Origin of the sequence: Desulforamulus ruminis DSM 2154, assembly GCF_000215085.1 — a bacterium.
GTDB lineage: Bacteria > Bacillota > Desulfotomaculia > Desulfotomaculales > Desulfotomaculaceae > Desulfotomaculum > Desulfotomaculum ruminis.
In genome coordinates this window covers 1,153,431-2,076,176 of sequence record NC_015589.1, presented here as the reverse complement: position 1 = coordinate 2,076,176, position 922,746 = coordinate 1,153,431, and the positions used below count along the sequence as shown (strand labels likewise).

Here is a 922,746-nt window from a genome sequence, read left to right as displayed (position 1 = left end):
CGGACTACATTGCTGCGGAAAGCCAGGTGGATAGACTGGCCGCCAAGCTGCTCAACCTGCCAGTAATCAAGACCGACCTTATTTCCGAGGGTGGCGCCATAGAATCCAACGGTCGGGGTACCATGATGGTGACCGAATCCGTGGCTTTAAGCCGTAATCCGAAAATGAGTAAAGCAGAAATAGAAAAAGAATATAAGCGGGTGCTGGGAGTTAAGAAAGTCATCTGGCTGAAAAAAGGGCTGGCGGAAGATGATCCTATTACCACCGGGCACATTGATGAAATAGCCCGGTTTGCCAATCCCAATGCTATTCTGTTAGCCCAGGTTCTACCTGGAGACAGATATACCAACGCTATAACTCAGGAATCTTACCGACGTATGGAGGAGAACTACGAAATACTACGGAATGCCACCGACCAGGACGGCAAGCCCTTCCATATCATCAGAATTCCTATGCCGCCCACCATTTACGGCAAAGTTGATGAAACCGGCAAAATACCCGTGCTCAGCTATTTAAACTACGCGGTCACCAATGGGGCAGTCCTTATGCAGACTTATTGGCAGTCAGGCCGAAGCGAGATGCTTAAAACCACTGAAAACCAGGTTAAAGATACCCTGCAGAAGGTATTTCCGGGGCGCCGCATCATTGGCATTAACGTCGAAAATGTAAATCGTTGGGGCGGCGGCATCCACTGTATCACCCAGCACATGCCCGAATAAAGCAGGGGAGGAAGAAAGGTAATCCTATTCCATTAAATATTTAAAAGATTAGAGTTGTTTCAAAATAAGGCGAGAATTAATCTGATTTCTAGAAAAATTAAGGCAACTAAGGTTAAGCCTATACTAACACTTTGACTAACTTTTACATGTATAAGCCTTCTGGCTAAAATGTTTAGAGTTATTATTGCTATATATACCAGGATAGTAAATAAAGCTGGATAAAGTATTAAGAATTTTAATTTTTCTTCAACTAGAATATCGCCCGGAGGGAAATCACTAGCACTAAATCTTACAAAACCAATCCACAAGACTAATAATTTTTGGAAAGTAAAAGTAGCGAAGGCTACTAAGCTAACTATAAAGAACATGTAATAGTTTTTATGCTTCATAATGGATACCTTCTTAAAAATATTGACTTTAAAAGTGGTTGTAGATTGTTCTCTTGGTCTTGGATGTTCCCAGTGTCATTTGAGATCACATTCAATATAAAATATAATTTCTCCTTCATATTTATTTATTAATCTTTCTTATATTTCCGGAAGCGAAAGCTTAAAAATAGCTACAAGAGAATCGTCCCCAGATCATTAAATATGGTGATCTGGGCTACATTTTTTGTACAGGCTGGGTTTCGGTTAAAAATATTTATAAAACCTATTGACTTTGAGTTAACTCAAAGTTGTAACATAGATGGTGGATTTCAACGTTTAATGTAGAGGGGGAAGGAAGCATGTCCAGCAAAGTATATTTTGTAAATCTTAGAACGAGAACAGATAAGGGGAATAAGATTAGCAAAATAAGAAACTTATTTGATCAGGCCGGTTTTAATGAGCTTATTCAAAAGGATGACCTTACAGCGATAAAATTGCATTTCGGTGAACGCGGCAGTGATGGCTTTATTAATCCTCTTTTTGTGCGTCAGGTGGTGGACAAAATAAAAGAAAAGGGTGCTAAACCTTTTCTAACCGATACGAATACGCTCTATTCCGGAAGTCGACATAACTCGGTTGACCATTTACTGACCGCATTGGAGCATGGTTTTGATTTTACGGTTACAGGGGCCCCCATTATTATAGCCGACGGATTACGCAGTGATAATATTACTGAAGTACAGATTGATAAAAAACACTTCAAAAAAGTGAAACTGGCTAAAGACATTGTTAGTGCTGACAGTGTAATTGTATTATCTCACTTTAAAGGGCATGAGATGGCCGGCTTTGGTGGAGCAATAAAAAATCTTGCTATGGGCGGAGCACCGGCAGTTGGTAAAAAGGAGCAGCATGCTACCAAGATTATAGTCGATCCAGATAAGTGCATTGGCTGTGGTGAGTGCAGCGAAGTTTGTCCTGAACAGGCGATTACGGTGCGTGAAGATAAGGCGAACATTGCTTTGGATAAATGTATCGGCTGTGGTGAGTGTTTAACGGTTTGTCCTGTAAAGGCCAACGGAATGGACTGGCAGACAGACTTATCAGCCTTTCTTGAACGAATGACTGAATACGGATATGGCTTTGCTAAGGCCCATGAAAAACGTATCGGTTATATAAACTTTTTAATCAATATCACGCCTGATTGTGATTGCGCGTCGTGGAGTGATGCACCGATTGTTCCTGATATCGGTTTTTTGGCATCCACCGATCCTGTAGCTCTTGATCAGGCAAGTTACGATCTAATCAATAAACAGATTGGCTTCTCTGAATCTCATCTTTCCTGCAATCATGAGGTGGGTGCGGATAAGTTTCAAGGTTTGCGCTCCTATATAGACGGTACTATCCAAATGCGGCATGGTGAAGAAATTGGTATGGGCAGTCGTGATTATGAATTAATCGTCCTGTAGTTATTTCAGTGGTAAATATGAAATCATTAAAGGAACTGTTTTAATTATGCGAGAAAAGTACAGGCATATTAGAGTGTTACTCTAATATGCCTGTACTTTTAAGGTGGACAAGCAAAGTTCATTCTTTCCATGACTTCAATAGCGTTATAACTACTACAGTATTCTTGCACAATTTGCCCTAAATATAGGTTTTTAACTGAAAAGTCCGAGACATTTAATTTTTGTCTCAGATGGATGAAGGAACAATCTGTAAAGAATGCGTGTCACTAAGTACCGCATTACCGTTCCCCTCGGCTAATAATATTATAAGCTATACCAAAAGCTAGTAGTATTAACACCGTGGCCCATGTCGTTGTTCGGTCCAGCATGGGCATTAAAAACAGTACAACCATGAAGAGTAAAAAAATAACATCCCAAAATGAAATTTTTACCCCCTCCTTAAAGTTTGATTAGTAAACTTATACTAGGAGAATTAATGTATTTTAAAGATTATAATAATAAAATCTTATAATATTTAATACTATAAAAATATAAAAATTACCTTTTTGGTTTTTATGTTTTTTTGTAAATTTCAATCATTTTGTGATATTTTGGTCACCAAATTCACTGAGGTTCTGCTGCTATTGCAAGGGAATACGGTCTTTCTGCAGTTGTAGACGTAGAAATCGCCACCAAGCTGATCAAAGTAATCCGGGTGAATGGAACGGAAGGGTGCAGAAATCTCATAATAGAGACGTAATGCCTTAATAGTTTAAAGTTTTAGAGCATTTCTTTGTAAGGAGGAATGCTTTTTATCTTTGCCCAAATTAAATAACAACAATAATATAATTAAATTCAATAATAATATATTGTAAAACGATAAAATATGTGCTAATATCAGATTACATTAAATAAGTGAGGTGCTTTTTATGAAACGAGAAACACTGTTTTTAAAGGCAGTTGTTTTTCTTATCGGAATTCCGGTTCTTGCCTTGTGCCTATTTGGATTGCCTTGGTTAGCTAATCATCCGGTAAATCCGGATCATACCCATATGCTATATCCCACTTTAATCGGTATCTATGCAACGGCAATACCTTTTTACTTTGCTCTGTATCAAGCTTTTAAACTTTTAAGCTATATCGACAAGAACAAAGCTTTCTCGGAATTATCTGTAAAGGCTTTAAAGAATATAAAATACTGTGCAATCATAATCAGCAGCTTGTATGTGGTAATGATGCCATTTGTTTATCTTGTAGCAGAGAAAGACGATGCCCCAGGTCTCATCATAATCGGAATGGTCCCTATCTTTGCTTCCATGGTGGTTGCAGTCTTTGCTGCTGTTCTTCAAAAGCTTTTAAAAAATGCCATAGACATAAAATCAGAAAATGATTTAACGGTTTGAGGTGAATAACATGGCGATTATAATCAATATTGACGTGATGCTGGCTAAAAGAAAAATGAGCGTAACAGAACTTTCGGAGAGGGTTGGAATAACCATGGCTAACCTTTCTATATTGAAAAATGGAAAGGCAAAAGCCATTCGATTATCAACTCTAGAGGCAATTTGTAAGGCTTTAGAATGTCAGCCTGGAGATATTTTAGAATATAAAAGTGATGAAGACAGTCAAGGATAATAAATTTTGATTAATAACATTGTGAAGGAAAGTAGGACTTAATATGACAATGGACATTAGCAATCTAATTATTGAAAATCTTGCTAACCCCCATGAACTGGAGAGAATGTATAGAAAAGAACCCGAAGCGTTTAAAAAGTCAATCTCATACGCCTGGGGAAAAAACCCTGACTCGCAGGTTCTTGCCGTTTGGTATGAACGATTGCATTTCAAGGAGACGGCAAATACAGAAAAAACTTCTTTGTTTCAGAAAGATTTCTTATCCATGGGCATTTTAGCAATGCTGGCCGGGATAAGCACCAGGGGAATTTTGCATTTTATCGAACAGCAGGCAATAGCCCCTATTAACCTTGTTTTTGGGATACTTCCCTTTATAGCCGCCTATTTTGTATACAATAATACCCCCCAAAGAAATGTTCTTTACACCCTTGCAGCGTTATTCCTAATCTCCGGAGTTTATCTTAATATACTGCCACCAGAGCATAAAGACAGTATTATCCTGGCTTATCTGCATCTTCCCATTTTCTTATGGGTATTATTAGGGCTTGCATTTACAGGGAATGAATATGGCATTGGCAGCAAGAGATTAGCCTATCTTAAATTTAATGGGGAATTTTGCATACTTTACGCCAGCATGGCAATCAGCGGAATGATGCTAACAGCATTAACCATGCACTTATTTCGATTTGTCGGCATGGATATATCTGAATTCTATTTTGAAAATGTTGTTTTATTTGGTGCTGCCGCCCTGGCGATTGTGGCTACATACCTTGTATCAAGGAACCTTAAACTTGCTAAAAATATTGCACCCTATATCGCTAAAATTTTTAGTCCCCTTGTGCTGGCCACATTGTTGGCCTATCTTATAACGGTTATTTGGGTGGGAAAAAATCCATTCTTAGACCGCAATTTCCTCATATTCTTCAACGGAATCCTCCTTAGTGTATTGGCCGTCACCATATTCTCCATTACCGAAAGCGGCACAGACGAGAAAAAGAACATTTCTGATTATATAAATTTTGCCCTAATTATTCTTGCTCTTATCATTGACAGTGTGGCTTTATCAGCCATGGTGTTCAGGCTTTCTTCTTTTGGGATTACGCCCAACAGACTTGCTGTTTTAGGCGTAAACATACTTATCTGGGCCAATCTAATTTGGATTATGCTCTCCTACATGCGTTTTCTACAAAACAAAACCGGACCTTCTACCATCCAAGACGCCGTTACTAAGTATTTGCCGGTCTACGGATTTTGGGCAGCTTTCGTTACATTTACTTTTCCTTTAATTTTTTAGGTACTTATCTACTTACATGTACAGTGTGAGAAGAAATAAATAATAGGATCGCTAAATAGTGACCACCCGTTATGAGCGGGTGGTCACTATTACAACCAATTGATTCATAGAATAATACTTATATTTAATAATTTTCTGTATTTAACTTAAGTCCCTCAACGATGATGTCATCATCTATTTCAATAAGTAAGCACTTTCTGCCATCCCGAACCACTTGTTTTAACCCTTTTAAATCCTTGGGGCTAATGGCAATATCCACTATACTGCTGTTTATTTTGATAGACTTAGATTCATAGGGGGGAAGTATGCTGGTGGCTTTTAATTCAATACTATCCTTTTCCATTATTTCGCAAAATACCTGCTCTAATTTTGAAATATCTTCAACTCCGCTATTTCTCAATACCCATTCAATATTTTTAACACCGAGAGTAGGTATATCACTTTCTTCTTCCTCTTCGCTAGCTAAAATTTGTTCGTTAATTTTGGAGTAGATGTTATTCATTATTTCGGGCTGAATTTTTTCTCCCACTACCCCTTTAATAATTTGAGAAAATTTATCTTTTTCCTCACTGGCCGTCAATTTTAGTTCACAATGAATGACACCTTCCACGAAAGCAGTATTGGGACAGTTCGGAGCTTGAGAATAATAAATAACTCTATTCACATCTGCACTGTTCTCATTGAAACAAGGGAACATAAAACCATCCAATGGAGCTGACAGATTCACTATAACATCCATAGGGGTGCTTACTTTAAATCCTTTTTTCTCAAAATCATACCTTAAGGCTCGTTTGGGCTGATCGACCTTATTTACACTGCACATCAGGAATCTAAACGCATACGCCACATCATCCATTCCTGCATCATCTTCGCCCTTTCTTTTCTTTGCGGGTTTGCTATATTCAGCCCTGATAAGGTTAATAACCACATCTGTTTCGTAATTATTTTGTTCTAGAATTTTTTCAATAAGCTTGTCTGAATCCGCCTTTAAATCATGGGACTCCAATATACCCAATAACAGGTGCTGTCCTTCGTTATTTCCACTGATAAAATCAAGCTCGTACACCTTAGTATCCAGGGGACCGGTTAAAATCCTTTTAAAATTCTTAAGTAACAATTCTTGGTGTTCTGTATCCAACCTGGCAAACAAGGTTTTTTCTGAACTTATAATATCCTTGCTTTCCTGTTTTACATACACGCTGCAAATTTCGTCAATTTGAAAACGATGGTTATCCATTTTAAACTCTTTTCGAATTGCTGCTAGGTTTTTTTTGTTCATAGTTAACTGATAAGCTCCTTTGTGTTGTGTCTAGTTGAAGCACTTTGCTCCGCAAGATGAAATGCTGTTAATAATTCATAATTAGACAAAAAATGACAATAACCTCTGTATGTACATCAACATTTTATAGAGAGGGGAGAGAGGGAGATAAGCCGGTCGGGGTGGAAAGCCACCTTGACCGGTCTTTCTTGTTTAAGAATACAGCCGAACTTCAATATAGTCACATTACTGTATATTCTTCATGAATTTCCACAAAATAATATGAGAAGTTTCTCATGTGAGATACTTCTCATACAAAACAATTTATGTTATATTGTTTGGCAGGAGGTGGTTGCGTGCCTAAAGACACTTTTTATAATTTGAGTGACGAGAAGAAGAAGAGAATATTTGATGCTGCCGTGCAGGAATTTTCAACCCGGCCTTTCAGCGAAGCATCTCTTAATAAGATTGTGAAGTCTGCAAAAATACCCTGGGGAAGCTTCTATCAGTATTTTAATGATAAAGAGGATCTCTATCTTTATATGTTAGAAAAAATCGGGAAAGAAAAGCATAAAATTGCCCCCTACACCAAAAACTTGGATTCGGATATGGACGTTTTTGAAACCATTATACAAAGAACCAAAGAATCCTTGGAACTGGGCAGAATAAAACCGGAATATACCAAGATAGGCATGCTGATGGAGATAGATAACAATGAATTCATTACGAAGCTCCGTGCAGTATCTGCCGAAAAGTATATGAAAATGATTGAGCGTGATAAAGAACGAGGTCTCATCAAACCGGAAGTTGATTCCGAACTGGTTATAAATATGATTTTCACATTTAGTTTAAATGAGTATTACAGGAACGGATTAGACGAGGAAAGGTATTTAAAGAAACTCATCGATGCGATCAAAATAATCAAAGAAGGAATTGCCGTGCTTAAAGATTGATAGAATATGTTACCTGATGGCTTTGGCCATCAGATAATCGAAAGGGGAATATGTATGAGCTCATACGTGCTTGGCTTTCCGGAGATTGATAAAACAAAGCTCATGGTGGTCGGGGGCAAAGGCGCTAACCTGGGGGAATTATCCGGGATTGCTGGGATACCAGTGCCTGATGGCTTTTGTGTTACCACCGAAGCTTATAAAAGAATCATTGAGCCTAATCATGAGTTTAACGCTTTGCTGGAGCAGCTATCGCCCCTTAAGGTGGAAGACAGGGAAAGAATCGCTGAAATCAGCGGCAAGATTCGCAAGGTTATTGAAGGGATAACCATTCCAAAGGAGATCGATGAAGAGATCACCGGTTATCTTTCGAAGCTTGGTGAAAAAGATGCCTACGCCGTACGTTCCAGTGCCACAGCGGAAGATTTGCCAACGGCATCCTTTGCAGGACAGCAGGACACCTATTTGAACATTATGGGAAAAGACGCCATCCTGAAGCATATCAGCAAGTGTTGGGCGTCGTTGTTTACCGACCGCGCCGTAACCTACCGCATTCAAAACGGCTTCGACCACCGCAAAGTCCATTTATCTGTAGTGGTCCAGCGGATGGTTTTTCCTCAGGCGGCAGGGATTATGTTTACTGCCGATCCCGTTACCTCCAACCGGAAAGTGCTGTCTATCGACGCCAGCTTTGGGCTTGGCGAGGCCCTGGTATCCGGCCTGGTAAATGCCGATATTTATAAGGTGAGGGAAGGACGCATTGTCGATAAGAAAATATCCACCAAGAAACTGGCCATTTACGCCTTAGAAAAAGGCGGCACAGAGGAAAAGGAGATAGAGCCTGAAAGACAAAATACGCAGACATTAACGGATGAGCAGATTTTGCAGCTTGAACGAATGGGCAGAAAGATTGAGACGTATTTTGGCCGCCCCCAGGACATCGAATGGTGCCTTTATGAAGATAAAGTCTATATCGTCCAGAGCCGTCCCATTACCACCTTATACCCTGCGCCGGAGGTGGAGGATGGGAAAAACCATGTTTATTTTTCCTTCGCTCATCGGCAGATGATGACGGAAGCAATGAGACCATTGGGCTACAGCTTCTTTCAGGAATTCTTCAAATTAATTTCCGGTTCGGCCATGATTGAGATCGGAGGAAGGTTATATATCGATGCATCTCGTGAACTCAGCACACCGATCATAAGCAAGACTTTTGTCAAAAGTATTGACACGGTTGATGTTTTGATGCAGAAGGCTGTTTATAATATTCTGCAACGGAAGGATTTTATCAAGGGGTTGTCCAGGGAAAAGTCATCGATGATAGGGGCTTCAGTATTATTGCGGTTTGGAATCGACACTTTAAAAACCTATCTTAAAAACGATCATGCTGTTGTTACAAACCTTATGGCTCGTGATGAGACGGTAATGCATAATCTGGAGCAAAGGATTGCCAAAGTATCGGGAAATGAACTGTTTGATTTTATCTTTCATAGCTTTGAAGAAATCAAGGATACTGTTTTTGCCGGCTACGGTGCGGTTTTTGCAGGAGCCTACGCTACCTCCTGGATCAACAAAAACATGCAGAAATGGCTGGGTGAAAAGAATGCAGCCGATACCCTTGCTCAATCGGTACCCGATAATGTTACCTCCGAAATGGGACTGGAACTTTTGGACGTAGCGGATGTCGTAAGAAAGTATCCGGCAGTGATTGAATATTTTCAACAGGCCAACCAGGAGACTTTTTTTGAGGATTTAGCCAAATTGGAAGGCGGGAAAGATGTCAGTGATTCAATTCGGGCCTATCTTAAGAAATATGGCATGCGTTGTTCGGCGGAAATTGATATAACCAGGACGCGGTGGAATGAGAACCCGACCATACTCATTCCAATGATTCTCAGCAATATCAAGACCTTTGGACCCGGTGCCCACCGTATGAAATTTGAACAAGGCCTGCAGGAAGCTAGACAGAAGGAGCAGGACATTCTGAAACGTCTGGAACAACTGCCCGGTGGCAAGAGTAAGGCCAAAAAGACCAAGAAGATGATCAGCGTTTTGCGCAATTTCGCCGGTTTCAGGGAATATAACAAGTATCTGCTGGTCTACTATCTCTGGATTCTTAAGCAAGCATTGATGAAGGAAGCCGATAACCTGGTGCAACAGGGTGTGATAAGAGATAGGGAGGATATATACTATTTAACCTTTGCGGAATTGAGGGAAACCGTTAGAACAAATCGGGTGGATGCCAACCTCATCGCAAAGAGAAAAGAAGACTATGAGGTTTTTGAGAAGCTGACCCCTCCCCGTGTCATCACCTCTGAAGGTGAGATTATCTCCAGTGCATACGACACCGACAACATACCCAAAGGCGCTTTGGCCGGCGTAGCAGTTTCATCCGGCATCATTGAGGGCCGGGCACGGGTTATTTTAAAAATGGAGGAGGCCAATATCGAAGAAGGGGATATTTTGGTCACAACCTTCACTGACCCCAGTTGGACACCGGTGTTTGTATCCATTAAGGGTCTGGTGACCGAGGTGGGGGGCATGATGACCCATGGCGCCGTTGTGGCAAGGGAGTACGGGCTTCCGGCAGTCGTCAGCGTGGAGAACGCTACCAAGCTGATTAAGGATGGGCAGCGTATCCGGGTCAACGGAACCGAAGGGTATGTAGAAATCCTGTAGCAGGGAAAACGGTATTTGCCTGCTGCAGAAGGGATAAATGAGTTTGAAGCGATAAAAGCGACCCCTGACCGGGTCGCTTTTTCAGACAGAAAAGAAGGTGCTGCCCTTGTGGAAAAAAGATAAGCAAACGGTAAATACAAATCTCATATTGTTATTGCTCGGTAGGGTGATATCCGATATGGGAACGGGTATCCAAATGGTGATTATGCCCCTGTATATCATCGATGCGGGCGGCTCGGCGGCTACCGTGGGGGTGTTCTCCTTCCTGTCTTTGGTGCCGGTTCTTATTGCCTACCCCTTTGCCGGAGTGATCGGAGACCGGTTGAACCGAAAGACGATCATGGTGGCCACCGACTTAGCCAGCGCCGTGGTAATTTTGGGTTTGGCTTTAAGTGCACATTCCAACAAAATGAGCCTGACATTGCTCCTGTCTGTGCAGGTAATGGTATCTCTTCTGAACGGTTTGTTTGATCCGGCCACCAAAGGCATGCTGCCCCAATTGGTGGCTGAGGACGAACTGACCCGGGCCAACTCCACTGTTGCGTCGCTGCGGACATTATCCGGTCTGCTGAGCCCTGTCATTGGGGCTGCGCTGTATGCAAGTCTGGGTATTGCAGTGCTGTTCTTTATTAACGGGATCTCATTTTTGTTATCGGGAAGCTGCTCGATGCTGATCAGATATAAGCATATCAAACGAGAGTCAGCGGTCGGCATGCCAGGATTCATAACGGATTTATCCGAGGGGATCCGATTTATTCTGGCCAATAAAGTAATCCGCAAGTTATGTGTTTTTTTTCTGGTAATATACGCCTTAATCCAACCTATGTTTACAGTAGTATTGCCTTTGTTTTTCAGAATCCGGTTGGAATTCACAGATACACAGTATGGCTATCTGCAAATGGTAATCATATTGGGAGCACTGGTGGGAAGCATTCTGGTAGGCGTGCTGTTCGGCAAAAAGGATGAAGTGAACAAACCCCTCATAATTGGCTGCAGTATGCTTATGGTTACCATGCTAATGTTTTCGGGTTTGACATTCCCGCACAGCTTATCGGTCATAGGGAAGGACACGCTTTTATACTTTGCCTTGCTGGGAGGAGTTCTTTGTCTGCTAAGTACCGCTATTATGTTCATCCATGTTCCGGTGCAAACCTATATCCAAAAAGCAACGCCCAACGAATATATGTCCCGGATGTTTTCAATCGTGGGCATGATTAGCAAGGGAGGCATGCCGTTCGGTGCATTGGTATACGGAATCATCCTTAACAGGATTGAGGTGCATTGGACTGTAATGTCGGCGACCTTATTGATAATGTTGATTTCAATTGTTTTTTTAAAGAACAATAGGGTTGTGAGTACCCAGTAATTTCCGATATTAATCTTTGGGCGCTAGAGCTGGCTTTTAAGTTGTTAGCCTTACTCAATATGAATTATTAACAATACACCTAAGACAAGTACCATTTGCAGATGTCTCTGTCGAAATACTTTATAGGGCAGCATAGCTGATGCAACACAAATCGCAAATAACATCAACCAAAGTAAATAACCCCAACCAGTTTCTTCTAAAATTGCAAAACGTTTACCCTGTCCCATAGCCGGGAGTACTAGGTTTGTAGTGACTATGGTACCATGTATGAATAATGCTGTTAATGCTGACCAGCCAAAGTATTTATGGTTTTTCTTGATATACAACATAATTTGATTGTCTATTTTTTGCTTATTAGACAACTTTGCCAAACTAAGACTTAATAATATGAATCCAAGCCAACCTGTAAATTCAATTAACTCTCCACCCATTTTTGCTCGTTCCTTTCATTATGAATTTTTTCAGTGATTAGCAGCAGTGGAAATTAACCTAAGTTTTTATAAGATTTTAAACCTCAGTTTTAATTTCAGTAATAATTTTTGACACTATGGCTTTTAACCCCACTGATAACCCTTTACCAAAATCTAACTGTTGGGGTTCTACTCCGTAAATGATTAAACCTTCTGGTAACCCGGTAATACCTCTGGCCCATTTAATAATGGTTGGCAGCGACATGTCGTGAGCGTTTTGTTCAAGGTAATCCATAACATCTTCCGTATCCAGTCGGTAAACACACCCCGGAGGACTCTCTGCCCGAAAGGCATCAATGACTATAACCTGTCTGACTGGACTAACCTCCTGAAGGAAATTAAAGATTGAAGTTCCCACCTCAATTATCCGTACCTCGTGAGGCCACTCCAATTTTCCTAATTCCTCTGCAATTAATACACCAATTCCGTCATCACCTAAAAGTGGGTTACCCCAGCCCAAGTATAAGGATTTCATAAGTTATGTTCTTTTGGATGTTCTTCATAATACATATATATAAGAATTCAAATATTTTAGGAGTAGATTTATGCAAAAAGAAGACTTTATTAGGGGTTGTCAGGAATTGGCCGCAGAGCCAGGCCATCAGCTTTAAAGGCTCCTCTCATAAGGGTTCCACTAGTGTTATTGCCAGAAGATTTCACGATACATAATTGATATTGTTATAAATGCAGCCACAAAGCTAGAGAGCAAAATGGTCTTTCAACAGTTGCTCTCAGCGTTGGCACTTAAAGCTTTCCCATACTCTTTTTAAACAAAAGCGTGGCACTAAACTAATATTATTCTTATAATATATTTATAAAAAGAGTATAAAAAGGCTGAAGGGGAAAATGTAGTATGGGTTTAAAAATTCAATTAATAGAATCCGCAGGTTGGCTCGAGAAAAAATTCAGAACGAACTTTCTACTACTTATAAGAAAGAATCATAAGGTCATTCACTTTCACCCTTCTTTTATTCTTCTATCATACTTTTATCTTAATTACTCTTTATGATAAGAATATAACAAAACAAATCTGATGAAAGGAGTGTGTATGAAAACCTTGAAGAAATTGTTAGCAACAGCAACTGTAGTAGGTATGCTTGGAGTGGCAGGTGCTGCTTTTGCAGCGACGGCGTTGAGCCCTGCACAAATTGTATCCGGTTTGACAGGAAAAACAGTGACGGAGGTATATCAGGAAAGTTCTACTGGAAAGACCTATGGCACAATTGCTAATGAAGCAGGAAAGCTGGAAGAATTCAAAGCTCAAATGTTGGAGCAGAAAAAAATAATTCTCGACCAACGTGTAAAGGACGGTAGTCTCACTCAGGAGCAGGCAGACGAAATTTACAATAACATCAAAAATAACCAGGCAACCTGCGATGGAACTGGCAGCGCTGGGATTGGTAGAAAGTCTGGTGGGTGCTTTGGCCAGGGGTGTGGTATGGGCCTTGGAGCAGGTGCCGGAATAAACAGATAGACACCTTCTTAAATTACCCATTACCAGGAAGTGCTTTCCCGGTAGGGGTAGTACCAGCGAAGCTGTCACCACCCGCAAAGTAAATACCATTTAATGGGAAGACCGGACACTAGCTTGTAATGTCCGGTTTTTTTCTTCCTGCAATCTCTTTAATTAATTGGAGAACCAACTGGCAGTCACTCAGAGCCCAGTGTGATTGATAGCCGCCGGTGGCATCTTCAAGTCTAATGCATTTTCTCGCGTTTAAAATTGCTTATACAGGAAATTTTACAGGAGGAATTCAATAATGAAATCGCGAATGCTTTAAATATGAAAAAACACCAATAAAATGCAAAATCAACAAGATTTTGCAGCTCAGTAAAGTTTGATGCGAGAGTCTTAAAGACCACAAGCGAGATAAAGCAGGTGGATTGTAAAATGAACCAATTTAAAAAACTAAATATCATATGGTTAATCCTATTGATCCTGTTAACTGTTACAAGCCCATCCTACGGTTATAATGATGAGACAGAAATTCAAGCGGTTTTGCTTGCAGAAAGTTTAATAGGCAAACCTTTTAAACAAGGGGGAAATACACCGGAGGAAGGATTTAATAGCATTGGGTTTATTCAGTATGTATTTAAAGAGGGAGAGCAGGTAGTCCTCCCCGGATCGCCTTCACAGTTATGGAAACTGGGTGAATCTATAGAACGTAATGAAATCCAACCTGGAGATGTTCTTTTCTTTGCTGGAAGCGACAACCTAATACCGGCAATATATAAAGGCGATAATATCATTATCGTTGTAGCGACTGATGAAGGGGTAGTAAAACGGAATATAGTAGAAGATTCCTATTGGCGGGATCGGTATAAAGGTGCAAGACGCTACACAAATATAGCGAATGAATTAAATCCTGTAGCCGTAAAAGCCCTTGAATTAGCAGGATCTCCTTATGAACTTGGAGGCAATGATTCAAATGGCTTTGATCATTCAGGCTTTGTACAATACGTTTTTAATGAAGTAAACAAACTGGATTTTCCCAGAACATCGAACGAACAATGGCGAGTAGGTATGGAAGTAGATACGGCTGATATTAAATCCGGTGATGTACTATTCTTTCAAGGTAGCAGTGTGCGACTACCGGGAATTTATATAGGCAATGATATTTTTGTTATTGTTACAACCAATGGAGTTGCTGCAGTAGATATTGAAACAAGTGATTATTGGAAATCCAAGTTGCTGGGAGCAAGACGATTTAGTAACAATATTATTGAGGAAGGCGTCGTAAGCAATCCAATTGTAGAAAAGGCTATGGATTTGCTTGGGACACCCTATAACCCAGAAGGGAACTCACCAACCGAAGGCTTTAATACGACTAATTTTGTACGTCATGTTTTTAAAGATACCCTCAACATACAACTATCTGTCTTCTCCGACAGGATCTATGAAATGGGCGAATCCATTTCTAAAGAAGAGCTTCAAGCAGGAGACTTAGTATTTTTTCAGGGAAGCAGTCTTATACCCGGTATTTATAAAGGAAATGGTATGTTTATCGTTCAGACTACAGAAGGAGTTGCGGAAAGAGATATTGAGAGTGAGTATTGGTCAGATATATATGCAGGTGCAAAACGACTAACGGAGGCTGATATATATTATTCTCAGCCTGAAAATTATAAGGAACATGAGAATTTAGTTATTCAAGAAGCAATGAAATATATAGGAACTCCTTATTTGTTAGGTGGCGAAACAATGGATGGTTTTGACTGTTCTTATTTAGTTCAGACCGTCTTTAGAGACGCTAAAAATATTTATTTGCCTCGCATAACTTATAAACAATGTGAAGTAGGCGAAACTATCGATTTTGAAAACAAGCGTCCTGGAGACGTGATTTATTTTAAAGGAAAATGGCAGGAAGGGATATCACATGCTGCAATTTATCTAGGAAATAATTATATAATTCATGCCTCTGGCGACGAAGGTATGACTACAATCAGCTATTTAGGACAAAATTTACTAGATCGCCTTGCAGTAGTAAAGCGCTTTGACTCGCTTAGTTTAAGGCTGGATTCTAAAGTTGTTGAAGAAGCATATAAAACCCTGGGTATCCGTTACTTAGCAGGAGGAAATACCAAAGCAGGCTTTAATCACTCCGGGTTTATACAATACGTGATGAAGGCAGGTTTAGATATTGATCTACCAAGATATTCATCTCAACAATGGGCTTTAGGAAATGAAATAGAAAGAGAAGATTTAGATATTGGAGATGTTCTATTCTTCGAAGGCTCCAGCAATGTATTACTACCAGGATTATACATTGGAAATGGGCAGTTTATCATCGTAACAGAATCTGAAGGGGTAGCAATTCGTGATCTTACTATCTCAGATAGTTATTGGAGTCCACGATATGTTGGAGCAAAACGATATGAAAAAATCAATGAGTAGCAGATACTGGCTTCCCGTCTTCCTCTTTTAATATTTATTTTCTCGAAAATAACTGAATCCCTGTCAGTCTAGAATATTGACTGGACAGGGATTTTTAGTCAGGATTAAGCAATTTATTTGTATTATAATAAATTGTTACTGATTGCAAAATTAAAGAAAAAGAGTTTAAAAACACTACCAGAGGAGGAAAGGGATGAACATAAGAAAACATGTTACAAAAATTAAGATATTTGCTTTATTATTCTTTTTATTGATAGGTTATTCAAGTTATGTAAAATACGAAGGCGCAAAATTAGAAGACGAGAATAAAACACTAAAAAAACAATTAGATATTGCAAATGAAAAAATAAAAGAACAAAAAAATGAGCTTGATGATTTATTGGATTCTCAGAAAGATATTGAATTTCAAATTGAAGTTAATGAAACAGATTCTAATATTACAGTTGTGGCAATTCATGGAGGTAAAATTGAAAAAGGTACTACTGAATTAGCTTATGCCCTAGCTTCCCATAATAATTATAACTATTATTCATTTCTGGGTTTAAAAAGCACAGATAATTTTTCACTACATGTTCCTTCAGATAAATTCGCTGAAACATACGCACTGGAAATGGTTTCTAAATCTAAAAGGACATTATCAATCCACGGGTGTGGCGGTTCAGAAGAATTCACCTATATCGGAGGCCGGGACACTGAATTGGCCAACAGGATAAAAGAATCTCTGACTAAGCATGGTTTTACTGTGAAAGATACTCCGAAGGATCTGGCCGGTATATCGTCAGATAACATAGTGAATAGAAATAGAGACGAAAGGGGAGTACAGCTAGAAATATCAGAGGGCTTAAGGACAAAATTTTTGTCCACTAATAAGCATAGCTTGAACAGCTATGTTCTCGCAATAAGTGAGGCAGTCAACAATATGTAAAATGACATAGTGAAATAAGGCTGACAAGCTACCAAGGTAGCTTGTCAGCCTTATTTTGATAAACAGTATTTTTTCAGGTTATTCTTCTGATACTGTTTTAAGATCTTGAATTAATTCCTTGGGATTCTTTGCGCCTTTTTCTAATACTTTCTGGATTTTCTTATCGAAGTTGCGCTTTTCAGGGTTAAACCGATTTAAAAACCCTTCAGATTTATTATTATTAATCTTCTTCATGAGCTCAACTATTGTTGGCCAGCTTTCGCTTAGCGCGTTATTGATGGTGCCTGAATAATCGTTTAAGGTACCGGAATCAGTTGCAAGTTTATCTCTTAAACCTTTGGAAATAGCGATCTGAACGCCGCCAAGCTGATAACTGTTATTAAACAATTTATTCTTATTCACGATATTGCTGTCCATAACCCCGGCAATGCGATCCTGAATATTTAAAGTTTTTACATTATATCCTTTGGCAGTAAGATGTAATCTGATCAATTCTGCCAGCAACTTATTCTGACCGCCAATATATGGTCTTCACGAACATTAACAATAACGCCTATATTTGCTTTAACAAGCTTTTCCTGAAAAATAATCTGGTAATTGGGATTTACGGCCATACATTCTGTTACAAATGCAGATGCGCCAAGCTTGACTGCTTTTTTAACGACAGCTTTTTGTTCTATAATATTTGGACCTAGACGGCCTCGTTTGATTGGTTCTTCTTCTTCCTTGTTCCAATAAATAATTCTCGCACTGGTTCCCGTCGTTTTTCCGACAACCTTAGCTCCTGCTTCCTTTAAAATACCGGTAATTAATCTTGTTGCAGTTGATTTACCTCTTGTACCGTTTATATTGATTCTAAGATTGATCTGGTTTAAGTTTTTATGATGGTGTATTTGTTCATAAACCCCTAAGATAAAAACAAAAATAATAAGCGCTATAGCAAACTGCACATTTATCCTATCCTTTCTTTAATAGAATTAAGTCTCCATGCTTTACGCCCTTGCCTTTCGGGCAGTTTGCCGAATATGAAATTTAAAGAGAAAGGCTTGTTCACTTTCGTATAATGAAATATGTCTAACCTATGCACCCCCTTGCAGGTTAATTATACTGAAAGAATATGAACCAATGTTTGCTGGAAAATGAACATGCTTTACGAAATTATGAACAATTGTTACAAGTCCTGAATATAAACCGTTTAGCAGCTCCACCAATAACTTCACAACTATTTTTTGTTAATATATCTTTGAGCGCTGCTTGTATCTGTTAATCGTTGGCAATTAAAATCCGCTTATTCAGAGGAACTCATCTCCTTGATAATCAACTTATTGCAAGTTCCGGGATTATCCTACGGGTCTATGGAAGTTTACTTCGCAGATAATTATGCCAGTGTAATATCAGCCAACTTTTGCGAGACATTTAAATATTTTCGAGAGTATTAATAAATGTTACAAGAGTTAATTTCCCGAAGTACCCATTCATACTTAATAATATTTTCGTAATATATTGTAAAGGTTTGTTAAAAACCAGTTACCCGTTTCTCTGGCGGGTTGTTTATTGTTTAGCTTATTCAGCTTCCGGTGGGGCCGGGCAGCTTGGCATAGGTACGGGAAATCAAGAAGACGCCGGGTGAGCAATGTGAGCTTGTTCACCCGGCGTCGAATAATAAATTGAAAGATCGCTGAGGGGGGAAATAATGCCGTATTTGGGCAAGGTTTTGGTAGTTGATGACGACCAAACGGTACTGGAACTTATCAAGTTGTACGCTGAAAGGGAAGGTTTTGAAACCATCGGGATAAACAACGGTGATCTGGTCCTGCCCGCATTCCACCAGGAGAATCCTGATGCGGTAATATTGGATATCATGCTTCCGGATAAGGACGGGCTTACGCTATGTCGCAATTTAAGGGAGATCCGCATGATTCCCATCATTATGCTTACAGCCAAAGGAGAAGAAGCGGACCGTGTTCTGGGACTGGAAATGGGAGCTGATGACTATGTTGCCAAGCCTTTCAGCCCCAGGGAACTGGTAGCCAGAATAAAAGCGGTATTGCGCCGTACCCAACCGGTTGATACCTTAACGAACTGGAAAATGAAATACCCGGGGCTGGAAATTCAGGCCGATATCAGGAGTGTTTTGGTTGACGGTAAAGAAACAGAAGTTACTCCTAGAGAATTTGATTTGCTCTATTACCTGGCTCAGAGTCCCCGGCGGGTTTTCACCAGGCAAGAACTGTTAACGGCTGTCTGGGGATATGATTACTTCGGTGACCAGCGTACGGTGGATGTACATATTCGCAGGCTGAGGACAAAGCTGGCTCCCTTGACCCACGAATACCTGACAACTGTCTGGGGTGTGGGATACCAGTTTACACCTCCTGTTAAGGAGGGAGAGACCACATTGTGAATTCTTATCTCCAACAGGGCAGAGAAAGGCTTCATTTAGTAATCCGTGGTGCAGGCAGGATCTTCCTTGTGCTCAAGCGCTTGATACGGGAGCAATTCAACAAAAATATTTACACCAGGATACTGTTTACCAATATGATCATCTTTGTTTTCGGTCTGATTGCCCTGACGATGTTTTCCGGTTATGTAGTAAAACAAATAGCCTATGATCAGGTCCAACAACAGATGTTACGCGAGGCCAAGCGGGTAAACTTTGCCTTGCTCCAGCAAAAGGACCAGGCATGGGGGGCGCCACCTGCCGGGCAAACAAATGATCAGTCTCAGGGTAGACAGGAAATGTTGAAATTTTTGGCCGATATCTTTGATGCCAGGATTACGGTCTTTGACCGGCAAGGAAATATTATGGATACCTCAGCGCAGCAGGAAGTGGTGCCCGGTAACCAGGTAGATGCAAAATTTGTCAAATTGCTCAACAAGGGTGGGACCGAGATTGCCCGTGCGGTTGATCAGGAAACGGGTCAGCTCATTTTTGCCGCCGTTGTCCCCATGGGTAACAACGACAACAAAGACGTCATTAAAAACGGCATCCTGCTGGAAACGAATCCGGTTAATCTCGATCATGCTTTAAACAAAATGCGCTTGTATCTGGTTATCGGAGGAATGGCCATACTGGTGATTTTTGTGTTTATTTCCGCTTATCTGGCCCAATCAATATCCAGGCCGATTTCCCATTTGACTAACACCGTGGCGGAGCTTAACCGGGGGAATTATGTTTTGAGCGCCGGGGAGCGGCCTCTGGAGGAAGTTAAAGCCCTTGCCGGCCAGCTCAGCCAATTGGCCATGAGACTGCAGGAGATGCATGCCGAAAGCCACAGGATGGAAGAAGAAAGAGCTCAGTTGTTTGCGGAGATATCCCATGAGTTACGTACTCCTCTGACTGCTGTTCAGGGATTTGTTGAGGCTATCCGCGACGGTATGGTGCGGGATGAAGCATTGCTGAACAGGTACTTGGATACGATTCACACTCAAACGATTCATATCACCAGGCTGGTAGATGACATATTGGCGTTAAGCCGCCTGGAAAGCGGCAATGTCACCGTGGAAAAACTGCCGATGGACTTGATCACCCTGACCCAAGGTGTGGTCATATCCATGGAGGCAATGGCCAACAGCAAGAATACCTCGATTCTGTTCGAGAAGAAAATAGAAAACGCAGTCGTGCTTGGTGATGTTGACCGAATGGAACAGATTATTAGGAACTTGCTGAAGAATGCTGTCCGGGCCACCGAGAATGGTACCGTCAGGGTTGGGGTGGAGGTCCGGCAGGGTGAAGTGGTACTGACCATTGAGGACGATGGTATTGGTATAGCCCCCGAAGACCTGCCGCACATTTGGGACAGGTTTTACCAGGTGAAGAACCAGCGCGGCGCTTACCTGCAGGAAAAAGGGAGCGGCCTGGGGTTGGTGATTGTGAAAAAGCTGGTTCAGTTACAAGGCGGCAGCATAGATGTTACGAGTCAATTGGGGAAGGGAACGACTTTTAACATAAAATTTCCCATCTCATAACCTGAAATATTAATCAAGCTGGAGGGAGTATTTGTCCCTTCTGGCGCAGATAATCGGGTGACCGGATGAAATGCGCAAAAAAACCTGTGAGGAATACCCGGTTTATTCATTATTAGTCCCTCAAGTATTATGTACAACTTCGTGGATAGCCCGCCGCTTTGACCGTTTCTTGTTACATAGAAAATTATACCGGCAGGCCTGGTGAAGCGAACCCTTGAGTTGGCTGCCCGAAGGAAAGGCTGTTAGGGTACGTAAAACAAGAAAGCGTCACCATTATTGGCGATGCCAAAGGAGAAGCCCGGTAGCCTTGTCCAAGCGACACAAATATTAGCAGCATAAATTTGATTAATATCTGATTCTAAATGATTAGGAAAAATCTCCTTGAAACCCTAATAATAAGGGATCCTAGGAGATTCTATCTAGTTAACATAATATATCGAATAAGCAAGTACTTATTATTAAGAAAGAGGTATAAGCCCTTTAAATATAGGATTAACTCAATAAATGGAATAAGATTGTTAGTGTTAGGGTTAATGGGGTTATTTTAAGCTGAGGCAATGAGGAGATATGTATCAAGAATGATTCAAAACTTAGGAAAAAAGAATATGAAAATACTCAAACCATATAGTATAACAAACAATGAAATCAAATAGTTAGTTCGTAGACGTTTACCAATAATACCTAACTGGTTGGCAACAACTATAGCAGCGAGGAGTACCCCTTCAACCAGTATCAAGGCAGGACCCTGTGCAAGCATCGTTAGTAAGATCGCAATCCCTCCGAGCACAGTATTCACCCCATAGATAGCCAATACAGCCTGACGATGATTCAAACCTAACTCTAGCAATCGATGGTGTAGGTGTTCACGGTCGGGCTGCATAATGGGCATGTTCCGGTTGAAGCGTCTTATAACAGCAAATACGGTATCCATCAGCGGAACCCCCAAAATCACTACAGGAATGACAACCGATACGACCGTCGCGCTCTTGGTAAGACCCATTATCGCCATATTAGCAAGCAAAAAACCAAGTAACATTGATCCACCGTCGCCCAAGAAAATACTCGCAGGATGAAAATTGAACTTCAGGAAACCAGCCGTGGCTGCCGCTACTATAAGGGGTAAGCTCACCATCACTAAATCTATTGATCCGATAACATGGTATGTGTCTAGGGCAATTAGTGCGGTCATAGTCAGCGCTGCAATGAAAGATGTTCCACTTGCCAAGCCGTCTAAGCCGTCGATCAGATTGACGGCATTAATGACGACCACCAGCCAGACCACGGTAAGTGGTGCAGCAAGAATGCCCAATGATACTATCACACCTGGCACAAAAGGGTTACTAACAAAAGTGATTTTTATCCCGAAAAAAATGACCACAATAGACGCTAGCACTTGCCCTACTAGCTTTGTTCTGGCGGAAAGTCGGTAAATGTCGTCCAATATGCCCAATGCGGTGATTAATGTGGCACCAGCCAAAAGACCCCATAACTGCTTGCTAAGCGGCACGCATACTAGCACTGCAATTATGAAACTAGCGTATATAGCTAGACCGCCCAGGCGCGGCATTACCCCTTGATGTACCTTGCGGTGATCTGGGCTGTCTAGGGCACCGACCCGAAAGGCCAGACGGCGAACGTGTGGCGTTAATACCAGTACTGCAACAAGAGCCACCAAAGGAGCCAAGATAATTTGCAAGGTGATTGAACCTCCTATCTCTAGCCAACAAGCTGGCACAGCGATCAGATATTGAAAATTAAACTTGCTTTCGACGTAAAAGTATAGAAACCTTCTATAATTACAAAAAAACCGCAGAATAACTAATTTTTACACAGACCAATAGAGATAAGCTCCGCTGCAAGGAAATCCTTTAATCAAGATACACTACAACCTAGCCAATAATAGGTGGCCATTCTGGGTGTAAAAATGTCCAAAAAAGTCTGTTTTGATTTTAGTTAACATAATATATATTATCGGAACCAATATGATTAGCAAGGAAGAGTCACTTACTTGTTACCCGATCCATTTTAATGCAATAACGCATGCGATAACGCCAAAAATGCAAACCAGGCGAAGGACGTTTTTAGACTCACCGAAAAACAACATGCCGACAACAGCAGCACCGACCGTGCCGATGCCCGTCCAGACGGCGTATGCGGTCGAAAGAGTGATGTACGCCATCGCCTGTACGAGCAATTGGAAGCTTATGATGAAGCCGGCGATCATGATTACATTGTTTAGGACGTTGTTTTTTTCTGCGACTCGCTTGATGCCGATAACGCCTACAACTTCCAGCAATCCCGCCATAATAAGAGTGATCCAAGCCGCTGTCATTGTACTCCGCCCCCTTTTATCGTGCCTTCTGCCGTCAGTTTCAATCCGATAATGCAAAAGAGAAGAACGAGAATAACGGGTATCTTGATCCACTGGAACGTCTCCGGCGTAATCACCGCTTCGACGACGGTAGTGCCGATCGTACCAATACCGGCAAACACCGCGTAAACGGTTCCGACGGGCAGCACCTTGGTGGCGCGAATGATCAAGTCGAAACTGAACAGGAGCGATCCAATTACGGCGAGCCAGGGAATTTGCTCATATTTAAAACCCGAGGCCCAGACAATCTCAAGCGCCCCGCCCAGCAGGACGAATGTCCAGGCTTTGTTTTGACTTATCGTTTTGTTGCCGTCCGTCAACACGAACACCCCCTTATGAAAGGACTGTAGATATACAGTCCTTTCTCAGTTAAAAACAGACAGCGGAATCAATTGCCTACTCCCTCCCCTGCCATTATATTCATTTATAACTAATACAAAAAAGAATACTTGATTTCTAGAAACTCTTCTTTTCCATTATGGTATTTTACCCACATATTTTGTCCTTATAAATGGATAAAAAAGTTTAAACTACCTAATAGAGACAAGAATATAGCTCCAAGTTAAAACATGATATTTTTTATTTAACTATTTAGGATACTGGTTAATCCCATAAAGTTTTGTGAACAAGCATTATTAATGGAGATGTTTGCAAATGGAAATTACAGACTTCTATTTATAAGAACAAAAAAGTACATACAAAAATATTCGTATGCACCGGAAAATCAACATTAAACAATATAAAATTAGTTTAGACTTTTTTGTCCTTTTATAATTTTACATAAAATCCTATCAACGTTGCAAGTAATTAATTTATATTGCTCCTTCAGTGGATTCAGGACAAAACCTGGGTAGATTCAATAATGCTGCAGCCCCGGCCCCGGTGGTTCCGTATAATACTAAAGGTATTCCCTTATTGTAATAATGCTCTATGGTTTGATTGCATATAATACTGCCGGTGGCAAAAATTACGTCGGCGTTTTTAATGTAGGGCTCGGTATTCCCCGACCCGTCCAGTATATGCACTTGATTTATGGTTTTCCCAATATGGTCTGGGTCCAGATCTAAAACCTTTACTTCAAATTCTTTAACTAACGGCTCCGCAAGGGTTGGTTGATAGCCAAGCATTAAGATTTTAGGATTGCCGAAGGTTTGGCGAAAAAAGTCCGCCACTTTCATACTGCATTTTCCCGGTCCCTCATTGCGGCAGTGCAGGGTTTTGCCTGTATTGCCGGTGTAACTGGCTACAGCGTTAAAGGTTGCTATATAGACCGCCCTGTGGAAATCGTTGTCCAGCGGCAGATTCATCACTTCTTCCAGGGTTCCGGCGTAGTCCCCCAGCGAACTGGTAAAGGCCTGTCCCTTATGCCCCATTATCTCCGCCTGGACTAAGCGTTCCTTTCCTTTAAGCAGTACGTAATCCTTTCTTTGGGGACATCCAATGGCTTCTTCCGGTTTCAACGGCCATGCCTTGACCTGAACTTGAACCTTTTTTAAATGATTGCTTTCAATTATTTGATCAAAAATCTCCTGAAGTTGTTGGAAAAAAGGTTTTTCCTTTTTTTGCATGCTTCTACCTCCCCGGTATTCTTTATTCTAGACCGCAATGAAATGGCAGTGCTCCGGCTTAACAGCCAATAAGACCGGGTCTCCTTCAGACAGCGCCAGTTTGTGCCATTGCGAAAGGGACAAGCTGGTCTCCCATAATCCATATCCCCGGCAGTGTACGTCAACATGGGTTCTGTTAAAGGAAAGATACTGGATTTGCGCCGGCCAGCTAATGCATTCGCCCGGTGTTTCGCCGGGCTGATGCAAGCTAAGGTTGCTGGAACGGATCATCAATACAACCGGATTCTCCGTATTGCAGGCCGAATCAGGAGCAAGATTTTTCGGTAAAGGCCCAATTAAAGGTTTGCCAAGCTCCGGTTTAAACCAAGCAGCATGATTGGCGAAAATTAAATAGCCGGGTATTAGATTCTCCCCTTGCAAAAACTTGGCTACCTCCAGTGAAGACGGTTTAAAGAAAACTTCTAACGGGAGACCGGACTGTTCAAGGCAGCCGTTATTCAGCACCATCATTTGTGTACCCAACTGTAAAGCCTCTGAAAAATCATGGGTTACGTGAAGAATTCCCAGATTTTCTGTAGTATGAATTTCCCGCAGCAGGTTTTGCATGGACCGGCGAGTGCCGGGATCCAGTGCGGAAAGCGGTTCATCCAGCAATAATAAAGAGGGTTGGGTTAGAATGGCCCTGGCCAAAGAAACCCTTTGTTTTTCACCACCACTTAAATTTGCCGGGTAACGTTCCAGAAGGTGGGAAATGCCCATGATCTCTATCAGTTCGTTCATCCGTTTTATTACCCCGGCTTCGGTTGCCAGACCTCTGGCCCTGGCGCCAAAAAGAATATTCTCCCTTACGGTTAGAAAGGGATAAAGCAAGCTATCCTGATAGGCAAAGCCCAAATGTCTTTGCTCCGGCGGAAAATCCGTAACTTTCCTGCCGTGGAGAAAAATTTCGCCTCTGTGCGGCGTTTGCAGGCCGGCAATGCATTCTAATAAAATGGTTTTTCCGGCACCCGTAGGCCCTAATATCATCACATACTCACCGGCGTTCAATGAAAAAGATAAATTGCTTAAGGAAAATTTGCCCACCCTCAGCTCCAGGTTTTTTACTTCCAGTAGCCGTTCTTTCATAAGCGGACTTCTGCTCCTGTAAAAAATTTAAATAGGATCAATAGGAAAAGGGCGGTCATTAACATAATAATGGCTGTAACCAGCGCAAATTGAGTGTCCCCAATAGACATGTTTAAAAATATGGCTACGGATAAGGTTTCCGTCTTTAATCGGGTAACCCCTGCCAGCATGGCTGTGGCACCGAACTCCCCCAAGGCCCTGGCCCAGGTCATGGTGATTCCTCCCAGCAAGCCATGCTTGGCCAGGGGCAGGGTTACCTTTATAAACACTCTGCAGGGTGTATAGCCAAGGGTACGGGCAACCTTTTCCAGACGAATATCAATGGAATCAAAGGCTTGTTTAAAGGTTTTAATGGCGAAAGGAGCGGCGATAAACCACTGGGCCACCACAACCCCCCGGGTGGAAAAAACGATGTCTAAACCCCATCTGGCCAAAGATTCGCCAAACAAAGGACCGAAAAAGATTAATAGAGCTACTCCACTGACCAGAGGCGGCAGTACAATGGGTACGTCCAGCAGGGTGTCCATGATTATTTTCCCCGGAAAATTGCAGCGGGAAAGGATATAGCCGCAGGGGACTGCTGTCAGGGCAGAAAGTAGGGTGGCTAACACCGAGGTCCATAGGGTAAAGGTTACGGCAAAATGAAACTCGGGATTTTTTAATATTTCAAGAAAGGCAGCCCATTCCCCAAAAAGGAACAGGCCAACAATCAGCATCAGCATAAATAAGGTTGTGCTTAGTAAAATAAACCAGAAAATTGCCTGGAAATAATCGTTTCCTATTTTTCTGACAAAGTTCAATGGTAGATCCATTAGTTTTTAACTTTAAAACCATGTTTGGCAAAAACAGCGGGTCCCTCTTGCTGCATAAATTGCAGAAAATCTTTAGCCTGCTCCTTTTGCTCCGAGGAAACAAGCAGAGCACAGGGGATTTCCTCCACGACGTTAACCGCGGGGTCAATTTCAATGAGGTCAAGCTTGTCCTGCTGTTTGGCATAATTACTATATTCGGTAATTCCTGCATTTCCCTGCCCCATGGTCAGGGTGGTCACTACTTTCGGGGCCGTTTCAACATAGGTTAAAACATTTTTTTCAATCTGTTCGGAAATACCTAATTTATCAAAGGTTTGAAAAGCAGCCTTTCCCAGCGCGGTGGCTTCCTTCTCGGGCATAACCAATTTTACCCCTGCTTTGGTCAGGTCTTGTGTTTTGGTAATCTGGGCAGGATTTCCCTTTGGCGCGACAATGACCGGGGTATGAATGGCAATGGGCCCAACCATCTCTTCTATGTAGCCCTTTTGTTTTGCAGTTTCAACGTAAGGCATGCCCCCGGGCATGTAGATATCTCCCTTGTTGCTGGTTTCCAGTTGGTTAAGAAGCGCACCGGAATTATTAAAAGTGAGTTCCACTTTAACTCCCGTCTTCTCTTCATACAACTGAACGATTTCCGATACCGGTTCTTTCAACCCGGCCCCGACATAGGCAAAGAGACTCGGTTTTACTTTATTATCCTGTGAATCTGCCGGGGTCCCGGACCCTGCCGTTTTACTCTCCGGGTTATTTCCACAGCCACTCAGTAAGAAGATGAATACCGTTCCTAATAGGATAAATTTGGCTAAAGAAAATAATCTTTTCATCATTTAACCTCTCCTTCTCTTCGCTTTTTAATCCTCTACCCCTTCAGCTTAATACTTTATGTACACCTCCTATTCATTAAAAAATAAGCCCTAGAATCCAAAAATTAGGTCTAGGGCATCGTTGCGACTAGCTATTTATTTGTAGCACTAGAATAAACATTACGTGTTTTAACATCATTATTAAAACATAACTCAACTAAACGAAACGTCATAAGACGTATTATGTTAGTAATAGTAAATTATGTTATAATACTTGTCAATAGAGTTGGGGGTAAAAATATGGAAGAAATATCTTTAACACCGGAAGAAGTTGCGGCAAGGCTTAAGATTGCTAAAAATACGGTTTATGAGTTAATAAAACGTGGAGAACTGCCGGCATACCGCGTAGGTCGTAAAATACGGCTTGATTTGAAAGACGTAGAGAATTATAAGCGTCAGGGTAAAAAATTAGATTTTCATGAAGAGGAAAAAATAGCCGGTTTGACCAGACTGGTGCAGTCCATTAAGCCCTCGCTAGGCCCTAGAGGGATTGTTATCTGCGGCCAGGATGTGCTGCTGGATATTTTAACCCGTCATTTGGAACGTCATGCCAACGGGATACAGGTTTTAAGGCACAATGTCGGGAGTTTTCCCGGTCTACTGGCCCTTTACCAGGAGAAGGCAGACCTGGCGGCCATTCATTTGTGGGACGGGGATACCAATGTTTATAATATCCCTTATGTTCGTCACATGCTGCCCGGCATTCAATCAATCATTATCCATCTGGCCTGCCGGATGCAGGGATTCTATGTGGCCAAGGGCAACCCCAAAAATATTCTTGCCTGGCAGGACTTAACCCGGCCGGATATTACATTCATTAATCGTGAAAAAGGCAGTGGAACCAGGGTTCTTCTTGATGAAAAACTCCGACTACTAGACATTGCTAGACATTCCATCAGAGGTTATGAGATGGAAGAACTATCCCATCTCGCCATCGCCAGTACCGTGGCCCGGGGAGAGGCAGATGTGGGCATGGGAAATGAAAAAGTATCCATGCAGGTCCGGGAGGTCTCTTTTGTTCCTCTGCAAAAGGAACGTTATGAACTGGTCATCAAGAAGGAAGATCTTTACAAACCCTATATTCAAGCAACCATGGAGATCTTACAATCAGAGGAATTTAAAAAGGAACTGCATGGATTGGGAGATTACGACGTGTCCGAAACGGGTAAAGTGGTCGCTGAGGTATGACGATGGAATGAACAGAAATAAAAATCCGGCGTCCGGTTCAATAGAGAAAAAACCCTGGAAAATATCCGGGGTTTTTTCTTTGTATATAAACTTTTTCTTAGTATACAAAGGGTCAATTTTTTTCATAGAAAACCGAATTATAATTAACAGGCGATCATTGATAAAGAATGTCGAAATAGGACTTTATTCCTATACTCCAAGACTTTATTCCTATTTAATTCTTGGTATACCTAACGTAAACTAGAAGTGAAACGTATTTTCAGGTTTAATCTTATTATAAAGAATGTTAAGAATATTTTAATATTAAAAGATAGGGGGTATTGTTGGTGGGCCAAAGCGAAAACGAAGTTAATAACATGAATTTAGCCTCACCCCCCAATATCGATGAGTCGAAGGGTTCAACCAGAGGGGCAGCTTGGGTGTCGGACGGTCAGATTTATGTCAAAAATCCTCAAGGAAATGAGCCCAAAGCCACCATTACGGGCTGTCCGGAGGCTCAGGTACTGGTTAACGGGAATCCCATTAACGAAACAACAGAAATCTCCCAGGAGGATGTCATTGAAATCGTTCCACTGTCTCATACGGATCCCGGCTCTACCAGAGTCATTATTTCTCCTGACAAAATGTCTGCCTTTTTAGAAGTTAAATTAGAGTGTATCAATACCTATCGGCTGGAAAGCTGCCAACCTTCCTCTAACTTACGGCTAAAAGCTGAAGCCATCAAAGAGATTATTCCTCCCGGAACGGTTCAGTCTTTGACTAATTTGCTAAATCAAAGCAATGTAATTTATGGTGTTGATACAGATGCTATTGCCGATTTGGTGAAGTCACTCAAAGAGGGTTTAATTCCTGTTGCCAAAGGAACCCCGCCGGGCGATTCAATCGATGATTATATTGAGGTTTTCTTTAAAGAAAATAAAGACAGCTCTTTTGAGGAAAATGTATCCGGTATCATAGACTTTAAAGAACAACGCTCTATTCCTTCCGTTTCTGCGGGAGAAACACTGGCTAAAAGAGTTGTGGGTCAAAAAGGAGCTCCAGGAAAAACCGTGACCAATGAGGTGGCTGAATCCAGGGAGCCTAAAACCATTCATCTCCTTTCGGGGTCCGGGGTAGATATTGTTGAGGACGGCTTAAGGGCAGTGGCTGCCATTGAGGGCCTGCCTAAGCTTCAAAAGACCTCCGGCAACTGGTATTTGTCTGTTGAACCGGTTTTAAACATTCCCGGAGATGTGAATGTAAAAACAGGGAATATTCGTTTTAAAGGCGATATAAATATTCAAGGCTCCGTTGAAAACGGCATGAGCGTTAGTGCCAGCGGGAATATTGCGGTTTCGGGTATTTTAACAAAATGCAAAATTACCGCCGGTGGCAATGTAACCGTTGGTGGGAATATTGTGAATGCCGAAATTGTAAGTGGTGGTTTTAATGTTCTTTGCAATACCATAAACCCTCTGCTCAATGAATTATTAAAAACCTTGGATGCCCTTTATACTTCCGCTACATTGATGCTGGAAAAACTTCCACCCAATTCCAAGGTTCTCTTTGGCAATGTATTGGCCTTATTAATAGAAAAACGTTTTACCTCCTTTAATGGTCTACTGGAAAAAATCCAAAAGAAATTTAAAGAAGTGGATATGAAACTCCTGGGGAGTTATGAAGCTACCTTGTTGAGGGTTGTTAGCAGTCTCACGGGGATTAATTTACTGCAGTTTAAAACAGCCAAAGATTTTCAGGATGTTATCAGCGACCTGACTTCGTTCCTTTATTATAGCGATGGACTTACAAAAAACCGCAGTGTGGTTACCATCAATGTTGCTCTTAATTCAATGATCAAAAGCTCCGGAGACATTCTGGTAAAAGGACCGGGCTGTTTTAACACCGTTATTCAAGCAGACGGCAATGTGAAAATAACCGGCGTTGCCCGTGGCGGAACCATTCAGGCCCAGGATGATGTTTTTATTAATGAGGTAGGTTCAGAGTTAGGGGCTAAAACCACGGTCATCGTTCCCAAGGAAAAGAAAATTAAAATTAATAAGGCCTTTGACGGGATTACACTGCAGGTTGGAAAAATGTCAAGGATATTAGAGAAAAATATGGACAATATTGTAGTGAAATTGGATACGGAAGGATATATTCATGTGGGAAACGAGTAAACGTGGTCCTCAAACTTCAGGCAAGCACCTGCTTTTATCAATCCTCAGCCTAAAAGCAAGTGTTTGCCTAAGCTTATATTCCCCCTCTTAATGCCTCCCCTCCCTCCTCTAACCTCTCAGAAGCCGCTTATAATTTGATACCGTACTTTTGCATGCGGTAAAGCAGCGTAGGACGTGAAATGCCTAGGTATTTGGCGGCCCTTGTCTGATTGTAGTTATGCTTTTCCAAAGCCTTTATGATCAGATATTTCTCCAGTTCTTCCAGAGAGAAACCGTTCTCCGGAAGATTCAAGATAGGCGTTGTGTTTTCTTTCAGTGCATCTAATAATTCTCTGGGCAGATGAACCGGCTGAATTTCTGTACTCTGGCAAACAATCATGGCCCTTTCAATGGCATTTTGCAGTTCCCGTATATTGCCGGGCCAGTTGTAGCGCGTTAGAATCTTCATGGCTTCAGGGGAAATCTTTTTGGTACGGGAAGGGTCAAACTTACCCAGAAAGTGGTTAACCAATAGAGGGATGTCTTCCTTGCGGGATCGCAGGGGCGGCAGGCTGATGCGCATGACATTCAGCCGGTAATACAGATCTTCCCGGAAGGTTCCTTTGGTAATGGCAGAGGATAATTCCGAGTTGGTGGCGGCGATAACCCGTACATCCACTTGGATGGTTTCGGTACCACCCAGCCTTTCAAAACATCTTTCCTGTAAAACCCGCAGCAGCTTTACCTGCATGCTGATGGGCATTTCCCCAATTTCATCCAGGAAAAGGGTTCCTTTATCCGCAATCTCAAAACGGCCTTTCTTTTTACCGGAGGCGCCGGTAAAAGCCCCCTTTTCATGACCGAAAAGTTCGCTTTCTAAAAGTTGTTCCGGCAAAGCGGCACAGTTTACGGCCACAAAGGGCTTATCCGCCCGGTTACTGGCTTTGTGTATTTCAACAGCAGCCACTTCCTTACCGGTCCCACTTTCCCCGGTAACCAGAACGGTGGCGTTGGTTTTAGCCACCTGGTGGATTAATAGGGACACTTCTTTCATGGATTCACTCTGCCCGATCATTTTGCCATATTTTTCGCTCAATTCCTGACGCAAAAAATGAACCTGGGTTTCCAGATTGGAAAGATGCAGGGCTTGCTTCACCTGAACTTTTAGCTCGTCCAGTTTAAAGGGCTTGGTAATATAGTCGGTGGCTCCGATCTTCATGGCCTCAATGGCGGTTTCAATGGTTCCGTGAGCCGTAATCATGATGACGGGAATATCCGGATGAATGCCCTTAATTCTTTTTAATACCTCAATGCCGTCAATGTCCGGCATCTTTAAATCCAATATGACCATGGAAGGTTCTGCTTCCTGAGCCAGGTTAATCCCCTGCTGTCCCCAGGTGGCCGTAAGCACTTGATAGCCTTCATGACTTAGTGCTCTTTCCAGGGCCCAGCACATCCTTTCTTCATCGTCAATCACCAGTATCCGTGGTATCAATGTTATCACTCCTATCTTTAGAACCTTGCGCTATAGGTAACTGGACAGTAAAGGTACTCCCTTCCCCTGGAACGCTTTCCACCTCAATTTTTCCGCCATGCAGCATGATGCTTTGCAAGGAGATAGAAAGTCCCAGCCCGGTACCTGTTTTTTTGGTCGTATAATAGGGGTTAAATATTTTGGATTTTTCCTCCTTGGAGATACCTGTACCGGTATCTGTAAAGGCAATGGTCACCGCATCTTTTAATGTTGCTGTCTTGATTACCAATTCTCCTCCAAAGGGCATAGCTTCCGCAGCATTAACAATAAGATTAACAAATATCTGCTTGAGTTTTTCCGTATCCCCTAAAATCAGGGGTAGTGCATTATCAAGCTGCAGGCGAACCCGTACATGCTGTTTTCTTAACATGGCAGCAGAGAATGAAAGTACTCCTTTAATTAATTGATTAACCGAGCATTCTTTGACGGAAACGGTGGTAGGACGACCAAAATCCAGAAGTTCCTGGATTACCATGTTTTGCCGGTCTACCTGTTCATCAATGGCCTTGGTAAATTCATCAATTCCGCTAACCTGGGAATAGTCCTGCTTCATTAACTCAACTAAGGTTTTAATAATGCCGATAGGGTTTCGCAATTCATGGGCCACTCCAGTGGCCAAACGCCCAAGGGCGATGAACTGCTCCGAGTGCCGAAGCTGATCTTCCAGCCGTTCCTTCTCCACTAACCCCCTGGCCATCCGGTTTACTGCCTGGGCTATTTGGCCCAGTTCACCGGACATATCCGGCAATAACCGGTGGATATCCCCTTCCATCTGCTGAAGACCCTGTTTTAAGCGGTTAACGCCGGTGGTAACATTTCGGATGGTCAAAAGGGTGGCGACCATAACCAATGCCAATACCGCCAAGGTGAAGTAACGAAGTAATTTTCGCGCTAAAATGCTCTGAGAGAAGAAAGGATTCAGCCGGTCTCCCGCCCACATGACGGCAACGACTTTTCCTTCCAAAGTAACCGGGGAAATATATTCCAGAACCTGATCATCCCAGGAACCTGAAATGCGAAAGCTGGACTCCCGGCTCATTTCGGCCGCTATCAAGCCGGGTTTAGTATTGGCAAAAATCTCTTTTTCCCGCTTGGCTTCCTCTGCAGGAGAAAGGTTACGATAATTATGCAGAAAACCCAAAACGCTAATCTTCTCTGTCCGGGGTACATAGAGCCCAAAGCGAATACCGGAGTTGGCAGGAACGTGTGGTTCCACCACCTGAGTAAACTCATTATGAAGTACGGTTGAGGAGATATCTCCGGGACTTACCCCTAAAGATTCCAGCCTTTTGGTAAATTCTTCATTGGTGCTTTGGACCAATGCCTTCAAACGCTGCTCTTTCTCCAGGAAGATCACCCTCTCGGTCTGGGAGGCAAAAAAGATATCATATATTAATGCTACCAAAGGAACAATCATAATGGCTGCGATAATAATAACTATCTGATTAGTCAGACTTTTTTGCTTAAAAAATAATAATATTTTTTTATTTTTCAAGAAAAATCCCCTTCTCTTTTGTAAGCTAATTCTTAAATTGAATTATATACTACAGATAAATGTAGGAAAAGATGCATCTTTAAATATTCTTTATTTTTCTTAAAATAACGGGCAATTCTTAATTAAAAGCTATATTACTCTCTTTATCTCATAAAAAAGGAAGTGTCTCATTTGCTACACTTCCTTTTTTATTTTCTTAATTAGGCCTTATAAATCAAGGGATTAGGACATTGGCACGTTTATTGCTATATAAAGAGCAAATTCACAAATAAAGGAGGGAAGAATTTTTTTTAAGCACCTTGTTCGTTAATTTACAAAGGAGAGATTGCTTATGAAAGATACATCGAAACCCGGTCTGGTTAAGACTTTGATTTTTCTGGCCTTAGCCGTTTGCGCGTACCTTACCGTTTTCATGAACATCGAGCAATTAAATCAGTACTTTTTAAGTAAGGCTTTTGTTCCGGCTCTATGCCTATTGGGCACCGTCATCGGCATCGCCTTTCTGTACGGTACAGCCGTGTCTTATTTGCTGGGTTTACTTGGACTGGAAAGCAGTCACTAGAAAGGGGGCTTAACGATGGCTGGTGAAGCGGTTAATTTGGTAGGAGAAGTCATGAAATTTGTCGATATCACTCCGGAGACAGCCTTATCAATCGCCGGACTGGGATTTCTGGGCGGCATGTTAAGCGGTTTTATTGGCAGCGGAGGCGCCTTTATCATGACGCCCGGCATGATGTCTCTGGGAGTTCCGGGCATTGCCGCAGTCAGTTCAAACCTCGCCCATAAGTTTGGCAAGGCCATGGTTGGAGCAAGAAAACATTCTAAGATGGGCAACGTAGATGCCAAGCTGGGTATTTGCATGATTGCATTCCTTTTACTTGGCGTTAATCTGGCCGTATTTTTAAATGAGTATATCCTGGATCATATGGGCAAGGAAGGATCGAACCTTTATATCAGTGTGGTTTTTGTAATTTTACTGTCGGGGCTGGCCGTCTTTATTTTAAGAGATATTTTCAGGACGGATCAGAAAAAGAAGGCGGCTAAATCTTCCTGTCTGTCGGAGAAGATTTCAAAGTTAAATATCCCTCCGATGATTTATTTTAAGGTGGCCAATGTTCGCGTATCCCTCTGGTTTATCGCCCTCATCGGACTGGCTACCGGATGGCTGGCCGGTACGGTAGGCGTGGGCGGTTTCATTGGGGTTCCCGCCATGATCTATATCCTGGGCATCCCCACAACGGTTGCTGCCGGCACAGAACTGTTTCTGGCTATCTTTTCCGGGGCTTCCGGTGCTTTTCAGTATGCTTTAAACGGTTTTGTGGACATTCGCTTGGTTCTGCTGCTTTACCTGGGTTCCCTGCTGGGGCTGAACATCGGAGCCAATGCCACCAAAATGGTTTCAGAACTGCAAATTAAGCTGGTCATGGCTGTTGTAATCGGTATGTCTGCCGTCAGCAGAGCCTTTGCCATTCCAACTTATTTGAACAATCTGCACATGACTAATTTTTCATCCGGGGTCACCCATGCATTGGATACTACGGCTACCATTGCCCTTTATGCCGGGGCGGTTGCCGGTGTGGTCATGATTCTCGGGTATATTGCCCGCTACAAGCGGGGCCAAAGGGTGGATACCCGGTATGCGGAGAGTTCCGGACATTAGATAAACAGATCCGGTAGGGGAACTTTGCCCTACCGGATCTTTAATAAAAATTAAATAGAGGAGGATTCCCATGGATCGAAGCACCAAATGCAGGGATTGCCGTCTAAACGAGGACTGTCCGGTGAAAAGTTCCCTCAACGAAGTGGCGCAGAAAGTAATCGCGAGAACGGAAAGTGCTGTAAAAAAGGAAGCTTCTTTAGATGTGAAATATATTCTTGTTACAGAGGTTAACGTGATTCTTACAGACTGCTCTTTTTACCAGGCCAAGGAAAAGACAGTTCTTCGTCATTTTAAGCTGCCTGAATTACCGGCTGTAGAATCTTTGATCACTGCACAACCGTAAAGGTGATGGTTAAAATGATCTCTATTCGAGAAATTATGATTCCCGTTTCCGAGTATTCCGTTATTCCTGAACAAGCTTTGGTAGGGGAAGCCATTGATCAATTAAAAAAATCCTTTCACAGGGATGAAAGAGGCGGCTTAGTGGGTCACCGTTCCCTGCTGGTCACGAATAAAACGGGTGAACTGGTTGGCATCGTCACCCTTCGCAATATATTAAAGGCAGTTTTAACCAAGCATGATCTGCCGGATCACTACCTGTGGATTTATTCTGTAAACGATTCCGGAGCCAGTATGCCGGTAAAGGGCGTTATGAGGGCCGCCAAAATTGCCTTTGTGGATATAGAGGATGACCTGTATAAAGTGATTGATTTATTCCTGGCCAAGAAAGTAAATTCCTTACCGGTTTTAGAAAAGGGTAAACCCGTAGGGATTATTCGCACCATTGACGTATTTGAGATCATAGGTATGTTGTTGTAACACTATTTTTGAAATATCTTTTTAAGCAGGTCCAATAAGGAGCGGACAACGCACCTTTTTGGCCATGGAGTGAAGATTATATTGGAATCCCGCTAAACGGGAGGTTTTAGCATGGGGATTGGGTATCACCATAAAGGCGGTTTCCGGATGATTTCCCGTTTCAATGATAATTCGCTCCGGCTTGCCTACCAGAACCTTAGCTGTTATTTCAATTCCTTGTTCCGTGGCCTTTTGAGTATAGCAGGTCATTGTCTGTTGGATCTGATCCTTTTGTTCCTTTTCAAGCCATTGAAAAAAGCTGGTCCGCGCTTCCGCGGTACTCATCCACTCGTCGCCCAGTAAATACCTCATCCCTTCATCCAGGATAAAAACAACGCTAACGGGCAGCTCCTGGGACCGGGCAAGCTTCATGGCCATGTCTACCGCCTCTACGGCAGGACCAGACTCATCCGTAATGATTGTAATTCTTTTTCTCACAGGCTGCCCCCTCCTCATTGAACTTTTCCCCCTTTTGATTAACCATCCGAAAAACCGGCTTCGCATCTCAGGCTTATTATTCCCTGGCCGGTTTTCTCCGTTTTTTTAAGTCATATTGAATGATCATCCTTAACAAAGGGGGCACAACAAAAAAAATGAAAAACATGCGGAACAATTGATAGCCGGCCACCATCGAAAGATCGGCGTGAACTTCATGGGCGATAATGCCCATTTGATCCATGCCCCCGGGAGAGAGGCTTAATAAGCTGGTGGATGCCGATACGGGCTGGAATTGGGTTAGCAGCAGGCTGAATCCCCAAGAGCCTAAAATCAGCACCAAACCACTCCCTATGGCCAGGGAGATGGTCCGAAACTTGCGGGTTAATTGATCCGGTTTCAACAATAAACTGATGTAAGTACCGATCAGCAATTGGGCCCCGTTAATCAACGGGGATGGCAGCGCCGGCCCGTTCAGCCCGTATATTTGCAGGATGGCCGTACCAATGGCCGGTCCCAGCAGGAAAGCAGTGGGTAATTTGATTTTATTCCCTAGCCAGGCGCACAGGATACAAACCAGGGCAAAAATAAACAGGTTGGGAAACAAATCGCCCCAGTTAAGCAAGAAACCGGAGACCATGGAGGTATCCGCAGCGGCATGGTGCTGTTGTCCAAAAAAGGGGTTGAAAATGAGCAAAGGAATACAAATGATGATCATCATCAGCCGGATTACCTGAAGAACAGTCACCACCGTGATGTCAATGCCCTCGGTTTCTTCCGCCAGGACAATCATCTGCGTCATGCCTCCGGGGATGCTTCCCATCAGCACCGTCTTATAATCACTTCCCGACAGCCTGGATACAACAAAAGCAATGCCCGTGCACATAAGCAAAAGAAGCAGCGTCATCAGCAAAATGATGGGCAATTGACGGGATATTTCCTGCAGGGCTGCGGATGTCATGGACAGCCCAATGGTATAGCCGACGATAATCATTCCTGCGTTTCTGGCCTGGCCCGGCCACTCATAATACCCTTTAAACACTTTGGAGCCAATTAAAACGGCAATCATGGGTCCCAGCAGCCAGGGAATCGGCAGATGCAGCAACTTGAATGCAATTCCTCCGGTGATGGCGGTTATCAGAGTAATAAAGACTCGAGTGGTTCTTTTTTTAGTATCAAGGTATTTGTCCATCAGGATCGTTCTCTCCGGATATTCTGATTTAATAAAAATGTACCCTGTCTTTATCATTTCTTTGTTTACTTCAATATTCCCTATAAAATTACCAAGAAATTATAAAAACAATGAAACCACCGGTTGGGTGGTTTGTAAAAAAATTTATTCATTCTCATGGGAGTTTTGCTCCCGGTTGGCTTGTTCGTTTTCCAGCTCTCCGCAAAAAGTATAAAGTACAATAAAACTGGCTCCCAGCGGGATTAAAACCAGGGCATTTTCATGACTATACAAGTGCGCGATGCAATAAAACAAGATAAAGAGCAAAAGGCAGGGAATTGCCTTCATAAGATATTGCAGGAATTGGAACAACATGGGATGATGAATGATTCGTTTCATAACCATACCCTCGTTCCACCGTTAAGTATTTGATGTGAATATTCTAGCACACTCAACGCTGAAAGCAAGGGAAAATATGCGTATTTTAAAATTTATCCCCTTTAAGTTGTCACTACATTATTTAATAATTAAAATTGACCCGTCAAAAACCTTCAGCATGGCCTCCTTCACTTTGCTGGAGGTGTTGCCGGGAGCCTTGGGTTTTGTCCCAAGAATCAGCAGATCATAGTTTAACGCTGCCACCTCTTTACGAAGCTCTTGGGCCGGGCTCCCCTCCCTCACCCTCCATGCAAAATTTAGATTCCATCGGTCCCCTTGCTCTATTATCTGTTCTTGTATTTTCTTTTGCTGATTTTCCGCCAGTTCATGAATATAATCAATAAATTGTTCTTTGCTGATGGAACTGGCCAGTTGGTCTACATAACCATAATGGGTTAAGCCCGTTTCTTTAATATGCAGTATGGTGATGGTTCCCTGGGCCGGATGAATTAGTTCCAAGGCTTTCTGCAAAAATTGCGGCCCCTCTTCACCCTGTATAGCGATTAAAATGTTATTATACATAAGGATCTCTCCTAATTCTAAAATAATTTGGCAGGATGGGCTTATTTTCACCCGGTCCTGCCAAATCTATTTTTCACGTTATGCCATTATTTTAGCCAGTACTAATAATATCAGTCCAAGACTAATCACCATATAATCCTGTTTTCTAACCTTACGGTCCGCTGCTCTGCTTTCTTCAACAGCACATTGGTCTTTCTCGGTCATGCCGGACACCTCCCGTTAATATTAAAATGGATTATAAGGGAAGGAAGAATTTAACCACAATAAGGGCAAAGGCTGCTTTGGCCAGGCCAACGATAAAGCCCAGAATAATTCCGTCTTTGCCCGCATCTTTCATATCGGAGAACTTGGTGGTTAAGCCGATGCTGGCAAAACCCAGGGTAAAGGCCCAGATCATGAATTTGTTGGCCATTTCCACTTCTTCCTTACTAAACATGCCCATGGTATTGGCCAGAACGGCCACTAGGAAGGCCACAATAAATACCGGAAACTTGTCCATGATAAATTGGCTCTTGTTAATTTCTCCGGCTGCTTTACTGTCGTTTTTCAGCACCATCATAACAACATAGAGAACCACAAAGGGAAGTAACACTACACGTCCCATGTTATAAATACCCGCCATCAAACCGGCATCCTGGCCGTAGGCCATACCGGCCGCCAGAACTTGGGCGGAGTTTACAATCCCTACGCCAACCCATGCGCCAAACTGATTTTCAGTTAAGCCAAACAAATGACCCAGCATGGGGAAGGTGAATAAAGCCAGTAAACCAAAGATTAAAATGGTGGCAATGGTGTAGCACATTTCCTGGCCCTTTGCTTTTACGGCAGGACCGGTGGCCACACAAGCGGAAACACCGCAAACGGCGAAGCCGGAAGCCAGGCAGCCAGCCAGGGAGTCGCTCATGGTAAAACGCTTGCGTAGCCAGAACATTAAAGCGACCGTGCCGAACAGGGTTACCGTGATAAAGATCATGCTGGTAGTACCCACCTTAGCCAAGGAAGCCAAGGTATACTTGGTACCCATCACAACAATACCGGTTTTCGTTAAAATGGTTGAGTATTTTAAACCGGGTTCCACCACGGAAGGAACCCCCACTGTGTTGCGAATAATCATACCAAAAATAATGGCTAGTAAAACATAATTAAGGTGAGCAATTTCATAAATTTTCTTAAAATTTTCTTTAATCAACCCTTCCGCCCAGGTGGCGGAAATGGCAACCAAAACAACAAGAATCAGGCCGGGAATGGCTTTGGTAATCTGGGCGCTCAGACTTTCACTTTGGGCCTGGCCGATTTGAGTTTGTGCCAAATTGAACACCTCCAGTTATTTTAACAAATTTTAGAGAATCCCCTCCTAAGAAGAACACAAACCTCCTTCCCCATGATTTAAAGGATTAGTACACAGAAACCACCGGTTTCGTGGTATACATCTGTTGGGTGGATAAATTCCTGGCGCTGGCAATTTGAAAAACACCGTCATCCTGAAAGGAACCTGTGAGATAAAGTTGATGCGAGGGTAAAAAATCCGGAATTTGCTGCCAATTGGGCCCTACATATTTTTTATAAAGACATTGAACGGTTTTATTTTCTTTAGAAGTTACGGTCATCTCCCCTTCGATGGAAACCAACCCGCCATCATTGACACGGTTCCAGCAATAATGCGTCACCTGCCCTTCTAAGACCGCGGTTTCCGGAACGATGGAATTTTTTAATAACGAATGAATGCGGTTCACATTAATCATTAATTTGGGCAGCAGCACAATGACCAGGGGTGTCATACAAATGAACAAAATTACAATCCAGCCGTACCATTTTACTAATTTTTCTTTTTTTTCAAGGGCAACAAAACAGGTATTGGCTTCCATCCGGCACACCTCCAGCTTTTTGTGCGTTTGGTCTTGAGTAAAATGATTGTACATTTAGTATCAAGTTGATCTTAATATTTTGATCCAAACTGGTCAACGAGTTAAGAATCATCTGAAACTTACCTATCAGGGAAATGACATAAAAGTGTCATTTCCCTGATTATTTTTGTGTCATTTTAACGACCAATTGGTTGTCATTGCTATTACATCCATTAAAATGGACTAAAAGCTTAATTGCTTATGCAAGATAAAGGAAATTTAAAATTCATGTCGAATGTGTATATGTTATTGTCTTTTATATAATTATGTTGTTATAGGATTTATAAAAAATCTCAATTTTTTTGGAGAAACCTATTAATGAATAAAAATTTATTAAAAGCAATGATTGCAATAATGCTCCTTTTTGTTTTAGCCTCTGTCCTGCTGTTCCATTATTTATTAAAAACTTCCCAGCAGATTCATGATATAGAACTAAACAATACAAAATATTCCCATTTAAATGATTTGTCTTCCTGTATTTCTGAGATGATGGATCATGCACAAGATTATATTTTATATTCAGACCAGCATTACTTGGATGAATTCCAAAAATATAGTTCCCTGGCCCTCCAAAAGGAACTTGAATTGAACGATTCTTTAAATTCCTTTTATAAACAAAACATGACGGAGCTCATTGAATTAAACAAATCCTACATTTCCTTTATGGAAAAAGAAGCCATTCCATTGATTCAGGCAAAATCTTACACCCAGGAAGACTTAAAATATATTCATCTGCGCAACCAGCAATTTACTCAGGAAATAGAAAAAAAATTAAATATGATTACCGTTACCACCAGTCGTAATATGGATGATTCCATTAAAAATACCATCCTGCAAATGAACGAAAGAATCCTATTGGCTTTATTTATTTTGCTGATGCTTTTGCTGTTAATGCCTTGGCTTTTCTATACCCTGTTTAAGCCGATTCTAGTGCAAAGGTTGTATTTGAGCCGGTTATCCGAACAAATTCAAAGCGCTTCCATCTTTATGGATCGCAAGGGGGTTGTCCGCCATATCAACAGGGCGGCCCAGGAATTATTTGATATTTTGCCTGAAAGCGTGCTGCAAAAAAACGTCCAAGAGTTTCCCTCGTTGTTCCCTAAATTACAAGGGATTACTCAACCCCTTTTGCACGCCAGGGTCCGGGAAAAGAGTTTCCTTGGTCAACAGGTGTCCTTTAACCGGGACGGGCGTACTATTGAAATGGTGATTGATTACATTCCGTTGTTTTTATTTAATCGCTTGTCCGGCGTTATGCTGGTGGCCAATTTAGCCCATAGGCAAAAGGAAAAACCCCTTTTATTGGATACCCTGGAAAAGGAAAGAAAGAGGATTTCCATTGAAATTCACGATTGGATTGGCCGGTATATGTCTACCATCATTCATTCTCTGGATTATATTTTGCGCTTAAATAAAAATAGCGGATTAAAACCCGAATTGCTGGACAGCCTGATGAATCTCCGCAGCCACTGTCAAAATGCCGCCATTGAAATGCGGGGGATCATGAACGACATTCACCCCTATCTCATTGATAAAGTGGGCTTAATTTCGGCTCTGGAATCCTATATTGCCACCTTTGAAGAGTTAAATAATATTAAGGTCTATATTTTTTATCAGGACCGGGCCCTCAGGATTAAAAAAAAGGATCAAATTATTATTTACCGTATTATTCAGGAGAGCTTGACCAATATCGCCAAGCACGCCAAGGCCAGTGAAGTAGACATTGTTTTTACAGTGGACAAGGATCAGTTAAAGATTGAGGTTGTCGATAATGGCGGTGCCGGAGAAGAGTTTGCCGTAGGCAACGGCTTGTGGGGCATGAAGGAACGGGCTCATTTAATTGGGGGAAACGTTGTTTTTGCATCCAATGATTCGGGATTTTCCGTTATGTTAACGGTCCCAATACCAGGAGGCCAGGATGATGAAAAAAATCAGGATCATGTTGATTGAAGACCATAATGTTTTTCGGGAAGGCTTAAAAAAGCTTTTGGAGCTTGAGGAAAATATGGCCGTGGTTGCAGAGGCCGGTTCCTGCCGAGAGGCCCTGGACATATTAACCAAGGATATTGATGTCATCCTGCTGGATATCGGACTTCCCGACGGCGATGGGATTGAGTTGGCCGGGAAGATCAAAGAGAAATATCCTCATATTAAGCATGTGGCTCTGACTACTTATGATGATGCCATCTTTATTAAAAAGGCCATGGAATGCGGCATCAAAGGTTTTGTTCCCAAATACGCCTTTTTTGAGGAGATCCGGGCCGCCGTGCTCATGACGCATCGGGGTGGAACCTATCTTTATCCGGGTCTTAGCACCAATACGCTGCTGAATTTAGCCGATCCCGGACTGTCGGAGACCGACCTTCATATTCTGCAGCTCCTGGCCAGTGGAAAAAACCAAAAGGAGATTGCCGGCAGTCTTTTTATCAGCCTCTCTACCTTTCGCCGAAGGCTAAGGGACATTCTGGCCAAACTGAACGTTTCTTCCGTTGAAGAGGCCCTTACCACGGCCGTGAAAAAAGGACTTATTTAATGTGCTAGAAAGAATCCTGGAGGGTTTTATATGAGACAGTCTCCCTCTAAAAACATTTTTGTGATGTTTGTGCTGATTTTTTTTATCAGCATCTTTATCTTGTTTGGCATTATGGAGTTCCGGCACACCAAAAATATTTTAGACGAATACCAGGGCAGCTTGCAGAAAGTCGCCATCAATAAAACCAACCTGTTTCTTGAAGAGTTAAAGGCGGTATCCAGCAACGGGGCCAGGAAAATCGAAGAAGGCAGTGATCGGCAGACCCTGGAGGCCATCTCTTCCTATGACGATCGCATTATCAATGTGTATTTGGCCAACCAGGGCGGTATTCTTGATTCTGCTTCCGGAATTAAAGAAAACGACTTTATTGAGCAGTTGGCCCGGCAGGTTTTACAACAAAAAACCAATCAAATCTGGATATCGGATATTTATTTGGATTCCCTCACTCACTATTATGTGACCAGCCTTGTGGTGCCTCTTAAGGACGCAAGGGGTTCGCTGGATCGGGTCTTGGCCATCAGTTTCCGTATTGACCGGTACCAAAAGGAAATGACCCAGGAGTTTTTAGATGATCATTATGAAATTGCCGTCTTTGACCGGGGAAACTACCCTGTTCTGTGGCCCTTTCCCAAGGAAACCCTGGCTGCCTTCAGCAATCAGCAGGAGGATTTTTATTTTAACAATACCCGCTATAATATAACGGCTGCTCAGATTGACCAGGCTCCCTGGAAGGTGTATTTTTTTACCAAAGAAAATAATTTTGAAACCTACCGGGCTATCACCATTTTGGTGCTGGTATTTGCCCTGTACGCCTGTCTCTACCAGTTGCTGGTTGAGTTTTGGGGGGTAAACAGCTCTAAAACTTACTTTGAAAATATTGATTTTGCTATTTTTAATCAGATTAATGAAGGGGTTATTCTGGCCAACAACTCAGGAAGAATTATTTTTGCCAATGAGGCGGCCCATATTCTTTTCGCCGATAGAAAAAACAATTTAAGAAATGTACAACTAAAAGAAATTCTTGGCAATTACCAAGCAGATAATAAGGAAAAATCTTCGACCATTACTTTAAGATTTAAGGATAAGCTGTTAAAGGCAATCCATTCCCCCATCATCAAAAAGAATCGGATTTTGGGATCTCTAACGGTTATCCGGGTTTTCGCCAATGAAGAAGGCGCCAGTTTTAAGGTACTGGACAAATTGATTGACATGCTTCCCCAAGGGATTCTTTACGTAGATAAAAACCACGAGATCTCCTTTGTTAACCTAATGGCCAAATGTTATCTGGGAAATATCAATAAGGGAACCAGCATCGAGGTAGTGGATCAGGAGTTGGCAGGACTGATCTATAATCAAATTGATTCGGGAGAAATTAAAAGATCGGAACTCCCTGCTTCGGGTCTAGCCTGTGAAATTGCGCCGGTTTATGATGATGACGGAATCTACGCAGGCACCCTGGTGGTACTGTTAACTTCTTCCTTTGACGGTTCTCAGGATGGCATTTCCCGGGCTTAAGCACAATGCTGCCCAAATTTATAAAAAAACTGTACATCCAATTATTATTTGCTTTTTCCCCAGCATATTGCAAAGTTGCAACAATTTCTCCTTTTTATATCTTATAATTTTTCCTCCATCACTAACATCTCTTCGTTAAAATATCTCCAATCATGTTTTCTAAGATTAAGCATTCATTTGTTTCTTTGAAGTTATTAGCTTTATATTTAACACTTATTAATATTGATTCAAGATTTTTAATAAAACGATGATTTGCTTCCGTTGAATTAGGCATTTTGAGGGATCAAATCATACTCATTTATTAATTCCTCTTCCACCTCTTTATTCCCTAAAGTCCGAAGATGGCTCATAACTACCATATGTACTCACTACGAAGACCAGTGATTGGCACATGACCCCACATGGCCAAAGCGTTGAATAAGAGTTTCTTTCTAAGTGGCATGAGCTTCTTTGGCATTCCCTATATCTCCCGGCTGGCACAGTCAATGATGATGGCAATATGATACCATGGTCTTTCCCACACCAAATCATGGCCATATCTGTAGCCCAGCGACGGTTTCTAAACGGACTGGATGAACGCTTCGATTTTACTCGAGGTCCCTCAGAGGCTCTTTCTGACCTGCCAACCCTTCATTTAGAAGATTTCTTCTAAATACTATCAAACGGCGATAGCCGCAGGTAGAAAAGGCTTGAATTAACTGACGGATTTGCTCGGTTAGAGCTTCATCCGCTTTCTTTGGCTTACGGACAGACCTGTAGTAAAAAGTACGGCGGGAGATTTTAGCCATTTGCAGATCTTAGTTGTAAGAATAAGAATGCCCTTTTTCTGGTATACCGCCCGCAAGCTCTTTATTCGTTGGACCCAGATCCCGGTAGGCGGGAGAGCTTTTTTAGAACATCATTTTGCAGCACCAACTCCCCAACTTTCGACCGTAATTCTTTAATCTCTGATTCGTACTGTTGGAGCTATATCCTTGGGTCTTGCCTTCAGTTGATTTTCCATCCCGGCCATGGCATCGGCTACCCCAATGATGGTTAAATCATAGTCCCTTGCTGCCTGGGCGACAGTGGTATTGCCTTTGATAATGTCCAGGACTAAACTAGCTTTGTGCTTGGCTGTCACCGTTTATTTTCGTTTTGATATCCTTTTGTTCGCTCATTTTATCTTACTCCTTTATGTGTGCATCTTTTCCGGGGGTCAATAAAACCATCTGACTTTGAGGGTCGTCTAATTGTATGAATGCAAAAAGGGGTGATGAAGCGTGGAGGAAACAGGTTTACTTATTACATATGAAACGGATAAAGAAAAAGAAGAAACACTTGATTTTATAATGATTCAATATGGAAAAGACATACTTCAATTGGCCTATACATATGTTAAAGACCTATCTCAAGCCGAAGACTTAGCTCAGGAGATTTTTATCAAGTGTTTTAGGCATTTAGATTCTTTCAAACAGCAAGCAAACGTAAAAACATGGCTTTATCGGATTGCTAGTAATCATTGTAAAGATTATTTGAAAAGCTGGCACCATCGTAAAGTTACCGTTAACGACAAAATAACTGAACTACTTTTATTTTCGAACCATCAAGTGGACGAAGAAGTTATTAAAAAAGATGAGGATGAGGAGTTAGTTGAAGCAGTATTTCAGCTTAAAATCAAATATAGAGAAGTCATTTACTTATATTATTATGAAGATTTTTCAATAAAAGAAATTAGCCAAGCACTCAAGGTAAATGAAAATACAGTGAAAACACGTTTAAAACGAGCAAGACAATTACTAAAAGAGATCTTATACCAGGAGGATTAAAAATGGAACATAGGCTAAATGGATTAAAAGAGAATTTAAATAACAATGTATTTAAAAATTTTGTTTTCTCTGAAGATAGGCGCAAAGCAGTTAATGAAACAATCAAAACGAAAAAAGAGAAACTAAATCGGGATGGGATTATTTTACTTCTATTGCATACACTCCACGGGCGGTTTATGACAGGTTTTGAAATCCTCAATGTTCTACAAGAAAAAGGTGATTGCACCTTTAAAGAACAGGAATGTGGTTTATATACGTTCCTACATCGACTTGAGAACAAGGGTATTCTTTGTTCCGAGTGGAAAAAAATTAATAATAAAAATTGTAAATATTATTCACTAACATCTAAAGGAAGATGGATTGTTTCGCTGGCGAATAAAAAAGAAAAAATTGCATTGATATCCAGGGTGAGGTTTGAAGGAGGGCCTGCATAATGAACGAAAAACATCCTCTACTACAATCTTTTATTGACAAAGTTAAAGCACAAATAAAATCAAAAGAAGCTCAAGACTTAGTTGAGTATGAGATCATTAATCATATCGAAAGTCGTAGCCAATCGTATCAAAGAGATGGACTCACTAAAGAAGAAGCAGATAAAAAAACAATCAATCAAATGGGGAATCCTATTACATTCGGAAAAGAGATGAACCAGCTACATCGCCCGAGGATTGACTGGGCACTCATTTTTCTAGTTACTACCATTATAGGTATTAGCTTAGTTCCAATGTATACCTTATCTTTTATATTTGAAGGATTGTTTATGAAGAAGGTAATATTCAGTCTTATAGCAATGATTATTATTATCAGTTTAATGTTTTATGATTATCGAAAGCTAGAAAAGTTAGGTTTTTTTCTTTATATAAGTTCAGTAGTGATGATGCTTTGGATTGGAATGATTGGCTTGGATTTTCAAGGAAAAAAGATGTGGCATATCGGATACATTAAGATTGATTATATGTTTTCGCTACTACTGTTTTATATTTCATGGTCAAGCATTCTACAACATAGGAATAAATACCATATAATTATACTTCACTTATTGTTTTGGCTTCCCATGTTACTCTATTTATGGAACGGATATTATTTATATTCGATTATTTATTTCATTACCATTCTTGTTCTAATAAATATAGAGAAGATAAACAGTGGCCAACGACGGCAATTCACATGGAGCACTTCAGCATTTGGACTTATTTTATCGACAGTATTATTTTTCCTCTCATCACCATACCAACAGGAAAGACTTTTAGCCTTCTTACATCCTGAACAATATAAGAATACATTCGCCTATCATAGTTCTATCTCAAGAGAGATGATAGCAAAAGCAGGTTGGTTAGGTCAAGGAAATATTCATGAACAAGTTAGATTACCAGAAGCACATACAGATCTTATTTTACCTTATATTACTTATTTTTTTGGATGGGGAGGTGGTCTATTATTAACGGGAATTTTGTTATTTTTCACTGTTCGTATGGTTCAGGTTGCGATTAAAACACGTCATCATTATGGGAAATTTATTGTTATTGGTGGTTTTACAATATTCTTAATCTCCCTCCTTATAAACATGTTAATGTCTATTGGTCTTTTACCTTACGTTGGTATACCACTACCATTTATAAGTTATGGTGGGGTACAATTAATCTTTTATTCAACGATTGTTGGCCTAATCTTAAGTGTCTATCGACGGGAAAAAATACATTCTTTAACTTCAATAGAATAATTTGCAATGTACAGTTTCACCTGTCGAAATCCACCACTCATCACGTCGATTCAACTCAAAACAGAACTGACACCAATTTAAAAAAACGGTGTCAGTTCCATATAAATCAGAACTTTCTATTCTTACATATTAGAGTGTAAGGTTTAATTACTCATAGTAAGATATCCGAATCCCTTGATCCCATACTGCTTATATTATCCATCAGTATGAATCTTATTTGTGCTTCTATATAACTTCTGGATCCCGTTACTGGGTGAGAGATCCAGATCCCCTGTATCCCATACTGCTTGTATTACCTATATCAGTTGTGAATCTTACTTGTGCACCTGTATAACTGCCGGATCCCGATACATTTACACTTACTGGATTTGATATGCTTCCACTAAGATATCTTTGCCCCCACATAGAATCTCCAAGAATTCCTTTTTTAACAATGGCATAGGTAATTCCAACAGGCCAACCTAAGTTTACATAATCGTGTGTTTGGGTTACGCTTGCTAATGTTGCGGTTGATCCGCTAATATTGAATGAATTATTTGAATAGAAAACGGCACCACCCCCTCGGTTAGTAAAACTCCAAGATACTAATGTAGTTGCTTGTGGTGAAATTTCTTGCGGCTTAGTTACTATTTTTTGATTCCCTTCTTGAATAACTTCATAGTTTTTTTCTAATGATTTTTCGTTAATAAAAACTTTCCAGGATTTATCATTTTTAAGTACAATGGGTACTCTTTCAATGCTTCCGTTATCAAATGTTAAAATTGTCTCGAAATTTATTTGAGTCGGTGACTCTTGGGACATTTTTTTAATTTTGTAATCAATTAGCTTCTTTTCTTCAAGAAAATGGGTATACTCTTCTTTTTGAGAACCATCGGACGAATAGCGCTCATCTATAACTAAAGTAAGTATTTCATCAACATTCTGATTAACAATTGCATTCAGGTAATTTGTTAAAATACCTTCGGCATCTTTACCAGTATCTGTGCCTGCGAATGCAGGTACAGATGATAACAATAGTAATCCTAACAGACATAAAACAGCCAATAATTTTTTCATTTTTACGCCTCCCGTGTTTTTAGTAAAATAGAATTTTACAGGATGCTCCCAGCCTTTAACCTCGTAGTTATTATCGTTTTATGGAGTGTTAAACAACTTATTAATATATTTAATTAATCACCCCACTTCATTATCAAACTAGATTAGCAGGTATTTTTTTATTTAAATTATAGATTACCTCTAATCTTATATGTTAATTATAAAATATTAAGTCTCGAATTTATTGGAAAATATTGTCGAAAATATGTTAAAATATTGTAAAAATTCAAACCGTTGGCTTAATAAAGGTACCGCAAACATTTTAACGTTAAAATGTTTGCGGTACCTTTATAGGGGCGACCACATGGAAGTATTCATTAATTATTAATTGTCTAACAATTGCCCCTGGTTTAAGCTTCGCTGGTATTATCCCTATTACCAAAATAATAGAACACGGATTTTACGGATTTACACAGATTCTCACGGATTTTAATAAAATTTAAAATCCATGAGAATCCCTATCTCCGTTTAATCTGTGTTCTATTTCCTTTGGGTTATCTGCAGTTTTTTGAAGGGCTATTTTTGCCACAGCTACAAAACTTTTATTGCAATACCAGCAACAGAATAATAATGATCAGTACCAGGGATAATGCGGCATAGTCCTCCATTCGCTCGGTGGTAAAAAGCGAGATGGAACGAGATTCAAAGGGGTTTTTTTGGTCCTGGTCCTCCTTTTTTTTCATACCATCACCTCAATATCAGGGTTGTCCCGGAATGAAAAGATACACAATAATTAAGGCTCCGATCGCTTTGAGCAGGGCCGCGGTGGAACCAACCACCAGGGGCTTACCACCGGCTTTTTTTAATTCTGAAAAGGAGATCTGCATCCCCAGACCGGCTAAACCAATGGCAAAAAACCAACTGTATAATTTGCGTATGGTCGTTAACTCAGGGGATGGCGGCGATGTTTGGCCGAAGAGACCTAGGGAAGTGAACAAGACCATGGCCAGAAAGCCCAACACAAAGACCGGAAACTTTCCCCACAGACCGGTATGAACATTAATATGATCATCGGGCAGTTGTACGGTACGGCTGGTATAGGTGGCCAGGGCCAGGACCACAAAGGGAAGGAATAATACCCTGGTAAGATTATATATTTCACCGGTTTTTAAGCTAACGGAAGCGTGGCTGACTGTTCCCGGGTCAAAAGCCAGACAGACTGCCAGCACCTGTCCGGAGCTGAGTATGCCGGTTCCCGACCAAACGCCAAATTGATGGGGCGTAAAACCTGCCAAAGTGCCTACCAGCGGAAAAATAAAGATGGAGGCCACGCCAAAGGAAAGAATGGTGGCAATGGAATAAACCACATCCGTTGTTTTGGCTCTTACCGCAGGCGCTGTGGCAACAATGGCCGAGACACCGCAAACGGAAGTCCCGGCAGATAAAACGGCTGCCGAGGCGGGGTCCATCCCCAGTTTGCTTCCCAGCCACAGGGTGAATATCAGTGTCAGCACCACAAAGGTCAGTACCAGAAGGATGGCGGTTCCCCCTAAACTGGCCACATCCGCAAAGCTGTATAAAGAGCCGAGAAGAATAACGCCTGATTTTATAAACAGACGGGAGGTTGATATTCCCGCTAACAGCCAACCCGGGAGAATGATCAGGTTGCCGATAAGCATACCGATAAGAATGGACAGCAGGACGTAATTTAGACGGAAGGCGTCAATTAAAACGGTTTTGGTTACCGGATTGGCCCCAAAGAAATCCTCCAGCCCCCGCCAGTGAAAACCGAAATCCTCTCCTCCCTTGGCCAGAACCGCCACGGCAAACATCAGAAGAATTCCGGGGATGGTTTTTACGATTAAAGAGGTGGTTGAATTAAGCCGCATTTTCTTCTCCCATAGTCCAATATTATATAAATGATCATCTATAGGTTAAGCTATATTATATCAGTAAATTGCTTCTTCCGTCGAATATTATGCAGATTAAGGAGAACTATGTGAAATTTTGTAATCTAATAAAAGGGAATTCTTTTAATAAACTGACCCTTGTCTATTAATTACCTGGTTTTATAAAAAATAAAAGGCTTACACCAACCTGGCGTAAACCTTCTCTGCTTAAAAATTACTTAGCTGTGTTTTCGGAAAACTTGTAGCCTACTCCCCTTACGGTTTTAATGTATTGAGGATTGGCCGGGTCCTGCTCGATCTTTTGCCGGACATAACGAACATGAACGTCCACCGTCCGGGTATCCACATTGAAGTCAAAGCCCCAAACCCGGTCCAAAAGCTGCTCCCGGGTAAATACTTTGCCCGGATGAGATATGAGAATCTTTAAGAGCTTAAATTCCTTGGGCGTAAAACTGACCAGTTCTCCGTTTACCTGAACTTGGAATTTCTCTAAATCCACCGTAATGCCGCCGTATTTTATCTCCCGGCTGACGATAACCGGGGGCTTGTCGTGTTTGATCCGGCGCAGGGCCGCCTTTACCCGGGCGGATAATTCTCTGGGACTAAAGGGTTTGGGAATATAATCGTCGGCTCCCATTTCCAAACCCACCACCCGGTCCAGGGTATCCCCCCGGGCGGAGATCATTAATACCGGCAAGGCGGTGGTGGCCCGATCACTGCGCAGGCGGCGGCAGACCTCCAGTCCGTCCGGTTCCGGCAGCATGACGTCCAGAATAATCAAATCCGGCAATTCCAGTCTGGCTAAACGTAATCCTTCCTCGCCGCTGGTTGCTGTGATTACCTGGTGCCCATCCTTTTCCAGGTTAAATTTAATTAACTCCAGGATATTGGTCTCATCATCTACCACAAGTATTTTAGCCAAAATACTCCCCTATTCTTTGTATGATTCTTAATTAAATTGTATATTCCTTTTGTTAAAAGATACTGAACAAGGGGTTAAGTTTTGGTTAAAAAGATAAAATCGTTAGGAGTCCCTAACGATTTTACTATTATGCCTTAAAAAATTTAGATATTATAACTTATAAACTGAGTTTGGCTAAATTTGTCCTTACGGAATGGATTGACTGCTTGAGAGCGGCGTCTTCCGCTTCATTCAAATCCACTTCCAGTATTTTTTCCACTCCGCTGCCGCCGATAATGGCCGGAACCCCGGCGAATACATCTTTTTCACCATATTCACCCTGTAAATAGGCCGATACCGGCAAAATCCGTTTTTTATCTTTTAAAATGCATTCCGCCATTTGCATAACGGAAGCGCTGGGGGCATAATAGGCGCTGCCGGTTTTCAGATAGTTCACAATCTCCGCCCCGCCCTTCCGGGTGCGTTCCACCATGGCTTCCAGACGGTCCGCAGGAATTAATTTCTCCACCGGGATCCCGCCTGCATAAGTATATTTAACCAGGGGCACCATGTCGTCACCATGTCCCCCTAAAACAAAAGTGGTTACATCTTCAAAGGAAATGTTCAGTTCCCTGGCAATAAAGGTACGGAAACGGGCGGAATCCAATACCCCGGACAAGCCAAAGACCCGGTTGGGCGCAAAACCACTGGCTTTATAGGCAATATAAGCACTAACGTCCACCGGGTTGGTTACCACCAGGATAAAGCAGTTGGGAGAGTATTTGACAATTTGTTCGGTAACGCTTTTTACAATGCCGGCATTGGTGCTGAGCAGGTCATCCCGGCTCATGCCCGGTTTACGGGCAATTCCCGCAGTAATAACCACCAGATCGGAGTCAGCGGTATCCGCGAAGTCATTGGTACCGGTTACAATACTGTCAAAGCCTTCCACCGGGGCGGCTTCCATTAAATCCAGGGCCTTGCCCTGGGGAATTCCTTCAGCCACATCGATTAAAACAATATCTCCCAGTTCCTTGGCTGCGGCCCAATGGGCGCAGGTTGCTCCAACATTGCCTGCCCCTACAACGGTAATTTTATTTCTTTTCATGTTCAGGCTCCTCCTATATTTAAAATGATGGCCGTTTGAACGGAAAAACCACTCCTTTACCGTTCCAACCATCTTTTAATCCCATGGATGGTGGTATCTCTGTTTAATCTGGCAATGGTTCGGATTAGCGGCACCTGCTTGGGGCAGACTTTAACACAGTTCTGGGCGTTGCCGCAATCAGTGATGCCTCCCACACCCATAATGGCATCCAGTCTTTCCTCCCGGTTCATCTTACCGGTGGGATGAGCGTTAAACAAACTCACCTGGGCCAGGGCGGCAGGGCCAATGAACTTGGATTTCCGGTTCACATTGGGACACCCTTCCATACAGCAGCCGCAGGTCATACACCGGGAGATGGGGTAAGAAGCTTCCTGGACTTTCTGCGCCATGCGGGGTCCCGCCCCCAGGTCATAGGTTCCGTCGATGGGAATCCAGGCTTTCACCTTTTTAAGGTTTTCAAACATAACACTGCGGTCAACCATTAAGTCCCTGACCAGAGGGAACTTGCTCAAGGGTTCCAGGGTGATGGGCTGCTCCAACTGGTCCACCAGCGCCGAGCAGGCCTGACGCGCTTTACCGTTAATGATCATGGTGCAGGCTCCGCAAACCTCCTCCAGGCAATTACATTCCCACACCACCGGGGTGGTTTCCTCTCCCTTGGCATTCACCGGATGTTTCTGAATTTCCATCAGCAGTGAAATGACATTCATTTTTTCTTTATAGGGAATGCTGAAGTCCTCCCAGCGAACGGGCTGATCTGGACCGGACTGACGTTTAATTTTTATAGATACAGTCTTTAAACTCATTTTTCCGCCGCCTCCTTATCCACGTCATAACGCCGCGGACGCGGTTTGATGAAAGAGGTGTCCACTTCCTCGTAGCTTAGGATCGGGCCATCCCCTGTAAAGCCGGCCTTGGTGGTTTTCAGCCAATTGGCGTCGTCCCGGTGGGGGAAGTCGGGCTTATAGTGAGCCCCCCTGCTTTCATTCCGGGCCAGGGCGCCTAAGGTAATGACCCTGGCCAACTGGAGCATATGCCAGAGATGACGGGTAAAGTACGCTTCCTGATTGGCCCACTTCCCTTTGTCCGTCAATTTGATCCGGCTCCAGCGCTGGATCAATTCCTGCAGTTTGTGGTCGGTTTCCTGAAGTTTCTGGTTATACCGGACCACCGTTACATTCTCGGTCATCCAGTTGCCCAGCTCCTCATGAAGCCGGTATACGTTTTCATGGCCCTCCATACGATAGATTTGATCCATCCAGGATTGCTGCCTTTTTTGTTCCTGTTCAAACAGGGAGCCGGCCATATCCTTGGCCTGCTTACTTAGGGAACGGATGTATTTTACCGCATTGGGGCCTGTAACCATACCGCCGTAAATGGCTGACAGCAGCGAATTGGCGCCCAGCCGGTTGGCTCCGTGATATTGATACTCACATTCGCCGCAGGCGAATAAGCCGGGAATATTGGTCATCTGGTCATAATCCACCCAGAGACCGCCCATGGAGTAGTGAACCGCAGGGAAAATGCGCATGGGTACTTTGTGGGGATCATCCCCTACAAAGCGTTCATAAATTTCCAAGATTCCCGCCAGTTTTTTATCCAATATATTGCGGTCGATATGGGATACGTCCAAATAGACCATGTTTTTACCATCAATGCCCAGCTTTAACTCATAACATACCTTATAGATGGCCCGGGTGGCAATGTCCCTGGGTACCAGATTGCCGTAGGCAGGATACCATTCCTCCAGGAAGTACCAGGGCTTGCCGTCCTTTAAGGTCCAAACCCGTCCACCCTCGCCCCTGGCGGATTCACTCATCAACCGGAGCTTATCATCCCCGGGAATGGCTGTGGGGTGGATCTGAATCATTTCCCCGTTGGCATAGTATACCCCCTGCTGATAAACGGCGCCGGCCGCCGCCCCGGTATTGATGGTGGAGTTGGTGCTTTTGCCAAAGATCATGCCGCAGCCGCCGGTGGCCAGAATCACGGCGTCACCGGGGAATGAACGAATCTCCATGGATTTCATATCCTGAGCCACAATACCCCGGCAAACCTGCTGATCATCCAGGATAGCGGAAAGAAAATCCCAGCCTTCGTATTTTTCAACCATACCCGCCGCTTCCCAGCGCCGCACCTGTTCATCCAAAGCATAGAGCAACTGCTGGCCGGTGGTAGCGCCGGCAAAGGCAGTCCGGTGATGCTTGCTGCCTCCAAAGCGCCGGAAATCCAACAGCCCTTCGGGTGTGCGGTTAAACATCACGCCCATGCGGTCCATCAGGTTAATGATAGCCGGCGCGGTCTCACACATTTCTTTCACTTGACGCTGATTGGCTAAAAAATCTCCCCCGTAAACGGTGTCATCAAAATGAATGAGCGGGGAATCCCCTTCTCCTTTGGTGTTGACAGCGCCATTGATGCCTCCTTGGGCACAGACCGAGTGGGAACGTTTTACAGGAACCAGGGAAAAGAGTTTCACTTTAACGCCCATTTCGGCAGCCTTAATGGCGGACATCAGGCCGGCCAGGCCCCCGCCCACAATGATCAAATGATTTTCCATGGTTTAACTCCTCCCGGTTACTGGATAAAGGCCCAGATTGACGATAAGCCCAGAATCGATGTAATAATAAAGAACAGCATGCATAATTTCCAGAGAAATTGTTGGGACTGTTCGCCGATGACAATGCCCCAAGAGACTGAAAAGTTCCACAGTCCGTTGCTAAAATGAAAGGTTGCGGCCAATAGGCTGATAATGTAAAAAGTCAGCCAGAAAGGTTGGGCAAGCAACTGCTGTACGGTAACATAGCTGATCTCCAGGCCATAAAGAGCATGGGCAACCCGTAACTGCCAGACGTGAACCAGCACAAAAGCAAAGGTGATCAAGGCGGATATTCTCTGAAGATAAAACATCCAGTTTCTCACGTAGGCATAGCGCCCGATATTATTTTTAGCCACATACACAATATAGAGACCATAGATGGCGTGGATGGTGAGGGGCAGCGCAATAATCAAAATCTCAATGAGACCCAGATAGGGTAGATTCATCAGATGCCCAATGGCCTTATCGTAAAGGGCGGGGCTCAAGGCAGCCAAAGAATTGGTAATAAGATGCTCCAGCAGAAAAATACCAATGGGAAATAACCCCAGGGCTGAGTGAAGTTTTCTAACAAAGAAATGATAATCGGACAGGCCGGCCTGATCTGAAATAACGTTTGCTTGCGACATCAAAACCCCCCCATTTTTACTTACAGCAAATTATATCATAACTTTTAAAGCAATCCTTATAGAAACTCGCAGGATATTTTGTATACATTATTCCTGGTGCTGCGGCTCAATGGCCAGGATAATTTCTTCCTGCAAGCCTTGATATTTATTCAGCCAGCTTCTCCGCTCTTCACGCAATTGGCTGACTAACCGGTTGTAAGTTTGTTCATCATAATAGGTTTTCGGTAAAAAAGCTTGGATATCCACGCCCGGAATCTCCACCGGTATTAAATAGCCCCAGTCGGGGTCCTTGGCCCATTGGATAGTATCCCTGGCGATTTCCTTCATAATCTCGGTGGAGATGCCGATGGTAATTTTTTTGCCCTGCCGGCCCGGCTGGGCTCCCACCGCTCCGGTATTTAAAATATAGCATTGCATATCGGGATTGGCCTTTAAAATTTTCAGCAGGCGGTTTCCTTCCTCTGCCTCCGGCCCCATAATAAAGGGGTTGGTGCCAACCTCCCGTTTGGACTGCCCGGCTTTGCTGGGATCTCCCGCAGAGGTTTCAATCGATTCGCCCAGCATAAAATAAGCCGCCGCCTGTTCTGCGCTGAGCTTTGCCACCGGAGGTAAAATATCATTGCGCCGGGTGATAAAAATAATTTTATTGGCTCTTTCCAGGTCGATCTTGTCGTCCGTACCGATAACCTCACGTCTTAAGATAACCCCGCGACCGTTTGAGGTCAATTCCACATTATTAAAATCAATGGTTCCGTCTTCCAGCACTTTCACATTTTCAAAAATGGCATGGGGGGAGATGGCGGCATGATACAGCACCTGCTGGGACTCATCCAAACCCTCTGTTTTAATATAAAAACCGTTTTCCGTTCCGTAGCAATACCCCTGTTCGTTCATCAGCACTACATCATCCTGGCGGATCATCACCTTTTCCGGTTCCTCAAGATGATGGTTATGCATGGTGAGGGTAGTTTTGCCCGTACCGGATAAACCAAACAAGATGAAGCCGACCTCTTTAAACTCCCCGGAGGCCGTCTTCACGCGCAGAACTTTACTTCCTGCGTGAAAGCCCAGCCCTCCCTTTTCTTTTATGGCGTACATGGCTTTTCTGAGAAAGGATTTTTTACATTCACCGAAATAATCGGGCCCTAAAATATAGGTAATCTTTTCCTCTGGATGACAGAAAATGATACGTTCCGGCCATTCCGGAACATAGATACTGACAAAATCCGGTTCGGCATTTTTATCTTTAACCTCAAAGGTCATATTCACCCATTGGAAGGGGATGCTGGCATAATCCTTGGTAATGTAAAGACGGCAGTGATAACGGCAGGAAGGATGCAGGCATAACTGCCGATCCACCCGGATCATGGCTTTATCCTTTAAAAACTGGTGAACTTGATCCGCCAGGGCCAGGGCCTTTTCCGGGGCCATTCCCTGCTGATCAACACCCGGAGTAAAACCCCGGCTATGAACAACAAAAGTCGCCTTGGCGCTGCGGTTGCGCATTTGTGAGATATAACTGGCACTGCCGTATTTGGTTGTTCTCTCCCGGTGGGAAGCCAGTTTTCTTAGCTCTTCTAAGGAAGGATTGTCAATCATGTGGGCTGTATTTACAAACCGCTTTAATTTTTCCATGACCATTCTCCTTTCTATCTGAAAAAAGCTTTTGTATTTCGTATTCTGTATCCAGTATACAATTACACTTTATAATATTACCTGATTTATGAATTGATTTATAAGAAAGCTACTCTCTTGAATATAATTTTCTTCCCTCTTGATAGAGGTCTCCGCCAAAGGCATCGTTGACCACAATGGCCGGGAAATCCTTAACCACCAGTCTGTAAATGGCTTCCGGACCCAGTTCCGGGTAGGCAACGATTTCCGCTTCCCGAATGCACTTGGAGATCAAGGCTGCGGCACCGCCGACGGCTGCAAAATAAACCGCTCCGTGTTTTTTCATGGCTTCAATGACAGCCTGGGAACGAGCCCCTTTGCCAATCATCCCTTTCAATCCCCGTTCAATCAGCCGCGGCGCATAGGCGTCCATGCGGCCGGCTGTGGTTGGGCCGGCAGAACCGATGATCCTCCCCGGGGGGGCCGGTGAAGGGCCGACGTAATAGATGATCTGACCGGTTAGGTCCAAGGGGAGCTCCCGGCCTTGATCCATCAATTCCACCAATTTTTTATGAGCCGCGTCCCGGCCGGTATAGATTACGCCCTGGATAGAAACCTGCTGGCCAATTCTTAAGTTCCGTAGAACCTCCTCCGTGAGGGGGGTGTTGAGTCGAATGCGGGTCAATGTAAAATCCTCTCCTTATATGACCGTGGATTTGTGCCTTGCTGCATGACAATTGATATTTACAGCCACCGGTAGACTGGCAATATGGGCTCCAAAGATTTCAATATGAACCGCCAGGGCGGTGGTTCTGCCTCCCAGGCCCGAGGGCCCGATACCAAGGCGGTTAATCCGATCTAAAAGTTCTTTTTCCAGCTCCGCAATATCCGGCAGGGAATGGGACTGCCCCACAGGCCTCAAAAGGGCTTCCTTGGCCAGCAAAGCGCATTTTTCCATGGTGCCGCCGATGCCCACGCCCACAATCAGCGGTGGGCAAGGATTGGGGCCGGCGTTGCGGATGGTTTCAAGCACAAACTTTTTTACCCCTTCTACCCCTTCCGCCGGTTTAAGCATCCTTAGGGCGCTCATGTTTTCACTACCGCCCCCCTTGGGTGCCACGGTAATTTTTAATTGATCCCCCGGTACAATTTTCGTGTGAATGACGGCGGGAGTATTATCCCCAGTATTGATCCTTTCCAGCGGGTGACCCACAATGGATTTGCGAAGATAACCCTCCCGGTACCCCTGCCGGACTCCTTCCTGAAGAGCTTGTTCAAATTCTCCGCCCACAATGTGGACATCCTGTCCCAGTTCAATAAAGAGTACGGCAAAGCCCGTATCCTGACACATGGGAATGGATTCACTGGAGGCAATGACCGCATTATCAATTAACAAAGTTAAAATTTCCTTCCCTCCCTGGGAGACTTCCTCCTGGCAGGCTTTTTTAAAGGAATTCAGGACATCTTCTTCTAATTGATAATTGGCCTCTTTACATAATCTGGCAATTTCAGCCGTAATGTGATGGCATGCAATTTCCCTAATGGTGAATAACCCCCCTGCAATTCTTGTGAAATTATTGTTCTGGATAATACAATGCAATATACGTGCCGAAGGCGTATATCTCCCAATTCCTTCTAAATTCTTGGGAGATGGGCCGATAAAACCATAAAAACCAGGTCAAGAGCCAAATAGGATATATTATTTATCTATTATGATGGAAATATTACAAAAACAATTTCTAAAATTTAAAAATAAAAACCCGATATTTCCGGGTTCTCAAGGTTTTTTCTTTCTAATTTTTAGAATAATTCTAATTGTTAGAAGTAAGAATATGGTATTTTTTAATTTTATTATACAAGGTAGCCAAGGATATGTTTAAAAGAAAGGCTGCTTGCTTTTTCCCCGCAACGGTATGCCCACATATTTTAAGCGTCCTTTCAATCATTTGTTTTTCCAGGTGATCCAGCGCCATAATCTCTCCCCGGTTGGAATCCTGAACGGGCAGGCAGATTCCCAGATGCGGAACCAGATCCTTATAGGTTAGTTCCTGTGCTTCCAATGACACCATGATTCTTTCCATGACATTCTCCAACTCCCTGATGTTGCCGGGCCAGTTATAGGAACGCAAGGCATTTAGACTTTCTTTAGTTAACCCGGTTACTTTTTTGCCCAGCTTGCGATTTAATTTGGTAATCAGGTAATTGGTCAATTCCACCAGGTCGCTGGTTCTTTCCCGGAGGGGGGGCAAGACAATTTCCACCACATTTAACCGGTAGTACAGATCCTCTCTAAATTTCCCCTCCCTGACCAGATGTTTTAAATTTCTGTTAGTAGCGGCAATAATCCTTACATCAATGGGGTTGGTCCTGGTGTCGCCGACCCTTTCAAATTCCCGCTCCTGCAGCACCCGAAGCAGCTTGGCCTGCAGCAAAAGGTTCATATCGCCAATCTCATCCAGAAAGAGTGTTCCTGAGTGGGCCAGTTCAAATTTACCAATTTTATCCTTCATGGCTCCGGTAAAGGCGCCGCGAACGTAACCAAACAATTCGCTTTCCAACAAAGCATCGGGTATGGCCGCACAATTTATGGCGATAAAGGGCTTTTCCCTCCGGGGGCTGGCGTGATGAATGGCATGGGCAAACAGCTCTTTACCGGTGCCGCTTTCCCCTAACAGCAAAACCGTGCTGCAGCTTTTAGCCGCCATGGTTGCTATTTTAATGCAATCTTTCAGGGCCGGACTGCTGCCAATAACATGGTTAAAAGTGTATTTGCTTTCGGTAACCTGACCAAACTTGGTGGAAAGATCCCGGATAATACTGGTGCTTCGTTTTAACTCATCGGTTAATTTAATAATATCGGTAATATGCTGAAAGATTACCACCGCCCCCAGGGTTTCCTGGTTGACAATGATGGGCACCGCGTTGGAAATAACCTCTGCATTGCTGCCACCGACCTTGGTGCGGTAGCCGCTGACCGGCTTGCCCGTGCGCAAGGCCAGAGCCAAGGCGCCGTCAGGGGAAATATTATAAATATTTTCCTTGGTTCTAACTTCAAAGGGAATGCCGGTAATCCGGCAAAAGGCGGGATTTACATAAATGATATTGCCTTGCGGGTCTGTCACCTCAATGGCTTCCTGAACGGAATCCAATATGGCTGAAATCATGATCAAAGGCAGCAATCCAATCCCTCCCCTTCCTTTTTATATTCGCTTGAAGCAATTAAAACCCTTCCTAAAATTCCAATCCAATTGCGAACAAATGTTTTGCTTAAAGCCCTGATAAATGTTATAATATACCAGAATACATAGGAGTGATTGAAAGGCGTGATAGGAATATGTTAAGCTCCCGTGAAGAAGACGTATTAAAAGTCATCATAGAAAACGTTAAACAAAAAGGATATCCTCCGTCCGTTCGGGAAATTGGAGAAGCCGTCGGGTTGTCCTCCAGTTCTACCGTTCATTCCTATTTAAAACGTTTAGAGCAAAAGGGATACTTGAGAAGAGATCCTACCAAGCCCCGGGCCATTGAGGTTATCGGACTGGATTATGAACGGGAGACACAGTCTTTCAGTAAAACCATAGAAGCGCAGGCGGATAATGAAGAGTTGGTAACGGTGCCGCTGCTGGGCCAGGTGGCTGCCGGGGTGCCGCTGCTGGCAGTGGAAAATTTCGATGATCAACTGACCCTTCCTCGCTCCTTTACGGGCTTTGGTGAATTTTTTATGTTAAAGGTGCGTGGGGATAGTATGATTGAAGCGGGAATTCTGGAAAATGATCTGGTTTTGGTCAGACGGCAGGAAGCGGTAAATAACGGGGATATTGCGGTGGCCTTGCTGGAAGACGAGGCTACGGTGAAGCGCTTTTATAAAGAAGAAAATATCATTCGCTTACAACCGGAAAACAGTTTATTATCGCCCATTTATGCCAAAGAGGTTAAAGTCCTTGGCCGGGTGATCGGTTTAATGAGAAAAATATAAAGGTCCCGTTAAGATATCTCATAAAATGGGCGCACATGACGCCCGTTTTTTGAGATAGGATTAGGACTTCCGCTACCTTTGGCTGTTACAGGCACTCCTCCCTTTAGTTGATCCGGGGAAATACTAGACATAAAAAAGGCCCTCCATTCGCCTAACTGCCATTGGAAGACCTTAAATTAGTTACCTGCCTTTACAATAGGCGGGTAATTAATGTATTTTACCTACCGCCAAATGTGTCTAAGCTAATTTAGACTTTTAGTGCTCACCGCATTCAGCATGATGCCGGTGCTCATGACAAACCGCTCCGGTTGAACGAAGTGTTTCCTGTAGATACTGTTCTGCTGCGGTTCTGGCGTTTCCTGCTGCCCCGGTAATCACTTCAATGCCCTTTTCGTTGAAAATATCTATCGCGCTGCCGCCCATGCCTCCGGATATAATAACCTTTACACCCATATCGTTTAAGAAATTCGGCAGAAAACCGGGTTTGTGTCCGGGATTTGGAACAGATTCGCTTTTTATAATCCGGCCCTTCTCCACCTCAAAAATATAAAAATTTCTGCAATGTCCAAAATGTCCGGTTACCAGTTCTTTTTCGCTTGCCACCGCTATTTTAGTCATCTCTTTCCCTCCATGTTTTCTAATATTTTTTTGCAACAGGACCAAACCCGTTGCTTGTCAAACCATTCGATCAGTTCTTCGGGTCAATAGGAATCTAGCCCGTACTTTACTTTCTGGTTGTGTGAGGCGGCAATTTCCTCATTGCGGCTCTCTTTAGACCACGGATTGGTGTCGTTTTCCAGAGGCGGATTGATAGATAAAGATCTCTAACCAATCCCTTGCCCCTGTATCGACATGTTCATACGCCGTCGACGTCGCTTTCCTTGTAGAGTAGCGCTATTGCCCGATTAAAAACTTCTCTTACAGCGCGCCCCGCCGCGCAGTCAATTTCGACGATGGCCTGCCCATGGTTAACTGCCCTAACCGCTTGCTTGTCAAACGGGATCCTGCCGGTAAAGGGCAATCTCCGTTTCATACAAAATTCCATGATTTTTTCTGAATTTTCTTTATTAGTGTCGTACTTGTTGATACAAACCGCTGTTTTTGTCCCGAAGCCCTCCGCCGTTTTAACAATGCGTTCCATATCGCTAATGCCCGATACGGAAGGCTCCGCCACAATTAAAACCATATCCACTCCGCTCATGGAGGCGATGACGGGGCAGCCGATGCCGGGCGATCCATCGATTATTGCCAGTTCAGCGCCGGGCAAGGCTGCTTTCATCTGCTTTTTTACCTCCGTAACCAACATTCCGGAGGTTCCGCTGCCCATCTTAAGCCGGGCTGTGGAGAACGTCCTGCCGTCACCGGCGTGCAGCATTAATTCGCCCGCAACGGCGGGCACAAGAGAGACAGCATCCGCAGGGCAAACCGCCTGACACACCCCACAGCCCTCACAGGCATATAAATCTATTTTATATGCCGCGCTGCCTGCCAAAATAGCGCCAAACCGGCAGTGCTGTCGGCATCGGCCGCATGAAGTGCAACGGCTTGGATCAATTTCGGCTTTGGACAAGCCGAAATAGTCCGTTTGTTTTGGTTCGGACCCATGTCCCAGGAGCAGATGAAGGTTGGGGGCGTCCACGTCGCAATCGGCATATGCTCTTGCTCCTGAAAGGGTAATGAACGCACCGGCAATAGTTGTTTTTCCGGTGCCGCCCTTACCGCTGAGAATAAGCAGTTGCTTCACGGCGCACCTCCTTGGTCACAGCTTCAAGCAAATAGGAAAATGCAACCCAGTACTTTCCCTCTTCCCAAGCAGCAATCTTCGCATTTGAATTCAATGCGCCAAGCTCTACGTCAAAAGGTATCCTTCCTAAAATTGGAATTCCTTGTTCTTCGCAGAACGTCTCCGATGGATTTTCACCATCTAGGCACTTGTTAAGTATCGCGCCGTAAGGCTTATGAAACAACTTGACCAACTCGTGGACCATACTAAGATTGTGAACGCCAAACAAGGTCGGCTCCGCCACCAATATGCAATAATCCGCGTCTTTGATGCTTTCCATGACAATACAGGCGCTGCCGGGCGGACAATCGATAAATACAGGCAGCTTGTTTTCGGATTTGATCTCAAAAAGCAGCCTTTTGATAATGGGTATACCGGTGGCCTCGCCGGTATTTAATACGCCTGTCCTTACCGCAACCTGGCCCGAGACGCCTTTTTGTATTTTACCAATACTTTTTTCCCGTTCTGTAATTGCTTTTTGCGGGCAGATCAGCATACACCCGCCGCAGGAATGACACACTTCTTCAAAGACGATCACATTATCCCGGACATAAGCCAGCGCGTTGAACTTGCAAAAATCCACACAAGCGCGGCATCCGGAGCAAAGGGTAGGGTCGATTTTGGGGATCGGCACCGTGATTTCCTCTTTTTGAATGTTCTTTGGCTTAAAAAACAGATGCCCGTTGGGTTCCTCCACATCACAGTCAATATACAGCGCCTTCCCGGATGCTGCGGCGAGATTTACCGACACCAGCGTTTTTCCGGTTCCACCTTTGCCGCTCAGGACGGCGATCCTCATGCTACCTGTTTCCATGATGATGAAGCCCTGCATGGATTTCGGAAAGCGGAAGCAACTCACCGTTAATAAAAGCGTTTAGATTGTTCACAGCGGAACCGGAAGCCGTCTTGTACAGTTTAATGCCGGCGGTCCTTATGACCTCGGCTGCATTTTCTCCACAGCGCGGAGTAAGCAATGCGTCTGCTTTGCTGTCCACGATGTTCTGTGCCGCCTTGATCCCCGCGCCGCCCTGACTGGCCGCAGCGCCATTATCAATATAGCGGCTCTCTTTTGTCTCGGTATTGTAAACAAGAAAGTACGGAGAGCGGCCAAAGGATTGACATACGTCGGAGTTCAAATCTTTTTTACTTACGGGTATTGCTATTTTCATGAAATCCCTCCGTTTGCTTAGTATTCAAATAATGGTTGATGGCATTGCGCAAGGCTCTTACGCCTAAGTTTGAACAATGCCTCTTGTTTTCGGGCAAGCCGTCCAAAGCCTCAATAATCTCTTCTTCAGTAATGCCGAGGGCTTCATTCAAGCTTTTTCCCTTTGCCAGTACAGAAGTCATGCTGGATGTTGCAATGGAAGCGCAGCAACCAAATACAAGATAACTGATTTCCTGAATGACGTTGTTTTTTATCTTAAGGTACACCGTCAGCATATCACCGCAGGAGGGATCACCAAAGCTCCCTTCCGCATCTGCATCCGGCATACTGTAAGCGTTTTGGGGGCACATGAAATGTTCCATTACTTTTTGAGAGTACATGTTTAACCACCACTTTCCGTGTTCGCAAAACCTCTGCCACATCTATGCCTGCGGCAGCCATTGCCGCCGCATCTTTTCCCAAGGCCATCACAAAGCCTATACTCGCCCCCTTCTATCCATAACACTTTACCATTCACTAAAGATTCCGCGAGTTTTTTTCTGGCGTCGTTATAAATCCCCTGAACGGTTGTGCGGGCGATATTCATTTGAGTGGCGCATTCTTCCTGTGTCATATCCTCTAAGTCAATAAGACGTATTGTTTCATATTCATCTACCGTCATATTTACCACATATTCCGTATTTGCCGGTGAATCGAGAGGGCCAAAACGGCTGCTTTCAGGCAGGCCGCAAACTTTTCTCCATTTTCTCGGTCTTGGCATATCCTTCCACCTCAAATTACAGCAGTAACAATCGAAGCGTCCTCCGATTACATCTTTCGCCTGCTATAAATTTTCTAACTGCCTGTCAATCATTTCAAGCCGGTTTTGAAGCAATTCCTTTTGCTCTTGAAGCAGTGCTTTTTGCGTTTTGGAGTAAGATTGGGGGCTCGCGTCATTTCCAAAGCCCCTGCCGAAGCCACGCCTGCAAAACCCCAGTCCAAGGCCGACCCCCGCAGCAACTCCTGCGCACAACCCTGTACCTCTTTTGGTCATTACCCCGGCTCCCATTGGGCCGGGTCCATTTCTTCTAGGCATAGGTTCTACCTCCTTATTATTTATGACATATGTCATTTATATCCTTATTATACCCCGTTTACGACATATGTCAATAATTGCTTTTCCTTTTTATAACATGCGACCATGATAATGTCATGCACATCCTAATTATGCTCTATGCAAAAAACACCCGCCGGCTTATTTTCCGACAGGTGTTCTTGGATCGTGTTTTATAAATGCATGCTTTTTACAATGCCTTGTTTATTGTTAATTATGAGTTCAGTTGACAATCATTTTTATAATGAGGGCAGACACTACAGTGATCCGTAATATCTTCTAGAATGAAACAGAAGGTTCCCTGTTCTTTCCAACAGGGCTTATTTACATTTACATTGCCTTCCCTGGAGCTGTTGGCTCCGGGACAGTGCTTGGTGGTCCAACAGGGATACATGCTGATAATTTGCAGTACTCCTGCAATATTCAGTCCTTTGTCATTAATTAAATAATGAATAAATTGGAGCCTCTTTACATCATTATTGCTGTAAAGACGCTGCTTGTTCCGCCGGGAAGGTTCAACTAAGCCATGTTTTTCCCAAATACGAAGGGTTTCCGGATGTACTTTCAATAACTCGGCTATAACCCCTATATTAAACATGGGTTGATCATCATTACAAAACAAGTTTTAATCCCCTCTCATATTAAAAGTTAGTAATTTAACTGTATTATATAGTTTATAAAAGCAGTTTGTAAATAAGCTAAATTAGGAGAAAATCTTAATATTTTATTAGATTGCTTTCAATATTGGGACAAACCTCGAAATTTTGTAGAATTTGCCGAAAAGTGACAAATTTTTTATGGTACCTCCAGCATGAGTTCCAGCAAAGGACCATGCTGCTGGGCGCCGTACACATCCGTTTCTCCCAAAGCCCCGGAAGGAATGGGACGAACAAGAGTGGCCTTCATGGCATTGGCTGGAGCAAATTCCACAATTTCCATAACCTGATCTTCCGAAATGCCGTATAGACCTGCAATGGTTCCTTTATTAATCACCTTGGCCCGGCAGGCAGCCTCGTAATATTCCTTATTTTTAAAAATAATATCCAGAGTTAATTCATAGGGACCGGAGTTTTTACTCCGGATCACGGAGGCAGCCTCCGACAATGTTACCTTTGGCATGACAAGCCCTCCCCGGCCGTAAGAATTTCCCTCGGAAATAAGCTCAAGGGATTCTCCACTTCCATTAAATGGTACAGATTAAAATGATAAACGGCTCCTGCCTTAAAGTCTGACGGTGAATAAGGAAAGGCCAGGTTGCCGGCAGTGGCAATGCGCCCCGGGTAGCCGTAATGCAGCATGGTGGAGCGGGCAAAACTGCAGATGGTATTGGCAATCTCTTGGGTCTCGGCAACAGCCTCGATAATAATGCCCAGTTCATGGGAGTGAATTTCTTTTAAGGGCTCCAGTTTGCCCATTACACCGTTTTTACCGTAAATATTAAAATGCAGGTAATAGTTAAATCCATTTCGCTTAAAATTGTCCTCTACTCTTTCCCGGACCGCCTCAATAATCGAATCAATTTGAGCAATCATAATGGGATCCCGGCAGCCTGCGATGGCTACGGTACGAAAACCCACACGTTTGGCTCCCTCCAATTTAACCGCATAGGTTTCTCCGGGCACAAACCGGCTGCCGGCTACCATGACCGCCCTTTCATTCACCTGGGTAAAGGTGGCGGAATGAAGATCCAGCATACCGCCCGGTCCCGGTAAAAGATAAGGGTTGGTTTTTTCATAGAGGGTATGGGCCGCCACAGAGGTTGGGGTACAGCGACGGGCGGGATTCAGCGGTTCCACAATAAAACAGTCCTCTTTCAAGGTACCCATCAGACAATCACTGCCGCTGCCGGGAGTGGCGGCAATGGCCCCGCACTCCAGTATTTTTCCCATATGGATGGCCAGTCCCCGGGGGTATCCCTCTAAAATGGCCGGAGCGCTGAATACCGCCGGATCATAAGCCCTTCCCGCCAGAATAACCCTGGCCCCTCGGCTTAATACATCCATGACCGGTTCCGGCCCCATTTGGCCTACAATGTGTTCGGCAGAAATAATTTCTTCTTCTGTAAGAGCGGGCGCCGGATACAGGGGTGATATTTTGCCTTTGCGAAATGCTTGTAAAACTTGCTCTTTGGTTAATTCCGCATGAATCACTCCCAGGGGGAACTGCCAGCCCTTTTCCCTGGCCAGCTCCTGGATGATCTCCAGATTCCACATCAGATGGGGCTCCGCCCCGCAGCCGCCGGCCGTACCGATAACAACCGGAATGTTTTTGGTCAACCCGGCTTCAATGATTAACTCCAGATCCCGTTTTACAGCGGCCCGGTCTGTAAAAGATATCCCGGCCCCCAGATAATAGGGCCCCGGATCTGTGGAACCGGCATCCACGGCGATTAAATGAGGTTCCCTTGCTAAACCCGAACGAAAGGAGGCTTCGGGAAAACCGTACCCCAGTATGGCAGTGGGTGATAATACCCTGTATTCTCTCAAAGTCGATCCCTCCAATAAGAAACTTATCTCCGCCAAAATGAAACCCGCCGAGTCAACTACATAAATATGATCTGTAAATTTTAACAATTCTGAAAGAAAGCGTTGGGTTGTCCTATATTCTTATCTTATTATATACCAACGGGCTGTCATTTCATTAAAATAAAATGACGGCACCATCATTTTTTCTATGTACCGTTATTCTAAGTGGATTCAAGCCCGGTTCATTATTTTCTTAAATTCCTCTAAATCCAAGCCATATAAAGCATCTAGAAAATGGCTGGTAAAAGTTCCTGGCCCCTGACTGACGGAAGCGGCCTTTTCAGCCGCAGCCCCATAGTAAGCCAGGGCAGCCAGCACAGCCAAAGATTGATCTTCAGCGGCAGTCAGAAAGGCACCCGCCAAAGAGGTTAGGGCGCAGCCCGTTCCGGTAATCAACTGGAGAAAGGCATGACCGGTGTCATTGGAGAAGGTTCTTTGACCATCCGTAATGTAATCCACCTCACCCGTAGCCGCCACAATGGCACCGGTTTTAGCGGCTAAATCAGTCAGTTGTGGGATATGGATGCGGTTTTCTAAGTTGTCAACCCCTTTGGTTTGCCCGGCTATTCCTGCCAAAAAGTGAATCTCACCGTAATTTCCCCTTATAAGGCTCAACTTAATTTCTCTGGTAATGTCCGCGGCAACTCTGTTGCGGTAAGTTGTGGCTCCGATCCCTACCGGGTCAAACACCACCGGTTTTTGCTCCCGGTTGGCACTTTGGCCCGCCGTAAGAAAGTAGTCAACCTGCCTGGGGTGCAGCGTACCCATATTTAATACCAATACGTCGGCAATTTGGACTAACTCTTGAGCTTCCTGGCTTCCCTCGGACATAAGCGGTGACGCTCCTGCAGCCAGAAGCACATTGGCTGTAAAGTTGGTCACCACATTATTGGTTAGGTTACATACCAGCGGCTTCTTAGCTTTAACTTTTTGCCGAATGGCCCACAGTTCTTCAACCTCAGGTCTCATTAGTTCCTCTCTCCTTAAATAAGATGGCAAAAATTTTTCTTCGTAACCTCTTTATTTGCTTAAAATCAAAACCCGTCCTGCCAAGACATAGACGGGTAAATATACAACCTCAGGTTCAGTGGTTACCCTACGGGAACCCTGTGGCAGGCGACCCAACTTCTGCCAGATGCTAAAACCATTATATTGATAAGCCGACCATACCGTCAAGTTCTTTAACTTCTGCCGGTGAACTTATGCCATGAATGAATGTGGCCCGGGGAAATACCCCGGGCTATCCATTTTTACTGGGTTTTTTCAGTTTTAGGTTGAATCCGGGTTCCGATATCCCGCAGCTCTTCATTAAAGCTTGCAATGGGTTTTCCCTCGGAAATACCCCGGGCAACATTTTTTATTCTGGTCACTGTATCCACATCAGAAGAAACACTGACAGTATAACCCTTCTCCATATCTTTAACCCGGTCCAATACTTTTCTTTCAACTTCTGCAGAACTGTTTTTCTCCAGGTTAGGATCTAAGTCCAGCCCTAAGTAAACATTTTTACCTGAAATAACCGCTGTAGATCCCCGCACACCTTCCACTTTGTTGGCTTCCGCCACCACCCGGTCCGCCACATCCTTGGGATAATTGCGATCCGTAGGGGAGGCCGCATTCGGTGTTTCCTGGGTATTGGGCGTGGCCGGTTTCTTGGCCGCCGTACAACCTCCAAAGACAAGAGATACCGCCAACAGGGCCGAGGCAAACAATAAGTAAATTTTTGCAGGTTTCATTTTGACACCCCCTTTCATCTAAGTATTTTCCCTATTGCAGCCAGTAGATATGTAATGGAAATGCAAATTATCGCATCCGCCCTATGAAAATAAATTTTTATTAAAAGCAGTTCAATTAAAAAAGGCCCTGCAAAAAGGACACAGAATGGTTCCTTTTGTGCAGCACCTTATTTTTAGTCTAAAACACTATTAACCTTTCACCTGTAGAACTTTCCGGGCCGCGGAAAGGACTCCCAGCCGAACGTATTCTTTCGATAATCCTCCCTGAAGATAAACAGCGTAGGGCTTTCTTAAGGGAGCATCGGCGCTTAATTCTATCGATGCGCCCTGTACAAAGGTACCTGCCGCCATAATCACATCATCTTCATAGCCGGGCATATAATCGGGTTCCGGCAGGGCGTGGGCGTCCACCGGGGAAGCGGCCTGCAGTCCCTGGCAGAAAGCAACCAGCCTTTCCGGAGTTTCCAGGGCAATGGATTGGATAATATCCGACCTTGGCTCATCATAGGAAGGGGATACCTTAAAGCCCAGCCGCTCAAACAGCCTGGCGACGAAAACCGCTCCCTTCAGTGCCTCCGCCACCGTATGGGGGGCTAAAAAGATGCCTTGGAATAGTAGGCGCTGGTGTCCAAGGGAAGGCCCTACCTCTCCGCCGATTCCCGGAGCGGTCAAACGGTTGGCCGCCATTTCCACCAGTTCCCTTCGTCCTACAACATACCCGCCGGTTGGCGCCAATCCCCCGCCCGGGTTTTTGATTAAGGAACCGGCGGCCAGATCGGCCCCAATCGCGGGAGGTTCCAGCATGTCCACCAATTCCCCGTAACAGTTATCTACAAAAACCAAAGCTCTTGAGGATTTAGTTTTAATAAAGGTGATCAGTTTTTTTAACTGGTCCAGGGTTAAGGATGGGCGCCAGGCATAACCTCGGGAGCGTTGTACCAAAACCACCCGGGTTTTTTCATTCAGCCCTTGTTCGATGGCCTGCCAGTCCAGTGTTCCTTCGGGAGTCAACTCCACCTGACGGTAGCCTACTCCCAGTTCCCTTAATGAACCGGGCGCGTTCCCCCGCTTGCCAATTAACTCCTCCAGGGTATCATAGGGAGAACCCTGAACAGCCAGCAATTCATCCCCGGGTCTTAACAAGCCGAAGAGGGCAAGGGCAATGGCGTGGGTTCCTGAAACAATCTGCCCCCTGACTAATGCCGCTTCCGCCCCGAAAATATGGGCATAAACCGTCTCCAAGGCTTCTCTGCCCGCATCATTGTAGCCATAGCCGGTGGTTCCCCGCAGGTGGTAGTCCGCCACCCTGGCCCGGTGGAATCCCTCTAAAACCCGGGCATGATTGTCCATGGCCCTGGCCTCAATTTCCCGGTATACCGGCTGTACTTCCGTTTCTACTTCAATTGCCAGTTTGTCCAATTGATTTAAATGCATGTGACCTCCAAGTTATTGATATAAAAATTAAGAATAGCTCCGGAGAAAATTATATTTCCTCCAGAGCTCCCGTCAAGTCTTCTCTGCTGATGGTCATCAGATCCTGTCTGGAAATCTGCCTGTTGCGTACCAGCCTGAGGGCTTGAATGCGCATAGCCCGCTCAATTAAGTTTCTTACCAGCCTGGCATTGCCGCTGTGTTCGTGACTTCGGATTTGATTTTCTAAAATTCTTTTTAATTCCTCCCAACCCAGAGGGGCCAAAACATACTGGCGCTGTTTCAACATCAAGTCGGCAATGCCCATGAGTTCCTGGATGTTGTAATCGGGAAAGGTGATATGTATGGGAAAACGGGAGCGCAGGCCGGGATTGGTTTCTAAAAAATAGTTCATTTCTTCCTGGTAACCTGCCAGGATAATAATTAAATTATCCTTATTATTTTCCATACTGGCCACCATCGAATCAATGGCTTCTTTGCCAAAATCCTTTTCACCGCCCCGGGCCAGGGAATAAGCCTCATCAATAAAGAGAATGCCACCCAGAGCCTTTTTAATCTGATCTCTGGTTTTCGCCGCTGTATGACCAATGTATTCCCCTACCAAATCGGCCCGCTCAACCTCAATTAAATGGCCTTTGGGCAGCACGCCCATTTCTTTAAATAATCTGCCGATGATTCTGGCCACCGTGGTCTTTCCGGTACCAGGATTCCCTTTAAAGATCATGTGTAAAACCATGGGCTCGTAAATTAATTTCTCTTTTTGTCTCAGCTTCTGAATTTCCGCAAAGGCTTGAATTTCCTTAACCAGCCTTTTTACACTGGATAGACCAATGAGTAAATCCAATTCACCTAAAATTTCCTGAGCCAGCTTTTTGCTGATCTCTTCATGGGTGGATGCTTTTTCCGAGCTAAAGGGATTTTTTCCGGGCGATGCGGGCATTTTAACCAAACCGCCTTGCCTGGGAGGCTCACTGCGGTTTGGCGGCGTCTGCCACATCTTTATTTTAACCAAGGTATTCACCTCCGGGCGTCTCTTTCTTCAAGGCTCTGCCGGGAATGGGAACCTCGGCAGGATCCGGGGCTCCCATGCACCTTAAGAATAGTATACGCGCCGGGTGTAAAATAGTGACCTAAAATGAAAAGCCCCTCCACCGGAGAGGCCAACCCTTTACATCGGTTTATTTTCGGAAAAGGAGGTATTTACCGGGCGAAGCGGGCTAATGGTTGATATGGCATGCTTATAAACCATCAGTTGTTTGCCGTCGCTTTCCAAAATAACGGTAAAATTGTCAAAGCCCCTCACCATGCCTTTTAATTGGAAACCGTTAATTAAAAAAATGGTTACGGGTATATTTTCCTTCCTTACCTGATTAAGAAATGCATCTTGTAAATTTATTTGCGGTTTAGTCATGGGGGGTACCTCCAAATAATAATTTTCTCTGGAAAAAAATATGGTAAAAATACTGTTCTACGTTTTAAATCAATTTCCTGCTATTTGATTGGCAATTTCATCCGATATCTTCTTTTTATTGGTAGATTGATTAAGTTCGATCCACTGAATTCTCTTATCGGCCCGGAACCAGGTTATTTGTCGTTTAGCGAAGCGCCGTGTATTCCTCTTTAGTAACTCAATGGCCTGATCCAGGGAAATTTCACCCTTCAGATAGGCGACAATTTCTTTATATCCCAGGCCCTGCATGGCTGTGGCAAAACGTCCGTATTTTTTCAGCAAGGCGGCTACCTCTTCCACCAACCCTTTTTGCACCATCAAATCCACCCGTTGTTCAATTCTCTGATACAGCAGTTGCCTTTCCATGGTCAGACCAAACATCTGCAGATTGTATTTGGGGCTTTGCATCTGCTGGCTGTACTGATATTGAGAGATGGGGTTGCCGGTCTGGATGTAGACTTCCAGAGCACGGATCACCCGTCTGAGATCATTGGGATGGAGACGGTCCGCTGTTTCACGATCCACTTCAGCCAGCTTGTTATGCATGGCCAGGGGTCCCAGGTGTTCCGCTTCCCGCAAAAGTTCCTGGCGCAGCTTCTCATCCCTGGGTGCCTGTGTAAAATCATAGTGATCAATCACCGAACGAACATATAAACCGGTGCCTCCCACCAGCATCGGGAGATTTCCCCTGTCGATAATGGCATCAATTAATGATTCCGCCGCTCTCTGGTACGAGGCTACGCTATATTCCTGGTCAGGGTTCACAATATCAATTAAATGATGGGGAATCCCCTGCCTTTCGGCCAAGGTTGGTTTGGCAGTGCCAATGTCCATTCCCCTGTAAACCAGCATGGAATCCGCAGAGATAATTTCTCCCCTTACCTTTTTTGCCACTTCAATGGATAAATCCGTCTTACCGGTTGCGGTGGGGCCTACCATTACAATTAACGGTTTCAGATCCTGCATCCGGCACCACCTTTTTTTATAATGCCATAAGCCACCGGGGAATATTTTCCTCCAACCACCTCAGGAAAACTTAAGCGTTGGAATTCCTGACTGTTCCTCTTCTCCTTCATAACCACCCTTTTCCCGGCCACCCGCAGGGCCTCCGCCACGATTTCCGGGGATAAGGGATCTCTGTTGGCCAAAGGTCTCAGAGGAGCCATGGAACTGGATTGTTCCCTGGGCTGTCGAAACATGGGGTCAAAATAAACCACATCAAAAGCATTGTCCGGCTGCTCCCGGAGGAATTCCAGATGGTGGCAGCTCAAGACTTTGATCCGGCGCATGGCCGCCAACATCTCCGGCTTTTCACCCTCATAACTTTTTAATCCTCTACGAACGATCTCCGCCACTGCCCAGGAATCTTCCAGGCCAACCACCGTGCCGGCGGGTCCGCAAATATAGCTGGCCACCAGGGCGTCGGAAGCCAGGCCCAGGGTGCAGTCCAATAGGGAATTTCCCTCCTGCAGGCCCATGGCCCCAATCATTTGATCAGCTTTCCCGGACTGCAGTTCTTTTATACGTAATTTTGCCAATCCTGGATGAAAAAACAATTCTTTCCCTTCTATTACCAGGGCCAGCCGGTCTTTCTTCACCAAAAAGACAGCTTCTGCCGCGGCCATTTCCCGGATGGTTTGTAAAGAACGTTTTTCTCTGGCAATAAAAGGGGCCTGTAACTCCCGGCTCAGCTCTAAAGCCAGGTTTGCCAAGGCTGTGTCCGAGCGCAGGCCGGTTGTAATAACCAAAGAGGGCATCATCGCTTGAACCTTTTATTCAACTCCTCCTGTGTAATTTGAATCAGCGTAGGTCGTCCGTGGGGGCAGGTATAAGGACTATGGCAGCGGGACAAACCCTCTAAAAGGGACTGAATTTCCTTATGCCCCAACCGGGTCCCGGCCTTCACTGCGTCCCGGCAGGCCATGGCGGCCGCCAGCCGGTCAATCATCAAGCTGTTGTCTAACTGTTCCGCAGGGCTGTCCTGCAGTCGATCCAGCAGGTCCATAAATAATTCGACGGGTTTTTCCGTTGTACCCGGGGGAACTCCTCTTAAAAGAAAAGTATCTCCTCCAAAGTGTTCTACTACAAAACCCATATCGCTTAAAGCAACCACATTGGCAATCAGTCGTTGCAAATGGTGATAGGGAATATCCAGGGGCACCGGCTCCAGTAGCATTTGGGACTGAACCCCCCGGGTCAATTGTTCTTTATATTTTTCATAAAAAACCCGTTCATGGGCTGCATGCTGATCAATAATATAAAGGCTGCCCTCTCCCTGGGCCAGAACATAGGTGGGAAACACCTGGCCCACCGGCCGCAGTGAAGCAAAGATGGCATCGGCGCCATAAGAGGGAGTTGTTTCCAGCAGCAGCGATCCTTTTTTTATCGGTGGAGGATCAGAAACAGTATTCTTAAAAGGCAATTCGTCCTGCTGATTTGGCTTTGGCCGGGGCTCTTCCCCTCTTAAGGTCCTGCCGGGGAAGGGCAGTTGGGTTTGCGCCGCCTCTTTCCGGCTGTTGGTGGAAACGGTCCCTGCTTTTTTTTCCTGAACAAGAGGTTTATTCTTTAATACGGAAGATGGATTCTCTTTGTAGGGTTCCGGTTCTTTGTAATCGGGTGCTTTCTCCTCCGGAGGCTTGGCCTTGCGGCCCGGCATCATTTCCCACAGCCCGGCAACCGCAGCCGGGACATTCAAATGACCCGAGAATATTTCCAGCAGTTCCTCCGCCAGTTCCTTTTCCCGGGCCAAACGTACTTCCATTTTAGTAGGGTGAACGTTGACATCCACCTGCTCCGGGTCCAAAGCAATGTGCAGAAGCGCCAGGGGAAATCTTCCGGCAGGAATCAGCGTTTGATAGGCCTGCAGCAGTAAGGAAGAAATGAAGATGCTTCGAATATACCTTTGATTGATATAAAAATTTTGATACTGCCGGGAAGCACGGGTTAATACCGGTTTGCTGATAAATCCGCGAATGGTTAAAAGCCTGCCCTGGTGGTTCATTTCGATCATGCTGCGGACATTGTCCGGACCAAAAACACTGGCTGCGGCATCCCTCAAAGAACCGTTGCCCGGGCTGCAAAAAATCACCCGGCCGTTGCTGCGCAGTTCCATCCGGACATCCGGCCTAGCCAGCGCCAGTTTGGCAAACAGATCGCTAATTTGACCCGCTTCGGCGTTAGGGGATTTCAAATGTTTTCTCCTGGCCGGAGTATTATAAAAAAGCTCCTGTACGTCAATGGTTGTTCCAACAGGGCAGCCGGCCGGCGAGACACTCAGCAGTTGTCCTCCCTCCATGCGTACCTCTGTTCCCGCCAGGTCATCCCGGGTTCGGGTTACCAGGGCCACTTTGGCTACCGAAGCGATGCTGGGCAGAGCTTCCCCCCGAAAACCCAGGGTTAAAATCCGGGTTAAGTCGCCGGCGGTTTTAATCTTACTGGTAGCATGCCTCTGAAAACAGAGTTTGGCATCTTCCGGGGACATGCCGCTCCCGTTATCAATGACTTTAATTCCGCTTAGGCCGCCTTGGATCAGTTCAACCGTAATGCGGCTGGCACCGGCATCCAGGCTGTTTTCCACCAGTTCTTTGGCCACCGAAACGGGACGTTCCACCACTTCGCCGGCGGCAATCTGGTTGGCCGTGGCTTCGTCTAATACCTGTATTTTGGACAAACTGTCACCCCTAACCGTCTGAACGAATCTCCCGCCCTTCCTCCCGCTGGTGGGTCATAAAGGTATCGGTGGTCTTATCCTGTAGGTAAACATAATTAAAACGATAATCCCGTTTCAATTGTTCATAGGCCTCCCAGCCGTCCTCCTGGCAGTATTTGCAGCCCTGAAAGGGTATGGTAATGGCCAAAATCCGGTATTTGCGGCCATCCGGATGGGAAGCCTGGGAATCAATCAGCATATAGCCCGGGCAGTGGGGGCAGACACGAACTTTTTCAATTTGTTTCTCTTCAATAAACTGTGTATCGTAATAAATGGGTTTGGTCCGTTGATAAAATTTAGCGCCTCCGGCCAGTTCCAGTTTATTCTTGGAGTGCCGGGCAGCCCAAATCTCCTGTAATTCATCCACAACCCTTTTTACTTCTTCGGTAACCCGGGGAGCCTCCTTTAACTTTTCCGGTTGATAGCCCGGCTCCCGGACAAAAGTATAATCCTTTCCGGCCAAGGCCAGCAAAATAGCCAGATTCACATAGGGCAGCGCCGTCTCAATAGCATAGCCCCCCTCCAAAACCGCTAAATCCGGTTTTAGTTTCTCGGTTAAACGGGCATAACCCTGGGCGGAGATCATCATTTGGCCTAGAGGATCCGTGAAATGATTGTCCTGACCCGCAGAATTGACCAGAAAATCCGGTTGAAAATCGGCCAGAATGGGAGAGATTAAATGATCCATCACATAATGCAAGCCCTGATCCGTTACGCCTGGAGGCAAAGGAATATTAATGGTGGAGCAGTAGGCGCCGGCTCCTCCCAGTTCGTAGGTAAAGCCGGTTCCCGGATAAAGGGTGCGGCCGTCCTGGTGGAAGGAAATAAACAAGACATCCGGATCATGATAAAAAATATCCTGGGTGCCGTCCCCGTGGTGCACATCGGTATCCACAATGGCAATTCTTTTTATGCCATGGGCCCGGCGCAGGTATTCCACCAAGACCGCTTCGTTATTAATGCTGCAAAAACCCCGGTTGCCGTGAACCACCCTCATGGCATGATGCCCCGGCGGACGCACCAGGGCAAAGCCGTTTTTAATCTCTTTGCCCACAATGCGGTCTCCCAGATTCATGGCCGCGCCGGCAGCAATGCGATGGGCTTCCAGCACCTGATCCGCCACCCCCGGAACACAGATATGGACCCTTGAAATATCATGTTCGGAGGCCAATCTTGGAGAATATTCAATGATTTCCGGTAGGTCTAGAATTCCTTCTTCAAACATTTGGTCTCTGGTATAGAGGAGTCGTTCTTCCCGTTCCGGGTGGGTGGCTGAAATGGCCCAGTCAAAGGCCGGAAAGAAAATTAAACCTGTCTTGTGATTCATTTCAGCAGCCTCCCTCCAGAACCAATGTGGCCCAGTATCCCTCTGGGCGTCTGCACTGAGATATCATAAAGTCTACCGGTTGTTTTCCAATCCCGAACAATATTAAAAACATCTTTACCGGTAATCTCAATTTCCTCAACGGTTAAATTCATTTTTTGCGCTCTTTTTACCAACCACTCTTTGGCTAGTTCCACCGCGCCGATTTCATCCAGGGTTCCGGCCAGTTTGCCCTGGTAACCTTCTTCTTCAATACTAAAGATTTTTCTTTCCGTGTCGGCTCGCAGTGTAACCTGTAGCGTAGGCTTGGCCACGGCGGCACCAATGGCGTTGGCCACCGGCGCATAGGGGGGGAGTACCGGTGAGCAGCCCATCCGGGCGGCAATTTGGGGAATAAAACCCAATGCCCCGCCTCCTACGCCAACCACATTCTGGGGTCTGAGCCTTTTCTTTTGCAATACTTCCCAAACCCGGTAGGCCGGTTCCCGCTCCCATTCCTTAAACATTTGTTCAATTTCAGCCACCACCGTATCAACGACTAGATTGACAATGGTGTGGGCCACCTCCATGGGACTCAGGCCCACCGGAGCACCAAGCTGTTCCATGGCCTCCCGGGCCCGGTCCTCATCCCCCAGCTTGGTCATCCCCATGACCCGCAGGGCATCTGTGGGCGTGGGCAAGGGTCCACCCAAACAATAAGCCTGACCCATCCGTTCAGAATAGATAATAAACTGCCGCCCCACTCTTTCCACCACACTGTCCCCGCCAACCGGCACAGCCTTTACGGAAAGAGCCCGAACCTGGGTGAAACGGTCACCAATTTTGGCTCCTTTGGAAGCCAGCAGGGGCTGACCGGAAAGGATTAAGGCCAGATCCGTGGTGGTTCCGCCGATATCCACCACCATGGAAGTCTCTCCCGGCGGAGTAAGCGCCTGAACACCCAGGGTGCTGGCAGCCGGACCGGAGAAAATAGTTTCTACCGGTACCTGTTCGGAGGCAATAAGAGGCAGAGTACCGCCATCGGCTTTTAAAATAAAGACACTGCCCGAGATGCCCCTGCGGTCCATAGCATCCCGTACGGCATTGGCAAAATAATGATATTTCTCCCGGGTGGCACAGGTTAACATGGTGTTGGCAATACGACGGGGGAAGTTTAGTTTGCCTCCCGCCCGGTAACCCATTTCAATCTGCCAGTCCGGGTGGTGCTTGGCAATCAAGTCCGCAACCTCCAGCTCATGGGCATTGTTGCGGGTGGAAAATTTACCTACTACAGCAATTTTTTTAAAGCCTTTGCTTTCCAACCACCTCAGGGCTTCTTTTATTTCCTCTTTATTTAAGGGAATGATTTCGCGACCACGGTAATCAATGGCTCCGGACAGGAAATAGACATCGTCTTGTTGCCGGATATCCGCAAAGGTACGGCCAGGACCCGGCATCAGGATAACTCCCACCGGGTCATACTTTTTTTCAGCGATCAAATTGGTAACAATGGTGGTGCTAAAAACAACCCGTTCAATTTTTTCGCCGGGTATTCCCTTTAACAACCTGTCCAACGCATCTCCCAGGGAGATCCATAAATCGTCCTGGGTTTCCACCTTGGCCGTAGCACGAACAGCACTGCCGTCCAACAAAACGGCATCCGTGCAAGTACCTCCAACATCAATGCCGATAAACATGGCCGGGCCTCCTAATCAAAAGGATTCATCTACCTGAACTGAGAAAATCATGGTTATTTGCAAGAATATCCAAAGTTTCTTATTACTTCAGTTTATCATATCCTTCATTATAATGACATGAAAAAATGGAACAGGCCTTAATTCTGGCTTTTCAACTTTCTTTGCAATTGATATAAAAAGTTTAAACAGTCAATGGGAGTCATACTGGAGATATCCAGCGCCAACACTTCTTTCTTTAAAGCATCGTCATTCTGCCGGACAAACAGGGATAATTGTTCGGCTGCGGCAGCAGCGGACTGCGCTTTCCCCGCCACCACTTCCTGACTGGCCCGCTGATGAATCTCCAGTTGGCCCACCAACTGATTGGCCCTGGAAATTATTTCACCGGGCAGCCCTGCCAGTTGGGCACAATGGACGCCGTAGCTTTTGCTGGCCTGGGCCCGGATCACCTTTCTTAAAAAGGTTACTTCATCCCCCTGTTCCCGCACCGCCGTAGCAAAATTTTTTAAGCCCGGGAGAATTCCTTCCAGTTCGGCCAGCTCGTGATAATGGGTGGAAAACAGGGTTCGGCAGCCAATGACGTCATGAAGATATTCAATGACCGATTGGGCAATGGCCATTCCTTCCAGGTTGGAGGTTCCTCTTCCCAGTTCATCAATAATCACCAGACTTTTATCCGTGGCATGATCAATAATTTGTTTGGTTTCCTGCATTTCCACCATAAAGGTACTCTGACCGGAACGAAGATCGTCCGAAGCTCCCACCCGGGCAAAAATCCTGTCCACCGTGCCAATTTTAGCCCGGGCGGCAGGAACAAAGCTCCCCACCTGAGCCATTAATACAATGTGGGCCACCTGCCTCTGGTAAGTACTTTTCCCTCCCATATTGGGTCCGGTAATGAGGCCCAGTCGATTCAACCCACCATCCAGAAGAGTATCGTTGGGTACAAATCCCCCGGGCCCCAGGGCGATTTCCACCACCGGGTGCCGCCCTTCCAGGATATCAATGACGCCGTCGTCGGTAATTTCAGGACGGACATAGCCCTGGCGGGAAGCCACTTCCGCCAGGGCTACCAGTGTATCCACCGTAGCTAAGAGGATGGCGGTGTTTTGAATTCGGTCTACTTCTGCCGCCACCCGGTTGCGAAGGTCCACAAAAAGGGTGTATTCCAGATCTACCAGCCGGTCTTCCGCTCCCAGAATCATACTCTCGTATTCCTTTAAGTCCGGGGTAATAAAACGTTCGGCATTGGCCAGGGTTTGACGGCGCTGATAATAATCCGGCACCAAGTTTAAGTTGGCCCGGGTTACCTCTAGATAATAACCAAAAACCTTATTAAACCCGACCTTTAGAGATTTAATGGAGGTCTTTTCCCTTTCCCGGGCTTCCAAACTGGCCAGCCAATTTTTTCCATCCCGGGCGGCGGAGCGCAACTGGTCCACTTCCGGATGAAAGCCTGTTTTAATTAAGCCTCCTTCCCGCAGTGAAACCGGCGGATTTTCCGCCAGGGCGACATTCAATAATTCTTTTAAGTCGGTTAAGCAGTCAAAACGGTCGTAGATTTTGCGCAGCAAACTGCATTGACAGTCTTTTAAAGCTTGACGCAGCAGGGGCAGTTTTTCCAGTGAAGCCAGCAGAGCCAGCATGTCCCGGCCGTTGGCGCTGCCATAGGCCGCCTTGGCGGTCAAGCGCTCCAGATCGTAAATATGTTTCAAAGACTGGGTTAATTCATCCCGCAGCAGAGCGGAATGAACCAGTTCCGCCACCGCATCCAGTCGGTCATTGATTCTGTTAATGTCAATAAGGGGCTGCTCCAGCCATCTCCGTAGCATCCTTCCCCCCATGGCGGTTTTGGTGGCATCCAAAACACCCAGCAGGCTGCCTTTTTTTTCGCCGTCCCGGATATCCCGGCTGATTTCGAGGTTTCTACGGGCAACCCCGTCCAGAACCATAAAGGAACCCGGCGTATAACGGGAGATACTGGTAATATGATTTAATTTGCGCCTCTGGGTGCGGATCAGATATTCCAGCAAACCTGCCGCCGCACCGGTAACCGCAGGATTGGCCTGTAAAAAGTCGTCGCTGACTTTAGGGCCAAAATGTTGTTTTAAAGTAGGGATGGCGGCCTCAGGACCAAAGGCCCGGCTTTCCAGGGGAGTAACAACTAAACCGGCGGCCTCCTGAAGCCGGAGGCCGGTGCTTATTTGATCTTCCGGGACAACAATTTCACGGGGTGCAAGTCTTTCCAGTTCGTCCTTCAGGACATCCGGGGCATACTGCCCCTCCAGTTGCGTTACCTGGAACAGCCCCGTGGATAAATCAGTCAGAGCCAGCCCGATTATATTCCCCGGGTAGCGGTAAATAGCCACCAGATAATTATTTTCCTTATCGTTTAACGAGCTGCCGTCCATGACCGTCCCCGGCGTGACAACCCGGATCACTTCCCGTTTCACCAGACCCTTGCTGGCTTTGGGATCTTCCACCTGCTCACAGATGGCCACTTTGTACCCTTTTTCAATGAGTTTATGAATATAATTATCCGCCGCATGAAAGGGAACTCCACACATGGGGACCTTTTCCGGCTGCCCCGCATCCCGCCCGGTCAGTGTAATTTCCAACTCCCGGGAAGCCAGTTTGGCATCTTCAAAAAACATTTCGTAAAAATCGCCCAGCCGAAAAAATAAAATGGCATCCGCATATTGCTCTTTAATTTCTAAATATTGCTCCATCATAGGAGTTAAGGCCATAAGGATCCCTCCTGTCCCCAATTATAACATAGACCAAGAGGCAGAAAAAGGAAAAGGCCTCGGGGATCAATAGATATAAGCCGATAAAAATGAAGTCCAGTTTTCCGGCTCGGCCAAGCCCGGGAAACTGGACATTCATAAAAATGCGTGTCATAGAACTACGACAGTTATTAGCCTCAAGAATGGGGGCCGCAACTGGAACAACTGGAGCAACTTTGCGATTCCTTCGGCTTCCCTTCAATTCCTTCACTGATGGTTTCGTTCACCTGATTCAGGAATTTTTGAAATTGGTCCTGGATTTCAGCAAATTCCCTGATCAAAGTATTTTCCATCATTTGTTCTTCCAGGGCATAAACATCGTTTAACTGGGCTTCGGTTAATTCCTGACCCTGCATGCGGACCATCTGATGGTTCCGCTGTAGATCCTGAAACTTTTCTATTAACATCACCGCATCCACATCAGCCATCATGCTGGCCTCTTTTTCCCGCATCATCTTGTAGTTGTCGGAGCCGGCAATTAATTTCCCTAACTCCAGAGCCTTTTCGATGACGATATCGCTCATTATTTCACCTCCCCCGGTTGTTGATTAGAATTAGCACATGTCCATGGTATTGTGCGGTACCTGTTCTCCTTCCAGCAAGTTCAACCGTCCTTGTTTAATTCGTACAGGCACCAAAGATCCGCTGAGTTCAAGGGGTCCGTCAAACACCACCAGCTTGTTCGTTCGGGTACGTCCGGCCAGCCGGTCCGCATTGCTTTTGGTGACCCCCTCCACCAATACTTCCAGCACCTTGCCCTCTTCCATCCGGTTATTTTCAAAGGAAATTTTATTTTGCAGTTCAATTAATCGCTGAATTCTTTCACTTTTTATGGCCTCGGGAACCTGTTCCATTTTAGCCGCGGGAGTTCCGCTGCGGGTATTATAGATAAAGGTAAAAGCGCTGTCAAACCGCACCTGTTGAACGAGATCCAGGGTTTGCTCAAAATCTTCTTCTGTTTCGCCCGGAAAGCCCACCATAATATCCGCGGTAATGCTGGCTCCCGGCACCGCCCTGCGGATTTCCCGAATGAGCTCCAGGTAATGCTCCCGGGTATAGCCCCGGTTCATTTGTTTAAGGACGCGGTTGCTCCCGGCCTGAACGGGCAGATGATAATGCTCACACACTTTCCGGCAGGAGGCAATGACCTGGATTAGTCTCCGGTCAAAATCCCTGGGATGGGAAGTCATAAACCGGATCCGCTCCAAGCCTTCTATTTGATCCAGGTCCAGCAGTAAATCCGCAAAACGATAAGTATTTTCCAGGTCTTTACCGTAGGAATTTACATTCTGACCCAGCAGGGTCACTTCTTTGTAGCCTTCCTTAACCAGTTCTTTTATTTCCTTAAAGATATCCTCCGGTTTACGGCTGCGTTCACGACCGCGCACATAGGGAACAATGCAATAAGAGCAAAAGTTATTGCAGCCATACATGATGGTAACCCAGGCCTTTAGCTTGTCCTTCCGGCGCACCGGGACATCCTCGGCAATGCCTTTTTCAGAGGTCCAGATTTCCAGGACCGCTTCTTTATTTTCCTGAACCTGCTGCAGCATCCGGGGCAGTTCGTGGACATTATGGGTTCCAAAAATCAAATCCACAAAGGGAAAACTGTGCCGGATTCTCTTCGCCGCATCCTCCTGTTGGGTCATACAGCCGCAGACACCGATGATTAGATTGGGATTGGCGGTTTTTCTCTTTCGCAAACGGCCCAACAGCCCGAACACTTTGCTTTCCGCCGTTTCACGGACACAGCAGGTATTCAGGATAATAATATCCGCATCCTCCTGGGACTCGGTGGGGGAATAACCCAAATCCTCCAGCATGCCTGAAAGAGATTCGGAATCTCTTTCATTCATTTGGCAGCCAAAGGTTAATATGAGATAGTATTTTTCTGCTCTGTCCATGAAAAGTTAGCTCCTGATTATTTCAACATTTTACCATTGCATTATACCTTAATTTTTACCCTAGGACAACTGAGGAGATTCAATAGAGGAGGGGTGAGCTTATGACAGCATTTGAAGCGTTGCTGTTGATGCTGACTTTCGGCATCTTGATGGTTGCAATGTTGTCGCATGATAGAAAGAAGCAAACCTCCTTTGAGCCTCAAAGCAAGGAGGTCTGCTTCCATTAGATATCTGAGCCAGCCCCCCTTGGGAGGGCAGCTATTGTACAATACCTATCACCCCTTGGAAGCATTAAACAACCCGCAATGGCAGCGTCCCTCTTTACGAACAAAACCCTTACGGGTTTCCAAACAGGGGCAGATGTTTTCCGGGATGTTATCAAATTTACAGGGACAGAAAAAATCTCCAAACTGCTTTTTCTTTTCCATTAAACCTTCCAGGACCATTCCTCTGTCTTCATTAAACACAAAGCCTCTTAATTTGGCGAAAGCTTCAATGCGCTGCTCAATTTCCTCTTGGGGCGGCTGTTCTAATTTTCTGGCCGAAATTTCCGGTTCCACTTCGGTTACTTCCAGTTTGGCGCCACAAACCGGGCAGATAACAACTTCTTGAGGTTTCAGGTGGCCCTCCTGGAGGAAGGCCACCTGACATACCGGGCATAAAATCTTATGCTTCATTGCGTAGCACCTCAAGAATTTTTTCAGGATCGTAACCCTGAATCACTTTATCCCCTACCAAGACAACCGGAAATTTTCTCTCGCCGGTCAGTTTGTCCACTTCGCTTAAGGCCTGCTCCTGTTCTTGCCCTCTAAGCAGATCTACTTCAATAGCCTTAAAATCCACTTGGTTTTCCGTAAGAAAATTTCTCACTTTTTTGCACCAGGGGCAGGTACTTAATGCATAAACCACAACCATGACGATCCCTCCATATGCTTGTATATCACAATGCTTGAGTTTATTATAGATATCTATTTCCATTGCTGCAATGTACAAGGGAGTAAAGTTAAGAACAATGTAAGAATTCCCTGTTCCAAACTTGCCTTTGATCCATCGCTGCAAATAAATTTTAAAACCCTCCACCGGATAGAGGGTTTAACTGACAAGTGAATCTATATTATTATAATAATTTTTTTCCGCTTTGCAAAATCAGTTCCATTAAGGCGGGGATATCGAATGTAACATTTGGCAGCACCCAAAAAGCCAGAGCCACAATCATTACTGAAAGAAAAGCAACGATTAATTTCTTCATGCCCAATCCTTCCTTTCATATGTAAATAAGAAATGCAAATAAAAATTACTTATTATTATAAAAACCAAAGATTAAAAATTGCTGAAAATAAGCTTAAAAATCACTTTATCTTTAAAACCATTTTAATCAAATTTTGTAACGGTTACCATCCGTCAGCCGACAGAGCAGGTTGGTTAATTCATTTTGGTTCCCGGAATCATGGGGTCCCCGCTTCGTACATCCACAATAGCGGGCTTGCCGCAGTGCAAAGCGTCTAGGAAAGCAGCACGCAATTCATCGGCATTTTCTACGGTAAACCCTTCACCGCCGCAGGCTTTAGCAAAAGCGGCAAAGTCCGGATTATGCAAATAAACCCCATGGGGAATTAAATTTCCGACCATCATTCTATTTTTCTCTTCAATCAGCCCTCCGTTATTTACAACCACAATCATCACCGGCAGGTTATATTTTACCGCTGTTGTAAAATCCGCCAGCAGCATGCCCATTCCGCCGTCTCCCACCAGAGCCGTCACCTGCCGATTTGGCTCCGCAATCTTTGCGGCCAGGGCAGCGGGCAGTCCAAAGCCCATGGTGCGCCATTTGCCGGAGAGCAAAATTCGCTGCTCTTGGGGTATGAAATTCCGGCCAAACCATATGGTATGATCACCGGTGTCCAGACAAATCACCGCTTCTGCTGCAACAACTTCACCAAGGCTTTGCACAATTTTTGCCGGCGGCACCCTCGGGTCCTTTCCATTGGCTTCTCTTTGCACCTGCAGGTGCCAGTCAAGATGTCCTTTATGAAGGATCTTGGACCAATCTTTACGTTCAGCAGGTTGAATAAAGGAGGTTATTTCCGGCAGCAGGTTTTCAGCCTTTCCTGCCAAACCATAATCCGCCGGAGAGCTGCCGCCTATATTGGCCGGCTCATGATCCAGTTCAATGACGGTAATGTTTTGAGGAATGTAGTCCTCGGGCCACCAATTCACTCCCACCCGGAAACATACATCCGCTTGTTTTAAAATTGCCTCCGCGCTCGAACTGCCGGCATGTCCCAACCCTCCCAAAGCCAGAGGATGATCGCCGGGAAAAACGCCCATGCCGCCAAGGGTATGGATCACTCCGGCCCCCCATTTCTCCGCCAGCTCCCGTAAGGGTTGAACGGCCTTTCTTGCTCCTGCGCCGGCCAGTATAACCGGTTTCTGGGCCTGATCAAAAATTTTTGCCGCTTCCTTAACCACTTGTAAATTGGAACGGGTTTCCGTAAATAAATAGGGCTCCGGAGGACGGATTTCTTCCAGGCAGGGCAGTGGAAAGACATCCAAAGGAACACAAAGGTGCGCGGCCATCCTTTTGCTTAGAGCAGACCGGAAAGCCCGGTCCATTAGCTTTACCGTGGCTTGGGGATCCACCAATAAGGTACTATAGGAAACCAGCGGTTGAACCAGAGTCTGCTGGTCAATATATTGCTTTTTCCGGGTGCCCATATCTTTTCTGGCCACTTGACCGGTGATGGCCACTACCGGTACCCCGTCTTTTTGCGCATCGGCCAGCCCGTTCAGCAAATGAACCAATCCAGGGCCGGAGGTTGCCGTGCAAACCGCCACCTGTCCGGTAAGTTTGGCGTAGGCAGAGGCCATTAAGGCGGCTGTTTCTTCATGTCTTACGGCATAAAAATGAATTTTGGGCTGGTGGGCAAGGGCATCCAGCAGGTGAAAAATACCGTCCCCCACCACGCCAAAAACTTGTTTCACACCCCAATTTACCAATTGGTCCACCATCACCTGAGCCACAGTTTTTGCCACTTTATCCCTCCTATGGAATGGTAGTTTTTCCAAAAAGGAATGAAACATGTAAGCAAATGCTTCTTAATGGGAATCTTTCCGCATTCTTCACAAATGACCCAACCAATCCATATATTGAAATATAAACTGCAAGGAAGAAGGAGGTCATATTAATGACTTGGCTGCTCATTTTATTGGGCTTATTATTATTGATTGTTTTAATTGGCTTGGCATTGTTGATAATCTGTGGATTTTAAAGCCTTACATCCCGCCCCGGCGGGATTTGCTTTGTACTTATAAAATACAAACCGCCGGAATTTTCGGCGGTTTGTATTTACGCTACCTGATTATGATTTTTTACCCTTCTTAGCCCATTCCATTTCTCTTAACTGCACCCTGCGAATTTTACCGCTGACGGTTTTGGGCAGGGAATCTACAAATTCAATCTCTCTAGGGTATTTATAGGGTGCAGTGACAGACTTAACATAATCCTGGAGTTCCTTTACCAGTTGGGGAGACGGCTGGTAACCCTCGGTGAGAACCACAAAAGCTTTGACAATTTCTCCCCTAAGTTCATCGGGACTTGACACCACCGCAGACTCAGCCACTGCCGGATGTTCAATGAGTGTGCTTTCCACTTCAAAAGGCCCGATGCGATAACCGGCAGCTAAAATAACATCATCAGACCGGCCCACAAACCAAAAGTAGCCATCTTCATCCTTTACGGCCCGGTCTCCGGTAATGTACCAGTTCCCCCGAAAGCAATTCTGGGTCCTTTCAGGTTCCTGCCAGTACTCTTTAAATAGCCCTGCAGGACGCTCCGGCCGGATCTTGATGGCGATGTCCCCTTCCTTCCCGGGAGGCAAAATATTACCGGCGTCGTCAATCACTTCAACCTCAAATCCCGGGGCAGGTTTTCCCATGGAACCGGGCCGGACCGGTACACAGGGAAAATTGCCGATAACCAGAACCGTTTCTGTTTGCCCATAGCCATCCCGAATGGTAATGCCCGTGGCTTCTTGCCAGGTGTTGATTACCTCCGGATTCAGGGGCTCTCCCGCCCCGGTACAGCTCCTTAAAGAAGGGAACTTGTACTGCGTTAAATCTTCCAGAACCAGCATCCGGTAATTGGTGGGGGCGCCACAGAGGGTGGTGATGGGGTATTTTTGTAAAATTTCCAGACAACGCTTGGTCTTAAAGCGGGTCTCGTGATGCACAAACAGAGCCGCTCCCATATGCCAGGGCCCAAAAAGACTGCTCCAGGCGGCTTTTCCCCACCCGGTATCCGATAAATTCCAGTGCAGATCTTCAGGAATAAGATCCAGCCAGTATTTTCCGGTTACCTTATGAGCATAGGGATAACTGCTGTGGGTATGTAAAGTCATTTTAGGGTTTCCGGTAGTTCCCGAGGTGAAAAATAAGATGGCCGGTTCATCACTTCGGGTTTTTATGCTTTTAAAATCCTCCGGATACTGCTGGAGTTCGGTTTGGTAATGGAGCCAGCCTTCCCTGGGGTTTTCCACCACCATCTTAACTTTGACCGTGGAAAGTTCTTCTTTTATCTCATCGATTTTTTCAGCGGTACGCTGATCGGTAATAATTGCCGCTGCCGCCGCCGTTTCAATGCGGTAGGCTAAGTCTTTGACGGTAAGCTGTACAGTACCGGGGCTAACAATGGCGCCCACCCGGAGACAAGCTAAAAAGGTTTCCCACCACTCTATATAGCGGGGCATGATCAGAATCACAACATCCCCGGCTTTAATTCCCTTATGAGTTAAAATATTGGCCAATTGTTTGGAACGCTGGGAAAAATCTTTAAAGGTCCTCCTTATTTCATGATCATCCTCATCAACCCAGAGCATGGCCAGCTTGTCCGGCTCCTCGGCCCATTTGTCAATAATATGTTCTGCGAAATTAAAGTATTCCGGCACATTCCATTGAAAATTCTCTTTTTCCTGCTGATAGTCTGTCATGTTCTGAGCCATACGTTTCCCTCCATTTTTTAACCCTTTAAATTCAAAATTAACTGACTAGTTTTAAAATTAATTATATCAGATCATGTCAAGATTTATGGACATATTTATAGGGCCGTTAGGCCCTGTATTTTACATGTTTTTAAAGTTATCTTGATACCACTGTATCGTTTTCTGCAAGCCTTCTTCCAGGGTTGTCCGGGGCTTCCATTTTAACAGCCGGTGGGCTAGTGAAATATCCACCCGGTAATCAAAAGGGTCCTCCGGGGAATAATCCAAGGCACCGATTTTTAGCAGGGACTGTCGTCCCATCAAGCAGCCAACTTTTTCCGCCACCTCACGGATGGAGATGGATCTGCCGCTACCAATGTTTAGGACACGCCCTCTGGTTTCCGGTTTTTCTGCGACCAAACATAAAGTTTCCACCAAGTCATCCACAAACAAAAAATCTCGTTTCTGCTCTCCGGCGGTCATGGCAAAGGGCTGTCCTTGGGCCAGCGACTCCATTAACTGGCCCAGAAAAAGGTGATTCCTCTGCCCGGGACCGTAGACCAGGGTCGGACGGACCACAGAAATAGGATCATTAAAATAACGGTGATTCAGGAGAGCCCATTGGTTGGCCGCAGCCTTGGAAGCGCCGTAGGCGGAAACAGGACAAGGGGGTTGATCTTCCCGGAAGGGCCCCGGCCCGAGGCCATACTCCTCGGTACTGCCCAGCAGCACAATGGCTCGGCAGGAGGATTCCTGCAGGCAACCCAGCAGGTTCATGGTAGCCGTTAAATTACCCTGATAGGCCTGTTGCACAATCTTCCGGGTTTTTCCCCGGGGTCTGACCCCGGCCAGGTGAAAGACCTGGTCCGGGCTAAATTCCTTTATGATTTTCCGGAGACGGACCTCATCCAAAAGGTCACCGCAAAGGAGGCTTACCTTATGGGTTGGCATAAAGGAAAGGGGGTCTTTATTTCTAACCAGGGCGCCGATTTCCACTGTTTCCCCAGTCAGCCTCTTTAGCAGGTGCCGGCCAATAAATCCTCCCGCCCCGGTTACCAAAATCCGCTGCTTCTTTACCCCACAACCTTCATCCTCTCAAAGAAATCACGGTACCAGGCAATGGTCTCCACCAAGCCTTCCGGCAATTCCCATTGGGGATACCATTCCAAACGGCTTCTGGCTTTACTGCTGTCACTGTACTGATGCGGAATTTCACCGTTGAAAAAACTTTTTCCACGAATATCGGGTTTTAAAGACAGCCCTGCAGCCTTGACCACAGCTTCTACGATTTCCAGCACGCTATAAGGCCGGTGGGGACCAAAATTAAAAGCCTGGCCGGCGACCTCCTGCCGGTGAACATTGCGAGCTAAGACCAGATAAGCTTCAACAGCATCCCGTACATAAATATATTCCCGCAGGGGAGTGCCATCACTACGGATCACCGGTGTCCTGTTCTGTAACAGGGATTGAATGGTGCCCGGTATAATACGATTGAAATTTAGATCGCCCCCGCCAAAGACATTGGCCAGTCTGGAGACCGCCACAGGCAATCCATAGGTATGGTAAAAACTCCGGGCAATTAGATCGGTACAGGATTTGGAAACATCATAGGGGTGCCTGCCTTCCAACGGGTGTTCCTCGATATAGGGTAGATCCTCCCGCTGCCCGTAGGCCTTATCGCTGGAGGCTACCACCACTCGCTCCACGGTGGGTGAAAGGCGGCAGGCCTCCAGTAAAGTCCAAGTTCCCCGAATATTGGTTTCAAAGGTAGACATGGGCGAACGGTTGGCAATGGTCACAATGGTTTGGGCCGCCAGATGGAAAACAGTGTCCACTTCATATTCCGCCAGTACACGGTTGATCAGATGAAAATCCGTAATATCCCCAAAGGTAAGGTTTATCTTTTTATGAATACCCTTTAAAAAAAGATAACTCTTTGGCACATGGTCCCGGACAATACCAACGATGCCGGCTCCTTCCTCAACCAGTCGTTCCGTTAACCAGCTCCCGATCATTCCGGTGCATCCGGTTACCAGGACAGATTTACCCTGCCATTCCCCCATCATTTCCAAACCTCCCAAGGGGCCTTTCCCCCACGCCAGAGTTGATTAAGTTGTTCCATATCCCGGTAGGTATCCATGCACTGCCAGAAACCCCCATGTTTAAATATTCTTAGCTGCCCGTCCCGGGCCAAACGCTCCAGGGGTTCTTGCTCCAACACGCAAGTTTCTTCACTGGTCAGATAACTAAAAAATTCCCGTCGGAAAACAAAAAATCCCCCGTTAATCCAACCCTGTTTCACTTGAGTCTTTTCACGAAACTCCTGTACCCTGTCCTCCACAACATCCAACTCACCAAACCTTGACAGGGGGCGAACTCCGGTTACCGTGGCGATGGCACCGTGATTCCGGTGGTAGGCTGCCAGTTTCTGCACATTGACATTGGCCAGACCGTCTCCGTAGGTCACCATAAAATCGGGATCATCGCCAATATAGTTTTCAATTTTCTTTAGCCGGCACCCGGTCATGGACTCCATTCCGGTATCCGCCAGGGTCACCCGCCAATCCAAACAGGGTTTTTTGTGCAGGGATATTTGATGTTCTTTGGAAAATTCAACGGTAAAATCACTGTTCATTAATTCATAATTTAAGAAGTACTGCTTAATCATTTCCCCCTGGTAGCCCAGGCATAAGATGAAATCCTTAAAACCATAAAAAGAATAAAGATTCATGATGTGCCAGAGAATGGGCTTTTCTCCGATTCCCACCAAGGGTTTGGGTCGGAATACCGTTTCTTCTTTAAGCCGGGTCCCCTTCCCGCCACACAATATCGCTACCTTCATGCCTGCTCCTCCTTAACCGATAGGCGGTCATGTTACGCAAAAATTCCCACACCGTACCCATTTTTACGTTTGAGGAACCCCCCTGGCGGGAGTGAAATACAACCGGTATTTCTGCCACCGCTACCCCCAGGGAACTGGACTTAAGCAAAATTTCCGCATCGAGAAACCAGTCTTTGCTGGAAAGATTTAACCGGTTATAGAGGCTTCGGGTCATGATTTTAGGTGTGGCATTAATGTCTCCAACATTTACCTTAAATGTATATACAAAAAGCTTATTAAATATGAGAGATATAATATTTCTCAATAAGCCGTCCTTTCTTTTAAACCGTCTTGCTTTGCACAGCGAGTGATGACCTTTGATCATTTCCTGATAAACCCGTACCACATCTCCCGCTTCAATTTGTCCGTCTCCGCCCATAAACCCCAGATATTCCCCACTGGCCCAGCGCAACCCGTTGATAATCCCCCAGCCGTATCCCTGGTTGCGGCGGATTCGAATCACTTTAATCCGGGGATCTTCTTCAGCCATTTTAAGTAAAATTTCACCGGTGTGATCGGTGGAGCCATTGTCCACCAGCACCAGTTCATAGTTAATCCGGGCACGGTTGAACTCTTCCTGAAGCTCATCAACAACCTTTTTAGCCACCTCCCCTTCGTTATACATGGGAATAATTAAAGATAGTTTTGCCTTTTGAGCAGACATGAATAGGCTCCTTTTACCAGCAATATATTTTCCAATACCGAGTTTCACCAGGATGATACCGCTCTATACCCGGTATAACCCGGAAATAATTGGTAATAATAACCAAACCATAGTAAATAAGACCAACTATATGAAGTCAAGAGAAAAATAAGAGAAGGAAGTAAAAAGTAGTAGCGAAAAAAGGCATGCTTAAGCAAACTGTCGGGATATCCGGCAGCAAAAAGAGAAAGGAACGGTTAGGCCTGAGGGATAAAAATGGAGTTGTTTTTAAGCAGACTGAAGATCACACGAACAAGTTTTTTGCCGACATGGCTCAAAGCGACAAATTGATGCTTACCTTCGGATTTTTTCTTCGCCATATAAGACTTGAAGGTGGGGTCGCGCATGGCAATAAGTCTAGCGGCGTTTATTAAAGCCCAGCGGAGATAAGAGGAACCGCGCTTGACCATCGGAGTGGAATTGGCGGAGAACTTACCGGACTGATAAGTAGAAGGGTCCAGACCGGCAAAAGCAAGGAGCTTAGCCGGAGTGGCAAAGCGAGTAATGTCGCCGACCTCGGCCAGGATGATGGCTCCAAGGGTATAAGAAATGCCCGGTACCGTGAGAATGGGAGAATCGAGCTCCACCATAACCTCCCTGATGCGGGCATCAATGGCAGTGATCTGAGTCTGGAGAAAACGGACGGTTTGAATCGTCTGGACCAGCTCGAAGCTGAGCGCAGGAGAGCAGGAACCGATAGAAACCTTGGCAAGCTCACGAATCTGGATCGCCTTCTCTCTGCCATACCTTCCTTGTGAGGCTTCTGCAAGGAGGCTCGTAAGGCGAGTCAAATGACATTGGGCGATGGCCTGAGCGGAGGGGAACTGGCTGAGGAGGGCAAGACAAGAATTCTGATGGATGGACCAGACGGCCGTATGAAGCCGGAAAGAGGATCGTAAGCTGCCGGTTATAGGACGTTTTCAGTTTAGAGCGTATAGAAAGCAGACGAAACCGGTGCCGGGTTAGTGCTTTCAGCTCGGAGATATGATATGATGCGGGAGAATAGGGCTTGGTGTCATCGGAGAAGAGCATGGCAGCCAGGAATCTTGCATCCGACTTGTCGGTCTTGGTTTTTCTCAGAGTCTGTGCCTTACGGTATAGATTGACATGGAGGGGATTGAAGGTAGTGACTTCAAACCCCTGTCCAATGAGAAAGTTTGTGAGATTCGTGCTGAAATGGCCGGTGGATTCCAGCCCTATTTTTACGTTTAGAGATCCGGAAGCCGATTTTAAGGAAACGATGTTGCTTATCAGCGTCTCAAAACCGTTGCGGTCATTGGTAAAGGTGAAGTTTTCAAAGAGGGCGGAGCCATCGCGATTCAGGATGCAGCAGTCGTGTTTCCGGGACGCTACATCGATACCCACGTAGATCAAAGAATCATCTCCCATTGATTGATTTTGGCGCTGTGTGTCCACGCACTTCATGCTGAATGTATCCTTGTCCGATATGAAGCGTCCAATGCGCTATCCAACCGATAAACAAATGAGCATGAAGCTGTGGTTGTAGCCTCTAAGGTATAACCAGTCGGCCGTACCGCTGTAGGTGATCAAACCAATCCACAGCGCAGACAACATTTTAACCCATAATCGGGAGAAAGGTAATGGAGCCCTTTCCGGACTCCATTATACAAGGTGAAAGCATGAAAAACCGGTTGATGTCAATCTTTTTTTTAAATATCTCTAATAGCGGTTTTTTGCTAACGGGTCTCTGGTTCCTCCTGCTGTTACCCAGCTTGATCGGTTATTGGGGCGGCTATCCATTGAATCCGCTTTCCTCCTCCTATGTACTGATAAATCAACTGGAGTGGCTGCAACGGCTGGGGCAGTCTTTATTCCTCGGATTGATTTTTGGGGGCGTTTTTTTCCTTTACTTTTGTTCTATCGGGGCAAAGGCAAAAGTGAAGGAAAAAAAGAGCATTTTGGGTTGGACTGCTGTTTTTACACTTATTTTAGTCTTGACCTTTCCCTTTGCTTGCCAGGATGTTTTTTATTATATGTCCACCGGCCGCCTGCAAAGCTTTTACCAGGTAAATCCTTACCTCACTTCGGCCCGGCAAATCAGCGGGTGGTCTTCCGATCCCTTTTTAAGCAGCACCGGCTGGGGTTTTTTAACCAGTGTTTATGGCCCCCTCTGGACGGCTATAAGCGGTTGGACGGTATCTCTGGCCGGAAATCATTTCTATCCGGCGCTCTTTTTATTTAAGCTTTTAGCCGGGCTGGTTCACTTATTCAACACCGCTCTGGTAGGCCTGACAGCCCGTAAAATCAACTTAAATCCGGCTCAAGCCATGTTAATCTACGGTTGGAATCCCTTACTTCTATTTGAACTTCCAGGTCACGCTCATAACGATGCTCTTTTGCTGACCTTTTTAATTTTAGCGGTTTATGCCCTTTCCACTGTACGGGGGATTTTTACCCTTCCGGGTTTGATCTTGGCTGCCTTGATAAAATATACTCCCGTCCTGTTGATCCCTCATTTTGCCTTGTGGCTATACCAAAAGGGACGACAGCAGGCCCTCCTTTGGGGAAGCCTTCTGTCCTTAGGAGTAATTTCCCTGACTTTTTACCCTTATTGGGAAGGCCTTAAAACCCTGGAAGGATTAAACCGGCAAATAAATTTCTACTCCATTAAATCCCTGCACGCCTTAATTTCTGCGATCCTTTACCAACTTTTTCCCGGTTATCCCAAGGAGATTCTCTTTTATGGGATTTCCCTGGGATTGTCCTGTCTCTTTCTGGCGCTGCTGCTCCGGGACCTTTGGCAACAAAGGTCCCATCCCGCCAGCCTCGGTCATTTAATGAACTCCGGTATTTGGATTCTGGTTCTTTATCTGCTGCTGGCGAATAAGTGGTTTCAGCCTTGGTATCTTGCCTGGCTGGTTCCTTTGGCAGCCCTAACCCCATGGCCCAACCCCTTGTCTCAAATGGCTCTATTCCTGACATTGACCGCCGAACTTTCACGAATTCCGCAAATGCTGTTTGCTAATGTTAGCTTTTATGTTCAGCTTACTACCTTTTTGATTGCCTGGCTTCCCATGGGGTTTTTTATTCCGGAACTGAAGGAACGGTTATTCCGACCTTCGGACAAATAATTCCCTTTTATGGGTTTTTTAGAATGGAATCAGAAGGAATTCGTCGTCCCTAGTCGAATGAATATTTAAAATGAAATAATTGGAAGGTGACTTCAATGAATGAAGTTGTCAGTATTAAAGGGACCCGGCATGGTCTGTTAATATTTTTTGATCCACAAAAGGACTTTGACGATATACGCTCCAATCTTCATCAAAAAATGAAAGCCGCCAGGGGGTTCTTTCAGGGGGCTGAGTTTGCTTTTTACCAGGAACCGGCAGCCCAAGAGCACAGAAAAGAACTTGAAAATATTTGTCAGCAATATGGCTTGATTTACCAGCCCGATATCCGGGTTAAGATCACAACCCCAAAGGAAAGCAGCCCCCCGGCTGCTTCTCAACAGCCCCCGCTGGAGAGCGCTCATCAGTCTGCCGGGAAGGTTAACAGCGAAAAAGGAGACACGTTATTAGTCAAAAGGGGACTCCGTTCAGGACAGCGAATTCATTATCCCGGTCACGTGCTGGTACTGGGGGATATCCATCCGGGCTCTGAAGTGGTAGCCTATGGCAATGTCATGGTCATGGGCAATTGCCGGGGAGTGGTTCATGCCGGGGCAGCCGGGGATCTCAGTGCCCGGGTTATTGCCCACCGCTTATCGCCCTCTCAGCTAAGAATCGGCTCTTCCATTGCCTGTGCTCCTTCGGAAGCCCAGCAGGAGACTTTCTATCCTGAAGTGGCTTACCTTTCCAAAGAAGGCCAGATTATTGTAGCAGCCTATAACAGCAGCAGGCCTTTGGGTAAAAACTAACCAAAAGAAATGGACCCGGACCCAAATTCAAAGGGGCCGGGTTTTTCATGCAGAACTTTCGTTTTAAAAAAGAAGCTATTTTAATAAGTAATAGGCTGCCAACAACCCGGTAATGGATTTGCCATCCCGGATCTTTCCGTGCAAAATCATCTGGATCGCCTCTTCCAGGGTAAAAGATTCAACTCTGACAAACTCATCTTCGTCGGGACTCTGCTCGCCGCCGGTCAAGTCCCGGGCTAAATAAACATGCATTAACTCGGTGGTAAATCCCGGAGTGGTATAAAATTCCGCTATTTTTTGCATCAAGGCTGCAGAGTAACCGGTCTCCTCCTTTAATTCCCTGCGGGCGCATGCTTCAGGACTTTCCTGACTGTCCATTTTACCCGCCGGGATTTCCAATAAAACTTCTCCTACCGGGTAACGATACTGGCTCACCAGCAGCACCTTTTTATCCTCTGTGATGGCAACAATCGCCACTGCCCCGGAAAACTCCACTACCTCCCGGGTTCCTTCTTTGTTGTTGGGAAGCAGCACCTGGTCCACTCTCAAGTTTAATATTTTTCCCTGATAAATCATTTTACTGGATAGAGTCTTTTCTTTAAATTCCTGTTCCATTCGATACCCCCCCTTGTTAACCAATCGCTTCTTTATTATTTCCTCGATGATTTTCCATATCCTTCCCGCTAAAATTTCTTAAGCTAGAATATTAATCGAAAATGAACTGCTTTAGAAAGAAGTTTCTAGAAATGTTTAAATTATTTCTTGACAGTAGTTAAGGAGCTCCCCTTTATGTCAACTACAACCGTAGCAATTGCCAGGGCCTTGACCATTATTATCTATATTTGTCCAGATTGTACTGTCTCAATGGCAAAATGGATAACCTTATATAAAGATTTGTGATCATTTCTATTTGAAACGGCAAAATTAAGTATAAAATAAGATTTGAACAGAGGTTTTTTGATTAAAACAGGATTAGTTCAGCAAGCTTTAAATAATGAAGTATGGTTTATTGTCATCTTAATTCGAAAATGTTATTGTTTTAATAACATCTTTTATGTTTCAGGAGGTAATTGATGAAAACCGTTGTTATACACAGCATTCATCCCAGAGAAGGTAAGACTAAGATCGCCAAAGAACTGGCTGGCTTTGTTCAATTGCAAGGCCGTCAGGTAATACTGGCGGACCTGGATTTTATTGCCGATCCGCACCGGCGTGCTCTGGGACTGCCAAGCAAACCTAACCTGGAAGATCTTTTGCAAGAGATTACCAAACAGTCAGATACTAAACCTTTTTTTGATATTCAATTTTCTAAAGAACAACTGGAAGAATTCTTTTTGAACCATCAAAGCGGCCTTAAAGTGCTTTCCAGTGAAAACTCAAAAAAGCTTGCCAATGATGAGGATATTGCCCAGAAGTTAAGAACCACCGTAAGAAATCTAAAAAAGATGCCCTATGATTTGCTTATCCTGGATACTGACAGCAGCAACCGGGACTACAATCAGGTTGTTCTCCAAGAGGCGGATCTGGTCTTAATTGTAATGGATAATTTCAGATATAATGTTAAGGATCTGGTTCATTATCTACGGGATCTAAATGACATGGGTTACGACACCGATCATTTTAGAATTGTGCTTAATAAAATACCGAACCCGCTTCAAATTCCGGTGGAAGAATTGGAAAAAGAATCGGGACTAAAGGTGATGGGCATTATTCCTGTCTTATCAGGATCTATTTCACCCTCTTATGATACACAAACGGAGGATATTCATCTGATCGTTTCCCAACCCGAGAAAAATCCGTCCTTTGTTCAAGCCATCGGGAGTGTGGTAGATGAACTAGGTATACTATCCTGAAAGCCTTGCCGAAACTTGTTTATCGTATTTTTACAGCCCCACTTCTATGGATATAACAAAAATTATAAGCGTCCTTATTCCACTTGAATGAGGAAGAGGGACGCTTTTTGATTATAATATTCCTTTTTTAGGTGCTAAGTTTTCAGCACCGTCCTTTTACAATTTAAACTACCAGCCAAATAAATGGCTGACTTTGTTCACCAGCTTTACCAGGGGACGATTTAATCTCGATTCCACTTCCTGTTTTTCCGCTTGAACCCGGCTCAGCTCTTCCTGGGTTAAACGAAGAGTTTTTTGCAGATTTTCTCCGCCTTCCAGGGCCTCCTTTAAATCATTGCTCAAAGTCTGGATGTCCTGCTGTAGACGCCTCTCTTCCAGGCTTGCCATGTGCTGATATTTCTCCAGCTTTTGCTTTAATTCAACGATTTCTGTTTGCAGTTCGGCCACCCTGGTGCTGTAGCGTTCCTTTAATTCCGCCAGACGGGCTTTATTTTCCCGGTCCCGCTCTTTATACTGCTGTAATTTTGTAAACATTCCCTCCAAATTGTTTTGATTTTTTTCTCCGGACTGCTTTAAACGCATTGCTTCATTTTCGGCCTCATTGGCCTTCCGTACCCACAGCCGGCACTGATAAAGAATACTGTTGGCCTTATTTTCCGTTCTTTCCAATTCATGACGGTAGCGTAAGATTTCTTTTTTCCGTAGATTTAGGAGCAAATCCTTTTCGGACAACTGGGTAGCCAGTTGATTATATTGCTCCACCACCGCAGCCCGCTGGGCCAGTGCTGCCGCCGCTTCTCGCTGGGCCGAGCCAATTTCCTGCAGTTGGGCGGATAAATGCTCATTCTTTTGCATCCATTTGTTCCGTTCCTGCTGCCATTGTTTCTTTTGTTTGTTCAGCATTTTTAAATACCGTTTAATCAAATCGTCATACAAACGATGAGATTGAGGATTATAGGTCCAAACATCCTGACTCATATTTTCAAAATAGGGGAATTTGTTTAGAACTTGCAATACCGCCGCTCTGCTGGTGTTCCTCCACTCGCTGACCAGTTCAAAGACCTGCTGGCTGGACATGCCACCCTGATGAAGCTTTAAAGCTTTTATGACCAAATGTTTTAAGGAATACTGTTCTGCTTCAACATTCCATTCCGTTAATCCCCAATTTCCGTTATCCAGTTGGATAAATCGGCCGTCGGGCATTAAAGCCGCTTCTTCAGCCAATTTGCGAATTCTTTTTTTCTTAGCCACCGGGTTGCTTACCACTTGACGCAGGCCGATGGGCTGCTGACGCTTAATCAGCATGGCGTAAAAATAATCATTTTCCGGATAACCCTGCAGTTTTAATCGCCATTTTCCATTTTCATCTGAATAAAAACAGGTATGCTGCTTCAGGCAAAGGGTTACCCTTTCTCCGACCTTTTCCGGATGATAGTCCTGCAGCATCTTTTTCTGAACATATGGGGTTATCTCTTCAACGGATAGTCCATCAAAAAAGAAAAGTGTTTTCTTTAGCACATCGGTTAAAGAATTTAATTTGGCCGTCACCGCAACCCATCACCTTCCTATATTAATATAAAACGGCAATTCTGGAATTATATGCCTTTTACATTTCTAATATTCCCTTTGTTTTATAACTTCCCTGCTAAGAATTGTAAAATATTTCCTACAACTTTTGCCCTCTGTTTACATTGACCGCCGAATTATGACTTGTTCAAAACAACCGGTGTCGTTCCGGCTGGTTATGGGTGCTGATTTGTCAAATTTTTTTTACAATTTTAAGTTGCGTTTCATTGATAGAAAAAAGGTGTAAATGCTTGTAAAAAACGGCACAAGTAACATATAATAAACTGAAAGGTTAATTTTTATACTTAAGCAGTTGATATGTCTGTCTAAACGGTCGGCAGGGAGGTGATTTCTTTGAGCATTGCCTTTAATTCAGAATCCAAAGATCCAAAGGTTAGACCGGAAAACGGTGTGCTCAAAACCCCCTATGGTATGATCCATTTGGAAGGTCCCTGTACCTGTGAATACATTTCCCGTTTAAAAATGGATGGCGGTCTTCGTAATTTCCGCCCTCCGGCCCGGCAGCAGGAAGCGCTCATGTTAATATCCAATCTGCCCGAAGGAAAAGTTTTTATTGCCAGGGTACAGGAAAACATTATTGGGTATGTCACTTTTCACTATCCGGATGAATACAGCCGTTGGAGCAAGCATCCCTACGTTTTGGAATTAGGGGCGGTAGAGGTCAGTCCTGAGTGGCGCCAGTATAAAATTGCCCATTACCTGCTCCTGGAAGCCTTTTCCAACAACTTTGTAGAAAACCACATTATTATTACCATTGAGTTTTGCTGGCACTGGGATATAAAAAATAGTGGGTTAACCCTAATGAATTATCAAAAAATGTTAACCAGGTTATTTTCCACCGTGGGCCTGCACAAAAGATCCACCGACGACCCGGATATCACCGAGCACCCGGCCAATGCCATGATGGTCCGGTTTGGTAAAAATGTACCCAAAGAAGCCCTGCAACGCTTTGAAGAATTAACTTTCTTAAATAAGGGGCAATAAAATATTTCCCAGAAAGCCTAGCGGGGCGAGCCACACAACACCCGCTTAAATTTACATCCTAAGAAACAGAAACTAAAAACAACAAAACACGGATTTAACAGATTTTACGGATTCTCACGGATTAAATTTTTGTTTAATATCCGTGTAAATCCTTATTATCCGTTAAATCCGTGTTCCATTTTTTACTGAAATGCTAAAACACCGGAAAAGCAAAGGCTCCTGCAGCACTGCAGGAGCCAAACTTTTTAAAAACTATAGTTGGGAGCCTCTTTTGTAATATTAACACCATGAGGATGACTTTCCTTAAGACCCGCAGGTGTAATGCGAATGAATTGTCCTTTTACTTTCAGTTCTTCAATATCCCGGCATCCGCAGTACCCCATGCCGGCTTTCAATCCACCGATCAATTGAAAGACGGTATCCGCCAGAGATCCTTTAAAAGGAACCCGGCCTTCAACTCCTTCCGGCACCATTTTCTTGGCCTGTTCTTGAAAATAACGGTCGCCGCTTCCTTCCTTCATGGCTCCCAGGGAACCCATGCCCCTGTAAACCTTATAACTGCGTCCCTGGAATATTTCCTTTTCCCCAGGGCTTTCTTCGGTGCCGGCCAGAACGCTTCCCAGCATAACCACACTGGCTCCGGCGGCAATGGCTTTGGTTACGTCACCGGAAAACTTAATGCCACCGTCCGCAATGACCGGAATCCCGTATTTTTGCGCTTCCTGGGCACAATCATAGATGGCTGTAATTTGGGGAACGCCAACCCCCGCCACCACCCTGGTGGTACAAATAGAACCAGGTCCAATCCCCACCTTAATGGCATTGGCTCCGGCTTCAATTAAATCCTTGGTGGCTTGCGCGGTGGCTACATTGCCGGCGATGATGTTTAGATCCGGATAGGCGTCCCGGATTTTTTTAACGGTTTGCACAACCAGATTGGAATGTCCGTGGGCGGTATCCACCACAATGATATCCACTTTGGACTTAACCAAAGCCGCCACCCTTTCCATGGTGTCCGAAGCAACGCCAACCGCTGCAGCCACCCGTAAGCGGCCCTTGGGATCTTTAGCGGAATTGGGATATTCTTTGGCCTTTTTTATATCTTTAATGGTGATTAAACCCTTTAAATTATTCTGTTCATCAACAATGGGCAGTTTTTCCACTTTATGTCTCATCAAAATCTCTTTGGCGGCTTCCAGGGTTGTCCCCACAGAAGCGGTAATTAAGCCCTCTTTGGTCATGATTTCGCCGCAGCGGCGGTCCATGTCCGACTCAAAACGCAAGTCCCGGTTGGTAAGAATGCCCACCAATTTTCCTTCAACCGTAATCGGTACTCCGGAAATATGGTATCTTTCCATCAATTCATGGGCTTCTTTAACGGGACTTTCCGGGGATAAAAAAATTGGGTCGGTAATAATACCGTGTTCGGAACGTTTTACCCGGTCTACTTCCAGGGCCTGCCGGGTAATGGACATATTTTTATGAATAACTCCAATGCCGCCTTCCCGGGCCATGGCGATGGCCATCCTGGACTCAGTTACTGTATCCATACCGGCGCTCATGAGGGGAATATTCAATTGAATATCTCCGGTGAGATAGGTCGATGTATCTACCAGCCTGGGTAACACTTCGGAAGCTGCCGGAACAAGCAACACGTCATCAAAGGTAAGTCCAACTTTAGCAAATTTTTCTGGGTACATTTTTTCTGCCACTCTCCCTTCATAATTTTTATAAATTGTCAAAAATGTATTCGTCTATTATAACACAGGAAAGTTACGGTTGCTACCAATTCACTGACCGGGCACTTTATTTTACCTCTATTATTATACCGAACTATAATTTAAAACAAGAATTTGCTTTTCAAAAGCCTTTTGTCCGGTATCATAGTTTAAAACATCAATTTTTCTTTCCTTTTATTCTAACCAGCTTAATATTGTTAATGATCTCGTCAATACCTTGTTGATACTCTCTAAGTGTGGTTTCCCATTTAAACATACATTCCAAACCAGCTTCAGTTATGGAAAAAACTCTTTTCCCGATATTTCTCGTATTGGTGGTATCAAGATATGACGTTACAAGTCCCCTCTCTTCCATGTCTTTAAGGGTACGGTAGAGACCCGAGGCATCCGGCTTGCTATCTTTCCAAAGCAGGGCTGTAGAAATCTTCAGCAGAATACTATAACCGTGATCATCGCCATCGGTAAGAGTGGTAAGAATCACCGGCTGTATAAACCTTGTTAAGGTGCCGCCTTCGCAAGGGCATTTTTTGGTAGGGAAAGTCATTTAGATCACCCCGAGTATTATATTTAATCAAAATATAATATATTTAAAAAGAAAAAGTGTCAATACATATACAATTACTGGAAAATCCGTAAAGGCAATGCCATTACAAATGAAAAGATTTACGGGACAACCAATCAGCCATAAATCTTATTTAAAAAACCCGGGCGGTGGAGTTGCCCCCTCAGCCCGGGTTGGTCCTTTTAATCCTGTCCCATGATGGAACCAATGCCTTTGGTCATAAAATGATCCTTAAGGTATTCAATGGTTTTTGGCGTGACGCCAAACTCGGCAGCCATTTCTTCATCCGAATGGTTATTTTTTATGCCTTCAATTAAGGCATCAAAGTTAACGCCCACTTCTTCCGCCTTGGTTTCCAGACTGGGTTCCGTACTCCAGGGAACTCTGGATCTTAAATATTCCTCCATACCATGGCACCTCCCACGTTTTCTCATGGGATTAGTTTTTCTCTATTCCCATCCGGTTATCCAAAAATCAAGGATATCCGGGCGGTGCAATTTCAGCAACCGTTTCCTTCCCGCTCAAATAAAAAAACCACCCCCAGGGTGGTCTGAAGAATTAAGGGTTTATATGACAGGTCTCATTATATAATTCTAAAATGGCCTTATCCCAACCATGATATTCAAGAATGGAAAGGGAGACGTGATCAACCTTTAATTTCCAATATAAATTCATATTAATGCCCAGGGAAGTCCCTACAATGGTGCGAATAACGCCTCCATGAGCCACAATCAAAAGGGTTTCTCCCGGATGCTCAAGGATCAGGGCCTGCATTGCCCTGGAGCAGCGGTCTACCATATCCTGCAGGCTTTCCCCGAAGGGAATCCGGGTCATCAGAGGATTTTCAGACCAACAGGAGTAACTTTCCCCGAATTTTTCCGTAATCTCCTGGTAGGTCAGCCCTTCCCAGCCGCCAAAATTAATTTCTCTTAAATCCGTCATGGTTTGCACCGTCAGTTGATGGGGTTTAGCCGCAATTTCAGCCGTTTCCCGGGCCCGGCAAAGATCACTGCTGTAGATACCATGAATATCTACATTCTTTAAGCGTTTGGCCAGACGTTTGGCCTGTTCACGCCCCTTGTCGGAAAGAGGTATGTCGGAATGCCCCTGAAACTTTCCCCCGGAATTCCAGTCTGTTTCACCATGACGAACCAGATATATTCTGGTACGCAAGGTCCATCCTCCCTTTCTCTCAAAATTGGTAGGCCCTGGACTTGATTTCTAAAGGCAGCCCCGCCGCCACCCAATAGACTTCATCTGCCTGCCGGGCTATGATTTGGTTGGCCTGACCGGCGATATCCCTGAACAAACGCCCCAACGGATTGTCGGGAACCAATCCCAGACCCACTTCATTGCTAACCACAACCAGGTGGGCTCCTGATCCAACCATTACCCGCCCCAAACGTTCCACCCGGCTCAGGATAAAATCTTCCTTTGCCGATTGGGAGTTCTTCCCTTCAGGAAGGTTGTCATGCAGCAGCAAATTGGACAACCACAGGGTCAGACAGTCCAGAAGGATCACATCCACTTCCTTTGACAGGCTCTCCAGCACTTCTACCACCTGCAGGGGTTCTTCGATTGTCTGCCAGCGTTCCGGACGCCTCTGCCGGTGTTTGGCCACCCGCCGGCTCATTTCTTCATCTAGGATCGGCGCGGTGGCTAGATAAGCAAGCCTTTCTCCCAGTCTTTGGGCCAGTTGTTCGGCAAACTGACTTTTGCCGCTGCGAGAACCTCCCAAAACCAGGATGAGTCTGCCCTTGGTTTTTTCCACAGGTCTTCCTCCCTTAAAAGATTGCATTCTAACTTAAAAACAGATATGATCATTTCTGTAAACCTTGTATGCAAATAGCCATGCCGTTTCCGGTGTTGGATGGAGGGACCCTGCGTTGCTAAATCGTATCGGACAATTTGCTCATGCCCTTTTTAGCAAAATAGGACCGTCTGAAAAAAAGTATATTCAGACCCATTTAAATGATCAGGAGCAGCGTCTTTTCTTTAGCCTGGACAGACCCACCCAGACCCATTGTGTCAGGGTTGCCAGAACCTGCCAGGTCATGATGATGGCCAAGGAAATGTCTGTCCGTCAACATGAGCTGATTCGAGCCGCCCTGCTGCATGACATCGGAAAGCCGGCCAACATCATCCGGACCAGGCATAGGGTGTTCATTGTATTGCTAACCCTCCTGGCGCCCGGGCTGTTAAAGAGGATTCTCCGGCAGCCCCAAGGTTGGGGAAAATTGGGGCAGGCCGTTCTGGCCCACGTCCAACACCCGGATCGCGGGGCGGAAATGGCTGCAAAAATAAAGCTTCCCCCGGACATCATTGATCTTATTCGCCATCATCATCAACCCTACCGGCCTGGGGAACCCATGGAATTAACCATTTTACGCCGGGCCGACGAACTAAATTAAAGTTTTGATTCTGGCCACCAATTCGTCAATCAAATGGGGCATGGGCTCACCCCGCAAACCTGCCAAATGCAGGTTGCTGCGGGTTAATGGGAGCAAATATTTTTCCGCTTTACTGTTGGCAATGGCTTCAGCCATGGCCGTTGTCAACTCCCCCAGCATGGCATTGGGTAAAACAATACTTAAACTTCCCACAATCAGATCCACCCGGGATGAATTAAAAATCACCGCATTTTCACCGGTTGCTCCTTCATTGGCTCCGGCCCTCAGCATGGCCGCAGTAGCCAAAGCATTGGTACCCAGGGCGATGACTTCAACCGATTCCGGCAGTTCCTTACGAAGCTTTTCTACTAAATGTTTGCCAATTCCTCCACCCTGCCCATCAATGACAGCAATTCTCATGAATCCAATCCGTCCTTTCCGATCCTACGCAGCCCTTTATTCAAAATCCTTCGATTTTACTTGTCTCAGTTTAAAATTATAGCATAATGAATTCTCTTTGTACTGGCTTGTCTGTAAGAAAAAGGGGGGCATTTCTTAGCCTAAATAAAAACACCGCCTTAGCGGTGGCAAAATCATTCACTCAACATACTTTCCAGCTTGGTCTGAAGTTCAACAATCCGCCGGTTTTGCTTCAACATGTTTTGGGCATAACGGTAATTATCCTTATGCAGCTTCCGGTTTTCCTTTTCCAGCCGTGAAACAAAACCCGATTTATCCTTTTCAATCTTCTCAATTAAATTCATTAATACCCGACGGCTTAACCGGAGCTGTTCAATTTTTTCTTCAAGTTCTAGGATCCGTTTCTGCAGATACTGAAAATCCGCATTTCCGTTCAAAACTTCACCACCCCTTATATCTGCTTACCCTAGTATATGCCGGGTGGTGTACATGTAGACATTGAACTAGTCAAGCCGGAAACCGGAGCCGATTCTCTCCACCGCTTCCATTAAATCTTGTTCCCTTTGTACCAGAGCGATTCTTACATAACCCTCCCCCCGGTCGCCAAAGGCTTTGCCGGGAATCACAAGGACACCGGTCTTTTTTAAAAGTTCCAGGCTAAAATCCTTGGAGGAGGTGTAGCCGCCGGGAAGAGGCGCCCACACAAACATGGATGCCTGGGGTTTAGGCATGGACCACCCCAGTTTGCCCAGCCCTTCCACTAAAATATCCCGTCTTCTTTGATAGATGGCGGCGGTTTCCGCAACACACTCCTGGGGCCCGGATAAGGCGGCAATTCCGGCCTGCTGCACAGCAGCAAATACACCGTAGTCAATATTGGACTTAATCCGGTCCAGGGCTTCCAGCACCTCCGGGTTGCCAATGGCAAAACCAATGCGGCAGCCAGCCATATTGTAGGTTTTAGAAAGGGAATAAAATTCAATGCCCACTTCCTTGGCCCCGGGAACCTCCAGAAAGCTCATAGGCCTAAAACCGTCATAGGCCAACTCCGCATAAGCCACATCGTGACAAAGCACAATATGATGCCGGCGTGCAAATTCCACCGCCCGTACAAAAAACTCCCTGTCGGCGGATGCAGCAACGGGATTGTTGGGATAATTAAGGGTCATCATTCTGGCTCTTTGGGCAATTTGCGGCGGAATGGTTTCAAAATCAGGCAGGAAGCGGTTGCTTGCCAGCAAGGGCATGGGATAAAGCTCCCCTTCGGCCAATAATATGGAGGCCGCGTAGATGGGGTAGCCGGGGTCCGGAACCAGTGCAATATCGCCGGGATTGATAAAAGCCATGGCAATATGCGCTAAACCGTCCTGGGAACCCATCAGGGTCAACACCTCTGTCTCCGGGTCCACTACAACGTTAAACCGCTGCTGATACCAATGGGCCAAAGCCCGGTGCAATTCTATTTTACCCCCTAAGGGATAGCGATAGTTTAAGGGATTATCCACCCCTTGACGAAGGGCTTCAATAATATGGGGGGCAGGGGGTAAATCCGGACTCCCCACTCCCAAATTAATCACTTTTACTCCGGTTTGTTCCACTTCGTCCTTGGCCCGGGCCATTTCCATAAAAATTCCCGGAGTCAATGCTTCCATTCTCCTCGCCAGCTTCATATGCTTCATCTCCTTTTACTTCCCGGCCAATTCCTTTAATTGCAGAACGCTTTCATAGGGTGCGCAGATGGCCCCCAGACGGTTACAGACATCATGCCCTGTTCCATGGTAATCAGAGCCCCCGGTTGCAATTAAACGGTATTTTTGGGCTACTTTGTGGTAATGTTCTTCCAGTAGACGGGGATGACTGACATGCCAAACTTCCAGGCCTTTCAGTCCGCAAGAAACCAATTCCGGAAGCAGGTTTTCCACTTTACTCAATCCCGGGTGTGCCAGCACCGGCACTCCCCTGCATTGAAGAATCAATTGAATGGCATCCTTAGGGGACAAATTTTCCCGGGGAATAAAGGCTTTTTTTCCTGCCCCGATATATAAATTGAAGGCCTCCTGCCGAGTGGTTACATAACCCTTTTCCACCATGGCTTGTGCCAGGTGAGGCCGACCAACGCTGGCTCCGGAGGCAATCTCTAACACTCTGTTTAAAAGAATGTTTATTTTAAATGTCTTTAGTTTTTTTATCATTTGCTGGACTCTTTCCAGACGGTCCCCTTGCAGTTTTTTTAATTGATCATTAAAGTAGGGATGATTGGGATCAATTAAATAACCCAGGATATGAATTTCACGCCCCTCATAATAGGTGTTGACCTCAACTCCCGACAACACTTCCAGCCCATGCCCCTCTGCCGCCTGTTGAGCCAGCTTAACCCCGGATAACGTATCATGATCGGAAATGGCTATGGCCCGAAGTCCCGCTTCTAATGCCTTTTGGACAACTTCTGCAGGGGTGTCGCTGCCATCCGATGCTGTGGTATGGATATGCAAATCAGCCTTCAAAGTCATCACCGCTTTGTTTTTATACTTTATCTTCTCCCAGGTTAACCGACATTATATCGGATGAGACATCGCCCGGTCACGCCTATGGTCCGCCCGGCCGAAATCCGGACCGACCATGTGCTTGTTGCAGAAAATTTAGATATATTCTAACTTCTAGCCGGTTTAAAAAATTCCTGCCCTGTAAACTTTTAGCCACAAACTTCTTTAAACAGGCGCAACCAGTTATCTCCCAGGATTTTATCCAGTTCATCCTGAGAATATTTTCTTTGCAATAATCCTTTTTTTATGTTGGGAACCGCCCGCTGGGCACTATCCAAAGCCTCAGGCAGTTGATCAATGCCGTCAAAATCAGAGCCCAAACCAATACAAGCAATCCCTCCTACTTTATATAAATGATCAATATGATCCAGCAGCCGCTCCAAATTAGGAACTGTATCATGGATAAATTGCGGCACATAGGTCACGCCGATCACGCCTCCGCTTCCGGCAATGGCCCTGATCTGCCGGTCCGTTAAATTTCTGGGGTGGTTACAAATGCTCCAGCAATTGGAATGGGAAGCCATGACCGGTGTTTTAACTTCTTTAATTACATCCCAAAATCCCGGTGAGGATAAATGGGACACATCCACCATCATGCCCAGTCTGGACATCTCTTGCACCACCATTCTGCCAAAGGAGGTAAGTCCCGCGGCGGCAGCTCCCATGCCTACACCGTCTCCCAGCTCATTCCGTCCGTTCCAGGTTAGCGTCAGTCCCCTTACCCCGGACTGATAGTATTCATGAAGAAGCTCAATCTTTCCATGCAGGGCTTCTCCACCTTCAATGGTGAGAACCGCCCCCTTTTTACCCAGGTCTAAAACTTTTCTCAGTTCCGCATAACAGGTAATCTTTTCAATTTCCCCTTGATTAGCGGCCATTTCCTCATGGAAAAGGTCAATGATTTCCCAGGTATATTCTGCAGGCGTTTTAACCGCATCCGGGCTGACAAAAACGGCAAAAAACTGAACATCGATTCCTCCCTTTTTTAAGCGAGGCAGGTCTAAATGCCCCTGAGCGGATTCAACACCTAATTTTCTGTTTTGCACTCCCAATACCGTTAAGGTATCACAATGGGCGTCGATAACCGGCATAAAAGCACCCCCTTGGCAAATATTCCACAGGAAGCAAGAAACCTGTTTGCCATAACGCAAACAGGTTGTACCAATTAACTGATTATATGAAATCCCTAGCGGGGCTCTACAATTAGCTTAATGGCTGTTCTTTCGTCACCATCAATAATTACGTCCGTAAAGGCAGGGATACAAATCAAATCTACGCCACTGGGTGCCACAAAGCCTCTGGCAATAGCAATGGCTTTAACCGCTTGATTTAAAGCTCCTGCACCAATGGCTTGCATTTCCGCACAGCCACGTTCCCGAAGAACACCAGCCAGTGCTCCTGCTACAGAATTTGGGTTGGACTTTGCTGAAACTTTTAACACTTCCATGGTGAAACCTCCTTCGTTAGTTTGGACGATTGCTCTAATCCCTGTAATGATTTTATTCTGCTAAATCCTAAAAATTCCTGCCTTTGTAAGAAATATAAAAATTTTTAGGCCATTTTTGTTAAATTATTCTAAATTAAAAATTCTTTCTATTTCCAGGGCTCTTCCGGTGCTTTCATCCACTTCAACCATTACGGCATTTAACTGGTAGTTGGTATCCGCAACTTCAAATCTTCGGGGCAGTTGGGTAACAAATTTTTCCAACACAATTTCCGTTTCAACGCCGATCACCGAGTCCCTGGGGCCGGTCATGCCAACATCGGTTATATAGGCACTGCCCTTTGGCAAGATTCGCTCGTCTGCCGTCTGGACATGGGTATGGGTCCCACAGATGGCCGAAACCCTTCCATCCAGATACCAACCCATGGCTACCTTTTCCGATGTGGCTTCGGCGTGAAAGTCGACAAAAATAATCTTGGTTTTATTGTCAATTTCCTTTAAAATTTCATCTACCTTACGAAAGGGGCAATCCAGTTCCTGCATGAAAACTCTTCCGGAGATATTAATAATGGCCAGGGTTGGTCCGGCCCCCACATTAAAAAAATTATACCCGGAGCCGGGAGTGCCCGGCGGGTAATTGGCCGGGCGAAGAATTCTTTTTTCTTTTTGAATATATTCAAAAATCTCTTTTTTATTCCAGACATGGTTGCCCATTGTAAAAACATCAATGCCGGCAGCAAAAAGCTCCCTGGCAATCTCTCTGGTAATCCCGTGACCACCGGCTGCATTTTCTCCATTGGCAATAACAAAATCCAGGTTCAGTTCCCCCCGGATATAACTAAGGTTATCCAGTATGGCTCGCCTGCCGGGGCGGCCAACGATATCACCAATCATTAGAATACGCAATTGAGAAGAGTCCTCCCTATTTGTTGAAAACCAAAACGCGGCCTTCATCCCTGAAGGCATACAGTCGCTTATCCTCTGATTTAGACTTTACAATTTCCAGCATATGCTCGATTAATTCTTCTTGCACCAGTAAATCCTCATCCACCAAAGGATCATTTTCCTCAGTGACCAGCTTATTATTAATATAATGCCGAAATAACTCAACCATTAAAGCAATTTCCTCTTGGACTAGTGTATCCACATCTCTCTGTATTTCAATCATGGTCAGATTATCTGTAATTTTGTAATCCAGTTGAACTACCTGGGGGTCTTTTCCTTCCAAGGCATTGTAAACTTCAATACTGGTTACGATTTTACCCTTCAGTAGGTTCATTTCTGAGGAATCCAGCCGGCCCGAATAAATAAAGGTAAACCGCAAAACCTGTTTTTCGGGGTCTAAATTAATCTTGGCAACTTCAGGGTGTCTGATTAAAATTGAAATTAATAAACTGACACTGTTTGTAACATCCTCTTTCCCCTTGTAACGGAAATCCAAAACTTTGTCACCACCTGTTTTATGCAGTCAAATAATAAGTAATTCTGTTATTACGTTAACTTTCCTGCTAAAGTACCCGGTAATAAAAATAAAAGTTTGTTCCAGTAGAGGAAAGTTTTATGAAGGTAGATCATGACCTGACTAATTATTAAGTGCCGGTGCAAGCCATGGCCGTCTTTATCCCCTTATCCTCTAAAATTTTATCTATAGCGTGGTAAAAATAAAACGGCCCTTAGAAAAGGACCGTTTGTATTTTTGGGTGTAAAACTCTATTATTTGGCATACTCTACATAACGGGTCTCCCGGATAATGATCACTTTAATCTGCCCGGGATAATCCAGTTCATTTTCAATTCTTTTGGCAACATCCCGCACCAGGCGAATGGCCGCCAAATCATCAATCTTTTCCGGTTTAACCATAATGCGAATTTCCCGTCCTGCTTGAATGGCAAAGGACTTCTCCACACCCTCGAAAGTGCCGGCAATTTCTTCGAGCTTTTGCAATCTCTTAATGTAGGATTCCAGTGTTTCTCTTCTGGCTCCCGGACGTGCCGCGGAAATGGCATCCGCCGCCTGTACCAGAACCGCTTCAATGGTCCTGGGTTCTTCGTCGCCGTGGTGAGCTGCAATGGCATGAATGACTTCCGGACTTTCCTTATACTTTTGGCACAGACTCACACCGATAGCCACATGGGGTCCTTCCACTTCATGGTCAACCGCTTTGCCGATATCATGAAGCAGACCGGCCCGTTTGGCCAGCTTAACATCAATTCCCAGTTCCGCTGCCATTAAGCCGGATAAGTGGCAAACTTCAATGGAATGCTTTAACACATTTTGGCCATAACTGGTACGGAATTTTAACCGGCCCAGTAATTTAACCAACTCCGGATGAAGCCCGTGCACTCCGGTTTCAAAGGTAGCCTGTTCTCCGGCCTCTCTGATTTGAACCTCCACATCCTTTTGGGCCTTCTCCACCATTTCTTCGATTCTGGCCGGATGGATCCGCCCGTCGGAAATCAATCTTTCCAGAGCCAGCCGAGCCACTTCCCGTCGAATAGGATCAAAGCCGGAAAGGATGACCGCTTCAGGGGTATCATCAATAATTAAATCAATTCCTGTCAAAGTCTCAAAGGCTCTGATATTGCGGCCTTCCCGACCAATAATGCGGCCTTTCATTTCATCGTTGGGCAGGGGGATAACCGCCACCGTCGCCTCTGCTACGTGGTCTGCCGCACAGCGTTGAATGGCGGAGGAAATGATATCCCGGGCTCGTTTTTCCGATTCTTCTTTGGCCCTGTTCTCATAGTCCTTAATCATGACCGCCATATCGTGTTGTAAATCTTTCTCAATATCATTTAGCAGTAATTGGCGTGCTTCTTCCGAGGAAAGTCCCGAAATCCGCTCCAATTCTGCCAACTGCCTGTTTAACATCACTGTTAATTCCGTTTTGGTATTTTCAATTTCCGCCTCTTTACGACTCAGAGAATCCTCTTTTTTCTCCATAGAATCCATTTTCCGGTCCAGGGTTTCTTCCTTCTGGACCAGACGCCGCTCCAGACGTTGCAGTTCACTTCTGCGCTCACGGATATCCCGTTCCATTTCATTGCGCAGTTTCAGAACTTCCTCTTTAGCCATGACAATGGCTTCGCGTTTTTTACCTTCCGCATCCTTCTCTGCTTCTTCAAGAATTCTTTTAGCCTGTTGTTCAGCCGACGCCTTTTTTCCTTCAGCAATCTTCTTTTGAATGATAAACCCGGCGGCCAAGCCAACCAGGACAGTTACAAAAACAATTAGAATAACCTGCGTTAAATCCATATCCTCACCTCCTGTCATAAAAATCAACTTTAATTTTTCTAGACAATAAAAAATACCGAGTATAACTCGGTAGAAAACGAACCGATATCTGGGTTGTCCATATACCAGGGTAAATCACCCGAGGATACAACAACTTAACATAAAGCCCAATAAATCCCTGTAAACCGGGTTTTTCCTTAAGGATATTGGATTTTTTGTATATATAAAAACCTGTTGCCAGATATCAAATTCTATTTTCTCCCAACAGTAATTGTACAGGTTTTTACTGTCACTGTCAAGGTGCAGCCCCCTGGCAACCCGGGGTTAACCCCTTATGAAATCTCCGTATCTCCGGCGGGAAGGCTTAAATCATCTTTCCCCGGCAAACTTGTGTTCCCCAGGCTCAATTTCTCGCGAACCTTGCCTTCGATTTCCTGACACAAATCCGGTCGTTCCTTAAAGAATTCTTTTACATTCTCCCGGCCCTGACCCAATCTTTCATCGCCATAAGAATACCAGGCCCCACTTTTATTAACAATTTTCAGGTCGGTGGCCACATCCAAAATACTGCCTTCCCGGGAAATGCCGGTGCCATACATCATATCGAATTCGGCCAATTTAAAAGGCGGGGCCACTTTGTTTTTCACAACTTTAACTTTCGTGCGGCTGCCGACAATATCCACGCCCTGTTTAATGTTTTCCTGCTTCCTGACTTCCAGGCGCACGGAGGCATAAAACTTTAAAGCACGTCCACCGGTGGTAACCTCCGGGGAACCATAGACAACGCCAACCTTTTCCCGGATTTGATTAATAAAAATAACCGTGGTCTTGGACTTGCTGACAATACCGGTTAATTTCCGCAGAGCCTGGGACATCAGGCGCGCCTGCAGGCCCACATGGGTATCCCCCATCTCGCCCTCTATTTCAGCCCGGGGAACCAAAGCAGCCACCGAATCCACCACTACTACGTCAATGGCGCCGCTGCGGACCAGGGCTTCGCAGATTTCCAGCGCTTGTTCACCGGTATCCGGTTGGGATACCAGCAAATTCTCAATGTCCACTCCCAAACGACGGGCATAAACAGGATCCAGGGCATGCTCCGCATCAATAAAAGCAGCCATGCCTCCCAGTCTTTGCGCTTCAGCAATAACATGCAGAGCAATGGTGGTTTTACCGGAAGACTCAGGTCCATAAATTTCTACCACCCGCCCCCGGGGAAGGCCTCCAACCCCCAAGGCAATGTCCAGGGACAAAGCGCCGGTGGAAATTGCTTCAATGTTTAACTTGGTGGAATCCCCCAGCTTCATAATTGACCCTTTGCCAAACTGTTTCTCTATTTGTGATAAAGCAAGTTCCAAGGCTTTTGTTTTATCGGACATCAAAGGCTCCCCTTCCTCCCTAAACATATGTTCGGTATTTCCATTATAAGGTATCTATATCCATTGGTCAATAGGTTAATAAAAAGGTTTAGACTATATTACCATTCAAGGAATTGCTTCGGTTTTCGGACTCATTCTGCTTTTTCTTGGGGTCCTGTTGAAGCAAACGCCTTCCCCAAAAACCTAATTGAACACGGATTTTACGGATTTTGCCGATTTTCACGGATTTTTTGATCTTCATTTAATCCGCGTAAATCCGTATCATCCGTTCAATCCGTGTTCTAAAAGGTCTTCTCTGTTAACGATTACCGTCTGGCCCGGGCCGGTTCCACAAACAGTCTACGTCCCTTGTAATTCAGCCGGTGCAGGCAGCTCATCACACAGTTGGCCCAATCCTCGGGAACTTCCACAAAGCTGAAATTTTCATAGATATTGATGCTGCCAATTTTACTTCCGGAAATTCCCGATTCATCGGAAAACAACTTAATAATTTCCGCCGGTGAAGTCCTGTCCTTTCGTCCCAGGGTCAGGAAAAGGCGAACCATACCCGGTCTCGCACCGGTATTGCCAAAGTGAACGGTATCTAGATCCACCTCGTTGGCCGACGGCTCCAGATCCAGGGATAATTTAAGGGCTGCGGCGGCAATGTCCATGGGATCATATTCATCCACCAGAGCGTCGATAACCGAACGATAGTAACCCAGCTTCCCTTCTTCCATAATGCGGATCAGACGGTCCTTAATTCCTTCCTTCTGACGTTCCACCACATCGGCAATACTGGGCAGGCGCTCTCTTTTAATGCGTGTTTTGGTTATGTTTTCAATCAGCCGGAGCTGGCGATATTCCCGGGGCGTAATAATGGTTATGGCCACGCCGGATCTGCCGGCCCGGCCGGTGCGACCGATCCGGTGCACATAAAATTCAGGATCCTGGGGAATATCGTAATTGATAACATGAGAAACCCCTTCAATGTCCAAACCCCTTGCGGCAACGTCCGTAGCCACCAGCAGTTCCACCTCGCCGGAACGGAACTGGCGCATAACGGTATTCCGCTGCTGCTGACTGAGGTCCCCATGTAGAGATACGGCGGTATACCCTCTGGCCTGCAGGCCGGATACCAGATCGTCCACTCCCCGTTTGGTCCGGCAGAAAACAATGCCTTGAGCGATATCGGTTATATCCAGCAGCCGGCAAAGGGCTTCCAGCTTATGTTTTTCAGGAGCTTCGTAATAGACCTGCTCAATTTGAGGTACGGTCAGATTGGTTTTACTGACGGTGACCAACTTCGGTTCCGTCAGGTATTGCCGTGCCAACCGGGTAATTTCATCCGGCATGGTGGCCGAAAAAAGCAGAGTTTGACGGACCGGCGGAGTATGGCGCAGGATTTCCTCAATGTCTTCAATAAAGCCCATATCCAGCATTTCATCCGCTTCATCCAGTACCGCCATGGTAATCTGGTCCAGTTTTAAAGTCTGACGCCGGAGGTGGTCCAACAGACGCCCGGGAGTCCCCACCACTACCTGTACTCCCTGACGCAGGGACTTAATTTGACGGTCGATGGACTGTCCACCATAAATGGGCAGTACCCGAATACGGCGGTAGCGGCCGATTTTTGTAATTTCTTCCCCCACTTGGATGGCCAACTCCCGGGTGGGAGTCAAAATAATCACTTGAACGCCTTTTTTTCTAAAATCCAGCCGTTGAATCAGGGGAATACCAAAGGCTGCTGTTTTGCCGGTGCCTGTCTGCGCCTGGCCGATGATGTCGTGGCCCGCCAAAACCAGAGGAACAGCCAACTGTTGAATGGGAGTGGGCTCCTCAAAGCCCATATCAATCAAACCATCCACAACCCGTGGATCTAACTGAAGATCGCCAAAAGCCCGTGTAACCTTTTCTTGACTCATTGATTTCCTTCTTTCCAAAAAATATATATCCTACTTGCCCTGTAAAAAATGCTTGGCCATTTTGAGGGCAGCATTGACCGTACCGTTACGAATGGCCTTTCTCTCACCCGGGAAACGATACTCCCGGAAGCAGGTTCCGGTGGGTGAGGATAAAGCAATATAGACCAATCCGATGGGTTTTCCTTCCGGGGATGTGGGTCCGGCCACACCGGTTACCGCCAGGCCGATGTTGCTGTTTAATTCCCGCCGCACGCCCTCCGCCATGGCGATGGCTGTTTGGCGGCTGACTGCGCCAAACTGAGATAATATTTCACCGGGAACCCCCAGCAGTTTTTCCTTAATCTGATGGTTGTAAGCCACAATACCCCCGGCCAAATACCGCGAGGCGCCCGGTATTTCAGACAACCGCGCCTGTATAAGGCCTCCGGTGCAGGATTCCGCCAGACTGATGGTCAGCCCCGCATCCATTAGCAGTTGCCCTAAAACCTGTTCAATCTTTTCATTATCTTCGGCAAAGATATACTGGAACAGCCGGCGCCGCACCTGTTCGGATAAATCGTGTACCAAAGCCGATGCCTCTTCCAGGGTTTCTCCCTGGCCGGTTATCCTTACCTCCACCATGCCGGGCTGGACCAAAAAGGCAATTTCCGGATTGCTTTGCCCACATAAATCCACAATTAGTTCCTGAACAGAACTTTCATTAATCCCGGTCAGCTTAAAGATTTTGGAAGTACAGAGAACCCCTCTGTGAGGAAGACTGTTCAGATAGGAGACCACCGAGGACTCAAACATAGTCTCCAATTCCCAGGGTGGTCCGGGCAGTATAATAATAGCCTTTTTCCCGGTCTCTACAATGGCCCCCGGAGCAGTTCCCCTGGAATTGGGCAAAATTCTGGCACCCTCGGGGAAATGAGCCTGCTTTATGTTATTAGCGGGCATTTCGGTTCCCCGATCGGCAAAATAAGCCTTAATGGCTTGTAAGGATGCCTCGTCTAATTTCATGTCCAGTTCCAGAACTTCCGCAACCGTTTCTTTGGTTAAATCATCAATGGTGGGGCCCAGCCCCCCTGTAATAAAAATTAAGTCTGCTCGTTCCAAAGCCTGCAGGAGCACTAAACCCATGCGCCCCCAATAATCACCGACCGTTGTATGTTGAATAACTTCAATACCCATCTCGGTCAAACGACGACCCAGGTACTGGGCATGAGAGTTTAACACTTCACCAACCAGTAATTCCGTTCCTGTAAAAATAATTTCCGCCTGCACCATTAATCACCTTTCACATAGTATCTTAAGTATATTTCGCCGGAACCTTTTCATTTCCCTTCAGAGGATGAAACAATTGTAACAGAAGATGAAAGAGACCGTAAGGTCCCTTTCATTGTTTGCAGGAATTTTTTGTTTATGCAACAGATTTTTGTTGTACTAGATCACGAAATTCGTCACCGGATATTTTTTCTTTTTCCAGTAGTATTTCCACGGTAGAAGTTAGAAAACTGTTTCTTTCCTTAAGGTAGCCGTTAATTCGCTGTTCCTGCTGCTGAATGATTTCCGAGATCACCCGGTGTTTTGTCTCCGGAGGAAGGTTTTCCAGGCTGACCACACCCAGCGGGGACATACCTGCTTTAATAATGGTTTCAGCCGTATGCAGGGCCTTCTCATAGTCGTTGGAGGCTCCGGTACTGCGATTGCCCAGAACCACCTCTTCGGCCACAGCCCCGGCCAGCATGATGGCAATTTGATTTTCCAGATATTCCTTGGTGTAAAGGTAGGTGTCATCCTCGGGATTCTGGCGCATGTACCCTAGAGCGCCACCTCGGGAAGTAACGGTAAGGGTTGAAACCGACCCGGCCCGGACCCATTCACTGATGAGGGCGTGTCCCGTTTCATGAATGGCCACCCGTTTTAATTCCTCGGGATTTGGACGGCGATCCAGCTTCTCACCCATAATCACCTTATCAACGGCCTCGTGAAAATGCCGGTAATGGATTTCTTTTAAATCTTCTCGCATGGCCAAAATGGCTGCTTCATTGGCTAAGCTCTCCAGATGCGCCCCGGAAAAGCCAAAGGTCTCTCTGGCCACCAGAGACAGGTTCACATCGTCGGCCAAGGGTTTGTTTTTGGTATGCAGCATCAGGATTTCCAAACGTCCGGTTTTATCCGGCAGTTCTACTTTTACTTGACGGTCAAACCTGCCGGGCCGAAGCAGGGCCGGGTCCATCATATCCACCCGGTTGGTGGCGGCCATCACCAGCAGCCTTACCTCGTCATCCACTTTTAGTCCGTCCATCTCCACCAGCAGTGCATTCAGGGTTTGATCGTATTCCATGTGACTGGAATTTTGTCCCCGTTTGGCAGCCAGCACTTCAATCTCATCCACAAAAATAATGGCACTTTTTTTCTTTTGCTTGCCGGCTGTTTCCCGGGCGGTTTGAAAGATCTTTCTTACCCGCTGGGCCCCAACCCCCGCATACATCTCCACAAAGTCAGATCCACTGGCAGACACAAACACCGAATCGGTGTAATTGGCTGCCGCTCTGGCCATGAGTGTTTTGCCGGTTCCCGGCGGACCGGTCATTAAAATGCCTTTTATAGGCCGAATCCCCAATCGCTGCATGGCAATTTCATTTTTAATAAATTCCAATGCTTCTTTTAATTCTTTAACTGCCGATGCTTGTCCGCCAATATCTTCAAAGGATATGTCCCGCCTTCTGGGAGCGTTTGTTTTGGCCGCGAAGCCCTTCCCCAGCCCCTTTACACTGGCCAGATAAAATAATCCTCCGCCAAAGGCCACCAGAAAGATCAAGGGAGTTACATCATAGCCTGCCGTCAGGGCAAATACCAGCAGTGCGGCTCCTAAACCCAGGCTAATTTCCTTGAGCAACCGGACCACCTCCTTGCAGAGTAGCGATTTGATCCTGTCCACCGTATCTGGGAATGATTTTATTGAGGTAATGGCCGTCCGGTTCGCTTATTTGAATATATAGGTTGTGCTCATCAACATAGACTTTGCCTTCGGCCCCGTATTTTTGTGCGGTTTCCTCCACTTTACGGGCAACCTCCGGGAAATTACCCGCTACCTGAGCCTGATAAATAACAAAATGACTTTCGTAATAAGCCTGTTCCAGGGATGGATCCGGGTTGCTGACAATCTCCAGCACAAAGGGCTTTTTACCCATAACCTGGCTGGTTAGCTGATTAAGTTCCTGGTAGGCTGTCATCAGGTTTCCCTCATTGCCAGATAAGGTTACCTGCACCACTGAGCGGTTTTCCTTCTCTTCAACCTTAAAATCCTTCACCAGATTATTTTCGGCCAATACTTTGTTTAACGGTTTTTGAAAGGTAAATTCCTGATAACCCCATTGCCCGCCAAAGGCCAGGGCCAGTCCGCAAACAAATGCCAAAAAAATAACCGGAAGCTTAAGGCCGTGCCATTGCATAGCCATCATCCTTTCCAGTCAGTACAGACGTCATGATATACAATTATAGCATAATGATATATACGAATCTTTATGAAACCATTGGAAAAAAGAAATCAGGAGGTTTTTCCCTCCTGATTAATAATCTCCTTTTTTTAATAAATGCCAGCCTTTGGCTAAATAATCCACTCCGGACCAAATGGTAAAAAATACCGCCACCGCCATGGCCGCCATGCCAAAATCAAATCCGAAAATGGTCAAAGTAATATTGTGCAAAAACATGGCCACAATGGCAATAATCTGGGATACGGTTTTCCATTTTCCCAGTTTGCTGGCGGAGATAATTACGCCTTCTGCCGCTGCAATGGCTCGGAGTCCCGTAACCGCAAATTCTCTTCCGATAATAATAACAGCAACCCAGGCGGATAAATGACCCAGCTCCACCAGCACGATCAAAGCCGCTGAAACCAGAAGTTTATCCGCCAGCGGGTCCATAAACTTGCCTAAGGTGGTTATTTGTTTATTTTTTCTTGCGATATATCCATCCAGGCCGTCTGTACTGGCCGCCAGTACAAACACTCCAGCAGCAATCATATCGCCGTACTTTATACGCAGGGTGACCACTGCCAGAAAAATAGGTATTAAAAAAATTCTGGCTAGGGTTAAGCGATTGGGTAAATTCATTGGGTCAACTCTCCCATCAAATCATACTCCATAGCCCGATTCATTTTAACCATTACCATATCTCCGGGTTTTAATGGCCTGGGACTAACAAATTCCACGGTTCCGTCAATTTCAGGAGCATCAAGGGAGGAGCGACCGGCATAGATATTTTTTCCTGAATCAACAATTTCCTCTACCAGTATCTCCAATACCTGGCCAATGCGCTGCCGGTTTTGCTCTCGAGCAATCTCCTGTTGCAGAGCCATGGCCCGGTGATAACGATCTTGCTTGACTTCCTCGGGGATTTGACCGGGCATACCGGCCGCAGGGGTTCCTTCCTCCTGGGAATAAGTAAACACACCGGCACGATCAAATTTTATCTCCCGCATAAAATCTAAAAGTTCCTGGAATTGTTCTTCCGTTTCTCCAGGAAAACCCACTATAAAAGAGGTTCTTAAAACCAAACCCGGAATTTTATCTCGCAATTGACCAATTAGCTCCCGAGCCTGCTGCTGAGTTACCGGCCTTCCCATGGTCCGCAAAATGGTATCATTGGCATGCTGCAAAGGTAAGTCAATATATTTGCAAAGGTTTTTCTGCTTGGCCAGAGTCTCAATTAATTCCTCTGTAAACCGGTTGGGATAACAATACATCAGTCGTATCCAACGGAGGCCGGAAATGGGCGCCAAACGCTTCAGCAGCCGGTGCAGGGAGTACTCCCCGTATAAATCCTGACCATAGCGGGTAGTGTCCTGAGCAATCAAAATAATTTCCTTGGCCCCTTCACGGACCAGCCTGATGACTTCCGCTTCAATGGATTCCAGGGAACGGCTGCGAAAGTGTCCCCGGATATCCGGAATGGCGCAATAGGCACAACGATTGTCACAGCCTTCAGCGATCTTAACATAAGCCGTATAAGCCGGGGTACTCAATAATCGGGGACTGTTTTCATCATATAGATATAGGGGCTCGTTGATATGGCAGGTTCTTTTTTTACCGGCTAAAACCTCATTGACAATGGGCACAATCTCCTCAATGCGGCCGGGGCCTACCAAAGCATCAATTTCCGGCATTTCCTCCAGCAATTCTTTAGAATATCGCTGGGACAGACAACCGGCCACGATCAGAGCCCGACACCGGCCGGTAGCTTTATTTTGAGCTAACTGAAGAATTTGCCGGATGGACTCTTCCTTGGCCGATTCAATAAACCCGCAGGTATTTACAATACACACCTCTGCCTTGGCTTCGTTACAAATTATATCAAAATTTGCATTTTTTAAAAGACCCAACATAACTTCTGAATCTACCAAATTTTTGGGACACCCTAAGCTGACAAAAGCAACACTGGTTGACATGAAATTTTTCCCTCGCACAAAAAGAATATTCTCCAAACAGTATATAGCAGTGCTAAAATACTGTCAAAGAATACCTTAGAATGTCCTGAAGTTATCAAATTCAACCGGAATGGGTAAATCCATCTCCTTCACCAGTTTTATGACCGCTTGTAAATCATCCCTGTTTTTTCCGCTAATGCGTACTTGATCCCCCTGAACCGAAGCCTGGACTTTGATCTTGCTGTCTTTTATGGCTTTTACGATTTTTTTGGCCAAATCCTGTTCAATGCCCTGAACCAGGGATGCCGTTTGCCGGACGGTATCCCCTGCGGCCGCTTCTATTTTTCCATAGCGCAGGGATTTAAGGTTAACACCCCTTTTAACCAGTTTGCTTTCCAGTATATCAATTACGTTGCGAAGTTTGAAATCATCATCACTGATCAGCGTAATCTCGGGTTTTCCTTCAAAAATAATTTTACTTTTACTTCCTTTAAAGTCAAAACGGGTTTCGATTTCCCGGTTGGCCTGATTGACCGCATTCAATACTTCCGGCATGTCCACCTTACTAACAATATCGAAGCTGTTATCTTTCGCCATTTGTTTCCCTCCTGACTTAATTCTATAAAATTATATCATAATGGATAATGTTGTCAAAGGATTCACTGTTTTTACTAAAATCAACCGGGAGGTTTTGATGATGATTTTCCACTGCAGCGGTCTGTTTCCGGAAAACAAAAAGGTTATCGCCATTGTGGGCCCCCGCAGGCCGCCCTTGGAAGATCCTTCTTCCATCCAGCACCTGCGGGACTGCCATATGGCCTATACTTTAGCCCGCCAGGCAGCAAAAAAAGGGCTGGTGGTCCTATCAGGCCTGGCCACCGGCATTGACACCGCCGCCCATAACGGCTGTCTGGATGAAGGAGGCATTACCGTAGCCGTAGTGCCCTTTGGGCTTTCAGCCCCGGTTTATCCCCCGGAGAATAAAGATCTGGCTGTAAAGATCATGCAAAGGGGAGGCTGCTTGTTAAGTCCCTTTAAATCCGGACAATCGACTGCCAAATGGACCTTTGTGGTCCGGGACAAAGTTCAGGCCATGCTGTCCAGTAAAGTATTGGTAGTAGGAACCTTTCCTCCCGACGGCATCATCACAGGCGGCACAAGGCACTGTGCCCGGTGGGCGCGGAATCTGGGAAAGCCCCTATATCATTACCTTGAAATGAACGGCTTCTATCTGGTTCGCAAAGATTGTGAAATTTTAACCAAAGACTAATTTTTACAATAGAGAAAAAAGGGTATACTGACTATCAAGAAAAATAATATTGTATTTTTTCATATAATACTTGAAGTATTTTAAAGAATTTTATAATATAACCAAAAGGTTTGGAAAGGGGTAGAATTTATGGTATATGTTAGAAGGCTCTCCTTGGAAGAAATTATCGATCTGGAATGGCTGGCCATGCTGGTCGACCAGGTGTTGGAATATAATGACTATCAGGTTCCCTTTGAAGAAAAGCATCTAAAGATGATTCAAATTGCGGTCAACGGTACCCTGGACATGGAAACCATTGCCAGTTACATTATCGATTATCTTTCTCCCGAAGCAATTAACTTTACCTATGGTTACAAAGATCTTGCCCCTTATGCCCAGGACGATGCCGTTTAAAATCTCCTGTAAACTTAAAATTTGGAATTCTCTGCCTGGCTCCTTTATCGAGAATGTGATATACTTTCTCAAAAGGAATAAGGAAGGTTGCATCACATTGAATGGTAAGATCAATTGGAGGTTCATTTTAAGTGCTGTTGGTTTTTTAATGATTGGCATCAGTATGTTTCTCCCTGAACAAAGGTGGTTAATTATTACCGGAGCCCTTCTTTTTGGTATTGGTATGATCAGAAAACCTAAGAGACGTTAAATACTCGCTAAAGGCGGGTATTTTTTATTATTTTCAGGCACCTCCCTGTTCGTCCTGTAAATAGGTCAAGTTCTGCAGAAGTTTCGTTTCCTTTATGGAGTAAAATCTTTCGCTTAAAGGAAAACTAAAAAAAGAATATGCTTGGAGGTGATTTATGGTTATGAGAGAAAGTACCTGGAGATTTCCCAATCTGGGTTTTTGGGCCATTCATGTAGCTTCCCTGGCAACTTTAGGTTATTTTGCTTATAAAGCAACGGATTGCAGATGTAAAGAAGGGACCTTAGACGATTTGTCTTTTTCGGAAAGAAATTCGCGAAATCAAACATCTGGATTCCAAGATCATGAATTTTAATCATAACCCGGCGATTAGCCGGGTTATATTCTGTTCATATCTTACAACAGATAAAAAGGAATTCTTTTTTTGATAAAGAATTTTTTTATTGAGGTGATACCCATGCCTTTGCTTTGGTTTGCTTTTGGGTTGCTGGGAGCCATCTGGATTCTCTGGCATAGTCAAAAAAATGGTTATGACTTTCGCTCTTCATTGCGTTGGGCCATGGGGACTTTCTTTATGCCGGCTATTGCCATCCCTCTTTATTTTTGGCTGCAAAGTACGGTTGCCGGAAATAGGGGATCAAAAAATTCCAGGCAAGAACCGCGGGATATTACATCGGATATGGTCCAGAGCTGCCGGCATTGTGGAAAATACTATGGAGGATCCCCCGCTCGCTGTCCTCACTGTAAAGAAAACCTGCTGGATTAAGACAAGCCAATCTTTATATCCTGAGCGCACAATAAAAAAGGAGCCTTTAGCCTCCACACCAGTAAGACATATAACAAAAAAGCCCCGATAAACAGGTACAGTCAAAACTGTGCGGTGCGGGTATGATGGTGGAAAAACGACGAAGGACACTGATTTTGAAGTGATCCCAAAAAGTTAGAAAATAATTTTAATTAAGCAGCCGAGAGGGCTTGCTGTCTGTAAAGTGCAGGCGGCAAGCCCTTAAGCTTTGCCTTGCTCCGGTGGTTATTGTAGTAATCCATATAGCGTTTTTCCGTAGCGTTATAGCGCCAAAATTCCGTTTAATTTTGCCCTGACGATGAGTCATGTCCTTGCGGAATGGCTTGTATCGCCTACGTTAAAGGAATTTATCGTCGGTCTTTTTCGGTTCTTCTATCTTTCTGTATTGGCCGCTTGCAGTTCGGCTGCTTTTGTGGTTCGATTTCATTCAGTTCCTTTCCGGAGGTATGGGTGTCCTCATTAAGCAGATTGCAACGCTCAGCCTGCGCAAGCAGGCCGGGCGGCAATCGACGGAAGGTGGCGGGTGGATAGCCACTTCCTATGCTTGTTACTCCACTTATTACGTCCCGAAAAAGAATAAAATGCAAGTATGTCCCCTAATTTATCTATTATATCTTGCCTGCTTCATGAAGCTATGCTGATGCCATCGAAGCTATATGTAAAGAGTGACCATCTTTCATCTATCGAAGAAAGATACTGCTTTATTGAGAACAAAAAAAGGCGAATTAAGTACATAGAAACCCGCAAAATCTATGCCTAATTTATAATTACACCCACATTTATTTTAATGATTAGAGGGAAAATGGGTTTCGCATGAGTAATCACAGCACCATATATTTGATTGGTTTTTTTCTGGCCCTGATATATATTATCATGGGTGCAGATGATTTTATTTGGGACATTGTTACGATGTTTAGGCGTTCGCGCTATCGAAAACAGCGATTGGATTTACATAAATTGGATTCGCTTCCTCCTAAATTATTAGCAATGGTGATTGCCGCTTGGCGTGAGGATAATGTACTTGGCGATGTAATCAACAATATCATTGCCTCAACACATTACCCTAAGTCCATGTATCATATTTTTCTTGGTATTTATCCGAACGATGCGCCTACTTTGGCTGTCGCCAATGAACTTGCGGAGAAGTATGAGAATGTACATGTGATTATCAATGAGAAGAACGGGCCTACATCGAAGGCACAGAATATCAACTATGTTATTAAACAAATTAAGCAGTTTGAACTGGAGCGTCAATGGAGTTTCGCATCTATCACAATCCATGACTCAGAAGACGTCGTTCATCCTTTTGAGTTAAAGGTAACAAATGCCCTTTTGGATAAACATCCGGTGCTGCAATTTCCTGTCTTTCCTCTTATACGAATGCCAAAATTCCGGAACTTTTTCAAGAACATTACGACAGGCACCTATGCGGATGAATTTGCGGAGAATCATTTTATCACATTGGTAAGCCGCTATCATAACGGGGCATTTGTTCCCTCGGCAGGAACAGGGTTTGTTTTGTCAAAGGAAACCATTCGCGCTTTTGGTGATGAAGATATTTTGCCAAAAGACAGCCTAACAGAAGATTTCCGTCTTTCACTGACTCTTTTCGAAAAAGGAATTGATGTGTACTATGTTTTGGAACGTGTTCCCCGAATCAACGATAATAATAAATTGGTAGATGAGTTCATCGCAACCCGATCCATTTTTCCTAATACTTTTAAGCAAGCGGTAAATCAAAAAGCGCGGTGGATTTTGGGCATCACAATGCAATCATTTAAATTGAAGGATGTTTTCACCACCAAAGGTATCCGCTTTGTAGGGCGCTATTCGCTTTATAAAGACTTGAAAGCAAAAGTTGTTAATCTGTTGGTAATCGTCGGATATCCTGTACTTATCTATTTTCTTGTTTCGTTGTTTATTCCACTGGAACCCATATACCCCATGTACTTCCCATCTTGGTATTTAAGTCTGGCGATTACAGTCATGATGATTGAACGGCAACTGTTCCGAAGCGTCGCTATATACAATGTGTATGGTATGAGAAGCGTCTTTTTTGCCTGCTTGTTTCCGCCTCTGTTACCGATCAGGCTGGTTTGGGGAAATATCATTAACATGACCGCCACTGTCAAAGCATATAAGCAGAGAATTTTCGGCAATCAGACGCCGAAAAAGAAGGAAGAAAAGAAAGCGGCAAAAGTAAATACGCTCGCTGCCGGTAACAAAAATAATGGAAAAAAACAGATCAAGTGGGATAAAACGGACCATGATTTTATTGGAGAGCAGGCGCTAAAACGCTTCCATAGAAAATTGGGTGATGTGCTGCTGGAAAAGGGCTATGTGACCACTGAACAGCTCAAGTATGCTTTGGACGTATGCCTGCGTGCACAAAATGATGAAAAGCAGACCATTGGCAATTATCTTTTAGAGCAAAATATTATTACAGAAGAACAGTTGCTCGATGCGCTGTCGCATGTTAAGCATATCCAGTATCTCAATATTTTGACTTTGAAAAACTATCGGCTTTGGCAATTTGCTTCTGTATTCGACGAAAAATTACTTCGTTCACTGCTCGTTGTCCCTCTTTTAAAAACAAAATCAGGGTATGTATTCGCGTTTTGTGACAACAGCCCGATTGATGCGCAAACCATTTTGCGAAACAAATATGATATCACTGTCAAGGCAGTTTTCGTGTCACAAAACTTCATTATGGAAGGTTTGGACAAGATGTTTGCTTCATACGGCTTCCAAAGCAATGAGCAGGGAGACTCTGTGCTGGATGAACTATATACCAGCGGCATTATTAACTACGAACAACTTATCATAGCTCACAATTACATAACAACCCAAAATATATCCGAAAGTCAGATGCTGCAATATATGGGGTTGCTGGGATTGGAAAGGCTCGTTCACGTAAAGGAAATAGCAGCCGGAAAGGAAATGGTAGTACGATAAAGGTATTGGTTATATTCGGCACTCGCCCGGAAGCAATTAAATGGCTGGTTCCTGAACCCGTCTTTGATCTCAGCCATCAAAGCACGGGCAAGAGAGCCTGTTTCGTCGTGCCTATTAAGAATGGTTTTCTGCTGTCGTTCTTGAACATATTGAATCTCATTGCCTAAGTTTTTAAAGACTTAAATCTGGACGTGTTGCTGGTGCCTTTGCTGCATTCGGACAAAAAGAATATATATCAGAACAGCAAGTGTCAGATTAACGGCCTGCATCACAATACCGGCAACTGATCCTGTTCCAAGATAATCTGATAAGAAAATGGAGTTGTCCATTCGACATCTTGCGTTACCAGAGGCACCCATTCCAAACGTATAGACACCCACGCGGTAAGACTCAGTACAACAGGCGAAAACACAAACGGAATAAAGAAATAAGGGTTGAATATAATTAGGTAAACCAAAATCATAATTTCGTTTATATTAATAATGCCGGGCAAAATAGATACCTTCGCCAACCGGTTTTCACTACTGTTTTTTTCCGACCAATAACAGGGCAATCAGCAGCCCCAGCGTTGCTCCGGCACCACCTAAATAAACATAGGTATCAAAGAATCCCTTGGTGAAGATGTTGTTTCTGCAATTGAAGAAGCAACCGGTGTTGCGCTTGACAACGTATCCTTAATAACATTGCCGTCTTGTATGCCAAAAAACCATAGAATATGTGACAAGAATAATGAGTAATGCGGAAAAGTAGTTCTGCCCTGCTATAAATATCTTGTTGATTGCCTGCAAAAGATCACTGACCATTGGTAAGCCCAATAAAATCAAAGAGCATTCTTGCCGCACTGAAAATAAAAATGGTAAGCAGAGAGGGTATAATAGCCCTAAAAGATGCCCGGATTGGGGCCCCTGTTTTTTAGCGCTTTTTATTTATCCCCGGTTCACTTCCGGTTCCTGACCGGAATAGAAGGTGTTTCTAACGACTTTTCCGGTTTGTCCAAGACGCCCCAGATCTTTCCCGTTCACATTCACTTCCACCGCCCCGGCATTCCCCACATGCAGATAAATCTTTTCCTGGGCCTGAAAATCTTTGGTTTCCCCGGGAGAAACGGTGCCTGAAAATACCGTATTTCCATCGGCCACAATTTGCATCCAGCTTTGTCCGTCCATTACCTTTAAGGTTACCCGTACTCCCTCAACCGTTTGCTCCTGGGGAGGCTGGTTGCCGGCACCGGTATTATTTTCCGGTTGAGTTTGCTGTTGTTGCTGGGCTGTCTGTGGCAGATTGGGCTTGTTTTCCTCCGGCCGTCCCGCATCATAAAAGAAATGAACTCCCAGCAGGGCAATGATGGCAAAGCCCGCCACCAAATACCTCAAGTTTTTCCCGCCTCCGGTGTATCCAGGTTCCGGTTCTGCCTGAGGATCCTTGATCAAATCAGGCACAGGCTCGTTTCCTTCTACAGAAAATTCCTGCATAATTGCTTCGGTATCCAAATTTAAAAACTTGGCATAGGTCCGTAAAAATGCCTTGGCATATACCGGGCCGGGCAACACATCAAATCTTTCATTTTCTAGAGCTTCAAGATATTTAGCACGGATCTTGGTTGCTTCCTCAAGATATTCAAGAGAAAAACCCTTCTCCATCCGTGCATTCCTCAAGGTTTCCCCTATTGGCATTCATATCACCCCCGTTTTCCACTGGAACACCATACTCCGGTAGAGACTTTACCCATTGAGCAATCTTGTTCGCTGCTTTTTCCAAATCACTGCAATCAATGGACAGGTCGAATTCATTACTTTGGCCGCCCGGGTATTTATAAAGAGGGTCATAATAATGGGTGAGCAGGTAAGCAAATACGTTGGCAAAATTTTTCTTACTCAGTTCTTGAATTAAATCTTCAGTAACCGTTTTGCCAAGGTGTTTTTTTAATAGCAGGGTAGATTTCTGCAATTCTTCGATGTTGCGGTTGGGACCCTTGGTGTATTCATCAATAATTCTTTGTACCCGTACCTCCAGAGGAGCATATAATAAGACCCGATATCCTCTTTCCATGGAGGCCAAAACGGCTGGCGGCACAATTAGTTTACCCAACCTTCGGCCTTCACACTCAAGCAATATCATTCCCTTGGCTTCCGCTGGACTTAAATTCTCCACAATTTGCGCTTCAAAATCTTTTTGGGAAGGTGAGGACAACAAACCGATTTTTCCATAAACGGAACCTCGGTGTTTGGCAGCACCCTCCAAATCCAAAACAGGATAACCTAACTGTTGAAGCTTTTGCAATATAAGCGTTTTTCCTACTCCGGTTAGGCCGTGCAGAACAATGCTTTTGTGAGGAATCTTCTCTCTGTCCAGGTATTGGTAAACAAACCTGCGAAAGGATTTGTACCCTCCCTGTACCCGGTATATTCTTACACCCAGGGATTCCAAAACCGCTGAGGCATACTTGCTTCGCATACCCCCCCGCCAACAATACAGGACGACGTTTTGATCCTTTGATAAAGAACGAATTTGATTAAATAACCCGGAGAATTTAGGCCCTACAATTTCCAGACCTAAGGACTTTGCCGCTTCTGTTCCTATTTGTTTGTAGGTTGTCCCTACTCTAGCTCTTTCTTCATTGTTAAATAAAGGAATGTTGATTGCCCCTGGTATGGAGCCTTCTGCAAATTCTCCCTCGGAACGAACATCAATAAAACAGACATTTTTTACTTTTAGAGCTTCTCCAATGCTGATATCCCTTGACATAATCTTTACATCCTTGAATCCCATTCATTTTTTCAGATAAGCAATAGCGATCTACAAAAACACGCAATTTATTATTCATTAAATACTTTGTATTATAACCTTTAAATGTTTTGCTAAACACATAAACCATTTCATTAGCAACGTCAGTATAGCATGGGCTGAATAAATTGGTCAATAATGGATAAACTTCATCCGCCGGTTGTCATCCTTATTTGGCTTTAAAAACTTGTTGGTATTGTTCCATGGTCATGAGGATGGCCCGGGGCTTACTTCCCTCATAGCCCCCCACAATTCCCTTTTTCTCCATAATATCAATGAGCCGTGCCGCCCTGGCATAACCAATGTGTAAACGGCGCTGCAGCATGGAAATGGAGGCATGTCCGGTCTCAATCAAAATTCTCACGGCTTCGGGCAGCAACTCGTCTTCCACTTCCTCTTCCACCGGCTCCTGAGGTTCCTCTTTGGCCACAGACTCATCATAGGTTGGTTCGGCCTGATGCTTCAGGAAGCTCACCACATCCTCCACTTCCCGATCCGATAGATAAGCGCCCTGTACTCTCAGAGGTTTAGGAGCTCCCACCGGAAAGAACAGCATGTCGCCCTTACCCAGCAGCTTTTCAGCACCGGCCATATCCAGAATGGTTCTGGAATCCACTTGAGAGGAAACGGCAAAGGATATTCTGGACGGAATATTGGCCTTAATTAAGCCGGTGATCACATCCACCGAAGGCCGCTGGGTGGCAACCACCAGATGAATGCCGGCAGCCCGGGCCATCTGGGCTAAACGGCAGATAGCATCTTCCACGTCCGCCGGGGCTACCATCATTAAATCCGCAAGCTCATCAATAATGACGACCATCAGGGGCAAACGTTTCTGTCCCGAAGCGGTATTTTTTTCGTTAAACAAACTATTATAACGGGTAATATCCCTTACCCCGGCAGCGGCAAACAGTTCATAACGCTTCTCCATCTCCCGAACCGCCCAGCGCAAGGTAGTGGCCGCCTTTTTGGGATTGGTTACAACCGGTGACACTAAGTGGGGAATCCCATTGTAAACAGCCAGTTCCACCATTTTAGGGTCCACCATTAAAAATTTCACTTCATCGGGAGTGGCCTTAAAAAGGATGCTGGAAATCAGGGTATTAATGCAAACACTTTTTCCGGCTCCTGTGGCTCCCGCAATTAAAAGGTGCGGCATTTTGGTTAAGTCCGCCAGAATAGGGGCCCCGGCAATATCTTTCCCCAGAGCTACGGTCAAGCTGGAGCTGGAACCGGTAAATTCTTTGGATTCCAATAAATCCCGAAGATTAACCATGGAAATCTCTTTATTGGGCACCTCAATGCCCACCGCAGCCTTACCGGGTATCGGAGCCTCAATCCGGACATCCGGGGCGGCCATGGCCAAAGCAATATCATCGGCCAGACTTACAATCCGGCTGACCTTCACCCCGGCAGGGGGTTGAATTTCATAACGGGTAATGGCCGGTCCTCTGGATACCTGAGTCACTTTAGCCTTAATGCCGAAGTTTTCCAGCGTTTCTTCCAACTTTGTTATATTGTCGGTAATATCTTTGGCCGTTGAAATATTCTTGGAGCTTCTCAGCGGTCTTGACAGCAGGGACAAGGGCGGTAATTTAAAGGAAGCCACATCATTTAAAGACATTTGCGTGTAGCTGGTTATTTCATCCGGCTCCGGCAAGGGCTCCTCCAGGGACACCTGAAACCCGGAGCAGGTATCCGGGTTTATTTCAGCGGTTTCAACCTTAAACGCCAGTTCCTCTTCCGGGGCTTTATCCATTTCCACATTTAGAAAGGGCACCTTGTCCTGGCCGTTGTTAATAAATACTGTTCCCGGCGGCAGGGTATCCTCATCAGGACACCGGCTGGAGCGGCCCTTCTCTTCCTCCACTTCCGTAAAAAGAAAGTTATTCAGCCTGCTGCCTAAACCCTTGGCCCAGCCTTGGGTTTTGGACAGGGATTGTTTGGTAAGAACGGATACCGAAATGTTGGTTAGCAGCAAGATACCCACCACCACACCGGAGGTCAGCAAAATGTAAGTCCCGGCCTGTCCAAAGGATTGCAGCATTAAAAAGGCCAACAGGGAACCCACTAAACCGCCGCCTTCACTGGCGGTTCTTTCATCCAAGATTCCTTTTAAAACCTCATAAAAGGACCCTTCAACAGGAGTGAATAAGCTTAATACCGTCAAGGTGATGATAAACAACAAAGTAGCTCCATACACCTTAATATTCACTCCGGTCCGGTTTCGCTCAACAATTAATTTTATACCAAAAAGCCCTAGAAAGATCATTAATACAATGCCTCCGAAGGCTCCAAACAGCCCTTTCAGCACTCGCCCGATAAAGCCCCCGATCATGCCCAACTGCGTATCGGCAAAACTAATCAGACCCAGTACCGCCACGGAGACCAGACCAATGCCAAAGATTTCGTATTTTAATTCATCCTTTAATTTCTTAAGTAAGTCCAAGTCTCCCTGCACCTCCAGAAATATATATACTACAGAAATTTCCAAAATCCTTTAATTCAATACGAAACACCGGATTCATGTATAAATGTACCTGTGTTACATCATATTAAGAAATGTACCTGATCATTCCACAGGAAAGGAGGTTTACATATGCCGCATACCACAGGCAAAATCACGGTTCGGGAATTAATTGATTTGCAGAGCCACTTGATGTTAGAAAGCAATCTGGTAGGGCAGTTCAATCATTTTGCCCGGGAATGTACCGATCCTCAGTTGAGTCAAGCTTGCCAAAGTTTGGCCCGCAGCCGCTCGGATTGTTTCCAGCAGTTGGCGAAACACACCAATATGAACATGATGCAATAACAGAAAGGGGGTTTAAACCATGCGCGGTGACCAAGTAACCGATAAAAATTTATGTATGGCTATGCTGAATCACTTAAAATGGGATGCTGTTTGCCTGACCAATAAAATCCTGGAATGCAGCGACCAAAGTCTCCGTCAGGATTATATCAATGTATTGGATCGAACCTTTGCCGAACAAAAAAGTCTGTACGATTTAGCCAATCAGCACGGATGGCATCAACCCATGATGGCCAATCAGAATCTGGTGAGCCAGGTTCAGAGCGACGTGCAAAAGCTGAGCAGTGAACAACAGCAAAGTATGAGCACCATTCATCAGCAGGCACAATATCAAGGCATTCAAAACCAACAGGCCGGTTATCAAAACCAGCAATCCTATTCCCCGGTATTCTACAATCAACAACAGCAGTCCGGTGGGAGTTTCCAGCAAAACTATTAAACACCAGAAAAGAAGCACCTGACGGGTGCTTCTTTTAATCTGATGAAGTTTTATCCTGGGTCTGAATAGAACACGGATTTTACAGATTTCCAGGATTCTCACGGATTTTTTAATCTTTATTATATCCGCGTAAATCCGTATAATCCGTTAAATCCGTGTTCCATTGTTTTCTTCTTTGTTTAGCGCATCATCTTTATTAAAATTTGTTTAGCCTTTACAGCCCACTGGTTATTAATCCCGGAAAAACCTTTTGATTTAAATAATGGGCAGGGTCCGAGCTGTTAATCCTGACAATCTTTTTTAGCCCTGTGTCCATCTTCTCGAATAAAACCGGGATTCCGGCCACCTCTCCGGTTTCATAGCGGTTATAGGCATCATCGGCAAACCCCTCCATCACCTGTTCAACCGGAAGGACGGTCCAAAGGATCATTGCGGCATACACCCTCCCCTGTTTTTCCTTTCCTCGATAAGTTCCTTCAATTTGCACAAGGCATGGCCAATTCCGCCCACTTCATTAATCAGGCCGTATTCCACGGCATCCTTGCCAATCACCACCGTACCGATATCCCTGGCTAATTCTCCGGTTTTAAACATTAAGTCTCTGAATTTTTCTTCTGTAACATCGGAATGCTCCGTTACAAACCGAATGACCCGGTCCTGCATTTTATCCAGATAGTCATAGGTCTGAGGTACGCCGATAACCAAACCGTTCAGCCGGATGGGATGGATGGTCATAGATGCGGTGGGAGCAATAAAACTATAATTTCCGCTGACCGCAATGGGAACTCCGATGCTGTGACCTCCTCCGAGAACCAGGGTCACCGTTGGTTTGGTCATGGTGGCAACCACTTCGGCAATGGCCAGACCTGCTTCAACATCCCCGCCCACGGTATTTAAAATGATGACAACCCCTTCGATGTCGTCCGCCTGTTCAATAGCCACCAATTGAGGGATGACATGCTCGTATTTGGTGGTTTTGTTTTGACCCGGTAAAACAATGTGTCCTTCAATCTGACCCACAATGGTAACGCAATGAATATTGCTTTTTACTTCCGGCACACTGGGCGTTCCTAATTCCCGGATATTTTCCAGTGTTCCCTTGGCCTGCCCGGCCACTCTTTTGGGAGCCGTGCTGGGATTAGGCTGGGTGGAAGGGTCAATGGGGACGGGACCCGGCGGATGTATTGGATTCGGGGTGTTGGGCTGATAGGGAATTCCCGGATTGTCACTTTGGAAACGTTTGGGCACTGGTGTCACTCCTCAAATGAAATGTTCTGCTGATACTATTATGCTTATTATCCGCCAGCATAATGTATCTGGAATGAAAAAGAGTAAAAAGATATAAAACAAAGAACCCCAAACCACTCAATGAGGGCAAGGGTTGCTTGTGTCTTTTCCATCAGGGGTGTCAGTTTCAAAAGTATTCTCTATCTTCAGGCATTGGTTATCGTTAGTAAAATCATTTCCCAAGAATTTTTTTGTATGGCAATCTGAGCTCCTTTTTATAAATAATCAATGTCAAAGATATTAATAATTTCAAGTATGCGCTTTACTGATCGCTTAATAGGTTAACGGCCACTTGAAAATGAATTTCCGTCTATCCAGCCAAGGGTAAGTTTGGTTTGGAGAAATCCCTTTTATATAAGGTTACTTATATCCAAAAATGTATTTACCTTTTCGGCTTCCTCTTTTGAGGCATAGACCATAAAGTCCGACGGACTTTTGATATTTGATATAAGTAATTCCAGAGATTTTGGGTTTTTAGAAAGCTTAAGTGTTTCTACAATCTGGCTTTGTCGTGCAAGATATTGCGAATGGTTTTCTATTTTACTCATCTTCATATCTTCAATGTTATAGATTGCTCCGGTTCTCTCACATCTAATAATATCCCGCCAACAGGGATAAAAGGTAACAAGGCTTAGAAACTCTTTAAAATCAGTAGTTATTATTCCAAACTCGCCTTTACGGTTAACATACCCCACTGGGAAATCATCATCCGCAATATCGCCCATACCACCGATGGTACCAAAGCAATTTTCTTTACTATCAACTGCAAAAATAAAAAATTGCGGAATAGGATAAAAGGGAAAATCATTCGGTTTTTGTGTCGTGCAAAAAATCAAATCACAGTTTTCTTCCAGTAGTCTATAAATACGATCAGCCTGTTCACTGACGGGAACTGAAATTATTCTTTTCCCGGCTAACACAACCTCAATTGTTTCACCACTTTCTGTGTGAACACAATATGCTGTTGCTCCATCCTTCTGTTCAGTATCTATAACCAGCTTTTTAATGACTTCATCTCCTCTCCTATATTTTGCAGGTATCTAAAATGAATGCATAAAACTTATAAAAACAACAACAAGATAATTATTGTATATTTTTTTATTATTCTCTATAAAATTTTTAATTTCCTTTATGATTTATAGAGATCATTCCAATATTATTGCTCTTCTTTAATTACTGGTAAAGGCAAATAAAAAACAAAACAGCCCCTGCCCGCTTAACACGGACTGGGGCTGTTTGTCTCATACTTCCATAATGATCGGTAAGATCATTGGCCTTCTCCTAGTTCTTTCATACAAAAACTTGCCCAGGTCATCCCTGACCTGTGATTTGATGGCAGCCCATTCAGAGACGCCGCGTAAAGTGCATTTTTCCAATGCGCCTTTGACCTTAGCCTTTGCTTCTTCCATCAGGGGTTCCGATTCTCGAACATAAACAAAACCCCTGGAAACAATATCCGGACCGGACAGAACCTGATTGGTTTGTTTATCCATGGTTACAACAACGATGAGAATACCGTCCTGAGACAATTGTTTTCTGTCTCTTAAAACAATATTGCCCACATCGCCGACACCAAGACCGTCTACCAGTACTCTGCCGGCGGTAACCCTGCCGGCTAAACGGCCGTATCTCCGGGTAAACTCCAGCACTTGACCGTTTTCCGCCACAAAGATATTTTCAGCGGGGATTCCCACTTCTCTTGCCAGGTCTGCATGTCTTTTCAGCATCCGATACTCGCCATGCACGGGAATAAAGAATTTCGGCCGCACCAAGTTGAGCATTAATTTTAGCTCTTCCTGGCTGGGATGGCCGGAAACGTGAATTCCGGAAGCCCCTTCGTAAATCACCTTGGCCCCCAGCTTAAAAAGCTGATCAATAATGCGGGCCACCAATTTTTCATTACCGGGTATGGGCGTTGCCGAAATGATCACCGTATCCCCGGGCACAATATCAACCTGACGGTGATCGGACATGGCGATCCGGGTCAGGGCGGACATGGGTTCCCCCTGACTGCCGGTGGTCAATAAAACAACCTTGTTTTTAGGTAATCTTGCTGCCTCATCCAGCTCAATCAGGCTTCCTTCGGGAATATTCAAATAACCCAGTTCGCCGGCGGTGGCCATCACGTTCACCATGCTTCGGCCAACCACAGCCACCCGCCGGTCATATTTATGGGCTACCAGGATAGCCTGTTGTAAACGATGAACATTTGAGGCAAAGGTAGCGATAACAATTCGTTCTTTAGCATGCCGAAAGGTTTCATCAAAGGTGTTCCCTACCACCCGCTCAGACATGGTGTATCCGGGCCGTTCAACATTGGTACTGTCGGACATCATGACCAGCACACCCTTTTCCCCCAACTGGGCAAAACGATGGAAGTCAGTTACTTCTCCATCCACAGGGGTTTGATCAATCTTAAAATCCCCGGTATGAAGCAGGGTTCCCACCGGCGTATGGATGGCCACGGCCATGGCATCCGGAATACTGTGCGATACACGGATAAATTCCGCCTTGAAAGGCCCAATTTGTACAGTATCCCGTGGTTTTACCGTATTCAGTTGAACTTGATCCACCATATGGTGTTCTTTCAATTTGCCATGGACTAAGCCTAAAGCCAGTTTTGAACCATACACGGGAACATTGATTTGCCGCAGCACATAGGGTAAAGCTCCAATGTGATCCTCGTGTCCGTGGGTCAGTAATATTGCACGCACCTGTTGCCTGTTTTCAATAAGATAGGAAATATCCGGAATAACGATGTCAATTCCCAGCATTTCCTCTTCAGGAAACATCAATCCACAATCAATCAGTACAATGTGATCCCCAAATCTCACCGCAGTCATGTTCTTGCCGATCTCGCCTAATCCCCCCAGGGGAATTACGGCTAATTTTGGTTCTTTAGCCAAGCCTGCACCTCCTATTAGTTCAAAAAGTAACGAAGAATATTGGATCGTTCGCCAAATATACAGTGAGAGAGTAGGAGAAGGCAGGATACATCATTGTACAAGATTGTGGAAACCCGTCCGATGACCTCCGCATTAAATTATACTTTAAATAATGCCTTAACGGCAATATGATTACCCATTATTACCAAAAAAATACAACAGGGCACCATCTGTGCCCTGTTGTATCAAAGCAGTTCCAGTGATGTCATAATATTTTTAACCGTCTCCACTTCATTCGGTGTGGCTTCCACCAAAGGCAAGCGAACGCCCCCCACGCCAAAGCCTTTTAAATTTAAAGCCGCCTTTACCGGCACAGGATTGGCTGTGATAAAGAGACCTTTAAACAAGGGAAACAGTTTTCTATGAAGGTTGGCAGCTAAGGTGGTGTTCCCGGTAGTAAAGGCATCAATCATTTCTTTAATTTGTTTGCCGGCTACGTGCCCGGCTACACTGATGACACCCTTGGCCCCCAGGGCCAGCATGGGCAGGGTCATGGAATCGTCCCCGCTGTAAATGCTAAACTCCTCAGGCAGGATTCTGCGCAGTTCAGAAACTTGATCGATGTTTCCGGCAGCCTCCTTAATGGCTACAATGTTCGGCACATCCCCGGCCAGCCTGGCTACCGTATCCGGCAGAACGTTAATCCCTGTACGGCCCGGAATGTTATACAGAATCACCGGTAAGCTGGTACTCTCGGCAATGGCACGGAAGTGGCGGTATAGGCCCTCCTGGGAAGGTTTATTATAGTATGGTGCTACCAGCATGACCCCGTCACAACCTACTTTTTCCGCTTCCTTGGTGAGGGCAATGCTGCTGACGGTATCGTAACTGCCGGTTCCGGCTACCACCGCGGCCCGGCCGCCCACCTCTTCAACAATGGCTGCAAAAAGGGCTGCTTTTTCCTCCTTGCCGAGTGTTGGCGATTCACCGGTGGTTCCGCACACGATCAGACCGTCCGAACCATTCTCCACCAAGTATTTTCCCAACCTTTGAGCCTGTGTTAAGTTAATGGTCAAATCGGCATTAAAGGGGGTCACCATGGCGGTCAGTAACCGTCCAAAATCCACTATGGCCATTTTGTCTTTCACCATCCTTCATTTTATTCAATTCAACCCGCCACTAAGGTACATTTTTCCCATGTCCCAGTTCAAACTTCCGGTGCAGGGCCTGGATGGCTTTATGCATCTGATCCTGTTGTACCAGGACCCAAATAGTGGTATGGGAATCGGATGACTGTAAAATTTCCACTTGCTCCTCAGCAAGGGCTTCAACAATATGGGACATGACACCCGGTACACCGTGAATGCCTGCCCCCACGGTGGAAATCTTAGCGCAATTAGGCCGGATCTGCGGGTGGATGCCCAGGTTCTGCAGTACCGCTGTGGCTTTTTTGGCTACCTCGTCTTTTACTGTAAACATGATTAATTCCGGACTCACATTTATGAAATCAATACTGATGTCCGCCAGGGCCAGCGCCTTGAAAATGCGTAAAGCGGGGTTATCAATATTTACCTCGCTGACCGTCAGTTTAAACTGTGTTACTCCGGCAATATGAGCAACGCCGCTGGCCAAGCGGTCGGTGGTAATGTCTATGGTGCCATAGACCTGATTATGACTTGCCACCAGGGTGCCGGGCGAATTGGTAAAGGTGGACCGGACCCGGATGGGGATGTTTTTTTGCATGGCAATCTCTACCGCTCTGGGGTGTATCACTTTTGCCCCTTCATGGGCCAATTGGCAAATCTCATTGTAGGTGACATTATCCAGGATACGGGCATCTTCAACAATTCTGGGGTCTGCTGTCATTATGCCCTCTACGTCGGTAAAAATGTCAATACATTCTGCATTTAATGCCACCCCCAGGGCAGCCGCAGTGGTATCGCTGCCACCCCGCCCCAGGGTAGTAATCTCTCCTTCTTCACTGATCCCCTGAAATCCTGCCACAATTACAATTTTGCCTTCTTTTGCCTGAGAAATCACATTTTTAGGATCCACCCGGAGAATTCGCGCGTCATTATGATTGTGATCCGTAATAATGCCTGCCTGAGCTCCGGTAAGAAATACCGCCTGCCTGCCCATACGCTGCAGGGTGTTAACCATCACCACTCCGGATATGACCTCGCCGCAGGACATGAGTATATCCAGTTCTCTGGCCGGCAGGTCTCGCCCTGCGGCGAGGGCGAAATTTAACAGCGTATCCGTTGCATAGGGTTCTCCTGCCCGGCCAATGGCTGAAACAACCACCACCGGCGCATAGCCCTCATCCACCGCTTCGGCAATTCTGGTAGCCACCCGGTCCCTTAATTCCTGGGTAAGCAAAGAGGTGCCACCAAATTTTTGAACAAGAAAGCGCATGTTTATCTCTTCTCCATTAAGCAATTATATTGAAGTAAAAGCTCTGCAATCTGCACGGCATTGGTGGCCGCCCCCTTGCGGATCTGATCCCCTACCACCCAAAGGTTCAGACCTTTTTCAATGGTATTATCTTCACGAATCCGTCCCACAAACACCTCATCCCTGCCCGAGGTGAACAGGGGCATGGGATAGTTTTTGTTCTGCACATCATCCTGGACAATCATGCCCGGGGCCTGAGATAATATTTCTTTGACCTTTTCAACCGTAAGTTTTTGCTTTGTTTCTATATTAATGGACTCTGAATGGCTGCGGTAAACCGGAACCCGGACCGTGGTGGCCGTAATCTTAATTTCGCTGTCATGCAGAATTTTTTGCGTTTCTTTCACCATTTTCCATTCTTCTTTGGTATAATCCATCTCCTGAAAAACATCAATATGGGGAATCAAGTTAAAGGCAATGGGATAGGCGAATTTATTGGGAGGGTATTCACTGCCTTCGAGAACCGCTTTGGTCTGGGCCGTAAGCTCTTCAATCCCTTCTTTGCCCGCTCCGGAAACCGCCTGGTAGGTGGATACCACCACCCTTTTGATTCCTGCAGCGTCATAAATGGGTTTAAGGGCAACCACCATAATAATGGTAGAACAATTGGGATTGGCAATGATGCCCTTGTGTCCTTTTACATCCTCGGGGTTCACTTCCGGTACCACCAGGGGTACTTCGGGGTCCATGCGAAAATTGCTGCTGTTGTCAATGATAATACAGCCTCGTGCAAAGGCTGCTTCTCTGAATTCCACACTGGCTTTGCCGCCGGCAACCAGAGCGATATCCATGCCTGTAAAAGAATCGGGGGTGGTTTCTTCAACCCGGTATTTTCGTCCCTGAAAATCTATTTCAGTGCCGGCGGAACGGGAAGTAGCACAAAGTTTCAGGTTCTCTATAGGAAAATTACGTTCAGAAAGGATATTTAAAATTTCTTGGCCCACTGCTCCAGAAGCTCCAACCACTACCACATTTACTTTTTTCAAAGTGACTTTCCCTCCTTTATTTAGGTGAAACCCCCCCGATCGGTGACTTACGTGGTTTGTACCAAAACGGGTTGAATTTGTTTTCCTTGTAATGCATATTCAATGGTATCCAGAATTAAATCCATTTTACTTTTCAAAGAATTCGGCTTACCTGCCGGATTATCCTGACCAAAGGGTACCATATATACATTCTTGGTGTTAATTAATAATCCAAGATTTTTTGCATTCATGCCCAGTCCGTCATTGGTGGATATGGCGATAACCACCGGTTTAAGATTACGCAAATGCGCCTTGGCCGCCATCAAGACCGGTGTATCTGTAATGCCATTGGCCAGTTTAGACATGGTATTGCCTGTGCAGGGGGCAATGACGATAATGTCCACCAATTGTTTGGGACCCACCGGTTCCGCACCGGAAATGGTATTGATGGGTTCCCGGCCGGTAATCTTTTTTAGGGCGTCCTTCCATTTCTGGGCTGTACCAAAACGAGTGTCCAGGGTATCCACGGCGTAGCTGATGATCGGGTATACCTCGGCTCCTTCATCCACCAATTCCTGTATTTTAGGCAATATTTCATCAATGGTACAATGGGAGCCGGTTAAGGCAACGCCAATTTTTATGCCTTTAAATCTCATATTCCGCACCTCCGTCAACCATTCCTCTACTGCTCCTCATTCCGTGCCAGCTCCCGAACCAGGAGCTTAGGAATCACTCTGGCCAGGATTTGTCCTGCTGTTTTTGGTGCTACCTTTCCGGGTAATCCCGGCGCCAGCAAGGCTTTGACTCCCAGACGCTCGGCAGCCTCAAAATCGGTGCCGCCCGGCGGGGAAGCAACATCGATGATGACCGCTTCCTCCGAAGCCTTACTAAGAATACAGTTAGTTAACACCATGGAGGGTACAGTATTGAATATGATCTCGGCCTGGGGAATCTCATCCGCCAGCTCATCAAAGGAAATGGCATTCATTCCCTGTTCATAGACCCTTGCCCGCTGGGAGGCATTCCGGCTGACCACCGTGACCTTTGCCCCCATGCCCTGCAGAAGTCTGGCAATGGTAGCCCCGGTCCGCCCAAAACCCAAAACAAAGGACTGACTGCCATGAATGGTGATGGCCGTATTCTCCATGGCCATTTGGACAGCGCCTTCAGCGGAAGGAATGGAATTCAGAATGGCTACTTCATCAAGGTCTAACAGGGTGATTAAACGCACATTACTGCGTTGGACCATTTCTTTTAATTTGGGACGGGCAAAGCCTGCAAAAATCGGCGTCTGGGGTGGCAGTTTAACCAACAGAACTTCCGACAACACCAGGGGGCTTTCGGAATAAACGGAATAGATAATGCTTTTTTCCAGTATGCCCGGTACCGGCAAGATCACTGCCTGCACTTCTGCCAGAGCATCTTCTAGGGTTGGGTATACCTGTACATGGGGGGGATCATTTTTTACCGGAAGACCCACCACCCGTACATAGGCACCCAAGCGAGACAGGGTGGAAACCAATACGATCTCTCTGGCATCACCACCCAGCACAGCCACTTTTACCCCTTTTAAATCAGGCTGCATCTTGTTGCACCCTCCTCTCAATCATGTATTTGCACACTACATGATATGAGTAAGCGGAGAGGGTGGTGCTTGTACCTAGCCACGCCAAACAGAGGTGCGATGGGGATTTAGTTTTGAAACAAAAGGTTTTCCAGTCCGTACACCAGATGCTCTAAATTTACCACCTTACGAACAGCCATGATGAGCCCGGGCATGAAGGACTCCCGGGAGATGGAATCATGCCGGATGGTCAGGGTTTGGCCAATGTCTCCGAGGATCACCTCTTGATGAGCAACCAACCCCGGCAGCCGTACACTGTGAATCCTCATTCCTTCGTAATTGCCTCCACGCACACCCTGAATTTTTTCAAATTCACTGGGCATGCCCTGGGGCCGATTCCCTCTTACAGAGGTAATGATTTCCGCTGTTTTTAAAGCGGTACCGGAAGGCGCATCCACCTTTTGATCATGATGCAGTTCAATAATCTCCACATTCGGAAAATATTTGGCCGCTTCGGCAGCAAACTTCATCATCAACAGCGCTCCAATGGCAAAATTGGGAGCGATCAGCCCACCTATTTTTTTGCTCTGGGCCAAAGCGGTAAAGTGTTCAATCTCTTGGGTCGACATGCCGGTTGTACCGACCACCGGTCTGACCCCGTGCTTCAGTGCCAGTTCGATATTTCCCTGTACCGCTCCGGGTCTGGTGAAATCAATCAATACATCCGGTTTCTGATATAAAAGAACCTCTTCCAGATTTCCGGATAGGGTTACATCCACATCCGGCCTCCCAATGAGAGGACCAATACAATCTCCAATTCCCTGGTGATCAACTGCTCCAACCAGCAGCAATCCGTCTGCATTGGCCACAGCCTTACAAGATTCAAGGCCCATTTTACCCAATGCTCCTGACACAACAACTTTTATCACCGTTTCATCACCTCTAAAATTATCACAGGTATAATTATGCACTTTATTATGAACCCCAATATTTGCGCTTGTCAAGAAGATTCCCCACGAAGGGGTTAAGAATAGTATAGCCGAAAAGGCCCTTCAGGAAAACCGGTCATAAAAATCCCTGCCCTCCTGTTTACCGAAGCGAACTTCTTTGTCCATGGATCTTCCCTCCCATAAGCCCCCGGTAAAAACAAAAAGAACCCCCTGGGGGGTTCAATAAGAATATCTCTGAAATATGGGATTGCCCTGATCCATCTCTACAATAACAACCTCTTCCCCAATCTTTCGTATGGCGTCCCAGGGAATAACCATCTGCTGCCGGTCCACCCACATGTTAATAAAATTATTCCGGCGAGGTAATATAATGGAACAAACCGCACCGGATTCAACATCAATGGTTAAATCCGATTCCCCAATGACTCCCAAACGGGCTCCGTTATTAATATTTACAATTTCTTTGCCCACCAGCTCCGCCATCCGCATGGTGTCTCCTCCTTATCTGAATCGTAGCCTTTTTAAACGGTTCATGACTTTATTGATGTAAGGACTGATGATGGACAACAAAAAAGACAGGGCAGCCATAGGCTCCAGGCTTACCGTGTGTATATTTACCCTGGACGGAACATCAATTTCCAGAAAGGTTGTCAGCATCACCATGGAAAGGTAAATCCCTCCGGCAGTCCCAACCAGTGCCGCCAGAGACTCGGAAAGGGGTGAAGATTTGTTCTCACCGATGACATCCCATTCCTTGCGAAAACGTTTCTGCTTCAGCCGCTCCTTTACCGAAAAAAAGATCAGCAGGGTTGCCAGTATGGCTATCAGGATGCTGCCTGTCACATTTGTCCACCTCCTGCTAAAGTCTATGGCTGTGCTTGGACAAATATGACTGGGGTTCGTATTTTATAGATAGCAAAAAGCCCATTAAAAAACCTCCCCGGAGGAGGTTTTTTCATTAATCCCTTAATTTTTCAAGCTCCGCCTTTAACTCACCGCAATCCTGCCAGGGTCCGATGGCAGCCATAGAGAACTTTTCAGGTTGAAACAGGCTCGAAGCCATACGATGAATATCCTCAATGGTGATTTTGTTTAACCTTTCTACGATTTCCTCCGGCTTATAGACCTTTTTCAAGTACAGTTCCGATTTGCCCAGACGGCTCATGTGCGTATTAACGCTTTCCAGGGACAATAAAAGATTCCCTTTTAGCTGGTCTTTGGCCCGCTGCAGCTCTTCTCCAGAGATTCCCTTATTCTTTATATCTTTAATTTCTTTAAAAATTAACTCCATGACCTGGCCCACATTTTGTTTGCTTAAACCCGCATATACGCCGAAAATCCCTGTATCATAATAGGAACTATGATAGGAGTAGACAGAGTACACCAGTCCCCTTTGTTCCCTGATTTCTTGGAATAAGCGGGAGGATAAGCCGCCTCCCAGAACGGTGTTGATGACCTGAACAATATAAACATCATCGTCTTCCAGGCGTAAACCCGGAGTACCAATGACCATATGCACTTGTTCTGTTTCTTTGTTGCGGCAGTTTAATTCGCTGGAATGGGTTGGCTTTACCAACTGACGTTTAAATTCATTGCCCGGCATTTTTTCAAATATGGGCTTAAGCTTATCCACCACCTGCTGGTGCTCGATATTGCCGGCTACGGAAATAACCATACGGTTGGCAATATAGTTTTGTGCCATGTAGGAACGTAAATCTTTGTATGTAAAACTGCTGACGGTCTCTGTGGTGCCGATAATGGGTCTGCCTAAAGGATGACCGGACCAGATGGTCTTGGCAAACATATCGTGAACCAGTTCGTCGGGAGCATCTTCATACATCTTGATTTCCTCTAGGATCACGTTCTTCTCCCGTTCTACATCCTGCTCATCAATTTTAGAATTAAAAAGCATATCCGTGAGAATATTCACCGCCAAATCAAAATGCTCATCCAATACCTTGGCATAATAACAGGTATATTCCTTGGTGGTAAAAGCATTTAACTGGCCGCCCACAGCATCCAATTCCTCGGCAATTTGTTTGGCTGTCCGATTCATCGTACCCTTAAACAACATGTGTTCGATATAATGAGAGATTCCGGCAGTGCTATCGCTCTCATCCCGGGAACCCACGTCCACCCAAATCCCCAGAGCCACGGACCGGACATGGGAAACCCTTTGTGTTAAAATTCTTACTCCGTTTGCTAGTTCTTCTTTTTGGTAAAACATCAGAACCCCTCCTGGAAACTCATTAAAGTTACGATATTCTTCACAAGTAGATAAAAACCTTTATTCTATGGTTAATTTTTCAGGATTGGAATCAGTATGCCCCGAATCGTGGACTCTATTTATAAAGCTTTATTTTTTCTTTTCCGGTGCTGTTTTGGCAGTCATCCCATCCATCATTTCTCCAACCATCACGAATTGATAGCCCTGCTTCTTTAATTCCTGGATGATTTGCGGCAAGGCGCTTACCGTGGGGGCCGTAGGGTGCATCAAAACAATGGCGCCATTATGCGCTTTGCCCACCACCCTGCGCACAATCACCTCCGGGGAAGGACGCTGCCAGTCGATGGTATCAATGCTCCATAAAATAAAGGAATAGCCCTGTTCCTCCGCTGCCTTTAAAACAGCCGCTCCTTTTTCGCCATAGGGAGGGGCGTACAGTTTGGGTCTTTTATGAATGGCTTGGTAAATGAGCTCCTCGGCTTTTTGCATATCCCTTAGGTTGGCGCTCTTGGATAACTGGTCCGGATGGGGATGGGCATAACCGTGGGTTCCCACTTCATGGCCCGCGCCATCGATGGATTTTAGCAGTTCAGGAAAGTCCTCTACCCAGGTTCCTCCGGGAAAAAAAGTCATTTTAACATCGTGCTCCTGTAATATTTCCAGCATTCTAGGAATGTATTCTTCACCCCAAAAGATATTGCAAGTTAAAGCAATCTTCTTTTCACGATCACTGCCTTGATAAATGGGCGACAGGGTTCTTTCGGTTCTTTCCCTGGTGGCTAAAAAACCAAGACCGATAAAAATTGCACCGATCAGCAGCCAGAGGATGGTTTTATAGACCATTCCCCTTCTTATATAGAATACCTTCATATTCCTTTCCTCCTTGTTAAATCTTGTCATAGATCTCTATGCAGGAAAGAAAAGGAATAGTATACTTCCGGCATACAGAATGAAAAACTACCATGGCTGAAACATTTTTCTTGGCCCTGTTTTTGTCAATTAAAGATTTCCCATAGCCTGTGCCGATAATCCTTATAAAGAATACGGTGGAAAGATTCAGAACCGCGAAAGTAGGTGTTCTTTATGGAATACAGCTCAATACCGCCCGGTGGCCCTGTGGAACAAAAAAGCAGCGTCCACCAAATTTCTAAAAGCACCCCTAAGGAAGGCCGCAGTCAAAGTAGTGCCGCCAGTCCTCCTGCCCCGCCATCGGAGCAGAGCCAGGAGGATGCGGCGGTTCTTGCGCCGGAAACCGTTGATACAATCCTGACCCAGAAAGATGAAATGGAACAAGAATTGGACCGATTTTACCAAATGGTGTATGAAAGCAATCAAAAAATTAAAGCAGCCGCAGAAAAATTGAAACCTTTACGGGTGGAGCCACGACCGATGCCCTCGGTATTAGGTCTCTCGCTGAATGGCGCCGCCTCCAAACTAAAGGGTTCAGGCATGCGGGTGGGGCAGGTGGTGGCGGAATACAGCGAACGGGTGCCTGAAGGTCAAGTGATTACCCAGGTTCCCGCCCCTGGAGGAGCCTCGTCTAAAAATGCTAAGATTAAACTGGTTATCAGCAAAGGTCCGCCGCCGGAAAAAGAAAGGCACAGCACCTTGAAGAAGCAGGATCAGGTGGCTTATACTCCCATGAAGAGCAAGCATGATCCGGACAAAAACGAAGCAAGCCCGGCGGATATCCTTACCGGAACCGGCGAGATTATTGTGTAAAAATAACAAAACCGCAGGTACGGTTTTTCCGTACCTGCGGTTTTGTTATGGTTTTTATACAGTTAAAAACCTACAAGGCAAAGACGTGCTGCCCGATTTTGGTAACAATGGGCCGGTTCCAGACCCATTTGCTGGTGGCGGTAACCGGGTTCCAGTAATAGATCGCTCCTCCGGTGGGGTCCCAACCCTTTACAGCCGCATCCACTGCTTGATAGGCACTGGAGTTGGGCGTCATGTAAAATTGGCCGTCCTGTACGGCTGTAAAGGCCAAGGGCTGATAAATGACCTCTTGAACAGAGTTTCCAAATTGACCGGAATACAGCCGGTTTAGTACCACCGAGGCCACGGCCACCTGCCCCTGGAAGGACTCTCCCCTAGCCTCGCCGTAGACAATTCTGGCTAAATCATACATGTCCTGCCTGGAAAGTGAAATGGAACCCCGGGATACGGTTTGTGTCTGTGCACGTTGGGCCTGTCCGCCGCTAACCTGGCGTATAAGCGCATTGGCCGTTATTTTTCCGACAATTCCGTCCGCCACTAAACCGTTATTCCCTTGAAAATTTTTCACTGCCTGAAGGGTCTGCCAACCGAATGCTCCGTCGACCTTACCAACTTTATAACCAAGGTACCCTAGGTTTTTTTGCAGTTGTTGTACATCATAACCCTGGGAGCCATACCGGAGGGTCCGGTCACCCAGGTAAGCATCGGCCTTTTGCAAGGGTAAAATCAGTAGCAAGCTGAATACAAAAAAGGACAGAAGCATTGCTACTTTCTTGCCTTTAATGATCGTCATCACCTCTGTTCTTAATAAATGCAGCAGCTTGGCCAAATTAATTTTACCTATTCCTTAGGATATTTGGCAAAGAGTGTATTGCCTGCTAAAAGCAGATATATTCCACTCACCCGCTATAAAAAAAATATAACCGGTAATGGAAAGTTAAATCAAATGTTCACTCCCATTTACCGGTTGATGAGATTTTATTCCTTGGTAGGTTTTGGTCTGCTAAAAGGTCTGCGTTCCTTGCGTTCACCGGCAGGTGCTTCCTCTACCGGCGGCGCCATCCCCATATCCCGCAAAGCTTCTTTGCGGGACAGTTTAAGCCGTCCCTGGTGGTCATATCCGGTGGCTTTAACGGTGATAATTTCACCTTCCTTAACCACATCTTCGGTTTTTTCCACCCGCTGGAAAGCCAATTGGGAAATATGGACCAATCCCTCTTTGCCCTGTAGTCCCATGACGCCGGGGATCACTTCCACAAAGCAACCAAAATCCGTTACCCGGGTAACCTTCCCTTCATAAAGCTTGCCAACCTCAACCTCGGCAGTGATAGACTGGATAATCTGCAGGGCCCGTTTGCCCTTTTCCCGGTCCACGGCGGCAATAAATACTCTGCCGTCATCTTCAATATCAATATCCGCACCGGTTTCCTCAACCAGCTTCTTGATAATCTTTCCGCCGGGTCCAATAACATCGCGGATTTTATCCGGATGGATGGTGGTGCGTAAAATACTGGGCGCATACTGGGAAATCTCCGGACGGGGCTCGGGAATCACCTTCAGCATCTCACCCATAATATGCATACGGCCTCTGTAGGCTTGCGCAAGGGCCTGCTCAAAGACTTCCCGGGTAATCCCCGGAATCTTTATATCCATTTGCAGCGCAGTAATGCCGTTGGCAGTTCCGGCCACTTTAAAGTCCATGTCGCCCAAGTGGTCTTCCAGTCCCTGGATATCGGTCAAGACCGTAAATTGATCCTCTTCCATAATTAAACCCATAGCCACCCCGGCAACCGGGGCTTTTAAAGGTACGCCGGCATCCATCAGGGACAAAGTACTTCCACAAACGCTGCCCATGGAGGTGGAACCATTGGATTCAAGAGCCTCCGAAACCACCCTTAAAGTATAAGGGAAAACTTCTTCCGAAGGAATCATGGGTTCCAGTGCCCTTTCCGCCAGAGCGCCGTGCCCGATTTCACGCCGGCCGGGAGAACGCATGGGTTTGGTCTCGCCGGTGCTGAAGGGCGGGAAGTTGTAGTGGTGCATATAGCGCTTGGTCTCATCCAGGCCGAGCCCATCCAGGATTTGCTCTTCACTGACACAACCCAGGGTAGCTACCGTTAAAATCTGTGTTTGTCCGCGGGTAAACAGTCCTGAACCATGGGTACGGGGAAGAACGCCGGCTTCAACGGAAATGGGACGGACTTCATCCACCGCCCTGCCGTCAATGCGCAGCTTATCATGGGTAATGATTCGCCGTACAACCTTCTTCTCCGCCTTCTCAATGAAAGCAAGCACTTGTTTCTCATTTTCCGGGAACTGTTCCAGGAAAGATTTCTTTAAGCCGGTCATCACTTCGTCCATGTAGGCTTCCCGGTCTTTCTTGGTTAGTTTTTCCCTGGAGCAATGCAGAACAGCCTCACGGATGGTTTCTTCCGCTTTGGGAAGGATCGCTTCTCCCATGTCCGGATCACTTTCCGGTTCCGGAACAACCATTTTTTCATGGGCCAAGCCCATTTCAAGGGCGGCTGTGCGGAATTCTTCAATAAAATTGACAATCTCTTGAACCACGCTATGACCAAACATAATGGCTTCCAGCATTTGATCTTCCGGAACTTCCTTGGCGCCGGCTTCCACCATCATAACCGCATCATCGGTACCGGCTACCACCAGATGCATATCACTGTTCTCTGCCTGCCTTACCATAGGGTTTACTACAAACTGGCCGTCAACCCGGCCAACAATAACGCCGCCAATGGGCTTTTTCAAGGGGATCTTGGATATATGCAGCGCAGCGGAGGCGCCAATCATGGCCGCGATCTCCGGAGCGTTATCCTGATCCACCGATAAAACCGTAGCAACCACCTGAACTTCGTTCCTCATATGTTTGGGAAATAAAGGCCGAATGGGCCGGTCGATCAATCTTCCCGAAAGAATCGCCTTTTCACTGGGACGGCCTTCCCTTTTTATAAATCCTCCAGGGATTTTGCCTACAGCATAGAGCCGCTCTTCATAATCAACGGTCAGCGGGAAAAAATCAATATCCCGGGTATTTTTGGCCACAGTCGCCGTTACAATGACCACCGTATCGCCATATTTAACCAATACGGCTCCACTGGCTTGTTTGGCCAGACGACCGGTCTCCAGGGAAATGGTTCTTCCCCCCAGGTTCATTTCCCTGATTAATTTTTGACTCTCTTCTAGCATTCTGTTTTTCTAACCTCCTGAATCTCCTATTCTCCTTACAAATGTTAGCAATTCGACATTTTTTATAGTATTTCCTTCTTAATTAAAGAAAAATACCACTTTTACCGACTTTAACTTATGTAAAATAATAAAAGCGGGCCTATAAGCCCGCTTTTGCTACTTGCGCAGTCCTAATTTTTCAATTATTTTACGGTACCGGTTAAAATCACGGTCCCGCAGATAATTCAAAAGGGCGCGACGCTGACCGACCATTTTTAAGAGACCACGACGTGAATGGTGGTCTTTCTTAAAAGACTTCAGGTGTTCGGTGAGCTGATTGATACGTTCGGTTAACAGGGCGATTTGCACTTCTGGAGAACCGGTATCATTTTCGTGGGTTTTGAAAGTCTGAATAATTTCATTCTTTTTTTCTACCGTTAATGCCACGGGATTCACCTCCTTAACTAAATAATCGCTGTTACCCAAGACAATCGTCGGAGTGAACGAAATTCCCTAGATAACAGTTCATGGAAAATCACTTCCCAATTATGGTTATCACCAAACGGCCATTTTCAATATCCTTAGCAACAATATCAAACATACGGCCTGATTTGGCAAAAAAACCTCTAAATCTTGTGGCAGTGGGAATACGCCCCGGGATACCTCTGGCCGCGCAGATAATATCCGTCGTTGTTATTTTATCCTGACGAAAATCCCTCAGGCGCTTGTGAGCATGCTCTGTGATAATGATTCGCATACATCACACCATTAACAACTATGGGACTGGTAACGGCAATCCTCATCATCCTCCTGGGCCAGGAAGGCATATAAGGCATCTTGAAAGGCCGTAATCCTTACATTGTCAAGGTTGGATTTTACATACAGGGATTCCAACTCTCGCTTGAGACTTTGGAACTCCTCACTGACGCAAATCAAAGCAATATGATTCAGCCAGCGTTTGACTTCCTCCTCCGGAGTGTCAAATTTCGGATATCCCATGGACAACGTCTCCTTTCAATCTCTCTCGGGACGTTTGCCGCATTCATTGTAGCATAACGTGTACAAGAAGTAAATGTTAGGCAATAATAAATATATTAGGAATACCCGGTGAATATTCGACTTTATTCGTAAGGGAATTAATCAACTCTGGCATTTTGTACATCCATGCGGATCTGCTGAATTAAATCGGTAACGGAATTAAATTTTTTCTCATCCCTTAACCGACGGGTGTAATTGACCCGGATTTTTTTGCCATACAAATCACCGCAAAAGTCCAGCAAGTGCACCTCAATATTGGTTCGTTGACTATTGCTGTGAAAGGTCGGTTTGGTTCCTACATTGGTTACGCCAATATAGATCTCATGATCCACTTCAACTTTGACTCTGTAAACGCCTTTGGCCGGAACCACCATGCCTTCCGGGCATTCCACATTGGCCGTAGGAAATCCCAGGGTATTCCCCCGCCGTTCACCGAGAACCACCGTTCCTTCGGTAAAAGGGTAATATCCCAGTAGTTTTCTGGCGGACACCACATCCCCCTCCGCCAGCTTGCTGCGAATAAGGGAACTGCTTACAATTTGTCCGCCAACTTTAACCGGTGGAATCACATTTAAAAAATAATCGTATTTTTCACCGTACTGCCAAAGGGTCTCCGGAGTTCCACGCCCCTGGTGACCAAAAGTATAATTATAGCCAACCACAATGCCTTTTACAGACAGTTGCCCCCAAAGCACTTTTTCTATAAAATCCGCCGGGCTTCGTTTGGCGAACTCCATGGTAAAAGGAAGCATCAGCAGTAAATCAACCCCCAACTGGGCCATCATGTTTTCCTTGGCTTCACGGCTGAGCAACATAGGTGGTGTCCGTTCCGGCCTTAAAACTTGAAGGGGGTGCGGATAAAAAGTTAACACGGCGGCGGTACCGCCGGAGCGGTGTGCGCTGGTTACCGCTTCACCGATCAGTTTTTGATGACCTAGATGAATTCCATCAAAATTTCCCAGGGCTACAACGATACCTGGATATCTATTTTTAAGCCCTTCAAGACTCTCATAAATACGCAACGCCAATACCCCCTGCGTTTTTTAACAGTGCGTCTTTTATATAGAATGCCCATGATTTCTCCGGGCAATCACTTCTCTTTGGTAATCAATCAGAGGATAATACCGTTTCAGGTTTAAATATTTGCCGCAGGCCTTGTTCCTGTTGGTCCAAAACCGCTTTATAAATACCCAGCAAGCGACCATTATGCTGGACTTGAACCATTTCCTGCTCCTGAATTGCGCGGGAAATCTTCTTCACTCCCGCAGGAAAGAGAGTGGATCCCGAAACAATGGGTTTCAAAGCGGTAGCATGAATTTCAATCACCGGCAAATTGCTTACGGCCTGCTCCATGGGTAAAAGGGCTTCTTCTAGGCGGTTGTTTTCCGCTAATAAATTTAATTGTTCCAAGGTAAAGCTCTTTTCCAAGGTAAAGGCACCCACCCGGGAACGCAATAAAAAGGACATATAAGCGCTGCAGCCCAATGCCTTCCCTATATCCGAGCAAAGGCTTCGCACATATGTCCCCTTAGAGCAGGTGACATCCAATAATATTCTGGGGTGAGGTTTTTGCCAATGCCAACCGGCAATAAAACGCAAATCATGGATGGTAATCATTCTGGAGGGGACTTCCACCTTTTGACCGGCCCGCTCCAATTGATATAATTTTTTACCTTTTATTTTAATGGCTGAAGACATGGGCGGGGTTTGTTGTATTTTCCCTGTAAACAAGGGTAAAACCCCCAGCAGTTGTTCCGGTGAGATTCGCGAAGCATCCTGTTCTTCCAAAATCTCACCAAAGGCGTCCAGGGAAGTGGTGGCCACACCCAGTGTTAATTCTGCCCGGTACGTCTTATCCCCTTCGGTGACAAACCGGGTCAGGCGGGTGGCCTTCCCCAGGCAAACCGGTAAAACACCGGCTGCACCGGGGTCAAGGGTCCCGGTATGCCCGCATTTCTTAATTCCCGTCAGCCTACGGATAAAATAAACAACATCGTGGGAGGTCATGCCCGGTGGTTTTAAAACATTCATGATCCCATCCAAGCTAACACCCCCGCAATAACCGGTGAGCCTCTTTCAAGACCTCATCTTTTACTTTTGCCAAATCAGCCTCGATGGTGCATCCGGAGGCACGGACATGGCCTCCGCCGCCGAAGGTCCCGGCTAAAAGGTTCACATCCACTTTATATTTGGAACGAAAACTGACTTTAACCAGATTGCTGCCCAGTTCTCTGAAGACAATGGCCAGTTCAACCCCTTTGATCTTCCTCGGATAATTGATTAGCCCGTCCACGTGCTGGTCTTCGGCTCCGACCCTTTGAATTTGCTCCTGGGTAATACTCATCCAGGCAATTTGACCGCACTCACTCAATTCCAAGGTTCCCAGGGCCACCTCCATTAACCGGATGGATTCCAAAGGCTGCTCGCCAAAAATTAAATTGGACAGCTTAGAAACCGGCACCCCGTGATCGATGAGCCGGGCAACTTTTTGGTGGGTCCCCGGCGTGGTATTTTCGTAACGGAAAGAACCCGTATCCGTAACAATGGCTGTGTAAAGATTCACGGCAATATCCAACACGAGATCCACCTGCAGCAAATCCAGGAGATCCATGACAATTTCACCGGTCGCCGCCGCCCTGGTGTGAATATAGTTATAATTCCCGAAGGGATGGTCATTGACATGATGATCCAGGATCGCCACCGGCAAATCTCTTTCCAGCAGCGGGAGTACCAGAGGCCCCGGGCGATCCTTGACCGAACAATCCAAAACAATCAGCAAATCATAATCCCGCTCGGGCAAATGACCTACGGTAATCTCTTCAACACCGGGAAGAAACAAATATACCTCAGGAATGGGATCGGAACTGACCATGGTCACTTCCTTGCCTAGCCTTCGGAGCCCTAAGCCCAGGGCCAATACTGAACCAAGGCTGTCACCATCGGGCATAATGTGACCGCACAACAGCGGCCTTTTTGCGCCTTTGATGATCTCCGCCACCTGGGAAAGATTATTCATTAGTGGAGCTTTCCTCCTGCTTATTCACTTCATGAAGCAGCTTCATGATCCGGGTTCCATGATCCAGAGAAGTATCCAGTTTAAAAATTAATTCCGGCGCATGCCGAACCTTAATTCTGCGTCCTACTTCGCTCCGCAGAAACCCGGCAACCTTCTGGAGGGCTTGCAGGGTCTCCTGGCGTTGTTCTTCGGAACCCATAACGCTCACAAATATTTTGGCATAGGATAAGTCGCGGGTTACTTCCACCCCGGTGATGGTTACAAAACCCACCCTGGGATCCTTCACTTCTTGACAAATCAAGTCGGCAACTTCTTTTTTTATGGCTTCAGCAATCCGTTCCGGCCGGTGTGACATAGACACACCTCCTGTGGTAATATTGTGCAGGTTATTTAAGCTCTCTTTTAATGGTTTCTACAATATAAGCTTCGATAATATCCCCCTCCTGGATATCATTAAAGCCGTCAATGGTAATACCGCATTCGTAACCCTGGGCAACCTCTTTGGCGTCATCCTTGAACCGCTTCAAAGAATCCAGTTTCCCTTCATGAACGACAATGCCGTCACGAATGAGTCTGATACCGCTGTCCCGGGTGATTTTGCCTTCAGTTACATAACCCCCGGCAATGGTGCCAATTTTGGAGGCCTTAAAGGTCTTCCGAACTTCCACATGACCCAGGATAACCTCTTTAAATTCAGGGTCCAGCAGACCGCTCATAGCCTTTTTAACGTCATCAATGACTTCATAGATGACCCGGTAAAGGCTGATACTGACTTTTTCCGCCTCGGCCACCTTGCGCACGCTCATATCGGGTCTGACATTAAAACCAATGACCAGAGCATTGGAGGCGGAGGCCAGCATGATATCCCTTTCATTGATGGCGCCTACGCCACTGTGGATAATATTAACCTTCACCTCATCGGTGCTTAATTTCTCCAGGGCCTGGGCCAGGGCTTCAATGGAACCCTGAACATCCGCCTTGACAATCATGGGCAGTTCTTTAATCTGTCCTTCCTGGATATACTTAAATAAATCATCCAGGGATATTTTGTTGGTAACTTTCAGTTCCTCTTCCCGCTTACGAATCTGCCGTTTGGCTGCCACTTCCCGGGCCAGTTTTTCATCCTCAACCGCCACCAGGGTATCTCCGGCTTCCGGCACATCGGACAAGCCCAGTATCTCTACCGGTGTACTAGGCCCGGCCTTCTTAACCCGGCGTCCTTTGTCATCAATCATGGCCCTGACGCGTCCTAAAACATGACCTGCCACAATAGTATCCCCAATTCGCAGGGTACCATTCTGCACCAGCACCGTAGCAACCGGTCCTCTTCCTTTGTCCAGTTCGGCCTCGATAACCGTGCCTCTGGCCATCCGTTCCGGATCGGCTTTTAGCTCGTTTACTTCGGCTACCAGCAGAATCATTTCCAGCAAGTTATCCAATCCGGTACGTTGTTTGGCGGAAACAGGCACGGCAATCACATCGCCGCCCCAGTCTTCCACCACCAGTTCATGCTGGGTTAGTTCCTGTTTTACTTTATCCGGGTTAGCCTCCGGTTTATCCACTTTGTTAATGGCTACAATAATTGGCACCTCAGCCGCTTTGGCGTGATTAATGGCTTCAATGGTTTGCGGCATCACGCCGTCATCCGCAGCAACCACCAGAATGGCAATATCGGTGATTTCAGCGCCCCGGGCCCGCATAGCGGTAAAGGCCGCGTGACCGGGAGTATCCACAAAGGTAATCTTTTTCCCGTTATGTTCCACCTGATAGGCTCCGATATGCTGGGTAATTCCCCCTGCTTCTCCGGCTGTAACATTGGTCTCCCGGATGGCATCCAAAAGGGAAGTCTTCCCGTGGTCCACGTGGCCCATAATGGTGACCACCGGCGGCCTGATAATGAGATTTGCTTCGTTATCCTCCGGTTCAGCCATTAAGATGGCTTCTTTATCTACCGCGACTTTTAATTCTGTTTCAACTCCAAATTCACCGGCAATAATGGTGGCGGTATCGTAGTCAACTTCCTGATTAATGGAAGCCATAATACCCATCTGCATTAATTTCTTAATAACTTCCGCCGCTGTTTTCTTTAATTTTTCAGCCAGTTCCTGAACCGTGATGCTTTCAGCAATTTGTATCGGTCTCTTATCTAAAATAACCGGCGCCGGGGATTTCTCCCTGCCTTTTTTACCTTTGTTATTATACCGGTTTTTATTTAATTTCTTGGCTTCTAAATTGCCGTCGGCCCACTGGCGGTCTTTTTCATAGTTCTTCCTGCGATCCCCTTTGGTTTTGTCGGGCGCCTTGGTGGGTTTGGGCTGTGTAACCTGTTCCGGCGGCTTGGGAATAGCCGGCGGCCCGGCAGGACGCCCTCCGGCCGGACGAGGACCTCCGCCTTGGTAAGGCGGTCTGCCCTGCCCACCATAAGGGGGTCTGTTCTGTCCGCCCTGACCACTGTAAGGGGGTCTCTGGCCTCCCTGCTGACCTGAACGGTCGCCATAGGGCGGTCTGTTCTGCCCGCCCTGACCACTATAAGGGGGTCTTTGGCCTCCCTGCTGACCTGAACGGTCGCCATAAGGGGGTCTGTTCTGCCCGCCCTGACCACTGTAAGGAGGTCTCTGGCCTCCCTGCTGACCCGAACGGTCGCCATACGGTCTGTTCTGCCCGCCCTGACTGGAACGGTCACCATAAGGCGGTCTATTTTGAGGTCCTTGACCGGGCGGACGAGACGGCCTGCCCTGGCCGCTTTGCGGCGGACGATCTCCCTGGGGACGGGGCCCCTGATTCTGGCGATTGCCATAAGGCGGTCTACCCTGGCCGCCCTGGGCGGGACGATCCCCCTGAGCTCTTCCTCCGCCTGGTTGACTCTTCGTCGCAGTACGGTTTCCCTCATTGGCCTGGGCGGTCATACCGGGTTTTTCTAAACGTTCCTCTGGTTGGCTTGAAGTTACAGGACGTTCCGTCTTTATATTTTGAGAAGTTTGCTCCTTGGCTTCACTTTTGGGGGCTACTTCCTGGACAGGCCTGTTGGGCGTTGATTTTGGCCGGTTGTCCTGGACGGAACGCTGCGGGGCCTTTGGTTTATCTTCATAACGCCTGTCTGGAGGTCGGTTGGGAACCCGATCCACCAATCCCGGTCCCTTTGCATTATCCGGCCTAAATAACTGATCTTTTTCTTTTCTGACTTCCATTCCTTGCCCCCTACTCCGCTCTGTTGATTTTCTTTCTTCTGTCACGGGAGATGTTTTTTTATTCTGTTCTCCCTGCTTGGTCTTGGCAAATTCTTTATAAACTCTTTGAATATCCTGATCTTCCAGGGCACTCATGTGAGATTTAACCACTACACCGATTTCACTTAACTTATGAATCAATTCTTTATTTTCTATGTTAAGCTCTCTGGCAAGTTCATGGACCCGTTTTTTTACCATACATCCACCTCCATCATTTTGGCAACCGTGAAAACTGTTACACCTCTCCCCTTTCAAGCGAGTGACTGATTCCTCTGGCAAAATTATCGTCTAATATTGCCACTGCAGCACGGGGAGATTTTCCCAGCGCCAACCCTATCTCTTCTTTGGTAAGAGCCTCCACCGTTAACAGATTGTGAGTCTTACCTAAACGAAGATATTCCTGCTTTATTCTTTCTGAAGTATCTGCAGCCACAATAAGCAATTTTACTTTTTTCTTGGCTATATTGGCCCGTACGGCAAAGTCCCCGGACACGGATTTTCCTGCCCGCTGACACAATCCTAATAATTGAAAAACCGGTCCATGCATTTATTTCATCAATCCCTGCCTGAGAGATTCAATTATATCTGGGGAAATGGCACACTCCAAGGAACGTTCCAATCGCTTGCCCTTAATCGCCTTTTGCAAACAGTCGGCATTAGGACAAAGATAGGCTCCTCGGCCGGATTTCTTCCCGGTGAAATCAATTTCAACCTTCTCTTCAGGGGTTCGAACCACCCGTGTCAATTCCCGCTTGGGCTTCATTTCCTGGCATCCTACACACATTCTAAGCGGAACTTTCTTGACCTTAGGCATTGCGGCTCCCCCTTATTTATCCTCTGAACGGCCTTGACTTTCATCCTCATAATCCTCTAACAGTTCCTGGTCCTCCAGGGAATAGTTGCTTGCAAACTCAATGTCGTCCAGGTTTTGTTCAAAAGTATCATATTCAGGATAAATCTCAGCCATCTGAGACTCACTTTTTATATCAATTTTCCAACCGGTCAGTTTGGCAGCCAGTCTGGCGTTCTGACCTTCTTTACCAATAGCCAGAGATAACTGATAATCCGGCACGATCACCCGGGCAACCTTTTCGTCTTCCCATACCTCCACCGCCACCACCTTGGCGGGACTGAGGGCAGAGGCAACAAACTTGGACGCATCGGGATTCCATTTAACAATATCAATTTTTTCACCGTTTAATTCACCGACAATATTTTGCACCCGCATGCCCTTAGGTCCTACACAGGCGCCTACAGGGTCAACATTTTCATCCTTGGAGTAAACGGCAATTTTGGAGCGGTAGCCGGCTTCCCTGGCAATGGACTTCAGTTCCACCACCCCTTCATGCAGTTCCGGGACTTCCAGCTCAAACAACCGTTTCAGGAGTCCGGGGTGGGTGCGGGAAACCAATATTTGAGGCCCTTTGGTAGTTTTCCGCACTTCTACAATATAGGTTTTCAGCCTCTCCCCATGCCGGTATTCCTCACCGGGCATTTGCTCCGAAGGGGTTAAAATGGCCTCTGTTTTGCCTAATTCAATATAAATATTTTTATTTTCAATCCGTTGCACCACACCGGTGAGGATATCCCCTTCCCGATTGGCAAACTCTTCGAAAATAATATTTCTCTCCGCTTCGCGAATGCGCTGAACCACCACTTGTTTGGCTGTTTGTGCGGCAATGCGGCCAAAATTGCGGGGCGTTACTTCGTTTTCCACCACGTCTCCCAGGTTAAACCGGGGGTCGATTTTTCTTGCTTCTTCCAGGTTGATTTCCAACCGGTCGTCCGTAACCTCTTCAACTACCGTACGTTGGGAGTAAACCTTGTAATCACCGGTATTCCTATCAATATGAACCCGGGCATTTTGCAGGGAACCAAAATTCCGCTTATAGGCCGATAACAAGGCCGCCTCAATGGCTTCCAGTAAAACATCGACGGCAATGCCTTTTTCCTTTTCAAGGTCTTTTAAAGCTTCTAAAAACTCGCTATTCACTTTTTGCTCCTCCCGTACTGAAATCAGAATTCCACTGCTAAACGTGACGCTGCAACTTTATCAAGGGGTATAACCATGGATTTTCCTTTAATGTTTAATTGAACTCCTGCTTCCGAATAATTTTCCAATTTTCCGGTGAAGGATTTGGCTCCATCAACGGGTGTGTAGGTGTTTACCATGATTAAATGTCCTTTAAACCGTTCAAAATCAGCAGGCTTTTTCAGAGGCCGTTCAATTCCAGGGGATGATACCTCCAAAAAATAGGCCTGGGGAATGGGATCCAACTCATCCAGCAGGGTGTCTATCTTTTCCGACACCATCTGGCAGTCATCTAAATCCACACCCCCAAGCTTATCAATATAAATCCGCAGGTACCAATTGCCACCTTCTTTTACATATTCAACATCCACTAGCTCCAGATGTTCTGCTTCAATAATTGGTTCTACTGCTGCTTTGACTCTTTCTGCGACTGTACCTTTAGCCAAAGAAAATCCTCCTTATCTATTTTTTACCTGGAGTAATACGAAAGAGTGGGAAAGACCCACTCCTCTACTGGCAAAAAATTACGCAAAAGAGAACATACTAAAAAACATATTAAGTATACCACGGAAACCATTTCTTGACAAGTACGGCCCTGCTGGCCAATGGATATAACTATGTTATCCCAATGGGATTCATTTATACATTTTTGTTCCCTTCATTTTCTTCTTTCTTCCTATATTGCACAAGTTCCGCCCGGAGGGTTTCAATATAACGGTTCATTTCTTTGATGTCACCATAAAGCTTAAACCGCCGGGAAAGACCAAAAAGCCAGGCAGCCAGCATTCCCGTCGCCGCCGCTCCCAGGATTACCAGCACCAGCGGAAAACTGGGAAGCTGCCAGAACAAAAAGTGGATGGTAATCTCCTCTGAATTTTGAACGGCAAATATGGCAATGGTCAAAAAAGCTACAACCCCCAGCGAAAGAACCCAGCGCATCAACAAACACCTCTACCTAGTTCATTCGTTGTGAATAGGAAAATTCCTTTTCTAAAAAAGACTTCCCCCGGACCTATGTCCTGAAAGAAGTCTTAGCATGGATTATTTATCCTCTGAGATAAAGGTGATTGGAGAAAATCCAGGGGCGGGGCCGGAATTTGCCCTTATAAACCTCCACCCTGTAAACTCCCGGTCCTGGATTAGGAAGCCTGAGTTTTTCCGTGGTGCATTGTGCATAGAGTGAACCGTTTTTAATGACCCGCAGATGCGCTTTGGCGGGCAGAACAATTTCCAGAACCATGGAAGGGTCGTAATCCACTTCTTCCCCCATGCGGCAGCAATGATCCCCAAAGTGGGCACAAAAGGAGAAATGATTTACCCGTCCGGCATAATGATTAACTAAATAACTACATCCTTTTTTGAGAGCCTGCAAAATCAAAACACGGTCCCGCTGAACATTTCCCAGCAGCGGCTTTTGAGTCATTACGTAGGTCCGCAGTGTTTTAAACTGGTGCACATAGCTGCTTAAAATGGTGGGCAGCCACCCCAGGTTTCTGCCTCCGTGGGCGTCCACCCCCGCGATGGCAGGCACCGGCCTTTTTTCTCCCAGCCTGTCCCACTCGAGCAAAGTCTTGGGATTCGGTGGTTTTAAAAAAGCCTTGGGAAATAAAATGTTTTTTATCAGACCGGATACCGATTGAAAGCTGCCCATCCATTGGGCGAAAAAATTCCATATCTCCAGGCCGTAATGCATTTCCATATCCACATTCCAATGATCCCAATGCATTTTGGCAGGAAATAAAGGGTTTTCCTTTTGATCCGGGTGGGCTAAAAAACCGAAGCCCCCCTGGCGGTATACCTTGCGCACATATTCCCTGGGTGAGATTTTATTGCTGGGAACCCTTTGCACATCGTAACATAAGAAATGGTTTCTTTGAGGAGTTATTTCCGACCCCACCAGCACTAAAACCCCGTGCAGATATTTCTCCCCCTCCCGGTACAGACCCGCCAGGGTATCGTGGTCATTAACCAGCACAAAATGAGCCCCTGATTTCAAAGCCGCTCTGGCGATGCCGGAAAAATCACTGGAACCATCGGAATAACAAGTATGAATATGTACTACTCCGGAATAATGATACATGGTTCACCTCATTAGAGAAATTCACACCCATTTCATTCTAAACGAATCTCATTCCCATGTATAAAGGTAATATCTTGAAATCTAAAAAAGAAAACACCCGGCAGGGTGATGGAATCCTCTTACAATTTTTACAGTATTTTAGACAGGGATCCGCCCTTGAGACAGTCCCCGAACGTACTTCCGAAGGCCGCGCTCTCTAAGACTCGACCGCAGCCAACTCTTCTTCTGCGGGAATATCTTCAACAGAAATGGTGGCAATAAAAGATTTGGAAATATACCCGCAAAAATCTACCGTGGACGGATCCGGGTCCACCTTGATGGTGACTCTTTTGCCCGGGTGCAAATTTTGATGATCGGCCAATATTTGTTCCATGATTTGATCAATTTGATCTTTGGATATGGAATGGACCATGGTTATCATTCAACTTCTCCTCTTCTTCCTGGGAAGGATTAATGGGTCAGAGCCAATATAAATAATTTAGTTAAATAAATCAATAGCAAAACAGAAATTTATTAAAAATATAAGATTGTGAAAAATCAAGGACCTAACTTAATTAATTTAGATTAAAATAGAACTCTTAAAATAATTAGGTCTAGAAAATCAAAGTTAAATGCTTTGATTGATTATTGGATGGTATTTATATAACTTTACCAAAAAAAGAGGTGAAGTCTTTTTATAACCGCCTATTGCGTAAATTCCGGACTCTGAAAAATATTTTCTCTCAAAACAGCTCGATATCATGTAGATATTTTACTAATATTCTTTGAAACAAACCTTTGATCCAAACCGTCTATTAGAAAATATAACTTATTTACATTAGATGTATATATATTTATTTTTAAATATTTTTTAAAAAAGAAATGAGCAGGGAAACAAGATCTACAAAATAGGGTTTTCATTAAAATAGGCTGCTTTCAAAAAGGGTATCATGCTGCACCATATACATTGACTAATTTTTATGGTTCCTCTTAATGGCTATACTATACAAAGCTCGCGATTAATTACTTTATTTTAATTAAATTTATGTAACCAAAAACAGACCCGGTCACAGAAAACAAACACTGTATACAGGCGGTGATCTTATGGAAAGAGAAAATTCCCCAATCTCCATGTCAGAAACTGAGTTTCTGCATTTATTATCATTAGCTAAAGAAAACGATTCAGAATCTATCCTTAAACTATTAGAATTTTTCAAGAAAGATATCTTGACATTAAGCAAATACATTAACACAACTCAGGAAGATGCCATACAAAGCATGATTTTGGGGTTGATTGAACTTTTTAAGAAACCAAATTAAATAAAAGAATAATTTTTAAATTCATGGCTCAATAATTTTCCCAGATTTGGACGACCGTGAGGTATTTCCCTCCCGTTTTTCCTTGAACATCAGGTTTTCCATGAGCCGCTTCTTTATGTAGTTTTTTGATCCATCAACAATTCCTATATCAAGTACAATAAAGCACTTCATATGTTAGACTCAGATTATTATGCGCTGTGAAAATGTCTAGTTTTCCGGCGTTTTTGTTCATTTTACAACTTATAACTGATATAGAATTTCCCCTAACATAGCCATTGATGATGTGGAGTACTACGCCTATCGTAAGCTGGAGAAATCGGAGATTTTGCATCCGGCTGCAGCAGCACACATTCTGGTTGAGCACTTTATCCAGTGCGGACAAAACCTAGATACTTGCACATTCGATATGGCAGATTGCCACAAACTACTATTCGCCAAATAAATCCGTTTACCGGATCTTCTCTACAAACTATCACCACTTGTGGTAAGAAAACTTCCTGAAGGTGAGGAAGTACTACAAAAAATAGTCTGTTGATCCTAGACAAGTGGATGTTCATCCCGGGGTCCCCGTCACCAGACATCCCGCCATCTCCTTTTCTCAGTTCAGTCTTAAGGGCTGGTATTCCAAAAATAGTTGAAAGTACTCTATTCGACTCCATCCTTGACCACACTGTTTACATCCTCTCTCTCATCATTGATAGGATGATTCGATGCGGCAACTAGATAGCCTAAGACGAATGCTTTTGAACCTGCAAAGCCCTGGTCAATTAATCTGAACTACCTGGATCGATTGCTGATAGGACTTTTCTCCCCACCCCAAGATACGCCCACCCCATCCTGCAACTAGAGGAACAAGACAAGCAAAACTTGCGGTGTTCCCAGAGAAACAATCGCGCCAAACAGATATCGTAAGATATAGTCCATTTTGGTGGATTCTACGATTTTTGATGCATTTTTTCACAACGCGCATGCAAATGGACTTCCTTATCTTATTTGACGTTATTGTCAATCAAGATTACGACATATTGGTCATAGTGAAGAAAAGTCACCTATCGAACGATCCGTCAGGTTTGTCGATCGTGCGAGAAAGAAATGGTTTAAGTTTCATAACTGGCTATGTTCCAAAAGAGATTACAGTGATAAAAGTAATCCCTGGATCATCAGACAGTAGCATGACCAAGAATGATAATCACAAGCCACTTAAGAGAAAAATAAGATTGAAACGAATATAATACTTTGTTGAGAAATTTGGATATGGGTATCATCAATTCGGGGCAATTGTGTAAAGCTATGGTGTAATCCTTTTCGCGATCTGATCTCTTTTCTGGTATGAGTAACCCAAGATATCATAAGATCGCTTGATGGGTTATTTTTTACAAAATTTTTTTACTGTCCAGCTATTAAGATATAAAGATGAAACCACCCTTTAGGGTTGTAAAATCGATCTATAAATCTCCCTATATTATAGAAGCAAAAAATAGGGAGGAATCAATATGGAAAAAGAATCTAACGCTATTCAATTTTACAGAGAAGAACTAAAACGAATTGCCTGGCGTCTACAATATAAGTCCAAGGTGACATTAAAACGTGAGCTGCCTTTAGAATTAGTGACCTGCTCCCCGAAAACTGGTCCAAAGGAAATGTTAGTCCTGATGTAGTATAACTAAGTCAGGAGGGGACAGTTATGAGAAAACGTTTCACCGAAGAGCAGATCATTGGAATACTTAACTCCCATGAGAATGGGATGCCGGTAGCTGACATTCTTCGGCAACATGGCATTAGCGAACAAACCTTTTATCGCTGGAAATCTAAATACGGCGGAATGGAAGCAAGTGATGCGAAGAAACTTAAGCAGTTGGAAGAGGAAAACCGCAGACTTAAGCTACTCGTAGGTGAACTAACCCTCGACAACCAGGCTCTAAAGTGGGTTATTGAAAAAAACAAGTAAAGCCTGCTCGCAAGCGAAAGCTTGTTAAAGAACTCCAAGATACTTTTGGTATGAGTGAACGCAGAGCGTGCAGGCTTGTTGGTATCGGACGCTCCAGTCATAGATATGTTCCTTCTACTTCAGAAGAGAACGAGGCATTGAAAACGAGAATATCTGAACTTGCCTTTAAGTGGCGTCGCTTTGGATATAGACGAATCCATGCCTTACTTCAGCGTGAAGGACAGAAAGTTAACCACAAGAAAGTATATAGGCTATACCGGCTTGCTGGACTCGCTGTCCGTCGCCGCAAAAGAAAACGTGTTCTCTCTGGAAGGGGCCGCCCCCCCACAGTTACGCCTCAACCGAATGTAAGGTGGTCTATGGATTTTGTTAGTGACTCAACAGCAACTGGGCAGCGATTTAGAGTTTTTGTAGTGATTGATGAAGCAACTCGAGAGTGTCTGGCCAGCGAAGTGGATACTTCAATAACAGGACGGCGTGTGACAAGAGTACTAGATAGAATTGCTATTTACAGAGGTTATCCCAAAGAAATCCTCTCTGATAACGGACCTGAATTTGCAGGACTGACCTTGAATCAATGGGCTTATGAACATAGGGTTATCCAACTGTTTATAGACCCCGGTAAACCAATGCAAAATAGCCATGTAGAAAGCTTTAATGGAAAACTCCGAGATGAATGCCTTAATGAACACTGGTTCAGAGGCGTAAGTGAGGCTCGTCGAATTATTGAAGAGTGGCGTCATGAATACAATACAGTTCGTCCACATAGCGGACTGAGCAACAAAACACCAGTAGAATATGCTACAGATCTGGCTAAAAAAACCTGTGAACAAATTTCGTGACTAACATCCCCTGTGGTACAAAACCTGGGGGCAGGTCATTAGATCACATTCACAGTAAAAATTTTACGGAGTATTCAGATAACAAGATATTCATACAACAGTTGATCAATTCTATTTCTTCTGATATTGGAAAGAAGATTATTAAAGAGATTTATTTTAATGACAAAACAGAAGCACAGGTAGCGAAAGAAATGAATATTAGTCAACAAGCGGTGAACAAATGGAAAACAAAGATTCTCCATTCTTTATATCAGAAACTGAGTTCCAAAACCTATTACCGTTAGCTAAAAATCATCAGAATCTATCCTTAATTTTAAAATTTTTTCACAAAAATATCTCAATATCATTTAATATGCTCGTACCTTTCAAGAATGCTCATACAATCATAATTTTTGCAATTAATTGGACTTTGCAAAAGATCAAATTAAAAATCCCTTACCAAGGAAAGGGATTTTTATAATTTTAGGTTGTATTTTTACTAGCTAGTTCACCTTATAAGTGAAGGGATCAACTGAAAAGAAATTTTAAGAGTCTGGAAACGGCTGTAAAATTTCTTCGTTTCCCAGTAATCTCTTTAAAATTCTAGGAAAGGGGGTGTTTGATTTGGCACTGTACGGCCCTGCATATTTTAATTTCTCAGATTATGTCTGGTCTCCTGCCGAACCGGGCAAGATTGTTTTAGGCTCAGGTGACACCGTGGTAGTACAATTTACAGTAAACGGTTCATGGTCATTTAGTGTACAATTGTATAATATCGACACTGGTCGTTGGACCGTCGCTAAAACTGCGAATTCTAGTAATCCGCAAGTTACTTTTACGGATATGCTCGCTGGAAATTATAGAGCATATATCAAAAATAATCTATCCGGAACATGGGCTGGCTATCTCTATATTCTTTGGTAGTTCTTTGATAAAGGAATGGCCTTCACCTACAGCGGTGTAGGCCATTTCTTAAATCAAAAATAAATAATATTTACTTATCATTATTTTCAACATTAAGTGGAACCGTGACGGCCAGTTGTGGTAAATGTGGGCAGTATTGTGTTTTACCTTCTTCATCATCTTCTATAGTCAAAACGGGTTCAACAATAATGGATTTTACGTCTTTAGATGGCGTATCACATTGGATTACTATATCCCAAACTTCTTTATCTCCAATTTTTTTTGCATGATGCTGTTGCTTGCCAACGTATTTCCCTGGACCTATGACCTGCTGGTTTGGTGTGTAAATCACAAAATTCATTCCTCTAAAACCTAGTTTATATTTTGGTTTGGTATTTTGGGGTAGTTGCTGGCGTACTTGCATCCAAATGGTGGTATCTACCGGTCCTTTGCTAACCTTATTGACGGTAAGTGTGACTCCATCATAAGTGCTGCTTACATTTTGTGGAAACAAAGTTTCAGTAGCCGCATCTATCGATTCACTAGAAACGGGAACAGACAGGGTCCAATTTCCTTTTATTGTACCTACTTGGTCAATAGAAATCGTCAAAGTGCCGTTCTGGGACATCTGATCTGCTGATAAGTCCCAATAACAATCACCACGGTACATATTCGTCGACACCAAAGAATCTCTGCCTATAGCACTTTGAAAAAAAAGCGGTTCATCGTTCAGTTGAATTTTCGTGGTTGTCAGGTTAATCTGTGGAAGATCAATTGGTTTATATTTTTGCGGAACTTCGATAATATAAATTAAAGATAACTTTCTACCATCATAATAGGCTTTGGGCACAGTCACAGTAATTTCTTTATCTGTTGCAGATGTAGTAGCCTTTAAGGCATATTGGTCTAGTTTTGGGTAATTAAACGAGTATAAATCACCGATGAGTGGTATTTTCTGCAATGCTGAAGCTACAATAGGTGAAACGAATCCTAAAGTGCTAATAACTACAATTAGTACTAATGCGGCACTAGTTCCATAGACGAGCAGACGACGTTTCCAATGAGCCACTCTACGTACGTGTCTATAGTCTTGTTTTACTTGTTCCCATGTCGTCTTGGATACATTAATATGCGCAGCATCTTTTACTAATGCTTTATGGAATATATCAGACATATTTAAAATACCTCCTTCTTAAATGTGTCAACTAAAATTGACACCTCGAGACAGTTGTTTGGTTGGTTTAGGTTGTCATATCTCCTTCTATCGCTTGAGAGAGTACCTGTCGTGCTCGATTAAGTCGATATTTGAGCTTTCCTAATTTCCATCCGGCGGCTTTAGCGGCTTCCGCCTCTGTGCATCCAAGAAAGTGTACCAATACAATGGCAATTCTTTCTTTATATGAAAGTTGTTTCATAGCCTCGTCAATAAGCATTCGATGTTCAGACTGTAGAATATCGTTACTTTGATTTGAAAGGTTAATTTTATCAATGTTTAGAAGAAACTTTCGTTTACGCACTCTGTCCAATGCTGTGTTAACTAAAATTCGGTAAAACCAACCTCTAAATGTGCGTATATCTTGTAGTTGTTCCCGATGTATATAAAGTTTAAGGAACGCATCTTGGGCTACTTCCTCAGCATCGTGTTGATGCCTAAGAATCAGCCAACAGGTTCGAACAGCTTGGTCCCAACCAAGTCGGAATAATTCTTCATATGCTTTCTCATCCTTAAGGCATACGCGTTGGATAATTTCCTCTGGTATATCCACTTAATTCACTTCCTTTTATAACTAAGACGTTAGAAATAAAAAAATAGTAGGATTGAAATAAAATTTTTTTACTTGTAACTAGATAAGAAAAATACTGTACAAGTTTGAATAAACAAAGGAACCACTCGGTATCGTAGTGGTTCCTTTGTTTTTAGTTTGGATTTTCCAGTAACCTCGTCACAGGCCGGGATTTTCTTTTATCTATCTTTCGTCCAGAGCTTTAAATTGGTAGCCCTGCTGCCGGCATTCCTCAATGAGTGAAGGCAGCATTTCCGCATTGGCCTTATTAACTGCATGCAGGAGAATCAACGCGCCGTTATGCAGCCGTGACATAACCATGGTCTGGTGCTCCTGGGGTGTTCCGGCATCGGGGATCCAGTCTTTCATGGCCACACTCCAAAATACGTTGGTATAACCCATTTCCCTGGTTATTTTTAATGTTCTGGCACTGTATTCGCCCATGGGCGGCCTTAAATAGCTCATTTCCCGGCCGGTTAACTGTTTATAGGCATCGCTCAGGCTTGTCAGTTCCTTGCGCAAGGTGGCATCGTCCACCGAGGGCAAGCTGGGATGATGATCCGTATGGTTGCCCACAACGTGCCCTTCATTGGCCATCCTTTGCACCAATTCAGGATTCCTCCTGATATAATCCCCGGTAATGAAAAAGGCGGCTTTTACATTGGCTGCTTTAAGGGCATCCAGGATCATTGGGGTATAGCCGTTTTCATAGCCTTCGTCAAAGGTTAGATAAATATTTTTTCCGGAGGTATCCCCATGATAAATACCCTGATACTGATCTAAAAGTTCTTTTCCTTTGGCATTTACTTCGGGCAAAAGGTGTTGGTCATTGGGCTTAAAATACCAACTGTATTTCTCATTGGAAACATCCTGGGCCTTTGTGGTTTCCGCGGGGATGGCAGGCTTTTGCTGATCCTCCGGCGCCTCTGCCGCCGGCTTTTCGGTCTCTTCTTGTTGCTTTTGGGGTAGCTCAGCCTGTTTGTTCTCCGTTGATTGCCGTTGTTCTTGTTTCGGTTCCGCACCTACCGGCGCCGGGGTCCGGTTATCTACGGAGCGGGAATATAAGCAGCCGGATCCCAGGAGCACCAGGAACAAGGTCAACAGCAGGGCCATCTTTTTATGGGTTTTCGTCATCTTAAGTCCTCCCGGTTATTTTTTACGGTGCTATCATTATGACCACAGACCGGTTATTTCAGTCATATCCCAATGCCTTTGGCATATATAACTACGGGACCTTTTTGTGCAACCCGCCCAACCATAGCTGTAGAAAAGTATACTTTCCGGGAGGACAGGTACTTATGATCGTTCATATTCGCCGGACACGTCTTGTTCAAGTAGGCTTCCTTGTCACCTTCATGTTCGTTTCATGGTTGGTTACAGGTTCCTTTGTCCGTCAGGATTTGCTGGAGTGCCCCGAGGGACAGGTAATGGTTTGTTTTAAGTTTCTTACACCCATGAAACCTTCCGCGGTTAACCGACTGGTCATCGAAAGGTTCACCGATGGACAAAGGGTCCCTTTCCATCACCACTGGGTTACCGCCAATACCCTTCATATTTCCTTCCCGGAGCGGGAATATCCCAGAGGACTCCGCTACAGGTATCAATTTAAGATGGCCTCTTCCATGATTTGGCCTTTTTATGTCTGGTCCTCCGGCGAATGGCAATCCCGGGTTAAACTAAGATTCATCGGCATTGAAAACCAGGATGCAGTACCCTCCCGGGGACCCGTGGTGCTGCAATTCAATACCCCGGTTCAGCCTTCGCAACTGCCAAAACACATTATTCTCCCGGAACCGGGAAAACTGGAACCCTTCATAAATAAGCAAACCAAAGAAAGCGACTTTAGCCGGTGGCTCTATTACCCGGATCAAAAAATGAAAAACCGGTTCCGGTATACCCTGGAGATTAAAAAGGGGCTCTCCAGTCTGGCCGGTGATGCCTTGACGCAAAGCCAAAAGGTTCAATTTTTAACCAGTCCCGAATTCAATATCCAGCAAATGCAGCCAAAACCAGGTTCTACCGGCATCTGGCTGACCCGAACGGTCTCTTTTACCGTCAACCAGCCTCTAAAAAGGGCGGACATTGTCATTCCGGGCCTGCGGGGACAAAGCAGGATTAACGGAAACCAGGTATCCTTCATGGCTGAGAGAGTTATGCTGCCCGACACCACTTACTCGATAACCGCAACCTTAACCTCTGTCAGCAATGAAGTGATCACCTATCGGGGTTCCTTCCATACCACCAATCTGGGAAACAACCGTTGGGTTGAATTGAAACTGGGCCCTTCGCCCGCCTTGTGGGTCTATCAAGGCAATAAAATCACCCGCTCCTTAAAGGTTAACCTGCATCCACGGAACAATATCCCTATCGGAACGCTTTACGAACAGGATCGCGGAGTCTCCACTGCCAAGGCCGGCGCCCCCCTGCCCTGGTTCAGGTTAAACGCCGATATCCTGCTGCATGTTTTACCGGAAGGTTTTGCAGACATCCATGCTTTACTGGGCCTGCCGGCCTCTTACAGTTGCCTTTACCTGCGGGAAAAGGATCTGGATTGGCTGATCCGGTACCTGCCCCCCGGCTTCATGCTCATCGCCCATGAATAAAGGTCCTTAAAAGAGCGCCATTTGATCGGAAGCCTGGAGGTGACGAAGGCAGCCGTGCTCCTGAAGCACCTCAATGACCGTCTTGGAAACCCTGGCCCGGTTGCGCAGATCATCAATGGAGGTAAAGGGCGCTTCTTCCCTGGCCGCCACAATACTTTGCGCCGCCGTCCTTCCCACCCCCTGTAAGCCTGCAAAGGGTGAAAGAAGGCCCTCAGGGGTAATAAGGAATTTGCTGGAATCGGATTGTTCCAGGCTTACCGGCAGCAGTTTATAGCCGCGGCAGTTCATTTCCAGCACCACTTCCAGAATAGTCAGGAGGTTTTTTTCTTTCTGGGAGGCGGCGTTTCCCTTTTCTTCAATCTCTTCAATGACTTGCCGTAATTTTCCCGGTCCCTGAACCATCAATTCCGCATCAAAATCATCCGCCCGTACGGAAAAATAAGCGGCATAAAAGGCTTCAGGCTGGTGCACCTTGAACCAGGCGATGCGGAAAGCCATCATCACATAAGCGGTGGCGTGGGCCTTGGGAAACATATATTTAATCTTTTGGCAGGACTCAATATACCATTGGGGAACCTGGTGGCTCCGCATAATTTCGGCATCCTCTGCCGTTACTCCTTTTCCCTTGCGGACTCCCTCCATGATTTTAAAAGCCTGTTTGGGAGGTAATCCCTTATAAATCAAATAAACCATAATATCGTCCCGGGCGGAAATGGCCTCGGACAATCGGCAGGTTCCCGCCCTAATTAAGTCCTGGGCATTGTTCAGCCACACATCGGTACCATGGGAAAAACCGGAGATACGCACCAGTTCCGAAAAAGTGGTGGGTTTGGTATCCACCAGCATCTGCCGCACAAACTTGGTGCCAAACTCGGGAATGGCATAGGTGCCCACCGAAGACCGCAGTTCCTCCGCCGTCACTCCCAGGGCTTCTGTGGAAGAAAACAGGCTCATGGTTTTGGGTTCGTCCAGGGGAATCTCCCGGGCGTTGATCCCCGTAAGATCCTCCAGCATACGAATCACCGTTGGATCGTCATGGCCCAGAATATCCAGCTTTACCAGGCTGTCATGAATGGAATGATAATCAAAGTGAGTGGTAATGGTATCGGACTTTACATCATCCGCAGGCCGCTGCACCGGCGTAAACATATGCACGTCGGCATTGGAGGGCACCACCATCAGCCCGCCGGGATGCTGGCCGGTGGTTCTCTTTACGCCGGCACAACCGGTTACCAGTCTTTTAATTTCGGCATTCCTCTTTTTAATATTTCTTTCGTCCAGATAGTTTTTCACAAAACCAAAGGCGGTTTTTTCCGCAATGGTGCCAATGGTTCCCGCCCGGAACACATGATCCTTGCCGAATAATTCTTCCGTAAACTTGTGGGCTCTGGGCTGGTATTCACCGGAGAAATTCAAATCAATATCCGGGACCTTATCTCCCTCAAAGCCTAGGAATACTTCAAAGGGAATGTCATGTCCGTCCTTCACATAGCCAGTACCGCAGTGGGGGCAGGCTTTGTCCGGCAGGTCGGCCCCCGACCCGGCGGAACCGTCCTGAAGAAATTCGCTATGCCGGCAATCCGGGCAGCGGTAATGAGGCGGCAAGGGATTGACCTCGGTGATGCCGGTAAAAGTGGCCACCAGGGAGGACCCGACGGAGCCCCTGGATCCTACCAGATAACCGTCATCCAGAGACCTTTTCACCAGCTTATGAGCAATCAGATACAACACGGCAAAACCATTGCCAATGATGGATTTAAGCTCTTTATCAACCCTTTGCTGCACCACCAAGGGCAGGGGGTTCCCATACAACTCCTCAGCCCGGGCCAGGGTCATATCGGTAATCTGCTGCTCCGCCCCTTCAATACAAGGGGGATGAAGCTGGTCCGGAATGGGTTTAAAGGTTTGAATGGCCTCCGCAATGCTGCGGGGATTCCAGATAACCACCTCTTCCGCTGTTTTTCGCCCAAGATAAGAAAAGTCCTTCAGCATTTCTTCGGTGGTCTTAAAATAAAGGGGCGCTTGGTTATCGGCATCTTCAAATCCCTTGCCCGCCATCAAGATACTGCGGTAGATGCCGTCCTCCGGATTCATGAAGTGCACATCCCCGGTGGCCACCACCGGTATGTTTAACTGATTCCCCAGGTCAACAATCCTTTGGTTCAATTTTTTCAGGTCCTCCAGACTATTGACCTGACCGGAACGTACCATAAATTCATTGTTGCCCAGGGGTTGTATTTCCAGATAATCATAAAAGGAAGCGATCTCTTTCAGTTCTTCCGGCGAGACCCCGGACAGCAAGGCCTGATATAACTCGCCGGCTTCACAGGCAGACCCGATCAATAGCCCCTCCCGCAGTTTCACCAGTTTTGATTTGGGAATTCGCGGCTGCCGGTGAAAATATTCAAGATGGGATAAGGAAACCAGTTGATAAAGATTTTTTAATCCCTTTTCATCTTTAACCAGCAAAGTAACATGCCTTGAGCGGAGTTTTTCGTGGCTGATTTTATGGCCTAAATCATTCAGGGATTCCAGATCTTCGGCATTCTTTTGCAGGGCTTTATTCATTAAAATTTGCCACAGTTTGCCGGTGGCAGCCGCATCATCCACCGCCCGGTGGTGATTGGCCAGCTCGATTTTAAACTCTTTCACCAAGGTGCCCAGCTTATGATTCTTCAGTTCGGGGCATAAAGCCCGGGCTACCCCCAAGGTATCAATGACCGGATGGCGGACTTCATCATCCAGATATTTAGCAAATCCTACCCGCAGAAACCCCAGATCAAAAGAAGCATTATGGGCCACCAGGATGGCATCGCCAATAAAGCTGCGAAATTCGGCCAGGGCCTGGGCCGGTTCCGGGGCATCTTTGACCATTTCCGGAGTAATCCCCGTAAGCTTGGTTATCTCGTAGGGAATTTCCCGGCCGGGTTTCACCATGGTGCCAAAGCGGCCTGTCTCTATTCCGTTTAGAAATTTAACAGCACCAATTTCAATAATATCATCCTTTTGCGGCGAAAACCCGGTTGTCTCAAAGTCAAACACAACGTATTCCCGGTTATTTAACGGGACATTCTTTTTAAGATTAAAAACCAGCGCAGCGCCGTCATCAATTAGATATCCTTCCAGGCCAAAAATGAGTTTAATACCGGCCTTTTTGGCAGCGGCATAGGCCTCGGGGAAGGCCTGAACCACACCATGATCGGTAACGGCCACGGCCGGGTGTCCCCAGGCCGCCGCCTGCTTCACCGCTTCCGCGGCACTGCAGACACTGTCCATAGAACTCATCCGGGTATGTAAGTGCAGCTCCACTCTCTTCTCCGGCGCCAGGTCCAAACGCACCGGCATGCTTGCTCGATTGATATCGTAAGCCATCAGGGTTAGTTCCTGGGTAAACTTATCGTACTGAACCGGTCCCCGGACCAGGATCCACTGCCCTTCCTTCAACTGCTCGGCGGTATCCGCATCTGTTTCTTCCAGAAATTTTTTTACTTCAATGGAGTCGGTAAAGTCCGTCAGATGAAAGGTCAAAATTTGCCGGCCGGTTTTCAACTGTCTGATTTCCAGGCTAAAGATCTTACCCTTCACCACCGCCTGGCGCTCTTCTTCCTGGATGGTTTTAATGGGCACCGCTTCGCCTTTGATGGGTCTGCCCAGGATAACGGTATCGTCCTGAGCTTTTTCCTTACTGGCAGCCCCGTTCTTTTGTTCCTTGGGAACCACCGCTTGTTCAGAGGCCAGTTTCTCCAGCAGGGCTTGCTCCAACTGATCCTGTCTAGAACACCAGTCCTCCTCCGAGTAGGATTGAGGTTTTAAATCAAAAACAATTTTTGCTTCAACCGCAAAATTTCTTTTAATCAGGTTTTTAAGAAAGAGGTCGCCCTCTCTGCTTTTTAGCAAATCCAGACTAACCTCATCCGGCAGGGTTACCGTCAGGCAGTCCTTTTCCCAAAACCATTCCGTCTGCTCCAGCCAACCCCGAACAACCGGATATTGCCCCGCCAATTGTTCCTGAAGAAATCTTATATCCGGTTCTTGGCAAGGCATTATCCTTGGGCAGTGGAAGTCAATTTCTAAAACAACCGGCCTCGGTGTAAGGGGTTCCAGGGCCGCTTTGAATTGGTTTTCTACTTCACGGGTCAAAGGTTTATTTAAAAAGATTTTTAATTTCCATTGCTTCTTTTGTGTATTGACAACAACCCCGACAACCTGCATTTGCTTTGCAATCTTGGTTAAGTCGGGATTTATTTTGGATGGATCTAAAACTTCTACTAAAGAAACGGTCAAGTTAACCCCCCCAGGTGAAAAGCTGAAGCGATCATGCAAATCCTTTTATTCTTGCCAACCGGTGATTGATTAACTCTTCAATAACGTTCACCACAGACTCCGCCGATCTAGGCCGGCCAATTTTCCGGGCATTTTCTTTCATAACCTGTTGCGCTACGGGATCGGTCAAGTATTTTTTAACCTGATAAACTAAATCCTCAGGGTTCCTGACCAGTTTTGCCGCCCCGGCGGCCTCCAGAAAGGCAACATTCCGCTCTTCCTGTCCGGGAATCGGATCGGTGATAAACATCGGCAGCCCGCTGGCCATGGCTTCCGAGGAAGTGAGCCCTCCGGCTTTTCCCACCATAAAATCGCAGGCGGCCATTAAATCCTGTATCTCGGTAACATAACCCAGCACCTGAACATTTCCGGACAAATGAGGCGTTACTTTTAACAATTTCTGCCTTAGTTCTTCATTTCGCCCGCAGACCACCACAATTTGGCAGGGCAGCCCGGAAGAAGCCAAATCCTTCACCACTTCTTCCAAAGGGCCCATCCCCAAGCCCCCACCCATGACCAAAACCGCCTGATGCTGCGGCTTCAGGCGCCAACGGTTCCTTAAGGAAGCCCTTTCTTTGGGCAGGGCAAAGTTTGGATCAATGGGGATTCCCGTAGCCTTAATTTTTTCTTTGGCAATCCCGTACTCCTGAAATGATTTTACCAGAGATTCCGCTGCCAGCAGGTAGCAATCCACCTCTTCAAACAACCAGAAGGGATGCACCGTAAAGTCCGTTATTGTCCCCAAAATGGGCATTGGGCATTTCCCCTGCTGGCGTAAATGAATTAAAATGCCCAGAGGGAAAGGATGGGTGCAAACAATGGCCTGAGGCTGCATCTGATTCATCAAAGATTCCAGTTTGGGAGCCGCCAAAAGGCTCATGATACGGTTAAACTCCTTTTTGGCAAAACCGGAAAAGGGTTTTTCCTTTTCCGCTTGGCGGTAAAGGTAACCGTAAATCACCGGGGACATTTTAATAATTTCCATGTAGGTCCCCAGCACAACCTTTTCAATTAAAGGACTGGCGTAACGGAAGGTATCCAGAATCTCTATCGTAGCGCCGGGATTGCGTCTGAAAATCTCCTCTTTTATCGCTGCCGCCGCCCTCATGTGGCCTTCCCCGGCGGAGACGGACAGCAGCAAAATCCTTTGTAATTGCATTATTTACACCTACAGGGAAGTTAGTATTTCTTTAACTTTTTCCGCCAACTGATCTACAGGAAGCAAATCCACTTGTCCTGAACGGCGCTGCCGGACCTCTACCACGCCTTCACTGAGGGCCTTGGCACCTACAACAATGCGCAAGGGATAGCCAATTAGATCCGCATCTTTGAATTTAACGCCGGGACGCTCCGCCCGGTCATCCAGGATGGTTTCCACTCCCAGACGGTTTAGTTGATCATATAAGTCCCCGGCCAGCTCCATTTGTCCCTGATCCTTGGCCGATACCGGGATCACCACCGCATGGTAGGGAGCAATACTGGCCGGCCAGATAATCCCGTCCGCATCGTGATTTTGCTCGATGGCCGCAGCCATGGTACGGCTCACCCCGATCCCGTAGCAGCCCATGACAATGGGCTGCTCCTTGCCGTTTTCATCTAAATAGGTTGCCCCCAACGTCTTGCTGTATTTGGTGCCCAGCTTGAAAATCTGGCCCACTTCAATGCCCCGGGCTTCCTCCAGGGTTCCCCCGCAGTTGGCACAGGACTCACCGGCCTGCACCATGCGAATGTCTGCTACCAAGTCGGGTTTAAAGTCGCGGTCCGGATTTACGTTTTTATAGTGGGCATCCCCTTGATTGGCGCCTGCAACGGCATTAACCAGGGCCATCACTTCGTGGTCCGCCACCATGCGAATTTTTTTAAGACCCACCGGACCGGCATATCCCGTTGGCGCCCCGGTGGCCTGCTGAACCTCGGTCTCGCTGGCCAGTTCAACAGTCAGGGCTCCTAAGACATTCAGCAGTTTTATTTCGTTAACATCCCGGTCACCCCGTACCAAGGCCGCCACCAGTTCTTTATCGGTACGGTAAATCATGGTCTTGATCACCTGACTGGTTTCCAGGCCAAAAAACTGTGCCACCTCAGCGGCAGACTTCTGACCCGGCGTAGACACCTGCTCAAGCTCCAGCGGCGGCACGGCGGCATCCAGTCCTGCGGCAGGCAGGGAAGCCTTTTCAATATTGGCGGCATAATCACAGTGGGAGCAATAAAGGATGGCTGCCTCACCGGAATCCGCCAGGACCATAAACTCATGGGTGCTGCTGCCTCCAATGGCGCCGGAATCCGCTTCCACAGGACGGAATTTCAGACCGCAGCGGGTAAATACATTGGTGTAAGCTTCGTGCATCTTTTGATAGCTGACATCCAGCTCTTCTTCATTACGGTCAAAGGAATACAAATCTTTCATAATAAATTCCCGGCCCCGCATCAGTCCAAAACGGGGGCGGCGTTCGTCACGGTATTTATTGGTTATATGATAAAGCAACAAGGGCATTTGCTTATAAGATCTTACTTCACCCCGCACCAAAAGGGTAATGACCTCTTCATGGGTGGGTCCCAAACAAAAATCACGGTCGTGGCGGTCTTTTAAACGAAACAGTTCCGGGCCATAGACATGCCACCTTCCGGATTCCAGCCATATTTCAGCGGGCTGGATAATGGGCATTAAAAGCTCCTGACCGCCCTGACGGTTCATTTCTTCCCGAACGATTCGTTCTATTTTTTGCAAAACCCGCATGGCCAAAGGCAAATAGGTATATACACCCGAGGCAAGTTTCCGAATAAAGCCTGCCCGCAGTAAAAGCTGGTGGCTGACAACTTCGGCTTCTGCAGGAACCTCCCGCAAAGTGGGCATCAGCATTTGTGTTGTTCGCATCAATGGTCTCCTCCTGACAGTGCTAATTCTACAGCTTTTCTATTTCCTTCAGCAATTCTTGCAGCAAATCCTCCTCAGGGACCTGACGGATGATTTCCCCTTTACGAAAGATCAGGCCAACCCCTTTCCCTCCGGCAATGCCAACATCGGCCTCCCGGGCTTCTCCGGGGCCGTTCACCGCACAGCCCATGACAGCCACCTTAAGGGGCTTGTCCACCCGGGCCAGCTTTTCTTCCACCTGTTCCGCAATCTGAATCAGATTAATCTGGGTTCTGCCGCAGGTAGGACAGGAAATCAGTTCTACTCCTCTCCTCCGCAGCCCCAGGGCTTTTAAGATTTCCCAGGCCACATACACTTCATGTTTGGGATGTCCGGTTAAAGAAACCCGCAGGGTATCGCCAATTCCTGCAGCCAGCAAGGCCCCGATACCCACGGCGGACTTGATCATGCCGCCCTTGACGGTACCTGCCTCGGTTACGCCAATATGCATGGGGTATTCCACCTGGGCCGACAGCTTTTGATAAGCCTCCAGCATCAAAGGAATGTTGGAAGCCTTTAAAGAAATTTTTATTTCCCGGTAATTCAGGCCCTCCAGCATTTCAATATGTCTCAGGGCACTTTCCACCATGGCAGCGGCGGTTACCCCGCCGTATTTGCTTAGGAGTTCTTTTTCCAGGGAACCGGCATTGACACCGATGCGAATGGGCACCAGCCTTTCCCGGGCCGCGGCCACCACTTCGGCAACCTTCCTTTGGCCCCCGATATTCCCCGGATTAATTCTTAAGCCATCAACACCGGCTTCTAAAGCAGCCAGGGCCAAGCGGTAATCAAAGTGAATATCTGCGATCAGCGGGATGGCAATACCGGCCTTGATGGCTGCCAGAGCCCCGGCGGCTTCTCTGTCGGGCACCGCGACCCGGATCACTTCACAGCCTGCCTCGGTCAGCTCTTTGATTTGTTCAATGGTTGCCCGGGCGTCCCGGGTATCGGTATTGGTCATGGATTGTACAATCACCGGTGCGCCGCCGCCAATTTGCACCGGGCCGACTTTCACCGGACGGGTATTTTTGAATTTCATGGGAGCCTCCGCCATTATTTATCAAACATGATGGATACCACATCGTTATAGGTAATGACCACCATTAACAAAAGCAGCAGGCCAAAGCCCACCAGGTGAATGAAACTCTCTCTGGAAGGGTCCACCGGCCTTCCGGAAATCTTCTCCCACAGCAGGAATAAAACCCGACTGCCGTCCAGGGCGGGAATGGGGAAAAGATTAAACAGCCCCAGGTTGATACTGAGAAAAGCCGCCAGCTGCATAACCTGAAAAGGGCCAAAGGCCGCCGCCTTGCTAATTTCCGAAACCACCCGGATTGGTCCTCCCAAGTCCACTTCACCGCCGCCGGTAATCATTTGCCCGATGTAGACCAAAATAAAGACGGTAACCTTGCCGGTATAAACTGTTCCTTCCGCCATGGCCGCCAGAGGATTCATTTTTTTAATAAAGGTTTCCTTCTCATCCGCCCGGATACCGATCATATAGCGGCCGCTTTGATCTTTCATGGTGGTTACGGTCAGCTGCAGTTCCTGAGAGTCACGCAGCACGTTCAATTTGACGGGCTCGCCTTGATATTTATTCACTTCACCCACCAGTTCGTTCCAGTCCTGAACCGGCTTGTCGTTGACAGCCACAATCTTATCTCCGGCTTGCATACCGGCCTGTTGAGCGGGATAACCGCTGATAACCTCTCCCACTTTGGTTGAAGCAACCGGGATCCCCTGCATCATAATCACCAAAGCGAATAACACCGCAGCCAGCACAAAATTCATTAAAGGTCCGGCGATAATTACCGCCGCCCTTTGCAGGGCTGTTTTATGATTAAAGGCTTTTTCAACGGGAATATCGTTTTCCTCTTCATTGGGGTCCATCCCCGCCATGCGAACAAAGCCGCCCAGAGGCAGCAGGCGAAGGTTATAAATTGTCTCGCCCCGGCGAATCCCAAAAATCTTGGGACCAAATCCCAGGCTAAATTCATGTACCAGGATACCCACCCGCTTGGCCACTAAAAAATGACCCAGTTCATGGAAAAAAATCAATAGCCCAAAGACAACTACCGAAGCGATAAATGTTTGCATTTCTTCACCTCTATATATTTGTTAAAAATTGTACAGCCCTTTTTCTGGCCCAGCCGTCCACTTCAATAATCTCTTCCAGGCTGGATGGTTTAAAGGTCTGGTGGGCGTTAAGGGTTTTCTCAACCACCCGGGGTATATCTAAAAATTGAATCTCTCCTGCTAAAAAGGCATGAACCGCGATCTCGTTGGCGGCGTTCATCACTGCCGGGGCCGTGCCGCCTTCCTTCCCGGCCGCATAGGCCAGAGCCAGGGCGGGAAAACGACCGGTATCCGGCTGCTCAAAGGTCAGGGCCTTTATTTCCGTTAAACCCAACCGGGGTAAGGAATTGAACCAGCGGTCCGGATAACTGAGAGCGTATTGGATGGGGATGCGCATATCCGGTATCCCCAGGTGGGCCAGAATGGATCCGTCGCCATACTCCACCATGGAGTGAATCAGGCTCTGGGGATGCACCACCACATCAATAGCAGCAAAATCCAAGTCAAAAAGCCACTTGGCTTCAATAACCTCCAGTCCCTTATTCATCAAGGTTGCCGAATCAATGGTAATCTTTTGTCCCATGGACCAATTGGGATGTTTTAAGGCCATCTGGGGCGTAACCCGGGAGAGGGCTTTTTGATCCAGCTGCCGGAAAGGTCCGCCGGAAGCCGTTAGTATGATTCTGCGGACCCAAAGTTTGGATTCCCCGTGCAGGCACTGAAATATGGCGGAATGTTCACTGTCCACCGGCAGCAGTTGAACTTTATTCTTTGCCGCCAGGCCGGTTACATATTCCCCTGCTGCCACCAGCGTTTCCTTGTTGGCCAGAGCAATTTGTTTGCCGGCCTCAATGGCGGCACAGGTAGGGATCAGACCAACGGCTCCGCTTAATGCCGTTAATACCACCGCGGCTTCGCTGCAGGTGGCCACTTCCACCAACCCGTTTAAACCAAAATAAATTTCCGGATGATACTGTCCGGGCAGTTGTTCCCGAAGCCAGCGCGCATCTTCCTCTAATTCCAGAGAAACCACCCGGGGACGATGAGAAAGGCATTGTTTCAAGAAATCATCCCGATTTCGACCGGCAGCCAGGGCTACCACCTTCAACTCCTCTGGAAATTGCTCAACTACCTCCAGGGTCTGCCTGCCAATGGAACCGGTACTGCCAAGGATGGAAAGTTGTTTCATAATGAAAGGCACCTCAATCTTTTTTATTTCACCCTTGAGGTGGGAATTCCTGCTTTTATAAAAGCCTGCACTGCAATTAACAAAATGGGACCTAAAATCATACCCAGAAAACCCAGAAGTTTAAAACCAACAAATAAAGCAACGAGAGTGGCTAGTGGATGCAAGCCAAGGCTATGGGACACCACTTTGGTTTCCAGCAACTGCCGGGTAACCAATACAATTACGTACAAAATCAGCAGTTTAACGGCAAAAATGGCAGGCCCGCTCATAAAAGCCCAAATAATCCAGGGAATAAAAACCGTAGCCGGACCCAGCACCGGAATAATATCAAAGAAACCAATTAAAAGACCCATGGTCAAAGCATATTCAGCACCGATAATGTATAAACCGACGATGCTGGTGAAGGTAGTGATGCTGACTAAAATTCCCTGGGCCTTAATATAAGAAATGAAAGCCCCAAATACCTCTCTGACAATGTGCAAACTTCTCTCGCCATAGGGAGCAGGGCAAAGACTGACCCATTTGCGGGCCAGTAACCGTCTGTCTTTACTGATGAAATAAGTGGCCAGTAAACTGATAATAATAAATGCAACCACACCGGGAACCGCTGTAAAAATACTTAAAATGGATTCCGTGGTCTTACTGAGAAAACCCTGCAAAGACTGGGCAAAGGAACCAAGGGAACTCTCAATATAGGTTGTGGTGCTGGACGGAAGTTCTCCGTAAAAATGTTTTAATTTGGGCAGGGACTCCTGAAGCCAAATTTGAATTTCGCCGACGATCCCGGGTAAAGCCTTGGATATATTAAACAATTCAGTAGCCAGTTTGAGTAATAAAAGAACAATAATAATGCCAAAAAAACCCAGCACCAACAGCATGGCCAAGGCCACCGCGGGCCCCCGGGACATGCGTCCGCGCTCTTGAAAAATAACCACCATGGGTTCAAGTATAAAACTCATGAAGATTGCCACAATAAAAGGAATGGCAAGGGGAATTAGATAACCAAGCCACTTGGCCACATAGTCCCAAAGGCGATCCAGGGTAAAAAACGCCACTAAAAGAAGTAGACCGGCCAATACAACATTTAGGGCGGTCTTTAGCCAGGTAGGCAACAAAATTCACCTCTATACTAAATGATATTCAAATTATAAACAATTTTACAACGTAGTATACCAGCGGTGCGGTAACCAGCAGGCTGTCAAACCTGTCCAGCACACCCCCGTGTCCGGGTATAATCTGTCCCGAGTCTTTCACCTTGGCTTGACGCTTAAAGGCCGACTCCACCAGATCCCCCAGCAAAGAAGCCACCCCAATCAGTGCGCCCAGCAGCAATATAACCACTGTGGACATACCCGGAACAACCAGAGTAAAGATAAAACCCACCAATACCGCTCCCGCTACGCCCCCCAAAGCGCCTTCAATGGTTTTCTTGGGGCTGAGCAGGGGAGCCAGCTTATGTTTGCCAAAGGATCTACCCACAAAATAGGCAAAGGTATCGCTGGCCCAGGTTGCAGCCAGCAGGAATAAGATCCAGCTCCAGCCGCCGGGTAAATCCCTTAGCAAATAAAAGAAAATAAAATTCCCCAGGTACAAAGTGGTTGTTATGTTGCCAAAAGTGTCCAAAGGCGTGGTCCGGGGGTACAAAAAAGCCATCATAAATAAATTACCCATCACAACGAATATCAGCGTATGGGCTAAGCCATCATCTTTATATAAGTATGCACTGGTAAGTAGGATTAGCCCTCCTGCCTGGATGATCCATCGGTTTGAATTGATGCCCAGTCCTTTGAGGATGACCATCATCTCACGAATGGCTATACCGTAAGCAACAGCGGTCAGCAGTAAAAGAAATTCATTTCCATACCATGCAGCTAAAAGAATGACCGGTATACCTACCAACGCACTTAGCACTCGTAAGTGCAGCAATTTTATCCACCAACCTATTTTTTCTTTAGTCCGCCAAAGCGCCGGTCCCGGCGTTGAAAATCAATAATTGCTTCCAGCAAATGGCTTCTTTTAAAATCCGGCCACATTACATCCGATAGCCAAAACTCCGTATAGGCCAACTGCCACAGCAGAAAATTGCTGATTCGAAAATCTCCGGAAGGTCTAACCAGCAGGTCCGGGTCCGGTAATCCTGCCGTATATAAATAATCACGAACAAGTTGTTCATTAATATCCGATATTTGAATTTCACCCTTATCAAGAGATCCGGCAATCTTAACCACGGCATCGGTTATTTCACTGCGTCCCCCGTAGTTAAGGGCTAAATTTAACACCAGGCCCTGGTTATCTTTGGTAATTGCAAAGGCCCTGTGCAAAGCTTCCTGGGCCTGCCGGGGCAATTCTTCCAGGCGGCCGATGGCGTTTATTTTTACCTCATTGCGGTGGAGTTCGTCCACTTCTTTGTTTAAATATTCCACCAGCAGATCCATGAGGATGGAGACCTCGTCTTTGGGACGTTTCCAATTTTCAGTAGAAAAAGCATAACAGGTTAAAACTTTAATTCCCAGTTCCGAACAGAGTTTTACAATATTTCGCAAGGATTCAACTCCGGCCCTGTGTCCAAAGGATCTCGGCAAACCCTTGCGCTGGGCCCAGCGCCCGTTACCATCCATGATAATAGCAATATGCCGGGGGAGCCTGTCTTGATGAATGCGTTGAAGAAGTTCTTTTTCATTGTCCAGCTTATCTTTTTTAACAAACAAGCCGTTTAATTTTTTAAACATCCCTTCCTCCAATATAACAACCCCCTTCCGGATTTGAAGGGGGTTTATTGCGTTACTCTTCAATAATGGCTCCGGTGGGACAAACATCCACGCACGTTCCACAATTTTCACATGCCATGGTAATTTTAAAAATTTCGCCCTCCTCAATGGCATTGTTGGGGCAGGAATCTAAACAGGTACCGCAGGCCAGACATTCATCCGTAATCTTGAAGGCCATTTAGTACACCTCCTTTCCCCTCTCCTCACAAGCCACTGTTAAAACCAAAGGGCTGGATTCATTTCCCTCCGGCTGGAGTTTTACTACCCGCTTAGTCCCCTGGGGATTCCCCTGGGGCGGCCTGGTTAACACCTGGGATACGGTGAAACCGGACTCCTTTAGCAGAGAAACAGCATCTTCAAGTTTAAAACCTAAAACATCGGGAATACCCATATTAAACTTGCATAATCTCCTGTTCCTTGGTTTTCACCATTTCATCAATTTCCTTGATGTATTTATCCGTAAGTTTCTGCATATCATCTTGACCACGCTTTACTTCGTCTTCCGGGACTCCTTCCTTTTGTTTGCTCTTCAGCGTATCATTAATATCCCGGCGGACATTGCGAATGGCCACACGACCTTCTTCCGCCTTTTTCTTTACGGATTTTACTAATTCCACACGACGTTCCTGGGTTAACTGGGGTATGGTTAAACGAATCACTGTGCCGTCACTGGTGGGTGTAATCCCAAGATCAGACTTTAAGATGGCTCTCTCAATTTCAGGCATGGCGCTTTTATCCCAGGGTTGAATCAGCAGGGTCCGCGCCTCCGGTACAGAAATATTGGCCAGTTGGTTTAGCGGAGTGGGAGTTCCGTAATAAGACACCGTCACTTTATCAACCAGAGCAGGTGTTGCACGCCCGGCCCGCAATGAGGCAAACTCCTTACGCACCACTTCTACACTTTTTTTCAGGTTTTCTTCCGCTGCCGAAATAATTTCTTTAACCATTTTATTCCCCCCCAACAAAGGTACCAATACGTTCGCCTAGAATTGCTCTTTTAATGTTTCCTTCTTTATTTAAATCAAATACCAGCAAAGGTATACGATTATCCATACAAAGTGAAGCCGCCGTAGAATCCATCACCTGCAAGCCGCGGTTTAAAACCTCAATATAGGTGAGTTCGTCAAATTTCTTGGCCTCCGGATTTTTCAAAGGATCTGCCTCATAAATCCCATCCACCTGCTTGGCCATCAAAATGATTTCCGCCTCAATTTCAGCAGCCCGCAAAGCCGCTGTGGTATCTGTGGAAAAATAAGGATTACCGGTGCCTGCGGCAAAGATGACAACCCGGCCCTTTTCCATGTGCCGAATGGCCCGGCGGCGAATATAGGTCTCGGCCACCGCCCGCATTTCAAAGGCCGTTTGTACACGGGTATCCACATCAATGTTTTCCAGGGCATCCTGCAGGGCCAGCGCATTGATCACCGTAGCCAGCATGCCCATATAGTCCGCTGTTGCCCGGTCCATCCCCTTGGTGCTGCCGGAAATCCCCCGCCAAATATTTCCTCCGCCAACGACAATGGCCAACTGAACTCTGAGATCCAGAACGTCCTTAATTTGCTTGGCAATGGAATAAACCACCTCGGGATCAATTCCATGCCCTTGTGACCCGGCCAGGGCTTCACCGCTTAATTTCAGGATGACCCGCCTGAATTTGGGAGTTACCATTGAGGATGTCCTCCAGTCTTGGTAGTTCTGTTATTCTACAACAATTTTAAAAATCCTCTTAAAGACCTAATTTCTACCCGGATTCATTAACATTTAATTTGAGCTGCCACTTCCGCTGCGAAATCGTCTTGTCTCTTTTGTAGGCCTTCTCCCATTTCATAGCGGGTAAAGCGACGAACATCGATCTTTTCGCCAATTTTAGCCACCACTTCATTCACAACCTGCTGCACGTTTTTATCGGGATCTTTAATAAAGGGTTGTTCCAACAGGCATACTTCTTTGTAATATTTTTCAATGCGGCCTTCAACCATCTTTTCCACAATTTTTTCCGGCTTGCCTTCATTCAAGGCCTGAGCACGCAAAATTTCGCGTTCCTTTTCAATGGCTTCGCTGGCAACTTCTTCCCGGCGAACATATTCCGGCTTGGCCGCAGCGATTTGCATGGCAATATCCCTGGCTAGGCCGCGAAAATCTTCATTTTTTGCCACAAAATCCGTCTCACAGTTGATCTCCACCAGCACACCGATGCGTCCCCCGCCGTGGATATAGGCTTCTACAATCCCTTCCGCCGCAATTCGGCCGGACTTTTTAGCCGCAGCAGACAGCCCCTTTTCACGCAGGAATTCAATGGCTTTTTCAATGTCTCCATTGGTTTCACCCAAAGCCTTTTTACAGTCCATCATACCGGCACCGGTACGCTCTCTCAACTCTTTAACCATACTTGCAGAAATCTCTGCCATGATAATCAATATCCCCCTTTTCCTCATAATCCTGACAATCTCGTGCTATTATATCCAATTGCCTCCGTTAACAAACATAAAAAAAGGTAGGGGCCTCCCAATCGTGCTAGACGCCCTCTACCTACCATTTCTATTCTGCGAGTTGTTCGCCCTGCTTTCCTTCCAAAACAGCATCGGCCATTTTAGCGGTAAGCAGTTTTACTGCCCGAATAGCGTCATCGTTACCGGGAATCACGTAATCAATCTCGTCAGGATCGCAGTTGGTATCCACAATGGCCACAATGGGAACACCCAGTTTGCGGGCCTCTGCCACCGCGATGCGTTCCTTCCGGGGATCAATCACAAACAGGGCCCCGGGGAGACGGCGCATATTTTTTATTCCACCCAGGAATTTATCCAGTTTCTCTTTTTCATGCAGAAGCTGGGCAACTTCCTTTTTAGGAAGAACATTAAAGGTACCGTCCTCTTCCATGCGCTCCAGTTCATGCAAACGGTCAATGCGGTTACGGATGGTTTGGAAGTTGGTTAACATTCCACCCAACCAGCGCTGGTTCACAAAAAACATACCGCAACGCTCGGCTTCTTCCTTCACAGCTTCCTGGGCCTGCTTCTTGGTTCCGACAAAAAGAATGGTACCACCGTCGGCAGCCAGTTGCTTTACAAAGTCATAACATTCTTCGACCTTTTTAACGGTTTTCTGTAGATCAATAATGTAAATACCGTTACGGTCTGTAAAAATATAAGGAGCCATTTTTGGATTCCAGCGACGGGTTTGGTGCCCAAAGTGAACGCCGGCTTCCAATAATTGCTTCATGGAGATAACTGCCATAGCTAGTTACACCTCCTCTCCGCTTTGTTTTTAGTCCTCCGCTGTCCTCATTCCCGGCAAGACCTTATAGAAGGCAACCTTGCACAAATCCGACAGCGTGTGTAATTAACACCAAGGCATATTTTAGCACATTCCCTCCCGGGGCGCAAGTCCTAACCAAAGAAGGGATTTCTATACAAATTAATAAAATATTTTTCCTATAAAATGCAGGGTCGAAAGTAAAGAAGTCCCCGGCCTTAAGGCCGTGGACTTTCCAATGCGTTGTTAATTATGTTTCAGTCTTTGCAGTTCCTCCAGCAGGCGATCATTTAACACACGGATGTAGGTTCCCTTCATGCCCAAGGATTTAGACTCAATAACACCGGCGCTTTCAAATTTGCGCAGGGCGTTCACGATCACGGAACGGGTAATGCCCACACGATCGGCGATCTTGCTGGCCACTAAAACGCCCTCATCCCCTTCCAACTGCTCAAAAATATGCTGAACAGCATCCAGTTCGGAATAAGAAAGGGTTCCCAGGGCAATCTGGACGGCAGCCTTTTTACGGGCTTCTTCCTCCATGCGCCCGGCCCGGGAGCGGAGAATTTCCATAGCCACCACTGTGGCACCATATTCGGCCAAAACCAGGTCTTCATCAGTAAAATCCTGGTTAAATTTAGCCAAAACCAAGGTGCCCAGACGCGAACCTGCACCCACGATGGGAACCACCGTGGTTACCTTGTTGGTTCCTTTGCATTCTTCTTCATTAAAGAAAACACAAGCATTCACTGTTTGGCAAAAATTAGCATGGGTTTCATTGATATCCAGCAGGCTATCATTATATTCCTCTGGGAAACGTTTTGAACCCTCGACGATGTCCTTCATGATATCGCAGGCAAACTGGGGCATGAACCGGTAACCCAGAGCCCGGCCCCGGCGGTCAATAATATAGCAGTTGGCAACAATATTCTGGGACAATACTTCGGCGATTTCACCAAAATCCACCGGGTAACCTGCCGATTTTTGCAACAGTTTATTAATGGATCTGGTTCTATCAAGTAAATTCGACACTTTGTCACTCTCCTTAATTTTATAAGATATAACGACTGAGGTCTCGATTTGCTACAACATTCTTTAATTTGTCACGAACATAATCACTATCAATTGTGAGTGACTGTTCTTTTAATTCCGGGGCTTCAAAGGAGATGTCCTCCAAGAGTTTTTCCAGTATGGTATGAAGCCTTCTGGCGCCAATGTTTTCATTTTGTTCATTAACAGTATAAGCGATCTCTGCAATTTCCACAAGTGAATTTTTTGAAAATTCAATTATAACCCCTTCGGTCTTTAACAACTCTGTGTATTGTTTTATTAAAGAATTTTGGGGTTCTACCAGAATCTGTTGAAAATCCTCCCGGCTGAGACTTTCCAATTCCACCCGGATGGGAAAGCGCCCCTGCAGTTCCGGAATTAAATCCGAAGGCTTTGTAATATGAAAGGCGCCGGCTGCAATAAAAAGGATATGATCGGTTTTCACCGGACCATACTTGGTCATAATGGTGGAACCTTCCACGATGGGCAGAATATCCCGCTGTACGCCTCCCCGGGAGACATCCGCTCCGCCGGAACTTCCCTCCTGGACGGCAATTTTATCAATTTCGTCTAAAAAGATAATCCCGTGATTTTCAGCCCGTTTTACCGCCTCGGAGGTCAGCTCATCCATATCAATTAATTTTTGCGCTTCCTGATTGATCAGAATCTTGCGGGCCTCACTGACGCTTACTTTTCGTTTTCGTTTTTTCTTGGGAAAGATGCTGCCGAGGACATCCTGCATCTGTAAGCCCATTTCTTCCGCCCCGGTATTGTTAAATACCTCCAGCATGGGCATACTGCTGTCCTCCACCTCAATTTCCAGCACCTCGTCCTCCAGTTTTCCCTGCGCCAGCTTCTCCCGCAGGGTCTCCCGCTCAAATTTAATCCGGCTGTTTTGCTGATCCAGGTTCTGATTATCCGGCTGATTTTCCTGGACACCGCCAAACAGCATTTCCAGCGGATTACGGCTTTGAGTCGACCGGTTTGGAAGAGGTGCCAGCATTTCCACAATACGCTCATTGGCCATCTTCCGGGCCCTTTCTTCCACTTTTTCCATTTTTTCCTGCTTAAGCATGCGAATGGCAGTTTCTACAAGGTCCCGGACCATGGACTCAACGTCCCGTCCCACATAACCTACTTCGGTAAATTTCGTGGCCTCCACTTTGACAAAGGGTGCTTTGACCAATTTGGCCAGACGCCGGGCTATTTCCGTTTTCCCAACACCGGTGGGTCCAATCATTAAAATATTTTTGGGAACCACTTCATCCATTAATTCTTCCGGCAGTTTACTTCTGCGGTAACGATTCCTTAAAGCAACCGCCACCGCTTTCTTGGCCTGCTTTTGACCCACAATATACTTATCCAGCTCTACCACGATCTCCCGGGGCGTAAGGGCTTCCAAACAACTCACTCCTTCCGAATTCGGTTTACGAATTCAAAACGGTTAACCTCTATATTTCTTCAACAACAATGTTGTGATTGGTGTAAACACAGATATCCGCAGCAATGGTTAAGGCTTCTCTGACAACTTCACCGGGCGACATCTGGGTGTGTTTTACCAGAGCTCTGGCCGCGGCCAGAGCGTAAGGACCGCCTGAACCAATGGCCGTTACCCCCTCATCCGGCTCAATCACTTCACCGTTTCCCGATAAAACCAGCAGATGTTCTGAGTCTGCCACAATTAACATGGCTTCCAAGGCCCTTAGATATTTATCGGTACGCCAAATCTTAGCCAGTTCAACCGTCGCTCTCATTAAGTTGCCGTGATATTCTTCCAGTTTTCCTTCAAACTTCTCAAATAAAGTAAAGGCATCCGCCACCGATCCGGCAAATCCTGCAATCACTTTATCCTGATGCAGACGCCTGACCTTTCGGGCTGAATGTTTCATAATGGTGTTTTGGCCAAAGGTCACCTGTCCGTCTCCGGCTAAAGCAACCTGGTTTCCTCTTTTAACAGCAACAATGGTGGTTGCGTGAAACATACAAATCCCTTCCTCTTTTTATATCGCTCAGGCCCTGGGATGAGCCAAGCGGTATATTTTCTTAAGCTTCTGCCTGGTAACATGGGTGTAAATCTGGGTTGTTGACAGGGATACATGCCCCAATAGTTCCTGCACACTTCGTAAATCCGCCCCGTTATCCAGCAGGTGGGTAGCAAAGGAATGGCGGATGACATGGGGACCGATCTCTTTTTTAAAATGAACCTGCCGACAGTATTTTACCAGTATTTTACGAACAGCCCGGTCACTGATTCTGTTTCCTTTATAATTCACAAAAACCGCTGAACAATTCATGGCAGCCAATTTCGGTCGGCTGGTATGCAAATATTTTTCTATGGCTTGAACGGCCCGGTCATGAAGAGGCACCATTCTTTCCTTGGATCCTTTGCCGCTGACCAGGACATAACCCCGGTGGAGGTCCAATTGGGCCAAATCCATTGATACCAGCTCAGAAACCCGGATTCCTGTGGCATAAAGCAGTTCCAGCAGGGCCCTGTCCCGGATTCCCAGGAGCGAGCTGTCCGGTGATTCAATCAATACCCGGGCCTCTTCCTGATAAAGGAATTGGGGCAGTCTTTTCTCCTGCTTGGGATTGGTCATCCGGACCATGGGATTGCCCTTAACCCGGTTTTCCCGAAACAAGAACCGGAAAAAAGAGCGCCAGGCAGCCAACTTTCTGGCAATGGTGGCCCGGCTCAGTCCTTTTTTCTGTAGGTGGGACAAAAACCCCCGCATCAAACGGGTATTGATTTCTTTCGGTTCCAGGGATTCGTCGGAACAGTTCAAAGCCTTGGCGAAGAAATCAATTCCTTCAAACAGGTCTTTTTGATAAGCTTCTACGGTTAAATTGGAAAAATTCTTTTGTACTTTTAAAAAATGAATAAAATCATCCACTAAAACATACATGCAGCGAACACATCCAATGTCGAAATATGACATTAAACAAAATATAGCATACTAAAGATTGAAATTGCAACTACCTTTTGACAATTTCAATTTTCTCTTTATTTACCCAGTCTGCCAGCTTTTGCAAAGCACGCTGGGCATGGGCTTTTCCTCTTTCTCTTTTGCCTTTAATTTTGACCGGCAGTTCCGGAAACAATCCGAAGGTTACATTCATGGGTTGAAAATTTCCCGTGGGTGTGGAAGTAATATAATGAAGCAGGGAACCATGGGCTGTTTCCCTTGGCCATTCCAGCAATTCTTCTCCCTTTAACAGTCTGGCGGCATTGATTCCGGCCACCAGACCGGAGGCCGCAGACTCTACATATCCTTCCACCCCGGTCATCTGTCCGGCAAAAAACAGATTTTCCTGTTGCTTAAACTGCAGCGTTGGTTTTAATAAAACCGGAGAATTAATATAGGTATTCCGGTGCATCACGCCAAAACGCACAAATTCCGCCTCTTCCAGCCCGGGAATCAGGCTGAATACCCTTTTTTGTTCCCCCCATTTAAGGTTTGTCTGAAATCCTACCAGATTATAAAGGGTCCCTTCCGCATTATCCTGGCGCAACTGCACAACCCCATGGGGGCGTTTTCCAGTACGGGGATCCGTCAGTCCAACCGGTTTTAAAGGACCGTAAAGCAGGGTCTCCTTTCCCCGGGAAGCAAGGACCTCTACCGGCATGCAGCCCTCGAAATGAATTTGTTTTTCAAATTCTTTTTGCGGAGCCCTTTCGGCCTGAATCAGGGCATCATAAAAAACATCGTATTCTTCACGGTTCATGGGGCAATTTAGATAGGCCTCCTCCCCTTTGCCGTAGCGGGAGGCCCTGAAAACCTTGGTCATGTCCAAGGATTCCAGCGCCACAATGGGCGCGGCGGCGTCATAAAAATAAAGATGACGATCTCCCGTCAATCGGGCGATTTCTTCAGAGAGCGCCGGGGAAGTAAGGGGGCCGGTGGCAATGATGACCATTCCCCGCTCCGGTATTTTCGTTATTTCCTCACGGTAAATATGGACCAAAGGATGCTGCTCCAAAGCCTCTGTGACAGCAGCGGAAAAACCTAAGCGGTCCACCGCCAGGGCTCCTCCGGCAGGCACTTGGTGGGCGTCTGCCCTGGACATAATTAAAGAGCCCAGTTGCCGCATTTCTTCCTTCAGTAATCCTACGGCGTTTTCAACTGCTGCGGCTCTTAGGGAATTACTGCACACCAACTCGGAAAAAAGAGGGGTATGATGGGCAGGCGTAAAGGTGTGGGGTCTCATTTCATAAAGGTCCACCCTGATCCCCCTCCGGGCCAGTTGCCAGGCAGCTTCCGAACCTGCCAATCCCGCTCCGATCACGGTAACCTTGTCTTCTGTCATCCGTTCCATGCCTCCTGTACGCGAATAGAACTTACCTTATTATGCAGCCATGCCGCCCCTGTCCCTTTAACCGGGCGGCATGGTTTTTTTATATTAACCGGATGGATTTGCTTTTTTGCGGTTTCGCTGGGGCGTCTTTTTCCCGGCCTTGGCAGCAGTCTTGCCGGAAACTGCCCCAGCTTCTTTCTTGGTCTGCTCTGAGGCTTTATATTCTTTGCCGGGACATTTTTCATTGATGCACTCTGTGCGCTTTTCCTTGCCGCGGCTGTTTTTCTCCACCATCATTCCGCCGCACTGGGGACATTTTTCCTGAGTGGGCACATCCCAGGTAACAAAATCACACTCCGGATAGCGGCTGCAGCCATAGAACTTGCGGCCTTTTTTACTGCGGCGCAGTACCATTTCACCGGAACATTTGGGACATCCCACCCCGGTGGGTTCCAGCAGGGGTTTGGTATTGCGACAATCCGGAAAGCCCGGGCAAGCAAGAAATTTGCCATAGCGCCCCAGCTTAATCACCATGTTGCGACCGCATAACTCACATTTTTCATCGGTAACTTCATCGGCTACTTGTACCTTGCCAATCTTTTCATCGGCATTTTCCAAGGTTTCTTGAAAGGGTTGGTAAAAATCCTTTAAAATCCCCACCCATCGCTCGTCGCCTTCCGCCACCTTATCCAGCTTTTCTTCCATTTCCGCGGTAAATTCGATATTGATAATGTCCGGAAAATAATTCTTTAACAAATCAATCACCACGATGCCAAGCTCCGTGGGATAAAATTGTTTATTTTCCCGGACCACATAACCCCGTTTCTGAATGGTGTCAACAATGGGAGCATAAGTACTGGGACGTCCAATGCCCTTTTCCTCCAGAATTTTTACCAGGGTTGCATCGGTATAGCGCGGAGGCGGTTGAGTAAAATGCTGTTTGGGTGTCAGGTTTTTAGCCTCTACCTTATCTCCTTCCGACAGTTCCGGCAAGAGTCTTTCCTCTTCTTTGCTGCCGTCATCGTTCCCCTCAATATACACCTGCATAAAACCGGGGAATTTAATCACCGAGCCCGTAGCCCGGAACACATAATCACCAGCGGCAATATCCAGGCTGGTGGTGTCCATCACCGCCGATGCCATCTGACTGGCCAGAAATCTGGACCAGATCAATTTATATAATTTATACTGGTCATTGGTTAAGTATTGCTTTATATTTTCCGGATCTCTTTCAATGGAAGTTGGACGAATGGCCTCGTGGGCATCTTGAACCTTGCCCTTGGCCACCGTTTGCCTGGGCTGTTTGGGAACATAAGCCGGGCCAAAGCGATCCAAAATAAATTTCTTGGCTTCTTCCGACGCTGTTTCGGAAACCCGGGTGGAATCCGTACGGATATAGGTTACCAAACCCGCCGGTCCTTCTTTGCCTAAATCCAAACCTTCGTAAAGCTGCTGAGCAACCACCATGGTCTTACGGGAGGTAAAGTTTAGTTTTCTGGAAGCTTCCTGCTGCAAGGAACTGGTGGTAAAGGGCGCTGCCGGATTTCTCTGTTTTTCCTTTTTGCTGACCGTGGCTACCTGATAGGAAGCACCCTTTAAATCCCCCAGAATTTTATCCATCATTTCCTGGTTGGGAATTTCTATCTTTTTGTTTTTATATTTGTGTAGCTTCGCTTCAAAGGGAGACTTCCCTGACTTTACAAATTTGCCCATCAGGGTCCAGTATTCTTCCGGTATAAAAGCCTGTATTTCGTCTTCCCGGTCGCAGATCAAGCGCACGGCCACCGACTGCACCCTGCCGGCGGACAGTCCTTTTTTTACTTTCCGCCAGAGCAGAGGACTTAAATTGTAACCCACCAGGCGGTCTAAAATTCTTCGGGCCTGTTGAGCATTCACCCGATCCTGATCGATGGGCCGGGGATTTTTCACTGCCTGCTGAATGGCATTTTTAGTAATTTCGTTAAATTCAATGCGGCAGGGACTTTGCTCATCAATATCCAAAAGTTTGGTTAAATGCCAGGCAATGGCTTCTCCTTCACGATCCGGGTCAGAAGCCAGTAAAATTCGATCGGATTTTTTCACTGCCGAACGCAGTTCTTTGATAATATCTCCCTTTCCCCGGATAGTAATATATTTGGGTGAGAATTCCTGGTCTATATCGACACCAAATTGGCTTTTCGGCAAATCCCGCACATGCCCCATAGAAGCTTTAACTGTAAAATTTCTTCCTAAATATTTACCAATGCTTTTCGCCTTGGCGGGAGATTCAACAATAACTAATGTTTTACTCAATTGGTACACCTCATTTTATGAAACCTTTGTTATGAATAGCATAACCTTTCTTATTACGACTAGACTCGGTTAATAACGTTAGTATTGCCTTCCGATATCTTTTTAAAAATGTATCCCAAAAGACTTTATTTTAGAACATCGGCAAACCGGGTTGCCCGGCCCGGACGTACATTTTACCCTGTACAATCCGGATAAGCCCTTTTACCTCCAGCAAGGTTAGAGCTGCGGCAGCCTCTTGAGGTTTTAAATGGCTTTCTGCAACAATTTCTTCCAGGGATTGCGGCAGATAGGAAAGACAAGTATACACCTTTTTCTCCTCAGGAGCCAAAGGAGGATCTTGCGGTTGGGGATGAATGAAAAGCTCCCCTAATCCCAAAGGCTCTAAAACATCCAGCGGACCGGCAACCAAGCGGGCACCTTCCTTAATTAATGTATTGGTGCCGGAACTTTGCAAACTGGTAATATTCCCGGGTATGGCCAAAACCTCTCTTCCCTGTTCCAAGGCCAGGTCTGCGGTAATCAACGCGCCGCTTTTTTCCGCCGCCTCAACCACCAGCACCGCGGCACTTAAGCCGCTGATAATCCGGTTGCGGCTGGGAAAATGCCACCCCACCGGAGGGCTTCCCGGTGGAAACTCGGTGACCACCGCACCCTGATCAATGATTTGCTTCATTAAACAGCCATTTTCCCTGGGATATACAATATCCGGACCGCAACCCAATACGGCTACCGTATCTCCCTTCACTTTAAGAGCTCCCCGGTGAGCGGCACTGTCAATTCCTCTGGCCATGCCGCTGACAATGACCAAACCGGCCATGGCCAGTTCTCCGGCCATGGCTTCGGAAGCAGCCAGACCATAGGGCGTTGGCCGCCGGGAACCCACCACGGCAACGGCTGCCTTTTCCCGGGGAAGCCGGCCCCGGACAAACAGGGCCGGCGGTGGATCATAAATGGCTTTTAGCAACGGGGGATAACTTTCATCCACCATGGTTACGATGCTGCAGCCAATATTTTCACAATGCTGTATGATATGCTCATAATTTATATTTTCTCTTTGTCTGATCAGCCTTTGGGCTCCTTGGGAGCCCAAAAAGGATATTTGGGATAAATCTTTTTCGGAAGCTTCCCAGGCTTGCCGGGGAGAGCCAAAAAAGTCGATGATTTCCCAAATTCGCCGGCCATAGCCCGGCAGTAATAATTGCCAGCAAATATAGAATTGGCGATTGTTCAAAAAATCACCCCGATGGAAACATTCCTTCCACTTTCGGGATGTCATTTGGTTTTTCCTTCCAACCGATAAAAAAAACCTTAAAATGAGACCATTGGCCTTATAGAATCCAAGGTTTGCCTCTGCAAATTCATGGCAGCAGCAATGTCGCCAAAGATTTTTATACGGTGAAAAATGGAGTCCATGGTAAATTGGGCGGGATGAATTGAAAATTTTTCAATTTCCTCCCATAACAACGGTGTGGAAACCGGTGCGCCCGGCAGCGGCCGCAGACTGTAGGTCCAGGCCATGGTTTTGCCCCGGGTATTTTGTAAATAATCCACATAAACCTTATCCGGTCTCCTTTTGGTCAGTACCCTCTCAATGGTGGCCTTTTCAGGAAAGGCTCCGGTTACCAGCTTGGCGACCCAGCCCATGGCCTTGGTTGCCTCCCGGAAAGTATATCCTGGTTCTAAGGGAATAAAAACATGAATGCCGCTGGCGCCGGAGGTTTTGGGAAAACCTTTTAAACCGAGCTGATCCAGGGTTTTTTTAACCACCAGGGCCACTTCCATAACCCCCTGGAAAGAAACATCCTTGCCAGGGTCCAAATCAATGACAGCCACATCCGGATATTCAATGGCTCCTCTTTTGGACAGCCAGCCATGAATCTCAATGCACCCTTGGTTGATCAGCCAGATCAATGTCGGCAGGTCATTGCAAATAACGTATCGGACATCTTTCCCCGAATGGGAAATTTTTTCCTTGTGGATCCATTCGGGCGCATATTCCGGACATTCTTTTTGATAAAAATATTCCCCTTCGATGCCGTGGGGATATCTTTTCATCACCAGAGGACGATCCTTAATTAGGGGCAACAGGTATGGCGCAATGTCCGTATAATACTTTACCAGATGCGCTTTGGTCAACCCCTCGGGCCACAATTGTTTATCCAGATTGGTAAGCTTAAGCACTCTTCCGTTAATGGAAACCTCGGTGGAACCTTTTGCGGCCATTCCACTGCCTCCCTGTTTTTTTACTATAATCTTCCCCAGCAGGCAATAGAATAGCCCGGTTTATTCAAACCGGGCATGATTTATTGATATTTCTTCATTATTTTCCGCAATCAATCTTTTACCGCTGACTCATTCCGCCGGTTTGCAGCCGCTTTTCCAGATCTTGGTCCAGGATAAAAACTTCAATGTGTTCCCCGGTGCGAATGGAAATATCTCCGTGGCTGCTGTTAACTTTACAAAAGGTAATGCTCTTGATCAGGGATTCAATTTGATTAATATACGTATCCCGCAGTTCCAAGCGCAACTGCTTTACCAGGGATCTGCCCTTGGGGGTTCCACAAACATGTTTCTCTTCCTTGGTCAAAACCCCGGAAGACCGGATGATGACCATATCCCGACAAATCATGACTCTGGTGCATTCGGGCCCCCGGCCAACCAGATTTTTTTGAAACTTTATAAATTCATCGCAAATCTTTTTCTCCATAACGGACTGCATCTTCAAACAGCCCCCTTTACACTTTTTGTGACAAACCAAAGCCGTATCTGTTGACAAATCTCTCTGTCATTGTGGTACTAATGTAATAAAACAAAAAATTAATGTACAGGGTCATTTTAAGTTGATTTAGTGATTTTTTGCACTTATTCTTTCATAATGGTTTTACTGCTCTCGTTTCCACCGTTTTGATATTCTTTTTACTGCAGCCAAAAATAAAAATAATAGAACACGGATTATACGGATTTCACGGATTCACGCGGATCTTTTAATCTTTATTTCAAATCCGCGCAAATCCGTATAATCCGTTAAATTCGTGTTCCATTGATTGTTTGTGTTATCTGCCTGTTCTTGGGCGCTATTAAAAAGAGCTTTGCACACTCTCTTTACGTAAATCTTATATTGCTGTGGGAGCCAGCCTGCGGCCCAGAATAAATAAGCTTTCCTCATTACGGCCCAGGTCTTTTTCCGGACTTTCCTCAATACAGCGGAATCTTTCACACCGGGTAGGGATAACCGAGATATCGGTAACAATCATATAATCAATTTCCCTGGGGGCTAACTCTTTAACATAACTTTCCGCTTTTTCAATGGCTGTTTTTATAATTTCATTAAGATGATGGCGAATATCACACTGTTCTTTATACACGCATTTTCCACACTTCGCTCCTCCGACCATTCCTTTTCCCCCTCTCAAAATTACCAAATAAATAACATCATCATTCACTTAAGCTACCTTTGATTCAGACCAATTCCGGTTGTACTTATACTACCTTAAAGAATATAAATTTAGTAAAACAAAAAAACCAGCATTAGGAAACGGATGAAACATCCGTAAAAAATGCTGGCCTACCCAATGCCAAGCCATCGCTTCGCACCCTGTCCGCCATAACAGAAATAATTCACAAGTCTTTAAAAAGAAGGTACTTTTATTTTTTCTTAAGATAACTTTTAATAAATATTTTGTACAACGCCATAAGAAGCAATTTTTGGGACTTATCTCTATTTTTCTTTCAGTCACATGCTTTATCTGCCAATTATACACTACTCTAAAAAATCTTTTTATCCCTTTGCCTGAGAAAATTTTGGCTGTTCCCCTGGCGAAATTTCATCCCTACAGCTTATATTTTTGAATAATCGTATAAAAAAGCAGCCCCCATGGAGCTGCTTTATAAAATACTTTTTCATTTTTTTAATAAAACCTGTAAAAAAAAATCTGAACTTGACTTAATTAGTACGTTCTATTATATTTAATTTTTATATCTGAACGGCTTTCTCCTGAACATTATAACTGATCTTTCTCACAAAAGAGCTGGCTTCATCCAGGGCTTTACCGGAGGATGCAAAGACCTCGTCGTCCTCCATGAAAATGTTTTCTTCACCAACATGATGAATAATATGCATCTTATCCAGCATTTTATGAAGCTTGGGGGTAACTCCTGAAAGGATGATTCTTCTCCCATCGCCCATGGCCCGGTTGATAAAGGATTCGATCACTTCCAGGGCGGTAATATCGATGATCGCCCCTCCTTTGAAGCGAATAAGATATACTTTGGAATCATTGTACGCCTCACTCAGCTTTTTCTCCAGGTCTGAGGCAGATCCAAAATAAAGATTTCCTTCCAACTGGATAATCGAGATGGATTGGGCTTCCGCTGTATTTTTCTCTCCATTAATTTCCCGCTCCACAAATCTTCCATCACTGGCTTGTATAGGAGCCAGGGTTCGAACACTGGCCACCCCGGAGTCCTTTAAGTATAACAGCAGGGAGAGGGCCACGCCGGCATAGATGGCGTACTCCAGTTCCGGGGCAAAGATGGTGGTAAGCATGGTGACCAATAAAACAACCGCGTCATTTCGGTTGGTCTTCAGCACCTTAACCATGGCCTTCTTATCAATCATGGAATAGGCAACCACCATGATCACGCCGGCCAGGCTGGCATTGGGAATATACTTGGCATAGGGCGCAAAGAAGAATAATACGATCAGGATAATGAATCCAACCAGGACTCCGGTCAGTCTGGTTCTGCCGCCGTTCTGAAAGGTAATGGCGGAGCGGGTAAAGGAACCGGAGCCCGCGATACAGCTAAAAAAGGAGCCGCCCATGTTGGCTATACCCTGACCAATAAACTCCTGATTGGGATTAATTTTTTGCTGGGTCTGGGAAGCAATGGCCTTGGATATGGAAACAGCCTCCACCAGACCGATAATGGCGATCACCAGCGCCCCGGCAGATAAGTCCGATACCGCCGAGAGGCTAAAGTTCGGCATGCTCAGGGGAGGGATGGCCTTGGGTATTTCACCTACAATTTTCACCCCATATTTTTCCAAATCAAGAGCTACCACTAAAATAACCGAAAAAACAACTCCCAACAAGGCCCCGGGAATATTTTTGCTAATCTTTTTGCATAAAATAATCACTGCGATGGTAAAGAGGCCTATACCAAAGGCGGTATAATTCATTTTGTCCAGACTCTGAAAACAAATGACCACTTTATCAATGCTGGAAAGGTGGCCGCCGGGAAGTTTAACGCCCAGCAAATTATTGAGCTGTCCCATGGCAATGATGATACCGGCTCCGGCTGTAAAACCCACAATCACTGCGTGAGATACATAATTCACAAGGGAACCCAGCCTAAATACGCCCATGGCAAATTGAATTGCCCCCACCATAAAGGTCAGTAAAAACAAATTGGCAAAGAAGTTGTCCTGACCCACAAAAGGAACCATGTAAGCGGCAATTAACAAACAGATGGCGTTGGTGGGACCGGTGGCAAGCTGGTTGGAACTGCCAAAGGAGGACGCCAGGATGGTCAGCACAATCCCCGAATACAACCCGTAAGCCGGGTGAACTCCTGCAATCATGGCGTAAGCCATGGTTTGCGGCAGGGCCACCACCGCAACGGTTAAAGCGGCGGTAAGATCAAACTTAAAGTCACTTTTGTTATAATGACGCAAGGTGTCCAAAATAGGTATAAATTTAAGGATATTCATAAATTTAGCCCCCAAACCGAATTTTTGTAACCCACAAGGTGCTGTAATCCTGTTGCTGTTTAGGAATGGATTGTGAAAGTTTGCATTTATATCTTTAAAAAAACAAGGCACTTTTTCTTTCGTTAATAGAATGACTAGCTGCTCATAGTCTCTCAAGAGTCAAGGGATTCTTCCGCCCTCAACTTATTCCCACGCTCCCTCCTCTTCCCCGTTTCAGATTAATAACTAAATAGCATTTTATCTTCCGGAGAATACAGACTTGTTTTGGCAATTTTCCTTTGCCGGTGGGCAAACAAAATGGCCTTGCAGTTTTCAATTAACCGGTGCTGCAACCAGCCGGGTTCCAATATTTCCACATCATGACCCCACTGCACCAGCAACCCGCTTAATTCCGCCGGACGTTTTGTTTTTAAGTTGATAATATAGCTTCCATCAGAATATCTTTGTTTGGAAACCATTTCGGGCATGAACGCCCTGGATACACTGGTTACAACTTTAGGTGATACCTTTAATTTCACATCCTCTACCAGTTCCTCGGCTGAATCCGAAAATACCATGGTCTGCCGACTCACATGGACGGCATCGTTAAGATCATAAAAAATGATGGGCTGTGTTAAAGGAAGAACAATCCCCAACTGGCTTAACCAGACTCGTAAAAGCCATTCTTTAATAAACACCTTGGCTGCCTGGAGTTCATTTTTATATTGATTTAATTCAACCAAAATCGACATTAAACCAAACTCCGGCCCGTTTTTAGCGTTTTCCGGTTCCCTTACGGTATAACCGCCGCGTTCCCCGGGAGGCAGGTTCGACGATCTCAATATTTCAAAACCCATGGCCTGTAATTCATTTAAATAGCGATAAATCTGCCGGGTGCTGACTCCGCATTTTTGTGCCAAATACTCCAGGGACGCCCCCCCTTGTTCGCTGCATCGACGCAGCTCTCTCAACACCACTTTTAAGTTCCGGGAATGATTATGTTTGATCTTCTTAAAATACTTTTTTTCCACAGTCACCACCCCACTGACATGTTTGTTTTATTGCCAAAAATGCTGAGCAACCCTAGCTTCACCGGTAGCAAAGGCCCCCTGGGAATGGATCAGCGCATGATATACCTGCAGACCCTGCTCCCAATTTGCTTCAGTAAACAAATCCATTACATCACGGGGATTATGAATGTTTATTATCCCTTGCTTGACCAAGGGCAGCAAAAAAGTACAGTAGATAACTAGCTCTTTATTCAAATGTGGATAAGTATCCGCCAATTCACTGGCTGTTTGTGCATTGCGCCAATATTCATTCATCTTTTCGGAATCCAGGGAAGCAGTAAAATAATGTTTCAGCATTTCAAAATTCAACAGGTCTCCCACCCCTTAAAAGGTGTTTTCCTCAAGCAATTGACTAACTTCCTTAAATATCTCTGCCGAGCGGATCATACCGACGACATTCCCTTTCTCCAAAACCGGTATTAAATCCAAGCCCGAATGGATTAAAAGATGAGCAGCATCCAAAACACTGTCTTCAGCATTTACAAATTCGCTCCCAATGGGTGCCATAACATCCTTAACCTTTTTGCCCGATTGACTGATACACAAAGAGATAAAAAGTTCATCCCGGTTTTTAGGCATTTCCTTGGATAACCGCAGCAAATGCATAACCTCTTTAAAGCCTAAAGTTCCCACAAGTTTTTTTTTACTGTTAAATACCAAAACAGATCGGTGTGCCTGGGATCCTTCCGCACAACCGGCATAGAATGTATTTTTAAGAACAAACACGGCATCCCGCAGGGTATTTTCTAAAAATACCGTGGCATAGTCCTGTATTGGGAGCATAATGTCCTTAACCTTCTTTTCCATACAACCCGGCATGCAGGACTCACCCTCCTGTATCCGCAGCAATACCTGTTTGATTTTGTACAAAAAGCGGTGTAAAATTTTGTTTGTAAATTTTTTTACAAACATTCCCGCCCTCTACTTTAAAGCTTTAAAAGTGATATGTTATAATTAAGGTAGTTTTGTCATGCATATTGTGAATTTTGTCTTTTCATTTTGTCATTACATTATGCAAGGCTCGTGCCAATAATAAATAGCTATAGAGCAAATATTTTTGTACGTTTTTAAACACCTTTTGCTTTGCTTAAGAGAAGCAATATTTTTTTATTACTCCTTGACCCTCCCTTTTTAACAGAAACAACCTTATCCAAAGGTTTTGTATGTTTTTGTACACTTGTAATTCTTTTTGCTTGTTAACAAGCATTTATCAGAAAGGGGGATCCCCTTTGCTAAAAATCTTACGAAATAGGTCCTTTGCTACCCAAATTACCATTACCATATCCGTCATTATGTTGATTCCCATCCTGGTCATGATCTACGACATTTTTTTCGTGGGCACCAAGGATGAAATGTTATTAAAGACCAAGGAAGAACGCCTGGGAACCATCGTCAAAGCCACGGTAAACGGTCTGCATGATTTTCTGAATGAGCATCCGCAAAAAGACACGCTCCTTACTTCCCCGGCGGGAGTGGCCATGCTCAGCAGCGCCTTTGAAATTACGGCTAAACCTTTGGCGGAGGCAAATCCTGGCGTTCGTCTGGGTCTCTATATTCCAAAAACCCATGATATTTTTGTTCATGGTTTTTTACACCGCTACCGTCCCTTTTCCCAGGAGGAAATTGAAGCCCGTGAAAGACGTATTTTTAACGAAGCTTCCTCCGGTTTAACGGCCGTATCCGCCACCAAAGAACCTTTATCCCGCATTACCGGTTCCTTGGGAGATCAAACCTTTGAATATCTCATCCCGGTTATGAACAATGATAAACTTATTGCTATCGCCTGGGCGGACGAACAAGTACACCCGGTCTTTGCCCAAAGCAGGCAATTCAGTTTAGTGGCCAGATACCTCACTTTGTTCGGGCTCATTTTTGGATTGCTGGCAGCCCTTTATGTGATCCATAATCTGGCTGCCGAGGTGAGTGTAATCAAAAAAGGGTTGCTGGGAATGGAAGAGGACATCTCTCAACGGCTGCCGTCCATGCCGGGAGAAATGGGGGAAGTGGTTCAGGCCATCAACAACATGGCGGATCATTTAAAGGAAAAGAAAAGACTGGAAGAAGAGCTGCTGCGTTCTGAACGTTTGGTGGCCTTAGGTCGTCTGGTAACCGGGATCGCCCATGAACTTCGCAATCCTTTAGGCATTGTCAAGGCCACCGTTCAGGTCATGGAGGGTGAATACAAGGCACTGCCGGGTATTCGGGAATACACCAGCGTGGTTTGCGATCAGATTGACCGGGGAAATAAAGTCATCCAGGAGTTACTGGATTTTGGACGTCCAAGTAAGCCGATCATCCATCCAACAGATCTCAACTCCTTGTTGGATTCGGTCCTTACTTTTATCTCCCCCATGCTCAGACAAAACAAAATTACGCTGGTCAAAGAGTTGTCTAGCGGACTGCCGCTGGCAGCCATTGATGCGGACCGGATCAAACAAGTTTTTGTAAATTTAATGTTAAATGCCATTCAGGCTATGCCCGAGGGAGGAAAATTAACCATAAAAACCTATGCTGAAAACGGTACGGTCCAGGTAGACTTTATGGATACCGGAAAGGGCATTGAGAGTAAGGATTTGCCGCGAATTTTCGATCCCTTTTATACCACCAAGGACGACGGATCCGGCCTGGGCTTGTCCATCAGCCATCAAATAATACACATGCACCAGGGCACCATTCGGGTTGTACAAACCTCTCCCAATGGAACCATCTTTAATGTAAGCCTGCCGAAATGCACCCCAGGGGAAGGAAGTGTTTTGTATGAGCAATAAGATTTTAATTATTGATGATGAGGAGCATATGTGCTGGGCACTGGAAAAAGGCCTGCGTCAGGAAGGTTATCAAGTGCTGACAGCCACCCGGTCCAAGGAGGGGCTAGAAGTCATCCGCAATGAAGTTCCCTCTCTGGTAATCCTGGATTTAAAAATGCCGGAAATGGACGGTCTGGAGGTTTTAACCGCAGCCAAGGACCTCTATCCCAAGCTTCCGGTCATTATGATTACAGCCCACGGCACCATCGACACCGCCATTGAAGCCATGAAGCACGGGGCCACCGATTACATCACCAAGCCTTTCGACCTGGACGAGCTGAAAATGGTGGTGAAGCAGGCCTTAATGGTGAGCCATCTGCAAAGCGAAGTGACTTTTCTGCGTTTAGAACTGAATAAAAAATACGGCCAGATTGTCGGCAACAGCCAAGCCATTCAAGACGTATGCGCCTTGATTGAAAAGGTCGCGGACAGCAGCGCCACGGTCTTGATAACCGGCGAAAGCGGCACCGGCAAAGAAGTTACCGCTTTGTCCATTCACCAGTCCGGTTCCCGGCGGGATAAGCCTTTTGTGCCCATTAATTGCGCCGCCCTGCCTGAATCATTACTGGAAAGTGAGTTGTTTGGCCATGAAAAAGGTGCTTTTACCGGGGCGGTGGCCCGCAAACTGGGTCGCTTTGAGTTAGCCAATGAAGGAACTCTTTTTCTGGACGAGGTGACCGAGATGCCCCTGTCCATGCAAGTGAAACTCTTACGGGTTTTACAGGAGAGGACCTTTGAAAGGGTGGGCGGCACCGGGAGCATTAAAGTGGATGTCCGGGTCATTGCCGCCACCAACCGCGACCCGGTGGATTGCATCAAAAGGGGAACCTTTCGGGAGGATTTATATTATCGTTTAAATGTCCTGCCCATTCACCTTCCCCCCTTAAGGGAAAGGGTTGAAGATATTCCTTTGCTGGTACTGCATTTTTTAAATAAATTTAATCCCAACCGGGAACCGCAAATTACTCCCGGCGCCATGGGTCTGCTGTGTGCTTATGAGTGGCCCGGAAATATCCGCGAATTGCAAAATGTAATTGAACGGGCGGTCATCCTTTCCCAGGGCAATGAAATTAAAGAACATCATCTTTCCAAGGAAATTCAAAAAAGCGATGACCCGAAAAAAGAGGCTTCTTCTAAAGGACTGATCTTGAATTTTCCTGATGAGGGCATTTCTTTTGAAGAAGTTGAAAAGGAACTGCTGTTAAAGGCCTTGGAAAAAAGCAATGGCAATCAAACCAAAGCTTCCAATTTGCTGGGCATCACCCGTTCCGCACTCCTTTATAGAGCCCAAAAATATAAAATTAAACTTTAAATAACAAAGCACATAATTTTAAGGATTATGTGCTTTTATAGGTGGCCGCATTCTTCCGCCTTTTTATCTTTGCGCAGCCCCTTGTAACTTGGGTGCCTCAACCGCCCCTCCGGGCTGATCTCACTAAAGGTAACCTCGCAAACTAATTCCGGACAAACCCAGACGGTTTTCCGAAAATCCTCATCCGGCAGGCTGGAAAAGGGGGGATGTCCTTCCAAAGGTTTTAACAAAGTAATGATTCTTTTCTCCTCTTCCCTACTAAAACCCGTCCCTACCTTCCCCATATATACCCAGCCTCCCTTCTCCGGGACGCCTAAAATCAGTGCTCCCAACAATCTCTGCCCTTCTCCCTTTTCCCAACCACAAATAACCAGATCGGCGGACTGAACCCAACGGATTTTTTTCCAGTAGCCGGATCTTTTACCCGGTAAGTAAGGGCTGTCCAGTCTTTTAGCTACCATTCCTTCCAAACCTGCGGCTTTAACCACCCTAAAGAACTCACAACCGGAACCCAGCACATACTGGGAGACAATTAAATCCGGTCCCTGTTCCGCCATTTCCTCCAGAAATTTTTTCCTCTGGAGAAGGGGAAGGTTCATTAAATTCCTCCCGTTGCTAAAAAGTACATCAAAGACCACAAAAGTAGCGGGATTTTGTTGGCAAAGCCTGCGTATCTTCAAAGGATCACTGAGCTTGCCCCTGGATTGTAGAGCGCTGAAGGAAGGTTTTCCGTCCTTTAATACCACAATTTCACCGTCTAAAATGAGGGGTTTCTGCTTTACCCTGAGATGCAGTCCCTGCAGGTCTGGAAAACTTTTGGTAAGATCCAGTTGATTGCGGGAATAAAGAAGGGTTTGTTGATTTAGATAGGCCAATGCCCTATAGCCGTCCCACTTAATTTCATACAAGTAATCGTCACTGTCAAAGGGAGCGGCCTTCACCGCCAGCATGGGCTTTAAATTGGGTAGTTCTTTTTCCTGCCGCATATAGACCTCCTCTAAATGCCGGCTGCCTTTTTCTTGGTCCTTTGGCCCTTTTTCTTTTGGCCGTCCCGTTCCTGTTTGGCTAGGTCTATGCTGGCTTTGAGAGCGGACATTAAATCAACTACTTTTTCCGATTCCTTGGCCGGCGGCAATTCAACGCCTTCTCCGGCTACCTTGGCCTGAATAACCTGCATCAATTGTTCACGATATTCATCGGTGTATTTCTCCGGGTGAAAGGGAGCCGCCAGATTATTGATCAAATCAATGGCCATTTTTAGCTCGTTGTCGTGAATACTGACCTGGTAGTGCAATTCCGGAATGGCGGTGGTTTTCCTCACTTCGTCCGGGTAAAACATAGTGCTCATGGTAATAACCCCTTCGGCCACCCGCAATGCTGCCAGGGACTCCTTATTACGAATCACTACTTTGGCCAAGGCCACCTTGCCGGTTTCCTCCATGGATTTTTTCAGCAGTTCGTAAACTCTCTGTCCTCCGTCTCCCGGCGCCAGATAGTATCCCTTATCAAAATAAAGGGGATCAATTTCCGTTAAATCCACGAAATCCACAATATTAATACTGCGGGTATTTTCTCCGGGCAGGTTCTCAAAATCTTCTTCCCGGATCACCACATATTGGCCCTTCTCATATTCATAGCCCTTTACTAGTTCCTCCATCTCCACTTCCGCATCGCAGTAGGGACAATAACGCCGGTATTGTACGGGAGTTTTGCATTTTTCATGCAGGTAATTAAATTTAACATTTTTCTTTTCAGTGGCAGCGTACATTTTTACGGGGACATATACCAGACCAAAGCTGACGGCCCCTTTCCAGAGGGATCTCATGGTTTTTCACTCCTGATTTTTTCCTGTAGTATACCCTTTAGGAAAAAATCAATGATACGGAATGGAAAATTGTCTTTTCTGCCACCTTTTGTTCACTGCAAACCCGGTCACTCCCGAATAAAAAAACAGGCCTATGCAAAAAGAACCCAGAAAGGTTCCTATTACGCAGACCCTTATTTGCAAAAAATAAAATAATAGAACACTGATTCACACGGATTTTTAATTCTTTATTTAAAATCCGTGTGAATCAGTATCATCCGTTCAATCCGTGCTCTATTCCTATTCAGTGGTGGTTATCTGCCTGTTCTTATTATATAAACTTCTTACTTGCTTTTTCTCCGTCATAGCTAAACAATACCGATTTGTTATCAATTTTTGTTTCCAGATGCACCGGTCGTTTCCACAACCGGTATACATGGACCAGGGTTTTTTCCAGATAGGGGATATTTAATTCCCGGTCTTCAAATAAATGCCTCAGGTACATTTCTCCCCTTTTGCCAAAGTCCCCGTCTTCCACAACAATGGTGGGAAATCCGACGTTGGTTAAGTTGTGAACCAGGTAATCCCTCACCTTTTCCCACTGTTTTTCAACAATTTTCCACTCGTGCCCAATTTTCCGGTATAAATAGAGATCCAGTTCTTCCACCAGTTCTTTGGTGAGATAATTGCGTAAAAAGGAAATATCGTTATCCATTTCCCTGACTTCGAATATTTTCTCTCTTCCTGCCCCTTCTCCTAATTCTTTATCCCATCGCTTTTCAATGTCTTCAAAGATTTTCAGACCCACATGGTAGGGATTGATGCTGTTGCGGGAGGGTATCACCACCCCGGCATGCATTTTCCCAAATTCAATGGTCTCTGCTTCCGTTAAATCCATTTCCCTCATAATGCGCAGGTGCCAGTAGGTAGCCCAGCCCTCATTCATAATTTTAGTCTGCATCTGGGGCCAAAAGTAAAACATTTCATCCCTCAGGGTTGAAAGGATATCCAACTGCCATTCTTCCATTTCCCGGGCGTTTTCCATAATAAATAATAAGATATCCTTTTCCGGCTGCTCCGGAAATTTCCCTTTTTCCCGGCTGCAGCCCCCCTTGCAGTCACAGCGGCTATGATCCAGTTCCCATAAATCATCATAGGGCGTGCCGGAGGTTCTCTTGCAGCATCCGTCCTTTTCTTTCTTTTCCCGGTTTTTTCCCCGGATCAGATTGTGCGGGTCGATATGCTCCTGGATGGCCATGACATCATCCACAAAGGCTTCCACCTTTTGTTGCCCATGCACCATTTCATAATTTCGGAACCGGTCCGCCGCCACCGCCATGGATTCAACCACATCCTTGGGGTTGGTAAAACTAAAATAAATATTGTTTTTAAAAAAATCACAATGTCCCAGTACGTGGGCAGCCACCATTTTATTTTGAATAATGGAATTGCCATCCAATAGGAAAGCGTAGCAGGGATTGGAATTGATCACCATCTCATAAATTCTGCTTAAATTATAGTCATATTGCGTTTTCATGCGGTGATAGGACTTGCCAAAGGACCAGTGTGTATAACGGGTCGGCATACCATAAGCCCCGAAGGTATAGATAATTTCACTTGGACAAATCTCAAAGCGCATGGGGTAAAAATCCAGTTTAAAATTCCCGGCGATTTCTATCATTTGTGGAATGGCGGTTTCCAGTTGTTTTAACTCCTCCAGAACCTGGTCGGCCATGGTTACCCTCCCCTTTGGTCCTGATTTTTAAAAAATGTCTTTAATGCCGGATAAACTCCTGATTTATCACGGATGCTTACACTGATAAAACGGGGATGATTAATTCGCTTGTATTGCGTATTCAGGGTACTGGTATAGTAATAAGGCCCTTCAATTTCCCCATAGCCGATCAGATTGCATTTCAACAGCAACTGATCAATATAACGAATGCATACTTCATTGTCACTGTTTAAATTATCGCCGTCCGAAAAATGAAAGGCATAGATATTGTAATCATCCGTTGAATATCGGGATTCAATAATCTCCAGGGCCAATTTATAAACGGAGGAGCACCGGGTGCCGCCGCTTTCCCCTTTGGTAAAAAATTCATCTTCCGTAACTTCCTTGGCTTCCGTATGATGGGCCAGAAAAACGATTTCCACATTTTCATACTTTGTCCGCAAAAATTTGACCATCCAGAAGAAAAAGCTTCTGGCAATATATTTTTCAAAGGGACCCATGGACCCGGAGGTATCCATCATGGCCAGCACCACCGCGCTGGATTCAAATTTGGGAATCACTTCCCAGGTCTTATAGCGTAAATCCTCCGGAGTAATCCCGTGTAATCCTGGATTTCCTTTGAGAGCATTTCTTTTCAGTACTTCAAGGATGGTCTTTTTCCGGTCAATGTTGCTCTGAATCCCGTATTTTCTCACATCTCTGAATTCCACCGATTCCGAGGCCAGCTTTTTATTCCTCTTTTCTTCCAGATTGGGCAAATCCAAATCCTCAAAAACAATTTGTGCTACTTCATCAATGGTTACCTCGGCCTCATAATAATCCGCCCCGGGTTCTTCCCCGGCTCCGGGTCCTTTCCCCGGCCCCTGTTGGGGATCCGTTCCGATAATGTCCCCTACTTTGGTTTTGCCGTTCCCCTGCCCCACATGCTTTTGCTTGCGGGTATCATATTGGAAGCGGAACTGTTCCAAAGAACGAATGGGTACTTTTACCGTCCTGCGTCCATCGGATAAAATAATTCCTTCCTCGGTAACAATATCGGCAAGATTTTTTTTGATGGCCTCCCGCACCTTTTCTTTATGCCGGTGTTGGTCCACTTCCCCTTTACGGTGAAGGGACCAGTCCTCCCGGGTAATAATATAGTTTTGTTCCACAGCCATCACTCCTAACGGCTCAACAAGCTTCCTACGTATTTCAACAATTCATTAGCACAAACCGGGCAATAACCGTGTTCAGCAATCAGCCGCGCGCTGACCTCATTAATTCGCTTCAGTTGTTCCCCGTCCGGAGTCTTGCTGGAGGTGGTGATTTTGACCACATCCTTCAGATCGGCAAAGAGTTTCTTTTCAATGGCTTCCCTCAGTCTTTCATGACTGTCATAATTAAATTTCCGATTTTTTCTGGCATAGATGGATAGGCGAATCAGTATTTCTTCCCGGAAAGTCTTTTTGGCATTTTCGGAAATACCGATTTGTTCCTCAATGGACCTCATTAACTTTTCATCGGGATCCATTTCTTCATCGGTAATGGGATCTTTTATTTTTACGCCATTGCAATAGGCCTCTACGTTATCCAGATAATTATTAAACAATACTTTGGCCGACTCCTCAAAGGAGTAGACGAAGGCTTTCTGGACTTCTTTCTTGGCCATTTCGTCGTATTCTTTTCTGGCAATGGAAATGTAATTTAACAGTCTTTCCTTTTCTTCCTGGGTAATGGAAGCATGCTGATCCAAACCGTCTTTAATAGCTCTTAAAACATCCAGAGGGTTAATGCACTGGGTGTTGGTGCGAATGAGGGCCGATGACAGGCGGTTGATCACATAACGGGGATCCACCCCGCTCATGCCTTCGTCAATGGCTTCATTTTGCAGCTCTTTAAGATCTTTTTGTTTAAAACCTTCTACATCTTCCCCATCGTAAAGTTTCATTTTTTTCACAATATCCATGCCCTGTTTTTTGGACTCCTTTAGCCTTGAGAGCACCGAGAAAATACTGGCCACTTTGAGAGCATGGGGAGCGATATGAATCTGACTTAAATCACTTTGCTTAATCAGCTTTTCGTAGATCTTAACTTCATCGCTCACCTTCAGGTTGTAGGGTATTTTCATTACAATAATGCGGGATTGCAGGGCTTCATTCTTTTTATTGCTGATAAATGCCCGGTATTCATTTTCATTGGTATGGGCCATGATCATCTCATCGGCATAGATGAGAGCAAATCTGCCGGCTTTAAAATTTCCCTCCTGGGAAAGGGACAATAGGTTCCAAAGAAATTTTTCATCGCATTTCAGCATTTCCTGGAATTCCATTAAGCCCCGGTTGGAGATATTTAGCTCTCCATCGAAGCGGTAAGCCCTGGGATCTGATTCCGAACCGTATTCCGCAATGGTTGAAAAATCAATGCTGCCGGTTAAGTCCGCAATATCCTGGGACTTCGGATCCGAAGGAGTGAAGGTTCCGATGCCCACGCGATTATCCTCCGAAAGAAAGACCCTTTCCACAGGAATCTTTTCGATGCATCCTCCAAATTCTGTCTCAAGGCGCATACGGCAAGAAGGACAAAGCTCCCCTTCAATATAAACATTGTATTCCTTTTCAAATTCCGGCCGCAGTTCCTTTGGTATCAGGTGCAGGGGTTCCTCATGCATGGGGCAGCCTTTAATCCCGTAAATGGCTCCCTTTTCTGTTCTGGAGTACTGTTCCAGACCTCGCTTGAGCATAGCTACTAAGGTGGATTTGCCCCCACTGACCGGTCCCATTAACAGCAGGATTCTTTTTCTAACATCCAGGCGCCTGGCGGCCGGGTGGAAATATTCTTCTACAAATTTTTCAAGTGTTTTATCAAGCCCGAATATTTCCTTGGAAAAAAATTTATAAACTTTGCCATTTTCCTTCTCTTCAACCCCGGCATCTTTAATCATGTTGTATATTCTTGCGTGGGCAAGCTGGGTAATATAAGGTTTCTCTTTAACTATGGCGAGATAATCCTGAAAAGTTCCTTCCCAGGACAAACTTTTTTCCAATGATCTGTATTCTTCCAGGCGTTTTAAAAAATCCACTTATTTGATCACTCCTTTATGGCAATTAATCAGGCGGGTAATTAACTAATTTATATGCCGCCGGGTACTCAAAAAGACGGTTTGTACTAAAAGTAACAGGGTCTCAGCTTGGAACAATACGGCGTTTTTTACCGTTTTTAGGTAGCCTGCATCATCCTATTCCTTATTCCAATAAAGCGTTACTCGATAAAAGAATATTTGGCGGGACAAGCCTCGGATGAAACAGCCCGTTAACGTAGATAAACCCCGGAAAACAAAAAAACCACCCAAGGGTGGTATTGATCTCACGGGGTTGTTCATCATAAAAATGTTTACAGAATTTTATCAGCACCCATCCTATTAATGGGTTACTTTCTCACATTCCGGTTCATCCAGTTTAGTAATAATTAAGTTTTTGCCTTCCAGCAGCAAATGATCATATTCTAAAGTGGGAACAAGGCGGTAAAAAACCTCTTCACCTTCGATCCAGGTGAGTAAATATTGCATAACGCCACCCCCGTATCCTGTATACAGTATTCCTTCTTGTGACTATTTTATCAAATTGCAAGGTGGCTGACAATGCTTATTTTTAAATTTTTTACCTGGAGTTAACCTTCCGCCCTTTACGGTACCTCATTTTAAAAGCCGCTTAGTAATCACCCCGGCAGCCATTTGCTCCAATTCATCATTCAGGGGTGTAAGCCGATTATCCAGTCCCCTGCGGGCCAAGGCCAGACCAATGAATAAGTCTGTCAATCTGCTGTTTTTAGGCAGCAGGGGTCCGTGCAAATAGGAGCAAAAGACATTTTTATATCTTGCTCCTTCGGTACCGTCCTGCCCGTTATTCCCATAACCGGAAAGTACTTTGCCCAAGGATTCAAGTTCATTGATAAAGGTTTGACCGGAATGATTTTCAAAACCAGCCACCTGAACCCTTTCGCCATGGATCATCATTTCAATAACCGCATTCCCGATCAGCCTTTTAGTTCCAGCCCGGGTATACAGGTTTAACAAGCCCAGACCGGGAATTTCCTGTCCTTCCTGGGTTAAATAGTATTGGCCAAGCATTTGGTAACCGCCACAAATGGCCAGCACCACCAAATCATTTTCAATGGCTGCCTGCAGCCCCTCTTTCCGAGTCATCAGGTCCTGGGCCATCAGGGTTTGTTCCCTATCGGAACCTCCCCCCAGGAACAGGAAGTCCACTTCTGAAAAATCTACCGGTTCCCCAATATTGATTTCCATTACTTCCACCGCAATTCCCCGCCAGCGGCAGCGCTGCACAAAGGCAATCACATTTCCCCTGTCACCGTATAAATTGAGCAGATCAGGATACAGATGACAAATTTTGAGCATGGGAATCCTCCTTTACTGCCAGTTCCAGTAATATCTTTTGGGCCGGCCAGAGAGCGGTATAAGTGGAAAATAAATAACTAAGCCCCCCGGATCCTTCCAGAGTTCTACGAATGGCCTCTTCCATGCTCTCCACAACGGTAATCTTCTCCAGTGCCACGCCGGCGTACTTTAGCCGCAGGGCCATCTCCGCACCCCGGAGGCCCGAGCAGACAAATTGGGCAATGCGGTCTTGATGCAGGGCCAGATGTTCAAAATCCACATCCCAGAGCCAGGAAATATCCCTGCCGTCCGCATCATTATCATTAACAGCCATAAATACGTTTTTGGAACCCTCCATGTCTAACAGGCTGGCGATGCCTTCATTGTATCCCGTGGGATTTTTAACCAAATTCAACAGTACCGGCTTTCCTTTATAAGTGAAGGTCTCCATTCTGCCGATGGCGGGAGTATAGTGCAGCAGTCCCTGGAGGATGGACTGGGGCGGCAAATTCTTCAAATATCCCACTGAAAAAGCTGCCAGCGCATTATATAGGTTATAAAAACCCGGCGTATTGACCGACAGAGTTATTTCGCCTCCGGGATATTTCACCCGGCAGCGGCTGATGTTTTGAGAGGTTTGAACTTCCAGAATTTCAATCCCCGGAACAGGTCGTTGAAAATTACAGCTCTGGCATTGATAAGCGCCCAATTGACTGTATTGATAATAGGTATACCGCAGTTCCTGCCCGCAATGGGGGCAAAACCGCGACTCTCTTGTTTGTTTGGCTCCGGTCTCAGGCCGTTGATTAGCAGCGATACCGAAAAAGACCGCCCCATGCCCAGTGGCGGCCTGAAGCTGGGCTGCCAGAGGATCATCGGCATTCAGCACCAGTTGTACCGACTGTATTTTTTTCAAGGCATCTCTTACCAGGCCGACGGTTTTATCCAGTTCACCATAACGGTCCAATTGATCCCTGAAAAAATTATTCACAACCACCGTCTCCGGACGCACTTCCTGTACCACCAGGGGAAAGGAGGCTTCATCCACCTCCAATAGGGCATAATCACAATCAATGCGGCCAAATCCATTGGCCTGGCGGATAAAGGCGGCCGTTACACCGGTAATTAAATTGGCGCCCTCCTGATTTATGACCACTTTATAGCCTGCGGTCCGGAAGATGCCGGCGATCATATTGTTGGTTGTCGTTTTACCATTGGTCCCGGTTACCATAATTACGCCCTTGCGGGCTTGTCCGGCCAGATCCTTCAGGGTGTTCTTATAGATTTTTCTGGCCACCACACCGGGTAGAGAAGAACCCTTCCAACCCAGTTGACGGCTAACAAAAGCTGCAAGTTTGGCAGCAAAAATGGCCATCATTAAGCGAATTTTCTTCATAGCAACCACCGCATTTCAAAATTATATCTTCAGTGTTCCCTTCCGGGTAGACCGGCAAACTTTACCAACCAAGATTTATGTCCAAGGACTCATTTATTTTCCCGGCTCGGATTTCCTTTTCCTACCTGGAGATTATATCTCCAGAATCACGCATCCGTCAATAAATAGAATATAAGATTAAGCCCGGCTGTAAATTATGGTAAAATGTTTTAGAAAAGAGGTGGTAAAATGTCTGTGCCCGGCATTATTCTGGCAAGCATCTTTTTCATCGCAGGGATGGCCGGAACCATTCTTCCCGTTCTTCCCGGAGCCCCTCTGCTGGTAATCGGCATGTTGATCTATGGCTTCTTTGATCACTTCGTCCATTTAACCTGGCAGTTTTTTCTGGGTCAAACCATTCTGATGCTTTTTGTCTTTGGTGTGGATTATCTGGCGGGTGTATTGGGGGTTGTAAAAACAGGCGGGTCAAAGTATGCTGTCTGGGGTTCTTTGATCGGCACACTGATCGGGTTACTGGCTTTAGGACCCCCGGGGATTATTTTAGGTCCTTTCCTGGGAGCCGTAGGAGGAGAATTAATGGCCCGGAAACCCTTGGACCAGGCGGTGAAGGCCGGCCTTGGCACTTTGCTGGGATTCCTGGGGGGAGCCGTCCTTAAACTGATCCTGCAGTCCCTGATGATCCTGTGGTTTTTCAATGTCATATTATAAATTCCAGCCCCTTAGATACTAAAATAAAAAACAGAACACGGATTTTGCGGATTTCCACGGGTTCTCACGGATTTTTAAATTATTATTTTAAAATCCGCGCCAATCCGTATCATCTGTTCAATCCGTGTTCTATTCCTTTAGCCGGTCGTTCATTCTCTGCCTGTTCTTTTGGCGCGTTATTAAAAAGTTGCTTTGCGGTACGCCCATTTTATAAAAACCCAAGAGGCGGCAGGAGTACGAAAAAAAGCCCACTGTAGTGGACTTTTTAAAAATGTGTGTAGGCAAGAGTTAAACCGCAACATATGCAGTTCATAACCCCCACCGATATTGTATTCATTATACCGGAAACAAAACAAAGGTCAATAGATCATACAAAAAAATAAGCTAATTCTTTTTTTCACAGGCACATGCCCTTTTTCTTTTATTTTCTTAATTGTTTAATTATTTTTCTCTAAATACAAAGCCTCTTAAGATCAAAGCAATCCGGTAATATGTTTAGCAATTTTTTCCTGACGAATCACTTCCCGAATATTGTACTCCCGCTCCAGCCAGAGCGGATAACACATTTGTTCGATGCGGGAAACGGTTCTTTCTCCCAATAACTTGGTTAAATCACCGGATAAATCAAGATTGGTGGTTATCACCGTGGGCAATTGGTTGTTCACCCTGTAATTAATGATATTATAAATTTTATTTTGCGTCCATTCCGTATAATTATGAGCCCCAAGGTCGTCCATAATCAGCAACGGTACTTCGCTAGCCGCCTCAACCAGAATATGCTCGGCAAGATAAGCAGGGTTGGCGTAGCTGGCTTTAATCTTTTCCAACAGGTCCGGTACAATTATAAAAAGGATGGGTTTTTCACAATTTTGCAATATAAAATTGGCAATACAACAAGCCAGAAAGGTTTTTCCGGACCCCACCGGCCCTTGTATTAATAAACCTTCGGTTTCCTCTCCACGGATAAAGGATCTGGCAAATTCCCTAGCATAATGAAAGGTCTTTTGGGCAATTTCCAGATAGGTCCTCTGGGAGTTGGGTTCCTTCAAACTGTTGGAGTAATATTTAAAATTAAAACGATCAAAGGAGTGCCCCAGCATGGCTTTGGGAATCTGGCAGTTTTTAAATTTATTGGCTAAAGATTTCTGTGCCATACAGGAACAGGGAACAGCGAAATCACCCTCCATATAAATTCCCCGGTCTTGGCATTTAGCGCATTCCACCGTTTTTTTATCGGACTCAGCATTAGCCTTTGTTCCGGTACCGGTCATCTGTTTCAATATTCCAAGGGGATCAAAGAATTCCATGGCTAAATCCTCCAAGCAAATGATTACTCATCTTAATTTATCACAAAAAGTTTCAATAGGATAACCTTCTTTATAACAGGCATGAAATTTTTCGCAAAATGTTTCCAAATTTGGCGGTTGGCAGTTATAATTTACATAAGTATACAAAAGGAGCGGAACACATGATACTTGCCCCCTGGGTATGGAGTCTGGTCACCGTATTTTTTTTGATTGGCATAAAAATATATCACCCGCCTAAAAGCATTCTGCCCATTACCCTGATGGGATGGTCCAGTTCTATTTTCATTGTCTCCGGGGTATTATATTTGGACGGGTTGATGACCAAATCCACCGCTTTTTCCTGGGAACCCATGCTGCTGTCCTTGGGCACCTTTGTATTTTGCTTTTCATTATACCGATGGCACATAAAAAATAACCAAACGGGCAAAGAGAAACCAAATAGGAAAAAAAACAGGATGAAAGCCTGTTAATAGTTTGGGGGTGCATTTTTTGAGCGAAATTGATGTGCGTTTTACTTGTCCTGATTGTGAAGAACAATTTATCGTAGACCCTAAAGAGATTCTACAAAAGGATTTTCTTTCCTGTCCTAAATGCGGGTGCAAACTTTCCGAAGAGGAACTGCAGCATCTAAAAATTGCTATTGATTACATGCAAAATCATCAACCCAATTAATAATCCGCATAGTGGTAAAAGGGGCTGCGCAAAAGGCTGTGTTCATTTTGCGCAGCCTTTATTTTAAGAATAATAGAACACGACTTTTACGGATTTTTACTGATTCTCACGGATTTTTTTAATTTTTATTAAATATCCGCGCAAATCCGTATCATCCGTTAAATCCGCGTTCTATTAGTAGCGATTATTTAATTGCTTGTTTGTATATCTACCTGTTCTTTGGCCTGCTGCTAAAAAGTCGTTTTCACCACTCCCTCGTTCCCTAAAGAATATTGAGTTAAAAATTGCAAAGATTTTTTATATTAAGGCCGATAACTAGGCAAAGAATCCATTCACCATTTGTAAATCTCAAGGAGGTTACGCTTATGAAATATCGCTTTTTTTCCATCACAGCGACTTTTGTGCTTACGCTGCTTTTGCAAACCCAAATAGCCTTGGCTTCACAGGAACCTTTGCCACCGGCACCTCCATCCCCGCCTCCCTTCCCGCCCTTTAGCCTTCTCGTTAACGGACAGAAAATCACTACGGATCAGGATCCTTTATTTATCAATGGAGTTCTTTTTATTCCGCTGCGGGCAACTCTAGAAGCTCTAGGTTCCAAGGTGGAATGGGACGCCCAAAGGGAAACGGCCATGGTTGATCACCAGGGTTTGAGACTAGGACTTTACCCGGGCAGAAACGACGTCCTCTTAAATGATCGAGTTATTTCCCTGGGCAGCCCGTGTAAGCTGGAAAAGGAACGATTGCTCGTCCCCGGCCAGGTTTTCTCTGAGATTCTGGATATGGATATCTCCTGGGACCCGGAACACCATTTTGTTTTTGTAAACTAGTTATTATATCGTTTCCTGCTTTTTTTCATAGAGTTAAAAGGAATTTCTCTTTAGGTTAGAAAAAACAGATAAAGATAGATTGTCGATAAAACGATCGATATAAGCATTAATGGAAAGGCTACTTTCATAAAGCTTAAAAAGGTCCATTTATATCCCCTTTTTTCAGCCATACCTACTACCACAACATTTGCGGAGGCGCCTATAATGGTTCCATTGCCGCCCAAGCAAGCTCCTAGGGACAAGGCCCACCACAGAGGATTCAAATCGCTAATGCCGCCCAACCTACCCATATCCTGGATCAGCGGAATCATAGTCGCAACAAAGGGAATATTGTCCACAAAGGCCGAGGCTATGGCTGACATCCAAAGAATCAGCATACCGGTGGGCAATATGGCTCCCCCGGTGATCTGTAAAGCCTTCTTAGCAATCCATTCAATAATGCCGACTTCCTCCAATGCCCCCACCAAAATAAACAGTCCGGCAAAGAAAAATATTACCGGCCATTCTACCGCTGACAGGACATGCTCCGGCTCGTCTCTTGTTAGCAGTAACAGCAAGGCCGCCCCGGTCAGAGCAATAGTTGCAGACTCCAAATGGACATACTGATGGATTAAAAACCCTCCAACCGTTAAAAAGATTACAAACAAAGATTTTTTCAGTAATACCAAATCTTTAATTTCATCCTCGGGATTCAATTCCATAATGTTCCTCTTTAGTTCTTCCCGGGCAATCAGTTGTTTTCCATAAATTATTTTCAATAAAATAATCGTAACAACCATAACAACCACCACAATCGGAGCCAGATTCATAACAAAATCCATAAAGCCTAAACCCGTGGCAGAACCAATCATAATATTAGGCGGATCTCCAATTAAGGTAGCCGTACCTCCGATATTGGACGACATAATTTCTGCAAAGAGAATGGGCATAGGGTTTATTTCCAAAGCCCTGGCAATGGAAAAAGTCACCGGTACAATCAGCAGTACCGTTGTTACATTGTCCAGAAGCGCCGACAAAATAGCTGTGATAATGGACAGGGAAACCATGATGGCCAGAGGCTCTCCCTTGCTTCTTTTGGCAGCTTTAACCGCCAGATACTCAAAAACACCTGAATTTCTGGCAATGCCAACAATAATCATCATTCCCACCAGAAGACCGATGGTATTGAAATCAATGGCCTGAACAGCCTTTTCCTGATGCAGAACCCCCCCTACAATGACCAGCATGGCCCCAAAAAGGGCAACCACTGCCCGGTGAATCTTTTCAGAGATAATAACTGCATAAGTAATTAGAAAAACAACTGTGGCAAAAATTACTTGATTTGTAACTTCCATTTAAGAACATCTCCTTACGTTAGCACTAATATATTATAAACTTTCAAAGTATTAAAGCTCAACTCCCCAGTAACCTCCATATCTACACACTGTCCAACCATGTATTAGTAGTCAGGGTGTGTCTTCAAACCAAATCAAGCTAACTGTCATGGAACGATTAGGCAGAACCCCTTCAAATACGGCAAAGGTTCGTTGTACAATTCAAAAAAAGAAACTTTATCCCGTTGTGCAAACTTATTGCTTTGGTTACAATATAGCACTAATTTATCTTTCTTATTGAGCACTTCTACGGTCAATTTATTTTCTTTAGCATATATTTTAGCTTGCCTAATGCCTTTTGCTGACCCAGCAGTAATGCCGATAGTACCCTGATTAGCTCGTATTTTCTTAATAACTGTACCGGCATATGTTTCTTTTATTTGGAATCGGTTAAGTCCATAGAGATCCCGCATCTCAGGTAAAACTTTAGTCAGCAAAATATTTAAAGCAGAAGGATTAACTATTAATGTAATTTCTTGTTTTGTAATAAGCTGCTGGTCCGCAATGGATTTTAATTGTTGAGATTGTTTAATCATAGACCGGATTACTGGCAACATTTCTTCGCCTATGGGTGTTAACACAACGCCATGACTTGTACGTTTCATAAGCTTTATGTTTAACTCTTTTTCCAAAGCAATAATAGGCGGAACTAACTGTCGATTGCCCAACAAACAGATTGTCGGCTGCTTGTGATATATTTTTACACTCAGCTACTTCCAAAAAATACTCTAATTGTTCTATACGCATCGATTTTCCTCCGAAAGGAATTTCTAGGGAAATATATTCTAATCTAGCTTTCGTTAAACTTTACGTAATTTTCAGTACTGAGTTAATAAAGTAGTAACGTTGCTGATAAAAGAAATAGAATAATTCTTCATAAGAAATAAATCTCGTCAAAAGGGTTTTTCTCTTTTGAGTTGAAGCATATAAATAGCTGAGGCATCTATCACTTATCAGGCAGGTGAAATCCATGGATGTTTTTAGGTATATTGCGGAAGCTAAAATTAAACAAGCCATTCATCAGGGGGAGTTTGACCACCTGCCCGGTGCGGGAAAACCTCTGGAATTAGAGGATTTATCTGCTGTTCTGGAGGAACTCCGGGCAGGCTATATTTTATTGAAAAACGCGGGGGTTCTGCCGGAAGAAATGAGCCTGAAAAATGAAATCATCTCCCTGCGAAAATTAATTGATTGCTGTTACGATGAAGGGGAAAAAAGCTCTCTCCACGTTAAACTGAATGAAAAACTTCTTCGTTTTAATATGCTGATGGAAAACAGGCAGGTTTCTTCATCGGTTCTTCAATGCTATAAAAACAAAGTGCTTGAACGTTTCGGCAGGTAATGCCTGCATTGGGGGCTAAATTAAAAAGAGCATTTACGTCGGAAAGGGTAAACACAAATTCCATCTGCGTGGAATTGGTTTACCCTTTCCTAAAGGACCTCAACGGAAACGTTCCCCCTTTTGAAGTTTTACCCTTGCTCCGAATTCTTCTCTGCAACCAGACCATCTATTCATCCTACGTGCACATAGAATGATTCTCTGGAAGCTTTGAAGTTTTTCGCTTGACCCGGTGAACTGCCACGAACGACTTTTGGTCTCTGCCCCTTCTGAGTTTTGATTTTGCTTCCCTGGCTTCGTTTCCTACTTCCAAGGAAGAGTATCAGGTTGATCCCTTCAATTCATCCGGCTTAAAAGTCGCCTTCCTTTGGACCCCCCTCAAAACGGCTTTATCATCAAAGCAGCCACCAGAGCCTTCGCTATCGGGCTTTTCAGGGTTACCAGTACTTTAACCAAGGTTATTTCCTGGATTACTGTTATCGTATTAAAATATAATAATCATGTCAATATAATCTTTATGCTTTTAATCTATTTGTAATAAAAAGAGAATTCTTTATCAGGATAACGTTTATGACCACAAAAAAGGAAGGCTTATAAAACTTTTGCTAATGCTTATTTATTAAAAAACACGATGTCTCCGAAATTTACTCCTGCAACCCTGCCAACCCCTTCACATTTTATTTTTAACAGATAATAAATGCGGCCCTTGGTAAAGCTTTGATCTTCCAAGGTCTCAAAATTGGCCTGGCCCTTGGAAATGATGAGCTCGGAGTTTTGCAGCAAGGATAAAAATTCTTGGGAAATATGGTTAAAAGATACGCCCAAATAACGGGATCCGGTGGTGATAACCCGGGCCACTTTATCCATGCCAATGTAAAAGGCATCTTCCATGGTAGAATCATTTAAAATTGGTCCCTCTTTAACAACATAGATCACTTTTTTTCCCCGCCGGGTCAGTTCTTCCACCAAAATCCGGTCAAAGACAATTTCTCCAGCATTGTCCCCGATAATTACGACCTCTTTTGCTTTTTGAAGCTTTCCTAAAAAATCCCTATAGTCATCCTTGGCAAAACCCGTTTTTAAGCTGTATTGTAGGCTGCCTTGTATATCAAAGCTTTTGTTAATGCCCAGATCAATAATATTGCCCGCAACCGAAATTTTCAGCGCGCTGTATAACCGGTCCTCAGAGTCCTCTAATAGGTCCTTTAGAGCAGGATATAACTTTAAGGCAAGATCATTGGAACTTTTCTTTGCTTCTTTATAAGGGTCATCATTGGCAATCTTTTTGTATACCTCCAACAAAGCCTCGGTGGAATTTTCCGCGGGTGTGTTCCTTCGATCCATTCCTTTTACAAAATCCATCAGTTCATAAATTACCTGATGCTGCCGGTCTTCATCAACATGAGCAAAAGCCATGCAGGAAGCCGCTTGTTTTAAATAACAGTGAACACAATCAATATAGGCTTTCATAAAAATCCTCCTGATTCAATAAAGTCGGAAAAAGGCATCCACACCTGCCAAAAATAATACTATTTCTTGCTCAAGGTTTATATTCTTTTAAAGGATTACTGGGGATCTTGTCCAATACTAATCCTACAAAACGCATAGGATGTGAGGAGAGGCAAATGAAAAATGTAGCCATACTACTAATTTTACTGATTTTATTGGCCGTCTGGTTTTTTATGTCCGTTGGCGTTTCCCTGCCTACCATCTTTATTTTCTTAGGTTGGCTTCTTTTGGGGTTGGGCCTTCTGGCTTTTATCGGGGGAGACCGCAGGGGAGGAATCATCGCCATTATTCTAGGAATTATTTTGTCAAATATCCATCGATTTTAAGAGGCGTCATAAATATTTTGTTGGTTCCCACAGCCCTAAGGAATAAACAACCCCCGGTTTATGACCGGGGGCTTGGTTCTACCGGAATCATTTTGTAATGCAGCCGCTTGTAAATAATCTTGCTGTTATGGCAAAATAGATTAGAGTATTTTCTACATAAAACATTATTAAATTACAAAATTCTTAGGAGTGGACCATGCGCATATTTTTAGTTGTTTTCGGACTGATTGTTTTTCTTTGCTTTGCTTTTGCCGGAGGTTATTTTATCGCCGACCAAATCATTGGGAACTCCCCTACCAAAAACAGTGAACCTTTGCCTAAGGAACAGTCAACGGAAATAAAGCAGCCGGAACAACCAAAAGAAGCCCCGGAGCAGCGGCAAGAAACGCAAGGGGAACTCCCTCGGGAAGAAAACTCCCCGCAGCCCACAACGAAAGCATTGGATGAGGAACTATTGCTGGATGCCTCGGCCTTTAGCTATACTGTTATACCGTCCAAAAACAATCAACCGGCGGTGACTTACAGTTCGGAAGAACTGCGCTTTAACCCCTGACGAGATACACTGCTTCTATTTTGCCAGGGTCTTGACAATATCCGCCCGGCTTACAATACCAATCATTTTACCGTTTTCCACTACGGGAATGCGTTTTATATTATTGTCAATCATCAAAGTGGCCACTTGCCCCACTTCCTCTTCCCCTGAAACCGTAATCACTTTGCTGGTCATTATTTCAGCAGCTTTTAAAGCGGCCAGTTTTTTAAAATCTTCCTTGTATTGATCAACACCGCCGAAATAAATAAGACCACCTAACAATCCAAAAAACTTGGGAATTCTGGGGTTGCTCTCTTTATGTAAAAGATCCCCCTCGGTTACCATCCCCACCAAACTCCCCGCTTCATCCACAACAGGAACTCCGGAAATATTATGGGTGACTAAAACTTCAGCAACTTCCTGAATGGTCATGTCCTTTGTTACCGTGATTACATCACTTCTCATGATTTCTTTTACTTTCATCCCCATCACCTCTCTACTATAGTTTAATCTCAGGCTTAAATCCTATGCGGATTTTAACGTCCTATTCTCCGATACCACCTGGTAAAAAGTGTAGTTGATACTAAATACACTACGGGATTTACCCACTCCTTGTCAAATCTATTTTTATATTGGCAGTGATCATATCATCAGTAAAACAAACTTTTCTGGTGGAAAACGGCAGCAACGGATTGCCAAGCCATTGATGCCATAATCTAAATCATAAATTTACATAAAAAAGTCCTCTTTTTTGTTATAATCATATTAGCATAAGCTTATCCCTATCATCATCTTTAGGAGGAATAAAATTGCTGCTGATTAATGTTGCTGAACTGGCCACAAGGAACCATCTAAGCTACGAGGATATGCACAAAGCCTTTCAAGCTTTATACAAACTGGAATATAATCCGGTGGCCATTAAATTTTTCTTTGACCAAGACGAGTTTGACGCTTTTATCCCGGAAAAGGTGCCTGCTTCAAAGATGACCTTTTGTCAGGCTGCCCTGGCTTCCCGCATGGACAACTATATTGTAAAGGTTACCGATGACAAGTTGCTCTGCGGTAATGCCAGAACGGTATTTGGCTTCCGTGAAGCTTCCGACGCCGAGGTTGACGAACAAGTTAAATATACCACAGACCGGGATCTGGCCAAGGAATGCATGCAAGCCCGGCCCACCTTACCCGTTGGCCAGTTAAAAGGCGTTATGACGGCGCCTCTATACAAAACCCCGGTGGATCAGATGTGGTATTCTTTGTGGTAAATGTACTCCAGGCTTATCATATCCTTAATGATTATATCGGAGCCTGTAAAGTGCCCACGGTAACTTCTAACCATACCATCAATTCGGTGGTCTGCGGCGGTTCGGTACGTTGTTTTCAGGAAAACAAACCGGAAATGAAAACCATGTGTGCAGGCAGCTTTACCTCGGGTAAAACCGAAAAAGGCGAGGTGAACCTGTTTATTCCTGGCAAGCAGATAAGTCAGTTAGCGGATCAATTAATTAAAAGAACCTTTAAATATGGCGGGAGCTCCTTTTTGGGGGCCGGCGGTCAAGATTTCCCGGGAGTGGATGTTTGCAAAAAATGTCCGATGATTCGTTTTAAAGATTATAAAGCCGAGTAGTTTGGTTTTAGATTTCCGTAGAGGACCTATGAACAGGGGCTGTGGCAAAAACCAGAATGGTTGCATTGCGCAGCTCTTTATTTCTTCAAAAAAAGAATAGAATGCGGATTTTACGGATTTCCACGGATTGTTACGGATTTTTAATTTTAAATCCGTGTAAATCCGTATCATCCGTTGAATCCGTGTTCTATTTTTTATTAGTCCGGTTGTTCACTGGGTTATCTGCCGTTCTTAAGGCACTACGCAAAGTCTTTTGCCTATTTTATCTCCGTAAGATTAAAAGGGGTCTCCTGATATACATAATAGTTAAGCCAGTTGGAGAATAACAAGTGGGCATGCCCTCTCCACTTTACTACCGGTTCATTTTCCGGATTGTCCTCCGGATAATAATTTTGGGGAACAAGGATATCCAGCCCTTTTTTGACATCCCTTTCGTATTCACCTTTTAAGGTCAGCGGATCATACTCGGAATGGCCGGTAATAAAGAACATCCGGCGGTTCTTGGCAGCCACGATATAGACACCGGCTTCATCCGACTCTGATAGGATTTCCAGTTCTTCCACTCTTTCAATGTCCCTTCGCCTTACCTCGGTATAACGGGAATGGGGCACATAAAATTCGTCGTCAAAACCCCTGAGCAGTTTAATATGGCTCCGATTAATCCAATGCTTGAATACACCGAACAATTTAGCCGGCAGGTCATATTTGGGTATGCCATAGTGGTAATAAAGCCCCGCTTGGGCTGCCCAGCAAATATGCAAGGTGGAGGTGACATGATCTTTGGACCATTCCATGATTTCCTGTAATTCTTCCCAGTAATCAACCTGGTTAAATTCCAGTTGCTCCACCGGCGCGCCGGTTATAATCAGACCGTCAAATTTCTGATTTTTTACTTCCTCAAAGGTTTTATAAAATACCGCCAAATGATCCTCCGGCGTATTTTTTGACCAGTGAGAACCGGTATGAAGCAGTTCTACTTCAACCTGCAGCGGGGTGTTGCCCAGAAGCCGCAGGAGTTGGGTTTCGGTGGTTATCTTGGTGGGCATTAAGTTTAAGATCGCCATTTTCAGCGGCCGTATATCCTGACGCACCGCTCTGGTCTCATGCATCACAAAAATATTTTCATTGGTTAAAATTTGGCTTGCAGGCAAGTGATCCGGTATTTTAATGGGCATCCTTCAGCCACCCCTCTATTGTCAAATTCTATTGAGCCTTTAAAGCCTGATCCAGGTCCTCCAGCAAATCACCGATACTTTCAAGCCCCACCGAGATACGGATAAGGTCCGGTGAAACCCCCGCCTGCTTCAGGGCCTCCTCGGACAGTTGGCTGTGGGTTGTGGAAGCTGGATGAATCACCAGAGATTTGGCATCTCCCACATTGGCCAGGTGAGAAAAAATTTGTAAACTGTCTATAAATCTCCGGCCGGCTTCAAGCCCCCCTTTAATGCCAAAGGTTAAAATCGCCCCGGCTCCTTTAGGTAGGTATTTCTGAGCCAGCTCGTAGGATGGATGGCCTTTTATCCCCGGATAGGAAACCCAATTAACCAGGCTGTGCTGTTGTAAAAACTCCGCCACCCTTTGGGCATTGGACACATGCCTTTCCATCCGTAAGGCCAGGGTTTCAATGCCCTGCAACAGCAGGAACGCGTTAAAGGGGCTGACGCATGCCCCAAGATCTCTTAATAGCTGCGTTCTTGCTTTGGCAATATAGGCTGCCGCCCCCATTTCTTTCGTATAGGTTATATCATGATAGCTGGGGTCCGGCTGATTCAATCCGGGAAACTTATCATTTTGGCTCCAGTCAAATTTTCCGGAATCAATGATCACGCCGCCAATGCTGGTGCCATGCCCGCCAATAAATTTGGTGGTGGAATGAACCACAATATCCGCTCCGTAATCAAAGGGCCGGCAGAGGTAAGGCGTGGTAAAGGTGCTGTCAACAATCAGGGGGATTTCCGCCTGATGGGCTATTTTTCCAACCGCCTCCAGATCCAGGACATCGCACCGGGGATTGCCGATGGTTTCCGCAAAGAGGGCTTTGGTTTTTTCCGTAATAGCCTTTCTGAAATTCTCCGGATCCTCGGGGTTTACAAAGACTACCTTGATACCCAGTCTGGCAAAGGTATGGGTGAATAGATTCACCGTCCCACCGTAAAGGTTGGTGGAAGAGACGATTTCATCCCCTGCGGAGGCGATATTCAAAATAGCGGCCACAATGGCGGCATGTCCGGAAGCCATGGCCAGGGCTCCCACTCCCCCTTCCAGGGCGGCCAGACGCTTTTCCAGCACATCGGTGGTAGGATTGTCGATGCGGGTGTAAATATGACCCTCTTCCTTAAGGCTGAAAAGATTGGCGGCATGTTCGGAATCCCGGAATACGTAAGATGACGTTTGATAGATGGGCACTGCCCGGGAAAGTGTTTCACGATCCGGTTGATGCCCGGCATGAAGGGCCAGGGTTTCAAAACCAAGTTTTCTCTCTGTCATGATGTAACCTCCTTAAAAAATTAAACCCCTTCAATGGATGAAGGGGTTGTTCATTCTGTGTTCCACTTCCTCCCATCTGCCAGGAAATACTTCCTGAAGGAATTAGCACCTTGTCGACTAAAGCCGACCGGTTGCCGGGTTTCATAGGGCCTTTCCCTCCACCGCTCTGGATAAGAGATTTTTTATTTTTTCTAATTATATTTTGCAGAGGACAATGTGTCAAGAATACTTCTTACAACTCTTTAAAACAGCTTCCAATTTAATCTTTTTCTGGTGGTAAAGGTGCTCTCAGAACCTTCCCTCAGTTTCTAAACAACCGGTCCAGACCGCGGTATTGGATGGCTTCCGCCAGATGGTTGGTTAAGATGTTCTTTTGGTTGTCCAGGTCCGCGATGGTTCGGGCTATTTTCAGTATGCGGTTATGGGCCCGGGCGCTTAGTCCCAGGCGTTTAAAAGCATCCTGCAGCAGTTTGGCGGCTGAAGCCTCCAAACGGCAGTAACGGCGGACCTCCCGGGAACCCATGGAGGCATTACAGGTGATTCCCGAATCCTTGAATCTTTCCCGCTGCCGCCCTCGGGCTTCTTCCACCCTGGCCTTGATGGCCGCCGAAGGCTCGCCGGGTGAAACATCGGTCAGTTCTGCGTAGGATACCTTCGGTACTTCCAGGTGAATATCAATCCGGTCCAGCAGCGGGCCGGAAATGCGGTTAATATAGCGCTGTACCTGATAGGGCGTGCAGATGCAGTCCTTTTCCGGGTCCAACAAAAATCCGCAGGGACAGGGGTTAGCCGCTCCCACCAGCATGATTGACGCAGGATAATCAATGCTGGCCGCCACCCTGGAAACGCTGATAAAACCATCCTCCAGAGGTTGCCGCAGGGCTTCCAGGGCGTCTTTATGGAATTCCGGCAGTTCGTCCAGAAACAGCACCCCATGATGGGCCAGGCTTATTTCACCGGGTCTGGGAAACCGTCCTCCTCCTACCAGACTGGCGGCAGAGGAAGTATGATGAGGGGAACGGAAAGGCCTGCTGGTGATAATGGGCTGGTGATTGGTTAACTGTCCGGCCAAACTGTAAATTTGAGTGATTTCAATGGCCTCTGCAAAGGTCAGATCCGGAAGAATGGTTGGTATTCTGCGGGCCAGCATGGTTTTACCGGAGCCGGGACTGCCCATCATCAAAATATTGTGTCCTCCGGCAGCGGCCACTTCTAGGGCGCGCTTCGCCGTCAGTTGCCCCTGAACATCTGCAAAATCAACGATTGTCTGAGGCTGCTCTTGCCGGTATGGATAAGCTTCTTTTTTAACTGGCTCCAATTCCGCTTCACCCCTTAAAGCCAAGGCAAGTTCAGCCAGGGAAGAAACGGCAAACACCTCCATATCTTCCACCAGCGCCCCTTCCGGAGCGTTTTCCCGGGGGATCACAACGCCCTTTAAACCAAGTTTCCTGGCAGCTAAAATCAACGGCAACACGCCGTGAATACTCCTTACAGAGCCGTCCAGGGATAGTTCCCCGATAAAGGCCACGCCGGAATACAAGGCTTCATGGATTTGTCCGGTAGCTCCCAGGATACCGACGGCAATGGGCAAATCATAAACAGGGCCCTCTTTTTTAATATCAGCCGGAGCCAGGTTGACGGTAATGCGCTTTACCGGGAATTCCAAAGCGGAATTTTTTATTGCCGTTCGTACCCTGTCCTTAGCCTCTCTCACCGCGCTGTCCGGTAGACCAACTAGGTCCAACGCAGGGAGCCCGTTCGACACATCAACCTCAACTTTGATTTTCTGCCCTTTAAGACCCTGGAGCGCCACACTGTTAATAATCGCCAGCAAGTCCTTCTCCCCCAAATTCTTGACCACATATCCTAATAACCTATTAAGAATATTCCGCCCCGCAGATTTAGAAACCTTTGGAGATATTGTCGAATCCTGACTTTATCGCAAAAATCATCTCTAAATTCAGGATAAAAAGGATTTACTCTTCCGGTCTCGAAATGGGGTATTGTAAACCCGAGAAGATATTAAAAAGGGAGGAACGGAATTGAAGCTGCCGGATTTTAAGCTGGAAAGGTATTTTGCCAAATATGAATTCAATGCCCCTCATCTTTTGTGTTGTTCCGATTGTGAGTCCTTTACCATTAAAGAAATTTTAAGCCTGGAAGGTGAAAGCGCCTTTGAGAGGTTTCAGAATCAATGGCTGGGATATACCGAGGCGCCGGGAAACCCGGAATTGCGGCAAACCATTGCCGATATCTATACCCAGGTTTCCGCAGAAAATGTCCTGGTCACTTCCGGGGCGGAGGAAGCCATCTTTCTGTTTATGAATGCCGCCCTGGAAAAAAAGGATCATATTATTGTCCAGTACCCCTGTTATCAGTCCCTCATAGAAGTGGCCAGTTCTATCGGGTGTGAAGTTACCCGCTGGGAAATGCAGGAGAAAGATAATTGGGAGCTGGACCTGGATTTTTTATCCGGCAGTCTCCGGCCCAACACCCGGGCCATTATTATCAACGCCCCTCACAACCCAACGGGTTATACGCCCTCGGTGGAAAAATGGAATGTTCTCATTGAACTGGCCAGAAGCAGGAACATCGTGTTATTTTCCGATGAAGTCTACCGTTTTCTGGAATACAATGCGGCAGATCGTTTGCCCGCCGCCTGCGACCTTTATGAAAACGCCGTATCCCTGGGTGTTATGTCCAAGACCTACGGTCTGGCCGGGCTGCGCATCGGCTGGATTGCCACCCGCAATGGTGAAATTTACCGTCGTATGGCCTCCTTTAAGGATTATACTTCCATCTGCAACAGCGCACCCAGCGAGTTTCTATCCTTGATCGCTCTAAAACACCGGGACAAGCTGGCCTGCAGAAATTTGGACATTATTCAGGAAAACCTGCTTCTGTTGGATCAATTCTTTACCCGGTATAGTGATAAATTCCTCTGGCAAAAGCCAAAGGCGGGACCCATTGCCTTTCCCAGCATCCGCTGGGAAGCCTCGGTGGAGGATTTCTGCCTGGATCTGGTGCAAAAGAAAGGCGTTCTTCTGCTCCCTTCAAATTATTACGATTTTGGCCAACGAAATTTTAGAATTGGCTTTGGGCGAAAAAATCTGCCCCAATGCCTGGATAAGCTGGACCAGTATATGCAGGAAAATAAGGAATAAAGAAAGGGTATAAATCAATGTTAAATCTGTCTCTATTAGAAGGCACCTTTGCCGTGTGTCGCTTCCCTCCTTCCACAGCCCTTCCCCACTGGGCTGTAGGGGGAAAGTTTTTTTCTATTACCAAAACCATGGACGAACTCTCCCTGGTGTGCCCCCAGGAAAGTACACCCGAGACCCTGAACTGTGAAAGAAACTGGCGTTGTCTCAAGGTGGAAGGACCTCTGGACTTTTCTTTAACCGGCGTCCTTTCCTCGCTGACCCTCCCTCTGGCCCAGGCAGGCATCAGCATCTTTGCCATCTCAACCTATGACACGGACTATTTGCTGGTTAAAGAAGACCGGCTTGAACAGGCAGTTGCAATTCTTTCCCGCCAGGGCTACCGGTTTATAAAACAGAAACAGCCCTCTTCTTAAACCGTACCTGGAAGTATGGAAAAGGGCAGTAGAAAAGACAAAATCCAATAACCTAAAATAAATGTATTTTTTTATATAAAAAACTTATTAAAAATAAAAGGATTTTATAATTTGTTGTTTAATATAGCTAATTGTTAAATATCGGGCAAATCTGTCGAAAGGCAGAGACGCAAAGCTATGGGCCTAAGGCAGAAATGCTATGGTTGCCAGGTTGCTTAAAGAAATTCTGCGTTAAGCGGCCTGATTTTTCAGGCCCTTTTTTAATGTTTAATACCTTTAGAGGAGGGAGGAATGAAATGCATCTTTTTCAAGATTAATAAGCTTTAACCTTGTTTGTGTGGTCATACCTATGACCTAGTATCTTAAAACAATTGAAAGGATACCAAAAAATGAATAAAGTGAATCTAAGAAAATTCTTTCCCAAAATCGGATTTATCTCGCTAACCCTTAAAAAGAAACTGGTATTTACCTTTGGTCTTTTGCTCCTGATCATTACCGTCTCAGGTATTTTAAGCAACATTAATTTAGGAACCGTCAGTGATAAAGCATCGGAGATCACCAATGTCTGGCTGCCCGGAGTTCACCATTCGGAAGAAATTAACTCTCTCATATCCGATACCCGTTCCAAAGAATATGAACACCTTCTTTCTCCCTTAGAAAAAAATAAAAAAGCCAGTGAAGAAGTGATGGCCGCTAATCTGCAAAAAATAAGCGAGCACATGAATTACTTTAACAAAGACACCAACCAAACAGAGCAAAACCTTTACATTGTTCTGGAATCTGAAATTACTAATTATAAGGAATCCCAGGAAAGATTTTTGCAGCTTAGCCGGGAAAACGATGAAACCGCCGCGAGAAATGTTTTAATGAATGAAAGTGCCGCTTTGTATCGTTACGTTCGGAATGCGTCCGACGCATTATTAAAATACAACCAGAGCAATGCCGATAAGGCCAGCAGTGAAAGCGAGCGCATTTACGCGCAAAGTAAAGCTTCCACCACCACCAGCATTATAATTGCCTGTCTCCTTAGTATTGCCTCCGCCTTTTATATGATCCGCAGCATCATTGGCCCTATTAAAGAAATTGAACAAGGCGCCAAAAATATTGCTAAAGGGGATCTGGCAGTAGAGGATATTAAAATTAGCACCAAGGATGAGATTGGTTCTTTATCCGAATCCTTTAATAACATGAAAAACAATTTAAAAGACATTATTCAAAGTTTAACGCAAGCCACAAGCGGTCTCACCACCATGGCTACCGAGCTTTCCAATCAGTCCCAGCAAACTTCCGCCAGCGCCACGGAAACCGCTTCAACCATGAATGAAATTTCCGCCACCGTTGAACACGTTACAGCCAATATTCAGGAGATTTCCCAGGCTTCGGATGATGCAGCCTTACATGCCAATGACGGGCAAGGTGAGATTGTTAAGGTTACGGAACAATTCAAGGTCATTGCCAATTCCACTAACCGGGTGGCAGAGGTTATTAAAAACCTGAATGATAAAAACCAAAAAATTGTGCGTATGGTTGACCTGATTACGGGGATTGCCGATCAAACCAATTTATTGGCCTTAAATGCCGCCATTGAAGCCGCCAGAGCCGGCGATGCAGGCAAGGGCTTTGCCGTTGTGGCCGAAGAGGTGCGCAAACTGGCTGAACAGTCAGCCAATGCGGCGAAAGATATTACTCAAATAATTCAAGAAATTCAAAAGGAAAGTCAACAGGCAATAAAGGCCATTGACCAAGGTACAGACGAGGTTCAGTCCGGAAGAGACGTTGTACAAAATGTGGGGGTTAAATTTAACACCATTATTGATTCGGTTCAAAGTCTTACGACCCGAATTCAGGATGTAGTATCTGCCGCTGAGCAGATGAATGCAGGCATCCAAAATGTAGCCGCTTCCACTGAGGAACAAACCGCCATCATGGAAGAAGTATATGCCTCTTCGGAATCACTGGCCAAAATAGCCAATAAACTGCAAAGTCAAGTTGCAGGATTCAATGTATAATTTAGCGACCTTTAAACCACTTTTTATATTTCCTATTTTTTGATTAAGACCAATTTTTAGGGAAACGGGCTGGCAAGGTTGGCTAGTTTTCAGGACAAAGAAGATGTCAACCATTTCTACCACGGATTTTGTTTGAATGCTCTAAAGCATCTTCATAATGGAGAGCATGCCCTTACCAGGCGTTATGCTCATATCATATATTTCTCAAATATAAATATTCGATTGATTCGTTGTTGGCTTGTATTCAATCCATGTAATTTTGTCCCGATTAATATTTTTTCGCTACAGGGATAAAAGAACAGGATATGCTCCGGATGCATATCCTGTTCTTTTGAAATTAAAGTTTAGCGTACCCAAATAAAAAGACCTATCTTCTACATCTCTCCGCAGTTTATTCTCTGTTATCCGTATGTACTTTATTGGTAACAATAATAAGTTAATTTGGAACAAATGCCTTCTTGCACAAAATTATTTTATTATAATCATTATTATTCGACTTAAGCTGTCAACTGACGGGAGCATAGATAAGAGAGAACTCCCCTATCGCTTCGTTTTCCTGTTTTATCTAAACTCTATAATTTAAATTGTTTATAAGATGTTGCTAGGAGGAAAGAATGTTAGTTGAGGAACCGATCATTAAAAAGGTTTTAAGAGGCGAAAGGAACTGTTATTTTAATCAATTAATAGAAATGTATCAACCCAAGGTTTTTTCTATCGCTTACAGAATGATGGGCAACCTGCATGATGCTCAGGATATTTGCCAGGAAGTCTTTATAAAGGCCTATTTGAATATCACAAAACTCAGACAAACTTCTTCCTTTCAATCCTGGCTGATCCATATCACCAAAAACTGTTGTTATGACGAATTGAGGAGCAGGAGAAGAAAAATAACGGAGATTTCTTTGGAAAGAACCATTGAGAATGGCTATTTTACCAATACCTTGACCGGTAATCTGCCTTCTCCGGAAGAAGTTGCCATTAATAAAGAATTAAAATCTACCATCTGTACCTGTATTAACACATTGTCCAAAAAACACAGCAAGGTAATTGTCCTCCGGGAGCTGCGAGGTCATTCCTACGAAGAAATATCGCAAATTATGGGATGTTCCGTAGGCACTGTTAAATCCAGACTGAGCAATGCCAGGAACATAATCAGGGGAAAATTGCGGCTTTTAGACTGCAAATACTAGATTTCACTACAGCCGGGACCAAGGTCCCGGCTGTAGTGTTCCCATACATCAAGTTGCCGGGAGATGGCAAAATATGTTACGATGATCTATATATTGATTGGAGGTCTTGTTGTGCCCCTTACAAAGCTAACCGGTTCCATCTATGTTTTTCAGGGACCGACAAATTTAGGTCTGATCCTCTCTTCATCCGGTGATGCGGTGGTCATTGATACCGGAATTGATGAATCGGTAGCCAGAAAATTATTAAGAGAAGCTGAGGCAGAAAATTTAAAAATAAAGGCCATTGTGAATACTCATTCCCACGCGGATCACATCGGGGGAAATTCTTTTCTACAGTCGCGTACCGGAGCAGACATCTATACCTCCCCCCTGGAAGCGCCCTTTGTTCAAAATCCCCTGCTAGAGCCCGCTATGCTGGCCGGCGGCGCTTATCCCTGGAAAGAAATCCAAAACAAGTTCCTCATGGCCAAGCCCAGCCGGGTCACCGGCGAAATAACTGCGGGAGCCCGGCAGATAGCGGGCGTGGATGTCGAGGTCTTTGATTTGCCCGGCCATAGTTTGGGACAGATCGGTCTGCTGGCAGACGGGGTCCTTTTTACCGGGGACGCCTATCTCAGCAGCTCTCTGCTGCAAAAACACGGCATTCCCTATAACGTGTATATTTCCGAATATCTGAATACCTTACAAAAACTAGGGGAGATCCATTGCAACTGGTACGTTCCCTCCCACGGTCAGCCGGCCCGGCACATCTATGAAGACCTGGCTCAGAACAGAGCTGCCGTTCAACAGCATCTGGAGTTAATCAACAACTGGCTTAAGGAACCTCTTTCGGCGGAAGATCTCCTGGCCAAATTATGTTCCCATTTGGAAATCGACACCTCAAATCCGGGCCTCTTCTTTTTATACCGGACCACAGTCATGGCTTACTTAACCTATTTATATGAACAGGGGCAAATCAAAACTTCGCTGCAGGAGAACCGGTTGCTGTGGCATCAATAAAAAAAGCCTTATCTTTCATCCCCGTCTTTTCTTTTCAGCCCGTCCATGTTAACATAGGCTAAACGCGAACTGGGGGTGATCTATTATGGAACAGAGAAGTCTTTCAAAAACCCTCCGAACCACCGGATTGTTATTTATTGTGGTTAGCTTTTTTGTTGAACGTAGTATTGAATTTTGTCTACTGGGCATTGCCTTTTTCGTGCTGGGAACCATACAGTTAAAAAGACCTCGTTAACGGGATAAAATCATGTATAAACAAGGAGGATCAGAATGGGCGGCGGACCAAATTTAACTTTCCATAAATGTGATAAACCCCCTTGCTGTTACCTTGAGTTCAATTTCGGTACCCGAGGCAGCGCATGCTTAAGATACGGCTGTACCCCGGCCTGTGTAGCTTGTTCCTTTTCCCGGGTTCGCAACGCGCCGGCCTGTTATGAGAGCCTGCCCGGCTTCCCGGAAGATTGCATTTCTCCCCATTACGTTCCGGAGTGCAAAAATTTTTGTAAATATGCTCAAGCCAATTAACTGATAAAAGTATTTCAAAGAATATAAGAGAGTGGGACAAAGCTCCTTTTTAATAAACCGGTAGATAACAATGGTCTAATAAGCAACAGAACACGGATTTAACGGATTATACGGATTTGCGCGGATTTTAATATACTAAATCCGTGTGAATCCGTGTTCTATTCTTTTATTTGTGCAAGGAAGGGGCTGTGCATTAGAACCTTTATGGATCTGTTTGCATCAGCCCCTTGGATTATTTAAAAAGCATTTTTAATATGCCGGACAGTTTTTATTTCTCCCCGGGCAGCGAGCTGAACGGCCAGAACATCAAACCGGCAGGGTTTATTGCGCCATTCCGGATGAAGCAGTAAATAATATTCGGCCAGCATTCTTAATCTTTTTTGCTTGCCCAAAAGGACGCTCTCCTCCGGCAGCCCATGGCTGGAACCGGAACGGGTGCGAACCTCCACAAAAACCAGGACGCCCTGATCATCCGTGGCCACCATATCTAATTCCCCCATGCGGCAGCGGTAATTTCTTTCGATGATCTTCCACCCCAGTTGACGCAAAAAGCCGGCCGCTACTTCCTCTCCCCTGTTTCCTAAAGCCTTACGGGTATCATCCATCGGTAAACCCTCTCCAGTTTTTTAACTAATTTTCTCTGGAAAACTCCTTTCCCCTGCCGCTTTTTAATTTTTTGGTGCATTCTTGAAAGGATTTATATTTACGGCTCTCAAAAAAATCTCCCGCGGTGTCACCGGGGGAGATTTTCGCTGCTGCTGCAACTCAAAGCCATTGCTTTATTTCATAAAGAAGGATTGGGCTGCAATATTGGCGATCTCAGCCAAGGGTCCCGGATAAATCCCCAGGACAATGGTTGCCACCATGGTAATCAACAGGGTTATCTTCGCTGCGCTTCCCATCTCCAAAGGAGACAGGTCCACAGGGTCGTCCCGGAACATCACCAGCACTACCCGCAGGTAGTAATATACGGATACCATGCTCATGATTAGACCAAGGTAGGCCAGCCACATATAACCTTGGATGATGGTCGTAAAAAGATAAAACTTCCCTACAAAGCCTGCCAGGGGCGGAATTCCCGCCATGGACAGCAGACAAATCAGCATCACCGTTGCCGCCAGAGGCGCCCGTTGAACCAGTCCGGCATAATCGGCAATCTCATCACTTTTTATTTTATTATAGACCAGCGACACCACGGTAAAGGCTCCGATGGTAGCAAAAACATACAGGAAGGCATAAAACAAAACCCCTTTAATTCCTGCTTCGCTGGCGGTAACCAACCCCACCAGTATATAACCGGCCTGGGCAATGCTGGAGTAAGCCAGCATTCTTTTAATATTGGTCTGGGGTATAGCCACCAGATTACCCAGCACCATACTCAAAGCCGCCAACACCGCCACCAGCATGGCCCAGTGAGGATGCAAAGCAGGCAAACCGTCCACAAACAACCGCAGGAGCACCGCAAAGGACGCTGCTTTGGAACCTACGGCCAGAAAAGAGGTCACCGGCGTGGGCGCGCTCTCGTATACATCCGGACTCCACATGTGAAAGGGAACCGCCGAAACTTTGAACCCCAGGCCGGCCACCAGCATCACCAGGCCGATCACCAACAGGGGTGAAAAGTAGCCAAAGTCCAAACTTGCCGCCACCTGACGGATGATAATGGTGCCCGTTGCCCCGTAAATCAGACTCAAGCCGTACAATAATACGGCCGTGGACAATCCGGCCAGCAAAATATATTTCAGGCCGCCTTCCAGAGATTTGCCGTCCCAGGTCCGCAGGGCCACCAAAATAATGAAGGAAATGGTCATCAGTTCCAAACCCATATACAGGGTAATAAAATCTCCCGCCGAAGCCATAACCATCATGCCCAGGGTGGCAAAGATCACCGTGGGGTAGTACTCAAAGTGACTGTCCACCTGCTCGTCGATATAGCGGATGGAACCCAAAATAACCAGGATGGCGGACACCAAAAACAATATTTTAAAAAACTGGGCGTAGGCATCCACTAGATACATGCCCTGCAGGAGTACGCCCCGGGTATCCCAGGAAAGCACCGTAATCCCCAGGACCACCAGCAGTCCTGCCGCGGCAAAACTGCCCAGACCTTTGCGGGAACCGCCGGGAACCAGCAAACCCAGCAGAAAGGTGGCCAAGCCAAGAATAAAGGTTGCCAATTCAGGAGTTAAGAGAGTAAAATCCACTTGCATGATTACCGCCCCCCCATCTGCAGGGTTTCACTGATATGCACCAGAATAGGCTCCACCCCGCTGTTTACCATATCAAAGAGCAGCGAGGGCAAGATCCCGCCAATGACCAGAACCCCTCCCAGGACCACCAAAGGAACCAGCTCCGCACCCTTTAAATCCTTTATGCCGCTGAATTCCGGCCGGGCGGGTCCGAACAACGTATTGGCGCCGGCCCTAAGCACGTAAAGGGCGGTAATAATGATCCCGGCGATGGCCAGCACAGCCAGCCAGCCAAACACCTTAAAGGATTCCACAAAAATGGTAAATTCCGGGACAAAACTAATTAAACCGGGCAGTCCCAGAGAAGCCAGGGCCGCCATCATAAAGCCCACGGAAAGCCGGGGAGCATAGTGTGACAAGCCTCCCATATCCGGAATCCAACGGGTATGCGTCTTTTCGTAGATGAAGCCGATCATGGAGAAGAACAAGGCGGCCATGACGCCGTGGGCAAACATGTTGGCCACGGCGCCGTTTACGCCGATGACCCCCAGGGAGGCCACTCCCAGCAGCACGTAACCCATATGGGAAACCGAAGAATACCCCACAACATACTTCAAGTCCTTTTGGGCCAGGGCTCCAAAGGCCGCATAAGCCACCCCGGCCACTCCGAGCACGGCAATCCAGGGCGCCCAGAACTTGGCGCCCAGAGGCATCACAAAGATGGCCAGGCGGATTAAACCGTAGCCGCCAATCTTCTTTAGCACCCCGGCGTGAATCATGGAAACCGCCGTGGGCGCTCCGGCATAACCATCCGGGGACCAGGAGTGAAAGGGCCACATGGATAACAGGGAGCCAAAGCCCAACAGCATCAAGCCAAACATATAGATCTGGAATTCCTCCGGAAAGGCCACCCGGGCTAAACCCTCAAAGCTCATATCCGGCCTTCCGGTAATGGTCACGGATTGAACAAAGGTGGCGATCACTCCCACCAGCAGGAAGGCGGACCCGATTAAAAGATAAATGGTCAGCTTCATACCGGCATATTCCTTGGTCACCCGTTTAGAGCTTCCCCAGATCACCACCATAATGTAAATGGGGATTACCACTACTTCATAAAACAACAGGAAGATAAACAAATCCTGGGCTAGAAAAGTTCCCATCACTCCGGCGATCAGCACCAGCAGCAGGATCATCAGTTCCTTCCCCCGATGCGTCACATTCCAGGAGGCGAACACCGCCGCAAAACCAATGAGATTGGTCAGCAGCAGCATGGGCAGACTCAAACCGTCCACCGCCATATAATAGGTTACACCCAGGTCTTCAATCCAGGGAATGGGTCTCCCAAAATCAACCCACTGCAATCCCCCCACAGCCTGGTCGTAACCAAAGTAAACATAGAGGCTTAAGGCCAGGGAAACACCGGTGCCCAGGGCCGCCACCCATTTGCACAGTTTATCTTCGTTTTTGGGAATAAACACAATCAACAGGGCCGCCAGCAGCGGAGACAGCAAGGTAATGGTTAATACGGGAATATTCATCGGTTAACACCTCCCGTAATCCCGGCAGAAGTCGGCGGGCCAAAGGCCAGCACCACCGTAATCACCAGAATGGCCAGGAAGAATACCAGGGCATAGGTCTGCAGTCTGCCGGTTTGCAGGTAGCGCAGGCCCTTCCCGGAAATCCTGGCGGTGCCGGCCAGGCCGTTGACCAGGCCATCCACCACATAGATGTCAAAGTAATACAGCAGCTTGGCGCTTCCATCCACAAAGGTACGATTGATCCAGAGGTAAAGTTCGTCGATGTAATATTTGTGATAAAGTAATTGGTACACTGTTTGGTAGCGTTCGGACAGATTCCGGACCATCCGTTTTTCTTCATCCTTATAGTAGAGGAAGTAGGCCAGACCGATGCCCAGCAGCGCCAGGACCACCGACAGGATCATCAGGCCGACGGCCGGTTCCCCGTGGTGAACCGGTCCAAAGTGAATCCACTTGCTCCAGAAGTTGGCCCAGGGCGTACCCATTAAGCCGCCTACCGCAGCCAGAATTGCCAGCACAACCAAGGGCAGGGTCATATTGACCGGAGATTCGTGAGGATGGTTCTCGGGCTTTTCCCGGCCAAAAAAGGCCAGGAAGATCATCCGCCACATATAAAAGGCGGTCAAAAAGGCCGTAAAAGCCGCCATGGCAAACAGGATATAGGCAAAGCCATGGCCATGCCGGGCATATTCCAGGGTCACCGTTAATATTTCATCCTTGGACCAGAATCCCGCAAAGGGCGGAATACCGGCAATGGCCAGCCCGCCGATGACAAAGGTCCAGCCGGTAATGGGCATTTTTTTGATCAGGCCGCCCATTTTCCACACATCGGCCTTATCGTGCAGGGCATGCAGCACCGAACCGGCTCCCAAAAACATCAGGGCTTTGAAGAAGGCGTGGGTCCAGAGGTGAAACATCCCGGCGGAAAGGCTGCCGACCCCCAGGGCCAGCATCATATAGCCCAGTTGAGACACCGTAGAATAGGCCAGGATTCTTTTAATCTCCCGCTGGGTTAAGGCAATGGTGGCGGCAAAGAGCGCCGTGAAGGCTCCGGTGAAGGCCACCACTTCCATGGCTCCGGGAACCTCCATATAGAGAAAGAGGGTTCTGCCCACCAGATAGACACCGGCCACCACCATGGTGGCCGCATGAATTAAAGCGGAAACCGGGGTGGGACCTTCCATGGCATCCGGCAGCCAGACATGCAGAGGAAACTGGCCGGACTTGCCGATGGGTCCGATAAACACCAGAATGGCAATTACCGTAAGCAGCCCCAGGGAAACGCCAAATTGTTCAAACAGGGGTACCCGCTCGGCCAGAGTTACCAGATCCAGGGTACCAAACTTAATTTGCAGGAACAACAAGCCCAGCAGCATCCCGAAGTCCCCGATGCGGGTGGTTATAAAAGCCTTTTTGGCTGCCTCCCGGGCGGATATTTTAAAGGTATAAAATCCGATTAACAAATAGGAGCACAATCCCACCAGTTCCCACATAACAAACATTTGCAGCAGGTTGCTGGAAATCACCAGTCCCAGCATGGATGCGGCAAAGAGGGACAGATAGGAAAAGAACACCGAATATTGCGGGTCCCCCTCCATATAGCCGGTGGAATAAATTTGAATCAAGGACGCCACCAGGGTTACCATAAACAGCATCATGGCCGATGTGGGATCAATCATCACGCCCACGTTCACGGAGAATCCTTCCATGCCGAACCAGCGCAGGGAATAAACCAGGGGTTTTTCAATAAAATCCGGGTTGGTGTAGACTCCCAGGGCAATGGATGCTGCCAAAACAAAGGATGACAACATGGCGGCAATGGAAATAAGAGAGCTGAGTTTGGGCCAGGGCCTTGTCAGGAAAACAATGCAGACAAAAGCCAGGGCCGGCAGCAGGGGCACTAACCAGGCGTGACGCAATGCAAAATCAACCACTTCTATCACCTACCTTCCAACCGTTGTCCTACCATTTCAACCAGTCAAAATCGTCCAGATCCACCGAGCCCCGGCAGCGGTGAATGGCGATGACAATGGCCAGGGCTAAGCCCACTTCCGCAGCGGCAACGGTAATCACAAAGATAGCAAAAATCTGTCCGATAAAAGCATCCGGGGTTAAAAACTTGTTAAACGCCACCAGATTGATGTTGACCGCACTCAGCATCAACTCAAGGGACACCAGCACCCCGATGGCATTCTTCCTGGACAGGGCGCCGTACAAACCAATGGCGAAAAGTGCCCCGCTGAGAACAATAAAATGAGCCGGATTAAGACCTGTTCCCATTCACCTTTACCCCCTTCACCAACACCAGCGCCCCGGTCAGGGCCACGGTCAGTAGAATTGCCGCCACTTCAAAGGGTATTACAAAATCCGCCAGCAGGATGGGCGCCAGAGCCTGCACGGTGTTCTGGGGAACTTCCTTCCCGCTGTATACCCACTGGGCCTTGGCGGCGAACAGGCCGATGAGGATAAACAATCCCCCCACCACGGGCGCCGCTAATTTAAACCGGTAATTCACCGGGTTGGAGTTTTTCATATCCGGCCTTTGCACCAGCATCACGCCAAAGACCAGCATAATGCAGACCGCTCCGGCATACACCAGCACCTGCACCGCCGCCACAAAGTCCGCGTTCAGCATTAAAAAGATCCCGGCAACGCCAATAAAGGTAACAATGAGCCAAAGGACACTGTGCACCAGATTTTTTAAAGTGACCACCAGCAGGGCGGATCCTAAAATCAAACCGCCCAACAGGACAAAGGCAATTTGACTATACAGGTTTTCCATCTTCCCGTTCCTCCTCCCCACCGGCTTTGGCTGCCTCTGCCGCCTTTTCTTCCTTCGCCCGGGCCTCGGCCTCCGCTTTGTCTGCCGCTGCCTGCTGCACTTCCAGGATCTTTTTCTCCACCTGTTCCGGTTTTACAAACTTGATATGAATATCATCCCGGTTGTATTGGGTTAATTCAAAGTCTTTGGTAAATTTAATGGCATCCTTAGGGCAGGTTTCCTCACACAACCCGCAGAACAGGCAGTATTGCTGATCAAAGTTATATTCTTTCACTACTTTTTTCTTTTCCACCGTTACGGTTTCCAGGGATATCACTTTATTGGGGCAGGCGTTTACGCACTGGTTGCAGGCAATGCATTTGTCGTAATCAAACTCCGGCCTCCCGATAAAACGATCCGGAATGGGGCATCTTTGCTCGGGATATTGTACCGTCACTTTGGGTTTAAAAAACCAGCCCAGGGTAATTCGCAAACCTTTGAGCAGACCCTGACCAAACATCTTGCATCACCACCCCATCATATCGTAGAAATATTTTCCGATGCCGGTTAAGAAGATATTGGCCAAGGACAAGGGCACCAGCACCTTCCAGCCAAATTCCATCAGTTGATCCACCCGGATCCGGGGATAAGTCCAGCGGAACCACATTAATAAAAAGATCATAAAATAGACTTTAACCAAGAACCAGATCCAACTGGGGATCACCGTCAGTCCGAAGGGCGCGTGCCAGCCGCCCAGGAACAGGGTGACGGCCATCACCGACACCAGCACCACATTGGCGTATTCGGCCAGGAAAAACATGGCGAAACCCATGCCGCTGTATTCCGTGAAGGGGCCGCTGATAATTTCCGACTCCCCTTCCACCAGGTCAAAGGGGGTCCGGTTGGTCTCTGCCACTGCGGCAATGAGGTAAATAATAAAGGCCAGGGGCTGCAGAAAAATAAACCAGACATGTTCCTGGGCCCGGATAATTCCGCTCATGTTCAGGGTGCCGGTAAGAATAATTACCCCTAGGATGGAAAGAATCAGAGGCATCTCGTAGCTGACCATCTGAGCCACCACCCGCATGCCCCCGATCAGGGAGTACTTGTTATTGGAAGCCCAGCCGGACATCCAGATGATGACGGTGGATAAGGAGGCCATGGCCAGAAAATAATAAACGCCAATGTTTAAATCCAGGGCCACCATGCCCTCTCCAAAGGGCGCCACCGCAAACACTGCCAAAGGAGGCATAAAAATTAAGATCGGTCCCAAAAGGAATAATTTCTTATCCGCATCTTTGGGAATAATAAATTCTTTACTAATCAGCTTACCGATATCCGCCGTGGTCTGCAGCAGCCCCATGGGGCCGACCCGGTTCGGACCGATGCGGCACTGCATATAGGCGCTGACCTTCCGCTCCATATAGACCAGCCACAGCGCGCTGATTAAGATGTACACCAAAATGGCGCCCAATTTCAAGAACAATAAAACAAAATCGGCTGCTGCAACCGATAGGCCAGCGGACTCCAGCAGGGATCTGATTCCGCCGGCGGTATGAATGAAAAGATTTTCCACCTTGCCTCACTCCCAACTATGTTAACAGTCCACTTCCCCCAACACAATGTCGATGCTGCCCAGGATGGCAATGACATCGGCGATTTTCCAACCCCGCAGCATTTCATCCAGATAACCCAGGTTAATAAAAGAAGGACGCCGGAAATGAACCCGGTAGGGTTTGTTGCTGCCGTCGCTCACGATATAGGTCCCAAAAATGCCTTTAGAACTCTCAATTTCTGCGTAGGTCTCCCCCGCCGGGGGTTTAATCAGTTTGGAAACCTTGGCCATCACCGGTCCTTCAGGCAGGTTATCCAAGGCCTGGCGAATGATGTTTGCCGACTGCTGCATTTCCAGAATCCGCACATAGTAGCGGTCAAAACAATCCCCCACCGTGCCCAGGGGAACCTCAAAATCAAACCGGTCGTAAACACTGTAAGGCCTTGCCTTGCGCAGGTCGTAATTGACCCCGGAGGCCCGCAGCAAAGGACCGGACAAACTCATCTGCAGCGCTTTTTCCGGGGGCAGGATGGCCACATTTTTGGTTCTGGCCTGAAAGATTTCGTTGCCGGTAATCAAACCATTGTATTCATGAATGGCTTTGGGCAGGTAATCAATAAACTTGCGGCATCTTTCCACAAACCCGTCCGGCAGGTCCGCCGCCACACCGCCAATGCGGAAATAACTCACGGTCAGGCGGGCTCCGCAGATCATTTCAAATAAATCCATGATTTCTTCCCGGTCCCGGAAGGTATAAATAAAACCGGTCAAACCTCCAATATCCGCCGCATAGGCGCCGGTGGCAACCATGTGGCTGGCGATACGGGACAGTTCACCCACAATCACCCGGATATATTCCGCCCGTTCCGGTACTTCAAGATTCATCCGTTTTTCTACGGCGTGCACATAACCCCAGTTCATCAGCATGCTGGCCAGATAATCCAGACGATCGGTGTAAGGAATTACCTGAGTATAGGTCCGGGCCTCAGCCAGCTTTTCAATACCCCGGTGCAGATAGCCGGGCACCGGCACGGCTTTGACCACGGTTTCGCCGTCCAAAGATAAAACAATGCGAAAAACCCCATGGGTGCTGGGATGCTGAGGTCCCAGATTTAGTAAAAATTCTTCGGTTTTAATGGACATGTTTTATCACCTCTCATCTCAGCCGGAGTTTAATCCCTGCCACCCTCCCACTGGTAGTCCTTGCGCAGGGGGTGTCCTTCCCAGTCATCCGGCAGGAGAATCCTGCGCAGGTCCGGGTGCCCGGTAAAAGTAACGCCCAACAGGTCGTACACTTCCCTTTCCTGCCAGGCGGCGCCACCCCAAAGAGGCACCGTGGAGGGAACCGAAGGCTGATTTCGCTCAACCTTGGTTTTTACTTGAATCATCTCCGGGGAACCGGCCACACTTAAATGATAAATCACTTCAAAATAGTCCGGATAATCCACTGCCGTTAAATTGGTTAAAAAGTTATACCCCGATTCCCGCAAGCTTTTCATTAAGTCCGGCAATTGCTGAACAGGAATGAGAATAACCCCATCATCGGTGGTTTCCACTTCCGGAAACCTAGCTTTTAATTCCTCCGGAACAACCGCCATTACCCCTTCACCACCCCGCCATTGATAATCTTTTCTTTCAGTTTCATGAAGGCATGAATCACCGCATCCGGACGCGGCGGGCAGCCGGGCAGGTAAACATCCACCGGAATCAACTGATCCACCCCCGGAACCACGCTGTAGGAATCCACAAAGGGACCTCCGGAGATGGCGCAACTGCCCATGGCAATGACATACTTTGGTTCCGCCATTTGTTCATATAACCGCACCACAAAGGGGGCCGCCTTCTTAGTTACCGTTCCGCAGACCAGCATGACGTCCGCCTGCCGCGGGGAGGCCCGCATCACCTCATAGCCAAACCGGGATAGGTCAAACCGGGCCATGTTCGCCGCCATTAACCCTTCAATGGCACAGCAAGCCAAACCAAAGCCCATGGGCCATAGGGAGTTGGCCCGGGCCAGGTTAAGCAGCTTTTCCAGGGGACCTACGGAAACCATTCGGGTCACCTCGCCGATCACGGCGGGTTCAGCGCCCAGTCTTCTTAAACGACGGGCGGTTTCCTCCAGCATCTCATCCTTGACCGGAGCGTCCTGCCCGTTCTCAATGCCTTTTATCTCCATTCCAGTGCACCTTCCTTCCAGGCATACCATAGCCCCAGGATTAAAATGAAAATAAACAGGAACATTTTAATCAGGCCCGCCAGTCCTAAATGTTCAAAGCTTACCGCCCAGGGATAAAGGTAAATCACTTCCACATCAAAAATGACAAATAACAAGGCATAAGTAAAATATTGCGTTTTAAAGCGAACCCAGGTGGGTCCTTCGGTAGGCAATCCGCATTCATAGGTTTCCTGCTTGAAATTATTCTTGCTTCTGGGGTGAATCAAAAAACTGGTGATTAGCCCCCCGGCACCAAAAACAATTCCCACCACAATGAATAAAGCAACTCCTACCCAATCTGACATGCCGGCATCTCCTTTCTAATCCTTCGTTAAAACCATAAACCCCTTTAATATCTATTGCCCATGGTCCCGGAGGACCGATTTACAAACAAATTCACTGCCGAAATTATATCTCTTGAGTATTACAAAAGTATGACTTGGAACTTAAGATGCAATTAATTTGCCAGTTTTTTAAAAAACTCTGTTTTAATTAAGAATGTTGGAATATTAGGGCCGGATCCTTTCTTTTAAAAAACAGTCCTTTTTTATTGTGCCCCGGAAATGTTCCAAATCAACACAGATACCGTTCCAAAAACAAACATTTCATAAGCAAACCAAAATTTATATGGATAGATATAATTTCCTGAAATGCCATAAATTTTGTCACCTTACATTTTAGCAACTTAGCCGCCGATTGTAAGTCGTTTTCCTCACATTGACGCTGTGACTTTAATCACATCCATTTCCATTCTTCCATTAACATTGCGGCACTCATGCAACAAAAAAAGACCGGTGGCAATCCGGTCTTGGCAAAACCTTTACTTAAAAAAAATTTGTTGCTGTTCCTTGGCCCTGGCCAGTATCTTGCGGATAAAGCTGCTCCGGTGCAAGGGCGTTGGCCCTAGTTTTACCAAGGCCTCCATATGAGCCCGGGTGCTATATCCCTTGTGGCTGGCAATACCATAGTGGGGGTATTGCTGATCCCATTCCAGGCAGAGGTTGTCTCTGAATACCTTGGCCACAATGGAAGCTGCCGCAATGCCGTGACAAAGGGCATCCCCGTGAATAATTGCCTGTTGGGGAATTTCCAGATCAATGGTCTCCGCGTCAATTAATAAATAATCCGGTTTAACCGGTTGACCGTCCTTGTTTTGTAAGTTTAAAACCGCCTTTTTCATGGCCAGCCGGCTGGCCTGGCGTATATTGATCTGATCAATCTGCCGGTTGTCCACTTCACCAATGCCCAAGGCAACACACTGTTCCCGAATGCTTTGCTGCAATGCTTCTCTTTTGTTGGGAGTTAGTTTTTTTGAATCATCCACCCCTTCGATGAATAAATCCACAGGCAAAATCACTGCCGCGGCAACCACACTTCCCAAAAGCGGTCCCCTGCCAACTTCATCACAAAAGGCAATCCATTGACTACCCTGTGCCCACAACTTTTGTTCATACTCCAAAGAAACCACCGGACACCAACCTCTTTAAACTTTTTTGCAAAAAAATACTCCCCTGGAAACAATTCAATTCCAGGGGAGAAAAATCCTTCTATAAATATAGAACAATGTAGAATGAAGGTTTAATTTAAACTCTCATCGGGGTAAGTCCAGGGTGTACCGGCCCAGTGTACCCTCCCGAAATTCTTTAAGAATTAAATGGGCTGCTTTTAATTCATCCACCGCTCCACCGGAAACCAGCATCCCTCTGCGGGCGCCGATGTCCGAAAGCAGGCCTACCCTATCGGGATTGAGGTCCGTCAGTCTATATCTTTCCTTAATTTTTTCAGGGTTGGTTTCCACCAGCCACTGCAGTAATTTTAAGGCTACTTCATAAACATCAAAAACCTGTTCCTTAACCGCTCCGGTTACCGCTAATTTAAAGCCCACCTGCGGGTCTTCAAATTTAGGCCATAAAATCCCCGGGGTATCCAGCAGTTCCAGTGATCCTTCCAGGCGAATCCACTGCTGTCCCTTGGTCACTCCCGGCAGGTCTCCGGTCTTGGTTGCCCTGCGGCCCACCAGACGGTTAATAAAGGAAGACTTGCCCACATTGGGAATGCCCAGCACCATACAGCGGGCAGCCCGGGCACGGCGGCCTTTGGCAGCTAATTTGGCCATCTGCTCGGCTACCAGCAGATTGGCAGCCTTGGGCACTTCTTTAAGTCCTTCTCCCTTCAAGGTATCCACAGCAATCACTTTTACCTGATCCCGTTCCAGCTTCTTCTGCCAGGCTTTGGTCAGACCCGGATCCGCCAGGTCGCTTTTATTTAATATGATGACGCGGGGTTTATTCCCCAGGATCTGACCGATCATGGGATTCTCGCTGCTAAGGGGTATCCGGGCGTCCAGCAGTTCTACAGCCACATCCACCAGTTTTAAGGCCTCCTGCACCTGTCGTCTGGCTTTGGCCATATGCCCGGGAAACCATTGAATTTGAATATCCACCAGGGTCCCTCCAATATAAGACAAAAGCTTCCGTAAGAGTTTACCCAGAAATGACCCCCACGAAAGCTTCATAGCGAATTTTTATTTGGCCAGTCCAATCTGACCCACGGGCCAATAAATGACTTCGGCCTTTCCGACGATTAAATTCCGGTCCAAAAAGCCCCATACCCTGCTGTCGTCACTGTTATTCCGGTTATCACCCATCATAAAATAGTGATTCAGGGGCACCTTTTCGGGGCCATAATCGGCAAACTTAAGTCCTGCCGGCAGGTAAGGCTCCGGAACCGGCTGGTTATTAATATATAAAACACTATCCTTTATTTCTATGGTATCTCCACCCACGGCAATTAACCTTTTTACAAAATTACGGCTGGGGTCCTCGGGGTATTTAAATACCACAATGTCGCCCGGCTTGGGGTCCCGAAGGTGATAGGTCACCTTGCTCACAATGATCCGGTCGCCCACCATCAGTGTCGGTTCCATGGAGCCCGAAGGAATATAAAAAGGTTCAAGGATAAACAGCCGGATGATAACGGCCAGCAGCACCGCTATGACAACAGACTCCATCATTTCCCGGATGGCTGATTTCTTAGGCTTTTTCTCCACTTGCAGTTCCTGCTGAGAGTCCAGTTGATCCATAGAAATTCCTCCTAAAAAGCCAAAAAGGGGACTGTTGGGCAGTCCCCCTTAGTTTATCGAGTGGTAAGTTCTTTAATACGTGCTTTTTTACCACGCAGGCTGCGCAGGTAGTAAAGTCTGGCTCTCCGCACTTTACCGCGACGGGCCACTTCAATTTTGTCAATTTTAGGAGCATGAAGAGGAAAGGTCCTCTCAACACCCACTCCGTAAGAGACACGGCGAACAGTAAAAGTTTCGCTGAGGCCGCCGCCACGACGGCGAATGACAACCCCTTCAAATACCTGAATACGCTCACGGCTACCTTCAATAACCTTGTAGTGCACTTTAACGGTATCACCAGGTTTGAAAGAAGGAATATTGCTTTTCAACTGTTCCTGTTCCAAAGACTGAACAAGATTCATTCATTACCCTCCTTCCTCGCCTAGACGTTCGTACCTTCTTAAAAGGCAGCGGACCGCCCGTAATCTTAAACAAGAAAAATTATATCATAATCTGCCACCTGGGGCAAGCTTTACTATTTTATTTTAAATCCAGGGATTGCAAAAGCTCAAGCAGTTCCAGCAAAACCTGCCGATCCTCCTTCTGCAAGGCAACCTCCCGGAGCAATTCCGGCCTGCGTTCAAGGGTGCGCAGCAAAGACTGGCGCCTGCGCCATTGACGAATGTTTTCATGATGTCCGGACAGTAATATTTCCGGCACCGCCATACCCCTGTATTCCCTTGGTTTGGTGTAATGGGGGTGTTCCAGCAGCCCATGATAAAAGGAATCTTCTTCGGCACTGGCAGCCTCGCCCAAAACTCCCGGCAGCATGCGGGCCACCGCATCCACCACCACCATGGCCGGAAGTTCTCCGCCGGTAAGCACATAATCACCAATGGATATTTCATCGGTAACCAAACTTTGGCGCACTCGCTCATCAATGCCTTCATAATGGCCGCAAACAAGCACCAAATGTTCTTCCCTGGCCAGTTCCCGGGCAAAAGCCTGGGTAAAGGGCTCGCCCTGGGGACACATCATCACCACGCGCCCCACTTGACCCCCCTGCTTTTCTTTAAGGGCGTCAAAACATTCAAAAAGGGGTTCGGGACCCATGACCATGCCGGCGCCTCCGCCAAAGGGAGTATCATCCACCGTGTGATGTTTGTTGCGGGAAAAATCCCGGATATTGACGGTATTGATCTTCAGCAGTTCCCGATCCACCGCCCGTTTAATAATACTGGCGCTGAAGGGACTCTCAAACATTTGCGGAAAGAGCGTTAAAATATCTATCTTCATCATTTCACCTTAAATTAATCCGTCCGGTAATTTTACTTCCATTTTTCCCCGTTCCAGGTCAATCTCTTTGACCACCGATTTCAGGGCCGGAAGCAACAAATCTTTTCCTTCCGGGGGCTTAATCACATAAACGTCATTGGCTCCGGTTTTCAGAACTTGAACCAATTCTCCCAACTCACGCCCCTCCTCATAGACCTTTAAGCCCACCAAATCAAAAATATAATAGTTGTCCTTGGGCAGGGCTACCAATTCTTTGCGGGTAATTTGCAACAGAGCGCCCTTCATTTTTTCCGCGGCATTTAAATCGGGAATTTCGGCAAATTTAACAATGATAAATTGCTTGTGCGGCCAGACCTTCTCAATGGTATATTCCAAACGCTGATCCCGTAATAGGACTAATATTTTTGTAGTGCTTTGAAAACGTTCGGGATAATCGGTGGTAGGCAGTACCCGGACTTCACCCCGGATGCCCTGGGTATTCACGATTTCCCCCACGGTAATGTATTGCTCAGTCATGGTCAACCTCCGGCTTGGGCGAGCGGATTTCCACCACTCTGCCATCTTTAATGACAACTTCGGCCGACATCAGTTTCCGCCAGTCGTCCCCTACCTGAACATCCACAATACTTTCCACCTTGCCCTGCAGGACCTCGCTGCCATTGGGCAGGCGCCCGATTTCCTTTATATTATCCAGCAGTTCCAAGCGCTTATCCAACCGTTTCTGCTTCTCCTGTTCCAATTGGACCAAAGCGGCCTGCACCCCGCCGGGATTTTTCTTGGCCATTTCTTCCAGTTTACGCGCCTGCAGCTCCAACTGGCGGAGTTCCAGTTCCAGCCGGGCGATGCTCTCTTGCAATTCCTGAGCCAAATTCTTTTTATAACCATCGGTAACCCGTACTTTAACCAGTACGGGCCGGGTGATTTTCAGCAAATCCGGCGACCCCCATTAACAGTACCGGCTAATGGCAGATAAAGGGAGCCCAAGCTCCCTTTATCCCGCAAAACCGGTTAAATAATTTCTACTACGACTTTCTTACGCTGCTTGGTAGCCGCAGCCTTAACCACCGAACGAATGGCCCGAGCGATTCGACCCTGTTTGCCAATGACTTTTCCCATGTCATCAGGCGCCACTCGCAGTTCAATCACCACGGATCTTTCTTTCTCCACCATGGTCACCGCAACCTCTTCCGGTTGGTCTACCAGGGCTTTGGCCAGAATTTCAACAAGTTCTTTCACAGCTTCGGACCTCCCTGTAACCTTAGGCCTCGTTGGTTTTGGTTTTGCCACTAACAATGCCGGCTTTTACGAACAAGGATTTGGCGGTATCAGAAAGCTGAGCGCCATTTTTCAACCACTGTTGAGCTTTGGCTTCGTCAATCTTAACCTCAGCGGGTTTCTTAATGGGGTCATAATAGCCAATTTCCTCAATGAAACGACCGTCACGTGGAGAACGGGAATCAGCCACTACGATACGGTAAAAGGGGTTTTTCTTGGCCCCCATCCGTTTCAGACGAATTTTTACAGACATGTCGGTACTTCACCTCCTTGTATGATATCCCAGCGGAAGTTTTCACCGCTTTCAATAGCGTTTTAATAGAACGCGGATTTTTACGGATTTGACGGATTTACGCGGATCTTATAAATTATATTAAAATCATTTCCAAAACCCGTGTAAATCCTGCAGTTCGTTCAATCCGTGTTCAATTCTTTAAGAGCTTATCTAAATGCCATGATGTTAGGATTTAAATTTTTTAGAAGAAAGGCAATTTCGGCATCTTGCGCCCGCCTTTACCTCCCTTACCGCCACCTTTGGTCAAACCGGAAAGCTGCTTCATCATTTTTTTGGTCTGCTCAAACTGCTTTAACAATTGATTGATGTCCTGCACCCGGTTGCCGCTGCCCCGGGCAATCCGTTTTTTCCGGCTGCCGTCAATCCGTTCCGGATGCTGCCGTTCCCAGGGTGTCATGGAATGAATAATGGCCTCTACTTGGCCCAGTTCCTTTTCATCAATCTGCTGGTCCTTAAGTTGTTTGGTTAATTTGCCCATACCCGGGATCATGCCCAAGACCTGCTCCAGGGGGCCCAGCTTTTTCACCTGCTGCATTTGATCCAAAAAGTCTTCCAGGTTAAAATCCGCCTTGCGGATTTTTTGGTTTAATTTTGCCGCCTGCTCCGCATCAAAATTAGCCTGGGCTTTTTCGATCAACGTCAGCATATCCCCCATGCCCAGGATGCGATCCGCCATCCGGTCCGGATGAAAGGGCTCCAGGGCATCCAGTTTTTCACCCATGCCGGCAAATTTAATGGGACAACCGGTTACCTTGCGCACGGATAAAGCGGCGCCGCCCCGGGCATCGCCGTCCAGCTTGGTCATAATGATTCCGTCCAGACCCAGTTTCTGATTGAAACTGTCGGCTACGTTCACAGCCTCCTGGCCGGTCATGGCATCCACCACCAGCAGGATCTCATGGGGCTTCACCGTGCCTTTAATATTGGCCAGTTCATCCATCAATTCTTCATTAATATGCAGCCGGCCGGCGGTATCAATAATGACCAAGTCCCTGCCGGTGCTGTTGGCGTCTTCCACCGCTGCCTGGGCAATTTTTACCGGGTTTTCCTGACCCAGGGTAAACACCGGCATTTTTAACTGCTCGCCCAGCACCTGAAGCTGCTTAATGGCCGCCGGACGGTAAATATCCGCCGCCACCAGCAAAGGTCTGCGCCCTTGTTTGCTTAACAATTTGGCCAGCTTGCCCGCAGTGGTGGTTTTCCCGGCCCCCTGCAGACCCACCAGCATAATAATGGTGGGAGGCTTAGAGGCAATGTTGATTTTGGACTGAGTGCCCCCTAAAAGCTCCGTTAATTCCTCTTTAACAATTTTTATGACCTGTTGGGCCGGACTTAAACTCTCCAGCACATCCTGACCAATGGCCCGTTCCTTAACCTGAGCCACAAATTCCTTAACTACCTTGAAGTTAACGTCCGCTTCCAGAAGGGCCATCTTAACTTCCCGCATGGCCTGGCTGACGTCCTCTGCCGTTAGGCGCCCTTTTCCTTTTAAGGATTTAAAAATGACCTCCAAGCGATCTCCAAGACCCTGAAACATGAGACGCCTCCTTCCCTCCACAAAATTCAAACGTGGACCCTATTATATGCTCATTCTACATCCTGCCGGTTTAGCAGCATAGACTGCAATAATTCCCTGGCCTGAACCAATCCCTCGGCATTGCTGCCCTCCTGGTATTCATGCAGCAGGACCAGAATGTTTTTCAAAGACTTGGCTTCCCCATTGAATTTGTCCACCAGGCCCAGCTTCCCTTCGTAATGCACCAGGGTTTGCTCCGCTCTTTTCAAAGTGTCGTGCACGGCCTGCCGGGTAACGCCAAATTGTTCGGCGATTTCCCCCAGGGACAAATCGTCGGCATAATACAACTCAATAAAGCGCTGCTGTTTCTCTGTGAGAAGACTGCCGTAAAAATCATAAAGCATGTTGATTTTATGAAATTCCTTCAGAGTTTAGTCCCTCCTCTTTTTCCGAAATGAGGATTTACTATAAAGGATTTTCACTTTACAATATCTTATATTTTACAAAAGGCTTCTTTGCATGTCAAGGTATTTCATCTTACAGTGGATATTTGTCAAAAAAGAAGCATTTGTCCGGCCCGTCCACATATGATCTTATATATAATGCTTTTAAGGAGTGTGAAAAAGATGCCTCACCGTCCACAGCCGAAAGAAGGTTACGAGACCTTTACCCTGGAGCAGGCCCTGGAACTGGATCAACAACAAGTGAAGGATTTTCATCGCCGGTATTTAAACGCCAGCCTGCTGACCATGCTTGGACTGTTGAATTTCGATCAATCCTTTACTTCCGCCAGCGGCGTATCGGTTTTTGACGCCCAGGGCAATGAATATCTGGATTTTTTAGGGGGTTACGGGGCCTTAAATCTTGGCCATAATCATCCGGAGATTGTGGCGGTGCTGGAAAAGGTCCACAGCAGACCCAACCTCCTGCAGACTTCGCTGAACAGCCTGGCCGCCGCCCTGGCCCATAACCTGGCTCAACTGGCTCCGGGTCCCTTGCAGCGAAGCTTTTTTTGCAACAGCGGGGCCGAGGCGGTGGAGGGCGCCCTAAAGCTGGCCCGGATAGCAACCGGCCGCCAAAAATTCATTTACTGTATCAACTCTTTCCACGGCAAAACCTTTGGCGCCCTCTCGGTGACCGGCCGTGACAAATATCAATCCCCTTTTCGGCCTTTAATGCAGGAGTGTGCGGCGGTTCCCTTCGGCGACCTCTCCGCCCTGCAGCAGCAGCTTTCCTCCCGGGAGGCCGCGGCCTTTATCATTGAACCGATTCAGGGCGAAGGCGGCATTATCGAGCCGCCGCCCCGCTATTTAGCCAGGGCGAAAAACCTTTGCGCCCAGTACGGCACCCTTTTGATTGCCGATGAAGTCCAGACCGGCTTCGGACGAACCGGCACCTTCTTTGCCAGTGAAGCCGAAGACTTGGTGCCGGATATCCTGTGTCTGGCCAAATCCCTGGGAGGCGGCCTGATCCCCGCCGGGGCCTATATCACCAGCGATGAACTTTGGCGTAAGGCCTACGGCAACATGGACCGGGCCCTCCTGCACACCTCCACCTTTGGCGGCAACACCCTGGCCTGCGCCGTAGCCCTGAAAACCATTGAGGTTTTATTAAACCAGAACCTGTGCCAACAGGCAAAGGAAAAGGGCGAATATTTTAAGAGCAAGCTGAACCGGCTGAAAGAAAAATATCCTTTGTTAAAAGAAGTTCGGGGCCGGGGATTGATGATTGGGTTGGAATTTCAACAGCCCAATCTCCAGAATCGCCGTTTTGTACTCACCTTAAAGAAGGTGGATCAACTTATTCAGGAATATATGGGCAGCCTGATTGCCGGGGAATTGTTTAATCAGCACCGGATTATTACCGCTTATACCCTGAATAACCCCAATGTGATCCGCATGGAACCCCCTCTCACCGTAACCCGGGAACAACTGGACGCCGTGGTGATTGCCTTGGAAGAAATTCTCGTCAAACACAGCGGCTTTGCCAGCATGGCCGGAGCCGGCGCCCGAACGGTGATTAAGAAAATAATGAAATAGCCTGAAGAAACAAACCCGATGCGGTTTGTTTTCTTTATCTTGCCGCCAAAGTATTCTATAATGAAAAGAACAAAGAAATTTTTTGCAGATTTTTGCCGTTATGGAGGGCCTATGATTAATCCCTTTAACAAACCCCTGGAGCACCTGGAGGAAGAGGACCTGAATAAACTTATTGACGAAGAAATATCCGAAGGTCTTCATGTAGAATACAAAGAAGATTTTCCCACCCATCTGGGAAAAATCGTGGCCAGCTTTGCCAATACCTTTGGCGGCTGGATTATTATTGGCGCCAATGCCCGCAATCCCCGGAACGTTCCTACCTCTTTCCCCGGCATCAGCATGACCCGGGATCCCAAGGACCGTTTCCGGAATATCTGCCGGGATCATATCAGCCCGGTACCTATTTTTTCCTCCAAACTGATTAAAAAATCGTCCGATCCGGACCGGGGTATCCTGGTGGTCCGGGTGGATGAAAGCGCCTACCCGCCTCATATCACCAAGGACGGCCGCATCTACCGGAGAAACATGGAAGGATCCGATCCCTTGGCGGAAACCGACCGTCACATTTTGGACCGACTTTTTGAAAAAAGTGTTCATAATAAAAACGAAGTCAAGGCTTTTGTCAACCGCAAACTGCAAAAGACCGCTGCGGAGGAAGTTTTGTTCCGGGTGGTGTGCTGCCCGGTGCCTTTAAATTTAGATTTAATCAAACCTTTTTTTGTTCCCGAGCGGATTACCCGTCTCAAAAAAATGGCGCAAAACATCTGGAAGCATACTCTCCCCAAAAGCATCCGCTTCCACCCGGAGGGCTTTTCCTTTGAGTTGGAAAATCACCGGCTGGAGATTCTTCGTTCCGGGGTCATCACTTATTCCTGCCCGATTCCCACCTCCCTCAAGCAGTTGAACCGCCAGAGCGAACCCCTGGAACTGGATTTCCTGGATTACCGGGCCTTGCAAATGGCCCTCCTGCGCACCCTTAAACTGACCCGGGAGGTTTACCGCTTTGCCGGGTATATGGGATTGTTCATTCCCAAAGTCAGTTTGGAAAACATATTAAACAAGGGGTTGGATGATCCGAAGTTTTTTGATTTCTACCTCCGGTTTCCCCAGCCCCAGTGTACTTATTCCGATATTATTCTGCCCTACGGTTTTTCCCCGGTGGAAGTGAAAGAAATGGAAAACTCCCGGCAGATTGCCGACCCCTTATTAGGCTATATCTACCGCTGTTTTGGTTTCGAAGCCCTGGACACCCATTCCCTGGCCCGAGGCGAACTAAGCCGTTAGTGCTCATGCTGTATCTATCCGGGGTCCGGTCATCGGCTTTTGGCTATCGGTTGTCGGTTCTCAATCCTTAAACCAATAGCCTATAGCTGACAACTGAAAGCCGGCCTATAAGAAATACCCCAAAGCGTATCACCACACCAGGAAAATTAAGTTTCTCAATATCCTAGTCATTAAAAATACATCAATAATTAGTATATAGTTATCTATAGTTATCTATAGTTATATAATCATCTATATATTCTGACATAAAGACCAAACCGATTTCTATCCTGTCCAACAACAAAACTCATACTTCAAACACCTTTCTATTTAAACAAATGCTGTTTTTGCAATTAAATTATATCACAAAAAGCATTTATTTTTAATCCTATATATTCTATTGTTTTCTTCAAGCCACCCCTCTATTTTTCACCTAAATTTAGACATTGCCCAATTAATTCGTTGGGCTCAGCCCACCTAGGAGTCGACCGCTTATGTTACTGTGCTTTGATTCCGTGGCCGATTGCTGTAAACTTTCAACTTTCAAAGTTAATAATATTCGACATAATTATTTAAAATTATTCTATTGTAATTTTATTAATATCGATATTATAATTATTTTGTAAATTATTCCAGACGAAAGGAGTTATTTTTATTTTAATTTAATCAAAATTTAAATTATAGAAAAACATTTAAGAGGTAATTTAATTAATGCAATTTGATCAGGAGGTAATTTAATAATGAAAAGATTATCAAAATTATTAATTTCATTTCTTGTAGTTTCTATCTTTAGTTTAAGTAGCATTACATTTGCATATTCAGCACTTGTTGATGGTTCCAAATTAGTAACCAAAAATGATACAGAGGACAAGGCACTAATCAAATCCAAAGGTATTAGTGATGAATTGTTAAATCAATTAGGTTCTGATAGTGATGTTGTTGCAAGTACAATACGTTCCAACAATCTTAATGATAAACAAGTTAAGAACATTGTAAACGGACTAACAAACAAAAAATTTGATAAAGGAATTAAAAAAACTCCTGTTAATGGAATGGTAGAATTAAATGGACAAAAAATTGCTGTTCCCGATATTACCGAAAAATATAAAGATAGGGCATTAAAAACCTTCTCTACTGTAGAAGAAAAAGCAATAGAAACACATACTGGGGCGCATTATATTGTAGAATCGCTTGTTGGTTACAATAAGGTAACTGGATTCGCCAAATTACCAACATGTTATATTGCTCCAGGAACCACAGATACCCCATATCAAATTTTTGGTGCATTTACTAGTTCCTCTGGAGCGGATACCGGAATTTATACAAAAGATAATAAGAACTGGTATATTGCTATAAATATGGGGGGAATTAACTGGGATTCAGATAACGCTGACTGGGTTAGTGGTACGACACCGATTAATAGAACCCTTCACCCTACAGTATATTTACTAACTAAAGTTTTAAACAATTCAATTGAAATTCATGTCTTTGATGCAGTTACATTTGATACAATAACTTCAATGAGTTATTATGCACCTAGTAGAGGATTCAATGCCAACGGAACAGGCGTAAGACTTCTTAAAGAACATGCTTTAGCTTATCTAAAAGGAACAGGTGATCTAAGTAGCGGCTCTTATGTTCATAACTCTAAATGGTCTAACGTTAATATTTATAGTAATTATGGTTACGATTTGTGGAAGGCTAAATACACAGATATACGGTATAAAGCTGACACATCTGCCGAAAAACGCACAATTACTATTCTCAATTCAATACAAGATTATGAAGATGAAGTAAATATTGATTTTAATTTATAATATTTAGTTATATTAAAAGATCTCATAAACATGAGGTCTTCTTCCTTAATTAGTATTAATATTATGGTATATATTGATGTAATATATTAAAGGGGTGTCAATATGAAAAAATTTATATTAGGTCTTTTATGTGGTGTAATAATTTCTACTTCTTCAATTGTTTATGCTTCTGATTATGTCCAAACAACATTATTTCCTGCAAAATTCATAATTAACGGACAAAGCAAAGAATTAAAAAGCGAATATACTATTTTAAATTATAGCAACCATGTTTATGTACCTATACGCTTTGTTGCGGAAAACATGGGTGCAATTATTGACTATAATAATAATACAAAAACAATTAATATTAATAATATTTCCGGGGATTTACTTACTATTAAAGACCCAGAAGAAAATCTTGTCCGAGTAGGAAACCTCAATCTAGTAAAGGATGGTAATAATACAAGAGTAACCGGGAATATTGAGATTTTGCTATCAGGCACAAATATTATTGGGGCAAATTTATCATTTTATAACGATAAAGGCGAAAAAATGGGGTTTGTAGTAATAAGCGGTAATATACCACAAGGGTTACAGAGATTTGAAGTAACTGGAACTGGGGATTTTACTAATTATTCTTCTGTTAAATTAAATGTTGGTTATTTAAACGGTGTAAAAAACAGAGTTCCAAACTAAAGCAAAGGAGGGCGTATATTCAACCGTGTCAGGTAGGAGGGGTCAGACTTGATTTGCAGTCTGTTGCCGAAGAGCCTTAATTGTGGATTGGAGTGAAAACTGAGGTTAAAATAACAAATAATAAAAGTCTCATTTCGCTCCAGCCAGGTTCAATAACCGGATCGGTGGGCTTTCCCTTAAACCTTTTAGCCCATTTAACCAGCTTAAGAATATTATGAGCCGCTGATGCTAATAGCGCTTGCGTGTGTACGCTGCTTTGACCACGCAAGCGAGCACGGGTGAAAGAATGACAACCTTATTGGGCTATATTTATCGCTGTTTCGGCTTCCAAGCCCTGGACACCCATTCCCTGGCCCAGGGCGAACTAAGCCGCTAATTTGCTCATGCTGTATCTATCCGGGGTCCGGTCATCGGCTTTTGGCTATCGGTTGTCGGTTCTCAATCCTTAAACCAATAGCCTATAGCTGACAACTGAAAGCCGGCCTATAAGAAATACCCCAAAGCGTATCACCACACCTGCAGCACCACGCACTTCAGGTAATGGGTCTCCGGAGAGGCCAGCAGCATGGGATGGTCCTTGGCCTGCCGGCGCAGTTCCACCAGCCTTAACTGGCGTCCCGCATCCCTTCCGGCTTCCGCAATAACCTCCAGGAACATTTCTTCCTTCATGTGATAGGAACAGGAACAAGTAACCAGATACCCTCCTGGGGGAAGCAGCTTCATTCCCCGCAGATTAATTTCCTTGTAGCCCCGGACAGCGCCGGCAACAGCCTTTTTGGATTTGGTAAAGGCCGGCGGGTCCAGCACCACCACCTCAAACTTCTCTCCGGCCTTTTCCATGGCCCGGAGTTCATCAAAACTGTTGGTTTCCTTGAAGGAACAGTTTTTACCATAGCCGTTCAGCTCCGCATTGGCCCGGGCCACTTCCAGGGCCGGAGCGGCGATATCCAGGCCCAGCACTTCTCTGGCTCCGAACTTGGCCGCATACATGGAAAAAGTACCCGTATGACAAAAGCAGTCCAGCACCCGTCCTCCGTGAACCAGCCCCTGTAATGCCATGCGGTTTTCCCTTTGATCCAGAAAATAGCCTGTTTTCTGGCCTCCTGCCAAGTCCACCACGAAACGGAGTCCGTTTTCTTTAATGACCACCTTCGGATCAAAAGACGCCCCGATAAAGCCGGTTTGCAGGGGCAGTCCCTCCAGTTCCCGGACGGCAACATCGTTTCTTTCATACATCCCTCCGGGCTTCAGAATTTCCTGCAGCAGCTTGAGGATCGTTTCCTTATGTTTCTCTATTCCCAGGGTCAGGGTTTGTACCGCCAGATAGTCCCCGAATTTGTCCACAATCAGGCCGGGAAGAAAGTCCGCCTCGCCGAAGATCACCCGGCAGGCGTTGGATTCCCGGACCACCCGCTGCCGGTAGTCCCAGGCTGCTTGAATTCTCCTGCGAAAAAAATCCTCATTGATTTCTTCTTCCGCATTCCGGGTCATGATGCGTATGCTGATTTGGGAAGCCGGATTGATATATCCGCGGCCAATCAACCTCTCCCGGATATCGTAAACCTCGACGATGTCCCCAGGCTGAAATTCCCCCCGGATCTCCTTAATTTCCGTACGGTAAATCCAGGGATGCCCCCCTAAAATCCGTTTTTGTTTCCCTTCATGCAGGATTGCCTTTGCCATTTAGTTAAACCCCCGGTTCATGGTTTTCAATTTCTCTAGTATTGCCAATAACTTCACAGCATAAAGAAGGTGAGAGTCGGAAGACAGGGTTGCCCTTGTCCCATCTCTCACCTTTTGCGCTTTATTTACCGGCCAGTCTCATGGCCCGCTCCTGGGCCTCGGCCATGACTTTTTCCTCGTCCATGGTCAGCACCGCCCCATCCAGCATCACCAGTTTGCCGTCAATGATGACGGTGCGAACATCCCCGCAGTTTGCGGCGTAAGCGAGGTTGGCCACTAAATTATGCTGGGGGCACATGTGGGGCTGCTTGATGTCCACTAAAATAATATCGCCCCGCATGCCTTCCTTAATCAGCCCTACCCGGTCCCCCAAGCCCATGCAGAGAGCCCCGTCAATGGTGGCCATCTGCAGCGTCCGGTAAGCCGGAAGTACTTCGGGATTCATGGTTCCCACCTTTTGTAAATAAGAGCCCGCCCGCAGTTCCTCCAGCATGTCCAAATTATTATTGCTGGAAGTTCCGTCGGTACCGATCCCCACCGTAGCCCCCAGGTCCAGCAGCTTGGCCATGGGAGCAATGCCGCTGGCCAGTTTCATGTTGCTCTGGGGGTTATAGGCAATGCCCATGGCCTTTTGGGCCAGAATTTCCATATCTTCTTGATCCAGATGAACACAATGGGCCGCCAATACCGGCAGTTTAAACAGCCCCAGGCTGTCTAAATGCTGCACCGGCGTTTTGCCGTACTGCTTAAGCATATCGTCGTATTCGGTCCTGGTTTCCGCCACGTGAATATGGACACCCACTTTAAGTTTGGCCGCCAAATCCATCACCTTGCCCAAATAATCCGGAGGACAGGTATAGGGAGCGTGGGGACCCAGCATGGCGGTAATGCGTCCGTCCGCTTTACCGTTCCAGTTTTTGACCAGCTCCTCGGACTCGGTCAAGGCCGCGGCGCCGGTAGGGGCCACCCCTACCATGCCCCGGGCCAATACCGCCCTGATCCCGGACTTCTCTACCGCCCGGGCCACATGATCCATAAAGAAATACATATCCCCGAAACAAGTAGTTCCTGATTTAATCATTTCCAGGCAGGCCAGCATGGTTCCCCAGTAAACATCCTCGCCGGTCAGCCTGTCTTCAAAGGGCCAGATTTTTTCACTGAGCCAGGGCATCAGGGACATATCGTCGGCATAGCCCCGCAGCAGCGTCATGGCGGCATGAGTATGACAGTTTACAAAGCCCGGCATGGCTACCTCTCCGTCAGCCTCAATAACCTCGTCCATGTCAAAGTAACCGGGTGCCGAGCCAGGCAATCCCACATGGGTGATCCACCCGTCTTCCATAAGTATTTCACCTGTTTCAATGATGGCATCCGGGCCTTCCATGGTTAGGATGGTGGCCCCGCGGATCAGTAGCTTGCTCAACATTCATCTCTCCTACAACGATTACCACCGGCAATCGAATATTTTTACTTTATCTTTCTATCTATTTTATCTTTTTTATTTAGGCTGTCCATAGGATTGCCGGTAGGCCCGGCTTAATTCAGCCACATCCTGCTCCGGAATTACAAAGGGCTGTCCCAGGGCCTGGGCCCAGGCCAATATTCTGGCGTTTTTTTCAACCACCTGACAGACCGTAAAAGCCTCTTCCAGGGTTCTGCCAACCCCTACCAGCCCGTGGTTGGCCATCAACACGGCGTAGCGGTCCCCCAGGGCCGCCGCCACATTGTGCCCCAGTTGCTCGCTTCCGGGCAGGGCGTATTCCGCCACTTCCACCGCGCCGGCCACCAGCATGGCGGCATCCTCCACCACCGGATCAATCCGTTTGCGCAGCACCGCAAAAGCGCTGGCCACTTCACTATGGGTATGAACCACACCCCCTATGTCCGCCCTGGCCCGGTAGATGGCCAGGTGAACCCGGGCTTCGCTGGAAGGCCTCCGGTGCCCCCCAATGACCTGGCCGTCCAGCTCCAGAACCACCATGTCCGAAGGCTGCACAGCGGTGTAATCCATGCCGCTGGGGGTAATCACCACCGCCTTTTCCTCACGGACCAGCAGGGAGAGGTTCCCCCAGGTTCCCGCCACCAGTCCGGACTGGTACATTTGTCTGCCCAGGTCCGCTAACTTTTCTTTGGCCCTTTCTATTTTGCTCAATGCCTTCTCCCCCGCTTAGGTGGTATGATTCCAATCGTTGATGTAAGCTTCCTGCTCAGCCGTAAGGGAATCAATCTGCACACCCAGGGATTTTAACTTCAAATCCGCTACCCGGTCGTCGATCTCTTTCGGTACCACAAAAACCTTCTTCTCCAGCCGCCCCGAATTTTCCAGCACATATCTGGCGCTCAGGGCCTGCAGTGCAAAGGACATATCCATAATCTCCGCCGGGTGACCGTCGCCGGCCGCCAGGTTCACCAGCCGGCCCTCGGCCAGCAGGTAAATTTTACGCCCGTCTTGTAATACAAACTCTTCAATATCTTTGCGCACAATCCGGCGGGAAACCGACAGTTCCGCCAAATCCTTTTTATTGACTTCCACGTCAAAGTGTCCGGCATTGCACAGGATGGCGCCGTCCTTCATGTGCGGGTAGTGCTTTCCGGTAAAAACATCCTTGCAGCCGGTGACCGTAATAAATATATCGCCCATTTTGGCGGCTTCCAGACTGTTCATAGGGTGAAAGCCGTCCATGTAAGCCTCGATGGCCTTAACCGGGTCGACCTCCGTTACAATCACCTTGGCTCCCAAGCCCCGGGCCCGCATGGCAATTCCTTTGCCGCACCAGCCATATCCTGCTACCACCACGGTTTTGCCCGCCGTAATCAGGTTGGTGGTCCTCATGATGCCGGACCAAACCGACTCCCCGGTTCCGTAACGGTTATCAAAAAGATACTTGCAATAAGCATCATTTACAGCAATCATGGGAAATCTTAATTGACCTTGCCGCTCCAGGGAACGGAGGCGCAAAACCCCGGTGGTGGTCTCCTCGCAACCGCCCAGCACCCGGGAGGCCAGCTCGGTCCGTTCGGTATGCAGCAGTTGAACCACATCTCCGCCGTCGTCAATGACAATATCCGGCTGATCATCAATCAGATGCAGCAGGTGGTCTTTATATTCCTCCTCGCTGGCGTTATACCAGGAATAAACATTCAAACCCGCTGCCGCCAGGGCGGCGGCTACATCATCCTGAGTGGAGAGAGGATTGGAGCCGGAAATGGACACCTGGGCCCCGCCGGCTTTTAAAACCTCGGCCAAATAAGCGGTTTTGGCTTCCAAATGAATACAAACCGCCACCCGGACGCCCTTAAAAGGCTGCTCCCGTTCAAATTCCTCCCGAATGGCGTTTAATACCGGCATATGCTGGCGAACCCAGTCAATTTTTAACCGTCCCGCAGGCGCCATTTGAATATCCCTTACAATATAGTCCGGCATGCTAAACCTCCTCCTGTTTCTTATCCCGGAAAATCTTTTTCAGGTTTTCCGTATAGGGTGGTTGTACCACTCCCTTTTCGGTGATAATGGCTGTCACCAGCCCGTTGGGCGTTACATCAAAGGCCGGGTTCCACGCCTTCACCCCGTCGGGGGCCACCACTTGGCCCGCATGGTGGGTTACTTCCCGGGCATCCCGCTCTTCTATGGGTATTTGCTCGCCGGAAGAAAGATTCATATCAATGGTGGATAAGGGCGCTGCCACATAAAAGGGAATTTGGTGGTACTTTGCCAGCACCGCCACCCCATAGGTGCCGATTTTATTGGCCACATCCCCGTTGGCCGTAATGCGGTCCGCCCCCACGATGACACAATCCACCATTTTTTGGGACATTAAATAACCGGCCATATTATCGGTAATCAGTGTAACCGGAATCCCTTCCTGCACCATTTCCCAGGAAGTCAGCCTGGCCCCCTGAAGCAGGGGCCTGGTTTCATCGGCATAAACACTCACTTTCTTGCCTCTCTCATGGGCCGCCCGAATCACGCCCAGGGCGGTACCGTAGCCCGCTGTTGCCAGGGCCCCGGCATTGCAGTGGGTTAAAACCCGCACCTCATCCGGAAATAATTGCTGGCCGTATTCCCCCATCCTGCGGTTGCTTTCCACATCCTCGTTGTAAATGGCATGGGCCTCTTCCAGCAGGATGTCCCGGAGTTCCTGCACACTCTTTTCTCCGGCGGAGCTGAGCCGCAGCATCATACGGTCCAGCGCCCACCGGAGGTTAACGGCTGTGGGCCGGGTGGCGCCCAGTTCACCGGCAATGGACTCCAGCTTCTCCAGAAATACCTTGGGATCTTCCGTTTGGATTTGTCCGGCTCCCACCACCAGGCCATAGGCTGCGGCAGCCCCAATGGCCGGGGCTCCTCTTACCGAAAGCCGCTTAATGGCTTCCGCCACGGTATAATAATCGTTGCACTCAATATATTCAATGGTTCCGGGTAATTTAGTCTGATCCAGCAAACGCAGCCGGTTGCCTTCCCAGATAATGGCGTCCAAAAAAATCACTCCTTGTTTAACTTTTCCAGGGCGCCCTGGCAGAGGCAGCCTCTTTCCGGATCAATGAGGGCGATGGCTTTCATGGCCAGTTTGCGAAGATTCTCCGCGTTCTCGGCCATGACCTCCAAGACCTCCTGGTGCGTTAACTTGGTTGGTGAAATGCCTGCGGCAAAGTTGGTCACCATGGAAATATTAACATAACACATTTCCTTCTCCCGGGCCAGCACCACTTCCGGTACGCTGGTCATGCCCACCAGATCCCCGCCCAGCAGCTTCAACATTTTAATCTCGGCGGGCGTCTCAAAACGGGGCCCTTCGGTGGTTACATAGATTCCCCCGTTGTGGTAATGCAGGCCGAATTCCCCGGCAGCCTGGGCCAGCACCTGGCGCAATTCCGGGCAGTAAGGGTCGGTCACATCCGTATGCACAACCCCCTGCTCGCCCCCCTCAAAGAAAGTATGTTTCCGTACCTTGGTAAAATCTAAAAACTGATCGGCAAAAACAAAGTGTCCCGGAGCCATTTTTTCATTTAAAGAGCCTACGGCCGCAGTGGCAAAGATGCTTTTGACCCCCAGCTCCTTCAGGGCGGCAATATTGGCCCGGTAATTTACCAAGTGCGGCGGCACCGAGTGACCTGCCCCGTGACGGTTTAAAAAGGCTACGGATTTGCCCTGGTAATCACCAATTTTTAAACCTACATCTCCATAAGGAGTACTTACCTTTTCGTCTCGAATACCCGTTAGTATATTGGGGTCGTAAACACCCGTTCCTCCAATGATGGCAATACGAACACTCACAAGGATCCCCCATTTCCACAAAATTCTAAGAGTAGCATGGTTTATAATAACCTGAAATATTCTCCTTATAAAAGCCGTTATCCTCTAAAATTAACCAATTTTATTTCTTTTGCAGTATCTTTAATGACAGTACTTCGGATGCCGAATTGTTTAAAAATTACAACAAAAGACCCGAGGCAAATAAGCCTCAGGTCATTCTATCAGGGGATCTGTTCAGAGCATCCCCCATGTTCCTGTGGAATGCTATCTTCTCATGGCTCTGAGCTTCTCCACCCGTTCCGCAATGGGCGGGTGCGTGCTGAAAAGCCGGGCCATGGAAGCCCCGGAAAGGGGATTCATAATAAACAGGTGCGAGGTGGCGGGGTTTACCTCCATAGGCGGCAGACGGTGAGCCGCTGACTCAAGCTTCAGCAGGGCATTGGACAGCCCTTCCGGCGAACCGGCAATTTGAGCCCCGGTGGCGTCCGCCATATATTCCCGGGAACGGGAGATGGCCATCTGGATAATCATGGCCGCAATGGGAAATATAATGGCCATCACCAGGCCGCCCAGCATGCCGCCGCCTCCCTCTTCATCATCACTGCGGCCCATGCCGAAAATGGCGCCCCACTGCAGGGCGCTGCCCATCATGCTGATGGCGCCGGCCAGGGCGGCGGCAATGGTTCCTACCAGTACGTCACGGTTTTTAATGTGCGCCAGTTCATGGGCCAAAACCCCTTCCAGCTCCTTGGGACTTAAAAGGCGCAAAATTCCTTCGGTTACGGCCACCGCCGAGTGGGCGGGATTCCGTCCGGTGGCAAAGGCATTGGGCTGATCCGAAGGCTGGATATAAAGCTTGGGCATGGGAAGTCCCGCCCGCCGGGACAGGTTCTTGACCATAGCGTACAATTCAGGCGCTTCCGCTTCGGAAACCGGATAAGACCGGGTCATCTTAATGGCCATTTTATCACTGTAAAAATAAGTGAAAAAGTTCATGCCCATAGCAATCAGGAAAAACAGCATGGCGCCGGATGACCCGCCAATGGCATTGCCCATCAGAACCAGCAGGATGGACAGACCGCCCATTAAGAGCCAGACTTTCATGGTATTCATCATTCCACTCCCCCTAAATCATAACTTCCTTAAAACTCATCATCACCAAAATCCATCATATCCCCGAAGCCCAAATCAAAGCCTTCGTCTCCTTCTGCTTCGGCACCGGCCTCTTCATTCTCATCACCGCCAAAGAGTTCTCCCAATACAGCGCCGCCCAGCATGCCGGCGACCATCCCCCCCATAAAACCGCCAAAGGGAGAGCCTGGGGCTGCCCCAGGGTAACCCTGATAGCTAGGAGCCATCCGGGGCCCCTGGAGGGAAACCTGTCTTAACTGACCTTCCAGGAACTCCTTGATGGTATCGGCCAAGGGCTGTTCGTGGTCATTGCTTAGCATTTCAGAGGGCAGGGCCAGCTCTGCATGGTGGGTTACGCTTTTTACGCCGCCGGCCAACAGCAATTCTAAAAACAGCTTTAATTCATCACCCTGGGTATGGAATTTGAGTTTTACTTCCCGTAGTTGTTCAAAAAACTGCTCTGAGGGGTAAAACTCAAACTCCTGACCATATTGCCCCACTTTTCCGGAACTGATTTTTTCCTTAAAGCCCAAGATCTGCAGGGCACTAAAAACCAGGGACATTTCCCGGCCGGGCAGCACCGCGAACCGGTCGGCATCGCCGGCATCCTTGGCCTGGGCGATGTCCATTTTAGTAACCAGCGAATAGGCCACGGAACCTTTGGAAACCGGGTACTGCATTGTAATTGGATGTTGAAAGGGAATTTCCCTGGTTTCACCGGCCTCAATACGAAAATCCCGGGCCACCGGAAGGGTCTCCACCACCCTGGTGAACTCTTTGCCCCGGATATTCACCTTCAGTACCACATCCACCTCCAGGGCATGGATCTCCTGATCCACCGTCCCTCCTTCCACCACCACTTTTCCCGTGACAGCCTCGCCAATACGGTACTGTTCCTTCTCCAGCACCAGGTTGACCTTTGCCGCTCCTACACCAAAGCGGACCATCAACTTCTTCAACATGAAACCAAATGCACTCCTTTTTTGAATGTTCTGCACTAAATAAAAGGCGCTGTTTCGTTAAGGTACAACAGCAGCGACTGGATCACCGCCAGACTTTGCATGAGTGCCTGCCTGGTTACCAGCGCCGCCTGCTTGGCATCCATGCCGCTCATGACCGGCTGCAACTGGGCCAGTTGAATTTCCAGTTGTTTAAACTGTTCTTTCAGGAAGTTCACATCAATACTGGCCGGTTTGTTTTTTCCCGTCTCTCCGGATAAAAAAGATTGGTCTAAAACAGACATTCGTTCTTTGATCTCATCCAGTGTGAAGCGTTGCTTTTTCATCCCTTCAATGAGTTTTAACCGCAGCAGGGAATCCTGATGATAATAGCGGTAATTACTTTCCGACCGTACGGGTTTAAGCAGGCTAAGATTGGTATAGTAATCAATGGTTCGTTTGCTTACACCGGCCAATTCCGCCAGTTCGCCAATTTTGTAAAGTTTCATATCCCCATGAACAACCACCTCGCTTTTAGTATATAGCATCGCCATAAAACTGTACAGTTATACGTTACACTGTTATTGCCCGTTTCTCCTAAAGGGGTCCCCAAAGGTCTGTGGGAAAGACCATTAGTAAAATTTTCTTTTTTGAAGATAATAATTTTATCACAACAGAAAGGTTGGCGTAACATTGATTTTGATAAACCTGCTGCTGATGGTTCTGCTGATTGCAGCCACCGCTTTTTTTGTTGCTGCGGAATTTGCCATTGTCAAGGTGAGAGATTCCCGTATCGAACAATTAATTCAGGAAGGAAACAAACGGGCGGAAGCTGTCAGGAAAGTCATCCACAACCTGGACGGCTACCTCTCGGCCTGTCAGTTGGGCATTACCCTCACTGCTTTAGGTTTGGGCTGGATCGGAGAACCGGCCGTGTCCGACGTCATTGAACCGCTCATTCATTACCTGGGCCTGCCTGCCGCCGTAACCGAAGGTCTGTCCTTTGTGATCGGTTTTTCAGTCATCACCTTCCTGCATGTGGTCATTGGGGAACTGGCGCCCAAAACCCTGGCCATCCAATTGGCCGAGAAGGTAACCCTGGCCATTTCACCCATTTTGATCCGTTTTTACAAAATCATGTACCCGGCCATTTGGCTTTTAAACGGTTCCGCCCGGTTTATCATCAAACTCATGGGCCTGCATGCGGTATCCGAGCACCAGCAGATTCACTCCGAAGAGGAAATCCGCATGATTCTGCTGCAAAGCCATCAGGGAGGAGAAATTAATCAAACCGAGCTGCAATTGGCCAGAAATTCCCTGCACTTTGCCGACCGGGTGGCCCGGGAAATCATGGTACCCCGTACCGATATGGTTTGTTTGTATACCCATTTGAGCTGGGAAGAAAACCTGAAAATTATTACCGAGGAGAAATATGCCCGCTATCCGGTATGCGACGGGGATAAAGACTGCATCATCGGTTTTGTGAATACCAAAGATTTATGTTTTAGCGGCTTAACGGATTTAAATAAGCTGAATTTAGAAGGGTTGCTTAAACAATCCCTGCGTAAAGTCATGATCGCCACCGAACTGACACCCATCGACCAGATTTTAAAGAAAATGCAAAAAAACCGGCTGCAGTTGGCCATTGTGCAGGATGAGTACGGCGGCACCGCCGGTCTTTTGACCATTGAAGACATTTTAGAGGAGATTGTGGGGGAAATTCAGGATGAATACGATGAAGAGCGGCAGCTCATTGAACCCCTGGGCCAAGGCAGATATTCCGTGGACGCCCGCATACCCATTGCGGATTTCAACCTGGAGTTTGATTTAAACCTGGAGGCCAAGGGCGTCTTTACCCTGGGCGGCTGGTTTTTGGAGGAATCTCACCGGCGTCCGGAAAAAGGCCAGACCGCCCAATACAAAAACCTGAAGTTCACCATTTCCGAAATGGAGCAGAACACCATTCGGCGCATTGAACTGACCTATCCACCCAAGGAATAACTCAAGAGGACGGCAGACTCTTTACACATTCTGTCGTCCTCTTGGTTTTACTGTTCCTTATAGGTAGGCTAGTAACGGAGCGGGTAATGCAAATCGTGATGGGCGACCATCAGTTTCAAATCCTTATAGGTAGGCTAGTAACCTTAAACGCGAAAACTACGGAGGCCGGCACAGAAGCCAAGTTTCAAATCCTTATAGGTAGGCTAGTAACTGGTATTGGCCACTTATATCACCGTCCCATTCCCAGTTTCAAATCCTTATAGGTAGGCTAGTAACGGATTGGAAGGCTTTCCCCAGGTCTTTTTGATTCATCTGTTTCAAATCCTTATAGGTAGGCTAGTAACGCTGCGTCTAATATTTTCCGCTGAGCAATGGGAGGTTTCAAATCCTTATAGGTAGGCTAGTAACTGATGAAATAGACTTGGACGATAAACGGCTTAACGAGGAGTTTCAAATCCTTATAGGTAGGCTAGTAACGTAGGCCAACGATTCGGCTTGTTCATTGGTAGTATGTTTCAAATCCTTATAGGTAGGCTAGTAACGGCTTTTATGACAGGTTCTTTAGACCCCGACCCCAGTTTCAAATCCTTATAGGTAGGCTAGTAACGGACCAGGAGTTAACTGTAACTATTGTGGATTGTCATATCGTTTCAAATCCTTATAGGTAGGCTAGTAACGGCCAATCGACTCACCAATATGTGAAAGTGGCGCCAAGTTTCAAATCCTTATAGGTAGGCTAGTAACGGGTTATGACGAAACACAGCCATGGAGGTGAGTAAATGGGTTTCAAATCCTTATAGGTAGGCTAGTAACAAAGATGGTGAATCATGAAAAAATTCATAACGAAAGTAAGTTTCAAATCCTTATAGGTAGGCTAGTAACCCTGCTGACTCACTTTAAGGCGGCGGGGGCAAAGTAGTTTCAAATCCTTATAGGTAGGCTAGTAACTTAAAACAATCAATAACAGCAACTTTGCTTTTTGGTTTCAAATCCTTATAGGTAGGCTAGTAACTTGCAGTGAGCGAGGTGATACAAAGAAATGTATGAAGTTTCAAATCCTTATAGGTAGGCTAGTAACACGGGATACTTGTTTTTAAATGGAATGAAGACCAAGTGTTTCAAATCCTTATAGGTAGGCTAGTAACGGACCAGTGACCAAGTTCCCTGGCCGGCGGATGTCAAGTTTCAAATCCTTATAGGTAGGCTAGTAACGAAAAGATCAGAGGAGGTTTTAAAATGAATGTACAAAGTTTCAAATCCTTATAGGTAGGCTAGTAACAGTGGGGTCGAACATCGATACTGGTAAGGTTGCTCTGGTTTCAAATCCTTATAGGTAGGCTAGTAACTCAACGGACGGGCGGTAAAAGAGGAGACCGCGAAGATGTTTCAAATCCTTATAGGTAGGCTAGTAACGGACTGACTGCCCGGAACCCGCCAGTCGGATAAAAGTTTCAAATCCTTATAGGTAGGCTAGTAACGTGATTACGAACCCCCAAAAAGGCTCTCTCCGCGAGTTTCAAATCCTTATAGGTAGGCTAGTAACCTATACATTTAAGCTGTTCTTTTCACAACTCCATCTGAGTTTCAAATCCTTATAGGTAGGCTAGTAACATACCAAGGAGTTTTCCGCCGTACTCAATGCGATATAGTTTCAAATCCTTATAGGTAGGCTAGTAACTCGTTCAAGCACCAACAAGTAGGTCACCAAGCCTGGTTTCAAATCCTTATAGGTAGGCTAGTAACTGATGCCACGGATCAGTGGGCCAATGCGTCGGTGAGGTTTCAAATCCTTATAGGTAGGCTAGTAACCTGCGAAACAAATGGATGAACGGTTTGAAGATATGTTTCAAATCCTTATAGGTAGGCTAGTAACAAATACCATTCCCCAACCAAATCTTCGCGACGCATACTATGTTTCAAATCCTTATAGGTAGGCTAGTAACTGTTGACAATCACTAATAACCGTTATACAATAGCAGGTTTCAAATCCTTATAGGTAGGCTAGTAACTGCTGCTGTTACGAAACCGGCGACAGGAGGGGTAGTTTCAAATCCTTATAGGTAGGCTAGTAACTTGATCGATAATCCTAACCATGTGTGGAGTGTGCCGGGTTTCAAATCCTTATAGGTAGGCTAGTAACCAGTCTACGCCAGGAACCGCGAGGCGGCAATGCCTACGAGTTTCAAATCCTTATAGGTAGGCTAGTAACTTTCAGCCATTTTGTTTTACCTCCATACATGCAATGTGATGTTTCAAATCCTTATAGGTAGGCTAGTAACCTGGAAGCCCTTCGATTGCAGGGGATCCGGGTCTCGTTTCAAATCCTTATAGGTAGGCTAGTAACTTAGTCACCATGTTCAACCTCCTTCTTTAAAACATGTTTCAAATCCTTATAGGTAGGCTAGTAACGTTCGAGGCGGCGGGTATTGTGAGAAGCATAGACCGTTTCAAATCCTTATAGGTAGGCTAGTAACTAGCTCAAACCACCATTGATGGATACACTAACTATATGTTTCAAATCCTTATAGGTAGGCTAGTAACCAAATTCCTGCTATACCACGATTATTTTCTCTTTCCAAGTTTCAAATCCTTATAGGTAGGCTAGTAACTATGGTCTCAATCAGCTTTTTCACGGTGCTTTTTTGGTTTCAAATCCTTATAGGTAGGCTAGTAACGCATTATAGATTTGCTGCCACTTGGAGCCATCGCCGGTTTCAAATCCTTATAGGTAGGCTAGTAACAACTAAAAGGCTTAAGGAATACATCATGGAGCAAGCAGTGTTTCAAATCCTTATAGGTAGGCTAGTAACGCTGAATGCCATCATTAAAGAAGAGGAAGAAGACAGTTTCAAATCCTTATAGGTAGGCTAGTAACAGTCCAGATGATTATACGCCAACAATTTACACCGAAGAGGTTTCAAATCCTTATAGGTAGGCTAGTAACGTTGTTGATTACAGATTTATCCAGTCATATCTCAAAGAAGTTTCAAATCCTTATAGGTAGGCTAGTAACAAAATATTTAACTAATTATATTAATAATTAAAATAGTTTCAAATCCTTATAGGTAGGCTAGTAACTGGCCCTTCCTTTGATCGAAGCGGTGTCCGAATATTTCAAGTTTCAAATCCTTATAGGTAGGCTAGTAACTCGCTATGATACCTGCAAGGGGAGCAGCTACAGCAGGTTTCAAATCCTTATAGGTAGGCTAGTAACTCGATGCTACAGATGAAACACTTACCGAAATATCTAGTTTCAAATCCTTATAGGTAGGCTAGTAACGCAGAGGGCAGTCTGGCCCATGAAATCGCAGAATTGTTTCAAATCCTTATAGGTAGGCTAGTAACCTAATCAAGTTGATATATTAAGGAAGCTATTAAATTGTTTCAAATCCTTATAGGTAGGCTAGTAACAGGGTTACTTTCCACTCGCTAGCTGCATCTGTAAAGGGTTTCAAATCCTTATAGGTAGGCTAGTAACTAAAGCAGCAGTGTTGACCTTATACAGTGCGCTAGATAGTTTCAAATCCTTATAGGTAGGCTAGTAACCTGCGAACGATAGTTTTTGTCTTGGCCTGTCTGTTAGGTTTCAAATCCTTATAGGTAGGCTAGTAACCCGGTTGGCTCTCGTCATAATCGGCATTAACCCCCCGTTTCAAATCCTTATAGGTAGGCTAGTAACCCGTCGGAAGCCGCTAATTAAAAGGGTTGTTAAAAAATGGCTCCTGCTATTTGCAAAATTGCTATTTTCCCCAACCCTTTGATTACGCCGGTTTATCCTTTTTAAATTGTCGTCGATCCCCGGGGTTTTTTGCACTACTGTTGTCTCTCATAAATAATTGCAAAAGATGGGATAAGTAGGGTTAAAGTGGGAAATGACGGGATGTATTGATTTTAATAGAGTTGTGGGTTTTGTAGGGAAAATAGTTTTGCAGTAAAATGAGAAAAAACATTACTAAATAAGGGTGTTTATAACTAAAAAGGCCCGCCGCCGTTGTATTTTAACAGCTTGGTGACGGGCCTTTCTCTTTTAGTAACAAACTTTTCAGGAATCCAGTAATTGCAAATGTTAGATAGCTTTTTAGGGCTGTTACTTTATAAATCCATAAGGATATCCGGGCTCAGTTTCTAGTACATTTTTAGAGTTTCTTTTATATCAATTGGTAAACCATGATTGGTAAACTAAATGGATTGGTAAACCGCTTAATATACCTTATAATTGCTATTCTCAGCGGTTTTTAAATTTTTGGATATTATTTTTGGTAAATCATATAATTATGCATTAAAATGAATAATTATAAATTTAATCCTTTTTACAATTCTAGCTTATAAAAAAATATAAGGGGATTTCTCCCCTTATATTGTATTAAAAAAGGCTCCGTCTTCTCTGAAGCGATCAAGTAATACATCAACGTCCTGTTTTGAAAACTTAGCAATGAATTTACCAATAATGGTTATATCATCATCAATATTAGCAATAATATCTGAGTATTCTGGGTTAGATGAGCGTAGGATAAATGAACCATTATTGTTAAAGAAGTGTTTTAAAGTTACTTCTCCATTGAGTCGAACGGCGGCGATTTCACCATTTTCAACAGTGGGCTGCATTCGTATCTGTACTACATCACCATCAAATATTTCATCACCAATCATGCTATCCCCTCTGACCCGAGTTAAGAAGGTTCCACTTTTGGCCATATGTACTGGTACCGGGAGATAACCTTCAATAAGATCTTCTGTGGACACTGGACGGCCAGCCGGAATCTGACTAAGTACCGGCAGGTAGCAAACGTTGCTCTTAGAAGTTTCCGGTTCTTTCTTCAGTTTTACCCGCGGGGTATTCGTTTTAATTGAAGTTCTACTACCTTTGCCTGATAGTCGTTTTGCAACCAATGTTAATACATTAATATCTTCTTCAGAAAGATCTTTTAAATATTTAAGCAGTTCGCTATTACTTCCGCTCTCCCTAAATTCAAGCCTGTCCTCTTCCCCTTCTGATATCCTAGAAACTCTTCCAGGAATTTGTTCAAGCTTTTCTATTTTTTTACCCAATATTAACCAGTCAAGGGATACATCAAAATGCTCTGCAATTTTAGCAAGCGCATTTGCGCCTGGCATTGACTTTCCCCGTTTCCAATCCCCAAGGTTTCCTGTAGATATTCCTATAATTTTAGCAAATTGAGTTTTAGTTAATCCGTTATCTTCTATAGTTTTTTCTATTCTATCAGAAATGGTTTCCAAAGGCTTCACCTCTTTATAAACAACGGCGCAAATGCGTTATTTGCTATTGAGTTTCGACGTATTTGCGTTTATAATAGCTACAAAGGGGGGCAAAATCCCCTACTAGGCAAATATTATCATAGTACAAATAAGGCAACAAGCATTACTTGCCACCATGAATAGACAAGAAAGGGGGAAAAACGACGATGGGCAGAAGAAAATTGACACCTTTCGGATTAGAAGTTAAGAAGAAACTTTTAGATATGGGCGTAACTGCTAAGGAGTTCTGTGAAGAAAATAAGATTCCGGCCAAAAAATTTTCCGACCTATTGACCGGTGATAGGAAAACTGAAAAATATATTCAGATTATCCGAGAGAAGTTGAAAATATCTGCTTAAGTCTTTTGTATGAGATAAGCTGGTGGAGAATGTTGGTGTATTGCAATTCCTTAACCGGGCTATCAAAACACAGTTTAGGGGGTGATGTAAAATCCTACCGCCTGATGAGTCCTAAAGAGGATGAAACGATGAACCCAGGTGAAGATAAGGCCGGAGCCTGGGGGAGTAGCGGGGTCTAAATTAATGCTAAGGAGGTGAGAGAAGTTGGGCGAAATTTATATTTCTACAACCAAGGCTGCCAAACTAGAGGGCATATCACGTCAAATGGCGCATAAAAAAGCATCTGCCGGTGATTGGATTGTCAAGATTGCTAAAATTGGCAAAGGCGGCAAAAGTGGTATGGGCTTTCTGATAGCTCTTTCTTCTCTCTCATCTGTGGCCCGGCAGCGATACTGCCAAAATACAATCCAGGAAGTAAAAGAAAATCAGGAATTAGCAGAGGTTGTGGAATTACACCCACCGGTACCGGTGGCCCCGCTAAACCTAGCCGAAATTGAAGCGAAAATTGGTAAAATCCGGTTTGAAAAAATATTGGCTGATGCTGACGAAAAGGCAGCCATTTGCGAGGAAGCTCTGGATGTGCCGGACGGCTCGAAGAAGACTCAACATAGGGAACTGGTAGCCGCCAAATATGGGATTAGCACCAGAACCCTTTATGGGTACATAAAAGAATACCAGGAAGGAGGTCGAACAGCGCTGATCCGTAAACTGAACGGTCTGGGACGCGAAACTACCAGACGGACGGTTTCAGAGGAGTTAGAAAGAGTTATTCGCAGCCTGTACCTGCAGCCCAATAAACCCAAAGTTTCTCACGTGTATGACAAGGTAAAAAAACTGCTTGAGAGAGAGAGTTTGGAAGTACCCAGCAGGGCCACAATATACCGGGTTGTTGAGGATCTGAACAAGTACGAACCGGACCTGGTCTGCCTGGCTAGGGAAGGCCCGGAAGCCTACATGAAAAAGTTTGCCATCAAAGCCACCCGGTCAGAACCCCAGTTTATGAACGAGGTTTGGGAAGGTGACCATCACCGCCTGGATGTCTTCATAAAATACAACGGCAGACCCGTGCGGCCATGGATGACAGCCTGGTTGGATGTAGCCACCCGAACCATTATTGGCTATGCCCTCTCGATCCAAGCCAATGGCCGGACCATTGCCCTGGCCATGCGTCATGGCATACTCCCCAAAGTTCGATCCGGCTGGGAAAAACCGGTCTTCAGCAAACCTATGGCTAAATCTATTGGGGATCTGGGCTGGGGTGAGGAAGAACTTTTGGCTGATGTTGGGGAAACTCTACCGATTTTCGGAGTTCCCAAGACCATCTATATTGATAATGGTGAGGACTACAAATCCCAGGTTAAAAAGCAAAAGAAAAGTAACGATTTTGAGTACAGCCGTCAGACCCGCAGTGTATGTGACCTGCTAAATATCAATCCAATGTTTGCCACCCCTTACGCCCCTTATGCTAAGGGACACATGGAAAGATGGTTTGGCACCTTTACAGACCGCTTCGCCCGGTACTTGCCCGGATATTGCGGCAAAGACAACAAACAACGGCCCTATAACCTGGATGAAAAGAAGATGGCCGCCCAGGATATGCTGCTGGAATTAGATGAACTGAACTACTTAATGGAAGTCTACCTCCACCAATATCATAATACCGTCCATTCCAGTCTGGGCATGACACCGCTGCAGAAAGTAGCCATAACACCAAAAGTTACTAAGGCGTTGCCGGATGCACGGACACTGGATATTTGCCTTATGGATAATGAAACTGCCGTGATACAGACCAGCGGTATTGAAAAGTTCGGTTCCCGAGGAAAACGGCGCTGGTTCCATCATCCGGACCTGGACAAACTGGTGGGTCAAAAGGTGGTTATCCGCTACGATCCCAACCGGATTGGAGAGATCCTGGTATTCTCACCTCGTTCAGGAAAGTTTCTCTGTACTGCCACCAACAAAGAATTGTTGGCATGGGGGGCTACCAGAGACGATCTTACTAAGTTCCAAAAGCAGAGGGCATCCCTCCGCAAAGAACTGCGGGAGCAGCTTAAAGGGATTCGGAAGGTTTCCCTTGACTCCCTCATCAAGGAACGGAAACAGGCTGGGTCTCACGTGCTTACCGGGAAAGTATCGGAAGATACTCCCCAGGTGCAGCTAATGACCGGTATGGAGCCGGTGGCCAAGCAGCGTAAAAAGAAAGCCACAAAGGAAACTCAAGACACGGGTAAAACCAAGCCAAAGAAAAAGACCAATATTTTTGATGAAATGTTATTGCAGGCCGGAAGTTAAATATAAGGAGGTTAATCCATGTCAACTGCTACTGCTACGGTTCTGGCGGCTACCTGGTCCAAGGCCAGAACGATTTTAAATAGTCTGGTGAAAGATGAAGGAACAAAAGTCACGGACGTCGCCAAGGCCCTGGGTAAGTCACATTCGACCATTTCTCTGTACATCAATGGAAAGTACCCTAGCAATGATAAGTTTGAAGAATTGGTTGAGGGGTATTTGAAGTCTCTTGGCAAATGGGTTGAGGACCAGGAGGAAGAAAACGTGCCTGAAAGTGGCTATATCGTTGATATTTCCGAACTTGGCACGATCATTACGGATGATTACCAGCGCGTGCGCGGTGTATGCCGGAAAAGCCAGGAACGAAAAGAATTTGGGATTGTCGTAGGTGACCCCGGTGCCGGAAAAACCCGTGCTTTGGAGGATTACGCCAAGGAAAATCAGGGCGTGGTAATGATTACCTGCGATGAAACCAGCAGCATCAAAAGTGTTTTGACAGAAATTACGGAGGGATTGCATTTAGAGGCCCGGGGGGCTTCGGCTACTCTCTTAAATAAAATCGTTAAAGAGCTTAAGAGACGGCCCAGGCTGCTCATTGTGGATGAAGCAGACAAGGTGAAGTTAAAAGTATTGGAAACCCTGCGTGGTATCTACGATAAGGCAAAAAATATAGGGGTGGTTTTATGCGGAAACCAACCCCTAGCAGAAAAAATAATATTGTTAGCTGAAGACAGACCCGAACTGGCTAGGCTTCGGGACCGCCTAGGATATTATATCACAACCAATGGTTTAACCGAACCCGAGGCGGCAAAATTTTTAGAAAGGGTTAACCTCACAGCTTCCGCCAGAAAAATGATGATAGACGTGGCGGTAAACCGGGGGATTCGCCAACTGGTAAAATCCCTGGACCGGCTTTTGGAAGTTACCGCCGGTGAACGGATAACGGACAGCATGGTGACTGACGTAGGCCGCATTTACCTTGGTTTTAATGCTTAGGGGGTGAATGCCATGATTGTAAAGGTGGATATTGTAACTGGGAAGGTAATCATTAACAGAATCCGGGAACTTTGGTACCGGGAAACCTGCCTCTCTATGACCGAAGCAGAGTACAAATGCTGGCTAGAGCAAGAACTCATTCGGCAAAAAGGTAGGATGACGGCATGGATGGAAACAGCCGATATTTTGGACAGCGCCAATCAGGGTACTCCGAATCCCAGGAGACGTAAGGGGAATCCTATCCCGCCCGAACTGCTGCAATACCTGATTATGGAAATTGAGTTTGGAACGTCACCAAGAGCCCTTGCCCAGAAAACGGGCATTATGACTGGCACCATTCACCGTATTTATAGGCAGTTAAGTAAGTACCGAAAGTTTTTGGAGGCCTACCGGCTGGATGATCTGGGGATAGATATTGATACGATCATTGCCAAAACCGGCCTAACCAGCGGAACGGTGAAGACTCTTCTGGGTAAGCGCAACGCCCTTCTACAAACGAATAAACTAGTTAGCTAAAGCTTATGCCGAAACCCCCAGGGACTTCCCTGGGGGTTGTGTAGAGGGCGGCTCCCTCTCACCTGAAGACTGCAAAAGCAGACCGGGCAACCCGGTGGCAAGCCAAAATTATACAAAGGAGGTGAACAAGATGCCCGAGGCTTCCCTTTCTCCAGAACTAAACAACAAATTCCTTCAGGCATTGGCTTCGGCAAAGGTTAAAAACCTGACCGATATTGGTAAGATTACTCTGCAAGTAATAGGCTATTTTGATTCTATGAACTTGCAAAGAGTAACCGCTCTGGTGAATTTGGCTGGTGCTGTGCGGCAACACTTGGATTCACAACAAAGGGTAAATCTTTATGAGGCACTTCTTCAATATGAGAAACTGGCCTGCAGGTTTTATCAGGATGGGATCTGTTCTGAAGGAACCTGCGCCAGCGGAAATTTTTGTTGCTTTGATTGCGAAAGGAAAGCGGCCTGTGAAGATCCTTGCCCCAGGCCATGTGTAGGTTACGACTAGGGAAAGGGTGAATCCAATGACTGAAACCAAGAGCAAAAAAGGATTTAATGAGGATGAAAAAGCCTTGGTGGAGTACCTAAAGAACAAGCTTAAGGAGGCTAATGTCCTTAAATTTCCTCAGGACTGGCACTTGAAACAACTTTCCACCGCCAGAAGAATGCTGGCCGGTGAAAACGCTCCGTCATTGTCTGAATGGATGGCCTGCATTGACTGGGCTTATCTAAATCCCTACTGGAAAGATAAAGTGGATCACTTGGCCAGAATAATGAGTTTATGGCCCAAATTCAGACTTCAAGGGGGTGAAAATATTGGAATTAGCAGCCAATATAATAAAAACTCAATTCAAAGGGGTTCCTACGGTAACCGGGGGGAACGCTACGCCAACGAAGGACCCCTGCCCTTTTAACCGGTGCGACGGGAGCGGATTAATCAGTTTTAAAAAAAATGGTTTGGATTTCATGGAGCACTGTGAATGCCTGGAAGTAAAAAATAAGATAAGAAAAATTGGAGAGTTGTTTGACCGGGCGGGAATTCCTAAGAAATACGCTGCTAAGACACTGGATCAATATTCCCCTAGAAATGAGCTACAGCACCGGGCCTTAGAAATCGCACGCCGCTACGTGGAAAAGTATCAAGAAATAAAAGAGACTGAGAAAAACGGACTCTATTTTGTTGGCCCCACAGGTACCGGAAAAACCCATTTGGCTTACGCCATTGTGAATGCCCTTATTGAACGCTACCAAATCCCGGCGGTGGTGAGCGTAGTGCCGGACCTCTTAGATTTGCTCCGGCCAAAGAGAGAAAATAATGAAGCTGAAAACAGACTCGAGTTGGCTAAAAGTAACGAATTGCTTTTGTTAGATGACTTTGGATCAGAACGAGAAAGTTCCTGGGTGACGGAGAGGATGTTTGTTATCGTGAATGCAAGGTGCGAAAGGCAGCTTCCCACTATCATCACTTCCAATGTTCCTCTGGACCTCCTGGAAAAAGATGTCCATGGCAGAACTGTGCTGGCCTGGGAACGGATAACCTCGAAGATACGGGATATGTGCTATCAAATCCTGATGGACGGAGAAGATTTCCGCCGCCTTTCAGCGAGGTAGCAGCGTGAGAAAACTTGTTATATTCGTGGCTTTGGCAGCAGTGTTATACAGTCCGGCAGAAAAAACTTTTACAGAAGATGGCCCTCCTTTCCCTATTCAACAGGTAAGCCGGGGGAAGGACAAAACGATCCTACTTATGGAAGCAACGGCCTATTGTTATACGGGCCGCCGTACAGCTAGTGGGACATGGCCTTCTGAGGAACGGACAATTGCTGCTGATCCTGCAATACTCCCTCTCGGCACTAAGGTTTATATTGACGGCTTTGGGTGTCGAATTGTTGAAGATACCGGTAAGGACATCAAAGGGAACCGGATTGATGTGTATATAAAAAGTCATGCGGCAGCCGTAAAGTTTGGACGCCAGAATTTGAATGTGACTGTTTTGGAATAAACAAAATGTTGGAGGTGCGGTCATGGAACAATTGAGCCTATATCCTTTAACCGGTCAGGAACAAGTAGATTATTTATATTGGTCCATTCACAAAACTTTGGACCGGGAAAGAGGAAATAGAAAATTTGTTTTTCGGAATGATCCCATAAAAATGGGGAAAAAGCTGCGAGAAATAGATGAAGCCATGGAAGCACTTCGTATACTGCATCGTTGGGCTTCGGAAGGAGTGAAAAACCGTGGTGACAGTGGACGGTAAGTTATGGCTTAAGTCCCAGCGTGTGGCAATTACTGTTCGGCGTAGGAGTAACGTAGTTGATTTGACTTTGAAGTTACTCGAAGAACGGGACGGACGTGCAATAGGCATAGTGGTAAAAGCAGTCCTTGGATTAGCGGCAGCGTATTTTCTGGCACAGATAATCCGGATGTGGTGGGCATGAGGAAAAAGAGAGCACCGTATTTTCTACCCAAACCAGCCAATAGGATTGGGTTCTGCAAATATCACCGGTGGCATTTGAGCCATCCGCAGGTTCAGAATTACGGTTGCTTCACAAAGAACCGTACAGGAGTCAACTGGTGTAAGTATTTCCGCCCCAATCTCAAACATAATATGTGGCTGCAAAGAAAGATTCCCGAAGAAATCCGGGAGAAGATACTGGGGCCAAAAAGTTAGTGAGCGGTTTGTAAATGTTGTGAATTATGAAAGGAGTTAAATCCAATGAAAATATATGTGGTTTCTTCTTGGAAGAATGTTTCCATGGTGAGATCACTTACTGATTATCTCCGCAGAAACGGCCATGAAGTTGATGATTTTACTGATGATAGCCGGGGTAGATATGTATTCCATTGGTCAGAGGTGGGTGATATTCAGGAACTAGATGCAATTAATTTTTTAAAGGATCGGCGGGCGCAACGGGCGTTTGAAGAGGATAAAAAATGGATTGACTGGGCTGATGCTGTAATTCTTGTATTACCGGCTGGCAGATCAGCGCACCTGGAAGCTGGTTACGCCAAAGGCAAAGGCAAACTTCTTGTAATATTAGGTGAGTTTCCAAAAGGTGAATTTGATGTAATGTATGGGTTTGCTGACTTGTTAACGAGGGATCACGAAGAAGTAAAGCGGTTTCTTAAGCCAATGTGTATAGGGTTATCTGTTTGTGGTGGCGGGTGCGATTCTTGCCCTGCTAATTAGTAAACATTTTTAGCCACGTTGCAAAGGAGTGATGATGTGACACCGCAGGATTGGAAAGAGGTTGAACTGTCCCTGAATTCATTTTACAAACAAGCTGTTCTAATGTGTGATGGGTATAAGATCACCTTAACCCTTGGCCGTATAAGCCAATTTAAAAATGGAATCAAGGTCTATGTTAATAATGTGCTTAAACTAAAGTGGATGATTGAAGAATGCGAAGAAAGACGCCGGTTTTTTAGGCCAATAAAGAAATCCCTCATATCTCCTAAGGAGAAGGCCGCCTTCAAAAGGCTCTCCAAAAAAGCCAAACTTGATATTAAAACTGAATACACCTACTATGCTCCCTATTGGACTTCATTTAGAGCCTTAAAGGCTCATTTAATCAAACATAATAAATCAATCGAGTTGGTACGTGAAGAGTGTGTTTTATAAGGAGGAATCACCATGGCAAGAAAAAGATTGGAGGGTACTTCCCTTCAGACCTGGGAGGATGTGAATCTAAATCTTAAGGAGATAGCAGAATGTGAACTGGCCATTGAGGTTATTGAAAACAAAATGAATCAAAAAATACACGATCTTAAACTAGACGCTGAAATGAAGGCCCAGGCACACCAGGAACGAATCAAGGTTTTGGCAGCAGAAATCAAAGAGTTTTCGGAATATAATCGGGATGATTTCAAGGGAAAAACTAAAACGATGAACTTTGGCTCCTTTGGGTTCCGGAAAAGTACCAAGATTGTATATAAAAATGCCCAGGCTGTACTGGAAGCCTTAAAGGCCCGGCGCATGTCGGACTGCATTAAGACAACGGAAACCATTCTGAAAGATAAGCTCAAGGAATATTCGGAGGAAGACATTCTGGCAGTCGGAGCTAATAAACGGATTGAGAATGTTTTCTGGTATGAAACAGACCGGGAAAAACTAAAACAATCTTAGGAGGGTTAGGATATGGCCACTCGAATTACAGCACCACAGCTAAAAAAAATATGGGCTACCGCTCGGGAACTGGGTATGGATGAGGATGTTCTCCGGGCTAGGGTGGCCGCTCTTACTGGATCAGAAAGCATTTCCAAACTAACAAGCCAGCAGGCCCGTAACGTAATTGATAATTTGGCCCCCAAGGCCCAGATTAACAGAGCATCCAGAGAGCAACTTTGGAAAATTAATCAGTTGGCCGAGCAATTAGGATGGAAAGACAACCCTAAAAGGCTCCTTGGTTTTGTCAAGAAATATGCCAGGGTGGATGCTCTGGGATGGCTTACCAGAGATCAGGCTTGGCGGGTTACGGAAGGCTTGAAAAAACTAATATCTAAACAAAAGGTCCACAAGGTGGTGAAATAATCGGTGGAGATGCGCTGGGAAAATGATATAATGGCTGAAGATTTACCAGAACCTTATTCCCGAATCGTTGAATGGGTTGGCTTGGAAAACACCTTGAAACTGGCCTCTGAACTAGGTGGAAGATATGTTTACTTTCCGAAAAAAGATGTAATGGTCCGGGCAGCCAGGGACCGTGCCATTTGCCGCGAATTCACCGGTTATAACTTGGCGGATCTTGCAAAAAAATACGATCTAACAGATAATCGGATTCGGGAAATACTGGCGGAAGGCGGTATGAAACCAAAGTCAAATCCTAACCAGGTTACTCTTTTGGACATCATTACTGGTGGATAACTGAATATATAAAGTGCTTTAATAAAGCGTTTTAACAAAGGGGAAAGACACGGTTTTGGAGCACTTTAACACGATATAATCCCAGTGTAGCAACTGGGATTTTTTTCTTTTCCCGGCTAACAAAAAATCTCAAGGAGGGTTCCGCATGAAGGAACAATTAATCACGGCGGTGTCGCCACAATTATTAGAGTTGTCGGTAGCGGTATTTACTTTCTTGTGCGCTGTGGTGGGGCACAAGGGTGCAACCCACTTAAAACAGCAGACTGCGAAAGTAAAGAATGAGGAGTTGCGGCAAGTCATTTGGGACGCGATTGACCGGGTGGATGAAGCAGCGGAAAAAGTTATTGGCAAGATTGAACAGACAACTGCCGGGCCTTTGCGCGAAGCGGTTAAGGCGGGCAGTGTAGACCGAGAGGAACTGCTTCGTCTGGGTCGGAAAGCGTATTGGGAAGTACGGGAAACTGTAGGATCAGAAGTGGTGAACGTCTTAGAACGGAATATGGGTGATTTTGAAAATTACCTTACCAGCACCATTGAAAACAAAGTGCTTCGCCTTAAAGCGGGAGGATAACGTGGAACAGTTACCAGCAAACATACTTCTCCCTTCTCTTTTGATTGTGGTCTCTCTGCTCTCATCTGCCGTTGGCATCATTGGCTACTTTTTGAAAGACATTAAATGCAACCAGGAGAGAAAAGACGCAAAACAAGATCAGGTTATCGAAGACATAAAGAATGACTTTGCCGAGTTTAAAGCCAGCCTCCCTCACAATTACGTTTTACGGGATGACTTTATCCGGGTTAGTTCCGGTATTGAACTGAAAATTGACCGTGTGTCAAGAGACATTGGTGAAATCAATAAGGGTCTGGCGGAATTGATAGGAGGGATGAGCGACAATGTTTCCCAGCGAGGCACGTGAGTTGCGTGGTTTTATTCTCACCATGTGTAAAAACAACTACCCGCACGGCTGCAGTGAAAAACTCATCCAAATCGCCGTGGGTGAAAATCAGTTCACCTCCTCTCCTGCCTTAATCCATGCACACCTGGAATACCTGGAAGAAAAGGGTTATGTACGGTTGGAAGAGTTACAGGCCAAAGGTTTGGGTATCTCCAGAAAAGTGGTGTATATCACTGCCAAGGGGATTGACCTCTTAGAAGGCAGCATTGCCCTGGACCCCGGTGTACTGGTGATGTCCTGATGGGCAGAAGAAAACACCATAAGGTAGCGGCCTTGCCGCCTGAAATTGTTGAGGCCGTAAACGAAATGCTTTTGCAAGGCCATACCTATGAAGAAATAGCGGACTACCTGAAAAATATGGGCACACCGGTGAGTAAATCCGCCGTAGGCCGGTATGGGAAAGACTTCCACGCCAAGTTTGAACGGCTTAAGCAAATTCGGGACCAGGCCAAAGCCATTATTGAGAGCAACGACGGAGCGCCGGGAACCCAACTGGCGGAAGCCACCACGGAATTAGCCATTTCCATGATTATGGAAACGCTGTCCGAGTTGGACGGACTCCAAGGGGAAAAGGTTACGGAGCTCCTGAAAGTGCTGCCGAAACTGGCGGACTCCGGCACCCGGCGGGAGGCGTTGAAGCTCCAGTTTAACAAGGGGGCGGAGGCGGCCCTGGCCAGGCTGAAAGAGGAATTGAAGGCGGAACTAAATTCGGAACCGGACCTGCTGCAAAAAATGTATGAACTTGCGGACCGGGTTAAGGAGAAGGTGGCGTCTTAAATGGGCCTGATTAATGAACTGGTTGGGAAAAACCTCAAAGGACTCACGTTTCCGGAGTACTGTTTGGAAAATATCGTTTTGGACGATAAGACGCCTTTTAACGTCTACAACCGGGCTTTCATGAAAGAAATTGTTGAGTCCATCTTTTTAGACCCCCATGTCACCATTTCCAAGGGTGCCCAAACCGGTTTCAGTACACTTTTTTTGGCCCATGGTTTCTACATGGTGGATGTCCGGGGAGCCAACCTGATTTATTACCTCCCTACCGACAAGATGGCCAACCGGTTCGGCCAGACCCGTTTTGATCCCTATGTGCAGCGCAGTGACTATTTAAAGTCCAGACTCCTGGGCACCGACCAGGCCGGACTGAAACAAATTGGCACTCATTTCTTTTATATGTTAGGGCTTGTCAGCAAAACCGGCGCTATCAGCATCCCGGCAGATGAAATTATCTTTGATGAGGTGGCCCTGATTAACCGGGAAAACATGGATCTGGCCCAGGACCGGATCATGGCCTCGAAACTGGGCTGGCAGCGATATTTCAGCGCCCCTCTCTTTGAGGAGGACGGGATTGACGAACTTTACCGGGATTCGGACACCCGGAAATGGGTGGTTCGCTGTACCGGCTGCGGACGGGAATCCATCCTGGAGGAGGAATTCCCCGAAAACATCCGGGACGAACGCAAAAAGAAAGGCAGGATTTATCTGGCCTGCGTGAAATGCGGAAAGCCCCTGGATGTATATAACGCCCGGTGGATTGCGGAGCATCCGGACAGGAACCGAACCGGCTACCGGGTGCCCCAGTTGATCATCCGCGAAACCCGGCTGGATCTCATTTGGGACCGCTGGCTGAAGGCCCAGGGAAAACCGGCCAAGCTGGCTAGGTTCCGGCGGTCTGTTTTGGGGATTGCGGACAGCGGCAACATGCAGCCGGTGACATCAAAGGTGCTGGAGATTGTGGAGGCTGCCGGGGACTACTACTTTCAGGACACTTCCGAAGAAGTATGCGGCATTGGCATAGATATGGGCGACCGGGCACACGTGGCCATCCTTGCCCCCTACGGGGAAGAGGGGTTCCGAATTCTGGCCGCCTTTCATATTGACGTGGAGGACCTGTTGCTGCGGATTCCGGACTGGGAAGCGGCATACAACGCCGGTGCCCTCATCATTGACGCGATGCCGTATAAGACAGAATCCAAACGGGTGGTGCGAATCCTGCAGGAAGCCCTGGGATTCATCCAATACTTTAAAGCCACCTACAGAGAGACAACCGAGGGTGAGGATGACCGGGAGGTCCGGGTGATCCAGGTGGACCGGGATGAGTCCCTGGACGATACCACGGCCCTCTTTGCCACCAACCCGCCCCAGGCCCTGCTGTTTAAACCCCGGAACACGGAAGAAGAAAAAACCCTGGATGAAATCAGGCGTCACCTGAAAAAACTGGTCAAAGAAGAAACCACCGGACCGGACGGAGCCAAGAAAATTTCCTACAAAAGAAATGTGGAAAACCACTTCGGGATGGCCATCAACTCCGCCCGGCTGGCGCTGGAAATGGTCCGGTCCCAGCAAAGAAAATCCGGGCCGCCGGTCACCGGCGGGCGTGTGATCGGCAGGAACATTGCCGCCGACATCGTTTGGTAAAGGAGCGAAAACATGGACAAAGCGTACCTCACCCAGTCCGGCAGTCAACTGCAAACCGCGATATACCTCTTTGACGGCGCAATTTACAACCCGGAAGCAACCCGCCTCCCGGAGTATGAAAGAATGCTGGACACGGATGAAACCGTGGCCACGGCCTACGATTTTTTAACGCTGTCCGTCATGAGCCTCCTGGGAGAGTATCACCACCCGGACCCGGAGATCACGGACTTTGTCAAGCAGTGCCTGGAAAATATGCAGGACAGTCTGCCCATTGCCTGTGCGGATATTCTCTCCGCCATCTGGGCCGGGTTTTCGGTGACGGAAATCGTCTGGAAGGCTGAAAACAAAAGGTTGATGCTGGATTACCTGGCCACCTATCACCCTTCCACCGTGCATTTTAAGCTAAACGCCAAAGGACGCCTGGACGGGGTGGTGCAGCGGGGAACCTTCGCCGCCCTGGGAGAGGACATCCCAAAGGAAAAGTGCATCCTATATACCCACGGAAAACGATTTAATAATTATTACGGGACCAGCGCCTTTAAACGGCTGCGTAAAAACTGGCTGCTCAAAGACGCCTTCCTCCGGATGTGGGCCAAAGCCCTGGACAAGTACGGGACGCCTTTGACGGTGGCCGTTGTCCCGGAGGGCATCGTGGTGGATCCGGAATCCGGAGAGGAAACCAGTCAATTGGATTACACCACCAAACTGCTGGCCAACCTGCAAAACGGGACCGCCCTGGCCTTTTCCGCCAAGTCTGAAAAGGATAGCCGGATTCCCGATGTCAAAGTTCACTTCCCCACCAATGGGGTTGGCGAAGCCTTTAACCAGGCCATTGCCTACCTCAATAAGATGATTTGCCGGGGGCTGCTGCTGCCCTCCCTGGTGCTGGATGAAGGCAGCCGTTCCGGAAGTTATGCTTTGGGTGAAAGTCATTTTGACGCCTTTATGCTGGGCATCCGTGAAATTTACGTCCAGATTACGGACGTTTTGCTGGATCAATTGATCCGGCGGATGATCGAGTACAATTTTGGCCCCCAAGACGAATGGGGAACCTTTCAAGAACGGCCCCCGGGGCCGGAACAGGTGAAGATTCTAGCTGAGATTTTCACCAGCCTGACCAACGCCGGATATATGGAGCCTGCGGTGGAAGAAGATTTCCGATATGTCCGGGTGGCCGTGGGCCTGCCCGAACGGGAACCGAAGCCAAGCCGCACCCCCCTGGAGGTGGCCAAGGAAAACTACCCCCGGTATCTGAGGGGAGAGAATCTCGAACATGAGGAATGAGGCGTTCTTCCGGGAAATTGACCAGGCGGAAACCAGGGTACTCACCCAATGGGAACGCTGGCTGAAAAAGAACATCGCCGCCCTGCCCTGGAGGGAGTTGGAGCGGCTGTCCAAAACCGGGGGCCGTAAGCTGCGGATGCCAGCGGGACTCCACCTGGATCCGCAGGGGCTGGCCAAAATCCTGGCCAACCACGGCGCGGAAATGGTGGCTGCCGGACGCGCCCACGGGGACCGCCTGGTTTTGGAACTGCACCAAAGATACCGCCCGCGCAGGATGGCCGAACTACCCCGTTTCCAGTTTGATGCCGGAACGGACCCCAGACTGATTCCGGCCCAGGCGGTGGAGATTATGGAGGCCCGGGCCATGGTGCTGGCCGGGGATGTGACCATAGAAATGGAAGCGGAGTTGAAAAAGTCTCTGCTCCGCTATCTGTATGGAACCTCCCGGACGGAAACGGAACAGCGAATCGAAGAGATTTTGGAGGACACCCGCGACCGGGCCAGCAACATTACCACCACCGAAGGAACTTACGCCTATAACCGGGGGCGGCTGGCCAGTTTTGCGGACAACGAGGTGGATTATGTCCGTTTTTCCGCCGTAATGGACGGGAGTACCTCCCGCCAATGCCGGAGCCGACACGGCAAGCTCATGCGCCTGGATGATCCGAGGCTGGCAAACAACACCCCTCCCCTGCATGGGAGATGCCGGTCTGTGCTGAACCCCGTATATGGCATCTATCAGCCGGAACTCCTCACATCGGAAAACCTGGATTGGGATCAAGTGGTGCCGCTGCCCAAAGGCTGGGCGGCATAGCCAAGGAGGTGAAACATTGGAGAAGCAAGATCAAAAAGGGATGCTCAAAATACCTTTCTTTCGCCTGGGAGCATGGAAACACCCCCGGTATGGGACCATCCACGTCACCCAGGACACGCTGGACCAAATGAAACAAAACTTTGCCAATCACAGTCTGGGCCGCCCGGTTTTTGTCCGGCTGGGCCATGAAAAGGACCAGGCGCAGACCTTTGGAGACACCCCAGCGGAAGCCTGGGTGGTAAATCTGGTGCAGGAAGGCGCGGTCCTGTACGCCCAGGCGGTGGCCACCAATGAGGAAATTAAAGAGGCGGTAGCCAATAAGAAATTCCGTTTCGCCAGTGCGGAGTATGAACCGGAATATGTCAACAAGGAAACAGGGCAAAAATGCGGTGCCGTACTTTCGGCCATTGCCCTGACCAACGAACCCTTTTTAACCCGGCTGCCGGAAACGGTGGTACTGGCCGACCGGCCAAACGAATTTTATTTAGACTATGCGGAGGTGCAACCTGTGAAAGAAATCCAGGACGGTAATGAACTTTTCAAGAAACTGGCCGAGTTCTTTGGCAACTTTTTGAAGTTGAGCGAGGATCCCGCCAGGCAGCGGCCCTTGGTGGAAGGGTTGACCGAGGAACAGAAACAGCAGTTGACCAAGGTATCTCAGCTTGAATCCGAACTGACGGCCACCCGGCAGCAATTGAGTGATCAGGTACTGAGAGCCAGGGAAACGGAAGTGGACCGGAAGCTCACTGAAATGGTGGCCAAGGGAATCCCCCCTGCGATGTGCGAAAAAATCCGTCCCGTCCTGCTGGCAGAGCAGACCGGTGCCAAGGTCAAACTGGCCGACGGTCAGGAAAAATCCATGGGGGACATGGTGCTGGAAGCCCTGGAGGCACTGCCCCAGGAACACCGGGTGAAGCTGGCCCAGCTTGGATTCCAGTCCAGCCAAAAGACCGGAGCCACAGCAAAGGATCTGTATGGAGACGTGGTTCCGGAGTTGAACAAGAAATAGCGATATAACTAGTTGTTATAAATCCGTTATAACCGTGTTAGTTCCCGTTATTTTGCGTTATCTTTTGCTCCCCTGTGTCTACCAACCTCCAGAAGAAACAAGCCCCCTTAAAAGGGCTTTCAATGCGTCATGAAAATAAAAGGAGCGTGAAACTTTTGCCTGTGCCTGCTGATATTCAAACGCTAGACTCCGTCGTTTTAACGGAACTGGCCCAGACTTTTGAAAACTACCAATCCAACGTGGGCATCTTCTTCCCCAGTCGGAACGTACCGGTGAAAAAAGTGGAAATTGAAAAGGTGTACGGCGGTGCCGGAATGGCCTCCATCGTCGACCCCAATAAACCGGACGTACTGGGAGAGAACCGCACGGTGGAAAAGACCGCCAAGGAGCCCATTTATGGCCGGGAGACATTTCATGTGGCGACCGATACCCTGAACAACCTGCGGCAGCCGGGAACCCTGAATGAACGCTATGGCCGACAGTACATTGCGGATGAGACCAAGCGTTATGTTGCCAGGAACGACCTGCTTTTTGACTTCCTGCGTTGTCAGATGCTGCAGGGCGGCGTGAACTATACCGACCCCCGGACCCAAAAAACCGTCTCTGTCGATGCCGGGATCCCGGCCAGCCATATCCTGACCAATCTTCCTGCCAAACAATGGAATGATCCGGACGCCCCTGTTGTGGACGATATTGAAGCCATGAAGCAGGTTATCCGGGATGACGGCAAGGTTCAGCCTACCCACATTATGATGACCAGCACCATGAGGGGCTACCTGAGCAAGAACAAGCAGGTGCTTGCCCGCGGGGAGTCCGCCAGAGACACCGGTTTTGTGGTCTATGCCGATGGTGAGTTGACCAAGATTTGCGGGTTGACCATCGTCATTCAGGACACGGTGTATGAAGCCTTGACTCCGGCGGTGATGCCCACCGCCACCCTCACGGTAACCCAGGCAAGTCCTGCGGAAGGCAACAACATCGAGTTGACGATTGGCGGTGTGAAAAGCGGTACCTACACCGCTGTGGCCGGGGACACGGCGGCCAAGGTTGCCGCCAACCTGGCCAATTTCATTAACGGCAATCCGGCCATGCCGGTGGTGGCCACGGTGGCCGCGGCGGTCATCACCCTGACCCCGAAAGATCATTTGAAAAACCAGAGCATTGTCCTTACGGCCACCGGCAATATTACCCAAACCATTACCGGTTCCCCTTTAAACGTGGCCACCGGCGGGCTGGTAAAAACCGTCACGAAACTGCTGCCGGATCACAAAGTGGTGTTGGCTTGCCTGGAGTTTGCCGGGGAACCCCTGGGACGCACGGATTTTGTCATCGGGGAGCATCCGGAAGGCAAGCCCGGAATCTGGTCCCGGGCGGTGGATTCGGTACCGCCCAATCCTCCGGGAGCCTATGTCCAGGTCGGGCGGGCCGGAATGCCGTACCTTAGGCATCCGGATTGGGTCGTAGTCCGCACGGTTATGTCTGCGTAAAGTGAGGTGAAGCTGGCCGGGTCAGCCCCGGCCAGCCTGAAAATGTATTGTACTCCAGAAGAGGTTCGGGGCGATAACGAGCTTTTACGGGCGGACGAAGTTTTCTCCGATGAAATGATTCTTCCGTATATCATCAAAGCTCAGCAGCGTATGGATGTAAAACTGGCCAAACGGTATGTGGTGCCCATAAGTGAGCCGGTACCGGGGATTCTGCAGTCCATTGCCGTGGATATGGCTGCCGGATTTACCCTGGTGGGTGAGATCGCTAGCCGCCTCTCCCAGGAAGTGCTGAATCTGGGAAACGGAAAGATCCGGCGGGCGGAATCCGATCTGGCGGACGTGGTCCGGGACGGCCTCCTGGACGGGCTGCCGGGGGTGCAGTTGGCCGGGGCCGGTAGTTCCACCACCCCGGCCATGGCCAGCACCACACCGGAAAAAAGTCCGCTGGAAAGGGCGCTGAACTGGTGAAATTTGAAATTCAAGTCCAGGATTTGGAGCCTATCCAAGCCATGATTGGGCTGTTAATCCAGCGGGGGGCAAAAATGAAACCCTTCATGCGGCAGGCGGGGGAGATTATGCGGGCGTCGGTCACCCGGAACTTTGAGGCCGAGGGCCGTCCATCCCGCTGGAAAGCCCTTAGCCCAATCACCCGTGAAATCTATGAAGGCCAGGCGGTGGACCGGCTGCAGGGAACCAAAGGGTATCAGAATCTGAAGCGGGAATCCACCCGGCGCAGGCATGAGCAGGCCGCCATGGGAAAGGTCGGCGGCAGAAAGCTCCTGCACGGCCAGGGGGACTTAAAAAAGTCCATTGTGCTGGGCCGGATCACCGACACCAGCGCCGAGGTGGGATCTCCCCTCCCGTATGCCCGGATCCACCAGAAAGGCGGTACCATCGTACCCAGGCATAAAAAGGCGCTTTGTATCCCAATGGGGGGCGAAAAGTTCCTGTATGTAAAGAAGGTGACCATCCCGGCCAGGGAATATCTGCTCCTGCAGAAGGAAGATGAAATCACCATTACCCGCGCCCTGGATCATTTTATGTTAGGAGGGCTTTCCGATGCCTAGTGTGGATGATGTTATTGCCAGGGCGACGGCCACTTTGAAAGCCAGTCCGGATCTCGCTGGTGTCAAGGAATGGCACCAGGTGAATAACCTGATTACCCTGGTGTCGCCGGGTATATCCATCGGATTGGAAAAAGAGAACTTTGAACCCTATGACAAAAAATATGATAACGTAAACGCTTTCCTGAAAATCTTTGTCTGGGTTAAAGACATGAATCCTGTGCAGGGGGAAGCGGAAGTGCGCCGGTTGGCCCATCACATCCGGAGCGCGTTAAACCAGGATATCTATCTTGGAGGCATGATTGATTCCGGGTTTGTAGCCGGGATTGAATACCTGTCCGGCGATGCGGGCAAGGGGCTGCTGCTTCATATGGCGGAACTGGACTATCAAACCAGTTTTCTGGCTTTAAGGATGGAGAGAGAACCGGCCCCCCGGATTGATCAGGTGCAAAGCGATACGGAAATAAATCAATGAAAGGAGCGTGATGAAGGTTGGTCATGGAATACATTCAACCTCGCGTTGCCATTGACGAATCAGACGTTGGCACCCGGCCTACGCAGGCGGTGAGCCTTTCCGCCATCGGCCTGGTGGGGACTTTCTCAAAGGGGCCGGTGAATCAGGCGGTAACAATCGGCAGTTTGGAACAGTTGGTAACGACCTTTGGGGGATATACCGAGGGCTTGACCGGGTACCTCTCCGCTTTGGCGGCATTGAACCAGGGTGCCTCGGATTTAAAAATTGTTCGCATTGGCGGTACCGCGATGAAGGCGGCGGAGAAGATTTATAAGGATGCCTCTGCAGCGGACAGCATCAAGGTTACCGCTGCTTCTCCCGGCACCTGGGGCAACGACATCAAGGTGGCGGTGGCCGCCGGAACCGCGGCCAGCACGTTCAAGCTGGTGGTGATCTACGGCAGCCAATCGGAAACCCTGGATAACCTGACCCTGGAGAATTTGAATAACGTAAATTCTCAGTTTGTCACCGTTAGTAAGGTGACAGAGGCGACCAACCTGCCTCAAAACATTGCTTCCACGCCGCTGGCCGGGGGCAATGACGGAGCCGCCGCGGCGGACGGGGATTATATTGGAACCCTGGATGAGAACGGGAAACGAAGCGGTTTAAAGGTACTGGAAACGGTGCAGGTTGGTCTGGTGCTTTGTGCCCAGCAGCATAGCGCCACAGTACAAAACGCCCTGTTGACTCATTGCGCGGGGGCTTCCATCGGCCAGGGTCTCCGGGTGGCGATACTGAACCCGGTCCAAAATCTTTCGGTCGATGCCGCGGCGGCCACCACCGCCAGTATGGACGCTGCCAGGGGGATTTTAACGTATCCCTGGGTGGAGCCGGTGGAGCTTCCCGGCCAGTATGTGGCTCCGGATGGCTATTACGCCGGGCTGCTTTCGGTGCTGCGGTCGAATCAAAGCCCCAGCAACAAGCAGATTCAGGGAATTCTCTCTGCCGAGCGGATGCTGTCCGAGGCGGAAGTGAAAACCCTGACCCTGGCCAGGATCAGTCCCATTTCCCTGGTACCGGGCCGTGGGTTCCGGGTACGGAACGGTGTAAACCTTGCTTCGGATTCCGCCTGGAGTCAGACCTGCATCCGGAGAGCTTCGGACCAATTGGAAATGGAGGTATTCGCCGCCATCCAGTGGGCTATTTCCGAGGAAAACACGCCGGAGCTTCGGACCGCTGTGGCCGCGCAGTTAGACGCGCTGATGCTGGTCAAAAAGCTTAACCGGGAGATTTATGATTATAAGCCTACTCTTTGCGACGATAGCAACAACACGTCAGAAACCATTGCCGCCCGGATTTTAAACGTGGCCGTTCGGCCCAGGTTTACGTACCCGGCGGATTATGTGGATGTCTATATTCAGCGCCAAATTGGCTCTGCGTCGTAGGGGGTGGCTGCTGCATGATTCAGGTAAAAGAAAATTGCCCGGGGTGTGGTTTGTGCCTGGAGGTTTGCCCGGTGAAGGCGCTGGCCCTGGAACGGGGCAAGGCGGTGGTTGGCAATCAGTGCATTGACTGCGGCCTGTGCATCCCCCATTGTCCGGTGCGCCAACTGGAAACGGGTCCGGAACCGGCTCCCACCCGGCAGAAAAAAACGAAAACGGAGGTGACGGATGATGGGGCATAAGTTACAGGGGTTTGATATTTCGGTGACCGTGGTAGGCAGTAACGGCCCGGATCTGGTGGGCGAATATCAGGAAGTTGAATTTACCATCAAGGAGGATGCTGAAAAGTACCTGGCCCTGGGGGACCGGATCGCGGAGAACCTGGACGGGGAAATCTCCATTGAGGGGAAGCTGAAGCGCGGACACACACAATTGGACATCATCCGGCGTATTTGGGGAACGACCTCGCTGAAGCGGGGTTCCCGGATCCCTGCTTCCCCGAGGTTTACCATTATCTTTAATGTGGATGCGCCGGAAAAAGGATTTTCCGGGAGATACCGACTATTGAACTGCAAAATTGACGAACTGGCCATTAAGGCCAAGGCGGGCAAAGACCTTGTTTCAGAAGACATTAGCTTTAAAGCCGAAGGAATTGAACCGGCTTAAATTTTGGAGGGATGAAGATGCCACGGACCTACGGGCCGCTGACGTTACCCAGCGGCAAAGTGCTTGAATTTCGGGAACCTCTGGGGGTCGATAAGGACCATGTGTTAAAAATGGTGAACATTTCCCAGGAAAATATAATTGGCTGCGCCATGCTCATTGACGATTACGTGGCCGCCAAATGTGTTAAAAAGGTGGACGGGAAGGCTACCAGCGGGGAGTATAAAACCCTGTTCAGTGATTGGAGCCAGGCGGATGTGCTGTTTTATAAGCGGGTGTTTGAGCGCATGTTCGGCATGAATGAAGACCGGCAAAAATCGGCGGACGAAGCGGCGGATTTTTTGCTAAACAGCTTGACCTCTACCGATGGTGCCAGCTTGCCGAAGCCTTCGGAATCTCTCTCGAAGCCTGGTTAGGCTGGGGCGAAATCAAGAAGAAAGCTGTTTGGAAAAGTTTTGAATGGCTGTGTGAGGAACGCAGAAATCAAAATCAAGAGGGGCAGGATTAGCCCCGCCCCTCTTCTTCCCTACCCTTCCGAAGGGCAGGGGGTTTATAAAACAAGCCAATAATAACCATTACAGCAAACCATACCCAAAAGTTGCCACCAAAAATAAGCTGAAAGCCCCAGGCTCCAATTGTACCAGCAATAAATAAGAAAAGAAGCCCAAAGCCTAAAGTGGGTAGGGCAAAGATTATGTCTATTAATGAACTAAACATGTCATCTCACCCCAATTGCTTTTAGATTATTATATTCCACATATTGCTGTTATTACAAGTTGGTTTTTGGAGGAATATAAATGTCCAGTACAACCATGACGGTAGCCCTGGTCCTGACGGCTATGAATAACATGGGTCCGAATATTAATTCCGCTAGGAGAATGATTTCCGGACTTAGCACCAACATTGAGGACGCGCAAAGGAAACTGCAAAAATATCAGGAACTACGGGATTCCGGAATGAATCACCTGCGTGGTGCCGCCGTGATGGCCATTCCGTTGGAAGAGTCCATCCGCAATGCCACCAAATTTGAAAGCGTAATGAAAAACGTTGAACTGGCCAATTATGATTCCACGGTCCCGCTGAACCTGCAGGAGGAACAACTGGAAAAGCTCTCGGAGCTAGCCCTGCAGTTGGGCGCAGACACCGCCTTTAATAACACGGAGGCGGCCCAGGCCCAGCGGGCGCTCCTCCGCAACGGCATGGAGTACGAAGATGTCATGACCGGCGGGGCAAAGGCGTCCATGTATTTGGCGCAGACGGCGGAAATTGCCGCCACGGCTGCCGCCGACGCTGTAAGCCAGATAACCAACATGTTTCAGTTAAACGGCAGCCAGCTCATGCAGGTTGCCGATGATATTAACCGGGCCGCCAATGCTTCCAGCGCGGAGGTCCAGGCCATCATGCACGATATGCAGCAGGTCGGCGGTACTGCGCACATTATGGGCCTGCAGGCCAAGGAAACCACCTTGCTTTTAGGCACCCTGCACAATATGGGTCTGGGGGACTCTTCAGGGAACTATTTAAATGATATGCTGATCAACCTGGATAAAGTCACCCCCAAAGCCCAAAAGGCTTTGTATTCAATGGGTTGGCTGAAGGACGCCCAGGTATCCTATACCAAGACCGGCAAAATGCAAATTAGCGGCGGGGAAAACAGTCTTTTTGACGAACGGGGTCAACTCCGCAGCGCCCAGCACTTGGTGAATAGCCTGCGGGCCGCATTGGCCGGGGTGAACCTGGAAGGCTTATACAATGCCAACGGGGAGTTGCTGCCGGCGGAAGAGATTGACCAACTTATTGAAAGCAGCAACAAGCTGCAAGTCCTGCAAAATTTTAAAGATGTGTTTGGTATCCAAGGGATGCGGGCGGCCATTGCTTTAGCCCAAAATGGCAAAGGCAGCTATGAAGAAATGGTGCAAAAAGCCGAACGAATGAAGGCTATTGATGAGCAAGTTGCTGAAATGCAGGGGACTCTGGCTGGTATGTTTGAATCCCTGATGGGATCCTGGGAAACTCTTATGACTTCCTCTGGAAGTCCAATGATTGATGAAATGAAAAGCTTTGTTAAATGGGCCACAAACACAACTAATGCAGTAATGGAATGGACTAAGGCAAATCCAGAAGCAACAAGAGCAATTCTAAGACTTGTTGGAGGGATGGCGTTAATAAGAGGTAGTATGGGTCTATTTAATGTAATAAGAGGTTTTTTCGGTCCAATACTAATATTTTTATCAAACTTTGCCTCTAAAGCCCAGGGCCTCTATACCGCCTTTAAATACTTCCGCCAGGGCAACGGTATTTTCCGGGCACTTTGGTCCGCTATCGCCTTTGGCCACCCGCTACTGACCAAGGTTGGCAATGTGCTGGGCGGATTTGGGAAAAAGGCCCTTACGGTGGGTGCTCAAGCCCTATTGGCCGGTGCCCGGATAGCCCTGGCCTGGTTGATCGGCCTTGGCCCGGTGGGCTGGATTATCTTAGGAGTTACGGCGGCCATTGCCGCCGGGGTGGCTGCCTGGAAAACAAACTTCGGCGGCTTCCGGGATTGGGTCATTTCCTGGGCCAGCAAAGTGGTGGATGTGATTAACAAGGTCCGCACCGCTTTTGGGAAGGATCCGGTTCATTTTAATTGGATGGATAAGCCCTCTATCGGGGATTTCAAAGCCCAGGAATATCAGAAACCGCAGGTTCTTAGCAATTCCGGGGGAAATGACAACCGAAAGTATGAGTTTAACATCCAGAGCACGGATCCGAAAGGGGCCGCCCGAGAAGTGCACAACCTCCTGGGGGGATCCGTTTTGGATAAATACCAGCTTTCCAGGGATCCCCGGCTGCAGGATCCGGTCCTGGTGAAATAGGTTCCGAGGTGACACGATTGGATGTATATCTGAATGACTTTAAATTTACACCCGGCCCCAAACAAAAAATCTCATTCAGCAATCCCAGGGTTCTGGCCAAACTGGACATTCCCGGAACCCCGGATTATCAGGACATGGGCGAAGATGAAACCATCCTCTCCTGGTCCGGGGCGTTAGTTTCGGAAAATGCCTATCAAGATGCCATTCAGTTAGAAAGCATGAAAGACGCCGGGCTGCCGGTGCAACTCCTGGTGAGCGATTGTCCGGAACTGTCCAAGCTGGTGCGTATCCGGAAGTTTGACTGGGATTTGGTCCGTCTGGAATACGTTGGGTACACCATTGAACTGGTGGCCGTTCCACCCCCGCCCCCGGTCTATTTGGAAGTGGTCACCCTGGTGGAGCCCGTCCAAACAGAGGCTTCTCCCCCGGCAGAGGAAAAAACTCATACCGTGGTGGCCGGGGATACCCTCTGGGCCATTTCCGGAAAGTATTTGGGCAATCCGCTTCGCTGGAGAGAAATCGCCCAATTGAACGGCGTAAAAGATGAAAGAAAGCTTCAGATCGGAACCGTTCTGAAGATACCGGGGTGATGAGTATGGACGCACCCAGGGCCATCATGGAAGTGGCCGGAGTGAATGTCCGCTGGAATGATCTCCTGGACATCCAGGTGGACAATACCCTGTACCTGGCGGCGGATTCTTTTGAAGCCACCTTCCGGAATGACCTCCTGCTGTCGGACTGGTTCCGGAAAAACCAGGAGGTCCGGATATACATGGGCTATGTCGGGAACCCGCAGGCCTGGACCAAAGAAGAACTGACCCATATTTTCACCGGGCGAATCGACGGCATTAAACCGGATTTCAGCAGCAGCATGACGGTGAGACTCCTTGGCCGGGACTATTCCGCCCCCATGATCGACACGGAGTATTCCGTGGCCTATCAGGAAAGAACCTCCAGCCAGGTAGCCCAGCACCTGGCCAGCAAATACGGACTCACCCCCAGGATCACCGCCACCACGGCCATGGTTGACCGGGAGTTGTTCGCCAACAAAAAGGAATGGGAAGTCCTGCAGGCCCTGGCGGACCTGGAGGGGTTCGTCTGCTACGTGAATAAGAACAAAGAGCTTTACTTTGGTCCCCGGCAGGATATAGATGAACAAGTCATCACGAAACTATATTACCGCCTGGATGGATACAGTAACTGCCGCATCACCTTTGATGATTCCGCCGTTGGGGTGGTGAATAAGGTGACGGTTCGGCACTGGACCGGGAAGAATAAACGGCTGATTGAGGCTTCCGCTGTCAATGAAAGCCTGCTGGCGGCCATGGGCGGGCAGGTGAAAGAACGGATTGTGTATGTCGCGAAAGCCACCACCGTGGCCCTGGCGCAGTCCTATGCGGAAAAAAAGCTCCAAGAATGGTCCCGCCAGGTGGTGACCGGCGAGGGTTTGAGCGCCTTAAATCTGATGCTGGAAGCCGAGCGAAAAACCCTTTGCCAGGGTTATGGCCGGTTCTCCGGGGAGTATTACGTGGAGCAGGCCCGGCAAATTCTATCCAAACAGGAAGGTGCCCGGACGGAATTTACAATTACGAATATCCGCCCGGACACCGCTGAACAGTACCGCCAGGATTTATATGATCAAAATGAAAAGAGGATGTAACCATGGGTACAACAGAATTCATGTTTCCCCAGGCTGGGGTAATTACTTCCTTAAATGGCCGGGAAGCCAGAGTATACCTGCCCCTGTTTAAAATGGAAACCGGCTGGGTCCGGGTGGCCACCAATCTCCTGTATGAAAAAGCCGTGACCATGAGCCAGGGCGGAGTGAACAGCGTAAGCACCGGCGGCGGCCAAATCATCCGGCCTCCTGGGGAACCCACGATTGAGTTTACGGAAATGACCACCGGAGGCTGCTCCTTTGCTACCGGATCTTGTACGGAAATACAATTTGGCACCTTGCAGGTTGGGGATGAAGTGGTCATTGTCTTTCTAAATGGGAATATCAATGACGGCAGGGTTATTGCCAGAATGGGGTGATTGCATGGCGGTCAATCCAAAGCTGGGGACGGCCCTGGCCTTTACGCTGCAGGAAAACCTCCAAATTAATTCACGAGGCCGGTACCGGGTCCAGGACGGGCCGGAGAATGTAAGGCAAGCGGTTTGGCTCCGGATTCATACCCCGCTGGGGGCCTTGGTCCTCCATCCGGAGTATGGAAACCCGGTGTATGATTTGTTGAGTGAGCCGATGGATGAAACCTGGCCCACCCGAGCTGCCCTGGCCATGCGGGAATGCCTGTCCTATGAGCCGCGAATTGAGGTCCAGGCCGTGCAGATTAAACTATCCCACGAAGAAAGAAAAGTCCAGTTCGTTATAACCTATATTGTCCTGGGGCAGCCGAAACCGGAAAACGTTGTTTGGGAGGGATCTTATGAGCCTGCCGGTGTTTAAAACCTATGAGCAAATCCTGAATGAAATGATTGAGGACGTCAATGAGAATTCACAACTGACCGATTGGAACGCCGGGTCTCCCAACCGTTCGATGCTGGAGGCTGTGGCTGCTGTGATCGCCGGGGGCTACCATACGGCGGAACTGGTCATGAATGAACGGTTCCTTTCCACCTGCAGCGAAGAAACACTGGTTTTGTACGGTATTGATATGGGTCATGTCCGGGATCCGGGAGAAAAAGCCTCCGGTCAAATCCTTTGTACCCGGAGTACCCCGGCCCCTTTTAGTGAGTTGGTGCCTAAAGGGACGGTATTTCAGACTTTAGATATGATAGTAACTCTGGAAACGCTGGAAGACGCAACCCTTCAGGAAGGCTCCCTTTCCGTTGGGATTCCCGCCAAGGCCACGGCTGCCGGGGATGCAGGGAACTTACAGCCTTTCACGGAATTAAAGCAAACCGGCATTGCGGTGTCTTTGCTGGAAAGCATTGCCGTTGCCCCACCGGGTTTTACGGGTGGGCGTGATCTTGAGCCGGTGGAGCAATATCGCGAAAGGCTGCTGACGTTGGCCCGGTCCCCCGGCACCTCCGCCAACAAAGCCCATTATATTCAGTGGGCCATGGAGGTTCCGGGCGTGGGCGGTGTGTATGTGGAATCCCTCTGGGATGGCCGGGGAACGGTAAAGGTCTATCTTTTGGATACAGAGAAAATGCCCGCATCGACAGAACTGGTTCAGACCGTGCAGGAACGGATTGACCCCCATCCTCACGGTGTGGGTGATGGTGAAGCCAACGTTGGTGCCACCGTCACCGTGGTGGCCGCTCCGGAAGTCCTCATTAATATTACGGTTACCGTGGTGCTGGAGATTGGAAAAACGCTGACGGAGGTACAGGCCAGTTACATTGAAGCCGTTAAACAGCATCTAAAGGAAATTGCTTTTTCTAAGGACACCACAATCCGCTGGTCAAAGCTGGGAACCCTCTTATCGGTCACTCCCGGAGTCATTGACTATACCGATTTACTGGTAAATAACGACATTGCCAATATCCCGGTTTCTCCCGGCTCTGTGGCGGTTCTGGGGACGGCGGTCCTCACATGAACAGTACCGAATTCATGCTGGCCCTGCTTCCGGAATATTACTCCACCGGTGAAAGCCGGATCCTTATAGAGGCCATCGGGAAGCAAATTGAAGCCCTTCGAGAGGTTATCCTGGAGGTGGAAAAACAGTTCTCCATCACCACGGCCACCTGGGGCCTGTCCTGGTGGGAGAAAGAATACGGCATAAAATCCTATGTTGGCAAGCCTGATGACCAACGGCGGAGTGTGATTCTCAGTAAAAAGCGTGGAGCAGGAAGGTTTACCATTGAACTACTTAGGACGGTGGCCCAATCGTATGAGCGTGGGCTGGTGGATGTCTATGACCATCCCGAGGATTACTACTTTATTGTGAAGTTTAATGACACCCTGGGGGTTCCTCCTAATTTGGATGACCTAAAGAATGCCATTGAGGAAATCAAGTCCGCGAACCTTGAAGCCGTATACCAACTGCGGTACCTGCTTATAAAGGAAATTCACCAAACATTAACGGTTAATGAAATGCAGTCTCATAAACTAACAGATTTTTCACCGGTACAACCGATTTTATAGAGGGGGTTAGCAAATGGCTACAAACACCCAAAACTTAAATTTACTGAAGATTGACCCCGTCGCAGATGGAAACGAGTATTTTGATGTTGAGCGTCATCTGAATGAAAACTGGGACAAAATCGACCAGGACAAAGCCGCTCAGGATGCGGCCCTTACTGCGCATTTGGCCGATTCGTCTCATCGGCACAAGGCAAGTAATATTTCAGTAGCTGACACAGGAAACCATTTCACGGCCACTGATGTGGAAGGAGCCTTGGCGGAGCTTTTTACCTCTGTCAGTGATGGTAAGAATCAGGTTGCTACCGCCATTACTGACAAAGGGGTGCCCGCAAGTGGTAGTGACACTTTTCCACAGTTGGCCACGAAAATTGGGCAGATTAATACCGGAGTAACGCCCGCTGGCACAGCGGTGGTTGGGGATGTGCTGACGGGGAAAACGTTTATTAACAGCACCGGGTCAACGCTCACCGGAACCATGCCTAACCGGGGGGCAGCGAATATTACTCCCGGACCTGCTGCCCAAACCATTGCACAAGGATACCATAACGGCAGCGGTAGGGTGGCTGCGGTAACCTTCGATGCATCAAAGGTGCTGATCGGAACTACCATTGCAGGTACGGCAGGCACGATGCCGAATCGTGGTGCACCAACATTTATACCAGGGATAGTTGATCAAAACATACCAGCAGGGTATGTTTCAGGTGGTATTGTTAAAGGTGATGCAGATTTAATATCCGCTAACATCAAGACCGGAGTTGATATATTTGGTATTGCTGGCAGCTTAATACCAAGCGGCATCAGGTCTATACAAAAAGGGACGTCGACAATCAGCAGTAATAGTGCTAGTGTTAGTGTCACTATCGGTAGCGTTGACGTATCTAAAACAATTGTGCTGCTAACCTTTGTACAAGATGTTAGAGATACTACCTATGGTTTTTCACCGACCAGGAAGCCAATACCAAAGCTAGAATCACCAACTACTTTAACCTTATCTACTAGAGATAAATATCTAGGGAAAGGTAACATTATTATAGGATGGACTGTCGTTGAATTCAGTAATTTAGCTGTTGCGTACTATAGTGGTAGCGGGTATATAGATGCAAGTAGTCAAAGTAAATTGATAACTATAAGTCCCATAAACGTAGATAGAACATTTATAGTACCATATACTTATGCAAGTGTGTCAAATAATGCAAATGACATATATGAGTATATTGGTTCAAGGGACTTTGTAGTTACACTTTATGATGCAAGTAATATACAATTTTATCGTCCGTGGGGTAGTTCGTGGGGAGTTGGCATAGAATACGGGGTGTATGTCATTACTATCTAGGTGGTGTTATTATGATCGTTGCTCAATTAACTGATGATATGATTTGTCATACGGTAGCAGTAGTAATCGATGATGTGCAAATAAGTGATTATGTTATAGCCGTTGAGGAAAATGACTTGTTGCTTATCGGCAAAAGGTATGATCCACAGATCAATAAATTTCTTGATGCCGAACAACAGACTTAAATTGTGCAGCATTAACCATCCAAATATGTTGCTGTTTTTTATAACGAAGACAAAAAACCCATAAAATACACAGATCCTAAAGAGACTTATGAAGAAGCTCTTTCTGCCATTAAGCAAGCTGTTGAAACGAGAAGCAAGGCATTCTCATATGCGCAGATAGATAAGGTATTTATTCCTGAGTTATAGGGGGAAAGGAAATAATGAGAAAGATCATCGTCATAGATCCAGGCCACGGCGGGTATGATCCCGGCGCTGTAGGGTCCAAGGGGCTGCAGGAAAAGGCAGTCACCTTGGCGGTAGCCAAACAAGTGGCCACACTACTTCGGGGAGCCGGTATCGACGCGAGGTTGACCCGGGATAGTGATACAGCCCTTGGCAGTACCACCAGCGCCGACCTCTCTGCCAGGGCTAGGCTGGCCAACCAGGCTGAAGCCGATGTGTTTGTGTCCATTCACTGCAATAGCGCCAAAAACAATACCGCCAAGGGTACAGAAGTATACCATTATCCTGGAAGTATCCAGGGGAATGCCCTAGCCAAGGCTGTGCACGACTCTGTAATTCCTGTCTTGTGCCTCCCGGATAGAGGCATTAAAACCGATAATTTTGCAGTGCTTAAAGAAACCAATATGCCCGCCTGTCTGGTGGAAATAGCGTTTATCAGCAATCCAGGGGAAGAGAATTTGCTGGGGTATGCTGCCTTTCAGGAGTTAACCGCCACAGCTATTGCCCATGGAATCGCCAATTACCTGGGCGTGGAGCTGCCTGAACCGGTTCAACCCGGAACCGTGAGGATTATTGTAGATGGCCAGGTGTTAACGGGCATGCTGATTGCGGACCGGTCTTATGCCCCAGTGAGGGCATTAGCGGAAGCTCTGGGACGGACGGTGGAGTGGAATGAAAAGACACAAACGGTGAACATTGCATAACAAAAAGTCTCACAAAAAAACAGAGTACCCTCTCGGGTTGCCGGGAGGGTACGATGAAAATTTATGCAGTGGTTTGGCAAAATGTTTTGCAAAATCAGGTGAGATTTTTTGCAGAATCTTTTGCGAAGCTACAACTACCTACGATCGACGACAAAAATTACTCAAAGAAAATTCAAATCAATCTTCTCCATGCCTATTCAAAAGTCCTTTTAACAACCTGACGTTATTTAAAATAGTATTAGTTCGCGGTAATCATCCTTTTGCGAAAGCAAAAAGCTCCGGGCTTTGGCCCGGAGCTGCTAGGATGCCAGTACGTCCTGGCAAAGATTTTTATTTATAATCATTAAACGAATGCGGTGAATGCGCAGGCCCTGCATTTCGGCCACCTCCAATTGGTGTTCCGGCAGTTCCACCACATCACCCACCCTGGGGCGCTTGCCCAGTTTGCCAAAAACAAAGCCCCCCAGGGTATCGTATTCTTCTTCTTCATCCACCGGCAGGCAGAACATCTCGGATGCTTCTTCCAGGAGCATCCTGCCATCTACGATGAAGGTTCCTTCTTTTTCCGTGGTCACCTGGGGACATTCCTGGTCGAACTCGTCTTGAATTTCCCCCACCAGTTCTTCCAGTACATTCTCCATGGTGATAATCCCGCTGGTACCGCCGTATTCGTCCACCACCACCGCCATATGCTCGTGGTTCTGCTGAAACTGCCTCAACAGTCGGTCCAGAGGAATGCCCTCGGGCACCATCATGATGTTGCGTTTCACCTGATCCATAGTGGAACCGGACTGCAAACGAAAGAGGTCTTTAATGTGTACCAGCCCCACCACATGATCGCTGTCGCCGTCGATCAGCGGAAAACGGGTGTGTTCCGTGTTGCGGGCGATTTCCAGATTTTCTTCCAGGGACTTTTCCCGGTCCAGAAAGACCACATCCGGACGCGGTACCATAACCTCCCTGGCCACCCGCCTTTCAAATTCAAATACATTCTGGAGCAAACGCCATTCGTTTTTATCCAGATGCCCTCCTTTATAACTCTCGGAAACCAGCATCTGCAGTTCTTCTTCACTATGGCTTTCCTCGTGCTCGCTGGCCGGCTGAACCCCCAGCTTCCGTAAAATCCGGTTGGCCGTACCGTTAAACAGTACAATTCCCGGGTAAAAGGGATAATAAAACATCCGCATGGGTCCGGCCAGCCACAGGGTAACACTTTCCGCCCGCTGGATGGCCAGCGACTTGGGCACCAGTTCCCCGAACACCACATGCAAAAAGGTCACCAGTGCAAAAGCAACTACAAAAGAAACAGAATGCAGCGCTGTTGATGAAGTCATGCCCAGGGAATACAGCAGGGGTTCCAATAATTTGGCCACCACCGGCTCCCCTAACCAGCCCAGACCCAGGCTGGACAGGGTAATACCCAACTGGCAGACCGAAAGGTAGGTATCAATGTTATTGACACAAACCTGCGCATCCTTGGCTCTCCGGTTTCCTTCGGCAATTAATTGGGCCAGCCGGGTGGGTCTCACCTTGACAAAGGAAAACTCCGCCGCCACAAAGAGGCCGTTTAAAAACACCAGAAAAAGAGCCAGCAAAATCTTCATCACCAGCATAATACTGAATGACGTGTCGTCACCCATAATGACGGGACCACTCTCCTTTATTTTTTAAAATTAAACTACGGGCTATTGCCCGCTTATCTCTATATTATTCTAACAAATTAGCAAATATTAATAAAACCATTGAAAAGTGGCTGGTCATTCATTACAGGGGGTGTATTCCTGAATTTTATGCTTTACCAATAAAGAGAGTAATTTTTCTCTACGACACGAAGGCTGTCTGGTTCTTACAGTCTTTTTATTATCATCCCATGTAAAAGCGGGCCGTTAAAATAACCGCGGCCCGCTGGCTTCCGTTCTTATTGGTCCTCCTTGTTTACACCATAGAGGGCATCGATAAAATCCTTGGGGTTAAACTGTTTTAGGTCATCCATCCCTTCCCCAATGCCAATAAGCTTCACGGGTATGGCCATCTCGGTTACAATGGCGGTAACCACGCCGCCCTTGGCCGTGCCGTCTAATTTGGTTAAGGCAATGCCGGTCACATGGACCGCCTCGCTAAATATTTTGGTCTGGTTCAAGGCGTTTTGGCCGGTGGTGGCATCCAGTATCAGCAAGACTTCGTGGGGCGCTCCCGGAAGTTCCCGGGCAATCACCTTGTAAACTTTTCTTAGTTCATCCATCAGGTTGCTCTTGTTATGCAGGCGGCCCGCGGTATCAATCAACAAAATATCGGCCTTTCTTGAACGGGCCGCGTGGACGGCGTCATAAGCCACCGCCCCGGGATCGGAGCCCTCCTGGTGTTTGATGATATCCACCCCCACCCGCTGAGCCCATATTTCCAGTTGATCAATGGCCGCCGCCCGGAAGGTGTCTCCGGCAGCCAGCAGCACCTTTTTGCCCTGTTCTTTGTAATTATGGGCCAGTTTCCCGATGGTAGTGGTTTTGCCCACTCCGTTGACCCCAACCACCATGATCACCGTGGGGCCTTCTGGGTTCAACTGAATGGGAGAAATCTTTTCCCCCATCAGATATTCCAGCTCTTCCTGAAAAATATCTTTTAACCGGTAAGCCTCCTGCACGTTGCGGGCCTTTACTCCCTTACGAACCCGCTCCACCAGGGTCATGGCGGTATTTACACCCACATCAGCCTGAATTAATACCTCTTCCAGTTCTTCATAAAGCTCTTCGTCAATGCCTTTACGACCGGTAACCACCTGGTCGATCTTTTCCACAAAGGATTCCCGTGTTTTGGTTAAACTTTCCTTTAAACGATTAAAAAAGCCCACTGATCCTACCTCCCAGAACACTTTGGACCGCTTTCAAGACACGGCCTGTCCCTACTATAATGCCTATTAAAAGGCCCTGTCAACCATGGGCCGGCTGTAAATTAGGCCAGGCGTTTGCCGCTCTGTTTATACTCATCCAGGGACAAGGACAGCAACTGCGTGACCCCGGTGCCATCCATGGTTACCCCGAACAGGGTGTCGGCCTTTTCCATGGTTCCTTTCCGGTGGCTGATAACAATAAACTGTACTTCACCGGAGGTATTGGCCAGGTAATCTGCAAAACGGCGAACATTGGCTTCATCCAGGGAAGCCTCAATTTCATCCAGCACACAGAAAGGGCTGGGTTTATATTCTAAGATGGCAAACAGCAGGGCAATGGCCGTCAGGGCCCTCTCTCCGCCGGACAGCAGGGAAAGGTTTTGATTTTTTTTGCCCGGCGGCCGGGCCATAATTTCAATGCCGCAGGTCAGGGAATCTTCTTCGGTCAGAGTCATGGAAGCGCCGCCGCCACCAAAAAGCTGCTGAAATACCCGGTCAAAATTCTTGTTAATGATGGTGAAGGCCTGTACGAACTGGCTGGCCATCAAACGGTTTAATTCCCCGATCAATTGTTCCAGGGACCGATGGCTTTCCTCCAAATCATTTTTCTGTCCCAGGAGAAAGGCATGCCTTTCGGTCACTTCCCGGTATTCCTCCTCGGCTCCGGGGTTGATAGGGCCAATGGCCTCCAACTGCTCTTTTAACCGCTGGATTTCCCAACGGGCTTGTTTTTTATTGGCAACCGGCTCCACCACCAAATCCGCCGGATCTTCAATGCCTTTTTCCAAAAACCGGGAAGACAAAAATTCCAGTTCCGCTTGCAGCCGTTCCTGCTGCAGTTCCAAATGATGAACCCTTTGATTGTTTTGCAGCCACTGTTCCTGGAGTTGTTCTAATTTTTCCTCCAACTGCCGAACCTCTTGCGCCAAGGCCTCCCGTTGCTTTTGTTTTCCGGCCAGCCCTTGCACCGCCCGGGTTCGTTCCTGATCCATGCGGTACAGCTCCTGACGGATCTGTTCTTCCTGAGCTCCCAGTTCGGCGGTTTTCCGGCTCAGGTTCCCCAGGTTTTCCTCAGCGGTTGCTATAAACAAGTTTTTCTCGTTCAATTCTTTTTGCAGCCGTTCCAGGATTTTTTGCAGACCAAGCAGTTCCTGGCGGCGTTCCGCCCGGTGAATTCTCATCTGCTGTACGGTTTGTTCCAGCTCCGACTTCCGCTTCCTCAAAGAAGCCAGTTCTTCCTGAGTCTCCGTCAGTTGATCCTGCAGGGCTGCCAACTGTGCTTCTGCGGCAGCCAGATCTTCTGCCGCCTTTAACTCCCTTTGGGCCCAACGTGCCAGCTCTTCCTGAACACCGGCTGCTTCCCACTGATTTTCCTGTTCATGCTGATCCGCCCGGTCCAGTTCCTCCCGGGACTGCTGCAAATTTAACCGGCAGGCCTGAATTTCCAGTTCCAGGGCCCCTTCCACCCGCTGCAGTTCCTGCAGCCGGTCCGTTAAATGCTGCTGACTCCTTTGCTTTTCCGCCAAGGCCGCCGTGAGCTCTTCCACCCGGAGGTTTAATTCCTGAACTTCCTGAGTCAACTGCTCCCTTTCCCTGCGGGTGTGCAGCAGGCCTCCGGCATTCTTCACCGCTCCGCCCCCGGAAAGGGAGCCCCCGGGATGAAAAAGTTCCCCGGTCAGGGTCACCAGGCGCAGACGCTGCTCCGTGCGCCGGGCGGCCTTTATGGCGTTCTCCAGAGTATCCGCCACCACCAGCCGGCCCAATAACAGTTCCACAACCGAACGGTAGCGGGGTTCAACTTCCACCAGCTTGGCCGCCAGGCCCACAATGCCCGGCAGGTCCAGAGCCCTTTTTTCCCATTCTCCCGGCGGGGCCGGGCGCAGGGAATCCAGGGGCAGGAAGGTCACTCTGCCCAACTGACGCTTTTTTAGAAAGGCAATGGCTTCTTTAGCCTGGTTGGAGGTTTCCGTAACCAGATTCTGCAGGGCGCCTCCCAGGGCTGCTTCCAGGGCGGTTTCAAACCCGGCGGGAACTTTAATTAAATCCACCACTGTGCCGCAAATTCCCGCCGGCGCATCCGGGGCCCGCAAAAGCTCCCGCACCGGCCGCATAAAACCGCTGCGGGATTTAAAATGCTCTTCCAGTACCTTGAGCCGGGATTGCCGGGCAATCAGCTCTTCCTTGGCGGTGGATCGCTGCTTCTGTAGGGAGTCCAGTTCAAGGGCTGATTGTTTTAGCTCTTTTTCCGTGTGCTCCTGGTCCAGAGAAATTTGCTTTTTCCTCTCCAACAGGTGGGATATTTTCCCCGTGCTTTCAGCAACATTCTCCTGGAGCCCCTTTTTCTTTGCCTCCGCCTCCCCGGCAATTCTCTCCAGATGCTTTAACCGCTGGTTTAACTGTTCTCTGCGGTCCGCAGCTTGATTTTTATTGCCCCGGTGGTTGGCAACCACATTGAGTTGATCAATCATTTCCCCATTAAGCTGTTCCTGCTGCTCCTGCTTACGACTCAAGCCCTGTTCCATTTCGGTCAGTTGCTTTTCCCATTCTTTATCCGGGGAATGGTCCATTTCCTTTTGGATCTGGTTTAATTTCTCCTGTTCTCCGGCCTGTTCCGCCAGGATCCTCTTGGCCCCCTCCCGGGCTTCCTGAAGTTCCTGTTGCAGCCGCCGGGCTTCCTCTCCCTGAACACCGGCTTGATCCTGAATGAGGGTGAGCCGGTTCTGCTGTCTCTCAATGGAGCGATCCAGTTCAAAAACCTGTTCCCTGGCGGCGGAGACGGCCTCTTCCAAAGCCGTTAACCGTCCTTTGGTCTCCTCATATTTTTCCTGATAAAGAGGTTTTTCCTGGTTTAGTTCTTTTTTCGCCAGCTCCAGTTGGCCTTTGATCTCCTTAAGACGGCTGTGCAGATCGTCCCAATCCCGTTTAAAGAGGGATAATTCCCAATTGCGCAGTTCCTTTTGCAGGTCGTTGAACTGTCTTGTCTTTTCAGCCTGAAGGGAAAGGGGTTCCAGGCGGGTTTCCAGTTCCGAGATAATATCCAGCACCCGGTTTAAATCCTGGGTCGCCCCCTGCATTTTCCGAACCGCCTCTTCTTTGCGGTGGCGGTATTTAACAATTCCGGCCGCCTCTTCGATAATGGACCGGCGCTCTTCCGGCCGGCTGCTCAATATTTCATCCACTTTCCCCTGACCGATAAGTGAATAGGCCCCCCGGCCTAAACCGGTATCCATGAATAGGGCATGGATATCCTTGAGCCTGCAGGGGACCTTGTTAATCGAGTATTCACTTTCACCGGACCGGTAAAAACGCCGGGAAACCGCGATTTCTTCGTAAGGGAGCTGGAACAGCCGGGCGCTGTTATCCAGGGTTAGCGTCACCTCGGCCATGCCGACGGGTTTCCGCTGGTCGCTTCCTGCAAAAATGACGTCCTCCATGCGGGAGCCCCTTAGATTGGAGACCCGCTGCTCTCCCAGACACCAACTGATGGCATCGGTAATATTGCTTTTCCCACTGCCATTGGGGCCCACCACAACGGTCAGACCCGGACTCAATTCCAACTTAATCCGTTCACGAAAGGATTTAAATCCTTGGATTTCCAATCTTTTTAAGCACAAAACAGCGAACCCCCGTTACTCTGGTAATTTAGAAGTAGAGCCGTTTTTGGGAACAGCGGCCCGAATCACCCCAAGGTGCGCAAAAGCGTCTTTGGCAGCCTGCTGTTCAGCCTCTTTTTTGGAATGACCGTTCCCTCTGCCAATGACCTGCCCCCGGTAAATTACCCCGGCCGTAAAGGTCTTATTATGATCCGGCCCGGTTTCATTCATAATTACATAGCTTAAGGGTTCCGGAGAAGTTTGCTGCAGTGTCTCCTGAAGTTCGGTTTTATAATCCCGATCCAATCGTCCGGCCACCACATCTTCAATGACCGGCTGAAGACAGGCCAACACAAATTTTCGTGTGACCTCCAGTCCTTGATCCAGATAAATGGCTCCTAACAACGCTTCAAAGGCATCTGCCAGAATGGATGGCCGCTCCCGGCCGCCGGAACGTTCCTCTCCGCGTCCCATGCGCAGGCAACGGCCCAGATCCAACCCCCGGGCAACCTTGGCCAATGAAGGTTCACAAACGGAAGCCGCCCTTTTTTTGGTTAATTCTCCTTCGGTCCGGTCTGGAAACATCTGATAAAGGTGTTCACTAATCAAAAGTTCCAGCACCGCATCCCCCAGAAACTCCAGACGCTGGTTATGACACAACCCGTGGCCCCTGCTTTCATGCACACAGGAGCTGTGGGTCAAGGCCTGGGTAAGCAGCGCGGGGTTATGCCACCGGAAACCCAGTTTCACTTTAAGGCGCTGGATCGCCTCTTCTTGTTTTGACAAATGTATCACCCGGATCTAAGCATTAAACTTTTTAAAGACCAGTGTTACGTTATGTCCGCCAAAACCAAAGGAATTGGTAATGGCCACATTGACTTCCATGGAGCGGGCCTTATTGGGCACGAAGTCCAGATCACAGGCCGGATCAGGGGTTTCGTAATTCATGGTGGGCGGAACCAAATTATGGATGGCCGCGAGAATGGATACGGTCCCCTCAATGGCGCCGGCTGCGCCCAGCATATGCCCGGTCATGGACTTGGTAGAACTGATGGCCAGCTTATGGGCATATTCACCAAACACCTTTTTAACGGCCAGAACCTCGGCCGCATCCCCCACCGGCGTGGAGGTGCCATGGGCGTTTAAGTACTGCACATCCTCCGGCTTCAGCCCGGCATCCTGCAAGGCCATTTTCATGGCCCCGGCCGCTCCGGAACCCTCCGGATCGGGAGCTGTAATATGATAGGCATCACAAGTGCTGCCATAACCCACAATCTCCGCATAAATGCGGGCGCCCCGGCGCTGAGCGTGCTCAAGGGTTTCTAAAACCATCATGGCCGAACCTTCGCCCATAACAAAACCATTGCGGTCGGCATCAAAGGGTCTGCTGGCGCGTTCCGGTTCTTCGTTGCGGGTGGAGGTGGCCTTCATGGCGCAAAAACCCGCCACGGCCAGCGGCGTAATGGGTGCTTCCGTTCCACCGGTGATGACGATATCCGCATTCTCCCTCTGCAGCAGTTTAAAGGCGTCGCCAATGGCATTGCCACTGGAGGAACAAGCTGTCAGGGTGGTAATATTGGGACCCCGCAGACCGTATTTAATGGCGATCTGGCCTGAAGCCATGTTGGCAATCATCATGGGCACGAAAAAGGGGCTGATACGGCTTGGACCACGGTTAAGCAACACTTTACACTGGTCCTCAAAGGTTTCCATGCCGCCAATGCCGGAGCCGACAATCACTCCGGTGCGATCCCGATCAATGGCCTCAAGATCCAACCCGGCGTCCTCGATGGCCATCCCTGCAGCCGCCACCGCAAACTGGGTAAAACGGTCCATCCGTCGGCCTTCTTTTTTATCAATGTACTGGAAAGGATCAAAATCTTTAACCTCACCAGCAATTTTTGTGTTGTATTCGGAGGGGTCAAATCTGGTTATGGTACTGATTCCGGAAACCCCTGCAGTCAAAGCGTTCCAGAAATTGTCCAACCCGGTGCCCACAGGAGAGATAACACCCAGACCGGTAACGACAACCCGTTGTGACAAAATCATTTCCTCCTTACATTTTGAAAAAAGTCCCGGTAAGTAAATGCCGGGACTTTTACCATTCATTACTGGCGTTCCTGGATAAATTTAACGGCATCGCCAACAGTACGGATTTTCTCGGCCTCTTCATCAGGGATTTCCAGACCGAATTCTTCTTCCAAAGCCATTACCAGTTCAACAATATCCAGGGAATCGGCGCCCAGATCATCCACAAAGGAAGCATCTATCGTAACATCGGACTCGTCAACACCTAATTGATCCACGATAATCGACTTAACTTTATCTATCGTTGCCAAAATAGTTCACCCCCTTCCAAAACGAAGGTTCTTAATTTGCAGTTGCAACTTTAAATCTCGAACCTCTATAAAATAATTCCACCATCTACACCGATGACCTGCCCGGTAATATACCCGCAAAAATCACTGGCTAAAAAAGCAACCAGGCTGGCCACATCTTCCGGTTTACCCAAACGGTTGAGGGCTGTGGAAGAAGCAAGCTTTTCCTTGGCCTCTCCTCCCAGGTTTTCGGTCATATCCGTCATAATAAAACCCGGAGCCACCGCATTGACGGTAATGTTGCGCGAACCCAGCTCTTTGGCCATGGTTTTGGTCAGGCCGATCAGTCCGGCCTTGGCCGCGGCATAATTGGCCTGGCCCGCATTGCCGTACAGGCCCACCACCGAAGAGATATTGATAATACGACCGCCCCGGGCCTTCACCATGGGCTTTGCCACAGCCTTAATGGTGTTAAAGGCTGATTTCAGGTTAACGGCCATGACGGTATCCCAGTCTTCCTCTTTCATTCTGAGAATTAAATTATCCCGGGTAATCCCGGCATTATTCACCAGAATATCAATTTTGCCGAATTCCGCTACCGTTGCCTCCACCATTTGTTGAACCTGCTGACTGTCGGAAACATCTGCCCGGTAAACCAATGCTTTGCGGCCCAACTGCCGGATCATCTCGGCGGTTTCTTCCGCAGCATCGGCCCTGCCGGCGTAGTTGATCACGATGTCCGCCTGGGCTCCGGCCATGGTCAGAGCAATGGCTCTGCCGATTCCTCTGGAGGCTCCGGTAACAATGGCTACTTTGCCGTTCAGAAACATTTTAGCCAACCTCCTTAAACTGTGCAAGCACTTTTTCTAAGGTTGCCACGTCATCCACCTGAAAGGTGGTTGTTTCCCTGCTGATTTTTTTAACCAATCCGGATAAAACTTTCCCCGGTCCTACCTCAACCATTACGTTAAATCCTTCCTCCACCATCTTGCCTACGCCGTCCTCCCATAGAACGGCGCCGTATACCTGACGAGTCAGGGAGTCTTTCACTTCCGCGGCCGAGGTTAGATAGCTGGCGCTGACATTGGCCATCACCGGTATCTGGGGATCCTGCACGGCAACTTCCGCCAGCACTTGGGCCAATCTGTCGCCGGCCGGTCTCATCAGGCTGGAATGGAAAGGTCCGCTTACAGCCAATTCGATAACTCTTTTGGCTCCCGCCTGACGGCAAAGCTCCATGGCCTGCCCCAGGGGGGCCTTCTCCCCGGCAATCACCACCTGACCGGGACAATTATAGTTCACCGGCTCAACCACGCCTCCGGATGAGGCGGCTGCACGGCAGCAGTCAATCACCTTTTGCCGGTCTAAACCCAGAACCGCAGCCATGGCGCCCAGACCCGCCGGAGCCGCCTCCTGCATAAACCGCCCCCTCTGCCGTACCACCCGGAGGGCATCTCCGTATGGCATGGCCCCGGCAGCCACCAGGGCCGAGTATTCTCCGAGGCTGTGACCGGCCAGCGCCTGGGGCCGGAGACCGCATTCCTGGTATAGCACCCTTAAAGCCGCAATGCTGGCGGCCAAAATGGCGGGCTGAGTATTGACCGTGCTGTTCAGTTCTTCCGCCGGGCCCTCGAAACATAGACGGGTGAGGGCAAAACCCAAAATGTCGTCGGCTTCCTCCATGGTCTGGCGGCAAACCGGAAATTGATCGTACAACTGCCGGGCCATGCCCACATACTGGGAACCCTGACCGGGAAAAATAAAAGCAATCTTAGACAAGGTTTTAAAACTCCCCTCCGGATAACCGGCCCAAAACCTTCTCTGCGCCGGTCATAATATCCTGGATAATATCCGCCGCCGGTTCAATTCTTTTAACCATGCCGCAAATTTGACCGGCCATCACGGAACCTTCCTGAACATCCCCTTCCACCATGGCCATGCGCAGTCTGCCGACGCCCAGTTGTTCCAGTTCCTCCGCAGGCACGTTCTGACGCTCCAGTTCCTCAAATTGTTTGGCCAGTTTATTGCGGATAATGCGCACCGGGTGGCCGGTGGTTCGTCCGGTGACCACCGTATCGCGGTCCTTGGCTTTTACTAAAACTTCCTTCACATTATTGTGAATAGTACATTCGGAAGCACACATGAACCGGGTACCCATTTGAACGCCTTGGGCCCCCAGGGCCAGGGCCGCAATCAGGCCCCTGCCGTCAAAAAAGCCGCCCGCAGCAATAACGGGAATGTCTACGGCATCCACCACCTGAGGCACCAGGGGCAGGGTGGACAGTTCACCAATATGTCCTCCGGATTCTCCACCCTCTGCAATCACTGCGTCCACACCGGCTTTGGCCATGCGTTGGGCCAGGGCAACCGAAGGAATGACCGGAATCACTTTGGTTCCGTTTTCCTTCAGAGCCGGTATAAATTTTCCGGGATTGCCGGCCCCGGTGGTAACCACAGGAACTCTTTCATCCAAAATAATTTGCATAACTTGTTCCATGTAGGGGGACATCATCATGACATTCACCCCGAAGGGTTTCCGGGTGAGTTTTTTTACCTTGGCAATTTGCTCCAAAAGCCATTCCGGCGGAGCCTGACCGGAGCCAATAATGCCCAGTCCTCCGGCTTCGGATACGGCTGCAGCCAGTTCCGCAGTGGAAACCCAGGCCATGCCGCCCTGTAAGATTGGATACTGAATGCCAAGCAAATCACATAATCTGGTTTCTAGCTTCATTCTTTTCCCTCCCCTAAACTCCACTTTAAGACAACCGCCCCGGAGGTTAATCCGGCCCCAAAGGCCACCATGACAATATTGTCTCCGGCTTTTACGCGGCCGGATTTCACAGCTTCATCCAAGCCCATCGGAATGGAGGCGGCCGAAGTATTACCGTATTTATCTAAGTTGACCACCACTTTTTCCATGGGCAGTTTTAGTTTTTTAGCCGCGTGTTCAATGATTCTTAGATTGGCCTGGTGCGGTATCAATAAATCAATTTCCGATAAATCCAGGCCGGCTTTTTTCACAATCTGGACCGCTTCTTCCTCCATCACCCGCACGGCATAACGGAAGACTTCCTTTCCCGCCATGTGCACGTAATGTAGTTTTTGCTCCAGTGTTTCCGCGTTGGCGGGCATCTTACTGCCGCCGGCGGGAATGGTTAAATGAGGCCAGCCGGACCCCTCGGCGGATAATTTACTGGCCAGAACGCCTTCTCCTGCTGCTACAGGCCCCAGCACCACCGCACCGGCACCGTCGCCGAACAATACACAGGTGGTGCGGTCTTCCCAGTTTATAATCTTAGAAAGAACTTCCGCCCCAATGACTAAAACTCGCTTCATGGCACCGGTAGCAATAAACTGGGAGGCGATGGTAAGAGCATAAACAAATCCGGTGCAGCCCGCCTCCATATCAAAAGCCCCGGCATTGACAGCCCCCAGTTGATTCTGCACCAGGCAGGCGCCGGATGGGATAATCATATCTTTAGAGCAGGTGGCCAGGATAATGAGATCCAGTTCTTCAGCCTTCACCCCGGCATGTTCCAGGGCTCTGCCGGCGGCTCTAAAAGCCAGGTCGGACGTGGATTCGCCGGCCTCCGCAATTCTTCTCTCCCGGATACCGGATCGTGAGGTGATCCATTCGTCCGAGGTATCAACCATTTTCTCTAAATCTTTATTGGTTAGTAGCCGCTCAGGCACATAACTGCCTACCCCCAGGATGCCCGCTTGAATCAGGTGGCTGGGCATTTACTCGTCAACCCCCTTAACTGTATCCTTTTCCAAATTGGCCTTAATGGCAGGAACCAGTTTTTGTTCCACCGTTTCCTTAGCCACCCGGATGGCATTCTTAATGGCTTTGGCTCTGGAACTGCCGTGGCTGATCACTGAGACGCCATCCACTCCCAACAGGGGAGCGCCGCCATATTCGGCATAATCCATGCGTCGTTTAAGTCCCCCCAAAAGATGCAGCACTCTTTCCCGGCCAATAACTTCTTCCATTCTTCCCAATTCCTGTTGAAACATTCCCAGCAAGCCCATGGCTAACCCTTCGGCAGCCTTAAGCACAACATTGCCCACAAATCCGTCGCAAACCACCACATCGCTGCGTCCCAGGAAAAGCTCCCGCCCTTCCACATTGCCCACAAAATTTAAGTCCAGTTTCTTCAACAGACTGTAAGCAGCCAAGGTTAACTCGTTGCCCTTGGTTTCTTCCTCACCAATGTTTAACAGCCCAATTCTAGGGTGGGGAAGTCCTAAAACCCTTTCGGCATAAAGGGAGCCCATCATGGCGAACTGCTCCAGATGCTGGGTCCGGCAATCCACATTGGCCCCTGCGTCCAATAAAACCACCACCCCGTCGGAGGTTGGCAGCAGGGTACTGATGGCCGGGCGATCAATCCCTGGAATGCGGCCTAAAATAAAAAGGGAAGAAGCCATTTGCGCCCCGGTGCTGCCCGCAGAAACTACCGCGTCGGCGGAGCCTGCTTTAACCAATTGTGTAGCGACCACAATGGATGATTTTTTCTTCTTGCGAATGGCGTTAACCGGATGTTCATCCATGCCCACTACTTCCGGCGCATGAACAATGGATATCAACCCACCGGCATCCTCCCCGTTTAACTCCTTGGCAATCCGGTCCTGGTCGCCCACTAAAAGTATATGTATGCCAAATTCCTGTGCTGCGTCCCTGGCACCCCTTACAATCTCCATGGGTGCATGATCTCCGCCCATGGCGTCTAAAGCAATTCTCATTAAACAATTCCCTCCTCTTCCAAGGCAAAAACTGTGAAGATCCCTTCAAAAACGATGGCATCTTCCACCCGGGATACAACCCGCACCATGTATTTGTGATCTTGCTGGTTGCGAATTTGCGCCCGGGCCACGATTTTTTGTCCGGCCTTTACGGGCAGTTTAAACAGTACCCGGGCTGAACCGGTTAAGGCCACCTCGGCATCAATCACCGCCACAGCCAGGGAATTTGCCTGGGCAAAAAGATGATGGCCCCTGGCTACCAAATTTTTTCGAAAGGTCATTTCCGGAGTAATGGTTAACATGGATACGGCGTACTGGCCCACAGCAATATCCAGCAGGTCGCCAAAGACCTCGTCGCTTCCCAGGGACCTTAGGGGTAAATCACCCTTCAGGGCGGTTTTCATTCGTTTCCGTAGTTCTGGAATTTTTAACTCTGTCCGGTCCAGGCGGATGGTTTGAATACTGACCCCAAACAATTCCGCTAATTCCTCATCCGTTAATAAGGGATTGTGAGCAAGGTAACGGACCAACCGCTCCTGCCTCTGAACCTTTCTATTTCCACCTCTGGCCATTTCCGTAACCACCATAGCATAATTAGTACCTGGTGCTAATTATAACCGGAAACCTCTCCCAGCGCAAACCTTTTTGCATAAATTTCCAGAATAAAGAAAACCTGGTTCCCTTTAGTAATTTCTGCATACCCAAGCCTTTCACCTTTCTCTTTTCCTTCTATAAAAATTTTATATATTTCTGAAAGTGAAACTAAAAACCCTTCCTTCATTTTTGAAGAAAGGGTTTCAGAATTCTTACTTATCTGCAGCCGCAACAACTTCCCGGTTCTTATAATAACCACATTCAGGGCACAAGTGATGCGGTTGGATTAAAGCGCGGCACTGGGGGCACGCTACCAGGCTGGGGGCTTCCAGTTTCATATTCATAGCCCTGCGCTGTCTACCTCTATGCTTAGCAAGTTTTCGCTTCGGTACACCCATTTTCTTACACCCCCTTTAAAAAACAAAAGCATTCATTATTTTAATTTTTTTAAGACCGCCAGTCTGGGGTCAATATGTTCTCTCTCACAATTACATTGCTTTACGTTCAAGTTGCTGCCGCACTGGGGACAAAGTCCCCGGCAATCTTTTGAACAAACTAGACGCATGGGCAGCTCCATCAGCAGGGAATTGATGACCTCCGGCTTGATGTTGATTGCATCCCCGTCAAAAAATACCGGTTCGCCTTCTACAGCGTCCCCGGACATCCCGCCGGACGGCACGTAAACCTCGTCTAATTTTCCTTCCAGTCTCATGTGAAAAAGCTCAAGACAATTGACACAACCAGTGGCTATGGTAGCCCCGGCGACACCCTTCAAAATAAAACGACCCTTTTCATTGGTTACTTCTCCGCGCACTTCCACCGGACCCTCAAAATCAATAACCTGCCCGTCATAATTCAGTTTCTCCATGGTATCCTGAATATGAAAAGGCAAACTCTCTCCGGGTGCGTTTTTGAGTTGAAGAATATTTACTTTCACCTTTGCAGAGTCACCTCATTATTTAACAAAATTCATTATATAAAGCAGAAATTTATTTGTCAAGGAAAATTACTGTATATTGGCAAACTCCTGAACCACTGGTATAAAGTCTATTCATTTTATTATATATAGTGCAGGGAAGATTTTTATCCTTTACATTGGGGTGAATTTATTTTGCTGCAGCGACGCACCGGATTAAACCTGAGACTTAGAAAAAAAGATCTGATCAAGTTGTTCTGGACTGCCCTGGCCCTGGTGTTTGTTTTAGCCATGATCTGGCAGCCGAAGATTGTCTATTTGGGCGCTCTGAGTGGTTTAAAAGCTTGGTGGAATATTGTTTTCCCATCCTTATTGCCCTTTTTCATTGCCTCGGAATTATTAATGGCCTTTGGCATCGTTCGTTTTCTGGGCATCTTGTTGGAACCGGTGATGCGGCCCCTTTTTAATGTTCCCGGAACCGGCGCTTTTGTGATGGTGATCGGTTTTACCAGCGGCTTTCCCATCGGCAGCATGGTCACGGCCAGGCTGCGCCAGGACGGGCTGTGCACCCGTCTGGAGGGTGAGCGGCTGATGAGCTTTACCAATAATTCCAGTCCGCTGTTTATGCTGGTGGCCGTGGCCGTAGGCATGTTTGGACGTCCCGATTTAGGCCTGACCATTGCCGGCGCCCATTATCTGGCCAGTCTTGTTTTAGGCCTGCTGCTGCGCTTTTACGGCAGGCAGGGCGACCCTGAGCGCTCTCCCAGGCCCTGTAACCGGGGCCGGGGACTCCTGGTTGGGCAGGCTTTGCAAACCTTGTTGAACCACCTGCGTCAGGAATCCAGGCCTCTGGGAAAATTAATTGGTGAAGCGGTCTCCTCTTCCATTACCAAACTCTTCAATATTGGGGGTTTTATTATTCTTTTTGCGGTGATCATCCGGCTTTTTACCGAAGCCGGGGTGATTCGTCAATTATCCCTCTTTTTTAGTCTTTTCCTGGCTCCCCTGGGTTTTACACCGGAAGCCCTGGTGGCGCTGTCCAGCGGTTTCTTTGAAATGACCATCGGTACCAAGCTGGCCTCGGAAGCCGCAGCACCCGAACTGCAGCGTCTGATGACCGTGGCCATGATTTTGGGTTGGAGCGGTTTGTCGGTTCACGCCCAGGTGGCCAGCATGATTGCTGAAACCGATCTTTCCATGAAAATCTTTGTGCTGAGCCGGGTGGCTCATGGTCTGTTATCCGCTGCTTTCACCTGGCTGCTTTACACACCGGGAAAAATCACCCAGACCCTGACACTGCCGGTTCTCGGGCCTGCCTTTCATGCTGTCAGCCCATCCCCCCTTTTCTTCCTGGGCCTTTCCTGCAAACTATTGTTTTGCGCTTTGGCTCTTTTGATTTTTTGTGCCTTCATTATTCCAACCGGCCGCTTCCTTTTTCGTCTTTTCCAAAGGTAACAATGAAAAGAGGCATTTATTTTCAGTCTTTTTAGAAGTAGCGGAAGGTATTCCTCCTGAGCTTGTGGAAAAACTACAAACAAACACGGGGAAATGATAAAGCACTGAATATGGATTGGAAGGTGAGGCCCATGGCGGACTTAGCATCTCTGTTTCATCCAAAGTCTGTGGCCATTGTCGGGGCATCCAAAACAGATGGAGAAATAGGGAATATTTTGGTAAAAAATGTCCTTGCCAGTGGATTTAAAGGAAGTATTTTTCCCATTAACTCCAGGGAATCGGAAATAGAGGGGCTTCCCTGCTTTGCATCCCTTTTGGAAGTTCCTGAAAAGATGGATCTGGGGGTTATTTGTGTACCCGCCAAGCATTGCCCGGAGGTAGTAGATGAATGTGGGCGGGTGGGCATTAAAACCATTGTGGTGATCACTCCCGGATTTAAGGAAATTGGTCCGGAAGGTTTGGAATTAGAAAAAAAACTGCTTGCTGTTTGCCATAAATACGGGATTCGTCTGGTGGGTCCAAACTGCGTGGGATTGATGGATACCCATATTCCCATCAGCGCCTCTTATTCCGCTGTTTTCCCCCTGAAAGGGGATATTGCCTTCATTTCCCAAAGCGGGGCCATGCTGGTATCCATCATGGACTGGTCCAAATCCATCGGCCTGGGGTTCAGCCGGGTCATCAGCCTTGGCAACAAGGCGGATCTGGATGAAGCCGCTTTTATTGAAGCCCTTGCGGACGACCCTTTCACCAGGGTCATCCTTTGTTACATAGAAGATGTACAAAACGGCAGACACTTTTTGGATGTGGCAGCCCGTACCTCCAGGAAAAAACCGGTTATTGTCCTTAAATCCGGCACCAGTCAAGCCGGCGCCCTGGCCGCTTCTTCCCATACCGGGGCCCTCGCGGGTAGTGATCTGGCCTATCAAATTGCTTTTAAGCAGGCGGGTATTCTCCGGGCCAACAGCATGACGGAACTATTTGACTTGGCTCTTTCTTTCTCCTATCAACCCATTCCCCAGGGAGACCGGGTTGCTGTTGTAACCAATGCCGGCGGTCCAGGCATTGTGACAGCGGATGCCATCGAAAATTCCGGTTTGACCATGGCCCGTTTTGAAAAAGAAACCCTGGAAGTTCTGCGGTCCCATTTGCCAGCGGAAGGCAATATTTATAATCCGGTGGATGTGCTGGGAGATGCCCGGGCGGATCGTTACGCCGCTGCTCTGGAATCGGTTTTAAAGGATCCCAATGTAGACAGCATTGTGGTTCTGGTCTGCCCCACCGCCGTAACCGACCCGGAAAACATTGCCCAGAAAATTATTGATCTCCACGGAAAATATCCGGATAAACCGATTTTTTCAGCCTACATGGGCGGCGGGGTGCTGGCGGAGGGCGCTAAAAAGCTGGCCCAGGCCAGAATTCCCGTATTTACCTTTCCGGAACCCACCGTCTATTCCATTGCCGGCATGGTGAGCTATGCCAGAACTTCCGCTGCCGGCGCGGAGATCGGTGAAATCGAACTGGACGACATTGATCAAAATCGGGTAAAAGCCATTTTTTACGATGTTTTCCGGGACGGCCGCAGTGTTTTGCTGGGCAGCGAAGCAGCGGCCGTGGCCAAAGCCTACGGTATTTCCGCTGTGCCGGTCAAACTTTCCGTAACGCCGGAGGAAGCGGTGGCCTTGTCTGAGGAAATCGGTTATCCCGTGGTATTAAAGGTTGCTTCTCCAAAGATTATGCACAAAACCGATGTGGGCGGCGTTAAAATCGGTTTGCATAATTCCGAAGAAGTGCGCAACGGTTTTATTGAGATTATGGAAAATGTTCAGCGTTATCTGCCTAATGTGATTCCCCATGGCATTGAAGTGGGTAAAATGATGCCCAAAGGAACGGAACTGATTATTGGTATGACCCGGGATGTTCAATTCGGCCCGCTCATTGCCTTTGGTTTGGGCGGCGTATATGTAAACCTGTTAAAGGACGTGTCTTTCCGCCTGGCCCGGGGACTGACCCGTCAGGAAATCCAGGCCATGATTACCGAGACCAAAGCCTACACCCTGCTGCGGGGTTACCGGGGGGAAAAACCCTCGGATATGTTCAGCATTATTGATATGGTATCCCGAGTAGCCCGGCTGGTACTTGATTTTCCGGAAATCAGCGAGATGGATATTAATCCCCTGTTAGCCTATACCGACGGCTACTCGGCGTTGGATATAAAAATTACCATTAACATTTAATCTTGTAAAATTGGAGAAAATACAATAAAGAGATGGTGAGGTGTTTACCATTGAAAAGCCTGTTTATTATGGGTTCCGCAGGCAGCGGCAAAACGGCAATGGCAGTGGGGCTTGCCCTTAAGTTTAAACAGGAAGGCCTCAAAGTGTCTTATTTCAAACCGGTGGGAGTTGCGGTGACAGCCGGCAAGGCCGACGAGGATGCGGTCTTAATGAAGGAAATTTTAAATATGGACGCCCCCCTGGAGACCATTGTTCCCACCAATGCCAGCCCCTTCTATCTGTCCCGGGGCAACCGGCAGGCGGAAATGCTCCAGACCATAGAAGAAGCCTTTCATCAGCTTTCCGCCCATTCGGATCTGGTCATTGTGGACAGCGCCATTTTCCCCCACATTATGGGTACCATTGGTCTGGATGCCCCTTCCCTGGCGGCAAAACTTAAATCCAGCGCCATCTATCTGATTAATGTTAAAAATGATTACAGTCTTGATCAGGCGGTGTTTTTCAATAAATATATTCAATACTCCGGCGTTCCTGTGATCGGTAATCTCTTTACCCATGTTCCCAGACCCATTCTGGCAAAAATCGAAGGCGTGTATAAGCCCCTGTTAAATGAAAACGGCTTTGTAACCCTGGGGATTATCCCCAAGATAACGGAATTAACCGCGCCCTCGGTAGCCCAGGTTTATGAAGTACTGGGGGGAGAGCTTTTAACCGGTGAGAAACATCTGGACCTGCTGGTGGAAGACATTATGGTAGGCGCCATGACCATCGAAAGCGCCCTGGCCTTTTTAAGACGTACCAATAATAAGGTTTTCATCACCGGCGGCGACCGGGCGGATATGGCTCTGGCCGCACTGGAGACCAGCACTTCCGCCATTATTCTCACCGGAGGCCTGTACCCGGATGTCAAAGTCATCAGCCGGGCTGTAGAAAAGGATGTACCGGTGATTTTGGTTCACTATGACACTTATACCACCATTGAAAAACTCAGCGAGCTGTCGGGACGCATTACCCCTGCAGACCAAGGCAGTATTCATAAAGCCTTGGAGAACGTGGAGAAATATTGCGACTGGCAAACCATTTTAAAAAGCTTAGGCTAACCCGGCACAGATAACACAACGAACAACCGGATAAAGAATAGAACACGGATTGAACGGATTATACGGATTTTCGCGGATTTTTAATATAAATTATTAAATCCGTAAAAATCAGTTGAAGTCCGTATCATCCGTGTTCTATTCTTTTTTTGTTTAAAATTGACTGGATTTCCTCATACTGTAGGTAAAACTACAGCAAGGTGATTCCATGGTGCCGAATATCGTTGAATTTGGATTCTTAATTTTTATGGCCGTATCCTGGTTGTATCTTTTGATCACTCGGAGCATTTCCTACGCCCTGGTGATTGCCCTGGCCCTTATTTTATTTTGCTTAAATGTTCCTCCTGAATGGTACAATACATTGGGAAGTCACAGTCCCTCGGCTTATTATGGTACTTTAATGGGCTTTGAAGTTTTGGAAATTATGATCCTGCTGGGAATTTTGTTCATCGGCAAACGTTTTAAACAAGGGAAAAAAGTCCTTTCTCCTTGTTTACATTGCAAAATCAGTAAAAGAAAAACCTAATCCATAAGGCATAATTAAAACCGGAGAAAGAACTTCTCCGGTTCGTTAGTTGGTTATTTTCTGAGCTCTTCTCTGCCCATTTGTATTTCTTCCACTATTTTACCTAGTTTTTCCTCCAAACCCTGGAGAATTTCATCAGCATATTCCCTGGCACCTAAGCGGATTTGTCCTGCTACTTCTTCCGCTTTCTTAATGGTTGCCTCGGCAATTTGCTCGGCCTGTTTTACAATTTCGCTGTCATCCGCACGTTTTTCAATTTCGCGGGTCACATCCTCCAACATCCGCTGGGCTTCTTTTTTAGACTCAGAGAGTACCTTATCCCGTTCTTTCACCAGCCATTTTGCCTGGCGAACTTCTTCCGGAAGCGAGGTGCGGATACGATCAAGGTAGTCGAGAATTCTGCCCTCGTCTACCATAATCCGTCTTGTCATCGGCACCTTGGGGCTCTCCTCAATGAGTTCCTCCAGCTCATTCAGGACATTAAAGAGCTCCACCGTTTATCCCTCCCCGGTTATTTAGCATAACCAAATTTTTGTTTTAATCTCTGGATTACCGCTTCAGGAACCATTGCACTGAGACAACCGTTATAGGACGCAACTTCTTTAACAATACTGGAACTAATGAAAGAATATTCAGCCCGGGTCATTAAATACAGGGTTTCCAACTCCGGAGCCAGCTTTTTATTGGTGAGAGCATAGACAAACTCACTTTCAAAATCGGTAATGGCCCTCAAACCCCGGACAATCACATTGGCGCTTTGTTTTAAAGCGTAATTTACGGTTAAGCCGTCAAAAGAATCCACAATGACATTGGGGTATTTGCTTAAAATGGTCTCCAGCATGTCCACTCTCTCTTCAACCGTAAAGAGAGGCTTTATTTTTTGGGAGTTCTTTGCCACAGCCACAATCAAGCAGTCAAACAGCAGAACCGATCGTTCAATAATATCTAAATGACCGTTTGTGATGGGGTCGAAACTGCCTGGATAAACACCTATTCGCATTTTTTGCCTCCCGCTAGCTGTCATATCGATAGAATGTCAATGCTGTGTCACCATATTTTTCACGCCGGTAGGCGGTCAGTTTTCCTACATCATCCGGCGGCAGATCGTTTTTATCACTTTCAACCACCAGAATCCCGTTATCAACCAGTAGATCAAACCGCTGTACTTGTTCCATGGTGGGAACTTCAAAGTTCTTTTTATAGGGTGGATCAATAAAAATCAAGTCAAAAGGAACCTTCCGGGCGGCCAATACAGAAATGGCTCGGTTGGTATCCAGATTGAGTACTTCCGCCTTTTCCGTTAAATTACACAACTTTAAATTACTAAGGATAATCCCGGCCGTTCCGCGATCCTTTTCTACCATGACCGCCCTTTCGGCTCCTCGGCTGAGGGCCTCAATGGCTACCGCTCCGGTTCCGCTGAATAAATCCAAAAAATAGCTGCCGGAAACCCGGGGTGAAAGAATATTAAAAAGAGCTTCCCTGACTCTGTCTGAGGTGGGCCTTGTGGACATTCCTTTGGGACTTTTCAGGTTTCGCCCTCTGACTAAACCACCAATTATTCGCAACCCTGAGATTCCCTTCCTAATATGGTCTTCAATGCCTATACTTTGCCATTATAACATATTACGGAAAAAAAATCGATTTCTTTACACTGGTCCTTCGTATAAATGAATCCTGGGAGGAACAGGATATACAGAGAGAAGGATACATTGACTCTTAATAGGAGGTATTTGTTTTGGATCTGGATTTTTTTAAAAAAAATTCCATTCAAGTGGATCTGGCCGTAGAGGCCCATGAAATTGTCCGCGGCCAAACCGGCCAGGAAATTCCCGGCTGCGCCATGGATAAAGAGAGTTATACCCATGCCACGGTGACCATCGTACGAATTCAGGAAGCCGAGGCGGAAGAAATCATGGGCAAGCCCAGAGGAACCTATGTGACCATTGAGGCTCCAGTCATCCGGGAAAATAACCGTCAGGCTCACCAAGACGTGGTTGAAATATTGGCCAAGCAATTATCGTCCCTGATCCATCTTCCCGAACACGCCAATGTCTTGGTGGTGGGACTGGGCAACTGGAACGCAACCCCGGATGCCCTGGGACCCAAGGTGGTTGGCATGACGCTGGTAACCCGGCATATGTATCACTATGCACCGGACGAGATCAAGGACGGTATGCGCTCTGTCAGTGCCCTGGCCCCCGGGGTACTGGGTTTAACCGGCATTGAAACGGCGGAAATCATTAAAGGGGTGGTGGACCGTATCCAACCGGAGCTGATTATTGCCGTGGATGCGCTGGCTTCCAGAGCGGTGGAGCGCATCGGCACCACCCTGCAACTGGCCGATACCGGTATCAGCCCGGGGTCCGGCATCGGCAATAAACGGGCCGGCATCAATCAGGAGTCCATGGGGGTTCCGGTCATTGCCATCGGCGTACCCACAGTGGTGCCGGCCGCCGTTATTGCCGGCGAAGCCCTGGACCGCCTGGTGGAACAAACCAAGAACAGCCCTGCTTTGGCCCCGGTTTACTACAATATGAATTCGGAAGCCTTCCAGGGAATTATCCAGGATGTATTGCAGCCCTATACCTCCGGGCAATTAATGGTGACTCCCAAGGAAGTGGATGCGCTGATTGAAAACACCGCCCGCATTGTGGCCGGGGGCATTTCGTTAGCCCTTCATCCTTCCATTTCCTCCGAAGAGTATACCACTTACCTGCATTAGTCCTTAAATCGGGGAGTATATGGGCTCTCGTTTCCCTGCCCCCCCTTGTTTAGGGTATCTGCTCCGGTGGTGGGCTGCGTTAACCCGATTTTATTGCTTTCATCAACCCACCCAATTTCCTGGCCGATTTCAAAACGTACATTCTCTTTGTTTATTTCCTTCTTCTTTTTTTCATGGTCCTGCAAATTAGCCACCTCCTATTTTTAGTATTTGGCTAAAAAAATGCAGGATACCAAGTAAATCTTTACAGCCTGTTCATTTTTATAATATTTAATGTCAAGACCTCCCTAACCGACAAAATACAGGCTAGGGAGGTTCTTGATTCACACTTTAAGGATGCTGCTTATCCTTTCTGGATTCCTTTTCCTTTGTTTTTTCGCAAAAACTACGGGTCATTGAAATATATCATACGGTTCCACACGCATCTTCAAAGCACTTGCACTGTAAGCTATAGTTCAGGAAATTACATAGTGACATCTTCATATTTTTGAGGTTTGATATACGAAAACAATTCCGATTGGATTATGAGGGTATCCTGGGGCATTGGTTCTTGAACCATTGCCGTCTTGAGCGGGAGTCCTAAAACACCTATTTTTTCATCCGGCTTCATGAGGAAGCCTATGCAGTAGCCACTATCATCCGGCTCAGCGTCCAGCCATGTTTTTGAATGGAATTGCAGGGCTATATCTTCTTCACACTCATATTCAATTACGGGAAAGCACATGCACCTGGGACAAATTGCAGTGAGGCCTCTTTCAAACTCTTCTTTATTCCTTTCGAGTTCGGCGGCGGTGAATTTCTCTGTCAAACAAGGATCGTTAAAGATTTTCATTGCTTCTTCCCATATATCCAAAAGATAGACCCGGTTGATTTGCACCCAATGCTTTTCTTCTGTGTTTTTATCTTGGAACCACAGCCTGTCTGGATATTTTGTACCGACTGCCAGCGTTACAGACTGCTCAACCAAATATGGTACAGGTTCATATCGGAATGTAAGATGCAGAACGGGGCTTTCTCCAAAATCCGGCATACAGTCATATTCTCCTGAAAGCTCGGCAATGGTCAAAAACAAGCTTTCAATATTTTGATACTCGATGCCGGATGGATTCCATCCCAGCCTTAAAAACTCGATAAGCATCACTAGCATTTCCCAGTTTTGCAAATCACAGCGCGTGGTTTCTGTTCCGCCCACAGCAAACTGTTTTTCTCCGATACTTATTGTATTTACAGCATGGAAAATATTTGTCATATTCATATTTTTGTCACTGCGCAGAAACTCCCGGTTGGTCTGCGGGTATGCGATTTCATCTGCCTCAATACGCTCGGCAAACGCTCCGTCGTATTGTAAAGCAACAATGCGCAGGTCATGCTCATAGCGAACAAGACCTATAATATGGCAGATTACTTCGTTTACCTTCGCCGTTTTCCCAAGCAGCTTTATCTCGGTAATGTTTGAGAGCATTTTCTGTAAGTTCCTAATATTCATTTCCTAGTCTCCCTTACAAAAATATAGCTACACGCCTATGGCTAATCCTCTAAGCGGTAAATCGGCTCATATCTAAATCCTCAGCATTGTAGGAAATGAAAAAAGTCCTTTCTTTCTCGTTTAGAACGATTTCATCCAATGTGCTTGTTTTGGGGAACTCGTAAAAACCTTTTTATGAATCTATTTTAAATCTCGGGCAAAGGAACCACCATTGACACACCGCGAATGGATTCCACGGTCACAGGAATTCCATATACATAACCGATATTTTCGGGAGTCATAACCTCTCTTCCTCCGTAAGCGAAAACTTGCCTGTCTTTCATAAATAGAAATCGCTCACAGTAGCGAAGGGCCAGATTCAGATCGTGGATAACGATGATTACGCTGATGCGTTCCTCTTTAGCAATCTCCCGTACCGTGGCCAGAACCTCATACTGGTTGCGAAGGTCCAGATTGCTGGTAGGCTCGTCTAAAAGCAGTACCCGTGGTCGTTGAGCCAGCGCCCGGGCCAGCATCACCTTTTGCATCTCACCTCCGGAGAGTTCATCCACGTAGCGCAGAGCAAAGCTTTCCAGCCCCATACGCTTAATAACCGACTGGGTGATATCTATATCTTCCTGCTTCGGCTCCAGTTTAATATAAGGCTTACGTCCCAGCAAGACAGAATCGAACACCGTAAACATCCCACCCGCATTGCGCTGAGCTACATAGGCCATGCATTTGGCAATCTCATTTCGCTTCAATTTACGGATATCCTCACCGTTGACATAAACGGTTCCCCGTTGAGGAACCAGAATATGGTTCAGACATTTGATCAGAGTACTTTTTCCCGCTCCGTTATTGCCCAGAATGGCAATGCATTGACTCTCCCTAGCATCAAATGCAACCTGATTAAGAATGGTACGGCCGCCATTATAAGAAAAATTCAAATCTCTCACTTCAATCATCTTGTGCCAACCCCCTTAAAAAGCAAGTATAAAAACAGGGGGGCTCCTAGAAAGGAGGTTATGGCTCCGATAGGCAGGATAACCGGCGCCACTGCCAGACGGGCCGCCGTATCGCTAAACAACAGCAACAAAGCGCCCATCAAAGCTGACGAAGGCAGAAGATACCGATAATCACTGCCGATACAACGCCGCACAAGATGAGGCGCAATGAGTCCGATAAAATTGATAATACCCACAAAGGACACAATGGTCGAGGCGGTCAGGGAGCAAATAAACATGCCCATAAGGCGCATACGTTCTACATAGACGCCCAGCCCCTTGGCTGTTTCTTCTCCATTTTGCAGGGCATTGTAGTTCCAACGGTTGAATGCAAAATAGAGCAGTGCCGCCGCTACCACAACGCTCATAATGATTACCTCGTTCCAACTGGTGCGCCCAAGATCCCCAAAGGTCCAGAATATTACGGCCGCTACCTTTACATCCGCCGCAAAATACTGCAGCAGCGTGGTAGCGCCGGAAAACAGGGTACTAAGAGCCACTCCCGACAGCACCATGCTCTCCGGCGAAACTTTATTGAAGTGAGACAATCCCAACACAATGAAGGTTGACATCATGGCGCTGACAAAAGCGCAGGCGGAAACCAGATAGGGGTTGGAAATGGTAACGCCGTCCAGCGTTTGATTCTGCATTCCGGCTCCCAGCACGATAATTGCAAAGGATGCACCAAAGGCAGCTCCCTGGGCAATACCCAATGTGGATGCGGAGGCCAGCGGATTGCGCAATATACTCTGCATAACACAGCCTACGGTGGCCAGTCCGATCCCGGCTACAATGGCCGTTACAACTCTCGGCATGCGGATGTTGAACACAACAATGGACTGCTGCTCACTGCCATAACCCAAAAGCGTTGCGACGACCTCCGTCAAAGAAAGACCCGCCGAACCGGCGCTGACTGCCAGTAGGGCAGTCAGCGCGGTTGCTGCACCGAGAAGCAGGATGAAGTACGTCTTAAAACGTATGTATTCTTTATACGTCCTCCGGCTTTTCATGGAGTCTATTCTCCTATGGTAATTTTATCGAATCGATAGCCGTCCGCCGCCAGTTTGTGGTAAAAAGGCTCACCCAGCATGATGGTAAAAATTTCGTCGGCTTTTTTTATTGGATCAATATCCGCAAACCGCTCCGGATAAATGATTTTGCCTGCGTAATAGGCATCTGCGATGGCGATCTCCAGGTTGGTCCAGTTGTAGTTATAAGATATCTGGGCATATACCTTGTCTTTCTGTACTGCCTGAAGGGAATCATAAAATTTTTTGTTCTTGGCGTAATCCTTATTGACCAGATTCATATTGGTGGGATTTAGAAAGATAATATCCGGATTCCATACCGTTACTTTTTCAAGGTCAATGAGCAAGGGCCCCGAACCGCCTGTTTCATCCACAACGTTTTTGGCATGGATGGCGGTGAAGGGCGGATAATGAGCATAGGTACCCTCAAAGCCATGGGCGCCTCGAAAGCTCACAGCCCCGGTATAAACAGAGGGCTTATCTTTGTCCGGGATGTCTTTGGTGCGATGATCCAGATCCTTCTGACAGTTCTGCACATAATTGATTACCTTGGCGCAATGCTCCCGGGTGCCCATCACCTGTCCAATCAGTTCCAGCGCCGAATAAAAGCTTTGGTCAAACATACCGTCAGGATAGATGCCGATGACAGGAATTCCGGTTTTCTGCGCTACATTATTGATCGTGTCTTCATCCGTCAAGGCAAAGATTACGTCGGGCCCGAGGGTTACCAACTCTTCAATATAACAGGTATCGTTATTTCCGCCGCTCCCAACGGACGCAAGGGTTGCAAAATGCTGCGCATTGATAACGGAATAAGGCATAGCCGATTGATTCTGCTTATCCATATCCGTCACGCCCACCAGTTTATCCGCGCAGCCGGCGTAAGTTAGGATACGGGCCGCTCCGCCGATGGCGGCGATAGTTTCTATCTTCTCAGGGAGCTCCACCTGACGATCAAACGCATCCGTAACCATGCGGGACCCGGAGGACGCCGGAGACGCTTTAGAGGATGCGGGATCCACGGATGTACACCCGTTTAAAATCAATACAAATGCCAAAAGGATTCCCATGAACTTTTCTTTGATCATAATTTCCCCTTTCTTTTGAATTACCAGCCCCGGTCATAGCTCTTAAAGCAATCGGCGCATACCTTTTTGCCGTCCTGCAAATGCATCTTATGTTCGGGAGCCCCCTCGCCGCAGAGTTCGCAGGGGATTGTTCGGAACAGCCGTGCTTTCTCAGGCAGATCAAATTCAGGTTCGGAAAAGGAAAATATTTCGTCAACGGGCGCTTTTAACAGATATTCCTGCCACTGCGCCCGGTCCATGCCCTCCTGTTTTTGCAGTTTGAGACAAAGGCGCAATTTTCTCCCGTTTCTCCGGTTAAAAAAAGAAAAAGCTTGTTTACCGGTCCCCCGATAAAGTAGATTGCCTTTGCCCAGGGTGCAGCTTAAAAGGGCTTGCACCGCATCTACTCCGCAGGCATCGTTCTCGGTAACACATACAATTTCCTCATCTTCAGAAGTCCCCACTGCCATTTTTTCATAAACAGCCTGGCAGGCCTTGAAGCCGATGGCAAGACCGGGGCATTCATGCCCATGGAAAGCAACCGCCTTGTCCCATAATTGCTTGTTCACAATTCATTTCCTCCTTTATTTTAAATATGCCAGTACAAGGCGGTGTCAACTTCTTTCTGTCATAACCCGCCTTTACACTGAAGTATAAATGTTCAGTAATAGCCCCTAATCCTTTTTGCACATAAAAAAAGCCCTCAAAGAGAGCTTTCAAGCTTCTAAAATAATAGCTTCATGCTAAAATTGACAATAAACAAGGGCTACATCAATGATTAAGCAGAATTCCACCTCTGCCCTATATGTATTCCGTATACATATATTTTCATTTCCATTTTATAGTATAGGATAATTGTGTACATGTCAATAAATTTGCAGAACTCTCCACTGCCAAAAAGTCTTTTTACAGGGTCCATAGGAGATATAGGATCCCCACACTTAACTAATTTCACTGTATTTTACAAATTCGGGAAACCGTAAAGCAAACTGGTTTAACAGTTCCCGATGCTGAGGCAGACGCAAATCCGGATCGTCTTTTAACAGTTGCCGGGCTTCTGCCCGGGCCTGCTCAATCTCCCGCTGATCCTTGATTAAACTGGCAATCTTAAAATCCGGCAGGCCCGACTGCCGGGTGCCAAAAAACTCTCCCGGTCCCCTCAGTTTAAGATCCTCTTCAGCCAGAATAAAACCGTTTTGCGTCCGGCACATGGCTGCCATCCGTTCCCTGGCTTCCCTGGTGGACGGATCCGCCACCAGAATACAGTAAGATAAATGCTTCCCCCTGCCCACCCGGCCCCGGAGCTGATGCAGTTGGGACAAACCAAACCGCTGGGCATCCCAGATGACCATCACGGTGGCATTGGGGACATCCACCCCCACTTCAATCACCGTGGTGGATACCAGAATATCCAGCGAACCGCTGCGAAACTCTCCCATTACGGCTTCTTTCTCAGCGGGCTTCATTTTACCGTGCAGCAGGCCCACTGAACAGGTGCTTAAGGCCCGCTTCAACCGTTCATGCAGTTCAATGGCCGCCTGAGTATCAATCTTTTCCGATTCTTCCACCAGCGGACATACTACATAGGACTGCCGGCCCTCCACAGCCTGCTGCCGGATTAACCCCACCGCTTTCCCCGCCTGGGACAAGCTCAAATGATAGGTTTTAACAGGCTGTCTGCCCGGAGGCAGCTCGTCAATGACAGATGCCTCCAGCTCACCGTAAAGGGTTAAGGCCAGGGTTCGCGGGATGGGCGTGGCGGTCATCACCAAAATATCCGGCCTGTGTCCTTTATCCTGCAGGGCCGCCCGCTGGCGTACCCCGAAACGGTGCTGCTCGTCCACAACCACCAGAGCCAGTTGCTTAAACTGCACCGGCCCCTGGATCAGGGCATGGGTGCCCACCACCACGTCAATTTCTCCTCCGGCAATCTGCTCCAGCACTTGTTTGCGGCCCCGGCGGCTGCCTCCGGTCAGCAGCGCCACCCGGATGCCCAAGGGCTCCAACAGTTTGCCGACGCTGGCGGCGTGCTGCTCTGCCAGCAGTTCCGTGGGGACCATAAGGACACTCTGCAGTCCGGATGCTGCCGCTTTGTACAGGGCCAAAGCCGCCACAGCGGTTTTGCCGGACCCCACATCTCCCTGAAGCAGCCGGTTCATGGGCCGGGAAGCCTCCATGTCCCTCTCAATTTCCTGCCAGACCCGTTTTTGGGCCTCTGTTAATTGGAAAGGCAGGATGTCAGCAAAAGATTTTACAACCTTACGACTTTTATAGCGGTGGCTTTTTTCCTGCCGGTTGGTGCGGTCCTTCTGCAGGCAAAGCCCCAATTGAAAAAGAAACAACTCTTCCAGGACAAAACGCTTTCTGGCCCGCTGGCAGGCTTCCATGCTGGTGGGGAAATGGATTTCCGCCAGCGCTTCGGCAACACAAGGCAGATGATACCGGTCCAGAATTTCATCCGGTAAAAACTCCGGCAGATTCGCTCCGACTCCGTCCAAAAATCCTTTAATCATGCTCCGAAAAAAACGCTGGCTAATATTCTCGGTAGCCGGATAAATGGGGACAATTCTTCCGCTATGCAGGCTTTCATCACCCTCCAGCACTTCATGATCCGCCACCTGGATCTGGGGTACCCCAAAACTGCGGTCCATTTTACCGGTAAGCAGCAATCTTTTCCCCGGAGGGTACTGCTTTTTGATATAGGGTTGGTTAAACCAAACGGCGTAAAAAATTCCCGCCTCTTCTTCCAAAGCCAGTTTTGTGAGGGTCAGCCCCCGTCTGGGTTTTGTCTCCTGGCCGGTAATGACGGTTCCCCGGACGGTGGCCAAATCCCCGTGAGCAAAGGAGTGGGCCGGTCGAATGCTGCTCCGGTCCTGGTATTCCCGGGGAAAATGATAAAGTAAATCCCCAACGCTTAAAATACCGATCCGCTCCAACTGTCTGGCCCGCTGGGGTCCCACTCCTTTGAGAAACTGCACCGGTTTTTGTAACAGCAAAATCATCACCTCATCCAGGTCATGAAGGTCCGCCTATAACCAAAGTTTTTTAATCAATGATTAAAAGGCACAAAAACATATGTTCTCATTATAACATGGCATTATTTTCCTGAGAAGTATTTCTCCATAAAGTAACATAAGTAAAATACCGTTTGATTTTACCTTTATTTGTGGTATACTAATTCAGTGAGCTTGTGAGAGGATTTATGGACATAGAAGGTGTGTCCCTAAAGGAGGTGTAACAATGGCCAAATGCGAGGTTTGCGGCAAAGGTGTTGCCGTTGGCATTAAATTAAGCCACTCCCATATTCGGACAAAGCGGACTTGGTCTCCCAACCTGCAAAGGGTAAAGGCCATCATTGATGGTTCCCCCAAACGGATTATGGTTTGCACCCGTTGTCTCCGGAGTGGAAAAGTACAGCGTGCTATTTAGTTACACCCCGTAAATAAAAACGACAAAAACGGCCAAGGGCCGTTTTTTTGTCGTTAGAGCTAAAACGTATTCCTCTGAGGTCCTGTTGTTAGACTATGGGGTATGCTTAAGGGTCCTGTACAGGACTCTCAAGGAATACGGCATAAGACTAGCAACAGGCCCCCAAAGAAACACCCCTTAGGCTAATTCTTTTAACAAATTGGCCATCTCCAGAGCGGTATTGGCAGCATCCCAGCCTTTATTACCGGCTTTGGTGCCGGCCCGCTCAATGGCCTGTTCAATGGTATCCGCGGTAATTACGCCAAAGACCACCGGCAGATCGGAATCCAGACCCACCTTGGCCACTCCTTTGGAAACTTCGGCGGCAACATAATCAAAGTGCGGTGTTGCCCCGCGAATAATGGCTCCCAGGCAGATGACCGCGTCATAGCGCTTTAAGCCGGCCATCTTTTTGGCCACCAGAGGTACCTCAAAGGCCCCCGGAACCCAGGCGATTTCAATATCGTCCTCTTCAACGCCATGCCGCTTCAAGGCGTCAAGAGCCCCGCCCAGCAGCTTATGGGTGATAAACTCATTGAAACGCCCCACCACAATGCCAAATTTTAATCCGTTCCCTACTAAATGTCCTTCAAATACTTTTGTCATATCCTCGATCCCCCTGTTTCTGTTTTAGATGCTCCTATTAACTGGTCTTTTTATTTTGATCTGTTACCGTGAGCAAATGGCCTAGTTTGCATTTCTTGGTGCTTAAATATTTTGCGTTGGCCTGTCCCGCCGCGATTTCAATGGGCACCCGGTCCACCACTTCCAGACCGTGACCTTCCAATCCTGCTATCTTCCGAGGATTATTGGTTAACAGGCGAATTTTGCTGAGCCCTAAATCAACTAAAATTTGTGCGCCAATTCCATAGTCCCTGAGATCGGCGGGAAAACCCAGGGCCAGGTTGGCTTCCACCGTGTCAGCGCCTAAATCCTGCAGCTTATAGGCTCTGATTTTATTTAACAGGCCGATTCCCCTGCCCTCCTGACGCATATAAAGCAAAACACCGGTCCCCTCTTTTTCAATGGCCTGCATGGCTTTGGCCAACTGATCCCCGCAGTCGCAGCGGCAGGAACCAAAAACATCCCCGGTTAAGCATTCCGAATGAACCCGGACCAAAGGGGCTTCCACACTGGAAAGATCCCCTTTCACCATGGCGATATGCCCCTTGCCGTCCAGCAGGCTTTCATAGGCCACCGCTGTAAAATCCCCAAACTTGGTGGGCATTTTGGCAGAATCAACGCGTTTAATAAATTTCTCGTGGCGGCTGCGGTATTTAATTAAATCGGCAATGGTAATCAGCTTTAGATTATGGGTTTTACAAAATTCCACCAATTCCGGCACCCTGGCCATGGTGCCGTCGTCCTTCATGATTTCGCAAATAACAGCGGCAGGCTTTAGCCCCGCCAGGCGGGACAAATCCACCGACGCCTCGGTGTGGCCGGTGCGCACCAGCACTCCACCCTCTTTCGCCCGGAGGGGAAAGATGTGTCCGGGACGGCGTAAATCTTCCGGCTGTGTGTCCGGATCCATAATCTTCTGGATGGTCAGGGCCCGTTCAACAGCGGAGATCCCGGTGGAGCATTCCTTGGCATCCACAGATACGGTAAAAGCGGTGCCGTGGGGGTCGGTATTATTGCTGACCATCGCCGGCAGCGCCAACTGATCCAGCCGTTCCCCGTAAATAGGCATACAAATCAACCCCCGCCCGTGGGTGGCCATGAAATTGACCGCTTCGGTGGTCACCTTCTCGGCGGCCATGATAAGATCCCCCTCGTTTTCCCGGTCCTCATCATCCACCACCACCACCATTTTCCCTGCCCGGATATCTTCAATGGCTTCTTCAATGGTATTAAACGTAAATGTCACGTCCGTCTTCCTCCTTTATAAAAATCCGTTGGCCGCCAAGAACTGGAGGTTCAGTTGGGAATTTTCCCTTTGTTCCCCCCGGCCCTGCAGTAAACGTTCAATATATTTTCCCAACAAATCCGCTTCAAGATTTACAGTCTCTCCGACTTTTTTACTGCCCAGCACGGTGGCATGGGCGGTGTGAGGGATCAAGGAAACCTGAAACCGGTCCCGCTGGAAACTTACCACCGTAAGACTGGTGCCGTCGATGGCAATGGAACCTTTGTTGATGATGTATTTCATGACCTGGTCCGGCGCCTGAACCATAACCAGGGTGGCAATATCTCGTTTCTCCAGACCCACAATGGTCCCGATGCCGTCCACATGGCCGGATACCATGTGCCCCCCCAGCCGGTCCCCTAAGCGCAGGGCTCTTTCCAGGTTTACCCTGCTGCCCGGCCGTAATTCCTTTAAATTGGTCTTGTCCAGGGTCTCTGCCATTACATCGGCTGTAAATATCCCGTCTCCAAAGGTAGTAGCCGTCAGACAAACTCCATTCACCGCGATACTGTCCCCCACCCGGGCATCTTCCAGCACTTTGGAAGCCAGGATATGCAGCTTGGCGGAGTCGGATCCCCTAGAAACATTCTTAATGGTTCCAATCTCCTCAATTATTCCAGTAAAGATATTCTCTCACCCCTTTTTGAGGTATATCCGGTAAAAGCAAAGTCTCCCTCCAGGCACTGAACAGAAACATCGTATAATTGGGTTGCGTCTTTAAGAGCCTGAACCCCGTCCCCCCTTATGGCTCCCGGAGCACTATCCCCGCCAATAATCTTAGGGGCGATAAACCAGACCACTTTGTCTACGATGCCTGCCGCCAGGGCGGAACCGTTTAACTTCCCGCCCCCTTCAATTAAAATCTGGGTTATTTGCTTTTCCCCCAGTAATTCCATTAATTTCACCAGATCCACCCGGGGGCCCGGACCCGGGACAACCAGTACTTCTGCCCCGGCCGCCATTAAACTGGCCCTTCGTTCAACGGGAGCCGCTTCGGTGGTGGCAATCATGGTATGGGCTGCGGATTCCTGCAGCAATACCTTGGCTGCGGTGGGAGTCCGGGCCAAACTGTCTACCACAATGCGGACGGGGTCCTTTCCCCTTCCTTCAGGCAGCCGCGTCGTCAGAGAAGGGTCATCGGCAAGAATGGTATTGACGCCTACCAGGATGGCATCCACCCTGTCCCGCAGCCAATGCCCCTGTTCCCGGGCCGCCTTTCCGGTAATCCACTGGGATTCACCACCGGCAGTGGCAATTTTACCGTCCAGGCTGGTGGCCGACTTTAAAATTACAAAGGGGCGTTTAGTGGTAATATATTTGATAAACGCCTCATTTAAGTGCATTGCCTCCTGTTCCAGGACACCGGCCTTTACTTCCACACCGGCCTTTTTTAAAACTTCCAGGCCCTTCCCGGCAACCAAGGGATTGGGGTCGGTCATGGCCGCCACCACCCGTTTAATGCCTGCCTTGATTACCGCTTCCGTGCAGGGACCGGTCCGCCCGTAATGGCAGCAAGGCTCCAGGGTGACGTATAGGGTGGCATCCCGGGCCTGTTCGCCGGCCTCCATCAGAGCAACCACTTCGGCATGGGCGCCCCCTGCTTTGGCATGAAACCCTTTCCCAATAACCTGCCCTTCCTTGACAATAACCGCCCCCACCAGGGGATTGGGGCTGGTGCGCCCCCTGGCTCTGGCAGCCAGTTCCAGGGCCATTTGCATATAATGACTGTCAGTACCCGCTTCCAACGGCTTCATCTCCTGTTAAAAAAATTAAACCCCGGGATACCCCAGGGTAAGAAAAACAATAGGAGAACGGCCCAACAAAAAATTGGTTTTTTGCCGGGCAAAATCAATCACCTTCTCCCATCCAGACTTTAACTGTCGGCTCTGGCATCTCACCAGATCTGCCCTTGCGGGCTCGCGGGCTCGGCTAAAGCCATACCGCCGGTAAGGAATTGCACCTAACCCTGAAGGTCTTTGTTTATTAAACTAAGATCATTATATTCCCGGGTTTGTTCGTATGTCAACCGATAATTCTTCAGGTTAAGGCAGCCCACAGGGCCGAAAGAACCCGCAATCCCCTTAACGGTCAGTATATTTTTGTCCTTATTCCACTGCTTTATTTTGCTCAGCCCGGGTTAATAAAATGTAATGAAGGAGAATCCTGCAATCAAAAAAATAAGGGCTCACCTGAACAGGTGAGCCTCTTTGGGCAGTTTACCGTCTTGCCCCGGACTATTTCGTGCAACCCTCTTTGCAGTGGGCGGTTTCCCGCAGCATCCAGTGTTTAATAAACATGGTTCTCACCTCCCGGCCGGTACTTTCTCCCTTAAAATTATTATATAGCCGGGTTCTTACATTATTAATAACAATTTATGATTTTTATCTTACATTTTTATACAATGGGGATTTCTTTTAAACTAAAGCCTTTGTTTCCCTGGCAATCATTAACTCTTCGTTGGTAGGCACCACCATGGCCGTAATTTTGGACCCGGGCTTGCTGATAATGATTTCTTTGCCACGGGTATTGTTGTTTTCCTCGTCCACTTCCAGACCGGTATAAGCCAAGCCCTTTAAAACTCTGGCCCGCATATCTTTTGAATTTTCACCGATGCCGCCGGTGAAAACCAGCAGGTCTAGACCGCCCAGTGCCGCCGTATAGGCGCCAACATATTTAATGATGCTGTAAGCAAACATGCTCAAAGCCAACTCCGCCCGCTCGTGACCCTTTTCAGCCGCCTCTTCCAGATCCCGAAAATCACTGCTGACGCCCGATACACCCAGTACCCCGCTTTTCTTGTTCATCAGATCATTGATTTCGTTAACATTGAGGTTTTCCTTTTCCATAATAAAGGGAACCACAGCCGGATCCATATCGCCGGTACGGGAGCCCATGGGAAGTCCCGCCAGCGGTGTAAAGCCCATGGAAGTATCGATAGAAGCACCGTTCCCCACCGCCGTAATACTGGAACCGTTGCCTAAATGGCAGACCACAATTTTTAACTCATTTAGGGGCTTTCCTAAAATTTCTGCCGCCCGACCGGAAACATATTTGTGGGAAGTGCCGTGAAATCCATACCTGCGGATCTTGTATTTCTGGTAAAGCTCATAGGGAACGCCATACATATGGGCGTATTTGGGTATGGTCTGGTGAAAGGCAGTATCAAATACAGTTACCTGGGGAGCATGGGAGATCAGTTCCCGGCAGCTCTTAATGGTTACAATGTGAGGGATGGTGTGTAAAGGAGCCAGGTCGGCAATTTCCTCCAGTCCCTGAATCAATTCATCGGTAACCACCATGGATTTCTTGAAATTTTCTCCACCGTGGACAATCCGGTGACCAACGGCCTTGATGCTGGAAACATCGTTGATGGCTCCGTATTGGGGATCAGTAATACACCTTAGAACAATTTCCATGGCTACCTTATGATCAGGCAGATCCTGTTCCAGCACCAGTTCTCCGGTGTCCGAAGTTTGCTTGACTTTGGAGCCATGTAAGCCGATTCGTTCCGCCAGGCCGGATAAAAGAACCGTTTCCCTCTCCATATCCATTAATTTGTATTTAATTGAAGAACTGCCAGAGTTTACGACCAGAATGAGCAACGTTTTTCCTCCTTTAGTGTGAGCACAAAGATATTCTTTGCTGGAAAAAGGCGATGTTACTTGACCAGTTCAGAGATATGACCGTGAATTTTATAAGCATAAACCGTATCCCCGTTCCTGAGACCCACCGCGTTACCTTCATCGGTGTCCACATGCATTTCCAGTTTATATTTATCGCTTACCCGAACCAAAACATCACCAAAGATGATGCCTCTAGGCCCCTTGGCCCGAACATAAATTCTATCCCTGTCTTCAAGACCATATTTTTCAGCATCGGAAGTATGCATATGAATGTGACGGGCAGCAATAATGGCCCCTTCCTTTATAGTAACGGAACCTACCGGTCCCACCAGGGTGACGGAAGAAGAACCGGACAGGTCGCCGGAATCCCGCAAGGGAGCCTTAATCCCCAGTTTAAAACAGTCGGATATGGACAGTTCCACTTGGCTTTGCTTCCGCTCCGGTCCCAGGATGCGAACCTTTTCAATCACTCCCTTAGGACCGACCACCGTTACCGTTTCTTCACAGGCATACTGATCGGGTTGGGAGAGTTCTTTAAACTTTTTCAATTCATAGCCGGGACCAAATAAGGTGTCAACATCTTCTCGGGTAAGGTGCACATGGCGGGCTGAAATACCTACCGTAACAGGAATGGGTGTGATTTCTTCAGGATTCACTTGGGTTGGAGAATCTTCTTTTAACATGATTTATCCACTTCCTCTTTTTAAATTTGTTAAAACCTTGCTACATAAATCACTTTGCCGGATACAATTATTTTAAAACCCATATTTTAAGATTTTTGGACTTTTTATAGGTTTTGTTTTTGCAAAGTTACTCAAACAGAAATATTTTTCCACTCAGGCATGATGGTCATACCAACCCCTGAATGTAATACAGCGTCCAGGATTATTAATACAAAACAACGAAACATCAGGCAAAAATTTATGCAATTTGAAGAGATTGTTCAAATTTTGTCTTGTACTTGACTCAAATAAATTTTAACGACTTTCCCCGTTTATTTCAAGTCACTTCCATGACTTGCTTTTCTGAATTTTACCCGCCAAGAAAAAGATCATTTATAAGACAGTTTTTCCAAGGTAAATATTTTCATAAGTCCGCTTTATTATTAAATCTTTCAATCATTTCTTTAGGCTATTGTTCGATGATATCTTTCTTTTCGGGAAAAAATATGCATGAAGGTATTGAAAACAAAGGAGGTAAAAAAGATGAGTAATGAAAAAAATAAAAAGCCGGGTTCTAAAGGTTGCCTCTGGCATTGGGGTAATCAGGTTACCTTAAAAGATTTAAATATTGAAACGCCCGGTCCTCAGGCAAAGGTTCATCCATTAACCCAGAAAGCCCCCGAGTAAAGTTTAAAGAAAAATGATCCGGATAACGCAGTGATTCACTGCGTTATCCTTTATAAATTGATTATAAAAATTCTTTATATAAGATGGAATTTCATTAACAGTCTCTCGGCCTGTTTCTGCTGCTCCATTACATATTTCTCAAAGGCAGGACCGTCCAGGTATTCTTGAGGCTGACCGGCCTCTTCCATCTCTTTAATATAGTCCGGATCAGCGGCCATCTTCTTAAAAACCTTCCGCAGGAAGGTCAGGTTTGCTTCGGGAATCCCTTTGGGAGCTACAAAGCCGCGGCGGATGTCGGATACCACATTATATCCCTGCTCGGTTAAAGTGGGAACCTCCGGTAAAGACTTATACCTCTCGGGAGTAGCGATCCCTAGAATGGTCATCTGATCCAAGCCGCGCATGACATCGTTGTAATTGCCCATCATGACGTCCAGCTCGCCGCCCAGCAAAGCCACATTTTGATCGGTTGCCCCTTTATATACCACCTGATCAACCTGGATGCCGGCTTTATCCTGGAAGTCCAACAGGGCTATGTGACAGCCGGTAAAGGTACCCACAATGCCTACTTTTAATTTTCCAGGATTGGCCCTGGCAAATTCCACCACTTCATTTACATTTTTAAATTTACTGCCTTTTTTAACAACCAATACCTGGGGATCTGTTACCACCTGAGCAATATATGCGAACTCTTCCGGTTTGTATTGCGCTCCCTGCAGGGGTTGCAGCACAATATGGGGTACGTTAATGCCGCCAATGGTGTAGCCGTCCTTAGATGCTTTGGCAATTTCCGCAAAGCCTATAGCGCCGCCATCACCCGCTTTATAAGAAAACAGCCATGGCTGTTTAACATATTTATTCCAATACTTTTGCATGATTCGGGCCTGAGCATCGCTGGATCCTCCGGCCGTAAAGGCAATAATCATGTTTATGGGTTTTTCAGGATAGCTGCCGGTCCCCTTTTCTTCCTGATTTTTACCTTGGCCGGTGCAGCCTGCCAGCATGGAAGAAGATAAAAAAAGAACTGTCATCAGTAGGGCAAAAAGATTATTCTTACGCATGGATATCCCTCTCAATCGAAACCATAAAAATTTTAAAACGATCTCTTATGTAATCATTTTATAAGCTGCTAAATCAGACGTAGGCAAAGGTGCTGAATAAACCAGCACCTTTACCCGTATTACAAGCTACATTCATTTTATTAAGCGGAACGATACAACTTGGTCAAAACAAACTCCTTATGACCCAGGGTTTCCGCATTGGTCATCCGGCCGTTCAAAGTACGGATCATGATGTCCATCAGCGCATCCGCCGCTCCGTCCAGATCCATCTCGCCCCGCAGAATGCCGCTCAGGTCTACGTCAATGTGCTCCGACATGGTGGATACCGTAATGGGGTTCGCCGATACCTTAATCACCGGCAGAATGGGGTTCCCTACAATGTTCCCCTGGCCGGTGGGGAAGAAGTGGCATACCGCTCCCGCGGCGGCCATCAGGGTTAAGCACTCCGCCGCTGCCGAGGAGGTATCCATAAAGTGCAGCCCTTTCTTCGTGGGCGCTTCCGCCGGAGCCAGCACACCCTGTACTTTCGCCACTTTACCGATCTTCTGAATGTTGCCCAGGGCTTTTTCCTCAATGGTGGTCAAACCCCCGGCAATGTTCCCCTGGGTGGGCTGAGTACCGCACAGATCCACACCCTGGTCCAAAATGAACTGGTTGTAAGCCGTCCAGGTCTTCATGAACTCTTCCCTGATTTCCGGCGTCGCGCAACGCTCCGCGACCAGATGCTCCCCGCCGGTCACTTCAGAAGTTTCCCCGAAGAACAAGGTCAGGCCCATGGGATCCAAACGGTCGTATAAACGGCCGATGGAGGGATTGGCGGCCAGGCCGGAAGTGGTATCCGACTCACCGCACTTGGTGGAAATGGTTAACTCATCAATGCTGCATTCTACTCTTTGCAGTCCGGTGGCATACTGAACGAATTCCTTGGCTTTCCAGGAAGCCTGCTCCACGGTTTTAAAATCCCCGTTGCGCTCAATGGAGAAGCCCGCCACCGGCTTGCCGGTCTTAGCAATGCCTTCCACAATCAGATTGGTCCAGTTGGGTTCAATGCCGATGACCACGACCGCCGCTACGTTGGGGTTGCAGCCGGTGCCGATCAAAGTACGGAAATGCAGTTCCAAATCTTCACCAAACTGCAGACGGCCGTAGGGATGGGGCAGGGCCATGGTGCCCTGGACATGCTTGGCCACCGCTTCACAAGCAGCGTTGGAAATATCGTCCACAGGTAAAATAATGACGTGATTGCGGCAGCCTACGGCGCCGTTCTCCCGGCGATAGCCATAAAAAGTGGGGATAGACATGATTGGGTTTACCACCTTTCCGTTTTTAAATTATGGGTGTGCACATGCTCACCCTTTTTAATGGCCTGTACGGTTTTACCGATGGGCACGTGATACTTGATTACCCTTTCACCGGCAGCGATATCTTTCAGGGCGATTTTGTGGCCCAGGGGAATATCACTGATAGACTGAATCTCAATGGTCTTGTCCGAGTCCTGAACTTTCCCGGTGACTGCTTCGCCGGCTTTAATGTCGGCTACGGCTACACCAACCATGTCTGCCAGGTCGTGTACTAGGAACTTAATCAACTTAACTCCTCCTTTTTGCTCTTTTTATTATTCATTTTGTTGGAGATAATCTTTCTTATCTCCGACAAAATCAAGCACTATCCTAAGGACGCTGTACAAACTTTATATTAAAAAATGAATCACATGCCCTTACGATTTATACCCAGATAGGAGTGACGTAATAGGTATGAGGTATTACCATTAATTTTACTTTTATCTACCCAATCTCGTCAAGCCAGTAATGTCATATAAAGGACTTTGTACAAGTAATAATCTTCCTTTATCTTTGTTTTAATTGTGATTTGAGATGTTTTCTAAATAATTCGGATTAGCCAAAAATCACCTTTTTGAAATCCTTGGATCGTTAATATTCTTCTATTTAATAAAATGGCTGATCAAAAATACAAGGGATTTAGGGATTATACTTTAGCGCTAAGGGAGTTCCGTCTTTTCTAGATGATTAATACAGCCCTAAACCTTTTATTTGTGGTTTAGGGCTGTATAGCAACTCACACTTTTCATAAAGGAGGTCATTCCCCCTTTCTCTTATACCCTAATGCCTAACGTCGGTATAGGACAATTATGTTTTGATTAAGCAGCCTGAAAATTGGTATTGCCGGTAACTTCATTCCACCACGCAGTCAAAGGTATTTTCTGATACAGAAAATACCTTTGATCCTTCTTATTGAAGCAGCCCTAAAATCTAAGCGTAAAAAGAGTCGCTGCTTTTTGAGCCGTGAATAGCTAAAGCTAACAATGTCCTTCCTGGGAGGCAGCCTGCCGTTTGTTCAACCAAATCCCCATTACAATAACAAAGGCGGTCAGTGCCACAGGAATCAGCCAGTGTAAAAAGCTTACAGAACCATGAAGCAAAGCGCTAACATGCCTGTCGCCGGTAATCATCTCCCCGGAAGTATAACCAAGCAATCCGGCTCCGAGGTAAACAATAATTTTAAACCGTTTCATTAACATCATTACAATCTGGCTTCCAAAGATGATAATGGGTATACTGATGGCCAAACCGATGATCAGCAAGGGTATATTTCCTTTGGCCACCCCGGCTACGGCCAGAACATTGTCCAGACTCATAAGAAGATCGGCTACAACAATGGTTTGAATGGCGTCTCGTAAGCAATCCGCCTCTTTGCAGGCCTCTTCCTCCTCTTCCCCTACCAGTAATTTTACTGCAATGGGAATCAGCAGGATTCCTCCAATGACCTGAACATAAGGCAATTTAAGAAGAACCACAGCAACAGTTGTTAAAATAATCCGCAGACCGATGGCTGCAAAGCTGCCCCAAAAAACCGCCTTTTTTTGTTGGTCCACCGGCAGTTTGCGGCTGGCCAGGGCAATAACAACGGCATTATCCCCGCTTAACACAATGTTAATCACAATGATGCTTAGCAATGCAGTAAGAAATTCGGAAGAAAAGAACTCCACGAATCATCCCCCTCCCTAAAATAAACTTTCTGTGTGCAAGATGTTGTACGGCTTACCTTATTGAAGGGTAAGCCGTAAGAAACATTTTCTATTTGTTCAATTCATATTTTTCAACCAGAGGTTTGGCCTCTTCATTGTATTGTTTAACCAAGTTCTCTAGTTCTTCGCCACCCAGATACTCCGCAGGCTGACCGATTTTCTCCATATCCTTCAAATATTCGGGATCATTGCAGATCTTTTCAAATCCATCCCGAAGAATCTTCAACACGGCCGGATCAATATCCTTAGGAGCGGCAAATGCACGACGGATATCGGATACAAAATCGATATTCTGCTCTTTAAAGGTGGGAACGTCCTTAATCCAGGGATGACGTTCCTCGGTAGCAATGGCAAGAAGCTGGAACTTGCTCAGATCCCGCATTACATCATTCAGGTTGCCAACCATGGCATCCACGTGTCCTCCCATCAGAGCCACGTTTTGTTCCGAAGCCCCGGTGAAGGGTACGATGGTAAGCTCAATACCCATTTTTTCCATAATCTGCAGCGCTGCAACGTGGTGGGCTGTGAAAGTACCAACAGTAGCAATGGTCATTTTGCCGCCTTTTTTCTTGGCTTCAGCCACAAATTGCTCCAGATTGGTAATGGGGCTGCCCGCTTTTACCGCTAACAAGGTGGGGTCATTAACCACCTGGGCAATATAAGCAAAGTCATCGGTATTAAAGGTAGCCTGGGCGCTCATAGCCTGAAGGTTAATGTGGGGAATGTTAATTCCACCAATGGTATAGCCATCCGGCTTAGCTTTGGTAATCTCGGTAAAACCAACTTTACCGCCGGCTCCCACCTGATAATCAAAGGTCAAAGGTTGGTTGTTAAAATATTTTTTCCAGTATTTCTCTACAATTCTAGCCTGAACATCACTGGATCCACCGGCGTTAAAGGCGATAATCAGGTTTACCGGTTTGGTGGGATATTCCACTTTTTTGGCTTCTTGCTCCCCGCCTTTATTTCCGGCACATCCTGCCAAACTTAACATGCTTAATGCCAGAACTACGGTTAAAATACGCACCCAGTTTTTCTTTTTCATACACATACCTCCATTTTGGTAGCTTATTCTGATTCTTCAGCCAGAGCTGCCTGAGCTTTTTCAGGGTGTTTAATCCGAGTGTAGAGCGATCCGGCCACCAGAGCCAGAGCTACGGCAATTAATACCGCTGAAATGGGTCTGGTAAACAAGATTGTAAGATCTCCGTTAGACATACTTAAGGACTGTTTCAAGGAGGTTTCAAACATACTGGCTAAGATTAAGCATAGAATCAATGGCGTTGTTGGAATTTCTACCTTTTTCATAATCCAACCCAGCAGGCCAAACAGGATGGCAACGCCTACGTCAAACATCTTAAACCGTACACTATAGGCACCGAGGAAAGAGAATATCAGTACCATGGGCGCTAACACAGGGTAAGGAACCCGTACCAGCTTAGCCCACAAACCTACCAGAGGCAGATTCAGTACCAATAACATTACGTTGCCGATGTACATGGACGCGATAATTGCCCAAACGAAATCTCCGTTCTTTTCAAACAAGGTTGGCCCCGGTTGTAAGCCGTACATCATGAAACCGCCTAATAAAACTGCCAGAGCCGGACCGGAAGGAATACCGAAGGAAAATAAGGGAACAAAACCGCCACTGGTCGTGGCATTGTTGGCTCCTTCGGGCGCGGCCACCCCTTTGATCTCCCCCTTCCCAAAGTTTTCTGGGTTTTTAGATACCCGCTTTTCTACATCATAGGCCACAAAAGCAGTTACCCCAGGGCTGCAACCCGGTAACAGACCCATGAAAAAGCCAATTACAGTGGACCGGATCATAGTTGGTAACAACATAATAATTTCTTTAAAGTTGAGATATAACCGATCCAATTTGGTCTTGAAAACTTGAACTCCCGCTTGCTCCACATTGGACAGGATTTCTCCTACAGCAAACAGACCGATAATTACACTAATAAAGTCGATACCGGACATTAGGGAGATACTGCCAAAGTCAAAACGGCCATATCCGCTCACAGGGTCCATCCCGATGGTAGAAATCAAGAAACCGATTAACCCTGAAAGCAAGCCCTTGACCAAGGATTTACCGGTCAGGTTCACCACTACACTTAAAGCCAGGATCATTAGGGCAAAATATTCCGGCGGACCAAAATCCAGCGCAAAACCGGCCAGAGTGGGTGCAAAGAAAGACAAGCCGAGCAAACTCAGTGTCCCTGCCACGAAGGAGGAGATGGCCGCTGTGGCCAGGGCCGGCCCTGCTTGTCCATTCCTGGCCATTTTATATCCATCCAGAGACGTCGGCACAGAAGCCACTTCTCCGGGGATATTTACCAAGATGGCGGTTGTCGATCCACCGTACATGGCTCCGTAGTATAGGCCCGACAACATAATAATGGCCGGCACGGGAGGTAAGATTGTTGTTAGGGGAAGCAGGATCGCAATCCCGGAGGTGGGGCCAAGGCCCGGTAATACTCCAATTAACGTTCCCAAAAGACAGCCAAAGAATGCAAAAAGCAGATTCTCCGGAGTTAAAGCCGTTGCAAAACCATTTAATAGCATGGTAAAGCTTTCCACGGTTTCACCTCACAATCGAATTTTGTTATGCTAAATCTAGAAGCCCAGGAAACCGACGGGCAAAGGCATATCCAGTAATACCCGGAATAGGTAGACGGTTACCACACTTGTAATTAATCCCAAAAGGGCGCATTTCCACCATGCATAATTACCTAGTCTTCTGGCAACAAAGGTCACTAACAACAGGGTGTCAAGTCCAAAACCAATGGTATTCATCAAACCTAGGTAAATAAAAAGGGTAACAAACATAAGCCCTACACTAAATATTTCCGAAAACTTAAAGAGACCTTCGCCGGAACCACCCTTTTTATTCAGAAACGCCTGAACCATTAGAATAACACTTAATCCCGCAATACCCCAACCCAACCAGTAAGGCATTACACCAGGGCCAAACCCGGCCCCCGGCATGGTTTTAGGCATCTGGCTGGATTCAACCAGTACAAAAACCGAAAACACGAGAAAGAAAAGGCCGACTATAAAATCTGTCTTCTTCCACAAGGGTGCATTTGTCACTTCATTTCCTTCAGAAGTCATCTTTTCACCTCCCGATTTTAAATGGATATTAAATAAGGAAAGCATGGGAAAAAGGTGATTTATACCAGTTACCTGATAAATAAAAAGAATGTAAAATGGAAGGATTGTTTGTCATATTTAATATTAACTTTCAGACAAAATTTTTTAAAGCAAATATTCTTGTAAGAAAAGGCATGTTAAGGAAGATTAATTAATTTATCTAAGCTTATTTTTGCACTTAATCTAAAGTCTTTTATACAGAGACAATCTAATATGTCATTTGTTTTAAATATTGAAAAAATTTTAGGTGTTAGCTCCCTTGATCCATTTGAATCTATGTGACAGAGGAATCGCTCCCCCTGCCACATAGATCTGCATTACGCCTGCAAACTATGCTATACTTAAATGCTATATTAAGCGGAACGATACAACTTGGTCAAAACAAACTCCTTATGACCCAGGGTTTCCGCATTGGTCATCCGGCCGTTCAAAGTACGGATCATGATGTCCATCAGCGCATCCGCCGCTCCGTCCAGATCCATCTCGCCCCGCAGAATGCCGCTCAGGTCTACGTCAATGTGCTCCGACATGGTGGATACCGTAATGGGGTTCGCCGATACCTTAATCACCGGCAGAATGGGGTTCCCTACAATGTTCCCCTGGCCGGTGGGGAAGAAGTGGCATACCGCTCCCGCGGCGGCCATCAGGGTTAAGCACTCCGCCGCTGCCGAGGAGGTATCCATAAAGTGCAGCCCTTTCTTCGTGGGCGCTTCCGCCGGAGCCAGCACACCCTGTACTTTCGCCACTTTACCGATCTTCTGAATGTTGCCCAGGGCTTTTTCCTCAATGGTGGTCAAACCCCCGGCAATGTTCCCCTGGGTGGGCTGAGTACCGCACAGATCCACACCCTGGTCCAAAATGAACTGGTTGTAAGCCGTCCAGGTCTTCATGAACTCTTCCCTGATTTCCGGCGTCGCGCAACGCTCCGCGACCAGATGCTCCCCGCCGGTCACTTCAGAAGTTTCCCCGAAGAACAAGGTCAGGCCCATGGGATCCAAACGGTCGTATAAACGGCCGATGGAGGGATTGGCGGCCAGGCCGGAAGTGGTATCCGACTCACCGCACTTGGTGGAAATGGTTAACTCATCAATGCTGCATTCTACTCTTTGCAGTCCGGTGGCATACTGAACGAATTCCTTGGCTTTCCAGGAAGCCTGCTCCACGGTTTTAAAATCCCCGTTGCGCTCAATGGAGAAGCCCGCCACCGGCTTGCCGGTCTTAGCAATGCCTTCCACAATCAGATTGGTCCAGTTGGGTTCAATGCCGATGACCACGACCGCCGCTACGTTGGGGTTGCAGCCGGTGCCGATCAGCGTACGGAAATGCAGTTCCAAATCTTCACCAAACTGCAGACGGCCGTAGGGATGGGGCAGGGCCATGGTGCCCTGGACATGCTTGGCCACCGCTTCACAAGCAGCGTTGGAAATATCGTCCACAGGTAAAATAATGACGTGATTGCGGCAGCCGACGGTGCCGTTCTCCCGGCGATAGCCATAAAAAGTGGGGATAGACATGATTGGGTTTACCACCTTTCCGTTTTTAAATTATGGGTGTGCACATGCTCACCCTTTTTAATGGCCTGTACGGTTTTACCGATGGGCACGTGATACTTGATTACCCTTTCACCGGCAGCGATATCTTTCAGGGCGATTTTGTGGCCCAGGGGAATATCACTGATGGACTGAATCTCAATGGTCTTGTCCGAGTCCTGAACTTTCCCGGTGACTGCTTCGCCGGCTTTAATGTCGGCTACGGCTACACCAACCATGTCTGCCAGGTCGTGTACTAGGAACTTAATCAACTTAACTCCTCCTTTTTGCGCTACGATTGTGTAGACTTTTTATCATTAATTTTTGCCCGGATGATACCGATTTTCCGGTAGCATCCTAGACAAAAATTAAGTACTATCCTAAGATCGTTGCCCCAACTCCCTGGGCCAACTGGTTCAATTCCGCCAGCAGTTGGTCGGAAACAGGAACACCTTCCTTGTTCCGCAGAGCGGCCTTATTGGTTCTTCGCTCACCGGGAATATAGATTTCTTCTACCCCCTCAGCCTTGGGGGTTTCTTTAATTTCTGTTATCATCTGTTGCATGCGATCAATAAATGCACCCATGGGCATGAATTTTGATACATCCAGTGCAATGAAGAAATGGCCAATATCTACCGGCTGGGTGCTTTCGTCATAAATCCAGCCTACATTCTTACCAAAGGCCGAACCGCTAAGAATACCGGACATAATTTCAACAGCCAGGGCCATGGCGTAGCCTTTAGGACCCGCCATGGGGAGAACGGCTCCATCAAGGGCGGCCTTAGCATCGGTGGTGGGTTTCCCTTCTTTGTCAATGGCCCACCCTTCAGGAATGGGTTTGCCTTGTTTAGCCGCCAAGATGATATTCCCTCTGGCTACGATGCTGGAGGACATATCCACCACTACCGGCTGTTCCTTACCGGGAAACCCAAAGGCAATGGGATTAGTTCCGAAATAGGACTCCCTGCCACCCCAGGGGGGAATGCCGGAGGGTGTGTTGGTAAAGGCTAATCCAACCATTCCTGCTGCTGCAGCCTGTTTACAAAAATAGGAAGATGCGCCATAATGGTTGCTGTGTTTGGTGGCTACAGCGCCCACACCGGTTTCTTTGGCCAGATTAATGGCCACTTCCATGGATTTTACGCCTACCAGTTGGCCCAATCCGTTGTCGCCATCCACCGTGGCCACGGACGGAGCGGTTTTATTGACTTTAATGTTTGGTTGGGGGTTGATCCTTCCATTTTGGATACGAGTCACATAAATGGGCAACCGGCTGATACCATGGGTGTCCAGCCCTTCCAGGCTGGTATCCACCAATACGTCGGCCACGATTTCAGCATCGGCCTTCGGTACGCCCACCCCTTGAAGCAGGTTGGTACAAAACTGAATTAATTGATCCCCGGAAAAATTCATCCATTCGGCCTCCCTTTGGAGTTATCTAACTATACACATGGACCCTTGTCCACATAGAACCTTCGCACATTCTCTGGCCACCAGTTCGGAAGTACGTACCTGAGCTTCTTCGGTTAAGCCGGCAATGTGTGGAGTAACAATAATATTATCCAGTTCCAATAATTTGTTTCCGGTGGGCGGCTCCTTCTCCAGCACATCCAGAGCCGCGCCGGCAATGATTTGTGCTTTTACAGCCTCATAAAGATCTTCTTCATTAATAACGCCGCCACGGGCTGTATTAATGATATAGCTTGTCTTTTTCATGGTAGCTAGACGTTCTTTATTAATTAAATTTCTGGTCTTATCATTAAGCGGTACATGCAGACTAATATAATCGGCTTCAGCCAGCACCGTTTCCAGAGAAGTCATGCTTACGCCAATATCTGTGCAGGCCAGTTCATAGGGAGGTAGAAAAGGATCATAACCAATTACCTTCATCCCAAAGGCTTTGGCTCTGGAAGCCAATCTCGCCCCAATCTCACCTACTCCAACCAAGCCCAGTGTTTTGCCATAAATCTCTTCTCTGGTGAAAAGTTTTCTGTTCCAATTTCCTTGTTTGACATCCTGAGACGCCTTTTCTAAAGGACGGGAGAAAGAAAACATGGCCGAGAAAACATATTCTGCCACCGAGATGGCATTGGCATTCCGGGCAAAGACAACCTTAATGCCAGCCTCTTTTGCCGCTGCTACGTCAATGTTATCCAGCCCTACCCCTAACCGGCCAACAACTTTTAAATTGGGGGCTTGTCCCATTAAAGCTTTGGTTACTTTGGTCTGATTTCTTACGATCAAGGCATCGGCATCTTTAATGATTTCGGCCAGATTATCACTTTTCCAAAGTGTCTGGTCATAAACCACTTCTCCCAACTCCCGGAGAATTTCAAGGCCTTCCTCCCAGATTAATTCCGTTACTACAATTTTCATTTTTTTCACCCCGACATATTTTTTCCCATGCCTAGCAGGAATATTTTAAACATTTAAGGTATTGTTATTTAGTTTTGAAAAAATAATCACATAATATCCCTGCTTTTGCACTGAAACTATATTCATTAGGTATTAGGAATGATATAATAGGTATGTGGTATTACCTATCTAATTTTACTTTTATCCGCATAATTTCGTCAAATTAATAATGTCATATAAACGACCTTGTTCAAGTAATAACTTTCCGATACTTCTATTTTCTAATGAATAAACACGATTTTAACAGTATTTTCAGGCACAGAAAATTCTATTTTTTCATTAAAACAGTAGTTGCTTCCTCCATCTGCGTATAGTATTATTACGGTGGTAATACCAATGCCAATCAGAGGTAATACCAATACCAATCATTACCTATCAGGAGTGATCTCTTTGTTTAATAATAAAATTGGTCGCAGCGATACTTTACGAAACGAAGTTGCGGGCTATATTAAAACCCTGATCTCTTCAGGGCAGTTAAAACCGGGTGACCGTCTGCCAACAGAACGGGTTATGTCTGAAAATTTCGGCGTAAGCCGGACGGTTATTCGAGACGCCGTAAAAACTTTAGCCGGTATTGGTTTACTTGAGGTCAAACACGGTGTTGGTATTTTTGTTGCTACGGTAGACGGTGCACTTGTGGGGCGTCAGTTATCCAATCTTTTAACCTATCACCTGGATACCATTGAACACATTTACGAAGTTCGTATCCTTCTGGAAAAATTTGCTGCTCAGTGGGCAGCAGAGAGATGTACCCAGGAAGATTATGAGAAAATCAAAGACTTGTTAGAGGAAGCTCACACGGTAAATCCTATTGAATATGGTGACCGCTTTGCGGATTTAAACCGCAAGTTTCACCTTTTGATCGCAGAAGCTTCCCAAAATCCGGTTATCGCTATGATGGTGGAAAATATTCTAGACTTGCTGGAGAATGTTTCCGATGAAACCCATACCATACCGGGTCGGGCCAACCTTTCCATTGAGCAGCACGAAAAGGTCCTGGAGTTGATCATTCAGCATAAGCCCCAGGAAGCAAAAAGAGCGATGGAAGAGCACTTAAGCAGTGTGCTGACCACTTTGAAGAAAAAAAATAATCCAAACACGGTTCTCTAAAATTGAAGTAAATGAAATATTCAAGATAATTTAAAACCCGTTAATGCTTTTGGTTAAGCATTAACGGGTTCTGTATTAAATGGTCTTTGGTTAGTTATATTTTGGAGCGATATTTTTAAAATATTGATCCATTTCTTTCATGTTCTTATTGGCTTGAGCCTGGGTCATTTTTTTATCCCGAACTGCATCGGTAATTTCTTTCTTCCTTATTTCCTGCATCTTCTTATTAAATTGTTCCATGGTCATGCCATGTTGGGCCACAATATCTTCAATTTTTTTACCTGATTCAAGTTCAAATCTCAGTTGATCCACCGTCATCCGCAGTACATTGGCTGCTTTTTCAAGATACTCCTGGTGCAACACAGGTTTTTGGACAAGTTGTTTATTGGATTTATTCGGAAATAAATCATTTTTCGCCTGAGCAACAGAAGCAATTGGTTTTTTTACTTGTTGGGGACTATTGCAGGTATTGGCAAAAGCCATACCCGTCATGGTCCCTGTGAGAATAGCGGTAGCCAGGAGAGTGGAGCCAATCTTCCTTAATTTCATGTGGGTACCTCCTGTATAATTCTTATTATCGCGCGCACTAATTAATAATATATTAACTGTATTTAAATTATATTGTAATATTATATATGTGCACCGATTGACTATAGTATAATTCATATTTATAAAAACCCACTGAAATATAGCTTAATATTTACTGAATATGTACGAAAATATAATTTTATATCTTTTTAAAATGAACCTTACTATAAGAGAAATTTATCTAAATCTTAAATCCTCCCATTATGATTTATTTTAGATTAAATGTAAATTTATGGATATTTAACATTAGTTCATTTAACCATCTTTGTCACCATATTTACTAATTCTTCCCTGTATGCTTCTAAATCAAATCCTTCTCCGTTCATAAGCATACTTTCAGCAATAGCTCCTTGTATTATAATAGAGACGCTCTTAGAATCGAATTTAGCAAACTCTTTGGTCTCTTGTCCCAAACACAAAATCTCCTGCAATTTTTTATACAACGGATCTTCTTCCTGACTAGATACTTTATAGTAAGGAACGTTATCCGGTGTACGCGCATTAAAAATGATCTCTATTAATGCAATATTATCAACCCTATGTGTTCCTTGATAGGCTAAACTTGCATCAATAAAGGAAATCAGTTTATCATATGCAGACTCTTCTTTTGAGATTCTCTCTTGAATGTAATCAAGCTGTTTTTTTAATAAATAGGCCAGCGTATTGTTCAGTAAATCTTCCTTATCTAAAAAGTGATAAGAGATTAAACCCGTGCTTACATTGGCCCTTTTTGCTATTTTAGCCAAACTCACATTTACATAACCGATTTCGTCCAGTGTCTCAATCGAGGCTTTAATGATTTGCTCTCTTCTTGCTTCTGCTATAAAGGATGGTTGATCTCCCATAACAATTCCCCCATACTTACTTTTCTTTTGTTCTTAGCTTATCAATGACCCACAAAATACCTGCCATAAAAAGCACTGCTAATATAATAATATCAAATTTGCTTGGGTAATTTTCAATAAACATTCGAACCGTCTCGGGTAAACGTCCTTCCAAAATAGAACCAATGGCTACTTTAAAAATATTCATAAATAGCAGGATAAGCTGTAGTGCCAACAGGATAGGAATTAAAGATAAGCCCCCAATTACCCATTTCCAAGATAATTCTTTATTAAAGGCATAAAGGACAGCGGAGAACAATGACACTATGCCTATCAGAGCAAAGATTATAATTCTAACCCAGTGTACGAGCTCCAATGATGCTTGGTTGTAACGATACACAACATATGAAAATGCAAGTGCAGACAAAATAACACTTATTAAAGGAATTATACGTTGAAACCAATGAGGAAGATTATTAAATTCAGTCTCCTTGCTACTACTCAAAACGGAACCACCTTATTGATCGTTCAATTTTTATTTTGGTTGTTTAATCAAATTATATCTTCCGGTAGTCATCTTGTCAAATCAATAACTTTATTATTAAGGCGTAAAAAAGCAAATTACATTCTTTTTTGCCGAAAGTGGATCCGTTATTTTTATTGAAATAGTACATCTTCATTTTAGAATCTGTTATTATTTAATGAATAACACACGAACCGGGATGGGGTAGCTAGGGTTCCACCTTACAATGGTTAAGGGTTTGGACCGAGGGCTACAGATCCTGCAGCAGCAGGAAGCACCTATTGGTATAAAAGGCCCGAGGGGGAAGGTTCGGCGTATTTCCCATGCGCAGAATCTTCCCTCTCGGGCTATTTTTTAGGAGGAATGTATAATGGTTGAAGTCAAAGAAATTCGCCCCGGGGTGGCGATCGTTATCTTTAATAAAGAACGTGAGGTACTGCTACAAAAAAGAGCTGATGTAAATCTCTGGGGAATCCCTTCCGGACATGTGGAACCCGGAGAAACGGTTAAAAATGCTGCCATTAGAGAAGTATTTGAAGAAACCGGTCTTCAAGTAAAAATATTTCGCTTGATTGGAGTTTATTCCGACCCCGTTTCCCAGATTTTCCAATACCCCAATGGCACTGTCACTCATTTTGTAACCTGTTGCTTTCAAGCGGAGGTAGTAGCTGGAGAACTTACAGTGGCTTCACCGGAAACGCTGGATTTACGGTATTTTCCCTGCGACCGTTTACCCGCAGATATTTTAAAAATGCATCCCCTCTGGTTGGCAGATGCTCTTACTCCAACGGTACAATCTTTTATCCGTTAACCCTTTCAGCGAAAAGATCCGGTATGGCTTCAGCATACCTGGACGAATTATCTTAAGGGTTTGAATCATCCCTATGACCAAACTTAATAACCAGATGCTTTTTACCGATCCCTGTAAGAATTCAAATCTTCCTTAGTATTTACTGTAGATGTAGTTATAAAAACCGGGCTTTCTGAAACTGCTCTCAGAAAGCCCGCAGGCCGGCCAAGGCGGCCTTTCATCTATATTGACTTAGCAAACAGGATGGTCCCAGTGGCGATACAACAGCATTTCCCGCAAGAGACCAGCAAGGTCAATGGTTTACAGGCAGTTAACAGAAGGGTTATTCTTAAAAGCAACTTGACTGCCTTTCGGTCCATCACTGATTGGCCTCGTCTTTACGCCCTCGCCCGTATAGTATGCCCACCAGTGCCAGCAGGATGCCGCTCACGATCAGAATGGACTCCACACTCACTATATCCGCCAGAGGCCCGAACAGCAAAATTGCTACCGGCATGGCACTTGCGGAGATAATCTGCACAATAGAAAATACCCTGCCCAGCACCTCGGGCTTGGTGATCTCCTGAATGTGTACCGTCTGCGCGGTGGCCATGGGTGGCAGGAAGAATCCGGCAATCCCCATGAAAGTAAGGAAGGATAAAAAATTCCATGCCGCGCCCAGCAGTCCGAACATCACACCGAAGGCCACCAGGCAAAGGGACACTGTCCGCACCTTATCCTTGAACTGGCCCTTGAGAGAAACAAACACCCCGCCGAAAAACGACCCCACCGTCCAGACCATTTCATTAGCGGTCAGCCGCCAAACCTCGTTGCCGAAAGTGCGCTCCACCATCAGGGGCGAGAGCACCGCCGCCGGGGTGATGAGGAAGAAAGAAAACAAGTAACAGATGATGATGCGCCGTAGCTGCGGATGACCATAAGCATAATCCAGTCCGCTCTTCAGATCGGCCCATACGGAGTCTGAGGCTTCCTGGCGATGGATCTTTTCCACTTTTATCCGGTTCATAACTAAAATGGCCAGCGTAGCCGTGACCACGTCCACAAAAAAGGCGGCCACAATCCCCACCGAGCCCAAAATCAGACCGCCAACAGCGGGGGCGAGCAGCATCAGAACCGAATTTAAGGTCTGGTTGATCCCCTGCACCTTGGTCAGATGCTCCTGTGGTACAAGTTGAGGGTAGATTGCGCCGACGGCAGGCGTTTGGATGCCTGCACCGATAGAGCGTACCGCCGCTACCATCAGCAAAAGTTCCAGCCGTTCAAAACCCAGCAGAAAGACAACTGCCAATCCTAAAGTGGCAAGGGCGATAAAGCCGTCGGCCAGCATAATAAGATGCTTACGGCTATATCGATCGGCCCACACGCCGCCAAAGAGCGAGACCAGCACCTGTGGCAGCATGGAGCAGAGGGTGGACAACATCAGCCATGTGCCGGAGGAGGTTGTTAGGGTGATATGCCAGATTATGGCGAACCCTACCACCGAGGAGCCAAAAAGGGAAATGTTCTGGCTTAGAAGAAACAGGACCATCCTCTTTTTCCAGCCGGGGTTTTTAGATATTGTTATATTCATATAAAATCTTCCTCCCTTTATCGAAGGAGAAAGACACAAAAAAGCGACAGGAGCAAAGAAGCCCGCTGTCGCTTCGCCTTTATGAACAAACGAAAGGTCAGCAGTATTCTTGTGCCTTCTCCAATATAGTAACAGATGAAAAATAGACGTACTTATCCCTATAGGTAGAGATGACAGGAATCATAGGGCAAAGGGTGATTTTCATTCCGGCAAGGCTATACATACTGCAAACCCTCCTTTCGTTTCATTTTTCATTCTACCTCCTCGATAGCAAGAAATAATAACTAGCGAGGCCGGCCATTAATCAATGCTGTAAACATACAATGGCTTGTTTTTCCGTAACAAGACGAATTAACTGTTAGGTTGTCCATATAAAACACCATTTTTAAGCGTCTTTTCATCTTTCCATATTTTTTCTTCCGGCAGTGTTGTTTCTATCAATTCAATCAACATTTCATTTACCAATATCATAGCACAGCGGTAACCGGCAAAGGGTTCATATAAAGGCATAATAACATCTTGGTTTTCTAATGCTATATCAATATTTTCAGTTTTAAATGCAACATGTGGGTAGGTTTGTATTCGTTTGTCAAGAGAACTACCTTCATCAAATGCATGAAATTCTATGTGCAGTCCAAGTGCATTTATCCCTTCTTCTGAGTACATCTTAAAAAGGGGAGAGTATCGTGCTTGCTTGCTCAATTTAGACTTATCTACGGGAATCCCTATATGGTGAAAAACCAAATCCTTGCTATACAATTTAACACGATCCTTTTGTTTACTTATTTCCAGTCGGAAATAAGTATACTACTGCTGGTATCCTATAAACTATCTAAATTCACTTTACATTCTAGCATAAAAGCAAGAGAAGCTGATTTATAAAAATCAACTTCTTTTGACAAAACATATGGTCGGGATGACAGGATTCGAACCTGCGGCCTCTGCGTCCCGAACGCAGCGCTCTACCAAGCTGAGCCACATCCCGAGGGCAAATACAATTATACTGCACTTGACTGACCTCGTCAACAGTCGCCATCACATGTAAGCAGTTATTTTCTTGGGAACATAGATCCACTCCTCTCACGGTCCCACCTTCTGTTGATTCAGGTGTCTCCATTCCCAAACCCCTATCTTTCGTCAAAAAAATATCAGTTTAATTCTTTCCATGAAGTCTTTGTCCGGGGAAAAGTATAATCACAGGGGAGTTGCGGATACTAAAATCAAACAAGCTGGAGGAATGCCCATGCAAAAAAATGTTGGCACGGCGGATCGCATATTTCGCTTTCCCTTTGGCCTGGCCTTTGTTGCCATTGGATTACTAAAACATTTTAGCCCCACCTGGTCAATCCTCTTTGGGCTGCTCGGCTTTGAAGTACTGCTGGTCGCGCTTACCGGTTACAGTCCTCTCTATGCTCTGTTAGACATCTCTAGCCTTGAAGCAAAACAATTCGTAAAGAAGGTGGTGCCCACCAAATGGATAACCTGGGATCGGGATTCGGAGAAGTAGTCAACACGGCTAAAAATATCTTCTCATCCAATATAGAGGGAGGTGAAAGTAGGTTGAATACAAGTGATCAGGCAGAACTTAAAAATTGCATTCAAAATGCTCAGGAGTGTACCATGAATATGGGTAAGGTCATCAGTCATCTTCCCGGCGATTCTAAAGAGGTACAACAGCTTCAGGATCTGTGCAAAAAAACCGGGGTTTTGCTGGAAGAAGCAAAACAACGGTGCCGGCAAATTCTATAATTTGACCAAACCTTTATACTTAATGAAATCATCCCGGGAGGGACGAAGGCATGGTTAAATGCTGCATCTGCGGAATAGAAAACTCTACTCCAGACGTGATTTATGATGAAGATATGCTTTATTATTGCGATAACTGCTATCTAGCTGAAAATTCCAGTGCCATTGACAATGAATAACAGGCCTTAAGGCCTGTTATTCATTGTCAATTGAGTTTCTCCAGGGATCATCATTTTCAGGCCTCTCTTCCCCAGGCGATTCTTCCGTGTTATCCGTTAGATCTCCCGGGCCCTCTCCGGAATCAATGGGTTGCTGCCACCAAAACTCACCCAGGGAAGGTACTTTGGGTTCAGTTCCTTCAACAAAAACCGCTTCCATTTTTTCTTCCGTTAATTCCGTTGCTTTTAAGCCATCGGTGGTGGATACTTCCATCCGAGTGACTCCGTCAGGCTCTTTAAAATCTTCTACCGGAGTATCTTTTAATCCCTGTTCCATGAATTGTGCCCAAATGGGTGCGGCAACATCACTTCCGGTTAAACCAACCCTTTTGCTTTTGTCGTCGTATCCTACATAAACGGAGGCAACCAAACCGGGAGTATACCCTACGAACCAGGCATTGGTATAATCCTCGGTGGTGCCGGTCTTTCCGGCAATGGGCCGATGAACCTGTTGAGAAAGCTGCGCTGCCGTCCCTCCGGTGGTTACCGCCGCCCGAAGCATATCCGTAACAATATAGGCCACCTTCTCATCCAAAACTTTGGCCCGCTGAGGCGTGTACTCTTCCAGTACCCGGCCGTTGCTGTCGGTTATTTTTAAAATATACAAGGGCTTGGTACGAATTCCCGCCTGCGCTAACGGTCCAAAGGCAGTGGCCATTTCCAGAGGGGTTACTTCAGAGGTTCCCAGGGCCAGGGAAAGATACGGCCTTAAGGAACTTTCAACGCCCATGGCCTGGGCAAACCGTACAATGGCTTCCGGTCCCAGCATATTGGCCAGTTTTACCGCAATCACGTTATCGGATATGGCCAAAGCCTGCTTTAAAATAAAGGGACGGTAATGATAACCCACTTTATGATCCTTTGGTGTATAAGGAGGCGCGCCTTCCTGCCGATAAGTCTGAGGTTCGCAGGTGAGGACCGTAGCCGCTGTATATCCTGCATCAATGGCCGCCGTATACAAAAATGGTTTAAAGGCAGATCCCGGCTGCATTTTGGCCAGAGCCCGGTTGAATTGGGATTTTTGCCAATCTCTCCCCCCCACCATGGCTTTAATGTATCCATTGGTAGGATCAACGGCCACCAGGGCACCGTTAATCTCCGGATTTATTTTTTCAAGCCCTTGACGGAGGGCTTGCTCAGCGGTTTTCTGCAGTTCAAGGTCTAGGCTTGTTTGAATGGTCAGTCCGCTGGAATACAGCATTTCCAAGCCATCGGGATATTTACTCTCTATATATTTGATAATCTCAGCGACAAAATAAGGGGCCTGTTTAAGGTTTTCAGACTGTTTTTGCGGCTCAATGGTTTCCTCTCTGGCCGCCTGGGCTTCTTCGGGTGAAATTATGCCCAGTTCAACCATTCTTGCTAAAACCACGCTCTGCCTTTCCTTGGCCCCTTGCAGATTGGTGGTCGGTGCATAATAGCTGGGAGCCCGGGGCAAGCCCGCCAGCATGGCACTTTCACCAAGGGTTAGGTCCGCAGCAGATTTGTTAAAATAAGTCCTGGCTGCCGCTTCAATTCCATAGGCCCCTTGTCCAAAATAAACATGGTTTAAATACATATTTAAAATTTCTTTTTTGGTATATTTACGTTCCAGTTGGAAGGTATAATAAATCTCTTTGGCTTTCCTGGCAAAGGTTCGTTCAGGACCTAGATAGAGATTCTTAGCCAACTGCTGGGTAATGGTACTTCCTCCCTGAACGATTTTACGGCTAATTAAATTTTGGTAAACCGCCCTGCCTAAGCCTTTAAAATCAATGCCCTGATGTTGATAAAACCGTTCATCCTCAATGGCCACAATGGCCTGCTGAAGGTGAATAGATATTTGATCCAACTCAACGGGTACGGTGTTAACCTGGGATACCGTGGTTATCAACCGGTTGTTGGCATCCACAATTTTAGAGGGTACGGGCACTTCCGGCGGCTCCATTGTCCCCGCTGAAGTACAGCCAATCAGCAGATTGACCCCAATGGCCAGGATGATGATTCGTTGCAACCAGTTTACCCGGTTCAATGTATTTCCTCCAGATCATTGATTTAAGGGAATGATTCTGTGGTTATTTAAAAATAACCCGTATAAATGGCAAATTGCAAAACGTACTTTCTTTATTATCTCCTCAATAAAAACCCTTATGCTTTGGGTTCCGGTAACCAAAAAGTTCCAGTCGAATACAATATTACCAGGAAGTTAAAGGATGTGATATTCATGCCAAAGCATATTGTTAAACCGGGCGACACCATTAAAAATATTATGAAAAAGTATAAAATTGACCTTGACGCTTTAATTTTAGCCAATCCCCACTTAAACCAATTTGAACGTCTGAGTCCCGGAGATACCGTTTATATTCCCGGTTTTACCGACGGAACCTTTGCCCAGTTAGAGATTCGTCCTTTAAAACCCTCATTGCTGACGATGCTGGGCCTATCCGTCCGGCAAATACAAGAACACTACGCCCTTTACCAGGGTTACGTAAGCAAAACCAATGAAATTCGTTCAAAACTCGGTTTAGCGGATCGCACTGAAACAAATACTATTTTTAGCTCCATCCGTTCTCTAAAAAAAGAAGAAGCCTTTGCCATCAATGGATGCAAGCTTCATGAATGGTACTTTGACAATCTGGGCGGCCGCGGGGGACCGGTCAATGGTCCCATTTTACAGGCCATTGTAAAAGATTTTGGCTCTTCCGAATATTGGGAGAAAGATTTCCGCGCTACCGGTTCAGCCAGCCGAGGCTGGGCTATTTTAGGTTTTGACCTTGACGACGGCCACCTCCACAATTATGGCTTAGATGCCAACGACTGCGGTTCTGTGTTTCGTTTTGAACCCATCCTGGTCATGGACGTTCATGAACATGCCTATTTTCTGGACTATGGTACCAACCGAACCAGCTATATGGAAGCATTTTTTAAGAATATTGATTGGGCTGTTGTTAATTCCCGTTGGATCAGCCTAAAGCAAATTAGCCTTTAAACTTCCTAAGCATAAGGAAAAGTCGGCCCGGGGCCGACTTCTATATCTTGGTGGCAAAAACGTGATTACCGATTTTCGTAATAACCGGAAGGGTTCTAATCCATTGATCTTTGGCTACGGACGGGTTGTAAAAAAACAGTGCTCCGTCGGTAGGATCGTGGCCCATCAAAGCTTGTAACGCAGCTTCCACAGATTCCTGATCCGGTTCCAGATTAATGGATCCATCCTGCACGGGTGAAAACTGGTAAACCCGGCCATTGCTTTCTAAAATGACTTCTTTAATGCTTTTGGGAAAATCCGGACTGGCCAATCGATTTAAGATCACTGCCCCAACAGCAACTTTTCCTTCAAAGGATTCTCCCCGGGCTTCGGCATGAATCAGTTTGGACAGCAACCGGATTTCATCCCTTGATGCTTCACCTCGGGACAAAACCATGCCGTAGGGAGACACAGTGGCGGTGGGAATCGTTAACCTTTGTCCAGGGTAGATGACCGTTTTTTTGAGATTGTTTACTCTCATTAAAGAAGTTAGAGATACATTATAATCCTTACAAATCTGATATAAAGTATCCCCCGCACTGACGGTGTAACCAATTTGGAAACTGGATTGATCCGGTTCCATAGAACCGTATTCTAAAGCACCCGCACCGTCGCTAGTCTCCCCAGCGGCAGCCGCCGTAACGCCAACCAAGCCGGATGTGACTGCTAATACAATCGCCAATATTCCGGCGATTTTACGGTACTTCCTATTCATTATTTCCTCCTTTCTTACCCAATTGATAGTTTGCACATTTCTGGCAACAATATACATATGAACTAATAAAAAAAATAAAACGCCTTTAAGCGTTTTATACGAAAAAGTTCTTAGCTGTACATGGATCTCATTAAAGCTTTCTTTTTTTGGTCCATTCGGGATCCTGATTCGGTCTCAGTTTTGCGCTGACCCTGCTTAGCTCGATTTTCCGAAAATATTCGTTGGTATTCCATCACTTCCTGAAGGGTTCTCAGGTTATTTTTCTTCCATCCCAATAAAATACTGCCAATGTACTTAAAATTGTGCTTTCCTCTCATCACGGCTTGTCTCAAGGCTTCCAGAATTAAATCAACTTCCATTTCTTCTATCCAAGCCGCGATTTGCTCCACTTCCATGGGGGAGAGCAACCGTCCAAATTCCTTTTCAAAGGTCTGGCACAAAATTTTCTGCTGGGCGGAAAAGGACAGATCCGGTTCATCTTCTATTTTCTCCGGTCCTTTTCCCTTATGATTCATTTTTTGAGCAATATGGTCCAACTCTCTTTTTTGATTTAAGGCCCAGACCTCCGAAAGCTCAAAAACCAGCGGTTCAAAATCGTATCCCTGGACAATGGAACCGTCGCTGTGATTGTAATAGTTGGTAATGCCAATGATTTTTTTATCCAGCAGGCTCTTAATTTGCCTCTCTATGAGCAGCGGATCCGCTGCCAGGCAGCCGGCCAGCGCTTCCGTGCCGGGCATCAGTTGCTGCTCCTCATTGCGGAACCTAAGCAACTGAATAATCAGCATCATTTCAGCATCGGTAATTCCAACTTCCCGGTAATATTTTAAAAACAGGTTAGGAATTCCGGTTATTCCACTGGTAAAAAGAGCAGATCCGAAGTAAACGGTCATGTTAGTAGCGTCAAATTCCTTTTTAAGTGGTCTTCTGTTTGGTGACATGACCAACCCCCCTTTAATTCCTTCCATTATTTTACGGTAAGGTTGGCAATCTTGTCCACCACCATTAAACCAAAACATATCAAAAAAAACCTCTGGTTCATGTCCTTGGACAATGAGGGTTTTGTTTACGTCCTTTTAATAAAAAATAAATCAAGGTCCTTGAGGACCTTGATTTAGGCAGCCAGATTTGAACTCATTTTTTTCATGATTCGGGTAGCCAGCATATTAATGATAAAGATTAAAATAATTAACACCGTAGCTGTGGCATAGGCCTTTTCCATAGATATTCCCTCCATGGCCAGGATATACAGGTGAACGGACATGCTTCGCCCGGGGTCCATAATGGATGTGGGCACATTCAGGGAACTGCCGGCCGTTAAAATAACCGCAGCGGTTTCACCAACCACCCTGCCAATACTGAGGATTACTCCGGTAACAATACCGGGCAAAGCCGAGGGCAGTACAATCTTCCAAACGGTCTGCCATTTGGTAGCCCCTAAAGCCATACTTCCTTCCCGGTAACTGGCAGGAACGCTTTTAATGGCCTCTTCACTGGTGCGAACGATGGTGGGAAGAACCATGAAAGCAAGCGTAAGCCCCCCTGACAACAGAGACCAGGAAAATCCCATAAACAAAACCAAAAAAGCAAAACCAAATAATCCAAAAATAATAGAAGGAATTCCTGCCAGGGTCTCGGTGGCAAAACGGATCACCTTGACCAAGGGGCCTTTTTTAGTATATTCCGTCAGTTGAATGGCGGCCATAATACCGATGGGCGTGGCGATGGCCAGGGAGATGCCGATTAAATATACCGTGCTGACAATGGCAGGGAAAATTCCCCCTTCCTTTCCCATACGCTCCGGATGTTCTGTTAGAAAGGACCAGTTAACGTGCGCCAGACCGTGCTGTAAAATATGAAAAATAATGGCCATAAGGGCTCCAACCGTGATCATAACAGACGCCCATAGACATATGCGGGCAATCTTTTCTTCCAGATATACCGCTGACCGAACTTTTTGCATGTTATTCACCGATCCTTTTAGGTACCAGCATCACCATAAAGTTTAAAATCATAATAATCACAAATAATACAATCCCGGTGGCAAACAAAGCCTGAGAATGTTCCCCGGCAGCATAACCCATTTCAATGGCGATGTTGCCGGTTAAAGTTCTAACCGGTTCAAGGATGCCTTTGGGCAGAGAAGCAACATTGCCCACTACCATGATAACCGCCATGGTTTCACCGATGGCCCGTCCCATCCCCAGCACAATGGCTGTAAGAATACCTGAACGGGCACTGGGTACGATCACTTTTTTTATGGTTTGCCAGTGGGTAGCGCCCAGGGCCAGGGAACCTTCCTTATATTCCCGGGGTACGGCCCTGATGGCGTCTTCCGATATATTAATCACCGTTGGCAGAATCATAATGGCTAAAACGATGGAACCGCCTAATATGCTGAAACCCCTGCCCCCGAATATTTCTCGAATTAAAGGAACCAGGATGATCAAACCGTAAAATCCATAGACCACGGACGGAATGCCTGCCAGCAGCTCAATGGCCGGTCGGACAATCCGGGTAACCCCCTTGGGAGCAATTTCCGCCAGGAAAATGGCACAGCCTACACTTAGCGGCACGCCCAAAAGAAGCGCTCCGAAAGTGACCAGGAAGGAACCCACAATCATAGACAGCAGGCCGAAATGTTTGTCCAAAGGATGCCAATCACTGTTGGCAATAAAATGGGTAAGACCATATTTTTGCATTACAGGAAATCCGTCGGCAAAAATGAAGTAGGTAATCAGCAACACTACTAAAACGGCAACAACCGCGCTGATCAGTAAAAATTTTTCTATGATTGCTTCATGTATTTTTTTCATCCATTGGCCCCCATATGAAATAATAAAGAAAATTGGGCCTCCGCCAAACTTGGGCAAAAATGGAGACCGGGTGAAATCGGGATAGAGGGCGGCACAAGCCCCCTCTTCCCAGTATAGTTCAAATAATCTGTTTACGGAATTACTTTGCAGAAATGAAGCCGGATTCTTCTACAATCTTCTGACCTTCTTCACTCATCACGAAGTCAATGTAGGCTTTGGTTACATCATTTACATCCCCTTTGGTCAGGTACAGGAAGGGACGGGAGATTTTAAAGGAACCGGACACAACGTTATCAACATTGGGTTCAACACCATCAATTTTTATCCCTTTAACTTCTTCGTTTAAAGAACCGAGAGAGATATAACCCACCGCATTTTCGTCACCGGCAACCGTTGTGCGTACCGCACCGGTAGAAGGCTGGGTCAAGGCCTTGTCAGTAAACTTGGCTTCTTTGCCTAGTACCAGTTCTTCAAAAGCGCCACGGGTACCGGAGCCTTCTTCACGGTTTACCACACTAATGGCACCGTCTTTACCGCCAACTTCTTTCCAGTTGGTAATCTTTCCGGAAAAGATATCTTTAACTTGATCCATGGTTAGTTCAGCAACCGCATTTTTGGAGTTAACAATTACCGCAATTCCGTCCAGGGCAATTTTATGTTCCGTAATGCCCATGCCCTTTTCTTCTTCCGTCAGTTCACGGGAAGAAGCTCCGATTTCAGCAGCTCCTTCATTGGCTGCCTTTACCCCGGCAGAAGATCCGCCACCCTGAACATTAATTGTAACACCGGAATTTTTGGACATAAAGGCTTTAGCCAATTCTTCCGAAAGAGGTTGTACCGAGGTAGAACCTGCGATAGTAATGGAACCGGACAGACTGCCTTCTTTTTTCTCTCCTTCCGTTGAGGGAGTCTCTTCTTTGTTGCCGCAACCGGCAAAAACCACTGAGGCAGTTAAAATAAGTGCAAATACCAGCATCCATTTTTTTGTGTTCTTAAACATTTTCTTCCTCCTTGATCTTATTCAATTAATTAGTTCATCGGCCTTTATGGTTGAAGGATCTCGTAGTCATGATGAATTGAAACGAACCCCGCTTCCTCTTTGCTTCCCACCTCCTGATTCAATTTTATCCGTAGTTTGTTAATATTTAATTTTTCCTTGGTAAACAAAGCATTAAATGCTTGTTAAGTTTGTATTAAAAGGCAAAAAGTTAAGCTACCTGTATGGTCTCATTGCTTTGCTTGCCTTCTTCACCGTACACAGTGCAATCGGCTAAAGATTCCTTTTCCATCGTTTCCACTGGATTTAGCGAAGCCAGCTTAAAACCGGCCAATCTGCTTCTTAAGGCACCGGACAGTTCATCCAGGGTCCGGGCAGTGCTGGCAATTTGATGTGCCGTGGCGCTGTGCTGCTCCTCCTGGCGGTACGGATCCCCGGCCAAATCCTGAATGAGCTCTTCCACGGTGGCAGTACCAAGGGATATTTGTTCCGCCCCCTGGTAAATATTGCTGATCTGCTGCCAGGTAGAATGAATGGTATCCACAATGTGCTGTAAAGCATCCTCGGCCCTCAAGGTGGCCGAAATCCCCTCCTCCGCAATACTTTTGCTTTGTTCCACCTTTTCCAGGACCAGAGAACTTTCCTTGGCAATGGCGGCAATGATTTGTTCAACCTCTTTGGTGGTGGAGGCCGTATCTTCGGCCAATCGCCCCACTTCAGCGGCCACCACTGCAAAACCCCTTCCCTGTTCACCTGCCCGGGCAGCCTCAATGGAAGCGTTCAGTGCCAGTAAATGGGTGTCCTTTGATATTTTTCGAATTAAATCCACTAATCGGCTGATTTCCTGAACCCGGGTTCCCAGATTGCCCACAGCTCTGGCTTCTTCTGCAATAACTTCATGGTTCTGATTGATCACCTCAACCAGTTTTTTCACAGACCCGGTTCCTTCTCCCGCAGCCTTCATCATGCTGCTGCCGGACTCCTGGGTAACTCCGGCCATGGCTGTAATTTGCTGCACCGAGGAAGACATCATCCCTACAGCCTGGCCCGTTTTTTTCACAGCATCCAACTGCTGATCGGCTACCTGAGACATTTCCCGGCTGCTTTTTAAAAGCACCTGGGTGGTTTGATTTAATTCATTTAACAAATATGCCAGTTCCTTAAGCATAGCATTAAAGGCAACTCCCAACTGGTTAAATTCCGGACCGACCCCCCTTTCCACAGCCCGAACCGTTAGGTCACCGGTACGGGCCCGCTCCATCATTTTAATCATCTGCTGCAGCGGCAGGCAAAATTTGCGTGTCCCATAAATACAAAGAATGGTGGCCAATACCAACGCCCCCAGACCTACCCCCAGGGCCATCATTCTCATATGACTCACGGGTGCCAGGTAATCTTCTTCGGCAACTCCTGCCACAAAGTACCAGGGTCTACCCGGAATGGGCTCCATGACTACCGTGCATTGAACTCCTCCCAGCAAAGCCGACTGACTTTCCCCATTTTTTCCTTTTTTTAATAAAGCTGCAAGGTCGCTTTCCTTTGGCTGCAGGGGTTGTTCCTGCTTCACCGGCACCACCGTTTTACCTTGGTCATCCACTACATCCACATAGGCGCGGTAGTTTAAAACTTTATAAGCATTGCGCTGCTTGGTTAAATAATAGTCTGTTTTACTGGCAATTTCTCTTTTATCCATACTGTGAAGCATGATGGAAATTTTATCTGCATTATCCGTTGCGGTAATTTTTATCCTGCTGGTCATCACACTGGCAATACTGGTTTTGGCTTCTTCAAAAATCACCGTTCCCATCCCGGCAGTGATCAATAAAATGATTACCGCAAAAACAATGACCATTCTGGCCTGCAGCGAAATATTTTCCATGGACGGTTTGGGAATAGAAAAAGTCCGCTTAAAAGAAAAGGGTTTCATAACCCATTGCTTAAAGGACGGCTTTTTTACTGTCAAATAATTTAAAAAGAAAGAAAAGCCTGTCCCTGGGACTTTCCTTTTGATCTTTCTCTTGCTTTTTTTCGCTTTTACCCTGTTCAAAATGCCTCTTAACACCCAATTTCCTCCTATCCTATATAGAACCGTTGGTTCCTTGTCCTAAGGCAAGCATAATACAAGGGAATTAGGAGAATGTAACCGGAAGATTAAATTTTGCGTAGAAAATGTTAATATATTTACCAATAAAAGACTTTGTGCTAATTTACATTTTTTTGAAGGAAATTCTCCAGATTTTAACGAATAAGGAGATAGATCCAAAAATAAAGTCGGAACGGCGGTCTTCGTATGCCAATTGATATTAAAACTTTGGATAATATTATTAAAGAAACCATTGCCGCTATCGAAAAAAGTAAGGAACAGCTTTATTTTATTGCAGAGAGCGCTCGCCAGGAACAGCAAAGAGTTCAGGATCAAATTCAAGATATCAAAGAGCAGGTAGCGATTATCATCCGTGATGTGAATACCCTGGAGTCCGATGAACGAAAATCCAGAATCCGTTTAATGGAGGTAAGCAGGGACTTCCGCCGCTACTCTGAAAAAGATATAAAACAGGCTTATGAACAGGCCCAGGCCATTCAAATAAAGTTAATCATGCTGCGGGAAGAGGAAAAAACCTTGCGTTTTAAACGGGATCATCTGGAGCTTACCTTAAAACGCATGAAGGATACCGCTGAACGGGCAGAAAAGCTGGTTTCTCAGGTGGGTGTAGCCATGCAGTTTCTCAGCAACGGTCTGTCCGGATTAAGTGAAAAGCTGGAGAACCTGCATGATATGCAGCAGCTAGGGCTTTCCATTATCCGGGCCCAAGAGGAAGAGCGCAAAAGGGTGGCTCGGGATATTCACGACGGCCCCGCCCAGTCCATGGCCAATATTGTCATGAGGGCGGAATTTTGTTTAAAACTGCTTGAAATGAATCCCAGTCTGGTGAAAGAAGAGCTTATTTCTTTGCAACAACTGGTTCGTCATGGTTTGCAGGATGTCAGAAAAATTATCTTTGATCTGCGCCCCATGGTTTTGGATGATCTTGGATTAATACCGGCGCTTAAAAGATATATGGAAGATTATAAAGTTCAAAACGGCATTCATGTGGAATTCGTTTTTTTTGGCAATGAACGCCGACTGAATGCTTCATTGGAAGTCTCCATCTTCCGAATGATACAGGAAGCACTAACCAATGTAAAAAAACATGCCCAGGCAAGCAACGTTATTATAAAAATGGAACTAAAATCCAAGCGCATCAACGTATATGTAAAGGATAACGGTTGTGGATTTAACAGAGAATTGACCAAGCCCCGTGAAGACGGCAGTGGTTATGGTCTCATCGGGATGCGGGAGCGGTTGCAGCTCCTGGAGGGAGATTTAACGATCTCCTCTGCACCAGGAAAAGGTACGGAAGTATCTTTCTGGATACCTATCGAAAACAATGAGTGATTTCATTTGGGGGTGTATATGGGGATGAAGCTCATTAATTTATTAATTGCTGATGATCATGCTTTAATTAGGGAAGGACTAAGAAAGATTTTGTCCATCGAGCCGCAAATCCAGGTGGTGGGTGAGGTTGAAAACGGACAAAAGGCTGTGGAATTCTGCAAGCAAAAGGAAGTTGACATTGTTTTAATGGATATTAATATGCCGCTGATGAATGGCATTGAAGCCTGTCGGGCCATTAAAGAGGAACATTCTCAAATCGGTATTATTGCTTTAACCATTCATGACCAGGATGAATATTTATTTGAACTCATAAAACATGGCATCTCCGGCTATGTACTCAAAGATGTCCACCCGGACCAACTGATCCAAACCATTCTCGGCGTAGCCCGGGGTGAATCTTTCATCCCTCCTGCGCTCACAGCCCGTGTCCTGGCCGAATTCAGCCGGCTCACTTCCAGCGAGCAGTATGACAAAAAGCATCAGGCGCTTACCGAGCGTGAAATCGAAGTTCTTAAACATGTGGCCAAAGGCCAGAGCAACAAGGCCATTGCCAAATCCTTATTTATCAGTGAAAAAACAGTGAAAAACCATCTCACCAATATCTTTCAAAAAATCGGGGTGGTGGATCGAACCCAAGCGGCCTTATACGCCATCAAAGAAAAATTTGTAGACCTATAACACCCTAACAACAGGGTGTTCTTTTTTTAGCCGTGGGTTCCTTTGGGAAGTTGATACAACTCAGCGCAAACCCCGAAATCGGGAAAAGTCTTTGCAAGAAGAGGAAAATTAAATAAAATTGTCGAATTAAATGGTTAATATTGGATCATCGTTTCCACCAGCTCAGGCTAAAACCCTTGAGCAGTAGGCTGCAACCATTTGTCCTATCAACGGAGAATGGCAGCCATAATGGAAAATATTTGTATAGGAGGAATCACTTTGGGCGAAGCCATTTTCCGTCAACAGCGTAACGGTTTATATGCGGTAAATATTGTTGTTCCCGGAGGCATTCTTACGCCGGAACAATTTATGGGACTAGCCGAAGCCGCACGGGACACAGGCGTCTGGAGAATTAAATGTGGCATTCGGCAGACTTTGATTGCCGTTCTGGAGGAAGAAAATATTCCCGCTTTATTGCAGGCACTGAAAACACTGGATCTGCAAATTGCACCCTTTGGCAATAAGGTCCGCAGTATAAAGGCCTGTCCGGGTGGCGCCGAACTTTGCCCCAGATCCTTGGGTCCGGCCCTTGAGGTAGGAATCGAGCTGCAGCAGCGCTATCTGGGCCAAGACGTGCCCAAAGATTTTAAGATCTCTACCGCCGGCTGTTCCCGGGGCTGTACGGAACCTTATTGTGCAGACCTTGGCCTCATTGCCAGAGGCGGGGATAAATTTGATGTTGTGATTGGCGGCAGAGGCGCCACTAATCAACCCATTCATGGCAGCAAAGTAGCCGCTGATGTAAACAAAAATAATCTATTTAACGTGGTTGATTTTATTCTGGAAAAATATCGCAGTCATGCCGAGCCTCACGAACGCTTGTGCAAAACCATTGAACGGGTGGGTATAAAGACCTTTACCCCACCTACAGAGCTTTACAGCAGTGGAAAGGAAGAACAAGACGAATTTGCGGCATTTTTAATGGAGTAATGCGGAAAGGATTGATCCTATGTCGGTTGCCAAGAACACGGATGTGAATTTTGAGACCTTAATGAAGATGTTAAACGATTTTTGTCAGAATTGTGATACCCTCTCAGCCGGCCAATGCAAAGAGTCTACTTGTCTGGTGGGCTTTGCCAAAAAGGTTTTGCATTTCGCCGATCAAAAGGGTGTGTTGGACATACCGGGGGCCAGTAAGTTAATTCCCCAAAATGACTTGAAGCCCTATTATTCCGATGCCATATCCAAGACCATTGCTGAAAGCTGTAAACTATGTAAGGAATGCCGGGACAACCATTCGCCGGACTGTGTCATTTCACTGGTAAGGACCTCCCTGGAACATGCGGTTCTTCAGGAGCAAATTGATTATCCTGGCAGTGTGTTTATGTACTTGGCCAAGGTGAAGCAACAAAGCGAAGAAATCTCTACCCAAATCGCAGGCCATCTACGCAAATAAAGAAGTCCGGAAAAATCCGGACTTCTTTATTTAAAACATGAGATACCTTTTCCTTAATAAACGGAAAAGAATTAAATAACCCAATCCTAACAGGATGATAATGGCGACAAATCCAATATGGTACAGGCTGATTCTGTTTTCCAACCCCGCAATTTTTTGATCTCTCAACCGAATCTGTCCCTGGATATTTTCTTTTTCCCGGGCCACCAGTGCCTGTTCTTCTTTAACACGTACTTTCTCCTTTTCCAATCGCCGCATCTCTTCCTGCAAGCGGGCATTGGCATTACTCAGATCCTTTACTCGCTCCTTCATTAAGACATTCTCGTCTTGCCCCGGCATATCTTTTAGCACGTTCCAAAGAATCATACCGTCGGCTTGATCCAGCTTCGCACCATTTAAATATCCGATGGTGGGTGCAATGTCACAAAGGCTTACCGGTGGGATTTGAATACTTTCCTTAAAGGGTAATCCTTTCACAAACAACGGTGGTTTTCCCATGGTCCCGGTAATAATAATCATGCTCCTGGCAAAGGTGTTCTCATCATGTAATTTTCTAAATAAACGCCCCACCTGATTATCCGTCTTGGTAACCGCCATTTTATACTCATTGCTGTCAATACCGTATTCATTGATAACCGAGCGTAGTTCGGGCAAAACAATAATATTTAAATAGGACTGGGTCTGTGACCATTCATTCAAGAGGTTATTGATCACAAGCTCATCCTTGCCGTTAAAAGGTCCGCTGCAATTATGCTCTCCGCGATACAACAGTTTTTTCAATTCCCCCTCGGCCCCAAAGAAGGAAGTACTAATTTTCTTTTGTTCCATTGCTCCTTGCAGGGTTAAACCGTTGAATTGATCTCCCGGTTTAATGAATTGGTGCTTTGCCGGCAGCCTGCCGGTAAGCACCGAGGCAACGGTAGCTTGGGCTGTGTCCGGATAAACCGAAACAACCCCAGAGGCACGAATTCCGGTATTGGCCATTCCATTCATATTGGGGGCTGAGGTTTTTTGCAGGACGTCATCCTGCAGTCCGTCTATAATGATAATAAATATTTTACTCGTTACCACCGGACTCTCTTGTGAACTTGTATCTCCCGATTCCGGCTCGGCCAGACCCTGGGATGAAAATGCCAGACAAATAAAGAGCGCCAGCAATATGCACGGTATTCTACGTATACTCATACCTATAGACCCCCTCCGGGTTTACAATTTCTAGTATTAAATGTATATGGGCTTTGTCCACTTAATATTTCCTGTATTTAAAAATTTTTCCATTCAAAGAATAAAGTAACGCTTATTTGTCAAAACTATCATTAACTCCGCTTTGGTGAGTTTATCTCTCCCCGTCCAGCTATGAAGCTGGACTTTTTTTGTCTGCCATCATTCCCTCTATTGCAATGCCGGTTTTTATTTGTTAAAATAAACCTCGTGAGAAAAACATTCGGGGTGTGGCGCAGCTTGGTAGCGCACCTGCCTTGGGAGCAGGGGGTCGCACGTTCAAATCGTGTCACCCCGACCAAATCTTTATATTTTAAGAGTCCAGAGGTAATCAAACCTCCGGACTCTTTTTTGTATTTGTCTGCGCCAAACCTAGTTCACGGAAGGACCCCATGCCATTAGTGTCAAAGCGTCTCAACATAAGGACTTTCTAAGGATCTTCTGCTAGGTATCAGAGAAGCAGTCCTAAAACAAACTATAAATGGAAATTTCAATCATAAAACAGCAATTTAATAAATCTGTTTCTCCTACAGCAAATTTTTTGAGGCTTGTTAATCCCGTACAATATAATGAAAGATTCAGTTTCCAATATAACGCAGCCAGGAAAAAAGATAAAAAAATTACTCGCCAGCATTTTAGCCAGCGAGTTTTCTATTTATTGTTTTGTTTTGGTTCAACTTTATAAACCCTTTCCGATTAAATAACCAAGATATGCTAAAAAGACGCCAATAATAACACTGAAAACCAGATAGCTTATAGCGAGTAATAACTTCTCTTTTCGTATCAATTCTATGCTTTCAAACTCAAAAGTAGAGAAAGTGGTATATGCTCCCATAAAGCCAGTTCCAAACAAAAAGAAGAATTCAGGCCTTAAATTATGCCTTCCAAAGAGAAAACCAAGTAAAAATGAGCCAGTGAGATTAATGATAAAAGTTGCATAGGGAAATCGTCTGTTGTGCTTGGATTGAATAAAAGCTGATAGCGCAAACCTGCTGATGGCACCAAATAATCCACCAATAGCAATTAAAAGATATATTTTCAAAACCAGGACTCCTTTACATGCCTGTTCTTAACCGGGCTTTTTGATAAATCTTGGTTGAAGCATAGATTCCCAGCCAGGAGAGCGTTAGCCCTGCCATTACGCTGACTAACACATAGGCAATGGCTAGTATAAGTTTGCCTTCAATGATTAGGTTTAGAGCTTCTAGTGAAAATGTTGAGAAGGTCGTAAAAGACCCAATAAATCCGGTATTAATAGCAAGAATATATCTTTTGGGTAGATTCCACTTAAGAATACTTCCATAAGCAATAAAACTTAACAAGAAACAACCAATCAGATTGACACTTAATGTGCCATAGGGAAAAGCCGTTTTGTTTAATCCTGAGACAAAGGAACTCAAGGCATATCTACTTATAGAGCCTAAGATCCCCCCCAGGCCAACTACTAAATAATTCATCATAGAATCACCTACTTCACAATAACGATTGGGCATTTGGCTATTTGAATCACCTTATGACTTACACTGCTAAGAAATAATTCTTTGATATTACTAAGGCCCCGGCTGCCTATTACAATTTGGTCATGTTGCTCTTTCTCGGAAAAATCAACAATTTCCTGTGCCATATCCCCTTGCTTGACGATATATTCTACTTTTAATTGTTTATAATGATCAGTTTCTCCTTATGCTTTTTAAAAATAGAGTTCGCTCTTATTTCAACCAATTTATAGTACTCGTCTTTTTGTTAAGCCCGTCTACCTGAGCAATTTCCACAGTTAAGGTAACAACCGTTAAAACTGAAATTTGAAGATTTATTCCTTCCTCCGCTATAAAAAATACCTCCTTAGAAATAAATGGTTCCTTATACTAAATACTAACCCAGATACGAAAAAACAAAAGACCCCTACCTATTTCTAGGTAGGAGCCATTAGCCCAAGGGCGGTTATGGCGAGCTCCATCGCCATTATTTGTACTTAGTTTATCGATCCTAGATGTTCTTGTCAACGTCTTTCTATCATAAGAACGTCCATAGGATTTTATAAAAAATTAGATATGGCAGCTAAATCCTTTCTCTTTCAGTCTTTCCCAATCCCGCACGATAATGGACCCATCCCTGGCCCTGTTAATGATCCCTTCCTTTTTTAGCTGGGAAATGGCATTGGTAATGGATACCCGATGAGCACCGGCAATGGCGGCCAATTCCTGTTGACTTGTGTGGATGGGCCGGGATTTTTCCCGGTCTCCGTTATTCTCCGCCAAAATGCAGTAAAGGATTCGCGAGACCTTTTCCAGCGTATTACGAAAGGCAAGGTCTTCAATCTGGGTGGCCAGGATACGGGATTTAAAGCTTACCGAATTTAGCAAAATATGGGCTAAGCCCGGTCGCGATATCATTTCTTTCATGTATTTACGGCTGATCTCCAGGGCTTCAACCTCCTCAAGAACCACGGTATGGTACAGGGTAGGCTGTCCGTGAAAAAAAGGCTCCTCGCCCAGAAAACAGCCGGCAGTTACATAGCAAACCGACTTTTCCACCCCACCGGCATTTAAGATGGAGTTGCGTACCGTTCCTTTCAGTAAATAGTACATTTGCTCGCCGCAACTGCCCATCCCAATGATTATGGCATCTCGGGGAAAACACCTTTTTTGACCGATTTTTTGAATCCAGTCAATATCCTCTTTGGTTAAATCCTCTGATTTTAAGAAATGTGCTTTTACCCAAGGTGATGTCGAAAGTAAAGCCGCCTTATCCTTCATGCCTTCTTTCCCCCCGGACCTTAGACCCCATATTGGTGATGGTTATCTCATTATTATCATAACGAAGGGACTTTCAGAAGACAAACAACAAGAATCTGTACTGCCACAATGAAAGTTTTTATCTAAAGGAAAAATCTTAACAAACCTTCATTGCCGTTTCCTCTGCCAACGCCGTTAGCCGTGAATACTTAAGCCGTGTACATTCTCCGCCGCTTCCATCAACGCTTCCGCCAGGGTGGGGTGAGCGTGAATAACCCCAGCCAGTTCCTTGGCAGTCAGACCCTTTTGGACCGCCAGGGTGGCTTCGGCAATTAAATCTGAGGCATGGGGACCAATGATGTGTACGCCCAATATTCTATCGGTTTCGGCGTGGGTCACAACCTTAACAAACCCATCCCCTTCGCCCATGCTCAGGGCCTTGCCGTTGGCCATAAAATTAAACTTGCCGGTTTTGACCGGAAGGCCTTTGTCCTTAACCTGCTGCTCGGTCATCCCCACCGAAGCGATTTCAGGGCTGGTGAAAACACAACTGGGAACCGCCCGGTAATCCATGACCGCCTCCTTGCCCATGATGTTTTCCGCCGCAATTACTCCCTGGGCCGAAGCCACATGGGCCAATTGGTATTTCATAACCACATCGCCAATGGCATAAATCCCTTTTATATTGGTTTGCATTTGATCATTCACTAAAATTTGTCCCTTTTCTCCCAAGGCAACCCCTGCTTTGGACAAGCCCAGGTTATGGGTATTGAGCACCCGACCGATGGAGATGAGGGCTTTCTCGGCGGTAAGGCGTTCACCATTTTCCAATTCGGCCTGTATGCCGCCATCCACTTCGGTAATCTTTTTAATGCACCCATTGGTTTTGATAGTAACCTTTTTCTTTTTAAAAATTGTTTGCATGCGCCGGGAAATGTCTTTATCCTGAAGAGATAAAATACTGGGTGCCGCTTCCACCATGGTAATCTCTGTTCCCAGACTGCCGTAAATATGGGCAAATTCACAGCCAATAACCCCGGCTCCGATAATCAGCAGGCTTTTCGGTATTTCCTGCAGTTGCAGAGCTTCCTCGCTGGTAATGATGCTGGTGCCGTTGTACCCCAGACTTTTAATTAAAGCCGGGCTGGAACCGGTGGCAATCACCATATTTTCACACTGCAGTACCTTGGTTTCACCGTCGCCGGCAACTTCCACCACACCGGGAGCTTTAATTTTAGCGGCGCCCTTAAAAAAATCTACCTTATTTTTATTCAATAGAAATTGGATGCCGCTGACCAGTTTTTCTACCACTTCTTCTTTTCTGCCCTGAACTTTGTTAAAATCCACCACCGGCTGATTCACTGCAATACCAAAGGCCGCTGCCTCCTCCACGCCCTTTAATTTGTCTACAGCAGCAATCAGGGATTTCGTTGGGATGCAGCCTCTGTTTAGACAGGTACCGCCTAGTTGATCCTTTTCCACCAGCGCTACTTTGCCGCCTAACTGGGCAATTCGAATGGCTGCGACATATCCCCCGGGACCGCCGCCAATAACCACAGCATTGTACGTCATGACCTTACCCCCTGTTCACGAATACTTTCCTGATGAATGAACGGGGGGCCGGAAGCCCCCCATTAGATTTATTCTTTTTCTTCAAATTCGTCGCCTGCGGCAACGCACAGGGCACCGTCACCCTGGTAAGGCTTGGTGCCTTCCACCGCAACCTCTTTCTTTCTGCCGGGGCCTGCAGCGCCCGGTACCCGGAAGGTAGTAACATCAATGGGCTGGATGGGAACTTCCTGGGGGCGTTCCACCTGAGGAACCCATTCATAAGGCACCCGGTAAGCCCGGTAAATCATGTTTAGTTTAAATTTTTCACCCCAATAGGGACTGATATATTCCCAAACAATTTCATGCTCTGCGGTTACCTCAATTAGACGTCCGCCGGATCCTTCCGTAATTAAAGTATTGCCGTTGGGCAGTCGCTGGGCGCTGCTGATGAAGGGACTATAGAAACGGTTGCTGTCGGCAGGCACCACCAAACCGGCTTCAGCAGGAGTGTACTGCCAAACAATCTTCAGTGTGGTAGGGTCAATTTCCAATACTCTGGAATAATCCCGCAGAGCATTTTTCGCTCCGGTGGGAGAACCGGGATTAGGTGAACCGTAACCGGCCCAGCCACCATTATCAAATACCAAAATATTTCCTTCACCGGGCAGCCCCCGGGGAATCATGTGGGCATGGTGCTGGCCGATGATCCAGCCCAGTTTCTTCAACTCTTCGCTGCTATCATAGTAGGGCCCTAATTTCCAAACAATTTTGCCGGTTTGCTTATCGATAATGGCGATAATATTGGTTTCACGCCCATCAATAATGATATTATCGGGGTGGAAGCGCTCATCACCGGCATCGTACCACCGGTTGGGGCCCAGCACAGACATGGAGTTCACGTGCATCCAGTCGCCCATGCCGCCGCCGGCGGACCTCATATTGGGATCCCGGGCCAAGATGTTTTTGGCGGCTTCGTCAAAACCCAATTCGTCGAAGTGTTCATTGCAGGCCCATTCCCAAATAATATTCCCTTCCCAGTCTACTTCAATAATGACATCGTCTAAAAGCATTTTCTCCGAAATTTTCGGATTCTTAACATTTTTATGGCAGAGGATCAGCGTATTGCCTTTATTCACCTGGGGGTCCATGCCGGGAACATAGTACCCTACCGGATTTCCTTCGCGCTGATAGTCATGGTGCTGTCTGGCCATCCACTGAGGTTCTTCACCGGGATCTTCAATAAACTCATACTGGTTAAACTTCCAGACAATATTGCCTTCCCAGTCCACCTGCACCAGATCGGTCTGGTCCTGCATGCCAAAGGCGTTATTTCTTTCGGCGGTATGGCCTAGGACGTAGCCGCCGGGAAAAAGCTTATTGGGAAATCCATGCAGTCCTTTCCAAAGATTGATTTCCGAACCGTTCATATCAATGAGCAGCGCACCAAGCTCCCTGGCTTGAAAAATGGTATAACCGCTCCAACTTTTTTCCGGCTTGTAAATGGTGACCCCTGTGGGGTAAACACTTGGATATGTCATATTCCTTCCTCCTGTACTTTTTATATTAAGGCTTAAGCCTTTTCCACTTCCACAAACACCTGATGGTTTCTGGCGGCCGTGCGGTAAGGTAATAAGTCCTCCGCCGCCATGGGTTTCACGGTTTTAAAGCGTTCATCCTTGCATTCTTTGGGATTGAAGCGCTTAATCAGATAAGGATTTTTCATACTGCCGGTTACCTCGGCAATGAATTTAGCGGTCTCTCCTACCTCTTTGGCAGTAAGATAACCAATCTCTCCTTCGGAACGCAGGACGGGAGCTACGAGGGTCTGAAATTTATATTCGGGAAACTGAGTAACCAGGGTCATGGTCTTTTCTACTTCCACAATATCCATGTTGGAACCCACCATGTAACGATAAAGTTCCCTGGGTGCCAATACATTCATAATAACCACTTCAGCCAGTTGCTCATCCAGGATCTGCTGAAGAATCTGGCTGTTTAAGCCATTGGTATCGATCTGCAGTTTCATATGATTGCCTTTCAGGTACCTCAGAACAGCCATAAAGTCTGCAGCATATACCGGGTCGCCGCCAGAAACATGGATTCCGTCCACCCATTCTTTATGCAAAGTGCCTGCGCTAAAAAAACCGTCCAGTTTATTGCCGGAGAGAAGATAGGCGATGGAAGCGCCAATACCCTGACGAATGGCGGTACCGTCGGTCAGCAGGGGAAACTCCACACCTTCCGGGCCGCGAAAAATAGCTTTGCGGTTGGCAGCATAAAACTTTTGAAAGGCTTCTTTTCCTTCGGCCTTCATATCTTGCTCTTCAAAAACAATCCCCCGTTCATCCATCAATTGTTTAATGATTTTACAACGGGTACAGCCGGTGGCTGTGTAAATGGTAAAACTCATATTTCATCCCTCCTTTTACTTAATCTGATTCAGGTACTCTTCCTTAGACAGCAGTTCTTTTACTTCAGCAGGGTTGCTGGGCTTTACAATCACCATCCAGCCGGCACCATAGGGATCTTCGTTCACATTTTGGGGGGCGTCCTCCAGTACACTGTTGACCTTAACAATTTCACCGCTCACGGGCATATAGAGTGCTGAAACAGTTTTGGCTGATTCAGCCTGTCCAAATTCATCTCCTTGATCATAGACCTCGCCCGGATTGGGTAGTTCGACAAAGATAATGCTGCCCAAACTGTCCTGGGCAAAATCGGTAATCCCTATTTTAACTAAATCTCCTTCAACTTTAGCCCAGGTATGTTCGTGGAAGTAATGAAGGTCGTTAAGGAAAGTCAGTTCTTCGATGGGTTTTGTCATGTTCACATTCCTTTCTTTGCTTTTCTCTAATCAACTTTGGGAAAGTTTTCACTGCCCTTTTGCCCCAAGATTAACATATTGCCGGCGAATAAATCGGTAGTGTGGGCTACTTGTAAAGATGGTTTTTCAGCCCGTTGCTTTAGCCATAGGGTTTCTTGATTAAATAAAAAGCTTATGATAAGCTAGGCCTGTATACAACTGGATCAATCATTTCCTGGGAAAGGAGTATGCGAATGGACATTCAGCACTTAAATTATTTGGTGGATATCGCTAAAACAGAATCCATCTCGCTAACTGCCAAGCGATTCTTCATTTCCCAACAGGGCTTAAGCCAAATTATTCAAAAATTAGAGAACGATTTAAACGTTACCTTGCTCCACCGCAACCGTCACGGAGTGACCTTAACCGACGCCGGTAAAGCCGTGGTTGAGCAGGCTCTGGAAATCGTTCAAAAATATGAAGAACTGTTGCAGGTGGTGCAGCCACTGACCAATACCAACGTGCAATCCATAAAGGGTCATCTGTCCATCAGTGCTGCGCCCAACGTAAGTTACAACTATTTACCTGAAGTATTGGACTCATTTAACCGGAAGTTTCCACAGGTGGATGTTCAGGTTGAAGAAAAGCAGCACTTCCTTGAAATTATCCAACAAATAAACGACGGCGTTGTGGATATTGGTTTAGTGATTCTGCCGGACTATTCCTATCAGGAGCAGATTCTTCGAGTGAATGCCACCTTTGAAAAAATATCGGAAAATCCGTTGCTGGCCTGTGTGGCTAAAACCTCTGTGCTGGCCAAAAAGAAAATCATTACCATAAAAGAACTATCCGCTCATCCCATTGCTTTATACAGCCACGAAAACTACCTGAGTATGATTAAACACATGTTTAAGGATCTCAGTTCTTTAAATATCTCTGTAAAAACCAGTTATGTGGAAGTTTATAAAAAAGCCATTCTGGATCGCAAAGCCGTTGGTCTTACAAGTTTTTCAGACTTCAGACTGCTTGATGATGAGGCCATTATCACCGTCCCCATCGAAAACAGCTTTAAATTGATTTACGGGTGCTTTATTAACTCTTTAAATCCTGTCACCGAGGGTTTTCTTAGCATTCTTAAACTTGTTGCGGCCCACAAACTAACCGGAAAAAGAGTGCATAAAGGCTGATTATGGTCACTTTCATAATCAGCCTTATTTATTTTTCATTCAGGAAATTAAGTTACTTAGGCCACTTCCTCCAGTGATTTGCCCCTTTCGGACAGGAACTAACTGATTTCTTCCAGTGATTTGCCCCCGGTGCGCATCCCCCAGATTAACAACGGCACCACTGGCAGAAGGACTAATAGCGCCACCATGTTATAGACTCCGGCAAAACTGTGCTGGGCAAAAACCACCGGTACGGCCAGTTGGATAACTGAAGTGGCCATGCGTCCCGAAGCGTTATGAAAGCCGGTGGCGGTGTTACGCATTTTAGTGGGGTACTGTTCGGCAATATAGCTGAAGCTTACAAAACCTAAGGCCATAACGCAGGCTATGAGGACAAAACCGCAACAAACAATGGGAATAAATCCGTTAACTTGACCAAAAATAACAGCACATAAGCTAATCAAAACAGCTAATATGGCCAGCGGAATTTTCCTGCCGCCCTTGTCGGAAATCAGTGAGGCCAGGAAGCATCCTACCGGTACCCCAATCATTAGAATGGTAGAAGCCATCAGGCTGTCTTCCAGGCTTAAACCTCTTTGGCTTAACAGGGTAGGCGTCCATACAGTCACCACAAAGGTGGCGGGAGTGGTAAGCGCTATGAAAGACAATACCACCAGTGTTCTCTTGATATATTTTCTAGAAAACATGCCTATCAGCACTTCCATTACCTTATTCCTGGGAGATATTTTGGCCGCAGCTTCCGTCAAGTCCACTTTTATGCCGGTAATTTCTTCTACTACTTTTTCTGCTTCTGACAGCCTTTTTTGCGCCACAAGCCAGCGGGGAGACTCTTTCAAATATTTGAGCCCGATAAGAAATCCAATCAATCCAAGCCCGCCCAGATAGAAAATATAACGCCAGGCATCGTCATGCATAGGTACCACCGCCCTGCACATGGCCCCGATAAAGGGAACGGCGCAGAATCCCACCGCAGCCACCAGTCCCTGCCACTTACCTCGGCTTTCGGCAGGAGCCATTTCCGCAATATAGGCCTGGGAGGTCACCATAAGGCAAAAGACGCCAAATCCGGTTAAAGCCCTGGAAATGGTGAATACTGTCAGGTCGCTGGTAAGACCGTTAACCACTGAGGCCAGTGAAAACAACACGATGGCCCCCAGGAATGTTTTCCTGCGACCGATGAGATCGGAGATTATCCCGCCTGTGAGCCCACCCAGGGTCATTCCTACAAAATAGGCAAATTGGATTCTGCCTACATCTGTCATGGTGATTCCCCAGGATTTCATTAGCGCCGGGGCAATAAAACCAAAATTCCAGTTGTCCATTTGTTCGAAAAAATAAGCGAGCATAATGATAAAGAAAAGTATTTTATGCGTGTTGGATACCTTTAAGCCATCAAAATAGTTATTGGATATTTTTTCGTTGGAGATGGTTTTATCCATAACATCATTGCCCCCCTGCAGTTATTTTTGATTTCCGAGCTCAGTCATCATTGTGATAATTATCTTTATTACAATCATACCGATTGGTCGCGGGGATGACAAACAAGTAAACCTTGTGTTGATACAACAATTCTTTGTCGATAAACCTTAGCTTTTTCTCATATGGATAAAAAAAACCGTAATGACACTTTAAAATGTCATTACGGTTCGTTTAATATCTGAACCCGTTTTACCGCGGTCCCCGGCGTCACTTTTTATTCAGATGCACTGCTGCCTTACTGTAAATTGATGTCTTGAGCGAATTAAAAAGTAGATTTTTTAATAAAGTGAAGTGTCTGTCGAAAGGCCCTTTCGCAGGAAGCCCTGCAATAATTTTTTGAATAAGGGTCGGCAAATCCATGCAGGCCTTCATATTTAAGCACCTGCGTGCTTTCTTTTTGGGACAGAGTCCTTATTAAATCGTCCACATGAAAGGATTTTTCTTGTTCCGGAAAGTGCAATAGTACCGGGCAACGAGGCTTAATATCCATATAATCCCTAATCCGGGAACCATAATAGCCAACCACCCCATCCCATTGCTCGTTTTCACTGCACAACCAAGCAATGGTGGCCCCCACGCTAAAACCGATTACATAAACAGAACGATATTGATTGCGAAGGGATTGATTGAGATCTGTAATTTTGGCAACCGAATCTTTAAAACCCACATGGCCAATAAAATAACTGTAGGCTTTATTCTCTCGCCGGTAGTCAAAGGGTTTATTTTTATTCAATAAATTCGGGCAAAACACATCCATCTGTTGTTGAGCTATCTTATTGCAAAAGGTTGCCATATGCTTATTTAACCCGTAAATCTCATGAATTACGATGACCGCAACCTCTGAATCAGCTTTTATGAAAAACATATTACACTGCCCCGTCCCATTTCCGCTTTTAACCCAATGGCAGGCTGTTACAGCCTGTGCAGCCAGCACAGCCGGAACAACTCATTTGCAATTCCAAAGGTTTTACCCTAATGATATACTCCTGAAGGTGGAACTCCTTTACTCTATCTTGGTATAAGCGAATACCCTTGCCAAAGAACTCCACTTTCAACGGTATGGGGTCCATAACCTCCGGATTGAAAAGATTTGGCTTGTGACCCGGTTGAAACAGGTGCTTCTCTCCGTCTTTGCCGGTTATTTCTAACTGATCAGTAGAAGCTAACAGGGAAACCAGGGTTCCTTCTTCGGAAAAGCAAAGGGAATTGGCATCCCCGCTTAATCCTAAAGACTGACAATCATAAGCATGCATTATGCCCACAGGAGTGAGTACCGGCGTGGGTCGAACCGGTTCCAAAGACTTAATCCTCCCTCGCGGGTAAAAGGAAAGCCCTGTCCGAACCTCCATCGGACCCAGGGGCGACTCGATGGCAACCACCTCTCCGGGCCACAGAGTGACGCTCTTTAAAAAGCCTTCGGGATAAAACTGAACCCCGATAATTTTGCTTTTGAACTGCCCGCATAAAAGTTGAAACTCCATTTCATGGGCCAGTTGGCGTTCATCTTCCTCATTCCAGTAGCCTGATAACTTGCCATCCAAAGGAAACACCCGGTGCAGGGAGCCGTCTTCATAAAAGCTCAGGTATTCGCCGGGCAAGATTCCCAATGACGTTGAAATATCCGTCTGCTTTTGCAAGGGAAGGTTTTTTAAACACCCGTTGGGATAAAAGGTCATGGGCTTACCGGTTTTCCTGCGAATTTCGTTGTCTTTATACAGGGGCACCAAAACGCCATAGGGAGTGGGCAATTCATTAGGCTCCACCACCACACAATTTCTCAGCATGCCATTTGGATGGTAATCCGTATAGGAAACTCCCTGAAGTATTCCGTACCGGGTATTTATCATTTCCATAATCATTCTCCCTCTATTTGGAAAGGTATCAGGTAGCGGGGTTTACAGTTTCTTTAAAGTTAGTATAGACCTATTTTCCTTTCCTGCAAAACTTTAATGTTTTAAATTAGAAATTGCCATCGCTTCCATCCTTAACCAATGGAAAGGCTGACGGATCCGCATTAGGAAGCAGCGGGGCCGTCCCCTTGCCTCCATTGGGATAATACCAAGGCTCCCAGTCCTGCGAATAGAACCAGCAGGCTAAAGAACAGACCGAAATAGGGCAGGTTTGTCAGCAAGGCAAGAATTGCAAGTCCCAACAGGACTAACCAGGCGCCCTTGTGCCGTTGGGACCAGTTAAAGCGATTGGCCAGCCAATAACCGGCCCATACGGCAACAATAATTTTGCTTATATACAAAGAGATGCCGTAAATCAACCCCAGGACAACTGCCAAGGGAATCCCGACCACAGTCAGCATTAATAGAAGTACGGTCAGGGGAATCAGCACCAGCGTCAAAGCCCCTGCCCCCAGGGAAGCCAAAGGGCGTTCAAAGATAGGTCTGGCAATAGCAAGCCAGAGCTTCGGGCGCCAAAGAATAACAATCAGCCAGACCAGCAAGGCGCCGGCCACACCCAGGAGTAGGGAAACAAACCGGTTGAGTAATTGATTTTCCGTAGTCTCCTTTGTCTCAGCCTTTTTCCATTGCGTTTCTCCGGTAATTTTCGCCTTACTTTCAACGGTTGCCTGAACCGGGCTTTCATAAGCAAGGTTGCCGTGCAAACTGGCCGAGTCCAGTATAGCTAATTTTTCTGCCGTGATTCTTGTGTCATCCCCTACTTCACCGGATATCATCATGTGCTTGGCAGCAGCCAGCATTTGGCGCTCAATCTTTCCATCGTGTTCTACTTGGGAAGCAACGGACATAACATCCCTCTTCAGTACCGCTTCTCTCAGAATGGATATTTTTTCAGAAGCGGTTAAAACATCTCCGTTTACTTGACCGCCAATGCTTATATTGCGGGCTACACTGTGTAAAGTGCCTTCAATCATACCCGATACTTGAATCTCTTCCGAAGCACTATAAACATTTCCCTTTACTTTGCCGCTAATGTGTACTTTCTGGGCCGCCACAAAAAGTGATCCGTCAATGGTACCGTTTATTTCCACTACATTTCCGCTGTAAAAACCAGGCCCCTTTACCGTTTCCCCGGAATCAATCACAGTTGTTGCTGCCTCATCCCGAATATCCACAGCCAGTGCCGCCGCTGGAATCAGCAACAACAATAAGCAACTGAGTATTATAACGGAAAATGGCTTTCTCCTTTTTCCCAGCATGAATTTGCCTCCTTTAAGAAAAATTCTTTCTTTAACAATATACTTATTCACTTGTAGAATTTCAAGCATATGGAAAAATATAGGCCGAATATGGTATTTAAAGTTTGTGGAAAATTTTTAGCAGGTTGGAACAGTCATTCTCTTTTTATTTTTATCGAAAGACATAAAAAAATTACACCAGATGTACCGGTGTAATTATTTTATAAATTGCAGATCTTTTAAGCTTTTATATTTTCTTTTTTCTTTCTCTTTTCCCTGATCGCTTTTTTGTTCTTCATAGAGCTGTAAAAAAACCTTAATTTCATCATCAGTAATTTTTTTATTTAACTGAAGATAATTTAGAAAGCACATAAGCATATCTTCATTCTCGCTTAGCAATTCCTGCAGCTTGTAAATATCGATGACCCCCTTACTTGTCACATTAAAGACAAATTCGACATTTCACAAGCATCTCCTGCTAAGTAACCAAAAAAGAGTTTAAAAAATGAAAATAAAAAATTTAATAATAATTTAATCACTACTTTTTTGAAGATCAGTATCCTTTTTCCTTTCTAAAAATACCTGCTGTTCCCGCACCAAATTAATAACTTCTTCCTCTGTTAGTCTGCCGCTATCAATTAAATACTGCAGAAAAGCCAGAAATTTTTCCTTATCTTTGGCCAAATCTTCTAAAAGGGTTACCATAGGAACACCCCTTATACTATAATATGTATATTCTATATTTCTATATCAGCGTAAAAATTCCTGCCTAAAAGGTTAATTTTTTTACAATATTTTAAATTGTTTAATTTTTAAGAATGTTATGATTCTTATTTGTAAATAAAAAGGGGCTTATCGCCCCTTTTTATAGTGGTTATAGTTCACCGATAACTTTTACCCAGCCAAAGGGATCCTCTGCTTTACCGTATTGAATATCCACCAAGGTATCGTAAAGCTTTTGCGTTGCGCTTCCAACCCGATTATGGTTAATGACGTAATCTTTTCCCTGAAAGAAAAGCGATCCAACCGGGGAGATCACTGCCGCAGTCCCTGAACCAAAGGCCTCGGTAATTTCTCCCGTTTGAATTCCCTCGATTACTTCATCAATGGTGATGGCCCTCTCCTCTGTGGTCAAACCCAGATGTGCGGCCAGTTCGAGGACCGAAGCCCGGGTAATCCCCGGTAGAATGGAGCCGGTTAAGGCCGGGGTCACCAATTTATTGCCAAAAACGAAGAACATGTTCATAGCGCCCACTTCTTCAATGTATTTCCTTTCTCTGGCGTCCAACCAAAGTACCTGAGAAAAACCTTTTTTCTGCGCCTGATATCCGGCCAATAAACTGGCTGCGTAATTACCACCGGTTTTAATATCTCCAACACCACCTACCGCAGCCCGCACATAGGTATCTTCCACATAAAGGGGGACAGGCTGAAATCCACCTTTATAATAGGCCCCCACAGGGCTCAAAATAATAAAGAAAATATATTCCGCCGAAGGATGTACCCCTAAAAAGGGTTCGGCCGCAATCATGGTAGGCCGGATATAAAGAGATGTGCCCGGAGCCTTAGGAATCCACCGCTTTTCCGTCAAAACCAACTCTTCAATAGCCTGCAGCATGGTTTCTTCTGGAATGGCGGGCATCACCAGTCGCTCTGCGGAGCGGTTCATGCGCCGCACATTCTGTTCCGGTCTAAACAGCAGCAACCTGTTATCTTCAGCGGCATACGCCTTCATTCCTTCAAAAATTTCCTGGGAATAGTGAAATACACAGGCAGAAGGGTCTAAACTAAAATTTTTGTATTTTTCGATTTTGGCATCGGTCCATCGGCCATCGGTATACCTCATGGTAAACATACGGTCGGTAAAAATACGGCCAAAACCAAGTTGAGAAGCATCCTGATACAAGGGTTTTAATTCCTGGTCTGCAATCGGTTCAACATTGATCTTCATGGTTTCACTCCCGTTCCGTTATTCATTCTCCCGTTTTGTTTTTTATGGTATTCGCCTATAGCTCGTCATTTTCCTGTCAATTTGGACAAATATAATTTTTCACAAGCCAATACCCCGGATAATCTTTCCGGGGTATCCGGGCTTTATAACTTAAAGTTCCTCTTCTAAAATTTCCGTATATAACTCCCGCAGTTGGTTTACCAGGCTTCTTACCAGCTCCAGATCTTGATTGACGGCGGCTCGTTCGATCTCCGCACCCAGGTTGGAAAGCTCGGGAAAACCGTAAGCCCCCCCGCTGCCTTTCAATCCGTGACTGATGTATCGCACAGTGACCAGATCATTGATGCGTGCCGCCTCTTTTAACTTATCCATTTCACCTGCCAGATCCTGCAAATACCAGGGCACCAACAGTTCAATTCCTTTATCTCTAATCCTGGTTTTTTTCCCCCGGGACTCCTCTGCAGGAGAGTCGGTAAATTTTTTGATTGTCTTAATCAACATGTCTTTGTTCACCGGTTTAGCCAGATAATCATCACACCCTGCCGACAGGCACTTTTCGCAATCCCCTTTCATGGCATGGGCGGTCAGGGCAATCACCGGCAATTTTTTATACTTTTCCATATTGCGAATTTGCCTGGTGGCCTCGTAGCCATCCATAACCGGCATCTGCATATCCATTAATACAATGTCATATTCTCCTTGGTCCAAAGCGGCTAGAGCCTCTTGTCCATTCTCCACCATGGTAACCTTATATCCGTCGCCGGTTAACAGGTGTTCAATCAGTTTCTGGTTGAATGAATTATCCTCTACCAGCAGGACATTCACCGGTCCTTTTTTCATTTTCTGATTCACTGGTTTTCTTTGCACCCCGTCTCTGATTAATAGGTTTAGCTCCCTTAGTAACGCTTCCGGATGAATATAACTCTTGTTTAGGATTCTTTCATACTTATCATTTAACTTTTGATAATCTTGTTGCGTCAGGTCCTTCCCGGTATTGATTAAAACCGGTAAACTTTTGAACTTTGGATTGCTTCTTAAATGATCCAGAAAATCAAAGCCATCCATCCCAGGCATGAGCAAATCCAAAATAACGGCATGGACCGGTTCGTGGCGAAAGATGAAATCTAAGGCTTCCTGGGCCAACATAAATGGGTGGGGTTTAAAACCCGCCCCTTCAATGACACAGCGCAGAAACTCCAATGCCGTCTTGTCGTCATCCACCAGGATAATGTGGGTATCTTCACTTGTTCGCGATAACGTAAGTTTTTCCAAACGGCTGATCAATATTTCTTCTGAGATTGGTTTTTCTATATAGTCAACAGCGCCCAAGGAAAAAGCCCTTTCTTTTTCCGGCAGCACCGAACAAACAATCACAGGGATTTGTTGTATTTCTTCCGTCTTTTTCATTTTGACTAAAATATCCCAGCCGCTGAGATCCGGCAGCAGAATATCCAGTATAATAGCATCCGGTTGGTAAATCTTAGCCAGGGTCAGGGCTTGTTTGCCATGGTCCGTGGCAATTACCGTATAACCGGCCTTTTCCAGGTAATTGGTGATTAGTTGTTTGGTGGTCCAGTCATCTTCAATAACTAAAACCACGCCCTCCCGGGTAGAACCTTCTTTTCTTTGCTGCGGCGCAAGCTTCTTTTCCACATGAACCAAAGCCACCGGAAGGGTCAAAGAGAATTGCGAACCCTTTTTAAATTCACTCTGTACCTGAAGCTGTCCGCCCATCAGTTCTGTAAGGCTGCGGCTGATGGTTAATCCAAGGCCTGTTCCGCCGTACTTTCGGGTGGTTGAACCATCCGCCTGGGTAAAGGTCTCAAAAATTTCAGCCAGTTTATCGCTGGGAATGCCAATCCCGGTGTCCGATACGATAAAGGTTAGTACAAAATTTCGATGATCGGTTTTCTCCAGGGTCCTTTCTCCCTGAACTTTCACTTCAACACAACCCTCATGGGTAAACTTCGCCGCATTGGAGAGAAGATTGTTTAAAATCTGGCGAATGCGGAAGGAATCTCCTTTTAAATAATCCGGTAAATGCGGATCAATGGATATTTTCATCTCTACATTCTTTTCCATTAGAATCGGTTCAATGACATTGACCGTTTCATAGATCATTTTACGTAAACTAAAAACAGTTTCTTCCAGGATCAGTTTTCCGGATTCAATTTTTGAAAGATCCAAAATATCATTGATTAAGTCCATTAATTGCTCGCCGCATTGCCGGATAATCTTAACACTTTCCTGCTGCTCCTGATTCAACCCCTGCTGGGCTAAAACCTCTGCAAAACCAAGGATTCCATTCATGGGTGTCCGTATTTCATGACTCATATTGGCTAAAAATTCAGACTTGGCCTGACTCGCCTTTTCCGCAATTTCCCGGGCCTGTTCCGCCTGTCTTTTGGACTCCGCCACCTCGGTGACATCAATCACCATCAGCAGAATGCCATCGTAATTAGCATCCCGGTAGATGGGCTGAATATTCATAATCACATCATGCCCGCAGAAAATACGGGTAAAGGTTAGGGGGGGCTGATTAGGCTGTTCTTGATATTTTTTTATAAGCTCCTGTACTTTTTCCAGGGTGTCCCCCTGGTGGATATCCCACAGCTTCTTTCCTATAATATTGGCCTTTTTTTCCCCGGTCATGGTTATCACTTTTTCATTAACTTCCGTGATAGTCCCTTCGGCATCCGCCAGAGCAATGAACGCGCCCATCATGGAAATAATGGCCCTGAGTTTGGCAGCTTCCCGCTCGGTATCCTCCCTGGCCTGCTGTAGTTTAATTTGAATGGCTTTTTGTTCGGTTATATCTTTAGCCGCCACATGGAATCCTATGATTTGACCAATTGAGCGCCGGATGGGGGTTGCATGAACTTCAATAATGATTTCCTTTAAGCCCTGTTTCAACAATAATTCCCCGCGCCAGTAATTGCCCCGAATCAGAAAAAAGAGAATTCTTTCTCCTTCAGGATAGACATCTTCGATCCCTAAACCCAGCAGTTCCTTAATGCCTTTTCCCAGCATTTTTTCCGCTTCCGGGTTGGCATAAATCAATTGGGCACTCTCGTCAAAGATGGTAATACATTCGCTGGAGCTATTGTTTGCCTGCATGTGCAGCCGCAGTTCCTGCTCCATACGGTATTTCTCGGTAACATCAACGAATACTTGCACCCCGCCGGCGTATTTGCCGCTGATATCATGAAGAAAAGAGCCGCTGGTTAACAATCTCCTCCGGCCCCTCTTGGTCGTTACCTCAACCTCCACGTCCTTATAGCAACCGGCTTTATTCATTGCAATGTAAAGATGGCATTCTTCCTGTTTACAATCGCACCCTAAAAGGCTGGAGCAGGTCATACCAATAACTTCTTCCGGCTGAACCTCGAAATAAGCGGCAGCCGCACTGTTTATTTCAGTGATGCACATTTGAGGATCTACCACAAAGACACACTCGGTCATGCTTTCAAAAATTGTTCTAAGCTTATTTTTTTCATTCGTTAGATGCCGGTTGACCAACTGCAATTCATGAATCCGGGAGTCTTTTCCCTCTCCGGCCCACTCACTGCAAAAACCCAGTTCAAGACGGTCGAAATAGGTGTTCATGGATTTTTTAGCAGCTTGTTTTTCCTCCGCAGTCAAATAACTTTCATTTACCATATCCAGATAAGCGCGGCGATAATATTTAAACAGTCCTAAAAACATTTTTAAGGTAATTCCTCGGGCCCGGTGCATCCTGGCACACCTTACCCCAAATTCACAGGCCGGATTTTCAGCCGCATCGTGAACATTGACAACATCATCCGCATGCTTCATCAAATACGTGCTTAGGCCCTGAATGATTTCCCGCACGGATAAATGCCAATCATCATGGCGGGTGGAGGTAAATCGGGTGAAACCACCGGCTTTAGCAAAGTTAATTAATTTTTCAATAACCCTATCTTCATTCTGGTTGAGTAACTCAATTAGTTTCTCTCTCACCCAGGCACCTCCGTTGAGCAACATGATTACATTAGGATCATATCAAATATGGATTGATTTTGGTTAACTAAAGTCTTACAAAAAGATTACATTTAAAAATAATTCTTAACATAGTTTAGCACCTTTACAATTAGGTAATAAATAGTGTTTTTTTGATTAAATTTTACTTCCTGAAGACTTGCCATTGTACTATTGTTTTGTTATAATAAACTCCGTCGCAATAAAAACATGCAAGCAAGGCCCCTTGGTCAAGCGGCCTAAGACACCGCCCTTTCACGGCGGTAACACGGGTTCGAATCCCGTAGGGGTCACCAAATTAAATACATGGAGGGGTTCCCGAGCGGCCAAAGGGAGCAGACTGTAAATCTGCCGTCAGACGACTTCGAAGGTTCGAATCCTTCTCCCTCCACCATACTGGGGCGTCGCCAAGCGGTAAGGCACCGGTCTTTGGAATCGGCATTCGTTGGTTCGAATCCAGCCGCCCCAGCCAACTTAAACGAGAGCATAAGCTCTCGTTTTTTATTCAGCAGGACGGTTAACGCCTCTTAATTTTTGTTGGTATTTCTTAAAATGGGCTTTTCCTGTCTCCCAGGTATCGTGATATCCTCCGGTTCTTCCAACCAACGACGCTTCCCCGGCGCTTCCCGGATTCTTCACCCAGCCTTTGATCCTTTTGCGCACTTCCTTCACTCCTTTTAACTTTAACTTTATTGATATTGTCTCCTGAACGGATGCGAATATTTTTCTAATATATGGATGGCAGTACAAGTATTTACAGGTCCTTTTGTCATTTGGATGTCAGTACAATTGGACAAACTAAATCATAATAATAGTACACTTGAAAGTTACCCTTTTATCCCGGTATAGCTACCGGGAATTTTTTTGCAACTTTATGATTGCGGCATGGGAATTTTTTTGTTATAATTCAAAATGCACTGAGTAACTTCAAAGTTTATCCATGCGGCAGTGGCGGAATTGGCAGACGCGTAAGATTCAGGTTCTTATGCCCGTTAGGGTGTGGGGGTTCAAGTCCCTTCTGCCGCACCATAGTTACCAAGCTAATAAAGATGCAAGGAGTGCATTTTTATTAGCTTGGTTTTTTTATGTTATAATAAATGAAGATCGCTGGATATAACAAAACAGATAAACAATAATTTGTGACAAGGAGTTTTTATGGTCAAAAAAGAAATAACCAATAAGGAAAATCTAATGGAAGTTTTGGATTTGCTGGATAGTTTAAAAATAAAATATTGGATAGATGGAGGCTGGGGTGTAGATATTTTACTTGGGAAACAAAACAGAGAACACAGAGATATTGATGTAGATTTTGATGGGAAATTTACAGAGATTTTATTAGATACATTAAAAGGAAAAGGCTATGAGATTACAACGGATTGGAGTCCGACACGCATTGAGTTGTATCATCCGGAATTGGGATATATAGATATACATCCTTTAATAATAAGTGAAGATGGAAGTGCAAAACAGGCTGGATTAAATGATGATTGGTATGATTTTAAAGCAGAATGGTTTTCGAGTGCTTGGTTTGAAGAGCGAATTATTCCGTGTATTTCTGCGGAAGCTCAAAAACTATTTCATAGCGGATATAAGCTTAGAGAAGTTGATAAAATTGACCTAAAAAACCTTGATTGCCTCATTTCAGAATAGCGTATTTGATTAAAAATTCAAATTATCGGTGAATACGGACTATCTTCCCTTGCATCTATTCTGACCAAATGACACATTCAGTAATGAAGCAAAGAACTTAAAACCTCGTGGTTTGGGTTCTTTTGTTTTTATGTTTTTTTGATATACTTAAGTGCAGATTATTTATATAATGTACACTTAGTCTTGAGAGAGGTGGGAGAAGTGGCTGTAGAGAAGCAATATGCATCAGATGTTGAAGTGATATTGTCTCATAGATACGATAATGGAGGCGATCTTTGGACTACACCCGACAAACGTCTGCTAAAAGGAGCCCCGTTCTCAACTCTGGAGAGCGTACTTTTCCTGCTGGAATTGGGTATGGAACCTACCGATCCTTTGCTGAAAGGGGCTACCGAATTATTCTTTAGTACTTGGCTGGATGATGGACGTTTCAAGATATACCCTAAAGGTTCTATTTATCCATGCCATACCATCCACGCCGCCAATGCACTTTGTCACCTGGGGTATGCTTCCGATGCCAGACTGCAAAAAACCTTCCGGCATCTTTTAGATATCCAATATATAGACGGTGGCTGGCGCTGCAATAAATTCAGCTTTGGCCGGGGGCCAGAAACGGAGCATTCAAATCCCTTCCCCACACTTACTGCCCTGAATGCGTTCCGCTTTAGCAATTATCTCAACAAGGAACCTGCCCTTGATAAGGCCGTGGATTTTTTGCTGGAGCATTGGACCATCAGGAAACCCATTGGCCCATGCCACTATGGAATCGGCACATTATTCATGCAGGTGGAATACCCCTTCCGAAACTACAACCTTTTTGTATACGTCTATGTCTTATCCTTTTACAACCGGGCCAAGAAGGACAAACGTTTTCTCGAAGCTTTGCAAACACTGGAATCCAAAATGGTGGATGGGCAGATTGTGGTTGAACGCATTGTTCCGAAGCTGGCCGGGCTTTCTTTCTGTAAAAAGGGTGAAACAAGTGTATTGGCAACAATACGCTATCATGAAATTTTAAAAAATCTTCAAACAAAAGGATAGCCCGTATTTTTATTTTAGGGAGGCGTACTGAAGCATGGCAATATTAAAAATAAGAAAAGCAAACCCCGCCGACGAAGCGGCCATTGTCACATGTATACAGAATGCTTATGAAAAATACATTGTTCGGATAGGAAAAAAACCTGGGCCTATGCTCAATGATTATTTACCCCTTATCGTAGATGAAAAGGTTTTCTGCGGGGAATTCTGTGGAGAAATCGTAGGTGCCTTGGTATTAAAGAAATTTGATGGCTATATATTGCTTGACAACGTGGCCTTGCTCTCGGCATACCAGGGTAGAGGTTTTGGGAAACAGTTGATTGCATTTGCTGAACACTATGCTTCTGAAAATAATTACGATGAAATTCGGCTTTACACGAATGTCAAGATGATCGAAAATATAGCCTTTTATCATAAGCTTGGCTACTCTGAATACTCCAGAAGAGAGGAAAATGGATATGAAAGGGTTTATTTTAAAAAAAGGTTAGCACCTGCATGAAATAAGTTAAACGATTCATAGGCATCTTTTTACCTAACTTTTCATATAAAGCTAATAAAATAGATACAGCAAAGAAAAACCTTTAGTATAGGCTTTTTTTGCTGTTAACCAGTTTATCAAAATACGTTTCCGTTATGCAAAACATAGTTTGGAGCCTTTTTATTGGATTTGAACCCTGCGCAATAGATTAACAACAAAATACTAACCGGCAAAGCTGTTGAAACTCTTCTGCATGAAGAGTTGTCAACGGTTTTTTAATTCTGACACCTAGTAAAGGGCTATGACAATATAGAATGGTACTGTCCTGCGATGGCTTATGGCGGCGTCCTTTGTTCCAAAGGTATACTTCATTTAAAAGAGTTAAGAATATCTTTAATAGCTTTGTTGCATAGCAATTGAGGTGAAGTATATGGCAGCCATCTATTGGTATTGCGCCCTTGGGATTATCGGCGTTGGAATGACAATTTTCATTATATATAAGAAAAAGAATTTTTATGAATTCATATCATTTTTTTTGTTTGCCATGATGATCGCTTTTATAGGTGAAATGATTGTATTGCTCTTTTTTAAAAGCTATTCTTATAAGCCCGGCGTTTATACGGATTACTATGCGGAAAACATTTTTGGGCATATCGTACCCAATGCTTTATTATGGCCTGCGACCGCTCTGCTGGTAGTGGCTTACTCGCTGCGCTATCGCTGGATTGTATTAATAACCGTTATCTTTACACTTTTGGACCTTCTCTATGTGCATCTGGGAATCTATCAGCATAATTGGTGGGAAACCTGGATGACCAGCGTTGCCGTTTTCATTTATTGCGTTTTAATGAAAAGATGGTTCGTCCAGTTAAAAAGCAAACGGAGGGGTATTTTGAGATATATCGTTTTCTGGTTTATTTTATTGGTTACATTAAAACTTCCTGTAACCCTTCTTCTGCTTGCCGGATGGCAATATACATTCGTCGGCTGGTTTGAAAACCTTTATCGGGACTCCGGAGTATTCTCCGTTTTTTATAACGCCGCATTGTCTTTCTTTTGCGTCTTCTTTATTTGCGTTTTGAAAAAATGGTATTGGAAACTGGTTCCCTTCTTCATCTATTTTTCTTTTGATGCCATCCTTTTGAATAGGGGAATTCTCCTCTTTAACGACGGATGGAATATATACTACCTGATGCTAGTGCGTGCCGTATGCCTGATACTATTTATTGCACTTGAGAATAAATACCCCTACAAATCTCCAACGCAACGCTCCTTAGTTTTATAATAACTCGCTCGCTTCACCCGGCTCAACAGTAACCACATAAACTAGAGATCCCGAGACAGGCTATTTCATGCCCACAACTGGTGTAAAGGTTTAATCATGGTCTTGCTCTATAATTCCATTGATCCACAAGCTGACCAAATTTATGGCTCCACGAAATCCCAGAAAAGGCGGCTCATAAGGGCTCAATCTCCATTTCGTATCGGGGTTGGCTATTTGAAGATCCATATTGCGGTCTGCCCATTTCAAAGCTTCTCCGCTGGCCATCAGCAGCCCCTTTTTCCGGGACTCAATCGTCTTTGTCCACTCAGCTTCCGTTAAATAGGGGATCTCTTCGCTTGCCATACTGGGGCAATCGCACCAGCAAAAGCCTTTGATCAGAGATAGCTCCTTTACGGCATAAGAGAGAACGCCTTTTACCACATCCGCGTGACCGCCCAGGGAAATCGTCGCTTCATCGGGGTGTGATCGTATAACATATTTGAAATGGGGCATGGCCGAAGACATTTGATTTTTAGCCTTTTCTGCCTCAGCCCGAATAAAGCTGTGATCCGGCGTTAAGCCGGATATTTGCCCTATCTTTTTTATCCACTGAACCGTTCCTTCGATGCCGTACGGCCGCTCCAACAGATACGGCGTTCCAAACCGTTTTTTCAAATGTTTCGCGGCGGGCTCTCCCTCTCGCCGGATGACCAGGTTGATATGGGCGCCGCCCATCTGTTCCATTTGTCCCACAGAGGTGTCCGAAGTCATTACGCAAAGGGGCTGCATGCCGAAAGCACCCTGCATAATGCGGACAAGTTCTTCTGCGTCAGCCTGAAAGCGGAACAGATCGGCGCAGGAACCGATCAGATTAAAGGTGGACCTCGGTGTTTTCTCCGTATCCCTGGGCAGCGTTTTGGCAAGCAGTAACAGCGCTTCCTGAACGCCGTGATGTCCGCAGACGTCAAAACCTCCGCAGCCAAAGGGAAGCAGGCGGACATCGGGATATTCCGGCTGTAATTCTTCACATACGGCGGGCAGGTCGGTTCCGATAACCGTTGGAACGGAAGAAGGCAGTAAAAAAACGATTTTCGGTTTATCACCCTTTATAATTTCGTCAATGGCGCCTTTCAGCCGCCGGGTATCTCCCAGGGAGATATCGGTTTCGTCAATGTGCGTTGAATATAACCTGCACGCCTCGGATATTCCCGCCTGGTTCAGAAATACCCGGCCATACAGCATGTGCCCCATACAACCGTATTCAATCAGAGCGGCATCACGGACAGAAGCAAGCGTCCATAAGGTTCCCATCCGGCCGGACATTGGCGGTTTAAATCGATGCAGCCCCATGGCCATTCCCCCTCCCTTCCGGCAGCTTTGTGTTTCCCAAAGCCCTCAACATCCTGCTTAATAAAAGGCCGGTTCGGATAGTGAAGGTATCCATATAATATTCATGGATGTAGTCTGATACCTGTTTAAATAGTGATTGATCGCCGCCGTTGGTTTGATTGCGTGCACAGATAAAAACCTCCTCCAACACGCAGCGAAACATCGTTTCCCTTTGGAAAGCGGGGATTGAACCGGGCTGCCTTGATACCCTCCATAAGCGTCGCAGCAGCTCTGCCAGGCGGGGACTTTGTCCTGTGATAAGCTCGAAATGTGCCTTCTCCAAGGTAAACCCTTCCGGTTCGGGCTTGCGGATATCGTAAAGTACTAAAATGTATTCCCATTTTGTATTGCCGATCACTCGCTTGTCCAAGCTCATACCGGCACCGCCATGAATCACATTTCCCACACCCGCTAAATAGGGAGTCCCGTCAAAATGGAACTGCGCCTGGCCTCCCAGCGGAAGAATGAAGCCGGGAAACGGCGCGGTTTTCCCACACCCCCACCGCCCCGGATCAATACTGTAATGATACACTCCTTCCACCTGAAAAGCGGTGCGCGCAAAATGCCCCGCCAGCTTGTTGAGTTGGATTTCCATTTTACGTGCCTCCTCCTTTCTATCATAAAGTTTCAATACCTTTTATTGCCCCGGGTTTTCGATCCATATCCTTTCATGTAAGCACAATAGACTGTATCGGGTGCGGAAGCGGAACCAAGCGATCTTCCGCCGGACCTTTTTTGATGAAAAAATTCTTTTGTACGAAACCGGTAAGCAATGGAGGTGTCTCAAAATAGATTTAAAACCCATTTTAAGACACCCCTTCCTTTTTCAAAACCGTTTTTGGTTTAACTTTGCTGCCCTACCCTCAATGCTGACGGTTTCATTTTCACCGGTGGGACCTATATTTTCCCACGCTAAGCTGCCTGTAAACATTCATGCACCGGTTCCACAACATTGCGGCAGTAAATCGGAATCCGGCCAAATAATCTTTAGAGTCCTCCCGTCAAAATAAACTCCTTTTGTTTTTCTTTTTCGTTTGTTCCATTCCACTTAAGTAAGCCAACTCAGGTGAAAATTGTTAAGGCTTTAAAAGAACCTCATTGTTTCTCGTTAGTATGCTTTCCCAGCCCGATAGGAAAAATCTCCATAGCTGGGTGATATAAATATCGGCTTCCTCTCTGGTCATATCATGCACAACGATTTCAAATATGCCGGAAAAGAAGGCGCTGGAAAGGATGTGAAGAAGCTTGTCGGTGAGCCTTCCCGAAGACAGCGCGTCACTTCCGATGGATTCAATAAACCGGACGGTATATGCCACATCCATCTCCACCAGTTCATGGAGAAAGTCTGCATAGGGAGTTCCTTCAGAACAAGTGAGAAGCAGCTTAAATATATCGAAATGCCGATAGATGCGATCCGTAAAGGCGTTGATTCTATGGGCGGAGGACTTCAAGGCTTTTTCTTTTTTCTGATTAGAGGGAAGCCGGTCAAAGGATTCCTGCTCTGCTAAAAACCATGCCTTCAGTTCCTCCTCTACGGGGGAAACGATGGCGGAAAACAAACCGTTTTTATCGGAAAACCTGGTATAAATAGATCCCGTGCTGGTTCCCGCATTTCTGGCAATGGTCCGCAAAGAAGCTTCCTGAAAGCCCTTTTCCAGAAACTCCGCCTTGGCGCATTCCAACACCTTTTCATAAACCCCTTCAATCTGCTTTGCCATAAAGACCTTCCTCCAAATTCATAACATCGTTTCATAACACCGTTATGAATTTATCATAAAGAAACAGCATTGTCAATGCTGTTTCGGGAGCAAATGCTTTCTCTCTATTCGGCTTTTATCTCAAAGCATACGGAAGCCTGGGCATCCAGCACGCTGACAATATATTGAGCAGCCTCCAGGTGTACGGGATGGGCAAGATAGGTTTCCATATCCTCCATGGATTTAAATTTTGTAATAAGCATGATGTCGTATGCGGACCGCCCCTGACGAATATTTGTTTCCGCCTGCAGATCAAGAAGAACCTCGATTTTTCCTTTCATGCCGAGCAAAAGGGCTTGTGTCTTTTTAATACTGTCTGCATCTCTGTTTTTGAGCTTTAATAGCAAATTGTTTACAATCATTTTTTAACCTCCTGTGACATGTAGAGTAGTCTGGGCTGCTTCCAGTCCATTGATCAGCAGTACAATTCGATGGACGCCGGGGTAGTGTCGGCGGGTGGTAAGATCCGCGAAGCTGTGAACGCGCTTTCCCGCCAGGCAGGTTCCGCCGGGTACGGTTTTATCCGTTAACAGAAAGAGTTTACGGGATTGCTTGCCGCTAGATTTCACAAAATCAATGCCATATTCCAGACGAATATGTACCGGATCATTCCCGGATAGGTTCAGTGTATATTCCAGTTTACAGCTTTCCCCGATTTTTAATTCAGCCGGTTGAACCGACAGAGAGGCATCCTTAAACAGCGGTTTATCCTTTGAAACACCTGCGTAGCCAAACAGCGCCATGGCCTCGGGGTTGGCTTTGCGGATCAAGGTGCGGCAGCCCTGGCGCAGAATCCAGTCTGTGTCCGGATTTACACCAATCCAACGGCGCGCCGTGCTGAGAACAGCGCCGGAGTTGTCCTTGGCAATATCGTTAAGATTGTTGGCAACGCTTTTGCGCACATATAAAGAAGGGTCCGCTTTCAGGTGCTCCAGCAGGGCCAGCACCAGAGACGGGTCGCGTTTAAACATGGGCAGCGCGATACCCCACGGCAGTCGCGGACGGCAGCCTTCGCTGGAAAAACGCCGGACATGTTCGTTGGAATGTTTTGTCCAATGCATCATCCGTTCCATCACCCGCTGGGGCTCCCGCAACAGAAACGGCCGGATGGCAAATTCCGAGGAGGACCGCTGGGTAAATCGCTCCAGGGCGTTCATGGACAGATGCCAGTGCTCCTTTGCCTGCCCGTAAATCACCACAAATTCGGGAAAGAATAAATAAGGAAAGCCGGTGCAGCTTTCATCAATGGAGAACAGCACTTCCAGCGCCCTATCAAAATCATCCGGCAGAAATTGCCCCAAGATTTTTGCAATCCGGCCCATGCGGGCTTTCAAAGGAAGCGTCTCCCAGGGCCAAGCCATCACCGCTGCGGTGAAACCCTCCACGTCAAAGCCATCCTGCACTGCCCGTACTTTTTCGCCAAAACCAGATAAAAACTCTAGGGTGTAAATGTCCTTTAAAGGTTCGCCCACGGTACCCTCCTGAGAATTGTAATTCAGATCTTGTTTTTTAATATGTATTCATAGTATAAGCTATAAAACCTGACAAAGTTATGTCATGTTTTATAACCGATAGGCAATATTTTTAACCACAACTTAAAAAAGTTAGATAGGTATTAAAAGAAAGCTAAAATTGTATTAATTTGCTCTTGCTTCCCATAATGTAATGAGTTATAATAGTCCTTGTCGGTGGAGACAAGTCTCCCAAGATAAAACATTTGCGGCAGTGGCGGAATTGGCAGACGCGTAAGATTCAGGTTCTTATGCCCGTTAGGGTGTGGGGGTTCAAGTCCCTTCTGCCGCACCAAGTAAAAACACCTGGTTACTTAAACCTAGGTGTTTTTCTTTATGCTTTACCGCATTACGTTACATCCACCCCGCCCTGCCCGGCTCTGATTTTGCTGTTGATCGCCTCAACCAGAAACATGGTGGAAAAAACATGATAGATCTCTCCAATAACCCCTTCCAAAGACCCTTCCTTATCCTTTAAGGAAGCGTTAAGTACCATTTCTAAAGCATATTGCCGCTCCATTCTTCTAACAAATTCTTTAACAATCCGCTCCCTGGTTTCACTGTCCGCAATTTCGGTCCAGTTTTGTTCCGGGTTTGCCTCAAGACCGGTCATTTCTTTAATTAAAGATAAAAAAACCTGATGGATTTTTACAAAAGACGGCTTTTCAAGATTACCGATTTTCATGGTTCATCCCTCCGCTGATCTGCTTGTACTTCCATTCCATTATCCATTATAAATGAACCGGTCCTAATTGCAAGGTTCAATACAAACATAAAACCCGGCTACTGCCGGGTAAGAAATTACCATTTCGTAATTTCAGGACATTTCATTTTCAATAAGTTAAAAGAAAAGGGTGCAAAATATCTCTCTTTATTGCTGCAGTTTTCATTATTACAAACCAGTGCTGGAATGGATTCTGCGTAACAGGTTTGCACATCTTTTTCAACTTTAACGTTAATTAGTTGCTCAACCAGCAGTTCTCCACATACCGGACATGATTTAATAAAATGGGTCATCTTCGTATCCCTCCTGAATTTATGTAGTCGGTAACAGAAGGTACAGGCACTAATTGTAAACACATTCAGTATTTAATGAGCTAATTATATACCTATTAAAATATTTTTTCAATATGTTATAACATTATTCATTTTTTATTATGTCACATTTAAGAGCTTACTCCAGCTCAGGACTCAGACCTTACCCTAGGCCTTGCAACCCGCACCCCTTGAGCAAAAAGAATGGACTCCTGTAGTAGAACCAGGAGCCCATTTAGAAAGGCAACCCCTTACCTTTCTATGGGTGTCGGTTTGTCCAGTGGTTTTGTTGACACCTTTGCCCGTTTACCTTTCCGCGCATCCCACAAGCGACGGGTGGGTCTTTCTCTTTAGCATTTCCCCTGAAAAAATATATATCCGATTATTGAACCGCCTGGGGGGTAATCCTTGGACTGTATTCAGCTAGGTTAGGATAAAATGCAATATCGTTCACTCTAAAAATGCTCTTATGTTTCGTTAACAGTGTTTTTAACGGGTATCTCTCGGCTGTATCAATGACAACCACTCTTTTCAGGTTCTGATTCCGGGTCATGGCTTTACGAAACATCCAATTAGACCGAAAGTCTGTGGGAGGAAAGGAATAACCGATGATAATAATTTCCGAGGCTTTCTCTAGAGCCCTTCGGGCCTGCCCCCATAATTTCGGTATAAAGGGCACCGACTGATAATTCTTCATTAAGGTAGGCGGAATAATGACCCGGCTTAAACGCTGGCAGCAATTTCGGGTCATGCAATTTAGCATATTGGCCATTCCGTTAATAATTAAACTCTGTCCTGCAACACCATCGTGCTGGTAGGTAAATAGCCGGCCGCACCGGGGGCAATAGAGCCAGTTTAGGGAACCGTGCAGCTTTAGTAATTGAATGTTGGAAGAAGGTTGCGCCGGTCCGGTCGCTTCATGTCTCCACAATTCTCCCTGCTCCTTCTCTCTGGCGGAGGGCTGCAAATTATTACAGGGAATCCCGTATCCGTCCCGGGTATGCCAAAAGACGCGGGCATCCTTTCGGTTTAACAGGGCGTAATCCATCAGCAGCTCATAGTTAAAGGATATAACCGTATCCTCCGGTTGCAGGGATTCCGCAATTCTTTGGTAGTGCGGGCAGGGGGTTCCGTACAAAATTTTATCAAAGGTTAAGGCCATTAATAAAAGGAATTCTTCATAGGCTTGTACAAGGCGGCCTTGTCCCGCAGTATCCTCCTGGAGTTCAATATTGAGCAGGGTCAATACCTCTTCCATATCCAGATCGGAGCGGGCTATTTTATCTTTGGAAATGCCCCAGAATTCCTCAATGAAAGCAAAAATATGCCGGTATTTCAAGTTTTCATCACCGAAGTACCGGTTTTTGACCTGGTGGATATTCATCACCCGCATGGCCTTTTGAAAAAAGTTTTTAGCTACGGGGCTTGTTTCACCCAGGAAAGATCCCGTATAAGCCGCACTGGCCCCTGCTCCTAATACATATACCTTGGTCATGTATTTATTATGATGCACTCACCAGGAAAATAACCAGACTCTCTTAGGGCATTGTTTCCCTTTGTCAGGAAAACACATACCGGAATATTTGTCCGATCATAAAAAATGCCGTCAAGTAACAAACCCCCATGCCCACCCGGGTATCCAAAGAAGAATCTTTGTTTCCCAACCAGGTGAGAACTTCATCGGTAAAATCAAAATTGGAGGAGGATTCCAAAGGGAGGACGGTTCCCGGAGGGATAAAACCCCCATTGAATTCAACACTTTTAATCATGTTTAACACCACCGAACATTTGTTTTGTTGTGATTTTATACCAAACATTCGTTCTTGTCAATCATAAATTTGCTTCGGAAAAAAATTTTATCTGCTGAACCAGCGCAAAATAAAAGGGCTGCGCAAAAAGAACACAGAATCGTTCCTTTTACGCAGCTCATTATTTTATAAAAGATAAATTGGGGACGCTTTCTGGTTTACCGCAGTCTTATAAGCTAACCGCTGACGGAATAGGGAATAACTCGTTTTTCCCAGGTACGGATCGTTACATGATCATTTTTATTTTCTAGAATATACTGGGGTAGGATCGGCGTTTTTCCATAACCATTGGGGGCGTTGATAATGTAAGTGGGTACCGCCAGACCGGAGGTAAACCCTCTCAATTGTTCCATAATGTTAATACCGTCTTGCACCCCGGTGATAAAATGCCGGGTACCCTTCACCGCTTTCGCATGAAAAATGTAATAGGGTTTCACCCGAATGCGCAAGAGGCTGTGGTTTAACCGCTTCATGACATGGGGATCATTGTTGATGTCTTTCAACAAAACCGCCTGGTTACCCAGCACAACTCCGGCCTTTATCAGCATATCGCACGCTTTCTTGGCCTCAGGAGTCACTTCCAGGGGATGATTAAACTGAGTATTCATGTAAATGGGCGGGTGCTTCTCCAGCACGGAGCATAGCTGGGAAGTAACCCTTTGGGGCATGGTCACCGGTATCCGGCTGCCAATCCGTTTGATTTCAACATGGGGGATATTGTCAAGCTCGGTTAACAGCCAGTCCAACTGCTTGTTGGATAGGAGCAACGCATCTCCCCCGGTTATTAAAACGTCCCTGATTTCGGGATTTTCTCTGATGTACCGCAGGGAAGCCTCCAGCACTTGCCTGGGCTTATGAACATCAATATCTCCGATGTTCCTGCGTCTCTGGCAATGACGGCAATACATGGCGCACTGATTGGTTACGTTGATAATTAAGCGGTCCGGGTAACGACGGGTAATACCGGCCGCAGGAGAAGTAAACTCCTCTCCCATGGGATCTTCCTTGCCGTAGCGGTCAAGAATCTCCAGGCCGCTGGGGATAGCCTGGCGCCAAACCGGGCCTTCTTTTCCGCCGGCAATGGCAAGGGCTAAATAATAGGGCGAAACAGCCCAGCGGAACTGACGGCCTACCTTTTCGATATCGTTAAATTCGTCGGATTCCAGGCGAACCAACCGGCTTAAAATTCTGACATCTCTAATCCGGTTGGCCATCTGCCAGCGCCAGTCATTCCACTGTTCCTCAGTGGCATTAAAATACTCCAGCAACTCACTTTTTGCCTTGGTGTATTCTCCTTGGATTTCAAACCCGTCCGGTATACTTTTTTTCTGCTCCAGGTATTCTGTAATTTGATCCTTTAATTCTGCCGCCCTTCTAAGGGCAATGTCCCTTTTCTCCCATTCTAACTGCTGTTCGTCCTGCCACATCTTTACAGACATACTATCCCATCCTTTCCTTCATGCTTACGAAGTTAGCTGACGGGTTCGGGTCGAAAGGAAACCCTACCTATTAACATAGGATTCACCCCGGAATTGGTTCCTCCGCTTCCGATCACGGAATTAAGCATATTTTTCCAGGCAACGTCATGTTTTTATAAAGTTGCCACAACTCATTATATCATGCAAGTTGTTTTGAATTCAACATAAAAAAGATGCCTTAGCACCTTTTTTATAAATCATATTCTAATGTTTATTAAACTCTTACTAATCCTTTTTTACAGGAGGCGCTTAAAGTTCCAAAGATGGTAATAATATCGCCGCCTTCAATCACATTTTTTGAAGTAGGATTAACAATTTCGCCCACATCTTTTCTTTGAATAGTCAAAACACGGCTCTGATCGCACAGTTCCAATTGGGAAAGATATTTTCCCACCAGCGGGGATTCGGGTAATACTTTCCACTCTTCAATTTTGTTAAATCTTGATTCCACCTGAAGGGTATGCTCCATTAATTCCTCGATCAACTTGGATATTTCTTCATTTAATTGATCCCGTTTCTTGACCAAATCATACAACTGTTCATGCAAACCCTGGAGCACCCGTCTTTGACCAAAGTCCTCCAAATATTTCTGCGCCGCGTCAAGGGACTTAACAGCCACTCCCACCCCTGGTGTAACTTGAACAATTCCTGCTTCCTGCAACAAAATCAAAGCCCGGCGAATGGTCTCCGGCGAAACATTATACTTCCCCGCCAAAGTTGACCGGCCAAATATCTTTTGGCCCTCTTGATATTCTCCCCTTACGATCCTGTCCGCAATGTCCGCGGCAATGTTCATGTACTTGGCTAAATGAACCTCTCCACTCTGCAAGATAAAAACCTCCGAAAAATTTTTGTCTGCGTTTATATTATAACTTCATTCCTATTATAACTTCATTCCGAAAAATTCATAGGGGTTAACAAAAAAAACAGCCTGTTCTCAACTTAACAGGCTGTTTTTGGCCATTAAAAGTATAAATCTCTGGCCCCTTGCTCAATTTGTTTTAACCGGTCTTCAGTAATCCTGCGAATTTCCGGACTTTTAATTTCTTCCAGATGACGGCGGATGGTCTCATCTCCCAGTTCCCTGGTTTCCGGAGAGGCATAGTCCAACAGGTATTCTTTAAAGGTGAGAATGGCGTTGGGCTGGCATACGTTTTGAATTTCCCCGTTTTTAGCCAGTGCCATAAAGCGGTCCCCGGTGCGGCCTTTACGGTAACAGGCGGTACAGTAGCTGGGCAGCCAGCCGGACTGACAAACCGAGTTCAGAACTTCATCCGGGCTGCGGTGATCATCCACGGCAAACTGCGGCGGTGTATCGTCACAACAGCAGTCGGTTTTTCCATCGGCCAAACAGGCCAGACGCTCGGCCTCTTTTTTATATCCTCCCACCCCGGTACAGGAACCGGCGGAAATCTGAGAGATGCCGTAATTGAGCAGCATATCCCGGTATTGGGGACTTTCCCGGGTGGAAATAATCATGCCCGTATAGGGAACCGCCAAACGGAGAATGGCAACCAGTTTCATAAACTGTTCGTCATTTACCAAATAAGGATAACTGTCGTAATCAACCCCTTGGGCCGGACGGATGCGGGGTACGGAAATGGTATGGGGTCCCACGCCGAAACGTTCTTCCATGTGCTGGGCATGCATAATCTGAGCCATAACCTCGAATTTATAGTCATAAAGTCCATAAAGTACGCCAAAGCCTACATCATCAACACCGGCCATCATAGCCCGGTCGTGGGCGGTTGTGTGCCAGTCATAATCGGCTTTGGGGCCGCTGGGATGCATCTTCTTATAAGTCTCCCGGTGGTAGGTTTCCTGGAACAGAATATAAGTGCCGATACCTGCTTCTTTAAGTTTTTTATACTCTTCAATGGTGGTGGCGGCAATGTTTACGTTGCAGCGGCGAATGCTGCCGTTTTCAAATTTGATGCTGTAGATGGTGTTGAGACATTCCAAAACGTAATCAATGGGGCATTCACCCGGGTGCTCACCGGCTTCCAGAGCCAGTCTTTTATGACCCATGGATTCCAATACCTTTACTTCCTCGGCCACTTCCTCCTGGCTCAGCTTGCGGCGGGAAAATTGATTGTCCCGGCGGTAACCGCAGTATACACAATTGTTAACGCAATGATCACTGATATAAAGGGGGGCAAACAGCACCAGACGCTTGCCGTAAATTTTGAGTTTCAGTTCACTGGCCACTTGGAACATCTGTTCCAGCAATTCTTTGTCTTCATTCTGGAGCAGCAGGGCTACTTCCCCCAAGTTTAGCCCCTTGGCCTGACGAGCCTTTGCAATAACCTCCCGTATTTTGTCCGGAGAAGCGTTCTTTGCCTCCTCCAGCATCCGGTTGATCTCGTCTTCTTTAATAAAATCGGCCGGTTCCCACTGATTATTATAAATCGCCTTGTTCACTGCCATATTCTCCACCTTCCCTTTCCCCGGCTGCTTAAGCCGGCTGGTTCCTAAATAATTCCTTAGGGCTGTCACCCCGTCCTTTGCTTACGGTGCGTCCTACCTTTTTCACCAGAGAAGTAATCCTTTCGTGGGACTCGTCGGCATCTTCCTTGCTCCCTGCCTTTTCCGGATAAATGGCGTACATTTCCCGGTATTGAGCCGGAGACAGGTTGGGCATAATTACATTGGCTCCACACCCCAGGGCCATCTGCCGACCTTCGGGATTCAAGGTTCCCAGGGCCGTGGTGGCCGGTAGATGGGTCTGGGGCAGTACCAGCCTTGCCACAGCCAGGGCTTTTAGAGTCAAACCAACATCTCCCGGCGGGCAATCCTTCATGGGCGTCTGGTGATGAGGGATGAAGGGGCCCATGCCGGCCATTTCCACATCCAGCTCCTTCATCAGCAGGATATCGTCGGCCAGGGTTTCCGGGGTTTGCTCCGGAAGTCCCACCATATTCCCGGACCCCACCTGATAACCCAATTCCCGCAGCCAGTTTAATCTTTTCACCCTTTCTTCCAGGGTGGTTCCCGGTCGTAATTTGGCAAACAGCTCCGGGTCAGCGGTTTCATGTTTTAACAAATAGCGGTCCGCCCCGGCCTCTCTCATCCGCTCGTAATCTTCACGGCTCCGTTCGCCCACACAGGCGGTAATGGCAAAATTACTGACCCCTTTGACCCTACGAATGATTTCCGCCAGTTCTTCCCCTGAGTAATGAAAATCCTCCCCGGATTGCAAAACGATGGTGCCATAACCCAAATCCGCCGCATGCTTGGCGGCAGCCACAATTTCCTCCACCGGGATACGATATCTTTTAATGTTGCTGTTGCTGCGCCTTAACCCGCAGTAGAGGCAATCGTTACGACAGTAGTTGGAAAATTCGATGATTCCCCGCAGGTGAACCTCGTCTCCCAGATAGCGCTGCCGGACTTTGTCCGCCAGAGCAAAGAGCTGGTTTTCTTCCTCTCCGGGTTCGGCTTGAAGCAAGGTTATGATTTCCCGGCGGTTTAATTCCTCTCCGGACCCGGCCCGGGACAGAGCCTTGACAAATTCTTCTCGCAAAGGATTTCACCCCTTTCCTATGAATTAATCTTCGTCGTCCAAAATCTCCTGAATCAGAGGGAAAGGTGAGAGCGCCCGCCGGAGAATGCCCTGCACATAAGCGATGCATACACCGTAGTTCACAATGGGAACGCCGGCTGCCTGCACCTGCATGATGCGGGAAAGCATCTCCCTGCGGTTGATCATACAGGAACCACAATGGACCACCAATTTATACTGGGCTAAATCCTCCGGAAAACGATGGCCGCTGCTCCAATGAAAATCCAGATCTCCTCCCACAATCTGCCGTATCCAGCGGGGGATCTTCACGGTTCCGATGTCGTCTTCCATACGGTGATGGCTACAGGCCTCGGCAATCAACACCTTATCGCCGGGTCTAAGCTTTTCAATGGACTTGGCTCCCGCCACCAGGGTTTCTAAATCGCCCTTATACCGGGCAAACAGGATGGAGAAGGAGGTTAACAGGACATCCGGCGGCGTATCCGCGTCTGCTTTAAGAAAGGCCTGGGAATCCGTAATCACCATACGGGGTTTTTTATTGAGTGTCCGGATGCATTCCTTCAGTTCCCGCTCCTTAACCATGTAAGCCATGGCGTCGTGATCCAAAATATCCCGGATGGTCTGAACCTGAGGGAGAATCAAACGTCCCTTGGGAGCAGCCAGGTCAATGGGGATCACCAGGACCGCCACATCCCCGGGATTCAACAGGTCACCCACAATGGTTTGTTCATCCCAACTGGGCGGGGCCGCCTGCACCAGGGCAATTTTCAAATCGCTGATTCCTTCCCGGGTGAGGGCGCTGACCGCCACCGGTTCCACACCCAGCCTCTCTTTAGCTTCCTGCCTTTGCAGGGCGGTAACCGGGCTGGCATCAATTTTATTAAGGACGGCCACTACCGGGAGCTTTTTCTCCTGACAGCGTTTGGCAATATCCATTTCATATTCGGTGATCCCCGCCCCCGCATCCATGACCAGGAGCACCATATCCGCCTTATTCAGTACCTCTATAGAACGCCGAACCCTCAGTTCACCCAACTCTCCGGTATCGTCAATGCCGGCGGTATCAATCATCACCACCGGACCCACAGGCAATATTTCCATAGCCTTGTATACCGGATCGGTGGTGGTTCCCGGAACATTGGAAACAACGGCGATATCTTGGTTGGTTAGTGCATTAATTAAACTGGATTTTCCTGCATTACGACGGCCGAAGATGGCGATATGCAGCCGGTTTCCCCTTGGGGTTGAATTCATTCCTTCCCCCTCCTTGAGCTTCATTTCTTCTTTCTTTTTCCGGCAATACCCGGTCGGGTCACTTCCTCCGGTCGCAGCAGTTGGTCTAATTCCTCCCCGGTGAATAAACCCGCTTCCAAAATAACTTCCCGCACCGGCCGGCCGGTTTTCAGTGCTTTCTTGGCCAGCTCCGAGGCTACATCATAGCCCACATGAGGCAAAATGACGGTGATGATTCCCACACTGTTATGAAGATGCGCCCCGCATTTCTCAGGCACCGCCTCAATTCCCCGGATACAGTGATCCGCCATGATGCGCATGGAGTTACCGAGACTTTCCATGGCCGGCAGCAGGTTGGCCGCCACCAGAGGCAGAAAAGCATTTAACTCCAACTGCCCGCCCTGGACCGCCAGGGTAATGGCCAAATCCTGGGCCATGGCTTGATAGGCCACCTGGGTAACCATCTCGGGGATCACCGGATTCACCTTTCCCGGCATAATGGAGGAACCCGCCTGTAAATCTGGAAGCCGGATTTCCCCCAGTCCCGCCCTGGGGCCCGAGGACAGCAGCCGCAGGTCTGCGGAAATTTTGGCCAGGCTGGCGGCACAGGCCTTCACCAAGCCGGAAACCTCCACAAACACATCGGCATTCTGGGTGCCGTCAACCATGTTTTCATTCCGGGCCAGCCCCAGTCCGGTTAAGGCCCTGAGCCGTTCGATGACCGAGTAAATATATTTCCTTTCGGCATTTAACCCGGTTCCTACCGCCGTTCCTCCCAGATTGACCTGCCGGAGTCTTTCCTCCACTTTATACAGCCGCCAGCGGTCTCGGGAGATGGCTTCGGCCCAGGCGGAGAACTCCTGACCCAGGGTGATGGGTACGGCATCCTGCATTTCCGTACGTCCAACCTTCAATATCCCGGCAAACTCCGCCTCTTTGGTTTGGAGCGCCCCCTGCAAGGCGGCGCAGGACTCGGAAAGATGGACCAGCAGCCGGATCGCCGCGATCCGTAGGGCGGTGGGATAGACATCATTGGTGGACTGGGACATATTCACGTGGTTCACCGGATGGACCAGCGTATAATCTCCTCTGGTCCCGCCCAGAATTTCAATGGCGCGGTTGGCAATGACTTCATTGACATTCATGTTGGTGGAGGTTCCCGCCCCGCCCTGGAGTGCGTCCACAATAAACTGATCCGCCAGCTTCCCTTCGGCGATTTCCGCCGCCGCCTGGAAAATGGCGCTGCCCACCCGGGGCTCCAGCAAACCAATGGCCAGGTTGGTTTCCGCCGCCGCCTGTTTCACCACCGCCATGGCTTTAATCAGCTCCGGATGCACCCTTTGCCCTGAAACCTGAAAATTCTCGGCGGCTCTGGCGGTATGAATGCCATAATAGGCCTCGGCGGGGATTTCTTTCTTACCGATTAGATCCTGCTCCATACGGTACTGCAGATGAACCACCCCCTAGTATTTGGTACTCAAGGCCGCCCGCACCTGAACCCCTTTGATGTTTCCCAGTTTTCCGGCCATTGCGCCAATCTGGTCATTGCTGCCCTCAACAATCAGGGATATGACCGACAGTGAACGCTCCTTGTGGGGAATACCCATGCGGCCAATGATGATATCCGAATATTGACTTAATACATGGTTAATTTCAGGAGCTTTTACCCGATCTTCAATCACAATTCCCACCACCCCAATTCTCCGACTCATCATACACCTCCCAAATTAAAAACCCATCCGGCCAGAGAAAGGCACAGATGGGTAGTGTACACCACAAATGGTATACCCCTTGGCCAAGGCTTTACCTTTCTCCTCAGGGAATATGCTACATTGTTGCACCCTCCCGGCCAGGCTCACCCGACTGGTTAGGTATTGTCTTTATTATAACTTATTTAAATTATCAGTCAATTGTTTTTGCGGCTTTTTATAGAAATGTAATCCTTTGCCGGCAGTTCTTGCAAAATGTTTACGGCAAAATAAAATAACCCTAGTATTTTGTTACGGCAGAGGAAATATTCTACATTTGTAGAATAACTAGCTTATTCAGATTGAATAAAAATCCCATGATTTTATTCAGGATGAAAATTAAAGGAGTTGATTGTATGGCAGTTGGTCAAGAAGAACAACTGGTTGTATTTCAATTAAACGACCAGCAGTACGCCCTCCCTATCAATGAAACCCAGGAAATCATTCGCATGGCAGAAGTTACCCGGCTGCCAAATACAGATTACTACATTGAGGGTATTATTAACCTTCGCGGAAATATCCTGCCGGTGATCAGTTTAAATCGCCGTCTTGGTTTGCCTGAAACCGAGCAGAGTGAAGATACCCGCATCATTGTGGTGGAAAATAAGGGAAATAAGGTCGGCATGATTGTGGACAGCGTGCTTGAGGTGGGCCGCTATACCGACAGTGAAGTGGAGCCTCCCAACATGATTGGCGACAATGTGGATTTTCTCAAAGGCGTTGTCAAAAAAGGAGACCAGCTATGGCTGCTGGTGAATCTGGATACGGTGCTGTAAAAAGCAAAAAGAGCTGTGGCAAAAAACCGGAATGGTTGGATTGCGCAGCTCTTTATTTCCCACAAATAAAAAGAGAATAGAGCGCGGATTTTACGGATTTCCGCGGATTCTCACGGATTTTATTATTTTTAATAAAAAATCCGCGTAAATCCGTATCATCCGTTCAATCCGCGTTCTATTTCTTATTCGTCCGGTTGTTCGCCGGGTTATCTGCATTTTTCAAGCGCAACTCAAAACCGTTTTGCACAGCCTCTTTATCCTTTAAATGGTCACGGCGGTTCCGCTGGCGGTGACCATGAGCATGCCGTCCCGGATTACTTCATAATCCAGATCCACGCCCACCACCGCATTGGCGCCCGCACGCCGGGCCTGTTCCTGCATTTCCTCTAAAGCGATCTCCCGGGCCTGGGCCAGCTTATCCTCGTAAGCTCCGCTGCGGCCGCCCACAACATCGGTAATGGTGGCAAAAACATCCCGCACGATGTTGGCGCCCATGATGGCCTCTCCGCAAACCAATCCCTGATACTGACGGATGGGTTTTCCTTCAATGTTGGATGTGGTGGTAATAATCACGGCATCTTCCTCCTGTTTCCGTTCTTTTTTATATTCCTGGTCTTTTTAAATATTAGCGGCGGCCTTAAAGGCATTAAAGGAAGCCTCCACCGTACGCTCAATATCTTCGTCGGTGTGAGCCAGGGAAACAAAGGCCGTTTCAAACTGGGCCGGCGCCAGGTAAATTCCCTGATCCAGCATGCTTTTAAAGAAGGCTGCATACCGCTTGGTGTCGGAAGTTGAGGCACTGGCAAAATCCGTAACCGCCTGGGAGGTAAAGAAGGTGCACTGCAGGGACTGTACCCGGTTAAACCATACCGATGCCCCGGCGGCTTTAGCCGCCTGGCTTAAACCCTGGGCCAGCAGGGCGGATTTACGGTTCAACTCTTCATAGACTCCGGGCTGCTGAAGCTGCTCCAGGGTGGCGATCCCCGCCGTCATGGCCAGGGGATTGCCCGACAGGGTTCCCGCCTGGTACACCGGTCCTGCCGGGGAAATCATCTGCATGATTTCTCGGACCCCGCCATAGGCGCCCACAGGCATACCGCCGCCGATAATCTTACCCAAACAGGTCAAATCAGGCGTTACGTTATAGTAAGACTGGGCCCCGCCGTAACTGAGCCGGAAGCCGGTAATCACTTCGTCAAAAATCAACAGGGCGCCGTACTGGTTGCAAAGTTTCCGCAGGCCCTCCAGAAAGCCTTCGGCAGCGGGAACCAGCCCCATGTTGCCGGCCGCCGGTTCAACAATAATGGCCGCAACCTCCCGGCCCACCTCGGCCATTATTTTCTCCAGCAGCGGCAGGTCATTGTAACGGGCGTTGATGGTATTGCCGGCAATGTTCTCCGGCACGCCGGGACTGGTGGGAACGCCGTGGGTTAAGGCTCCCGACCCGGCTTTAATTAAAAGAGAGTCATGATGGCCGTGGTAACAGCCTTCAAATTTAACAATCTTGTTGCGCTTGGTGTAGGCCCGGGCCAAACGCAGGGCGCTCATGGTGGCTTCGGTGCCCGAGTTCACCATGCGTACCATTTCCACCCCGGGCAGAGCCTCCACCACCATCCGCGCCAGGGTTAGTTCCAAATCCGTGGGAGCGCCGTAGGTAATGCCCCGCTCTAAACAGCGCTGGACCGCATGCATTACGGCGGGATGGCGGTGTCCTAAAATAAGAGGTCCCCAGGAGCACACATAATCAATATACTCATTGCCATCCACATCCCACATCCGGGAACCGTTGCCCCTGGCAATAAAAGGCGGATCCATCCCTACGGACTTGAAAGCCCGTACCGGGCTGTTCACTCCCCCGGGTATATAAACCTGGGACTCCTCAAACATTTCCTGGGATTTTCGGTAACTTGGGGCCATGGGACAACCTCCTAATCCATAAAATACTTCATGCTGCTTTTCTTTAATTCCGCCACACTATACAGCAGGCGATAGGTGTTCACCCCGGCAAGTTCAGCCAGTTTTTTGGCGATCCTTTCACATTCTTCCCGGCTGTGGCCGTGCACCATGGTATAAAAATTATAGGGCCACTGGGGCAGGGAAGCCCTTTGGTAACAATGGGTTACCTCCTTTAGCCGGGACATCCGCTCACCCATTTCCTGCACCCGGTCCTCAGGCATCTGCCAGACAATCATGGCATTGGCCGTAAAACCCACCCGCCGGTGCCGCAGGGCGGCTCCAATGCGCCTCATAATTCCGGCCTGCTGAATGGCATGCACTCTGGCTAAAAATTCTTCTTCCGTTAAACCCACCCGCTGGGCCAAAGCCTGAAAGGGTCTGTTTACCAAAGGCAGTCCGGCCTGTAATTCCTTCACAATTTGCTTATCCAGTTCGCTTAATTCCATTGATTCCCCTCACCAAACGTTATTCTTCCGCCGCTTCCAAATCAAAATTGACCAGTACTTTAAAAAATCTTTTGGAAGGAAGATTGATAATCTCTTGAATGCCGGTTTTTTCCTGGATTTCTTTTAAAATCTTTTGCACCTTATGGGGGGATTGGGCCAAAATGGTAAACCACATGTTATATTCGTGGTCCCGCAGGTAATTATGGGTGATGCCAATATAGCTGTTAATCACGGCGGCCACTTCCTCAATACGCTCCTGGGGTACTTTGATGGCACACAAAGTCCCGTTGTAGCCCAATTTGCGGGAATCAAAAACCCCTCCCAGCCGGCGGATAACATCCTGCTGGGTTAATTGTTCCAAACGGTTTAATACTTCTTGTTCCGTAATGCCCAGGTTTTCCCCCAATACCCGGTAAGGTTCCGGGCAGATAGGGAAATCCGTTTGAATCAGGTTCAGCAATCGCCTGTCAATATGATCCAGCTCCATTTAATACCCCTTTCGCCCATGGTACAAACACCAGGGTTCTTCTGCCATATAGTCCCCATGGTAGTAATGCGCCCGGGCCCGGCACCCGCCGCAAATTTTACGGTAGCCGCAGGTCCCGCAGCCTCCCTTGTAGTCAAGGGTCCTCAGTTCCTGCAGAACCGAATTATTTTGCCAAATATCCACAAAGGAATTCTCCCGGACATTTCCCAGGGGAACATTCAAATAGGCACAGGGCTGGACGTCTCCCTTGGGACTGATAATACAGTAGGCGGTGCCGGCCAGACACCCCCGGCGGAAGCGGGTATCCACTCCCATTTGCTTGGCAATCCTCATAAACTGAGGCGCACAGGTTGGTTTCAGTTCAATGTCCACCTGTTTTTGCTTCTCCATAATCCGCTGCAACAGTTGTTCGTATTGTTCCGCCCGCAGGGACTCCTGCTCAATATTTACCGCCCTGCCGGTAGGAACCAAAAAGAAGAAGTGATGGGCCACCGCCCCTTCTTTTACGGCCAGATCCGTTAATTGCTCCACTTCATTTTGATTCCAGTCCATGACCGTGGTATGAATCTGAAAGGGCAGACCGGCTGCCCGGCAGTTGCGCATGCCCTCCAGGGCCCCCTGCCAACAGCCTTCCTGGGACCTGAATTGGTCATGTTTTGCAGGATCAATGCTGTCCAGACTGATGCCAATGCCCGCAGCGCCGCATTCTTTAAGCCGTCTGGCCACCTCCGGCGTAATTAACGTCCCGTTGCTGCCGAAGACCGGTCTTAACCCCCGGAATTTGGCATGGGCCACCAGTTCATAAATATCCGGGCGCATCAAGGGTTCTCCACCGCTGAAGATCATAATTTTGAACCCCGCCTGGGCAATCTGGTCGATTAATCGCTTGCCTTCTTCGGTATTCAGCTCTTCCTCGGCTTTCACGCCGGAATCCCGGTAACAGTGGGCACAGTATAAATTACAAGCGTTTGTGGTATTCCAGGAAACAATCATTTATTTGTCCTCCCTGAGCCACCGCGCCACGTCCTTAGCATGGTAAGTAATAATAATATCCGCTCCGGCCCGCTTAAAGCCCGTTAGCGTCTCTAAAACAATTTTACGTTCGTCAATCCAGCCCATTTCAGCGGCAGCCTTAATCATGGCATATTCACCGCTGACATTGTAAACCGCCACCGGATAGTCAAACTCCTCTTTCAGCCGGCGGACAATGTCCAGGTAGGCCAGGGCCGGTTTAACCATGACAATATCGGCCCCTTCCTCAATATCCGCCCTGGTTTCCCGGATGGCCTCATCCCCGTTGGCCGGGTCCATCTGATACGTCTTCCGGTCGCCAAACTGAGGCGCGGAACCGGCTGCTTCCCGGAAGGGCCCATAATAAACGGAGGCATATTTGGCGGAGTAAGCCATAATAGGCATTTGGGTAAAACCTTCCCCGTCCAGCTTCTGGCGAATGGCCGCCACCCGGCCGTCCATCATATCTGAAGGGGCCACCATATCCGCCCCGGCCCGGGCGTGGGACAAAGCCGTTTGGGCAATCAATTCCAGGCTGGAATCGTTGTCTACCGCACCATCTATAATGAGTCCGCAGTGCCCATGGCTGGTATATTCACACAAGCAAACGTCGGTAATCACCAGCAGTTCCGGAAAAGCCTTTTTTATGGCTGTTACGGCCTGCTGCACAATGCCTTTTTCATCGTAAGCGCCGGTGCCAACCTCATCCTTTTCCTCCGGGATGCCAAAGACCAGCACGCCGGGAATACCCAGTTGCACCACTTCTTTGATTTCCTCCAAAAGGGTATCCAGGGACAGGTTAAAAACACCCGGCATACTGGCCACCGGGCGGCGGATTCCCTGGCCATAGGTGGCAAAAACCGGATAGATCAGATCATCCACCCCAAGGTGGTGCTCCCTGACCAACTGCCGAACTTTTTCGTTCCATCTTAAACGCCGATGGCGCAGGGTAGGAAAACACGGCATGAGTGTAACCTCCTTATTCGCCTTAAAGGTATTCCTCTTTCTTGGGTCCTGTTGTTAGACTTTGTAGTATTTCTTCTGGGTCCAGTTACTAGTCTTTTGAAAGTATCCCCTCTGCCAACAACTGGACCCCATAGAAATACCCTAAAGTCTAAGTAATTTCTTCATCGGTCAAATAACAGGCGGGATCTTCCGCCCAGAAGTCCCCGTGCACCGCTTCGGCCCGGGCACGGAAATTTCCGTTGCAAAGGTCAATCCAGCGGCAGCGGGCGCAGCGCCCTTTAAGCAGCGGTTTACGTTCCTTCAGACCGGCCAGAATGGGATGGCTTAAATCGGTCCAAATTTCCCCGAATTTTCTCTCCCGAACATTGCCAAAGCAGTAATTACGGGTAAATTGATCCGCATGGACATTGCCTTCCCAATCCACTTCGCCAATGGCAATCCCGGTGCGGTTTCCGCCGTTGCGGGACAGCAATTCCAGCACCTGCTCCGCCCGCCGGGGATCTTTCTTCAATAATGTAAGGTAAACATAAATTCCGTCGGCATGATTATCCACCGTTAGAATTTCCTTCTCCAAATCCCGGCGGTGGAAATCCAGGGTTCGTTCTATAATAATGTCCAGGGCGGCCCGGGATTCTTGCGGCGAAATATCCTCCTGAATCATTTCGCTGCCTCGTCCGGAATAGACCAGATGGTAAAAGCAAACCCGGGGAATATCCTCTTGCTCAATTAAATCAAAAATTCGGTTTAATTCCTGGTGATTATGGCGATTAATGGTAAACCGCAAACCCACCCGCTGGCCCACCGCCCGGCAGTTGCGGATGCCGGCCAGGGCGGCGTCAAAGGCCCCCGGACGGCCCCGGAACCGGTCGTTGATCTCTCCCACGCCGTCCAGACTGATGCCCACGTAGCCAACGCCAATCTCCTTGATTTTCCGGGCTACTTCCGGGGTAATTAATGTCCCGTTGGTGGAAATGGTGGTCCGGATACCCTTGGCCATGGCATAGGCAGCCAGTTCAAAAAAATCCTTTCTGATCAGGGGCTCTCCGCCGGAGAACAATAAAACCGGTACATTAAATTCGGCCAGATCGTCAATAAACTGCTTAGCCTCGGCGGTATTCAACTCCTGATATTGTTTGGCGTCCGATTCGGAATAACAGTGCCGGCATTTGAGATTACAGGTGCGGGTGGAATTCCAAACCACCACTGGTCCGTGACCGCTCACCGCTCCGTGCTTCTGCCCTCTGGAACCATGGGTATAGCGGAGGGAGTCGCCGTAATTGTCCGTATTGCATAATAGTTTACTGATACCGATCATTTATCTTATCTCCCTCTTTTCCATTCATTTATATCTTCTTGAAAGACGCTTCATCTTGCCGTCCGTTAAAATGCTTTAATAGGGCTTGAACCAAACCGTCTATGGTATATTCCTCGGCCTCCACATCCACCCGCAGGCCCAGTTCCCGGGCTGTCCCGGAAGTAATGGGGCCGATGCTGGCCACCACCACCTTCTCCAACAAAGCGGGCAATCCCTCGCCGCCCACCAATTTAACAAAATTGCGTACGGTGGATGAACTGGTAAAGGTAACCACCTGAATTTCCCCGTTGGCCAAAGCTTCCCGTATAGCCGAGGCGTCGCCGTCCCCCAGGATGGTGCGATAAGCATGGACTTCATGCACCACGGCGCCCATTTCTTCCAGAGACTGGGGCAATAATTTCCGGGCAATATCCGCCCGGGGCAGCAGAATCCGGTCGCCGGGCAGCACCTTGCCCCTTAAGCCCTCGATAATTTCCTCCGCCCGGTATTCCCCGGGAACATAATCCACCACCAGGCCCCTTTGCTCCAGCTCCTGCCGGGTACGGGGACCAATGGCACACACCCGCACATCTGAAAGGTCCCGTATATCCTTGCGATTGATACGCATCCGTTCAAAAAACATTTTAACCCCATTGACGCTGGTGAAAATCACCCAGCGGTAAGAACGTACATCGCTGATCACGCGGTCGAGCGGTGCAAAATCCTCCGGGGAGGCGATTTGGATGGTGGGAAACTCCCAAGGTTCCCCCCCCAGGGTCTCAATGGCCGAGGATAAGGCGCTGGCCTGTTCCCTGGACCGGGTAACAACCACCCGCTGGCCAAATAACGGCCGGTTTTCGAACCAGGCCAATTGATCTCTTAACTTTACAACTTCCCCTACCACAATTACCGCAGGATTCTTAAAGCTTGCTTCCAGCGCCTTGGCCTGGATGTCCGCCAGCGTTCCGGTGAGGGTCCGCTGCTCGGGCCGGGTGCCCCAGCGGATTAAGGCAACCGGGGTTTCCGGGGACCGGCCAAATTCCATTAAGCGGGCGCAAATGCCGGGCAGATTGCCCATTCCCATCAGAAAAACAAGAGTGCCGGCTCCGGTGGCAATTTTATCCCAGGCAATACTGGAATCCTCTTTATCCGGATCTTCATTGCCTGTAATAATGGCCAGGGTGGAAGTATACCCCCGGTGCGTCACCGGGATTCCCGCATAGGCCGGAACCGAAATGGCCGAAGTAATGCCCGGCACCACTTCAAAGGGCAGTCCGTTCTGCACCAACCGTTCCGCCTCTTCTCCTCCCCGTCCAAAAACAAAGGGATCGCCCCCTTTGAGCCGGGTAACAACTTTGCCTTCCCTGGCTTTATCAACCAGCAGTTGGTTAATCTCCTCCTGAACCATGGCGTGGCGGTCCGGAGATTTCCCCACATAAATTTTTTCCGCCTCAGGCCTGGCATGGGCCAGCAGCCTCGGGCTGGCCAGACGGTCATAAACCAGCACCTCCGCCTTGCGGATACATTCCAGCCCCTTAACGGTAATTAAGCCCGGATCGCCGGGACCCGCTCCAACCAGATAAACAATACCTCGCGCCATTTATATCAATCCCCTGCTCTAACTGTTTCCAGTATTTTTTTACCGCCCATGGACAGCAGCTTTTCCGCCACTTCCACACCTAAATCACCGGCCCGGTTCAACGTCGATTCTCCCTGAGCCCGCAGTACCTGACGGCCATCCAGGGTGGCCACCACGGCCTGTAAATACAGTCTGTCCCGCTCTACCCGGCCATAGGCGCCGATGGGCACTTGACAGCCTCCTTCCAGGTACCGCAGCAAAGACCTTTCGGCATCGGTGGCCGTCCGGGTATCCGGGTGCTCTACCCCCTGAAGCAATGTCAAAACTTCCGCATCGTCCTCTCTGCACTCCACCGCAATGGCTCCCTGGCCCACGGCAGGTAAACAGATATCAAAAGGAATTATTTCCGCAATCATGTCTTCCCATCCCATGCGAATAATCCCGGCTGCCGCCAATACAACGGCATCCAGCTTTTCAGCGGCCAGTTTCTTCAGGCGTGTATTAAGGTTCCCCCGCAAGGCCTCCAACTGAAAGTCCGGCCTGTAATGTAAAAGCTGGGCGCAGCGCCGCAGGGAAGAAGTCCCGATTCTAGCCCCTCTGGGCAGTTGCGACAGCTTTTTTCCATCCTTGGCTATCAACGCGTCTCCGGGCTTTTCCCTTTTACAAACCGCTCCAATCATTAATCCTTCCGGCAATTGCGTGGGCATATCCTTCAGGCTGTGCACCGCAAAGTCAATTTTACCCTCCAGCATGGCCACTTCCAATTCCTTGGTAAACAGCCCCTTGTCGCCAATCTTGGCCAGGGCCACATCCAGCATCTTATCTCCCTTGGTTTTCATCTCCACTATTTCAAAAGAAACCTGGGGATTTTGTTTCTGTAATTGCTCTACCACCCACCGGGTCTGCCAAAGGGCCAGCGCACTGTCCCGGCTGCCCACGGTAATTTTCTGCCTCATGGTAGCCTCCTGAAAAATTATTCCCTAGACATCCCGTCCGCCAGCATGGCTGCCGCTCCCTGATCCCAGCCGGAACTACCGGCGTGATGACGGACATTGGTTCTCTTTTTCTTTTCCGGCGAAGCCATTTTCGCCTGGGGCCTCTGCCCTTCCAACTCCAGGTTAAATAAATTTTGCAGAATTTCTGTATATAAATGGCCTTCCGGCGTTAAAGCATACTGTTTCAGCTTAATCACAGGATCATGGAGCAACTGACTCACAATGGAGTTGGCCAGAGCCCCGATAATCTTCCGCTCCCGGTCCGTTAAGTCTCCCAGGCGGTTATAGGCCCGGTAGAGCTCCCGCTGCTTGATCTCGTCGGCTTTTCTTTTTAAAGCCGTGATGGTAGGAACCACAAACCGGGTGGACAACCATTTCATGAATTCATCCAGTTCTTCTTCAATAATTCCCTCTGCGGACACGGCAGCCTGCCGCCGCTCCTCCAGATTGGCGTCCACCACATGGGTCAAATGATCTACATCATACAAGTTCACTCCGGCCAGTTTCCGGACCTCCGGATCAATATCCCGGGGCACGGCAATATCAATAATCATCATGGGTTTCCCGGCCCGTTCCTTCATCACCGCCTGCATTTCCTGGCATTTGATGATGTAATGCTGGGCCGCGGTGCTGGAAATAACAATATCCGTCTGGTGCATATACTGAAAAAGCCGGTCAAACTTGATGGCCGTACCGTTAAACTTTTCCGCCAGAGCCACCGCCCGGTCGTAGGAACGGTTGGAAACAATGACGCTGGAAACCCCGTTGGATACAAGATTGACCACGGTTAGTTCGCTCATTTCCCCGGCCCCGATCACCAGCACCGAGCGCCCCTCCAGGGACCCGAAGTTTTGTCTGGCTAATTCCACCGCGGCATAGGGAATGGATACGGGATTTTGATCAATGCCGGTTTCCGTACGGATTCTTTTCCCGGTGGTAATGGCCTGCTGAAAAAAGGTATTTAAGACCACATTGGTACTGCCGGCCTCCAGGGCCATTTCATAGGCTCTTTTAACCTGACCGAGAATTTGTGTCTCGCCTAAAATCATGGAGTCCAAGCCGGCCACCACCCGGAACATATGCCGGATGGCATCGTATAAAGTATGGCAGAAGGTATAATTTTTTATTTCCGAAATATCCAAGCCGGATTTTTCCGATAAGAAAGACCACACGGAACTCATTCCGGTATCCAGCTCCACCGGAGCAATATAGATCTCCGTCCGGTTACAGGTGGAAAGAATGGCACACCCGTCAATGCCCGGACAGGCTAAAAGCTTTTTTAAAGAATCGGACATAGCCCATTCAGCAAACGACAATTTTTCCCGCACCTCCAGGGGTGCAGTACGGTGGTTAACTCCGATGACTGCGATAAGCACGTTCCACCCGCTCCTTTGCCTGGTCATACTTTTTTGCTTTAAGAAGTTCCAGAATATCAGACTCAACCAGTTCCGTAAAAATTGCCTTCCTGCGGTTTATATCCTCTACCTCATCCAGGGCCCGGCAGCGCACATCCGCTAATAATTCCAACAGTTCCCCGTATTCGGGTCCAAATTGGCACTCCAATTGGCGCCGGATACGGGCGGCCATTAACGGACTGGCGCCGCCGGTGGAAACAGCCAGGGTCAGTTTACCGCGCCGAACCACCGAAGGTACATAAAAATTCCCCTTGGCCGGATCCGTCACTAAATTAACGGCCAACCCCCTGGCAAAACAATGCCCGGCAATGGTTTGATTTACTTTTGGATTATCCGTGGCGGCAAAAACCAGGAAGACCCCCGCCAGATCCTGAAACCGGTACTCCCTTTCCAGCCATTCCAGCTTTCCCTGCTGGACCCACTGTTTCATTCGGTCTGTGACCTCAGGACTGACCAGCCTTACTTTGGCGCCACATTCCAGCAGGGAAGCGGTTTTTCGTTCCGCTACTTTTCCACCGCCCGCCACCAGGCAGACCTGATTTTCCAGGTTCAGATAAACCGGATAGAGATTTTCCATGGAACTCGCTCTTAAAACCTCCTGATGCCCACAAAATCGGCTATCTGCCGGAATATTTCCTTCACCGGCCGATCGGGCAATTGGTTCAAATTTTTCTTGGCTTTGGCTATATATTTTTGGGAAGCCGCAACGGCATAATGAATACCTCCGGCTTCCTTAATAATTTCAATGGCTTCAACCACCTGAGCCTCGGTTTTATCACGAATTTCCACCAGTTCCCGCAAGCGTTCCCGCTGGGAACTCTTTTCCAGCGAGTAGATGACGGGCATGGTTAGAATTCCCTGCCGCAGATCACCGCCAATGGGCTTGCCCAACTCCCGCTGATCGGCAACCATGTCCAATATATCATCGGTAATCTGAAAGGCCATTCCCAAATGGTGGCCAAAACGGCCTAATCTTCTATGTTCATTTTCAGGAGCTCCGGCGGCCACCGCACCCAGTTGACAGCTCGCCGCAATCAGCAGGGCCGTCTTGCGCTTAATGCGGTAAAAATAATCCCGCCAGGTCTGATTGGCGCTGTAAGCAGTTGAAATCTGGTGAATCTCACCTTCACACATTTTCACGCTGGTGTCTGCCAGCACCCTGGCAATGAAGGGATCTTTATAAGTTGAAATTAAAACCAGGGACTTGGCAAAAAGATAATCTCCCGTATGCATGGAGATTCCGTTGCCCCAGTTGGCTTTAACGGTGGGGATCCCCCTTCGGGTCATGGATGCGTCCACCACATCGTCATGCACCAGAGAAGCCATATGAATCAGTTCCAGGGCTACCGCCAGGGGTAAAAGCCTCTCTTTGTCGCAATCGTAAAATCTACCTGCCAAAAGTGCAAAAGCCGGGCGCAAACGCTTTCCTCCGGCATTTAACAGGTGCATGGAAGTCTGAGTTAAAAGAGAATCCCGGGATTGAACAACCTTTGCAATTTCCTGTTCAACCACCCGTAGGTCATCCCTAATATGACTAAAAAAGTCCAGCATTTTCTAATACGTCACCCACTTGATAGGTTATCTTGCCAACCTTAACAGGTACATATTCGTCAGCAGTTAAAGAATTCCTTCCTTTTCGATAAAATACGAGGATTTTCAGTAACAGACTATGTTCATTACTATTTTTCCTAAATTGGCAAAAAAAATTTCTTGCAGGAGAAATAGCACCCGGGGGTGAATTGTTTTGAAAATATATCCTTATTAGGAGAGATTTTATATGAGCAAACGATTTATCATACGCAAAGAACTTGTGGAAAATTTAGACGCCACCACAATGAAGAGCTTCATTCATAAAGTTTTGGATGACATTGACGCCTGCCAATCCAGCCAGCCTTTTGCCCCCAATTTAGAAAAATTAGGGCATGAAGTGTTGAGAGCAGCCTTTGAAATAGGCTTAGTTCATCTTGACAACGGCTGCCCCGGCTGCAGCGGCAGTTGCAGTGCGGATTCTACCGCTCCGGAGGAAGCAAAACCCTCCAATCATACCTGCAAAGTGATTCCCTTTAAAAAACTGCATTAAAAAAGAAACCTCTTCCCGTCCCCAAGCAACCCATGGGACGGGAAGAAATTTTTTACAGAGATTAAAATTTCCCTATTGCCAAATTTTTATTGCCATGCAACCGGGTTTTTCTTGATACAATAGAGTTGGGTGATTATGATGGTGCAATATAAAGGCTGGTCTGATGTTCCGGGTCACCTCAAAACCAGGACAACGTTAGAAAGGCTGGGCCTTATACCCCGTTTCCACGATTCTCCCGATGCCATAGTGGATGTTTTTAATAAAAACGGCTATAAAAAATACTATCTCTATGACATCAATCAATGCCTGCCCATAGAAAACTATACCCCACGCATTGACCGTATTGAAATGACCACGGAAAACCTGGCGGAAGCCCTCTATGTGGTAAACAAATCCGCCAAAAGAATCCGGGACTCTAAAAGAGACGATTACTTCACGGGACAACATAACCGGGCTAAAAAATCAAAGCTCAAGGAACAGGAACTTTACCATTTAAAAGAAAAAATCCTGTCCAAAATGCTGGAGGAAAACCGGGCGGAAATCCTTGGGGTGCATAAGCAGTTGGTAACCAACAAGTCCGAATACGAGTGGGAAAATTACCTCTTGCTGATTACCGTTGACGATTTCAGCTTTCACCGGCCCATCAAACCGAAAGATATTCATAAACATCCCTATCTGGGGGAAATTGAACTTATCACTGCGGAAAAAGATCGCAAAACCAGGCTGAATTTTTACGAGGCGGTGCAACTGCTGGAGAAATACCTGGATACCCCGGCCCTGGAAAAATATAAATAAGTCGTAGCTTAGAGGGATGGCATTTTTTAAAAACATCCCTCTTTCATTTCCATAATTTTTCTTTCTATAAATTTACGGAGAATAAAATAAATTGAAGCAGGACAAATATATTTAATGGCTAAATATTCCTATAGAAAATGAAATGAGAATTCCGAGGTGAGAGTAATGAGTAAATTGAGAGACCCCTTCAGCGGGTTAAGCCATTTAACAGGCGCTGTTTTATCCATCATTGGTTTAATTGTGCTGGTTTATAACGCAGTGGGCCACGGTAAAATTTCTCATGTGGTTTCATTTTCCATTTTTGGTGCAAGCCTGATCCTCCTCTACACCGCCAGTACCCTCTATCATTTATTGCCCTTGTCCCAGAAAGGAATCGGGGTTTTACGGCGCATCGACCACATGATGATCTTTGTCCTCATTGCCGGGACCTATACGCCCATCTGCCTCATCCCCTTACGGGGAGGTTGGGGTTACTCCCTTCTGGTGGCTATATGGACGCTGGCCGTTGCCGGCATCTTGATTAAAATCTTCTGGATGGAAGCGCCCCGCTGGTTTTCAACCCTGCTTTATGTTTTCATGGGTTGGCTGGTGGTCATCGCCTTCTGGCCGCTGATACAGGCCATCTCCCTGAAGGGAATTATCTGGATGGTGCTGGGAGGCCTCTTCTACACGGCGGGGGCTATTTTCTACGGCACCAAATGGCCGCCCAACATCATCCCCGGCTGGTTTGGCTTTCATGAAGTCTTCCATCTTTTTGTCATGGCCGGCAGCCTCAGCCACTTTTGGTTAATGGCCAGATACATTATGTATATTTAGCCGGTTGCCTAGTATCCAGTTATGCATTATAATAAAAAGATATTTTGCAGAATTTTTTAACAAGATTCATCAGCATAAATACACACGGGGGTGGATGGTGCCTGGTGGTGCTCCTGGTCTTCAAAACCAGTCGTTGGGCAGCGTTCCTGTCCATGCTAGGTTCGATTCCTAGACACTCCCGCCAGTATTTTTAAGGCTTCCGGGCATTCGGAAGTTTTTTGTTTTTGGCATTAATAATTTGGAACCAAAAAATACCCTAAATGGATTTTATTTATCTCCGATTTCAAAGTTGCCTTTATTACCTTATAATGACCTAGAGGTGTCTATTTCTCTGCCGGGTCAATAATATCGGTCTTTCCACACCAAATCATGGCCATATATGTGGCCCGGCGACTGTTTCCAAATGGAAGATGAACGCTTCACTTTCACTCGAGGTCGTGGGGTTCTTCCTGCTCTACCGTATTGAGGTACTTATTATAAAACTCGTATTCGTTAAATAAAGACGTGGAAACACCGCTTTTCATATTACGCCTGGTAGGGATTGATCTGTTTTCCCAGTCTTTAACGAGAACTCTGTGTTCGCGGAGAAACTTAAACAAATCGCTCCGTTCCATACAGGGAATATTAAGTACTTTCGCTAAATCTCCATATAGTAATACTGAAACACATCGATCTTCTCAGCTTTAGAAGCTTTAATTCATCTCTACCTCTCTGAACGCAGTCTTCAGTTTTTCATTTCATTGATGGCTCCTAAAAGCTTTCTGGAGCTTCCTTCCAATTTCCTTCACGTTCAACAGGTAAGACCAGGGAGCCCTCGCGACTTCGCTGCCTCTGAGTAGCATCCGATTCTGAGAATAAATAGCTCGGCGTAGAAAAACAGTTAAGAAACAAGTCTTTATTGAAAATAGGTTAACATTTTTGACAAGGATTATGTGCCTAACAAACTTTTCCAGTCCGACTGAATAACCGCGACGGTTTCGGATATAGTCCGACTCATGTGCCAGCTCACGTTATACTCTATGGGATAAACTTACTAGGTATTTCTTGCAGAAGTATTTTATAACGTCGTGAGCGTTCTTTAATTCCTCCGTTTAATTTGCAGTAATACAGTCTATGTTTACTATTATCTGGTTAGTGTCGCGTTTAGATGACATATTCTCTTTAGTCGTCTAAATACGACACATTAAAAGGCATGATCTCTCCATTAAAAATCGCAAGCTGGGATGCTGGGTAATCTATAGACGTTATTCCTCCGGTCTATCTCCTCGTCGGTTGCAAGCTCGACGATAGGTTTCCCGTTGAACTGGAACTCCAATAGACTTTTAACTTGTTTGTAGGTTGCTTGACGATGGATTACCATGAGCTCCGCAACTTCATAGTAGCGACTATCTCCCCTCATGTGCATAGCCGGGATAGAGCGTCACCCAGTTCACGCATCAGATCGCTTTCCGTAGTTGAATACATTTTCACGAAAAAGACCTTCCTTTACCCTAGCCGTTGGACAGTTTTCCACAGGCACATCCCCTTTAAACAGACAATAACGATATTTAGCGGAAGCGTGAAAGAAAAATACATTTGTAAAATAAAGAATCGGGAGTTTTTAATCCTCCAGGTATAGCTTCTTGCAGGTTATTTTATCGAAATTTACCAGGTTTTGTCGTGAGGTTATAATGGACTTAAAGCATGTAACATGATATTATTTTGGCATAAAATACATAAATATACATATATAATTTTTTTGTTTATTATTTTTATAAATTATCTCAAATTATTTATATTTTTTTGAGAGGAGGTGAGTAAATTGGTCTATTATCAATTATCCCGAGATCCCCCCACTCCACAAAAAAAGTAACAGTGGATTTGGCAGCCAACCGGGTACAGCCCTGACAATGCGTGCCCTTTGTTATGCCGTCCATAACCACTATTACAATTCTATTTAACCATTTTTTTAGCCAAATTTCAATTGAAAAAAGTTAATCTCAAAGATAAGGAGGTTCCTAATGAGGTTAATTAAACAAAAAATAAGCTTTTTACTGGTAGTAACTTTGCTAGTCAATTTGTTGTTACCAGGCATGAGTGCGTTTGCTGCTGAAATAACTCATGATTCTGCTGTTATTGGAAGCAACAATCAAAAATGTGATACAAAAGTCGAATTAATAAATGATGTTTCCACTGCTGAAGAAGAAAAATTAGATGCGGATGGAGAAGTAGTAATTCAAGGGAAAATTGGTTATATGGTTAAGTTAGCACTTCAGACAATTAGAGCTGCTGTTAAAGTGGCTGATTGGACAGGCAAAGAAATTAGTATTATTTTTAAAAAATTAGGCAAAGACTCTGCGACAATAGATTATTTTAAAAATAATACTTCTAAAATTATTAAAGCTATTGATAAGGTTATTAACACACTTGATGAAGCCCAAGACTATGTAACGGCCAACATAAGACAGCTGTTATATGATGCTTTAATAAGCGCTAATGTGCCTGGAAGTTATGCACTTCCTATAGCAGATGCAATAGCAGCTGCTGTAGATGTTTTATTATTGTAAATGGTTAAACCAGCAGAATAAGAGGAAAGATGTTCCTCTTATTCTGCTGCCATTGACATATTAGTATGGATGATATCAAGATTAAAATACATATTGGATATAATCAGGGGGTTAAAATGAAAGATAATCTAGAAAAGTTGCAAGAAGTAATTGTTCAACAGCAAAAAAAGATTGATGAAATGCAAAGTAAGATAATTGAGTTGTCAGATTATATTTTACGTCTATCAGTATGCAAACTTACAAACCCTAAATATCCGTACTATGATTTTATTGTATCGACTCGAATGTCGCCTGAAAAACAGAGTAAAATTGATGTGCTTTTCCTGTTACTATCAGAAATGTTTGAAGGAAAGAAGATGCGAGAGAGTGCTAGAAGGATTGAAGATTATCCTACAGATTTTTTATTTTCCAATGAACCTCCTAAATATAAGGATGTAAGTTTGGCTATTACTAATATTTTAGGGGCAACAAGTAGCGAATTGTCTTTAGAGGTAATTAAAAAATTAAAAGAGCAAGGTTTTTATGTTGAAGTATGTGATAATTTATTAAATCAATATGATATTAATAATGAAAATGATGAATAAAAAAATTTAATAAAGACATCGAAATATTCAGATAAGAATGATGCTTATCTGCCTAAACTAAGACTGGTTTTTAATAGAAAATTCAAGAAGAATTTTTGAAAAACCAGTCTCCAACAAAATAGGAATAGCACAGATTTTACAGGTTCCTGCTGGCAAACTCATTGCAGAAAAATTTGCACTGGCTGCATGAATTCCGATACATTATACAGCGTCAAATGGGGCCGCAGATACCGTACTGCTGCCTAGAAGGAATCCATATTCCTCGGGAGTGGGAAAGACCTATTGATGGGGAACTGCTGGCGCTGCTGCTTGGGTTCGGTATTTTGGGTTGGATGGTGATTCATCTAACATTTTATCCAATGTCTAAAAACTTTTACTCTAACTTCTTCTATATAAATATCTGTCCCAACGCTAATTTACAAAGCATTGTTTCGATCGAGGACTTTTGACCACTTTCTTTCCCCCACTAGCTCCACACCGGTATAAAAATACCGCCTTTTTATCGGCGGTTATTGTGTTTCAACCCAATAATCTGTTCAACAAGGACTTGCTTCTCTGCTCTTGCAATTCCAACATCCGTAATTCTAAATCAACCAGTTGCTGACCAATGACCTCTATCTCACTCGGCGGCTCCGGTACCGGCGTTGGATCATGGGCCTCCACCGCCTCCCCAATGGCGTTTAATTCCTCCTGGGTGATGTCGGGGTGGACGTAAATTATTACTGCTTCCTCCGTCCCGTAGACCGTGCTGTCCGTTGGGTTGCAGGGGTTGAATGAGGTTTTGGGCTAGCAGTTCGTCGGTTAGTTTGGTAAGGTTTACGGGTTTTGGGAAGCAGATTGGTAAGTACTTCATGCTAATCACCTACCTTGACAATATTAATAGCTGTTTCTGCTGAAAAATTGCTAATGGAAAGGGTGGTTCCGCTTGTTTGTCGTACAATAACCGTGATGTAGTCTCCCGGATTCAAATATCGCAGTGTTTGTATACCACTTCGCCAAGCCGAATCTGTAGGTGATGGTAATCCTACATACGCAAGGTCTTCTGACTCATTTAAGCGCAACGCAACGTATCTAAATCCTGTGCCATTCTCCGAAAACCACATTCGAGCACTAATAAGATAGTATCCTGGCACTTTGCAGGTAAATCGTTTGTTATCCGCATTGTATTGATTATAATTATCATATATAGGATAATCAAAAATTACATTTGTCAATGTACCGTTAACTACAGTTTGTATTGCAGATGGTTTTGCAGTATAAATAGGATTTTTCCTCAATAGTCCCCGATTCCTCAACGCCATCTCCAACGCTGTCACATCGGTAGTCACCTTTGCTAACTCGTCAACCAAAGTGTCCACGGTAGACTTGATATTGCTGTCGTAAGTAGCGTCAACAGAAAGTAGTGGGGCGGTAAATTCTTCCGGTAGGGCTTGGTAGGTGACGCTGTATTGGGCGGTAGGATCGAAGTCTTTTTCATATGCTCCTAGCAGCGTTTTACCGTATGAAAACTGTGAACTAAATGACTGACCCCACATGAGAGTAGGTTTGGTATTTTCAAATACTGATAAAAATTTTTCCACTTTATTAGCAACAGCTGAAAACAATGACGCGCTAGTATGATTAATAAAATAAATTTTATTATTTGCGTCATATTTTGGATTCGCCAACTCCCTCACCACAACCCCCTCAAACACTTCCACCTGATTCAAGCCTTCGTGTACCCGAAGTTCCCCTTCATGGGGCACTACTTCAGTGACAGGGGTGGCGAGTTGGTAGTGGAGGGTGTAGGGGGTCCATTCTGGATATGAAGCTGTCGGTACTTGCCCATCTGCATATCCATTAAGGTGGGAATGGTGAGAACCGTCTCCTAAAGCATAAAAATGTAATTTTACCCATCCCTTTGTCCCTGTTCCATCGTAAGTAGTGTTAACAGATTGACCTCTTGTATACATCTTCCACCCATAGAAATACGCCTTAATCTCATCGGCTGTCGGGGTGTAGTTCTCGCCCCAGCCGGAGTCGATGTCAGCTACGGATATGAATAAATGATCATCGTTTCCACCTGTGCCAATGTTATCGAAACTTGCATCTGTCCCTATGCCACCTAATATTTTTCCGTCATACTTTATCCCAACAAGTTGATTATTTGTAATTCTGCTGTTTCTTTTTGCGCCATGAGTTGCTGTAAAATTAGGCACGTATAGACGTTTAAATCCTGCACCATCTATACTGAAACTCCAATCCAAACTCCCATCCAACACCTTCTTCTCCCACTTCTTCGTTCGCATCCACTGTCCGTCGATCTCCTCCAATGTTTCGCCTTCGTAGAGAGGGGTTTGGAGGTAGAGGTAGGAAGGATCGTTGGGGAGGTAGTGGTCAGGTATAGTGTCGCCAAGGATGAGCATGGGGTTGGAAAAAGTGAATGTACCAGTAACGCCAATATCGCAGCCAACAATTATATTAATTGATTTTGTCTCACTTGGTACAATAAAAGTTTTTGTTATTGTAATTGTGCCATTAGTTGTGGCATAGGGTGGACTATCTAAAAAACCTATATGTTGGTTTTTGCTATCGTACATAGATAAATTATAGTAGCCCCCTGAACCTATATCACCTCCAATATTTGAAATATCTATTGTTATTTTGAATGTGTATGTTTGCCCTACAATAGGATAAAAAGTAAAAGACCTGGTCTTATATCCTACGTCAGATTTGACAACACTTATTGAAGAAAGAGAAATATCAGTTAAAGTGCCGGCAGAATTTGTCCACTGACTAAACGGCGGCAGCAAGTTTACCCCTTCTGCCTTTACTGCCGGATTCTGCACCATCTGTACGCTGTTCACATATGGGTACTTGGCGGCAATTTGGTCCGGTGTTAGTGTTGATAATTCATTTTTCTGTCCCTGGGTTAACTCGTATAACCTTAACTTTCTAGCGTATACGTACTGGCCAGCACTTCCGTTTGCAATAATCGTTGCCCCTCTATAGGGACTTGTATTATCTATATTATTTGTATCAAACACACACCAAACAAGATTAAAATTTAAGCTATCCGTTACTGTTTGACTTTGCGGTGCATACGAAGCATAGTCCGACAACTGTAATCTAACATTTGTGGCATTACCATTTTTTACTTCTCCTATTAGTAAAAAATACTTGCCATTTTTTGATACGTGACTAGAAACATCAACGTAGGCAAACCCTTCTGTACCTGTTAAATTTGTCGTCACTTTGAAAACTTCGTTTTCAACCGTAGCAGCAGCGTTTATTGTCAGCATATTGGTAATTCTGTCGCCTTTCCCATCCTTCCCCAGCAGATTCACCAGCGTCCGGCCCGTGAATTTCGGCCTCAGCAAGGAAGCCCTGGGAGCGTTGACGGCGTTTAGGCCGTGGGAGAGGGTAATGGATTGGCGGGGCAGGTCTTCTATTTCCCTCTTGTATTCCGTCACATTCTGGTCCAGCAAATCCAGATTTTCATTATAGGCCTGCCGGCTGACAATCTCATTGCCCAGGGGTTTTTTAAGTCCCAAATTCGGTGTTGTCGTTGGCATTTTTCTCCTCCTTTATTTTTTCATTTATATAGTCATACCTTTCGCTTCGCTCAAGGCACAAAACGTAATGAAATACGTTGGTTTTGAACGATTTTTTTATTATTCTAAACTCCTAGGGATAACAGTTAACTACAAATCACGAGGAGGTGAGTGGGTTGCTCCATTCTGGAGTGACCGCATTTATATATGTGTGGATTGCCTTTCCAAGCACAAATAAGTGTGTCTTCGAGCACGCAGACTTATCTTTGTTTAAACATTACTCGTTTATTGCCAGGCAATCAGTCAATGCTGTTTATCCCTGCAATTCTTTGAAAGGAGTTTCCCCTATGGCTTTAAAGATCGTTTACCAAGTCTGTTGTGGTATTGATGTCCACAAAACCTTCGTAGTTGCTTGTATTGCTACTACCAACAAAGGGGTTACCACCTACAAAAGCCATCGCTTTTCTACTTACACAAAAGGTCTGCAAGAGCTGTCACAGTGGCTTTGTAAAAACGACTGCAAGGATGTTTGCATGGAATCCACAGGAAAGTACTGGATTCCCGTGTTTAATGTTCTTGAAGACTCCTGCAACATCGTCCTAGCTCATCCTAAATACGTCAAAGCTATCCGCGGTAAGAAGACTGACAAAAAAGACGCTAAATGGATTGCTGACCTATTCAAGCATGATCTTGTAGCCGGAAGCTTTATGCCTCCTCTTGCAATCAGGCAGCTTCGTGACCTTATGCGTTACCGCTTTAAACTGACTAACTTTATGTCAAGCGAGAAAAACCGTCTGCAAAATTCTTTAACCGTATCCAATATTCAGCTTGGAAATGTTGTTTCTGATACCTTTGGCAAAAGTTCTATGAACATCATTAACAAGCTTTTGGAGAATCCTTTGGACAATAATTTCGACATAGAACCACTCGTTCACGCTTCTATGAAGGAGAAACTTCCTGAATTAGAACTGGCCATTGACGGTTTTATCACGCCTGAACAAGCTGAAAAACTTAAGGTAATTAAGCGGCACTACAAAGATCTTGAGTCACGAAAAGCTGACCTGGAAAAAATTATCCTTTCTCTTTCGGAGCCCTACACCGGTCAAATTGACCTGATCTTAACTGTTCCGTCCTTTAAGAACATTTTTTCAGCCATCGCAGTGATCTCAGAAATAGGTGTTAATATGGACGTGTTCCCGACAGCTAAGCATCTTTGCTCTTGGGCAGGGCTTACACCTACGAATAACGAAAGTGCTGGAAAGAAAAAATCAGTAAGGATTTCAAGAGCTGGCTGTTATATTAAGCCGCTTCTGGTACAATGTGCAACCGCTGTAGTTAAAAGCGAGAAGCATCCTGAAATCCGCAACCGCTATTTGAGACTTAAGCAACGTCGTGGTCATAAAAAGGCGATTATTGCTATTGCGAGAATGCTTCTTACCGCTATTTACAACATCCTGAAAAAGAAAGAATCGTATAATGCTGAGTTATATAGAAAGGCAGATGTTCTTCCAGTAAGCCGCGAAATCACCGTAGAACAAGCGATTATTTTGGCTAGAACACAAGGTTACCGGATTCGCGCTGCTTCTTGATTTTTGCAAAATCCAGATCTTTTTTAGTCATCAACCGATGGCTTGCTTTGCTGTGTTCACTTTACTTTGCTGATACTTTTAACTGATTATTTCAGACTTATCTCTCCTTAAAAGAATAGCCCCGGCAGCGGTGTTGCTGCCAGGGCATAATCAGGACATAATGATTCACCTATATAATTTTCACCGTCTTCGTCTTTTCATCCCACTCCACCGTCCGGCCCAGTGCTTCCGCCAAGGCCCGGACCGGTGCGTAGGACCTGTCGTCAATCAGCAGGCCTGTTAACACCTGGCCGTCCACAATAATCCGCACGGTTCCGGGTTCAACCGGTTCAAGGAGCTCCACGCCCAGGTAATTGGCAATTCCCTGGGCAATGGCCGTGGCGGCTGTTTCCTGAAAGGCCGCAGATCCCAGCAAAGCCTCTTCCGCAGGATTACTGATGAACGCCATTTCCACCAGGCAGGCGGGCATATCGGTTTCCCGAAGTACTGCAAAATTGGCGGTTTTGATGCCCCGGTTCGCCCGGCCTAAGGCAGGTATTACACAGGTATGAACTGCCTTGGCCAGTGTATTGCCCAAGGTACTTCCCGGATAGTGATAGGTTTCCGTTCCCCCGGCAGTGTTGTTGGTGGCGCTGTTGCAGTGGATGGACACAAATATTTCCGCTCCGGCCTGGTTGGCTGCTTTCACCCTGGCGGAGAGATCGGCGCTGGTGGTGCTGCCAAGGGCGATATCACTTTCCCGGGTCAACCTTGCGTCGATCCCGGCTCCCTGAAGTACTTCAGCCACCAATTTGGCTACCGCCAAAGTAACCGCTTTCTCCTGCAGCCCCTTGGGCCCTACTGCACCGGAATCCCGTCCACCGTGACCCGGATCAATTACTACAATATTAGCCATTTAAGCTTTTCCCCTTTCTTCCCGCCATCCCTATGGGCCGCCTTAAATATACGCAGTTGCAGTCATGGCAGCCCCTATTCTCTAATTCAACGTTATGGCGCACTTCCTTCATCCTTACTTACTTTACATTTTTACTATCCTTGTTATATAGAATATTCCCGTAAGTCCAGTTGTTACCAGGGCATAATCGGGTCATAAAAATATGCCTATGACAATCGGCTTTTATTAAGCAGCCTTTTATTTTCTAAAAAGAAAAAGGAATAGAACACAGATATACAGATTTCACTGATTCCCACGGATTTTTAACTTTATTAAGACATCTGCGCAAATCCGTTCAATCCGTGTATTCTAATTCTTTTCTTATGGTTCTCTATTAGAAAGTAGTTTGCTACACTCCTTCTGTCATGTAACAAGCCATCTTTTTGTCCCAGGATTAAATTAAATGAAGGTTTTTGGGTTTTTTCAATGAACTTTTTATTAAAGGAGATGGTATGGTGAAATTTGAGGCAGCATTAATGGAGCATAACGGAACTCCTTTTGCTATTGTGGCCGTATTGCCACGAATTCTTAACAGTCCTGAACGCGAGGATGTAAGGAATAACTTTAGAAAATATTTTCCCCTGGGCATTCCCATTATTTTCACCGCCAAAGATGCCGATGGGAACCCTAAATATCAAGGCAAATACGATATTGTTAAGTTTTTATATCAACTTGATCCTAAGAAAATTCCGTGGGAAAGATATGATACGATATAAACGGAGGCCGGGGGATTCCCGGCTTTTTGCTTTTTTGGGCTTAAAATAACATTTTCTGCTTTAAACTTTTAAATGGATTTTTGCTCTTAAACAAATATTTTTTTGCACAAAGTAAAAATATTTTATACCATTTCGCATTAATAATGTCAATATAAATTACTTAAAATATTGTGTCTTTATTGCGACAGAAGGGATCCCCGGTGGTAATACCATATATGAAATATTGAGAAATAAAGAGCAAACGAGATAAATAAACCAAATTGTCCGCTTTACTTTTTTGTGAAATAGAGTTATCCTAAATATAGAAAGAGTAACTTCGCGGGAGGAAGGTGAATTTTTATGCGCAAATTAATTGAAAAATTTCTTCATTTTGCGGATGTTGCCTTTAAATACATCTATGTTGAAGAGGAAGATAAGACTATAGCCACTAAAAAAACCCCCTTATCACAAGGAGGTCTTTTTTTATTTTGTCAAGTATTTTTTAAAATAAATTATTTGCAGTTTAATTAAATTTTTCTCCTTAAAGCTCTTGTGGTATTGTTTTACCGTTTCTGCCCAGGGGGCACTTTACAAAGATAAAAGCCTCTTGCGCGTATAAAAAATTATATACTATTTGGGTTGATTAGTACCAATTTATCACCAGATACTTGTCCTTCCCATGCCATTAAGATGCATATAAAATAAACAAAAAACTCCAGCTTTAGCTGGAGTGGTATACAGCAAATAGTAAAATATGGCTGGGGCGGCTGGATTCGAACCAACGAATGCCGGAGTCAGAGTCCGGTGCCTTACCGCTTGGCGACGCCCCAGTAAATCTCCTCACAATGTGTTATTATAACCATAACATTACAGCTTGTCAAACCCCATCTCCTTAGATATGTCTATCTTGGTATTATACTTGTAGCCTAATACCCATTATCCTGTGGGAGATATCTTCTCCTGCTCCTGGGTTTAATTAAATTCCAGCCAAATTTAATGGCAATCAGTCGTAAACCAATGATAAATCCGGCAGCCACAATCATGACCATATCTTTGGAAATTTCCAGGTTAAAAAGCACAATGAACAGAATCCCGCCAAGAACACAAGCTATAGCATAAAAATCCCGTGTAAGTACTGACGGTATTTCTCCTGCCAGCAAATCCCGGATAATTCCACCCATAACCGCAGTAATGACGCCTAGAATCACGGCTCCCACAGAGGAAATATTGGCTTCCAGGGCTTTGGAAACGCCGATGCAGACAAAGGTTCCTAATCCCAAGGCATCTACGATTAAAATAACCGATTTAATTTTAAAAAGAGCTTTATAAAAAAGAAAAGAGCCTATGGCACCAATTAGGGAGACATACACGTAAACCGGTTCAACCAGTATAAACACAGGAGTGTTGCCTAATAACACGTCCCGCGTTGTTCCTCCTCCAATGGCGGTAACCAGGGCCAATACCATGATTCCAAACAGGTCCATATCCTTTTTTATAGCCATTAAAGCGCCGGAAAGGGAAAAGGCCAAGGTTCCCAGCAGATCAAGAAAAAATAAAATGGACAATCCCGATTCTCCTTATAGTGAAATAATAATGAGTTCTTTTGATTTATATATTTTACTATAAACCACTACAAAAACTTTGTATTGCCTGACATCTCCCCTTTGATTTTCTTCTCCATAAAAAGCACTTCAAAGGGCAAAGTTGCAAATCTCTTGCTTTCCCGGACGGCATAACCCAAACTTTGGTAATATTCTTTCAGACCTTTAAACTGTGCAACAATGGACAGTTCAATACAAGTTACCGGATGTTCTTTAAGAGCCCCTTCGGCGTAATTCGTCAGCAGTTGTCCATAGCCGTTGCCTCTGTATTCCGGAATTACAGCCAGGCGTTTGATCGTTCCTTTCCAGCTTTCTTTATCCACAGAATAACTGATGGTACCAATGGGTTTGTCTTTAAGGAACAGCATGATGGCTTTATCCCCTTGGTTCATCCGGCTTTGAACTCTTTCGGCCGTCTCAAAAGCAACAAAATTAGGGTATTTCTCCGGGGTAATGCCAAGTTCCTCCGCCTGTTTTTGAAAGGATACCCTGATGATTTGGCATATCCGTTCGGAATCGCTACTTTTAGCCCATTTAAACTGCAACATTTCTACTCCTTATCTACACCCAGGTTCTTTGTCAACGGCTCATTCGCTTTTTTCCATCCGTTCCAATATTTTTAACTGCCAATAGTGGAGTATTTGCAGTTCCCTCAATTTCCTTTTGATCTCCCGTTCTTTCCTCGGATCCACCGTTTCTCCCAGGTCATATTTTAGTCGAAAAATATCTTGCTTTGTTTGTACCATTGCTTCGTTAAGTTCTTGGCGGCTCAGGGACATTGGGCTCACCTCACAAACCAAACTGTAGATTCATCATTTATAGATATAAAAAACACCTCCTAGTTGGTTCAAGGTTCTATCAGGAAGTGTCTTGGTGCTGGAATGACGCCTTTATTAAATCTTTAATTTCCCCTAATTATATTCACCAGTTAGCATTGAAGTCCTTCTTTTTTGAGGTTCTTTGGGAAGTTGTCTTCATCCTGTCCCAATAAAAATACCTGAGGTGAACTCAGGCAGGCAATAACTCCGTGTTTAGTTATCCCGGGGAACTAAGACAACTCTAATTCCCGGGCTAATTCTTTAATGGCATGGCGCAACTGGTATTCCTCAATCTTTAACCTCTGCAGATCTGCTCTGACAGCCATCAGTTGCTTAATTAAACCATTGATATGAATAAATTTTTGTTTGTAGCGATAAGCATTTAAATCTGTAATCATGAACTTATTATATCCGCAGGGTATATTTTTTATCCATCCAATAGCTCATCCAAAGAATCGGAGGTCTTTTGAATGGCTTCTTTTAATTCCTGTTCACGAGCCTTCAGTTCAAAAAAATTATAATAATCCAGACCCTGACGCTCGTGTAAGCTTTTCAGCAATGCCCCTTCCACCCCTTCCGGGAGGTTGGAAAGCATTGCCTGGTAATTGGGCAAATTGAGATCATCAAATATTTTAAGATATTGCCTTACCTCTAGTAGCTCTTTAACCAAAGTATTCAGTTTTTTTAACTGGCTGTGCCGTCGGTAATCCAATAAATCCGTAACCATGCCTGATCACCCGTTTATCATTACCTCCAAGAAAAGGTAATCGTATATTTTTTATCCCGGTTGGTTCAACTCATTCCACAGGATGGGATCACATACATCTTTTAATAAGACTTGGCTGTAACTTTCTTTACCGGAAAAAGCGTTTACAGGATAATCCGCCAATTGGGGGCACGCTTTATGCGCCTCATGCATATACAGTTTGCCGCCTCTCCGCCGGCTTTGTATCAACCAGAGACGAACCATTTCATCCATGCCCTGATTCACCAATTGAGAACGAAGTTCCTGAGCTCTTTCCGTGCTTTCCATGCAAATATAGCTTTGACATACCAGGGAACGGGCCGTATAGCCGGTGCAAATGCGCTGATCCCGGTTTAGAAATTGACAGGCCCCCTCCAGAGTATAACCCAGACTAATATCCACAACCTGTCCCTCAACATAGATATAAGCATACCTTTTGAGAAAATCCAGCAAAGGCCAATTCTTTTCCAGGCCCAATTGTGATCCGAGCCTTTGAATATAGGACAACACGTCGACACTGGTAAGAGGAATTCTTTCCCAACAGCATTCATCACAGCCCCTGCATGGCGCAGAAGTATTTTTATCAATAAATAGATTGATGGCATCCAAATAATCCTGGACCGTGGCCTCTTCGGTGAGAACCCTTACATCATAGCAATTGCTGCCATTGGTTTGTTCCTTAAAAATTTGTACCTTCACGCAAATCCCTAGCCTTTATATATTTTCGAACCAATATACCATAAACCTGATAAAAAGTTTAAAATTATTGCTCTCAACTTATAAATCCACTTAGTTATAATAAGCCGGGTGGGAAATAGGATAAACCTTTTACAATAGATTTTACAGGGTGTTTCGCCATATGTCCACTTGCAGAGAATCCATCTTACATCATCCCATTATCCTGTCTTATCCGTGAGAGCCGCATCCTCTTCCGGGGAAGCCAGATATTCTTTAATTAAATTCAGCAAGGATAATAGAGTAGGGGAAAGCCATTTATCTTTTTTGTAAATCACCTGCGTATACATGGAGAATTCCGGTCCAACCCAGTGCAAATCTGCAATCTTATGCTGTTGCAATTCTGTTTCCACAACAGCTTTAGGCAGCAGCGCAATGCCCATGCCCCCTGCCGCAAATTGTTTAATGGCTTCCACACTGCCTAATTCCAGCGTGGCGTGGAGTTGAATTCCGGCTTCGTCAAGAATTTTTTCCAATGCCACCCGGTAACTGCAGCCGCATTCCGTAAGAATTACGCACTCATCTTGAAAATCCCTAGGTTCAATACAGCCCCTTGGCACCAGACGGTGTTCGGTGTTTCCAACAATGGCCATGGGCTCCGGAAAAAAAGCAACCACTTCCAAATCCGGTGCTTCAATTTTTGCATCAAGAAAAAAAGCGATATCCACAGTATTATCTCTAAGCCAGCGGTGAAAATCGGAGGAAGTTCCTAATTTAAGGATTAATTTCACCTGAGGGTATCGTTTGCAGTATTCTATAAATAATTTGGGCAGCCGGAAGACACATAAGGATTCCGCCACACCAATGGTAATGGTTCCCTGGGGAACCTTCGATGTTGAGAGCGCCTCCTTGGCCTCTAAAGACAAATTTAAAATTTGCTGAGCATAAGACAGCAGTTTCTCCCCCTCTTGGGTAAGATGGACCCGTTTCCCCAACCTTTCAAACAATTTGGTTCCTAATTCGTTTTCCAACAAACGGATCTGTGCCGTAACATTGGATTGTGCATAACCGAGGAGCTCCGCCGCCCGGGTAAAGTTACATTCTTTGGCTACAACCTGAAAGATCTTTAACTGTCTTAATTCCACTTTCGTCCCCCCTGCTATCACTAAAAACGATTAATCTCATAAAAACTATCTATTTTTGTTTTACTTTTCCTTATGATACAATAAGCTGTACATAAAAGCTATAAATTAAAGAATCTAGGAGTAAAAGAGAGGTAACCCATGTCTATTAATCGTGTTTATCTGTTAATGGTCTTAACCGCTTTATTTTGGTCCGGCGCATTTATAACCGGAAAAATGGCGGTAGTGGAATTCCCCCCCTTTGCCTTAACCTTTTGGCGTTTTTTCTTTGCCCTGCCTTTTATCTTCCTCATTTTATACATACGACAACCAAACAATTGGTTACCTAGAAAAAAAGAATGGCCGTCGTTGATCTTTTTAGGTATACAAGGGACTTTTTTATATCACAGCTTGTTTTTCTTAAGCTTGCAGTATACTACCGCCATCAACTCCTCTCTCATTGGTTCCACCAATCCCATGGTAACGGCCCTTTTAGCCATCCTTCTTTTCCATGAAAAGTTTTCTCCCTCCCGGGTCTTAGGAATTTTGCTCTCCTTCCTGGGGGTGTTCCTAACGGTTACCAACGGACATTGGCGTGAAGTGGCTCATTTGCAATTTAATAAGGGAGATATAGTTATGTTTGTGGCGGTGTGGTGCTTTGCCTTCTACAGTTTGCTTTGCAGGAGGGTGATGCAGAAACATCAGCTTTCCCCTCTGACCGTCACTGCCTATACTTTTCTGGTATGCACCATTGTTTCCATTCCCTTTGTCTTATGGGAAAAACCCATGAGCTACCTGCCTCATACAACCGCCGGGGGGTGGTTATCCATCCTCTATATGTCCATATTCGCTTCGGTACTGGGCTATTTATTCCAGTTAATGGCCATACAAAAAATTGGAGCGCCGAAAACCGCTATTTTTATCAATCTGGTACCGGTTTTTACCATCATTCTCTCTATTTTCATTCTTGGGGAAGACTTCAGCTTGTTTAAATTGTTCAGTGCCTGCATGATCATTACCGGAGTCTTTTTAACTTCCAGGCCGGAAACAGCAGAAAAAGAAAAAAAGATTCTTTTGGCCGGCGGCAAGCAAATATAAGGAAATAAAAGGAAGGAAAATAATCTTTGGCGCCTAATTATTGATGATAAAAACAGAAAGGAGTTGACCAGTATGAATGTGCTGGAATGCATCAATGGACGGCGCAGTGTAAGAAAGTTTGCCGCTAAGGCGGTTCCCCCGGAGGTCATTGATGAATTAATTTCCCTGGGAACCAAGGCAGCCACCGGCTCAGGGAATCAGCCCTGGGGATTTGTCGTTATCACCGATCTCCAAGAGATGAAGCGGATATCCGACGAAGCGAAAAGCCATTGGCTGGCAAATATGGAAAAGTATCCTTATATGCAGCAGTATAAGAATTGGCTGAAGGACGACAGTTTCAACATATTTTATAATGCACCCTGCTTACTCATTATTTATGGCAATACGGAATCCCACTGGTATGTCTACGACTCCACTCTGGCGGCCGGCAATATCATGCTTGCTTCCAGAGAGTACGGGTTAGGTACCTGCTGGGTGGGTTTTGCCGAACACATTTGTGATTCCGATCTTTTTAAAAGCAAGTACAACATCCCTGCCAAATATAAGTTGGTGTGTCCTCTCATCATCGGTTATCCCGAGACGGAACTCCCCCCACCGAAACGCAAGCCGGCGCTTATTTTTACGGCAACATCCTAAACTCAAGCTGGCTTGTCCTTTAGCCTTAATTCACCACTTTGCTGACAACAAACGAAAAGACCGGACGGCATGCCGCCCGGTCTTTTAAAATTGATCCATCAAAAATAAATAAAAAGCAGGGGGTTTCACCCCGTCCTAAAAGAAATGGAGCGGAAGACGGGATTCGAACCCGCGACCCTCGCCTTGGCAAGGCGATGCTCTACCACTGAGCCACTTCCGCATTGATAAAAATAATATAACACAGAATGGTTAAACTTGTCAAAATACAAATGAAATAGAATACACTAAATATTGTTTTTACCTGGTTTTTACCCTATGTACAAAAATTGGCGTATAAAAAAGCATACTAATTTTAATATGCTGTTCATAATCTTTAATAAATTAAAGTATGGAGGTGGTCGATGGGAGAGTAACAGTCGATCCATGAATCATTCTGGAGCAACCTCCAGGGAAAGATAGGGAAACATTTTGCATTCCTTCAAGATAATAGCAGGGATTTTGTTTTTTACCTAGAAATAGAGCAAAAAACGAAAAGGAGGATTTGCAATGTACCAAAAAATACTGGTCCCCCTGGATGGTTCTGAGCGTGCTGAAAAGGCTTTAACACACACCATTGAATTAGCCCGGAAACTCGGTTCAAAGGTCACTTTGATCCATGTAGTTCCAAGTCTACCCCCCTACGTGAATAGCGCCGTGGATCGATTAGGCCATGCCCAACAGTCCATTTTAGATGAATTGGTAAGCCATGGTCAGGAACTGCTGGATCAGTATGCAACCTCCGTCACGGATAAAGGAATAGAAGTGGATACTTGCTCGGTTACAGGTCAACCCGCCGATGAAATTCTTGAAAAAGCAAAAAGGGAAGGTTATGATCTGATTGTTATGGGAAGCCGTGGCTTGGGAGAAATTAAGGGCTACATTATGGGTAGCGTAAGCAACCGGGTTTCCCGGCATGCTCCCTGCCCGGTGTTAATTATTCGGTAAAAATAAGGTTAAAATTCGCGCCGCCCCATAAGACAGTTTTTGAGAGTTCTTGTTTGATGGGTCTGAATTAGGCAACCAGCCAGGCTACCACGGCCGTGCTGGTTGCCTTTTCAGTTCTAGGTGGCAAGGCGGGTTGCCACAGTTTACCAACGCCATGGATGTGTTCCAGGGCTTCCATGGCGATAAAGGGGCTTCCTTTTATCATATTTTTGTTTAAAGCATCACAAAGAAAGCCGTTCGCAAGGTGATTATTAGTTGCCAATGATACTTTTTGGTTATTAATATAAGATTCATGGTTTTGTTTAACATTAACAATTCAATATATATCTATAATTAAAATGCAGTGTATAATGTGTTTATACTACTATACTCCTAGGTGGAACAGAGAGGATAGGCACAGTGATTAAGGAAAAACAGAAATGGGTTCCCTGTCGTTGCCTGAGAAAAGTGTGCTACCAGGAAGAAAGGATGGTGAATAATTATGTTGACAGTATTTCTATGTGATGATAATCGGGAAACTCTCAACCAATATGCCTGGCTGATTGAAAAAATAGCGAAGAAAAACAATATAGAAGTTATAATTTCCTCTTTCAACAGCGGAGAAGAATTGCTGTTTCATTTGGCCGATTCACCGCATCAAGCGGATATCATCTATCTGGATATCCTCATGGGTAAGCTAAATGGAATGGACACCGCAAGGAAGCTCAGGGAACTTGAATGCAAGTCGGAAATTGTTTTTTTGACCACAAGTGAGGACTATGTTTACGATGCTTATGATATTTCGCCTGTCCAGTATTTGCTGAAATCAGCAACTTCTACAGATAGATTTGAGCAGGTATTTCTCCGGGCTGTGGCATTGGTTCAAAAAAAGGAAACCGATATGTTTATATGTGAGTCAGGTAATATACAAAAAGTGATCCCGGTCAAAAATATTTCTTTTTTTGAAATTTGGAAACGGGTCGTAACGGTTCATTACAACGGAATGGAAACCGTCAACTTCTATTCAACAATGGAAGAGCTGCAAACCCGACTGCTGGGTAAGGGTTTTGTCCGCATCCACCGTTCGTATATTGTGAACCTGCCCTACATTTCAAAGTTTCAGCAGAACAGCCTATTTCTGAAGACGGGCGCAAACATCCCGATTGGTGTCACATACATGAAACAAGTCAGGCAGGCGTTCGCTGACTATATCAGCCGTGCCAGCATTCATGGTTACTGACAAGGGGGAGAAAAATCATGCAGCTATTAGGGCTCGCTTCACTGATTATTTATGATGTCTTTGTTCTTCTTTATTTCAAAAAGATGTTTCCGCCTAAAAGAAGCCATTGGCTTTTTTATTTAGCTGCAGTTGCCATTAATATCGGTATTGCCATACCATCCTATTTGTTGTTGGATCATCGGTTCGCTGTCTACCTCATTATGGGCTCCATAATGTTGGCCTTTCACCTGCTATTTTATGGAAACTGGCTGCAAATTCTTTATGCAGGTAGCCTCTACATGTTTTCCTTATACAGCAGCAGAGGAATTATTTTTTCGATTTATGCCTTCGTTTTACATACCAGCATCAAAGATGTTCTCCAACAGGAAACCTATTATATTACGATATTCGCATTAGCGGTTCTCCTTTCCATACTGTTCAGCCTGTTTATCCGTAAGGTAATTGTGCCGGATACATCAGCCAGACACTTGCTTTATAACAAGGAACAGCTTAGATTTGTAGTCGTTTACCTGTTCATCCAATTGGTATTTCTCACACTTATTAACGACGGGCGTTTCCATGATGAAATTAGGCAATCCTGGCTTTCTTCCTTATACTTAATATCCTGCATCATAAGTAAATTGTGGCTACTTGTCCTTTACCACACGACTAAGGTCTCAGAATTACTTGAGTACGAGCTGCATACCCGTCAATTACAGGAGCAGCTTTCCCGCCAAATGCGGCATTATCAATCCTACCGCAAATTTACGGAAAGCTATCGGGCATTTCGGCATGATTACAAAAGTATGATGACTTCCATGAAAACTTTGTTGTACAGTCAAGAGTATGAGAAGGCCGCCCGAATGCTGGACGACATTCATGATACCATGCAGCGAGACGTACTTGTTCATAAAGCCTATTCCAATAATGTTTTACTGGACGCCATTTTGCAGGATGCAGCTAACACCTGCGAGGAAAAGAGCATACGTTTTTCGGCGGTTGCACATCTCCCTGAAAATATTTCAATAACGGATCTGGATATTGTCCGTATTTTTTCAAACGTAATTAACAATGCCATAGAAGCCTGCAATAAGGTATCCGGTCCAGAACCGTTCATTGAAATCACGAGCAGCGGCAACCCGGATTGGGCAACCATTGAGGTTTCCAACTCATTTAACGAATTATTATGGAAGGACGGTGAACTGGAAACCACAAAAGAAAGCAAGGATTTTCACGGTTTTGGGTTACGAATCATAAAGGAGACAATTGAAGGCTTGGGTGGCCTGATATTCATAGAGGCAGATCAGGAAAAGAGAATCTTCAAAATAAAGCTCTGTATCCCTAAAGCATCCCCCTAACGTCACCATGTTCCGTAAAAGGACGACTTAAAATTTCGGTATATCCTATAATCCTTAATAACATATCTTAAAAGTATAAACCACGGAATCTTCTCTCCATGGTTTTTTGCCTTTTATGAATCTACCGACTAAAATTAAGCACAAATAAAGCCCATTGGAGAAGCTATTAAAAATTGGGCTTCGAGTATTCGTCTAAGTGTGTTACGGTAATTTTAGATTCCTTTTTGTGGCGCTATATCATGCTTCTATATAAGTCAAGCCGAAAACCTTTTTGGCTCTCGGCTTGAGTAATAATTTTTATTGTGAATACAGAGAGAGTTATATGAATAACCCCAGTTGATTTCGAACTTAAAGTTACGCTCATAATACTTGTAATTCTGTTATTGGGATAACCGGATCAGGATTGCTCGGATGCTCCCCAAGCATTTTTTCCATCCAAATCATATCATACCAGGCGCCGAATTTATAGCCGCATTTCGTGAAATGTGCTACCTTCGTGTATCCTAAATGCTCATGAAAAATTGTACTTGTATTGTCCAGATGTGCGTCCTCATCGAGCGTGTATGCAATGCAGGCATTCAAGTTAATAATATTCTGGCGTTTTAAAATTTCTTCCAAAGCGAAATATAGCTTTTTGCCCAAACCCCGTCCCCTGCAATCCTGTTTTAAATACACGGTGGTTTCGACCGCCCAATTGTATGCCGCGCGTTTCTTGAACGCCGACGCATACGCATAGCCGACAATACGGTCGTCTTCAAGGGCAACTATATAGGGATACATTTGCAAAGTATCCCTAATTCGCTGTGAAAATTCTGCAACGGATGGTATACTATATTCAAAAGTGACGGCGGTATCTGTAATATAAGGGGCGTAAATTTCCAGGATTTCTTTTGCGTCTGCTTCTGTTGCCATTCTAATTGAGATATCTGTATGCATTTATTATCCTTCTTTACGTAGTTTTCTTTTACACAGGCCTAATGCTCCCCTAGGCTTGTCCGATGTTCTAGCGGGATCATCCATGGAACTACAGCCAGAAAATATAATAACATCATGCAGATGTTCGCTAATAGTAAAAGCGTATTCCGTTTTTCCCGCCAATATAATTTTTCATGGGTGATCGCCGTTTCCCTAATCTCACAACATCGTGTTTTATATATCTGCAAATAAGAATACTTATTTTAGTTTAACATAAAAATGGCAGGCCGAGATGCTCTTGTTTTAAATGGAGCTTTTTTTGCTCTTAAGACACTGTTTACTTTAGAAAAGAAGACGGGTCATTTAAACGTAAATGCCCCCGTTTTCTTTTTTATGTGAGCTAGGCTCTTATGATCTGCCGATCAGACAATATTGGAAACAAAAAAACATCGATTGGGTGCAAGAACAGCAAATGATTTTTATATAACCACTATAGTAAAGTTGTTTGTGTCTTATTGAAAATGAAGGGGAATAAAGAGATGTGAAACTTGAAGATAATTTTAAAGTATCTTTACAGACAAATATACAGACTAAAAAGCAGGATACACGATATATCCCGGTTATAATGAAGTTTGCGCTTAGTCACTTTTTTTCTCTTCTATGGATATGTTTTTCGATTTATGTTTCCATTCCCTGGTTGATTGATCTATCGAAAATTGTTACTTTGCCTATATCGCTGCTTATTATCATCGGCATTGCTTATATCCCTGGTTATATGAACGCCTTTTTGGTGGTCAGCCTGATTTTTGACAAACAGCCGCCTTTTAAGAACGAATACCCATCAAAGGATATCACGATTCTTATCGCCGCCAGAAACGAAGCTGAAAATATCGAAAATACCTTAGCATACATTGCCAAGCAGGATTATACCGGCAAAATCAAAGTGTTTGTCATTGATAATGGCTCCAGGGATGACACTTCCTTTGTTGCTTTAAAAGCAGGAGAAAAGCTGGCATTGGATATCACTGTAATTCAGGAGGAAAAACCCGGAAAATACAATGCCTTAAATACAGGACTAAAACATGTTTTTACCGATCTTATAATCACATTGGATGCAGACACGCTGCTGCATTCATCCGCAGTGAGATACCTGGTTGCACGGATAGAAAGCTCGCCTAAGGAGGTCTGTGCCGTTGCTGGTTCGGTGCTGGTACGTAACAGCCGTGAAAACATCATCACAAAGATACAGGAATGGGATTACTTTCTTAGCATTGCTTCCATCAAAAGGTTACAGGGACTTTATCAAGGGACGCTGGTAGCTCAGGGCGCCTACAGCGTATATAAGACGGAATGTGTTCGGGAAATCGGCGGGTGGCCGGATGCTATAGGGGAAGATATTGTGCTAACCTGGAACCTCCTGAGGCATAACTGGAAGACCTATTTTGAGCCGCTAGCTGTTGCTTTTACCAACGTTCCTAATACAGTTCATGTGTTTGCAAGGCAACGATCTCGGTGGGCCCGTGGAATGATTGAAGCACTTAAAATAACCAAACCTTGGCAACAACCACAGATTTATACTAAATATTTAACTGGTATTAATCTGATAATGCCCTACCTTGATTTAGCCTACACTTTCTTTTGGCTGCCTGGGCTTATTTTATCTTTCTTCGGTATCTTCTGGATCGTGGGGCCTGCTACTCTGCTGGTGCTCCCGCTCACGCTCCTTAGCTATTCCATTTTATATATATATCAAAAACATGTGTTCAGGAACCTAAATTTGAGAGTTAGGAAAAATTGGTCCGGCTTTTTTCTATTCCTGCTATGCTATCAGATGATTATGTCTCCCGTTTCAGTCTGGGGATATGCACAAGAAGCCTTCAAGTTTAAAAGGGTGTGGAAATAGACAGTGAACTCCGGCTTAAAAACTACGGTATAAGCTTCTTGCTTCCAAAAAAGGTTCTCGTCTAATTCTCAGCCGCATAATACCTTTCTCCCGATTCCAAACGAATCAAGTCATGAGAAGGCTTCAGCACCGCTTCATTGGCACAAGTCCTAATTTTGAATCTGGATATCTCATTGTCAAGTGTCGCTGCTTGAGCGGAAAGCTCTTCGCTGGCCGCGGAGCCTTCTTCCGCCGTTGCGGCATTGGTTTGCACAACAGCCGATATCTGCTCCATACCTTTCGTGATTTGTTCTATGGCAACGGCCTGCTCTTGTGAGGCTTTGTCAATGCCTTCTATGACTTTTTGAAGCTCCAGAGCTTCCCTGGATGCATTTTCAGATGCACTCCCTGTCTCCAGTGCGATCTGTAGGCCTTCGGCCACCTCATGGATGGAATTTTCAATGAGAAGAGCAGTTCTTTTTGCAGCTTCCGCAGATTGTCCTGCCAAATTACGGACTTCACCCGCAACAACGGCAAAGCCTCTGCCCTCAGCGCCGACTCGTGCCGCTTCAATGGCCGCGTTAAGTGCCAAAAGGTTCGTCTGCTGTGCAATACTTTGGATGGTTTGGGTAATTCCGCTGATTTGCTCGGAACTGTTTTTAATCTGTCCCATGGACGAAAGCAGTCGCTTCATTTTTTCATATCCGTCTTTTGCTTCGTGCGCTGTTTTTGCCACATCTCCAGCCGCCTGTCTGACACTGCCCGCAATATGGTGCACCTGATCGGACACGGTGGAAATGGATGCGGCAAGTTCCTCGACGGCGCTAGCCTGCTCCGTAGCTCCGGTTGCAAACGATTGAACGGCACCCGCTACCTGGACTGCGCCTACATTCACCATGCCTGCCGATTCATGTATGGTCGATAAAACCTGGTTTAAAGAGGTGTAAATCTCCCGAACGGATTCTTGGATTGGAACGAAATCGCCAACATATTGCTGTGTGATAGGAGTTGTCATATCCCCCTGCGCCATATTTTTCAGATGAGTCGTAAGATCACCGACAATTTCCCGAATACTGAGTATCAAGGTTTCCGTAGCCTGTGTCAGGATTTGCAGTTCGTCCTGAGTCTGAACTACCGGCACCGGCGGTGTATGGACATCGCCTTCTGAAAGAAGCTGGAGGCGCTTAGCAACTCCCACTAATGGCCCTGTCAGACGTTTCAGACTAAAGAAAAAAAACAAAATAACCAAAACCGTGATTGTTAAACTGGAGGATAGCAGAAGGACTTGTGCGTTTACTTTTTGCCGCTCCTGCTCTGCAACTGCCTGATTAATATCGTCTATGTAGTTTCCGGTACTGATATACCAGTCGTAGGGCTCGAACTTCAGCGTATAGGCACGTTTGGGGAATACTCCTTGCTTACCTGGCTTGGTGAAATAGAAATCGGTGAAGCCGCCGCCGGACTTAGAACCTGCGGCAATCAGTCCGCGGATAAAAAAATTACCCTTCTGATCCTGCTCGTTATAACGCTCGGCGCCTTCGTATTCGGGATTCATATGCACGGCGCATAAGCCAGTGGACGTGTCGGCCCAGAAATAGCCGCTGCCACCGTTATAACGGGTATCGCGTACGATAATCTCGGCGTTTTTTCTCGCTTCCTGCTCGGTAATTTCGCCGTTTTCGTAGCGCTGGTAGTTTGCCTCCAGCATGCTGACGAGATTTTCAACGGCGATTTTTATGTTCATATCATATCTTTGGTGGCTTGCATTGACCAGTCTGGTATAAGCCCTGTCCAGATTGATATACGATATTGCAGAAAGCAGCAGAACAGTTATGATCAACGAAGCGCCTATAAGTAAGGATAGCTTTCCTCTCATCTGTAAGCGACGAATTTTTAATTTCAACATAATGATTCAATTTCTCCTCGCTTTTTCATTACTGAAATAATCCGGTTGATCGTTTGGACCAATTGTCCGATCTCCGGCTTGGATAGTTGGGCATCGGCCCCCACTTCTTTGCCCTTCAACATCGTTACATCCGTGATCAGGGAGGAGAAAATGACCACGGGAATTTTGGACAGGTCACGATCCTCTTTGATGCGTTTCGTCAAATGATGTCCATCCATGCGAGGCATCTCAATATCGGTGATCACACAGGCTACGGAACCCGGTTTGTCTTTAACGCCCTGGAGGTAATCCCATGCCTCTTGACCGTTGGAGGTCTTGATGATGTTTTGATATCCTGCCTTATGCAGCACATCAGTAATCATCTTATTCAGCATCGGAGAATCCTCCGCAATCAGGATGGGTTTTAAACTATTGCTATGCCCTGGGTTTTCCTCAGCCTCATCAGCATGTGCCCCTACACTGGAGCTGGGGGTAATTTCATACATAATTTTTTCAAAATCAATCAGCGCAATGATCCGGTCGCTCAGTTTTGCGATGCCGGTGACAATTCCTTCTCTGTCCCCATAGATAGCAGGACTGGGCTTTTCAACCGTTTCCCAGGAAATCCGGCGAATGCTATCTACCTTGTGAACATGGAAGGCTACACTCATCTGGTTGAAGTCTGTAATAATCAATATGTCACGCGAAGGATCTTCCGAAGCAGGGAAATCCATGAATTTTGCAAGATCCACAACAGTAAATATTTCATCCCTTGACCATACGATTCCCTCGACACTGGGCTGGGAATGGGGAATTCTCTGAACTTCCTGATATCGTACCAGTTCTCTTACTTTCGCCACGTTAATGCCGAAATGATTCCCGGCAATAACAAACTCCAAAACTTGCAACTCGTTTGTACCTGTTTCTAAGAGTATTGAATTCTCTTTTTTGTCCATAATTCATCCATCCTTTCCTTTTATTAGGAATAACCCGCAGGTTCCAATACTGCTCAGAATATATCTCCGATTGCTTTCTGATTTGTTTCATAAAAATCCATTCCCACTACACGGATTTAACAAAAAACATCAATATTTTTATACCAACCATTTATCTGATATGGGCTTTAATGTTACCGATCCCCCCATTTTTTGTACTTAGCGGTTAATATTTTACCAATGGCCCTTTTTGCCTTGGGCTTTCATAGCCCATAAGCAAATTGGATTGTGCTGCGGCACAATCCGGAGGGGATACTTTTACTGCTTCACTATTCTGAATCGGGACACCTCATTCTGTAGAAAGGATGACTGGGCAGAAAGTTCCTGGCTGGATGCTGAGCACTCTTCCGCTGTTGCCGCATTGTTTTGCACAACGGCCGATATCTGCTCCATACCTTTCGTGATCTGTTCTATGGCAACGGCCTGCTCCTTTGAAGCCTTGTCAATGTTTTCGATGATATTTTGAAGTTCCAGAGCTTCCTTCGACACATTTTGCAGTATCTGTGCTGTTTCCTCGGCAACCTGTGAACCTTCTTTTACCTCGTGAATGGAATTTTCAATGAGAAGAGAAGTTCTTTTCGCTGCCTCAGCCGCTTTCCCGGCTAAATTACGCACTTCGTTGGCAACAACAGCAAAACCCTTGCCCGCCGTACCGGCTTGCGCAGCTTCAATGGCTGCATTAAGCGCCAAAAGGTTGGTCTGTTCCGCAATGCCTTTTACCGTTTTGGCAATTCCCCTTATTTCGTCGGAACTGCTGTTTATCCGTTCCATGGCAGAGAGCATCTGCTGCATTTTCTCATTACCGTCTTTCACATCAGTTACGGTTTTTACCACATTACCGGTTGCCATACTGACACCGGCAGCATTATGGCCTACTTGGTCGGATACGGTAGCAATGGACGCCGACAGTTCCTCAACGGCGCTGGCCTGTTCTGTGGCGCCGGCAGCAAGCATCTGGGAAGCGTCCGCTACCTGGGATGCGCTCGAATTCACCATGTCCGCGGAATGATTGATGCTCGCCAAAATCCGGTTTAAAGAGCTATAGATGCCCCGAACGGATTCCTGGATCGGAATGAAATCCCCTACATATTGCTGTGTGATAGGCGTTGCCATATCCCCCTGCGCCATATTTTTTAGATGCATCGTAAGATCGCCAACAATCTCCCGAATGCTGAGTATCAAGGTTTCCGTAGCCTGTGTCAGGATTTGCATTTCGTCCTGGGTCTGAACTACCGGCACCGGCGGCGTATGGGCATCGCCTTCTGAAAGGAGCTGGAGGCGCTTGGCAACTCCCATTAACGGACCGGTCAGACGGTTCAGGGCCCGAAAGGTAATCACAACGCCTAAAACAGCAACAACTAAACTGACTGCAAGCAGAATTAAGTGAGCGATTATTTTTTGTTGCTGCTGTTCTGCAACTGCCTGATTGATGTCGTTGTAATAATTTCCTGTGCTTATGTACCAGCCATAAGGCTCATATTTCAAGGTATAGGTTCTTTTTTGAAACGCTCCTGTTTGTCCCGGCTTTTTGGTGTAGTAATCAGTATAGCCGCCGCCAGCCTGATTACCCGCAGCAATGATATTACGTACATAATAGGTTCCTTCCTGATCCGTAATATCATAGCGCTGCGTACCTTCAATTTCAGGGTCCATATGAACCACGCACGTGCCATCTTCCGTGTACACCCAGAAGTAGCTGTTGTTATCATAGCGTGTGTCGCGAACGATTTTTTTCGCAGATTCCAGCGCCTGCTGCTCGGTGATTTCTCCGTCGAGATACCTTTGATAGTTTACGTTAAGAACACCAATCATGCTTTCCAGTGCAGTCTTAATTTTATTGTCGTAGGCCTGTTCCGTAGCTTTAACAGACTGTCGATAAGCCCTGTCCAGGTTAATATAAGATATTGCTGACAGCAACAGGATTGTTCCAGTCAACAAAACTCCAATGAACAGGGCCAGCTTTCCTTTCATCTGTAACTTATGAATTTTTAATTTCAACACTTTGATGCTTTTCCCCCTATGCTCAGCGGCAGCATTTACGCCGCTTGACTTTTTCCCTTTCATAAAATGATGTAAAAGCCTCGATACATGGTAAATTGTACCTATACCTAAATTTCCATGGATGATGCATGTATTAAATTGCCATTTTATTGTTCCCAATAAAGAAATGTGATGGTTTTTGTCGTCGAAAGACCGGGAAAGATTTCAAAAAAGAGAACCATCCTTTTGGTGCGGATGATTCTCTTCATAATACTCGACTCAGTTGCCTGCTAGACTGGCTAATGCACATTGTGCATCCCGCATTTATTGGGAACAAAAAAAGGAAAATTAAGCACATAGTAAAACACAATATCCTTTAGCCATTTTATACTCAATGCCAATGAGGGTGCGGATATATGCTCCGTTTCAAGCCATACCTAAAGGAGGAAACCTACATGCAATATGAAAATAAACCATCCAAGTTCACTTGGGAGGGCCTTGGAGATATTGGCGAAGGCAGAAAAAATATGGGACCGGATATGCCGGTGCTTGTTTACCGCCTGTTTCAATATACTTTAAAAGATATTTTAGCCAGAGAATATGACGAAGAGACTGCCTGCAGCCTGTATCGGGCAGCCGGACATCTGGCCGGTACGGAGCTGGCAAAAAACGTATTAGATCTTTCCGGCGACTTTGATTTCTTTGTTGCTAATCTAACCAATAAGCTTAAAGAGCTTAAAATCGGGATCTTACGTATTGAGAAAGCGGACCTGGACTCTCTTACCTTTACTCTGACGGTTTCGGAAGATCTGGATTGTTCGGGCTTACCTATTTCCGATCAAACCGTATGTGACTACGATGAAGGGTTTATCGCAGGTGTTTTGGAAGTATACAGCGGCCGCCAATTTACCGTAAAAGAAATCGACTGCTGGGCAACTGGGGACAGGATCTGCCGATTCTCCGCAGCTTTAAAATAGCTGGACTGCAGTTATATGAGAATGACCGGAAGATGAGGTAACGGAAGATGGACGATGAAAGTCAAAAAACGCTTGCAGCAATACAAGCTGTATTGGAGAGGCTGCTGTCCGGAAAGCAGTGCGGCACAATGGAAGTACATTCCCCTATACCTGAATTCCAGAAGCTGGTCGGGCAGATAAATCAATTGATTCAAAACATAAGTGAAATGAACCGTCTGGCCATTGACCTTTCGCAAGGCAAGCTGGATGGCCCCATCCCTCCCCGGCATAATTACATGGCCGGCCCGTTGAAGCAGCTCCACTCCCAATTGTCTACTTTGACATGGAGCTGGCAACAGTTACGGTCGGGATATATAGTTAGTAAACTGGAGAATACCGGCCAATTATTTGATGCGTTTAATGAGCTGATCGATCAGGTGGCGGCAGCTTCCACGCGGGAAGAAAATAGCGCTGCCTCTAATACGCCCACATCATTTAACAGTTGGCGTTACCACCAGATTCTCCAGACACTCGATATGCTGCACATTTTGGTGCTGGAAGTGGATAGCGGCGGGCGTGTGGTGTACGCCAACCGCCCGGCTAAAGAAATACTGGGAGATATAGAATATATCTCAGAGCAAACGGAAAGCAATGTGCTGGGGCTTATCGCAATAAACAAAGAGGAAAATAATTTTCCGGTTTTTCGGGAGATTTATGAAGACAGCAGCAACACATGGTATCGAGTTACGTCCGACAGATGTTTACTTCCCAATGGACAAGTGTTTTTCTTCAACACGATCGAAGATATTAGTGAATGGAAAATTAACGAGTATCAATTAAAGATGTCTGCTAGGGTGGATGCGATGACTGGGACCTATAACCGTAAAGCAGGGCTGGAGGAATTGGAAGAGATTCTGGCCCGTGCAAGACCCGTGGCTAACTGTATTGCTTTTATCGACATCGACGGCTTGAAAAACATCAATGATACTTATGGTCACAGTGAAGGGGATTATACAATAAAAAGTATTGCCAGGGTGCTTCTCTCATCAGTTCGTGGTTCGGATATCGTCTGCAGGTACGGAGGGGATGAATTTCTGATTATCTTCGAAAACTGTACGGAAGAAGTAGCAGAAAAAATCATCACAAGGATGTATGAAAAGCTAAAAAAACTGGACCGTAAAAATCTAAAATCCTATGCATTGTGCTTCAGTTATGGTATTGTACCTTTTTCTAATTGTTCCAATTCTGCCCACAAGGCTGCTGACCTGTTGAAACTGGCCGACCAAAAGATGTATCAACGTAAAAAGCAAAAAAGCAGGAAATACAAAAACCCTAACCTCAGGGATTGTTAATAGACAACACCATAGTTAAATAAAATAACAAGGCAACTTGTCAGATACTGGCAAACTGGTGGAAACACCGGGACGCAAAGCAATAGGGCCTAATCCTCCGGCAGGAGGGACGGCAGCCTGGCCGCCGAAGATAGGTTTTTTATTTTGTTTGGATATTGTCAAAGGTAATTTGACACATACTATGGGATTTCCCGCTCAAAATAAAAAGAGAGTGCCATAAACATAAGTAAAAAGCGGCATTCTCTTCTTTTTCATTTTTCCTTTCCAAAATAGAATTTGACAGCTTATCACCCTGTTTTCCCTTAACCTTAAGCCTTAGATTTCTCCGTTCCGTCTGCCGGAAGCAAACTCGCCGGCAGCTATGTCCAAAACAACACGGGAGGGCTGGATCAGGGAATCCTCGTATTGACACTTCCACTTGCTGTCCGGCTCAATTCCTCCGATTGTGTGTCCCGACTCAATGGGGGCGCCATTCTCAAATTGGTATATTGCCGTATTGTAGGCGTGCCTTACCACATCGTTCGGATTAAGGTCGCGGAAATGGTATTGCACGTCCGGCAGTCCCAAAGCATACAGGCCGAGCGTATCCACAAGCATATCATTTGACCCTTGTATATTGAAAAAGCGGGCATTGACCCCGCCCTGAAAAAAGCGGAGCGGGCCTGTGTATGGGTTCTCTCGCATGCTGTCTGCCGGCATCAACTTCCCGCTGGCATCAAAATAAACTGCTGCGCATTGGGGGAATAAATCAAGTAGGATTTCCAGCCAATCAGCGAGAATATCAGCGCGTTCCAAGGGAGGGAGTCCACCCGCCATAAAATCCGATGTCATTACCTGCCACGGGCAGGAGTCCAACAACTCAACTCCGTCCGGACAATCCCAAAACTGTGTGCGGTTAATGGCGTCGCCAATGGGCTCTTGCACAGGATTACATTCCACGAGCATGAGCTGCGACGGCACCTTTTTATCATCCTTATAGGTAACCAGATGATCGGTCAAGGCGAAGGACACAAGCCCCGAAGTATCGGAAACAACATCTATCCCCCCAAACCGAGCTTTCAACCTGTCTGTCAAGGCTGGAGACGCAGGCCTTGAAACCTTTTCCTTAAAGAGAAGCCGCATGACATATACGCCCGAATACTTGGCCTTCTCGCTCAAGTCCTGCTTAAGGATACTATTTTCGCCGTTGACCGGCTGATTGGCCTCTTGGTTTTTCGGGGCTTTCCTTTTATTCCAAAACATTTTATACACCTACTTTATGATATGAATCTAATTATATTATCGTAATTATTAGCAACAACAAATACCCTTCACTATAAAAAATTACAGTAATTAAAATAAAATAATTTTTTCCCTGTAACGAAAAAACATCAATTGGGAACAAAATTACATACATTGAATACAATTTGCAACAACGAGCCAATCGAATATTTTACATTTGAAAAATATGGCAAGGGCATGAGAGGATGGTAGGCCATGAATGAAAAATTCATTTCAAATAACGTAATGGAACAAATAGTTGACTGTAAGTTGAAAGGGTTAATGGAGCTGTCAAAAATGTGTACTTGTGAACGATGCCGTGCCGATGTACGTGCATTGGCATTGAATGATTTGCCGCCAAGATATGTGGTAACCCGCGTTGGTGAAGTAATGACGCAATGTGAGTTGCTTACTTTACAAAGGCAAATCAATATTACCATTTCAATAATGCGTGCTATTAAAATAGTATCCCAGAATCCCCGGCATAGTGATGAAATATAAGAATCGGCCTAATCGGCATTCTTTGCATTGCGACCTATAATTTATGCTTACCTGAAAGAGGGAATTAAGTAATGATAGAAAAATTTGAGGCGCTTGTATCTAAACTGGCGAATCAACAAACTCTTCGGGCTCTTCGCAAAGGATTATTATATTTGATGCCGTTCATTTTAATAGGTTCCATTGTTCTGGCACTGCTTAATCTGCCCATTCCAGCTTACCAGAATTTCCTGCTGTGTGTTTTTGGGGAAGGATGGCGGGAAATTGGGCATCTGATACATAGAGGTACACTTCAAATCATGGCCATTACAGCGCTGATTACGGTCAGCTATGCCATTTCAATGGAAAAAAGACTTGTGAAATCCGGCGAGGTAAATGCAATTATTATTGTAATAACGGCGTTTGCCTCTTTTATTGCATTTATAAATGACTCAAATATGATTATAAGTGCGGAAGAGGCAGGTTCCGCTGGTATGTTTGGAGCTATCGTCATATCTGTACTATCCTGCGAACTGTTTTGCTTTTTTTACAAATGCCGTGACTGTATCCAGCCTTCGGATCTGATCAATTATAACGGGAGCGCTCTGATCCGGGCATCTTTTCGGGCTGTTATACCTGCTCTGCTCACCGTCTCTATTTTCAGTGTGACCAAAATGCTGCTGGATTTTATCGGGCTGACCGGAAGTCAGGCAATGCTTTTGCAGGCAATAAATGAGATATGGATGACAGGACAGAACTACTCTTCCGCATTGATCATTATTGTTATCACGCATATCTTATGGTTTTTTGGCATACATGGCGGCAATGTCATTATGGATGCGCTGTCAGATGCAACACCGGTTATTTCTTCAGCGACAGATGCCAGTATCCTCACCAAGGAATTTCTCGATACATATGTTTATTTGGGGGGCGCCGGAGCAACTCTGGGATTGCTGGTTGCCTTGTTATTGATTGGGAAAAAAAGTAGTGAAAACCGGTTGGCAAAGATTTCTATACTGCCCGGTATCTTTAATATAAACGAAATCATGATTTTTGGTTTGCCGATCATATTCAACGCATATTTCTTTATTCCATTTGTCTTATCGCCTGTTATTCTGAGTTTTACTGCCTGGACATCTGTACGTATGGGATGGGTGCCTCCGGTAACGCAGGCAGTGGAATGGACAACCCCCATTTTTTTGTCCGGTTATCTCGGTACAGGATCAGTTGATGGGATTGTAATGCAGGCCGTTAACCTGGCATTGGCCGTATTGGTATATATTCCTTTCGTCCGGTTACAGGAAAGGCGCCAACAACGCGTCCGTATTACAGTTTTTAAAAACCTGGGAAGTGAGATTCAACAGATCCAGGAACAACAGAAGAAAACCGTCCTAAACCGACACGATGAAATAGGTTCTCTCGCCCGTGCCTTAGTAAGCGAGATCAAGGATGGTTTTAGGAACCGTACACAAACCCTTCATTTGGAGTACCAGCCTAAAGTAAACCACAAAGGCGAAGTTATGGGAGCGGAGGCTCTCCTGCGATGGATTCATCCTATCTATGGATATGTATCACCATTAGTCATATTGCGTATCTGCGATGAAGCCAACCTCACCAATGAATTGGGAATATGGGTTATGAATCAGGCATTCGGCGATTTAAAACGCTGGCAAAAACAAGGCTACAAAGTATCCCTTTCTGTGAATTTGAGTCCACGGCAACTACAGGAGGACGAATCACTGGTTCAAACTGTACAGTCCCACGTTAACCGGTTAGGTATTGAGCCCAGGTATATGGAACTGGAGCTTGTGGAAAATGCCGCAATCGATTCAAGCGATTCCACTCGGAGCAAGCTGGAAAAAATAAAGGGCATGGGCATAAATCTATCCATTGATGATTTTGGAATGGGGCACAGTTCGTTGCTATACATTTGTGATTTTTATGCCAATATCGTAAAGATAGATGCCGCTCTGGTACGCGCGGTTACCAGTGACAAGCAACGCCAGCAAATTGTAAAATCCATCCTTTCCCTTTGCAGTCAGTTAAATGTTAAGGCCGTGGCTGAAGGCGTAGAAACAAAGGAGCAGGTCCAACTGCTTCATGAACTTGGCTGTGAGTATTATCAGGGCTTCTATTTCAGCAGGTCTTTGAGCATTGATAGTTTTCTGGAATATGTAAAGCAGCACGGCGTGGTGGACCAATCTTGTTAGAGTAAGTAACACCTTATCCTTTCTAGAATTGAAAAGGGCGTCATCTTTCAATGAACGCCCCGGTGAAGATGGTTACTCTGCTTTGGTTTTGCCCTGAATCCTACGAAAAAGGACACTGAAAAATCAGTGTCCTTCGTTGTTTGTCCATCTTCCACACTCGCACCGTAATGTCGACTGTTTACAAAAAGCCTGTTTTTCAGGGCTTTTTGCTTTACTGATGCGGGGGGATTGGCGATTGTTTTATTTTTTCTGTAATTGAATTTTTAAATTTAGCGGATATTGAGCGGGTATGGAGTGACTATCCTTGGGTTCGGTAATGGCCGTGGAATTGTAAGACCCCGACGAAGGCTCCCTTGTTTGATAGGTTACGTTTAAGGTTTCACCCTCTAACGCCAGGTCAATAATTTTTATTTCATAACCGCTGGAAGGCTTTTCACCCCAGGAAAGCTCTACTTTCCGTCCTCCCTCCGCATCGGTTATGATCCTGGCCGATATATCGGAATTGTTGGTGTTGATTCGTTGTTTCAGGTTGGCCAGAATTTTATTTAATTCTTCCTGGGTCATTCCCTGCTGCGGCTGGAAATTTCCCTGCTGATCGACATCCATAATCTTCAAACCAACCACCTGTTGGACCGCCTCAACCGCTTCTTTGTCAACCTGAGACAAATCCTTTACAGAAGGAATTTCCCCCGGCTGACTAGCCGAAATTTTGGCTTTCTGATGCATCAAATTGGCAAGGATAACAGCCATCTCTTCCCGCGGCATTTTTTCATCCGGTCCGAAGGACCTGTCCACCGTATTCAGAGCGCCGTTATAACCCAATATGGTAATGGCTTCCGCAGCCGGAGAGTTTAGCGGCACATCATCAAAAAAGTCCTTTACCTCCGGAGCTTCAAAAAAACGGTAGCCATCCAAATTTAGGTCCAGGGCGTCTACCAATTTTGTAGCCACTTCTGCCCTGCTTACAAAGGATTGATTGTATGATGACTCCATCGGTGAAGCGGATAAATGATTTGTATTTCTTACAGTACTTTCCTTTTGCTGAGCCGGGTTAAAGGGTGCTTTTACCATTTCAACAGCCTGACCCAATCCCATAGGCCCCAGAAAAAGAACACCCGCCAGCATACTCCCGAGGAGCACAATGCCGAATTTTTTTTGCATATTATTCCCTCCTCGTAAATATTGACGTTGGAAACCCTGTCCTTGTTCCAGGATTTTGTCCTGAAAGTAAAAAATTTACAACTCTTAATCTGCAAATAATAGAACGCGGAAATCTGTAAAATCCGCGTTCTATTCCTGTTCGGTTCTTTATGTTATCTGTCTATTAAAGTAGTTCTGCGACACTTCCTCTATTCACCTAAATGTAATTTTCCACCCTCTAAGCTGTGGATTTTTACTAAAGATTCGATAGGAATACCGGATTCCCGCAGGGCCTGGCCTCCCCCTTGAAATACTTTTTCAATCACAATGCCGATGCCCACCAACACCGCTCCGGCTTGTTTCACCAGTCCCGTCATTCCTTTAAGGGCTTCCCCCCGGGCCAAAAAATCGTCAACAATTAATACACGGTCATTGTCTGTAAGATATTTTTTAGCCACATAGACATCCACGGACTCCTGCTTGGTAAAAGAGTAGATATTGGACAGATAATAATTATGATCCAGCGTGGACGGCTTTTTCTTTTTGGCAAACAATAAGGGGACCTTCAAAGCCATGGCGGTTGTCAGCCCCACCGCAATTCCGGAAGCCTCCACTGTCAGAACCTTGGTTACCTTCCCTGCTGCAAAACGGCGGGCAAACTCGGTTCCGATCTCCATCATTAAAACGGGATCCACCATATGATTAATAAAGGAATCCACCGAGATAACCTGGTCGGAAATAACCTTGCCGTCCTTTTCAATTCTATCTTTAAGCAAATCCATTCGGATAACCCCTCTCTTAAGTTAACGCTCTTCGCGGTCGTAGGGCAGGCCTAAGGCACCCGGAGCACCCACCCGGTTAATCATGGCCTTACGGGTCACAATAATTAAAACGAAAATGGTAAAAAGGTAAGGAAGCATTTTAAAAAAGAACGAAGGAATCATGATTCCCAGGGTTTGGGCCCGAAAACCAAAGGCATCAATGCCGCCAAAGATATAACTGCCCAACATGGCCCGCAAGGGGTTCCAGGTGGCGAAGATCACCAGAGCCACGGCAATCCAGCCCCGGCCGGCAGTCATATTCTCCAGCCAGGTTGGGGCGTAGGCCAGAGAGAGATAGGCTCCTCCCAGTCCCCCTAGCATACCGCCCGCAATAACATACAGATACCGCACTTTGTAAACACTGACACCCAGAGAATCCGCCGAAGCGGGATTCTCTCCCACAGCCCTCAGGTTTAACCCTGGCCGGGTGCGGTAAATTAAAAACCACAATAAGGGCACCAGCAGATAGCTAAGATAAACCAGCATATCATGCTGGAAAAAAATCGGTCCTAAGAAAGGGATATCACTGAGATAGTTCATATGAAAGGGTTTAAAGGCATTTTCCACAGGAATACCGATGTAAGGCTTACCAATAAAACCCGATAAACCCGTCCCAAAAAGTGTCAGGGCCAGACCGCTGACAACCTGATTGGCCTGCAGGGTTACGGTGAGAAAAGCATGAATCAGGGCCAGGGCCCCTCCGGCGATCATGGCTGCCATCAGGCCGATCCAGGGATTCCCGGTCCGTACCGCAAAAACAAAGCCGCTCACGGCGCCCACCAGCATCAGGCCCTCTACGCCCAGGTTTAGTATACCGGCCCGTTCGGTCAAAATTTCCCCCAGGGCAGCATAGAGGATGGGGGTTCCCGCTGTGATGGCGGTAGCCAAAATAGCAATGATGATGTCTTGAGTCACCGGGCTATACCTCCACTTTCTCTTTGCCCTTCAGGACAAGCTTATAACGATTAAAAAACTCTCCGCCCAGTACAAAGAACAGTAATGCTCCTTGAATCATAGAGACAATGGCCGCAGGCACCCCGCTGGTCTGCACGCTATAGCCGCCTACCTGCAAGGCCCCCAGCAGAAAAGAAACCAAAATAATGGCCATGGGATTTAATTTGGCCAGCCAGGCCACAATAATAGCGGTGTAGCCATACCCGGGGCTGATTCCGGCCTGCATTCTCTGGGTAATGGCCGAAACTTCCGCCATGCCGGCCAAACCGGCCACCGCCCCGCTTAAGAACATAACCACCAGAATATTTTTGGCAATATTCATTCCCGCAAAACGGGCTGCCCTGGGGCTCTCCCCGATCACGGTAACCTCATATCCCCAGCGGGTACGCCTCAACGCCAGCCATAAAATCAAGGCAATCACCAGGGCAAATAAAAGCCCTGCATGGACACGGCTGTTGCCCAGGGTAGGTAAAACAGCCGCCGGCTCAAAGGTCGCACTGAGGGGAAAATTCATCCCATTGGGATCCTTCCAGGGGCCAAAAACCAGATAGCTCACCCAAAGGATGGCCACATAGTTCAGCATCAGCGTGGTAATGGTTTCATTCACGCCCAAATAAGCCCTGGGTATGGCCGGCAGCAGGCCCCAAAGCCCACCCAGCAGCAGACCCATGCCAATCATTGCGGGCAGCATGATATAAACCGGCCATTGGGGGAAGCTTAAAGCCACCCAGGAAGCCCCAAAGGCGCCCATATAAAACTGACCCTCCGCCCCAATATTCCAAAGCTGCATTCTAAAGGCAATGGAGACGCCCAAGCCGCACAGCATCAGCGGGATTGCCTTAACAACCGTCTCGGAAAGGCCGTATTTCGAGCCAAAGGCTCCGCCCAGCATGCCCCCGTAAACGGACATGACTTTACTCCAGGTGATGCCCTCGGGACTGGCCAAGCCGTTAAGATATAAAAATACCGCTCCGGTACAAAGGGCCAGCAGAACAGCAATAACCGGAATCAAAACAATATTAAAGGGGGAAGGCGTTAGCCTTCTTTCGATGCCAATCATGAAGCCACTTCCTCCCCGAACCGGGAACCCAGCATCATCAGGCCGATCTGTTCCGGCTCCGCTTGCTCAACGGGTAGAATTCCCATTAAAGTTCCCTTAAACAATACCCCGATACGATCGGATAGCTTTAACAGCTCTTCCAGATCCTCCGATATTAACACAATGGCGGCACCCCGGTCTCTCTGGTCCAGAAGCATTTTATGCACCGCTTCGGCGGCTGCAATATCTAAGCCGCGCACCGGATAAACAGCCACAATCACCCGGGGGGAGGAGGCCAGTTCCCGGGCCAGCAGCAGCCTTTGCAAATTTCCTCCGGACAACATTTTAACCGGTGCATCCAAACCGGTAATTTTTACATCCACTTCCTGAATCAATTTTTCAGCAAAATCGGCAGTCTTCCGACGGTTTATAAATGGGCCACTGCCCAACCCGGGACGCCGGTATTCCTTCAATATTAAATTATCCACCGCTCCCAGGTTGGGCACCAGCCCGGAACCCAAACGGTCTTCAGGGATATAACTTACATTTTCTTCAATAATTTGCCGGGGAGAAAGATTAGTGACATCCTTTCCGCCAATGAAAATCCCGCCATCGGAAACAGGCCGCAGCCCTACAATCACCTCGGCCAGTTCCCGACGGCCATTTCCGGCAATCCCGGCGATTCCCAGCACTTCTCCTTCTTTAACGGTTAGAGAAACCTGGTTCAATCCCGGACGGTGGCCGTCACTATCCGCAGACACATGATTTAAGGCCAGCATCTCCCGGCCAAAGTTACCGGGCTTCTTTTTAGAGGGGATAATCATGTCCTGTCCCATCATAAGCCTGGCTAATTCCCGTTCGTTCACTTGTTCCCTGGACCGGGTGGCCACGGACTTGCCACTTCGGAGAATGGTAACCCGGTGAGCCACTTCCATTACCTCATTGAGTTTATGGGTAATGAGAATAATGGACTGCCCTCTGGCGGTCATTTGGCGCAGCACCTGAAACAATTCTCTGGCCTCCTGCGGGGTCAACACGGCCGTCGGTTCGTCCAGAATCAATACCTTGGAACCCCGGTACAGCATCTTGACAATTTCCACCCGCTGCCTCTCGGCCACCGATAACTGCCAGATCTTTGCGGTGGGGTCAACCTGTAGCCCATAGCCCTTGGAGATAGCCTCGATTTCCTTTTCCACCTGACGGGTCTTCACCAAAAACTCGGTATCTTTGCTGCCCAGAATTACATTTTCAGCCACCGAAAAGGTCTCTACTTGTTTAAAATGCTGGTGCACCATGCCAATTCCGGCATCAATGGCCTCCCGGGGGGAACGGAAGGTTACCCTCTGACCCCCGATATGGATTTCACCGGCGTCCGGCCTGTATAAACCGGATAAAATGGACATAAGGGTGCTTTTACCAGAGCCATTTTCCCCCAGTAAAGCATGGATCTCGCCATGTTTTACCTGTAAATTGACCCGGTCGTTGGCCAGCACCCCCGGAAACCGCTTTATAATCTGCTTCATTTCTACCAAAACATCGGTAGTCAAGTTATTCTCTCCTTAAATTTTTGCTGCTGGCAGTTCATCCTGCCAGCAGCGTTGAATTTTTTTATTTAGGAATGGTTCCGTCTACCCCTTGAACAAACCAGTCAAAAGAAAGCATCTCTGCGTCGGACATCTTTTGCCCTTCAGCAACCTTCACCTGACCACTCTGATCCTTAATGGGTCCGGTAAAGACATCCCATTTGCCGGATATGATTTCCTGCTTCTTCGCCTCTACCAATTGCTTGCTTTCTTCGGAAACCATGGGCCCAAAGGGTGCCAGGTCCACAACATTGTCGGACATGGGGCCCCAGTATTGTTCGCTCTTCCAGGTTCCTGCCTGAATGGCTTTAATGGTATTTACATAATAGGGACCCCAATTCCATACGGCAGAAGTCATAACCGCCTTGGGGGCCATTTTGGACATGTCGCTGTTGTAGCCAATGCCAAACTTTCCTGCCTCTTCAGCAGCCTGCTGAGGACCTGCGGTATCCTGGTGCTGGGCAATTACGTCAGCCCCGGCCTGGAGCAAGCTCTTGCCGGCTTCCTTTTCAGCAGCGGGATCGTACCAGGTATTGGTCCATACAACTTTCACCTTGGCATTGGGGTTTACGGACTGAACGCCCAGAGTAAAGGCGTTAATGCCGCGGATCACTTCAGGAATGGGGAATGCGGCTACATAACCGATGGTGTTGCTTTGGGTTGCTTTACCGGCTACAACACCGGAAAGGTAGCGCGCCTGATACATACGGCCAAAATAAGTGCCCACATTGTCAGCGGTCTTGTATCCGGAACAGTGTAAGAAAGTAACGTCGGGATACTTTTGGGCCACCTTAATCACCGGATCCATGTAACCAAAACTGGTTGCAAAAATTACTTTATTGCCTTTTTCAGCCAGTTCGGATAATACACGCTCAGCATCCGCACCCTCGGGAACGGATTCAATAAAAGTTGTTTCCACATCGGGAATTTCCTTTTGCAGGTACTGGCGGCCCAGATCATGGGCATAACTATAGCCGCCGTCACCAACCGGTCCAACATAAATAAAGGCCACTTTCAATTTATCAGCGGGTGTTTCTTTATTGGCATCTTCCGCCGGCTTTTCGCCGCCGCAGCCTACCAGCGCCACCGCTAAGGCTAGTACAAGTAGAATGGATAAAATTCCTCTCAAACTCGGTTTCACTTTTTACCCTCCTCATAAATCCCTTGCCGATCTAAACCATACCATGGAATCCGACCTCCCGACCGCCACCCCTCCCTCAATAAAATTACCAATGCTTAACTATGCTGGTATTCAATATTTTGTAAGAAAATCCTGCCTTATCCGACAAAAAATTAAAACCTCTTAACAATATGAAATGCCTAGTTTTCTGACATCTTTCGGGCCGTCTTCCTTTCCCATTCTCCAGATCATTTCACTGGTTGTTCCGGTCCTCAACACAAAAATAAATCCCTTAGAAAAAAATATTGAAAAATAGGAATACTTTAGGTACAAATTGCCAATAATCTAAGATGAAAGTTTTATCAATTTCAGGGAGGAAACGAATTTGCAAGGTAAAGTTAAATGGTTTAATGCCAATAAGGGGTATGGCTTCATTGAGTCCGAGTCCGGCTCGGATGTCTTTGTTCACTACTCTGCCATTCAAACGGACGGTTACCGCACTTTAGAGGAAGGGCAACCGGTGGAATTTGAGATTGTAGAGGGGAGCCGGGGCCCGCAAGCGGCTAATGTAACAAAAATATAAAAAGTAAAAATAAAATCCGGGATCTGTCCCGGATTTTTCTTGTTTCTGAATAGTATAGAGTAACAAACTGTTATGGAGGTCTTATCATGCCGGTATGCCCTTATTGTCAAGTGGAAATGGACGATGATCTGGATACCTGCCCCAACTGCGGGATCACCATGATTTACTTTTTTAAGTGCCAGCGCTGCGGACAGGAATTTGCCACTACCGGAATATTAAAATTCTGTCCCTTGTGTGATGCCGATTTATCCGAACAAATGAATTAAAGGGACAGAGAAGGGGTTTTCTCTTTCATCTCCGGCCGGATGTAATAGACTTCTTTCGCCTGCACCTGCACCAGTTTTCTTTCGGGATAACGCAAAGCCGTTAATTGTCCTCCGGTTACACATCCGGTATCAATATCAATGGTATGATTCCGGAACTCCGGTTTTTCCACCGGTGTATGCCCATAAACCACCAGCGCTTTGCCGCAATACTTTTTGGCCCAATCCCGCCGGACCGGCAAGCCCTCCGGTGTTACCTCGCCGGTTGGGTCCCCATAAAAACAAAAATCCCGGATTCTTTTATTCAGAGAGCCGATCATTTCCGACTGAATGCCCGCATGGGTCACCACCAGCCTGCCTTCATCCAGAATTAAATAAGGGGAAGCGGCGTTAAAGAAGGTTTGAAATTCCTTGGCAAAACGATTCCTTTGGGCCAGGGGCAGATCCTTCCATTCCCCCACAGTCTTTTCCAGACCATGGGTAATCTGCACATTCCTTCCTTGTAAGTATTTGTTTAATTTATTGCAGTGATTGCCCGGCACATAAAGGGCCCTTCCCTGGCGAACCATCTGCATGGCCAGTTCGATAGATTTCAGACAATGGGGCCCCCGGTCTCCCAGATCGCCCAAAAAAATGACTTTGCGTCCCAGCGGGTGACGGAAGGTCCCTTTATCCTGAACATAACCCAGTTTACCAAGCAATTCTTTAAACTCTTCTAAACATCCATGGATATCTCCGATAATATCAAAAGGGCCTTTTTCATTTCTCCGGTCGAACTCCAACAAACTCCCTCCTCGGGCCGTCATAAAGGATTTTCCCCAAGGAACCATGTCCTTATTTTCTAAATATAAATTTTAGCCGGATGAAAATAATACCCGGCAGAGCCGGGTTTCATTTAAAAAAAGTCCTCTTCTTCATCTTGATCCATCCAATCCATGATCGGGTCGTAACCAAGCACACCCGTAACGGCCGTTTTCAAGCCCAGCAGGGCCATGCCTTTACCCATGAGCGAGTTTTTTAATCTTCCCGAACGGCCCAGTCCCGTAAAGGCTAAGCCGCCAACCACACTGAGCCAGCGTTCGGTGGAATTCATATTGTGCCGCATCCTGCTCACCTCCATTTTTATTATGACGGTGAGCGTCCATCTCTATGAAAGTAATATTTGTTAACTTTGTTCATGGCTGGAGGTGATCAGGAGCTAACAGTAAGCTTTCTAATAATCTTTTTATGGGACGAAATTCCTGCCAGCCACAGTCGCTGCAATAAAGCATATGGACGCAGCAATCCTCCGTATAGCCTCTATAACCATCCTGATAAATCCTCTGGTCTTCATAAGGGCTGTAAGGATCATAAAAATCCTGAACCACTCCCAGGTCTTGCAAACTCCGGCCACAGGCAGGACAATTAATCTCCAATTTATATAAACGGTTGCACAGGATACATAATTTCTCCAAAAGAATCACCTCGTCCCAAAGATAATTTTCCCCGAATCAAGGTGATTCATTATTTAAATTTCTTCAGGACAGCGCCGAAGCAGTTGTCCGAAAACCTCCTGGCAATTTGCCACAAGTTGGTAAATATCTTCTTCCGAAGCATAATCCACATGGATTCCGGCCACCAACACCACCGGTTGATGGAAATGAACAGCAACGCCCTCTGCCAGGGGCTTAGCCAGTTCATCTTCCTTATGGCCCAACAGGGGCAATACACTGGAATTACAGCTTACCCTCTCCGGATCTTGCAAACTGGGGCGAGGAACGGTTAAAACCACCGCCCCCACGTGAGGGTTGTCTCCCCCGTACAATTGACACACCAGACCATTTCCCGTAAAGTGAACCGTCAGGCAAACCCGGTGACGGCCTTCACCGCAATAGAAAACTTGATTTTTAATCAAAGGGATCATCCCTTCCTACTCCAGAATAGGGTAAAAATTGATCGTTACCCCTGAATTAAGACCCGGTTATCGCCCACCCGCCGGGTCACCCTTTCCCGGTCAAAGGAATCCAGCAGGGGCAGCGCATATTTCCGGGAGGTCTGCAGTAAATCCCGGGTCTGGCCCACAGAGATTTCTTTATTTCTTCTAAGGAAATCAATAATCAACTCCCTGGCCTTTTCATAGATTGCCGCCGGGAAATAGACATCTTCGGCGATTTTTATCACTTGTCTCTGCCGGACCAAATAATGCAGGTACTCCTGGGCATCCCCCTCCTGTAAGCCATGGGTTTTGGCCACCAGGGCCCAGGAAGCCGGTTGAAACCCGCCTTTTTTAAGATCATCCACGATGGCTGTCAGCTTTTTTTGATCCTCCGGCGATGCCTGTCCGGTAAAGTCTGAACTGGCCACGCTTTTCTCATACAGGCGGATCCATCCGTCCATTTCCAAGCCTTGTAAAAGAAATTGGAAGTATTTATTGTTGATAAATGAAAACTTTCTTGATCTCAATTCTTCCTTAGGATACCCTTCCCTTAAGGGAAATTTTTTATGATAGGCCTCAGCCATATTTTTTATGTCCAGACTCCATCTCCGGTAAACCGGGAAGGAAACCAGCAAGGGATGCTTTTCCGTAGCAATGATTTTTACCCGGTCCTCTTTAGCCAGCTTAACCAGTTCCGGTTCTACTTCCCTCGGGGTCAATCCGCTACCCGCCGCCACTTCCTCAACAGAATACAACCCCTGTTTTTCTGTAAGAAACTGGTCTATTAATTCTTCGGGAGTTCCCATTTCCAGGGTGGCCAATTGTTCTATGATTTCCGGTTTAAAACCTTTATGTTTCGGCGCATTGGCATCCACCACCGTACCTCCGCCGATGGTTCTCATGGGCGAATAGGATCGGATAACAAACCGGTCTCCCTTGCCGGCGACCACCTGCTCCTCCAGTTCCAGTTGAACATAGGTCTCCGCGCCGGGTTCAAGCTCTTTTCTATCCAAAAGTTTTACCCTGCCCAGTATTTCATCGGTACCCAGGTACAACCGGATTCTGGCTCTGTCTTTTAAGGGCTTTTGGGCGCTTTTTAACAGCAACAGCCGTAGATCCATACGATAAGACGGCGTTAAGGTATTGGGCGCGGCCAAGACACTGCCCCGTTTTACTTCGTCCACTTCCAGGCCGGTTAAATTGACCGCCGTACGCTGCCCCGCCCGGGCCTGTTCTACCTTTTTACCGTGGACCTGTAGAGATCGCACCCGGGTTAACAGCCTCTGGGGCATCACTTCAACCGTATCTCCCAGACAGATTCTTCCGGATAGCAGTGTCCCGGTAACCACGGTGCCAAAACCCGTAACGGAAAATACCCGGTCAATGGGTAACCGAAGCTTGCCTGTGCTGATTCTTTCTTCCGTATCCTCTACAACTCGGTCGATTAACTGCAGTAATTGGGGGATTCCCTCCCTAGTAATCGCTGAAACGGAAACAACGGGAGCGTCCTTAAGCACCGTGGGCTGGAGAAACTCTTTCACTTCCTCGGTAACCAAGCCTCGCCATTCTTCATCAACTAAATCTGATTTGGTTAATACCACGATCCCTTTTTTAACCTGCAGCAATTGTAGGATATCCACATGCTCCCTGGTCTGGGGCATAACGCCCTCATCGGCTGCAATAACCAGCAGAACCAGATCAATACCACCCACACCGGCCAGCATATTTTTGATAAAACGCTCATGCCCCGGTACATCAACAATGCCGGCCTTTTTACCACTGGGCAGGCTCAACTGGGCAAAACCCAGTTCAATGGAAATGCCCCGCTCCTTTTCCTCCTTTAAGCGGTCTGTATCAACACCGGTCAGCGAGTGAATGAGCAGGGTTTTACCATGATCCACGTGCCCGGCGGTACCAATAATAATATGTTTCATGAACCGCACTCCTCCCTCACAGCCCGGATGATCATTTGAGCCAACAGGCCTATTTCATTGGCTTGAACCGTACGGAGATCCAACTGAAGCTTTTCCTCCTGCACCCGGGCTACTACGGCCAACTCCCCCATTCTTAACCGGGTGGCCAATTCCTGGGCGGGCAATTGCCGGTGCGTCAGCGCCAGCAAATAGGTGGGCAGTTCCGCCGTGGGCATGGAACCACCGCCTACCTGGGAAAAACCCGGAATAATTTCAACGGTTGTCAGAGAATCCAACAGAGGTGTTAATTCTTGTTTTAATTCTTGTGCTCTGTTTAAAATATCCTTCACCGGCTGGGTCAGCATGCTCAGAGTTGGAATACGGTGTAAAACCTTTTCTTCGTCCATATATTCCCTTAAAGTGGCTTCCAGGGCAGCCACGGTAAATTTGTCAATGCGCACGGCCCGGGTCAAAGGATTTTTTTTCATTTGATTAATATAATCCCGTTTACCCACGATAATTCCGGCCTGGGGCCCTCCTAAAAGCTTATCCCCCGAAAAGGTCACAATATCGGCCCCGGCGGCAACGGTTTCCTGGACACTGGGCTCTTTGGGCAAACCATACCGGGCCAGGTCCACTAAAAATCCGCTTCCCAGATCCGACATGACCGGTAAGCCTGCCTCCCTGCCCATTTGAACCAATTCTGCCACCGTGGTTTCTTTGGTAAAACCCACAATGCGGTAATTACTGGTATGTACATGCAGCAGTAAAGCCGTATTATCGGAAATTTTTGACTGATAGTCCCGGGGATGGGTTTTATTGGTCGCCCCTACTTCCACCAGAACCGCCCCGCTTTGCTCCATCACCTCGGGAATCCGAAAGGAACCGCCAATCTCAACCAACTGTCCTCTGGATACAATGACTTCCTTTCCTTTGGCCATGGTTCCCAGGGCCAGTAATACCGCCGCCGCATTGTTATTCACCACCAGGGCCGCTTCCGCTCCGGTTAAACGGGTTAATAAGTTTTCCACAGGCTCATACCTGGACCCCCGTTTTCCGGTGTTGAGATTCATTTCTAAATTACAGCAGGCATCCGCCACCGTTTCTACCGCCTTTTTAGCCGATTGAGCCAGCCGGGCGCGTCCCAGATTGGTGTGTAAAACAACTCCGGTGGCGTTAATCACCCGACGCAGGTTGGATCGGGTAGAAGATTGGGCTATTTCAACGGTACGGCGGATCACCCAGGGCAAGATTTGTTCGGGATCCCCGGCATATGATCCCATTAAAATCATTTGGCGCATTTCATCGATAGCCGTCCGTACAGCCTCCACCACAATCCTTCTAGGTATGGTAGCAGTTAAGTTGTCAATTTCCTTGTGTTTTAACAATTGATCCACTTTGGGCAGTTCCCGGAGGAACGATTGATCTAAATCCATATTCATTTTAAAGTCTCCCGTACCAGTATTTCTCATCTATTATAGGATACCCGGCGGGAAAAAGGCAAGAAACCTGGCTAAAGCCAGGTTTCTTGCCTTATTATTCATTTTATTAAATTTTTGCAGTGGAAAGTTTTACCTCTTCTATAGAAATACCTTCCGCTTTCAAATTTTGAATTAATTCTTTCTCTGTAAAGTCCAGGTGGGTAAACATGGCGTTCCTGGCTTCGTAAACACTGCCCTTTAAAATGGCTTCATAAATAATTTGGTGCTGCTCATATAAACGTTGCGGCGTACCCTTTGTAATGTACAATTTTCTCCGAACGTTTATCATTTCTTTTTTCATGGTTTCCGAAATGGAATTCATTAACCTCATTAATAAAGAATTATGGGCAGCATCAGCCAGGGCATAATGAAATTTCATGTCCGATACGTCGCCCAAATTCCCGGAATCCAAATCTTTTTTCATTTGATCCAGCCACATTTTAATATTTTTTAAATTGTTTTCCGTTCTGCGCGAGGCAGCCAGAGAAGCGGCCTCGGTCTCCAGAATCTTTCTCAGTTCCAGGAGCTCAAAAAGCGTATCCTTGCCGGTTAAAATGGCCATGGACATAATATCGGCCATGGACTTGGTGCCCATCTCACGGACAAAAGTCCCTTCTCCGGGTTTAATCTCAATAATCCCGATGGCCTCCAAAGAGCGATAGGCCTCCCGGACGGCTGAACGCCCTACCTGAAGCCTTTCAGCCAATTCCCGTTCAGGAATCAGCTTGTCCCCGGGATTAAGCTCTCCTCCGGCAATCATATCCTTAATTTGTTCTACAATTTCTTCATAAATTTTTTTTGCTTTAATCGGTTTAAATTCCACGATAAGCACTCTGACCTGCCCCCAGGTTTTGTACCACAGGGGATGTTAGTCACGAAATTTGTTCACAGGTTTTTTTAGCCAGATCTGTAGCATATTCTACTGGTGTTTTGTTGCTCAGTCCGCTATGTGGACGAACTGTATTGTATTCATGACGCCACTCTTCAATAATTCGACGAGCCTCACTTACGCCTCTGAACCAGTGTTCATTAAGGCATTCATCTCGGAGTTTTCCATTAAAGCTTTCTACATGGCTATTTTGCATTGGTTTACCGGGGTCTATAAACAGTTGGATAACCCTATGTTCATAAGCCCATTGATTCAAGGTCAGTCCTGCAAATTCAGGTCCGTTATCAGAGAGGATTTCTTTGGGATAACCTCTGTAAATAGCAATTCTATCTAGTACTCTTGTCACACGCCGTCCTGTTATTGAAGTATCCACTTCGCTGGCCAGACACTCTCGAGTTGCTTCATCAATCACTACAAAAACTCTAAATCGCTGCCCAGTTGCTGTTGAGTCACTAACAAAATCCATAGACCACCTTACATTCGGTTGAGGCGTAACTGTGGGGGGGCGGCCCCTTCCAGAGAGAACACGTTTTCTTTTGCGGCGACGGACAGCGAGTCCAGCAAGCCGGTATAGCCTATATACTTTCTTGTGGTTAACTTTCTGTCCTTCACGCTGAAGTAAGGCATGGATTCGTCTATATCCAAAGCGACGCCACTTAAAGGCAAGTTCAGATATTCTCGTTTTCAATGCCTCGTTCTCTTCTGAAGTAGAAGGAACATATCTATGACTGGAGCGTCCGATACCAACAAGCCTGCACGCTCTGCGTTCACTCATACCAAAAGTATCTTGGAGTTCTTTAACAAGCTTTCGCTTGCGAGCAGGCTTTACTTGTTTTTTTCAATAACCCACTTTAGAGCCTGGTTGTCGAGGGTTAGTTCACCTACGAGTAGCTTAAGTCTGCGGTTTTCCTCTTCCAACTGCTTAAGTTTCTTCGCATCACTTGCTTCCATTCCGCCGTATTTAGATTTCCAGCGATAAAAGGTTTGTTCGCTAATGCCATGTTGCCGAAGAATGTCAGCTACCGGCATCCCATTCTCATGGGAGTTAAGTATTCCAATGATCTGCTCTTCGGTGAAACGTTTTCTCATAACTGTCCCCTCCTGACTTAGTTATACTACATCAGGACTAACATTTCCTTTGGACCAGTTTTCGGGGAGCAGGTCAACTCCAAGCATTAGATTGAATAATAAATGTTAACTATATTAATAATAATGTAACTAATCAGCAATTGCAAATTTTTTGTAGAAATAACCCGGCTAAGCCGGGTTATTTCATGGAAGCTTACATTCAAAGGTAGTCATTTCCTTCTTTAATATCTTTTCCGCACGATCCAGATGATAAAACATGGCCGTCCTAGCTTTCATTTCATTGCCGCTGGCAATTTCCTCAAAAATTCTTTTATGCTGCTCATACAATTGCTGGGGTGTACCCGGAGTGCGATACATATTGGTTAAAATGGTTTTCATTTCCTGTTTTATGGTTTCCGAGATGGAGTTCATGGTTCTTGTTAACAAAGAATTGCAGGCGGCGTTCGTAATGGCATAATGAAATTTGGTGTCAGGCACATCTCCCAAACTGCCTTGATCAATTTCCTCCTTCATTAAATTCAGCCATCTCTTCATTTCCCCTAAATGATCCTCGGTCCGGCGCAGGGCGGCCAGACCCGCCGCTTCCACTTCCACAATCTTTCTCAGTTCCAAAAGCTCGAAAAGCGTGTCCTTGCCGGTGATCACCGCCAGGGACATGATATCCGTCATGGGTTTGCTGCCCATTTCCCGGACAAAGGTTCCTTCACCGGGCCTGATTTCAATAATACCGATGGCCTCCAGGGCCCGATAGGCCTCCCGGACAGCCGCCCTACCCACTTGGAGCTTTTCTGCCAATTCTCTTTCCGGCAAGATTTTGTCACCTGGATTCAGCTCGCCGCGGGTAATCATGACCTTAATCTGTTCAATTATTTCCTCGTAAATTTTTTTTGCTTTAATCGGCTTAAAATCCATCAGCAACACTCCAAGCTAATTTATTGGCAGTACAAGGAAGTTATGGGCCTTCCACCCATAACTTTCTTGCTTCACTTTTTAATGAACACTAATTTTGGCGCTGTTTTTATCCAGTTTGCCACCACCGGCCTGTTTGTAAGCATAAATGGCGATAACCAGAATAACCACGCCGGTTGCCAGCATAATCATGGTCCCATTGCTTTTTAAGGCAGCCTCGGCAGCCTTGGCTGCTTCAGGCGAAATCTGTGCGGCAGCCTTTTTAGCCGTTTCATACACCGGGATCATCCAAGTAAACACATAGGCCTGCAGGTAGGTTATCACACAAACAATGGACATGAAAAACAGGCTATGCAAAACGGTGAAGCGGAACATGTCACTTTCTTTCCCCACCAGATTACACGCCGCTGTGGCCACCGCAATGGACTGGGGTGAAATCATTTTAGCCGCCACCCCGCCGGACGCGTTGGCTGCCACCGTGAGAACAGGGTCAACGCCAATGTCTGCAGCAGCCACTGCCTGCATTTTGCCAAAGAGGGCGTTGGCCGAAGTATCCGATCCGGTTATAAACACACCTAACCAGCCCAGGATAGGAGCAAGCAGCGGGAATATGGCGCCGGTTACGGTAAAGGCTTTACCTAGAGTTGGCGTCATGCCGGACCAGTTGGCAACATAGGCGAAAGCTAATACAGAAGCAATGGTGATTAACGGCAGGGTCAGACTTTTTACCGTTTCAGCAAAGGTCTTAAAAAAGTCACCGACACGGATTTTTAAAATAAAGGCGGTAATGACGGCGGAAATTAAAATGGCTGTACCGGCTGCAGAAAGATAGTTAAATTTATAAACAACCGCCACAGGACTCCCGTCGGCAATGATCAAATTATTGATGGCGTTAAAGGGAATGGCAATGGTAACCGTGTCCAGCAATGCTTTAACCGACTTCAAGCCCCAGTCCCCAATCAGGATGGTAAGTACAATAAAGGGAGACCAAGCCTTAGCAATGGCGCCAAAGGAATGCTTTTTAACTTCCAGGGTGGCCGGTGGTTCATCTTTAAACCGCCAGATGTTTTGGGGTTTCCATATCCTGAGGAAAACAACCAGGCATACGATGGATACCAGGGCGGAAATAATATCCGGCAGCATGGGGCTCAGGTAGTTGGCGGAAAACCACTGGGCTACAGCAAAGGATACACCGCTAACAATGATGGCCGGCATAACTTCCTTGGCACCCTTCCAGCCTGCCATAATAAAGACCAGCCAAAAGGGAACAAACACCGACAGAAAAGGCAACTGACGTCCAACCATTTGGGAAATGGCCATGGTATCAATACCGGATACCGCGCCGGCCGTAATGATGGGAATACCAATGCCGCCGAAGGCCACCGGAGCGGTGTTGGCAATTAAGCAAAGACCGGCGGCATAAAGAGGGTTAAATCCTAATCCCACCAGCATACCTGCTGTAATGGCCACGGGAGTACCAAAACCCGCGGCGCCCTCCAGGAAAGCACCAAAACCGAAGGCAATTAACAGGGCCTGAAGGCGACGGTCATCCGTAATCGCCGCAATGGAATCTTTAATTATTTCAAACTGTCCGCTTTTAACTGTTAATTGATAGAGAAACACCGCAGTCAATACGATCCAACCAATGGGAAATAATCCGTATATGGCTCCGTAGACCGAAGACCAAATGGCTAAGCCCGCAGGCATGCCGTAGACGAAAACTGCTACGCCAATGGCAATAGCCAGCGTTAATAAACCGGCAACATAACCTTTCATTTTAGCAATGGCCAGGGCATAAAACATAAATAAAATAGGGATAGCAGCAACAAGGGCCGATAAAAACAAATTGTCAAGCGGGTTGATGGCCTGAGTCCATGTCATAGCTTTTGTCCCCTTTACAAGTTAGTTTAATTTCATACAATTCAATAAACAAACAACTCAATAAACAAACAACACACAGATTTACCAGATAATTGCGATAATATAAAATATCTTTACCTATCTCTCTATATTGCCACCTCCTTTAACGCAATCCTATTCAGCAACAGGTTAAACGACCCGTTCACATGATGGTATGACCTTTTATTTAGGCCAGATAATTTAAACGATGTTTGGTATCTTTAAATAATTGCGATAATTCCACTCCAACTTCCTTCAACAACAACTTTTGTTCTAAGGTAACATAATCAGCCAATCAGATGGTCTGACCTTTCTTTTTTTGTATATTTTCTATGCTTTTTTAAAAAATCCTTTTAAGTTTTTATATTTTTTAAAAAATTTAGATAATTGTCATAAATTTAATAATTAAATATTTAAATATTCTGTTAAATTAATTAATAAAAAAGCTACCGGTACTTTTTGTACCGGTAGCTTTTTGGTTATTTTTTTCTTTTGCTGTTGCAGCTTCTATAATGGTTAAATGTCTTCGCGATAGCTCTTGCTCTGTCTGGCCGCAACAAGACCTAAGACCACCATAATGGTGATAGAGACAGCCAGGGCTATGATGCTGAATCCCTGATCGGGGGCTGCTGCTGCTTGAGTAACGGCGGATGTATTAATCACGTCTGGCACCATTCCTCTCAAATAATATGCTTGCACGTATACCACAATCCCCATAATGGCCGTAAAGAGGAGACTGTGTTTAACCGTAAACCGGAACAGATCGCTTTCCTTGCCCACCAGATTAACGGAAGCACAGGCTACGGCAATACTCTGGGGAGAAATCATCTTGCCGGCCACACCGCCGCTGGTATTGGCCGTAACGGTCAGTACCGGATTTACGTCAATTTGCTCGGCAGTAATTCTTTGCATATTGCAGAACAGGGCGTTGGCCGAAGTGTCACTGCCGGTTACGAACACACCCAGCCAGCCCAGGAAGGGTGAAACAAAGGGGAAGAAAGATCCGGTAACCGTCAGGGCTTGACCCAGTGTGGGAGTAATCCCCGCAAAGTTGGCAATGTAAGCAAAGCCTAAAACACAGGCAATGGTGGTCAGGGAATATTTCAGGTTGTTTAAGGTTTCACCAAATACCGATACATAGGTGCCGGGACGAATGCGCAAAATTAATGCTGAGATAATGGTAGCAATTAAGATGGCGGTTCCGGCTGCCCCCAGCCAGTTGAATTTATAAACCACTTCCAGGGGCTGGCTGCCAACAAGAATGGCTTTGTCCAAACCAATCATAGGAATAGCCAAAGTGAACTGATCTAACAGGTATTTAATCCCGCTAATCCCCCAGTCACCGATTAAAACCGTCAGAACAATAAAGGGCGTCCAGGCTTGTACAATTCTGCCCATGGGATGCTTCTTAACTTCCATACTGGCGGCCGGCTCGTTGGGAAAACGCCAGATGTTTTTGGGCTTCCAAACCTTCAAGAAGGACACCAGCACCACGATGGATACCAGGGCGGATAAAATATTGGGCAGTTCCGGTCCGATATATTTCGCTACAAACCACATGGTGACACTAAAGGAAGCGGCAGTAACAAAAACCGGAGCAAACACTTCTTTGGTGCCTTTCCAGCCGGACATGATAAACACCAGCCAGAAGGGAACAACAAAGGATAACAAAGGCAGTTGGTTGGCAATCATCTGGCTTACCACCATGGGATCAAGACCGGATACTTTACCGGCAGTGATGATGGGAATACCAATACCGCCGAAGGCCACCGGCGCCGTATTGGCAATCAGACAAAGGCCTGCCGCATAGAGGGGCTGGAAGCCCAGACCCACCAGCATACCGGCGGTAATGGCTACCGGTGCGCCAAAACCCGCAGCACCTTCTAAAAAGGCACCAAAGCAATAGCCGATCAATAAGGCCTGCAGGCGACGGTCCTCCGTAATGGAAGCAATAGAGTCTTTAATAATTCCGAAGTAACCGGTCTTAACCGTAAGATTGTATAGGAATACGGCACAAAGAACAATCCAGCCAATGGGAAATAAACCGGTCAGTATACCATAAAGGGTGGAAAGTAAGGCCAATTTTACAGGCATCCCGTAAGCAATAATGGCTACCCCGATGGCCGATAATAAAGTGATGATTCCGGCGATATGGCCCTTCATTCTACGAATGGCCAGGGCATAGAAAAGAATCAAGATGGGAATTGCGGCAACCAGAGCAGACAGACCAATACTGCCCAAAGGGTTTATTTCCTGTACCCACATGATGCTATCCCTCATTTCTACATAAATTAATCGTTTAAAAAATTAAAAATCTTTGGATAGTCTATCCGACTTTTTCCCACCTCCCAGCTATAAGTCTTATGGCATTATGGTACTACCATCAGCCATTTTAAAAAATGCCCTATTTGGCATTTTTAAATCATATAGTTAGTTGTTAATTAAAAATATTTCGACAATGGTATTATGGTAGATTTGTCAAATGGCACGGTGGTCGTACCACTAAATAATCAGATTAAAACACTATAATAATTACAGTTTTCAGTATATTAGAAATAAGGTTAAAAATCAACTTCTTTTTGTATGAACCGGGTTCATAATATTTGTAAAAAAGTTGGCTGTTATCTTATTCATCAAAAAGAAGTAAAAATTTTATCGGTTTACGCTGTTAAAGTTGCCATCTTATGACTTGGTTATCAATTCTTTATAAAGTTCCGGTCTGCGGCATTGCAAGTAAAAACTGTTGGCCATGGTGGACCTCTTCTGCTTGCGAATCCGGTTTATTTGGTCCGCCTTTAAATCCACCACCAGCAGGGATTCCTTACCGGCAAAATCTTCAGCCAGCACATTTCCCTTGGGATCAATGACCAGCGCACCGCCGCAAAAATGGCGCCCCCGGCCGCCTTCTCCCACCAAATTGCAGGCTGCCATAAAAACAGCATTATCATAGGCCCTGGCCGGTAAATATTTTAACCAGATGGCCCTGCGATCTCCCACCATGGTGGGAGAGGCGTGGGGCGAAAAGATAATTTCAGCTCCCTGCAGTGAAAGAATGGTGGTCATTTCGGGAAAATGAGTCTCCCAACAAATTTGTATGCCGATCTTTGCTCCGGGGGTGGAAAAGGCCTGTATTTCCTCTCCCTGGGTAAAATAAGGCTGTTCACTGATCCCCAGGTGCGTCTTTCGGTATTTCTGCAGAATTCCCTCGGGTTCCGCGATAACCTGGGTAATATAGGGTTTTGCCTTTGCATTTTTTTCTGCCAGTCCGGCAATAATGACCATTTTATGATCCCGGGCTAACTGCAGAAGAAAGGAGGCAACGGAACGCTCCTCCAGTTTTTGAGCTAATTCCGAACCCGCTTTACGGCTGTACCCGGAAATAGACATCTCGGGAAAACAAATCATATTGGCCTTTTTCCCGGCAGCCTCCTTTACGAAATTCTCTATCTTCAACAGGTTTTTTTCAATTTGGCCGACCCCGGCCTGCATTTGCACCAAAGCAATTCTGGTATCCTGCAAAATCCCACCACCTCTGCCTTCCGCTGTCAGGTCTTTTCTCATCTCCGGTTATACTAACCTTATGGAACTTCATGTAAAATTATACTTTCCGAACTTAGCAGGCAACAACCTTTATTTGAATGATTAAAATAAAATACCGCGCCCGTTTTGCGCGGCATTTCTTTTTAGGCCAGGCCCACATTTTTTACAATTTCCGTAATTTGTTGGGGTTTGTTCATGGTGTAAAGGTGAATCCCTTCCGCCCCATTTCGCAACAAATCCTCAACCTGCCGGGAGGCGTATTCAATACCGGCCTTTTCCATATCCTCCTGATTATCTCCGTATTGATCCACCAGCATCAGGAGTTTAGCCGGCATGGACGCACCGCATAACGAAATAATCCGTTTAATTTGCTTTCCGTTGATAACCGGCATGACACCGGCTGCCACCGGACATTTAATGCCGATTCTCCGTGCATTCTCCAGGAAATTATAAAAAACACGATTATCAAAATACAACTGCGTGATTAAAAAATCAACGCCTTGATCGACCTTATATTTTAACCAGTTAAGATCGTCGCTCAATCTGGTGCAGTGAGCATGCCCTTCGGGATAGGCCGCCGCCGCAACCGAGAAATCGCTGTTAGCTTTAATATATTTCACCAAATCCACGGCATGTTCAAACTGGCACTGGGAAAAATCATAGTCCTCCACTCCTGCGGGCGGGTCCCCCCGCAGGGCTAAAATATTCTCAATGTTTTCCGCTTGCAGATCTTTGATAATCTGTCTCAGTTCAGAAGCCGAGTGCCCTACGCAGGTTAAATGGTGCAATGTCTCAATCTTATATTGATTCTTTATTTTTGAGGCAATTTCCTTGGTACGTTCTCTGCTGCTGCCCCCTGCCCCGTATGTAACACTAATAAAGTCAGGGTTTAGCTGAATTAATCCTTCTAAAGTACTAAAAATGCTCTCCACCGGCAGCGTACTTTTAGGAGGAAATATTTCAAAAGAGATGACCGGTTTTTTCTGCCGGTATAATGTGCTTAATTTCATGGACATCATTCTCCTGTCAAGTATTTATTACTTCCATTGTATCATTATAACTCTCTAAAGCGGCTGTGGGAAACACTAAAAATTTTTACATTTTCCTTACAACAAAATAAACTCTTTCCTAAAAGCCTTGTTTAGCGCTGGCGGTGATATTATACTATAAAACGGTAATAATAAAAGTAAATGAACTATTTGAGGAGGATTGATTATGAGTACTGAAAATAATTTAAAGAGCGCCTTTGCCGGAGAATCTCAGGCCAATCGGAAATACCTGGCTTTTGCCATTAAAGCTGAACAAGAGGGTTACCCTGCCGCAGCGAAGTTATTCCGTGCTGCTGCAGAAGCGGAAGCCCTTCATGCTCTTAGCGAATTAAAGACTCTGGGGCAGGTAAAATCTACCGCTGAAAACTTACAGGCTGCCATTGACGGGGAAACGTATGAGTTTACCCAGATGTATCCCGAGTTTATTAAAGAAGCGGAAGCGGAAGGCAACAACCAGGCCAAGCGCGTCTTCCATTTCGCCAACGAGGCCGAAAAGGTTCATGCCGAGCTTTATCAAAAAGCCCTGGCCGCCCTTGAAAAGAAAGAAGATATGGATTACTACCTCTGCCCTGTCTGCGGTTATATCCATGAAAAGAACGCTCCGGAAAGGTGTCCCATCTGCGGAGCAAACAGCAGTGCTTTTAAAAATCTTGGCTAACATTAAAACCCACCGCGGAAGGTGGGTTTATCCTTACATCTCTTTAAGAATGTGATAATCGGTGGTCCGCTGGGCAGGCTTAAAACCGGCCTGGCGGATGCATTGCAGAATTTCCTTCAGGGCTACCCGGTAGGTCACCCCGGCCGCCCGCACCACGTTTTCTTCCAGCATGGTGCTGCCAAAGTCGTTGGCCCCAAAACTCAGGGCCACTTGAGCGATTTTTGCTCCCTGGGTCACCCAGGAAGCCTGAATATTTCTTACGTTATCCAACATCAAACGGGCGATGGCCAGGGTCTTAAGATAATCCACCCCGGAAGCCGTCTCGCCCCCCAACTGGGTATTCTTGGGCTGGAAACTCCAGGGTATGAAAGCGGTGAATCCCCCGGTTTGGTCCTGGGCCTCTCTGACCCGGATCATATGCAGGACTCGCTCCCGGAAGGTTTCAATATGGCCGAACATCATGGTGGCGGTGGTTTTCATACCCAGGCGGTGGGCGGTGGTCATCACTTCCATCCACTGCTCCCAGGAACCCTTTTCCGGGCTGACAGCATAACGCACCCGGTTATCCAGAATTTCCGCCCCGCCCCCGGGAAGGGAATCCAGGCCCGCCTCCCTCAGACGGACCAGCACCTCCTTTAAAGAAAGGCCGGATTTGCCGGCCATATGCCAGACCTCCGGAGGAGAAAAGGAATGGATATGTATGGGAAATCTTTCCTTGATGGATTTTAGTAAAACAAGATAATAATCTAAGCCCAGGTCCGGGTGCAATCCTCCCTGGATCAGTAATTCCGTGCCGCCGGCCGCGATGGTTTCTTCGATCTTTTTAAATAGGGCCTTTTCCTCCAAAATATAGGCATCCGGAGCGTCGGGCTCCCTCCAAAAGGCGCAGAACCGGCACTTGCAATGGCATATATTGGTATAATTGATGTTGCGGTCAATGATAAAGGTCACTCGATTTTCCGGGTGCAGCCGTCTGCGCACGGCATCCGCCGCCGCCCCCAGGGCAATGAGGTCCGAAGCAGCGAAAAGAGCAACGCCCTCTTCAAGATTTAAACGCTCCCCGGCCACAGCCTTAGCCAATATTTCTGAAACCCTAGACACCCTCTTCACCCCAGATCGTCAGACGCACCCGCTCCTCAATCAAGGCGCTTTTGTAGCAATAATCATAGAAAGTCAGCAGAGCCCGGCGATGGTCCTGGTTAAAGTCATTGCTGATGGTTTTAAAATATTGCTCCAGTATCTCAAAAGGCAATCCGCTCCTGCGCCGGGCCTTTTCAAATAAACCGGAAGGATGCTCCGCCGTGTAGGCTTTGGCCTGCCAAAGGGCGTCGCACAGGACATTCACCTGTTCGGGATGGGCCAAAGCAAAGGGTTTATTGATCACCCAAAGGGCAAAAACCATTTTTTCTCCGGTAAATTGTTTCCAAGCTTCTCCAAGATCGGTAATATGGTAGGGCAGTTTCTCCCGGCAAACCTTTAAATGAGCCCGCATGGCGTCATCCCCGATAAGCAGCGCGCCGTCGGCTGAAGCCATCATCTCTTCCAGGTCCGGCGGCACCGTTTGATAATTGGCCGTAACGTGATAATAATGGTCGAAAAGCACCTTTAACAGGGCCACCGAAGTAGACGAGGACGAGGTCAAATTGACCTTTTTTCCTTCCAGTTCCGTAACCGGGACATGGCTGAACAGAAAAATGCTTTGTACCGGGCCGTCGGCACTGACGGACAGATTTGGCAGAATCAGGCATTGTTCAACATTTCGGGCATACTCAACGGAAGAAATGCAGGTTACATCTAAATCTCCCTCTAAAAACATCCTGTTCAACATAGTGGGCGGCCCTTTCACCAACTGACCGGTAAAGGGCACAATGCCGTCTTCCAAGGCATGGTAAACCGGTAGAGTATTCAGGTAGTTCACCTGTCCCAACCGAATATTGGCCACTAAAAACCCTCCCCAAGAACATTGTACAGGGTATCCCGCTCCACCGGCCACTTACCGGCAGCTTGAATCATGTGAATCAACTTATTTTTAGCCATAAATTGTGCTGTTTCCGCTCCGGCATCGTGGGCAATCTTTTCCTCGATAACCGTACCATCCAAATCATCCACACCAAAGGATAGGGACACCTGGGCCAGCTTGGGACCATACAAAATCCAAAAGGCCTTGATATGATCAAAGTTATCCAGCATCAACCGGGCAATGGCCAGCGTCTTTAAATCGTCATACCCGGTGGTTAATGATAGTTGCCGGGATTCCAGAGCCGTATGCTGCGGATGAAAAGCTAAAGGAATGAAGGCCAAAAAACCCCCGGTTTCATCCTGTAACTCCCTTAACCGGATCAAATGCTCCACCCTCTCTTCCAGGGTCTCCACATGACCGTAAAGCATGGTGGCATTGGTTCGCATACCCACCCGGTGGGCGGCCCGGTGTACTTCCAGCCACCGCGCTCCGCTGATCTTTTTATCGCAGATAATCTCCCGGACCCGGGGTGCAAAGATTTCCGCCCCGCCACCGGGTAAAGAATCCAGGCCGGCCTCCATTAAACAACGCAGCACTTCTTCCAGAGGCAAATGATGTACCCTGGCCAAATAGTCAATTTCAACGGCAGTAAAGGATTGGATCAGGGCCTGGGGAGCAACGCCGCGAACCCGGCGGAGCATTTCCATGTAATAATCCAATTTAAGTTCCGGATTAAGGCCTCCTACAATGTGTATTTCAGAAACCTTTAATCCATGACACTCCTTTGCCTTGGCCTCAACTTCATCTAGGGACAAAGTGTAAGCTCCCGGGTCGTCCTCCTTGCGGCCGAAGGCGCATAAGGGACACAGGTTTTCGCAAATATTGGTATGGTTAATATGCCGGTTGACAATGAAGTAAGTTCGATCACCGTTTTTACGCTTTCTTACTGTATCCGCCAGGTAACCGATGGCTAATAATTCGTTAGAGCGGAAAAGGCGCAGCCCGTCTTCGGGGCTTAATCTTTCACCGGCTTCCACTCGGGCCTTAATATCCAGTAACTCACTGTTTTGAAAGAGATAATTCATGGGCCTCTCCCCTCTTATGGGCCGTTTACCAGTGGCCTCCATCGAATGTTTGACTAGAGTATTTGGAAAGGAAATAAAATATCTGCCAGGGTACAAACAAACATCATTACACTGAGGGTGCCATTCAGATTAAAAAAAGCCAGCCCTGTCTTGGAAAGGTCCTCGGGCTTAACCAGGATATGCTGATAAAACAGCAACCCGGTAGCGATGAGAACTCCAGTCAGATACATCAGTCCCAAATTTAAAATAAAACCTACGGCCAGGAAAAATCCTGGGGCCAACACGTGCAGCACCGTGGAAATGCGCAGGGCTGTGGGAATGCCAAACCGGGCCGGAATGGAAAAAATCTTTTCCTGCCGGTCAAAATCATAATCGTCACAGGCATAAAGAATGTCAAAACCGGCTACCCACAGTAAAACGCCCACTCCCAGTAAGACCGGAGCCGGATGAAAACTGCCGGTAATGGCCACCCAGGCTCCCAGGGGAGCCAGTCCCAAAGCAACCCCGCACCAGAAATGACAGGTCCAGGTGAACCTTTTGGTATAGGAATAAAAACTGAGGGCCAGGACCGCCACAGGAAACAATTGAAAAGCAAGGGAACTGAGGTTGTAAGCCGAGACTCCCAGCAGGGCAAAGGAAAAAATGACGTAAAACCACACTTCACCCAGGCCAAGCATTCCTTGGGGCAGGGCTCTCTGGGCGGTACGGGGATTCTTGGCGTCAATATGACGGTCAACCAGTCGGTTAAAAGACATGGCCGCCGTTCTGGCTCCCACCATGGCCAGGGTGATCCATAAAATATGATACCCCGACGGTACGCGCAGTTCCGTTAAAAGTGCGCCGATATAAGCAAAGGGCAGCGCAAAAAGGGTATGTTCAAACTTAATCATTTCCAGGAATACGTGAAGCTTTTTAAATACCATAACTCTGCCACTTCCTGTTGACCAGTGACTTAATGTCGTCGCTCATTTCAATATCGCCGGGCCATTCCCGGGCATGCCCTTCCGCAGGCCACTTCCGGGTGGCGTCAATACCCATCTTGCCGCCATAAAAGGGCATGGGGGAAGAATGATCTAGGGCATCCAGAGGCCCGTCCACCACCAGGACGTCCCTGCGGGCATCGATGTTATTAAAAACCCGCCAGGCGACTTCCGAGGGATTCTGGACATTGACCTGTTCGTCCACCACAATAATCAGTTTGGCAAACATCATTTGACCCATACCCCAGAGGGCATTCATCACTTTTTTAGCGTGGCCCGGATACTTTTTCTTAATGGATACAATGACGCAATTATGGAAGCACCCCTCCGCCGGCATGTTGATATCTACAATTTCCGATAGCTGCAGGCGCATCAGAGGCAGGAAGGTTCTTTCAATGGCCTTTCCCATAAAGTTGTCTTCAATGGGCGGTTTGCCCACAATGGTAGCCGGATAGATGGGATCTTTCCGCTGGGTAACGCAAGTTAAGTGAAACACCGGGTAGTGATCCGCCAGGGAGTAATAACCGGTATGATCGCCAAAGGGGCCTTCCCACCGCAGTTCCCCGGGGTCCACATAACCTTCCAAAACAATTTCCGACCGGGCGGGAACTTCTAAATCCACCGTTTCGCATTTTACCATTTCAACCGGTTCTTTTCGTAAAAAGCCGGCCAAAAGCATTTCATCAATGCCCGGCGGCAGCGGAGCAATGGCGGAGAAGATGCAGGCAGGATCTGCCCCCAAGGCCACGGCCACCTCCAGGCGTTGTCCGCTGCGCTGCTGTTTACGGTGGTTTTCCGCGCCATCCTTATGCATATGCCAGTGCATGCCGGTGGTAACCTCGTCATAGACCTGCATCCGGTACATTCCTACATTCCTGCGACCGGTCTCCGGGTCTTTGGTAAACACCAGAGGCAGTGTGATAAAAGGTCCTCCGTCCAGAGGCCAGCATTTAAGTACCGGAAGATGGGCCAGGGAATGATTGCCATTAAGGATCACTTCCTTGCAGGGACCGGATCGAACCGTTTTGGGCAAAAAGGAAGAAATCTGGGCTAATTTGGGCAAAGCTTTCAGCTTATCCATAAAACTGCTGGGTAATTCGGGGGGTTGCAGAAATTCCAGCATTTCTTTGCCGATATCATCCAGATCCTTTACCTGCAGGGCCAGTTTCATATGTTCCAGCGAACCCATCAGGTTGGTCACCACCGGCATTTTATAGCCCTGGACATTCTCAAAGAGCAGGGCGGGCCCCCCGCTTTTGACCACCCGGTCGCTTATTTCCGTTATCTCCAGGTCCGCACTGACCTCGGTTTTAATTCTTTTTAATAATCCCTTACTCTCCAATACCTTCAGATAATCTCTTAAGTCTTGATAGGCCATAACAACGCCCCACCCCTCTATAACAAATAAATCAATCCAACCGGTACGCTCATCATTTAACGGTTTGTCTTTATATTTCTCATTTGGTCCCCACATGAACGGCCACAATGCCACCGGTCAGTTCATGGTAAAAAGCATTTTTTAACCCCGTTCGGCTGAAGATATCGCGAATCACCGACTGGTGAGGAAACTGTTTTAAAGAATCGGGCAGCCATTGGTAAGGTCCGTCCTGGCCCACACCCATTTTGCCCAGGAGAGGCACCAGCCGTTCAAAGTAGAGGTAATACAATTGCTTAAACACCGGTGCACTGGGCTTGGCCAATTCCAGAGAAATGACTTTCCCGCCCGGCTTTACCACCCGCCTCATCTCGGCAATGCACCCTTCTATATCGGGCACATTCCTTAAGGCCAAGCCGATGGTGGCACAATCGAAGGTATTATCCGCAAAGGGCAGTTCCATGGCATTTCCCTGAACAAACTCAATGCGGTTTTTATACGGGGTTTTCGCTACGTTCTCAACGGCTTTGGCCAGCATATTTTCACAAAAATCCAGGCCCACTACCCTGCCGTTGTCGCCCAGCTTTTTAGCCAGTTCAATACTTAACATACCGGTGCCGCAACAGACATCCAGGGCGGATCCTCCGGGCTGCAGTCCCCCTTGGGCCACCGCAAACCGTCTCCAGTACTTGTCCCGGTTAAAGGATAAGGTGGTATTTAACAAATCATAACGATGGGCAATGGTAGAAAAAACGCCGTGAACAAATTCTTCTTTATTTTTTCCGCTATATTGCTGCAAAACGGGTTCTCCCTTCAAAAATAATCAGACAACCATTCTTATAGAAGATTGATCCGCGGAACCCGAAACCCTGAGCAGCTTCTCCAGCAGCGCTTTTTCCGGGCGTTCAGGTAATTTCTCCAACGCCTTCAGGGCTGTTTCGGAGTATTTGATCACCCTCTGGTCATAAATGCCCCTGCGGGTAAGGCCGTAAACCATGCCCAGAGCCAGACCAAAATCCTGGAGACAGGCCTGCTCCCATTGGGACGCCCCGGCTAAATCTGCTGCCAGTTTGGCCGCCCCGGCCATTAATTCAGCATTTTCTAAACGAACAATTTCGTTAAACAGTTCAGGATTTTCCGTAATTGCCAGGAGGTTCCTTTTATGCAGTATACCGCCTTCATGAATCAGGGCGATAATTTCTGTCAAAGGTCTCAAATAAGTTACCAGATTGGCGTCACAGAGGCTGGTGAAGAATTTTCCATATAAATAGTCCCCCACCAAAACCGGAAACTGCGTGCCATCCCGGGGGTCCTGCGGCTCTATGCCGGGTTCCGGGCCTTCGGGGATGCGGGAATGAATTTGCGAGGCCATAAAAATAAACTGTATGATGGCTCCCAGGGAAAGCACCCTGGGTGAAAAACAACGATAAAAACGGGCCACCAGAATTACCAAAGCCGGACGAATCACCGGGTCCGGCGGGGCAAATTCCAAATGAGCGTAATTTCCCAAATGTCCGGCTTTGATGGTTAATTGTTCTTTAATCATCTGGTGAACGGACTGAAGTTCTTCTTTAACCGTTGCAAATAAAGTGCCTGACAATGATATGCCCCCCTAACTGGTGCTTCGCTTATTCTTATTTCGTTAAACAAGGGGTAATTTCCTCCCTTAAGGGGACACAAAAAAACCAGCGGGCCTCGCTCTATCTCTTTAATAGGCAAGGCCCGCTAGTCTTTACTACGCTTGGTACTAATAAAAATCCCTCCTATGAGTTTACAGCCACCAAACGAGGCTCCATCCCAGGCAGGATTCCCCTTTTTGTTTCTTGAGCAGCCATGTCCTTAGCGCCAAATTCTCTGGTTAAAAAGTTACAGGCATCCCAGGGATTTACTGTATCGCCACAGGTAAAGACGTCTACCGCGGCATAACCCAGTTCCGGCCAGGTATGGATGGCTAAATGACTCTCACTAATTACGACAACCCCGCTAACTCCCTGCGGACTAAATTTGTGAAAAACAAACTCGCGGACCTCAGCCCCCGATTCCAGTGCTGCGTTCACCATAATTTCCTCAACTCTTTTCACATCGTTAAGGATATTAAATTCACAGCCATAGATTTCAGCCAAGACATGGCGGCCCAAAGGTTTCATTTTTGTTATCCTCCTCCATTTCGCTCATAAAATGATTGGAACCAACAAGCCTCCGGTTCTTTTGAGGCCGGCCAATTCCAACCAAAATCAATTTTAGCATAAACTTCTCGATTGTCAATAAAATTATGCTAAAAATATACCTTTATTTGGCTTATTACCTTAATAACACCATATTTCACGAAATAGGTCTGTTTCCCTTACTTTTCGGCGGGTTTTTCTCTAAAATGCAACTACCCCGGCCATGTCCGTGGCCGGGGTAGTTGGCAAATAACTCGGATTTTCAAAAGATTTTACGTTGCTTCCTTCCCTCGGGTCTTTTGTTCCGTTAGGATCAAATAAGCCAGGGGAGGAACTCCGAAAATCATGGTGGTGGCTGCAGCTACAACGCCTGAATCGTTAAAGGCGAAAGCCACCAAGGCACCGGTTACCACTCCAATAAATCCTTTGAACAGATAAGCGTACTTCTTACGGATGTGTTCCATAATGCCCCGGGGCCGGTAGAAAAACAAGGCCAGAACAGCTAGACTCAAGATTAGCACTCTGCTCCAAACGGTATAGCGCAGCAGTTTCATGTTCATCTGCCACTTGCGCTGAATAATTTCCAAGGCCTGTTCCGGTCCGGAGGCAAGAATCAAGGCAGCGGTATTGCCCATATGGGAACGCAGGTCCGGCGGCCGGGTTAAATCAAAGGCGATAAAACCGGCTACAGCTCCCAGAACCAGCAAGCCAATCAGCAACAGGACATGGAGCCGGAGACGCACTCCCACCAATAAGAAAAAAGTTACTAAAAAGGCCGAAGTCATGGCAATGGCGCCACCCACATTGGTTCCCAAATGGGGAGCAGCCATGGTATAGATGGCAAACAGAAAGATAAAACCGGTAAGGGCAATGAAAGGCTTCTTCCATTTTTCCCAGTATTGGATGGAGGCCGTAACCCCAATAATCAGAGAGCCAATTAAAACACCCATATATTCATTGCCGATGCCATAAAAGCGCGCTCCCACAATGGGGTCATAACTCAGTAAAGCTTGTTTCTGCAGGTAAGATCCATTGAGGATATCTCCTAAAATAATACCGGCGCTGGCAATACAAATAAAAATAAAGGGAGCCAATCCCAGCCTCCGGTTGGCCAGGATCGACAGACCTGCTATAACCGAGGTCATGACGATTAATTCCAAAGCCATAACCGCCACGGACGGATTGGGCAGCAGCGGCATCAGCAGTTCGGCCAGGGGTACAGCCATGACCAAAAGTAAAAAAGGTTTAATGATTTCGGCCATATGCCGTTTAAAAAAGATGCCGTAAAGGGCCACCAGCAAAACAATGATCTGCACCAGCACATAGGCCGATTGCAGGGGCGAACGGGCCTGATAGGTGGTAACCAGGCTTTGGTTTAAATCAATCAGGTAATCAAAAGGATTTCCTTTAAACTGCATATCGGATGACAAAAAGGACCTTCCGGACATATCCACTGAGGAAGGGAGATCCAGTGCCTTGAGCACCGTGGGAGCAATATCCGTATTCATCACAATACCGTCCCGCTTGGTGGTCCCCGAGGTTAACAGGGTTCCCGGAGCAAATCCCGGCCCCAGGGCAAAAACCGGAGTTAAATTCTGGCTTTGCTTTAAGGCGTTGCTGGTAGGAGTGGGTGTCACCACCAGCAATATTTCTTTGGTTAAATCCACATTTTCCAGTAAATTCCCCACAAAGCCGTCGATATCGGATAAAACCTGGGCCCGCTGGCGGGCATAGGTCGGATCGGTTCCTTTGTCCCTTTCTTCATGAATACGGGTAGCGTCCCCTGTTTCAACCACAATCAGGGAAGCCCCCTTTTCCCGATATTCAAGAATTCTTTTCATTACCTCATCAAAATCCGTACGCCACGCGCCCATGACCTCGGGCTGGTGCCTCACCACTTGTTCATCCACCACGCCCCAATCGGTCAAACCCCGGCTGTCCATGCTGATGGTAGTGGCCAGGCGCCTTTGCACGCCCGGGGTATCGGCATTACCAATAACGGCTGTTTTTAAATGGGCCTGGTGCAGGTTCTCTCCCAGGGCGCCCGGCTGGGCGGGATAACGCAAAGCTTGATTAAGACGCTGCAATTTTCCAATAGACAATTGTACAATGCTTGCCGGCGGGGATTCTATTCCTGTACGTCTTAAATATTCCTCGGCGGCAGTGGAATTTAAAAATTCTTCCTCCCTGCCAAAGCCGCTGTAAGCCTCCCCACTGCCAACCAGATGAGCTCCGCCGCCGATGGAAGGGTAGGTATGCTCGGAATAAATGCCTGAACCGGTGTTGTTGTTCAGCAAACCCACGGAACCCCGTTCCGTCAGACCCTTCAAGTAGACCAGCGGCTGCTCTTGGTAATCATCGATACTCACTTTATCGATGATTACCAGGATCACCCGTTCCGCCCCGGCAGTGGATTCAGCCCCGATGACCCTCTGAGGGGCAAAAAAAATAACCATACATAAAATTAAACCGGCAAGAATTTTATGCCAGTAAGAATGCCCCAATCTCATCCCTCCACATCTGTTCTGTGTTGCTTGCCTTCGGTTGAAATGGGATTGGACGGAATACCGAGTTTCTTTTCTCCCATTAACTGCTGATAAAGTTCCATGGTCTTATTTACCATGGCCTGAACCGTAAATTTTTCCGTTACATGCTTACGACCGCAGTTGCCCATTCTGAGCATTCGTTCCCGCTCTCCTAAAAGGCCTGCCAGAGCAATGGCCAAGGCCTCGGGATCCCTTGGCGGTACCACCAAACCGGTTTTTCCTTCCACAATGGCCTCGGGAATACCGCCTACCCGGGTGGCCACCACCGGTTTACCGGCAGCCATGGCTTCCAGAATGGTAAGAGGCAGTCCTTCCGTAACCGAAGGCAAGACAAAAATATCCAGGGTAGCCAATATTTCCGGTATATTTTCACGCCGGCCAGCAAAGGTCACCCTGTTTTTCAGTCCCAGTTCCGCTGCCTCCTGCTCCAGTTCCTCTCTCAGGGGACCATCCCCCACCACCAGAAAATTCACCTGATAATCCTTTAACAGGGAAGCTGCTTTAAGAAAATAACTGACACCCTTTTGGGGGGCCAAACGGGCGATGGTGCCAATAACCGGTCCCAGTTCCGGAATGGACAAACTCTGCCGGACCGTGAGCGTATCCAGTTTCAGATTAAATTTATCCGTCTCAATGCCATTATAAATGGTTGTCAATTGCCTGGCCGGCAAACTCTCCTGTTCCATAAGTTCCTGTTTTAGCGCATCCGACACGGTGATGATGCGGTCCGTAAGACGGGCTAAAAAGCGCTCCACCATGGCAAATAAATTCTTTTTCCAGCGGGGCCACTGTTCGTAAAAAATGCTGTTATGGGCGGTAAAGACCACCACCGGCGTTTTAACAATGGCTGCCGCCAAACGGCCCACCAAGGCTCCCTTGGAACTATGGGCATGCAAAATAACCGTTCCGGAAGAATGCAGGTACTTAACCAGGCTTTTAACCGCGGCGTAGTCTTTAAGCGGTGAGAGTTCCCCAACCAATGGAATGGGAGTGGTTTTGATCCCCAGGGCAGCAAGTTCCGCCCACAATAGACTGTCTTGAGGGCAAGCCACCGTAACATCAAACCGGGTATGATCTGTAAGCCTCACCAGATCCAGCAGATGGTTTTTCATCCCGCCGGCGGCGGGCCTTACCACATGTAATACTTTTATTTTAGACAATGGTGTCACCCCTGCCGAAGATATGGTTATCTTTTCCACAAGTACCCAAGGCTATCCATTTTATACATTCTTTTGTGTATTCGCCGTCCTTTGTTTATTACCTTCCCCGGAAAAGAACAAAAAATAGGGCTTTCATGCAAAAGACCACCATCGCTGGTGGTCATGCTGTTAATTTAATTTAATTGCTTCGGTTGGGCACCCTTCTGCCGCTTCTTTGGCCTGCTCTTCCTGCCCATCGGAAATCTCATCGGTAATGGTATGCGCCTTATCGTCGTCATTCCAGTCAAAAACCTCGGGACAAACATCAATACAGGCCCCGCAGCTAATGCAAAGGTCCTGGTCTACCACTGCTTTCATGGTAACACCTCCATTCAATTTAGCAACCTTATTGTTGCTGCCAACACCGGAAATTATACCCGTTTCTGGAGATTTTTAACCATGAATTAAAGCAGGCAGACAGCGCGTACAGGTCCAGGTGCTTTCTCCATTTAAACGCATGGGGATGAGGGCTTGTTGGTGATCCTCAGCACCACACCGGTGACATTTTATTTCCACTCCCGGAGGCAGCCCCGTGCCTTTTTTCTCCCGGTTTTTCAAATGTTCTTCCACCGCCTGGTGGTCAAAGTCCGGTGCTTCACGCTCCTCAATGGACAGGGCCCCGGTGGGGCAGGTCCCTAAGCAAAAACCGGCTCCATCGCATAGTTCCTCCCGCCGGACGGTAGCCTTACCGTCTACCAGTTCAATGGCTCCCTCAGCACAGGGAGAAACACACTTGCCGCAACCATTACAGAGATCCTGGTCAATTTTTACAATTTTTCTTTTATTCATGCTTCGACTCCTCATGCAATAAGTTATTTTTTATTTTAACCGAATGACATCCCAATTATATTGTCAAGTAAAAGCCTGCTTTTATCCTTTAATAATGATTTCTTCCGGTATCCACCCTCTTTTCTTCATCCAGCCCAATGCCGGCAAATAACTCTTTTAGTTTTAAAAAATCCTCAACACTCATCAGTTCACTATTGGCATAAAAGACTCTGCCCGCATTATTTACAGCACCCCAGGTAAATTTGACAATCTCTTTGCCGGTTCCTTTGGTTGTTTCCGTTTTTAAAAACAGTTTAACAGTCATGGTAACCCTCCAAATTAACCAATTAACTACCCGTTACGGAGTGACTGCACTCCCTGCTTTATTATAGCAAGATTCATCCTTTATAAACAGTTGTCCGGGATTTTTTGCGGGAAGACGCCAAAATGGTCGGTTACTGTATAAAAATTTAGAAGAACGGGTTGCCCCGTTCTTCAACCAAGAGCGTTACTATTCGCAGTCAGAGGACATGCTGCCGCAGCCATCGGAGGATGAACTGCAGTTATCCGCACAATCGTTGGCGCTGGATTCCAGTTCTTCCTGGGCCTTGTTGGCGCGCTTTTCCTTAGCCATCAATGTAACACCTCCCGTACTATTTTTATCCGTAGGTGTTATTATCAAACATGTTATTTTTTTCCATTTTTACCCCGTACCAATTTTTTCTTAGGCATTGCCTGGCTCTTTTTTCTCTGGATCTTAACAATGATAAAACCGGTCAGCAAAGAAATCAGCAATTTAATCAACAAATCCTGATATAAAACCCCTTTGGCCAGCTCTAACCAGCCACCACTAAATCCCGTCTTAACCGTAAAGGCCTGAATGGCCGTAATGGTAATGAAAACTCCCAGGGTATGGATAAATAGCTTTTTTTGATCCATATTACACCCCACACTCTTTTTCCGGAAAGTTCAGTTGGCTGATAAATTGTTGCCGGTAGCGGCAATCTTCGGCTAATTCCAGATGTTTAAAGCGCAGACTTAATTTTTCCGCTCGCTGTCTTTCGGGATAGGATAATAAAATCATACAGGCTCCTGAACCGGCGGCATTGCCCACCTGCCTGATTTTATGCAAGGGCGCCAAACCAAGCAAACCCATTCTTAGAGCATTGGCAGGGTTTAGGTAATTGCCGAAGCCCCCGGCCAACAGCAGGCTGTTTAGCTCTTTTTCGCCTATTCCCGCCTCATCCATGAGCACTTGAATCCCGGCTGCCACAGCGCCTTTGGCCAACTGGATTTCCCGGATATCCTTTTGATGAAGATAAAGCTTATCGGTCAACATCAATTGGTTCAGTCCGTCGGCACCGGTTACCAGCCGTTGCTTTATTTTATAGGAAGTAATGGGCGGCAGCCCGGAAGCCTTGACCAGCTCACCGTCACTCTTTATAATTCCCAGCCGCAGCATTTCCGCCACCGCATCAACCAAACCGGAGCCGCAAATTCCGGTGGGCTTTGCACTGCCGATGACCTCCAGATGGACGTCATAATCCATGGTTACTTTATGGATGGCGCCGGTGACGGCGGTTTTACCGCAGGCAATGTTGCCACCTTCCAGGGCAGGGCCTGCGGGGGCGGATGCAGCCAGCAACTGCTCGCCAAACTGCAGCAGGATTTCTCCATTGGTGCCAATATCCACCAGCAACAGGGTCTCTTGCCTCTCCCCAAAACCATGCACCTGGGCTGCTGCCAGAGCATCCGAGCCAACAAATCCTCCGATAAAGGGCGGAAAATAACAGATTGCCCGGGAAACCGATTCTAGGCCCAGTTCCTCCGCCGTCCGGTAAAAAGGCCCTGGCTCATAGGGGCAAAAAGGCACCGCAGCCAAACTCTCCACCGGTAAATTCAAAACCAGATGCATCATGGCCGGGTTGCCAACCAGCACAATTTCCCTAAGGAACCGGGGGCTAACGCCCCCCTGTTCACAACATCCCAGGAACAATTGATTCAGGTCCTGTAGCACCGCTCCCCGCAGTTCTCTGTAGGCATCCGGTCCTTTGATGGCATGGGCCAGCCGGGAAATGACATCCGCGCCATAGATTCTCTGTCCGTTGACCACCGGCATCACTCCGAGACGCCGACCGCTATAAAGATCGTAAAGATACCCCACAATGGTGGTGGTGCCCAAATCCACGGCCATGCCCAGGGGTTTTTCCGCCCCATCCGCCAAATCCCGCAGGGGAATCCCGGCTTGATGCCGCAAAGCCCCTGCGGGACCTGCCAGCACGGCGGGTTCCAGGATAAAAGCCCGGGGTTCTCCTTCTTCCAGGACAACCATCTGATCCCCGCCCATTTGAATGGTCAGCGGTTGATCAATCTTGGTACGGCAGGCCAGGAATTCTTCCCCGGAAGCAGTCTGAATCCGGCACCCGCCACACCGGCCATTGCCGCCACAGGGTGCGGTCAGGGGAACACCCGCCTGTCGGGCGGCTTCAAGAATGGTTGTGCCCGCAGGAACGGCAATCTCCACATTATGAGGTTTAAAGGTAACCCTTACTTTGCTGGCAGACAATCCATCATCCCCGTAAAATCTTAACTTATCAATTCCTTAGCAATGCGAACCGCTTCCACAGCGTCCTCGGCGTAGCCATCGGCGCCAATCTCTTTGGCGTATTGCGCCGTAACCGCCGCTCCCCCCACCATCACTTTACAAGCCAGTCCGGCTTCCTTTACATCTTTAATGAGTTCCGGCATGTGAATCATGGTGGTTGTCATCAACGCACTTAAACCGATCAAACCGGCCCGATGTTCCCGGACCGCCTCGATAATACGCTGGTTATCTACATTTTTACCCAGGTCAATGACCTCAAAACCATGGTTGGCCAGCATCACCGAGACAATATTTTTACCGATATCATGAATGTCTCCTTTAACGGTAGCCAATACAACGGTAGCAACTTTTTTGGTCAGACCCTTGGCCAATGCCGGACGAAGGCATTCAAAGCTTTTGGTCATGGTTTCTCCGGCCATAATCAACTGGGGCAAGAAGTAAACGCCTTGGGCATACCTGCGGCCCACTTCTTCAATGGCGGGAATCAGTGCTTTGTCCAGCATTTCCAGAGGCCCCATGCCCTGCCCCAGGGCTTCTTCTATATAGCGGATAATATTGTCCTTATCCCCCGACAACACCGCCCGGTATAATATCTCCCGGGGAGTAGAGGCTTTTTTTTCGTCTTCCTTTTGCTTTACCGGAGCTTCAGCCCGGACCTGCTCCCGGACAATATATTTTTCAGCCCGAAGGTCCCTGCCCGTTAGAACGGCGGATGCCCGCAGGGTTTCCATCATCCGCTCCTCCTGGGGGTTTAAAATGGCGGCGTCCAAACCGGCAGACAGGGCCATGGCAAAGAAAGCGGAGTTGATTAATTTGCGATTCGGCAGCCCAAAGGACACATTGCTGACCCCCAGGCTGGTGGCAAGCCCCAGTTCCTGTTTTACCAGGGAGATGGCCTTTAGGGTTTCCGGAACCCCTTCCGGTTGGGCACTGACCGTCAGCACCAGGCAGTCGATCATGATATCCTCTCTGGGAATCCCCATTTCTTCCGCCCTGGCCACAATTTTCCCGGCCACCGCCAGTCTTTCCTCGGCGGTGGGAGGAATGCCTCTTTCGTCCAGGGTGAGGCCGATTAATGCCGCTCCGTATCGTTTGGCCAAGGGAAGGATGGTTTCCATACTCTGGTCTTCACCGTTAACGGAATTAATAATCGCTTTGCCATGGTATAGTTTTAGGGCATGTTCAATGACCGCCGGGTCGGTGCTGTCAATACACAGAGGCGCATCCACCAAAACCTGCACCGCATGAATGGCCCTTTCCATGGCCGCAATGGGGTCTACCCCTCCGACACCCACGTTAACATCCAGTATTTCCGCCCCGGCCTCCACCTGGGCCAAGGCATCACGGCGGGTGATTTCTGTTTTACCTTCCTTAATTTCAGCCTGCAGGGCCTTTTTGCCGGTGGGATTCAGGCGTTCACCAATGGCCACCGGCATTCCGGCCGGGTGAATGGCAACGGTTTTAACCCTGCTGGCAACCCGCAGCCCAAAGGATTTATTCCTTGTTTTAATCTCTAAATCCTTTACCGCCTGGCTAATAGCCTTGATATGCTCCGGCGTGGTTCCGCAGCAGCCCCCCAGCAGAGAGGCCCCGTAATCCACAAAACGAGCCGCATAATCGGCCAGCACTTCCGGCGTCTCCCGAAATACCGTGCGCCCTTCCACAATTTCGGGCATACCGGCATTGGGAGAAATCAAGACCGGTAAATTGGTGCTCCGGGTTAACTGCCGGACCACTCCCTCCAACTGCCTTGGACCTACGGAGCAATTCACCCCCACCGCCGCCACACCCAGCCTTTCCGCCACCACCGCAGCGGTTTCCGGGTCTGTGCCGGTAAAGGTACGGCCGCTCTCATCAAAGGTAAAACTGGCCACCACCGGGACAGAGCCCGCATCGGCGGCAGCAATCAGGGCCGCCCGCATTTCCCCTATATCCCCAAAGGTTTCAAAAAGAATTAAATCCACTTCGGCTTCCACTAAAGCCCGGCACTGAACCAAAAACTGCTGATAAGCCTCATCAAAGCTCAAGGTGCCCAGGGGCTGCAAAAATTTTCCCAGAGGCCCCACCGAACCGGCCACCATGGCTCCGAAGGGTTTGGCGGCCTCCCTGGCCAGCCGGCCAGCGGCCAGGTTAAATTCCCGGACCCGGTCCGGCATATCATATTCCTCAAGCTTTAAAGGAATGGCCCCGAAGGTATTGGTGGTTATAATATCGGCCCCGGCCCGGAGATAAAGACCGTGAACCTCTTTTATCACCTCCGGGTGGCTGACGTTCCATTCCTCCGGACACCAGCCTGCAGGAAGCCCCCTTTCCTGCAGCAGGGTGCCCATGGCGCCGTCCACAATCAATATTTCCCGTTGCACTCTATCTTTAAAGGACAATCTGATTCTCTCCTTCCATGCTGCTTTGACGATATTGACAATTCCTCTTTGGGCAAGCCGCACATTTTGAGGCAAGCTTGTATTCTATGGCACTCCAACCCACCAGAAAAACCAGCGATTTAACGGGAGTCATCTGAAAGTGATCATTGCAGGTGATGCCCAGCCGTTCCCCCTTGGCCAGACTCAATAGGGCGGGCAGATCCTGTAAGGAAAAACCACGGCAGCCGGGCAAAAATCTGGGCGTGGGATGTAAGCCTTGCAATCTTTGTTGACGGGCAATCAGGTTTACCGTATAGTTGGCCGCCTCTTCCACCGCCACCGTCCCCACCGCATCCAGGATGAAAGCCGCGGTCATTTCGCCGGCATGCATAAACCGCTCTCCCTGCCTGCTGATCTCCTCCCCGGCCGTAACGGCAATAACGCTGATCTGTCGGCAATGAACCAGTTCATTGCTTGGGGCGGCAAGGTGGAACACCCGTTCATTCACCCGGAGAATATTTTCCTCCAGCCAAAAATGATGCATGGAAAAAAAGGCTGCGGCATGGAGCAGAGACTGCCCCAGGTTTAGCAGCGGTTTAATTTTTTCCAGGTTCTGAGCAGACAGTTCCTCGGCGGCAGGCTGACCCATCATCCGGAGCACCTGCTGATATTTAACTCTTACCGGTATTTGCGAAAGCAGCATCATCCGCCTCCATACATAAAAAAATGGGGCTTCTTGTTATCATAAGCATTTTATTGTAAAAATAACACCCCGGACGGATGAGTCCGGGGCGTAATAATTACGTCCTTCAGGCCGAGACTCATCTCTCAGGACCGCGCAGTCCTGCAGGAGTTGGCACCGCCGCCAGAATGATTGGCCGGTTGCCGGGCTTCATAGGGCCAGTCCCTCCACCACTCTTGATAAGATTCACTATTTATATTAATCGTAATTTACACCAACCGAGTCTACTTCGTCAAGAGTTTCTCTTAAAGCTGTGGCCGCTGCTTCACCGGCCACATATCCGGTACTGAAAGCCACCTGCATGTTAAACCCGCCGGTATGCGCATCCACGTCTAAAATTTCCCCGGCAAAATAAAGTTTTTTTATCTTTGTGGATTCCATGGTGCGGGGATTGATCTCTTTAATGCTGACGCCGCCGCCGGTCACGGTGGCTTCTTCCAGGGGCCTCGTGCCGGTAACCTGCAGGGGCAGCCCTTTCATTAGGGAAATCAAAGTATTCCAGCGGGCCTTTATCACTTCGCCGGCCGGTGTTTCCGGAGCCACTTCTGCCAGGTCTAATAAAACTTTAACCAAACGTTCGGGCAATAAGGAGCTTATCAGATTTTTCACGGATTTTTTAGCAGCCGCCGAAATACATTGCTGTAGATCCTCCTCCAGATTCCGGGCGGTTCGCTCTGAAAATAAGTCCAGTTTGCCCTGTAAAACAGCCGCCGGGTCCCTCTGTTTTTCCAGAGCAACAACCCGGCCAACCCGCAGGGCGCCGGGTCCGGAAAGGCCCCAGTGGGTAAAGATGACATCTCCGGATTCCGCGGCCAGTCGCTTCCCTTTACCATTATAAAGGGTTAGATTCACATTCTCCAACGAGAGCCCCTGTACCGCTCTCCCTTTAATCCACCCATCAGAACAGGTTATGGCTACCGCGGCGGGAAAAAGAGCGGTTATGCGGTGTCCCGCCTCTTCAGCCAGCCGATGTCCTTCTCCGGTGCTGCCGGTATGAGCATAGGAGAGACCCCCGGTGGCCACAATGACCCCACCGGCTGTAAACACTTCCTCACCGGCGGCCACTCCTTGGCAGCGATGATTTTCAACCACCAGACCCTTGGCGCCGGTTTCCAAACGAACCCGCACACCAAGCTGGCGAAGGTATCTTTCCAGCGCACCCACCACATCCCCGGAACGGTTGTTTACAGGAAAAATCCGGCCATGATCCTCCACTTTGGTTTTAATCCCAAGCTTGCCGAAGAAAGCCCTTACCTGCTGGCCGGAAAACCGGTGCAGGCTGCTGTAAACGAATCTCCCGTTACCGGGAATATTATCTACCATTTCCGGTATATCGGCGGCATTGGTCAGATTGCAGCGTCCGCCACCGGTAATTAACATTTTTTTGCCCAACTGCCGGTTTTTCTCCAGCAGCAGGACTGCCGCCCCGCATTCCGCCGCCCTGGCGGCAGCCATCATGCCCGCCGGACCTCCGCCTACCACCACAACATCATAATCCTTACGCAAATACACCGTCTCCCGATTTCTTTAATCAATGATTGTTGAATATAGCTTAACACCATCGATCCTTCCATATAACCCATTCTAGGACCAATGGTATAAAAACGGCCCGGACGCGGGCCGGGCCTGTATTTAGACGTTAAATCTGAAATTAATGATATCTCCGTCCTGGACGAGATAATCCTTCCCTTCCAACCGGAACATGCCCTTTTCCCGGGCCTTGGCCATGGAACCGGCCGAGGTCAAATCGTCAAAGGCAACCACTTCAGCCCGGATAAATCCTCTCTCGATATCCGAGTGGATTTTCCCGGCGGCTTTTTTAGCATCGGTTTGACGTTTAATGGTCCAGGCCCGTACCTCGTCTTCCCCGGCAGTCAGAAAGGAAATGAGCCCCAAATAATCGTAAACAGCCCGGGCCAAACGATCAATACCAGGCTCACTGATGCCCAGGTCTTCCATAAACAATTGCTTGTCTTCCTCCGGCAGTTGGTTAATCTCCATTTCCATCCGGCCGCAGACGGGCAGAACGGCAATCCCTTTCTGAGCCGCGTATTTTTCAACTTCCGCCTGGCCCGGGTAGCTTCCGGCACGGAATTGATCCTCATCAATATTAATCACCAGCATCATGGGTTTTTCCGTAAGGAAGGCATAATTTCTCAGGGTCAATTTTTCTTCCTCACTGAGGTTCAACTGGCTGATGGGAGATTCTTCTTCCAGGGCAGCCAGACATTTTTTCAATACTTCCAACTCAAAGGCATTTTCTTTGGTAATTTTTTTACCGGACTGAATGCGGGCAATGCGCTTCTCCACCAGGTCCATATCGGCCAGGAGGATTTCCACGGCAATGGTTTCAATATCCCGCAAGGGGTTAATTTCTTCTTCCACATGGGGTACGTCCCCGTTGTTAAAAGCCCGGACCACGTGCACAAGCAAATCTGCATTGCGAATGGCATTTAAAAACTGATTTCCAACGCCTTTGCCCTCGCTGGCCCCCCGGACCAGTCCGGGTACTTCGCTGAATTGAATTTGAGCATAGGTGGTTTTTCGGGGCTTGTACATTTCAACCAAATAATCAATGCGTTTATCCGGCACCCGGGCGGAGGCGGTAATAGTCTCGGTTTTTCCGCTTAAGAAATTAGAGGTCTCCTGATTGGAGTTGGTAAGCAAATTAAAGAGGGTGGTTTTCCCCACCATGGGTAATCCAATGATTCCGCTGGTCAGGTTCGTTGACATTTAAACGTATCACTCCTGTAAATTTCATAACACCACAAAAGGATTTTACCACATAGGCCTCCGGTTTTCCACTGTGCCATAATAAAAGGCCGGGAAGGATTTCCCGGCCTTGCTGGATTAATAATTCTCGCAAAGCAATTCGTAGTGGGCCTGGGGATGAGCACAGGCGGGACAAAGTTCCGGAGCTTCCTTGCCCGTATGCACATACCCGCAGTTACGGCATTTCCATTTTACTTCTTGATCCCGCTTAAAGACTTTCCCTTCCTCCAGGTTTTTCAACAGAGCCAGATAACGTTTTTCATGCTCCTCTTCCACTTCGCCGATTTCCCGGAACACATCGGCAATTTCATTAAAACCTTCTTCCCGGGCAATCTTTTCAAAATCCTTATACATGCTGGTATACTCATAATTCTCGCCGGCAGCGGCCTCCCGAAGATGAGTCTTGGTATCGGTAATCCCCTTCAGGAATTTAAATAATCTTTTGGCGTGTTCCTTTTCGTTATCGGCGGTTTCCAAAAAGATGGCGGCAATTTGCTCATAGCCTTCTTTTTTAGCTGCACTGGCCCAATAGGTATATTTGTTCCGGGCCTCACTTTCGCCGGAAAAAGCTGCCTTTAAATTTGCTTCAGTTTTGCTTCCTTTTAATTCCATTTTTCAAATCCTCCTTTTAGTTATATAGATTCTCTAATAAAACTTCAGAGATATTTTTCAATTCGCTGCCTTAGGCTTTATTCCTTTCATTTTATTTTATTTTAAGCCTAAGTTCATCTTTTTGTCATAGCTTGCCCGGTATGAAAAGTTTCTTAAGGATCATAATAAAATAAACTCTTACAAAAGGGGTGTTGATATGACAGTACGCGAAGGAATGGTTCCCACCATACTAGGTGCCGCCGTTACAACCGCCGGTTTGGCTATCCGTGCTGCAAACCCCGTTTTGGGCTGGGGTATCGCTGGATTTGGCTTAGCTCATGTTTTGCTGGGCGCCATTGATCTGGTGGAACATAATACCCTGAGATTCCAAGAAGAGTTCTAACCCAACAGGAATAAGAACGATTTCTGTTCGTCAAAAACCGGCCTGGAGTCGGTTTTTGATGTTCAGGCCAAATTCTAGCTCTGGCCGCCGAAGACCTCCTGCCATTCCTTTTCCTTAAATCCCACCAATACTCTCTGACCGTCGGTTATAATGGGCCGTTTAATCAACATCCCGTTGGAAGCTAGTAATTCATAAAGTTCTTCGTCGGTTAAAAGAGGAATTTTATCTTTTAAACCCAGTTCTTTATATTTGATCCCGCTGCTATTAAAAAACCTTTTTAAAGGCAAGCCGCTTTTTTGATGCAGTTCTCTAACTTCATCCCTGCTCGGCGCCTCATGGACAATATGCCTGGTCTTAAAGGGAATATTCCTTTGTTTAAGCCAATCCTTGGCCTTTTTCACCGTGCTTCACCCGGGATAATCAAATAAGACCCATTCCATCATGGCAACTCCTCTTTAAATATTTTTATTTAACTACTAATAGGTTATCCATTATTTTCATAAATTTATCCTTGCTAAGAATTTCATGGGTTATAAAAAACCCTTTATAATAAATGCTGTAGGTAGTATAGGGTGAAGGGCAATTTTGCGCTTCTTCCCGGGAAATGATTCTTTTCTTTCCTACAGTTAAATTGTACTCTTTTGCCGCCTCCTCCACTTCCTGCACATAGGACTCTGTAAAGGGACACTGATTGGTATAAAGAATGGACAAATCCTCCTTCCCTTCAATCCTTAACTTTTGGGCATTTTCCTTAAATCGGGGCAGCGGCGCATCCTTAAATCTTTTTACCATTAATTCAAAAAAGGGCGGGGCGGTATCACATACTACAAATCCTTTTTTTAATAAAAACTTTTTATCCGCTAGATAGGGCTTTTTATTTTTGCTGGATAAAATAACGATGCCATTTTTATCTTTAGCATCCTTTATACATTCCTCCAGCAGCCGACTCCCCAACCCCATGCCCTTAAACCGGCCCGCTACCCAAAGACAGTTGATAAACATGTAATCTGGGGCAGTAATAGGGCTCCAGGCGAATTCCGCAGGAATATACTCAATAAATACCTTCCCCCGCACATTGGCTTTTATAAACTTTAATCCTTCAGCAAAGCGGCTTTTTAACCATTCCTTTTTCAGGCTGATCCCTTTTTCACTTTTTTTATCGGCCAAAGCACAGCAAATATGTTCTCTTGCAATATTTTCCTGGTTCAGAGTAATCAGTTCAATGGTTTCCTGCATATCTCCTCCGCGCTCTCTTTTGTAAGGCACCGTAAGCATATTGCTAGTATTACGGCTATTATAACCTAATCACAGTAACCCTAAAATTCCTAAACTCTTAGTCATTATACAATTAAAATATGACAACAGAATGTCATATTTCCAAAGAATCTATTTAAAACATAAAATAAAAAGGAACCGTTGTTTACACGGTCCCTTGATGGCTTCCCTTTTCCGGTCTGCACTTCCGGCAAAATCCAAAGACATTCAGCTGAAGGGTCTCCACCTTAAATTTGTATCTCATGTTCAACTCGGGTTCCAGGCCCTTCAATAAGTCTCTGCTGAATTCAACCACGTTGCCACAGCGGATACAGATTAAGTGATGATGCTGCTGACCGCCGGAACCGGGATCGCAAAGCTCATACCGTTTTCTTCCGTCACCAAAATCCATACTTTGTACCACATCATTCAGCAGAAAAAGCTCCAGAGTCCGGTATACCGTGGCCAGTCCCACATAAGGCGCTTTTTGGTTTGCCAGGCCGTGCACTTCCTCAACACTCAGATGTTTGCCCCTGTTTTCCAGCAGTACCGTTAAAATATGTTTCCTGCGGTTGGTCAGTTTCCATTGACCGTTTTTTAAACGATCCTCCACAAGGGAAATAACATTTTCCACACTTCATCACCCCGGAAATCGATGCCCCGCCTCAACAAAATTGATCGTCTCCCTGTCTCTTGGAGCGCTTCAAGGCTGCAATAGCTCCTTCCGGGCAGGCTTTTTCACAGGCACCGCAGCCAACACACAGATCCGGTTCAATCAAGCGAATGTGCTTATGAAACAAGAAATCAACTTTTCCGATGACTCCCCTGGGGCAAGCCCTGATGCATTTCCAACAGGCCCGGCAAAGCCGGGTGTTGATTATAATATATTCCGTTGCCTTCACTCTTGCTCCACGCAAGCGTCCTCTCATATTTTGTACCCACTCCGATCCCAATTCGCCTCCATTGAGTCTTACCAATCCAAACGAAGCTCTGCGTTCAATTTTACATCGTTCACTGCGGCCTCTTCTTGCTGTTTCCCCTCAGCAATCAACACAACCTTTTCCATATCTTTATTTTGATTAACCAATATGGTCAACTTCACCGCGGAGGGCTCGAAGCCGGAGAATTCTTTGGACGCTTGCTGGAAATCACGGCTGTGGTGCATTTTATGATGCTGCATTTTCCTCTGGATCAAATTTTTCATATCTCCAGGGATCTGATCGAAATTCAAGGATAAAACAATCTTTTTATCGTCCTGCTCTTCCAGTTCCATGCTGTTTAATACGTTCAGGAAAAAAGCCAACCTGGAGAGTTTTCCTTTAAACCGCCCGCCGCCGACTGCACCGTCGCCATCACAAAAGGGTCCATGGTGACTTCCATGGCTATGGCCGTGACGCATAGGATGCCAAAAGCCATGATGCCGGTGCCCGTGGCAATCCTGCAGATCAAACTCGGTGCTGCTTTCGTGCTTTATTTTCTTTCCTTGACAATCCAATTCCAGTTGCACTTTTGCCTTGGTTCGGCCATTCAACTGGCTCTTTTCAAATTCATTGTTAAACACCAGTATCTTATCCTGGTTCCTACTTCCCTCCACTGCCAGAACGCCTCGGAAAGACTCCTTTTCTTTTAATGTGCTAACCACATCGTATAAAAATTTAACCTTGTTCATGATAACGACCTCCTTGTTATTGATGAAGTCATTATAAGAAAAGGTTATAAACAGCTATTAAAACCATTTTAAAATTTTTATAAAAAAATATAAAATATTTATAAATCGTCTAAAAGGATTGGGAATTGTTATGTTCCCAAAGAATTTTTGTATTAATCATTAAAGAAATATTGCATGCTGCTCTTCTTTAATTCTCTGGTACTAACTAAAATCAGATAATCATTTACTTGCACACTGTCTGACATGGTTTTAATTACACTGTAAAGCCCTCTGCCGGTTTGTGCATGAATCATGGTGTATAGGTTATAGGGCCAGTGGGCCTGTACTTTTCGCTGGTAACAGTGGGAAACAGCCGGTTGCCGGGCCAGTTTTTGGCCCACTTCTTCAATGCTTTCCGGCGGCACCCGCCAAACAACCAAGGCATTGACCAGATAGCCTACCCTTTGATGGCTTAGGACCGGACTAATACGTTTTAGGTAACCCTTCTTTTTAAAATCATTCACTTTGGCCAACACTTCGGCTTCGTTTAGGTCAAATTGGCTTGCCAGTTCTGCGAAAGGGCGGGGTACCAGGGGTAAGCCGGACTGCAGGTGCCGGATTAGCTTTTTCTCCAAATCGGTCATCCTGATCCACCTCACTTATTTTAAAATGAACCATCAATTTAAAAAACCTTTCTGCAGGCAAATTCAACACATCGCTGATACCACTCTCAGCACTGATTTCCCCTACTATTTTTTCTACTTTATCCGGTGTCTCTGCCAGTACGGTAAACCACATGTTATACCCATGGTCACGCAGGTAATTGTGAGTAATACCGGGGTAGCGGTTGACCACCTGGGCTACTTCTTCAATACGGTGGGCGGGTACTTTAAGGGCACACAATGTTCCCTTATAACCCAATTTCCTAGAATCAAAGACGCCTCCAAACCGGCGGATAATACCGACATCCAGCATTCTCTGTAATCTCTCAAGGACTTCTGCTTCGGAAATATGGAGTTGCCGTCCAATCTCCTTATAAGGTTCTATTATAAGGGGAAACTGATTCTGTATCAGATTCAGCAATTGTTTATCACAGGCATCTAAACTCATTACCTCACCCCATTTTTTCTTGAACTCTAACCTTATTGACCATTATAGATTTAAATATAACTGTGGTTGCCGGGCAGCAAGTAAGACACTCCGTATAAAGTAAAAAGCACTACCAGAAAGCCCACAACCGCCACAATCGCCGATTTTCTTCCTCGCCAGCCGCGGGTTTTCCGGGCATGCAGATAGCTTGCGTAAATAAGCCAGGTGATGAGTGCCCAGGTTTCTTTGGGATCCCAACTCCACCAACTGCCCCAGACTTCCTCAGCCCATACCGCCCCGGTTATTAAAACCAGGGTCATGAAAGGAAATCCCACTGCTACCGACCTATGCAGAATATCATCCAGCCTGTCAAGGGAAGGGAGTGAAATATAAAGTTTCTTTTGGGGATATCTCTCTTTTAGTAAGTAGATGATTCCCAGACAGCAGGAAACTCCAAAGGCGCCATAAGCAATTATGGCCGCTAAAACATGGAACGCCAGCCAGGCGCTTTGTAAGGCCGGAATCAGAGGCATCGCCTCCGAAGGCAACAGCGCACTGTAAGATAGAATCATCAATTCCAGTAATAAAACCAGCAAAGTCAATAACCTTGATGATACAGTCCCTCGTATCACCATGAAAAACAGCAGGATCCCCCAGGCAAAAAGCAAAGTAAATTCGTACATATTGGCAAAGGGCGGCCTTCCCGCCACCAGGCTCCTGGCGATCAAGGACAAGGTTAAAAAAATAAAGGCTGCCGTTATAAGCCACCCCGGCATTAATCTATTGCTTTTATTCGGCCTGTAGACAGAGGTTAGACTTAAAAAAAAGGCTATTAGCAGCAAGATATAGGCTGTACCGGTAAGATTTGTCTCCATTATGGCTTCTCCCCCCGCCGCTTGTTTTTGTACGGTACCAGGTAGCGTACAGCAAGGCCCCCTAACAACAGGGCAAAACCACTAAAAACCACGGCTGTACCCTTATCCCGTTTCACCTCTAGTCCCGTGAAATACCGGTAACTATAAAAAGTAACCGGATAGCCCCGGAGTTCTTTGGTCTCTCCTGGAGCCAAGTCCCGGGCAGCCAGGATCTCTTTGCCTTTAACCAAGGCGCAGACCAGTTTGGGATTACGAAGCATGGGCGTTTTGCTCTGCAGCGTTTTACCCTGCTCGTCAAAGTCAGGAATAAACAGGATTTTTAAATGAAGCTTTTGTTTTGCATCCAGAAGAATTTCCTTGCCGTTAGCCAACTCAAAGGATACCGCTTTACCGGCTACCTCTACCTGGCCATGAATTAAATAACCATAACTTTGCTGATAGATCTTTATTCCATCCCTTGTAAAAGGATGGTTAACACTGATTTGTCCCTGTACTTTTTTGCCTGCTTCGGTGGTTAGGGAGAATTTACTCTGGTATTGCTTTGGTTCATGGTTTTCGTAAAAGTCAATTTTGAAATCTGTTACCTTCAGCTTTATATTAGGGAAGTTTCTATCCGCAAGTTGAACCGAGTCGCCTACGCCCAGTTCAATGTAACTTTTGTTACCCGTTAAACCGGAAATGAGCGACCCGGTAAAAATCACTAAAATACTTAGGTGTAAAATGACTGAGCCGAATTGCTTGTAATCGGTCATCTTTTTCATTCTCTGTACTGAGCAAAATAGCACATTGATACATAAAAAGAGCCCTAGACCGATGAACCACCACGAACTGTAAACCTTATTCAAGGACAACATCAAGATGATTGATCCCAGAAATTTACCCTGATGTTTCACGTAGTAAGCCGGTTCCTGCCCCTGTGATATGAAACTGCCAATGGAGGCTAGGGCAGCTAGCAAGAGTAAAAGAAAAAGTCCCGTCTTCATCGAGAAAAGAAACCTAAAAAATTCATTTTCCCCGGGGTTGCTGTCATTACCGCTTTTAAACATAGGCTCACTCCGTAATGGATTCCTTGGTATTCATCCAAATGCTTTAATCTGTTTTTCGAATCATCTATGTCTCTATGGATGATTCATTTAGGCCGGCAGGTCCTTCTGCCTGATCACCTCTTGATAAATCACATCCAAACCGGGCTCTTCCACTTTAAAATCTGTAAAGCGAATACCCTTTGCCAGCAAGCCCTCCAGTACTTTTCCCTTCTCATGTAAATTACAGGTAACAATCAACCGGTTTTGCTCTCCTTTCACACAATGCAGTCCGCTGTCTAAAAGCAGCCTTAAACCGTGAGCGGCAAGCTGCTCTGCTAATTCCACCTGCAGGGTAACTTTTAAATGGTATTGATCCTGCAATTGCCGGATGGTACCGGCAGCAACCATTTGACCCCGACATAGAATTGCCACCCGGTGAGCCAATTCCTCAACGTCATCCAGGTTATGAGAGGAAAAGAGAACGGTGGTTCCCGACCGGTTCCAATCACGGATCATCTTTTTCAGCCACCAGACACCCGAGGGATCCAGCCCGGTAGTAGGTTCGTCCAAAATTAATAATTGAGGGCGGTGAATAATGGCCTGGGCCAGACCTAAACGCTGCTGCATGCCTTTTGAGTAGGTTCCTACCCTTTTATGCATGGCTTCTTTCAGGCCAACCTCTTCCAGCACTTCTTCGCACCGTTCTTTGCCTAAACCCTTTATTTGGGCATAAAACTGCAGGGTTTCCCAGGCCGTTAAATTATCGTAAAAATTCATGCGTTCCGGCAGATAACCAACCTTTCTTTTAATCTTTAATAAATTCTGCTCATAGGTACAGCCGTCGATCACCAATTCACCGGCATCGGGACTGACCAAACCCAAAATCATTTTAATCAGGGTGGACTTGCCGGCGCCATTATGACCTAATAAAGTAAAGATTTCTCCCCTGGGGATCTGAAAAGAAATTCCATTGACCGCTGAAAAATTCCCATAGCTTTTATTGATGGAGCGAACTTCCAAAATATTATTTTCAGTACTCATATTTCCTCACCTAATAATCCTGTTTTCTATTGAACACTACTATCGACAACAGCACAGGTACAAAAATCCACAACAGGAGAGCAATGATTAGTAAAATTTCACCGGTTCCTTTGGACAAGGTACGGGTTAATGCTGCCAAGGTCGGCCCAAAGGTGGCCTCCCCGCCCAACTGCAGGATGACCAAAACCCGTACCATATCGGCGGGGTTTAATAATAACAGCGTCAGCAGCAGCGGTACCACCACAGTCACTTCCTGCAGGGAAGCCACGCCAATAGCCAGAAAATCATAAACCAGGATCATCATAAACCAGACCAAAATGGCCAGTCCCAAAGCCTGGGATCTCCTAGGGGAAAGAACAGAGATAAGAACTGCCAAACCTAAAAATACTAGTGCCAATACCACAGAAAGCAAAACAAATACCAAGTAGTCCCCCACATTTAAAAGCCCTGTTTTCCAGGTCATCAGCAGACCAGCCCCGCCAAAACCCGCAAAAATAGCTGTCATAAGGGATAAGGAAAGGCCGAGAAATTTTCCGGTAATAACCTCACTTTTATGAATGGGCTGGGTCAGCAGCACGTGCAGGGACCCACTTTCCTTCTCTCCGGCCACAGTGGATGCGCCCATTACCAACGAGATCAACGGCAGCAGATAAAGCACCAGGTTCAATAAACTGGCAGTCACCCGGTTAAAACCCTGATAACCGCCTAATCCCAACCCCGACATGCCGAAAAAAGAAATCAGTAGAGCCAGGCTGCCGAATACGGCTGCAAAGATCGTTAACCAGCGGCTGCGAATGGATTCCAGCATTTCTTTTTTAGCCACCGCCAACACATTGCCCAGACTAAAGCGGGTGGTTTGGATCCCTTTTTCCAGCTGACTCACCGTTCTTCTCCCTCTGTCTGCCGGTCAGTATCCGGTTGATGGGTTTTAGGCTTCGGCTGATGGGCTGCCTTGACTTCCTCCCAGGAGAGCAGTTTTCCGTCAATGCGATCTGCCAATTGCTGCGCCTCTGCTTTTTTAGACAGAGCTGCGATTCCCGAGGACATGGGGGTGTCCAATCGTCCTTTGACAAAATAGGCTTTATCGACCTTTAGCCATTCCTGCGTCTGATAATCCGTGACATAGACGGCCTTAAGGTTTTTCTCTGTATCGCTGTTTTTTTTCAAGTAAGAAATCATACAGCCTATGTCGTCAAAATTAAACACCTGCCCTTGGCTGTCAATGAATTGACCCGCAAAATGCAGGTCCACAATGCTCATTTTACAAGCATGACAAATATCCAGAGAGGGATCGATGGGATGGGCGGCAACATCCACTTCCTTTTCCGAACAGCCGGCTAAAACCAGACATAGTCCAAAGAACAATATCATTTTTTTCAACATGCTTATTCACTCCTTGAAATCCAATACCAGTACCTGCGATGTAAACCAAAGGCCCAGCTGAAAATGGCCAGAGCGATCAAAAACATTAAGAGAGAGCACCATCCCAACCAATGATTGCCTATGGGTTTTTTCTGGTAGGCAAAATCCAATGGCTCCATCCGGGCTGGTTTCGACAAAGGATAGCGATCCTCTACCTTTGGTATATCAATGACCGGAAACATCCTCTCGGAAAACTCCAGGGCCGTAGCGGCAGGACTGTTAAGGAACAAGCGAACTGCCGGGGATTTTGCCATGAGATAAGTAAAGGGATCGCCGGTTTTGTGCGGAATATCCCCGATACCGTCCCGGTCCAGGTCAAATCCCCGGTAATCATGCCAGTAGTTGCCCTTACCCTGGGCATAGAACCGGTTGCCGTCCCCTACCCGTCCGGTTATCATGGCCACCTGCTGGAGATTATCCATGAAATTGTTCTCCACAAATAAATTGTCGGAAGAACTGGAGATTAAATCCAGTGCCACATCGTTGCGATCCAGCAGGTTGCCCCGGAAGACGTTATGCAGGGATGTGTCAAAGAACAGCCCCCTGGTATTGTCCACCATTAAGTTGCCCTGGGCCACACTGTGGTCGCAAGTGGCAAATAAAATGCCGTAGGCCCTGTGACCCCTGCTGTGAGCAAAAACGTTATTTTTTAAAACAATGCCTTTGGAAAACATCAGCGCCGCTCCGGCCACATTATCGGTCAGCAAGTTTTGCTCAAAGTAATTCTCGTCGGAGTACATGTAGTGAATGCCATACCGGACAAAGGAAATTTTGTTGCCGATTAAACGATTGCCCTGGGCATAGTTAAAATAAATACCATCCCGGGTTTGGGTAATGACATTGTGATTAATTTTATTTCCGGAAGCCGCAAACAGATGGATGCCATCCCCCGTCTCACCGGCGAAACCCGCATGTAGGCCGGCCAACGGCTCCTCCGTTTCATCCTCCTGGGCGGCTGCTTTCTTCTGCCTTCCCTTAATCTCGTTATGGGTGATAATGTTGTCCGTTGCCCGGTCTAAATAGAGTCCAAAAAGATTATTTACCAGACGGCAGCCTTCAATGGTTACTCTCTGAACCGATTTTAACTTGATACCCGCGTCCGCCTGCTCCAATTGCTTGCCGCTGCCGGTGATGGTAAAGCCTTTAATCGTAACACCGTTGGCCAGAACGGTCAGCACATCTCCGTTTCCATTCCCGTTAAGGACCGGATGATCCACGCCAATCAAAGAGACCGCCTTTTTTATTACAAGCCCTCCCCGGTAATGGCCGGGATGGACTTGAATGGTATCCCCGTCTTTGGCTTCCTCCAGAACCTGCTGGAGGGTGCCCACCGGTTCCCCGGGTTTGACCTCGACGGTAACGGCGGCCACCGGGCCGGCTCTCCCCAAAGTTAGCAGGAGGATTGTGAAGAAGCAGAGGAGGATTTTTCGTCCCACTGTCTGAACCTCCAAAGACTGATAAACATAAGCAATATTGCGATTCCCAGTAAATAGCCGCCCAGGCCAAACCCTGTATAGGTCATAAAATTAGCCAGCTTATTGGTTCCAATAACCGGCGGTACAAAGGGAGGGATTTTAATGGGCGCATTAGGGTCCAGGTCGGTGCCAAACTTGTGCAGCCAGTGGAACATACGATAAAGTCCCAGGGCACCGCCAAAGGAAGCCGCAACGGTGGTAAAAATAGCCAGTCCGTTGTGCCGTAACCATGCGGTGAGTGCTGCTAGAAAAGCTACGCTGCCAACCACCCAGGGAATTATTTTCAGTTCGGGAAAATTTGCCTCATTAATTTCCTTCATCCCGATATAATGGTTAAGATTATTTAAAATGTCGATTCTGCCGCCAATCTTGTGGGCATAAACACTCATATTCAGTCCTTCCGGATACTGGGGTGCCACCAAATCCATGGACCACCAAGGGAAGAACAAAGATACTCCAAGTAAAACAGCAGCCAACAAATACAAGATTCTACCCGTATTGTTAAGCCTGCCATATAAAAATTTTATCACCATCATTCTCCTCTCCCTTGCAGGGCGGGTAAAAATAGCCGGGAGGGATCTGCGGAAAATACCGCAGGTTCCCGTCCCAAGATCATCATTGTTTGGGCTTTACCAGCAGGAAGCCCTGCATTTCCTGGTGAAGAGCCGAACAGAAGTTGGTGCAGTAATAAGGGAATACCCCCGGTTTTTTGGCAATAAACTCGATCTTTCCGGTTTCCCCGGGCTGAGATTCCAGGTTGAGGTCGTAGAACATGATACCCAAACCGTGGGTGATATCCTCATCCAGGTCGGTGTTGGTGTAGTAAATGGTAACGTGATCACCCTCGTTCACTTCAATCTGGTCGGGGTAATACCGACTGCGGTAACCCATCATATATACGGTTACTTTGTTGCCGCTGCGAACCACCCGGGCATCCTCTTTCTTATAAACAACCCCTTCCCGTTTCTCATCCTTGGGATAAACTTCAATGGTTTTAATCTTATCCGCCTTGATCATTTGGGCGTAATGGGGTTCCGGGTCAACCGGGTTATCGTAGAGAATCTTCATCTTTTGGGATGTCAGGTCCACCAACTGCATGGATTCCGGATGGGAAGGACCCACAGACAGGAATTTGTCCTTGGCCAGTTTGTTCAAAGAGACCAGGTATTTACCATCCGGAGAAACGGTATCCCCTTCGGCAGCGGACAGGTGACCGGGAGAGTAGTGAACGGTCACTTTGTCCTTCACTTTAAAATCCTTCAGGGACCATTTGGCTACAGCACTTTCTACAAATAATGTGGTGTAGGCGTTTCCTTCATTGTCAAACTGCGTATGCAGGGGTCCCAGACCCACTTCTATTTCCGCCACCCGTACATGCTCATAATTCACAATGGGTAAACCCCGCTCCTCACCTTTTAAGTCCTTATTCTTAACGGCTTCCATAAATTTTTCAAAACTAAATACGGTAACGGTGGGAGAAAGTTTGCCATTGCCAATAAAATATTTTCCATCGGGAGAAACATCCACGCCATGGGGACTCTTGGCACAGGGCACCAGGTAGATGGAGCCGGGCACCTCACGGGGATCAATCACCTTGGCCCCGCCGATTTCTTTATACTTGCCTTCTTTGGCCGCCTGCTCCAGCAGCTTCCAGTTGAGGGCTACGATGTAGTCCCGCTCCCGCTGGGAGGCGTTGACTTCCAGTAAGGTAGATGCTTCTTCGGTGTTATAGGTAGTTAAAAAGGCCCACCCGTCACTTACTTTTTTACCGGCGTCAGACAGGTCATAGGACCAGGGCGGCAGCAGCAATTCCCATCCCACGCTCATATGCCCGTTCTTGGGATCAATGGCCACCGCTGCCAGCAGACCCATATATTCTTCCTTAAATTTGTCCAACGGAGCATACTTGCCATAGGGAATGGGACCGGCAAAACGGGAAGCCATCATAAAGTACTCACTGTTGGGAGTAATAAAAGCCGAACCGTGGGGGCCGTAAATATTGGGAATAGGCCCCAGGATTTGTTCGGTGGTAAAGGTTTTCAGGTCAATTCTGGCCAGGCGGCTGTTGGCATTGTCATTAATAAACAGCCAGCGACCGTCATAATCCCCTGCGGTTTCACTAAGGGCCGGGTGATGAGCGTCGCCCCAGGTGTACTCACCCAGCATTTTTTTACTTTCTTCGGTCCAGCCGTAACCTACGGCAGACTCTTTGGAAAAGACGGGAATCGTCCGAAGCCGCCGCATGGAAGGCACACCGTAAACAAACACGTTGCCGGAGTGCCCGCCGGAAGCAAAGAGATAATACTCATCCAGTTTACCCGGTGGCACGTAGGTCTTTAAAGCGGCTTCCACCACTTCTTCCGAAACACCGTCTTTGGCAGCGGTCGCCCCCAAAGTGGTAGTGGCGCCTCCGTCACCTGTGGCAGAGCCAAAACGTGCCGACAAAAATACCGCCATCACTATACCCACCACCAAACCGGTGATGGCCAGAGCAATTTTTTTATAATTGTCTTTTTCCATATATCCGCGATCCTCCCACTTGCCAAGCAGCTGTTGTATCCTTTAACCTTTGTCCATTCCCTGCGTTACAGGGTGGAACCCGGATCCTCCTGCTGGTCAGCTGCTTTTGTCAATAACTCAACAATCTGTTCTTTTTCCTTGTCCGTAACATTCTTAGTAGGCAGTACCTCAGCCATGACTCCTTCCGGCTGCTGTAAAAATTCCGACAAGGGTTTGCCATACTTGTTCGGTACATTCTTAAAAGCACCGGAGAGGTCCGGCCCGGTGGCTCCACCGACTACCTTTAGCGCCGAAATGGTATGACACTGAATACAGCCCCGGGTTGAAAAGATTTCGGTGTCCATCTTGGAAGCATCCGTTGCAGACGGCTCTTTGGCCGCTGTCTGCTGAACCTCGGAACCGGCTGAGGCTTGGTCCGCCGTTTTTAGCCCGGCGTTATAAACCAGCGCCGGCTGCCGGTCCACTTCCGGCGCATATTTTGGTGCGGCAGCCACAATACCCGTCAATCCGGTGAGATAACCCAACCCTACAAAGGTAAGAAATAGCAGTACCCCTCCTTTGACTTTTGCCTTCATCCCTTATCCCTCCTTACAAGTCCTGGTACAGCCCTTCTACCAGGGCATTCGCGCCACAATGGTTAAGCCAACCATGCCGCCCAGCATCAGCAGGGTCGCGACCATCACTTTAGGCCGTTTGGCCGGATGGTAATCCGGACTCCTGTCTAACCAGGGCAGCAGGAAGATGGCAGCAAATACCAGTCCGGGAATGAGCAATCCCACCAACCGCGGAACCAGCCTCAAAAGGCCGAACAACCATAGAAAATACCACTCCGGTAAAATGTGAGAGGGTGTCAGCACCGGGTTTGCCGGTGGTCCTAACTCAGGCTTATGCACACCGGCCAAAACCAGGACCAACCCTAGATAAGCAAAGGCCAGCGCCATTTCCGATAAAAAGTGATGAGGAAAGAAGGGTATAACCCCTTTTTTCTGCTGTTCCATCCCTTCACCCCCTTATAATCCACCGGAAATTCCCTGTTTCCGGACCATAATAAAATGAATTACCAGGAAAACAATGGTTACTACCGGCAAGACTGCAATATGTAAAGCATAAAATCTTGTCAGTGTGTAGCCGCTCACTTTACTGCCCGCCTGGGCCAGGTTGAGAAGCGTGTCTCCCACCACAGGAACAGAACCCATAATCTGCGTACCGATGACGGCAGCCCAGTAGCCCACCTGATCCCATATCAGCAGATAACCGGTAAAGCAGAAACCTAAAGTAAGCAGCAGCAGCGTGACACCGACGACCCAATTAAACTGTCTTGGCCGTTTATAGGATCCGGTATAAATAACCCGCAGCATATGCAGAATGACTAAAACAACCATTAAATTAGAACAAATACGGTGGACCGAACGGACAACCGCTCCCAGTGCCACCTCATCCGTAATGAATTTTACGCTCTCATAGGCCGCTTCCGGAGTGGGTTTGTAATAGACGGCCAGCAGGATCCCTGTAAGGACCTGTATCACAAAGGTCAAAAAGGTGAGTCCTCCAAAGCAATAGTAAAATTTTCTGGCATATTCAGGTACAGGGTGGGCTGCCACTTCCTGCAGCATTGTTTTAACATCGACATCCCGGCTTGGTGTACTCACCGCTTATACCACCTCCCGCTGAACCATAACCACATCTTTATCCACCCAGGCCTTCAGGCGGTTTAAGGGTGCCGGCGGCGGACCGCTAACAACGTTCCCCCCGGCATCATATATCCCGCCGTGACAGGGGCAATGGAACTGTTTTTTCTGTTCATCCCAGGAAACGATACAACCCAAATGGGTGCATACCCTGGAAAAGGCCTTATATTCCCGGCCTGATTTAAATAAAATAGCCGGATATCCATCATAGATAAATTCTATGGGTTTTTCTTGAATATCCTTAACATTGGCCACTCCCATACGGGGGGGGAGCGGTTTTAAAGAAAGTGGCGGAGAAAGTACACCGGCGCTAAGGGCCAGAGGGGTGACAACCCCTACTGCCAGCGGAAAAGTAAACAGGTAACTTAAAAACTTCCGCCGGGAAAGATATTTTTTAGTGGGCTCCATCCTCATCACCTCTTTCTCCAAAATCCAGAGCCACCGACCTCCAGGCACAGATGGCCAGCGAAGCGCTGAAACACAGCAAACCGCTCAAAATGGCCACCCAGTCCCAATTCGCTGCAGCCCAGCTCCTTCCGAGCATAAACAACAAACTTAGGGAGGCCCAGGAAGTCAGACCCAAAACCGTTATTCCAGCAAAAAATCCTTTGTCTTCGACAGCAGTGTCCATGGCCCAGGCCTCCTGTAAACTGCCGGTTTTTTCGTCTTTAGACCTTATAAACCCTAGGAAATTCATCTTTTTCGCCATCACCCCTTATTTCTTATCCCTGGGATAGGTCGTTTGCAGATGTTGTTCGATCTCTTTGGCCTGATCCTCGCTCAGGAGGGCCCCAAAGCTTTTCATCAAGGTAATAATTTCGCCCCAACTCTTATCCCCCTGGTAATCTCTGATCCTGTCGGTTGAGTGGCAGGTGTTGCAGACGGAGGCAAAGGCCTGTGCCCCGGGGGTATCCGCACTGGCCTCCTGGGCTTGCGGAATGGGAACGGCATAAGGGGAAACAAACATAAGTCCCATGATCATTCCTACAAGCATCATGGTTCCGGCAAGTGTTTTCTTTAAAACCATTGTTCACCCCCCATTTAACTTTATTTTTACTTTTATAAGCCTATTGGATTTACTATCGCAAAACCTGTGCCATCTCAAAAGGGGCTTGAACAGGTCCCTTTCGGCATGATCATACCCCACAACCGGGACATTTCCGTCCCGGTTGTGGGGTATATGTGTCCCATCTCCACCCCGCCGCATATCCTCAACAATCCGCATCATTCATTAAAAGAAGCCTTGGCATTGCTCTTGCAGTATAAAGACCGGGGGTTACCAATGGATAAAAAACATACCTGCTTAGGAGGAATTTTGATGCGGCTTAAAAAGTTTAACCCTTTTGTTCTTTTGTTCATGGTGGTAGGCGTTCTTGCTCTAACTGGCTGCAGTCAGGAACCTTCCCCACCCGCCCGGGACAACAACCCGGCGTCCAGTCAAGCAAGCCAAAGACATAGCATGGTTTACGACATTCAGCGCATCCTTGAGTTGGACCCCGTAAAAATAAGAATTGTCAATGTCGGCGTGGTAAGGTTTGATGAATCCAGAGCAAAAGAAAAGGGCCAAATCGCGCTGGGGCTGGAAATTGCCAATACCGGTGACCAGGAGGTCCGTTATTTTCCGGAACAAATAACCATCAGTAATTCTTCCGGAAAAATCCTGCTGCCTGATGTAACGATTTCTGAGGAAATGAGTGGTACTTATCCTCCACAGAGAGTGATGCGGGGCTTTATCATTTTCCCCTTGGGAGAAAAAACTCCCGAAGAATTCAACCATCTAACTATAAAATTTCCCGCTGCTGTAGATCAGGCCAATCAACCCCTTGGAAACGGGTTAAAGATTGACCTTGACCTAAAAAAAGTGGAGACTGCCGGTTAGCAGTCTCTACTTAAAAAACGGGTAGCATGATTTTATGAATCATGATATTTCAGTTTGTGCTTTGCCAGTAATCGATGAATGGTTTTCCGGTCCACGCCGCATTCCCGGGCAGCCTCCGAGATGTTTCCTCCGTGCTTCTCCAGCAGCCCCTGAAGGTATTTCACTTCAAAGGTTTCAATCCATTCGGACTTGGCCTGGTGAAAAGGCATCTCCAGATTCGGGGCGGACTGGAAGAGGCTACCCCTTTTTCCATTCAACCGTTCAGGTAAATCTCCGTCCATAATTTCCTTTGTTTCACACAAAGCCACTGCTCGTTCGATAATGTTTTTCAGTTCTCGGACATTTCCCGGCCAGTTGTACCGCTGAAGAAGTTCTATAGCAGCCGGTGCAATGGAGCCAATGGGTTTGCCTGCCCGTTCGGAAAAATACTGTAGGAAATGGAGGGACAACAAAGGAATATCCTGTGCCCGTTCCCGTAAAGCCGGCAGATAAATGGTGAGGACGTTCAGGCGATAGTAAAGATCCTCCCGGAATTCACCCTTTACAATGGCCTCTTCAAGGTCCCGGTTGGTAGCCGCCAGAATCCTTATATCAACCTGAACTTCCTTCGTCCCTCCCACCCGCCGGAAGGAGTGCAGTTCCAAAGCCCTCAACAGTTTTGCCTGCAGTTCCCTGCTCATCTCCCCCACCTCATCCAGAAACAGGGTTCCCCGGTCCGCCACCTCCATTAAACCGGCTTTGCTGGTATGGGCGCCGGTAAAGGCACCCCTTTCATGCCCGAAAAGTTCACTCTCCAGAAGATTATTGGGCAATGAAGCACAGTTTACGGCCACAAAGGGGCCGTGTTTCCTCCTGCTGTTGGCATGGATGCTGCGGGCGATTAATTCTTTTCCGGTGCCGCTTTCCCCCAGGATAAGAATGTTGGTATTGCTGGCGGATATTTTACGGATGGTTTCAACAACCGGCTGCATCCCGCCGCCGGCCCCGATAATGTTATCAAAATTGTACTTCTCCTCCAACTGGGAACGTAAAATTTGGTTCTCTGCCTTCAAGTTTAATTTTTCTTCCGCCCGCCGGACGGTTACCTCCAGTTGATCGAAGGTAAAGGGCTTGGGCAGATAATCGAAAGCCCCTTCTTTAATGGCATTAACAGCGGACTCAACGGTTGCAAAGCCGGTTATAATAATAACCAGGGAGTCCGGCAGCATTTTCCGGGTGGTTTTGAGCACCTCAAGGCCATCCAGTTTGGGCATTACCAAGTCGCAAAGAATGATTTCAGGCTGCACCTCGGCCAGGGATTCCGCCACCCGGGTACTGTCGTTTAAGGTGGCACATTCATAACCCAGCCGCCGCAGCAGTCTGCTGGAGGTTTCCAGCATATCGTCTTCATCATCAATGATTAAAATCCGTCTTTTTCCTGACATCGTTTAGATCCCCTTCATCACTCAGCGGTAGCTTGATTGAAAAAGTTGTCCCAACTCCTTCTACACTTTCTGCTTCAATACGCCCGCCGTGTTCCTGTACAATGCTGTAACTAATGGATAACCCCAGCCCGGTCCCTTTACCCGCCTCTTTGGTGGTAAAAAAAGGATCAAATATTTTATCCATGTGCCGGGCTGAAATACCGCTTCCCCTGTCACATATATCAATTACCAATTCTTTTTTTTCGGTATTGACGGTAGTGATAATTTTAATAACGCCGCCCTTCGGCATGGCATCCCGAGCGTTAGTCAATAGATTGACCAAAACCTGATGCAGTTGTTCCTGATTGCCTTTGATGGGAGGCAAATCCCCCAACTGCACGGTAAAACATATATTTTTACGGGAGAACTGCTGCTCCAGCCAATCCACCGTTTCTAAAATTAATTCATTGATTCGAACAGGGACCACCTGCTGCAGTGACTGCCTGGAGAAAACCAACAGTCCATGGGTAATTTTGGCAATGCGGTTGACGTGTTTTTTTATAATCGCCAGATCCCTGCGCAGTGTCTCCGGCAGTGGGTTTTCCTCCGCCTCTAATTCCAGGCATTCCAGGCGTGAAAGAATATTTCCCGTAGGGTTGTTGATTTCATGGGCAAAATTGGCCGCCAGATGTCCGGCCGCGGCTAAACGCTCGGAAAGAATCAATTGGTGCTGTGCTGCTTTTAATTGACGGATGGTATTTTTCAAGTTCTGATTTAAAATTTCATTGTCCCTGTTCGCCTTTTCCAGCATCTCTTTTTCCTGTTCCAACCGGTTGAATAATCTGGCCCGCTGAATGGTGGCCGTAGTTTGATTGGTAATCGCCAGTAATAATTCCAACTGCTCCCTTTCCAGCTCGATCCTTGTGCAGCTTTTAAGTGAAAGGGTGCCAAATACCTGAAAACCGGAAACCAATGGAACACAAATATGTGACTGATGCTGGTCCGTATGCTTGCAAACCCCGCAGTTTTCCCTTTGGGAATCATAAACAATCACCGGCAACTGTTCCTTAATGGCCCTGCAGTTTTCTCTTATGTCTGAATGATGATAGCTTATATTATCTTCAAAACCGTTCCCTGTCTGATTCAGACTGAGTTCCGCACAGTCCAGGTGGAAATAAGCTTTGTACGGTTGAAAAAGCCCCTCCATTTCCTTCCCGACGGTCCGCAGCACCTCCTGTAAATTCAAGGGCAGGTAGCCGGTTATATTATTAATTTTAATTAGGGCTGCCATTTGAGCTTTTTTAGTTTGGGGCAACGCTCTCACCCCTTCCCTTGGAACGGCAACGAAAGAACGTCCATCATGGCCTCTAAATTCTCCTGCTTACTGTTGAGCGGCAGTTCACAGCCGGTGCCCAAAATATATCCGGGCCGTGCCTGGGCCAGTTGGAGCAAATCCAGACATTCTCTTCTTATTTCCCCGGGACCGCGTTCCACAAAGTCAAAAGGTCTGATGTTTCCTTGTATCACCAAGCGGGGCAGCAAAGAAAAGGCTCTCTCCATAGATACTTCATAGTCCAGGGTAACCAGATCTGCGCCGGTATCAGGATATAACTTGAAAAAACCATCGGTTCTCCCGGTAATAGCCAACCAACAGGCCAGAGCCCCGGCCCTCCGGCAGCCTTTAAAAATCCCCCTGAGCAAAGGAAATGAGAAGTTCCGGAAGATACCCGGTGTGATAATACTTTGAGAGGATACAGGGTCCATGATCATGATAACCTGCGCTCCTGCCGTTAACAGGGCCAGGGCAAAGTTTTGGGACAATATGGACACATTATGTAAAAGTTTTTGAATTTTATCAGGATCATCCACCAGTAAAAGCAGCAGTTTCTCCAGGCCCAGAACCTGAGCCGCGATGGTGAACGGTCCGGCAATGACACCCACCACCGGCACGCTGCCGTCAACCTCCTGCCGCAACTTCCCTGCTGCACTGAGCAGCTTGGGTATCCTGCCGTGGCTGACAGGATCGGGGAGGGGCTTCGCCAGCAGTTCATCCGGGTTTTTCAAATCGTACCGGGGGTCCGGATAAGGGTAATCCCCGTCCGGAAACACAAGGGGTATTCCCAGGCTCTCTATTTCTACCGCGTTGCCGCCATAAACATAGACTGCATCGTATCCAAAAAGCCGCTGAGCCAAAAGCTGGGAAGATACCAAAGCCTCTGTGTCCGAAATCGCATCTTTTATTTCAATCTCTGCGATATTGGCTGCATAGCCAAAAACCAAAGGCAGGCAGCAACAGCGGTCTGTTGGCTGCCACCGGAGAGTTTCGGTGAACCTTTCCAGAGAATTCATTTTCATCTTTTTGCTTCATCCTCTTCTTTTAAGTACCCTAACAGATGAAAAACATTCTGGGCCACAAAATCCACATTCAACTGTTCGGGTTCCGCCTGACGCAAAGCAGCACCGCCGGCCAGCACCTTTACATCCGACATGCCCTCCTGCACAGCTAGATGCTTTACTTCTTTTACATAGGGTATGGTGGTGGTTATCAGACTGCTGATACCAATGTATCGCGCCTGTTCTGCGGCTGCTGTTTCTATAAATTTTGCCGGTTCCACATCTTTACCCAAATCAATGACTCGGTAGCCCGCTACTTTTAACATCATGCTGACAATATTTTTTCCCAAATCATGCATATCTCCCTTAATGGTACCTATAACAAAAACAGGCTGCTCTTTGCCCATGGCCAGAGTTGAAAAACAAACATGCTTACTGACAACCTGCTCCATTACATCCATCATAGCCCGTCCAGCCAGCAATATTTCCAATAAACTAAATTGGTCGTTGCCGCATTTATCGCTAAGTGATTCAAGGGCCTTGGTCAGTCCCTCCTCCACTACGGTTTCCAGATCAAGCCCATGGTCCAGAAGCCGCCGGGCTAAGGCCACAGCCTCCAAGTTATTGCCCTCTGTGATTGCGACTACTAACTCCCTTGTGTTGGGAATCTTTTCCGTCAAGTCTCCTGGGCCCCCCCTTCTGCAAGTTTTGCCCGGAAGTGGATTTAATTTTTTCTATAGGATAAGGAAATTAGCTACTTGGAATTTGAAACTAAATTCTTGATATTTATCCTTCTTCCTCCTTCGAAAATCCCCTGATTTTAGAGACATTAAGACTTTGCATAAACGCCATACCTTTCGGCACACCGATACAGAGCAATCACCTTGGCCGGGGGGACATCATCCCCCAGGCAGCCGCAACTGGTAGAAAAAATGAACCCGCCCCCCGGTGCCGCCACCTTCATCAGCTTTTTTACTTCCGTTGTAATTTCCTGTTCAGTGGCCTTTACTAAAAAGCCCAGATCCATATTGCCCATAAGGCAGAGGTCCGACCCGTAGACTTTTTTAACCCGTGCTATATCCATACCGGCAGTGGACTCTAAAGCATGAAGGCCGGTAAATCCGGCTGTAATCAAATCCGGCAGCAGACTGTTAATGTTGCCGTCCGAATGAAAAAAGACAGGTACTTTCTCACTTTTTAATGCGCTGACCTGGTATTTCCATAAAGGAACAAAAATGTCCCGCAATAGCGGATATTGAACGAAAAGACCGTCGGTATAGGCAACGTCATCGGCCAGCAGTATTCCGTGAGCGCCGCTTCTTAGGCAGCGCCGGGCGGTTTCCAGGTTCCTCTCAGCCTGTTTAGCAGCCAGTTCTTTCATCCTTCCATCCCGGCGATCCAGCCTCAGGAGGAAATCGACAATGCCCACCTGCCGTGCCGCCCCCTGGAATGGACCGTCAATGACCGCAAATATAAAAAAATCCGTTTCTGTCCGCCAGCAGCGGAAACGGTGATCATCCGGCCCGGAGCCATTCACGTCGGCGTCTGTCCCCAAAGCCACCAGATCCATCCCTAAAAACTCCCTTACGGCGGCTTCCTCCTCCCATCCCAGGGCACCTTTTTTGCCTAGAATACCGGCAATCAGTCCCTTGGATAGGTGCCATTCCCCTTTGGGTACCTTGTCTACCCCCCTGCGGCCAATGGCATGATAAACCCTTTCCGCTTTTGTCATTCTGCATTCCTCAGCGGCGGCAAGGTGAGAGAGGAAAAATAGACCTCCTGGAAAGAAGACATGGTGCTTAGTTCCAGATGTTCTATGACGGCAGCAATTTTCTCCGCCCGCCGCCGCTCGGCCAGAGAAACTAAAACGGCCTGTGACCCGGCACCGGCTGCATTGCCCACCTGACGAAAGAGTTCCTGGGATAAATTGGGGAACATGCCAACAACCATGGCACTGGTCACTTTGAGCTGAGTACCAAAGGCCCCTGCCACCACCACCTCTTGTATATCTTTGCAAGTAAGATCAACCGCTTGCAACATGAGCCGGATTCCTGTGGCAATAGCAGCCTTGGCCAGCATGATCTCTTCGATATCCTGCTGAGTGATCACTAATTCTTTTCCTGTGCCGCTTTTTGATGCCGGTACCAATGTATATTGCAGCCCCATTTCGGACAGCCGCACCCGGGGATGACTGCGGTTCAACCGACCCTGCCGGGTGATTACGCCTGTACGGTATAATTCGGCTACCGCATCCAATATTCCGGAACCGCAAATACCCAGCGGGGCCGTATCCCCCACTGTTTCCAACTGGGCTTCAAGGCCATCCCGGCCCAGGCGTACAGATCGAATCGCTCCCCGGACGGCCTGTACCCCATGCCGGATATGAGTTCCTTCAAAGGCCGGGCCGGAAGCGCAGGAGCAAGATCGCATTCGCCCGCCGTAACATAGAACAATTTCTGTATTGGTACCTATATCCAACCCCAGCGACACCTTATCGGTCCGATCAAGCTGACTCCCTAAAATCATTGCCACATGGTCTCCTCCGACAAAACCCGCAACCGGCGGAAGGACATACACGTAAGCTCCGGGACTAATAACAAGTCCGATTTCCCTCGCCTTTATCTCCACAGAGGTCGTCACCACAGGCAGGTAAGGGGCCCGGGAAAGCTGATCAACCGGCAGTCTCAGGAACAGGTGGTGCATCGCTGTGTTGCCGGCAACCACGGCCTCGACAATATCTTTTACCCCTAATCCCGCCTGGCCTGCTAGATTCGCTGCCAGGTGATTGATGCTATCAATCACGTCCCGGTTGAGTCGGCGGTATTTGGCCTCACTCTCCAGTGCGTAGGAGAGGCGAGACATTAGATCATATCCGTAGACCCTTTGGGGATTGACGATAGTCCCGCCGGCCAGAACAACTCCTGATTCTAAATTGATCAGATAGCCTGCAATTTTTGTGGTTCCCAGGTCCACTGCCAACCCAACCGGCGGAGATGGCGAACTGCCAAAAAAGCAGTTTATAATTTCACGCTCCCGAACGGTAACCACGGCTTCTTTTGTTAATTTTACAGGGCATTTTTCTCTATACAATTCCGGATCAATTTTTAGCCGCCCCAAATCATACTGCGTTGCTAAACAATTCTTTATTTCTTGCCAGGCAAGCTGCGAACATGGCCAAGAACCCTTTTCCAGTTCAATTGTGTAGCTTGCCACGGGTGGATTGGGTTGCACTGCAAGGATCAGCCCCTGGATTTCCAAGAACTGTACTTCGCCGGCTGCTTGAGGGGATATTTCAACCTCCCCGGGTCCCCAAACCCTAGCCTGGCAGGCCAAACGATAGCCCTGGGCCAGTTCCTCCGGTAAAAGTGACTTTATTTCTGCTTTTGTTCGCTGAGAGAAATGATCCCCTGTTACTTTCACCCGGCAACAGCCGCAAAGGCCCTGCCCTCCGCAAGGAGATGCTAGGTTGACAGCACTTAATCCGAATTCCCGGGCAACATCCAGTATGGTTTTGCCGGCTTCAATTTGAATTATGCAATCCGCCGGTTTGAAACCAACGGCAATTTTTTTCACCCCGGTCCCTCCGATCCGCCAAATGTTTTATTGGATGATAAAATTTATCCCTTGCATTGTACCAAAGTTTCACCAGTCACACCGCACATTCCTCCACAAACGGATTAAATATAAGCTAGCATGTAATTTTAAATGTCTTATTTTAAAATTAATGCAATTAAGATGCCTGAACCAAAAAAAGAAAGTCGCTGCTGGAGTGATCCTCCACAGCGACCGGGCTTCTAATACGCATCCTAAGCGTATACACAGTTTTATCTATCCTGACTATACGGGATGATAAAAAAGTGGCGGATAAAATTATAAAAGGGCTGTCCCTACGCCAGTAAAAACCGTACAGGTTTCATCTTTTATTCATATCTTAAGGCTTCCAGAGGACTTAAATCAGCCGCTTTCCAGGCAGGATAGAATCCAAAAAACACACCGGTGACTACGGAAAAGGTTAGTCCTAACAAAACTCCGCTTAGGGACGAAAGGGCCGCCAGTTCAAAGTGAGCCAATACAGGCAGGGTCAGGAACCCAGCCATTACACCGATCACTCCGCCTGCCAGACTAATCATCACCGCCTCAATGAGGAACTGATTTAATACTTCCTGTTTTTTCGCTCCAATGGCTTTCAGGGTCCCAATTTCCTTGGTTCTTTCCTTTACGGTTACAAACATAACATTCATAATGCCAATTCCGCTTACAATCAACACCACCACGGCCACAGCCAGCAAAAGCAGCGACATGGTTTTGGCCGATTCCTGTGCCGAAGCCAATCTGCTTCCTGCATCCATAATGCGAAATTGATCGGCTCCTCCGGCCCGGTGGTTTTCATTCAAGGTGGCGGTAATATCCTCGATGGCCAACTGAACTGTATCCAAATCGGTGGCCAGCACCGTAATAGTAGGGTTGGCTCTGGTGCCCAATAAATATTTTTCTCCCACGGAATAGGGCACAAAGGCCGTATCATCATAGCTCATGCCCGAGCCGGAATCTCCGATGCGATTGTAGATGCCCACAACTTCAAACTTCCTCTGATTGATACGAAGGCTTTGACCCAGGATTTCAGAAGGATTGCCGTCTGTAAGCGTATCCGCCAGTCCCGCACCGATAACCGCACACTTATTTTCTTGGTTTTCATCTTCTTCATCCAGGGCTCTGCCCTGCTGCACAATTAAATTATTATTTCCCTGGAACTCCGGTTGAATGGCCGTATAACTGGCGTTGGTTGAAAAGTTATTATAGTTAATATCTCCGCTGCCGCTTAAAACCGGAAAGGCCTGGGCAATATTTTCACTTTCTAAAAACAATTGAGCGTCTTTTTTGGTTAACGGGTCCGCCACTTTTCCCCGCATGGCCGGCATAACCATGATGGTACCTACATTTAGCTTAGAGTACTGTTCGTTAACCTGAGCTTCTCCACCCTTCCCGATGGCAATGACCAAAAAAATGGTGGCGGTACCCACAATCACTCCCAGGGTAGTCAGAAAGGTACGAACCTTATTCTGGGTAATATTAATTAAAATGAGCTTTAGTAATTGTTTCAGCTTCAAGATTTTCACCTGCTTTTTTCGTAAACAACCCGATCATTTAACTGAAGACCCTCTATAATTTCTACATTGACACCATCGGTAAACCCGGTCTTTATCTGCCTTTCAGCCCTTTCCCCCTGGTCCTCAAGCACGGTAACCACTTGTTTGCCGTTTACCATTTTAACGGCTTGATAAGGCAGGATGAAAGCATTCTTCACTTCTTTGAGAACAAAGGAAACGGCACAAGTCATGCCATCCTTTAATTCGGATTGGGCATCCTTAATACGGATTTCTACTTCATAATTAACCAGGCCGCTGGAATCTTCGCTGGGCAGAGCATTAATCTTGCTTACTTCCCCGCTAAATTTCCGGTCCGGCAGGGCTTCTGCCGTAATATAGACTTTTTGTCCCACTTTAATTTGACCAATATCATACTCAATAACTTGAGTCAGGGCGTTGATCTTATTTTCTTCATGAATGGTGGCAAAGTCATCCTCATCCGTAAGACTTTCCCCTGCTTTATTGGCCAGGTCTAAGACAATGCCCGAAACCGGTGCATATAAAATGGTATCCTCCAAATCTTCTTTGGCCATTTTCGCTTCCAATTCATTCTGGCTTAAACCCTGAGACTTTAGCAGTTCGTACTTTTGCAGCAGGTTTTGGTATTCCGTTTCTTTACTGTCCAGTTCCTTTTTCTTCATTTTTAACTCATTGGCTGAAAAGGCATCGGTAATGGCTTCCATCTCCTGATACTGGTCTCTTAGCTCTTCCAGCTCGGCCTCCGTCTGCTTAAGCCCCAGTTCACTGTCCAGAAGGCTGGTTACCTCCTCTTCTTCCGCTTCCTGCAGCTTTACCAAAGCCAACTGATATTGATCCTGATAATCCCGGTCGTCTAACTTGGCAATAATCTGGCCTTTTTCCACTTCATCGCCTTGCGCCACAAGGATTTCAGCAATGGTCCCTTTTACATCAAATCTTAAATTCACTTTAGAAAAATTAATCGTTCCATCGGAATCTAACCCCACAATAATATCGTCCTTTTGAACCTTAACCTCTTCGTACTGAACTTCCGAGCTTTTATCATTTCCCTGCTTTTGGAGCCACCAAGCCGATCCACCGGCCAATATCAGCACGGATAGCAACGCCAGCCCAAGACCTTTTTTACTGTTTAGCCGGGTTAAGCGCTTGCGCCCCCAGTCTCTAATGACTTTCATGGATCCTCCCGTCCCGTATGGTTACGACTTTTTTTACCTGCTCGGCCACTTCAATATCGTGGGTAATGAGAACAATGGTATTTCCCTGCCGGTTAAGCTCCTTGAAAATTTCCATCGCATCTTCGCTTGACTTGCTGTCCAGATTTCCAGTGGGCTCATCTGCCAGCAGCAATTGGGGATTGCCAACAATGGCCCTGGCTATGGCTACCCTTTGCTGCTGTCCTCCGGATAGTTCATTGGGCCGGTGCTGAAGCCTCTCCCCTAGACCTAAAATCGTTAATTTTTCCCTGGCCAATTCCCTTGCTTCCTCCTCTTCCACCCCTCGGTAGAGCAAAGGAAGCATTACATTTTGCACTGCCGTTAATCTGGGTAACAAATTAAATTTTTGAAAGATAAAACCTATTTTTTTATTGCGAATCTCTGCCAATTCATTATCCGAGGCCTTGAGCACGTCTAAACCGTCTATGTAATACTGCCCGGAGGTAGGGACATCCAAGCAGCCTAAAATGTTCATTAAAGTGGATTTGCCGGAGCCCGAAGGTCCTAAAATGGCTATGAAATCGCTATTATTCACCCGGATATTGATATTGTCCAGGACTTTGAGTTCCTCAATGCCGTTCTGATAAACTTTAACCAAATTACAGCCGTCAATAATACAATTTAAGTTATTTTCCATGTTACATCCCCGGAGGAGGCCCGCCCATATCCGGAGGGTTCCCTGTTCCTTGTCCTGTTTTTTCTTGATTTTGCCCGGTACTTTTGGCCTTATTGCTATTGGTTACTTGAACAAAGGAAATGGCACCGTCTGTTTTCCATATTCTTAAAATAGCATCCGCTGTAATCTTGGTGAGTTCAATCTCACCGGCTTCATTCCTGCCGCTTTGCATGGCCACCATAGGAACTCCTACCGGGATAAGAAAAGTCTCGGTCTCCTCGCTAAAAGTGACTTCACCACCCAGGGTCCCGGTTCTTTCACCCTTATGCTCCTGATTCTGTGTTTCTGTTTGATCGGCCGGTTTGTCTGTTTCTCCATTCTGGGCAGCTTGAGCAATATATACCGTCACCTCATTGCCAATAATCTCTTTAACCTTGCCGATTAAAGCCGGTTCTCCCTGCGGCAGAGTCACTTTTTCACTTTCTGCCATACCCGGTGACGCCTTTTGCCCTTCCTCCGCATCACTGCTCTGACAACCCGCCGTAATGGCTGCAATGAAAACAAGGAGTAACATCCATAAAAGTTTATTACGCTTCATCCTTTCACCCCATCGATTTCCTGATTTTTCATCATCATAACTCCTTTGGCTGAAGGGTCCCTTAAGGCTAACTGAATGTTAATTGAATAATGGCTGAAGGTATGCTGAAAGATTCCGGGCAATAGAAAAGGGCATTTATACAAGGATAAACCCTGCATAAATGCCCCACGAAAGGGACCCTATGGAGAAACTCCCGGGTCATTTAGGAAGCCAGATATGAAAGGAACTGCCTTCCCCTTCCCGGCTTTCAACGCCAATGGTTCCTCCGTGAGCATCCACGATGGATTTGGTGATGGATAATCCTAAACCGGCTCCACCATATCTGCGGGTCCGGGAGGAATCGATACGGTAAAAACGGTCAAAAATCCGGGAGAGATGGTTTTTACTAATTCCCGGCCCGTTATCCTGAATGGATAACTGTACGCCGTTGTTCTTTGGCAACAGCGAAATTACAATACAGCCCGTTTCCGGATCGGTGTACTGCACGGCATTATGAAACAAATTTAAGATCACTTGTTTCATTTTGTCCGTATCATACTTACATTTCATGTTTGGTTCGATTTGTAAATCAAGCTTACGGTTGCCGGCTAGAATACGAAGCTGCGGTTCCATTTCCCGGATAACCGCGTCCAGCAATCCTTCTGTAAGATGAATATAAGGTGCGCGGTCCAGTTTGGCCTGGAAAAGAAGATCCCGCACCAGTTTGTTGAGGCGCTCCGACTCACTGTGCATGCTTTTTAAAGCTTTATTGAGCTGATCCGGCTGATTAACCGCACCCCGAAGCAACACCTCCAAAAAACCGTGAATGGAGGTTAAGGGGGTGCGGAGCTCGTGAGAAGCATCCGCGATAAAACGGCGCATTTGTTCCTTGGTTTCCCGTTCCGCTTTAAAAGAAGCTTCCAGCCGCTCCAGCATTCCATTAAAGGATTCCGCCAAACGATCCATCTCCGTTTGTCCTTGTTGGGTTGGAAAACGCCTGGCTAAATTGCCGGCGTCAATTTGTTCGGCAGTATCCACCATGTTAAATAAGGGAACCAGGGTTTTTTTTAGGGTTGGTAAAAAGCAAAACAAACCAACCAGCATGGCGATAAGGGCCAGCACGAAAAAAGTGAGCATCTGACGAATCAACAGTTCCTTAAGGGGACTGGTCATGGTGGTAATTTGAACGATGCCAAGAGGCTGCCCGCGGTCAAAGACCGGATGCAGCACCACCAATTGTTCCTCTCCTCCGGATGCCTCTATGATTTTATAGTTTAGGCCCGTTCTCTTATTTAATGAGTCCTGATATTCTTGGTCCTCCAACCGTGGCGGTTCCACAAGGTAGTGCCAGTTTGACAATAAGTGATAGTTCCCCTGCACGTCGATCAGAGCTAAACTTAACTCCGGGAAAAAAAGATTCGGCGGGAGCCCTCGGCCATTTTCCTGACCCATGCCGAATTGCCGCCAAGACGCAGGAGAAACGGACATAATCTGACTCTTAAGGCTTTCAGCCTTATTTCTATAAATCACATCCTTCATAAATACATATTGAAACAGGCCAATGAGCACCAGCAGAACCGCAAGGATTAGCAGTGACTGGAATAACAGTTGAATACGGAGTGAGTTGGGAGCCAAAAGAGACTTTAGCCCGGTCCCGACCTCCCGCTTCATGACACGTCAACCCGGTATCCCGAACCGCGCAAGGTTCGTATTAACTGGTGATCTTTGTCGTTCAATTTATCCCGCAGGGAACGAATGTATACTTCAACAATATTTTCTTCTCCGGCAAAATCATAGCCCCATACTTTATCCAGGATCATGGTTTTACTTAAAACCAGTCCGTGATTAAGAACTAAAAATTTTAACAACTCATACTCTGTGGGGGACAGTTCCAAAACCCGGTTTTCCATGCGGATTTCTTTGCGGCGATCATCAATTTGAAAGGGCCCGATCACCACTTCTCCAAATAAGTTAGGAAATTGATTACGGACCCGGGCATAGATCCTGGCCAGGAGTTCCTCAAAACTAAAGGGCTTTATTACATAATCATCGGCTCCCAGGGTAAGGCCTTTCACCCGGTCATCCACTTCATCCTTGGCCGTCAACATGATAATAGCCACATTCTCTATTTTCTTTAACATTCGGCACACTTCAAAACCATTCATTCCCGGCATCATAACATCCAATATAACCACATGAGGCTGGAATTGTCTCATCAGAGTAATGGCCGTCATGCCGTCTTGAGCCGTCTGTACTTCAAATCCTTCATTTTGCAGACCGAGCTCTAAAAATTGCAGGATATTGGGTTCGTCATCCACCAATAATATCTTAATTCCCTTTAATTGCTGCATCCACAACCGATCCCTTCATGGTATCATTCTCTTCTATTATCCAGCCCATAGCTGAAAGTAAACTGAAAAAATACTGAAAGTTTATTAAATATCCTTCCATTATTTATATTTCAAAGCAAAGGACCGTTCTTAAAGGGATGCGGCAGATACCAAAGCAGCCATGGCTTCCCTGCATAAGATTGTCTGTAAATCCTTTCGGAGCAGAGTACGGGCTGTACCTGCTCCGAAGATGCTTTAACTTAATTGGTTGCCGTACTGCCGGGAGCGGCCTCCGGCTTGTCGCCATTATCCTTCATGGGCGGCTTCTGTTGGGGCTCAGGCATCTTTTGGCGGAATTGCTCCATGGTCATGCCCTGATCCGTTATAATTTGATCTAATTTTTTGCCTGATTCGAATGCTGATTTCAGTTCGTCAGCGGTTATTCCAAGAGCGCTGGCAGCATTGGTAAGAAAAGTTGTATCCTGGGTCAGGTCATGATCCGGACCACCCTTTGGCGGCTCTCCCGGCTTCTCAGTATCATCGGGCTGTTTGGGGTCAGCCTGATTAGTATCGCCGACATTTTGCTGCTGATTCTGCTCCTTTGAAGTGTCACCGGTGGAATTTGAGTTGCCGCATCCGGCAATGAAAGTGGTAATGATAACTCCAATACCAATCAATAATAAAATCTTCTTGGCAACCCGCTTCACAGCAACCACTCCTTTTGCATCCTTAGCCAAAATATTTCCAACACCTTTCAATTGGTAAATTTAACCTCTGTTTTTTATCTTAAATAAAAAAGTTGAAAAGATCCTGAACTGCTCCTGAGTGTTTCCTTAATATCTTTTAAATTCTTTAAGGCAAAAACCTGAAGAAAAGAAAACAGCATACATAGATAAAATTCCTATGAATGCTGTTTTTATAAACAAAAGTAAATTAAATTTTAATAAACCTGGGTAACGGGTAACTCCATGATAAAACTGGCGCCGGTCTCAGAATTTTCAGCGGTAATTTTTCCGTGGTGTTTTTCAATAATATTCCGGCTGATGGCCAGACCCAGTCCGTAATTCCCCTTTTTGCCTTTATAAAATCTCTCAAATATATAAGGAAGCTCATCCGGTTCAAAGCCCGGACCGTCATCGAAAATGGTGATCTTTACTTTATTATTTTCCATCCTCTCCAGGACCACCCTAACCGTCCGGTTCGCATGGCGTATACAGTTGCTGATAACATTTGTAATGGCCCGGGAAAGTTTTTCTTCATCCCCAAGGATTTCAATGCTTTCATGAAAGGGATGGATTATAATTTGTTTGTTATTTTTGCCGGCGATCCCATTCATGCGTTCAATACAACCCTCCATTAATTCATTTAAATTTAAATTCTTAAAGTAATCTTCTTCCTCTATGGTATCCAGGCGTGATAAATATAGCAGATCTTCTACCAGATAAGTCATCCGTTTGGCCTCATCAATAATAATATCCACCGCAGTGCCGCTATCCACAACATCATATTTTACACCCTCGGCATAACTTTGAATGGCCATCAGCGGTGTTCTGAATTCATGAGATGCGTTTTCCAAAAAAGTCCTCTGGGCGTTATCGTATATTGCAAGTTTTTCAGACATGATATTAATATTGCTCACAAGATCTTGCAGCTCATCTTCTACAGGCATGGGAATTTTTTGGCCGAAATTTCTTTCGGCCATGGCTCGAATGGGCTGGCTAAGAGATAAAATAACCCCGTAGATTTTCTTTGACACCAGGGAGGAAAACAGCAAAATGATAAACGCTGAAAAAATAAGAATGGTAAAAAGAATCATATTGATGGTCAACTGCAATTGATTCACCTTTTGCAGACTGGAATAAATAATAATCCAGCCTAATCCAAAGGAATTTTTTTGAGATACGGGCTTAACAATGGCGATGTATTCCGTATTAGCTAAATGAAAATTCAGGTAAGATTCATCCTTTAAACTTTTTGCTTTCAGCTCGTCGGTAATTTGCTGCAAGACTTCATCGGATGGTGTGAAGAAGTCTTCCGGAAAGGGGGTTATGCGGTTTTTGTCGCTATCTAATAAAATATAATCTGCGTTTAAAACACTCAAGGGCTCTCTTAAGGAACGGTCCAACATAAAATAGAATCGAAAAAGATCTTTATCCTTTTGATCGGTTTGTGCTAGTGGAGGAGGTGGGGGCGGCATCTCGCCGGGCTCCGGGAAAAAATCCGGTCCCTGCCGCAGTGCGGTATCTTCCGTGCGGGAGGCAATTTTACTCAATTGTCCAAGAACCTCTTTTTCCATGTACTTACGAACAGCAATGTTAAAGATGATGGTGGTCAATGCAACTAATAGAATCATTAACAGAAGATTATATTTAAAAATTTTCCATTTAATGGTATTTCTCTGCACGACATCATTCCTTATCTTGTATTCTGAAACCCACTCCCCACACCGTATCGATCTTTAAAAGGGAGCCTGCCTCAAATAGTTTTTTGCGAATTCTTTTTATCATATCATCCGTTGCCCGGGTCTCCACTACATTCTCAAACCCCCAAACCTTGTCTAAAAGCTCGGCGCGGCTAACCACCCTGTTTCGATGGACAGCTAGATAATAAAGCAATGAAAATTCCATTCCTGTAAGTCCAAGGCTTTTACCCTCTAATTCCGCCTGTTTGGTATCGGGGTTGATGGTAACATCCGAAATCCTGATTCCCGGATGGCTGCCAAGGTGATTTTTATCCAATTCAATCCTTCTAAAAATACTCTTTACCCGGGCCATCAGTTCCATGGGGCTGATGGGTTTGGTTAGATAGTCATCACTTCCCAGGTTAAGCCCGGCTATTTTATCCGCTTCAGTATCTTTAGCCGATATAATGATGATGGGTACACTGCTTTTTTGACGAATCAACGAACAAATAGCGTATCCATCCATTTTAGGCATCATGATATCGATTATCAGCATGTCCGCGGTTCTCCTATTGAAGGCTTCATAAATAGAACGTCCATCCTGAAAAGTTTCCACATCATATCCCTCTTTCATTAGAAAGGACTTAATAATGTTGCATATATTCATTTCATCATCTGCAATATAGATCAATTTTCTCCCCATGGATTTTTCACCCCCAGAGCTATTCTATCATTTTTAAAAAACCATTTTATTAGGAAATTTTCTTGCCTTAATTTTGCCACATTTTAGTACCATTTTCTTCAGCCATCCAGAAATAATGAAGTGTTATTGACCTGCCCCCAGGTTTTGTACCACAGGGGATGTTAGTCACGAAATTTGTTCACAGGTTTTTTTAGCCAGATCTGTAGCATATTCTACTGGTGTTTTGTTGCTCAGTCCGCTATGTGGACGAACTGTATTGTATTCATGACGCCACTCTTCAATAATTCGACGAGCCTCACTTACGCCTCTGAACCAGTGTTCATTAAGGCATTCATCTCGGAGTTTTCCATTAAAGCTTTCTACATGGCTATTTTGCATTGGTTTACCGGGGTCTATAAACAGTTGGATAACCCTATGTTCATAAGCCCATTGATTCAAGGTCAGTCCTGCAAATTCAGGTCCGTTATCAGAGAGGATTTCTTTGGGATAACCTCTGTAAATAGCAATTCTATCTAGTACTCTTGTCACACGCCGTCCTGTTATTGAAGTATCCACTTCGCTGGCCAGACACTCTCGAGTTGCTTCATCAATCACTACAAAAACTCTAAATCGCTGCCCAGTTGCTGTTGAGTCACTAACAAAATCCATAGACCACCTTACATTCGGTTGAGGCGTAACTGTGGGGGGGCGGCCCCTTCCAGAGAGAACACGTTTTCTTTTGCGGCGACGGACAGCGAGTCCAGCAAGCCGGTATAGCCTATATACTTTCTTGTGGTTAACTTTCTGTCCTTCACGCTGAAGTAAGGCATGGATTCGTCTATATCCAAAGCGACGCCACTTAAAGGCAAGTTCAGATATTCTCGTTTTCAATGCCTCGTTCTCTTCTGAAGTAGAAGGAACATATCTATGACTGGAGCGTCCGATACCAACAAGCCTGCACGCTCTGCGTTCACTCATACCAAAAGTATCTTGGAGTTCTTTAACAAGCTTTCGCTTGCGAGCAGGCTTTACTTGTTTTTTTCAATAACCCACTTTAGAGCCTGGTTGTCGAGGGTTAGTTCACCTACGAGTAGCTTAAGTCTGCGGTTTTCCTCTTCCAACTGCTTAAGTTTCTTCGCATCACTTGCTTCCATTCCGCCGTATTTAGATTTCCAGCGATAAAAGGTTTGTTCGCTAATGCCATGTTGCCGAAGAATGTCAGCTACCGGCATCCCATTCTCATGGGAGTTAAGTATTCCAATGATCTGCTCTTCGGTGAAACGTTTTCTCATAACTGTCCCCTCCTGACTTAGTTATACTACATCAGGACTAACATTTCCTTTGGACCAGTTTTCGGGGAGCAGGTCATTATTGCAGTACAGGGTGAGTCTAAGAAAGCAAATTGAATACAAATCCACACTGGGAATTCAAATGATGAACCCAAAAAATCCTCTTTGGATTCTGTTTTTTTGCCACAGGTTTGCCACAGGTTGACTATATCTTTAAAAGTGGATTCGCCCGATAATAGGAGTGATTATAAAACTTCTTTTGTCTTTTAAAAATCACCATTCAATGGAGGTGGAACCTTATAGAAAAAATTCTAAATCATTGTCCAAAGGCCCAAAATTCTTAAAAACCATTTATCTTGCAGAAATTAAAGGAGTGTGAGATTTATATGAGTATTTCAGCCGTCTCATCTTCGTCAAGCAACGCTTACTCCAGTGTAAACAATGATAGTGAATTAACAAGGCTGAAAAAACAAAAGATTGATCTGGAGAAGGAACTGCAAACCGTCCAGCAAAGCGAAGAGGATGAAGAAACCAAAGAAGAAAAGATTAAACTGCTGCAGATGCAAATCCAACAAATTGAAGCGCAGATGCAAAACATAAGCAACAACAGAAATACCGGCAGTTCTCAGGAAACCGGTGACAAAAAAGGTCCTGAACAGTTCCTCACGGATGCAGCCAAGGTTTTGGGCCTTTCTTCCGACGAACTGAAAACCCAATTGCAATCCGGCGGTGACTTACAATCCATTATAGAAGAACAAAACATGACGGTGGAAGAGTTCCAGCAGGAGATGTCCGAACTCCGGCAAACCAACGATTCTCAAAATCCACCCCCGCCTCCGCCGCCGGAGAAAGCCTCTGAACAATTCTATACCGATGCAGCAGAGGTTTTAGGTCTCTCTTCCGACGAACTGAAAACCCAACTGCAATCCGGCAAGAATTTTCGTTCAATTATCGAAGAGCAGGATTTAACACTGGAAGATTTTCAAAAGGAGATGACCTCACTATTTAACAGCCGTCACTCCGCGGATGTGGATCAAGTGGGAAATATTTTTGATAAGACCGTTTAATGATTCTCTTTTTTACGGATTTTAGCTAAGAATAACCCTCATTTCTGCATAGAAATAGATAAGAGGTATGGGTTTAACCCATACCTCTTATAAAGCTCATTGAAGCACTTTTGTGGCCAATCCGTCTCTGTTAAGATTTAGACTCTGTATTGTTTTCAGCCTTTTCTTCCTTGTCCTCCCCTGTTTTATTCATCTCCGTTTTGAAATCACGCAAGGACTCTCCCAGGGACTTTCCTAAGCCTTTCATTTTTCCAGGTCCAAAAATAATCAGGACAACAATTAAAATTAGAATCAGGTGGGAAGGTTGAAACATACCATACATAGGAATACCTCCTTTGCTCCCGTTGTTACTTAAGCAATAACAAGAACTCATTTATATTAAGACATAACTTTCCTCGGAAAGTTATGCCCGGAAGCCGGAAATAAATTTTTGCCTACATTCCCAACTGCAGAAATAGTGTTCTTGGTCATTGCGAACCACAATATAGGCTTTAGCCCTTGGTATAGCACGGTTACAAATCTCATCCTGTACCATTTCTATGGCTTCTTCCATTACTTCTTCTTGAGGTTCAGCAGCAGCCTCTAAATTATTTTTAGCCCGGGCCTCCGCAGCCGCCTTGGATAACGAAAAGAAACGAAATACACTTCTTACAACCATATAAAGGATTAGTATGTTTATTATACCAACTACATTTTCCATTAATGATAACCTCCAGTCAAATCCTCTAATTTTATTTTAGCAAAATTCTAGTCTGGTTTCATATTATTCAGCACATTAAGAAAAATTTTTTTAATAAAAACCATCTCTTCTTCGGTTACATTTTTAAACCTTTCCAGCATTAAGTCAATTCTTCTGGCTTCCACGTCGGTTAAAAGTTCTTTGCCGGAAGGAGTAAGTTTCAGCCATACAACCCGTCTGTCTTTTTCACTTCTTCCTCTTTCAATCCAGCCATTTTTATAGAGCCGTTCCAGCATATTGGTGGCGGCGGCAGGAGAAACCTCCAGTATCTGGGCTATATCCGCCGCTTTACATTCCGCCTTATGACAAATTAATTTTAACAGCATAAACTGAGCGGGTGTAATATTCTCGTGCAGCAATTCTTTGAATTGGCAGTTTTCTTCCTTCACTACTTTTTGAAATAAACCATCCAATTCTATCATGATTTGTCTTTTATTCAACATAATTTTTCTCCAAAATATTAGCTAAGTTAATTATAAATTTGGTTAACTTTTTTGTCAATTAATTATCAAACAATTAAGCAATTTGTAATCTACGATAATTAAAATAAACCACCACCTGCAAATAATCAGATGGTGATTCCATTATAATGGTTGGATTGCGTAACAAAAGTAAAGAAAAATAGAACGCGGATTTTACAGATTTCCGCGGATTCTTACAGATTTTAATAAAAAAATTAAAATCCGTAAGAATCTGTATCATCCGTTCAATCCGTGTTGTCAAGTCTCCTTGGGAATAATTCCGTAACCGGCCTCGGTTCTGGCAGAAGGAATCGGTAATCCGATTTTGTCGTAAGATGCTGTCAAGTAGGACTAAGAATTAATGCCATTCGCAGATAATCCAACTAATCATGCGGCTATATGGTTGCGGAGACAACACTACAGTTTGCTTATTTTCTTCATCAGCACATAGCCGCAACCTCTTGCTTACCTGCTTAATCTGTTTTGACTGGCTTGGAAGTCATTATCTGTGAGGAGCGGTGTCAAGACGTTATCATATGTAGTAAAGCGCACCTTCAAATGTTAGTTTTTTTCTCCAACATTTGGGGTGCACTTCACTGGGCGGGTGCTTTTTATTGATTATGACTTCCGCACAGGCCTGATATACTTCCAAAACCGTTCCGGATTATGATACATGTAAATGATTCTGCCGGGGGAAGTATCAAAGCAGTAACCGGTGCCTGCAAAATCAAAAGTTGCCATTGCCTTTTCCATCTTTTCCTCCACACTGCGATTTTCCTGCTCATAATCGAATGGCCCATGTTCAAAAACAATATACTCGCCTTCGGGAACATCAATCATAAGCATTTGTGGTGGTACTTCGCCTTTATAATCAAAAGGAAGACGTACACCATAACACTCTGTACGTGGAATACCCCAATCGCAGAGTCTGCCGTCCGGGTCATTAATGTACGCCATAATCTGACCGCTGCCGCTGTTCGATTCGCTCCCACCATCGTCATCCAATTTGCCCTTGATACTATCGAGTAAGCCGCAAATTGTTTCGCAGTCCTGTCCCGGAATAAGGCTTTGCTTTTGCCAAAAATCCCAATACCCATTACTCTCATAGTTTTTAATATGCAAAAATTTGTGTGCGGGAATGGTTACAAAATAAATTTTAACATCATCTGTAGATTTCATCATGCCAATCTCTCCAAATCCGAAAAAGTAGCGGTCGAAAGGGTTTATTTTTGTACGAAGGGCGACAGGCATAGGCTTTTTTCGGTATTCACTTGGAGTTACACCGTATGTTCCCTTGAAAGCTCTGGTAAAAGCTTCATGTGATGAAAAACCATAATCAAAAGCAATATCTAAAATGCTTTTTTCACTATCCCGAACCTCTTTTAGTGCAAAGGCTAACTTTCTATGCCGCAGATAATCCCTAAATTGCATACCCGATATTTCCTTAAATTTTCTCGTAGTATGAAATTCGGAATAACCTAACTTGCGAGAAAGAAATCGTAGCGTTATTGCTTCACCGTTACGATTTTTAATACACTCGTCAATTTCATCAACGATTATTTGGATTTGCTTGTGCCACTCGTACATTCGTCTGTTCACCTCGTTTCAACCACTCTATAGTCATTATAGAGTAATGGAAATTGCATTGCTTGATTTTACTTGCGGAAAAGAGAGGATATATTTTATTCCTTAACTCGCCTAATATAAATTTTCAACGCTTACACAACATCAAATATTAAGCGCAGATAAGGAAACTACTCTACCTTGGATAATATCAACGTTATCATTCAATGACAATTCAAACGTTTTGGTCCTAACCAAACACCAGCCCCACCTTATCGTAATATCTTAAGATTCTAAGCGTTACTCCCGCAAGCTGGGCAACCTTCTGAATGGTGTGTTCCATGCACTCACCCCTTTCACAGCCCATGATAAGCCATTCCCTTACGTCAGGGTCAAGGGTTTTGGCAATTTTTTAATCATTCCCTGGTGTTCTTTTAAGGAAAAAGAGAAAGTCCTTTTCGGCTTTCTCTTTTTTAATCTACCCTATGAAGCAATACTTATTTGTACTTTGACTTTTTGCCGGTTTTTATAGGACTAGAAAACCTGAATTAAACCGGGATTGTCTCCGGTAACGCACCGGCCTCCTTGGGGCGTAACGAAAAAGGTATTCTCAATGCCCACCATCCCAATCCCTGCAAAGCCTTTCTTGGGTTCCAGAGCAAAGGCCATGCCTTCCTGTAACGGCTCTGAAAATCCCTGGGCAATTACGGGTAATTCATCAATCAACAAACCAATGCCATGGCCTAAAAATTTAACTTTACGCTGGCCAAAGCCCATGAAATTATTAAGAAAATCCGGCTCAATATCCTTCATGACGGTGTTATAAATCGCCGCAGGAACAGCACCGGGTTTCAGCATTTCGGCGATTTTATTTTGAATGTCCACGCACTGGTGATGGGCTGAAATCACTTCTGGCGGCAGGGATTTACCAAACACATAGGTCATGGTTTTGTCTGTGTGATAACCCTCTACCCCGCATCCTATATCCACAAAGACCAAATCTCCCTTTTTTAGAGTCCGCTGGCGGCTGCCCAGCAACGGTACTGCGGGACCCAGCCCGTAACTGCCTCCGGGGCCGTTAAAATAGGTTGGATAAATGGAACTTTCACCAAAGCCAATTTGTCCCAATACCATCTCCGTATCAAACATGCCAAAACGGGTTACCCCATGGTGTCCCTCTTGGATCATGACGGAAAACAGTTGGGAGGCCAGTTCCGCCTCACTCATGCCTTCCCGAAGCATTTTGGGCACAAGATGCTCCAGCACCCGCTGATGAATTTTACCGGCTTCCTCCATTCTGGACAATTCATAGGCACTTTTTACCGCCCTGAGGGCTGCTATTTGTCCATCCACTGAACGAGCTTCCGAAAAGGGAAAATACTTTTTAAACCGCTGATACAAGGCCAGCGGTACCACTTCCATCTCCAGGTGTACCACAGAGGGAAACTTTTTCAGGGAGGCCGCAGCCTCACGAAAACTGTCCATGGGGCGTATAAAGGGAAATAATGATTCATCCACTGCCCGCTCATAACTGCGGCGTACCCAAAATACCGCTTCATCCTCCCGGGGGATCAGCAGCATGCCCTCCTGCATGGTGCCGGTAAAATAATATAAATTGATTTTGCTAAAAATAACCGCCATTTGCCAATCAGGGGTTGAGGTTTCCATTTTTGTTCTAAAGCGGTTCATTCTCCCTTTTAATTCGTTGAAAGGAACCTGAGTTTTCATACTTGTATAAAATCCTCCGCATCCTTGATGTTTTTTGCATCTCCTATATTTTTCTGATAAGCCACCCCCCACCGGTGGATGGCCATAATAATAGGCTCTATGGACCTGCCCAGGACGGTTAACTCATACTCAACCCGGGGTGGAACTTCGGGAAATACCGTTCGGGTTAAAATATTGTCCTTTTCCAGTTCCCTGAGCTGCAGAGTCAGCATCCGGTGTGTAATGTCCGGCATCATTCTTTTTAGCTTATTAAATCTTTTTTTCTCGTCCAGCAAATGATAAATAATCATTGCTTTCCATTTTCCGCCGATGACTTTTAAGGTTGTCTCAACCGGGCATGGACCCTCCGTACATTCTCTTGGCTGTTTTTCCATACCGCCACCTCGATATAAAAAGTATACTTATGTATGGTATCTTATATTATATCTCTTTAAAGTGCGTACTCCAATATTATTCCATTGTATTATATACTAATTTCACTGACATAAAGACGATTTCAAAGGACTAAGAGTAAATAAAAAGAATTAATGGAGGTCATAAAATGAAAGTTATTGCCTTTAACGGAAGTCCCAGAAAAAACGGCAACACCTATGGAAGTTTAAAAATTGTACTTCGTCAGCTTGAACAGGAAGGCATGGATACGGAGATGATTCAACTGGGGGGCAAAAAACTGTCGGGCTGTATTGCCTGCGGCCGCTGTTCAAAGAATCAGGATCAGCGTTGCGCCATAACCGATGACGATATGAATATTTTTATAGCCAAGATGATTGAAGCGGATGGAATTCTTATCGGCTCTCCGGTTTATTTCGGCAATGTCTCAACAGAGGTTAAAGCCTTGATTGACCGTTCAGGCTATGTTTCCGTTGCCAACGGGGGCCTGTTTAAGCGAAAGGCCGGCGCTGCGGTGGTAGCGGCCAGAAGAGCCGGTACAAACTTTACTTATGCGGCCATCAACTTCTTTTTTGGTATTAATCAAATGATTGTACCTAACTCAAATTATTGGAACATGACTCTTTCCAGAGATATCGGGGATCTTGAAAAAGATGAGGAAGGCAAAAGAACCTTTGAAGTTTTAGGCCAAAATATGGCCTGGTTATTGAAAAAAACCGGCGTATAGCGGTTCTTTCCGGGAGGAAGCATGATTGCTCTGCTTCCTCCTTATACTTTAAAATCGCGCCCGGGTGATTAGCTGCAAATTCCTTTAAATGCTGACCGCCAGTCTCGCGCCTTCCGCAATGGCTTCCAAGGCCTTTCTGGCCTTCACGGCATCTCCGATGACAAAGACCTGGGGCACCAGTCCCTTTATTTTTTCCTCCAAAGGATTATAGGCTTTGACTCCCATGGCCAGAACAATGGAATCAAAACCCTCTAGTTTATGCTCCTGATGGTCCTTTTCATACAGGATGCCATCCTCCAGAAATGATTTTACCTTTATATCCGTCAGCAAAGTAACCCCATAGTTTTTTAACCTTTCAAACAAAAAATATTTGGTTGAAGGATTTTCGCCTGCGGCAATTTGCGGCAGCATGTCCACCAGGGTCACCTTATGCTGGCGTTCTCCCAGGAAATCGGCGGTTTCCACCCCCACTAATCCCCCGCCGATAATCAGTACTTTTTCCCCCGGATACACTTTCCCTTCCAGGACGTCCACCGCCTGAACAATCCGGGGACCGTCAATCCCTTCAATTTTAGGCACTACAGGTTGGCTGCCGGTGGCGATAATAGCCACATCGGGCTTTTCTTTGGCCACCATTTCTGCGGTCACTTCCGTGCCAAACCGGTACTCTACCCCAAACTTTTTTCCCATCTGTACAAAATATTTAATAGCCCTGGCAATGTCATGTTTAAAAGGCGGAATGGCACCGGTACGGTATTGCCCTCCGGGAGAGGCCTGTTTCTCAAATACCGTGACTTTATGCCCCCTTTGGGCGGCAATCCAGGCAGCCTCCAGTCCGCCGGGACCCGCTCCGATAATCATGATCTTTTTAGGCGCTTGGGTTTTTTCAATTTTCAGCGTACCTTCCTTGCCGGTGAAAGGGTTTACCAGGCAGGAAATTCCGGTATCCTCTGCATCCACTCTCTCCCCCTGGCATCTCTGCATACAGGCAATACAGGGAGATATTTCGTCGATCAGGCCTGCGGCAACTTTATTGGGAAATTCCGGATCGGCAATGGACTGCCTGCCCAGGGAAATCAAATCTGCTTTTCCGGTTCTTATAATATCTTCAGCCAGATAAGGGTCGTTAATTCTTCCCACGGCCAGTACAGGAATATCCACCGACTTTTTAATTTCTGCCGCCGCGTTTACATTATATCCCGGCGCCACCGAGGCAGGAGCCACAATCCAGGGCATGCTGGCGTAAACACCGGTGGAAACATGAATGGCGTCCGCGCCGGCTTCCTCGAGAATGCGCGCGGCAGCTCTTGATTCTTCAATGGTACGGCCACCCGGAACCCGTTCTTCGCCGCTCATTCTAAAAATCACCGGGAAGTCATTTCCTGTCTTGGTCTTAACATTTTCTATAATTTTTACGGCAAAGTTCATTCTTCCATGGAGACTGCCCCCAAATTCATCCATTCTCCGATTGGAGTAAGAAGACATAAATTGGGTAACCAAATAGCCATGTCCCGCGTGAATTTCAACAGCGTCATAGCCGGCCCTTTTAGCGCGCAGCGCAGCGTCACCGAACTTTTCTATGAGCTGGTATACCTCCTCGGTGGTTAATTCCCTGGGGACTTCCTTTCCCACCGGACAGGGGAGTGGAGAAGGAGCCACCGGTTGAACTCCGGTTAGCTGTTGGCTTGTCTGCCTTCCTGCGTGATGAATCTGCAGGGCGATCTTCGCGCCATGTTTATGAACTTCCTCGGCCAGTTTTTTAAATCCGGGAATAAAATCATCCTTCCATATTCCCAGTTGATCCGGAACAGCCTTCCCCGGAGGATCTACAAACACAAATTCTGTAATCAGCAGTCCAAACCCGCCCTTGGCCCTGGCTACCCAGTAGTCAATCAATCTCTGCGATACGGTGCCGTCCGGGTTTCCTAGGCCGCTCCCCATGGCCGGCACTACTAACCGGTTTTTAACTTCCATGGTGCCAATTTTTATTGGTAAAAATAATGAAGAAAAATTCATGCTCAATTCCTCCCAACTATTATTCCATATTATAAAGTATTATGGTCCGGAGGCGGGAAAAGTATTTAAATTGCCGTCAGCGCTAGGCACGCCCATTATAATAAGCAACAGCACTGGTACTGTCTGAGGCCGCCACCCTTAATCTTGCAAATTTCATGGGTACGGTAACGGTCGTAATGTTATTACTGGATGCCGAAACACTTTGCCAGTTGAATTATCCACATAATAATTGTTATTATCTGCCGGCGCCACTTGAAGCGTAACCGTGATGCTGGAAGAACCGTTGTTTCTTATAAAATAACTGTTTTCTCTATATTGACCGATGTTTCAACAAATAGGTCGTTCCGGAAGGTACGGTGATGCTTATGGTATCTTCTAAAGCCTTGGGATTTCGGATATTTAGATCGGAGGCTGTAACCGTTATAACACCCAGGGGAGAAAAATGATACTCTGATTCGTGCATACTTCATTAGTTCGCTGGGGGTAAATATTGTTGAGCCACCGGCTAACAGGTTGAAACTGCTGCCATCGTTTACATCGCAGTTTTCATCACCAATGGGCGCAATTTACAGGGCTATGGTTAAAGCTACCTTCTAATATTTCTAACTAAATAATTATTGATTTTATAGTTACTAATATCCTTTGTAGGGAAGTTTCGACTTAGATTTCTGATATCCAAATCAGTACTGGTGATGACAAGATGCCCCTTGTTGAATTTAAGTCTCTGCCCTGGTCATCCTTATTTGGGGTTATAAATTGTCTTAGTGCCGGATGTTATGAATATCTTTTATGCTGTCCATGCCCCTTGAGATATAAAGTTTCCCCTCGGTATTAATGGCCGCATAAAATACATTCTTTTCATGATACAAATTGGATTTATGGAGTTGCTCCATCAGCCATTGCTTGCTTAAATGAAGATTTTGCAAATTCTGTTCATAGATCTCTCCTTCCACAATAAGAGGAATGGATAACCCTTTGTAATCCGTATTAATTTTCAGTTCCTTTGCGGTAAGGGGCTGATACTGGGATTTTTTAAGCACGCTCAGTTGTCCGGTAGATTCAATAATGGCAAACTCCACCTCACTTACGTCAAAGACATCCTTTTCCCTTAACATGGTCAGCACCGTGTCCATGCTATACTTCAACTTGCGCAGGCTAGACTTGACAAACTGCCCGTTTTCAATTACCACAACCGGCTCAAAGGTAAGCAGCTTGCCGATGGTTCTGTTTTTTATAATTAGAACGCCATAGAGATATTGCATCAGCATGATCAGGAGCATGGCATAGATAATGGGCCAATGGGCAATATCCGGTTCAGAAATGTCCGCCCCCACAACAGAGCCTAAAGTAATAATAACCAGAAAATCAAAAATAGGAATTTCCCCCATATGCCTGCGTCCGGTGATCAATGCACCACTAAAAACAAAAGCATAATAAAAATTACACGATAAGTTATGATTACATAAGTATCCAATTCCCCGTCTCCTTTCCTCTAAAATATTGTATCCCCCGGCAGAGCTTTTATTAAAATCCATAATAAATAGGGATACCCACTGGGCTATTGGCAAAAAGAAGAAGCAAGAGGAACATCCCCTTGCTTCTTCTTTGCTCTTTAAAACGACGAACATGCGAGCATTTTTTATTGATTGTTTTCCCGGATGAAGGTACCCTCCTTAATTTCTTTAAAAGCCTGCTGCAGCTCTTCCTGGGTGTTCATAACAATTGGCCCGCCCCAAGCGATGGACTCCTTCAGCGGCTTTCCGGCAAACACAAGGAAACGAAGCTCTTTGTCCGCCGACTGGGCAAAGATTTCTTCCCCCTCGGTAAAGAGCACCGCACTCTTACCCGGAATCATTTGACGGCCTTCAGCATCAAAAGCCCCTTCTCCTTCCAGGATATAAATAAACAACGTCCAATCCTTTTCCGTTGCCATCCGCCAGGAGGCTCCCGCCTGAACGGCAACATCCAAAAACAAGGTCTTCACGTAATCTCCCTGGATTGCTCCGGAGGTTTTTTGATAGTGACCGGAAATGACCCCCACGGTAGCGTTTTCTTCTTGAATTTTCGGTATCTTGGCTGCGGAAAGGTCGCGATACTGGGGTACTGTCATTTTATCCTGCCGGGGCAGGTTCAGCCAGAGTTGAACCCCCAGCATTCTTTCGGCAGCCTGGGGCATTTCCTGATGGAGAATGCCGCTGCCCGCCGTCATCCACTGACACTCTCCGTCCAAAATATTTCCTTTATTGCCCAAACTGTCGCCGTGCTCAATCTTTCCACGAATCAAATAGGTCACCGTTTCAATGCCCCTGTGCGGGTGCCAGGGAAAACCTTTGATATAATCTGCAGGGTCATGGGAATCAAAAGCATCCAGCATTAAAAAAGGATCAAAATCATAAACATCGTCACGCCCGATCACCCGCACCAATTTCACCCCTGCGCCGTCATACTGGATTTGGCCGGTCAAAACCTTACGTATTTCTCTTATAGCCATGCTGATTACTCCTTTCTTCCCTGCAAATATTGACTTAAACTTCTAAATTATTGCCGGTTATTCTGGTCCGTTTATTTCCCGCTGAACCTTTTTGGGCAGCGAATGGAATACAAGTTGATAGGATTTATCCAGCATATCCCTTAAAACCCCATCGGGAACGTTCCCATCTAAGTACAGAGAATTCCAGTGTTCTTTATTCATATAATAACCCGACACAATATCCTCATATTGATTTCGCAACAGTTCACCCATCATGGGCTCCAGTTTAAGGGTAATAATAGCCTTGCCTTCTTTGTCTCCGCCCTGCAGGGCAAACATTTTCCCTCTAATCATATATCTCGTTGCTTCCCACTCAACTTTATAATCCTTTTGCACTCCTTTTTTGGCAAGACAATAGGCATCCACCCACGCATACTTCATTTTGGCTTCCTTTCCCCAGCATTGATTTTATAAAAGGCTTGTTGTATTTCACATTCCTTTTTATTCTAAATGATCTTGTATTGAATAAAACCCTTTTTATTTCAAAATACTAAACCATGAAAACCAAGTAAACCGAAGGGAGACTAGTTATGAAACCTCATGCCGATGATCGCAGGGACAATGTAGAAAAGATACAGCGCAATATCAACCATACCATCCAAAATATTGAGCGTACAGAGGAAACCATGTCTTTAACCGATGATCCCAAACAAAAACAAATCTTAGCTGAAAAGAACCATAGAAGAGAAGAAGCCCTTGATTCCATGCGGGTAGAAATTCGCGATGAAGCCATGGACAAAAAACGCGGCTACGAATAAGCCAATCTTTATTTCTCCGCTTTTCCTGTGAGATGTTCAATGGTTATTTTTACAATTCGAGCCTGGCCCTGGGCCCTGGCGATATATTCCCTTCCTGCTTCCAAGTACTGAGGGGAATATTTTTTCACCAGCGCCACCAGGGCTGCTTCATGTTCCTTGGCATCCACCACCAAAGAAGCCCGGCCAAACAAAATAACACTTTTATATTTGCTATCAAACTTCTGGGGCAGCAATTCCACATCCGTGGCAACACAAAAACTGATTCGATCGTTTATGGCTATGTTCTCCAGTTTGTGCCCCTCCGGGGCGCTATGAAAATAAATAGAACCGTTATGGTAAACATAATTTAAAGGCACTGAGTAGGGGTATCCATTGGTACTGATGGTGGATAAAATCCCATACTCCCCTTTCTGCAGAATGCCAATATTCTCTTCCTCCGTCAGTTGCTTGTCCATTCTTCTCATTTCTTTAAACATTGTTTCACTCCCTTTTGGCCCAAGATTAATTTGCTATAAATGTTAGGCTGGTTTCCTTATCCATCTGTTATAGGTAATTATAACCACTTATTTCTACCTGTGCAAAGTCATGACCGCCCAAAGGCAAAGAAAGGGCAATCCTGCCATGGCGGCGAAGCCGTTTATATACCCTGGCGGAGATTGCTCTTTCTTTGCTACAGATATAAAAACGAGATTATTATCCTCATAACCTTCATGCTAAATAGATATTTTCATTGATTCTTTTACTTTTAACATGGTATCCAAACCAATTGCGTTTGCTCGGTTGGTTCCACTTACGATTATATCTCTGACTTCACTTTTGTGGTGCTCATAATATGCCCTTCTCTCACGAAAAGGATTAAGAATAGCATTAAGCTTAGTATAAAGTGCCTTTTTACAAGCAACACATCCAATCTTTGCCTTTCTGCACATATCGCATATATTAGGATATTCTTCGCAGTTAAAGGCATTATGGTATAGGCTAACTGTGCAAATATCCGGATTACCTTGGTCGGAAATGGCAATTCTGTTTTTATCTGTTAAGGCAGATTTAATTTTGGCAATAACAGTATCTTTATCATCTGATAAATAAATTGCATTGCCTAAACTTTTACCCATTTTGCTATTCCCATCAATTCCGGGAAGACGGGGAGTATCACTTAAAAGTTCTTTGGGAACCTTTATGGTTTCACCATAAAGATCATTGAATCTCCGAACAATTTTTCTTGCTTGCTCCATGTGGGGCAACTGATCATCTCCCACAGGGACAAGGTCCGCATTACAGAAAGTTATATCTGCTGCTTGACTGACAGGATATCCCAAAAATCCATATGTCAAATCATCGTAGCCATACTGTTTTGCCTCAGTTTTTATTGTTGGATTATGCCTTAGAGAATTAACAGAAACAAGCATAGAATAAAAAACTGTAAGTTCGGCAATGGCAGAAACTTGTGATTGCTGAACAAAAGTAACTTTTTCGGGGTTGAGTCCAACGGAAAGATTATCAATGGCAACATCATAAATACTGGCATTAATAAGTTGTGGATTACTAAAATGAGTAGTTAATGCCTGCACATCCGCAAGAAGAATGAGGGTATCATATTCATCTTGGAGTTTTACTCGATTTTGTAAACTGCCTATAAAATGTCCTAAATGAAGCTTTCCGGTGGTTCTATCACCAGTTAAAATACGCTTTTTCATGATAAAAGTCCTTTCACATATATTTTTTGTTCACCACCAACCATTACTCATAGAAACCATCTCCTTTATAAACAAAAAACTTCTGTCCCCAAAAGGACAGAAGTAAATTCTGCAGGCCACCTAATGAGTACGCACCATCATGCGCTCCCTGTGTTACGGTCAGGGCCTTCCGTCAACGCCTACTAAGTATTACCTTTCGGGTTGCCCTCAAAGTCCATTCGCCAAAACTTGAAATACCGTACTCACACCAAACGACGGCTCTCTGAAAATCGCTGTAATGGCTACTACTCTTAATCAACGGTTTAAAAATTTATTTTATTGTACCACAAAATCAGAGAAAAATTAGGAAAAGGAAATGCTTATAGTAAGTTCCTATCAGTCCTGCAATTAATTTATCGTTTTCAGTATGCTTCCAAGTAATACCAAAAATAATCTATATCTCAAATTTCCATTTCCCATTCTTTTCATTTTAGCATACAAGCCGAAACCTGTCACTTCCGCCTGAAACTTGCTAAAGCATAATAAAACTCACCGCCCCAAAGTCATATCGGTAAATTTAATTCATAGGTCTGCTCAATTAAATCCTTTCCCCAGGCATTACTTTTATGCTCCGCCACTTTTCTGAATCCTGCTTTCATATACATCTTAATGGCTGTTTCTTGGTCTTCGGTGGTCTCCAGAAACACTTTCCGGTAACCTCTCTCCCGGCAGTATTGCATGGCTTCTGTGAACAAGTCACGGCCAAAACCTCTGCCCCGGAATTGCGGATGCAGGATAAACCATCTCAATTGAGCTTTTTGAGGTGAATGTTCCACAACGGCAATGGCGCCCACCATTTTGCCATTCACTTCTACAAACCAAAATTGATCCTTATCCGGGCTGTAATTTTCAAAAAACTGATGAAAAGTTTTACACACATAGCCTTCAAATCCATGGTTGTATCCGCATTCTTGATCATAAATCCAGCCGTGCAGATGAATTAAAATCCCCACGTCTCCCGGCCTAAGCCCACGCCGGATGTGAACCCGTTCCCCTGACAGCACCGGGTCTTGGGATAAGACTTGCTCAATGCTTTTCATACTCTCCACAACCCTTTTTTGCTCTTGCGCCGGCAGGCAGCTCATCATTTGATCAATCTGGCTATCGGAGAGTTCATCCAGTCCGGCCAGTGTATCCTTTCCTTTATCGGTCAGATAAAGATAATACAGCCGGCCATCCTCGGTGGATTGTACCCGATAGGTAAGGCCCTTTTTTTCAAAACCTTTGATCATCCTGCTTAGATAGCCCGGATCAATCTTTAGTTCCTCAATCAGCCTTTTGGCAGTACAATTCTTTGTGTGTCCAATTTCGTACAATACACGGGCTTCGGCCAAGGAAAATTCACTGTTCAGCATATGCTGATCCAAAAGCCCCAAAATATTGGTGTAGAAGCGATTAAATCTTCGCACGCCGTGAATAAAGGGATTATAGATTGAATTCATCTTGCTCCTCCTATCATTGCAACATAACTTTATTATATTATTTTATTTGACAAAGTCAACTAATATTGTTGACTAAAGCAATTACTATTGAACCCCATCGCAACCGCCATTGTTTTTTCCCTTGACCGGGTTCCTGGGCAAAAAAATGAAGTTCCAAGGCCCAGATGGATTTACCAATCTGATGCTTAGAACTTCTTCTACGAAAGTTTCCATTAAGTTTTTGTTTCGTTGATTAGAATCCACAGGACTCTCCCACAACCACCACCGTAATATCCGTAGCCATAGGTTTTTTTCTCGTTACGGAATACATTCTGCAGATTCTGGTTTTGCCCTGACAATCAGCGCATATACCTGTTTTTATACATGGGTTGGAAGTTTCCAGTCTTTTATTATTCATAGGAGCGGCGATTGTTTCCAATCTGTCAAAGGCGGCCGCTTCATCCTTACATACTTTATCAACACTCACTACCACGATTACCTTTTTTGGGCCAAAATTCATGGCGGCGATTCTGTTTCCCATGCCGTCTATATTTACCAGCGCCCCATCCAGCGTAATTGCATTGCTGCTGCATAAATACAAATCACTTAGCATTTCTTTCCTGGCCACAGCCACCACTTCCTCCCGGCTAAGACCGGGTGCGCCATGATCCAGCACTTTGCCGCCAACCGCTTTTACCTTATCCTGGATGCCCATATTTCGTATGGTCATAGAACCGCCAAAGCCTACGGTGGATTCCGGTTGCACATGCTTCATAATAAAATCCGCGGCTTCCTTTACCGTTGATAAATACACGGCGTCAAATTCATTTTTTATTAAAGTCTCCACAATCTTTTGACCCAGTGCTGCATTATGCCATTTTTTTACTTCCATCGATTTATCCTCCATACTTTTCAACTTATAATCAAAGCTTATTTATAATCGAAGCATTGTACGCCGCGCCAAAGCCATTATCGATGTTGACTACACTCACCCCGCCGGCACAACTGTTCAACATGGATAACAAGGCCGCAAGGCCCCCAAAGTTTGCCCCATACCCAACACTGGTAGGCACTGCGATGACCGGTTTATCCACCAGACCCCCGATCACACTGGCCAGTGCTCCTTCCATTCCTGCAACCACAATCACCACTTTGGCCCCCCGAATGACCTCCATTTTTGAAAAAAGCCTGTGAATTCCGGCAACCCCTACATCAACAATTTTCTCAACTCGATTGCCCAATAAACTTGCCGTCTCGGCGGCTTCCTCCACTACCGGCAGGTCGGAGGTTCCTGCTGCAACAATGGCAATATAGCTGTCCGTTAAAGGTTCTTCCCTTTTTCTAATGGTGATAACTCTGCCCAGGGAATTGTACCCGGCCTCCGGACAGATTTCTTTTACGGCCTGATACATCTCCTCATTGGCTCTGGTAGCCAGAATGTTATTCTCCTTGGTAAGCATAAATTGAATGGTGTCTTTTACTTGCTTGACGGTTTTTCCCGCACAATAGACGACCTCCGGATAGCCAACCCGGATCTCCCGATGGTTGTCGACTTTAGCAAAACCTAAGTCTTTATAGGGTAAATCCTCTATTTGTTTTGAGGCCTCTTCTATGCCCATCCGGCCATCCTTTACAGACTCAAGTAATCTTCTTACATCACTTTTATTCATTCTTTTCCTCCGAAAGCATCCTTGTTTATGGCATTCATTTCTCCACAAAAACAAAACTCGGAACGGAGTAGCTTTCCGTAAGGCTTCCAATGATGGTCTCTACCCCTGCCCGGGTATAGACTCCCTGCATGCTTCCACCATACATAAATAAGCCGATGGTAAAGCCGCATTCTCTGAACTTTGCTTCTCCATCCTTAAAAAAGGCCATGGGCACTTTGGGAACCCTGCAGAATTCTTGCAACAGATATTCTTCCTTCGCTTCCTCCTGTATAATCTTAAGCCATTCCTCAGCCGAATGATCCCGGCCTGCCCGAACCCCCTTGGAAGCATACCGATCCATGGGTTTTAATATCCTTTGGTCTTTATTGGCAATGGCATCCTCTACTAGATCAGGATTATTTGAATCAAAAATGGTTGTGAAGGGAATGTGGTTTTTTACAAAGTTTCGTTCTTCTTGGGTTAAGAAAGGCGTCTTTGCCGCATCATGCAACAGGGCAAAAATAATTTTATTATGAGCAATTTGAGACCGTAAGGGTCCAACCACACAAACATCCCCGTTCAAATAGGCATCAATAAAACCCTTCACCGAATCTGCTTTTTCAATGATCTCCCAGGTTACGGCCCTGCGATAGATACAGTCAATTCTAAAATCCTGGTAATACAATTTTCCGTCCCGATATGCCAGCCCTCTCGGATCAGCAATGACGGCTTGGCAGCCGGCTCGTTCAAAGGCTTTTTGGAACTCCACAAATTCACTGGGAGCCTTTCCCTCCAACCAGTCCACAATGGCTACCTGGGGCTTTTGGCTGCTGCCTTTACTGAATTCCTTATATTTACTTTTTATAACTTCTACCAGTGAATCAAACAATTCAAAATCATAAATTTTATAATCCTTCTTAAATTCCTGAATGGTCAGGGCATTGCTAAAGATTTTCGCTAACTCCTGCTGTTCTACCATGGCAGAGGATCCATCCGTATTTAATTCACAAAACTGGAAACTGCCACTTTCAAAATCATAAAATATGTCAAATCTTGCGATGGGTATATCAATTTTATAACCCGGATCCTTTAAAATTAATTTTTCCAGCAGTGGAGAAAATCCAAAATAGGCCCGAAAACCTTTATCTGCCAGATAATGCTGAATCACCTTCTCCAAAATGCCATACAGCTTTTGGGTCAATTGGTCAAACTGCTGGATATTGGCCTCGCTTAAGAACAGCGGCTGATAAAGAAAAGCCACCGGTTTCCCCTTATACTGAGCGGCAGAACGCTGCACTTCATCAAACACCTGCTTGTAAGAAGTGATATATCGGCCTGGATCTGCCAGTACCTGGGCCCGATATTGGTTAAATAAATTCATTGCTAGCATGAAAGACATTCCTCCTGAATCAAGTCATTTAATATACACGATCTTAATCCATCCAGTCCTTCTTTATCCAATTTTTCTCTCGTCCTGTGCAAAACATTTTCCTGTGACAAAATCAAGTTCTCCAAGGGTTGCAAATAATGTATCTCTTCAACCGGAAGACCTTCCCTGGCCCAATCAAACAAAGGAGGTAAAAAGTCTATTAGGGTCTTAGAAGCAAAATCGCCCTTCAGACCCTTTTGTATCATCGATTGCTTATATTTTTCCAGTGTTTCAGAATCCACGGTTTCTGTTAACTGAAATAAATAATCTAGAGCTGCTTGATTATAAAACAGACCTTTTATAAAGGCAATATAAGAAAAGCTAAAAGGATGGGGCAGGCTGTCCCCGGTTCGTATTTCAATATAGTTTTTGGCCCGGGCATCCGGGAAAACCATGGAAAATAAATGCTCCAGTTCTGGAACGGTAAAAACATATTGATCCAGCAGGTCGCTAATCTTCCTATTTCCTGCAGACAGCGCCCGATCGTCCTTTAAAAAGAGAATGGGCTCCACATTTAAAAGGTAATCGGCATATTCTTGATAACCAAAGGACTGATCCATAACCCCCGGGATAGTGCCGCTACGGGCAGGATCGGTGTTTTGCCAGATTAGGCTTCTCAAACTATTTTGTTCATAATCCTTGCCTTCAAAAATAGGAGCGTTATCGGAAATAACGGCTAATACCGGCGAAAGAAAATGTGCTACCCTCATTTTCTTTATAAAATCTTCTTCGTCATAATAATCAATGGAAATCTGAAGGGATGCCGTTCCCTTCATCATGTTGTGAGCATATTTGCCTTTTTCTTTTAAATAAGCAGACATCAATTGATACCTTTTTTTGGGAATAAAAGGAATGTCCGCAATGGTGCTCTTGGGATGATAACCAAGAGCCATTAAAAATTGATTTTGTTCCTCTAAAATAGGAATGACTTGCTGCAAAAATTGAAAATAAATCAATTCAATTTTTTTCAGGGAACTGCAGGGACGGATACTAATTTCTAATTGTCCGCCCGGTTCCAAGGTTATAATATAGTCTTCATGCTCCAGACCAATTAAAGAATCCCCTTCAAATTTGGGCTTGTAAGCAAATCTCATAAGTTTTTTGAGAATAGTTTCAATGCCGTCCTTTTGATAATAATGAATGGAATTCCATGAGTTCTTATCCACGACAATATGTTCAATCTCAACCCCGACCATACACTGCCGGTCTCTCTTCTCTCCTAATTTTAATATTTCTGTTAAAAAATGAGCCTTTTCTTTATAATCCATTTACCTCACCGCATTTCAGATTAATTGTGTCAAGAATTTGTTTGCTGGTGGAACACCCCCGGACAGCATTTATCCCTTTCCTGGGAGCATTTTTTCCATGGCTTTGTCCACTTCCCGGTAAACCTTGGTAATGGGGATATTATTTGCTTTTGCAATTTTTTTACAATCCTCGTATTCTGCTTTATATTTAATCTCTTTCCCAGTATAACAGGACTTCTTAATGGTAACCGGGCCATATGGGGTCTCAATGGTTGAAAAATTCCTATCCAACATCATTTTTTCAACCTTCACTTTTCGAATGCCAAGGGAAGTGGTTTCTCTAAAAATAACGTCCAGTATTTCTTTTTCCCGCTCTTTATTCACCAGGATGCTCAGCTTGATGGCCGGTCTTCCTTTTTTCATGATGATGGGTGTTTTGTAAACATCCAGGGCCCCGTTTTCAAAAAGCCGTTCCTCCACATAGCTGTACAATTCCGGATTCATATCGTCAATATTGGTCTCAAGCAGGTATTGTTCTTCTGTTGCTTCCGAGGCTTCGGTCCTCCCTAAATACACTCTTAAAACATTGGGGATTTCTAAGTCCCGGGTTCCCAGCCCATAGCCAATCTTCTCCACAGAAAAGGCCATCTGGTTTGTAAACTCTTCCACATTGGCTGCCAAAATTGCCGCTCCTGTGGGTGTGGTGGTCTCAAAGGGCACCATCCCGGACTGAATGGGAATGCCTTTTAAAATTTCAACCGTGGCCGGGGCCGGAACCGGTATAAGACCGTGGGCGCACTTTACAAATCCTCCTCCTACCTGAACAGGGGAAGCCATAATTTTATCCACTTTTAAATAATCCAAGGCTATGGCCGCCCCCACCAGATCCACAATGGAATCAACAGCGCCAACTTCATGGAAATGAACCTCATGAATGGATTTTCCATGAACCTTTGCCTCCGCTTGAGCGATTCTCATGAACATATCCAGGCTGGATTTTTTCACCGCATCACTCAAGCTGCTTCCATTGATGATATTTTCAATGTCCTGCAAATTCCGATGGTGATGGTGATGCTCATGTTCATGATTATGACCCTGATGGGTTAGAATGACATCCACTTTCGTTCCGTTTATGCCTTTTTTAGCATCTTTTCTTATGGTTATCTGATATTCGGCATCCAATTGGAGCTTTAATAGCTCTCCGGCTAAGTATTTCCCATCCACACCCAGATCCACCAGAGCGCCTAAATTCATATCTCCACTAATCCCGCTAAAACAATCATAGTATAAAATTTTCATTTTTATCCCTCTTTGCTTACATATAAATGGCTACATATAAATTTTATATGATTATTGGCCTTTTTCTTTCTTAATTTTATAACGGCTTATTAAAAATAAGCCGTTATAAAAAACTGAAATAATTATATATTTGCTTCAAATACTGCTTTAACATTTTTTAATTCTTGGCGGATAGGAATACTTTGCGGGCAGTGCCCTTCACATTCTCCGCACTCCACACAATTGGACGCTCTTTGCTGGGGATTTAGCCAGCGATGATACCCGTCTTCTTTGCCAAACACATGATGATTGTTGTACATGGTAAAGCAGGTGGGAATATTTATGCCCGCAGGACAGGGCATACAATAGCCGCAGGCGGTACAATTCACTTTAATTCTTTCTTTATAAATTCCTTTTACTTGATCAATAATCGCCGCTTCTTCCGCCGTTAGGGAGTTCGCCTCCCCTTCATTGGCTGATTTTAGATTTTCCATCACTTGTTCCATTGTATTCATACCGCTTAATACCACAGATACTTCCGGGTGATTCCAGACCCATCTTAAAGCCCATTCTGCGGGCGTTCTTTTTACATCGGCCTGATTAAAGGCATTTTGGGCAGCCTCCGGAAGCTCACCGGCAAGCTTGCCTCCCCGCAGAGGCTCCATGATTACGACACCTAAGCCCTTCTGCGCTGCATATTGCAGTCCTTCTTTTCCTGCCTGAAAATCTTCGTCTAAATAATTATACTGTATTTGACAGAAAGACCAGTCATAATAATCCACCGCTTCTTTAAACAAATCCAGTTTATCATGGAATGAAAATCCTGCATATTTAATTCTGCCGTCCTGGATGGCTTGATCTAGAAACCCTGCCACATCCAGCTCCTTTAACCCGGGCCACACATTGCTGTTAATATTGTGTACCAAATAAAAATCAATAAAGTCTGTCTCCAGCCGCGCTAACTGCTCATTTAAGTATTTATCCATATCTTCCCGGGTTTTTATCAGCCAACTGGGAAGCTTGGTGGCTATTTTTACTTTCTGCCGGTATCCGTCTCTTAGTGCTTTTCCTACAAAAGGTTCACTCTGACCCCCATTGCCCATACCGGCACCATGATAAGGATAGGCGGTGTCGATATAATTTACCCCATGGTCAATGGCATAACGAACCAATTTTATAGCCAGTTCTTCATCAATCTGCGCAGGGTCTCCCCCGGGAAGAAGCGGAAGCCTCATACAGCCAAATCCTAAGTTTGAAATCATTTCATCGGTCTTGCCAAATTTCCTGTATAACATGAACTCTTTCCTCCCTTTGGTAACGAATACTGCAATCGCATTTTTATAGTATTGAGTATAAACCTTTGAGTGAACTTTAAGTCAAGATAAAATAAAAAATCAAATGCCCTTGCAACCTTTTACACCGGGCAATCATTTTTCGCCGTGCAGACATCAATGGGTCCGGCAAGCAGCGTCCACTTTAGACCAATTCTGGATGAAACCAAACCCGTAATCAGCATGGCTACCGTCATGGCAGCATTATAACTAGTGAACAACAAACTTACTTGGCTAGGGGAAGCGTGTAGACCTTTGGCAATGGCAGGCAAAATCGGATCAACAAGCCCCAGTCCCATAAAGGCAATAATACAAGCAAAAAATACCGCCCATACTGCTCTCGATTGTCTAAGCATGCTTGCTTTTTCTTGGGTGGACACAGTGGTTGTGATGGATGTTTTGGATACCGATTGTGTTACAGATGCCATTCCTTTACCTCTCTTCTGAATAGGAAAAATATTACAGCAGGGCTTTAAAGGAATGTCGAATGACATCTCCCCGACTGATGATTCCAACCAACACGCCGTTACGCTCTACCCGCACTTTCTTAATCTTCTTTTTTCCTAAGATCGCGGCAATATTTTCAATTTCCTCATTCCAGGCAACTTTAATAACCTTTCTTTGAGCGATGTCCATTACATTTAGATTCAGCAGTCTTTGTGCTCTTTTCAAAAAATCCTCATCGTCCCCTTTGATGACCGTGGCAAAGAAAAAAGTATCAATGACAAAATCGTTATATTTGCCTATATATCTCATAATGTCCCCGTCACTTATATAAGCGACAATTTCATTGCTGTCATTAACTACAGGAAGTCCGCTGATACGATAGGCGATAAATTTTTCGATGACGGAACGTACCGTGTCGCTTTCCTTCACTTTGTAGGTACGATTCATCATAATTTCATAAGCCTGCATTTTCATCATTCTCATTATTTGCTAATTTGCCAAACAACTTGTATTATAAAAGTATATAGTTGCATTCTACAAGTACTTTTGCATAGTGTCAAGACAACAAACTTTATCAGCCGGGGATGTTGTCCCAAAGGATTCACTTTCTGTTAAAATAGACTATAGTAAGAAAAAAGAGAGGTAGCAAAAACATGGACGAGCATTCACTGGCAATGATTGAACTTGAATTGACAATCCTCCTGCGCCGTGCTTCATTCATTACACATCATCATAGAGCCGGCAATCTGGACCGTTCTGCCTATCTCTTATTACATCAAATAATCACCCATGGCTCTGCTGGAATAAAAGCACTGGCCGATGAATTCCGTTTGGATATCTCTACTGTGTGCAGGCAAGCAGCCGCCCTGGAACAAAAAGGATATGTCTACAGGATTCCCAACCCAGTGGATGGGAGAGCCTACTCCCTTCAAATAACGGATTCGGGAATCAAGGCCTATGACCAGCACCGGCAAGCGCGCTTGGCCAGAATAACAGACATTGTGAAGGATTGGTCCGACGAAGACTGCGAAATGTTCGGTCGGTTGTTGCGCAAATACAATCGGTCGGTCATTCATACATGTAAAGGTTGAACACAAAAAATCCGGCCAGTGCACCCTATGCCACTGGTCGGATTTTTATCGTAAAGAAAAATCGTATGCTTATTCCAGTATTTTCTCCAGCACTGAAACGTATTCTTGAGAATATTTTTCTTTATCTCTTCTTAGAGTCTTTATTGCCGTATCCATTTCCCCAATGGGCTTATAAGGCCGGCCGGAGGTAATTCCATCGACAACGTCGGCAATCATGACGATTTTGGCGTTGCGGCAAATTTCGTCTCCCTTTAGCCCTTTTGGATATCCGCTCCCATCCAGCCGTTCATGATGCTGCATCACGATATCCACACATTCTTGAGGAAGTCCATAGGGTTCAAGAGAACTTTTGCCCAATTCGCAATGCTGCCGAATAAAATTCCTTTCCAGATCGTTCAGGGGTCCGGGTTTTTGTATGATGGGTTTAGGAATCAACAGTTCGCCTACATCATGCAGAAAAGCACCCAATCCTATATTCCACAGTTCATCCTCGTTGTACCTCAATTCCACTGCAATCATCAATGAAATAATGGCAACATCGATTGAATGGGTATACAGCCAGTCCAGGTGATTGCTTAACACGTTGACATAGATCCACCAGGGCTTTGTTTTTGACTCAAAGATAACCGTACTTAGTACTTGGCTGGTATGCTCGAGAATACGGTCGTTCCGTATATTCATTCTTTTTCCCAGTTCCAAGACAGCCGGGAAAGTAGCTGCGCTTTGTTTGGCATTGGAATGGATCAATGCCTCCTCCTCATAGCAGCCACGCTTTTTCAGCTTTTCTATAACCGCGTCTGTTGTTCTTTGGCCTTTGGCCAGCAACAAAAAACCGTTTTGGTCGTAGATGTCTTTCTTGGCAAAGGTTTCAGACATTTTCCTAACCCCTTTCTATGGACCTGCTTTATCAACGGATAAAGTGACATACCATTCCAACCCATCTTAAAACTCATATCTTAATAACCGTGAACAAATGATAATACACGAATTATTTACACATATTTTTACAAAACTATCGCACGTTAGCTGAAATCAAAAAACATTAAACCCGTTATTTATTAACATTCGGCCAGTAGTATTTTGCTTTTTAATGCAACATTATTGTAATTTTGTTGCATTTTAAGTTTAAATATTTATTTGATTCAAAAGAACCAGCACAATCATTTAATAGTTATTGCAATTTTTAACTGTATTCTAGCATGTTCTTTTTTATATAATATAATATGCAAAAGTTACATTGGGAGGTAATGCTAATAATGACTGTTGAACCAATCAGAGAAAAGTCTAAGATTAAGCAGCTCTACCAATACTTGAATGGAAGTGATCCCAAATATGCGTTAATTTTTAAATTTGGTATTAATACGGGCTTGAGGATAAGTGATATCATTTGTATTAAAGTAAATGATATCTTTAATGAGAAGTGGCATTTTAAAGAATATCTAATCTTGAATGAAAGGAAAACAGCAAAGGAGAAAAAAATTAAATTAAATGATACTTTGCGCAGGTGCCTTCATCATTATGTTAAAACCCAGCATCTTGCTTTAGAGGATTACCTTTTTCCCAGCCAAAAAGGGGGTTATATTGGAAGAATCCAAGTTTACAGAGTACTGAAAGGAGCTGCCACTATAATGGGCATTGAAAACTTTGGGACACACAGCTTAAGAAAAACCTGGGGGTATTGGACTTACAAAATTTCTAAATATAATATAGGGCTTATTATGGATACCTTTAATCACTGCTCCCCGAGTATCACACTCCGTTATATTGGTATTAATCAAGATCAAAAAGACGAGCTTTATTCTATTGTTCAACTATAAAAAGCTTTTTTAAAATTTAATAAATAATTCCATATTTCACCAAAACATTGACATTTTTGTGGTAAAAATATAAAATAAATTACTAGATGCCAATGCAACAAAATTACAATAATGTTGTATTTGATGGATTAGTTTACCAAAAAAACTCCTTTGCAAATTATAAAATGAATGAATACATAACTTAAGAGCCGCAGAGTATCTAAAAAAGTACTCTGCGGCTCTTCTATGGTCCGTTTAATTCTCTGCTATAAAACCCCTACTTTATCGGGAAAGTGCAGATAAAGGTTGTGCCCCCTTGCTCATTGCTAGCCACTGAAATCTTTCCGTGATAGTTCTCCACAATGGTTTTAGCAATGGCCAGTCCCAGTCCATAGCCGCCGTGTTCGCGAGCCCGTGAACCGTCCACCCGGTAAAACCGCTCAAAGATATGAAGAAGCTGATCTGCGGGGATGGGTGGGCCGGTGTTATTGACGAATAATTGAACCTTTTCCTGAATTCGTTTCAGGGTAATTGTTACAGCTCCATTTCTACCGGCATACTTGCAGGCATTATCCAGCAGAATCACCACCAGTTGCTTAAGCTGGCTTTCATCCCCCAGCAGGGTAATGTCAGGAGCAATTTCACTATTGAGAGCAATTCCCTGTTCAAAGGCCACTGATTCAAAGGGGAGCAGGCAGCTCCAAACCGCGTCGCTGAAATTTAGTTTTGTTTGCGGTACCGGCATCTGCATGGTATCGGATTTAGCCAGAAAGAGCAGGTCATCCGTCAGTTTTTTCATACGGTTGGCTTCCGCTTGGGTATATTCCACCCATTTAATCTGCCGTTCAATGGTGTCCTGGCGGTTCGAAAGCAGAATGCCGATGTTGGCCAAAATTACCGTTAACGGCGTTTTCAGTTCATGAGAAGCGTCGGCCACGAACTGCCGCTGCTGCTCCCAGGCTTTTTCCACCGGCCGCAGGGCCCATCCGGAAAGGAATAGGCTGATAAAAAAGAAAGCGGCCAGTCCGCCCAAGCCAACCATCAATAAGGTAATCAGCAGGCTGGTCATAGAACCTAGTTCTCTTTCCATATCGGCAAAAGCAATTTTTACGCCATCGGGAGTTTGTGCTACCAGATAGCGCAGTTTCAGATCAAACAAGACACCACTCATGCTGTCCGAAGCTAGCGCCCGTTCTGTTGCTTCGGCGGCCACTTCATCGGAAACGGCTACATTTTCCCTTCTAATAGAATGAATCCTTTTATTTTCATCCAGCGCAACGCTGAATATGGGAATCATCGGTACAGGCTTCTGCGGCCGCTTGCCCCCGATTTCCATTATGGGCGGCGCCATGTTGGGTTCACGGGCAATAGCCCGCCGCATGGCGTCGTAGCTTTCCATTTGCATTCGCTGATAGCTAAAAAAGCAGATGGCGGCAAATACAATAAGCAGCACCAGGCTGACCAGTGTCATATTAATGAGAATGAATTTTCTGCGCAGCTTATGGATCATATTTCTTCCGCCTCTAACCGGTAACCCACTTTACGAACCGTGCCAATACCGGCCTTGGAGCCAAGAAAAAAGAACTTTTTGCGCAGGAAAGAGATATAAGCCTCAACATTGTTATCTTCCGCGTTGGATTCCATCCCCCAGACCTTGGTGATCAAGTCTTCTTTAGGTACCACAATTTTGGGATTGGACATTAAAATTTTTAACACCTCAAACTCTTTAAATCCCAAGTGCACCGATTTTGACCCGGAGCAAAGGCAACGGGTGGACAAATTAAGCGTCAGATCGGCAAAGGATAACTCCTCCAGCACCACTTCTCCCTGCCTCCTGGCCAGAGCCCGGATGCGAGCCAGAAGTTCCTCGGGAGAAAAGGGCTTGGTCATGTAGTCATCAGCACCGCAGTCCAATCCGATTACCTTATCCGTAATTTCATCCCTGGCTGTGAGGAGAAGCACGGGAGTGGCAACCTTTTTGGCGCGCAGTTCCCGCACCACTTCAAAACCGCTTCGCTTCGGCAGCATCACGTCCAGCACAATCACATCATAAAGACCGCTCAGGGCATAATCCAGACCATCCGCGCCATCATGGACCATGTCCACCGCGTACTTATGTTCGCTCATGATCTGACCCAGGGCTTCCGCCAGACGGATCTCGTCCTCCACAATTAATATCCGCATGATCCCACCTTGCTTTCCTTTATCGTATCATCATCAGTATCATAACACAGCCGGGGAATTCATTTAAATCGCTCCTAAATCCCAGGAGATCCCTCTCCTGTTTTGGTCACATCATATCAGGAAAATCTGAAATTACTCTGAAAGCAACTTTTCAGGGTAATTTCAGTTACGGGCAGTATGATAAAGGCACGGAAAACAAGGCTGCCCGATGCTACAGTTCTTTTACCAAAGCATAACCGGGCTGAAGCTGAAAATAAATGGAAATGGAGTGTTTCCTATGACTCAGTATCAAGATGTATTTAAACGTTATGAAAAAAAATACCTGTTAAACCAGGGGCAGCATCAAGCCCTTATGGAACGGCTAAAGGGCTCCATGACAGAGGACCTTTACGGCCTGCACACCATCTGCAACCTTTATTTCGATACCCACAGCTACGAACTCATCCGGGCATCCATTGAAAAGCCGGTCTATAAGGAAAAATTTCGGCTGCGCAGTTATGGTGTGCCTAAGACCAACAGCACCGTTTTCCTGGAACTGAAAAAGAAGTTCAAAGGCGAAGTCTACAAAAGACGGGCGTCTCTCACCCTGGAGAAATCCAGACACTATCTCCTGCAGGGTGAATATCCGGAATCCTCCGGTCAGATTCTTCAGGAAATCGACTGGTTCCTGAAAATGTATCAACCGGTTCCCAAAGTATTCATCGCTTATGACCGTCTCGCTCTATATGGCAATGAGGATGCCGATCTGCGCATCACCTTTGACCGCAACATCCGCTGGAGGCAGTCTCAGTTGGATCTAGCCAAAGGGGACTGGGGAAATCCCCTGCTTAAATCGGGAAATGTCTTGATGGAGATTAAAATTCCCGGAACCATGCCCCTGTGGCTCAGCCGCATTCTTTCTAATTTAGAAATTTTCCCTACTTCCTTTTCTAAATATGGAACCTGTTACAAAGAACACATCCTGCGCAATGTGTATAAGAAAGGCGGAATCATCTGTGCCTGATACAATTTTAAATCTAATGACAGCAAGCTCTTTTACCCTGCAAAATCTGCTTTTCTGTACCTTAACTTCCCTGGTTCTCGGAATCGGAGTGGCCATGGTGTACATGTACCGCAATACATACAGCAAAAACTTTGTGGTCACTTTGGCCCTGCTTCCGTCCATGGTTCAAATCGTGATTATGCTTGTGAACGGCAATCTGGGCACCGGTTTGGCGGTGATGGGCGCCTTTAGTCTGGTACGTTTCCGGTCCATTCCGGGCAGCGCAAGGGAAATCGGCAGTATCTTTTTTGCCATGGCTGTTGGACTTGCCACCGGCATGGGGTACCTGGGGATTGCTTTTATTTTCCTGCTCGTTGTCGGATTAGCGTCCATCCTTTTAACCACCGTCCACTTTGGAGAAGAAAAGAAAACTGAAAAGCTGCTGAAAATCACCATTCCGGAAAATCTGGATTACTCCGGCATCTTTGACGATCTGTTCAACACCTATACCAAAACCGCGGAACTGGTTCAGGTTAAGACCACCAATATGGGCAGCCTGTATGAGCTGCATTACCACATCGTTCTTAAAGAACCGGCCATAGACAAGAATTTTCTGGATGGACTGCGCTGCCGCAACGGAAATTTGAACATTGTTTGCGGGCGGGTCTCTGCCAGTCGGGATGAATTATAAGTATAGGGAGGCAATCATGAAAAAAATCATTCTGTTTGCGTTTGTTCCTTTATTGCTATGCCTATGCAGCATAACTGCATTGGGCTTCCCATGGCAAACTCCAAAATGGGCGGAAGCTGCTTCCAGTGAAGCGGTTGGAGCAGCAGCCGCCCTTTCTTACGCTGATGAAATTGACCAAACAAAAATTATGACAATTGAAATATCCGTCAATGACAGCGATTGGCAGTATTTGTTGGATAACGCAACCGATAAGGAATACATCCAAGCGGACGTGACCATAAATGGCACACTGATTAAGAATGCAGGTATTCGTGCCAAAGGCAATTCCAGCTTATCGAGTATCGCCCGTGACGAAACCACAGACCGTTATAGCTTTAAAATTAAATTTGACGAATATGTGGACGGGCAAACCTGGATGGGGCTTGACAAGCTTGTACTTAATGGCAATTATGCCGATGCAACATCAATGAAGGAATATCTGAGCTACGACATTATGAGGTATATCGGTGTCGATGCACCGCTGTTCGCATACGCCGACATAAGGGTAAATGGTAAAAACTGGGGATTCTATCTGGCCATTGAAGATTTGGACGGAAGCTATAAGGAACGTGCCAAGAATGACGATGGTGAACTCTACAAACCGGATAACGACATGGGCGGTGGACAGCCGGATAATTACGGCGGACAAAAAGAGGGAGAATCTAGACGTTTTGCGCCGGTTGCATCAGACGGCACTGAAAAGTTACCGCAGGCCGGTGCAGGCAACGCAGATAAAATGCCTCCAACGCCTCCCAGCGGTCCGGTTGGAGAAGAAAGCGAAACGGGTAGAAGAAACGACGGACCGGGTGCTGGTCGCGGCGGCATGCCCAATATGGCCGGCAATGGCGTCTCCCTTGTGTATACCGACGATAACGAATCCAGCTACTCCGCCATCTTTGACAACGCCAAAACCAAGACCGATACAAAAGATCACCAAAGAGTCATTGCCGCATTGAAAGGATTAAATGAAGGAAAGGATTTAGAAAAATACGTAGATGTTGACGCCACGCTTAGATACTTTGCAGCCCACACCGTGGTTGTCAATTTGGACAGCTATATCTCCAATATGGGGCATAATTATCTGCTTTATGAGAATGACGGCCGGATCAGTATGCTGCCGTGGGACTATAATCTCGCTTTTGGCGCGTTCCAATCCCGCAACGCAAGGGACGTGGTAAACTTCCCCATTGACACTCCGGTTTCAGGAGTGAGTATGGATGAGCGTCCTTTGTTGGGCAAACTGCTGGAGGTCCCGGAATATTTGGAAAAATACCATGAATATTTGCAGGAAATTATAGAAGGTTACTTTGCAAATGACAAATTTGAGCAGAAAGTTGATGAGGTTAACACACTCATCTCGGAGCATATAAAAAATGACCCCTCCGCTAGTTACAGCTATGAAGAATATCAGAAAGCAATGGTAGAGCTGAAAAAATTTGGTACCCTAAGAAGCCAAAGCATTCAAGGGCAGCTTGGCGGTACCATCCCATCGACAACCGAAGGGCAGAAGGCTGATCCCGGTAAACTAGTTGACGCTTCTACAGTGAATCTTTCCGCTATGGGGACCCAGGGCGGCGGAGCCCCCAATGGTCAGCCTACGGGAGGCGGCATAATACCTGAAGGCATAAATCAAGAGGCGCTGCGCTCGGCCATGGAAATCATCCAGTCGGCGGAAAATGGTCAATTGACCGAAGATCAGCGAACAAAGCTTTTGGATTTGGGGATTAGTGACGAGCAAATCACACAAATGCTCAAAATGTCTCAGGGAAGCCGTGCAACTCACTAAAGCTTGCGTTTACTTCCAAAGCATTCTTTTAGGTTGTAGATGATAAACGACAAAAGGGCTGTAGGCCTATGCCGGCAACCCTTTTGTTATGGGCAATTCAGTTTAAATGACAAAAGGGATCTTCCCTCTCTGTCACTTAAAAAAGACGGATTGATCAAGTAAAAACCACAATATGGACTGCGCGATCGCAACGGAAATCTAAGATTGTTTGCGGGCGGTCTGCCATTCGAGATAAGGAGGAATGATAAAATGAAAAACAGGGCCTTGAGATATTTGTCGCTGCTGCTTGCCGCTCTGATGACAATCGCCGGATTTACGGGCTGCGCGGCTGCCGTGGATACAGTTTCATCCCCTGCTGCCGTGACGGATTCTGCAACCGAAATCAACCCCATCGCAGTGGAATACAGTCGTGAGGATCTGGACGGCAGTTGGGATGCATCCACCGCAACGACCATCACCTTAAAGGGCAGTTCCTTTGCCGTAGACGGTACGGGGGCTGCCGCCGAAGACCGTATTCTCACCATCTCCGCCGCCGGTACCTATGTGTTTAACGGCACCTTGACCGATGGCCAGATCGTGGTTGACGCGGGGAAAGACGATACCGTAAGGCTGGTGCTCAACGGTGCCAATTTGTCCTGCTCCGACAGTGCGCCGATTTATTCCAAACAAGCGGACAAAATGATCCTGACCCTGGCCGATGGTACTAAGAACACCGTGGAGGACGGCACCGCTTACACCTATGCTGAAGGAGAGGATGAACCGGACGCGGCTATTTTTAGCCAGGACGACCTGACCATCAACGGTTCCGGTTCTCTGAAGGTCAAGGGCAATTTCAACAACGGCATTGGTACCAAGGACAACTTGATCATTACCGGCGGCACCCTGGACATTACAGCCGCCAAGGACGGGTTGCGCGGCCGGGATTCCATTGCCATTCACGACGGCACCTTTAACATTGAAGCCGGGGAAGACGCTATTCAATCCAATAATGACGAAGACGGGACAAAAGGCTGGATTTCCCTGGACGGCGGCCAGTTCACCATTACAGCGGGCAATGACGGCATTCAGGCGGAAACACTGCTGCAGGTCACTGCCGGGGAATTCACTCTCACCACCGGCGGCGGCAGCGCCAATGCCAGCACCCGCAGTAACGGCGAGACCCGTCCCGGCCGGGGTCAGTGGGAAACTATTGCGAAAGAAAATAACGTCGCCGAGGACACCGTCTCTGCCAAGGGCGTCAAAGCGGGAACCGGCATTCTCATTACCGGCGGAGTTTTTGCCATCGACTCCTCGGATGATGCAGTGCATTCAAACGGCAACCTTGTCATCAAATCCGGAGAATTTGCCATTACCTCCGGGGATGACGGCATCCATGCCGATTCCGCCCTGACGGTAGACGATGGTTCCATCCTTATCAGCAAATGTTATGAAGGCCTGGAAGGCGCGTCGATCACCGTGAACGGCGGAACCATCCGTCTGACCGCCCGGGACGACGGGTTGAACGCAGCCGGAGGCAACGATGGATCCTCCCTTGGCGGCAGGCCGGGACAGAATAACTTCAGCGCCAATGAAAATTATTTCATCCGCATCACCGGCGGCTATGTGGCCGTTGATGCCTCCGGAGACGGCATCGACTCCAACGGCAAGCTTTATTTCAACGGCGGCACCGTACTGGTGAACGGTCCTACCAGCAATGGAAACGGTGCTATGGACTACGACGGTACCTGCGAGGTTACCGGAGGGACTCTTGCCATCGCCGGCAGTTCCGGTATGGCGCAGGCTCCCGGAAACACCTCCACCCAGAACTCCCTGACTGTTTATTACTCCTCCATCCAGAAAGCCGGGACCCTGGTAAACCTTGCAGATGAAAGCGGCAAGTCCATTCTGACCTTCTCCCCGGCCAAAGATTATCAGTCCATCGTGATCAGCACCCCGGATCTGAAGCAGGGCAAAACCTACACCCTTTCCTCCGGTGGAAGCTGCAGCGGTAACCTGAGCGACGGACTTTATACCAGAGGCGCCTATTCCTCCGGCGTCAAGTTGACCGATGTGACGATTTCCGGAACAGTTACCGCCATCTCAGACGACGGTTCCCAGGTTAGCGGCCGCATGGGCGGCATGCCTGGTCCCGGCGGCGGAGGCATGGAAAAAAGACCCGGCGGAAGGCCGATGCCCAATGGCGGCAATCCCTCCACTCAGTAAGTTTATTATGATCTATCTTTGGTTTTTACGATAGATTCACATTCATTTGACAAAGGCTGCCTCACAACCCTACGTTGTGAGGCAGCCTTTACTTATCTATGGCAGGATATATGAAAAACGTGTCTTTCCTGAAGAAATGTCAAATTACAAGTTTGAATATCCAGCATTATCTTCTAAAATTCATGCTCAAACCGGCTGCTGCCAGAAAGCGTGAACCCGCTATACTGCGATAGGGGTAATTCAATTACAAACTCAATCTCATTGGCCAAATATTCCACTCCAATGCTGCCTTTATGTAACTCAACAATTTTTTGGGCAATAGCCAGTCCCAACCCGGAGCCACTTTCCTCTGTTCGGGAAGAATCCTCTTTATAAAACCTCTCAAACAGTTTCTCCGGTTGTTGCGCAGGCAACTTCTTAACCCCATTGATGAATGATATCCGCACATGGTCCGGGGCTTTATTCAGCGATACCCGTACTTCCGAAGGCTTAATGCTGTATTTTCTGGCGTTTTCTAAAAGATTCGTAAAAACCCTTACCATTTGCTCTACATCTAAATCAATTTCAATATCTTCCCGGGGAAAATCTTTTTGTAGTGCTAATCCTTCTCTTTCAAAGATCGGCAAGTACTCCCCGATCATTTGCTCCAGCAGGCCGCCCAACTCGATTTCCTGGTAATCAAGCCTTATTCCCGGATTAGACAGTTTAGTATATTCAAACAACTCATCCAGTAATTTTTTCAGGTTTTGCGATTTATGGTAGATGGTATCAATGTACTCGGTCAATTCGTCTTCATGGTTAAATTTGTTCCTTTTAATTAAATCAATATACCCAATAATTGAAGTAAGCGGGCTTCTCAGATCGTGAGATAGATTGGTGATCAGCTCGTTTTTTGTCTTTTCATTTTCCCTTTCGCGTTCAAATTTTCTTTGCAGTTCCCTTGACATTGCATTAATACTCAAAGCTAATTGCGCTAACTCATCATTCCCTTTGATCTCAACCGCAAGACCCAATTCATGGACTTCCGATATTCTGCTTACTTGATTGGTGAGGTATTTGATATAAGTAAGCTTTTTATTCACAGGAAAGATAAAGATCCCTATAAAAATGCCTATGCTTATCAAAAAAATCAACAGGATGATGCTGTTATATTTCATAACCAAATTTCCTGCATAATGGCTTGGATCGGTCCAAAATTGAAATGAGAAATGATGGCCTAAAAACAAGAATGTCAGGGTTGAGACCACTAAGCTAAGAACGATTAACGCCAGCAATTTTACGGCAATGTTATTTTTCAGGGCAATCCCTTTCATATCTTGTAACCGACCCCCCAAACAGTTTTGATGTACAGGGGTTTTTTAGGATCTGATTCAATCTTTTCTCTGATTTTGGTTATATGAACCATCACTGTGTTATCGGATTTGAAAAAATCCTCCCTCCACACCGCCTCATAAATCTTGCTTGTATTTAACACGATCCCTTTATTGCGGGCCAGTAATTCCAGGATATCAAACTCTTTGGGCGTAAGCCGGATTTCCTTATCAGCAACCCATACTTGCCGTGTGTCGGTTTTTATGCTTAAATCTCCAATCTCGATCACATTTGTTTGTTTAAGTTCCGCTTTATTGTATCTCTTATATCTTCTGAGTTGGGATTTGACCCTGACAATCAATTCCATGGGGTTAAATGGTTTCGTTATATAATCATCAGCGCCACAGGTAATCCCCTGAAGTTTATCCATATCCTCCGATTTTGCCGATACCATGATAATGGGCATATTTAAGTTTTCTCTTATTTTGAGGCACGCTTCAATGCCATCCATATCAGGCAGCATAACATCCAGAAGGATGATGTCAATTAGTTCGTTCTGCAAAACTTGCATCCCCTCTTGGGCGTCCTTGACTTGTACGGTTTTAAAACCTTCATTCTCCAGATAGATGGAGATCAATCTCCGGATTTTTTGATCATCATCAATAATTAATACCTTACCCTCCATCAAACTTTACCTTCCCTATTCCAGCATTCGTTTTATTTTAACCTAAAGTCAAATGGCAATAAACCTCTCCGGTAAAACCTTAAGGATTCTTAAGATTTTCTACGATTGGTTTTTAATTTTTATTGAGTATACTGCACAAATCAATTCATTGAATCATAGGAGGAGGAGAAAATATGTCGCAACAAGCAATTTTATCTTTATCCAATCTAAGTAAGCGATACGATGATCACTGGGCGGTTCAAAACCTTAATATTCAGGTAGCACCCGGTGCGATCTTTGGTTTCTTGGGCAGAAATGGTGCAGGAAAAACAACAACGATTCGCATGATTATGAATTTAATCCGCCCTACCTCCGGTGAGATACGGCTGTTTGGCAAAACAAACAAAGAATTAAAAGCGGATCTTTTTAAACGCATGGCGGCTACCATTGAATATCCTGGCTTTTATTTGAACTTAACGGCCCGGGAGAATCTTTTATACTGCGCTAAAATGAGGAATCTATCTACCAGGAAAGTGAATGAAATGCTTGAACTCTTTGACCTAAAAGAGGCGGCGAATCGACTAACCAGGGAATTTTCACTGGGAATGAAGCAGCGGCTGGGTTTAGCCAGAGCCTTACTTCATGAGCCGGAACTGATGATCCTTGACGAACCAACCAACGGATTGGACCCCGCAGGAATTCAGGAGATCAGGGAAATGATCAAGAAACTTAATAGAGAAAAAGGCATCACCATACTTTTTTCCAGTCATATTCTTTCCGAAGTGGAGCAGATCTCATCTAAAGTGGCAATTATCCACGAGGGTAAGCTGGTAGATGAATTCACACTGGAACAATTTAAGAAAGAAAGCAAACATTTCATTGCACTAAAAGCCTCCAATCAAACAGGCGCTGTCCAATTATTAAATTCCAAATTCAATACCCGGTGCCAAGTAATGGATGGGCTTATTCAAATTCCCGATGTTAAGATACAGCCGGAGATTGTCAATCGAATACTTATCGAGAATGGCATCGATATTAGCCATCTGTCACTATATAGCGAAACTTTAGAAGACAGATTTATGCGATTAACGGGGGGCAAGGATCATGTTTAAAATGATACGTCTTGAATTTATGAAATGGAAAAGATCCAAAATTTTATTGGGAGCGATAGCGACTACATTAATTGGTCCTTTTGTAGCTTCTGTATCCGCTTACTCCAAACAGCACGGCAGCAATCTTCCGGCGGATTGGGACAGTTTCTTTGCCGTGGCCCTGCAAGTCAACCTATCACTGCTTTTTCCCATTTTGTTTGGGGCCCTGAGCGCCTATGCTTTTGTTCAAGAATATCAGGACCGGACAATTATCAACTTGTTTACCCTTCCGGAAAGCCGTGCCAAGATACTCCTAGCCAAAATGTTCACCGTACTCGGTACCCTGCTAATGTTAATTGTTGTCTGCCTGGTTTTTACGCTTATAGGAGGCCGGCTGATGCTCAGTGTCCCTTTAACCTTCGAAACCCTGCTTAGACTTAGTTCCCTTTCGCTAATTACCGGCATCATGGTACTATGTTTCATTCCCGTTTTCGCTTATATTGGGATAAAAACCCGTCACTTTATTCCGCCGTTGGTTGGAGCAACGGGTTTCACTCTCTTGAATTTTGCCGCTTTAGTATCTCCGACTTATGGTCCATTGGTACCTACCTCGATACCTGTATTTTATTTATTGAATGCCATTGGCTGGAGAGCTTCCATACCCTTTGTTTGGAGCGTGCTTCTTCCTATTTTTGCCCTATCAATGCTGTTATGTCTTAGAGAATATGTAAATCAAAACATTCACTAAATAGCATGGAAAGAAAACCCGGTGGAAGGCCGGTGCAATTAGCGGCAATCCTCCCACCCCAGTAAGTTCATTATGATCTGGCTTTGGCCTTTGCGTTTGCATTTTTATAAAAATCTAAAAAGAAAGATTCTTATATTGGGATATAAATAAAATAGACTCAGGGGTTTCTTTTATACACCCCTGAGTCTATTCATGATTCTATGATTTTTTAATACTTAATAACCCTTATTCTCACCTGAGGCTTTCTGGGTTACGATGGCAATCCCCGAGCTGGCGCCAATTCTATTGGCCCCGGCCTCTACCATGGTCATAGCGTCCTGGTAATTGCGAATTCCCCCGGAAGCCTTTACGCCAACATTAGGGCCAACCGTTTCACGCATTAATTGAACGTGGGCGGCTGTAGCTCCGCCTGTTCCAAATCCGGTAGAAGTTTTAACAAAATCCAGACCGCTCTCCTTGGCCAACTCACATAATCTCTTGATTTGTTCATCGGTGAGGTAACAGGTTTCTAAAATGATTTTTATCATCACCGGCTTGGAAGCAGTGCTGCGTACTTGCACAAATTCTTCCATTTCCTTTTTGATCCGGTCAAATCTGTTATTGAGTACATCACTTATATTGACCACATAATCGAGCTCATCTGCTCCCAGTTGGATGGCATCTTTGGCCTCAAATATTTTGGTGGCCGTGGTATTCGCCCCCAAGGGAAAGCCAATGACAGTGCAAACCTTTACCTTAGAATCCTTTAGTAAATCTGCCGCCAAGGGAACATAGCAAGGATTGACACAGACCGAGGCAAACCCAAATTCCTCTGCTTCAGCACAGAGACGATGAATTTGTTCCACGGTGGTGCTCGACTTTAGTACCGTATGGTCAATCATAGAGGCTAGATGAACAGTCATAAACTCAATCCTTTGCAAAGTACTTTAAAAAATCTGCAACCTCTTGTTTACTGGGCATAGCCGGTGCTGTACCTACTTTCGTCACTGAAAGGGCAGCCACTGCATTAGCATATTTGATGGCTTCTTCAAGGTTTTTCCCTTCAGCCAGAGCATGGGCCAAACCACCATTAAAGGCGTCACCGGCGCCGGTGGTATCAACGGCTTGAACTTTGAAGCCCTGGTAAAGAATACCTTTTTCCCCGCCGTTGTAATAGTAGCAGCCCTTTTCTCCCAGCGTGATAATAACATTGGGAACGCCGAGCTCATACATTACTTTGGCCGCTTGAAGCGCACTTCCTTCATCCGTTACTTTCACACCGGTTAATAAGGTTGCCTCTGTTTCATTGGGTGTTATATAGGCTACCGCTTTTAAAATCTCCCGGGGAAATTCTTGATATGGCGCCGGATTCAATATCAGGGGGATATTATGCCTTTTGGTAATCTCAGCCGTTTTTTGTACTGCCTCAATGTTTGTTTCCAACTGTACTAAGACAATGGAGGAATTCTTGATGGCTTCCTCCGTCTGTGCAACATCCTCCGCCGATAACTTGCCGCAGGCTCCCAAGGCCACCACAATCATATTATCCCCGTTGTTATCCACTGCGATTAAGGCCGCTCCTGTTGATTCTACATTATCAACCAGGACATAGGAAGTATCAATATTTTCTCTTTTAAAGTTCTGCCGGGCAATGACACCAAAATCATCCTTGCCGACTTTGGTCACCATGGTGACTTGCGATCCCTGCCTTGCCGCAGCTACAGCTTGATTTCCCCCCTTGCCGCCAGGCCCCATGCGGAAAGGGCCTCCCAGGACGGTCTCTCCAACCTTAGGCATATGAGGAGTTCTGCTCATTAAATCTACAACATAGCTTCCTACTACAGTTACAGTTCCCAATTGTACCACCTCGTATATATTAGCGGGTCTTGATTTGATCGATGTTTTCCTTGGTCACTAGATTAGAGGGAAGAATAACCGACTCCTCAACGCTTTCACCTTTGGCAATTTTTTCAGCGGTTATGATCGCTTCTTTACCGAGGAAGAAAGGAGGTTCTGCGATGGTAGCCTCCAATTTTCCCTGTTTGATCGCTTCCAGGGCGGGGTCAATGGCATCGCAACCGATCATGTTAATTTTATCCAGACGGCCGGCTGCTTCAACTGCCGAAAGTGCGCCCATTACCATTTCATCGTTGGCAGCATAAATGCCATCAATTTCAGGGTTTGCCTGCAGAATGTTTTCCATCACATTTAAGGCCTGGCCACGGTCAAAATTGGCACTTTGCTTAGCAATAATCTCGATATCCGGATATTTGGCAATTGCTTCGTTAAAGCCCTTACTTCTGTCTTGCGCTACGTTAGTACCTAAGATGCCTTGAATCTCAACAACCTTCCCTTTGCCATTTAAAGCTTTGGCCAGATATTCGCCGGCAATGTTACCCGATTTAATGGCGTCGAAGCCAATATGGGTTAAGACTTCGCCACCGTTAGCTTGGCGGTCAATGGTAAATACTGCAATCTTAGCCTCGTTGGCTTTTTTAACAGCCTGCACAATGGCGTCGCTGTCGGCAGGATCCAGGATTAACACGTCCGGTTTCTGGGAAATCAGGTTTTCAACATCTGCCAATTGCTGACTGGGATTGTTCTGGGCATCGGAAACAATTAATTCAATCCCGCTTTCCTTTGCTTGCGCTTCTGCTCCTTCCTTAACGGCGACAAAGAAGGGGTTGTTAAGGGTATTCATGGAAAGACCCACTTTTAGCTTTTTACTTTCTTGCTTAGAGCCCTCTGTTTCAGGTGCTTCTTTGCTTCCACAACCGTTTAAGGCAATTGCCATTAGAAATACACCGGCAAGAATTGCACAAATTTTCTTTTTCACGCCTCTTCCTCCTTAATATTTTTGTACTTTCAACTTGGAAAACTTACTGTCTACCACAACCGCCACCAGAATAACCAGACCTTTGGCAATGCTTTGATAGAACGGGGAAACATTCATTAAATTTAAAACGTTATCTAAAACTCCCATAATCAAAGCACCGAATAAAGTTCCTACGATCCCCCCTCTTCCACCGGATAAACTCGTTCCTCCGATAATTACCGCAGCTATAGCATCTAACTCTATCCCTACTCCGGCTGTGGGTTGTGCGGACATTAGTCGTGAAGTATAGATCGTAGCGGATAGGGCAGAGAAAAGACCCGCTATTCCATAGACAGCGATTTTAATACGGTCAACAGCAATACCGGATAAGCGGGATGCCTCTTCATTGCCGCCAATGGCATAAATATAGCGTCCAAAGCTTGTATAACGTAAAACCCAATACATCAAGGCATAAATAAGTATCATTAGAAGAATGGGCAGCGGAACGCCCCAAATCTTTCCATTGCCAATAATACTAAAGGAAGTTTCACTAACCACTAATGGATATCCCTTGGTGTATACCAAGGTCATACCCCGGGCGATAACCATGAGAGCAAGGGTAGCAATAAAAGCAGGAACCCCCATCTTCGTCACAAAGAAACCGTTAACAAAGCCAAAAAGCAAGCCTACCAGCAAGGCACAGAGAATCGCTACCGGCAACGCTACCTTAGCAGACAACATGCCCGCGATAATGGCTCCGGTAAAGGCTAAAACGGAACCCACGGATAGATCTATCCCGGCAATCAAGATAACTAAGGTCATACCGGCAGCCACAATGGCTGTTATCGAAACCTGTCTGGCAACATTCAGCATGTTGTTAACGGTAAAAAAAACCTCCGAGAGCAAACCTGCGACACCGCAAATAATAATAAAGATCAAAAATACTCGATATTTGTTCATCAGATAAAGAGCACTTGTATTCCCTTTAGCGGTTTCCTTTGCTGATGTATCTAAAGCACCCATTATCAGCCGACCTCTCTTCCTGTAGCATAGATAAAGATTTTTTCCTGGGTAGCTTCTTGAATCGGTAGTTCGCCAGTGATTCTTCCTTCGTGCATCACCAAAATCCGATGACTCATGCCTAATAACTCCGGCATTTCTGAGGAGATTAAAATAATGGCAATTCCCTCTTCTGTAAGGTTTTTCATTAACTGATAAATTTCCGCTTTAGCACCAACGTCAATGCCCCGGGTAGGTTCATGAAGAATCAAAATTTTGGGATTCATTTGTAACCATTTACCCAGAACTACTTTTTGCTGATTACCGCCACTGAGTGTACCAACCTCCACCAAAGGATTGTGCACCTTAATTCTGAGTTTTGACACCCAGTTACTGACAATTTGATTTTGCTTTAGTCTTTTGACTAAGACACCCATTAAGGAGATTTTACAAAATGTTGGAAGAAGTAAATTCTCGTAAACAGACATCGTTAATACAAGTCCTTCACTCTTCCTGTCATCGGTTACTAATGCAATACCGGCGTCAATCGCGTCTCTAATCGTCTTAATGTTCTGATTTTTAACCTCAATGGTTCCACCGCTGCATTGGTAAATCCCAAATAAGGCCTTAGAGAGAATTTTGCTGCCGGAACCCATTAAGCCGCCTATCCCTAGAATTTCCCCTTCATGCAAAGTAAAAGTAATGTCTTCTAGCTTATCCCTTACACTTAAATGATTTACCTTAAGCACAGGAGAACCAATTTTATGATTCCGAACAGGATACAGGTCTTTGATATCCCGGCCCACCATCATACGAACCATATCGTCTGTAGAGATACTCTTTGTACTCTCAGAGCCTATATATTGGCCGTCCCTTAAGACGGTTATGCGGTCGGCAACCTTTTCTACTTCCTCTAACCTGTGTGTAATAAAAATAATCGCCTTCCCCTGCTCCTTGAGTCCGACCATGATGCCTAATAACCGATCCGTATCTTCATCATTCAGGGCTGCGGTGGGTTCATCCATGATAATAAGGTTAGAGGCAAAGGATAATGCTTTGGCAATTTCAACCAACTGCTGTTCAGCAATGGTTAATTCATCCACCAAGGTTTTTGGAGATATTCGTTCTAAGCCAACCCTTTGCAATAGCTCTTCAGTATCTTTATAAAGGCGTTTTAGATCCAGTATGCCTTTTACCAACCTTGGCTCACGCCCTAAAAAAATATTTTCAGCCACACTTAAATAGGGAATGAGGTTGAATTCCTGATAGATGATACTTATGCCCAGGGACTGCGCAGAGCGGGGACCATTAATTTTAGTCCTGTCGCCATGGATATATATTTCACCTGTATCCGGCTGGTAAACGCCGGCCAACACTTTCATTAATGTTGATTTGCCGGCACCGTTTTCACCTAAAAGTGCAAGTATTTCACCCTCCGCAACCTCTATATGCACTTGATCCAAAGCCTTAACACCAGGGAAATATTTGCTGATCCCGACCATTTTTAAAGCTGTCTTATTCAAGGAGCATATCCCCTTCCCTCTACAGGCTTAGTAAGCAACTCCAGCCACTAAAATTACATTGGCGTAGGGGGTAAACTCTCCACTTCTAACCAGTCCACGGGCTTCCTTGGTTTTTTGTTTAAACTGAACATGGGGAACATATTCAACTGAAATCCCGGGAAAGCGTTTAAGGATTTCTTCATGCATCTCCGGACTGATCGTCTTTACTTCTTCGGCCAGTATGATTCTTTCAACAATTAGTTCACTAAGAACCGTATCGAGCAGCTCTAAAAAAGTTGGAGTTCCGGGTTTCAGCGCAAAGTCAATGCGGGTATTGACATTCTCCGGAAGGGGCAATCCTGCATCGGTTACTACAATGTAATCCGTGTGGCCCGTTTCTGCAATTAGCTTGTTCAGTGCGGGATTTAAAATGCCGCCTTTTTTCATGGTGAAACATCCTTTCTGTCCATCAATTTGTATTTTTAATGGTACATGATTGCCTTATCTTTAATTCCGGGGATAAAACATAGTGCCGCCTTACCCATTCACCTGTACTGGTCATTTTTTCATAAAGAATATCAAACGCCAGCTCCCCCAACTGTCTCATGGGCCTTGAAACCACAGATAGAGAAGGGGTAACAAAAGTGGCAATATCAACATCATCGAAACCGATGAAGGCTAATTCTTTTCCCATCTGCCACCCGGTCTCCATAACGGCCTTTACACAACCCACAGTCATCAGGTTATTTGATGAAAAGATGGCTGTAGGCCGTTCCTGCATTGAATACAACTTTTGGGTCAGCTTGAAGCCGCTTTCTTCCTTAAAATCCCCTTCCAGCACTAAATCTTCGGGTAAAGGAATCTGATATTCTTCCAACGCTTTCTTAAAACCAACAAAACGCTCATATCCCGGAGTTGTATTTTGGGGACCACAGATAATGGCAATTCTTTTATGACCCTGTAAGATCAAATGTCTTGTTGCTTGATAGGCACCATCAATATTGCCCACTAAAACGGTATCAACCTCAAAACTTTTAATTGCTCTATCCACCGCAACAATGGGAATACCTCGGTCAATGGCAGATTGAAGTTGCTTTCCATCCTCATCGGCAGTTGTAACGATTAAGCCGTCAACACTTCTTTCCAGCAGGATTTGAGTTAATTCCCTTTCAATTTCAGGGGACTCATTTGTGTTACAAAGAACAGTAAAATAGCCTTTTTCCCTGGCCTGCTGCTCTATCCCTGATACAACTAACGGAAAGAACGGGTTATTGATATCCGGAATGATTACCCCAATGGTCTTGGTTGTCTTCTTGACCATACTTCTGGCCACCGCGTTTGGGATATAATCTAGCTGACTGATCGCCTTGGCAATACGCTCTTCGGTGGCTTTCCGAACGCCACCTTGTTTATTTATAACCCTAGACACTGTGGCCGTTGAAACTTTAGCTAATTTTGCTACATCCTCAATGGTTGGTTTAGACATTTTATAAGCCCACCTTAATGTAAACGATTTCATTATATTTCTTTAAAAATAAGCACTTATGGCATTTAAAGTAAAATAATTGCTATTTTATGGGGGTTCTTGTTTCTGATTAGGAACAAAATAATGTAAACGTTTAGATTTTGTTTTATTTTATTCAAAATATTCTATATTGTCAATGCCTTTTTAGCAGGGCCTATCAGATGCCGATAGCGGCAATTCTGCCGGCAATTACGTTTAATTATTTTCCTTCTCTTTGACATTTGCCTATAGATTATTAAAAAAAGCTGCTTCACAGCATAGCGATGTGGAGCAGCTCTCATTATAAAATTCCCCAAATATTTCCATCTACTTAAGAATGTTTCCTTTCAGTAAGGATATAGATACGGCCTTCCAACAGGATGGTATTCTGCTTCCACACTAGACCAGGGAACGCAAATGTTCAATTGCTTCAAGGCACGACCCAAACCCACTCTCAACCCCCAACAGTCTCCGGATATACGATTTAAACGGTAGAGAAACCGGAATTTTCTGTTCCCAGGGTATGGTATTATCCGATACAACGGAATTAGTAAAAAGATCAATTGCCACCACCCCGGCGCCAAACAAATCGCTTTGTAGGGAAAAATCATTTCGTTTTTCAACATAAGAGGGTGAAGCATTGGCCGCCGATCTGACAGTCCGGCATTGGGACAATAATTTCATATCATGGTGATTTGGTATACGGTACGCTAGGCCGAAGTCGATTAGAAAAAGGCGCTCATCCTCCATAATCAGGTTGGATAAACGCAAGTCCCGGTGAATGATAGCAGGTTTCCGAGCAGTGGGAGTATGAAGGAAATTCAGGATCAAGAGCAATTTTAAGATAATTTTCTTTACTTCCTCTTCCCGGTAGCAGCAGCCGTTATTCATTGTTGTTGCCAGTGTATGGCCGGGTATATAATCCTCCACTAAGCAAAATAAATCTTTATGCCGGAAGCAATCAATATAACCGGGAATCTCCGGGTGACGGATGCACTTTAGGACCGCCGCTTCCCGGCGGCATAAATCAGCGGCGGTACAAGACACCTGCAGACTTTGCCGCAGGAATTCATCGGAACATACCTTCATAGCATAATAACGGTTCGCTTTACGGACTCTTACCACCACTCCGTAACTGCCGCCGCCAATCAGCGTATCAACATAATATCCGTTGATTGGCGACAATGATTTTAAGAGGAAAAAAAACTGCCAAACAAACCTTTTTTCCGTTTACGGTAACGACCCGACGAACCGGAATGATAATCCCGATGACCGGATGGATAGGTCGGAGGATGTTGTGAGTATTGAGGCTTTTGAGGAGGTTGGGGAGGCAGCGGCTGTGCAGTTCCCTGTCCTTTGGCAGCCAGACCGCAATAGGGACAGGTAACCCATTCCGGCTGCAAATTTTTCCCACACCCGGAGCAAGTATTATTTACTTTATGGCCACAGTGCGGACAAAATTTAAATTCGTCTTGAATCTGTTGATTACAAGCAGGACATTGCATAAAGAACCCTCCTTTTATAGATAATGCATCAAATTGAAATAACGTTTGCTATAGAAAAAATCGGTGTACATGTTACATATTTACTATTATTTTAATGCCTGCAGGATAAATTCACAAGTGACGCGCACAACTTGTGATTACCTCATACTTATTGGGTATGTCCGAGTATGTATGGAAAGACTTTATTAGACAGGCTTAAGCCCATGAAGTTCAGCCAGTGCTTCCGCTGATGTTCTCTTAAAGAACACGTTATTCCCTTGATTGCATTCATAAATAAAATCGTTCAGGCTTTTGCTGTTATAGCCTTCGAATTCCCCGACAATAGCAATCTTCATATGATAGTTCGTATATTTTTGCAAAATTTCACCCGCAAGCCCTGTTTTAAGTTCAAAAAAATCGTCATTTATATTTTCTTTTTTCACAAGCATTTTTTCACACCCGTTATCATAATGGACAACTGCAAGTAAATCTAACGCATCATTCACGTTATTAATAACAATATCGTCACTTATGATAATCGCCACTTTTGAACCGTTCTTATGATCCACTTTGATTTCCATACATACCATTCCTTTCGGAAGTTGAGTTATATATACTTACGTGGTCTTTATAGATATTCTTATCATTATAAATATTAATTTTAAGTGATTTTAATATATCCAATTTCATTCATCGCATTCTATGCCCAGGATCCCAGGGTGCAATGCCTTTTGGTAGAAAAATACCTCGGACCACTAAAAAAGAAAGCCGGGATCAAAGATCCACGACTTTCTCCACTGTCCAAACCAACTAGGTATCCAATCAATTGGTTATTCTACCTCATCAACGTCTACTGTGTCTTCTTGAGGGGAATCTTCATCTGTCTCGTCATTGGCTGCGTTGTCATCGGCGGTTACTTCTTCTTCATCTGTAGCTATTTCTTCATCGGTGGTTGTTTCTTCATCGGTAGTTAATTCCTCATCGGTCGGTTGATCTGCGTCAGTTGCAGGCTTGTCCATGATGTCAATGCGATTCTGATCGCCATCCCAATTGACATCTTTCCCTAAGCTTTCAGCAATAAAGCGTAAAGGCACGTAAGTACTATTATCAATTATTTTTGCAGGCACGTCTAAAGTTACTTCTACTCCATCAACAGTGGCAGTAGGGTTATCGATCTGTAACCATATGCCTCCAGAAGTAATTGACTGATCCTCAGCATTCCATCCTACTTCCTGACCCATGGCTTCAAAAATAGCCCTTAATGGCAGCAGTGTTCTGCCTTCTTCAATAACAGCCGGGTTTTCTGTAACTAGGCTGTCCTCATTAATATAAATGGTCGGTGGCGCCGCCGCCATGGCAAGGCTGGTACTTAACAAAAGAAGACATAATGTTAATACTGCTGTTAATTTCTTTCTCATTTTTGACCTCCTTGATTTATTCATTCATCTAGTATTTTGGTCCCTAAGTAACCTACTTTGCCCCCTCCCTTTTAAAATTGAACATTATTCACTTTTTAGAATTTTATTTTGATATTTTAATTCCAGTTTCCTTCTAATTTTACAATTTTACATATTCTTTCACAAATCTATGACATTTTTTATACCTCATTTACACCAGATTATTTAACAATGAGTACAGCACAAGGAGCTAAGTTGGCTACCTTATAGGCTACGCTCCCCATCAGAAAAGCTTGGATATTGGACATTCCCCGATGTCCAAGAACTGCCAAATCATGGGGATGCCCATTAAGATAATCTACAATAACCTGTCCTGGATGTCCATATAAGGTTAATGTTCTGGCATCCACGTTATGGTTGGCAGCATATTCCTGAGCCTTCCGTAAAAAAGGAACTTCCATTTTTGCGGCTTCGGCACGGGATAAGCCGATCATTCCCTCTGATCCCATATCTGTCACCGGAGTCACGGATAAGATGGTGAGAACGGCCTCTTCTGTTTTAGCTAGGTCTACAGCAGTTTTTAGGGCTTTCTCCGCCTGGGCAGATCCATCGGTTGCGACCATAATTTTCTTAAACATCCGGCGCTCCCCTCCCTCCTTAATTTATGATCAGCCTTTGGAATTTTTATTTAACTTCCGCGATGTCAGAACCACCGGCGGCAACATTGACTTTCTTTTGATCATGCAAGAATAAGGCTAATATAAATGCCAAACCGCACAACACAGCACCGATAATAAAACAATCGGATATAGCCATGACCATGGATTGCTGGGATACGTACTTGTACAAAACAGACATACTAAGGATCTGGCCTCCTTGTGCCCCAAGACCGGCATTTAACCCTATCCCTTGCAAGGCTGAAAGCATTTGCAAGCCGTCCGCTTTATCCAAAACGACATTCTGAGCCAAATTAGCATAATGGAAGGTACTCCGCGATTGCATTAAATTGGTCATGACCGCAATTCCAAAAGTGCTTGTCACACTCCGAATGACATTTCCCAGGGAAGAGGCGGTGCCGGTTGATTCTTTCGGAAGACTTACCATTCCCACATTAATGGCTGGTGACAACGCCAGCCCTATTCCTATTCCCCGGATGGATAACCAAAACATCATGGTGCTAAAAGATGTAGACCCGTTAAAGTCCTTCATGGCGTAAGAGGAAACAGCCATAATTACTAGGCCGCTTAGGACCAGATACCGGGCCCCGTATTTATCGAACAGCTTACCGCTGATGGGCATAAATATCGCCGTAACCACCGCAGACGGCAATAAGACCAAGCCGGTTTGCATTGCGGTCTGCCCGAGTACGCTTTGCATGAAAAGAGGAAATAAATAAACCACCACGACCATGGCCACTTGAATGAAAGAAGAAGTAATGGTAGACAAAGTGAAAAGCTTATCCTTAAACAATCGCATATCCAGAACCGGTTCTGGACATCGAAGTTCGTGAACAACCATCACCAGCAGGTTAACAATTCCAACAAACAACATGGCGACAATCACAGGATCTCCCCACCCCATCTGATTGCCCTTGCTTAATGCAAATATTAAACAAAACAAACCGATGCAGATGGTTGTAATACCGATTGTATCGAATGTTGTTGTTGCTTTTTTCTCCATTTCCGGCAATAAAGTAATTCCCATAAATATGGCTAGCAAACCAATCGGTACATTGATATAAAAAAGTGTTCGCCAACTGGCTACTTCAATAAGATACCCACCTAAAGAGGGACCAATAGCCATGGTTGCCATTCCGGCAATCCCCCATACGCCAAGCACCATGCCAATTTTGGATATGGGGGTAACTCTGAAGCAAATGGCCATGCCTAAAGGCATGATAATCCCTGCCCCTATCCCCTGCAGCACCCTGCTTATGATCATCATATTAAAATTAAATGCTGAGCCACATAAGAAGGAACCCAAAGTAAAGGCGATTAGGGCAAAAACAAAGGTTTGCTTATATCCATATTTATCCCCTAAATAACCGGCCAGGGCAATTATGATTCCCTGGGTCATCATGTAGGCTGTGAGTACCCATTGAATGTCGTTGGCATTGGTACCAAAAACAGCCATCAGTTTGGGCAGCGCCACATTAACAATATTCCCGGTTAGGGCTTGTAGGAAGGTTCCCATTATGATAACAGAGGTTACTGGCCAGTTGACTTTATTCTGTAGTTCACCGGTATTCATTAATAATCCCCACTCATTTAGTTTTGATCGTCACAACGGCAGACATACCCGGCTTTAACCTATCACCCTGCTGAACCACACTTATTTTAATGGGCAGGCGTTGGGCTACTTTCGTATAGTTGCCAGATGCATTCTCTGTTGGTAATACGGAAAAACTTGATTGAGTGACTCCAGAAACCTCTTCAACCTTGCCGTCTAGAACCATATCAGGGTAGGCGTCCACGGTAACCTTGACCTTATCACCGATATGTATCCGTCCTACCTTTTTTTCTTCAATGTTGGCTAAGATCCAGACTCGCTCGGGATTTACGATGGTAAACAAGGAACTGCCCGAGCTAACGTTTTGTCCTTTTAGAGCCGTAACTTTTACTACATTTCCACTAATGGGAGATTTAATGGTGGTATGCGCCAAATCCAGTTGAGCTTTATCATAAGTGGCTTTGGCCTGCTTTTCCTGGGCGGCATAGGTGGCATCACCGGTTTTTTTCAAGGTATCTAATTGGATTTGAGCGGCTGATACGGAATCTTGAGCAGCCTGAACATTGGCATTGGCTGCTTCCAAGGCTTTCACCGCTGTTTCGTATTCAGTTGTACATTTATCCAAGGTTTCTTTGGAAACCGCTCCTTGCTGGTATAAAGTCGTGTTGTTGTCCAATATACGCTTGCTATCTTCCATTGCCAATTTGCTAATAGCGGCTTGAGCGATGGCTGCAGATAAGGAATTCTCTGCCTTTGAAACGGACTTTTGTGCAGCCTCAATATCGTTTGGCAACTTAGTAATGGCTATTTTGCTAATTTCCCACACTGCTTGCGCTTGGGAAGCATTAATCAGATATTGGGACTCATCCACTTGGGCCAACAACTGCCCTACTTTCACAGTATCTCCTTCCTTAACATGGACTTCGGTAAGTCGGCCACTAACATCTGCACAAATATTAACCAAATCTGACGACACTTTGGCATTATCTGTTGTAACCGTAGTTGTTAATTGAATGTACCAGCGAATGCCGAAAATAGCCACAGCAATAATGACTACGGCCAAGATACCAATGCGGGTCATCTTGGAAATGGACTTTCTCTTTGGATTTTCCAGATGATTATTTGCTTCTATTGGATTCATTACTGCTCCCCCTAGTCATTCCTTTAGTAATGGTTGAAATCATCATCTCGGTCACCGGGCTTTTTAAATCAGCAGACATATGAGTAGATATGTAGCTTACAAATCCTATACTTACCGAGAGGATCATATTGGTCAAAACAACCAGATCGGATTCAATAAATGTTCCTTCGGCTTGTCCACGTTGGATGATAGCAGCCAGGAGCCTTTTCTTCTGATTGTATAGATCAATCAAACGGCTTTCCGCATTAAAACCTTCAAATGGAATGGTTGCCGAGACTTTCGGTACCCAGGGGTGTTGGTGAATAAATTCAAATTCAATCATTATATAATTCCTTATCGCTTGTTCCGGGGCCGTCAACGACAAACATCTTTCTTTTATCGAATTACATTGCGTCTCCATACACTTTGAAAAAACCTCGGACATTAATTCATCCTTGTTTTTGAAATACTGATAAATGGATGCTTTAGCAAAATCAGATTTTTCAGCTATATCGTCCATGGTAATTGACTCAAAAGCCTTTTCGTTTAAAAGTTCCTCGGTAGCCTTTATAATGCTCTCTCTTCTGAATTCCCGTTCTCGTTCTACCCTTGCTCTCAACTCATCATCTCCAATACTTGGTATTTATTCTGATAGTTATAATTATGAATAACGTTCACAAATCCGTCAATGATTTTTTTATCAAGTGGATAAGCATTATGTCAATAAATCTTTAAGAAGTGTTCTATAACCAATAATAAATTTCTTTTGGAGACCATGCCGCATCATGTAATGATAGGCCTTCCAATGAAGGATAAGGCAGCTTAAGTTTGGACCTTCAAGTTGATAGCTAAAGACATGCCCCTATATAAATTAATTTTGCTTCAAAAAATAAGCCAACCAAAGTGATCTCTCACCCCAGTCGGCTTCCCATATCTCTATTCAAAATTCATATTCAACCTCTGATCCACCAAGCAGACTAGAAACTAACTTTCCTGAAAAATAGGTATCAAAAATACAATTGCCTATCATCGTCTTCCAGAATCTTATCAAAGTGATCTATTTTCTCTCTCAAAAGATCATAAGCACTCTTCTCCTTGCCTACTCTCTCCAGTTCTTCCAAAGATACGGGAACAATGATCTTTCCGCCCAAAAGTTGATGTTTAATTTCACTCATAGCAACTGATGAAAAGCCTGCTCGACTATAAATCATGGCCCCATGAATGCCTTTAGCCTCCATCGTAGGGACCATGTTCCGGATATCCGATACCTCCACTTTCTCTTTTCTATTCTTACATTCGATCAGAACCAATGCGCCAAGTTTCCAAAGGCAGGAATCATATGAAATATTGCAGCAGAAAATATCCACTTCGGCCCTTCCCCTTTTTGCCCTGACATCAGTAACTTTTAAGCCAGGGATAGCGCCAATAAAATACTGTATCAGGTCTTCCAGTCTTTTTCCCTTCTCGTCAGAACGGGTAGCCTTTCTCAAATTATCAAGCTCATTTTCCCAATATCTATAATCGAAAGTAATGGAGCAGGATGTGTTTATTATAGCCAAGTCAGAATTTCTGCGAATAAACTTATGAACCACCGGTAAATAGGCATGCCGGTTTCGCATCATCATTAAAATATTTTTAGAAACGCCTGCTTCCTCTTCCCCTTTTAGATACTCTTTTATATTACCTAATGTTATTTTAAGTACTGCTATAAATTGGCTTACTTCTAAAATTTTTTCCTCAATTAAAGTATAAGGACAAATATGTTTCCCTATATAATCACAAAAGCTTTGGTATAAAGATTTAAGATCAACGGTAGCCAATACTTCCTCGTCAACGGTAGCCAACCCGTAAAGAAAAACATAGAACCATTCACAAACTAAGTCTATATCTTGGTAATAGTAGCCAAAGGAATAAATAGGATTAAGCAATATTTCTTCTACCTCGCCAACAGTCCATTGGTTAATATGATTACTATTTAACTTGCATAGACCAGCTTCAAAATCATCCGCTAGCGGTAAAAATAGTCCCCCTTCAAGTACCAAACCCCAGTTTCCTTCTCTATCGGGAATAGTAGCCAATACTTTGCGGCCAATCATATTTTGCAAAATAAAAGAACGATTTAAATATTGATAACCTTTTAAAGCCGGTTGCTCGCGATCCATCCAAAAAGAAATTGTCTGTTCCACGCGGTCTAAAAGATTGTCATCAAGATTAGGCGTCCAGTAAAAAGCCAATATCACTAAATCCTCATTTTCAATCTTCATTTCTCTCGGATAATAAACATGGTCACCAGTCATCAATTCTGATAGGTAGAGCCAATAGAATGATTCCAAGCAGTAGTGCTCTCTTTTTTTTACCTCTCCCTTAATCCTCTTCAGTATCTGCTCATTCTGGCAGAATTGTTCAAATGCTTGCTTAATTTTTGTTCTCCATGTTTGCTCCACACGATAAACCTTATCCCTATACCCAGCAATAATATAAAGCTTAGGGACCTTAATGCAGTCTTCAATATCAGATGAAATTAGTTCACCGGCTTGAGCCTTATCTATAAAATCGTGAAAAGGATAATGGTAATTATCAATGGGTTGAACCATCATCTCTTCACCTTTGATAAAACCATCGACAATGGTAAGCAATAAACCCGTACTATCTGGAAATCTCACGCCTCTCCTCCTTATTACTTCTCATGCGCACCAACGAGTCTCCGGAATTTTATAATTGGCAGCTACCGCTTTCTCTACCGTTGCAATACATTGGAGACAAAAGGGAATGTCCCTTCTATTCTATTCAGTATACCAATATATTTTTAACTTATATGAAGACGGGAAGCAGTGAGCTGACACCCCTAGCTTCCCGTCATAGACTATATAAATTTTTTTAAGCGTACTATCATAATTATTGGAGTATTTTCGCCAGGAAATGGTACTTCGTAAAATCCATCAATTATAAATCCACATTTAAAAGCAAGATTAAGTATGTCTTGAATGGACCTGTGATAATAGTTTTGCAAAACTGGTTGTCCCTCGATTGCAACGCCTTTATGAACGCAAGAAGTGAAATAATCCTCATTGGGATAGGTGAAACAAGGGTGGTGTGTAGCAAATACAAAAATCCCATTCTCACACAGCAGATCAAAAACTGCTTTAAACAATGGTTCTATATCGGAAATATCCATAATTGCCATGTTGGCAACCGCTTTTGTAAAAGGTCTTTCTTGCCGTAAATTCATGAGTTGCTCATAATCGGTAGCATCACAAACTTTAAAAATTACTTTGTCCAGGACATTTACTCTGCGGATCTTCGCAAGTTCAATCATTTTAGGACTGTAATCAAACCCAACAACTTTTACACCTTGCTCGGCAAGCCTTTTTGAAAAATTGCCGTTGCCGCAGGCTATATCCAAAACGAAATCGTCCGACTTAATCTCCAATAATTCTTCGGTATGCGGGCGGACAATCTCGCGATGAAAGCGGTTTGATTCATCGCCCATTTGATTATCCCAAAACTTCGCATTGGTTTCCCAAGCATGTAAACTTTCTATATTTGTATTCTTCAAATTTTATCCTCCATTAAGATTATACAAATAACACAAACACTACTGCACCAACCGCCTAGAATCCTGTCTGGATTCATAATAAAATTAGCGAAACTCTTTGAACCTTGATCTAATTTTGAGGCAAAATAGAGTTTGATTATTTTAAACTAGATTGGCAAAACAGTAATCAAATAACCGCCTAATACCAGGCTGGCGAAATTTGCAACCAACACATAAGAAAGGCGACGGAATTTCCCATGTTCTTTGATAAAAACAAGGACTCCTATGATTTCGGTTATAAACACCCAAAACTCCATCAAAATGAGGTTCAAAATCAAATAGCTGGCAAAAGGAGAAGCTCCGTTCAGGACTACATTTAAAATGCCTTGTGTCAATAAATTTATAATTAGGAAGGCAAGCCAACTGTTTTTATCACGGAACCCAAACAGAAAAAAGATTACGCCTTCAATCGCTAAAGTAAAAAATACCCGCAGCGTCACTAAAAGGATTGATCGAGACAACAGCTTCCCGGCTGTTATGGTTTGTGCGGAAAAATCTAAGGTCACAATGCTATTATAACCGGTCAAGTATTGCTTCCCGATAATTTGATCATAACTGGTGCCGTTTCCCGATACTTTAATTTTTATTTCTTTATTGCTCCCAATATCTCTATTGTAGAAAGCATAGGATGTTTCCCAAGCGGTCTTGCTTTTTTCCCCTTCCTGCAAAGTTTCTGCGGAAATGATGGCAACTGAAACATCCTCGGGGGCATTTTTCATAATCACGATTAATGCGGGAGGCTCGGCTGAATTGGCATATGTAATGGTTGGGAAAAAACAACAAGCAGCAAAAATCATGATTAACAGCGTATATACTTTTCGTTTCAAACTACACACCTTCTTCTTATAGGACAATAGGGACATTCTTTTTGGTCAGTATTACAAAGAATAAACCGTTTTTATATGCCTTCTTTTATCAAATTTTATCACAAAGCCTAACTAGTAAAAATGGAAAACACCTTAACATTACGCTCATACACGGCAAAATCCCGCTCGCGACAGGCAAACGGGATAGCTTTTGAAAAGAAAGCAGCGGATTTCTTCGTTTATAGACCACTCAGACTTGTAGCCTAGGATAGATAAAACTACTTTCCAACAAAGCCTGCTTCGCTTTCTTTCCATTTCTGTTTTTCTTTTACTCTGCAGCAAGGGATTTAAGATATAAATATGCCTCCATGATAGCATATCATTTCTTTGGCGCCATAATTAATGATTTTGCGAAGGGATTCTTCAGCCTCTTTTATATCTAATGTGAATTGAGGATTTGCAATTACCAATTCCCCATTCTCAAGTGCTGCCGCATCCCCTGTTATAAGAACTTTTTTCTTATTTATATAGACAGCAATGTGACCTGGCGTATGTCCCGGCGTTCCGAGGATGGTACAACCTCCGCACCAATCCAAAACATCTCCGTCCCGTACTTCCAGGTCTACTTCAACAGGCCGAACATTTTTCAGGATATTACAAAAAGCTAATCCAAATGGTTTTTGTTCTTCAGGTAAATTCGGCTGCATGGCCTCGGCTTGTTCTAACCGTAGGGACTTGAATTTACCTGAAATATACGGGGACTCCTTGTCACTGGCCACAACCTGTATTTTAGGATATTTCTGTTTTAATTCAGACAATGCACCCATATGATCATGGTCCTGATGAGTAATCAAAATATGCGTCAATTCGCTGCAAGAAAGATTTTTTTCTGCCATTGCCTGTTCGATAACAGGAAGAAAGCCGGTATATCCGCAATCTACCAATACCATATTCCTATCATCTTTTAATAAAACTGGATGGATTACATCCTCTGTTTGACCAAATTTAAGTTTTAAATCCAATACGATAACCTTTTCCATTATCTAACTCCTATGCTTCCCCGATTTATCTTTTTTCTTCAATACAATAATTGCGTTGCTGATAAGCCCTAATCCCATTCCGATAATTGCGCCGGCAATAACGCCAATTAGCGTATCAATCCAACCGCCGGAGAGGAACATCTCCCGCCCGCCGCTGCCAAGAAATCCAACAAGCGCGCCGATAGAGAGCCCAAAGAACATAAATCCTGCATAAAACAGACCGATGGCCTCGTAATCGGCAGGGTCGCGGTTTTCATAGTACTCTGCAAACCGCTCCTGCAGATCGAAAGACTTTGGGGTTTCACTGCGAAACTTAAGTTCCTCTTTCGCGCGTTCAAAGGCTTCCTGTTCGGAACATCCTTCAGCGATCAAATCATTCATATAATCACTCATATAGAGAATCATATCGTTTTGCGCTTCAAGTGACGTCTCCGAGCGGTTCTTAAACTTAGCAAGTCTCGCCATAATCTTGCTCTTGGTCTGACCGGTTTTCCGTCGCAGCTTTTCCATATAGGTCATTTCGGCTTCTTCCAAATAGTACTGTGATTGTTCCTTTGCAAACCGGTTAATTCTTTCCTTAACCTCATGGCTAAAGCTCATTATCTTTCCCCCCATTATTTCTTAAAATTTGAATACGCTCACTTAGAAAATCCCATCTTGCCCAAAAAGTCGCCAGTTCTTCAAGCCCCCGCTCGTTCAGCGTATAAAACTTTCTAGGGGGTCCTATTTCCGAAGGTTTTTTTGTAATGTGAACCAACTTGTTTTTTTCCAGCCGTAACAGTAACGCATATACAGTCGCTTCCGCAAGCCCTTCAAAACCCATTGCGTGTAGCCTTTTAGCAATCTCATATCCGTATATTTCATCGCGACTGATGATCTCAAGCACTATGCCGTCCAAAACGCCTTTGAGCATTTCGCTTAGGTTCTCCAGAATACCACCCCCTCGGTATTCAATCTCGTTGGTAATCAATTATATTTAGTACTACTACACAATAACATAGAGTAGATGATTAATCAACAGATTTTTTAAAAGCCCTGTTTTATATTACTTCCTTTTATTTTCGAAAATAAAAAATATCTTGAATGCTATGAGGATTTTACCGGGAGGTCATCGGGGCTGCCGAAGGGGTGGAAGAGGCCAAGGTCAGCCGGATAAAACCTCTTTCAGTGGTTGAAAGGCCGAGTTCTGTATTTTGGATCAATTCTTGAGCAGGAATTGACTGATAAAGGTTTTATTACATTATTCAGTTTATCCCGTGTCCTTTCCAACGGAATGAATATTGTACTGAGTAAGCTTGGTTATGATTATGCAGGAAGGAAGACTTGTAAAACAACTGCAATATTATGGGAAGATTTGAAGATATGAATATCTGGGTAAAAACCGGAATAACAGGGGTTAAGAATTCATTGAAGCCGATGTCTTCGTTTGTTCCTAAAAGAGGTTAGAAGTTCTGTCAAACTTGATATTTTCAGATGAAGAAATTCTTTACAACTTATTGACAAAATTGAGGTCTCAAAAGATAGTGACATACCATCCATTATAACTTCAAAAACCAATTTTAAAGGGTGCGAGATTTACACGCCCATCTTTTTCAATAATATTAGGCACTCTATATGGGTGGCAAGGAGACGTTTCGCTTGCCACCATCGATCTGGTATAATCTCTAAATTCGCTCTACTATCTCTTACCAACGCCTAACACTCTCCTGAGTTGACGATTGATCGCATTTGTACACTGTTTTATTTGTTTTACCACTTTTGCCTCTTTCTTCTTTGGTGAATCTACGATTAAGCGTAATTTATTGTAAATCTTTAATATTTCATCCTCAAGACACTGATCACTAATGGACACATAGCGATTTCATTACACCAATTTCCATATTTCAACAATGCTACAACTCCAATTAACGTGCGTTTTAAATTTTATATACTTTTTGCATTGTTCAGCGTATCCGAACAGAGTTGCCCGATAAGGCTTGGGCGCCATAAGCGAGAAAAGATTTCTCCCAACTGTCAACGTAAGACCCGGTGGCCCACTCAGCCATGATTACGGTCGTTCCTTCCGGCAGGTCCAGCCCTGCCAAAGGGTTTTCTGCTAATTGCTCCGTACCGATGGGGTAAATCGTTAATTTATTTTTAGTTTTAACCAGGGCAATATTCTTATTGGGCGAGGTAAAGGCGTCCATGGCATCGGGAACCCGGTCTTTGATATTATGCCAGCTTAAGACCAGGGTGTCATAGAAGATCAAATTGGCCGGAGGGATGATCTTGAGATCAAAGTCTGTTTGCTCAAAGGTCCCGCCCCTTTGATAATTGACTCTCCCTACAAGAAACCAATGGCCGTTTTTCCGCACCAGGCCAAAATTTTCCCCGGACTCATCCCGTTTGAACGAGGTAACTCCTTTGTCCCTTAAAGCTGCAACAGCCTGTTCCCTGGCGCTCAAATAAGCATTTAATCCATTGTCCCCCAGCAAATCGAACACCTTTATTTCGGTAGGCGATGATAATTTGTCTATGGGAAGCACCTGTAATTGATTAACCCCGGCGCTTCTCTTTTCGATGGCCACATAATCATTGCCAATATAATTGATGATTCTTAGCGCCGGATCGTTATAGGCTTGATCGCCAGTTCCTTCTTCCCCTTCTTTCATGTCGGGGATCTTGGCTGCCACATTGCGGGCCGTCAGGATATTGTCTTTCTCCCCCTCGGCAGAGTTATCCTGGACATCAAACTCCCAAAAACCGCTGGTGCGCGGAAAAAAAATCCGTTCAGCCGCCAAAACCGGGTGAAGTTGCTGATGCTCGACGGCAATCCAAAGGGTTTGATAGGTATAGCCGGCGCCCGAAGGGATCCTCAGTCCCAGCAAGACACCGGAAATCCCTTCGTTGTAGTTCTGATTCATATCCTGAGCATTGGCATTGGCTGCTCTCATCAGCGTACTGTCCGCCTGATCGGCAACTTTTTTCAAGAGTAGATTTTTATTTTGCATAAAGAAAATCATGTTTGTATCATCAAGCTTCATAAATTCGCCCAGATAATTAGCCGAGGCATAAACCGTTATGACATCGACCTTCCCGGTTTTTGGGGCAGAAATAGCGTCAGATGGAATGTATCTCATCATCAGATAATCGGCTGCATTTACCCTCTTGATTTTATAAGAAAGTTTGTCCCAGACATGTCCGCCAAAGGAGACGGCACCTGCAGCAAACTGAACATCACTTCCAACCCATTGCCGGGTTGACTCTTCTCCATTGCGGTCGGTGTCCAACTCTTGAAGCACCGTCCATTTACCAACTAACGGGTAGACCGAGTTGGACGGCGGGATAATCTTACCGGCCGCTGCGCCCGAAGATTCGGCACATCCGCTAAGCATCAGCAGTAAAAAGGGAAGCAACAGAAGCAGGCGTCTTTTAACCATTGGCACGCACCCCTCTGGGCAGAGTAATAACCACGGTTGTCCCCACATTGACTTCGCTGCTGATTTCCAGCCGCCCCTTCATTAGGGTGACAATCTCTTCACAGATGGATAAACCAATGCCGTTTTTGGAACGTGAGCTCCTGCCTTTATAAAACTTTTCTTTCACCATCGGCAGCTCCTCGGCAGTAATGCCGCATCCACTATCGGCAATCGTAAACGTATATTCTTTTTCCCCTACCTGGACCTGAAAATGGACAGACCCTCCGGCACTCGTAAAGTTCAAGGCATTATCTAAAATATTGATCAATACTTGTTTCAAACGGTTGGCATCGGTCATCAGATCGGGAAGGCCTTCCGGGTAATCAACCGTGAAATGGATATTATCCCGCAGCGCCCGCGGCATCAACTGTTTGCGGATATGCTCCATCAACTCGGTCAAATTCACGTTTTCATATTCAAGTTTAATCCTGCCGGAAACGAACTTGGAAAAGTCCAGGAGCTCTTCGACCATCCGGGTGAGCCGCTTAGTCTCCTTGGCGATAATACCTAGGCCGTCGTTCAACATTTCTTTGTGCTGGAATTTTTCGCTTTGCAGCGTAATCGCCCAGCCCATAATCGAGGTCAACGGGGTGCGCAATTCGTGGGAAACCGAAGAGATAAAATCATTTTTCAGCTTCTCTTTTTTGGTGATTTCATCTGCCATGTAGTTCAAGGTATCCGAAAGCTTGCCGATCTCGTCATCCCGCTTTTTCTTGCTCTTGATTTGGAAATTGCCTGCCGCCATGCTCTCGGCAACGGCGGTCACTTCCCTCAGTGGGACAAGGATGGTATTGGCTAAAAAGATACTGAGCAAACCCACAACTAGAACCACAAAAAGGCCGATGGCAATAAAATTTTTCGCCGTGTCCTGAATATCCTGATCAATGGCAGCGGTAGACGCAATAAAACGTAAGGCTCCGACAATTTGACCCTCGGATTTCAACGGATAAGCTACGGCCATGACTTTCTGACCGTTTAATTTTCCCACCCATTCCCCCATCTTGTCATTGAGCGCATCCTGTATATCCTCCGTGGGCTCCCCTTGCTCCGGGATTAGTCCCAGGGAATCCATAACAATCTTCCCGTCTCGATCCACAATCTCCACTTCGGCATTGCTTTGATTCCAAAAGGCATCCACATTATACAGGATATTATCTTCCAGAGAGGTATCGGAATAGTATTTGGAATACATGTCCGCGCTGATCTTAACCTGATTGGTCAGGTTACCCCTTAGGCTGCCGTAGTAATTCTGCTGCACCGTATAAATCAGCATCACTTCCAGAATGGCCACCGAAACCAAAATCACGATCATGAAATTGGCCGTCAGTCTCCCTCTGATTCCTCTCATGTCAGCCTCCTGCCGGGCTCCGGCTGCCACCGGTAACCGGAACCCCAAACGGTTTTAATATGCCGGGGCTCAGAGGGGTTCTCTTCGATTTTTTCTCTGAGCCGCCGGATATGTACATCTAAAGTTTTGGTGTCCCCAAAATAATCTTCTCCCCAGACCGCATTCAATATCTCTTCCCGTTTCAGCGCTTTCCCCGGATTTTCCATAAACAGTTTTAAGATCGAATATTCCGTAGGGGTCAGCTCCACTTCCCGATTGTTTCTGAGCAGTTTATTGGCGGCCGTATCCAGGCACAGATCGCCGTAAGTATAGGCCGTTCTTCTCCCTTCAAACCGGTTCCGGCGCCTTAACATGGCTTTAATCCTGGCAATCAATTCCAAGGGATTAAAGGGCTTGACCATATAGTCATCCGCTCCCAGTTCAAGACCCATAATTTTATCCGCATCCTGTCCTTTGGCCGTCAGCATGATGATGAGCGGTTCCGGCATGGTTTCACGAATGCGCCCACAGACTTCCAGGCCGTTTATTCCAGGCAGCATCAGATCCAGCACCACCAAATCGGGAAGGAACGACGTGAGCAGAGCCAGCGCCTCCTCCCCGCTGGGCGCTTCTCCCACTTCGTATCCGGCCATCTCCAGATTGAGGGTGATAAAACGCCGGATCGAAGCTTCATCTTCAACAACCAATACTTTTATCTTATGATCGTGCATATTTTCATCCCTTAGGTTTTTTGTTATTATAACATGATTTATGTTCATCGCTTTGATTGGAAAGCAAGGCTTCGATCAGCATTTCCCTGTAGGCTGCCACACCCGTCCGGGTCAGATGAACCCCGTCCGAATAAAAGTAATCGTCATGGCCGCTGCTGACCGAATGCCAATCGATCAGCCTGGCCTTGGGGTAAGACTCCGCCACCTTTTTCAGCGTCTCATTTACTACCCCCTCCCAAGGCTTTGGGACACGGGTATTTACCAGCACGATCTCCGCAGTCCCTTGCAAGGAGTCCAGAGCCTCTGTCAACTGCTTTTCTGTAAATGAACCGTTAGTGCCTAATTCAATAACCACGGTTCTCCCCAACTTGCCCTCTTCCTGGAGCCTGGCAATAACCTCCGGAGCCTGATACATCTGTCTGCCGATTTGCGCGTCGATGACAATGCCCGGCAGGTGTTCTTGCAAAGCAGGTTGCACATTAATCATTAGGGAATCTCCAATGACTGTAATTTCATCTCCCCCGACATCACTCTTTTTATCTGCCGCATCAGGTTTCACGGTGGCAGCAGGGTCTGCCTTGTCTGTCTCCTGGGCTTTAGTCCCGATTTGGGTTTCCTTTTCAGTTTGAGCTTCATTTTCGGTTTGGGCTTCGGCTTCGATTTTATTTTCAGTTTCAGGGTTCTTTTCAGTTTGCATTTGTTCTGTCCTCATCTGACTGTTTGCTAAAGCTTTATCGGAAGTTTCCGTACCTTCATTGGGGTTTACCAACAACACCAAGAACAGCATTATGCACGCCGTAATTTTGGCTCTGTGGGCCAATGGTCTTTGCCACCAGGGAAGGATCTGCCTCCTCCTCTGCCTCCGCCTTCGCACCGGTTTCCGCCGCCCGTAGCGGATGGGCTCCTCAATCATGTAGCGGGAAAGAGCCGCCAGGATAATGCTTGCCCCAATCTGCCAGAAGGCGCGGGAAAGGTCCGGACCTTCCGTATTGACAACCGGACTGGTCAGGATGATAACCGGGTAATGCCACAAGTAAATCCCATAGGAGCACTCTCCCAGCCAGCGCCAGGGCCTCCAACCGAAGAACCGGCCGAGATAGCTGGCCGGGTGGGCCAGAACCGCCACCACACATGCCCCCGCAAAAGAGAATAGCAGGAGTCCACCCTGATAGAGAGAGGGCTGGTATTGGTTGGTTTTGCCGATCATCAGAAGTACCACCAATAACCCCAGGCCTCCTGCCGCATCCAGCGCCAGTCTCTTTTTGCCGGACAGGTCTGCGTTCATTTTCCCGCCGGGCCATATCATGGCCAGGGCAGCCCCCACAAGCAGGGCGAAAACACGGGTATCCGTTCCATAATAGACCCGGCTGGGGTCATGACCCGGTATGTAAATCAGCGCCATCGCTGCAGCGGAAATCAAAACACAGGCGACCGTACCCCCGATCAGCCATTTGCGCTGCCGTAGGCAGCGCAGTCCCCAGCCCAGAAGAAAGGGCCAGAAAAGATAAAATTGTTCTTCTACCGCCAAAGACCAGAGATGGCCCAGCGGAGACGGTGGGCCGAAGCTTTCAAAATAGGATACCTGATGAAAGATCAGATACCAGTTGCTGGTATAGAATACCGCGGCCAGCGCTTCCTGCTTCAAGGCCGCCAAGCGTTCCGGAGCGCAAAGCACCCCCCAGACCATCACGCCTGCCAGCATCACAAAAAGAGCCGGCAGCAACCGCCGGGCCCTGCGCAGCCAGAAATCTTTCAAATTAATTGTTCCGGAGTTCTCCCATTGCTTCAGAAGAATATTGGTGATTAAATATCCGGACAGTACAAAAAAAAGACTTACCCCTAAAAGCCCTCCCGGAGCCCAGGTCAGATTGAGATGATAAGCAATTACGGCAAACACCGCCAAGGCCCTCAATCCGTCCAATCCCGGCATGTAGCCGATAGAATCCGGCCGCAACCTCCTTTTCCTTCGGTTCGATTGCTGATTCAAGGGATTTGTTTCCTTACTGCCATTCATGTTCTCTTCACTCTCCACTTATGTCGGGCCTCCGATTGCCATCATAGCCGCTTCTTTCTTTTAACCATACCAAGTTTTGAGTTGCATTGTTTTACAAAATAGTTAAAATTTCTTACGAAAAAGTTAAAATTTCACGAATCATTGCGGATCGTGAAATAATAAAGAAAAAAAGAGCGATTGAACGCTCTTTAATGCCAACAAAGGTTTGAAACTATCATCAAAAACTACCGGTATCAACTCTTTAAAAAATGATTCATAAAATGTCATACCTTAATTCATGTCTTTTTCCCTAATTGCAACCCGACGAATTTTTCCGCTGATTGTTTTGGGGAGCTCTGCCACAAACTCGACTACCCTGGGATATTTATACGGAGCGGTTGTTTTTTTCACATGTTCCTGTAATTCCTTGACCAACTCTTCACAGGGTTCGTAGCCCTTGGAAAGCACAATGGTGGCCTTCACCACAAACCCCCTGATGGGATCTGGAATGCCCGTCACCGCTGATTCCAAAACAGCGGGGTGCTCTGCCAGTGCCGACTCCACCTCAAAGGGCCCGATCCGGTAACCGGAAGATTTGATGATGTCATCATTTCTGCCCACATACCACAAAAAACCCAGTTCATCACGGTAGGCAGTATCTCCTGTATGGTACAATCCGTCGTGCCATGCTTTTTGGGTGCTCATTTCATCCCGATAATAACCCATGAAGATACCCTTTGTTCTGGTTTCCATACTATCGGCTTTTAAACAAATTTCACCGGTAACACCCGGGTCGACCTCGCGACCGTTTTCATCGACTATCACCAAACCATAACCCGGGGTCGGCAGCCCCATAGAGCCTGGCCTCGGCTGAACCCATGGGTACAAGGTGGAACAGGACAGCGTTGTTTCCGTCTGTCCAAAGCCCTCAAAGATGCGCAGCCCCGTAGCCCTTTTCCACTGATTATAAACCTCGGGATTCAATGCTTCTCCCGCCGTGCAGCAGTGTTTTAAGGCGGATAAATCGTAGGTACCCACATCTTCTTTCAGCATAAACCTGTACATGGTTGGCGGAGCACAAAATGTAGTAATTCGATATTTGGCCAATTTTTCCAGGATATCGGCCCCTTTAAAGCTATCAAAATCATAGGTAAAAACTGCTGACTCAGCAAACCATTGACCATAAAATTTACCCCACAGAGACTTCAGCCATCCGGTGTCGGAAATGGTGAAATGCAGGCCGTCCGGCTCCGCCCTGTGCCAAAAGACCCCCGTTATAATATGGCCTAAGGGATAGGAATGATCATGGGCAACCATCTTTGGATAGCCGGTAGTGCCGGATGAAAAAGCAGTAATCAATATATCCGTAACTTTTGTTGCCTCTTCTCCCGTTGGACGCTGCCAATGGTCAGGGGCGGCTTCAATGCCGGCCTCAAAATCCAGCCAGCCTTCCCCCGCTGCCTTATGCCCTGTAACAGCTTTTAGCTCGACGGTGTTACATTCCGGAGCGGCTTTGTCAAAATCTCGGGTGCAATCTCCATCGCCCGTAATGACCGCCATTTTTATGCCGGCCGCCTGACAGCGGTAAACGTAATCCTTGGCCGTTAACAGGTGCGTTGCCTGGACAGCTACGGCACCGATTTTGTGAAGAGCCAGCATGGCATACCAAAATAAATAACTTCTTTTCAGTACCAACAGGACAAAATCGCCTTTTTTAATCCCCAGCGCTTTAAAATAATTTGCTGTTTTGTTCGACCAGCGCTTCATATCTCCGAAGGTAATTCTCTTTTCACTGCCGTCTTTGCCAACCCACAGCATTGCCAGCTTGTCAGGCTTCTTCTCCGCCAGCACATCGAGCACATCATAGGCAAAGTTAAAATCGTCGGGGCAATCTATGGAATAATTTTTATATAAATCCTCCAGCGTGACAAACTCATCACGATGCCTGCCGATATACTTCTCATACATGATCATAAGCGGTTCCTCCTTTATTTCATGACAATTGCCAGAAACTTCGCCGGGGTATCGCCATGGGTCTTCATGGCGTGAGGAACCGCAGAATCGAAGTAGACGCTGTCACCCTCGCTAAGCGTGTAAACCATATCGCCAATAAAAAAATCCATACATCCCGAAACCATATAATTAAACTCCTGCCCGTCGTGGGCATGACGCTCCGGTATCGTATCGCCGTTCGGTTCCACGGTAACCATAAACGGCTCCGCCTTTTTATTACGAAAGGTAAAAGCAAGATGCTTGTAATTATAGGCTTTTCTGCGGTTAATATTATAGCCGCCGCCCGCTCTAACCACACAGCATAACGAAAGCTTAGGCGTCTCGCCGCTGATAATATCCAGGACATCGACCCCTAAAATACCTGCCACATTATACAAAAAACTAAAAGAAAAGTCTTTTTCCCCGGCTTCATAAAGCAAGTAGTCAGCTACCGAAACCTCCAGTGCTTCTGCGATTTTTTCAGGCGTAATACCCAGAGAATCGCGCAGCATGGATAAACGCGCACCCATATCTTTTAATTGTTCTGTTAAAATAGTCCTCGCCCCTTCTTAGGTAAATTGGTTTACTTAGCAATAACCTTAGCCAATTTTAATTTCTTTCAGGTTATATGCCGGTATCCTGATCAAAAAGTCCGTTAATTTCTCTGAAAATTCTACAACTTTGCTAAAATTCCTTCTTTTTTAAAATACCGGCATTAGGTTTTGCTGTAGAGCATTTATATGATGATTCACCGTAAAAGCGTCTAAAATAGCCTCTACTTCACTTTTATTGTAGGCTCTCTCAGGAAACTCACGTCTTGAAAAATAGGGACGTTATTAGTTAAAAGTCCCGGAAACTGCTCACAACATTTCAAAGTTCTAAATGAAAACCTTTGCTACAAAAATGGCAAGTTAAAGTATACTTATGAGAAAAAATAATAAATGGACAGTTAAACAGCTTTAATCAACATGTCCATGAGTGGGAGGCTACTTTGATGAAACATTTTAGGAAAGAACTGTGGTTTGAAATTAAGAAACGCCGGGAGTTTATAAATATAACCCCAGAGGTTGAAGAATGCCTGGCGGAAAGCGGCATTAAGGAAGGCTTGTTGCTGTGCAACGCCATGCACATCACCGCCAGTGTATTTATTAACGATGATGAATCCGGGCTGCACCAAGACTTTGAGAAGTGGCTGGAGGGGCTCGCCCCGGAAAAACCCTATTCACAGTACCGACATAACGGCTATGAGGACAACGCCGATGCCCATCTTAAACGAACCGTCATGGGCCGCGAAGTGGTGGTGGCCATTACTGGCGGCAAACTTGATCTGGGCCCCTGGGAGCAAATATTTTACGGTGAATTCGACGGCAAAAGGAAGAAAAGGGTGCTGGTTAAGATTATTGGAGAATAGACCAAATGAAATGGAGTAGATTATTTTATGAACATCACAAAGCTAAAAGAGGCCGAAAGGACTTTCTTCCTGCAATACCCCGGTGGATTTTCCAATCCTGAAATGCAGAAAATTGCTAAGAAGCATAAATTAGAGAAAATGAACAAAATGGTCTGGGAGAGTTTCACCATGGATCAGTTTGAAAACCCGGAGAAGATTGTTGACTCCATGGTCCGGGTCATCAGCCGGTCCTCGATGGTTTCCCTTTTTGAAAAGCCAAAATTCAGAGATCTGGTAAAAGCATTAAGCGATCATGAAAAGGAGCTTTTATCCTTTGGACTTAAGGAATTCCTGCATGGGGACCAGGAACCGGGGTTTGAAATGATGTGCGGGCTTTTACACAAATATAAACTGGCCAAATGGCCGCTGTTAACAGCCTGTCCTGTATATTACCGGCCTGGTGTGGAAGTGTTTATCAAGCCAACCACAGCCAAAAGGGTGATCAATTATTTTGAGCTGGAGGGGCTCAAATACAGCCCTTCCCCCACCTATGATTTTTACCGGGCTTACCGGGAACAGATTAACCAGATGAAAACGGAAATTGATCCGTCACTCCAAAATGATAATGCTGCTTTCTGTGGTTTTCTCCTGATGTCTATGCAATAATACATTTGGTTCAACTTGTCTCCTCTCTTGCTTTATCCGCCTTTTGGGGAAGGATGAGCAGAGCGCTGATTAGCGTAAGCAGCAGAAGAACGACCCCGGAAACAAAAAACCACAACGGTACCCCCTTGTTTTCGGCAATCGAGCCTGCTATGAGCAATCCCAAAGGCATAGTCGCACCTTCTGCCCGCCGGCGATGGTGAGGAAGTCCCGCTTCCACTTATTCTGTTGATTTAGGTTCAAAGAAATTTTCTCCTTACCCCAATATTCTGATGCTGCTATGCCCTTTGGCGGGCGAGAAGGGACTGCACGGACCGGGTTTGGTGATGTCAGTCGCCCTGTTCGACTGCATTTGCCCGGTCCATGATTTCCTGAACAATCGAAGTTTTTGCATCCGCGTAGTTCTGCACATGTCGCCAAACATGTTGAGCAAGTTTGCGCTTGACGCGTGCATAGTTATCCCGGTCGGTGTCGTTAGCTCGTAGCCAATCGCGGAATCGTAGCATTCGTTCAACCTCAGATGTGCCCTCGCTGAACACGTGCAGGTTGATGTCCGTATCGGGACCCTTAAACATACGATGCTCGAACCAATCCGGCTCCCGTATCCGAAGCGTGTAACCGACTGCCTCCAGGGCGGCAACATAGGATGGCTCGTCTGAAGAATCAGCCACGACCAGCAGCATGTCGATAATTGGTTTGGCGCACAATTCCGGCACCGAGGTTGAGCCTACATGCTCCAACTGCAATACCCTATTGCCCAGTACGGAACGAATCCGCTTGGCTTCCCGCTCGAATAACTCGGGCCAACGCGGATCATACGCGACGAGGGTAATGGGCGCATTATGTGGTTTTATCCCTCCCACCCTAACCTTTTGAATATATTCATCTGGCGTGAAACTGTGATCATTCTGCATGGATGACATCTGACAAAACATATAACAGAGAGAATTTTATAAATAACGGGATGGTCGCTTTTAGCGAACGTACTTATTTATCGAATTTCAGGTGAGAATTCATTGTAAATATATCCTTGCTCCGGTGTTATTCCATTAATCTTCGGACATTCCTCATATATTTCTTCTAACGTTTTATCCGGGCCTCCGATAATGCTAAAAAGTTTTTCAGCCTTAATCGGATAATCAAAAATCATTTATCTTTATAAAAGATTACTGTACCAGCCAGCCATAATCCTGCCTGCAATCCACGACATAGTTTCAGCATTGAGAAACGGAAATCGCTACGGCATGGCGAAAAGAGAGCGAATGGTATCCTTTGCATTCCTACTACGCACTCCACTTGAGAGGTGTAATATTTATTTTCTCAGCTAACTGCACTCGAGTTAAGTTATTTTCTTTTTAGCAGTTTTAATCATTTTGCCCGGCTTGTCCATATTATTTTGCACTGCTGGTTTGCCTCTAATCACATCAGCTGACCTGCTCCCCGAAAACTGGTCCAAAGGAAATGTTAGTCCTGATGTAGTATAACTAAGTCAGGAGGGGACAGTTATGAGAAAACGTTTCACCGAAGAGCAGATCATTGGAATACTTAACTCCCATGAGAATGGGATGCCGGTAGCTGACATTCTTCGGCAACATGGCATTAGCGAACAAACCTTTTATCGCTGGAAATCTAAATACGGCGGAATGGAAGCAAGTGATGCGAAGAAACTTAAGCAGTTGGAAGAGGAAAACCGCAGACTTAAGCTACTCGTAGGTGAACTAACCCTCGACAACCAGGCTCTAAAGTGGGTTATTGAAAAAAACAAGTAAAGCCTGCTCGCAAGCGAAAGCTTGTTAAAGAACTCCAAGATACTTTTGGTATGAGTGAACGCAGAGCGTGCAGGCTTGTTGGTATCGGACGCTCCAGTCATAGATATGTTCCTTCTACTTCAGAAGAGAACGAGGCATTGAAAACGAGAATATCTGAACTTGCCTTTAAGTGGCGTCGCTTTGGATATAGACGAATCCATGCCTTACTTCAGCGTGAAGGACAGAAAGTTAACCACAAGAAAGTATATAGGCTATACCGGCTTGCTGGACTCGCTGTCCGTCGCCGCAAAAGAAAACGTGTTCTCTCTGGAAGGGGCCGCCCCCCCACAGTTACGCCTCAACCGAATGTAAGGTGGTCTATGGATTTTGTTAGTGACTCAACAGCAACTGGGCAGCGATTTAGAGTTTTTGTAGTGATTGATGAAGCAACTCGAGAGTGTCTGGCCAGCGAAGTGGATACTTCAATAACAGGACGGCGTGTGACAAGAGTACTAGATAGAATTGCTATTTACAGAGGTTATCCCAAAGAAATCCTCTCTGATAACGGACCTGAATTTGCAGGACTGACCTTGAATCAATGGGCTTATGAACATAGGGTTATCCAACTGTTTATAGACCCCGGTAAACCAATGCAAAATAGCCATGTAGAAAGCTTTAATGGAAAACTCCGAGATGAATGCCTTAATGAACACTGGTTCAGAGGCGTAAGTGAGGCTCGTCGAATTATTGAAGAGTGGCGTCATGAATACAATACAGTTCGTCCACATAGCGGACTGAGCAACAAAACACCAGTAGAATATGCTACAGATCTGGCTAAAAAAACCTGTGAACAAATTTCGTGACTAACATCCCCTGTGGTACAAAACCTGGGGGCAGGTCACAGCCACTCCCACATTTTATACTATTAAAAAGTCATGACCACCCCTAAAAGGGGTGGTTTGCCCGGCCCTATAAAGGCTTATTACTAAGCCAGCGCCTATCCTTGAAAGGGTTTTCCAATTCTTTTTTGGTTACTTTATCCATCATCTGATCTTGTTTGTCTTGCTCTCGTATATACTTTGGCTTGAAGACGTGAAAAAGCCCACTTGCTGAAAAACAAGCGAGCTTTCCAGCATCCGGATGTCATATGAAATTATTTGCAGTATATTGCTACCGCATCTCGCAGAAACGCCGCGCAGCCGGGTGCGATTTTGTCGTAATACGCAGTAAAGCGCGGGTCATCCACATACATCTGCGTCACGCCGATATGGGCTTCTTTGCTATAATCGTCCCAATAAAAGCACAGCCATTTTTTATGCAGCTCGCAGGTTTTTTGCGCAAGCTCGCCGGTCGGGTCCCCCTGTTCAAAAGCCGCCTTCAGCGTTTCATTCAGTTCTGCCGTCAGCTTTTCCAATTCGACGTACTGCTCCTTGCTCATGTTCAAAACCTTGGCGTTGGAGCGGTTGACGCTCTCGTCCCCGTATTTTGCCCGGACTTCCTTTCCATACTGCTGCTCGTTATCATCCACCAGCTTCTGAAGAAAGCCTTCAAATTTCTCCTGATCGCTCATTACAATTTCTCCTTTCATGGCCTTGACGGTTTTCTCCACATTGGCGATCAGCAAATCCAGTTGCTTTCGCCTGGCAAGCAGGGCTGACAAATGGCTCTCCAACGCCGAAAGCCCGTTAAAATCCTTTGACGCCAGAATATTGCGGATTTCTTCCAGCGGCACGCCCAGTTCACGGTAAAAAAGAATTTGCTGCAGCCGGTCGATCTCTTTTTGTCCATAAATCCGGTATCCGTTTGAACTGATTCGGGCAGGCGAAAGCAATCCCAATTCATCGTAATATCGCAGCGTGCGCGTGCTGACGCCCGCCAGCTTCGCCAGCTTATTGACGGTGTACTCCATTTATTCACCCTCCTTTGTAAAAGCAATAATAAACTATTACGCTGCGTCAATGTCAATGGTTTTATGAAACATTCGGCCAACTGTTAAAACGTTCCTTACGATGAACTCATTCCATGAGTTGTGTGTATCTTTTCTTCTGGCACCCCATCAGGAGCCAACCCGGAAAGTTCTCGGTGTATTGGAGAATATTGTTGTACGAGCAAATCAACCGGGTTCCCGGCATTTTTGTCTCTCCGAAAATGCTCTTTCGGCAAAGGATAAAATGACGGAACCCCGTATCGAACGGTTCTCATTTGACTTAAGATGGAAAATAAATAATCTAACAGATTCGGTTTCGTTAAAGGGTCTGTATGACTTAAAACACAATACCGGGCAGTCGATGCTTTCTATCAAATTGGTCAATGCCCTTAATTTTTCGAAATCCGTATACCCATGGTTAAAACTGTTCATTGGTTCCGTGAGACAAGCATTTGTCGCTCAAATTAAGTCAATCGTCGTGCAGAAGTTGCTGTCCGCAGTGAAGTAATAAAATTACCTATTAAATAAAATTTGATTGGACTCTTCCTGAATATGAACCCAAAAGTTTCGAAAAGGGAACTGATCTGAAAAATAGGATTCAACTTTTGCCTCATAACTGCCATTTAATACTTTTTCAATATGAAAAACAGGCCATTGTGCTAAGTAACGTCGCTCCTCTTTCGAAAAAGTTTTATCCGGTAGAGCCAGATGCAATATAAACATAGCAAGTATAAATAAAAGCGGAAACATATAAACGATATTTTGTATAATAGCAAAATTGTTATTTATCCGCATATCAATCCTCCAGGTTAAAATCGAAAATAGATAAATGGGTTGTAGGTTGAACCAACCATATATGCCGTTGAAAAAAACATGAGTACACAATAGTACACGTTTACTGCTAATTTATAAATATTGCCATGAATTCTTTTAAATAATAATGCTAATTTCTTCGGCCAAGGTGAAGCGGCAAGGATACAAACAATATATAAGACGGTATAAGCCTTTAGCTTCACAATGGCTTGGTTATCAATAAGTTCGTTGCCTCCCACTCCAAACATGATCCGTAGAAAACTCAACCCATCCGTTAGGCTGGTAAATTCAAAAAACACCCAGCCTATAACAACCAACAGTAATAAGTACATGTGACGGATAGCCTTTGGCCATCGTGTCATGCTTTTCTGCAAAAACAATTTTTCTATACTTATTAACGTTCCAAAATAAAGCCCCCATAAAACAAAATTCCAGCTTGCACCATGCCAGAGCCCTGTGAGAAACCATACGCTGAACAGGTTCCGTATCAGTTTCCACTTACCGACACGGCTCCCGCCAAGAGGAATATAGACATATTCCTTAAACCATGATCCCAGGGAGATATGCCACCTCCGCCAAAATTCCGAGATGCTTTGCGCAATATAAGGATACCGGAAGTTTTCCTTGAAACGGAATCCAAACATTTTTCCCAATCCGATGGCCATATCTGAATACCCGCTAAAATCGAAATAAATCTGCAAGGTAAAGGCAAGCATCCCGGCCCACGCCATGAGCACTGAAATTTCTGTACCGGGCATGGCTTTTACTTCGGACCATAGCAGGCCTATATGATTGGCGAGAAGCACTTTTTTCGCCAGACCGCACAGGAAGCGCCGCATCCCGGAGTAAAATTCTTCGAAATTTATGCTTCTGTCCGCTAACCGGGATTCAATGTCTGCATACTTCACAATAGGCCCGGCCACCAACTGCGGGAACATCGCAATATAAAGAGCAAAAAGAATCAGGTTTTTCTGCGGCTTTATTTGTCCCCTATATATATCAATCACATAAGATAGGGTCTGAAAGGTGTAAAATGAAATTCCTATGGGAAGCGCCGGTGTTCCCGCATTCAAATTCCAACCGCCCATAGATGCGATTGTACTTAGGATCATGCCGAAGTATTTAAAATAAGCGAGACAGCCTAAATTGAATACCAGGCTTATGATTAAATAAAGCTGCCTTTTTCGTCCGCCGGTATCATCTCTGCCTAAGAAAGTGTTTATACAGTAATTAATCATGATGGAACCGCACATCAATAATACATAGACAGGTTCTCCCCAGGCATAGAAAAACAGGCTTGCGGTAAGCAGGACAATATTCCTCAAGTGCTTTCCTAACGAATAATATAGAATGACTGTGACCGGCAAAAAGACAAAGGTAAAAAACAGACTGCTGAAAACCATAGGTCCCTCCGCTATAATGATTCAGAGAGCTTCTTCAGCCACAGAGTATAAAATTCTTTCTTGAAATGAACACCATCTTCGGCAAATAAATCGGGGGGTTCCTCTGCCAATGCTCCTATGTCTACATAATTAACGGATAACTTGTCCCTCAACTCCTTTAAAAGCTCGTTATATTCCTCTATTCTTTCATAACGGGGTTCTTGTTTTAATGCCTCCTGTGTTACAGGTGTTATGGATTGGAGATATATTTTACAGTCAGGCAGTTCTTCCTTTATCTTGTTAATCAGTTTCGTTAAATCATTTCTAAATAATTCTTTAGGATCATCCACAGGCATGAGGATATCAACTGATCCCAGCATGATAAAGACGTTATCCGGGTTCTTTGCAACCAAAGCGCCAATGTCATCATAAGTAAAACCTGCTGTGGCTCCCGCCCCTGCTATTACACATTCTTCCGGCAGGATTTCATTAATGGCAAAACCTTCGGTAATGGAATCTCCCATAAATACACTGTTCGTAAACTGAGCCGCAACATCTTTTTCAGCCTTTTTATTCCCGCAGGCAGTCATACCCGTCAGAAGAATGCCCATCAAGAAAAACATCATTAATTTTTTCATAGCAATACCTCTTTTCTTTATTGGATACATAGATATTACAGCAGCAAAATGCAGACCAGGTGCAGATGAGATCAAGTTCGGATATTCTTTTTGTTTTAATCTTTTGCAAAAATAAAAGCCATGAAGTATCCTTCATAGCTGTTTCACCGGTAAAAATTTGGATAAGAGTATCTTAAACAGGCACATCTCTGAGAATAGAACCATGCTTTATGGCTGTACCGGCAGTGAAAAGAAAAAACGGACGCCATCTTTCGTGTTTTCCACACCATAAACCGCATGATGAAGCTCCAGTATTTCCTTGGCTATGGAGAGTCCAAGACCCGTACCTGCTTTGGATGTCCGCGCCTCGACACGGTAGAATTGATTCCATATCTTTTTCTTATCTTCCTCTGCTATCGGGTTCCCCTGATTTTCTACGCTGATTTCTGCTGTCTGTCCATTGCCTCTTACAGCAATGAGGATTGCATGTCCGTTCTCCGTATGCCGGATGGCATTACTGAGAAAATTAGTAATAACGCGACTGATTAGTCCTTTATGCCCCACCACCATTTGAGAACAAAGGCTTAATGTAAGAGAAAGATTTTTCTCCTGTATTTGCTCGGCCAGCGACCCGCATACTTCGGTAATCGCTTTATCGATTTCAAAAGGAGCCATTTCAGGCTTATAGGTACCCGATTCAAACTTAGCCAGATCCAGCATATTCACAATCAGCAAATCCGTCCGCTGTATTTCGTCTTCCATCGCCTGAAAGTAATGTTCCCTTTTTTCAACTGCAATTCCGTCTTTTAAAATTGATAGACAACTTTTCATAACAGCAAGCGGCGTTTTCAGTTCATGAGACACCCCGGCAATAAATTCCTTCCGTGTATTTTCCAGTTGCTTCTCTTTATCCAGATCCTGCTTCAACTGACCAATATACGCTTCCATCCGTCTGGACAGGCCATTGATATTTTGGGATAACTGACCAATTTCATCCCCGGAACGCACCGGCAGCTTTTCCGTAAAATCCATTTTTGCTATTTTCCCTGTGATCCGGTTGATGGATAGCAGCGGTTTGGCCAGCCACTTGGAAAGAATAAAAGCCAAAACGATAACACACAGAAAAGCCAAGCCAAAAAAGTAAGGATAGAATTCCCGGATCACCGCGATTGCTTCATCCACCGGTTGCAGAGAGGTCATAGCAAAAATATATCCTGTTACGCCATTTTCCCTAACCGGTTTAACGATGATCTTATATTCCGCAAAATTTTCTGTGGCCCTAAGTTCTTCTGTACGTTGAAGAGGTTTTGCATTATCCGCCAGCAGACCAGCTTGAAATTCTTTTACCTGTTCCAAAAAATAACGTTCCTGGTAGGGAAACGATATATCCTCCCTGCGTTCCGGAAATACAGTTTTCGTGATCGTTCCCCTGTATAGGCCAGTGCTGATGTGACTATAAGCTTGATCGGCCTGAGGCCCATGCAGCTTATTGGCAATGTTTAAATTTATGACTCCCGTCGAATGAGTTTGTATGTGATAAGGTATCCTTTCATCTGCCATATTAACGGTATCAATAATCACCTCATCGCCGACCTTTAAGGAAGAGAGAACATCAGAAGAAAATTCTCCTGTAAAGGAATACATAGGTATTCGCCAATGATCCTGGGATTCATTATTCAATTTCACTTCGATAAAGTAATTTTCTACATCCCGGACACGTCCATATTCATCCAATTTGGTAATCCAGACATGGTTATTCTTATATAGCTCCACCGATGCTGCTTCCGCACCTTTTTTCGCTTCCAGATCCGAGTACTGGTCCATATTTATTTTGAGAGTATCCGATTTCTTATCAATATAATATTGCTCAAAAAAATAATTTTGCGTGATGCCAATGAATAAAAACATCGTTGAGAATAATAGAGCTGTCAGCACAAACCATTTAAAAACGATACTTTTTTTCATAGCCGTTCCTCTTCAAATTTATATCCCGAACGGATAACCGTAACAATGCAAGCGCCTTTACTGCCCAGCTTGGCGCGCAGGTTTCTGATATGGCTGTTCACGGTCTTTTCATCACCATAAAAATTATATCCCCATATTTTAGCGATTAATTGCTCTCTGGTAATGACAGTTCCTTTATTTTGCATTAAGTAAGCGAGAATTTCAAATTCAGTATGAGTTAGATTAATGGTATTACCATCTACAGAAACAAGTCTTGATCCCCTATTTATGACAATACCGCCGGCTGATATCAGCATTCCATCCACAGTACCCGAGTACTTTTCAAGAAACCGTTTCACTTTTGCCATTAGAACCCGGGGACTATAGGGCTTGATCAGATAATCATCCGCTCCCAGCTCATATCCCAGCAGAGAGTCATCCTCATCTGAACGCGCAGTTAAAATGATGATAGGGATACTGGAGTTTTTCCGTATTCTGCGGCATACCGACCAGCCGTCAAGCTTTGGCAGAACAATGTCTAAGATAACTAAATCAACAGAATTTGATTGAAACAGTTCTAAAGCTGTTTCTCCATCTGCGGCCTCTAATGCCTGATATCCATCTTCAATCAGATAATCTATTATCACTTCACGTAATATATCTTCATCTTCAACAACTAATATTTTATTCATATTAAACCCCATCTGTGTCCTTACAAACTTAATTAGGTTTATTGTGATAAACTATGTATCTTTTCAAGAATACCTTACAAGTGGCAAGAGGACATTACGTTTTGCCACTATTCAACTAATATGGTTATATTATGATCATATTTTTTCTTTGCTATATAAAATACATAGCTGTAATATTCCTTAAAACGTTTATATATATCGGCTTCTATTCTTCCGGCTTCGATAAACTGTTTTAGATCTTCTGCATAATCATATTTTTTTAAAAAATCCTCCGATCTATCAAGTATCGGCTGATAATAATTCTCTATCCAACAGCTTTCGGGGAGCACAAAATGAGCAACCGGTGTATATCCATTGGCCTCGATCACTGCGATTTTATTAGAAATCGTATCAATCTCAGCGTAGTTTTGAGTCCAATACTTCTCTACTTCCTGAGGGCGGGTATCAGTAAGCCACGATATTTCCGAAACAGCAATGTATCCGCCTGCTTTTAAAATTCTTTTCCAATCTTGAAGTCCTTTTATAAAGCCAATATTATATATGGAACCCTCAGCCCAAATTAGGTCGAAAGCATTATCTGGATAAGGCAATTCAAGCATTGACCGACATTCTGTTGTAACCCTGTTTTCCAACTTTTTATCTAAAATCTTTTCATTTAATTTTTCTAAAAATACCGGAAGCATGTCTATTGCAACAATTTTGCCGCTTGTATTCTCAGCAAGTGTCATGGTTTGGGCACCAGTTCCGCAGCCAATATCAATGATTTTTGAGTTATCACTCAGATTATCTATAAACATAAGCGCCCTCTTGGTCTCCTGGTCACTGCCCGGCCCCTGACGCAGAGCATCTTTGTGAAAATCAATCATTAAATCTAGTAAATCCATTTTGTTTATATCCTCCGAAATTTCTTTATTCCCTTTAAATGTTCCAAACGCTTTGTAAGGGTAAGCCTTTTTCTTTTCTCGCCGCATCAATTACCTTTTGAATAAATTCTGTTTTTGAACGTGTATACTCCTCCATGGTGCTGCCATTTTTTATTGCAGATCTCTTTTTCATTTCTCCATATTTAAAAACCAGTTCCGGATGCTTTCGCAAATAATCCCTAAACAAAAATTCATTTCTTATATAAAATCCATTATCATACGGGAAAATATGCAGGTTGTGCGTCCATACACCCTTAGTATATTTTGAAAACAAATACCTACCTGTCATATCAGTGGGTGTGTAACGATAATTTCTCATGTTAAATATATCTTTATAAAAGGACAACTCCATAAATGGTAAAACACCAATAGAGAGATCAATAATAGGCCTTGCTTTATCCCTCGAACCACAATGTCATTAGAATTATACACTCAACGGCCTTGAACGGTCAAAAAAATTGCCGCCTAAGCTGGTTGAGCCTTGGCGGCATGGAGTATCTGCCATCCTCTTGAAAGGCCATACTCCTCTAGACAATGTTATAATCCTTATTGGGAAGTTTGTTTTTTAGAATCAAGTATAAATAAGGACGCATCTTGATTCATGAATATTTTATTACCAGAATAAAAGGTTTTAGATTTAATTTCTTTGAATCCAATTTTAGTCATAAGATCAATAAGTTTTTCCTGATCAAATCCGTTATGAACCTTATCTGAAATAATTTCTTCATTTTTATTAAAATCTATAATCAGTAAATGTCCTTCTGGATTCAGTACTTTATATAACCTTGATAAAACCAACTCCACATTATTAATATGAAGTAAAACTTGAGCCATAAAAACATAATCGGCATGTATATCTGATCGGAATGCCGTTTCAAAATCAAAGCATAACGTATCTGCATTCTGGATATTGGAGTCAGTAATTTTTTGCTTTATCTGTTCAAGCATTTTTTGCGAGGTATCAAGAAAAAGCATAGAATAAAAATCATTAAGCAAATTCATCCCAATGAGTCCAGTTCCACATCCAAAATCAATAGCACTTTTATCTTTACCGTTTACTATATATTCGCGAATGGCGTTTGATGTTATCTTTGCTATTTTAATTCTTTCATAAGTATCATATTTATTTGCGATTGCTTCAAAAATATCGGTATTTCCCATGCTTTACCTCCAATCTGATTTTTTCATTAAACCAAAAATCTTCTGCAACAATACTGCGCACTCGGTTTGCCTCTAAAAGAGGAGGCTGAGATTCGCCTATCAATGCCTAACACTGTTCTAAAATAAGTGGCCAGTCGAGAATATTTTTTATTGTGCCAATATACATACCAATAGCTACTCTTTATTGATTCTCCGAGATGTTCCTACCCTTCACCTTAGGCAATACCCATTTATAACATATTTACTTTTTTCTTTGGCTTTAGACAGATATGACAAAAATTATTTTGATTTTATCACCAAGTAATATTTCCCTCTTATCAATTCCTCTTAGCTTTTTTCTCTATACTTCATTTAATCTCCATAAATTACCACAACAGGTTATTTTACTTTGTTATTACACCATATGTCAAACGAAAGTCTCCCATAAATTGTTGTGATCTTTTGAAATTAATATAGTTCTTGACATGAAATTTTTATTCGACTACGCTTGATTCAAGAGATGACGTCAACTCTCAATACAACGAATGGAGAGTTAAAAAATGTATCATGGAAGATTTACCGGGACTCATTATGAGGTTGGATACAAATGGGGGCGTATGCTGCTCAAAAACGGGAAACATCTGAACCATTGCCCTACCTTTGCCCTAACAGAGGATAAATATGCCTTCGCCAGAGAATGCGTCAAAGAATATCAAACCTATTTTCCCAAGGTTCTCGATGAAATTCAAGGGATTGCGGACGGTAATGAAGTGCCTCTGCAAATCATTCAGACACTGCTGTTTTGCATGTACTGTTTTGAATTCGACAACAAATGCACCTGCTTTGCTTTCAGCTCGGGGGAGGAAATCGTTTTTGCAAGGAACAGCGATTTTCTTGTAAGCCTTGAAAAACTCTACATGAATTGTCTATATCGTCTCCAAAACGGTTATTCATTCAATGGAAACACAACCGCCTTTGTGCAGATGGAAGACGGTGTCAACCAGCACGGTCTTGCAGTCGGGCTGACTTTTGTCTATCCTAAGTTGCGAAAGCCGGGATTCAACGCCGGTATGTTGCTGCGGTATCTTTTGGAGAAATGCAAAACAACCGCTGAAGCTATAGAGCAACTGCACAGGCTTCCCATCGCATCTGCACAGACGCTAACCATTGCAGACAAAAGCGGCGAAATCGCTGTGGCAGAATGCAACCCCAGGGAAATTGAAATCATCCGACCATGCGTTGGGGAGAAGTTTGTCGCGACAGCCAATAATTTCAATTCTGAAAAAATGCGATCTTACCGTAATCCAGAGATCGACGACTGGCGCTCGGAGGATCGCTATCTAAATGCTTGTGCCGCACTTAGACAACATAAAAGTGGTTATAGCGTAGCTTTTGCACAGGAAGTACTATCCGGTAAATACGGATTCATGTGTCAATATGACCGCAAACAAAACGCCGATACTGTCTGGTCTGTTGTTTACGACCTCAAGCGAAAGCAGATTTGGCGCGTAGAGGGGAATCCCGCAAGGAAATGTTTTAAAGAAGATAACCGGATGAAATTCAACTAATCCACAGGTTTGTTGTTCAGCACCGAACGGATAAGTATATGTAAATGGTTATCCATGAGCACATAGGCTAAAATTTCACAATTATATCTTTTCTTGTATCTTGCCACAAGTTTAAGGTATTTCTCTTTATCACAACAATCCAGAAAGATATTTTCCCGGTTATTTCCCCGGGCAATAACATGATAGATTGCCTTGCATAATGAACCCTCGGCTTCCTGGCCATAATGGTCTTTGATAATATTGTTTTTTGGGGTTTATTGTATAATGACATTTAAAACAAGTCAATAAGTCAGGCCTGAACATCCCGCTCGATTTGTCAAGAGATTTTATCTGCCAGAGCCAATTCAGTAAAATATTGGAAGTTAGGCAGTTGAAACGACATCCCATTCTCCCTAGCTACCATAAAATTATGTAACAGGAGATTGTTTTTTTCTTCGTATAGACGGTTGTTTTTTACCATGCTCCAAAAGACACGGGTAATGTGTCTACCTAACGAACGCAAGGCCTGATTGTGCTTTTTCCTTCGGTCCGTTTCTTTTCATAATATGCTTTTGATTCAGCTACTTTGCGGATATGATGCCCCATGCCTACCATCATGGCTGCCTTAGCCCGTTTATTAATTTGTTGCGGCGATTTCGTTCCCTTATGCTTGCCGGAGCTGTTGTCAAGCGGAGCCATCCCTAAATAGATAGCTAGACTGGCTTCTGACGCAAATCGTGTCATCGTCCCAATTTCGCCACTGACCTCCGCTGCGCTGATCGTCCCGAACCCCGGGATGCTGTCAAGGATTCTTGCTAGTAAAGACTGTTTAACCAAAGCCTCCAGTTGGGCTTCCAGCGAATCAATTGCTTCCTTTAGTTGCAGCAAGCGTTTGGCGTCTTCTATAATCATCGGTCCCACCCAGGCAATTTCCGATCCAAAGACGGCGCTGGACTGCCATCGTGCCAACACGCCGCTTTGGTCACGCCTATGCCGGGAATGCTTCGGATGGTGGCCGGCCTCAGTCTGGCTAGCTGGCGTAGATCGGAACGAAAGCTGAGGAAGCGCAATACATAGAGCGCATCCACTTTATGAATGATATCAAGAAATCCTGGGCACACAGATTGAAGGTCCACTTGCATGCGGTTTTGCACATTGACTTTCTCCTGTACTAATTGTCTGCGGCGGCGACTGAGCCGTTTGAGCTGCTGTTCGATCTCGCTGACGGTCAATACGGGTTGCAGGGATTCTTTGACCTGCTCCATAAAGGGAGCCATCATCATAAGCGTGACCATCTGTTGTGCATCAATACTGTCCGTTTTGGCCGGAGACGCAAATATTTCTTTAAACCGCGCTAATTTTAAGTTGTTGACATTCAAGAGGGTATACCCTTTGTCTTTAACAAGTTGATCTAAGGGCCGGGCATAGCCGTTAGTGCCTTCCATACCGACGACAACCGGCAAGCGTTGGCGTCGTGCCTGTTCACTAACACGCCCAAAGAAATACGCAAAGCCGCGAGCGTCATGTGTGATTTCAAATTGTTCTGTGATCCCGCCCGGTCCACCAATGGCGACGTGATGCTTGCGGCACCCTACATCCACGCCGACTAACAGGTGCTGTTGTTGCATATACAACCCCTCCCTTTATGGCGCCACCCTGTTGTTATCCAACATCACGTCTACTAACAGAGCCACTTCCCGCAGGACGGCATCATCCCGGTAAATGTCATGGATAACAACAAAACGAGGGCGGCATTTCAGAGCCGAGTTAACTCATTTTCATGAGCAACTAACCCCACGAGCCACACCCTCGTCTGTTGTCAGTTTATCATCTTTTTATGGGTGTCGCTACCAATTTCCATGGTAGACCCCACAACCCTAGCAGGGAAGTACGGCACAGTGCCCGGTATGCGATTGAAAGCTTAAAATTTACTCTTTCGCATTAATCATAAACTTTTTTATCTTTTTTAATTCTTTAAATCTCTTAGAATTCACTGCTGCGGACCCCCAATATGAGAAAAAGCAAATAAATATGTTCCAACTTCTTACTTTCGATACAGTTTTAAAATGAACTTTTCCAAACCGGTTATTGACGTTGCGGGGACAAACGTCCTTTTCCATTCCCCCATAATGAACCTTGCACCAAACGTGACCTGAAATATGTTCCTTCACAATGACCCCATTATATTCTCCCTCAGGAATAATATTTTTGGTCGAATATACCAATTTGCTTTCAAAACCTAATTTCCTCAGAATGTAATTCAAAGCACTTGCCTGCTGCCAGCAGTAGCCACGACCTTTTTGAAAGGCTCTCAGCGGAAAATCAAATGAATTCGTATACGAGTATTTCATATTTGAATTGACAAGCCTTTGTGCATATTCGATTAATTCAATTCCTTCCAAACCGGATTTTTCACATTGTTCGATGGCTTCTTTTATTTCCATTTTTTAATTCACCTGATTATCTGCTGATTGTTTAGACAAAAGATAACAAACTTCCACGTGCCTTGAAGATCTAAAAAAGATGCGGCTTGACTGATGAGGGCTTGCTGGAAATAATCTATGGTGGGAAGTTATTAATTTATCCTTTACTTCAACAAAGCCTTATGATAAGTTTTCTTCCCTTTACGTATCTTGACACCGTTTTTCAATTGTTCTGAAGTAATATTACAATCAATGGATTCAACTTTAACATCATCAATAAATAAGCCACCCTGCTGAATCAGACGTCTTGCTTCACTCTTAGAAGAAGTTATACCACAAGCCACCATCAAATCCAAAATACCGATAACTCCATCCCTCAAATGCTCTGCTGTTATTTCAGTAGTTGGCATATGGGAGTCATCCGTGCCATCTGCAAAGAGAGCGTGAGAAGCCTTCTTTGCCTTTTTTGCTTCTTCATCACCGTGAACCAGCTTCGTCAGTTCATACGCTAGAATTTCCTTGGCATCGTTTAGCTGGCTTCCTTCCCATTTATCCATTGTATCAATCTGTTCAAGGGGAAGGAAGGTTAGCATACGTATGCACTTAAGAACATCAGCATCTCCAATATTACGCCAATACTGGAAGAATTCAAAAGGTGAGGTTTTACTGGGGTCAAGCCAAACAGCACCCTTTGCAGTCTTTCCCATCTTATTGCCTTGGGAATTCATTAGTAGTGTAATGGTCATGGCGTAGGCATTTTTGCCCAACTTACGACGAATCAGTTCCGTACCACCCAACATATTAGACCACTGGTCATCGCCACCAAATTGCATATTGCATCCGTAATTCTGAAATAGATAATAAAAATCGTAGGACTGCATAATCATATAATTTAATTCCAGGAAGGAAAGACCCTTTTCCATTCTCTGCTTATAACATTCTGCGCGCAGCATATTATTTACAGAAAAATGGGCCCCTACATCACGGAGCAATTCAATGTAATTCAGCTTTAAGAGCCAGTCTGCATTGTTAACCAGGATTGCCTTGTCATCGCCGAACTCAATGAATCTTTCCATCTGCTTCTTAAAGCAATCGCAGTTATGCTGGATTGTTTCAGGTGTCATCATGGAACGCAAATCAGTACGCCCCGATGGATCACCAATATATCCGGTACCACCGCCTAAGAGAACTACCGGTTTGTTTCCTGCCATTTGTAAACGCTTCATAAGGCATAATGCCATAAAATGACCAACATGCAAAGAATCCGCAGTTGGATCGAATCCAATATAAAATGTTGCTTTCCCGCTATTAATAAGTTCTTTAATTTCTTCTTCGTCGGTAACCTGGGCAATCAGTCCACGGGCTACCAGTTCATCATAAATTTTCATTATAACGACTCCTTTGTCAAATATTTAATAATAAAAATACCCTCTGCTCCAATTGGAACAGAGGGCAAAAATTGCGGTACCACCTCTGACTCGGAAATTCCTCACAGAATTCCCCTCAACAAGTGCAAACACACTCCCACGCTGTATCGGGCGTACCCGTCAAACCCTACTATCAATTCAGGCGGCGGCTCCAGGATGTATTCGAATCAGTGTGTCTGCAGCCTCTCACCAACCGGATGCTCTCTGAATGACTAAAACTGACCTACTTCTTCCTTTCACAGCTTTTGCATAATTTAATTTTATTAAATTTTAATCGAGGAAGCAGTAAAAGTAAAGTCACAGAATGATACAAATTTGTCATTCTGCTTCAGTTATATATTTAAAATATCATTTGGTAAGGTGTGTTTAAGCAAGCATACCAGTTTGTTCTTTTCCATTTTCATTTTGCCAAGCAGCTATTCTATAGTTCATTGTATAGATTTCCTTTTAGTGACCCTCTGCCAATATGGACTTCGTCAGGCAAACTTACTTCAAGCGGTGCTTGTGGAACCTGGATCTCTTTACACAGGTCGAAAGTATTTTCTGTACGCCTCTCTTCGGTTTGGATGCAGCATGTTTAAGATAAAATCAATATTTACCAACACGCTATTTCCGGCTGCATAGTCCTTGTGGCTGCTCCAGGGGTAGCCGGTTCCGAAGCTTGGTACGGCATCACCTTGGATAAAGGGGTCTGGTCAATACGGATAAGTATATGCAAATGGTTATCCATGAGCACATAGGCTAGAATTTCACTATCTTTTCTTGTATCTTGCCACAAGTTCAAGGTATTTCTCTTTATCACAACAATCCAGAAAGATGTTTTCCCGATTATTCCCCCGGGCAATAACATGATAGATTGCTCCTGCATAATGAACCCTCGGTTTCCTGGCCATAATGGTCTCCTCGATAATATTGTTTTCTTGGGTTTATTGTATAGTGAGATTTACAACAAGTCATAAGTCAAGCCAGACCCCATAACCCGGCAGGTCGGACTTAGGTTTTCTTTCCATAATATTTCTCAATCCTCCAGCTTGGTTGGGAACCCCCCGACTCATTGATCTTCCTGTAAAACTCCTGCAAATAGGCCAAATCGAGAGCAGAGGACTTTTCAATAACATCCGTACCAATTGTTTTTACGCCATCTAGGCCGAAAATCACTCTGGACAAGGTGATTGTGATCAAATAGTCCGGATTTTGCTGTATACGGATATCTCTCATCGGCAATATCTCATCTGCCGCCGTCGCCAGGCGCGCTATTCTCTTTATTGATTCCCCTACTTTGATAGAAGCGACTAGCTAATCCCTCGCACTTTCGATTCGTCTTAGTTTCTCAGTGTCCCGAGCCGGAGGTGAACCGAAGAATCGGGAGTACTCCCGATTAAATTGTGAGGGGCTCTGATAGCCAACTTGATACGCGGCACTGGCTACTGCATAGCCCTCAAAGGCAATGAGGTTTCTAGCCTCCAAAAGCCTTAATTGCTTTTGAAATTGAATCGGACTTAGACCCGTTGCCCGTTTAAACTGACGATGAAAGGTATTTATAGCCATACCAGATTTTGATGCCATCTCACCGATGCCTATTGGCCTCGTATAGTTATCGCGTAGCCATTTTACAGTCTGAGAAATCCTAGAGAAATTACTTTCCCGCAAACCAAGTTGCCTCAGATACCATCCCTGTGGTCCCATCAGAACGCGATAAAGGATTTCGCGTTCATAAGCTGGTGCAAGAGCTGGAATATCTCTTGGTGCTTTCATTAATCGCAATAAGCGCAGCCAGGCCTCCAAAAATTCCATGTCTATTTCACAAGCTGCGAAAGGTTCAGAAGCAGTTGGTATTAGATCTTCAGGAAGATCTCTTAATAAGCTCTGAAGAACATTCTGATTCAACTCAAGACCGAGGGCCATATAGGGACGGCCATCACGGTCCGAATGTACACGCGCCGTTGCGGGAACATGTACCGGCAACACGTGATATGACGGACCTTTCAGGGTAGTACTGCGCTCCCCAATTGAAAGAATCTTTGTTCCTTGAACCGTAAAACCAATCATCGGCTTGTAGAACGCTGCGAGTTGATGGGCGGGAATGTCTCCCTTGATCATGCTTAGCCCCGGTACTCCGGTTTCGATTGGTCGAGTGCCTGCCTTTTTCATGAGATCGATAACTTCATCTAAAACTTTATTCATATACATATTCTATCACACGGCTTCCTATTCCCCAACCCAACTCTGAAACCATCCGGCATTTTTAGGCTCTTTCTATAATAATTACAGCGGATAATACGGGTGTTTTGAAAGCATTGTTGGTGGTTTTAGGCAATTAAAAAGCACTATTGGATCTAGGTTATTTCAGCAGAAACGACTAAAATAGAACCCAGACCGAACAACAAAAAGGAGGATCTTATGAAAATTGCAATCGTAACCGGTGGAAGTAATGGCATTGGAAAAGCGACCGCGCTTGAGCTTGGCAAGCGCGGAATTGGCGTCATTCTCACCTACAATTCCTATAAGGATAGGGCAGAAGCTGTCGTTAAGGAAATTGAGAAGAATAAAAGAGTTCGGGCTGTAGCACTGAAGTTGGATCTAACTCAAACATCAACATTCGAAGGTTTCGTTCTGGAAGTGAAAAAGAGCCTCCAAGAAATTTGGAACAGAACAACTTTTGATTACTTAGTTAATAATGGCGGGGTTGGTGGGCCAATGATGTTCACTGAGATGAGCGAAGAGTACTTCGACAAGATTCTTAATACGAACTTCAAAGGACCCGTTTTTTTGACCCAACACCTCGTCCGATTCATGGATAATGCCGGAGCCATTGTAAATACCACGAGCACAGCCAAGAACCAATCATTTCCAGGCTACTCCGCCTACGGCTCGTTAAAAGCAGCATTCTCATCCTGGACTCGCTACATCGCCAAAGAACTGGCACCGCGCAGAATTCGGGTCAACGCCGTTTCGCCCGGTCCTACGCACAGCAATTTTGGCGATGGAGCATTCAATAAACATCCTGAATTCATCCAGCCGCTGGCAGAGCAATCTGTATTTGGCAGAATCGGCCAGCCCGAAGATCTTGCGAAGGTCATTGTGAACCTATTGTCCGATGATTTCGGCTGGGTTACAGCCCAGGACATTGAAGTGTCTGGCGGACATTTGCTTTAAGAATATCAGGACGACCTGAGAATCGGAATCTTGAAGAAACGAAAAAAGATTAATATTTCAGTCTAAAATGACCAAAGAAAATCTATTGATGCATAAAGATAAGGGGATGACCGAAACAGTAAGTTTCTTCATGCCCTTTTTTTGTTACTCAAATACTTGGAGAAATTTAGCTTACAGTCACGGGGTCAGGCTTGATTTTTTGACTTATTTTTTATTGATTCCTCCACCTTCTGAAAGCCTCTGGTTATTCTTGCTGGGTCCACTTGTAGTATCTTCGCTAGCTCTCTTCGTGATAATACTTCCTGATTAATCGCTTCATAAATAAGCATATTTCGAGCGGCTACGATCTTTCTTTCTCGGCATCTACCTAAAAGCTTTTCTTTTTCTATGTTATTTTCAATGATAATCTTTTTAACAATTTCTTGCCAAGTTAATTTGTTCATTGTGCTGGATTGCCTTTGGTCTTCCTCTCTCCCGATGTGGACTTCATCAGGCAAACTTACTTCAGGCGGTGCTTGTGGAACCTGAATCTCTCTACACAGGTCGAAGTATTTTCTGTAGGCCTCTCTTCGGTTTGGATGCAGCATGTTTAAGATAAAATCAATATCTACCAATACGCTATTTCCGGCGGTATAGTCTTTGTGGCTGCTCCAGAGATAGTCGGTTCCTTCCGGAAGCTTGGCACGGATGGGATTTTGATGGATGTAAACAACAAGCGCTGTTAGGTAGCTGTCATTATCACATAAAAATGCCTTGTATCTCTGTTGAAAAACATGTCCTATATGCTTGTATTTCTGATTAAAGTATTGTGTATAGCATTGTTGAATCCCCTGCATCACTTTCGATAAAGGGGTCTGGTCAATACGGATAAGTATATGCAAATGGTTATCCATGAGCACATAGGCTAGAATTTCACAGTTATATCTTTTCTTGTATCTTGCCACAAGTTCAAGGTATTTCTCTTTATCACAACAATCCAAAAAGATATTTTCCCGGTTATTTCCCCGGGCAATAACATGATAGATTGCTCCTGCATAATGAACCCTCGGTTTCCTGACCATAATGAACTCCTTGATAATATTGTTTTCTTGGGTTTATCGTATAGTGAGATTTATAATAAGTCAATAAATCAAGCCTGACCCCATAACCAGGGTAATCGCTTACGGCACAATCATTACCGGGCTAAGGGTCGCGTGCAGCACATGGGTTGCAACACTCCCTAGGATAGTCCGTTTGACGGGCCCCAATCCCCGATAGCCCATTACAATGAAATCAACAGAACTCTCTTTTGCTTCCTCCAGAATCTCTTTGCCGGGGTCGCCTATTCTGACAACGGTGCGGACCGGAATGGCGTACTCATTGGTAATTTCAAGCGTGTGATCTAATACCTCTTTGCTTAATTCTTCCTGATAGGATCTGATTTCTTCTTGCGAAAAAAAACGCTTTATATTCGGGGTAAAATTGAACTGAACGTTTAACACAATGAGCTCCGCATCCTTTCCCTCAGCAAGAGATATCGCAAAACGAACTGCCTTGTCGGAACCCGCCGATCCATCAACCGGTATTAATATTTTCGTCATGTATACACTCCCTTTAAAATTTTTTAGGCCATCACATTTATATTATACAGTATAAAAACTTTCAACCAAAGCAAACGCTTGAACCCTCAAAATCAGACCAAATCAATACGCCGCTCCAATGTTAATATCCATAAGCACATAACGTCCAACCACAGACAATTTCGACACATTTTGATAATTATTTCTGATGTCCCGTCCCGGAAACATATCTACTCATTTTATATAAACTGATTCAATCTCATAGATGTCAATCAAGGTATTGTTTTAGAAATTGTTCCATGACTCACACTGTTTATGTTTATAATAAGGAAAACAAGGATATGATCCTCATTTTCCCAATAAAAGATAGCGGATAACCGGTATTCTGCTGGTGATTTCATAGAAGAGTATAGGCGCGGCGAAAGTGAACGGCAGCAAAACCAGATAAACTGCCGCCATGGGCAGCTCGGTATAAGTCGTGATCAAATACGCCGCCGTGACCAGAAGCGGATAATGGAACACATAAAGCGCGAAACTACGTTTTTGCAGATACTTCGTTAAGGAATTGCTGAAATCAAGCCACCTCTGCGCACATCCCAGAACAGCGAGGATCATCATCCAAAGGTACAGGTTCGTGAGCGGATGCTGCAGGCAGGCGTCGGATGTATAGTTCTGGCCGAAAAAATACCAGACTTCAACGACTCCCAATCCGACGGCAATGATGAAGAACAGGATAGCATGTTGCTTAAGCTTCGCCAAAACGGTGTCATGGGAAAATACATAGTAACCGAGCAGGAACATCAGCCAGTAAATTCCGTTGCGGAAGACAACGACAACAGGTGGATTGAGCAAAAACGAAGAACCCCATACCGCCAGGACGAGCAAAATGATAAGCGGCAGGCCGGTTTTTCCCGCCAGTGCCCAAAGCCTGTCCCGGCGGTCAATCCTGAGGATAAGCAGCAGAATCATGGAAATTACGAACAGTTCCAACAGAAACCACAGCGGGCCTATATTCAGGCAATACACCAGATATTTTACAAAACCCGGAACCGCATGCCCGCCGAACATATCCACATAATGCGCCGTAACCCACCCGTTGAGCCAGCCGAGTAAAACTGCGCCGCCCAAGTACGGGACAATCAGTTTTTGCACCCTTTCCCGCGCGAATTGCCTGGTGCTGCGTGTCTGCAGGGAATACCTGGCGCTGATGCCAGCAACCACAAACAGCAGGCACATGAACCAGGGATAAAGAAAATAACAGATACTGTCCAGCGCCGGGATTCCCTGTACGGGAATATTGCTGACAACCCCCACGCTGTTAAAAATATAAACCACATGATAAATGAGTACAAGTACGATTGTCGCGGAACGGATATTATCAATGTAGTTTTTCCTTGGCAGAGCGGTATTGCCGGACATCATTCTTCTTCCTCCCTTCCTCCGTTTGCCGAAGGCCTGTTTTGGGGAAAGATTGCCTTTGCCAACTGGGTAAACATATCCGGCGGGGGGATGGCAATACCCTGCTTCTCATCGGCTAAAACAATCAGTGTGTCGCCCGGCTTAATATTAAAAATCGTTCTCGCTTCCTTCGGAATGACAAATTGTCCTTTTTCGCCCACCTTAACAGTCCAGGCATATTTTCCTTCGGGAGAAGTCATAGAATTATTTCACATCCTTATCAGTATGATTTGTATTGTGAGTATGAAAAGTATGAATTGTATACTTATTATAATTCGAGTGCCTTGCACTGTCAAGGTATCGCCGCCTTCTAAGGTGCTCTATCCCAAAATCCGGCCGTTTGGAAATTTACCAAGCCTGCTTATTACATCAGTTGACCTGCCCCCAGGTTTTGTACCACAGGGGATGTTAGTCACGAAATTTGTTCACAGGTTTTTTTAGCCAGATCTGTAGCATATTCTACTGGTGTTTTGTTGCTCAGTCCGCTATGTGGACGAACTGTATTGTATTCATGACGCCACTCTTCAATAATTCGACGAGCCTCACTTACGCCTCTGAACCAGTGTTCATTAAGGCATTCATCTCGGAGTTTTCCATTAAAGCTTTCTACATGGCTATTTTGCATTGGTTTACCGGGGTCTATAAACAGTTGGATAACCCTATGTTCATAAGCCCATTGATTCAAGGTCAGTCCTGCAAATTCAGGTCCGTTATCAGAGAGGATTTCTTTGGGATAACCTCTGTAAATAGCAATTCTATCTAGTACTCTTGTCACACGCCGTCCTGTTATTGAAGTATCCACTTCGCTGGCCAGACACTCTCGAGTTGCTTCATCAATCACTACAAAAACTCTAAATCGCTGCCCAGTTGCTGTTGAGTCACTAACAAAATCCATAGACCACCTTACATTCGGTTGAGGCGTAACTGTGGGGGGGCGGCCCCTTCCAGAGAGAACACGTTTTCTTTTGCGGCGACGGACAGCGAGTCCAGCAAGCCGGTATAGCCTATATACTTTCTTGTGGTTAACTTTCTGTCCTTCACGCTGAAGTAAGGCATGGATTCGTCTATATCCAAAGCGACGCCACTTAAAGGCAAGTTCAGATATTCTCGTTTTCAATGCCTCGTTCTCTTCTGAAGTAGAAGGAACATATCTATGACTGGAGCGTCCGATACCAACAAGCCTGCACGCTCTGCGTTCACTCATACCAAAAGTATCTTGGAGTTCTTTAACAAGCTTTCGCTTGCGAGCAGGCTTTACTTGTTTTTTTCAATAACCCACTTTAGAGCCTGGTTGTCGAGGGTTAGTTCACCTACGAGTAGCTTAAGTCTGCGGTTTTCCTCTTCCAACTGCTTAAGTTTCTTCGCATCACTTGCTTCCATTCCGCCGTATTTAGATTTCCAGCGATAAAAGGTTTGTTCGCTAATGCCATGTTGCCGAAGAATGTCAGCTACCGGCATCCCATTCTCATGGGAGTTAAGTATTCCAATGATCTGCTCTTCGGTGAAACGTTTTCTCATAACTGTCCCCTCCTGACTTAGTTATACTACATCAGGACTAACATTTCCTTTGGACCAGTTTTCGGGGAGCAGGTCACAGTGTCAAACGAAACGTCCCCTTGCTACGATTTAGTTTTCAGAGCAATAAACAAGCACCTACCTCCCGGCAGATGCTTGTTAAACTATTTCACCTTTTTCAGTTTATGGCTTTTTGCATTAATTTATTGATTTCTTCGATGTTAAACTTATCATGATATAGTATGTACCCCAGGTCACAGGGTCACAGGTCACAGGGGTCAGGCTTGACTTTTTGATTTATTTTTATTGATTCCTTCACCTTCTAAAAGCCTCTGGTTATTCTTGCTGGGTCCACTTATAGTATCTTCGCCAGCTCTCTTCGTGATAACACTTCCTGGTTAATCGCTTCATAAATAAGCCTATTTCGAGCTGCTACTATCCTTCTTTCCCGGCATCGACTTAGAAGTTTTTCTTTTTCTACGTTATTTCTCGTAATCTTTATAATAATTTCTTCCCAAGTTAACTTGTTCGTTGTGCTTGATTCCCTTTGCTTGCCCTCTCTTCCAACGTGGACTTCATCAGGCAAACTTACTTCAGGCGGTAGTTGTGGAACCTGGATCTCTTTACACAGGTCGAAATATCGTCTGTAGGCTTCACTACGGTTTGGGTGCAGAATGTTTAGGATAAAATCAATATCTACCAACAGGCTACCTCCGGCGACATAGTCCTTGTGGCTACTCCACGGGTAATCGGCTCCTTCCGGGAGCTTGGCACGTATGGGATTTTGATGGATATAAACAGCAAGTGCTGTTAGGTAACTGTCATTTGTCACATAAAAATGCCTTATGCCTCTGTTGAAAAAGGACATGCCCTATATGTTTGTATCTCTGATTAAAATATTGTGTATACATTGTTGAATCCCCTGTATCACCTTGATGACATCGTTTTCTTAGTTCATTGTATTGTGAGTTTCAAAACAAATCAATGAGTCAAGCCTGACCCCACAACTCCGGCTGGGGGCGCCGATTCAGATTGTTGACCGGTTTAAATCCACGCTCTCGTACAGAGAGCGACGTAAATGGCAACATCTGTCATGGGTTATCCTCAAGTTTAAATCCACGCTCTCGTACAGAGAGCGACCTAGGAACCCGAGGAGTATGGCACGAACTGGACAGTTTAAATCCACGCTCTCGTACAGAGAGCGACATTGACCTCTGCCGCTGCAAAACCTTTTTCCCTAAGTTTAAATCCACGCTCTCGTACAGAGAGCGACATTGTGTATGAGTAGGACACGGATTGAAATTCCAGTTTAAATCCACGCTCTCGTACAGAGAGCGACTTTATAATCTTCTAGAACTATTAATGGTACAAAAAGTTTAAATCCACGCTCTCGTACAGAGAGCGACTCTTGGTATTTCAACTGGCGCATCATCTGGAACGGGTTTAAATCCACGCTCTCGTACAGAGAGCGACTGCACCACGTTTTTTCTTCCAAGGCATTAACCGGGGTTTAAATCCACGCTCTCGTACAGAGAGCGACTGCACCACGTTTTTTCTTCCAAGGCATTAACCGGGGTTTAAATCCACGCTCTCGTACAGAGAGCGACGTACAGCGTCACCAAGGATGAGCATGGGGTTTGAGTTTAAATCCACGCTCTCGTACAGAGAGCGACTTTATGGAATACGAAATTCCATGCGCTTTCCTCTGGTTTAAATCCACGCTCTCGTACAGAGAGCGACTAATATAGTTAGATCTTTTCTATCTTTCTTTGAAAGTTTAAATCCACGCTCTCGTACAGAGAGCGACAAGTTCCCACGTGCTTAAAACCTCGGCCTTCTAGGTTTAAATCCACGCTCTCGTACAGAGAGCGACGTCTACCAGTTTACGCTTCCGGTTTCTCATTTCCTGTTTAAATCCACGCTCTCGTACAGAGAGCGACACGTGATACAAGGATAAGAGATTGTGGTTTGGACCTGTTTAAATCCACGCTCTCGTACAGAGAGCGACCCCTTCCATTGCGGCGTCCGTTCGGCATCTGCTCTGTTTAAATCCACGCTCTCGTACAGAGAGCGACTGTCATCACACAGATGGTGGGGGTGGCCATCAGATGTTTAAATCCACGCTCTCGTACAGAGAGCGACGAATACCTAACCAGCAAAGCTTTGCGGTTCATCCAGTTTAAATCCACGTTCTCGTACAGAGAGCGACTTTTAATTAATTTTTCTATATCTACTGTTTGAATAGTTTAAATCCACGCTCTCGTACAGAGAGCGACACAATTTGGACTGATATAAAAGCGTATATGCAAGTTTAAATCCACGCTCTCGTACAGAGAGCGACGAATGTTTTCAATCATGGCCAGGAGTTCGTCAGGTTTAAATCCACGCTCTCGTACAGAGAGCGACCCATAGCACATAAACTCCAAAGCTTTTCAATACGTTTAAATCCACGCTCTCGTACAGAGAGCGACGCAGTGTGGGCGAACACAAAGTATCCCACAGTGAAAGTTTAAATCCACGCTCTCGTACAGAGAGCGACAAAGATGATAATTTAGCGCTTGAACTATACAGTGTTTAAATCCACGCTCTCGTACAGAGAGCGACGGTGGACGAGCCTTTAGGAGTAATTTCGGTGTATGGTTTAAATCCACGCTCTCGTACAGAGAGCGACTCGACTCACGCTAAATTTACTTCTGATATGTGCAAGTTTAAATCCACGCTCTCGTACAGAGAGCGACTTTTACCTACATTCTAATTCCAGAATAAATAGGAGGTTTAAATCCACGCTCTCGTACAGAGAGCGACTTTCGTTCCAATCACGCTCAGGATATGGTATATAGGTTTAAATCCACGCTCTCGTACAGAGAGCGACTACTTTGAATTTTAGTCTCAAGTATTAATATATCAAGTTTAAATCCACGCTCTCGTACAGAGAGCGACGTTACTGGCAAACATGAAATGATAAAAGAGATCAAAGTTTAAATCCACGCTCTCGTACAGAGAGCGACCAGCCGTCCGGGTGGAGCGTCTGCAGGATATCACGGTTTAAATCCACGCTCTCGTACAGAGAGCGACGTGGTGTTAAGCCGTATACTCCTGAGCAGATAGGGTTTAAATCCACGCTCTCGTACAGAGAGCGACTTAATCACATTAACTTTTTGGCCTGAAGATAACGGTTTAAATCCACGCTCTCGTACAGAGAGCGACGTGGTGTTAAGCCGTATACTCCTGAGCAGATAGGGTTTAAATCCACGCTCTCGTACAGAGAGCGACCCATGATGTGATGTAATGTGCAAAAAAAGAACATGGTTTAAATCCACGCTCTCGTACAGAGAGCGACATAAAAAAGCTAAACAAGCAAATGACAACAATGGTTTAAATCCACGCTCTCGTACAGAGAGCGACGGTATTTCGCTTTCCCATCATCAAGTAGTTGCCTGGTTTAAATCCACGCTCTCGTACAGAGAGCGACACTTTTTAATTTTTCTATAGTAGACTGTTCTTCAGTTTAAATCCACGCTCTCGTACAGAGAGCGACTCAAGGTCCAGGGGTTGGAGGGCATGGTGGCGAAGCGTTTAAATCCACGCTCTCGTACAGAGAGCGACTTTTCGGAACGTGTTTGGTGTAGTCGGTATCAGGGTTTAAATCCACGCTCTCGTACAGAGAGCGACCAACAAGACCCCGAAGTCGACCCGGTTTATGGATGTTTAAATCCACGCTCTCGTACAGAGAGCGACCGGCCTGTTTCGCCAATAACGGTCCTTTCTCTCTGTTTAAATCCACGCTCTCGTACAGAGAGCGACTTGCCCTGTTCATGATCGCTCTTATTTCGACACGGTTTAAATCCACGCTCTCGTACAGAGAGCGACCTATTCGTTGGTAGAGTGTGACCATATGGATATTGTTTAAATCCACGCTCTCGTACAGAGAGCGACTGATCAATATAACAATGCTGCCCGTAGTAGTTCAGGTTTAAATCCACGCTCTCGTACAGAGAGCGACATAGTACCGCCGATACGTGGAGCGTATCCAGGGGCGTTTAAATCCACGCTCTCGTACAGAGAGCGACGGTGCAAACTTTAATAGGGTTCTTGACGCCTGGAGTTTAAATCCACGCTCTCGTACAGAGAGCGACGTAAACCTGGAGAGTTTTGCTAATGGTGCCCTAGCAGTTTAAATCCACGCTCTCGTACAGAGAGCGACAAATTTTCTCTGAAGTCAATAAAATGTAAAAATATGGGTTTAAATCCACGCTCTCGTACAGAGAGCGACCAATGACTTTTGCCCAAATTTGGACAATGATAAAGTTTAAATCCACGCTCTCGTACAGAGAGCGACCGCCACAGAATATTGATGATCCGGAGGTGACATTGTTTAAATCCACGCTCTCGTACAGAGAGCGACGTGCATTTTACGGTGCCGCCTCCCTGCCAAGTGGGTTTAAATCCACGCTCTCGTACAGAGAGCGACGGGCTAGAGGCAACAGTAAATTATGTGTCATTCCTAGTTTAAATCCACGCTCTCGTACAGAGAGCGACAGCCTACCTATAAGGATTTGAAACACGATTGGCCTGTTTAAATCCACGCTCTCGTACAGAGAGCGACCATTCGTTCGGGATGATGTTTGTGAGGAAAGAGTGTTTAAATCCACGCTCTCGTACAGAGAGCGACAGGAGATGGATATACCGGCTTCCTGCGCGGATTGAAGTTTAAATCCACGCTCTCGTACAGAGAGCGACCCATCCCCGGTATCTGGCCCTTTTGGGGGCTGATAGTTTAAATCCACGCTCTCGTACAGAGAGCGACTTACTGTCGTATAGATTGCGCATGGTTTAATAAGGTTTAAATCCACGCTCTCGTACAGAGAGCGACGTAAACCTGGAGAGTTTTGCTAATGGTGCCCTAGCAGTTTAAATCCACGCTCTCGTACAGAGAGCGACAGCAAAAAGTAACAAAAAATCATCTATTTGATTATATTTCTGTTCAATTCTTTAAAATTTTCCTCAATTCATATCACAAATTCGATATTTTCCATCTTATTTCGACGATTATCCTCTCGTTTTGCAGTGCGAACCTCCTAGGAATTTTATGTGCGCTATGGGTTCGCACTAAATGATCAGGGTATCCTCAACATTAAACGAAGTTTTTGCACCAATATGCTCAACTTTGTTCTTGTAATTATTGCCCAGCATATAGAACCTTAGACTATCCGTCTCCCTATCAATAATTTGCTCAAGTTTATGCTGAACCTCCCGAAATTTTGCCGCATCCAGCACGCATTCGAAGACCGAATTCTGAACGCGTTGCCCATAATTCACACATTGCTTGGCAACCTGACGCAGCCGTTTTCTCCCCGCTGCCGTTTGAGTGTTAACATCATACGTGATCAGCACTAAAATTTCATCTCACCTACTTCCACATAAACGCCGGATATCCGTCCAAATCCCCACGGATAAACCTGGCCAGCAGCATAGCCTGAGCATAGGGCACAAGCCCCCATTCCATTTTTTCCTGAAGAAAGGGGTGCCTTATCTCCTCCTGTTTCCTGCTTTGCCACGCCTTTAGGATATCTCTTCTTGTGTCATCATCCATAATAACTGCTCCGTTTTCCATCCGGGTAAACCCACCAGGATTGACTTCCCGCCTATTGATTAGTGAAATGACAAACCGGTCTGCATACACGGCACGCAGCTCTTCCATCAGATCCAGAGCTAAGGAAATCCTTCCCGGTCTATCCCGGTGCAAAAATCCCACATAAGGGTCCAATCCCACCGTTTCCAAGGCCGCGGCCGCATCATGGGCCAATAAGGTATAGACAAAAGACAGCATGGCATTGACATTATCCAGGGGAGGCCGCTTATTTCTGGAGTTGAAATAAAAGTCCTCTTTTTGCTGGAGGATCAAATCATCTAACACTCTAAAATATTGGGCCGCAGCTTCCCCCTCAACACCGCGAAGCTGCCCCAAATCCTTACTGTTCTCAACCAGTTTTAGAGCGTTGGCTAGGGTTTGGCAGACTCCTTTTAATTTATCCGTATCCAGCCTAGCTGCATGATCCCGGGTTGCCCGCTCCACTATCCAACGGGCGTTATATATTTTCCCCAGAATGAAACTCTTGGCGATTTTGTGGCTTTCCTCCGTATCATCCGAAAGTCTGTACTGTGCTTTTCTTAAAGTGACGTTACCTCTGACTTCCCCCACCACTCTGCCCAGGAATTTCCCGCTGGATTTCATAAAACTCAAAGCAATATTGCGTTTGGCACAGGCACCCATCAAGGCCGGGCTTGCCCCTGTATAGCCAAAGGCGATAATGCCCTCCAGATTATGCAGAGGAACTCTCAGGGCCTCCACATCATCTTTCAAAACCACAATATTTTCTCCATCAAGGGACAAATAGGTATTGGGGGAAGTTATATAGAGGGTATTCAATAATTTTCTCATTGATCAGCCTCAATCTCTGAAATATTTTTCTTCATGTAACCCAAGGCCGATGGATTTTTACATAACTTAGGCAGACAAAGCTCGCTAAGGGAACAGGCTTTGCAGGCTTTTGTGGTTCTGACCTTGGGAGTATATCTCTTGTCATAGAGCCCATGCATCTCCTGACAAATCCTTTTGACTTCCTCCCGGATCTCCTCATCCAAGGTGACTTTCATTCTACGTTTGGGTTCCCCATAATATAAAAACCCTTCAGGTATAGTGCACAGGAGCATTTCTTCCAAACACATAGCCTGAGCACATAATTGCAGCACATCCGCATTTCCCTGCTTGGGTTTACCCCGTTTATATTCTACAGGAACCGGCTGATAAGTTCCCTCCCTACCGTATAAGGTGACTCCATCTCGGGACTTATGAAATTCCACCACATCACAAGCCCCGGTAATCCCCAATGTGCGGGAAAAAACCCCCATACCCCGGGAAATGATCAGAGCTCCCCGCTTTTCCTTTATAGTAGAGTCATGGGTTTTCTCGTGCAAAATTCCGCCTTCGATGGTGCGTAAGTTTTCCTGCCACTGCTGCTCAATATGGATCAAAGCCCATTGGCGTTTGCAAAACACGTAGTGCTGGATGCCGGACAAGAGTAAAAAATCCTCTTCTTGATATTCCATCGTTGATACCTCAGTCCATCTAAACCAAATTAATAATTTCAGGCACGCATTCTGTTTGGTCCAGCTTAATCTCATAATCATCAAAGGACTGGGGAATGTCTTTTTTGGATGAGATACGCAAAGCCCGCTGAATTACCGCCGATGTTTCTTTCGGTGTTTTGTCAGCATGCTCCCACCAGTAAACCCTGCAGACCTCACAGGAACCCTCCGGCCGCGCCGAGGAAGCGTCATTCTCAAACAACGTACACAGCGCTTCTTTAAGCTTTTGCGCATCCCCAGCCGTAAAACCTGTCTTCTCAGCTAATTGGCAATTGATGCTGCCCCGGATCACATACAACCCGAAATTAACATAATGTTTCATTCCCATGGTGTCCGATGATTTACCACTCTTTCCCGCCTCACTGTTCACGCTTTTAGTGATTTGCATATCCACAATATCAATGGGGGAAACACTCACCGCTTGCTGCACCGACACCGGACCGCGCACACCAACGGAAACCTCATCCCCTTTAAAAGCAAAAACCTGTCCGAAGGCGCGGACGTCGAACCATTTACGGCAAGCGATTTGCATGCACTTATCTCTATCCGCTTTCTTCCCTTTACTCATTTCGGTTTTAAATTCCCCATAACCATCCGCCCGGTCTTTCAGACTCTTATATCCGTCGTTCGAACGGTCATCCGACTGGACGAAGATGCATTCACCAAGATCCTGCAGCCGGTTGCGGAGTTTGCGCTTGATGGCCACATCGGAAAATATCCCATGCCCTTCATAATCTTCCCGGGGGCGGTTTCCGTTGAGGGGATCTCCATTAATATTGGCCCGTGTGACTGAAACAATTGCTGCGAAGTCAATCTTATTTTGCAGAGTACTCATCTTTATTCCTCTCCTTCTTGATCATCTTGATGACACTCGTTTGTTCTCTTTTGTGAAACATTTGTCCCTTCATGCGAAGAAATCTGTTCTTTCGGCCAACGCCTCAAATCCATTCTTTGGCAGTCATAGCCAATCAGATATTTTCCGTCAAGGAGTTCGTTGGATATGCGATCCTCATATGCAAATAACTCGGTGATCTCACCCAGCAGATTCTTGTAATATTCTCTCGCAGAAGGTTTTAATTGCTTCATATAGGGCTGCAGATTATTCCAGATAATCTTCCATGTACGGAAAGGGCTGCGGGAAAACGCCTGCATATATCGTTCCGCATTGGTAATGCGCGTTTCCCCTTTCTCATAGGTAGATCTCTCCACCCGTTCCGCCACAGCCAGCATGCGCCCGTAAAGATAACTCCTGTCCCGGTTCGTTTTATCCAGCTCCATCCCTAAAATCACTCCTTCTCTTTCATTGCGCTGCTGCTTCTCCCAATAGAGACGCTTTACCATGGAACAAGCAATATGCAGAACTTTATGATAATTAAACTTAGCTTTATAAGCTAAAGGATTGGAGGCTTTCAGGACCGCCGCCCGCACCATGTCCCGGGGGATTGCCGCACCGTCAATGATGCACGGGCGCAATCGCTCAAAGGCGGCTACGAGCATGGGGGACTTATTATCGCTGTTTTTGGACAGCTTAAGCTGAGGATTATTGTCCTCCCCCTGTTCAGTACCGTAGATAGCCAAAGCAATCTCCCGGATAGAAGCCATCCCTTCATAGACCTTTCGTTGCTTATCCTGGATATACTCATGTTTCCAACAACAACTATCATGCCACTGGCGGATATTTTGAAGATAACGGGAAGACGCCAGCTCTTTGTAGTAAGTGATGGCCAATCTTCCAGGGGTTGCGCTGTCAAGGGCTAAAACGACCATCCTGGAAATGCCGCTCAATTTTGCCTTATAACCATCCAATGCCGCATTAAATTTTTTCGCACTGACATAATTAGTTTCCGGAATCTCGGCTTCATCCTCCTCAAACAGTACCTCTTCCTCTAATTCAACCTCAACCCCATCTGCCGCATTTTCCGGCACCTGGGACAAAATATCGGCCGCACTGGCATAGAAATCGGGCAAATCCCGCAAGGCATTTTCCCATGCCACAATGCACACCCCATCTCGGCTAAATCCTTGCCGGCGGATAATCCATTTTAGAGCATTATGCGCTTTCTGCGAAGCAACATACCCAATCGACAAAGCCTCATTATAGCCGGTCTCTTTTTCTTTCGTATGGAACCGTCCCCGGTAGGTAAAGTTTGTGTCGTCATTGGCAGAAATCAATTTAGCCTTGGTATCCCATTTCCCACGGATTTTTAGAGGATTTGTTTTGGCAATGGGCGTATACTCCCCTGTCATGTAACAAAGATCCTTTGCCTGAAAGGTGGATAAATAATAATTGATAAAGCTGCGCTGCACCGATCTATCCAGCCATACGGCACTGTCATGGGCATTATCCCGATTATCAAGAATATCCTCTGGAAGACGCTTATCATGCATAAATACGCGAAAACGAACAAAAGCCTTGTCCAGAGAAGTATTTTGGACTTTCACTTTATCGGAAACAATTCCATTTTCATCCATCGGCAGGACCTGACTGCGGATTAAATCCTGCGCAACGGTTTGTTTGGTAACATAGCGATAAATGGCCTGCACCTTCGGATGGGAAAAGGGCGAATCGCACCATGTTTTAAGACCTGCCAAGTAAAGGGGAAACGCCCCCTTGAGTCTTGCTATCTTACTCTGTTTCTCTTTTTCATTTTTCGCATCGGGAAAATAAAAGGTTAGTACTTCCAGCAGATCGCCGGCAACATAGGATAAAGAATCAAATAGTGGCAAAGCCTTGAGTCCACTGGTTCTGCCCTCTGGATACGGGACCAGTGTCTCTGCTTCATCCTTTTCCAGGAGGTGCGCACCGAGATAGTTTCCCTCCTGGTCAATATGGATTTCAATTTGTGCCTCCATCGTGTCGTACCCCACAGGAAACAGCACTAAGTTCTTTTTCTTCCACCTCTCTGCCTGACCGGCCCGCTCTGCGTTGGCATCATACAAGGCGCAAAGGGACGATACCCAGTTCATTCCGTTACCTCCTCTGCAGCAAATTCAGCCAGACCTGAAAAATTGCCGATGGTCTCTCCGAACGGCTTGACCGACATTTTGTGGAGGATACGTCTGTCCTTGTCCGAAATCTCTTCCGGGCCGGGAAATTCAATCACACCCCTTTTCATAAGAACATGATGGAAGCGCACACTCATATGCCCTTTTTCTCCATCTCGCACCGCCTCATCTGCATAGGTAAAACCGTGAAACATATAACCCAGTTGAAGTTCCTCCACCTGATCATAGGTCCCGGGGCACTCTCCGAACACACAGGGTTCCACCGTCCCCTGGCATTCCCTCGCTCCCAGAAAAATATCTCGTCGTCCGCCCCGCTCAATCATGCGCCGGGCAATATTGTGGTGTTTGTGCTCATTGCGGTCGGCAGCCAGTTCAGGCCGGTTCTCGTTCCAGACGAAATGGGCTCGAACCTGATAGCGGACGTCCTTCAGATAGGTATAGATGGACAGATCATTTCCGCCATTGTAATTTTTAGTTCGGATACCCTCCGACGCTGTTTGGATCATGTTCATCACCCGGACTGCATCAATGATCCAAACAAGGGTAGGCTTCCAGTAGACGGAGGCCAGTATTCCCTTTAAAGCTTCGTAAGTGGGCACATAATAACTTGTTTTTTCCCCTCCCACCCGTGTGACCGGATCGGAAAACAAGGCCCTGTCGCCCCTGACCAGAAATTCCACGGTATTCCGCTTGATTTCCATAACCATCACCTCCTAAATTTAAATAATCAGCGTCTCCATCTCAATATTCAGGGTTTCATCCACCCCATACTCCCCATCATAGTAACCGGGGGGAAGCACCAGGATACCCCCATCCTCTGGAGCAAGGGCTGTCCGCTGCGTTTTAATCCAGTCATTGTCTCTTAACTGCACGGTGTAGGGCTGTAGCTGCCGCAAAGCTGTACGCTTTTCCTGAAGGGTAGTTGCCTCCCTCAGCTTTTGCAGCCTTTTCCTCGCTTCCTCGTCATATTCAATAAATACATCTACTTTTCCGTCATCATCAATCACAGAAAATGCCCCACCTGCTTCCTTAAAGGCCTGTTTTAGCTCAGGAGGTCGCTCCTGAGGGTATTTTTCTTCAAATCCCCTTTGGCCGGAAGGGTTGCTTGTAAGCAAATCGAGCAGGGTGTGCTCCGGATCGAACTTCAGGCGATAGGCCATTTCCTCAAGCAAAGGTTGGAAATACCTTGCATAATACTCCTCCATTGCATCCTTGGACAAAGCCCCTTCCGGATAACCTTCGGGAGATATTTTTATGCTGTATAGCAATTCCTGTGTGGCCTTCTGAGCTTCCTTGAGATAACCCTGACCGCTTGTCCGTTCATCCCGGAGATTGATAATTGAAACGATGCCGCAGGAGGTTTCATAGTTGCGGTTACAGCGTCCCGCCGCCTGGACAATGCTATCCAGTCCGGTCAAGGAGCGGACGACCCGTTCAAAGGAAACATCCACACCTGCTTCAATTAACGAAGTGCTGATGCAAATGATTTTTTCGCCCAAATCCGTATCCTTAAGCCGCTCACGCAGGTGTTTCAAGACCCTGCTGCGATGGGCGGGGCACATGTTAGTGGACAGGTGAAAAATCCGATATGGCGTTTCATTGCCAAGCTTATCCTGTATATGCTTAAAAATCTCACGAGCACTTCGTTTTGTGTTTACAATGGCCAGCACAGACCTGGTGCTTTCCAGTTGACTAACAATGAAGTCCGCCGCTTCTTCCCGGGAATAGCCCTGCTCCTTCATGCAGTTCACAATTTGCACCCGCCGGAAAGCTTCGTTGTATTTTTCTTCATTTTCTATGATGCTCCTAGGCGGTAAGATCCGGTAATGGTCTACTCTGTCTAAAAGGGGCTGGGTCGCGGAGCAAAGGACTACAGAGGACTTACAAAAGGACGCTAAAAAATTCATGGCTCCATTAAACAGTTTTAAAACTTTTATCGGCAGCGCCTGAATTTCATCCAGAATAATTACCGAATTTCCCAGAGCCTGCATCCGTCGTATGCAGGAAGTTTGGCCCGCGAACAAGGTATTCAGGAACTGAACAGCGGTGGTAGCCACCACCGGAGACTGGGCCCAGTTTTCCGTCAGCAGTTGATACCTCTTCTCATCTTCACTTTTATCTTTATTCTCTTCAGCACTAAAAATAATATTGGAATGATGTTCGAGTACAGCATCAGGATCCCCGATGAACTTGGCAATTTCTGTGGCATTTTGCTCCAAAATGGAGTTGAAGGGAGCAATATAGAAAATGCGCTCTTTCCCGTAACGCCGAGCAGTATGTAAAGCATAGCGAAGAGCAGCCAAGGTTTTTCCGGCTCCGCAGGGCACCACTAAGCGGAAGATTCCTGCCTCACCGCCGTCAAATTCCGCACAAGCCCTCGATATTTCCCCCCGGTAAGGATCCAGGCTGGATGTCTTTTTCCCTTCTTGCAACTTCTCTAGTTGGCTTTCATAGTGGACCAAGTACTTTTTCCACATTTCTTTACGCTCATCCAATGCTCTGCGCTGCGGCAGAGCCCTCTTATCTTCAAAACAAGCCGTATCTGTCCGGTCGGCATCAATAACAATGGAGGTGATCAAACGGGTGAACATGGCCAAATAAAAATAGGGCGAACCTAATAACTTACTCTTTTTCTGTAATTCTTGAATGTTCTTGGTAATAACGTGCGTGTCAAGGCCGGCATCGATAAACTCCTGATTGATAAAATCTCTGCCGTAACGCTGGTATACCGTTTCTTTCACACTTTCATAGGAATCAGCAATATTTTCCGCCGCCTCTACAAACACAACATCACCATCCAGAGAAAGGCAATCCCTCAGCCCGTGATGGCTCATAATCGCCGTCCGAACGATTTCCGCCGTTAACCGGGAATTCCGCTTTAAAGAAGCCAATTCATTGACCAGTATAGCACCATGGGTAGAATGGATGACTGAACCGCGGACAACCCGCTTTCCCTCAACTGCCGCCCGGATATATGCGGTAAACTCCGGCGTGTTTTTGCCGTCGTCGTGATGTCGTCCCGCCAATTTGGCAATCTTAGCCAAACCGTATGACTCGGCTATAGCAGAAGCCAGCTCTGCCACCTGGTCATTATGTTCATCCACATACTGTTCGCTCTTATCCGCTTTGCGGATATGGGCAATGAAACGCTCTGAATCCACGTGCCTTTCCCCCCGCCTGTATGTATCTATTATATTTCAATCCACGCTCTCACCTAGAGAGCGACCATTCCACAACCAATATCTACTCCAACAATGTTAGATTTCAATCCACGCTCTCACCTAGAGAGCGACACTACCTAGAAGCCCACTCGTGACCTCTTTATATATTTCAATCCACGCTCTCACCTAGAGAGCGACGTGAGGTTGATAAGTGGGATCATCTCCAGCATTTACATTTCAATCCACGCTCTCACCTAGAGAGCGACCAGGCAGGGTATCATTCCGGTAGCGGTGTTGTTGCAGATTTCAATCCACGCTCTCACCTAGAGAGCGACGTATCTTTCTGGTTATACCGTTCTGCGTCCATGGCAATTTCAATCCACGCTCTCACCTAGAGAGCGACAATATAATCATAAAGGTTGATAAAATAAGCAAATAAATTTCAATCCACGCTCTCACCTAGAGAGCGACCCTGGTACGATCTCGAAATACGTAAACGCAAAAATGATTTCAATCCACGCTCTCACCTAGAGAGCGACACATGAGGATAGATGTAACGATATATGTTAGGTATTTCAATCCACGCTCTCACCTAGAGAGCGACAGATACTTTCTCTTGAATACTGGATGCTACGCTGATTTCAATCCACGCTCTCACCTAGAGAGCGACTGAGCGAGTTAACCAACTGGAAGCCGCAAAGACAATTTCAATCCACGCTCTCACCTAGAGAGCGACACATAAGGAACAGACTGAACAGGAGTACCAGTAAAAATTTCAATCCACGCTCTCACCTAGAGAGCGACGCAGCCATACCGGCAGCAGCATATTTTTGTTTCGATTTCAATCCACGCTCTCACCTAGAGAGCGACCTAAAATGGTATCAATATCTCCTCCCCGTTCTAAATTTCAATCCACGCTCTCACCTAGAGAGCGACAGATATTTCCTCACGAAACAAAGGGGGTGAAAATTTATTTCAATCCACGCTCTCACCTAGAGAGCGACGATGCCATGCAGGCACAAAATGACCCGCAGCAGCATTTCAATCCACGCTCTCACCTAGAGAGCGACCGCATCTGGAGGCTTTTTTTGCAAACCTGAACCAATTTCAATCCACGCTCTCACCTAGAGAGCGACGTGCATTTTACGGTGCCGCCGCCCTGCCAGGTAGATTTCAATCCACGCTCTCACCTAGAGAGCGACCGTCTAAGGTGGCGTCCCAATATTTACCTTCCAATTTCAATCCACGCTCTCACCTAGAGAGCGACAGAGAGCCAGAACCTTCACCGGGATTAGTACCAGATTTCAATCCACGCTCTCACCTAGAGAGCGACGGAAAGAGACTTCGTTTCATATTCAACATAGGGAATTTCAATCCACGCTCTCACCTAGAGAGCGACTAATCCCCCCTTTTATACAAGTATAACAAAGAGGATTTCAATCCACGCTCTCACCTAGAGAGCGACGGAAAGAGACTTCGTTTCATATTCAACATAGGGAATTTCAATCCACGCTCTCACCTAGAGAGCGACTAATCCCCCCTTTTATACAAGTATAACAAAGAGGATTTCAATCCACGCTCTCACCTAGAGAGCGACGGAAAGAGACTTCGTTTCATATTCAACATAGGGAATTTCAATCCACGCTCTCACCTAGAGAGCGACGCAAAAGAGAGTAGAGCTAGAAAAACAGGTCCAAATTTCAATCCACGCTCTCACCTAGAGAGCGACGGGTTGGGGTGATACCCCATATTCAAATCAAAAAAATTTCAATCCACGCTCTCACCTAGAGAGCGACGATAAAAAATTTAAAGGAGGAAATATCATGTCTATTTCAATCCACGCTCTCACCTAGAGAGCGACTCCTCAGAGATCTCCATGAAAGACTTCACGCAACGATTTCAATCCACGCTCTCACCTAGAGAGCGACTACGCACGCCAGGTCGCTGCGATCCAGCTCGTCGTATTTCAATCCACGCTCTCACCTAGAGAGCGACGTGTCCTTCCATCTGGATCCGTCATTTCCATAACAATTTCAATCCACGCTCTCACCTAGAGAGCGACCCACGTAATTGCGATCCTCCGGCGCAGACCAATGGATTTCAATCCACGCTCTCACCTAGAGAGCGACAAAACACAGTCCAGGGCCATGCAATTGGCATGGATTTCAATCCACGCTCTCACCTAGAGAGCGACCAAAAATTTGGACAAAGATTACGCATGTTACGAGAAATTTCAATCCACGTGACCTGCCCCCAGGTTTTGTACCACAGGGGATGTTAGTCACGAAATTTGTTCACAGGTTTTTTTAGCCAGATCTGTAGCATATTCTACTGGTGTTTTGTTGCTCAGTCCGCTATGTGGACGAACTGTATTGTATTCATGACGCCACTCTTCAATAATTCGACGAGCCTCACTTACGCCTCTGAACCAGTGTTCATTAAGGCATTCATCTCGGAGTTTTCCATTAAAGCTTTCTACATGGCTATTTTGCATTGGTTTACCGGGGTCTATAAACAGTTGGATAACCCTATGTTCATAAGCCCATTGATTCAAGGTCAGTCCTGCAAATTCAGGTCCGTTATCAGAGAGGATTTCTTTGGGATAACCTCTGTAAATAGCAATTCTATCTAGTACTCTTGTCACACGCCGTCCTGTTATTGAAGTATCCACTTCGCTGGCCAGACACTCTCGAGTTGCTTCATCAATCACTACAAAAACTCTAAATCGCTGCCCAGTTGCTGTTGAGTCACTAACAAAATCCATAGACCACCTTACATTCGGTTGAGGCGTAACTGTGGGGGGGCGGCCCCTTCCAGAGAGAACACGTTTTCTTTTGCGGCGACGGACAGCGAGTCCAGCAAGCCGGTATAGCCTATATACTTTCTTGTGGTTAACTTTCTGTCCTTCACGCTGAAGTAAGGCATGGATTCGTCTATATCCAAAGCGACGCCACTTAAAGGCAAGTTCAGATATTCTCGTTTTCAATGCCTCGTTCTCTTCTGAAGTAGAAGGAACATATCTATGACTGGAGCGTCCGATACCAACAAGCCTGCACGCTCTGCGTTCACTCATACCAAAAGTATCTTGGAGTTCTTTAACAAGCTTTCGCTTGCGAGCAGGCTTTACTTGTTTTTTTCAATAACCCACTTTAGAGCCTGGTTGTCGAGGGTTAGTTCACCTACGAGTAGCTTAAGTCTGCGGTTTTCCTCTTCCAACTGCTTAAGTTTCTTCGCATCACTTGCTTCCATTCCGCCGTATTTAGATTTCCAGCGATAAAAGGTTTGTTCGCTAATGCCATGTTGCCGAAGAATGTCAGCTACCGGCATCCCATTCTCATGGGAGTTAAGTATTCCAATGATCTGCTCTTCGGTGAAACGTTTTCTCATAACTGTCCCCTCCTGACTTAGTTATACTACATCAGGACTAACATTTCCTTTGGACCAGTTTTCGGGGAGCAGGTCACACGCTCTCACCTAGAGAGCGACATTCCAAGTTTTTCAAGGGTTTTGACCTGTTTTTCAATTTCAATCCACGCTCTCACCTAGAGAGCGACATTCCAAGTTTTTCAAGGGTTTTGACCTGTTTTTCAATTTCAATCCACGCTCTCACCTAGAGAGCGACTAAAACTTTTTCCAATAAATTTAAGGCACTGGAATTTCAATCCACGCTCTCACCTAGAGAGCGACTGACGCTTATTATGGTGTAACCCATTATGGATGGATTTCAATCCACGCTCTCACCTAGAGAGCGACTGATATAACCCGGCGAAGGCTTTATGCCTTAGATATTTCAATCCACGCTCTCACCTAGAGAGCGACAGTTGCACTTGACAAAACAACAGTTGAGAGCTATATTTCAATCCACGCTCTCACCTAGAGAGCGACAGATACTAACGAGTCAAATAATAATGAAACTGACATTTCAATCCACGCTCTCACCTAGAGAGCGACGTGCACCGATTAGCGGTGGCATAATGGGGCTGTAATTTCAATCCACGCTCTCACCTAGAGAGCGACCAAAAGAAACTTGAGCAAGGGGGTGAGGGTAATTATTTCAATCCACGCTCTCACCTAGAGAGCGACTTATTGTGGCAATTGAAGCAATCCGCGTCCGGATATTTCAATCCACGCTCTCACCTAGAGAGCGACGCTAACTGAGCCGGAGCTTGCGGCAATGGCCAGTATTTCAATCCACGCTCTCACCTAGAGAGCGACGTCGTCTGCCTAGTGGCTTCTGTTTCCAACCGGAATTTCAATCCACGCTCTCACCTAGAGAGCGACTATAGCCAGAACCTCTATTGGTGATAATTTGATATTTCAATCCACGCTCTCACCTAGAGAGCGACGGATGCTGCGGCCGGTTTGGTGGATGCAGCCAGGGAATTTCAATCCACGCTCTCACCTAGAGAGCGACGGAGGCCAGTCAATGACCCGCCTCAGCCTTAAGATTTCAATCCACGCTCTCACCTAGAGAGCGACCCAAAGTTCGCTTTGGACGCGCTGGTACGAGGAGATTTCAATCCACGCTCTCACCTAGAGAGCGACGGTATCCTTTTGCAGTATATCCAAATGGCTTCAGATTTCAATCCACGCTCTCACCTAGAGAGCGACGTTGAAACGGAAAATGGATGATTACCTGAAGAATATTTCAATCCACGCTCTCACCTAGAGAGCGACTTTCCAGATTAATTAGGGTAAAATATACCTATTATATTTCAATCCACGCTCTCACCTAGAGAGCGACTAACCAGATAGGCATTAAGTACTTGGTTGTAAATATTTCAATCCACGCTCTCACCTAGAGAGCGACGAAAGGGAAATTTTATCGACTTTTTCACTCAGTATTTCAATCCACGCTCTCACCTAGAGAGCGACCAAGCATGGCCTTTTCGCTGCACTGGTCATCCTGCATTTCAATCCACGCTCTCACCTAGAGAGCGACTTGGATAGCAATAGGCTCAATCACGGCCTCATAAAATATTTCAATCCACGCTCTCACCTAGAGAGCGACAGCTTTGGCGGTTGAGGCAGCCAGTAGATTTTTGATTTCAATCCACGCTCTCACCTAGAGAGCGACTTTAGGGACGTATACACGGCCCTGGGATGGGAACCATTTCAATCCACGCTCTCACCTAGAGAGCGACAGAACATTGCCGAATTAGCTGCCAAGGGAGTAGATATTTCAATCCACGCTCTCACCTAGAGAGCGACTTATTTTTCTCCTCAGAAACTCGCTTTGATTGATTATTTCAATCCACGCTCTCACCTAGAGAGCGACTGGCTTAGGATTATCCGTCAGCCGTACAGTTTATGGATTTCAATCCACGCTCTCACCTAGAGAGCGACAGCAAAAAGTAAACAAAAACCATCTGACAGATCCATTTTTGTTTACTTTTTAAACTTCTCTACATAATAACCGAATCCATATCTACGATATCTTCCATATTTCAACAATTTTCTTCTCATTCCGCGGTGCGAAACCCCCGGCATTTTCATGTTTACTACACATTCGCACCAGATGGGAGAGATAAATCTATTTATTTCTTGAAGCATTATATGATAATTCTGCTTTTACTTCTAGTTCTTGCATCTCTTGGTAAATTCATCACCTCAATAAAGGTATATCAAGTAACCGAACAAGGGACGAGGTACCTGCCCTTCACTCTTGTCCCTTGAAACGACTTCCAAATTATCCCTTTGGGCAAAAAAATAGTCATTTCCTAATGGAGAAGAATTCATCCTTTTACACCTTTCTATGTATGGGAGTCAAAAGAACCGTCCCCTTGATACATTCCTGTTCGCTCTTATCCTCTTTGCGGATATGGGCAATGAAACGCTTTGAATCTCATATGCTTTTCCTCCTGCCTGTTTTTGTGTGCCGCCCTTATCTATTATAGCTTACCCTTTACCATATTTTGTGTTATTTTTTGTCGTTTTTTGCTTGATAACTATAAAAAGAATGCCTAACCAAATTTATTTGGAAGACATTCTTTTTACACAAAAAAACATATATTTTTCAATCCACAGACTTATAGGGTCTGACATCCTTATTTTACCAACATATCCAGTATATTTAAATATTTTTTTGCTTTACATAAGTTTTTGTTGTCAAAAAAATAATATTAGGTTTATATATGTTTTTTTGTGATATCCTCCTAGTGCCCTGAATATTATAAAACAAAAATAATTTCAGGAGATAAGGAGCTGTTGAAATGAAAAAATACTTTTCCCAAAAGCTCATAATCATTCTTAAAGAAATTAAGTATAATAAAAAATCTGAGATTAAAAATCTAAAAGTTGAAAACGCTAAACTTATGCGGCTTATTGTCGATCAAGCACTGGATATCCAGGCATTAAGACGCTATTAAAAGTCGGAATTTAAATCCACGCTCCCACCTAGTGAGCGAGCAAAATATGCGGGTTGCCAAACTAACTAACGTAATTTAAATCCACATCATTTTTTATAATATTTATAAACACTAACAAGCAATTTAATTTTCAGAAAAAGAAAAACTCTGCACTTTGAATTAACTAAGATTTACTGATTTTCACCTCTATAATACAGAGGTATATCTTGGCTGCTAAATTATGAGAATATTACTCCAGCAAGCACATACACTCAATTGGCTAAACAAATCTCCGTTAATATGTGTGTCAAGAGAACCGTCCCCTTGACACTTGAATTATAAAAAAATCTGATAATGCCTCCGACTCAGCATAAGCTTTTAAAATTTCCAAGCAATATTTCTTAAATTCTATAGGAGAAACACTTGAAACAAGTTCACGATAAGGATTGATTGTTTCCATAATTTTATTCCAACTCCTTCACATATAACTTCACCTACTTTACAAGCAATACTACCACCTCACAATGGCCCGAGTTGCCATTATTGATGTCGGCGTTCTCGGGAACAGGTCAACTATTTCTGAGTGTTTTTGCGGTATGTGGAAACATATCAACGATTTTGCGGTTCTCGGAAACATATCAATAAGCATCTCATAAAAGTATCATGGGAGAAGGATCTAATACTCCTCGAACTCATTCATTAAATCTTCTATATATGGGAACAGTGCCTCATCATCAAATCTTCCAAGTCTTCAATGGTTTCTTCTGACGACAAATCTATATTTTACATCTTTAGTATCAGAGGCTATTTCAACCACATCGACTGAATCTTTAGGCTCTGTTTTAAACCAATATTGATGATTGAACAAAATCAAAGTGGACACTTGATTCATCCACTTTTAGTTCGTCTAAGGAATATTACGTAATTACTAGTCTATTTTCAATTCTGTGCATTTTTATTTATAAAAGGTAATATTGCATCTATAAAGGACTGCTTATCCTGCATATAAAGAGCATGCCCAACGCCTTTTATTTCTACATGTTTTACATCATTGTTCAATTTCTTAATAAAACCTATATCAGTATCCCTTATTAAACTTCCTTGACCTGAGTCCCCCTTTACAATTAAAATAGGACATTTGATTAAAGGGAATAATCTTTCCACATCATACTCTTCATAGGTATTATCAAAATCATCTATTATAGCACTAAGCATATTAGGGTCATTCTGTTTTAAATTTTCAGCCATAAACTCGAACCAGGGATGATTTTCACCATAAGCCTCTGCCGCTGAAACTGTCCCTTCTCTTTCTGGCACTGGAACTTGCATTGCTTTCAATTTTTCTACGATTTCATCTAGTGATAAGTTCTTTGACCATTCTCTCCACAGCATAGTCATATCCTTTTGACTTTCTGAGTGACTCCTTAGTACATCCAATGATACTGGAGAATCTCCTATTATCAATGCCTTAACAATACTAGGATAATATGCTGCTATTAAAATTGCTATCATACCACCAAGTGAATGTCCGATTATTATTGTAGGCTTTTTAATACATTTCTCTATAAATTCTCTAACATCAGGTACATAATCCTGCATTTTATATTTATTTTCTGTGCGACCTGATTTTCCATGTCCTCTAAGATCTATGGCATAGACATGAAAGTGTACTGATAAGTCATCAATTATATCTCTAAAAGTCTGCCACCTAGAAGATCCACCATGCAATAGCAATATAGAAATGTCTGAGACTCCTTTCTCTACATAGTTCAAATTTACTTGCTTTGTATTAAAAGTTCTTTCTTCCATATTCATCCCTCCAGACATTAAATATTATAGTATAGCTTTTACTAAATTATCAGACTTTAATTTAATGTAATTTTATGGTATAATATATATGTAAAATTATTTTATCTTAAATCCTGATCCTCATGTCAAAGTAACTTTTCTACTTAGTTATCCTCATAGGATACTTTGACCTGAATTCATGGTGCCAGGTACAGAACTTAAGAACTTATTTGCACAACATAAAGCTCCGCTGAATAAATCCCAGCAGAGCTTTTCTAACTTTGTTCTATTGCTCTCTAACCACCAAGCCTACGGCTTCACAATGACTTGTCCAAGGAAACATATCCACCGGCTGTACTTTTGCAGCCTGATACCCCATTTTGCTCAGGATGCCCAGGTCCCGGGCCAGGGTGGCCGGGTCGCAGGATACATAGACAATTCGGGGAACCTGCATCGCCGTCACTGCGTTGAGAACCTCCCTTGCACATCCCTTTCTGGGAGGGTCCAAAATCACCACATCAGCCTTCTGGCCTTTGGAGGCCATCTGAGGGAGCAGCTTTTCCACCGGGCCGGAATAGAACCGGGTATTGGTGAGGTTATTTAACAAAGCGTTTTGCCTGGCATCCTCCACGGCTTGTTCAACAATTTCCAGTCCGATCATTTCACCTGCGTGGCGGGCCAGAAAAAGGGCGATGGTTCCGATGCCGCAGTAAGCATCCACCACGGTTTCGTCCCCCTGCAGACCTGCATATTCTAAAACCTTGCCATACAGAGCTTCCGTTTGTATGGAATTAACCTGATAAAAAGAGGAGGCCGAGATTTTAAATTTCAAGTCTTCAATCCAGTCCATGATGGACTCTTCTCCTGCCAGCAGGTGATTTTCTCTGCCCAAAACCGCTCGCCCCGGCTGATGGTTAATATTGCGGATTACCGAAGTTACCTCCGGATGGCGGGCAATGAGGTCCTTTGCCAATTTCTTGGCGCCGGGCCACTCTTCCGGGGATGTCACAAAAACCACCATGACTTGGCCACTTCTGTACCCCCTGCGAATCATCACATGACGCAGCAAACCTTCTTTACGTTTCCAGCAGTACACCGAAAGGGAATCAGTGTTGATTAACTCCTGCAAGGTGGCCATTATTTGATTCATTTTCTCATGGACCAAAAGGCATTTATGTTTTGCAACTTCTGCAACCATTTGATGAGTTCCGTCCGCAAAGAAGCCCAATTGAATCCGATTCCCGTCCTTTTTCACCTGCAGATGAACCTTATTGCGGTAATGCCAGGGATCGTCCATTCCTAGCGTTGTCAACACCTCAATGTTTTCTAACCCGCCAATTCGTTTTAGGGCGGAAAGAACCATTTCTCGCTTATGCCTCAGTTGTTCCTGGTAATCCAGATGCTGCAAATGGCAGCCCCCACAAGCCTTTGTGAAAGGACAGCGGGATGAAATTCGAGCAGAGGCCTTTTGGATAATTTCAAGCAGTTCTCCCCGGGCGTAGTTTTTCTTAACCTGATCAATTCTTACTTTCACCGTTTCTCCCGGTAAAGCTCCGGGTACAAAAACAGCCACTCCCTCCGCTCTGCCGATTCCCTCGCCGGTATGTCCCATCCCTCCGATAGTAATCTCTTCAATATCACCGACTTGCAGGAAGTTTATCTTTTGCTGCAAAATGATCACCCCATGTTAAAAAGTCACTGTATCTTTGTGCTAAATAAGTTGCTTTTTACAACTTACTAGCTAAGGGATTATATCTTTCCAACCGAAGAGCAAGCTTTGGTTTGCCCTTAAAAAGAAACTTACTTTTAAATAACCTACTTATCTTAAAAATACCTTGTCCTATATTTTCCATTATTATAGCATATAAAAACAAAAAGGAAGCAAGGGTGATTCCCCTTGCTTCCAAGCGTATCTTTAAATTGTCTATGCCTGCGTGGCTTTAACCCGTTCTTCCTGGGACATGGCGGCCAAGTCTTTGACAGCGGCCAGATCTAAACCCAGGCCTTCGGCAACCTTCTGACCATAATCCGGGTCAGCCTTATAGAACAAGGCGGTCTGGCGAAGCTGAATCCTTTGCTGGGCTTGCCCCAGGCTGTCACAGATATTGGAAACCAGGTTGGCCCGGTCCTGGTCGCTCATAACCCGGCGGTATAATTCACCGGCCTGGACAAAATCAATATCGGACAATACGTAGGGGTGCCGCGAGACCATTCCGGCAACATCCACCGGAGGCGGTGCGAACTGCGGGTCCGGAGCCGGACCGCCAAAGGAATTGGGGTAATAATTGGGAGACGCGCCCCCGTTGCCGTCAATGGCCATGAAGCCGTCCCGCTGATAGGAATTAGCCTTGGCCGCTTTCGGCGCATTAATGGGTATCTGGTGGAAGTTCGGACCTAGACGGTGGCGCTGGGTATCGGGATAGCTAAACAGGCGGCCCTGCAGCATCCGGTCCGGTGAAGCGGCGATACCGGGTACAAAATTACCCGGTGAGAAGGCGGCCTGTTCCACTTCCGCAAAGAAATTTTCGGGGTTTCTGTTCAGGACCATTTTGCCTACCGGGATTAAGGGGTAATCCGCATGATACCAAACCTTAGTGATATCAAAGGGATCAAATTTGTAGTTTTTGGCCTCTTCCGGCGGCATAATCTGAACGTATACGGTCCAGGAGGGGTAATCTCCCTGGGCAATGCTGTCATAGAGGTCCTTGGTGGCAGAGTCGGGATTTTTGCCCGCCAGTTCGGTGGCTTCTTCCCTGGTGAGGGTCTGGAAACCCAGATCCGCTTTGAAGTGCCATTTGATCCAGTAATATTCGCCGGCCTGGTTGTACCACATATAGGTGTGGCTGCTGTGCCCGTCCATATGCCGGAAGCTCTTGGGGGTACCGCGGTCGGAAAACAGAATGGTAACCTGGTGAATGGATTCCGGAGTTAGGGAGAGGAAATCCCACATCATGTCGGGGTTTTGGGTATGCCGGGCCGGATGCCTTTTTTGGGTGTGGATGAAGTCGGGGAATTTAATGGCATCCCGGATAAAAAAGACCGGCGTGTTGTTGCCTACCATATCGAAGTTGCCTTCTTCGGTATAGAATTTGACGGCAAAGCCACGGGGATCTCTGGCAGAATCCGCAGACCCCTTCTCGCCGCCTACAGTAGAAAATCGCACGAATAAATCGGTGCGTTTGCCAATCTCGGAAAGAAAAGCAGCTCTGGTAAAGCGGCTGACATCATGGGTTACTTCAAAATAACCGTGAGCGCCTGTCCCTTTGGCATGGACAACCCGCTCCGGGATTCTTTCCCTGTCAAAGTGAGCCAGTTTTTCAATCAGATGCGTATCCTGCAATAAAGTCGGTCCGCTTTCGCCGGCTGTAATGGAAGCTTGGTCTTCATAAACCGGGTTTCCCAAATTGGTGGTCAAAATCTTCTTCTTAAGGTCAGACATCGCATTACCTCCTTCTGTTTTTTAAGCAATCAGTGAAAATGATGCTAGTTATAGTAAGTATAATTTAAAAAAGAATGGGGTTCAATTGTCATCCATCGCTATAATCTTGCATAATTCTTACTTTTTCAAGAATTATTTCTTAAGCTGCAGAAATCCCTTGGAACCCCCTAGGGCTTCGTTTCATATGGTAAATGGTAAAAGGAATACTTTTCCTATGGGAGTGGCGTTTATGACTCAATATAAAATCAACCGCAAAAAACGTCGAATCAATCTGCCATCCCGGTGCAATTGTTATCAGAATGATTATGTGGATCTGGTTGTGGAGGGGGCCGGCATTCGTCTGGGGCGTCTCTCATCCCTGGATATTCCGGCGGAGGTTTCTGCCTATATTCCCAGGGTGGAAGTTCGCCGGCGTCATTATCAAAACGGTGAGCTGGTTTGCGAGGACGAAAAAATTTATAATAGTATTACAGTGGTACATGCCCCCCGGCATCCCAGTGAGAATCCGTCGGGGTCCTCTCTTCCTGTTTTCACACCGGCCACCGGTGAAAAATCTAAGGAGCAGCCAGCAATTGCCCCTTCGGATCAGTCACTTTTCCCACCTCAGTTGCCTACCGCACCCAATCCGGAACAACCCGATGCACCGGAACCGCCGGACATTCCTTCCCAGCCGGAGCCCCATCCACCACCGGTTGCACCCTTTTCAGCCAAACCTTTACGAAAAAATTTTCCCGGACATCCCTCCCCAAGTATCACCATTAACAAAAAACCCCTGTTTTAAAATAAGAAGGCGTATGAGCAATAAAGTTCAACGCCTTTTCTTTATCTCAAAAATCCCTTTTATCTGGACGGGGATTTTCTTTTATGGCAATTGAAGATATAGTTATAGTAGTGATTTATTTTAACCGCATCCTATATGCTGAAGGAGTTTCACTTTTTATGTCTCAAAAAAACCAACCATGGGCCGGGATTTTTCTGGTCGTTATCGCTACCATCGCTTTAAGCACCGAAGCTATTGCTGCAAAAATTGCTTATCAGGGCGGTGCTACGGTACTTACTACGTTAACAGTCCGTTACGTTCTGGCTGTCTTATTTTTTGCCATGATGCTGCATTCGGCCGGAACCAGCATAAAATTATCCCTTAAACATACTCTTCAGGCAATAGGATTAGGGATTGGCTGCCAGGCTGTCACTGCCCTCAGTCTCTTTAATGCCTATCGGTATATTCCCGCTGCCATGGCCATTCTTCTCTTGTATGTTTACCCCACCATCACAGCCATCCTTGCCTATTTTATACTTAAGGAACCCCTGCATTGGCAAAAATGGCTGGCTCTGGTCCTTACCTCGACCGGCTGTGTGATTATTTTGGGCCATCCTCAGGAAAATCTGCACCCTTTGGGAGTGGCCCTGGCCCTGCTGGCCGCTCTAATCAACGCATTATTTCTGGTGCTCAGCGGCAAGGTATTAAAAGAAATTCCGGTCCCTGTGTTTAATACCTATCTCACCGGCTCCTGTGCCCTCCTCTTTCTGGGCCTTGGCTCGCTTTTGGGCCAGTTAAACTTTAACCTGCCCCTAAGGGCCTGGCTGGCCCTTTTATTTCTATCCATCGTGTGTACCGTGGTGGCCATGTCCGCCCTGCTGAAAGGAGTAACCTTGATTGGCCCTTCCCGGTCGGCCATTATCAGCACCCTGGAACCCGCTTTTACCGCAGTACTGGGATTTTTCCTTTTAAGCGAATCCCTCAGCCTCTGGCAGATGATTGGTGGAGCTGTTATTCTTTCGGGAGTACTGCTGCAGAAGAAAGAACCGGAGGTACAAAACAATGGATAGCCGCAGGTGGATATTGGCTGCGGTTGCTGTGGCCACCTTTTTGGACACGCTCATTTTCGGCATTATAATTCCCATCTTGCCGGTATACAGCGAAAATCTGGGTGCCACTCCCTTCACTCTGGGGGTTATTTTCGCCGCCTATTCCGCTTCTTTGCTGGCCGGAACCATCCCCCTGGGCTTGCTTTCGGACCGCTATGGTCGAAAAAAAATCATGCTCTTGGGCCTGCTGACTCTCTCTCTGAGCACTCTGGGCTTCACCCTGGCCAACAGCCTCTGGCTTTTAATCCTGATCCGGCTGATTCAGGGTTTCTCCGCAGGAGCCACCTGGACCGCCGGCCCGGCACTGGTGGCAGATCTTTATCCGCCGGACCAAAGGGGCGCCAAAATGGGCATTATCAGCGCCGCCACAGGCTTTGGTTTTCTTATCGGGCCCGCAGCCGGGGGGCTATTGTATGAATTGGGCGGTTACCGGCTGCCCTTTTTGATCGGCACCATTTTGTCTTTAATCGTAGGCTTGTTTGTTCTAAAGGTTCTTCCAGCAGATAAAACCAATGGAAAAAGCCGGAAAAGAGATCATTCCCTGCTGGAAGTTTTACAATTTAAAGGTGTGCCGGTGTCTTTAACCGTTATTTTACTGGGATCCACCGGCTTTGGTTTCATTGATCCCATCCTGCCCGGCTATTTCATGGACAAATTCGGCATTTCCCCCGGTATCGTCGGGATTTTGTTTGGTTTGATTTCTTTATCTCACGTCTCTTCGGCTCCGGTCATCGGAAAATTATCCGATTCATGGGGCAGGTTAAAGCTGATACAATGGGGTCTTGTTGGCACGGCGGCGGTTATTCCGCTGGTTTCCCTAAGCAACAGTCTCATCACCACAGCCATGGTAATGGGCCTGTTGGGCATTACCTTCGGGCTGATCTTAACCCCCACCATGCCCTTGCTGGCCGATTCAGTCATGCTGCAAAGCAAAGATTCCGGCGAAGCCAGTTATGGCGCCGCCTTTGGCCTTTACAACACGGCCTTTTCCCTAGGCTATTTATGGGGTCCCCTCTTTGGCGGAGGCTGGATGGAATTCCTCCCTCTGTGGGGTCTTTTTGCCCTTTACAGCCTTCTGTTGTTAACTTTGTTTCTTTTTACTCTCCCTAGAAACAAAAAAGAAATAAGAGGGCTCCAGTAATCCAAAATAATAATTAAAATATTCTTAATTATTTAAATATTTTTCCTAGTATTATTTTGTATTTTCTCTTGTATCCTCTCTCTGTCCTATGATACATTCCACCTAAAGTAAGTTAGTCACATTGCTTAAGGGGTTGGTTGAGGTGGCTAAGCAAACGAAAAAAATAACCAGCTTCCTCTTAAATGAACTCATTGTCTTTGAAAAAATTCATGCGGCTCAAATAAAGGCAAAAAATTTAAAGCAGTCCAAAGAGCCTTATATCTCCTATGATTATTTTGGTCAAGCCATCTACTGGGTGGAACCGGCAAGGCTGCCAAGCACCATAAGATAAAAGAAAACGTGTAAAAAGCCATGCGAGGAAATTCCGCATGGCTGAATTATTTTAAATGACCACAATCAGGGCATTCCGGGTCGCGGCAAATCTCTACCTCTTGAAAGGACATGGATAAACCATCCATGGTCAGAATCCTGCCCACCAGCAGGTTCCCCCGGTTGAGAAGGCACTTAATGGCTTCCATGCTTTGCAGGCAACCGATGGTGCCGGCCACCGCGCCAAGAATTCCTACATCGGCCGTGGATTTTACCGCCTTTTCCGACGGGCCTTCCCGGAAGATGCAGCGAAAGCAGGGGCCCTGCCCGGGTAAAATCGTCATGACCTGCCCAACCATAGAAAGAACGCCTCCATAGATGAAGGGTTTCTTGGCCTCAATGCATGCTTTATTTAACAGATACCGGCTCTCCAGGTTGTCGGTGGCATCCACCACCAAGTCATAACTGTTAAGGATCTGATCTACATTGTCTGCGGTAATCCGCTGGTGATAGATTTCAATTTGAACATCCGGGTTAATGGCGGTGAGCTTGTCCCGGGCGGACTCCACCTTAGACCGGCCGATGTCGCCGGTGGCATGCACGATCTGTCTCTGCAGGTTGGATAGATCCACGCTGTCCTCATCGGCCAGCCCCAGCCTGCCAATGCCGGCAGCGGCTAGGTAAAGGGACACCGGGGAACCCAGCCCTCCGGCTCCCACCACCAGCACCGAGGAATTAAGCAGCTTGATTTGACCTTCTTGGCCAACCCCCGGCAGTTTGATGTTTCTGTGATAGCGTTTTAATTGTTCGGCGGTTAACCGCTCTACAGGCTTTGGAATCATTTCCTGCTTTAAAAACCTGTCTTCAATGAAATCCGCTACCTGCTCGATCTTATTTAAATCAAAAACCGGGATATCCAGGGTTAAAGGCAAATCCGTGACCACCGCGGTTAAATCCTCAAGGGAACAAACGGGCGCGCTGGATATGTCCGAACGCACCACTTCAATTTTGGGCTGGCTGCCTTTTTTTATTCCCTCCACCAATACAATGTCCACTCCGGACATATAATCCGTTATGTCCTTTAAGGAGGGCTCCTGCTGAAGTTTCCGGATAATCCCCAGTCCTCCGGGTGTGGCCAGGGCAACCACATCGGCCCCGGCCTGGGCATGACGCCAGGTATCCTTGCCCGGGATGTCCAGTTCAAAAGCTCCCCGGTGATGCTTCACGGTACCTACCCGGTAGCCTTTATCTTTGAGGCTTTGAATTAATTTTTCCAAAAGGGTGGTTTTGCCCGAGTTGGAACAGCCCACCAGGGAAACTACGATAGGGGATATTCTATTGTTCCAATATTTCAATGGCATCTCCCACTTTTACCGGTCCTCCCTGCAGGACTCTGACAAAGATCCCTTCCTTGGGCATTACACAATCCCCGGCCTGGTGGTAAATGGCACAACGGGTATGACATTCTTTGCCGATCTGGGTTACCTCTCCTAAGCCTTTCTCACCAATACGAAGTTTTGTTCCCACGGGCAAAGAAACCAGGTCAATCTCTTCGGTGGTTAAATTTTCCGCAAAATCCCCCGGGCCAACCTTCAACCCCATGGCCTTCATTTTTTCTATACTTTCCATGGCCAACAGGCTCACCTGGCGGTGCCAGTCACCCACGTGGGCATCTCCTTCCAAGCCGTGCTCCACAACCAGCAGGCCTTCCCCCACGTTTTTCTTTCTCATTCCCTTTCTAGGGCTGGTACATACCGCTACAATTCTTCCCATAATTGCTCTCCTTCCCGCAGAAAATCACCGCTTTTTCCGCCGCTCTTTTTGACCAGGCGAATATTTCTTATTTCCATAGACTTATCCACAGCCTTGCACATATCATAAATAGTAAGGGCCGCCACACTAACCGCTGTAAGAGCTTCCATCTCCACCCCGGTTTTTCCGCCCGTCTTAACCCGCCCCCGAATCTCCACCCGGTCCGGGGAAGCCAATTTAAAATCCAGGTTGGTCCCGGTGATCATAATCGGGTGAGCCATGGGAATCAAAGACGGAGTCTGCTTGGCGGCCATAATTCCGGCAACCCGGGCAACGCCTAGAACATCCCCTTTGGCCATGCCGCCGGTACGAATAAGCTCCAGGGTAGCCGGTGACATAACCACTTCTCCCCTGGCTTCCGCTTCCCTTTGGGTTTCCGCCTTGGAGGTGATGTCCACCATGCGGGCATTCCCCTGGGCGTCAAAATGTGTGAACTGAGACATGCCGTTATCCTCCAATCTGACTCATGACCCTGAGGTCGCTCCACCCCTCTTCCATGTGGTGCTGACCCGGTTTCTGCCGTATCCCTTTGGCGATTAATTCGGCCAATTCCTGCCTGCCGGCCCCCCTGCGAAGCGCTTTTTTTAAATCAAACTCCTGGTTCCCGTACAAACAGGGGCGCAATTGACCGTTGGCCGTCAACCGCAGGCGGTTACAGGTGGAACAGAAATGTTCACTGATGGCCGTAATAAAGCCAAGGGTGCCCTTAGCCCCGGGCAGTCGGAAATATTTGGCCGGACCGTTGCCGGTAACCTTTGTTTCCGCCTGCAGGGGACCAAATTCCTGCTGCAGCTTCCGGACAATCTCTTCAGCGGATATAAAATTGTCCACGGCCCAGGGGTTGCATTCCCCAATGGGCATCAACTCAATAAATCGAATGTGCAGGGGCATTTCCCGGCTCAGACGGGCAAAATCGCCAAACTCCCGGTCGTTTACCCCCCGGACAGCCACTACGTTTAATTTTACCGGATGAAGGTTTAAAGCAATGGCTTTCTCAATGCCGCGCCACACCTCGTTAAACTTCCCCAGACGGGTAATCTCTTTAAATTTATCCGGATCCAGACTATCTAAACTGAAGTTTACCCTGTTTAATCCTGATTTTTTCAAATCCTCTGCCATTTGCAGGAATAAAACGCCATTGGTGGTGATGGAGATGTCATCAATCCCGGGATTTTTGGCTATATGCTGAAAAAGCTTTAAAATATTTTTTCTTACCAGGGGTTCTCCCCCGGTGATACGAACCTTATTAATGCCTAAATCCGAAGCGGCATCCACCACCCGGCCGAATTCCTCCAAGGTTAGTATTTCTCTATGGGGGGTTTGTTTCACACCCTCCGGAGGCATACAGTAAACACAACGCAAATTGCACCGGTCGGTTACGGATATTCTTAGATAATCAATCCTTCTTTTGTACCCGTCTATCATCTTTTAACAGCCCCCTTGTCCACCCATTGCCGAATCGGTTTTTGGCAGCCATTGCAGTAGGTTTACAACCGCCTGGTTTTTAGGTTGTTCGTAGATCTCTCCGGGAGTTCCGGTCTGAATAATTTTTCCTTGCTCTAATACGGACAACCGGTGAGCCAAAAAAGGGATCTCTGAATAATCATGGGTTACAAATAATGTTGCAATTTTCGTACCATGCAACAGCCCGGCTAAATCCCGCAGCAACAGTCCCCGGGTAGGGGTATCCAGACCCGTGAAGGGTTCATCCAAAAACAATACTTCCGGCTCCAGGGCCAGAGCCCGGGCGATACTGACTCTCTGCGCTTCTCCCCCGGAAAGAAAACGCACCGGGCCATCGGCCAGGTGATCAATTCCCAGTCTTGCCAGCCAGTTGTCAACGCGTTTACTTATTTCCCTGCGCGAGACCTTTCTTAAACGCAAACCGGTTTCAATATTTTTCCTCACGGTCATATCCAGCAGCAAGGGCTGCTGGAACACAAAGGCCATACGCTGCCGCAAGGGATGCAGATTGCCCCGGTTGGCCTCCAGCCCTTTAAAAATAACTCTTCCGGCGGTTGGTTTTTGTAAAAGAGCTAAAATATGCATCAAGGAGGTCTTTCCCGCCCCGTTTACTCCGATCAGAGCGGTCACTTGCCCTTCCTCTAATTGAAAAGATTCGACGTCAAGGATGGTTCGTCCTTTTTTAATAAATTGAATTTCTTGTCCTTCTAAAACAATCACTTTATGGGCACCTCCCTCGCTGCTGGGCTACGGTTAAGGCAACGGTTACCGCAAAGGCCAGTAATAAAAGAATAATGCTTAAGGCCATGGCCAGATCGGTTTCCCCTCTTCCCACCGCTAAAACCGTGGCGGTGGTCAGAACCCGGGTAGAACCCACCAGGTTGCCCCCCACCATGGTGGAAGCCCCTACTTCGGAAACAGCTCCCCCGAAACCGGCCATCACAGCGGCCAGCAATCCTAGCCGGGCTTCCCTGGCCATCAGCCATAACAACTGCAGCCTGGAAGCCCCCAAGGACAAAATCTGCAAACGCAGCTTCGGATGCAGTTGTTGAAAAGCAGCCAGCGTAAAACCTGTGACAATGGGGGAAGCAATGATGCCCTGGGCCATAATCATGGCCGTGGGCGTATATAAAACACCCAGAAGGCCCAAAGGGCCATAGCGGCTGAGGAGTACCCAAACCACCAGCCCCACCACCACCGGGGGCAGGCCCATACCAAAATTGACAATACTGACCACAAAATTTCTGCCTGGAAAGGAAGTCAGGGCCAGGAAAAAACCCGCAGGCACGCCAATTAGCACAGCGATCAGGGTGGCAGTACCGGATACTTTTAATGTTAATAAGGAGATTTCTATGACGGTCTTATCTCCCGAGAGCAGCAGTTTAACAGCGATGATTAACCCGTTCCAGAATACTTCCACGACTGAATGAACCTCCATTATGTCTTTTTAAGCATAACGAGTGCCTGTGCAAGGGCGGAGAGTTTTACCCCGCCCCTGACTTCCCTATCCTTACCCGCCGCCTACCGGCGGGAAAAGAGCTACACGGTCACCTTCCTGCAGCTTCGCATCAAAGGGCTTATGCAAACCATTTACCAGGGAGCTAAACACTTCTGCTTCCGGTATATCGTATTTCTTTAAGATATCCAGAATGGTGCTGCCCTCGGTCATTACCAGTGGAATCCGTTCACCATATTTGGTTCCGGTAAACCGCTCCAAGCCTGTATACACCCTTAATTCAATCTGCATGTCCAGTCACCTCAGTGCCATTATAGCAAATTCAAGCCTTTCGCAGGACTAGAAATTAAATACCGTGTCTAATTCTTCGTCCTTGATATCAAATACGGTATTGTGAGGAGCCAGCTTGTCGGTATAGAAAAATTCAGGCAGACGATCGTCCACACTGCTTAATCCGGCGGCGGCATTAAAAGCACGCTCGGTCTTCAAAATGTTCTGACCCAAAGTTACCACGTCGTCAACTTCCAAACTAAGACCATATTGGGCATTCAGCATTTCCACAATGGTAGGCAAACCTTCCGGATTGTCCAAAACGGCAAAGGCCACGAACAGGCACAAGCCGGTGGCATCTACGGCCGCGGTGGCAATCTGCAGATTCCGGGATAGTTCAACCTGCCCTTCCGCTTTGGTCGGGTCAACAAAGCCACCCACTTTAAGGATGTTGGCGGTTACAGCATAACCGGCCGTGTGATCGCCACCCATGGGGCTGGTGGCATAGGTAACACCATTCCCTTTGCAGGACCTGGGATCGTAAGCAGGAATGCTTTGGCCTTTAACAGCCGCGACCCGGGTAATGCCGTATGCTTTACCCACAAAGACCGCGCCATTGCCCAGGATACGGCCCGCAGGAGTTCCCTTGGCCACTTCTTCCAGGGCCGCCACGGCGGCATCCGCATCGCCGAAGGGAATAACGCCGGCTTCCATCAGAACCCCCAGGGCAACGCCCATTTCAATGGTGTCCAGGCCGGCATCGTTGCAAATGTAGTTCAGTTTAGCCACAACATCCAGATCGCTGATTCCCAGGTTGGGTCCAAAGCACCAGGCGGTTTCATACTCGATGGGAGAGCAAACCTTGCCGTCGGGCATGGGATAAACGTTGGAGCAGCGCATGACACAACCGGGATGGCAGACATGAGTGGCTTTGCCGCCGCGGGCCTTGGCAACCTCAGCCAGACGCTCGCCGCTGACCTCATTGGCTTTGTCAAAACGCCCGTTATTTCCAAAATTCTTAACGGGGAGAGTGCCCGCTTCGCTGATAATGTTCATCAGAACATTGGTGCCGAAATTGGGCAGACCGGAACCGGTAACCGGGTGTTCCAGCAAAATCTTGGCAAATTTCTTGGCCGCCGCAGAGAAGCGCTCCTTATCCTGAACCGGCACGTCAAAAGTATTGGGAGAATCAATAACGATGGCCTTCAGCCCTTTGGAGCCCATGACCGCGCCCAAGCCGCCACGGCCGGCATACCGGCTGGAGTTTCCTTCGGCATCATTGGTGGCTACACCGGCGCCCATCAGCATGTATTCTCCGGCAGGTCCAATGCAGATTACGCCAACTTTGCTGCCGTAACGCTCACGGAGGATGGCCGTTACTTCATAGGTGCCTTTGCCCACCAAATCATCGGCCTTTAAAACCTCTGCTCCTTCCGGCGAAACCTTCACCATCCAGGCGCCTTTCTCCGCCGGCTTGCCTTCGACAATCATGGCCTTAATATCCAGGTTGGCCAGTTTCTGAGCGCAAATGCCGCCGGCATTGGCTTCTTTGATGCCGCCTGTCAGAGGGCTTTTGCCGCCTACAGACAAGCGTCCGGAAGAGGGTGCGTTGGTTCCGGACAGCAGGCCCGGGGCAATAATTAATTTGTTTCGTTCCCCCAGCGGATTGCAGGTTGCGGGTACTTCATCCGAGACCATCTGCGAGGTGAGTGCCCGGCCGCCCAGTGCCAAATACTTTTCCGGCACATCCTGAAATTCGGCTGTCCCCTTTTTCATGTCGATTCTTAAAAACCTTGGCATAATACTCCCTCCTTTATAATGTCAATCAATTTAAAAATTCAATCTCTTTTTAATTTTTCCTGCCCAAACCTTTATTTTTATAAGCACCCTCCCCCTTCTCAGAATTTTTAAACAATATTCCCGGTCTTATTTTAATGCAAAAAATATACCTCTGTCCCCCTGGAGAATAAGGACCGGCGTATTCTAAAACAGGACAATCCGTTGTTCTACATTTGAACAAGTGTTATAAAATGTCACAATAGAATAGCAGAAACCTCCTCTGTTTTAGGCTTTAATATTGCATTATAATAAATGTAAAAGGAAAGGGGGATTTTTCTTGGGAACCATTGAATTAAGAGGATTTGCCACCCTTCAACAGGTATTGCATAAAAAAGGATTCGCTTTCCCGCAAATGGTTGAAATTGGAGAGGGACTTACGGGAGATCAACTTATTTCCAAACTGGATATAAAGGAAACAGAGGTGGAGGCCCTCTTTGTAAACGGCCGGGTGCAGGGGCTGCATGATCCCATTCAACCGGGCGACAGGGTGGCGCTGGTGCCTCCGGGAACACCGGGGCCTTACCGGGTCATTCTCGGCATTGTAGGCAAACAGGCAAAATGAGGGCATAATCCCCCTCATTTTAATTGGATATATTAATATTGTATTCTTTTGCCTTACGGTAAAGGGTGTTTCGTCCGATTCCCAGGGCCCGGGCACTCATACTGACATTTCCCTTAAAGAATTCCAAAGTATCTACAATGGCCCTGGCTTCCATTTCTTGAATGGAGATGGGAAAAGCAGAAGTAACCCCTTTTTTTCCCATAACCCGGTGCAGAGCCCGGTACAGTTCCTCAACCCTTTTATATAAATGCACCAGTCTCTCTTCATCCATTTTATCCAGTTGTTTTTCCTGTTGGCAAAACCAGCCGGAAAGACCATTGATATCTGGAAGTGTGTCCTCCCCGCCCTCAGGATCATTCTTTTCCAGGGCAGGGGTAGCACCAGTTATTTTACGGGAGAGATGTTCCGGTAAAACGGCTTTATCATCACATAAGGCCAGGGCCTGTTCCACCGTGTTGGCCAGTTCCCGGATATTCCCCGGCCAATGATAGTTTAACAGGGCATCCATACAGGCCGGTGCAAAGGTCGGGGTGGGACCTGTTTGGTAATCCCAAAAGCGCTGAATAAAAAATTCCACCAGGGAGACAATGTCTTCTTTGCGCTCCCGCAAGGGAGGTAAAACAAAACGAACCACATCCAGCCGGTAGAACAAATCTTCCCGGAAGGTTTTATGCGCCACTGCTTCCTCAAGATCCACATTGGTGGCAGCAATAATTCTTACATTGGTTTTTACCGGTTTTTCGCCGCCCACCCGCAAAAATTCCCCGGTCTCCAAAACCCGCAACAGCTTCACCTGGATGGCCAAACTAGCTTCACCGATTTCATCCAGAAATAAGGTTCCGTTGTTGGCCAGTTCAAAAATCCCTTTCCTTTGAACATTGGCCCCGGTAAAGGATCCCTTCTCATGGCCAAATAAATCACTTTCCAGCAAATTTTCCGGAAGGGCCCCGCAATTGATGGCTAAAAAAGGTTTATCGTGCCGGTTGCTGGCCATATGAATAAATTTGGCCAAAACTTCCTTGCCGGTGCCCGTTTCTCCATGGATCAACACATTAATATCTTTAGAAGCAATTCTTTCGGCCATGGAAACCAGCTTAATCATCTTTGGAGTATGGCCCACCTGAAAACCACATTGTTCGGCGGTGTCCGTCCAGCTAAAGGTTTTATCTCCGGGCTTTTCTACGGTTTTACTGTAATTCAAGGCCTTTTCAATTAACTGCTCCACCAGATTAATGTCGTCAAAGGGTTTTTCAATATAATCAAAGGCTCCGAATTGGATGGCTTTTACCGCTGTCCTGGTGGTGCTGTAGCCTGTCATAATCACTACTTCACAATGGGGCTGTACGGTTTTTATATGCTGCAACAAGGTGATCCCGTCGGTATCCGGTAATTTTAAATCAACCATGGCCACATCATAGCGTTCCTGGTCAATTAGTGCGTGAGCCTGTGTTCCGGAAACAGCAACGCCAATCCGATAACCTTTTTGCGCCAGTAATCTGGTAAAAAAAGTTCCCACAGGCTGCTCATCATCGATGACCAATATGCTGGGTGTCGCGGTCATTCACCTTCCCCCTCCGTGTCTTGTTTGAGCGGTAAAACCAGTCTGAAATGGCTGCCAGCTCCGGGTTCACTTTCTACTTCAATGGTCCCTCCGTGGGATTGGGCAATGCCGAGGCTGACGGAAAGACCCAGACCGGTCCCCCTGCTGGCTTCTTTGCTGGTATAAAAAGGGTTGAAAATTTTATGCAAATTTCCTTTTTCAATGCCATGTCCCGTATCGCTAACCGTAATCACAACCCAGGAGTGTGCCTCTTCCTCTCGGATGGTCGTAGAAATGGTGATGATTTTTTCTCCCTCCGACTCTTCCAGGGCATCCCGGGCATTCAATAGTAAATTGATGATCACCTGCTGTAATTGATGTCCGTTGGCCAAAATCATAGGCAATCCTGAGTCCAGTTTTTTACGAATCTCAATATTGTTCTGATTAATTTGGTAATGAATTAAACTTAAAACTCTGTACACCTGTTCATTCACATCGGTCTCTGTAAAAGAAAATTGTCCCTGCCTGGAAAATGAGAGGAGATTTTGAATGATTTTTTTACAACGCATGCCGCTGCTGATGATGTCATCCAGCCACTCTGACCGGGGGTCGTTCTCCCCAAGATCCCTTTGCATCATTTGTGCCGTTCCAATCATTACAGTCATGGGACTGTTGAGTTCATGGGCCACCCCCGCCGCCATTTCCCCAATGGCTACCAGTTTAGCCGAGTGAACCAACTGCGCTTCCATTTTTACTTTCTCGGTAACATCCTTCACGTGTAAGATCACGGCATAGGTCTGCCCGCCCGGGTCCACCATGGGGTAATAAAAGGCATCCAATATGGAGCCGGCATTTTGTATCTGGCTGTAAACCGCCCGGCCGGTTTTGTGAACTTCCTCCAGGGAGCATACTTCACAGGGCTTATTCCGGTTCCATAATAATTCATAACATTTGCAGGAATCCTCCTGGCCGCTTAGGGTTGAATTCATATAGTGATACCGGTGATTATGCCGTAAGACATTATGATTTTTATCAATAAGAAAAATAGGGTCCGGTACCGCCGTAAAGGTCGCTTCCCATTCCTGTTTGCCCTTGGAGACTTCCTTGTACAACCGGGCATTTTCAATGCAGATGGCCAGTTGATCGGCCAATTGTTCAATAAAAATTAATTCAGGATTTCCATAGGTAAAATCCTGACCATCACCCACAATAAGCAAACCAATTACTTGATTTCTGACCAGTAGGGGAACGATGGCAACCGAACGGAGGCCCCAGTGGTCTAAAGGATCCCGGTCCTGAACCAAAACGCAAACCTGATCGGGATTTTGATAAAGGTTATATAAAAGCCGCTGGCATTTTCCATAGGCCTGCCACAGAACGGAAGTCTTAGGTATGGTCTGCCCCAGATTATTTTTAGCGGGGATGGCGGCGGTCATTTCCAGCTTATCTCCCTTGGCCAGCGCCAATCCCAGGAAACAGCAGGGTACAGCCTGGGGGAGTTTGTTGTAGACCCGCTCCACAATATCCGCTAAGGACATGTCAATGTTAATGTCCTTAATTAGTTGGTGAATAATTTCCAGGCGGTTGATTTGTATTTTAATTTGCTCGTTGGAATGCTGAACCTCAAGGTAGTAGTTCAGTTTGGATGAGTTCACCCCGGTCAGATTTCGAATGATGTTCCATTTGTCGTCAAACATTGGAGTTCCCTCCTACAAAGCCCTCAGATAAAGAGCTTCAATTTCTTCCGCACCGGCATCCCTGGGGTTGGTTACCAAACAGGCGTCTTTCAAAGCATTCAAACTCAGTTTTTGCACATGTTCTTCTTTCATTCCCACTTGGGACAGGCGTTCGGGTATGCCAATATCTCTAAAAAACCTCCGGACAGAGGAAATTCCTTTTTCAGCAGCCTTCCATTTACTTAAACCGGCTGTTTGTACCCCTAGTGCCGCGGCAATGTTGGCAAATTTATTGACACAGGAAATTAAATTAAATTCCATCACATATGGAAGTAATATGCCGTTGGTTTCACCATGATGCAGATCAAGCAATCCATCTACCTGATGGGTCATGGCATGGGTCGCCCCCAGTATGGCATTGGAAAAAGCCAACCCGGCCTGCAGACTGGCCATGGCCATGGCTGATTTTGCTTCCAGGTTGGTCCGGCAGGCAACGGACTCTCTAAGATTAGCGGAAACCAACTGGATGGCCGACAGCGCATGTACATCTGTCAGGGGCGTAGCCGCCAGGGAAACATAGGCTTCGATGGCATGACTCAGGGCATCCACTCCGGTGGCTGCCGTTAACCGGGCGCTTTTGGTCTGCAAGGTAAGGGGGTCCACAATAGCAATATCCGGAACAAGGGACTTGGATATAATGGCCATTTTTACCTGCCTGGCCTTTTCCACAATCATGGAAAATTGAGAAACCTCCGCCCCGGATCCTCCGGTGGTAGGAACAATGACCATTGGCGGCAGCGGGCTGCTTATTTTATTAACCCCTTCGTAATCCTTGATCTGTCCCCCATTGGTGGCTAAAATGGCAATGGCTTTGGCCACATCAATGGGGCTGCCCCCTCCTACGGCGATAATGCCGTTGCAGTCGCTTGCCAGGTAAAGACGTGCTCCTTCAGCCACTTCACAGTCTTTAGGATTGGTGGTAAGGCCACACCATATATTCGAATCAATGCCAACTTCCTTCAGGTACTCTATGGCCTTCTCGGCCCACCCGGCTTCAATAACCCCCTGGTCGCTGACTAAAAAAGCTTTTTTCATGCCCAGACGAACAGCACTCTCCCCGATCTGACTCAGGGCTCCAAATCCAAAGATGACTTCAGGCGCAACAAACTTACTGATATTTAAAAGATTACTGGTCTGCATGCCATCGCCCTCCGGCTAAATATTCAAAATTTAAAATCAATTTTAAAATATATATATAAATAATTCTATATGAATAAATTCATCCCTGCCTAGGGTTGGAGTAAATAAAGAAAACTTGCCTATACCAAGCTGCAGGAGAAGGCTGCAGCCCTAGTAAATGCTTAGATTTCTTAGCCTGAAAATTTTTAAAAAATAAAAAAGGTGGAGACAACTCCACCCATACACATACACAATATTTCAAGGGGTTTATGATGGCAAAAATTACATAGCAGCCTTGAAGATGCCAATAACATCGTCTAAGGTGGCAGTTCTCGGATTGGTAAAGCTGCAGGCATCCTTCATGGCATTCTCAGCCATAATTTTCAGGTCTTCTTCTTTCACATTCAGTGCAGTTAAACCGGCCGGAATTCCGACATCGGCAGAAAGCTTGCGAATGGCCGCCAAGGCTTTGTCCGCAGCATCCCGTACGGATAAACCTTCTACATTTTCGCCCATGGCCTTGGCAATGTCAACAAAGCGCTCAGGGCAGGCAATTAGGTTAAAGGCTTCCACATGGGGCAGCAGGATGGCATTGCAAACGCCGTGGGGCAGGTTATAGAAACCGCCAAGCTGGTGAGCCATGGCATGAACATAACCGAGGGAAGCATTGTTGAAAGCCATTCCTGCCAAAAACTCGGCATAAGCCATCTTGTCACGGGCCGCCATATTCTGACCGTTGGCTACGGCATTACGCAGGTTCTCGGAGATCAACTTCATGGCCATTAAAGCGGCGGAATCGGTTACCGGAGTGGCAATGGTAGAAACATAGGCTTCAACCGCATGGGTTAAGGCATCCATCCCGGTAGCGGCGGTTAATGCCGGGGGCATACCGGCCATTAACAGGGGATCGTTGATGGCTACATTGGGCGTGCAACGCCAATCCACAATAGCCATTTTAACTTTATTGCTGGTATTGGTAATAATGCAAAAACGGGTCATTTCAGAAGCCGTCCCGGCAGTAGTATTGACAGCAATAAAGGGAGGCATGGGCTTGGTGCTCTTGTTAATACCCTCAAAATCCCGAATATTTCCGCCGTTGCTGGCCACCAGTCCAACGCCCTTGGCACAATCGTGAGAACTGCCGCCGCCCAGAGAGAGGATCATATCGGCGCCGCATTCCTGGTAAACCTTCAATCCATCATGAACGTTTTTATCGGTGGGGTTCGGCTCAGCGCCGGCATAAATCGTTACTTTCACTCCTGCTTCTTCCAACATTTTTTTAATGTCGTCGGCCATTCCACCGGAACGCCCTAGAAATGCATCGGTTACAATCAAAACATTGCTTCCACCCAGAGTTTTGACCTGATCCGGAATTTCCTTGTGAGCTCCTACACCCATTAAGTTAACGGTGGGGATAAAATAACCAAATACCTGTTCACCTACTGCCATTGACGAACTCCTCCTTAAATGATTTTTAATAGGGAGGTCTCCCTTTCAGTACTGCCCAAATATAAAAGCAAAGATCATGCCAAACTATTCTGTATTAACAAAATATTTTTATTTTACAGTAAATTTAACGGTTGTTGTTTTTAGAAAATCCTTAGAGAAGATTTCTTATATTGAAAGGGGCTCTTCCGCTGTATTCAAACGGGACAAGAATTTGTGTCATAACGAAACATTGATCTAACCTCGAACAGCGAAAGGCTTTGCAGGATCGTTTACAGAAACATCGAATAACTGTAAAAATAACCAGCTTGCCGCAAAAAATCTGTCTGAAGAAAAAGATTCCTTCCGATAAGGGAAGGGCATTATGTTTTTGGTATAGAACAACCTGTATCACCCTATAAATAAAAGAGGTTGCAATCATCCGGCATTGTAAAATGCAGTTGGATTGAAAACCTCCTATGCGAAACAATCAATGGATTGGAGGCTCCATATGTTAAATTCTTTCAAACTGGGTCTCTGCCAACTCCCCGTGGTTGACGATAAAGGGGAAAATCTGAAAATCGCCGCCGCTGCCGTACGCTCGGCGGCAGCGGATGGCTGCCATATGGTGGTTCTCCCCGAAATGTTTAACTGTCCTTACGGAAACAAATACTTTCCTCTTTATGCGGAGGAATTTCCCCATGGTGAAACCCTTCAATTGCTCTCAACTCTAGCCCTGGAGCAGTCTGTTTACCTGGTGGGCGGTTCCATTCCGGAAAGGGATGAGGATCGTCTCTACAACAGTTGTTTTATCTTTGGCCCTGGCGGCAATCTACTGGCCCGACATCGCAAGATCCATCTCTTTGATATCGACATCCCGGAGGGCATCTCCTTTAAAGAATCCGACACCCTGACCCCTGGTCACACCATTTCTATGTTTGATACTCCCTTTTGCCGAGTCGGCGTCGCCATCTGTTATGATATTCGATTCCCGGAACTGATTCGGACCATGGCCATTAAGGGAATCAACCTGCTGGTGCTGCCCGCCGCCTTTAACATGACCACCGGGCCTGCCCACTGGCAGCTTACCATGCGGGCCCGGTCCCTTGATAATCAGATTTACGTGGCCGCCGTTTCACCCGCCAGAGATGAAGCAGCGGAATATGTTGCCTACGGTCATTCCCTGGTAACAGACCCTTGGGGCACTGTACTGGTTGAAGCGGTCGGAGAACCTTGTATTCTCACGGCGCATATCGATCTTAATTATCTTGCCGGAATACGCCGGCAACTGCCGCTCCTAAAACACCGCCGTGAAAATATCTATTAATATATGATAACGGAGGTGAAGAACCGACACTACCCCTGCCTGAAACCCCCGAGGGGAAATTGATAAGTTGATTGAATCGGGGTATATTGTTAATAATCATAACGCCGATAACACGGTAACCTGAGGTGAATTCGCCGCTGTTTTGAATCGAATCATCTGCACGCTGGGGAAATAAGCTTTCTTTCTCAGCCTTCTTCATCTATACAAGGAAGATCACTTGAATATATAATAAGCTTGGTGATTAAATGAATTTATCAACACTGCAGACCTTTATCGCCGTAGCAGAAAAGAAAAATTTATCACTGGCAGCACAGGAAATTCACATTACGCAGCCGGCCATCAGCAAGCAACTGGCAGCCCTGGAAGACCATTTTGGAACTTCCTTGGTGGAACGCCGGGGTCGTGGTATTATACTTACCCCGGCGGGGGAGGTTTTTTACCGGCACGCCCGGGAAATGTTGGATTTAATGCTGCGGGCTGAGAAAGAAATTCTGAATCTGTCCGGTGAAATAAGAGGGCGTTTCATTGTTTGGGCCAGCAGCATACCCGGTCATTATATTCTTCCATCAATTATCGGAGCCTTTAAAAAGGCTTATCCGGATGTGCAAACGGTGCTACATATTGGGGATTCCAGGGAAGCCGTACAAAAGCTTTTAGAGGAATCGGCCCATCTTGGCGCCGTCGGCATGCTGCCGAACAACAAGCGCATTGAAGGAATTCAGTTTTTCTCCGACGAGCTGGTGGTGATTGTCCCGCCGGAACATCCCTTTGCGGATGTTTCCGAAATAACCTTGGAACAATTCGCCGAAGAACCTTTGATATGGCGGGAATTGGGCTCCGGCACCCGGACGGTGGTGGAAGGTCATCTGGCCCGGGGCGGTCTGATCCCGGAAAAACTTAACATCGCTCTGGAACTCGGCAGTACCGGGGCGGTCGTTAATGCAGTGGAAACCGGAGCAGGCATTTCCATCGTCTCCCGTTGGGCTGTGTATAAGGAACAAAGCTTAAAAAGAATTGTTACGGTAAAAATTAAAGACCTGCCCATGAAAAGGAATTTATATCTGATTTACCCCCGACGCAAAAACAGAGGCCCAATTGTAGAAACTTTTATCAATTTTACCTTAAAACAAAATCCCCAGACCTGAAAAGGCAAGGGGATTTTTGCTGGCTGAGCTAAATTTTCTTTATCTTTTAAACCTGCACTACGCTCTTTACTTCCGGAACCGCTTGCTTGAGCGACCGCTCAATCCCATTTCTCAGGGTATTGGTTGCCCCCGGTCAGCCACCGCAGGCCCCTTTTAATCTCACCTTAACAATCCCCGTGTCGTCAACATCCACTAATTCCACGTCGCCGCCATCCCTTTGCAGAAAGGGCCGCACTTGCTCTAAGGCTTCTGCCACTTTTTCACGCATTTCATTCACCTCCTTCACTATTATAAATAAATATCTCCAGAACCCTTTTGTTTCAAACAAAAAATAAAGGAAACCAAGGGGACGCCTAGTATTGGGAAGTCCTCCTGATTCCCGAAAAATCATACTAAAAATAAACACTATAATAAAAAGAAAAACCACACGCCGGTTGGCATGTGGTTAGTCTATGTATCCGCTAGTCTACTCTTATAACTTCTGTAACTTCCGGAACTTGCTGTTTAAGCGTCCGTTCAACACCGTTTTTCAGAGTATAAAGGGCGCCGGGGCAGCTTCCACAAGCTCCTTTTAATTTTACCTTAACAACCCCGTTCTCATCCATATCTACAAATTCCACATCTCCTCCGTCTCTTTGCAGAAAAGGACGAACCTGTTCCAAAACCTCTTTAACTTTTTCTTTCATAATTTATAACCTCCTAGTTTGGAAAATTATTTCCATTCATTACAAGATTATTTTAAACCATATTAAAACTATAATACAAGAAAAAATTGATCTCCTTTGTAAAAGGTTATCTTTTTGTAATCATCTCTGGAGTTAGGGGTTGCCAAAAGCTTTTTAAAAAGAATAAGCCGGAAGAAATATTCTTCCGGCCCGTTTAAATTAAAGTAATATTAATTATGCCATAAGTACTACGCTCTTCCAACCCCTGGATGGTTTTAATCTGTTGGTTTAAATCATTTTCAGCATCCCGCAGTTGTTTTTCCAGTTCCTGATTTGCCTCTTCCGCCGCCAGTTTACCTTTTAATTCGCCGACCTTGGCCTGAAGCTGTTCAATATTTTTCTTGATCTCTCCGTGCTGGTCACTAAGGTCTTTCTCCGTAGGCAGATAGGAGATAACAACTCCCAAAGACATCAACTGGTTTTCCGCGGACTTAAAAACATTGGCCGGGAATCTTACACTGATACTGCCAACTCCGCCGGTTTCGGAATAAGGTGTAACAATCGATCCCCCGTTATTTTGAACAACCGTTCCCAGTGCTTTCACTGCGGCCCCAAGGTCTTGAACATCCACCTTTAAAGTACTGGTTCGAGAAACCAGACCTTCACTGCTCTTGGGTACATAACTTTCAACACTAAGTTGATTTGAAGGTGTCGATTTTGTACCCTGCCTGTTTGTGTTAGAAGGCTGGGATGTGTTTGGGGTCCCTCCCTGACTGGGAGTATTGACCTCAGGTTTTGTTTCCGGCTGATTCGTTTCCTGAGGATTTTCCTGGGTTTCACCGGGTTCAAGGGCCAAATTGTGGTTCGACGGGTTCTCAACTCCCGGAGGTTTGGGATCAATGGGAAGAAATTCATTACCGTCCTTCTCCCAAAGGGCAGTCAACCCCAAGGTCATGGCCATAACCGCGGCAACAGCGGCAGTGCGGTACCAGGATTTTCTGGTTACTCCCACCACACGTTCATACCAAGGTTTATGTTGAGGCGCCTGTATAGGAGCAGGTAATTGTTCAATTTTTTCCATTAATTTTACCCTAAAATCAGCGGGTGGAGTTAGTTCAGGGAGTTCCTGGAGCATGCCCATAGCCAAGGTGAGCTCTTCCAGCTCAGACCTGCAGGCCGGGCAGCATGCCAAGTGCTCCTGAACTGCCTGTTGATCGGCAGCATCCAGGACTCCGTCCACGTAGAGCGAAAGTTTTTCTAAAATATCCTGGCAGTACACGGAACACCCCTCCTTTACTTAGCTAGACGATCGTAGGGGGCTAAAAGTTCCATTTGCTTAGTTATTTTTTCCTTTAAAGCTTGCCTGGCTCTACTGAGCCTGGATTTCACCGTACCCAGTGAACAGCCCAGGGTTTCAGCAATTTCATCGTAAGATAATTCTTGGATTTCCCTCATTACTAATATTATGCGATAATCATCCGGCAGGGTACTCAAACACTGCTGTACCATGACCTGGGTTTCGTTGCGGTCCAGCGCTTCTTCAGGGGTGGGACCGTTAGAGCGCAGTTCATATGTAGTATTCCCCTGATTGGGTGAATCATCCAGCGATACCGTAGGCCTTCTCTGCTTCTTGCGCAGTTCATCCCGACAGACGTTTACGGTAATATGGTAAATCCAAGTGCTGAAACTGGCATCTCCGCGAAAGTTCGGGAGAGCCTGGTATATTTTAATAAAAGCTTCCTGGGCCAGATCAGAGGCATCCGCATGGTTCCCCATCAGGCGGTAGGCAATGGTATATACCTTATTTTCGTACATTTGAACCAAGTGTTCAAACGCGTTTCGATCACCTTTTTTGCTTTGCTCCACTAACAATTGCACTTCCAGGGGCAAGGGTCCCCCTCCTCTTCCAACGAAGATAATATTTCTGGCTTTATTGTATGGATCAGGAAATCATTGGTTGACAATTGATTGATTAATAACTGCATAGCGTAATGTCTTCTACGCGATCTATAGCAATTCCTTTAGCTAAAATGAACCATGAATGCCAGGTATTTCCCGGCATATCTTTGAAAGATCACAGAAAAAGCCTTGTATACATAAGACTCTTTTAGAAACATTTTTGTAACATATAAAAGAAAAACATTTTTTATATCCGCTGCAAAAAATATTTTTCACCACAACTCGCGTATTTTTACTTGCAACTTGTCAAAGCTTTTCGTATAATAAATAAGCAGTCACGAAAGTGACAGATAAAAATAAGCCGAAGTGGCGGAACTGGCAGACGCACCGGACTCAAAATCCGGCGGGCTCAACACCCGTGTGGGTTCGACTCCCACCTTCGGCACCACACCGAATAAAAGAAGATCGCATAATGCGGTCTTTTGTGTTTTTATGTAAATCCCCTACTAAATCCACCCGTCTATTAGTAACTAGGCTTGTGTTAAAATATAAGAAACCCAGATAAGAGACTTTTGGAGTTTTCCCTTATCCGGGTAATAGTTCAAGCTTACTAAAACTTACCGTACCAGCCACCCGTAATCCTGCCTGCAATCCACAATATAGTCAACATATACGGCCTCTCCCTTAATCTGATACAGAATCAAATACCATTTTTCTACAAACATTTTATGATATTTGTTGGGAGGTATAAATACTGTATCCAGAAACGAAAAACGCTCCGGCATTTTGTAAAGGGAGCGGATGGCGTCCATTAAATCGTTTTTCACTCTGCGGGCAGCGGCAGGATTTTTTTGTGCCAGAAACCGAACATGGCTCGCCAGCATCTGACGACAGCGATCGGAAACAATTTCCTTATATTCAGGCTTCTTTTCCATGTTCTGCCTCGCCAATAATGCTTTCCAGATAGCTGTCCAGTTCATCCGGCGTAACCCCGGCACGACCGGCCAGACGGTCTTCCTCGACGGCAGCAACTCTTCCCTCAGCTTCAGCATTTTTTCACGGCGGGTAAAAGCCTCTATATCCATCACCACGAGATCGCCCTCGTAAGATACACCGGCTCACCGGAAGATTTGCACAAAGCCGCAATTTCATTATAGTTCCGCCTAATGCTTGCGGATGGTTCAATCTGCATGGCGCCAACCCCTCATAGTAATATTTTGAATATGCTACTAAAGCAATTGATAATTTTATTGCATTAAATATCGTTTAAATGTCGTTCATCTCTTTTGCCCCATGGTTTAAGATAAGAAATCACTATTAAGAAGAATAGTATAGCAATACATATTTCTAAGCCAACAAATAACAACTGACGATTTTCAAAATAAGCCGGATTTTGTAAAGGATATATGCCATTCGTAATCTGGCTGGTAGAGAGGGAATCGCTTATCCAAATCCGTACATAGGTACTGCCGAAAATAATCGCCACGATATTACCGATCCATTTCGCTAAAACCCAATAATGTTTTGTCAGCCCTCCCCAATGTGTCCGTATAGCAAGCCAAATTCCGGTAATGAGCGAGCCGAAAGCACCTGGAATGACTAAGAAATGATCAAATCGTTTTATAAATACATGGGAAGCGTAAACTAGATTATTGTCGATCGTAAATTTCGTCAAAACGGCAAGCAAAAGCATCCCAAAAACCCCGCCTATATACATCATGACAAAGAACATATGGATGATAAGCAACCAATTCTTTTGCTTTATGTTTAGTTTATTTTTCCTAAACTTTCCAACAAGCAGGGTAACGCCCGTTATTATAAGAAGCACAGCGGATATAGCCAATCCTCCGATAAAAAGATCCATTTTGTACTCCTTTACCTTTATATTTTTCGAGATGATTGATAATTTTCTGTGTCTATAACATCAGTCAACTTCCCGCAGCATTTTTTCTATAGAAGTTACGCGAATACGTAAATCAGACAAATCCCCGGCCATCTTCTGCTGTACTGAGATCGCCTCCTCCGCAAGCTTACGATACGCCTCGTCCCTTGCGATTTCTACCCTGCTCATTGTTCTCATTTGCCAGGTCTTAAAACCTTGCCATACCAGTACTACAGTCAGTGGTACGATTATTACGAGCACAAAGATCATTCCACCAATTCCGAAAATAACTCCTTCGTTCATTTGTTATCCCCCTTCTTACTATTAACGTCCAAAGCGGTATTGTCAGGTTTTTTTAAAGTAAGTGTATTTGCCGCTTCAGCGATATTTTCTGGACTTAATTGGAGTGCAAACGGAATTACTTCGTAGTAATTCATCGCTTTGCCATCCTCCGATAATTCCATTTTACTTGTCACCAATCCAGCGTTCTCTAGTCGCTTCAAATGCATATACAGTAACGGTCGGCTTATCATAACCTCACGGGCAAGCTGACTTACATGAATACGTCTACCTGCCAATAAAGCAATAATTTTTAATCGATGCGGGTTTGCCAGTGCCTCTAGCATTTTGACTAGTTTGTCTCCTGAAGGTGACATTGGTTCTAAATTATGGTTATCATTTATTTCCTATTCCCCCTTTCAGGCATTGACTTTGAAAGCTTTTGCAAAGTTGTTAGCAAACAGCATCAAGAGTATGAGACTCCTAAAGATACAATAATAATTTTATTTCACCTGTAATAAATATATTACAGGTGAAATTCCATGTCAAGGCCTAATGATTCTTAAACTAATTACAGCCGGAGGCACTGTAGGAAAGCATATTTATAATAAAATTTAGATTTATGGTGAACAAATGGCAAATTTTTAAGAAAGATTCAGACACAAAAACCCCCGGAACTTGGGGGTTCCGGGGGCTCTGTCTAAACATAGTTGCGGCCGATATTGGCCATGGCAACACCAATATTAAGAAGCTGCTCGTAAGTTGATACAATTTGTTCCAGGGAATGGGTAACCACTTTAATGGCTTTTTCTTGTTCTAAAATGGACACACTGTCTTCCCTCAAACAATTTAATATACCGGTTATTTCTTCAAAGGCTTTGGTGGTTTTTTCCGCCTGCTGTTTGCTTTGGGAGGCAATCTCTTTAATTTCGGACACACCGGAAGAGTTGAGACGCAGGGATGTGCCGCTGGAATTCAAAGGCTGCTCATACCGGGCCAGCATGGCTAAAACGGTGTCCGATAACTGCAGGGTGTTTTTAGCAATGCGGTTGGTTTCTTCCAGGAGCGTCTCCAATTGCTGGTTTTTCAAATTCATTCTGGACGTGGTTCCCTTTAAGGTTAGGGTAGAAAAATTAATGGACTCCATGGAAAGCATTAATTTATTGCTCATATCCATTAAGCTGTTGGTTAAAGCCGGTACTTGGCTTAGTAAAAAGGGAAGGCACATTTCCTTTTCCGCCAATCCCTGCAAACAGGCCACCGCCTTTTCCCAGCAGGTATCATATCCACAGGCACTGCAGTTGATGAGATCCCGGGGGGTGTGCTTGCCCGTTTCCTTCAGCATCTGCCAGACTTCTTCATCGTTATACTGCTTTTTGACAACGGGTTGGGCCGTAAATTTTCTATGAAAATCCATTTCTTGAACAAGCTTGGAAAGAGCCTGTGCGTCAAGTCTGTTGTTGTGTCGCCGGACCGTGGTGGCCACCTTATGGGCCCTGACCACATAGGATTTATCGCTGACCATGCCCGGCCCCATCACGCACCCCTCGCACATCAGCATATCAATAAACCGGGGGGCAAATTCCTCCCTTTCAATGGCCTTTAGTACCTCAATACAGCGACGGGCGCCTTCCACCACCACAATTTCCATGCTGGCCACATCTTCTACAATTCCGGAAGATTTCAACAGGCCGCCGCTGATGGGAAAAGTCCTGGACAACTGGGGCTGCGGGTTATCCCATTGGCCCTCTCTGACGTCCTCCAGGGAAACATGCTTCAGTTCAAACCATTGATTTAACTGACGAAAAGTAATTACGGCATCCACATAACCCTGATTATTGGTATCGGAAGCTTCGTATTTCTTAGACAAACAAGGGCCGATAAAAACAATTTTATGGTCAGGGTAGCGGGCCCTTACCAGTTTAGCCTGAATCAACATGGGAGAATCAATGGGAGCCAGATACTCAATCATGGACGGCATATGTTTTTCCACCAGTTGTACCACTGCCGGACAAGGGGTGGATAAGATGGTTTTTGGTTTTTGTTGATTAAAAAATTTGGTATACTCTTGGGCACAGATCTCCGCCCCATAGGCCACTTCCTGGATATTGGCAAAACCTAATTCATAAAGGGCACCAACAAATTTTTCCGGAGGAACATCATAGGCAGCGGGATAAGAGGGTGCAACAATGGCGGCCAGTTTTTGCCCCTCTGAGATCCATTGTTGAATGACGGAGGAATCATCATGAACCATTTTGGCGCCAATGGAGCAGGCCAATACGCACCGGCCACAGCCTATACAGCCCTCCTCCACAATCTCCGGAAGTCCTTTTTTGATGGAGATTGTCTTGACCGGACAGGCCCTTACACAAGCGTAACATTTGCGGCAGGAATTATGATCTGTATAAATTAAGGCCAATGATACCACCTCCCCATAGCAAAGGGTTCCTCTTTTTTTGAATTCGACAATTTATTAATAACTCCTCTTCCTTTTGTTTGATCCTTCATGAATAAGCCTTTTATAACCCTGGTGATGCAAATAAAATGCCATGATCCGGGGTTCATTCCCTTGTTGAATGGTATAATAGGGTTCGATAAATTATGACTTTAAGGCATCTCTGGAGGAGGTATTATTTTGGCACTTTACCTGGATATTGACCTGGACTATTTTGTGGCACCTGTATTAAAAGAATCCGTAATCAATCACCGCCCTCCCGATCCTTCTCACTGCCGGCTGGCCAACCCCGCAGACTTATTTTGCCTTTTACAGGAAAAAGGAGTCCGGTTGGGCCATAAACGCTTTATTTTCACCAATCACATGCAGAGCCACCTTCGCTGGTGGATTCACGGTAAAAAGAACAACCGGGTGATTCATATTGACGCTCACAGCGATCTCTACGGTCATCATCAGCCGGACCTATCCAATCTAAAAAAATTAGGCTGCCAGAATTATCTCTGGCATGCCATTCGTGAAAATCTTATTTCCGAGATTTACTGGGTCTTTCCTGACCGGCTTTTTGATCCGGAGGATCTCTCGATTCTGCAAAAAATGTTTTTACCCTCTCAACTGGGCCGTTCCTTTACCAAGGATCACATTCTGCACACGGAAATCCTTTGTTCTTTACCGGGCCAGCCCAGTAAAGTTATTCCCTATCATTTATTACAATTAAAAGATCTGCCGGTTTTCCAGGAAACAGCCGAAATCATCACGGTTGCCACCTCTCCGGAATTCCTGCCCAGGCAGGCGGATACCCTGCTCTCATCCATTGAACAACTGCTTCACTTTGAACCTGGGATCATGGATAAGCTTCGCCAAACCCATACAGAAATGAAGTAATTAAATTTCAACGCAACAGGGATTTATGATAAGCCATAGTAAGATATTTGTTGTTATTTAACATTTTTGATTCACTATGCTTCATCAAGGGCGAAATTTGCTTAAATTTATGATTTAACGATTGACACTGATTGATTTATCACCTATATTGGAACTAGGCAAATCAATATTTTCTTCGTTAGGTGAGGCTTCTGCATAGACAAATGCCACTGCCCGGAAATGTCGAGAGACGCTAACGGGTTAACAGGTTCTACCGGCTTAAGGTTTAATCTAATGTGGCTGGGACTCAATCCCTAGCTATGTATGTGCCAAAGCTTGCACGAGTGGAGAAGGTTCATGCGGCCCTATAGGCCTTTCTTAAGACCTTCTATTTTGACTGACTGAAGGCTTTTTTTATTTCCCTTTATGGAGGTGGTAAGAATGGAAGATCCGTACCCCGGATATCCTGAGGCAACATTCAATCGGTTCAGGTTCTGTTCTTACCTGAACGTCTGCCGTTTGTAGAGCAGTACTCCTGGAGGTGACAATCATGATTAAAACCTACTTATACGACCATCAAGCTGGAAAAATGCGCCACGACATCAACCTTGGAGACTTGTCCGGCGTACTCCATGACAAGGACAATTTGTTATGGGTGGACCTTTATAACTTTTCGGATCAGGAATTAAAATATGTAGCCAACGCCTTTGATTTTCACGAGCTGACGGTGGAAGACTGCCTGCAGCACAGTCCCCGGGCCAAATTGGACAAGTATGATGATTATCACTTCCTGGTTATCCATGCCGTCCGTTATAACGAAGAACGAGACGAGGAAATCATGCTGGTCCAACTGGGTGTTTACCTGGGCGAAAACTATGTGGTAACCGTTCATAAAAATACGCTGCCCAGCCTGGGAAGAGTGGCCAAAATTTGCCTTACGGACATCCGCCTGGCAGATAAAGGACGGGATTTTTTTCTTTATTCCGTTATAGACGGGTTAATTGACGAATATTTTCCGGTTCTGGACCGTATCGGTGATCGTATTGAAGACCTGGAAGACGAAATTTACGAAAAGCCCAGCAAGGAAACCACCGACGAGTTCCTGGCACTGAAGCGAACCATTTTAACCATGAGAAGGGCTATCATGCCCCAGCGCCGCATCTTTTCCACCATCAATACCGCATCCTTTCCCATTAGTGAAGATAATCAGCCTTACTACCTGGATTTGGTGGACCATTTGGAGCGTATAACCGACTCCATCGACGGCTATAAGGATTTGGTAGACGGCGCCCTAGCCACCTATTATTCAATTATTAGCGCACGAACCAACGAAACCATGCGGGTGCTGACATTGATTTCAACCATTTTTATGCCCCTGACCTTTGTAACCGGCTTTTTTGGTATGAACGTTCCTCTTCCCGACCAATCCTCTCCCTGGTCAACCATCAGCATTACCGTTGGCTTAATTGCGGTTTCCATGTGGATGATTTTAATCTTCCGCCAAAAAAAATGGATGTAATAGTAATGGGGCTAGGCAAAAGGAATACCGTATGGTTCCTTTTTCCCAGCCCCTTATTTACTAAAAGGATTTTTTATCCGAAAATCCGTATCATCCGTTCAATCCGTGTTCTATTCCTATTCAGTCGGTTATTCGTTGTGTTATCTGTCTTTTAGCCCACGACACTTCCATTGCTTATTGGTTTCATTTTTCTCCCGCCAGGAATGTTGCCTAGAATTTGCTTTATCTTCGGCTTTTATAGGGTATGGGTAAGGGCCATCCCGCCAGCGGTTATTATCCATAGCCCTTGAAGGATTCCTTGAGGAATGGTCCCGATCTTTCTTTTTTTCATCCCGAACCTTTGAAGAACATCTTTTTTCCTTTTCCTCGTCCTTATTTTTATCCTTCTTTTTATCTCTATCCTTATCTTTGTCTTTATCCCTATCCTCGTTCAAATTCTTGGCTTGATCTTGGACTTTTATGGCCGGCAGGGCTTGATTCTTTGAAGGCTCATCATCGATTTTTTGATGCTCTTGAGCGGGCTGAACATCTTTAACCCCAATATATTCCTTGGAATGAATCTCTTTTTCTTCACTTTTTAGAACGGACAGGGTTTCCTTCTCCCCATTGTTACTCGATTTCTGAAGTTGGATGTTCTTCTCTTTTTCCAATTGCCCAAGACCCTTGGTTTTAACCTCCTCAAGGGATAGGTCGCCGCCCTGTTGCAGGATTTCTCTGTAGATCAGGTAGCGTCCCACAGAAATCCCTTTTTGGCCTGCCTCCCGGTGTTCTTCGGGCGTGGCAACGCCGGTAATCACTTTAACCGGCGTGGGCAGCGCGGTAACAGCTTGGTTTACGGAAGCCTCAATTTTTTCTTGTTTTATAGCAACCGGCTGCTGGCCCTCCGCCGGAGTAATGGTAACCAGTACAACATCATTCACATCATTTAGATATTGATATTGAACCGCCCCTTCTACCAGGACAGCAACCGCTTTATAAATCTCCAGTTGCTCGGGGTGAACTTTTTTTAGCAGCAGCACCCCTTCGGGATCTAATCCCTGAGCGCGAATTACTTGTCCGGAAGCATTTACCGACAATTCAATGCTAGGATTAATATCCAAGGCAACATAAGCTGCTGCTGCGGGTTTCAAACTGCTGTTGGCCCATAATCCCACCAGTAATACAAGAATAACCGAGGCAACTGCCATCGTCTGAGCCAGCGAAGGAACCTTTAGTTCCCGCCCTTGAACCTCCTGTCCAAGACACCGGCTTTTCGCCCCAAGGATAATCCGGACAAACCGGCCTTCGGAGGTCATGATGATTCCCAGGGGGCCTCTGGCACGGATCAGCAAGCCTTTAACCACAGTTGCTCCCCTCCCTCTCGGACCAACCGGTAAATTTAAGATAGGAATACAGATAAATAAACCGTTCCCGGTGATGCAGCAACAGGGACATGGCGATAATATAGCGCCGACCCTTCTCAATGGTCTTGCGATGCAGGCCGGAAAGCGGCACCAATTCCTTGACGGGCAATCTTTTGGTTCGCAGTAAATGCTCCATCAATCCCGGTTGCTCCGCCACCTGTTTTGCCACTCCGATCATATTTTCTCTGGAATCACAGTGCTTGGGTGAGGCGTTCACCAGTTCTTCCACACTAATGCCATATTGGGAAAGTTCCCTTTGGAATTCCAACACTTCTTCCTGACGCTCCCTGGTCTCAGCTTCCCGTAAATAGTTTTCCCAGGCCTGTTCCGTATCCACCTGAATCGGTCCCTGATGCAAAGTTTGAAACTCCAGGGGCTGGTGCCGGTGGCGGGCTTCCTTGCGAAAATAATCGGAAAGCCTGCTTTTAATAACCAACCGGGCAAAACCCGTGAAGGGTATTTTTCGCGTTGGTTCAAAACGGTCGATGGCTTCATCCAAGGCAATGAATCCGACGCTTAATTCTTCATCCCTCCCCCATTCCAAGGGCCTGCCGCAAAATGCCGCCGCGGTCCTTTGAACAAAGGGTTTCCCTGCGGATAACAAAATTTCTCTGGCTGCCTTATCACCCTTTTTAGCCTGGTCCAGGTACTGTGCCGTATATTGCTCTAATGTCAATGGTCACTCCCCCTGCACCGGAACATATCTTCCCGAGGTCCTTATCCGAGTTCTCTACTATTTCTACGTAGGGTTTATTGCTTTTTAAAGGGTAGGAGATGAATGTCCGGAATAAAAAATCCCCTGCTATTTAAAATGGCAGGGGACTAACTAATTAGTTATTATTCTACAATATTTGTTAAAAATATGCAACATAATATAACATAATCCAACACAACCAATTATTCACAGTCGCAAAAGCGCCTGTTTAAGTTGGGCTGTGAGGCTTGCTACCGGCTCCAGACTATCCTCCCGGTGATTTTCTACTAATTTAACCAGGGCGCTTCCCACCACCACGGCATCGCAATAGGGGGCCACCGCTTTAGCCTGTTCCGGCGCGGCAATACCGAAACCCGCCGCCAGGGGTAAATCCGTAACCTCCCGGATTTCTCCGGACATTCGGGCAATTTCGTTGCTCACATTTTGCTTGGTACCGGTAATTCCGGTGACCGTTACACAATAGATAAAGCCTTGTCCGCTCTCTGCAATCCGGGCCAGACGCCTTTGGGGACTAGTAGGGGCAACCAGGGGGATGTAGGCCAGGCCTGCCTCCTGGGAGCTATGCAATAAGGGCCCCGCTTCCTCCAGCGGCAGGTCCGGAACAATCAAACCGGCAATGCCGCAACGGACCGCATCCTGACAAAATTTCTCCAGACCATATTGTAAGATGGGGTTGTAATAGGACATCAGCACCAGGGGAGCCTGCACCTTTTCCCGGATTCCCCGTACCATTTCTAAGATTCCGGTTAAATGAGTTCCTCCCTGCAGGGATCGGGTGGAGGCCCGTTGAATCACCGGGCCGTCGGCCACCGGGTCGGAAAAGGGTACTCCCAGTTCAATCACATCCGCTCCAGCCTGTTCCATGGCGCAAACCAGCCGGGCCGTGGTTTCCAGGTTGGGATCCCCGGCGGTAACATAGGTCACCAGGGCCTTTTCGCCCTTTTCCTTTAGCTCTGCAAACTTTTCCGTCAGCTTTTTTACTCCGCTCATGCCAGATCCACCCCCATTTCTTTGGCCACGGTATGAACATCCTTGTCACCCCGGCCTGATAAGCAAACCAGGATACTTCGCTCCTTGCTCATGCGAGCGGCTCGCTTAATCGCCTCCGCCAGGGCGTGGGCGCTTTCCAGGGCGGGAATAATCCCCTCGGTTCGGCATAATAAATGAAAGGCATTCAGGGCCTCCCGGTCGGTGGCCACGGTATAGGAAACCCGGCCGGTATCTTTGAGATAACTGTGCTCCGGTCCCACTCCGGGATAATCCAAACCTGCGGAAACCGAATGAACCGGCGTAACCTGGCCGTCCCCATCTTGAATTAAATAGCTGTAGGAACCGTGCAGCACACCCGGACGACCTGCCGTAAGCGGCGCGGCGTGCCGGTCGGTATCCAGTCCCAAGCCCCCGGCCTCAACCCCCACCAGTTCTACCTCCCGATCCTCCAGAAAGGCATAGAAAGCCCCCATGGCATTGCTGCCGCCTCCAACACAGGCCACTACGCAGTGGGGCAGGCCTCCGCTTTGCTCCAGCATCTGCTCCCGGGCCTCCTGGCCGATGATTTTCTGAAAATCCCTGACCATCATGGGATAGGGATGGGGACCCGCCACCGAACCAATAATATAATAGGTGTTCCGGACATTGGTAACCCAGTCCCGCATGGCCTCATTCATGGCATCCTTCAGGGTTCCGGTTCCCGAGGACACTTCAACCACTTCCGCCCCCAGCAGCTTCATGCGAAACACATTGAGGGATTGGCGGCGGATGTCCTCCTCTCCCATATACACCACACACTGCAGCCCGAACATGGCGGCGGCGGTGGCGGTGGCCACGCCGTGCTGACCCGCTCCTGTTTCGGCAATAATCCGCTTTTTGCCCATACGCCTGGCCAGCAGCACCTGTCCCAGGGTATTGTTAATCTTGTGGGCCCCGGTGTGATTTAAATCTTCCCGTTTTAACCAAATCCGGGCTCCCCCCATTTTTTCGCTTAAGCCCCGGGCAAGATACACCGGGGAGGGACGGCCCACATAATTTTTCAGGTAATGTTCCACTTCCCGTTGAAAATTGCCATCCTGCTGCGCCTGCTGGTAGGCCTTTGTCAGTTCCTCCAGGGCCGGGATGAGCGTTTCTGGTACAAAAATTCCTCCGTAGGAACCAAAATATCCCCTGTTATCCGGCTGCATATCCATATACCTCCCTGGCCCGGCTTATAAAAGCCTGAATTAAAGTGATGTCCTTCTGCCCGTTAATCTCCACACCGCTGGAAACATCCACCCCGTAGGGTTTTAGGAGCGCCACCGCCCGGCCCACATTTCCCGGGTGGAGGCCGCCGGCCAGAATCAAGGGCCGCTTCAACCGGATATCTTCCATGATGCTCCAATCAAAGGTTTTCCCGGTGCCCCCGGCTTCCTTGGGGTGATAGGTATCCGCCAGAATGGCACTGACCGGGAAGGCATCGGCCTGTTCCAGGGTCCGGCCATCCCGGACGGCAACCGCCTTGATGCAGCGCAGTCCCAATTCGCGGCAGTACTCCGGGCTTTCCTGTCCGTGCAGTTGTACCACATCCAACCCGCAGTAATTCACGATTTCCCGTACTTCTTTAGGCGCCGCATCCACAAAAATCCCCACCCGGGTGATCAGCGGCGGCAGGGCTTGGCAAATTTCCCTGGCCTGTTCCGGAGTCACCTGGCGTCGACTGGGGGCAAAAACCATACCGACGGCATCCGCTCCGGCCATGGCTGTGTCATAAGCGGTACGAGGATCCCGAATACCGCAAATTTTGACTTTTACGCCTTTATAAGGCAAGGGCTCCGCCCCCCTTCGCCAGTTCCTGCACTTTAAGACCGATATCCGGCGCCGTAACAAGGGCCTCACCCACCAGGGCAGCCTGGACCCCCACGGCCTTCAGCAGGCTCATGTCCCTAAAGTGATGAATGCCGCTCTCACTGACAACGGTTATACCGGATTCTTTAACTACTTCCATTAGCCGCAGGGTAGTTTGCAATTCTGTTTCAAAGGTCTGCAGATTCCGGTTGTTAATGCCGATCAAATCCGCCCCGGCTTTTATGGCTCGTTCCAGTTCTTCCTCGCTGTGTACCTCCACCAGCGCCTGAAGACCCACTTCCCGGCAGAGCTCCAGCAGCCGGGACAGACTTTCCCGGGAAAGCGCCGCCACGATGAGCAGCACCGCATCGGCGCCAAGCAGCCGGCTCTCATAGATTTGCACCGGGTCAAGGATAAAATCCTTGCGCAGCAGGGGCAGATCCACTTCCTGCCGAACCTGGGCCAAATACTCCCCTTTACCGCCGAAAAAAGTCCGATCCGTCAGGACGGAGACGGCTGCCGCTCCATGATCCCGGTAAATCCGGGCCAGGCGGCAAGGATCAAAGAACCGGCACAGGAGGCCCTTGGAGGGAGATTGTTTTTTTATTTCGGCAATCAGAGAAACCCTGCCGGGCTGATCAATGGCCCGGCGAAAATCCCTGGCGGGGGGCAACTGAGCCGCTTCCCGGGCCATCTCGGAAACCCGGAACCGTTCCAGCAGCCCTTGAACTTCGCTTCTTTTGACTTCCAATATGCGGTCCAATATCAAAGCGCTGCCGCCCTCCCCCCGGCCATGGACTGGGTAAACCCAACCAATTGTTTAAGCTTTTTTAAGGCGCTGCCGGAGTCAATGACATCCTGAGCCAGCCGCACACCCTGAGAAACATTGGCGGCCAGGCCGCCGGCCACCAGCCCCAGAGCCGCATTAACCACCACCACATCCCTTTTGGGTCCGGGCGCCCCGCTTAAAATGTTCTTGATAATCCGGGCATTGGTGGGGGCGTCGCCGCCGGTCAGGGAAGCGATGGGCGCTCTGGGCAGTCCCAATTCCAACGGGTCCAAGGTCATCCGGTTAACCTGGTCTCCTTTGATCTCATAAACCAGGGCTTCCCCGGACAGGGAGATCTCATCCAGCCCCCCGCAGCCGTGAATGACAAAGGATCTTTGGGTGCCTAGGTTGGCCAGAACCTGGGCTAAAACCGGAGCCAGATCCGCACAATAGACCCCCAGCACCTGGCTCCGGGCCTCTGCGGGATTGGTCAAAGGGCCAAGAATATTGAATACCGTACGAATGCCGATTTCCTTGCGGGGTCCTGCGGCGTATTTCATCGCCCCATGCAGCAAAGGGGCAAAAAGAAAGGTAATGCCCACTTCATCCAGGCACAGGCCGGCCTCTTCGGGAGTCAGGTTTACGGTCACGCCCAGGGCTTCCAGCACATCGGCGCTGCCGCATTTGCTGGATACCGACCGGTTGCCGTGTTTGGCCACAGGAATTCCCGCCCCTGCCAATACCAGGGCGCAAGCGGTTGAAATGTTAAAGCTATGGGCCCCGTCCCCGCCGGTACCGCAGGTATCCACCATGCCGCTCCGCCGGGTGCGTACCGGAGTCACCTTGGCCCGCATGGTACGGGCAAAACCGGTAATTTCTGCCGCCGTTTCCCCCTTTAAATGCAGGGCTGTTAAAAAGCAGGCAATTTGCGCCGGGGTCACCCGGCCGCTCATGATTTCATCCATGGCCTCCCGGGCCTCTGATTCAGAGAGGTGTCCTCCACCTACCACTCTTTTAATGGCCTCTTGAATCACTCTTCTCTCCTCCTTCTCTTCTCCACTCAACGATTGCTTTGTTCCATAAAATTCCTAAGCAGGTTTTTCCCCTCCGGGGTGGCAATGGATTCCGGGTGGAACTGGAAACCCTCCACCGGGTAATCCCGATGGCGTATACCCATCACCTCCCCTTCCGGAGTCCGGGCGGAAACCACCAGACAATCCGGCAGACTTTCTTCCTCCACCGCCAGGGAATGATAGCGGGCTGCGGTAAATTCCCGGGCCAGCCCCTGATACAAACCGCAACCGTCATGCACAATGGTGGAGGTTTTGCCATGCATCAGCCGTTCCGCCGGAACCACTCTGCCGCCCAGCGCCTGGGCAATGGCCTGGTGCCCCAGGCAGACGCCCAGGATGGGCACTTTGCCCAGCAAATGCTTTACAGCTTCCTGGCAGATACCGGCCTTTTCCGGTCTGCCGGGTCCCGGGGAAATAATTAAACCGGTGGGGTTTATATTCAAGAGGTCTTCTACGGTAATTTCGTCATTGCGAAATACTTTGACCTCCCGGCCCAGTTGACGAACCAATTGCACCAGATTATAGGTAAAGGAGTCGTAATTATCAATGACCGCCAGCAACCGCCATCCCTCCTTCCCTTTGCGAAGCCGCCATGACAGCGGTGGCCATGGCCCTGGCCTTGTGTAAGGTTTCCTCATACTCTTTGGCCGGGTCGGAATCGGCTACAATACCGGCTCCGGACTGAAAGTAAGCGCTGCCCCGGTGCACAACCGCTGTCCGGATGGTAATGGCCGTATCCATGTTGCCGGCAAAGTCCACATAGCCCACCGCCCCGGCATAAGGCCCCCGGTGCAGCGGTTCCAGTTCCTCAATAATTTCCATGGCTCTGATCTTAGGCGCCCCGGATACTGTTCCCGCAGGGAAGCAGGCTCCCAGGGCATCCAGATGATCCTTTCCTTCTTCCAAAATCCCCTTGGCCTCGGAAACCAGATGCATCACATGGGAATAGCGCTCTACCTGCATGTACTGGGGTACTTCCACCGTACCGGGAACCGCAACCCGGCCCACGTCATTCCGGCCCAGGTCCACCAGCATCAAGTGTTCGGCCCGTTCCTTTTCATCCGCCAGCATTTCCGCCGCCAGCAGGTCGTCCTCTGTCTCGTCTTTTCCCCTGGGCCGGGTGCCGGCAATGGGGCGGGTAAACACTTTTCCCTCTTCCACCCGGACCAGCATTTCCGGAGACGCTCCTACCAGCACCAGATCCCCAAAATTAAAATAGGTCAAATAGGGGGACGGATTGATGGATCGCAGCCTCCGGTATAAATCAAAGGGATCGCCGGTAAAAGGAAGGCTGAAACGCTGGGACAGCACCACCTGAAAAATATCCCCTGCCCGGATGTAATCCAAGGCCCGGGTAACGGCCTCCTCAAATTCTCTTCGGTTCATGGATGAATTGGCGGCCAGGACCTGATTCAGCTTTTCCCTGGCGTACGGTTGGCTGTAAGGAAGGGTACTGTAAGCCGGAGACGCAGAGGGTGTAAAAATTCGCCCGGCCACCTGATCAATCTTTTTTACAGCCTCCTGATAAGATTCCTCCAGATTGCCTGCAAAAGGAACATTGGCTACGATCAGCAAAGTCCGGCGAATATGATCAAATACCAGCACCGTGCCCGGAAACATTAACTGGCAGAGGGGTAACCCCAGAGGGTCCGGTTTATCATTCGGAAGTTTTTCCAGATGGCGGATCATATCGTAGCCGAAATAACCCGCCGCACCGCCGGTGAATCTGGGTAGCCCGGCCAACCGGGGCGTACGATACCTGCTCAGTAAACCCCTTAGGGCTTCCAGGGGACCGCCATGCAGTTTAGCCTTCATTCCGGAGCCCCAAAATTCCGCCCGCCCCCGGTGAAAGCGAAAATTCAGGAAGCAGTCGGTGCCAATAAAGGAATAACGGGCCAGAGTGGTCCCCTCTTCCACACTTTCCAGCAAAAAGCTGGGGTCCCCGGAGGACAGCTTGCCATAAATGGACACCGGTGTTTCAGTGTCCGCCAGATATTCCCGGTAGACAGGGATTAAGTTATATTCCTGGCTTAAGCGGCAGTATTCCTCAAAGGAAGGTTGATACAAAGGGTTCACCTCCTAAAAAAAATAAAAAACCAATGCTCAAAAAAATGAGCACTGGTTGCAAGGACTTATTTACATTAACCAGCTCACTATTCTCAGCTAAACTCAACTCAGCTATTTAACTCAACTAAACTCAACTAAACTCATGCGGGTTACTTGTTAAACTATCACAAAGGTTTCGGTAAGTCAATGACATTATTTGAAATAATCGGTTAAATATCTTTTCGTCTAGAAAGAAGGATTTATTCCCGAATCCGCATAAAAATATAGGGTAGGCCTTTTTATTGCCCTTATCAGAAAGGTGGAAAAACCGTTGACTGTCAAAAAAACCAAAGTAGAATTGTTTGAACCCTACCCGGTGGGTGATTTAGTAGTCTATGTGACGGGACCGGACCGGGGTTCCGTCATTGAAGCGGACTGCCGCTGGGAGTTGAGCACCACTTTGACTGATTGCGACTGCTGCACCTTCCGCTGGCGCTCCCGGCGGGACCCGTCCTTTAAATGCCGGCATATGCAGGCCCTGCGGCAGGTTTTAGGTGTGGAAGCTTAACCATTGCTTGGTAACCGACTGTCCTAAAATCCGGTAACCTTCACGGGTGGGGTGACCTCCGTCCAAGAGGAATTTGGGGTCTCCCTCCTTCAGGTCCGGAGACAGCAGAGGGGTGTAAAAGTCCAGTGTTAAAATTCCCCTGGCCGAAGCGTATTCAGCAATCCACTGTCTGATTTGGTCCAGGCGCCAGACGTACTGCTCCGCTTCCCGGCGGTCCCACTGGTAATATTGCATCATTTGTTCCAGGTTCAAGGGGGAAGGCAGGCCCAGTACCGGACAGATGCCCTCTTCCAGAGCTAAACCGGTGAGGGTGGTGATGTTTTGCTGGGTCGCTGAAAAAGGAACCTTCTGCCACCCGTCGTTATGACCCCCCAGAAAAATCATATAGGCCGGTGCTTCCGGCACCACGTCCCGGTGAAAACGGGCTAACATCTGTCCGGTGGTTTCCCCGTTGACCCCGCGGTTCACAAAGGTATGCCCGGTGGCCCTTTGCACCACCGCCACCCAGGAAAAGTCCGGACCCTCCGGATAGCCATAGGTAATGCTGTCTCCCAGGCAGACAATCCGGGTGCGGTTCAGCATATCCCTAAAGGCGGTCATGGTTTCCTCATTTTCCACCATAAAAGTAACGTCCCTTAACCCGCAGCCCAGGGCAAACTGCCGTCGAACTTCGGAAACCATGGTTCTGGCAACCCGGTCCGGCTCGACCTTTTGCCTGCCGGATGGAATCACCGGCAAGCCCAGGGAATCCAACCCTTTGGATTCCGCCATTTGCAGGGCCTGACTGGTAGCAGACCTTATCTTGTCCTCATAGGACCCGTCCACCTCGTGATCCCGGGAATCCACCAGGTGTTCCTTGTCCCCTTGCTGCAAGTACCGTCCGATCAGGGATACTTCCGCCTGAACCACGCGAATCATTGCTAGGCCTCCCTTTTGTACAGAGGTTTGTTTATTTATTTTATTCTATGCATTGAATCCTTTGACAGTACTTTCTAAATTCCTCCCGTCAGTTTAAAATTTAAAGCCACCCAAAATCTCCTCCGCTAAAACACCTTTATACTTTAGTCCTTTTAGTAAAAACAAACTGGCGTAGAAGATAAAACAGCAGCAAGGCCAGACCCGCCGCCCCAAACCACAAGGTCCACCGGCCCTCCACCACCTGTTGCCAATTTCTTCCCAGCAAGGAACCGGCACCTAAAAAGACGGACAGCCACAGGATGCCGTGAATCAGATCATAGATCAGGAAACGAAGCAATGAAATACCGCTGACCCCCGCCACATAGGGCGTGATATTTCCTACAGTGGGTAGAAAACGTCCTCCAATAATGAAACCTGGGGCCGATTTTTTTAAAACCTCCTGGGCCTTGGCAAAACGCTCCGGCGTTAGATGGATGTAGCGCCCCCACCGTTTAAAAAAGGGCTCCCCCACATGCCGGCCAATTAAGAAGGCAGAGGTGGAACCCAGTAAATAAGCCAGCATGGACACGGTCCAAACCAGCAGAATATTTAACTCCCCTTGTTTGGATAAAAAACCCGCTAAAGCAACCAGCAGGCTTCCCGGAAAGGGCACCCCCAGGGCTTCCAGATAGACCCCGGCAAACAAACCGGCCAGTCCAAGATGACTTAATCCGTCTAAAAGTTGATCGGTCAATTGATCTCCTCCCACACCTTAGTATGGCTGAGAGACCGGGTGATTATTTAACACCGGAGGCCAAGAAACCATCCGGCTTAAATAAACTGGTGGTTTCATCAATGCAGCAATTATTTTTTATCGCAGGCGGTTAGAGCACCCTGGCCGTACCGCCGTAAATCAAGCCCCGCTGACCGTCCACCGTAATGATTTCCCCGTCCGGCAAAATGCCGGTGGCCTGATCCACCCCCACAACAACGGGAATGCCAAATTCCAAACCAACAATGGCCGCATGGGAGGTTAAGCCTCCTTCTTCGGTAATGACAGCGGCAGCCTTTTCCATAGCCGGAATAAACTCGCGATCCGTAGCGGCGGTCACCAGAATATCTCCCGGCCGAACTTTTTCCAGGGCTTCCTGCCCGGAAGCACAAATCCGAACAGAACCGGTGGCGGCCCGCTGACCGATCCCTGTGCCCCGGGCCAACAAGGTACCTACCGTATGCACCTTCATCATGTTGGTGGTCCCATGAACCCCCACGGGAACACCGGCAGTAATCACCACCAGATCTCCGGCGGAGATTAACCCCGCGGTCAGGGATACTTCCACCGAGGCACTGATCATTTCGTCGGTGCCGGTTAGGGGACCAATTAACAAGGGTTCTACACCCCAGGCCAGGGCCAGTTTACGGAGCACGTCAGCCTTGGGCGTTACGGCAATAATCGGTACCTTGGGCCGGTATTTGGCGATCATACGGGCTGTATGACCACTGGCGGTGGCTGTGATAATGGCGCTGACTCCCAGTTCCTTGGCAATGGTGCAGACCGCATGGCTGATGCCGTCGGTCACCGTTCTCTGCAGAGCGGATCCGCGGGTTTCCAGCAGAGCATCAAAGTTCACCGCCTGCTCGGCCCGTTGGGCAATGCGGGCCATGGTTTCTACCGCCTGCACCGGGTATTTGCCCGCCGCGGTCTCCCCGGACAGCATAATGGCGTCGCTGCCGTCAAAAATGGCATTGGCTACGTCGCTGGCCTCGGCCCGGGTGGGTCTGGGATTTTGGGTCATGGATTCCAGCATCTGGGTTGCCGTGATCACTGGTTTTCCCGCAATGTTGCAGCTTTGAATCATGGTTTTTTGCAAAACAGGAACTTCCTCGGCGGGAATTTCCACTCCCAGATCTCCCCGGGCCACCATAATGCCATCGGATACATTAATAATTTCAGCCAGATTGTCCACACCCTGGCGGCTTTCGATCTTGGCAATAATGGCTACGTCGGCCCCCACCTCTTCAACAATCTGCCGGATGGCCAAAACATCGGAAGCCTTGCGGATAAAAGAGGCGGCAATAAAATCCACACCCTGCTGGATACCAAACCGAATATCCTCCACATCTCTTTCGGTGATGGAAGGCAAATTGACATTCACACCGGGCAGATTAACACCCTTCTGGTTGGAAAGGGGACCGCCATTGATCACCCGGCAATGAACATCCTGGCCTTCAACGGCTTCCACTTCCATCTCAATGAGACCGTCGGCCACCGCCACCCGGCTGCCCGGCCGGACATCCTTGGGCAGATCCATGTAAGTTACCGATACAATGGTGTCGTCTCCCAGCACTTCCCGGGTGGTAAGGGTAAAAGACTGGCCGGGTTTAAGGAGTACCGGGGGATTGGCAAATTTCTTTAATCGAATTTCCGGCCCCTTGGTATCCAGCAAAATGGCAATATTTTTACCCACTTCCCGGGCAGCCTGCCGGATAGCCTCCAGGCGTCGGCCGTGATCTTCGTGGGTGCCATGAGAAAAATTCAGTCTGGCCACATTCATGCCTGCCAGCATCATTTCTTTCAAAACCTCGAAACTTTCACTGGCAGGTCCTATGGTACATACAATTTTGGTACGTCTCATGCAGTTACCCCCTCTATGTATAAATCCTAAATTGAAAGTATTTTGGCCAGTTGGTACATCTCGTCATTGATGGGGCAGGGTTTCCCCAGTATTTCCTGCAAATCCGAGGCAACCACTTCTCCGGAGCGGACGCCAACCATTTTGCCGCTATCCCCGGCCATTAAAAGCTCTACGGCCTTTGCTCCCAGCCGGGCTGCCAAAATCCGGTCAAAGGCGGAAGGAATACCGCCCCGCTGCAGATGGCCCAGAATGGTTACTTTGGTATCAAAGCCGGTCAAATCCTTAATTTGTTGGCCAATGGTTAAACCGCTGGCAGCTCCTTCGGCAACCAGGATGATGGAGTGTAGTTTACCCCGTTTATGTCCGCTTAACAGCTTATGGCAAATGTCTTCAATATTAAAGAGAATTTCAGGAACCAGGATGCTTTCGGCCCCGCCGGCCAGCCCGGCGGCCAGGGCAATATTGCCCGAATTTCGACCCATAACCTCAATGACAAAGGTTCTTTCATGGGAGGTGGCCGTATCCCGGATTTTATTAATGGCATCCACTACATTGTTTAGGGCTGTATCAAAACCAATGGTATAATCCGTACCGCTGATATCATTGTCAATGGTCCCGGGAACCCCCACCACCGGAATTCCGTGTTCCTGATGAAAGATGCTGGCGCCGGTAAAAGAACCGTCCCCGCCGATGACCACCAATCCCTGAATGCCAAAGCGCCGGACGTTCTCCATGGCCTGAGCGCGGCCTTCCTTGGTCTGGAAGCGCTGGGACCGGGCCGTATGTAAAATGGTTCCTCCCCGGTGGATAATATCCGCCACTGAGCCAAGATTCATGGGACCCATATCGGCATCAATAAAACCACTGTATCCCCGTTTAATTCCAATCACTTCCATGCCATGATAGATGGCCTTGCGAACCACTGCCCGAATGCAGGAATTCATTCCCGGCGCATCTCCGCCGCTGGTTAAGACGCCTATTCTCTGCATGAATCCGACCTCCCATAAAAAATAGCCAATGATACACCTATAGCCTGCCGCAAAGCGGCAGGCTTATCCCAACATAAAGATTGTCTGGTTAACCAAATTGTCCCAGATTACGGAATTTTTTATAACGGGCTTCCAGCAATTCATCCACCGGGCTTCCCAGGACTTGCTGTAAATTGCGTTCCAGGGCCTCATCCACCAGCTTGTAGGCTTTGGCCAGATCGCTGTGGGCCCCGCCCAGCGGCTCCGGCACGATTTCATCAATGATCCCAAAGCCTTTTAAATCCTGAGCGGTAAGCTTCAGAACCTCCGCCGCCTCCCTGGCCCTGGTTCCGTCTTTCCATAAAATACTGGCCGCCGATTCCGGAGAACTGACCGAGAAGATGGCGTGTTCCTGGATTAAAATACGGTTGGCCACACCTAGAGCCAGCGCCCCGCCGCTTCCCCCTTCACCAATCACAATGGAAACCACCGGAGTTTTAAGGGCGGACATCCCCATCAAATTCCGGGCAATGGCCTCTCCCTGGCCCCTTTCCTCAGCCCCCATGCCGCAGTAGGCCCCGGCGGTGTCGATAAAGCAAATCACCGGACGCTTGAACTTCTCCGCCTGCTTCATTAATCTCAACGACTTACGGAAGCCCTCGGGATGGGCCATGCCAAAATTGCGGGTTACATTTTCCTTGGTGTCATGTCCCTTCAGGTGTCCCATAACCGTTACGGGCATCCCCTTGTAACGGGCAATCCCGCCAATGATGGCCGGATCATCCCCGTAGAAACGGTCCCCGTGCATTTCATAAAAATCGGTAAATAAGGCTTTAATATAGTCCAGCGTATTGGGCCTGGCGGGATGTCTGGCAATTTGCACCTTTTGCCAGGGAGTTAGTTGACTGTAAATATTTTCCTTCATTTCCCTGGCTTTTTTCTCTAATAGAACAATTTCATCGGTGAAATCAATACCCTTTTCATTGGTAAAATGTTTTAATTCATTAATTTTTGCCTCAAGCTCAAGCAAGGGCTTTTCAAAATCCAGTGCCATATCGGCCTCCTTTGAGACTTAAGTGTGCAGTGACAAAATTTGAGACAAGGTTTCCTTCATCCGTTCCCGGGGAACAATCATATCCACATGGCCGTGTTGCCGCATAAATTCCGACCGCTGGAAACCTTCGGGCAGCTTCTGCCGGATGGTTTGTTCGATCACCCTGGGCCCGGTAAAGCCAATGACGGCACCGGGTTCGGCGATAATAATATCTCCCAGGGAGGCAAAGCTGGCGGTAACGCCTCCGGTGGTGGGATCTGTAATAACGGATATATAAAGTAACCCTGCTTGATCAAATTTTGCCAAAGCAGCGGAAGTCTTGGCCATCTGCATCAGGGACAAAATTCCTTCCTGCATTCTGGCGCCGCCGGAGGTGGTAAAAATAATTAAAGGCAGCCTTTTTTCCAGAGCCTTTTCAATGGCTCGGGCAATTTTCTCTCCCACCACCGAACCCATACTGCCCATGATAAAATGGGAATCCATGACCCCAATGACCACCGGGTGCCCCTCAATGGTGCCTTCCCCGGTAACCACACCTTCCTGAAGACCGGTGGCTTCCTGGGTCTTCACCAGTTTTTCCTGGTAGTTGGGAAAGTCCAGGGGATTCAGCGTCAGTAAATCCCGATCATATTCTTTAAAGGAACCCTCGTCCAGGGTCAGACGAATCCTTTCGCCGGCATTTAGACGAAAGTGAAAATTGCATTTATGACAAACCTTAAAATTCTTTTCCAGTTCTTTGTTATAAAGGATTTCATTACAGCGGGCGCATTTTACCCAAAGGCCTTCGGGAATATCTCTTTTTTCTCCTTCCTGTACCCCTTCGGGACGCACCGTCACATATTTGGGCTTACGAAAAATCTCTAAAACCAAGACTCACCTCTCCCTTAATTCACCCTCTATACCGTGTTGATAACTTCCAGGGCTTCGTCTACTTCCGACTCGGGAACTAAAATTTCTACCGATCCATTCTCATTTGCATTCGGTAGTCCGATATTGCGTAGTTTTACCAACAAGCCCTCCTGCAACAATGCTTGTTGTAGTCTCTCTGCTTCTCTTCGGTTGGGCGCAATATATACCACCGTCCACACTTGTTACGGCCCCCTCAAAATTCAATTCCATATTAAACATGTTGTTTCTATTCATTCCCTTGGTATTCCTCTTTTTTATCCGGTCATGTTGCATAAGATTTTAGGAATTACCGGGCTTTTTCTATACCTACGGAAATAAGTATATCCAGAGTCAGTTCCCTGGATACTGTTACCGGTCGGGAAAGACCCGGCCAACCATAAAATAATTGTATATTTCTCCGGGGTCCTTAGTCGTCGGTGCGAAGCTGGCCGTGCTTGGTCAATACTTCGGCCCGTCCTCGAATCTTGATGGCGGAGGTATGTTCTGTAAACTGGGCAATCATAATCTCACCCTTGTCCAGTTTCTCCGAATGATGAAATTTGGTATCCCGACCCCTGGTAAGTCCGATAATGGTGACGCCGTTCTCCAAGGCTTTAATAACCACATATTGTCCGGTAATGTTTTGATTCTCTACCATTGTCCTCACTCCAGGTTCAAATTTTCCTCTTTTTTACAGTCCCAATCATACCATAATTACGTTCTTTTGACAACCGATGCCTTGTCTAAAGCAGGCTGCGGATGCTGGCAAGCTCTCCGTACAGGATCAGGGTATCCCCGTCCGTTAACCTTTCATTGCCCCGGGGTGCGTGAATGAAAACCTCCTGCCGTTCGATGGCCATAATAAAGATGCCCCGGTCTCGGATCTTGCTGCCGGCAATGGTTTGTCCAACTAATTTGGCCCGGGAGTCCAACTGAACCTCGGCCACCCCGTGCTGCCCGTCCAGCCTTAATACTTCTTCCACCGGTCTTTTCTGTAAAGCATGACTGCGGGATAACTGGCGTTCGATCCCTCGGTTCAGCTTAACCCGCAGTGGTTTACTAAATAATACGCTGACAGCGGCCAGGATGATCATTACGGCGGTGGCCACCTGAAGCAGGGTCAGGGGATGCCGTAGAATGTTGATGAGGGCCGTCACAATGGTGGCGGTTCCCGGATAACCCATGACCATTAAAATCATGATGACTCTCCGGCGGGCCGGGTGCTGAACCACCAGCTCGGAATCCGAGGTGGTATAACCCACCGTAACTAAAGCCGACAGGGATTGAAACCGGGCCTTGTACAAATCCATACCGGTTATTTTTAAAGCAATGGCCGACACTTCCACAATAATGAACAAAATCAGGATGAAGGACACCAAAAAGATCAGGTTCATGCAGTCTCTCCCCTCGGGGATCTTGGTGCCAATGATTATACCAGTGAAGCCCGGCTGATATCAAGTTTTGGGGTCCCTTACAGTTCCAGCAGACTGGCCGGAAGGGGGTAACGGTCCGGGTCAAAGACCCGCTCTGCCTCTTCTTGGCCTCCACTCCCCGGCAGCGGCAAAGGGGCTGCCGGATGGGCCTGCGGCACCGGGGCCTCTCTCCGCAAGGGGGTTTTCCTTTCCTGGGTCCAGCGGCCTTCGCCGTTGGCTGACGCCGGTATTTTAAAGGGCGGGACGCAGCGCAATTTAACCCCGTCGTTCCCCAGCAGCCGGGTCAGGGCCAGTTTAAGCTCCAGGGAAGGCTGAATCCAGAGAACCTGCTTTAGGGAATTTACCTCCCGGGTCTCCGCGTGGAAAAGGTGTACCGGGGTGCTGCCGGGATGTTGGCCCAGCAGGGCCTCCAAAGGTTTTTTCAGGGAATCGTCCCCGGAGGGCAGCTTTAACCACAACTCCTTGGAAATATCCCCCAGCAGGGCCATATCCTCCGCCAGGACCTTGGCTTCTTCCCCGTTGTTACTGACTTTTCCCATAACCAGCAGCGGAGTGCCGGTATCCAGCAGCTTACCGCAGCGCCGGTAGGTATCCGGAAAAACAACCACTTCACAGTTGCCGGTTAAATCCTCTGCCTGGCCGAAAGCCATGGGGTCACCCCGGCGGGAGGTGATGCGTTTAATCCCGGAAAATAGAACCGCCAGTTGAATGGGCTGCCCATCGGGGATTTCCCCCAGATCCGCAATCTGTCGGGTTTCCAAAACCTCCATTTCCCAGTGAAACTCTGAAAGAGGATGTCCTGAAATGTATAACCCCAAGGTCTCTTTTTCATATTGCAGTTGCTGTTTGGCCGCCAGCTTGGGCACCTCCGCCAGGGGGATTTCCATGGCCTCTTCCGGCTGATCGCTCATCAGGTCAAATAAATTGACCTGACCCTTTTCTCTGTCCCTCTGGGTCCTGGCGGCAAACTCAATGCCCGCATCCACACCACTCAGTAATTTAGCCCGGTGATCGAATTCATCCAGGGCCCCGGCCTTAATCAAGCTCTCCAGCACCCGGCGGTTTACCACCTTGGTGTCCAGCCGGCTGCAAAAATCCGTAAAACTTTTAAAAGGCCCATCCTTTTCCCGGGCCTGAATCATCTCCTGCACCGCACCCAGGCCGACATTTTTCACCGCCGCCAAACCAAACCTGACACAACCTTCGGCCACCGTAAAGTTTTCACGACTGCGGTTGATATCCGGCGGCAGCACTTTAATGCCCGCCCGACGGCATTCTTCAATATACAAAACCACTTTATCCGTATTGTCCCGTACGGAAGTCAGCAGGGCCGCCATGTACTCCACAGGATAATTGGCCTTCAGATAAGCCGTTTGGTAGGCAACCAGGGCATAGGCCGCTGAATGGGATTTGTTAAAACCGTAACCGGCAAAATATTCCATCAGGTCAAATATTTTTTCCGCCAGTTGCCGGCTATACCCTCTGGCAACCGCTCCCGGAATGGGGCTCTGCAGGGGCTTTCCCTTTTCATCGGTGCTGGTTCCCTCAATAAACCATTGGCGATGCATGGCCATGATTTGCTGAATTTTCTTCCCCATGGCCTTTCTGAGGGAATCCGCCTGCCCCAGGGTATAGCCGGCCATCATTCTGGCAATCATCATCACCTGTTCCTGGTACAGGATGACCCCGTAGGTTTCTTTCAGGATCGGCTCCAGATCCGGGTGAAAATAATCCACCAGGGTGCGTCCGTGCTTGCGCTGAATAAAGTCTTCCACCATGCCGCTGCCCAGGGGACCCGGCCGGTACAGGGCCACCAGGGCCACAATGTCTTCAAAGGCATTGGGCTTTAACTCCCTCAATATGCTGCGCATGCCGCTGCTTTCCAGTTGAAAGACGCCCACCCCTTCTCCCCGGGTCAGCATTTCATAGGCGGCCGGATCGTCCAGGGGGATGGCATTGATGTCCAGGGACTGATTTTTTTCCCGGCGAATCATATTCACCGCTTCGGCAATCACGGTAAGGTTGCGCAGACCTAAAAGGTCCATCTTCAGCAGCCCTAGCTCCTCCACCGTGCCCATGGGAAACTGGGTAGTGATCTGGCCGTCGGAGGTTTTATACAAAGGCAGGTATTCCACCAAAGGCTCCCGGGAAATAACCACTCCGGCCGCATGAGTAGAGGCATGACGGGGCATCCCTTCCAGCTCGGCAGCCGTATCCACCAGTTTTTTAACCTGGGCGTCCTGATCGTAGGCCGTCTTCAATTCCGGGGAATTTTTCAGCGCCCGGGCAATGGTCATATTTAGTTCCAAAGGGACCATTTTAGCCACCCGGTCCACATCCCCATAGGGCAGGTCCAGGGCTCGTCCTACATCGCGGATGGCCGCCCGGGCGGCCATGGTACCAAAGGTGATGATCTGAGCCACCCGGTTGGTACCGTATTTTTGTACAATATACTCGATCACTTCGCCCCGGCGCTCATAATCAAAGTCAATATCAATATCCGGCATGGAAATTCTTTCGGGGTTCAGGAAACGTTCAAACAGCAAACCGTACTGTAAAGGGTCAATGCCGGTGATTTCCAGGACATAGGCTACAATGCTGCCGGCGGCGGAACCCCGGCCGGGCCCCACGGCAATGCCCCTTTCCCGGGCGTATTTGATAAAATCCCAAACAATTAAAAAATATTCCTCATAGCCCATCTGGTGAATGACCGACAACTCGTATTCCAGGCGCTCTTCTACCGGGCCGCTGCAGTGGCCGTAATGCTTCAGGGCGCCGGTCAGACATTGTTCCTTTAGATAACTGGCCGGGGAAAAGCCCTCCGGTACGGTAAAATAGGGCAGGTGCAGGTGGCCGAATTCCAATTCCACCCGGCAGCGTTCGGCAATCTTCAGGCTGTTTTTTAGAGCATCCGGCATTTCCCCGAAAAGCAAATTCATTTCATGGGCGTTTTTAAGGTACATTTCCGGGGAGTCAAACTTCATCCGTCCCGGTGTGTTAATGCTTTTGCCTGTTTGAATGCATAACAAAACGTCCTGAATGTCGGCATGCTCACGCCTCAGGTAGTGTACATCATTGGTGGCCACCAGGGGCAGGTCCAGTTCATCGGACATTCTGACCAGTTCACGGTTAACCGTCCTTTGTTCTTGAAACCCGTGATCCTGCAGTTCCAGAAAGAAATTACCCCGGCCGAAAATTTCCGCATACTCTCTGGCCGCCTGCCGGGCCTGCTGGGGCTCGGCTGCCAGAATTTTGGCCGCCACCTCGCCGCCCAGGCAGCCGCTCAGAGCAATCAGACCCCGGTGGTGGCGGGCTAAAGCCTGTTTGTCCACCCGGGGTTTATAGTAAAAACCCTCGGTGTAACCCAAAGAAACCAGTTTAAGCAGGTTTTGATACCCCTCCTGGTTTTCCGCCAGCAAAACCAGATGATAGGGCTGGTCGTCCATTTTGGGAACTTTGTCTGCCATGGTGCGGCGGGCCACATAGACTTCACAACCTAGAATGGGCTTAATCCCTTCTTTTTGGCAGGCTTTATAAAAATCCACCACCCCAAACATACACCCATGATCGGTAATGGCCAGAGAGGTCATGCCCTGTTCCTTGGCCGCTCGGGCCATCTGGTTAATCCGGGTGGCCCCGTCCAACAGGCTGTATTCACTGTGCAGATGCAGGTGTACAAATTGATCTTTTTCCAGCATCGTTCACTCCTTTTAAAAAACCAATAGAACACGGACTTAACAGATTTCCCCGGATTCTTACGGATTTTTTGCGATGTTTCCTATCCGTGTAAATCCTATCATCCGTTCCATCCGTGTTCTATTCTTAGCGGCCGGTTATCGGCCTGTTCCGCTGTATGACTCTTTTTGCCTTTTCCCCTATTCCCTATTCTGCTTGATTTCCTCCCGGATCTCTTGCCAGCGGCTTCTGGCCATACGGGAAAATACGGGATATTGGTCGGCCCCTTCATGGGTGGTTACGGCATAGAACCATTGAACTGCCTCGTTATTGTTGCCCAGCCGGTAGGCCAGGTCGCCTAAAACATACATCAGCTTTAATTCCTGTTTTAGTTCTGAAGCGGTTTCCCTTTCATAGGCCCGCTTCATAAATTCAAAGGCCCGCTGCAGGGCCTGCGTTTCCTCTTCCTGCCGGCACTGGTAGCGATATAACCAGGCCAGGCTCAGGTAAAGGGAACCCATGACCGAATCCTTGGCTTTTCTAAGCTCCTGGCAGAGGATGGCCAATTTATAGCTTTTAACCGCCTGCTCCAGGGTTCGCAAGCCGCCATACTGGTGGCTGTCTCTGTGCCAGTTGGAAAGGATGGAGTGGACCGCCGCCTTTTCATATTCCCCCAGAGGCGAACTGGAGCTTTTGGTATAGGCGTAGCCGCAATGTTTACAAACGGCAACCTGATAATAAACCGGGTTAATGTTGTTGTAATACCCGCAAAAATCACTGTCCTGCTTTTCCAGGCTGACAAACTTGCTGCGCACTTCCGGATGCTCAAATTCCTTTCCGCAGTTAGGGCATGTACATTTGGCAAAAAAAATCATTTCTTCGGTAACTTGCATGCTTTACCGCTCCCAATCGATGTAATCTTAAACTTGCCCTCATTATACTATAAAAAGGAGAGAAATTCCTTAATGAATTCTCAAGTTCAAAAACCGATGTATCTCCGGGCTCCCAGATAACGATGTTTAAAAAAGTCATCCTGCAGGGAAGTGACGGTTACGCCTTCTTTGGTCCGGGCATTAAAAAACATGCCCTCCCCCTGATAAATGCCCACATGGGAAGGCCCGGGGTCAATGGTGGAGAAGAATACCAGGTCCCCGGCATGCAACTGGTCCCTTTCCACCGGAGCCCCGGCCTTAAATTGATCCTGAGCGTCCCTGGGAAGCTGGTAGCCATTGACAAAATAGGCCATATAGGTTAGCCCCGAGCAATCGACGCCCCGGGTGGTCATCCCTCCCCAAAGATAGGGCGCCCCTGCAAAAAGGTAGGCGGCGGCCAGAACATCCCGGTTTTTAACTAATTGATTAGAATGAATCACCTTGACATCTTCTTTTAAAAGATAAGCAGACTTTCCTCCGGGCAAAGAAACCCGGAGATTTTTTTCTTTTTCCTCCAGCAGACGGAGGCGGCTCCCCAAAAACAGCGTACCGCAACAGGTATTTGCCTGCTCACGGGAATAAAGGCCTGCCGTAGCCCGGACAACTTGGACTACAGGATTTTCTTCAGGCCAGGCAGGCAGGCAGAAACAGTCCACCGGGGTCCAGCCCGGCGAGCCGTCCACCGCTTGAATATGAAGCCATTGGCCTTCCATTCCCAACACCTGAGCAGGCCACCCCATCAACAACTGGGTCACCAGCGGAACCCCTTCCTCCGGCTGCTCCCGCACGTCCGCCACCGCTGCGGCTGTGAGAACAAAGGTGCCTGCTTCTATTTCACGCAAATCAGGCATGGGACCACTCCTTCTTTGCTCTTCTATGTTAACACTATTCGCTTGGCGTTTTGGATATGCTTTCCACCAAATAGTTGCCGAAGTCCGGCTGCCCCTTCAGTACCTGCATCATCTCCAAAAAGTTTCTGGCCGCCCCCGGCTCGCCGCTTAATTTCACCATGGCCGCCTGTTGAGCCTCTTCGTTTTCCCAAACCGAAGCCACTAAAAATTTATTGGGGCTTCCTTTGGCCCTGGCCACATACCCTTCCTTTAAACCGGGCTGTTGTTTAACTGCGTCCATGTGTTCATGAATCAGCTTGATTAAAGCTTCTTCGCTTCCGTCCTTGGACTCCAATATTCCAAAGGTAATGGCTTTCAAAAAAGATCCCCCTAACCCATGACAGATTGATAAATCTCTTCATATTTTTCCACCCAGTGGTCTGCATTAAACCTGGTTACCGCATATTCTCTGGCCCGGGCCGACATGGTTTGGTGCAGCGCCTTATCTTCCAACAGTTTCAGGGTGTACCGAGCCATGGCCGGCACATCTCCCACAGCCGTCAAAAAGCCCACCCGGTCTTTTTCCACCACCTCGGGGATACCGCAGGAGGCGGTTGCCACCACCGGCACTCCGCAGGCCAGCGCTTCCAGTGCCGCCAGGCCGAAGCTTTCGCAGCAGGAAGGCAGCAGCATCACGTCGGACGCGGCAATGACCGGGGCCACCGCATCCTGACGCCCTAAAAAGACAATGTCGCCGATTAGCCCCAGCTCAATGGCTTTGGACTGAGCCAGGGGCATGTCGGGACCGTCTCCCACCAGTACCAAGCGGGCCGGTCTTTTTTGACGAACCAAATGGAAGGTTTCGATCACGTCCAATACCCTCTTCAGGGGCCGGAAATTGGACACATGCACCAGCAGCGCTTCATTCTCTCCGGCCAGGGTGCTGCGGATGGAATCCTGCCGGGGCTTAAAGACCTCTAAATCCACAAAATTATAGACTACCGGCAGACTGCCCTGAAAGTGAAAGGTATCTCTGGTTTGCTGCGCTAAAAAATTGGATACAACCGTAACCACATCACTCTTTTCCAGGCCATGACGGGTAATTTCATAAAACCCCGCATGCGCCCCCACCAGGGAGGTATCGGTGCCGTGCAGGGTGGTGATCACCGGCAGTTCCCGGCCTAAAATTTCCCGGGCTAAATGGGCCCCAATGGCATGGGGCATGGCGTAATGAGCATGGAGTAAATCCAACCCGTAGCAGCGGGCCACTTCCACGGTTTTACCCACCTGGCTGAGAAAATAAGGAGGAACTTCAAACAGCGGATGATGAAAGGCATCCACCTCATGCACAAAAACATTGGGCTGGTAGCTGGGCAGACGAAAGGGGCGTCCCACCGTTACAAAATGGATCTGATGCCCCCTTTGGGCCAATTTTTTGCCTAGCTCTGCGGCCACCACACCGCTGCCACCGTAGGTGGAATGACACAGGATGCCAATTTTCAATTCCTCACCTCCAGCAGGGCCAGGGGGTTGTAAACCGCCAGCGGCGTGCCCAGGGTAAAACCCTCCCCGTAATGGGCGCCGATTAAGGCTCCATAGTAGCGGTCCCGGCTTTCAATCAAAGCCGGCAGATTCCCGGCGCCGGAATTCAGGAAGGTTCCGGTCCGTTTCCTGCCGGCGCCAAATTGGCTGTCGTGGGCCAACAGAGCTGCTTTTTTGATTTCGTACACCTCGCTAATATCCACAATAAATTTAGGTTCCGGCGAACGGGATAAGAAGTAATGCCACACTGCCTGGGGCCGAAAGGGCGGAAAGGAAGTCGTCCTTTGGGACAGCCCGGCGTCAAAACAAGCCTCCTGCACCAGACGGCAGGCCTGCACATGATCGGGATGACGGTCCTCCCAGTAAGGGCATAGGACTAATTGCGGCCTTGCTTCCCGTATCAGTTCAACCAGCGCCGCCACGTTTTCTTGGTTTACTTCGATTCCTCTGTCCGGCAAACCAAGACATTTGCGCCAGCTTAATCCCAAATGATCCGCCGCTTCTACCGATTCCCGGCGCCGCTCGGCCACCGTCCCGTTGGAGGCCATTTCCCCGGCCGTCAGATCCACAATGCCTGCGGCGGCTCCCAAACGGATCATTTTGGCCAGTACCCCGCCGGCCCCCACCTCTACGTCATCCGGGTGGGCCCCCACCGCCAGAACATCCACTTTATCCATTATTTCATCCCCTGTGATTTTTTCTTCATTATAGCAATTTATAAAACCGGTTTAAATAAAGGACCCGTCCCTTTTATCCGGCGAGGCCGTGAAGAGGTGTCCTTTCTGCAATTTTTAAGGCTGTTATTACCAATTCACAATGATTGGTTTTGCGCAGCTCCTTTTTTCTAAAAAATTAAATAGAACACGGATTGAACGGATCATACGGATTTACGCGGATTTAAAATAAAGATTTAAAATCCGCGTAAATCAGTGGAAATCCGTAAAATCCGTGTCCTATTCTTATTAGCCTGTACTAGGAAATGGCGCTTAAAGCCGGAGTGTTTCTGGTTCGCCAGGAACGGTAATGAAGATCGGGGAAAATATTGTTTTGCCATTCTAAATGGGCAATAAAGTTCTCGTCAATCCGGCAATATTTAATTTCATGATACAGCCTTAGGAAATTGGCCAGATGCTGCTTGGTTCGTCTCTCCGCATAGGGCACCATGGTTCCGGTGGAAATAATAAAGGCCCAATCGCTGCTTTGAGCCAGGAGCAGTTCCCGTCCGGCCTGATTCAGCGCCCGCAGCAGGTTCCCTTCGGCCTGGGGAAACAAATCCGCCAGTTCCCGCATGCGGTCCGCGGCCATATGCAGGTGCCTGTAGATCCATTGGTTCTTCTCATTCAGCCAGACCTCATTGTAGCCGGAGGAGCCCCAGGTGGAAGGACAGGGACGGGTCACCTGGTTGCACTTATGTTTTTGCAGATAATCGGAAGGAGTAATCATTTCAATGGTGTCCTGGTCATAAGCGATTTTGCGGATTAAGAAATCCAGCCACATGGGCCCCTCGTACCACCAGTGTCCAAAAAGCTCGGCATCATAGGGAGCCACAATCACCGGAGGCCGGTCCATGAGTGAGGCTAAAAACTCTATCTGTTTTTCCCGGTTAAACATAAAATTGCCCGCATGAGTATCCGCTTTATTGCGAGCCCATTCAGGATGGTAGGGTTGTTTGTCGGCCAGGTCTACTTTCCCGGTCACGCGATAATACTTCATGCCCGTATGAATGCGAATTCCGTCCGGGTGGATGTAGTCCTTAATGTATTCGTATTCCCGGTCATAACCAATATCCCGGTAAAATTCACGGTAATCCACATCTCCGGGATACCCTTCCTGGGCGCTCCAAACCTGTTTGGAGCTTTCCAGGTCCCGTCCGAAGGCAGCTACTCCCGAAGGGCAGTAGAGGGGAGCATAAACGCCGTACCTGGGCCGGTGGGCGGCAAACAAAAGGCCGTGACTATCGGTGAAAAAGAACTGCAGGCCAAATTCTTTTAAAATCTCATCCACCCCCTCGGCATACCCGCACTCGGGCAGCCAAATGCCCCGGGGCGAACAACCAAAATGCTGCCGGTGCAGGTTTACGGCAATTTCAATTTGCGCCCGTACCGCCTCCTTATTATGAATCATCAGAGGTAAAAAGCCATGGGTGGCGGCACAGGTAGTAATCTCCAGGCGGTTTAAATCCTGCAGTCTTTTAAAAGCCTGGACCAGATTGCCCTGGTAGTGGTGCACAAAGATTTCATAGGCCCGCTGAAATTTCTGTTTATACATCAGAGCCGCTTGGTGGTAGGGAGAACCATAGGTCTTTCCTTCTTCTTTATGGGCCAGCTCCATTAGTTTTTCCAGATGCCGGATATATCTTTGCTGCAGCAAAGGATCCGTTAACATGGATAAAAGGGGCGGGGAAATAGAAAAAGTCAGGCGGAAGGGCACATTGTCCCGGACCAGTCCCTCAAATACGTCCAGCATGGGAATATAGGTTTCCGTCAGCGCCTCGTAAAACCATTTTTCTTCCAGAAAATGTTCCGTTTCAGGATGTCTTACATAGGGCAGGTGGGCATGCATCACCATTGCCAGGTATCCTTTGGCCAACTGTTCTTCATCCTCTCACTTATTTTTCAAAGCCGGGGGAACCAATACCCAGGGGCACCGCCTCCCGCACCCCTTCGACAATATGTTGTTCCGCCCATTCCGCAGAACTGAAACCGTAAGATACCTTGCCAATGGCCTGGTAAATTCCTTCAATCCACATCCATTGTTCATCCAGCCTGTCGGATACGGATTCTCTGGGGGTGCTCACCCGGTTGGAACGGAGCAGGGGGACAAAACTTCCGTTGGGCAGGATGCGCCCCCATTCAGCGTAAAAACTGCGGTCCGGTTGTCCGATTTCGATGAACCAGTTGTCCGCCCAGGGGTCCAAAGTAAACTCCCGGAAGCTGTGGCTGAAGCCGAAAGCATCTCCTGCCAAACCGGTAACATCAAAAACCCGCAAAGCCGGACGCGAACACCGCCAGCTTTCTTCACCGTAGCGGTGGATAAACGCTTCCTGCTTGGCTGCGGAGACTTCCCAGTAGGCATAAAGCCAGCGGGGGTCCTTGGCACAAAGAACCAGTCGATCCACCCCGTAATGGTGAGGGATATAAGGGTTCTCTGGCTCTATGGTTTTTTCTCGGGAAACCGGAATATCCAAAATCATTTCTTCAGCAAATTCTTCTTCTGGCTTTGGGATTTCCATTTTCCGGGTGGCCTTTTGGCGAACCCTTGGCAGCAGCACCGCTGCCACAAAGCCCAGTATTGCCAGTACCAGCAGCCAGGACAACAGGAACTCCATATGATTTCCCCCTCCTTATGGATATAAAATTTAAAACCAACCAATTTTTTATGATAAATGGGAGAGAATATTTTTAGTGATTTGATTCAGATGACCCTCTTAGTATTGCCCAGGCATTTTGCCTTTATAAGGCTTCGGTCAAAGGATTTCAGAAGGTAGTAAAATATTATCCGGCAGACATTGAAATGAATAAAAAGAAGATGAAAAGGTAAATGAAGGAAAAAAGGGGGTAAAACATGTCTCCATTAAAACAAAGGGCGGGAATCTGGGGAATTGGGGCTGTTTTGGGGGTTTTGGCCCTGCGGGCCCTTTTGGTCTACCTAGTAGGCAAAGGGCTGCTGCCTCTGCTGCCCGGATTGTCCCCCCGATGGGTGGAGGTTATGGACCGGGCGATCCTGCTGGGTTTGACTCTTTTTTTTACACTGAGACTAGGAACTTTAAGGGATCTCGGTTTTCGTTTTGAAAATCTGGGCCGGCAGGTCCTTTACGGCCTGGCGGGAGGCGTGGTCCTTTTCGGTCTGGCAGAGGGAACCCAAAGGGCTCTAGTGGCTTTTTTGGCAGCGGACGCAGGCACCAATCCACTGGTGAAGGCGGCGGCCGGAGCCGGCACTCTTTCTGCCCTGATGGCCCCTTTACTCATTGGCAGCCTTTTGGTGCCTTTGACCGAGGAAGCCTATTACCGGGGCATGGCCTATGCCGCCTTTGCCCGTCAATGGGGCATTCTTCCGGGGGTGCTGGTTAGTGCGCTGTTCTTCGCCCTGGTTCACTTCAGCGGGGTCTGGTTTCTGCAAATTGCCGTAGTAGGAGCGGGTTTGGCCGGACTGTATCAGCTCACGGGTTCTTTACTGCCGGGCATTATCGCCCATGGGTTGGTCAACGGTTCCCGGCTTTTAATGGTCTACTGGGCAAATTTGTCTCCCTGAGTCTGGAACAAGGGTCGAAAAATATGGTAATATCGTAGAAGGATTTCCTTCAATGAGATCTTGAGGTTTCCGGCTAAAACTTTAAATGAATGAAAAAGGGCACCAGCAGAGGAACTAGGGTGGATAAAACCGACCCGTTAATAAAGGCGATCACCGCCATATCCGCATCGGTAGCCTTGGTAATCAGGGGCAGGGTGGTGTCCATGGTGGTGGCGCCTCCCGGAGCCACGGCGGAAAACCGGCCTATATAACGGGCCACCAGGGGTACGGAAAGAAAGGTCAGCAATTCTCTGGCCACATTGGTCATAAAAGCCAGGGCGCCGGTTTCAACATGATAGATCTCCGCAATCAATACGCCCGACAGGCTGTACCAGCCAAATCCGGCTCCAATGGCGGTGGACTCGTTGAAGGGCAGCCCCAAAATCAAGCCGGATACCGCAGCCCCGGCTAAACTGCCCAGGGCTACCAGTACCGGCAGCAGCAGCACTTTCCAGCCCATGGACCAGAGTTTGCCCCAAACCTCCCGCTGGCGGCCCAGATCAATGCCGATGCCAAAAAGCAAAAGATAGAGGGAAGTGGTGGTAATGGGATTTAAATACGGCCCCATCACCTCCGGCAGCAGCCAATAGCCCGCGGCAATGCCGACAGCTACAGCGCCCAAGATCATCCAGGTCACTGAGAATCACCCGTTTCTAAATAGAATAAACCCAACCAAAAATGTTTTCAGCCATAAAAGTTAAACCCCGGAGGAGGGCTTTTGGGCTTGTTCCCTGCTCTTCCGGAGCTGTTGACTCATATAGTTTTCAGCCAGCCGCACCAGGAGAACACTGCCAAGAATACTGCCCAGGGCCAATACCAGCGCCTGCCCGCCCAACCGGTGGAGATTGTTCATCAGTTCTTGGTTAAGGCCTAACTGGGCCCCCATGGCCACCAGCATAATAAAAAGACAGGCTGTGGTAAACCGGCTGACAAATTGAGGTTTACAGGGTAAAATTTTAAAGTGGCCCACCAGTATACCCAGCAGGACGGCCAACAGCACGGTACCCATGCTTCCACCCCCGTTGAAATATTTTGCCATGCTTTATAACTTTAGCACGATTGAAAATCCGTGGTCAATAAGGATTATGAAGATAAGGAGGCCAACCATGTATCCTGTTGCCAGTGAAGAAAACATCAAAGCGTTATTAGAACAATGCCGTACCATCGCCATTGTGGGGCTGTCCGATAAACCTCACCGGGACAGCTTTAAAGTAGCCCAGTATCTCCAGGAACAGGGCTATCGCATTATTCCCGTTCATCCGCGCATCAAGGAAGTGCTGGGAGAGAGAGTCTATCCCACCCTGGCGGAAATTCCGGAACCGGTGGATATGGTCAATGTCTTCCGCAAAAGTGAGGATACCCCGGAGGTGGTGCGGCAGGCTTTGCCCCTTAAACCCAAGGCCATCTGGCTGCAGTTGGGGATTGCCAATGAAGAGGCGGGCCGCCTAGCTGCGGAGTCAGGCATCCCTTATATCCAGGACCGCTGCATTAAAGTGGACCATGCAAGGTTGTTGCAAAATGAAGCGTAAAAACCCCCAGCCTTCTTCCGCTGCTGTGCGCCGGGCCGGCCAGATCTTTTCCCGCCTGGAGGAAGCCTACCCGGATGCAGTCACGGCTTTAAGTTATTCCACGCCCTTTGAACTGCTGGTGGCCGTCATTTTGTCCGCCCAAAGCACCGATCAGCAGGTGAATAAAATTACCGAAAAGCTCTTTAAAAAATATCGCACACCCCAGGAATTTGCCCTTTTGACAGCGGACCAGTTAGCCAATGACATCAAGGGCTGCGGCCTTTTTAGAAATAAAAGCAAGCATTTGGTGGAGACCAGTCGCATTCTGGTTGAACAATACGGCGGCGAGGTTCCCCAGGACCGGGAAAGTTTAATGCTTTTGCCCGGAGTGGGTCGTAAAACGGCCAATGTTGTTTTAGGCGTGGTCTTTGGACAGGCCACCTTTCCGGTGGATACCCATGTTCACCGGTTGGCTCACCGGCTGGGCCTCTCTTCGGGAAAAAGCCCGGAGCAAACCGAGCTGGACCTTTGCGCCTTAATTCCCCCGGAACAGTGGCAAAGGGCCCATCACCAATTGATCTATCACGGCAGACGGGTCTGCGACGCCCGTAAACCAAAGTGTCCGGACTGCTGTGTCAATGATCTTTGCCCTTCGGCAAAGAGATCTGGGGAGGGAAATTCCTAATGCACATCGTTTTAGTAGAGCCCGAAATTCCTGCCAACACAGGGAATATCGCCCGAACCTGTTCCGTAACCGGAGCCAGCCTGCATTTAGTTAAGCCCCTGGGATTTTCAACCGATGACCGCTACCTGAAGCGGGCCGGTCTGGATTACTGGCATCAGCTTGATTTACACTATCACGAGGATTTTTCCGCTTTGAGGCGGCAATACCCCGACGGCCGCTTCTGGTATCTCAGCACCAAGGCCGCCAAGTCCTATCACCAGGTAGAATATCAAGAGGATGATTTTCTGGTTTTTGGTAAGGAGACAGCCGGACTCCCCAAGGCCTTGCTGGCCCAAAACCCGGAGTACTGCCTGCGCATTCCCATGCTGGAGTCCGTACGATCCCTAAATCTTTCCAACTCCGCTGCGGTTGTTTTGTATGAAGCCTTAAGACAACTGGAGTTTCCACAGATGAAATAACGCCTCCGACGGGAGGCGTTATTTCATCTGTGATGTCTATGGGGAAAAGTGCTGTTTCATTTGATTGATGATCTTCTCCTGAGGCCACTCCCGGGCTCTGCCCTGAACCATACCGGCATTGCCGCCGCCTTGGCCCTGCAGAAGGGGCCATAGGAATTCCGCCAGTTGATCTGCCGCAAGGACCCCTTCGGGGCTACAGCCAAATACCACCGCATAGGGACCGTCGCCCCCGGCCAGCAGCGCCGTCCGTTTGGGTTCCCGGCACCAGGCCGCCGCCAAGCCGCGGAGGAAATCCATGTCCGCCTGGGGAAAAAGCTCTACTAGAAAAGAGGTGCCTTGGATGGAAAAGGACTTTTCTTTTAATCCCTGGGCTATGGCCTGGTATTTAAAGGGCAATAACTCTTTATGCTCTTTTTGCAGCTTTTTAAACTCCGCCTCCCGTTTCTGCAGCCGGGTGACAGCCTCTGTTCCAACAGCACCCACGGTCTCTTCCAACTCTTTTAAGGACCTTGCTGTCTGCCACATCCAGTGCACCGTCCTCAGCCCGCAGATAAAATAAAGCCGTGTATGACCCCGGACACTTTCCGTTTTAAGCAGCTTGATGGGTCCTGCTTCTCCGGTAAAGCGCGGGTGTGTGCCGCAGCAGGCATTTTCATCCACGCCGGGGATCACCACCAGCCGCACTTCTTCCTGATTGGGCGGAAGTTTCCGGAGCAACTCCGGTGGAAGCTGCTCCCGGGAGTAAAATTCACTCTGAACAGGTAGATTTTCCAGTACAATCCGATTGGCTTCCGCTTCCGCCTGCTGCATACTTTCCAGGGGCAGCTCTCTTACGGTTAAATCAATGCTGTTGGTTTCCTCTCCCAAATGAAAACCGATGGTCTCCCAGCCATACTGTTGTTCTAAAACCGCGGAGAGAATATGCTGTCCATGGTGCTGCTGCATATGGTCCCGTCTTCTTTCAGCATCCACGGTCATCAATAAACGGGTGCCTTTGGATGGTCCCGCTAACCCGGCAATCCAGTGCACAATCCCCTCGGGCCTTTGTTCCACCTGGACTACTTCATAGGTCCGGCGGGCGCAGACCAGGGTGCCCCGGTCCGCAGGTTGCCCGCCTCCCTCGGGATAAAAGACAGTGTTTTCCGTTAAAACGCCCACTCTGCCCTTTTCCGAGATGATTCCGGTGACATTGGAATTAAATTGTAACAGATAGGGATCTTCATGATACATTTCTTTCAACCAGATACAAACCCCCTCTCTAGCTAACTTACATGCATCTTTCGACAGTAAGGAAAAATCTCCTTTTTTGCACATCCCTTTATTTTAAAAAAGGGCCTAACTTCCGTAGGCCCCTGTTATTTCGTGAATTTTATGAGTATAAAAGGTGGTTAATTCCTCGGCGGCTTCCATGGAAGCCCCCTCACTGAAAATGCGGCAGACCGGTTCCTCCGGGTCCGGCAGGACCAAAGCCCAGCCCTCCGGGTGGTAAACCTTGACTCCGTCCAACAGATCCATTTTCTCTCCCTGTTCTTCGATCAGCCGGCGAATCACCCTGCCCTTGGCTTCCCAGGGCACTTGAACCTCCTTTTTATCCATATAAAAATCGGGAATTTCGGCAATTAACTGCTGCAGGGTTATTCCTTCCCGGGCGCAGTACTCCAAAATTCTTAAAAGGGCGGCCAGGGCGTCAAAATTCATTAGATATTTGGATAACCGTCCATCCTCCCGGGCGTTCTGGGCCAGGATCTTGTCCAGAAAATCCTGCCGGGAAGTCTTGGTGCGCACCACGGTGCCCCGATACCTTCCGGCCAGTTCATCAATGGTTTTGGAAGCGGTTACCGGGACAATCACCGGGCCCGCCTGATCCTTTAAAAGGATCAGGGACAGCAGCGCAGTCAAGCGGTCCTCACCGATCACATTGCCCTGGTCGTCCACCACGATTAACTGATCTCCATTGGGGTCCAGCACCGCTCCGGCGGCAAAACCCTTCCCCTTTACTGAAGAGATCAATTCAGACAAATCGGTGCAGTAGGACTGCCAATCCTGATAACCCGTTCTCTTCTGCTGGTTCTCTAAATTTTCTGTTTCGATGCCCAGGGCTTCCATGGTTCTGGCCACAAAGGGATCCAGATTAGCCGGGTTATAGAGCATTTTCAAACGGGGACGGGCGCCCCGGAGGGCTTCAACATTGATATCTTCGATCAAATGGGAGATGTAGGCCTCCGCCACTCCCTTCACCCTGGTAACAGGCACAATCTGCCGGGCCTCCACCCGTCTGGCGTCCTCCCGGTCCAGGGTGCTTTCAATCTTGCGCTCCTGATCCCGGGAAATATTACCCCCCTGCCCATTGGTAAAGAGTAGATTGATTTTATCCCGGTGACGGGAAGACAGCCGGACATGAATTCCTCCCTGACAGTTAAAAGCCTTTACGGCAAAGCGGTGCATGGGGGTAATGCCGCTGCCGAAATCCAGAACTTCCGCCCCGGCGGACTGCAGACCGCAGGCCAGGGCTTCTTTAATCATCCCGGAGGCGGCAAAACTGTCACAGGAAATCCCAATTTTAGACCCCAGGCCCAGGCTGGCCCCGCAGGCCGCTCCAATCTTAGAGGCAAAGTCCGGCGTAATGTCCAGGTTGGTCAGTCCCGTAATTCCCTCAATGCCAAATAAATTCTTGGCCTTGGCGGTACCCCATACCATACTGCTTTCTACGGTGGCGCCAATGCCTACCACTTTTCCGGGCCACAGCTTTACATCCGGTTTTAGCAACGCCCTTTCCCGGATGGTGGAATCGCTGCCCACCACAGAGCCCTCGTAGATGGACACATTGGCGTGGATTTTTACCCGGCTGCCAATCACCGCCCCCCGGACGGCGGACCGGGAACCGGTATACACATTATCCCACAAAACACTGCGCTTGACGGTGGTCTGATCCTGGATGAGGCAGCCTTTTCCGATAACGGAATAGGCATCCAGCAGCACCTCCGCTCCAATTTGGCAGTTATCGCCAATCAAGACCGGACCATTAATTTTTGCCCTTTCGTCGATCAGGGTGTTTTCGCCAACCCAAATGCCCGGCGCGGCCTGGGTGCCGGGTATCCTTACATCCACCCGGCCCGTTAGGCAGTCCTGGTGCGCCTGGACATACTGCTGCAAATTGCCGATGTCGCACCAATATCCCGACAGGCTGACGCCAAAAAGAGGCTGTTTATCCCTTAACAAAAGGGGAAACAAATCCTTGCTGAAATCAAATTTTTTACCCGGCTCAAAGTAATTCAGGACCTCCGGTTCCAGGATATAAATACCTGTATTGACGGTATCGCTGAATACTTCTCCCCAACCTGGCTTTTCCAAAAACTGTGTGATCCGTCCTTCCCGGTCGGTGATGACCACGCCGAACTCCAGGGGACAATCCACCGGGGTTAAGACCAGGGTGGCCATGGCTCCCTTTTGCCGGTGAAATTCCATAGCCCGGGTCAAATTCAGATCGGTCAAGGCGTCACCGCTGATGACCACAAAGGTTTCATCTAAAAAGTCCTGGGCGTTCTTCACACTGCCGGCAGTGCCTAAGGGAACCTCCTCCAGGTAATAACGCATATGAACATCGAATTCCGATCCGTTCCCGAAGTAATCCCGGATATGCTCCGGAAGATACTGCAAAGTAACGCCGATGTCGGTAATCTGGTGCTTCTTCAACAAATGCACAATATGTTCCATCATGGGCCTGTTTACCACCGGCATCATGGGTTTGGGCAGCCCGCAGGTCAGAGGCCGCAGCCGGGTGCCTTCTCCCCCTGCCATGATAATTGCCTTCACGTCCATCACTCCTCCACGGCTGGTTCTTCTTTTAGTATGAACTTTTTCCGGGAGTTCTATCGCTCATCGATCCCCACGGATTTTACCTTGGTTCATTTCAATGGCTTACCTTGCCCAGCAAACACGGGTCCTGCCTTCTCTGCCAGACTGCATTCCGATTGGCTTCAATGACTTCCCGGTAAACCTTTCTGGTTTCGTCGGCGATACGGCTCCAATTGTATCTTGTGACCACCTCTTCCGAGGCTCTTTCCTTCATTGCCCGGGCTGCCGCAGGGTCCATTAAGCAGTGCAGAATACAGTCCGCCAGGGAATTGGGATTTCCGGTATAGGCCTTCATTCCGTTTACCCCGTGATGAACAATCTCCCCCAAGCCCCCGTTATCGGAAACAACTACCGGGGTTCCCGCGGCCATGGCCTCCAGGGCCACAATGCCGAAGGGTTCGTATAAGCTGGGGAAAACCGCCACGTCCGCATACCGGTATAAATCGTTGCGGGCAGTGTCATTGACATATCCGGTAAAATAAACATTATTGCTGATGCCCAGCCGTCCGGCCTGCTGCCTTAATTCCCCCTCAAAGGGTCCCTTGCCGGCCACCACCAACTTGGTGTTGGGGTGGTAGCGCAGAATCTTGGGTACCGCCTCCAATAAAACCTGTACCCCCTTTTCCGGCACCAGGCGGCCAACGTAATAAACAATTTTTTCACCGGGCGCAGCGTAATTTTCCCGGCGAATGTTCTTTGTCCCTTTGGGTTTAAAATTCTCCGGATCAACCCCGTTGGGAATAATGCGGATTTTGTCTTCGGGCAGTTGGAAAACATGCCGCAGTTCCCCGTACATATAGTTGCTGCAGCAAATCACCCGCCAGGATTCATAGGTTAACCACCATTCAATATCGCTGATATGCCGCTGTACATCATTGTGCAGCCCGTTATGCCGGCCCCACTCGGTGGCATGAATGGTGGAAATTAAGGGCAGTTGATAGGCATGTTTGCATACCTTGGCGGCATAAGTGGCCAGCCAGTCATGGGCATGGACCACATCCACCGGAGTCATTTTTTCAATCACCGTGATGGCTCGCTCGATCATAGCCATGTTCAACTGCATTACCCAGGTTACAAAATCCGTTGAGGACACCCGGAAAGGGTGAACCCGGTGAATATGCACTCCCTGCACCTTCTCGTATTCCGGCAGGTCCGGGTTGCCCCGGGTAATCACATGCAGTTCGTCCCCCTGTTTGGCCATGGCGGCGGTAAGATCATAGACATGTTGAGCCAATCCCCCCACACTCAAGGGGGGATACTCCCAAGAAAAAACAAGTACCTTCAATTCACGCACCCTCCAAACGCAACTTTTCCATCGCCAAGCTAGTATTTACCATTTTTAGCTTCAATATTACTGAAAAAGAACCGGATATCATTTATAAAATGAGATCCGGTTTACCGCTCCCGATTTAAAGGCGAATAAAGATTCCCTCGCCAGGAATACTAGAAAAAATTGAACGGAGGGCTACTAATGCTGAAAAAAGATTCTCTCCCATCCGAAAACCAAGAAACTGTGGAACAAAATACCGGTATGGAGGAGCAGGAAAAAAGAAAGACTCCTAAAATTTTAGTCATGTCCTACGATGATATCCGGTGATTGAATTATCAAGATTAAAAGGACAACCCATTGATTATATCCGTTCGGTTTTAAAATTCAAACTCCGGCAGGGGCTGCTGCAAAAAGAACACAGAATGGTTCGTTTTGCAGCAGCCCTTCTTTTGTAAAAAAATAATAGAACACGGATTTTACGGATTTCCACTGATTTTCACGAATTTTTTAATCTTTATTTAAAATCTACGCAAATTTGTCATCCATTAAATCCATGTTCTATTCTTAATTAAATACAAAAAAAGATCCCTACCGGGGTGCAAAGTGACCCGGCAGGGATCTTTTTATCTTTTTAATGGCCGTTGATAGTCCCGTCGTGAACCTGGAAGCTCCAGTTGATCCCGTTGTTGTTGTCCCAATTTTGGGCGCTGTCACGGAAGCACAGGTTGAACTGGGTATGGGTATCCGGCATTTCCAGCACTTTCACAAAGCCAAATCCTGTCTTGGCCATCCGGGCGTCCTTAACTGCTCTCCAATTTTGGGCATCCCCAAAGCCGCAGTGCAGATACACCTGATCCGCTCCGCTTTGGGCCAGAAGACCGTTATAAAAGACCACCACTTCCTCGCCGGCGGTAATGGGTGTGGGGTCCACCACCACCCCGCCCGGAAATTGGGCGTCGTGCATGTCTTTTAAACGGTAAGCACCCATGGTGTGTTCACCGAAATTGGTTCTGTTAGACATAAATTTTCCTCCCTCATTAGTCCATACTTTCAATCTTAGTATCTGAAGATGATTCGTTCTTTATTGGAGGAAAATATTTTTGCTTTGGGGAGTTTCATCCAAAAAAATGATGTAAATGGGAATTCTACGCCTATTCATCCCCTATAAAATTTCATGAATGTTGTTTAAAATACGCTCGAAACTGTAGAAGTAAAAAGTTGAAAATGAAATAGCACAGAAAAATAAATTTCAATTCAAGCAATCAAGAAAACAAGAAAGGATCGTCCTGTGTGTGTCAATATAGAATGGCCCCGGTGGTCGGTTGACTACCGGGGCATCATCGGGACATAAAAATAACCTACTTGGCGTATGCCTCACCTGTTATTTGTTCGTATTCTTCTGCTGTTAACTTGTTGGCGATTACAAACGTTTTGACATTATCCTGGGTGTAAATACCCATATCATAGTATCGTTTAACAAATTTATACATCTCTCGCACCTCCTACAGTTTGCAGTAACATTAATGCATTAAACTCATCTTGCCGGTTTAAAGCAGCTAATATTTTAACCTGATTTAGTAGCATTTCGGCTTGGATAACATCTTGGTCGGGTATTTCTGGTTCAGATGGCGGGTGCGTCTTTAACCACTCTTGATATGGTATAAATTCGTCTTTTATATCATCATAATAATCATTAATTTGAGGTAATTCGATATAATTATTTGCTTCTAAATTTTTTATATTGTGATTTTGATCTAGAAACTCTTTTGGTAATGGCAAACCCTCTTTTGCTCCACCTATCAGATTTACAAAATTATTTATCACTTGGATATAAGTTGACATAATTCTTCATCTCCTACCACTCTATTATTACAATCCCCGGCCCACCACTGCCACCACCACCACCAAAACCAGCAGCTCCACCAACTCCACCGGCACCAAAAATACTACTTTCACCGGGTGAACCAGGTTTACCCGGTTCACCACAGTTACCACCATTATGAATAGTAGCACCGCCAGGGCCACCGCCAGCACCACCGCTACTATTACTGCCAGAACCACCGCCGCCACCGCCACCACCAGGAGATACTATTAACTTATCCAAATTTGATTTAAAAGAGGTTCCCGTCCCTTTAATCAACGTTTGCAAAGTTCCACTTTGAGTACCGTATATAGTAGTATTGCCATAACCTACTGTTATAGTTAATACTTCGCCAGGGACTACTGTATATTGTTTATTAATTACATATGCCCCACCGGCCCCACCGGCACCACCACCACTAGCATAACCACTAGGCCCACTGCCACCACCGGCACCACCACCACACCAACCAGAACCACCAGAACCACCACCGCCAAAAGGCCCACCACCGCCTCCACCGCCACAACCATAACCGCTGGCGGCACCGCCACCACCACCACCACGGTCGAAACCAGGAGTATTTGAGCCAGCAAACCCATTAGCGCCGGCGGCACAAGCGGTAACAAATATACTAGTTACACCTGATGGTACTGTAAAATTTCCATTTGATGTAAAATGTTTGCAGCCATGCGCATCGTTTAATTGATTTAAAATTATTGATCTAGTTTCGCTATGTTTTGCATTCATATTTATGTTTATACTATCCCTTGCACTAGTAACATCCGCAGGGGTTGCCCTGCTGCTTATTGCCGTGTCCAATCTATCCAAATTTCCAGCCCTTATCGGTGTCCAATAGGATGTAAACATATTGACTGCATACTTAATCAAGCTAAATAATGTCGTACCACCACTGTTGGCTGCGTCTGTTGATGCGCCTAATTTTGTGTTGACTGTGTTGATGTTTGTATTAGCTGCATCCACAGTTGTTTGACTTGCACGACTGCTTACTGTGGTGTCCACTTTGCTATTCACACTGTCTAGGGTGGCTTTATCCGCTAAATTAATTTGGTTTACCATTTATATCACCTCATATACAATTGCGATGGTTTTGCTTCCGTTAACCGTGACCGGCTTAAAGCCGTATTGATACCTCACACTACCATCGGTCATAATATGCGGCATCTCGGCAGCTGTATGGGCCATTATGCTGCCGGCTTGGGCTTCGGTTTTGTCGTTGAGAGCCTTTAGTTGGACGTCTATAATATCGGCGTTGGCATTAAAGTCTTCCACGTTATAAAAATCTTCCTGGCCCGGTTTTCTAAGATTATAATTTGCTGTTTTATCAATCATTAGCTAACCACCTCGTTTCTTAATTGGTCATGGGTATAGGCTTGTAATTGTTCATGAGTATAGGGTGCCAGGGTCAGGTGCTGGTTGTACCTGAGGCTGAGATCAATTACCAGATTCGCCGGCACCACCCTATTTAGCAGCTCACCCACTTCACTAAATTTACCCTTAACCGTCAGTTCCACCCGGACAATCAGGGTGTATTGATCGTTTTTCAATTCCATGGTGTAGCCATCCGCCCCACACAGGGTTTTCAACTGGTGCGCCAGGGTTCCGTAAGTATAGGGGATTTGTTCGTTTAAGCGGGCTAGAATTCGAAACCGCCGCACTTCCAGTGTATCCGCTCCTTTGGGAACAATCTTTAAGATGCTTTCCCATCTCTGAACGCCGTTTTCGGTAGCATCATGGACAAACTGGTCATCCATGGCCTTTGCCAGCGCATCCCATAAAGCAATGCATTCGGGGTTTTCCGCCTCGGCCAGCGCTTTAAACTGCCAGACCTCTTTTAAGATATTGGGCAGGTAGTTTAACAGGTTAATTTCTCTAGACAATCAACTCACCCCTTACGGGTATGCTGTCTGCCTTTAAAATCAGGTTTTCTTCCAGGTCGTTGATGCGGGTCCGGGCAATATCCAGGATACCGGCTAAACCGAGCAGCCGGGTTTCCAATTGGCTGATTCTGACTACCAGGTTGTTGTTATCCGCCCAGGTTTTGGCCAGTTCTAAAAAGTAATCGTCTATGACCGCCTCGGCGTAGGGTTGAACATCCTCCCAGGACCAGCCCTGGTTGCAGGTAATCTGCGTTTGGATCTTAACCGCTTCCGCTGCTGCACCAACCACCGTTACCTTATGTCCAATGGGTACAATGCCATAACCCTGCCCCTGATTGGGCAGCGGGTCAATGACGGCCTGCACGGTATCAATTAGCTCCTGGCTTGGCTGTTGATAGGCGGAAGTGATCAGCACCAGTTTAACGGTGCCGCCGCCGTCCCAAACCGGGTAGACTTTTACCCCGCCAATACCGGCGATGGCGTTCACCTTTTCCTTATAGTCTGTAATGTTGCCGCCAAAAGCCTGGGACATGAGGCTGTTATAATATCTAGCCCGTAAATGCTCGGTCTCTTCTTCATCTTCTCCCGGGATTAGCAGCTCCGTCAGTTCGGCACGGCTTAATCCGTCAATATAGTCAATGGGTATCAGCGTGCCGAAATGCCGGTTCCCTTCACTGCCGGTGCTTTCACATTGCACTTTATATTCACCGTCGGTGATTTTTTCTGTGGCGGTATAGTTCAGATGGTCCATGCTGAATCTTGACCCGATGGGCACGTCGATATTAAATTCCGCCTTTAATATGGCTTTGGTTGCAGCGCTGGGTATGATTCCCCGCTCCGCTGCCCGTTTAATTAAATATTGCCGGCCCGCTGTATCGGCAAAGGTTTCATTTAGGATTACATCCAGTTCAATATACATTTGCGTCAATTCTGCCGCTGCAGGGGCTAAGGCATCGTAAAGGATGCTGCCCTCACGTTTATCCACATTGCCGGGCACCCTACCCAGCATTCTTTGCAAAATGCTTTCATAGGTCATGCTTTCATACATTACATTCTCACCACCTTTTCCGCTTCCACATCCCCAAACAGCGTATGAACCGTAAAGGTAACCCGTACGGTTCCTCTGTCAACCGCAAAAGAAAAAGCATCCACACTTTGGATGCGATCATCCTGGGTTAATGCTTCACTGATTCGTCTTTTTAATTCCGGGTAAATATAGGCCGGGGCTTCACCAAATAAATCGGTTATTTCAATGCCGTAGCGCCAGGAGTAGATTAAATACTCGTAGCGTTCGGTGTTTAAGATCTTATAGATAGCTTGTTTCATGGCTTCCAGTCCGTCGGTAAACCCGGCAATGGTCTGGTTCTGGATATTGAACCGGTACGTTCTGGTTGGTTGTTCCAGGATTTTAAAGTCCTGCCTTAAATCATCTGCAATCTTTGGAATCATCTCATCACCAGCCGATCCAGTACAATGTATTTCTGCCCACCGGGCAACTGCAGCAAAATGACTTCTTCCCCTGTTTTCAGCCCGTTGTGTACGGTATATTTCTTTCTGCCCCGATAGGCGTGCCGGTGTGTGCTGTCAAAAGACGCTACCCCCGCGTCCGGGTGACTGTGAGAGGTTTTGAGGTCATCGTCCGCTTCAGTGAAATGTTCTACGGTCATTTCCACCGTGTAGTCCCTGACATTATCCGTCAACAGCAAATGGGCCGCTTCCAGAGTCAGCTTCTGCTCAACATTAATTTTTAACGGCGTTACTCCAACCACTGTCCCAAAGACAACACCCGTTGGTTTTGTTTCGTTGACTGCCTCAACGGCCGCTTTTTTCATGAGCTCTACGATGCTAGGCAATAAAATCCCCTCCCCTTAGGGTCAAATCCATCCGGTGTTCATTTTCGTAAAAAACGTGCTTTACCTTTTCTACCAGCATGTAGTTTTGAACCAATTGATCCCCAAGATTTAAAATGATGCCGACACCGGTTCCTCCTCTAACCCGCGCATCTCCCAAAGCGTTGGCAATGCTCAGGGTTCTGGTTTTACGGTTATATAACTCCAGTAAGGCATTGGCTTTAGCCTTGGCGTTGGTGGTCTCCCGGATATTTTCAAAGTACTGCAGCATTCCCCAGCGATTTATATTTTCTCCGTGCTCGGCAATATAAATATCCCGCCTACCGGTTTGCCCATTATCATAAGAAAGCTTAATCCTGTTGTAAGTCTCGCCGTCAATGGAGGATTGGTAGCTGAAATTTTCACCGGTTTCTTGATCGATTAAAAGATCAAGCTTCATGGATTCCATATTTTTTAAAGTCAATTTGCCAAAGTCGTCATACAGCACGTAGATTTTCTTTTTGTTTTGCAGGGTTAAGTCCAGGGCGTTTTGGATGATGTCAAAAAGGGTTTTATTCTCTTCAATTCTGTTAACAATGGTGTACCCGGTATCTTCAATGGTTCCCACCTGCAGCCTAAAGTCGGCGGCCAATCTCTTGATCAGACCGCTGGCCGTATCGGTATACTGGTAGGTGTCTTTGTTCTTCAAATATCTTAGCTGATCATAGGCCGTGACCTGGATGGTATTGCTTTTATCCCGCTTCTTGGCAAATACAAACCCTTGGAAAATATCGGCCCCATTCACCCTCAGCCGGACTAGATTTCCCTCTTGAAAATCGATGAGTCCTTCTTTCAGTACCGTAAAGGTAAGTTTCCCCGGCATGCCTTTTCTTGCTGTCTCCCAGTTGATGCCTTCTTCTATGAGCGGGGCGTATTCTATATTGCCATTTTGGATGGTTAGCCCTACATTAGCCAAGCTCGACCACCTGCCCCGGATAAATCAGGTTTGGATTGCTGATTTGGTTTAGTTTAGCGATTTCCACATATTTCCCGCCATCCCCAAGCTCTTTTTTACAAATCGCCCACAGGGTGTCTCCGGATTGAACGGTGTAGGTTTTGGCCGGTTCTTTCCGGCTTTCCCTGGTGTTTTCGGTTGTCACCAGCACTTCTCCACCGTCTGTTTCCGTGAAGGTGGCAATCTTCGGGGTAAATTTTTTATACTCTTTCAGTTCAATGCCTACGAGCAAATCCAGGCCGTTTTGAGCGTCCTCAATCATGCTGTAGCTTTCCAATGATACCAGCAGGCTGATGTCATCCATAAAGAGGGCTTTACCGCCAGGCGTTAACCGGGAAACGGTAAAGGAAAAATATTGTTTTTTGTTTTTTAATTCCCAGAGCTTATTTAAAAAGAGATTGGCCGATTGAAGTTTTGCCCCAAAGGGGTATTGCACCCGGGGTATAATGGCTTCAAAGCTAATCTCCTTCAGACCGGGTAGCTTAAGAATGTTAATTTCGCCGTCATTGATCAGGTTCATGGTTTTATTTTGGCTGGGTGTCTTTATTTGCAGTTTAGAGGGGGTAATGGGCAGTTGCATATTATCCAGGTAAAAGGAATACATTAGCTATGCACCCCCTCAGCCGCAATTTCCATGGTTTCCTGCACCTTTTCGGTCAAATAGGTAACCACGCCGTCCATATCCATGGAACTGTTAATGGTATTGTTATTGACCATATCTACCTTGATTTCCGCTGTGGTAAAGCGGTTGATGACTTCTTGCTCCGCCAGGTCGCGCATGTATTTTAGGTCTTCTTCGCCCACTTCCATGGAATTCTTCATGGCCGCGGTGTTGACGGCAGTAGCGGCTATATTTTCCGGTAAATTGTCATTGTTTAGCCCCCCGCCACCTGTAATGGCATCTAAATTAAACCTATCCGACATGCCCTTCCCCCAATCATAGCCGGCGCTAAAATCATCCACAACAGACCTCATTTCCATACGCGGGACGGTCTTATAGCCCTCCGGCATCTCGCCAATCCAGCTCTTCATTTTTCCCTGCAGGGAGGTGATTGATCCGGCCAGGTTGGATCCAAATACTTTGTCCATAGCCTCGGCGATTTTACTTAAAAGCGTCAACACATTGTTGGCTAAATTAAAAAATAACCTTTGAACGCTGTAGACCGGTTCGGTAAAAACATTGGCAAAGAACTCAATAAAAGCAGCCCATCCATTCCAGATATAGGCAATTATATTGTAAAGAATGGAGCCTAAAGCTGCAAATACTCCAGCAATAATGCCTGTTGCGGAAATACTTGTGCCGGCAAATTGATTTACTGCCGCAACCACGGCATAAAGAATGGCCACCAAGGCGATAATCCCCAGTATAATCCAGGTAATTGGGCAGGCCAGCAACGCGGCATTTAATCCGTATTGTTCTACCATGGCCAAAAAAGTTGCTCCCGCCTCCATTTTAAGGGCCGCTTCATGGGCCTTTGACGCCAAGGTTGCAATGCCCTTCATAAAGGCCTGTCCCGCCAGTATTCCGTTGGTAATCTGAGCAACCAGATTATATGCCGCTACCGCCCCAACAACTCCCCATATAACCGGTTCAATGATTTGCCAGTGATCCGCAGCAAAACCTGCCGCTGCACCTGCTATTTCAGAAAAGGGCTTGGATACATTGATTCCAGCTATTTTTTCTAAAAACCCGGCTATATTTTGTACATTGGACCTTAACTCACCTGCCATATCTACTATTGTGTTTATTTGTCCGGCAAAAACAGCCAGTTCCGCATTGTTGGCCAAGGCCTCTTTCATCTGCGTATCCAATGCAGTTGCCGCTGGTTCCATCGTTGGCAGGGAATGACTCATAAAAGGACTTGCCCCTGTTTGAAGCATCGGGTGGGAGGAGTTTATAGCCCTCTTCATGCCTGCCATTGCCCCAAGGACGGTTCCCGCTTGCGCAAATTTCTGCAGTAAACTCTCTGCGGCGTTTCTACCATTTTGAATCTCTTCGTTTAGCAGTCTTTGGGCTTCCTTTGCTTGTCCGATCCCATCTCCCAGCTCATTAAATGCCGCTGTTGTTCCGGTCACATCCACTCTCACTCTTTGGATATTATCGGAATCCATCGCCGTGCGCACGACGGATTGCAGCGACTCAAAGCAGCGTATAGTCTTATTTACGGATTGGTTCACCGCTCTCAGCATCTGTGACATGCCGGCTGTCATTTGCATGGCCGTTCTCATTGTAGCCATTTTTTCACCACCTTTATAGAAGAAAGGGGATGTTAAAAAGCATCCCCTTATCGCTTCCTTGTTCTTCCGGCTTTTTCCGCCTCTTTCTTTTCTTTTTCGGTTTTGATTTGCACGGCTGCAATAATAAAGGCTTTTTCCTGTCTGTCCAAAGCCAGATATTGACTTGGCAGCAGGCGCAACTTATGAAGGCAATAGTAGGCCATATTGGCTTCATAATCGCCCTCCTGGATTAGTTTTTTGCTTCATCCACCATCTCTTCCATGGTAACTTCAAAACCGTTGATCTCCTGGATTTTAGTTAGATAATCGGCGTATTCACCGGGTTTAAGCATGGCTTTTAAAAGGGTATCCGCCCCCATGACACCGTAGCTGTTCTGCAATTCCGCGTCATTTAAATTTGGAAACACTGTGCATTGGGCCGCCAGCCTGCCAAGGTATTGGTTATAGTCGGTTTCCGGGGTATAGATGTTTCTTTTGCCCGGCACCGGAACTTTTCGGGTGCAGGCTTTTCGGATGGCTTCGTCTTCCTCTGAGGTAATACTGCAGATTTCCCATTCGATGGGCTTTTTATTTTCATCCAGAAATCTTTGGGAGGCAATATATTTCATGTTGCCGGACTGGACGGCATTTTGCCTTAAGAAAGCGCTTAATTTACTCATTGCAATCCCCTTTACCTTTTATTTCATACCTGCAATCATTTTAAATTTTTCAGGCATTTCCCAATCTTCAAAGGTGAAATCCATGGTTTCATCCAGATACTCCGCATCGGCGTCAAACTTGGTGAGTATACCCCCATTGGCATTGCAGTCTTTTAGGATAATGGTCTGCCTGCCCACACTGGAAGTGGGGTCTTCATTGGTTACCTGAATATCAAAATAAAAATCTTCTCCGGTGTTTTTATACCGGTATAAAAGCTCCCGGAAAATAGCGGTATTGTAATGAAAGGTTGCGGACCCGGTTCCCTTCCAGCCGGTGGTTTTATTGCCTTTGCCGGTTTTACCCAAAATAGGTACTTCGCTCTTGGTTTTTTCAATGCTGGCCTCCAGATTGATGGCCTGCATAAAATTGTATCTGTTGCCTTCGATGGTCACAAAGCATTCCGCCAGCGATGCGCTGACCGAGTCTTTGGCGTGCATCATTTGCATGTGTAACCCTCCTTTGTTATTGGACAACCACGGTCATATAAAGTTTGGTCATGGCATTGACCGGTGTTACGGTATTGGTAACCACCACGGATTTTTTATCATTCCCCTTCTCAACAAGGATGTCTTCAGGGACAAAATCCTCAATGGCCTGAATCCTTTCCAGTTCCTTATGGTAGCTAACCACATCATTCCAAAAAGAAATTCTTCCGGCCTGATTATTGGGTACGTTGCCAAGGTACTTTGTGTTGAACAATACCGCAATGTCATTGGCAATTTGGTCCAGCACCCGCACGGTTTGATTGCTGCTGAAGTCGTTGTTTTTATCCGGGGTAACGGATATAAAGGTATTAATATCTTCCAGCACCCGGATCTTGTCGCCCACTTTGTGCAGCATAAATTTGCCGGTCTTGATGCCTGCCTCCAGCTCACTTTGTTTGTAATTCACATCCACCGCAAATTCCCCGTCATATACCTTGTTGGTATTGCTCTTGTTGACTTCGCATCCTGCGGCAATGCCGGTCACCCAGTAAACCAAAGAGGCCGGGTTGGCATGGTCCGTCACTTTGTTCTGCAGGCTGATCACGCCTTCATCATCAGCCGCCCCTCGATAAACAACGGTCTGGAACTTTACGCCCACTTCATCCCGCATGCGCTTAGTAAACTGCTGATAGAGATTTATCACGGTAGCAGTTGTAGATAAGCAGCCAAGGGTGTTAAAAGTATAAGATTCGATTTTATCCAGAAAAGTCTGGTATTCTGCGCCGGTTACCTCAGCGGCATTGCTGCCCCCGGTCAGCGGTGTTGCCGCCGTTGGCGCCAGTTCTGCCGAATCATTCCAAAGCACAAAATCATTGTCCACTAACTCCGTGACAGCCGCAACGGTCTGAACCTCAACCTGGGTTGTATCCAGCATGGTAATGACATCGTATTGGGAGGGGTCATCCACATTGGTCTGAATAATGATTTTAAGGTCATTGCCCCGGGTGCCGCTGTACTTGGCGGTAGCGTAAACGCAGGATGCCTTTTCCCCGGAGTTCAGCCGGTAAAAGTGGCCGGTACGAATATTTTTAAATAAATCCCGCAAACCTTTTAGCTTGTCGCTGCTATAATCATAGCCAAAAATTTTTAGGGATTCCTTTTGAAAATCCCCTGCTTCCACGGTGAATATCTCACCATCAACCCCCCAGTCCAGTTCCAGGGCCATTGCCGCGTAACCCCTGTCGCTCAGCGTTGCCGACGCTCTGGAAGCGCTGACGAAGTTGATATAGGTTCCGGGTAATACTTTGTTTTGGGTTAGGAAAGTCCCGCCACCTAGTGCCATAGTTAGTTCACCTTACCTTCCATAAATTTTTTTAACAATGCATCCACTTGCTCCAAGCTGTAGAGAGTGTCATCCTCCAACAGTACACGAACTAAATCCTTTCTGTCGGTGTACTTCTGGCAGAGCAATATTTGTTTCTTGGTAAACGTCTTTTTTTCCAGCTCTTTGTTGGCAGTCATTTTTAGATCTATCATCAAATCACCCTTTCACCGTACCATGGATTGTTAATTCTCCCATTGTTTCATCCGGTTCCATTTGTTTCAGAACAAACAGGTTGTACTCCACATAGAAATGCAATATTCCGTCAAGCACCTGATGGTGCATTTTGGTTCCGGCCAGCAGATGGCCATCCGTCGTGATGTATGCCAGCACTTCCTTTAAGCTGTCGGCTACATCATTGATTTCCCTTTGCTTGTCCGGTCCTTGAGGGTAATAATGAATGTCAAAGGGATGCTTTTTAAAATATCTCCTTCCGATAACCGGTTGTTGGCTAGGGCTTAAAACAGCAATAAAAAAACAAGGCGCTGTCACTCCTTGTTCCTCCGTATCGCTGTAAATGGTAAATTCATCACCAAATGCCTGGCCTAGTTTGAACCCAATGGCATCTACAATTTTATTGAGCATAAAACCTCCCCCTGCCGTATCTTACTACCATGACCTCCTTAAACTGCAAAAATTCTTCTCGCTCTACCTGATACCAGCGGTCTCTATCACCTCCTTTCATTTGAAAAACAAAAAGATTATTTATTCACCGCCGAGTTGCCTTACTTGTTCATTTGAAGTAAAAAACCGCCACTGGGGCGGTTGATATTTTTACTAATATCATTTTATCTTATTGCTGCTCAAAAACCAGGACATTAAAAGGACATGAGGTGAATTCCTTTTCCTTTTTCGCATTTCTTTGGATAGACTATTTAACCTTTTTCAAACTCTCCGTGCGATTGTCCAGCATGCCAATATCTTTAGCAAATTCGTTTAATGTCATCTTGATAAACCGAATGTCTGCTTTAATTTCCTCTTGTCCTTGTTCCAGTTTCGCTTGACTTTGGTTCAAACCAGAGATATCGGCTCTGATTTCTTCTTGACTCTGTTTCAAACCAGAGATATCGACTCTGATTTCTTCTTGACTCTGTTTCAAACCAGAGATATCGACTCTGATTTCTTCTTGACTCTGTTTCAAACCAGAGATATCGACTCTGATTTCTTCTTGACTCTGTTTTAATCCAGAAATATCGGTTTTAATTTCCTCTTGCCCTTGTTTTAAGCCAGAGACGTCAGCTTGCATTTGAGTTAGGATCTGTAAAATCTTTTCTTCATTGTTCATGGGTAATTCCTTTCATCGAAGAGATAACCATTTGATACCCAAATAATACCATGAACAAAAAATGATGTAAATGACAATCCTTGTTGGATTCGTTCCATATAAAAGGGAGAACTGCCTCAAATTCTGATAAACCGCTGCCGTCGGATTAATGAATTGATATATTCGTCCTCCACCAGAACCAAGCCACCGGCTTCGCACAGCAAGCGATACTCATTGTACCAATTATCCCGCCACGCTCCCATAAACAGGAACGGAAGCCAAAGGGCACTCATTAGCCCAAAACGCGGCTTGCTCCAGTCCACAAGAATAAACTGCCCTTCCGGTTTTAAGACACGGGCAGTCTCCAGAATCGCACCCCGCCTCACGGCGGGCGGTGTTTCATGCAGGGCCAGGGAAGTGATCACCGCATCAAAGTATTGATCCTCAAAAATAAGCTCATCCATGGAACAATTGATAAACTGAAAAGTGCACGGGACTTCCTGGGTCTTGACCCGGGCATAACTCAGTTGATCTTCCGCTATATCAACGCCATAGAACACAGAAGAACGATCTGCCCTTTCAGCAAGGGCAATACTTAAGGATCCCGTCCCGCAACCCAATTCCAGCACCCTAGACCCCGGCGGAAGCTGAAGATCTCCGATGGCTTTTTGATAATAGGTCTGACTCATAAGCATAAGTGAAACCCATCGATCATAAGCAGCCCCACCGATTCTTCCGTTAAACTTCCTTCCCTTTTCCGTCACCATGTCACCCCGCCCCCCGTGATTCTCCATATATCCATAGATGAATAACCTAAACCGTCTCTACTAGATAACTCTTATATAAATCATGCAAAATTAATATTGATAATCATTATCATTACTTTATGCAAGTTTACCATTTTTTAGCTTAGTGGACAATAGGGTTTTACTTTTTATAAATTTTTGTACAAACTCCCGATGCTAAAAATGTACCAACAAAACACAAATTTCGAGAAAAGCAACAAAAAAGCTGAAGTCCGTTAGACTTCAGCATAAAATAAATCAAAACATGCCTATTCTTATCTCACATTTTATCAATAATGGCAGTTGCCATCTCGCTGGTGGTGGTTTTTCCGCCTAAATCAAAGGTCCGGTGTTTTCCTTCCTCCAGAACCTTGATCAAAGCTTCTTCTATCTTTGCAGCAGCCTTGTATTCTTGCAAATGCTTCAGCATCATGACGCCGGATAAAATAATGGCCAGTGGATTGGCCTGATTTAGGCCCGCCAACTGGGGGGCGCTGCCGTGAACCGCTTCGAATACGGCACATTCCAGACCAATGTTGGCCCCGGGCGCAACACCTAGACCTCCTACCAGGCCGGCACAGAGATCCGAGACGATATCGCCATACAGATTGGGCAGCACCAGTACGTCGTACTGCTCCGGTTCCTGCACCAGTTTCATACACATGGCGTCCACAATGATCTCCTCGTAAGTTATCTGGGGATATTCTTCCGCCACCGTCCGGACGCTTTCCAGAAACAGACCGTCCGACAGCTTCATAATATTGGCCTTATGCACTGCCGTCACCTTGCTGCGGCCCTGCTTTTGGGCTATGTCAAAAGCAAAGCGGGCAATGCGCCGGGAGGCCTCCCGGGTGATAATTTTAATGCTTTCAGCGGCGTCCCGGCCCACCCGGTGCTCCACCCCGGCGTACAGGTCCTCGGTGTTTTCCCGCACAATCAATAAATCCGTATCCTGGTAGCGGCTTTTAATTCCGGGCAGATTGCGGGCCGGACGCAGGTTGGCATAGAGGTCCAGTTCCTGCCGCAGGGTGACATTGACGCTGCGGAAACCCTTCCCCACTGGAGTGGTAATAGGTCCCTTGAGAGCCACTTTATTTTTACGGATGGATTCCAAAACGGAATCCGGTAGGGGTTTGCCGTATTTCTCAATGACCGCTTCCCCTGCCTCCACGGTTTCCCAAGTGATGGGAACCCCGGCGGCTTCAATCACCCGTCGGGCGGCCTCGGTAATTTCCGGGCCAATGCCGTCTCCGGGAATCAATGTAATGGTATGGGCCATTGGCTAAACCCCCTGGTCAAAGTTAAAACCACCGTGTTTACGGAAATGGGGAGCCAGTCCGCCGTCGTTTAAAATGGTAATCATTACTTTAGGCAATGGCTTAACGGTAATTTTAATATCCTTGGTTTTGTTAATGATGACGCCGCCGGCCAAGTCAATATCCAGCAGGTCCCCGGCGTCAATCAGGTCGGTATCGCATTCGATGACCGGCAGGCCGGTGTTGATGGCATTCCGGTAAAATATACGGGCAAAGGATTTGGCCAGAACAGCGCCGATATTGGCGTGTTTAATAGCTAAGGGCGCCTGCTCCCTGGAGGAACCGCAGCCGAAATTGCTGCCCGCAACAATGAAGTCCCCGGGGGTTACTTTGCTGTAAAAATCAGGGTCCAGATCTTCCATCACGTGTTTGGCCAGTTCGTTCATGTCCAGGGTTTTAAATTTATATTTCCCTGAAATAATGTAGTCGGTATTCACATCGTTGCCAAATTTATGGCATTTCCCTTGATATTTCATTGGCTTCACCTACTTTACAAATTGTCTGGGGTCGGTTATGACTCCGGTTAGTGCCGATGCAGCCACCGTAGCCGGTGAAGCCAGATAAATCTCGGCATTGCTGTTGCCCATCCGTCCTTTAAAGTTACGGTTGGCCGTTGAAATAACTTTTTCGCCGTCCGAGGGAACCCCGTTATGGGTACCCACACAGGGCCCGCAGCCGGGAGTTACGACGGCCGCTCCGGCCTCTACCAATTTCTGAAGGGTGCCCTCGTTCATGGCGTCCAGATAAATCTTCCGGGAGGCCGGGGCTACAATCAGCCTTACATCAGAATGAATTTTTTTACCTTCCAGGATGGAAGCGGCGATGCGCAGGTCTTCCAAACGGCCGTTAGTACAGGTGCCGATCACCGCCTGCTGCACCGGTGTTCCCAGGACTTCAGAAATGGGAGACACGTTGTCCACCCGGTGGGGTTTGGCTACCTGGGGTTCCAGTTGGGAAACATCGAATTCCAGAACCCGCTGATAACGCGCGTCCGGATCGCTGGCAACCGCCTGGAATTGGCGGTCGGTATGCTGCTTTAGCCACTCAAAGGTTTTGTGGTCCGCTTCCATCAGACCGGCTTTAGCACCCATTTCAATGGCCATGTTGGACACGGTAAAACGGCCTTCCATGGATAAATCAGTGATGGCTTCGCCGGTATATTCCGCGGCCATATAGGTGCAGCCGTCCGCGGTAACCTGCCCCATTAAATAAAGAATCAGATCCTTGGCATAGATTCCTTTGGGCAGGGTCCCGTTGCAAACAAATTTAACTGTTTCCGGAACTTTGAACCACATTTTCCCGGAAATTAACCCTCCGGCCAGGTCTGTTGAACCTACCCCGGTGGAGAAAGCGTTCAGGGCACCGTAGGTGCAGGTATGGCTGTCGGCCCCGATAACCAGGCTCCCGGGTCCTACTTTACCACTTTCAGGAATTAACTGGTGACAAACACCCTCTCCGATGTCATACATCCGGCAGCCTTTGCTTTTGGCAAATTCCCGCATAAGCTTATGCAGGGCGGAGACTCCTTCCAAAGGGCTGGGGGAACTGTGGTCAATCACCAGGGCCACCTTGTCCGGATTAAAGAGTTCCTTACCATCCATATTTTCAAAGGCCCGTATGGCCAGGGGCGAGGTGCCGTCCTGACCCATAACGAAATCAACCTGGGCCACCACAATGTCGCCGGCCGTGCATTCCTGCCCGCTATGGGCAGAGAGTATTTTTTCGATGATGGTCTTCCCCAACTTAATCCCTCTTTCCAAAATGGTCTTCATAGATGTAAACGAGTTCCTTGTCAAATAGGGACCGTTTCAGGGACACGGCCGCGGAACGAATCTTGGGCAGCAGTTCTTCAGCCTCCTCCTTGGCTAAATCAATGCCATATTCGGCAAACTTCATCCGCAGGGAAGCGGTTCCGGAATGCTTGCCAATGACGATCTGGCGTTCCAAGCCTACTTCTTCGGGCTGGAAGGCTTCATAAGTTTTGGGGTTTTTAATGGCGCCATCCGCATGAATACCGGATTCATGGGCAAACATATTGGAGCCCACAATGGCTTTGCTGCAATGCAGTTCCCGGCCGGAGGCCCTGGATACATACTCCGCCACTTCACGAAAGATCTCGGTCTTAAAGCTCAGGTCAATATCATAGAGGTGCTTGAGGGCCATAACTACTTCTTCCAGAGGAGAGTTTCCGGCCCGTTCGCCCAGCCCCATAATGGTCACGCCTACCCAGTTGGCCCCTGCCCGGACACCGGCCAGAGCATTGGCGGTGGCCATGCCGAAATCGTTGTGGGTATGCATTTCAACTTCAAGATCCACCGCTTCTTTTAATGCCTTAATTCGCTCATAGGTAGTGAAGGGTTCCAGAATTCCCACGGTATCGCAATAGCGCAAGCGGTCCGCCCCGGCCTGCTTGGCCGCCTTGGCAAACTCAATTAAAAAGTTCATGTCACTTCTGGAGGCATCCTCGGCGTTAACGGAAATGTACATGCCTTCTTTTTTGGCAAATTCCGTTGCCCGGACCATGTGCTCAACCACCCATTCGCGGCTGGTTTTTAACTTGTGCTTAATGTGAATATCCGAAGTAGAAATGGATATCGCCACGGCATCCACACCACATTTCAGGGAAGCCTCGATATCCTTTAAAACAGGCCGGTTCCAGCCCATGACGCTGGCTTTTAAACCCAACTGGCATATTTGCTTAATGGCTTCCTGTTCGTCCCCACCCATAACAGGAACGCCCGCTTCTATTTGATCGACACCCATTTCATCTAAAAAGCTTGCAATACGAACCTTCTCGCGGTTGGCAAACACGACGCCGGCGGTTTGTTCGCCATCACGCAGGGTTGTATCCACAATCCATATTTTTCTCTTCTCCATAACCGAACCTCCTTGTTCAAATACCTATACTTCTATATGTTATCACATTCTGCTGCTCGATTACATGGATAAACCGCCCTTATACTGTATACTTGATTATAGTCTTAATTTTGTTAATTATCTCTACATATCTCGTTATATCTCAAAATCAATATTGAGCAAATATTGTTCATCATCTTATTTGGACACTTGTTTCTTCGATGTCTTATTATTAAAACAAAATCTTCGTCATATCTTTTTAAAGCCTTTTGACTCATGACATGGAGAAAGAGCTGTTTAAAAACTCAAAGGAGAACATTTCCACTCAATGAGATGGAAATATTCTCCTGATAAAGTCTCAGCTTATTCTCATGGCTATTGGAGCTTTTCTTTGAGCAGCTTGTTCACCAGTTCGGGGTTGGCCTTACCTTTGGTGGCTCGCATCACCTGCCCCACCAGAAAGCCAATGGCCTTTTCCTTGCCCGCCCGGAAATCCTCCACCGATTTGGGATTAGCGGCAATGACCTCGTCCACTACCGCCGCAATGGCTCCCTCATCGGAAATCTGTACCAGACCCTTTTCCTGGACAACGGCCTCGGGGTCCTTGCCGGAGGCAAACATTTCTTCAAAAACGGTTTTGGCAATTTTTCCGCTAATGGTTCCCTTATCGATTAACTTAAGCAGGCTGGCCAATTGGGCCGGCTTAATTTTGCACTGGACGATTTCCATACCCCCGGCATTCAGCAGACGGGACATTTCACCCATCATCCAGTTGCTGACCGCTTTGGGGTTATCGTACTGCTGGATGGTTTGCTCAAAGAAATCGGACATTTCTTTGGTTAAGGTCAGAATGCCGGCATCGTAGACAGGCAGACCAAACTCCTGTACATAACGGGCCCGGCGCTGGTCCGGCAGCTCCGGCAGGGATTGCCGGATAAAATCGATCCATTGGGGATCCAGCACCAAGGGCACCAGATCCGGGTCCGGAAAATAGCGGTAATCGTGGGCCTGTTCCTTGCTGCGCATAGATAAGGTGATGCCCCTGGCTTCGTCCCAGGTCCGGGTTTCCTGAACCACCTGGCCGCCGGATTCCAGAACACCGATTTGGCGCTCCACTTCGTAGGCCAGGGCCCTCTGCAGGGCGCGGAAAGAGTTCATGTTTTTAATCTCGCTTTTGGTACCCAGCTCCTTTTGTCCCACCGGGCGGACAGAAATGTTGGCGTCACAACGCAGGCTGCCCTCTTCCATGCGGCAGTCGGAAACTCCGGTGTACTGGATGACGGCCCTCAGTTTTTCAGCATAGGCCCGGGCTTCCTCCGGCGATCTCATGTCCGGTTCCGACACAATTTCAATTAAGGGTACCCCGGCACGGTTATAATCCACCAGGGAATAAGGAGTGGTCATAATGTTTCCCTGGTGCACCAGTTTTCCCGCATCCTCTTCCATGTGCAGCCGGGTAATCCCAATGCGTTTCTCCTGACCGTCGACCTCAATATCCAAATAGCCCTGCTCGGCAATGGGCAAATCATACTGGGAGATCTGGTAGTTTTTTGTCAGATCGGGATAGTAGTAATTTTTACGGTCAAACTTAGAAAAGTTGGCAATGCTGCAATTTAAGGCCAGTCCGGCCCGCACCGCATATTCCACCACCTTTTTATTCAACACCGGCAGGGTTCCGGGAAGTCCCAGGCAGACGGGACATACATGGGTATTGGGATCTCCTCCGAACTCGGTGGTAGAGTTGCAGAATATTTTTGTATTGGTTTTTAATTCTACGTGAACTTCAATTCCGATAATGGTTTCATATTGTGTCATCCGCGTCACCCCCCTTATAATTCCGGTGCTATCCGGGTCCAGCCGGTATTTTGCTCCAGGGTGTAGGCTGCCCTAAGCAGCGTTCCTTCATCAAAGGCCCGGCCCATGAACTGCAGGCCCACCGGCAGGTTGTTCACCAGCCCGCAGGGGATGGAGACGGCAGGAATGCCGGCCAGGTTTACAGGAATGGTGCAAATGTCCTGTAAATACATTTGGATGGGATCGTTCACCATCTCGCCAATTTTAAAGGCCGTACTGGGAGAGGCGGGACTTAACAGCAGATCGTATTTTTCAAAGGCCCGGTCAAAATCTCTCTTAATCAGGGTGCGTACTTTGAGGGCTTTCAGGTAATAGGCATCGTAGTAGCCCGCCGACAAAGAGTAGGTCCCCAGCATAATCCGGCGCTTTACTTCGGTGCCAAAACCCTGGCTGCGGCTGCGCATGAACATGTCCACCACATCCTCGGCATCCTCCACCCGCAGACCATAACGAACCCCGTCATAACGGGCCAGGTTGGAACTGGCCTCGGCGGTGGCAATCAGGTAGTAGGCCGGCATGGCGTAATCGGTGTGGGGCATGCTGGTTTCTTCCACCCAGGCGCCCAACTCCGTTAGTTTGCCCATGGCCTCCTTCATGCGTTCCTTTACCCCGGGGTCAATGCCGTCGGCCATATATTCCCGGGGCACGCCGATTTTCAGTCCTTTAATATCGTTAACCAGAAATTGGGTATAGTCCGACTGCTGTACATTGGCCGAGGTGCTGTCCATGGGATCGTGGCCGCAAATCACATTGAGCATCTGGGCCATATCCGTTACATCCCGGGTAAAGGGACCAATCTGATCCAGAGAAGAGGCAAAAGCCACCAAGCCGTAACGGGAAACGGCGCCGTAGGTGGGCTTTAAACCAACCACACCGCAAAAGGAAGCCGGCTGCCGGATGGAACCACCGGTATCTGAGCCCAGGGAGATAATGGCTTCCCCTGCGGCCACGGCGGAGGCGGACCCGCCGCTGGAACCGCCGGGAACCCGCTCCAGGTCCCAGGGGTTACGGGTCAGTTGAAATCCGGAATTTTCCGTGGAGGAACCCATGGCAAACTCATCCATGTTGGTCTTGCCTGCCATTACCATACCGGCACGGTGAACCTTTTCCACCACCGTGGCGGTGTAGGGGGGAACAAAATTGTACAATATTTTGGAGGCGCAGGTGGTGCGGACCCCTTCAGTGCACATATTATCTTTGATGGCTACGGGAATCCCCTCTAGGGGGCCGATCTTTTCCCCGGAGGCAATTTTGCGGTCTACTTCTTCCGCCTTTTCTATGGCCTGGTCCCGGGTAATGGTCAGATAGGATTTTACTTTTTCTTCAACCTGATCCACCCGTTTAAACACCGATGAGGCAATTTCAACGGCGGATATTTCTTTTTTCTGCAGCTTATCATGAAGCTCGTGGGCAGTTAACTGGCAGAGATCCAAAACCTTTCCCTCCTGTTAGTCTTAGTGGTATTCCTCTGGGGTCTCGTTGTTACCTTATCCGTATTCCTTTTGTGTCCAGTTGTTAGACTCTTGGGCATTCTCCGGGGTCCAGTCGATGTAAAATCTTTAATAGCTGCACCCAAGAAGAATACCCCTAAAACGAGCAACTAGACCCAAAAGCAATACCTTGGAGTCTAGCAACAGGACTTATAAGCAGTATTCAACAGGCGGACTAAACGATTTTCGGGACTTTAAAGAAGTTCTCATCCCGGTCCGGCGCGTTGCTCAACGCCTTCTCAGGATCTATGTGCTCACCAACCCGGTCTTCCCTGAAAACATTTTGCAGGGACAGTACATGGGCGGTAGGGGGCACATTTTCCGTATCCAGTTCCTGCAGGGCTTTGGCCGCATCCAGTATTTTATTCAACTGTTGGGTATACAACTCTTTTTCTTCTTCGGTGAGTTCCAAACGGCCTAAAAGGGCCACGTGTTCCACATCTTGCTTGCTAATCAACCGGTACACCTGCCTTTATTCAAAAACTGACAATATTATACCAGAGTTTTCTAAGACCGTGCAAGTTAACCACCTATTCAACATTTTTCTTAAAGGAATTGATTTTTCCATCCCATTGCGGGTATTCTAAAAATAGGATTTTTCTAGTCTTAAAGGGAGGTTACCTCATGCATGTAAAAAAATTCATCAGCACCGACCAGGCCCCTGCAGCCATCGGTCCCTATTCCCAGGCCATCAGTTTTGGCCCTTTGCTTTTTACCTCGGGGCAAATTCCCATTGACCCGGCCACCGGAAAAATTGTTACCGGGAACATTCAGGCTCAAGCCCGTCAGTGCCTGGAGAATGTCAAGGCCATTCTGGGGGCCGCCGGGATCGGCATGGAGCAGGTGGTGAAGGCCACGGTTTTTGTGAAAGACATGCAGGATTTTGAAAAAATTAATGAAGTTTACGGAGAATATTTTCCCTGCCCCGCCCCGGCCCGCTCCCTGGTAGAGGTATCCCGCCTGCCCCGGGATGTGGGCATTGAAATTGAAGTGATCGCAGCTCAAGGACACGGACATGGTCACGGCCAAGGGTCCTCTTCCGGCGGGGGTTGCGGTTGTGGAGGAGAAAGATAGTTGTTACTTAAAAGGACATGCCGGTTGGCATGTCCTCCCATTATAGCTTTTGTATCTCCAGCACCCTTTCGTAAAAAGGTTCTCCGATATAGGTGATTTTCACCTTATCGCCTACATCAATATCGCTGATTTCGTCTCCATCCTTATCAATCAATCTTCCCGAACTCCAACCGTAGAATTGATCCGGTACATATTTACTGCTGCTTCTTTTTCCTACCAGTTGGAGTTTTCTATCTAGAGAACTAATCTCACCGGTGATCGTCTTAGTATCCAGAATGTTTACGGACTTTACTGTCCCTCCGGGAGTTAGTCCCAATTTAAGATACTGGTTTTCCTTTAATTTTTTCAGCAGATCCTTTTTAGTTTTGCTTTTAGATTTATCATCGGTAACCTCGGCATCCCAGGCCACGGGGTAATCCACTTCCTGACTAATGGAGTTCTTTACTGTCATGATGACCGGTTCACCTTCAGCCAGGCGAAGATAGCTGACGTACACCTCTTGTTGGGCCGGTGTAAAATTCCTGCGTTCCAAAAATTCCACATAGGCTGCTTTTTTCTTGGTATCCAGAAGAATTTCCACCCGGTAGTTGACCGCTTGCTGCAGATCCATAGCCGTTCCCTGCCAGTACCCCTTGCAGTTGGCATTGGCGTTAACCTTCTGGATTCCGTTCAAGGAATTCAATTCGATTTCCAGTCCGTTTTTAGCCGCTGTAACCTTGGAGACCCAACCGGTGAGCTTGCGTTTGGGGTCTAGGTGAATCCAGCCCTGATCATAAAGCTTGGCCAGAATGGCGGCCATTTCGCCCCGGGAAACACGCCCGGCAGGACGGAAACTGCCGTCGTTATAGCCCGACATTAAGCCGTTTTTACTGACCGCCTGCACGTCCGTCCGATTATCTTCCGGTATATTTTGCGTATCCGTAAAGGTCCCTTGGCTTCCGGAAGCGGTGAAATAAAAAGCTCTGGCCAGCACAGAAGCCAGTTCTGCCCGGGTAATGGGGCGGTCATATTGAAAGTTTTTTAACATGCCTTCCGGAAGAAACTTTTGCTGCACCGCAAAATCCAGGTAATCCTGACCCCAGGGTACCGGATACAGGCTGGGGGAAGCATTTTTTTGCTTTTTCATCTTGGCGATCTGTTCCCCGTAATTGGCTCCGTCCAAAACCATGGTAAGGGCTTCCAGACAGTTGACCGGCTGATCGGGACGGTAGGTGTTGTCCGGAAAACCTGTAACATAGCCAATGGCATAGATTTTTTCAATGGATTGTTTGGCCCAGTGGCCGGAGAGATCGGTAAAATCCACAGCGGCTCCGGTGGCGGGCGCGCCGTAGGCCCAGCAGGACGGAAGGAAAAAAGTCAGGACCAGGACAGGCAGGAGCAGCCTTTTAAAGGAAAATTGCATCTTATCCCTCCTTATGAATATCCACAAATTTAAAGATCGTTCCCTTGTCGGAGTAAATTAAAAGCTCGCCGTTTTTCAACAGGATGGGCGCCCTGGAGAAAGAATCTTTGTCGTCTTTCCCGGTATCCACCATAAAACCCCCGTCCTTATGCATTTCCTGGCTGACGGTTTTGTCCACCTCTTTGTCCCAAATGACTCTTCCTGCAAAGCTGACGCAAAAGATTCTTCCATCGGTGCTTCCGGCGTAAATCCTCTTTTTGCTATCGTCAACGGCGGCTCCCGAAGACACGTTCAGCAGGGGCAAATTCCAGTCCAATAAGCCGGTTTGATCATCCAGGCAAAACAAACGGCTGTTGGCAGTGAAGAATATCTTTCCTTCCGTTGAAAAACTGACTGCCGTAATGTCGTCGGCCTTCACCGAGTAATTCCAGATTTCCTTACCGGTTTCCGGGTTCAGGCAGCGAACCCTTCCATAGTCCCTGTCCCCCAAGCTGGCAGGGTTGGTGACCACCAGCAGATTGCCGTCCGGGGCAAAAGTCAGGCGAATGTTTTTAAGTTTGCCCCACCCCTGGTGCCAAACCCGGTCGCCTTCCGGGTCCAGGGCGCTTAAACTGTAGGTGCCGGCGGCATCCTTGAGGCTCACATAGACATACCGGTCGTTCCCCAGGCAGGCCGCCACGTTATCCTCGTCGGAGTAACGCCACTGATAGTTTTTCTTTGGCTCCAAAGCGTAAATCCCGTCGGCCACTCCAAAATAAATCAGTTCACCGGGCCCGGTGGAAACCACGCCGCTGCTTTTGGTTCCTTTAGGTTTGGGGTAAACCCGGTAAACCCAGGTTAAACTCCCGTTGGGTTTCATTTGTTGAATCCCTTCGGTGCCGGTGGCATAAATGGTTTGTTCCTGCACCAGCAAAGGTTCCGTGATTTTACCCCCCACATCCGCTTTTCTTTCCCACAGCTTGACGCCCCGGTTTACATCATAGCATAAAATTTTGTTGCCTACCGGGCAGTACAATAAACCGTTATCCGTCAGGGTCGGATCCGCCGACAGCTTGCCGGATTTCTCCTGCATCCATTTCAGTTCACCGTATGGGTCAAACCGTCCGGCAGCCTCCGCCCGCCCGGTCAGAACTAAAAGCAGTAACGTGATTACCAGCAAAGATTTCATGATTCGCATGCTCTACAGCCCTCCCTACATATGAACATCCTATACAATAGGAATTCTTTCCCAAGCAATGATTTCCTTTTTATTTATCGGACACCCTTTTCAATCCTTTAAGAAAAATGAGGCCCATACAAAAAGAACCCCAGAATGATTCCTATCGCACAACCTGTTTTTTTCCTAAAATAATAGAACACGGATTTACGGATTTCCATTGATTCTTACGGATTTTTAATTCTAAATAAAATCCGCGCAAATCCGCATAATCCGTTAAATCCGCATTCTATTATTGGGGGGTCTTCATAAGTTGGTTGCCACATTCCATCAGGAAGAGAACCGATTTAACAGGGCCACAAAATCCGCTTCATTCAAAAGGACAACACCCAGTTGCAGGGCCTTTTCCTGCTTAGAACCGGGATTTTCTCCCACAACCACGTAATCGGTTTTTTTGCTGACACTGCCGGATACCTTGCCGCCCCGTTCTTCGATGGCTTTTTGGGCCTCTTGGCGGCTAAATCCTTCCAGAGTGCCGGTCACCACAAAGGTTTTGCCGGATAAGGGCAGTTCTCCGGCATCCCGGTGCTCTTTTTCCCCTTCCATGTTCACTCCGGCAGCAGCCAGCCTTTGAATTAAATCCAAGTTCTCGGCTTTGGAAAAGTAATCCACAATACTGCCGGCAATTTTTACCCCGATTTCCGGAATCTCCGTTAACTCCTCAAGAGTTGCTTCCATTAAAGCTTTCATGGACCCAAACCGGCGGGCCAGTATTTTGGCCGCCCGGTCACCCACGTGCCGGATGCCCAGGCCGAAGAGCAGTTGGGCCAGGGTATTTTTTTTGCTGGCTTCAACGGCTTCCAAAAGGTTCTGGGAAGAACGGGCGCCCATGCGTTCCAGACAGATTAAGTCCTCATATTGCAGGCGGTAAAGGTCCGCCGGGTCCCGGACCAGCCCCTCCCGGATGAGCTGGGTGACAATGCTTTCTCCCAAGCCCAGGATGTCCATGGCGCCCCGGGAAACAAAGTGGATAACCCCCTCCCGGGAAATGGCCGGACAGTTCCGGTTGCTGCAGCGACAGGCCGCTTCCCCCTCCATTCGCACCACCGGGGCATGGCATTCCGGACAGGTGGTGGGCATGACAAAGGGCTTTTCCTCTCCGGTTCGCTCCTCCGGATAGACCCGGACCACCTCGGGAATAATGTCCCCGGCTTTTTGGATCAGGGCTTTGTCCCCGATACGGATATCCTTTTGCCGGACAATGTCCTCGTTATGCAGGGTGGCCTTGCTGACAGTGGTTCCCGCCAACTGCACCGGCTCCAGAATGGCGCTGGGCGTCAGAACCCCGGTGCGTCCTACCCGGACGGTAATGTCCCGTATGGTGCTGACTGCCTGCTCTGCGGGAAATTTATAGGCAATGGCCCAGCGGGGACTCTTTAAGGTGGCTCCCAGGCGCTGCTGCTGCTGCAGAGAATTGACCTTGATCACCAGGCCGTCAATGGCGTAGGGCAGATCAAAGCGCTTTTCCTGCCAGCGGCGGCAGTACTCCAGAACTTCCTCCATATCTTCGCAGACTTTATGCTGGGAATTTACCCGGAAGCCCAGTTCCCTCAGCCAGGCCAGTCCCCGGGCATGGCTGCCGGGATCCGGCCCTTCCAGGTAACCGATGGCATACATGAAAGCGCTCAGATTCCGTGAGGCTGTGATCCGGGTGTCCAACTGCCGCAGGCTGCCCGCCGCCGCGTTCCGGGGGTTGGCAAACAAGGCCTCTCCGGCCTCTTCTCTCATTTCATTTAACTTAACAAAGGAATCTTTGGGCATAAAAGCCTCCCCCCGCACCTCCAAAAAGGGAATGTCTTCCTTTAAGCGCAGGGGTATGGCCTTAACGGTACGCAGGTTGGCGGTAATATCTTCTCCAAACTCGCCGTCTCCCCGGGTAGTGCCCCGGATAAAAATTCCCTTTTCATACCACAGAGAAATGGCCAGCCCGTCAATCTTGAGTTCCACCACATACTCCACTTCCTCGCCGTCCAGACCCGAACGAACCCGGCGGTCGAATTCTTTCAAGTCCTGCTCGCCAAAGGCATTGCCCAGGCTTAGCATGGGAATTCTGTGAGGAACCGAAGCAAATCCCTTTTGAACCTGTCCTCCCACCCGCTGGCTGGGAGAATCGGAGGTCACCCATTCCGGATTTTCCGCTTCCAGCCGCAGCAACTCCTGCATCAGCCGGTCATACTGGTCATCGGTAATGGTGGGCTGGTCCAATACATAATATTGATAGTTGTGCTGATTGATTTCCCGGCGCAGTTCCTCCAGCCGGTTTTTTATCCGCTGGGTTCCATCGGACATATTTATGACCTCCTAAATTTGAGGAGTATAAGCAGGATTAAATTCCTCCGCGGGCGATCATTTCCGCCACATATTTGATGATCCAGGCCGCCGGCACAAAGAAAAGTTGTGCCAGGATGGTGCCCAGAAACCGGGTCAGAGCCAGATAAAAGGACATTTGTTTGATGTCCGCCTCGGGACGCTCTCCCCGCAGGGCCTGGTCCGTAAGGCCCGCTGCCGTGGGATCCACCACCGTGGCAAACAAGATGGTGGCTATGCCGTTGATAATGCCCGAGAGCATGGAGGCGGTGGTCCGGAATTCGGGATACAAGGCGCAGGCGTACAGGGAGGAAAGCACCGAAGTGGTAAAAATACCGGTAATAAAAATATTCAGTATCAAAAACTTTTTGGGAATGGTCACTTTTTCTGAAAGGACCTGTTTAAAAAATTGCCGGTTGGGAATTCTCACCGCGGATTTGGCCATCCGGGCCATTTTGCCTGGTGAAAAGATCATCATGCCCAGCATTTTGGGAATGGATTTGACCTCACCGAACACATCAATTCCTTTAACAAAAAAGGTAATAAACATGGGGATAAAAAGGGCCCCGATAAGGGTGCCCACGGTAGCCCCCAGTATAATGGTACGGAACTGGTAGTCCAGAATCAGCAGTTCCTGCTGGTAAACCGGCGTATTCAGCAGATTCACCCCGGAACCGGCAGCTTCAACACCCCGGCCGACGGCCAGATCGATGATGGATCCCAGCAAAGGGGCCTGGAGCATATTGGCTGTCTGGGCCACCAGAAAAATAACGTTAAACAGCGAATAGGCGGTGGCCAGCCGGCGGGTTATTACCCCGGCAGGACGCACGGCATAAATGAGGGTGTTGATTAAATGGATAATGGCGGTTAAAACCACCACGGCAAGCAAGCGTTCCATATTTTTCCTCCGCCTTTAGTGTTCCCGGTTTATAGCTTTTCTAGTGGCGCATATTCGGCGATCAGGACTTTTATGCCCTGGGAGGGAAAGGCCACGGATAATTCCGCAGAGGGCCCCTCCCCCTTCACCTTGACCACAACCCCTTCTCCCCACTTCTGATGCCGTACCTTATCTCCCAGAAGATAGGATTTTACTTCCCCGGCAGCCGGAGAAGCGGTTCCTTTACCCGCAGCGCTGCCAAGCCCGGCCGTCTTTTTGGCCACCGACTGGCCCACCGTTAATTCCACCGGGATTTCTTCTAGAAAACGGGATTTGGGATTGAGGTTGGTGCGGCCGAAAAGGGTTCTTTCCCAACAGTGGGTTAAATAAAGCTGTTCTTCAGCCCGGGTAATGCCCACATAGGCCAGCCTTCGTTCCTCCTCCAGCTCCTCCTGGTCGTAAAGAGCCCGGCTGTGGGGGAAAACCCCCTCTTCCATGCCGGTCAGGAATACCACCGGGTATTCCAGTCCCTTGGCGCTGTGCAGGGTCATTAAAACCAGTTGGTCCGACTGGGGATCGTGGCGGTCCATGTCGGTCACCAGGGAAATGGTCGAAAGGAAGTCTTCCAAGCCCCCTTCTTCCTCTCCCTGCTGCCGGTCATATTCCTGGGTTACGGACATAAATTCCTGCAAGTTCTCCAAACGGGTGCGGGACTCCACAGTGTCCTCGGCCTCCAGCTCCGCCTTATAGCCGGTTTTATCCAAAACCTCCCGGACCATTTCGGTTACTGAAAGAAACTGGGCCTGCTGCCTAAACTGGGACAACAGTTCTGCCAGCAGGGCGCACTGTTTACGGGCTTTTCCGGGCAGACCCGGTATTTCCTCCGCCTGATCCAAGGCAGCCAACAGGCTGAGATCCCTTTCCGCGGCATAAACCGTTATTTTTTCCAGGGAGGAAGCCCCTATGCCCCTTTTGGGTACGTTAATAATACGGCTTAAACTCTGACCGTCCACCGGGTTGACAATGACCCGCAGATAAGAGAGCAAGTCTTTAATTTCTTTCCGCTCATAGAATTTCTGCCCCCCGAAGATGGTGTAGGGAATTCCCAGACGCAGAAAAACTTCTTCAAATACCCTTGACTGGGCGTGAGTGCGGTAAAGCACCGCCATCTCCCGGTATTTTCTATCCCCGGAAAGGCGCAGTTCTTTGACCCGGTCGGCAATATAGTGAGCCTCAAAGCGCTCACTTTCCGCCCGGAACACTTGGATCCGGGTTCCCGCTCCCTTGGCCGTCCATAACTGCATTTCCTTGGCTTCCAGGTTGTTTTTAATCACGGCGTTGGCCGCTTCCAGGATATTGCCGGTGGAGCGGTAATTTTGCTCCAGCTTTACCACCATGGCTTCGGGGTAGTCCCGTTCAAAACTGAGAATATTGTTAATATCCGCCCCCCGCCATTTATAAATGGACTGGTTGGGATCCCCCACCACGCAAAGATTGCGGTGCCGTTCAGCCAGCATATTCACCAGGACATACTGGGTATGGTTGGTATCCTGGTACTCATCCACCAGAATGTATTTAAACCGGGTTTGGTAGTACCCCAGGACATGAGGATGTTCCCGGAACAGCCTCACCGTCAGCACGAGCAAATCGTCAAAGTCCACCGCATTATTTTTAAACAGCTTTTCCTGATACAACCGGTAGACCCGGGCGACCACCTGCTCAAAATATTCATAGGCCTGACGTTCATATTGGTTCGGATCCAGCAATTTATTCTTTGCTCCGGAAATGGCGGAAAGCATGCCCCTGGGCTGGAATCGCTTTTCATCAATCTCCAGTTCCTTCAGGCACTCTTTGATCACGGTCTGCTGGTCCGCATCATCGTAAATAGAAAAGTTCGAATCATAACCCAATGCCTTGATTTCCCGCCGCAAAATGCGCAGGCAGGCGCTGTGGAAGGTGGTAACCCACAGGTTCCTGGCGGCCTCGGGCACCAGTTGCTCCACCCGGTTTCTCATTTCCGCCGCCGCCTTGTTGGTAAAGGTAATGGCCAAAATGTTATAAGGGGGAACCCCCTGCTGCAATATCCGGGCCACCCGGCAGGTAAGCACCCGGGTCTTGCCCGAACCGGCGCCGGCCAGCACCAGCAATGGACCCTCCGTATGTTTTACCGCCTCGGCCTGGGCGGGATTCAGGTTCGCCAGAATATCCATCATTTCCTCCATATGGCAAGTAATGTTAAAAGTAGAAAAACACTGTTCATTATATCATATCTTGATGTTGGAGGTTCTAGATTTGTGCTTTAATCTTTGCATTTTCTTAGCGGATTTTCTTTTAGAAAGAAAAAAAGAATGTGCAGGAATAATCCTGGTCCCATTCTTCCAAATTCCCTTAAAGAGACGGGTTCTATCTTTTATGCCGCAACTTTTATTTAGCCACTTTTTCCAATCGGGAGACCTTGGTTACCAGATAGCTAAGATCTACGATAATATTCTCCAATTTGACGTCAATACGGTCAAGCCGGTGGTTTTGCATTTCCCGGTCGTCAAACAAGGCCCGGATTTTATCAATCACTTCATTTTCAATCTTCATGGCCAGTTTCTGCTGACCGGCTTCAAGGCTGCCAACACGCTGATTCAGGGAACCCAGTTCGCTTTTCACGTTTGTCATTTCAGTTTTCATACCCGTCATTTCACTTCTCATGTCTGCCATTTCACTTTTTACGACCGTCATCTCATTTTTTACATTCACCATTTCACTCTTTACATCCGTCAGTTCCGTTCTCATTCCCTTAAGCTCCTGAAGAATTTCCTGCAATAAGCCCTCGCTCACGGTTCCACTCCTTTCGGATCCAATGGGTTTTTATAGCCCTTTGCTTTGCCACCATTTTCCTGATTGTATCATATGGCGGGGGAAATTTATACTTGTTTATCAAGCACATATCCTTCAAAAATAAAGAATTGGGAAGGGTCTATCACCTCCCCAATTCTTTATTTCCTTCGTTTGGCCAACTCCCGGTAAATCTCCTCCGGGGATATTCCCTGGTTTGCCAGCAGCACCAGCAGGTGGTACATTAAATCCGCAGCCTCGTAGGTCAGTTCTTCTTTGCTGTTATTTTTGGCCCCGATGATGACTTCGGCGCATTCTTCCCCTACTTTTTTGCAGATCTTATCGACGCCCTGATCAAAAAGGTAGGTGGTATAGGCCCCTTCCGGCCGTTCCGCCTTACGGCTCAATATGACCCGGAATAGATCATTGATGATTTCCGGGTCTGCGGAGGTCCGGGCTTCCTGCCCGCCATACACCTGAGCCGGCTCAAACTTCTTTTCTCCCTCAATGCTAACCGAACGGTCCGGATTCACCCGGTTATGGAAGCAGGAGGTATAGCCCTCATGGCAGGCCGCTCCTCCCTCCTGTTCCGCCAGCACCAGCAGGGTATCGGCATCACAATCGTAATACAGCCCTTTTACCCTCTGCACATGGCCGGAGGTTTCGCCCTTTTTCCACATTGCTTGCCGGCTCCGGCTGTAAAACCAGGTTTCTCCGGTGGCCAGGGTTTTTTCCACCGCCTCTTGGTTCATCCAGGCCATCATCAGCACTTCCCGGCTGCGGACCTCCTGAACAATGGCGGGGATTAACCCGGCCTCATTATATTTTAAGTCGTCCACCTTAAATATCATTTTGTCTCACCTCTAAATTATAAACGCACCGGCACGCCCCGCTCCCGGAGGTACTCCTTGGCCTGCCGGACGGAATATTCACCGAAGTGAAAAATGGAAGCCGCCAGGGCTGCATCGGCCATGCCCTCGGTGAGTCCCTGGGCCATGTGTTCCAAAGTCCCCACTCCTCCGGAGGCGATGACCGGGATTTTAACCGCTTGGGCGATGGTCCGGGTCAGGGCAAGATCAAAGCCCTCCTTGGTGCCGTCCCGGTCCATGCTGGTGAGCAAGATTTCCCCGGCTCCCAGTTCCTCGGCCTTCGCCGCCCATTCCACCGCGTCCATGCCGGTGGGGGTACGGCCCCCGTGGATGTAGACCTCCCATTTCCGCGGGCCGGTCTGCCGGGCGTCAATGGCCACCACCACGCACTGGCTGCCGAACTTCAGTGCCCCTTCGGAGATCACCCGGGGATTTTTAATGGCCGCGGTATTAATGCCGATCTTGTCCGCCCCGGCCTGCAGCATCAGCCGCATATCCTCTACGGTCCGAATCCCGCCGCCCACTGTAAAGGGAATGAAAACCTCCTCCGCGGTCCGCCGAACCACATCCAGCATGGTGGCCCGCCCGTCGGAGGAAGCGGTGATATCCAGAAAGATCACTTCGTCGGCCCCTTCCCGGTCGTACAGGGCGGCCAGCTCCACCGGGTCTCCGGCGTCTCTCAGGTTTACAAAGTTGGTGCCTTTCACCACCCTGCCGCCGGTTACATCCAGGCAGGGAATAATTCTTTTCATCAGCATCTTTAAACCCCCCCCCGGGCCAGGGCCAGAGCCTCCGGAAGCTTCACCGCACCGGTATAGAGGGCCTTGCCCACAATGGCGCCCTCCACGCCGTCCTTTTCCAGTGCCTTCACCGCCCGGATGTCCTCCAGGGAGGAAACGCCTCCGGAAGCAATCACCTTTAAACCGCTGTCCCGGGCCAGTTCCCCGGTAGCTCCCAGGTTGGGTCCCGACAGCCTGCCGTCCCGCCGGATATCGGTAAAGACAATTCTTTGCACGCCAAGCTCCTTAACCTCCCGGGCCAGTTGCAAAGCGGTTTTGGACACGGTCTCACCCCAGCCTTGAATGGCCACCCGGCCATCCCGGGCGTCAATACCCACCAGCACCTTGGCACCATACCGGCGGCCGGCCTCCGCCACCAGTTCCGGCTTCAGGATGGCTGCGCTGCCCAGAATCACCCGGTTAACGCCCATAGAGAACAGCTCTTCCATGGTTTCCAGGTCCCGGATGCCGCCCCCTACCTGAACCGGAACCTCCACGGCCTCCAGTATCTGCCGGATGGCCTCCCGGTTGCGGGGTTTGCCGGCAAAGGCTCCGTCCAGATCCACCACATGAATAAAGGAGGCGCCCTGTTCCTGCCAGTTCCGGGCGGTGCCGCCCGGATCCCGGGAATAAACGGTGGCGCTGTCCATCCGGCCTTCCAGCAAACGGACACACTGCCCTTCCTTCAGGTCGATGGCAGGGAAAATAATCATATCTTCACCTGCTTTCCAAAGTTCTCAAGGATTTTTAACCCCAGAAAACTGCTTTTTTCCGGATGGAACTGAATGCCGAAAACCCGGTCTCTGCCCACGATGGAGGCAAATTTCAAGCCGTATTCCGTCCGGGCCAGGGTCAGCTCCGGGTCTGCCGGAGCAACGTAATAGGAATGAACAAAATAAAAGGCCGCTTGGTCCGGAATCCCTTCCAGCAGCGGGCTGGGTTGGAGGATTTCCGCCTGATTCCAGCCCATATGGGGCACCTTCAGTTCTCCCGCCGGGAACCTTTTAACGGACCCGGGAAAGATTCCCAGCCCCCGGGTGCTGCCAAATTCTTCACTGGATTCAAATAAAAGCTGCTGTCCCAGGCAAATGCCCAGAAAGGGTTTGCCCGCAGCAATCACCCGCCGGATCGCCTCCATCATGCCGGCCTGCTGTAGATTTTCCATGGCATCGGCAAAGGCGCCCACTCCCGGCAGCACCACTGCCGCAGCGGTTTCCACCCGGTCCGGGTCCCGGACAATCTCCGCCGGACAGCCCACCTGGGCAAAACCCTTTTGCACACTGCGCAAATTTCCCATACCGTAGTCGATAATGGTGATCATACCAATACCCCCTTGGTGGACGGTACGCCCGGCAAACGTTCATCCGCAGCCACGGCCTGGCGCAGGGCCCGGCCCAGTCCTTTGAAGACCGCCTCAATAATGTGATGGGTATTGCGACCGTTGAGCATGCGGGCATGCAGGGTGATTCCGCTATTGATGGCCAGGGCTCTTAAGAATTCTTCCACCAGTTCGGTGTCAAAGGTTCCCACTTTAGCCGCAGGCAGAGTTAAATCCAGTTCCAGGTGGCCGCGACCGCTGATATCCAGCGCCACCAGCACCAGAGCCTCGTCCATGGGCACCAGGGCATTGCCGTAGCGCTGGATTCCCGCCTTATCGCCCAGGGCCTGCCGGAGAGCCAATCCCAGGGTGATCCCGATATCCTCCACCGTATGGTGATCATCAATATGAAGATCCCCTCGAGCCGATAACTGCAGGTCCAGGGCTCCATGCCTGGCCAATAAACACAGCATATGGTCTAAAAATCCCACACCGCTGGCGATTTGATAAGTCCCGGAACCGTCTAGGGACAGGGACAGTTGAATCTCTGTTTCGCCGGTCTTCCGTTCCATTTGGGCTTGCCGCTGCAATTGCACGTTACTCCCTCCCCAGCAGTTCCATCACTTCGGTCAGTACACTCAGAAACTGCTTGTTTTGCTCCGGGGTTCCCACCGATACCCTTAAATAACCGGGAAGCTCCGGACCGCCCAGTCTGCGAATCAGGATGCCCCGGTCCAGCAGTGCCTGGTAAACCATTTTGCTGGCATAATTGGTATGAAACAAAAGATAGTTGGCCGCCGATGGATAAGGCGTTACGCCTTCGATGGCCTCCAATCCCCGGCGGAGCACTTCCCGCTGTTCCAGTATTGCCCCAATCTGCCCCCGGAAAATATCCCGGTGTTCCAGAACGGCGGCTGCCGCCGCCTGAGAAAAGGCATTCAGGTTATAGGGCTGCTTCACTTTCTGCATCTGCCGGAGCACATCCGGGTTGGCCAACAGATAGCCCACCCTTAAGCCCGCCAGGGAAAAAGCTTTGGAGAAGGTACGGAGAATCAGCAGATTCGGATATTGGTTTAACAAAGGAACGCAATCTTCCCCGCCGAACTCCAGGTAAGCCTGGTCTACCACCACCAGGCAGTTGACCTGATGAAGAACGCTTTCAATCTCTCCCAGCCGGGTGGCATTGCCGGTAGGGTTGTTGGGCGAACAAATAAAAACCACTTTGGACTCCGGCTGCCGAGCATAGGTCACCAGAGCCGGCACGTCAACAAAGAAATCGGCCCGGCGGGGAACCGGTATGGGTCTGGCTCCCGCCACCAGGGCGTGAATCTTATACATAGAGAAGGTGGGATTGGTGATCAGCACCCTTCCCCCGGTACCAAAGGTCAGTAAAATATTTAAAATTAGTTCATCGGAACCGTTGCCCACCATCACTTGTTCCGGCTGAACACCGGCGTAACCGGCGATGGCCTGCCGCAGTTTTACAGCTCCGCTATCCGGGTAGCGGCTCAGCAGGTCTCCGGAGGCCAACTGCCCAATTTCCCGGGCCACTTCCTCTGGAAAAGGGTAGGGATTTTCGTTGGCATCCAGTTTGATCACATCCGGGTATAAGTGCGCTTCGTAAGGCACCAGTTTATCTAATCCCGCCCGGACCAGATTTTTCAGGCTAAAGGGTTCTCGCACTGCACTCACATCCTTTAAGCAGGTTGTTTTAACCTTTTTCGGCCGATAGGCTTATTCCCTTGACTGGCTTTTTAGCCTCACTCTGACGGCATTGGCATGGGCCTGCAGCCCTTCCACCTCTGCCAGCCTGATAATATCCGGTCCAAGAAGCTCTAAGTTTTCTTTGGAAAAAGAAATGATGCTGGATTTTTTCATAAAGGTGTCTACGTTTAAAGGAGAATAAAAGCGGGCCGTGCCGCCGGTGGGAAGCACATGATTGGGTCCTGCCAGATAGTCCCCCACCGGTTCCGGCGAATGGGCTCCCAGAAAAACCGCGCCGGCATGCCGGATCCTGCTCAGCCACCGGAAGGGTTCTTCCACCAGAAGTTCCAAGTGTTCCGGCGCAAAGGCATTGGCCAGTTCCAGGGATTCCTCCAGGCTGCCGGTAATCACCAGGGCACTGTGGTTGGCCAGGGCTTCTCTGGCCAAGTCCTGCCTAGGCAGCAGGGCCACCTGTTTTTCCAGTTCCTGCCGCACCCATTCCGCCAGCTCCCGGTGGTGGGTCAATAATACTGCCGAAGCCAGGACATCATGCTCCGCCTGGGAAAGCATATCGGCTGCCGCATATTCCGGGTTGGCCGAAGCATCCGCCACCACCAGAACCTCACTGGGCCCGGCCAGCATGTCAATGTCTACCTGGCCGTACACCATGCGCTTGGCCAGGGTTACAAAAATGTTGCCCGGACCGGTAATTTTATCCACCGGTGCGATGGTCTCCGTACCGTAAGCCAGGGCTGCAATGGCCTGGGCCCCCCCTGCTTTATAAATTTCGTCCACCCCGGCCTCTCTGGCGGCCACCAGGGTATAGGGATTTAATTTTCCGTCGGCCCCGGGCGGAGTCACCATTACCACCTGGGAAACTCCCGCCACCTTGGCCGGCACGGCGTTCATCAAAACCGAGGAGGGGTAGGAGGCGGTGCCTCCGGGAACATAAACACCTACCCGGTCCAAGGGTGTAATCAACTGTCCCAGCAGGGTGCCGTTGGGTTCGGTGTCAAACCAGGAACGGGTCAGTTGTTTTTGATGATACTTCCGAATACGGTCCCGGGCCAGTTTTAAGGAAGTCAGAACCTCCTGATCCACCATACTATAAGCCTGATCTATTTCTTCATCGGTTACCCGAAGCTGTTCCGGAGTTAAGCTGGCGCCGTCAAAACGCCGGGTAAAGCCGCACAAGGCTATATCGCCCCGCTCCCGGACTTCCTGCATAATGGCCGCCACTCTGGAAGCAATTCCTTCCTGACCCCCGGAACGTCCTTTCAATAAGGCCTTTAGTCCTTCGCTATCGGATACCTCTATAATTTTTATCACTTTTCCAGGCCCCCTTCCTCTACTACCTGGCGAATCCGTTCAACCAGGGGATTAATGCGCTCGTTTTTCAAACGGTGACTCACCCGGTTGGCAATTAAACGGGAGGTGGATCGCAGAACATCCGCCACCGGCACCAGTTTATTCTCCCTCAGGGTACGGCCGGTGGAAACCAGATCCACAATCATTTCCGCCAGTCCCACAATGGGAGCCAGTTCAATATTGCCATGCAGTTTAATAATTTCCATCTGCATTCCCTGCTGCCGGAAGAATTCCTCGGCAATGCGCGGAAACTTGGTGGCAACCCGGGTTTGGTTCCAATACTGCAGGGGCTGCTCTTTCCCCTCAGGCACCGCCACCACAAACCGGCAGCCGCCGTATTTTAAATCCAACAGTTCATAGACGTCTTTATTTTGTTCCACAATGGTATCCTTGCCCGCCAAACCGATATCCGCCGCGCCGTATTCCACATAGGTGGGGATGTCCGTAGGACGGCAAATGATAAAGCGCACCGCATCCTTTTCCGAGTAAAGCAGCAACTGACGTCCGGGATTTTCCAGAAAGCCGGTTGCCAATCCGGCACAACCCAGGAGTTTGACGGAAGGACCATAAAGGGTCCCTTTGGGCAAAGCCACTGTTAAAATATCTCTGGCCGCAACCAAGGCGGTCCCTCCTTTAGTTAATTAAATTAGTAATATAATAATATGTTAAAATAGCATCTTGCTGCTGTCAATAGTTTTTTATGACGTCTGACCATAATAAAGAACGCCGGAACCTCCGGCGAGTTCTTCGGTCTATATTTTGAATTCTTCACAGGTGCCGTCGCTTTTAAAGTAGATGACTTTGGCCGCGCCCAGGCTTTTTCCTTCAGCCATGGCTTTTCCCGGGGTATATCCGGCAAGGGCGGTTACCACCCGGCAGCCCTTTGCTCTTAATTCCCTGGCTGTCCCCAGGGCTCCGGCCAATCCTTCCTCTTCCCAGGCCACCAGCACGTCGGGCTCCGGTTCTCCCGGAGGGCCTTTCAGGCGATCCAAAGATACCAGCACCCGTTCCAGGTTTACGGCAAAACCGGTAGCCGGCAGGGGATGTCCAAAATGAGCCAGCAGTTGATTATAGCGGCCTCCGCCACAAATGGGAAAACCCATGGCTACGGAATAACCTTCAAAAACCAGCCCGGTATAATAATCCAATCCCCGGAGCAGGCCCAGGTCCAGGGTTACAAAACCTTCCACTCCATATTTTTTAAGCACTGCGTAGAGTTCCCTGAGATTCTCCAGGGCACCGGTAGCAAGCCCTCCCTGGGCCAACTCCACCGCCTGGTCCAGAATTTCCGGTCCACCCCGCAGTTCAATCAAGTCCAAAGCCCGCCTGGCTTCCGCAGGGGTGGCGGAGTTTTTGGATAAAACCTCTTCCACCCGGACAAAGTCCTTATTGCCCAGGGCTTCTTTCAGCTCCTGGGCTTCTTCCCTGGAAAGGCCCAATTGTTCCACTAGACCGTGAAAAATTCCCACATTGCCGATACTGATCTGGAAATCGGTGAGGCCGGTCTTTACCAGATAGGCAATGACCAGGGCAACGGCTTCGGCATCCGCTTCCGGGGAGGAATAGCCCATTAATTCCACCCCGGCCTGGCAGAACTCCCGCTGGCGTCCTACCTGGGGCTGCTCATAACTAAAGACATTGGCCAGGTAACACAAACGCAAGGGGGGTGTTACCCCCTTCATTCTGGTGGCCACCAACCGGGCCATGGGCCGGGTCATGTCCGGCCGGAGTACCATTAAATGCCCTTGCCGGTCCAAAAACTTAAAAAACTTCTCTTCTTCCAGTTCTTCCGAAGCCAGGTTTTCAAAATATTCGAAGGTGGGGGTGGCAACCTCCTTATAACCCCATAACCGCACCAACCGGATAAACTCTTCTTTCAACTGACGCATACGGCAGGCTTCCGGGGGCAAAAGGTCCTTTACGCCCGGCGCCAGCCTGCCCATTCGACTGGATGTCATATCTTCACCTCGACTAATCCTGATGTACTGTTGGGACCGGACTGGGGTCCGGCAGCCTGGACAAGGCCAGCTTATAGCCGTCGGCGCCGTAATTAAGGCAGCGCTTGACCCGGCTGATGGTAGCGGTGCTGGCGCCGGTTTTACCTGCAATTTCCCCGTAGGTCCGGTTGGCCTCCAGCATTTTGGCTACTTCCAGCCGCTGGGCCAGGGACCGTAATTCGGACACGGTGCAAATATCCTCAAAAAATTTGTAGCATTCGTCAATATTCTTTAATGTCAGAATGGCTTCAAAAAGGCGGTCATTCAGTGTATCCTTTAATTTTCCGCTATACTCCAAGGAAATCCCTCCCTTGTATTTTATTATGACCAGGAAAAGCCTTCCTCATCTGTTTTTGTACTTTTCGATGTTAAAAGGTTAAAATCCTTTAAGTATGTATTATTTTAAAATAGAAAATGGCCACCCGGTTGAAACGGATGGCCATTGAAAATATCTCTATATTTTGGACAGAGCCTTGCGGCCGATGTCCGTTCTGTAATGAGCGCCCTCAAAGACAATGCTCCGGACTCCCTGATAGGCCCGGTCAATAGCCTCGGGAATATTCCTGCCCACGCCGGTTACGCCCAGCACACGCCCGCCGTCGCAAACAATTCTGCCCCCCCGCAGTGCCGTACCTGCGTGGAATACCTGAACTTCCGGGGGCACCTCGGCCAGTCCGGTAATTTCCTGTCCCTTTCCATATTTGCCGGGGTAGCCGCCCGCAGCCATCACCACGCAAACCGCCGCTCCGTCCTTCCAGGCAACAGGCTGTTGTGCCAGTTTTCCCTCCAGGATGGATTCCATGATGTCCACCAGGTCGGTCTCCAGCAGACTGAGGACCGGCTGGGTTTCAGGATCCCCGAAGCGGGCGTTAAATTCCAGTACTTTGGGTCCGTCGGCGGTTACCATCAGCCCGGCGTACAAAACGCCCCGGTAGGTTCGCCCTTCGGCAGCCAGAGCCTGCACCGTGGGGCGTAAAATTTCCCGTTCAACCCGTTCCGCCAGTTCCGGGGTGTACAGGGGCGCCGGGGCATAGGCTCCCATTCCCCCGGTATTGGGACCGGTGTCGTTATCCCCCACCCGCTTATGATCCTGGGAGGCCACCAGGGGAATAATGGTATCCCCTTCAATAAAGGCCAGCACGCTGACTTCCTCGCCCTGCAGAAATTCTTCGATCACAACCCGGTCGCCGGCCTGTCCAAAGGCCCGCTGGGCCATGATAATATCTACCGCCGCCAGGGCCGTTTCATCATCCATGGCGACAATTACCCCTTTGCCCGCCGCCAGACCGTCGGCCTTCACCACGCAAGGAGCGCCGTGCTTCTGTACATAGGCTCTGGCCTCCTCCGCATGGTCAAAGGTGGCGTAACGGGCGGTGGGAATATGATATTTGGCCATGATCTCCTTGGCCAGGGCTTTGCTGCCTTCAATCTCGGCGGCAGCCCGGGAAGGCCCAAAAATTTTCAAACCTTCCTTTTCAAAAATATCCACAATCCCGTTGGTAAGCGGTATTTCCGGCCCCACCACCGTAAGGTCAATGCTTTTCTCCCGGGCAAAGTTCAGTAGACCGTAAACATCTCCGGCCTGGATATTGACACATTCAGCCATCTGCCCGATGCCCGCATTTCCCGGCGCGCAATAAATTTGTGCCACCCGGGGACTTTGCTTCAGTTTCCACACGATGGCATGTTCCCGCCCGCCACCGCCGACCACAAGTACTTTCATGGACGCTCCTCCATAAGATATAGAACACGGATTTAACGGATGCTACGGCTTTACGCGGATATATAATTTCTCTGAACAAAGTCTGTTTTTTATGCAAACTTAATGCTGCTTGCCGATATAAAAGAAGGACCAAAAAATCCGTGTAAATCCGCGAAAATCCGTGCAATCCGCGTTCTATTCGTTTTTTATTTCATTGTAAATACCGTTTTCGTCTTACAGTCCACTAGTGTTTAAAATGCCGGATGCCGGTAAAGACCATGGCTATGCCATGCTGGTTGCAGGCCTGAATGGACTCCTCGTCCCGGATGGAACCCCCCGGTTGAATAATGGCCTTAATGCCGGCCTTAGCCGCTTCATCCACCGTATCCCGGAAAGGAAAGAAGGCATCCGAGGCCAACACCGCGCCTCTGGCCTTTTCTCCGGCCTGCTCAAAGGCGATCCGGGCGGAGCCCACCCGGTTCATTTGCCCCGCTCCAACCCCGATAATCTGGCCCTCTTTGCTCAGTACAATGGCATTGGACTTCACATGTTTGACCACCGTCATGGCCAACAGCAGTTCCTCCATCTCCTCTGCCGAGGGCTGCCGTTCGGTAACGACCTTGCATTCTTCGGGATTGGCCACAACCCGGTCGGCCTGCTGCACCAGCAGCCCGCCGTTGACCTTGCGCACCTCCAGCTTATCCAGGGTCTGACCGGTCAGATCGCCGGTCTTAAGCAGCCTTAAATTAGCTTTCTTAGTCAGGATCTCCAGGGCTCCGGCTGTGAAATCCGGTGCCACAATAGCCTCCAGGAAGATTTGGGCCATTTCCGCCGCAGTCCCCTCATCCACTTCCCGGTTGACAGCCACAATGCCGCCAAAGGCGGAAACCGGGTCTGCTGCCAGGGCCTTTTTGTAAGCAGCGGTCAGGCTTTCCCCGGTAGCTGTGCCGCAGGGATTATTGTGTTTGATAATGACCGCCACCGGCCGGGAAAACTCCCGGACCAATTCCAGGGCGCTGTTGGCGTCCAGAATATTATTATAGGAAAGCTCCTTGCCGTGCAACTGCCGGGCATTGGCAATGCAGGGGCCGGTAATGGCCGGGTCCCTGTAAAAAGCCGCCTGCTGGTGCGGGTTTTCACCGTAGCGCAGATCCTGAGCCTTTTCCAGGGTCAAGCTAAACAGGGGCTGGAATCCTTCCGCTCCCCCCACAACCCCGTTAAGATAACCGGCAATGGCCGTATCGTAGGCAGCCGTATGGGCAAAGGCTTCCCGGGCCAGTTCCAGCCGCAGGGCTCCGGGCAGTTCCCCTTGCTGGCGCAGGGTTTCCAGCACCGGACCGTAACGGTCGGGATTCACCACAATTCCCACGTAGGCGTGGTTTTTAGCCGCCGCCCTTACCATGGTGGGCCCGCCGATATCAATGTTTTCAATGGCCTCCTCCAGGGTAACCTCCGGTTTGGCGATGGTCTGGCGGAAGGGGTAGAGGTTCACCACCACCAGATCAATGGGGGTAATCTGATGTTCTTTTAACTGGTTTAAATGCTCTTCACTGCGCAGGGCCAGGATGCCGCCGTGGACATTGGGATGCAGGGTTTTAACCCGGCCTCCTAAAATTTCCGGAAAGCCCGTAACCTCTGAAATGTAAATCACCGGCACACCGGCCTCACGCAGAGCTTTTGCCGTCCCTCCGGTGGAAACCAGTTCCACTCCCAGGTCCGCCAAACCCCGGGCAAATTCCACCAGTCCCCTTTTATCGGAAACACTGATTAAAGCGCGTTTTACCTTCACACACACCACGCCTTTCTTTTATTTCAACCTTTAAAGTGGGTTTGCAAGCCTTTGAATCATCACTTTTCTTCCCTGCACCCGAAGCCGTCCCTGGGCAAAGAGTTTGATGGCTTCCGGATAGAGCTTGTGTTCCTGTTCCAATATCCGGGCGGCCAGGGTTTCTTCCGTATCCTCTTCCTCCACCGGAACCGCCGCCTGCAGAATGATGGGACCGGTATCCATTCCTTCATCCACAAAATGGACCGTGCAGCCGGATACCTTCACCCCGTAATTGAGCGCGTCCCGCTGGCCGTGGAGGCCGGGAAAGGACGGCAGCAGGGCCGGATGAATATTGATAATATGATTGGCATAGGTCCGCAGCAGGGTTTCACCCACCAGACGCATATACCCGGCCAGGCAAACCAGTTGAACCCCGCTCTCTTTCAAGATGGTCACCGCCGCCTGCTCGTAAGCCCCTTTGCCGTCAAAGGAGGCGTAGTCCAAAAAATGGGCCGGGATACCGGCGGATTCGGCCCGTTGCAAAGCGTAAGCTCCGGCTTTATCACTGATGACCACCGCAACCTCCGCCGGAATTTTATTGGCCCGGCAGGCATCCATGATGGCCTGTAAATTGGAACCCCGCCCGGAGGCCAAAACTCCCAGACGCAACTTTTCCATATACAACCTCCTTACCGGCCGGTATATTCCACTGCCTTTTGGCCCGCTTCCACCCTGCCGATAATATAAGCGGTTTCTCCCTGGGCAGCCAATTCCCGTACTAGTTCCTCAGCCTGCTGCGGCGAAACCATCATCACCATGCCAATGCCCATGTTAAAGGTGCGCAGCATTTCCTCCTCCGCCACCCGCCCGATCCTTTGAATCAGCTTGAACACCGGGAGAACCGGCCAGGCCGAGCGGTCCAGCACCACTTTGACGCCTTCGGGAAGTACCCGGGGGATATTTTCCGTGAGACCCCCGCCGGTAATATGGGCCAACCCCTTCAGGTTGTATTTTTCCATCAGGGAAAGTACCGGTTTGACATAAATCCGTGTGGGCATCAGCATCTCTTCCCCCAGGGTGCGGTCAAGCTCCGGCAGATGATCCTCCATCCGGTAGCCGGCCACCTCCAGCAGAGCCTTGCGGGCCAGGGAATAGCCGTTGCTGTGCAGGCCGGAGGAGGGCAGGCCGATCACAACATCTCCGGCCTGAATGCCGGAACCGCTGATGATCCGGCTGCGGTCCACCACGCCAACGGCAAAGCCGGCAATGTCGTATTCCTCTTCGCCGTAAAAGCCGGGCATTTCGGCCGTCTCACCGCCAATCAGGGCGCAGCCGGCCTGGCGGCAGCCCTCGGCCACCCCCTTCACGATCTCCGCCACCCGCTCCGGCACCAGTTTGCCCACCGCCAGATAATCCAGGAAGAACAGGGGTTCCGCTCCCTGTACCAAAATATCGTTCACACACATGGCCACCGCGTCGATGCCAATGCTGTGATGGACGCCGGTTAAATGGGCCACCCTTAACTTCGTACCCACTCCGTCGGTGCCGGATATCAAAACCGGTTCCCGGTACTTGGCGGTATCCAGGGCGAACAATCCTCCGAAGCCGCCGATATCGGTCAGCACGCCCGGACGAAAAGTACTGCGAACCGCTTCCTTCATCAGACCCACCGCCCGGTTGCCGGCCTGGATATCCACCCCGGCGCCGGCATAGGTTAAAGGTTGGCTTTTATGCTCAGACATGGGTACACTCCTTATTCCAGACTAAATTTTCCCGCTTCCCTGGGTTTGGGAATTTCCACCGGATACCTGCCGTCAAAGCAGGCGGTGCAGAAATGCCCCCCCTTGGAACTAAAAATCTCCAGCAGACCCTCCAGGCTTAAATAATGAAGCCCGTCGGCATTAATGGCTTTGCAGATTTCTTCCAAAGGCTGCTTGGCGGCAATCAATTCCTTTTCATCGGAGGTATCAATGCCGTAATAACAGGAACGCATCACCGGCGGTGAACTGACGCACAGGTGAACTTCCTTGGCTCCCGCAGCCCGCAGCATGGCTACAATTTTCTGGCTGGTGGTACCCCGGACAATGGAATCGTCCACCATCACCACCCGTTTTCCTTCCAGTACTTCCCGCACCGGGTTCAGCTTCAGGCGAACGGCAATTTCCCGCAACTGCTGGGTGGGCTGAATAAAGGTGCGGCCGATATAACGGTTTTTCATCAATCCCTCTTCAAAGGGGATACCGGACTCTTCGGCGTAACCCCGGGCCGCGGCGGTACCGGAGTCCGGCACGGGAATCACAATATCCGCCTCCACCGGGTACTCCCGGGCCAACTGGCGGCCCATCTCCCGGCGAACCCGGTTCACGTTGAAGCTGTCCATGGTGCTGTCGGGCCGGGCAAAATAAATATATTCAAAAATACAATGGGCCGGATTTTGAGCCCGGAACCCTTGAGTGGAGGTCACTCCCTTGCGGTCCAGGCGCAGGATTTCCCCGGGCGCCACATCTCTCACAAAGGTGGCGCCCACCGTTGTCAGGGCACAGGATTCCGAGGCCACCACATAGCCCTCACCCAACTGCCCCAGGCAGAGGGGTCTGAAGCCGTGGGGGTCCCGGGCCGCATAAACACAGTCCTCGCTGATAATCACCAGGGAGTAGGCCCCTTTTACGTCGATCATGCATTTCATCAGGGCTTCTTCCAGGCTGTTGGCATTGTAGCGGGCAATTAAATTAACCAGCACCTCGCTGTCGGTGGAGGATTGGAAAACTGAACCGGTGGCGCATAACTGGGCCCTCAGTTCCGTAATATTGGTAAGATTGCCGTTGTGGGCCAGTCCCATCATGCCTTTGGCATAACGGAAAACCAGCGGCTGAGCATTCAGGGGCTGGCTGGAGCCGGTGGTGGAGTAGCGCACATGGCCGATGGCCGCATGACCGGTCAATTGATCCAGACTGTTGCCGGTGAAGACCTCCGGCACCAGCCCCATGCCTTTATGCAACTGCACCTGACGGCCATCGGCCACGGCAATGCCGGCGCTCTCCTGGCCCCGGTGCTGCAGGGCGTATAAACCGTAATAGGTTACTTTGGCCACTTCCAGCCCCGGTGTGTAAATACCAAATACACCGCATTCCTCCACCGGCTTATCGGGCAGTACAAAGGAACTTACTTCATTAAGCATGGTATCGCCCCCCGCCATACTTCATCCAAACGTGCAACGGGCAAGTTTACCAGATTTCCTCCGCAGCCGGTGCAGCCGGGATTTACCACATTGATCACCAGGGCATCGCCGCCGGTTTTTCCCAGTTGCGAGTAGGGCACCCCTGCGTCCACCAGCTTTTTAACCAATTCCACGCCCCGGTTGGCATCAATGGTGATGATAATCCGGGACTGAGTTTCCCCAAAAAGCAGAGCATCGCCCCGGAATCTGCGGACCAGCGTAATTTCCGCGCCCAAGCCGCCGGAAATGCAGCTCTCGGCCAGGGCCACGGCCAGTCCTCCTTCGGAGCAGTCGTGGGCGGACTTAATGAGACCTCCCTGAATTTCCTGCAAGACAAAATCCTGAACCTTCTTTTCCAACTCCAAATTAAGCTCAGGAGGTTTTCCGGTTTCCAGTTTGAACTGCACCTTTAAATATTCGCTGCCGCCCAGTTCCGGCAGGCTTTCCCCAATGAGGAAGATGGCGTCTCCCTCTTGTTTAAAATCCGGGGTGCAGACTTGATCCAAATCTTCCACCAGCCCGATCATACCGATGGTGGGGGTGGGATAAACCGCCTGGCCTTTGGCTTCATTGTACAGGCTCACGTTACCGCCGGTGACCGGTGTTTCCAGCGTCCGGCAGGCTTCGGCCATGCCTTCCACGCAGCGCCAGATGGACCACATTACCTCGGGTTTTTCCGGATTGCCAAAGTTCAGGCAGTTGGTAACCGCCAGAGGCTTGGCCCCGCTGCAGACCAGGTTGCGGGCTGCTTCAGCCACCGCAATGGCGGCCCCGGTTTGGGGATCCAGATAGCAGTAGCGTCCGTTGCAGTCGGTGGTCATGGCAATTCCTTTGCGGGTGCCTTTTACCCTGAGAACCGCAGCATCGGAGCCGGGTCTTACCACTGTATTCAGTCCCACCATATGATCATACTGACGATAGGCGTATTCCTTGCTGGCAATATTGGGGGAAGCCAGCAGTTTCAACAGCACTTCATTGTAATCATCGGGCATAACCAACGAATCCAGGGGGTAATTCTGCACCTCTTCCAGGTAGGCTGGAGTCTGGGTGGGGCGGTGATAAACGGGGGCCTCCTCAGTAAGGGCCTTGGCCGGTATCCTGGCCACCACTTCCGGGCCTTCCCGCAGGCAAAGCATGCCGTCGTCGGTGACTTGTCCAACCACCACCGAATCCAAATCCCACTTGCTGAAAATTTCCTTGACCTTCTCTTCGGTTCCCTTCTCTACCACCAACAACATCCGTTCCTGGGACTCGGAAAGCATTAACTCGTAGGGGGTCATACCCTCTTCCCGCCGGGGGACCAAAGCCAGGTCCATTTCCAGCCCGGTACCGGCCCGACCGGCCATCTCGCAGGAGGAACTGGTGAGACCCGCGGCTCCCATATCCTGGATGCCTACCACATAACCGGTTTTAATTACCTCCAGGCAGGCCTCCAGCAAGAGCTTTTCCATAAAGGGATCTCCCACCTGCACCGCCGGGCGTCTTTCCGCCGCTTCTGCGGATAATTCCTCGGAAGCAAAGGTGGCCCCGTGGATGCCGTCCCGGCCGGTTTTAGCGCCCACTACCATCACCGGATTGCCGATACCGGAAGCCACGCCCCTTTTAATATCCTTCTGGTCAATTAAACCCACACACATAACATTGACCAGGCAGTTGTCCTTATAACTGTCGGAAAAATAAACCTCGCCGCCCACCGTGGGCACGCCGATGCAGTTGCCGTAGCCGCTGATGCCGGATACCACGCCGTCAAACAGGTAACGTACCCGGGGATGGTTCAGCTCGCCGAAGCGCAAACTGTCCAATACGGCAACCGGCCGGGCGCCCATGGTGAAAATATCCCGCAAAATGCCTCCCACGCCGGTGGCGGCACCTTGATAGGGTTCAATGGCCGAAGGGTGGTTATGGCTCTCAATTTTAAAAACCACCGCCTGTCCATCGCCAATATCCACAACACCGGCATTTTCGCCGGGTCCCTGTAAAATGGCCGTACCTTCCGTAGGCAGGGTTTTTAAAGCCGGACGGGACGTTTTATAACTGCAGTGCTCCGACCACATGACCGCAAAAATACCCACTTCCACATAGTTGGGCTCCCGGCCCAGTATTTGTTTAATTTTTTCATATTCATCCTCGGTGAGGCCCATTTCGCGCCAAACTTTAGGGTCCATCTAGCCGCACCTCCTTTGCCAGAAATCCAGCAGGGATTTAAAAATCAACTGGCCGTCGGTATTCCCCAAATCCTTTTCGGCACAGCGTTCCGGGTGAGGCATCATGCCCAGAACATTGCCCTGTTGATTGCAGATGCCGGCAATGTGATTGGCGGAACCGTTGGGATTGACCTCCGGTGTTACCTCTCCCTGGGCATCGCAGTAGCGGAAAACCACCTGTTTATTTTCTTCCAACTGCTGCAAGGTCTCGGCATCAGCAAAATAATTTCCCTCACCGTGAGCGATGGGAACTTTGATTACCTCTCCTTCCCTGGCCGTACAGGTAAAGGGAAGGGAGGCATTCTCCACCCGCAGAAAAACATCATGACACAAAAACTGCAGCTCTTTATTTCTGTGCAGAGCTCCGGGCAGCAGTCCTGCCTCGGTTAGCACCTGGAAACCATTACAAATACCGATCACCAGGCCGCCTTTTTTCGCGAACTCGATCACCGGAGTCATCACCGGAGAAAACCGGGCCACCGCCCCGCACCTTAAGTAGTCCCCGTAGGAAAAACCCCCGGGCAGGATAATGCAATCAAAACCTTCCACACTGCCGGACTTATGCCAAATATATTCCGCCGGCTGTCCGGTTACGGTTTTGACAGCGTGAAGGCAATCGGCGTCACAATTGGAGCCGGGGAAAACCACCACCCCAAATTTCACCCTTTACACCTCCACCAGTTCAAAAGTATAATCCTCAATCACCGGGTTCACCAGCAATTTATCGCACATGTCCTTTACCTGATTTTCAGCCTCGCTGCGATCGGCTACTTCCAGATCCACAACCATGTAACGGCCAATACGAACTTCAGGAACGTTTTTCCAGCCCAGAGCGTACAGTGACTTGCGTACCACGCTTCCCTGGGGATCCAGCACACTTTTCCTAAGGGTTACGTAAATCTTGGCTTGATACATCCGAAACCCTCCTTTTTTATATTTAGTGTTTCTTAGACTTAAGGGTATTCCTTTGGGGTCCTGACTAGGGGGACATCCTTATGTGTCCAGTTGTTAGACTCAGGGGGTACTGCTTATGGGTCCTGTAGAAGACACCTCTACCCCGGTGCTTATGAAGCTAACAACTGGACCCTAAAGCACTACTTATCAGTCTAGCAACTAGACCCCAAAGCAGTGCCTATGAGGCCAACAACAGAACCCTTGAGAATTACCCCAAAGGCTAGAACCTATTCTCCGGTCAGCCGGCGCAGTACTTCCTGGTAGGCTCCCTCCACTCCGCCAAGGTCGCGGCGGAAACGATCCTTATCCAGTCTTTCTCCAGTGGTCTTGTCCCAGAAACGGCAGGTATCCGGGGAAATTTCATCCCCCAGCAGCACCTGGCCTTGGTGCAGGCCGAACTCCAGTTTAAAGTCGATCAGATCAATGTTCACCGGCGCCAGATATTCCCGCATAATATCGTTTACTTTAAAGGCGGTCTTTTTAATAAACTCCATTTGCTCCGGAGTGGCCAGATCCAGGGCGGCAATGTGGAAATCGTTAATCAGGGGATCGCCCAGTTCATCGTCCTTATAGTAATACTCCAGCACGGTTTTCGGCAGCACGGTTCCTTCAGGGAGCCCCACCCGTTTGGACAGGGAACCGGCGGCGATATTGCGCACCACCACTTCAACCTTGATAATTTCCAGGGCCTTTACCACCATTTCCCGTTCGTTAATTAATTCTACGAAATGGGTGGTAATGCCCTTGCTTTCCAGTAATTTAAAGAAAACCGCCGAAACCTTGTTGTTAATGACGCCCTTATTGTCAATGGTTCCTTTCTTCTGCCCGTTAAAGGCGGTGGCGTCGTCTTTGTACTCCACCCAGAAATAATCCGGGCTGTCGGTACGGTATACTTTTTTCGCTTTTCCTTCATAAATCATTTCCAGTTTTTTCATTTTGATCCTCCTCCTCTTTACAGACCAAAGCGCGCGTAAATATCATCCATGTATTTTAAATGGTAGCCGTAATCAAACAAACCTTCCAGTTCCTCGGAACTTAAGTGGGACCGGATGTCCTGATCGGCATCCAGCAAATCCTTGAACTTTTTCCCTGAAGCCCAGGCTTCCATGGCGTTTCGCTGAACCAGCTCATAGGCACGCTCACGGGTCAATCCTTTATCCACCAGAGCCAGCAATACACGCTGGGAAAAGACCAGTCCCAGGGTTTTTTCCAGGTTCCGTTTCATATTCTCCGGGTAAACCAGCAATTTTTCCATGATGCCGGTAAAGCGGTAGATCATAAAATCCAGGGCGGTGGTGCTGTCGGGGAAGACCACCCGTTCCGCGGAGGAGTGGGATATATCCCGTTCATGCCAGAGAGGCACATTTTCCAGAGCCACCATGGCATTGGCACGAACCACCCGGGCCAGCCCGCTTACATTTTCCGCTGTGATGGGATTCCGTTTATGGGGCATGGCGGAGGAACCCTTTTGGCCTTTATTAAAATATTCCTCGGCTTCAAGAATATCTGTACGCTGCAAATTGCGAATTTCTGTGGCGAATTTATCCAGAGAGGAAGCGACGACAGCCAGGGTACACAGGTATTCCGCATGGCGGTCCCGCTGGAGGATTTGAGTAGATACCCGGGCCGGTTTCAGGCCCAGTTTGCGGCAGACATAAGCTTCAATTTTAGGATCAATATTGGCGTAGGTTCCCACCGCTCCGGAGATGGCGCCCACGCTGACGGTTTTAACGGCGCTTTGCAGGCGCTCCATGTTCCGTTCTGTTTCCGCCACCCACAGGAGCATCTTCAGGCCAAAGGTCATGGGTTCCGCATGAATGCCGTGGGTACGCCCGATCATCAGGGTTTCCCGGTGCTCCACCGCTTTATCCAGCAGCACCTGACGCAGCTTCTCCAGCCTTCTCAACAGCAGTTCCCCGGCTTCTTTCAGGCGGACACACTGGGCGGTATCCACCACATCCGAGGAGGTAAGTCCCATATGAATATACTTGGAATCTTCTCCAACGTGCTCGGCCACACAGGTTAAAAAGGCGATGACATCGTGACGGGTCACTTCTTCAATTTCTAAAATTCGTTCCACCGTAAAGGCCGCCCCGGCCTTAATGTTTTCCAGGGCCTGCCGGGGAATCTGCCCCAGCTCGGCCATGGCTTCGCAGGCAGCAATCTCTACGTCCAGCCATTTTTGAAACTTGTTCTCATCGGACCAAATTTGCTTCATCTCCGGCAGGGTATAACGTTCGATCATTGGATCATCCTCCGTTTCATAAAAAAGGATTTATTTACCGGCCAGGTAGTTCTCCACGCCCAGTTCTTTTATTCGGCTGTCCTTGGCTTCAACTTCTCCGGCCAGTTGTGCTTTTAAGCCGTGTAATTTTTCCACTACCTCCGGACTGCCGGTGGCAATGATCTGGGCGGCCAGGATGGCTGCATTTTTGGCCCCGTTAATGGCCACGGAAGCTACCGGAATGCCCGGCGGCATTTGTACGATGGCGTAAAGGGCGTCCACCCCTTCCAAGGCGCCGGATTTTACCGGCACCCCGATGACAGGCAGAATGGTATGAGCTGCAATAACACCCGGCAGGTGAGCCGCCAGTCCGGCAGCGGCAATAATCACTTTAAGCCCCCGGCCTTCGGCCGTTTTAGCATACTCGGCCGTTTTATCCGGGGCCCGGTGGGCTGAAGAAATGCTGATCTCATAGGGAATATTGAGCTTTTCCAGCATTTTAACCGCATCTTTCATCAAGGGCAGATCCGAATCGCTGCCCAATACAATACCAACCAAAGGCTTCATGATCTTTCCTCCCTCCAACTATTCACCAGCCAGGAAAATAAAGCGAATAACCACCAGCAGGAACAGGATGTACATCATCCAGTGAACCTCTTTGGCCCGGCCGGATAAAACCTTTAATGCGGTATAAAATACAATACCGGCGGCAATACCGTTGGCAATGCTGTAGGTAAAGGGCATTAAAGCAAAGGTGATAAAGGCGGGAAAGCCTTCGGTAAAGTCGTTAAAATCGATTTCCCGGACCGCAGAAACCATCAATACGCCGACAATGATTAAAGCCGGAGCGGTAGCCGGGCTGGGAATCAGCGTTGCCAGGGGCGCCAGAACCAGAGCCAGTAAAAATAACACCCCGGTGGTTACGGCGGTTAAACCGGTACGTCCCCCTTCGCCGATACCGGCGGTACTTTCCACATAGGCCGTTACCGTGCTGGTGCCCATAAAGGCCCCAAAGGAAACCCCCAGGGCGTCCACCAGCATGGCCTTGCCGATCTTGGGCGACCGGCCTTCTTTATCCAGCAGGCCGGCTTTGTCGGCTGTTCCCATCAAGGTGCCAAAGGTATCAAATAATTCCACAAAAGTAAAGGTAAAGACTACGGTCCAGATCCCCATTTCCAGAGCACCGGCAATATCCAGCTTGCCTACATATAAATTGCTGAAATCCGGCAGGGCAAAGGGGGTAAAGTTTTCGGGTATCACAGTAACCCCCATGGGAATGCCAATTAGGGTAGAGGCCAGGATACCAATCAACAGAGAGCCTTTAACCCGGTTGGCCATCAAAATGGCCGTAATGGCCAGGCCAATGAGGGCTAATAAAGCTCCGGGATTCTGGAAGGAACCCAAAAAGGAGTTCCATTCAAAGCTCTTCAGGGTGGCGATGCCGCCAGATTCTTGCAATGCCTCCAGTGTAGGAGGAAGCACCGGTCCCACCTTTATAATAGTAATTTCAGAAAGCTTCAGCCCGATAATGGTGATAAACAGGCCAATCCCCACGGTAATGGCCCGCTTCAGAGAATTGGGCACGGCCACAACCAGCAGTTGACGAACCTGAGTTACAGTCAGAATAAGAAAAATAATACCGGAAATAAATACTGCGCCCAAAGCCACTTCCCAGGGCATTCCCACGCCCTGCACGGCAATGGCGGCAAAAAAAGCGTTCAGTCCCATACCGGGAGCAAGGGCAATGGGAAAGTTCACAAACAAACCCATAGCAATGGTCACCAGCCCGGCGGCTGCCGCTGTGGCAAAGAAAACCGCGTTCTTGTCCATGCCGGTCGCCGATAAAATGTTGGGGTTAAGGAAGAGTATGTAGGCCATGGTCATAAAAGTTGTAAGACCGGCAATGATCTCTGTCCTTACGGTAGTGTTGTTCTCCCTCAGCTTAAAAAACTGTTCCAGCACCTGTAGATGCCTCCTTAAGATTAGAAGTTTTGGGCCAGTGCAGCACATAACACAATTCCTAGTTATTATTGCCACTTGAAAATGTGTCATGCATTGGCAGGGTTTTACAACCACACAACGCAAAAAAGCCCAGAACGATAGGTTTCATCCTGTAGCGAGTGAAACCTACCGCCTGGGCTTTTATCCCTGTCGGTGTAGCGTAAAAACGCCTGTACCGCTTGGACCGAACCAACCCCTGGGGGCTGTGGAACCCTAGGTACACTTTCCCTCCCGTAGTCGGGCAATTACGGTCGCCCGGTAGAAACGCCCGGGCCAATTCCCAGGCATATACGGAACCATTTAAATTGTACACTCACATACTAGCAAAGGCTTTCCTGGTTGTCAACGAGAAATACTCGGGTTAATGCAAAAATTACATAATTTTAACTTTTCCCGTCGACGTTCTTGAGAGTAAATAAAGGAGAAAGGGGAAAAGACCGGATAATTCCTGATGAACCGGACCCGCTGTCTGGAAGAAATGAAGTAAACAAAAAAGGACGATTGATTGACTTGAGAGAGCCAAATCTTAAATCGCCCTGCTTTATTTTTTGCTTAGGCATACCGGTCCAACATGTTGCCAATCATGGTTGTGCCCAATTCCGAAACAGAGTCCACCACCCATACAAAATGGCTCCATTCGGCCTGGTCAAACTGGCTGGCCCCCCTTGCGCTTGCCTCTCCCATGGCCAGTTCAAAATCAATATGAGGGTTTGCATCCTTCGGCGCATCGTTCAGGCTTCTCCACAAATTGATTTTGGCGCTTTGCTTATCCAGAGAAGCATTAACATAGATGGGGCTGGCCGGTTCCTGATTTTTCTGTGTGATGAAGACACGAACGACATCCACACGCATTTTACATCCAACCTCGCAATCTTGATGTTCCTCAACTCACTACCAACCATCTTTTATCTATTTCGGTCGACGAAGCAGGATTATTGATTCTTTGTATGGATTTTTTTAAATAATACAGCATTATTTTTTCCAAGCCGGATCGGGCTCCTTAGGCACTCGAATAATTTGACCCACCTGAAGCCGAGTTTGTTTGGGAATCCCGTTAAATTTGGCTAAATCCGAAGCAAAAACCTCGGTTCGATAATAACGGTTGGATATTACGGCAAAGGAGTCCCCCTTTTGAATAGTATGGTAAATGTATGGGCTGGGATCTGTCTGCGGAGCCTGTGGCGATGCTTGTTCCCCGGCCCTAGCCATTTCTGCAGCGGCAATTCTTTCTTTAAGAGTGGTATTTTCTACTTTAAGTTGACTGAGTTCAGAGTACAGAATTTTTGATTCCTGCCGGACATTCCAGTGGGCATAGACCAGATATATAATTACCCCCAGCAAAAGGACTAATAACCAAAACCTCCACTGAGAAAACAAGTCCTTAAAATCTTTATTGCCATTGATTTTGCCGGCAATCAAATATTTTTCCAGTTCTTTAACGGTTTTACCTTCCACACTAATTTTGCGCATAAAATGTCCCTTCTGATTTTAATGTAGGTTTATGAATTGTTTCTGACTGAAATAAAAATTCTCCCTGAATCCCTCGTAACCCTTTAAACAGTCAGTAGAAATAATAAATTGGTAGCCTGAGGCACTACCAATTTAAGAGCAGGATGAACTTCATATATATAACAAAATCTATTTACTTCTCACAAATTGAATAATAAATAGCACGATCAGTATAAGAATGATGACTAAAATGGAATAACCAAATATCTGTGCACCCAAAGAAACATCGGAAGCTCCATTGAAATTCAGCATAGCCCTCCCCCCTTGCAGAATACTATGCCAGTAAATTACATCTTTCACAATTTATATCTAAAAACGTCATTAAATTAAAGAGACTTTGGTCATGACAGTGATAGGACTAAGATCCCATTCTGTAAATTGATCCTTTTAAGGGGAACATCCTACCTGTCACTGCTCAACGATTTCAACAAAATTAAAGCCGGGAACCCGCATTAAATCTGGTTTCCCGGCCTTGATCTGCTTATTCCCACTCAATGGTCCCAGGAGGCTTGGAGGTGATGTCGTAGACCACACGATTTACCTCGTTCACTTCGTTCACCATACGGGAGGAAATCTTGGCCAGCACCTCATAGGGAATGCGATACCAGTCCGCCGTCATGCCGTCGTGGCTGTGCACCGCCCGCACCACCACCGCATAGGCGTAGGTACGGCCGTCGCCCATGACTCCCACACTGCGCATGCTGGGCAAAACCGCAAAATACTGCCAGATTTCCCTGTCTAGTCCGGCTTTTTTGATTTCATCGGTTACAACAAAATCCGCTTCCCTTAATATGTCCAGCTTCTCCCGGGTAATTTCCCCTAAAATTCTTACAGCCAGACCGGGCCCGGGGAAAGGCTGCCGCCAAACAATATCCGAAGGCAGGCCCAATTCCTCACCCAACCGGCGGACTTCGTCTTTAAACAACCAGCGCAGGGGTTCCACCAGTTCAAAATGCATGTCCTCGGGCAGCCCCCCCACATTATGATGGGACTTAATCACAGCGGCCGTAGCCGTGCCGCTTTCCACAACATCCGGGTAAAGGGTGCCCTGAACCAGGAAATCAATTTCTCCCAGCTTTCCGGCTTCCTCTTCAAAAACACGAATAAATTCGTTACCGATGATTTTTCTTTTTTCCTCCGGGTCCGTTACACCTTTTAGTTTACCAAGAAAGCGTTCCGATGCATCCACATGAATCAGCTTGATGTTAAACTGGTTCTGAAAAGTATCCACCACCTGCCGGGCTTCGTCTTTACGTAATAAACCATGATCCACGAAAACGCAGGTCAAATTGTCCGCCACCGCCCGGTGGACCAACACTGCAGCTACGGAAGAATCAACCCCGCCGCTTAAGGCGCAAAGAACCTGACGGTTGCCTACCCGCTGCCGGATGTCCTTAACGGACTCTTCCAGGAAAGAACCCATATTCCAGCTTCCGGAACAGCCGCAGATATCCGTCAGGAAGCTTTTGAGGACCTCGGTTCCCTTGGGTGTATGAACCACTTCCGGATGGAACTGGACGGCAAAGAGCTTCCGTTCTTCATTGGCCATGGCTGCCACCGGAGCCAGTTCGGTGCTGGCGATGACCTTAAAGCCCGGAGGCACCGCCTCTACCCGGTCCCCGTGACTCATCCAGCATTCTTCATCCGGACCCAGCCCCTTTAGCAGGTTCTCACAATCCGTAACCCGGAGACGGGTCCGGCCATATTCCCGCTGTTCGGCGGAAACCACTTTACCCTGCAACTGTTGGGTCATCAACTGCATTCCATAACAAATTCCCAGTACCGGGATTCCCAAATCATAAACAGCGGGATCCACGGTGGGAGCATTTTCTCCGTAAACACTGGAGGGCCCCCCGGAAAAAACAATCCCTTTGGGATTTTTGGATTTTATCTTTTCGATGGAACTATTATGAGGCTCGATTTCGCAATAAACATTTAAATCCCGGATACGCCGGGCAATTAGTTGGGTATACTGGCCCCCAAAATCCAAGACCAGGATCAGTTCCTGTTCAGCCAAAGACATCGGCTTGTCCTCCTTTATTTAATACTCGAAGTTGGAACAATGAAAGGATCATAAAAGCCTAATTGAACCTCACATAACCAAAGAAAAGTCTTAACTCCGGTATATCTCTGGTTTCAACACGGCAATATAGGGAAGATTACGGTAACGCTCATTGTAATCCAGTCCGTAACCCACCACAAATTCATCGGGAATGCTAAAACCGTTGTAATCAACGGGAACGTCCACCTTGCGGCGGCTTGGCTTATCAAGGAGTGTACATATTTTTAGGCTGGCCGGGCCCCGGGCCTTCATGTTCTCCACCAGGTATTGCAGCGTCAAACCGGTATCCACGATGTCTTCAACAATAATCACGTGCCTGCCGTCGATGCTTTTGTCAAGGTCCTTTAAAATACGAACGGCTCCTGATGACACCGCCCCGGCTCCGTAGCTGGAAACTGCCATAAAATCAAAGGAGGTCGGAACATCAATGTTGCGAACCAGATCGGCTAAAAAGATCATTGCGCCCTTCAGAATCCCTACCATTAAAATATTCTGTCCCTGGTAATCCCGGGTAATCTGCTGCCCTAATTGAAGGACCCGCTCTTTAATTTGTTGCTCGTCCAGTAAGATTTCTTTCATATGGGGATGCATTGTTTTCACTCCTTGCCAGAATTTGCCCACCCATTGAGCATAACAAAAATATTGTTTTTTCGTCAATAGTGTCCATAACTCCCTGCCTTAGGATTTCCTGGAAAAACAAAAAAAATGCCGCCTTCCAAAAGACGGCTGAGGGCTGAATTCTTTGATTAATTTAGAGTGTCTCCGGGAACGGCAATATCAAGATTTTTATTAAAATCCCAAAACTTAATTAATATTTCTAAGCCACCGCCATTTCCTTCCGCCCGATCGGCCCTAATCCGGGCCTGCCGGATAACAGGCTCCTCTTTGTCTATCCATAGGGTATAGAAAAATTGGTCAAATTGTTCCTCCAAAAAAATGTTTACAATATTGGGTTTAAGTTCGTAGACCAGGCATTCCTCTCCATCCAGTCGCTCCTCTCCCATCAGTTGGATCTCCGGTATATCCTTAAAATTAAAATTAGCCAGGGGATTGAGCTCGGTAATAAACAGTTCCGACTTAGACAACTGGTTTCCTTTTAAAGAAAGCCATTTCCCGGAAAAGGGGTCCTTCATATAGGTATTATCGTCGGTCTGGGTAAACTCAACGGGAGTTTTCAGTACCGTTCCCTTAATATGGACTTTATCCGGCATCACCCGTTCACCTTCAACCTTGCTGTAAAATTCATTTTCACCTACCAGTTTGGATTCTACCATAAACCGAAAACTTTTACTGGCAAAAGTATTATTAAGAGCTGCTTCCAGGTTTTTCTCACTGTCTGCCTGACTCACTCCGGAGAAAAATATTTTAAACAAAACAAATAAAATAATCAGTCCCCCGGTGATGCCAATGGCCGGCACCCATTTACGCCGATTTAAAAAGATCCATCTAGGTGTGAGCACAAGAAATCCCCCCAGGCTTAAATTCCTTTTTAAATCATACGGTGCAGGGTTCTACTTTATTCCAGTTGCACATGAAAAAGCCACCAGGGGTAACAATAATAGGGATTTCCATGTATAATAGACTTGTATTTTTAAATCGGGAGGGATTTTGTGAGCCTCAAAGAGATGCAAAGGGATGTACACGGTTGGATCAGCCAGTTTGAGGAAGGTTACTGGCATCCCCTGTCCATGTTGGCCCGGTTAACCGAGGAGGTGGGCGAGCTGGCCCGGGAGGTAAACCATCAGTACGGGCAGAAACCAAAGAAAGAAGAGGAACCGGAGGGCGACCTGGCACTGGAACTGGCGGATATTTTGTTTATCATCGGTTGCTTTGCCAACTCCCTGAATATCGATTTGGACAAGGCCTTTCAGGACATGATGGAAAAATATCGCCAGCGGGACAGCAACCGCTGGACTAAAATACAGCCCGAGTAAGATTGGAGGCAGATTGCGGATGAATCAGGCCGTCATGGTACAGTGTGAGGGAACTCTACATCCCCTTTCTTTGCTGGATAAACTGGCAAAGGATTTTATCCAGGAAGATTATATTTTAACCAACCATGAAAAAAATTTGCATGTGCTATGTTCCCGCATGGACCGTCTTAGCCAAAGTAAAACCGGGCGGAGAAAGCCTGTTTACACCCTTTACTCCGGAGGGGATTGCTCCTTTATTATTTCTCTAAAAGAAACCAGTCCTTTGATGACAGAATTTGCTGATTCCCCGCCTGAAGAAAGAGATCAAAAAATACTGGTCAAGTTCATCCTCCAGCCATTGCTGGAACTGGATACAGAGAAACAACCCCATAGACTCATTTATACCAAGGATCTGTCGGCGGCTATCGAGGCGGTTGATGCAGGGGAATATCCCTATTTATTTTTATTTAATTTTTAATCTTATCCACGGCCAACAGTAAAACGCCCGGGTTAATGGCCCAGGCGTTTTATTCTTTCAATGGGACTGATAATATTGGTAATGCGCACGCCAAAATTCTCGTTAACAACCACCACTTCACCGGTGGCCACCAGTGTTCCGTTGACCAGCACTTCTACCGGTTCATCGGCCAGGGAGTCTAATTCAACCACCGAACCGGGAGCAATTTTGAGTACATCTTTAATGGGACGCCGGGTTCTGCCTAAAATGATGCTCACTTTAAGCGGAATGTCTAAAATCAGTTCCAGGTTCCTCTGTTCAAGAGACCCCAAGGAAGGCACACTTAGTATGCTCTGCTGGAAAGCAGGTGCAGCAGCCACAGGTTCTGCCGGTTGAGCCGGAGAGGGAACTGCCGCAGGCTCAGAAGTACCCTGACTTGCAGCTAACATATTGGCCAAGTCCTCCAATTCTTCAGCACTGGGTAGATCCTCGGCATTTGTAGAGGGAGCTTCCGCCGAAGGCTCCGCCTGAGGAGCACCCATTAAATCGCCCAGAAGCAAATCCGCCTCTTCCTTAGCAGTTTCAACACCCATAATTTGCATAATATCGGTATCCACCATGTCGCCAATTTTTAAATTAAAGGATACCACCACAATAATGTCCTCAATTTTTTCAGGGGGGTTAGCCAGAGGGTCTCCCTGGTTTTTTAAGAGGTTGGTCACCGGTGGCGAAATGTTAATAGGACGGTTAAAAATTTGCGACAGGGAGGTAGAGGCTGTGCCAATCATCATATTCATGGCCTCGGAGGCCGCACTGACTTCCATATCGCTAATTTCCTCGGACATGGGGGTACCATCTCCGCCCATCATTAAGCTGGCCATAACAGCAGCATCCTTTAGTTGAATAACTAACAGGTTATAGCCATTTAAACCTTGAGCAAAGTCTACTTGAATAACCATGTAAGGAACCTTAAAGGAATCAAACAGTTCCTGTTTGCTTAAAATTTTAACCTTAGGGCTGGTGATGCTTACCTTTTGGCTTAGTAACTCCGATAGGGTGGTAGAAGCAGATCCCATGGAAATATTACCAATTTCACCCAGAGCATCCATTTCCTCGTTGGTTAAAATTTGCCTATTACCGGTCCGATCCTGAGACTCAGATATACTAGCCCCTTGGGGTGTTTCTATTTCTTCCGGATCCGGTGTGTTGCCTACCGATTGCGAATTCATTAAAGCATCAATTTCTTCTTGATTTAATAGCTTAGACAATTTCCCACGCCTCCTCGGCCAGTGAGGTCACCTGAACAGCCAAACCTTGTCCGACTGTTCCTGCTTGCACTTTGTATTTTAATTCATCGTCAATATGCATATCCATATCCTGGGTAAAGCTCCTGTTCGTTGAAAGTACATCTCCTATTTGAAGCTGCAGGAAATCCTTTACAGTGATGGTTGCTTGTCCTATCAAGATACTGATCTCCACATCGGATTCACCCAACCAGTATTCCAGTGCCTTAAGATCCTGTTCTTCTTGCTCGTTATCAGTGGTGAACTGGTTCGCCGCAGAAAACTTTGAGAGAATGGAATCAAGAAAATTATAAGGCAGGCATATATTAATTAACCCTTTGACTTCATTGCCCACTTCTGTAGACAGGGTGATTACGGCCACGATATCGTTGGGAGACATCAACTGGTGCAAATGGGGATTGGCATCGATGGACTCAATTTTAGGAGTTACCGCCGCGATATCCTTCCAGCTAATAGATAAATGATCTAAAAGTCTACGAATAATACGGTTGGCCACGGATAGTTCTATATCCGTTAATTCCCGGATTTTTAAAGGCATTTCCCCAGGCCCGCCAAACTGCAGATCAATGAGGGGAAATAAAAATTGCAGGTTGGTTTCCATTAAGGCAATTCCCTTGAGAGGAGCCAGGCTGAAGATGGTCATCACCGTTGGACTGGGAACCGAGTTAACAAATTCTTCATATGTAAACTGGCCAATGGAGGCTACCTCAATGCTGATGGGAGCTCGTAAATAACCTGCCAAAAAGTTTGAAAGCAGCCGGGCATAGCCCTCATGCAACACCTGGAGGGTTCGTAGCTGTTCCTTGGTGAATTTGTTAGGCCGGCGAAAATCATATCTTTTAAATTTTAAATTTTCTCTTGACCCGGTTGACTCATCGGCAGGTACTGAGCCGGATAATAACGCTTCTAACAGTGAATCAATCTCTCCCTGACTTAATACTTCCTTGGACAACTCCTACACCTCCTTTATGCAGGGTTTATGCAACTAAATTAACCCCTGGCAAGTACCCGTTCTATGGCCTGCAGGATGCGATCCTGCTGAAAGGGTTTCACGATAAAATCCTTGGCCCCGGCCTGGATTGCTTCCATAACCATGGTCTGCTGACCCATGGCGCTGCACATAATAATATTGGCATTGGGATCCACCGATCGTATCGCCTTTACTCCCTGGATGCCATCCATCTCAGGCATGGTGATATCCATAGTCACCAAATCGGGTTTAAATTCTTTATACATTTGTACAGCCACGGCCCCGTTTTCTGCTTCTCCAACCACCTCATAACCATTCTTGGTCAGTATATTTTTGATCATCATACGCATAAAGGCGGCATCATCCGTAATAAGAATTCGTTTACTCATTTCCTCTGTTTCCCCCTAAAATTAAATTGTAATACCTAAAGAATTAAATAAGGTATTTAATGAGCCATGTTCAGTAATCAGGAAAAAATGACCTTTAATCTGTTCATGATCCTCAAACAGCAAAGTCTCTATCATTAATATGTGCTCCTGGACATAGCCGCCGGCCACCAGTGAGGCACTCAACACGGCACCCAGCATATCCGTGGCAAACATAGGAACTGTCGGAATCATGTTCAAATTGGTCATGGAGCCGATGGCGCTGAGAAAGGAGCCCGTCAGGACATTGCCGATTTCTTTCACCACGGACTCACCCATCTCATCTAATTCCCGGGTGGTCCCCTTTTCCATGCCCATTAACATATCTATCAAAGTAAAGGTGCTTTCCAGGTTAAAAAGGAATAAAATCTGACCCGGAACATCCCCTTCTAAACGTAAATTTACGCAGCAGACCACTTCTTCCAGGCCACCCACCAGCTCCATAATATTTTCCAGGGAAAGGAATCGGCTCTGGGGAACTGCCATATCGATTCTTTTATTGACCATGGCAGCCAGAGCAGTGGCTGCATTGCCAATTCCAATGTTGCCAATTTCTTTGAGCACATCCAAATGGGCAGCAGTCAATTCCTGGTTATCTGTCATTACATCCCATCCTTTCAGCAACTCGTCAACCAGTTACCTTTTTCGGTAAAAACAGGGGGATACCTTGTCGAAGCCCAGTTCCGCATAATTAAAAATCGTTTCACTGCCTCCGATAAACAGGTAGCCTCCCGGATTGAGGGATTGGGCAAACTTTGCGTTGACCTTATCCTGCGCTTCCCGGGTAAAATAGATGGTTACATTCCTACAAGCAATTAAATCATAGCCCCTGGTATAGTTATCGGACAAAAGGTTGTGTTGCTTAAAGCTAACCTTTCCTTTGATTTGCTTAGAGACATAATATTTATTTTTATCTAAGGAAAAATATTTGTTTAAACGATCTTTAGGAACATTTCGTACGGCATCCGGTCCGTAACTTCCCTGGGAAGCCGCCTGTAAGATGGTTTTGTCAAGATCGGTGGCATCGATCTGGTGCTTTTTGCCCGGCCATAGCTCTTCTAAAATGATAGCAATCGTATAAGGCTCACAGCCATTGGAACAAGCCGCACTCCAGATTTTAAGGCTGCTTTTTTTCTGAATTAACTCGGGTAATATATTTTTCTCCAGAGCATGAAACATTTTAGGATCTCGGAAAAACTCGGAAACATTAATGGTAAGATAATCTAAGAATTCAAACCAGGCATCTCGGTTGGTATTTAAAAAATTAAAAAATGCCTTGTAATCGGGATAGCTTTTTCTGGTTAATAAATTATCCAAACGCCTTTTTAGTTGATTTTCTTTATAGCTTCTTAAATCCAAACCAAAGGTTTGGTAAATTCGTTCTCTAAATAAGTCAAAATCTGTCATTATATCACCTTCAGCGGAGAACCGATGGTTCGAATGGTAACCTGGCCGTTGGAAGTATCAAAAATCATGGTTCTGCCCCGATTACCACCCAACTCTTCGGCTAAGACACGAATACCGATTTTTTTCAAGACATTATGTACCATGGCGGAATTCCGTTGGCCGATATTTAAGATAAATTTTTCATCCAGGCCTGAAAACATTTGGGCCCCACCGGCTAATTTGGCCGTAAGGCGGGCAGGATTGCCCCCCATGCGCCTGATCTCATCAATCATCAGTGGTATACCGGTGTCCGCAAACTTGGCGGGCTTGGTAACATTGTTAAACTGAGTACTGTCGGGAAGCATGATGTGCAGTAAGCCCCCCACTTTGGTCACGGAATCATAAAGCACCACCCCTACACAAGAACCCAATCCCAGGGTTATCAGCTTTTGGGGAGCAATAGTTACTTTATAGTCTGCAATTCCCACCTGAATTTCCGCATTTCCCTTTGCCGGTTCCATTTCTGCCCCCTTTATAGGCTTGTATAAAATATTAGAACACAAACATTATTTGCGCAGATTATTGGCTTGCTCCCACATTCTGTCGGCTGTCTGCACTGTTCTTGCGTTTAATGAATACGCCCTTTGAGCCTCAATCATGCTAACCATTTCTTGTGTTATATCTACGTTGGAGCTTTCCAAATAACCCTGTTTGATCAATCCAAAACCTTCTTCCCCGGCCTCACCGGAAACCGCTTCCCCACTAGCCTCTGTCTCGCTAAACAGGTTGTTTCCTTCTGCCAAAAGGGCGTTGGGAGCTGGAAAACTATACAATTCAATGGTACCAATTTCCTCTTCTGTTCCGTCGTTTAATTGTGCCGTAATTAATCCCTTTTCATCAATAGAGAAAGAAGTATAATCCTCTGGCAAAGTCATTTCCGGTTCTAAGGCATATCCAAGGGAATTAATAATGATTCCTTCATTATTAATATAAAAGTTACCGTCTCTGGTGTAGTATTCTCTGTCGTCATCTGGTGAAATAACCTTAAAGTACCCTGTCCCATCAATGGCAATGTCCAATGAACGACCTGTGGGATTAAGGATACCCTGTGTATCCACTCGTTGAATAGAAACTAATTTTACACCGCTACCCTCCTGAGGCCGGGGGTCTTCCGTTGAAGGAATACCCTGATCCCCCAGTGCTTGACGAACAACCTCCGCAAAATTGGGCTTGCTTCTTTTATAAGCAGTGGTTTGAACATTTGCCACATTGTTGCCCACTACATCCATTTTAAGTTGACTGGCTCTCATGCCCGAAACACCGTTTGATAGGGATTTAATCATATTTTCACCCACTTTTCAAAAATCCTGATATGAACTATTTTACCCTCCCAACCTGATTGATAGATTTATCCAGTAGTTCATCCGTGACCTGAATCAGTTTGTGGCTGGATTCATAAATACGCGCTGTTGCGATCATATCTGCCACTTCCTTAACAAGATCAACATTGGATTTTTCCAGACTCCCTTGAGAGACCCTGGTTTCCGTTGCTGGTTCCCCTATTCCCAAAGGATCCATAAAGTAATTATTGCCATCAACCTTCTTTAACAAAGAGGTATCTTCAAACTCCGTTATCTGGAGCTTGTCTACTTCATCCGCATCTTCACCCTCACCGACCACAATGGTCCCATCCTCCTTAATTAAGAAATGTTGAGGATCCTCAATGGTTATGGCACCCCCTTCGCCCAGTACGGGATAACCGTCGCCATTCAGTAAGTTGCCCTCAGCATCAATGTAAAAGGAACCATCCCGGGTATACAGCACCTCTCCATCCGGATCTTCAACAGCGAAAAATCCTCTACCCTGCAATCCAAAGTCTGTATTGCTCCCTGTTTCCATCAGTGGCCCCTGAGAAGTGATAACCACTTCCTTGGTAATCATGGTTCCAAGGTTAGCCTCCCCGATGATTTCCCTTTTTCCGGCAGGTCCCTTGGCCTCCAAAGCCAGCTTCAATGCCTCTGGAAAATTACCAATTTCGACATCATTTTTTTTATATCCCGTTGTGTCGATATTGGCCAAATTGTTGGAGACCGTATTTAGTTTGGCCTGTTGTACATCCATACTATTGGTGGCAATATACAAACTTCTCAGCATTTTAATCCCTCCAACTAACTCATCAACATTTCCGTAACGGTCCTTCTTAATTTTTTCATGGCCTGACTGTGAAGCTGGCAGACTCTGGATTCCGAAACTTCCAGTATCTGGCCGATTTCTTTCAGGGTCAATCCATCGCTATAGTATAGGGATAAAATCAATTGGTCTCTTTCTCCCAGCATACTCACCGCTTCCACCAGCAGTCTGCGGTTTTCCTTTTCCTCTACAATGCTTAGGGGATCCGGGCTGTTAATATCCTCCACCAGGTCCAGCTTACGGGTCAGTCCGCCATCGTTGCCGGAAACCTCCTCATCCAGAGAGGTAAGGTACATCTTATTGGCATCAAAGACCAGTTGATGCAGTTCATCCAACTTAATGCCCATCTCTTTGGCCAGCCGTTCATCGGATACAGCCTGTCCCAACTCTCCCTCCAGCCGTTCCCGGGTGTTTTTATACAGTTGTAGTTTCTGCCAGGCCGTCCGGGGCAGCCAGTTCTGCCGTCGGACCTCATCCAGCATGGCGCCGCGGATACGATGATAAGCGTAAGAATCAAAATTATTGCCCATGGAATGATCAAACTTGTCTAAAGCCTCCATCAAACCGATAACCCCATACCCCTCCAGATCCTCCTTTTGAATGAAGGCGGGGAGTTTCACCGCCACCCGGCCAGCCAGGTGCTTGACCAGAGGCAGGTGGTGAAGAATCAACTGGTGCCTGGCGGACGGATCACGGGTCGCTATAAACTTTTCCCAAGCCTGTTCCATTAACATTTTCCCACTTCCCGTTACTGTCGCCTTTTTCTCTCAACCATCCGTTCAAAAATATAAGCCATGATTAGATCCTGTTGCGGAGGTCGGATATCTAAAAATTTTAGACCCACGTGATAAGTGCCCATATCCGGGTCCACCAGATCGCACCGCAGTACTTTCACTAATAATTTTAATTCCTGTTCCTTGCCTTTATTTTTGTTTTTAGCCGCGATCTTAAAAGATATTTGCAGGGTGGCTCCTTTCAGGAGTCGCTCCTTCAAAGCCAGTTTCATTCCACCTCCGCTAATATCCACGGTGGTCGCCTTTTTATAAGCAGGTTCTTCGTTGGGGGAGGACGGTTCGGCATAGAAAACCTCTAATAAAACCGGAACACGAACAAACTCCCGGAGCTGAATGCGGGTGATATCCGCTTCTTTGGGTGCGGAAAAAATATACATGGGCAACAGGTCTTCTCTGGCTAACCGGCCCACAGCAGTGGTAACAAAGGTGTAGGCCGTTTCAGCGCCCATATATTTTACGGTAATCTGCTCTCCCCGGTTTAAAACCAAGGGGCGATTGCCATTAAAAGGGATAGGTATGTAAATGGTCCTGTCATCCATATCATAAACAGAACTCACATATTGTTCGTCCTCGTGTGTAGGAGTAATGAGAACCTTTTGTCCAATTTTTAATCGCTCAACGCTCACGACCTCAGCTCCTCCTGCCAAATAAACGGATTAATTTTCCAAAAAAGCCCTGGGCTCCCTGGGGTTCCTCTCCTTTTTTACCGGAAACCAGACAATCGGCAATTCCGGCTAAGCTTTGCGCTGCGCTTGAAGAGGAGGCGCCAACAATAAAGGGTTTTTGGCTTTTAACAGCCTGCACAACGGATTTGTCTTCCAGAATGGTTCCCAGGTTAACCAACTGAACCTGCAAAAACTTATCCGCCGTATATTCCAGCCTCTGAAAGGTGCTCTGGGCTTCCCTTTGATCCAAAGCTCGGTTAATAACAACCATAATCCGGTTATGCACATGATATTTAGAAAGAACTTTAATCAGCCCATAACCATCGGTCAAGGAGGTTGGTTCCGGCGTAATCACCATGATGACTTCATCCGCAGCGGCCAAAAAACCAAGAACCGTCTTGGATATGCCGGCCCCATTGTCTACCAGGATAAAATCAAACATCCGGTCCAGTTCCTGCAGCCCCTGACCCAACCTGCCGGATAATTCCGGTTCCAAATTGGCCAGTTCCACAAAGCCGGACCCTCCCGAGATCACCTGAACGCTCAAGGGAGAAAAGGCTAGAATTTCATCCATTCTTTTGCCCTGGTAAAGGTAATCATACAAGGTATATTGAGGCACAATGCCCAGCAGCACTTCCACATTGGCCATTCCCAGATCGGCGTCAAATACAGCCACCCGGTAGCCGCGACGGCTTAACTCCACCGCCAGATTAACGGTCAGATTGGTTTTCCCTACACCGCCCTTGCCGCTGGCCACAGCAATGACTCTGGCTCCGGAGTTTCGGTCTCTCCAAGCTGCTTCGTTTAAGTTAAGTTCTTGACCCCTCATCATCCTGTGCACTCCAGAACAGCAAGTTTGCTAACTTCTTCGGGTAAACCCGGAAAAGATCATCCGGTATGTTTTGACCATTGGCGTAATACATGATGGGCAATCCGGTGCGGCTGACAACATTCAGCAGGGAACCCAGTGTTTCTGTCTCATCCAATTTGGTAAAAATAAATTTATTGAAATTGGTAATTTTAAATTCATTAATTGTCCGGAACAAATCCCTGTCCTTGGTACTGGCCGACAGCACTAGAAATACATCCGGGTCTCCAGGAACCATTTCCAGGAATCCCTTTAATTCCAATATTTGTCCGGTGTTTTTGGATATTCGTCCCACCGTGTCAATCAATATATAATCTTTATCGCCGTGCTTTTCCAGGGCCTGCCGCAGTTCCGCCGGAGTCATGACCACTTCCACCGGCAGCTCGCTGGTTTCGGCAAATACCTTCAGCGAGTCGGCGGCGCCGTAGCGATAATTGTAAATGGTAATTAAGGCAATTTTCTTGTTCTGCAACAACTGTAAGCGGGTGGCCAGCTTGGTTATGGTGGTGGTTTTGCCTACACCCGGCTGGCCGATAAAAACCATAACCCGGGCGTCCTCTGTTTGGCTGTAGGCTGCATCCAGCATTTCCGCAGTCCTGTTGGCCAGAGCCAGCCGGACGTAATCATCGGGCGCATCTCCCGGAACCCGCTGCAGGGCAGTCTGCAGCATTTCCCCCGCTAAGCCCTCCTGAATATCCATTTCCAGCAGCTTTTCCATCCAGCCATTATCTTTGTCCACTGCCGCAAGGGAGGTTTCTTTCTCCCTAAGGAGGACCTGCTGAGATTTTAAATCTTCCTCGGTAATCTTTAGCAAAGATTCATCCAGCAGCGGCTGAAAACGGGTCTCCTGCCGCAGGGTTTTGGTAAAACCTCCTGCGGGATGATTGCCATTGGCCGGCTGGCTGCGAACCAGGGCGTATTTCTCCGGGTAGGCCACGGGGGCACTTTTAGGAGCCTCAATCTGCACCGGCTCCGGAATTCTGGGCTGAGGCAGGGTTCTGGACGTTGGTAGCGGCACATCGTCTAAAACAGCCGTAACCTCCACCATTTTTTTAAACCAACCCATCCAGCCCGGCCCCTTTACCCTGTGGCTGCTGACAATTACAGCCTCCGGCCCAAGCTCCTGTTTAATCAGGTAAATGGCTTGCTGCATATCCTCAACGGTGTATTTTTTTATTTTCAATCCAGGCTCACCGTCCCAACAGCTTCTACTTCAAGATTAGCCGGTACTTCATTTAAGGATAGTACCGCTAAATTAGGCAGATACCTTTCAATTAATCTTCTTAAAGGCAATCGTACCCGGGGTGAACAAAGGATGACCGGATTGGCTCCCCGCATGGTCACATCCTCCACCACCGCGTTTAACCTATCCAACAGCTTGCGCACCGTTTGAGGCTCCAGCACGGGATAAGCTCCGAACTGAGTCTGCTGGATGGCATCCTGCAGGGTCTGCTCCAGTTTTGGGTGCAAAGTAATTACGGACAGCTTGCCGTTTTCGTCGGAATATCTCATGCAAATGGTCCTGGAGAGGTTTTGACGGGCACATTCCGTTAAATAGTCCAGGTCCTTGTTGATTCTTGCTCCATCCGCCAGAGCCTCCAGGATCGTCACCATATCGCGGATGGGAACCTTTTCCTTCAGCAAGGTTTGCAGTACTTTTTGAATCTCACCCAGGGAGAGAATGTCCGGTATTAGTTCCTCCACCACGGCGGAGTTCTTCTCTTTAACTACGTCAATCAGTTCTTTGACTTCCTGGCGTCCCATTAATTCGTGAGCGTGCTGTTTAAGGATTTCCGTTAAGTGGGTTACCAAAACCGTAGAGCAATCCACCACCGTAAAGCCGTTTAATTCAACAAACTCCCGGTCTTCGCCGGCCACCCACCAGGCCGGCAAATTAAAGGTAGGTTCGGTGGTGGGAATGCCGTTAAACTTTAAGTCTTGTTCCATGGGATCCATGGCCAAATGATGCCCCGGCATCAATTCGCCGCCGGCCACCTGAACCCCTCTAATTTTAATCACATAACTGTTATATTGCAGTTGCATATTGTCCCGGATCCGGATGGGCCGTACCAGAATACCCATTTCCGAAGCGCACTGGCGGCGGACGGCAGCCAGCCGCTGAAGCAGGTCGCCACCCTGGGATTCATCGGTAAGGGAAATTAAATTATAGCCAATCTCAATTTCCAAAGGATCCACCTGGAAATAGTTAAATACGTTTTCCGGTTCCCGTTTTTGATGCTGCTGGGATTGCAGGACCGCAGCCTGCTGCTCCAGATAATCCTTCCTTTTCTTTTCTCTTTCGAGCAGCCAGGCGGAATATAACAGAGCCGCGGCCATAGAGAGGAATAACAGGTTGGGCATGGCCGGAATTAAACCAATAACAAACAAGATAATCCCCGCCAGCAGCAGCACTTTGGGAAAATTTAAGAATTGTTTGGATACATCACTGCCAAAGGTCCCATCGGAGGTGGCCCTGGTTACCAGAATACCGGTGGCGGTGGAAATCAGCAGGGCGGGGATCTGGGCCACCAGCCCGTCCCCAATGGTTAAAATGGTAAACCGCTGCAGGGCTTCGGCCATAGTCATGTCCATCTGGAGGACGCCGATCACAAAACCCCCTAGAATATTAATTAAAATAATAACAATACCGGCAATGGCATCTCCGCGCACAAACTTGCTGGCACCGTCCATGGCGCCAAAAAAATCCGCTTCCTTTTGCAGCCGCTGCCGCTTATATCTGGCTTCGTCTTCGGTAATCAAGCCGGAATTTAAGTCCGCGTCAATACTCATCTGCTTACCGGGCATGGCGTCCAGGGTAAAGCGGGCCGCCACTTCGGCCACACGGCCGGAGCCGTTGGTAATGACCACAAACTGAACGACGGTGATAATAATGAAAACCACCGCCCCTACCACATAGCTGCCGCCTACAACAAACTGACCGAAGGCTTCAATGACCTTACCGGCAGCTCCCTCCCCGAGAATTAAGCGAGTGGAGGAAATGTTGAGGGCAAGTCTGAACAGCGTGGTTACAAGTAAGAGCGATGGGAAAATGGAAAACTGCAGGGGTTCGGTGGTAAACATGGTGATCAGCAGGATAACCAAGCCCAGGCCCATACTGAGAGTTAAGAAAAAATCCAGCGCCCCCGGGGGCAGAGGAATGATAATCAGCAGGACAATCCCGATGACAAGGCCTGCCACCAGCAAATCACTATATTTTTTTAGGTTTCCTGCCACTGTCGTCTGTGCTGCCACGTACGTATTAACCTCCGGATTTATCTTTAATTAAACTTTCTGCTGCTTCAGTCTGTAGACCATGGCGATAATCTCCGCCACTGCCTGGTACATTTCCATGGGAATCGACTGTCCCACTTCCACGTTGGCATATAAAAACCTGGCCACTTCAGGCTTTTCTATCACAGGAACGTTATGTTCCTGGGCTATTTTCCTAATTTGTTTGGCTACTTCCTCGGTTCCCTTGGCCACTACCTTGGGGGCGTCCATATCCTTTTCATACAGGAGGGCCACCGCATAGTGAGTGGGGTTGGTTACCACCACGGTGGCTTTGGGAACTTCCTTACGAACCAGATTCATCAGCAATTGACGCTGGCGCCTGCGCAGCCAGCCTTTAATTTGAGGATCCCCCTCGGTTTGCTTGTATTCTTCCTTTACTTCCTGTTTGCTCATGCGCATTTGTTTTTGAAAGGCATAACGCTGGTATAACAGGTCGATAACCGCAATGCCCAGGTAAACCGCGGCTCCCCATAAAATAACCTTGAGGGCCACCTCGAGTACTTGGTTGAGCAGGGTCTTGGGCGGAGAGTGAAAGATGGCCATGAGATTGGCGAACTCCCCCATAACTGCTGCATAGATGACATACCCGATGACTAGAATTTTAAAAATGGATTTGGCCAATTCAAACAAGGAGCGCCCGCTAAAAATTCTTTTTAGCCCGTTGATAGGATTGAGATGCTCCGGTTTAAACTTGATGGCTTCCGGTGCGAATAAAAAACCAACCTGTGCAAGGTTCGCTCCCAGGGCAATGATCATCAAAGCAATAAAGAGCGGTATAAAGATCATAAAAACATGTAAGGTAAAGTCGATTAACAAATTGATTAATTGATTGTCGTTGTACCGAATCGCCACCAGACCGTTAAAATATGTATAAAAATAAGCCTGGGTCTGGTTAATTAGAGCGTCTTTGGAAAGTAAGGCAAGGATGGCGGCGGACAGCAGCAGGAGCGCCCCGTTCAGGTCGGCGCTTTTAGGCACCTGGCCTTTACGCCTGGCTTCCTGCAACCGCCTGGGCGTCGCCTGTTCGGTTTTTTCCTGAGAACCTTCTGGCATCAGGCTAATCCTTTCATCAGTAATAGGAGGTCACGCTGCAGGGTATCAAATAACAATTTAAAGACGGAGGTCAGAGCCGGTAAAAGAATGGCCAAAGAAGAAACCCCCACCGCGATTTTCAAGGGAAACCCCAATTGAAAAATATTCATTTGGGGAGCTGTTTTACCAACCAGCCCCATGGCCAGATCGGTAATGACCAGTACTGCAATAACCGGGGCGGCAATCTGCAGAGCCAGGGCAAAGGAGTCGGCGAAAATGCGGATCACCAGTAGTGAAATTTCCCCGTTGATCCCCGCCGTGGTCAGGGGAACCAGTTCATAACTTTTAACCAAAGCCCGGATCAACCCATGATGGCCGTCTACAATTAAAAATAAAACCAGGGTCAAAAAAAAGAGAAATCGTGAAACCAGGGTATTCATGGAACCGCTCATGGGATCCATAACAGCGGACATAGCAAAACCAATCTGAAAATCCAACAGTTGTCCGGCAATTCGAATGACATTAAAAACAAAGGTGCAAACCAATCCCAGGGCCAGGCCAACTCCCACTTCACTGAACACCACCAGGGCAAATCCCCATAAGCCTCCGGGAAAGGACGGGTCCACCGGCTGTACCATGGGCGTAATCAGGACCGTCAGAATGAAAGCCAGCCCGGCCTTGGTCAGCGGGGGAATGCCCACTGTGGAAAAGAGCGGGCAGACGGCAATGAAGGACACCATCCGTATAAAAACCAGAAAAAAAGTAGCGATCAGTACAAAATTCAGCAACAAACTGCACCCCTAGCGGATCAGATTGGGGATCTGCTCATAAAGCCTGGTAGTAAAATTAACGGCGATATTTAAAAGCCAGGAAGCGGCAATAATCAGAGTTACAAATACTGCCACCATTTTAGGCACAAAAGTAAGGGTCTGCTCCTGTATCTGGGTGGTTGCCTGCAGAATGCTGATAATCAGACCCACCAGCATGGCCACCCCCAGGGCAGGCAGGGAAAGGATCACCACTAACATTAACGCTTCCCGGGCCAGATGAAGTACATAAGTTTGCGTCACTCTTTAAGCCCTCCTACCGGAAACTTTCCACCAGGGATTTTACTACCAGATACCAGCCATCCACCATGACGAACAACAGCAGCTTAAAGGGCAGGGAAACCATCACCGGGGGCAGCATAAACATCCCCATGGACATCAGGGTGCTGGCCACCACCATATCGATAACCAGAAAAGGAACAAATAAAATAAAACCGATTTGAAAGGCCGTTTTCAATTCACTGATGATAAAGGCAGGAACAATCACGGACATGGGAACGGCATTAATATTCTGGGGCTTTTCCATCTTGGCCACGCTGAGGAACAATCCCAGGTCCTTCTCTCTGGTTTGTCTCACCATAAAGTCCCTTAGAGGTTGAGCCGCCTGGTCCACGGCCTGTTCATAAGTCAATTGATTGGCTAAATAAGGCTGAACCGCATTTTGGTTAATGTCCCGGTAGACAGGATTCATAATAAAAATGGTTAAAAACAACGCCAGCCCGATAAGCACCTGATTGGGCGGTGTTTGCTGGGTGCCAAGGGCGCTGCGCAAAAAGGACAACACCACCACAATGCGGGTAAAGGAAGTCAGCATCATCAGGAAAGCCGGCAGCAGTGACAGCAAAGTTAAAAAGATCAGCAGCTTGACACTGTCCACAACCTGCTGGGGCTGATCGGCGGTCTCAACGTTTAAATTAATATTGGGTATCGGAATCAACGGCTCTGCCAGTGCAGCATTCGCTGATAAGAATACCAAAAAAATGGCTAGAACCACAATGAATAAATTATTTTTCCCTTTTCTGGTCACTTTCCGGACACCCACTCCCGCTTTTTCCCTTTCGGCGCCAGCCGGATCGGTACTGTTGTGATAATTGTTGTGAGAAATGCTTCATTTTTTGGGACAAAACATCTGAAAACTCGGCAACAGGTGCAGTTCCATCGGTATCAAAGGACAACGGCTCCGGCAGCGATTCAAATTCTTTAACCAGAGAAATCCTGCCCTCCTGCAGGGCAAATAAATAATAGCGTCCCCCGATTTCCACCAGGGTCAGTCCCCCTTTGGAACCCAGGGGTAAATTCTCCACGGTCCTCATATATCTTTTCCCGGTGGAAAACACCCGGTTGCGGGCCAAGCCGAATTTAATGGTTATATAAGCCAGAAACAGGATCAAAGGCAGGAGAACCAGTACCCGGATAAAAAGCCAGAGGATTTCCTTATCCATTTATTTCACGCCCATGTTTTTTGGTGGTTTCAGTTCAATAATCCTGACAGCAAAACTGTCATTTACAACAATAATTTCTCCCTTGGCGGTTTTTTTACCATTAATAAAAATATTGATGGTATCTCCGGCGGATTTATCCAGGGAGATAATCGAATCCACATCCAGATTCAACACCTGACGAAACTTTAGTTCTTTCTCTCCCAACTCGGCGCTGAGGGTCACATGAACATCTTCCAGGTGGTTCAAACTGGTTTTGATGGGCCGATCCGAACGAGCGGAATCTAAAGGAGGGAAGCGGACCTTTTTCACGGCCGCCTCCTCCTTCTTAACACTGCCATCTTCCAGCTCACTCAGAAAACTTTCAATTTCTTTTTCCGTCATCATTTGCATCACCTTTACTGAGTGAGATATTCGGCAAAGTAAATTCTGTAAATGGTTCCTTCATGGAGATTCTTATTAATTTCCGTCTTGAGTTCCTGGGCTATTTTGTCGATGCTTTCCGGGGGCTGTACATCCGACATTTTCTTCTTGCGGATGACCCGGATCATGGTATCCTGAAGAACTACTTTATTTTTGGTTATTTCTTCGCCCAGTTTTTTGTTCTCTTTATTTTGCTCATATTCCAGAACCGGGGTGATTCGCATAAAGCTGTTACCACCGGGATCAGCCAGATTCACTAAAAGGCTGCCCATATTCACTGTTACAAGTTTCTCCGGGTCAGGTCCTTCCCTGTGATCTGAACTGGTGCTTTTGAAGTAAATGACTCCCCCTACTCCCACCCCGACAATCATCAGCAGCAGAACCAGAATGGCAATGATGATTTTGGGCGTAAATAATTTTCGAGGTTGCTGCACCTTTTGAGCTGTTTCCTGCGGTGGTACCGGCACGATCGATTCACCCTTTACAGTAAAATTTAAATACTTACGTTATCAGTTATCTCTTTAAGTTTACCAATTCTTCCAGCAGCGTATCCGAAACGGTGATAGTTCTGGCATTGGCCTGGAAACCACGCTGGGTCACCATCATATCCACCATTTCCTGAGATAAATCTACATTAGACATTTCCAAATAGCCGGAGGCAATGCTGTTTGTTCCTTTATAGTCTGCATCAGTTAAATCAACTGGATTGCTATCTCCGGAAGTGTCAGTCGCCTGATAAAGATTGCCTCCCATTTTTTTTAAACCTTCAGGGTTCTTAAAGCTATATAAGGCAATAGGTTGACTTACTGTTAGAGCATTCCCCTCAGAATCCTTCCCCGCAATCTCTCCTGTTTCACTAATGCTCAGCGTCGTAATATCAACTGATCCGGAAGATGCGGTAATTGTAATGGGCCCACCATCCACACCGGTTAGATATTTGCCGTCTGAATTGACAATATAATATCCGTTAGCACCGTTTGGGCTGAGGAAAAAGACTCCGTCCCTGGTATAATAATCCGGGTCTCCGGCACCGCTTTCATTGGCTACTCCAAAAAAGGCATCCCCTTGTATGGCTAAATCCAGTGTTCTACCGGTGTTTTGCATAGGACCCTGCGTAAAATTATTATTAATACTGGCCACCTTCATACCTGTACCAATCTGGTTTTGGCCAATGGCCGGGTTATTGCTGTAGTACTGGCTCAGGGAATCCTGGAAGTTTACCCGGCCGGATTTATAGCCTGTAGTATTAACATTTGAAATGTTGTTACCCACCACATCCATGCGAGCCTGATGGTTTTTTAACCCGGAAATCCCGGAGTACAACGATCTTAACATTCGCAAATCCTCCTTATTACTGGCTGCCTCCGTCATTCGGCAGCCTGCAGCCTCCTTGCGGGCCGGCTGGTTATTTTATAAATACTGCACTGTCAATGTTGGTAAAAACATGTTCCGACATGCTCCCGCGGTCCACGGCTGTCACCACGGTCCGGTTGGTGATACTGGCCACCAGCGTCAGATCCCCATAGATTAAAAGCGAATCTCTGGAACCTTTAGTTGCGGCCTGCTGTACCGCTTTGTTAATTTTACTGAAGTCAGCCTCCGTTAAAGAGATATTTCTTTCCGCCAGTCTTTTTTCCGCGTGAGCAGATAACTTTACCGGCTGCGGTTGTTGATGAACTTCCCGCTGCAGCATTTCCTCAAAGGAAAGCCTGCTGTTTTTGAGGCCTGTATTTCTAGGTGGTACCGCTTGAGCCGTCGTCCTGCTGGTTAAGGTTATCGCCGGTTGATGTGTCAGGCTCTTTGCTTCCATCGGCTTCTCCCCTTTCCACTGCCATGACCTGCTCTAAATAATAGGTTTTCCCATTGTCAAGGACAAGTTTTATTCCGTCGCTCCCCATGGTAACCCTTTCCACAGTTCCTTCTATCGTCTCCTCACCATTCAATAAAGTCACTTTGTTGCCAATTAAAGAAGACCCGTAGCTAAGCATTTGCAGGGAATACATTCGTTCAAAGTTGGTATTCAGATTGGTTAATTGTTCCAGGGTGGTAAAGGTAGCCATTTGCTCCACAAACTGATTGGTGTCCATGGGGCTGGTAGGATCCTGATATTTTAACTGTTGAACCATCAACTGCAAAAAAGCGTCTTTGTCCAGATTTTGGACCGGCTGGCGTTGCGGCCTGTTTTCATAATAATAATCGGAATTACTGCTGCCCGTTGCATTAACAGCCATATTGCACCTCCATTACACTACAATATTAACGCCGGGATTCGTATTAATTATTTGAGAAGAACTTGCAGGTTCCGACGGCTCTCCGGGTAGGGGATATCCGCCTTTCATTTTGAAGTTGCCCTTCATTTGCCAACGGTTGTCGTCTCCCTGGGAATTTTGATCCCACTGCCCGGTTTGCTGCTCCATGAATACCGCCGCCTCGCTGAGGCGAACATCCTGTTGGGCCAACAATTGCTTTAACTGGGGAAAGGAGGATTCCAGCGCTTCTTTGGCTGCTCCGGTGGCTGCAATAAAGTGGGCGGATAGTTCCCCTTTGCTCCAGGTCAGTTGAACCGTTACTTCCCCCAGGTGCTCCGGCTGGAGCTTCATTTTAAGGACGGTTTGCCCCGGATCCTGCTGAAGCATTAAGTTCTTTACCATCTCCGTTAATCGGGAGGGCATTTGGGAAACCGGTGTTTCCAAGGCCTTATGGCCTATCTCCGCTCCTTTGATCGGCATCTCCTGTTTCACCAGCAGATGGTCTCCTTGGGGTTTCTCTGCATGAACCGGGGTTTCCTTTGCACTTGTCTGCCTAACTGTCATTTCCTTATCCGTTAAGGGTTCTCCGGATTGGCCTTGTTCCTGGTTCAAGGAATTTCCCTGGGCAGAGCCGGCAGAAGCAAGTACGGTATTAGGCACAGAGGGTTCTTCCGTCTGTAAGGCAATCTCGTCAGCAAAGGAAAGGGTATTATTTTGGTTGCCTGGATTTCGTTGAACAGTAGTGTTGGCTAAAGCAACGTTATCCTGCACTTCTTGATTCAGTCCGGCGGCATCGTTCTGAAGGGATGTCGGGGCGGATGCCAATCGGGAGTCAGAAGTTGCATCGCCTAAGGAGGCTGCTTCAGCAGAAGGCACGGTAGCTGAAACCTGCACCGGATTTACAGCAGAGGGTATGATGTTATCTGGCACCTTGGGTTGAAGAACTATCCCTACGTCTTCAGCCGCCAGGGCCAAAACCATCTCGTTATCCTCGGTCGGTTCCTGATCCCCTAGGGAAATTTCCGGCAGAGCAACTTCTTCCGGCTGCCCTTCTGTGTTCTCCTGGCCCAAAAGCAGGTCTTCTCCCTGGTTCTGTCCTACTTTAGGCAGACCATCTGCCAGCATGAGCATTAACAATTGGCTAAATCCGTCTGTAGTTGCTTCCCCAGAGGTTGCATTCTGTGAATTTTGAGCCTGAGGTTGAATTAACTTGGTTATTTGCAATTTTTCACCTCCTTTCCATGGTCGAACTTATTAATGATGGGCCCTGGCATAACCCAGGGTAGCCAATTCATCAATCTCTTTGCTTTCCAGGTAGGCTTCCTGTTCCTTATACTGATTCCATTGCTTTTCTTTCAACTTCTCCAAAACCATACGTTCCTGCCGGGCCTTTACGGTGGCCTCCCTGCGAAGTTCCAGTATTTCCTGGGCTCGGTCCAGCATCTTGCTTTGCCGGTCCAGGGTCAACTGCAAATGCTCCCGGTACAATAACGAGTGAAGCTGTTCATCCGGTTGAGCCACCTTTTCGGAAAAACGCACGGCTTCTTCCAGCTTATAGTGAGTCTCCTCCAGACTTTGCCGGCAGTTCAGGCATTCCTGCTGTGCCTTAACCTGTTCCAGTAAAGTTTGTTCTTCCTTGGCCACTCGCTGCTGAAGAACCTGTTCCAGACGGAACTGAAACTTTTTCATGGTTACTTACCTCCTGACACTAATGAGGCTAAAGCATTTAAAGTTTCTTCATAACCGCTGTGCTCTGTGGGAGACTGTTTTAAAAAGTTCACGATTTCTTCATACTTCAACATGGCCAGATCAATTTTGGCATTGGAACCCTTGACATAAGCCCCAATATTAATTAAATCCTCGGATTGCAAATAGGTAGCCAATAAATCTTTAATAGCGCCGGCTTGGCTTTTGTGCTCTTCCGAGGCAATATCCGGCATTAGCCGGCTGACACTTTGCAATATATCAATGGAAGGATAATGGTTGCGGGAAGCCAGGGAGCGGCTCAATACAATATGTCCGTCCAAAATCCCCCGCACGGCGTCTGCAATGGGTTCATTCAAGTCATCTCCATCCACCAGCACGGTGTAAAAGGCGGTAACCGAACCCCGCCGTCCCATGCCCGAACGTTCCAGCAGCTTGGGCAGCAGTGCAAAAACCGAAGGGGTATATCCTTTGGTGGCCGGAGGTTCCCCCACAGCCAGTCCTACCTCCCGCTGAGCCATGGCAAACCGGGTTACGGAATCCATCATTAACATGACATCCAGCCCCTGGTCCCGAAAATACTCGGCGATCGCCGTGGCCACAAAGGCTCCCTTTAACCTTACCAGGGCCGGTTGATCCGAAGTGGCTGCCACCACAATAGATCGGGCCATTCCTTCAGGTCCCAGATCTTCTTCTAAGAATTCCAGCACTTCGCGACCCCGCTCGCCAACCAGGGCGATTACGTTGACATCGGCGCTGCCGTGCCGGGCAATCATGCCCAGCAGAGTGCTTTTTCCCACACCGCTGCCGGCGAAAATCCCAATGCGCTGGCCTTTGCCGCAGGTCAGCAGGCCGTCAATGGCCCTTACACCGGTAGGCAAAATGGTATTAATCCTTTTTCGTTCTAGGGGATTCGGCGGCCGGTTGTCCACCGGATACTCCTCCCCCTGACCGTTCAGGATATGGTTTTCTATGGGCCTGCCCAAACCGTCCAATACCTTGCCCAGCAAATGCCGACCTATTTTGACGGTGAGCGTGTGTCCACTGGGCACCACCGCACACCCCGGGTAAATGCCCCGTAGTTCTCCCAGCGGCATTAACAAAGAATAAAGGTCCCGGAAACCTACCACCTCAGCCCGAACCGGTTCAGCTTCACCCTGAACAACAATGTCGCAGACTTCCCCAATACGGGCATTTATTCCCTGAACCTCTATCATCAGGCCAATGACCCTGGTTACCTTGCCAATGGGCTTGATGACCCTGGCCCGGTTCACCCTATCCTTATAGGGATTAAGGTTTATATCAACCTTAACCTCCATAAACTCACTCCTCCCGGCCATACAGGGCCTTCAAAGCCTCTTGCCAGCGGGTTTCCAGCGTGGCATCCACCTGTCCTTGATCGGTTTCCACCCGGCAGCCGCCGGGCTGGACTCCGTTGTCCACTAAAATATTCAATTCAACTTTAGCCGGCAATCCTTGAAGCAACTGACTGCGCCCCTTTTCAACCATGGCCTGGTCCGCATCATTTACATAAATGGTCACCAGAGGTCTATTTTTCACAACCTCCAGGGCTTCCCTGGCAATTTGCATGATAGTCTGGGGTTCCACCGAAAGCTGGACCATCACCACCCGTTCGGCAATATCCACCGCCAAATCAACGACTTCCATCTCCAGCTTGTCCAGCATTTGGCGATAGGCTTCCTTAGCCTGATTCAGCACCTCCCGGGCTTCTTCTCTAATACGGTCCGCTTCTGTCTGGGCGGAGTGAATGCCTTCCTGCCAGCCGCTCTGCCTGGCTTCCTCTTTAATTTGTTCTGCCTGCTTCTCGGCTTCTGCTAAAGAGCGGCGAAGAATGTCATCTGCCTCTAATTGGGCCTTACTAATAATTTCATTGGCTTGTTGACTGGCCCGGGAGAGAACTTCTTCCGGAGAAACGGGTTCCACTTCTTCATCCGGTTTAGAGCAGGACAGCTCCCTTAATGATAATATTTGGTCCTGCTCTTGAACCGGAGCGCTTTTAATGATTTTATACAAGAATTGCATCCTCCCCGCCACGGGAAATGACAATTTCTCCTGCTTCCTCCAGCCGGCGGATTACATTTACAATCCGCTGCTGCGCCTCTTCCACCTCTTTTAAGCGAACCGGACCCATATAGGTAATTTCTTCCTTTAACATATCCGCGGCACGCTTGGACATGTTTTTGTAGATGCGGTTATTAACCTCCTGGTTGGCCCCTTTCATGGCCAGACCCAAATCTTTGTTGTCCACTTCACGCAGAACTTTTTGAATGGAAATATCATGAAGTTTGACAATATCTTCGAAGATAAACATCATCCGGCGGACTTCCTCGCTTAAATTGGGGTCAGCCCGCTCCAACTGCTCGAAAATCAATTTCTCTGTGGCCCGGTCTACCCGGTTCAAAATATTCACCAGACATTGGACACCGCCCACAACGGTTTCGTCGTGCTGGGCCACGGAAGAAAGTTTTTTCTCCAGAACTTTTTCAACCTCTTTGGCTACATCCGGGGAGATACGATCCAATATAGCCACCCGTCTGGCCACCTCACTCTGCACCTGAGGATCCAGGTCCGACAGGATCATGGCGGCCTGGTCCGGTTTCAGGTAAGACAAAACAAAGGCAATGGTTTGCGGATGTTCCTCCCGAAGGAAGCTTAAGATGTGCCTTGGATCGGTTTTACGCAAAGAACTGAAGGGAACAGACTGCATGGTGGAGCTGATCCTCTCTAAAATTTCAGCCCCCCGTTCCCAGCCATAAGTCTTTTCCAGCAACTCTTTGGCGTAATTCACACCACCATTCACCAGATAATCTCTGGCTTGGATTAAATAGACAAACTCTTCTACCACCTGTTCCTGAATTTCATTGGGAACCTTATCCATTTCCGCAATGGAGGCGGTAATTCTCTCCACTTCATCCTCGGCAAATTCCCGTTTTAAGATCCTGGAGGAAATATCTGCACCTAGGGATGATATAAGCAATATCGCCGCCTTTTGTTCTCCGTTCAATTTCTCATATTGCATGGTAATTTCCCCTTATTCCCTCAGCCATACTTTGAGTACCTGAGCAAGGTCCTCGGGACGTTCTTCCGCGATTTCTTTCAATTCCTTATGTTTATCCCGGGCAGGCGGCAATTCCCATTTGGGAGCAGGCGCCTCTTCCTCCGGTTCCATGTCTGTAATTGGTATACCAGCCGGTTCCCCAACCTCTGCCAATCGGGCTTTTCTTCTCCGGCGGCGCAGATATAATCCAAGTAGCAGCAGTAAAATCAGAAGTCCGGCAGATGCAGCCCCAACCATCATATACAAATCATTTATATTTTGCTGCTGGGTTTCTTTTTCCAGCTCTTGCGCCAGTTCCAGATCGCTCCGGTCAAAGGTCATGGCGGATACGGTGATCTGATCACCCCTCTGCTCATTAAAACCAATGGCCGCAGAGATAATATCTTCTAATTGGGTTCTATCCAGATTCTTTACAGATTCATCCAGCACCACCGCTGTAGATAGCCTCACCACTTGGCCCGGAGCCTGTATTACAGCCGACACCCTTTGGCCATGTTGGTAATTCCTAATTTCATCGGTTTTTTGGTAATCGTTCTGGCCCGTTCCGGTCACACCGGTAATAGTCTGGCCGGGCATTTGCGTGGTAGCGGACGGCACTCCTCCGCCACCGGAATCGCTTCCGCTTTCCTCGGTTTGCCGTTCACTGACAATGGGACCCTGCAACACTTCCGTAGTGTTGGTCTGCTGCTGGTTGAAATCCAGTTCCGCCGAGACCATGGCCACAGCCTTATTCGGTCCCAGCACCTTGGCCAGCATTTGCTGGACCCGACTTTCCAACTCCTTCTCGTAAGCCCGGCGAATTTGCTGCTGGCGTTCCACTGCACTGCCGCCAAAAGCACCTCCAGCGTCAGCCGTTCCGGAAGGGTCCTTTAAAAAGTCATTTAAGACATTGCCTTCTGTGTCAATAATATGTACATTTTCTGACTTAAGACCTTCAACACTTCCTACAATTAAGTCATTGAGTCCTTTTACTTGCTCCGGTTGAATTTTAGCGTTAGGTTTCAGCTTAATGACAACTGAAGCGGAAGCCGTACCCTCGTCCTCAATAAATACACTTTTTTGAGGAATAACCAAATGCACTCTGGCTTGTTCAACCCCTTCAACACTGGTTATGGTGCGGCGGAGTTCTTCCTGCAGCGCCCTTTGATAACTCACTTGCTGTTCAAAATCGGTAGCTCCAAATTTACTTTTATCGAACAGTTCGTATCCTTGCCCCATACCGGTCAAGAGGCCGTCGCTGGCCAATTTGATCCGAATGTCATCTACTTGTTCTTCAGGAACGAGAATAGTCTTTCCTTGATTAGTCAACTTATATGGAATTTTTTCGCTTTCCAACTGGGCAACAATTTCTCCTGCATCCTTAGCTTCCAAATCTCCCAGCAACATGGCATAGTTGGTACGAGTCAAGATTTGGACCAGGTAGATTAAACCCGCCAGGATAATTGCACTGACCAGGATAATGAGGACTTTTTTGTTATAACTGATTCCCTGCCACCGCTGCTTTAGTTTATCCAGCAGGTCTTTATAATTCAACAGTACCACTCCTCAGAGGAGGATTATAGCTGCATCCGGGAGATTTCCTGGTATGCCTCAACTACTTTATTTCTAACTTCCACAGCCAACTGTACGGTATGTTTTGCTTCCAGCATGGCAATGGTTACCTGGTGAATATCCTGAATTTCACCCACCATAAATTTTTGCATTATTTCGTCTGACTGAGTTTGTGATTCATTCAGGTTGGCCACCGCAGATTTTAAAGCCTCTCCAAACCCCAATCCTGCCGGTGTCTGGTCCTTAGTGCTGTTTTCCGGTATCTGCAACGGCAGGGGGACCGGCAATATATTCATTTGTCAAAACCTCCTATCCCTTTGATATTTCAAGGGCTTTTAATGCCATGGTTTTGGCTGCCTCCAGGGCGGTTACATTGGCCCCATAGGATCGGCTGGCTGTAATCATATCCACCATTTCATTGACAATATTAATGTTCGGGTAGGCCACATTTCCTTTTTCGTCGGCCAGAGGATTGGTAGGCTCGTAAGCAATTCTGGGTGGAGCGGGATCTTCAACGATGCTTTTTACTTTTACACCGGCACCAGCAGATTCCACACCACCGGGAGATAGAGTCTGCCGGAGTTGTTCGGCGAACAAGGGAACCCGGCGGCGATAAACCGGATTGTCCGGGTCATTGGGACGGCTGGCGGTATTCATATTGGCGATGTTGTTGGCAATCAGGTCTAAGCGCAACCGTTCCGAAGTCATGCCTGAGGCGCTAATGCCAAAGGTATTAAATAATCCCACCGTTCACTTACCTCCTGCCTGAAATAACATTGCCCAGAATGCTAAATCGATCCATCAATCCCTGGGCATAAATGTCTTGTTGAATTACAGTACTAAACAAATTGACCATTTCTTCATCAATATCCACATTATTGCCATCGTACCGCATGGTGGTATCCCTCACTTGTTTTACCTGCGGATCTGCCATAACGTTCGAGGTGGCAATATGCAAAGGATGGGTTCCTTTTAGAGGAGACCCTCCAGTGCTCTGAACTGCCGCTTTCAATTGATCTTCAAAGCTCACGTAGGATTTTTTAAATCCCGGGGTATTAATATTGGCCACATTATTGGCAATCACCCTCTGCCGCAAAGCACTGGCATCCAGACCTTTCTGCAAAACATTTATAATGGGACTGTCAAAAAGATTCATAACCTCATTCCTTTGGTATATTTTTCTTTTTCCATTAAAGTTATTGGCCTAAGAAAACGATAATATTACTAAAAATTAATATTTTGCATCATATCCTTGGTTTTTTATTGTCTAAAAAGGTAAATTCAACATTTTTCCCCATTTCCCTGCTCATACCTGCTATATTATGCATTTTTTTACAGTTATTTAATGGATTTGTAATATGATAAAAACCTCCTATTTTCCTACGTAGGTAAAGACGTTTTTATATTTAGCTTTGTTCATTTATAAAAATTTCAGTTTAACTAATTTGTCAAATTATATCCTGTTTTGTTGTATTTTAACTTATAAGTCGGTAGAATGTCCAGTATTTTCCATGAGGCGATAGTCTAAAATTCCTTAGGACTTAAGTCCTATTCTCTATCATCCACCGATGAGACCGATCAATTCTTTTAATGCATTTGCAGCTCTATTAACCCTGTTTCGATCCATATCCGGACATATGGGCAAATTGATGACCCTTTGATAATACTCCTCCGCCCTAGGGCAAAGCGGCCCTTCGATGGTACATACATCCGGATGCCCCTGCCAGAGATAAATGGGGTGCAGATAAATCGGGTAATATTGAACATCCGCCTTAATGCCCTGCGCTAATAATTTCTCAACAATCTTTCTTCTGGCGGCAATTACTTTCTCTCCTTGCAAAAGTACAGGAAAGGAATACCAGGCAGGTTCATGATTCTCAGGCAAGGGTGGCGGCAGCAATTCTTCCGTCCCTTTCAGGGCTTCATAATATATCCGGGCAATTTCCCTGCGGCGCTCCTGCATCTCGTCAGCCCTTTGAAGCTGGGAAATGCCCATATCAGCCTGCATACTGGTCATCCGGTAATTGTAACCGATCTCCTGGGCCTCAAAATGCCAAGGTCCCTCCTTTTTTACTAGATCCTCCAGTTTAAACATCATCCCCGTGTCTCTAAATAAAGTTAACCACCGGTAATACTCTTCAGAATGGGTGGTTACCACCCCCCCCAGTTCCGTATAGACTCCCTGAGGGTAGGAAAAATCAAAAACCGTCAAAGGGCTTATGGAGCCAATCTTTTTGCCTTTATAAACGCCTCCCAGGGTCTGAGAGGCGTCCTCCAGCAGAACAATCTCCCTGCCTTCCAGCACTTTGGACATGGCCTCCAAATCACAGGGACGACCGCTATAATGACTAGCTATAATCGCCTTGGTCTTGTCCGAAATTCTCCAACGGATTTGCTCCGGATCCAGACAGCCTGTACGGGGATCGATATCGGTATAAATAGGCACTCCGTCCAAGTAGCGAACGGCATGGGCCACCTGAGGATGGGCTAAAGGCGATAAAATCACCTCATCCTTATGGCTGATCCCCGCCGCATATAGGGCCGCGTGCAGGGCCGCCGTGCCGTTGGCAACAGCCACGGCATACTTCACGCCCAAGTGTCGGGCAAAGGCTTCTTCAAACTTCTTTACCACTTCTGCTCCATTCATAAGTAACTAACCCCTTTTTAGCATTTATGTATAAACCTGTGTTTTCTATTATGCTGCCCTTTAATAATCAAAAACCCCATGCCCCTTTGACTTGGCATTGGGAGCCGACAAAGATATAATGGTGTTAGATTTAAATATCTCATTGTAAAATTCTTACGGTGTGATTATAATATCAGATTTTTAAGGATTGATAAATTATGGATGAGAAAACCCTTTGTTTGATTAAAAATTACTTAATAAAACACTTGTCTCCCTATTTTATCATTCTATTTGGGTCCACAATAAAAGAAACTTCGAGAAAAAACAGTGATGTTGATATCGCTTTTTTAAGTGAGCAATGCTTTAGCGATTATGAAATCTTTGTGATCAGCCAGGGGCTTGCAGACAGAATCGGTAAAGAAGTAGACCTAGTCGACCTGTCAAAGGCCTCCACCGTTTTTCAGGCCCAGATATTCCATACGGGAAAGGAACTTTACTGTTCAGACACAAATAAAAAAAGACTTTTTCAAGTCCTTACTTATAAAAAATACGCCCGGCTTAACCAGGAACGCAAGCCGGTTTTGCAAAAAATTGTAGAAAGAGGTTCCCTATGATTATTGATGATGTTGCCTTAAACAAAAGTCAAATTATCAAGCGCTGCCTCAACAGGATCCACGAAGAATACGACGGTAATCCGCAAAATCTAAAAAATTATACCAAACAGGATTCCATTATTTTAAATCTACAAAGAGCTTGTGAAGCTGCCATTGATCTGGCCATGCACATAGTAGCTGAGAAGGATCTCGGCTTGCCCCAAACCAGCCGGCAGGCCTTTGATCTTCTGAATAAGGATAATATCCTCGATACTGAACTGACAAAACGTTTAAAAGCCATGGTTGGCTTCCGTAATATCGCCGTACACGAATACCATTCCCTCAACCTGGACATCCTTCAAAAAAAATCATTGAGCATCATTTGGATGATTTTGTAACCTTCACACAAATCATTGTAAAAATGCAAAAACTTTAATTACCGCAAAAAACCAGTCCAGATTTGGACCGGCTTCTTTCAGGCAAATTTGTCAACCACAAAACCAAGCATTTCTTTAAAATAGGCAACCATATTTAATATTTTCTCCGGTGGGATTTCCCGGATCACCGAATTATCCTTGGTACTGACGATTTTTATCATATACTCGCCGCTTTTTTCGTGCAGCTTAAAACGTAATTCCGTGTTATAAGTCTCCATGGTTTTGTTCATTTTTTCCACGGCATTTTTAATTTGCTCGGCAGTAGTTTTGCTGTCCTGGCCAGTTGCCCCTTGGGGGGACTCTTCCGGCGCTGCAGCCTTTTCTCCGGGTAATGGGGCTGCATCCTGGGATCCTCCGGCAGTGGGAAAATATTCCTGCGGTATGCTTGCAATATTTCCAATGCTATCAACCATTTTAAGTCTCACCTCCTGCAGTCCTAATTTTTGCGATCAATAAAATAACCGGCATTGGCTGACCTGGATGGATAATAAGAGTTTCTGGCCCGTTTCCCCGCCCTTATATCGGCAACCCTGCGTTTTATGGAAGAAAATTCTTGATTCAGATGGTTCCGGTTCTGCTCATCCAGCTTAATAATGTGCATCAGCAAATCCTGGAATTCACCGACATCGTTAGCAGTCCTATTGTCGGCAGAACCAATAACCTGAAATTCTTTATCAATGGCATCAATTTCCTCCATCAATGCCTGCCTCTCAGCCAGCAGGTCGTGCAGTTCTTCCATGGCCTTTTCCTGAATACACCGCCCCTGGCGAACCGTAAGATCATATATTTTTTGCAGCTTCTCTTTTTTCTGGAGCCGGTATTCTTTCAATGTACTATGCCCCATGAGCCTTCTCCATTTTCACCTGCTTCATGGCTGTAACCCAGGTATCTTTAATCTCCTCGGCATAGCTCTGAATTTCCTGCAGGATCTCCCTATCCTTTTTTATATTGGCTTCCGCCAACCGACGGTTCATGTAATCGTACATCAGCATCATACTATTTCCCACCTCTATTTGGGTATTTAAGGTGCCCATGAGGTGAATTAAAATATCCTGGGCGTGCAGGATGGCTTTATTGGCTGCTTCAATATTGCTTTTCTGTACTGCCATTATCGCTACTTTTATATCCTTTATCAGCCGATTGTACAACATGGTTACCAGTTCTTCCGGTGCGGCGCTTATAACGGCGTTTTGCTGATAGTTCTGATACAAATTTTTATCCATACGCTTCCCCCGTCATTCTTTTCCCATTTTAAAATTCTTCCAGAATGCTCTTTATTAGGAATCTTTTCTTTAATGATATTCGGCTTTTACCTGTTAAACTTAAGCAGTCTGTGATAAATTAGGAAATAAACCAATATCACCCGGCAGGAGGTCTTGCAAGTGCAGAAGTCGGAAACAGGTTCAGTAAAGATTTTGTTTGAGCGAGGTTTACCCGGTTTTGAAGAACTAAAGTATTTTACACTCTCCAAACCCCTTGAAGAGGCTCCTTTTTATTCTTTAAATTCTACGGACAAAGAAGATATTTCCTTCCTGGTTATAGACCCGTTCCAATTCTCTCAAACCTATGAATTTAATCTACCGGATTCTGTTAAGGAAACACTGTCCATTAACGGCCCCGCCGATATTGTGGTGTTTACTATTATCAACTGCCAGGAAGGGCTAATGAAAGGCACGGTAAATCTAAAGGCTCCTATCATCATCAATGTGAAGGAGCGAAAAGGTACACAATTGGTACTGGACAATCATCCTTATAACGTAAAGGAGCCCCTGAAAAATCTTCTGCCGCAATCGGAGGGAAAATAATTGCTGGTATTATCTAGAAAGAAAAATGAATCCATCCAAATTGCGGGCAGCATTAAGATTACTATTTTGGATATCACGGGAGACAATATAAAACTAGGCATTGAGGCCCCCCGCAGTATCGAAATCTACCGCAGCGAAGTACTGCAAAGCATCCGGCAGGAGAATGAGCAATCCGTGCTAAACAGCGTGAAACCGGAAGAACTGGTTAAATTGTTAAACGAGCATACCAAAAACCACCGAGCCTGAATCGGTGGTTTTTGTATCATAAACAACGATTATCGTTTACTATTGGCTGCCGCCAAACTGTTGGGCTAGCCAAGCAGATTGACTGTTTAGATTCTGAATGGCAACTTCCATAGCGGAAAACATTTGGTAATAATAATCTTCTTTATCCTGCAATTTTTCCAAGAGGGCTTCCAGCCTTTTGTTCTGCTCCTTCATCTGCTCGGAAATCACGTTTTCCTGATCGGTGGTGTCATTCTCCATGCCGGCTTTAACCAGCAACGCCCCTTTATTCCCCATACTGTCGCGGGTGGTGCGGATATTATCTTCAATGACATCAAACATCCGCTGGGCGATGCCCTGCTGCTTAAAGCGGGTAGCCCGATCGGAAGAATCATAGGGAATCTCCGATTCCTGGGTAAATAACCGGGTTACCTTGTCGGGCATATCCTGTATGGCTTGCTTCAGTTTCTCCTCATCAATCACCAGCTTGCCATTATCCGTCCAGGCGTTGGAGGTGGTGATCCCGATATCAAAGAGGCTGATATCCACGCCTTCTACCTTTGCATATAGGGTCGACCGGAAATCATCCAGCGCCTGCTCAAGCAGCGAGTCGGACCTTAACAGACCGCTCTTGGCCTTCTCTTCCCAAAGTTTAATGTCGTCTTCGGACATCTCTTTTTTCTGCTCGTCGGTCAAAGGGAGATAGGCGTTAGAAGTTTTGGTCTTATATTTATAAGATTTCTCATTGAGTTTGTTACTAATCGTATCGATCAAGCTATTGTATTTATTGACAAATTCCTTAATATTACTCAGCAGCTTATCCGGATCGCCGGCCACCGTTATCGTGGATTCACCAATCCCTTTTAACTCATAGGTAACTCCGTCAATAGCAAATTTATTGGTTGAACGAGTTACCTCCGTGCCATCAATGGTTAGCTTAGCATCAGTCCCGTGTGAAACTTCTTCGGTCATATTAAACTGCAGCGCCTCAAAGAAATTTCCTTTTACATCCTGAACATCCACCTTTTCTGCCAAACCGGCGCTCTTGGACTCCAGTACAAATTTATCCGATAAGGAATCATACCGCATAGTCACGCCGGCGCTGCTGTTGTTCACTTTATCCATAATGCTTTTTAGGCTGTCTTCCTTAGTGGCCGTAATGGTTACCCCATTGACCGTAAATTCAATCTTTCCCTCCGCATCATAGGGTTTAGTCTCGTCGGGCGGTTCACTTAATGTTAAATTGGCCGCGATCTTTTCCATGGAGTCCGTTAAACTGATTTTATTGCTGTTCACCGCATCAGTAAAGCCCAACTCATCCCTTAAACCGTCGTCACCCTTTAATATAACGATTTCATGAGCATCCGTGGTTTTAAAGCTGATTTTCCCAGCAACAATGTTAACCTCTAGATCCGCAGGCGCTCCCTGAGCAGTTAATTGGTTTCTTATTTCCGTCTGAAAATCCGCGTCATCCGCAAAATTCTCCGTCAAATCGATATGATATTGCACGCCGTCAACCTTTATATAAAAGTCCTTTCCAATATCATTTGTGCTGTAGTTAATGGTTCCATTCAAATTAATACTACTGCCGCTTTTGATTCCCAGCTTAGCCAGCAGGTCGTCAGTACTGCCGGAGGTTACCGTCACCTTATCGGCTGAATTTAGTGAAACCAACTTTATCCCGGTAGGATTTTCAGGATTGGAATCTGCGATTGCTTTGATATTTTCAAACCCTTCATCAGCCAAAACGCTGTTTATCTTGGTTATTAATCCATCCCGATCCGAGGCACCCGCCACGTTCAGTTCATGAACCGTCCCGTCGCCTATTTGAAGCTTAAAGGTTCCTCCGGAAAAATCAGTAATTTCCCCGCTGGTAATTGCATTGCTCTGGCCGTTGGCAAAACCCAAGGAATTTAAATAAGTATTGGTCCCGTCAGCAATTTTTAAACTGCTACTGCTGGTGGCCGGTTTGAAATTTAACTTATCGTTATTTCGCGATACCGTAATTTTACCGGACCCAAAGGCATCATTGACTAGATTTTGTAATCCGCCAGCCAGTTCGTCTATATCGGTATAATTCTGATCTAAAACTATCGTCTTAGTAACCCCATCCAAGGTAAGAGTGAACTGCTTACCTTTTTTCATTTGGCTCATCATATCATCAACAGAATTTGTACCGGTTAAACCACCGGAAGTTCCCTTGCTTACTCCAGCTCCTCCTGTTTTTATCGCGTTGGTAGCTAGGCTGATAACATTCACATTGTGACTGCCCGTTACTGCCCCCGCCCCCGCAGAGATAACCACCTTACTGGTATCCGAAGAGGTGGTCGTAAAAGAAGCAAAAGCTGTTGCAGATCTAAAATTTGTAGCTGGTTTTAAGTTATTAAAATATTCATCTTTAAAAGATCGAAAGGCATTGGTAATTTCCCTGTAAGCATCCTTCTGCCAGGATAATAACTGCAGGCTTTGCTTTAGGGTATCAACTTTGGCTTGCTCTACTTTCATCAGCTTTTGAATGGTTCCATCCACATCAAAACCTGAAAAGCCAGTAATTCGGTTAACCATATTTTCCAACTCCTTAAAAGCTTTACAATACTATAAGCTATAATATAGATGTTTATCATTGTTTTCGGCTTTTTAAGGGATTTATTTAGCCTTTCTGGTAAATATCCTCAAATGATTCTAAATAGGGTTTATTTTACAGAAATATTAGGAATTATCTTGGTCGAAGAGAGTTAAGAAACCTTAGCAAATCAAAATTAATAAGTTTTCCAAATAGATAGAATATCATTGCATATATAAAAGAAGTTTAGTCATCATTATTACATAATTATATAGTCCCTCATAGACTTCCCTGCTTACTCTAATTTTAAGTTAACTAATGAAATCATATACGGTAAACGATTATAGCCACCTTTTTTAATTTGATCAAGAATATCTTCATAAAAAGTTACATTATGCCCAATACTTCTTTCAATAGTGTTGATTACTGCTACCACCAAATTCTCATCCACCTTCCTTTTTTCAGCCAGGCATCTGCAAATGGTAAAGAAACGGATTAGAGTATAGAAAAAAATCATTAAGAAGTAAGCATCCATGTATTTATGTGTATAGAACTTTTTAGAAAAAATAAAGTTTACAAAATAGTTTTCGTAAATATGATTAATATCTTCAATACCTACTCTGTAATATTTATTATAAGCTTCTAATAATCTGTCTGCCTGGCTATCAGAATTATTAAGAGGATTAAATTGCTGATAGGCTAATTGGAAAAGCTCCTTCATATTAATTTCAGACATATCAATCCATATTTTACTAGCAATTATATTATTAAGAAAACCCATAATAATTACCGGTTTTGCAGGAAGACTGTTGAATTGATCTATAAAAAATTGATCTATATTTCGCAAGTATCTCTTGACACCATCCATGTCACCATCTTTTAATTTATCTATAATCATACCAGTTAATATAAGCCTAGTATCAATGTCTATATCTCGAAACTGCATAATATTAATAAGTAGTTCTTCTATTTTATAGTAATTCGTTTTCCCAACTTTACTCCGCTCAAGTAAATTACCGATTTTATTGTACTGTGTATGCAAGGAAGGAAAGCTAAAATTCTTGGGATCTTGATAAAACTCAATGGGTAATTTTTTCTTTAAAGTTTCAGCAGCAGCAGCACAAGCATATGTAAGAGATATTTCATATCCCCGTTCAGTGAGAGTAATTCCCCTAGGAAACATTTTACAAGTATCTGATAGGGCCTCTATACCGTACTTTCTTTGAATGGTACATAAACCTTCCTCGTCCAGGAAGGGACAAACATCAGCCTCTGTCAAATCAATGCCCTCTCGATTACCTTCAACCTTGTTGTTAAACTTAACAATGGCTCCTCCATCCTTTTCTTTTTTAATACTAGATAGCATAGCCGCAAAATCTTCATCTAGAGTACTAAAATAGTCGTACTTTTTTACGGTTTCCTTATCAAAGTTAATTTGCCATCGCTTACAACATTCAGTACACATGGTACATTTAAAATTTAACACATAGTCAGGAATTAAAAATTTTTTCCTAATCATAATCTTCTACCTTTCATGATCAGAATTCCTTTTATTCTCTGGTACCCTTTTGTAATTGCTATATCCACATTTACTTCGTAATCAGTTTCTTATAACATTTCCAATGTTCTTACCACTATCCCCTAGCTATGCATAACTTCTATACTAATTCACCCACAGTTTTTGTGTTAAACTTCTAAAATGGTACTCCTTTAGGTAATCAATTTTATAGTTATATTTTTCTGTTTTGATAAGATGGCAATTAATAACTTAGATTATCGAATTCAAAGCGCCTCTGTTTAAGCGTATAATCAAACATTAAAGTATGATCATTCCATGAAAACATACTATTGTACAATATTTTTAAATATTTCATACAACCAAGGAGATGCATATTCTTTTGCCATTTTTCAAAAACTTAACTTGCTTGTCTTCTAATTTACTCTATAAAATTATTTATCAAAATAGATTACCCTAACAAGCTCCATTTTACTGGTGTTCCTTTTTTTACATCTTGATTCACTTTTTTCCCGATTACTACATCATAATACTTGGGGGCTAATCCTAGACCCGGTCTTATAACTCTAAGATTCTCTTTAGTGAAAATATCTCCTTTATTCATATCATTGGATACATAGAGAGAACGCCGAAATTGTAGTGACGATTTCTCACTATTAGTCGCCCCATAATTAATTTCACCCAGCGATTGCCACGCCCTATAACTTTCAATAACTAGCGCCTTCATTTCATTCGGTTCCATCGAAAAAGCTGCATCAACGCCACCGTCTTCACGGGAAAGGGTAAAATGTTTTTCAATTATTGTTGCTCCTAGGGCGACACTGGCTACCGCCGTGCCTATACCCATAGTATGATCGGACAAGCCAACCTGGCATTGAAACAATTCTTTCATATGGGGTATAGTGAGAATATTGGTATTTTCCGGTGTAGCCGGGTAAGTGCTGGTACACTTTAAAAGAATAATATTCTGGCATCCTGCTTCCTTAGCTGTACGAACAGCCTCATCTAATTCGGCTACGGTAGCCATTCCTGTGGAAATAATCATAGGTTTACCCGTAGACGCCACTTTACGAATAAGAGGAATGTCAATATTCTCAAAGGATGCTATCTTATAGCAAGGTACATCTAGAGACTCTAAAAAATCCACCGCAGTTTCATCAAAGGGTGTACTAAACCCAATAATGCCAAGTTCTTTACAACGGTCAAAAATGGGTTTATGCCACTCCCATGGAGTATAAGCCTGTTGATAAAGCCTATATAAATGTTGGCCCTTCCATAAGCTATTTTCACCTTTGATACTAAAATCCTCTTTAATTACTTCAAGTGTCATTGTATCTGCAGTATAAGTTTGCAGTTTAAGAGCATGAGCTCCAGTCTTTTTTGCTGCATCTACAATTTCTAAAGCACGTGCTAAAGATTTGTTATGATTCCCAGACATCTCAGCTATAATAAAAGGAGGTACTTCTGGTCCTATGCATCTTCCTGCGATCGAAATGTTATCCATTAACTCATACCCTCTTTAAATCTTTCTCTTGATTTCTTTAGTTTTTTAGAATTCACATTTTTTAAACTTCCACAAAGATATTAAGCTTACTTATGCATAAAACTGGATGGATGACCTCCGCCCAATATATTTCTTCCTAAAATAAATGCTTCAGCAGCTTTCACTCCAATACTTGCACCACGCCAACGTGCCAGATATTCTACAGCTTCCATAGAACGTGCATGTGGCCAAGGTCTCATTTCACACCGATATTCTTTTAAAGCATCTATTTTAATATGTAAACTATCTGTAACATCCTCAAACCAGTTTGGTTCAAATTTCGGGGCGGTTCCTGGTAACTGCCACTCCGTACTTGAAGGCACCTCAAAAAATAAGAGAGTTTTTACAGGGTGATTAGGAGTGGGTCTGCAAGCTGTTACAACAGCTTCATGGATACGCCTATGATCAATATTAACATCGCCAATGTGGTGAGTATAAACCACAAGTGGTTTATACTTATCTATTAGATTTTCGATTTTTTTAATAATATCTAGGCGGTCCAAGGAATCCATACGATTATCTGGAAAACTAAAAAGCTCTAAGGAAGATACTCCTAGGATTTGACTTGCATTATGTGCTGCTTGATTTAATTCTGACAACTCCGTGGAAAACTTGTCCCTCGAATAGCGTTCACCCCGGCTAGTTGCCCCTTCTGCAAGTATAGCTACATGAACCGCATCACCCATCATTGAATGTTTAGCAATAGTTGCGCCACATCCTAAAACCTCATCATCCGGATGCGCAGCGATAACTAATATTTTTTTACTCATAACTTTCCTTCTTTTTTGTAATTATTACATCAGCAATTATTTTATCCTTTTTAAGAGAGGCTCTTTTAAATTCAAATCTAAAAGAGTTATTCTCTATATAGGCATTTGGATATCCTTCTGCATCTAGCATCCTTATATAATCAAAAACCTGCTCTAATTCCTTCAAATTTGCTATATTTCCTTCTTCAGGTTTCTTTCTAGAAAAATAAACAACTTCACCTACCTGTTCCTCTGGTTGAAGTTGTTTTACAATAATATCATCTATCATTTCTCCAATTACTTTAGAAGCACGCAAATAAATTTCTTCTGCGGCCCCGTATAAAAAAAGTTTTTTTTCAAATATACTGGTCCCGCATCTAGAAATTCTTCGCACCTTAACGCAGAAATTTTCGTTTCATAGATACCTCTAGCTACGAGATTTTGCAATGGGCTTCCTCCACGACCAAAAGGAACATCTGTCATATGAAAAATTACACATTCAAATTTTTCATAAATACTTTTAGGAATTACGTAGGACCAATATGGAAAGAAAATATATTTAGGATTTATTGTTATTAATTTTTCATACGTTAGATCTTCTTTTTTATCAATAAGCACAATACTATTTACCGAAAAGTTTTTTTTTAAAGTCATCATTATGTTGTCATACCAATTACGATTGCAAGCAATAACAATATTCATAATTTATCACCTACTGTAAGAAAATATTTCAACTTCCTTTTTTCGAATTCCCATCGATTTTTAGAAATATCAAAACATGTGACTTCATAATATCTGCCTTCTCTTAATATTTTGCTTTTAGACGAATTTTTTTTAACAAATCCTAATTTTTTATGATAATTTATGCTTGGAATATTAAATGATAGAACCTCTCCAGATAACAGATTCATTTTTAGATCTTCAAAAGCATAATTTATGCCAAGATAACCCATTATTAACCCTGTTCCCTTGGGCAAATTCTCTTCGCCTAAATAAAAACCCCAATTACACGTATTATTAATAAAATTTATATTAGTAAAATATACTACCCCCAAAGGGAGATTTTCTCTTTCAAAAATCATATATATATCTTTTTTCTTTTGTGTAAGACTTTTAAACCAAGCTCTATGTTCATCTAATGTAATGATGTGACTTGAGAACATATTAGAACGAATACGTTCTGAATTTCTCCAACCTAGTACCTTTTCTAGGTCCTTTTCTTTCATCGGTCTGAGCCTATAGGTACCAAAATGCGACATCTTATTCCCCCATATAGCGCATTAGGTTTTCGTTCCACATTAAATCTGATGAACTCATTAGCCAAATGCTGCTTTGGCTCATTTGTCTCAATAGAGTGGGCTTCGCAATTATATTCTTAATTTCTAAAGCTATCTTTTCTGCTGTAATATTTTTGCTCCATCCTAGGTTTATCAGAGCACCCGCCTCCGCAACTGCATTAGTAGTTGCTGCTTGATTATCTGCCACAATTAAAGCTATTGTTGGTAAACCCAAAAAACAGCGTTCCAAGGTAGTACTCCCTCCAGCACCTATTGCTAGGTCCGAATTAGCCATTAATTCAGCCATATTGTTTACTTGAGTATGAAAGATAAAGTTTGGTGCTAGTTTGCAAAATTTTCTGATCTGCTGTGAATGAGGATTTGATTGCCCTACAATAACGTCAACCTGAATATGGTTTAGATTAAGCTTGGATATAGCATTTAATACCTTCATAGTTTGGTTGGTTGGGTCAGTACCACCTAAAAATACTAGAATTTTATTTACAACCCCACTACGGTTTTTTAGCTTCCGTCTGGCTCTTACGAATTCGGGTCGTAATAATGCATATTTTGGACCTAGTAATGTTATACAATTATCAGGAATCAGCCCTTTGTATCTATTGCTCATGTTCTTATAATAGTTCTGATCCAATAACATATCACACTCATGAGGGCGGTCCGCTAGATCGTCAATTATCATGATCTTTTTAACAAATGGTCGTAGATTTATTTCATACAATTTATCCAGCGAATAGTGATCAATAACGATCCAGTCAATATCTAGTCCTTCTTTGGATAATATCTCTATTGTTTGCTGCGCATCTACTTTCCAATGTACACCTAGCCAATGGGAATGCCTTGTAATTTTAATTAAGTCCTTGGACTGTTCCTTTGCATAGGGTAAACGATAAACTTTAAACCCTTTCTCCTTAATAAAATCATTTAGGTTTCCCGGTAAGTCACGACTAATAAAACAAACATCATTTCCTTCTTCACGTAATGCTTCTGCAAGGGTAAGGCACCTCATTACATGGCCGGACCCTATTTGATAAGATGAATCAGTTCGAATTAGGATTTTCATTGTCCATACGCCTTTTGTTCGATGTGTTTATTTATTTTCTCCCACTCGGGGTGCTTTCTTAACAATTCAAGACAATCAAGCATACTAAATTCGTGGTTTAATGGATAAAGACTTGAAAGTAATTTTTTTATTAGCCTAAAATCTTCTGGTGTGTCAACTGTCCACCGGTGTTGGCTTTGATCTGTAGTCTGTTTTACGCTTCCCAGACGATATTGTTCTGGACGACGGTAAATAAATGCTGTAACATGTTCTCTTTCAGGTAACTCTTTTGCATTTACAAAAGCTTCTTCTAATGCTTTGTAGGAGAAAATTTCCGTATCCATTCCCCTAGGGTATGTTCTTTCTAATGTATTGGATACATAGTCATATTTTTCTTCATTTTGAATATAAAATTGAATCACTTTATCAATAATCATCGGGTCAATTAAAGGGCAGTCTGAAGTAACTCTAACTATGATATCTGCTTTATATGACTTAGCTGCATTATAATACCTAGATAAGACATCTCCTTCTGAGCCCCGAAAACACGGTATTCTAACACTATTACAAAAATCTACAATAGGCTGGTCTGTCTCGTTTATAGTAGTTGCAATTATAATTTCATCAGCTAGCAAAACCCTTTTGAGCCTTTCAATTTGATATTCTAATAATGGTTTCCCGAAAACCTCCTTTAATACCTTACCAGGTAGTCTAGTCGAAGTCATTCTAGCTTGTACAATAATAACTGTTTTCATTGTAATACCTCTTTTAAAACCTTAACTATATAGTCTTGTTCTAATTCAGCTAGGTTGTAGTATATTGGAAGTGTTATAGCTTCTTCGTAATACTTTTCAGATTCCGGGTAGTCACCAACTTTGAAGCCTCGCTGCTGATAATAGGGTTGAGTATGTACAGGAATATAATGTACATTGACATTAATTCCAGCTTTCCTCATCTGTTCAAAGACCTCTCGGCGGGTCTTATTTATTTTATTTAAGCATAACCTAATGACATATAGATGGTATGCAGAATAAGTATTTGGTTGTTGCCAAGGTAACTTGATTTCTAGCCCCTGTAATAAATGATTATATCTTTCAGCTAAATGATGTCGCTTTTCTATAAATTTGTCAATCTTTAACATCTGACTAGCCCCTAGAGCAGCTTGAATATCTGTCATACGAAAGTTAAAACCTAAATCGACTTGTTGATAATACCAGGGACCGTGGGATTTGCCCTTCATCAAATCGGGATTACGTGTAATACCATGGGTCCTTAAACGTATAAGCTTCTTGTATAAATCTTCCCTGTTTGTTAAAATCATGCCTCCTTCACCGGAAGTGATGATTTTAACCGGATGAAAGCTAAACACAGTCATATCTGAAAAACTGCAGGAACCTATTTTTTCCCCTTTGTACTCTGCACCGATGGCATGAGAGGCATCTTCAATAATTGTAATATTATAGAAATCTACTAGTTGTTTAATTTTCTCCATCTCACAGGACTGACCTGCAAAATGTACTGGTATAATTACTTTAGGCAATTTTTCTTTCGCTGCTTTTTTTAGCTTTTGTTCCAATGCATTGATACTTAGATTATAGGTATTTCTATCAATATCTACAAAATCAACTTCTGCCCCACAATATAACCCACAATTGGCAGATGCCACAAAAGTGTTTGGTGACGTCCAAAGTATGTCTCCTTCGCCTAGACCTGCTGCTAAACAAGATATATGTAAGGCAGCTGTTGCACTACTTACGGCTACCGCATATTTTGCACCGCAATATTCCGCGACCCTCTTTTCAAATACTTCTATGGTAGGACCCTGAGTTAGCCAATCCGATTTTAATACGTGAATTACTGCTTGAATATCATCATCATTTAGGCTGTGCTTCCCATATGGAATATTTAGCACTAGTAATTCAGCTCCCTTAATTGATCTACAGACAGGAATATCGGATTTGTACCAGAGTTGTATTCAAACCCTTGCGAAACAGCTTCTCCTATTTCACCCAATCTATTCTCCCGATAATCAACAGGCTGGTTAAATATAATACTGGGCCTGATTACATAGTGATCATTAAATTCTAAAGTCAAGTGGGAATCATCAGCAGGACACATTATCTCATGTAATTTCTCACCTGGGCGTATACCAATAACTCTAATTTTAATCCCTGGCGCTAGTGATTCCACCAAATCAGTTATTCTCATAGATGGAATTTTAGGAACAAAAATCTCTCCCCCGTGCATACGGGAAAAGTTTTTCAAAACAAAATCTACGCCTTGCTGAAGTGTAATCCAGAAACGAGTCATCCGTAGGTCAGTAACTGGAAGTTCTTTTGCTCCATCTGCAATTAATTTTTTAAAGAACGGCACTACAGATCCCCTAGAGCCCATAACATTTCCATATCTCACAACTGAAAAACGTGTTTGCCGCTCACCAGTCATGTTATTTGCTGCCACAAATAGCTTGTCCGAAGCTAATTTTGTAGCACCATATAAATTTATAGGATTGGCTGCTTTATCTGTTGAAAGGGCGATCACTTTTTCAACTTCATTCTCAATAGAGGCGGTGATTACATTCTGTGCCCCATAAATATTGGTTTTGATACACTCCATAGGGTTATATTCTGCGGCAGGCACCTGTTTCAGTGCCGCAGCATGGATCACATAGTCCACCCCACGCATAGCCTGCCGTAGTCGTTCTACATCTCTGACATCACCAATAAAGTAGCGCATTTCATATCCGTTAAATTCCTGCTGCATTTCAAATTGTTTTAGTTCATCCCGAGAAAAGATGATTATTTTCTTAGGGTTATATCGGCTAACCAGTGTTCGAGTATATTGTTTGCCAAAGGAGCCTGTACCACCGGTAATTAAAATCGTTTTATTGTTAAACATGAAAAATCCCCTTTTTGATGGAAAATCGTCTGTACTGATTTATATAATGCTAAATAAAACTTAGAATCTATTTGTTCATAATTAAATATTCCTAGATTTTAACGGTAGCTTTCTAGCAACAGTTCCTCTGTTATCTCTCATTGTGTTATAATCTCTACTGTTCCGTTAATTTAACTTTTTTCAGCCATTCCTCTAGAGTTGGTGTTATTTCGTACTCAAAGAGATCGGCTGTCAGAACGTAATCCCTAACCTCCAGGGCCCGCTCCAGTTCTTCAAAATGCTTTGTTAGACTAGCTATAGTAATACTAAGGTTACAACCATTTTGTTGAATACCTTGCACCGCCTCCACAAGCCACTGCAAACCGTCGATGACATTCGGCAATATACTCATAGCTCCCGCTTCATTGCCACTCTGAATGTCGTAGACAATTCCTGAAGTCGCTTGGATGAGCCGGGGCAGATATTCTTGGCATGTTAATCTAGTTTCTTTGATTAGTTCCTCTGTCATTTTATATTTCTATCCTCTCATTTCATTGAGTTTATTTCTTTTAAAGCTTGAAACTTATCCAACAATTCCTCCATGCATTTTTCAGTGAACAAAGAGGCCTCATAAATATCCTGATATAACGCTTTGGATTTTGTCAATATTCTCTGGCACCGTTCTGACCTGCTCTCCCTAGCTTGTTCTGGAAAGCGGCGCTCGGCTCGGAAGGCAACCGGACCTAGAATATAATGCATTAAATCTTTTTTTAGTAAGGATTGTAATTTCTTATCAATTTTATCTAAATAAATTAAAACATCTGCATCTATGGTTTCCTGTCCTGGCTTTATCCCGCCAATTTTTTTATTTGCCTTTTGGCACAGTTCTATAATTTTTAGCAGTTTCTTTCTTTCTCCATTAATTATTTTATCATAATGACACCAATCAATGTTTTCGGATTCCTCTTCATTTAAAAACAAATTGCTGATCTCCTGAGAATAATCCAATGTACAATAGGTATCAATAAACTCTTTAAAGGCCATATTTTGCGCTCCCTCAATTAGAGCTCCTCCTTCTGTGGCATTAATGATGGAACGCTGATCACCGGTCTGCCTCCTAACCAAGATATATTCTTCAAAAGCTCTTTTCATAGCCTGCAGAGGCGTATCTGTCAATACAGTATCACCAAAATAGCCTTTAACTTCAAAATATCTTTCATTATTTCTTATCTCAGTGCCACTTAAATTTTTAATGTTTTTATGGTTATCAGCATGGCTTTTATTCTCCGTATAAGCAAAATCCTGCCCTATAAAGCAAATAGCTCCTGACGTTATTTTGCAAGCAATATCTATACAAAAATTTGCTACGGATGCTCCGCCTAGCAGATAACCTATTTCTTTCCTTAAAAAATGCCTTGTCCATTTAGCCAATCCAGACTCAGTGGGAATAGAGCTAAAGACAACCTGTGGACCATTATGTTCCGCAACGATTCTTCTATGAACTACAAGGTCATAAATGAGTGGGATTGTATTTAAATCTAATTCTCTAAAGATATGATAATTGGTCTCACCACCGTCGATTGAAACCACTGCATGTGGCCTAACACCCGCAGCTAAGAGTGGTGTAATAGCTGATCCAGCGCATAAAATAAAGGCCTTGTTTTGCACAGTATGTAATAAAGAGATTTGTTTTGTTAAAGACGGGCCTGCAGAAACAATAATTATTGGGCAAGATAATTTATTCAGCAAGTCCAAAAATGGCTTAGACTTTATTGCCCGAAATAAATTTTCCATAAAATTTTGTTGCCAATCAGAGGCAAAAAAATGAACGGTATTAATATTAAGTAAGGAGTCTCTAGTCGTTTCAGTAAGAATATTTTTTATTTTTAAAACTAAATCAGGATATAATTGCGAGTAGTTGGGTAGTTCAATAATAACTATTTCTTTAAAATAATTATTAATATATAACTCAAGATATTTATTTAACTCAGGCAGTTTTTCTCCTACGACAAACCCAACTTGATTGCTCTTTATTAAAGGTTCAAAGTCTATAGTAGTTAATGCATATTGAAACACTTCCAAATTAGGTTCTATAATTAACAAATAGTCTTTTTTATCCGTAAATTTATTAAAAAGTTTTCTGGCTAAATATCCCAATCCAAATCCAATCAAAATATGAAAGTGACCGCTTTTAAAATGGTTATTAGCCAACCGCTCTGCCTCTTTCTCCGGATCATAAGGACTATGAAGAAAGTAATCACCAACTTTTACAGAAGGCTGATTGTTCCTAGCAGTAACCGGAGTTAAAGCATGAACTTCGCCGTAGGGTTCGCATAAAGATAGATTTGCATATTTCTCATACCAACTTGAGTTTTTTCTCATATTCTTACCGCCCTAAGATTAATTTTAAAAAGGCAACCCGGAGGTTGCCTTTTTAAATAATTTTTATTATCTGAGAAGTTGCAGTACACCCTGAGGCACCTGATTAGCCTGAGCTAGCATAGCCTGAGCAGCTTGATTTAAGATATTGTTCTTGGTGAATTCCATCATTTCTTTAGCCATATCTACATCACGAATTCGGGATTCGGAAGCTTGTAGATTTTCGGCCGCAACATCTAAATTTTTAATAGTGTGCTCTAATCTGTTTTGAACAGCTCCGAGGTTAGATCTCTCTTTAGACAATTCCTTAATAGCAGTATTAACTGTCGTAATTGCATCTTCTGCAGTACCTTGGCTAGTAATTTTTGCAGCAGTTACTTTTAATCCGCTGGCCCCAGCCCCTATATTTTTAATCGTTATGCTGATAATTTGATCTTCATTAGCACCTACATGGAATTTAACATTTTTAGCAGAACCATTTAACAGATTTTTTTCGTTGAATTGCGTAGTAGTAGCGATTCTATCTAATTCATTTTGTAATTGTTGGAATTCTTGTTGAAGCGCTTCACGATCTACATCAACGTTGGTATCGTTAGCCGACTGAACAGCCAACTCCCTCATGCGTTGCAGAATAGAATGAGATTCATTCATTGCACCTTCTGCGGTCTGGATTAAAGAAATACCATCCTGAGCGTTTCTGGAAGCCTGCTGCAGGCCACGGATTTGGCCACGCATTTTTTCGGAGATGGACAGACCGGCAGCGTCGTCACCGGCGCGGTTAATACGCAAACCGGAAGACAATTTTTCAATGGACTTAGATGTGGCACCGCTGTTAATGGTCAGGGAGCGATGGGCGTTCATGGCCATCATATTGTGGTTAATAATCATGGGTTATTTTCCTCCTTGATTTCTATATTGGCATCCATGCCTTTGGTGGTTAATTTATCCAGCCACCCTGGATATATTTATGGATAATCAACATTTCATGTCGGCCGCCATGAAAATCGCGATTATCATTCTACATTTTTATTTTCGGATAAAGTATACTATTCTTTAGCAAAATTACTTTAATTTTTATATTTTCCGAAGTTAAAACTAGGCATAGCTATCCAGGTTCGTCCCTCTATTCCCTTCCAAGCGTTTGGCTAATTGAGCCAGTTCCTCTAAAGTTAATTCCTTTTCTTCCCCGGTTCCCTTATCCTTTACGGTTATTTTCAGCCGGGGCGGCGGTTCTTTTAAAGTAATTTGAATGGGATAGTTCAAAGCATTGGCCATTTGATTCAGATGTTCCACTGCCCGGTTTAATTCCTCTTTTAACATATTGAGATCCCGGCCTTGAGCCTGCAGCAGGGTTTCCTGCACCCCGGCTTTGGGCTTTTGGGATAAATCTATGTTTTTAAGGACATCGTGCAAAACATAGGGCTGCAGTCCACCTGCACCAATTTTCATGGCCATGCACTTCCTATTTTAAAAAACTTGATTGGCTTACTTATTTATCGCAGGTAGTCAAGCAGAGACGTTTTTAGCATATTTGTCCCCACCGCCAAGGAGGCTTGATAGGTTAGCATCTGCTGGGCTACCAGAATGGAAAGTTTGGACATATCTGCGTCCTCAAGGGTGGACATGGTGCCTTCCAGGCTGATGTTTTGGTTTAACAGCTGTTTTTTCATGTCTTCAAACTGATTATACCTTGAGCCTACAGCTACACGGTGTTGAAGAACTCTATCCATTACTTCTTGTAAATCGCCTATACTAACTTCGATCTTTTGCTGTTGGTCCGGGTCACTGTCATCATTCAAAGCATTTTTCAGTTCAAATAGTTCTTTAAATAGGCCGGAAAAGTCGCCGTCTGCCCCTCCCTCTTTATAAAGCACCTGACCCGTTACGCCAGAAATGGTTTGCATCGCATCATCTCTGGCCCAGCCAAAGGCCCCCTCCGGCACGGGGTTACCCAATCCATCTACACCAAAACCCGCAGATGTAGCGTTTATAGGATAGGAAGTATGGGCCGCTACTTCACGTTCCACCTTTTCGGTATCGCCCATAAAAATGATGCATTCTTTTCCGTCAGCGTCAGTGATTCTCTTGAAAGGAGGATTGCTGTTTTCTTTGCCGGCAAAAACGTATTTTGAGCCGACCGCCGCGTTCCCAAAATCCACCATCTGGTCGATTAATTTATCAATTTGCACAGCAACCGCCTTTCGCTGATCCGAGCTATAGGTGTCGTTTGCAGCCTGCTCCGCATATTCATAAGCCTTCTTTAGCACATCGCCCATGGAGCCCATGGTTGAATCGCTTACATCCAAGTAGGCCAAACCGTCATCTAGATTGCGACTATATTGTTCATTGTATGCTAAATTCCCCTTAATGGCCAGTAGAGGGCTCAGAATGTTAGGGTCATCACTGGGGCGGTTCACTCGTTTGGTGGTGGCAATCTGCTCCTGGCTTATGGCTAAGTTGCTCAAATTAGTCTGCACGTATCTTATCATTGAGTTTGTAACATACTGACTGGTAATTCGCATGATTTACACTCCCATCCGATTGATAACCATATCAATTAATTGGTCAACCACCGTGATCATACGGGACGAGGCCTGCCAACCGTACTGGAACTGCATCATCTTGGTCAGTTCTTCATCGATGGAAACCCCGGAGACGGAATCCCTCAGACTGGTAATCTGCTGCTTTATGGCAGCCTGGTTGGCGGCCATGGAGTTAGCGTTGGCGGCGGCATTGCCGACATCGGTAACAATGTAACTATAATATTCGCTAAAAGTACTTTCTCCCAAAACGTCCTTATCTCTTAACTTGCTTACCTTGTCCGCAACAGCCCCATCCAGTTTATTAGGGTCATTCAGCAAATCGGGATTTACGACGAAATCACCATCCGCCAAGCTTCCGCTAAAGAAGATTTTTTCAAAATCATCCCCAGAAGAATCTAAAATCGTGTTTACTTCATCTTTTAAAGCTATTGCCAATTCATTCAATTTATCCTGTTCAGCAATTAATTCCTGTCTGGCGTTGACTAACCCCACCAACGAGCCGCTGAATTCTTGGTCAGCCAACTTCGTGCTTAAATTGACGATTTCCCCACCACTTTTCGCAGAGCCTATTACAAGATTGCCAGCATCTAGACCAAGTTTCATATCGTTGAAACACAAATCAGCATTAGAATCTAAAACTTTCGTACCAAAAAACGTTACCTCTAATTCACCATTAGGTTTCCCGTTCGTATTTCCGTCTGTCACATGAACCGGTCCGTAATGGCTTAGCTCTTCCAGCAGCAGATCCCGCCGATCCAGCAGATCGTTGGGCTGTTGTCCAACGTCATATACCTTTTTAATGGCATTCGTAAGGTCATTAATCTGAGTAAGAATGTCATTTACCTGATTGACTTGGTCCTGCATCATGCCGCCCTGGACTTCCCCGGAGGAATCCACCTCCAAGACACTCTTTTCTATGGAATTCAGCTGTTTGTACACGGTGCCCAGCAGAGTGGCCAGGTTGCTGCCAATCTCTACCACAGTGGATTTTACACCCAGGTCCCCGGAATTGTTCTGCAGATCCATCCAGCTCTTAAAAAAATCCACGATTTTTTGGCTGATCCCTTTTGCCGCCGGTTCGGCGAAGCAGGCTTCGGCCCGCTGCATAACGGAGACCTGATCCGCCCAGTAGCTGTTGTCGCTGGTGGAGCGGCGGACATTGTTATCCATGTATTCGTCCTTCACCCGGCGGATATAGTCCACCATGGAGCCGGTGCCGAACTGTCCCGGAGTGCATGAGCTGTTCATGCTGGGAACCGTATAAGGGTCGGTGGCCCGGATGATCGCTTCCTGTCTGGTATATCCGATTGTACTGGCGTTAGCCAGGTTTTGTCCGGTAATATCTAGCGCGTACCGGTGTGTGTTCAAGCCTCGACGGGCTGTTTCCAGCCCTAGCCAAGTTCCTCCCGCCATACGATAACCACCTTATCTAAATTGATTTGTTCATGGTTGAAATTGTAGCCTTCTGTTCTCTAACACAACCGGTTCCCTGGTAGGTGGTACCGGTTTTAGGCTGTATGATGTTTCTTAACTGCTCAGCATATAAAAGGCCATGTTTTGCCATTACACTGTTTAATTTATTGATTTCGAACAGTTCGTTAAGCTTTGCCTTTAACTCTTCCGCCACTTGTCTTAGCTCAGTCTTTGCCTGGGAACCATCCATTAATTCAAGTAGCCGGTTAAGAGTTATTGGCTCTTCCACCTTCATTTTTTCGGCAATCTGCTTTTCTATTTCTTCCCGTTCGGCGTCCTGCCTTTTAAGTTGGTTTATCAAGGATTCATTTTTCTTAACCACCGACAGAATAAATGCCGGATCGTTTTGAGCCATAGCCGCAGTATGTTCCCTTGCCGCTGCAATCAAGCCGGCCAAGGTTTCGTCCTGCCGGCGTAATGTTTCTAATAAATCCATCACTAAAGACTCCATCTGCACCATCCTTTTAAATCTGTTTATCCAGGAGCCTCTCTTGCATGATGCCGTCGGCAATTTTCTTGGCATCGGGTTGATAAGTACCTGTGCGCAGGCCTGTTTTAATGCTGTTCACCAGTTCTTCCCGGATTTCCGGCAGATCCCTCAGGGCACATTCAATTTCCTGCATATATTTTGCCGATTGGGAAAGCTGCAGGGAATCTCCTTCGGACACTCCCTGACTCCCTTTGGGCAAAGCGCCGGTTTTATCCGCTTTATTCTGGCTGTAGGCCTTAAATGCTTCGTTAACCGCTTTAATTCCCGGAATTTTCATGGAAACCACCTTCATTTTCAACGCTGTTATTTCATATATCGGTCAAAATCAAGTTTAACTTAATCTTTTCTTAGAAAATTGACTGGATTTCCTGGGCCATCTGGGTCAGGGGCACAATTTTTTGAGCCGCCCCCAGATCCACGGCTGCCTTAGGCATGCCATAAACTACGCAGGTGCTTTCGTGTTCCGCCATGGTGGGCCCGCCCTGTTGTTTAATGGCCAGCATGCCCTGGGCGCCGTCCCGTCCCATGCCTGTCAGCAGTACGCCCATGGCCCGGCAGCCGTAAACCTCGGCGGCGGACTTCATCACCCAATCCACCGAAGGACGGAAACCGCCCGGGGCCAAAGGCGCCCCTTGATTGCTGAGGGTAATGGCCGTACCGCTCCCCTTTGCTTTGAAACTTAAATCATACCCTGCAGGAGAGACCAGCACCAGGCCGGGTTTCACTTCATCCCCTTCTTCGGCATGACGCACGGTAATGCCGCTCTTTTTATCCAAATGTTCCGCCATGGATTTAGAAAAACCCACCGGGATGTGCTGAACAACCACCACACCGGCAGGCAAATTGGCAGGCAAAAAAGGGATAATTTGCTGAAGCGCCGCCGGACCGCCGGTGGAACAGCCGATCACCACCAAATCGATTTTAGCGCAGTTGCGTTGTTTCCTGATCGGAAGCGCCGGGACTTTGGGAGGAGCCGGCGGAGCGGTTTCCCGGGAAATTGTGGACCTGGGCGGCAGTACAGGACGGGCTACCCGGCGCATGGATACCCTGGCAGCCACTTTGAGTTTGGTTTTCAGATCCGCTACCATCACCGGCAGTTCAGTGGATTTGCTCGGTTTGGGCACAAAGTCCACCGCTCCGGCGGACAGGGCTTCCATGGTGGCCCGGGCCCCCTCATGGGTGTGGGCGCTCAACATCACAATGGGCACCGGACACTCCCGCATAACCCGGCGCAGGGTAGCAATTCCGTCCAATTTAGGCATTTCTACATCCATGGAGACTACGTCGGGCTTCAAGGCCTTAATCTGCTGCAGGGCTTCCAGACCGTCCGCAGCGGTGCCAATGACCTTGATCTCTTTATCTTCCTCCAAAAGGCGGCTGATCAGCCGCCTCATAAGGGAAGAATCGTCAACCACCAGGACTTTAACTTGCATAAGCTGCTTCCTCAGTTCCCAGGTTTTTTACCAGGCCCCTTACATCCACAATCAGAGCTACTTTGCCATCGCCCAGGATGCAGGCGCCGGACAGACCGGCCAGTTGGCCCAGGTAATCACCCAGGGATTTAATGACAATCTCCTGCTCGCCCAGCAGTTTATCCACCACTACCGCCACCTGCTTATCTCCGGAACCTAGGATTACCACAAACATTTTGGCGTCCTCGGCGCAATCGGAGCAATTAAACAGGCGGCCCAGCCGGGCCAGCGGAAGAATTTTATCCCGCACTACAATGACTTCATTATTGCCTACACGGCGAATTTCCTCCTGGGAAATCCGCAGGGTTTCGGATACGTTGGTTAGAGGGAAGGCGTACACTTGCTTGCCCAGGGTCACCATCAAGGCCCGGATAATGGCCAGGGTTAAAGGCAGGCGGATGGTGAAGCGGGTTCCCTCACCCAGTTTGGTGTCCAGTTCAACGGTACCGTTAATTTGTTCAATGGCGGTTCTCACCACGTCCATGCCCACGCCGCGGCCGGAAAGATCGCTGACGGCATCATTTTTGGTGGAAAAGCCCGCTTTAAAAATCAGTTGGAGAATATCCCGGTCGCTCAGCCGCTCCACTGTCTCCCGGTCGATGAAATCCATTTCCACCGCCTTTTTCCTGATATGGTCAACGTCGATTCCCTTGCCGTCATCCTTCACGGTAATCACAATGTGGCTTTCCGCATAGGAAGCCTTCAGCAGCAGTGTTCCAGTGGACGGTTTCCCCGCAGCGAGACGTTCCTGAGGCATTTCAATGCCATGGTCAATGGCGTTGCGAATCAGGTGAATCAGGGGATCGCCAATCACTTCAATGACGTTCCGGTCCAGCTCGGTTTCCTTGCCTTCCACCACAAAATCAATTTCCTTGTTTAATTTCTGGGCCGTATCCCGAACCATCCGGGGGAAGCGGTTGAATAACTGGGCTACCGGCAGCATGCGCGCCTTCATAATTTGCTCCTGCAGATCCCCGGTCACCTGACCCAGGTGGTTAGAGATTTCACTAATGGATTCCACCAGATCGTCGGAGCCGAATTTGGATTCAAAGATCTCGGCAAAACGGTTCAGACGGGTGCGGTCAATCACCAGTTCCCCCACCAGGTTCATCAAATTATCCAGCTTATTGACATCCACCCGGACTGTCTTTACCGCTTTTTTATCGGACTCGTGATTTCCGTTGCCATTGGTGGTTTCCTTGACTTGGGACGCCCCATTCTGCTGCTGCACAGTCTTTAATTTCGGCGCCTCCACAAAGGTCTCCTGAGTCTGCAGTACTAGGGGCTGAATCTCCGCATCGGACACTTCGGAAATGGTGATTAGTAGGTTTTTAACCCGGTCCGCATCCTCTTTGGTAATTAATATCACCTGGAATCCGGCGCCGTATTTCCCTTCCTGGAGGTCTTCCGCCACCGGGTCGCTTTTAATAATTTCCCCAATCTGCTGGAGGGTTTCAAAAATCAGGAAAGCCCGGACATTTTTCATCTGGCAGTCCCGGTCCACGTCCACCGCTACTCGGTAGGACTGAAAGCCCCTCAGTTCCGCTTCCCGGATAACCGTTTCTTCCACTTCGCTGATCTCCATCCAGCTCCGTTCGGAAATCGCCACGCTGGGAACAGCCTCCGCTTCCTGCTGTTCAACAGCCACCGCCGTCTCTTGGATCGTACCCTCAACAAACTCTCTTATTTTAGCAACCACAGAGGAGGTGTCCATGGCCGGTCCATCGCCGGTAACTTCATCTTTAAGGGCCTTTAAAGCATCCAAAGCCTCAAACAACACGTTAACCATGGCGGAGGTAACGTGAATCTCGCCATGGCGGATTTTATCAAACAGGTTTTCCATTTCATGGGTCAGGGAAGCCATGTTTTGATAGCCCATAATCCCCGAAGATCCTTTAATGGTATGGGCTGCCCGAAAGATTTCCTGGATAATCTCCTGATTTCCGTCATCCTTCTCCAATACCAGCAGGCCATCGTTAATCACCTGAATTTTTTCTTCCAGTTCATCAATAAACACGCCAATTTCTATATCTGAAAACATTTAAACCGCACCTCCCTGCCAATTAACCGATATTTGCCTGCAATAATTCTTCCTTCTCCTTCTCCTGGAGTATTTTATTCTGATCCAGCAGGATAATTAATCTTTCTTCCAGCACCGCGATACCGCGCAAGTAAGCGGAATCCACTCCATTGACCACCGGCGGGGCCGGTTCAATGCTGCCGGATGGGAACCGGAGCACCTCCTGAACCGCATCGACAATCATGCCGATGGTCTGACCTGATACCTCCACAATAATAATGCGGCTGGCGGTGGTCCGTTCACCCTGCCCCAGCCCAAAACGCAGTCCCAGGTCAATGACGGGGATAATCCGTCCCCTTAGGTTGATAACCCCTTCCATAAAACCGGGTGTACGGGGAATTTTGGTGATTGTCTCCATACGAATAATTTCGTAAACGGCATTAATATCTATGCCATAGACTTGTTCCATCAGTTGAAATACTACCACTTGCTCTTCCTGCATGCTCTGAGTGCTGACTGACAAGGCTTATCACTCCTTATCCTATTATGGTTGTGTCGTTTGGCTATTCACCGCTTCCGGCTCTACTTCCTGGAACTTGGTTCTTAATATAACAATATCAACCCGCCTGTTTTGTTGGCGGTTCAGATCGGAGTTATTGGGCATTCTAGGCCTGTATTCTCCATAACCGGTGGCGGATAACCGGTCCGCGGGAATCTGACTGTATCCTACCAGACGATGGACCACGCTGGCGGAACGCATCAGCGAAAGCTCCCAGTTGGAAGGATATTTATAAGTATTGATAGGAAGGTCGTCCGTATGCCCCTCTACCCGGATATAGTTCTTGGTCTGCTTAAGAATCCCTCCCACCTGGTCAACAATTTCATTGGCGGAAGAACTTAATTCAGCTACACCAAGGGGAAACAAGACCACATCCTGAAAGCTGACCACAACCCCTCTTTCTTCAATTCCTACCGTAACCTTGCCCGCCAGACCGCTCTCGTCAACATATTCCTGAATCTGTCGTCTGATATTTTCCATGTTTTCCAGTTCCGCTTTATCGGTAGACTGATTTAGTTCCTTTTCCTGAACCCCCGGAGCAACGGACGCCCCTCCGCTGTCCAGAACACTGGAGCTTCCTCCCATGGTTTTCGCCAGGGAGGAGGCAATAGCCTGGTATTTGCTGGCGTCAATTTTACTGAGGCTGTACATTACAATAAAGAAGATCAGCAACAGGGTGATTAGGTCGGAATAGGTGATCAACCACCGCTCGCTATTTTCCTTTTCCGCCTCTCCCCTACCCCGTTTTTTCATTATTCTTCACCTTCATCCGATTGGTTTTTTACTTGCCCGGGCCGAATAAAGGCATTTAATCTTTCCCGGATAATAATGGGGTTATAACCGGCCTGCAGGGCCAGGATCCCTTCAATCATCATTTCTCTCAAAATTAATTCTTTTTTACTAAGGTTTTTCAGTTTCCCGGCCACGGGCAGCCAGAAAACGTTGGCGGAGCCCACGCCGTAAAGAGTAGCGATGAAAGCCATGGCAATGGCTGGGGCCAAGCTGTCCGGGTCCGTCAAGTTGCCCAAAACGTGCACCAGACCCATCACTGTGCCGATAATCCCCATGGTGGGGGCATAGCCGCCGGCAGCTTCAAAGATGCCGACTCCTACGTGATGCCGTTCATAGGCGGCATAGACCTCGGTTTCCAGAATGCTGCGCACCATTTCGGGGTCAGTGCCGTCCACAACAAGCTGCATGGCTTTACGCAAAAAAGGATCTTCAATGGTATGTAATTGGCTATCCAAATAAAGCAGGCCTTCCCGGCGGGCCTTTTCAGCCAGATCCACTACCAGATTGATGGTTTCGGAAAAATCCGGAAGTTTCTTGGTAACGGCCGTTTTAATGAGTCCGGGTATGGATAAAACTTCACTGGTGGAAAAGGACACCACCGTCGCTCCAATGGTGCCGCCGACAACGATGATAAAAGCCGCAGGGGCTAGAAGGGCGCTGACATGTCCACCCTCCAAAAGAAATCCTCCGACCAGGCAAATTACGGCAAATATAATCCCAAAAGGAGTCATTATTTCCAACAAAGTCACTTCCTTAGATAAATTTATTTCTCTTACCTAATTAACTAAAACTACGACTTATTATGTATGAATTCCTGCTGTCCAGGTTTCATTTTACCAAAATATAACTTATTATTTACCATTTTTCTCAAGAATTCGCCCAGCCACGACAAAAGAGAAACAAACTGTATAAACCTCGGCACTCCGATGGTTTGGCTACACGGAGCTTTATCTTTAAAAAATCATCCCTTTTAAAAAGGCAAGAAAATTGACACCTCCTGGGAGTATACTATAATAATGTCACGGGTACCGCTAACACGGAAAGGTTTTGATGCCATGAGAGTTTCTGTAATCCACACAGCCGATGATATTGTCAGAGAACACATAGTTAATAAATCGGTTGTCATGTTCGATATCTTAAGAGCCAGCAGCACAATTTCGACAGCTTTGGCCAATGGCTGCCAAGAAGTCATTCCGGTGGTTGAAGTGGATGAGGCACTGGCAATCGCCAGCAGGCTGCCGGAAGACACCTGTATCCTGGGCGGGGAGAGAAGTGCCGTAAAGTTACCGGGATTTCATCTGGGCAACTCTCCCCTGGAATATACTCCGGAAGTGGTGGCCCATAAAACCGTTATTTTAACCACCACCAACGGTACCAAAGCCATCCGCCGGGCAGCCGGGGAAGACGGCGTGGTTTTGATCGGCAGCCTGTTGAACTATTCCGCCGTGGCCCATAAATTATTTGCAGCAGAGCAGGATATCCTTCTGGCCTGTGCCGGAACCCGGGGAAAATTTTCTTTGGAGGACACCTTTGCCGCCGGTCTGGTGGTGGCCGAACTGGTTCAGCTCTGGTATAGCCGGCATAATGCCGCCCCGGAGGAATCCTGCAGCCCGCAGGCTGATCCGGTTCCCATCTATGCCGAGGAAGTTCCGGTGCTACCCGAGAACGGCCTGCTGCTGGAGGATGCCGCCGTAGCCGCCCTGCGCCTGGCAGAAGCCTACCGCCATAAGCCTTTAAGAGCTTTATACGATGCACTGCACGGCCAAAAATTAGCCCAGATGGGCCTTTCCATTGATTTAAACTTTTGTGCCCAGCTTAATCTTTATGACGTAGTTCCCGTCTACCGGGAAGGAAAAATCACCTGCTTATAAGCAGTTCCGCAATTTAAAGGGAAATATCGCCAGGCACGTTATTTTATTACGTGTTGTAAGGTTGGGCCAAAGCATATATTATAGAAATGGGTATGGTATGGCGGTCTCTAAAGCCAACAGGGACCTGTTTTTATTTGGGGGGATTAGATTGAAAACCTGGTATGTGGAGGACGCCGGTGGCGGCTGCCGGGCCTTTGGAGAAATTTTAGTTCTGGTATGCGAGGAAACCGGTGAAGTATACTCGGCCACGGTACCCGTCACCTGGAATCATAAGATGGGTTGGGAAGAATTGGTCTGCCAATTGATGATAAAGCTTATGGACCAGGCCCAGGCCACCATTCATGATCAGTATCTGGTGTGCTCGGGAAATATTTTTCATACCTATCACAAATGGCTGACAGATCACAACTACACCTGGGAAACGCACAAGATGGATGGTCTGGCTCACGAAGCGGCAGAAGGCGAGTTTCACCGAATGGCGGCGGAGGCGGGCTTTCCGGGCATGGGGCTGCAGGAACGGGATTACCGCAGTTATTATACGGAACTTGAAAAATGGGTTTCCTCGGACCCTGAAAGGAAACAAAAGTATTGGAAAGACCGGGAGGTTCGTAAAAAACCCGCAGTTCCCAGATATGTACTGAAAAGCAACCTGCGTACCAGCCGAACCTGCCAGCATTGCAATAAAAAAATCCCACCCTTCAGCCCGGTGGTGGAATTAAAGTTCCGCAAGGACGGGCGGAAAATCAGGGCCTTTTTTCATCCGGAATGCAGTCCCACCAAACCGTTGAAAACTCAGTTGGACCAACTGGAAGTTCAGTGGAAGGGCAACAAACTGACCGGAGTGATTGTCCCCTGCCCCGAAGAAATTCACTGCTCTATCTGCGGTGAGGCGGTGGAACCCGGACAACGGACTTTTTACGCCTATAAGGATAATAAATTAGTGTGCGGGCATCTTCACTGCTTTGAACAAAGTAAACCATCCAGTGAAACAGGATAAATGGCAAAAAAGGGTTGCTGCAAAAAGAACCATACTGTGTTCATTTTGCAGCAACCCTTTTTAAAAATCTAGAACACCATTTTTACCGATTTTTTAAATCTCTAAAATCTGTCCAATCCGTGTTCTATTGGTCCGTTGTTTCAATACGCCCTCCTTTAGTGCAGCGTTGTGGGTTTAGGAAACTGGGTCCCCTCTAAAATGAGCTGTAATTGGATCAGCTCTTCAATGCCTTCGTTTACTCCAACCAGTTCTTTGACATGATTGTAAAGTTTATCTAAACCTGTATGTACATTGCGAATCAGCAGTGCGTAGGGCTTAAACTCTTCTTCCCGTAAAAGGTCCGGCGCCCCCTCATCAACGATTTGCCAGTCCGCCATCAAAACCATGCTTTGTTTTTCGGCCATTACATTGAGAAACTCCCACATTTCCCGGTTAAAGGCCACCACCAGACTTTCTTCCTGATCCCAGTTCATTTCTAACAGGACCAGATATTCGGCACTGTCGGTAACCACCAGGTCCCAGGAAAACCAATAATCAATCTCTTCTCCGGCATGAAAACGCTTAAATAAGTGGCTCATGTCCTCCTTGAGGGATGGAATAACAACCACCACAGCCAGTTCCGATTCTCCCAGAAATTCCGGGAAAACCACCTGTTTGTGCAAATCAATCTCCCCTTTGGCCTAAAGAAAAATCCCCAAAACAATACCCGCAGTGCTGACCCGGGTACAGACGATTTTTATATTCCTATGCTCTGGATACAAGTATTATATCATAAAGGCCTTGGTTAAAAATTTATCGTGCCCAATTTGTTCGCCTTTGTAATTTTTGAACCACCGGCAGGTCTGCCTCGGTAAAATTGTAACCGGTCATTTCTTCCGGGGTTAACCAGCGGAAATCCTTACAGTCCCTGGTTTCCGGAGCTTGCCCCAGCCAGCGGCAGGAATAACACAGCAGCAAAATATGACGCTCACCATAAAGATGGGAAACCACTTCAAAGATGTCGCCCACCTCAATCTCCATGCCCAGTTCTTCTCGGATTTCCCGGCGCAGCCCCTCCCTGGGTTCCTCGCCGTAACCGAGTTTTCCGCCGGGAAACTCCCATTTCAACCCGTGATCGGCATTCTTTTTGCGCTGGGCGATCAGCACTTGATCCCCTTTAAAAATAACGGCGGCCGTAACCACTAATGTATGCATATTTCCCCCTGGAATAAAAGGTTTTTTATTTATTCTGCCACCTTATAAAGGAGATTACAATCCTCTATTCTTTTTTCCCGGCCACGGCACGGGCCAGTGTTTTTAATCCCTGGGGGTGGTGAATATAAGCCAGGTGGCCCTTAATTGGATTGTATTGATCCAACAGGCACTCCACCTGAGCGTCCGGCCGGCAGTTCAGGCTCAACAAGTGGGGGCAGGCAATGTCCAGCCGACCGGCCAAATTGGTCCAGGGGGCGGGAAGCGGTTTTTGGCCCAGATCGGCTCGCCTGCGTATCCAACGGCGGAACCAGAAAACCGGGCTGCCAACGGTAATGAAATGTTTAATCCGAGGGTGAATTTGCTTGTTTCGCTGCAGGGCGCAAAAGGCCACCATGGAACCCAGACTGTAGGCTACCAGGGTTACCGGCCTTCCGGTCTGCTCCAGGGTCTGGTAAACCCTTTGGTTCACCGCAACATAGGTTTTATCGTCCAGCAGGTAGCAGAAAATATCGCCAAAATGATCCACCACCAGATCAATCAGGGCATCCAGGGGGCCCCGTTTCGTTAATCGCAATAACTCCTCCCGGGTCATATTTTGCCAAACATCCTCTTTCATTTCCTCAAAAAAATCCCGGGAAAACAGAGAAATCAACTTTTTCCAACCGTCTCCGGGTTGGGGAACCAGATCATAATAATAAATTCCGTCAAAACAAAGATCTCTGGCTTGCACTCCCTGCTCTATTAAATGAGGCCGGAGGTTTTTAGCCCACCCGCTCCAGTATTCTCGGCTGGGGTTATGCCCCATGCCGTGGATAAAAATAATCAAACCCCACACCCTCTTTTTCTCTGCTTGCTACAGGGTATGAGGTTCCATAGGCATCGGTGAGAAGCCGGAGCTTAAATCAGGCCAAATAAATCCTCCCAGCCTTCTAAAAGATGGTCGGGTTCATGCCGGGCCAGTTGTTTCCCCTCGGCCATGCCCCAGGTAACCCCAATGGAAACCACTTCAGCCTGCTTTGCGGCCAGAATGTCAAAGGGGCTGTCCCCTACATAAGCGGTGGTTTGGGCTTGGGCCTTCATCTCTTCAAGGGCCTTTAAAACCGGGTCTGGCTGGGGCTTATGCCGGGTGACGTCTTCTGCGGTAATGATAACTTCCATATACCGGTCCAACCCTAGATAGCTGGTACTGCGCAGGGCTCCGGCACGGCTTTTGGACGTTACAATTCCCATGGAACAGCCTTTATCTTTTAAGACCTCCAGCATTTCCAGGGTACCGGGATACATACGGGTCATTTCATCATGCTCAAGAGCATAATGATACTGGTAGCGTTTTAAAAAATCCTCCCAACGGTCCTCTCCGGCAAATTGAACGGCAATCTCCTTGAGGGGAAGACCGATTAATGTCATCACCTCGGCATTGCCCCAGGGGATTTGCATCAGATCAAAAACTTTTTGATAGGTCTTTTGAATAAGCGGCAGTGAATCAATTAAAGTGCCGTCCAGGTCAAACAATACGGTATGGATGGTCATAAAATCCTCCAAACTTATAGATTTGAATATTTTACCATCAAACCCTCCTGTTTCCAAGAACAATTTTTAACTTTATTCAACATTATTTCTCAAAATATTCGCCACCAGCCTTACAAAGATTTAACTTATTATACAAGGAATAGTCCTCATAGAAGTAGAATTATTCTTTATACTTTTGGTCAAAAGGCAATTCCTTTCACAAGAAAAGCTTGGGGGCAGAAAATGAACCTGACGAATGAAGTGGTGAACAAGGTAAAAGCGTTGGTCCAGATGAATGAGAAGTTGACACAGCTACACTGGATCGTAGCTCAAGTGGCAGGGGAAAACAATCTTCATACCATGTATAATTTAATTTTAAACGGCTTCATGCAGATCGCCGAGGTTCCAGGCTGCCATTTTATTCTTTTGGATGAAAACGGCAAGTTCCTGGATATTGTGAAACGTTGCCTGGAGAATAATTCCTTTTGCACTTGTCCGTCCTCCAGGGAAATCTTTTCCCAGCAAAGCAAGCTCGCCCTTAATGAATTATCTTTTCCCCATTCTGACTATTGTTCCGGTTGTCAGGAGCATTGTCCGATCCGCAATTTACAAATCTATCATCTGAACGGCAGGGACGGTAATCCTCTGGCCATTCTATGCGCTCATCATTTTGAACCGCCCCGGTATAATGAAGAAAATACCATGATTTTAGAATTATTTACCATCCAGGTCAGTCTGGCTCTGGAAAACGCCCTGCTCAATAAAAAGCTGAAGAACCTGTCCATTACCGATGCCTTAACCGGTCTCTATAATCACCGTTATTTCGTGGAACGCCTTCATTTGGAATTAAACACCTGTTGTAAAACCGCCGGGGAAATGTGCCTGATGATGCTGGATGTAGATGATTTTAAAGGTTATAACGATACTTACGGACATCCCGCCGGCGATGAAGTCTTAAAAATTATGGCCAAAACCTTTACCGAAAATATTCGTCCCAAAGACATTGTAGCTCGGTACGGCGGAGAGGAGTTCGCCTTTATCCTTCCCCATACTAGTCTGCAGGAAGGCATCGCCCTGGGTGAAAAAATCCGCCGGGCCATTGAGAGCCGAACCTTCCCCCTGCGCCAAGTTACCGCCTCCCTGGGCATTGCCCATTTTCCTACCCATTCCCGGGATAGCGATCACCTGTTGAAACTGGCGGATACCGCCTTATACATGGCTAAGACCGGCGGTCGCAATAAATTGATCGCCCCTGATTTTTAAGACCCCTCGCAATCAATCTTAGCGAGGGGTCTTCACTTTTATATTTCTTCCCGGACCAGATGGCAGGCCACCCAGTGACCGGGTTTAATTCTTTTAAATACCGGCTCGTGATGCCGGCAGACATCCTGGCAGTTAAAACAGCGGGTATGAAAACGGCAGCCTTGAGGCGGGTTAACCGGACTGGGCACATCCCCGGCCAGAATGATCCGTTCCTTTTTAACCCTGGGATTGGCTACCGGAATGGCTGAAAGCAGCGCCTGGGTATAAGGATGCAGCGGATTTTGGTATAATTCTTCGTCTCCGGCCAGTTCCACCATCTTACCCAGGTACATCACTCCAACACGGTCGCTGACGTGTTTTACCACGTTTAAACCATGGGCAATAAACAAGTAAGTCAGGCCGAACTCCTGCTGCAGATCCTTCAACAGGTTTAATACCTGGGACTGGATGGATACATCCAGGGCTGAAACCGGTTCGTCACAGATGATCAGCCTGGGGTTTAGCGCCAGGGCTCTGGCAATCCCCACCCTTTGACGCTGACCGCCGCTGAACTCGTGGGGGTAGCGGCGGGCCTGGTAAGCAGCCAAACCCACACAGGATAACAGATGTTCCACCTTTTTTTGCACCTCGGGCCCCGCAGCCAGCTTATGCAGCCGGATGGGCTCGGCAATAATATCTCCCACCGACATGCGGGGATTCAGGGAGGCGTAAGGGTCCTGAAAGATAATCTGCATATCTCTGCGCAGGTTTCGCATCTCTTTGGAGCCGGCCTCAAAAACATTCTGCCCGGCAAATGTCACACTGCCGGCCGTAGGCTCCAGCAGGCGCAAAATCAGGCGGCCGGTGGTGGACTTGCCGCAGCCGCTCTCTCCCACCAGGCCGAGGGTTTCCCCCTCCCGAATGTCAAAGGTCAGGCCGTCTACCGCCTTTACCTGCCCCACCTCTTTACCAAACATGCCCCGGTGCACAGGAAAATATTTGGTCAGGTTGTTTACATGGACCAGTACCGACATTATTCAGCCCCCCCTTCATACAGCCAACAACTGACCCTGCGGCCGGGCGATATTTCCCGGAGGGTTGGCCGTTCTTGATGGCAGCGGGGTTGGGCCTCCGGACAGCGGGGAGCAAAGGCGCAGCCGGCGGGCAGATGGGTCAGGGGCGGTACCATGCCCTCGATCATATAAAGTTTCTCCTTCTGATCCTCAACACCGGGAATGGATTTTAACAATCCCCGGGTATAAGGATGCAGCGGCTTATCAAACAAATTCAAGACCGGGGATTCCTCCACCAGTTTGCCGCAGTACATCACCACGGCCCGATCGGCCATCTCGGCCACCACCGCCAGGTCGTGGGTAATCATCATGATGGCCATGCCCAGTTGTTCCTTCAGCTCCAGCATCAGTTCCAGGATTTGGGCCTGAATGGTCACATCCAGAGCGGTGGTGGGCTCATCGGCAATCAACAGCTCCGGACGACAGCAGAGAGCCATAGCGATCATTACCCGCTGGCGCATGCCTCCGCTCATCTGGTGGGGAAAATCATGCACCCTTTTCTCCGGCGAGGGAATTCCGGTAAGCCGCAGCATTTCAACACTCTTCTCCAAAGCCTCTTTTTTGTTTAAACCCTGATGCAGGATAAGAGATTCGGAAATCTGCTGCCCCACCCGAAAAACCGGGTTCAAGGAGGTCATGGGTTCCTGAAAAATCATAGAGATGCGGTTGCCCCGGATTCCTCTCATTTCCTTCTCGGTCATTTTCAGCAAGTCATTGCCGTTAAATAAAATTTCGCCCTCTACGATCCGTCCCGGCGGACTGGGAATCAAACGCATGATGGAAGTAGCCGTAATGCTTTTGCCGCTTCCGGATTCCCCCACCACCGCCAGGGTCTCTCCCCGGTTTAAATGAAAGGAGACTCCGTCCACCGCCGGCACCACCCCGTCCTCCAGGAAAAAGTGGGTTTTCAGGTCTTTCACTTGCAGCAATGTTTCTGTCATCTTCCCACCTCCTAGCGTTTCAACCGGGGATCCAGTGCATCCCGCAGTCCGTCACCCAGCAGGTTAAAGGCCATAACCGTCAGGGTAATTGCAATACCGGGGAAAAACACCAGATGCGGTGCATTATTCATATAACCACGTCCGCTTCCCAGCATGGTGCCCCACTCGGCAATGGGCGGCGCCACACCCAGCCCCAGAAAACCCAGGGCGGAGGTTTCCAGAATGGCGGTGGAGATGCCCAGGGTGGCCCGGACAATGATGGGGGCAATGACGTTGGGCAGAATGTGTTTGAAAATGATTTGTAAATCCCGGTTTCCAATGGCCCGGGCCGCCTGTACATACTCATTTTCTTTTATGGATAGTACGGACCCCCGGACAATCCGGGCATATTCGGGAATGGACACAATCCCGATGGCAATAATGGCGTTCTCCACACCCCGGCCTAAAATGGCCAGCAGGGCAATGGCCAGCAGCAGGGAGGGAAAGGCCAGCATAATGTCCATAAAGCGCATGATGACATTATCCAGTCGCCCTCCGTAGTACCCGGCCAAGGAACCAAGCACCAGGCCCACCGACAGGGCAATGCCCACGGCAATGAGGCCCACCTTCAGGGAAACCCGGGCGCCGAAGATAATGCGGCTGAAGATATCCCGGCCCAATTCGTCGTTCCCCAGCAGGTGACTGGCGCTGGGTCCCTCCAGGGCAGTGGGTAAATCGCTTAAGTAAGGGTCATAGGGTGCCACCAGGGGGGCGAAAACCGCCACCAGGGTTAAAGCCACCAGAAATACCAGGCTCACCATGGCCAGTTTATTTTTGCGCAGCCGGCGCCAGAAATCCGTCAGGGGAGAGTAGGCCTGCTCCATTGGATCATCGGTTGTTAAGACTGCATTTGCTTGAGACATGGCAACTTCCTCCTTCCGGTCTAAGAATATTTAATGCGGGGATCCAGGTAGGCATAAAGTACATCCACAATCAGGTTCACCACCACAAAAACCGTGGCCACCATGATGACGCCTCCCTGAACCACCGGAAAATCACCGGCTAAAATAGCATTTACCACAAAGCTGCCAATGCCCGGCCAGGAAAATACCGTTTCCGTCAACACCGCGCCGCCCAGCAGAGATCCCATCTGCAGCCCGATCACCGTTACCACCGGAACCAGAGCATTGCGCAGAGCGTGTTTAAAAACCACCACGGTCTCCACCAGCCCTTTGGAGCGGGCGGTGCGGATGTAATCCTGGCGGATCACTTCCAGCATGGCGGACCGGGTCATCCGGGCGATAATGGCCATGGAATAGGAAGCCAGCGCCACGGCCGGCAGGATTAAATGACTGAGGGCCGATTTAAAGGCATACCAATTGCCGGTTAACAGGCTGTCCAGCAGATAAAAGTGAGTGATGGTGGCCGGTTCCATACCCACCGCGATACGGCCGGACACCGGCAGCCAGCCCAGGGTGACGGAAAACAGGATGATCAGCATCAAGCCCAGCCAGAAGATGGGCATGGAAACACCCAGCAAGGCACCCACCATACTAAAATAATCAAAAAATGAATATTGTTTTACCGCGGAAATGACACCGATGGTAACCCCCACCACAATGGCAATCAGCATGGCGGCCACGGCCAGCTCAATGGTGGCCGGAAAGCGGGTCAGCAGCTCATCGGTAACCGGCGCCCGGGTCATTAGGGAACGGCCAAAGTCCCCCTGAACAATCTGGCTTAAAAATACTCCAAACTGAACGTACAGAGGCTTGTTGAAGCCCAGTTCCTCCCGCAGGGAGGCCACCTGCTCGGCGGTGGCATGCTGGCCCAGCATCATGGCCGCCGGGTCCGCAGTGAAAAGGCGCAGCACCAGAAACACGAAAAGGCTTATTCCAAAGAGTACCGGAAACAACAGCAGGATTCTTTTTATAATGTAATTTAACATGGTTATCCCTCTTTAAAAAATTTCCAGCAGAAAACTTCGATCAATACATGAAGAACACGAATATGGCCCAGGGCCATATTCGTGTTTTAAAACAAAGTAGAACTTGTTAAGGATTACTTCAGATCTGCATTATGGAAGAAGATAACTCCCACCGGGTGCAGGTCAAAGCCTTCAACATTCTTGCCGATGGCCGCCATATCCTTGCTGTGACCCAGGAAGACCCAGGGCGCTTCCTCTTGAACAATCTTTTGCAGCTCGCTGTAGGCAGCATTCCGCTCTTCCATGGTCAGGGCAGTGCGGCCCTTTACCAGCAGTTCGTCCACTTTGGCATTGGAGTATTTGGCGGTATTCAAAGTGGTCTTAATTTCTTTGGTTTCCAGCAGGGACAGGAAGTTATCCGGATCGCCGTTATCGCCGATCCAGCCATAAAGCATGAAGTCCCCGTCTTTAACAATTTCCGGAGTATAGATTTCTTTAAATTCCTTCCAGGGATAGGTCTTAATCTCAACCTCAATGCCTACCTTGCGCAGGTCCGCCTGAATGGCGGCGGCCAGTTTATCCCCGCCCACCGGATTGTAGGGGCGAACAACGGAATAAGTTAGCAAAGTAACTTTTAAGCCGTTGGGGTATCCGGCTTCGGCCAGCAATTGTTTGGCCTTTTCCGGGTTGTATTCATAAGGAGCCAGGCTTTTGTCATAGCCGGGCATGAAGCTCGGCAGAACCCCGTTGGGCAGTTCAGCCAGGCCCTGGTACAGGAAATTGATCAGGTTTTCACGGTTAATGGCGTGACTTACCGCCTGGCGCAGCTTGGGATCATTAAAAGGTTTGTTATTACAGAAGAAAGCCAGATAGTTAATGTTCATGCCGGGGTTTTTAATTACCTTCAGGCCGGCTTCTTCCAGCATCTTCACATCATTGGGGTCCACACCGTTCATCCCTTGGATGGATCCGGTCTTCAACTCGGCCGCCCGGACGGAGTTTTCTTTAATGATGCGGAAGACCAGTTTATCTAGTTTGGGCGCGCCGTCCCAGTATTCTTTGTTGGCTTCCAAAACAATTTGCTGGCCCTTTTTCCATTCAATAAATTTGAAGGGGCCGGTGCCTACGGGATGTTCAATAAAATCATCACCGTATTTTTCCACAGCCGCAGGGCTGACAATGGGCGCGGCCAGCGCCATGGCCAGATTGGCCAGGAACGGAGCGTAGGGCTCGTTGAGAATGAATTTTACGGTATAGTCGTCAACCTTCTCTACCTTTTGCACCGGGCCAAAGGTGAAGGAGGCATAAGGCATAGCATCCGTGCGATTGGGAGGCAACTGCCGGGATACGCTGAACACTACAGCATCAGCGTTAAAGGGTGTTCCGTCGTGGAATTTAACGCCCTGGCGCAGTTTGAAGGTCCACTCTTTGCCGTCCGGGGAAGAGGACCATTCGGTGGCCAGCGCCGGCTCAATCTCCGTACTGCCTTCTTTGTAACGAACAAGCGTATCATAAATATTCACAATAGGGATGGCCGATTCGCCGTCATCCACAAAAGCAGGATCTAATCCCCGGGGGTCCGCTCCCTGACCAAACACAAAGACCTTTGGTTTGGCATTGTCTGCGGCTCCTTCCTTATCGCCGCCGCCACAGCCAACCACTGAGAAGGCTAATAACAGGATCATAAACGCAAATAGGAAATTTTTCTTGCGCACAATGGCATCTCCTCTCTTTATATCCCAAACAAAAGATTCGGCTTTTTTTGGCTTGTCTCCCCTCCTCTTAACAAAATCAAACGAGCAAACAGCATTATTTTTTATTCGCCAAAAAATTGAACATTCCTTCATCAGTTTGTTTTATTTTGTAGGCATTTCTGGACAGAATTGTATATTTATAAACTGTATAGTATGTTTATTTTTTTGTTCTTTTTTATTTAAAGATGATTTACCTTAAAAATTCCTTTAAAAAAATGGGAATTCTGTTTCCTCCTTTTTGGAACCTTTTTACATTTTTCCTAATACTTTATAGTAAAACTCTCATGGGAGGTTTATCAATGAGTAATCAAATGGAAGTAAAAGGTGGTAAAATGTCTTCTCCGCACCATGGCATGGTAGCTCCTACCTTTATGCAGCGCCTTTGCGAACTGATGAACAGGAATGTATCGGTCTTCCTTAACTGCTGTCAAGGGTCTGCTCCGGTTACCGGTACTCTGAATGCCGTTGGGCAGGATTATATTGAACTGGTCACTGGAACCACCGCTCAATCCAATGTTACCATTGTCCCAATGTGGATGATTTGCGCTGTCACCGCGACCGGCGCCATGAATGACATCTGCCCCGCCCCGCAGCCTTTCCAGCCTTCCTTCCCGGTCAGTCCCGGCATGGATATGCCCGGCTGCCCTATGGACGAATGCAAGCCCGGCATGGGTATGGGGCCCTACATGGGCTATGGTCCCATGGGTGGATACATGGGTCATATGGGAACCATGGATGCTAAAAAGGATCCTGAAAAGTAACAGCCATCTTCAAAATAATACAAAAAGGTCGTGTTGAAACTTGTTTCAACACGACCTTTTTGTATTATTCCGCGTTTGCCGTTTGGGGCTGCTCCAAAACACGCAATTTTATAATTTCACCTTCTGCCAAAAGCTCAGGAATTTCTTTTTCTCCATAATCAAAGCTGCTGTCAAAGGTAATCACCTCACCGGGTTCCAGCCTTTTGCCCAAGGCCAGGGTAATCAGCCTTGAATCAAAGATTTCCCCTTCTCCGGTCAAAGTGATTCGACTTTCTACAGAAGTTACCGGATATTCGGAGTTGTTTTTTACCGCTCCGGTTACTCTTACCCAATTGGTTTCCTTCCGGCATACTAAGGACTCCAGGCGGATTTTGCCGATGATACTATCCATTTTTACCGGTTCTTTTTGCTCCACAGCTTTTTTCGTCATGCAACCCTGGGACAGTAGCAGCAACAAAACCATGATGATTAAAGCCAGCCCTTTGCTTGTTTTCATCCAATCCCCCCTCAGCAACATCATAACATAAAAGGAAAAAAATTGAAGGGGTAGGGATAAAATTTTACTTTGTCTTCTGTTGGCCCAGCGGGCTGTAAGTGGCAATACCGCTAAAGGCCCCCTGCTGGTGCATCATTCCGTTTAAATGCCTTTGATTGGTAAGATATAGTTTTTTATGGGCAAAGTTTCTGCGAAAATTAATCGTCATCACCTCCGCTCCCAGCTTTAGCTTACCCCCGGCCCGGGATCTCCATGCAAAAGGACTCCCTGTACCAGAGAGTCCTTCTTGGTTAAAGCAGTTTTTCAAATTCTTCCGGTCCAACACCGCATACCGGACAAATCTCAGGGGGCTGCTCACCCTGGTGAACATACCCGCATACCTTGCACCGCCACTGGGTCAGGGATCGGGATTCCGCCGCCGGGCTCACCGCTGTATTCTTTAGGCGATGGTAAAGGGCATAGGTCATGGGTTCTCCTGCCGCCCTTTCCTTGGCACAAACAACCTCTCCCACAAACAAGGTGTGGGTCCCCACATCCAGGGTGTTCACCACCCTGCATTCCAGGTTGGCCAGGCAATCCCGCAGTAAAGGCACCTCCACCTCCCCCAGATCAAAGGGAGTATCTGCAAACTTGTCAACCTTTCGGCCGCTTTGAAAACCAAATCGCTTTACCAAATCCAAGCCCTTGGGATTCAGCACAGAAACTACAAAAACCCGGCTGTCCATGATATATTCATGGGTTAAATTGTTTTTATTAATTCCCACAGCCAGTTGTACCGGCTCGGAAGTTACTTGGAAAACCGAATTGGCACACTGACCGTTAAACCGGCCGTCCTTACGGGATGAAATGACATACAAACCATAGGAAATCTGCCGCAGGGCTTTTTTTACGGCATTCCTGCATTCTTCACCGGATCCCGCGGCGGATTCAACCTTTACAAAATGGGATGCATCCACGCCACAAACGGGACACTCCTCCGGCGGCTCCGGCCCTTCATGAATATAGTCGCACACTGTGCAGCGCCATTGCGTCATCATAGGATCTCCTTCTCTCCCCCAAAACTTTCTTTTACTCCCGGTTCAGCCGTTCGGCAACCTTCATGGCCAGCTCCCGGCAGCTTGTCAGTTCCTCTTCGGTGGGAGCCCACTTAACGCCGATTCCCGGCTGTATCAGTTCCACGCCGGCCTCCTGCAGCTTCTCTTCAATGCCTTTCAGAGCGCCGCCGCCCCAACCGAAGGAGCCAAAGGCCGCCCCGATTTTTGATTTTGGTTTTAAGCCTTTAACATCATCCAAAAAGGCCGAGAGGGACGGCAGAAAATCTCGGTTGAAGGTGGGGGAGCCTACCAGCAGGGCTTTAGCGTCTAAAATTTCTTTAATTACATCGTTACGGTCGCTGATGGACATCTTTACCAATTTGGCCTCCACCCCTTGCTCCATCAGGGTATCCAGAAGAGTCAAGGCCATTTTCTCGGTGCTGCCCCACATGGTATCATAGACCACCACCGCTTTGGGTTTAGACTTGCCGCCGGACCAGCGGCTGTAGGCCTCAACAATTTTATCCGGATGGGACCGCCAGATAACCCCATGGCTGGGTGCAATCATCTTAATCTCCAGCCCCGAAAGTTCATTGAGCTTCCGGGCCACCAGCGCACTGAAAGGGTATAAAATATTGGCGTAATATTTGGCCGCCTCGTCCATTAACTGGGGCAGATCCACGCCGTCATCAAACCGGGAAGAAGAGGCAATGTGCTGGCCAAAGGCATCATTGGGCAGCAGCAGGCTGGCTTCCGGGCAGTAGGTAAACATGCTGTCGGGCCAGTGCAGCATGGGGGCCTCAATAAATCTCAAGGTTTTGCCTCCCAGAGAGATCTCATCCCCGGTCTTAATGATGTTAAACTCCCAATTGCCGCCATAAAGCTTGTTTAACCCTTCGGCCGCCTTTTGGGTACAGTAAACCTGGGCCTGAGGGGCCAGTCTCATAATTTCCGGAAAAGCGCCGGAATGGTCCGACTCAATATGGTTGACCACAATGTAGTCAATGCTGGACAGGCTGCTGACTTCTTCAATGTTTTTAATTAAATCCTGGGTAAAGGGTTGGTAAACCGTATCCACCAGAGCGGTTTTCTCATCTTTAATGAGGTAAGCATTATAGGTTGTGCCCTGGTGGGTGGAAAATGCCGGTCCGTGAAAATAGCGGATGTTCCAGTCAACCGCCCCCACCCAATAGATATTGGATAAAATTTCTACGGCAGACAACATAAATCCCTCCTTTATAATTAGTATTACTATATCATTTATAATTAGACAAGTTTATAGAACAAAGAATAAAAATTTATTACAAATTGATTGCGCTTGTTCCCAAAAATACAAGAAGCTTCCCGGAAACCGGGGAGCTTCTGCCCTCTTATCTTAAGGCTGCCATTCTTTTTCTCCACCGCCATATAAACCAGACGGGCACAGCCACCACAGCCACCAATAACAGTGTGGACACGGTATTGGTAAAGGGATCTGCCGCCCAGTATTCGCCAACGCCGGGTGTGTATAGAACCTCCTGATTTTCACTGTCCTTGGCCTGGGACCCGCTGCTTTCCCCGCTTTCCGCCGTTTGGGCCGCCGCCGGTTGACTGTGGCCAAAGCTGTTCATTAAAAACATCCACATCCAAAAGTTCCCCGAGAAGGGAGAAATGGAAAAACCGCTGAAATTGGATCGTCCCGCCATGGGGCCTGTGGCTGCCGCCGTACCACCGGCAGCGGTCTTTTTGCCGGCAGGCAGGTTGGTGTAAGGAATTTTTTCGCCGGAACCGGTTGCGGCATCGGTTTTATCCGGGCTGCTCTGGGTTGTCTTGGGAGGGCTTTTGGGTTTAGCCAATCCGCCTCCGCCAAAGCCGCCGGATCTTTTAGCCAGGGCCGGGGATGCCACCAGAAAAACCAGACAGAATACTAAAACCAAAGATATCAGCTTCTTCAAACAAATCACCTCCCGTTCATCATACCATGAGTTTCCTGCCCTGCCAACCACATGGTATAATAAGCAGGCAAAGCGAGATCAAGATTGGAAAGAGGTTTTTAAGTGAGCGATAAAGAAGTCATTATTTATACGGACGGAGCCTGTTCCGGCAATCCGGGACCCGGGGGTTACGGTGCGGTTATGCTGTATCAAGGGCACCGTCGGGAGCTTTCGGCCGGCTTCAGGGATACCACCAACAACCGCATGGAAATCATGGCAGCCATTGCCAGCCTGGAGGCCCTGAAGGAAAAATGCAGCGTAACCCTCTATACCGACTCCCAGTATCTTGTCAATGCCATGGAAAAAGGCTGGGCCAAAAAGTGGCGGGCCAACGGCTGGATGCGGAACAAAAAGGAACCGGCCCTCAACCCGGACCTCTGGGAGCGGCTTTTAACCCTATGCCAATACCATAAAGTAAAATTCCTCTGGGTTCGGGGACACTCGGGGAATCCGGAAAACGAGCGTTGCGACCAGTTGGCGGTGGAGGCTTCTAAACAACCGGATCTGCCGCCGGATATTCGTGTCCGGGTTTAACCCTCTTCCCTAGATTTTAAACAAAGGCCGGTTGAACAGTCCTACCTGCCCGCCGGTATGCCAAAAAACAACGGTGTCTTTCGGGCCGATGATTCCTTTTTGAATATAATCCAGCAGCCCGGCCATGGCTTTTCCCGTATAGGTGGGATCCAAAAGAATCCCCTCCAGTTCCGCCAACAGCTTGATGGCCTTTAGGCCTTCTTCGGTGGGAATGCCGTAACCGGCCCCGATATAGTGGCTGTCAATACGAATTTCCTTTTGGATTTTTTCTTCGGCCATATTCCCTTTTAATAAATGACTGGCTGCCAGGGCCAGTTCTTTTATTTTATGGCTGATTTCCTCCACCGGAAACAATACGGAAAATCCCAGTACCCGGTTAGCCTGCTGCTCCAGCAGGGCTCCCAGCAGAATTCCGGCGTAGGTACCGCCGGAGCCGGCCGTTGCCACCTGCCAGGTGGGTGCAACGGCCTCTTCCCTTAACTGTTCCCCTAGTTCCCTTTGGGCTGCCACAAAGCCTAAGGTGCCCAGCGGGTTGGAAGCGCCCATGGGAATGACATAGGGTCGATGACCCCGGGCTGCTAATTTTTCCGCTGTCTCAGCCACTTTCGCTTCTAGCAGGCTAAAATCGCCGCTTCCGGTAAATACCATTTCCGCACCCATTAAATGACCCAGCAGCAGGTTGCCGGAAAGAAATCCCTCCGGTGCTTTCCCCACCAGAACCAATACCGGTTTGAGGTCCAGTTTGCGGCAGGCTGCCACGGTGGCCCTGGCGTGATTAGACTGTAAGCCCCCGGTGGTAATCACCGTATCGCATCCCTGCTCCAAAGCCTCTGCCAGCAGGTATTCAAGCTTGCGGATTTTGTTTCCGGCCAGCCCCAGGCAACCGTTCATATCCTCCCGTTTGATATAAATCCGGGGACCGCCCAGATGCCGGCTCAGCCTGGGCAAAAACTGCAGCGGCGTCCGCTCCATGGAAACCAGTGAAACCTTTTTAAAATTCATTTTTTTCACTCCTTAGGGTTCAATTGACTGATTTTAGAAGATAAAAAGAAAATTTCAGATCAGGCATGGTGAATATTTATAGGGCCATATTATATAATGGACCATAACCTATTCGAAAAAAGATCGGAGGCATCAGTTTGAACAGTAACATTAAAAACCGCGATGAGATTGAGGACAGGTATAAATGGAACCTTGGAGCCATGTACAAGAGCCTTGAAGAAGTAAAGCAGGACATGGCCAAAGTGCAGGAATTACTGGAACAATTTAAAAGCTACGGCGGCCGCCTGGATAACCGGGAAACTATCCTGGAGGCACTGCTGCTGCAGGATCAGTGCGATCAATTGATGGAAAAATGTTATACCTTTGCCCACATGCGGTTGGACCAGGACAATACCAACACCGAATCACTGGCCCTGTTCGATCAGGTAAAGACTCTTTATGTATTCTACAGCGAAACCTTCAGCTTCTTTATCCCGGAGTTGATGAAACTGGATTACGCTCATCTGCAGAGCTATGGCCAAGAGGAGAAATTTCAGGATTACCGCCACTTTATAAAAGAAATCGGCCGCAACAAAGAACACATTCTCTCTGAAAGCGAAGAAAGAATTTTATCTTCCTTCGGCGAACTGGCGGGCGCGCCCAAAAGCATCTTCCAAATCCTAAACAATGCGGATCTCAAGTTTGGCACCGTCACTAATGAGAAAAACGAACCTCTGGAACTAACTCACGGCCGCTACCAGCTCTTCATGCAAAGCGGCAGCCGGAAGGTTCGCCAAGCGGCTTACAATGAATTATACCGGGTGTATACCTCCTTTAAAAACACCATTGCCCAAACCCTTGGCAATTCCGTTAAAAAGGACTGCCTATGGGCCCGCCTGAGGAAACACAACAGCGCTCTGGAAGCCAGCCTTTTTGCGGATAATGTCAGTGTTTCCGTCTATCAACAGTTGATCCAGGCGGTCCACAACAACATTGGCTACCTGCACAAGTACATTGACTTCCGCAGGCAGGTAATGAAACTGCCGGAACTGCACATGTACGACCTGTATGTACCCCTGGTTACGGAATTAAATAAAGAATATTCCTATGAAGAAGCGGTGGAAACCATGTATCAGGGCTTAAGCCACCTGGGTGAAACCTATCTTCAGGATTTAAAGCAGGGCCTTGAAAACGGCTGGGTGGATGTCTTTGAAAACAAGGGCAAAACCTCCGGCGCTTATTCCACCGGCGCTTACGGCAGCCATCCCTATATTCTTTTGAATTTCAACCATACCATGAACGATGTGTTTACCCTGGCCCATGAAGCAGGACACGCCATGCACACCTACTATTCACACCGGAACCAGCCCTACCGCAATGCCAGCTATACCATTTTTCTGGCCGAGGTGGCTTCCACCCTGAATGAAAACCTATTAATTCATTACCTGCTGGGCCAAACCACTCAACCCAAAGAAAAATTATTTTTGTTGAATTATAATCTGGAACAATATCGAACCACCGTCTACCGGCAAACCATGTTTGCGGAGTTTGAAAAAATGATTCATGAACGGGTTGAACAGGGAGGCAGTCTTACTCCGGACAGTCTATGCGAAATGTATTACGACTTGAATAAGTTTTATTATCAGGGCGTGGTGCTGGATGATGAAATTGCCATGGAGTGGGCCAGGATTCCCCATTTCTATAACGCCTTTTATGTTTATAAATATGCCACCGGCTTCAGTGCCGCGGTGGCCCTGGCCAACCAAATTTTAAGCGGCGAACCGGAAGCGCGGGCCCGCTACCTGGAGTTCCTGTCCAGCGGCGGCAAGGATTATCCCCTTGAACTGCTCAAGAAAGCCGGAGTCAATATGGAAACTCCGCAGCCTGTGGAGGAATGCCTGCGTACCTTTGGTCAGCGTCTTGAAATGGCTATACAGGTTCCCCATTGATCATCGTCTCTATGCTTAGGTGAGGGTTATCCTCACCTTTTTATTTTTCTTCCGCCGGGTCCCAAAAAAGCATGCGGCCGCAATTGCTGCAAAAGACCGGAGGAAGCCCATACTTTAACTGTTTTAACTTATCGAAGTTAATGGCCAAATGACACCCCGAACAAACATCCCGGGTCACCCTGCCCACCGGATTCTCGTACCGCTGCTTTATCCGCCGGTATTCCTTCAACAGCACTCCATCCAGAGAACTGAGAATTTCCCGGATCTGCTTTTCCAAAACCTGCACCTGCTCCTTTACTTCTTCCTTGTTCTGGAGATACTGCCGGTGAAGTTCTTTGTATTGATCCGTATCCTGTTTATGTCGGTTTTGTATCTGCTGCCATTGCTGCTTGATTTCTTCCCGCTGTTCCATGTGACCCAGCTCCCGGTCTTCCAACTGTTTCAGTTCACTTTGCAGGGCGCCCAATCTTTGCTGGTAAGTGGCAATTTCCTTCATCTGCAGGGACCCGTCATAGATTTTTTCAGTAACCTCTTTGATCTTTCCCCGGGTCTCCTGGGCCAGACCGGCCATTTGTCCCACCCTCCCCTTCAGTCCATCGTGCTGCCCCTTTAATTCTCTCAATTGGTTTTGAGAAGATTCAATGACACCCTTTAATGCTTTCAACTGCTTGATTTGCCCCTGATCCTTTTCCCCCTTGACATTGGCTTTCCTTTGTTCTTCCTCCAGCATTTGCAGCCGCCAGAGCTTTTGCATCTCCGACATTTTTATCACACTCCTATAAAAATAAAAGGGACAGGGACTACCATTGGTCCCTGTTCCCCTATAGATACGTAAATGGATCGGATTGGCGTTTGGTGGTCAAAAAATCTACAGCCCAACCTCTTTGGCGGCATGTTTCCGCCAGTTTATTCTGAAGCTCCGGTATCATGAAATACTCGGTGGCAAAATGACCTGCGTCAATAAAATTCAGACCCGCTGCCAGCATATCCTGGGCGGTGTGATACTTGATATCCCCGGTAATAAACACTTCCGCCCCTTTGGCGGCGGCAACAGGCCATAGCTCCGCTCCGGACCCGCCGCATACAGCGATTCTGCGAACTTCCTTCCACATACTGCCGCCAACCCGGGCCGTGGTCAGCCCCAACACTTCTTTCACCTTAATGACCAGGTCCGCAAACCCTAAGGCTTCTTCCAGAACACCCACCCGGCCAAGTCCCAGGGAGCCGCTGCGGTTTTCCAGAGGATAAAGGTCATAAGCCACTTCTTCATAGGGGTGGGCCGACAGCATGGCTTGCAGCACTGCAGAAACCTTGCTTACCGGTACAATGGTCTCCAGGCGGATTTCATCCACCTTTGCCAACTGACCCGGCTGACCGATAAAAGGCCGGGCTCCTGCCAAGGGGTAAAAAGTCCCGGTGCCTTGGGTCCGGAAGGTACAGTGACAGTAATTGCCGATATGCCCGGCCCCGGCCCGCGCCATCGCTTCACTAACCGCTTCAACCTGCTCTACAGGAACAAAGACCACCAGCTTATTGTATCTTTCCCCCGCTGCAGGCTGCAAAACCTCCAGGTCCGTTAAACCCATCCGTTCCGCCAGCAAAGCATTTACACCGTCGGCAGCGCTGTCCAGGTTGGTATGGACGGCATAAACACCAATATTGTTTTGAATTAAATCCGCCAGCAGGACGCCCTGAGGATCATCCAGGCGAATGCTTTTTATTCCTTTCATCAGCAAGGGGTGATGGCAAATAATCAATTGGGCCTTCTTTTCCAAGGCCTCCTTTGCCACCGTGTGGTCCACATCCAGAGCCAGCAGCACCTTGTCTACCCGGGCGCCGGGGTCGCCGACCTGCCAGCCGCTGTTGTCCCAAGCTTCCGCCAGCCATCTAGGGGCCAGCGCTTCCACCACTTTAACGATTTCCTGACCGGTTACAGACATGCCTCAACCCCCTCTATCTCCTGCAACTTTTTCCGGATTCCCACCGCTTTTTCCCTGGCTTCGGGCAGTGTGCTTTGGGCTAACCCGGCTAATATTTTATGGTATTTTTCTTTTCGTTTAGCAATGAACAGCCCCAGCAGGGGATGTTTCTTCTCTACCAAACGGGGGCCCAGTTCCAGCAATACCGGATTCTCTACCCGTTCGTGGCCTCTCTCGGCCACCATCACCACATACAGTCTGCCGTCTTCCAGCAGTAAATCTTCCTCCCTCAGAGTCCAGCCGCTTTTTAATAAATACTGGCGGAGCTCCATTTCGTCGGCCATGGGCTGTAAAATCAAACGTTTCACCGTTCCGGCCACTTCCGGGGAAGCGGTTAAAATATCCCGGATGGTGCCGCCGCCCATGCCGGCAATGATGATGGTTTCAACCTCCCCCGGCTGTAAAACCTCCAGGCCGTTGCCCAGCCGAAGTTCAATTAAACCGGAAGCCTTATGCTCCAGTATATTGGACCGGGCTGCCTCCAGAGGCCCTTGGTTAATATCCGCCGCCACCGCCCGGGGGCAAATTCCCTTTAACACAAGATAAACGGGTAAATACCCGTGATCAGTGCCGATATCCGCAACAATACTTTCCTGTGGAACATAACTGGCCAGAAGTTTCAACCGGTTACTTAGTTTTATCATGGTACCTACCTCGTATTCCCATAATTCGCCGGTTCCCATAAAAAATCCTTTTGGAGTAGATCTTTTCCTATAAAAGCATAGCCATTTTTCCTTAAATTATTTCGTATCTCTCAGTTTAAAACCCCGGTTATCCCATAAACCGGGGTTTTAAAGCTTTCATCCCATTAACAGGAGGAATCATTTTTAAATTTACCGATATGTTGGTGCAAATTACAGGCCAGTTGTTCCAGCAATCCGGCGGCCACGGTCACCTGTTGGATAGAGGCCAACTGCTGCTCAGTGGCAGCGGCAATCTCAGAACCACTGGCTGTGGCTTGCGCACTGGCTTCGGCTACCGCGGCGGATTGCTCCACCAGCAGATCAACGGTTTCTTTGATACGGCTAAATTTTTCTCCTGTTTGGTCAATAAGCCGGTGCCCGGATCGCACTTCTTTTAAACCTTCATTCATTTTACGGATAACCCCCTCGGACTGTTTGCCGATCTCCAGGATAATAGCCTTTACGTCCTCGGCCGCCAGATTGGAGCGATCTGCCAACTGTCGAATCTCCTGGGCCACCACCGCAAACCCGCGGCCTTGTTCACCGGCTCTGGCAGACTCAATGGCGGCATTTAAAGCCAGGAGGTTGGTTTGTTCGGCAATTTCTCCGATCAATTGCACAAACTTCTCAATATCCCCGATTCTTTGGCCCAGCCCACCGGTTTCCAGGGCCAGACCCTCCATCATGGTATGCAAAAGGTTCATTTGCTCCGTGGTCTGTCCTACGGCCTGCTGCCCTTCCTGGGCCGCTTGAGAAGCCTGGCCGGAATAGCCGGCTGCGTCCCGGGCAATGGTTCCCAGTTCCTCCAGAGATCCGGCCAGTTGCGTCACCTGGGTGGTAACCTCCTGAACAGCAGAACTGGTTTCTTCAGAGGACTGCGTCAGGGATTTGCTGGACTCTTCCAACTGATCGGAAACACTGCGGGTTTCTCCGATTAACTGCCGGAAGTTGCTCAGCATGGTATTTAACGCCTGCCCCAAGGCAGCAATTTCATCCTTCCCTTTGAAATTAAAGTTTCGGGTTAAATCTCCCCGGGCGATTAAAGACACTTCTTCGGAAATCCATACCAGAGGCTTCAGCGCTTTCCCGGTGACAAAATACATTACCGCTGCCATGACCAAAATGGATAAAATCAGCAGCAGCAGACTGTCCCTTAGGACCCCTTGCAGTTGTCCCAAAACCTGGGTTCGGTCCAGATTGGCTTTCACATAACTAATGGGTTTTCCGCTGTAATCAAAAACCGGAATAATCACCGCCACCGCGGAGGCATCGGCCATGTACACAGCATGGTAATTTTTCCCGGCCATGGCTTCTTTAATGATTTGAGGAGAAACAGTAAGACCGTCCCGGGCTGCCGTTCCCGCCAAGGGCTTGCTCTGATCTACCTTGGCCCAGGCTACACCGGAGCTGGCATAGGGATACATAAAAAAATCCCCCCCAAGCTGCTTCTTCCATCGGGCCAGTAATTCCGCATTAAAACCCATTCCGTATTCCACACTGCCCACATGCTGGCCCTGATAAAAAACCGGGGCAACCACCCGGAACCCGTAGCCTCCCCGGCCTTCCTCCAATCCGGCCACCACCTTTTGGCTTTGATTGCACTGTACCACCGTGTTCCGGAAAGAAGACAAATCGTCACCATATTTATCCTGCTGGTGCAGACGAAGGAAGGAAACGGCCGGGGGCAGGTGAAACTGAAACTGCTCAATACCGTCCTTTTTTGCTTGTTCAAACACACCGGAGGTTAAGGTCAGCAGCTTTTCCCGTTCCCTTTTGGCAAAGGCCTCCTGGATACCGGGCATGGCCGTCACACTGGCCAGCCCCATTCGGGTTGAAGTAAACACCGCCTCCAGATCATTGCGGATTAGGGACTCTATATTCCGGTATTGTACCTGCTCCTGCTCCAATATGGCCGTGCGCATTTGCCTGTACCCCGAAAGAACCAGCGCCACCAGGGATACACACACCAGAATGACCAGCGGCACCAGCATTTTTGTTCGGATGCTTTGAAACACCTCCGTACCACCCCTCTAATAGTAAGAATATAATAAATTAGTAATAATTCAGACTATTATTAAATTTACCATTAGAGGGATATTTCACAATGTCTCAGCAACGACAACAATTTTGTCTATTTGATGACAATCTGTATTTAGGTAGTTTAAAGCAGCAAAACAGGGACCAAAGGTCCCTGTTTAATCAAAGCAAAAGCCTCACCTGATTTGGTGAGGCTTGTCTGGTGGGCGATGACGGGATCGAACCGCCGACATCCTGCTTGTAAGGCAGGCGCTCTCCCAGCTGAGCTAATCGCCCCGGTACAAATAACGCCTTTATATATAATAAATGCCTATACAATAAACTCTACGGACTCTTCAGTGTTTTATCATGTTCTCCGATATTCCGCAATAGAATGCCGCCGTCCTCCATATATTCCCAGGTCATACGAATTTCCATCGTAATACTTGCCTCGAATATGCGGTCCTGTCCCTGAATTTTCTTGGTACGAAGTGAGGGATGGCGAGGGTTCTCCATCAAAAACTCAAGTTTTTTCTTCAATACTCTTCTTTCCTCTAAGGAAAGCCGCTTAACCTTATCCGCAAAAAACTCAGAATAGTACAGGTTTATCATTCATTCAACCCCAACCCTTTTAGCAGTTCCTCTTTGCTTTTAGCCGTTTTTACCCGGCCTTCCCGTACTTGTTGTTCGACTTTCATTTCCTCCGTCTGCCATTCTTTAGAATAAAACCACATCTGGTCCCGGGGAATAATGGCAACCGGAGTAATAATCAGACGGCCGTCCTTCTCTTCCACCTGCAGCTTATCGCCGGGTTTCAGTTTAAGTTTTTTTAATAATTCCTTGGGAATCGTCACCTGAGATTTCTGTTGTATTTCCACCAGCATGTTCATCATTTCCTTATAACAATTTTTATTTTATTATATTCCAACCCGTCCGGGATATCCAGTACTTTAAAGGGATAGGCGGGGTAAGACGAAAAGAGGTCTCTTTCTGTATCAATTTCACTAAATTTAGGCAGAAGACAGTTTTATCTATTTTTCACTTAACCTCCAAACGCCAAAAGGATCAATCCGAAAATCATAATGGTTATCATTATTTACTAGGACACTTCCGGGAGCAAAACAAATCTCATTAAATGCAATATGCTGCCCCACATAAGCATTGCCCTTTTGATTTGGACGCCATTCACGCCCCGCCAGAGGCTCGATTGGGCCGTCGGCAAATGGATTTTCGGCAGCAACCGTATGGGCTAATAGTCTCGCTTTGGCCGGCAGGCACACCCTTGGCCTTTCGTCTGATTTTAGAAATTTTATTCCTTTATCAAACAGCTTGTCATCCTCCCTGCATGGATTGATCGCTACAGGTTTAACCTTGCCCCAACCATAGCTCCGTTCACCCCCAAACTGCAGCCGTTTTACAGCCTCTTGCCAAGAAAGGGTACACCCTTTCTTTTCAAAAATATAGCCCTGTAAAAACACACGCTTGCCCTCATCCAAGGTATAAGGAGAAATAAATTCCGTCTCCCGCAGCATGCCCCGGGCCGCGGACTGCTGAGGATAGTCCAGAGCCGTTCCGGCATAGCTGCTCAGAAAGCGATACCGGAATGCCCTTTGGTCCTTCCAAGGCCATTCTATCTGATAGTGATTTCCCGATGAAAGAACCGGATAAAAATAGGTAAAAGCCAGTTCCCGATGAACCTGTTCACCAACCTCTTGATAGATGCTGGAATCATTAATCTCATTTCCTTTGCATTTATCCCGGGTCAGGCGCATGGTTAATGCACCCCACATGACTCTACCGGTTACATAAGGATAGGTGCGCTGCAGGTTTCCGATTTTACCGCATCCGATATGCAGGGGAGAACACAACCGCAATATTACCTTATACATCTGCCAGGCCACTGCCATCACTCCTTGGCTTTCGCCCCATACCGGGCGTAAATCAACATTTTTTCCAGAGTTTCTTTGGCCAGAAGCAAGGGTTCCAGCTGCTTTGTCACTTTATCAGTAAGGTAGGCCAGTACCGTATCCGGCTTTTGGTCGACCGGTTTTCCCCAGCCATATCCCAGATTCTCCAGCAGATTAAGCATTTCCTGCACCACAATGCCGCCGTTATTTTTTTCTTTAGCCAAAAGGTAGAGAAAGCAGGCATAAACGCCGTTTTCCTGTAATACGCCCAAAGCCTTGGTGACGCTATTGTCCACATCGCCGGCTTTTATCTTTTTTTCGTCAACCAACCGTCCAATAACGGCTTGTCCGTGCTTAGCCGCCAATCGATCCAAATTAAGAATTGTCGCCGGGCTGTGCATCGCCGTCTCTCCCTCCGTAAGTTTCTTCAACAGGATCACCGATCATGGCCATGCGCCCAAAACCACGGGTACCCATGCCGCCTACTCCCAGCCACTCTATCAGACGCAAACCGGACTGTACCACCGCCAGCGGTCCGTTCCAGCAGCCTCCGGGTAAAGCCTTGTCTTTGAATGTCTTCCGCTGACGTTCTTCTGTTTTCAGCGGCCAATCCATACGGTCGTCGTCCAGCACCACTTCGGCGGTAAGAAAGGTGGCCCGGGGCAAAGCCTCATAGGTAAATAAGGCCCCTTCCTCGGCTGCCCCCCGCTCAGGGTCAATGGCTACCGAGGTACGTACTTCCAGATTGCTGTTGACTATTTGGCTGAAAATCGATTCCTTTACCAATACCAAATGATCGGCAATGGCTTTCCATCGTGTTTCATTGTTCCAATTTGATGGCGCTTGCACCGAAACCCCACCGCCCACTTCCATCATCAGCCATCCCAAGTTGAGAATATCGCTGCGCTGCCAGGTTAAGAAAACCTTGCCGGCCTCCCAATTTTCAGGCGGAGTCCATTCTTCCGGTTTATTCCCCTGTTCAGGATTACTGATGCGAAATCCGGCTTCTTTTAGACGTTCGTAGGTGCTGATCCAAACGGGGCCGGCCATGGAATATACCGGAAAAGCAAGAACCAAGGCGTCAAAAATATTAACCACGCCGGAATAGGCGCGAACCTCCTCCCTCGAACCATCTGCCTGTTGAATATAACCGAAGGTGTAGCATATCGGATCCCCCTGCGGCTTGTCCACTTTACCGTGATCTCTTCCGGCGGCAGCCGGATTTTCGTAAAGCCGGGCCGCATTGGACCGGGCTGCGCCGTGCAGGCTGGTACCGGGAATTTTGGGGACCCGTGTGCCCGGTTCCCGGACAATGCTGTTGTCCACCCTCCCCAGGCGGTACCCGCCCGTGCCCACATGCACCGGATCGGTGGACATAAAAAGATAGCGCTGCCGTCTATAAGTAGCCATTGTTTTCGCCTCCTTTATTGTTTCAAAATCTCCATATGCAGTTCGGCCAGATCAGCCAGTTCACCCCATACCCCGGCCTTAACCAATTTTCTTTGTATCCTTTCGGGAATCTCCTCCCATTTTTTCCCCCGGGGCCAGGCTGCTCCGGCCAAGGTGTCGGCAACAAAACGGGAAAATACTTCATCAACGTAGGACACCCCCCCGGCATCCTGCCCATACCAGTCTTCCCGGACGCATTCAATGGTGCGGATCAACTGATGGCGCTGAGTTTTGGACAGGTGCTGCAGGCAGTTCCATATGGTTTTGAAACAGTCCAGACCCTCTAAATAGAAAGGCCGGGTGCGGCGGGGACGACGCCCCTCCTGATCATAGTAAATTTCAAAACGGCGGCCATTGGTATCCAAAAATTCAAAGTCAAAGGTGGACGGATAAAAATAAATCTGATCGCCTTCTTCCACATTCGCTGCGTGAACAACCCGGTTGGGCCTTGTTTGATTTTTCCCCAGCGGCAGCGTCGCTTCCGCTTCCCTCCTTTTCACGGCCTCCCCGTTTTTTCCAGTCCGCTTTTGCGCCAGGAAGAGATACGGATACCAGGGGTCCTTGGGATTTTTGTCTTTCATATTAAAGGGAAAATGACGTCTGAAAGGAGGTCGATCCTGCTCCAAAATCAGGAGGGACCGGCCTTCCATGGAAGCTCCGATTTCGGACTTGCCGTTTTGATCTTTTCCAACCCGCCAAATCTCGAAAGAAACGGATTTATCCAGCAGGGCCCGTCCCGCTTCCAGCAGGGAACGGACCGGTATACGACGCCCGGCATGGACAAGGCCCAAACTCAGGGGCAGGCGATCCTTTACTTTGCCCATTTCCCGCTCATATTTTTCTTTAATTTTCTCTATAATCCGAAGACTGCTGCAGGCCGGCACAAGCATCATAAAAGCACGGGGCTCCGCCAGCAAAGGGATAACAGGCGCATAGGGGGTCTCCTCATAGTCTATACGGGTAATGGTTATACCCTCCAAAAGGTTTGGGCTTTTTCGATCGGTTCGGCCTTCGGGGTTCCGCAGCACCGGTTGGCCGGCGTACAACTGCTCAAGGCATTTTTTTATATAGTCCGCGGCCTTTTCCGGCAGGTGGTTTTCCGTTTCTTTCGCTCCCAACCGACGGGCAATATACTCCAGATTGGCAGCGCTGAGAAGACAGCCCGTCCCTTTATCCGACGGTATCCAAACCACGTCCAGGTCCACGGAGCCCAGAACCAAATCATAGACATGGTAGTCCCCCAGCTTGGGTTCCGCGCTGAGGTAAATTTTAAGCCGCGGCTGCTTGGTACAAGAGGTTTCCAGAACTTCATCCCGCACTTCCTGCCAGAACCGGCGTGTTGTTTCCCAAATACGCCGCAGGCGGCTGAAAGAAGGCGTTTTGCTGACTTCTTGTTGTTCCTGTTTGCCGGGATCGGGTTCAATGACAAAAAGGGAACTTAAAAATACGCCGTCCAGCCAGTGGGTTAGCTCAAACTGTCCTACCACCAGGGCTACACGGCCGTTTACATCGGCCACTTCTTCCGTCCAGATGGTTTCTTGCAAATTTTCCGCCCAATTCTTGGAACGGTCCGAACGCCGCTTTTCACAAACATCACATACCGAACGCTGCGTGGATTTTCTTCCCGGCCCTTGGGGCCTCAAACCGCATACGGCGCAAACATCCGCAGTGTGCTGCTGCCAAAAATGCCTTATTTTATTGGGATCCGCCTGTGATATAGGCACAGCGGAAAGAAACTTTCCAATTTCAGGTAACTGATATTTCCTCCAGTCTTTAGGGTCTTGTCCATGCCAAGACTTTTCTTCCAATTTAATATGGGGCTGAATCTCACCCTCAACTTGGAGTTTAACATTCTGTTCCCCAGGATCCTTCTGAAATGTTTCCTTTATCAAAGTTTCCAGACTTTTACCGTTTCCGTCCGTCCTTTGCAGCAAGTCCTCCAGATCCGGCACCACATAAACACTGCCGTTTTCGTCCCGGTAGACTTCACTCCCCAGCGGATAGGTAACCTCCAGCAGCTCACGCACCCTGTCCAGGCCATGCCGCAACAAATTTTGCCGGGCCAGCAGATCGGGAATGCGGGATACCTCCGAGATATAGTCCAGGCCTTTGAACCGGACCCCCAGCAGCCGCCATGTAAGTTCATCCTGCTTTTTGACATCTTCCGTAAGCAGTGCTCCGGCCAAAGCGGCTTTATACAACGAGCCTACCAGCAACCCCCAGCTCCACAGATCCACCTCATTAATAGGTCGGCGGGTATCGGCCAATGCCTCAGAAAATAGCGCTTCCAGTTTCTCACGCAGTTTTTTCCGTTTTTCAGGATTATAATCCAGCAGGTCATTCCAGGGCAGCGCCCTTAGTCTTTCAGTCAAACAATTCGGGACATCTTTTTCAGAGCCGAAGGGCGTACTAATCTTAGTTCCCGGGTAAGATTGCTTCCCCCCATTCCGTCTTTGTTTGTCGAAATGGGATGTACGATGACAGCGGGAGAGGTAGCCTAGTAAGCCATCCTTTTCCCATTTTTCACCTAAGGCGCTCCTATAGAAACTAGCATGCAAAAGCTTCGGGATGGGAGCGGTCAATTTTTCCCCTATAGGAAAAGAAAGCTGTATTTCACCTAAATCTTTTTCATTTTTATTAATAATTTCTACCACCAAGCTTGTCTTTAAAAGTTTTTCCCTTTCATTATTCTCTTTGCTGTTAGAAAATTGCTCCTGCAAAAACTCCTCAGAACATTTAAAATAGTCATGCAGCCAGCCTACGGCTTCCGCCAGCAATAAAGACGCACGGTTTTCTTCCAGGATAATCAGGTTGTTCATACGGTCCCTCCCTCCTTCAGGCGGTCGGCAATCTTTCGGGCCTGACTGCGGAGATTTTCCAATGTGTTAAAAGTAACCTCCGTTGCCACCGGCAGCTGGTTTTGAGAAGGCCTTCCCTTTTCTCCGTCCCGGGAGGCTGCTTCCGGAAGCAATCCCCCTTCCCTTTCCCACCAGGCTTTCGCCTTGCTATAGAGCTGTTTTTTCTCCTTATTATATGTACGGCCCCGGTCTTCCAACCACTGCCGGTACGCCGCTTCTTCCTTTAAGCTGTTATCGGGGCAGTGTAGTTCTTCAATCAACCGGTTAGGTGCCTCCAGATAACGGGGCAGGCCCGGAGCCGGTCCCGTTGTTCCTTCCTCTTCAATCGCTTTGTTCGGCCAGTCCCATTTAAGGGTCAGCCTGCCTTCTCCATTCAAGCGTTCTTCCGCAATCCCGAAGCCGCTGCCGGTTTTAGCGCCAAAACCATATTGGGTCAGCATGGCTTTTATCCCGTCTGCTAAGAATTCCAAATCCCGGGCTACTTCTTTCCTGCAGTTTGTATCAAAGGAACCCACGGGCACATATAAAAGGGTAAATACTCCCTCGGCCTTTTGGGGCACACACTCCAGTAAAATCGGCCCTTTTTCGCTTCCTGTTCCGGTTTTAGAATCATGAGGATTGATCACTTCCAGTCCCACTTCCTGAAAGAAAGTCGGGAAAAAGTGGAGCCTACCGGCAATAAAGCCGCTGTCGGTCATGGAAAATCTTAAGCATCGTTGAAACCAGCAGGTTTGGAGCTTCCCTCCCAGCTTATCCAGATACCGGTTGTCCTTTTCATAAAAACCTCGTTCCGTACCGAACAGCCTTATCAGTTGTAAGCGTCGGGAAACAAATTTTTTACGGTTGACACGTTCCGCCTTTTCCAATGTTTCCAGCCCCGTCCACCACCGGGCCAGCTGCTGCAGCATCGCCGCCCGCAGTGCGCCCTTCCAGCCGGAGGCAGCCTCCATGGGCGTCTTAAATATTTTTTCCCGCCGCAGCGGGTTTTCTAAAAGGTAAAAAGCTTCCTCATTTTTGCTAAGATAAGGCTTCCGCAGCTTAAAAGGTATTTGAAGCAGGAAGCTAAACCAAGGCATTTGCTGAATTGCGGATATATCCGGAACAAAGCTGAATGCATCGGGTATTTTACAAAAATCGTAATGCTTTTCCTGCCAGGGGTTCATTTCGACCTTTAAGCTTTTCTGCCATTTTTTGCGTACAGAGCCATTCTCATTATGATCCAACGCTTCGTATAAATAGGCCAGATGTGGTTCCCGGAACCCCATAGCATTTTCGGTTATTCCGGTCTTTTGAAAAGCATAATAATCCAGCGGCATGTTATCCCTCCTTAATGCCCAGCAGGCTCTGCAAAAATCGTCGGGCATCACCGGTATTCGGCGTAACGGAATCCCGTGAATTGTCCATCTCCCGCCAAAACTCCAGGTTATATTTTTCAGTTAAATAACGATAGATTCTTTCAACAATCCTGTTCCGGTCCCATGCTTTCCCATAGCAATTCGCTTTTTCCGGAATCCAGCCCCAAATGCGTATTCGCCCGTCGCCGTAGGGACGGGATATTTTCACCTTGGACGCCATTCGCTCTCCGCTTTTAAGTGAAGTCCCCATGACAAAATGACGTACTTTTGGATCATCGGAGAATAACCGCCGCAAATCATATTTCAAATTGAAAGTTTCCTCTTTTCCGGTTTTCTTCGTCCTGATACAAGTCCAAAAGATATTTTTTAAGGAAGGATATCCGGCATAGCTTCGACTGCCGGAAGCGGCAACAAGCCTCCGGTATAACGGTCGGGTGTCAAAGGGACCGTTCACCGGCTCAATAATTCCAAACCCCATTTGGCTTCTGGCTCCCAGTGCCCCCCAGTCGGCTATAAACTGAATCAGTCCGCCAATAATATCCGGCGAAAATCTATGATCCCGGCTTTGTATCTGCATCTCAAAAGTTCCGGTTTTAGGCGTATTAGGTGGAGCTCCTTTTAAGTCGGATTCTGGAAAGTACCAAGTAGGGATCCGCTCTTTTCCTTCATCATTTGTATATTTCCTTTGGATAGCTTTGATCGGATGTTGAATTTTTTCGTTTTTAATATCCTTTTCTACTATGGACAAATAAAAGCGCCGCTTCCATCCCGTTGCCCCAAATATCTGGCATACGTCGCACAAGCCGGCCGCCCTTAAATATTCGGTTTCATTCTCTATCTCAAAATTTCTATATTGATCTGCTTTAAAATTACAATAATCCAATCCGGGACCACCGTGAACCTCACCGCCCAGCCCCCGCACCAACGCTTCATACCACCAACGCATGCTGCCCAAAAGACCCGTTTCATGGATACGGTCCACTTTTCCTCCGACCCCACCGGTCCATAAAGGTGTTAATGTCTTAATGTCCAGATTACCCACCTCTTCCTTTTCTATGTTCCATGATAGCGTTCAAGCGGAACGATAATATTCTAAATCTCTTGCCGATCTTTGCAGATATTTCATTGTTTAATATAGCTATTATACTAATCATGACACACTATAACAATAAATACCAACCATAATTTTATGTTAATTTTGAATAATAAAAAAATATGTTTTATTATGACTAACTTTGTCTTAAATTGCCGAATCAGAAAGTAAAACAGGGCCTCAAAGGCCCTGTTTTACTCAATAAAAAAACCTCACCTGATTTGGTGAGGCTTGTCTGGTGGGCGATGACGGGATCGAACCGCCGACATCCTGCTTGTAAGGCAGGCGCTCTCCCAGCTGAGCTAATCGCCCGGAATGGTGACCCCTACGGGATTCGAACCCGTGTTACCGCCGTGAAAGGGCGGTGTCTTAGGCCGCTTGACCAAGGGGCCGTATCTTAAAAATCCAATAAGCAATTTGAAAGGTCCCGGAACTCCAAACTGGTGGGCCCACCAGGATTCGAACCTGGAACCAGCCGGTTATGAGCCGGATGCTCTACCATTGAGCTATAGGCCCTTGATAATTTTGGCTCCCCGAGTAGGATTCGAACCTACAACCTACCGGTTAACAGCCGGTTGCTCTACCATTGAGCTATCGAGGAGCATTACCATGCGAGAGTTATTATACTAAAATAACCGGATCAGGTCAATATCTTCTTGCGGGTAGTTCCTAAACTTTTTACAGTTTTCTACCCGCCTTTTAATCCGGTTTGAATTAATCAAGATAATCCTTGAGTTTTTTACTGCGGCTGGGATGTCTCAGCTTGCGCAGGGTTTTGGCTTCGATCTGGCGGATCCGTTCCCTGGTGACGCCAAATTTTTGACCCACTTCTTCCAGGGTCCGGGCACGGCCGTCGTCCAGTCCAAAACGCAGGCGCAGTACCTTTTGCTCCCGGTCGGTTAAAGTCTTTAATACCTCATCCAATTGTTCCCTGAGTAGGGTAAAAGATGCTTCTTCAGCAGGAGCTCTGGCGTCCGCGTCTTCAATGAAATCTCCCAGATGTGAGTCTTCTTCCTCACCAATGGGTGTTTCCAGGGATACCGGTTCCTGGGCAATTTTCATAATTTCCCGTACTTTTTCCCCGGAAATTTCCATTTCCTTGGCAATTTCTTCGGGACTGGGCTCCCGGCCCAGTTCTTGAAGCAACTGTCGGGAAACCCGAATCAGCTTATTAATGGTTTCCACCATGTGTACCGGAATCCGTATGGTGCGCGCCTGATCCGCGATGGCCCTGGTGATGGCCTGGCGGATCCACCAGGTAGCGTAGGTGCTGAACTTAAAGCCCTTGCGGTAATCAAATTTCTCTACCGCTTTGATCAAGCCCAGGTTGCCTTCCTGAATTAAATCCAGGAAAAGCATGCCTCTGCCCACATAGCGTTTGGCAATGCTGACCACCAGGCGAAGGTTGGCCTCGGCCAGACGGCGTTTAGCTTCTTCATCTCCCGCTTCCATCCGTTCGGCCAGTTCCACTTCCTCTTCCGGGGACAGCAGCGGTACACGTCCAATTTCTTTGAGGTACATTCTCACCGGGTCATCAATGCCAATGCCCTCGGGAATGCTTAAGTCAACCTCTACCTCTACTTCTTCAGCGGGACCGTCGGCAGCGTCGTCTACTTCCAGTGGCTCCAGATCCGTAACTTCCGGGACGACTTCAATACCCATACTGGCAATTTTTTCGTATATGTCATCAATCTGATCCGCTGTTAAATCGGCACCCTGCAGACCGTCCATGATTTCATTATAAGATAAGACGCCGCGTTTTTTGCTTTTTTCTATTAGTTCTTTAACCAGTTCAACTTTCACTTCGTCCCTCACGTTGCCACTCCCCTTTCGGGCCCCTCGGATTTCATGATGGTTAAATTAACTTGCCGCCTTAGGAAAAGGACTTTCTCGGTATCGCCAAGCCTTTCCGCCGTGGCCAATTGCACCAGTAAGTCCTCCAGCCTTGCTTTTTGACTGGATTTTTTTATGGTTAAAACAAAATCACTGAATATTTGAACCAGATCATCTCTGGGTATTTCCTGTACTAATAATTTACTTAGAACCCTCTGCTGAGATTCCTCTAATTGATCCATCCGATTTAAAAGATCCTGTCCTAAATTTTGGTTGAGGATTCTATTGAAAATTTCCTGATAAACCGGATTTTGAAAAAAATCTTTGCCCAATTCAGCAACCATGCGATCCAGCCAGGTTTTGTCTTCCAGAGCCAGCCGTAACAAACCTGCTTCCGCCGCAGTCCTGGCATCCTGGGGGGTTTGTTGCATTCTGTGATGGGAATTACTTGCTATATTATGGCTATTTTCTGCAGTATTATGCCGATTTTGGTATTTTTTTCTGTTATTTGCCTTGTAAGCCTTTATTTCGGCCAGCACGGTCTCCCAATTTAATTGCAAAACCGTGGCCGTATAACGAACCGCCTCTTCCAATTCCAATGGACTGGCCACTGCAGCCAAGTTGGGTAGCACCTCCTGTAGAATACTTCTTTTTGCCGTGCTGTTTTTCAGGCCCACCTTCTTCACAGCCTGCGTTAACTTGAAATGAACCAGAGGAAGAGCGGCATCAATGATTTTAGACCAACCCGCCAAGCCATGACGCTGAATAAACTCGTCGGGGTCCTTATATTCCGGTATACTGGCGATGCGGACCTGGCAGCCCAGTTCCTGCAGTATTTCCGATGCTCTTATGGCTGCCTTGATCCCCGCTTCATCGGCATCATAGGCAACAACCGCTTGATGGGTGTAGTTCATTAACAGCTTACCCTGTTCCCGGGTAAAGGCTGTTCCCAGTGAGGCAACGGCATTGGTTACCCCATGTTGATAAGTGGAAACAACATCGAGGTAACCTTCCATTAAGACGGCGAACCCTTGTTCACGAATTCCCCGCCGGGCGATGTGCAGCCCGTATAATAATTGACCTTTATTAAAATATTCGCCTTCAGGGGAGTTGAGATATTTGGGGGTATCGTCTCCCAGAGTTCTTCCGCCAAAGCCTACCACTCTGCCCTGGGTATCCCAAATGGGAAACATAATCCTGTCCCTAAACCGGTCAAAGTACCTTCCAGTCTCCTTGGCCTGGATCAGCCCCAATTTGGCTAATTCCTCACTGGAGATGTCCTTTGAGTTTAAAAAGCGGACCAGATGATCCCAGCCTGGCAAGGAGTAGCCTAGCTGAAAGGTTTCCCTGACTTCCTGAGAAAGGTTGCGTTTCTCCAAATACTGAACAGCACTCAGGCCAACCTCCTTTGACAGCCAAAAACGAAAGACATCTCTCACCAGGCCATAAATTTCCAGGGCCCGGTTTTTTTTGTTCTGACGGGCCAGGTCCCTTGGGGAACGCTCTTCCGGGATCATTACCCCGGCTTTCGCTCCCAGAAAGCGAACCGCTTCAGGGAAAGAAAGACCTTCCACCATCATAATAAATTTAAAAACGTTACCGCCAACACCACACCCAAAACAATGAAATATTTGTTTTTCGGGATTAATGTTGAAGGAAGGCGTTTTTTCCTGGTGAAAGGGGCATCGAGCCACAAAGTTTTTGCCACGCCTCTCCGAAGAGAGATATTGCGAAATTACTTCGACAATATCCGATTTTTGTTTGATGTCTTCAATAATATCTTCCGAGATCAATGAACTCATAAACTCACCCTCAGATGTAGCAAATAAAAATAAAATTCTACATCCCGGGATGTATTTCCTGCTAATGGAATATCTCGGAATTGGGCTACAGTTTAAAGACTATTCGCTGTCACTGGAATATTTCCTGCAACACTTCGACAATTTTTCTCTTCACAACAACTTTATTATTACCAATATTTGCAATCTCTATATCTCATCGGGATTTAATCCAGGGGAAATCCCTCGGGAATAAACAATTTTTTATAAAGCGCTACAGCAAACCGGTCGGTCATTCCGGCAATGTAATCCACCACCACCCTGGGTATCTCCTCAGAATTTGTCCTAATTAAAAGATCCCGGGGAAGAGCTGCCGGTTGTTTACAGAAATAAGCAAAGAGACTTTCCACAATATAACGCGCTTTGTTTTCTTCCATTTTAGCTTCGGAACCAATATATACATTTTCAAACATAAAGGTTCGTAGTTTATCTACCGCTCCTCGAACTTCCGGGCTCATCTTAATTTCCCCTTGGTCCTGGCTGGAACGAATTAAATCCAACACCATGGTGTTGATTCTTTGACTGTGGCGAAGGCCCAAAACCTCCAGGCAGTCCGGCGGCAGTTGCGCCTGTTGGATCACTCCCGCCCGTAGGGCGTCATCAATGTCGTGATTAATGTAGGCAATGCGGTCGGCAATTTTCACCACCTGCCCTTCCAGGGTTAAAGGCTTCATGGGTCCGGTATGATTTAAAATGCCGTCCCGGACCTCTTTGGTCAGGTTTAACCCATGGCCGCCTTCCAGCCGCTCCACCACCCGGAGGCTCTGTTCATTATGCCGGAATCCCGGTGCAAAAACCCGGTTCAGCACCTGCTCGCCCGCATGCCCAAAGGGAGTATGTCCCAAATCATGGCCCAGAGCAATGGCCTCGGTTAAATCTTCATTTAGACGAAGGGCTTTGGCGCAGGTTCTGGCAATCTGGGCCACTTCCAGGGTATGGGTCAGGCGGGTGCGGTAATGATCCCCTTCGGGGATAATAAATACCTGGGTTTTTAATTTTAAACGCCGGAAAGCCTTGGAGTGGATAATCCTGTCACGGTCCCGCTGGAATACCGTACGAACCGGGCAAGGTTCCTCCGGTCGCTCTCTGCCCCTGCTTTCCCTGCTTTGGCAGGCAAAGGGAGAGAGTATTTGCTGTTCCAGTTCCTCCGTCTGCAGTCGGATGTCTTTCATTTAGGTCAACCTCTTTTTCGTTCCCTCAAGGGCAATGTGGCCTGGGACACTTCCAGGACCCGGCTCCCTAAAATACGACAGCGTTTGGCTCCTTCGGGGTCCTTCGCGGCCGGTTTCTGAACGCAGACTCCCTGATGTCCCGGATCGGTATGGTAAGAACCGTCACCCACAACCGTCATGCCGTGAACCAGCATGATCTCCTGCAGGGCCCGGACGGTGCTTTCCTGTCCTCCAAAACGAGAAGTTCCCACGGCTACAGCGGCTCCCACCACATCCACCAGCGCTTTTTCTTTGCGCAGGGCACGGCTTTTATCCCAGAGAAGTTTTAAGGGAGAGGCCACCGTTCCAAAATAAACCGGGCTCCCCATGATAATGCCGTCCGCACTTTGCAGGAGCGTAAAGAGCTCCTGCAAAGGGGTTCCTTCATAGCAAACCCCGGCACAAGGAGTGGTACAGGCATCACAGAATAATGGATCGGCGGTTATTACAATTTCAGCAACCTGAACCAGCTTGGTTTCTGCTCCCAATTCTTCCGCCGCCCTCAGGGCTTCCTTCAATAGAAAGGCGGTATTGCCATCGGCGTTGGGGCTTCCGTTTAAACCAACAATTAACATGATGATCCTCCTCAAAAAAGTTTCAGCAAGAGTTATAAAACTTTATGTCAAGGATCCTTTCTTTAGACCGGCCTTTGCCAGAAAGACCTCATCCCAAAGGGTATAGACCGGTCCGGAAGGCCTGAGTTCACTTTGCATCAGTTGAATCGAAGCAACCGACCAACTGCCGAACAGGGTTTGTTTCAGTTGAAAGATTTGCTGCTGTAATGCCTCTGTAGAACCAAACTCTTTGGTTCTGCCCAAGGTTAAATGGGGAGAAAAGGGACGTTTTTCCCGGGTGAAACCCAGATTTTCCAGCCCTTGCTCCAGGTCGCCCTGCAGCCCCAGCAGTTTTTCCACCGGGCCGTGAATTCCGGCCCAGAGGACCTTGGGCCTACCCTGTCGGGGAAAGGTACCCACACCCTTCAGAGTCAGATCAAAGGCGGCAGTCCCCTCCGCTGCTTGTCTCATCCCTTCTACCAAGGAAGGGCATTGTGAGACCGGAGTATCTCCCAGAAACTTCAGGGTAAGATGAAAGTTCTCCGGGACTACCCATTTTACATGGGCTCCGGGTAAACTTCTTTGGATCTCGGCTAATTTTTGTTTCAACGGGTCCGGTAACCCAATGGCTATAAACAGCCTGAGTTTTTTCACGGTTTTCTCCTTTACTTATGGATAGAAATTATTCGACGGCAAAAATGAAAATTCCTTTTTTGTAAAGGTCTGTTTTTGTAAGATTTACCCCTTGTGCCTGGAGTAAATGGATTTTTCCCCTTTCCACCTGCTTTTTCGCGTCATTTTGTTCCTTGACGCAAAAAAACAGGGCAGCTAGAATATTGCCCTGTTTTATCACTTTTATCCTTACCCGTTCTTGATCTTGGCCTGGTAAACTGCTATCAAAATAGACCAATCACCATTTTTGACTATTATGGAACACTTCTTGTAATCTTATGGGCGACCTTCGTTTTTAATGTCAATTTGTTTATCCAGCCTACAATAACCAGCCATAATCTTGGCGCGTATCGACAACCGCGTCCACATATACGGTGCTTTCCTTGATCTGATAGACCAATAAATACCTTTTCTCCAATAAGAGTTTTCGGTATTTCCCTGACGGAATCAGCCGGTCAACCAGCCATGGATTTCTTTCCGGGAACTGTTCCAATGACTTTGCCCTTACCTGAAAGTCTTCAATTAACCGCATAGCTGCATGCTCACTAACCTGTGCCAGAAACTGTACGTGTGATACCAGCATTTGCTTGGCCTCATCGGAAACAACTACGGTGTACCGTTTATTTTCGCTGTCCATCCAGCACCTCTCGGACTGCTGCTTTCATCATAGCAGAGACCTCGTCAATGGAATAACCTGGTTTTCCATTCAACCTGCCTTCTTCTGCAGCAACCAGATTTTCTCTTAGCCGAAGCATACTTTCCCTTCTTGCAAAAGTTTCTATATCCATGACCACAAGATCCCCTTCTCCGTTTTTCGTAAGATAAACCGGTTCTCCTGACCGCTTGCACAATTCGGAGATCTCATTATAATTTTTGCGGATTGCTGCGGACGGCTTAATATTCATCATACAAATCACCTTTCTCGGTAGCAATAATATACCCTTATTGTATGCTTATTATACTACCGCCGAATCGATTTGTCTATAATATGCTGCTATCCCCTATACACCGGGAGTTCTATCAGCACTAAATCCTTTTATTTACCCCACTTCGTCTCAAATAGCCGTTAACAAAGCGGTTTTGTCCTATCCTTTTATAGAACATAAAAACCGCCGATAAAGATGCTTTTTCAATACCTTTATCGGCGGGTAACATTACCTAGAACCAGACACTCCTAATTTTTGTACGTATCCCAGTTTTGAGAGCTTTATCTATATCATTTCAAGCCTTACTTCGATTGGCCCTTGTTGTTAACAGCGGCCTGAGCCGCAGCCAGCCGGGCGATGGGAACCCGGTAGGGTGAACAACTTACATAATCCAGCCCGATCAGGTGGCAAAACTCAATGGAACTAGGCTCTCCGCCATGCTCCCCGCAAATGCCGATCAGCAGGTTTGGTTTTACCCGGCGGACGTTTTCAACGGTCCATTGCATGAGCTTACCCACACCCTTGCGGTCCAACACCACAAAGGGATTTTCCGCAAGGATTTTTTTGTCCAGATAGTGGTGCATAAATTTACCCTCGGCATCATCCCTGGAAAAACCCAGGGTGGTCTGAGTTAAGTCGTTGGTGCCAAAGGAAAAGAACTCGGCCTGGGAAGCAATCTCATCCGCCAACAGAGCCGCTCGGGGAACCTCGATCATGGTGCCTACCGTGTAATGGAAATCCACTCCGGTGGCTTCTTTTACCTCTTCCGCCACTTGCTCCACCAGTTGACGCAGGTAAGCCAGCTCTTTCACTTCAATCACCAGCGGGATTTCCACCTCCGGCTCCACCCGGTATCCTTCGCTCACCAGGCGAGCAGTGGCCTGGAAGACGGCCCGGGCCTGCATGGCGTAAACCTCCGGCCAGGTAATGCCCAACCGGCAGCCCCGGTGGCCCAGCATGGGATTGAATTCCGACAGGGAACGGACTTTCCGTAATAGCTCCTCTTTGGCTTTCAATTCTCCGGCATCGCCGTTGGTAAGCTTCAGCCGGGCAATTTCCACCGACAGTTCCTCGGCATTGGGTAAAAATTCATGCAGAGGCGGATCCAACAGCCGGATGCATACCGGCAGGCTTTCCATGGCCTTTAAAATTCCGTAAAAATCTTCTTCCTGCATAGGTAGAAGCTTGGCCAAAGCCTCCGCTCTCTCCTCCAGATCGGCGGCAAGAATCATTTCCTGAACAATGGGTAAGCGGTCCTGAGCCATAAACATATGCTCGGTGCGGGTCAAACCAATCCCCCCGGCACCAAATTCTCTGGCCCTGGCCGCATCCTCCGGTGTATCGGCATTGGCCCGGACATCCAGCGTGCGGATTTCGTCGGCCCACTCCAATAGCTGCAGAAATTCCTTCGATAACTCCGGCTCAATCATGGACACCTCGCCCAGCATAACCTGCCCGGTGGATCCGTCAATGGAAATCACTTCTCCGGCCTTGATCCCCTGATTGCCTACCAGGAATTGTTCATTCTCGTAATCAATTTTAATGGCTTCGCAGCCACAGACGCAGGGTTTCCCCATGCCCCTGGCCACCACGGCGGCATGGCTGGTCATGCCGCCCCGGGACGTCAGAATGCCCTGGGCCGCCACCATACCGTGAATATCGTCCGGGGTGGTTTCCGTCCCTACCAGGATCACCTTTTGCCCCTGTTCGCCCAATTTCTCCGCCAGATCGGCGCTGAAGACCACCGCGCCGAAGGCGGAACCCGGCGAAGCGGGCAGCCCCTTGGCGATAACATCCAGCTTTACGCCGGGATCAATGCGGCGGTGCAGCAGTTGGTCCAATTGTGCGGGATCAATCCGCCCAATGGCTTTTTCTTTATCAATCAGTCCTTCTTCCACCATTTCTACCGCAATGCGGATGGCTGCCTGGGCGGTCCGTTTACCGTTGCGGGTCTGCAGCATCCACAGTTTGTTTCGTTCAATAGTAAATTCAATGTCCTGCATATCTTTATAATGATTTTCCAGCAGGGTGCAGGTCCGGGTAAACTGCTGGTATACATCGGGCATTTCTTCCGCCAGTTTGGCAATGGGCTGGGGGGTGCGGATCCCCGCCACCACATCTTCTCCCTGGGCATTGGTTAAATACTCGCCATAAAGAATGCTTTCACCGGTGGACGGGTTGCGGGTAAAGGCCACGCCGGTACCGCAGTCGTCGCCCATATTGCCGAAAACCATGGCCTGAACATTCACGGCGGTGCCTAAGTCGTCGGAAATTTTATGAATTTTACGGTAAACAATGGCCCGGTCATTTTCCCAGGAGTTAAACACGGCAAAAATAGCCTGATAAAGCTGCTGCACAGGATCTTGAGGGAATTCCTTACCGGTTTCCCTGCGTACGATGGCCTTATACTGATCAATCACTTCCTGCCAGTCTTCGGCAGTTAATTGATTGTCGTACTGCACCCCGCGTTTATGTTTTTGATCCTCTAAGACCCCTTCAAACCGGTGGTGCTCCACATCCAGCACCACATTACCAAACATTTGAATAAAACGCCGGTAGCAGTCATAGGCCCAGCGGGGATTGCCGCTGCTGGCGGCCAGACCGATCACCGTCTGATCGTTTAAACCCAGATTTAAAACGGTATCCATCATCCCCGGCATGGAAATAACCGCCCCGGAACGCACGGATACCAGCAGGGGCCCGTTGGGGTCGCCAAACTTTTTATCCAGAATCTGTTCCAGCCAGTCTACCTTTTCCTGGACTTCCGACTCCATGCCCTCGGGAAACTTGCGGCCGGCTTTATAAAATTCTTTGCAGGCCTCTGTGGTAATGGTAAAACCGGGCGGTACCGGCAGCCCGATATTGGTCATCTCCGCCAGGTTGGCTCCTTTCCCCCCCAGAAGACCTTTCATTTCCGCCCTTCCCTCGGAGAAAGTATAAACATATTTTTTGGACGACAATTGAATTCCCTCCTATTCTAACTTGAAACGGACTCCGGCCAAAAAAGGGCGATGTGAAACAAGAGCCCGGTTAGTTTAAGAAATGGTGTCCTTTACCGGTGGTTATGCCGTTCGCCCCGGTAATAAATCTCCAGGACTTTGCTGGCGGTTTCTTCCACGGCCTTATTGGTTACATCAATGATGGGACAACCAACCCGCTTCATAATGGATTCGGCATATTCCAGTTCCTTTAAAATCCGTTCGGGGCTGGCATAATCCGCATGGGAAGTCAGGCCCAGAGTTTTTAAACGTTCGGTGCGGATAATATTTAACTGTCCGGGCTTAATGGTTAAGCCAATGGTTTTATGGGGCGGCAGGTTAAAAATCTCCTGGGGCGGCGCCACTTCAGGCACCAGCGGGACATTGGCCGCCTTAATCCTTTTATGAGCCAAATACATGCTCAAGGGCGTTTTGGAGGTCCGGGACACCCCTAAAACCACCAAATCGGCCCGTAAAATTCCCCGGGGATCCTTGCCGTCATCATATTTTACGGCAAATTCAATGGCCTCTACCCGCCGGAAGTATTCCTCATCCAGCTTGCGCACCAAACCCGGCTCCAGTTTGGGAGGACCCGATGTAATCAGGGTCAGGGCATCCAGGAAGGGGCCCATAATGTCTACCATGGGGATATGGTGCTTGTCGGCTTCCCGAACCAGGACCTCCCTCAATTCCGGCAATACCAGGGTAAAGGCAATAATACAATTTTCGCCCCGGGCTTCGTCAACAATATTGACGATATCCTGGGGATCATTAACATAGGGAACCCTCCGGATCTGCACATTCCCACCGTTAAACTGGCTCACAGCCGCTTTAGCCACCAGTTCGGCCGTTTCGCCGATGGAATCGGAAACAATATAGACCACCGGAGTATCGTTCTTGGGCGCGATGATGATTAACCCCTCCTCATGATCCTTCTCCCAGCTCCACAAATATCCGGGTAACGTTGGTCTTACTCAATCTCCCCACTACCTCGAACTGCTTTTCATTTACCTCCGGCACAGGCTTGACTACCGGCAGGGAATCAACCTCGTGGGTCAATAGCTTATAAGCCGCCAGCCAAACGGAGTCATTTTCCAAAGCAAAGTGCACATTGGGCATACGGGTCATAATGACTCCCACCGGCAGTTTATTGATGTCGTGGCCCCCAAGGGTTGTCTTCAGCAGATCTTTCCGGGAAACAACCCCTTCCAGCAGCCCGCCTTCCCGCACCACATACAGCGTACCCACATCCTCGATAAACATGGTGACTACTGCGTCATAAACGGTGCAGCTTTCGGGGACAACAATGGGAACCGACTTAACATCCCCTACTTTGATGCCGGTAATTTTCTCCGCCAATACCCGATCGGTGGACTTACCGCTGTAAAAGTACCCTACTCTGGGTCTTGCATCCAGCAGCCCGGCCATGGTTAGTATGGCCAAATCGGGTCTCAGGGTGGCCCGGGTTAAATTCAGTTTTTCTGCGATCTGTTCGCCAGTGATGGGGCCATTCTTTTTAACAATCTCAATGATGGTTTCCTGCCTTTTTGAAAGTTCCATCCCATCACTCCCAAAAGGAATTATGACATACTAATTACATAAACCAATACTTATAATATATATTATATTAATTAAAAAATCCCTTCTTTTGTGGAAATTTTTTTATAACTCCTGGATTATTTTAACCCTCTACCACAATTTTACTAAAATCAGCCACACGATTGCTCAAATGAACGATCCTTTTTAACAATGCCAAACGGTTGGCCTTCACCTTCTCATCCTCCACCATTACCATCACCTGCTCAAAAAAGCTGTTCAGAGGCTGCTGGATAGTGGTCACCAGGGCCAGGATCTCTGTATAACGCCGCTCCTCCTGCAGGGGTTCAACCCGGTTGGCCAGGGAAGTTAACTGCCGGTACAATTCCTGTTCGGCCGAATGCTCCAGACGGGACTCTTCAATAGCGTCGCCCGCAGCGTGTTTGGCCAGATTGTTGGCCCGGTTAAAAGCCAGCATCAGAGCTGCAAAAGCCGGCTGTTCGCGGAAGGAAGCCAAAGCCAGCCCCCGGTCCAGCACATCGGTGACATCATCAAAACCGGCGGCCAGTACAGCCTCTACCGTATCATAGGACAGGCCCCGGTCATTTAAGATTCCCTTGAGACGCTGTTTAAAAAATTCTTCAATCTCGGAAGTAACCTGTTCCAGGCTGAATTTCAGTTCCACGCCCTCACAATAGCCCTGATAGGACCAGGCGATCAGTTCCTTCAGGGAAAGATGCAGTTTTCCTTCGATACAAATGTGGCAGATGCCCAGTGCCTGCCGCCGCAGGGCATAGGGATCCTGGGAACCGGTGGGTTGAATGCCGATGGAAAAACACCCTACAATGGTATCCATCTTATCCGCCAGGCTCAAAATCCGTCCGGCCAGGGTTTCCGGCAGCCGGTCTCCGGCAAACCGGGGCAGGTAATGTTCAAAAACCGCCTCCGCCACCAGGGCCTCTTCCCCGTTGCGGATAGCGTATTCCCGGCCCATGACTCCCTGCAGTTCCGGAAACTCGTAAACCATATTGGTCACCAGGTCCGCCTTGGCCAGCAAAACCGCCCGCTGGATCTTTTCCTGCTGAGCTTCATCGGCCCCTAGAGACGCCCCTAAATGATCCGCCAGGGCGCCGATCCGGTCAATCTTATCGGCCATTGATCCCAGTCCCTCCAGGAAAACCACCTTTTTCAAACCGTTCACCTTGCCGGACAGCGGTTGTTTTAAATCCTCCTCAAAGAAGAATTTGGCATCCGCCAGTCTGGCCCGGAGCACCTTTTCGTTCCCCGCTGCAACGATGTCAATATACTCCTTGGTGCCATTTCTGACAGCAATAAATTTATTTAAAAGTTCTCCCCCTGAACCCAAAACCGGAAAATAGCGCTGGTGTTCCTGCATGGGGGTTATCAGCACCGCAGCGGGCAGCTCCAGGTAATTCCGGTCAAAACTGCCGCACAGGGCGGTGGGCCACTCAACAATATTGGTGATCTCATCCAGTAAATCTTCGTCCAGTTGCACCCGGCCCCCTTCCCCTTGAGCCAGTTCCTGCACCTGCTGCCGGATCAGTTCCTTGCGTTCCGCCGGGTCCACCAGCACATAAGCTTCCCGGATTTTGACCCAATACTCTGCCGGCTGGGCAATGTCCAGGGATCCCTTAGACAGAAAGCGATGGCCATAGGTGCTTCTGCCGGACTGCAGGCCGGCCAGTTTAAAGGGTACCACTTGATCGCCGTAAAGAGCCAGCAGCCAGCGAATGGGGCGGGCAAAGCGCATCTCCAAAGATCCCCAGCGCATGGGCTTGGGGAAGTTCAGGCCGGTAATCAGCCCGGGGGCAATTTCCGCCAGGACCTTATCCGTAGGCTGGCCTTCTTCCCGTTTCACAGCGTAAAGATATTCCACCTGACCGATGTTTCTAACCACCAGATCTTCTAAACGGGCCCCCTGGGAACGAAGAAAACCCTGGATGGCTTTGGTGGGATTGCCGTCCACATCAAAGGCGGCCTTTTTAGCCGGACCCTTTACTTCCTTTTCCAGGGGTTCCTGCCTTTCCGCCAGTTCCTTTACCAGCAGCACCAGACGACGGGGCGTTCCGTAGGCGGCAATCTCCCCATGAGTCATTCGTTTTTCATGAAATATTTTACCGGCCAGTTCCTTCAGTTGATCTAAAGCAGGGTTTAAAAAACGAGCGGGCATTTCTTCAATGCCAATTTCCAATAAAAAATCCTTAGCCATTTAGGCTGCCCCCTTTCTTTAACAAAGGAAATCCTAATCTTTCCCGCTGTTCCACATAGACCTGGGCACAAGCCCTGGCCATTTGGCGCACCCTGGCGATAAAGCCCTGGCGCTCGGAAACACTGATGGCCCCCCGGGCATCCAGCAGGTTAAAAGTATGGGAGCATTTCAATACGTAATCATAGGCCGGCAATACCAGATTCTTTTCCAAAATCCGGTTGGCTTCGGTTTCATACATGTCAAAGAGATCAAAAAGCATTTCCGTATCGGCCACCTCAAAATTATAGCCGGACTGCTCCACTTCGTTTTGATGGTAAACATCTCCGTAGGTAATATCCCCTACCCAGACAATATCAAACACCCGGTCCTTTTGCTGCACAAACATGGCCAACCGCTCCAGGCCATAGGTAATTTCCGCGCTGACCGGATGGCAGTCAATGCCGCCGCATTGCTGGAAGTAGGTAAACTGGGTCACTTCCATGCCGTCCAGCCATACTTCCCAGCCCAGCCCCCAGGCGCCCAGGGTGGGGGACTCCCAGTTATCTTCCACAAAGCGGATGTCGTGCTTGTCGGGATCAATGCCAATGGCCCGCAGGGAATCCAAATAAATGGGAATCACCTCGTCCGGAGAGGGTTTTAAAATCACCTGATATTGAAAATAGTGCTGCAGGCGGTTGGGGTTTTCGCCATAGCGTCCGTCGGTAGGACGACGGGAGGGCTCCACATAGGCTACCCGCCAGGGCTCCGGGCCCAGGGCTCGCAAAAAAGTGGCGGGGTTCATGGTCCCGGCACCCTTTTCCATGTCGTAGGGCTGTTGAATGATGCAGTTTTGCTCGGCCCAAAATTGATTCAGGGCCAAAATAAGCTCTTGGAAGTTCAAAATTCCTATTCCTCCTTTAATTTAAACAGTGCATAAAAATACAAAACTCCCGTCACTGACATAACGTCAGGGACGGGAGATGCTTCCCGCGGTTCCACCCTGTTTGACTGTTGCCCAGTCCACCTTCATTGACTGCAGGATTTACTTACCCTTGAGGGCTTTCCCCCTGCGGCTCAGGAATCCCATGATCCGGTTTGTTTTGCCGGCTTCCACCCGCCCGGCTCGCTTTAAAAACAAAAATCCCCAATCATTTTTCCGTCATCACCAGTTTTTGAGTTATATACCCAAAAATTTACCAAAGGAACAGCTTCTTGTCAAGAACTTAATGCTTTGGTTCCGAAGCGTCAAAGGGCGGTTCGGGCACCTCCACTTCCGGCTCCCAACGGTCTTTATCATTATCAAATTCCAGCCGGTAGTTATTGGCCAGTCCGGCAATGGTTCCAATGGCCCCCACAATCAGTATGGGAGTGCTGGCCATGGCGCCCAAGACCCCTAGCGCACCTACGGTAGCGGGGAATTCAACCACCGTGCGGTCGTCTTTTTTCACCTTTACCTTGGTCTTATGCCCTTTTTCCACCATGGTTTTAATTTGACTTACAAATTCCGTTCCCTTGCCATGAATCTTCTCATTCCAGTCCCGATTTTTCTGCTCTAACCTTATTAAAGCCTGAACCACGTCCCCTTCGGCGTCATCCAGAGCTTCCTTTGCCTCCTTGTATCCGACACCAAGCCGGGCACGGATTAGATCAATTTTTTCCAACTCACTGGTCACCGGATGGTCCTCCTTTCAAATCCTTTGTATTATTTGTACCCCCACCCGGGTTATTTTTATACAGTTGTTCCAGAAAATCCGCGGACTTTAGTCTCTTTTCCAGATAATATTCAATATATGCTCCTAAAAGGGCTTTTAGTTCCTTCCTTAACATCTCCGGCAGTTTAAGCTGGTGCAGTTTGGACAGCTCCCAGCGGTAAAGAATCTTTAAGGACTCCAGGGTTCCCCGGTTAAAAATCTGGGTTTTGTTTTCCATACCCGCGCATTCCCGGCAGAGCAGCCCGCCCTGCCGGGAAGAAAACCAGAGCTTGGTTTCCACCAGGGAAGCTCCGCAGGCGGAACAGTGCTCCAATTCAGGCTTAAACCCGGCCAATTCCATAAGTTTCGCTTCAAAAGCCCGCAGGGCCATCTCCCGGTGGCCTCCGGACACCAGGTGCAGCGTACCCAGGAGAAGTCCGAAAAGGTACGGGTTGGCTTCTCCTTCTCCGGTAAACCCGTCCAATAAATCGGCCACGTAAGCAGCGGCAGTCAGCCGGTCCAGGTCTCCCCGCAAATCAGGGAAGGCGTCCAGGAGATCCGCCTGACTGATGGAATCCAGTTCTCTTCCCCGGTGCAGCATGAAGGATGAATAACAAAAGGGCTGCACTGCTCCCCGCTTGCGGCTGTTTGGTTTCGCGGCCCCGTGGGCCACCACCCGCTGTTTCCCACGCTGAACGGAATAAAGGGTTAAAATTTTGTCCGCTTCTCTCATATCCCTGGATTTCAAAACAACGGCGTCCACTTTGTAGGTCTTCATGGCATGCACCTTTCATTTATCATATATGGCAAGTATAACGGTTCTCCAGGCAAATTGAAATGTACTTTTACTTTGCAAATAGCCCGGCGGGCCTGTACAATGGTGGAGAGGTGATGACCGTGCGAATTGTGGTGGCAATTACCGGAGCCACCGGTGTCATTTATGGCATAACCCTCTTGGGACAACTGAAAAAAATGGAAGTGGAAACTCACCTGATCCTCAGCCGGTGGGCCCGCCATACCATTGAATTGGAAACTTCTTATACCGTTGAACAGGTGTCGGCGCTGGCCCACGTGGAACATGCCGAAGAAAACCTGGCCGCAGCCGTATCCAGTGGATCCTTCCGGCATCACGGCATGGTTATTGCCCCCTGCAGCATGAAGACTCTGGCCGGGCTGGCCCACGGTTACGCTGAAAACCTGATTGTTCGCGCCGGGGACGTTACTTTAAAGGAAGGCCGTCCCCTGATCCTTGTTCCCCGGGAAACCCCCTTGAATACCATTCACCTGGAAAACATGCTGCGGCTGACCCGGGCTGGAGCGGTAATCCTTCCCCCCATGCCGGCCTTTTATCAACACCCCGCCACCCTCCAGGACATTGTGGATCAAACCGTCGGCCGCATCCTGGACCGGCTGGGCCTTGAGAATGATCTGGTTAAAAGGTGGTCTTAGTCCTTATATAACCGAGGCTGTTGCAGAAGAACCCGGGATGGTTGGATTGCGCAGCCCTTTATTTTTCAAAAAATAATAGAACGCGGATTTTTCGGATTTTCACGGATTCTCGCGGATTTTATCATTTTTAATAAAAATCCGTGTAAATCCGTATCATCCGTTCAATCCGCGTTCTATTTCTTATTAGCCCGGTTGATTACAATAGCAATAACGTAGCCAAACTGAAATAAATGAACATGCTGGTTACATCCATAAAGGTGGCGATAAAAGGACCGGAAGCCACGGCGGGGTCAAAGCCCAGACGGTTCATGACCACCGGGAAAAAACTTCCCAGCATGGTGGAGATGGTGATGTTCACGGTCAGGGCCAGCCCCACCACTAATCCCAGCAGCGGGCTTCCCTGCCACAGGAAGGCCACCAGGGCCAGCACCGAACCCGCCACCAGGCCGATAATAAGCCCTACCTGGGCTTCCTTTAAAATGGCCTTCAGCAGCTTGCGCTGATCTACTTCTCCGGTGGCCAGCCCCCGGACCACCAGGGTTAGGGACTGGGTGGCGGCATTGCCCGGCCCTCCGGCCATGGCGGTGATAAAAAAGGCCAGGGCCGTTACCTGTTCCAGAGTCCCTGAAAATCCTTTAATCACATTCCCCGCGATCAATCCTCCGAACAGCAGGGCAATCAACCAGGGCAATCTACGGAAAGCCCGCTGCCAGGCCCCGGTTTCCACCAGATCCTGATCCTCCGCATCCAGGTTGGCCAGCTTCAGAATATCTTCCGTGGCCTCTTCCTCCAGAACATCCAGCACGTCATCCACCGTGACAATGCCCAGTAACTGATCTCGATCATTGACCACCGGAATAGAGATAAAGTCATATTTGGCCACCATTTTGGCCACTTTCTCCTGGTCATCCCAGACGTTGGCATAAATGACCCGCCGGTTCATCACCTGTTCCATGCGGGCCTCCGGAGGAGCCATGATCAACTCTCGCAGGGAGATGACCCCGGTCAACTGGGCCTGCTCATTGATTAAATAAATGTGATAAACGGTCTCCACCTCGGAACCTACTTGCCGCAGATACTCCAGGGCTTCGGCCGCCGTAACTTCCTCTTTCAGGGAGACATATTCGGTGGTCATAATCCCACCGGCGGTATCTTCGCCGTATTTTAAAAGCTCCCGGACATCCTGGGCCTCGGAAGCCTCCATTAAGCTTAGAAGCTGGTCCTTTTGATTTTCCGGTAATTCTCCCAGGATATCCGCCGCATCATCATCGGACATGGCATTTAGCACATCGGCCAATCGCTTGGGACCTAAGGCCTCCAGCAGGGGAGAAATCATATCCCGGTCCAGCTCGTACAAAACCAGGGCGGCCCTCTCGGGACCGGCCGCCCGCATCACCCGGATCCTTTGGGCCAGGGGTACCCGGGACAGAGCTTCCGCAATGTCCGCCGGGTGCAGGTCTTTCAGACAATCCTTCAGCTTGTTTTCATTGATTTGTCCCAAACACGCTTCAATCACCTGAATAGATTCGGCTGCCCGCTGTGCCACACTTTCACCCCAGTCCTATTCCTCTTCAAAAAGGCCAAAATTTTTAAGATCCCCCACTTTATTGCGCCAATCCTTCTTCACTTTAACCCAAAGCTCCAGATATACTTTGGAGCCCAGCAGGTTTTCAATTTCTTCTCTGGCCCGCCGGCCCACTTCCTTTAACATTTTACCGCCTTTGCCAATTAAAATGGCCTTTTGGGAATCCCGCTCGGTATAAATGACTGCATTGACCGCCACCAGACCGTTGCTGCGCTTTTGCATTTGTTCAACCACCACTGCCACCGAATGGGGAATCTCTTCACTGGTCAGGTGTAAAACCTTTTCCCGGACAATCTCAGCCATAATAAACCGCTCCGGGCGGTCGGTTACCATTTCCGCCGGGTAATATTGGGGGCCTTCCGGCAGGTACCGAATAATCACGTCAATGAGCCGGTCCACATTTTCTCCGGCCAGGGCGGAAACCGGCACAATCTCTGCGAAAGGCGCCAGGTCCTTGTATTGATGAATCCGCTCCAGTATTTCCTCTTTTTTGATCAGGTCAATTTTATTTAAAAGCAAAAAAACCGGGGTTTTTAGCCCTTTAAGCTGCTCGGCGATATACTGATCTCCGGCCCCCGGCGGATCGCTGGCTTCTGCCAGAAACAGCACCACGTCCACTTCTTTGAGCGCGCCCAGGGCCACATCCACCAGATGTTCGCCCAGCTTGTGACGGGGTTTGTGAATCCCCGGTGTATCCAGAAAAATAATTTGCGCGTCGTTCCTGCTCAGCACCGAATGTATTTTATGCCGGGTGGTCTGAGGTTTATCGGACATAATAGCCACCTTTTGACCCACCAGCTTATTTAACAAAGTTGATTTTCCTACATTGGGCCGCCCTACCAAGGCCACAAAACCCGAACGGTATCCCTCGGGCGTATTGAACATTGAATAACCTCCTCTTGCCTTATGGGTATTGCTTATGGGTCTAGTTGTTAGCCTTATAAGCACTACTCATGGGTCCAGTTGTTAGTGTACGGGTATTTCTTTTGAGCTTGATCCCTTACAGGACCCTTCAGGAACACCTCATAGACTAATAACAGGACCCGGGGAAATGCTCCAAAGGCTAACAACGGGACCCCGGAGAAATACCCTATAGTTTAAACGCTCCCGGTAAAAGTTCGTCCACAGTAACGGTTTTATATTCTCCTTTCAAGTTGGCCATATGCACTTTAATATGGCCGCCAAATTCAGACAATACCTGGCGGCAGGCGCCGCAGGGGCTGCACAGGTCCGGTACATCGGCCACCACGGCAATGGAATCAAACTCTCGGCAGCCCTCGGATATGGCTTTAAAAAGAGCCGTCCGCTCGGCGCAGCAGGTAAGTCCGTAGGAAGCATTCTCTACATTACAGCCGGTAAAAATACGACCGTCGCTGGTGGCCAGGGCAGCACCCACTTTAAACTTGGAATAAGGCACATAGGCCTTTTCTCTGGCCTCCAGGGCCATATGGATAAGTCTTTCCGCAGCGATACTCATTTAATCAACTCCTTCTTTGCTTAGGGGGTATTCTAGCCTCAAAGGCGTTTCTTCGGGGTCCCGTTGTTGGCCTTACAGGCCTTGCTTTCGGGTCCTGTTGCTAGACTATACGTATTCCATTGGGTCTTATTCCATTTTCTACAGGACCCGTAAGGCTAGCCGGCCATCTTCGGCCACAGTACCAGATAGGCCACAATGATTGAATTGATGGCGGCCAGTAATACGGCTCCGGCGGCGCAGTCCTTGGCAATTTTGGCCAGGGGGTGCTGCCGGGGGCAGTACAGGTCCAGGGCGGCTTCGATGGCTGTGTTCAGCATTTCGGCCATTAGAACCAGAAAAACAGCAAAAGTGATTGCCAGCCACTCTCCCCGGGACAAACGCAAAAAAAGGCCCACCGTCACCACCAGAAAGGTTGCAACCATGTGAACCTTCATATTTCTTTGGGTTTTTAAGGCATGCAGGATTCCGGCCAGAGCGTATAAAAAACTGCGGTAAAAAGGTTTCCGAGACAAAATCATCACCTGGTAATATGGAGGCGGTTCAACACAGCCTCCTCTTTATCCCTCATCACTTTTCTGCCTACATCGTCTTCATGATCGTAACCCAAGAGATGCAGGGAACCATGGGCCGTAAGGTAGGCCACTTCCCGCTCAAAACTGTGGCCGTATTCCAAGGCTTGTCGCTGGGCGGTCGGCAAGGAAATAACAATATCTCCCAGCAGGTCCTCCGAGTCCTCCTCCTCCGGCATCGCTTCTCCTTCATTCATCGCAAAGGATAAAACGTCCGTAGGCCTGTCCACACCCCGGTATTCAGCATTCAGGCTTTGGATGTAGGCGTCGTCAACAAAAATCAATCCCACTTCCGCCTCGGGAGAATAGTCCTCGGACTTAAGACACTGGAGAACAACCGCTTCAACCAGTTTGATCAGGCTTTCCTCCACGGGTAATTCTTCCTGCAGATTACTTACGAGCACCGGCATGTCGGGTCTTTCTCCTTTCCATCTCTTGTTTCATGTCAGGATACTCAATGCGGGTGTGGAATATACCCGATAGCACCCTTACAAAGCTGTTGGCAATGGCGTCCAGATCCTTAAAGGTTAGGTTGCATTCGTCCAGTTGTCCGTCCATCAGGCGGTCTTTGATAATTTTCCGGACCAGCCCTTCCACCCTGCCTGCGGTGGGGTTCTGCAAAGACCGGACGGCTGCTTCGATATTGTCGGCCAACATCACAATGGCCGCTTCTTTGGTTCTGGGTTTGGGCCCTTCGTAACGGAAATCCTCCTCGTTGATGGTTTCGTTGCGATCCCCTTCCAGTGCCTTATGATAAAAATAACTCACCAGACTCTGGCCATGGTGCTGCTCAATAATATCAATAATGGGCTGGGGAAGCTTGTGTTCTCTGGCCAGTTCCACCCCATCCTTAACATGGGAGGTCAGAATCAAGGTGCTCAGAGAAGGGGCGATTTTATCATGGGGGTTATCCCCGCCCAGTTGGTTTTCAATAAAAAAGAAGGGACGCTTGATTTTGCCGATATCGTGGTAATAGGCCCCCACCCGCACCACCAGGGGTTCCGCTCCCACAACTTCCGCCGCCGCCTCGGCCAGGTTCCCCACCAAAATACTGTGATGATAGCTTCCGGGCGCATCGGTCATCAATTGCTTCAGCAAGGGATTATTGGGATTGGAAAGCTCCAGCAGCCTTACTGTGGAAGTTATGCCAAAACTAGTTTCCAAATAAGGCAGGGCACCGTTGGTGAGGATGGAGGATAAAAGGCCGTTGGCAATCCCCAGGGCCAGGGCGGAAGTAATCAGTAGATACCAGGGAAGCCCGCTCAGCAGACCGGCAATAGCAATAATCACCACATTGGCGATTCCTACGTAAATTCCTGCCCGGACCAGGTCCCCCCGCTGACTTAATTTAGAAACACTGAAAACCCCGCTGACTCCCCCCACAAAGGCCACCAGGCCAAAGTCAAACTGGTTTCCGGACATGACACCCAGCAAAAGAGCTAAATTCATTACCACCAGCAAGGCCAATCTGGATTCTAACAAAATGGTAATCAGCATCCCGGCTGCAGCCAAAGGAGCCACATAACCTAACAGCGCGCCCAATTCCGGCCACTGGCTGATATTAATGGCCATAATGGAGCGGGATACAAACAAAACGATCACAACAATAATGCCGATCAAATTCAGGTAACTGATATTTTGGTAAATGCTCTTCTGATGAATATAAGTATACAGAAGGGTGACCGCCATCAGCAGAGCTACCAGCAGACCGGTGCCAAAAAGGGTGTTAAAGGTATGCTCCGGCCTGGAAAGTCCTAGAGCCTGGAGCTTAGCGATGTGTTCTTCGGTCACCACGTCTCCCTGGGTGATGATCCGTTCCCGGAACTGGATGTTTACCCGCACCGGAGGAACACTCTCCGCTGCTTCCTGCTGCAGCATGTGGTATTTTTCCTCGTCAAAAAAGGCATTGGCCCGAAGGGAATGCTTTACCAGAGCCTGCCCCAAAGCCTTATAGGGCTCCTGAAACTGTCTGGCGGCAATTTTGGAAGCAGCCTGGGTCTTGGCCCCCTCTAACTGGTCGCTGGTAATCCCTTCTCCCTGATCCATCACTTCCGTTAAAACAATGGTAATTCCCTCAGCCAATTGATCGGTGCTGGCCGGATTGCCGCCGGCCAGGGCTGTAAGCACTTCCTCGCTGAGGCTAAAGGGCAGGAGGGCTTTTAACTGGGACGCCCTCTCGCTAATCTCTGCGTCGGTATTGGCCTGGATCTGTTTAACATCATCCAGCAACTGGTTGATATCCCGCCGGACCGCCGCCGAGATTTCCTGATTCATTTCAGGAACCTGAGGCACTTTCTCCATGGCCTTCTGCCGCTCCTCGGCGGTTTTTTCCTGATCCACGTAAATGACGTTTCTAGGGGCGTATATGGTGGAAGGAGAGATTTCACCCACCTGCAGGTTTACTTTTTGCGGCACAAAATCAAAGGAAACCAGCAGGGTGATCAGTACAAAAAACAAAGCTGCAGCTAAATACCGTCTAAAGTTTTTATTTTTCCATAGCAGGGAAAGGCCCTTTAGCAGACCCCCACCCACATGGCGTAATGAAAGCATATTTTTCACTCCCTGACCTGACAATCAGGCTTTGCCTAAAGTTCCGCCTGTTGTTCATAAGCCCGGATAATTTCCACTACCAGGGGATGCCGCACAATATCTGCGGCAGACATCCATTGAAAAGCAATCCCCGGTACCGCTTCAAGCACACGCTTGGCATCCACTAAACCGGAGCTCTGCCCCTTAGGCAGGTCAATTTGGGTTATGTCCCCGGTAATAACCGCCTTGGAGCCAAACCCCAGGCGGGTTAGAAACATCTTCATTTGTTCCGGCGTGGTGTTCTGCGCTTCATCCAAAATAATAAAGGAATCCTCCAGAGTCCTGCCCCGCATATAGGCTAAAGGGGCAATCTCAATAATGCTTCTTTCCACATATTTTTGGGTATGGTCGGAACCTAGAATATCATACAAGCTGTCGTACAGGGGCCTCAGGTAAGGGTCGATTTTCTCCTGCAGGTCTCCGGGCAAAAAGCCAAGCTTTTCACCGGCCTCAACAGCCGGTCTGGTTAAAATAATACGGTTGACTTCTTTCCTTCTTAAAGCATTAACAGCCATGGCCACCGCCAGGTAGGTTTTACCGCTCCCGGCAGGGCCAATGGCAAATACAATGTCATGGCTTTTAATATTTTCAATGTAATCCTTCTGCCCCAGGGTTTTCGGCTTTACCTGCTTGCCCCGGGCGTTTACCAGCACCACGTCTTTGGCTAAGCTGGTCAGCGGCTGTTTAATTCCGGATTTAACCGAACGGAGGGCATATAAAATTTCATGCCTTCCCAGGTGGTTGCCGGCTTTATAGAAATCCAACAATTGTGAAAAAACCTCTTTACCCTGCTCAACCTGTTCTGCAGAACCCATGATGGTAAGCTCTTCGCCCCGGACCACCACCTTAACATTCAAGCTTTGTTCAATCAAGTTCAGGTGCTCGTCCTGTTTGCCAAAAAGGGCGGCTGCGGCTTCAATATCGTTCATTACCATCTTTGCCTCTGTTCGCTCGGTCAATACATATCCTCCTCATTGACTTTAAAGGGTTTCGTCTGGCCGATATCCTCAACGGTTTCCACGAAAACCTTTATCCGTACCAGTTCTTCCAATCGTCCGGTATTAATTTCTTCCAGACGCTGTTGGGTTATTTTGGCGCCTTCCGGCAGTTTTGCACGGAGTTCTTCCATGGCCCTTTGCTCAGCAATCTTTTTGGCCCCGGCAGAACCATGATTTAACCGGTGAATGATTTTCTCCCGGTAGCGCACAGTACTAAGTTCGACGGGAAATTGGATATTCCTCCATTGGGGAAGTCTTTTAACCAATTGTTTGGTCTCGTCATGCTGGTACGGAGAACTCTTGGGGCCTGATATGATTATTTCCTTGGACCCAAATTTAATACGAACCGATGTTTTTTCTTGTCCTGAAAACTCCTCCATCGTTTCTCTAAGCAGGCATTCGCCATAGCCCTCATACCAAACCCTGGCCCGCACAATGCCCTTGGCCTGGACAAAATGGCTGATATATTTGGGTTCCGGCGGTTCCTGTCCTTCCGGAAGAGGCTGCGTGCTGGGCTCCGGCTTTATTTCCTCTTGGGTTTCCCCGCTAATCAGCACCTGCCCCGGTAATACCGTATCTCCCTCTTTGACCATAGCCTGCCCCTTTAGCACCAACACTTCTTTAATCAAGCCTGCTTTGCCGGCAATAATATGGGCAGGGCCTTTATTGACATCCTCCGTCACCAGTTTCCGTTCCGCAATTTCAATGGTAACCCGGGTTCCTTCCACCGTAATACCGGCCCAGGCCACCGAAGGCAGTTGGTCCCGGATTTCTTTTTCAACGGCTTTCACGTCCAGGTTCCATTTGGCCATGCCCGGCCTGAGCCCCGCTTGGGAGGCAATTCCCTTGATTTGTTGAGGCGATAGCTTGTCTGTCCCAGTTACATCAATAAACCAGACAAAGGAAGACAAAAGGTACAGGGTTACCAGAAAAACCACCGCTCCAATGGCCAGCAGCTTCCGTTGGCGCAACCGGTGGCTAAAGAAAGGCAAGCCCCGCCGCTCCACAATTTTAAAACGACTTCCGGTTGTCTTGGCGATGTGCCGTAAGGGCCGAACCTCCGAAATGCGGACCTTGGCCTGGATGGCATGGTTGTTTAAGCGGACAATGTCCCAGAGAAAGATGCCCCTGCCCGCAGCCATGTTTACGAATTTTTCCAGGGACTCCCCCTGCACCATCAGAGAAACATATCCGGTTAAAAGAGAAAGTAATTTAATCCGTATCATTACCACACCTCCCCGGGCTCAAGAAAAGCAAGGGCTTTGATCCGGCCTTCCACACAAATTTCATCGGTTTTTATATTGCGGAGCATCAAGGTTGCGCCGGAAATACCCACTTCCCCTTCGCCAACTTTAACCCGCACCTTGTCGGAGGTATATTCCACAATCCCCCTGTGGTTTTCAATAAAAACCTGCATATTGCCCACCAAAACAATCTTAGGCAAGTCCAACATAATATCGCTGGGAATTTCTAAAAAATCAGAAACCTGTTTTTTTAACCTTTTCTGCAAATCCCGTAAGGACATAAAAAATCCCCTCCTCGGAATAACTTTATGCACTCCGGGAAGGGAAAATTACTAATTAATGGTATCTGTTTCTACTGCGGCGGGCCAGGGGAGGCCCCAAAATCTCGGAAAGGATAATACCGCTTTTCAGCATGCCGGGGGTTATTTCCCCCTCTTGCAGCCGTTGTTCCAGCGAAACAACGCCACTGCCTTCTGCACAGACCGGATCTTTTAAAGCAGGCAGAGGTCGGTTTTTGACCGCTCTCTTTGGCGCCGGCTTTTCTTGCAGCTTATATTCCGCAGGGGCTGCCGCGGGAGGGGCTAAAACCACATTCCCGGGCTTCTTCTTTTCTTCCGGCGGCCCCCATTTACCTCGGAGGTCCGGCGGCAGACGGTACTGCGGAATTTCCTCAGTATCCCCTTCAGGGGGTATTCCCGGCTTGTCACGGCCGGATAAGGCCTTAAAGATGCTCCAGAGGATCAATATCAGTATTAGGGTATTCATGAAGCATCACTTCCTTACTCTGTATCTTGCTTACGATTCATCGGGTTCTGCTGGGGCCCGGAAGAAATGGATTCCCTCATCTTGGTGTCGGCCAGGATATTTTGCATATTATAATAATCCATGACACCCAGCCTGCCGGAGCGGAAAGCCTCGGCCATGGCCCTGGGCACCTCGGACTCCGCCTCTACCACCTTGGCCCTCATTTCCTGCACCCTGGCCTTCATTTCCTGTTCCTGGGCCACTGCCATGGCCCGGCGCTCTTCGGCCTTGGCCTGGGCAATATTTTTATCGGCCTCCGCCTGATCGGTCTGCAGTTGCGCTCCGATGTTGCGTCCAATGTCCACATCGGCAATATCAATGGAAAGGATCTCAAAGGCCGTTCCCGCATCCAGGCCCTTGGACAAAACCGTTTTGGAAATATTATCGGGATTTTCTAAAACCTGCTTGTGGCTGGAAGTAGAACCGCAACTGGTCACAACCCCCTCACCAACCCTGGCAATGATGGTTTCTTCCCCGGCGCCGCCCACCAGACGGTCAATATTGGCCCTTACGGTAACTCGTGCCACCGTCTTCAGTTCAATACCGTCCTTGGCCACCGCACTAATTACAGGGGTTTCGATGACCTTTGGATTTACGCTCATCTGCACCGCTTCCAAAACATTCCGGCCGGCCAAATCAATGGCCGCGGCCCGCTCAAACTGCAGGGGAATATTGGCCCGCTCCGCGGCGATTAAAGCATCCACCACCCGGTCTACATTGCCCCCGGCCAGATAATGGGCCTCCAGTTGATCCACCGTAATATCAATCCCTGCTTTATCGGCTTTAATCAGGGGATTAACAATTAATGCCGGGGGCACCCTGCGCAGCCTCATACCGATCAGCGTAACAATCCCTACCCTGACTCCTGCGGCCAGGGCCGAAATCCACAAGCCCACCGGGATAAAACTCAAAAGCACCACCAGAAAAACGATACACAGCATGACTACCAATAAAAAAGCAAGACTACCGGTACCCAACACACGCAATTCCTCCTTTATATGATTTTGGGTTATTTAAACCTCTTTCGCTGCTGCCTTTACAACCACCCGGGTTCCTTCCACTTTAACCACCAGCACCGGGGTGCCCGGGGCGATAAATTCGCCCTCGGTAACCACATCAATCCGCTCACCATTGATCAGTGCGGTCCCCGCCGGCCTTAGAGGCGTAGCCGCCAGCCCCTGGACGCCGATCCATTTTTCCATGTCCCGCCGCGGAGCTACGTAACCCCCTTCTTTATTTTGACGGCTTCCCAGGGCCATCCTATGCCAGAAATTAAACTTGCCTGCCAGCCAGATCCCCCCGAAGAGCAGCAACAGCGTAATGATCAGGGCCACCGTCAACGCTTGGGTGGCATGAAAGATATCCACTGAAATCAGCAGGACTCCCCACCCCAGCAAAATAACTCCCACTACTCCCGCCACTCCAAAACCGGGAGCGATGAAAATTTCTATACAAAGGGCCATAATCCCCAAAACAAAGGCCAGAGTGGCCAGCCAACCGGACATTTCCGCCAAAAACAACAAGGTGATCACCTCCATATTCAACAAGTCTGGTTTTACTTTTCTCCATCCTGCCTCTATTATTACCCATACCGTCCCCGATTTGAATAATAATTTAAAAATGCTTGACATTTTTGCATGCCAAGCATTTCTGAGATTTTCGCATTTAATTATTTAAAACTTTTACGCTTACGGGCAGCCTCGGACTTTTTCTTTCTTTTTACACTGGGTTTTTCATAATGTTCGTGTTTGCGTGCCTCAGCCAAAACGCCAGCCTTTTGGCAGGTCCGCTTAAAGCGCCGGAGGGCACTGTCCAGTGTCTCGTTTTTGCCTACTTTAACTTCCGCCACTAATATTTCCCTCCCTCCGCCATACCATAAAACAAATCTGCAACCAAATCTATATCAGGCAAAAAACTCCAAAAATTACAACACCATCTTATTATACAATGGCAGCGGTTTTCAGTCAACCGTCTAACCCGGGGGCCATTGCATTTGCCTTCCCCCGATCAAGTGAAAGTGAATATGGAATACCGTTTGCCCCCCCGCTTCTTTGCAATTGGAAACCAAACGGAAACCTTCTTCGCTTACACCCAATTTATCGGCCAACCTGGAAGCAGTCAACACAATATGACCCATAAGCTCAACGTCCTCAGCTTGTAAATCCACCAGAGTGGGTATATGTTTTTTGGGAATGACCAAAATATGAGCGGGAGCGGCGGGACGAATATCCTTAAAAGCCAGCGTCCGATCATCCTCATAAACAATTTCAGCCGGTATTTCCTTGGAAATAATTTTACAAAAGAGACAATCTTGCACAAAAAACACCTCCCCTCGGGAGCTTTAAAGAAGGACAATAATTTCTATGTGCATAGTCTTTCCTAAAAATGTATTCAACACACTATGAATATTATCCTGCTTTCCGATTAAATAATTGTACCCTTTAGTATGGCTCCGTCCGTCCCTAGAATATGTACTTTAACCATCTCACCCTTTAAAGAAGGGCTGCCCGGAAAAAGAACTTTTAAATAGGTATCGGTATGCCCCTCCAATAAACGGTCATCCTGTTCAAAGGGCTGTTCTACCAGTACCTCCAGGTCCTTGTCAATCTGCCCGGCAGCAAATTCAGCCGCCAGACTCTGACCCAACCGGATCAGCCGCCGGCTGCGCTCTTCCTTTTCCTCCGGGGAGACCTGATCGTCGAATTCCGCCGCCGGCGTTCCCTGGCGGGGTGAATATTTAAACACATGAATCCCCGCAAACTTGGCCCTGGTGACCATTCTCAGGGTGTTTTGATAGTTTTTTTCCGTCTCGCCGGGAAATCCCACAATCACATCGCTGGTAATGGCTACTCCCTCAATATTATCGTAAATCACCGTAATCAACCGTTCAAATTCATGGGAATTATACCGCCGTTTCATCCGGTTCAGAATACGGTCATCCCCGCTTTGCAGGGGGATGTGCAGATGGCGGCAAACATTGGGGTGAGCAGCCACGGCTTGAATAAGGGCAAAGTTGATGTCATGGGGTTCCACAGAGCCTAACCTCAGTCTCCGGAGTCCTGGAATCACCGCCAACTGCTCCACCAGCCAGGCCAAATCCTTCTGCCGCTCTGCAAAATCCTGGCCGTAGGCCCCAATATGAATTCCCGTCAGCACAATTTCCCGGAAGCCCTGTTCAATCAGTTCCCGGGCCGAAGACAAAACATTTTCCGGCAGGCGGCTTCGTACGGGGCCCCGGGCATAGGGAATAATGCAGTAGGAGCAATAGCTGTTGCATCCCTCCTGAATCTTCAGGAAGGCCCTGGTTTTGCCCTGATCCACTGGAATGGGCAACTCCTCAAAATCCGCCCTTTGCATGATATCCTGCACCGCATTGACCGGTTTCCCGCCTTTCCGGCAGGACTCCACCAGTGTGACAATGCTGCCGCGGTCCCGGGTGCCAATGACCAAATCAACCCCCGGTATCTCCAGCACTTTGCCCGGGGCGGTTTGCGCGTAGCATCCCGTTACGGCGATGACTGCCTGGGGATTTTGTTTAATGGCGCGCCGGATCATTTGCCTGGATTTGCGGTCTCCCAGATGGGTTACGGTACAGGTATTGATGACATAAACATCTGCCGGCCGGTCAAAGTTCAGAAGCTGGTACCCGGCCCGGCGAAACAGGTCGCCAATGGACGAGGATTCATATTGGTTTACCTTGCAGCCAAGGGTGTATATGGCGGCGGTTTTGACCACGAAAAAACCTCCTTATCCCAATTCCCCAAAATGGTATAAAACCATGGTCAGCACGGCGGGACCGGCTGTCTCGGTACGCAGGATGCGCGGTCCCAGGGTAACCGGACGGAACCCCTGGGCACAGGCCCGGGCAACCTCCTGGACCTCAAGCCCCCCTTCCGGTCCAATCAAGATATAGACTTCTCCGGGATGCTCCATACCCTCCAGAACTTGCTTTAAGGACTGCTTTTTTTCATCTTCCCAGGGGATCAGTCCCCGGGCGCCCAGTGGGATTTTCTCCGCTAATTCCTCCCACCGGCAAAGCTTATGTATTCTGGGAACGGCCGATCTGCGGCATTGTTTGGCCGCTTCCATGGCCACCCTCTGCCACCGTTCCTGCCGTTCCGCCGACTTCTTGGCATCCAATTTTACCACCGAACGCTCCGCAGCCAAAGGGATAATTTGATCAATCCCCAGTTCGGTGCATTTTTGGATGATGGTTTCCATTTTGTCCCCCTTGGGTAATCCCTGTACCAGGGTTACCTTCAGCCGGGGTTCCGAGCTGGATTGTTCCCGTTGCAGTATGCGGCAGCGGATTTCCTCTTTACTTATTTCGCTTATTTCAGCCCGGTATAGGGTACCGGAGCCATCCAGCAGGGTAAGGATTTCTCCCACGTCCATGCGTAACACCTTGCTGATATGTTTTACATCCGGTCCGTATACCACGGCGGTATCTTCTTTAATTTGCCGGGGCTCTACAAAGAAACGGGCCATGTTATCCCTCCAGGACGCACAGGTAAGAAATCCATTCTCCGTCTTCCTTTTTTTCCAGTACGGCAAAACCGGCCTGCTGCAGCTTCTCCCGGACTTCCTCCGCCCGGAAGCGGATAATGCCGGAAGTAATAAAGTAACCTCCGGGCTTCAATATCTCCGGCACGGCAGGGGCCAGCATCAGGATCACATTGGCCACAATATTGGCAATCAGCACATCCACCGGCGGTTTTACCTTATCCAGCAGATTTCCCTGCAAAACTTCCACCCTGTCTGCAACCTGATTTAACTGCACGTTTTCAGCGGCAACCTTGACCGCCACCTCATCCAGGTCCACGGCAGACACCCTGGAAGCCCCCAGCTTGGCCGACGTAATGGCCAGAATACCGGTACCGGTGCCTACATCCGCCACCACCTCGCCGCCCTGGATGATCTTTTCCAGGTATTCCATGCACATGGTGGTGGTGGGGTGATTGCCGCAGCCAAAGGCCATGCCGGGGTCCAGTTCCAGAAGGATCCGGCCGGCCGGCGGCGTGTACTCTTCCCAACTGGGCTTCACAGCCAACCGGTGGCCAATCTCCATCGGCTTATAATAGGCCATCCAGGAGGTGGCCCAGTCCTCGTCAGCTACCGCCTTTGTTTCAACCCTGGGGAGTTCCGGCAGGTCTAAACCGGCCAGACGGTCCTGCAGGATAACCAAACGGTCTTCCAGTCCCGGGCCCTGGGGGAAGTAAGCCTTTACCAGCGGCAGCGGCCGGTTCAGCACCTCCGGGGAAAATTCGTAATGGTCCCAGATGTTGGCGGCAATATACTTGGAAATTAAAGCGGGGTCCTCAATGACAACCCCGCCGGCTCCCATTTCATCAAAAATGTTGCTGACCATGTCAATTCCCTCATGGGAAACATGGACCGTGATTTCAAGCCAGTTCATTCAAACGCCTCTTTCTTGTATGGGGTATTCCTGAAGGGTCCAGACTTGAGGGTATTTCTTTTGAGTCCTGTTGCTGGCCTTAAGGGGATTCCTTTAAGGTCCTGTGTGAGTGGAAGCATTTCTTACTGGTTTTAAGCAAATGCCTGATGAACATACTTAATACTAACAACAGGACCCCGGAGAAAAACTTATGAGTCTAGCAACAGGACCCCCAAGCACAACCCTTAAGGCTAACGTACCCTTAAGGCTGAGTCTAGCCCCTCAGCGCATCCTTTACTTTCTCAAAAATATTTTTAGATCCTCCCTGAGGGCTTTCGCCGCCGCCGATCTTGGCAAACTCCTGCAGCAGTTCCTTCTGTTTGTCAGTTAACCGGGTTGGTGTCACAATTTTCACCCGGACGTGCTGATCCCCACGACCGCTTCCATTTAAGTAAGGAATTCCTTTACCCCTAATACGGAAGATCGTGCCGGTTTGGGTTCCTTCAGGTATTTTCAGACTGGCCGTACCATCCAAAGTGGGCACCTCCACCACATCCCCCAAGGCTGCCTGGGCAAAACTAATGTTCATATCATAAATAACATCGTTGCCGTCCCTTATAAAGGATTTGTGCGGACGCACCACAATATACACGTAAAGGTCCCCCGGGGGGCCTCCTCTCAGACCGGCCTCTCCTTCACCGCTCAGGCGCAGCCGGGAGCCGTCGTCCACCCCGGCGGGAATTTTCACGTGGATGGTCTTGGATTTTCTGACTTGACCTCCACCCCGGCAGGTGGGACAGGGTCTTTCAATCACTTTACCGGCTCCCCGGCAGCTTTCACAGGTACGGCTTTGAACAATTCGGCCAAAGGGGGTTGTCTGAGCATACTGCACCTGTCCCGTTCCATGGCAGGTGCCGCAGGTTTTCGAGCTGCTGCCCGGCGCCGCCCCGCTGCCGCCGCAAGTATCGCAGATTTCCGTCCGGGGTACCTGGATATCCCGCTCCACGCCGAAAGCCGCTTCCTTAAAGGAGATTTCCATATTTACCCGCAGGTCGCCGCCCTTTTGGGGGCCGCCCCGTTGACGTCCGCCCATACCGCCAAAGAACATTTCAAAAATATCCCCGAGTCCGCCGAAATCCGCCCCGCCAAAGCCGCCGAAACCGTTAAAACCCTGGCCGTCGGCCGCCGCATGACCAAACTGATCATAGGCTGCTCTTTTATCAGGGTCGTTTAATACAGCATAGGCTTCAGCAATTTCTTTAAACCGGGCTTCCGCGGTCTCCTTATCTTCTTTATTGGCATCCGGGTGGAACTGGCGGGCCAGTTTCCGGTAGGCTTTCTTTATTTCGTCCGCCGAGGCATCCCGGGAGACCCCCAGCACCTCATAATAGTCGCGCTTAGCCATGACTCACCACCTACATTTCATGAATAACAGGGGAATACGGATTCCCCTGTTATAATGATATTTGCTCACTATGGTATGCAGCTTTACTTGTTGTCGTTCTTTTTCTCGTCTTTTACTTCATAATCCGCATCCACTACGTTATCCTGCTCCGGGCTGGCCCCGCAGTCTCCCCCGGCGCAACCGCCCTGGGCTTCCTGCTGGGCATTTTGCTGATACATAGCAGAGGTCAATTCGTAGAGGGGTTTGGTCACTTCTTCTAATTTATTTTTCATTTGATCGGTGTCGTTACTGTTAACGGCAGTCCGCAGTTCCTCAATGGCCTTCTGTAAAGCTTCCACCTTATCTTTATCGGCTTTATCCCCCAGGTCTTTGATGGTCTTTTCAGCCTGATAAATCATACTGTCCGCCTGGTTTCTGACTTCTACCGCTTCCTGACGCTTTTTATCCTCTTCGGCATATTTTTCCGCATCATTGACCATGGCCTTGATGTCTTCATCCGAAAGGGCGCCGCTGGCGGTAATGGAGATGCTTTGGGCCTTGCCGGTCCCCATATCCTTGGCCGACACCGAAACAATGCCGTTTACGTCAATATCAAACTTAACTTCGATTTGCGGCACACCCCGGGGTGCCGGGGGAATACCGGTAAGCTGGAACCGGCCCAGGGTTTTGTTATTGGCAGCCATGGGCCGTTCACCCTGCAGCACATGAATCTCTACCGTCGTCTGGTTATCGGCGGCAGTGGAGAAGATTTGGCTCTTGGAACTGGGAATGGTGGTGTTGCGCTCAATTAAGCGGGTAAACACGCCTCCCAGGGTTTCAATGCCCAGGGACAGGGGCGTTACATCCAGCAGCAGTACGTCCTTCACTTCACCCGCCAGAACGCCGGCCTGGATGGCAGCCCCGATGGCCACGCATTCGTCAGGGTTAATGCCTTTATGGGGTTCCTTGCCTAAAAATTTGCGAATGGCTTCTTGAACCGCAGGAATACGAGTGGAGCCACCCACCATCAGCACTTTGTTAATGTCTTTCGGTTCGAATCCGGCGTCACTCATGGCCTGACGGGTGGGTCCCATGGTTTTTTCCACCAGATCGGCGGTTAGTTCATCGAATTTGGCCCGGGTCAGGTTGATGTCCATGTGTACCGGACCATCCGCTCCCACGGAAATAAAGGGCAAATTAATATTGGAAGTCACTACGCCGGAAAGTTCGATCTTCGCTTTTTCCGCCGCTTCTTTCAAACGCTGCATGGCCATTTTATCTTTGGTTAAATCAATGCCGGTTTCCTTTTTAAATTCAGCGGCCAAATAATCCATCACCCGCTGATCGAAATCATCCCCACCCAGGCGATTGTTGCCGCTGGTGGCTTTTACCTCAAAGACGCCGTCGCCCAGTTCCAGAATGGATACGTCAAAGGTGCCTCCGCCCAGGTCAAAAACCAAAATGGTTTGATCCTCTTCCTTATCTAAGCCATAGGCCAGGGCGGCGGCGGTGGGTTCGTTGATAATGCGCAGTACTTCCAACCCGGCAATTTTACCGGCGTCTTTGGTAGCCTGACGCTGGGCGTCACTGAAATAAGCCGGTACGGTAATCACCGCCTGGGTGACTTTGTCGCCCAAATAAGCTTCTGCATCGGCCTTCAGCTTCCCTAAGACCATGGCTGAAATTTCCTGAGGGGTGTAGTCTTTGCCGTCGATATTTACCTTATGATTGGTTCCCATATGACGTTTAATGGATAGAATGGTCCGGTCAGGATTACTGACAGCCTGACGTTTTGCTACCTGCCCCACCAGACGCTCGCCGGTTTTGGAAAAGCCAACAACCGAAGGTGTGGTGCGGGCTCCTTCCGCGTTGGGAATGACAACGGCCTCGCCGCCTTCCATCACTGCAACGCAGGAGTTGGTGGTTCCCAAATCAATACCAATTACTTTTCCCATTGATGTTACCTCCTGACAAAATATATGAGAATTAAGATTTTGCTACCTTAACCATGGACGGCCGGATAACTTTTCCTTTAAAAAAGTAGCCCTTCCTTAGTTCTTCTACAATGGTGTTTTCCTCTTTCCCGGAGTCCTCCACCTGCATCACCGCATCATGAAGGTTTGGATCAAAGGGCTCCTCCACAGCGGGAATCGGGCTTACTCCTTCATTATTGAGAACATCTTTTAGCTGACGGTGAATCATTTCCACCCCGCTGACAAACTTTTCGCCCCCATCCCCTGCCGAAGCCAGGGCCCGTTCAAAATTATCCAGAACCGGAAGAATGGCTTTAATGAGTTGTTCGGATCCGTATTTCAACAGCTCTTCCCGCTCCAAACGGCTGCGCCGGCGCAGGTTGTCATAATCTGCCTGCAGCCGGACCATCCGGTTGTAGTACTCTTCACTTTCAGCACTTTTATCCGCCAACCGTCTCTTTAATTCCACCGGATCATCGGTTTCTGCGGACTGGCCGTTACCATCCTGCTGTTCTTTGGCGTCCTCTGCTGCGTCTATGTAGCTCTCACTCTCTACGGCCTGCTCTGCTGACTGCAAAGTCTCTTTAGACTGTTCCTGAATTTTTTCTTTTGTCACTTCATCACCCCTCAATCGGTTCATTGTTCAAAACCTTCTCCGGAAGGTTGTTTATAGTCTTTCATTTTTATAATGGTGTCTATCCGCAAAATGGCCTCGGCAATCTCCCCGGCAGCCCGCAGGGCATGAAGCTTAACCAATGCCGGGTCCAGCACACCCGCTTCCAGCATATCCACGATTTCCCCGGTATCACAATCTACCGCCAGGGAAATTTTATTTTGCTCGGCCTGGGCCGCTAAGGCATCCCCGATTTTTTCCAGGGGATTAAAACCGGCGTTGGCAATAATCTGCGCCATGGGGCGGCGCAGGGCCTCCACCACACAGTCCACTCCGTAGGCAGCCATCCCCCGGATACTTTCCCGGACTTTCTCCACCTCCCGGGAAACAGCCAGTTCCAGGGCGCCTCCTCCGGGTACAATACCGCCTTTAACGGCGGCTTGAATGGAACTGGCAGCATCTTTAGCAATCCGGGCCCGCTCCCCCACCACTTCTTCGGTGGCTGCTCCCACCAGAATAGTGGCCATGGGTTTTCCTTCCCCGGCTAAAACCCAAACCTGCTCCAGTCGATCATCCTGTATGACTTTTCCGGCCTGGCCCAGGTATTTTTCTAATTCCTGCGGGCTTTTCTTTAATCCGGTACGCTTGATGGCCCGGGCTCCGGTATGCTCCGCCGCCCGCTGAAGTTCCTTGTTCAATACTCGTTGGACCACCATAACGCCTGCATCGGTCAGCAGTTCCTCCGCCGTATCGTGAACGCCCCGGTCCACTAGAACCAGTCCGGTTCCCAGGTCAATGATCTTTTGTATGTTCGCCCGGAACTCCGCCTGCAGTTCCAGGTAGCGGGCAAAACCCGCCTCGGTCCCCAGGGCTTCATCTTCAATCTCTTCCGGTTCCAGGGCATCGTCAATGACCATAATTTTAACCTGCTCCAGCACCCCGGGCATTTGTCTATTCATGGTCTCCTTATTAATAATGACCCCCATAAACACCTGATTGGCAGCCCCTTCTTCGGAAACCACCGTATCCGAGAGCTTAAAGTTGGGGTCCAGTAGTTTCTCCCGGCCAATTAACCGGGCTGCCTCCACCACCAGATCGGCAATATCCTGATGTTCCCTGCCGGCCACCAGCGCCACCTGGCGCACCTGGGGATGATTTAAGTCCTCCAGAGGCAGGCTGTGTTCCCCGATGGCCTCAAGGGCCCGTCGGATACCGGCCCTGAAACCTTCAATCACCCGGGCCACCGGGACTCCCTTGGCCACCTGCTCCACCCCGGCTCCCACCAGGGACCCGGCCATGACGGTGGCGGTGGTGGTACCGTCGCCGATTTCTTCCTGCTGAGCCCGGGCAATATTAATCACCATCCGGGCGGCAGGATGGTTTGCTTCCATCATGGTGAGGATGGTCACACCGTCATTGGTAATAACCACCTCACCAAATTTATCTACCAGCATGGTGTCCAGACCCTTTGGCCCCAGGGTCCCCTCAACGGCTGAGGCAATGGCCCGAACCGCATTGGAATTTGTCATCAGCGCCGCTAATTTCTCATTCACTTCAGCGCCCTGACTGGCCTGCTGTTTGAGACTCAATGTGGGGGTTCCTCCTTACTTGTAATGACCCTTCATCATTTCTTCCAGCACCCGAGAAAGGTTTTTTGTCATATAATCAACCACGGTAATGACCTTGGCATAATCCATCCGTGTGGGTCCCAGGACGCCCACGGTTCCCAGCACTTGGTTGCCTACCTTGTAGGTTGCCGTAACCACGCTGCAATTCTGCATTTCCTGCCTGGGGTTTTCGCTGCCAATGCGCACGGTTACGTCCCGGCTGTCTTCAAAAGGCATCAGCAACTGCGAAAGGGATTCTTCCTGCTCCAGCAGGGATAACATGACCTTGACCCGGTCCACGTTGTGAAACTCCGGCTGGTTGAGGATATTAAATACCCCTTCCAGATGAACTTTATCTTCCTTTTCCAGATGCAGTTGATCCTGCATTAACTGGAAAGCTATATCTAGTATATTCCGATGTTTGGAAAGTTCAAAATAAATTTCTTTAATTAGGGTAAGCCGGATGCTGTCCATGGTGCGGCCCTGAAGTTTGGCGTTTAAAACCGAAGAAATTTGCTCCAGATCCTCCTGAGTTATATTTTCAGGGACTGTCATCATCTGGTGGTGAACCGCCCCCATATCCATAACCACAATCAACAGAGCCTGGGAGGGTGCCATTAATACCAGTTGAATATGTTTATAGGTGCTTTTGCTTAGTTGAGGCGTCCTTACCAAAGCGGTGTAATTGGTCATCCGGGCCATCATTCGGCCGGTTCGGCTAATCACCTCGCCTACTTCCCGCACCTTTTTTTCATAACCCTGGAGAATGGTTTCCTCCTCTTCCCGGGTCAGTTCTTCCCGCTGCATTAAACAGTCCACATAATAGCGATAGCCTAAATTGGACGGAATTCGACCGGCAGAAGTATGGGGCTGTTCAATAAAGCCCATTTCCTCCAGATCCGACATTTCATTGCGAATGGTTGCCGGACTCACGCCTAAATCATATTTTCGGGAGATGGTTCGTGAACCAACGGGTTCCGCCGTGGAAATGTAATCCTTAATAATGGCTAAAAGGATCTGCTGTTTTCGTTCATCCATTTTCACATCGGAGCACCCCCCTTGTTAGCACTCTATCTTATTGAGTGCTAATTCTAAATAAAATTTAGCAAATAGGCCTTCGTTTGTCAAGCAATCTCCTTGCTGTAAATGGAAAATACCGTTGCATCCTACTGCGAAAATTCCTCCACCACCTGGATAAACTCGGCAAAAACCCGGTTGGCTACCGGCAAGCCCTGGGAGGTTAACTTCAGATGGCCTGCCTCCAATTGAACCAGGCCCTTTTTTTGCAAATCGTGAACCTGTTGGCCAAAGACCTCCAGAAATTCCCGCCCGTATCTTTGTTTAAAAGCATCCAAAGAAAGGCCTTCCATCAGCCGCAGACCAAGAAAAGCCGTCTCTTCCATTTGTTCCCCTTTTGACAGTTTCTTAATCTCCAGGATCGGCCTCTGCCCTTCCTGCAACAGCCGGACATAGTTCATGATATTCTCTGTATTTCCCCAGCGTGTTCCTCCCAGGTGGGAGTGGGCCGCGGGGCCGAATCCCAGATACTGGCCGTTCTGCCAGTAGTTCAGGTTGTGCCTGCAGCGGTAGCCGTCCCTGGAGAAATTGGATATTTCATAATGCCGGTAGCCGGCGGCCGCCAAGGTCTCTATGGCGGTCCGGTACATGGTTAATTCCCATTCTTCGGGGCAGGCTTCCAGTTCCCCCTTATCCACCGACCGGCAGAGGGGGGTTCCTTCTTCCAATTGCAGACCATAACAGGAGAGGTGTTGCGGGGAAAGGGCTAAAACCTGGGACAAGGATTGCTGCCATTGCTCCACGGTCTGGCCGGGCAGGCCAAAGATTAAATCCAGGTTAATATTGTTAAAACCGGCCTTTCCGGCAAAATCCACCGCCTCTTTGGCCTGCTCCACCGTATGAATGCGGCCCAGCCGCTTTAAAAGCTCCGCATGGGTGGATTGAATTCCCAGGCTCAAACGGTTAAAACCGGCCGCCTTCAGCTCTTTCAGGGAAGTCAGGGATACTGTTCCAGGGTTGGCTTCCACGGTTATTTCCGCATCCGGCAGTATCTGAAATCTTTTACCCACCTGTTCCAGCATCTCGGTCAACTGCCCGGAGACAAGACAAGTGGGCGTACCACCGCCCACAAAAATTGTAGCTATTTGTTTATGCTCCGGGGACAGTTCTTGTCTATAATACTCCATTTCCAGCCAAAGGCCTTCCAGGTACTTCTCCAGCAGATCCTGTTGGTAAGGATAGGATGTGAAGTCACAATAAAGGCACTTGCGCAGGCAAAAGGGCACGTGAATATATAATCCTAAAGGCATTCCTGCACCCACCCGTTATTTTTCTTCAATACTTAGCACCGCCATAAAGGCTTCCTGGGGAATTTCCACATTGCCCACCTGTTTCATCCGCCGCTTGCCCTCTTTTTGCTTCTCCAGAAGCTTTCGCTTACGGGAAATATCGCCGCCGTAACATTTGGCTAAAACGTCTTTACGCTGGGCCTTGATGGTTTCCCGGGCAATAATTTTATTGCCAATGGCTGCTTGAACGGGAATCTCGAACATATGCCGGGGGATCAGCGAACGAAGTTTTTCCACCAGACCCCGGCCCCGGGCGTAGGCCTTTTCCTTATGAATGATGCAGGATAGGGCATCCAGGGGTTCCCCGTTGAGCAGGATGTCCATTTTTACCAGATCGGACTCCCGGTAACCGGTTAATTCGTAATCCAAGGAAGCATATCCCTTGGTGCGGGATTTTAATTGATCAAAAAAATCAAAGATAATTTCCGATAAGGGAATATCGTAGGTTAACATTACCCGGTTAACGCCCATATATTCCATGTTGCTGTAAATGCCCCGTTTGTTCTGACACAGTTCCATCACCGTACCCACAAAATCCTTGGGTACCATGATGGTGGCCTTAACAAAGGGCTCTTCAATTTTTTCAATATTGTTCACCGGGGGAAGATTGCTGGGATTATCAATTTCCAGCATTTCACCCTTGGTGCTGGTAACCCGGTACACCACGCTGGGTGCGGTGGTAATAAGGCCGAGGCCGTATTCCCGTTCCAGGCGTTCCTGAATGATTTCCATATGCAGCAGGCCCAGGAATCCGCAGCGGAAACCAAAACCCAGGGCTTCCGAAGTCTCCGGCTCATATATTAAGGAAGCATCGTTCAATTTCAGCTTGTCCAAGGCATCTCTTAAATCTTCATATTCAACGGTTTCTACCGGATACAGGCCGCAAAACACCATGGGCGTTACCTTGCGATAGCCCGGCAGGGGTGCCGGCGCCGGGTTTTTGGCATCGGTAATAGTATCACCTACCCGCACATCCTGGACATTCTTCATGCTGGCACAGACAAAACCCACTTCTCCGGTGCTCAGTTCATCAATAAAGGTCATGGTAGGACTGAACACCCCTACCTCATCCACTTCAAATTCTTTTTTGGTAGCCATCATGCGAATGCGCATACCGGGCTTGAGCGTTCCTTGAACAATCCGTATGTAGGCAATGACTCCCCGGTAAGCATCGTAGTGCGAGTCAAAGATCAGCGCCTGCAGCGGGGCGGCGGGATCTCCCTGGGGCGGCGGAATTTTGGCTACCGCCTGCTCTAATATTTCTGGCACACCAATGCCGCTTTTGGCTGAAGCCAGTACTGCCTCGGAAGTGTCTAAACCAATTACGTCTTCAATTTCCTGTTTCACCCGCTCCGGTTCAGCACTGGGCAGATCAATTTTATTAATGACGGGAATAATCTCCAGGTCATTTTCCAGGGCCAGATAAACGTTGGCCAGGGTTTGCGCCTCAATGCCCTGGGAGGCGTCCACCACCAGCAGGGCCCCTTCACAGGCGGCCAAACTGCGGGAGACCTCATAGGTAAAGTCCACATGACCGGGAGTATCAATTAAATTCAACTGGTATTCCTGACCGTCCGCGGCGGTATAAAACAACCGTACTGCCTGCAATTTAATGGTAATGCCCCGCTCACGCTCCAGGTCCATTTTATCCAGAACCTGTTCGGTCATTTCCCGCTGGCTGAGGGCGCCGGTAATTTCCAGAAGCCGGTCGGCCAGAGTAGATTTGCCATGATCGATGTGGGCTATGATGCAGAAATTTCGGATACGGTTTTGGGGTATTGACATGAATAATTCCTCCTAATCCCAAAAACGACATACCCTTTTATTATAGCACCGGATGAAAGTCTCTTCAATCTATCTTTTGGGTCTAATGGAACGCGGATTTAACGGATTAGCACGGATTTAAATTTTAATTAATTTAAATTAGAAAGGTTTTCAAATTGAAAACAGAGAATTAAATTTTGAAAATGAAATGAACGAAATTGAGAAAAACAATTTTCCATTTTCATTCATTCTTTATAGTTTCCTCCAGGGTTATTGTATAGGAGAAGTATAAAATCCGCGTTCTATTCGCCTTCTTTCTTTAAGCAAAGGCTCTTTTGCCGGGAGTGCTATTTTATATCCGTTCCCGGACCCACAGATTCACGGCCTGAACCCGTTCGGACGCCATCAGTTGCTCCCACTGCTTGCGGGTTTCTCCCACAACCGCGGCCAAAGCCCCGTTCAGCCGGGCGCTATCCCTGAATTCCGACCACTTTTGTTCCATCTGGTCCAGGGAGGCGGCCAGCTTATTTTCAATGGTCCCTTGATCGATGACCATTTTCTCTCCGGCAATCTCAATCTGCATTTGATCTTCCTTGGTGCGCTGAACAGCAAAAGCTTTAATCGGCTCTGAAGGACGCACCATCCGGTTAAATTGTTCCGCGGTCTGCTGAACTCCCCACCCCACCAGGGCGATAAAGGCACATAGAACCACCATAAACCACAACCTAAACAATAAAGGCACCTCCTTTCTAAAGGATGTGCCTCAGAAGATAAATCCATACATCAATACTTCAGAAACCGCCATTTTACAGGCTTTTCAGGGGAGCCGCCACCGTTTTTCCCTGGTTCTCTTTTGCTTCCGATGGTGTTTCCGGTTCGATCAGGCCGCCTGGAATTTCTTTATCGGAAGAAGTGGTTGGCTTTGTCTCCTTTAAATCCTCTTCAATCACTTGGGCCAGGGCTTTGGCAAACATGGCTCCGCTGGCTTTTGCTTCTTCCAGTGAATTATTGGTGGTCCCAACCTCAACTAAAATGGCCCGCTCATGTAAAAACTGATTGTATCGTCCGTCCTTGACCCGTACACCCAGGCATAACCCCGGATACATTTCATCCATTTTTTCAGCCAGACGGCAGGCAAACTGATAGTTTTTCCTCCATTCGGGAAAGGGACTCCGGGCATCCGAGCCGATAATTATTAAAATCGAAGCGGTTTTTTTGCCATTGACTTCAACTAAACTGGCTTCCCGGGATCGTCCCGCATCCCTGTGTATATCAATTAAGGCCATTAGTTTAGGATTTTGCTCCACTAACTCCTGGACGGTCTTTTCCGACTCCAGATAAGAAGTGGCGTATTGCTTATCATGAATTTTATCCGACAGGCTTACCCGTATGGCGAACTCCTGCTCCAATACTTCCTGTACTTCCCGGGCTACGCCAACCACGCCGCCCCGGCCCCCCTCCACACGCTCGGTTCCACCGTTAAAGGCATAGGACTCGCCGGTATGAGTGTTATAAATGCCCACCAGCGTATCCTTGCTGAGGTTCGGTTTTGCGGAAAGGTCCCCAATCTTTTCGGAATCCCGGGATGTTACCGTAACCACCGGTGCAGCGGGCGGAGATATTTCCGCCAGCAGAGGGATTTGCGCCATCAGGATCCCCTTGGGACTCAGATCCACTCCCACCAGACCCGTCACCCATGAGCTCATGACACGGGCGGGGCTCTCCATTTCCTCAGGAGTATCCTGCCCGGCCAGGGCGGGCATGGAGGTTAATAAAACCTCCCTGGGGTCCTGGAGCGTTGCTTTCATCAACCATTGAAAGGATTGCTCTAAAAAACGATCCGGTTCTCTGTCCCAGTTCTGAGCAAAGAGATACCAGAAAAAAACAAAACAAAGCAATAACACAGCAGCCCTGTTAAAGAAAGACTTTCTTTTTAACTCTCGCCAATAAAATCTTAAAATAAAATCACCCCTCCCGGTGGGGTCTATTAATAAATTGATATGCCTGCTCAGGAAAGGGTATGAGACCAAATCATAAAGGGGCTTATTCTTTATCTCAGATAAGGAGCCTTGGCACCGGTGCGAAATGAAAAAAGCCCGGGTCGGCGGGCTTTTTAAAGGCTCATTTTATTTATCGAATCACCGTGGGAACAAAGGCGTCGATTAAACCAATAATGAATGCTGAAATCAAGGCGCCTAACAGGCTTACACTAAGTAAATTGGGAATAATAAATTGGGCCAGGTAAATAACCACTGCGGCAGTTACAAACCCCACCAAACCCCGTCTCTGGGGAGATATGCGGTCACCCAGCAGGCTTTCGGCAATATAGCCTAGTACGGCAATAACCACTGCGGCGATCAGTGCTCCGATGAAACCGCCTTTAACCACAAAACCCGGCGAGAGCCAGCTAACAACTAATAATACCAGGGCTGATACAATGAAACGAATGACCATACCCAGCATCATCATCACCTCCTATTTTTTTGAATCTAAAAATAGGATTAACAAAATCCGGTCAAGATATACGAAAAGTAAGCTTGCATTTTGATTTTGCCCGTGGTAAAATGTTCGTTGTTGGGGAGGTGAGAAAATTTGCCTAATATTAAATCTGCTTCGAAACGGGTGGAAATTACTTTAAAACGTACACTTCGCAACGCCCGTATTAAATCTGCTGTAAAAACCGCCATTCGTAAATATGAAGAGGCGTTAAAATCTGAGAGTAAAGATGTGGCCCAAACCACTCTGCGTAAGGCTTTGGTCGCTCTTGATAAAGCCGTAACCAAAGGCGTTTTACATAAAAATGCCGTAGCCAGAAAAAAATCTCGCCTAACCAAGCGTTTTAACAAAATTGCAGGCTAATCAACCACCCTTGCGGGTGGTTGTTTTTTTAATATTCTTTACTAAGCTGAAATTGAATCAACATGTTTTCCAGGGCCGGCAGAAAATCCTGCTGGCCTTTTTTTATGGCCACATCCATTGCGGCCAACTGCTCCAAGGCCCATTGCAGCTTTCGCGGATGACTTTTTCTGGCCTGATTCATGGCCTTGCGGGCAACAAAATCCTGAAGACCCAACTTTTTTGAAACTTCCCTTTCCGGACAGCCCTCCTGCAATAAGGCGTCCACCTGCAAGGCCAGACGCACCTGACGGGCCAGCAGGGCCAGGATCTTTACCGGCTGTTCCTTGCGGGCCAGCAGGTCCTTCACGCCGGCTAAAGCTTTTACGGGATTGCCGCCAACGGTTTCATCCACCACCGCAAATATATTTTCTTCCACATTGGTTACGGAAATTTGCCGAACATCCTCTAATGAAACCTCTCCGGCTTCTCCGGCAAAAGTGATGAGCTTCTCGGTTTCATGATAAAGATTCAACAGACCCAAATTTCCATTGCCTCCCACCAGAGCCCTGGCCGCGGCTGTCTCAATCTTTTTACCCGCCGCTTTCATTCTGCCCACCACCCAGGCGATGCTTTCCGCATCTCTGGGGAGTTTAAAATCAATGGCTTTTCCTGCGGCCTCAACGGACTTGTACAGTTTTTTCCGTCGGTCCACCGCATCCCCGGCCACAAAAACCAGGCAAGTGGAGGGAGCGGGATTCTTCAGATAACGCAGCAGGGAACTCTCTTTGCCCGATGCTTTTCCCTCTTCATCCTCCTCCGACTTGCCCTTATTTTTTCCTTTAAACCAAGGGCAGTTTTTTACGATGATCAGTCTTTTCTCAACCATAAAGGGCAGGTTCTCCGCCAGAGCCACCAAGCTGGAAGGGTCTGTTTCCTCCCCGTCCAGCACATCCAAATTAAAATCCGCTGCCTGGGGAAGTAAAACCTCCTTAAACTTCTCCAGGGCCTTTTCCTTTAGATATTCTTCCGGACCGTAAAACAGGTAAACCGGCGCCACCGTCCCCCGCTCCAGGCTGTTCATTAAACCCTTAAAGTATTCCATTTAATCGGTACCGCCCGGTTTGGTTAATTTTTCCTCCACGGCCGCCATTTTTCCGGCCATGGTTCCCTGTTTATCCCGGCGGTCGTCAATGCGAATGGATGTATTAACCCTGGAAGCCCCGGCCAAAAAGGGCTGCTCGTGCATTCTGCGGACCAATTCCAAAACCCTGTTTAAATCCCCCTCGATGACGGTTCCCATAGGGGTTAACTGGAATTGAATATCTTCAGCCTGCTGCAGAATTTCCAGGCAGCCGGCCACAAACCTGCTCAGGCTGGTGGACTGGGTCCCCAGGGGCATCACGGTAACCTCCACTAAGGCCATCATTGCTTCACCTCACAAATTTTTACTGAAGTTATTATATCTCAGTTGACATACCAATCACAAACCAATTCATAGTAATAAATTGTAAAATAAATCTTGGCGGAGGTTGGGATGAACGGATGGATAAACAAACATTCCGCAAGAAGGTAGCCGCCTTTATCCTAAGCGAAGTGCCACAATCCCTGGTTTATCAGCTAGAAAGCTTCGGCATTCGTATGAAAAAGGGCGAATACTGGCTGGATTTGGCTCTGGACAATTTTTACCAGGGCTACTGCCGTCAGGACCCGATCTTGCGAGATCAATATTTTTCCGAGGTATTGGCTCCCTTTATTAAAGATCTTAAAAGGGAAGGCGGAATGAACTACCGGGATGTACTGAACAACCAGGATAAAATCTACCCCTTGCTGGTGGGCGCCCATGATATACAGGGCATTGTGAGCACCCGCCTGTTGGGCGATTTACATGTAGCCTATGTTCTGGATGAAGGGATGAGGATTTTCTTCCTGGATCCGCCAACCCTGCTGCAATTAAACTGGCCCCTGGAAAAATTAAACCGCATTGCCTTGGCCAACCTGGACCGGGATCTGATAAAACCACTGCAATTATTGGATGCCAAACGTAAAATTTTTGGCTTTAACTATGGCGATTCCTATGACACCAGCCGTTTGCTGTCTTTCATTCTGAAACCGGAAGAACAGGGATTACGCACCCGCAGGAAATTGCTGGTGATGGTGCCCAACCGGGATGTGGTTTTATTTTTTCAGCCGGTTGAGAAGGCCCTATTACGGCAGTCTATGATGATCGGTCAAAGTAGTTTTATTAATAATCCCTACCCCATCAGCAAGGCGGTATTCCAATTACAGGATGGCGTCATGCAGCCCTGTCCGGATCTCAGTCCCTTTCAGTAAAAATAAGCCCCCTTACAAATAATCCGGCATCTCTTTCGCTACCAGTTCCCTCCACCAGAACTCATTTTGCCTATACCAGTCCACAGTCTGCCGCAGCCCCTCTTCAAATCCGGTTGCCGGCAGCCACCCCAGTTCCCGGGAAATTTTATCCGCATCCATGGCATAACGCCGGTCATGCCCCGGCCGATCCGGAACAAATTGGATCAAATCCATGGGTTTGCCTAAAATGCTTAAAATCATCTGAACAATTTGCAGATTGGTGTACTCGTTGCTGCCTCCAATATTATAGACCTGGCCGGGCCGGCCCTTTCTCAATACCAGATCGATGGCCCGGCAATGGTCCTCCACATAAAGCCAGTCCCGGATATTTAACCCGTCCCCATATACCGGCAGGGGCAGGTCATCCAGGGCCCGGCGAATCATTTTGGGGATTAATTTCTCCGGAAATTGATAGGGGCCGTAATTATTAGAGCAGCGGGTAATCAAGGTATTCATGCCGTAGGTTTCCGCCGCCGCCTGGACCAATAAGTCCGCCGAAGCCTTACTGGCCGCATAGGGACTGTTGGGCTGCAGGGGGGAGCCCTCGGAAAACAAGCCTTGGGGACCCAGGGACCCGTATACCTCATCGGTGGAAATCTGCACAAAACGCTCAACGCCAAAGCTCCGGGTCAGATCCAGCAGTTGCATGGTTCCCAGGACATTGGTTTCCACAAAGCCCAGGGGACTGGCAATACTCCGGTCCACATGGGACTCTGCGGCAAAATGTACGATGGCCTGGGGTTTTTCCTTTTGAAACAGGGAAATTAAGCTCTCCCGATGGCAGATGTCCACTTGATAAAAGGAATAATTCCTCTTGCCCTCCAGGTCTTCCAGGCTTTTAAGATTCCCGGCGTAAGTCAGGGCGTCGATATTGATAAAACGATCCTCCGGATACCGCCCAACCATCCAGCGTAAAAAATTACACCCAATGAAGCCGGCCCCGCCTGTAACCACAATGTTCATATCCAAACCTCCCAACGCATACCTTGTTATAAACCTGTAAGGTTGATCTATTTTATTCGTGCCAGACTTGATTTATTAGTAGTCCGCGGTACAATGGCAAAGCCGCGGCAAGAATCTTGCCCGTTGGAGCGTGTTTCGCATGAAAGCCTTGATTTTGGCAGGAGGCACCGGCAGCCGCCTGCGACCCCTGACCCATACACTGGCTAAACAATTGGTGCCGGTGGCCAACAAACCCATCCTGCATTTTGTCATGGAACAAATTGCCGGTTCAGGCATTCGGGAAATCGGCGTGATTATCTCCCCGGAAACCGGTCCTCAGATTAAACAATCCCTGGGTTCGGGCCGGCAGTGGGGTGTTGAAATTACCTATCTTTTGCAGGACAGACCCGCCGGCCTGGCCCACGCGGTTCAAACCGCCCGTCCTTTTCTGCAAAACCAGCCTTTCCTGATGTTTCTTGGCGATAACCTGGTGCAGGGCGGCGTGGAAGAAGTGGTACGGGAATTCCAGCGGGAAAAACCGGACGCCCTGATTTTGCTCAAGGAAGTTCCCGATCCCACCGCCTTCGGCGTGGCGGTGATTGACGCCAACCACCGGGTAAAACAATTGATTGAAAAACCCAAGGACCCGCCCAGCAGCTTGGCCTTGGTTGGCGTTTATTTGTTTAGCCCGGAGATCCATCAGGCCATCGAAAAAATCAGCCCCTCCTGGCGGGGGGAACTGGAGATCACCGATGCCATTCAAAAGCTGATTGAGGGTCAAAAGAATATTGCAGCCAGAAAACTCAAAGGCTGGTGGCTGGATACGGGAAAGAAAGACGATATTTTGGAGGCCAACCGGGTGGTTCTGGATGAATACGCCGCCCTGAGCAATGAGGGAACCCTGGATGAAAAAAGCAAAATTTACGGCAGGGTCCAGGTGGGCGCCGGAACACAGATTATCGAAAGCACCCTCCGGGGTCCCGTGGTCATCGGAGTCAACTGCCGGATTGGCAATTCTTTTGTGGGCCCCTTTACGGCCATTGGTGACAATACGGTTCTGGAACAGGTTCGTATTGAGCACTCGGTAATCCTGGAGAACTGTCTGCTGCAATCGGTGCCCGGCTTGGAAGACAGTCTTCTGGGCAGTCACGCCAGAGTGGTCAAGGGAAAATCCGGCCATAGTCCTTTAAAATTGTTTCTGGGTGACCACGGAGAGGTTATTTTATAAATTTGCCAAGGAGGTCTTTCTGTGCTTTTAATTAAAGACGTGCTAACAAAAAAACTGCAAGTGATTCCGGATGACCGCGGTTATTTAATGGAAATGCTGCGGGCGGACTGGCCTGAATTTATGAATTTCTCCCAGGCCTATGTCACGGCCTGTTACCCTCATATCATTAAGGCCTGGCATTATCACCAAAAACAATGGGACCATTTTGTATGCCTATCCGGAATGGCCAAGGTGGTCCTGTACGATGACCGGGAAGGCAGTCCCACCCGGGGAACGGTCAACGTCTTTCATCTGGGCAATTTAAATCCTCTGCTTCTGCGGATTCCTCCGCTGGTTTACCACGGCTTCACAACCGCAGGCAATCAGCCGGCCCTCATCGTGAATTTCCCCACGGAACTGTACAACTACCAGGAGCCGGACGAACACCGGCTGCCTTATAACACGCCTGGCATACCCTATGACTGGGAGGTAAAACACGGTTGAAAATTTTAATTACCGGCGCGGGCGGTATGCTGGGGAGCCAGATCAGCAAAGCCTGTCACGAGTCCGGAGCGGAAGTCTATCCCTTTAAGAAAGCTGAACTGGATGTTACGGATTTTTCCACTTTAAAACACGTCTTGCATTTTCTTAAACCTACTTTGGTGATAAACTGTGCGGCCTATACCCAGGTAGACCGGGCGGAGGAATGCCGTAAAGAAGCCTTTGCCATTAACAGCCTGGGACCCCGCTATCTGGCCTGTTTATGCCGGGAAATCCATGCCGCCCTCATGCATCTCAGTACAGATTATGTTTTTAACGGCGAGTCCCGTCTGCCCTATCCCGTTTATGCCTCCCCGGACCCTATCAATGTATACGGCCTAAGCAAGCTTTATGGAGAAATGGCTATCCGGGAAACCCTGGACCGTTTTTTTATTGTCCGGACCAGTTGGCTTTTTGGTCCCGGAGGCAAAAATTTTGTGGATACCGTCTTAAAACTGGCCTCAGAAAAAAACCGCTTGGAAATTGCCAATGACCAGACCGGTTGTCCAACCTATACCGTCGACCTGGCCCAAGGCCTTATGAAACTGGCGCAAACCGGTATTTTCGGAACCTATCACCTCACCAATACCGGCCAAACCACCTGGTATGGCCTAGCCCTGGAGATTAAAAAGATCATGAACCTTGCTATCCCCATCGACCCCTGCACTACCGCGGAATTTCCCAGGCCCGCTCCCAGACCCGCCTACTCCGTTCTGGACCCCTTTCCCCTGCAGGCCGTTACCGGCAGGGAAATGCCCGGCTGGCAGGACGCTTTGCAACGTTATTTAAGGGAGCACAAAAAGAATTGAGGAAATAAATAGAACGCCGATTTTACGGATTTCCGCGGATTATCACGGATTTTTTAATCTTTATTTTAAAAATCCGCATAAATCCGTATCATCGTTCAATCCGCGTTCTATTTTTTTCTCTCGTTATCCGTTATTTTATCTGAGAGTGCGCTTTTTAAAAGTAGTTGTCTTACGACATTGCCTTTAACGTTTTTTACCATAGGCCCCAAAAAAGGTTTCCGGCTGTAAAAGACCGGTTTCAATGTAATGGGTATCTAAACGGGTAATAAAATCAAAAATTGTTGCATCCAGCGGGCGGGACAAATCAAAATTAGGGCCAAACTTCCCGTCAAAAAAGCGTCTGGTAATGGACAGTGCCGGAACATAATCCACTTCCACCAGATGTTTTCTTAAGGCCGGCAAAATGGCTTCAGAATTAATGCATTCAAAACGGTATTCCGAATAATCCACATTGGGATAAACATCCACGTAAACTGGATTGCGATATCCGTTATGATCAATTTTATATTGAACGGGAAGGATCTTCCAGAGGGCGTTTACCACTTCGTAGGTTTCATCCCACATAAGGTAGCCGTTACAAGTGGGAATATCCACCGTAACAAAGATGCCATCCGGTCGCAAGGCTTTATTCACCTGCTCGGCGATATGGTCCAGTTCCACAAAATGATGCAAAGAAGCATAGGCTACAATGACATCATATCGCTCCGGCTTCAATTGAATTTGATTAATATCCGACGTTAAGGGCTGAAAATCCACCTGTCGTTTAGCCGCCTCTTCGGCGGCCTGCTGAAGAATCTTTTCGTTAATATCCACACAGGTCAATTCCACTTTGCAGTTCTGATTCTTTAAAAGAGGAGCAATGCCGTCCAGCTCATTACCACAAGCCCCGGAGCCCAGTCCTAAAATGGAGACCGCCGCTTTCCCCTGGACATGGCGGGCTACGTATTGATAAAGGTTCCTAACCCCTGTGACGGCCTCAACCGCATTGGCGAAATGTTCTTCAACCCGGGCCCAGATTTCCGGGGCTGAAGCGCCCATGCGCCCCTTAAAAGCGTTCTCATAAAAACAAATTTCATTTTTTAATTTATCTTCATAGCTTAACATAGCAAAAATCCCCTTCCCCAAACCTTCCGGGTTTTCTGGCTAAACTTCATATTATTGGCGGGCTTTTACCTTTCTTCTGATCCAGAAACTTCCTCCCCCGTGGCTGGGAGCCTTGGGCATCAAACGCTGCAGTTGGGGTTTGTGGTATTTGCCCAGGTAATGGTTCGCCAGCAGCACTTCATAATCCGCGTTAAACAACATGAAAGCATGCAGCAGATACTGCTCGTTCCAGAATATTTTTTTCTCTTTAATCCAGTGTTCCGGATATTCATCCGGCAGGAAGATATCATGAAAATGAACAATCACCCCCGGATTCAGCAGAGGCAACACCCGCAAAAGAAGGTAATTTACATCGGAACCAATTTTAGAAACATGGGAACTGTCAATGAAAAGCACGTCATTGGCCTGCAGTTGTTGAAACGTGTCCAGGGGCAGTTCCTGGACCTTTTTAATGATTAACCGGCAGGAAATACCCAAGTCCTTTTTCAGATATTCCGCCGGGTAAGGTTCCACACAGGTCAGTTCCATCCCGCCGTTCTTGGCCGCAGCTCGAGCCGCCACCAGGGTGGAATGACCGCAGCCGATCTCAAAGACCCTTTGGGGCCTAAAATATCTTAGGACGGCATAGTAAAAAACGGCATCCGTAGGGCAAAAGGATGGGCTGTTAAAATAATATTGACATCCGGCGGCCGGCATTTCATGGGGCGTATCTTCCATCTCCCGGATAAATTCCGCCATTTCCTGCAGTAAATCGAGCTGTTTTTCTCCGTCCAGTTCCATTCCCCGTGCATCGTAGACTTGCCAAG

The 922,746-nt window shown here is 46.9% G+C and carries 943 protein-coding genes, 16 tRNA genes, 6 pseudogenes, 4 CRISPR repeat arrays, 9 riboswitches and 1 other annotated feature (2 of these 979 running past the window's edge); of the genes and pseudogenes, 214 read left to right on the top strand and 751 right to left on the bottom strand.

Annotation, left to right across the window (positions count from 1 at the left end):
• Positions 1 to 719: the 3' portion of an agmatine deiminase family protein gene (locus DESRU_RS10440; RefSeq protein ID WP_013842075.1), read on the top strand. 445 nt of this gene lie to the left of the window's left edge; the window shows 719 of its 1,164 coding nt (coding positions 446-1,164); its start codon lies beyond the left edge, outside the window; its stop codon occupies positions 717 to 719.
• Positions 720 to 778: 59 nt separating this feature from the next.
• Here DESRU_RS10440 and DESRU_RS10435 read toward each other — a convergent pair whose 3' ends face one another.
• Positions 779 to 1,108: a hypothetical protein gene (locus tag DESRU_RS10435; RefSeq protein WP_013842074.1), complete on the bottom strand. Its 330-nt coding sequence runs from the start codon at positions 1,106 to 1,108 to the stop codon at positions 779 to 781.
• Between the two features lie 338 nt (positions 1,109 to 1,446).
• On the opposite strand from DESRU_RS10435, the gene DESRU_RS10430 reads away from it, so the two are divergent.
• The 4 genes from DESRU_RS10430 to DESRU_RS10415 all read left to right on the top strand — a co-directional run bounded on the left by DESRU_RS10430 (position 1,447) and on the right by DESRU_RS10415 (position 5,461).
• A complete protein-coding gene (locus tag DESRU_RS10430) occupies positions 1,447 to 2,553 on the top strand; it encodes a DUF362 domain-containing protein (RefSeq protein ID WP_013842073.1) in 1,107 nt (368 codons plus the stop codon).
• 908 nt (positions 2,554 to 3,461) lie between these two features.
• Complete coding sequence (locus tag DESRU_RS10425; RefSeq protein WP_013840465.1) at positions 3,462 to 3,935, top strand: DUF2975 domain-containing protein; 474 nt, start codon at positions 3,462 to 3,464, stop codon at positions 3,933 to 3,935.
• A gap of 10 nt (positions 3,936 to 3,945) precedes the next feature.
• Positions 3,946 to 4,167: a helix-turn-helix domain-containing protein gene (locus DESRU_RS10420; RefSeq protein WP_013840464.1), complete on the top strand. Its 222-nt coding sequence runs from the start codon at positions 3,946 to 3,948 to the stop codon at positions 4,165 to 4,167.
• Positions 4,168 to 4,210: 43 nt separating this feature from the next.
• Positions 4,211 to 5,461, top strand: coding sequence for a DUF4153 domain-containing protein (locus DESRU_RS10415; protein WP_013842072.1), 1,251 nt, complete (start codon positions 4,211 to 4,213; stop codon positions 5,459 to 5,461).
• A gap of 124 nt (positions 5,462 to 5,585) precedes the next feature.
• Here the strand turns inward: DESRU_RS10415 and DESRU_RS10410 are convergent, their stop codons facing one another.
• Positions 5,586 to 6,740 carry a DUF4317 domain-containing protein gene (locus DESRU_RS10410; protein ID WP_013842071.1) on the bottom strand — a complete coding sequence of 385 codons (1,155 nt, stop codon included), beginning with the start codon at positions 6,738 to 6,740 and terminating at the stop codon, positions 5,586 to 5,588.
• 335 nt (positions 6,741 to 7,075) lie between these two features.
• Here DESRU_RS10410 and DESRU_RS10405 point away from each other — a divergent pair, with 335 nt between their 5' ends.
• The 3 genes from DESRU_RS10405 to DESRU_RS10395 all read left to right on the top strand — a co-directional run bounded on the left by DESRU_RS10405 (position 7,076) and on the right by DESRU_RS10395 (position 11,714).
• Positions 7,076 to 7,672 (top strand): TetR/AcrR family transcriptional regulator, encoded by a 597-nt coding sequence (locus tag DESRU_RS10405; protein ID WP_013842070.1) that lies wholly within the window; start codon positions 7,076 to 7,078, stop codon positions 7,670 to 7,672.
• A 54-nt stretch (positions 7,673 to 7,726) separates the two neighbouring features.
• On the top strand, positions 7,727 to 10,348 hold the full coding sequence (ppsA, locus tag DESRU_RS10400; RefSeq protein ID WP_013842069.1) for a phosphoenolpyruvate synthase: 2,622 nt from the start codon (positions 7,727 to 7,729) through the stop codon (positions 10,346 to 10,348).
• 97 nt (positions 10,349 to 10,445) lie between these two features.
• Positions 10,446 to 11,714 (top strand): MFS transporter, encoded by a 1,269-nt coding sequence (locus tag DESRU_RS10395; RefSeq protein ID WP_273483951.1) that lies wholly within the window; start codon positions 10,446 to 10,448, stop codon positions 11,712 to 11,714.
• A gap of 50 nt (positions 11,715 to 11,764) precedes the next feature.
• On the opposite strand, the gene DESRU_RS10390 is transcribed toward DESRU_RS10395, so the two are convergent.
• Together DESRU_RS10390 and DESRU_RS10385 are read right to left on the bottom strand one after the other, a co-directional pair.
• Positions 11,765 to 12,145: a hypothetical protein gene (locus tag DESRU_RS10390; RefSeq protein ID WP_013842067.1), complete on the bottom strand. Its 381-nt coding sequence runs from the start codon at positions 12,143 to 12,145 to the stop codon at positions 11,765 to 11,767.
• 76 nt (positions 12,146 to 12,221) lie between these two features.
• Positions 12,222 to 12,659, bottom strand: a complete 438-nt coding sequence (locus DESRU_RS10385) for a hydrogenase maturation protease (RefSeq protein WP_013842066.1) — start codon at positions 12,657 to 12,659, stop codon at positions 12,222 to 12,224.
• Positions 12,660 to 13,232: 573 nt separating this feature from the next.
• Between DESRU_RS10385 and DESRU_RS10380 the strand changes: the two genes are divergently transcribed.
• From DESRU_RS10380 to DESRU_RS10370, 3 genes are all read left to right on the top strand, one after another.
• The gene (locus DESRU_RS10380) at positions 13,233 to 13,658 is read left to right on the top strand and encodes a DUF2680 domain-containing protein (protein ID WP_013842064.1); all 426 of its coding nucleotides are present in this window, start codon (positions 13,233 to 13,235) and stop codon (positions 13,656 to 13,658) included.
• Positions 13,659 to 14,075: 417 nt separating this feature from the next.
• Positions 14,076 to 16,079: a C40 family peptidase gene (locus DESRU_RS10375; protein ID WP_013842063.1), complete on the top strand. Its 2,004-nt coding sequence runs from the start codon at positions 14,076 to 14,078 to the stop codon at positions 16,077 to 16,079.
• Between the two features lie 193 nt (positions 16,080 to 16,272).
• Positions 16,273 to 17,004, top strand: coding sequence for a poly-gamma-glutamate hydrolase family protein (locus DESRU_RS10370; RefSeq protein ID WP_013842062.1), 732 nt, complete (start codon positions 16,273 to 16,275; stop codon positions 17,002 to 17,004).
• Positions 17,005 to 17,082: 78 nt separating this feature from the next.
• Here the strand turns inward: DESRU_RS10370 and DESRU_RS10365 are convergent, their stop codons facing one another.
• Positions 17,083 to 17,508 carry a poly-gamma-glutamate hydrolase family protein gene (locus DESRU_RS10365; RefSeq protein ID WP_238446273.1) on the bottom strand — a complete coding sequence of 142 codons (426 nt, stop codon included), beginning with the start codon at positions 17,506 to 17,508 and terminating at the stop codon, positions 17,083 to 17,085.
• On the bottom strand, positions 17,493 to 17,954 hold the full coding sequence (locus DESRU_RS10360; RefSeq protein ID WP_013842061.1) for a Mur ligase family protein: 462 nt from the start codon (positions 17,952 to 17,954) through the stop codon (positions 17,493 to 17,495). The genes DESRU_RS10365 and DESRU_RS10360 overlap by 16 nt, the downstream gene beginning before the upstream one ends.
• Positions 17,955 to 18,697: 743 nt before the next feature.
• Between DESRU_RS10360 and DESRU_RS10355 the strand changes: the two genes are divergently transcribed.
• Both DESRU_RS10355 and DESRU_RS10350 read left to right on the top strand, forming a co-directional pair.
• Positions 18,698 to 19,408, top strand: a complete 711-nt coding sequence (locus DESRU_RS10355) for a response regulator transcription factor (RefSeq protein WP_013842060.1) — start codon at positions 18,698 to 18,700, stop codon at positions 19,406 to 19,408.
• A complete protein-coding gene (locus DESRU_RS10350; protein ID WP_013842059.1) occupies positions 19,405 to 20,973 on the top strand; it encodes a sensor histidine kinase in 1,569 nt (522 codons plus the stop codon). The genes DESRU_RS10355 and DESRU_RS10350 overlap by 4 nt, the downstream gene beginning before the upstream one ends.
• 583 nt (positions 20,974 to 21,556) lie before the next feature.
• Here the strand turns inward: DESRU_RS10350 and DESRU_RS10345 are convergent.
• The 7 genes from DESRU_RS10345 to modA all read right to left on the bottom strand — a co-directional run bounded on the left by DESRU_RS10345 (position 21,557) and on the right by modA (position 27,676).
• On the bottom strand, positions 21,557 to 22,669 hold the full coding sequence (locus DESRU_RS10345; protein WP_013842058.1) for an MraY family glycosyltransferase: 1,113 nt from the start codon (positions 22,667 to 22,669) through the stop codon (positions 21,557 to 21,559).
• Between the two features lie 315 nt (positions 22,670 to 22,984).
• Complete coding sequence (locus tag DESRU_RS10340) at positions 22,985 to 23,305, bottom strand: DMT family transporter (protein WP_013842057.1); 321 nt, start codon at positions 23,303 to 23,305, stop codon at positions 22,985 to 22,987.
• Positions 23,302 to 23,667, bottom strand: a complete 366-nt coding sequence (locus tag DESRU_RS10335) for a DMT family transporter (protein ID WP_143758771.1) — start codon at positions 23,665 to 23,667, stop codon at positions 23,302 to 23,304. Before DESRU_RS10335 ends, DESRU_RS10340 begins: the two co-directional genes overlap by 4 nt.
• 489 nt (positions 23,668 to 24,156) lie before the next feature.
• Positions 24,157 to 24,912 (bottom strand): Rossmann-like domain-containing protein, encoded by a 756-nt coding sequence (locus DESRU_RS10330; protein ID WP_013842055.1) that lies wholly within the window; start codon positions 24,910 to 24,912, stop codon positions 24,157 to 24,159.
• Between the two features lie 27 nt (positions 24,913 to 24,939).
• Positions 24,940 to 26,037 (bottom strand): ABC transporter ATP-binding protein, encoded by a 1,098-nt coding sequence (locus DESRU_RS10325; RefSeq protein ID WP_013842054.1) that lies wholly within the window; start codon positions 26,035 to 26,037, stop codon positions 24,940 to 24,942.
• Positions 26,034 to 26,759, bottom strand: coding sequence for an ABC transporter permease (locus DESRU_RS10320; RefSeq protein WP_238446272.1), 726 nt, complete (start codon positions 26,757 to 26,759; stop codon positions 26,034 to 26,036). The genes DESRU_RS10325 and DESRU_RS10320 overlap by 4 nt, the downstream gene beginning before the upstream one ends.
• An 89-nt stretch (positions 26,760 to 26,848) precedes the next feature.
• Complete coding sequence (modA, locus tag DESRU_RS10315; protein WP_013842052.1) at positions 26,849 to 27,676, bottom strand: molybdate ABC transporter substrate-binding protein; 828 nt, start codon at positions 27,674 to 27,676, stop codon at positions 26,849 to 26,851.
• Positions 27,677 to 27,952: 276 nt separating this feature from the next.
• Between modA and DESRU_RS10310 the strand changes: the two genes are divergently transcribed.
• Together DESRU_RS10310 and DESRU_RS10305 are read left to right on the top strand one after the other, a co-directional pair.
• Positions 27,953 to 28,900 (top strand): helix-turn-helix transcriptional regulator, encoded by a 948-nt coding sequence (locus DESRU_RS10310; RefSeq protein ID WP_013842051.1) that lies wholly within the window; start codon positions 27,953 to 27,955, stop codon positions 28,898 to 28,900.
• A 326-nt stretch (positions 28,901 to 29,226) separates the two neighbouring features.
• Positions 29,227 to 31,056: a DUF342 domain-containing protein gene (locus DESRU_RS10305; RefSeq protein WP_238446271.1), complete on the top strand. Its 1,830-nt coding sequence runs from the start codon at positions 29,227 to 29,229 to the stop codon at positions 31,054 to 31,056.
• Positions 31,057 to 31,183: 127 nt separating this feature from the next.
• On the opposite strand, the gene DESRU_RS10300 is transcribed toward DESRU_RS10305, so the two are convergent.
• On the bottom strand, positions 31,184 to 32,530 hold the full coding sequence (locus tag DESRU_RS10300) for a sigma-54-dependent transcriptional regulator (protein WP_013842049.1): 1,347 nt from the start codon (positions 32,528 to 32,530) through the stop codon (positions 31,184 to 31,186).
• Positions 32,505 to 34,064, bottom strand: a complete 1,560-nt coding sequence (locus DESRU_RS10295) for a sensor histidine kinase (RefSeq protein ID WP_013842048.1) — start codon at positions 34,062 to 34,064, stop codon at positions 32,505 to 32,507. Before DESRU_RS10295 ends, DESRU_RS10300 begins: the two co-directional genes overlap by 26 nt.
• A gap of 331 nt (positions 34,065 to 34,395) precedes the next feature.
• Between DESRU_RS10295 and DESRU_RS10290 the strand changes: the two genes are divergently transcribed.
• From DESRU_RS10290 to DESRU_RS10275, 4 genes are all read left to right on the top strand, one after another.
• Entirely contained in the window at positions 34,396 to 34,626 is a 231-nt protein-coding gene (locus tag DESRU_RS10290; protein WP_013842047.1) for a hypothetical protein, read from the top strand.
• Positions 34,627 to 34,641: 15 nt separating this feature from the next.
• A complete protein-coding gene (locus DESRU_RS10285; RefSeq protein ID WP_013842046.1) occupies positions 34,642 to 35,724 on the top strand; it encodes a sulfite exporter TauE/SafE family protein in 1,083 nt (360 codons plus the stop codon).
• A 70-nt stretch (positions 35,725 to 35,794) separates the two neighbouring features.
• Positions 35,795 to 36,067, top strand: coding sequence for a hypothetical protein (locus tag DESRU_RS10280; protein ID WP_013842045.1), 273 nt, complete (start codon positions 35,795 to 35,797; stop codon positions 36,065 to 36,067).
• Between the two features lie 5 nt (positions 36,068 to 36,072).
• A complete protein-coding gene (locus DESRU_RS10275; protein ID WP_238446270.1) occupies positions 36,073 to 36,543 on the top strand; it encodes a CBS domain-containing protein in 471 nt (156 codons plus the stop codon).
• Between the two features lie 21 nt (positions 36,544 to 36,564).
• Here the strand turns inward: DESRU_RS10275 and DESRU_RS10270 are convergent, their stop codons facing one another.
• The 7 genes from DESRU_RS10270 to DESRU_RS10245 all read right to left on the bottom strand — a co-directional run bounded on the left by DESRU_RS10270 (position 36,565) and on the right by DESRU_RS10245 (position 41,013).
• Positions 36,565 to 37,020, bottom strand: coding sequence for a universal stress protein (locus tag DESRU_RS10270; RefSeq protein WP_013842043.1), 456 nt, complete (start codon positions 37,018 to 37,020; stop codon positions 36,565 to 36,567).
• 76 nt (positions 37,021 to 37,096) lie between these two features.
• Complete coding sequence (locus DESRU_RS10265) at positions 37,097 to 38,209, bottom strand: AbrB family transcriptional regulator (RefSeq protein WP_013842042.1); 1,113 nt, start codon at positions 38,207 to 38,209, stop codon at positions 37,097 to 37,099.
• A 144-nt stretch (positions 38,210 to 38,353) separates the two neighbouring features.
• Positions 38,354 to 38,587 (bottom strand): hypothetical protein, encoded by a 234-nt coding sequence (locus DESRU_RS10260; RefSeq protein WP_013842041.1) that lies wholly within the window; start codon positions 38,585 to 38,587, stop codon positions 38,354 to 38,356.
• A gap of 117 nt (positions 38,588 to 38,704) precedes the next feature.
• Positions 38,705 to 39,148 carry a universal stress protein gene (locus DESRU_RS10255; RefSeq protein WP_013842040.1) on the bottom strand — a complete coding sequence of 148 codons (444 nt, stop codon included), beginning with the start codon at positions 39,146 to 39,148 and terminating at the stop codon, positions 38,705 to 38,707.
• A 78-nt stretch (positions 39,149 to 39,226) separates the two neighbouring features.
• Positions 39,227 to 39,352 carry a hypothetical protein gene (locus tag DESRU_RS21480; RefSeq protein ID WP_013842039.1) on the bottom strand — a complete coding sequence of 42 codons (126 nt, stop codon included), beginning with the start codon at positions 39,350 to 39,352 and terminating at the stop codon, positions 39,227 to 39,229.
• Positions 39,353 to 39,383: 31 nt separating this feature from the next.
• Positions 39,384 to 40,466, bottom strand: coding sequence for a YeiH family protein (locus tag DESRU_RS10250; RefSeq protein ID WP_238446269.1), 1,083 nt, complete (start codon positions 40,464 to 40,466; stop codon positions 39,384 to 39,386).
• A 76-nt stretch (positions 40,467 to 40,542) separates the two neighbouring features.
• A complete protein-coding gene (locus DESRU_RS10245; RefSeq protein WP_013842037.1) occupies positions 40,543 to 41,013 on the bottom strand; it encodes a hypothetical protein in 471 nt (156 codons plus the stop codon).
• A gap of 357 nt (positions 41,014 to 41,370) precedes the next feature.
• Here DESRU_RS10245 and DESRU_RS10240 point away from each other — a divergent pair, with 357 nt between their 5' ends.
• The 4 genes from DESRU_RS10240 to DESRU_RS21475 all read left to right on the top strand — a co-directional run bounded on the left by DESRU_RS10240 (position 41,371) and on the right by DESRU_RS21475 (position 45,752).
• Positions 41,371 to 43,002, top strand: a complete 1,632-nt coding sequence (locus tag DESRU_RS10240; RefSeq protein ID WP_013842036.1) for an ATP-binding protein — start codon at positions 41,371 to 41,373, stop codon at positions 43,000 to 43,002.
• On the top strand, positions 42,974 to 43,585 hold the full coding sequence (locus DESRU_RS10235; RefSeq protein ID WP_041275373.1) for a response regulator: 612 nt from the start codon (positions 42,974 to 42,976) through the stop codon (positions 43,583 to 43,585). Before DESRU_RS10240 ends, DESRU_RS10235 begins: the two co-directional genes overlap by 29 nt.
• 30 nt (positions 43,586 to 43,615) lie before the next feature.
• Positions 43,616 to 45,100: a PDC sensor domain-containing protein gene (locus DESRU_RS10230; protein ID WP_013842034.1), complete on the top strand. Its 1,485-nt coding sequence runs from the start codon at positions 43,616 to 43,618 to the stop codon at positions 45,098 to 45,100.
• 529 nt (positions 45,101 to 45,629) lie between these two features.
• Entirely contained in the window at positions 45,630 to 45,752 is a 123-nt protein-coding gene (locus tag DESRU_RS21475) for a hypothetical protein (RefSeq protein WP_274376984.1), read from the top strand.
• A gap of 288 nt (positions 45,753 to 46,040) precedes the next feature.
• Here DESRU_RS21475 and DESRU_RS10225 read toward each other — a convergent pair whose 3' ends face one another.
• Positions 46,041 to 46,223: a hypothetical protein gene (locus tag DESRU_RS10225; protein WP_207635936.1), complete on the bottom strand. Its 183-nt coding sequence runs from the start codon at positions 46,221 to 46,223 to the stop codon at positions 46,041 to 46,043.
• Between the two features lie 139 nt (positions 46,224 to 46,362).
• Between DESRU_RS10225 and DESRU_RS10220 the strand changes: the two genes are divergently transcribed.
• Genes DESRU_RS10220 through DESRU_RS10210 form a run of 3 tightly spaced genes read left to right on the top strand, consistent with a single transcriptional unit; the run spans position 46,363 to position 48,628 of the window.
• The gene (locus DESRU_RS10220; RefSeq protein WP_013842033.1) at positions 46,363 to 46,908 is read left to right on the top strand and encodes a sigma-70 family RNA polymerase sigma factor; all 546 of its coding nucleotides are present in this window, start codon (positions 46,363 to 46,365) and stop codon (positions 46,906 to 46,908) included.
• 2 nt (positions 46,909 to 46,910) lie between these two features.
• Positions 46,911 to 47,342 carry a helix-turn-helix transcriptional regulator gene (locus tag DESRU_RS10215; protein ID WP_013842032.1) on the top strand — a complete coding sequence of 144 codons (432 nt, stop codon included), beginning with the start codon at positions 46,911 to 46,913 and terminating at the stop codon, positions 47,340 to 47,342.
• Positions 47,342 to 48,628, top strand: coding sequence for an FtsW/RodA/SpoVE family cell cycle protein (locus tag DESRU_RS10210; protein WP_013842031.1), 1,287 nt, complete (start codon positions 47,342 to 47,344; stop codon positions 48,626 to 48,628). The genes DESRU_RS10215 and DESRU_RS10210 overlap by 1 nt, the downstream gene beginning before the upstream one ends.
• Before the next feature lie 246 nt (positions 48,629 to 48,874).
• Here DESRU_RS10210 and DESRU_RS10205 read toward each other — a convergent pair whose 3' ends face one another.
• The 12 genes from DESRU_RS10205 to DESRU_RS10155 form a co-directional block, all read right to left on the bottom strand.
• Positions 48,875 to 49,684 carry a hypothetical protein gene (locus tag DESRU_RS10205; RefSeq protein WP_013842030.1) on the bottom strand — a complete coding sequence of 270 codons (810 nt, stop codon included), beginning with the start codon at positions 49,682 to 49,684 and terminating at the stop codon, positions 48,875 to 48,877.
• A gap of 581 nt (positions 49,685 to 50,265) precedes the next feature.
• Positions 50,266 to 50,406, bottom strand: a complete 141-nt coding sequence (locus tag DESRU_RS20850) for a hypothetical protein (protein WP_013842029.1) — start codon at positions 50,404 to 50,406, stop codon at positions 50,266 to 50,268.
• Positions 50,407 to 50,421: 15 nt separating this feature from the next.
• Positions 50,422 to 51,552: a YeiH family protein gene (locus tag DESRU_RS10200; protein ID WP_013842028.1), complete on the bottom strand. Its 1,131-nt coding sequence runs from the start codon at positions 51,550 to 51,552 to the stop codon at positions 50,422 to 50,424.
• A 235-nt stretch (positions 51,553 to 51,787) separates the two neighbouring features.
• Positions 51,788 to 52,495 carry a winged helix-turn-helix domain-containing protein gene (locus DESRU_RS10195; protein WP_013842027.1) on the bottom strand — a complete coding sequence of 236 codons (708 nt, stop codon included), beginning with the start codon at positions 52,493 to 52,495 and terminating at the stop codon, positions 51,788 to 51,790.
• Positions 52,496 to 52,652: 157 nt separating this feature from the next.
• Complete coding sequence (gene mdh, locus DESRU_RS10190; protein ID WP_013842026.1) at positions 52,653 to 53,582, bottom strand: malate dehydrogenase; 930 nt, start codon at positions 53,580 to 53,582, stop codon at positions 52,653 to 52,655.
• A gap of 56 nt (positions 53,583 to 53,638) precedes the next feature.
• Complete coding sequence (gene sdhB, locus DESRU_RS10185) at positions 53,639 to 54,388, bottom strand: succinate dehydrogenase iron-sulfur subunit (protein ID WP_013842025.1); 750 nt, start codon at positions 54,386 to 54,388, stop codon at positions 53,639 to 53,641.
• Positions 54,385 to 56,142 (bottom strand): succinate dehydrogenase flavoprotein subunit, encoded by a 1,758-nt coding sequence (gene sdhA, locus DESRU_RS10180; RefSeq protein ID WP_013842024.1) that lies wholly within the window; start codon positions 56,140 to 56,142, stop codon positions 54,385 to 54,387. The genes sdhB and sdhA overlap by 4 nt, the downstream gene beginning before the upstream one ends.
• 17 nt (positions 56,143 to 56,159) lie before the next feature.
• The gene (locus DESRU_RS10175; RefSeq protein ID WP_013842023.1) at positions 56,160 to 56,807 is read right to left on the bottom strand and encodes a succinate dehydrogenase cytochrome b558 subunit; all 648 of its coding nucleotides are present in this window, start codon (positions 56,805 to 56,807) and stop codon (positions 56,160 to 56,162) included.
• Positions 56,808 to 56,894: 87 nt separating this feature from the next.
• A complete protein-coding gene (locus tag DESRU_RS10170) occupies positions 56,895 to 58,448 on the bottom strand; it encodes a phosphoenolpyruvate carboxykinase (ATP) (protein WP_081462003.1) in 1,554 nt (517 codons plus the stop codon).
• A gap of 103 nt (positions 58,449 to 58,551) precedes the next feature.
• The gene (locus tag DESRU_RS10165) at positions 58,552 to 59,106 is read right to left on the bottom strand and encodes a Fe-S-containing hydro-lyase (protein WP_013842021.1); all 555 of its coding nucleotides are present in this window, start codon (positions 59,104 to 59,106) and stop codon (positions 58,552 to 58,554) included.
• Positions 59,107 to 59,121: 15 nt separating this feature from the next.
• Positions 59,122 to 60,021: a fumarate hydratase gene (locus tag DESRU_RS10160; RefSeq protein ID WP_013842020.1), complete on the bottom strand. Its 900-nt coding sequence runs from the start codon at positions 60,019 to 60,021 to the stop codon at positions 59,122 to 59,124.
• Positions 60,022 to 60,232: 211 nt separating this feature from the next.
• Positions 60,233 to 61,600, bottom strand: coding sequence for a sigma-54 interaction domain-containing protein (locus DESRU_RS10155; protein WP_013842019.1), 1,368 nt, complete (start codon positions 61,598 to 61,600; stop codon positions 60,233 to 60,235).
• Between the two features lie 155 nt (positions 61,601 to 61,755).
• Here DESRU_RS10155 and lexA point away from each other — a divergent pair, with 155 nt between their 5' ends.
• Positions 61,756 to 62,397, top strand: a complete 642-nt coding sequence (lexA, locus tag DESRU_RS10150; RefSeq protein WP_013842018.1) for a transcriptional repressor LexA — start codon at positions 61,756 to 61,758, stop codon at positions 62,395 to 62,397.
• Between the two features lie 255 nt (positions 62,398 to 62,652).
• On the opposite strand, the gene DESRU_RS10145 is transcribed toward lexA, so the two are convergent.
• The 23 genes from DESRU_RS10145 to miaB all read right to left on the bottom strand — a co-directional run bounded on the left by DESRU_RS10145 (position 62,653) and on the right by miaB (position 84,982).
• The gene (locus tag DESRU_RS10145) at positions 62,653 to 63,015 is read right to left on the bottom strand and encodes a NifB/NifX family molybdenum-iron cluster-binding protein (protein ID WP_013842017.1); all 363 of its coding nucleotides are present in this window, start codon (positions 63,013 to 63,015) and stop codon (positions 62,653 to 62,655) included.
• A gap of 238 nt (positions 63,016 to 63,253) precedes the next feature.
• Positions 63,254 to 64,141, bottom strand: a complete 888-nt coding sequence (locus tag DESRU_RS10140; protein WP_013842016.1) for an ATP-binding protein — start codon at positions 64,139 to 64,141, stop codon at positions 63,254 to 63,256.
• Positions 64,113 to 64,979 carry a nucleotide-binding protein gene (locus tag DESRU_RS10135; RefSeq protein WP_013842015.1) on the bottom strand — a complete coding sequence of 289 codons (867 nt, stop codon included), beginning with the start codon at positions 64,977 to 64,979 and terminating at the stop codon, positions 64,113 to 64,115. Before DESRU_RS10135 ends, DESRU_RS10140 begins: the two co-directional genes overlap by 29 nt.
• A gap of 1 nt (position 64,980) precedes the next feature.
• The gene (locus tag DESRU_RS10130) at positions 64,981 to 65,349 is read right to left on the bottom strand and encodes a NifB/NifX family molybdenum-iron cluster-binding protein (protein WP_013842014.1); all 369 of its coding nucleotides are present in this window, start codon (positions 65,347 to 65,349) and stop codon (positions 64,981 to 64,983) included.
• Positions 65,324 to 65,728, bottom strand: a complete 405-nt coding sequence (locus DESRU_RS10125; RefSeq protein ID WP_013842013.1) for an iron-sulfur cluster assembly scaffold protein — start codon at positions 65,726 to 65,728, stop codon at positions 65,324 to 65,326. Before DESRU_RS10125 ends, DESRU_RS10130 begins: the two co-directional genes overlap by 26 nt.
• A gap of 2 nt (positions 65,729 to 65,730) precedes the next feature.
• Positions 65,731 to 66,108: a DUF134 domain-containing protein gene (locus DESRU_RS10120; protein WP_013842012.1), complete on the bottom strand. Its 378-nt coding sequence runs from the start codon at positions 66,106 to 66,108 to the stop codon at positions 65,731 to 65,733.
• 63 nt (positions 66,109 to 66,171) lie between these two features.
• On the bottom strand, positions 66,172 to 66,423 hold the full coding sequence (locus DESRU_RS10115; protein WP_013842011.1) for a DUF5320 domain-containing protein: 252 nt from the start codon (positions 66,421 to 66,423) through the stop codon (positions 66,172 to 66,174).
• Between the two features lie 232 nt (positions 66,424 to 66,655).
• Positions 66,656 to 67,063, bottom strand: a complete 408-nt coding sequence (locus DESRU_RS10110) for a MerR family transcriptional regulator (RefSeq protein ID WP_013842010.1) — start codon at positions 67,061 to 67,063, stop codon at positions 66,656 to 66,658.
• Positions 67,064 to 67,236: 173 nt separating this feature from the next.
• The gene (locus tag DESRU_RS10105) at positions 67,237 to 67,560 is read right to left on the bottom strand and encodes a DUF4387 domain-containing protein (protein WP_013842009.1); all 324 of its coding nucleotides are present in this window, start codon (positions 67,558 to 67,560) and stop codon (positions 67,237 to 67,239) included.
• Positions 67,548 to 68,927: an acyclic terpene utilization AtuA family protein gene (locus tag DESRU_RS10100; RefSeq protein ID WP_013842008.1), complete on the bottom strand. Its 1,380-nt coding sequence runs from the start codon at positions 68,925 to 68,927 to the stop codon at positions 67,548 to 67,550. Before DESRU_RS10100 ends, DESRU_RS10105 begins: the two co-directional genes overlap by 13 nt.
• A gap of 210 nt (positions 68,928 to 69,137) precedes the next feature.
• Positions 69,138 to 69,935, bottom strand: a complete 798-nt coding sequence (thiM, locus tag DESRU_RS10095; RefSeq protein WP_013842007.1) for a hydroxyethylthiazole kinase — start codon at positions 69,933 to 69,935, stop codon at positions 69,138 to 69,140.
• Positions 69,936 to 70,216: 281 nt separating this feature from the next.
• Complete coding sequence (locus tag DESRU_RS10090; protein ID WP_013842006.1) at positions 70,217 to 70,702, bottom strand: YhcN/YlaJ family sporulation lipoprotein; 486 nt, start codon at positions 70,700 to 70,702, stop codon at positions 70,217 to 70,219.
• 189 nt (positions 70,703 to 70,891) lie between these two features.
• Positions 70,892 to 72,136: a methionine gamma-lyase family protein gene (locus DESRU_RS10085; RefSeq protein ID WP_013842005.1), complete on the bottom strand. Its 1,245-nt coding sequence runs from the start codon at positions 72,134 to 72,136 to the stop codon at positions 70,892 to 70,894.
• A gap of 49 nt (positions 72,137 to 72,185) precedes the next feature.
• Positions 72,186 to 73,145: an AAA family ATPase gene (locus DESRU_RS10080; protein WP_013842004.1), complete on the bottom strand. Its 960-nt coding sequence runs from the start codon at positions 73,143 to 73,145 to the stop codon at positions 72,186 to 72,188.
• A gap of 156 nt (positions 73,146 to 73,301) precedes the next feature.
• Positions 73,302 to 73,544 carry an RNA chaperone Hfq gene (hfq, locus tag DESRU_RS10075; RefSeq protein ID WP_013842003.1) on the bottom strand — a complete coding sequence of 81 codons (243 nt, stop codon included), beginning with the start codon at positions 73,542 to 73,544 and terminating at the stop codon, positions 73,302 to 73,304.
• 69 nt (positions 73,545 to 73,613) lie between these two features.
• Positions 73,614 to 74,549 carry a tRNA (adenosine(37)-N6)-dimethylallyltransferase MiaA gene (miaA, locus tag DESRU_RS10070; protein WP_013842002.1) on the bottom strand — a complete coding sequence of 312 codons (936 nt, stop codon included), beginning with the start codon at positions 74,547 to 74,549 and terminating at the stop codon, positions 73,614 to 73,616.
• Positions 74,537 to 75,343, bottom strand: a complete 807-nt coding sequence (locus tag DESRU_RS10065) for a class I SAM-dependent methyltransferase (protein ID WP_041275372.1) — start codon at positions 75,341 to 75,343, stop codon at positions 74,537 to 74,539. Before DESRU_RS10065 ends, miaA begins: the two co-directional genes overlap by 13 nt.
• The gene (mutL, locus tag DESRU_RS10060; protein ID WP_013842000.1) at positions 75,340 to 77,253 is read right to left on the bottom strand and encodes a DNA mismatch repair endonuclease MutL; all 1,914 of its coding nucleotides are present in this window, start codon (positions 77,251 to 77,253) and stop codon (positions 75,340 to 75,342) included. The genes DESRU_RS10065 and mutL overlap by 4 nt, the downstream gene beginning before the upstream one ends.
• 10 nt (positions 77,254 to 77,263) lie before the next feature.
• A complete protein-coding gene (locus tag DESRU_RS10055; RefSeq protein WP_013841999.1) occupies positions 77,264 to 78,619 on the bottom strand; it encodes a histone deacetylase family protein in 1,356 nt (451 codons plus the stop codon).
• Entirely contained in the window at positions 78,616 to 80,292 is a 1,677-nt protein-coding gene (locus tag DESRU_RS10050) for a hydantoinase/oxoprolinase family protein (protein WP_013841998.1), read from the bottom strand. Before DESRU_RS10050 ends, DESRU_RS10055 begins: the two co-directional genes overlap by 4 nt.
• 137 nt (positions 80,293 to 80,429) lie before the next feature.
• Positions 80,430 to 83,039: a DNA mismatch repair protein MutS gene (mutS, locus tag DESRU_RS10045; protein ID WP_013841997.1), complete on the bottom strand. Its 2,610-nt coding sequence runs from the start codon at positions 83,037 to 83,039 to the stop codon at positions 80,430 to 80,432.
• Between the two features lie 176 nt (positions 83,040 to 83,215).
• Positions 83,216 to 83,602, bottom strand: coding sequence for a YlbF/YmcA family competence regulator (locus DESRU_RS10040; RefSeq protein ID WP_013841996.1), 387 nt, complete (start codon positions 83,600 to 83,602; stop codon positions 83,216 to 83,218).
• Positions 83,603 to 83,632: 30 nt separating this feature from the next.
• The gene (gene miaB, locus DESRU_RS10035; RefSeq protein WP_013841995.1) at positions 83,633 to 84,982 is read right to left on the bottom strand and encodes a tRNA (N6-isopentenyl adenosine(37)-C2)-methylthiotransferase MiaB; all 1,350 of its coding nucleotides are present in this window, start codon (positions 84,980 to 84,982) and stop codon (positions 83,633 to 83,635) included.
• Positions 84,983 to 85,083: 101 nt separating this feature from the next.
• Here miaB and DESRU_RS21265 point away from each other — a divergent pair, with 101 nt between their 5' ends.
• The gene (locus DESRU_RS21265) at positions 85,084 to 85,209 is read left to right on the top strand and encodes a putative holin-like toxin (RefSeq protein ID WP_013841994.1); all 126 of its coding nucleotides are present in this window, start codon (positions 85,084 to 85,086) and stop codon (positions 85,207 to 85,209) included.
• 48 nt (positions 85,210 to 85,257) lie between these two features.
• Here the strand turns inward: DESRU_RS21265 and DESRU_RS10030 are convergent, their stop codons facing one another.
• From DESRU_RS10030 to DESRU_RS21845, 10 genes and pseudogenes are all read right to left on the bottom strand, one after another.
• The gene (locus DESRU_RS10030; RefSeq protein WP_013841993.1) at positions 85,258 to 85,659 is read right to left on the bottom strand and encodes a ferredoxin-thioredoxin reductase catalytic domain-containing protein; all 402 of its coding nucleotides are present in this window, start codon (positions 85,657 to 85,659) and stop codon (positions 85,258 to 85,260) included.
• Positions 85,649 to 85,897, bottom strand: coding sequence for a glutaredoxin family protein (locus DESRU_RS10025; RefSeq protein ID WP_013841992.1), 249 nt, complete (start codon positions 85,895 to 85,897; stop codon positions 85,649 to 85,651). The genes DESRU_RS10030 and DESRU_RS10025 overlap by 11 nt, the downstream gene beginning before the upstream one ends.
• A gap of 202 nt (positions 85,898 to 86,099) precedes the next feature.
• Positions 86,100 to 86,231 (bottom strand): hypothetical protein, encoded by a 132-nt coding sequence (locus DESRU_RS21470; RefSeq protein ID WP_013841991.1) that lies wholly within the window; start codon positions 86,229 to 86,231, stop codon positions 86,100 to 86,102.
• Between the two features lie 173 nt (positions 86,232 to 86,404).
• On the bottom strand, positions 86,405 to 88,015 hold the full coding sequence (locus DESRU_RS10020) for a thiamine pyrophosphate-binding protein (RefSeq protein WP_013841990.1): 1,611 nt from the start codon (positions 88,013 to 88,015) through the stop codon (positions 86,405 to 86,407).
• 326 nt (positions 88,016 to 88,341) lie between these two features.
• The gene (locus tag DESRU_RS10010) at positions 88,342 to 89,979 is read right to left on the bottom strand and encodes an AMP-binding protein (protein ID WP_013841988.1); all 1,638 of its coding nucleotides are present in this window, start codon (positions 89,977 to 89,979) and stop codon (positions 88,342 to 88,344) included.
• A 120-nt stretch (positions 89,980 to 90,099) separates the two neighbouring features.
• Positions 90,100 to 91,017, bottom strand: coding sequence for an NAD-dependent epimerase/dehydratase family protein (locus DESRU_RS10005; RefSeq protein WP_013841987.1), 918 nt, complete (start codon positions 91,015 to 91,017; stop codon positions 90,100 to 90,102).
• A 14-nt stretch (positions 91,018 to 91,031) separates the two neighbouring features.
• Positions 91,032 to 92,021, bottom strand: coding sequence for a GDP-mannose 4,6-dehydratase (locus DESRU_RS10000; protein WP_041275715.1), 990 nt, complete (start codon positions 92,019 to 92,021; stop codon positions 91,032 to 91,034).
• Positions 92,021 to 92,800, bottom strand: a complete 780-nt coding sequence (gene rfbF, locus DESRU_RS09995; protein ID WP_013841985.1) for a glucose-1-phosphate cytidylyltransferase — start codon at positions 92,798 to 92,800, stop codon at positions 92,021 to 92,023. The genes DESRU_RS10000 and rfbF overlap by 1 nt, the downstream gene beginning before the upstream one ends.
• Positions 92,757 to 93,503: a glycosyltransferase family 2 protein gene (locus tag DESRU_RS09990; protein ID WP_013841984.1), complete on the bottom strand. Its 747-nt coding sequence runs from the start codon at positions 93,501 to 93,503 to the stop codon at positions 92,757 to 92,759. Before DESRU_RS09990 ends, rfbF begins: the two co-directional genes overlap by 44 nt.
• A 236-nt stretch (positions 93,504 to 93,739) precedes the next feature.
• A pseudogene (locus tag DESRU_RS21845) lies at positions 93,740 to 94,916 on the bottom strand (IS110 family RNA-guided transposase).
• Positions 94,917 to 95,143: 227 nt separating this feature from the next.
• On the opposite strand from DESRU_RS21845, the gene DESRU_RS09980 reads away from it, so the two are divergent.
• Entirely contained in the window at positions 95,144 to 96,634 is a 1,491-nt protein-coding gene (locus DESRU_RS09980; RefSeq protein ID WP_013841983.1) for an MptA/MptB family glycosyltransferase, read from the top strand.
• Between the two features lie 95 nt (positions 96,635 to 96,729).
• Positions 96,730 to 97,419: a septum site-determining protein MinC gene (gene minC, locus DESRU_RS09975; protein WP_013841982.1), complete on the top strand. Its 690-nt coding sequence runs from the start codon at positions 96,730 to 96,732 to the stop codon at positions 97,417 to 97,419.
• 75 nt (positions 97,420 to 97,494) lie between these two features.
• On the opposite strand, the gene DESRU_RS09970 is transcribed toward minC, so the two are convergent.
• Complete coding sequence (locus tag DESRU_RS09970) at positions 97,495 to 98,034, bottom strand: NUDIX hydrolase (protein ID WP_013841981.1); 540 nt, start codon at positions 98,032 to 98,034, stop codon at positions 97,495 to 97,497.
• Positions 98,035 to 98,492: 458 nt separating this feature from the next.
• Here DESRU_RS09970 and DESRU_RS09965 point away from each other — a divergent pair, with 458 nt between their 5' ends.
• On the top strand, positions 98,493 to 99,272 hold the full coding sequence (locus DESRU_RS09965; protein ID WP_013841980.1) for a CpaE/TadZ family protein: 780 nt from the start codon (positions 98,493 to 98,495) through the stop codon (positions 99,270 to 99,272).
• A gap of 168 nt (positions 99,273 to 99,440) precedes the next feature.
• Here DESRU_RS09965 and DESRU_RS09960 read toward each other — a convergent pair whose 3' ends face one another.
• Entirely contained in the window at positions 99,441 to 100,820 is a 1,380-nt protein-coding gene (locus tag DESRU_RS09960) for a coiled-coil domain-containing protein (RefSeq protein WP_013841979.1), read from the bottom strand.
• 372 nt (positions 100,821 to 101,192) lie between these two features.
• Here DESRU_RS09960 and DESRU_RS09955 point away from each other — a divergent pair, with 372 nt between their 5' ends.
• The gene (locus tag DESRU_RS09955; protein ID WP_013841978.1) at positions 101,193 to 101,843 is read left to right on the top strand and encodes a GNAT family N-acetyltransferase; all 651 of its coding nucleotides are present in this window, start codon (positions 101,193 to 101,195) and stop codon (positions 101,841 to 101,843) included.
• A gap of 245 nt (positions 101,844 to 102,088) precedes the next feature.
• On the opposite strand, the gene guaB is transcribed toward DESRU_RS09955, so the two are convergent.
• From guaB to cobU, 5 genes are all read right to left on the bottom strand, one after another.
• A complete protein-coding gene (guaB, locus tag DESRU_RS09950) occupies positions 102,089 to 103,543 on the bottom strand; it encodes an IMP dehydrogenase (protein ID WP_013841977.1) in 1,455 nt (484 codons plus the stop codon).
• A 196-nt stretch (positions 103,544 to 103,739) separates the two neighbouring features.
• On the bottom strand, positions 103,740 to 104,126 hold the full coding sequence (locus DESRU_RS09945) for a PadR family transcriptional regulator (protein ID WP_013841976.1): 387 nt from the start codon (positions 104,124 to 104,126) through the stop codon (positions 103,740 to 103,742).
• A 200-nt stretch (positions 104,127 to 104,326) separates the two neighbouring features.
• Positions 104,327 to 104,551, bottom strand: a complete 225-nt coding sequence (locus DESRU_RS09940) for a hypothetical protein (protein WP_013841975.1) — start codon at positions 104,549 to 104,551, stop codon at positions 104,327 to 104,329.
• Between the two features lie 151 nt (positions 104,552 to 104,702).
• A complete protein-coding gene (cobC, locus tag DESRU_RS09935; RefSeq protein ID WP_013841974.1) occupies positions 104,703 to 105,317 on the bottom strand; it encodes an alpha-ribazole phosphatase in 615 nt (204 codons plus the stop codon).
• Between the two features lie 19 nt (positions 105,318 to 105,336).
• Positions 105,337 to 105,915, bottom strand: a complete 579-nt coding sequence (gene cobU, locus DESRU_RS09930) for a bifunctional adenosylcobinamide kinase/adenosylcobinamide-phosphate guanylyltransferase (RefSeq protein ID WP_013841973.1) — start codon at positions 105,913 to 105,915, stop codon at positions 105,337 to 105,339.
• 115 nt (positions 105,916 to 106,030) lie between these two features.
• On the opposite strand from cobU, the gene DESRU_RS09925 reads away from it, so the two are divergent.
• Entirely contained in the window at positions 106,031 to 106,555 is a 525-nt protein-coding gene (locus DESRU_RS09925; protein ID WP_013841972.1) for an HDIG domain-containing metalloprotein, read from the top strand.
• Here the strand turns inward: DESRU_RS09925 and DESRU_RS09920 are convergent.
• The 17 genes from DESRU_RS09920 to DESRU_RS09840 all read right to left on the bottom strand — a co-directional run bounded on the left by DESRU_RS09920 (position 106,547) and on the right by DESRU_RS09840 (position 123,471).
• The gene (locus DESRU_RS09920) at positions 106,547 to 106,954 is read right to left on the bottom strand and encodes a DUF3842 family protein (RefSeq protein ID WP_013841971.1); all 408 of its coding nucleotides are present in this window, start codon (positions 106,952 to 106,954) and stop codon (positions 106,547 to 106,549) included. The genes DESRU_RS09925 and DESRU_RS09920 overlap by 9 nt on opposite strands.
• A gap of 173 nt (positions 106,955 to 107,127) precedes the next feature.
• The gene (locus DESRU_RS09915) at positions 107,128 to 107,391 is read right to left on the bottom strand and encodes a translation initiation factor 2 (RefSeq protein WP_013841970.1); all 264 of its coding nucleotides are present in this window, start codon (positions 107,389 to 107,391) and stop codon (positions 107,128 to 107,130) included.
• A gap of 66 nt (positions 107,392 to 107,457) precedes the next feature.
• Entirely contained in the window at positions 107,458 to 108,624 is a 1,167-nt protein-coding gene (locus tag DESRU_RS09910; protein ID WP_013841969.1) for an LL-diaminopimelate aminotransferase, read from the bottom strand.
• 15 nt (positions 108,625 to 108,639) lie between these two features.
• A complete protein-coding gene (locus tag DESRU_RS09905; protein ID WP_187290634.1) occupies positions 108,640 to 109,464 on the bottom strand; it encodes a PHP domain-containing protein in 825 nt (274 codons plus the stop codon).
• Positions 109,465 to 109,646: 182 nt separating this feature from the next.
• Complete coding sequence (locus DESRU_RS09900; RefSeq protein WP_013841967.1) at positions 109,647 to 110,588, bottom strand: dipeptidase; 942 nt, start codon at positions 110,586 to 110,588, stop codon at positions 109,647 to 109,649.
• A 95-nt stretch (positions 110,589 to 110,683) separates the two neighbouring features.
• Positions 110,684 to 110,944 (bottom strand): stage V sporulation protein S, encoded by a 261-nt coding sequence (locus DESRU_RS09895; RefSeq protein ID WP_008413380.1) that lies wholly within the window; start codon positions 110,942 to 110,944, stop codon positions 110,684 to 110,686.
• Between the two features lie 123 nt (positions 110,945 to 111,067).
• Positions 111,068 to 111,847, bottom strand: a complete 780-nt coding sequence (locus DESRU_RS09890; protein ID WP_013841966.1) for a TIGR00282 family metallophosphoesterase — start codon at positions 111,845 to 111,847, stop codon at positions 111,068 to 111,070.
• Positions 111,848 to 111,863: 16 nt separating this feature from the next.
• Positions 111,864 to 112,382: a hypothetical protein gene (locus DESRU_RS09885; protein WP_013841965.1), complete on the bottom strand. Its 519-nt coding sequence runs from the start codon at positions 112,380 to 112,382 to the stop codon at positions 111,864 to 111,866.
• Between the two features lie 272 nt (positions 112,383 to 112,654).
• Positions 112,655 to 114,196, bottom strand: coding sequence for a ribonuclease Y (gene rny / locus DESRU_RS09880; protein WP_013841964.1), 1,542 nt, complete (start codon positions 114,194 to 114,196; stop codon positions 112,655 to 112,657).
• Between the two features lie 311 nt (positions 114,197 to 114,507).
• Positions 114,508 to 115,554 carry a recombinase RecA gene (gene recA, locus DESRU_RS09875; RefSeq protein WP_013841963.1) on the bottom strand — a complete coding sequence of 349 codons (1,047 nt, stop codon included), beginning with the start codon at positions 115,552 to 115,554 and terminating at the stop codon, positions 114,508 to 114,510.
• A gap of 305 nt (positions 115,555 to 115,859) precedes the next feature.
• On the bottom strand, positions 115,860 to 117,458 hold the full coding sequence (locus DESRU_RS09870; RefSeq protein ID WP_013841962.1) for a DEAD/DEAH box helicase: 1,599 nt from the start codon (positions 117,456 to 117,458) through the stop codon (positions 115,860 to 115,862).
• Positions 117,459 to 117,488: 30 nt separating this feature from the next.
• Positions 117,489 to 118,727, bottom strand: coding sequence for a competence/damage-inducible protein A (locus DESRU_RS09865; protein WP_013841961.1), 1,239 nt, complete (start codon positions 118,725 to 118,727; stop codon positions 117,489 to 117,491).
• 133 nt (positions 118,728 to 118,860) lie between these two features.
• Complete coding sequence (locus DESRU_RS09860; RefSeq protein ID WP_013841960.1) at positions 118,861 to 120,342, bottom strand: AAA family ATPase; 1,482 nt, start codon at positions 120,340 to 120,342, stop codon at positions 118,861 to 118,863.
• Entirely contained in the window at positions 120,326 to 120,898 is a 573-nt protein-coding gene (locus tag DESRU_RS09855) for a hypothetical protein (protein ID WP_013841959.1), read from the bottom strand. The genes DESRU_RS09860 and DESRU_RS09855 overlap by 17 nt, the downstream gene beginning before the upstream one ends.
• A gap of 117 nt (positions 120,899 to 121,015) precedes the next feature.
• Positions 121,016 to 121,561 (bottom strand): CDP-diacylglycerol--glycerol-3-phosphate 3-phosphatidyltransferase, encoded by a 546-nt coding sequence (gene pgsA / locus DESRU_RS09850; RefSeq protein ID WP_013841958.1) that lies wholly within the window; start codon positions 121,559 to 121,561, stop codon positions 121,016 to 121,018.
• Positions 121,558 to 122,895: a 30S ribosomal protein S12 methylthiotransferase RimO gene (gene rimO, locus DESRU_RS09845; protein WP_013841957.1), complete on the bottom strand. Its 1,338-nt coding sequence runs from the start codon at positions 122,893 to 122,895 to the stop codon at positions 121,558 to 121,560. The genes pgsA and rimO overlap by 4 nt, the downstream gene beginning before the upstream one ends.
• A gap of 75 nt (positions 122,896 to 122,970) precedes the next feature.
• A complete protein-coding gene (locus DESRU_RS09840) occupies positions 122,971 to 123,471 on the bottom strand; it encodes a YajQ family cyclic di-GMP-binding protein (RefSeq protein ID WP_013841956.1) in 501 nt (166 codons plus the stop codon).
• A 97-nt stretch (positions 123,472 to 123,568) separates the two neighbouring features.
• Between DESRU_RS09840 and DESRU_RS09835 the strand changes: the two genes are divergently transcribed.
• The 4 genes from DESRU_RS09835 to DESRU_RS09815 all read left to right on the top strand — a co-directional run bounded on the left by DESRU_RS09835 (position 123,569) and on the right by DESRU_RS09815 (position 125,550).
• Positions 123,569 to 124,144: a DNA-processing protein DprA gene (locus DESRU_RS09835; protein ID WP_013841955.1), complete on the top strand. Its 576-nt coding sequence runs from the start codon at positions 123,569 to 123,571 to the stop codon at positions 124,142 to 124,144.
• Between the two features lie 129 nt (positions 124,145 to 124,273).
• A complete protein-coding gene (locus tag DESRU_RS09830; protein WP_013841954.1) occupies positions 124,274 to 124,537 on the top strand; it encodes a hypothetical protein in 264 nt (87 codons plus the stop codon).
• Between the two features lie 410 nt (positions 124,538 to 124,947).
• Complete coding sequence (locus DESRU_RS09820) at positions 124,948 to 125,139, top strand: hypothetical protein (protein WP_041275712.1); 192 nt, start codon at positions 124,948 to 124,950, stop codon at positions 125,137 to 125,139.
• 69 nt (positions 125,140 to 125,208) lie between these two features.
• Positions 125,209 to 125,550 carry a hypothetical protein gene (locus tag DESRU_RS09815; RefSeq protein WP_143758770.1) on the top strand — a complete coding sequence of 114 codons (342 nt, stop codon included), beginning with the start codon at positions 125,209 to 125,211 and terminating at the stop codon, positions 125,548 to 125,550.
• A gap of 191 nt (positions 125,551 to 125,741) precedes the next feature.
• Here the strand turns inward: DESRU_RS09815 and DESRU_RS21770 are convergent, their stop codons facing one another.
• The gene (locus DESRU_RS21770; RefSeq protein WP_143758769.1) at positions 125,742 to 125,831 is read right to left on the bottom strand and encodes an IS3 family transposase; all 90 of its coding nucleotides are present in this window, start codon (positions 125,829 to 125,831) and stop codon (positions 125,742 to 125,744) included.
• A 631-nt stretch (positions 125,832 to 126,462) separates the two neighbouring features.
• Here DESRU_RS21770 and DESRU_RS09810 point away from each other — a divergent pair.
• The gene (locus DESRU_RS09810; protein WP_238446405.1) at positions 126,463 to 128,544 is read left to right on the top strand and encodes a glycosyltransferase; all 2,082 of its coding nucleotides are present in this window, start codon (positions 126,463 to 126,465) and stop codon (positions 128,542 to 128,544) included.
• A gap of 926 nt (positions 128,545 to 129,470) precedes the next feature.
• Here the strand turns inward: DESRU_RS09810 and DESRU_RS09800 are convergent.
• The 3 genes from DESRU_RS09800 to DESRU_RS09790 all read right to left on the bottom strand — a co-directional run bounded on the left by DESRU_RS09800 (position 129,471) and on the right by DESRU_RS09790 (position 133,777).
• On the bottom strand, positions 129,471 to 130,184 hold the full coding sequence (locus tag DESRU_RS09800; RefSeq protein WP_013841950.1) for a helix-turn-helix domain-containing protein: 714 nt from the start codon (positions 130,182 to 130,184) through the stop codon (positions 129,471 to 129,473).
• A complete protein-coding gene (mnmH, locus tag DESRU_RS09795; RefSeq protein WP_013841949.1) occupies positions 130,162 to 131,289 on the bottom strand; it encodes a tRNA 2-selenouridine(34) synthase MnmH in 1,128 nt (375 codons plus the stop codon). Before mnmH ends, DESRU_RS09800 begins: the two co-directional genes overlap by 23 nt.
• Before the next feature lie 208 nt (positions 131,290 to 131,497).
• A complete protein-coding gene (locus DESRU_RS09790) occupies positions 131,498 to 133,777 on the bottom strand; it encodes an FtsK/SpoIIIE family DNA translocase (protein WP_013841948.1) in 2,280 nt (759 codons plus the stop codon).
• 150 nt (positions 133,778 to 133,927) lie between these two features.
• On the opposite strand from DESRU_RS09790, the gene DESRU_RS09785 reads away from it, so the two are divergent.
• Both DESRU_RS09785 and DESRU_RS09780 read left to right on the top strand, forming a co-directional pair.
• Positions 133,928 to 134,140, top strand: a complete 213-nt coding sequence (locus DESRU_RS09785) for a hypothetical protein (protein WP_013841947.1) — start codon at positions 133,928 to 133,930, stop codon at positions 134,138 to 134,140.
• Positions 134,141 to 134,159: 19 nt separating this feature from the next.
• Positions 134,160 to 134,576, top strand: a complete 417-nt coding sequence (locus DESRU_RS09780; protein ID WP_013841946.1) for a spore coat protein — start codon at positions 134,160 to 134,162, stop codon at positions 134,574 to 134,576.
• Positions 134,577 to 134,790: 214 nt separating this feature from the next.
• On the opposite strand, the gene DESRU_RS09775 is transcribed toward DESRU_RS09780, so the two are convergent.
• The 14 genes from DESRU_RS09775 to DESRU_RS09710 form a co-directional block, all read right to left on the bottom strand.
• A complete protein-coding gene (locus tag DESRU_RS09775; RefSeq protein ID WP_013841945.1) occupies positions 134,791 to 135,006 on the bottom strand; it encodes a YlzJ-like family protein in 216 nt (71 codons plus the stop codon).
• Positions 135,003 to 135,824, bottom strand: coding sequence for a ClpP family protease (locus DESRU_RS09770; protein WP_013841944.1), 822 nt, complete (start codon positions 135,822 to 135,824; stop codon positions 135,003 to 135,005). Before DESRU_RS09770 ends, DESRU_RS09775 begins: the two co-directional genes overlap by 4 nt.
• A gap of 389 nt (positions 135,825 to 136,213) precedes the next feature.
• Positions 136,214 to 136,783, bottom strand: a complete 570-nt coding sequence (locus tag DESRU_RS09765; protein WP_238446404.1) for a hypothetical protein — start codon at positions 136,781 to 136,783, stop codon at positions 136,214 to 136,216.
• Between the two features lie 321 nt (positions 136,784 to 137,104).
• Positions 137,105 to 138,769, bottom strand: coding sequence for a ribonuclease J (locus tag DESRU_RS09760; protein WP_013841942.1), 1,665 nt, complete (start codon positions 138,767 to 138,769; stop codon positions 137,105 to 137,107).
• A gap of 224 nt (positions 138,770 to 138,993) precedes the next feature.
• Entirely contained in the window at positions 138,994 to 139,884 is an 891-nt protein-coding gene (gene dapA / locus DESRU_RS09755) for a 4-hydroxy-tetrahydrodipicolinate synthase (RefSeq protein ID WP_013841941.1), read from the bottom strand.
• Between the two features lie 43 nt (positions 139,885 to 139,927).
• A complete protein-coding gene (gene dapG, locus DESRU_RS09750; protein ID WP_013841940.1) occupies positions 139,928 to 141,163 on the bottom strand; it encodes an aspartate kinase in 1,236 nt (411 codons plus the stop codon).
• Between the two features lie 2 nt (positions 141,164 to 141,165).
• Positions 141,166 to 142,188, bottom strand: a complete 1,023-nt coding sequence (locus DESRU_RS09745) for an aspartate-semialdehyde dehydrogenase (RefSeq protein ID WP_013841939.1) — start codon at positions 142,186 to 142,188, stop codon at positions 141,166 to 141,168.
• A 47-nt stretch (positions 142,189 to 142,235) separates the two neighbouring features.
• Positions 142,236 to 142,823 (bottom strand): dipicolinate synthase subunit B, encoded by a 588-nt coding sequence (locus DESRU_RS09740; protein ID WP_013841938.1) that lies wholly within the window; start codon positions 142,821 to 142,823, stop codon positions 142,236 to 142,238.
• A gap of 26 nt (positions 142,824 to 142,849) precedes the next feature.
• Complete coding sequence (gene dpsA, locus DESRU_RS09735; RefSeq protein ID WP_013841937.1) at positions 142,850 to 143,752, bottom strand: dipicolinate synthase subunit DpsA; 903 nt, start codon at positions 143,750 to 143,752, stop codon at positions 142,850 to 142,852.
• Positions 143,753 to 143,859: 107 nt separating this feature from the next.
• Positions 143,860 to 144,660 carry a 4-hydroxy-tetrahydrodipicolinate reductase gene (gene dapB / locus DESRU_RS09730; protein ID WP_013841936.1) on the bottom strand — a complete coding sequence of 267 codons (801 nt, stop codon included), beginning with the start codon at positions 144,658 to 144,660 and terminating at the stop codon, positions 143,860 to 143,862.
• A 240-nt stretch (positions 144,661 to 144,900) separates the two neighbouring features.
• Positions 144,901 to 145,170, bottom strand: a complete 270-nt coding sequence (locus tag DESRU_RS09725; RefSeq protein ID WP_013841935.1) for a YlmC/YmxH family sporulation protein — start codon at positions 145,168 to 145,170, stop codon at positions 144,901 to 144,903.
• 12 nt (positions 145,171 to 145,182) lie between these two features.
• The gene (locus DESRU_RS09720) at positions 145,183 to 145,524 is read right to left on the bottom strand and encodes a hypothetical protein (protein WP_013841934.1); all 342 of its coding nucleotides are present in this window, start codon (positions 145,522 to 145,524) and stop codon (positions 145,183 to 145,185) included.
• 115 nt (positions 145,525 to 145,639) lie between these two features.
• Positions 145,640 to 146,908 carry a M16 family metallopeptidase gene (locus tag DESRU_RS09715; protein WP_013841933.1) on the bottom strand — a complete coding sequence of 423 codons (1,269 nt, stop codon included), beginning with the start codon at positions 146,906 to 146,908 and terminating at the stop codon, positions 145,640 to 145,642.
• 129 nt (positions 146,909 to 147,037) lie between these two features.
• The gene (locus DESRU_RS09710; RefSeq protein WP_013841932.1) at positions 147,038 to 147,778 is read right to left on the bottom strand and encodes a polysaccharide deacetylase family protein; all 741 of its coding nucleotides are present in this window, start codon (positions 147,776 to 147,778) and stop codon (positions 147,038 to 147,040) included.
• A 213-nt stretch (positions 147,779 to 147,991) separates the two neighbouring features.
• Here DESRU_RS09710 and DESRU_RS09705 point away from each other — a divergent pair, with 213 nt between their 5' ends.
• Complete coding sequence (locus DESRU_RS09705; RefSeq protein WP_013841931.1) at positions 147,992 to 148,630, top strand: PASTA domain-containing protein; 639 nt, start codon at positions 147,992 to 147,994, stop codon at positions 148,628 to 148,630.
• 70 nt (positions 148,631 to 148,700) lie between these two features.
• On the opposite strand, the gene sleB is transcribed toward DESRU_RS09705, so the two are convergent.
• The 17 genes from sleB to DESRU_RS09620 form a co-directional block, all read right to left on the bottom strand.
• On the bottom strand, positions 148,701 to 149,423 hold the full coding sequence (gene sleB / locus DESRU_RS09700) for a spore cortex-lytic enzyme (RefSeq protein WP_081462068.1): 723 nt from the start codon (positions 149,421 to 149,423) through the stop codon (positions 148,701 to 148,703).
• Between the two features lie 185 nt (positions 149,424 to 149,608).
• Positions 149,609 to 151,834, bottom strand: a complete 2,226-nt coding sequence (locus DESRU_RS09695; RefSeq protein WP_013841929.1) for a polyribonucleotide nucleotidyltransferase — start codon at positions 151,832 to 151,834, stop codon at positions 149,609 to 149,611.
• A 156-nt stretch (positions 151,835 to 151,990) separates the two neighbouring features.
• Positions 151,991 to 152,260: a 30S ribosomal protein S15 gene (gene rpsO, locus DESRU_RS09690; protein ID WP_013841928.1), complete on the bottom strand. Its 270-nt coding sequence runs from the start codon at positions 152,258 to 152,260 to the stop codon at positions 151,991 to 151,993.
• An 88-nt stretch (positions 152,261 to 152,348) separates the two neighbouring features.
• Positions 152,349 to 152,570 (bottom strand): hypothetical protein, encoded by a 222-nt coding sequence (locus DESRU_RS09685; RefSeq protein WP_013841927.1) that lies wholly within the window; start codon positions 152,568 to 152,570, stop codon positions 152,349 to 152,351.
• Between the two features lie 11 nt (positions 152,571 to 152,581).
• The gene (locus DESRU_RS09680) at positions 152,582 to 152,812 is read right to left on the bottom strand and encodes a hypothetical protein (protein ID WP_013841926.1); all 231 of its coding nucleotides are present in this window, start codon (positions 152,810 to 152,812) and stop codon (positions 152,582 to 152,584) included.
• A 137-nt stretch (positions 152,813 to 152,949) separates the two neighbouring features.
• Positions 152,950 to 153,873 (bottom strand): bifunctional riboflavin kinase/FAD synthetase, encoded by a 924-nt coding sequence (locus DESRU_RS09675; protein ID WP_013841925.1) that lies wholly within the window; start codon positions 153,871 to 153,873, stop codon positions 152,950 to 152,952.
• A gap of 85 nt (positions 153,874 to 153,958) precedes the next feature.
• The gene (gene truB, locus DESRU_RS09670) at positions 153,959 to 154,894 is read right to left on the bottom strand and encodes a tRNA pseudouridine(55) synthase TruB (RefSeq protein ID WP_013841924.1); all 936 of its coding nucleotides are present in this window, start codon (positions 154,892 to 154,894) and stop codon (positions 153,959 to 153,961) included.
• A 1-nt stretch (position 154,895) separates the two neighbouring features.
• The gene (locus DESRU_RS09665) at positions 154,896 to 155,867 is read right to left on the bottom strand and encodes a DHH family phosphoesterase (protein WP_013841923.1); all 972 of its coding nucleotides are present in this window, start codon (positions 155,865 to 155,867) and stop codon (positions 154,896 to 154,898) included.
• On the bottom strand, positions 155,860 to 156,222 hold the full coding sequence (gene rbfA / locus DESRU_RS09660; protein WP_013841922.1) for a 30S ribosome-binding factor RbfA: 363 nt from the start codon (positions 156,220 to 156,222) through the stop codon (positions 155,860 to 155,862). Before rbfA ends, DESRU_RS09665 begins: the two co-directional genes overlap by 8 nt.
• Positions 156,223 to 156,253: 31 nt before the next feature.
• Positions 156,254 to 159,292, bottom strand: a complete 3,039-nt coding sequence (gene infB, locus DESRU_RS09655) for a translation initiation factor IF-2 (RefSeq protein ID WP_013841921.1) — start codon at positions 159,290 to 159,292, stop codon at positions 156,254 to 156,256.
• 37 nt (positions 159,293 to 159,329) lie between these two features.
• Positions 159,330 to 159,641 carry a L7Ae/L30e/S12e/Gadd45 family ribosomal protein gene (locus DESRU_RS09650; RefSeq protein WP_013841920.1) on the bottom strand — a complete coding sequence of 104 codons (312 nt, stop codon included), beginning with the start codon at positions 159,639 to 159,641 and terminating at the stop codon, positions 159,330 to 159,332.
• Complete coding sequence (gene rnpM / locus DESRU_RS09645) at positions 159,642 to 159,908, bottom strand: RNase P modulator RnpM (RefSeq protein WP_013841919.1); 267 nt, start codon at positions 159,906 to 159,908, stop codon at positions 159,642 to 159,644.
• A 12-nt stretch (positions 159,909 to 159,920) separates the two neighbouring features.
• Positions 159,921 to 161,087 (bottom strand): transcription termination factor NusA, encoded by a 1,167-nt coding sequence (nusA, locus tag DESRU_RS09640; protein WP_013841918.1) that lies wholly within the window; start codon positions 161,085 to 161,087, stop codon positions 159,921 to 159,923.
• A 23-nt stretch (positions 161,088 to 161,110) separates the two neighbouring features.
• Positions 161,111 to 161,572 (bottom strand): ribosome maturation factor RimP, encoded by a 462-nt coding sequence (rimP, locus tag DESRU_RS09635; RefSeq protein ID WP_013841917.1) that lies wholly within the window; start codon positions 161,570 to 161,572, stop codon positions 161,111 to 161,113.
• Positions 161,573 to 161,765: 193 nt separating this feature from the next.
• Positions 161,766 to 162,065, bottom strand: a complete 300-nt coding sequence (locus tag DESRU_RS09630; protein ID WP_013841916.1) for a LapA family protein — start codon at positions 162,063 to 162,065, stop codon at positions 161,766 to 161,768.
• A gap of 106 nt (positions 162,066 to 162,171) precedes the next feature.
• On the bottom strand, positions 162,172 to 163,206 hold the full coding sequence (locus DESRU_RS09625) for a CehA/McbA family metallohydrolase domain-containing protein (RefSeq protein WP_013841915.1): 1,035 nt from the start codon (positions 163,204 to 163,206) through the stop codon (positions 162,172 to 162,174).
• Positions 163,207 to 163,402: 196 nt separating this feature from the next.
• The gene (locus DESRU_RS09620; RefSeq protein WP_013841914.1) at positions 163,403 to 163,627 is read right to left on the bottom strand and encodes a hypothetical protein; all 225 of its coding nucleotides are present in this window, start codon (positions 163,625 to 163,627) and stop codon (positions 163,403 to 163,405) included.
• Between the two features lie 662 nt (positions 163,628 to 164,289).
• Here DESRU_RS09620 and DESRU_RS09615 point away from each other — a divergent pair.
• The 4 genes from DESRU_RS09615 (at position 164,290) to DESRU_RS09585 (ending at position 168,198) form a co-directional block, all read left to right on the top strand.
• Entirely contained in the window at positions 164,290 to 164,505 is a 216-nt protein-coding gene (locus DESRU_RS09615) for a hypothetical protein (protein ID WP_013841913.1), read from the top strand.
• A gap of 1,493 nt (positions 164,506 to 165,998) precedes the next feature.
• Complete coding sequence (locus DESRU_RS20845; protein WP_187290633.1) at positions 165,999 to 166,163, top strand: hypothetical protein; 165 nt, start codon at positions 165,999 to 166,001, stop codon at positions 166,161 to 166,163.
• A gap of 26 nt (positions 166,164 to 166,189) precedes the next feature.
• Positions 166,190 to 167,295, top strand: a protein-coding gene (locus tag DESRU_RS09595) for an IS3 family transposase (RefSeq protein ID WP_143758753.1) whose coding sequence is annotated in 2 segments (ribosomal slippage) — positions 166,190 to 166,439 and positions 166,439 to 167,295 — 1,107 coding nt in all. Because the reading frame shifts where the segments join, the coding sequence is not laid out codon by codon here.
• A 603-nt stretch (positions 167,296 to 167,898) separates the two neighbouring features.
• Positions 167,899 to 168,198, top strand: coding sequence for a hypothetical protein (locus DESRU_RS09585; RefSeq protein WP_041275364.1), 300 nt, complete (start codon positions 167,899 to 167,901; stop codon positions 168,196 to 168,198).
• Positions 168,199 to 168,268: 70 nt separating this feature from the next.
• Here the strand turns inward: DESRU_RS09585 and DESRU_RS09580 are convergent, their stop codons facing one another.
• The 3 genes from DESRU_RS09580 to pdaA form a co-directional block, all read right to left on the bottom strand.
• Complete coding sequence (locus DESRU_RS09580; protein ID WP_013841912.1) at positions 168,269 to 169,351, bottom strand: DUF4179 domain-containing protein; 1,083 nt, start codon at positions 169,349 to 169,351, stop codon at positions 168,269 to 168,271.
• Between the two features lie 67 nt (positions 169,352 to 169,418).
• Positions 169,419 to 169,943 carry an RNA polymerase sigma factor gene (locus DESRU_RS09575; RefSeq protein WP_013841911.1) on the bottom strand — a complete coding sequence of 175 codons (525 nt, stop codon included), beginning with the start codon at positions 169,941 to 169,943 and terminating at the stop codon, positions 169,419 to 169,421.
• A gap of 201 nt (positions 169,944 to 170,144) precedes the next feature.
• Positions 170,145 to 171,095: a delta-lactam-biosynthetic de-N-acetylase gene (pdaA, locus tag DESRU_RS09570; protein WP_013841910.1), complete on the bottom strand. Its 951-nt coding sequence runs from the start codon at positions 171,093 to 171,095 to the stop codon at positions 170,145 to 170,147.
• Between the two features lie 164 nt (positions 171,096 to 171,259).
• On the opposite strand from pdaA, the gene DESRU_RS09565 reads away from it, so the two are divergent.
• Positions 171,260 to 172,564 (top strand): Ig-like domain-containing protein, encoded by a 1,305-nt coding sequence (locus DESRU_RS09565; protein ID WP_013841909.1) that lies wholly within the window; start codon positions 171,260 to 171,262, stop codon positions 172,562 to 172,564.
• Positions 172,565 to 172,570: 6 nt separating this feature from the next.
• Here DESRU_RS09565 and DESRU_RS09560 read toward each other — a convergent pair whose 3' ends face one another.
• The 29 genes from DESRU_RS09560 to DESRU_RS09420 all read right to left on the bottom strand — a co-directional run bounded on the left by DESRU_RS09560 (position 172,571) and on the right by DESRU_RS09420 (position 204,305).
• Positions 172,571 to 176,848 carry a PolC-type DNA polymerase III gene (locus tag DESRU_RS09560; protein ID WP_013841908.1) on the bottom strand — a complete coding sequence of 1,426 codons (4,278 nt, stop codon included), beginning with the start codon at positions 176,846 to 176,848 and terminating at the stop codon, positions 172,571 to 172,573.
• 31 nt (positions 176,849 to 176,879) lie between these two features.
• Positions 176,880 to 178,046 carry an MGDG synthase family glycosyltransferase gene (locus tag DESRU_RS09555; protein WP_013841907.1) on the bottom strand — a complete coding sequence of 389 codons (1,167 nt, stop codon included), beginning with the start codon at positions 178,044 to 178,046 and terminating at the stop codon, positions 176,880 to 176,882.
• A gap of 9 nt (positions 178,047 to 178,055) precedes the next feature.
• The gene (locus DESRU_RS09550; RefSeq protein WP_013841906.1) at positions 178,056 to 179,762 is read right to left on the bottom strand and encodes a proline--tRNA ligase; all 1,707 of its coding nucleotides are present in this window, start codon (positions 179,760 to 179,762) and stop codon (positions 178,056 to 178,058) included.
• A gap of 28 nt (positions 179,763 to 179,790) precedes the next feature.
• Positions 179,791 to 180,840: a flavodoxin-dependent (E)-4-hydroxy-3-methylbut-2-enyl-diphosphate synthase gene (ispG, locus tag DESRU_RS09545; RefSeq protein ID WP_013841905.1), complete on the bottom strand. Its 1,050-nt coding sequence runs from the start codon at positions 180,838 to 180,840 to the stop codon at positions 179,791 to 179,793.
• A 14-nt stretch (positions 180,841 to 180,854) separates the two neighbouring features.
• Entirely contained in the window at positions 180,855 to 181,898 is a 1,044-nt protein-coding gene (gene rseP, locus DESRU_RS09540; protein ID WP_013841904.1) for an RIP metalloprotease RseP, read from the bottom strand.
• A 10-nt stretch (positions 181,899 to 181,908) separates the two neighbouring features.
• Entirely contained in the window at positions 181,909 to 183,066 is a 1,158-nt protein-coding gene (locus DESRU_RS09535; protein ID WP_013841903.1) for a 1-deoxy-D-xylulose-5-phosphate reductoisomerase, read from the bottom strand.
• A 23-nt stretch (positions 183,067 to 183,089) separates the two neighbouring features.
• Positions 183,090 to 184,178: a sporulation integral membrane protein YtvI gene (ytvI, locus tag DESRU_RS09530; RefSeq protein ID WP_041275707.1), complete on the bottom strand. Its 1,089-nt coding sequence runs from the start codon at positions 184,176 to 184,178 to the stop codon at positions 183,090 to 183,092.
• Between the two features lie 28 nt (positions 184,179 to 184,206).
• Complete coding sequence (locus tag DESRU_RS09525) at positions 184,207 to 184,977, bottom strand: phosphatidate cytidylyltransferase (RefSeq protein WP_238446403.1); 771 nt, start codon at positions 184,975 to 184,977, stop codon at positions 184,207 to 184,209.
• 29 nt (positions 184,978 to 185,006) lie between these two features.
• Positions 185,007 to 185,795, bottom strand: coding sequence for an isoprenyl transferase (locus DESRU_RS09520; RefSeq protein ID WP_013841900.1), 789 nt, complete (start codon positions 185,793 to 185,795; stop codon positions 185,007 to 185,009).
• A 52-nt stretch (positions 185,796 to 185,847) separates the two neighbouring features.
• Positions 185,848 to 186,012 (bottom strand): 4Fe-4S binding protein, encoded by a 165-nt coding sequence (locus DESRU_RS09515; protein WP_013841899.1) that lies wholly within the window; start codon positions 186,010 to 186,012, stop codon positions 185,848 to 185,850.
• Entirely contained in the window at positions 186,013 to 186,225 is a 213-nt protein-coding gene (locus tag DESRU_RS09510; protein WP_013841898.1) for a PASTA domain-containing protein, read from the bottom strand.
• A 1-nt stretch (position 186,226) separates the two neighbouring features.
• Positions 186,227 to 186,781 carry a ribosome recycling factor gene (frr, locus tag DESRU_RS09505; protein WP_013841897.1) on the bottom strand — a complete coding sequence of 185 codons (555 nt, stop codon included), beginning with the start codon at positions 186,779 to 186,781 and terminating at the stop codon, positions 186,227 to 186,229.
• 1 nt (position 186,782) lies between these two features.
• Positions 186,783 to 187,502, bottom strand: coding sequence for a UMP kinase (gene pyrH, locus DESRU_RS09500; protein WP_013841896.1), 720 nt, complete (start codon positions 187,500 to 187,502; stop codon positions 186,783 to 186,785).
• An 86-nt stretch (positions 187,503 to 187,588) separates the two neighbouring features.
• Entirely contained in the window at positions 187,589 to 188,242 is a 654-nt protein-coding gene (gene tsf / locus DESRU_RS09495) for a translation elongation factor Ts (RefSeq protein WP_013841895.1), read from the bottom strand.
• A 130-nt stretch (positions 188,243 to 188,372) separates the two neighbouring features.
• Complete coding sequence (gene rpsB / locus DESRU_RS09490) at positions 188,373 to 189,071, bottom strand: 30S ribosomal protein S2 (protein WP_013841894.1); 699 nt, start codon at positions 189,069 to 189,071, stop codon at positions 188,373 to 188,375.
• A 264-nt stretch (positions 189,072 to 189,335) separates the two neighbouring features.
• Positions 189,336 to 190,121: a GTP-sensing pleiotropic transcriptional regulator CodY gene (gene codY / locus DESRU_RS09485; RefSeq protein ID WP_013841893.1), complete on the bottom strand. Its 786-nt coding sequence runs from the start codon at positions 190,119 to 190,121 to the stop codon at positions 189,336 to 189,338.
• A 19-nt stretch (positions 190,122 to 190,140) separates the two neighbouring features.
• Entirely contained in the window at positions 190,141 to 191,541 is a 1,401-nt protein-coding gene (hslU, locus tag DESRU_RS09480; protein ID WP_013841892.1) for an ATP-dependent protease ATPase subunit HslU, read from the bottom strand.
• 49 nt (positions 191,542 to 191,590) lie between these two features.
• Entirely contained in the window at positions 191,591 to 192,121 is a 531-nt protein-coding gene (gene hslV, locus DESRU_RS09475) for an ATP-dependent protease subunit HslV (RefSeq protein ID WP_013841891.1), read from the bottom strand.
• Positions 192,122 to 192,148: 27 nt separating this feature from the next.
• Positions 192,149 to 193,045, bottom strand: a complete 897-nt coding sequence (gene xerC / locus DESRU_RS09470; protein ID WP_013841890.1) for a tyrosine recombinase XerC — start codon at positions 193,043 to 193,045, stop codon at positions 192,149 to 192,151.
• Positions 193,046 to 193,115: 70 nt separating this feature from the next.
• Positions 193,116 to 194,447, bottom strand: a complete 1,332-nt coding sequence (trmFO, locus tag DESRU_RS09465; RefSeq protein WP_013841889.1) for a methylenetetrahydrofolate--tRNA-(uracil(54)-C(5))-methyltransferase (FADH(2)-oxidizing) TrmFO — start codon at positions 194,445 to 194,447, stop codon at positions 193,116 to 193,118.
• Between the two features lie 93 nt (positions 194,448 to 194,540).
• Positions 194,541 to 196,727, bottom strand: a complete 2,187-nt coding sequence (topA, locus tag DESRU_RS09460) for a type I DNA topoisomerase (RefSeq protein ID WP_013841888.1) — start codon at positions 196,725 to 196,727, stop codon at positions 194,541 to 194,543.
• Between the two features lie 130 nt (positions 196,728 to 196,857).
• On the bottom strand, positions 196,858 to 197,958 hold the full coding sequence (dprA, locus tag DESRU_RS09455; protein ID WP_041275706.1) for a DNA-processing protein DprA: 1,101 nt from the start codon (positions 197,956 to 197,958) through the stop codon (positions 196,858 to 196,860).
• A gap of 77 nt (positions 197,959 to 198,035) precedes the next feature.
• Positions 198,036 to 198,950, bottom strand: coding sequence for a non-homologous end-joining DNA ligase (gene ligD / locus DESRU_RS09450; RefSeq protein ID WP_013841886.1), 915 nt, complete (start codon positions 198,948 to 198,950; stop codon positions 198,036 to 198,038).
• Between the two features lie 118 nt (positions 198,951 to 199,068).
• Positions 199,069 to 199,446 (bottom strand): Na-translocating system protein MpsC family protein, encoded by a 378-nt coding sequence (locus tag DESRU_RS09445; protein ID WP_013841885.1) that lies wholly within the window; start codon positions 199,444 to 199,446, stop codon positions 199,069 to 199,071.
• Positions 199,447 to 199,840: 394 nt separating this feature from the next.
• Positions 199,841 to 200,122, bottom strand: coding sequence for a hypothetical protein (locus DESRU_RS09440; protein WP_013841884.1), 282 nt, complete (start codon positions 200,120 to 200,122; stop codon positions 199,841 to 199,843).
• Between the two features lie 578 nt (positions 200,123 to 200,700).
• Positions 200,701 to 202,437, bottom strand: coding sequence for a SulP family inorganic anion transporter (locus DESRU_RS09435; protein WP_013841883.1), 1,737 nt, complete (start codon positions 202,435 to 202,437; stop codon positions 200,701 to 200,703).
• 218 nt (positions 202,438 to 202,655) lie between these two features.
• A complete protein-coding gene (locus DESRU_RS09430) occupies positions 202,656 to 203,447 on the bottom strand; it encodes a WYL domain-containing transcriptional regulator (RefSeq protein ID WP_013841882.1) in 792 nt (263 codons plus the stop codon).
• A 27-nt stretch (positions 203,448 to 203,474) separates the two neighbouring features.
• Entirely contained in the window at positions 203,475 to 203,795 is a 321-nt protein-coding gene (locus tag DESRU_RS09425) for a hypothetical protein (RefSeq protein WP_013841881.1), read from the bottom strand.
• A gap of 15 nt (positions 203,796 to 203,810) precedes the next feature.
• Complete coding sequence (locus DESRU_RS09420; protein ID WP_041275705.1) at positions 203,811 to 204,305, bottom strand: CBS domain-containing protein; 495 nt, start codon at positions 204,303 to 204,305, stop codon at positions 203,811 to 203,813.
• A 410-nt stretch (positions 204,306 to 204,715) separates the two neighbouring features.
• On the opposite strand from DESRU_RS09420, the gene DESRU_RS09415 reads away from it, so the two are divergent.
• Together DESRU_RS09415 and DESRU_RS09410 are read left to right on the top strand one after the other, a co-directional pair.
• Positions 204,716 to 206,254, top strand: a complete 1,539-nt coding sequence (locus DESRU_RS09415) for an ATP-binding protein (RefSeq protein ID WP_013841879.1) — start codon at positions 204,716 to 204,718, stop codon at positions 206,252 to 206,254.
• The gene (locus tag DESRU_RS09410; RefSeq protein WP_013841878.1) at positions 206,244 to 207,605 is read left to right on the top strand and encodes a sigma-54-dependent transcriptional regulator; all 1,362 of its coding nucleotides are present in this window, start codon (positions 206,244 to 206,246) and stop codon (positions 207,603 to 207,605) included. Before DESRU_RS09415 ends, DESRU_RS09410 begins: the two co-directional genes overlap by 11 nt.
• 35 nt (positions 207,606 to 207,640) lie before the next feature.
• Here the strand turns inward: DESRU_RS09410 and ligD (DESRU_RS09405) are convergent, their stop codons facing one another.
• The 8 genes from ligD (DESRU_RS09405) to DESRU_RS09375 form a co-directional block, all read right to left on the bottom strand.
• Positions 207,641 to 208,591 carry a non-homologous end-joining DNA ligase gene (ligD, locus tag DESRU_RS09405; protein ID WP_013841877.1) on the bottom strand — a complete coding sequence of 317 codons (951 nt, stop codon included), beginning with the start codon at positions 208,589 to 208,591 and terminating at the stop codon, positions 207,641 to 207,643.
• Positions 208,592 to 208,602: 11 nt separating this feature from the next.
• Positions 208,603 to 209,430, bottom strand: coding sequence for a non-homologous end joining protein Ku (gene ku, locus DESRU_RS09400; RefSeq protein ID WP_013841876.1), 828 nt, complete (start codon positions 209,428 to 209,430; stop codon positions 208,603 to 208,605).
• Between the two features lie 310 nt (positions 209,431 to 209,740).
• A complete protein-coding gene (locus DESRU_RS09395; RefSeq protein WP_013841875.1) occupies positions 209,741 to 211,144 on the bottom strand; it encodes a SpoVR family protein in 1,404 nt (467 codons plus the stop codon).
• Between the two features lie 2 nt (positions 211,145 to 211,146).
• Entirely contained in the window at positions 211,147 to 212,301 is a 1,155-nt protein-coding gene (gene yhbH, locus DESRU_RS09390) for a sporulation protein YhbH (RefSeq protein ID WP_041275704.1), read from the bottom strand.
• Positions 212,302 to 212,306: 5 nt separating this feature from the next.
• A complete protein-coding gene (locus tag DESRU_RS09385) occupies positions 212,307 to 214,202 on the bottom strand; it encodes a PrkA family serine protein kinase (RefSeq protein ID WP_013841873.1) in 1,896 nt (631 codons plus the stop codon).
• Positions 214,203 to 214,541: 339 nt separating this feature from the next.
• Positions 214,542 to 214,688, bottom strand: coding sequence for a hypothetical protein (locus tag DESRU_RS20840; protein WP_013841872.1), 147 nt, complete (start codon positions 214,686 to 214,688; stop codon positions 214,542 to 214,544).
• Between the two features lie 126 nt (positions 214,689 to 214,814).
• Positions 214,815 to 215,537, bottom strand: coding sequence for a type 1 glutamine amidotransferase (locus DESRU_RS09380; protein WP_013841871.1), 723 nt, complete (start codon positions 215,535 to 215,537; stop codon positions 214,815 to 214,817).
• Positions 215,509 to 216,912 carry a MurT ligase domain-containing protein gene (locus tag DESRU_RS09375; protein ID WP_013841870.1) on the bottom strand — a complete coding sequence of 468 codons (1,404 nt, stop codon included), beginning with the start codon at positions 216,910 to 216,912 and terminating at the stop codon, positions 215,509 to 215,511. Before DESRU_RS09375 ends, DESRU_RS09380 begins: the two co-directional genes overlap by 29 nt.
• Positions 216,913 to 217,140: 228 nt before the next feature.
• Here DESRU_RS09375 and DESRU_RS09370 point away from each other — a divergent pair, with 228 nt between their 5' ends.
• Complete coding sequence (locus DESRU_RS09370; RefSeq protein WP_013841869.1) at positions 217,141 to 217,620, top strand: DUF456 domain-containing protein; 480 nt, start codon at positions 217,141 to 217,143, stop codon at positions 217,618 to 217,620.
• A gap of 473 nt (positions 217,621 to 218,093) precedes the next feature.
• Here DESRU_RS09370 and DESRU_RS09365 read toward each other — a convergent pair whose 3' ends face one another.
• Positions 218,094 to 218,927, bottom strand: a complete 834-nt coding sequence (locus DESRU_RS09365; protein ID WP_013841868.1) for an ATP-binding protein — start codon at positions 218,925 to 218,927, stop codon at positions 218,094 to 218,096.
• A 226-nt stretch (positions 218,928 to 219,153) separates the two neighbouring features.
• Entirely contained in the window at positions 219,154 to 219,354 is a 201-nt protein-coding gene (locus DESRU_RS20835) for a hypothetical protein (RefSeq protein ID WP_187290632.1), read from the bottom strand.
• A 62-nt stretch (positions 219,355 to 219,416) separates the two neighbouring features.
• On the opposite strand from DESRU_RS20835, the gene DESRU_RS09355 reads away from it, so the two are divergent.
• Together DESRU_RS09355 and DESRU_RS09350 are read left to right on the top strand one after the other, a co-directional pair.
• Positions 219,417 to 219,599 (top strand): hypothetical protein, encoded by a 183-nt coding sequence (locus tag DESRU_RS09355; RefSeq protein WP_013841866.1) that lies wholly within the window; start codon positions 219,417 to 219,419, stop codon positions 219,597 to 219,599.
• Positions 219,600 to 219,964: 365 nt separating this feature from the next.
• On the top strand, positions 219,965 to 220,429 hold the full coding sequence (locus DESRU_RS09350; RefSeq protein ID WP_013841865.1) for a copper amine oxidase N-terminal domain-containing protein: 465 nt from the start codon (positions 219,965 to 219,967) through the stop codon (positions 220,427 to 220,429).
• Positions 220,430 to 220,479: 50 nt separating this feature from the next.
• Here the strand turns inward: DESRU_RS09350 and DESRU_RS09345 are convergent, their stop codons facing one another.
• The 3 genes from DESRU_RS09345 to DESRU_RS21765 form a co-directional block, all read right to left on the bottom strand.
• Positions 220,480 to 221,763, bottom strand: a complete 1,284-nt coding sequence (locus tag DESRU_RS09345; RefSeq protein ID WP_013841864.1) for an ArsB/NhaD family transporter — start codon at positions 221,761 to 221,763, stop codon at positions 220,480 to 220,482.
• Positions 221,764 to 221,909: 146 nt separating this feature from the next.
• Positions 221,910 to 222,434 carry a LysR family transcriptional regulator gene (locus DESRU_RS09340; RefSeq protein WP_187290676.1) on the bottom strand — a complete coding sequence of 175 codons (525 nt, stop codon included), beginning with the start codon at positions 222,432 to 222,434 and terminating at the stop codon, positions 221,910 to 221,912.
• Entirely contained in the window at positions 222,331 to 222,549 is a 219-nt protein-coding gene (locus tag DESRU_RS21765; protein WP_081462000.1) for a LysR family transcriptional regulator, read from the bottom strand. The genes DESRU_RS09340 and DESRU_RS21765 overlap by 104 nt, the downstream gene beginning before the upstream one ends.
• A 223-nt stretch (positions 222,550 to 222,772) precedes the next feature.
• On the opposite strand from DESRU_RS21765, the gene DESRU_RS09335 reads away from it, so the two are divergent.
• Positions 222,773 to 223,144: a DnaJ family domain-containing protein gene (locus DESRU_RS09335; protein WP_013841863.1), complete on the top strand. Its 372-nt coding sequence runs from the start codon at positions 222,773 to 222,775 to the stop codon at positions 223,142 to 223,144.
• Between the two features lie 609 nt (positions 223,145 to 223,753).
• Here the strand turns inward: DESRU_RS09335 and DESRU_RS09330 are convergent.
• Entirely contained in the window at positions 223,754 to 224,611 is an 858-nt protein-coding gene (locus tag DESRU_RS09330; protein WP_013841861.1) for a damage-control phosphatase ARMT1 family protein, read from the bottom strand.
• A gap of 155 nt (positions 224,612 to 224,766) precedes the next feature.
• On the opposite strand from DESRU_RS09330, the gene DESRU_RS09325 reads away from it, so the two are divergent.
• The gene (locus DESRU_RS09325; RefSeq protein ID WP_013841860.1) at positions 224,767 to 224,976 is read left to right on the top strand and encodes a hypothetical protein; all 210 of its coding nucleotides are present in this window, start codon (positions 224,767 to 224,769) and stop codon (positions 224,974 to 224,976) included.
• A 196-nt stretch (positions 224,977 to 225,172) separates the two neighbouring features.
• A complete protein-coding gene (locus DESRU_RS09320; RefSeq protein ID WP_013841859.1) occupies positions 225,173 to 225,529 on the top strand; it encodes a hypothetical protein in 357 nt (118 codons plus the stop codon).
• Between the two features lie 15 nt (positions 225,530 to 225,544).
• On the opposite strand, the gene DESRU_RS09315 is transcribed toward DESRU_RS09320, so the two are convergent.
• Positions 225,545 to 225,991, bottom strand: coding sequence for a CBS domain-containing protein (locus DESRU_RS09315; RefSeq protein WP_013841858.1), 447 nt, complete (start codon positions 225,989 to 225,991; stop codon positions 225,545 to 225,547).
• A 326-nt stretch (positions 225,992 to 226,317) separates the two neighbouring features.
• Between DESRU_RS09315 and DESRU_RS21620 the strand changes: the two genes are divergently transcribed.
• Positions 226,318 to 226,770, top strand: a complete 453-nt coding sequence (locus DESRU_RS21620; RefSeq protein ID WP_337956070.1) for a DUF169 domain-containing protein — start codon at positions 226,318 to 226,320, stop codon at positions 226,768 to 226,770.
• Entirely contained in the window at positions 226,752 to 227,132 is a 381-nt protein-coding gene (locus tag DESRU_RS21615) for a DUF169 domain-containing protein (RefSeq protein ID WP_337956071.1), read from the top strand. Before DESRU_RS21620 ends, DESRU_RS21615 begins: the two co-directional genes overlap by 19 nt.
• Before the next feature lie 257 nt (positions 227,133 to 227,389).
• On the opposite strand, the gene metA is transcribed toward DESRU_RS21615, so the two are convergent.
• The 3 genes from metA to DESRU_RS09295 all read right to left on the bottom strand — a co-directional run bounded on the left by metA (position 227,390) and on the right by DESRU_RS09295 (position 231,480).
• On the bottom strand, positions 227,390 to 228,307 hold the full coding sequence (gene metA / locus DESRU_RS09305; RefSeq protein WP_013841857.1) for a homoserine O-acetyltransferase MetA: 918 nt from the start codon (positions 228,305 to 228,307) through the stop codon (positions 227,390 to 227,392).
• A 28-nt stretch (positions 228,308 to 228,335) separates the two neighbouring features.
• Positions 228,336 to 229,619: a homocysteine synthase gene (locus DESRU_RS09300; RefSeq protein ID WP_013841856.1), complete on the bottom strand. Its 1,284-nt coding sequence runs from the start codon at positions 229,617 to 229,619 to the stop codon at positions 228,336 to 228,338.
• Between the two features lie 69 nt (positions 229,620 to 229,688).
• Positions 229,689 to 229,796: riboswitch (SAM riboswitch) on the bottom strand.
• A gap of 124 nt (positions 229,797 to 229,920) precedes the next feature.
• On the bottom strand, positions 229,921 to 231,480 hold the full coding sequence (locus tag DESRU_RS09295) for a YifB family Mg chelatase-like AAA ATPase (RefSeq protein ID WP_273483757.1): 1,560 nt from the start codon (positions 231,478 to 231,480) through the stop codon (positions 229,921 to 229,923).
• A gap of 181 nt (positions 231,481 to 231,661) precedes the next feature.
• On the opposite strand from DESRU_RS09295, the gene DESRU_RS09290 reads away from it, so the two are divergent.
• The 6 genes from DESRU_RS09290 to DESRU_RS20830 all read left to right on the top strand — a co-directional run bounded on the left by DESRU_RS09290 (position 231,662) and on the right by DESRU_RS20830 (position 237,629).
• Positions 231,662 to 232,783: an aminotransferase class I/II-fold pyridoxal phosphate-dependent enzyme gene (locus tag DESRU_RS09290; protein WP_013841853.1), complete on the top strand. Its 1,122-nt coding sequence runs from the start codon at positions 231,662 to 231,664 to the stop codon at positions 232,781 to 232,783.
• A 17-nt stretch (positions 232,784 to 232,800) separates the two neighbouring features.
• On the top strand, positions 232,801 to 233,196 hold the full coding sequence (locus tag DESRU_RS09285) for an ACT domain-containing protein (protein WP_013841852.1): 396 nt from the start codon (positions 232,801 to 232,803) through the stop codon (positions 233,194 to 233,196).
• A 134-nt stretch (positions 233,197 to 233,330) separates the two neighbouring features.
• Positions 233,331 to 233,415: riboswitch (cyclic di-GMP riboswitch) on the top strand.
• A gap of 152 nt (positions 233,416 to 233,567) precedes the next feature.
• Positions 233,568 to 235,205 carry a methyl-accepting chemotaxis protein gene (locus DESRU_RS09280; RefSeq protein ID WP_187290631.1) on the top strand — a complete coding sequence of 546 codons (1,638 nt, stop codon included), beginning with the start codon at positions 233,568 to 233,570 and terminating at the stop codon, positions 235,203 to 235,205.
• Positions 235,206 to 235,819: 614 nt separating this feature from the next.
• Positions 235,820 to 236,395, top strand: coding sequence for an RNA polymerase sigma factor (locus tag DESRU_RS09275; protein WP_013841850.1), 576 nt, complete (start codon positions 235,820 to 235,822; stop codon positions 236,393 to 236,395).
• A gap of 111 nt (positions 236,396 to 236,506) precedes the next feature.
• Positions 236,507 to 237,394, top strand: coding sequence for an MBL fold metallo-hydrolase (locus tag DESRU_RS09270; RefSeq protein WP_013841849.1), 888 nt, complete (start codon positions 236,507 to 236,509; stop codon positions 237,392 to 237,394).
• An 85-nt stretch (positions 237,395 to 237,479) separates the two neighbouring features.
• Positions 237,480 to 237,629, top strand: coding sequence for a hypothetical protein (locus DESRU_RS20830; RefSeq protein ID WP_013841848.1), 150 nt, complete (start codon positions 237,480 to 237,482; stop codon positions 237,627 to 237,629).
• A gap of 526 nt (positions 237,630 to 238,155) precedes the next feature.
• Here the strand turns inward: DESRU_RS20830 and DESRU_RS09260 are convergent.
• From DESRU_RS09260 to ylxM, 23 genes are all read right to left on the bottom strand, one after another.
• Positions 238,156 to 238,524, bottom strand: coding sequence for a YraN family protein (locus DESRU_RS09260; protein ID WP_013841846.1), 369 nt, complete (start codon positions 238,522 to 238,524; stop codon positions 238,156 to 238,158).
• A gap of 174 nt (positions 238,525 to 238,698) precedes the next feature.
• Entirely contained in the window at positions 238,699 to 240,129 is a 1,431-nt protein-coding gene (locus tag DESRU_RS09255) for an NADH-quinone oxidoreductase subunit N (protein ID WP_013841845.1), read from the bottom strand.
• A 2-nt stretch (positions 240,130 to 240,131) separates the two neighbouring features.
• Positions 240,132 to 241,646, bottom strand: coding sequence for a complex I subunit 4 family protein (locus tag DESRU_RS09250; RefSeq protein ID WP_013841844.1), 1,515 nt, complete (start codon positions 241,644 to 241,646; stop codon positions 240,132 to 240,134).
• A complete protein-coding gene (gene nuoL, locus DESRU_RS09245) occupies positions 241,643 to 243,580 on the bottom strand; it encodes an NADH-quinone oxidoreductase subunit L (protein ID WP_041275362.1) in 1,938 nt (645 codons plus the stop codon). Before nuoL ends, DESRU_RS09250 begins: the two co-directional genes overlap by 4 nt.
• Before the next feature lie 28 nt (positions 243,581 to 243,608).
• The gene (nuoK, locus tag DESRU_RS09240; protein WP_013841842.1) at positions 243,609 to 243,926 is read right to left on the bottom strand and encodes an NADH-quinone oxidoreductase subunit NuoK; all 318 of its coding nucleotides are present in this window, start codon (positions 243,924 to 243,926) and stop codon (positions 243,609 to 243,611) included.
• Positions 243,910 to 244,428, bottom strand: coding sequence for an NADH-quinone oxidoreductase subunit J family protein (locus tag DESRU_RS09235; RefSeq protein WP_013841841.1), 519 nt, complete (start codon positions 244,426 to 244,428; stop codon positions 243,910 to 243,912). Before DESRU_RS09235 ends, nuoK begins: the two co-directional genes overlap by 17 nt.
• Positions 244,412 to 244,927 carry an NADH-quinone oxidoreductase subunit I gene (locus DESRU_RS09230; RefSeq protein WP_013841840.1) on the bottom strand — a complete coding sequence of 172 codons (516 nt, stop codon included), beginning with the start codon at positions 244,925 to 244,927 and terminating at the stop codon, positions 244,412 to 244,414. The genes DESRU_RS09235 and DESRU_RS09230 overlap by 17 nt, the downstream gene beginning before the upstream one ends.
• 6 nt (positions 244,928 to 244,933) lie before the next feature.
• The gene (gene nuoH, locus DESRU_RS09225; protein WP_013841839.1) at positions 244,934 to 245,983 is read right to left on the bottom strand and encodes an NADH-quinone oxidoreductase subunit NuoH; all 1,050 of its coding nucleotides are present in this window, start codon (positions 245,981 to 245,983) and stop codon (positions 244,934 to 244,936) included.
• 21 nt (positions 245,984 to 246,004) lie between these two features.
• Positions 246,005 to 247,105 carry an NADH-quinone oxidoreductase subunit D gene (locus tag DESRU_RS09220; RefSeq protein ID WP_013841838.1) on the bottom strand — a complete coding sequence of 367 codons (1,101 nt, stop codon included), beginning with the start codon at positions 247,103 to 247,105 and terminating at the stop codon, positions 246,005 to 246,007.
• Positions 247,106 to 247,134: 29 nt separating this feature from the next.
• Positions 247,135 to 247,560 (bottom strand): NADH-quinone oxidoreductase subunit C, encoded by a 426-nt coding sequence (locus tag DESRU_RS09215; protein ID WP_013841837.1) that lies wholly within the window; start codon positions 247,558 to 247,560, stop codon positions 247,135 to 247,137.
• Positions 247,560 to 248,138: an NADH-quinone oxidoreductase subunit B gene (locus tag DESRU_RS09210; protein ID WP_013841836.1), complete on the bottom strand. Its 579-nt coding sequence runs from the start codon at positions 248,136 to 248,138 to the stop codon at positions 247,560 to 247,562. Before DESRU_RS09210 ends, DESRU_RS09215 begins: the two co-directional genes overlap by 1 nt.
• A complete protein-coding gene (locus DESRU_RS09205; RefSeq protein ID WP_013841835.1) occupies positions 248,129 to 248,482 on the bottom strand; it encodes an NADH-quinone oxidoreductase subunit A in 354 nt (117 codons plus the stop codon). The genes DESRU_RS09210 and DESRU_RS09205 overlap by 10 nt, the downstream gene beginning before the upstream one ends.
• Before the next feature lie 515 nt (positions 248,483 to 248,997).
• The gene (locus tag DESRU_RS09200; RefSeq protein WP_013841834.1) at positions 248,998 to 249,645 is read right to left on the bottom strand and encodes a ribonuclease HII; all 648 of its coding nucleotides are present in this window, start codon (positions 249,643 to 249,645) and stop codon (positions 248,998 to 249,000) included.
• Between the two features lie 123 nt (positions 249,646 to 249,768).
• Positions 249,769 to 250,620 (bottom strand): ribosome biogenesis GTPase YlqF, encoded by an 852-nt coding sequence (gene ylqF, locus DESRU_RS09195; protein WP_013841833.1) that lies wholly within the window; start codon positions 250,618 to 250,620, stop codon positions 249,769 to 249,771.
• 81 nt (positions 250,621 to 250,701) lie between these two features.
• Positions 250,702 to 251,259, bottom strand: coding sequence for a signal peptidase I (gene lepB / locus DESRU_RS09190; protein ID WP_013841832.1), 558 nt, complete (start codon positions 251,257 to 251,259; stop codon positions 250,702 to 250,704).
• 53 nt (positions 251,260 to 251,312) lie between these two features.
• Positions 251,313 to 251,660, bottom strand: a complete 348-nt coding sequence (gene rplS / locus DESRU_RS09185; protein ID WP_013841831.1) for a 50S ribosomal protein L19 — start codon at positions 251,658 to 251,660, stop codon at positions 251,313 to 251,315.
• Positions 251,661 to 251,778: 118 nt separating this feature from the next.
• Positions 251,779 to 252,534, bottom strand: a complete 756-nt coding sequence (gene trmD, locus DESRU_RS09180) for a tRNA (guanosine(37)-N1)-methyltransferase TrmD (protein ID WP_013841830.1) — start codon at positions 252,532 to 252,534, stop codon at positions 251,779 to 251,781.
• A gap of 9 nt (positions 252,535 to 252,543) precedes the next feature.
• Positions 252,544 to 253,050, bottom strand: coding sequence for a ribosome maturation factor RimM (gene rimM / locus DESRU_RS09175; RefSeq protein ID WP_013841829.1), 507 nt, complete (start codon positions 253,048 to 253,050; stop codon positions 252,544 to 252,546).
• Entirely contained in the window at positions 253,043 to 253,465 is a 423-nt protein-coding gene (locus DESRU_RS09170; protein WP_013841828.1) for a YlqD family protein, read from the bottom strand. The genes rimM and DESRU_RS09170 overlap by 8 nt, the downstream gene beginning before the upstream one ends.
• Before the next feature lie 77 nt (positions 253,466 to 253,542).
• Entirely contained in the window at positions 253,543 to 253,770 is a 228-nt protein-coding gene (locus tag DESRU_RS09165; RefSeq protein ID WP_013841827.1) for a KH domain-containing protein, read from the bottom strand.
• A gap of 22 nt (positions 253,771 to 253,792) precedes the next feature.
• The gene (gene rpsP / locus DESRU_RS09160; RefSeq protein WP_013841826.1) at positions 253,793 to 254,062 is read right to left on the bottom strand and encodes a 30S ribosomal protein S16; all 270 of its coding nucleotides are present in this window, start codon (positions 254,060 to 254,062) and stop codon (positions 253,793 to 253,795) included.
• 223 nt (positions 254,063 to 254,285) lie between these two features.
• On the bottom strand, positions 254,286 to 255,641 hold the full coding sequence (gene ffh, locus DESRU_RS09155) for a signal recognition particle protein (RefSeq protein ID WP_013841825.1): 1,356 nt from the start codon (positions 255,639 to 255,641) through the stop codon (positions 254,286 to 254,288).
• Positions 255,642 to 255,691: 50 nt separating this feature from the next.
• Positions 255,692 to 256,048: a YlxM family DNA-binding protein gene (gene ylxM / locus DESRU_RS09150; RefSeq protein WP_013841824.1), complete on the bottom strand. Its 357-nt coding sequence runs from the start codon at positions 256,046 to 256,048 to the stop codon at positions 255,692 to 255,694.
• 198 nt (positions 256,049 to 256,246) lie between these two features.
• Between ylxM and DESRU_RS09145 the strand changes: the two genes are divergently transcribed.
• From DESRU_RS09145 to DESRU_RS19870, 4 genes are all read left to right on the top strand, one after another.
• The gene (locus DESRU_RS09145) at positions 256,247 to 257,659 is read left to right on the top strand and encodes an aspartate aminotransferase family protein (RefSeq protein WP_013841823.1); all 1,413 of its coding nucleotides are present in this window, start codon (positions 256,247 to 256,249) and stop codon (positions 257,657 to 257,659) included.
• Positions 257,660 to 257,719: 60 nt separating this feature from the next.
• Entirely contained in the window at positions 257,720 to 258,943 is a 1,224-nt protein-coding gene (locus tag DESRU_RS09140) for an AlbA family DNA-binding domain-containing protein (RefSeq protein WP_238446400.1), read from the top strand.
• Between the two features lie 719 nt (positions 258,944 to 259,662).
• On the top strand, positions 259,663 to 260,739 hold the full coding sequence (locus tag DESRU_RS09135; RefSeq protein WP_013841821.1) for a hypothetical protein: 1,077 nt from the start codon (positions 259,663 to 259,665) through the stop codon (positions 260,737 to 260,739).
• A 102-nt stretch (positions 260,740 to 260,841) separates the two neighbouring features.
• A complete protein-coding gene (locus DESRU_RS19870; RefSeq protein ID WP_013841820.1) occupies positions 260,842 to 261,417 on the top strand; it encodes a stalk domain-containing protein in 576 nt (191 codons plus the stop codon).
• A gap of 507 nt (positions 261,418 to 261,924) precedes the next feature.
• On the opposite strand, the gene DESRU_RS09125 is transcribed toward DESRU_RS19870, so the two are convergent.
• The 9 genes from DESRU_RS09125 to DESRU_RS09085 all read right to left on the bottom strand — a co-directional run bounded on the left by DESRU_RS09125 (position 261,925) and on the right by DESRU_RS09085 (position 270,932).
• Entirely contained in the window at positions 261,925 to 263,100 is a 1,176-nt protein-coding gene (locus DESRU_RS09125) for a class I SAM-dependent rRNA methyltransferase (RefSeq protein ID WP_013841819.1), read from the bottom strand.
• Positions 263,101 to 263,221: 121 nt separating this feature from the next.
• On the bottom strand, positions 263,222 to 264,523 hold the full coding sequence (locus tag DESRU_RS09120; RefSeq protein WP_041275361.1) for an amidohydrolase: 1,302 nt from the start codon (positions 264,521 to 264,523) through the stop codon (positions 263,222 to 263,224).
• 75 nt (positions 264,524 to 264,598) lie between these two features.
• Complete coding sequence (locus DESRU_RS09115; RefSeq protein ID WP_013841817.1) at positions 264,599 to 265,252, bottom strand: class II aldolase/adducin family protein; 654 nt, start codon at positions 265,250 to 265,252, stop codon at positions 264,599 to 264,601.
• 15 nt (positions 265,253 to 265,267) lie between these two features.
• Positions 265,268 to 266,524 carry an adenosylhomocysteinase gene (locus DESRU_RS09110; RefSeq protein WP_013841816.1) on the bottom strand — a complete coding sequence of 419 codons (1,257 nt, stop codon included), beginning with the start codon at positions 266,522 to 266,524 and terminating at the stop codon, positions 265,268 to 265,270.
• Position 266,525: 1 nt separating this feature from the next.
• Positions 266,526 to 267,578, bottom strand: coding sequence for an S-methyl-5-thioribose-1-phosphate isomerase (gene mtnA, locus DESRU_RS09105; RefSeq protein ID WP_013841815.1), 1,053 nt, complete (start codon positions 267,576 to 267,578; stop codon positions 266,526 to 266,528).
• Positions 267,579 to 267,583: 5 nt separating this feature from the next.
• The gene (gene mtnP / locus DESRU_RS09100; RefSeq protein ID WP_013841814.1) at positions 267,584 to 268,375 is read right to left on the bottom strand and encodes an S-methyl-5'-thioadenosine phosphorylase; all 792 of its coding nucleotides are present in this window, start codon (positions 268,373 to 268,375) and stop codon (positions 267,584 to 267,586) included.
• 243 nt (positions 268,376 to 268,618) lie between these two features.
• Positions 268,619 to 269,467, bottom strand: a complete 849-nt coding sequence (locus DESRU_RS09095) for a zinc metalloprotease HtpX (RefSeq protein ID WP_041275699.1) — start codon at positions 269,465 to 269,467, stop codon at positions 268,619 to 268,621.
• 29 nt (positions 269,468 to 269,496) lie between these two features.
• On the bottom strand, positions 269,497 to 270,447 hold the full coding sequence (locus DESRU_RS09090) for a sporulation protein (RefSeq protein ID WP_013841812.1): 951 nt from the start codon (positions 270,445 to 270,447) through the stop codon (positions 269,497 to 269,499).
• A gap of 35 nt (positions 270,448 to 270,482) precedes the next feature.
• On the bottom strand, positions 270,483 to 270,932 hold the full coding sequence (locus DESRU_RS09085) for a MerR family transcriptional regulator (protein WP_041275360.1): 450 nt from the start codon (positions 270,930 to 270,932) through the stop codon (positions 270,483 to 270,485).
• Between the two features lie 184 nt (positions 270,933 to 271,116).
• On the opposite strand from DESRU_RS09085, the gene DESRU_RS09080 reads away from it, so the two are divergent.
• The gene (locus DESRU_RS09080) at positions 271,117 to 272,424 is read left to right on the top strand and encodes a hemolysin family protein (RefSeq protein ID WP_013841810.1); all 1,308 of its coding nucleotides are present in this window, start codon (positions 271,117 to 271,119) and stop codon (positions 272,422 to 272,424) included.
• 46 nt (positions 272,425 to 272,470) lie between these two features.
• A CRISPR array of direct repeats spans positions 272,471 to 276,103; the repeat unit is 30 nt; unit sequence GTTTCAAATCCTTATAGGTAGGCTAGTAAC.
• A gap of 674 nt (positions 276,104 to 276,777) precedes the next feature.
• On the opposite strand, the gene DESRU_RS09075 is transcribed toward DESRU_RS09080, so the two are convergent.
• Positions 276,778 to 277,662 carry a helix-turn-helix domain-containing protein gene (locus DESRU_RS09075; protein ID WP_013841809.1) on the bottom strand — a complete coding sequence of 295 codons (885 nt, stop codon included), beginning with the start codon at positions 277,660 to 277,662 and terminating at the stop codon, positions 276,778 to 276,780.
• Between the two features lie 185 nt (positions 277,663 to 277,847).
• On the opposite strand from DESRU_RS09075, the gene DESRU_RS09070 reads away from it, so the two are divergent.
• The 9 genes from DESRU_RS09070 (at position 277,848) to DESRU_RS09030 (ending at position 284,092) form a co-directional block, all read left to right on the top strand.
• Positions 277,848 to 278,039 (top strand): hypothetical protein, encoded by a 192-nt coding sequence (locus DESRU_RS09070; RefSeq protein ID WP_013841808.1) that lies wholly within the window; start codon positions 277,848 to 277,850, stop codon positions 278,037 to 278,039.
• 204 nt (positions 278,040 to 278,243) lie between these two features.
• The gene (locus DESRU_RS09065; protein ID WP_013841807.1) at positions 278,244 to 280,331 is read left to right on the top strand and encodes a Mu transposase C-terminal domain-containing protein; all 2,088 of its coding nucleotides are present in this window, start codon (positions 278,244 to 278,246) and stop codon (positions 280,329 to 280,331) included.
• Between the two features lie 18 nt (positions 280,332 to 280,349).
• The gene (locus DESRU_RS09060; protein ID WP_013841806.1) at positions 280,350 to 281,324 is read left to right on the top strand and encodes an AAA family ATPase; all 975 of its coding nucleotides are present in this window, start codon (positions 280,350 to 280,352) and stop codon (positions 281,322 to 281,324) included.
• A 12-nt stretch (positions 281,325 to 281,336) separates the two neighbouring features.
• Positions 281,337 to 281,840, top strand: a complete 504-nt coding sequence (locus DESRU_RS09055; RefSeq protein ID WP_013841805.1) for a hypothetical protein — start codon at positions 281,337 to 281,339, stop codon at positions 281,838 to 281,840.
• A 130-nt stretch (positions 281,841 to 281,970) separates the two neighbouring features.
• Complete coding sequence (locus DESRU_RS09050) at positions 281,971 to 282,342, top strand: hypothetical protein (RefSeq protein ID WP_013841804.1); 372 nt, start codon at positions 281,971 to 281,973, stop codon at positions 282,340 to 282,342.
• A gap of 16 nt (positions 282,343 to 282,358) precedes the next feature.
• Complete coding sequence (locus tag DESRU_RS09045; RefSeq protein WP_013841803.1) at positions 282,359 to 282,748, top strand: hypothetical protein; 390 nt, start codon at positions 282,359 to 282,361, stop codon at positions 282,746 to 282,748.
• Entirely contained in the window at positions 282,651 to 283,445 is a 795-nt protein-coding gene (locus tag DESRU_RS09040; RefSeq protein ID WP_013841802.1) for an ATP-binding protein, read from the top strand. The genes DESRU_RS09045 and DESRU_RS09040 overlap by 98 nt, the downstream gene beginning before the upstream one ends.
• A 4-nt stretch (positions 283,446 to 283,449) precedes the next feature.
• The gene (locus DESRU_RS09035) at positions 283,450 to 283,836 is read left to right on the top strand and encodes a 3D domain-containing protein (RefSeq protein WP_049786747.1); all 387 of its coding nucleotides are present in this window, start codon (positions 283,450 to 283,452) and stop codon (positions 283,834 to 283,836) included.
• Positions 283,837 to 283,858: 22 nt separating this feature from the next.
• Entirely contained in the window at positions 283,859 to 284,092 is a 234-nt protein-coding gene (locus tag DESRU_RS09030) for a hypothetical protein (RefSeq protein ID WP_013841801.1), read from the top strand.
• A 204-nt stretch (positions 284,093 to 284,296) separates the two neighbouring features.
• Here the strand turns inward: DESRU_RS09030 and DESRU_RS20825 are convergent, their stop codons facing one another.
• Entirely contained in the window at positions 284,297 to 284,455 is a 159-nt protein-coding gene (locus tag DESRU_RS20825; RefSeq protein WP_187290630.1) for a hypothetical protein, read from the bottom strand.
• 96 nt (positions 284,456 to 284,551) lie between these two features.
• On the opposite strand from DESRU_RS20825, the gene DESRU_RS09015 reads away from it, so the two are divergent.
• From DESRU_RS09015 to DESRU_RS08915, 21 genes are all read left to right on the top strand, one after another.
• Positions 284,552 to 285,025 carry a hypothetical protein gene (locus tag DESRU_RS09015; RefSeq protein WP_013841800.1) on the top strand — a complete coding sequence of 158 codons (474 nt, stop codon included), beginning with the start codon at positions 284,552 to 284,554 and terminating at the stop codon, positions 285,023 to 285,025.
• Between the two features lie 36 nt (positions 285,026 to 285,061).
• A complete protein-coding gene (locus DESRU_RS09010; RefSeq protein WP_013841799.1) occupies positions 285,062 to 285,457 on the top strand; it encodes a hypothetical protein in 396 nt (131 codons plus the stop codon).
• A 12-nt stretch (positions 285,458 to 285,469) separates the two neighbouring features.
• Positions 285,470 to 285,961: a host-nuclease inhibitor Gam family protein gene (locus DESRU_RS09005; RefSeq protein ID WP_013841798.1), complete on the top strand. Its 492-nt coding sequence runs from the start codon at positions 285,470 to 285,472 to the stop codon at positions 285,959 to 285,961.
• A 12-nt stretch (positions 285,962 to 285,973) separates the two neighbouring features.
• The gene (locus DESRU_RS09000; RefSeq protein WP_013841797.1) at positions 285,974 to 286,366 is read left to right on the top strand and encodes a phage protein GemA/Gp16 family protein; all 393 of its coding nucleotides are present in this window, start codon (positions 285,974 to 285,976) and stop codon (positions 286,364 to 286,366) included.
• A gap of 9 nt (positions 286,367 to 286,375) precedes the next feature.
• Positions 286,376 to 286,699: a Mor transcription activator family protein gene (locus DESRU_RS08995; protein ID WP_041275696.1), complete on the top strand. Its 324-nt coding sequence runs from the start codon at positions 286,376 to 286,378 to the stop codon at positions 286,697 to 286,699.
• A 145-nt stretch (positions 286,700 to 286,844) separates the two neighbouring features.
• Positions 286,845 to 287,270 (top strand): hypothetical protein, encoded by a 426-nt coding sequence (locus DESRU_RS08990; RefSeq protein WP_013841795.1) that lies wholly within the window; start codon positions 286,845 to 286,847, stop codon positions 287,268 to 287,270.
• 1 nt (position 287,271) lies between these two features.
• Complete coding sequence (locus DESRU_RS08985; protein WP_013841794.1) at positions 287,272 to 287,616, top strand: hypothetical protein; 345 nt, start codon at positions 287,272 to 287,274, stop codon at positions 287,614 to 287,616.
• Positions 287,594 to 287,896 (top strand): hypothetical protein, encoded by a 303-nt coding sequence (locus DESRU_RS08980; protein WP_013841793.1) that lies wholly within the window; start codon positions 287,594 to 287,596, stop codon positions 287,894 to 287,896. The genes DESRU_RS08985 and DESRU_RS08980 overlap by 23 nt, the downstream gene beginning before the upstream one ends.
• On the top strand, positions 287,896 to 288,432 hold the full coding sequence (locus DESRU_RS08975; RefSeq protein WP_013841792.1) for a phage protein Gp27 family protein: 537 nt from the start codon (positions 287,896 to 287,898) through the stop codon (positions 288,430 to 288,432). Before DESRU_RS08980 ends, DESRU_RS08975 begins: the two co-directional genes overlap by 1 nt.
• Positions 288,433 to 290,073: a phage terminase large subunit family protein gene (locus DESRU_RS08970; protein ID WP_013841791.1), complete on the top strand. Its 1,641-nt coding sequence runs from the start codon at positions 288,433 to 288,435 to the stop codon at positions 290,071 to 290,073.
• 12 nt (positions 290,074 to 290,085) lie between these two features.
• The gene (locus tag DESRU_RS08965; protein ID WP_013841790.1) at positions 290,086 to 291,357 is read left to right on the top strand and encodes a phage portal protein family protein; all 1,272 of its coding nucleotides are present in this window, start codon (positions 290,086 to 290,088) and stop codon (positions 291,355 to 291,357) included.
• Positions 291,347 to 292,171 carry a minor capsid protein gene (locus DESRU_RS08960; protein ID WP_013841789.1) on the top strand — a complete coding sequence of 275 codons (825 nt, stop codon included), beginning with the start codon at positions 291,347 to 291,349 and terminating at the stop codon, positions 292,169 to 292,171. The genes DESRU_RS08965 and DESRU_RS08960 overlap by 11 nt, the downstream gene beginning before the upstream one ends.
• Before the next feature lie 16 nt (positions 292,172 to 292,187).
• Positions 292,188 to 293,180, top strand: coding sequence for a hypothetical protein (locus DESRU_RS08955; RefSeq protein ID WP_013841788.1), 993 nt, complete (start codon positions 292,188 to 292,190; stop codon positions 293,178 to 293,180).
• Positions 293,181 to 293,326: 146 nt separating this feature from the next.
• On the top strand, positions 293,327 to 294,667 hold the full coding sequence (locus DESRU_RS08950; RefSeq protein WP_238446399.1) for a major capsid protein: 1,341 nt from the start codon (positions 293,327 to 293,329) through the stop codon (positions 294,665 to 294,667).
• 6 nt (positions 294,668 to 294,673) lie between these two features.
• Positions 294,674 to 295,135, top strand: coding sequence for a phage protein Gp36 family protein (locus DESRU_RS08945; RefSeq protein WP_013841786.1), 462 nt, complete (start codon positions 294,674 to 294,676; stop codon positions 295,133 to 295,135).
• Positions 295,132 to 295,734: a phage virion morphogenesis protein gene (locus DESRU_RS08940; protein ID WP_013841785.1), complete on the top strand. Its 603-nt coding sequence runs from the start codon at positions 295,132 to 295,134 to the stop codon at positions 295,732 to 295,734. Before DESRU_RS08945 ends, DESRU_RS08940 begins: the two co-directional genes overlap by 4 nt.
• Positions 295,727 to 296,206, top strand: a complete 480-nt coding sequence (locus DESRU_RS08935; protein ID WP_013841784.1) for a hypothetical protein — start codon at positions 295,727 to 295,729, stop codon at positions 296,204 to 296,206. The genes DESRU_RS08940 and DESRU_RS08935 overlap by 8 nt, the downstream gene beginning before the upstream one ends.
• A gap of 23 nt (positions 296,207 to 296,229) precedes the next feature.
• Positions 296,230 to 297,630: a phage tail sheath N-terminal beta-sandwich domain-containing protein gene (locus tag DESRU_RS08930; protein WP_238446398.1), complete on the top strand. Its 1,401-nt coding sequence runs from the start codon at positions 296,230 to 296,232 to the stop codon at positions 297,628 to 297,630.
• Positions 297,631 to 297,644: 14 nt separating this feature from the next.
• Positions 297,645 to 297,869, top strand: a complete 225-nt coding sequence (locus DESRU_RS08925) for a 4Fe-4S binding protein (protein WP_013841782.1) — start codon at positions 297,645 to 297,647, stop codon at positions 297,867 to 297,869.
• Positions 297,856 to 298,293, top strand: coding sequence for a phage tail tube protein (locus DESRU_RS08920; RefSeq protein ID WP_238446397.1), 438 nt, complete (start codon positions 297,856 to 297,858; stop codon positions 298,291 to 298,293). The genes DESRU_RS08925 and DESRU_RS08920 overlap by 14 nt, the downstream gene beginning before the upstream one ends.
• A 17-nt stretch (positions 298,294 to 298,310) precedes the next feature.
• On the top strand, positions 298,311 to 298,706 hold the full coding sequence (locus DESRU_RS08915) for a hypothetical protein (RefSeq protein ID WP_013841780.1): 396 nt from the start codon (positions 298,311 to 298,313) through the stop codon (positions 298,704 to 298,706).
• Positions 298,707 to 298,794: 88 nt separating this feature from the next.
• Here DESRU_RS08915 and DESRU_RS08910 read toward each other — a convergent pair whose 3' ends face one another.
• Positions 298,795 to 299,007, bottom strand: coding sequence for a hypothetical protein (locus DESRU_RS08910; protein WP_013841779.1), 213 nt, complete (start codon positions 299,005 to 299,007; stop codon positions 298,795 to 298,797).
• A gap of 80 nt (positions 299,008 to 299,087) precedes the next feature.
• On the opposite strand from DESRU_RS08910, the gene DESRU_RS08905 reads away from it, so the two are divergent.
• The 11 genes from DESRU_RS08905 to DESRU_RS20810 all read left to right on the top strand — a co-directional run bounded on the left by DESRU_RS08905 (position 299,088) and on the right by DESRU_RS20810 (position 307,903).
• A complete protein-coding gene (locus DESRU_RS08905) occupies positions 299,088 to 301,145 on the top strand; it encodes a phage tail tape measure protein (RefSeq protein ID WP_013841778.1) in 2,058 nt (685 codons plus the stop codon).
• Between the two features lie 17 nt (positions 301,146 to 301,162).
• The gene (locus DESRU_RS08900; RefSeq protein ID WP_013841777.1) at positions 301,163 to 301,735 is read left to right on the top strand and encodes a LysM peptidoglycan-binding domain-containing protein; all 573 of its coding nucleotides are present in this window, start codon (positions 301,163 to 301,165) and stop codon (positions 301,733 to 301,735) included.
• A gap of 5 nt (positions 301,736 to 301,740) precedes the next feature.
• Positions 301,741 to 302,805, top strand: coding sequence for a phage late control D family protein (locus DESRU_RS08895; RefSeq protein WP_143758766.1), 1,065 nt, complete (start codon positions 301,741 to 301,743; stop codon positions 302,803 to 302,805).
• Between the two features lie 2 nt (positions 302,806 to 302,807).
• Positions 302,808 to 303,182, top strand: a complete 375-nt coding sequence (locus DESRU_RS08890; protein WP_013841775.1) for a hypothetical protein — start codon at positions 302,808 to 302,810, stop codon at positions 303,180 to 303,182.
• 4 nt (positions 303,183 to 303,186) lie between these two features.
• Positions 303,187 to 303,594 (top strand): GPW/gp25 family protein, encoded by a 408-nt coding sequence (locus DESRU_RS08885; protein WP_041275356.1) that lies wholly within the window; start codon positions 303,187 to 303,189, stop codon positions 303,592 to 303,594.
• On the top strand, positions 303,575 to 304,690 hold the full coding sequence (locus tag DESRU_RS08880; RefSeq protein WP_013841773.1) for a baseplate J/gp47 family protein: 1,116 nt from the start codon (positions 303,575 to 303,577) through the stop codon (positions 304,688 to 304,690). The genes DESRU_RS08885 and DESRU_RS08880 overlap by 20 nt, the downstream gene beginning before the upstream one ends.
• Positions 304,687 to 305,238 carry a putative phage tail protein gene (locus DESRU_RS08875; RefSeq protein ID WP_013841772.1) on the top strand — a complete coding sequence of 184 codons (552 nt, stop codon included), beginning with the start codon at positions 304,687 to 304,689 and terminating at the stop codon, positions 305,236 to 305,238. Before DESRU_RS08880 ends, DESRU_RS08875 begins: the two co-directional genes overlap by 4 nt.
• A gap of 13 nt (positions 305,239 to 305,251) precedes the next feature.
• A complete protein-coding gene (locus DESRU_RS20820; protein ID WP_013841771.1) occupies positions 305,252 to 306,571 on the top strand; it encodes a hypothetical protein in 1,320 nt (439 codons plus the stop codon).
• A gap of 11 nt (positions 306,572 to 306,582) precedes the next feature.
• A complete protein-coding gene (locus DESRU_RS20815; RefSeq protein ID WP_013841770.1) occupies positions 306,583 to 306,756 on the top strand; it encodes a hypothetical protein in 174 nt (57 codons plus the stop codon).
• 200 nt (positions 306,757 to 306,956) lie between these two features.
• A complete protein-coding gene (locus tag DESRU_RS08865) occupies positions 306,957 to 307,682 on the top strand; it encodes an N-acetylmuramoyl-L-alanine amidase (RefSeq protein ID WP_013841769.1) in 726 nt (241 codons plus the stop codon).
• Between the two features lie 53 nt (positions 307,683 to 307,735).
• Positions 307,736 to 307,903, top strand: coding sequence for a hypothetical protein (locus DESRU_RS20810; RefSeq protein ID WP_013841768.1), 168 nt, complete (start codon positions 307,736 to 307,738; stop codon positions 307,901 to 307,903).
• 78 nt (positions 307,904 to 307,981) lie between these two features.
• Here DESRU_RS20810 and DESRU_RS08860 read toward each other — a convergent pair whose 3' ends face one another.
• From DESRU_RS08860 to DESRU_RS08790, 15 genes are all read right to left on the bottom strand, one after another.
• Positions 307,982 to 309,322: a hemolysin family protein gene (locus tag DESRU_RS08860; RefSeq protein WP_013841767.1), complete on the bottom strand. Its 1,341-nt coding sequence runs from the start codon at positions 309,320 to 309,322 to the stop codon at positions 307,982 to 307,984.
• 278 nt (positions 309,323 to 309,600) lie between these two features.
• Complete coding sequence (gene ftsY / locus DESRU_RS08855) at positions 309,601 to 310,530, bottom strand: signal recognition particle-docking protein FtsY (protein ID WP_013841766.1); 930 nt, start codon at positions 310,528 to 310,530, stop codon at positions 309,601 to 309,603.
• A 101-nt stretch (positions 310,531 to 310,631) separates the two neighbouring features.
• Positions 310,632 to 314,183, bottom strand: a complete 3,552-nt coding sequence (gene smc, locus DESRU_RS08850; protein WP_013841765.1) for a chromosome segregation protein SMC — start codon at positions 314,181 to 314,183, stop codon at positions 310,632 to 310,634.
• Positions 314,184 to 314,198: 15 nt separating this feature from the next.
• Positions 314,199 to 314,948 (bottom strand): ribonuclease III, encoded by a 750-nt coding sequence (gene rnc, locus DESRU_RS08845; protein WP_013841764.1) that lies wholly within the window; start codon positions 314,946 to 314,948, stop codon positions 314,199 to 314,201.
• A 15-nt stretch (positions 314,949 to 314,963) separates the two neighbouring features.
• Positions 314,964 to 316,205: a beta-ketoacyl-ACP synthase II gene (gene fabF, locus DESRU_RS08840; RefSeq protein WP_013841763.1), complete on the bottom strand. Its 1,242-nt coding sequence runs from the start codon at positions 316,203 to 316,205 to the stop codon at positions 314,964 to 314,966.
• A gap of 65 nt (positions 316,206 to 316,270) precedes the next feature.
• The gene (gene acpP, locus DESRU_RS08835; protein WP_013841762.1) at positions 316,271 to 316,501 is read right to left on the bottom strand and encodes an acyl carrier protein; all 231 of its coding nucleotides are present in this window, start codon (positions 316,499 to 316,501) and stop codon (positions 316,271 to 316,273) included.
• 65 nt (positions 316,502 to 316,566) lie between these two features.
• Positions 316,567 to 317,310: a 3-oxoacyl-[acyl-carrier-protein] reductase gene (fabG, locus tag DESRU_RS08830; protein WP_013841761.1), complete on the bottom strand. Its 744-nt coding sequence runs from the start codon at positions 317,308 to 317,310 to the stop codon at positions 316,567 to 316,569.
• Between the two features lies 1 nt (position 317,311).
• On the bottom strand, positions 317,312 to 318,259 hold the full coding sequence (fabD, locus tag DESRU_RS08825) for an ACP S-malonyltransferase (RefSeq protein WP_013841760.1): 948 nt from the start codon (positions 318,257 to 318,259) through the stop codon (positions 317,312 to 317,314).
• A gap of 4 nt (positions 318,260 to 318,263) precedes the next feature.
• Entirely contained in the window at positions 318,264 to 319,211 is a 948-nt protein-coding gene (gene fabK, locus DESRU_RS08820; RefSeq protein ID WP_013841759.1) for an enoyl-[acyl-carrier-protein] reductase FabK, read from the bottom strand.
• The gene (locus DESRU_RS08815) at positions 319,208 to 320,221 is read right to left on the bottom strand and encodes a beta-ketoacyl-ACP synthase III (protein ID WP_013841758.1); all 1,014 of its coding nucleotides are present in this window, start codon (positions 320,219 to 320,221) and stop codon (positions 319,208 to 319,210) included. The genes fabK and DESRU_RS08815 overlap by 4 nt, the downstream gene beginning before the upstream one ends.
• A complete protein-coding gene (gene plsX / locus DESRU_RS08810; protein ID WP_013841757.1) occupies positions 320,222 to 321,226 on the bottom strand; it encodes a phosphate acyltransferase PlsX in 1,005 nt (334 codons plus the stop codon). It lies immediately after the preceding gene.
• A complete protein-coding gene (fapR, locus tag DESRU_RS08805; protein ID WP_013841756.1) occupies positions 321,226 to 321,798 on the bottom strand; it encodes a transcription factor FapR in 573 nt (190 codons plus the stop codon). Before fapR ends, plsX begins: the two co-directional genes overlap by 1 nt.
• Positions 321,799 to 321,833: 35 nt before the next feature.
• Complete coding sequence (locus DESRU_RS08800) at positions 321,834 to 322,052, bottom strand: hypothetical protein (RefSeq protein WP_041275355.1); 219 nt, start codon at positions 322,050 to 322,052, stop codon at positions 321,834 to 321,836.
• Positions 322,033 to 322,218: a 50S ribosomal protein L32 gene (gene rpmF / locus DESRU_RS08795; RefSeq protein ID WP_013841755.1), complete on the bottom strand. Its 186-nt coding sequence runs from the start codon at positions 322,216 to 322,218 to the stop codon at positions 322,033 to 322,035. The genes DESRU_RS08800 and rpmF overlap by 20 nt, the downstream gene beginning before the upstream one ends.
• A gap of 35 nt (positions 322,219 to 322,253) precedes the next feature.
• On the bottom strand, positions 322,254 to 322,757 hold the full coding sequence (locus DESRU_RS08790) for a YceD family protein (protein WP_013841754.1): 504 nt from the start codon (positions 322,755 to 322,757) through the stop codon (positions 322,254 to 322,256).
• Between the two features lie 174 nt (positions 322,758 to 322,931).
• Here DESRU_RS08790 and ylbJ point away from each other — a divergent pair, with 174 nt between their 5' ends.
• From ylbJ to DESRU_RS08770, 4 genes are all read left to right on the top strand, one after another.
• Entirely contained in the window at positions 322,932 to 324,191 is a 1,260-nt protein-coding gene (ylbJ, locus tag DESRU_RS08785; protein ID WP_013841753.1) for a sporulation integral membrane protein YlbJ, read from the top strand.
• A gap of 131 nt (positions 324,192 to 324,322) precedes the next feature.
• On the top strand, positions 324,323 to 326,428 hold the full coding sequence (gene acs, locus DESRU_RS08780; RefSeq protein ID WP_013841752.1) for an acetate--CoA ligase alpha subunit: 2,106 nt from the start codon (positions 324,323 to 324,325) through the stop codon (positions 326,426 to 326,428).
• Between the two features lie 50 nt (positions 326,429 to 326,478).
• The gene (locus DESRU_RS08775) at positions 326,479 to 327,528 is read left to right on the top strand and encodes a phosphotransacetylase family protein (RefSeq protein ID WP_013841751.1); all 1,050 of its coding nucleotides are present in this window, start codon (positions 326,479 to 326,481) and stop codon (positions 327,526 to 327,528) included.
• 268 nt (positions 327,529 to 327,796) lie between these two features.
• Positions 327,797 to 328,051, top strand: coding sequence for a hypothetical protein (locus DESRU_RS08770; RefSeq protein ID WP_187290629.1), 255 nt, complete (start codon positions 327,797 to 327,799; stop codon positions 328,049 to 328,051).
• Between the two features lie 53 nt (positions 328,052 to 328,104).
• Here the strand turns inward: DESRU_RS08770 and DESRU_RS08765 are convergent, their stop codons facing one another.
• From DESRU_RS08765 to rsmD, 3 genes are read right to left on the bottom strand one after another with little or no spacing between them, the layout of a single operon-like run.
• Positions 328,105 to 328,545, bottom strand: coding sequence for a hypothetical protein (locus DESRU_RS08765; protein ID WP_013841749.1), 441 nt, complete (start codon positions 328,543 to 328,545; stop codon positions 328,105 to 328,107).
• A gap of 17 nt (positions 328,546 to 328,562) precedes the next feature.
• Positions 328,563 to 329,051: a pantetheine-phosphate adenylyltransferase gene (gene coaD, locus DESRU_RS08760; RefSeq protein WP_013841748.1), complete on the bottom strand. Its 489-nt coding sequence runs from the start codon at positions 329,049 to 329,051 to the stop codon at positions 328,563 to 328,565.
• 13 nt (positions 329,052 to 329,064) lie between these two features.
• A complete protein-coding gene (gene rsmD, locus DESRU_RS08755; protein ID WP_081461996.1) occupies positions 329,065 to 329,628 on the bottom strand; it encodes a 16S rRNA (guanine(966)-N(2))-methyltransferase RsmD in 564 nt (187 codons plus the stop codon).
• A gap of 161 nt (positions 329,629 to 329,789) precedes the next feature.
• On the opposite strand from rsmD, the gene gpr reads away from it, so the two are divergent.
• Positions 329,790 to 330,776 carry a GPR endopeptidase gene (gene gpr, locus DESRU_RS08750; RefSeq protein ID WP_013841746.1) on the top strand — a complete coding sequence of 329 codons (987 nt, stop codon included), beginning with the start codon at positions 329,790 to 329,792 and terminating at the stop codon, positions 330,774 to 330,776.
• Here the strand turns inward: gpr and DESRU_RS08745 are convergent.
• From DESRU_RS08745 to recG, 7 genes are all read right to left on the bottom strand, one after another.
• Entirely contained in the window at positions 330,773 to 330,970 is a 198-nt protein-coding gene (locus DESRU_RS08745; RefSeq protein WP_187290628.1) for a hypothetical protein, read from the bottom strand. The two genes, gpr and DESRU_RS08745, sit on opposite strands and share 4 nt — an antisense overlap.
• A 269-nt stretch (positions 330,971 to 331,239) precedes the next feature.
• Entirely contained in the window at positions 331,240 to 332,262 is a 1,023-nt protein-coding gene (locus tag DESRU_RS08740) for a hypothetical protein (RefSeq protein WP_013841744.1), read from the bottom strand.
• Positions 332,263 to 332,447: 185 nt separating this feature from the next.
• On the bottom strand, positions 332,448 to 333,209 hold the full coding sequence (locus DESRU_RS08735) for an ABC transporter ATP-binding protein (protein WP_013841743.1): 762 nt from the start codon (positions 333,207 to 333,209) through the stop codon (positions 332,448 to 332,450).
• Complete coding sequence (locus tag DESRU_RS08730; protein WP_013841742.1) at positions 333,206 to 334,258, bottom strand: FecCD family ABC transporter permease; 1,053 nt, start codon at positions 334,256 to 334,258, stop codon at positions 333,206 to 333,208. Before DESRU_RS08730 ends, DESRU_RS08735 begins: the two co-directional genes overlap by 4 nt.
• A gap of 5 nt (positions 334,259 to 334,263) precedes the next feature.
• Positions 334,264 to 335,364: an iron ABC transporter substrate-binding protein gene (locus tag DESRU_RS08725; RefSeq protein ID WP_013841741.1), complete on the bottom strand. Its 1,101-nt coding sequence runs from the start codon at positions 335,362 to 335,364 to the stop codon at positions 334,264 to 334,266.
• A gap of 20 nt (positions 335,365 to 335,384) precedes the next feature.
• Positions 335,385 to 335,912: an FmdE family protein gene (locus DESRU_RS08720; RefSeq protein WP_013841740.1), complete on the bottom strand. Its 528-nt coding sequence runs from the start codon at positions 335,910 to 335,912 to the stop codon at positions 335,385 to 335,387.
• Between the two features lie 372 nt (positions 335,913 to 336,284).
• Positions 336,285 to 338,345 (bottom strand): ATP-dependent DNA helicase RecG, encoded by a 2,061-nt coding sequence (gene recG / locus DESRU_RS08715; protein ID WP_333541173.1) that lies wholly within the window; start codon positions 338,343 to 338,345, stop codon positions 336,285 to 336,287.
• 238 nt (positions 338,346 to 338,583) lie between these two features.
• On the opposite strand from recG, the gene rpmB reads away from it, so the two are divergent.
• Entirely contained in the window at positions 338,584 to 338,772 is a 189-nt protein-coding gene (gene rpmB, locus DESRU_RS08710) for a 50S ribosomal protein L28 (RefSeq protein ID WP_013841738.1), read from the top strand.
• 177 nt (positions 338,773 to 338,949) lie between these two features.
• Here rpmB and ribH read toward each other — a convergent pair whose 3' ends face one another.
• The 6 genes from ribH to pduL form a co-directional block, all read right to left on the bottom strand.
• The gene (gene ribH, locus DESRU_RS08705; RefSeq protein WP_013841737.1) at positions 338,950 to 339,417 is read right to left on the bottom strand and encodes a 6,7-dimethyl-8-ribityllumazine synthase; all 468 of its coding nucleotides are present in this window, start codon (positions 339,415 to 339,417) and stop codon (positions 338,950 to 338,952) included.
• A 37-nt stretch (positions 339,418 to 339,454) separates the two neighbouring features.
• Positions 339,455 to 340,681, bottom strand: coding sequence for a bifunctional 3,4-dihydroxy-2-butanone-4-phosphate synthase/GTP cyclohydrolase II (locus tag DESRU_RS08700; RefSeq protein ID WP_013841736.1), 1,227 nt, complete (start codon positions 340,679 to 340,681; stop codon positions 339,455 to 339,457).
• A 15-nt stretch (positions 340,682 to 340,696) separates the two neighbouring features.
• Entirely contained in the window at positions 340,697 to 341,347 is a 651-nt protein-coding gene (locus DESRU_RS08695) for a riboflavin synthase (RefSeq protein ID WP_081461995.1), read from the bottom strand.
• The gene (ribD, locus tag DESRU_RS08690) at positions 341,332 to 342,474 is read right to left on the bottom strand and encodes a bifunctional diaminohydroxyphosphoribosylaminopyrimidine deaminase/5-amino-6-(5-phosphoribosylamino)uracil reductase RibD (RefSeq protein WP_041275354.1); all 1,143 of its coding nucleotides are present in this window, start codon (positions 342,472 to 342,474) and stop codon (positions 341,332 to 341,334) included. The genes DESRU_RS08695 and ribD overlap by 16 nt, the downstream gene beginning before the upstream one ends.
• A 96-nt stretch (positions 342,475 to 342,570) precedes the next feature.
• Positions 342,571 to 342,698: riboswitch (FMN riboswitch) on the bottom strand.
• Positions 342,699 to 343,134: 436 nt separating this feature from the next.
• Positions 343,135 to 344,322 (bottom strand): acetate/propionate family kinase, encoded by a 1,188-nt coding sequence (locus DESRU_RS08685; protein ID WP_013841733.1) that lies wholly within the window; start codon positions 344,320 to 344,322, stop codon positions 343,135 to 343,137.
• A gap of 56 nt (positions 344,323 to 344,378) precedes the next feature.
• On the bottom strand, positions 344,379 to 345,026 hold the full coding sequence (gene pduL, locus DESRU_RS08680; RefSeq protein WP_013841732.1) for a phosphate propanoyltransferase: 648 nt from the start codon (positions 345,024 to 345,026) through the stop codon (positions 344,379 to 344,381).
• Positions 345,027 to 345,548: 522 nt separating this feature from the next.
• Between pduL and DESRU_RS20805 the strand changes: the two genes are divergently transcribed.
• On the top strand, positions 345,549 to 345,692 hold the full coding sequence (locus DESRU_RS20805; protein WP_013841731.1) for a hypothetical protein: 144 nt from the start codon (positions 345,549 to 345,551) through the stop codon (positions 345,690 to 345,692).
• Positions 345,693 to 345,766: 74 nt separating this feature from the next.
• Here DESRU_RS20805 and DESRU_RS08675 read toward each other — a convergent pair whose 3' ends face one another.
• From DESRU_RS08675 to DESRU_RS08625, 11 genes are all read right to left on the bottom strand, one after another.
• The gene (locus DESRU_RS08675) at positions 345,767 to 346,753 is read right to left on the bottom strand and encodes a tripartite tricarboxylate transporter substrate binding protein (RefSeq protein WP_013841730.1); all 987 of its coding nucleotides are present in this window, start codon (positions 346,751 to 346,753) and stop codon (positions 345,767 to 345,769) included.
• 140 nt (positions 346,754 to 346,893) lie between these two features.
• Entirely contained in the window at positions 346,894 to 348,054 is a 1,161-nt protein-coding gene (locus DESRU_RS08670) for a UxaA family hydrolase (protein ID WP_013840660.1), read from the bottom strand.
• Positions 348,055 to 348,062: 8 nt separating this feature from the next.
• Positions 348,063 to 348,341, bottom strand: a complete 279-nt coding sequence (locus tag DESRU_RS08665; protein WP_013840169.1) for a UxaA family hydrolase — start codon at positions 348,339 to 348,341, stop codon at positions 348,063 to 348,065.
• 729 nt (positions 348,342 to 349,070) lie between these two features.
• Positions 349,071 to 349,760 (bottom strand): TerC family protein, encoded by a 690-nt coding sequence (locus DESRU_RS08660; protein ID WP_013841729.1) that lies wholly within the window; start codon positions 349,758 to 349,760, stop codon positions 349,071 to 349,073.
• 88 nt (positions 349,761 to 349,848) lie between these two features.
• Entirely contained in the window at positions 349,849 to 350,844 is a 996-nt protein-coding gene (locus tag DESRU_RS08655; RefSeq protein ID WP_013841728.1) for a tripartite tricarboxylate transporter substrate binding protein, read from the bottom strand.
• A 23-nt stretch (positions 350,845 to 350,867) separates the two neighbouring features.
• Positions 350,868 to 352,364, bottom strand: coding sequence for a tripartite tricarboxylate transporter permease (locus DESRU_RS08650; RefSeq protein WP_143758869.1), 1,497 nt, complete (start codon positions 352,362 to 352,364; stop codon positions 350,868 to 350,870).
• Positions 352,365 to 352,415: 51 nt separating this feature from the next.
• Positions 352,416 to 352,913, bottom strand: coding sequence for a tripartite tricarboxylate transporter TctB family protein (locus DESRU_RS08645; RefSeq protein ID WP_013841726.1), 498 nt, complete (start codon positions 352,911 to 352,913; stop codon positions 352,416 to 352,418).
• A 392-nt stretch (positions 352,914 to 353,305) separates the two neighbouring features.
• Positions 353,306 to 354,466: a UxaA family hydrolase gene (locus DESRU_RS08640; protein WP_013841725.1), complete on the bottom strand. Its 1,161-nt coding sequence runs from the start codon at positions 354,464 to 354,466 to the stop codon at positions 353,306 to 353,308.
• Positions 354,467 to 354,474: 8 nt separating this feature from the next.
• Positions 354,475 to 354,753 (bottom strand): UxaA family hydrolase, encoded by a 279-nt coding sequence (locus DESRU_RS08635; RefSeq protein WP_013840169.1) that lies wholly within the window; start codon positions 354,751 to 354,753, stop codon positions 354,475 to 354,477.
• Positions 354,754 to 354,856: 103 nt separating this feature from the next.
• Positions 354,857 to 355,894: an Ldh family oxidoreductase gene (locus tag DESRU_RS08630; RefSeq protein WP_013841724.1), complete on the bottom strand. Its 1,038-nt coding sequence runs from the start codon at positions 355,892 to 355,894 to the stop codon at positions 354,857 to 354,859.
• A 21-nt stretch (positions 355,895 to 355,915) separates the two neighbouring features.
• Complete coding sequence (locus DESRU_RS08625) at positions 355,916 to 356,857, bottom strand: hydroxyacid dehydrogenase (RefSeq protein ID WP_013841723.1); 942 nt, start codon at positions 356,855 to 356,857, stop codon at positions 355,916 to 355,918.
• Positions 356,858 to 357,232: 375 nt separating this feature from the next.
• Here DESRU_RS08625 and DESRU_RS08620 point away from each other — a divergent pair, with 375 nt between their 5' ends.
• Complete coding sequence (locus DESRU_RS08620) at positions 357,233 to 358,006, top strand: FadR/GntR family transcriptional regulator (protein ID WP_081461994.1); 774 nt, start codon at positions 357,233 to 357,235, stop codon at positions 358,004 to 358,006.
• Positions 358,007 to 358,096: 90 nt separating this feature from the next.
• On the opposite strand, the gene DESRU_RS19860 is transcribed toward DESRU_RS08620, so the two are convergent.
• The 3 genes from DESRU_RS19860 to DESRU_RS08605 all read right to left on the bottom strand — a co-directional run bounded on the left by DESRU_RS19860 (position 358,097) and on the right by DESRU_RS08605 (position 359,923).
• A complete protein-coding gene (locus tag DESRU_RS19860; protein ID WP_013841721.1) occupies positions 358,097 to 358,555 on the bottom strand; it encodes a hypothetical protein in 459 nt (152 codons plus the stop codon).
• 290 nt (positions 358,556 to 358,845) lie between these two features.
• The gene (locus DESRU_RS08610; protein ID WP_013841720.1) at positions 358,846 to 359,439 is read right to left on the bottom strand and encodes a TetR/AcrR family transcriptional regulator; all 594 of its coding nucleotides are present in this window, start codon (positions 359,437 to 359,439) and stop codon (positions 358,846 to 358,848) included.
• 16 nt (positions 359,440 to 359,455) lie between these two features.
• A complete protein-coding gene (locus tag DESRU_RS08605) occupies positions 359,456 to 359,923 on the bottom strand; it encodes a hypothetical protein (protein ID WP_013841719.1) in 468 nt (155 codons plus the stop codon).
• Between the two features lie 388 nt (positions 359,924 to 360,311).
• On the opposite strand from DESRU_RS08605, the gene DESRU_RS08600 reads away from it, so the two are divergent.
• A complete protein-coding gene (locus DESRU_RS08600) occupies positions 360,312 to 360,752 on the top strand; it encodes an NUDIX domain-containing protein (protein WP_013841718.1) in 441 nt (146 codons plus the stop codon).
• A 358-nt stretch (positions 360,753 to 361,110) separates the two neighbouring features.
• On the opposite strand, the gene DESRU_RS08595 is transcribed toward DESRU_RS08600, so the two are convergent.
• The 3 genes from DESRU_RS08595 to DESRU_RS08585 all read right to left on the bottom strand — a co-directional run bounded on the left by DESRU_RS08595 (position 361,111) and on the right by DESRU_RS08585 (position 363,307).
• Positions 361,111 to 362,322: an MFS transporter gene (locus tag DESRU_RS08595; RefSeq protein WP_013841717.1), complete on the bottom strand. Its 1,212-nt coding sequence runs from the start codon at positions 362,320 to 362,322 to the stop codon at positions 361,111 to 361,113.
• Between the two features lie 351 nt (positions 362,323 to 362,673).
• Entirely contained in the window at positions 362,674 to 363,081 is a 408-nt protein-coding gene (locus DESRU_RS08590) for a hypothetical protein (RefSeq protein ID WP_013841715.1), read from the bottom strand.
• Positions 363,082 to 363,230: 149 nt separating this feature from the next.
• Positions 363,231 to 363,307, bottom strand: a tRNA-Pro gene (locus DESRU_RS08585).
• A 258-nt stretch (positions 363,308 to 363,565) separates the two neighbouring features.
• Between DESRU_RS08585 and DESRU_RS08580 the strand changes: the two genes are divergently transcribed.
• Positions 363,566 to 363,829: a YgaP family membrane protein gene (locus tag DESRU_RS08580; RefSeq protein WP_013841714.1), complete on the top strand. Its 264-nt coding sequence runs from the start codon at positions 363,566 to 363,568 to the stop codon at positions 363,827 to 363,829.
• A gap of 53 nt (positions 363,830 to 363,882) precedes the next feature.
• Entirely contained in the window at positions 363,883 to 364,071 is a 189-nt protein-coding gene (locus DESRU_RS08575; RefSeq protein WP_041275353.1) for a hypothetical protein, read from the top strand.
• Positions 364,072 to 364,263: 192 nt separating this feature from the next.
• On the opposite strand, the gene DESRU_RS08570 is transcribed toward DESRU_RS08575, so the two are convergent.
• Positions 364,264 to 366,297, bottom strand: coding sequence for a transglycosylase domain-containing protein (locus DESRU_RS08570; protein ID WP_013841711.1), 2,034 nt, complete (start codon positions 366,295 to 366,297; stop codon positions 364,264 to 364,266).
• A gap of 192 nt (positions 366,298 to 366,489) precedes the next feature.
• Here DESRU_RS08570 and DESRU_RS08565 point away from each other — a divergent pair, with 192 nt between their 5' ends.
• Entirely contained in the window at positions 366,490 to 367,254 is a 765-nt protein-coding gene (locus DESRU_RS08565) for a Fe-Mn family superoxide dismutase (protein ID WP_013841710.1), read from the top strand.
• Between the two features lie 40 nt (positions 367,255 to 367,294).
• Here the strand turns inward: DESRU_RS08565 and DESRU_RS08560 are convergent, their stop codons facing one another.
• The 6 genes from DESRU_RS08560 to DESRU_RS08535 form a co-directional block, all read right to left on the bottom strand.
• Positions 367,295 to 368,008 (bottom strand): cell wall hydrolase, encoded by a 714-nt coding sequence (locus DESRU_RS08560; protein WP_013841709.1) that lies wholly within the window; start codon positions 368,006 to 368,008, stop codon positions 367,295 to 367,297.
• Between the two features lie 110 nt (positions 368,009 to 368,118).
• The gene (locus DESRU_RS08555) at positions 368,119 to 368,949 is read right to left on the bottom strand and encodes a DnaD domain-containing protein (protein ID WP_013841708.1); all 831 of its coding nucleotides are present in this window, start codon (positions 368,947 to 368,949) and stop codon (positions 368,119 to 368,121) included.
• Between the two features lie 173 nt (positions 368,950 to 369,122).
• The gene (pstA, locus tag DESRU_RS08550) at positions 369,123 to 369,971 is read right to left on the bottom strand and encodes a phosphate ABC transporter permease PstA (protein ID WP_013841707.1); all 849 of its coding nucleotides are present in this window, start codon (positions 369,969 to 369,971) and stop codon (positions 369,123 to 369,125) included.
• A 1-nt stretch (position 369,972) separates the two neighbouring features.
• Positions 369,973 to 370,824 (bottom strand): phosphate ABC transporter permease subunit PstC, encoded by an 852-nt coding sequence (gene pstC / locus DESRU_RS08545; protein ID WP_013841706.1) that lies wholly within the window; start codon positions 370,822 to 370,824, stop codon positions 369,973 to 369,975.
• Positions 370,825 to 370,963: 139 nt separating this feature from the next.
• A complete protein-coding gene (locus DESRU_RS08540) occupies positions 370,964 to 371,824 on the bottom strand; it encodes a phosphate ABC transporter substrate-binding protein (RefSeq protein WP_013841705.1) in 861 nt (286 codons plus the stop codon).
• Between the two features lie 208 nt (positions 371,825 to 372,032).
• Positions 372,033 to 373,700, bottom strand: a complete 1,668-nt coding sequence (locus DESRU_RS08535) for a methyl-accepting chemotaxis protein (RefSeq protein WP_238446395.1) — start codon at positions 373,698 to 373,700, stop codon at positions 372,033 to 372,035.
• Between the two features lie 411 nt (positions 373,701 to 374,111).
• On the opposite strand from DESRU_RS08535, the gene DESRU_RS08530 reads away from it, so the two are divergent.
• The 4 genes from DESRU_RS08530 to DESRU_RS08515 all read left to right on the top strand — a co-directional run bounded on the left by DESRU_RS08530 (position 374,112) and on the right by DESRU_RS08515 (position 377,370).
• The gene (locus tag DESRU_RS08530; protein WP_013841703.1) at positions 374,112 to 375,257 is read left to right on the top strand and encodes a sensor histidine kinase; all 1,146 of its coding nucleotides are present in this window, start codon (positions 374,112 to 374,114) and stop codon (positions 375,255 to 375,257) included.
• An 18-nt stretch (positions 375,258 to 375,275) separates the two neighbouring features.
• A complete protein-coding gene (locus DESRU_RS08525) occupies positions 375,276 to 375,935 on the top strand; it encodes a response regulator (RefSeq protein WP_013841702.1) in 660 nt (219 codons plus the stop codon).
• Between the two features lie 258 nt (positions 375,936 to 376,193).
• Positions 376,194 to 376,904: an NAD(P)/FAD-dependent oxidoreductase gene (locus DESRU_RS08520; protein ID WP_013841701.1), complete on the top strand. Its 711-nt coding sequence runs from the start codon at positions 376,194 to 376,196 to the stop codon at positions 376,902 to 376,904.
• A 19-nt stretch (positions 376,905 to 376,923) separates the two neighbouring features.
• Positions 376,924 to 377,370 (top strand): hypothetical protein, encoded by a 447-nt coding sequence (locus DESRU_RS08515; RefSeq protein ID WP_013841700.1) that lies wholly within the window; start codon positions 376,924 to 376,926, stop codon positions 377,368 to 377,370.
• Between the two features lie 30 nt (positions 377,371 to 377,400).
• Here the strand turns inward: DESRU_RS08515 and DESRU_RS08510 are convergent, their stop codons facing one another.
• Entirely contained in the window at positions 377,401 to 378,555 is a 1,155-nt protein-coding gene (locus DESRU_RS08510) for an alkaline phosphatase family protein (RefSeq protein ID WP_013841699.1), read from the bottom strand.
• Positions 378,556 to 378,815: 260 nt separating this feature from the next.
• Between DESRU_RS08510 and DESRU_RS08505 the strand changes: the two genes are divergently transcribed.
• Positions 378,816 to 378,892: transfer RNA gene (locus tag DESRU_RS08505), tRNA-Pro, on the top strand.
• 378 nt (positions 378,893 to 379,270) lie between these two features.
• Here the strand turns inward: DESRU_RS08505 and crcB (DESRU_RS08500) are convergent.
• From crcB (DESRU_RS08500) to gcvH, 8 genes are all read right to left on the bottom strand, one after another.
• Positions 379,271 to 379,633: a fluoride efflux transporter CrcB gene (gene crcB, locus DESRU_RS08500; RefSeq protein ID WP_013841698.1), complete on the bottom strand. Its 363-nt coding sequence runs from the start codon at positions 379,631 to 379,633 to the stop codon at positions 379,271 to 379,273.
• 13 nt (positions 379,634 to 379,646) lie between these two features.
• Positions 379,647 to 380,084: a fluoride efflux transporter CrcB gene (gene crcB / locus DESRU_RS08495; RefSeq protein WP_238446393.1), complete on the bottom strand. Its 438-nt coding sequence runs from the start codon at positions 380,082 to 380,084 to the stop codon at positions 379,647 to 379,649.
• Entirely contained in the window at positions 380,060 to 380,215 is a 156-nt protein-coding gene (locus DESRU_RS21760) for a universal stress protein (protein ID WP_081461993.1), read from the bottom strand. Before DESRU_RS21760 ends, crcB (DESRU_RS08495) begins: the two co-directional genes overlap by 25 nt.
• 286 nt (positions 380,216 to 380,501) lie before the next feature.
• Positions 380,502 to 380,561, bottom strand: a riboswitch (Fluoride riboswitch).
• A gap of 75 nt (positions 380,562 to 380,636) precedes the next feature.
• A complete protein-coding gene (locus DESRU_RS08485; RefSeq protein WP_013841696.1) occupies positions 380,637 to 381,347 on the bottom strand; it encodes a Crp/Fnr family transcriptional regulator in 711 nt (236 codons plus the stop codon).
• A gap of 174 nt (positions 381,348 to 381,521) precedes the next feature.
• Entirely contained in the window at positions 381,522 to 382,898 is a 1,377-nt protein-coding gene (gene lpdA / locus DESRU_RS08480; RefSeq protein ID WP_013841695.1) for a dihydrolipoyl dehydrogenase, read from the bottom strand.
• A 68-nt stretch (positions 382,899 to 382,966) separates the two neighbouring features.
• Positions 382,967 to 384,415 (bottom strand): aryl-sulfate sulfotransferase, encoded by a 1,449-nt coding sequence (locus DESRU_RS08475; RefSeq protein WP_013841694.1) that lies wholly within the window; start codon positions 384,413 to 384,415, stop codon positions 382,967 to 382,969.
• A 32-nt stretch (positions 384,416 to 384,447) separates the two neighbouring features.
• Positions 384,448 to 385,287, bottom strand: coding sequence for a hypothetical protein (locus tag DESRU_RS08470; RefSeq protein ID WP_013841693.1), 840 nt, complete (start codon positions 385,285 to 385,287; stop codon positions 384,448 to 384,450).
• Between the two features lie 15 nt (positions 385,288 to 385,302).
• Positions 385,303 to 385,701, bottom strand: a complete 399-nt coding sequence (gene gcvH / locus DESRU_RS08465) for a glycine cleavage system protein GcvH (RefSeq protein ID WP_013841692.1) — start codon at positions 385,699 to 385,701, stop codon at positions 385,303 to 385,305.
• A 233-nt stretch (positions 385,702 to 385,934) separates the two neighbouring features.
• Between gcvH and DESRU_RS08460 the strand changes: the two genes are divergently transcribed.
• Positions 385,935 to 386,867 (top strand): LysR family transcriptional regulator, encoded by a 933-nt coding sequence (locus DESRU_RS08460; protein WP_013841691.1) that lies wholly within the window; start codon positions 385,935 to 385,937, stop codon positions 386,865 to 386,867.
• A 98-nt stretch (positions 386,868 to 386,965) separates the two neighbouring features.
• Here DESRU_RS08460 and DESRU_RS08455 read toward each other — a convergent pair whose 3' ends face one another.
• The 8 genes from DESRU_RS08455 to DESRU_RS08425 form a co-directional block, all read right to left on the bottom strand.
• A complete protein-coding gene (locus DESRU_RS08455) occupies positions 386,966 to 388,306 on the bottom strand; it encodes an MFS transporter (protein ID WP_013841690.1) in 1,341 nt (446 codons plus the stop codon).
• A 302-nt stretch (positions 388,307 to 388,608) separates the two neighbouring features.
• Positions 388,609 to 389,211 carry a dienelactone hydrolase family protein gene (locus DESRU_RS08450; protein WP_013841689.1) on the bottom strand — a complete coding sequence of 201 codons (603 nt, stop codon included), beginning with the start codon at positions 389,209 to 389,211 and terminating at the stop codon, positions 388,609 to 388,611.
• A 28-nt stretch (positions 389,212 to 389,239) separates the two neighbouring features.
• Positions 389,240 to 390,199, bottom strand: coding sequence for a toxin-antitoxin system YwqK family antitoxin (locus DESRU_RS08445; protein WP_013841688.1), 960 nt, complete (start codon positions 390,197 to 390,199; stop codon positions 389,240 to 389,242).
• 161 nt (positions 390,200 to 390,360) lie between these two features.
• Positions 390,361 to 391,515: a polymer-forming cytoskeletal protein gene (locus tag DESRU_RS08440; protein WP_013841687.1), complete on the bottom strand. Its 1,155-nt coding sequence runs from the start codon at positions 391,513 to 391,515 to the stop codon at positions 390,361 to 390,363.
• A gap of 195 nt (positions 391,516 to 391,710) precedes the next feature.
• Positions 391,711 to 391,935, bottom strand: a complete 225-nt coding sequence (locus tag DESRU_RS08435) for a hypothetical protein (protein WP_013841686.1) — start codon at positions 391,933 to 391,935, stop codon at positions 391,711 to 391,713.
• A 90-nt stretch (positions 391,936 to 392,025) separates the two neighbouring features.
• On the bottom strand, positions 392,026 to 392,199 hold the full coding sequence (locus DESRU_RS20800) for a hypothetical protein (protein ID WP_013841685.1): 174 nt from the start codon (positions 392,197 to 392,199) through the stop codon (positions 392,026 to 392,028).
• 169 nt (positions 392,200 to 392,368) lie between these two features.
• Positions 392,369 to 393,445 (bottom strand): branched-chain amino acid aminotransferase, encoded by a 1,077-nt coding sequence (locus DESRU_RS08430; protein WP_013841684.1) that lies wholly within the window; start codon positions 393,443 to 393,445, stop codon positions 392,369 to 392,371.
• A gap of 150 nt (positions 393,446 to 393,595) precedes the next feature.
• Positions 393,596 to 397,426, bottom strand: a complete 3,831-nt coding sequence (locus tag DESRU_RS08425; protein ID WP_013841683.1) for a PAS domain-containing hybrid sensor histidine kinase/response regulator — start codon at positions 397,424 to 397,426, stop codon at positions 393,596 to 393,598.
• 238 nt (positions 397,427 to 397,664) lie between these two features.
• On the opposite strand from DESRU_RS08425, the gene DESRU_RS08420 reads away from it, so the two are divergent.
• From DESRU_RS08420 to DESRU_RS08410, 3 genes are all read left to right on the top strand, one after another.
• Positions 397,665 to 397,740: transfer RNA gene (locus DESRU_RS08420), tRNA-Glu, on the top strand.
• 12 nt (positions 397,741 to 397,752) lie between these two features.
• Positions 397,753 to 397,838: transfer RNA gene (locus DESRU_RS08415), tRNA-Tyr, on the top strand.
• Positions 397,839 to 397,841: 3 nt separating this feature from the next.
• Positions 397,842 to 397,916, top strand: a tRNA-Gln gene (locus DESRU_RS08410).
• Positions 397,917 to 397,945: 29 nt separating this feature from the next.
• Here DESRU_RS08410 and DESRU_RS20795 read toward each other — a convergent pair.
• Entirely contained in the window at positions 397,946 to 398,107 is a 162-nt protein-coding gene (locus tag DESRU_RS20795) for a hypothetical protein (protein ID WP_187290627.1), read from the bottom strand.
• A gap of 279 nt (positions 398,108 to 398,386) precedes the next feature.
• On the opposite strand from DESRU_RS20795, the gene DESRU_RS08405 reads away from it, so the two are divergent.
• From DESRU_RS08405 to DESRU_RS08385, 5 genes are all read left to right on the top strand, one after another.
• Positions 398,387 to 398,473, top strand: a tRNA-Leu gene (locus tag DESRU_RS08405).
• 126 nt (positions 398,474 to 398,599) lie between these two features.
• Entirely contained in the window at positions 398,600 to 399,094 is a 495-nt protein-coding gene (locus tag DESRU_RS08400; protein WP_013841682.1) for a nucleotidyltransferase domain-containing protein, read from the top strand.
• Positions 399,095 to 399,286: 192 nt separating this feature from the next.
• The gene (locus tag DESRU_RS08395) at positions 399,287 to 400,135 is read left to right on the top strand and encodes a prenyltransferase/squalene oxidase repeat-containing protein (protein ID WP_420794913.1); all 849 of its coding nucleotides are present in this window, start codon (positions 399,287 to 399,289) and stop codon (positions 400,133 to 400,135) included.
• A 34-nt stretch (positions 400,136 to 400,169) separates the two neighbouring features.
• The gene (locus DESRU_RS08390; RefSeq protein WP_013841680.1) at positions 400,170 to 400,631 is read left to right on the top strand and encodes a GNAT family N-acetyltransferase; all 462 of its coding nucleotides are present in this window, start codon (positions 400,170 to 400,172) and stop codon (positions 400,629 to 400,631) included.
• Positions 400,632 to 401,040: 409 nt separating this feature from the next.
• Entirely contained in the window at positions 401,041 to 401,895 is an 855-nt protein-coding gene (locus tag DESRU_RS08385) for a hypothetical protein (protein ID WP_013841679.1), read from the top strand.
• A 90-nt stretch (positions 401,896 to 401,985) separates the two neighbouring features.
• On the opposite strand, the gene DESRU_RS08380 is transcribed toward DESRU_RS08385, so the two are convergent.
• From DESRU_RS08380 to DESRU_RS08360, 5 genes and pseudogenes are all read right to left on the bottom strand, one after another.
• On the bottom strand, positions 401,986 to 403,224 hold the full coding sequence (locus tag DESRU_RS08380) for a nitrogenase component 1 (RefSeq protein WP_013841678.1): 1,239 nt from the start codon (positions 403,222 to 403,224) through the stop codon (positions 401,986 to 401,988).
• Positions 403,225 to 403,294: 70 nt separating this feature from the next.
• Positions 403,295 to 403,858 (bottom strand): annotated as a pseudogene (locus DESRU_RS08375) (AraC family transcriptional regulator); the annotation flags it as partial.
• A gap of 481 nt (positions 403,859 to 404,339) precedes the next feature.
• Positions 404,340 to 404,981 carry a TetR/AcrR family transcriptional regulator gene (locus tag DESRU_RS08370; RefSeq protein WP_013841676.1) on the bottom strand — a complete coding sequence of 214 codons (642 nt, stop codon included), beginning with the start codon at positions 404,979 to 404,981 and terminating at the stop codon, positions 404,340 to 404,342.
• A gap of 104 nt (positions 404,982 to 405,085) precedes the next feature.
• On the bottom strand, positions 405,086 to 405,382 hold the full coding sequence (locus DESRU_RS08365; RefSeq protein WP_013841675.1) for a Dabb family protein: 297 nt from the start codon (positions 405,380 to 405,382) through the stop codon (positions 405,086 to 405,088).
• 3 nt (positions 405,383 to 405,385) lie between these two features.
• A complete protein-coding gene (locus DESRU_RS08360; protein ID WP_013841674.1) occupies positions 405,386 to 406,492 on the bottom strand; it encodes a DNA alkylation repair protein in 1,107 nt (368 codons plus the stop codon).
• 247 nt (positions 406,493 to 406,739) lie between these two features.
• Between DESRU_RS08360 and DESRU_RS08355 the strand changes: the two genes are divergently transcribed.
• Positions 406,740 to 406,826: transfer RNA gene (locus DESRU_RS08355), tRNA-Leu, on the top strand.
• A 54-nt stretch (positions 406,827 to 406,880) separates the two neighbouring features.
• On the opposite strand, the gene DESRU_RS08350 is transcribed toward DESRU_RS08355, so the two are convergent.
• The 11 genes from DESRU_RS08350 to DESRU_RS08300 form a co-directional block, all read right to left on the bottom strand.
• A complete protein-coding gene (locus tag DESRU_RS08350; protein WP_013841673.1) occupies positions 406,881 to 407,216 on the bottom strand; it encodes a hypothetical protein in 336 nt (111 codons plus the stop codon).
• A gap of 116 nt (positions 407,217 to 407,332) precedes the next feature.
• The gene (locus DESRU_RS08345) at positions 407,333 to 407,548 is read right to left on the bottom strand and encodes a hypothetical protein (protein WP_013841672.1); all 216 of its coding nucleotides are present in this window, start codon (positions 407,546 to 407,548) and stop codon (positions 407,333 to 407,335) included.
• A 400-nt stretch (positions 407,549 to 407,948) separates the two neighbouring features.
• Positions 407,949 to 409,061 carry an SIR2 family protein gene (locus DESRU_RS08340; RefSeq protein ID WP_013841671.1) on the bottom strand — a complete coding sequence of 371 codons (1,113 nt, stop codon included), beginning with the start codon at positions 409,059 to 409,061 and terminating at the stop codon, positions 407,949 to 407,951.
• Positions 409,062 to 409,125: 64 nt separating this feature from the next.
• Positions 409,126 to 409,383, bottom strand: a complete 258-nt coding sequence (locus tag DESRU_RS08335; protein ID WP_187290626.1) for a hypothetical protein — start codon at positions 409,381 to 409,383, stop codon at positions 409,126 to 409,128.
• Between the two features lie 167 nt (positions 409,384 to 409,550).
• Entirely contained in the window at positions 409,551 to 410,813 is a 1,263-nt protein-coding gene (eam, locus tag DESRU_RS08330; protein WP_013841669.1) for a glutamate 2,3-aminomutase, read from the bottom strand.
• Positions 410,814 to 410,819: 6 nt separating this feature from the next.
• A riboswitch (cyclic di-AMP (ydaO/yuaA leader) is annotated at positions 410,820 to 410,950 on the bottom strand.
• 116 nt (positions 410,951 to 411,066) lie between these two features.
• A complete protein-coding gene (locus DESRU_RS08325; protein WP_013841668.1) occupies positions 411,067 to 411,681 on the bottom strand; it encodes a winged helix-turn-helix domain-containing protein in 615 nt (204 codons plus the stop codon).
• A gap of 134 nt (positions 411,682 to 411,815) precedes the next feature.
• Entirely contained in the window at positions 411,816 to 413,279 is a 1,464-nt protein-coding gene (gene hydG, locus DESRU_RS08320) for a [FeFe] hydrogenase H-cluster radical SAM maturase HydG (protein WP_013841667.1), read from the bottom strand.
• A 28-nt stretch (positions 413,280 to 413,307) separates the two neighbouring features.
• Positions 413,308 to 414,375, bottom strand: coding sequence for a [FeFe] hydrogenase H-cluster radical SAM maturase HydE (hydE, locus tag DESRU_RS08315; RefSeq protein WP_013841666.1), 1,068 nt, complete (start codon positions 414,373 to 414,375; stop codon positions 413,308 to 413,310).
• 24 nt (positions 414,376 to 414,399) lie between these two features.
• Entirely contained in the window at positions 414,400 to 415,629 is a 1,230-nt protein-coding gene (gene hydF / locus DESRU_RS08310; protein WP_013841665.1) for a [FeFe] hydrogenase H-cluster maturation GTPase HydF, read from the bottom strand.
• Between the two features lie 20 nt (positions 415,630 to 415,649).
• Positions 415,650 to 417,068 carry an aspartate ammonia-lyase gene (locus tag DESRU_RS08305; RefSeq protein ID WP_013841664.1) on the bottom strand — a complete coding sequence of 473 codons (1,419 nt, stop codon included), beginning with the start codon at positions 417,066 to 417,068 and terminating at the stop codon, positions 415,650 to 415,652.
• A 3-nt stretch (positions 417,069 to 417,071) separates the two neighbouring features.
• The gene (locus tag DESRU_RS08300) at positions 417,072 to 417,320 is read right to left on the bottom strand and encodes a TM1266 family iron-only hydrogenase system putative regulator (RefSeq protein ID WP_013841663.1); all 249 of its coding nucleotides are present in this window, start codon (positions 417,318 to 417,320) and stop codon (positions 417,072 to 417,074) included.
• Between the two features lie 392 nt (positions 417,321 to 417,712).
• Here DESRU_RS08300 and DESRU_RS08295 point away from each other — a divergent pair, with 392 nt between their 5' ends.
• Positions 417,713 to 418,132 (top strand): chemotaxis protein CheW, encoded by a 420-nt coding sequence (locus tag DESRU_RS08295; RefSeq protein WP_013841662.1) that lies wholly within the window; start codon positions 417,713 to 417,715, stop codon positions 418,130 to 418,132.
• A 261-nt stretch (positions 418,133 to 418,393) separates the two neighbouring features.
• Here DESRU_RS08295 and DESRU_RS08290 read toward each other — a convergent pair whose 3' ends face one another.
• The 12 genes from DESRU_RS08290 to DESRU_RS08235 form a co-directional block, all read right to left on the bottom strand.
• Positions 418,394 to 418,705 (bottom strand): YbjQ family protein, encoded by a 312-nt coding sequence (locus tag DESRU_RS08290; protein WP_013841661.1) that lies wholly within the window; start codon positions 418,703 to 418,705, stop codon positions 418,394 to 418,396.
• A gap of 45 nt (positions 418,706 to 418,750) precedes the next feature.
• Complete coding sequence (gene hemL / locus DESRU_RS08285; RefSeq protein WP_013841660.1) at positions 418,751 to 420,049, bottom strand: glutamate-1-semialdehyde 2,1-aminomutase; 1,299 nt, start codon at positions 420,047 to 420,049, stop codon at positions 418,751 to 418,753.
• Positions 420,050 to 420,060: 11 nt separating this feature from the next.
• A complete protein-coding gene (gene ahbB, locus DESRU_RS08280; protein WP_013841659.1) occupies positions 420,061 to 420,534 on the bottom strand; it encodes a siroheme decarboxylase subunit beta in 474 nt (157 codons plus the stop codon).
• Positions 420,535 to 420,553: 19 nt separating this feature from the next.
• Positions 420,554 to 421,021, bottom strand: coding sequence for a siroheme decarboxylase subunit alpha (ahbA, locus tag DESRU_RS08275; protein ID WP_013841658.1), 468 nt, complete (start codon positions 421,019 to 421,021; stop codon positions 420,554 to 420,556).
• Positions 421,022 to 422,014 (bottom strand): putative heme d1 biosynthesis radical SAM protein NirJ2, encoded by a 993-nt coding sequence (gene nirJ2 / locus DESRU_RS08270; protein ID WP_013841657.1) that lies wholly within the window; start codon positions 422,012 to 422,014, stop codon positions 421,022 to 421,024.
• Complete coding sequence (gene hemB, locus DESRU_RS08265; RefSeq protein ID WP_013841656.1) at positions 422,015 to 422,998, bottom strand: porphobilinogen synthase; 984 nt, start codon at positions 422,996 to 422,998, stop codon at positions 422,015 to 422,017.
• A gap of 148 nt (positions 422,999 to 423,146) precedes the next feature.
• Entirely contained in the window at positions 423,147 to 424,313 is a 1,167-nt protein-coding gene (nirJ1, locus tag DESRU_RS08260) for a putative heme d1 biosynthesis radical SAM protein NirJ1 (protein WP_013841655.1), read from the bottom strand.
• Between the two features lie 28 nt (positions 424,314 to 424,341).
• Positions 424,342 to 425,892, bottom strand: a complete 1,551-nt coding sequence (gene cobA, locus DESRU_RS08255) for a uroporphyrinogen-III C-methyltransferase (RefSeq protein ID WP_013841654.1) — start codon at positions 425,890 to 425,892, stop codon at positions 424,342 to 424,344.
• Positions 425,893 to 425,897: 5 nt separating this feature from the next.
• Complete coding sequence (gene hemC, locus DESRU_RS08250; protein WP_013841653.1) at positions 425,898 to 426,827, bottom strand: hydroxymethylbilane synthase; 930 nt, start codon at positions 426,825 to 426,827, stop codon at positions 425,898 to 425,900.
• A 17-nt stretch (positions 426,828 to 426,844) separates the two neighbouring features.
• Entirely contained in the window at positions 426,845 to 428,242 is a 1,398-nt protein-coding gene (gene hemA / locus DESRU_RS08245) for a glutamyl-tRNA reductase (RefSeq protein ID WP_013841652.1), read from the bottom strand.
• Positions 428,217 to 428,858 carry a precorrin-2 dehydrogenase/sirohydrochlorin ferrochelatase family protein gene (locus tag DESRU_RS08240; RefSeq protein ID WP_013841651.1) on the bottom strand — a complete coding sequence of 214 codons (642 nt, stop codon included), beginning with the start codon at positions 428,856 to 428,858 and terminating at the stop codon, positions 428,217 to 428,219. Before DESRU_RS08240 ends, hemA begins: the two co-directional genes overlap by 26 nt.
• Before the next feature lie 11 nt (positions 428,859 to 428,869).
• A complete protein-coding gene (locus DESRU_RS08235; protein WP_013841650.1) occupies positions 428,870 to 429,832 on the bottom strand; it encodes a polyprenyl synthetase family protein in 963 nt (320 codons plus the stop codon).
• A gap of 226 nt (positions 429,833 to 430,058) precedes the next feature.
• Between DESRU_RS08235 and DESRU_RS08230 the strand changes: the two genes are divergently transcribed.
• The 4 genes from DESRU_RS08230 (at position 430,059) to DESRU_RS20655 (ending at position 432,156) form a co-directional block, all read left to right on the top strand.
• Complete coding sequence (locus DESRU_RS08230; protein WP_013841649.1) at positions 430,059 to 430,361, top strand: hypothetical protein; 303 nt, start codon at positions 430,059 to 430,061, stop codon at positions 430,359 to 430,361.
• Positions 430,362 to 430,496: 135 nt separating this feature from the next.
• Positions 430,497 to 431,156 carry a YkyB family protein gene (locus DESRU_RS08225; protein ID WP_013841648.1) on the top strand — a complete coding sequence of 220 codons (660 nt, stop codon included), beginning with the start codon at positions 430,497 to 430,499 and terminating at the stop codon, positions 431,154 to 431,156.
• A gap of 165 nt (positions 431,157 to 431,321) precedes the next feature.
• The gene (trhA, locus tag DESRU_RS08220; protein ID WP_013841647.1) at positions 431,322 to 431,972 is read left to right on the top strand and encodes a PAQR family membrane homeostasis protein TrhA; all 651 of its coding nucleotides are present in this window, start codon (positions 431,322 to 431,324) and stop codon (positions 431,970 to 431,972) included.
• A gap of 86 nt (positions 431,973 to 432,058) precedes the next feature.
• A tRNA-Sec gene (locus DESRU_RS20655) sits at positions 432,059 to 432,156 on the top strand.
• Between the two features lie 241 nt (positions 432,157 to 432,397).
• Here DESRU_RS20655 and DESRU_RS21755 read toward each other — a convergent pair.
• Positions 432,398 to 432,619, bottom strand: a pseudogene (locus DESRU_RS21755) (phage antirepressor KilAC domain-containing protein); the annotation flags it as partial.
• 1,353 nt (positions 432,620 to 433,972) lie between these two features.
• Here DESRU_RS21755 and DESRU_RS19855 point away from each other — a divergent pair.
• Both DESRU_RS19855 and DESRU_RS08210 read left to right on the top strand, forming a co-directional pair.
• Entirely contained in the window at positions 433,973 to 434,518 is a 546-nt protein-coding gene (locus DESRU_RS19855) for a hypothetical protein (protein WP_013841646.1), read from the top strand.
• Between the two features lie 116 nt (positions 434,519 to 434,634).
• Entirely contained in the window at positions 434,635 to 435,102 is a 468-nt protein-coding gene (locus DESRU_RS08210) for a hypothetical protein (protein WP_013841645.1), read from the top strand.
• Between the two features lie 519 nt (positions 435,103 to 435,621).
• On the opposite strand, the gene DESRU_RS20790 is transcribed toward DESRU_RS08210, so the two are convergent.
• Both DESRU_RS20790 and DESRU_RS08200 read right to left on the bottom strand, forming a co-directional pair.
• Positions 435,622 to 435,765 carry a hypothetical protein gene (locus DESRU_RS20790; RefSeq protein WP_187290625.1) on the bottom strand — a complete coding sequence of 48 codons (144 nt, stop codon included), beginning with the start codon at positions 435,763 to 435,765 and terminating at the stop codon, positions 435,622 to 435,624.
• 191 nt (positions 435,766 to 435,956) lie between these two features.
• Positions 435,957 to 438,656, bottom strand: coding sequence for a complement C1q domain-containing protein (locus tag DESRU_RS08200; RefSeq protein WP_013841644.1), 2,700 nt, complete (start codon positions 438,654 to 438,656; stop codon positions 435,957 to 435,959).
• Between the two features lie 326 nt (positions 438,657 to 438,982).
• Here DESRU_RS08200 and DESRU_RS08195 point away from each other — a divergent pair, with 326 nt between their 5' ends.
• Positions 438,983 to 440,224 (top strand): IS110 family RNA-guided transposase, encoded by a 1,242-nt coding sequence (locus DESRU_RS08195; RefSeq protein WP_013841643.1) that lies wholly within the window; start codon positions 438,983 to 438,985, stop codon positions 440,222 to 440,224.
• Positions 440,225 to 440,393: 169 nt separating this feature from the next.
• On the opposite strand, the gene DESRU_RS08190 is transcribed toward DESRU_RS08195, so the two are convergent.
• Positions 440,394 to 441,119 (bottom strand): N-acetylmuramoyl-L-alanine amidase, encoded by a 726-nt coding sequence (locus DESRU_RS08190; RefSeq protein WP_013841642.1) that lies wholly within the window; start codon positions 441,117 to 441,119, stop codon positions 440,394 to 440,396.
• Positions 441,120 to 441,571: 452 nt separating this feature from the next.
• Here DESRU_RS08190 and DESRU_RS08185 point away from each other — a divergent pair, with 452 nt between their 5' ends.
• Both DESRU_RS08185 and DESRU_RS20785 read left to right on the top strand, forming a co-directional pair.
• Positions 441,572 to 441,874: a hypothetical protein gene (locus tag DESRU_RS08185; protein WP_207635967.1), complete on the top strand. Its 303-nt coding sequence runs from the start codon at positions 441,572 to 441,574 to the stop codon at positions 441,872 to 441,874.
• A gap of 339 nt (positions 441,875 to 442,213) precedes the next feature.
• On the top strand, positions 442,214 to 442,384 hold the full coding sequence (locus DESRU_RS20785; protein ID WP_013841640.1) for a hypothetical protein: 171 nt from the start codon (positions 442,214 to 442,216) through the stop codon (positions 442,382 to 442,384).
• A gap of 224 nt (positions 442,385 to 442,608) precedes the next feature.
• Here the strand turns inward: DESRU_RS20785 and DESRU_RS08180 are convergent.
• The 8 genes from DESRU_RS08180 to DESRU_RS08150 form a co-directional block, all read right to left on the bottom strand.
• Positions 442,609 to 442,683, bottom strand: a tRNA-Gln gene (locus DESRU_RS08180).
• Between the two features lie 96 nt (positions 442,684 to 442,779).
• Complete coding sequence (locus tag DESRU_RS08175; protein WP_013841639.1) at positions 442,780 to 443,418, bottom strand: trimeric intracellular cation channel family protein; 639 nt, start codon at positions 443,416 to 443,418, stop codon at positions 442,780 to 442,782.
• 65 nt (positions 443,419 to 443,483) lie between these two features.
• The gene (locus DESRU_RS08170) at positions 443,484 to 444,002 is read right to left on the bottom strand and encodes a GNAT family N-acetyltransferase (protein WP_013841638.1); all 519 of its coding nucleotides are present in this window, start codon (positions 444,000 to 444,002) and stop codon (positions 443,484 to 443,486) included.
• A 39-nt stretch (positions 444,003 to 444,041) separates the two neighbouring features.
• Positions 444,042 to 444,233 carry a hypothetical protein gene (locus tag DESRU_RS08165; RefSeq protein ID WP_013841637.1) on the bottom strand — a complete coding sequence of 64 codons (192 nt, stop codon included), beginning with the start codon at positions 444,231 to 444,233 and terminating at the stop codon, positions 444,042 to 444,044.
• 269 nt (positions 444,234 to 444,502) lie between these two features.
• Positions 444,503 to 444,670 (bottom strand): hypothetical protein, encoded by a 168-nt coding sequence (locus tag DESRU_RS20780; RefSeq protein ID WP_013841636.1) that lies wholly within the window; start codon positions 444,668 to 444,670, stop codon positions 444,503 to 444,505.
• A gap of 29 nt (positions 444,671 to 444,699) precedes the next feature.
• Positions 444,700 to 444,999 carry a hypothetical protein gene (locus DESRU_RS08160; RefSeq protein ID WP_013841635.1) on the bottom strand — a complete coding sequence of 100 codons (300 nt, stop codon included), beginning with the start codon at positions 444,997 to 444,999 and terminating at the stop codon, positions 444,700 to 444,702.
• 51 nt (positions 445,000 to 445,050) lie between these two features.
• On the bottom strand, positions 445,051 to 445,716 hold the full coding sequence (locus DESRU_RS08155) for a YkgJ family cysteine cluster protein (protein ID WP_013841634.1): 666 nt from the start codon (positions 445,714 to 445,716) through the stop codon (positions 445,051 to 445,053).
• A gap of 197 nt (positions 445,717 to 445,913) precedes the next feature.
• The gene (locus DESRU_RS08150) at positions 445,914 to 446,837 is read right to left on the bottom strand and encodes a LysR family transcriptional regulator (protein ID WP_013841633.1); all 924 of its coding nucleotides are present in this window, start codon (positions 446,835 to 446,837) and stop codon (positions 445,914 to 445,916) included.
• Between the two features lie 138 nt (positions 446,838 to 446,975).
• On the opposite strand from DESRU_RS08150, the gene DESRU_RS08145 reads away from it, so the two are divergent.
• Together DESRU_RS08145 and DESRU_RS08140 are read left to right on the top strand one after the other, a co-directional pair.
• The gene (locus DESRU_RS08145; RefSeq protein WP_013841632.1) at positions 446,976 to 447,911 is read left to right on the top strand and encodes a DMT family transporter; all 936 of its coding nucleotides are present in this window, start codon (positions 446,976 to 446,978) and stop codon (positions 447,909 to 447,911) included.
• Between the two features lie 72 nt (positions 447,912 to 447,983).
• Positions 447,984 to 448,547: a nitroreductase family protein gene (locus DESRU_RS08140; protein WP_013841631.1), complete on the top strand. Its 564-nt coding sequence runs from the start codon at positions 447,984 to 447,986 to the stop codon at positions 448,545 to 448,547.
• 145 nt (positions 448,548 to 448,692) lie between these two features.
• On the opposite strand, the gene DESRU_RS08135 is transcribed toward DESRU_RS08140, so the two are convergent.
• Positions 448,693 to 448,767 (bottom strand) — tRNA-Gly (locus tag DESRU_RS08135).
• A 326-nt stretch (positions 448,768 to 449,093) separates the two neighbouring features.
• Here DESRU_RS08135 and DESRU_RS08130 point away from each other — a divergent pair.
• Complete coding sequence (locus DESRU_RS08130) at positions 449,094 to 449,531, top strand: universal stress protein (protein WP_013841630.1); 438 nt, start codon at positions 449,094 to 449,096, stop codon at positions 449,529 to 449,531.
• 67 nt (positions 449,532 to 449,598) lie between these two features.
• On the opposite strand, the gene DESRU_RS20775 is transcribed toward DESRU_RS08130, so the two are convergent.
• Positions 449,599 to 449,736 carry a hypothetical protein gene (locus tag DESRU_RS20775; RefSeq protein ID WP_187290624.1) on the bottom strand — a complete coding sequence of 46 codons (138 nt, stop codon included), beginning with the start codon at positions 449,734 to 449,736 and terminating at the stop codon, positions 449,599 to 449,601.
• Positions 449,737 to 450,012: 276 nt separating this feature from the next.
• On the opposite strand from DESRU_RS20775, the gene DESRU_RS08125 reads away from it, so the two are divergent.
• Positions 450,013 to 450,750 carry a LytR/AlgR family response regulator transcription factor gene (locus DESRU_RS08125; RefSeq protein WP_013841629.1) on the top strand — a complete coding sequence of 246 codons (738 nt, stop codon included), beginning with the start codon at positions 450,013 to 450,015 and terminating at the stop codon, positions 450,748 to 450,750.
• Positions 450,751 to 450,767: 17 nt separating this feature from the next.
• A complete protein-coding gene (locus tag DESRU_RS08120; protein WP_013841628.1) occupies positions 450,768 to 452,087 on the top strand; it encodes a sensor histidine kinase in 1,320 nt (439 codons plus the stop codon).
• A gap of 360 nt (positions 452,088 to 452,447) precedes the next feature.
• Here DESRU_RS08120 and DESRU_RS08115 read toward each other — a convergent pair whose 3' ends face one another.
• Positions 452,448 to 453,023 (bottom strand): GNAT family N-acetyltransferase, encoded by a 576-nt coding sequence (locus DESRU_RS08115; RefSeq protein ID WP_013841627.1) that lies wholly within the window; start codon positions 453,021 to 453,023, stop codon positions 452,448 to 452,450.
• A 520-nt stretch (positions 453,024 to 453,543) separates the two neighbouring features.
• On the opposite strand from DESRU_RS08115, the gene DESRU_RS08110 reads away from it, so the two are divergent.
• On the top strand, positions 453,544 to 454,905 hold the full coding sequence (locus DESRU_RS08110) for a glycosyltransferase family 2 protein (protein ID WP_013841626.1): 1,362 nt from the start codon (positions 453,544 to 453,546) through the stop codon (positions 454,903 to 454,905).
• A gap of 61 nt (positions 454,906 to 454,966) precedes the next feature.
• On the opposite strand, the gene DESRU_RS08105 is transcribed toward DESRU_RS08110, so the two are convergent.
• The 3 genes from DESRU_RS08105 to DESRU_RS08095 all read right to left on the bottom strand — a co-directional run bounded on the left by DESRU_RS08105 (position 454,967) and on the right by DESRU_RS08095 (position 459,828).
• Positions 454,967 to 456,790, bottom strand: coding sequence for a methyl-accepting chemotaxis protein (locus DESRU_RS08105; protein WP_013841625.1), 1,824 nt, complete (start codon positions 456,788 to 456,790; stop codon positions 454,967 to 454,969).
• Positions 456,784 to 457,725: a chemotaxis protein gene (locus DESRU_RS08100; protein ID WP_013841624.1), complete on the bottom strand. Its 942-nt coding sequence runs from the start codon at positions 457,723 to 457,725 to the stop codon at positions 456,784 to 456,786. Before DESRU_RS08100 ends, DESRU_RS08105 begins: the two co-directional genes overlap by 7 nt.
• 297 nt (positions 457,726 to 458,022) lie before the next feature.
• The gene (locus DESRU_RS08095) at positions 458,023 to 459,828 is read right to left on the bottom strand and encodes a methyl-accepting chemotaxis protein (RefSeq protein ID WP_013841623.1); all 1,806 of its coding nucleotides are present in this window, start codon (positions 459,826 to 459,828) and stop codon (positions 458,023 to 458,025) included.
• Between the two features lie 371 nt (positions 459,829 to 460,199).
• Here DESRU_RS08095 and DESRU_RS08090 point away from each other — a divergent pair, with 371 nt between their 5' ends.
• Both DESRU_RS08090 and DESRU_RS08085 read left to right on the top strand, forming a co-directional pair.
• Positions 460,200 to 460,721, top strand: a complete 522-nt coding sequence (locus tag DESRU_RS08090) for a V4R domain-containing protein (protein WP_013841622.1) — start codon at positions 460,200 to 460,202, stop codon at positions 460,719 to 460,721.
• A gap of 47 nt (positions 460,722 to 460,768) precedes the next feature.
• On the top strand, positions 460,769 to 462,052 hold the full coding sequence (locus tag DESRU_RS08085) for a sensor domain-containing diguanylate cyclase (RefSeq protein ID WP_013841621.1): 1,284 nt from the start codon (positions 460,769 to 460,771) through the stop codon (positions 462,050 to 462,052).
• Positions 462,053 to 462,091: 39 nt separating this feature from the next.
• Positions 462,092 to 462,181, top strand: a riboswitch (cyclic di-GMP riboswitch).
• A gap of 186 nt (positions 462,182 to 462,367) precedes the next feature.
• Here the strand turns inward: DESRU_RS08085 and DESRU_RS08080 are convergent.
• The gene (locus DESRU_RS08080; RefSeq protein ID WP_013841620.1) at positions 462,368 to 463,294 is read right to left on the bottom strand and encodes a DUF4261 domain-containing protein; all 927 of its coding nucleotides are present in this window, start codon (positions 463,292 to 463,294) and stop codon (positions 462,368 to 462,370) included.
• Between the two features lie 234 nt (positions 463,295 to 463,528).
• Between DESRU_RS08080 and DESRU_RS08075 the strand changes: the two genes are divergently transcribed.
• Together DESRU_RS08075 and DESRU_RS08070 are read left to right on the top strand one after the other, a co-directional pair.
• Positions 463,529 to 463,813 (top strand): late competence development ComFB family protein, encoded by a 285-nt coding sequence (locus tag DESRU_RS08075; RefSeq protein ID WP_013841619.1) that lies wholly within the window; start codon positions 463,529 to 463,531, stop codon positions 463,811 to 463,813.
• A 71-nt stretch (positions 463,814 to 463,884) separates the two neighbouring features.
• Positions 463,885 to 465,999, top strand: a complete 2,115-nt coding sequence (locus DESRU_RS08070; protein ID WP_013841618.1) for a PTS sugar transporter subunit IIC/EAL domain-containing protein — start codon at positions 463,885 to 463,887, stop codon at positions 465,997 to 465,999.
• 240 nt (positions 466,000 to 466,239) lie between these two features.
• Here the strand turns inward: DESRU_RS08070 and DESRU_RS08065 are convergent, their stop codons facing one another.
• The 6 genes from DESRU_RS08065 to DESRU_RS08040 form a co-directional block, all read right to left on the bottom strand.
• Positions 466,240 to 467,160 carry an S-layer homology domain-containing protein gene (locus DESRU_RS08065; protein WP_013841617.1) on the bottom strand — a complete coding sequence of 307 codons (921 nt, stop codon included), beginning with the start codon at positions 467,158 to 467,160 and terminating at the stop codon, positions 466,240 to 466,242.
• Between the two features lie 188 nt (positions 467,161 to 467,348).
• Positions 467,349 to 467,921 (bottom strand): xanthine phosphoribosyltransferase, encoded by a 573-nt coding sequence (locus DESRU_RS08060; protein ID WP_013841616.1) that lies wholly within the window; start codon positions 467,919 to 467,921, stop codon positions 467,349 to 467,351.
• A 21-nt stretch (positions 467,922 to 467,942) separates the two neighbouring features.
• Positions 467,943 to 468,875 carry an ABC transporter permease gene (locus tag DESRU_RS08055; protein ID WP_013841615.1) on the bottom strand — a complete coding sequence of 311 codons (933 nt, stop codon included), beginning with the start codon at positions 468,873 to 468,875 and terminating at the stop codon, positions 467,943 to 467,945.
• Between the two features lie 4 nt (positions 468,876 to 468,879).
• Positions 468,880 to 469,974: an ABC transporter permease gene (locus DESRU_RS08050; protein WP_013841614.1), complete on the bottom strand. Its 1,095-nt coding sequence runs from the start codon at positions 469,972 to 469,974 to the stop codon at positions 468,880 to 468,882.
• On the bottom strand, positions 469,971 to 471,500 hold the full coding sequence (locus tag DESRU_RS08045) for an ABC transporter ATP-binding protein (protein ID WP_013841613.1): 1,530 nt from the start codon (positions 471,498 to 471,500) through the stop codon (positions 469,971 to 469,973). The genes DESRU_RS08050 and DESRU_RS08045 overlap by 4 nt, the downstream gene beginning before the upstream one ends.
• A 61-nt stretch (positions 471,501 to 471,561) precedes the next feature.
• Positions 471,562 to 472,677 carry a BMP family ABC transporter substrate-binding protein gene (locus DESRU_RS08040; RefSeq protein WP_013841612.1) on the bottom strand — a complete coding sequence of 372 codons (1,116 nt, stop codon included), beginning with the start codon at positions 472,675 to 472,677 and terminating at the stop codon, positions 471,562 to 471,564.
• Between the two features lie 364 nt (positions 472,678 to 473,041).
• Here DESRU_RS08040 and DESRU_RS08035 point away from each other — a divergent pair, with 364 nt between their 5' ends.
• Together DESRU_RS08035 and DESRU_RS08030 are read left to right on the top strand one after the other, a co-directional pair.
• Positions 473,042 to 473,239: a cold shock domain-containing protein gene (locus DESRU_RS08035; protein ID WP_013841611.1), complete on the top strand. Its 198-nt coding sequence runs from the start codon at positions 473,042 to 473,044 to the stop codon at positions 473,237 to 473,239.
• Between the two features lie 86 nt (positions 473,240 to 473,325).
• Positions 473,326 to 473,505, top strand: coding sequence for a hypothetical protein (locus DESRU_RS08030; RefSeq protein WP_013841610.1), 180 nt, complete (start codon positions 473,326 to 473,328; stop codon positions 473,503 to 473,505).
• On the opposite strand, the gene prpE is transcribed toward DESRU_RS08030, so the two are convergent.
• The 13 genes from prpE to metF form a co-directional block, all read right to left on the bottom strand.
• Positions 473,502 to 474,284 (bottom strand): bis(5'-nucleosyl)-tetraphosphatase PrpE, encoded by a 783-nt coding sequence (gene prpE, locus DESRU_RS08025; RefSeq protein WP_013841609.1) that lies wholly within the window; start codon positions 474,282 to 474,284, stop codon positions 473,502 to 473,504. The two genes, DESRU_RS08030 and prpE, sit on opposite strands and share 4 nt — an antisense overlap.
• Positions 474,285 to 474,397: 113 nt before the next feature.
• Entirely contained in the window at positions 474,398 to 474,607 is a 210-nt protein-coding gene (locus tag DESRU_RS08020) for a YgaP-like transmembrane domain (protein WP_013841608.1), read from the bottom strand.
• Between the two features lie 70 nt (positions 474,608 to 474,677).
• Positions 474,678 to 474,965: a hypothetical protein gene (locus tag DESRU_RS08015; RefSeq protein WP_143758761.1), complete on the bottom strand. Its 288-nt coding sequence runs from the start codon at positions 474,963 to 474,965 to the stop codon at positions 474,678 to 474,680.
• Positions 474,966 to 475,009: 44 nt separating this feature from the next.
• A complete protein-coding gene (gene lpdD, locus DESRU_RS08010) occupies positions 475,010 to 475,405 on the bottom strand; it encodes a prenylated flavin chaperone LpdD (protein WP_013841606.1) in 396 nt (131 codons plus the stop codon).
• Between the two features lie 35 nt (positions 475,406 to 475,440).
• Positions 475,441 to 477,351: a selenocysteine-specific translation elongation factor gene (gene selB / locus DESRU_RS08005; RefSeq protein ID WP_013841605.1), complete on the bottom strand. Its 1,911-nt coding sequence runs from the start codon at positions 477,349 to 477,351 to the stop codon at positions 475,441 to 475,443.
• A complete protein-coding gene (gene selA / locus DESRU_RS08000; protein WP_013841604.1) occupies positions 477,348 to 478,772 on the bottom strand; it encodes an L-seryl-tRNA(Sec) selenium transferase in 1,425 nt (474 codons plus the stop codon). The genes selB and selA overlap by 4 nt, the downstream gene beginning before the upstream one ends.
• A 106-nt stretch (positions 478,773 to 478,878) precedes the next feature.
• Positions 478,879 to 479,634 carry a FadR/GntR family transcriptional regulator gene (locus DESRU_RS07995; protein WP_041275675.1) on the bottom strand — a complete coding sequence of 252 codons (756 nt, stop codon included), beginning with the start codon at positions 479,632 to 479,634 and terminating at the stop codon, positions 478,879 to 478,881.
• Positions 479,635 to 479,683: 49 nt separating this feature from the next.
• Positions 479,684 to 480,789 (bottom strand): IS3 family transposase gene (locus tag DESRU_RS07990; protein WP_143758753.1). Its coding sequence is split into 2 segments (ribosomal slippage): positions 479,684 to 480,540 and positions 480,540 to 480,789, totalling 1,107 coding nucleotides; the frame shifts between segments, so codons are not numbered across the junction.
• 183 nt (positions 480,790 to 480,972) lie between these two features.
• Positions 480,973 to 481,701: a FadR/GntR family transcriptional regulator gene (locus tag DESRU_RS07980; protein WP_013841602.1), complete on the bottom strand. Its 729-nt coding sequence runs from the start codon at positions 481,699 to 481,701 to the stop codon at positions 480,973 to 480,975.
• Positions 481,702 to 481,779: 78 nt separating this feature from the next.
• Complete coding sequence (locus tag DESRU_RS07975; RefSeq protein WP_013841601.1) at positions 481,780 to 483,579, bottom strand: L-lactate permease; 1,800 nt, start codon at positions 483,577 to 483,579, stop codon at positions 481,780 to 481,782.
• Positions 483,580 to 484,113: 534 nt separating this feature from the next.
• The gene (locus tag DESRU_RS07970) at positions 484,114 to 485,862 is read right to left on the bottom strand and encodes an L-lactate permease (RefSeq protein WP_013841600.1); all 1,749 of its coding nucleotides are present in this window, start codon (positions 485,860 to 485,862) and stop codon (positions 484,114 to 484,116) included.
• A 417-nt stretch (positions 485,863 to 486,279) separates the two neighbouring features.
• On the bottom strand, positions 486,280 to 487,116 hold the full coding sequence (locus DESRU_RS07965) for a nitrilase family protein (RefSeq protein ID WP_013841599.1): 837 nt from the start codon (positions 487,114 to 487,116) through the stop codon (positions 486,280 to 486,282).
• 164 nt (positions 487,117 to 487,280) lie between these two features.
• Complete coding sequence (gene metF / locus DESRU_RS07960) at positions 487,281 to 488,147, bottom strand: methylenetetrahydrofolate reductase [NAD(P)H] (RefSeq protein WP_013841598.1); 867 nt, start codon at positions 488,145 to 488,147, stop codon at positions 487,281 to 487,283.
• Positions 488,148 to 488,352: 205 nt separating this feature from the next.
• On the opposite strand from metF, the gene DESRU_RS07955 reads away from it, so the two are divergent.
• Entirely contained in the window at positions 488,353 to 488,844 is a 492-nt protein-coding gene (locus tag DESRU_RS07955) for a rubrerythrin family protein (RefSeq protein WP_013841597.1), read from the top strand.
• A 33-nt stretch (positions 488,845 to 488,877) separates the two neighbouring features.
• Here DESRU_RS07955 and mqnC read toward each other — a convergent pair whose 3' ends face one another.
• The 21 genes from mqnC to rbr form a co-directional block, all read right to left on the bottom strand.
• Complete coding sequence (gene mqnC / locus DESRU_RS07950; protein ID WP_041275346.1) at positions 488,878 to 489,954, bottom strand: cyclic dehypoxanthinyl futalosine synthase; 1,077 nt, start codon at positions 489,952 to 489,954, stop codon at positions 488,878 to 488,880.
• A complete protein-coding gene (locus DESRU_RS07945; RefSeq protein WP_013841595.1) occupies positions 489,938 to 490,786 on the bottom strand; it encodes a menaquinone biosynthetic enzyme MqnA/MqnD family protein in 849 nt (282 codons plus the stop codon). The genes mqnC and DESRU_RS07945 overlap by 17 nt, the downstream gene beginning before the upstream one ends.
• The gene (gene mqnE, locus DESRU_RS07940) at positions 490,786 to 491,889 is read right to left on the bottom strand and encodes an aminofutalosine synthase MqnE (RefSeq protein ID WP_013841594.1); all 1,104 of its coding nucleotides are present in this window, start codon (positions 491,887 to 491,889) and stop codon (positions 490,786 to 490,788) included. The genes DESRU_RS07945 and mqnE overlap by 1 nt, the downstream gene beginning before the upstream one ends.
• A gap of 53 nt (positions 491,890 to 491,942) precedes the next feature.
• Positions 491,943 to 492,812: a UbiA-like polyprenyltransferase gene (locus DESRU_RS07935; protein WP_013841593.1), complete on the bottom strand. Its 870-nt coding sequence runs from the start codon at positions 492,810 to 492,812 to the stop codon at positions 491,943 to 491,945.
• A complete protein-coding gene (locus DESRU_RS07930) occupies positions 492,802 to 494,247 on the bottom strand; it encodes a menaquinone biosynthesis decarboxylase (RefSeq protein ID WP_041275674.1) in 1,446 nt (481 codons plus the stop codon). The genes DESRU_RS07935 and DESRU_RS07930 overlap by 11 nt, the downstream gene beginning before the upstream one ends.
• A 79-nt stretch (positions 494,248 to 494,326) precedes the next feature.
• Positions 494,327 to 495,043, bottom strand: a complete 717-nt coding sequence (locus DESRU_RS07925; RefSeq protein ID WP_013841591.1) for a demethylmenaquinone methyltransferase — start codon at positions 495,041 to 495,043, stop codon at positions 494,327 to 494,329.
• Positions 495,044 to 495,067: 24 nt separating this feature from the next.
• Positions 495,068 to 495,844: a polyprenyl synthetase family protein gene (locus DESRU_RS07920; protein ID WP_013841590.1), complete on the bottom strand. Its 777-nt coding sequence runs from the start codon at positions 495,842 to 495,844 to the stop codon at positions 495,068 to 495,070.
• A gap of 163 nt (positions 495,845 to 496,007) precedes the next feature.
• Complete coding sequence (gene speD / locus DESRU_RS07915) at positions 496,008 to 496,391, bottom strand: adenosylmethionine decarboxylase (protein ID WP_013841589.1); 384 nt, start codon at positions 496,389 to 496,391, stop codon at positions 496,008 to 496,010.
• Positions 496,392 to 496,681: 290 nt separating this feature from the next.
• Positions 496,682 to 498,865, bottom strand: coding sequence for a hypothetical protein (locus DESRU_RS07910; RefSeq protein ID WP_238446392.1), 2,184 nt, complete (start codon positions 498,863 to 498,865; stop codon positions 496,682 to 496,684).
• 50 nt (positions 498,866 to 498,915) lie between these two features.
• A complete protein-coding gene (locus DESRU_RS07905; RefSeq protein ID WP_238446391.1) occupies positions 498,916 to 500,124 on the bottom strand; it encodes a glycosyltransferase family 4 protein in 1,209 nt (402 codons plus the stop codon).
• Between the two features lie 159 nt (positions 500,125 to 500,283).
• Positions 500,284 to 500,472: a ferredoxin gene (locus DESRU_RS07900; RefSeq protein WP_013841586.1), complete on the bottom strand. Its 189-nt coding sequence runs from the start codon at positions 500,470 to 500,472 to the stop codon at positions 500,284 to 500,286.
• Positions 500,473 to 500,547: 75 nt separating this feature from the next.
• Positions 500,548 to 500,943, bottom strand: a complete 396-nt coding sequence (locus DESRU_RS07895; protein ID WP_013841585.1) for an ATP-binding protein — start codon at positions 500,941 to 500,943, stop codon at positions 500,548 to 500,550.
• A gap of 88 nt (positions 500,944 to 501,031) precedes the next feature.
• Positions 501,032 to 501,247, bottom strand: a complete 216-nt coding sequence (locus DESRU_RS07890) for a hypothetical protein (protein WP_013841584.1) — start codon at positions 501,245 to 501,247, stop codon at positions 501,032 to 501,034.
• Between the two features lie 186 nt (positions 501,248 to 501,433).
• Positions 501,434 to 501,556 carry a hypothetical protein gene (locus DESRU_RS21465; RefSeq protein ID WP_013841583.1) on the bottom strand — a complete coding sequence of 41 codons (123 nt, stop codon included), beginning with the start codon at positions 501,554 to 501,556 and terminating at the stop codon, positions 501,434 to 501,436.
• A gap of 53 nt (positions 501,557 to 501,609) precedes the next feature.
• Entirely contained in the window at positions 501,610 to 501,861 is a 252-nt protein-coding gene (locus DESRU_RS07885; RefSeq protein ID WP_013841582.1) for a hypothetical protein, read from the bottom strand.
• A gap of 1 nt (position 501,862) precedes the next feature.
• Positions 501,863 to 503,488: an ASKHA domain-containing protein gene (locus tag DESRU_RS07880; RefSeq protein WP_013841581.1), complete on the bottom strand. Its 1,626-nt coding sequence runs from the start codon at positions 503,486 to 503,488 to the stop codon at positions 501,863 to 501,865.
• A 20-nt stretch (positions 503,489 to 503,508) separates the two neighbouring features.
• On the bottom strand, positions 503,509 to 505,908 hold the full coding sequence (locus tag DESRU_RS07875) for a homocysteine S-methyltransferase family protein (RefSeq protein ID WP_013841580.1): 2,400 nt from the start codon (positions 505,906 to 505,908) through the stop codon (positions 503,509 to 503,511).
• On the bottom strand, positions 505,898 to 506,593 hold the full coding sequence (locus DESRU_RS07870; protein ID WP_143758760.1) for a Vitamin B12 dependent methionine synthase activation subunit: 696 nt from the start codon (positions 506,591 to 506,593) through the stop codon (positions 505,898 to 505,900). The genes DESRU_RS07875 and DESRU_RS07870 overlap by 11 nt, the downstream gene beginning before the upstream one ends.
• Before the next feature lie 112 nt (positions 506,594 to 506,705).
• A riboswitch (SAM riboswitch) is annotated at positions 506,706 to 506,815 on the bottom strand.
• Positions 506,816 to 506,827: 12 nt separating this feature from the next.
• The gene (locus DESRU_RS07865; RefSeq protein ID WP_274377002.1) at positions 506,828 to 508,141 is read right to left on the bottom strand and encodes a BaiN/RdsA family NAD(P)/FAD-dependent oxidoreductase; all 1,314 of its coding nucleotides are present in this window, start codon (positions 508,139 to 508,141) and stop codon (positions 506,828 to 506,830) included.
• 120 nt (positions 508,142 to 508,261) lie between these two features.
• Positions 508,262 to 509,362 (bottom strand): redox-regulated ATPase YchF, encoded by a 1,101-nt coding sequence (gene ychF, locus DESRU_RS07860; protein ID WP_013841577.1) that lies wholly within the window; start codon positions 509,360 to 509,362, stop codon positions 508,262 to 508,264.
• 117 nt (positions 509,363 to 509,479) lie between these two features.
• Positions 509,480 to 510,013: a rubrerythrin gene (gene rbr, locus DESRU_RS07855; protein WP_013841576.1), complete on the bottom strand. Its 534-nt coding sequence runs from the start codon at positions 510,011 to 510,013 to the stop codon at positions 509,480 to 509,482.
• Positions 510,014 to 510,209: 196 nt separating this feature from the next.
• Here rbr and DESRU_RS07850 point away from each other — a divergent pair, with 196 nt between their 5' ends.
• The gene (locus tag DESRU_RS07850; protein WP_013841575.1) at positions 510,210 to 510,395 is read left to right on the top strand and encodes a hypothetical protein; all 186 of its coding nucleotides are present in this window, start codon (positions 510,210 to 510,212) and stop codon (positions 510,393 to 510,395) included.
• 74 nt (positions 510,396 to 510,469) lie between these two features.
• Here DESRU_RS07850 and DESRU_RS07845 read toward each other — a convergent pair whose 3' ends face one another.
• From DESRU_RS07845 to DESRU_RS07745, 22 genes and pseudogenes are all read right to left on the bottom strand, one after another.
• The gene (locus DESRU_RS07845) at positions 510,470 to 510,835 is read right to left on the bottom strand and encodes an arsenate reductase family protein (RefSeq protein WP_013841574.1); all 366 of its coding nucleotides are present in this window, start codon (positions 510,833 to 510,835) and stop codon (positions 510,470 to 510,472) included.
• 25 nt (positions 510,836 to 510,860) lie between these two features.
• A complete protein-coding gene (locus DESRU_RS07840) occupies positions 510,861 to 511,631 on the bottom strand; it encodes a GNAT family N-acetyltransferase (protein WP_013841573.1) in 771 nt (256 codons plus the stop codon).
• A 184-nt stretch (positions 511,632 to 511,815) separates the two neighbouring features.
• Positions 511,816 to 512,283: a Fur family transcriptional regulator gene (locus tag DESRU_RS07835; protein ID WP_013841572.1), complete on the bottom strand. Its 468-nt coding sequence runs from the start codon at positions 512,281 to 512,283 to the stop codon at positions 511,816 to 511,818.
• A 31-nt stretch (positions 512,284 to 512,314) separates the two neighbouring features.
• Entirely contained in the window at positions 512,315 to 512,578 is a 264-nt protein-coding gene (locus tag DESRU_RS07830; protein ID WP_041275673.1) for a DUF362 domain-containing protein, read from the bottom strand.
• Between the two features lie 41 nt (positions 512,579 to 512,619).
• Entirely contained in the window at positions 512,620 to 513,318 is a 699-nt protein-coding gene (locus DESRU_RS07825; RefSeq protein ID WP_013841570.1) for a hypothetical protein, read from the bottom strand.
• Positions 513,319 to 513,470: 152 nt separating this feature from the next.
• Positions 513,471 to 513,941: a siroheme decarboxylase subunit beta gene (gene ahbB / locus DESRU_RS07820; RefSeq protein WP_013841569.1), complete on the bottom strand. Its 471-nt coding sequence runs from the start codon at positions 513,939 to 513,941 to the stop codon at positions 513,471 to 513,473.
• Positions 513,850 to 514,407: a siroheme decarboxylase subunit alpha gene (gene ahbA, locus DESRU_RS07815; RefSeq protein WP_081461989.1), complete on the bottom strand. Its 558-nt coding sequence runs from the start codon at positions 514,405 to 514,407 to the stop codon at positions 513,850 to 513,852. The genes ahbB (DESRU_RS07820) and ahbA (DESRU_RS07815) overlap by 92 nt, the downstream gene beginning before the upstream one ends.
• 50 nt (positions 514,408 to 514,457) lie before the next feature.
• On the bottom strand, positions 514,458 to 515,261 hold the full coding sequence (gene ccsB / locus DESRU_RS07810; RefSeq protein ID WP_013841568.1) for a c-type cytochrome biogenesis protein CcsB: 804 nt from the start codon (positions 515,259 to 515,261) through the stop codon (positions 514,458 to 514,460).
• Positions 515,261 to 516,022: a cytochrome c biogenesis ResB family protein gene (locus DESRU_RS07805; protein ID WP_238446390.1), complete on the bottom strand. Its 762-nt coding sequence runs from the start codon at positions 516,020 to 516,022 to the stop codon at positions 515,261 to 515,263. Before DESRU_RS07805 ends, ccsB begins: the two co-directional genes overlap by 1 nt.
• A pseudogene (locus DESRU_RS21750) lies at positions 516,023 to 516,244 on the bottom strand (cytochrome c biogenesis ResB family protein); the annotation flags it as partial.
• A 150-nt stretch (positions 516,245 to 516,394) separates the two neighbouring features.
• A complete protein-coding gene (locus tag DESRU_RS07800; RefSeq protein ID WP_013841566.1) occupies positions 516,395 to 517,327 on the bottom strand; it encodes an ABC transporter ATP-binding protein in 933 nt (310 codons plus the stop codon).
• 10 nt (positions 517,328 to 517,337) lie between these two features.
• Positions 517,338 to 518,210, bottom strand: a complete 873-nt coding sequence (locus DESRU_RS07795) for an ABC transporter permease (RefSeq protein ID WP_013841565.1) — start codon at positions 518,208 to 518,210, stop codon at positions 517,338 to 517,340.
• Positions 518,207 to 518,710, bottom strand: coding sequence for a nitrous oxide reductase accessory protein NosL (locus DESRU_RS07790; RefSeq protein ID WP_013841564.1), 504 nt, complete (start codon positions 518,708 to 518,710; stop codon positions 518,207 to 518,209). The genes DESRU_RS07795 and DESRU_RS07790 overlap by 4 nt, the downstream gene beginning before the upstream one ends.
• A gap of 2 nt (positions 518,711 to 518,712) precedes the next feature.
• Positions 518,713 to 520,185, bottom strand: a complete 1,473-nt coding sequence (locus DESRU_RS07785; RefSeq protein ID WP_013841563.1) for a NosD domain-containing protein — start codon at positions 520,183 to 520,185, stop codon at positions 518,713 to 518,715.
• Positions 520,140 to 520,760, bottom strand: a complete 621-nt coding sequence (locus DESRU_RS07780) for a hypothetical protein (protein WP_013841562.1) — start codon at positions 520,758 to 520,760, stop codon at positions 520,140 to 520,142. Before DESRU_RS07780 ends, DESRU_RS07785 begins: the two co-directional genes overlap by 46 nt.
• Before the next feature lie 79 nt (positions 520,761 to 520,839).
• Positions 520,840 to 522,744, bottom strand: a complete 1,905-nt coding sequence (nosZ, locus tag DESRU_RS07775; protein ID WP_013841561.1) for a Sec-dependent nitrous-oxide reductase — start codon at positions 522,742 to 522,744, stop codon at positions 520,840 to 520,842.
• Between the two features lie 65 nt (positions 522,745 to 522,809).
• Complete coding sequence (locus DESRU_RS07770) at positions 522,810 to 523,319, bottom strand: hypothetical protein (RefSeq protein ID WP_013841560.1); 510 nt, start codon at positions 523,317 to 523,319, stop codon at positions 522,810 to 522,812.
• Between the two features lie 36 nt (positions 523,320 to 523,355).
• Positions 523,356 to 523,742, bottom strand: a complete 387-nt coding sequence (locus DESRU_RS07765; protein ID WP_013841559.1) for a cytochrome b family protein — start codon at positions 523,740 to 523,742, stop codon at positions 523,356 to 523,358.
• 12 nt (positions 523,743 to 523,754) lie between these two features.
• Positions 523,755 to 524,393, bottom strand: coding sequence for a selenite/tellurite reduction operon b-type cytochrome ExtP (extP, locus tag DESRU_RS07760; protein ID WP_013841558.1), 639 nt, complete (start codon positions 524,391 to 524,393; stop codon positions 523,755 to 523,757).
• A 3-nt stretch (positions 524,394 to 524,396) separates the two neighbouring features.
• On the bottom strand, positions 524,397 to 524,840 hold the full coding sequence (locus DESRU_RS07755) for a QcrA and Rieske domain-containing protein (RefSeq protein ID WP_013841557.1): 444 nt from the start codon (positions 524,838 to 524,840) through the stop codon (positions 524,397 to 524,399).
• Entirely contained in the window at positions 524,827 to 525,063 is a 237-nt protein-coding gene (locus DESRU_RS07750) for a hypothetical protein (RefSeq protein ID WP_013841556.1), read from the bottom strand. Before DESRU_RS07750 ends, DESRU_RS07755 begins: the two co-directional genes overlap by 14 nt.
• Before the next feature lie 84 nt (positions 525,064 to 525,147).
• Entirely contained in the window at positions 525,148 to 525,459 is a 312-nt protein-coding gene (locus DESRU_RS07745) for a cytochrome c (protein ID WP_013841555.1), read from the bottom strand.
• A gap of 291 nt (positions 525,460 to 525,750) precedes the next feature.
• Here DESRU_RS07745 and DESRU_RS19850 point away from each other — a divergent pair, with 291 nt between their 5' ends.
• Positions 525,751 to 526,311 carry a hypothetical protein gene (locus DESRU_RS19850; protein WP_143758757.1) on the top strand — a complete coding sequence of 187 codons (561 nt, stop codon included), beginning with the start codon at positions 525,751 to 525,753 and terminating at the stop codon, positions 526,309 to 526,311.
• A gap of 32 nt (positions 526,312 to 526,343) precedes the next feature.
• Here the strand turns inward: DESRU_RS19850 and DESRU_RS07735 are convergent, their stop codons facing one another.
• From DESRU_RS07735 to DESRU_RS07660, 16 genes are all read right to left on the bottom strand, one after another.
• The gene (locus DESRU_RS07735; protein ID WP_013841553.1) at positions 526,344 to 527,735 is read right to left on the bottom strand and encodes a sigma-54-dependent transcriptional regulator; all 1,392 of its coding nucleotides are present in this window, start codon (positions 527,733 to 527,735) and stop codon (positions 526,344 to 526,346) included.
• The gene (locus tag DESRU_RS07730; protein ID WP_081462063.1) at positions 527,704 to 529,005 is read right to left on the bottom strand and encodes a sensor histidine kinase; all 1,302 of its coding nucleotides are present in this window, start codon (positions 529,003 to 529,005) and stop codon (positions 527,704 to 527,706) included. Before DESRU_RS07730 ends, DESRU_RS07735 begins: the two co-directional genes overlap by 32 nt.
• A gap of 29 nt (positions 529,006 to 529,034) precedes the next feature.
• Positions 529,035 to 530,069 carry a uroporphyrinogen decarboxylase family protein gene (locus DESRU_RS07725; RefSeq protein WP_013841551.1) on the bottom strand — a complete coding sequence of 345 codons (1,035 nt, stop codon included), beginning with the start codon at positions 530,067 to 530,069 and terminating at the stop codon, positions 529,035 to 529,037.
• The gene (locus tag DESRU_RS07720) at positions 530,066 to 530,728 is read right to left on the bottom strand and encodes a cobalamin B12-binding domain-containing protein (protein WP_013841550.1); all 663 of its coding nucleotides are present in this window, start codon (positions 530,726 to 530,728) and stop codon (positions 530,066 to 530,068) included. Before DESRU_RS07720 ends, DESRU_RS07725 begins: the two co-directional genes overlap by 4 nt.
• Before the next feature lie 149 nt (positions 530,729 to 530,877).
• Positions 530,878 to 531,780: a uroporphyrinogen decarboxylase family protein gene (locus DESRU_RS07715; protein ID WP_013841549.1), complete on the bottom strand. Its 903-nt coding sequence runs from the start codon at positions 531,778 to 531,780 to the stop codon at positions 530,878 to 530,880.
• Complete coding sequence (locus DESRU_RS07710; protein ID WP_013841548.1) at positions 531,777 to 533,621, bottom strand: ASKHA domain-containing protein; 1,845 nt, start codon at positions 533,619 to 533,621, stop codon at positions 531,777 to 531,779. The genes DESRU_RS07715 and DESRU_RS07710 overlap by 4 nt, the downstream gene beginning before the upstream one ends.
• A 347-nt stretch (positions 533,622 to 533,968) precedes the next feature.
• Entirely contained in the window at positions 533,969 to 535,165 is a 1,197-nt protein-coding gene (locus DESRU_RS07705; RefSeq protein ID WP_238446389.1) for an ABC transporter permease, read from the bottom strand.
• Positions 535,162 to 536,349: an efflux RND transporter periplasmic adaptor subunit gene (locus tag DESRU_RS07700; RefSeq protein WP_013841546.1), complete on the bottom strand. Its 1,188-nt coding sequence runs from the start codon at positions 536,347 to 536,349 to the stop codon at positions 535,162 to 535,164. The genes DESRU_RS07705 and DESRU_RS07700 overlap by 4 nt, the downstream gene beginning before the upstream one ends.
• Positions 536,336 to 537,025 carry an ABC transporter ATP-binding protein gene (locus tag DESRU_RS07695; RefSeq protein ID WP_013841545.1) on the bottom strand — a complete coding sequence of 230 codons (690 nt, stop codon included), beginning with the start codon at positions 537,023 to 537,025 and terminating at the stop codon, positions 536,336 to 536,338. The genes DESRU_RS07700 and DESRU_RS07695 overlap by 14 nt, the downstream gene beginning before the upstream one ends.
• Position 537,026: 1 nt before the next feature.
• Entirely contained in the window at positions 537,027 to 537,602 is a 576-nt protein-coding gene (locus tag DESRU_RS07690) for a hypothetical protein (RefSeq protein ID WP_013841544.1), read from the bottom strand.
• Between the two features lie 198 nt (positions 537,603 to 537,800).
• On the bottom strand, positions 537,801 to 539,252 hold the full coding sequence (locus DESRU_RS07685; RefSeq protein ID WP_013841543.1) for a sensor histidine kinase: 1,452 nt from the start codon (positions 539,250 to 539,252) through the stop codon (positions 537,801 to 537,803).
• Positions 539,249 to 539,932 carry a response regulator transcription factor gene (locus DESRU_RS07680; protein ID WP_013841542.1) on the bottom strand — a complete coding sequence of 228 codons (684 nt, stop codon included), beginning with the start codon at positions 539,930 to 539,932 and terminating at the stop codon, positions 539,249 to 539,251. Before DESRU_RS07680 ends, DESRU_RS07685 begins: the two co-directional genes overlap by 4 nt.
• A 239-nt stretch (positions 539,933 to 540,171) precedes the next feature.
• Positions 540,172 to 540,648, bottom strand: coding sequence for a SurA N-terminal domain-containing protein (locus DESRU_RS07675; RefSeq protein WP_238446388.1), 477 nt, complete (start codon positions 540,646 to 540,648; stop codon positions 540,172 to 540,174).
• 203 nt (positions 540,649 to 540,851) lie between these two features.
• Complete coding sequence (locus tag DESRU_RS07670) at positions 540,852 to 542,264, bottom strand: sensor histidine kinase (RefSeq protein WP_238446387.1); 1,413 nt, start codon at positions 542,262 to 542,264, stop codon at positions 540,852 to 540,854.
• A gap of 55 nt (positions 542,265 to 542,319) precedes the next feature.
• Positions 542,320 to 542,979 carry a response regulator transcription factor gene (locus tag DESRU_RS07665; protein ID WP_476580510.1) on the bottom strand — a complete coding sequence of 220 codons (660 nt, stop codon included), beginning with the start codon at positions 542,977 to 542,979 and terminating at the stop codon, positions 542,320 to 542,322.
• A gap of 201 nt (positions 542,980 to 543,180) precedes the next feature.
• A protein-coding gene (locus DESRU_RS07660; RefSeq protein WP_143758753.1) for an IS3 family transposase occupies positions 543,181 to 544,286 on the bottom strand; the annotation gives its coding sequence in 2 pieces (ribosomal slippage) (positions 543,181 to 544,037 and positions 544,037 to 544,286; 1,107 coding nt in all).
• 383 nt (positions 544,287 to 544,669) lie between these two features.
• On the opposite strand from DESRU_RS07660, the gene DESRU_RS19845 reads away from it, so the two are divergent.
• Positions 544,670 to 545,350, top strand: coding sequence for a FlxA-like family protein (locus DESRU_RS19845; protein WP_013841538.1), 681 nt, complete (start codon positions 544,670 to 544,672; stop codon positions 545,348 to 545,350).
• A 130-nt stretch (positions 545,351 to 545,480) separates the two neighbouring features.
• Here DESRU_RS19845 and tatA read toward each other — a convergent pair whose 3' ends face one another.
• From tatA to DESRU_RS07620, 7 genes are all read right to left on the bottom strand, one after another.
• The gene (tatA, locus tag DESRU_RS07645) at positions 545,481 to 545,672 is read right to left on the bottom strand and encodes a twin-arginine translocase TatA/TatE family subunit (RefSeq protein ID WP_013841537.1); all 192 of its coding nucleotides are present in this window, start codon (positions 545,670 to 545,672) and stop codon (positions 545,481 to 545,483) included.
• 81 nt (positions 545,673 to 545,753) lie between these two features.
• Positions 545,754 to 546,050, bottom strand: a complete 297-nt coding sequence (locus DESRU_RS07640; RefSeq protein WP_013841536.1) for a TRASH domain-containing protein — start codon at positions 546,048 to 546,050, stop codon at positions 545,754 to 545,756.
• A gap of 47 nt (positions 546,051 to 546,097) precedes the next feature.
• Positions 546,098 to 546,532, bottom strand: a complete 435-nt coding sequence (locus DESRU_RS07635; protein WP_013841535.1) for a MarR family transcriptional regulator — start codon at positions 546,530 to 546,532, stop codon at positions 546,098 to 546,100.
• A 636-nt stretch (positions 546,533 to 547,168) separates the two neighbouring features.
• Positions 547,169 to 548,137: a helix-turn-helix transcriptional regulator gene (locus DESRU_RS07630; RefSeq protein ID WP_013841534.1), complete on the bottom strand. Its 969-nt coding sequence runs from the start codon at positions 548,135 to 548,137 to the stop codon at positions 547,169 to 547,171.
• Positions 548,138 to 548,363: 226 nt separating this feature from the next.
• On the bottom strand, positions 548,364 to 548,456 hold the full coding sequence (locus DESRU_RS20530; protein ID WP_207635966.1) for a MerR family DNA-binding transcriptional regulator: 93 nt from the start codon (positions 548,454 to 548,456) through the stop codon (positions 548,364 to 548,366).
• Positions 548,457 to 548,647: 191 nt separating this feature from the next.
• Positions 548,648 to 549,841: a M24 family metallopeptidase gene (locus tag DESRU_RS07625; protein WP_013841532.1), complete on the bottom strand. Its 1,194-nt coding sequence runs from the start codon at positions 549,839 to 549,841 to the stop codon at positions 548,648 to 548,650.
• On the bottom strand, positions 549,838 to 550,215 hold the full coding sequence (locus tag DESRU_RS07620; protein WP_013841531.1) for a winged helix-turn-helix transcriptional regulator: 378 nt from the start codon (positions 550,213 to 550,215) through the stop codon (positions 549,838 to 549,840). Before DESRU_RS07620 ends, DESRU_RS07625 begins: the two co-directional genes overlap by 4 nt.
• A 167-nt stretch (positions 550,216 to 550,382) precedes the next feature.
• On the opposite strand from DESRU_RS07620, the gene DESRU_RS07615 reads away from it, so the two are divergent.
• Complete coding sequence (locus DESRU_RS07615; RefSeq protein ID WP_013841530.1) at positions 550,383 to 550,958, top strand: flavodoxin family protein; 576 nt, start codon at positions 550,383 to 550,385, stop codon at positions 550,956 to 550,958.
• A gap of 84 nt (positions 550,959 to 551,042) precedes the next feature.
• On the opposite strand, the gene DESRU_RS07610 is transcribed toward DESRU_RS07615, so the two are convergent.
• From DESRU_RS07610 to DESRU_RS07595, 5 genes are all read right to left on the bottom strand, one after another.
• Positions 551,043 to 552,974: an NAD(P)/FAD-dependent oxidoreductase gene (locus DESRU_RS07610; RefSeq protein ID WP_013841529.1), complete on the bottom strand. Its 1,932-nt coding sequence runs from the start codon at positions 552,972 to 552,974 to the stop codon at positions 551,043 to 551,045.
• A 153-nt stretch (positions 552,975 to 553,127) separates the two neighbouring features.
• Complete coding sequence (locus tag DESRU_RS21745; RefSeq protein ID WP_419763406.1) at positions 553,128 to 553,298, bottom strand: DUF6385 domain-containing protein; 171 nt, start codon at positions 553,296 to 553,298, stop codon at positions 553,128 to 553,130.
• Between the two features lie 437 nt (positions 553,299 to 553,735).
• Entirely contained in the window at positions 553,736 to 554,509 is a 774-nt protein-coding gene (locus DESRU_RS07605) for a YetF domain-containing protein (RefSeq protein ID WP_238446386.1), read from the bottom strand.
• A 104-nt stretch (positions 554,510 to 554,613) separates the two neighbouring features.
• On the bottom strand, positions 554,614 to 555,465 hold the full coding sequence (locus DESRU_RS07600) for a pirin family protein (RefSeq protein WP_013841528.1): 852 nt from the start codon (positions 555,463 to 555,465) through the stop codon (positions 554,614 to 554,616).
• A 57-nt stretch (positions 555,466 to 555,522) separates the two neighbouring features.
• On the bottom strand, positions 555,523 to 555,885 hold the full coding sequence (locus DESRU_RS07595) for an MmcQ/YjbR family DNA-binding protein (RefSeq protein WP_013841527.1): 363 nt from the start codon (positions 555,883 to 555,885) through the stop codon (positions 555,523 to 555,525).
• Between the two features lie 149 nt (positions 555,886 to 556,034).
• Here DESRU_RS07595 and tlp point away from each other — a divergent pair, with 149 nt between their 5' ends.
• A complete protein-coding gene (gene tlp / locus DESRU_RS07590; RefSeq protein ID WP_013841526.1) occupies positions 556,035 to 556,262 on the top strand; it encodes a small acid-soluble spore protein Tlp in 228 nt (75 codons plus the stop codon).
• Positions 556,263 to 556,270: 8 nt separating this feature from the next.
• Here tlp and DESRU_RS07585 read toward each other — a convergent pair whose 3' ends face one another.
• The 11 genes from DESRU_RS07585 to DESRU_RS07535 all read right to left on the bottom strand — a co-directional run bounded on the left by DESRU_RS07585 (position 556,271) and on the right by DESRU_RS07535 (position 567,277).
• Entirely contained in the window at positions 556,271 to 556,738 is a 468-nt protein-coding gene (locus DESRU_RS07585) for a pyridoxamine 5'-phosphate oxidase family protein (RefSeq protein ID WP_013841525.1), read from the bottom strand.
• Positions 556,739 to 556,975: 237 nt separating this feature from the next.
• Positions 556,976 to 557,959 carry a tryptophan--tRNA ligase gene (trpS, locus tag DESRU_RS07580; protein ID WP_013841524.1) on the bottom strand — a complete coding sequence of 328 codons (984 nt, stop codon included), beginning with the start codon at positions 557,957 to 557,959 and terminating at the stop codon, positions 556,976 to 556,978.
• A 542-nt stretch (positions 557,960 to 558,501) separates the two neighbouring features.
• Positions 558,502 to 559,440: a bifunctional helix-turn-helix transcriptional regulator/GNAT family N-acetyltransferase gene (locus DESRU_RS07575; protein WP_013841523.1), complete on the bottom strand. Its 939-nt coding sequence runs from the start codon at positions 559,438 to 559,440 to the stop codon at positions 558,502 to 558,504.
• 232 nt (positions 559,441 to 559,672) lie between these two features.
• The gene (locus DESRU_RS07570) at positions 559,673 to 560,311 is read right to left on the bottom strand and encodes a lactate utilization protein (protein ID WP_013841522.1); all 639 of its coding nucleotides are present in this window, start codon (positions 560,309 to 560,311) and stop codon (positions 559,673 to 559,675) included.
• Positions 560,312 to 560,342: 31 nt separating this feature from the next.
• Complete coding sequence (gene larB, locus DESRU_RS07565; protein ID WP_013841521.1) at positions 560,343 to 561,089, bottom strand: nickel pincer cofactor biosynthesis protein LarB; 747 nt, start codon at positions 561,087 to 561,089, stop codon at positions 560,343 to 560,345.
• A gap of 34 nt (positions 561,090 to 561,123) precedes the next feature.
• A complete protein-coding gene (locus DESRU_RS07560; protein WP_013841520.1) occupies positions 561,124 to 562,458 on the bottom strand; it encodes a circularly permuted type 2 ATP-grasp protein in 1,335 nt (444 codons plus the stop codon).
• A complete protein-coding gene (locus tag DESRU_RS07555) occupies positions 562,452 to 563,765 on the bottom strand; it encodes a glutamate--cysteine ligase (protein WP_013841519.1) in 1,314 nt (437 codons plus the stop codon). Before DESRU_RS07555 ends, DESRU_RS07560 begins: the two co-directional genes overlap by 7 nt.
• Positions 563,766 to 563,834: 69 nt before the next feature.
• Positions 563,835 to 565,043 (bottom strand): nickel pincer cofactor biosynthesis protein LarC, encoded by a 1,209-nt coding sequence (larC, locus tag DESRU_RS07550; RefSeq protein ID WP_013841518.1) that lies wholly within the window; start codon positions 565,041 to 565,043, stop codon positions 563,835 to 563,837.
• Between the two features lie 122 nt (positions 565,044 to 565,165).
• Positions 565,166 to 566,317, bottom strand: a complete 1,152-nt coding sequence (locus DESRU_RS07545) for an aldo/keto reductase (protein ID WP_013841517.1) — start codon at positions 566,315 to 566,317, stop codon at positions 565,166 to 565,168.
• Positions 566,318 to 566,436: 119 nt separating this feature from the next.
• A complete protein-coding gene (locus DESRU_RS07540; RefSeq protein WP_013841516.1) occupies positions 566,437 to 566,781 on the bottom strand; it encodes an MFS transporter in 345 nt (114 codons plus the stop codon).
• A gap of 31 nt (positions 566,782 to 566,812) precedes the next feature.
• Positions 566,813 to 567,277, bottom strand: coding sequence for a CBS domain-containing protein (locus DESRU_RS07535; RefSeq protein WP_238446385.1), 465 nt, complete (start codon positions 567,275 to 567,277; stop codon positions 566,813 to 566,815).
• 176 nt (positions 567,278 to 567,453) lie between these two features.
• On the opposite strand from DESRU_RS07535, the gene DESRU_RS07530 reads away from it, so the two are divergent.
• Positions 567,454 to 567,891: a MarR family winged helix-turn-helix transcriptional regulator gene (locus DESRU_RS07530; protein WP_013841514.1), complete on the top strand. Its 438-nt coding sequence runs from the start codon at positions 567,454 to 567,456 to the stop codon at positions 567,889 to 567,891.
• Positions 567,892 to 567,960: 69 nt separating this feature from the next.
• Here the strand turns inward: DESRU_RS07530 and DESRU_RS07525 are convergent, their stop codons facing one another.
• Positions 567,961 to 568,767, bottom strand: coding sequence for an HD-GYP domain-containing protein (locus tag DESRU_RS07525; RefSeq protein ID WP_013841513.1), 807 nt, complete (start codon positions 568,765 to 568,767; stop codon positions 567,961 to 567,963).
• A gap of 380 nt (positions 568,768 to 569,147) precedes the next feature.
• Here DESRU_RS07525 and DESRU_RS07520 point away from each other — a divergent pair, with 380 nt between their 5' ends.
• Positions 569,148 to 569,708, top strand: coding sequence for a tyrosine-type recombinase/integrase (locus DESRU_RS07520; protein WP_013841512.1), 561 nt, complete (start codon positions 569,148 to 569,150; stop codon positions 569,706 to 569,708).
• A gap of 256 nt (positions 569,709 to 569,964) precedes the next feature.
• Here DESRU_RS07520 and DESRU_RS07515 read toward each other — a convergent pair whose 3' ends face one another.
• Both DESRU_RS07515 and DESRU_RS07510 read right to left on the bottom strand, forming a co-directional pair.
• Positions 569,965 to 571,197, bottom strand: coding sequence for a sensor histidine kinase (locus DESRU_RS07515; RefSeq protein ID WP_013841511.1), 1,233 nt, complete (start codon positions 571,195 to 571,197; stop codon positions 569,965 to 569,967).
• A complete protein-coding gene (locus DESRU_RS07510) occupies positions 571,194 to 571,871 on the bottom strand; it encodes a response regulator transcription factor (protein WP_013841510.1) in 678 nt (225 codons plus the stop codon). The genes DESRU_RS07515 and DESRU_RS07510 overlap by 4 nt, the downstream gene beginning before the upstream one ends.
• A gap of 277 nt (positions 571,872 to 572,148) precedes the next feature.
• On the opposite strand from DESRU_RS07510, the gene DESRU_RS07505 reads away from it, so the two are divergent.
• The 4 genes from DESRU_RS07505 to DESRU_RS07490 all read left to right on the top strand — a co-directional run bounded on the left by DESRU_RS07505 (position 572,149) and on the right by DESRU_RS07490 (position 577,571).
• Entirely contained in the window at positions 572,149 to 572,874 is a 726-nt protein-coding gene (locus DESRU_RS07505; RefSeq protein WP_013841509.1) for a polyphosphate polymerase domain-containing protein, read from the top strand.
• Positions 572,867 to 573,544, top strand: coding sequence for a DUF4956 domain-containing protein (locus tag DESRU_RS07500; RefSeq protein ID WP_013841508.1), 678 nt, complete (start codon positions 572,867 to 572,869; stop codon positions 573,542 to 573,544). Before DESRU_RS07505 ends, DESRU_RS07500 begins: the two co-directional genes overlap by 8 nt.
• 16 nt (positions 573,545 to 573,560) lie before the next feature.
• Positions 573,561 to 575,369 carry a CotH kinase family protein gene (locus DESRU_RS07495; protein ID WP_013841507.1) on the top strand — a complete coding sequence of 603 codons (1,809 nt, stop codon included), beginning with the start codon at positions 573,561 to 573,563 and terminating at the stop codon, positions 575,367 to 575,369.
• Positions 575,370 to 575,618: 249 nt separating this feature from the next.
• The gene (locus tag DESRU_RS07490; RefSeq protein WP_013841506.1) at positions 575,619 to 577,571 is read left to right on the top strand and encodes a carbohydrate-binding domain-containing protein; all 1,953 of its coding nucleotides are present in this window, start codon (positions 575,619 to 575,621) and stop codon (positions 577,569 to 577,571) included.
• A 173-nt stretch (positions 577,572 to 577,744) separates the two neighbouring features.
• On the opposite strand, the gene DESRU_RS07485 is transcribed toward DESRU_RS07490, so the two are convergent.
• Both DESRU_RS07485 and DESRU_RS07480 read right to left on the bottom strand, forming a co-directional pair.
• A complete protein-coding gene (locus DESRU_RS07485; protein WP_013841505.1) occupies positions 577,745 to 578,884 on the bottom strand; it encodes a HAMP domain-containing sensor histidine kinase in 1,140 nt (379 codons plus the stop codon).
• A complete protein-coding gene (locus DESRU_RS07480) occupies positions 578,881 to 579,567 on the bottom strand; it encodes a response regulator transcription factor (protein WP_013841504.1) in 687 nt (228 codons plus the stop codon). Before DESRU_RS07480 ends, DESRU_RS07485 begins: the two co-directional genes overlap by 4 nt.
• A gap of 173 nt (positions 579,568 to 579,740) precedes the next feature.
• Here DESRU_RS07480 and DESRU_RS07475 point away from each other — a divergent pair, with 173 nt between their 5' ends.
• Both DESRU_RS07475 and DESRU_RS07470 read left to right on the top strand, forming a co-directional pair.
• On the top strand, positions 579,741 to 580,658 hold the full coding sequence (locus tag DESRU_RS07475) for an ABC transporter ATP-binding protein (RefSeq protein ID WP_013841503.1): 918 nt from the start codon (positions 579,741 to 579,743) through the stop codon (positions 580,656 to 580,658).
• Positions 580,651 to 581,385 (top strand): ABC transporter permease, encoded by a 735-nt coding sequence (locus DESRU_RS07470; RefSeq protein ID WP_013841502.1) that lies wholly within the window; start codon positions 580,651 to 580,653, stop codon positions 581,383 to 581,385. The genes DESRU_RS07475 and DESRU_RS07470 overlap by 8 nt, the downstream gene beginning before the upstream one ends.
• A 215-nt stretch (positions 581,386 to 581,600) precedes the next feature.
• On the opposite strand, the gene deoC is transcribed toward DESRU_RS07470, so the two are convergent.
• The 27 genes from deoC to DESRU_RS07335 form a co-directional block, all read right to left on the bottom strand.
• Entirely contained in the window at positions 581,601 to 582,287 is a 687-nt protein-coding gene (gene deoC, locus DESRU_RS07465; protein ID WP_013841501.1) for a deoxyribose-phosphate aldolase, read from the bottom strand.
• Between the two features lie 4 nt (positions 582,288 to 582,291).
• Positions 582,292 to 583,230 carry a ribokinase gene (rbsK, locus tag DESRU_RS07460; protein ID WP_143758755.1) on the bottom strand — a complete coding sequence of 313 codons (939 nt, stop codon included), beginning with the start codon at positions 583,228 to 583,230 and terminating at the stop codon, positions 582,292 to 582,294.
• 10 nt (positions 583,231 to 583,240) lie between these two features.
• The gene (locus DESRU_RS07455) at positions 583,241 to 584,200 is read right to left on the bottom strand and encodes a substrate-binding domain-containing protein (protein WP_013841499.1); all 960 of its coding nucleotides are present in this window, start codon (positions 584,198 to 584,200) and stop codon (positions 583,241 to 583,243) included.
• 12 nt (positions 584,201 to 584,212) lie between these two features.
• On the bottom strand, positions 584,213 to 585,202 hold the full coding sequence (locus tag DESRU_RS07450) for an ABC transporter permease (protein WP_013841498.1): 990 nt from the start codon (positions 585,200 to 585,202) through the stop codon (positions 584,213 to 584,215).
• A 2-nt stretch (positions 585,203 to 585,204) separates the two neighbouring features.
• Positions 585,205 to 586,701 (bottom strand): sugar ABC transporter ATP-binding protein, encoded by a 1,497-nt coding sequence (locus DESRU_RS07445; RefSeq protein WP_013841497.1) that lies wholly within the window; start codon positions 586,699 to 586,701, stop codon positions 585,205 to 585,207.
• A gap of 27 nt (positions 586,702 to 586,728) precedes the next feature.
• On the bottom strand, positions 586,729 to 587,127 hold the full coding sequence (gene rbsD / locus DESRU_RS07440; protein WP_013841496.1) for a D-ribose pyranase: 399 nt from the start codon (positions 587,125 to 587,127) through the stop codon (positions 586,729 to 586,731).
• 22 nt (positions 587,128 to 587,149) lie between these two features.
• Positions 587,150 to 588,166, bottom strand: a complete 1,017-nt coding sequence (locus tag DESRU_RS07435) for a LacI family DNA-binding transcriptional regulator (protein WP_013841495.1) — start codon at positions 588,164 to 588,166, stop codon at positions 587,150 to 587,152.
• 417 nt (positions 588,167 to 588,583) lie between these two features.
• The gene (locus tag DESRU_RS19840; protein WP_049786743.1) at positions 588,584 to 589,369 is read right to left on the bottom strand and encodes a protein kinase domain-containing protein; all 786 of its coding nucleotides are present in this window, start codon (positions 589,367 to 589,369) and stop codon (positions 588,584 to 588,586) included.
• A 5-nt stretch (positions 589,370 to 589,374) separates the two neighbouring features.
• Positions 589,375 to 589,689 carry a zinc ribbon domain-containing protein gene (locus tag DESRU_RS21740; protein ID WP_013841493.1) on the bottom strand — a complete coding sequence of 105 codons (315 nt, stop codon included), beginning with the start codon at positions 589,687 to 589,689 and terminating at the stop codon, positions 589,375 to 589,377.
• A gap of 185 nt (positions 589,690 to 589,874) precedes the next feature.
• Positions 589,875 to 590,249, bottom strand: coding sequence for a DUF4180 domain-containing protein (locus DESRU_RS07420; protein ID WP_013841492.1), 375 nt, complete (start codon positions 590,247 to 590,249; stop codon positions 589,875 to 589,877).
• Between the two features lie 249 nt (positions 590,250 to 590,498).
• Positions 590,499 to 591,086, bottom strand: a complete 588-nt coding sequence (locus DESRU_RS19835) for a copper amine oxidase N-terminal domain-containing protein (protein ID WP_013841491.1) — start codon at positions 591,084 to 591,086, stop codon at positions 590,499 to 590,501.
• 200 nt (positions 591,087 to 591,286) lie between these two features.
• A complete protein-coding gene (locus tag DESRU_RS07410; RefSeq protein WP_013841490.1) occupies positions 591,287 to 591,703 on the bottom strand; it encodes a universal stress protein in 417 nt (138 codons plus the stop codon).
• Between the two features lie 46 nt (positions 591,704 to 591,749).
• Positions 591,750 to 593,315: a DHA2 family efflux MFS transporter permease subunit gene (locus DESRU_RS07405; protein ID WP_013841489.1), complete on the bottom strand. Its 1,566-nt coding sequence runs from the start codon at positions 593,313 to 593,315 to the stop codon at positions 591,750 to 591,752.
• Between the two features lie 13 nt (positions 593,316 to 593,328).
• Positions 593,329 to 594,435, bottom strand: a complete 1,107-nt coding sequence (locus DESRU_RS07400; RefSeq protein WP_013841488.1) for an HlyD family secretion protein — start codon at positions 594,433 to 594,435, stop codon at positions 593,329 to 593,331.
• Positions 594,413 to 595,033 (bottom strand): TetR/AcrR family transcriptional regulator, encoded by a 621-nt coding sequence (locus tag DESRU_RS19830; protein ID WP_013841487.1) that lies wholly within the window; start codon positions 595,031 to 595,033, stop codon positions 594,413 to 594,415. Before DESRU_RS19830 ends, DESRU_RS07400 begins: the two co-directional genes overlap by 23 nt.
• Before the next feature lie 388 nt (positions 595,034 to 595,421).
• The gene (locus tag DESRU_RS07390) at positions 595,422 to 597,077 is read right to left on the bottom strand and encodes a restriction endonuclease (protein ID WP_013841486.1); all 1,656 of its coding nucleotides are present in this window, start codon (positions 597,075 to 597,077) and stop codon (positions 595,422 to 595,424) included.
• 200 nt (positions 597,078 to 597,277) lie between these two features.
• Complete coding sequence (locus DESRU_RS07385; RefSeq protein ID WP_013841485.1) at positions 597,278 to 597,970, bottom strand: class I SAM-dependent DNA methyltransferase; 693 nt, start codon at positions 597,968 to 597,970, stop codon at positions 597,278 to 597,280.
• 146 nt (positions 597,971 to 598,116) lie between these two features.
• On the bottom strand, positions 598,117 to 598,845 hold the full coding sequence (locus tag DESRU_RS07380) for a hypothetical protein (protein ID WP_419763405.1): 729 nt from the start codon (positions 598,843 to 598,845) through the stop codon (positions 598,117 to 598,119).
• A 317-nt stretch (positions 598,846 to 599,162) separates the two neighbouring features.
• Positions 599,163 to 599,855, bottom strand: a complete 693-nt coding sequence (locus DESRU_RS07375) for an MBL fold metallo-hydrolase (protein ID WP_013841483.1) — start codon at positions 599,853 to 599,855, stop codon at positions 599,163 to 599,165.
• 3 nt (positions 599,856 to 599,858) lie between these two features.
• The gene (locus DESRU_RS07370) at positions 599,859 to 600,455 is read right to left on the bottom strand and encodes a hypothetical protein (protein ID WP_013841482.1); all 597 of its coding nucleotides are present in this window, start codon (positions 600,453 to 600,455) and stop codon (positions 599,859 to 599,861) included.
• A complete protein-coding gene (locus DESRU_RS07365; protein ID WP_041275342.1) occupies positions 600,445 to 600,768 on the bottom strand; it encodes a PadR family transcriptional regulator in 324 nt (107 codons plus the stop codon). The genes DESRU_RS07370 and DESRU_RS07365 overlap by 11 nt, the downstream gene beginning before the upstream one ends.
• A 1,030-nt stretch (positions 600,769 to 601,798) precedes the next feature.
• Positions 601,799 to 603,274 (bottom strand): hypothetical protein, encoded by a 1,476-nt coding sequence (locus tag DESRU_RS07360; RefSeq protein ID WP_013841480.1) that lies wholly within the window; start codon positions 603,272 to 603,274, stop codon positions 601,799 to 601,801.
• Positions 603,267 to 604,661: a HAMP domain-containing sensor histidine kinase gene (locus tag DESRU_RS07355; RefSeq protein WP_013841479.1), complete on the bottom strand. Its 1,395-nt coding sequence runs from the start codon at positions 604,659 to 604,661 to the stop codon at positions 603,267 to 603,269. The genes DESRU_RS07360 and DESRU_RS07355 overlap by 8 nt, the downstream gene beginning before the upstream one ends.
• Positions 604,658 to 605,371 (bottom strand): response regulator transcription factor, encoded by a 714-nt coding sequence (locus DESRU_RS07350; protein WP_013841478.1) that lies wholly within the window; start codon positions 605,369 to 605,371, stop codon positions 604,658 to 604,660. Before DESRU_RS07350 ends, DESRU_RS07355 begins: the two co-directional genes overlap by 4 nt.
• A gap of 4 nt (positions 605,372 to 605,375) precedes the next feature.
• Complete coding sequence (locus DESRU_RS07345) at positions 605,376 to 607,385, bottom strand: acyltransferase family protein (protein WP_049786788.1); 2,010 nt, start codon at positions 607,383 to 607,385, stop codon at positions 605,376 to 605,378.
• A gap of 270 nt (positions 607,386 to 607,655) precedes the next feature.
• Positions 607,656 to 609,338, bottom strand: coding sequence for an AMP-binding protein (locus tag DESRU_RS07340; RefSeq protein ID WP_013841476.1), 1,683 nt, complete (start codon positions 609,336 to 609,338; stop codon positions 607,656 to 607,658).
• Between the two features lie 14 nt (positions 609,339 to 609,352).
• Positions 609,353 to 609,886 (bottom strand): helix-turn-helix domain-containing protein, encoded by a 534-nt coding sequence (locus DESRU_RS07335; RefSeq protein ID WP_041275341.1) that lies wholly within the window; start codon positions 609,884 to 609,886, stop codon positions 609,353 to 609,355.
• A 464-nt stretch (positions 609,887 to 610,350) separates the two neighbouring features.
• On the opposite strand from DESRU_RS07335, the gene DESRU_RS07330 reads away from it, so the two are divergent.
• Positions 610,351 to 610,767 carry a secondary thiamine-phosphate synthase enzyme YjbQ gene (locus DESRU_RS07330; protein WP_013841474.1) on the top strand — a complete coding sequence of 139 codons (417 nt, stop codon included), beginning with the start codon at positions 610,351 to 610,353 and terminating at the stop codon, positions 610,765 to 610,767.
• Positions 610,768 to 610,794: 27 nt separating this feature from the next.
• Complete coding sequence (locus tag DESRU_RS07325; protein WP_013841473.1) at positions 610,795 to 611,412, top strand: hypothetical protein; 618 nt, start codon at positions 610,795 to 610,797, stop codon at positions 611,410 to 611,412.
• 326 nt (positions 611,413 to 611,738) lie between these two features.
• Here the strand turns inward: DESRU_RS07325 and DESRU_RS07320 are convergent, their stop codons facing one another.
• Both DESRU_RS07320 and DESRU_RS20770 read right to left on the bottom strand, forming a co-directional pair.
• On the bottom strand, positions 611,739 to 612,323 hold the full coding sequence (locus tag DESRU_RS07320) for a GrpB family protein (protein WP_041275340.1): 585 nt from the start codon (positions 612,321 to 612,323) through the stop codon (positions 611,739 to 611,741).
• A gap of 77 nt (positions 612,324 to 612,400) precedes the next feature.
• Positions 612,401 to 612,559, bottom strand: a complete 159-nt coding sequence (locus DESRU_RS20770) for a hypothetical protein (RefSeq protein WP_187290621.1) — start codon at positions 612,557 to 612,559, stop codon at positions 612,401 to 612,403.
• A 355-nt stretch (positions 612,560 to 612,914) separates the two neighbouring features.
• Here DESRU_RS20770 and DESRU_RS07310 point away from each other — a divergent pair.
• Positions 612,915 to 614,020 (top strand): IS3 family transposase gene (locus DESRU_RS07310; RefSeq protein WP_143758753.1). Its coding sequence is split into 2 segments (ribosomal slippage): positions 612,915 to 613,164 and positions 613,164 to 614,020, totalling 1,107 coding nucleotides; the frame shifts between segments, so codons are not numbered across the junction.
• Between the two features lie 290 nt (positions 614,021 to 614,310).
• On the opposite strand, the gene DESRU_RS07305 is transcribed toward DESRU_RS07310, so the two are convergent.
• The 9 genes from DESRU_RS07305 to DESRU_RS07260 all read right to left on the bottom strand — a co-directional run bounded on the left by DESRU_RS07305 (position 614,311) and on the right by DESRU_RS07260 (position 622,616).
• Positions 614,311 to 615,066, bottom strand: a complete 756-nt coding sequence (locus DESRU_RS07305; RefSeq protein WP_013841471.1) for a MerR family transcriptional regulator — start codon at positions 615,064 to 615,066, stop codon at positions 614,311 to 614,313.
• Positions 615,067 to 615,597: 531 nt separating this feature from the next.
• Entirely contained in the window at positions 615,598 to 615,879 is a 282-nt protein-coding gene (locus DESRU_RS07295) for a DHHW family protein (RefSeq protein ID WP_013841470.1), read from the bottom strand.
• A 14-nt stretch (positions 615,880 to 615,893) separates the two neighbouring features.
• The gene (locus tag DESRU_RS07290; RefSeq protein ID WP_013841469.1) at positions 615,894 to 617,300 is read right to left on the bottom strand and encodes an MBOAT family O-acyltransferase; all 1,407 of its coding nucleotides are present in this window, start codon (positions 617,298 to 617,300) and stop codon (positions 615,894 to 615,896) included.
• Between the two features lie 11 nt (positions 617,301 to 617,311).
• On the bottom strand, positions 617,312 to 617,917 hold the full coding sequence (locus DESRU_RS07285) for an SGNH/GDSL hydrolase family protein (protein WP_013841468.1): 606 nt from the start codon (positions 617,915 to 617,917) through the stop codon (positions 617,312 to 617,314).
• 207 nt (positions 617,918 to 618,124) lie between these two features.
• A complete protein-coding gene (locus DESRU_RS07280; protein ID WP_013841467.1) occupies positions 618,125 to 619,861 on the bottom strand; it encodes a HAMP domain-containing sensor histidine kinase in 1,737 nt (578 codons plus the stop codon).
• The gene (locus DESRU_RS07275; RefSeq protein ID WP_013841466.1) at positions 619,858 to 620,544 is read right to left on the bottom strand and encodes a response regulator transcription factor; all 687 of its coding nucleotides are present in this window, start codon (positions 620,542 to 620,544) and stop codon (positions 619,858 to 619,860) included. Before DESRU_RS07275 ends, DESRU_RS07280 begins: the two co-directional genes overlap by 4 nt.
• A gap of 95 nt (positions 620,545 to 620,639) precedes the next feature.
• Positions 620,640 to 621,503, bottom strand: coding sequence for a class I SAM-dependent methyltransferase (locus tag DESRU_RS07270; RefSeq protein ID WP_207635965.1), 864 nt, complete (start codon positions 621,501 to 621,503; stop codon positions 620,640 to 620,642).
• Positions 621,451 to 621,840, bottom strand: a complete 390-nt coding sequence (locus tag DESRU_RS07265) for a GrpB family protein (protein ID WP_274377005.1) — start codon at positions 621,838 to 621,840, stop codon at positions 621,451 to 621,453. Before DESRU_RS07265 ends, DESRU_RS07270 begins: the two co-directional genes overlap by 53 nt.
• Positions 621,841 to 622,001: 161 nt before the next feature.
• Positions 622,002 to 622,616 (bottom strand): class I SAM-dependent methyltransferase, encoded by a 615-nt coding sequence (locus DESRU_RS07260; RefSeq protein ID WP_013841464.1) that lies wholly within the window; start codon positions 622,614 to 622,616, stop codon positions 622,002 to 622,004.
• A 539-nt stretch (positions 622,617 to 623,155) separates the two neighbouring features.
• Between DESRU_RS07260 and DESRU_RS07255 the strand changes: the two genes are divergently transcribed.
• Positions 623,156 to 624,163 (top strand): C45 family autoproteolytic acyltransferase/hydrolase, encoded by a 1,008-nt coding sequence (locus DESRU_RS07255; protein WP_013841463.1) that lies wholly within the window; start codon positions 623,156 to 623,158, stop codon positions 624,161 to 624,163.
• Here the strand turns inward: DESRU_RS07255 and DESRU_RS21735 are convergent.
• The 7 genes from DESRU_RS21735 to DESRU_RS07225 all read right to left on the bottom strand — a co-directional run bounded on the left by DESRU_RS21735 (position 624,160) and on the right by DESRU_RS07225 (position 630,182).
• Positions 624,160 to 624,306, bottom strand: coding sequence for a transposase (locus tag DESRU_RS21735; RefSeq protein WP_420794912.1), 147 nt, complete (start codon positions 624,304 to 624,306; stop codon positions 624,160 to 624,162). The genes DESRU_RS07255 and DESRU_RS21735 overlap by 4 nt on opposite strands.
• 346 nt (positions 624,307 to 624,652) lie before the next feature.
• Positions 624,653 to 625,111: a transposase gene (locus DESRU_RS21115; protein WP_207635964.1), complete on the bottom strand. Its 459-nt coding sequence runs from the start codon at positions 625,109 to 625,111 to the stop codon at positions 624,653 to 624,655.
• A complete protein-coding gene (locus DESRU_RS21110) occupies positions 625,051 to 625,770 on the bottom strand; it encodes an IS110 family transposase (RefSeq protein WP_207635963.1) in 720 nt (239 codons plus the stop codon). The genes DESRU_RS21115 and DESRU_RS21110 overlap by 61 nt, the downstream gene beginning before the upstream one ends.
• A gap of 300 nt (positions 625,771 to 626,070) precedes the next feature.
• Positions 626,071 to 626,586: a transglutaminase-like domain-containing protein gene (locus DESRU_RS07245; RefSeq protein ID WP_013841462.1), complete on the bottom strand. Its 516-nt coding sequence runs from the start codon at positions 626,584 to 626,586 to the stop codon at positions 626,071 to 626,073.
• A gap of 143 nt (positions 626,587 to 626,729) precedes the next feature.
• Entirely contained in the window at positions 626,730 to 627,953 is a 1,224-nt protein-coding gene (gene tyrS, locus DESRU_RS07240) for a tyrosine--tRNA ligase (RefSeq protein ID WP_013841461.1), read from the bottom strand.
• A gap of 57 nt (positions 627,954 to 628,010) precedes the next feature.
• Positions 628,011 to 628,241, bottom strand: a binding site (T-box leader).
• A gap of 503 nt (positions 628,242 to 628,744) precedes the next feature.
• Positions 628,745 to 628,885, bottom strand: coding sequence for a hypothetical protein (locus DESRU_RS20765; RefSeq protein ID WP_187290620.1), 141 nt, complete (start codon positions 628,883 to 628,885; stop codon positions 628,745 to 628,747).
• A 403-nt stretch (positions 628,886 to 629,288) separates the two neighbouring features.
• Positions 629,289 to 630,182: an AraC family transcriptional regulator gene (locus DESRU_RS07225; protein WP_013841459.1), complete on the bottom strand. Its 894-nt coding sequence runs from the start codon at positions 630,180 to 630,182 to the stop codon at positions 629,289 to 629,291.
• Positions 630,183 to 630,392: 210 nt separating this feature from the next.
• Here DESRU_RS07225 and DESRU_RS07220 point away from each other — a divergent pair, with 210 nt between their 5' ends.
• Positions 630,393 to 631,148: an SDR family NAD(P)-dependent oxidoreductase gene (locus tag DESRU_RS07220; RefSeq protein WP_013841458.1), complete on the top strand. Its 756-nt coding sequence runs from the start codon at positions 630,393 to 630,395 to the stop codon at positions 631,146 to 631,148.
• Positions 631,149 to 631,333: 185 nt separating this feature from the next.
• On the opposite strand, the gene DESRU_RS19825 is transcribed toward DESRU_RS07220, so the two are convergent.
• The 14 genes from DESRU_RS19825 to DESRU_RS07145 all read right to left on the bottom strand — a co-directional run bounded on the left by DESRU_RS19825 (position 631,334) and on the right by DESRU_RS07145 (position 652,383).
• Positions 631,334 to 632,209, bottom strand: a complete 876-nt coding sequence (locus DESRU_RS19825; protein ID WP_013841457.1) for a transposase — start codon at positions 632,207 to 632,209, stop codon at positions 631,334 to 631,336.
• Positions 632,210 to 632,308: 99 nt separating this feature from the next.
• Positions 632,309 to 632,728, bottom strand: coding sequence for a universal stress protein (locus tag DESRU_RS07210; RefSeq protein ID WP_013841456.1), 420 nt, complete (start codon positions 632,726 to 632,728; stop codon positions 632,309 to 632,311).
• 327 nt (positions 632,729 to 633,055) lie between these two features.
• Positions 633,056 to 634,126 (bottom strand): acyltransferase family protein, encoded by a 1,071-nt coding sequence (locus DESRU_RS07205; RefSeq protein ID WP_041275648.1) that lies wholly within the window; start codon positions 634,124 to 634,126, stop codon positions 633,056 to 633,058.
• Complete coding sequence (locus DESRU_RS07200) at positions 634,126 to 634,365, bottom strand: AbrB/MazE/SpoVT family DNA-binding domain-containing protein (RefSeq protein ID WP_013841454.1); 240 nt, start codon at positions 634,363 to 634,365, stop codon at positions 634,126 to 634,128. Before DESRU_RS07200 ends, DESRU_RS07205 begins: the two co-directional genes overlap by 1 nt.
• Before the next feature lie 212 nt (positions 634,366 to 634,577).
• Positions 634,578 to 635,683 (bottom strand): IS3 family transposase gene (locus DESRU_RS07195; protein ID WP_143758753.1). Its coding sequence is split into 2 segments (ribosomal slippage): positions 634,578 to 635,434 and positions 635,434 to 635,683, totalling 1,107 coding nucleotides; the frame shifts between segments, so codons are not numbered across the junction.
• Positions 635,684 to 636,035: 352 nt separating this feature from the next.
• Positions 636,036 to 636,383: a hypothetical protein gene (locus tag DESRU_RS07185; protein WP_013841453.1), complete on the bottom strand. Its 348-nt coding sequence runs from the start codon at positions 636,381 to 636,383 to the stop codon at positions 636,036 to 636,038.
• Between the two features lie 339 nt (positions 636,384 to 636,722).
• A CRISPR array of direct repeats spans positions 636,723 to 640,621; the repeat unit is 32 nt; unit sequence GTTTAAATCCACGCTCTCGTACAGAGAGCGAC.
• 168 nt (positions 640,622 to 640,789) lie between these two features.
• Complete coding sequence (gene cas2 / locus DESRU_RS07180) at positions 640,790 to 641,080, bottom strand: CRISPR-associated endonuclease Cas2 (RefSeq protein ID WP_041275338.1); 291 nt, start codon at positions 641,078 to 641,080, stop codon at positions 640,790 to 640,792.
• A 10-nt stretch (positions 641,081 to 641,090) separates the two neighbouring features.
• The gene (cas1c, locus tag DESRU_RS07175) at positions 641,091 to 642,122 is read right to left on the bottom strand and encodes a type I-C CRISPR-associated endonuclease Cas1c (RefSeq protein WP_013841451.1); all 1,032 of its coding nucleotides are present in this window, start codon (positions 642,120 to 642,122) and stop codon (positions 641,091 to 641,093) included.
• Positions 642,119 to 642,790: a CRISPR-associated protein Cas4 gene (gene cas4 / locus DESRU_RS07170; RefSeq protein WP_013841450.1), complete on the bottom strand. Its 672-nt coding sequence runs from the start codon at positions 642,788 to 642,790 to the stop codon at positions 642,119 to 642,121. Before cas4 ends, cas1c begins: the two co-directional genes overlap by 4 nt.
• 19 nt (positions 642,791 to 642,809) lie before the next feature.
• On the bottom strand, positions 642,810 to 643,664 hold the full coding sequence (gene cas7c, locus DESRU_RS07165; protein WP_013841449.1) for a type I-C CRISPR-associated protein Cas7/Csd2: 855 nt from the start codon (positions 643,662 to 643,664) through the stop codon (positions 642,810 to 642,812).
• Between the two features lie 2 nt (positions 643,665 to 643,666).
• Positions 643,667 to 645,796: a type I-C CRISPR-associated protein Cas8c/Csd1 gene (cas8c, locus tag DESRU_RS07160; RefSeq protein ID WP_013841448.1), complete on the bottom strand. Its 2,130-nt coding sequence runs from the start codon at positions 645,794 to 645,796 to the stop codon at positions 643,667 to 643,669.
• Complete coding sequence (cas5c, locus tag DESRU_RS07155; RefSeq protein WP_013841447.1) at positions 645,793 to 646,536, bottom strand: type I-C CRISPR-associated protein Cas5c; 744 nt, start codon at positions 646,534 to 646,536, stop codon at positions 645,793 to 645,795. The genes cas8c and cas5c overlap by 4 nt, the downstream gene beginning before the upstream one ends.
• An 18-nt stretch (positions 646,537 to 646,554) precedes the next feature.
• Positions 646,555 to 648,996: a CRISPR-associated helicase/endonuclease Cas3 gene (locus tag DESRU_RS07150; protein ID WP_013841446.1), complete on the bottom strand. Its 2,442-nt coding sequence runs from the start codon at positions 648,994 to 648,996 to the stop codon at positions 646,555 to 646,557.
• 33 nt (positions 648,997 to 649,029) lie between these two features.
• Positions 649,030 to 651,190: direct repeats of the CRISPR family, unit length 32 nt; unit sequence ATTTCAATCCACGCTCTCACCTAGAGAGCGAC.
• 87 nt (positions 651,191 to 651,277) lie between these two features.
• A protein-coding gene (locus DESRU_RS07145) for an IS3 family transposase (protein ID WP_143758753.1) occupies positions 651,278 to 652,383 on the bottom strand; the annotation gives its coding sequence in 2 pieces (ribosomal slippage) (positions 651,278 to 652,134 and positions 652,134 to 652,383; 1,107 coding nt in all).
• A 134-nt stretch (positions 652,384 to 652,517) separates the two neighbouring features.
• Positions 652,518 to 654,342: a CRISPR direct-repeat array (repeat unit 32 nt; unit sequence ATTTCAATCCACGCTCTCACCTAGAGAGCGAC).
• An 866-nt stretch (positions 654,343 to 655,208) separates the two neighbouring features.
• Here DESRU_RS07145 and DESRU_RS20760 point away from each other — a divergent pair.
• The gene (locus DESRU_RS20760) at positions 655,209 to 655,364 is read left to right on the top strand and encodes a hypothetical protein (RefSeq protein WP_013841444.1); all 156 of its coding nucleotides are present in this window, start codon (positions 655,209 to 655,211) and stop codon (positions 655,362 to 655,364) included.
• 918 nt (positions 655,365 to 656,282) lie between these two features.
• Here the strand turns inward: DESRU_RS20760 and DESRU_RS19820 are convergent.
• The 3 genes from DESRU_RS19820 to DESRU_RS07125 all read right to left on the bottom strand — a co-directional run bounded on the left by DESRU_RS19820 (position 656,283) and on the right by DESRU_RS07125 (position 660,570).
• A complete protein-coding gene (locus tag DESRU_RS19820) occupies positions 656,283 to 657,152 on the bottom strand; it encodes an alpha/beta fold hydrolase (RefSeq protein ID WP_013841443.1) in 870 nt (289 codons plus the stop codon).
• Between the two features lie 265 nt (positions 657,153 to 657,417).
• Complete coding sequence (rlmD, locus tag DESRU_RS07130) at positions 657,418 to 658,812, bottom strand: 23S rRNA (uracil(1939)-C(5))-methyltransferase RlmD (protein WP_419763386.1); 1,395 nt, start codon at positions 658,810 to 658,812, stop codon at positions 657,418 to 657,420.
• Positions 658,813 to 659,055: 243 nt separating this feature from the next.
• Positions 659,056 to 660,570 (bottom strand): catalase, encoded by a 1,515-nt coding sequence (locus DESRU_RS07125; protein WP_013841441.1) that lies wholly within the window; start codon positions 660,568 to 660,570, stop codon positions 659,056 to 659,058.
• Between the two features lie 229 nt (positions 660,571 to 660,799).
• Here DESRU_RS07125 and DESRU_RS07120 point away from each other — a divergent pair, with 229 nt between their 5' ends.
• The 4 genes from DESRU_RS07120 to DESRU_RS07105 all read left to right on the top strand — a co-directional run bounded on the left by DESRU_RS07120 (position 660,800) and on the right by DESRU_RS07105 (position 663,911).
• Positions 660,800 to 661,351: a hypothetical protein gene (locus DESRU_RS07120; RefSeq protein ID WP_013841440.1), complete on the top strand. Its 552-nt coding sequence runs from the start codon at positions 660,800 to 660,802 to the stop codon at positions 661,349 to 661,351.
• A gap of 158 nt (positions 661,352 to 661,509) precedes the next feature.
• The gene (locus DESRU_RS07115) at positions 661,510 to 662,400 is read left to right on the top strand and encodes a DMT family transporter (RefSeq protein WP_041275335.1); all 891 of its coding nucleotides are present in this window, start codon (positions 661,510 to 661,512) and stop codon (positions 662,398 to 662,400) included.
• A complete protein-coding gene (locus DESRU_RS07110) occupies positions 662,393 to 663,580 on the top strand; it encodes an MFS transporter (protein ID WP_013841438.1) in 1,188 nt (395 codons plus the stop codon). Before DESRU_RS07115 ends, DESRU_RS07110 begins: the two co-directional genes overlap by 8 nt.
• Before the next feature lie 142 nt (positions 663,581 to 663,722).
• Positions 663,723 to 663,911: a hypothetical protein gene (locus DESRU_RS07105; protein ID WP_041275334.1), complete on the top strand. Its 189-nt coding sequence runs from the start codon at positions 663,723 to 663,725 to the stop codon at positions 663,909 to 663,911.
• Positions 663,912 to 663,957: 46 nt separating this feature from the next.
• Here the strand turns inward: DESRU_RS07105 and mobB are convergent, their stop codons facing one another.
• The 8 genes from mobB to DESRU_RS07065 all read right to left on the bottom strand — a co-directional run bounded on the left by mobB (position 663,958) and on the right by DESRU_RS07065 (position 670,691).
• Positions 663,958 to 665,250: a molybdopterin-guanine dinucleotide biosynthesis protein B gene (mobB, locus tag DESRU_RS07100; RefSeq protein ID WP_187290619.1), complete on the bottom strand. Its 1,293-nt coding sequence runs from the start codon at positions 665,248 to 665,250 to the stop codon at positions 663,958 to 663,960.
• Positions 665,225 to 665,662: an MOSC domain-containing protein gene (locus DESRU_RS07095; protein WP_013841436.1), complete on the bottom strand. Its 438-nt coding sequence runs from the start codon at positions 665,660 to 665,662 to the stop codon at positions 665,225 to 665,227. Before DESRU_RS07095 ends, mobB begins: the two co-directional genes overlap by 26 nt.
• The gene (gene moaC, locus DESRU_RS07090) at positions 665,647 to 666,144 is read right to left on the bottom strand and encodes a cyclic pyranopterin monophosphate synthase MoaC (protein ID WP_013841435.1); all 498 of its coding nucleotides are present in this window, start codon (positions 666,142 to 666,144) and stop codon (positions 665,647 to 665,649) included. Before moaC ends, DESRU_RS07095 begins: the two co-directional genes overlap by 16 nt.
• Positions 666,145 to 666,148: 4 nt before the next feature.
• Positions 666,149 to 667,126 (bottom strand): GTP 3',8-cyclase MoaA, encoded by a 978-nt coding sequence (gene moaA / locus DESRU_RS07085; protein WP_013841434.1) that lies wholly within the window; start codon positions 667,124 to 667,126, stop codon positions 666,149 to 666,151.
• 3 nt (positions 667,127 to 667,129) lie between these two features.
• Entirely contained in the window at positions 667,130 to 667,885 is a 756-nt protein-coding gene (locus DESRU_RS07080) for a sulfate/molybdate ABC transporter ATP-binding protein (RefSeq protein WP_013841433.1), read from the bottom strand.
• 1 nt (position 667,886) lies between these two features.
• A complete protein-coding gene (locus DESRU_RS07075) occupies positions 667,887 to 668,585 on the bottom strand; it encodes an ABC transporter permease (RefSeq protein WP_013841432.1) in 699 nt (232 codons plus the stop codon).
• A gap of 90 nt (positions 668,586 to 668,675) precedes the next feature.
• Complete coding sequence (locus DESRU_RS07070) at positions 668,676 to 668,912, bottom strand: MoaD/ThiS family protein (RefSeq protein WP_013841431.1); 237 nt, start codon at positions 668,910 to 668,912, stop codon at positions 668,676 to 668,678.
• Between the two features lie 48 nt (positions 668,913 to 668,960).
• The gene (locus tag DESRU_RS07065; RefSeq protein ID WP_013841430.1) at positions 668,961 to 670,691 is read right to left on the bottom strand and encodes an aldehyde ferredoxin oxidoreductase family protein; all 1,731 of its coding nucleotides are present in this window, start codon (positions 670,689 to 670,691) and stop codon (positions 668,961 to 668,963) included.
• 316 nt (positions 670,692 to 671,007) lie between these two features.
• Here DESRU_RS07065 and DESRU_RS07060 point away from each other — a divergent pair, with 316 nt between their 5' ends.
• Entirely contained in the window at positions 671,008 to 671,292 is a 285-nt protein-coding gene (locus DESRU_RS07060; protein ID WP_013841429.1) for a MoaD/ThiS family protein, read from the top strand.
• A 19-nt stretch (positions 671,293 to 671,311) separates the two neighbouring features.
• Here the strand turns inward: DESRU_RS07060 and DESRU_RS07055 are convergent, their stop codons facing one another.
• The 4 genes from DESRU_RS07055 to DESRU_RS07040 form a co-directional block, all read right to left on the bottom strand.
• Positions 671,312 to 672,853 carry a sigma-54-dependent transcriptional regulator gene (locus DESRU_RS07055; protein ID WP_013841428.1) on the bottom strand — a complete coding sequence of 514 codons (1,542 nt, stop codon included), beginning with the start codon at positions 672,851 to 672,853 and terminating at the stop codon, positions 671,312 to 671,314.
• The gene (locus DESRU_RS07050) at positions 672,850 to 674,529 is read right to left on the bottom strand and encodes a GAF domain-containing sensor histidine kinase (protein WP_013841427.1); all 1,680 of its coding nucleotides are present in this window, start codon (positions 674,527 to 674,529) and stop codon (positions 672,850 to 672,852) included. Before DESRU_RS07050 ends, DESRU_RS07055 begins: the two co-directional genes overlap by 4 nt.
• A gap of 12 nt (positions 674,530 to 674,541) precedes the next feature.
• Complete coding sequence (locus tag DESRU_RS07045) at positions 674,542 to 675,708, bottom strand: iron-containing alcohol dehydrogenase (RefSeq protein ID WP_013841426.1); 1,167 nt, start codon at positions 675,706 to 675,708, stop codon at positions 674,542 to 674,544.
• Between the two features lie 261 nt (positions 675,709 to 675,969).
• The gene (locus DESRU_RS07040) at positions 675,970 to 677,136 is read right to left on the bottom strand and encodes an iron-containing alcohol dehydrogenase (RefSeq protein ID WP_013841425.1); all 1,167 of its coding nucleotides are present in this window, start codon (positions 677,134 to 677,136) and stop codon (positions 675,970 to 675,972) included.
• A gap of 487 nt (positions 677,137 to 677,623) precedes the next feature.
• Between DESRU_RS07040 and DESRU_RS07035 the strand changes: the two genes are divergently transcribed.
• Both DESRU_RS07035 and DESRU_RS07030 read left to right on the top strand, forming a co-directional pair.
• Positions 677,624 to 678,439, top strand: a complete 816-nt coding sequence (locus DESRU_RS07035) for a carbon-nitrogen hydrolase family protein (protein WP_013841424.1) — start codon at positions 677,624 to 677,626, stop codon at positions 678,437 to 678,439.
• 245 nt (positions 678,440 to 678,684) lie between these two features.
• On the top strand, positions 678,685 to 679,584 hold the full coding sequence (locus DESRU_RS07030) for a selenium metabolism-associated LysR family transcriptional regulator (protein WP_013841423.1): 900 nt from the start codon (positions 678,685 to 678,687) through the stop codon (positions 679,582 to 679,584).
• A gap of 46 nt (positions 679,585 to 679,630) precedes the next feature.
• Here DESRU_RS07030 and DESRU_RS20520 read toward each other — a convergent pair whose 3' ends face one another.
• The 4 genes from DESRU_RS20520 to DESRU_RS07010 all read right to left on the bottom strand — a co-directional run bounded on the left by DESRU_RS20520 (position 679,631) and on the right by DESRU_RS07010 (position 682,139).
• Positions 679,631 to 679,852, bottom strand: a complete 222-nt coding sequence (locus tag DESRU_RS20520; protein WP_187290618.1) for a NifU family protein — start codon at positions 679,850 to 679,852, stop codon at positions 679,631 to 679,633.
• Positions 679,853 to 680,045: 193 nt separating this feature from the next.
• The gene (locus tag DESRU_RS07020) at positions 680,046 to 680,270 is read right to left on the bottom strand and encodes a NifU family protein (protein WP_013841421.1); all 225 of its coding nucleotides are present in this window, start codon (positions 680,268 to 680,270) and stop codon (positions 680,046 to 680,048) included.
• Between the two features lie 193 nt (positions 680,271 to 680,463).
• On the bottom strand, positions 680,464 to 681,528 hold the full coding sequence (locus tag DESRU_RS07015; RefSeq protein ID WP_013841420.1) for a zf-HC2 domain-containing protein: 1,065 nt from the start codon (positions 681,526 to 681,528) through the stop codon (positions 680,464 to 680,466).
• Between the two features lie 14 nt (positions 681,529 to 681,542).
• Positions 681,543 to 682,139 (bottom strand): RNA polymerase sigma factor, encoded by a 597-nt coding sequence (locus DESRU_RS07010; RefSeq protein ID WP_013841419.1) that lies wholly within the window; start codon positions 682,137 to 682,139, stop codon positions 681,543 to 681,545.
• Between the two features lie 369 nt (positions 682,140 to 682,508).
• On the opposite strand from DESRU_RS07010, the gene DESRU_RS07005 reads away from it, so the two are divergent.
• Positions 682,509 to 682,596 (top strand) — tRNA-Leu (locus tag DESRU_RS07005).
• Between the two features lie 169 nt (positions 682,597 to 682,765).
• Here the strand turns inward: DESRU_RS07005 and DESRU_RS07000 are convergent.
• The 6 genes and pseudogenes from DESRU_RS07000 to DESRU_RS06980 form a co-directional block, all read right to left on the bottom strand.
• On the bottom strand, positions 682,766 to 683,083 hold the full coding sequence (locus tag DESRU_RS07000) for a type II toxin-antitoxin system RelE/ParE family toxin (RefSeq protein WP_013841418.1): 318 nt from the start codon (positions 683,081 to 683,083) through the stop codon (positions 682,766 to 682,768).
• A pseudogene (locus DESRU_RS20240) lies at positions 683,067 to 683,340 on the bottom strand (prevent-host-death protein). Before DESRU_RS20240 ends, DESRU_RS07000 begins: the two are co-directional and overlap by 17 nt.
• A 63-nt stretch (positions 683,341 to 683,403) precedes the next feature.
• A complete protein-coding gene (locus tag DESRU_RS06995) occupies positions 683,404 to 684,012 on the bottom strand; it encodes a hypothetical protein (RefSeq protein WP_013841417.1) in 609 nt (202 codons plus the stop codon).
• A gap of 60 nt (positions 684,013 to 684,072) precedes the next feature.
• Positions 684,073 to 684,333, bottom strand: coding sequence for a hypothetical protein (locus tag DESRU_RS06990; RefSeq protein WP_013841416.1), 261 nt, complete (start codon positions 684,331 to 684,333; stop codon positions 684,073 to 684,075).
• The gene (locus DESRU_RS06985; RefSeq protein ID WP_238446384.1) at positions 684,330 to 684,656 is read right to left on the bottom strand and encodes an ArsR/SmtB family transcription factor; all 327 of its coding nucleotides are present in this window, start codon (positions 684,654 to 684,656) and stop codon (positions 684,330 to 684,332) included. The genes DESRU_RS06990 and DESRU_RS06985 overlap by 4 nt, the downstream gene beginning before the upstream one ends.
• Positions 684,657 to 685,009: 353 nt before the next feature.
• On the bottom strand, positions 685,010 to 686,737 hold the full coding sequence (locus DESRU_RS06980; RefSeq protein ID WP_420794904.1) for a [Fe-Fe] hydrogenase large subunit C-terminal domain-containing protein: 1,728 nt from the start codon (positions 686,735 to 686,737) through the stop codon (positions 685,010 to 685,012).
• A gap of 207 nt (positions 686,738 to 686,944) precedes the next feature.
• On the opposite strand from DESRU_RS06980, the gene DESRU_RS06975 reads away from it, so the two are divergent.
• Positions 686,945 to 687,646: a hypothetical protein gene (locus tag DESRU_RS06975; RefSeq protein WP_013841413.1), complete on the top strand. Its 702-nt coding sequence runs from the start codon at positions 686,945 to 686,947 to the stop codon at positions 687,644 to 687,646.
• A 167-nt stretch (positions 687,647 to 687,813) separates the two neighbouring features.
• Positions 687,814 to 687,981: riboswitch (M-box (ykoK) riboswitch) on the top strand.
• A gap of 194 nt (positions 687,982 to 688,175) precedes the next feature.
• Positions 688,176 to 689,144: a magnesium/cobalt transporter CorA gene (gene corA / locus DESRU_RS06970; protein WP_013841412.1), complete on the top strand. Its 969-nt coding sequence runs from the start codon at positions 688,176 to 688,178 to the stop codon at positions 689,142 to 689,144.
• Between the two features lie 140 nt (positions 689,145 to 689,284).
• Here corA and DESRU_RS06965 read toward each other — a convergent pair whose 3' ends face one another.
• The 9 genes from DESRU_RS06965 to trpE all read right to left on the bottom strand — a co-directional run bounded on the left by DESRU_RS06965 (position 689,285) and on the right by trpE (position 697,988).
• Positions 689,285 to 690,487 (bottom strand): anti-sigma-I factor RsgI family protein, encoded by a 1,203-nt coding sequence (locus DESRU_RS06965; RefSeq protein WP_013841411.1) that lies wholly within the window; start codon positions 690,485 to 690,487, stop codon positions 689,285 to 689,287.
• Positions 690,480 to 691,223 (bottom strand): RNA polymerase sigma-I factor, encoded by a 744-nt coding sequence (gene sigI / locus DESRU_RS06960; protein WP_013841410.1) that lies wholly within the window; start codon positions 691,221 to 691,223, stop codon positions 690,480 to 690,482. The genes DESRU_RS06965 and sigI overlap by 8 nt, the downstream gene beginning before the upstream one ends.
• A 225-nt stretch (positions 691,224 to 691,448) precedes the next feature.
• The gene (trpA, locus tag DESRU_RS06955; RefSeq protein WP_013841409.1) at positions 691,449 to 692,252 is read right to left on the bottom strand and encodes a tryptophan synthase subunit alpha; all 804 of its coding nucleotides are present in this window, start codon (positions 692,250 to 692,252) and stop codon (positions 691,449 to 691,451) included.
• Positions 692,249 to 693,439: a tryptophan synthase subunit beta gene (trpB, locus tag DESRU_RS06950; protein WP_013841408.1), complete on the bottom strand. Its 1,191-nt coding sequence runs from the start codon at positions 693,437 to 693,439 to the stop codon at positions 692,249 to 692,251. The genes trpA and trpB overlap by 4 nt, the downstream gene beginning before the upstream one ends.
• Positions 693,426 to 694,061: a phosphoribosylanthranilate isomerase gene (locus tag DESRU_RS06945; RefSeq protein ID WP_013841407.1), complete on the bottom strand. Its 636-nt coding sequence runs from the start codon at positions 694,059 to 694,061 to the stop codon at positions 693,426 to 693,428. Before DESRU_RS06945 ends, trpB begins: the two co-directional genes overlap by 14 nt.
• A complete protein-coding gene (trpC, locus tag DESRU_RS06940) occupies positions 694,051 to 694,848 on the bottom strand; it encodes an indole-3-glycerol phosphate synthase TrpC (RefSeq protein ID WP_013841406.1) in 798 nt (265 codons plus the stop codon). The genes DESRU_RS06945 and trpC overlap by 11 nt, the downstream gene beginning before the upstream one ends.
• Complete coding sequence (gene trpD, locus DESRU_RS06935; protein ID WP_013841405.1) at positions 694,845 to 695,882, bottom strand: anthranilate phosphoribosyltransferase; 1,038 nt, start codon at positions 695,880 to 695,882, stop codon at positions 694,845 to 694,847. Before trpD ends, trpC begins: the two co-directional genes overlap by 4 nt.
• A gap of 26 nt (positions 695,883 to 695,908) precedes the next feature.
• Complete coding sequence (locus DESRU_RS06930; RefSeq protein ID WP_013841404.1) at positions 695,909 to 696,481, bottom strand: anthranilate synthase component II; 573 nt, start codon at positions 696,479 to 696,481, stop codon at positions 695,909 to 695,911.
• Positions 696,465 to 697,988 (bottom strand): anthranilate synthase component I, encoded by a 1,524-nt coding sequence (gene trpE / locus DESRU_RS06925; protein ID WP_013841403.1) that lies wholly within the window; start codon positions 697,986 to 697,988, stop codon positions 696,465 to 696,467. Before trpE ends, DESRU_RS06930 begins: the two co-directional genes overlap by 17 nt.
• A gap of 310 nt (positions 697,989 to 698,298) precedes the next feature.
• On the opposite strand from trpE, the gene DESRU_RS06920 reads away from it, so the two are divergent.
• Positions 698,299 to 698,535, top strand: coding sequence for a hypothetical protein (locus DESRU_RS06920; protein WP_013841402.1), 237 nt, complete (start codon positions 698,299 to 698,301; stop codon positions 698,533 to 698,535).
• Here DESRU_RS06920 and DESRU_RS06915 read toward each other — a convergent pair.
• The 17 genes from DESRU_RS06915 to DESRU_RS06835 form a co-directional block, all read right to left on the bottom strand.
• Positions 698,518 to 699,453 (bottom strand): GDSL-type esterase/lipase family protein, encoded by a 936-nt coding sequence (locus DESRU_RS06915; RefSeq protein ID WP_013841401.1) that lies wholly within the window; start codon positions 699,451 to 699,453, stop codon positions 698,518 to 698,520. The genes DESRU_RS06920 and DESRU_RS06915 overlap by 18 nt on opposite strands.
• 136 nt (positions 699,454 to 699,589) lie before the next feature.
• Positions 699,590 to 700,186: a DedA family protein gene (locus DESRU_RS06910; protein WP_013841400.1), complete on the bottom strand. Its 597-nt coding sequence runs from the start codon at positions 700,184 to 700,186 to the stop codon at positions 699,590 to 699,592.
• A gap of 130 nt (positions 700,187 to 700,316) precedes the next feature.
• Positions 700,317 to 702,068: a pyruvate kinase gene (gene pyk, locus DESRU_RS06905; RefSeq protein ID WP_013841399.1), complete on the bottom strand. Its 1,752-nt coding sequence runs from the start codon at positions 702,066 to 702,068 to the stop codon at positions 700,317 to 700,319.
• A gap of 26 nt (positions 702,069 to 702,094) precedes the next feature.
• On the bottom strand, positions 702,095 to 703,057 hold the full coding sequence (gene pfkA, locus DESRU_RS06900; protein WP_013841398.1) for a 6-phosphofructokinase: 963 nt from the start codon (positions 703,055 to 703,057) through the stop codon (positions 702,095 to 702,097).
• Positions 703,058 to 703,145: 88 nt separating this feature from the next.
• A complete protein-coding gene (locus DESRU_RS06895; protein ID WP_013841397.1) occupies positions 703,146 to 704,090 on the bottom strand; it encodes an acetyl-CoA carboxylase carboxyltransferase subunit alpha in 945 nt (314 codons plus the stop codon).
• A gap of 18 nt (positions 704,091 to 704,108) precedes the next feature.
• A complete protein-coding gene (gene accD / locus DESRU_RS06890; protein ID WP_013841396.1) occupies positions 704,109 to 704,960 on the bottom strand; it encodes an acetyl-CoA carboxylase, carboxyltransferase subunit beta in 852 nt (283 codons plus the stop codon).
• 26 nt (positions 704,961 to 704,986) lie between these two features.
• On the bottom strand, positions 704,987 to 705,178 hold the full coding sequence (locus DESRU_RS06885) for a hypothetical protein (RefSeq protein WP_013841395.1): 192 nt from the start codon (positions 705,176 to 705,178) through the stop codon (positions 704,987 to 704,989).
• 227 nt (positions 705,179 to 705,405) lie between these two features.
• Positions 705,406 to 705,636, bottom strand: a complete 231-nt coding sequence (gene mtrB, locus DESRU_RS06880) for a trp RNA-binding attenuation protein MtrB (RefSeq protein ID WP_013841394.1) — start codon at positions 705,634 to 705,636, stop codon at positions 705,406 to 705,408.
• An 85-nt stretch (positions 705,637 to 705,721) separates the two neighbouring features.
• Positions 705,722 to 706,372 carry a TrkA C-terminal domain-containing protein gene (locus tag DESRU_RS06875; RefSeq protein ID WP_013841393.1) on the bottom strand — a complete coding sequence of 217 codons (651 nt, stop codon included), beginning with the start codon at positions 706,370 to 706,372 and terminating at the stop codon, positions 705,722 to 705,724.
• A gap of 77 nt (positions 706,373 to 706,449) precedes the next feature.
• A complete protein-coding gene (locus DESRU_RS06870) occupies positions 706,450 to 710,109 on the bottom strand; it encodes a DNA polymerase III subunit alpha (RefSeq protein WP_013841392.1) in 3,660 nt (1,219 codons plus the stop codon).
• A gap of 177 nt (positions 710,110 to 710,286) precedes the next feature.
• The gene (locus DESRU_RS06865) at positions 710,287 to 710,979 is read right to left on the bottom strand and encodes a DUF2225 domain-containing protein (RefSeq protein ID WP_013841391.1); all 693 of its coding nucleotides are present in this window, start codon (positions 710,977 to 710,979) and stop codon (positions 710,287 to 710,289) included.
• Positions 710,980 to 711,065: 86 nt separating this feature from the next.
• A complete protein-coding gene (locus DESRU_RS06860; protein WP_013841390.1) occupies positions 711,066 to 711,869 on the bottom strand; it encodes a C40 family peptidase in 804 nt (267 codons plus the stop codon).
• 34 nt (positions 711,870 to 711,903) lie between these two features.
• A complete protein-coding gene (locus DESRU_RS06855; protein WP_013841389.1) occupies positions 711,904 to 712,227 on the bottom strand; it encodes a putative quinol monooxygenase in 324 nt (107 codons plus the stop codon).
• A gap of 11 nt (positions 712,228 to 712,238) precedes the next feature.
• Positions 712,239 to 713,351 (bottom strand): N-acetyl-alpha-D-glucosaminyl L-malate synthase BshA, encoded by a 1,113-nt coding sequence (gene bshA, locus DESRU_RS06850; RefSeq protein WP_013841388.1) that lies wholly within the window; start codon positions 713,349 to 713,351, stop codon positions 712,239 to 712,241.
• Positions 713,348 to 714,067, bottom strand: coding sequence for a bacillithiol biosynthesis deacetylase BshB1 (gene bshB1 / locus DESRU_RS06845; protein ID WP_013841387.1), 720 nt, complete (start codon positions 714,065 to 714,067; stop codon positions 713,348 to 713,350). The genes bshA and bshB1 overlap by 4 nt, the downstream gene beginning before the upstream one ends.
• Before the next feature lie 295 nt (positions 714,068 to 714,362).
• Positions 714,363 to 715,979, bottom strand: coding sequence for a glycoside hydrolase family 57 protein (locus DESRU_RS06840; RefSeq protein ID WP_013841386.1), 1,617 nt, complete (start codon positions 715,977 to 715,979; stop codon positions 714,363 to 714,365).
• Positions 715,980 to 715,998: 19 nt separating this feature from the next.
• The gene (locus tag DESRU_RS06835; RefSeq protein WP_013841385.1) at positions 715,999 to 716,718 is read right to left on the bottom strand and encodes a DUF4912 domain-containing protein; all 720 of its coding nucleotides are present in this window, start codon (positions 716,716 to 716,718) and stop codon (positions 715,999 to 716,001) included.
• A gap of 236 nt (positions 716,719 to 716,954) precedes the next feature.
• Here DESRU_RS06835 and DESRU_RS06830 point away from each other — a divergent pair, with 236 nt between their 5' ends.
• On the top strand, positions 716,955 to 717,641 hold the full coding sequence (locus DESRU_RS06830) for a CPBP family intramembrane glutamic endopeptidase (RefSeq protein ID WP_013841384.1): 687 nt from the start codon (positions 716,955 to 716,957) through the stop codon (positions 717,639 to 717,641).
• Between the two features lie 73 nt (positions 717,642 to 717,714).
• Here the strand turns inward: DESRU_RS06830 and DESRU_RS06825 are convergent, their stop codons facing one another.
• Both DESRU_RS06825 and DESRU_RS06820 read right to left on the bottom strand, forming a co-directional pair.
• The gene (locus DESRU_RS06825; RefSeq protein ID WP_238446424.1) at positions 717,715 to 718,308 is read right to left on the bottom strand and encodes a LysO family transporter; all 594 of its coding nucleotides are present in this window, start codon (positions 718,306 to 718,308) and stop codon (positions 717,715 to 717,717) included.
• A 69-nt stretch (positions 718,309 to 718,377) separates the two neighbouring features.
• The gene (locus tag DESRU_RS06820) at positions 718,378 to 718,689 is read right to left on the bottom strand and encodes a LysO family transporter (protein ID WP_013841382.1); all 312 of its coding nucleotides are present in this window, start codon (positions 718,687 to 718,689) and stop codon (positions 718,378 to 718,380) included.
• 97 nt (positions 718,690 to 718,786) lie between these two features.
• Here DESRU_RS06820 and DESRU_RS06815 point away from each other — a divergent pair, with 97 nt between their 5' ends.
• Genes DESRU_RS06815 through trmL form a run of 3 tightly spaced genes read left to right on the top strand, consistent with a single transcriptional unit; the run spans position 718,787 to position 720,331 of the window.
• Positions 718,787 to 719,209, top strand: coding sequence for a CoA-binding protein (locus tag DESRU_RS06815; RefSeq protein ID WP_013841381.1), 423 nt, complete (start codon positions 718,787 to 718,789; stop codon positions 719,207 to 719,209).
• Positions 719,199 to 719,873, top strand: coding sequence for an endonuclease III (gene nth, locus DESRU_RS06810; protein ID WP_013841380.1), 675 nt, complete (start codon positions 719,199 to 719,201; stop codon positions 719,871 to 719,873). The genes DESRU_RS06815 and nth overlap by 11 nt, the downstream gene beginning before the upstream one ends.
• Entirely contained in the window at positions 719,873 to 720,331 is a 459-nt protein-coding gene (gene trmL / locus DESRU_RS06805) for a tRNA (uridine(34)/cytosine(34)/5-carboxymethylaminomethyluridine(34)-2'-O)-methyltransferase TrmL (protein ID WP_013841379.1), read from the top strand. Before nth ends, trmL begins: the two co-directional genes overlap by 1 nt.
• 36 nt (positions 720,332 to 720,367) lie before the next feature.
• On the opposite strand, the gene DESRU_RS06800 is transcribed toward trmL, so the two are convergent.
• The 3 genes from DESRU_RS06800 to DESRU_RS06790 form a co-directional block, all read right to left on the bottom strand.
• Complete coding sequence (locus tag DESRU_RS06800) at positions 720,368 to 721,561, bottom strand: alanyl-tRNA editing protein (RefSeq protein WP_041275641.1); 1,194 nt, start codon at positions 721,559 to 721,561, stop codon at positions 720,368 to 720,370.
• 105 nt (positions 721,562 to 721,666) lie between these two features.
• Positions 721,667 to 724,144: a sugar phosphate nucleotidyltransferase gene (locus DESRU_RS06795; RefSeq protein WP_041275640.1), complete on the bottom strand. Its 2,478-nt coding sequence runs from the start codon at positions 724,142 to 724,144 to the stop codon at positions 721,667 to 721,669.
• Positions 724,145 to 724,241: 97 nt separating this feature from the next.
• Entirely contained in the window at positions 724,242 to 725,471 is a 1,230-nt protein-coding gene (locus tag DESRU_RS06790; RefSeq protein ID WP_013841376.1) for a glycosyltransferase family 4 protein, read from the bottom strand.
• A gap of 186 nt (positions 725,472 to 725,657) precedes the next feature.
• Here DESRU_RS06790 and DESRU_RS21460 point away from each other — a divergent pair, with 186 nt between their 5' ends.
• Complete coding sequence (locus tag DESRU_RS21460; protein ID WP_013841375.1) at positions 725,658 to 725,783, top strand: hypothetical protein; 126 nt, start codon at positions 725,658 to 725,660, stop codon at positions 725,781 to 725,783.
• Positions 725,780 to 725,911, top strand: coding sequence for a hypothetical protein (locus tag DESRU_RS21455; RefSeq protein ID WP_273484003.1), 132 nt, complete (start codon positions 725,780 to 725,782; stop codon positions 725,909 to 725,911). Before DESRU_RS21460 ends, DESRU_RS21455 begins: the two co-directional genes overlap by 4 nt.
• A gap of 176 nt (positions 725,912 to 726,087) precedes the next feature.
• Here DESRU_RS21455 and DESRU_RS06785 read toward each other — a convergent pair whose 3' ends face one another.
• The 13 genes from DESRU_RS06785 to DESRU_RS19815 form a co-directional block, all read right to left on the bottom strand.
• Positions 726,088 to 726,477 (bottom strand): carbohydrate-binding protein, encoded by a 390-nt coding sequence (locus DESRU_RS06785; RefSeq protein ID WP_013841374.1) that lies wholly within the window; start codon positions 726,475 to 726,477, stop codon positions 726,088 to 726,090.
• A 337-nt stretch (positions 726,478 to 726,814) separates the two neighbouring features.
• A complete protein-coding gene (locus DESRU_RS20235; protein ID WP_013841373.1) occupies positions 726,815 to 726,946 on the bottom strand; it encodes an XkdX family protein in 132 nt (43 codons plus the stop codon).
• Positions 726,939 to 727,298, bottom strand: coding sequence for a hypothetical protein (locus DESRU_RS06780; RefSeq protein WP_013841372.1), 360 nt, complete (start codon positions 727,296 to 727,298; stop codon positions 726,939 to 726,941). Before DESRU_RS06780 ends, DESRU_RS20235 begins: the two co-directional genes overlap by 8 nt.
• Before the next feature lie 27 nt (positions 727,299 to 727,325).
• A complete protein-coding gene (locus tag DESRU_RS20755) occupies positions 727,326 to 727,535 on the bottom strand; it encodes a hypothetical protein (RefSeq protein ID WP_187290617.1) in 210 nt (69 codons plus the stop codon).
• A gap of 162 nt (positions 727,536 to 727,697) precedes the next feature.
• On the bottom strand, positions 727,698 to 727,931 hold the full coding sequence (locus DESRU_RS21105; RefSeq protein WP_207635962.1) for a hypothetical protein: 234 nt from the start codon (positions 727,929 to 727,931) through the stop codon (positions 727,698 to 727,700).
• Positions 727,932 to 728,394: 463 nt separating this feature from the next.
• Entirely contained in the window at positions 728,395 to 728,667 is a 273-nt protein-coding gene (locus tag DESRU_RS06765) for a hypothetical protein (RefSeq protein ID WP_013841370.1), read from the bottom strand.
• Positions 728,667 to 729,215 carry a putative phage tail protein gene (locus tag DESRU_RS06760; protein WP_013841369.1) on the bottom strand — a complete coding sequence of 183 codons (549 nt, stop codon included), beginning with the start codon at positions 729,213 to 729,215 and terminating at the stop codon, positions 728,667 to 728,669. Before DESRU_RS06760 ends, DESRU_RS06765 begins: the two co-directional genes overlap by 1 nt.
• Positions 729,208 to 730,263 carry a baseplate J/gp47 family protein gene (locus DESRU_RS06755; RefSeq protein ID WP_013841368.1) on the bottom strand — a complete coding sequence of 352 codons (1,056 nt, stop codon included), beginning with the start codon at positions 730,261 to 730,263 and terminating at the stop codon, positions 729,208 to 729,210. The genes DESRU_RS06760 and DESRU_RS06755 overlap by 8 nt, the downstream gene beginning before the upstream one ends.
• A complete protein-coding gene (locus DESRU_RS06750) occupies positions 730,263 to 730,664 on the bottom strand; it encodes a DUF2634 domain-containing protein (RefSeq protein WP_013841367.1) in 402 nt (133 codons plus the stop codon). Before DESRU_RS06750 ends, DESRU_RS06755 begins: the two co-directional genes overlap by 1 nt.
• Complete coding sequence (locus DESRU_RS06745) at positions 730,661 to 731,068, bottom strand: DUF2577 domain-containing protein (RefSeq protein WP_013841366.1); 408 nt, start codon at positions 731,066 to 731,068, stop codon at positions 730,661 to 730,663. The genes DESRU_RS06750 and DESRU_RS06745 overlap by 4 nt, the downstream gene beginning before the upstream one ends.
• Positions 731,061 to 732,020, bottom strand: coding sequence for an XkdQ/YqbQ family protein (locus tag DESRU_RS06740; RefSeq protein WP_013841365.1), 960 nt, complete (start codon positions 732,018 to 732,020; stop codon positions 731,061 to 731,063). Before DESRU_RS06740 ends, DESRU_RS06745 begins: the two co-directional genes overlap by 8 nt.
• Positions 732,013 to 732,663: a LysM peptidoglycan-binding domain-containing protein gene (locus tag DESRU_RS06735; RefSeq protein WP_013841364.1), complete on the bottom strand. Its 651-nt coding sequence runs from the start codon at positions 732,661 to 732,663 to the stop codon at positions 732,013 to 732,015. Before DESRU_RS06735 ends, DESRU_RS06740 begins: the two co-directional genes overlap by 8 nt.
• Positions 732,663 to 734,297 (bottom strand): hypothetical protein, encoded by a 1,635-nt coding sequence (locus DESRU_RS19815; protein ID WP_013841363.1) that lies wholly within the window; start codon positions 734,295 to 734,297, stop codon positions 732,663 to 732,665. Before DESRU_RS19815 ends, DESRU_RS06735 begins: the two co-directional genes overlap by 1 nt.
• 29 nt (positions 734,298 to 734,326) lie before the next feature.
• Between DESRU_RS19815 and DESRU_RS20750 the strand changes: the two genes are divergently transcribed.
• The gene (locus DESRU_RS20750) at positions 734,327 to 734,530 is read left to right on the top strand and encodes a hypothetical protein (RefSeq protein ID WP_187290616.1); all 204 of its coding nucleotides are present in this window, start codon (positions 734,327 to 734,329) and stop codon (positions 734,528 to 734,530) included.
• Here DESRU_RS20750 and DESRU_RS06725 read toward each other — a convergent pair.
• The 14 genes from DESRU_RS06725 to gatC all read right to left on the bottom strand — a co-directional run bounded on the left by DESRU_RS06725 (position 734,527) and on the right by gatC (position 746,823).
• Entirely contained in the window at positions 734,527 to 734,955 is a 429-nt protein-coding gene (locus DESRU_RS06725; protein ID WP_013841362.1) for a phage tail assembly chaperone, read from the bottom strand. The two genes, DESRU_RS20750 and DESRU_RS06725, sit on opposite strands and share 4 nt — an antisense overlap.
• Before the next feature lie 18 nt (positions 734,956 to 734,973).
• Positions 734,974 to 735,441, bottom strand: coding sequence for a phage tail tube protein (locus DESRU_RS06720; RefSeq protein WP_013841361.1), 468 nt, complete (start codon positions 735,439 to 735,441; stop codon positions 734,974 to 734,976).
• 16 nt (positions 735,442 to 735,457) lie between these two features.
• Entirely contained in the window at positions 735,458 to 736,762 is a 1,305-nt protein-coding gene (locus DESRU_RS06715) for a phage tail sheath family protein (protein WP_013841360.1), read from the bottom strand.
• Between the two features lie 2 nt (positions 736,763 to 736,764).
• Positions 736,765 to 736,956 (bottom strand): hypothetical protein, encoded by a 192-nt coding sequence (locus tag DESRU_RS06710; protein ID WP_013841359.1) that lies wholly within the window; start codon positions 736,954 to 736,956, stop codon positions 736,765 to 736,767.
• A 4-nt stretch (positions 736,957 to 736,960) separates the two neighbouring features.
• Positions 736,961 to 737,386, bottom strand: a complete 426-nt coding sequence (locus DESRU_RS06705) for a phage tail terminator family protein (RefSeq protein WP_013841358.1) — start codon at positions 737,384 to 737,386, stop codon at positions 736,961 to 736,963.
• Between the two features lie 286 nt (positions 737,387 to 737,672).
• The gene (locus DESRU_RS19810) at positions 737,673 to 738,086 is read right to left on the bottom strand and encodes a hypothetical protein (protein WP_013841357.1); all 414 of its coding nucleotides are present in this window, start codon (positions 738,084 to 738,086) and stop codon (positions 737,673 to 737,675) included.
• Between the two features lie 116 nt (positions 738,087 to 738,202).
• Positions 738,203 to 738,832: a class I SAM-dependent methyltransferase gene (locus DESRU_RS06695; RefSeq protein ID WP_013841356.1), complete on the bottom strand. Its 630-nt coding sequence runs from the start codon at positions 738,830 to 738,832 to the stop codon at positions 738,203 to 738,205.
• A 298-nt stretch (positions 738,833 to 739,130) separates the two neighbouring features.
• On the bottom strand, positions 739,131 to 740,129 hold the full coding sequence (locus tag DESRU_RS06690; RefSeq protein ID WP_013841355.1) for an isocitrate dehydrogenase (NAD(+)): 999 nt from the start codon (positions 740,127 to 740,129) through the stop codon (positions 739,131 to 739,133).
• A gap of 3 nt (positions 740,130 to 740,132) precedes the next feature.
• Positions 740,133 to 740,642 carry a 3-isopropylmalate dehydratase small subunit gene (locus tag DESRU_RS06685; protein ID WP_013841354.1) on the bottom strand — a complete coding sequence of 170 codons (510 nt, stop codon included), beginning with the start codon at positions 740,640 to 740,642 and terminating at the stop codon, positions 740,133 to 740,135.
• A gap of 9 nt (positions 740,643 to 740,651) precedes the next feature.
• On the bottom strand, positions 740,652 to 741,938 hold the full coding sequence (locus DESRU_RS06680) for a 3-isopropylmalate dehydratase large subunit (RefSeq protein WP_041275329.1): 1,287 nt from the start codon (positions 741,936 to 741,938) through the stop codon (positions 740,652 to 740,654).
• Complete coding sequence (gene nifV / locus DESRU_RS06675) at positions 741,910 to 743,043, bottom strand: homocitrate synthase (protein ID WP_013841352.1); 1,134 nt, start codon at positions 743,041 to 743,043, stop codon at positions 741,910 to 741,912. The genes DESRU_RS06680 and nifV overlap by 29 nt, the downstream gene beginning before the upstream one ends.
• 354 nt (positions 743,044 to 743,397) lie before the next feature.
• Positions 743,398 to 744,837 carry an Asp-tRNA(Asn)/Glu-tRNA(Gln) amidotransferase subunit GatB gene (gatB, locus tag DESRU_RS06670; protein ID WP_013841351.1) on the bottom strand — a complete coding sequence of 480 codons (1,440 nt, stop codon included), beginning with the start codon at positions 744,835 to 744,837 and terminating at the stop codon, positions 743,398 to 743,400.
• A 14-nt stretch (positions 744,838 to 744,851) separates the two neighbouring features.
• The gene (gene gatA / locus DESRU_RS06665; protein WP_013841350.1) at positions 744,852 to 746,309 is read right to left on the bottom strand and encodes an Asp-tRNA(Asn)/Glu-tRNA(Gln) amidotransferase subunit GatA; all 1,458 of its coding nucleotides are present in this window, start codon (positions 746,307 to 746,309) and stop codon (positions 744,852 to 744,854) included.
• A gap of 232 nt (positions 746,310 to 746,541) precedes the next feature.
• Positions 746,542 to 746,823: an Asp-tRNA(Asn)/Glu-tRNA(Gln) amidotransferase subunit GatC gene (gene gatC, locus DESRU_RS06660; RefSeq protein ID WP_013841349.1), complete on the bottom strand. Its 282-nt coding sequence runs from the start codon at positions 746,821 to 746,823 to the stop codon at positions 746,542 to 746,544.
• 167 nt (positions 746,824 to 746,990) lie between these two features.
• On the opposite strand from gatC, the gene DESRU_RS06655 reads away from it, so the two are divergent.
• Positions 746,991 to 747,440 carry a RidA family protein gene (locus DESRU_RS06655; protein ID WP_013841348.1) on the top strand — a complete coding sequence of 150 codons (450 nt, stop codon included), beginning with the start codon at positions 746,991 to 746,993 and terminating at the stop codon, positions 747,438 to 747,440.
• A 40-nt stretch (positions 747,441 to 747,480) separates the two neighbouring features.
• On the opposite strand, the gene DESRU_RS06650 is transcribed toward DESRU_RS06655, so the two are convergent.
• The 33 genes from DESRU_RS06650 to DESRU_RS06490 all read right to left on the bottom strand — a co-directional run bounded on the left by DESRU_RS06650 (position 747,481) and on the right by DESRU_RS06490 (position 783,204).
• Positions 747,481 to 748,842 carry an S-layer homology domain-containing protein gene (locus DESRU_RS06650; protein WP_013841347.1) on the bottom strand — a complete coding sequence of 454 codons (1,362 nt, stop codon included), beginning with the start codon at positions 748,840 to 748,842 and terminating at the stop codon, positions 747,481 to 747,483.
• A 1-nt stretch (position 748,843) separates the two neighbouring features.
• A complete protein-coding gene (locus tag DESRU_RS06645; protein ID WP_013841346.1) occupies positions 748,844 to 750,019 on the bottom strand; it encodes an outer membrane protein assembly factor BamB family protein in 1,176 nt (391 codons plus the stop codon).
• Positions 750,020 to 750,328: 309 nt separating this feature from the next.
• On the bottom strand, positions 750,329 to 752,347 hold the full coding sequence (gene ligA, locus DESRU_RS06640) for an NAD-dependent DNA ligase LigA (RefSeq protein WP_013841345.1): 2,019 nt from the start codon (positions 752,345 to 752,347) through the stop codon (positions 750,329 to 750,331).
• 37 nt (positions 752,348 to 752,384) lie between these two features.
• Positions 752,385 to 753,263, bottom strand: coding sequence for a lipid II flippase Amj family protein (locus DESRU_RS06635; protein WP_013841344.1), 879 nt, complete (start codon positions 753,261 to 753,263; stop codon positions 752,385 to 752,387).
• A 29-nt stretch (positions 753,264 to 753,292) separates the two neighbouring features.
• Positions 753,293 to 755,452: a DNA helicase PcrA gene (pcrA, locus tag DESRU_RS06630; protein ID WP_013841343.1), complete on the bottom strand. Its 2,160-nt coding sequence runs from the start codon at positions 755,450 to 755,452 to the stop codon at positions 753,293 to 753,295.
• A gap of 214 nt (positions 755,453 to 755,666) precedes the next feature.
• On the bottom strand, positions 755,667 to 756,071 hold the full coding sequence (locus DESRU_RS21260; protein ID WP_013841342.1) for a hypothetical protein: 405 nt from the start codon (positions 756,069 to 756,071) through the stop codon (positions 755,667 to 755,669).
• A gap of 158 nt (positions 756,072 to 756,229) precedes the next feature.
• A complete protein-coding gene (gene hisIE, locus DESRU_RS06620) occupies positions 756,230 to 756,919 on the bottom strand; it encodes a bifunctional phosphoribosyl-AMP cyclohydrolase/phosphoribosyl-ATP diphosphatase HisIE (RefSeq protein ID WP_013841341.1) in 690 nt (229 codons plus the stop codon).
• Between the two features lie 17 nt (positions 756,920 to 756,936).
• Positions 756,937 to 757,695: an imidazole glycerol phosphate synthase subunit HisF gene (gene hisF, locus DESRU_RS06615; RefSeq protein ID WP_013841340.1), complete on the bottom strand. Its 759-nt coding sequence runs from the start codon at positions 757,693 to 757,695 to the stop codon at positions 756,937 to 756,939.
• Between the two features lie 2 nt (positions 757,696 to 757,697).
• Positions 757,698 to 758,429: a 1-(5-phosphoribosyl)-5-[(5-phosphoribosylamino)methylideneamino]imidazole-4-carboxamide isomerase gene (hisA, locus tag DESRU_RS06610; protein WP_013841339.1), complete on the bottom strand. Its 732-nt coding sequence runs from the start codon at positions 758,427 to 758,429 to the stop codon at positions 757,698 to 757,700.
• Positions 758,426 to 759,037 (bottom strand): imidazole glycerol phosphate synthase subunit HisH, encoded by a 612-nt coding sequence (gene hisH, locus DESRU_RS06605; RefSeq protein ID WP_013841338.1) that lies wholly within the window; start codon positions 759,035 to 759,037, stop codon positions 758,426 to 758,428. Before hisH ends, hisA begins: the two co-directional genes overlap by 4 nt.
• Entirely contained in the window at positions 759,034 to 759,630 is a 597-nt protein-coding gene (hisB, locus tag DESRU_RS06600) for an imidazoleglycerol-phosphate dehydratase HisB (RefSeq protein ID WP_013841337.1), read from the bottom strand. Before hisB ends, hisH begins: the two co-directional genes overlap by 4 nt.
• A gap of 1 nt (position 759,631) precedes the next feature.
• The gene (gene hisC / locus DESRU_RS06595; protein ID WP_013841336.1) at positions 759,632 to 760,717 is read right to left on the bottom strand and encodes a histidinol-phosphate transaminase; all 1,086 of its coding nucleotides are present in this window, start codon (positions 760,715 to 760,717) and stop codon (positions 759,632 to 759,634) included.
• A gap of 51 nt (positions 760,718 to 760,768) precedes the next feature.
• Positions 760,769 to 762,067, bottom strand: a complete 1,299-nt coding sequence (gene hisD / locus DESRU_RS06590) for a histidinol dehydrogenase (RefSeq protein ID WP_013841335.1) — start codon at positions 762,065 to 762,067, stop codon at positions 760,769 to 760,771.
• Complete coding sequence (gene hisG, locus DESRU_RS06585) at positions 762,064 to 762,726, bottom strand: ATP phosphoribosyltransferase (protein WP_013841334.1); 663 nt, start codon at positions 762,724 to 762,726, stop codon at positions 762,064 to 762,066. The genes hisD and hisG overlap by 4 nt, the downstream gene beginning before the upstream one ends.
• A gap of 132 nt (positions 762,727 to 762,858) precedes the next feature.
• Positions 762,859 to 764,064: an ATP phosphoribosyltransferase regulatory subunit gene (hisZ, locus tag DESRU_RS06580; protein WP_013841333.1), complete on the bottom strand. Its 1,206-nt coding sequence runs from the start codon at positions 764,062 to 764,064 to the stop codon at positions 762,859 to 762,861.
• Positions 764,065 to 764,077: 13 nt separating this feature from the next.
• Positions 764,078 to 764,401 (bottom strand): YerC/YecD family TrpR-related protein, encoded by a 324-nt coding sequence (locus DESRU_RS06575; RefSeq protein ID WP_013841332.1) that lies wholly within the window; start codon positions 764,399 to 764,401, stop codon positions 764,078 to 764,080.
• Positions 764,402 to 764,557: 156 nt separating this feature from the next.
• Positions 764,558 to 765,826: a phosphoribosylamine--glycine ligase gene (purD, locus tag DESRU_RS06570; RefSeq protein ID WP_013841331.1), complete on the bottom strand. Its 1,269-nt coding sequence runs from the start codon at positions 765,824 to 765,826 to the stop codon at positions 764,558 to 764,560.
• Between the two features lie 223 nt (positions 765,827 to 766,049).
• Positions 766,050 to 767,594, bottom strand: coding sequence for a bifunctional phosphoribosylaminoimidazolecarboxamide formyltransferase/IMP cyclohydrolase (purH, locus tag DESRU_RS06565; RefSeq protein ID WP_013841330.1), 1,545 nt, complete (start codon positions 767,592 to 767,594; stop codon positions 766,050 to 766,052).
• Positions 767,595 to 767,624: 30 nt separating this feature from the next.
• Complete coding sequence (gene purN / locus DESRU_RS06560) at positions 767,625 to 768,251, bottom strand: phosphoribosylglycinamide formyltransferase (RefSeq protein WP_013841329.1); 627 nt, start codon at positions 768,249 to 768,251, stop codon at positions 767,625 to 767,627.
• Positions 768,252 to 768,262: 11 nt separating this feature from the next.
• The gene (gene purM / locus DESRU_RS06555) at positions 768,263 to 769,315 is read right to left on the bottom strand and encodes a phosphoribosylformylglycinamidine cyclo-ligase (RefSeq protein ID WP_013841328.1); all 1,053 of its coding nucleotides are present in this window, start codon (positions 769,313 to 769,315) and stop codon (positions 768,263 to 768,265) included.
• Between the two features lie 11 nt (positions 769,316 to 769,326).
• Positions 769,327 to 770,751, bottom strand: coding sequence for an amidophosphoribosyltransferase (gene purF, locus DESRU_RS06550; RefSeq protein WP_013841327.1), 1,425 nt, complete (start codon positions 770,749 to 770,751; stop codon positions 769,327 to 769,329).
• On the bottom strand, positions 770,736 to 772,955 hold the full coding sequence (gene purL, locus DESRU_RS06545) for a phosphoribosylformylglycinamidine synthase subunit PurL (RefSeq protein ID WP_013841326.1): 2,220 nt from the start codon (positions 772,953 to 772,955) through the stop codon (positions 770,736 to 770,738). The genes purF and purL overlap by 16 nt, the downstream gene beginning before the upstream one ends.
• A complete protein-coding gene (gene purQ, locus DESRU_RS06540) occupies positions 772,956 to 773,657 on the bottom strand; it encodes a phosphoribosylformylglycinamidine synthase subunit PurQ (RefSeq protein ID WP_013841325.1) in 702 nt (233 codons plus the stop codon).
• 3 nt (positions 773,658 to 773,660) lie between these two features.
• Positions 773,661 to 773,909: a phosphoribosylformylglycinamidine synthase subunit PurS gene (purS, locus tag DESRU_RS06535; RefSeq protein WP_013841324.1), complete on the bottom strand. Its 249-nt coding sequence runs from the start codon at positions 773,907 to 773,909 to the stop codon at positions 773,661 to 773,663.
• A 266-nt stretch (positions 773,910 to 774,175) separates the two neighbouring features.
• A complete protein-coding gene (gene purC / locus DESRU_RS06530; RefSeq protein ID WP_013841323.1) occupies positions 774,176 to 774,883 on the bottom strand; it encodes a phosphoribosylaminoimidazolesuccinocarboxamide synthase in 708 nt (235 codons plus the stop codon).
• A 17-nt stretch (positions 774,884 to 774,900) separates the two neighbouring features.
• A complete protein-coding gene (gene purB, locus DESRU_RS06525; RefSeq protein ID WP_013841322.1) occupies positions 774,901 to 776,193 on the bottom strand; it encodes an adenylosuccinate lyase in 1,293 nt (430 codons plus the stop codon).
• A gap of 30 nt (positions 776,194 to 776,223) precedes the next feature.
• Positions 776,224 to 776,739 (bottom strand): 5-(carboxyamino)imidazole ribonucleotide mutase, encoded by a 516-nt coding sequence (purE, locus tag DESRU_RS06520; RefSeq protein ID WP_013841321.1) that lies wholly within the window; start codon positions 776,737 to 776,739, stop codon positions 776,224 to 776,226.
• Between the two features lie 18 nt (positions 776,740 to 776,757).
• Positions 776,758 to 778,134 carry an NCS2 family permease gene (locus tag DESRU_RS06515; RefSeq protein ID WP_013841320.1) on the bottom strand — a complete coding sequence of 459 codons (1,377 nt, stop codon included), beginning with the start codon at positions 778,132 to 778,134 and terminating at the stop codon, positions 776,758 to 776,760.
• A gap of 253 nt (positions 778,135 to 778,387) precedes the next feature.
• Positions 778,388 to 778,487: riboswitch (purine riboswitch) on the bottom strand.
• Positions 778,488 to 778,725: 238 nt separating this feature from the next.
• Positions 778,726 to 779,025 (bottom strand): hypothetical protein, encoded by a 300-nt coding sequence (locus DESRU_RS06510; RefSeq protein WP_013841319.1) that lies wholly within the window; start codon positions 779,023 to 779,025, stop codon positions 778,726 to 778,728.
• A 120-nt stretch (positions 779,026 to 779,145) separates the two neighbouring features.
• Positions 779,146 to 779,643, bottom strand: coding sequence for a LysM peptidoglycan-binding domain-containing protein (locus DESRU_RS06505; RefSeq protein ID WP_013841318.1), 498 nt, complete (start codon positions 779,641 to 779,643; stop codon positions 779,146 to 779,148).
• Between the two features lie 520 nt (positions 779,644 to 780,163).
• A complete protein-coding gene (gene guaA / locus DESRU_RS06500) occupies positions 780,164 to 781,705 on the bottom strand; it encodes a glutamine-hydrolyzing GMP synthase (protein ID WP_013841316.1) in 1,542 nt (513 codons plus the stop codon).
• Positions 781,706 to 781,795: 90 nt separating this feature from the next.
• Positions 781,796 to 782,335: a hypoxanthine phosphoribosyltransferase gene (gene hpt / locus DESRU_RS06495; RefSeq protein ID WP_013841315.1), complete on the bottom strand. Its 540-nt coding sequence runs from the start codon at positions 782,333 to 782,335 to the stop codon at positions 781,796 to 781,798.
• A gap of 155 nt (positions 782,336 to 782,490) precedes the next feature.
• The gene (locus DESRU_RS06490; protein ID WP_013841314.1) at positions 782,491 to 783,204 is read right to left on the bottom strand and encodes a LolA-like protein; all 714 of its coding nucleotides are present in this window, start codon (positions 783,202 to 783,204) and stop codon (positions 782,491 to 782,493) included.
• A gap of 150 nt (positions 783,205 to 783,354) precedes the next feature.
• Here DESRU_RS06490 and DESRU_RS06485 point away from each other — a divergent pair, with 150 nt between their 5' ends.
• Both DESRU_RS06485 and DESRU_RS06480 read left to right on the top strand, forming a co-directional pair.
• Positions 783,355 to 783,678: a nucleotide pyrophosphohydrolase gene (locus DESRU_RS06485; protein WP_013841313.1), complete on the top strand. Its 324-nt coding sequence runs from the start codon at positions 783,355 to 783,357 to the stop codon at positions 783,676 to 783,678.
• Positions 783,679 to 783,697: 19 nt separating this feature from the next.
• On the top strand, positions 783,698 to 784,135 hold the full coding sequence (locus tag DESRU_RS06480) for a DUF1015 family protein (protein ID WP_013841312.1): 438 nt from the start codon (positions 783,698 to 783,700) through the stop codon (positions 784,133 to 784,135).
• 32 nt (positions 784,136 to 784,167) lie between these two features.
• Here the strand turns inward: DESRU_RS06480 and fliY are convergent, their stop codons facing one another.
• The 33 genes from fliY to DESRU_RS06315 form a co-directional block, all read right to left on the bottom strand.
• Complete coding sequence (fliY, locus tag DESRU_RS06475) at positions 784,168 to 785,382, bottom strand: flagellar motor switch phosphatase FliY (RefSeq protein WP_013841311.1); 1,215 nt, start codon at positions 785,380 to 785,382, stop codon at positions 784,168 to 784,170.
• Complete coding sequence (gene fliM / locus DESRU_RS06470; protein ID WP_013841310.1) at positions 785,375 to 786,370, bottom strand: flagellar motor switch protein FliM; 996 nt, start codon at positions 786,368 to 786,370, stop codon at positions 785,375 to 785,377. The genes fliY and fliM overlap by 8 nt, the downstream gene beginning before the upstream one ends.
• Positions 786,371 to 786,408: 38 nt before the next feature.
• The gene (locus tag DESRU_RS06465) at positions 786,409 to 786,777 is read right to left on the bottom strand and encodes a response regulator (RefSeq protein WP_013841309.1); all 369 of its coding nucleotides are present in this window, start codon (positions 786,775 to 786,777) and stop codon (positions 786,409 to 786,411) included.
• A 21-nt stretch (positions 786,778 to 786,798) separates the two neighbouring features.
• Positions 786,799 to 787,416 carry a chemotaxis protein CheC gene (locus tag DESRU_RS06460; RefSeq protein ID WP_013841308.1) on the bottom strand — a complete coding sequence of 206 codons (618 nt, stop codon included), beginning with the start codon at positions 787,414 to 787,416 and terminating at the stop codon, positions 786,799 to 786,801.
• A 33-nt stretch (positions 787,417 to 787,449) separates the two neighbouring features.
• Positions 787,450 to 788,220, bottom strand: a complete 771-nt coding sequence (locus DESRU_RS06455) for a CheR family methyltransferase (RefSeq protein ID WP_013841307.1) — start codon at positions 788,218 to 788,220, stop codon at positions 787,450 to 787,452.
• Complete coding sequence (locus DESRU_RS06450; RefSeq protein WP_013841306.1) at positions 788,220 to 788,720, bottom strand: chemotaxis protein CheD; 501 nt, start codon at positions 788,718 to 788,720, stop codon at positions 788,220 to 788,222. The genes DESRU_RS06455 and DESRU_RS06450 overlap by 1 nt, the downstream gene beginning before the upstream one ends.
• Before the next feature lie 45 nt (positions 788,721 to 788,765).
• On the bottom strand, positions 788,766 to 789,542 hold the full coding sequence (gene flgG, locus DESRU_RS06445; protein WP_041275634.1) for a flagellar basal-body rod protein FlgG: 777 nt from the start codon (positions 789,540 to 789,542) through the stop codon (positions 788,766 to 788,768).
• 34 nt (positions 789,543 to 789,576) lie between these two features.
• On the bottom strand, positions 789,577 to 790,353 hold the full coding sequence (locus tag DESRU_RS06440) for a flagellar hook-basal body protein (RefSeq protein WP_013841304.1): 777 nt from the start codon (positions 790,351 to 790,353) through the stop codon (positions 789,577 to 789,579).
• Positions 790,354 to 790,367: 14 nt separating this feature from the next.
• Complete coding sequence (locus tag DESRU_RS06435; RefSeq protein ID WP_013841303.1) at positions 790,368 to 791,123, bottom strand: sigma-70 family RNA polymerase sigma factor; 756 nt, start codon at positions 791,121 to 791,123, stop codon at positions 790,368 to 790,370.
• 14 nt (positions 791,124 to 791,137) lie between these two features.
• Positions 791,138 to 791,809 carry a flagellar brake protein gene (locus DESRU_RS06430; protein WP_013841302.1) on the bottom strand — a complete coding sequence of 224 codons (672 nt, stop codon included), beginning with the start codon at positions 791,807 to 791,809 and terminating at the stop codon, positions 791,138 to 791,140.
• 4 nt (positions 791,810 to 791,813) lie between these two features.
• Positions 791,814 to 792,680 carry a MinD/ParA family protein gene (locus DESRU_RS06425; RefSeq protein WP_013841301.1) on the bottom strand — a complete coding sequence of 289 codons (867 nt, stop codon included), beginning with the start codon at positions 792,678 to 792,680 and terminating at the stop codon, positions 791,814 to 791,816.
• Positions 792,658 to 793,899: a flagellar biosynthesis GTPase FlhF gene (gene flhF / locus DESRU_RS06420; RefSeq protein WP_013841300.1), complete on the bottom strand. Its 1,242-nt coding sequence runs from the start codon at positions 793,897 to 793,899 to the stop codon at positions 792,658 to 792,660. The genes DESRU_RS06425 and flhF overlap by 23 nt, the downstream gene beginning before the upstream one ends.
• Positions 793,896 to 795,968 carry a flagellar biosynthesis protein FlhA gene (gene flhA / locus DESRU_RS06415; RefSeq protein ID WP_013841299.1) on the bottom strand — a complete coding sequence of 691 codons (2,073 nt, stop codon included), beginning with the start codon at positions 795,966 to 795,968 and terminating at the stop codon, positions 793,896 to 793,898. Before flhA ends, flhF begins: the two co-directional genes overlap by 4 nt.
• 30 nt (positions 795,969 to 795,998) lie before the next feature.
• Positions 795,999 to 797,060, bottom strand: coding sequence for a flagellar biosynthesis protein FlhB (flhB, locus tag DESRU_RS06410; protein ID WP_013841298.1), 1,062 nt, complete (start codon positions 797,058 to 797,060; stop codon positions 795,999 to 796,001).
• Positions 797,060 to 797,827, bottom strand: a complete 768-nt coding sequence (gene fliR / locus DESRU_RS06405; RefSeq protein ID WP_041275328.1) for a flagellar biosynthetic protein FliR — start codon at positions 797,825 to 797,827, stop codon at positions 797,060 to 797,062. Before fliR ends, flhB begins: the two co-directional genes overlap by 1 nt.
• A 12-nt stretch (positions 797,828 to 797,839) precedes the next feature.
• Positions 797,840 to 798,109: a flagellar biosynthesis protein FliQ gene (gene fliQ, locus DESRU_RS06400; RefSeq protein ID WP_013841296.1), complete on the bottom strand. Its 270-nt coding sequence runs from the start codon at positions 798,107 to 798,109 to the stop codon at positions 797,840 to 797,842.
• Between the two features lie 13 nt (positions 798,110 to 798,122).
• Positions 798,123 to 798,893, bottom strand: a complete 771-nt coding sequence (fliP, locus tag DESRU_RS06395) for a flagellar type III secretion system pore protein FliP (protein ID WP_041275327.1) — start codon at positions 798,891 to 798,893, stop codon at positions 798,123 to 798,125.
• The gene (gene fliO, locus DESRU_RS06390; RefSeq protein ID WP_013841294.1) at positions 798,871 to 799,308 is read right to left on the bottom strand and encodes a flagellar biosynthetic protein FliO; all 438 of its coding nucleotides are present in this window, start codon (positions 799,306 to 799,308) and stop codon (positions 798,871 to 798,873) included. Before fliO ends, fliP begins: the two co-directional genes overlap by 23 nt.
• Positions 799,309 to 799,692 (bottom strand): FliM/FliN family flagellar motor switch protein, encoded by a 384-nt coding sequence (locus DESRU_RS06385; RefSeq protein ID WP_013841293.1) that lies wholly within the window; start codon positions 799,690 to 799,692, stop codon positions 799,309 to 799,311.
• An 11-nt stretch (positions 799,693 to 799,703) separates the two neighbouring features.
• Entirely contained in the window at positions 799,704 to 800,195 is a 492-nt protein-coding gene (locus DESRU_RS06380; RefSeq protein WP_013841292.1) for a flagellar basal body-associated FliL family protein, read from the bottom strand.
• Positions 800,196 to 800,241: 46 nt separating this feature from the next.
• Entirely contained in the window at positions 800,242 to 801,063 is an 822-nt protein-coding gene (locus tag DESRU_RS06375; protein ID WP_013841291.1) for a flagellar hook-basal body protein, read from the bottom strand.
• Positions 801,064 to 801,133: 70 nt separating this feature from the next.
• Positions 801,134 to 801,421 carry a TIGR02530 family flagellar biosynthesis protein gene (locus DESRU_RS06370; RefSeq protein ID WP_238446382.1) on the bottom strand — a complete coding sequence of 96 codons (288 nt, stop codon included), beginning with the start codon at positions 801,419 to 801,421 and terminating at the stop codon, positions 801,134 to 801,136.
• A gap of 40 nt (positions 801,422 to 801,461) precedes the next feature.
• Positions 801,462 to 801,959 carry a flagellar hook capping FlgD N-terminal domain-containing protein gene (locus DESRU_RS06365; RefSeq protein WP_013841289.1) on the bottom strand — a complete coding sequence of 166 codons (498 nt, stop codon included), beginning with the start codon at positions 801,957 to 801,959 and terminating at the stop codon, positions 801,462 to 801,464.
• Between the two features lie 12 nt (positions 801,960 to 801,971).
• On the bottom strand, positions 801,972 to 803,201 hold the full coding sequence (locus DESRU_RS06360; protein ID WP_013841288.1) for a flagellar hook-length control protein FliK: 1,230 nt from the start codon (positions 803,199 to 803,201) through the stop codon (positions 801,972 to 801,974).
• Between the two features lie 30 nt (positions 803,202 to 803,231).
• Positions 803,232 to 803,666 carry a flagellar export protein FliJ gene (locus DESRU_RS06355; protein WP_013841287.1) on the bottom strand — a complete coding sequence of 145 codons (435 nt, stop codon included), beginning with the start codon at positions 803,664 to 803,666 and terminating at the stop codon, positions 803,232 to 803,234.
• Between the two features lie 2 nt (positions 803,667 to 803,668).
• Positions 803,669 to 805,000: a flagellar protein export ATPase FliI gene (gene fliI / locus DESRU_RS06350; protein WP_013841286.1), complete on the bottom strand. Its 1,332-nt coding sequence runs from the start codon at positions 804,998 to 805,000 to the stop codon at positions 803,669 to 803,671.
• 4 nt (positions 805,001 to 805,004) lie between these two features.
• Positions 805,005 to 805,724, bottom strand: a complete 720-nt coding sequence (locus tag DESRU_RS06345) for a FliH/SctL family protein (protein WP_238446381.1) — start codon at positions 805,722 to 805,724, stop codon at positions 805,005 to 805,007.
• The gene (gene fliG / locus DESRU_RS06340) at positions 805,708 to 806,721 is read right to left on the bottom strand and encodes a flagellar motor switch protein FliG (protein ID WP_013841284.1); all 1,014 of its coding nucleotides are present in this window, start codon (positions 806,719 to 806,721) and stop codon (positions 805,708 to 805,710) included. Before fliG ends, DESRU_RS06345 begins: the two co-directional genes overlap by 17 nt.
• Before the next feature lie 12 nt (positions 806,722 to 806,733).
• On the bottom strand, positions 806,734 to 808,302 hold the full coding sequence (gene fliF / locus DESRU_RS06335) for a flagellar basal-body MS-ring/collar protein FliF (RefSeq protein WP_238446380.1): 1,569 nt from the start codon (positions 808,300 to 808,302) through the stop codon (positions 806,734 to 806,736).
• Positions 808,303 to 808,316: 14 nt separating this feature from the next.
• On the bottom strand, positions 808,317 to 808,607 hold the full coding sequence (gene fliE / locus DESRU_RS06330) for a flagellar hook-basal body complex protein FliE (protein ID WP_013841282.1): 291 nt from the start codon (positions 808,605 to 808,607) through the stop codon (positions 808,317 to 808,319).
• Positions 808,608 to 808,620: 13 nt separating this feature from the next.
• Entirely contained in the window at positions 808,621 to 809,058 is a 438-nt protein-coding gene (gene flgC, locus DESRU_RS06325) for a flagellar basal body rod protein FlgC (protein ID WP_013841281.1), read from the bottom strand.
• A 7-nt stretch (positions 809,059 to 809,065) separates the two neighbouring features.
• Positions 809,066 to 809,467 (bottom strand): flagellar basal body rod protein FlgB, encoded by a 402-nt coding sequence (flgB, locus tag DESRU_RS06320; protein ID WP_013841280.1) that lies wholly within the window; start codon positions 809,465 to 809,467, stop codon positions 809,066 to 809,068.
• 402 nt (positions 809,468 to 809,869) lie between these two features.
• Positions 809,870 to 810,958: a DegT/DnrJ/EryC1/StrS family aminotransferase gene (locus DESRU_RS06315; protein ID WP_041275326.1), complete on the bottom strand. Its 1,089-nt coding sequence runs from the start codon at positions 810,956 to 810,958 to the stop codon at positions 809,870 to 809,872.
• A 197-nt stretch (positions 810,959 to 811,155) separates the two neighbouring features.
• On the opposite strand from DESRU_RS06315, the gene mntA reads away from it, so the two are divergent.
• Both mntA and hepT read left to right on the top strand, forming a co-directional pair.
• On the top strand, positions 811,156 to 811,551 hold the full coding sequence (gene mntA / locus DESRU_RS06310; RefSeq protein ID WP_013841278.1) for a type VII toxin-antitoxin system MntA family adenylyltransferase antitoxin: 396 nt from the start codon (positions 811,156 to 811,158) through the stop codon (positions 811,549 to 811,551).
• Positions 811,548 to 811,966, top strand: a pseudogene (hepT, locus tag DESRU_RS06305) (type VII toxin-antitoxin system HepT family RNase toxin). The gene mntA and the pseudogene hepT overlap by 4 nt, the downstream one beginning before the upstream one ends.
• Before the next feature lie 39 nt (positions 811,967 to 812,005).
• On the opposite strand, the gene DESRU_RS06300 reads toward hepT, so the two are convergent.
• Genes DESRU_RS06300 through fliS form a run of 3 tightly spaced genes read right to left on the bottom strand, consistent with a single transcriptional unit; the run spans position 812,006 to position 813,190 of the window.
• Positions 812,006 to 812,380 (bottom strand): flagellar protein FlaG, encoded by a 375-nt coding sequence (locus DESRU_RS06300; protein ID WP_013841276.1) that lies wholly within the window; start codon positions 812,378 to 812,380, stop codon positions 812,006 to 812,008.
• Positions 812,381 to 812,403: 23 nt separating this feature from the next.
• The gene (locus tag DESRU_RS06295; RefSeq protein ID WP_013841275.1) at positions 812,404 to 812,811 is read right to left on the bottom strand and encodes a flagellar protein FliT; all 408 of its coding nucleotides are present in this window, start codon (positions 812,809 to 812,811) and stop codon (positions 812,404 to 812,406) included.
• Complete coding sequence (fliS, locus tag DESRU_RS06290) at positions 812,801 to 813,190, bottom strand: flagellar export chaperone FliS (protein WP_013841274.1); 390 nt, start codon at positions 813,188 to 813,190, stop codon at positions 812,801 to 812,803. Before fliS ends, DESRU_RS06295 begins: the two co-directional genes overlap by 11 nt.
• 159 nt (positions 813,191 to 813,349) lie before the next feature.
• On the opposite strand from fliS, the gene DESRU_RS06285 reads away from it, so the two are divergent.
• Both DESRU_RS06285 and csrA read left to right on the top strand, forming a co-directional pair.
• Positions 813,350 to 813,772, top strand: coding sequence for a flagellar assembly protein FliW (locus DESRU_RS06285; protein ID WP_013841273.1), 423 nt, complete (start codon positions 813,350 to 813,352; stop codon positions 813,770 to 813,772).
• Positions 813,773 to 814,018 (top strand): carbon storage regulator CsrA, encoded by a 246-nt coding sequence (gene csrA / locus DESRU_RS06280; protein ID WP_013841272.1) that lies wholly within the window; start codon positions 813,773 to 813,775, stop codon positions 814,016 to 814,018. It abuts the gene before it with no gap.
• Between the two features lie 39 nt (positions 814,019 to 814,057).
• Here csrA and fliD read toward each other — a convergent pair whose 3' ends face one another.
• From fliD to DESRU_RS06165, 24 genes are all read right to left on the bottom strand, one after another.
• Positions 814,058 to 816,562 (bottom strand): flagellar filament capping protein FliD, encoded by a 2,505-nt coding sequence (gene fliD / locus DESRU_RS06275; protein WP_013841271.1) that lies wholly within the window; start codon positions 816,560 to 816,562, stop codon positions 814,058 to 814,060.
• A gap of 293 nt (positions 816,563 to 816,855) precedes the next feature.
• On the bottom strand, positions 816,856 to 818,079 hold the full coding sequence (gene fliB, locus DESRU_RS06270) for a flagellin lysine-N-methylase (RefSeq protein WP_013841270.1): 1,224 nt from the start codon (positions 818,077 to 818,079) through the stop codon (positions 816,856 to 816,858).
• Between the two features lie 448 nt (positions 818,080 to 818,527).
• Positions 818,528 to 819,580: a pseudaminic acid synthase gene (gene pseI / locus DESRU_RS06265; RefSeq protein ID WP_013841269.1), complete on the bottom strand. Its 1,053-nt coding sequence runs from the start codon at positions 819,578 to 819,580 to the stop codon at positions 818,528 to 818,530.
• An 86-nt stretch (positions 819,581 to 819,666) separates the two neighbouring features.
• Positions 819,667 to 820,389 (bottom strand): PIG-L deacetylase family protein, encoded by a 723-nt coding sequence (locus tag DESRU_RS06260; RefSeq protein ID WP_013841268.1) that lies wholly within the window; start codon positions 820,387 to 820,389, stop codon positions 819,667 to 819,669.
• Complete coding sequence (locus DESRU_RS21255; RefSeq protein WP_238446378.1) at positions 820,382 to 820,657, bottom strand: formyl transferase; 276 nt, start codon at positions 820,655 to 820,657, stop codon at positions 820,382 to 820,384. The genes DESRU_RS06260 and DESRU_RS21255 overlap by 8 nt, the downstream gene beginning before the upstream one ends.
• Before the next feature lie 8 nt (positions 820,658 to 820,665).
• Entirely contained in the window at positions 820,666 to 821,070 is a 405-nt protein-coding gene (locus DESRU_RS21250) for a formyl transferase (RefSeq protein ID WP_238446377.1), read from the bottom strand.
• Complete coding sequence (gene pseH / locus DESRU_RS06250; RefSeq protein ID WP_013841267.1) at positions 821,067 to 821,627, bottom strand: UDP-4-amino-4,6-dideoxy-N-acetyl-beta-L-altrosamine N-acetyltransferase; 561 nt, start codon at positions 821,625 to 821,627, stop codon at positions 821,067 to 821,069. The genes DESRU_RS21250 and pseH overlap by 4 nt, the downstream gene beginning before the upstream one ends.
• A gap of 1 nt (position 821,628) precedes the next feature.
• Entirely contained in the window at positions 821,629 to 822,726 is a 1,098-nt protein-coding gene (pseG, locus tag DESRU_RS06245; protein ID WP_013841266.1) for a UDP-2,4-diacetamido-2,4,6-trideoxy-beta-L-altropyranose hydrolase, read from the bottom strand.
• Positions 822,723 to 823,460, bottom strand: coding sequence for a cytidylyltransferase domain-containing protein (locus DESRU_RS06240; RefSeq protein ID WP_013841265.1), 738 nt, complete (start codon positions 823,458 to 823,460; stop codon positions 822,723 to 822,725). Before DESRU_RS06240 ends, pseG begins: the two co-directional genes overlap by 4 nt.
• Complete coding sequence (gene pseC, locus DESRU_RS06235; RefSeq protein WP_013841264.1) at positions 823,457 to 824,617, bottom strand: UDP-4-amino-4,6-dideoxy-N-acetyl-beta-L-altrosamine transaminase; 1,161 nt, start codon at positions 824,615 to 824,617, stop codon at positions 823,457 to 823,459. Before pseC ends, DESRU_RS06240 begins: the two co-directional genes overlap by 4 nt.
• A complete protein-coding gene (pseB, locus tag DESRU_RS06230; protein ID WP_013841263.1) occupies positions 824,617 to 825,603 on the bottom strand; it encodes a UDP-N-acetylglucosamine 4,6-dehydratase (inverting) in 987 nt (328 codons plus the stop codon). Before pseB ends, pseC begins: the two co-directional genes overlap by 1 nt.
• A 154-nt stretch (positions 825,604 to 825,757) precedes the next feature.
• Complete coding sequence (locus DESRU_RS06225; protein WP_013841262.1) at positions 825,758 to 826,111, bottom strand: DUF8042 domain-containing protein; 354 nt, start codon at positions 826,109 to 826,111, stop codon at positions 825,758 to 825,760.
• Between the two features lie 17 nt (positions 826,112 to 826,128).
• Positions 826,129 to 827,964 carry a motility associated factor glycosyltransferase family protein gene (locus DESRU_RS06220; protein WP_013841261.1) on the bottom strand — a complete coding sequence of 612 codons (1,836 nt, stop codon included), beginning with the start codon at positions 827,962 to 827,964 and terminating at the stop codon, positions 826,129 to 826,131.
• A 66-nt stretch (positions 827,965 to 828,030) separates the two neighbouring features.
• Positions 828,031 to 828,849: a flagellin N-terminal helical domain-containing protein gene (locus DESRU_RS06215; protein ID WP_013841260.1), complete on the bottom strand. Its 819-nt coding sequence runs from the start codon at positions 828,847 to 828,849 to the stop codon at positions 828,031 to 828,033.
• Positions 828,850 to 829,056: 207 nt separating this feature from the next.
• Positions 829,057 to 829,410, bottom strand: coding sequence for a flagellar protein FlaG (locus DESRU_RS06210; RefSeq protein WP_041275325.1), 354 nt, complete (start codon positions 829,408 to 829,410; stop codon positions 829,057 to 829,059).
• A gap of 44 nt (positions 829,411 to 829,454) precedes the next feature.
• The gene (gene flgL, locus DESRU_RS06205) at positions 829,455 to 830,483 is read right to left on the bottom strand and encodes a flagellar hook-associated protein FlgL (RefSeq protein WP_013841258.1); all 1,029 of its coding nucleotides are present in this window, start codon (positions 830,481 to 830,483) and stop codon (positions 829,455 to 829,457) included.
• Positions 830,484 to 830,486: 3 nt separating this feature from the next.
• Positions 830,487 to 831,917, bottom strand: coding sequence for a flagellar hook-associated protein FlgK (gene flgK, locus DESRU_RS06200; protein ID WP_013841257.1), 1,431 nt, complete (start codon positions 831,915 to 831,917; stop codon positions 830,487 to 830,489).
• 16 nt (positions 831,918 to 831,933) lie between these two features.
• The gene (locus DESRU_RS06195; protein WP_041275324.1) at positions 831,934 to 832,428 is read right to left on the bottom strand and encodes a flagellar protein FlgN; all 495 of its coding nucleotides are present in this window, start codon (positions 832,426 to 832,428) and stop codon (positions 831,934 to 831,936) included.
• A 13-nt stretch (positions 832,429 to 832,441) separates the two neighbouring features.
• On the bottom strand, positions 832,442 to 832,744 hold the full coding sequence (flgM, locus tag DESRU_RS06190) for a flagellar biosynthesis anti-sigma factor FlgM (RefSeq protein ID WP_013841255.1): 303 nt from the start codon (positions 832,742 to 832,744) through the stop codon (positions 832,442 to 832,444).
• Positions 832,745 to 832,814: 70 nt separating this feature from the next.
• Positions 832,815 to 833,900, bottom strand: coding sequence for a protein-glutamate methylesterase/protein-glutamine glutaminase (locus DESRU_RS06185; protein ID WP_013841254.1), 1,086 nt, complete (start codon positions 833,898 to 833,900; stop codon positions 832,815 to 832,817).
• The gene (locus DESRU_RS06180; RefSeq protein WP_013841253.1) at positions 833,890 to 835,980 is read right to left on the bottom strand and encodes a chemotaxis protein CheA; all 2,091 of its coding nucleotides are present in this window, start codon (positions 835,978 to 835,980) and stop codon (positions 833,890 to 833,892) included. Before DESRU_RS06180 ends, DESRU_RS06185 begins: the two co-directional genes overlap by 11 nt.
• Positions 835,981 to 836,002: 22 nt before the next feature.
• A complete protein-coding gene (locus DESRU_RS06175) occupies positions 836,003 to 836,461 on the bottom strand; it encodes a chemotaxis protein CheW (protein WP_420536351.1) in 459 nt (152 codons plus the stop codon).
• A gap of 42 nt (positions 836,462 to 836,503) precedes the next feature.
• Entirely contained in the window at positions 836,504 to 837,271 is a 768-nt protein-coding gene (locus DESRU_RS06170) for a flagellar motor protein MotB (protein WP_013841251.1), read from the bottom strand.
• On the bottom strand, positions 837,271 to 838,050 hold the full coding sequence (locus tag DESRU_RS06165; RefSeq protein WP_041275323.1) for a flagellar motor protein: 780 nt from the start codon (positions 838,048 to 838,050) through the stop codon (positions 837,271 to 837,273). The genes DESRU_RS06170 and DESRU_RS06165 overlap by 1 nt, the downstream gene beginning before the upstream one ends.
• A 276-nt stretch (positions 838,051 to 838,326) precedes the next feature.
• Between DESRU_RS06165 and DESRU_RS06160 the strand changes: the two genes are divergently transcribed.
• Positions 838,327 to 839,181: a 2-phosphosulfolactate phosphatase gene (locus DESRU_RS06160; protein ID WP_013841249.1), complete on the top strand. Its 855-nt coding sequence runs from the start codon at positions 838,327 to 838,329 to the stop codon at positions 839,179 to 839,181.
• A gap of 148 nt (positions 839,182 to 839,329) precedes the next feature.
• Entirely contained in the window at positions 839,330 to 840,178 is an 849-nt protein-coding gene (locus DESRU_RS06155; protein WP_238446375.1) for a hypothetical protein, read from the top strand.
• A 155-nt stretch (positions 840,179 to 840,333) separates the two neighbouring features.
• Here DESRU_RS06155 and DESRU_RS06150 read toward each other — a convergent pair whose 3' ends face one another.
• The 4 genes from DESRU_RS06150 to DESRU_RS06135 all read right to left on the bottom strand — a co-directional run bounded on the left by DESRU_RS06150 (position 840,334) and on the right by DESRU_RS06135 (position 842,902).
• Positions 840,334 to 840,840, bottom strand: a complete 507-nt coding sequence (locus tag DESRU_RS06150; protein WP_013841247.1) for a hypothetical protein — start codon at positions 840,838 to 840,840, stop codon at positions 840,334 to 840,336.
• A gap of 130 nt (positions 840,841 to 840,970) precedes the next feature.
• Entirely contained in the window at positions 840,971 to 841,372 is a 402-nt protein-coding gene (locus tag DESRU_RS06145) for a (deoxy)nucleoside triphosphate pyrophosphohydrolase (RefSeq protein WP_013841246.1), read from the bottom strand.
• Between the two features lie 64 nt (positions 841,373 to 841,436).
• Positions 841,437 to 842,207: an alpha/beta fold hydrolase gene (locus tag DESRU_RS06140; RefSeq protein ID WP_238446374.1), complete on the bottom strand. Its 771-nt coding sequence runs from the start codon at positions 842,205 to 842,207 to the stop codon at positions 841,437 to 841,439.
• Between the two features lie 62 nt (positions 842,208 to 842,269).
• Positions 842,270 to 842,902 carry an HAD family hydrolase gene (locus DESRU_RS06135; protein ID WP_013841244.1) on the bottom strand — a complete coding sequence of 211 codons (633 nt, stop codon included), beginning with the start codon at positions 842,900 to 842,902 and terminating at the stop codon, positions 842,270 to 842,272.
• Positions 842,903 to 843,124: 222 nt separating this feature from the next.
• Between DESRU_RS06135 and DESRU_RS06130 the strand changes: the two genes are divergently transcribed.
• On the top strand, positions 843,125 to 844,144 hold the full coding sequence (locus DESRU_RS06130) for a sensor domain-containing diguanylate cyclase (protein ID WP_013841243.1): 1,020 nt from the start codon (positions 843,125 to 843,127) through the stop codon (positions 844,142 to 844,144).
• Between the two features lie 38 nt (positions 844,145 to 844,182).
• Here DESRU_RS06130 and DESRU_RS06125 read toward each other — a convergent pair whose 3' ends face one another.
• The 5 genes from DESRU_RS06125 to DESRU_RS06105 form a co-directional block, all read right to left on the bottom strand.
• Positions 844,183 to 845,157, bottom strand: coding sequence for an ABC transporter ATP-binding protein (locus tag DESRU_RS06125; RefSeq protein ID WP_013841242.1), 975 nt, complete (start codon positions 845,155 to 845,157; stop codon positions 844,183 to 844,185).
• Positions 845,157 to 846,137 carry an ABC transporter ATP-binding protein gene (locus DESRU_RS06120; protein WP_013841241.1) on the bottom strand — a complete coding sequence of 327 codons (981 nt, stop codon included), beginning with the start codon at positions 846,135 to 846,137 and terminating at the stop codon, positions 845,157 to 845,159. Before DESRU_RS06120 ends, DESRU_RS06125 begins: the two co-directional genes overlap by 1 nt.
• 11 nt (positions 846,138 to 846,148) lie before the next feature.
• On the bottom strand, positions 846,149 to 847,039 hold the full coding sequence (gene nikC, locus DESRU_RS06115) for a nickel transporter permease (RefSeq protein WP_013841240.1): 891 nt from the start codon (positions 847,037 to 847,039) through the stop codon (positions 846,149 to 846,151).
• Positions 847,040 to 847,059: 20 nt separating this feature from the next.
• Positions 847,060 to 848,064 carry an ABC transporter permease gene (locus DESRU_RS06110; RefSeq protein WP_013841239.1) on the bottom strand — a complete coding sequence of 335 codons (1,005 nt, stop codon included), beginning with the start codon at positions 848,062 to 848,064 and terminating at the stop codon, positions 847,060 to 847,062.
• Between the two features lie 113 nt (positions 848,065 to 848,177).
• Positions 848,178 to 849,758, bottom strand: a complete 1,581-nt coding sequence (locus DESRU_RS06105; protein ID WP_013841238.1) for an ABC transporter substrate-binding protein — start codon at positions 849,756 to 849,758, stop codon at positions 848,178 to 848,180.
• Between the two features lie 338 nt (positions 849,759 to 850,096).
• Between DESRU_RS06105 and DESRU_RS06100 the strand changes: the two genes are divergently transcribed.
• Positions 850,097 to 850,558, top strand: a complete 462-nt coding sequence (locus DESRU_RS06100) for a hypothetical protein (protein WP_013841237.1) — start codon at positions 850,097 to 850,099, stop codon at positions 850,556 to 850,558.
• Between the two features lie 64 nt (positions 850,559 to 850,622).
• Here the strand turns inward: DESRU_RS06100 and DESRU_RS06095 are convergent, their stop codons facing one another.
• The 5 genes from DESRU_RS06095 to DESRU_RS19800 all read right to left on the bottom strand — a co-directional run bounded on the left by DESRU_RS06095 (position 850,623) and on the right by DESRU_RS19800 (position 854,022).
• Positions 850,623 to 851,054 carry a hypothetical protein gene (locus DESRU_RS06095; RefSeq protein WP_013841236.1) on the bottom strand — a complete coding sequence of 144 codons (432 nt, stop codon included), beginning with the start codon at positions 851,052 to 851,054 and terminating at the stop codon, positions 850,623 to 850,625.
• A gap of 64 nt (positions 851,055 to 851,118) precedes the next feature.
• Complete coding sequence (locus DESRU_RS20745) at positions 851,119 to 851,262, bottom strand: hypothetical protein (RefSeq protein ID WP_187290615.1); 144 nt, start codon at positions 851,260 to 851,262, stop codon at positions 851,119 to 851,121.
• Positions 851,263 to 851,344: 82 nt separating this feature from the next.
• Complete coding sequence (locus DESRU_RS06085) at positions 851,345 to 852,091, bottom strand: flavin reductase (RefSeq protein ID WP_013841235.1); 747 nt, start codon at positions 852,089 to 852,091, stop codon at positions 851,345 to 851,347.
• 31 nt (positions 852,092 to 852,122) lie between these two features.
• Positions 852,123 to 853,313, bottom strand: a complete 1,191-nt coding sequence (locus DESRU_RS06080) for an FprA family A-type flavoprotein (protein ID WP_013841234.1) — start codon at positions 853,311 to 853,313, stop codon at positions 852,123 to 852,125.
• 145 nt (positions 853,314 to 853,458) lie between these two features.
• Positions 853,459 to 854,022 carry a hypothetical protein gene (locus DESRU_RS19800; protein ID WP_013841233.1) on the bottom strand — a complete coding sequence of 188 codons (564 nt, stop codon included), beginning with the start codon at positions 854,020 to 854,022 and terminating at the stop codon, positions 853,459 to 853,461.
• Positions 854,023 to 854,124: 102 nt separating this feature from the next.
• On the opposite strand from DESRU_RS19800, the gene rnhA reads away from it, so the two are divergent.
• A complete protein-coding gene (rnhA, locus tag DESRU_RS06060; RefSeq protein WP_013841232.1) occupies positions 854,125 to 854,595 on the top strand; it encodes a ribonuclease HI in 471 nt (156 codons plus the stop codon).
• A 9-nt stretch (positions 854,596 to 854,604) separates the two neighbouring features.
• Here the strand turns inward: rnhA and DESRU_RS06055 are convergent, their stop codons facing one another.
• Positions 854,605 to 855,597 carry a 1-aminocyclopropane-1-carboxylate deaminase/D-cysteine desulfhydrase gene (locus DESRU_RS06055; RefSeq protein ID WP_013841231.1) on the bottom strand — a complete coding sequence of 331 codons (993 nt, stop codon included), beginning with the start codon at positions 855,595 to 855,597 and terminating at the stop codon, positions 854,605 to 854,607.
• Positions 855,598 to 855,734: 137 nt separating this feature from the next.
• Between DESRU_RS06055 and pepF the strand changes: the two genes are divergently transcribed.
• Positions 855,735 to 857,525: an oligoendopeptidase F gene (gene pepF, locus DESRU_RS06050; RefSeq protein ID WP_013841230.1), complete on the top strand. Its 1,791-nt coding sequence runs from the start codon at positions 855,735 to 855,737 to the stop codon at positions 857,523 to 857,525.
• A gap of 40 nt (positions 857,526 to 857,565) precedes the next feature.
• On the opposite strand, the gene DESRU_RS06045 is transcribed toward pepF, so the two are convergent.
• From DESRU_RS06045 to recO, 31 genes are all read right to left on the bottom strand, one after another.
• Positions 857,566 to 858,288 carry a zinc ribbon domain-containing protein gene (locus DESRU_RS06045; RefSeq protein WP_013841229.1) on the bottom strand — a complete coding sequence of 241 codons (723 nt, stop codon included), beginning with the start codon at positions 858,286 to 858,288 and terminating at the stop codon, positions 857,566 to 857,568.
• Positions 858,289 to 858,346: 58 nt separating this feature from the next.
• Positions 858,347 to 859,465: a Nif3-like dinuclear metal center hexameric protein gene (locus tag DESRU_RS06040; RefSeq protein WP_013841228.1), complete on the bottom strand. Its 1,119-nt coding sequence runs from the start codon at positions 859,463 to 859,465 to the stop codon at positions 858,347 to 858,349.
• Entirely contained in the window at positions 859,456 to 860,148 is a 693-nt protein-coding gene (locus tag DESRU_RS06035) for a tRNA (adenine(22)-N(1))-methyltransferase (RefSeq protein WP_041275625.1), read from the bottom strand. The genes DESRU_RS06040 and DESRU_RS06035 overlap by 10 nt, the downstream gene beginning before the upstream one ends.
• Before the next feature lie 164 nt (positions 860,149 to 860,312).
• On the bottom strand, positions 860,313 to 862,202 hold the full coding sequence (locus tag DESRU_RS06030) for a methyl-accepting chemotaxis protein (RefSeq protein ID WP_013841226.1): 1,890 nt from the start codon (positions 862,200 to 862,202) through the stop codon (positions 860,313 to 860,315).
• A gap of 222 nt (positions 862,203 to 862,424) precedes the next feature.
• Positions 862,425 to 862,500: transfer RNA gene (locus tag DESRU_RS06025), tRNA-Val, on the bottom strand.
• Between the two features lie 48 nt (positions 862,501 to 862,548).
• On the bottom strand, positions 862,549 to 862,815 hold the full coding sequence (locus tag DESRU_RS06020; protein ID WP_013841225.1) for a hypothetical protein: 267 nt from the start codon (positions 862,813 to 862,815) through the stop codon (positions 862,549 to 862,551).
• The gene (locus DESRU_RS06015; protein ID WP_013841224.1) at positions 862,812 to 863,087 is read right to left on the bottom strand and encodes an AbrB/MazE/SpoVT family DNA-binding domain-containing protein; all 276 of its coding nucleotides are present in this window, start codon (positions 863,085 to 863,087) and stop codon (positions 862,812 to 862,814) included. The genes DESRU_RS06020 and DESRU_RS06015 overlap by 4 nt, the downstream gene beginning before the upstream one ends.
• A gap of 147 nt (positions 863,088 to 863,234) precedes the next feature.
• A complete protein-coding gene (locus tag DESRU_RS06010) occupies positions 863,235 to 864,110 on the bottom strand; it encodes an RAMP superfamily CRISPR-associated protein (protein WP_207635961.1) in 876 nt (291 codons plus the stop codon).
• Positions 864,110 to 864,541, bottom strand: coding sequence for a hypothetical protein (locus tag DESRU_RS06005; protein WP_238446373.1), 432 nt, complete (start codon positions 864,539 to 864,541; stop codon positions 864,110 to 864,112). The genes DESRU_RS06010 and DESRU_RS06005 overlap by 1 nt, the downstream gene beginning before the upstream one ends.
• Positions 864,486 to 865,520, bottom strand: a complete 1,035-nt coding sequence (gene cmr4, locus DESRU_RS06000) for a type III-B CRISPR module RAMP protein Cmr4 (RefSeq protein WP_013841221.1) — start codon at positions 865,518 to 865,520, stop codon at positions 864,486 to 864,488. Before cmr4 ends, DESRU_RS06005 begins: the two co-directional genes overlap by 56 nt.
• Positions 865,521 to 865,534: 14 nt before the next feature.
• On the bottom strand, positions 865,535 to 868,378 hold the full coding sequence (locus DESRU_RS05995; RefSeq protein ID WP_013841220.1) for a CRISPR-associated protein Csx11: 2,844 nt from the start codon (positions 868,376 to 868,378) through the stop codon (positions 865,535 to 865,537).
• A complete protein-coding gene (locus DESRU_RS05990) occupies positions 868,375 to 869,733 on the bottom strand; it encodes a hypothetical protein (protein ID WP_013841219.1) in 1,359 nt (452 codons plus the stop codon). Before DESRU_RS05990 ends, DESRU_RS05995 begins: the two co-directional genes overlap by 4 nt.
• A 1-nt stretch (position 869,734) precedes the next feature.
• Positions 869,735 to 870,814: a type III-B CRISPR module RAMP protein Cmr1 gene (gene cmr1, locus DESRU_RS05985; protein WP_013841218.1), complete on the bottom strand. Its 1,080-nt coding sequence runs from the start codon at positions 870,812 to 870,814 to the stop codon at positions 869,735 to 869,737.
• Positions 870,815 to 871,101: 287 nt separating this feature from the next.
• Positions 871,102 to 871,177 (bottom strand) — tRNA-Val (locus tag DESRU_RS05980).
• 4 nt (positions 871,178 to 871,181) lie between these two features.
• Positions 871,182 to 871,257: transfer RNA gene (locus DESRU_RS05975), tRNA-Glu, on the bottom strand.
• A 49-nt stretch (positions 871,258 to 871,306) separates the two neighbouring features.
• Positions 871,307 to 871,381 (bottom strand) — tRNA-Ile (locus DESRU_RS05970).
• A gap of 10 nt (positions 871,382 to 871,391) precedes the next feature.
• Positions 871,392 to 871,466 (bottom strand) — tRNA-Asn (locus DESRU_RS05965).
• A gap of 113 nt (positions 871,467 to 871,579) precedes the next feature.
• Positions 871,580 to 872,680 (bottom strand): RNA polymerase sigma factor RpoD, encoded by a 1,101-nt coding sequence (gene rpoD, locus DESRU_RS05960; protein ID WP_013841217.1) that lies wholly within the window; start codon positions 872,678 to 872,680, stop codon positions 871,580 to 871,582.
• Entirely contained in the window at positions 872,677 to 874,500 is a 1,824-nt protein-coding gene (gene dnaG, locus DESRU_RS05955; RefSeq protein WP_013841216.1) for a DNA primase, read from the bottom strand. Before dnaG ends, rpoD begins: the two co-directional genes overlap by 4 nt.
• A gap of 203 nt (positions 874,501 to 874,703) precedes the next feature.
• Positions 874,704 to 875,708, bottom strand: a complete 1,005-nt coding sequence (locus DESRU_RS05950) for a deoxyguanosinetriphosphate triphosphohydrolase (RefSeq protein WP_013841215.1) — start codon at positions 875,706 to 875,708, stop codon at positions 874,704 to 874,706.
• Between the two features lie 5 nt (positions 875,709 to 875,713).
• Positions 875,714 to 876,322 (bottom strand): flavodoxin family protein, encoded by a 609-nt coding sequence (locus tag DESRU_RS05945; protein ID WP_013841214.1) that lies wholly within the window; start codon positions 876,320 to 876,322, stop codon positions 875,714 to 875,716.
• Positions 876,323 to 876,364: 42 nt separating this feature from the next.
• On the bottom strand, positions 876,365 to 876,955 hold the full coding sequence (thpR, locus tag DESRU_RS05940) for an RNA 2',3'-cyclic phosphodiesterase (protein WP_013841213.1): 591 nt from the start codon (positions 876,953 to 876,955) through the stop codon (positions 876,365 to 876,367).
• A 337-nt stretch (positions 876,956 to 877,292) separates the two neighbouring features.
• The gene (locus DESRU_RS05930) at positions 877,293 to 877,610 is read right to left on the bottom strand and encodes a type II toxin-antitoxin system RelE/ParE family toxin (RefSeq protein ID WP_013841211.1); all 318 of its coding nucleotides are present in this window, start codon (positions 877,608 to 877,610) and stop codon (positions 877,293 to 877,295) included.
• Positions 877,594 to 877,878 (bottom strand): type II toxin-antitoxin system prevent-host-death family antitoxin, encoded by a 285-nt coding sequence (locus DESRU_RS05925; protein ID WP_333542392.1) that lies wholly within the window; start codon positions 877,876 to 877,878, stop codon positions 877,594 to 877,596. The genes DESRU_RS05930 and DESRU_RS05925 overlap by 17 nt, the downstream gene beginning before the upstream one ends.
• Before the next feature lie 323 nt (positions 877,879 to 878,201).
• Positions 878,202 to 880,859 carry a pyruvate, phosphate dikinase gene (ppdK, locus tag DESRU_RS05920; RefSeq protein WP_013841209.1) on the bottom strand — a complete coding sequence of 886 codons (2,658 nt, stop codon included), beginning with the start codon at positions 880,857 to 880,859 and terminating at the stop codon, positions 878,202 to 878,204.
• A 92-nt stretch (positions 880,860 to 880,951) separates the two neighbouring features.
• Positions 880,952 to 881,827, bottom strand: a complete 876-nt coding sequence (locus DESRU_RS05915) for a pyruvate, water dikinase regulatory protein (protein WP_013841208.1) — start codon at positions 881,825 to 881,827, stop codon at positions 880,952 to 880,954.
• Positions 881,802 to 882,437: a transcriptional regulator CcpN gene (gene ccpN, locus DESRU_RS05910; RefSeq protein ID WP_013841207.1), complete on the bottom strand. Its 636-nt coding sequence runs from the start codon at positions 882,435 to 882,437 to the stop codon at positions 881,802 to 881,804. Before ccpN ends, DESRU_RS05915 begins: the two co-directional genes overlap by 26 nt.
• 121 nt (positions 882,438 to 882,558) lie before the next feature.
• Positions 882,559 to 884,643 (bottom strand): glycine--tRNA ligase subunit beta, encoded by a 2,085-nt coding sequence (gene glyS, locus DESRU_RS05905; protein ID WP_013841206.1) that lies wholly within the window; start codon positions 884,641 to 884,643, stop codon positions 882,559 to 882,561.
• Positions 884,636 to 885,523 (bottom strand): glycine--tRNA ligase subunit alpha, encoded by an 888-nt coding sequence (gene glyQ / locus DESRU_RS05900; protein ID WP_013841205.1) that lies wholly within the window; start codon positions 885,521 to 885,523, stop codon positions 884,636 to 884,638. Before glyQ ends, glyS begins: the two co-directional genes overlap by 8 nt.
• 322 nt (positions 885,524 to 885,845) lie before the next feature.
• Complete coding sequence (locus tag DESRU_RS05895) at positions 885,846 to 886,295, bottom strand: DUF4342 domain-containing protein (RefSeq protein WP_013841204.1); 450 nt, start codon at positions 886,293 to 886,295, stop codon at positions 885,846 to 885,848.
• A complete protein-coding gene (gene recO / locus DESRU_RS05890; RefSeq protein WP_013841203.1) occupies positions 886,285 to 887,091 on the bottom strand; it encodes a DNA repair protein RecO in 807 nt (268 codons plus the stop codon). The genes DESRU_RS05895 and recO overlap by 11 nt, the downstream gene beginning before the upstream one ends.
• Before the next feature lie 113 nt (positions 887,092 to 887,204).
• Here recO and DESRU_RS05885 point away from each other — a divergent pair, with 113 nt between their 5' ends.
• On the top strand, positions 887,205 to 887,762 hold the full coding sequence (locus DESRU_RS05885; protein ID WP_013841202.1) for a UbiX family flavin prenyltransferase: 558 nt from the start codon (positions 887,205 to 887,207) through the stop codon (positions 887,760 to 887,762).
• A 196-nt stretch (positions 887,763 to 887,958) separates the two neighbouring features.
• Here the strand turns inward: DESRU_RS05885 and mgtE are convergent, their stop codons facing one another.
• The 27 genes from mgtE to DESRU_RS05750 form a co-directional block, all read right to left on the bottom strand.
• A complete protein-coding gene (mgtE, locus tag DESRU_RS05880) occupies positions 887,959 to 889,308 on the bottom strand; it encodes a magnesium transporter (RefSeq protein WP_013841201.1) in 1,350 nt (449 codons plus the stop codon).
• A gap of 15 nt (positions 889,309 to 889,323) precedes the next feature.
• Positions 889,324 to 890,232 carry a GTPase Era gene (era, locus tag DESRU_RS05875; RefSeq protein ID WP_013841200.1) on the bottom strand — a complete coding sequence of 303 codons (909 nt, stop codon included), beginning with the start codon at positions 890,230 to 890,232 and terminating at the stop codon, positions 889,324 to 889,326.
• Positions 890,233 to 890,437: 205 nt separating this feature from the next.
• Positions 890,438 to 890,824, bottom strand: a complete 387-nt coding sequence (gene cdd, locus DESRU_RS05870; protein WP_013841199.1) for a cytidine deaminase — start codon at positions 890,822 to 890,824, stop codon at positions 890,438 to 890,440.
• A 155-nt stretch (positions 890,825 to 890,979) separates the two neighbouring features.
• Positions 890,980 to 891,342: a diacylglycerol kinase family protein gene (locus DESRU_RS05865; protein ID WP_013841198.1), complete on the bottom strand. Its 363-nt coding sequence runs from the start codon at positions 891,340 to 891,342 to the stop codon at positions 890,980 to 890,982.
• Entirely contained in the window at positions 891,342 to 891,803 is a 462-nt protein-coding gene (ybeY, locus tag DESRU_RS05860; protein WP_013841197.1) for an rRNA maturation RNase YbeY, read from the bottom strand. The genes DESRU_RS05865 and ybeY overlap by 1 nt, the downstream gene beginning before the upstream one ends.
• A complete protein-coding gene (locus tag DESRU_RS05855) occupies positions 891,784 to 893,943 on the bottom strand; it encodes an HD family phosphohydrolase (RefSeq protein ID WP_013841196.1) in 2,160 nt (719 codons plus the stop codon). Before DESRU_RS05855 ends, ybeY begins: the two co-directional genes overlap by 20 nt.
• A 35-nt stretch (positions 893,944 to 893,978) precedes the next feature.
• Positions 893,979 to 894,941 carry a PhoH family protein gene (locus DESRU_RS05850; protein WP_013841195.1) on the bottom strand — a complete coding sequence of 321 codons (963 nt, stop codon included), beginning with the start codon at positions 894,939 to 894,941 and terminating at the stop codon, positions 893,979 to 893,981.
• The gene (gene yqfD / locus DESRU_RS05845) at positions 894,938 to 896,206 is read right to left on the bottom strand and encodes a sporulation protein YqfD (RefSeq protein ID WP_013841194.1); all 1,269 of its coding nucleotides are present in this window, start codon (positions 896,204 to 896,206) and stop codon (positions 894,938 to 894,940) included. Before yqfD ends, DESRU_RS05850 begins: the two co-directional genes overlap by 4 nt.
• Complete coding sequence (yqfC, locus tag DESRU_RS05840; RefSeq protein WP_013841193.1) at positions 896,206 to 896,505, bottom strand: sporulation protein YqfC; 300 nt, start codon at positions 896,503 to 896,505, stop codon at positions 896,206 to 896,208. The genes yqfD and yqfC overlap by 1 nt, the downstream gene beginning before the upstream one ends.
• A 55-nt stretch (positions 896,506 to 896,560) precedes the next feature.
• On the bottom strand, positions 896,561 to 896,989 hold the full coding sequence (locus DESRU_RS05835; RefSeq protein WP_013841192.1) for a hypothetical protein: 429 nt from the start codon (positions 896,987 to 896,989) through the stop codon (positions 896,561 to 896,563).
• Between the two features lie 14 nt (positions 896,990 to 897,003).
• The gene (floA, locus tag DESRU_RS05830) at positions 897,004 to 898,005 is read right to left on the bottom strand and encodes a flotillin-like protein FloA (RefSeq protein WP_041275621.1); all 1,002 of its coding nucleotides are present in this window, start codon (positions 898,003 to 898,005) and stop codon (positions 897,004 to 897,006) included.
• A 36-nt stretch (positions 898,006 to 898,041) separates the two neighbouring features.
• Positions 898,042 to 898,560 (bottom strand): NfeD family protein, encoded by a 519-nt coding sequence (locus DESRU_RS05825; protein ID WP_420794911.1) that lies wholly within the window; start codon positions 898,558 to 898,560, stop codon positions 898,042 to 898,044.
• 137 nt (positions 898,561 to 898,697) lie between these two features.
• The gene (rpsU, locus tag DESRU_RS05820) at positions 898,698 to 898,877 is read right to left on the bottom strand and encodes a 30S ribosomal protein S21 (RefSeq protein WP_013841189.1); all 180 of its coding nucleotides are present in this window, start codon (positions 898,875 to 898,877) and stop codon (positions 898,698 to 898,700) included.
• A 123-nt stretch (positions 898,878 to 899,000) separates the two neighbouring features.
• Positions 899,001 to 899,345: a histidine triad nucleotide-binding protein gene (locus tag DESRU_RS05815; protein ID WP_013841188.1), complete on the bottom strand. Its 345-nt coding sequence runs from the start codon at positions 899,343 to 899,345 to the stop codon at positions 899,001 to 899,003.
• A gap of 107 nt (positions 899,346 to 899,452) precedes the next feature.
• Positions 899,453 to 900,763, bottom strand: a complete 1,311-nt coding sequence (gene mtaB, locus DESRU_RS05810) for a tRNA (N(6)-L-threonylcarbamoyladenosine(37)-C(2))-methylthiotransferase MtaB (protein WP_013841187.1) — start codon at positions 900,761 to 900,763, stop codon at positions 899,453 to 899,455.
• Between the two features lie 12 nt (positions 900,764 to 900,775).
• Positions 900,776 to 901,516 (bottom strand): 16S rRNA (uracil(1498)-N(3))-methyltransferase, encoded by a 741-nt coding sequence (locus DESRU_RS05805; RefSeq protein WP_013841186.1) that lies wholly within the window; start codon positions 901,514 to 901,516, stop codon positions 900,776 to 900,778.
• Between the two features lies 1 nt (position 901,517).
• The gene (gene prmA, locus DESRU_RS05800; protein ID WP_013841185.1) at positions 901,518 to 902,444 is read right to left on the bottom strand and encodes a 50S ribosomal protein L11 methyltransferase; all 927 of its coding nucleotides are present in this window, start codon (positions 902,442 to 902,444) and stop codon (positions 901,518 to 901,520) included.
• A gap of 253 nt (positions 902,445 to 902,697) precedes the next feature.
• The gene (gene dnaJ, locus DESRU_RS05795; RefSeq protein ID WP_013841184.1) at positions 902,698 to 903,828 is read right to left on the bottom strand and encodes a molecular chaperone DnaJ; all 1,131 of its coding nucleotides are present in this window, start codon (positions 903,826 to 903,828) and stop codon (positions 902,698 to 902,700) included.
• Between the two features lie 83 nt (positions 903,829 to 903,911).
• Entirely contained in the window at positions 903,912 to 905,762 is a 1,851-nt protein-coding gene (gene dnaK, locus DESRU_RS05790; protein WP_013841183.1) for a molecular chaperone DnaK, read from the bottom strand.
• A 31-nt stretch (positions 905,763 to 905,793) separates the two neighbouring features.
• Positions 905,794 to 906,396, bottom strand: a complete 603-nt coding sequence (gene grpE, locus DESRU_RS05785; protein ID WP_041275619.1) for a nucleotide exchange factor GrpE — start codon at positions 906,394 to 906,396, stop codon at positions 905,794 to 905,796.
• A 20-nt stretch (positions 906,397 to 906,416) separates the two neighbouring features.
• The gene (locus DESRU_RS05780; protein WP_013841181.1) at positions 906,417 to 907,982 is read right to left on the bottom strand and encodes a TCP-1/cpn60 chaperonin family protein; all 1,566 of its coding nucleotides are present in this window, start codon (positions 907,980 to 907,982) and stop codon (positions 906,417 to 906,419) included.
• Positions 907,983 to 907,997: 15 nt separating this feature from the next.
• Positions 907,998 to 909,044, bottom strand: a complete 1,047-nt coding sequence (hrcA, locus tag DESRU_RS05775) for a heat-inducible transcriptional repressor HrcA (RefSeq protein WP_013841180.1) — start codon at positions 909,042 to 909,044, stop codon at positions 907,998 to 908,000.
• 122 nt (positions 909,045 to 909,166) lie between these two features.
• Entirely contained in the window at positions 909,167 to 910,327 is a 1,161-nt protein-coding gene (hemW, locus tag DESRU_RS05770; protein ID WP_013841179.1) for a radical SAM family heme chaperone HemW, read from the bottom strand.
• Positions 910,328 to 910,342: 15 nt separating this feature from the next.
• A complete protein-coding gene (gene lepA, locus DESRU_RS05765) occupies positions 910,343 to 912,151 on the bottom strand; it encodes a translation elongation factor 4 (RefSeq protein WP_013841178.1) in 1,809 nt (602 codons plus the stop codon).
• A 331-nt stretch (positions 912,152 to 912,482) separates the two neighbouring features.
• Positions 912,483 to 912,863, bottom strand: coding sequence for a hypothetical protein (locus tag DESRU_RS05760; protein WP_013841177.1), 381 nt, complete (start codon positions 912,861 to 912,863; stop codon positions 912,483 to 912,485).
• Positions 912,864 to 912,936: 73 nt separating this feature from the next.
• Positions 912,937 to 913,938 carry a stage II sporulation protein P gene (gene spoIIP, locus DESRU_RS05755; RefSeq protein WP_238446371.1) on the bottom strand — a complete coding sequence of 334 codons (1,002 nt, stop codon included), beginning with the start codon at positions 913,936 to 913,938 and terminating at the stop codon, positions 912,937 to 912,939.
• Between the two features lie 322 nt (positions 913,939 to 914,260).
• A complete protein-coding gene (locus tag DESRU_RS05750) occupies positions 914,261 to 914,596 on the bottom strand; it encodes a phage holin family protein (RefSeq protein ID WP_013841175.1) in 336 nt (111 codons plus the stop codon).
• Positions 914,597 to 914,722: 126 nt separating this feature from the next.
• Here DESRU_RS05750 and rpsT point away from each other — a divergent pair, with 126 nt between their 5' ends.
• Positions 914,723 to 914,989, top strand: coding sequence for a 30S ribosomal protein S20 (gene rpsT / locus DESRU_RS05745; protein ID WP_013841174.1), 267 nt, complete (start codon positions 914,723 to 914,725; stop codon positions 914,987 to 914,989).
• Positions 914,990 to 915,017: 28 nt separating this feature from the next.
• Here the strand turns inward: rpsT and holA are convergent, their stop codons facing one another.
• Together holA and DESRU_RS05735 are read right to left on the bottom strand one after the other, a co-directional pair.
• Positions 915,018 to 916,070: a DNA polymerase III subunit delta gene (gene holA, locus DESRU_RS05740; RefSeq protein ID WP_013841173.1), complete on the bottom strand. Its 1,053-nt coding sequence runs from the start codon at positions 916,068 to 916,070 to the stop codon at positions 915,018 to 915,020.
• Complete coding sequence (locus tag DESRU_RS05735; RefSeq protein WP_041275317.1) at positions 916,071 to 916,391, bottom strand: MTH1187 family thiamine-binding protein; 321 nt, start codon at positions 916,389 to 916,391, stop codon at positions 916,071 to 916,073.
• Positions 916,392 to 916,510: 119 nt separating this feature from the next.
• Here DESRU_RS05735 and DESRU_RS05730 point away from each other — a divergent pair, with 119 nt between their 5' ends.
• Positions 916,511 to 917,299: a DUF1444 family protein gene (locus tag DESRU_RS05730; protein ID WP_013841171.1), complete on the top strand. Its 789-nt coding sequence runs from the start codon at positions 916,511 to 916,513 to the stop codon at positions 917,297 to 917,299.
• 12 nt (positions 917,300 to 917,311) lie between these two features.
• On the opposite strand, the gene rfbB is transcribed toward DESRU_RS05730, so the two are convergent.
• Positions 917,312 to 918,301: a dTDP-glucose 4,6-dehydratase gene (rfbB, locus tag DESRU_RS05725; protein ID WP_013841170.1), complete on the bottom strand. Its 990-nt coding sequence runs from the start codon at positions 918,299 to 918,301 to the stop codon at positions 917,312 to 917,314.
• A 139-nt stretch (positions 918,302 to 918,440) separates the two neighbouring features.
• On the opposite strand from rfbB, the gene DESRU_RS05720 reads away from it, so the two are divergent.
• The 3 genes from DESRU_RS05720 to rfbD are packed head-to-tail and all read left to right on the top strand — an operon-like array spanning position 918,441 to position 920,836.
• Positions 918,441 to 919,508: a glucose-1-phosphate thymidylyltransferase gene (locus tag DESRU_RS05720; RefSeq protein ID WP_013841169.1), complete on the top strand. Its 1,068-nt coding sequence runs from the start codon at positions 918,441 to 918,443 to the stop codon at positions 919,506 to 919,508.
• Positions 919,509 to 919,529: 21 nt separating this feature from the next.
• Entirely contained in the window at positions 919,530 to 919,991 is a 462-nt protein-coding gene (locus tag DESRU_RS05715) for a dTDP-4-dehydrorhamnose 3,5-epimerase family protein (protein ID WP_013841168.1), read from the top strand.
• Entirely contained in the window at positions 919,988 to 920,836 is an 849-nt protein-coding gene (gene rfbD / locus DESRU_RS05710; protein ID WP_013841167.1) for a dTDP-4-dehydrorhamnose reductase, read from the top strand. The genes DESRU_RS05715 and rfbD overlap by 4 nt, the downstream gene beginning before the upstream one ends.
• Before the next feature lie 183 nt (positions 920,837 to 921,019).
• On the opposite strand, the gene DESRU_RS05705 is transcribed toward rfbD, so the two are convergent.
• Positions 921,020 to 921,940: a class I SAM-dependent methyltransferase gene (locus DESRU_RS05705; RefSeq protein ID WP_013841166.1), complete on the bottom strand. Its 921-nt coding sequence runs from the start codon at positions 921,938 to 921,940 to the stop codon at positions 921,020 to 921,022.
• Between the two features lie 51 nt (positions 921,941 to 921,991).
• Positions 921,992 to 922,746: the 3' portion of a class I SAM-dependent methyltransferase gene (locus tag DESRU_RS05700; protein ID WP_013841165.1), read on the bottom strand. It continues 301 nt past the right edge of the window; 755 of the gene's 1,056 nt are visible here — the last part of the coding sequence; its start codon lies off the right edge, out of view; it ends in the stop codon at positions 921,992 to 921,994.

Bases quoted from the DNA above. Each gene is read 5' to 3' on its own strand.
- hfq (WP_013842003.1), bottom strand. From the start codon at position 73,544: ATGACTAAACCGCAAATAAATTTACAAGATGCATTTCTTAATCAGGTA.
- DESRU_RS06655 (WP_013841348.1), top strand. From the start codon at position 746,991: ATGCATGTAAAAAAATTCATCAGCACCGACCAGGCCCCTGCAGCCATC.
- DESRU_RS09060 (WP_013841806.1), top strand. From the start codon at position 280,350: ATGTCAACTGCTACTGCTACGGTTCTGGCGGCTACCTGGTCCAAGGCC.
- DESRU_RS07290 (WP_013841469.1), bottom strand. From the start codon at position 617,300: ATGGTTTTCAGCAGTCTGTTTTTTACCTTTGTCTTTTTGCCGGTCACA.
- DESRU_RS19835 (WP_013841491.1), bottom strand. From the start codon at position 591,086: ATGAGAAAGAAATTAACAGCAGTATTAACATTATGTCTTCTTTTGTTA.
- DESRU_RS08580 (WP_013841714.1), top strand. From the start codon at position 363,566: ATGCAAAAAAATGTTGGCACGGCGGATCGCATATTTCGCTTTCCCTTT.
- tlp (WP_013841526.1), top strand. From the start codon at position 556,035: ATGAAACCTCATGCCGATGATCGCAGGGACAATGTAGAAAAGATACAG.
- DESRU_RS06755 (WP_013841368.1), bottom strand. From the start codon at position 730,263: ATGTATGAAAGCATGACCTATGAAAGCATTTTGCAAAGAATGCTGGGT.
- flgL (WP_013841258.1), bottom strand. From the start codon at position 830,483: ATGCGAATTACCAGTCAGTATGTTACAAACTCAATGATAAGATACGTG.
- DESRU_RS09215 (WP_013841837.1), bottom strand. From the start codon at position 247,560: ATGGCGGTTGTTCCGGAGGAATTAAAAGCTAGGTTTCCGGAAGTGGAA.
- DESRU_RS06095 (WP_013841236.1), bottom strand. From the start codon at position 851,054: ATGAAAACAAGCAAAGGGCTGGCTTTAATCATCATGGTTTTGTTGCTG.
- dapA (WP_013841941.1), bottom strand. From the start codon at position 139,884: ATGGCCATAGTGGATTTTGGACGGTTACTGACCGCCATGGTGACCCCC.
- DESRU_RS09440 (WP_013841884.1), bottom strand. From the start codon at position 200,122: ATGGTCGGAGGAGCGAAGTGTGGAAAATGCGTGTATAAAGAACAGTGT.
- DESRU_RS08080 (WP_013841620.1), bottom strand. From the start codon at position 463,294: ATGTTTTGGAATAAAAGGAAAGCCCCGAAAAACCAAGAGGCCAATCAG.
- DESRU_RS09535 (WP_013841903.1), bottom strand. From the start codon at position 183,066: ATGAAACAACTTTCCATCCTTGGCAGTACCGGTTCCATTGGCAGGCAG.
- DESRU_RS09865 (WP_013841961.1), bottom strand. From the start codon at position 118,727: ATGGTGCAGGCGGAAATTATTTTTACAGGAACGGAATTACTGGTTGGT.
- pyrH (WP_013841896.1), bottom strand. From the start codon at position 187,502: ATGGTAACTCCCAAATTCAGGCGGGTCATCCTGAAATTAAGCGGTGAA.
- pduL (WP_013841732.1), bottom strand. From the start codon at position 345,026: ATGTTAAAAGAAGATTCTCCAACCCAAGTGAATCCTGAAGAAATCACA.
- DESRU_RS07405 (WP_013841489.1), bottom strand. From the start codon at position 593,315: ATGAATACCGGTGAACTACAGAATAAAGTCAACTGGCCAGTAACCTCT.
- rpmF (WP_013841755.1), bottom strand. From the start codon at position 322,218: ATGGGTGTACCGAAGCGAAAACTTGCTAAGCATAGAGGTAGACAGCGC.
- rny (WP_013841964.1), bottom strand. From the start codon at position 114,196: ATGGATTTAACGCAGGTTATTCTAATTGTTTTTGTAACTGTCCTGGTT.
- DESRU_RS09715 (WP_013841933.1), bottom strand. From the start codon at position 146,908: ATGTTTTACCAAAAAGAAGAACTAGCAAACGGAGTAAGAATTTTAACA.
- DESRU_RS08300 (WP_013841663.1), bottom strand. From the start codon at position 417,320: ATGAGTCGGAGAATTGGGGTGGTGGGAATTGTGATTGAAGATCGGGTA.
- DESRU_RS08875 (WP_013841772.1), top strand. From the start codon at position 304,687: ATGAACAGTACCGAATTCATGCTGGCCCTGCTTCCGGAATATTACTCC.
- lpdA (WP_013841695.1), bottom strand. From the start codon at position 382,898: ATGACGTACAATGCTGTGGTTATTGGCGGCGGTCCCGGGGGATATGTC.
- DESRU_RS09685 (WP_013841927.1), bottom strand. From the start codon at position 152,570: ATGCGAATCATTATCACAGAGCATGCTCACAAGCGCCTGAGGGATTTT.
- hisH (WP_013841338.1), bottom strand. From the start codon at position 759,037: ATGATCACCATTATCGACTACGGTATGGGAAATTTGCGCAGTGTGCAA.
- DESRU_RS10055 (WP_013841999.1), bottom strand. From the start codon at position 78,619: ATGAATCACAAGACAGGTTTAATTTTCTTTCCGGCCTTTGACTGGGCC.
- DESRU_RS09910 (WP_013841969.1), bottom strand. From the start codon at position 108,624: ATGAAGCTGGCGAGGAGAATGGAAGCATTGACTCCGGGAATTTTTATG.
- DESRU_RS08120 (WP_013841628.1), top strand. From the start codon at position 450,768: ATGCAGCTATTAGGGCTCGCTTCACTGATTATTTATGATGTCTTTGTT.
- corA (WP_013841412.1), top strand. From the start codon at position 688,176: ATGATTAAAACCTACTTATACGACCATCAAGCTGGAAAAATGCGCCAC.
- DESRU_RS07630 (WP_013841534.1), bottom strand. From the start codon at position 548,137: ATGTACGAGTGGCACAAGCAAATCCAAATAATCGTTGATGAAATTGAC.
- DESRU_RS06800 (WP_041275641.1), bottom strand. From the start codon at position 721,561: ATGTATCATGAAGATCCCTATCTGTTACAATTTAATTCCAATGTCACC.
- DESRU_RS08980 (WP_013841793.1), top strand. From the start codon at position 287,594: ATGTTTCCCAGCGAGGCACGTGAGTTGCGTGGTTTTATTCTCACCATG.
- DESRU_RS10275 (WP_238446270.1), top strand. From the start codon at position 36,073: ATGGTTAAAATGATCTCTATTCGAGAAATTATGATTCCCGTTTCCGAG.
- yqfC (WP_013841193.1), bottom strand. From the start codon at position 896,505: ATGTCCTTACGGGATTTGCAGAAAAGGTTAAAAAAACAGGTTTCTGAT.
- DESRU_RS07575 (WP_013841523.1), bottom strand. From the start codon at position 559,440: ATGAATTCAATCTATAATCCCTTTATTCACGGCGTGCGAAGATTTAAT.
- bshB1 (WP_013841387.1), bottom strand. From the start codon at position 714,067: ATGGATAAAGTGGATGTTCTGGCGGTGGGGGCCCACCCGGATGACGTA.
- hemL (WP_013841660.1), bottom strand. From the start codon at position 420,049: ATGGCCCCAAGTTACCGAAAATCCCAGGAAATGTTTGAGGAGTCCCAG.
- DESRU_RS20845 (WP_187290633.1), top strand. From the start codon at position 165,999: ATGGAAAAAGAATCTAACGCTATTCAATTTTACAGAGAAGAACTAAAA.
- purB (WP_013841322.1), bottom strand. From the start codon at position 776,193: ATGATCGAACGTTATACCCTGCCGGAGATGAAGCAAATTTGGTCCGAT.
- DESRU_RS09800 (WP_013841950.1), bottom strand. From the start codon at position 130,184: ATGGAGAAGGGTTTTTCTCTTGAATATCTTGAGGAAGCAACCAAGATC.
- hslV (WP_013841891.1), bottom strand. From the start codon at position 192,121: ATGTTTCACGCAACCACCATTGTTGCTGTTAAAAGAGGAAACCAGGTT.
- DESRU_RS08090 (WP_013841622.1), top strand. From the start codon at position 460,200: ATGCAATATGAAAATAAACCATCCAAGTTCACTTGGGAGGGCCTTGGA.
- DESRU_RS10390 (WP_013842067.1), bottom strand. From the start codon at position 12,145: ATGGGTGGAGAGTTAATTGAATTTACAGGTTGGCTTGGATTCATATTA.
- DESRU_RS06180 (WP_013841253.1), bottom strand. From the start codon at position 835,980: ATGTTTTCAGATATAGAAATTGGCGTGTTTATTGATGAACTGGAAGAA.
- DESRU_RS10065 (WP_041275372.1), bottom strand. From the start codon at position 75,343: ATGATGCCCTCTTTGGTTATTACAACCGGCCTGCGCTCGGACACAGCC.
- DESRU_RS08650 (WP_143758869.1), bottom strand. From the start codon at position 352,364: ATGCTATTAAATGGTTTTGCAACGGCTTTAACTCCGGAGAATCTGCTT.
- DESRU_RS08485 (WP_013841696.1), bottom strand. From the start codon at position 381,347: ATGAAGGATAAGGCGGCTTTACTTTCGACATCACCTTGGGTAAAAGCA.
- larC (WP_013841518.1), bottom strand. From the start codon at position 565,043: ATGAAAATTTTATACTATGATTGTTTTAGCGGGATTAGTGGAGATATG.
- DESRU_RS09510 (WP_013841898.1), bottom strand. From the start codon at position 186,225: ATGGGTATTCCCGATGTTTTAGGTTTTAAACTTGAAGATGCTGTTTCT.
- DESRU_RS06145 (WP_013841246.1), bottom strand. From the start codon at position 841,372: ATGCATACATTAGTGGTTACGGCCGCCGTTATTTTTAAAGGGGATCAA.
- purE (WP_013841321.1), bottom strand. From the start codon at position 776,739: ATGAAGCCTTTGGTTGGTATTGTATTGGGCAGCGATTCGGATCTGCCC.
- DESRU_RS07870 (WP_143758760.1), bottom strand. From the start codon at position 506,593: ATGATGCTGCTTTCGCAAATACCGGTAAGAGTTAAATATCAGCAGGTG.
- rseP (WP_013841904.1), bottom strand. From the start codon at position 181,898: ATGCAAACATTTATCGCTTCGGTAGTTGTCTTTGGGCTATTGATTTTT.
- ispG (WP_013841905.1), bottom strand. From the start codon at position 180,840: ATGAAATTCAAAAATACCCGTCCGGTGAAAGTCGGCCCGGTGCAAATT.
- moaA (WP_013841434.1), bottom strand. From the start codon at position 667,126: ATGATAGACGGGTACAAAAGAAGGATTGATTATCTAAGAATATCCGTA.
- DESRU_RS09980 (WP_013841983.1), top strand. From the start codon at position 95,144: ATGGAGCCCTTTCCGGACTCCATTATACAAGGTGAAAGCATGAAAAAC.
- pseG (WP_013841266.1), bottom strand. From the start codon at position 822,726: ATGAAAATCCTAATTCGAACTGATTCATCTTATCAAATAGGGTCCGGC.
- DESRU_RS07530 (WP_013841514.1), top strand. From the start codon at position 567,454: ATGGACGAGCATTCACTGGCAATGATTGAACTTGAATTGACAATCCTC.
- DESRU_RS08060 (WP_013841616.1), bottom strand. From the start codon at position 467,921: ATGGATTTGCTTAAAGATAGAATTGAAAAGGACGGCAAGGTTATTTCC.
- mntA (WP_013841278.1), top strand. From the start codon at position 811,156: ATGGATGAGAAAACCCTTTGTTTGATTAAAAATTACTTAATAAAACAC.
- DESRU_RS07725 (WP_013841551.1), bottom strand. From the start codon at position 530,069: ATGAAAATGAATTCTCTGGAAAGGTTCACCGAAACTCTCCGGTGGCAG.
- DESRU_RS20780 (WP_013841636.1), bottom strand. From the start codon at position 444,670: ATGATTACAGATTTAAATGCTTATCGCTACAAACAAAAATTTATTCAT.
- DESRU_RS08165 (WP_013841637.1), bottom strand. From the start codon at position 444,233: ATGTCCCTGAGCCGCCAAGAACTTAACGAAGCAATGGTACAAACAAAG.
- fliD (WP_013841271.1), bottom strand. From the start codon at position 816,562: ATGGTTAACCGAATTACTGGCTTTTCAGGTTTTGATGTGGATGGAACC.
- DESRU_RS06295 (WP_013841275.1), bottom strand. From the start codon at position 812,811: ATGGGGCATAGTACATTGAAAGAATACCGGCTCCAGAAAAAAGAGAAG.
- DESRU_RS07000 (WP_013841418.1), bottom strand. From the start codon at position 683,083: ATGGAAAAGAAGCCTGAATATAAGGAAATTGTTTCCGATCGCTGTCGT.
- DESRU_RS09045 (WP_013841803.1), top strand. From the start codon at position 282,359: ATGACTGAAACCAAGAGCAAAAAAGGATTTAATGAGGATGAAAAAGCC.
- DESRU_RS10280 (WP_013842045.1), top strand. From the start codon at position 35,795: ATGGATCGAAGCACCAAATGCAGGGATTGCCGTCTAAACGAGGACTGT.
- DESRU_RS07545 (WP_013841517.1), bottom strand. From the start codon at position 566,317: ATGTTATACAGGAAATTTGGCAAGACCGATGAAATGATTTCAAACTTA.
- DESRU_RS08725 (WP_013841741.1), bottom strand. From the start codon at position 335,364: ATGATCAAAGAAAAGTTCATGGGAATCCTTTTGGCATTTGTATTGATT.
- DESRU_RS06010 (WP_207635961.1), bottom strand. From the start codon at position 864,110: ATGGCAGTGGCCTGGCAGATGTATAAGGTAATATTGCGGTTGTGTTCT.
- DESRU_RS10435 (WP_013842074.1), bottom strand. From the start codon at position 1,108: ATGAAGCATAAAAACTATTACATGTTCTTTATAGTTAGCTTAGTAGCC.
- DESRU_RS08815 (WP_013841758.1), bottom strand. From the start codon at position 320,221: ATGCCCAGCCACCTGATTCAAGCGGGCATCCTGGGGGTAGGCAGTTAT.
- DESRU_RS07420 (WP_013841492.1), bottom strand. From the start codon at position 590,249: ATGGAAATCAAAGTGGATCATAAGAACGGTTCAAAAGTGGCGATTATC.
- DESRU_RS08365 (WP_013841675.1), bottom strand. From the start codon at position 405,382: ATGATTGTAAACAATTTGCTATTAAAGCTCAAAAACAGAGATGCAGAC.
- DESRU_RS07115 (WP_041275335.1), top strand. From the start codon at position 661,510: ATGTCTCAAAAAAACCAACCATGGGCCGGGATTTTTCTGGTCGTTATC.
- DESRU_RS08515 (WP_013841700.1), top strand. From the start codon at position 376,924: ATGTCGGTTGCCAAGAACACGGATGTGAATTTTGAGACCTTAATGAAG.
- DESRU_RS06765 (WP_013841370.1), bottom strand. From the start codon at position 728,667: ATGATTGATAAAACAGCAAATTATAATCTTAGAAAACCGGGCCAGGAA.
- DESRU_RS05990 (WP_013841219.1), bottom strand. From the start codon at position 869,733: ATGCCGCTGGATTATTATGCTTTTCAAAAGACCGGAATAACCGAAAAT.
- DESRU_RS09445 (WP_013841885.1), bottom strand. From the start codon at position 199,446: ATGCAGTCCGTTATGGAGAAAAAGATTTGCGATGAATTTATAAAGTTT.
- dapG (WP_013841940.1), bottom strand. From the start codon at position 141,163: ATGCGCTTTCTTGTTCAAAAATTTGGTGGCACCTCTTTGCTTACCCAG.
- DESRU_RS09945 (WP_013841976.1), bottom strand. From the start codon at position 104,126: ATGACTTTCCCTACCAAAAAATGCCCTTGCGAAGGCGGCACCTTAACA.
- DESRU_RS20785 (WP_013841640.1), top strand. From the start codon at position 442,214: ATGCGCAAATTAATTGAAAAATTTCTTCATTTTGCGGATGTTGCCTTT.
- recO (WP_013841203.1), bottom strand. From the start codon at position 887,091: ATGAAGACCTACAAAGTGGACGCCGTTGTTTTGAAATCCAGGGATATG.
- DESRU_RS07695 (WP_013841545.1), bottom strand. From the start codon at position 537,025: ATGGAAAATAACTTAAATTGTATTATTGACGGCTGTAATTTGGTTAAA.
- DESRU_RS08995 (WP_041275696.1), top strand. From the start codon at position 286,376: ATGCGCTGGGAAAATGATATAATGGCTGAAGATTTACCAGAACCTTAT.
- DESRU_RS10330 (WP_013842055.1), bottom strand. From the start codon at position 24,912: ATGCAAAAAAAGGAAAAACCTTTTTTCCAACAACTTCAGGAGATTTTT.
- DESRU_RS08735 (WP_013841743.1), bottom strand. From the start codon at position 333,209: ATGATTGAAGTGAGAGATTTGAATTTTTCTTATAATGGCGGCCGTACC.
- DESRU_RS08400 (WP_013841682.1), top strand. From the start codon at position 398,600: ATGGTCAAAAAAGAAATAACCAATAAGGAAAATCTAATGGAAGTTTTG.
- mnmH (WP_013841949.1), bottom strand. From the start codon at position 131,289: ATGTCAAGGGATATCAGCATTGGAGAAGCTCTAAAAGTAAAAAATGTC.
- purS (WP_013841324.1), bottom strand. From the start codon at position 773,909: ATGTATCAAGCCAAGATTTACGTAACCCTTAGGAAAAGTGTGCTGGAT.
- pyk (WP_013841399.1), bottom strand. From the start codon at position 702,068: ATGAGACGTACCAAAATTGTATGTACCATAGGACCTGCCAGTGAAAGT.
- DESRU_RS09905 (WP_187290634.1), bottom strand. From the start codon at position 109,464: ATGACTTTGAAGGCTGATTTGCATATCCATACCACAGCATCGGATGGC.
- DESRU_RS08390 (WP_013841680.1), top strand. From the start codon at position 400,170: ATGGCAATATTAAAAATAAGAAAAGCAAACCCCGCCGACGAAGCGGCC.
- hisA (WP_013841339.1), bottom strand. From the start codon at position 758,429: ATGATTATTTTCCCTGCCATCGACCTGAAGGAAGGGCAGTGTGTCCGT.
- DESRU_RS06995 (WP_013841417.1), bottom strand. From the start codon at position 684,012: ATGGATCTTTTTATCGGAGGATTGGCTATATCCGCTGTGCTTCTTATA.
- DESRU_RS19860 (WP_013841721.1), bottom strand. From the start codon at position 358,555: ATGAAATTAAGGAAGATTGGCTCCACTCTCCTGGCTACCGCTATTCTC.
- DESRU_RS08560 (WP_013841709.1), bottom strand. From the start codon at position 368,008: ATGAATAGGAAGTACCGTAAAATCGCCGGAATATTGGCGATTGTATTA.
- DESRU_RS08990 (WP_013841795.1), top strand. From the start codon at position 286,845: ATGAAGGAACAATTAATCACGGCGGTGTCGCCACAATTATTAGAGTTG.
- speD (WP_013841589.1), bottom strand. From the start codon at position 496,391: ATGAAACCTTTGGGCCGCCATGTCTTGGCTGAAATCTATGGCTGTGAA.
- DESRU_RS09820 (WP_041275712.1), top strand. From the start codon at position 124,948: ATGAGAGAAAGTACCTGGAGATTTCCCAATCTGGGTTTTTGGGCCATT.
- DESRU_RS05705 (WP_013841166.1), bottom strand. From the start codon at position 921,940: ATGTTAAGCTATGAAGATAAATTAAAAAATGAAATTTGTTTTTATGAG.
- lepB (WP_013841832.1), bottom strand. From the start codon at position 251,259: ATGGATCAACTGGACTCTCAGCAGGAACTGCAAGTGGAGAAAAAGCCT.
- DESRU_RS07295 (WP_013841470.1), bottom strand. From the start codon at position 615,879: ATGCGGATAAATAACAATTTTGCTATTATACAAAATATCGTTTATATG.
- era (WP_013841200.1), bottom strand. From the start codon at position 890,232: ATGTTCAATACGCCCGAGGGATACCGTTCGGGTTTTGTGGCCTTGGTA.
- DESRU_RS07400 (WP_013841488.1), bottom strand. From the start codon at position 594,435: ATGAATCCAATAGAAGCAAATAATCATCTGGAAAATCCAAAGAGAAAG.
- DESRU_RS06690 (WP_013841355.1), bottom strand. From the start codon at position 740,129: ATGGCCCATACCATTACATTGATTCCCGGAGACGGCATTGGCCCGGAA.
- hemC (WP_013841653.1), bottom strand. From the start codon at position 426,827: ATGAGGCAGAAAATTACCGTGGGCAGCCGGGACAGTGCGCTGGCCCTT.
- DESRU_RS06685 (WP_013841354.1), bottom strand. From the start codon at position 740,642: ATGAAATATCAAGGGAAATGCCATAAATTTGGCAACGATGTGAATACC.
- DESRU_RS07805 (WP_238446390.1), bottom strand. From the start codon at position 516,022: ATGAAAAAGATGACCGATTACAAGCAATTCGGCTCAGTCATTTTACAC.
- yhbH (WP_041275704.1), bottom strand. From the start codon at position 212,301: ATGGCTGTGGAACAAAACTATATTATTACCCGGGAGGACTGGTCCCTT.
- DESRU_RS10355 (WP_013842060.1), top strand. From the start codon at position 18,698: ATGCCGTATTTGGGCAAGGTTTTGGTAGTTGATGACGACCAAACGGTA.
- DESRU_RS09895 (WP_008413380.1), bottom strand. From the start codon at position 110,944: ATGGAAGTGTTAAAAGTTTCAGCAAAGTCCAACCCAAATTCTGTAGCA.
- DESRU_RS09620 (WP_013841914.1), bottom strand. From the start codon at position 163,627: ATGATAACCATGGTCCATTCCATATCCAAAGATCAAATTGATCAAATC.
- DESRU_RS08170 (WP_013841638.1), bottom strand. From the start codon at position 444,002: ATGTTGCAGTTTAAATGGGCTAAAAGTAGCGATTCCGAACGGATATGC.
- hydG (WP_013841667.1), bottom strand. From the start codon at position 413,279: ATGGCAGTGAACAAGGCGATTTATAATAATCAGTGGGAACCGGCCGAT.
- DESRU_RS05885 (WP_013841202.1), top strand. From the start codon at position 887,205: ATGACCGTGCGAATTGTGGTGGCAATTACCGGAGCCACCGGTGTCATT.
- holA (WP_013841173.1), bottom strand. From the start codon at position 916,070: ATGGAATACTTTAAGGGTTTAATGAACAGCCTGGAGCGGGGGACGGTG.
- DESRU_RS09085 (WP_041275360.1), bottom strand. From the start codon at position 270,932: ATGAAACTTTACAAAATTGGCGAACTGGCGGAATTGGCCGGTGTAAGC.
- DESRU_RS21265 (WP_013841994.1), top strand. From the start codon at position 85,084: ATGACAGCATTTGAAGCGTTGCTGTTGATGCTGACTTTCGGCATCTTG.
- DESRU_RS10145 (WP_013842017.1), bottom strand. From the start codon at position 63,015: ATGACTAAAATAGCGGTGGCAAGCGAAAAAGAACTGGTAACCGGACAT.
- DESRU_RS06735 (WP_013841364.1), bottom strand. From the start codon at position 732,663: ATGTATTCCTTTTACCTGGATAATATGCAACTGCCCATTACCCCCTCT.
- DESRU_RS09940 (WP_013841975.1), bottom strand. From the start codon at position 104,551: ATGGAGGAATATTTAAGATCCAGAGTTCCCTGGAGTACGGAACCCAGT.
- DESRU_RS07285 (WP_013841468.1), bottom strand. From the start codon at position 617,917: ATGAAAAAATTAATGATGTTTTTCTTGATGGGCATTCTTCTGACGGGT.
- DESRU_RS10420 (WP_013840464.1), top strand. From the start codon at position 3,946: ATGGCGATTATAATCAATATTGACGTGATGCTGGCTAAAAGAAAAATG.
- DESRU_RS09235 (WP_013841841.1), bottom strand. From the start codon at position 244,428: ATGGAAAACCTGTATAGTCAAATTGCCTTTGTCCTGTTGGGCGGTTTG.
- ppsA (WP_013842069.1), top strand. From the start codon at position 7,727: ATGAGCTCATACGTGCTTGGCTTTCCGGAGATTGATAAAACAAAGCTC.
- DESRU_RS09320 (WP_013841859.1), top strand. From the start codon at position 225,173: ATGCGCATATTTTTAGTTGTTTTCGGACTGATTGTTTTTCTTTGCTTT.
- DESRU_RS09785 (WP_013841947.1), top strand. From the start codon at position 133,928: ATGCCGCATACCACAGGCAAAATCACGGTTCGGGAATTAATTGATTTG.
- DESRU_RS07280 (WP_013841467.1), bottom strand. From the start codon at position 619,861: ATGAAAAAAAGTATCGTTTTTAAATGGTTTGTGCTGACAGCTCTATTA.
- DESRU_RS05950 (WP_013841215.1), bottom strand. From the start codon at position 875,708: ATGAAAGACATCCGACTGCAGACGGAGGAACTGGAACAGCAAATACTC.
- trmFO (WP_013841889.1), bottom strand. From the start codon at position 194,447: ATGACAGAAGACAAGGTTACCGTGATCGGAGCGGGATTGGCAGGTTCG.
- rfbF (WP_013841985.1), bottom strand. From the start codon at position 92,800: ATGAAGGTAGCGATATTGTGTGGCGGGAAGGGGACCCGGCTTAAAGAA.
- DESRU_RS09630 (WP_013841916.1), bottom strand. From the start codon at position 162,065: ATGCGCTGGGTTCTTTCGCTGGGGGTTGTAGCTTTTTTGACCATTGCC.
- DESRU_RS06915 (WP_013841401.1), bottom strand. From the start codon at position 699,453: ATGATTCGCGTGGTTCAGGCGGAAGTATCCCTGATCGGACGGTACTTG.
- DESRU_RS07050 (WP_013841427.1), bottom strand. From the start codon at position 674,529: ATGTTTGACGACAAATGGAACATCATTCGAAATCTGACCGGGGTGAAC.
- DESRU_RS20810 (WP_013841768.1), top strand. From the start codon at position 307,736: ATGAAAATTTATGCAGTGGTTTGGCAAAATGTTTTGCAAAATCAGGTG.
- DESRU_RS07540 (WP_013841516.1), bottom strand. From the start codon at position 566,781: ATGGCATCTGTAACACAATCGGTATCCAAAACATCCATCACAACCACT.
- cas5c (WP_013841447.1), bottom strand. From the start codon at position 646,536: ATGGAAATCAAGCGGAATACCGTGGAATTTCTGGTCAGGGGCGACAGG.
- flgG (WP_041275634.1), bottom strand. From the start codon at position 789,542: ATGATTAAATCCCTATCAAACGGTGTTTCGGGCATGAGAGCCAGTCAA.
- DESRU_RS10260 (WP_013842041.1), bottom strand. From the start codon at position 38,587: ATGAAACGAATCATTCATCATCCCATGTTGTTCCAATTCCTGCAATAT.
- DESRU_RS10115 (WP_013842011.1), bottom strand. From the start codon at position 66,423: ATGCCTAGAAGAAATGGACCCGGCCCAATGGGAGCCGGGGTAATGACC.
- DESRU_RS09325 (WP_013841860.1), top strand. From the start codon at position 224,767: ATGAAAAATGTAGCCATACTACTAATTTTACTGATTTTATTGGCCGTC.
- DESRU_RS09135 (WP_013841821.1), top strand. From the start codon at position 259,663: ATGAAAAGATTATCAAAATTATTAATTTCATTTCTTGTAGTTTCTATC.
- DESRU_RS10385 (WP_013842066.1), bottom strand. From the start codon at position 12,659: ATGAAATCCTTATACTTGGGCTGGGGTAACCCACTTTTAGGTGATGAC.
- DESRU_RS06315 (WP_041275326.1), bottom strand. From the start codon at position 810,958: ATGAATGGAGCAGAAGTGGTAAAGAAGTTTGAAGAAGCCTTTGCCCGA.
- ybeY (WP_013841197.1), bottom strand. From the start codon at position 891,803: ATGCCGGTGCTCGTAAGTAATCTGCAGGAAGAATTACCCGTGGAGGAA.
- DESRU_RS09140 (WP_238446400.1), top strand. From the start codon at position 257,720: ATGAAAAGAACAAAGAAATTTTTTGCAGATTTTTGCCGTTATGGAGGG.
- DESRU_RS08930 (WP_238446398.1), top strand. From the start codon at position 296,230: ATGGAATACATTCAACCTCGCGTTGCCATTGACGAATCAGACGTTGGC.
- DESRU_RS06710 (WP_013841359.1), bottom strand. From the start codon at position 736,956: ATGATAGATCTAAAAATGACTGCCAACAAAGAGCTGGAAAAAAAGACG.
- DESRU_RS08535 (WP_238446395.1), bottom strand. From the start codon at position 373,700: ATGGAAAATATTTCGCTGCAGGCCAGAATGGTCATTGTTTTTGCGGTA.
- DESRU_RS09775 (WP_013841945.1), bottom strand. From the start codon at position 135,006: ATGATCCTTTGGACCGTCCTTCCGGTTGAACAGGTGATGGAGGGGTTT.
- DESRU_RS09990 (WP_013841984.1), bottom strand. From the start codon at position 93,503: ATGTCTGCTCAAAAGGCAAAACTATCTTTAATTATTCCCATGTATAAC.
- nosZ (WP_013841561.1), bottom strand. From the start codon at position 522,744: ATGGAAAAAGACAATTATAAAAAAATTGCTCTGGCCATCACCGGTTTG.
- dnaJ (WP_013841184.1), bottom strand. From the start codon at position 903,828: ATGGCTAAGCGCGACTATTATGAGGTGCTGGGGGTCTCCCGGGATGCC.
- DESRU_RS09515 (WP_013841899.1), bottom strand. From the start codon at position 186,012: ATGGCCTTCAAGATTACGGATGAATGTCTGGCCTGCGGTACCTGTTTA.
- DESRU_RS09725 (WP_013841935.1), bottom strand. From the start codon at position 145,170: ATGCGGATGGCGGAGCTGGTGGGCAAAGAAATTGTAAATATTAATAAC.
- DESRU_RS06055 (WP_013841231.1), bottom strand. From the start codon at position 855,597: ATGAATTTTAAAAAGGTTTCACTGGTTTCCATGGAGCGGACGCCGCTG.
- DESRU_RS09370 (WP_013841869.1), top strand. From the start codon at position 217,141: ATGTCTGTGCCCGGCATTATTCTGGCAAGCATCTTTTTCATCGCAGGG.
- DESRU_RS06130 (WP_013841243.1), top strand. From the start codon at position 843,125: ATGAACCTGACGAATGAAGTGGTGAACAAGGTAAAAGCGTTGGTCCAG.
- DESRU_RS05995 (WP_013841220.1), bottom strand. From the start codon at position 868,378: ATGAACAACCTGATTATCCTGGAAGAAAACCGTGCGTCTTTATTGCTG.
- DESRU_RS07205 (WP_041275648.1), bottom strand. From the start codon at position 634,126: ATGTCCGGCAATACCGCTCTGCCAAGGAAAAACTACATTGATAATATC.
- DESRU_RS09350 (WP_013841865.1), top strand. From the start codon at position 219,965: ATGAAATATCGCTTTTTTTCCATCACAGCGACTTTTGTGCTTACGCTG.
- DESRU_RS08140 (WP_013841631.1), top strand. From the start codon at position 447,984: ATGAATGTGCTGGAATGCATCAATGGACGGCGCAGTGTAAGAAAGTTT.
- DESRU_RS10175 (WP_013842023.1), bottom strand. From the start codon at position 56,807: ATGTCGCAAGCAAACGTTATTTCAGATCAGGCCGGCCTGTCCGATTAT.
- dnaG (WP_013841216.1), bottom strand. From the start codon at position 874,500: ATGAGTTCATTGATCTCGGAAGATATTATTGAAGACATCAAACAAAAA.
- pseH (WP_013841267.1), bottom strand. From the start codon at position 821,627: ATGTCGCATTTTGGTACCTATAGGCTCAGACCGATGAAAGAAAAGGAC.
- DESRU_RS07490 (WP_013841506.1), top strand. From the start codon at position 575,619: ATGAAAAACAGGGCCTTGAGATATTTGTCGCTGCTGCTTGCCGCTCTG.
- flgM (WP_013841255.1), bottom strand. From the start codon at position 832,744: ATGAAAATTCCGGGAATTAAAGCGGTTAACGAAGCATTTAAGGCCTAC.
- DESRU_RS07030 (WP_013841423.1), top strand. From the start codon at position 678,685: ATGAATTTATCAACACTGCAGACCTTTATCGCCGTAGCAGAAAAGAAA.
- DESRU_RS10430 (WP_013842073.1), top strand. From the start codon at position 1,447: ATGTCCAGCAAAGTATATTTTGTAAATCTTAGAACGAGAACAGATAAG.
- DESRU_RS09965 (WP_013841980.1), top strand. From the start codon at position 98,493: ATGAAAACCGTTGTTATACACAGCATTCATCCCAGAGAAGGTAAGACT.
- cmr4 (WP_013841221.1), bottom strand. From the start codon at position 865,520: ATGGCTACTTATAGACGGCAGCGCTATCTTTTTATGTCCACCGATCCG.
- DESRU_RS09650 (WP_013841920.1), bottom strand. From the start codon at position 159,641: ATGCATGGACCGGTTTTTCAATTATTAGGATTGTGTCAGCGGGCAGGA.
- hisIE (WP_013841341.1), bottom strand. From the start codon at position 756,919: ATGATATTTAAGGTGGACGACTTAAAATATAATGAGGCCGGGTTAATC.
- DESRU_RS08530 (WP_013841703.1), top strand. From the start codon at position 374,112: ATGCCAATTGATATTAAAACTTTGGATAATATTATTAAAGAAACCATT.
- DESRU_RS07830 (WP_041275673.1), bottom strand. From the start codon at position 512,578: ATGAGAGGACGCTTGCGTGGAGCAAGAGTGAAGGCAACGGAATATATT.
- DESRU_RS06175 (WP_420536351.1), bottom strand. From the start codon at position 836,461: ATGCAGGAAGAGCAAGTGGTAGTATTTCAACTGATGGAACAAGTCTAT.
- DESRU_RS06480 (WP_013841312.1), top strand. From the start codon at position 783,698: ATGAATCAGGCCGTCATGGTACAGTGTGAGGGAACTCTACATCCCCTT.
- fliG (WP_013841284.1), bottom strand. From the start codon at position 806,721: ATGCAATATGAGAAATTGAACGGAGAACAAAAGGCGGCGATATTGCTT.
- DESRU_RS07770 (WP_013841560.1), bottom strand. From the start codon at position 523,319: ATGAAGGCAAAAGTCAAAGGAGGGGTACTGCTATTTCTTACCTTTGTA.
- DESRU_RS07605 (WP_238446386.1), bottom strand. From the start codon at position 554,509: ATGGATTTTAATAAAAGCTCTGCCGGGGGATACAATATTTTAGAGGAA.
- DESRU_RS07340 (WP_013841476.1), bottom strand. From the start codon at position 609,338: ATGATCATGTATGAGAAGTATATCGGCAGGCATCGTGATGAGTTTGTC.
- DESRU_RS07245 (WP_013841462.1), bottom strand. From the start codon at position 626,586: ATGGAAATAAAAGAAGCCATCGAACAATGTGAAAAATCCGGTTTGGAA.
- DESRU_RS21475 (WP_274376984.1), top strand. From the start codon at position 45,630: ATGGCCATATCTGTAGCCCAGCGACGGTTTCTAAACGGACTGGATGAA.
- DESRU_RS08730 (WP_013841742.1), bottom strand. From the start codon at position 334,258: ATGAAAAGCCGGAGGACGTATAAAGAATACATACGTTTTAAGACGTAC.
- DESRU_RS07895 (WP_013841585.1), bottom strand. From the start codon at position 500,943: ATGAATAAAAGAAAAATTGTAAAAATTGACCAGGATCTCTGTAATGGT.
- DESRU_RS08860 (WP_013841767.1), bottom strand. From the start codon at position 309,322: ATGGGTGACGACACGTCATTCAGTATTATGCTGGTGATGAAGATTTTG.
- DESRU_RS08115 (WP_013841627.1), bottom strand. From the start codon at position 453,023: ATGCATACAGATATCTCAATTAGAATGGCAACAGAAGCAGACGCAAAA.
- DESRU_RS09070 (WP_013841808.1), top strand. From the start codon at position 277,848: ATGGGCAGAAGAAAATTGACACCTTTCGGATTAGAAGTTAAGAAGAAA.
- DESRU_RS06215 (WP_013841260.1), bottom strand. From the start codon at position 828,849: ATGATTATTAACCACAATATGATGGCCATGAACGCCCATCGCTCCCTG.
- hisF (WP_013841340.1), bottom strand. From the start codon at position 757,695: ATGCTGATGAAAAGAATTATTCCCTGCCTGGATGTAACCGGCGGCAGG.
- DESRU_RS19820 (WP_013841443.1), bottom strand. From the start codon at position 657,152: ATGGAAGAAAGAACTTTTAATACAAAGCAAGTAAATTTGAACTATGTA.
- rpsP (WP_013841826.1), bottom strand. From the start codon at position 254,062: ATGTCTGTAAAAATTCGTCTGAAACGGATGGGGGCCAAGAAAAACCCC.
- ligD (WP_013841877.1), bottom strand. From the start codon at position 208,591: ATGCGGCAGGAAAAAGAACTACCCAATTTAAAGCCCATGCTGGCGGTG.
- DESRU_RS07715 (WP_013841549.1), bottom strand. From the start codon at position 531,780: ATGACAAAAGCGGAAAGGGTTTATCATGCCATTGGCCGCAGGGGGGTA.
- rpmB (WP_013841738.1), top strand. From the start codon at position 338,584: ATGGCCAAATGCGAGGTTTGCGGCAAAGGTGTTGCCGTTGGCATTAAA.
- DESRU_RS20840 (WP_013841872.1), bottom strand. From the start codon at position 214,688: ATGCAATATTTACTCACCTGGATCGAAGGTGAAGAGGTTTTTTACCGC.
- DESRU_RS07615 (WP_013841530.1), top strand. From the start codon at position 550,383: ATGAAAGTTATTGCCTTTAACGGAAGTCCCAGAAAAAACGGCAACACC.
- DESRU_RS09110 (WP_013841816.1), bottom strand. From the start codon at position 266,524: ATGCCGGACTATATTGTAAGGGATATTCAAATGGCGCCTGCGGGACGG.
- DESRU_RS07370 (WP_013841482.1), bottom strand. From the start codon at position 600,455: ATGAGCTTTAGCCATGAGGTTAAGGAAAGAATTAACCGGTTTGCAAAG.
- DESRU_RS09210 (WP_013841836.1), bottom strand. From the start codon at position 248,138: ATGGAGATAAAAGGCATTGAGAACGGGCAGGACGCTCCGGTCAAGGAT.
- rimO (WP_013841957.1), bottom strand. From the start codon at position 122,895: ATGTCAACCAGTGTTGCTTTTGTCAGCTTAGGGTGTCCCAAAAATTTG.
- DESRU_RS07055 (WP_013841428.1), bottom strand. From the start codon at position 672,853: ATGACCGCGACACCCAGCATATTGGTCATCGATGATGAGCAGCCTGTG.
- DESRU_RS10375 (WP_013842063.1), top strand. From the start codon at position 14,076: ATGAACCAATTTAAAAAACTAAATATCATATGGTTAATCCTATTGATC.
- DESRU_RS06725 (WP_013841362.1), bottom strand. From the start codon at position 734,955: ATGAGTAAATTAAGCGCTTTCTTAAGGCAAAATGCCGTCCAGTCCGGC.
- DESRU_RS06220 (WP_013841261.1), bottom strand. From the start codon at position 827,964: ATGAGAAAAAACTCAAGTTGGTATGAGAAATATGCAAATCTATCTTTA.
- DESRU_RS07935 (WP_013841593.1), bottom strand. From the start codon at position 492,812: ATGGTATTTAAAAAGCTTCACGTATTCCTGGAAATGATTAAGTTTGAA.
- DESRU_RS08640 (WP_013841725.1), bottom strand. From the start codon at position 354,466: ATGTCTATCCCCACTTTTTATGGCTATCGCCGGGAGAACGGCACCGTC.
- DESRU_RS10200 (WP_013842028.1), bottom strand. From the start codon at position 51,552: ATGCGGCTTAATTCAACCACCTCTTTAATCGTAAAAACCATCCCCGGA.
- sdhA (WP_013842024.1), bottom strand. From the start codon at position 56,142: ATGGAAAATCATTTGATCATTGTGGGCGGGGGCCTGGCCGGCCTGATG.
- DESRU_RS07975 (WP_013841601.1), bottom strand. From the start codon at position 483,579: ATGACATGGACTCAGGCCATCAACCCGCTTGACAATTTGTTTTTATCG.
- DESRU_RS07435 (WP_013841495.1), bottom strand. From the start codon at position 588,166: ATGTCTAAACCAACCATTGAGGATGTAGCAAAATTAGCTAAAGTTTCA.
- DESRU_RS07755 (WP_013841557.1), bottom strand. From the start codon at position 524,840: ATGGAGCCCACTAAAAAATATCTTTCCCGGCGGAAGTTTTTAAGTTAC.
- DESRU_RS07635 (WP_013841535.1), bottom strand. From the start codon at position 546,532: ATGTTGAATAAAAGACAAATCATGATAGAATTGGATGGTTTATTTCAA.
- lepA (WP_013841178.1), bottom strand. From the start codon at position 912,151: ATGTCAATACCCCAAAACCGTATCCGAAATTTCTGCATCATAGCCCAC.
- DESRU_RS07745 (WP_013841555.1), bottom strand. From the start codon at position 525,459: ATGGTTTTAAAGAAAACACTTGCCGGAACCATGATGCTTGTAGGAATG.
- DESRU_RS09830 (WP_013841954.1), top strand. From the start codon at position 124,274: ATGGTATATGTTAGAAGGCTCTCCTTGGAAGAAATTATCGATCTGGAA.
- DESRU_RS08915 (WP_013841780.1), top strand. From the start codon at position 298,311: ATGCCACGGACCTACGGGCCGCTGACGTTACCCAGCGGCAAAGTGCTT.
- ychF (WP_013841577.1), bottom strand. From the start codon at position 509,362: ATGTCAACGAACCTGACCAGCGGAATCATTGGATTACCCATGGTGGGG.
- DESRU_RS07485 (WP_013841505.1), bottom strand. From the start codon at position 578,884: ATGAAAGGGATTGCCCTGAAAAATAACATTGCCGTAAAATTGCTGGCG.
- DESRU_RS10380 (WP_013842064.1), top strand. From the start codon at position 13,233: ATGAAAACCTTGAAGAAATTGTTAGCAACAGCAACTGTAGTAGGTATG.
- DESRU_RS08190 (WP_013841642.1), bottom strand. From the start codon at position 441,119: ATGGCTAATATTGTAGTAATTGATCCGGGTCACGGTGGACGGGATTCC.
- DESRU_RS07700 (WP_013841546.1), bottom strand. From the start codon at position 536,349: ATGAAAGTCATTAGAGACTGGGGGCGCAAGCGCTTAACCCGGCTAAAC.
- pfkA (WP_013841398.1), bottom strand. From the start codon at position 703,057: ATGCAGAGAATAGGCGTCTTAACCAGCGGCGGAGATGCGCCGGGAATG.
- DESRU_RS10230 (WP_013842034.1), top strand. From the start codon at position 43,616: ATGAGACAGTCTCCCTCTAAAAACATTTTTGTGATGTTTGTGCTGATT.
- DESRU_RS06825 (WP_238446424.1), bottom strand. From the start codon at position 718,308: ATGATCTTGGGCGCTGTAGCTGTCGGCATTGCCGCGGGCTATTGGCTG.
- DESRU_RS09125 (WP_013841819.1), bottom strand. From the start codon at position 263,100: ATGGCAAAGGCAATCCTGCATGAAGGGAAACAAAAACGGATTTTAGGG.
- guaA (WP_013841316.1), bottom strand. From the start codon at position 781,705: ATGTCTTTGGCTGAACAGGAACTGATCCTGGTCTTGGATTTTGGGGGC.
- DESRU_RS10205 (WP_013842030.1), bottom strand. From the start codon at position 49,684: ATGAAAAAATTATTGGCTGTTTTATGTCTGTTAGGATTACTATTGTTA.
- DESRU_RS07475 (WP_013841503.1), top strand. From the start codon at position 579,741: ATGTCGCAACAAGCAATTTTATCTTTATCCAATCTAAGTAAGCGATAC.
- nikC (WP_013841240.1), bottom strand. From the start codon at position 847,039: ATGTCTCAAGCAAATGCAGTCTTAACAACCGATGATCCAATGGAGCAG.
- coaD (WP_013841748.1), bottom strand. From the start codon at position 329,051: ATGCGAATAGGTGTTTATCCAGGCAGTTTCGACCCCATCACAAACGGT.
- DESRU_RS10050 (WP_013841998.1), bottom strand. From the start codon at position 80,292: ATGTTTATCGGCATTGATGTTGGAGGTACTTGCACGGATGCCGTTTTG.
- DESRU_RS20770 (WP_187290621.1), bottom strand. From the start codon at position 612,559: ATGATTTTTGATTATCCGATTAAGGCTGAAAAACTTTTTAGCATTATC.
- DESRU_RS07825 (WP_013841570.1), bottom strand. From the start codon at position 513,318: ATGAACAAGGTTAAATTTTTATACGATGTGGTTAGCACATTAAAAGAA.
- sdhB (WP_013842025.1), bottom strand. From the start codon at position 54,388: ATGAGTTTAAAGACTGTATCTATAAAAATTAAACGTCAGTCCGGTCCA.
- DESRU_RS06645 (WP_013841346.1), bottom strand. From the start codon at position 750,019: ATGCGAATCATGAAATCTTTGCTGGTAATCACGTTACTGCTTTTAGTT.
- DESRU_RS08565 (WP_013841710.1), top strand. From the start codon at position 366,490: ATGCCAAAGCATATTGTTAAACCGGGCGACACCATTAAAAATATTATG.
- DESRU_RS10370 (WP_013842062.1), top strand. From the start codon at position 16,273: ATGAACATAAGAAAACATGTTACAAAAATTAAGATATTTGCTTTATTA.
- DESRU_RS07505 (WP_013841509.1), top strand. From the start codon at position 572,149: ATGACTCAGTATCAAGATGTATTTAAACGTTATGAAAAAAAATACCTG.
- DESRU_RS07560 (WP_013841520.1), bottom strand. From the start codon at position 562,458: ATGCTAGCAATGAATTTATTTAACCAATATCGGGCCCAGGTACTGGCA.
- pseB (WP_013841263.1), bottom strand. From the start codon at position 825,603: ATGTTTAACAATAAAACGATTTTAATTACCGGTGGTACAGGCTCCTTT.
- DESRU_RS21765 (WP_081462000.1), bottom strand. From the start codon at position 222,549: ATGCGTATAGAACAATTAGAGTATTTTTTGGAAGTAGCTGAGTGTAAA.
- rpsB (WP_013841894.1), bottom strand. From the start codon at position 189,071: ATGGCAGTTATCTCCATGAAGCAATTATTGGAAGCCGGCGTTCACTTT.
- DESRU_RS06375 (WP_013841291.1), bottom strand. From the start codon at position 801,063: ATGTTAAGATCGTTGTACTCCGGGATTTCCGGGTTAAAAAACCATCAG.
- DESRU_RS10090 (WP_013842006.1), bottom strand. From the start codon at position 70,702: ATGAAACCTGCAAAAATTTACTTATTGTTTGCCTCGGCCCTGTTGGCG.
- DESRU_RS09615 (WP_013841913.1), top strand. From the start codon at position 164,290: ATGGAAAGAGAAAATTCCCCAATCTCCATGTCAGAAACTGAGTTTCTG.
- DESRU_RS07520 (WP_013841512.1), top strand. From the start codon at position 569,148: ATGACTGTTGAACCAATCAGAGAAAAGTCTAAGATTAAGCAGCTCTAC.
- DESRU_RS06240 (WP_013841265.1), bottom strand. From the start codon at position 823,460: ATGAAAACAGTTATTATTGTACAAGCTAGAATGACTTCGACTAGACTA.
- DESRU_RS08125 (WP_013841629.1), top strand. From the start codon at position 450,013: ATGTTGACAGTATTTCTATGTGATGATAATCGGGAAACTCTCAACCAA.
- DESRU_RS08460 (WP_013841691.1), top strand. From the start codon at position 385,935: ATGGACATTCAGCACTTAAATTATTTGGTGGATATCGCTAAAACAGAA.
- DESRU_RS07735 (WP_013841553.1), bottom strand. From the start codon at position 527,735: ATGTCAGGAAAAAGACGGATTTTAATCATTGATGATGAAGACGATATG.
- purM (WP_013841328.1), bottom strand. From the start codon at position 769,315: ATGTCTGAGCATAAAAGCCAACCTTTAACCTATGCCGGCGCCGGGGTG.
- DESRU_RS10325 (WP_013842054.1), bottom strand. From the start codon at position 26,037: ATGAAAGAACGGCTACTGGAAGTAAAAAACCTGGAGCTGAGGGTGGGC.
- DESRU_RS06040 (WP_013841228.1), bottom strand. From the start codon at position 859,465: ATGTCTGTAACCGGTCAGGAAATCGTTAAAGTGGTGGAAGCGCTGGCC.
- DESRU_RS06425 (WP_013841301.1), bottom strand. From the start codon at position 792,680: ATGATGAGGGGTCAAGAACTTAACTTAAACGAAGCAGCTTGGAGAGAC.
- DESRU_RS20775 (WP_187290624.1), bottom strand. From the start codon at position 449,736: ATGATAAAAGGAAGCCCCTTTATCGCCATGGAAGCCCTGGAACACATC.
- DESRU_RS07930 (WP_041275674.1), bottom strand. From the start codon at position 494,247: ATGGCCTATCAAGACTTAAGAGATTATCTGAAGGTATTGGAGAGTAAG.
- recG (WP_333541173.1), bottom strand. From the start codon at position 338,345: ATGATTTTGCTGTTACAAAAACCGGTGCAGTTTCTCAAAGGAGTGGGA.
- DESRU_RS06865 (WP_013841391.1), bottom strand. From the start codon at position 710,979: ATGCAAGTTACCGAAGAAATGATTTTTTTTGCCAAATGTACATGCCCT.
- DESRU_RS09090 (WP_013841812.1), bottom strand. From the start codon at position 270,447: ATGTTGAAGAAGTTGATGGTCCGCTTTGGTGTAGGAGCGGCAAAGGTC.
- nifV (WP_013841352.1), bottom strand. From the start codon at position 743,043: ATGGAGAAGAGAAAAATATGGATTGTGGATACAACCCTGCGTGATGGC.
- DESRU_RS20800 (WP_013841685.1), bottom strand. From the start codon at position 392,199: ATGGTAACCCTTTTAGAAGATTTGGCCAAAGATAAGGAAAAATTTCTG.
- DESRU_RS06125 (WP_013841242.1), bottom strand. From the start codon at position 845,157: ATGTCGGTACTGGTCCATGTAAACAACCTGACCAAATATTTTCCTGTG.
- DESRU_RS09695 (WP_013841929.1), bottom strand. From the start codon at position 151,834: ATGCTAGAAGAGAGTCAAAAATTAATCAGGGAAATGAACCTGGGGGGA.
- DESRU_RS05805 (WP_013841186.1), bottom strand. From the start codon at position 901,516: ATGGCCCGTTTCTTTGTAGAGCCCCGGCAAATTAAAGAAGATACCGCC.
- lexA (WP_013842018.1), top strand. From the start codon at position 61,756: ATGTTAAGCTCCCGTGAAGAAGACGTATTAAAAGTCATCATAGAAAAC.
- lpdD (WP_013841606.1), bottom strand. From the start codon at position 475,405: ATGATCCCTTTGATTAAAAATCAAGTTTTCTATTGCGGTGAAGGCCGT.
- xerC (WP_013841890.1), bottom strand. From the start codon at position 193,045: ATGTATGTTTTAGTGGATGATTTTATTCATTTTTTAAAAGTACAAAAG.
- DESRU_RS07065 (WP_013841430.1), bottom strand. From the start codon at position 670,691: ATGCCAAGGTTTTTAAGAATCGACATGAAAAAGGGGACAGCCGAATTT.
- DESRU_RS07680 (WP_013841542.1), bottom strand. From the start codon at position 539,932: ATGCAGCAATTAAAGGGAATTAAGATATTATTGGTGGATGACGAACCC.
- trmD (WP_013841830.1), bottom strand. From the start codon at position 252,534: ATGAAGATAGATATTTTAACGCTCTTTCCGCAAATGTTTGAGAGTCCC.
- DESRU_RS08340 (WP_013841671.1), bottom strand. From the start codon at position 409,061: ATGACCAAGGTATATGTATTAGGAGCAGGGGCCAGTGCGGCTTATACG.
- DESRU_RS09015 (WP_013841800.1), top strand. From the start codon at position 284,552: ATGAAAATATATGTGGTTTCTTCTTGGAAGAATGTTTCCATGGTGAGA.
- DESRU_RS09335 (WP_013841863.1), top strand. From the start codon at position 222,773: ATGGATGTTTTTAGGTATATTGCGGAAGCTAAAATTAAACAAGCCATT.
- DESRU_RS08095 (WP_013841623.1), bottom strand. From the start codon at position 459,828: ATGAAAGGGAAAAAGTCAAGCGGCGTAAATGCTGCCGCTGAGCATAGG.
- spoIIP (WP_238446371.1), bottom strand. From the start codon at position 913,938: ATGAAAGCAACGCTCCAGGACCCCAGGGAGGTTTTATTAACCTCCATG.
- DESRU_RS06835 (WP_013841385.1), bottom strand. From the start codon at position 716,718: ATGGAGTTCCTGTTGTCCTGGCTGCTGGTACTGGCAATACTGGGCTTT.
- infB (WP_013841921.1), bottom strand. From the start codon at position 159,292: ATGGTAAAAAAACGGGTCCATGAACTTGCCAGAGAGCTTAACATAGAA.
- DESRU_RS07200 (WP_013841454.1), bottom strand. From the start codon at position 634,365: ATGACTTCTCCCGAAGGAAAATATGCCTGGACTGTTAAGGTGGGCGAA.
- DESRU_RS08890 (WP_013841775.1), top strand. From the start codon at position 302,808: ATGGGTACAACAGAATTCATGTTTCCCCAGGCTGGGGTAATTACTTCC.
- tatA (WP_013841537.1), bottom strand. From the start codon at position 545,672: ATGTATGGTATGTTTCAACCTTCCCACCTGATTCTAATTTTAATTGTT.
- DESRU_RS08450 (WP_013841689.1), bottom strand. From the start codon at position 389,211: ATGTTTTTCATAAAAGCTGATTCAGAGGTTGCGGTCATCGTAATTCAT.
- DESRU_RS08225 (WP_013841648.1), top strand. From the start codon at position 430,497: ATGATGGTGCAATATAAAGGCTGGTCTGATGTTCCGGGTCACCTCAAA.
- DESRU_RS10125 (WP_013842013.1), bottom strand. From the start codon at position 65,728: ATGTACTCTCAAAAAGTAATGGAACATTTCATGTGCCCCCAAAACGCT.
- DESRU_RS07360 (WP_013841480.1), bottom strand. From the start codon at position 603,274: ATGGTTAAAAGACGCCTGCTTCTGTTGCTTCCCTTTTTACTGCTGATG.
- DESRU_RS07840 (WP_013841573.1), bottom strand. From the start codon at position 511,631: ATGCAGGAAACCATTGAACTGATTACTCTGAACCAGGAAAATATTGCA.
- DESRU_RS08065 (WP_013841617.1), bottom strand. From the start codon at position 467,160: ATGCAAAAAAAATTCGGCATTGTGCTCCTCGGGAGTATGCTGGCGGGT.
- DESRU_RS07365 (WP_041275342.1), bottom strand. From the start codon at position 600,768: ATGCTCAAAGGCGTTTTGGACGGCATAGTGCTTGAGATCATCAGTCGC.
- DESRU_RS06750 (WP_013841367.1), bottom strand. From the start codon at position 730,664: ATGATTCCAAAGATTGCAGATGATTTAAGGCAGGACTTTAAAATCCTG.
- prmA (WP_013841185.1), bottom strand. From the start codon at position 902,444: ATGAACTGGCTTGAAATCACGGTCCATGTTTCCCATGAGGGAATTGAC.
- DESRU_RS19815 (WP_013841363.1), bottom strand. From the start codon at position 734,297: ATGGCTACAATGAGAACGGCCATGCAAATGACAGCCGGCATGTCACAG.
- moaC (WP_013841435.1), bottom strand. From the start codon at position 666,144: ATGTCTCAGTTCACACATTTTGACGCCCAGGGGAATGCCCGCATGGTG.
- thiM (WP_013842007.1), bottom strand. From the start codon at position 69,935: ATGAGACCTGAGGTTGAAGAACTGTGGGCCATTCGGCAAAAAGTTAAA.
- DESRU_RS10415 (WP_013842072.1), top strand. From the start codon at position 4,211: ATGACAATGGACATTAGCAATCTAATTATTGAAAATCTTGCTAACCCC.
- hpt (WP_013841315.1), bottom strand. From the start codon at position 782,335: ATGCATCCCCATATGAAAGAAATCTTACTGGACGAGCAACAAATTAAA.
- miaB (WP_013841995.1), bottom strand. From the start codon at position 84,982: ATGGACAGAGCAGAAAAATACTATCTCATATTAACCTTTGGCTGCCAA.
- selB (WP_013841605.1), bottom strand. From the start codon at position 477,351: ATGAAACATATTATTATTGGTACCGCCGGGCACGTGGATCATGGTAAA.
- ku (WP_013841876.1), bottom strand. From the start codon at position 209,430: ATGAGATCCCTCTGGAAAGGGGCCGTCAGCTTTGGTCTGGTATATGTC.
- DESRU_RS07410 (WP_013841490.1), bottom strand. From the start codon at position 591,703: ATGTTTAAGAAAATTATGGTCGCAACCGATGGATCTGCCCAGGCGGAG.
- DESRU_RS07480 (WP_013841504.1), bottom strand. From the start codon at position 579,567: ATGGAGGGTAAGGTATTAATTATTGATGATGATCAAAAAATCCGGAGA.
- DESRU_RS09275 (WP_013841850.1), top strand. From the start codon at position 235,820: ATGTTAGTTGAGGAACCGATCATTAAAAAGGTTTTAAGAGGCGAAAGG.
- DESRU_RS07780 (WP_013841562.1), bottom strand. From the start codon at position 520,760: ATGATGGTGATAAAATTTTTATATGGCAGGCTTAACAATACGGGTAGA.
- DESRU_RS19845 (WP_013841538.1), top strand. From the start codon at position 544,670: ATGAGTATTTCAGCCGTCTCATCTTCGTCAAGCAACGCTTACTCCAGT.
- DESRU_RS09055 (WP_013841805.1), top strand. From the start codon at position 281,337: ATGATTGTAAAGGTGGATATTGTAACTGGGAAGGTAATCATTAACAGA.
- DESRU_RS07600 (WP_013841528.1), bottom strand. From the start codon at position 555,465: ATGGCTATAAGAGAAATACGTAAGGTTTTGACCGGCCAAATCCAGTAT.
- sleB (WP_081462068.1), bottom strand. From the start codon at position 149,423: ATGACGATCATTAAAGGCAAGAAAGTAGCAATGCTTCTGTCCTTTTTT.
- DESRU_RS06510 (WP_013841319.1), bottom strand. From the start codon at position 779,025: ATGCGTGTGGATGTCGTTCGTGTCTTCATCACACAGAAAAATCAGGAA.
- metF (WP_013841598.1), bottom strand. From the start codon at position 488,147: ATGAAATTAAGCACATTATACCGGCAGAAAAAACCGGTCATCTCTTTT.
- DESRU_RS08555 (WP_013841708.1), bottom strand. From the start codon at position 368,949: ATGTCACCAAACAGAAGACCACTTAAAAAGGAATTTGACGCTACTAAC.
- DESRU_RS06100 (WP_013841237.1), top strand. From the start codon at position 850,097: ATGAGTAATCAAATGGAAGTAAAAGGTGGTAAAATGTCTTCTCCGCAC.
- DESRU_RS06780 (WP_013841372.1), bottom strand. From the start codon at position 727,298: ATGTCAACTTATATCCAAGTGATAAATAATTTTGTAAATCTGATAGGT.
- DESRU_RS08910 (WP_013841779.1), bottom strand. From the start codon at position 299,007: ATGTTTAGTTCATTAATAGACATAATCTTTGCCCTACCCACTTTAGGC.
- DESRU_RS10310 (WP_013842051.1), top strand. From the start codon at position 27,953: ATGGAAGAAATATCTTTAACACCGGAAGAAGTTGCGGCAAGGCTTAAG.
- ligA (WP_013841345.1), bottom strand. From the start codon at position 752,347: ATGTCCGATGGAACCCAGCGGATAAAAAACCGGCTGGAGGAACTGCGC.
- DESRU_RS06120 (WP_013841241.1), bottom strand. From the start codon at position 846,137: ATGACAGAAACATTGCTGCAAGTGAAAGACCTGAAAACCCACTTTTTC.
- DESRU_RS07765 (WP_013841559.1), bottom strand. From the start codon at position 523,742: ATGGAACAGCAGAAAAAAGGGGTTATACCCTTCTTTCCTCATCACTTT.
- DESRU_RS07210 (WP_013841456.1), bottom strand. From the start codon at position 632,728: ATGACGAAAATATTAATACCGGTTGATGGATCGGCGGGTTCCGACAAG.
- DESRU_RS08235 (WP_013841650.1), bottom strand. From the start codon at position 429,832: ATGCTGGACTTTTTTAGTCATATTAGGGATGACCTACGGGTGGTTGAA.
- DESRU_RS10320 (WP_238446272.1), bottom strand. From the start codon at position 26,759: ATGCTGATGCTGATTGTTGGCCTGTTCCTTTTTGGGGAATGGGCTGCC.
- DESRU_RS10215 (WP_013842032.1), top strand. From the start codon at position 46,911: ATGGAACATAGGCTAAATGGATTAAAAGAGAATTTAAATAACAATGTA.
- DESRU_RS21470 (WP_013841991.1), bottom strand. From the start codon at position 86,231: ATGAAGAAATTAATCGTTGCTTTTCTTTCAGTAATGATTGTGGCTCTG.
- DESRU_RS08210 (WP_013841645.1), top strand. From the start codon at position 434,635: ATGAAAGATAATCTAGAAAAGTTGCAAGAAGTAATTGTTCAACAGCAA.
- DESRU_RS07450 (WP_013841498.1), bottom strand. From the start codon at position 585,202: ATGGGTGCTTTAGATACATCAGCAAAGGAAACCGCTAAAGGGAATACA.
- DESRU_RS07610 (WP_013841529.1), bottom strand. From the start codon at position 552,974: ATGAATTTTTCTTCATTATTTTTACCAATAAAAATTGGCACCATGGAA.
- purL (WP_013841326.1), bottom strand. From the start codon at position 772,955: ATGGACCCTAAAGTTTGGCGCGAAATGGGCCTCACCGAGGATGAATAT.
- DESRU_RS05930 (WP_013841211.1), bottom strand. From the start codon at position 877,610: ATGGACAGCGAAAATAAACGGTACACCGTAGTTGTTTCCGATGAGGCC.
- DESRU_RS06870 (WP_013841392.1), bottom strand. From the start codon at position 710,109: ATGCTGGAAAAAGATCAATTTGTACACCTGCATCTGCACAGTGAATAC.
- DESRU_RS07225 (WP_013841459.1), bottom strand. From the start codon at position 630,182: ATGTATATGAATAAAGTTTTAGATGAAGTTATCGATCTCATGAAAAAG.
- DESRU_RS06020 (WP_013841225.1), bottom strand. From the start codon at position 862,815: ATGATAAACCTGTACTATTCTGAGTTTTTTGCGGATAAGGTTAAGCGG.
- DESRU_RS09255 (WP_013841845.1), bottom strand. From the start codon at position 240,129: ATGCAAGTGGATTTTACTCTCTTAACTCCTGAATTGGCAACCTTTATT.
- DESRU_RS07750 (WP_013841556.1), bottom strand. From the start codon at position 525,063: ATGGACACTGCTGTCGAAGACAAAGGATTTTTTGCTGGAATAACGGTT.
- DESRU_RS07640 (WP_013841536.1), bottom strand. From the start codon at position 546,050: ATGGAAAATGTAGTTGGTATAATAAACATACTAATCCTTTATATGGTT.
- pseI (WP_013841269.1), bottom strand. From the start codon at position 819,580: ATGGATAACATTTCGATCGCAGGAAGATGCATAGGACCAGAAGTACCT.
- DESRU_RS09260 (WP_013841846.1), bottom strand. From the start codon at position 238,524: ATGGATGATACCCGTAAGGCTTTAGGAAACAGGGGAGAGGAAGTAGCG.
- DESRU_RS21770 (WP_143758769.1), bottom strand. From the start codon at position 125,831: ATGGATTACTACAATAACCACCGGAGCAAGGCAAAGCTTAAGGGCTTG.
- DESRU_RS07625 (WP_013841532.1), bottom strand. From the start codon at position 549,841: ATGAAAACTCAGGTTCCTTTCAACGAATTAAAAGGGAGAATGAACCGC.
- DESRU_RS06370 (WP_238446382.1), bottom strand. From the start codon at position 801,421: ATGCTGCAGCGGGAAGTTCATCAACAACCGCAGCCGGTAAAGTTATCT.
- DESRU_RS07375 (WP_013841483.1), bottom strand. From the start codon at position 599,855: ATGGAAAAGGTTATCGTATTGGATTTAAAACTTAAATTTGGTCAAACA.
- DESRU_RS07020 (WP_013841421.1), bottom strand. From the start codon at position 680,270: ATGAAAGAAAAAGTTAAAGAGGTTTTGGAACAGGTTCGTCCTTTTCTG.
- DESRU_RS07910 (WP_238446392.1), bottom strand. From the start codon at position 498,865: ATGGTTATTTTTTTTGCCCCTCAGAGGGTCATCGGGGCTGAATCCACT.
- DESRU_RS06650 (WP_013841347.1), bottom strand. From the start codon at position 748,842: ATGCAATTTTCCTTTAAAAGGCTGCTCCTGCCTGTCCTGGTCCTGACT.
- DESRU_RS06895 (WP_013841397.1), bottom strand. From the start codon at position 704,090: ATGGCACTGGATTTTGAAAAGCCCTTGCTTGAGCTTGAGGCAAAAATT.
- DESRU_RS08630 (WP_013841724.1), bottom strand. From the start codon at position 355,894: ATGAATTTTTCCGGGGATCAATTAATTCAGTTTTGTACCAACCTGCTT.
- trhA (WP_013841647.1), top strand. From the start codon at position 431,322: ATGAGTAAATTGAGAGACCCCTTCAGCGGGTTAAGCCATTTAACAGGC.
- flgK (WP_013841257.1), bottom strand. From the start codon at position 831,917: ATGGCGGGAGGAACTTGGCTAGGGCTGGAAACAGCCCGTCGAGGCTTG.
- DESRU_RS10010 (WP_013841988.1), bottom strand. From the start codon at position 89,979: ATGGCTCAGAACATGACAGACTATCAGCAGGAAAAAGAGAATTTTCAA.
- DESRU_RS07955 (WP_013841597.1), top strand. From the start codon at position 488,353: ATGAGTACTGAAAATAATTTAAAGAGCGCCTTTGCCGGAGAATCTCAG.
- DESRU_RS09345 (WP_013841864.1), bottom strand. From the start codon at position 221,763: ATGGAAGTTACAAATCAAGTAATTTTTGCCACAGTTGTTTTTCTAATT.
- DESRU_RS08965 (WP_013841790.1), top strand. From the start codon at position 290,086: ATGGACAAAGCGTACCTCACCCAGTCCGGCAGTCAACTGCAAACCGCG.
- DESRU_RS10025 (WP_013841992.1), bottom strand. From the start codon at position 85,897: ATGGTTGTGGTTTATGCATTAAGTACCTGCCCCTGGTGCAAAAAAGTG.
- DESRU_RS05925 (WP_333542392.1), bottom strand. From the start codon at position 877,878: ATGAATATTAAGCCGTCCGCAGCAATCCGCAAAAATTATAATGAGATC.
- DESRU_RS06440 (WP_013841304.1), bottom strand. From the start codon at position 790,353: ATGCTGAGAAGTTTGTATATTGCCACCAATAGTATGGATGTACAACAG.
- DESRU_RS10235 (WP_041275373.1), top strand. From the start codon at position 42,974: ATGAAAAAAATCAGGATCATGTTGATTGAAGACCATAATGTTTTTCGG.
- DESRU_RS08295 (WP_013841662.1), top strand. From the start codon at position 417,713: ATGGCAGTTGGTCAAGAAGAACAACTGGTTGTATTTCAATTAAACGAC.
- nirJ2 (WP_013841657.1), bottom strand. From the start codon at position 422,014: ATGATTGTTTCCTGGAATACCACAAACGCTTGTAATTTATACTGTGCC.
- nth (WP_013841380.1), top strand. From the start codon at position 719,199: ATGAAGCGTAAAAACCCCCAGCCTTCTTCCGCTGCTGTGCGCCGGGCC.
- gcvH (WP_013841692.1), bottom strand. From the start codon at position 385,701: ATGACAAAACCCATCGAAGAACTGACTTTCCTTAACGACCTTCATTAC.
- trpS (WP_013841524.1), bottom strand. From the start codon at position 557,959: ATGAAAAAGCGTATTTTAACTGGTGATAGAACCACCGGAAAGCTTCAT.
- frr (WP_013841897.1), bottom strand. From the start codon at position 186,781: ATGGTTAAAGAAATTATTTCGGCAGCGGAAGAAAACCTGAAAAAAAGT.
- DESRU_RS07335 (WP_041275341.1), bottom strand. From the start codon at position 609,886: ATGGGTGCGCGTTTATCCATGCTGCGCGATTCTCTGGGTATTACGCCT.
- DESRU_RS08905 (WP_013841778.1), top strand. From the start codon at position 299,088: ATGTCCAGTACAACCATGACGGTAGCCCTGGTCCTGACGGCTATGAAT.
- DESRU_RS09030 (WP_013841801.1), top strand. From the start codon at position 283,859: ATGGAACAATTGAGCCTATATCCTTTAACCGGTCAGGAACAAGTAGAT.
- DESRU_RS09555 (WP_013841907.1), bottom strand. From the start codon at position 178,046: ATGCAATTACAAAGGATTTTGCTGCTGTCCGTCTCCGCCGGGGAAGGC.
- DESRU_RS06985 (WP_238446384.1), bottom strand. From the start codon at position 684,656: ATGCTAGAGGCACTGGCAAACCCGCATCGATTAAAAATTATTGCTTTA.
- DESRU_RS09300 (WP_013841856.1), bottom strand. From the start codon at position 229,619: ATGACAGAGAGAAAACTTGGTTTTGAAACCCTGGCCCTTCATGCCGGG.
- DESRU_RS07555 (WP_013841519.1), bottom strand. From the start codon at position 563,765: ATGGATTATAAAGAAAAGGCTCATTTTTTAACAGAAATATTAAAATTA.
- flhB (WP_013841298.1), bottom strand. From the start codon at position 797,060: ATGCCAGAAGGTTCTCAGGAAAAAACCGAACAGGCGACGCCCAGGCGG.
- rfbB (WP_013841170.1), bottom strand. From the start codon at position 918,301: ATGAACATTGTGGTTACAGGCGGGGCCGGCTTCATTGGGTGTAATTTT.
- flgB (WP_013841280.1), bottom strand. From the start codon at position 809,467: ATGAATCTTTTTGACAGTCCCATTATAAATGTTTTGCAGAAAGGTCTG.
- DESRU_RS06080 (WP_013841234.1), bottom strand. From the start codon at position 853,313: ATGTTGTCTGCCGTAGAAATTTTATCCAATATCTATTGGGTGGGGGCG.
- DESRU_RS07970 (WP_013841600.1), bottom strand. From the start codon at position 485,862: ATGTGGGTACAGGAAATAAACCCTTTGGGCAGTATTGGTCTGTCTGCT.
- DESRU_RS09205 (WP_013841835.1), bottom strand. From the start codon at position 248,482: ATGTCAGATTGGGTAGGAGTTGCTTTATTCATTGTGGTGGGAATTGTT.
- DESRU_RS08200 (WP_013841644.1), bottom strand. From the start codon at position 438,656: ATGCCAACGACAACACCGAATTTGGGACTTAAAAAACCCCTGGGCAAT.
- DESRU_RS07355 (WP_013841479.1), bottom strand. From the start codon at position 604,661: ATGAGAGGAATCAGAGGGAGACTGACGGCCAATTTCATGATCGTGATT.
- dpsA (WP_013841937.1), bottom strand. From the start codon at position 143,752: ATGCAGCCTGATTTAAAAGGGGTAAAAGTGGCTGTGCTGGGTGGTGAT.
- DESRU_RS06450 (WP_013841306.1), bottom strand. From the start codon at position 788,720: ATGGAACCGGCAAAGGGAAATGCGGAAATTCAGGTGGGAATTGCAGAC.
- DESRU_RS07325 (WP_013841473.1), top strand. From the start codon at position 610,795: ATGAACATCACAAAGCTAAAAGAGGCCGAAAGGACTTTCTTCCTGCAA.
- pstA (WP_013841707.1), bottom strand. From the start codon at position 369,971: ATGCAAAAAGTTCGGTCAGCGGTATATCTGGAAGAAAAGATTGCCCGC.
- DESRU_RS20760 (WP_013841444.1), top strand. From the start codon at position 655,209: ATGAAAAAATACTTTTCCCAAAAGCTCATAATCATTCTTAAAGAAATT.
- DESRU_RS07595 (WP_013841527.1), bottom strand. From the start codon at position 555,885: ATGAAGTATGCGTGGGTGGATGCCTATTGTCTTGCCAAAAAAGGAGTG.
- DESRU_RS06830 (WP_013841384.1), top strand. From the start codon at position 716,955: ATGTCTCCATTAAAACAAAGGGCGGGAATCTGGGGAATTGGGGCTGTT.
- DESRU_RS08380 (WP_013841678.1), bottom strand. From the start codon at position 403,224: ATGGGGCTGCATCGATTTAAACCGCCAATGTCCGGCCGGATGGGAACC.
- DESRU_RS06635 (WP_013841344.1), bottom strand. From the start codon at position 753,263: ATGGAACGCTTGCTTGCCGTGGTGGTTTTAACCGCCATTATCCATTTA.
- DESRU_RS09780 (WP_013841946.1), top strand. From the start codon at position 134,160: ATGCGCGGTGACCAAGTAACCGATAAAAATTTATGTATGGCTATGCTG.
- DESRU_RS21255 (WP_238446378.1), bottom strand. From the start codon at position 820,657: ATGATAGATGATATTATTGTAAAACAACTTCAACCAGAGGAACAGGTA.
- DESRU_RS07690 (WP_013841544.1), bottom strand. From the start codon at position 537,602: ATGAAGCGTAATAAACTTTTATGGATGTTACTCCTTGTTTTCATTGCA.
- rplS (WP_013841831.1), bottom strand. From the start codon at position 251,660: ATGAATCTTGTTCAGTCTTTGGAACAGGAACAGTTGAAAAGCAATATT.
- cobA (WP_013841654.1), bottom strand. From the start codon at position 425,892: ATGGCGCGAGGTATTGTTTATCTGGTTGGAGCGGGTCCCGGCGATCCG.
- DESRU_RS07495 (WP_013841507.1), top strand. From the start codon at position 573,561: ATGAAAAAAATCATTCTGTTTGCGTTTGTTCCTTTATTGCTATGCCTA.
- selA (WP_013841604.1), bottom strand. From the start codon at position 478,772: ATGAATATGGATTTAGATCAATCGTTCCTCCGGGAACTGCCCAAAGTG.
- DESRU_RS09920 (WP_013841971.1), bottom strand. From the start codon at position 106,954: ATGAGAATTGCTGTCATTGATGGGCAGGGTGGAGGAATTGGCAAACAT.
- DESRU_RS08655 (WP_013841728.1), bottom strand. From the start codon at position 350,844: ATGAAAAAGAAAAACTGGGTGCGTATTTTAACCGTAGTTCTGGCATTA.
- DESRU_RS07035 (WP_013841424.1), top strand. From the start codon at position 677,624: ATGTTAAATTCTTTCAAACTGGGTCTCTGCCAACTCCCCGTGGTTGAC.
- DESRU_RS10000 (WP_041275715.1), bottom strand. From the start codon at position 92,021: ATGGGGGAATGGCAGGGTAAATCTGTCCTGGTAACCGGATGCACCGGA.
- DESRU_RS06455 (WP_013841307.1), bottom strand. From the start codon at position 788,220: ATGACAGATTTTGACTTATTTAGAGAACGAATTTACCAAACCTTTGGT.
- DESRU_RS06300 (WP_013841276.1), bottom strand. From the start codon at position 812,380: ATGGTTGATAGCATTGGAAATATTGCAAGCATACCGCAGGAATATTTT.
- DESRU_RS09050 (WP_013841804.1), top strand. From the start codon at position 281,971: ATGCCCGAGGCTTCCCTTTCTCCAGAACTAAACAACAAATTCCTTCAG.
- DESRU_RS21465 (WP_013841583.1), bottom strand. From the start codon at position 501,556: ATGGCTAAGGAAAAGCGCGCCAACAAGGCCCAGGAAGAACTGGAATCC.
- DESRU_RS07220 (WP_013841458.1), top strand. From the start codon at position 630,393: ATGAAAATTGCAATCGTAACCGGTGGAAGTAATGGCATTGGAAAAGCG.
- eam (WP_013841669.1), bottom strand. From the start codon at position 410,813: ATGTCTGTAAAGATGTGGCAGGACGAACAGCAGTTAGAATGGGAGAAA.
- DESRU_RS06210 (WP_041275325.1), bottom strand. From the start codon at position 829,410: ATGAAAATTGGTGCAGGTGGACTGCAGCCCTATGTTTTGCACGATGTC.
- DESRU_RS09705 (WP_013841931.1), top strand. From the start codon at position 147,992: ATGGAATACAGCTCAATACCGCCCGGTGGCCCTGTGGAACAAAAAAGC.
- DESRU_RS08030 (WP_013841610.1), top strand. From the start codon at position 473,326: ATGCCGGTATGCCCTTATTGTCAAGTGGAAATGGACGATGATCTGGAT.
- hisZ (WP_013841333.1), bottom strand. From the start codon at position 764,064: ATGACATCCAGTCGAATGGGCAGGCTGGCGCCGGGCGTAAAGGACCTT.
- DESRU_RS08445 (WP_013841688.1), bottom strand. From the start codon at position 390,199: ATGGAAATGATAAATACCCGGTACGGAATACTTCAGGGAGTTTCCTAT.
- DESRU_RS05730 (WP_013841171.1), top strand. From the start codon at position 916,511: ATGGATAAACAAACATTCCGCAAGAAGGTAGCCGCCTTTATCCTAAGC.
- DESRU_RS08880 (WP_013841773.1), top strand. From the start codon at position 303,575: ATGAGCCTGCCGGTGTTTAAAACCTATGAGCAAATCCTGAATGAAATG.
- DESRU_RS09625 (WP_013841915.1), bottom strand. From the start codon at position 163,206: ATGTATCATTATTCCGGAGTAGTACATATTCATACTTGTTATTCCGAT.
- plsX (WP_013841757.1), bottom strand. From the start codon at position 321,226: ATGAGAATTGCTTTAGACGCCATGGGCGGAGATCATGCACCCATGGAG.
- DESRU_RS08525 (WP_013841702.1), top strand. From the start codon at position 375,276: ATGGGGATGAAGCTCATTAATTTATTAATTGCTGATGATCATGCTTTA.
- nuoK (WP_013841842.1), bottom strand. From the start codon at position 243,926: ATGGGAACAGGTCTTAATCCGGCTCATTTTATTGTTCTCAGCGGGGCA.
- DESRU_RS09145 (WP_013841823.1), top strand. From the start codon at position 256,247: ATGCCTCACCGTCCACAGCCGAAAGAAGGTTACGAGACCTTTACCCTG.
- DESRU_RS06160 (WP_013841249.1), top strand. From the start codon at position 838,327: ATGTCACGGGTACCGCTAACACGGAAAGGTTTTGATGCCATGAGAGTT.
- DESRU_RS08600 (WP_013841718.1), top strand. From the start codon at position 360,312: ATGGTTGAAGTCAAAGAAATTCGCCCCGGGGTGGCGATCGTTATCTTT.
- DESRU_RS10130 (WP_013842014.1), bottom strand. From the start codon at position 65,349: ATGAAAATAGCAATACCCGTAAGTAAAAAAGATTTGAACTCCGACGTA.
- DESRU_RS06170 (WP_013841251.1), bottom strand. From the start codon at position 837,271: ATGAAAAAACGGGGTAGGGGAGAGGCGGAAAAGGAAAATAGCGAGCGG.
- DESRU_RS06465 (WP_013841309.1), bottom strand. From the start codon at position 786,777: ATGAGTAAACGAATTCTTATTACGGATGATGCCGCCTTTATGCGTATG.
- DESRU_RS05735 (WP_041275317.1), bottom strand. From the start codon at position 916,391: ATGGCCTTAGTGGAGGTTACCGTGATGCCCCTGGGGACCCAGTCCACC.
- cas8c (WP_013841448.1), bottom strand. From the start codon at position 645,796: ATGAACTGGGTATCGTCCCTTTGCGCCTTGTATGATGCCAACGCAGAG.
- ccpN (WP_013841207.1), bottom strand. From the start codon at position 882,437: ATGGAACTTTCAAAAAGGCAGGAAACCATCATTGAGATTGTTAAAAAG.
- larB (WP_013841521.1), bottom strand. From the start codon at position 561,089: ATGAATAAAAGTGATGTAAGAAGATTACTTGAGTCTGTAAAGGATGGC.
- tsf (WP_013841895.1), bottom strand. From the start codon at position 188,242: ATGGCAGAGATTTCTGCAAGTATGGTTAAAGAGTTGAGAGAGCGTACC.
- DESRU_RS20235 (WP_013841373.1), bottom strand. From the start codon at position 726,946: ATGTATAAATTTGTTAAACGATACTATGATATGGGTATTTACACCCAG.
- DESRU_RS07790 (WP_013841564.1), bottom strand. From the start codon at position 518,710: ATGTTGAAAAAAATGATATTGTTCTTTGGACTATGTCTGGTTTTAGCC.
- DESRU_RS10425 (WP_013840465.1), top strand. From the start codon at position 3,462: ATGAAACGAGAAACACTGTTTTTAAAGGCAGTTGTTTTTCTTATCGGA.
- DESRU_RS08100 (WP_013841624.1), bottom strand. From the start codon at position 457,725: ATGGACAAAAAAGAGAATTCAATACTCTTAGAAACAGGTACAAACGAG.
- DESRU_RS09380 (WP_013841871.1), bottom strand. From the start codon at position 215,537: ATGCTCAAAATTTGTCATCTGTATCCTGATCTGCTCAATTTATACGGT.
- DESRU_RS06195 (WP_041275324.1), bottom strand. From the start codon at position 832,428: ATGGAGTCTTTAGTGATGGATTTATTAGAAACATTACGCCGGCAGGAC.
- DESRU_RS07620 (WP_013841531.1), bottom strand. From the start codon at position 550,215: ATGGAAAAACAGCCAAGAGAATGTACGGAGGGTCCATGCCCGGTTGAG.
- DESRU_RS20830 (WP_013841848.1), top strand. From the start codon at position 237,480: ATGGAACAGAGAAGTCTTTCAAAAACCCTCCGAACCACCGGATTGTTA.
- DESRU_RS07730 (WP_081462063.1), bottom strand. From the start codon at position 529,005: ATGGCAGCCCTAATTAAAATTAATAATATAACCGGCTACCTGCCCTTG.
- DESRU_RS07275 (WP_013841466.1), bottom strand. From the start codon at position 620,544: ATGGGGTTTAATATGAATAAAATATTAGTTGTTGAAGATGAAGATATA.
- DESRU_RS10240 (WP_013842036.1), top strand. From the start codon at position 41,371: ATGAATAAAAATTTATTAAAAGCAATGATTGCAATAATGCTCCTTTTT.
- DESRU_RS10105 (WP_013842009.1), bottom strand. From the start codon at position 67,560: ATGCCAAAGGTAACATTGTCGGAGGCTGCCTCCGTGATCCGGAGTAAA.
- DESRU_RS08455 (WP_013841690.1), bottom strand. From the start codon at position 388,306: ATGGATAAAACCATCTCCAACGAAAAAATATCCAATAACTATTTTGAT.
- DESRU_RS07120 (WP_013841440.1), top strand. From the start codon at position 660,800: ATGACTCAATATAAAATCAACCGCAAAAAACGTCGAATCAATCTGCCA.
- DESRU_RS09285 (WP_013841852.1), top strand. From the start codon at position 232,801: ATGTTAAATCTGTCTCTATTAGAAGGCACCTTTGCCGTGTGTCGCTTC.
- DESRU_RS08385 (WP_013841679.1), top strand. From the start codon at position 401,041: ATGGCAGCCATCTATTGGTATTGCGCCCTTGGGATTATCGGCGTTGGA.
- DESRU_RS09665 (WP_013841923.1), bottom strand. From the start codon at position 155,867: ATGAATAATCTTTCCCAGGTGGCGGAGATCATCAAAGGCGCAAAAAGG.
- DESRU_RS09565 (WP_013841909.1), top strand. From the start codon at position 171,260: ATGATCGTTCATATTCGCCGGACACGTCTTGTTCAAGTAGGCTTCCTT.
- trpA (WP_013841409.1), bottom strand. From the start codon at position 692,252: ATGAGCGGAGTAAAAAAGCTGACGGAAAAGTTTGCAGAGCTAAAGGAA.
- rimM (WP_013841829.1), bottom strand. From the start codon at position 253,050: ATGACTGAGCAATACATTACCGTGGGGGAAATCGTGAATACCCAGGGC.
- DESRU_RS09810 (WP_238446405.1), top strand. From the start codon at position 126,463: ATGGGTGCAGATGATTTTATTTGGGACATTGTTACGATGTTTAGGCGT.
- DESRU_RS09550 (WP_013841906.1), bottom strand. From the start codon at position 179,762: ATGCGAACAACACAAATGCTGATGCCCACTTTGCGGGAGGTTCCTGCA.
- rnpM (WP_013841919.1), bottom strand. From the start codon at position 159,908: ATGCCTAAGGTCAAGAAAGTTCCGCTTAGAATGTGTGTAGGATGCCAG.
- ahbB (WP_013841659.1), bottom strand. From the start codon at position 420,534: ATGGAATTAAGCGAACTGGATAAGCAAATTGTGAAGGAATTACAGGCC.
- DESRU_RS06505 (WP_013841318.1), bottom strand. From the start codon at position 779,643: ATGCGCAAAATTAGTGTGGAAGGTAAAACCGTTAAAGAACTGGAAAAA.
- DESRU_RS08440 (WP_013841687.1), bottom strand. From the start codon at position 391,515: ATGCTGGGAAAAAGGAGAAAGCCATTTTCCGTTATAATACTCAGTTGC.
- DESRU_RS06135 (WP_013841244.1), bottom strand. From the start codon at position 842,902: ATGACCATCCATACCGTATTGTTTGACCTGGACGGCACTTTAATTGAT.
- DESRU_RS08885 (WP_041275356.1), top strand. From the start codon at position 303,187: ATGGCGGTCAATCCAAAGCTGGGGACGGCCCTGGCCTTTACGCTGCAG.
- hemB (WP_013841656.1), bottom strand. From the start codon at position 422,998: ATGCCGTGTTTTCCTACCCTGCGCCATCGGCGTTTAAGATGGAACGAA.
- DESRU_RS10410 (WP_013842071.1), bottom strand. From the start codon at position 6,740: ATGAACAAAAAAAACCTAGCAGCAATTCGAAAAGAGTTTAAAATGGAT.
- ahbB (WP_013841569.1), bottom strand. From the start codon at position 513,941: ATGACCGATTTGGAGAAAAAGCTAATCCGGCACCTGCAGTCCGGCTTA.
- DESRU_RS07885 (WP_013841582.1), bottom strand. From the start codon at position 501,861: ATGGATCAAAAAAAGCTATTTATCCATACCCTGGGAGTTTTCATTACC.
- DESRU_RS08430 (WP_013841684.1), bottom strand. From the start codon at position 393,445: ATGAAGATCAATGTTGAACCGATTGCAGACCAGGAATTAAAACCCTTG.
- DESRU_RS06860 (WP_013841390.1), bottom strand. From the start codon at position 711,869: ATGCCTGATTTGCGTGAAATAGAAGCAGGCACCTTTGTTCTCACAGCC.
- DESRU_RS06365 (WP_013841289.1), bottom strand. From the start codon at position 801,959: ATGGCTGTTAATGCAACGGGCAGCAGTAATTCCGATTATTATTATGAA.
- DESRU_RS09435 (WP_013841883.1), bottom strand. From the start codon at position 202,437: ATGAATATCCTTAAATTTATACCTATTTTGGACACCTTGCGTCATTAT.
- DESRU_RS08350 (WP_013841673.1), bottom strand. From the start codon at position 407,216: ATGAAAATCGGTAATCTTGAAAAGCCGTCTTTTGTAAAAATCCATCAG.
- pdaA (WP_013841910.1), bottom strand. From the start codon at position 171,095: ATGACGAAAACCCATAAAAAGATGGCCCTGCTGTTGACCTTGTTCCTG.
- DESRU_RS06875 (WP_013841393.1), bottom strand. From the start codon at position 706,372: ATGAACCTGATCTTTTTGGTGTCCTTCATCCTGATTTTGTTCATTATT.
- DESRU_RS09365 (WP_013841868.1), bottom strand. From the start codon at position 218,927: ATGGAATTCTTTGATCCCCTTGGAATATTGAAACAGATGACCGGTACC.
- crcB (WP_238446393.1), bottom strand. From the start codon at position 380,084: ATGCCCAATCGTTATTGTGAAGTAGGTGATTCTATGATGAATTATTTA.
- DESRU_RS09855 (WP_013841959.1), bottom strand. From the start codon at position 120,898: ATGCAATGGCACGGCCTTAAGCTTCCGGTTATTTTTTTGGCATTTGTT.
- pstC (WP_013841706.1), bottom strand. From the start codon at position 370,824: ATGAAAAAAATACATGAAGCAATCATAGAAAAATTTTTACTGATCAGC.
- DESRU_RS06785 (WP_013841374.1), bottom strand. From the start codon at position 726,477: ATGTCTAACAGAACCAATTTCGGTGAACACACCATGGGTGCTTACCGT.
- DESRU_RS08105 (WP_013841625.1), bottom strand. From the start codon at position 456,790: ATGTTGAAATTAAAAATTCGTCGCTTACAGATGAGAGGAAAGCTATCC.
- DESRU_RS07685 (WP_013841543.1), bottom strand. From the start codon at position 539,252: ATGAAGCGGGAGGTCGGGACCGGGCTAAAGTCTCTTTTGGCTCCCAAC.
- metA (WP_013841857.1), bottom strand. From the start codon at position 228,307: ATGCCCATTAAAATACCGGATCACTTGCCTGCAAGCCAAATTTTAACC.
- DESRU_RS08070 (WP_013841618.1), top strand. From the start codon at position 463,885: ATGATAGAAAAATTTGAGGCGCTTGTATCTAAACTGGCGAATCAACAA.
- DESRU_RS07255 (WP_013841463.1), top strand. From the start codon at position 623,156: ATGTATCATGGAAGATTTACCGGGACTCATTATGAGGTTGGATACAAA.
- DESRU_RS06085 (WP_013841235.1), bottom strand. From the start codon at position 852,091: ATGATGACGCAATGGCGCTGCACAGTGTGCGACTATATTCATGAAGGG.
- mtrB (WP_013841394.1), bottom strand. From the start codon at position 705,636: ATGGTAGAGAATCAAAACATTACCGGACAATATGTGGTTATTAAAGCC.
- mutS (WP_013841997.1), bottom strand. From the start codon at position 83,039: ATGGCCTTAACTCCTATGATGGAGCAATATTTAGAAATTAAAGAGCAA.
- DESRU_RS08345 (WP_013841672.1), bottom strand. From the start codon at position 407,548: ATGACCCATTTTATTAAATCATGTCCGGTATGTGGAGAACTGCTGGTT.
- DESRU_RS09000 (WP_013841797.1), top strand. From the start codon at position 285,974: ATGGCCACTCGAATTACAGCACCACAGCTAAAAAAAATATGGGCTACC.
- miaA (WP_013842002.1), bottom strand. From the start codon at position 74,549: ATGCAGGATCTGAAACCGTTAATTGTAATGGTAGGCCCCACCGCAACC.
- DESRU_RS07040 (WP_013841425.1), bottom strand. From the start codon at position 677,136: ATGGCAGTAGGTGAACAGGTATTTGGTTATTTTATCCCCACCGTTAAC.
- DESRU_RS06035 (WP_041275625.1), bottom strand. From the start codon at position 860,148: ATGATAAAACTAAGTAACCGGTTGAAACTTCTGGCCAGTTATGTTCCA.
- fliE (WP_013841282.1), bottom strand. From the start codon at position 808,607: ATGAATATATTGCCGGTCCCCCTGCCGTTGCAGATACCGGAAAACAGC.
- DESRU_RS19870 (WP_013841820.1), top strand. From the start codon at position 260,842: ATGAAAAAATTTATATTAGGTCTTTTATGTGGTGTAATAATTTCTACT.
- DESRU_RS06185 (WP_013841254.1), bottom strand. From the start codon at position 833,900: ATGCAAGTTAAAGTCCTGGTGGTTGACGATTCTTCCCTTATGAGGCGG.
- mobB (WP_187290619.1), bottom strand. From the start codon at position 665,250: ATGCCATTGAAATATTGGAACAATAGAATATCCCCTATCGTAGTTTCC.
- DESRU_RS21480 (WP_013842039.1), bottom strand. From the start codon at position 39,352: ATGACCGAGAAAGACCAATGTGCTGTTGAAGAAAGCAGAGCAGCGGAC.
- DESRU_RS09250 (WP_013841844.1), bottom strand. From the start codon at position 241,646: ATGAATATTCCCGTATTAACCATTACCTTGCTGTCTCCGCTGCTGGCG.
- DESRU_RS07095 (WP_013841436.1), bottom strand. From the start codon at position 665,662: ATGGGAAGAATTGTAGCGGTATGTACCAGCCCTAGAAAGGGAATGAGA.
- DESRU_RS07110 (WP_013841438.1), top strand. From the start codon at position 662,393: ATGGATAGCCGCAGGTGGATATTGGCTGCGGTTGCTGTGGCCACCTTT.
- DESRU_RS10290 (WP_013842047.1), top strand. From the start codon at position 34,396: ATGAAAGATACATCGAAACCCGGTCTGGTTAAGACTTTGATTTTTCTG.
- DESRU_RS08470 (WP_013841693.1), bottom strand. From the start codon at position 385,287: ATGAGTTTTACCATTTACACAGCCACCGGCTGTACCCGTTGTAAAATC.
- ffh (WP_013841825.1), bottom strand. From the start codon at position 255,641: ATGTTTCAGGGTCTTGGAGATCGCTTGGAGGTCATTTTTAAATCCTTA.
- DESRU_RS08670 (WP_013840660.1), bottom strand. From the start codon at position 348,054: ATGTCTATCCCCACTTTTTATGGCTATCGCCGGGAGAACGGCGCCGTA.
- gatB (WP_013841351.1), bottom strand. From the start codon at position 744,837: ATGACACAATATGAAACCATTATCGGAATTGAAGTTCACGTAGAATTA.
- DESRU_RS07510 (WP_013841510.1), bottom strand. From the start codon at position 571,871: ATGCGGATATTAATTGTGGAGGACGAGATCCGTCTGGCGGAAGCCCTG.
- DESRU_RS08925 (WP_013841782.1), top strand. From the start codon at position 297,645: ATGATTCAGGTAAAAGAAAATTGCCCGGGGTGTGGTTTGTGCCTGGAG.
- DESRU_RS06110 (WP_013841239.1), bottom strand. From the start codon at position 848,064: ATGTTAAATTACATTATAAAAAGAATCCTGCTGTTGTTTCCGGTACTC.
- mdh (WP_013842026.1), bottom strand. From the start codon at position 53,582: ATGAAAAGAAATAAAATTACCGTTGTAGGGGCAGGCAATGTTGGAGCA.
- rbsD (WP_013841496.1), bottom strand. From the start codon at position 587,127: ATGAAAAAAGGCGGCATTTTAAATCCCGCACTGAACAAGCTAATTGCA.
- DESRU_RS21760 (WP_081461993.1), bottom strand. From the start codon at position 380,215: ATGGCACAGGAAATTGTTGATTTTTCCGAGAAAGAGCAACATGACCAA.
- DESRU_RS08610 (WP_013841720.1), bottom strand. From the start codon at position 359,439: ATGGGAGATCAACCATCCTTTATAGCAGAAGCAAGAAGAGAGCAAATC.
- pgsA (WP_013841958.1), bottom strand. From the start codon at position 121,561: ATGAATTTACCCAATCGCTTAACCCTAGCCAGAATTTTTTTAATACCT.
- fliB (WP_013841270.1), bottom strand. From the start codon at position 818,079: ATGATTAGGAAAAAATTTTTAATTCCTGACTATGTGTTAAATTTTAAA.
- purN (WP_013841329.1), bottom strand. From the start codon at position 768,251: ATGGAAAAGTTGCGTCTGGGAGTTTTGGCCTCCGGGCGGGGTTCCAAT.
- glyS (WP_013841206.1), bottom strand. From the start codon at position 884,643: ATGGCTAAGGATTTTTTATTGGAAATTGGCATTGAAGAAATGCCCGCT.
- cas7c (WP_013841449.1), bottom strand. From the start codon at position 643,664: ATGAGTACTCTGCAAAATAAGATTGACTTCGCAGCAATTGTTTCAGTC.
- hemW (WP_013841179.1), bottom strand. From the start codon at position 910,327: ATGCCTTTAGGATTATATATTCACGTGCCCTTTTGCCTGCGCAAGTGC.
- DESRU_RS09375 (WP_013841870.1), bottom strand. From the start codon at position 216,912: ATGAAGAAAATTCGCTTAATGATGGCCATTTTTGCTGCCAAACTTGCA.
- DESRU_RS10030 (WP_013841993.1), bottom strand. From the start codon at position 85,659: ATGAAGCATAAGATTTTATGCCCGGTATGTCAGGTGGCCTTCCTCCAG.
- DESRU_RS20815 (WP_013841770.1), top strand. From the start codon at position 306,583: ATGATCGTTGCTCAATTAACTGATGATATGATTTGTCATACGGTAGCA.
- DESRU_RS08625 (WP_013841723.1), bottom strand. From the start codon at position 356,857: ATGAAAATTGTAGTAACGGAATTAATCTGGGAGGAAGGCCTTGAAATT.
- fabG (WP_013841761.1), bottom strand. From the start codon at position 317,310: ATGTTTCTGAACGGCAAAGTAGCCATTGTTACCGGAGCCTCCAGAGGA.
- DESRU_RS08085 (WP_013841621.1), top strand. From the start codon at position 460,769: ATGGACGATGAAAGTCAAAAAACGCTTGCAGCAATACAAGCTGTATTG.
- ribH (WP_013841737.1), bottom strand. From the start codon at position 339,417: ATGACAAAAGTATTTGAAGGACATTTAGTAGGGAACGGATTAAAATTT.
- DESRU_RS20745 (WP_187290615.1), bottom strand. From the start codon at position 851,262: ATGACGATTAATTTTCGCAGAAACTTTGCCCATAAAAAACTATATCTT.
- DESRU_RS09230 (WP_013841840.1), bottom strand. From the start codon at position 244,927: ATGTTTGGTCAGGGTCTGCTCAAAGGTTTGCGAATTACCCTGGGCTGG.
- DESRU_RS10085 (WP_013842005.1), bottom strand. From the start codon at position 72,136: ATGCATTTAAATCAATTGGACAAACTGGCAATTGAAGTAGAAACGGAA.
- DESRU_RS07320 (WP_041275340.1), bottom strand. From the start codon at position 612,323: ATGCAGAATGATCACAGTTTCACGCCAGATGAATATATTCAAAAGGTT.
- DESRU_RS07800 (WP_013841566.1), bottom strand. From the start codon at position 517,327: ATGAGTACTGAAAATAATATTTTGGAAGTTCGCTCCATCAATAAAAGC.
- purF (WP_013841327.1), bottom strand. From the start codon at position 770,751: ATGCTTAATGAAGTAAGTTCCTTTGTACTGCCCGATAAGCCGGTGGAG.
- DESRU_RS07470 (WP_013841502.1), top strand. From the start codon at position 580,651: ATGTTTAAAATGATACGTCTTGAATTTATGAAATGGAAAAGATCCAAA.
- DESRU_RS06720 (WP_013841361.1), bottom strand. From the start codon at position 735,441: ATGCAAATGATGCACGCCAAAGACTCGGTCAGCGCATCGCTGGCGGAA.
- trmL (WP_013841379.1), top strand. From the start codon at position 719,873: ATGCACATCGTTTTAGTAGAGCCCGAAATTCCTGCCAACACAGGGAAT.
- DESRU_RS08920 (WP_238446397.1), top strand. From the start codon at position 297,856: ATGATGGGGCATAAGTTACAGGGGTTTGATATTTCGGTGACCGTGGTA.
- DESRU_RS21740 (WP_013841493.1), bottom strand. From the start codon at position 589,689: ATGCAATGTCCTGCTTGTAATCAACAGATTCAAGACGAATTTAAATTT.
- acs (WP_013841752.1), top strand. From the start codon at position 324,323: ATGGCGGACTTAGCATCTCTGTTTCATCCAAAGTCTGTGGCCATTGTC.
- DESRU_RS09520 (WP_013841900.1), bottom strand. From the start codon at position 185,795: ATGTTTAAAAAATTAAACGGCTTGTTTGTTAAAAAAGATAAGCTGGAC.
- DESRU_RS08475 (WP_013841694.1), bottom strand. From the start codon at position 384,415: ATGACATATCCAAGTGTTTACCCCACAGGGGTCACCATTTACAAGCCG.
- DESRU_RS06990 (WP_013841416.1), bottom strand. From the start codon at position 684,333: ATGAACGAAGGAGTTATTTTCGGAATTGGTGGAATGATCTTTGTGCTC.
- DESRU_RS21250 (WP_238446377.1), bottom strand. From the start codon at position 821,070: ATGAATATTGTTATTGCTTGCAATCGTAATTGGTATGACAACATAATG.
- DESRU_RS07670 (WP_238446387.1), bottom strand. From the start codon at position 542,264: ATGATTCTATTAGTTGCATTGACCACCATCATCTTTAACATTGCTGTT.
- nirJ1 (WP_013841655.1), bottom strand. From the start codon at position 424,313: ATGATCGGTATCAGTAAACTATTATGCAATACGGACAATTACGGCGAC.
- DESRU_RS07535 (WP_238446385.1), bottom strand. From the start codon at position 567,277: ATGATGAAAATGCAGGCTTATGAAATTATGATGAATCGTACCTACAAA.
- cas1c (WP_013841451.1), bottom strand. From the start codon at position 642,122: ATGAGAAAATTATTGAATACCCTCTATATAACTTCCCCCAATACCTAT.
- DESRU_RS09680 (WP_013841926.1), bottom strand. From the start codon at position 152,812: ATGGGATATCCGAAATTTGACACTCCGGAGGAGGAAGTCAAACGCTGG.
- yqfD (WP_013841194.1), bottom strand. From the start codon at position 896,206: ATGATACGGATTAAATTACTTTCTCTTTTAACCGGATATGTTTCTCTG.
- DESRU_RS07045 (WP_013841426.1), bottom strand. From the start codon at position 675,708: ATGCAGACCAGTAATCTTTTAAATATCAGTAAGTTTGTTGCGCCTGAA.
- rbfA (WP_013841922.1), bottom strand. From the start codon at position 156,222: ATGTCACACCGGCCGGAACGGATTGCTGAAGCCATAAAAAAAGAAGTT.
- DESRU_RS20765 (WP_187290620.1), bottom strand. From the start codon at position 628,885: ATGGCCAGGAAACCGAGGGTTCATTATGCAGGAGCAATCTATCATGTT.
- DESRU_RS08645 (WP_013841726.1), bottom strand. From the start codon at position 352,913: ATGACTTCTGAAGGAAATGAAGTGACAAATGCACCCTTGTGGAAGAAG.
- DESRU_RS06435 (WP_013841303.1), bottom strand. From the start codon at position 791,123: ATGTTAATGGAACAGGCTTGGGAAAAGTTTATAGCGACCCGTGATCCG.
- DESRU_RS07980 (WP_013841602.1), bottom strand. From the start codon at position 481,701: ATGGATTTTAAGCCGATTAAAGCAAAAAAAATTTACGAGGAAATAATT.
- fliI (WP_013841286.1), bottom strand. From the start codon at position 805,000: ATGGAGGTTAAGGTTGATATAAACCTTAATCCCTATAAGGATAGGGTG.
- DESRU_RS06260 (WP_013841268.1), bottom strand. From the start codon at position 820,389: ATGAGTAAAAAAATATTAGTTATCGCTGCGCATCCGGATGATGAGGTT.
- DESRU_RS09710 (WP_013841932.1), bottom strand. From the start codon at position 147,778: ATGAAGGTATTCTATATAAGAAGGGGAATGGTCTATAAAACCATCCTC.
- DESRU_RS07665 (WP_476580510.1), bottom strand. From the start codon at position 542,979: ATGAATATATGCAACATTATTAAGTCCTTTCTAATGAAAGAGGGATAT.
- deoC (WP_013841501.1), bottom strand. From the start codon at position 582,287: ATGACTGTTCATCTAGCCTCTATGATTGACCATACGGTACTAAAGTCG.
- fapR (WP_013841756.1), bottom strand. From the start codon at position 321,798: ATGGCCAGAGGTGGAAATAGAAAGGTTCAGAGGCAGGAGCGGTTGGTC.
- DESRU_RS08975 (WP_013841792.1), top strand. From the start codon at position 287,896: ATGGGCAGAAGAAAACACCATAAGGTAGCGGCCTTGCCGCCTGAAATT.
- DESRU_RS05945 (WP_013841214.1), bottom strand. From the start codon at position 876,322: ATGTTAATTGTTGGTTTAAACGGAAGCCCCAACGCCGATGGCAATACC.
- DESRU_RS09580 (WP_013841912.1), bottom strand. From the start codon at position 169,351: ATGTCTGATATATTCCATAAAGCATTAGTAAAAGATGCTGCGCATATT.
- DESRU_RS20750 (WP_187290616.1), top strand. From the start codon at position 734,327: ATGTTAAAAAGCATCCCCTTATCGCTTCCTTGTTCTTCCGGCTTTTTC.
- DESRU_RS08935 (WP_013841784.1), top strand. From the start codon at position 295,727: ATGCCTAGTGTGGATGATGTTATTGCCAGGGCGACGGCCACTTTGAAA.
- DESRU_RS06820 (WP_013841382.1), bottom strand. From the start codon at position 718,689: ATGGGTACCGTGCTGTTGGCCGTCCTGCTGGGTATACTGGTGGGCCAC.
- DESRU_RS08620 (WP_081461994.1), top strand. From the start codon at position 357,233: ATGCCAATCAGAGGTAATACCAATACCAATCATTACCTATCAGGAGTG.
- DESRU_RS09835 (WP_013841955.1), top strand. From the start codon at position 123,569: ATGATGATTTTCCACTGCAGCGGTCTGTTTCCGGAAAACAAAAAGGTT.
- DESRU_RS10040 (WP_013841996.1), bottom strand. From the start codon at position 83,602: ATGAGCGATATCGTCATCGAAAAGGCTCTGGAGTTAGGGAAATTAATT.
- dnaK (WP_013841183.1), bottom strand. From the start codon at position 905,762: ATGGGAAAAGTAATTGGTATTGATTTGGGAACCACCAACTCCTGCGTT.
- DESRU_RS09840 (WP_013841956.1), bottom strand. From the start codon at position 123,471: ATGGCGAAAGATAACAGCTTCGATATTGTTAGTAAGGTGGACATGCCG.
- DESRU_RS05865 (WP_013841198.1), bottom strand. From the start codon at position 891,342: ATGATTTTGTCTCGGAAACCTTTTTACCGCAGTTTTTTATACGCTCTG.
- hydF (WP_013841665.1), bottom strand. From the start codon at position 415,629: ATGAATTCAACCCCAAGGGGAAACCGGCTGCATATCGCCATCTTCGGC.
- cas4 (WP_013841450.1), bottom strand. From the start codon at position 642,790: ATGGAATATCAAGAAGAGGATTTTTTACTCTTGTCCGGCATCCAGCAC.
- DESRU_RS09330 (WP_013841861.1), bottom strand. From the start codon at position 224,611: ATGAAAGCCTATATTGATTGTGTTCACTGTTATTTAAAACAAGCGGCT.
- DESRU_RS06345 (WP_238446381.1), bottom strand. From the start codon at position 805,724: ATGCAATTCTTGTATAAAATCATTAAAAGCGCTCCGGTTCAAGAGCAG.
- mqnE (WP_013841594.1), bottom strand. From the start codon at position 491,889: ATGAATTATCTCTTTCAAAACAGTGAGTTACTGGATATTAAGGCCCGA.
- DESRU_RS06705 (WP_013841358.1), bottom strand. From the start codon at position 737,386: ATGCTCAATAAAATTGTAGATGCCATTGGGTTCAAACTAGGCCAGGCA.
- DESRU_RS09410 (WP_013841878.1), top strand. From the start codon at position 206,244: ATGAGCAATAAGATTTTAATTATTGATGATGAGGAGCATATGTGCTGG.
- DESRU_RS08050 (WP_013841614.1), bottom strand. From the start codon at position 469,974: ATGATTGGCATCGAAAGAAGGCTAACGCCTTCCCCCTTTAATATTGTT.
- DESRU_RS10285 (WP_013842046.1), top strand. From the start codon at position 34,642: ATGGCTGGTGAAGCGGTTAATTTGGTAGGAGAAGTCATGAAATTTGTC.
- DESRU_RS08145 (WP_013841632.1), top strand. From the start codon at position 446,976: ATGTCTATTAATCGTGTTTATCTGTTAATGGTCTTAACCGCTTTATTT.
- DESRU_RS08595 (WP_013841717.1), bottom strand. From the start codon at position 362,322: ATGAATATAACAATATCTAAAAACCCCGGCTGGAAAAAGAGGATGGTC.
- rbr (WP_013841576.1), bottom strand. From the start codon at position 510,013: ATGGAATTAAAAGGAAGCAAAACTGAAGCAAATTTAAAGGCAGCTTTT.
- DESRU_RS07345 (WP_049786788.1), bottom strand. From the start codon at position 607,385: ATGAATGGCAGTAAGGAAACAAATCCCTTGAATCAGCAATCGAACCGA.
- DESRU_RS10340 (WP_013842057.1), bottom strand. From the start codon at position 23,305: ATGACAGCGGCTTGGATCACTCTTATTATGGCGGGATTGCTGGAAGTT.
- DESRU_RS19855 (WP_013841646.1), top strand. From the start codon at position 433,973: ATGAGGTTAATTAAACAAAAAATAAGCTTTTTACTGGTAGTAACTTTG.
- DESRU_RS07270 (WP_207635965.1), bottom strand. From the start codon at position 621,503: ATGCGGCGAGAAAAGAAAAAGGCTTACCCTTACAAAGCGTTTGGAACA.
- guaB (WP_013841977.1), bottom strand. From the start codon at position 103,543: ATGTACCCAGAAAAATTTGCTAAAGTTGGACTTACCTTTGATGACGTG.
- DESRU_RS05750 (WP_013841175.1), bottom strand. From the start codon at position 914,596: ATGATGCTGGGTATGGTCATTCGTTTCATTGTATCAGCCCTGGTATTA.
- DESRU_RS19810 (WP_013841357.1), bottom strand. From the start codon at position 738,086: ATGAACAATGAAGAAAAGATTTTACAGATCCTAACTCAAATGCAAGCT.
- DESRU_RS05720 (WP_013841169.1), top strand. From the start codon at position 918,441: ATGAAAGCCTTGATTTTGGCAGGAGGCACCGGCAGCCGCCTGCGACCC.
- DESRU_RS06715 (WP_013841360.1), bottom strand. From the start codon at position 736,762: ATGGCACTAGGTGGCGGGACTTTCCTAACCCAAAACAAAGTATTACCC.
- DESRU_RS09395 (WP_013841875.1), bottom strand. From the start codon at position 211,144: ATGGCCGACCAGGTTCTGGAGGAGTTAAAACAACTGGAAACCGCCATT.
- DESRU_RS09005 (WP_013841798.1), top strand. From the start codon at position 285,470: ATGGCAAGAAAAAGATTGGAGGGTACTTCCCTTCAGACCTGGGAGGAT.
- DESRU_RS08335 (WP_187290626.1), bottom strand. From the start codon at position 409,383: ATGTTTGGTATAAAATCACAACAAAACAAATGTTCGGTGGTGTTAAAC.
- DESRU_RS07850 (WP_013841575.1), top strand. From the start codon at position 510,210: ATGACAGTACGCGAAGGAATGGTTCCCACCATACTAGGTGCCGCCGTT.
- DESRU_RS10245 (WP_013842037.1), bottom strand. From the start codon at position 41,013: ATGGAAGCCAATACCTGTTTTGTTGCCCTTGAAAAAAAAGAAAAATTA.
- DESRU_RS10255 (WP_013842040.1), bottom strand. From the start codon at position 39,148: ATGTATAATAACATTTTAATCGCTATACAGGGTGAAGAGGGGCCGCAA.
- DESRU_RS08895 (WP_143758766.1), top strand. From the start codon at position 301,741: ATGGACGCACCCAGGGCCATCATGGAAGTGGCCGGAGTGAATGTCCGC.
- DESRU_RS08510 (WP_013841699.1), bottom strand. From the start codon at position 378,555: ATGAGTATACGTAGAATACCGTGCATATTGCTGGCGCTCTTTATTTGT.
- DESRU_RS08160 (WP_013841635.1), bottom strand. From the start codon at position 444,999: ATGGTTACGGATTTATTGGATTACCGACGGCACAGCCAGTTAAAAAAA.
- DESRU_RS09740 (WP_013841938.1), bottom strand. From the start codon at position 142,823: ATGAGATTTAAAGGCATAAAAATTGGCGTTGCCTTAACCGGCTCCCAT.
- DESRU_RS08970 (WP_013841791.1), top strand. From the start codon at position 288,433: ATGGGCCTGATTAATGAACTGGTTGGGAAAAACCTCAAAGGACTCACG.
- tyrS (WP_013841461.1), bottom strand. From the start codon at position 627,953: ATGAAAATTTATGATGAACTGGTAGCCCGTGGACTGATTGCCCAGGTT.
- ahbA (WP_013841658.1), bottom strand. From the start codon at position 421,021: ATGGAGCTGGATCATATTGACAGGCGATTGCTGAACCTGATTCAAACG.
- trpB (WP_013841408.1), bottom strand. From the start codon at position 693,439: ATGCAGCCGGATAACAGGGGATATTTTGGTTCCTACGGAGGAATTTTT.
- DESRU_RS07900 (WP_013841586.1), bottom strand. From the start codon at position 500,472: ATGAAAGCAGTGGTAGACCAGGACCTTTGCATTAGCTGCGGGGCCTGT.
- DESRU_RS08675 (WP_013841730.1), bottom strand. From the start codon at position 346,753: ATGCGTAAGAATAATCTTTTTGCCCTACTGATGACAGTTCTTTTTTTA.
- DESRU_RS07305 (WP_013841471.1), bottom strand. From the start codon at position 615,066: ATGGAGTACACCGTCAATAAGCTGGCGAAGCTGGCGGGCGTCAGCACG.
- DESRU_RS09970 (WP_013841981.1), bottom strand. From the start codon at position 98,034: ATGGAACAGGAATTTAAAGAAAAGACTCTATCCAGTAAAATGATTTAT.
- DESRU_RS08130 (WP_013841630.1), top strand. From the start codon at position 449,094: ATGTACCAAAAAATACTGGTCCCCCTGGATGGTTCTGAGCGTGCTGAA.
- purC (WP_013841323.1), bottom strand. From the start codon at position 774,883: ATGAAAAAACTGGAAATGATTTATGAAGGAAAAGCGAAAAAAGTATAC.
- DESRU_RS09220 (WP_013841838.1), bottom strand. From the start codon at position 247,105: ATGTCCATTAAAACCGAAGAATTTTTACTAAATCTGGGACCTCAGCAT.
- DESRU_RS19850 (WP_143758757.1), top strand. From the start codon at position 525,751: ATGCGGCTTAAAAAGTTTAACCCTTTTGTTCTTTTGTTCATGGTGGTA.
- minC (WP_013841982.1), top strand. From the start codon at position 96,730: ATGAATGAAGTTGTCAGTATTAAAGGGACCCGGCATGGTCTGTTAATA.
- DESRU_RS08960 (WP_013841789.1), top strand. From the start codon at position 291,347: ATGAGGAATGAGGCGTTCTTCCGGGAAATTGACCAGGCGGAAACCAGG.
- ahbA (WP_081461989.1), bottom strand. From the start codon at position 514,407: ATGAGTTTAGATGCCTGTGATAAACAATTGCTGAATCTGATACAGAAT.
- DESRU_RS06385 (WP_013841293.1), bottom strand. From the start codon at position 799,692: ATGATGACGGAAAAAGAAATTGAAAGTTTTCTGAGTGAGCTGGAAGAT.
- DESRU_RS09420 (WP_041275705.1), bottom strand. From the start codon at position 204,305: ATGCCGGGTTGTATGGAAAAGAAGGTTAAGGACATTATGCTCCCAATA.
- DESRU_RS08370 (WP_013841676.1), bottom strand. From the start codon at position 404,981: ATGGCAAAGCAGATTGAAGGGGTTTATGAAAAGGTGTTGGAATGCGCC.
- ribD (WP_041275354.1), bottom strand. From the start codon at position 342,474: ATGAAGCCGTTGGAAGCGGGTACTGACAGTCATTATATGCAAATGGCC.
- DESRU_RS10170 (WP_081462003.1), bottom strand. From the start codon at position 58,448: ATGGTCATGGAAAAATTAAAGCGGTTTGTAAATACAGCCCACATGATT.
- DESRU_RS08740 (WP_013841744.1), bottom strand. From the start codon at position 332,262: ATGAATATTAGGAACTTACAGAAAATGCTCTCAAACATTACCGAGATA.
- DESRU_RS10120 (WP_013842012.1), bottom strand. From the start codon at position 66,108: ATGCCAAGACCGAGAAAATGGAGAAAAGTTTGCGGCCTGCCTGAAAGC.
- modA (WP_013842052.1), bottom strand. From the start codon at position 27,676: ATGATGAAAAGATTATTTTCTTTAGCCAAATTTATCCTATTAGGAACG.
- DESRU_RS06680 (WP_041275329.1), bottom strand. From the start codon at position 741,938: ATGAAGACCATTTTGGAAAGAGGGATTAAGTTGGGGAAGACCATCATC.
- pcrA (WP_013841343.1), bottom strand. From the start codon at position 755,452: ATGGATATTCTGGCGAACCTGAATCCCGCCCAGGCCGAGGCGGTAAAA.
- DESRU_RS06015 (WP_013841224.1), bottom strand. From the start codon at position 863,087: ATGCTGGTGGAAATACAACAGAAATCTCAGGTGACGATTCCCAAGGAA.
- DESRU_RS20820 (WP_013841771.1), top strand. From the start codon at position 305,252: ATGGCTACAAACACCCAAAACTTAAATTTACTGAAGATTGACCCCGTC.
- DESRU_RS07260 (WP_013841464.1), bottom strand. From the start codon at position 622,616: ATGGGAAATACCGATATTTTTGAAGCAATCGCAAATAAATATGATACT.
- DESRU_RS21110 (WP_207635963.1), bottom strand. From the start codon at position 625,770: ATGCAACAACAGCACCTGTTAGTCGGCGTGGATGTAGGGTGCCGCAAG.
- DESRU_RS05835 (WP_013841192.1), bottom strand. From the start codon at position 896,989: ATGAATACCCTAATACTGATATTGATCCTCTGGAGCATCTTTAAGGCC.
- DESRU_RS08240 (WP_013841651.1), bottom strand. From the start codon at position 428,858: ATGGAAAATCTCTATCCGGTTTATCTGAACCTGGAAAATCAGGTCTGC.
- DESRU_RS09900 (WP_013841967.1), bottom strand. From the start codon at position 110,588: ATGCCGGTTATCGACGCCCATTGTGATACCTTAACGGTATTGGGAGTG.
- DESRU_RS20850 (WP_013842029.1), bottom strand. From the start codon at position 50,406: ATGAAAAAAAAGGAGGACCAGGACCAAAAAAACCCCTTTGAATCTCGT.
- ligD (WP_013841886.1), bottom strand. From the start codon at position 198,950: ATGGCCGCAAAAGGTTCCACCGAGGTTTCCATTAACGGAAGAGTGCTT.
- fliO (WP_013841294.1), bottom strand. From the start codon at position 799,308: ATGGATAAGGAAATCCTCTGGCTTTTTATCCGGGTACTGGTTCTCCTG.
- DESRU_RS07515 (WP_013841511.1), bottom strand. From the start codon at position 571,197: ATGATCCATAAGCTGCGCAGAAAATTCATTCTCATTAATATGACACTG.
- DESRU_RS09095 (WP_041275699.1), bottom strand. From the start codon at position 269,467: ATGAATACCATGAAAGTCTGGCTCTTAATGGGCGGTCTGTCCATCCTG.
- DESRU_RS08540 (WP_013841705.1), bottom strand. From the start codon at position 371,824: ATGTTTAAGAACACAAAAAAATGGATGCTGGTATTTGCACTTATTTTA.
- DESRU_RS07350 (WP_013841478.1), bottom strand. From the start codon at position 605,371: ATGCACGATCATAAGATAAAAGTATTGGTTGTTGAAGATGAAGCTTCG.
- DESRU_RS20530 (WP_207635966.1), bottom strand. From the start codon at position 548,456: ATGGAACACACCATTCAGAAGGTTGCCCAGCTTGCGGGAGTAACGCTT.
- DESRU_RS09870 (WP_013841962.1), bottom strand. From the start codon at position 117,458: ATGAGTCAAGAAAAGGTTACACGGGCTTTTGGCGATCTTCAGTTAGAT.
- cdd (WP_013841199.1), bottom strand. From the start codon at position 890,824: ATGAGTATCGCTGCGGAAAGACTTATCCATATGGCCCTGGAGGCCAGA.
- DESRU_RS07890 (WP_013841584.1), bottom strand. From the start codon at position 501,247: ATGACTGTTAAACTGTTTTTAAAAACGGAAACAACCAAAGGAACCGGC.
- DESRU_RS21460 (WP_013841375.1), top strand. From the start codon at position 725,658: ATGCTGAAAAAAGATTCTCTCCCATCCGAAAACCAAGAAACTGTGGAA.
- DESRU_RS09315 (WP_013841858.1), bottom strand. From the start codon at position 225,991: ATGAAAGTAAAAGAAATCATGAGAAGTGATGTAATCACGGTAACAAAG.
- fliS (WP_013841274.1), bottom strand. From the start codon at position 813,190: ATGGATAAAAATTTGTATCAGAACTATCAGCAAAACGCCGTTATAAGC.
- ccsB (WP_013841568.1), bottom strand. From the start codon at position 515,261: ATGGAGACAAATCTTACCGGTACAGCCTATATCTTGCTGCTAATAGCC.
- DESRU_RS08020 (WP_013841608.1), bottom strand. From the start codon at position 474,607: ATGCGGCACAATATGAATTCCACCGAACGCTGGCTCAGTGTGGTTGGC.
- DESRU_RS07125 (WP_013841441.1), bottom strand. From the start codon at position 660,570: ATGTCTGACCTTAAGAAGAAGATTTTGACCACCAATTTGGGAAACCCG.
- DESRU_RS07330 (WP_013841474.1), top strand. From the start codon at position 610,351: ATGAAACATTTTAGGAAAGAACTGTGGTTTGAAATTAAGAAACGCCGG.
- DESRU_RS07525 (WP_013841513.1), bottom strand. From the start codon at position 568,767: ATGTCTGAAACCTTTGCCAAGAAAGACATCTACGACCAAAACGGTTTT.
- DESRU_RS06695 (WP_013841356.1), bottom strand. From the start codon at position 738,832: ATGGTGACGGAAAAGGGAAGGAAGTTTAACGGAAGAATCGGTGGGGCT.
- DESRU_RS07585 (WP_013841525.1), bottom strand. From the start codon at position 556,738: ATGTTTAAAGAAATGAGAAGAATGGACAAGCAACTGACGGAGGAAGAG.
- DESRU_RS19825 (WP_013841457.1), bottom strand. From the start codon at position 632,209: ATGGTCAGGAAACCGAGGGTTCATTATGCAGGAGCAATCTATCATGTT.
- DESRU_RS10210 (WP_013842031.1), top strand. From the start codon at position 47,342: ATGAACGAAAAACATCCTCTACTACAATCTTTTATTGACAAAGTTAAA.
- DESRU_RS07570 (WP_013841522.1), bottom strand. From the start codon at position 560,311: ATGGAAGTAAAAAAATGGCATAATGCAGCACTGGGTCAAAAGATTGTG.
- DESRU_RS20805 (WP_013841731.1), top strand. From the start codon at position 345,549: ATGAGTAATGAAAAAAATAAAAAGCCGGGTTCTAAAGGTTGCCTCTGG.
- purD (WP_013841331.1), bottom strand. From the start codon at position 765,826: ATGAAAGTACTTGTGGTCGGCGGTGGCGGGCGGGAACATGCCATCGTG.
- DESRU_RS10135 (WP_013842015.1), bottom strand. From the start codon at position 64,979: ATGAGGATCGCCGTCCTGAGCGGCAAAGGTGGAACCGGAAAAACGCTG.
- fabK (WP_013841759.1), bottom strand. From the start codon at position 319,211: ATGAAGCTAGAAACCAGATTATGTGATTTGCTTGGCATTCAGTATCCA.
- DESRU_RS06045 (WP_013841229.1), bottom strand. From the start codon at position 858,288: ATGTCGGAGATGCAAAAGCTCTGGCGGCTGCAAATGCTGGAGGAAGAA.
- DESRU_RS08230 (WP_013841649.1), top strand. From the start codon at position 430,059: ATGAGCAAACGATTTATCATACGCAAAGAACTTGTGGAAAATTTAGAC.
- recA (WP_013841963.1), bottom strand. From the start codon at position 115,554: ATGTCCGATAAAACAAAAGCCTTGGAACTTGCTTTATCACAAATAGAG.
- DESRU_RS08195 (WP_013841643.1), top strand. From the start codon at position 438,983: ATGGCTTTAAAGATCGTTTACCAAGTCTGTTGTGGTATTGATGTCCAC.
- DESRU_RS08865 (WP_013841769.1), top strand. From the start codon at position 306,957: ATGAGAAAGATCATCGTCATAGATCCAGGCCACGGCGGGTATGATCCC.
- DESRU_RS06815 (WP_013841381.1), top strand. From the start codon at position 718,787: ATGTATCCTGTTGCCAGTGAAGAAAACATCAAAGCGTTATTAGAACAA.
- DESRU_RS06460 (WP_013841308.1), bottom strand. From the start codon at position 787,416: ATGACAGATAACCAGGAATTGACTGCTGCCCATTTGGATGTGCTCAAA.
- DESRU_RS10265 (WP_013842042.1), bottom strand. From the start codon at position 38,209: ATGGACAAATACCTTGATACTAAAAAAAGAACCACTCGAGTCTTTATT.
- DESRU_RS08075 (WP_013841619.1), top strand. From the start codon at position 463,529: ATGAATGAAAAATTCATTTCAAATAACGTAATGGAACAAATAGTTGAC.
- DESRU_RS07070 (WP_013841431.1), bottom strand. From the start codon at position 668,912: ATGCAGATTGAATTAAGGGTGTATACAGGCTTGGAGCGGTTTACCGGA.
- DESRU_RS06225 (WP_013841262.1), bottom strand. From the start codon at position 826,111: ATGACAGAGGAACTAATCAAAGAAACTAGATTAACATGCCAAGAATAT.
- DESRU_RS05855 (WP_013841196.1), bottom strand. From the start codon at position 893,943: ATGCTTTCATTACGCCATGTGGGTGGGGGTCTGCTAAAGGGCCTTTCC.
- DESRU_RS06355 (WP_013841287.1), bottom strand. From the start codon at position 803,666: ATGAAAAAGTTTCAGTTCCGTCTGGAACAGGTTCTTCAGCAGCGAGTG.